Source organism: Lujinxingia vulgaris (assembly GCF_007997015.1).
Classification (GTDB): Bacteria; Myxococcota_A; Bradymonadia; order Bradymonadales; family Bradymonadaceae; genus Lujinxingia; species Lujinxingia vulgaris.
Window position 1 is genome coordinate 115343 of the sequence record NZ_VOSM01000002.1, and the last position, 743539, is coordinate 858881.

At 64.8% G+C, this 743539-nt stretch carries 562 protein-coding genes, 7 tRNA genes, 1 other RNA gene, 2 pseudogenes and 1 riboswitch (1 of these 573 only partly in view); of the genes and pseudogenes, 262 read left to right on the forward strand and 310 right to left on the reverse strand.

What is annotated here, in order from left to right:
- The 3 genes in view from FRC98_RS04175 to FRC98_RS04185 are tightly spaced (each overlapping or abutting the next) and all read right to left on the reverse strand, a layout consistent with a single transcriptional unit that may run on beyond the window.
- On the reverse strand, positions 1-47 hold the start of the coding sequence (locus FRC98_RS04175) for a J domain-containing protein (RefSeq protein WP_146980046.1). 829 nt of this gene lie to the left of the window's left edge; only the first 47 of its 876 coding nucleotides appear in the window; its start codon is at positions 45-47; its stop codon lies off the left edge, out of view.
- Positions 44-811, reverse strand: a complete 768-nt coding sequence (locus tag FRC98_RS04180) for a hypothetical protein (protein ID WP_146980047.1) — start codon at positions 809-811, stop codon at positions 44-46. Before FRC98_RS04180 ends, FRC98_RS04175 begins: the two co-directional genes overlap by 4 nt.
- A complete protein-coding gene (locus tag FRC98_RS04185; RefSeq protein WP_146980048.1) occupies positions 811-1563 on the reverse strand; it encodes a hypothetical protein in 753 nt (250 codons plus the stop codon). Before FRC98_RS04185 ends, FRC98_RS04180 begins: the two co-directional genes overlap by 1 nt.
- 170 nt (positions 1564-1733) lie before the next feature.
- Between FRC98_RS04185 and FRC98_RS04190 the strand changes: the two genes are divergently transcribed.
- The 3 genes from FRC98_RS04190 (at position 1734) to FRC98_RS04200 (ending at position 5652) form a co-directional block, all read left to right on the forward strand.
- Entirely contained in the window at positions 1734-3338 is a 1605-nt protein-coding gene (locus tag FRC98_RS04190; RefSeq protein ID WP_146980049.1) for a serine/threonine-protein kinase, read from the forward strand.
- The gene (locus FRC98_RS04195; RefSeq protein ID WP_146980050.1) at positions 3335-4159 is read left to right on the forward strand and encodes a tetratricopeptide repeat protein; all 825 of its coding nucleotides are present in this window, start codon (positions 3335-3337) and stop codon (positions 4157-4159) included. Before FRC98_RS04190 ends, FRC98_RS04195 begins: the two co-directional genes overlap by 4 nt.
- 437 nt (positions 4160-4596) lie before the next feature.
- A complete protein-coding gene (locus FRC98_RS04200) occupies positions 4597-5652 on the forward strand; it encodes a penicillin-insensitive murein endopeptidase (RefSeq protein WP_146980051.1) in 1056 nt (351 codons plus the stop codon).
- A gap of 27 nt (positions 5653-5679) precedes the next feature.
- Here the strand turns inward: FRC98_RS04200 and FRC98_RS04205 are convergent, their stop codons facing one another.
- The 5 genes from FRC98_RS04205 to FRC98_RS04225 all read right to left on the reverse strand — a co-directional run bounded on the left by FRC98_RS04205 (position 5680) and on the right by FRC98_RS04225 (position 14209).
- Positions 5680-6315 (reverse strand): DUF3015 family protein, encoded by a 636-nt coding sequence (locus tag FRC98_RS04205; protein ID WP_230467260.1) that lies wholly within the window; start codon positions 6313-6315, stop codon positions 5680-5682.
- Positions 6316-6595: 280 nt separating this feature from the next.
- On the reverse strand, positions 6596-7510 hold the full coding sequence (locus FRC98_RS04210; protein ID WP_230467261.1) for a cation diffusion facilitator family transporter: 915 nt from the start codon (positions 7508-7510) through the stop codon (positions 6596-6598).
- 68 nt (positions 7511-7578) lie between these two features.
- Positions 7579-10371, reverse strand: a complete 2793-nt coding sequence (locus FRC98_RS04215) for a lipoprotein N-acyltransferase Lnb domain-containing protein (RefSeq protein WP_146980053.1) — start codon at positions 10369-10371, stop codon at positions 7579-7581.
- 1 nt (position 10372) lies between these two features.
- Positions 10373-12613: a carboxyvinyltransferase gene (locus FRC98_RS04220; RefSeq protein ID WP_146980054.1), complete on the reverse strand. Its 2241-nt coding sequence runs from the start codon at positions 12611-12613 to the stop codon at positions 10373-10375.
- 27 nt (positions 12614-12640) lie between these two features.
- Complete coding sequence (locus tag FRC98_RS04225) at positions 12641-14209, reverse strand: phospholipase D-like domain-containing protein (RefSeq protein ID WP_146980055.1); 1569 nt, start codon at positions 14207-14209, stop codon at positions 12641-12643.
- A 259-nt stretch (positions 14210-14468) separates the two neighbouring features.
- On the opposite strand from FRC98_RS04225, the gene FRC98_RS04230 reads away from it, so the two are divergent.
- From FRC98_RS04230 to frr, 6 genes are all read left to right on the forward strand, one after another.
- On the forward strand, positions 14469-14933 hold the full coding sequence (locus FRC98_RS04230) for a hypothetical protein (RefSeq protein ID WP_146980056.1): 465 nt from the start codon (positions 14469-14471) through the stop codon (positions 14931-14933).
- Positions 14934-14938: 5 nt separating this feature from the next.
- On the forward strand, positions 14939-16288 hold the full coding sequence (locus tag FRC98_RS04235; RefSeq protein ID WP_146980057.1) for a hypothetical protein: 1350 nt from the start codon (positions 14939-14941) through the stop codon (positions 16286-16288).
- Between the two features lie 201 nt (positions 16289-16489).
- Positions 16490-17326: a 30S ribosomal protein S2 gene (rpsB, locus tag FRC98_RS04240; protein ID WP_146976721.1), complete on the forward strand. Its 837-nt coding sequence runs from the start codon at positions 16490-16492 to the stop codon at positions 17324-17326.
- A gap of 103 nt (positions 17327-17429) precedes the next feature.
- On the forward strand, positions 17430-18338 hold the full coding sequence (tsf, locus tag FRC98_RS04245) for a translation elongation factor Ts (protein WP_146980058.1): 909 nt from the start codon (positions 17430-17432) through the stop codon (positions 18336-18338).
- Positions 18339-18439: 101 nt separating this feature from the next.
- Positions 18440-19162: a UMP kinase gene (pyrH, locus tag FRC98_RS04250; protein ID WP_146980059.1), complete on the forward strand. Its 723-nt coding sequence runs from the start codon at positions 18440-18442 to the stop codon at positions 19160-19162.
- Between the two features lie 99 nt (positions 19163-19261).
- A complete protein-coding gene (gene frr / locus FRC98_RS04255) occupies positions 19262-19819 on the forward strand; it encodes a ribosome recycling factor (protein ID WP_146980060.1) in 558 nt (185 codons plus the stop codon).
- A 96-nt stretch (positions 19820-19915) separates the two neighbouring features.
- Here the strand turns inward: frr and FRC98_RS04260 are convergent, their stop codons facing one another.
- Together FRC98_RS04260 and FRC98_RS04265 are read right to left on the reverse strand one after the other, a co-directional pair.
- Entirely contained in the window at positions 19916-20893 is a 978-nt protein-coding gene (locus FRC98_RS04260) for an FHA domain-containing protein (protein WP_146980061.1), read from the reverse strand.
- A 32-nt stretch (positions 20894-20925) separates the two neighbouring features.
- The gene (locus FRC98_RS04265) at positions 20926-21420 is read right to left on the reverse strand and encodes a hypothetical protein (RefSeq protein ID WP_146980062.1); all 495 of its coding nucleotides are present in this window, start codon (positions 21418-21420) and stop codon (positions 20926-20928) included.
- Between the two features lie 153 nt (positions 21421-21573).
- On the opposite strand from FRC98_RS04265, the gene mce reads away from it, so the two are divergent.
- Positions 21574-21987, forward strand: a complete 414-nt coding sequence (gene mce / locus FRC98_RS04270) for a methylmalonyl-CoA epimerase (RefSeq protein ID WP_146980063.1) — start codon at positions 21574-21576, stop codon at positions 21985-21987.
- A 31-nt stretch (positions 21988-22018) separates the two neighbouring features.
- Here mce and FRC98_RS04275 read toward each other — a convergent pair whose 3' ends face one another.
- The gene (locus FRC98_RS04275; RefSeq protein WP_230467363.1) at positions 22019-22696 is read right to left on the reverse strand and encodes an endonuclease III domain-containing protein; all 678 of its coding nucleotides are present in this window, start codon (positions 22694-22696) and stop codon (positions 22019-22021) included.
- A gap of 317 nt (positions 22697-23013) precedes the next feature.
- Between FRC98_RS04275 and FRC98_RS04280 the strand changes: the two genes are divergently transcribed.
- The 6 genes from FRC98_RS04280 to FRC98_RS04305 all read left to right on the forward strand — a co-directional run bounded on the left by FRC98_RS04280 (position 23014) and on the right by FRC98_RS04305 (position 30652).
- Positions 23014-25071: a PrkA family serine protein kinase gene (locus FRC98_RS04280; protein WP_146980065.1), complete on the forward strand. Its 2058-nt coding sequence runs from the start codon at positions 23014-23016 to the stop codon at positions 25069-25071.
- Positions 25072-25185: 114 nt separating this feature from the next.
- Positions 25186-26301: a DUF444 family protein gene (locus FRC98_RS04285; protein WP_146976705.1), complete on the forward strand. Its 1116-nt coding sequence runs from the start codon at positions 25186-25188 to the stop codon at positions 26299-26301.
- Between the two features lie 36 nt (positions 26302-26337).
- Complete coding sequence (locus tag FRC98_RS04290; RefSeq protein WP_146980066.1) at positions 26338-27834, forward strand: SpoVR family protein; 1497 nt, start codon at positions 26338-26340, stop codon at positions 27832-27834.
- A 2-nt stretch (positions 27835-27836) separates the two neighbouring features.
- The gene (locus tag FRC98_RS04295; RefSeq protein ID WP_230467262.1) at positions 27837-28937 is read left to right on the forward strand and encodes a quinone-dependent dihydroorotate dehydrogenase; all 1101 of its coding nucleotides are present in this window, start codon (positions 27837-27839) and stop codon (positions 28935-28937) included.
- 91 nt (positions 28938-29028) lie between these two features.
- Entirely contained in the window at positions 29029-29430 is a 402-nt protein-coding gene (locus FRC98_RS04300; RefSeq protein WP_146980067.1) for a hypothetical protein, read from the forward strand.
- Positions 29431-29503: 73 nt separating this feature from the next.
- On the forward strand, positions 29504-30652 hold the full coding sequence (locus FRC98_RS04305) for a UTP--glucose-1-phosphate uridylyltransferase (RefSeq protein ID WP_283809635.1): 1149 nt from the start codon (positions 29504-29506) through the stop codon (positions 30650-30652).
- 115 nt (positions 30653-30767) lie between these two features.
- Here the strand turns inward: FRC98_RS04305 and FRC98_RS04310 are convergent, their stop codons facing one another.
- Positions 30768-31175: a hypothetical protein gene (locus FRC98_RS04310; RefSeq protein WP_146980069.1), complete on the reverse strand. Its 408-nt coding sequence runs from the start codon at positions 31173-31175 to the stop codon at positions 30768-30770.
- A gap of 226 nt (positions 31176-31401) precedes the next feature.
- Here FRC98_RS04310 and FRC98_RS04315 point away from each other — a divergent pair, with 226 nt between their 5' ends.
- Entirely contained in the window at positions 31402-32007 is a 606-nt protein-coding gene (locus tag FRC98_RS04315; protein ID WP_146980070.1) for a hypothetical protein, read from the forward strand.
- Between the two features lie 146 nt (positions 32008-32153).
- Positions 32154-33056, forward strand: coding sequence for a bile acid:sodium symporter family protein (locus tag FRC98_RS04320; RefSeq protein WP_146980071.1), 903 nt, complete (start codon positions 32154-32156; stop codon positions 33054-33056).
- A 22-nt stretch (positions 33057-33078) separates the two neighbouring features.
- On the opposite strand, the gene FRC98_RS04325 is transcribed toward FRC98_RS04320, so the two are convergent.
- The 10 genes from FRC98_RS04325 to FRC98_RS04370 all read right to left on the reverse strand — a co-directional run bounded on the left by FRC98_RS04325 (position 33079) and on the right by FRC98_RS04370 (position 46810).
- Entirely contained in the window at positions 33079-33909 is an 831-nt protein-coding gene (locus FRC98_RS04325) for an AAC(3) family N-acetyltransferase (protein WP_146980072.1), read from the reverse strand.
- 24 nt (positions 33910-33933) lie between these two features.
- Complete coding sequence (priA, locus tag FRC98_RS04330; RefSeq protein WP_146980073.1) at positions 33934-36408, reverse strand: replication restart helicase PriA; 2475 nt, start codon at positions 36406-36408, stop codon at positions 33934-33936.
- Entirely contained in the window at positions 36405-38480 is a 2076-nt protein-coding gene (locus FRC98_RS04335) for an ATP-dependent DNA helicase RecG (RefSeq protein ID WP_146980074.1), read from the reverse strand. The genes priA and FRC98_RS04335 overlap by 4 nt, the downstream gene beginning before the upstream one ends.
- A 17-nt stretch (positions 38481-38497) precedes the next feature.
- On the reverse strand, positions 38498-39616 hold the full coding sequence (locus FRC98_RS04340) for a hypothetical protein (protein ID WP_146980075.1): 1119 nt from the start codon (positions 39614-39616) through the stop codon (positions 38498-38500).
- An 18-nt stretch (positions 39617-39634) separates the two neighbouring features.
- The gene (locus FRC98_RS04345; RefSeq protein ID WP_146980076.1) at positions 39635-40510 is read right to left on the reverse strand and encodes a tetratricopeptide repeat protein; all 876 of its coding nucleotides are present in this window, start codon (positions 40508-40510) and stop codon (positions 39635-39637) included.
- A gap of 31 nt (positions 40511-40541) precedes the next feature.
- Positions 40542-42248: a serine/threonine-protein kinase gene (locus FRC98_RS04350; protein ID WP_146980077.1), complete on the reverse strand. Its 1707-nt coding sequence runs from the start codon at positions 42246-42248 to the stop codon at positions 40542-40544.
- A 161-nt stretch (positions 42249-42409) separates the two neighbouring features.
- Positions 42410-43138 (reverse strand): tRNA (adenosine(37)-N6)-threonylcarbamoyltransferase complex dimerization subunit type 1 TsaB, encoded by a 729-nt coding sequence (tsaB, locus tag FRC98_RS04355; RefSeq protein WP_146980078.1) that lies wholly within the window; start codon positions 43136-43138, stop codon positions 42410-42412.
- A gap of 9 nt (positions 43139-43147) precedes the next feature.
- A complete protein-coding gene (gene rseP, locus FRC98_RS04360; RefSeq protein WP_146980079.1) occupies positions 43148-44866 on the reverse strand; it encodes an RIP metalloprotease RseP in 1719 nt (572 codons plus the stop codon).
- Between the two features lie 21 nt (positions 44867-44887).
- Positions 44888-45736, reverse strand: a complete 849-nt coding sequence (locus FRC98_RS04365) for a phosphatidate cytidylyltransferase (RefSeq protein ID WP_146980080.1) — start codon at positions 45734-45736, stop codon at positions 44888-44890.
- 192 nt (positions 45737-45928) lie between these two features.
- A complete protein-coding gene (locus FRC98_RS04370; protein WP_146980081.1) occupies positions 45929-46810 on the reverse strand; it encodes a J domain-containing protein in 882 nt (293 codons plus the stop codon).
- Between the two features lie 187 nt (positions 46811-46997).
- On the opposite strand from FRC98_RS04370, the gene FRC98_RS04375 reads away from it, so the two are divergent.
- From FRC98_RS04375 to FRC98_RS04385, 3 genes are read left to right on the forward strand one after another with little or no spacing between them, the layout of a single operon-like run.
- The gene (locus FRC98_RS04375; protein ID WP_146980082.1) at positions 46998-47756 is read left to right on the forward strand and encodes a hypothetical protein; all 759 of its coding nucleotides are present in this window, start codon (positions 46998-47000) and stop codon (positions 47754-47756) included.
- A 23-nt stretch (positions 47757-47779) separates the two neighbouring features.
- A complete protein-coding gene (gene galU / locus FRC98_RS04380) occupies positions 47780-48688 on the forward strand; it encodes a UTP--glucose-1-phosphate uridylyltransferase GalU (protein ID WP_146980083.1) in 909 nt (302 codons plus the stop codon).
- Entirely contained in the window at positions 48678-49253 is a 576-nt protein-coding gene (locus FRC98_RS04385) for a hypothetical protein (RefSeq protein ID WP_146980084.1), read from the forward strand. The genes galU and FRC98_RS04385 overlap by 11 nt, the downstream gene beginning before the upstream one ends.
- Here FRC98_RS04385 and FRC98_RS04390 read toward each other — a convergent pair.
- The 4 genes from FRC98_RS04390 to FRC98_RS04405 form a co-directional block, all read right to left on the reverse strand.
- The gene (locus FRC98_RS04390; protein WP_146980085.1) at positions 49250-52324 is read right to left on the reverse strand and encodes a heavy metal translocating P-type ATPase; all 3075 of its coding nucleotides are present in this window, start codon (positions 52322-52324) and stop codon (positions 49250-49252) included. The two genes, FRC98_RS04385 and FRC98_RS04390, sit on opposite strands and share 4 nt — an antisense overlap.
- A gap of 30 nt (positions 52325-52354) precedes the next feature.
- Positions 52355-53263 (reverse strand): prolipoprotein diacylglyceryl transferase, encoded by a 909-nt coding sequence (locus tag FRC98_RS04395; RefSeq protein ID WP_146980086.1) that lies wholly within the window; start codon positions 53261-53263, stop codon positions 52355-52357.
- A gap of 273 nt (positions 53264-53536) precedes the next feature.
- Positions 53537-54577, reverse strand: a complete 1041-nt coding sequence (gene aroC, locus FRC98_RS04400) for a chorismate synthase (protein ID WP_146980087.1) — start codon at positions 54575-54577, stop codon at positions 53537-53539.
- Positions 54577-56463: a shikimate kinase gene (locus tag FRC98_RS04405; protein ID WP_146980088.1), complete on the reverse strand. Its 1887-nt coding sequence runs from the start codon at positions 56461-56463 to the stop codon at positions 54577-54579. The genes aroC and FRC98_RS04405 overlap by 1 nt, the downstream gene beginning before the upstream one ends.
- Before the next feature lie 170 nt (positions 56464-56633).
- On the opposite strand from FRC98_RS04405, the gene FRC98_RS21985 reads away from it, so the two are divergent.
- Together FRC98_RS21985 and radA are read left to right on the forward strand one after the other, a co-directional pair.
- Positions 56634-58817, forward strand: coding sequence for an OmpA family protein (locus FRC98_RS21985; RefSeq protein WP_146980089.1), 2184 nt, complete (start codon positions 56634-56636; stop codon positions 58815-58817).
- A gap of 9 nt (positions 58818-58826) precedes the next feature.
- The gene (radA, locus tag FRC98_RS04415; protein WP_146980090.1) at positions 58827-60257 is read left to right on the forward strand and encodes a DNA repair protein RadA; all 1431 of its coding nucleotides are present in this window, start codon (positions 58827-58829) and stop codon (positions 60255-60257) included.
- A gap of 27 nt (positions 60258-60284) precedes the next feature.
- Here radA and FRC98_RS04420 read toward each other — a convergent pair whose 3' ends face one another.
- From FRC98_RS04420 to FRC98_RS04430, 3 genes are all read right to left on the reverse strand, one after another.
- Positions 60285-60668: a high-potential iron-sulfur protein gene (locus FRC98_RS04420; RefSeq protein WP_146980091.1), complete on the reverse strand. Its 384-nt coding sequence runs from the start codon at positions 60666-60668 to the stop codon at positions 60285-60287.
- Positions 60669-60782: 114 nt separating this feature from the next.
- Entirely contained in the window at positions 60783-61325 is a 543-nt protein-coding gene (locus FRC98_RS04425; RefSeq protein WP_146980092.1) for a response regulator transcription factor, read from the reverse strand.
- A gap of 2 nt (positions 61326-61327) precedes the next feature.
- Positions 61328-62659: an ATP-binding protein gene (locus tag FRC98_RS04430; RefSeq protein WP_146980093.1), complete on the reverse strand. Its 1332-nt coding sequence runs from the start codon at positions 62657-62659 to the stop codon at positions 61328-61330.
- Between the two features lie 203 nt (positions 62660-62862).
- Between FRC98_RS04430 and FRC98_RS04435 the strand changes: the two genes are divergently transcribed.
- A complete protein-coding gene (locus tag FRC98_RS04435) occupies positions 62863-64845 on the forward strand; it encodes an HD domain-containing phosphohydrolase (RefSeq protein ID WP_146980094.1) in 1983 nt (660 codons plus the stop codon).
- 38 nt (positions 64846-64883) lie between these two features.
- On the opposite strand, the gene FRC98_RS04440 is transcribed toward FRC98_RS04435, so the two are convergent.
- Positions 64884-65729, reverse strand: a complete 846-nt coding sequence (locus FRC98_RS04440; protein ID WP_146980095.1) for a phosphotransferase — start codon at positions 65727-65729, stop codon at positions 64884-64886.
- A gap of 33 nt (positions 65730-65762) precedes the next feature.
- On the reverse strand, positions 65763-66026 hold the full coding sequence (locus FRC98_RS04445; RefSeq protein WP_146980096.1) for a hypothetical protein: 264 nt from the start codon (positions 66024-66026) through the stop codon (positions 65763-65765).
- Positions 66027-66336: 310 nt separating this feature from the next.
- Here FRC98_RS04445 and FRC98_RS04450 point away from each other — a divergent pair, with 310 nt between their 5' ends.
- Positions 66337-68547 (forward strand): serine/threonine-protein kinase, encoded by a 2211-nt coding sequence (locus tag FRC98_RS04450; RefSeq protein ID WP_146980097.1) that lies wholly within the window; start codon positions 66337-66339, stop codon positions 68545-68547.
- Between the two features lie 99 nt (positions 68548-68646).
- Here the strand turns inward: FRC98_RS04450 and FRC98_RS04455 are convergent, their stop codons facing one another.
- A complete protein-coding gene (locus tag FRC98_RS04455; protein ID WP_146980098.1) occupies positions 68647-70140 on the reverse strand; it encodes a caspase family protein in 1494 nt (497 codons plus the stop codon).
- Positions 70140-71399: a hypothetical protein gene (locus tag FRC98_RS04460; protein ID WP_146980099.1), complete on the reverse strand. Its 1260-nt coding sequence runs from the start codon at positions 71397-71399 to the stop codon at positions 70140-70142. Before FRC98_RS04460 ends, FRC98_RS04455 begins: the two co-directional genes overlap by 1 nt.
- Positions 71400-71726: 327 nt before the next feature.
- Between FRC98_RS04460 and FRC98_RS04465 the strand changes: the two genes are divergently transcribed.
- On the forward strand, positions 71727-73019 hold the full coding sequence (locus tag FRC98_RS04465; protein ID WP_146980100.1) for a hypothetical protein: 1293 nt from the start codon (positions 71727-71729) through the stop codon (positions 73017-73019).
- Between the two features lie 6 nt (positions 73020-73025).
- On the opposite strand, the gene FRC98_RS04470 is transcribed toward FRC98_RS04465, so the two are convergent.
- The 3 genes from FRC98_RS04470 to FRC98_RS04480 all read right to left on the reverse strand — a co-directional run bounded on the left by FRC98_RS04470 (position 73026) and on the right by FRC98_RS04480 (position 76355).
- Positions 73026-74243, reverse strand: a complete 1218-nt coding sequence (locus tag FRC98_RS04470; RefSeq protein ID WP_230467263.1) for a molybdopterin molybdotransferase MoeA — start codon at positions 74241-74243, stop codon at positions 73026-73028.
- 85 nt (positions 74244-74328) lie between these two features.
- The gene (locus FRC98_RS04475) at positions 74329-74616 is read right to left on the reverse strand and encodes a hypothetical protein (RefSeq protein ID WP_146980102.1); all 288 of its coding nucleotides are present in this window, start codon (positions 74614-74616) and stop codon (positions 74329-74331) included.
- Positions 74617-74624: 8 nt separating this feature from the next.
- Positions 74625-76355 (reverse strand): Ig-like domain-containing domain, encoded by a 1731-nt coding sequence (locus FRC98_RS04480; RefSeq protein WP_230467264.1) that lies wholly within the window; start codon positions 76353-76355, stop codon positions 74625-74627.
- A 257-nt stretch (positions 76356-76612) separates the two neighbouring features.
- On the opposite strand from FRC98_RS04480, the gene FRC98_RS04485 reads away from it, so the two are divergent.
- Positions 76613-77872, forward strand: a complete 1260-nt coding sequence (locus tag FRC98_RS04485) for an ABC transporter permease (protein ID WP_146980104.1) — start codon at positions 76613-76615, stop codon at positions 77870-77872.
- A 114-nt stretch (positions 77873-77986) separates the two neighbouring features.
- Here the strand turns inward: FRC98_RS04485 and FRC98_RS04490 are convergent, their stop codons facing one another.
- Entirely contained in the window at positions 77987-81214 is a 3228-nt protein-coding gene (locus tag FRC98_RS04490; RefSeq protein ID WP_146980105.1) for a serine/threonine-protein kinase, read from the reverse strand.
- Between the two features lie 267 nt (positions 81215-81481).
- Here FRC98_RS04490 and FRC98_RS04495 point away from each other — a divergent pair, with 267 nt between their 5' ends.
- The 3 genes from FRC98_RS04495 to FRC98_RS04505 all read left to right on the forward strand — a co-directional run bounded on the left by FRC98_RS04495 (position 81482) and on the right by FRC98_RS04505 (position 85780).
- Entirely contained in the window at positions 81482-82132 is a 651-nt protein-coding gene (locus FRC98_RS04495) for a hypothetical protein (protein ID WP_146980106.1), read from the forward strand.
- An 88-nt stretch (positions 82133-82220) separates the two neighbouring features.
- On the forward strand, positions 82221-82982 hold the full coding sequence (locus tag FRC98_RS04500; protein WP_146980107.1) for a class I SAM-dependent methyltransferase: 762 nt from the start codon (positions 82221-82223) through the stop codon (positions 82980-82982).
- A gap of 53 nt (positions 82983-83035) precedes the next feature.
- Positions 83036-85780, forward strand: coding sequence for an AAA family ATPase (locus FRC98_RS04505; protein ID WP_146980108.1), 2745 nt, complete (start codon positions 83036-83038; stop codon positions 85778-85780).
- A 61-nt stretch (positions 85781-85841) separates the two neighbouring features.
- Here the strand turns inward: FRC98_RS04505 and FRC98_RS04510 are convergent, their stop codons facing one another.
- The 3 genes from FRC98_RS04510 to FRC98_RS04520 form a co-directional block, all read right to left on the reverse strand.
- The gene (locus FRC98_RS04510) at positions 85842-86090 is read right to left on the reverse strand and encodes a hypothetical protein (RefSeq protein WP_146980109.1); all 249 of its coding nucleotides are present in this window, start codon (positions 86088-86090) and stop codon (positions 85842-85844) included.
- A 107-nt stretch (positions 86091-86197) separates the two neighbouring features.
- Positions 86198-87106 carry a hypothetical protein gene (locus FRC98_RS04515; RefSeq protein ID WP_146980110.1) on the reverse strand — a complete coding sequence of 303 codons (909 nt, stop codon included), beginning with the start codon at positions 87104-87106 and terminating at the stop codon, positions 86198-86200.
- Positions 87107-87220: 114 nt separating this feature from the next.
- The gene (locus FRC98_RS04520) at positions 87221-87709 is read right to left on the reverse strand and encodes a septal ring lytic transglycosylase RlpA family protein (protein ID WP_146980111.1); all 489 of its coding nucleotides are present in this window, start codon (positions 87707-87709) and stop codon (positions 87221-87223) included.
- A gap of 466 nt (positions 87710-88175) precedes the next feature.
- Here FRC98_RS04520 and FRC98_RS04525 point away from each other — a divergent pair, with 466 nt between their 5' ends.
- Positions 88176-92363 carry a zinc-dependent metalloprotease gene (locus tag FRC98_RS04525; RefSeq protein WP_146980112.1) on the forward strand — a complete coding sequence of 1396 codons (4188 nt, stop codon included), beginning with the start codon at positions 88176-88178 and terminating at the stop codon, positions 92361-92363.
- A 136-nt stretch (positions 92364-92499) separates the two neighbouring features.
- On the opposite strand, the gene FRC98_RS04530 is transcribed toward FRC98_RS04525, so the two are convergent.
- From FRC98_RS04530 to pilB, 11 genes are all read right to left on the reverse strand, one after another.
- Entirely contained in the window at positions 92500-93021 is a 522-nt protein-coding gene (locus FRC98_RS04530; RefSeq protein ID WP_230467265.1) for a DUF2505 family protein, read from the reverse strand.
- A 94-nt stretch (positions 93022-93115) separates the two neighbouring features.
- The gene (locus tag FRC98_RS04535; protein WP_146980114.1) at positions 93116-93901 is read right to left on the reverse strand and encodes an ABC transporter permease; all 786 of its coding nucleotides are present in this window, start codon (positions 93899-93901) and stop codon (positions 93116-93118) included.
- The gene (locus FRC98_RS04540; RefSeq protein WP_230467266.1) at positions 93898-94845 is read right to left on the reverse strand and encodes an ABC transporter ATP-binding protein; all 948 of its coding nucleotides are present in this window, start codon (positions 94843-94845) and stop codon (positions 93898-93900) included. Before FRC98_RS04540 ends, FRC98_RS04535 begins: the two co-directional genes overlap by 4 nt.
- Before the next feature lie 19 nt (positions 94846-94864).
- Positions 94865-95773: a hypothetical protein gene (locus FRC98_RS21280; protein ID WP_230467267.1), complete on the reverse strand. Its 909-nt coding sequence runs from the start codon at positions 95771-95773 to the stop codon at positions 94865-94867.
- A 102-nt stretch (positions 95774-95875) separates the two neighbouring features.
- Positions 95876-96541, reverse strand: coding sequence for a type IV pilin protein (locus FRC98_RS21990; protein WP_283809637.1), 666 nt, complete (start codon positions 96539-96541; stop codon positions 95876-95878).
- 247 nt (positions 96542-96788) lie between these two features.
- Positions 96789-97313, reverse strand: coding sequence for a type IV pilin protein (locus FRC98_RS04550; protein WP_146980116.1), 525 nt, complete (start codon positions 97311-97313; stop codon positions 96789-96791).
- Between the two features lie 41 nt (positions 97314-97354).
- Entirely contained in the window at positions 97355-98767 is a 1413-nt protein-coding gene (locus tag FRC98_RS04555; protein WP_146980117.1) for a sigma-54-dependent transcriptional regulator, read from the reverse strand.
- 43 nt (positions 98768-98810) lie between these two features.
- Positions 98811-100532, reverse strand: coding sequence for a two-component system sensor histidine kinase NtrB (locus tag FRC98_RS04560; RefSeq protein ID WP_146980118.1), 1722 nt, complete (start codon positions 100530-100532; stop codon positions 98811-98813).
- Positions 100533-100555: 23 nt separating this feature from the next.
- Entirely contained in the window at positions 100556-101767 is a 1212-nt protein-coding gene (locus tag FRC98_RS04565; RefSeq protein ID WP_146980119.1) for a type II secretion system F family protein, read from the reverse strand.
- 68 nt (positions 101768-101835) lie between these two features.
- Positions 101836-102966 carry a type IV pilus twitching motility protein PilT gene (locus tag FRC98_RS04570; protein WP_146980120.1) on the reverse strand — a complete coding sequence of 377 codons (1131 nt, stop codon included), beginning with the start codon at positions 102964-102966 and terminating at the stop codon, positions 101836-101838.
- 69 nt (positions 102967-103035) lie between these two features.
- Positions 103036-104745 (reverse strand): type IV-A pilus assembly ATPase PilB, encoded by a 1710-nt coding sequence (gene pilB / locus FRC98_RS04575; RefSeq protein WP_146980121.1) that lies wholly within the window; start codon positions 104743-104745, stop codon positions 103036-103038.
- A gap of 310 nt (positions 104746-105055) precedes the next feature.
- Here pilB and FRC98_RS04580 point away from each other — a divergent pair, with 310 nt between their 5' ends.
- Entirely contained in the window at positions 105056-106033 is a 978-nt protein-coding gene (locus FRC98_RS04580) for an ABC transporter ATP-binding protein (RefSeq protein ID WP_230467268.1), read from the forward strand.
- Positions 106030-106899, forward strand: coding sequence for an ABC transporter permease (locus FRC98_RS04585; protein ID WP_146980122.1), 870 nt, complete (start codon positions 106030-106032; stop codon positions 106897-106899). Before FRC98_RS04580 ends, FRC98_RS04585 begins: the two co-directional genes overlap by 4 nt.
- Before the next feature lie 54 nt (positions 106900-106953).
- Here the strand turns inward: FRC98_RS04585 and FRC98_RS04590 are convergent.
- The 6 genes from FRC98_RS04590 to FRC98_RS04615 form a co-directional block, all read right to left on the reverse strand.
- A tRNA-Met gene (locus FRC98_RS04590) sits at positions 106954-107027 on the reverse strand.
- Positions 107028-107131: 104 nt separating this feature from the next.
- On the reverse strand, positions 107132-107983 hold the full coding sequence (locus FRC98_RS04595; protein WP_146980123.1) for a pseudouridine synthase: 852 nt from the start codon (positions 107981-107983) through the stop codon (positions 107132-107134).
- 84 nt (positions 107984-108067) lie between these two features.
- A complete protein-coding gene (scpB, locus tag FRC98_RS04600; RefSeq protein ID WP_146980124.1) occupies positions 108068-108706 on the reverse strand; it encodes an SMC-Scp complex subunit ScpB in 639 nt (212 codons plus the stop codon).
- On the reverse strand, positions 108703-109536 hold the full coding sequence (locus FRC98_RS04605) for a segregation and condensation protein A (RefSeq protein ID WP_146980125.1): 834 nt from the start codon (positions 109534-109536) through the stop codon (positions 108703-108705). Before FRC98_RS04605 ends, scpB begins: the two co-directional genes overlap by 4 nt.
- A gap of 15 nt (positions 109537-109551) precedes the next feature.
- Entirely contained in the window at positions 109552-110475 is a 924-nt protein-coding gene (xerD, locus tag FRC98_RS04610; RefSeq protein ID WP_146980126.1) for a site-specific tyrosine recombinase XerD, read from the reverse strand.
- Between the two features lie 127 nt (positions 110476-110602).
- Positions 110603-113368 carry a [protein-PII] uridylyltransferase family protein gene (locus tag FRC98_RS04615; protein WP_146980127.1) on the reverse strand — a complete coding sequence of 922 codons (2766 nt, stop codon included), beginning with the start codon at positions 113366-113368 and terminating at the stop codon, positions 110603-110605.
- A gap of 109 nt (positions 113369-113477) precedes the next feature.
- Here FRC98_RS04615 and truD point away from each other — a divergent pair, with 109 nt between their 5' ends.
- The 4 genes from truD (at position 113478) to FRC98_RS04635 (ending at position 120088) form a co-directional block, all read left to right on the forward strand.
- A complete protein-coding gene (gene truD / locus FRC98_RS04620) occupies positions 113478-114593 on the forward strand; it encodes a tRNA pseudouridine(13) synthase TruD (protein ID WP_230467269.1) in 1116 nt (371 codons plus the stop codon).
- A 63-nt stretch (positions 114594-114656) separates the two neighbouring features.
- Positions 114657-116396 (forward strand): hypothetical protein, encoded by a 1740-nt coding sequence (locus FRC98_RS04625; RefSeq protein ID WP_146980129.1) that lies wholly within the window; start codon positions 114657-114659, stop codon positions 116394-116396.
- Positions 116397-116635: 239 nt separating this feature from the next.
- Positions 116636-118735, forward strand: a complete 2100-nt coding sequence (locus tag FRC98_RS04630) for a hypothetical protein (protein ID WP_146980130.1) — start codon at positions 116636-116638, stop codon at positions 118733-118735.
- A 159-nt stretch (positions 118736-118894) separates the two neighbouring features.
- Positions 118895-120088 (forward strand): aspartate kinase, encoded by a 1194-nt coding sequence (locus tag FRC98_RS04635; RefSeq protein WP_230467366.1) that lies wholly within the window; start codon positions 118895-118897, stop codon positions 120086-120088.
- Positions 120089-120109: 21 nt separating this feature from the next.
- Here FRC98_RS04635 and FRC98_RS04640 read toward each other — a convergent pair whose 3' ends face one another.
- The 3 genes from FRC98_RS04640 to ggt all read right to left on the reverse strand — a co-directional run bounded on the left by FRC98_RS04640 (position 120110) and on the right by ggt (position 124524).
- On the reverse strand, positions 120110-120760 hold the full coding sequence (locus FRC98_RS04640; RefSeq protein WP_146980132.1) for a phosphoesterase: 651 nt from the start codon (positions 120758-120760) through the stop codon (positions 120110-120112).
- A 591-nt stretch (positions 120761-121351) separates the two neighbouring features.
- Complete coding sequence (locus tag FRC98_RS04645) at positions 121352-122749, reverse strand: serine/threonine protein kinase (protein ID WP_146980133.1); 1398 nt, start codon at positions 122747-122749, stop codon at positions 121352-121354.
- Between the two features lie 2 nt (positions 122750-122751).
- The gene (gene ggt, locus FRC98_RS04650; protein ID WP_230467270.1) at positions 122752-124524 is read right to left on the reverse strand and encodes a gamma-glutamyltransferase; all 1773 of its coding nucleotides are present in this window, start codon (positions 124522-124524) and stop codon (positions 122752-122754) included.
- A gap of 150 nt (positions 124525-124674) precedes the next feature.
- Between ggt and FRC98_RS04655 the strand changes: the two genes are divergently transcribed.
- Complete coding sequence (locus FRC98_RS04655) at positions 124675-125352, forward strand: TIGR00153 family protein (protein ID WP_146980135.1); 678 nt, start codon at positions 124675-124677, stop codon at positions 125350-125352.
- Between the two features lie 119 nt (positions 125353-125471).
- The gene (locus tag FRC98_RS04660; protein ID WP_146980136.1) at positions 125472-126770 is read left to right on the forward strand and encodes an inorganic phosphate transporter; all 1299 of its coding nucleotides are present in this window, start codon (positions 125472-125474) and stop codon (positions 126768-126770) included.
- A 48-nt stretch (positions 126771-126818) separates the two neighbouring features.
- Here the strand turns inward: FRC98_RS04660 and FRC98_RS04665 are convergent, their stop codons facing one another.
- The 3 genes from FRC98_RS04665 to FRC98_RS04675 form a co-directional block, all read right to left on the reverse strand.
- Positions 126819-127757: a hypothetical protein gene (locus FRC98_RS04665; RefSeq protein WP_146980137.1), complete on the reverse strand. Its 939-nt coding sequence runs from the start codon at positions 127755-127757 to the stop codon at positions 126819-126821.
- Positions 127758-127912: 155 nt separating this feature from the next.
- Positions 127913-128704, reverse strand: coding sequence for a hypothetical protein (locus FRC98_RS04670; protein ID WP_146980138.1), 792 nt, complete (start codon positions 128702-128704; stop codon positions 127913-127915).
- The gene (locus tag FRC98_RS04675; protein ID WP_146980139.1) at positions 128692-130713 is read right to left on the reverse strand and encodes a hypothetical protein; all 2022 of its coding nucleotides are present in this window, start codon (positions 130711-130713) and stop codon (positions 128692-128694) included. The genes FRC98_RS04670 and FRC98_RS04675 overlap by 13 nt, the downstream gene beginning before the upstream one ends.
- Before the next feature lie 216 nt (positions 130714-130929).
- On the opposite strand from FRC98_RS04675, the gene FRC98_RS04680 reads away from it, so the two are divergent.
- Positions 130930-131412 (forward strand): hypothetical protein, encoded by a 483-nt coding sequence (locus tag FRC98_RS04680; protein ID WP_146980140.1) that lies wholly within the window; start codon positions 130930-130932, stop codon positions 131410-131412.
- Between the two features lie 58 nt (positions 131413-131470).
- On the opposite strand, the gene FRC98_RS04685 is transcribed toward FRC98_RS04680, so the two are convergent.
- A complete protein-coding gene (locus FRC98_RS04685; protein WP_146980141.1) occupies positions 131471-132058 on the reverse strand; it encodes an LOG family protein in 588 nt (195 codons plus the stop codon).
- A gap of 313 nt (positions 132059-132371) precedes the next feature.
- Between FRC98_RS04685 and FRC98_RS04690 the strand changes: the two genes are divergently transcribed.
- The 3 genes from FRC98_RS04690 to FRC98_RS04700 all read left to right on the forward strand — a co-directional run bounded on the left by FRC98_RS04690 (position 132372) and on the right by FRC98_RS04700 (position 135843).
- A complete protein-coding gene (locus tag FRC98_RS04690; RefSeq protein ID WP_146980142.1) occupies positions 132372-132863 on the forward strand; it encodes a Fur family transcriptional regulator in 492 nt (163 codons plus the stop codon).
- Positions 132864-133029: 166 nt separating this feature from the next.
- Positions 133030-134250: an Mrp/NBP35 family ATP-binding protein gene (locus FRC98_RS04695; protein ID WP_146980143.1), complete on the forward strand. Its 1221-nt coding sequence runs from the start codon at positions 133030-133032 to the stop codon at positions 134248-134250.
- Positions 134251-134409: 159 nt separating this feature from the next.
- Positions 134410-135843 (forward strand): patatin-like phospholipase family protein, encoded by a 1434-nt coding sequence (locus tag FRC98_RS04700; RefSeq protein WP_146980144.1) that lies wholly within the window; start codon positions 134410-134412, stop codon positions 135841-135843.
- Here FRC98_RS04700 and FRC98_RS04705 read toward each other — a convergent pair.
- The 4 genes from FRC98_RS04705 to FRC98_RS04720 all read right to left on the reverse strand — a co-directional run bounded on the left by FRC98_RS04705 (position 135840) and on the right by FRC98_RS04720 (position 142635).
- Entirely contained in the window at positions 135840-137984 is a 2145-nt protein-coding gene (locus FRC98_RS04705) for a glycoside hydrolase family 57 protein (protein WP_146980145.1), read from the reverse strand. The two genes, FRC98_RS04700 and FRC98_RS04705, sit on opposite strands and share 4 nt — an antisense overlap.
- Positions 137981-139219 carry a glucose-1-phosphate adenylyltransferase gene (gene glgC / locus FRC98_RS04710; RefSeq protein ID WP_146980146.1) on the reverse strand — a complete coding sequence of 413 codons (1239 nt, stop codon included), beginning with the start codon at positions 139217-139219 and terminating at the stop codon, positions 137981-137983. Before glgC ends, FRC98_RS04705 begins: the two co-directional genes overlap by 4 nt.
- A gap of 102 nt (positions 139220-139321) precedes the next feature.
- The gene (locus FRC98_RS04715) at positions 139322-140899 is read right to left on the reverse strand and encodes a serine/threonine-protein kinase (RefSeq protein ID WP_146980147.1); all 1578 of its coding nucleotides are present in this window, start codon (positions 140897-140899) and stop codon (positions 139322-139324) included.
- 113 nt (positions 140900-141012) lie between these two features.
- Positions 141013-142635 (reverse strand): adenylate/guanylate cyclase domain-containing protein, encoded by a 1623-nt coding sequence (locus tag FRC98_RS04720; RefSeq protein ID WP_146980148.1) that lies wholly within the window; start codon positions 142633-142635, stop codon positions 141013-141015.
- A gap of 204 nt (positions 142636-142839) precedes the next feature.
- Here FRC98_RS04720 and FRC98_RS04725 point away from each other — a divergent pair, with 204 nt between their 5' ends.
- The 19 genes from FRC98_RS04725 (at position 142840) to FRC98_RS04815 (ending at position 167001) form a co-directional block, all read left to right on the forward strand.
- On the forward strand, positions 142840-144180 hold the full coding sequence (locus FRC98_RS04725; RefSeq protein ID WP_146980149.1) for a sigma-54-dependent transcriptional regulator: 1341 nt from the start codon (positions 142840-142842) through the stop codon (positions 144178-144180).
- A 302-nt stretch (positions 144181-144482) separates the two neighbouring features.
- Positions 144483-145517 (forward strand): type II secretion system protein GspC, encoded by a 1035-nt coding sequence (gspC, locus tag FRC98_RS04730; protein ID WP_146980150.1) that lies wholly within the window; start codon positions 144483-144485, stop codon positions 145515-145517.
- A gap of 128 nt (positions 145518-145645) precedes the next feature.
- Positions 145646-148279: a type II secretion system secretin GspD gene (gene gspD, locus FRC98_RS04735; RefSeq protein WP_230467271.1), complete on the forward strand. Its 2634-nt coding sequence runs from the start codon at positions 145646-145648 to the stop codon at positions 148277-148279.
- Between the two features lie 3 nt (positions 148280-148282).
- Positions 148283-150019, forward strand: a complete 1737-nt coding sequence (gene gspE, locus FRC98_RS04740) for a type II secretion system ATPase GspE (protein WP_146980151.1) — start codon at positions 148283-148285, stop codon at positions 150017-150019.
- A gap of 86 nt (positions 150020-150105) precedes the next feature.
- Positions 150106-151332: a type II secretion system inner membrane protein GspF gene (gene gspF, locus FRC98_RS04745; RefSeq protein ID WP_146980152.1), complete on the forward strand. Its 1227-nt coding sequence runs from the start codon at positions 150106-150108 to the stop codon at positions 151330-151332.
- Positions 151333-151440: 108 nt separating this feature from the next.
- Positions 151441-151863 (forward strand): type II secretion system protein GspG, encoded by a 423-nt coding sequence (locus FRC98_RS04750; protein ID WP_146980153.1) that lies wholly within the window; start codon positions 151441-151443, stop codon positions 151861-151863.
- Positions 151864-151922: 59 nt separating this feature from the next.
- Entirely contained in the window at positions 151923-152390 is a 468-nt protein-coding gene (locus FRC98_RS04755) for a type II secretion system protein GspG (RefSeq protein ID WP_230467272.1), read from the forward strand.
- Between the two features lie 71 nt (positions 152391-152461).
- On the forward strand, positions 152462-153121 hold the full coding sequence (locus FRC98_RS04760; protein ID WP_230467273.1) for a pilus assembly FimT family protein: 660 nt from the start codon (positions 152462-152464) through the stop codon (positions 153119-153121).
- Positions 153114-153731, forward strand: coding sequence for a type IV pilus modification PilV family protein (locus FRC98_RS04765; RefSeq protein WP_146980155.1), 618 nt, complete (start codon positions 153114-153116; stop codon positions 153729-153731). The genes FRC98_RS04760 and FRC98_RS04765 overlap by 8 nt, the downstream gene beginning before the upstream one ends.
- 14 nt (positions 153732-153745) lie before the next feature.
- Positions 153746-154501, forward strand: coding sequence for a type II secretion system protein GspJ (locus FRC98_RS04770; protein ID WP_230467367.1), 756 nt, complete (start codon positions 153746-153748; stop codon positions 154499-154501).
- Position 154502: 1 nt separating this feature from the next.
- Positions 154503-156077, forward strand: a complete 1575-nt coding sequence (locus tag FRC98_RS04775; RefSeq protein ID WP_146980156.1) for a type II secretion system protein GspK — start codon at positions 154503-154505, stop codon at positions 156075-156077.
- A 165-nt stretch (positions 156078-156242) separates the two neighbouring features.
- On the forward strand, positions 156243-157988 hold the full coding sequence (gene pilM, locus FRC98_RS04780) for a pilus assembly protein PilM (protein WP_146980157.1): 1746 nt from the start codon (positions 156243-156245) through the stop codon (positions 157986-157988).
- Positions 157989-158004: 16 nt separating this feature from the next.
- Positions 158005-158619 (forward strand): type II secretion system protein M, encoded by a 615-nt coding sequence (locus tag FRC98_RS04785; RefSeq protein WP_146980158.1) that lies wholly within the window; start codon positions 158005-158007, stop codon positions 158617-158619.
- Positions 158619-159671, forward strand: a complete 1053-nt coding sequence (gspN, locus tag FRC98_RS04790; RefSeq protein WP_146980159.1) for a type II secretion system protein GspN — start codon at positions 158619-158621, stop codon at positions 159669-159671. Before FRC98_RS04785 ends, gspN begins: the two co-directional genes overlap by 1 nt.
- A gap of 145 nt (positions 159672-159816) precedes the next feature.
- Positions 159817-162693 (forward strand): excinuclease ABC subunit UvrA, encoded by a 2877-nt coding sequence (uvrA, locus tag FRC98_RS04795; RefSeq protein ID WP_146980160.1) that lies wholly within the window; start codon positions 159817-159819, stop codon positions 162691-162693.
- A gap of 49 nt (positions 162694-162742) precedes the next feature.
- Positions 162743-163465 carry a tRNA (5-methylaminomethyl-2-thiouridine)(34)-methyltransferase MnmC2 gene (gene mnmC2, locus FRC98_RS04800; RefSeq protein ID WP_230467274.1) on the forward strand — a complete coding sequence of 241 codons (723 nt, stop codon included), beginning with the start codon at positions 162743-162745 and terminating at the stop codon, positions 163463-163465.
- A gap of 20 nt (positions 163466-163485) precedes the next feature.
- Positions 163486-164601: an NAD(P)/FAD-dependent oxidoreductase gene (locus tag FRC98_RS04805; RefSeq protein WP_230467275.1), complete on the forward strand. Its 1116-nt coding sequence runs from the start codon at positions 163486-163488 to the stop codon at positions 164599-164601.
- A gap of 163 nt (positions 164602-164764) precedes the next feature.
- Entirely contained in the window at positions 164765-166444 is a 1680-nt protein-coding gene (locus FRC98_RS04810; protein ID WP_230467276.1) for a serine/threonine-protein kinase, read from the forward strand.
- Positions 166444-167001 carry a gamma carbonic anhydrase family protein gene (locus FRC98_RS04815; protein WP_146980164.1) on the forward strand — a complete coding sequence of 186 codons (558 nt, stop codon included), beginning with the start codon at positions 166444-166446 and terminating at the stop codon, positions 166999-167001. The genes FRC98_RS04810 and FRC98_RS04815 overlap by 1 nt, the downstream gene beginning before the upstream one ends.
- Positions 167002-167086: 85 nt before the next feature.
- Here FRC98_RS04815 and FRC98_RS04820 read toward each other — a convergent pair whose 3' ends face one another.
- The 4 genes from FRC98_RS04820 to FRC98_RS04835 all read right to left on the reverse strand — a co-directional run bounded on the left by FRC98_RS04820 (position 167087) and on the right by FRC98_RS04835 (position 178843).
- Positions 167087-168883 (reverse strand): DOMON domain-containing protein, encoded by a 1797-nt coding sequence (locus FRC98_RS04820; protein WP_146980165.1) that lies wholly within the window; start codon positions 168881-168883, stop codon positions 167087-167089.
- A 114-nt stretch (positions 168884-168997) separates the two neighbouring features.
- Positions 168998-171712, reverse strand: coding sequence for a DNA mismatch repair protein MutS (gene mutS, locus FRC98_RS04825; protein ID WP_146980166.1), 2715 nt, complete (start codon positions 171710-171712; stop codon positions 168998-169000).
- A 773-nt stretch (positions 171713-172485) separates the two neighbouring features.
- Entirely contained in the window at positions 172486-175614 is a 3129-nt protein-coding gene (locus FRC98_RS04830) for an IPT/TIG domain-containing protein (protein ID WP_146980167.1), read from the reverse strand.
- 109 nt (positions 175615-175723) lie between these two features.
- Positions 175724-178843 carry an IPT/TIG domain-containing protein gene (locus FRC98_RS04835; protein WP_146980168.1) on the reverse strand — a complete coding sequence of 1040 codons (3120 nt, stop codon included), beginning with the start codon at positions 178841-178843 and terminating at the stop codon, positions 175724-175726.
- 221 nt (positions 178844-179064) lie between these two features.
- On the opposite strand from FRC98_RS04835, the gene FRC98_RS04840 reads away from it, so the two are divergent.
- From FRC98_RS04840 to FRC98_RS04855, 4 genes are all read left to right on the forward strand, one after another.
- The gene (locus tag FRC98_RS04840; RefSeq protein ID WP_146980169.1) at positions 179065-180606 is read left to right on the forward strand and encodes a hypothetical protein; all 1542 of its coding nucleotides are present in this window, start codon (positions 179065-179067) and stop codon (positions 180604-180606) included.
- Between the two features lie 318 nt (positions 180607-180924).
- Positions 180925-181932: a TadE/TadG family type IV pilus assembly protein gene (locus tag FRC98_RS04845; RefSeq protein ID WP_146980170.1), complete on the forward strand. Its 1008-nt coding sequence runs from the start codon at positions 180925-180927 to the stop codon at positions 181930-181932.
- A complete protein-coding gene (locus tag FRC98_RS04850) occupies positions 181910-183262 on the forward strand; it encodes a Tad domain-containing protein (protein ID WP_146980171.1) in 1353 nt (450 codons plus the stop codon). Before FRC98_RS04845 ends, FRC98_RS04850 begins: the two co-directional genes overlap by 23 nt.
- A complete protein-coding gene (locus FRC98_RS04855) occupies positions 183259-184125 on the forward strand; it encodes a hypothetical protein (RefSeq protein ID WP_146980172.1) in 867 nt (288 codons plus the stop codon). The genes FRC98_RS04850 and FRC98_RS04855 overlap by 4 nt, the downstream gene beginning before the upstream one ends.
- A gap of 80 nt (positions 184126-184205) precedes the next feature.
- On the opposite strand, the gene FRC98_RS04860 is transcribed toward FRC98_RS04855, so the two are convergent.
- The gene (locus tag FRC98_RS04860; RefSeq protein WP_146980173.1) at positions 184206-185300 is read right to left on the reverse strand and encodes an SDR family oxidoreductase; all 1095 of its coding nucleotides are present in this window, start codon (positions 185298-185300) and stop codon (positions 184206-184208) included.
- Positions 185301-185766: 466 nt separating this feature from the next.
- Between FRC98_RS04860 and FRC98_RS04865 the strand changes: the two genes are divergently transcribed.
- The 4 genes from FRC98_RS04865 (at position 185767) to FRC98_RS04880 (ending at position 191441) form a co-directional block, all read left to right on the forward strand.
- Complete coding sequence (locus FRC98_RS04865) at positions 185767-188406, forward strand: N-acetylmuramoyl-L-alanine amidase (protein WP_230467277.1); 2640 nt, start codon at positions 185767-185769, stop codon at positions 188404-188406.
- A 19-nt stretch (positions 188407-188425) separates the two neighbouring features.
- Positions 188426-189031, forward strand: a complete 606-nt coding sequence (locus FRC98_RS04870; protein WP_146980175.1) for a hypothetical protein — start codon at positions 188426-188428, stop codon at positions 189029-189031.
- 137 nt (positions 189032-189168) lie between these two features.
- Positions 189169-190938: a M61 family metallopeptidase gene (locus tag FRC98_RS04875; RefSeq protein WP_146980176.1), complete on the forward strand. Its 1770-nt coding sequence runs from the start codon at positions 189169-189171 to the stop codon at positions 190936-190938.
- Positions 190935-191441 carry a cytochrome c-type biogenesis protein CcmH gene (locus FRC98_RS04880; protein ID WP_146980177.1) on the forward strand — a complete coding sequence of 169 codons (507 nt, stop codon included), beginning with the start codon at positions 190935-190937 and terminating at the stop codon, positions 191439-191441. The genes FRC98_RS04875 and FRC98_RS04880 overlap by 4 nt, the downstream gene beginning before the upstream one ends.
- A gap of 197 nt (positions 191442-191638) precedes the next feature.
- On the opposite strand, the gene FRC98_RS04885 is transcribed toward FRC98_RS04880, so the two are convergent.
- From FRC98_RS04885 to FRC98_RS04895, 3 genes are all read right to left on the reverse strand, one after another.
- The gene (locus FRC98_RS04885; RefSeq protein WP_146980178.1) at positions 191639-193546 is read right to left on the reverse strand and encodes a 30S ribosomal protein S1; all 1908 of its coding nucleotides are present in this window, start codon (positions 193544-193546) and stop codon (positions 191639-191641) included.
- Positions 193547-193651: 105 nt separating this feature from the next.
- On the reverse strand, positions 193652-194182 hold the full coding sequence (locus FRC98_RS04890) for a hypothetical protein (protein WP_146980179.1): 531 nt from the start codon (positions 194180-194182) through the stop codon (positions 193652-193654).
- Positions 194183-194445: 263 nt separating this feature from the next.
- Positions 194446-195642, reverse strand: a complete 1197-nt coding sequence (locus FRC98_RS04895; protein ID WP_230467278.1) for a PQQ-dependent sugar dehydrogenase — start codon at positions 195640-195642, stop codon at positions 194446-194448.
- Positions 195643-195846: 204 nt separating this feature from the next.
- On the opposite strand from FRC98_RS04895, the gene FRC98_RS04900 reads away from it, so the two are divergent.
- On the forward strand, positions 195847-196581 hold the full coding sequence (locus FRC98_RS04900; protein WP_146980181.1) for an NRDE family protein: 735 nt from the start codon (positions 195847-195849) through the stop codon (positions 196579-196581).
- A 34-nt stretch (positions 196582-196615) separates the two neighbouring features.
- On the opposite strand, the gene FRC98_RS04905 is transcribed toward FRC98_RS04900, so the two are convergent.
- Positions 196616-199018 (reverse strand): acyl-CoA dehydrogenase family protein, encoded by a 2403-nt coding sequence (locus FRC98_RS04905; RefSeq protein ID WP_146980182.1) that lies wholly within the window; start codon positions 199016-199018, stop codon positions 196616-196618.
- A gap of 254 nt (positions 199019-199272) precedes the next feature.
- On the opposite strand from FRC98_RS04905, the gene FRC98_RS04910 reads away from it, so the two are divergent.
- Positions 199273-201372 carry a hybrid sensor histidine kinase/response regulator gene (locus FRC98_RS04910; protein WP_146980183.1) on the forward strand — a complete coding sequence of 700 codons (2100 nt, stop codon included), beginning with the start codon at positions 199273-199275 and terminating at the stop codon, positions 201370-201372.
- Positions 201373-201449: 77 nt separating this feature from the next.
- Positions 201450-202082, forward strand: a complete 633-nt coding sequence (locus FRC98_RS04915) for a ClpXP protease specificity-enhancing factor SspB (RefSeq protein ID WP_146980184.1) — start codon at positions 201450-201452, stop codon at positions 202080-202082.
- A 42-nt stretch (positions 202083-202124) separates the two neighbouring features.
- Here FRC98_RS04915 and FRC98_RS04920 read toward each other — a convergent pair whose 3' ends face one another.
- The 8 genes from FRC98_RS04920 to FRC98_RS04955 form a co-directional block, all read right to left on the reverse strand.
- A complete protein-coding gene (locus tag FRC98_RS04920) occupies positions 202125-202721 on the reverse strand; it encodes a tetratricopeptide repeat protein (RefSeq protein ID WP_146980185.1) in 597 nt (198 codons plus the stop codon).
- 35 nt (positions 202722-202756) lie between these two features.
- A complete protein-coding gene (locus FRC98_RS04925) occupies positions 202757-203602 on the reverse strand; it encodes a type 1 glutamine amidotransferase (RefSeq protein ID WP_146980186.1) in 846 nt (281 codons plus the stop codon).
- Between the two features lie 7 nt (positions 203603-203609).
- Complete coding sequence (locus tag FRC98_RS04930) at positions 203610-204965, reverse strand: FxLYD domain-containing protein (RefSeq protein WP_146980187.1); 1356 nt, start codon at positions 204963-204965, stop codon at positions 203610-203612.
- 17 nt (positions 204966-204982) lie between these two features.
- Complete coding sequence (locus FRC98_RS04935; protein ID WP_230467279.1) at positions 204983-206383, reverse strand: c-type cytochrome domain-containing protein; 1401 nt, start codon at positions 206381-206383, stop codon at positions 204983-204985.
- Between the two features lie 9 nt (positions 206384-206392).
- The gene (locus FRC98_RS04940; RefSeq protein ID WP_146980188.1) at positions 206393-207805 is read right to left on the reverse strand and encodes a DUF1501 domain-containing protein; all 1413 of its coding nucleotides are present in this window, start codon (positions 207803-207805) and stop codon (positions 206393-206395) included.
- 29 nt (positions 207806-207834) lie between these two features.
- Positions 207835-209652, reverse strand: coding sequence for a DUF1549 domain-containing protein (locus FRC98_RS04945; RefSeq protein ID WP_230467280.1), 1818 nt, complete (start codon positions 209650-209652; stop codon positions 207835-207837).
- Positions 209653-209760: 108 nt separating this feature from the next.
- Positions 209761-210477, reverse strand: a complete 717-nt coding sequence (locus tag FRC98_RS04950; RefSeq protein WP_146980189.1) for a hypothetical protein — start codon at positions 210475-210477, stop codon at positions 209761-209763.
- Between the two features lie 80 nt (positions 210478-210557).
- Entirely contained in the window at positions 210558-212384 is a 1827-nt protein-coding gene (locus tag FRC98_RS04955; protein WP_230467369.1) for a serine/threonine-protein kinase, read from the reverse strand.
- Positions 212385-212589: 205 nt separating this feature from the next.
- On the opposite strand from FRC98_RS04955, the gene FRC98_RS04960 reads away from it, so the two are divergent.
- Positions 212590-214386 (forward strand): tetratricopeptide repeat protein, encoded by a 1797-nt coding sequence (locus FRC98_RS04960; protein WP_230467370.1) that lies wholly within the window; start codon positions 212590-212592, stop codon positions 214384-214386.
- On the opposite strand, the gene FRC98_RS04965 is transcribed toward FRC98_RS04960, so the two are convergent.
- Positions 214383-214985 carry a DUF938 domain-containing protein gene (locus tag FRC98_RS04965; protein WP_230467281.1) on the reverse strand — a complete coding sequence of 201 codons (603 nt, stop codon included), beginning with the start codon at positions 214983-214985 and terminating at the stop codon, positions 214383-214385. The two genes, FRC98_RS04960 and FRC98_RS04965, sit on opposite strands and share 4 nt — an antisense overlap.
- A gap of 128 nt (positions 214986-215113) precedes the next feature.
- On the opposite strand from FRC98_RS04965, the gene FRC98_RS04970 reads away from it, so the two are divergent.
- Both FRC98_RS04970 and otsB read left to right on the forward strand, forming a co-directional pair.
- Positions 215114-216475 (forward strand): NAD(P)/FAD-dependent oxidoreductase, encoded by a 1362-nt coding sequence (locus tag FRC98_RS04970; RefSeq protein WP_146980193.1) that lies wholly within the window; start codon positions 215114-215116, stop codon positions 216473-216475.
- Between the two features lie 47 nt (positions 216476-216522).
- Positions 216523-217338: a trehalose-phosphatase gene (gene otsB, locus FRC98_RS04975; protein ID WP_146980194.1), complete on the forward strand. Its 816-nt coding sequence runs from the start codon at positions 216523-216525 to the stop codon at positions 217336-217338.
- Positions 217339-217348: 10 nt separating this feature from the next.
- On the opposite strand, the gene FRC98_RS04980 is transcribed toward otsB, so the two are convergent.
- Both FRC98_RS04980 and FRC98_RS04985 read right to left on the reverse strand, forming a co-directional pair.
- A complete protein-coding gene (locus FRC98_RS04980) occupies positions 217349-218506 on the reverse strand; it encodes a M20 family metallopeptidase (protein WP_230467282.1) in 1158 nt (385 codons plus the stop codon).
- Positions 218499-219158, reverse strand: a complete 660-nt coding sequence (locus FRC98_RS04985) for a GNAT family N-acetyltransferase (protein ID WP_230467283.1) — start codon at positions 219156-219158, stop codon at positions 218499-218501. The genes FRC98_RS04980 and FRC98_RS04985 overlap by 8 nt, the downstream gene beginning before the upstream one ends.
- A 211-nt stretch (positions 219159-219369) precedes the next feature.
- Between FRC98_RS04985 and FRC98_RS04990 the strand changes: the two genes are divergently transcribed.
- Together FRC98_RS04990 and FRC98_RS04995 are read left to right on the forward strand one after the other, a co-directional pair.
- A complete protein-coding gene (locus FRC98_RS04990) occupies positions 219370-220479 on the forward strand; it encodes a 6-phosphofructokinase (RefSeq protein WP_146980196.1) in 1110 nt (369 codons plus the stop codon).
- A gap of 105 nt (positions 220480-220584) precedes the next feature.
- On the forward strand, positions 220585-221826 hold the full coding sequence (locus FRC98_RS04995; RefSeq protein WP_230467284.1) for a metallophosphoesterase: 1242 nt from the start codon (positions 220585-220587) through the stop codon (positions 221824-221826).
- Positions 221827-221844: 18 nt separating this feature from the next.
- Here FRC98_RS04995 and FRC98_RS05000 read toward each other — a convergent pair whose 3' ends face one another.
- The 4 genes from FRC98_RS05000 to FRC98_RS05015 form a co-directional block, all read right to left on the reverse strand.
- Positions 221845-222693 (reverse strand): Hsp33 family molecular chaperone HslO, encoded by an 849-nt coding sequence (locus tag FRC98_RS05000; RefSeq protein ID WP_146980198.1) that lies wholly within the window; start codon positions 222691-222693, stop codon positions 221845-221847.
- A gap of 218 nt (positions 222694-222911) precedes the next feature.
- Positions 222912-224099, reverse strand: a complete 1188-nt coding sequence (locus FRC98_RS05005) for a lipid-transfer protein (RefSeq protein ID WP_146980199.1) — start codon at positions 224097-224099, stop codon at positions 222912-222914.
- Positions 224096-225730 carry a 1-acyl-sn-glycerol-3-phosphate acyltransferase gene (locus FRC98_RS05010; protein ID WP_146980200.1) on the reverse strand — a complete coding sequence of 545 codons (1635 nt, stop codon included), beginning with the start codon at positions 225728-225730 and terminating at the stop codon, positions 224096-224098. Before FRC98_RS05010 ends, FRC98_RS05005 begins: the two co-directional genes overlap by 4 nt.
- A 46-nt stretch (positions 225731-225776) precedes the next feature.
- The gene (locus FRC98_RS05015) at positions 225777-226619 is read right to left on the reverse strand and encodes a hypothetical protein (protein WP_146980201.1); all 843 of its coding nucleotides are present in this window, start codon (positions 226617-226619) and stop codon (positions 225777-225779) included.
- Positions 226620-226908: 289 nt separating this feature from the next.
- Between FRC98_RS05015 and FRC98_RS05020 the strand changes: the two genes are divergently transcribed.
- The 5 genes from FRC98_RS05020 to FRC98_RS05040 all read left to right on the forward strand — a co-directional run bounded on the left by FRC98_RS05020 (position 226909) and on the right by FRC98_RS05040 (position 235649).
- Positions 226909-228456, forward strand: a complete 1548-nt coding sequence (locus tag FRC98_RS05020; RefSeq protein WP_146980202.1) for a hypothetical protein — start codon at positions 226909-226911, stop codon at positions 228454-228456.
- Positions 228457-228894: 438 nt separating this feature from the next.
- Complete coding sequence (locus FRC98_RS21295) at positions 228895-230775, forward strand: hypothetical protein (protein ID WP_230467285.1); 1881 nt, start codon at positions 228895-228897, stop codon at positions 230773-230775.
- A 403-nt stretch (positions 230776-231178) separates the two neighbouring features.
- Positions 231179-232246, forward strand: a complete 1068-nt coding sequence (locus tag FRC98_RS05030) for a hypothetical protein (protein ID WP_146980203.1) — start codon at positions 231179-231181, stop codon at positions 232244-232246.
- A 115-nt stretch (positions 232247-232361) separates the two neighbouring features.
- Positions 232362-233300: a hypothetical protein gene (locus tag FRC98_RS05035; RefSeq protein WP_146980204.1), complete on the forward strand. Its 939-nt coding sequence runs from the start codon at positions 232362-232364 to the stop codon at positions 233298-233300.
- A gap of 237 nt (positions 233301-233537) precedes the next feature.
- Positions 233538-235649: a hypothetical protein gene (locus tag FRC98_RS05040; protein WP_146980205.1), complete on the forward strand. Its 2112-nt coding sequence runs from the start codon at positions 233538-233540 to the stop codon at positions 235647-235649.
- Positions 235650-235752: 103 nt separating this feature from the next.
- On the opposite strand, the gene FRC98_RS05045 is transcribed toward FRC98_RS05040, so the two are convergent.
- Complete coding sequence (locus FRC98_RS05045) at positions 235753-236055, reverse strand: hypothetical protein (protein WP_146980206.1); 303 nt, start codon at positions 236053-236055, stop codon at positions 235753-235755.
- A 219-nt stretch (positions 236056-236274) separates the two neighbouring features.
- Positions 236275-236739 (reverse strand): ferritin-like domain-containing protein, encoded by a 465-nt coding sequence (locus FRC98_RS05050; RefSeq protein WP_146980207.1) that lies wholly within the window; start codon positions 236737-236739, stop codon positions 236275-236277.
- A gap of 364 nt (positions 236740-237103) precedes the next feature.
- Between FRC98_RS05050 and FRC98_RS05055 the strand changes: the two genes are divergently transcribed.
- A complete protein-coding gene (locus FRC98_RS05055) occupies positions 237104-240403 on the forward strand; it encodes an ATP-binding protein (RefSeq protein ID WP_146980208.1) in 3300 nt (1099 codons plus the stop codon).
- Between the two features lie 31 nt (positions 240404-240434).
- Here the strand turns inward: FRC98_RS05055 and FRC98_RS05060 are convergent, their stop codons facing one another.
- Positions 240435-241178 carry an RCC1 domain-containing protein gene (locus tag FRC98_RS05060; protein ID WP_146980209.1) on the reverse strand — a complete coding sequence of 248 codons (744 nt, stop codon included), beginning with the start codon at positions 241176-241178 and terminating at the stop codon, positions 240435-240437.
- A 109-nt stretch (positions 241179-241287) separates the two neighbouring features.
- Between FRC98_RS05060 and FRC98_RS05065 the strand changes: the two genes are divergently transcribed.
- The gene (locus tag FRC98_RS05065) at positions 241288-242028 is read left to right on the forward strand and encodes a hypothetical protein (RefSeq protein ID WP_146980210.1); all 741 of its coding nucleotides are present in this window, start codon (positions 241288-241290) and stop codon (positions 242026-242028) included.
- 45 nt (positions 242029-242073) lie between these two features.
- On the opposite strand, the gene FRC98_RS05070 is transcribed toward FRC98_RS05065, so the two are convergent.
- Positions 242074-242691 (reverse strand): DUF924 family protein, encoded by a 618-nt coding sequence (locus FRC98_RS05070; protein WP_146980211.1) that lies wholly within the window; start codon positions 242689-242691, stop codon positions 242074-242076.
- Positions 242692-242819: 128 nt separating this feature from the next.
- Here FRC98_RS05070 and FRC98_RS05075 point away from each other — a divergent pair, with 128 nt between their 5' ends.
- A complete protein-coding gene (locus FRC98_RS05075) occupies positions 242820-243746 on the forward strand; it encodes a class I SAM-dependent methyltransferase (RefSeq protein WP_230467286.1) in 927 nt (308 codons plus the stop codon).
- 137 nt (positions 243747-243883) lie between these two features.
- Here FRC98_RS05075 and FRC98_RS05080 read toward each other — a convergent pair whose 3' ends face one another.
- The gene (locus FRC98_RS05080; protein WP_146980212.1) at positions 243884-244552 is read right to left on the reverse strand and encodes an O-methyltransferase; all 669 of its coding nucleotides are present in this window, start codon (positions 244550-244552) and stop codon (positions 243884-243886) included.
- A 94-nt stretch (positions 244553-244646) separates the two neighbouring features.
- Positions 244647-245636 carry a hypothetical protein gene (locus tag FRC98_RS05085; protein WP_146980213.1) on the reverse strand — a complete coding sequence of 330 codons (990 nt, stop codon included), beginning with the start codon at positions 245634-245636 and terminating at the stop codon, positions 244647-244649.
- Between the two features lie 115 nt (positions 245637-245751).
- Between FRC98_RS05085 and FRC98_RS05090 the strand changes: the two genes are divergently transcribed.
- Entirely contained in the window at positions 245752-246768 is a 1017-nt protein-coding gene (locus tag FRC98_RS05090) for a zinc-dependent alcohol dehydrogenase family protein (RefSeq protein WP_146980214.1), read from the forward strand.
- A gap of 25 nt (positions 246769-246793) precedes the next feature.
- Here FRC98_RS05090 and FRC98_RS05095 read toward each other — a convergent pair whose 3' ends face one another.
- Complete coding sequence (locus FRC98_RS05095) at positions 246794-248557, reverse strand: SLC13 family permease (RefSeq protein ID WP_146980215.1); 1764 nt, start codon at positions 248555-248557, stop codon at positions 246794-246796.
- Between the two features lie 137 nt (positions 248558-248694).
- Between FRC98_RS05095 and FRC98_RS05100 the strand changes: the two genes are divergently transcribed.
- From FRC98_RS05100 to FRC98_RS05135, 8 genes are all read left to right on the forward strand, one after another.
- A complete protein-coding gene (locus FRC98_RS05100; protein ID WP_230467287.1) occupies positions 248695-249981 on the forward strand; it encodes a saccharopine dehydrogenase family protein in 1287 nt (428 codons plus the stop codon).
- A 295-nt stretch (positions 249982-250276) separates the two neighbouring features.
- On the forward strand, positions 250277-250936 hold the full coding sequence (locus tag FRC98_RS05105) for a TetR/AcrR family transcriptional regulator (RefSeq protein WP_146980216.1): 660 nt from the start codon (positions 250277-250279) through the stop codon (positions 250934-250936).
- Positions 250937-250938: 2 nt separating this feature from the next.
- Positions 250939-251766: an outer membrane lipoprotein-sorting protein gene (locus tag FRC98_RS05110; protein WP_146980217.1), complete on the forward strand. Its 828-nt coding sequence runs from the start codon at positions 250939-250941 to the stop codon at positions 251764-251766.
- Positions 251763-253022 carry an ABC transporter permease gene (locus FRC98_RS05115; RefSeq protein ID WP_146980218.1) on the forward strand — a complete coding sequence of 420 codons (1260 nt, stop codon included), beginning with the start codon at positions 251763-251765 and terminating at the stop codon, positions 253020-253022. The genes FRC98_RS05110 and FRC98_RS05115 overlap by 4 nt, the downstream gene beginning before the upstream one ends.
- 2 nt (positions 253023-253024) lie before the next feature.
- On the forward strand, positions 253025-254257 hold the full coding sequence (locus FRC98_RS05120) for an ABC transporter permease (RefSeq protein WP_146980219.1): 1233 nt from the start codon (positions 253025-253027) through the stop codon (positions 254255-254257).
- Positions 254254-254961, forward strand: coding sequence for an ABC transporter ATP-binding protein (locus FRC98_RS05125; RefSeq protein ID WP_146980220.1), 708 nt, complete (start codon positions 254254-254256; stop codon positions 254959-254961). The genes FRC98_RS05120 and FRC98_RS05125 overlap by 4 nt, the downstream gene beginning before the upstream one ends.
- A 96-nt stretch (positions 254962-255057) precedes the next feature.
- A complete protein-coding gene (locus FRC98_RS05130) occupies positions 255058-256329 on the forward strand; it encodes a hypothetical protein (protein ID WP_146980221.1) in 1272 nt (423 codons plus the stop codon).
- Between the two features lie 369 nt (positions 256330-256698).
- Positions 256699-257088: a SpoIIAA family protein gene (locus FRC98_RS05135; RefSeq protein ID WP_230467288.1), complete on the forward strand. Its 390-nt coding sequence runs from the start codon at positions 256699-256701 to the stop codon at positions 257086-257088.
- Between the two features lie 162 nt (positions 257089-257250).
- On the opposite strand, the gene argH is transcribed toward FRC98_RS05135, so the two are convergent.
- From argH to FRC98_RS05215, 16 genes are all read right to left on the reverse strand, one after another.
- A complete protein-coding gene (argH, locus tag FRC98_RS05140; RefSeq protein WP_146980223.1) occupies positions 257251-258543 on the reverse strand; it encodes an argininosuccinate lyase in 1293 nt (430 codons plus the stop codon).
- Positions 258540-259484 carry an N-acetyl-gamma-glutamyl-phosphate reductase gene (gene argC, locus FRC98_RS05145; RefSeq protein ID WP_146980224.1) on the reverse strand — a complete coding sequence of 315 codons (945 nt, stop codon included), beginning with the start codon at positions 259482-259484 and terminating at the stop codon, positions 258540-258542. Before argC ends, argH begins: the two co-directional genes overlap by 4 nt.
- Positions 259485-259559: 75 nt before the next feature.
- Complete coding sequence (locus FRC98_RS05150) at positions 259560-260885, reverse strand: acetylglutamate kinase (protein WP_146980225.1); 1326 nt, start codon at positions 260883-260885, stop codon at positions 259560-259562.
- Between the two features lie 183 nt (positions 260886-261068).
- Positions 261069-261389 carry a DMT family transporter gene (locus FRC98_RS05155; RefSeq protein ID WP_146980226.1) on the reverse strand — a complete coding sequence of 107 codons (321 nt, stop codon included), beginning with the start codon at positions 261387-261389 and terminating at the stop codon, positions 261069-261071.
- Positions 261390-261525: 136 nt separating this feature from the next.
- A complete protein-coding gene (locus FRC98_RS05160) occupies positions 261526-262890 on the reverse strand; it encodes a beta-helix domain-containing protein (RefSeq protein WP_146980227.1) in 1365 nt (454 codons plus the stop codon).
- A 170-nt stretch (positions 262891-263060) separates the two neighbouring features.
- Positions 263061-264224: an acetylornithine deacetylase gene (locus FRC98_RS05165; RefSeq protein ID WP_146980228.1), complete on the reverse strand. Its 1164-nt coding sequence runs from the start codon at positions 264222-264224 to the stop codon at positions 263061-263063.
- Positions 264225-264227: 3 nt separating this feature from the next.
- On the reverse strand, positions 264228-265430 hold the full coding sequence (locus FRC98_RS05170) for an argininosuccinate synthase (RefSeq protein WP_146980229.1): 1203 nt from the start codon (positions 265428-265430) through the stop codon (positions 264228-264230).
- A 70-nt stretch (positions 265431-265500) separates the two neighbouring features.
- The gene (locus FRC98_RS05175) at positions 265501-266499 is read right to left on the reverse strand and encodes an N-acetylornithine carbamoyltransferase (RefSeq protein ID WP_146980230.1); all 999 of its coding nucleotides are present in this window, start codon (positions 266497-266499) and stop codon (positions 265501-265503) included.
- Positions 266500-266580: 81 nt separating this feature from the next.
- The gene (locus FRC98_RS05180) at positions 266581-267414 is read right to left on the reverse strand and encodes a PP2C family protein-serine/threonine phosphatase (protein WP_146980231.1); all 834 of its coding nucleotides are present in this window, start codon (positions 267412-267414) and stop codon (positions 266581-266583) included.
- A gap of 257 nt (positions 267415-267671) precedes the next feature.
- On the reverse strand, positions 267672-268658 hold the full coding sequence (locus FRC98_RS05185; protein WP_146980232.1) for a malate dehydrogenase: 987 nt from the start codon (positions 268656-268658) through the stop codon (positions 267672-267674).
- A 159-nt stretch (positions 268659-268817) separates the two neighbouring features.
- Positions 268818-269990, reverse strand: coding sequence for a peptidylprolyl isomerase (locus FRC98_RS05190; protein WP_146980233.1), 1173 nt, complete (start codon positions 269988-269990; stop codon positions 268818-268820).
- Between the two features lie 234 nt (positions 269991-270224).
- Positions 270225-271313: a foldase protein PrsA gene (locus FRC98_RS05195; protein WP_230467289.1), complete on the reverse strand. Its 1089-nt coding sequence runs from the start codon at positions 271311-271313 to the stop codon at positions 270225-270227.
- 261 nt (positions 271314-271574) lie between these two features.
- Positions 271575-273476 carry an excinuclease ABC subunit UvrC gene (gene uvrC / locus FRC98_RS05200; RefSeq protein ID WP_146980235.1) on the reverse strand — a complete coding sequence of 634 codons (1902 nt, stop codon included), beginning with the start codon at positions 273474-273476 and terminating at the stop codon, positions 271575-271577.
- A gap of 36 nt (positions 273477-273512) precedes the next feature.
- Positions 273513-274112, reverse strand: coding sequence for a hypothetical protein (locus FRC98_RS05205; protein WP_146980236.1), 600 nt, complete (start codon positions 274110-274112; stop codon positions 273513-273515).
- Between the two features lie 77 nt (positions 274113-274189).
- Positions 274190-276001, reverse strand: a complete 1812-nt coding sequence (locus FRC98_RS05210) for an ArnT family glycosyltransferase (protein WP_146980237.1) — start codon at positions 275999-276001, stop codon at positions 274190-274192.
- A gap of 5 nt (positions 276002-276006) precedes the next feature.
- A complete protein-coding gene (locus FRC98_RS05215) occupies positions 276007-277635 on the reverse strand; it encodes a hypothetical protein (RefSeq protein WP_146980238.1) in 1629 nt (542 codons plus the stop codon).
- A gap of 342 nt (positions 277636-277977) precedes the next feature.
- Here FRC98_RS05215 and FRC98_RS05220 point away from each other — a divergent pair, with 342 nt between their 5' ends.
- Positions 277978-278262 carry a hypothetical protein gene (locus FRC98_RS05220; RefSeq protein WP_146980239.1) on the forward strand — a complete coding sequence of 95 codons (285 nt, stop codon included), beginning with the start codon at positions 277978-277980 and terminating at the stop codon, positions 278260-278262.
- A 45-nt stretch (positions 278263-278307) separates the two neighbouring features.
- On the opposite strand, the gene fghA is transcribed toward FRC98_RS05220, so the two are convergent.
- The 9 genes from fghA to FRC98_RS05265 all read right to left on the reverse strand — a co-directional run bounded on the left by fghA (position 278308) and on the right by FRC98_RS05265 (position 284115).
- On the reverse strand, positions 278308-279138 hold the full coding sequence (gene fghA, locus FRC98_RS05225) for an S-formylglutathione hydrolase (RefSeq protein ID WP_146980240.1): 831 nt from the start codon (positions 279136-279138) through the stop codon (positions 278308-278310).
- Between the two features lie 104 nt (positions 279139-279242).
- Positions 279243-280352, reverse strand: coding sequence for an S-(hydroxymethyl)glutathione dehydrogenase/class III alcohol dehydrogenase (locus tag FRC98_RS05230; RefSeq protein ID WP_146980241.1), 1110 nt, complete (start codon positions 280350-280352; stop codon positions 279243-279245).
- A 49-nt stretch (positions 280353-280401) separates the two neighbouring features.
- A complete protein-coding gene (locus FRC98_RS05235) occupies positions 280402-280680 on the reverse strand; it encodes a metal/formaldehyde-sensitive transcriptional repressor (RefSeq protein ID WP_146980242.1) in 279 nt (92 codons plus the stop codon).
- A gap of 230 nt (positions 280681-280910) precedes the next feature.
- Positions 280911-281633 carry a tRNA (guanosine(37)-N1)-methyltransferase TrmD gene (gene trmD / locus FRC98_RS05240; RefSeq protein WP_146980572.1) on the reverse strand — a complete coding sequence of 241 codons (723 nt, stop codon included), beginning with the start codon at positions 281631-281633 and terminating at the stop codon, positions 280911-280913.
- A gap of 77 nt (positions 281634-281710) precedes the next feature.
- Positions 281711-282265: a ribosome maturation factor RimM gene (rimM, locus tag FRC98_RS05245; RefSeq protein WP_146980243.1), complete on the reverse strand. Its 555-nt coding sequence runs from the start codon at positions 282263-282265 to the stop codon at positions 281711-281713.
- A gap of 19 nt (positions 282266-282284) precedes the next feature.
- Positions 282285-282551: a KH domain-containing protein gene (locus FRC98_RS05250; RefSeq protein WP_146980244.1), complete on the reverse strand. Its 267-nt coding sequence runs from the start codon at positions 282549-282551 to the stop codon at positions 282285-282287.
- A gap of 81 nt (positions 282552-282632) precedes the next feature.
- Entirely contained in the window at positions 282633-283148 is a 516-nt protein-coding gene (gene rpsP, locus FRC98_RS22160; RefSeq protein WP_146980245.1) for a 30S ribosomal protein S16, read from the reverse strand.
- 199 nt (positions 283149-283347) lie between these two features.
- Positions 283348-283752 carry a Grx4 family monothiol glutaredoxin gene (gene grxD / locus FRC98_RS05260; protein WP_146980246.1) on the reverse strand — a complete coding sequence of 135 codons (405 nt, stop codon included), beginning with the start codon at positions 283750-283752 and terminating at the stop codon, positions 283348-283350.
- Positions 283753-283866: 114 nt separating this feature from the next.
- Positions 283867-284115: a BolA family protein gene (locus tag FRC98_RS05265; protein ID WP_146980247.1), complete on the reverse strand. Its 249-nt coding sequence runs from the start codon at positions 284113-284115 to the stop codon at positions 283867-283869.
- Between the two features lie 342 nt (positions 284116-284457).
- Between FRC98_RS05265 and FRC98_RS05270 the strand changes: the two genes are divergently transcribed.
- The 5 genes from FRC98_RS05270 (at position 284458) to FRC98_RS05290 (ending at position 291056) form a co-directional block, all read left to right on the forward strand.
- Entirely contained in the window at positions 284458-286839 is a 2382-nt protein-coding gene (locus FRC98_RS05270) for a 3-hydroxyacyl-CoA dehydrogenase/enoyl-CoA hydratase family protein (protein WP_146980248.1), read from the forward strand.
- Positions 286840-286965: 126 nt separating this feature from the next.
- Positions 286966-288147 carry a thiolase family protein gene (locus FRC98_RS05275; RefSeq protein WP_146980249.1) on the forward strand — a complete coding sequence of 394 codons (1182 nt, stop codon included), beginning with the start codon at positions 286966-286968 and terminating at the stop codon, positions 288145-288147.
- A 289-nt stretch (positions 288148-288436) separates the two neighbouring features.
- Positions 288437-288904, forward strand: a complete 468-nt coding sequence (locus tag FRC98_RS05280; RefSeq protein WP_347342152.1) for a septal ring lytic transglycosylase RlpA family protein — start codon at positions 288437-288439, stop codon at positions 288902-288904.
- Between the two features lie 50 nt (positions 288905-288954).
- Entirely contained in the window at positions 288955-289497 is a 543-nt protein-coding gene (locus FRC98_RS05285; RefSeq protein WP_146980251.1) for a gluconate 2-dehydrogenase subunit 3 family protein, read from the forward strand.
- A complete protein-coding gene (locus tag FRC98_RS05290) occupies positions 289494-291056 on the forward strand; it encodes a GMC family oxidoreductase N-terminal domain-containing protein (protein WP_146980252.1) in 1563 nt (520 codons plus the stop codon). The genes FRC98_RS05285 and FRC98_RS05290 overlap by 4 nt, the downstream gene beginning before the upstream one ends.
- Before the next feature lie 8 nt (positions 291057-291064).
- Here FRC98_RS05290 and FRC98_RS05295 read toward each other — a convergent pair whose 3' ends face one another.
- Positions 291065-291844, reverse strand: coding sequence for a lysophospholipid acyltransferase family protein (locus FRC98_RS05295; RefSeq protein WP_146980253.1), 780 nt, complete (start codon positions 291842-291844; stop codon positions 291065-291067).
- A 152-nt stretch (positions 291845-291996) separates the two neighbouring features.
- On the opposite strand from FRC98_RS05295, the gene FRC98_RS05300 reads away from it, so the two are divergent.
- Positions 291997-293133 (forward strand): alpha/beta hydrolase, encoded by a 1137-nt coding sequence (locus FRC98_RS05300; RefSeq protein WP_230467291.1) that lies wholly within the window; start codon positions 291997-291999, stop codon positions 293131-293133.
- On the opposite strand, the gene FRC98_RS05305 is transcribed toward FRC98_RS05300, so the two are convergent.
- Positions 293043-294242 (reverse strand): KamA family radical SAM protein, encoded by a 1200-nt coding sequence (locus tag FRC98_RS05305; RefSeq protein WP_230467292.1) that lies wholly within the window; start codon positions 294240-294242, stop codon positions 293043-293045. The genes FRC98_RS05300 and FRC98_RS05305 overlap by 91 nt on opposite strands.
- Positions 294239-295810: an NAD-dependent epimerase/dehydratase family protein gene (locus FRC98_RS05310; protein WP_146980256.1), complete on the reverse strand. Its 1572-nt coding sequence runs from the start codon at positions 295808-295810 to the stop codon at positions 294239-294241. The genes FRC98_RS05305 and FRC98_RS05310 overlap by 4 nt, the downstream gene beginning before the upstream one ends.
- Positions 295811-296118: 308 nt before the next feature.
- On the opposite strand from FRC98_RS05310, the gene rplS reads away from it, so the two are divergent.
- From rplS to FRC98_RS05330, 4 genes are all read left to right on the forward strand, one after another.
- Entirely contained in the window at positions 296119-296478 is a 360-nt protein-coding gene (rplS, locus tag FRC98_RS05315) for a 50S ribosomal protein L19 (RefSeq protein WP_146974991.1), read from the forward strand.
- A 207-nt stretch (positions 296479-296685) separates the two neighbouring features.
- The gene (locus FRC98_RS05320; protein ID WP_146980257.1) at positions 296686-298449 is read left to right on the forward strand and encodes an AAA family ATPase; all 1764 of its coding nucleotides are present in this window, start codon (positions 296686-296688) and stop codon (positions 298447-298449) included.
- Positions 298446-299129 (forward strand): ribonuclease HII, encoded by a 684-nt coding sequence (rnhB, locus tag FRC98_RS05325; RefSeq protein WP_230467293.1) that lies wholly within the window; start codon positions 298446-298448, stop codon positions 299127-299129. Before FRC98_RS05320 ends, rnhB begins: the two co-directional genes overlap by 4 nt.
- 107 nt (positions 299130-299236) lie before the next feature.
- The gene (locus FRC98_RS05330) at positions 299237-299659 is read left to right on the forward strand and encodes a YraN family protein (RefSeq protein WP_146980259.1); all 423 of its coding nucleotides are present in this window, start codon (positions 299237-299239) and stop codon (positions 299657-299659) included.
- 52 nt (positions 299660-299711) lie between these two features.
- Here FRC98_RS05330 and FRC98_RS05335 read toward each other — a convergent pair whose 3' ends face one another.
- A complete protein-coding gene (locus tag FRC98_RS05335; RefSeq protein ID WP_230467294.1) occupies positions 299712-301265 on the reverse strand; it encodes a hypothetical protein in 1554 nt (517 codons plus the stop codon).
- Between the two features lie 351 nt (positions 301266-301616).
- On the opposite strand from FRC98_RS05335, the gene FRC98_RS05340 reads away from it, so the two are divergent.
- From FRC98_RS05340 to rsmI, 10 genes are all read left to right on the forward strand, one after another.
- Complete coding sequence (locus tag FRC98_RS05340; protein WP_146980261.1) at positions 301617-301925, forward strand: hypothetical protein; 309 nt, start codon at positions 301617-301619, stop codon at positions 301923-301925.
- A gap of 196 nt (positions 301926-302121) precedes the next feature.
- The gene (locus tag FRC98_RS05345; RefSeq protein WP_146980262.1) at positions 302122-302457 is read left to right on the forward strand and encodes a hypothetical protein; all 336 of its coding nucleotides are present in this window, start codon (positions 302122-302124) and stop codon (positions 302455-302457) included.
- Positions 302458-302516: 59 nt separating this feature from the next.
- Entirely contained in the window at positions 302517-304124 is a 1608-nt protein-coding gene (locus FRC98_RS05350; RefSeq protein ID WP_146980263.1) for a hypothetical protein, read from the forward strand.
- 86 nt (positions 304125-304210) lie between these two features.
- Positions 304211-307522, forward strand: a complete 3312-nt coding sequence (locus FRC98_RS05355) for a tetratricopeptide repeat protein (protein WP_146980264.1) — start codon at positions 304211-304213, stop codon at positions 307520-307522.
- Positions 307523-307635: 113 nt separating this feature from the next.
- A complete protein-coding gene (locus FRC98_RS05360) occupies positions 307636-309042 on the forward strand; it encodes a tetratricopeptide repeat protein (RefSeq protein WP_146980265.1) in 1407 nt (468 codons plus the stop codon).
- 132 nt (positions 309043-309174) lie between these two features.
- On the forward strand, positions 309175-309465 hold the full coding sequence (locus FRC98_RS05365; RefSeq protein WP_146980266.1) for a hypothetical protein: 291 nt from the start codon (positions 309175-309177) through the stop codon (positions 309463-309465).
- Between the two features lie 64 nt (positions 309466-309529).
- The gene (locus FRC98_RS21995; RefSeq protein ID WP_146980267.1) at positions 309530-311527 is read left to right on the forward strand and encodes an AgmX/PglI C-terminal domain-containing protein; all 1998 of its coding nucleotides are present in this window, start codon (positions 309530-309532) and stop codon (positions 311525-311527) included.
- A gap of 322 nt (positions 311528-311849) precedes the next feature.
- Entirely contained in the window at positions 311850-312707 is an 858-nt protein-coding gene (locus FRC98_RS05375; RefSeq protein ID WP_230467295.1) for a tetratricopeptide repeat protein, read from the forward strand.
- Between the two features lie 287 nt (positions 312708-312994).
- Positions 312995-325528 carry a tetratricopeptide repeat protein gene (locus tag FRC98_RS05380; protein ID WP_146980269.1) on the forward strand — a complete coding sequence of 4178 codons (12534 nt, stop codon included), beginning with the start codon at positions 312995-312997 and terminating at the stop codon, positions 325526-325528.
- Between the two features lie 171 nt (positions 325529-325699).
- Positions 325700-326557, forward strand: a complete 858-nt coding sequence (gene rsmI, locus FRC98_RS05385) for a 16S rRNA (cytidine(1402)-2'-O)-methyltransferase (RefSeq protein WP_146980270.1) — start codon at positions 325700-325702, stop codon at positions 326555-326557.
- A gap of 100 nt (positions 326558-326657) precedes the next feature.
- On the opposite strand, the gene FRC98_RS05390 is transcribed toward rsmI, so the two are convergent.
- Positions 326658-328271 (reverse strand): hypothetical protein, encoded by a 1614-nt coding sequence (locus tag FRC98_RS05390; protein ID WP_146980271.1) that lies wholly within the window; start codon positions 328269-328271, stop codon positions 326658-326660.
- 499 nt (positions 328272-328770) lie between these two features.
- Here FRC98_RS05390 and FRC98_RS05395 point away from each other — a divergent pair, with 499 nt between their 5' ends.
- Positions 328771-329352 carry a helix-turn-helix domain-containing protein gene (locus tag FRC98_RS05395; protein WP_146980272.1) on the forward strand — a complete coding sequence of 194 codons (582 nt, stop codon included), beginning with the start codon at positions 328771-328773 and terminating at the stop codon, positions 329350-329352.
- Between the two features lie 81 nt (positions 329353-329433).
- Here FRC98_RS05395 and FRC98_RS05400 read toward each other — a convergent pair whose 3' ends face one another.
- From FRC98_RS05400 to FRC98_RS05415, 4 genes are all read right to left on the reverse strand, one after another.
- Positions 329434-330720 (reverse strand): protoporphyrinogen/coproporphyrinogen oxidase, encoded by a 1287-nt coding sequence (locus FRC98_RS05400; RefSeq protein ID WP_146980273.1) that lies wholly within the window; start codon positions 330718-330720, stop codon positions 329434-329436.
- Between the two features lie 32 nt (positions 330721-330752).
- Positions 330753-331625, reverse strand: coding sequence for a hypothetical protein (locus FRC98_RS05405; protein ID WP_146980274.1), 873 nt, complete (start codon positions 331623-331625; stop codon positions 330753-330755).
- 129 nt (positions 331626-331754) lie between these two features.
- Positions 331755-332657, reverse strand: a complete 903-nt coding sequence (locus FRC98_RS05410) for a hypothetical protein (protein ID WP_146980275.1) — start codon at positions 332655-332657, stop codon at positions 331755-331757.
- A 9-nt stretch (positions 332658-332666) separates the two neighbouring features.
- Positions 332667-334301 (reverse strand): serine/threonine-protein kinase, encoded by a 1635-nt coding sequence (locus FRC98_RS05415; protein ID WP_146980276.1) that lies wholly within the window; start codon positions 334299-334301, stop codon positions 332667-332669.
- 251 nt (positions 334302-334552) lie between these two features.
- On the opposite strand from FRC98_RS05415, the gene FRC98_RS05420 reads away from it, so the two are divergent.
- The gene (locus FRC98_RS05420; protein ID WP_146980277.1) at positions 334553-334852 is read left to right on the forward strand and encodes a hypothetical protein; all 300 of its coding nucleotides are present in this window, start codon (positions 334553-334555) and stop codon (positions 334850-334852) included.
- Positions 334849-335949 carry an A/G-specific adenine glycosylase gene (gene mutY / locus FRC98_RS05425; protein WP_230467296.1) on the forward strand — a complete coding sequence of 367 codons (1101 nt, stop codon included), beginning with the start codon at positions 334849-334851 and terminating at the stop codon, positions 335947-335949. Before FRC98_RS05420 ends, mutY begins: the two co-directional genes overlap by 4 nt.
- Before the next feature lie 5 nt (positions 335950-335954).
- Here the strand turns inward: mutY and cls are convergent, their stop codons facing one another.
- The 5 genes from cls to FRC98_RS05450 all read right to left on the reverse strand — a co-directional run bounded on the left by cls (position 335955) and on the right by FRC98_RS05450 (position 343496).
- Positions 335955-337430 carry a cardiolipin synthase gene (cls, locus tag FRC98_RS05430; protein WP_230467297.1) on the reverse strand — a complete coding sequence of 492 codons (1476 nt, stop codon included), beginning with the start codon at positions 337428-337430 and terminating at the stop codon, positions 335955-335957.
- Positions 337431-337529: 99 nt separating this feature from the next.
- Positions 337530-339596 (reverse strand): DEAD/DEAH box helicase, encoded by a 2067-nt coding sequence (locus FRC98_RS05435; protein ID WP_146980279.1) that lies wholly within the window; start codon positions 339594-339596, stop codon positions 337530-337532.
- A 5-nt stretch (positions 339597-339601) separates the two neighbouring features.
- Positions 339602-341119 carry a BREX system ATP-binding domain-containing protein gene (locus FRC98_RS05440; protein WP_146980280.1) on the reverse strand — a complete coding sequence of 506 codons (1518 nt, stop codon included), beginning with the start codon at positions 341117-341119 and terminating at the stop codon, positions 339602-339604.
- 30 nt (positions 341120-341149) lie between these two features.
- Complete coding sequence (locus FRC98_RS05445; protein ID WP_146980281.1) at positions 341150-342472, reverse strand: BREX system ATP-binding domain-containing protein; 1323 nt, start codon at positions 342470-342472, stop codon at positions 341150-341152.
- 121 nt (positions 342473-342593) lie between these two features.
- Positions 342594-343496, reverse strand: coding sequence for a hypothetical protein (locus tag FRC98_RS05450; protein ID WP_146980282.1), 903 nt, complete (start codon positions 343494-343496; stop codon positions 342594-342596).
- 235 nt (positions 343497-343731) lie between these two features.
- Here FRC98_RS05450 and FRC98_RS05455 point away from each other — a divergent pair, with 235 nt between their 5' ends.
- Genes FRC98_RS05455 through FRC98_RS05480 form a run of 6 tightly spaced genes read left to right on the forward strand, consistent with a single transcriptional unit; the run spans position 343732 to position 349600 of the window.
- The gene (locus FRC98_RS05455) at positions 343732-345552 is read left to right on the forward strand and encodes a M3 family oligoendopeptidase (protein ID WP_146980283.1); all 1821 of its coding nucleotides are present in this window, start codon (positions 343732-343734) and stop codon (positions 345550-345552) included.
- A 12-nt stretch (positions 345553-345564) separates the two neighbouring features.
- On the forward strand, positions 345565-346941 hold the full coding sequence (locus FRC98_RS05460) for an FAD-dependent oxidoreductase (RefSeq protein WP_146980284.1): 1377 nt from the start codon (positions 345565-345567) through the stop codon (positions 346939-346941).
- Positions 346941-347498 carry a hypothetical protein gene (locus FRC98_RS05465; protein WP_146980285.1) on the forward strand — a complete coding sequence of 186 codons (558 nt, stop codon included), beginning with the start codon at positions 346941-346943 and terminating at the stop codon, positions 347496-347498. Before FRC98_RS05460 ends, FRC98_RS05465 begins: the two co-directional genes overlap by 1 nt.
- 36 nt (positions 347499-347534) lie before the next feature.
- Entirely contained in the window at positions 347535-348341 is an 807-nt protein-coding gene (locus FRC98_RS05470) for a hypothetical protein (protein ID WP_146980286.1), read from the forward strand.
- Between the two features lie 48 nt (positions 348342-348389).
- A complete protein-coding gene (locus FRC98_RS05475) occupies positions 348390-348584 on the forward strand; it encodes a hypothetical protein (protein WP_146980287.1) in 195 nt (64 codons plus the stop codon).
- The gene (locus tag FRC98_RS05480; RefSeq protein ID WP_146980288.1) at positions 348584-349600 is read left to right on the forward strand and encodes a peptidylprolyl isomerase; all 1017 of its coding nucleotides are present in this window, start codon (positions 348584-348586) and stop codon (positions 349598-349600) included. The genes FRC98_RS05475 and FRC98_RS05480 overlap by 1 nt, the downstream gene beginning before the upstream one ends.
- Before the next feature lie 15 nt (positions 349601-349615).
- Here the strand turns inward: FRC98_RS05480 and FRC98_RS05485 are convergent, their stop codons facing one another.
- Positions 349616-350170, reverse strand: a complete 555-nt coding sequence (locus tag FRC98_RS05485; RefSeq protein ID WP_230467298.1) for a nitroreductase family protein — start codon at positions 350168-350170, stop codon at positions 349616-349618.
- Between the two features lie 251 nt (positions 350171-350421).
- Here FRC98_RS05485 and ald point away from each other — a divergent pair, with 251 nt between their 5' ends.
- From ald to FRC98_RS05530, 9 genes are all read left to right on the forward strand, one after another.
- Positions 350422-351534 carry an alanine dehydrogenase gene (ald, locus tag FRC98_RS05490; protein ID WP_146980290.1) on the forward strand — a complete coding sequence of 371 codons (1113 nt, stop codon included), beginning with the start codon at positions 350422-350424 and terminating at the stop codon, positions 351532-351534.
- A gap of 273 nt (positions 351535-351807) precedes the next feature.
- The gene (locus tag FRC98_RS05495; RefSeq protein WP_230467299.1) at positions 351808-352488 is read left to right on the forward strand and encodes a sigma-70 family RNA polymerase sigma factor; all 681 of its coding nucleotides are present in this window, start codon (positions 351808-351810) and stop codon (positions 352486-352488) included.
- A gap of 50 nt (positions 352489-352538) precedes the next feature.
- Positions 352539-353357 carry an anti-sigma factor family protein gene (locus tag FRC98_RS05500; protein WP_230467300.1) on the forward strand — a complete coding sequence of 273 codons (819 nt, stop codon included), beginning with the start codon at positions 352539-352541 and terminating at the stop codon, positions 353355-353357.
- Positions 353358-353401: 44 nt separating this feature from the next.
- A complete protein-coding gene (locus FRC98_RS05505) occupies positions 353402-354328 on the forward strand; it encodes a hypothetical protein (protein WP_146980292.1) in 927 nt (308 codons plus the stop codon).
- Between the two features lie 385 nt (positions 354329-354713).
- Positions 354714-355616, forward strand: coding sequence for a hypothetical protein (locus FRC98_RS05510; RefSeq protein ID WP_146980293.1), 903 nt, complete (start codon positions 354714-354716; stop codon positions 355614-355616).
- Between the two features lie 112 nt (positions 355617-355728).
- Positions 355729-356757, forward strand: coding sequence for a hypothetical protein (locus tag FRC98_RS05515; protein WP_146980294.1), 1029 nt, complete (start codon positions 355729-355731; stop codon positions 356755-356757).
- Positions 356758-356947: 190 nt separating this feature from the next.
- Positions 356948-358285, forward strand: coding sequence for a Glu/Leu/Phe/Val family dehydrogenase (locus tag FRC98_RS05520; RefSeq protein WP_230467301.1), 1338 nt, complete (start codon positions 356948-356950; stop codon positions 358283-358285).
- A 189-nt stretch (positions 358286-358474) separates the two neighbouring features.
- A complete protein-coding gene (locus tag FRC98_RS05525; RefSeq protein ID WP_146980295.1) occupies positions 358475-360499 on the forward strand; it encodes a hydantoinase/oxoprolinase family protein in 2025 nt (674 codons plus the stop codon).
- On the forward strand, positions 360499-362067 hold the full coding sequence (locus tag FRC98_RS05530) for a hydantoinase B/oxoprolinase family protein (RefSeq protein WP_146980576.1): 1569 nt from the start codon (positions 360499-360501) through the stop codon (positions 362065-362067). The genes FRC98_RS05525 and FRC98_RS05530 overlap by 1 nt, the downstream gene beginning before the upstream one ends.
- A gap of 9 nt (positions 362068-362076) precedes the next feature.
- Here the strand turns inward: FRC98_RS05530 and FRC98_RS05535 are convergent, their stop codons facing one another.
- Positions 362077-363123, reverse strand: a complete 1047-nt coding sequence (locus FRC98_RS05535; RefSeq protein ID WP_146980296.1) for a PEGA domain-containing protein — start codon at positions 363121-363123, stop codon at positions 362077-362079.
- 227 nt (positions 363124-363350) lie between these two features.
- Between FRC98_RS05535 and FRC98_RS05540 the strand changes: the two genes are divergently transcribed.
- Both FRC98_RS05540 and rlmD read left to right on the forward strand, forming a co-directional pair.
- Entirely contained in the window at positions 363351-365120 is a 1770-nt protein-coding gene (locus FRC98_RS05540) for a serine/threonine protein kinase (RefSeq protein WP_146980297.1), read from the forward strand.
- 110 nt (positions 365121-365230) lie between these two features.
- Entirely contained in the window at positions 365231-366544 is a 1314-nt protein-coding gene (gene rlmD, locus FRC98_RS05545; protein ID WP_146980298.1) for a 23S rRNA (uracil(1939)-C(5))-methyltransferase RlmD, read from the forward strand.
- 33 nt (positions 366545-366577) lie between these two features.
- Here rlmD and FRC98_RS05550 read toward each other — a convergent pair whose 3' ends face one another.
- The 3 genes from FRC98_RS05550 to FRC98_RS21320 form a co-directional block, all read right to left on the reverse strand.
- Positions 366578-366841 carry a hypothetical protein gene (locus FRC98_RS05550; protein ID WP_146980299.1) on the reverse strand — a complete coding sequence of 88 codons (264 nt, stop codon included), beginning with the start codon at positions 366839-366841 and terminating at the stop codon, positions 366578-366580.
- A complete protein-coding gene (locus tag FRC98_RS05555; protein ID WP_146980300.1) occupies positions 366838-367320 on the reverse strand; it encodes a hypothetical protein in 483 nt (160 codons plus the stop codon). The genes FRC98_RS05550 and FRC98_RS05555 overlap by 4 nt, the downstream gene beginning before the upstream one ends.
- Before the next feature lie 111 nt (positions 367321-367431).
- Positions 367432-370902: a hypothetical protein gene (locus tag FRC98_RS21320; protein WP_230467302.1), complete on the reverse strand. Its 3471-nt coding sequence runs from the start codon at positions 370900-370902 to the stop codon at positions 367432-367434.
- A 201-nt stretch (positions 370903-371103) separates the two neighbouring features.
- Here FRC98_RS21320 and FRC98_RS05565 point away from each other — a divergent pair, with 201 nt between their 5' ends.
- Positions 371104-371994 carry a ribose-phosphate pyrophosphokinase gene (locus tag FRC98_RS05565; RefSeq protein WP_146980301.1) on the forward strand — a complete coding sequence of 297 codons (891 nt, stop codon included), beginning with the start codon at positions 371104-371106 and terminating at the stop codon, positions 371992-371994.
- A gap of 30 nt (positions 371995-372024) precedes the next feature.
- On the opposite strand, the gene FRC98_RS05570 is transcribed toward FRC98_RS05565, so the two are convergent.
- Positions 372025-372795, reverse strand: a complete 771-nt coding sequence (locus tag FRC98_RS05570; protein WP_146980302.1) for a 16S rRNA (uracil(1498)-N(3))-methyltransferase — start codon at positions 372793-372795, stop codon at positions 372025-372027.
- A complete protein-coding gene (prmA, locus tag FRC98_RS05575; RefSeq protein ID WP_146980303.1) occupies positions 372795-373688 on the reverse strand; it encodes a 50S ribosomal protein L11 methyltransferase in 894 nt (297 codons plus the stop codon). Before prmA ends, FRC98_RS05570 begins: the two co-directional genes overlap by 1 nt.
- Positions 373689-373814: 126 nt before the next feature.
- Here prmA and FRC98_RS05580 point away from each other — a divergent pair, with 126 nt between their 5' ends.
- On the forward strand, positions 373815-374591 hold the full coding sequence (locus FRC98_RS05580) for an enoyl-CoA hydratase/isomerase family protein (protein ID WP_230467303.1): 777 nt from the start codon (positions 373815-373817) through the stop codon (positions 374589-374591).
- Between the two features lie 24 nt (positions 374592-374615).
- Here FRC98_RS05580 and dapB read toward each other — a convergent pair whose 3' ends face one another.
- From dapB to FRC98_RS05595, 3 genes are all read right to left on the reverse strand, one after another.
- On the reverse strand, positions 374616-375413 hold the full coding sequence (dapB, locus tag FRC98_RS05585) for a 4-hydroxy-tetrahydrodipicolinate reductase (RefSeq protein ID WP_146980304.1): 798 nt from the start codon (positions 375411-375413) through the stop codon (positions 374616-374618).
- Complete coding sequence (gene dapA / locus FRC98_RS05590) at positions 375410-376309, reverse strand: 4-hydroxy-tetrahydrodipicolinate synthase (protein WP_146980305.1); 900 nt, start codon at positions 376307-376309, stop codon at positions 375410-375412. The genes dapB and dapA overlap by 4 nt, the downstream gene beginning before the upstream one ends.
- Positions 376310-376462: 153 nt before the next feature.
- The gene (locus tag FRC98_RS05595) at positions 376463-378469 is read right to left on the reverse strand and encodes an ATP-dependent helicase (protein WP_230467304.1); all 2007 of its coding nucleotides are present in this window, start codon (positions 378467-378469) and stop codon (positions 376463-376465) included.
- A gap of 231 nt (positions 378470-378700) precedes the next feature.
- Between FRC98_RS05595 and FRC98_RS05600 the strand changes: the two genes are divergently transcribed.
- From FRC98_RS05600 to FRC98_RS05615, 4 genes are all read left to right on the forward strand, one after another.
- A complete protein-coding gene (locus tag FRC98_RS05600) occupies positions 378701-379585 on the forward strand; it encodes a hypothetical protein (RefSeq protein WP_146980307.1) in 885 nt (294 codons plus the stop codon).
- 72 nt (positions 379586-379657) lie between these two features.
- Positions 379658-380179: a tetratricopeptide repeat protein gene (locus tag FRC98_RS05605; RefSeq protein WP_146980308.1), complete on the forward strand. Its 522-nt coding sequence runs from the start codon at positions 379658-379660 to the stop codon at positions 380177-380179.
- Between the two features lie 254 nt (positions 380180-380433).
- A complete protein-coding gene (locus FRC98_RS05610) occupies positions 380434-382476 on the forward strand; it encodes a choice-of-anchor D domain-containing protein (RefSeq protein WP_230467305.1) in 2043 nt (680 codons plus the stop codon).
- Between the two features lie 115 nt (positions 382477-382591).
- Positions 382592-384736 carry a bifunctional protein-serine/threonine kinase/phosphatase gene (locus tag FRC98_RS05615; RefSeq protein ID WP_146980310.1) on the forward strand — a complete coding sequence of 715 codons (2145 nt, stop codon included), beginning with the start codon at positions 382592-382594 and terminating at the stop codon, positions 384734-384736.
- Between the two features lie 116 nt (positions 384737-384852).
- On the opposite strand, the gene FRC98_RS05620 is transcribed toward FRC98_RS05615, so the two are convergent.
- From FRC98_RS05620 to FRC98_RS05640, 5 genes are all read right to left on the reverse strand, one after another.
- Entirely contained in the window at positions 384853-385950 is a 1098-nt protein-coding gene (locus tag FRC98_RS05620) for an NAD-dependent epimerase/dehydratase family protein (protein WP_230467306.1), read from the reverse strand.
- A 90-nt stretch (positions 385951-386040) separates the two neighbouring features.
- Positions 386041-390912: an AMP-binding protein gene (locus FRC98_RS05625; protein ID WP_146980312.1), complete on the reverse strand. Its 4872-nt coding sequence runs from the start codon at positions 390910-390912 to the stop codon at positions 386041-386043.
- 116 nt (positions 390913-391028) lie between these two features.
- Positions 391029-392624, reverse strand: coding sequence for an NPN-dependent hydroxyacid isomerase, LarAH14/15/16 family (gene larAH / locus FRC98_RS05630; RefSeq protein ID WP_146980313.1), 1596 nt, complete (start codon positions 392622-392624; stop codon positions 391029-391031).
- Positions 392625-392701: 77 nt separating this feature from the next.
- The gene (locus tag FRC98_RS05635) at positions 392702-393385 is read right to left on the reverse strand and encodes an HAD family hydrolase (RefSeq protein WP_146980314.1); all 684 of its coding nucleotides are present in this window, start codon (positions 393383-393385) and stop codon (positions 392702-392704) included.
- Between the two features lie 187 nt (positions 393386-393572).
- Positions 393573-394277 carry a PTS sugar transporter subunit IIA gene (locus FRC98_RS05640; RefSeq protein ID WP_146980315.1) on the reverse strand — a complete coding sequence of 235 codons (705 nt, stop codon included), beginning with the start codon at positions 394275-394277 and terminating at the stop codon, positions 393573-393575.
- A 134-nt stretch (positions 394278-394411) separates the two neighbouring features.
- On the opposite strand from FRC98_RS05640, the gene dauA reads away from it, so the two are divergent.
- On the forward strand, positions 394412-396172 hold the full coding sequence (gene dauA, locus FRC98_RS05645; RefSeq protein WP_146980316.1) for a C4-dicarboxylic acid transporter DauA: 1761 nt from the start codon (positions 394412-394414) through the stop codon (positions 396170-396172).
- Positions 396173-396283: 111 nt separating this feature from the next.
- On the opposite strand, the gene FRC98_RS05650 is transcribed toward dauA, so the two are convergent.
- Together FRC98_RS05650 and FRC98_RS05655 are read right to left on the reverse strand one after the other, a co-directional pair.
- Positions 396284-397579, reverse strand: a complete 1296-nt coding sequence (locus FRC98_RS05650; RefSeq protein ID WP_146980317.1) for a nitrilase-related carbon-nitrogen hydrolase — start codon at positions 397577-397579, stop codon at positions 396284-396286.
- 253 nt (positions 397580-397832) lie between these two features.
- Positions 397833-398360: a hypothetical protein gene (locus FRC98_RS05655; RefSeq protein ID WP_230467307.1), complete on the reverse strand. Its 528-nt coding sequence runs from the start codon at positions 398358-398360 to the stop codon at positions 397833-397835.
- A 761-nt stretch (positions 398361-399121) separates the two neighbouring features.
- Between FRC98_RS05655 and FRC98_RS05660 the strand changes: the two genes are divergently transcribed.
- Complete coding sequence (locus FRC98_RS05660; RefSeq protein ID WP_146980318.1) at positions 399122-400294, forward strand: winged helix-turn-helix domain-containing protein; 1173 nt, start codon at positions 399122-399124, stop codon at positions 400292-400294.
- Positions 400295-400542: 248 nt separating this feature from the next.
- Entirely contained in the window at positions 400543-401322 is a 780-nt protein-coding gene (locus tag FRC98_RS05665) for a carbonic anhydrase family protein (protein WP_230467309.1), read from the forward strand.
- Positions 401323-401424: 102 nt separating this feature from the next.
- Here the strand turns inward: FRC98_RS05665 and FRC98_RS05670 are convergent, their stop codons facing one another.
- Complete coding sequence (locus FRC98_RS05670) at positions 401425-402117, reverse strand: hypothetical protein (protein WP_146980319.1); 693 nt, start codon at positions 402115-402117, stop codon at positions 401425-401427.
- 298 nt (positions 402118-402415) lie between these two features.
- On the opposite strand from FRC98_RS05670, the gene FRC98_RS05680 reads away from it, so the two are divergent.
- The 4 genes from FRC98_RS05680 (at position 402416) to FRC98_RS05695 (ending at position 408167) form a co-directional block, all read left to right on the forward strand.
- Positions 402416-403849 carry a hypothetical protein gene (locus FRC98_RS05680; protein ID WP_230467310.1) on the forward strand — a complete coding sequence of 478 codons (1434 nt, stop codon included), beginning with the start codon at positions 402416-402418 and terminating at the stop codon, positions 403847-403849.
- Positions 403850-403981: 132 nt separating this feature from the next.
- A complete protein-coding gene (locus FRC98_RS05685; protein WP_230467311.1) occupies positions 403982-405511 on the forward strand; it encodes a Fic family protein in 1530 nt (509 codons plus the stop codon).
- 106 nt (positions 405512-405617) lie between these two features.
- Entirely contained in the window at positions 405618-406994 is a 1377-nt protein-coding gene (locus FRC98_RS05690) for an NAD-dependent succinate-semialdehyde dehydrogenase (protein ID WP_146980321.1), read from the forward strand.
- A 102-nt stretch (positions 406995-407096) separates the two neighbouring features.
- Positions 407097-408167 (forward strand): alpha/beta fold hydrolase, encoded by a 1071-nt coding sequence (locus FRC98_RS05695; protein ID WP_146980322.1) that lies wholly within the window; start codon positions 407097-407099, stop codon positions 408165-408167.
- Between the two features lie 484 nt (positions 408168-408651).
- Here the strand turns inward: FRC98_RS05695 and FRC98_RS05700 are convergent, their stop codons facing one another.
- Positions 408652-409479: a hypothetical protein gene (locus FRC98_RS05700; protein WP_146980323.1), complete on the reverse strand. Its 828-nt coding sequence runs from the start codon at positions 409477-409479 to the stop codon at positions 408652-408654.
- Between the two features lie 397 nt (positions 409480-409876).
- Between FRC98_RS05700 and FRC98_RS05705 the strand changes: the two genes are divergently transcribed.
- Positions 409877-410224, forward strand: coding sequence for a hypothetical protein (locus tag FRC98_RS05705; protein WP_146980324.1), 348 nt, complete (start codon positions 409877-409879; stop codon positions 410222-410224).
- Positions 410221-410748, forward strand: a complete 528-nt coding sequence (locus FRC98_RS05710; RefSeq protein ID WP_146980325.1) for a hypothetical protein — start codon at positions 410221-410223, stop codon at positions 410746-410748. Before FRC98_RS05705 ends, FRC98_RS05710 begins: the two co-directional genes overlap by 4 nt.
- A 44-nt stretch (positions 410749-410792) precedes the next feature.
- On the opposite strand, the gene FRC98_RS05715 is transcribed toward FRC98_RS05710, so the two are convergent.
- From FRC98_RS05715 to FRC98_RS05745, 7 genes and pseudogenes are all read right to left on the reverse strand, one after another.
- The gene (locus FRC98_RS05715) at positions 410793-411407 is read right to left on the reverse strand and encodes a DUF1707 domain-containing protein (RefSeq protein WP_146980326.1); all 615 of its coding nucleotides are present in this window, start codon (positions 411405-411407) and stop codon (positions 410793-410795) included.
- A gap of 43 nt (positions 411408-411450) precedes the next feature.
- The gene (locus tag FRC98_RS05720) at positions 411451-413121 is read right to left on the reverse strand and encodes an AIPR family protein (RefSeq protein ID WP_146980327.1); all 1671 of its coding nucleotides are present in this window, start codon (positions 413119-413121) and stop codon (positions 411451-411453) included.
- Positions 413122-413437: 316 nt separating this feature from the next.
- A complete protein-coding gene (locus tag FRC98_RS05725) occupies positions 413438-414328 on the reverse strand; it encodes an FRG domain-containing protein (RefSeq protein WP_146980328.1) in 891 nt (296 codons plus the stop codon).
- Between the two features lie 657 nt (positions 414329-414985).
- A pseudogene (locus FRC98_RS05730) lies at positions 414986-418060 on the reverse strand (type I restriction endonuclease subunit R); the annotation flags it as partial.
- 65 nt (positions 418061-418125) lie between these two features.
- Complete coding sequence (locus FRC98_RS05735; protein ID WP_146980330.1) at positions 418126-419232, reverse strand: SIR2 family protein; 1107 nt, start codon at positions 419230-419232, stop codon at positions 418126-418128.
- Between the two features lie 12 nt (positions 419233-419244).
- Positions 419245-420519, reverse strand: coding sequence for a restriction endonuclease subunit S (locus FRC98_RS05740; RefSeq protein ID WP_146980331.1), 1275 nt, complete (start codon positions 420517-420519; stop codon positions 419245-419247).
- Positions 420509-422137: a class I SAM-dependent DNA methyltransferase gene (locus FRC98_RS05745; protein WP_146980582.1), complete on the reverse strand. Its 1629-nt coding sequence runs from the start codon at positions 422135-422137 to the stop codon at positions 420509-420511. The genes FRC98_RS05740 and FRC98_RS05745 overlap by 11 nt, the downstream gene beginning before the upstream one ends.
- Before the next feature lie 856 nt (positions 422138-422993).
- Between FRC98_RS05745 and FRC98_RS21325 the strand changes: the two genes are divergently transcribed.
- Both FRC98_RS21325 and FRC98_RS05750 read left to right on the forward strand, forming a co-directional pair.
- Positions 422994-423152 (forward strand): hypothetical protein, encoded by a 159-nt coding sequence (locus tag FRC98_RS21325; protein ID WP_230467313.1) that lies wholly within the window; start codon positions 422994-422996, stop codon positions 423150-423152.
- A 155-nt stretch (positions 423153-423307) separates the two neighbouring features.
- Entirely contained in the window at positions 423308-423652 is a 345-nt protein-coding gene (locus FRC98_RS05750) for a cupin domain-containing protein (protein ID WP_146980332.1), read from the forward strand.
- Positions 423653-423858: 206 nt separating this feature from the next.
- Here the strand turns inward: FRC98_RS05750 and FRC98_RS22000 are convergent, their stop codons facing one another.
- Both FRC98_RS22000 and FRC98_RS05760 read right to left on the reverse strand, forming a co-directional pair.
- Positions 423859-425067 (reverse strand): right-handed parallel beta-helix repeat-containing protein, encoded by a 1209-nt coding sequence (locus tag FRC98_RS22000; RefSeq protein WP_146980333.1) that lies wholly within the window; start codon positions 425065-425067, stop codon positions 423859-423861.
- Between the two features lie 316 nt (positions 425068-425383).
- A complete protein-coding gene (locus tag FRC98_RS05760; RefSeq protein WP_146980334.1) occupies positions 425384-426175 on the reverse strand; it encodes a hypothetical protein in 792 nt (263 codons plus the stop codon).
- 208 nt (positions 426176-426383) lie between these two features.
- Between FRC98_RS05760 and FRC98_RS22005 the strand changes: the two genes are divergently transcribed.
- The 3 genes from FRC98_RS22005 (at position 426384) to FRC98_RS22010 (ending at position 429187) form a co-directional block, all read left to right on the forward strand.
- Positions 426384-427337 carry a YecA family protein gene (locus FRC98_RS22005; RefSeq protein ID WP_283809640.1) on the forward strand — a complete coding sequence of 318 codons (954 nt, stop codon included), beginning with the start codon at positions 426384-426386 and terminating at the stop codon, positions 427335-427337.
- Between the two features lie 425 nt (positions 427338-427762).
- The gene (locus FRC98_RS05770; protein WP_230467314.1) at positions 427763-428851 is read left to right on the forward strand and encodes a porin; all 1089 of its coding nucleotides are present in this window, start codon (positions 427763-427765) and stop codon (positions 428849-428851) included.
- 204 nt (positions 428852-429055) lie between these two features.
- Positions 429056-429187 carry a hypothetical protein gene (locus FRC98_RS22010; protein WP_283809641.1) on the forward strand — a complete coding sequence of 44 codons (132 nt, stop codon included), beginning with the start codon at positions 429056-429058 and terminating at the stop codon, positions 429185-429187.
- 104 nt (positions 429188-429291) lie between these two features.
- On the opposite strand, the gene FRC98_RS05775 is transcribed toward FRC98_RS22010, so the two are convergent.
- Positions 429292-431424 (reverse strand): catalase, encoded by a 2133-nt coding sequence (locus FRC98_RS05775; protein WP_146980336.1) that lies wholly within the window; start codon positions 431422-431424, stop codon positions 429292-429294.
- Positions 431425-431783: 359 nt separating this feature from the next.
- On the opposite strand from FRC98_RS05775, the gene FRC98_RS05780 reads away from it, so the two are divergent.
- The 3 genes from FRC98_RS05780 to FRC98_RS05785 all read left to right on the forward strand — a co-directional run bounded on the left by FRC98_RS05780 (position 431784) and on the right by FRC98_RS05785 (position 433810).
- Positions 431784-432764 (forward strand): YecA family protein, encoded by a 981-nt coding sequence (locus FRC98_RS05780; RefSeq protein ID WP_230467315.1) that lies wholly within the window; start codon positions 431784-431786, stop codon positions 432762-432764.
- Positions 432765-432954: 190 nt separating this feature from the next.
- A complete protein-coding gene (locus FRC98_RS22015; protein ID WP_283809643.1) occupies positions 432955-433218 on the forward strand; it encodes a hypothetical protein in 264 nt (87 codons plus the stop codon).
- Positions 433208-433810 (forward strand): nucleotidyl transferase AbiEii/AbiGii toxin family protein, encoded by a 603-nt coding sequence (locus FRC98_RS05785; RefSeq protein ID WP_146980338.1) that lies wholly within the window; start codon positions 433208-433210, stop codon positions 433808-433810. Before FRC98_RS22015 ends, FRC98_RS05785 begins: the two co-directional genes overlap by 11 nt.
- Positions 433811-433951: 141 nt before the next feature.
- On the opposite strand, the gene FRC98_RS05790 is transcribed toward FRC98_RS05785, so the two are convergent.
- Entirely contained in the window at positions 433952-435475 is a 1524-nt protein-coding gene (locus tag FRC98_RS05790) for an ammonia-forming cytochrome c nitrite reductase subunit c552 (RefSeq protein ID WP_370469235.1), read from the reverse strand.
- A 66-nt stretch (positions 435476-435541) separates the two neighbouring features.
- Complete coding sequence (gene nrfH, locus FRC98_RS05795; RefSeq protein ID WP_146980340.1) at positions 435542-436012, reverse strand: cytochrome c nitrite reductase small subunit; 471 nt, start codon at positions 436010-436012, stop codon at positions 435542-435544.
- Positions 436013-436294: 282 nt separating this feature from the next.
- On the opposite strand from nrfH, the gene FRC98_RS05800 reads away from it, so the two are divergent.
- From FRC98_RS05800 to FRC98_RS05825, 6 genes are all read left to right on the forward strand, one after another.
- The gene (locus tag FRC98_RS05800; protein WP_230467317.1) at positions 436295-436825 is read left to right on the forward strand and encodes a hypothetical protein; all 531 of its coding nucleotides are present in this window, start codon (positions 436295-436297) and stop codon (positions 436823-436825) included.
- Positions 436826-436939: 114 nt separating this feature from the next.
- Positions 436940-437455: a hypothetical protein gene (locus tag FRC98_RS05805; RefSeq protein WP_146980342.1), complete on the forward strand. Its 516-nt coding sequence runs from the start codon at positions 436940-436942 to the stop codon at positions 437453-437455.
- Between the two features lie 47 nt (positions 437456-437502).
- Positions 437503-438684, forward strand: coding sequence for a radical SAM family heme chaperone HemW (gene hemW / locus FRC98_RS05810; protein WP_230467318.1), 1182 nt, complete (start codon positions 437503-437505; stop codon positions 438682-438684).
- Positions 438685-438990: 306 nt separating this feature from the next.
- Positions 438991-444984 carry an alpha-2-macroglobulin gene (locus FRC98_RS05815; protein WP_146980344.1) on the forward strand — a complete coding sequence of 1998 codons (5994 nt, stop codon included), beginning with the start codon at positions 438991-438993 and terminating at the stop codon, positions 444982-444984.
- A 69-nt stretch (positions 444985-445053) separates the two neighbouring features.
- Positions 445054-445605, forward strand: a complete 552-nt coding sequence (locus FRC98_RS05820) for a cupin domain-containing protein (RefSeq protein ID WP_146980345.1) — start codon at positions 445054-445056, stop codon at positions 445603-445605.
- Positions 445606-445668: 63 nt separating this feature from the next.
- Positions 445669-446643, forward strand: a complete 975-nt coding sequence (locus FRC98_RS05825; RefSeq protein ID WP_146980346.1) for an NAD(P)H-binding protein — start codon at positions 445669-445671, stop codon at positions 446641-446643.
- A 42-nt stretch (positions 446644-446685) separates the two neighbouring features.
- On the opposite strand, the gene FRC98_RS05830 is transcribed toward FRC98_RS05825, so the two are convergent.
- Both FRC98_RS05830 and FRC98_RS05835 read right to left on the reverse strand, forming a co-directional pair.
- A complete protein-coding gene (locus tag FRC98_RS05830) occupies positions 446686-447585 on the reverse strand; it encodes an ABC transporter substrate-binding protein (protein ID WP_146980347.1) in 900 nt (299 codons plus the stop codon).
- A gap of 278 nt (positions 447586-447863) precedes the next feature.
- Positions 447864-448394 (reverse strand): hypothetical protein, encoded by a 531-nt coding sequence (locus tag FRC98_RS05835; RefSeq protein WP_146980348.1) that lies wholly within the window; start codon positions 448392-448394, stop codon positions 447864-447866.
- 374 nt (positions 448395-448768) lie between these two features.
- Between FRC98_RS05835 and FRC98_RS05840 the strand changes: the two genes are divergently transcribed.
- The 6 genes from FRC98_RS05840 (at position 448769) to trpA (ending at position 455021) form a co-directional block, all read left to right on the forward strand.
- Positions 448769-450259 carry a carboxypeptidase M32 gene (locus FRC98_RS05840; protein WP_146980349.1) on the forward strand — a complete coding sequence of 497 codons (1491 nt, stop codon included), beginning with the start codon at positions 448769-448771 and terminating at the stop codon, positions 450257-450259.
- Positions 450260-450264: 5 nt separating this feature from the next.
- The gene (locus FRC98_RS05845; protein ID WP_146980350.1) at positions 450265-451227 is read left to right on the forward strand and encodes a hypothetical protein; all 963 of its coding nucleotides are present in this window, start codon (positions 450265-450267) and stop codon (positions 451225-451227) included.
- A gap of 207 nt (positions 451228-451434) precedes the next feature.
- Positions 451435-452460, forward strand: a complete 1026-nt coding sequence (locus FRC98_RS05850) for a penicillin-insensitive murein endopeptidase (RefSeq protein ID WP_146980351.1) — start codon at positions 451435-451437, stop codon at positions 452458-452460.
- A gap of 85 nt (positions 452461-452545) precedes the next feature.
- Positions 452546-453025: an SRPBCC family protein gene (locus FRC98_RS05855; protein ID WP_146980352.1), complete on the forward strand. Its 480-nt coding sequence runs from the start codon at positions 452546-452548 to the stop codon at positions 453023-453025.
- Entirely contained in the window at positions 453025-454221 is a 1197-nt protein-coding gene (locus FRC98_RS05860; protein ID WP_146980353.1) for a pyridoxal-phosphate dependent enzyme, read from the forward strand. The genes FRC98_RS05855 and FRC98_RS05860 overlap by 1 nt, the downstream gene beginning before the upstream one ends.
- Positions 454218-455021 (forward strand): tryptophan synthase subunit alpha, encoded by an 804-nt coding sequence (gene trpA / locus FRC98_RS05865; protein WP_146980354.1) that lies wholly within the window; start codon positions 454218-454220, stop codon positions 455019-455021. Before FRC98_RS05860 ends, trpA begins: the two co-directional genes overlap by 4 nt.
- A gap of 62 nt (positions 455022-455083) precedes the next feature.
- Here the strand turns inward: trpA and FRC98_RS05870 are convergent, their stop codons facing one another.
- Positions 455084-457327, reverse strand: a complete 2244-nt coding sequence (locus tag FRC98_RS05870; RefSeq protein ID WP_146980355.1) for a mechanosensitive ion channel family protein — start codon at positions 457325-457327, stop codon at positions 455084-455086.
- A gap of 239 nt (positions 457328-457566) precedes the next feature.
- On the opposite strand from FRC98_RS05870, the gene FRC98_RS05875 reads away from it, so the two are divergent.
- Both FRC98_RS05875 and FRC98_RS05880 read left to right on the forward strand, forming a co-directional pair.
- Entirely contained in the window at positions 457567-458067 is a 501-nt protein-coding gene (locus FRC98_RS05875; RefSeq protein WP_146980356.1) for a hypothetical protein, read from the forward strand.
- An 83-nt stretch (positions 458068-458150) separates the two neighbouring features.
- A complete protein-coding gene (locus FRC98_RS05880; protein WP_146980357.1) occupies positions 458151-458753 on the forward strand; it encodes a hypothetical protein in 603 nt (200 codons plus the stop codon).
- Here the strand turns inward: FRC98_RS05880 and FRC98_RS05885 are convergent.
- Both FRC98_RS05885 and FRC98_RS05890 read right to left on the reverse strand, forming a co-directional pair.
- On the reverse strand, positions 458710-459807 hold the full coding sequence (locus FRC98_RS05885) for a matrixin family metalloprotease (RefSeq protein WP_146980358.1): 1098 nt from the start codon (positions 459805-459807) through the stop codon (positions 458710-458712). The two genes, FRC98_RS05880 and FRC98_RS05885, sit on opposite strands and share 44 nt — an antisense overlap.
- Before the next feature lie 2 nt (positions 459808-459809).
- Complete coding sequence (locus FRC98_RS05890; protein WP_146980359.1) at positions 459810-460850, reverse strand: SurA N-terminal domain-containing protein; 1041 nt, start codon at positions 460848-460850, stop codon at positions 459810-459812.
- A 226-nt stretch (positions 460851-461076) separates the two neighbouring features.
- Here FRC98_RS05890 and FRC98_RS05895 point away from each other — a divergent pair, with 226 nt between their 5' ends.
- Both FRC98_RS05895 and FRC98_RS05900 read left to right on the forward strand, forming a co-directional pair.
- Positions 461077-462543, forward strand: a complete 1467-nt coding sequence (locus FRC98_RS05895; protein WP_146980360.1) for a vWA domain-containing protein — start codon at positions 461077-461079, stop codon at positions 462541-462543.
- A 140-nt stretch (positions 462544-462683) separates the two neighbouring features.
- A complete protein-coding gene (locus tag FRC98_RS05900; protein WP_230467319.1) occupies positions 462684-463562 on the forward strand; it encodes a PHP domain-containing protein in 879 nt (292 codons plus the stop codon).
- Positions 463563-463664: 102 nt separating this feature from the next.
- Here the strand turns inward: FRC98_RS05900 and dinB are convergent, their stop codons facing one another.
- On the reverse strand, positions 463665-464720 hold the full coding sequence (gene dinB, locus FRC98_RS05905) for a DNA polymerase IV (protein ID WP_146980362.1): 1056 nt from the start codon (positions 464718-464720) through the stop codon (positions 463665-463667).
- A gap of 198 nt (positions 464721-464918) precedes the next feature.
- On the opposite strand from dinB, the gene FRC98_RS05910 reads away from it, so the two are divergent.
- A complete protein-coding gene (locus FRC98_RS05910; protein ID WP_146980363.1) occupies positions 464919-466580 on the forward strand; it encodes a hypothetical protein in 1662 nt (553 codons plus the stop codon).
- A 180-nt stretch (positions 466581-466760) separates the two neighbouring features.
- On the opposite strand, the gene FRC98_RS05915 is transcribed toward FRC98_RS05910, so the two are convergent.
- The 3 genes from FRC98_RS05915 to FRC98_RS05925 are packed head-to-tail and all read right to left on the reverse strand — an operon-like array spanning position 466761 to position 467950.
- Positions 466761-467291: an IS3 family transposase gene (locus FRC98_RS05915; protein ID WP_283809644.1), complete on the reverse strand. Its 531-nt coding sequence runs from the start codon at positions 467289-467291 to the stop codon at positions 466761-466763.
- A 3-nt stretch (positions 467292-467294) separates the two neighbouring features.
- A complete protein-coding gene (locus tag FRC98_RS05920) occupies positions 467295-467612 on the reverse strand; it encodes an IS3 family transposase (protein ID WP_146980365.1) in 318 nt (105 codons plus the stop codon).
- Positions 467612-467950, reverse strand: a complete 339-nt coding sequence (locus FRC98_RS05925; RefSeq protein WP_146980366.1) for a DUF1153 domain-containing protein — start codon at positions 467948-467950, stop codon at positions 467612-467614. The genes FRC98_RS05920 and FRC98_RS05925 overlap by 1 nt, the downstream gene beginning before the upstream one ends.
- Before the next feature lie 204 nt (positions 467951-468154).
- On the opposite strand from FRC98_RS05925, the gene FRC98_RS05930 reads away from it, so the two are divergent.
- Positions 468155-469390, forward strand: a complete 1236-nt coding sequence (locus tag FRC98_RS05930) for a proprotein convertase P-domain-containing protein (protein ID WP_146980367.1) — start codon at positions 468155-468157, stop codon at positions 469388-469390.
- A gap of 158 nt (positions 469391-469548) precedes the next feature.
- Here the strand turns inward: FRC98_RS05930 and FRC98_RS21345 are convergent, their stop codons facing one another.
- A complete protein-coding gene (locus tag FRC98_RS21345; protein WP_230467372.1) occupies positions 469549-469803 on the reverse strand; it encodes an IS66 family transposase in 255 nt (84 codons plus the stop codon).
- 3 nt (positions 469804-469806) lie between these two features.
- Between FRC98_RS21345 and FRC98_RS21350 the strand changes: the two genes are divergently transcribed.
- A complete protein-coding gene (locus tag FRC98_RS21350) occupies positions 469807-470025 on the forward strand; it encodes a hypothetical protein (RefSeq protein ID WP_230467320.1) in 219 nt (72 codons plus the stop codon).
- Between the two features lie 13 nt (positions 470026-470038).
- Here the strand turns inward: FRC98_RS21350 and FRC98_RS05940 are convergent, their stop codons facing one another.
- Both FRC98_RS05940 and FRC98_RS05945 read right to left on the reverse strand, forming a co-directional pair.
- Positions 470039-470890: an IS3 family transposase gene (locus tag FRC98_RS05940; protein WP_146980369.1), complete on the reverse strand. Its 852-nt coding sequence runs from the start codon at positions 470888-470890 to the stop codon at positions 470039-470041.
- Positions 470890-471228, reverse strand: a complete 339-nt coding sequence (locus FRC98_RS05945) for a DUF1153 domain-containing protein (protein ID WP_146980370.1) — start codon at positions 471226-471228, stop codon at positions 470890-470892. The genes FRC98_RS05940 and FRC98_RS05945 overlap by 1 nt, the downstream gene beginning before the upstream one ends.
- Before the next feature lie 150 nt (positions 471229-471378).
- Here FRC98_RS05945 and FRC98_RS05950 point away from each other — a divergent pair, with 150 nt between their 5' ends.
- The gene (locus tag FRC98_RS05950) at positions 471379-472059 is read left to right on the forward strand and encodes a hypothetical protein (RefSeq protein ID WP_146980371.1); all 681 of its coding nucleotides are present in this window, start codon (positions 471379-471381) and stop codon (positions 472057-472059) included.
- Between the two features lie 624 nt (positions 472060-472683).
- Here FRC98_RS05950 and FRC98_RS05955 read toward each other — a convergent pair.
- From FRC98_RS05955 to FRC98_RS05965, 3 genes are read right to left on the reverse strand one after another with little or no spacing between them, the layout of a single operon-like run.
- Complete coding sequence (locus tag FRC98_RS05955) at positions 472684-473370, reverse strand: hypothetical protein (RefSeq protein ID WP_146980372.1); 687 nt, start codon at positions 473368-473370, stop codon at positions 472684-472686.
- Complete coding sequence (locus FRC98_RS05960; RefSeq protein WP_146980373.1) at positions 473360-476983, reverse strand: CehA/McbA family metallohydrolase domain-containing protein; 3624 nt, start codon at positions 476981-476983, stop codon at positions 473360-473362. Before FRC98_RS05960 ends, FRC98_RS05955 begins: the two co-directional genes overlap by 11 nt.
- A gap of 41 nt (positions 476984-477024) precedes the next feature.
- The gene (locus FRC98_RS05965) at positions 477025-478527 is read right to left on the reverse strand and encodes a porin (RefSeq protein ID WP_146980374.1); all 1503 of its coding nucleotides are present in this window, start codon (positions 478525-478527) and stop codon (positions 477025-477027) included.
- Between the two features lie 609 nt (positions 478528-479136).
- Between FRC98_RS05965 and FRC98_RS05970 the strand changes: the two genes are divergently transcribed.
- From FRC98_RS05970 to FRC98_RS06010, 9 genes are all read left to right on the forward strand, one after another.
- Positions 479137-479219, forward strand: a tRNA-Ser gene (locus FRC98_RS05970).
- Between the two features lie 56 nt (positions 479220-479275).
- A tRNA-Ser gene (locus tag FRC98_RS05975) sits at positions 479276-479365 on the forward strand.
- A 171-nt stretch (positions 479366-479536) separates the two neighbouring features.
- Positions 479537-479610, forward strand: a tRNA-Arg gene (locus FRC98_RS05980).
- 59 nt (positions 479611-479669) lie between these two features.
- Positions 479670-480182 (forward strand): tRNA adenosine(34) deaminase TadA, encoded by a 513-nt coding sequence (gene tadA, locus FRC98_RS05985; RefSeq protein WP_230467321.1) that lies wholly within the window; start codon positions 479670-479672, stop codon positions 480180-480182.
- A gap of 4 nt (positions 480183-480186) precedes the next feature.
- A tRNA-Ser gene (locus FRC98_RS05990) sits at positions 480187-480273 on the forward strand.
- 40 nt (positions 480274-480313) lie between these two features.
- Positions 480314-480401: transfer RNA gene (locus FRC98_RS05995), tRNA-Ser, on the forward strand.
- Positions 480402-480465: 64 nt separating this feature from the next.
- An RNA gene (gene ffs, locus FRC98_RS06000) (signal recognition particle sRNA small type) lies at positions 480466-480556 on the forward strand.
- A gap of 113 nt (positions 480557-480669) precedes the next feature.
- Positions 480670-480872: riboswitch (cobalamin riboswitch) on the forward strand.
- Positions 480873-481027: 155 nt separating this feature from the next.
- Positions 481028-481498: a hypothetical protein gene (locus FRC98_RS06005; RefSeq protein ID WP_146980375.1), complete on the forward strand. Its 471-nt coding sequence runs from the start codon at positions 481028-481030 to the stop codon at positions 481496-481498.
- Positions 481495-482166: a hypothetical protein gene (locus FRC98_RS06010; protein ID WP_230467322.1), complete on the forward strand. Its 672-nt coding sequence runs from the start codon at positions 481495-481497 to the stop codon at positions 482164-482166. Before FRC98_RS06005 ends, FRC98_RS06010 begins: the two co-directional genes overlap by 4 nt.
- A gap of 102 nt (positions 482167-482268) precedes the next feature.
- On the opposite strand, the gene thrS is transcribed toward FRC98_RS06010, so the two are convergent.
- Positions 482269-484083: a threonine--tRNA ligase gene (gene thrS / locus FRC98_RS06015; protein WP_230467323.1), complete on the reverse strand. Its 1815-nt coding sequence runs from the start codon at positions 484081-484083 to the stop codon at positions 482269-482271.
- Positions 484084-484420: 337 nt separating this feature from the next.
- Here thrS and FRC98_RS06020 point away from each other — a divergent pair, with 337 nt between their 5' ends.
- Complete coding sequence (locus FRC98_RS06020; RefSeq protein ID WP_146980377.1) at positions 484421-485383, forward strand: thioredoxin domain-containing protein; 963 nt, start codon at positions 484421-484423, stop codon at positions 485381-485383.
- Between the two features lie 52 nt (positions 485384-485435).
- Here the strand turns inward: FRC98_RS06020 and FRC98_RS06025 are convergent, their stop codons facing one another.
- Positions 485436-486254 carry an Ig-like domain-containing protein gene (locus FRC98_RS06025; protein WP_146980378.1) on the reverse strand — a complete coding sequence of 273 codons (819 nt, stop codon included), beginning with the start codon at positions 486252-486254 and terminating at the stop codon, positions 485436-485438.
- On the reverse strand, positions 486238-487584 hold the full coding sequence (locus tag FRC98_RS06030) for a hypothetical protein (RefSeq protein WP_146980379.1): 1347 nt from the start codon (positions 487582-487584) through the stop codon (positions 486238-486240). The genes FRC98_RS06025 and FRC98_RS06030 overlap by 17 nt, the downstream gene beginning before the upstream one ends.
- A 355-nt stretch (positions 487585-487939) precedes the next feature.
- Between FRC98_RS06030 and FRC98_RS06035 the strand changes: the two genes are divergently transcribed.
- The 3 genes from FRC98_RS06035 to FRC98_RS06045 all read left to right on the forward strand — a co-directional run bounded on the left by FRC98_RS06035 (position 487940) and on the right by FRC98_RS06045 (position 490794).
- Positions 487940-488728, forward strand: coding sequence for an OmpA family protein (locus tag FRC98_RS06035; RefSeq protein WP_146980380.1), 789 nt, complete (start codon positions 487940-487942; stop codon positions 488726-488728).
- A gap of 125 nt (positions 488729-488853) precedes the next feature.
- A complete protein-coding gene (locus tag FRC98_RS06040; RefSeq protein WP_230467324.1) occupies positions 488854-489645 on the forward strand; it encodes a tetratricopeptide repeat protein in 792 nt (263 codons plus the stop codon).
- A 126-nt stretch (positions 489646-489771) separates the two neighbouring features.
- On the forward strand, positions 489772-490794 hold the full coding sequence (locus tag FRC98_RS06045; protein WP_146980382.1) for a DUF6483 family protein: 1023 nt from the start codon (positions 489772-489774) through the stop codon (positions 490792-490794).
- A 74-nt stretch (positions 490795-490868) separates the two neighbouring features.
- Here FRC98_RS06045 and FRC98_RS06050 read toward each other — a convergent pair whose 3' ends face one another.
- The 5 genes from FRC98_RS06050 to FRC98_RS06070 form a co-directional block, all read right to left on the reverse strand.
- Positions 490869-491378 carry a double zinc ribbon and FHA domain-containing protein gene (locus FRC98_RS06050; RefSeq protein ID WP_146980383.1) on the reverse strand — a complete coding sequence of 170 codons (510 nt, stop codon included), beginning with the start codon at positions 491376-491378 and terminating at the stop codon, positions 490869-490871.
- Between the two features lie 120 nt (positions 491379-491498).
- The gene (locus FRC98_RS06055) at positions 491499-492290 is read right to left on the reverse strand and encodes an inositol monophosphatase family protein (RefSeq protein WP_146980384.1); all 792 of its coding nucleotides are present in this window, start codon (positions 492288-492290) and stop codon (positions 491499-491501) included.
- Positions 492291-492315: 25 nt separating this feature from the next.
- Positions 492316-493485 (reverse strand): serine hydrolase domain-containing protein, encoded by a 1170-nt coding sequence (locus FRC98_RS06060; RefSeq protein WP_146980385.1) that lies wholly within the window; start codon positions 493483-493485, stop codon positions 492316-492318.
- A 21-nt stretch (positions 493486-493506) separates the two neighbouring features.
- Positions 493507-494457 carry a S66 peptidase family protein gene (locus FRC98_RS06065; RefSeq protein WP_230467325.1) on the reverse strand — a complete coding sequence of 317 codons (951 nt, stop codon included), beginning with the start codon at positions 494455-494457 and terminating at the stop codon, positions 493507-493509.
- The gene (locus tag FRC98_RS06070) at positions 494454-495434 is read right to left on the reverse strand and encodes a DUF3108 domain-containing protein (protein WP_146980387.1); all 981 of its coding nucleotides are present in this window, start codon (positions 495432-495434) and stop codon (positions 494454-494456) included. Before FRC98_RS06070 ends, FRC98_RS06065 begins: the two co-directional genes overlap by 4 nt.
- 253 nt (positions 495435-495687) lie before the next feature.
- Here FRC98_RS06070 and FRC98_RS06075 point away from each other — a divergent pair, with 253 nt between their 5' ends.
- Positions 495688-497691, forward strand: coding sequence for a hypothetical protein (locus tag FRC98_RS06075; protein WP_146980388.1), 2004 nt, complete (start codon positions 495688-495690; stop codon positions 497689-497691).
- Positions 497692-497711: 20 nt separating this feature from the next.
- On the opposite strand, the gene FRC98_RS06080 is transcribed toward FRC98_RS06075, so the two are convergent.
- The 7 genes from FRC98_RS06080 to FRC98_RS06110 form a co-directional block, all read right to left on the reverse strand.
- Positions 497712-498635, reverse strand: a complete 924-nt coding sequence (locus FRC98_RS06080) for a cation diffusion facilitator family transporter (protein ID WP_146980389.1) — start codon at positions 498633-498635, stop codon at positions 497712-497714.
- A gap of 21 nt (positions 498636-498656) precedes the next feature.
- Positions 498657-499736, reverse strand: coding sequence for a mannose-1-phosphate guanylyltransferase (locus FRC98_RS06085; protein WP_146980390.1), 1080 nt, complete (start codon positions 499734-499736; stop codon positions 498657-498659).
- A 72-nt stretch (positions 499737-499808) separates the two neighbouring features.
- Positions 499809-500747: a HAMP domain-containing protein gene (locus tag FRC98_RS06090; protein ID WP_146980391.1), complete on the reverse strand. Its 939-nt coding sequence runs from the start codon at positions 500745-500747 to the stop codon at positions 499809-499811.
- 3 nt (positions 500748-500750) lie between these two features.
- A complete protein-coding gene (locus FRC98_RS06095; protein WP_146980392.1) occupies positions 500751-501416 on the reverse strand; it encodes a potassium channel family protein in 666 nt (221 codons plus the stop codon).
- 50 nt (positions 501417-501466) lie between these two features.
- The gene (locus FRC98_RS06100; protein WP_146980393.1) at positions 501467-503461 is read right to left on the reverse strand and encodes a TrkH family potassium uptake protein; all 1995 of its coding nucleotides are present in this window, start codon (positions 503459-503461) and stop codon (positions 501467-501469) included.
- Between the two features lie 24 nt (positions 503462-503485).
- Complete coding sequence (locus tag FRC98_RS06105) at positions 503486-505174, reverse strand: ribonuclease J (RefSeq protein ID WP_146980394.1); 1689 nt, start codon at positions 505172-505174, stop codon at positions 503486-503488.
- 134 nt (positions 505175-505308) lie between these two features.
- Positions 505309-505539, reverse strand: a complete 231-nt coding sequence (locus FRC98_RS06110; RefSeq protein WP_146980395.1) for a hypothetical protein — start codon at positions 505537-505539, stop codon at positions 505309-505311.
- Between the two features lie 320 nt (positions 505540-505859).
- Here FRC98_RS06110 and FRC98_RS06115 point away from each other — a divergent pair, with 320 nt between their 5' ends.
- The 3 genes from FRC98_RS06115 (at position 505860) to FRC98_RS06125 (ending at position 509317) form a co-directional block, all read left to right on the forward strand.
- Positions 505860-506519 carry a hypothetical protein gene (locus FRC98_RS06115; protein WP_146980396.1) on the forward strand — a complete coding sequence of 220 codons (660 nt, stop codon included), beginning with the start codon at positions 505860-505862 and terminating at the stop codon, positions 506517-506519.
- An 80-nt stretch (positions 506520-506599) separates the two neighbouring features.
- The gene (locus FRC98_RS06120) at positions 506600-508027 is read left to right on the forward strand and encodes a flotillin family protein (protein WP_146980397.1); all 1428 of its coding nucleotides are present in this window, start codon (positions 506600-506602) and stop codon (positions 508025-508027) included.
- A gap of 51 nt (positions 508028-508078) precedes the next feature.
- Entirely contained in the window at positions 508079-509317 is a 1239-nt protein-coding gene (locus FRC98_RS06125) for a flotillin family protein (protein WP_146980398.1), read from the forward strand.
- Between the two features lie 290 nt (positions 509318-509607).
- Here FRC98_RS06125 and FRC98_RS06130 read toward each other — a convergent pair whose 3' ends face one another.
- From FRC98_RS06130 to FRC98_RS06165, 8 genes are all read right to left on the reverse strand, one after another.
- The gene (locus FRC98_RS06130; RefSeq protein WP_146980399.1) at positions 509608-512208 is read right to left on the reverse strand and encodes a BatD family protein; all 2601 of its coding nucleotides are present in this window, start codon (positions 512206-512208) and stop codon (positions 509608-509610) included.
- The gene (locus tag FRC98_RS06135) at positions 512208-515414 is read right to left on the reverse strand and encodes a VWA domain-containing protein (protein ID WP_146980400.1); all 3207 of its coding nucleotides are present in this window, start codon (positions 515412-515414) and stop codon (positions 512208-512210) included. The genes FRC98_RS06130 and FRC98_RS06135 overlap by 1 nt, the downstream gene beginning before the upstream one ends.
- A 12-nt stretch (positions 515415-515426) precedes the next feature.
- Positions 515427-516500: a VWA domain-containing protein gene (locus FRC98_RS06140; protein ID WP_146980401.1), complete on the reverse strand. Its 1074-nt coding sequence runs from the start codon at positions 516498-516500 to the stop codon at positions 515427-515429.
- On the reverse strand, positions 516497-517642 hold the full coding sequence (locus FRC98_RS06145; protein WP_146980402.1) for a hypothetical protein: 1146 nt from the start codon (positions 517640-517642) through the stop codon (positions 516497-516499). Before FRC98_RS06145 ends, FRC98_RS06140 begins: the two co-directional genes overlap by 4 nt.
- Positions 517639-518514 carry a DUF58 domain-containing protein gene (locus FRC98_RS06150; RefSeq protein ID WP_146980403.1) on the reverse strand — a complete coding sequence of 292 codons (876 nt, stop codon included), beginning with the start codon at positions 518512-518514 and terminating at the stop codon, positions 517639-517641. The genes FRC98_RS06145 and FRC98_RS06150 overlap by 4 nt, the downstream gene beginning before the upstream one ends.
- A 57-nt stretch (positions 518515-518571) precedes the next feature.
- On the reverse strand, positions 518572-519600 hold the full coding sequence (locus tag FRC98_RS06155) for an AAA family ATPase (RefSeq protein WP_146980586.1): 1029 nt from the start codon (positions 519598-519600) through the stop codon (positions 518572-518574).
- A 66-nt stretch (positions 519601-519666) separates the two neighbouring features.
- Complete coding sequence (locus FRC98_RS06160; RefSeq protein ID WP_230467327.1) at positions 519667-520440, reverse strand: ribonuclease HI; 774 nt, start codon at positions 520438-520440, stop codon at positions 519667-519669.
- A gap of 492 nt (positions 520441-520932) precedes the next feature.
- A complete protein-coding gene (locus tag FRC98_RS06165) occupies positions 520933-523143 on the reverse strand; it encodes a caspase family protein (RefSeq protein ID WP_146980405.1) in 2211 nt (736 codons plus the stop codon).
- Between the two features lie 223 nt (positions 523144-523366).
- On the opposite strand from FRC98_RS06165, the gene FRC98_RS06170 reads away from it, so the two are divergent.
- Together FRC98_RS06170 and FRC98_RS06175 are read left to right on the forward strand one after the other, a co-directional pair.
- Positions 523367-524482: an ATP phosphoribosyltransferase regulatory subunit gene (locus FRC98_RS06170; protein WP_146980406.1), complete on the forward strand. Its 1116-nt coding sequence runs from the start codon at positions 523367-523369 to the stop codon at positions 524480-524482.
- Complete coding sequence (locus tag FRC98_RS06175; protein WP_146980407.1) at positions 524479-525228, forward strand: type 2 periplasmic-binding domain-containing protein; 750 nt, start codon at positions 524479-524481, stop codon at positions 525226-525228. The genes FRC98_RS06170 and FRC98_RS06175 overlap by 4 nt, the downstream gene beginning before the upstream one ends.
- A 135-nt stretch (positions 525229-525363) precedes the next feature.
- Here FRC98_RS06175 and FRC98_RS06180 read toward each other — a convergent pair whose 3' ends face one another.
- Positions 525364-531186, reverse strand: a complete 5823-nt coding sequence (locus FRC98_RS06180) for a tetratricopeptide repeat protein (protein ID WP_146980408.1) — start codon at positions 531184-531186, stop codon at positions 525364-525366.
- 264 nt (positions 531187-531450) lie between these two features.
- Between FRC98_RS06180 and FRC98_RS06185 the strand changes: the two genes are divergently transcribed.
- Positions 531451-532041: a hypothetical protein gene (locus FRC98_RS06185; protein WP_146980409.1), complete on the forward strand. Its 591-nt coding sequence runs from the start codon at positions 531451-531453 to the stop codon at positions 532039-532041.
- A gap of 118 nt (positions 532042-532159) precedes the next feature.
- Here FRC98_RS06185 and FRC98_RS06190 read toward each other — a convergent pair whose 3' ends face one another.
- Entirely contained in the window at positions 532160-532507 is a 348-nt protein-coding gene (locus FRC98_RS06190; protein WP_230467328.1) for a rhodanese-like domain-containing protein, read from the reverse strand.
- Between the two features lie 333 nt (positions 532508-532840).
- Here FRC98_RS06190 and FRC98_RS06195 point away from each other — a divergent pair, with 333 nt between their 5' ends.
- A complete protein-coding gene (locus FRC98_RS06195) occupies positions 532841-533914 on the forward strand; it encodes a PEGA domain-containing protein (protein ID WP_230467329.1) in 1074 nt (357 codons plus the stop codon).
- Between the two features lie 88 nt (positions 533915-534002).
- A complete protein-coding gene (locus tag FRC98_RS06200) occupies positions 534003-534191 on the forward strand; it encodes a hypothetical protein (RefSeq protein WP_146980412.1) in 189 nt (62 codons plus the stop codon).
- 104 nt (positions 534192-534295) lie between these two features.
- Here FRC98_RS06200 and FRC98_RS06205 read toward each other — a convergent pair whose 3' ends face one another.
- The 4 genes from FRC98_RS06205 to FRC98_RS06220 are packed head-to-tail and all read right to left on the reverse strand — an operon-like array spanning position 534296 to position 540835.
- On the reverse strand, positions 534296-536671 hold the full coding sequence (locus tag FRC98_RS06205; RefSeq protein WP_230467330.1) for a BamA/TamA family outer membrane protein: 2376 nt from the start codon (positions 536669-536671) through the stop codon (positions 534296-534298).
- A 31-nt stretch (positions 536672-536702) separates the two neighbouring features.
- On the reverse strand, positions 536703-538283 hold the full coding sequence (locus FRC98_RS06210) for a serine/threonine-protein kinase (RefSeq protein WP_146980414.1): 1581 nt from the start codon (positions 538281-538283) through the stop codon (positions 536703-536705).
- A 49-nt stretch (positions 538284-538332) separates the two neighbouring features.
- Entirely contained in the window at positions 538333-540036 is a 1704-nt protein-coding gene (locus tag FRC98_RS06215) for a serine/threonine-protein kinase (protein ID WP_146980415.1), read from the reverse strand.
- Positions 540037-540088: 52 nt separating this feature from the next.
- Complete coding sequence (locus tag FRC98_RS06220) at positions 540089-540835, reverse strand: tetratricopeptide repeat protein (protein WP_230467331.1); 747 nt, start codon at positions 540833-540835, stop codon at positions 540089-540091.
- A 242-nt stretch (positions 540836-541077) separates the two neighbouring features.
- On the opposite strand from FRC98_RS06220, the gene FRC98_RS06225 reads away from it, so the two are divergent.
- Positions 541078-543549, forward strand: a complete 2472-nt coding sequence (locus FRC98_RS06225) for an amino acid permease (protein ID WP_230467332.1) — start codon at positions 541078-541080, stop codon at positions 543547-543549.
- A gap of 71 nt (positions 543550-543620) precedes the next feature.
- Here FRC98_RS06225 and FRC98_RS06230 read toward each other — a convergent pair whose 3' ends face one another.
- From FRC98_RS06230 to FRC98_RS06260, 7 genes are all read right to left on the reverse strand, one after another.
- Positions 543621-546443, reverse strand: a complete 2823-nt coding sequence (locus tag FRC98_RS06230) for a VWA domain-containing protein (RefSeq protein ID WP_146980418.1) — start codon at positions 546441-546443, stop codon at positions 543621-543623.
- The gene (locus FRC98_RS06235) at positions 546440-548323 is read right to left on the reverse strand and encodes a vWA domain-containing protein (RefSeq protein WP_146980419.1); all 1884 of its coding nucleotides are present in this window, start codon (positions 548321-548323) and stop codon (positions 546440-546442) included. Before FRC98_RS06235 ends, FRC98_RS06230 begins: the two co-directional genes overlap by 4 nt.
- A gap of 13 nt (positions 548324-548336) precedes the next feature.
- Positions 548337-549242, reverse strand: coding sequence for a DUF58 domain-containing protein (locus tag FRC98_RS06240; protein WP_230467333.1), 906 nt, complete (start codon positions 549240-549242; stop codon positions 548337-548339).
- 94 nt (positions 549243-549336) lie between these two features.
- Complete coding sequence (locus FRC98_RS06245; protein WP_146980420.1) at positions 549337-550350, reverse strand: AAA family ATPase; 1014 nt, start codon at positions 550348-550350, stop codon at positions 549337-549339.
- Between the two features lie 43 nt (positions 550351-550393).
- Entirely contained in the window at positions 550394-552472 is a 2079-nt protein-coding gene (locus FRC98_RS06250; protein ID WP_146980421.1) for a DUF8809 domain-containing protein, read from the reverse strand.
- Between the two features lie 81 nt (positions 552473-552553).
- Complete coding sequence (locus FRC98_RS06255) at positions 552554-555976, reverse strand: biosynthetic peptidoglycan transglycosylase (protein ID WP_146980422.1); 3423 nt, start codon at positions 555974-555976, stop codon at positions 552554-552556.
- Between the two features lie 133 nt (positions 555977-556109).
- The gene (locus tag FRC98_RS06260) at positions 556110-557633 is read right to left on the reverse strand and encodes a hypothetical protein (protein ID WP_146980423.1); all 1524 of its coding nucleotides are present in this window, start codon (positions 557631-557633) and stop codon (positions 556110-556112) included.
- A 278-nt stretch (positions 557634-557911) separates the two neighbouring features.
- Between FRC98_RS06260 and FRC98_RS06265 the strand changes: the two genes are divergently transcribed.
- The 5 genes from FRC98_RS06265 (at position 557912) to FRC98_RS06285 (ending at position 561924) form a co-directional block, all read left to right on the forward strand.
- A complete protein-coding gene (locus FRC98_RS06265) occupies positions 557912-558202 on the forward strand; it encodes a hypothetical protein (protein WP_115604214.1) in 291 nt (96 codons plus the stop codon).
- A gap of 20 nt (positions 558203-558222) precedes the next feature.
- Positions 558223-558846 (forward strand): hypothetical protein, encoded by a 624-nt coding sequence (locus FRC98_RS06270; RefSeq protein WP_146980424.1) that lies wholly within the window; start codon positions 558223-558225, stop codon positions 558844-558846.
- A gap of 73 nt (positions 558847-558919) precedes the next feature.
- Positions 558920-559726 (forward strand): 5'/3'-nucleotidase SurE, encoded by an 807-nt coding sequence (gene surE, locus FRC98_RS06275; RefSeq protein ID WP_370469236.1) that lies wholly within the window; start codon positions 558920-558922, stop codon positions 559724-559726.
- Positions 559719-560246: an adenine phosphoribosyltransferase gene (locus FRC98_RS06280; RefSeq protein WP_146980426.1), complete on the forward strand. Its 528-nt coding sequence runs from the start codon at positions 559719-559721 to the stop codon at positions 560244-560246. Before surE ends, FRC98_RS06280 begins: the two co-directional genes overlap by 8 nt.
- A gap of 217 nt (positions 560247-560463) precedes the next feature.
- Positions 560464-561924: a hypothetical protein gene (locus FRC98_RS06285; RefSeq protein WP_146980427.1), complete on the forward strand. Its 1461-nt coding sequence runs from the start codon at positions 560464-560466 to the stop codon at positions 561922-561924.
- 38 nt (positions 561925-561962) lie between these two features.
- On the opposite strand, the gene FRC98_RS06290 is transcribed toward FRC98_RS06285, so the two are convergent.
- The 17 genes from FRC98_RS06290 to FRC98_RS06365 all read right to left on the reverse strand — a co-directional run bounded on the left by FRC98_RS06290 (position 561963) and on the right by FRC98_RS06365 (position 583324).
- The gene (locus tag FRC98_RS06290) at positions 561963-562766 is read right to left on the reverse strand and encodes an SURF1 family protein (RefSeq protein ID WP_146980428.1); all 804 of its coding nucleotides are present in this window, start codon (positions 562764-562766) and stop codon (positions 561963-561965) included.
- The gene (locus FRC98_RS21355) at positions 562766-562936 is read right to left on the reverse strand and encodes a hypothetical protein (RefSeq protein WP_230467334.1); all 171 of its coding nucleotides are present in this window, start codon (positions 562934-562936) and stop codon (positions 562766-562768) included. Before FRC98_RS21355 ends, FRC98_RS06290 begins: the two co-directional genes overlap by 1 nt.
- A complete protein-coding gene (locus FRC98_RS06295; RefSeq protein ID WP_146980429.1) occupies positions 562936-563523 on the reverse strand; it encodes a cytochrome c oxidase assembly protein in 588 nt (195 codons plus the stop codon). Before FRC98_RS06295 ends, FRC98_RS21355 begins: the two co-directional genes overlap by 1 nt.
- Before the next feature lie 16 nt (positions 563524-563539).
- Positions 563540-564553: a heme o synthase gene (locus FRC98_RS06300; protein WP_146980430.1), complete on the reverse strand. Its 1014-nt coding sequence runs from the start codon at positions 564551-564553 to the stop codon at positions 563540-563542.
- 225 nt (positions 564554-564778) lie between these two features.
- Positions 564779-565117, reverse strand: a complete 339-nt coding sequence (locus tag FRC98_RS06305; RefSeq protein WP_146980431.1) for a cytochrome C oxidase subunit IV family protein — start codon at positions 565115-565117, stop codon at positions 564779-564781.
- A 52-nt stretch (positions 565118-565169) separates the two neighbouring features.
- Positions 565170-565811, reverse strand: a complete 642-nt coding sequence (locus FRC98_RS06310) for a cytochrome c oxidase subunit 3 (protein ID WP_146980432.1) — start codon at positions 565809-565811, stop codon at positions 565170-565172.
- Between the two features lie 89 nt (positions 565812-565900).
- A complete protein-coding gene (gene ctaD / locus FRC98_RS06315; protein WP_347342153.1) occupies positions 565901-567490 on the reverse strand; it encodes a cytochrome c oxidase subunit I in 1590 nt (529 codons plus the stop codon).
- Positions 567491-567676: 186 nt separating this feature from the next.
- Positions 567677-569278, reverse strand: coding sequence for a cytochrome c oxidase subunit II (locus FRC98_RS06320; RefSeq protein WP_230467335.1), 1602 nt, complete (start codon positions 569276-569278; stop codon positions 567677-567679).
- Positions 569279-569397: 119 nt separating this feature from the next.
- Positions 569398-570804 carry a c-type cytochrome gene (locus FRC98_RS06325; RefSeq protein WP_146980435.1) on the reverse strand — a complete coding sequence of 469 codons (1407 nt, stop codon included), beginning with the start codon at positions 570802-570804 and terminating at the stop codon, positions 569398-569400.
- 59 nt (positions 570805-570863) lie between these two features.
- Positions 570864-572126 (reverse strand): phospholipid-translocating P-type ATPase, encoded by a 1263-nt coding sequence (locus FRC98_RS06330; protein WP_146980436.1) that lies wholly within the window; start codon positions 572124-572126, stop codon positions 570864-570866.
- Between the two features lie 70 nt (positions 572127-572196).
- On the reverse strand, positions 572197-572829 hold the full coding sequence (locus FRC98_RS06335) for a c-type cytochrome (RefSeq protein ID WP_230467336.1): 633 nt from the start codon (positions 572827-572829) through the stop codon (positions 572197-572199).
- Positions 572830-572833: 4 nt separating this feature from the next.
- The gene (locus FRC98_RS06340) at positions 572834-573721 is read right to left on the reverse strand and encodes a DUF3341 domain-containing protein (RefSeq protein WP_146980438.1); all 888 of its coding nucleotides are present in this window, start codon (positions 573719-573721) and stop codon (positions 572834-572836) included.
- Complete coding sequence (gene nrfD, locus FRC98_RS06345) at positions 573714-575153, reverse strand: NrfD/PsrC family molybdoenzyme membrane anchor subunit (protein WP_146980439.1); 1440 nt, start codon at positions 575151-575153, stop codon at positions 573714-573716. The genes FRC98_RS06340 and nrfD overlap by 8 nt, the downstream gene beginning before the upstream one ends.
- An 84-nt stretch (positions 575154-575237) precedes the next feature.
- Entirely contained in the window at positions 575238-578519 is a 3282-nt protein-coding gene (locus FRC98_RS06350; protein WP_230467337.1) for a 4Fe-4S dicluster domain-containing protein, read from the reverse strand.
- A 163-nt stretch (positions 578520-578682) separates the two neighbouring features.
- Positions 578683-579192, reverse strand: coding sequence for a cytochrome c3 family protein (locus tag FRC98_RS06355; protein ID WP_146974487.1), 510 nt, complete (start codon positions 579190-579192; stop codon positions 578683-578685).
- Between the two features lie 411 nt (positions 579193-579603).
- The gene (locus tag FRC98_RS06360) at positions 579604-580812 is read right to left on the reverse strand and encodes an MFS transporter (RefSeq protein WP_146980441.1); all 1209 of its coding nucleotides are present in this window, start codon (positions 580810-580812) and stop codon (positions 579604-579606) included.
- Between the two features lie 199 nt (positions 580813-581011).
- Positions 581012-583324, reverse strand: a complete 2313-nt coding sequence (locus FRC98_RS06365) for a LemA family protein (protein ID WP_146980442.1) — start codon at positions 583322-583324, stop codon at positions 581012-581014.
- 338 nt (positions 583325-583662) lie between these two features.
- Between FRC98_RS06365 and FRC98_RS06370 the strand changes: the two genes are divergently transcribed.
- From FRC98_RS06370 to FRC98_RS06380, 3 genes are all read left to right on the forward strand, one after another.
- Positions 583663-584955, forward strand: coding sequence for a hemolysin family protein (locus tag FRC98_RS06370; protein WP_146980443.1), 1293 nt, complete (start codon positions 583663-583665; stop codon positions 584953-584955).
- Between the two features lie 156 nt (positions 584956-585111).
- Positions 585112-585846, forward strand: a complete 735-nt coding sequence (gene lolA / locus FRC98_RS06375; RefSeq protein WP_146980444.1) for an outer membrane lipoprotein periplasmic chaperone LolA — start codon at positions 585112-585114, stop codon at positions 585844-585846.
- An 86-nt stretch (positions 585847-585932) separates the two neighbouring features.
- Positions 585933-586673 carry a hypothetical protein gene (locus FRC98_RS06380; protein WP_146980445.1) on the forward strand — a complete coding sequence of 247 codons (741 nt, stop codon included), beginning with the start codon at positions 585933-585935 and terminating at the stop codon, positions 586671-586673.
- A gap of 42 nt (positions 586674-586715) precedes the next feature.
- On the opposite strand, the gene FRC98_RS06385 is transcribed toward FRC98_RS06380, so the two are convergent.
- Entirely contained in the window at positions 586716-587129 is a 414-nt protein-coding gene (locus tag FRC98_RS06385) for a YkgJ family cysteine cluster protein (RefSeq protein WP_146980446.1), read from the reverse strand.
- Between the two features lie 97 nt (positions 587130-587226).
- On the opposite strand from FRC98_RS06385, the gene FRC98_RS06390 reads away from it, so the two are divergent.
- Together FRC98_RS06390 and FRC98_RS06395 are read left to right on the forward strand one after the other, a co-directional pair.
- A complete protein-coding gene (locus FRC98_RS06390) occupies positions 587227-588252 on the forward strand; it encodes a hypothetical protein (protein ID WP_146980447.1) in 1026 nt (341 codons plus the stop codon).
- 62 nt (positions 588253-588314) lie between these two features.
- Positions 588315-589715 carry a GspE/PulE/PilB domain-containing protein gene (locus FRC98_RS06395; RefSeq protein WP_146980448.1) on the forward strand — a complete coding sequence of 467 codons (1401 nt, stop codon included), beginning with the start codon at positions 588315-588317 and terminating at the stop codon, positions 589713-589715.
- 25 nt (positions 589716-589740) lie between these two features.
- Here the strand turns inward: FRC98_RS06395 and FRC98_RS06400 are convergent, their stop codons facing one another.
- The 10 genes from FRC98_RS06400 to FRC98_RS06445 form a co-directional block, all read right to left on the reverse strand.
- Positions 589741-590979, reverse strand: coding sequence for a dickkopf-related protein (locus tag FRC98_RS06400; RefSeq protein WP_146980449.1), 1239 nt, complete (start codon positions 590977-590979; stop codon positions 589741-589743).
- The gene (locus tag FRC98_RS06405; RefSeq protein WP_146980450.1) at positions 590976-592535 is read right to left on the reverse strand and encodes an NAD(P)H-hydrate dehydratase; all 1560 of its coding nucleotides are present in this window, start codon (positions 592533-592535) and stop codon (positions 590976-590978) included. Before FRC98_RS06405 ends, FRC98_RS06400 begins: the two co-directional genes overlap by 4 nt.
- A 53-nt stretch (positions 592536-592588) precedes the next feature.
- Positions 592589-593353 (reverse strand): pyridoxine 5'-phosphate synthase, encoded by a 765-nt coding sequence (locus tag FRC98_RS06410; protein ID WP_146980588.1) that lies wholly within the window; start codon positions 593351-593353, stop codon positions 592589-592591.
- A 54-nt stretch (positions 593354-593407) separates the two neighbouring features.
- Positions 593408-594778, reverse strand: coding sequence for a phosphoglucosamine mutase (gene glmM / locus FRC98_RS06415; protein WP_146980451.1), 1371 nt, complete (start codon positions 594776-594778; stop codon positions 593408-593410).
- A 160-nt stretch (positions 594779-594938) separates the two neighbouring features.
- Positions 594939-595886: a CdaR family protein gene (locus tag FRC98_RS06420; RefSeq protein WP_146980452.1), complete on the reverse strand. Its 948-nt coding sequence runs from the start codon at positions 595884-595886 to the stop codon at positions 594939-594941.
- Complete coding sequence (gene cdaA, locus FRC98_RS06425) at positions 595883-596785, reverse strand: diadenylate cyclase CdaA (RefSeq protein WP_146980453.1); 903 nt, start codon at positions 596783-596785, stop codon at positions 595883-595885. Before cdaA ends, FRC98_RS06420 begins: the two co-directional genes overlap by 4 nt.
- A gap of 128 nt (positions 596786-596913) precedes the next feature.
- Positions 596914-597774 (reverse strand): dihydropteroate synthase, encoded by an 861-nt coding sequence (gene folP, locus FRC98_RS06430; RefSeq protein ID WP_230467340.1) that lies wholly within the window; start codon positions 597772-597774, stop codon positions 596914-596916.
- Between the two features lie 52 nt (positions 597775-597826).
- Positions 597827-599779, reverse strand: coding sequence for an ATP-dependent zinc metalloprotease FtsH (ftsH, locus tag FRC98_RS06435; RefSeq protein ID WP_230467341.1), 1953 nt, complete (start codon positions 599777-599779; stop codon positions 597827-597829).
- A 223-nt stretch (positions 599780-600002) separates the two neighbouring features.
- Entirely contained in the window at positions 600003-601469 is a 1467-nt protein-coding gene (tilS, locus tag FRC98_RS06440) for a tRNA lysidine(34) synthetase TilS (RefSeq protein ID WP_146980455.1), read from the reverse strand.
- Positions 601470-601479: 10 nt separating this feature from the next.
- On the reverse strand, positions 601480-602388 hold the full coding sequence (locus FRC98_RS06445; RefSeq protein ID WP_230467342.1) for a hypothetical protein: 909 nt from the start codon (positions 602386-602388) through the stop codon (positions 601480-601482).
- 456 nt (positions 602389-602844) lie between these two features.
- Between FRC98_RS06445 and FRC98_RS06450 the strand changes: the two genes are divergently transcribed.
- Positions 602845-604212, forward strand: a complete 1368-nt coding sequence (locus FRC98_RS06450) for an AgmX/PglI C-terminal domain-containing protein (protein WP_146980457.1) — start codon at positions 602845-602847, stop codon at positions 604210-604212.
- 159 nt (positions 604213-604371) lie between these two features.
- Here the strand turns inward: FRC98_RS06450 and FRC98_RS06455 are convergent, their stop codons facing one another.
- From FRC98_RS06455 to FRC98_RS06465, 3 genes are all read right to left on the reverse strand, one after another.
- A complete protein-coding gene (locus FRC98_RS06455; RefSeq protein ID WP_230467343.1) occupies positions 604372-605763 on the reverse strand; it encodes an RCC1 domain-containing protein in 1392 nt (463 codons plus the stop codon).
- A 133-nt stretch (positions 605764-605896) separates the two neighbouring features.
- Positions 605897-606157: a glutaredoxin 3 gene (grxC, locus tag FRC98_RS06460; RefSeq protein WP_146980459.1), complete on the reverse strand. Its 261-nt coding sequence runs from the start codon at positions 606155-606157 to the stop codon at positions 605897-605899.
- Between the two features lie 162 nt (positions 606158-606319).
- The gene (locus FRC98_RS06465) at positions 606320-608134 is read right to left on the reverse strand and encodes a S49 family peptidase (RefSeq protein ID WP_146980460.1); all 1815 of its coding nucleotides are present in this window, start codon (positions 608132-608134) and stop codon (positions 606320-606322) included.
- Between the two features lie 79 nt (positions 608135-608213).
- Here FRC98_RS06465 and FRC98_RS06470 point away from each other — a divergent pair, with 79 nt between their 5' ends.
- The 3 genes from FRC98_RS06470 to xseB are packed head-to-tail and all read left to right on the forward strand — an operon-like array spanning position 608214 to position 610516.
- A complete protein-coding gene (locus tag FRC98_RS06470) occupies positions 608214-608459 on the forward strand; it encodes a hypothetical protein (protein ID WP_146980461.1) in 246 nt (81 codons plus the stop codon).
- 21 nt (positions 608460-608480) lie between these two features.
- Positions 608481-610292, forward strand: a complete 1812-nt coding sequence (gene xseA / locus FRC98_RS06475; RefSeq protein WP_146980462.1) for an exodeoxyribonuclease VII large subunit — start codon at positions 608481-608483, stop codon at positions 610290-610292.
- Positions 610289-610516 (forward strand): exodeoxyribonuclease VII small subunit, encoded by a 228-nt coding sequence (gene xseB / locus FRC98_RS06480; protein WP_146980463.1) that lies wholly within the window; start codon positions 610289-610291, stop codon positions 610514-610516. Before xseA ends, xseB begins: the two co-directional genes overlap by 4 nt.
- Positions 610517-610519: 3 nt before the next feature.
- Here xseB and FRC98_RS06485 read toward each other — a convergent pair whose 3' ends face one another.
- The gene (locus tag FRC98_RS06485) at positions 610520-611077 is read right to left on the reverse strand and encodes a hypothetical protein (RefSeq protein ID WP_146980464.1); all 558 of its coding nucleotides are present in this window, start codon (positions 611075-611077) and stop codon (positions 610520-610522) included.
- 216 nt (positions 611078-611293) lie between these two features.
- On the opposite strand from FRC98_RS06485, the gene FRC98_RS21360 reads away from it, so the two are divergent.
- Positions 611294-613219, forward strand: a complete 1926-nt coding sequence (locus tag FRC98_RS21360; RefSeq protein ID WP_230467344.1) for a GYF domain-containing protein — start codon at positions 611294-611296, stop codon at positions 613217-613219.
- 75 nt (positions 613220-613294) lie between these two features.
- On the opposite strand, the gene FRC98_RS06495 is transcribed toward FRC98_RS21360, so the two are convergent.
- On the reverse strand, positions 613295-613984 hold the full coding sequence (locus tag FRC98_RS06495; protein ID WP_146980465.1) for a hypothetical protein: 690 nt from the start codon (positions 613982-613984) through the stop codon (positions 613295-613297).
- 77 nt (positions 613985-614061) lie between these two features.
- On the opposite strand from FRC98_RS06495, the gene FRC98_RS06500 reads away from it, so the two are divergent.
- Both FRC98_RS06500 and FRC98_RS06505 read left to right on the forward strand, forming a co-directional pair.
- Entirely contained in the window at positions 614062-615291 is a 1230-nt protein-coding gene (locus FRC98_RS06500; RefSeq protein WP_146980466.1) for a DUF368 domain-containing protein, read from the forward strand.
- A gap of 22 nt (positions 615292-615313) precedes the next feature.
- On the forward strand, positions 615314-615769 hold the full coding sequence (locus FRC98_RS06505; protein WP_146980467.1) for an RrF2 family transcriptional regulator: 456 nt from the start codon (positions 615314-615316) through the stop codon (positions 615767-615769).
- 98 nt (positions 615770-615867) lie between these two features.
- Here the strand turns inward: FRC98_RS06505 and FRC98_RS06510 are convergent, their stop codons facing one another.
- Positions 615868-619005 (reverse strand): tetratricopeptide repeat protein, encoded by a 3138-nt coding sequence (locus FRC98_RS06510; protein WP_146980468.1) that lies wholly within the window; start codon positions 619003-619005, stop codon positions 615868-615870.
- 181 nt (positions 619006-619186) lie between these two features.
- Positions 619187-619393: a DUF465 domain-containing protein gene (locus FRC98_RS06515; protein ID WP_146980469.1), complete on the reverse strand. Its 207-nt coding sequence runs from the start codon at positions 619391-619393 to the stop codon at positions 619187-619189.
- Positions 619394-619595: 202 nt separating this feature from the next.
- Here FRC98_RS06515 and FRC98_RS06520 point away from each other — a divergent pair.
- The 8 genes from FRC98_RS06520 to FRC98_RS06550 all read left to right on the forward strand — a co-directional run bounded on the left by FRC98_RS06520 (position 619596) and on the right by FRC98_RS06550 (position 629661).
- Positions 619596-619666: transfer RNA gene (locus FRC98_RS06520), tRNA-Gln, on the forward strand.
- 102 nt (positions 619667-619768) lie between these two features.
- Entirely contained in the window at positions 619769-619987 is a 219-nt protein-coding gene (locus FRC98_RS06525; RefSeq protein ID WP_146977353.1) for a hypothetical protein, read from the forward strand.
- Positions 619988-620225: 238 nt separating this feature from the next.
- Positions 620226-622532, forward strand: coding sequence for a HEAT repeat domain-containing protein (locus FRC98_RS06530; protein WP_146980470.1), 2307 nt, complete (start codon positions 620226-620228; stop codon positions 622530-622532).
- A 1-nt stretch (position 622533) separates the two neighbouring features.
- On the forward strand, positions 622534-623205 hold the full coding sequence (locus tag FRC98_RS06535; protein ID WP_146980471.1) for a DUF192 domain-containing protein: 672 nt from the start codon (positions 622534-622536) through the stop codon (positions 623203-623205).
- Positions 623168-625453, forward strand: a complete 2286-nt coding sequence (locus FRC98_RS06540) for a tetratricopeptide repeat protein (RefSeq protein WP_146980472.1) — start codon at positions 623168-623170, stop codon at positions 625451-625453. Before FRC98_RS06535 ends, FRC98_RS06540 begins: the two co-directional genes overlap by 38 nt.
- Before the next feature lie 100 nt (positions 625454-625553).
- Positions 625554-626096 carry a nuclear transport factor 2 family protein gene (locus FRC98_RS21365; protein WP_230467345.1) on the forward strand — a complete coding sequence of 181 codons (543 nt, stop codon included), beginning with the start codon at positions 625554-625556 and terminating at the stop codon, positions 626094-626096.
- A gap of 91 nt (positions 626097-626187) precedes the next feature.
- Positions 626188-628968 (forward strand): tetratricopeptide repeat protein, encoded by a 2781-nt coding sequence (locus tag FRC98_RS06545; protein ID WP_230467346.1) that lies wholly within the window; start codon positions 626188-626190, stop codon positions 628966-628968.
- 63 nt (positions 628969-629031) lie between these two features.
- Entirely contained in the window at positions 629032-629661 is a 630-nt protein-coding gene (locus tag FRC98_RS06550) for an RNA polymerase sigma factor (RefSeq protein ID WP_146980474.1), read from the forward strand.
- 100 nt (positions 629662-629761) lie between these two features.
- Here the strand turns inward: FRC98_RS06550 and dnaJ are convergent, their stop codons facing one another.
- A complete protein-coding gene (gene dnaJ / locus FRC98_RS06555; RefSeq protein ID WP_146980475.1) occupies positions 629762-630874 on the reverse strand; it encodes a molecular chaperone DnaJ in 1113 nt (370 codons plus the stop codon).
- 444 nt (positions 630875-631318) lie between these two features.
- Between dnaJ and FRC98_RS06560 the strand changes: the two genes are divergently transcribed.
- Positions 631319-631846, forward strand: coding sequence for a 2'-5' RNA ligase family protein (locus tag FRC98_RS06560; RefSeq protein WP_146980476.1), 528 nt, complete (start codon positions 631319-631321; stop codon positions 631844-631846).
- A 22-nt stretch (positions 631847-631868) separates the two neighbouring features.
- On the opposite strand, the gene FRC98_RS06565 is transcribed toward FRC98_RS06560, so the two are convergent.
- Entirely contained in the window at positions 631869-632801 is a 933-nt protein-coding gene (locus FRC98_RS06565; protein ID WP_146980477.1) for a hypothetical protein, read from the reverse strand.
- A 221-nt stretch (positions 632802-633022) separates the two neighbouring features.
- On the opposite strand from FRC98_RS06565, the gene FRC98_RS06570 reads away from it, so the two are divergent.
- Complete coding sequence (locus FRC98_RS06570) at positions 633023-634531, forward strand: serine/threonine protein kinase (RefSeq protein WP_146980478.1); 1509 nt, start codon at positions 633023-633025, stop codon at positions 634529-634531.
- On the opposite strand, the gene FRC98_RS06575 is transcribed toward FRC98_RS06570, so the two are convergent.
- From FRC98_RS06575 to FRC98_RS06610, 8 genes and pseudogenes are all read right to left on the reverse strand, one after another.
- Complete coding sequence (locus FRC98_RS06575; protein ID WP_146980479.1) at positions 634488-635492, reverse strand: hypothetical protein; 1005 nt, start codon at positions 635490-635492, stop codon at positions 634488-634490. The two genes, FRC98_RS06570 and FRC98_RS06575, sit on opposite strands and share 44 nt — an antisense overlap.
- 87 nt (positions 635493-635579) lie before the next feature.
- Positions 635580-636050: pseudogene (locus FRC98_RS06580) on the reverse strand (NuoI/complex I 23 kDa subunit family protein); the annotation flags it as partial.
- Between the two features lie 59 nt (positions 636051-636109).
- Positions 636110-637255: a complex I subunit 1/NuoH family protein gene (locus FRC98_RS06585; protein WP_146980481.1), complete on the reverse strand. Its 1146-nt coding sequence runs from the start codon at positions 637253-637255 to the stop codon at positions 636110-636112.
- 54 nt (positions 637256-637309) lie between these two features.
- Positions 637310-638848, reverse strand: a complete 1539-nt coding sequence (locus FRC98_RS06590; RefSeq protein ID WP_146980482.1) for an NADH-quinone oxidoreductase subunit G — start codon at positions 638846-638848, stop codon at positions 637310-637312.
- 65 nt (positions 638849-638913) lie between these two features.
- Positions 638914-640119: an NADH dehydrogenase (quinone) subunit D gene (gene nuoD, locus FRC98_RS06595; RefSeq protein WP_146980483.1), complete on the reverse strand. Its 1206-nt coding sequence runs from the start codon at positions 640117-640119 to the stop codon at positions 638914-638916.
- Positions 640120-640164: 45 nt separating this feature from the next.
- Positions 640165-640716: an NADH-quinone oxidoreductase subunit C gene (locus FRC98_RS06600; RefSeq protein WP_146980484.1), complete on the reverse strand. Its 552-nt coding sequence runs from the start codon at positions 640714-640716 to the stop codon at positions 640165-640167.
- A gap of 104 nt (positions 640717-640820) precedes the next feature.
- The gene (locus FRC98_RS06605; RefSeq protein WP_111730221.1) at positions 640821-641378 is read right to left on the reverse strand and encodes an NADH-quinone oxidoreductase subunit B; all 558 of its coding nucleotides are present in this window, start codon (positions 641376-641378) and stop codon (positions 640821-640823) included.
- Complete coding sequence (locus tag FRC98_RS06610; RefSeq protein WP_146980485.1) at positions 641369-641746, reverse strand: NADH-quinone oxidoreductase subunit A; 378 nt, start codon at positions 641744-641746, stop codon at positions 641369-641371. Before FRC98_RS06610 ends, FRC98_RS06605 begins: the two co-directional genes overlap by 10 nt.
- A 402-nt stretch (positions 641747-642148) precedes the next feature.
- On the opposite strand from FRC98_RS06610, the gene lexA reads away from it, so the two are divergent.
- A complete protein-coding gene (gene lexA / locus FRC98_RS06615; protein WP_146980590.1) occupies positions 642149-642829 on the forward strand; it encodes a transcriptional repressor LexA in 681 nt (226 codons plus the stop codon).
- 111 nt (positions 642830-642940) lie between these two features.
- Here lexA and FRC98_RS06620 read toward each other — a convergent pair whose 3' ends face one another.
- The gene (locus FRC98_RS06620; RefSeq protein WP_146980486.1) at positions 642941-643780 is read right to left on the reverse strand and encodes a type II CAAX endopeptidase family protein; all 840 of its coding nucleotides are present in this window, start codon (positions 643778-643780) and stop codon (positions 642941-642943) included.
- A 131-nt stretch (positions 643781-643911) separates the two neighbouring features.
- Between FRC98_RS06620 and mutL the strand changes: the two genes are divergently transcribed.
- The 4 genes from mutL to cmk are packed head-to-tail and all read left to right on the forward strand — an operon-like array spanning position 643912 to position 648741.
- Positions 643912-645903 carry a DNA mismatch repair endonuclease MutL gene (gene mutL / locus FRC98_RS06625; RefSeq protein WP_146980487.1) on the forward strand — a complete coding sequence of 664 codons (1992 nt, stop codon included), beginning with the start codon at positions 643912-643914 and terminating at the stop codon, positions 645901-645903.
- On the forward strand, positions 645900-646937 hold the full coding sequence (gene miaA / locus FRC98_RS06630) for a tRNA (adenosine(37)-N6)-dimethylallyltransferase MiaA (protein WP_146980488.1): 1038 nt from the start codon (positions 645900-645902) through the stop codon (positions 646935-646937). The genes mutL and miaA overlap by 4 nt, the downstream gene beginning before the upstream one ends.
- Before the next feature lie 23 nt (positions 646938-646960).
- Positions 646961-648085 (forward strand): histidinol-phosphate transaminase, encoded by a 1125-nt coding sequence (gene hisC / locus FRC98_RS06635; protein ID WP_146980489.1) that lies wholly within the window; start codon positions 646961-646963, stop codon positions 648083-648085.
- Positions 648082-648741: a (d)CMP kinase gene (gene cmk, locus FRC98_RS06640; protein WP_146980490.1), complete on the forward strand. Its 660-nt coding sequence runs from the start codon at positions 648082-648084 to the stop codon at positions 648739-648741. The genes hisC and cmk overlap by 4 nt, the downstream gene beginning before the upstream one ends.
- A gap of 12 nt (positions 648742-648753) precedes the next feature.
- Here the strand turns inward: cmk and FRC98_RS06645 are convergent, their stop codons facing one another.
- The 6 genes from FRC98_RS06645 to FRC98_RS06670 form a co-directional block, all read right to left on the reverse strand.
- Positions 648754-649233, reverse strand: a complete 480-nt coding sequence (locus FRC98_RS06645) for an NUDIX domain-containing protein (protein WP_146980491.1) — start codon at positions 649231-649233, stop codon at positions 648754-648756.
- Positions 649234-649237: 4 nt separating this feature from the next.
- Positions 649238-650452, reverse strand: coding sequence for an ArsA family ATPase (locus tag FRC98_RS06650; protein WP_146980492.1), 1215 nt, complete (start codon positions 650450-650452; stop codon positions 649238-649240).
- A gap of 21 nt (positions 650453-650473) precedes the next feature.
- Positions 650474-651484 (reverse strand): ArsA family ATPase, encoded by a 1011-nt coding sequence (locus FRC98_RS06655; protein WP_230467348.1) that lies wholly within the window; start codon positions 651482-651484, stop codon positions 650474-650476.
- A 300-nt stretch (positions 651485-651784) separates the two neighbouring features.
- Positions 651785-653500, reverse strand: a complete 1716-nt coding sequence (locus tag FRC98_RS06660; RefSeq protein WP_146980494.1) for a 30S ribosomal protein S1 — start codon at positions 653498-653500, stop codon at positions 651785-651787.
- 336 nt (positions 653501-653836) lie between these two features.
- Positions 653837-655189, reverse strand: a complete 1353-nt coding sequence (locus FRC98_RS06665; RefSeq protein ID WP_146980495.1) for a hypothetical protein — start codon at positions 655187-655189, stop codon at positions 653837-653839.
- Positions 655190-655267: 78 nt separating this feature from the next.
- Positions 655268-656353, reverse strand: a complete 1086-nt coding sequence (locus FRC98_RS06670; protein ID WP_146980496.1) for a hypothetical protein — start codon at positions 656351-656353, stop codon at positions 655268-655270.
- Positions 656354-656778: 425 nt separating this feature from the next.
- Here FRC98_RS06670 and FRC98_RS06675 point away from each other — a divergent pair, with 425 nt between their 5' ends.
- On the forward strand, positions 656779-657915 hold the full coding sequence (locus FRC98_RS06675) for a cystathionine gamma-synthase (RefSeq protein ID WP_146980591.1): 1137 nt from the start codon (positions 656779-656781) through the stop codon (positions 657913-657915).
- Between the two features lie 118 nt (positions 657916-658033).
- On the opposite strand, the gene FRC98_RS06680 is transcribed toward FRC98_RS06675, so the two are convergent.
- Positions 658034-663424, reverse strand: coding sequence for a translocation/assembly module TamB domain-containing protein (locus FRC98_RS06680; protein WP_230467350.1), 5391 nt, complete (start codon positions 663422-663424; stop codon positions 658034-658036).
- 280 nt (positions 663425-663704) lie between these two features.
- On the opposite strand from FRC98_RS06680, the gene FRC98_RS06685 reads away from it, so the two are divergent.
- Positions 663705-664694 (forward strand): tetratricopeptide repeat protein, encoded by a 990-nt coding sequence (locus tag FRC98_RS06685; protein WP_146980498.1) that lies wholly within the window; start codon positions 663705-663707, stop codon positions 664692-664694.
- 10 nt (positions 664695-664704) lie between these two features.
- On the forward strand, positions 664705-667143 hold the full coding sequence (locus FRC98_RS06690) for a protein kinase domain-containing protein (RefSeq protein ID WP_230467351.1): 2439 nt from the start codon (positions 664705-664707) through the stop codon (positions 667141-667143).
- Positions 667144-667154: 11 nt separating this feature from the next.
- Here the strand turns inward: FRC98_RS06690 and FRC98_RS06695 are convergent, their stop codons facing one another.
- Positions 667155-668027: a tetratricopeptide repeat protein gene (locus FRC98_RS06695; RefSeq protein WP_146980500.1), complete on the reverse strand. Its 873-nt coding sequence runs from the start codon at positions 668025-668027 to the stop codon at positions 667155-667157.
- Between the two features lie 92 nt (positions 668028-668119).
- On the opposite strand from FRC98_RS06695, the gene FRC98_RS06700 reads away from it, so the two are divergent.
- A complete protein-coding gene (locus tag FRC98_RS06700; RefSeq protein WP_146980501.1) occupies positions 668120-668905 on the forward strand; it encodes a TatD family hydrolase in 786 nt (261 codons plus the stop codon).
- Here FRC98_RS06700 and FRC98_RS06705 read toward each other — a convergent pair.
- Entirely contained in the window at positions 668843-669889 is a 1047-nt protein-coding gene (locus tag FRC98_RS06705; protein ID WP_146980502.1) for a phosphatase PAP2 family protein, read from the reverse strand. The two genes, FRC98_RS06700 and FRC98_RS06705, sit on opposite strands and share 63 nt — an antisense overlap.
- 205 nt (positions 669890-670094) lie before the next feature.
- Here FRC98_RS06705 and rsmA point away from each other — a divergent pair, with 205 nt between their 5' ends.
- Positions 670095-670958: a 16S rRNA (adenine(1518)-N(6)/adenine(1519)-N(6))-dimethyltransferase RsmA gene (gene rsmA / locus FRC98_RS06710; protein ID WP_230467352.1), complete on the forward strand. Its 864-nt coding sequence runs from the start codon at positions 670095-670097 to the stop codon at positions 670956-670958.
- A 31-nt stretch (positions 670959-670989) separates the two neighbouring features.
- On the opposite strand, the gene FRC98_RS06715 is transcribed toward rsmA, so the two are convergent.
- The 4 genes from FRC98_RS06715 to FRC98_RS21370 form a co-directional block, all read right to left on the reverse strand.
- Complete coding sequence (locus FRC98_RS06715) at positions 670990-671472, reverse strand: hypothetical protein (protein WP_146980504.1); 483 nt, start codon at positions 671470-671472, stop codon at positions 670990-670992.
- Entirely contained in the window at positions 671469-672368 is a 900-nt protein-coding gene (locus tag FRC98_RS06720; RefSeq protein WP_146980505.1) for a matrixin family metalloprotease, read from the reverse strand. Before FRC98_RS06720 ends, FRC98_RS06715 begins: the two co-directional genes overlap by 4 nt.
- The gene (locus tag FRC98_RS06725; RefSeq protein ID WP_146980506.1) at positions 672368-672982 is read right to left on the reverse strand and encodes a hypothetical protein; all 615 of its coding nucleotides are present in this window, start codon (positions 672980-672982) and stop codon (positions 672368-672370) included. The genes FRC98_RS06720 and FRC98_RS06725 overlap by 1 nt, the downstream gene beginning before the upstream one ends.
- 123 nt (positions 672983-673105) lie before the next feature.
- Positions 673106-673540, reverse strand: coding sequence for a cyclic nucleotide-binding domain-containing protein (locus tag FRC98_RS21370; protein ID WP_230467353.1), 435 nt, complete (start codon positions 673538-673540; stop codon positions 673106-673108).
- 292 nt (positions 673541-673832) lie between these two features.
- On the opposite strand from FRC98_RS21370, the gene FRC98_RS06735 reads away from it, so the two are divergent.
- Entirely contained in the window at positions 673833-674174 is a 342-nt protein-coding gene (locus tag FRC98_RS06735; RefSeq protein WP_230467354.1) for a PilZ domain-containing protein, read from the forward strand.
- A 114-nt stretch (positions 674175-674288) separates the two neighbouring features.
- Here the strand turns inward: FRC98_RS06735 and FRC98_RS06740 are convergent, their stop codons facing one another.
- The 6 genes from FRC98_RS06740 to FRC98_RS06765 all read right to left on the reverse strand — a co-directional run bounded on the left by FRC98_RS06740 (position 674289) and on the right by FRC98_RS06765 (position 683840).
- Positions 674289-676232 (reverse strand): S8 family serine peptidase, encoded by a 1944-nt coding sequence (locus tag FRC98_RS06740; protein ID WP_146980509.1) that lies wholly within the window; start codon positions 676230-676232, stop codon positions 674289-674291.
- Between the two features lie 155 nt (positions 676233-676387).
- A complete protein-coding gene (locus FRC98_RS06745; RefSeq protein WP_146980510.1) occupies positions 676388-677677 on the reverse strand; it encodes a cyclic nucleotide-binding domain-containing protein in 1290 nt (429 codons plus the stop codon).
- 88 nt (positions 677678-677765) lie between these two features.
- Positions 677766-681791, reverse strand: a complete 4026-nt coding sequence (locus FRC98_RS06750; RefSeq protein WP_146980511.1) for an ATP-binding protein — start codon at positions 681789-681791, stop codon at positions 677766-677768.
- Positions 681788-682327 (reverse strand): hypothetical protein, encoded by a 540-nt coding sequence (locus FRC98_RS06755; protein WP_146980512.1) that lies wholly within the window; start codon positions 682325-682327, stop codon positions 681788-681790. The genes FRC98_RS06750 and FRC98_RS06755 overlap by 4 nt, the downstream gene beginning before the upstream one ends.
- Entirely contained in the window at positions 682324-683250 is a 927-nt protein-coding gene (locus FRC98_RS06760; protein ID WP_146980513.1) for an RsmB/NOP family class I SAM-dependent RNA methyltransferase, read from the reverse strand. The genes FRC98_RS06755 and FRC98_RS06760 overlap by 4 nt, the downstream gene beginning before the upstream one ends.
- On the reverse strand, positions 683247-683840 hold the full coding sequence (locus tag FRC98_RS06765) for a Maf family protein (protein ID WP_146980514.1): 594 nt from the start codon (positions 683838-683840) through the stop codon (positions 683247-683249). The genes FRC98_RS06760 and FRC98_RS06765 overlap by 4 nt, the downstream gene beginning before the upstream one ends.
- Positions 683841-683948: 108 nt before the next feature.
- On the opposite strand from FRC98_RS06765, the gene FRC98_RS06770 reads away from it, so the two are divergent.
- A complete protein-coding gene (locus FRC98_RS06770) occupies positions 683949-684236 on the forward strand; it encodes a YbeD family protein (protein WP_230467355.1) in 288 nt (95 codons plus the stop codon).
- Positions 684237-684247: 11 nt separating this feature from the next.
- Here the strand turns inward: FRC98_RS06770 and FRC98_RS06775 are convergent, their stop codons facing one another.
- The 3 genes from FRC98_RS06775 to FRC98_RS22165 form a co-directional block, all read right to left on the reverse strand.
- A complete protein-coding gene (locus tag FRC98_RS06775) occupies positions 684248-685405 on the reverse strand; it encodes a PEGA domain-containing protein (RefSeq protein ID WP_146980516.1) in 1158 nt (385 codons plus the stop codon).
- A gap of 40 nt (positions 685406-685445) precedes the next feature.
- Positions 685446-687353, reverse strand: coding sequence for a serine/threonine-protein kinase (locus FRC98_RS06780; protein ID WP_146980517.1), 1908 nt, complete (start codon positions 687351-687353; stop codon positions 685446-685448).
- Between the two features lie 163 nt (positions 687354-687516).
- Complete coding sequence (locus FRC98_RS22165) at positions 687517-690417, reverse strand: thrombospondin type 3 repeat-containing protein (protein WP_146980518.1); 2901 nt, start codon at positions 690415-690417, stop codon at positions 687517-687519.
- 375 nt (positions 690418-690792) lie between these two features.
- Between FRC98_RS22165 and FRC98_RS06790 the strand changes: the two genes are divergently transcribed.
- The 10 genes from FRC98_RS06790 to typA all read left to right on the forward strand — a co-directional run bounded on the left by FRC98_RS06790 (position 690793) and on the right by typA (position 704376).
- Positions 690793-691137 (forward strand): hypothetical protein, encoded by a 345-nt coding sequence (locus FRC98_RS06790; protein ID WP_146980519.1) that lies wholly within the window; start codon positions 690793-690795, stop codon positions 691135-691137.
- Between the two features lie 78 nt (positions 691138-691215).
- Entirely contained in the window at positions 691216-692043 is an 828-nt protein-coding gene (locus tag FRC98_RS06795) for an MBL fold metallo-hydrolase (RefSeq protein ID WP_230467356.1), read from the forward strand.
- A 19-nt stretch (positions 692044-692062) separates the two neighbouring features.
- Positions 692063-692626: a peroxiredoxin family protein gene (locus FRC98_RS06800; RefSeq protein WP_230467357.1), complete on the forward strand. Its 564-nt coding sequence runs from the start codon at positions 692063-692065 to the stop codon at positions 692624-692626.
- The gene (locus FRC98_RS06805) at positions 692623-693684 is read left to right on the forward strand and encodes a hypothetical protein (protein WP_146980522.1); all 1062 of its coding nucleotides are present in this window, start codon (positions 692623-692625) and stop codon (positions 693682-693684) included. The genes FRC98_RS06800 and FRC98_RS06805 overlap by 4 nt, the downstream gene beginning before the upstream one ends.
- A gap of 142 nt (positions 693685-693826) precedes the next feature.
- Positions 693827-694606 (forward strand): MlaE family ABC transporter permease, encoded by a 780-nt coding sequence (locus FRC98_RS06810; protein WP_146980523.1) that lies wholly within the window; start codon positions 693827-693829, stop codon positions 694604-694606.
- A 43-nt stretch (positions 694607-694649) separates the two neighbouring features.
- On the forward strand, positions 694650-696206 hold the full coding sequence (locus FRC98_RS06815; protein ID WP_146980524.1) for an MlaD family protein: 1557 nt from the start codon (positions 694650-694652) through the stop codon (positions 696204-696206).
- A gap of 138 nt (positions 696207-696344) precedes the next feature.
- Positions 696345-698051: a transglutaminase-like domain-containing protein gene (locus FRC98_RS06820; RefSeq protein ID WP_146980525.1), complete on the forward strand. Its 1707-nt coding sequence runs from the start codon at positions 696345-696347 to the stop codon at positions 698049-698051.
- Between the two features lie 212 nt (positions 698052-698263).
- The gene (locus tag FRC98_RS06825) at positions 698264-700201 is read left to right on the forward strand and encodes a serine/threonine-protein kinase (RefSeq protein WP_230467358.1); all 1938 of its coding nucleotides are present in this window, start codon (positions 698264-698266) and stop codon (positions 700199-700201) included.
- Positions 700202-700246: 45 nt separating this feature from the next.
- Positions 700247-702478, forward strand: coding sequence for a tetratricopeptide repeat protein (locus tag FRC98_RS06830; protein ID WP_146980527.1), 2232 nt, complete (start codon positions 700247-700249; stop codon positions 702476-702478).
- A 98-nt stretch (positions 702479-702576) separates the two neighbouring features.
- Positions 702577-704376, forward strand: a complete 1800-nt coding sequence (typA, locus tag FRC98_RS06835; protein WP_146980528.1) for a translational GTPase TypA — start codon at positions 702577-702579, stop codon at positions 704374-704376.
- Positions 704377-704475: 99 nt separating this feature from the next.
- On the opposite strand, the gene FRC98_RS06840 is transcribed toward typA, so the two are convergent.
- A complete protein-coding gene (locus FRC98_RS06840; RefSeq protein WP_146980529.1) occupies positions 704476-704814 on the reverse strand; it encodes a hypothetical protein in 339 nt (112 codons plus the stop codon).
- Positions 704815-704982: 168 nt separating this feature from the next.
- Between FRC98_RS06840 and FRC98_RS06845 the strand changes: the two genes are divergently transcribed.
- Positions 704983-705780, forward strand: coding sequence for a sulfite exporter TauE/SafE family protein (locus FRC98_RS06845; protein ID WP_146980530.1), 798 nt, complete (start codon positions 704983-704985; stop codon positions 705778-705780).
- Positions 705781-705825: 45 nt separating this feature from the next.
- On the opposite strand, the gene FRC98_RS06850 is transcribed toward FRC98_RS06845, so the two are convergent.
- Both FRC98_RS06850 and FRC98_RS06855 read right to left on the reverse strand, forming a co-directional pair.
- On the reverse strand, positions 705826-708243 hold the full coding sequence (locus FRC98_RS06850) for a penicillin-binding protein 1A (protein WP_146980531.1): 2418 nt from the start codon (positions 708241-708243) through the stop codon (positions 705826-705828).
- Positions 708244-708361: 118 nt separating this feature from the next.
- Positions 708362-710887, reverse strand: a complete 2526-nt coding sequence (locus FRC98_RS06855) for a hypothetical protein (RefSeq protein WP_146980532.1) — start codon at positions 710885-710887, stop codon at positions 708362-708364.
- 215 nt (positions 710888-711102) lie between these two features.
- Here FRC98_RS06855 and FRC98_RS06860 point away from each other — a divergent pair, with 215 nt between their 5' ends.
- Positions 711103-712080 carry an AAA family ATPase gene (locus tag FRC98_RS06860; protein ID WP_146980533.1) on the forward strand — a complete coding sequence of 326 codons (978 nt, stop codon included), beginning with the start codon at positions 711103-711105 and terminating at the stop codon, positions 712078-712080.
- 18 nt (positions 712081-712098) lie between these two features.
- On the opposite strand, the gene FRC98_RS06865 is transcribed toward FRC98_RS06860, so the two are convergent.
- The 3 genes from FRC98_RS06865 to FRC98_RS06875 all read right to left on the reverse strand — a co-directional run bounded on the left by FRC98_RS06865 (position 712099) and on the right by FRC98_RS06875 (position 716609).
- Entirely contained in the window at positions 712099-714426 is a 2328-nt protein-coding gene (locus tag FRC98_RS06865; RefSeq protein ID WP_146980534.1) for a transglutaminase TgpA family protein, read from the reverse strand.
- Positions 714423-715670, reverse strand: coding sequence for a DUF58 domain-containing protein (locus FRC98_RS06870; RefSeq protein ID WP_146980535.1), 1248 nt, complete (start codon positions 715668-715670; stop codon positions 714423-714425). Before FRC98_RS06870 ends, FRC98_RS06865 begins: the two co-directional genes overlap by 4 nt.
- Positions 715671-715736: 66 nt before the next feature.
- Positions 715737-716609 carry a hypothetical protein gene (locus tag FRC98_RS06875; protein ID WP_146980536.1) on the reverse strand — a complete coding sequence of 291 codons (873 nt, stop codon included), beginning with the start codon at positions 716607-716609 and terminating at the stop codon, positions 715737-715739.
- A 199-nt stretch (positions 716610-716808) separates the two neighbouring features.
- Here FRC98_RS06875 and FRC98_RS06880 point away from each other — a divergent pair, with 199 nt between their 5' ends.
- A complete protein-coding gene (locus tag FRC98_RS06880; protein WP_146980537.1) occupies positions 716809-717657 on the forward strand; it encodes a mechanosensitive ion channel family protein in 849 nt (282 codons plus the stop codon).
- On the opposite strand, the gene FRC98_RS06885 is transcribed toward FRC98_RS06880, so the two are convergent.
- The 6 genes from FRC98_RS06885 to FRC98_RS06910 are packed head-to-tail and all read right to left on the reverse strand — an operon-like array spanning position 717641 to position 725083.
- The gene (locus FRC98_RS06885; protein WP_146980538.1) at positions 717641-719173 is read right to left on the reverse strand and encodes a hypothetical protein; all 1533 of its coding nucleotides are present in this window, start codon (positions 719171-719173) and stop codon (positions 717641-717643) included. The two genes, FRC98_RS06880 and FRC98_RS06885, sit on opposite strands and share 17 nt — an antisense overlap.
- On the reverse strand, positions 719173-721758 hold the full coding sequence (locus tag FRC98_RS06890; protein WP_146980539.1) for an Hsp70 family protein: 2586 nt from the start codon (positions 721756-721758) through the stop codon (positions 719173-719175). The genes FRC98_RS06885 and FRC98_RS06890 overlap by 1 nt, the downstream gene beginning before the upstream one ends.
- A complete protein-coding gene (locus tag FRC98_RS06895; protein ID WP_146980540.1) occupies positions 721755-722138 on the reverse strand; it encodes a hypothetical protein in 384 nt (127 codons plus the stop codon). Before FRC98_RS06895 ends, FRC98_RS06890 begins: the two co-directional genes overlap by 4 nt.
- Positions 722131-723432 carry a hypothetical protein gene (locus FRC98_RS06900; RefSeq protein ID WP_146980541.1) on the reverse strand — a complete coding sequence of 434 codons (1302 nt, stop codon included), beginning with the start codon at positions 723430-723432 and terminating at the stop codon, positions 722131-722133. The genes FRC98_RS06895 and FRC98_RS06900 overlap by 8 nt, the downstream gene beginning before the upstream one ends.
- Before the next feature lie 47 nt (positions 723433-723479).
- Positions 723480-724532: a DNA polymerase III subunit delta gene (holA, locus tag FRC98_RS06905; protein WP_146980542.1), complete on the reverse strand. Its 1053-nt coding sequence runs from the start codon at positions 724530-724532 to the stop codon at positions 723480-723482.
- Positions 724529-725083 carry a hypothetical protein gene (locus FRC98_RS06910; protein WP_146980543.1) on the reverse strand — a complete coding sequence of 185 codons (555 nt, stop codon included), beginning with the start codon at positions 725081-725083 and terminating at the stop codon, positions 724529-724531. The genes holA and FRC98_RS06910 overlap by 4 nt, the downstream gene beginning before the upstream one ends.
- A gap of 265 nt (positions 725084-725348) precedes the next feature.
- Here FRC98_RS06910 and rpsT point away from each other — a divergent pair, with 265 nt between their 5' ends.
- Positions 725349-725621 carry a 30S ribosomal protein S20 gene (rpsT, locus tag FRC98_RS06915; RefSeq protein WP_146980544.1) on the forward strand — a complete coding sequence of 91 codons (273 nt, stop codon included), beginning with the start codon at positions 725349-725351 and terminating at the stop codon, positions 725619-725621.
- A gap of 119 nt (positions 725622-725740) precedes the next feature.
- Here rpsT and FRC98_RS06920 read toward each other — a convergent pair whose 3' ends face one another.
- Positions 725741-726307: a hypothetical protein gene (locus FRC98_RS06920; protein WP_146980545.1), complete on the reverse strand. Its 567-nt coding sequence runs from the start codon at positions 726305-726307 to the stop codon at positions 725741-725743.
- 130 nt (positions 726308-726437) lie between these two features.
- On the opposite strand from FRC98_RS06920, the gene ftsH (FRC98_RS06925) reads away from it, so the two are divergent.
- The 3 genes from ftsH (FRC98_RS06925) (at position 726438) to FRC98_RS21375 (ending at position 729708) form a co-directional block, all read left to right on the forward strand.
- Complete coding sequence (gene ftsH / locus FRC98_RS06925; RefSeq protein WP_230467359.1) at positions 726438-728426, forward strand: ATP-dependent zinc metalloprotease FtsH; 1989 nt, start codon at positions 726438-726440, stop codon at positions 728424-728426.
- Positions 728427-728468: 42 nt separating this feature from the next.
- Positions 728469-729257 (forward strand): CvpA family protein, encoded by a 789-nt coding sequence (locus tag FRC98_RS06930; protein WP_146980546.1) that lies wholly within the window; start codon positions 728469-728471, stop codon positions 729255-729257.
- Between the two features lie 280 nt (positions 729258-729537).
- Positions 729538-729708, forward strand: coding sequence for a hypothetical protein (locus FRC98_RS21375; protein ID WP_230467360.1), 171 nt, complete (start codon positions 729538-729540; stop codon positions 729706-729708).
- Between the two features lie 169 nt (positions 729709-729877).
- On the opposite strand, the gene FRC98_RS06935 is transcribed toward FRC98_RS21375, so the two are convergent.
- Positions 729878-732898 carry a tetratricopeptide repeat protein gene (locus FRC98_RS06935; protein WP_230467361.1) on the reverse strand — a complete coding sequence of 1007 codons (3021 nt, stop codon included), beginning with the start codon at positions 732896-732898 and terminating at the stop codon, positions 729878-729880.
- 197 nt (positions 732899-733095) lie between these two features.
- Between FRC98_RS06935 and yhbY the strand changes: the two genes are divergently transcribed.
- Positions 733096-733455, forward strand: a complete 360-nt coding sequence (gene yhbY, locus FRC98_RS06940) for a ribosome assembly RNA-binding protein YhbY (RefSeq protein ID WP_146980548.1) — start codon at positions 733096-733098, stop codon at positions 733453-733455.
- 4 nt (positions 733456-733459) lie between these two features.
- Positions 733460-734095 (forward strand): L-threonylcarbamoyladenylate synthase, encoded by a 636-nt coding sequence (locus FRC98_RS06945; RefSeq protein ID WP_115604456.1) that lies wholly within the window; start codon positions 733460-733462, stop codon positions 734093-734095.
- Positions 734096-734209: 114 nt separating this feature from the next.
- Here FRC98_RS06945 and FRC98_RS06950 read toward each other — a convergent pair whose 3' ends face one another.
- Both FRC98_RS06950 and FRC98_RS06955 read right to left on the reverse strand, forming a co-directional pair.
- The gene (locus FRC98_RS06950; protein ID WP_146980549.1) at positions 734210-734962 is read right to left on the reverse strand and encodes an SPOR domain-containing protein; all 753 of its coding nucleotides are present in this window, start codon (positions 734960-734962) and stop codon (positions 734210-734212) included.
- Between the two features lie 179 nt (positions 734963-735141).
- Complete coding sequence (locus FRC98_RS06955) at positions 735142-736038, reverse strand: NAD(+)/NADH kinase (RefSeq protein ID WP_146980550.1); 897 nt, start codon at positions 736036-736038, stop codon at positions 735142-735144.
- 225 nt (positions 736039-736263) lie between these two features.
- Between FRC98_RS06955 and FRC98_RS06960 the strand changes: the two genes are divergently transcribed.
- Entirely contained in the window at positions 736264-736596 is a 333-nt protein-coding gene (locus tag FRC98_RS06960) for an SCP2 sterol-binding domain-containing protein (protein ID WP_146973709.1), read from the forward strand.
- Positions 736597-736723: 127 nt separating this feature from the next.
- Entirely contained in the window at positions 736724-737917 is a 1194-nt protein-coding gene (locus FRC98_RS06965; protein WP_146980551.1) for a CaiB/BaiF CoA transferase family protein, read from the forward strand.
- Here the strand turns inward: FRC98_RS06965 and FRC98_RS06970 are convergent.
- From FRC98_RS06970 to FRC98_RS21380, 6 genes are all read right to left on the reverse strand, one after another.
- Positions 737914-739452 (reverse strand): hypothetical protein, encoded by a 1539-nt coding sequence (locus FRC98_RS06970; protein WP_146980552.1) that lies wholly within the window; start codon positions 739450-739452, stop codon positions 737914-737916. The genes FRC98_RS06965 and FRC98_RS06970 overlap by 4 nt on opposite strands.
- Complete coding sequence (locus FRC98_RS06975; RefSeq protein ID WP_146980553.1) at positions 739452-740282, reverse strand: hypothetical protein; 831 nt, start codon at positions 740280-740282, stop codon at positions 739452-739454. Before FRC98_RS06975 ends, FRC98_RS06970 begins: the two co-directional genes overlap by 1 nt.
- Positions 740272-740613 carry an MGMT family protein gene (locus FRC98_RS06980; protein ID WP_146980554.1) on the reverse strand — a complete coding sequence of 114 codons (342 nt, stop codon included), beginning with the start codon at positions 740611-740613 and terminating at the stop codon, positions 740272-740274. The genes FRC98_RS06975 and FRC98_RS06980 overlap by 11 nt, the downstream gene beginning before the upstream one ends.
- Positions 740610-741575 (reverse strand): hypothetical protein, encoded by a 966-nt coding sequence (locus FRC98_RS06985; protein ID WP_146980555.1) that lies wholly within the window; start codon positions 741573-741575, stop codon positions 740610-740612. Before FRC98_RS06985 ends, FRC98_RS06980 begins: the two co-directional genes overlap by 4 nt.
- Positions 741568-742965, reverse strand: coding sequence for a glutamate--tRNA ligase (gene gltX, locus FRC98_RS06990; RefSeq protein ID WP_146980556.1), 1398 nt, complete (start codon positions 742963-742965; stop codon positions 741568-741570). Before gltX ends, FRC98_RS06985 begins: the two co-directional genes overlap by 8 nt.
- A gap of 375 nt (positions 742966-743340) precedes the next feature.
- Positions 743341-743539, reverse strand: a 199-nt coding sequence (locus FRC98_RS21380) for a hypothetical protein (RefSeq protein WP_230467362.1), incomplete at its 5' end; no start/stop codon positions are given.

Here is a 743539-nt window from a genome sequence, read left to right on the forward strand (position 1 = left end):
TCGGCCCATTGGGAGCCGGGGCGTCCGATGATCAGCAGGCGAATCATGAGGTGGCCAGTCTCCAGGCGACGAGCGTCTCGTGCAGAAGATCGTAGTTTTGAGGCCGCTCCGGCAGCGCCCCCGGCGAATCCAGGAGGGCGTCGAGGCGGCGGGCCTCAGCTTTGAGCGCACGTGCCTCGTCGGGGCTGAGCGCGGCGTCGCTCCAGCCTTCCACGATAGGGGCGATGGGGGAGGGGGCGCAACTTTTGAGCAGGGCGCCAAGATCGGTGCCCATCATCGCCTCGCGATGAAGCAGGCCGGCGGTGTAGAGCCGGCGAAGTCCGCTGAGCGCGGCCACACGCTGACCCGCGTCGATGGCGTCGAGTGTGGCGGGCAGCGCGCCGCGGTAGGCGCGAAGCACCCCGGAGGTGAGGGCGGCCTGCGCAAGCTCAACGGGGGCGATACGGTCAAAAGGCGCTTGAAGCTGCAGCGGGGTGGGGCTCGCCAGAAGTTCCAGCGCCAGCACGCTCTGGTGGAGCGCCATGCGCAAGATCTTCTCAACATCGAAGATCACACGCATGCAGTCGCGGCCGTCGGGGGCGGCCCCGGGAAGATGATCTTCGTAGGCGTCTTCAAAGGCGCGCAGCCCCAGGAGTGTGGAGGCCGGCAGGATCGTCACCCCGGCCAGGCGCCAGGCGCTCTCGAAACCCTCGGCGCCGGGGCCCTCCACCCAGGCCAGGAGCGCCGGCTCAGGGATCGGGTCGGCGGGCCGCCGCAGCGCGTAAGAGGGCTGCGGCGGCGGGCTCAGTGGCGGCAGGGTGGTGAGCTTCATCAGCGTTTGGCGACGACGTGGCCATCGCTATCGAGCGAGAAGCCTTTGGGGAGGGCGGCGCTCACCGCCTCGCGCTGCTCTTCGTCGATCGTCCACTCGGGGCGCTCGGCGAAGGCTTCGGCCAGTTTCTGCAAGATGCGCAGCGAATCTTCTTCGGTCAGTCGCGCGGCCAGGGCGGGACGAGCGATGTCGTCTTCGTTCTGGGCGAGGAGGGCGTCGACGGCCAGAAAGCGGATCGTCTCGTAGTCGTCTTCGACAAAGCGGGCGGTCTGCTCGGCCAGGCGGCGGTCGCAGAACTCGGCGGCGCGCAGCATCATCTCCTGCTTCTTCTCGGGGTTGCGCACATAGTCGATGTGCATGTCTTCGAGAAGTTCGACGACCACGTTGACCATATCCTCCAGGCTCAACAGGTCGGTGAGGACCTTGAGCGGCCAGTTGATCTTCTCTTCGACCCGCTTGAGGTAGGCGGTGATGGTACCGGCCACATCGACCTCACCGCGGCGCCCCAGGTCGACGAGGACCTCGTAGACGAACTCTTTCTCGTCGGCGTCGGTGGTGTGGTTGGGGGCGGTCTGCTCAAAGCGGGAGAGGAGCGCTAAGACGGCGTCTTCGTTGCCGATCTCGCGGAGCTGCTCCACCGCGTAGCTGCGCTCACCGGGCTGCACGTACATGTGCGAGACGGTCTTTTTGAGCTTGGTGATTTTGCGCTCTTGCGCTTTTTCTTTGTCGAAGAGGAAGTCGAGAAAACCCATGGTGCCTCCGAGGGGGTGGTGCCAACCTAACCATAAGGAGGGAGCAGCTACCACAGCGCGCCACAGCGCGACAAGGGGCGCGAGAGGCGCGCGCTTGCCCGCGCGCTCTGGCGAGGGTAGGGTGGGCGCGAGCAGGGAGCCGAAGAAGACGACGAGCGAGCGCGCCGAGTATGGGGCCAGAAGAGCAGCTGTTTGCGGCCGGAGATGTGATAGCGGGCCGCTACCGCATTGAAGAAGAGCTGGGCCGGGGGGCGTACGGCGTGGTGTTTCGTGCGATTCAGCTGGGCATTGGCCGCGCGGTGGCGCTCAAGACCCTTTTGCCCGGCGTGGGCGAAGAGGCCGAGGAGCGCCAGCGTTTTGAGCGCGAGGCGCTGCTGATCAGCCGGCTCAATCACCCCAACATCATCACCCTCTTTGACTACGGGGAGCATGAGGGGGTGAGGTTTATGGTGATGGAGTATGTGGAGGGCAAGAGCCTGGGCGATCTCATTGCCGAGCGCGGGCGCTTGAGCGCGGCTGCGGCGCGGCGCATCGTCGATCAGATGCTCGACGCGCTGCATCTGGCGCACGCGCAGGGGGTGGTCCACCGCGACTTAAAGCCCGAAAACATCCGCATCCTGGCTGGCGAGACGATGGATGGGGAGGGGGTGGAGGTGGTGAAAATTCTCGATTTTGGCATCGCCAAGATCGTGCAGCCCCAGGCGGAGGTTCCCTCGATGCTCGACCGTCTCACCGAGTCGGGCAAAGCGATGGGTACGCCACAATATATGAGCCCGGAGAACATCACCGGCGATCCGGTCACCCATAAGGCGGACCTCTACGCGGTGGGCCTGATTCTCTTTGAGATGCTCGCTGGCGAGGCCGCCTTTAAGGGGAAGACGCCGCGGGAGGTGATGGTCTCGCATGTGCGCGATGACGCGCCGATGTTGCCCGATGAGGAGGAGCTTCGGCCTTTTGCCCGGGCGCTGGCCGCGGCGCTGATCAAACAGCCCGACGATCGGGTGGCGTCCGCCCGGGCGATGCGGGTGATGCTGGAGCAGGACGGCGCCGGGCGACCTTCCGGCGCGTTGCTGGCAGCCGGAGCGGGGGCCGGGGCGGCCGAACGCTCGACGATGCGGGCCCTGGTGGCGGTGGCGCTGGGCGTGGCGGTGGTGGTCGTGTTGATGGCGGTAGCGCTGCTGATGCAGACGCCGGGTGAGACCGGCGTTGAGACCACCTCTGTGGTGGCGGCGTCTGAGCGAGAAGATGGCGCGGAAACACCATCGCCGAACGCGGCGCGCGAAGGCTTTGAGGCCGCCGTGGTGGAGCCGCAGCCCCGGCCGACGCCGGGTGAGGGCGAAGGAGAGGAGGTTGAACCTGCGTCCGAGGTCGATGTCGGTGAGCTTCAAGTACAAAACGTTGAGCAGCGCGCCGACGTTCCTGAACCTCGCGACGATGGGGCCGAGAGCCCCGAGGTTGCTCGTCGAAGCCTGGCGAGCGGGGCGGATGCGTACCACGCTCCATCTCGCGCGCGGCGGGTTCGCGCGCAGCCGGAGCGTGAGGAGTTGACGCGGCTTGTGCGCCTTGTGTCGACACCTCCCGGGGCGCGTGTCTCGGCCAATGGTCAGCCCCTGGGGACGACGCCGCTGAGCTGGGAGGCGCCCCTGGAAGGCGCGGTGCGCTTGAACTTCTCGTTGATCGGGTATCAGGATCAGGAGGTCTCGCTGAGCCCCGAGAGCGCTGAGGATGAGGTTGAGGTCACGCTGCGCCGCGCGCGCCTGGAGTTGATGCCATGAAAAGGTGCAAACTCGCCAATGGCCGCGGCCTGGCTGCTGCGACGGTGGCCGCGGGCCTGCTGATGGTCGCGTTACCGGCGGCGGCGCAGCAGGGCGGGGGCGATCCGCACGACGCGGCGCAGAACGCCGAGGTGCATTATCAGATCGCGATGCGCCTCTTTAATGAGGGGCGCTACCGGGAGTCGGTCGAGGAGTTCGACCAGGCGCTGGCTTTACTCGACGACCCCATCTTCTGGTGCAACCGGGCCGTACCCCTGGTCAAACTCGCCGAGATGGAGCAGGCCGGCGAGAGCTTGAGGCGCTGCCGTGACGGGTTTGAACCGCAGAGTGCGGATTATGCGCAGGTCGACGCACAGCTCAGCGGGCTGACGCTCGTAGCGCGCCGCGTCGAGCCGGCCGCACGCAGCGTCGCGCAGCTCGCCGGGCAACGCCCCCTGGAGGTGGCGCCGGTGATGTTGGACGAGGTTGAGGAGGAAGGCTCCGGCCGTCGGGTGGCCGGCTGGGCGCTGGCCGGCGCCGGGGTGGGGCTTCTGGCGTCGGCCTGGGTGATCGACCTTCGCAGCGCGCCGGTGGTTGAGGAGTTGGCCGAGGCCAGCGCGCAGGGGGCCAGCCGCCAGCGCTACGATGCGCTGCGCAGCGAGGTGGCGCTTCGCCAGCGCGTCTTCTGGTCGCTGGCTGGCGCCGGTGCGGCCGCCACGCTGGTGGGTGGTGGGCTTCTGACCTGGGATCTTCTCGAGGATGACGCCCGCCCCGCCACGCTCAGCCTGAACCCGCAGCTTCAACCGGGGCTGGTCGGAGTGGGGATTCGCTTGTCGCGTTGAGCGCGGTGAGCAACTTCAGGGACATACCAGAAGATGAGGGGGAGGGTTTTGTCGGCTGCGACCTGTCGCGTCGGCAGCGCCGCGCGGCCGGTCAGGCCGCCGCTGTGCTGCACGCGTCTGCGGGGGCAGAGCTGTGGCCCTGTTTGTGGCATCTGCGGCGTCCGTGAGGCGGATCGCTGGCCGGAAAGGCGCCCCTGGTCGAGATGTTGACCCCTCAGGTTAAGATCTGTAAGCTCGCGCGCCGGAAAGGGAATTTCTGACCAGTGATGAATGCCCGGCCTTAGATGTCAGGATGACGCGCCAGGGGAGTCGCCGCCGCGATGCGAGTGGTCGCCGCCGTACCGTTTTGGTCAACGGGCGCGCGGAGGTCGCGATCGCGGCAAGGGTGAGCGCGCGCGTCCGGACGAAGGCCGAGAGCAATGCCATGGGATGATTCTATGAGTTCGAACGCGACCGGGACGAAGTTCAAGTCGTGGGTGGGATGCAAGGCGCTGTTGGCGATGATGATCGGGGTGGCAGTGATGCTGGGGGCGGCTCCGGCGATGGCGCAGAGTCAGGCCTCGGTATCGGCCATGCTCCGGGGCACCATGCTGGGCATCGGGCCCTCGCCGGTGGCCAGCATGATCAACCCGCAGCAGGATGAGTGGCTCGACGATGAGGAGATTCAGGCCTGGCTCTGGCCTACACCGGTGGAGCGCGCCTGGCCTATGGATGAAGAAGGGCGGCCGGTGGTCGAGACGCGCCGGCGCGACGTCTTCTTTCATGAGGTGGGACCGCGCGACACCCTCTCCCGCATTCGCTCAATGTACCGCGTCACCACGGCGATGCTCGAAGAGATGAACCCGGAGCTCGACCTGCGCGATCTGCAGGTGGGCCAGCAGGTCAAAGTCTGGGAGCTCGACACCTCAAGCTGGGCGCGAAGTGTGGGGCGCTCCAACAGTGGGCGCTTGATCGGTGGGGAGCCGATGCCGCCTGGCGAGAGCTATATTTTGCTCTATCCGCACCGCGCCTTTGGTACCTATTACGCCGTCAGTGAGACGGTGCGCGTGCTCGACGCCTACTACCAGACCTTCCAGGATGCGCCGCCGCTGATTGTGGGCGATATGAGCTTTCGCACCGGTCGGGCCATCAACCCGCACCGCTCCCACCGTAGCGGGCGAGATGTGGATGTGACGCTGCCGCGCCTGGTGGAGCCTCCCAACTACAATCGTTTTCATTACATCCGCCGCGATCATCTCGACGCGCAGCGCACGCTCTGGATGGTGTTGAAGCTGCTCGAAGGGGGGCTGGTCGAGCACATCTTTTTGGACTGGTACCATCAGCGCACGCTCTACCGGCTGGCGCGCGACCAGGGCGCGCCCGAGGCGTGGCTGCGGGAGGTCTTTCAGTACCCGCGGCGCGGCGGGTCCGGGATTGTGCGGCATGAGCCCGGGCATCGAAAGCACCTGCACGTGCGCTACCGCTGCCAGCAGACCGACCGCTGGTGCGGCTGAGTGACCGCTCGCTCTAAAGTGGGGGGATTAGCCGGCGTAGGCGCCGGTGATCAGGGCGGTGGCCAGCTGCTGGTCGTGGCTGAGCGCCTCAGCGAGCGCGCGTAGAAAAGCGCGGGTCTCCTCGGCATCGATCGCGCGGGGATCGTTGAGGTGTTCCACCAGCGTGTGCCGCGCCTGGCGGGTGGCCTCGGCGAAGTCGGCGTAGTGGGCGGCGGGCACGCCGCAGAGGTGCGCCAGATCTTCGAGGGCGTCGCCGGCGCCGCGAGCGATGTGGTGGCGAAGCGCGTGCCCGTTGGAGCGCAGGTAGAGCTCGGCGCTGAGCTCATTGACGGCAAAGATCGTCAGCAGCACCGAACCCACGGTTGAGGCTGTGGCGGTGCCCAGCGCGGCGCTGGCGATGAGGGCGTTGGCGGTGTCGTTGCTCTCATCGACAGGTTCTTCAGGCGGCGGGTCTTGCTGCTCAGACGACGCCGAACTCTCGCTATTGGAACTTCCTTCGGAGGCTTCGGTGGAGTCGGTGGAACCGCCGGAGGTGCCTTCGCTGGCCGCCGAGGAGTCGGCGCTGCCGGCGGACGACTGGCCGCTTCCGGCCGACGAACCCTCGGAGCCGGCCGAGCTGTTGCCGGAGTCGCTGGCCGCGCCGTTGGCGCTGCTGGCAGACACGGGATGGGCTCCGTTGCCAACGCCGCTCGACGTGGAATGCGCCAGCGCCGGAGGCGAACACAAAAGCAGCCATGCCACGCTGAGAAGGCCCACCCGGGTGCGCGTCGTTGCCATCGTCGCCTCCATACAGAAGAGAAGTTCACCTCTGAGACTGCCAGAGCTTCAGCGGGCACGCAACGCTTGCGACAGGCGTTAACATGGCGCGGAAGCCGATGTTATGCGGTGATCGCCGAGGTGTGCAGCGCCCGAGTGAGGCTGTTAAGGCGTCTGGCCACCCGCGCTAACACGCCACGTCGGGGCCCGGTGCGTCGGGGGTTCGGCACTCGATGGTGGCGTGATTGACCTGAAAGCGCTCGCGCAGCTCGCGGCGCAGGGCGTCAGTTAAAGCGGTGGCGTCGGCCAGGGCGTCGATGCGGGTTTTGAGCACCACGCTTACAATGGCCTGACCGTCGTCGAGCCCCCAGGCGTGCATGTCGTGGATGGCGACGACGTCGGGGTGGGCCAGAAGCGTCGCCTTGAGGGCGGCGATGTCGAGGCCGGCCGGGGCGCGCTGCAGCAGGATGCGCACCGTGTCGCGCAGCAGCGGCCAGCTCCCGAGAAGGATCAGGAGCGCGATGACCAGGCTGGCTACCGGGTCGGCCACGGCGAGTCCGAAGTAACCCACGGCGATGGCCGAGACGATCGCCGCGACTGAGCCCAGCGCATCGGAGAGAAGGTGCAGCATGGCGCCGCGGGTGTTCACCGACTGGTCGCGACTTTTTGCCAGGTACCAGGCGCTTCCCAGGTTGACGCCCAGACCGGCCACCCCGGTCCAGAAGACGGCCGTCGCCTCCATGGCGGGCGGAGCCTGCAGGCGCTCTACGGCCTCAATGCTGATGAAGACGACGATGACAATGAGCCCGATGGCGTTGATCAAACCGCCCAACACCGGCGCGCGCTTTAACCCGAAGGTGTAGGCCGCCGAGGGGGCCTGGCTGGCGAGTTTGATGGCGAGCAGGGCGACCAGCAGCGCGCCCACGTCGGAGACCATGTGGCCGGCGTCGGAGAGCAGCGCGAGTGAGTTGGTCCAGAACCCGACGACGGTCTCAAGGAGCAGGAAGGCCGCGTTTAGGGCGATGGCCACAACGAGCGCGCGGGCCGGCGTGGGACCTCCGTGATCGTGGTGCGAGTCGTGATGATGGTGGTGGGCGCTCATGATCATCCTCAAGATGGCGTCGGGTGAGACGAGGCGGCGTCAACGTCGTGCGGAGGGTGTGCAGCGGGCTAGAAAGCGTCGCGCACAAGCTCCAGTCGAAGCCCGAACTCCAGGTCGGTGCGCTCGGAGCCGGCGGCGAACGCGCCGGAGACGTACTCCAGCTTGCTATAAGGCTGGAAGAGCATCGCGTGCGGGCCCAGAGCCAGCGTTAAGGTGACGCCCAGACGCGCGCTAAGGTTACGCTCGGAGTGCAGATTGAGGATGTTGAAGAGCTCGGCGTGGCGCACGCGCACATCGAGGGCGTTGGCGTAGTAGCCGCCCAGATGGGCGCGGGCCAGCAGGTAGGCCTGGCCTCCGGCCAGGCCGGCGGTCTCGGTGCGGCCGACGTTGAGGTCGAGCGCCGGTCCCGCCCCCAGCGCGAGCAGTGAGGTGCCGGAGTCGGAGCGGGCGATCGGCAACACCAGCCCGAAGAAGCCGTGGGCGCGCATCGGGAGTTCGCCGGCGATATGGCGCGCATCGAGCTCCAGCGCCCAGCCAAAGCGGTCGGTGAAGCCGCGCCGGGAGCCGGCCCGCGGCGTGGCGATGCTGATGTAGCGAAAGAGGGTAAAGTCGAGCTCCAGGTTCTGAAGTGCGTCGGCGGTGAGCGGGGCGCTGGCGCGCAGACCCAGCGCGGTGGCCTCCACCTCGGGGCGATGGCCGTGAAGGCGGCGCTCGCCAAGGTGATCGTCGAGCAACGCCCAGTCCAGGTGCAACCTCGGCGCGCTGGTGGGGGGCAGAGCCTGGCCGTCGGCGCTCAGGGTTACCCCCCAGCGTCCGGCGTTGGAGGTCCGCAGGGAGCGCTCGCTGCGCTCGACCTGGGTCGTGGCAAAACGCGCCTCGCGCTCACGCAGCGCCGCGCGCGGGTTATAAAGATCGCGCACCACCAGCCAGTCGATGAGCTCACCCTGGGCCTGGCTGGCGGCGTGGTGGGCGTCGAGCAAGAGCGCGTGCCAGTCCAGCGCGCGCTCTTCCGCGCGTGTGGGATCTTCGCGGGGAGCGCGGCGCAGATGCTCCTGAACCGCGTCGAGAAACTCGTTGCGCTGACGCGCTCGCAGCCCGGCGCGCTCATGGCGGTAAAGCTCTCGCCGCAGCGCCAGAATCTCGGCAGCGCTAAAGCGCAGAGGTTCAAGCTGGGCGCGCTCTTCAAACTCTAAGAGCGTCGCTTCCACCAGCTGCAACTCCGAGGTCTCCAGGGCGATGAAGGCGTCGTAGAGCCCGGCGGCTTCATCGGCCAGCTCGGGCGCCCGGGAGATGAGCGCCTCGAGAGGAGAGAGCAGGTCGTCGTAGCGGCCCGCGCGAAGATCGGGGGGACCGCGGCGCAGCGCATCAATCACCACCGCGAGCTCTTCGGGCGCGGCCGGGTGCATTACGAAGCGCGCGGCGATCGCCTCAATGCGCTCGCTTGCCAGGATGGCCCGCTCCTCAGCGCTGAGCACGTCGGCGTCGGGCTTACTCAGGAGCGGCTCGCCAGTGTCGGTGGTGACGCCGGCCAGGATGTCGAGCACCTCGGTGGGCATCGCAAAGACCTTGCGCGGCAGGGGCTCCTCCCGGTCGAGGGCCGGGCCGATAAGATCGATCAGAAACGACGCGCAGTTATGCGTGGTGAAGAAGTAGGGGTAGGCAAAACGCCGCTCCACCTCCCAGATGCGCTCCAGGAGCTGGCGGGTCTGCTGCTTGCTGAGCGCGAGCGGGTAGCGCCGAAGCGTGCGCTGCTCCAGCTGCAGGTAGGTGCGGTCGATGCCCCGGAAGGTCGAGAGGTCGAAGACGGCCAGAAACCCGCCGGCCATGCCTTCGAGCACAAAGCGCAAGGGGTGAATGTCGGAGTCGGTCACCGCCCCGAATTGATAGACATACTCAAAGCCCTGGCTGCGGAAGAGCTCGGCGGAGCGATGTCTCACGTGGATCAATAAATGGCCGAAGAGCGACTCGGGCCGATCGGTGCGCTCGGCGGCAAAGAGCACGTCGACGCCCATCAGGTTGTCGACGTCGGCCCAGCGCTCAAAGGCGGGGCAGTCGTAGGTGGCCGGATCATCGGCGCGCCAGGTGCCCTGCCGCCACTGCGGGTCGAGGTCGTCGAAGAAGTCGGCCAGCACCCGGTTGCGGGTGAACTCCTGGCAGCTAAATGTCAGATCGGGGGAGTAGACCGGGGTGCCCAGCTGCGGGTCGAGCTCGATGAGATCTTCTTCGCGAAAGAAAAAAGCCTCGGCGCTGGTCACGAAGTCGAGGTGGGCGGAGCCTTTGCCCAGGGGGCGCAGGTAGCCGTGGAGGTCGCGGTTGCGTGGGCGGGCGCCGGCATCATCCCAGCCGTTGATGGAGCGCCAGCGGTAGGTTTGACTCAACGCGTGGGCCTTGTCGGCACGCGCGACCAGCGCGTGGGCGATTGCGCGCTGGCGCCAGAGGCGCTGGCGAGCCGGTCGCGTCAGCGCGCGCTGGCGATCCAGCGGGCCGTCGGTCTCCATCAAGACCATGTCGTAAATATAAAAAGTGCGGCCGTCTTCGGAGAAGGTCGGGCAGGCCTCCGTGTAGCGGCCGATGCCGAAGAGGCAGGGGCGAGTACGGCGTTGCAGGTACAGGGGCTCGGAGGCATCGGGGCGAAGCACCGCCGGGATGTGAGCGGCGGCCTGCGCCAGCATATCGAGCTCGCCGGGCAGCCAGGGCCCGGGCTCGGCGAAGATGTGGGAGGACGCCAGCGCCTCAACCGCCCGGGGCGCGTCATCTGGCCAGGAGGCGGGCTCCCGCGGCGGTGGCGCGCTGGCGCAGGCCACGTGTAAAAGCGCGCCCAGCGTCAGCAGGGCCAGAAGCGGGAGGGTAGAACGCGACATCTCAGTCCAGAGGGGGGAGCGACATATGGGCCTGTGTGATGATGCCCGTTCGGCGCGCCTGACGCCACAGGCCGGGATAGGACTTGGTGACGCAGCCGGCCTGAGTAAGTGTCAGCGCCTCGGTGTTCACAAGCGCGAGCGCGCACATCGAGAGGCGATGATCGCCGTGGGTCTCAAATCGCGCGTCTCGGGCGGGCTCGCCGGCCTGCGGCCCCACTTCAAAGCCGTCTTCGGTGGGCGAGATGGTCAGCCCCACGGCGGCCATCGCGTCGGCCAGGGCGTCGATGCGGTTGCTCTCTTTATGGCGAAGATGCGCCGCGCCAGAGATGCGAACGCCCACAGGCAGGCGCGCGGCAAGAGCCGCGAGGACGGGCGCGAGGTCGGGAGCGTCGGAAAGATCGACGTCGATGATGTCGCCCGCAGGGTGCTTTTTGAGCGTCTGCGCAAGCGCTGCAAAACGGGCGTCGGGATGATCTTCGCCCGCGGGCTCCGGAGGCGAAAAGCCTCTGAGGAGCGCATGGATTGCGTGCCAGACGACCGCCGCGCTGGCGTCGCGCGAAAGCTCCAGTCGCACTGGCTCGGCTATTGTGGGGCCCGGGCTGAGGCGCAGCTCGCCAGGGCTGAGCTCGTCGATCTGAACGCCGACCTGCCGCAACGCGTCCAGCGTAAGATCGAAGTAGGTCTGGCTGGGCCAGGGTTTGGGGCCGGTGCGCTCGAGCACAAAGGTGTGGCCGGCGGCGGCCAGAAGCGCCAACGCCGAGCCATACTGCGACGAGGGCGCCGCCGCCACCCGAAGGCGCTCCGGGTGGGTCTGCCACCCGCGCACCTCAAAGCCATCGTCGGTCGCCCGGATCTGCGCGCCCCCCTCCACCAGCGCGTCGATGAGCGGCTGGTGGGGGCGCTGCAAGAGCCCTGGCGCAAAGCGCAGGCGCGTGATGCCCGGGCGCGTGGCGGCCGCCGCCAGCGCAAAGCGTCCGCCGGTGGCTCCTTCACCCAGGTAGAGGTCGAGCTCGGTGTGGGCGTCTTCGGCCATCGCCTCAAGCGCGGCCGCGGTCAGGCGCACATCATCGGGGGGCGTCGCATCGACGGTGTCGAAATCGACCGGGGCGTGGCGCAACGCCTGGATCACGGCAAAGCGCTGCGCCCGCGACTTATCCACCGGAAGGCGCGGCATGTGGCCTGTGGGCTCGCCGAGCCAGATTGTGAGCTCGCGTTTTTGCCAGACTTCATAAACCTCGATGAGCGCCTCCCACCACTGCTCGGCGTCCCAGGCGGTGGTCAGCTCGGGGCGCCCGGGGCCGCGCAGTCCGATGGAGATGAGGCGGCCCTCGCGGCGCTTCTTGTCACCGCGCAACTTCGCCACAAAACGCGTGCGGGTGGCGTCGTCGAACGAAAAGGGGAGGGGGCGCAGCAGCGGGTCGAGGTGCGCCAGCAGACGGGTGGCCTGGGCGCGCTCCAGCCCCAGGTCGCGGTGGCTTAAGAGGGCGCAGGCCGCCATCCCCCAGGCCACGGCCGGGCCGTGGGCAAGCCCTCCGAACGCCTCGATGCCGTGGCCGGCGGTATGCCCCAGATTCAAAAAGGTGCGAATCCCGCGCTGCTCCCGCGGATCTTCGCTGACAATGCGAAGTTTCAGCGCGATGGCCTGCTCGATCACCTCATCAAGCATCGAGCCCGCTTCGCTCACCGGGGCGGCCAGCAACTTCTGGAGGGTGGCGGGATCGTCGAAATGCGCCAGCGCCGGCGCATCGTCGAGCCACAGCGCTTTGAGCGCCTCCACCATCCCGGCCTCCCGCTCATCGAGGGGAAGTGAAGCCAGGAGCTCGCGGCAGATCACCACCCGCGACGCCACATAAAAACTACCCAGCTGGTTTTTATGTTCGCCGAGGTTCAGAGCCGTCTTTCCGCCGTGGGCCGAGTCCACCATCGCCAGCAGCGTGGAGGGCACATGCCAGAGCTCCACGCCGCGCCAGAGCACGCTGGCCAGAAACCCCACCGCGTCGCCCAGCGAGCCGCCGCCCACGCCGATAAGGACCATCGGGCGCGTGGAGCGACGCGCAAGCACCGCCTCGGCAAGCTCTCCCAGGCGCGCCAGGGTCTTTAAGCCCTCACCGGCCTCCACCACGATGGGCTCGGGCAGCTGTGTGAGCACGTCGGCCGGGAGGTTGGCGTCGGCGATGACCACGCTGTGGTCGGGAAAGGCAAGATCGCGAAGCGACGAGACGACATCAAGGGTGGGGAGCATCGGCAAAAACACCTGGGAAGGTACGACTTAAAGCAGCGGGCTGAGCAGGCGCGCAAAGCCCTCAAGGAGGCGAGTGCGGTAGGGACGCGTGCGGTGGGCGTCGAGCTCAATCTCGGTGGAGCGGCTCTGGGTTTCAAGGAAAAGTCGGCACATCTGGCGGTTGAGCGGGTGGCTGTCCAGCACGCAGTTCGCCTCGAAGTTGAGCCGAAAGCTGCGGATGTCCATGTTGGCGCTCCCCATAAAGACGTGGTCGCGGTCGTGGACGATGAGCTTGGCGTGCAATACCCGGTCGCGGTACTCGAAGATGCGCACGCCCACCTCCAGAAGTCCCTCCCAGTAGGAGCGGCCGGCGTGCTGGGTAATGGGCACGTCGCTCTGCTGGGGCACGATGATGCGCACGTCGACCCCGCGCATCGAGGCGGTCTGCAACGCGGCCATAATCGCGCTGTCGGGCACGAAGTAGGGCGTGATCAGGTAGAGGCGTTCGGTGGCCGAGGTGATGGCCAGAAAGAACATCTTGTGAATCGTATCCAGGGTGTCGTCCGGGCCGCTGGCGACGACGCGGGCGACGGTGGGGATGGCGCGAGGTTCGGGTTCGGGTGCGCTCTCGGACGTAGTCTGGCCCTCCGGATCGTCCTCGGCTTCGGTCGCAATGCCGGAGGGGGCGTGGCTGGAAAGTCCACTGAAATAGCGCTCTTCAGCGAGGTCTTCGCCGGTGGCAAAGTGCCAGTCTTCGGCAAAAACCTCCTGGAGCTGGTAGACGACCGGGCCGCGCAGCTCGACGGCCATATCGAACCAGTCGAGGTAGTCGTCGGCGATGTTGACCCCGCCGGTAAAACCCACCTCCCCGTCGATGATGAGCAGCTTGCGGTGGTTGCGGAAGTTGACGCGCAGGCGGCGCTCTAAAAGGCGCACCGGCAGGAAGGGGGCGGCGCTGGCGCCGGCGTCAAGGAGCGGCTTGATGAACTGGCGGCGGATGCTTGAGGAGCCGATGGCGTCGTAGAGGATGCGCACCTCCACGCCGGCGCGGGCGCGCTCGGCCAGAAGATCGCGGAAACGCTCACCGGTGTGGTCTTCGCGCCAGATGAAGAACTCGAAATGAATGTGGTCTTTGGCCGCCCGGATGGCGTCCTCAAAGGCGTCGAACGCCACCGCCGAGGTGGGCAGGGGGCGGGCGAGGTTGTCGCGGGTCGGCGGGAAGATCCCGTGCTCATCGTGAAGGACCAGGTTTCGGGCCGGGGAGACCGCGGAGAGCGGGCTGAGGGGGCTGTCGGCGGCGATCTTTGCCTCGTCGTCGGAGCCCCGGGCCAGGTCATGAAAGGATCGCGAGATGCGCGCCTGGGCGCGCGAGCGTCGTCGTTTTCGCCGCCGCATATGGTTGCGACCGATGATCCACCAGAGCGCCGCGCCGATAAAAGGCATCGCCAGAAGCGTCAGGATCCAGGCCAGCGCGGCCATCGGGCGTGTGCCCCGCTGCAGAAGTACGGTGGGAATGAAGGCGATCCCCAGCACACGACCGCTCCAGGCGACGGTCGTCCACCAGGTCCAGTTCCACTCGAAGGTCGCGGGATCAAAGCCGGGAAAAAATTCGAACATGGCTCGCCGCCGCAGGCAGGGGGTTAAGGTTTGGCCGGGTCTGAGCACGGGGAATGAAGCGCTTGTGGCACGGCCCGCCGCGGCGCGCAACCCACAGCGCACGTGTGAAGTTTGCACGGCGCGGCTGCGGTTGCCGCTTATGCGGGTGTCGCGCTAAGTTCGTGCGGTCGGACACAACAGTGGCGGAGCGCACCGGAGCAGAGGTTTCGGGCGGCGACCGCCGGCGCAGGCCACGTCGATTGAGGATGGTGAGGTGTTTATGTCGAAGCCCGGATACCACGACCGCACCAACGCGCCCATTGAGTGTCCGCTCAAAAAGAGTGTGATCGCCTGGGCGCGCTGCAAGGAGTATCGCAGTGAATATAAGTGCCTCTGCAAAGAGGCCCGCGATCGTTTGCGCATTAAGGGGGAAGGCAAAGAGGCGTTTGAAGAGAAGTTGCGCGAGATTCGTCGACCCATCCCCGACGAGCCCCAGGGCTGGTCAGTGGAGAGGCAGACGCGTTTTTATCTGATCCACGACGAGCACGGTGAGCTCGTACACCGCGCCACCAATCAGGCTGAGTGCGCCCATTTCCTGGAGCTCGCCGCCCGCGCCCGCGCCCTCGAAGAAGAAAATGAGCGGCTGTGGGCGCTGCTCGAAGAGGAACTTCTGGGCCAGGACAACCCCTGGGACCAGGTTGATGAGATGCTGACCGAAGACTCGGCGGCGTACGAAGAGGAGTAGGTTGTATGAAGATGGATGGATGGAAGTTAAAGGCGGGCGGCGCGGCCGCCGGGCTGGGCGCGATGGTAGCGGCCACCCTTGCGTTGGGAACATCGACGGGCTGTGAAGCGCTCAGCGCGAGCTGCTCTCAGGTCGAGGGCGAGTATGAGGAGGCGGTGCGCGCCGAAGGCGCGCTGGGCGAGCTCGATCCGCAGGGGGCTCCGCAGATCGCAATGGCGCTGCGCATGGACATGGTCAACGACCTGGCCAACCGCGTGCTCTCCACGGTACTTACCGAGACGCTGAATTTTCAGGGCACGATCCCGGTCAGCGGCACGCAGGGGCTGGACTTCAGCGTGCAGCGCCCCAGCCTGGCGGTGGAGCTTGAGGCCTCGAACGCCTGCGATACCTGCGTGCGCATGAAGGGGGACTGGGGCGGCAACTTCGGCGTGGACATCCCCGTGATCGGGCGCCAGTCCAGCGCGCTCAACGGCAGCGTCGACTGGACCGTTCCCCTCAGCGTGGAGCGCGACGCCAATGGCGAGGTCGCCATCTACTTCGATTCGCCGGCCGCAGTGCGCCTGGGCGCGCCGCGCATCACCGGCAGCATCGCGGCGTTGCCCTCCAGCTGGGCGAGCACGCTGGAGCCGGCGCTGATGAACCTTGTGCAAGAGCGCCTGGCCGATCAGGTGCCGAAGGTGCGCATTGCCGGCTACGCGATGCCCAACTTCGGGGTGGCCGGGCTGGAGTTTACGCCTTCGGTCTTCAAGCTCGACAACCGCTCCAACGCGCTGATTCTGGGCATTCGCACCAACCTCGATGCGCCCGGCTCCGAGGCCGCCGCGCTGGGCTCGGCCTTACAGCTTGGCGAGGGCCAGAACGTGGCGCTGGGCGTGCAGCCCGGACTTATCGTGGAAGGTGTGCGCCTGGCGATGCGCGAAGGCAAGGTGGCGCGCCGCTACACCCTGGCCGGCAATGAGTCCGAAGACGGTCCGACCTACGCCACCATCGACAACCTGCAGGTGGGAAGCGCCGCGGGCAACGCTGTGCCGCTGGGGCTGAACTTCCGCCTCTTTAACCACGGCGCCGACTGGGGCTGCTTCTCAATGGACGGGCGCGCGGTCTCAGCGCTCAAGGTCGATGAGGGGCGCGTCTCACTCGATCTTGAGAAAGTTGAGTTTACCGGCTCGCGCATCGCCGATGCGGCCAACTGGGGGGCGGCGCAGTTTGTGACCCGCACCCAGGGGCTCTTGAGCGCAGCGCTGAACGACAACGTCGTGGTCGGCAACGAGCTCGGTGTGAGCCTGCGCAGCGATCAGATCAGCGCCGGCGCCGGCATGCTTGTCCTCAAAGGGCAGGGCGCGACCACCGAATAATCACGCTTCAGGATCCGAGGCCGGCCCGGGGTTAACCCGGGCTTGCCCACCCCAAAACCCTGTGTTAAGGGGGGCGTCAAATCCGCACGCCTTCGGACGAAGGCCCCAGGTGCCCCGGTGCGCGAGGTCGCGTTAACCGGGGTGGGTGCCGACGGATGATGAAGGCGGAAGACCAACAAATTCCTCATCAGGAGCAACACCATGAACCAAGTCACGATGCGAGATCTGCTGGAGGCCGGCGTCCACTTCGGTCACCAGACCAACCGTTGGAACCCCAAAATGCGCCCCTTCATCTTCGGTGAGCGCAACGGCATCCACATCATCGACCTGAGCCAGACGGTTCGCATGTTCGCCGACGCCTACGACTTCGTCGCCAAGGTGGCGTCGAAGGGCGAGACGATCATGTTCGTCGGTACCAAGAAGCAGGCTCAGGATGCCATCCGCGAGCAGGCCGAGCGCGCCGGTCAGTTCTACGTGATCAACCGCTGGCTCGGCGGCACGATGACCAACTTCCAGACGATCCGCAACAGCATCAACCGCCTCAAAGAGCTCGACAAGATGTCGCGCGACGGCTCCTACGCCAAGTACACCAAGAAAGAAGTCTTGATGTTCGAGCGTGAGAAAGAGCGTCTTGAGAACAACGTCGGCGGTATCCGTGACATGAACGGCGTGCCCGGCGCCCTCTTCATCATCGATCCGAAGAAAGAAGAGAACGCCGTCAAGGAAGCCAAGAAGCTCGGCATCCCGGTTGTGGCCGTCTGCGACAGCAACTGCGACCCGCGTGAGATCGACTACCCGATCCCCGGCAACGATGACGCCATCCGCGCCATCCGCCTCTTCGCCAGCGCGATCGCGGAAGCCTGCCTGGAAGGCTCCAAGTCCGCCAGCCAGCGTCGCGAGCAGAGCGCCCGTGAAGCGGCCAAAGAGTCGGCCGACTTCAACGCCCCGCAGAAGGGCAAGGCTGCTGAAGTTGAAGTTCAGCGCGTGAGCCGCCCCGAGAAGTCCGAAGGCGACAGCGGCGAAGCCAAAGCCGAGTAAGACTAAAGGTCACACGCATAACGCGCACTGCAGTTCGGGATTGTTTGAGCTAAGTGCGCGTTTTTTATAAGAAATTAGCACCTATACGAGCGAAGGAGCGAAGATGTCGATTTCTGCCCAGGAAGTCAAAAAGCTGCGCGAGATGAGCGGCGCCGGCATGATGGACTGCAAAAAAGCCCTCCAGGAGACCAACGGTGACCTGGAAGAAGCCCTGCTCTACCTGCAGAAGAAGGGCTCGGCGGCTGCCGCCAAGAAGGCCTCGCGCACCGCGGCCGAAGGCCGGGTTCAGATCTGGACCAACGACGATTTCACCGAAGCGGTGATGGTCGAAGTCAACTGCGAGACCGACTTTGTGTCGCGCAACGAAAACTTCCACGCCTTTGTGGAGCGCATCGCCACGACCATCGGTGAGTCCGGTGTGGAGTCGGTGGAGGCCCTTCAGGATGTCACCATCGCCGGTGGCGAGAAGAGCGTGGCGGACTACACCACCGAGCAGATCGCCACGATCGGTGAGAACATCAAGGTTCGCCGTTTTGTGCGCTACAAGGTCGACGCGGGCGTGGTCGGTCCCTACACCCACGCCGGCGACCAGCTCGGCGTGCTCGTGCAGCTCGACGCGGCCGAAGGTGCCGACAAAGAGGCGCTCGTCGATGTGGCCCGCGACGTGGCGATGCACATCGCGGCGATGAAGCCCGGCTACCTTCACGATTCGGACATCCCCGCCGAAGACGAAGCGGCCCACAAAGAGATCCTCGCCGCCCGCGCTGCCGAGACCGGCAAGCCGGCCGAGATCATCGAGCGCATGCTCAGCGGTCAGATCAAGAAGTGGCGCGCTGAGTCCGTGCTTGTGAGCCAGGCCTTCGTGAAGGACTCCGACAAGACCGTCGGTGAGTTCGTCAAGGCGGCCGGTGCCTCCATCGCCTCGTTCGTGCGCTTCGAGGTGGGTGAGGGCATCACCAAAGAAGAGAAGAGTCTGAGCGAAGAAGTCGCCGAGCAGCTGCGCGGCTCCTGATGCGAAGAGGGCGCCCGCCGGGCGCCCTTTTTTTTGCCCGCAGAGCGCCCATATTTCGGGGGCTGTACCATCCGCGCAAAAAGCGCACGAAAGGAGCACGTATGTCCGCCAACTACAAAAGAGTCCTGATCAAACTCAGTGGCGAGGCCTTGCAGGGCGATCAGGGCTACGGGATCTCTCCCTCGACTCTGGAGACCTTTGCCGGCGAGATCGCCGAACTCCAGCGGATGGGCGTGGCGGTGGCGATCGTCATCGGGGGAGGCAACATCTTCCGCGGTGTGGCCGGGAGCACCGCCGGCATGGACCGAACCTCGGCCGACTATATGGGGATGCTGGCCACGGTGATGAACGGCATCGCCCTGCAGGACGCCATTGAGCGCCTGGGCGTGCCCACGCGCCTGCAGACCGCGCTGGAGATCAAAGAGGTCGCCGAGCCCTATATCCGCCGTCGCGCGACGCGCCACCTGGAGAAGGGGCGCGTGGTGATCTTCGGGGCCGGTACCGGCAATCCTTACTTCACCACCGACACCGCCGCGGCGCTGCGCGCGATGGAGGTTCAGGCCGAGGTGATCCTCAAAGCCACCAACGTCGATGGTGTGTATGATTGCGATCCGCGCACAAACCCCGACGCGAAGCGCTTTGAGCGGTTGACTTACCTCGATGTGTTGTCGAAGAATCTGCGCGTGATGGACTCCACCGCGATCAGCCTGTGCATGGAGAACGACCTGCCGATCATCGTCTTCGACCTGAATCAGGCCGGGAACATCAAGCGGGTGATCGAGGGTGAAGACCTGGGCACGCTGATTTGCCCCAACCCTAAATAAACCCAGACCGAGGACGCGGGCTTGCCGCGGAGCGACGCGGGCTTAGCCTGTGTCGGGTCTTCGGCCAAGTTGCTCACGTTTCGTGATAGAGAGGAAGAGATGGTTCAGGAAGTCATCGAGGGTTTGCGCAGCGATTATGAAGAGACGCTCAACAAGCTGCGCCGTGAGCTGACCAAGATTCGTACCGGACGTGCCAACGTGAACATGCTTGATGGCGTGCGCGTGGAGTACTACGGCAGCCCCACGCCGCTGAGTCAGGTGGCCACGCTGCGCGTTCCGGAGCCTCGCCTGATCACGATTCAGCCCTGGGAGAAGAACATCATCTCCGACATCGAGAAGGCCATTCAGATGTCGGATCTGGGGCTGAACCCGTCGAACGACGGCACCCTGATCCGGGTACCGATTCCCGCGCTCACCGGGGAACGTCGCCAGGAGCTGGTAAAGGTGGCCCGCCGCGCTGGCGAAGACCATAAGATCGCGCTGCGCAACCAGCGCCGCGACGCCAACGATATGGTCAAGCAGATGGAGAAAGACTCCGAGATCACCGAAGATGAGATGCATAAAGGCTTCGAGAAGATCAACAGCATCACCGAGGAGTTCAGCGCGAAGATCGATGCGATGCTCGAGAAGAAAGAAGCTGAGATCGTGGAGGTCTGATCCGGCGCGTTGAAACGACGAAGATTGCAAAAAAAGAGCCCGGGAGCGTTGCTGCCGGGCTCTTTTTTTTGTTGGGTGCGGCCAGGCGGATCAGGCTTAGAGGAAGGCCCAGAGGATGGCGCCGGTAAGCCCGAAGAGGAGCAGCGCGGCGCCGAGGAGGGCGTACTCCATCGGTGCGCGCCGGCGAGGAGGGGCGGGCGGAGCGGGGGAGGGATCCGGGGAGGGTGCGTCGACGTCGGCATCGCGCGGAGGATTCGGTGTCGCCTCAGGCGCCTCATCGATCGGCGGCGGGGTGGCCAGAAGATCGTCGGTGTCAGGGTCGGCCAGCTTCACCGTGGGGCGGTGCATCGGCGCGGGGGGCGCAAGGGGCTCGACGAGCTCTTCGAGAGGGTCGACAAAGACGAGCTCGCAGCTCCCCACCTGAATGCGCGCGCCGCTGATAAGTGCGGTGGGCTCGGTGATGGGCGTCTGGTCAAGCAGGAGCGTGCTGCCGCCGAGCGGCTCGACGAAGTAAACAGCGTCTTCGATGTAGACGCTCGCTGCTTCGGCGGCGATCGAGGGGTCGGGCAGGGGGAGTGCGACCTGGTCACCGGAGCCCAGAAGGTAGCGTGTGGGTCGGTTGAGGGTGTAGCGGCGGCCGCTTCCCGGGCCGCTTAAGATCTCGAAAAAGGCGTGGAGCTGCGCCTGATCGCTTTGATCGAGGGCGGTGTGCACGATCTCGTGCAGGGAGGTCGAGGACTGCGCCATGGTGAAGGCGTCGCCGTCGCTTTCGACAAGCTGCAGGGTGAGGGTGAGGTCGCCCAGACGAAGCGGGTTCTGGACGGAGACGACCGTGGGATGATGCGAGCTCAGACGGTGCGTCCCGATAAAGGTTCCGTTTGTGCTCCCCAGATCGGTCACCAGGATCTGTTCGCCGAGCACATCGATGCTCAGGTGGCGTCCGGAGATGCTGGTGAAGGGGATGGGCAGGTCGTTGTCGAGCTGCCGCCCCAGTGTGAAGGGAAAGTGGTCGGCGATGGCATGGCGAGCGCGGGTGCCATCGGCGGTTTCAAGGGTCAGGTGAAGACGGCGCATGCATACCTCCGCAGGTGGTATGCCAAACTGCGCTAGGCGTGTACGAGCCCTAGTTGGCTGAGTAAGAAGTAAAGAGCGGTCACGATGATAAACGCGGTGATGGCGGCCCCCATCCCCGTGCGACGCATCCGTTGGCGGGCGACGCGGGCGCGAGTGGCCTCCTGGTCACGGAGATCGACCAGGTGGTCGGGGTCGGGTGATTCCAGATAGGACTGTGCGGCGCGCGCTTCTCGACGCCAGAAGCCACGCTCGGCGTCGTTGAGGTGCTGGCCGCGGATGTCGACGACGTAGATTGCGAGCACCTCGTGGCCCTGCAGGCGTAGTGTCAGGGTGGTGCCCAGGCCGCTCATCTCGCTGATGCGCCAGCCGGCCCCGGGGGTTCCGCGGGTCAGCGTGAGGGCATCAGCCTCCTCGGTGGCGCGCGGCATATAGCCGTTGTGCACAAAGAAGTCGGCGAGCACATCGAGGGGCGCGGCGGGATGATCGTCGGGCAACGCGATGGTATGGGTGGTCTCGTAAGTCGACACGGGAGAGTGCCCGGGTTGAGGGAGAGGCGTCAGAGAAGGGCGCTGGAAAGAAGAGGACTTTAGCACCGGCTACCATGGGTCGCAACGGCGCGGCGCCCGGCGCGTGTGAGCCGATGCGCCATAACCTGGTGCGCGCAACGTAAGGGAGAAGAGATGCTGGAGAAGATCGATCATATCGGGATCGCGGTGCGTTCGGTGGAAGCGAGCTCGGTGCTCTACCGCGATGTACTGGGCCTGGCCTACGAAGGCACCGAGGAGGTGGAGAGCCAGGGGGTGAAGGTGGCGTTCTTTCGGCTCGGAGAGGCCAAGATCGAGCTGTTGGAGCCACTGCACGACGAGAGTCCCATCGCGCGTTTTCTGGAGAAGAATGGCGAGGGAATCCACCATATTGCGCTGGGCTGCGATGATATTGAGGTCTGGCGAGCGCGTATGGAAGAGGCCGGCGTGCGTCTCTTAAGCGAGGCGCCGATCGATGGGGCGCACGGCAAGCTCATCACCTTTATGCATCCGCGTGATACGGGGCGGGTGCTCCTGGAATTGACGCAGCGCCGCACCGAGTCGCACTGACGAGTCGCACTAAGGCATAAGTCCGTCGGGGTCAGTCGGGCGGGGAACTGCCGGTGGGGCAGTCTGTGAGGATGGGGCAGTGCTCGCAAAGGGGGTTTCTTGCGCGACAGAGGGTGCGTCCGTGCTCTACCAGCGCCATATGGGCCGGGAGGCGATCGTCGGGGGGGATGAGCGCCTGCATCTGCTGGTGGGCGGCCTCGTCTCCCAGGGTGGGGTCGAGCCAGCGGAGGCGCTCGAAGATGCGGAAGATATGGGTGTCCATGGGGAAGAGGGGCATGGCGCAGGCGGCCATCAGGGTAAACGCGGCGGTTTTGGGGCCGACGCCTTTGAACTTCAAAAGATAAGCGCGGGCCTTTTCAGGCGCCATCTGGTGCAGATGCTCCAGATCGTAGCTCTGAAACTCGTCATGCACCTGCGAGAGCAGCGCCTGAATGCGTTGCGCCTTCTGTCTTGCGAGCCCCGCCGGACGGATCACGTCTTCGATGATAGAGGTGGGGGCGTGAGCGATGCGGTGCCAGTCGGCGTTGGCATGCTCCAGGAGGGCAGTGAAGGCCTGGTCGGTGGCGGCGCGCGTGGTCTGCTGGCTGAGGATCGTGCGTACCAGCGTACCCAGCACGTCGTCGCCCTCGGCGCGGCGCGGCGGGGTGTAGCGCACGTAGAGGCGATCCAAAACGCGTCGCAGGGTGGCGAAGTCGGGGATGGTGTACATGCTCACGGGGGGCTCCGGAGAAGGGGACCCGTTTGAAATAGAGTTGCCGAGACGGCCCGTTCTATCAGTGGCTGAGTTTTGAAGGTGTCGAGGCTCAAAAGGGGGTTTCGCCCGCGGGCGATGTCTCCTAATCTGCAGCTATCGCATTTTAAGGCTGAGTCGGGGCGCTGCCCCTGAGTGCAGGGCAGCATCCGCAGGATCGGCACAGAAGTTGCTCCAGTTATTGTTCGTCGCTGACCAGAGGCGGTCATCGCGTCGTGAGGGCCAGCTTTTACGATCATCGAAGCGCAAATCCAGACGTCAGGAGAATACCATCTATGAGCGCCAAAGAGAGTTTGCTGCATAAGATTGGCCGTCACCACGATATCGATGAGTACCGCGAGCTGCACTGGGAAGGGAGCTTTGAGGAGTACCTGGATCTTGTGCGCGAGGATGTGCGGGTGACCCGCAACGCCTACCAGCGCATCTACGATATGGTGATGTCCTACGGGACCGAAGAGTACATCGACAACAAGAAGAAGATCGTTCGCTATAACTTCTTCAAAGACGAGATCACCGGCGGTGCCGACGCGATCTACGGGTTGGACATCCCGCTGATGCGCCTGGTCAACGTCTTTAAGGCGGCGGCCAACGAGTACGGCACCGAGAAGCGCATCATCCTCCTACACGGTCCGGTGGGCTCCTCGAAGTCGACGATCGCTCGCCTGCTCAAGAAAGGCATGGAGGAGTATACCCGCACCGACGACGGGCGAATCTATACCTTCTCGTGGGTGATGCCCAAGGAGCTTCAGCACCTCACGGGCGGACAAGAGGTGCTCCACGATCCGATGAATGAGGAGCCGCTCAAGCTCATCCCGCAGGATTGGCGCGCCGGCGCGCTGGAGGAGCTGGGCATTGAGAACGTCTCCTCGATCCGGGTGCGCGGTGATCTGAACCCGGCCAGCCGCTTCATCTTCAAAGAGCTGATGCGCCATTACGGCGGGGACTGGAGCCGGGCGATGGAGCACGTGCGCGTGCGGCGGATGCTCTTTAGCGAGAAGGATCGCGTGGGTATCGGTACCTTCCAGCCCAAGGATGAGAAGAACCAGGACTCCACCGAGCTCACCGGCGATATCAACTACCGCAAGATCGCCATTTATGGCTCCGACAGTGACCCGCGCGCGTTCAACTTCGACGGGGAGTTCTGCGTGGCCAACCGCGGGATCATCGAGTTTGTGGAGATCCTCAAGCTGGACGTGGCCTTCCTCTACGACCTTCTGGGCGCGACGCAGGAGCGTAAGATCAAGCCCAAGAAGTTCGCGCAGACCGACATCGATGAGGTGATCATCGGTCACACCAACGAGCCGGAGTACCGCAAGCTGCTCGGCAACGAGTACATGGAGGCGCTTCGCGACCGTACGGTGAAGATCGATATCCCCTACATCACGAAGTACCAGGAAGAGATCCGCATCTACAAAAAGGACTTCAACAACGAGCGCGTGAAGGGCAAGCATATCGCGCCGCATACCATTGAGATGGCGGCGATGTGGGCGGTGCTCACGCGCCTGGAAGATCCGAAGAAGCACGATCTGACGCTCTTGCAGAAACTCAAGCTCTACGACGGGAAGTCGCTCACCGGCTACACCCAGGACAACGTCAAGGAGCTGCGTAAAGAGACGCTTCGCGAGGGGCTGACGGGGGTGAGCCCGCGTTATATCCAGGACAAGCTCTCCAACGCGCTGGTCAGCGATAAGACCGAGAGCAGCATCAACCCCTTCCTGGTGCTCAACGAGCTTGAGGGCGGGCTGAAGAACCACAGCCTGATCAGCAACGAAGAGGAGCGCGGGCGCTACCGTGAACTGTTGGCGGTGGTGAAGCAGGAGTACGAAGACATCGTCAAGAACGAGGTTCAGCGGGCGATCTCGGCCGATGAAGACGCCATCTCCAAGCTGTGCGCGAACTACATCGACAACGTCAAAGCGTACACGCAGAAGGAGAAGGTGCGGAACAAGTACACCGGCCAGTACGAGGAGCCCGATGAGCGTCTGATGCGCTCGATCGAGGAGAAGATCGACATCCCGGACAGCCGCAAAGACGACTTCCGCCGCGAGATCATGAACTACATCGGGGCGCTGGCGATCGACGGCAAGCAGTTCACCTACCAGACCAATGAGCGTCTGCGTAAAGCGCTTGAGCTCAAGCTGTTTGAAGACCAGAAGGACTCGATCAAGCTGGCGAGCGTGGTCTCCAATGTGGTGGACCGCGATACCCAGGAGAAGATCGATATCGTGAAGCAGCGCCTGATTCGCGACTACGGCTACAACGAGGAGTCGGCCACCGACGTGCTCAACTTCGTTGCGAGCATCTTTGCGCGCGGTGACTCCAAGCAGCAATGAGCGGGGCGCGGATGTAGGTGGAGATGCCGGCGCCGCCCCCGGATGGGAGTGTGCGCCGGCTCAGTTTAGGCAGGTTGCGCAGGGTCGATGACGGCTCGACGAGGGAATCAGGTCATGACGGAACTCAACAAGATCAAGCAGGATCATCGGCGCTTCAAACAGATCGTGCGCGGCAAGATCAAGCGCAACCTGCGCAAGTATATGAGCCAGGGTGAGATCACCGGGCGCCAGGGCAAAGACATTGTGAAGGTGCCCCTGCCGCGCATCGACATCCCGCGTTTTCGCTTCAGCCAGAAACAGCAGGGAGGCGTGGGGCAGGGCGAGGGCCAGCCGGGCGATAGCCTGGGCCAGGGTGAGGAGTCGCCCGGGCAGGCCGGACCGGCCGGAAACCAGGAAGGCGAACACGGTGTCGAGGTCGACGTCTCCCTCGAAGAGCTCGCCGAGATCATGGGCGAGGAACTGGAGCTGCCGCATATTGAGCCCAAGGGCGTTAAGCGGTTGGAGACGGTTAAGGATAAGTACTCCGGGATTCGCACGACCGGTCCGGAGAGCCTGCGCCACTTCAAACGTACGTATAAGGCGGCGCTGCAGCGGATGATCGCCAGCGGGGAGTACGACCCGGATAACCCGATTATTGTGCCCACCAAAGAGGATATGCGTTACCGCTCCTGGAAGCAGACCTCGCTTCCGGAGTCGAACGCTTTGATCCTGTACATGATGGATGTGTCGGGCTCGATGGGGGATGAGCAGAAGGAGATCGTGCGCATCGAGTCGTTCTGGATCGATACCTGGCTGCGCAGTCAGTACGAGGGTATTGAGAGCCGCTACATCATTCACGATGCCACGGCCAAAGAGGTCGACCGGGAGACGTTTTTTCGCACCCGGGAGTCGGGCGGCACGATGATCTCCAGCGCGTATAAGCTGGCGTTGCAGATCCTGGAGGAGGAGTACGCGGTGGATGAGTGGAACGTGTACCTCTTCCACTTCTCCGACGGTGATAACTGGTCTGTGGACGATACCGGCGACTGTATGAAGCTGATGCGCGACGGGCTTTTGCCCAAGGCAAATCTCTTTTGCTACGGGCAGGTGGAGTCGCCGTACGGGTCGGGGCAGTTCATCAAAGATATCAACGAGCACTTCTCCAGCCATGAGCGGGTGACAGTCTCGGAGATTAAGAACCGCGACGGCATCTACGATTCGATCAAAGAGTTTTTGGGGCGGGGCCTCTAATCACAGGGCTGAGATCCTGCGAAGGGAAGGGACTTCATGAAGGCATTATCGCCACAGATTCAAGAGATCATCGCGCAGATTCGGGAGGTCGCCGAAGAGATGGGATTGGACTTCTTCGAGACGATCTTCGAGCCGGTGGATTATAAACAGATGAACGAGATCGCCTCGTACGGCGGTTTTCCGACGCGCTACCCGCACTGGCGTTTCGGGATGGAGTACGAGCAGCTCTCGAAGAGCTATGAGTACGGGCTCTCGAAGATCTACGAGATGGTCATCAACAATGACCCGTCTTACGCATATCTTCTGGAAGGCAACAACCTGGTCGATCAGAAGACGGTGATCGCGCACGTGTATGCGCACGTCGATTTTTTCAAAAACAACTACTACTTCTCAAAGACCAACCGGCGGATGGTCGATGAGATGGCGAACCACGGCGCGCGGATTCGGCGCTATGTGGATCGGCAGGGGATTGAGGCGGTGGAGAACTTCATCGACACCTGCCTCTCGATCGACAACCTGATCGACTATTACAGCCCCTTTATTGAGCGGCGCGGGGAGGCGGTGGATCCGGAGGAGCTTCGGCAGCGGGAGGTGCCGAAGTTTCAGGCCAAGGACTATATGGATGAGTTTATCAATCCGCAGTCCTTCATCGATCAGCAGAAAGAGCGGATGGCGCAGGAGGCCGAGGAGGCCAAGCATTTCCCGCAGCGTCCGGAGCGCGATGTGATGCTCTTTTTGCTGGAGCATGCGCCTCTGGAGGGGTGGGAGGCCGATATTTTGTCGATCATGCGTGAGGAGGCGTACTACTTCGCGCCGCAGGGTCAGACGAAGATCATGAACGAGGGGTGGGCGTCGTACTGGCATTCCAAGATTCTGACGACGCGGATTCTGGACGACTCGGAGATCATCGATTTTGCGGACATCAACAGCCGGGTGATGTCGAGCGCGCCGGGGCAGCTCAACCCCTATAAGCTGGGGGTGGCGCTCTTTCGGGATATTGAAGATCGGTGGAACAAGGGCAAGTTCGGTAAAGAGTGGGAAGAGGTCGATGACCTGGAGCGACGCGACTCCTGGAATAAGGAGCTTGGGCTGGGCAAAGAGCAGATCTTCCGGGTGCGCAAACTCTACAACGACGTGACCTTTATCGATGAGTTTCTGACCGAAGAGTTCGCCTCGCAGAGCAATATGTTCACCTACGGGTATAACCGGAAGAGCGGGCATTGGGAGATTGAGAGCCGGGAGTTTGAGGAGATCAAGACGCGGCTGCTCGACTCTCTGACCAACTTCGGACAGCCCTTCATTTATGTGCGGGATGGGAACTTCAGAAATCGCCGGGAGCTGTTGTTGCACCATAAGTTTGAGGGCACGGAGCTTCGGGCGGATTACGCGCACGAGGTGCTGGAGTCGATCTATCGGATCTGGAAGCGGCCGGTGAGCCTGGAGACGATGCGCGAGGAGAAGGGCCTGTTGATGTCGTATGACGGGGTGGAGCATAAGGAGCAGAACATTCCTTATGAGCCGCTCGGGGTGTGAGGTTGGAGAGGCTGTTGTATCGGGTGGTGCGCGGCGCGATGTTCGGGCTGGAGGCGGAGCGCGCGCATCATCTGGCGATGGGGGCGTTGTCGGCGCTTATGAAGCCGGATGCGGTGCGTGCGTTGCTGGGCGCGGCGTTGCGGGTGGATGATGCGCGCTTGAAGCAGAAGGTGTGGGGGCTGGAGTTTGAGAATCCGGTGGGGCTTGCGGCGGGCTTTGATAAGGATGCGCGCTGGGTCAATGCGCTGGGGGCGCTGGGCTTCGGGCATGTGGAGATCGGGACGGTGACGGCGCTGGGGCAGGCCGGAAACCCGAGACCGCGGCTTTTTCGTCTGGTGGAGGATGAGGCGCTGCTCAACCGGATGGGGTTTAATAACGCGGGGAGTGAGGCGGTGGCGCGGCACCTGCAGGGAGTGAAGGTCGAGCCAGTGCTGGGTGTGAATATCGGGAAGTCGAAGGTGACGCCGCTGGAAGATGCGGCCGAAGACTACGCGACGACGCTGCGACGGCTTCATCGCTTTGCGGATTATATCGTTGTGAATGTGAGCTCTCCGAACACGCCGGGGTTGCGGTCGTTGCAGGGGAGGGGGCCGCTGGAGGCGTTGCTGGTGCGGTTGAAGGCGATCAATACCGAGCTGAGTGAGGGAGGAAGGAAGCCGCCATTGCTGGTGAAGGTGTCGCCGGATCTGGGGGATGGTGCGTTGGATGAGGTTGTGGAGGTTGTGGAAGAGGTGGGGATCGACGGGATTGTGGCGACGAATACGACGATCTCGCGCCAGGGATTGAGGAGCGCAGGGGTTGATGCGATGGGGGCCGGCGGGGTGTCGGGGAGGCCGGTGAGGTCGCGTAGCCTGGAGGTGATCGGGAGAATTTATGCGCGGACCGAGGGGCGTGTGCCGATCGTGGGTGTGGGCGGGATCTTCGGGGCGGAGGATGCGCTGGCAGCGATGGAGGCCGGGGCGTCGCTGGTGCAGGTGTGGACGGGCTTTGTGTACGAGGGGCCGTTGCTGGTGCGTCGGATGAACCGGGGGTTGTTGAGGTTGATGGAGGCGCGCGGTTACGGGGATGTGGGAGAGGTGGTGGGGGCAGCGCATCGGCGCTGAGGAGGTGGTCTTTGCGCGCGGGGGGAGGTCGGGCGTATGATGAGGGTGGAAGGTGAGGAAGGGTATCGGGCGTGTGGCTGCGGAGGTTGCGATGGGACGACGCATCAGGATGGTGGTCGGGGTCGGGGTGCTCGGCGCGGTGCTTGCGATGGGGACGCTCGCCATGGCGCAGGGGCGCGATGCGGACGGTACGCGCATGCAGGCTCGCCAGATCGCCGTTGGCGAAAGTCATAGCGATCGTCTCTCGCCGCCGCAGGATCGGGAGGACTGGTATTTTGTGAGGGTGGATGCGGCCGTGGAGCTCCAGGTGAGCGTGCGGGTGCGTCCGGCTTCAGCGGCGCTGCGGCTGGAGATGCAAGGGGCTACCGGCGACCGGCTGGCGGTGGCGACCAGCGAGCAGGGGAGCGCGGTGGTGACGCAGAGGGTCAACCCCGGGATTTATTATGTGCAGGTGAGTGGGGGCGAGGCCCGATATGAGATGAGCGTGCGTTAAGACGCAGGGGACAATGTTTGACGAAGTTCGGGGGAGTGGGGGGAAGCGCGCGGGAGCGCGCGACAACGATGCGATGAATGACGAGGATACGATGGGATCGAGCGTGTTGGATGCGCTGACCGATAGTGATGTGGCGCAATTGAAGGCGCATGGGTTTGATGAAGAGGCATTTGAGCGCCTCCGAGATCGGTTGCGTTCAGGGACGTGGACGGAGCGGCATAATGAGGTTGAGGGGAGGGTCGAGGCGCCTGCGGTGAATGATGTGGAGCAGTTGCCGGTGCCGGGGAGCGCGCGGGAGCTGGGGCTGCGGGAGCGGGGGATGGAGGCGTTGCGCGGGGGAGAGGTTGGTACGCTGGTGCTCAACGGCGGGATGGCGACGCGCTTTGGCGGGGGCGTAAAGGGGTGTGTGGAGGTGCTGGAAGGGCGCTCGTTTCTGGGGATGAAGCTCGGTGATGCGCGTGCCTGGGGTCGGGTGCCGGTGCTGTTGATGAACAGCTTTGCGACCGATGCACCGACGAAGGAGCATCTGGAAGCGAACGACTATTTTGGGTTGGATCCGGAGCAGGTGATCGCGTTTACGCAGAATGTGAGCGTGCGTTTGCGGCCGGATGGTGAGGTGTTTGGGGCCGGGGAGCCCGGAGGGACGCTCTATGCGCCGGGGCATGGGGATTTGCCGGAGGCGTTGGGACGCGGGGCGTTGGAGGCGTTTCGGGAGCGCGGCGGCCGCTATCTGATGATGTCCAACGTGGATAATGTGCTCGCCGATCTCGACCCGGTGGTTGTGGGGATGCACGTGGAGGCGGCCGAGTCGCGTGGGGTGGAGATGAGCGTGGAGGTCGTGCAGAAGTTTGAGGGGGATCAGGGAGGGATGCCGGCCCGGGTGGATGGAGCGTTGCAGATTCTGGAGGCGTTTCGTTTTCCGCAGGGGTTCGATGTGGATTCGATTCCGGTGTTTAATACCAACACGTTTATGTTTACGGCCGAAGCGTTGGAGCGCGACTTTGATCTGACGTGGTTTCTGGTGCGTAAGCAGGTGGAAGGGCAGCGGGTGGTGCAGTTTGAGCGGCTGGCCGGAGAGCTGTCGGCGCATTTGAAGACGCGTTTTGTGGAGGTTGCTCGCACCGGGGCGCGCTCGCGCTTTTTGCCGATCAAACGACGCGAAGATTTGCGGGAGCATCGGCAGTTTCTGGCCGATGTGGTGGGGGAGAGGGGCGCCGAGTGAGGTAGCTCGCGCAGGTCATAGGCTCGATGTCATCGAGTTGATGCGGCATGAAAAAAGCCCACCGCGGAAGCGCGGTGGGCTTTTTTGCTACGTGGCCAGGTGCTCAGACCGAGGCTCAGTGAGCGTGGTCGTGACCGTCGTGGTCGTGGTCATGGTCATGCGCGGCGGACTCGCCGTCCGCGCCCTTTTTGGTGAGCATCATGTTGCAGAGGGTGCAGCGGGTGGAGCCGTCGTTGGCGATGGCGTAGTGCACGGTGCCCATGTCGCAGTAGTAGACGCCTTCGGGGATTTGCTCGGGCTGGACGGGGGGATCGAATTCGGTGCCTTCGGCGCTGACCTCGACCATGGGGAGTTCTTCAGCTTCGCCTTCGGCGGGAGCTGCGGCTTCTTCGGCTTCAGCTTCGGCAGGGGCTTCGGCCTGGGTGGGGACTTCGCCTTCGGCTTCGGCGGGGACTTCGGTCTTGCTGTCGCAGGCGACCAGCGCGAGGGCGAAGATGGCGAGGAGAATGAGGTTTTTAAACATCGTATGGGTCCTGGTGGTGAGAGGTGACATGGCTCGTACGCCGTGCGTAAGGGGGCGGAGTTTAGCATGTTGTGCGTTGCAGGAGAAGAGGGCACAGGCCGGTGAGGTACCGGGATCGAGAGATGTGTTGAAATGCGTTTTGTAGCCTGTTTAGGGTAGGGGTCTGGCAACCTAACTCTACGCGCGCTGAACGTGATGGGAGGCGACGCAAATTTCAGGGGATACGATGAAGAAGATGATGATGGGTGTGTTGATGTGCGGTGTGGTTTCGGGATGTGGGTTGGATGGGACTGAGCCCGAAGACGACATGGCGGAGCCTGGGGACTGTAACTACTCCGAGAGCGCTGTTGCGTGGTCGGACGAGGCGCCCAACGGTGTTGTGCCGGGAGATGTGTTTGATGGGCTGAGCACCACGGCGACGGTGGAGGCGGATGAGTCGCCGAGCGCCGGTGAGGAGCTCTCGGTGATGATTGAGCGCGACGGTGATAACGCGTTCTATCTGGAGAGTGATGTGTGTGAGTCGCGTTTGGAGCTCCCGCTGATCTTCAGTGTGGCGACTGTGGATGGCGATGCGCTGGACGAGGCGTTTGCGGTGCGGGCTATGGTGAGGGAGGAAGGGCGTGTGGATGTGGATCACAGGTTTGAGGTGAGCGAGCTCAACGGGACGTATGCTCCGAGTGTGGATGAGGCGGATACGACCGTGCTGGGGATGGTGTTGAGCGCGGACGTGGGGCCGACGGAGAGTGAGGCGGGTATTCTGGTGGATCTGGAGCAAAGCAGCGGCGATGCGGTGTCGAATTTCCTGCAGCGGGACTGGGTCTGGAGTTGGTGAGGTGAAGAGCGGCGGTCGGTTCGATGATCGACCGCCGCGTTGATGGGGAGTTGCGCCAGGGGAGGGGTGAAGGGATACTTCGGGCTCACGGTTAACAGTATGCGGCCGGTGTGAGTCGGCGGTGCGCAGATGAGCTCGGAGAGATCATGGAAGAGAGTGTCCTGACGTCGGTGGTGCTGCCGCTATCGCTCTTTATCATCATGCTGGGGATGGGGTTGTCGTTGGTGGTGGACGACTTCCGGCGGGTGGTGGTGTATCCGAAGGCGGTGGCGGTGGGGTTGACCAACCAGCTGGTGCTATTGCCGCTGGTGGGGTTGGGTTTGGCGGTGGCGCTCGGGTTGAGCGCGGAGATGGCGGTGGGGGTGATGATCATCGCGGCGTGTCCGGGTGGGGTGACGTCGAATCTGATCACGCATGTGTCGCGGGGAGATACGGCGCTGTCGATTACGCTGACGGCGATCAGCGGGTTTGTGACCGTGGTGACGATTCCGCTGATCATCATGTTTTCGCTGGGCTTTTTTATGGGGGAGGCGACGACGGTGACGTTGCCGCTGGCGCAGACGATCGGGCAGATCGTGGGGATCACGGTGTTGCCGGTGAGTCTGGGGATGTTGTTGCGGTGGCGTAAGCCTGCGCTTGCGGATCGGCTGGAGCCGCCGGCGCGGGTGGGGTCGGTGGTGGTGTTTGTGGTGCTGCTGATCGGGATTATTGCGGCGAATATCGAGGTGCTGCGCAATCATTTTGCGGAGCTTGCGGCGGTGACGATCGGGTTGAACGTGGCGATGATGCTCATCGGGTTCTGGTCGTCGAAGCTGTTGAAGTTGGAGTTGCCGCAGGCGCTGGCGATCTCGATTGAGTCGGGGATGCAGAATGGGACGCTGGCGATTGTGATTGCGACGTCGATTCTGATGCAGGGGCAGATGGCGGTGCCGGGAGGGATTTACAGCCTGGTGATGTTTGCGACGGGTGGGGCGATGATGGCGTATTTCGGGCGTAAGGGGGCGGAGGTGGCTGCAGCAGATGAGGGCGTTGCGGTCGAGGCTGCCTGAGGGGTTTGGGGGGCGTTGGGGCTTAGTCGTCGGGGTGGCGGTGGAGTTCCATCCAGTCGGTGGCGAAGTCGACCAGGGTGGGCTGGTGGATGAGGCGGGCGGTGGCGTTGCCGATCTTTGCGAGGTGGAAGTCGGGGGGGCGGTGGGTGGCTTCGAAGTCGCGGCCTAGGGCGGAGAAGTCGTCGGTGTCGAGGGCAAGCATGGGGTAGGTGACCCAGGCGCGCTGGCCATCGACGAGCATGGAGCAGCCTTCGGTGATTGTGGTTTTGGTGGGGAAGTCAGCGCGGTGTTCGGCGAGGTGGAGGGAGGTGTTGCGGTCGTGGCCGACGCCGAGGAGGAGGATGTGGCCGTCGAGGTCGTAGAGACGCGCGAGGGGGGAGGTGTCGCCGAATTCATTGAGGAGGGGGTGGTGGTCGACGAGTTGGGAGGCGGCGGGGCCGAGGGCGGCGAAGGAGCCCACGGGGTGGGAGCTGCGGCGGGCGCCGGGCCAGGTGCGCAGGAGTTCGGCGAGCTGGCCCATGAGGTGGGAGGGGGTGCGTAAGGGGTCGAAAGCGGGGGTGGCGTCGCGGAGGGTTTTTAGCCAGTCGGCGGGGAGGGGAGGGTTTTCCCAGCGGGCGGGGTCGGTGTTGAGGGAGGTGTGGGTGGGGACCATCAGCGTGCCGTCGGGGCCGATGGCGTCGAGGATAGCCAGGAGTAGGGTGTGGGCGCCGCCGGCGATGAAGCCGATGCGGCGCATGGAGCAGTGGACCAGGAGGTTCATGCCGGGGGAGAGGCCGAGCGCGCGAAGATCGCGGGTGAGGGAGGCGCGGGTGTGGGGGGCGTGGGTGCGGCGGATGAGGTCGGCGTGGGACATCGCGCGGCTCGGGGTGAGGAGGGGTTAGAGCATGTTTAGGGGGTCGACGTCGATGATGATGCGGACGTTGCGATGTTGAGGCTGACCGGCCTCGAAGTGTTTGGCAAGTTCGAGGGTGCGGATGGCGAAGCGGCGCAGCAGCGCGCGGTCCGACGCCTTGAGTAGAAGTTGCCAGCGGGAGCGGTTGTTGATGCGGCCGATGGGGGCCATGGCCGGGCCGAGCATGGCGATGTTGTCGCCGAAGGTGCGGTCGGAGCGCAGGAGGCGACGCGCGGCGGTGGCGTAATCGCGGGTGGCCTGGACGGTGGCGCCTTCGTGGGTGCCTTCGAACTTGAGGGCGATGAGGTGGCCGAAGGGGGGGTAGCCCATGGCCTGGCGCTGGGCGAGTTCGTGCTGGGCGAAGGTGGAGAAGTCGTGGTTCTGGGCGGTGAGGAGGCTGTAGTGGTCGGGGGTGTAGGTCTGGATGATGACCTTTCCTGGGCTGTCGGCGCGTCCGGCGCGACCGGCGACCTGGGTGAGAAGTTGGAAGGTGCGTTCGGCGGCGCGGAAGTCGGGGAAGTTGAGGCTCATGTCGGCTAAGACGACGCCGACAAGGGTGACGTCGGGGAAGTCGTGGCCTTTGGTAACCATCTGAGTGCCGACGAGGATGTCGATCTCGCGGCGTCGGAAGCTGGAGAGGAGTTGTTGGAGGCGGGGGCCGGCGCCGGTGTCGCGGTCGAGGCGTGCGACGCGGGCGCGGGGGTAGAGTTCGTGGAGGTGGTTTTCGAGTTGTTCGGTGCCGACGCCTTTGCGCTCAATGCCAGTGTGCTGGCATTGGGGGCAGGATTCGGGCATGCGCAGGGAGAAGTCGCAGTGATGGCAGCGCAGGGCTTCCATGCGGCGGTGGTAGGTGAGGGAGACGTCGCAGTTGGGGCATTCGAAAATGTGGCCGCAGGACTCGCAGAGGACGCAGGGGGAGAAGCCGCGGCGGTTGAGAAAGAGGATGGCCTGCTTCTGGTCGTGGAGGGTGTTGTCGAGCTCGGAGAGCAGGCGCGCGGAGAGGAGGTTGGAGGGGCCGGCGGTGGGGTTGTGAGGGCCGCGGCGCATGTCGACGATGTCGACCGGGGGCATGGCGCGAGCGGCGACGCGCTCGGGCATGGGGAGGTAGGTGAGGCGGCCGAGTTGGGCGTTGTGGAAGGACTCGAGGATGGGGGTGGCGCTGCCGAGGATGACCTGGGCGCTGGCGAGTTTTGCGCGGACCAGGGCCATGTCTCGGGCGTTGTAGCGGGTGCCTTCTTCTTGTTTGAAGCTGGAGTCGTGCTCTTCGTCGACGACGATGACGCCGAGGTTGTTGATGGGGGCGAAGAGGGCGGAGCGGGCGCCGATGACGATGTCAACTTCGTCGCGGCGGATCTGGCGCCACTGGTCGAACTTCTGGGCGGGGGTGAGTCCGGAGTGGAGGACGGCGATGCGTTCGCCGAAGTGGGAGCGGAAGACGCCGACAAACTGGGGGGTGAGGGCGATTTCGGGCAGCAGCACCAGGGCGCGGCGGCCTTCGGCCAGGGTGTCGCGGATGATGCGGACGTAGGTTTCGGTCTTGCCGCTGCCGGTGACGCCGTGGAGGACGAAGCCCTCAAAGCGGCCGGCGTTGCGGGCTTCTGCCACGGCGTTGACGGCGTGAAGTTGGCGCTCGGTGAGGTCGAACTCGGGGGGCGCTTCGACGGGGGCGTTTTCGAAGGGGTCGCGGTAAACCTCTTCTTCCCAGGAGGTGATGAGGCCGCGGTCTTCGAGGGCGCTGAGGCTGGAGTAGGGGCTGGGTATGTGCTCTCGGATCTCGGGGAGAGAGAGGGAGGGCATGCCGTCGAGGAGTTTGAGGATTTTTAGTTGGTTGGAGCCGAGCCTTCCGGTGAGGGTGCCTCTGGGGCGGGGGAGGAGTTTGAAGTAGCGCTCGGTTTTGGGCTTGAGGGAGCCGCTTTCCTGGTAGGTGACTTCGACGAGGCCGCGGCGCTCGAGCTCGGAGAGGCGGTGGTAGGTGAGGTCGGGGTAGGCCTCGCGCAGGGAGGCGACGGGGGAGGGCTCTTCGGAGCTTAAGGAGGCCAGGGCGTCTGCCAGGTCGAGGGGCAGGGGTGTGGCCGAGGCGGGGCGCTGGTCGTCGGGGAGGCGGCGGTAGTGCTTGATTCCCTCGACGCGGACGGCGGAGGGGATGGCCAGGCGGACGACTTCGCCGATGGGGGAGAGGTAGTAGTCGGCGACGAAGGAGAGGAACTTGAGGTCGTTTGTGGAGAGGAGGGGTTCGGCGTCGACGAGATCGTAGAGGTCGCGGATTTTGGGGGCGAGCGCGGGATCATCGAGCTCGGAGGTGAGGTCGGTGATGAGGCCGGTCTTGGATCGGTTGCGGAAGGGGACCTGGACGAGCTGTCCGAGGGCGATGTCGTCGCGCAGGTGGTCGGGCACGCGGTAGGAGAGCGCGGTGAAGAGGGGGACGTCGAGGGCGACCTGGGCGTAGAGGGGGGAGGTCATCGGGAAGCGTCTCCCAGGAGGATACGGCGCGCGTCGTGACGGGCGGCCTGGAGCCAGTGGGCGTCACGGAGGACGTCGCCGAAGCGGAATTCGGGGAGTCCGGCCTGTTTGACGCCGAGGAAGAGGCCGGGGCCACGGATGGCGAGGTCGGTTTCGGCGAGTTTGAAGCCGTCGTCGGTGGTGGTGAAGGCCTGCAGGCGGAGCTCGGCGTCTTCGGTGAGGGAGAAGCCGGTGATGAGGATGCACATGGAGTCGACGGAGCCTCGGCCGACGCGTCCGCGGAGCTGGTGAAGTTGGCTCAGCCCGAAAACTTCGGGGTTTTCGATGACCATGACGGTGGCGTTGGGGACGTCGACGCCGACTTCGACGACGGTTGTGGCGCAGAGGACGTCGATGTCGCCGTTGGAGAAGCGTTGCATGACGGCGTCTTTGGCCGGGCCGTCCATGCGGCCGTGGAGGACGCCGAGGCGCAGGCCTTTGAGGGGGCCGTTGGCGAGGCGTTCGGCTTCTTCGGTGACGGAGCGGCGGTTGGCGAGGGCGTCACTGGCTTCGACGAGGGGGTAGACGAAGTAGGCCTGTTCGCCGGTCTCGGTGATGCGTTTTTTGACGTAGTCGTAGATTTTGGGAGCGCGGGAGCGGTCGCGAAGCTCGGTGCGGACGGGTTTGCGACCGGGGGGCTTTTCGCGGATGAGGGTGAGGTCGAGGTCGCCGAAGACGGCGTGGGCTAAGGAGCGGGGGATGGGCGTGGCGGTCATGGCCAGGAGGTGGGGATCCTGGCCTTTGGCGAGGAGGGCGTCGCGTTGGTCGACGCCGAATTTGTGTTGTTCGTCGACGATCACGAGGGCGAGGTTTTTGAAGGCGACGTCATCCTGGACGAGGGCGTGGGTGCCGACGACGAGGCCGAGCTCCCCGCTGGCGAGTTGGTGGAGGATGTCGCGGCGTTCGGCAGAGGGTTGGGCGCCAACGAGCAGGGCGTGGGGGATGTTGAGGGCGGTGAAGAGGGCGTGTGCGTTGCGGCTGTGTTGGCGGGCGAGGATCTCGGTGGGAGCGAGGAGGGCGACCTGGTGGCCGTTGGCGATGGCGATAGCAGCAGCGAGGAGTGCGACGACGGTCTTTCCGCTGCCGACGTCACCCTGGAGGAGGCGTCGCATGGGGATGCGGTTGGCGAGGTCATCGGCGATGGTGGCGATGGCGGACTTCTGATCGCCTGTGAGATCGAAGGGGATCTTTTTGAGGAGCTCGCGGCCGAGTTCGCGTTCGGTGAGGCGTGGGGCGTTGGCGGCTCGGCGCTGTGCGACGTAGCGGCGGGTGAGGGCGAGCTGGAGGTCGAAGAACTCTTGAAAGATCAGGCGGTTGCGGGCGGTGGTGAGGGCTTCGCGGAAACAGTCCAGGTCGTCGTAGGGGGTGAGGACGTGGATGGTTTTGAGGGCGTCGGCCAGGGTGGGGAGCTCGTGTTGGCGGAGGAGGTTGAGGGGGGCGCCTTCTTCGAGGTCGGCGTGCAGGAGTGAGAAGCTCTCGGCGATGGCGGGGTGGATGAGGGAGTCGCGGACCTCTTCCATGGAGCTGTAGATGGGGACGACTTCGGTCTGAGGAGCGCGGGTTTCTCGGGATTTTAGGATGTCGAAGGTGGGGTGGACCATCTGAGCGGGGTCGCGCTCGTGGTCGAGTTTGCCTTCGACGCGCATCCAGTCGCCGGGTTGGAACTTTTTGACGAAGCCGGGGAAGGCCAGGTTGAACCAGATGAGTTTGAACTCGGCGTCGTCGACCTGGAGGCGGACCTCCAGGGGGGCGCGGCTGTGGCGTGCGGGGGGGAGGACGTGGGAGATCTGTCCGATGACCTCGACGAAGGAGGCGCGGCGTTCGATGAGCTCATGGCCGGGCCAGAAGCGGTAGGTGGGGCGGTATTTGCGCGGCATATGCAGCAGCAAATGAAGTTGGTCGAGGATGCCGCGCTCGCGCATGCGCGCGGCGGTTTTGGGGCCGATGCCGCGCAGGCGCTCCAGCCCCAGGGGGTGGGGCTGGAGCAGGCGTAGCGCGAGTCGACCAGGGATGTGGGGGGAGGCGTCGGCCATGGGGGAGGGTGCGGCGATCAGGAAGCCTGGCAGAAGCGCAGGTGTGCGAAGGGGGCGGGGGCCGGTTCGCAGGCGCGGCCGTCACAGTCGGCGAAGGTGTCGCAGGGTTTGAGGCAGCGCTGGTTATCGCTGGCGTCGCGCATGCAGCGGAGGTCGGTGGGACAGCCGTTGGTGTGGAGGTTGTTCACAGAGCAGGGGGAGAACTCGGCTTTCTGGGAGAAGCCGCCGTTCTGGAGGCAGCGTGCCGAGGGCTGGCAGCTTAAGTCGGGGAAGTCTTTGTTGGGAGCGCAGGCCTGTCCTGCGGGGCAGGCGCCGGGGGTGAGGAGGTCGCAGGTTTTGGTGCAGAAGCCCACGCCGTTGTAGTCGGCGTCGGGGTCATCGAGGGTGCAGAACTCGTCTGCAGCGCAGCCGGCGCCGGTAGCGAGTTCGCACATTTTGACGCAGACAGCCAGGCGGGGGTCTGGCGGGTCGAAACTGTGGCAGTGAAGGCCGGGGCCGCAGTCTGTGCCGGTGCCGGGCTCGCAGCTATCGCCGACCTGACCGTCTCCGAAGTTATCGATGGCCTGGCAGGAGGGGCGGAATTCGAGAGTGGGGGGCGGAACGAAGCGGAGTTCGCAGGCGGCGTTGCCTGCGCAGCCGGTCTGGTTGACAGGATCGCAGTCGCCGGTGAGGGGGGCGACGTCGCCGGGGCAGGTGACGGGCTGGCATTCGCTGTTGATGCAGGCTTCGGTGATGTCGCAGGCGTTGTTGCAGGTGCCGCAGTGATCCGGGTCGAGGTTTGTGTCGACGCAGCGGTCGCCGCAGCTCAAGAGGCCAATTTCAGCGCAGGAGGGCGGGTCGATCGGATCGGTGTCGGGCTCGTCGGCGTCGCCGGCGTCGTCGGTGTCGGCGTCGGGCCCGTCGGTATCGCCGGCGTCGTCGGTGTCGGTGTCTTCGACGTCGGGTGTGTCGGTGTCGCCCGCGTCTTCGGCGTCGATGTCGGTGTCTGCGACGTCGGGCGTGTCGGCGTCAAGGTCGTCGGTGTCGGCTTCGACGGGGGCGGTGACGGAGTCGAGGTCGAAGTGGAGGTTACAGCCGGCGAGGCCCAGGGAGGCGACGAGGAGCGCGGCGATGAGTGAGCGGGTGGAGGAGATCATGGTGGAGGTCACAGGGGCTTAAAAGGAGGTGGAGAAGCGAACCAGGCCCGAAGATCCGTCGGGGGCGAAGGCGACGTCGATGTTGGTGTCGGCGGCGGAGGTGGCGCCGAAGATCCACATGCCGAGGCCGAGTGCGGCGGCGCCAGCGCCGGAGTAGAGGAGGATTTTTCCGGTGTTGGCGCGGGTCTCAATGTCGGCGCGGAGCTGATTGTAGTCGTCGAGGCGGCCCTGGTCGGAGGCTTGCTGGTAGGCGTCGATGTCTGTGGCGAGGCTGCGGTCGATGAGGAGGGCGCCGGTGAGGAGTCCGGCGCCGACGACGGTGGTGCCGACGCCAGCCCAGCCGACGAGGCCCATGCCTTCGGGTTGTTGGTCGAGATCGAGCGGGGGCGCGATGGGGCGGACCGGTCGGGCAGGTTGGGCGGGGGTGGGTGCCTGGCGGGTGATCTCGGCGACTTCTTCGGTGGCGGAGGTCTCTTCCTGGGTTTCGTCGCCGGCGGCGATCGCGGCCATGCGTGGGGCCAGGGCTTCGGCGTTGATGACGACGTAGAGGGCGTTGACGCGGGCGTCAACGCGGACTCGGGCCTGTTCGGGGAGGCCTTCCATGCGCTGGGTTGCGAGGGTGGTCTGGTAGGCTTCGCGGTGGTTGCCCAGGCGAGAGTGGGCCAGCGACATGTTGTAGAGGATCATGGGGTCGGGGCGCTGATCGAAGGCTCGCCGGAAGGAGAGGATGGCGCGGGCGTAGTTGCCTTCGATGAAGAAGCTTGCGCCCTCGTCAAAGTATTGCAGGGCGAGCTCGTCGGCGGTGGGCTCGTCCTGGGCAAAGGCCGAGGTGGCCAGGGTGGAGAGGGCCAGGAGCGTGCAGAGCGCGGCGATGAGGTGGCGTGGCGAGGGCATGTTGCGATCCATCGTAGGCGGATGTTGTCGATCAGAAGAGGGTGTCGAGGGCCGGGAAGCTGGGCTCGGGGTCGGCCTTCTTTTTGGAGTCGTTTTGTGGGCGTTCGTCGGATTGGGGCTCCGGTTCGGGCTCGGGCTGGGGCTCGGGCTCGGGTTGAGGAGCGGGCTGCGTTTTGGCGGTTTCGGGCTCGCGTTGAGGCGCGGGGCGGGTGCGTTTGGTGCGTGTGGTGCGGGGTTGCGCTTCCGCCTGGGGCTCGGGTTGAGGCTCGGGCAGCGTGAGCGAGATGGGCTCGGAGGGATCTTCGACGAGGCGTGAGGTTTCGCGGCCGTCGTCGTGGCGGGCGACGAGGGTGAGCGGGTATTGGAGCTCGTCGGAGGGGAGCGTTAAGGGGGAGGTGCCGACGGGCTCGTCGTCGATGAAGAGGGCCAGGCCGGCGGGGTCGGTTTCGATGACCAGCGGGGCGATGGCAACGGGCTCGGGTTCGGGAGCGGGCTCTTCGAGGGGCTCGACAGGCTCGGGGGTCGGGGAAGGTTCGGGGTCGGGCGTGGGAGATGTGGCGAGTTCGGCTTGAGGGTCGGGCGTGGGTGCGGGGGATTGCTGGCGCATCGTCCAGAAGAGGCCCGCGCCGATGAGGAGAAGCAGGAGGATGATGGCGATCACGGGGGCAGCGATGCCCTTTTTGCGGGGCGCCTCGAATTCTCCGGAGAGTTCGCCGGTGAGGGGCGTGGCAGCCGGGGGGGCGGTGGTGGGGGGCGTGATGTGAGCTTCGGGAGGCGGGCCTCCGAAGCCGGCCGCGACGGGGGCAGGCGCGGGTTGGGGTGCGGGCGTCAGGTCGCCGACGAGGGGAGTGTCGGAGTCCCAGTGTTCGAGAAGGGCGACGACCTCGGAGGCGGTCTTGAAGCGGGTGTTGAGGTTCTTTGCGAGCATGCAGTCAATGATGGAGCGAAGTCCGGCCGGGACATCGAGGTCGGAAGGGACCTTGAAGATCTCGGGGCTGAGCTGCTTGCTGATGATGGTCATGGTGGTGGGGCCAGCCGCGGCCTTACCACCGGTGAGAAGCTCAAAGGCCACCAGACCCATGCTGTAGATGTCACTGGCCGGGCCAATGCCCTCGCCGGTGAGCTGCTCAGGCGCCATGTAGCTGGGGGTGCCGACGATCATGCCGGCCTGCGTGAGATCGCTGGAGGTGAGGTCGGTCTCATCTGCGAGGGGTTTGGCGATGCCGAAGTCGAGGACTTTGACTCGGTCGGATTTGCCGAGGTGCTCGTAGACGAGGATGTTGGCAGGCTTGATGTCGCGGTGGAGGACGCCGTACTCGTGGGCCTCTGCGAGGCTCTGGAGGGCCTGCTCAAGGATGGAGGCTACGCGTTTTGCGGAGAGGGGGCCGGACTCTTTGAGGACGATGTCGAGGCTTTTGCCGGAGACGAACTCGAAGGCCATGTAGGACATGCCACTGTCGGCCTGTCCGTACTCGTACATCGTGATGGTGTGGGGGTCGCGCAGCTGTGCGACGAGCTGGGCCTCGCGTCGGAAGCGTTTGATCCAGACTTCCTCGGCGGCTTCGGCGTCGCCGGAGCGCGGGGGGGCGAAGGGCTTGAGGACCTTCAAGGCGACAGGGCGACCGAGGTCGAGCTGGGTGGCTCGGTAGACGTGCGCGAAGCCGCCGACACCGAGGACGGCGTCGATACGGTATTTGCCTTCGAAGAGGTCGCCGGGTTGGGGCGGATTCCAGTCCATGTGACGAGTTCCAAACAGCGGGGCGCCAACAAAGACGCGACGAACGATGATGTGGGCAGATGTAAAGCTGGCACCAACCTAACAGGAGGTTAATGGAGGGGGCAATTTGAGTCTGATCGCCGCGGTAGGGATTCGTCGACGAGGGTGAGGCGGGGGGAGCCTTAAGGCTTGGAGGGGAGGCGTGCGTCGGAGGGGCGGATGTAGTTTGGTTCGAGTGCGACGAGGTCATCGGGGCCGTGGGTGGCGAGGCGCTGTCTGGCGAGGAGGGCGACACCGATGGCCGATGGGGTGTTGAGGAAGGACGGGGGCGTGTGAAAGGCGGGGTCGTCGCAGAGGTTCTGGAGTGCGGGGTAGGGGGCGATGCCGTCACCCAGGAGCGTGATGGGTGTGGAGAGGTTAAGGGCCCGGAGTTGCCTGGCGAGGTCGTCGGGGGCGTAGGTGTTTTCCGGGAGGAGCGTGGTGAGGGTGTGGTCGCGAGCGGCGAAGAGCGCGGCGTAGACCTCGTTGCGGCGGGCGTCGAAGGCGACACAGACCGGTTGATCGGGGGAACTGAGTGCCAGGGGGAGTGCGGCGGCGGCGAGGCTGGAGACGCCGATGATGGGCTTGTTATGGGCGCGTGCGAGGGCCTTGGCGCTGGCGAGGGCGACGCGAAGACCGGTGAAACTCCCGGGGCCGAGGCCTACGGCGACGAGGTCGACCTGCGAGAGGTTGAGGGCCTGGGCGTCGAAGAGGGCTTCGACGTTGGCGAGCAGGGCGCTGCCGTGGTTGTAGCGCACGCGCTGGGAGCGGTTTTCCAGGAGTTGGTCGCCGTCGAGGAGGGCGAGGGCCTGGATGCGGGTGGCGGCGTCGATGGCGAGCACGCGTGCGGAGGCAAATTCGGGGGAGGTCATGGGTGTAGCTCAGCGGGATTCGAAGTATTCGACGGCACGGTGCCAGTTGCGTTCGATGTCGTTCTTAAATGCCAGGATCATGAGCATCAAGATCATGGTGAAGCCGATGTATGCGGCGATCTGGCGTGTACGGAAACTCAGGGGGCCACGTTTGATGGCTTCGAGGGCGAAGAGGAGGAGTTGGCCGCCGTCGAGGACGGGGATGGGGAGGAGGTTGAGGATGGCGAGGTTGATGCTGATGAGGGCCATCATTTCGAGGAAGGGTTCCCAGCCTGCGCGGCCGGCTTCTGCGGCGAGTTCACCGATCATGATGGGGCCACCGATGGACTTGGTGGAGACCCGGCCTTCGGCCAGGCGGACGAGGCCGAGGGTCATCATGCGGGTGAACTTCCAGGTCTGGGAGAAGGCCTCGGAGGTGCTGTACGCGACGCGGCTGAAGAAGGGGTGGGGGATGTTCTCGGGGTCGACGGAGTTCCGGAACGAGTCCCAGCCGTTGAAGATGCGGTAGCGGACCTGCTCGGTCTGATCCTGATAGGAGGTGACGTCGGTTGTGAGGGTGGTGGTGAGCTGCTCACCGTCACGCAGGAAGGAGATCTGGAAGTCTGAATCGAGGGGAGGCGGGTTTTCGCCGGCTTTGTCGCGGTCGACGATGCGCTGGTTGATGGTGTTGTGGATGTGGCTGACCATAAGCGACCAGCTGGAGAACTTGCGGTCGTCGACGGCGAGGATGCGGTCTCCGGGTTTGAGGCCGGCCTTTGCGACGGGGCTGTCGGGGTCGACCTGGGCGATGACCATCTCGGAAGGGGTCACGCCGATGTCGTAGGCGCCGTCGACGAGTTCGGGGGTGACGGTGAGGGTGATGAGGCGTTGTTTGTAGAAGGTGCCGTAGTCGACGTGGAGGGGGAAGCGCCGCAGGGCCTGGATCTCTACGGGCTTGCCGTCGCTCTCCTGGATAAGGGATTCGAGCTCATGGAAGCGCTGGACGGGCTTGTCGTCGACGGCGATGACGTGATCGAAGTAGGCGAGTCCGGCGCGGGCGGCGGGGCCATCGTGATCGGTGAGGGCGATGGTGGAGCCGGCGGTGCCCAGGTGCATGCCGATGAGGCCGTAGGTGCGCTGATCGAGGCCCAGGTAGTCTGTGGCTTCGAAGCGGGCGGGGGTTACGGTGGTGGTGTGACGTTCGCCGTTGCGCTCGTAGACGATTTCCAGGGGCTGGTCGTAAGCGGGGCGGGTGTAGTGGGCGACATCGTGGAAGAAGCGGACGGGGTTGCCGTCGATCTCGACGATGACGTCGCCGGCCTTGATCCCGGCCTGTGCAGCGGGGGCCTCGGGGTAGGCTTGCCCGACGACGGCGGGGGGGGCGGTGGTCTGCATCATGCCGAAGATGAAGTAGATGAAGATCGGCAGGATGAAGTTCGCCAGGGGGCCGGCGAGGATGATGAGGGAGCGCTGCCAGATGGGCTTTGCCATCAGGGCGCGGCTGCGCTCTTCGTCGGGGAGTTCCTCGATGGATTCGAGGTCGCCGCCGAGCATCTGGACGTAACCGCCCAGGGGCAGAGCGCAGAGGGCATACTCGGTCTCACCACGCTGGTAGGTGGCGATGGTGGGACCGAAGCCCAGCGCGAAGCGCAGGACTTTGACGTCGAAGAGGCGCGCGACGAGGAAGTGTCCCAGCTCGTGAACGAAGACGAGGACGCCGATGAGGACGATAAAGTAGAGGAAGCTCATGGGTGCCTGAGAGCAGGGAGTTCAGAAGCCCCCGGAGGTGAACTTCATGAAGTAGTAGACCCAGGGGGAGGCAAAAAACAACGCGTCGATGCGGTCGAGGATTCCGCCGTGGCCGTAGATGATGGTGCCGCTGTCTTTGACGTCGTGTGCGCGCTTGACGAGGGATTCAGCGAGGTCGCCGGTCTGGCCGAGGATGTTGGCGGGGATGGCGAGCGCGAGGATCTGGAGGATGGACAAGGTGTTCCAGGTGTCGGGAGCCAGGGTGTTGTAGAGGGCCTGGAAAGCGAGGGCGAAGATGACGCTGGCGAGGACACCGCCGATGGCGCCTTCGACGGATTTGTTGGGGCTGACCGAGGGGTAGAGCTTGTGTTTGCCGAACGCGCGTCCGCTGAAGTAGGCGCCGGTGTCGGAGGCCCAGACAATGGCCAGGGTCATGAGGATCCACATGGGGCCGGCATCGCCACCGTCGCGGCCCAGGAGGGCGATGAAGGTGATGAGGACGCCGCCGTAGAGGATGGCGGTGATGGCGGAGCCGATCTGGTGGGTAACGCGGGCCTGCTCTTTGAAGGCGAAGAGGAAGTAGAGAAAGATCGCCAGGGTGGTAGCGGCCAGGGCCGGCACGAAGAAGGATTCGGCGAAGTAGAGGACGTTCATCAGGCCAACGCCCAGGAGCATGGCGATGAGGCGTCCGCCGGGATGTTCAGCGCTGAAGGTGATGCCGCAGAACTCCCAGATGGAGATGGCGCCGACGAGCGCGATGAAGGCGAAGAAGAGCCAGGCGGGCGCGTAGACGATCAGGGAGATGAGCAGGGGCAGCGCCACGATCGCGGTGATGAGGCGGGGGATGAGATCGGACTTTTTCTTGGACATCGTGGGGGCTTGGGCGGGATGCGGTGTGGGGAGGTTGTGTGTGCGTGGGGTGGTGTGCGTGGGGTGGTGTGCGTTTTGTGGTCAGGTGGTCAGGTGGTTAAGTGGTTCGGTGGTTGTGGGGCGCTGCGGTGTGCGGCGAGGGAAGATTCGTGTGAGCGTTGGTGGGTGTGCTTTTAACGAGTGGATCGGGGGCTAGGAACTCTGGAGTTCGGCGATCTTTTGTTGGATGGCGGCGTTTTGGGGTTCCATGCTCTGGGCGAACTGGAGGTTTTGCAGGGCGGCGGCGGTGTTACCCATGGCGAGGTCGCGTTGGGCGAGCTTGAGGAACTTGCGGGCGTTGGGGTTGGTGGAGATCTCGTCGAGGGTGCGGGGGCCGCGCTCGGTCATGTTGGAAGCTTCGGGGTCGAGGCGGAGTGTGCCGCTGGCGAGCGCCTGCTCGTAGCGTGCGCGCAGGCGTCGGTCGCCGATGACGGCGTAGGCTTCGGTCAAGAGCTTGTAAAAGGCGTTGACGTAGTCGTAGAGCGCCTGGCCCCAGCGTTCGGATTTATACTGGTCGTAGCGGTCGGGGTGAAAGCGGAGGCTGAGCGCATCGAAGGCTTTGACGATTTTGTGGTGGGGGGCGCCGTTGTTGAGGCCCATAAGCTGGAAGTAGCTCTGGGAGGGGGCGCGCTCCAGGCGTTGTTTCGTCTCATTGTAGAAGGCTCTCCACTGCTCAAGGTCGGCTTTGGAGTGATGCCGGGGGAGCAGGGCGTTGAGAGCGTTGCGGAAGACGGGGCCGGGGACCGGGTAGCGCAGGGCGCGGGAGACCGGGGCGTTTTGTGGGGCCTGGTCGGGGTAGAGCAAAAGGATGGGAAGTTGGGGGAGGTGCGCACGAAGCTCGGAGATGAGCTGAGCGGTGGCGTTGTCGGCCAGATCCCGGTGCACGACGGCGGCGGCCACGGGGCGGCCGACGAGTTTGGGTGCGATGCCTGTGCCTTTACGGGTGGCGACGGGTTTGAAACGGCCGGGAGGAAGATCGGCCAGGATGCGCTTGAGGAGGTCGACATCGCCGCAGGCCACGAGGAGTTCGTTCATGGGGCTACTCAAGCAGTAAGGTGAGTGGGTTGGGTACGAGGGTACGAAGAGTTGGGGCTGTCAATGCAGTACAGAGAGTGAGTACAAGATTTTGGTGGAAACGGAAAGGAGGGCGGGCTGGAGAGCGGTAAGGAAGGAGGCGGACGAGGGGAGATGAGGTTGCGGGAAGACGATGGGGAGGCGGGGCATGGCTGGTGGGTGTGATGAGGGGGAAAGGTGGAGGGCAAACTCGGGTGGTGAGGGTGTGGAGGGGGTTAAGGGGGCAAAAGTCTCGGTTGTCGAGATTGTGAACAGACTGAGGCCCATGAAAGTCTCGGTTGCCGAGATTGTGAACAGACTGAGGCCCACGAAAGTCTCGGTTGCCGAGATTGTGAACAGAGTAAGGCCCTCGGAAATCTCGGTTGCCGAGATTGTGAACAGAGTGAGGCCCACGAAAGTCTCGGTTGCCGAGATTGTGAACAGAGTGAGGCCCACGAAAGTCTCGGTTGCCGAGATTGTGAACAGACTGAGGCCCACGAAAGTCTCGGTTGCCGAGATTGTGAACAGACTGAGGTGCTCGAAAGTCTCGGTTGTCAGGGTTTTGAAGGGGATGGCGAACGGGAGGGCGTCGGCTGGCGGGGTTGTGGACAGGGGGAGCGATGTCGATGTGTGGGATGGCGAGGGTTGGGAGGGGAAAGGAACGGGAAAACTCTCGACGTCCGGGTTGTTGGAGGCGTCGAGCGTACGCGTACCCTCGTGGATCGATGGGAGTGTGGGGAGAGGAGCGATGGAGGAGGTGCTGAGGGTGGCGTCGAGCGAGGGGGGAGGTCGGCGCTTTGAAGGGGGGCGTTGTGTGCGGCCAGGTCGGGGGGAAGTTGACACTCGCGGGGGCTGCGCGATAATCGCGGGCTGCTCGAAGGTGGCGAGGCGCGGGGAAGTGAGGAAGCGATCGCCGACGATGACATGACCTAAGACTTGAGGCGAGACGAGATGGTTCCGAACCCCGAAAAGAAGACGGTTCGCAAGGCGGTGATTCCGGTGGCGGGCTTTGGGACGCGGCTGTTGCCGGTGACCAAGTCGGTGCCGAAAGAGCTGTTGCCGGTAGTGGATGTGCCGGCGATTCAGGTGGTGGTTGAGGAGTGCGTGCAGGCGGGTATTGAGGAGGTGATTCTCATAACCGGGCGCGGAAAGGGCGGGGTTGAAGACCACTTCGACTACAACTTTGAGCTTGAGAATATCCTGGAGGTGCGGGGGAAGGTTGAGGAGTTGGAGCGCGTGCGCTCAATCAGCCAGATGATTCGCACGGTGGCGATTCGTCAGAAGAAGCCGCTGGGGTTGGGGCATGCGATTTTGTGTGCGCGGGAGGTGGTGGGGGATGAGCCCTTTGTGGTGGTGTTGCCGGATGATTTGATCGGGTCGAGTCCTTCGGTGACGCGGCAGTTGATCGAGGTGTATGAGCGCTATGGGCAGGCGGTGGTGAGTGTGATGCCCGTGGGGCGGGAGGAGGTGTCGCGCTACGGGATCATCACCGGGGAGAACTGGGCGCCGGGGCTGCACCGGGTGCGTGGCATCGTGGAGAAGCCGGAGACGGACGTTGCGCCGTCGAACCTCGCCGTGATCGGGCGCTATCTGTTGCCGCCGGTGATCTTTGACATGCTGGCGGAGGTGGAGCCGGACAGCTCGGGTGAGATTCAGCTGACGGATGCGCTGAGTCGATTGAGCCGGGAGCGTGCGCTGGTGGGGTATGAGTTCAAGGGACGTCGTCATGATATCGGGGATAAGCTGGGATTCTTGACGGCGAACATCTCGTACGGGCTTCGGCATCCGGAGTTGGGGCCGAAGTTGTTGGAGTATCTGCGTCGGAAGGTGCGTGAAGCCGATGAGGCCGATGGGAAGTAAGGGTGCGTACCGGGTAGCGGTGTGGGCGGTGGTGACGGTTGTGTTTGCCGGAGGGCAGGCGCAGGCGTCGCCGCCGCCTTTTTTGTTGGGCGTGGAGGCGGCGGGGCAAGGGGCGGCGGCGAGGAGGGCGCAGAGCTGGGTGTTGCGCAGGGTGGACGGGGAGTTGCGCGAGTATTGCGGGCGGGAGGTGTTGCGAGATGGGCGGGGGCGAGTTGTAACGCTGAGCGAGCGGTCGGATTGGCCGTGGGGGGCGGTCTGGGCGCTGTGGTGGTCGGGGGATGTGGTGACGCACCTGAGAGGGCAGAGCGTTGGGGTGGATGGAGCGATGTCGAGGGTGGATGTTGTGGAGGGGGAGCTGGCGTATTGTTACGGAGGCGGGGGGGCGGAGCTCTGTGTGGACGCGGAGTTGAGGGAGGTTGTGTATGCCCGGGTGGTGCGGGCGGGGGAGCGCTGGGAGTTCTGGATGGATGTGGGAGGGAAGCAGGGGCGAGTGAGTCGCGATGGGGCGGTGAGGGCGCAGCTGGAGGCGGGGCCATGCCCGGGTGAGGATGTGGGGGAGCGTTAAGGTTTTGTGAAGTCGCGGCGTTTGAGGAGCAGAGCGTTGGTGACGACGCTCACGCTGGAGAGGGCCATGGCCATGGCGGCGAAGGCGGGGCGAAGCAGGCCTAGTGCGGCGACGGGGATGAGGACGGTGTTGTAGACAAAGGCCCAGAAGAGGTTCTGACGGATCTTATTGTAGGTGGCCGCGGAGAGGGCGATCGCGCGGCGGACGCCGTCGAGGGAGGAGGTCATCAGGGTGATGTCGGCGGACTCGATGGCCACGTCGGTGCCGGAGCCGATGGCGATGCCGAGGTCGGCCTGGGCTAAGGCGGGGGCATCGTTGACGCCGTCGCCGATCATGGCGACGACTTTCTGGCCCTGGTTCTGGATGTCTTTGACGGCGGCGGCTTTGTCGCCGGGGCGCACCTCGGCTTTGACGCGCTCGGGGGGGATTCCGACGCGCTCGGCGATGATGCGGGCGGTCTGGGGGTTGTCGCCGGTGATGAGCCAGGTTTCGGTGCCGCGTTTGTGGAGCCAGTCGATGAGGGCGGGGGCGTCGTCGTGGGGGGCGTCTTCGACGGCGAAGAGGGCCAGGGGAGTGTCGGGGGAGGCCATGGCGACGACGGTTTTGCCCTGGTTTCGCAGGCGCGCGATGTCGTCGGTGGGGAGGGATGCGCCGGTGAAGTCCTGGACCCAGGAGGGCTTTCCGATGGCGATGGTCTGGCCGTTATGGGAGGCGGTGACGCCGTCGCCGGCGATGGTTTTGAAGTTGGAGATGGAGGGGAGAGGGAGGCCGCGCTCTTGAGCGGCGCGAAGGATGGCCATGCCGATGGGGTGCTGACCTGCTTCTTCGATGGATGCGGCGATGGCGAGGAGGTCGTTGGAGTTTCCGCCCAGGGGGAGGATGTCGGTGAGGGTCATGTTGCCGGTGGTGAGGGTGCCGGTCTTGTCGAAGACGACGGCGTGCAGGGCGCGGGCGCGCTCTAAGGCCTGGGCATTGCGGATGAGGACGCCGAGGGAGGCGCCTTTGCCGGAGCCGACCATCATGGCTGTGGGGGTGGCCAGGCCGAGGGCGCAGGGGCAGGCGATGACCAGGACGGCGACGGCCGGGAGGATGGCGGCGGAGGGGGAGTCGAGGATTGCCCAGGCGGTGAAGGTGGCGAGGGCGATGAGGATGACGGCGGGAACGAAGATGGCGGAGATGCGATCGACGAGGCGCTGGATGTTGGCTTTGGATTCTTGAGCTTCTTCGACCTGCCGGGCGATCTGGGCGAGGGCGGTGTCTTTGCCGACGCGGGTGGCGCGGAGGATGAGCTGGCCGTCGGTGGAGATGGTGCCACCGATGACGTTGTCTCCGGGGACGCGGGTGACCGGGACGGATTCGCCGGTGACCATGGCCTCGTTGACGTCGCTCTGCCCCTCGATGACTTCGGCGTCGGTGGGGATCTTTTCGCCGGCGCGCACGCGCAGCAGGTCACCGGGCTGGAGTTCGGAGACGTCGACAGCGGTCCACTGGCCATCACGTTGGACGAAGGCCTGTTTTGCGCCGAGATCAAGGAGGGCTTCGATGGCTTCGCCGGCTCTTCCCTTGGCGCGGGCTTCCAGCCATTTGCCCAGGCCGATGAGGGTGAGGATCATCGCGGCGCTTTCGAAGTAGGGGTGGGCGTGTGCGAGGGCTCCGAAGATGTAGAGGATGCTGATGATAGTGGAGAAGACGTAGGCGGTGCCTGCGCCCAGGGCGACGAGGGTGTCCATGTTGACGGCGCCGTGACGTGCGGCGCTGAGGGCGCCCTTGAAGAAGCCCTGCCCGACGTAGGCGATGACGACGCCGGTGAGGTAGATGAGGGTGATGAGGCGGGTGCTCTCGGCGGCGAAGTTTGCTTGCCAGTCGAGCCACATCGGTCCCATGTCGAGGAGCATGATGGGGATGGTGAGGATAACGCCTGTGATCCAGCGCGTTTTCCAGAAGTCGGCTTCGGCTTTGCGGCGTTCGCTGATGCGTGACGCGCGAGGCGGGGCGGATGCTGAGGGGGCGGTGGAGGTCGAAGGGCGTGGCTCTTCGACTTCGTAGCCGGCGGCGTGGATGGCGTCGATGAGGCGCTGGTGGGAGGGTTCGGTCCCTGGCTTCCAGCTGACGCGGGCCTGCTCGGTGGCGAAGTTGACGCGGGCTTCTTCGACGCCTTCGACTTTTGAGAGGGCGTCTTCGACACGCGCAACGCAGGAGGCGCAGGTCATGCCGCGGACTTCGAGAAGATTCTGGGGGATGTCGATGGGGGTGATGTCGGTCGTGTGGTTTGCGTCGGAGGGGGGCTGGTTTGGGGCGGGCTGAGCGGAGTCGGTTTTGTCAGGGGAGAGGTGTTGGAGTGGGGATGGATCGGTGATGGAAGGGGGGGGCTCGTCGCTGGCCAGGGTTGCGGGGTAGCCAGCGTCGGAGATGGCGCGGGCGATGTCGTCGGGAGTGAGGGGGGCGTCGGGGGTGAGGGAGAGGGAGGCGGTGTTGTTCTCGCGATCGACTTGGTGTTTGGCGATGCCGGGGAGGTTGTCGAGGGCTTTCTGGACGCGGGCGACACATTTGCCGCAGGTCATGCCTTCGACGTGGAAGTTCAGGGTTTTGGCCGTGGCCTCCGAGGTGCGATCGGGCAGCAGTGAGGCGGGGTAGCCAGCGTCGGAGATGGCGCGGGCGATCTCGTCGTTGGAGGGCGCGTCGGCGTCTGCCAGTGTGAGGGTCGCGAGGTTTGCCTCGCGGTCGACGTGGTGTGTGGTGATGCCGGGGAGGTTGTCGAGAGCGTGCTGGACGCGGGCGACACATTTGCCGCAGGTCATGCCTTCGACGTGAAAGGCCAGGACACGGGGCGACGCGGTGGTTGAGCGGGGGGAGGGCTCAAGAGGGGTGGCGGGGTAGCCTGCGTCGGAGATGGCGCGGGCGATTTCGTCGCTGGATGGGGGGTCGGCGTCGGCCAGTGTGACGGTCGCGAGGTTTGCCTCGCGGTCGACCTTGTGGTCGATGACGCCGGGGAGGTTGTCGAGTGCGTTCTGGACGCGAGCGACGCATTTGCCGCAGGTCATGCCCTGAACGTGAAAGGTGATCGCAGGCATGGTGCACCTCCCCGGCGCATGGGGGTTGGTTTACTTCGATGAAGACGCGGACTGGTCTTTGTCTGAGGGGGGAGTCTCAAGCCCTTTCCAGGTTTCGACGGGTTCGTTGCGCAGCTTCGACCAGAGGAAGAGGCCGAGGATGAGCATGCCGATGGCGACCCATTGAGCGGGGGTGAGCATCAGGTAGCGGGTGTCGCCGTGGAGGCCGGCTTCGCCGGGAGTGACGCGCAGGAAGTCGAAGAGGAAGCGGAAGGGGGCGTAGAGGAGGGGAAGCGTCCAGAGGTAGTAGCCGCGGCGCTGGGGCTTTCGGCCTTTGTAGAGGACGAAGAGGGTGAGGAAGAAAAAGACGATGGCTTCGTAGAAGCCGAGGTCGTGGCGAGGCACGCCGTCAGGGTATTGGAGGGCCAGGGGCCAGATTTCGGGGAGGGAGTCGCCGAAGATCGAGCGGATCCACTCCCAGACAATGAAGTCGGTGGCGTCAGCGCCGGGGTGATCGTGGACGAGTGCGCAACCGATGCGGCCGAAGAAGAAGGCGATGGGCAGCGTAAAGGCAGCGACGTTGGACCAGCCGATGTGGTCTTCGTAGGGATTGCGAACGCGCCAGATGAGGAAGGCGATCACACCGCCGATCAAGCCACCCACGCTGGAGATGGAGCCCCAGACTTTGAAGAGGACCAGGGGATCCTCAAGGATGATGTGGGGCTGGTAGGCGACGACTTCGAAGACGTGGCTGAAGCACCATCCGAAGATGAGGAGCCACATGCCGAAGTTCTGCATGCGGTCGCCGGAGACGCCGAGGATCTTCTGGCCGCGGCTTCCGAGGATGGAGAGGGCCAGGGCGACGCCGATGGCGACGGAGAGGCCGAAGGAGTGGAGGGTGAGCGGACCCAGCTCCCAGGGGCCGAGCTGCCAGTAGGGGAGGACCCCGAGCAGGTTCATGGTGAGGCTCCAGTCAGACGTGGCGCTCCAGGAGGGCGTCCACGAGGGGTGTTAAGCGCTGAAATTCAGCAACATCAATGCTTGCGTGTGGGCAGGCGCGCGAGGGCGGGCCAAACCGGGCGGCATGCGTACCGCATTCAAGGCGTGGGTTCAATTCGCGCGGAGGGCGGCTCATTCCCGTGATGTTGGAGGTTGGGATCGTCGTATCATGAGGATGAGATGGCGGGGGGCCGAGGGAGAACACAGGCATGCCTGTGAACGCGGGAGTGTCGATCAGGGGGTGAGATGTTGGTTGAGGCGGCTGGCGAGAAGGAGGTCGGCGAGGACCAGGTTTGCCATGGCTTCGACGACGGGGACGGCGCGGGGGACGATGCAGGGGTCGTGTCGGCCTTCGCGGGCCATGGAGCCGATCGTAGAAGCCGGCTTGAAGAAGACACGCAGGGTGATGCGTTCGCCGTTGGAGATGCCGCCCTGGATGCCGCTTGCGGCGGGGCTGATGCCGGCGTCGGGTCCGTCGCCGGGGATGCCGGTGTGGAAGTCGATGCCGCGGGCGGAAGCGGCGGCGGGGGCGTCACCGAGGGAGACGCCGACGACGGCGCCGATGCCCATCATGGCGTCGGCCAGGCGAGCTTTGAGTTTGGCGAAGACGGGCTCTCCGAGACCGATGGGGCAGTGGTCGATGCGGAGTTCGATGACGCCGCCCCGGGAGTCGCCCTGAGATTTGCAGTCGACAAGTTCTTGAGAGATGCGCTCGGCGACTTCGGGGTCGGGGCAGCGGGTGGGGTGTTGGTCGATGAGGTCGGTGTTGAGGTGTTCGGGGATGGAGCGGGCGATGTGTTCGCCGATTTGTTGGGTGAAGGCGACGACGCGGGTCTGAGGGGGGAGGAGTCGGGCGGCGAAGGCGCCGCCGATAACGCGGCAGAGGGTTTCGCGGCCGGAGGCGCGGCCGCCGCCGCGGTGGTCGCGGTGTCCGAACTTCTCCTGCCAGGTGCGATCGGCGTGGCCGGGGCGGAAGTAGTTGGGGTCATAGTCTCGGGAACGTGCGTCGGTGTTGTGGACGACGATGCAGATGGGGGTGCCGAGGGTTTTGCCGTCGAAGACGCCGCTGAGGAGCTCGGCGCGATCGGCTTCGGCGCGTGCGGTGGTAATGTTGGATTGGCCGGGACGTCGGCGATCGAGGTGGGGTTGGAGGTGGGTGGCAAGATCGAAGTCGACGCCGGCGGGCATGCCGTCGATGACGGCGCCCATCGCCGGGCCGTGGGATTCACCGAAGGTGGTCAGGCGGAGGTAGGTTCCGAAGGTGTTTGCGAACATCAGCTTCTCCAGAAGATTCGTTGGGCCAGGGCCTGGGCATCAAAGAAGGTGTCACCGCCCAGGTGGACGTGACCGGAAGGGGGAGGTTGCACGTTGGCGTAGTGGAGGTCCAGCCAGGCTTGAGCGGGGGGAGGGGAGCCGGGAGCCTTAAGGGCGAAGGATGCGGCGGCGTTGATGATGAGGGAGAGGGGGGGGAGGTTGTCCGGGGCGCTCTTCCAGCCGGCGCGGGCGGAGAGGTGTGCGATAAGCTGGAAGTTGGAGTCTTCGAGCGCGTGGAGAAGGGCGGGGCTGACGCCGCCCTGGCCGAAGATCAGGGTGGGGCCGGGGGTGATGCCGGCGTCGATCAGGGCTTGAAGGGAGGCGCGCATGCCGACGTGGTCGGTGTCGGTGCCTATCCAGCCGTCGGGTGTGCGGCGCAGGGTGTTGAGGGCCTCGGCGGAGGCGCCGATGTGGTGAGCGACGTGGCGCTTGAGCGGCGAGGTGACGGAGATGCCGCGGATGTTGAGGTGGTGGAGGAGCGAGAGGGAGGCGGGGAGGTCGTCTGCGGGGGTGGGGACCTTGAGGTAGCCGAGGTGTTGCTCGTCGGAGTGGCTTTCGTAGCGCAGAGCGGCGCGTCGATGCCAGAGGTCGCCCTGGCTCTGGGCGACGGGGTCACCGATGAGGGCATCGAAGCGGGTGGGCGTGGGCGATGTGAGGGCGGGCAGGAAGTTCTGAAGGTCGAGGGCGGAGGGATGCGTGGGGTTGCGCTCGGCCAGCCCGGTGGGGAGGTAGTGGAGGTGGTTGGTGGCGGCTAAGAGGTGGCGAGTCCAGGCAGCGCGGGGGCCCTGAGGGATGATTGCGAAGGGGTGAGGGCCGGCGTCGAAGGTGGCGCGCGTGTTAAGGGCGGCGAGGATGGAGGCCGCGTCGGGGGCCTGCGGGGCATACTTGAGGGTGATCCGCTCGGGATCGATGGCGAGGGCGGTTGCCAGGGCGGCGGCGGCGTCGAGGAGGGCGTCGAGGTCGGTCGGAGCGGGGCGGTCGGGGTGAGCGGAGAGGATGATGGTGGGGGGGAGGTGGGGACGAAGCGCGTCGGCACTGTGCAGGGTGTTGGTGAGGAAGCGCAGGTCGATGTCCCAGGCGGCGACCCGGGGGATATTGAGCAGCCAGCGGGGCTCGGGGTGGCGGAGGGAGAGCAGGAGCTCGGTGGGGTGTTGGTTCAGGTCGAGGAGGTCGGTCGGAGCGGGGAGGGTTGGGAAGCGATCGCTGCGAACTTCGACTCTTCCCAGGCCGAGGAGGGCGCGATCGTGGAGAGCCCGGGAGAGGTCGTCGGGCGTGAGAGGGACGAGGGTGGTGAGGGGGGCCAGAGGGGAGTGAGGGACCTGAGACACCCAGTTGATGAGGGTGGCGAGGTCATCGGCGGCGCGATCGACAGAGCGGGTGCGGGGGATGTTGAGCTTGAGGTGGGCGGCTTCGCGCCAGCGGGGCTCGCGGGTGTCGATCATCCAGCGGTGTTCGTCGTCGAGGGAGAGCTCGGGGCGGACGCGGGGGCGAGCGCTTGTGGCGACGGTGGGTTGCCAGCCGTCGCGGTGGATCCAGACGATGATTGCGCCCGGAGGGAAGGCGTTGAGGCCGGCGCCGGAGGCGATGATGGGGGCGTTGTGGTGCTCAACCAGCGTGCGGGCGGTGCGAGCCTCGGTGGTGCGGAAGGACTCGATGTCGCGGGCGACGAGGTCGGCGATTGTGGTGCCGGATTGTTCGGCGATGACGTCGTCGAGATCGAAGAAGGGCCGTCCGAGCTGCGAAGCAGCGAGGCGGCCAAGGGTGGATTTGCCCACGCCGCGGTGGCCAACCAGGAGGATCGGCGGAGCGAGGAGGATTTTGTCTGGGGAGGAGGCTGAGGGGCTCATAAAGACTCAAAAAAGTGGGAAACTTGCAGGCCGGGCGCTGGTGGGCGATGGTGTGCGCGCAGACTGATTCGCAAAACAGGCCCGGCGTGCCATACTTCGCCACCATTAAACAATCGAGAAGTCCGTCGCTACGGCGCCGGTGGCGTCACCAACGGGGTATCCCAGTGAATATGACAACGAAAGAACGCGCGCTCGGCGCGCTTATTGCGATCGCGATGATGACCTCCACCACGGCGTCGGCTCAAGGGCTGCCCAGTGCGGAGGATATGTGGAATGAAGCGCCGCCGGCGGAGTCGACCGAGGAGGTTGAGGCTCCGGGCGAGGATGACGCTGCGGTTGAGGAGGCGGCCGGCCCCGAGGCGACGTCGGAAGAGGTCGAAGCGGAGGAGGCGACTGCCGAAGCTGAGGCCGAGAGCGATGCCGTTGATGGTGAAGAGGGCGGTGAGGCCACGAGTGACGGCGAAGCTGAGGCGATCGTCGACGAAGGTGCCGAGGAGGTGCCGGTTGAGCGTGTGCGCATCTCTCCGAGCATGAACCTTGAGGGGGCGCCGGGCTTTCACGGGATCGCGTCGGCGATTAGCCCCGGCGCGTTGATGTTCCAGGTCGGGTTTCTGGGGGAGGCGTCCGGCGGATCGAACGTGATTCGGCTCAATGATGAGAACCGCACGTTGACGGGGAACGTGGCGGTGAGCGGCCAGTTCCTGGAAAACTTCGGATTTAACTTCCGGCTGCAGGCGCGCAACAACATCAATACGTTTGGGCGTCCGCAGGCGATGCTCTCGCAGGGTGATGTGAGCGCGGGCTTGATCGGACGTTACGAGGTGTCGCCGGGTGTGTGGCTCGGTGGGGATTTGAACCTCTTTATGCCCTCGGGCTTTGGTGGGGTGGGGCTATCGGCCTCGTCGTTGAGCCTGCGTCCGCGCTTTCTGGCGAGCTTCGATATCGGGGAGATGAGCCAGCAGCAGGGCGGGGGCGATGTGCCGGTGGTGGGGCACTTCAACGTGGGGTATCGCTTCGACCAGAGCGAGAATCTTGTGCCGGAGGGTGTGCAGCTCGACCGGGTGGAGCGCTTCGCTTACGGGATCTCGGCCTATGATCTGGTGGAGTTCGGGATCGGTGCGGAAGTTCCCTTGCCTTATGTGACGCCTTTTGTGGGCTATCAGCTGGCGGTTCCGGTTAACGGGCGCGGCGGGGTGTGCGATGAGGATCGGGCGCTGGCGTGTGTGTCGGATATTGGCGGCGGGGCGTTCCCGCAGAAGATCAGCGTGGGCTTGAAGGCGGAGCCGCTGGAGAACCTCGGGTTGCACGCCGGGGTGGATCTGGGGCTGACGAGCTCGGATGCGGAAGGGCTGCCGGTGACGCTGCCCTATAACGTGATCTTCGGGATGAGCTGGAACATCGATACGAGCGGTCCCAAGATCATCATTGAAGAGCGCGAGGTTGAGAGGGTTGTCGAGGTGGAGCCTACCCTTGGCTACGTGGTCGGCACGGTTGTAAACGCCGAGAGTGGCGAGCCGGTCGGGGATGCGCGCATTTACTACACCAACCAGACGCTTGCCGGTCAGCTCAGCGGCACGGAGAACGGCGTGTTCCGCTCCTACGGGTTTGAGCCCGGGGAGGCGTTGGAGCTGCGCGTGGTGCATCCGCACTACGAAGAGGCTGTAGCAAGCACCACGGTGGTGGAGGGCGAGGGTGAGCTGGAGGTGAAGTTGACTCCGCTGCCGCGTCAGGCGTGGGTGCGCGGGCAGGTGACGGATGCCGAGGGTGCGCCGCTGGCCAATGCCACCGTCCGCGTGAGCGGTGGGGAGGAGCCGGTTGAAGTGACGACCGATGAGGAGGGGCGCTTTGAAGCGGAGCTGCAGTCTGGAGCGTATACCGTGGCGGCGAAGGCCGAAGGGTATCTGACCGCGGGTCAGGACGTGAGCCTGGAGCCGGATGCAGAGCTGCAGATGGTGCTTTCGCTCTCGGAGGCTGGCGAGCAGCTCGTTGAGCTGAGCGAGGAAGAGATTCGCATTAACGAGCGTATCTACTTCGAGACCGGTGCGGCCACGATTCTGGAACGTTCGTTCAACGTGCTCAATCAGGTGGCGGCGGTCTTGTTGGAGAACCCGCAGATCGAGCTGGTTCAGATTGAAGGCCACACCGACGATGTGGGCGACAGCGAGTTCAACATGGAGCTGTCGCAGGCGCGTGCCGAAGAGGTGCGCAACTACCTTCTGGAGCGCGGAATTCGGTTGGAGCGTCTGGGCGCGAAAGGGTATGGCTCGGAGCGTCCGCTGGTTCCGAACACGTCAAACCGTAATCGCAGCCTCAATCGCCGGGTCGAGTTCAAGATTCCGAGCAACGAGGAGTAAGGAGAGTCGATGGCCAAAGCGCGCACCCTGTACGTCTGCAGCAGTTGCGGGCATGAGTCGCCCAAGTGGATGGGCAAGTGCCCGGGCTGCGAGGACTGGAACACGCTGGAGGAGGAGGTGCGCGAGCGGCCATCGGCCAGCGAGCAGGCGGCAGCCGGTAAGCGCGCGGGATACGGCGCGGAGGGGGGCACGAAGCCGGTGCGCCTCTCGGATGTTGTGACCGAGAAGGGCGAGCGCATCTTCAGCGGGGTGGAGGAGCTGGATCGGGTGCTGGGCGGGGGCTTTGTGCGCGGGGGCGTGGTGTTGCTGGGGGGGGACCCGGGCATCGGTAAGTCGACGTTATCGTTGCAGGTCGCCGGGATTCTGGCGGGTCAGGGGCTTGATGTGCTCTATGTCTCCGGGGAGGAGAGCATGGGGCAGATTAAGATGCGGGGGGCTCGTCTCAGCGTTGAGGTTGGCGAAGTTCAGGTGGTAGGGGAGACGAGCCTGGAGCGGGTGGAGGCGTTGCTGGAGGAGCATAAGCCGGACCTGCTGGTGCTGGACTCGATTCAGACGCTGGCGACAGAGCGGTTAACGTCGTCGCCGGGGAGTGTGGCGCAGCTGCGGGAGGTGACGGGGACGTTGACGCAGCTGGCGAAGGGGTTGCAGATGCCCACAATTCTGGTGGGTCATGTGACGAAGGAGGGGGCGATCGCCGGGCCGAAGGTGCTGGAGCATATGGTGGATACGGTGCTCTATTTTGAGGGGCAGGCCGGGTTAAATTTTCGGATTTTGAGGGCGGTGAAGAACCGCTACGGGTCGACCAACGAGATCGGCGTGTTCGAGATGCGAGGAGACGGGTTGCACGGGGTGGAGAATCCGTCGGCGATGTTTCTGGCGGAGCGACCGCTCGGAGCGCCGGGGAGCGCGGTCGTGCCGGTGGTGGAAGGGACGCGGCCCTTGCTGGTGGAGGTGCAGGCGCTGGTGAGCGCGAACAACTACGGGCCGCCGAGAATCACGGCGATTGGGGTTGATCAGGGGCGAGTGATGCTCTTGCTCAACATCATCGAGAAGCGGGCCGGGCTCAAGGTGGGGGGACACGATGTGTTTGTGAATGTGGCCGGGGGCGTGAAGGTGGTGGAGCCGGCGGCCGACCTCGGGATCGCGTTGGCGATCGTGTCGAGCTTTCGCAACCGTGCGTTGCCGCAGGATACGGTGACGTTTGGGGAGTTAGGTTTGACGGGGGAGGTACGCGCGGTGAGCCAGGCGGTGGGGCGTCTGGTTGAGGCGAAGAAGTTGGGGTTCAAACGCGCGTTGAGTCCGCGGGGGAACGCCCCGGGGATCGAGACATTCGTGGATGCGCACGCCGGGGCGCTGGGCGAACTCAAGGTGGAGACCGCCCGCACCCTTGGCGATGCGTTGCGCTCGGCGCGACTTGTGGAGAGCGCCGATCAGGGCTGAGGCGAGGGCCTCAGCGCGGGGAAGAGGTCAGGCAGCGGGGGCCCAGATGCGGCACCAACCGCCGGGGTTGATGGGGCCGGCGACGACGGTGCAGCCGCCACAGTCTGCGCCGGCTTCGGCTTTGGTGTAGAGGGCGCAGTTATCGCAGCGCTGGTCGGGTTTGGGGGTCTTTTCGACGTAGCCGTTGGTGGTGCGGGTGGCGATCTGGGCTTCATTGAGGCCGGAGGTGTCGTCGCAACTGACAGCGGAGACACCTTCTGCTTCCTGCCCCTTGCGGGTGGAGCCGGTGGCCTGGGATTGCCCGGAGGGTTCGCATGCGGCGAGGAGGGTGCCGGCGCCGGTGGCGAGCGCGCCGAGGATGGCGGCGCGTTCGAGGAACTGGCGGCGGTTCAGCAGGTTCTTTTCACTCATTCTGACACTCCGTAGTTACGATCGGATGAAAAGCGCGACCGCAACGGTCGCGCACAACGATGATTATAAGCACCAAAGTGTGAACATAATGAGGCAGAATGTCGCGGCCGGCAACTATTCTCTGGGCGGGTACTTGTCGAGCTTGCGCTGAAGGGTACGGCGGTGGATGTCGAGGCGGCGTGCGGCCTCGGAGATGTTGCCGCCGCAGTCGGCGAGGACACGTTGAATGTGTTCCCACTCGGCGCGGGCCAGGGAGGGGGCCTGGTAGTCGTGGTCTGCGCCGGTCATGGGGGGCTGTTCTCCGCGTTCGAAGGCGGCGATGATGTCGTCGGCGTCGGCGGGCTTCTGGAGGTAGTTGATAGCGCCGAGGCGGACGGCGTCGATGGCGGTGGCGATGGAGCCGTAGCCGGTGAGGACGACAATTTTGGTCTGGGGGTCGATGGATTTGAGGTCGCGGACGACCTCCAGGCCGCTTTTTCCGGGCATTTTCATGTCGACGACGGCCCACTCTGGGCTCTCTTCGCTGGCGAGGGCGATGGCCTGGTCGTGGCCGTTGGCGACGCGAACTTCAAAGGTGCGGTCGCGGAAAGCGCGCGCGAGGCGTTCGCGAAAGATCTCGTTGTCGTCGACGATCAGGAGGGTGCGCTCTTCGCTCATCTTCAGGCTCGCTCAAGGAGAGGGGTTGAGGTAGCCGGCGCTTCGGGGGCGCTGGCGGGCAGGAGGACGGTGATGCGTGTACCACAGCCGAGGTCGGAGTCGATGCGCAGGGAGCCGCCGATTTTTTCGACGAGGGTGCGGGCCAGAAAGACCCCCAGGCCCATGCCACTGCCGGTGGGTTTGGTCGTGAAGAAGGGTTCGCCGACACGCGCCAGGACGTGAGGGGGCATGCCGCTGCCGTGGTCTTCGATGTTCAGGCGGATGTGGTCGCCATCGTCAAAGACGCTGAGGTTGACGGGTTGGTCGGGGGCGCTGGCGTCGATGGCGTTGTTGATAAGTCCACGCAGGGCCTGTGCCAGGGCGCTGATCGGAGCGCTGATGGAGGCGGCACGTTCGGTGTGAAGGTTGACCTGGACGCGAGCCGGGTTGCGGCAGTCGCGGAGCATCTGTGCGACCAACTCCTCAATACGAGCGGGGCGTGCAAGCTCCCCCATCGACTCGCCGGCGTCGGCGGAGAGCTGCAGGAGGATCTCGCGGCAGCGCTCGACCTGCTCGCGGATGAGGCGGGCGTCCTCGAGGAAGTAGTCGGGGACGTCCTGCGACTCCAGGCCGCGGTGGAGCTCGCTGGCGACCAGAGCGATGGTGGAGAGGGGGGTGGAGAACTCGTGCGCGGCGCCGGCGGCCAGGGTGGCCAGGGAGGCCAGGCGCTCGTTGCGCATCTTGGCCTCGCGAGCGCGGTGGAGTTCCTCTTCGCGGCGGTTGAGGGTCTGCTGGATCATGTTGATGAAGAAGGCCAGCACCGCAGAGGAGACGACAAAGGCGGCCCATTTCCCCTGGACTTCCATGGAGGCAATATTCGGTCGGAGCGCCCAGGGCAGGTGGTGGGAGGCGTAGACGAAGTAGAGGCCGATGTAGCAGCTGATGCAGACGGCGGTGACGGCCCAGGTCCATAAAGGGCGGAGCAGGAGGGCAGCCAGGGCGATATGGATGAAGTAGAGGAGGCTAAAAGGGTTGTAGGCCCCGCCTGTGAGGAAGAGCAGGGCGGTGAGAAAGGCGATGTCAGCCAGAAGGACCAGGGCAACGAGGGCCTTGTGGCGAGGGCGGCCGGTTTTTGCCCAGGCAATGAGCGCCAGGTTGGAGAGGACCTCGACGAAGAGGACCAGAGAGAGCATCGGGTAGGGGAATTCAACGTCGAGGAAGGCGTTGGAGACCATGACCACGGCGGTCTGGCCGATGATGGCGACCCAGCGCAGGCGAATAAGCCAGGCGAAGTTGAGGCGGTGGACGTCTTCAACGGCGGCGTGTCGCGAGGTGTGTGGGGCGGGGGCGCTCATGGGTTGGATCGCTCGGGTCGCAGGGAAAGTCAGGCAGGATACAGCGCAGCGGAGCGGGCTATTCCGAACGTTGCAAACGTGTACATTGCGCCTTAGCTATGACACAATGCGACATCGCGTCGCGGGCCCTGTCCTGAGGCGCGAATGCGGTGGGGGGCGTCGTCGCACCAGCTCAAGCGCATCATCGATCTCGTAGGACAGCGATGCAGCCAGTTTCAGACGCAGTGACCACACATATTCTCAGCCTGACGGTGCTGAGCGGTCCGGACGCCGGGCTTACCCGGAGTTTTCAGCAGGAGCGGGTTCAGCTGGGGCGGGATCGGCGCAATGATTTTGTGCTCAGCGACGGCTTCGTGTCGAATCGTCACGGGGAGTTTTCGCTGGAGGGGAGCACGCTGGTCTATCGCGACCTGTGCAGCCGGCATGGTTCGACGGTGATGATCGAGCAAGTCTCGATGCGTCTGCACGATAACGATAAGGAGACTCAGGTTCGGCTGCAGAGTGGTGCGGAGGTGCAGCTGGGGTCGAGTTTGATTCGGGTGGCGCTGACGCGTGCGCCCGGGGCTGCGCAGGATGATACGGGGGTGCACCCCGAGCCGGAGATATCGGAGGCGGAGAGCGCGAGCGGGGAGCGGTTCATTACGACGGCGCACCAGCCTGTGCAGACGATCAACCGCCGACTGCAGAGCTCAGATCAGCGGATGGCGGTGCTCTTCCGGCTGGCGGGGCAGCTCAACGGGCTTACGGCGCTTGATGAGGTGCTCAACCTCATTGTGGACGCGGTATTTGATGCGTTTCCGGCGGCGAACTTCTTTGCGGTGACGTTGGCCAGCGATCCGGAGACGGTCGTGGAGACGGCGCCGATGATGACGCGGGTGCGAGGGGATAAGCCGCTGCCCGGGGATGAGGAAGCGCCGATCTTGAGCAGCAGCATTCTCAAGCGGGTGGCGGATACGCGGGAGAGCGTGCTCTTTGTGAAAGATTCGCTGGGGGCGGATATCTCGCAGAGCATCATCGATGCGCAGATCACGGCGTGTTTGTGTGCGCCGCTGGTCGGTCAGCAGTCGCTGCTGGGGGTGATGCAGGTCGATACGCGGGGGCGAGGCAGTCTTTTCTCGAAACACGACCTGGAGCTCTTCAATATTCTGGCGTCGAACGCGGCGTTTGCGATCGAGCGGGCGCGGCTGACCGAGAGCATCGTGGAGATGTTTGAGGGGTTTGTGGCCGCGAGCGTGGACGCAATCGAAGCGCGTGATCCGATCACGGCGGGTCACTCCGAGCGGGTGGCGAGCTATACGCTGGCGCTGGCGGAGACGGTCAATGAGATCGAGACCGGGAAGTTGGGGGAGATTCATTTCCAGCATGGCGAGCTGACGGAGCTGCGCTACGCGGCGCTTTTGCACGACTTCGGGAAGATCGCTGTTAGCGAGTCGGTGCTGCAGAAGGGGGCCAGGTTACCGCCGGAGCAGATGCGGCTCATCGGGCAGCGTTTCGCGACCATTCGGGAGCTGGCCTACCGCCAGTGGTTGCGCGCGTACGCCGAGGAGTTGGAGCGGGGCGACGCGAGGCCGGATGGGCGCGGGTTGGCGCGGATCGACGGCAGGTTTGAGGCGTTCAGCGCGGAGCTTGAGGAGACCTTTGAGTGGCTGGGGTATATCGCCACGAAAGGGTTTGTGGAGAAAGAGGAGATCGCGCGGGTACGTGAGGTTGCGGCGCGCACTTACGTGGACCATCAGGGGCGAGTGCAGCCTTATCTGACGACGTTTGAGGCGGAAAACCTGTGCATTCAGCGCGGGACGCTCAATGAGGCGGAGTGGGTGGAGATGCGCAGCCATGCTGCGCTCAGCGAGAAGTATCTCTCGCGGATTCCGTGGAGTTCGGAGCTGAGTCGGGTGCCGTGCATCGCCGGGGCGCACCACGAGAAGCTCGACGGGACGGGTTACCCCCGGGGGCTAGGGGCGGAGAAGATCCTGCCGCAGGTCAGGATGCTGACGATTGCGGATATCTTCGATGCGCTGACGGCAAGCGACCGGCCTTATCGGAAGGCTGCGACGGTGGATCGGGCGTTGCAGATTCTGGGGATGGAAGCGGGCGATGAGAAGCTCGACCGTGACCTTGTGGAGCTGTTTGGGAAGCAGGTGATCCCGCGCATTTCGCACATCATCCCGGGTGGCGGGCGAAGTTAAGAAGAGCCCCTGTGAATGTGGGCGGCTTAGAAGGGGCGTCAGCGGGGAGCGGGCAGGGCAGCATCGAGTTGTGCGAGCTGGGTGAAGAAGCGCAGCCTGCGGCGCAGGTCCATGGTGGGCGCGGCGCCGTAGCCGGCCCAGAAGGCGCGTTCGGTGGCGGGTGAGACGCCGGCCATATCGGGGGAGAGCGCGATGGCCAGGTCAGATTCTGGGGGGCGAAGCGCGGCCTGCGAGAGATCGAGGAAGGCGGTGAGTTGGCCGTGCTCGGGTTCCGCGAGGATGCGGCCGGGGGTCAAGTTTGTGACCGTCCAGACGCTGCGGGTGCGGGGGTGAAAGGAACTCAAACTCTGGCGAAGCCAGGCGAAGGTCTCGGTGAGGCGCACGTGTTCGGCGTCGTCATTGATGTTTTCGAGGCGACGGGCCATCTCATCGAGGCGCGCGGCGATGGCGGCGTTAAAGGTCTGGAAATAGGCGGTGCCGGCCAGGTGAAGGCGTGTGGGGACACCGAAGCCATCGGGGCAGGGGTGGTTGTGGAGGCGGCGGAGAGCCTGGCCGAGCGCGCGCATCATGGTCAGGCGGCTGCTCAGGTCGGTGATGCTGCTGAGGGGCAGTCCTGCGCGCGCGGGTGCCCAGCGCGCGGCGCTGAAGCGCGAGGGGGCCTCGGTGCTGAGGGTGAGCGCGCCGGCGGCGATCTCGTCGCAGAGGGCCTGGTGGCGGCCGGCGCGCGCGGCGTCGGGCCAGCGGAAGTGCCAGCGGCGTTCGCCGTCGATCTCGACTTCGTCCCAGGTCCAGCCGGGCTCGTCGGCGAGCCGGCGAGTGGTCTCGGGGAGGGGCGGGCGACGCGTGGTGGCGAGAGAGCCGGTGGTTTTGGAGTCGCTGGTCATCGGGCGCTCGACTGGCGAGGGAGAGGGGAGGGCTCAGTCACGCATGCAGGCTTGAGGGATGGGGTGCTCGCGATCTTCGAGCATGTAGCGCACCGTGCGGGTGACGGTGCGGCAAGTGTAGCGGTCGCGGGTGTCCCGGGCGAGTCCTTTGCAGCTGGCGCCGACGCCGGGGAGATCTTCGACTTCGGCGCAGCATTCGACCATCTGGCGGCATTCGGCGGGTTTGCAGGCGGAGGTGAAGATCGCCAGCGTGGCGACGACGCCGAAGATGAGGAAGATGCGGACGGGGTGGGGCATGATGTCTCCGAGGCGTGCATGGGAAGCGAGTCGGGCGGTGCGAACAACGCCCGGGGGAAGATGCTTATGCACTTTTGGGCAGAAGATCCAGACGCGCCGTGGGAACCCGACGGTGGAGATCGGGCGATGAGGCCGATGTGCTGGTGGATGCTTCACGCCATGGGCGCGCCTTCGGTGAGCTTTAAGGGAAGGAGATGGGGCGTCGGCGTGGTTCTTGCTGTCACAAGGGTGTCACGTACGCTTATGCCAGCAAAGGTGACGCGACGCATAAAGCGCGTACAATGATGCCGACTTCTTCCACGAGGCTGCCTTGCCCACCACCGCACCTCCCCCAACTTTGATCGGACGCTACGAGCTCCTCACTCGCCTCGCCACGGGCGGGATGGCGGAGTTGTTTCTGGCGCGGGAGCGGGGGCTTGCGGGATTGGAGCGCCTGGTGGTGATCAAGCGGATTTTGCCGCATCTGGCCGACCAGGCCTCGTTTGTGGAGATGTTTCTGCGCGAGGCGCGCATCGTCGCCAGGCTTTCGCACCCGAATGTGGTGCAGATTTACGAGCTGGGGCACGAAGAGCAGACCTATCACATCGCGATGGAGTACATTCACGGCTCAACCGTGCGTGAGCTCCTGCTGATGAGCCAGGCAAGTAAGGTGAAGGTGCCCTTTGATGTGATCGCGTCGATCGGGGTGCAGTCGTTGAGGGGGCTGCATGCCGCCCATGAGCTGCGGGACCTCGACGGGCAGGCGCTGGGGCTGGTTCATCGCGATATATCGCCGCATAACTTGATGTGCACGAGTGAAGGGCACGTGAAGTTGCTGGATTTTGGCGTGGCGAAGACCACGACAGCCAGCGTCGAGGCGACGTACTCGGGCAACCTCAAAGGAAAGTTCGCGTATCTGTCGCCGGAGCAATGCTTACACGAGGAGCTGGACCGTCGCTCCGATGTGTTCGCGATGGGGATCGTGCTGTGGGAGATGTGCGCGATGCGGCGTCTTTTCAAGCGGCGCACCGAGTTGGACATGATGCAGGCGATCATCGGGGGGGATGTGCCCCGACCTTCGCGCTTTCGTCCGGATGTGCCGGCGGCGCTGGAGGAGGTGGTCATGCGTGCGCTGGCGGTCAAGCGGGAGGAACGCTACGAGAGCGCCGAGGTGATGCGGCGGGCGCTCGAAGATGCGGCGCGCGCCGAGGGGTTGCAGGTCGGGGAGCGTCCGGTGGCGGCGTATTTGAAGGAGGTCGCCGGGGAGAAGCTCGAGGAGCGGCGCGCGACCGTGGCGAGCGCGTTTGAGCGGGTGCTTACGAGCGATGAGCGCCGGCGCTTGTTGCATATGACCGGGTCGAGCTCGCGCTCGAAGTCGATGCTGGGGCATGAAGACGAGGATGATCTTCCGACGGTGGTGGAGCGGCCGGGGGCGCAGGGCGCGACGCTGACGGGGGATCGGGGGAAGACGGGGGATGTGCGAGCGTCCGGGTCGATGGAGTCGCTTCCCGGGGTTGATCTGGGCGGGGAGTTTCCGGCGGCGCGCTCGGTGGTGATGTCGGCAGGCGACGGAAGGTCGGCCGATGACGGGGATGTCGATGCGGAGCTGGCAAAGCCGCGTCGGCGTCGTCGGCTCGGGGTTGCGCTGGTGGTCGTGGCCGTGGCGGTGGTGGCGATCGCGCTCGGGTGGGTGGCGCAGCGCGAAGAAACCATCGCGGTGAGTGGGGAGCCGCTGGCGATCGGGTGGGCACCCACGGTGGATCCGAGTGTGCTGCAGGCCGAGCTCGCGCCTTTGCATCGGGAGTTGGAGCGGGCCACCGGCAGGCCGGTGCCGCTGGTGATCACCCGTGATTATGCGGACCTGGCCGAGCGGTTGACCCGTGGGGAGGTTGCGGCGGCGGTGCTTCCGCCGATGCTTTATGTGGAGACGCAGCGTCGCGAGTCCGATATCGAGCTGCTGGCGCTTAAAGAGTTCGACGGCGGCACGTCTTCCGATGCGCTGCTGCTGGTGCGGATGAACGCGCAGATCACAAAGGTCGAAGATCTCGAAGGGAAGACCTTTTGCCTGGTGGATCGCTTCTCAACGTCCGGGAACTTCTTGCCGCGTCAGTATCTGCGCGACCAGGGTTACGAGCCCGACCGCTTTATCGGGCAGATCCACTGGAGCGGTGACCACTTCCAGGGGATGCGCGATTTGATCGAGGGCAAGTGTGACGCGGCGGCGACGTACTCCGGGGCGTTTTTGTCGGGGGCGGAGTATGAGATTCCGACCGGGCAGATTCGCACGCTGGCGATCACCGGACACATCCCGCAGGACACGGTGACGGCCGGGGCGCATGTCTCAAAGGAAGATGCGGAGTTGTTGAGGCGTAGCCTGCTCGACTTCGATCCGCGTCAGGCACTCGGGGTTAATCGGCTCGGGGATAACCAGCGAATTACGGGATTTTCGCCGGCGAGCGATGAGGCGTTTGAGAGTTTGCGCAAAGTGATTGAGGCGGAGCGGTTGGATGAGGAGGGGAAGGCGGGGGATGCGGACCTCTGAGGCCAGAAGACGCCGGGTCACGCGTGATGTTGATGCAAAAGAAGCCCCGCGGCGCGCAGCGCCGCGGGGCTTCTTTGTCGGTGCAGGTGCGTCCGACGCTCAGGGTGCTTCGGTCTCGAAGGTTACCACCGGCATGCGCGCGATGGATTGAGGTTCGAAGTGCGCGGTGGGCGTCTGGTCGCGGTTGTCGCGTCGGGCCTCATCGGGGACGTTGCTGGCCACGTAGGTGCTGACTTCGCCGAGCTCCACGACGCCGTCGCCATTGGCGTCGGCCTGGCCGCTGAGGCCTTCGATCAGGAAGTAGGAGAAGAGGCCGTGGCCGGTGCCGCTCATCGTGCCGGTAACTTCGTCTGCGGCAGCGGCGCTGAGCAGGGCGAAGCGGGCGGGCTGATCGTCGCGAGGGGCAACTTCGAGATCTTTGACCGGGACAAGGGGGCGCGTGCCTTCGGCGAGCACGCTGCGGCCGCCGGAGCCCGAGAAGCAGGCGTCGAGCATGACGATGACTTCCGAGGCAGTGAGCTCGCGAAGTTGGGAGGTGAGCGCATCGATGCCCATGCCCTGGCGGTTGATGAAGCGCGGGTCGCCGTCCCAGGGGACCAGGTAGGCGTCGCCGGTTTGCGGGTCGGGCGCGCCGTGGCCTGCAAAGAAGACGTAGACGCGGCCGCTGCTTTTGGCGTTTTTAGGCAGCCACTCCTGGAAGTAGGCCTCCAGGGAGGAGCGGGTGGCCTGATCGTCGAGCAGCGTGATGATGTTGCGGCGCGGCAGTCCCAGGTGCGTCTCGGCCAGGTCGGCGAAGGCGCGGGCGTCGGCGCGGGCGCCGGTCGAAGAGGGCAGGCCGCCGCGGTAATCTTCGACGCCGATGACGAGCGCGATGTCGTCTGGGCGGGCGACCACCGCGGGGGCGTCGTTACCCGGGCGCTCCGGCTGGGTGGTTGGTGAGTCGGGCTGCTGTGCTTCGCGCTGGGCGTTAAGGGAGAGCAGCGCGCGGGCGGCAGCGTCTCGCACCTGGTCGTTGGCGTCGTTCTGGGAGACGTTCTCCAGAGCGAGGAGCACGCGGGCCTCGGGCACGGCGATGTTGCGCAGGGCGTCGATGGCCGCGCGACGCACCGTGGGAAATTCGGAGCCCAGCGCGGAGACGAGCGTGGGGAGCCCGGCGGCACCTTCGGAGCCCAGGGCACCCAGGCCCAGGGAGGCGGCGTAGGGGTTGACCTTGGCGAGCTCCGGGACGCTGGCCGCGCCGACTTTGGTGGCGGTGTTCACGAGCGCGTCGCAGGTGTTGTCGTGGACCCAGTCGTCGTCACCTTCGGAGATACCCTCTTCGACACGGCACTCGGAGGCGTATAGGCGGATGAGCTCGGGCATCACCGGGGCGATGGTCTCGGCGTCGGCGTTGACCAGGTAGTAGGCGGCGTACTGGCCGTCGGGGCCGCCGGCTTTGACCAGCTCGACCATGCGCGCCTGGCCTTCGGGGGTGTAGAGGGCCTGGCGATCTTCAAAGCCCTGTTTGGCGTGCCAGGGGGTGCAGGCGCTGAGCGCGATGCTCAGGCCTGCGCCCAGCGCCAACCCCGTAAACATGCGGGAGGATGGCTTCATTACTCAACCTCCTCGGCGTCGGCCGGCGCATCGGAGGTGTCCTGCGCGCTCTCTTCGGTAGCGCCCTCTTCTTCGGCGAGCTCTTCTTCGATGGCTTTGATGTCCTCATCGCCGGTTTGTTCGGCGATGGACTCGACCATCTCGCGGCGGGCTTTCTCTTCTTCGCCGTAGGGGAAGAATGCGAGGACGCGGGCGGTGTACTTGATCCCGTCGGGGGATTCGGTGGTCTCGGCCGGGCAGTAGCGCTCGTCTTTGACGCGGGAGGCGATGCCTTCGGCGGCGGTGGCCACGACGGTCTCGTCTTCGAGGTAGCCCTGGAGGTTGGCGCGGCTGACCGACTCGCTCACGATGGCTTCACCCAGGTATTGCACGACCTGGGTGCGGGCATTGCGCATGGCCATGGTGCGGGCGATGTCTTCGGTGGCCGCCGGAGGGCTGATGCCGACGAAGTACTGACCCTCGTCGCTCTGCGGCGGACGGTCGATCCAGGCGCAACCGCCGATCTCGGCGTCGACAACGCGGAAGGCGAAGTAGACGTCGTCGAAGGTGATGGCGCGGCGCCAGGCCCAGCCGTCGGCGACTTCGACATCGCCGCCGACCTGGTAGGCGGTGCCGCCGAGGTCGGGGCCGCCCTGGCCGCCGACGTTGACGTCGGTGGCGCGTCCGGTGTTCTGGAAGAGGGTTCCCTCACCGGCCCAGAATTCGCCGATGTACTTGCCGGAGCAGGCGCCGGCGGCCGATTCACAGCAGGCGTTGTAGGCGTCAAAATCTTCGATGTGGGCGACGAGCTTCTTCTTGAGGTTGTAGCGCACGCGCACGTTGGTGGTGCGCTCGTTTCCGACGGAGGCTTCCCCGGAAGGGGCGCCGCTGATGGCCGGGGGTTGCAGGCCGAGGGAGGCTTTGACCGAGGTAGAGCTCTGGTAATACTCGTCGAATTGGCCGGCGGCGTTGACTTCGCGGTAGGTGATGTACTGGCTGCAGGAGGTCTGCACGCCGCGGTTCTCGTCGATCTCGTCGGCGGCCACGCCCGGGCTGATAAAGCGCCCGATGTACATGGAGGGATCGCTGTCGAAGGAGGCGCGCAGGTAGACGCCTTCGCGTGCGCCGGCGACGTAGGGGCCCTGGGCGATCTGGTTGGCGTCGGGACGCTCGATGTTGTTGCCGGAGCAGCCGGTGCTCATGGCGGGGATGATCATGGCCAGGAGGCCCAGGGCGGCCAGGGGGCGGCCCAGTTGGGTGCTGACAGGGAAGATTCGCATCACTATTCTCCGTACACTGCGTAGGTCTGTGTTTGCGCCGCGAATAGGGGCGCTTTCGTCATGGTAACGCTAAGCCAATGCTTGCGAGGTGGGCAGAAGACGCCCCCGCTCGGGCATTATTCATCGACCGAACGAACCTGCCATAAAGGGTCGGGGTTTGTCATGGCGAGCGGGTCTGGCGAGCGTCAATGCGGCGTTGAATGCGTCGGGCCTGGCGACGTCTCAGGTGCGCAGGATGTAGATGTAAGACGCGGCTGTGGTGCCGTCGTCAGAAGAATTGAGCCCGTAGTCGGGCCACGATGGGAAATGAAGATGAAGAGGAAGGTGATGGTGAAAGTCTCAAAGGCCGGGCGATGGATCGGGGTTGCGGCGATGGTGGGGGTGTTGGGTTGCGCGTCGCCGTCGGTAGCGCCGCGCACGCAGGTGGCGCAAGAGGCGCAGGCGCCGGCGGATCCCGAGGCGTGCAGCGGAAATCTCGTGCCGCCGACGGGGTATCATCAGGAGACGGCCTTCGTGCCGCTGAGCGTGATCAACGCCAGCCAGATGGCCGCCGAGGACGCGCGTACTCGCCTTCGTGACCGCCTGTGTCAGGGGTATCGCTGCGAGCAAATTGCCGAGCATGTCACGGTGTGGCGGACCACAAACGACGGGCGCCAGGCCTGTGTGATGGCGGTGGCCTCGCGGGAGAAGGTCGCCGCGGTCTACGCCGAGCCGACCCGGGAGCTTGAGGCGGGGCTTGCGCGTATGGCCACTGCGATCGAGGGGGCGCTCGGGGAGTTTGAGGGCGACGAGGGGGAGGAGGCCAGCTCGGTGGCGCTCGACACGATCAACGACTCCGGGGTCAACGGAGGACCGCGGGCGGAGTGGCTGCACGATCAGCTCTTGGCAGTGCTGAGCTACAGCGGAGTGTCCACGCGCAAGTTACCCGGGAGGTGGTCGGGGCTGGGGCTTCCGCCGTCGACCGGGGCGGTGGTGCGCGGGACCATCCGTCAGATTCCCGGTCAGGAGGCCATGCTGGAGGCCAGCTTCCGACTGGAGCGAGGCGATGAGGTGCGGGGCATCGGTTCGGTGCGTTTTCCGCAAGCGATCGCGCCGACCATTGACCCGCAGACGTATATGCCGCCGCTTCCCGAAGGTAATGGCAAGGTCGCGCTGCACATGGACGCTCGCCCCGGCGGCGCGCTCTGCGAAGGGCAGCAGACCGAGCTGTGGTTGGAGACGGCCGAGCCGCTGCACGTGCGCGTGATCAACCTCTATGGCAACGGCGAAGGCGGGCTGATGGTGTATTCGTCGGGCGAGGAGAGGTTGCCGCCGCATCACCCGGTGAGCCTGGGTGAGTTTAAGGCGGTGCGAGCCAGTGAGGTGCCGGTGGAGCGCTTCCTGGTGGTCGCCGCGCCTACGCTGGAGGCGCTGGGGCGTTTTGCCTCGCTGGAGACGACGTGCCGGCTGCCGGTGACGATGGCCAGCGCGCTTAACCGCGGCCAGCAGGTGCCGCGGGCGTCGATGCCCTGGGCGATGGGCATGGACTACCGGCTGATGTCGGGTGAGGCGTGTGAAGACGTGCCTGCGCCGCCGGCTCAGGATCTCTCGATGCTCGAAGGGCTGCCGACCTGCTGGTGAACCGCTTTAGCCTCCCGGGAGCAAGAGCACCGGGAGGCTCGCGCCGGTTTTGAGCTGGCCCTGGCCTTCTTCAACGATGCCTAAAGCGTTGGCGCCGGCGAAGAGGGCGGGGTTTCCGCTGCTCTGGTCGCTTAAGGGGGCGAAACGGATCACCCCGCGCTGCGCGTACCATTGTCCGGCGAGGTAAGCCCTGCGCCCGCCCGCACCCTTTGCCGGGGCGTCGAGCACCGCGTTCACGCGCGGAAGGCTGGCCTGGTCGCGGGGAACCCCCTGGGCGCAGGCCAAGAGCGGTCGCACAAAGAGCTGGAAGCCCACAAAGCTCGACGCCGGGTTTCCGGGAAGTCCTACCAGCGCCACACCGCGCTCGGTGGTGCCAAAGGCCAGGGGTTTGCCCGGCTTCATGCGGATCTTCCAGAAGGTCATGCCGCGGCTGACCTCATCGAGCACCCGGCGCACATGATCGTGTTCGCCCACCGAGACCCCGCCGATGCTGATGACGAGGTCGCTTGAGGCGCTGGCCTGAGCGAAGGTGCGCGAGACCGCCTCGTAGCTGTCGGAGGTGATGGGGAAGACGCGTGGGACGGCGCCGCAGCTGCGCACCAGGGCCTCGACCATGTAGGCGTTGGAGTTGATGATCTGACCGGGGCCGGGTTGCTCGCCAATCTCGACGAGCTCATCGCCGGTGGCCACAATCGCGACGGTGGGACGCCGCATCACTGTGGGAGCGGCGATGTTGAAGCTGGCGAGAAGTCCGATGGCCGCCGGATCCAGGCGCTGCCCCGGAAAGAGGGCCGGTCGCCCCTTCGCCAGATACTCACCGCAGCGGCGGATATGATCGTGGTCGGGGCGCTCGAGGATGGTGACCTCGTCGTCGCCGAAGTCGCAGAGCTCACGGGGGATGACCTGGTCGGCACCCTCGGGGATGCGCGCGCCGGTGGAGATGCGCATCGCCTCGCCAGCGCGGAGATCGCGGTGCGCCGGGTGCCCGGCGGCCGATTCGCCCACGAGAGGTAGCGTTACCGGGAGGGCGTCGAGGTCGTCGCGCTGCACAACGATGCCGTCCATCGCCGAGTTGTCAAAAGCGGGGACGTCGGCCGGCGCGTTGACCATTTCGGCCAGGTAGCGTCCGGCAGCCTGCGGAAGGCTCGCCCGCTCGATGCCCGGGTTGGGCGTGGCGTTGAGGATGTGCTCGAGGGCGTCTTCGACGGAGATAAACTGACTCATAGTTTTTCTTATATGCGGGGGATACGAAAAAGCGGGCCGCCTCAGAAGGCGGCCCGCTTCAACTAACATTGCATGTGACGCGAGCTCAACGCGCCTCGTCTTCCGGGGCGTCCGAGGAGGGGGCCTCGGTGTCCTCGGCGTCGGAGAGCTGACCGACCTCCGGGGGCAACTTCGCCCAGTCCGGGTTTCCGCAGGGGTTGCCCTCGAGCTCCTCGGCGGAAGGCTTCTCCATGGTGGATCCGGTCTGAAGCACCCGGCGCTCCCCGCTGCGTGCGTTGCTGGCCTCGGGGGTGGAGCGGCAGCCGGAGCTGAGCAGCGCCAGGGTCAGCGTGCTCAGCGTCAGCAGACGAAGGGTGTGGGAGAGTCGCGTCATCATCAGTCTCACTGGGCAGCGCACGCCGGATCTTCACGACGGTCGACATCAAAGAAGCGGTTGTAGCAGTACTCACGGCTGAAGGACTCGCCGAAGTCGTAGCGGGTGCTCAGCGCGATGGCCGGGTCCAGGAACCAGGCGCCGCCGGTGGTGGTGCCAAACTTAAACCAGGCGAAGGGTGTCTTGCCATTGCTGCTGGCGCTCTCGCTGCACAGTGAGGTGGGCAGGTAGAGGGGGTTGTTGGGGGTGCTGCCCACGAGTCGGTCGTAGTCGGGGACTTCTTCAGGGTTGTACGAGAAGCCCACCCCTTCGAAGAGGCCGCAGCTGAAGTCGGCGCGGCGCGACCAGATGGTGTCGACGAAGGGCACAAGCTCGTAGGTGATCTCGCGCAGGCCCGTCTCCGGGTTCTCGGTGGCGTCGTCGAAGGTCTGGCCCTGGTCGCCCGGGCGCAGCACGTAGCCGGCGTCGGCGCTGCTGCTGTTGAAGGACTCGTCGTCGTAGGGGCATTGGGTGTTGGTGATGCCGTCGGGGCGCACCACCCAGTTGCAGCCGGCGTGCACGCCGCTGGGCACGAAGAGGGGGTAGCGCGCGCCGTCATCAAGGGCGCTGGCCGGGAAGGTCAAAAAGTCGTTGGAGCCGCGGCCGGAGACCGGAGAGCTGTCGGGCTTGTAGGTCAGGTAGTCTTCGCTGGATTGCGCGCCTTCGACGCGGGTGCCCTCGACCAATTCGACCTCACCGCTTGCGCGGTTGACAGCGACCACGATGTCGGTGAAGTCGTGCTCGGCGTACTGGAAGTCGCCGCCGTTGAGCGTGCGGCGCGAGGGGTAGTAGAGGGTGTAGTGGATGAAGTGATGCGACTCCGTCTCGCTCACCGAGTAGTAGACGGCGGCGGAGGTGCGGGTCGTGGAGCGGCGGGCGTTGGCCAGGTTGTTGGACGCGTCGAAGTCACCGTCGAAGTCGATCGTGGTGGGGACGTCGATGTTGATCTCGCTGCCTTCAATCAGGCGCGTGTCCTGGTAGATGATCGGCGCGTAGGTCGCCGCGATATTTTCCAGGTCAGCCGGCTCGGTGGAGTCGGTCACAAAGGTCGACTCAAAGCGCTGGAAGAGCGGGTTGGCCGGCTGGGCGTTGTCCTGCACGCCGGTGGTCACCACGACGGTGTACTGCGTGGCCGGGCGCAGGGGCTGGCGGGGGGTGAGCACGGCGATGCGCTCATCTTCCTGATACTCAATGTCGACCTCGATGGCGCCGTGAGTGCTGGTGATGCTGTCGGGGTCGGCGATGAAGAAGGACTGGATGTTGAGCGTGCGGAACGCATCGATCTCTTTGCTGAAGGTGACCTGGATGTCGGTGTCCAGGGGCACCTGGCGGGCGCCGTCGACGGGGATCACGCGCGTGACGCGCGGTTGGTCGGTGTCGGGCTCTTCGGTGTCCGGCTCGGTGTCGGCATCGGGGATGTTGACGTCGGGGCTGGTGTCGGCGTCAGGCTCGCCAGCGTCCGGGTCGACGGAGGTGCGCTCGCAGATGGAGGCGACGCAGACAAAGCCCGGGTCGCAGTCGCTGTCGCCGCTGCAGGTGGGCTGGCTGACGACGGTGCATGCACCTTCGCGGCAGACCTGGCCCTCTTCAGGGCAGTCGGCCGAGGTGCCGCAGGCGGGGCGCTCATTGCTGGCGCACCCGGCCGAGAAGGCCAGCGCGGCAAGAGCCATTACACAGAAATGTCGAATCGAGGCGGGCATGAGGAACTCCATAAAGATCGTGGTTTGCGCAAGTGCGGCGCGAAGTTAACAAAAAGTTTAGCGGGTTTCTATCATAACGAGCACCCCGGCGCGCAAGCGTGCTGTGGGAATGCCCCGGGGCGCCGGGCCGGTTGTCAGCGCCGCCGGGCCGGGGTAGTTGTGGCCGGGTATGGCGCGTCGACTTCAGCACCGCGCAAACGCGACCGATCGCGGTGTGCGGCTCGCCATGATGGACCAACATCTCTTGATGGGCCCCCATGTCTTACGAACGCTTTATCGCCTGGCGCCACCTGCGCTCGAAGCGAACCTCCTTTTTGTCGACGATTACGATCATCGCGATCCTCGGCGTCTTTCTGGGCGTGACCGCGCTGACCAGCGTGGTGGCGGTGACCGGCGGGTTTGAGGAGGCGTTTCGGGAGCGGGTGCTCGGCGTCAACAGTCACCTGTTGGTGATCAAATACGGCGTGGACTTTCGCGACTACCGCGAGATTCAGGAAGACATCGAGCAGATGGAGGGCGTCACCGCGACGAGCCCCTTTGTGCTGCACGAGATGATCGCCACCCACGGCAACGTCAGCGCCGGGATTTTGATCAAGGGCATTGAGCCGGCGACCGCCGAGTCTGTGAGTGATATTCCCAAATACACTCTGGATGAGGGGGCGGTGGCCCAGCTGGAGTTTGAGCGCTTTCCGCCGGACGGGCAGGTCGCGCAGCCGAAGATCTTGCTGGGGCAGTCGCTCGCTGAGCGTCTGGGCGCAGAGAAGGGCGACCTTGTGCAGGTCACAAGCCCGCTGGAGAGCCTGGACCCGGGGCGCTGGAGTTCTAAGGGGAGTTCACCCTCGAGTCGGCAGTTTGAGGTCGCGGGCATCTACCGAAGTGGCTTTCATCAGTACGACGACCGCATGGTGATGGTCGATTATCAGGCCCTGCAGGACTTCTTTAACCAGGGCGACACAGTCACCGGCGTGGACGTGCGCGTGGAGGATGTCTTCGCCGTCGGGGCGCTCGCTGATCAGCTGCGGCGCGACCTGCCTGAAGGGCGTTTTCGGGTGATGGACTGGCGTCAGCTCAACCACAACCTCTTTACGAGCCTGGGGTTGCAGCGTCTGGTGCTGGCGGTGCTCTTCTGTTTCATCGTGCTGGTGGCCAGTTTTAATATCGTCTGCATTCTCATCATGATCGTGCTCGAGAAGAACAAAGATATCGCGATCCTCAAGTCGATGGGGGCGACGAACTGGGGGGTGATGAAGACGTTTATCTTCCAGGGCGCCGTGGTGGGCTTTGTGGGCACGGTCACCGGGCTTGTGGGTGGGCTTGCGGTCTGTCTGGGGATTAAACACACGAGTTTTGGGCTCGATCCTTCAATCTACATGATCGATCACCTGCCGGTGCGCATTGTGGCGTGGGAGTTTCTGGCGGTGGGGCTGGTGGCGATGATCATCAGCCTGCTGGCGACGATCGGGCCATCGTGGTGGGCGTCGAGGCTCAACCCGGTCGACGGATTGCGTTACGATTAAGCAGGTCGCGCGGTGGCGCGGATCGAACATGAAAGAGGCCGACTTCCTGAATGGAGGTCGGCCTCTTGCGTTTGGGCGATGGGGGCTCGCGCCCGTTGCGATGCGGCGTGGAGGTCAGGCGGCGTGGCCGACGCGCATTGCGCGGGAGAGCTGGCGGGCGTGCTCCTGGTGATGGGCGGCTTCGTCGTGGCGGCCGAGCGCGCGCAGCGCGCGGGCCAGAAAGTCGTGGCCGCGGTAGACATCTTTGGGCACGCCACGCTCGGTGGCGCGACGCAGGCTCTGGCGAAGATGCTCCAGGGCCTGATCGGCCTGCTCATTGAGGTGACAGGCGGCCAGCGCGCGAAGATCGCGCGCGCGCTGCTCGCTGTAGCGGTCGTCGTGGCGGGCCGCCTGGGCGGCGGCCTCATCGGCCCAGCGAATGGCCCCGGCGAAGTCGCCGGCGTGAAGCTCCACCGAGGTGCGCATACGGCGGACCTCGATGGCCAGGGCGTTGAGGCCGTGGGAGGTGGCCAGCGCAAGCGCCTCATTGAGCCCCTGGCGAGCGCGCTCGACCTGGCCCTGGAAGCCGGCCAGGCGCCCGCGCGCGATGAGCGCGCGGCATTGGATGGAGGGCAGGGTGTGGGCGCGTGCCAGCTCATCCAGCGCATTGAGCGGCCGCAGCGCGCGCCCACCCATCCCACGTTCGCCCCACATTTGCGCGCTGCGCTGGAGGAGGGCGGCGCGGGGGCGAGGCTGCATGCGCTTTGCGCCCCAGCGGCTGGTCAGGTTGACCGCGCTGTCGATCTGAGCGAGCGCGGCGCTCGGGTCACCGAAACGCTCGTACCAGCCGGCCAGCGCCAGCGAGGCGCGCGCCAGGAGTTCGGGGTGCGCCATGGCGGTGGCGCTGCGCCAGGCGCGGTTGAAGTGGGCGCGCGCCTCGTCGAGGTCGTCCTGTTGCATGGCCAACTGGCCCAGCAGCAGCTGGCTGCGCACAAAGCCGCTCTCGTAGCGTGTGGCTTCGGTCAGCGCGCTGAGCGGGTCGAGCACCTCGCGGCATTCTTCGATGAGCGCCATCTCCAGCGCGATCTCGGCGGCCTGCAGCAAAAGATCCACGCGCCGCTGCGGCACACCGAGCGCGTGGGCGCCCAAAAGCCCGGCCAGGTGACGGTAATAATCAAGCGCGGTGCGCTGCCAGGCGTGCGCCTGAAGCCAGTCGCCAAAACGCGTGGCCAGGTCGAGCAGGGCACGCCGGTCGTGGGCGTAGGCGTAGAGTCGAATCAACGTCGGCGTCAGACCGCCGCGTTCGCCAGGGGCGCTGCGCAACGAGAGGTAGCGCGCCAGCGTGGCCGCGTAGCGCTTGACCCCGGTGTCGCCCCGCTCGGCCAGACGCCAGGTCAGCCAGTTGGGGACGGCCAGGTGCACAACGCCGGGCTGCGGCTGGCGAAGCGCCCCGAGCTCCGAGAGCGACGCTGCGGCCTGCGCCACCGCTTCGCCCGAGAGGCCGGTGAGCGCGCTGAGATCTTCGGAAGGCAGGGGCCGCTCGGCCAGCGCCAGTGCGGTCATGACGGCATCGGCTGCCTCATTTGCCTGGCTGACCTCTTCTGGCGAGAGCGGACCGATGCCGCGCACGCGCACTGCTTCGAGGTCTTCGGGGTGGCCCGCATCAAAATGGCCGCGCATCGCGTCGTCGGCCGCCGTGCCCATAATCAACAGCAGCGGCCACTCCCCGATCGAGGCCACCACGTCGCGCAACACGTCAAGTGAGGCGTGGTCGAGATCTTCGACCTGGTCGATAAGCCACACAAAGGTGGCACGCTCGGCCTGCAGCCCGACAAAGGCCCGGAGCACCTCGACCAGGTGGCCGCGGCGGGTCTCCCAGCCGAAGTCCAGCCCCTCGCTGAGCTGCCAGAGGCGCTTGAGGGTGGCGAGCGCCGGGGCGGAGACGCCGGCGCTGGCGAGCAATTTGAGGGCCTGGCGGCGGCGATCGACGCCCTGCGGGGAGGGCGGGCCGACCAGGGCGTCGAGCATCATCTCACTGATTGCGCCGAAGGGGCGAAGGCGGTCGTCGGCACCCACAAGCATGAGCGCCGCGCGGCTGTCACCGCGTTTTGAGGTCGCCACGCGCAGGCGATCCAGAAGATGCTGGCCGCCTCGGCCCAGCCCCCCGGAGAGCAGCGCGGCTTTGCCGCGGCCGCCCTGCGCCGAGCGAAAGAGCGTCTCCAGAGCACCGGGAAGTCGGGGGCCGACAGGCTCGTCGCGGGCGCCCAGCCGACTCGAGGGCAGGGCGCCGCCCTGACGCGGATCCGGGGCGTCGTCCTCGTGGAAGGCGCCACCGCGCGCAAAGGCCGACTCCAGCTCATGAACGCTGATCTCTTCGAGGCCCACCTCCTCAATGGCCTCGACCTGGTCGCTCTGAGGCTCGCGGCGGCGAAGCTCCTGCATGGTCAGCGAGAGCAGGCGGTTATCGGCCTGAAGGTTGTTGCCGAAGAGGTAGCCGATGAGCTCCTCGTAGAGCTGGCCGGCGCTGGAGGCGCGGCCGGCCGGATCGTGCACGAGCATCGACTCGATGAGCTGCTGAAGCTGGCGGGGAATCTCCACGCGCTCCGCTATCGGGGGGACCTCCCCATGCGCCGCTCGCCGCTGAACTTCGGCGATGTCGGGGTGCTCGTAGGGGTGGGCGCCGGTGAGCATCTCGTAGAGGATGAGCCCCAGGCTGAAGATGTCGCTCTGGCGGGTGTAGCCCTCCTGCCGCACCGCCTCGGGGGCGGCGTAGAGCACGCGCTGGCGTACGTCGTTATCGTCGAGCGCTTCGACCAGATCGAGGGCGCGCGAGAGGCCGAAGTCGGTGATTTTGACCTCCCCGTCGTAGGAGAGCATCACGTTTTCGGGCCGCATCGAGCGATGCAGGATGTTGAGGTTGTTGAAGTTGAAGTCTTTGCGGCGGTGGGCGTAGTCGAGCCCTTTGGCGACCTCGCTGGCGATGAAGACCGACATCTCCTGGCTCCAGCGCTGACCGGTGGTGCGCGCCAGGTTGAGCGCCCGGGCCAGATCCATGCCGTTGATGTACTCCATGGCGACGTAGAACTGCTGGCGGTCTTCCTCGTGGCCGAGATCCAGGACCTGGGCGATGTTGGCGTGGCTCAAGGCTACGGCGCGCTTGGCCTCGTCGATGATCACGTCGACAAAGGTCGGGACGGCGGCCAGGCCTGGGTGAATGACCTTGACGCAGAGGATCTTCTCAAAACCTTCGACACCGTGGCTCTTGGCCTTATAAACGTCGCCCATACGGCCGTGGGCCAGGCGAGCGACGAGCTGGTATTTGGCAAAAGACTCCGGTTGAGCCAGGCGCTGGGTGCGTCCCATGAGGACCTCGTAAAGAGAGGATGTGGCCAGACGTCATCAGACGGCGGCGACGATAGCGCACCGCAGCCCGGTTGTCATGATGAAGCGGGCAGGGGGCCCGGGAGCAATCGGGCGATGGTGGGGAGACAGGGGCGCGAAGGTGCGTACCTTTGTGAAGATGCCGCGCAAGGGCGTTGGTGGATGCGGCAGCGCCGGGCCGAAGTGCGTCAGGGCCCGCGTGGATTGAGACTCAAATACCTGCACTGATACCGATAAAAAGGGGGAACCATGGCGAGGGCGTTTATCCCGGGCTTTGTGCTGAGCGTGCTGCTCTTAAGCGCGGCCTGTCAGAGCGGCCCGAGCGCCGCCGGTGGTACCGGTGGCGGGCCGATCGAGGGCAGCTCATCAAGCGTGATCGATGAGGAGTTCGGCCCGTTGAGCCAGGAGCAGATCGAGGGATTTCATCGCGAGATCCTCAGCCAGTACTCCCAGCTCGATCTTCAGTACGAACGTTTTGATGCCGCGCTGGCCCAGGCCCAACAAGACGCGCTGGTGGCCATGCCCGCCGAACTGGCCGAGGAGCACGAGCGCATCGCCCGGCGTCATCTGGGCATCGCCCGTCATCATGAAGATCGCCTGCTCCTGGAACTCGGCGAGGGCGAGGCCCGCACCAACGACCGCGAACTCGCCGAGATCAACCGCGCCCTGGGAAGCTGGCATCAAAACCGCAGCACCGCCGCCCAGCTCCCCACCGAGGAGGAGCTCGACCCGATGTGGCTGCTGCGCGAGGAATTGCAAGTCGCACGCGAGCGTATGTTAGAGCTTCATCTGCCCGATGAGAGCCTCGATGATACCCTCGATGATATCCCCCCGCAGGCCCCCGGCGAGCCGGAGGATGATCCCTGGCGCGGCGAGCCGGCGCCTCCCGAGCAGTACTGAGGCCAGCCTGCCGGTGAGCGTTGCGTTGCGAAGCGCGGGCGATTAAGAAGGGGGCAACTTTTTAACGCCTCGCTGCGCAGGAGACGCCATGGGCCGCAAAGACAATCAGAGCTACTACGACGAATTCGCCGCCTGGTACGAGCGCGAGCGCCACGACGGCTACCACCGCCTCATCGACGATCTGGAGGTGGATCTGGTGAGTCGTTACGGCCGCGGCAAAGACGTGCTCGAGGTCGGGTGCGGCACCGGGCTCATCCTGGAGCGCGTGGCAAAGGTCGCCCGCAAGGCCGTCGGCATTGACTTAAGCCCCGGGATGCTCGAGCAAGCGCGCGCCCGCGGCCTGGAAGTCAGCGAGGGCTGCGCCACCGAGCTTCCTTTCGAAGACGCAACCTTTGACGTCGTTTACAGCTTCAAGGTGCTCGCCCACGTTCAGGACATCCGTAAGGCCGTCGCCGAGGCCGCCCGCGTGGTGCGCCCCGGCGGTGTGCTCTTGTTGGAGTTCTACAATCCGCGCAGCATCCGCTACCTGGCCAAAACCCTCGGCGGTCCCCAGAAGATCTCAGACGCCACCCGCGAGTCGGCTGTCTATACGCGCTGGGACGACCCCGAGACGGTCACCTCGTACCTCCCCGAGGGCGTCGACCTGATGGAGTGGGCCGGGGTGCGCGTGTTCACGCCGGCGGCTTTCGTGCACAAACTTCCCGTGGTCGGCTCGGCGCTGCGTAAGCTCGAATTTGTGGCGCGCGACAGCCCCCTGAGCCGCTACGGTGGCTTTCTGGTGGCGGTGGCCCGACGTCAGGAGCAGGCTGCCGACGACATTTCCTTTCGCAACGCCGAAGCGATCGGCTAAGCTCAGGGCGGAAGACTTCGACGCTGGCGCCAACCGGCCAGGATCCCCGCCCGATGAAGACCCTCTACAAAGAGCCGCTCTTTAGCGCCGACGGCCAGCTCCGCATGGAGCGCTTTACGCCCGAGGCCACTGAAATTTTCGCCGCGCTCCTCGCCCATCTCGAGGCGCTGGGCCGGCGCATGTTTCTGCCGATCGATCTGCTCATCGTGCTGATCGAGTCCGGGGAGGTGGAGCTGGCCCGGGCGGTGGCCTCCGTCGCCGACGCTGCGTTGAGTTACGCGGAGGTACTCCCGCGTCTCAAGGTTCTCTCGCGCGAGCTTGATGAAGACGCCGCCGGCCAGGCGCGCATGGAGCGCGCCTGCTTCTCGCGCGGTTTTACCCGAATCCTTGAAGAAGCCTGGGAGCTCGCGCTGGGCCGAGGGGGCGCAGCGATCGCGGTGGCCGACCTGGCCCGCGCGGTCACCTGGCGAGCCGAGGCGGTGGAGTCCGCTTCGATTCGCTGGGCAATACGTCGCCTCGGGGAAGGGAAGGGCGATGAGCTCTTCGATGATCGCGGCCTGCTGCGCCTGGACCTCTTCGACATCGCCTCGCGCGGCATCCTGGAGGGCGCGATGAAGATCGCCGCCTCCCACGGAAGCTCCTTTCTGGGCACACCCCACCTGATCGCCGTGCTCTCGTCGGTGCGCGACTCTGTGCTCTGGCGCTCGGCGATGGCCCGGGGCCTGGAGCCGGCGCGACTGCGCGAGGAGCTTCTGCGCCTCATTGGCAGCAAGCCCGACGCGTTGCCCGACTTTCTGATCGGCCGCAAGACGTTGACACCGCGCATGATCCGCATGTTGCAGATCGCGCGCAGTGAGGCTGGCGAGTTTGTCAGTGAGCACGATCTTGTGGTGGCTTTTCTCGCGGATGGGGGCTCGTCGCTGGAGCTGGTTCAGGCGCTGGGGCTTGAGCAGGACATCCGCCAGGCGTTGGGAGAGCCCCGGGTCCTCGCCGGTGCCGAGCCGGTGGAGGCCGCGGTGCGTTTTGCTGCGCGCCGCCCCTCCTCGCCAACCCTGGATATGCTCGGCCGCGACCTCACCCGCGAGGCGGTTGAAGGTCGGCTCCCCGAGATCGTCGGGCGCGAGCTTGAGCTGGAACGCGTGTTCAACGTGCTAATGCGCCGCGAGCAGCGAAACCCGCTGCTCACCGGTGAGGCGGGCGTGGGCAAGACCGCGCTGGCCACGGCGCTGGCCCAGGCCATCGCCACCGGGAAGGCCCCGAGTCGCCTGGCGGGGCACCGCGTCATTGAGCTCAACGGCGCAAGTCTGATGAGTGGCACCAGTTATCGCGGCGATCTCGAAGCGCGCATCACCACTCTGCTAGAAGAAGCGAGCCGAGACGTGATCCTCTTTATCGACGAGGCCCACGCCGTCTTTTCGCCTCGCTCCGGGAGCAACACCCCGGCGGAGGTGCCCAATCACTTTAAGAGCGCGCTGGCCAGCGGCACCATCGCCGTGGTCGGGGCCACCACAGAAGAAGAGTACCGCCGCTGGTTTGAGCAAGATCCCGCGCTGAAGCGCCGCTTTGAACGCGTGGAGATTGCTGAGCCTGACGCGGCGATGGTTCGCCACATTCTCGACGCGCTGGTGCCTCATCTTCAGGATGATTACGAGGTCACGATCGCCGACGAAGCCGTGGAAGCCGCCATTGAGCTCTCCACCCGCTACATCCCCGAACAACGCCTCCCCGACAAGGCCAAGAAGGTGCTGATGGACGCCGCGATCGCCAGCGCGCGCCATAGCGAGAGGGACGAGGCGGGCGTTGCTGTGGTCGACCGACACGCGGTCGCCGAGCAGATCCACGTGAAGACCGGCGTGCCCACCGAGCGTCTTCTGCGCGGGGAGGTCTCCTGGTGGGTGGGGCTCGAAGATCGTCTGGGCGAGGCCATCGTGGGGCAGGAGGCGGCCGTCTCGACGATCGCCCAGGCGCTGGTGGTCAGTCGGCTGAAGCACGGCGATCAACGGCGCGCCCTGGCGACGCTGGCCTTTGTGGGCCCGGCGGGCGTGGGCAAGGCGACGGCGGCCCGGGCCATGGCCCGCGAGATCTTCGGCGATGAGCGCGCGTTTCTTCGCGTGGACCTGAGCGACTTTCAGGAAGCCCACGCCCTGAGTCGCCTCATCGGATCGCCGCCGGGTTACGTCGGCTACGAAGACGCCGACATGCTGGTGACTCCGCTTCGCCGTCGACCGAGCAGCGTGGTGCTCCTGGATGAATTCGATAAAGCGCACCCCCGCATCCAGGATCGACTTCTGCGGATGCTCGAGGAGGGCGAGCTCGTCGATACCCGCGGTCATAGCGCCGACGCCACCAACGCTATCTTTGTGCTCAGTTTTTGCGCGCAGCCCGCCGCCGCACAACCCATCGGGTTTGGCGCTCGCCAGCCCGATCCTCTCTCCGGTGTGGACGCGGAGCTGGCCGCGCAGGTGGCCTCCCACGTCGATGCTCTGGTGGCCTTTCGGGATCTCTCGGGCGACGGCGCCTCCGGCGCTCGCCAGCTGCTTCAGCGCCTGCTGCAACGGTTCAGTGCCCACGCCGAGCGCGAGTATGGGTTCCGCGTCGAGCTCGATACCTCGCTGCAGGAGGTTCTCGACCGCCGCGTCGCCACCATAGGCAACGCCCGGGCCATCGAGGCGCTGGTCGATGAGGTGGTCTACCGCCCGCTCACCGAGCTGTTGCTCGGCGGCCACACCCGGGGCGATGTCGTGCTGAGCTGGGACGCCAGCCAGGGTAGGGCGACGCCGACCACAAAAAACGCCTGAACGGGCTGAGCCGTTCAGGCGTTTAATAACTTCGCTCTTTTACACGATCTGGGGGGCAGACCTAACCGGCGCTCGTCGCGGTGTCGGGCACGTCGGTGTCTTCGGCACCCAGCGCGCGCAGGGAGGTCGATGTGATCTGACGCTCGCGATGCGAGCTCCGCTTGCGCATCGCTTCCTCTTCCAGCGCCATCACCTCGGCCAGGAGGTTGGTGTCGCAGCTATGACAGCGCGCGTGAATGATGGCGCGGCCGCCGAGGACAAGGCGAACATCGTGCGCACCACATTTAAAACATCGGACATTGAATACCACCCTGGCCTCCGGTTCTCGCGTCGCAGCGTGCAGAAAAGAATATACCTGCCACAAAGTTAGCGCACGCTTAGCGTCCCGGGCAAGCGAGCAGTCGCTTTTTCACAGGCTTAGGAGCGCGGCTTCGGCGCGGTCGGCGGCGGGCCCGGAACGCGGAAGACCCCTTCCCAGTTGTTCCAGCGCAGCACTTCGGGCTGAGCGTTGGCGTCCTCGGCCCCTTCACCCATCGGAGTCCAGCCGATCGCGCGATGCGATTCTCCTCGCATAAACGTTATCGCACCGAGCACCTGCACCTCGGCATCAGCAGAAGGGCGGTGGGCAACGCGGCGCTCAAAGATGCGCCCCACAAAGTTACCGATCACCTTGTAGATGCCCACATAATAGTCGCGCTCGCCCTCCTCGCCACGCTCGACCGCGTAGGGGATGAGCACCTGGAGGGTGCCGTCGCGCACAACCCGCAGCGCGCCGGGCTGGTGCTCGGTGATGCCCTCCCAGCTCACGTCTTCGGCGACGGTGTGGCTCAGGTCGAGCTGCGCATGCAGCTGACCGTTGGTGTAAAAGCTCAGGTGTTGCCCCGGCGTATACACGGCCGCTGCGCCATCCTGATAACGCATAAAGGGCCCCACAAAGGCCAGCGCTCCCTCTTCCGGAGTGACGCCATGGGCCGCGGAGAAGACCTCACGATCGGCGTCGCTCTCAAACATCGCCTGAGCATCGGCCACGAAAGGATCGACCGGCTCGAGAGGATCGCGCGTGGGCTCGGCAACCGCTTCCTCCTCCTCGGTGGCCTCGCGCTGCAAACGGCGAGTCTGTGCCGTGGCAGCAGCATCCTCCTCGACGAGCTCCCCGCCATCGGCAGGCATATCCTCACTCTGGGACATCGCCCAGAATTCGTTGGCGTCGAGTTGGGCCTGAGTCAGCGCCTGATCGAGCTCATGCTCGGCGATGATCTGCGCGCGCATCTGAGCGCTGACCGCGGGCGCGTCGCAGACCATAGGCTGGAGCGCCTGGCGGGTCATCGCACACCCGCTGGACAGCCAGAGCGCCGCGCAGCAAGCAAACGCGGCCAGCGGGCGTCGTGGTGGAAGTCGATTCATAATGCAAAAGGGGAGAGAGGGGAGCAGCCGCCCAACTTAGGGGTTGAGCGCGGCGAGGTGGAAGTTCGGGGGACTGTTGCGCGTCCAGTAGCGTAGATAGACGTTTTGTAGCCCCACCTCAGTCGTGCCCAGCGCGCGCGCTGTGGCGATCGACATGTCCAGAATCCCCCGCCAGTTCTTATCGGGAGAGCTTGAGACCACAAAGGCCCATTCCCCCTCGTCGTTGACGTAGCCGTAGGGACCACGGTCGTTGATCCGGCACCAGACGCGCCGACGGTTGGCGCGGTTCTCAATCAGCACCATCGTGTCAAAAGGCAAAGAGCGATGGGCGCAGGTAAACTGCATCGGGTCAAAGGCCTCGCCATTGGCAGTGATATCACCGTGCCAGGCGCCGTCTCCATACCAGGAGGCAAGCCCGGCCTGCTGCACAGGCGGAAGCTCCACGGCGCTCAGCTCAATCGACTCCCCGCCGACGGCCAGCTGCGAATACATCGCGATAAGTACGACCCAGTTCATAAGAGACATAAGTGGCCTCTCCTTGAAAGTGGTGTGCGCGTACTATCCAAACAAATCGTTACGCGCCCGGCGATGGCTCTAATCGAAATGCCATGCCTAAGCAAGCGTGGAACATTAAGCGCAATTCGCGTCCTCTCAAGCCCCGGGGCTCGCCGTCAGGTTTCTAACGGCGCGTCGGCCCGGGTTGCGCTCCCCGGCGATCCTCACGTCAACTGACGGGGGCGTCGCAGGCGTAGGCCGCCGCTCTTATACGCAGCCCGAGCCCGAGAATTCAGCGCTTTATGGCGGCCTACCGGGATTTCGCCTTGACAGAGAGCCCCCCATTTTGTGTTTTAGTCCACTACCTTAACGGCGCCGATCTCGGAGGTCGGCACGGTTATTGAATAAGAATCTGTCAGTGTTAGCAGGTGAACGCTTGATAACAGAAACTGACAGTTTGGTTCGGTGTCTCACCGAGATCTGACGGAGGACGGCAATGAGATTAGCAACGACCTGGCAAGCAATGGCCGGGGCCGTAGTGGCAGTGGCGCTGAGCAGCGCGGTTGGGTGCGTCGAGCAAGTCGGCGACATCAACCGGGTTCAGCCCAATGTCGTGGAGAAGGCTCTCTTTGAAAACGATGACGAGTGGTACATGCGTCAGGTGGTGACCGACACCGACATGCAGGGCTCGGTCATCTTCGCGGCGCAGGAAGGCTCGCTCAAGCGTATTCGCTGGACGGTCACCGAGAACTTCCTCTACGCCCACTCCACCGTGGAGTTGGCCGACGGCCTGATGGAAGGCTTTGACGAAGAAGAGTCGCGCCGCCTGGGCGTCGTGGCTGCGTACCCCATTATGGGGCACTTCGACATTCAGCGCGCCTACAACCCCTCGACCGGTGAGCCCAGCAACCAGATCGTCGAGAACATGAGCGACCGCCCCTGGTACGAGCGCGATTACATGCGCGTGGCCTGGGATCGCAACATGATCGACGGTTTCTGGAACTTCCAGAGCCAGCTTGGGCGCTTCGCGCCGGCCGGCCGCACCGTCCCTCAGGATGACGGCCGGGTCGATAAGGATCGCGCTCGCATCTCGGAAGACTACATCGACACCGTCGCTGAGTACTCCTACGAGCCCGACATCTACGCCTGCTACGGCGCTTACGGCTACGACACCATCTTCAGCTGTGAAGGTGGTCGTGTGCGCGTGCGCTCCTCCTTCTTGAAGGTCCCCGAAGAGGAGACCTTCATCCCGATGCAGTACACCGATAACATGCAGGTAACCCGCGACGGATCCGAATACGGCGATCCGATGCTGGTGGCCTCCATTGTTGACCAGGACCTCGGCTACGAGGTTGAGGTCGAGTGTAATGATCAGGTCCGCGGCTGGATGCTTCAGCAGTACGGCTATGAGTGGGAGCAGCTCTGCGCCCCGGCGACCTTCGATTACCACCAGCGCTTTGGTTACTTCCGCACCGAGCGGGTGGCCTGGGACCGTTTCGTGGGCACCGCCGACGACACCCGTCGCTACTACGCCAACCGCTGGAACATCTGGCAGACGATGCTCGACGAGAACGGCAACGAGTTGCCCTACTCCGAGCGTATCCCTCAGCCGATCACCTACCACCTCAACGCGGAATACCCCGAGTTCATGTTCGAAGCGGCGCAGGTTACCGCGGAAGAGTGGAACAAGGCCTTCCGTAACGCGGTCAAGCTCGCTCAAGACATTGATGACGAGGAGCTCGACACCGTCCTGATGGACAACTACGGCCACACCAAAATGTACCGTATCGTCGAGAACAGCTGCCACCCCGGCCCGCTGGTTCAGTGGCGTAACACCCACGGCGTGGGCCAGGCGGCTGACCGCACCAGCCCCTCCGAGATCTTCCGTGAGTTCGTCGGTAACCCCTCCAGCGATGAGGCTCTGGAAGCCGCGCTCTGGGGCCTGACTAACGAGAGCCGCGTGCAGCTCTGCGCCGAGCTCGAGTACGCCACCGAGACCCGCGACATCGAAGAAGAGCGCTTCACCTATGAGCGCATCGGTGACCTTCGCTACAGCTTCTTCAACTGGGTTGAGACCGATGTGCCCTGGGCCGGTTACGGTCCCTCGGCTGCTGACCCGCTTACCGGTCAGATCATCAGCGGTAACGCCAACTTCGCCGGTGGTTACATCCGTAAGTCGGCCACCTACGCCGCCGACTTGATGCAGTACTTCAACGGTGAGCTCTCCGACACCGACATCATGTACGGCACCCAGATCCGCCGCGATCTCTTCCACGACAGTGATACGGCCAGCCGCCGCTTCAACCTGACGCCGGAAGCCAAAGAAGAGATGGCGCGCCGCTCCGGTGTGAACCCCGCGGAGACCAGCAAGGTCGGCCTGCACGAGCGCCCCGAAGTCAACGAACTCCACGACTTCATCCTGGCGCACGGCAAAGATCGCATTCAGCGTGAAGCCGACATCGTCTCGATGGCCAGCGAGAAGCTCGACGCGCAGGACGAGCGCATGGTGGAGTTTTTGCAGAACCCCACCGTCAAGAACTTCCTGATGCGTGACGTGGAGACGGCCATGGCCATTGAGGCCACCGCGCGTGAGCGTTTTGGCCCCTCCTTCAACGACGAGCAGCTTCACCAGGCTTACCTCGACGTGCACACCCCGCGTCACACCTTTGCGCGTGTTGAGCAGCGTGACCGCATGCTCGCTGAGCGCAGCATCATGACCTACGACTCGCTGACCCGCTCCGCGGAGATGCTGGTCACCTACCGTGGTGCCGCGGACTACTTCAAAGGCAAGAGCCGCGCCGACATCATCGAGTACTTCATGAACAAGATGTTCATCGGTACTCAGCTCCACGAGATCGGCCACACCGTGGGTCTTCGCCACAACTTCTCGGCGAGCACCGATGCGCTCAACTTCCACGACGAGTACTGGCACATCGAGCAGGCCGTGGTCGACGGCACCATCACCCGTGAGCAGGCCTACAGCCTCCAGGGTGAACTCGCTGAGCAGATCATCGGCAAAGAGGTCGACTACGCCAGCCAGGCCGAGTACCAGCTTGCCAGCGTCATGGACTACACCGGTGACCTCACCGGCCGCTTCCAGGGCCTTGGTAAGTACGACTACGCCGCGATCGCCTTCGCTTACGCCGAAGTGGTCGAGACCTGGGACGATTCGGTGCAGCTGCCCAACCAGCTTGAGCAGGACTCCTGGCTGAGCGACTACAAGCAGATGCCCCGCATCCTCGCCGGCGCGCCGGCCACCGGTAACATCGATCCGCAGGTGTACGCGCAGGGGATCGACATCCTGATCAACGGCCGTAGCTACATGAGCATCAACGAGGCCAAGGAGCGTCGTCGTCAGGGCATTCAGGCCAACACCCGTAACTGGGCGAACTTCGACCTGAACCAGGGCAACCAGCCTAACCTCGACCGCACCGTTGCGTACGAGTTCTGCTCCGATGAGTTCCGTGGCGGTATTCTCAACTGCTCGATCTGGGACTTCGGTGCCAACCAGCGTGAGATCGTCAACCACAGCTTCGACACCTACCGTGCGCTGCAGACCTTCTGGCGTTACCGTCGTCACCACATCAGCCGTGGCTACGAGAACTACAGCAACTACATCAACCGCGTGTACTCCACCTTCCAGATGGCGCAGGAGCCCTTCCGTTACTACGGCCTCTACCGCTTCTATAACCTGGGTGATTACACCGATGACCTGCTGACCGCTTCCATCGACACCTTCAACTTCTACAACGAAGTGATGGCGATGGCTGAGCCGGGCCGCTTCTGCAAGTACGAGCCGGCCAACTCTCGCCTGGATGAAGGTTGGTACTTCGACCTGAACAACACCTACCTGCCGGCCGAGTACCACGCCGACTACGGTGAGTGTGATGACTACATCGACATCCCCAAGGGTATCGGTAACCACTACAACTTCGGGTTCACCGATGAGTACGATTACCGCATCGACCGTGTCGGTACCTACATCGACAAGATGGTCGCCTCGCAGTCGATCTTCGACATCAACGCGAACTTCGCGCAGAGCACCTTCTTCACCGACTTCCGCGCCACGAACCTCTCGTTCTGGACGGTCTTCAAGGGTGAGATGCTCAGCATGCTCGAAGGTGTGCTCCTGGGTGACTACACGGAGTACGGCGGTGTCATTGACAACGGTCAGTACGACGACCCGCGTCCGATCTCGGCGTCGAGTTTCGGCCTTGGCCTGAGCAACCCGCAGGAAGGGATGCCGCGCATCTTCACCCCGCAGTCGATCAACCACGAGTTCAACATGATGGTCGGTGGCCTCATCTACAACTCGACCTGGGAAGACCGCTACGTGGACTTCACGCACTACCTGAAGATTGGCGTGACCAACGGTCAGAGCCAGCCCTTCGGGCCGAGCGTCCAGGTCAAGGAGTTCATCCACCCGATGACCGGTCAGATCTACCAGTCGGCTGATGTCGAAGGTCGCTCGATTTCGGGTCGCATGATTGACCGCGCCAACGAGCTTCTGGCGGAGTACCACTACGGTCAGCAGCTTATGGAAGACGCCACCCCGGGTACCCCGGCCTATGAAGATGCTCGTGAGTACGCGGAAGTTCGCGAAGAGCAGCTGAATAACGTCGTGGCCAAGATGGACATGAGCCGCTTCGTGTTTGACGCCCTGGGTGCCAGCATCCAGCGCTGATCGACTCATCATCGCACCGGCCTCTGCGACCTTCGGGTCGCGGGGTTGGTGAGGATGGTCGCGAACATCAAAAAGCCCCGACTGAGCCAGGCTCAGTCGGGGCTTTTTGCGTCCGTCGCGGAGGCGCGGGGCGGACTCAGGCTTTTTCGCCAAAGTGTTCGCGGAGCACGGCGGCCTGAGCTTCAAAGATGTTGGTGATTTCCGTGCGCAGCGCCTTACCGATGAAGAGCGAGAGGCCGGGGACGGACACATTGAACTCCAGGTTCTGCATCACCACGCTCGCGTTGCCCGCGGCATCGGCTTCGACGCGAAGCGTCCCCTCATTGGAGTAGTAGCTGCGCCAGTTCTCGGGCATCTCCGGCACGATCTCGTAGCGCAGCTCGCGGGTCGTGGGGTTGAGGCGGCTGCGCTCCTCCCAGTACACAAACTCAGGCGCCTTATCTTCAAAGCGTTTGAGAAAGCGAGGGAGCTCAGCGCGTGCGGTGTAGCGGGCAACACGTGAGAGTGTGCCATCGTCCGCGACCTCTTCGCTCAGGGGCTCAATGGCCTCCACCAGTCGTAAGTGCGGCACGAGCGCCCGGTGGTATTCCGGGCTCTGAATAAAAGCGAAGATCGCATCGGGATCGGCCGCGATCGTGGCGCGGTGCTCAACATTCATGGGTGTCTCCATCGTCAAAGGGCAAAAGAACGGCCCGACGATAAACACCCCACCCCGATTCGCAAGGCTTGCGAGAGCGTCCGACGCATTGCGCTCAGGCGAAGTCGCGGCGCGAGAAGATCAGGTAGCCAAAGCCCAGCAAGAGCCCGGCGGTCACGCCCGTGTAGAGCAGGGCGTGCACCATATACCCCCAGCCCACCTCGATGCCGGTGGCGAGCTCATAGGAGAGGTTGAGCTTCTCCAGATCCGGCACCACGTAAAGCGTCGCGTCGAGGATCAGATGAACCGGGTTGCCTTCGCTGGAGAACTGGCGAGAAGCGTCAGCGAGCTGCGGGGTGAGGCTCCCCACCACAAAGAGCCCGAAGGTAAAGAGCGCGCTCAAAAGGGGGCCGGAGAAGGCGCTGAAGAAAAACGCCAGCGCCAGCACCAGCACAAGCTGCATCAAGGAGCCCAGGTAGGTTGCCAGGTGCAACAGGCCCACCTCATAGCCCAGCGCTAGCGCGGTCAGCGCCTTGGCGCCGAACATCAGCGCCCAGCACACCGCCAGGATGCCCACGCTGGCTAAGTACTTCCCGACCAGAAAGGACGCGCGCGTGACGGGCTTGGAGAGCACCGTGAAGATCGTCTTCGAGTCGATCTCCCGATGCAGGGCGTTGACCCCCTGGTAAATCGCCAGCGCCACCAGGAATAGATGACCGATGGCAAAGACCAGGTTGTTAAAGAGGCGCTCTTCCTGATGCAGGCTCAGCGCGCCGAAGGCGCTGGCGGCGCCCAATGCGGCGAGCGCGGCGACGAGCACCGCGTAGAGGACTTTGTTGCGCAGCCCCTCCAGGAGGGTGTTGCGGGCGAAGGCGTCGATCTGGCGCAGAGTGCGGATCATGGGCGAGCCTCCGAGGCGTCGGTGGTGTCGCGGATGAAGACGTCTTCGAGGCGTTGTTTCTGCGGCTGCAGGCTCTCCACCCGCGCGCCGGCTGAGGCGATGAGCGCGAGCGTCTCTTCCAGGTCGATGTCGCCCCGGAGGTCGACGCGGCTGACCTCGCCGATGTCGAAGTGGTGCAACACGCGGTCGCCCAGCTCGGCGGTGAGCTCGGGGCTCCAGCGGCGCGCAAAGAGTTCATAGCGCAGCACATCCGGGTTGAGCAGCTCGTGGATATACCCGGTCTCCCGAACCTCGCCACGATGCACCAGCGTGACGCGGTCGCAGATGTCTTCCACGTCCGGGAGGATGTGGCTGCAGAAGAGGATCGTCTTGCCCTGGCGCCGCAGGTCGACGACCAGGTCGCGGATCTCGCGGCGGCCGATGGGGTCGAGGCCGGACTGCGGCTCGTCGAGCACCACAAACTCCGGATCGCCCAGAAGCGCCTGCGCGATGCCGGCGCGCTGTTTCATGCCTTTGGAGAATTTGGAGATGGGACGGTCCAGCGCGTGCCCGAGCCCCACCTGCTCCAGCAACTTCGCTGCGCGGGCATCAGACTCCTTGCGACTAAGCCCCAGTAGGCCCCCGTAGAAGCGCATGAGCTCGCCGGCCTTCAGATGAGGGTAGAGGTTAGGATTCTCGGGGAGAAAGCCCATGCGTGCGCGTGCGGCGACCTGGGTGGCCGGCATCCCGAAGATGCGCACCTGCCCGCGGTCGGGGCGCACAAGCCCCGTAATCATCTTAATCGTTGTGGATTTTCCCGCGCCGTTGGGCCCCACAAGCCCGTAGATCTCGCCGCGCCGGATCTGAAAACTCACGGCTTTGACGGCGTCGACGCGTTTGCGAAAGAAGCCCACGCGGTAGGTTTTTGCGACGTCCTGGACGTCGAGGACGATCTCATCGCTCATAGGTACGGCTCGTCGATTTTTAGAAATCGCCAGCGGCTTCGAGGGTGCCGGGCGCGCGGTAGAGCCCGGGCTCGGCCAGTGTAAAGACATCGGGGGGCAGGTAGGCGCGGCGCCGATGCTCCCGCTCAAACTCCTGGCGGTACTCTTCGATGCGCGATACCAGCTCGGCCCCAGCTCCAAGGTCATAAAGCTGGCGCAGAAGGAGTTGCTGGCGGTCGGGCTCGGTGGCCGCAAAGTAGCTTTTCATCAAATACGCGATCTCGGCCGGGGAGGCTTCGAGTTGCGCCTCATCGGGGTCCTCGCCCTCAACGGCTGCGCGCGCTTTGGCCAGGCGACGCTGGAAGCTCGTCGCCAGCATCATCATATCGTCGGGGGCGCCTTCCATCTCACTGCCGAGTCTGGCGTAGGTGTAGGCCTCTTCCATATCGGCCAGATGTTCTTCGGGGGTGCGGGTGTAGCGCTGGCCAATGTGGTTGGTGACGATGGCCTGCGCGAACTTCCACTCGTCGGGGAAGGTCTGTAGGCCGCGCTCAAGAATTCGATTGGCGGCGGCGACATCATCGTAGGTGAGGCGAGTAGTGGATTGGGTGCGGGTGGCGTGATGCCACATGTATACCGGTTTAAAATGGGGATCGAGATCGATGATCGTGTCTGCGTAGTCGGTCGCATCCGCAGCGCTCTGGCGCATCGTGAATCGGTCGGCGCCGTAGAGCAGAGCGTTGACCCAGACCACATCGGCAGCGGCTGCGCGATGGTTGAGCGCGGCGATGGCGATGGTCTCGGCCGAGGGCAGCACATAGCGCGAGGGCTGGCTTGTGCGGCGCGCGTTGCTCTCCAGATTCAGGCTCAGCCCGAGGTGGAGGTTGGCAAGCAGTCCGAGCACAAGCGCGCTGAAGATCAGGCTGTTGCGAATGGGGCGAGTCAGCATCGTAAGGCGAAGATTAGGGAGTGGGGGCAAAAACGACACGAGCCACGGCCCCGGTCAAGGGGGCCGTGGCTCGTTAGCCTACATCAGGTCAAACGAGTTGTCTTAAAGGAACTCGTTGAGGGTGTAGGGGGGGAAGCAGGTCGCGCCGAGGTTGGTGCCGTCTTCGATGTCGGCTTCGCAGTCGAGGATGACGGCGTGCGAGTCGAGGATGGCTTCGGTGCACGTGGTGGTGGCGGCGGCGGTACCGGTGAAGTCATGGCATCCGGCAACCTGGAAGGTGGCGTCGCCGCCGGTGCCGTCGCTCTGAATGTGGTAGCCGAAGTAGGTCGGCTCTTCGAGCACCAGGTTCAGCTTGTGAAGCGCAGCAATAGCTGTAGCGTTGCCGGTATAATCGGTGTCCGGAGTGCCTTTGGCGCCGCCGACCGGGAAGTCGTCGTGGGTCGTGAACGCAACGCCGTCACCGCCGGGGAAGACCTTGTCGGCGAGCTCAACCGGCATACCGGCTCGAGTGGCGCGATCGGCGGGAACAGCTGCGTGCCAGGGCTGATCACCGTTAGCCGGCGAGTAGGTCTGGTCGCCTTCGAAGTAGCCTTTGGCCGCGCCGGAGACGTTGGAGAGGATGTTGGAAGCCTCAGCCGTCTTGGAGCGGTTGATGTACTTGATGAAGGCCGGGATGGCGAGGGCGGCGAGGATGCCGATAATCGCGACGACGATCATCAGCTCGACGAGGGTGAAGCCTTTCTTGTTGGTGCGGAGTTTCATCAACATGGTCGCTCCTTTCAGCGTGGGGTTGAGGGTCGTGCTGGAACACGGCACGACAGTAGAGCAAGGACCTTGCCACGGGTTCACAAAAATTCAAAAAAAGTTCAGAAATCACGGATTCGCCCGGATTGGCGCGATATTTTGCGTTTCGTAACGTCGGGCTCGGTGGTCATGCGCGGGGCGAAGATGGGGGCCGCTGACGCTCAGCGGCAGGGCGGGTGACAATTTTTGTCACCCGCGCCTCGTAGCGTCATCAGGGCACAAGCTCGATGGGCTCAGGCATGTCGTTGCTGAAGAAGGCCTGGTAGGCATCGCCGCCGAGCTCTTCCTGGGTGACGAGCACGGCGAACCATGGGTTGTTCTCCGCTCCCGTGCCCAGAGGTTCGGCGCCGGCCGGGCAGATGGTGCAGTTCCCGCCGATGTCGGCCTCAACGATAATGGTGATGCCCTGAGCGACGTTGGAGTTGAACTCCAGCAGGTTGTTCCACTCGGGCCGATCCGAGTCGGCCATGTTCGAGGTGTAGTCGGAGGCGGGCTGGTAGTAGCGGTTGTTGCGCGCGCGGAACTGCTCCTGCCCGCGGGCCACGTCCATGGCGTATTGCTTGAGCTGGGTGACTTTGCCCTGGCGGATGTATTTGGAGTAGCTCATGCCGCCGATGGCAGCGAGCACACCGACGATCGCCACGACGATCATCAGCTCCACGAGGGTCATGCCGCGGCGATCCACGCGGGCGGCAGCCTTTAAGAACGTCGCGAAGTGTTGGGAGAGGGTCTGCATGGTCTGGCTCCTTGAGGTGGCGGGTGTCGGAGGTGTGAGGCTCAGTCGTCGTTAAGGCCGTATTTGTCGAGGCGGTAGCGCAGAGAGCGAAAGCTGATGTTGAGCAGGCGCGCCGCCTCGGTTTTGACGCCACCGGCACGCTCAAGCGCGCGGGCGATGAGGTTGCGCTCAAGCTCCTCGACGAGCTTTTCCATATCGACGCCTTCTTCGGGGACATCGATCTGGCGGGCGACCCGCGAGAAGTTCTCTTCCTGCAGGTGGTAGGGAAGGCTCTCCGGGGTGATCAGCGAGCCCGTCTCCAGGGTGACGGCGCGCTCGACGATGTTTTGCAGCTCACGCACGTTGCCCGGATAGGCGTAGGCGGTGAGGATCGCCAGCGCGCGCGCGTCGATGCCTTCGATGGGGTTGCCGATCTCTTCGGCGTAGCGGTGCAGGAAGTGTTCCAGCAGAAGTTGCACGTCGGCGCCGCGCTCGCGCAGAGGCGGCATCTCCACCGGAATGACGCTGAGGCGGTAGTAGAGGTCTTCGCGAAAACGCCCCTCCTGCACCTCCTGGCGAAGATCACGGTTGGTGGCCGCGACAATGCGGCAGCTCACCTCGCGCTCTGCCGAGTCGCCCACCGGGCGGATTTTTCGTTCCTGCAAGACCCGCAGCAGTTTGACCTGCACCGATTGAGGCAGCTCGCCAACTTCATCGAGAAAGACCGTCCCCTGGCCGGCTGCCACAAAGAGGCCTTCTTTGTCGGCGTGGGCGCCGGTGAAGGCGCCTTTTTTGTGGCCGAAGAGTTCGCTCTCGATGAGGTTTTCGGGGATGGCGCCGCAGTTGATAGGCAGGAAAGGGCCCTCGGCGTTGGCGCTTAAGTCGTGAATCGCCCGGGCGACGAGCTCTTTGCCCGTGCCCGACTCCCCGTGGATCAGGATGGTGGTGCGGGTGGGGGCCACGCGTCGGATCATCTGAAAGACGCGCTGCATCGCCCGGGACTCGCCAATGAGCTGGCCCAGGCCCTGACGATCACCCAGGGCGTCGCGCAGGTAGAGGTTCTCGCTGACGAGCGCAAACTTCTCCAGCGCGCGGTTCACCGCGACGCGCGCCTCATCGATCTTAAAGGGTTTGGTGATGTAGTCGTAGGCGCCGAGCTTGATGGCCGAAAGCGCGGTCTCGGCGGTGGCGTAGGCGGTCATCACGATGACCTGACAAGAGGGCTGGGCGGCTTTGATGGCGCGCAGCACATCGAGCCCGCCGATGCCGGGCATCTTCAGGTCGGTCATCACCAGCTTGAAGCGCTCGCCAGCGTCGATGCGAGCGGTGGCATCTTCGCCACAGGCGGCAACCTCAACGGGGTGGCCGTCTTTCTTGAGCATGACGGTGAGGAACTCACGCATGCTGCGTTCATCATCGACGACGAGGATCGGAAGATCAGCGCTCGCCGGGCTGTCGGGTGCGGGATCGCTCATGAGCCTGGGGGGCATGTTGTAAACGTACGAAACGTGGTCTTCCTCAGGATGCCTCTTCGGCGGCCTCAGGGGAAGGGAGACGTGGGTGCGACCCGCTGATGGAGTCGGTGGCGGCCGGGAGCACCAGCTCAAATCGCGCACCCTTCAAGTGGGCGGGAGCCTCCACGCTGATGCGACCGCCGTGGGATTCGGCCAGGCGGAAGTTGGTGGCGAGGCCCAGCCCCGTGCCGTGGTCTTTGGTGGTGAAGAAAGGCTCGAAGATGCGATCGCGCAGATCCTGAGCCACGCCCGCGCCGCTGTCTTCGATGGCGATGAGCCAGGCCGGCTGCGAGCTCAGCGCGCTCGGGCGAAGCTCCACGCGGACCTGGCGATCTTCGGCAGGAAGGCCGCGCACGGCGTCGCCGGCGTTGATAAGCAGGTTCCAGAGGATCTGGCGCAGGGCCTCGGCGTCGATCATCGCCTCAACGGGTCCGGGGCCGGTGACGAGATCGACATCAAGCTGGATGCGATCGCGCTCGGCCTGGGAGCGGTAGAGGTGCAAAAGCTCGTCGAGAAGTTCGCGAAGATCGCGACGCTCGGTGCGCAAGGGCCGAGGTTGGCAGTAGGCCAGAAAGTCGGTGATCAGCGCGTTGAGGCGGTCGACTTCGCGCAGGACGATGTCCATCAGGATCTCATTCTCCGCGTCAATGGACTCATCGGCGCGCAACATCTCCACCGAGCCGCTGATCGAGGCCAGGGGGTTGCGGATCTCGTGGGCGATGGCCGCTGAGAGCTGGCCGACGGCGGCCAGGCGCTCGGAGCGTTTCATTTGCTCTTCGAGTTTTCGTATGTCGCTCAAGTCCTGGAAGATGATGATGCGGCCGACCTCGCGCGACTCGGAGTTGCGCAGTGGCGAGACGGAGAAGCCCAGGTGAACCTCGCGGCCGTCGGGGCGGATGAAGGTGCTCTCCAGGCGCGGATCTTTGTTGGGGGAGGGGCCCAGGGCGGCGTTGGCGAGGTTGGGGAAAAGATCGCTGAGCGCGCGGCCGAGCACCTGCTCGGAGGTCCAGGCGGTGATCTCTTCGGCGGCGCGGTTCATAAAGATCACGTTTCCGCGTCCGTCGACGGTGAGCAGGCCGCTGGAGAGGCTGCTGAGGATATGCTCGTTGAGCGCGCGAAGCTCTTGAAGATCGATGTCGCGGCGCTCCAGCGCTTCGGTCGCCTCACCGAGGCGCTCAGCCAGGTGTCCGGCGAGTACGGCGATCATGATGCCGCCGACGCTGTTGACGATGACTTCGTAGGCGACGGTGCCCCAGGCCCGCAACGCCGGGGGTTCGCTTAAGATGGGGTGGGGAAGGGCACCGGCGCTGATCAACGCCAGGTAGCTCAACGAGAGTACCGTGATGCCGGAGGCCACCAGGCCCCCCAGGCGTCCGAGCACGATGGCGGCGTTGATGATTGTGAGGTGAAAAAAGAAGAGGAAGAGGCTGTCGAAGCCCCCGGAGACCAGCGCCAGGATGGTGGTCACGCCCAGGTCGCCCAGGATCTGCGCCCAGGCCAGCGTCTGGGTCTTGAGCTTCTGGCGCAGCGCGAGGGCGTGGCCGATGGTGAGCACGTAGGTGCCCACGATCAGGCCGAGCAGCGTGAGGTTTCGCGGCTCCGATGCGCTCGCAAAGGTGCGCACGTCGAGCGCCACCGCGCTCCCCAGAAAGAGTGTGACCAGGACCACCCGAAAGACCAGCAGGCCTTTGAGGCGGTCGCGCTGTCGGTCGCGCGTTGGAGGCATAGGTGGCGAGGGGGGAGCCGGAATTATTGCTGGATGTTGCCGGCCATCTCGAAGATCGGCAGGTACATCGAGATGAGCATCCCGCCGACCATGCCGCCAAGACCCACCATCATGATCGGCTCAATGAGCGCGGTCATGCCCTCGACGGCCACGTCGACCTCGTCTTCGTAGAAGTCGGCGATCTTGTTGAGCATGGTGTCGAGCGCACCGGTGGCTTCACCGACGCCGATCATCTGCACGACCATCTTGGGGAAGATGCCCGTCTCCATGAGCGGGTCGACCATGTTCTGGCCCTCACTGATGCGCTCGCGCACATAGAAGATGGCCTTCTGGATGGTCATGTTGCCGGCGGTCTTGGCCACGATCTCCAGGCTGTCGACGATGGGCACGCCGGAGGAGACCATGGTGCCCAGGGTGCGGGTGAAACGCGCAACGGCGGTCTTCTGCAGGAGGTCGCCAAAGACGGGGACCTTCAGCAGCACGTCGTCGATCACCGCGCGAGTGGGCTGGTAGCCCATCAGCGTTTTGACGGTGACGCCAAAGCCGATCATGCCGCCGACGATGTAGAGGAAGTAGACCTGCACGAACTCCGAGAGCGCCATAACAAAACGCGTCGGGGCCGGGAGCTCCGCACCGCCCCCCATGTCGGCAAACATCGCGGCGAAGGTCGGGATGATCTTGTAGAGCATGCCGATGAGGATCACGATCGCGATGACGATAACGATGGTGGGGTAGGTGAAAGCCCCTTTGATGCGCCGGCGCAGCTTCTGGGACTTCTCGATCTGCATGGCCAGGCGGTTCATGACCGTATCGAGGATACCGGCGACCTCACCGGCGGCGACCAGGCTGACGTAGAGATTATCGAAGGCCCCGGGGTGCTTGGCCATGGAGTCGGAGAGGGTGGAGCCAGACTCAATGTCTTTGCGGATCTCGGCGATGATGCGCTGGAAGCCCTTATGTGGCTCGTTGGAGCCGAGCAGCTCCAGGCACTGCACGAGCGGCAGGCCGGCGTCGATCATCGTGGCGAACTGCCGGGTGAAGATCACCAGGTTGTCTTGAGGAACGCGCGAGGTCCCCTTGAAGTTGAAGCTCTTGGAGGCCTTCTTCTTCACTTTGGAGACGTTGATCTCCTGCTGGCGAAGACGCTGCTCAACCTCTTCGGCATTGCTGGCGTTCATCTGACCCTTACGGGCTTCGCCGGAGCGGTTGGTTCCTTCCCAGACAAAGACAGGCATTGCTCACCTCAGACGCGATTGTATGACTCGGTGCGGGTCGTGCGGCCACAGGGGGCCACACGGCTCGCTCAGGTGTATCGGATGGAAGAGCTGCGGTTACGGGGGCCGGAGCCACCGCCGGTGTTTCCAGGACCGCCACCTTGCTCAAGCATGGTGCGAAGCTCTTCGGGGTCGTTGGATCGTGCCAGACCGTCTTCAACTGTGATTTGTCGATCGCGGATTAGCAAGAAAAGAGACTGATTCATCGTTTGCATGAAGCTTCGCGACTGGCCGACCTGCATCGAGCTGTAGATCTGGTGGATCTTATCTTCGCGGATCAGGTTGCGAATCGCCGGCGTGGGCACGAGCACCTCGGTGGCCAGCGCGCGACCGCGCCCGGAGGCGTGCGGGATGAGCTGCTGGCTGATGACGCCTTCGAGCACAAAGGAGAGCTGCGCGCGGATCTGCGACTGCTGGTGCGAGGGGAAGACGTCGATGATGCGGTTGATCGTCTGAACACAGCCGTTGGTGTGCAGCGTGCCCAGCGCGAGGTGGCCGGTCTCACTGATGGTCAGCGCAGCCTCGATCGTCTCGAGGTCACGCAGCTCGCCGATGAGCACGACGTCGGGATCCTGGCGAAGAACGTAGCGCAGCGCGCTTTTGAAGCCGCCGGTGTCTGCGCCCACTTCGCGCTGGTTGACCAGGCAGTTTTTATGCGGGTGCAGATACTCGATCGGATCTTCGATGGTGAGGATGTGCAGGCGCTTCTCGACGTTGATCTTGTCGATGAGCGCGGCCAGCGAGGTGGATTTGCCGCTGCCGGTGGGGCCGGTCACGAGAACCAGACCGCGGGGCTTTTCGGCAAAGGTGCCGATCACCGGTGGAAGGCCCAGCTGCTGGAAGCTCAAGATCTCGAAGGGGATCTTACGGAAGACGCCGGCGACCGCGCCGCGCTGCATGAAGATGTTGCCGCGAAAGCGGCTCAGCCCCTTGACGCCAAACGAGAGGTCGAGCTCGTTGTCGGTCTCAAAGCCCTGCTTCTGCTTGTCGGTGAGCACGCTGTAGCAGAGCTGGCGCGTCTCGGTGGGGGAGAGCTTGGAGGTTTTGAGGGGCACAAGGGAGCCGTCGATGCGAAGCTGCGGAGGTGCTCCCACGGTGATGTGAAGATCGCTGGCGTTCTTGTCGACCATGATCTTCAGGAGCTGGTGCAGGTTGGCCATAGCGCTCTCAGGACGAGGGGTGGAGTTGGATCAGCGTAAGCATTGCGACGGTGCGGTATGCGCCGGGGGTTAACGGTCCGGGGCGCTGTTGCGCACGACCTCTTCGGGGGTGGTGACGCCCTCAAACATCTTGATGATGCCGGCGCGGCGAAGCGTGTTCATGCCTAAGCGGATGGCTTCGGCCTTGAGCTCGGCGGTGGAGTAGCCCTGGAGGATGTAGTCCTTGATGGCGTCGTTCATGCCCAGGACCTCGTAGAGGGCGACGCGACCGCGGTAGCCCGTATCGCCGCAGGAGGAGCAGCCCGCGCCGTGGTAGACCGGGCGGTCGAGCCACTCTTCGGGGACCTCCATCTCGACCAGCGTCTCGCGCGGGACGTTGTAGACCTCTTTGCAGTCCGAGCAGATGCGGCGGGCCAGTCGCTGGGCGACGACCACGTTGAGCGAGGCGGTGACCAGGAAGGGCTCGATGCCCATGTTGAGCAGACGGCTGATGGTGCTGGGCGCGTCGTTGGTGTGCAGGGTGCTCAACACCATGTGGCCGGTGAGCGCGGCCTTAATGGCAATCTCGGCCGTCTCAAAGTCACGGATCTCGCCGACCATGATGATGTCGGGGTCCTGACGCAGGAAGGAGCGCAGGGCGGCGGCGAAGTTCAGGCCAATCGACTCGTGCATCTGGCACTGGTTGATGCCGGCGAGGTTGAATTCGACCGGGTCTTCGGCAGTGGAGATGTTTTCGCTGACCTTGTTGAGGTCACTGAGCGCCGAATAGAGCGTGGTCGTCTTACCGGAACCGGTGGGGCCGGTGACCAGGCACATGCCGTAGGGGCGGTGGATGGAGTCGAGGAAGACCTTGAGGGCTTTTTCGTCAAAGCCCAGCTTGGTCATGTCGAGCTGGAGGTTGGACTGGTCGAGCAGTCGCATAACGACTTTTTCGCCGAAGAGGGTCGGCAAAACGCTGACGCGGAAGTCCATCTCTTTGTTACGCCCCATCTTGAGCTTGATACGGCCGTCCTGGGGAAGTCGCCGCTCGGCGATGTCCAGGTTGCTCATGATCTTGAGGCGCGAGGTGATGGCGTTTTTGAGCTTGAGGGGAGGACGCATCACCTCCTGGAGCACACCGTCGACGCGGAAGCGCACGCGGAACTCCTTCTCGTAAGGCTCAATGTGAATGTCGCTGGCGCCGCGTTTGATGGCGTCGACCAGGATGTGGTTGACCAGGCGAATAACCGGAGCGTCTTCGCTGGCGCGGGCAAGATCGTTGACGTCGGCCTGATCTTCTTCGTCGACGTAGTCAACATCGTCGAGGTCGAGCTCGCCGAGGATGGCGTCGTAGTCGACTCCGGCGCTCTCTTCGCCGCCGTAGTAGCGGTAGATGGCCTGTTCGATGGCCGACTCACTGGCGACGACGACCTCGATGTTGTAGCCGGTCATGAACTTCAGGTCGTCGATGGCGTAGATGTTCGACGGGTCGGCCATCGCCACGACCAGCGTGGCGCCGCTGCGGTTGATGGGCAGGCACTGGTGGCGCACCGCGACTTCTTTGCGGATGAGCTGGATGATGTTCTCGGGCACCTCAATGTCGGCCAGGCTGACTGAGGGCACTCCGAAGTGGCGGCTCAAAAAGGAGGTCAGCTCGCCCTCTTCGACAAATCCCAGGCGAGTGAGTTCATATCCCAGGCGGCTGCCATCGCGTTTGGAGCGGTCCTGGGCCTGCTTGAGTTGGGCTGGCGAGACGAGGTTCTCGCGGACGAGCAGCTCTCCGATACGTTCTTTGGACATGTGTGTTTGCCGTGCAGAGGGGATTCTACCACCATCGGGGGGCGACCTGAGCTGGTCACCGGACGATCGGCTGGGGGAAGACCCGGGTATGAGGTCAACCGATTGTCGTACGCCTGGTTGTAGGAAGCAAATTCTTTCCGGGAGGGTATCAAGCCCGGCAAAATACTGTCAATTTGACCAGCGCGCTTGCGAGCGCGGAGATTGTGATCACGATTCGGGCGCGCGGCGAGCCGGCGATCGGCTTGTTTTTGAACTTCGATGATGCGGTTGGGGAGTCGGCGCGATCCTCAACCCGAACGATGGTGACGCAGTGAGTGATGGTGAGCAAGGGATGGAGGCGGTGGTCGAGCTCAAGGGGCTGACCAAACGCTATGGCGAGTTACGGGCTGTGGATGATGTCAGTCTACGGATTGAGCCCGGGGAGATCTTTGCGTTGCTGGGCCCCAACGGGGCGGGCAAGACGACGATGATCGGATGCATCACCGGGCTGATCACCGGGTTTGAGGGGCAGGTGAAGGTCGCCGGGCTCGATGTGGTCGACCATTACCGGGTTACGCGCCGAATGGTGGGGCTCGTGCCGCAGGAGCTCAACTGGGATGCGTTTTTTTCGGTGCGCCAGGTGCTGGAGTTTCAGGCGGGGTATTTTGGCGTCAAACCCACGCGCGCTGAGATCGATGAGCTGCTCGACCAGTTCTCATTGCTGGAGAAGGCCGACGCGAACACCCGCTGGCTCTCAGGCGGGATGAAGCGTCGGCTGATGATTTGTAAGGCGCTGATGCACGACCCGGTGGTGCTTTTTCTGGATGAGCCGACGGCCGGCGTGGACGTGGAACTTCGCGATGAGCTCTGGGGATACGTGGAGGCGTTGCGGGCGCGGGGGACGACCATTGTGCTCACGACGCATTATCTGGAAGAGGCCGAGAAGTTGGCCGACCGCGTGGGGATCATCAATCGGGGGAGGTTGCTGCGCGTCGACGATCGCGAGGCGTTGATGGAGGAGTTCGGTCGGCGTCACGTCGAGGTGAAGTTGAGGGAGGCGCCCACTGCCGGGGTGATAGAGGCGCTGGGCCAGCATGCGGTAGAGGTGGAAGGGCGCACGTTGCGCTTGAATTACACGCGCAACGCCGGCGAGGAGGAGGGCGGTGAGGAGGTTGATTATTTGCTGAAGACGCTGGTGGGGGCGGGCGCGACGATTTTGTCGGTGGAGGGAGGGCGCAGCTCGCTGGAGTCGATCTTCAGGGAGGTGTTGCATGAGGACGCCGACGCGTCGTCGAAGGGGGCGTCATGAGCGGGAGCAAAGGCACAGACGTGAAGGCGCCGGGGGGCGGGCGTGAGGCGGCGCGGCAGGCGGCGTTGAAGAAGATCGCGCGTACTCGGGAGGTGGCTGAAGAGCGCCAGCTGCTCGGGGCGTGGACGCTTTTTTATAAAGAGATTCTGCGCTTCTGGACGATCGCCGGGCAGACCGTGATAAGCCCCGTGATCACGACGATGCTCTACTTTCTGGTCTTCGGCTATTCGCTGGGCGACCGGCTCCAGGAGATCCGCGGGGTGCCCTACGTGGACTTTCTGGTGCCGGGGCTTGTGATGCTGGCGTTGATCACGAACTCGTACATCAACTCGGCTTTTTCGCTCTTCATCACCAAGGTGCACGGCACGATCGTGGATTTGCTGGTGACGCCGCTGACCTATGTGCAGTTTCTGGGGGCGTATGTGGCTGCGGCGGTGGTGCGGGCGATGCTCATTGGCTCGATCATCTGGATCGTGGCCTGGTTGATGGGGGCCTCACCCTTTTATTCGGTGCCGGTGGCGCTGATCTTTATGGCGCTGACCTCGATGGCCTTTGCGTTTATCGGGGTGGTGGTGGCGATCCTGGGCGAGGATTTTGATCATATTAACCTCTTGCCCAACTTCCTGATCACGCCGCTGACCTTTCTGGGCGGGGTGTTTTATTCGATCGAGATGTTGCCGGCGCCCTGGGATACCGTCTCGCTCTTTAACCCGGTGCTCTACATGGTCAACGGGGTGCGCTACGGGATGGTGGGCGTCGCGGATGTGCCGGTGTGGCAGGGGGCGGTGATGTTGCTCGCGCTCAACGCGATCTTTGGCGGGCTGGCGTTGTGGCTTTTGAAGACCGGCAAGAAGCTGCGGGATTGATACGGGCAAGAAACGAGAAAAGCGCGTCTCGAGAGAGACGCGCTTTTCTTTGAGTAGCGGGGACAGGATTCGAACCTGTGACCTTCGGGTTATGAGCCCGACGAGCTACCTGGCTGCTCCACCCCGCATCAAGGCTGTCTGACTTCGACGCCCTCTGCGTTCCAGGGAGGCGGAACCTAAGGGAGGGGGCCGGGGGTGTCAAGCAGCATTGTGAAAGAAAGAGGCGAAGCGCTTATTTGGAGCGGTTTTTGCGCTTTTTGGCGCGGTGATCGGGGAGATCGCCGCGCTCGATGGCTTCGCGCTCGCGTTTCTGGGCGCGTTTGGAGGGCTGAGCGCGCTCGGGGATCGTGGCTTCAACTTCGCCGTAGAGGTCGAGGACCTCGGCGTGGGTCAGCGAGCGGAAGGTGCCCGAGGCGATGCCGTCGATGGTGAGCGGTCCGATGGAGATGCGGCGCAGCTTCATGACGGGGCGCTCGATGGCCTCCAGCATGCGGCGAATCTGGCGGTTTTTGCCTTCGCGGATGACGATCTCAAGCCAGGTGTTGCGGCCGTTATCACGAATCAGGCGAACCTGGGCCGGCGCGGTGACCTCGCCCTCGCCGATCTCCACGCCGGTGCGCAGCGTCTCAAGTTCGGGGCTGCTCTCGGTGAGCAGGCCGCGGACTTTGACGGCGTAGGTCTTGGCGACCTCGTGGGAGGGGTGGGTCAAGAGGTTGGTGAGCTTGCCGTCGTTGGTCAGAAGAAGGAGGCCTTCGCTGTCCCAGTCCAGGCGGCCCACCGGCCAGACGCGCGGCATGGTTTTGGGGAGCAGGTCGACGACGACCGGGCGGCCCTCCGGGTCGGTGAGCGAGGTGATGTAATTGGCCGGCTTGTTGAGAAGCACATAGATGTAGCTCTCGGGCAGGCGCACCACCGAGCCCTGGAACTCCACGGTGTCGCGGGAGGGATCGACCTGGGTGCCGAGCTCTTTGCAGACCTTGCCGTTGATCTTGATGTGGCCGGCGAGCATATGCTCTTCGGCTTTACGCCGGGAGCAGACGCCGGCTTTGGACAAAAACTTCTGGACGCGCATTTCTTGGGCCATAACAGGTATTCCGGGTCAGGCAGATCGCAGAGGATCGGGGGTGAGGCGACGGGCTTAGGCGGGCCAACTTCGAGGTGGGCCGGGCTATTCCTGATCGTCAGAAGGGGAAGCGAGCTCGTCAGGGGCGTGGTCGATGTCGACGTCGGCCTCGGGATGTTCGAGCTGGTTGTGCATCTCAATAAGGGCCTGAAGTTCGCTGGCTTCCAGGGTGGGAAGCTCGCCGATGCTCTCCAGGCCGAAAAAGTCTAAGAAGCGGGGAGTGGTGCCGTAGAGGTTAGGTTTGCCGATGTCGTCGAGGCGTCCGACGACTTCGATGAGCTGGACCTCCTGGAGGGTCTGGAGGACGCCGGAGGAGTTGACGCCGCGGATCTCATCGATCTCGGCGCGGGTCAGCGGCTGGCGGTAAGCGATGATGGCCAGGGCCTCCATCGCCGCGCGCGAGATGCGCACGGGCCGAGTCTCAAAAAGTTTGCGGATGGCCTGGCCGATCTCGGGATCGGGGTTGGTGCGCAGCTGGTAGCCGCCGGACATCCGCACAAGGTGGATGCCGCGGTGGGGGCCGGCATATTCGAGCTCCAGCGCGCGCAGCACTTTGTGGAGTGCTTCGGCCGAAGCTGTGGGCAGCGCGTCGCGGAAGCGGTCGAGTGAGAGGGGCTCCTCGGCGGCGAGGAGCAGGGCTTCGACCCGGGCGCGGGTGGTTTGTTCGTCGAGGATCTCGGTCATGGTGTGCTGTCGTAAAACTCAAGCGTCTGGCTGACTTCGACGATGTCGATGACGGCGCGCTCGATGATGAGGGTGTCGGGCCCGCCCAGGCGAGATTGGAAGAGCTTGATCATGCGCAGCTTCGTCATCTCGAGGAGGGCTAAGAAGGTCGTGACGACGCGGTGGCGGGTCAGGCGGCCTTCGCTGAAGAGGGACTCAAAAGAGATGCGAGGTTCGTCGCGCAGGATCGAGGAGATCTCGAGCACCATGCCGCGCAATGTGAGTTTTTCGCGGGTGATTTCGTAGGCCCAGGTGGGCTCTTCGCGTTGTTTTTCGATAACGCGGCGAAGGGCGTCGACCAGGTCTGCGATGTCGGCCTCGCGCAACTTCGGGGGGCCGACCTGCTCGCGTTCTTCGCGGGCTTTGGGGGCGGCCAGAAAGAAGTCGCGCTCAAGCTGGGGGCGGTCGTCGAGCTGCTCGGCGGCCCATTTGAAGACCTGATACTCAATGAGGCGGCGCACCAGCTCTTCGCGGGGGTCGGGGCCGAGCTCGTCGTCTTCTTCTTCGGGGTCGGGCGGGAGCAGGGTTCGGGACTTGATGTAAACCAGGGTCGCGGCCATCTCCAGCCATTCGCCGCCGACGGTCAGATCGAGGGCCTGGAGCTGGTCGAGGTAGCGGAGGTACTCGGCGGTGATCAGCGCGATGGGGATGTCGAAGATGTCGACTTCGTGCTCGCGGATCAGGTCGAGGAGAAGATCCATCGGGCCCTGGTAGCTCGGCAGATCGAGGCGGAGCTCAGGGGGGACCTGGGCGTTGTCTGCGGCGCGGGGGCCGCCGGGGGCGCTCTTCATGGCGTGTGTGGCGAGTCAGGCTCGCGGGTGGTGGTCGTCGTAGAGACGTTTGAGGCGCTCACGGGCCACGTGGGTGTAGATTTGCGTGGTGTTGATATCGGCGTGACCGAGCAGGGCCTGCACGATGCGCAGGTCGGCTCCGCGTTCCAGAAGATGGGTGGCGAAGCTGTGGCGCAGCTTATGCGGGCTGATGGGTTTGTCGATGCCGGCGAGCTCGGCGTAGCGTTTGATGTTTTTCCAGAAAGCCTGCCGGGTCATCGCGCCGCCGCGGCGGGTGACAAAGAGCGCCGGTGAGGCGCCGGGTCCGCCGGCGTTGGCCAGAAGTTGGCCACGCGCCTGGTCCTCATACTCAGCGAGCGCATCGATTGCAACCTCGCCAAGGGGTACGACGCGTTGTTTGGAGCCTTTGCCCACCACCCGCACATAGCCGGCGTTGAGGTCGACTTCGCGGATGAGCAGGGTGACAAGCTCGGTGACGCGCAGGCCGGTGGCGTAGAGGACTTCCAGCATGGCCCAGTCGCGCAAGCCCTCGGGGGTGGAGCGGTCGGGGGCGTTCAAGAGCGACTCGACCTCGTCGAGGGTTAGCACGGTGGGCACACGGGTGCCGTAGCTGGGCGCGTCGACGTGGGCGGTGGGGTCGCGCTCGAGCTTCTGGTCGCGGCGCAAAAACTTAAAAAGTCCGCGCACGCTGGAGAGTTTTCGGGAGATCGTGCGCGTCTTGACCGACTCGCCAAGCTGGTGGGCGAGGAAGGCGCTGATGTCGGCGTCGCTGATCGCCTCGATGTCGGGGCTGGGGCGGGGGGCGTCGCTCTCGGCGTCGGTGAGGAAGTCGACGAACTGACTTAAGTCGTTGCTGTAGGCGAGGATCGTGTTTTCGGCGAGGTTACGCTCGACTTTGAGATGGAAGAGGTAGCTGTCGATCGCTTCGTCGAGCTTCATGGGGCCTCCGTAAACCAAAGGAGTGCGGGCGGTGCGTCTGGCGAGGTCGCCGGGTGCAGGCTAAGCGGGCAGGCGCTGCAGGGCAAGGCCGGCAACCGGTGAGGGTTTAAGGGATTGGGTGTGACCTTTAGTTCTCGGGCAGGCGGCTTAAGGCGTCTTCGATCGCGGTGACGACCTCGGTGCAGCGCTCCCGGGAGAGTTTTCCGCCGTGGGCCTCCTCGACGTAGAAGTTGTCGATGGCCTGGCTTCCCAGGGAGTCGATGCGGCTGACGCGGGTCTCGACGCCGGTCTCAAAGAGCGCGCGGGTGATCTGGTAGAGCAGGCCCAGGCGGTCGGGGGCGCGGACCTCAATGACGGTGAAGAGCTCGCTGGCGTGTTCGACGACGCGGACCTCGGTAGGAACCTGAGGGATGGGGCGGGGGGTGAGGCGGCGCTCGTCGAAGCGCTGCTGGAGGAGCTCGTCGACGTCGAGGCGCTCTTCGAGCACGTCGATGATGCGGGAGGTGATCTTCTCGAGGCGGCGCGGGTCGTCGACGGCGCGGGGCTCGGAGACGGGCAGGGCGGCCGGGTTGAAGTGGGCGATGTGGAAGATATCGAGGGTGCGACCGCTGGCGGTGGAGACGATGTCGGCGGCCATGATGTTGACGCCGGCGCTGGAGAGGGCGCCGGCGATGCGGGCCAGCGTGCCGGGGGTGTCGACGGTGGAGACGATGATCTCGGTGATACCGCGCTCCGGCAGCGGCGCAAGTTCGACGGCGACGCCCTGGATGCGGGTCTCCACGTCGTTGCGGCGCGCGCGGGTGTAGGCGGCGAGCTGGCGTGCCAGGGCGTCGGGCTCGGCGTGCAGCAGATGCTCCTGGGGAAGATCGTTGAGGAAGGTGTCCAGATCGATGTCTTCCATCGGGCAGTCGCTTAAGTCCTGGATGCGGCGCTCCAGGCGCTGGCGGATGCGCCGAAGTCCGCGCGGGTCGGCACGGTGGCGCTCATCGCCCTGCTCAAGCGCTTCGCGCAGGCGGCGGTAGAGCTCCATGAGCAGGGTGGCGTTCCAGTCGTTCATCACGTCGGGCGCCACCGTGGACATGTCGCAGAAGGTCAGGGCGGTGAGCAGGTTGAGGGTGGCCACGTCGCCCAGGCGCTCAGCGATCTCATCGACGACGTGGGGGTCGGAGAGGTCGCGGCGGCGTGAGGTGAGGCTTAAGGTGAGGTGCTCGCGCACGAGCATCGCCAGAAGATCGACCTGGGCTGCGTCCAGGCCGAGGCGGGGGCCGATGGCTTCCATCAACACAGCACCCTTGCGGCTGTGGTCGCCGCCGCGGTTTTTGCCGATGTCGTGAAAGAGGCAGGCCAGCAGGAAGACCTCCGCGTCGGTGATGCTGGAGGCGACGTAGCGGAAGAAGGGCCAGCGGCCGGCTGCGCCGGGGGCGCCGTTGAGAAGTTCGCGGCCGAGCTCCAGGCATTTCAGGGAGTGAACGTCGGTGGTGTAGACGTGGTAGACGTCGTGCTGCACGTGGCAGACCAGCGGGTCGAACTCGGGAACAGTACGGGTGAGGATGCCCAGGTCGAGCAGGCGCTGGGCGGTGCGCGCCGAGGTTGAGGGGGAGGTGAGCAGCGCGCGCAGGCGGTGGGCGCGCGCCGGCGAGCTTGCGTCGCCCAGGGGCCAGGTGCCCACGGCGGCTTCGATGGCGGATTCGAGGCGCGGGTCGAGGAGGGCGTCGTGGGTGCTGGCGAGGCTGAGCGCCTCAAAGACCTCGTCGGCGCTTAAGGTGTCGTGGCGATCTTCGGGAAGTTGAATCACGTCGCCCATCAGCTCAAAACTTCCCAGCATGCGCGCCGGCCCCGGCGGGCTTAAGGCTGACCAGCGGCGCAGCATGCGCTCGCAGGCCACGCTGACGGCGCGGGCCTGCCAGTAGTAGGCGCGCATCAGCGACTCGACCTGGGGGTTGAGGCGCTGGCGGTCCTGCTCGTCGGTGGGGCGGTAGTGTTCGGCGATGGCCTCTGGATCGACGGTTTCGAGACGCTCGGGGGATTGCAGACGAAGTTCGTCGAGGCGCACCAGAAGTTCTTGATCGCCAAAGGTGAGGCGGTCTGTTTTGCGGCCGTGGATCAGGTGCAGCGCGTTGCGCACGCCCAGGATGGCGTCGAGGCGGTCGAGGTAGCGCAGGCGTTGCTCTTCGGTCCAGCCGACGTCATCGCGGGTCTGGGTGCGGGCGTCGATCTGCCAGCGGCAGCGTGCGGCCCAGCCGATGCAGTTAAGATCGCGCATGCCGCCCTCGCCATTTTTGACGTCGGGCTCAAGCAGGTAGACGGTCTGGCCGTGGCGGGCGACGCGCTGGCGGTGGCCCTCAAAAAGCTGCTCGACGAAGGTGGTGCCCTCGTCGTTGCCGCGCAGATGTTCCATGGCGGTGCGGCGGTCGGCGGCGCGGGAGGCGGGGCCGGCGAGCGGGCGAAGATCGATGAGCGCGATGGCGGTGCGGGGATCTTCAGCGAGCGCCTCGGGGGTCTGGGCGGGAGTTCGCACCGCGTGGCTCAGGCGCAGGCGGGGCACGCGCGACCAGGCCATCAGGCGCTCGACGGCCAGGGCGAGGTCGTCGCGCTCCAGCCAGGCGTCATCGTTGAGGGCGATGAGCACGTCGATGTCGCTGTGAAAGGCGAGCTCGTCGCGGCCGTAACCGCCGGTGGCGTGGAGGGAGGCGGCTGTGCGAAGCTCCTCGCTTAAGGCCTCCTCCCAGAGGATCTTGAGCCAGCGATCGGTGACGGCGCGAAGTCGCGCGGCGATCTCCAGGCCGCCGGCGCCCATGACGATGGCGCGAGCGATGGTGTGGCGCGAGGCGATGAGTTCGTCGTTGGCGCGCGTCACGGCCTCGGGTATGGCCAGGGGGCTGGAGTGCTTCACAAGGTGCTCCGAGAGAAGTCTGGCGAGCGGCGCGAGGTTGCGCGGCGACGCCGAAGTTGCGGGTGGGCGACGGTACGCCCACCCCGAGTTGCTACCATCAGGAGAGAAGATGTCTTCCACCCCGTCTCAGACCACGCCCATCGCCTGCCCCCGGCTCTGCGCCGACCTCCCCGGGCTCGCCGGCACGCTTAAGGCAAGCGCTGAAGATTTTGTGGTCGAGGAGATCGCTGCGTATGCGGCGAGCGGTCAGGGCGATCATCTCTTCTTGTGGGTCGAGAAACGCGACCTCGACGGCGCGAGTCTGCTGCGCAAGATCGCCGCGCATTTTGGCATAGAGCAAGCCGAGGTGGCCAGCGCGGGCACCAAAGATCGGGTGGCGGTGACCCGCCAGTGGCTCTCGGTGCCGGCGGAGGTGCTGGCCGGGCGCGAGCCGGCTGAGGTGGTGGGGGAAGTCGACGCCTCGATCCGCATTCTGGACGCCGCGCTGCACACCAACAAACTTCGCACCGGGCATCTTGCCGGCAATCGCTTCGAGCTGCGTGTGCGAGATCTTCAGGCCCTCGACGACGGCGATGAGGCCAGTGTGGAGGCGCGCATCCACGCGATTGAGGCGCGCTTAAAGGCGCTCGGGGTTCCGAACTTCTACGGATCGCAGCGCTTCGGGCGTCAGGGGCAGAACCTCTTTCGGGGGCTGCGCTGGCTGCAGGGAGGCCGCTCGCCAAAAGGGCGATTCCAGCGGAAGATGGCCGTGAGTGCGGTGCAGAGTGAGATCTTCAACCGCGTGCTCGCCAGGCGGCTGGAGGATGGGAGCTGGAGGCGCGCGCTGGATGGCGATGTGTTCGAGAAGCTCGACAGCGGCGGGCGCTTCTGGGTGGGGCCCGACGAGCTGGAGGAGGTTCAGGGGCGCATCGATGCCGGAGAGCTCGTGATCACCGGTCCGATGCCCGGCTACAAAGAGGGGGTGGCTCAGGGTGAGGCGGGGCGAATTGAGCAGGAGGTGCTCTCGGAGCTGGGGTTGGAGGTGGAGATGTTTCGCGCCGCCGGGAAGATGGGGCGGGGCGCCAGGCGCGCGCTCACCCTGCCGATGCCCGCGCTGGACGTGACGATGGAAGACGCGATGAGCGCGCGCGTGGCCTTCGCGCTGCCTTCGGGCTCCTACGCCACCGTGGTCATGCGCGAGTTCCTGGGAAGAGAGGACTTGGACGAGGCCGACCCCGTGTTATGATGCGCGCGATGAGAGCGCGTTCAAAATAGCCCGCCCGGGCGATGACAGACGACGAGGCATGCGGTGATCCGAAGAGAACTCGAGGCGCTTTCGAGCCCCCAATTTCAACAACTTGCCGCCCAATGTGGGCTGGAGCTCAGCGAGGTCGACTTCTCGCAGCTCTCCCGACGAAAGCTGCTCGCGCCCTTTGAGGCGGTAGGGGGCTACACTCGCCTGCACCTCTTTGTGCTGGCGCAGTACCTGGAGGCGGTGCGCCCGGTGCGACACCCCTGGGGCTCGCGCGCGGCCGAGCGCACGCTCGATGAAGTTGCGGAGCTCGGGCGTGAGCTCGAAGCGATCTTTGAGGGGTTGGTCGCCGGGCGGCTGAGCGAGGATCTGCTCTCGCGGGCCGATAAGGTCTTTCGGGATCTGGAGCGTTTTCTGGCCGACTGCGATCCTTTCGGGCCGCTTGGCGAGGTGATCGATCTTTTGAACCCGGGCTTTGTGGCGAAGCTGCGCAACCAGGGGCGGCTCTACGCCGAGCTTCGCGGGGCGTCGCGGGCGCTGGCCGATGTGCTCCAGGGGGGAGAGCGCAAGGAGGAGCGCGAGCCGATGACGCGCCCGATGTTTCAGCTCGATGTGGAGGCGGCCGCGCGCCCGGCGCCGGTCGATGATCTGCGCTCCACCCAGGTGATCGATGAGGTGATGGAGACGTCTGCCGGAGCGCGCGAGGCGATCGACGAGGTGCTCAACGCCGCCTCGGAGGTCTCGGAGCAGTCGGCGGCGGAGCCCTTCGAAGACGACGATGACGACTTCGGGGAGGCCACCCAGATCTTGAAGGCGCCGAGCTCTTTTCAGGAGGACGATCTTCGCTCGACGCAGGTCATTGAGGTCTCCCTGGATGATATCGATGTGCTCGATGAGGACTCGGAGCCCTCGTCGGTGAGCGAGGCCAGTGAGGCTGACGAGCAGGAGAGCGAGCTGGCCGAGGAGAGCTCCGACCCGATTTTGCTGACCGAGGAGAAGTCCGCGCCGGAAGAGGCTCCCGGGCCTACGCGGGCGTTTCGCCGCGCCTCACAGCCCACCGAGCGAACCCGCGATCTGAACGAGCGTCTGGCGCGGCTGCGCGGCGACTTGAGTGAGGCCGAAGAGACCCCGCCGCCGGCGGTGGAGGCCGAGGCCGGTGGTGAGATCACCGCGCCCGGCGATGATCTGGCCGCGCGTATTGCGATCCTCAACGAGCAGCGCGAGCGCTACATCAAAGAGCAGGCCTGGGAGGAGCTCGCCGCGCTTTATGAGGACGGCATTGAGCTCTTCGGGGCGCCGGCCGAGCGCCAGCAGGTCTTCCTGGTGTTGGCGATGCTCTACGAGGTGAAGCTGCGCCAGAAAGAGCAGGCCTTTGATGCGTTTGCGCGGGCGTTTGCCGAACGTCGGGCCGAGGCAGGGCGTGCCAAGGCGCTGGAAGGGCTGCAGCGCCTGGGGAGGGCGGCGAGCCTGCACCAGCGCTATGTGGAGTGGATTCAGACCCAGCTCTCCACGCCCCTGGCCGATGAGGAGCGCGAAGGGTTGCAGAAGGAGCTCGCCCTGGCGCTCTTCTCGGACCGTCAGTACCAGAAGGCCTTTCTGTGCTACGCCTCGTTTCTGGCGGACGATCCGGAGCGCAACATCAACCCGGGCAATCTCGCTCAGCTCAGTCGGCTGGGAGAGTACGTGGAGGGCGAGGAGGTCGCCGCGTTCTACCAGGATCTTCTGGAGCAAGAACTCAGCAATCCGGTGGCGGCGCTTTTGCGCGAGCATCAGCAGAGCGCGCTGAAGGCGGAGTAACGCGAAGGCATCGCAGAGGGCGCTGAAGGCGCGCGAGCCATCCTCCCGTGATGTTGGCGCTTTTACGGTGCGGGGGGCTATGATAACAATTCGATACTTGACATAGTGTGATGAGGTCCTTCCTTGCGAGGTGAACGCGGAGAAGTGGAAGGAACCCGGAAGGTGTCATGTTATCGACGTGCGGGCGCGATGGTGCGTCCCGTACAGCGCAACGCTTCGGCAAGGCTCAGGAGATGCCGGTGAAGATCTGCCCATCATGCAACGCCCGTGTGCAACCTCAGGCAGCGAGCTGCCCCGGCTGCGGGAAGGCGTTTGAAGAGCGCGCCCCCCGACAGACGATGATGGGGATTCCGGCGGTCTTCGATGAGGAGAGCGAGGCGGCGATCCAGGAGGGGCGCACGGCGGCCGCGCCGCGCAGCACGCTCTTCGGGTTGCCGGCGATCACCGGCGCCGAGAGTGGCGAGGAGCATGAGGCGCGCACCGCGATGGTCTCGGCCCATGATCTTCCCTTTCAGCACGCGACCGAAGCTGGGGGCGAAGATGACTCGACCCGCCAGGTGGACGCGGCGAAGTTGCGCCAGGCTTTTGAAGCGCAAAAGGTCGACCCGCGTGCGACGGCGTTTGGAATGCCCTCGCCGGTGGGGCCGGGAGCGCCCAATCGCGAGCCACGGCCGACGCCGGTGGCGCCCGCTCAGCCGTCGGAAGAAGACCAGGTGATGTCGGCCTGGGGGCTTGGTGAGGAGAGCAGCGAGGGGCTTGCCACGCAGGTGCTCTCGGCGACGGATTTTGCCAACCCCGACACCGGGGGCGGGAGCATGTCGGTCGATAAGAGTGAGGGCGCGCGCGGAGATGGTGGGCGTCTGCACACCTTGATGGGGATGTCGCTGGAGGAAGAGAGCGACATCATGGCCGGGGGCGGCGCGATGCGTGTGGGCGGCGTGCAGAGCGACGCCGACGATGCGCCCACCCAGGCGATGAGTGTGGCGCAGCTTAAGGCGGGGGCCGAGAAGTTGGGGAAGGGCGCCAGTCTGCGCGATCGCCTCAAGAAGAGTGTGCAGAAAGCCGAGCGCACACCGCTTCCGACACCTTCTGATCTTCGTGCCGATGATCTTCGCACCGACGTGATGCCGGGCAAGCTCAGTGTGCCGGGGCCTGGCGAGGTGAGGGAGAACCCCTTTAAACGCTCGGCCAACCGGGATACGCCGCGAAGCGGGGTCTATAAGGTGGCGCGGCGCGGGCGTGAGGGCGGCGCCGAAGGCGGTGGCATGGCCGAAGACTCCGGCGTGCTCAGCACCACCGGGACCTACCAGGTGGGCAATGCGACCAGTGAGCCGCTGCGCGAGCAGCCTTTTGGTGATGGCGAGGGGCCGCGCACCGCGTTTCCGACCAGCAGCGCGCCGCCGTCGGCGGCGCGTCCGGCGCCCGGGCTGACGCAGCCCGACGCCGACACCGATGTCGGAGATCCTTCGCTGGCGCAGGCTGCCGGGCCGAACCCCTGGCAACGAAGCTCCACCGGGCCGCGTTTTGGCATCAAGCTGCCGGAGCCCGGGGAGGCGGCTGCGGCGCCGACGATCGAAGAGGTGCCTGAGCCGGGGCTCGAAGCGCTGGAGCCGGTGGCTCCGCAGCAGGTCGCGCCGGTTGAGGAGTCGCTGCCCGAGGTTCAGCCTGTGCAGCCGGCGCCTCAACGCACGGCGGCGCCCTTTGCCGAGGCGACGCCGGCGCCGGGGCTTGAGTCACCGGTCGGTGGTGCGAACTTCGGCGCGACACCGGCGCCGGGGGCTCTCGGGTCGCAACCTTTTGGAGCTTCGGCCAGTGGTGCGAACTTCGGTGGAACGCCGGCGCCGGGTGCCGGGTCAGCGCAACCTTTTGGCGCGCCTTCTCCCGGCTCTGGTGTGCTTCATCAGCCTGCGCAGCAGAGCGCGCCGATGGCGACTCATCAGGCCGCGCCGGTGGTTCCGCAGGCGACGGCCGCTTCAGGTGCGACCGGGGGCGCGGAGGCGCTTGTGGCCACGCTGCAGAAGGTCTGCGGGGTGATGGCCGGTGTGACCCTGGTAGCAGCGACCGCGCTGGGCGTGGTCGGCGGAGGTGCGCTGACAGCCCTGACGCTTGTGCCGGCGGTGATGGGTGTGCTGGCGATTTTGTTGCCTTTTCTGCCCATCTCGCGCGGGGTGGCTTCGGCGGGTTTTGCGCTGGTGTCGCTTGCGACGCTCGGGGCGGTGGTGGCCAGCGCACTCGGCGGCAGTGCGGCGCTTGCGCTTTTCGTACAGTTCGGCGGCGGGTTGCTCGCCGGGTTTGCGGCGGCGTTTCCGCTGGTGCTCAAGCTGGTCAAGCCTTCGTAAGTGATGGGGGGCCAGTGGCGGGAGGGTGCGCCGGCTGGAAAACCTGCTAAGCTGTGCGCCCGCTGACGCGCTGCGTCGGCGCGATGCCGGGTGCGCCGGGTTGCTCGACGGGCGAGCGCTCCGGGGCTACCGCCAGCTCAGAAGGTGTGCGCTTTGAAGGTGATCGTTCAGAAGTTCGGGGGATCCTCACTCTCAGACCTTAGCAAGATCCGGCAGGTCGCCGAGGCGATTGTGGCCACCCGGGAGCGCGGCTACCAGGTGGTGGCGGTGGTCTCCGCGATGGGCGATACCACCGACGATCTTCTGGGGATGGCCAATGAGCTTGCGGCCAGCCCCTCGCGCCGTGAGCTCGATATGCTGCTCTCGGTGGGGGAGCGCATCAGTATGGCGCTGATGTCGATCGCCATTCAGGCCCGCGGCCATGAGGCGGTGAGTCTGACCGGGTCGCAGTGCGGCATCATCACGACGGCTAGCCACTCCAACGCGCGCATCATCGACGTGCGACCCTTTCGGGTGCAGGACGAGTTGGCGCAGGGGCGCATTGTGATCGTGGCGGGCTTTCAGGGGACGAGCTACCGGCGGGATGTGACGACGCTGGGCCGCGGCGGCAGCGACACCACCGCGGTGGCGCTGGCGGCGGCGCTGGGGGCGGAGGCCTGCGAGATCTACAGCGATGTCGACGGCGTCTTCAGCGCCGATCCTCGGGTGGTGCTCAGCGCGCGCCAGCTCGAGAGCTTGAGCTACGAGGAGATGCAGGAGATGGCGCGCGCCGGCGCGAAAGTGCTCAATGAGCAGGCCGTGGAGTTTGCGCGCCGCGCCCAGATCGCGCTCTACGCCCGCAGCACGCAGATGCGCGGGGAGGGGGGCACAGTGGTGCGCGTGGATCTTCCCCAGGCGGAGCTTTCGCGCCTGGAGGAGGGGCGGCCGGCGGTGGCCGTGAGCCATATTCGGCGCGGACTTCGGGTGCGTGCCGGGGAGAGCGCCGACCGAGCCGCCGAGGCCATTGAGGCGCTGGCCACGGTGAGTTTCGACTGGCAGCCCGGCCGCAGCCTGGATGCATTTATCGGGCTCGATGACGTGCACGGTGTGGCCGAGCTTGAGGCGTCGTTGCGGGCGCTCGGCGCGGATGTGGAGGTCAGCCAGCCGGGGATGATCAGCGTGGTGGGGCTGGGGGTCGGCGGGCAGACGCGCTGGAGCCGGCTTGGCGAGGCGGCGCTGCGGGAGGCCGGGGTGACGAGCCTGGGGCTGAGCGCGAGCCTTGCGCGCTTGAGCTGGATCGTGGCCGCCGATCAGGTGGAGACGGGGGCCAACGCCCTTCATGAGGCTTTTGTGGGTGAGGCGCTGCCAGCCTGAGGGCGCATGCCAGAAGTTGGCTCAGGGCGCGGGGTTGAGCCAGGTGAGCGCCTCGGGGGCGATGAGCTGGCTCCAGCTCTCCAGCCCCGCCATCTTCGCCTGAAGCTCGTCCGGGCCCACCCACTCGCCAACCATTTTGTCGGTCTCACGCACGCGGATCTGATCGGGGCTCCCGACGTGGTAGGCGCTGAAGACCACTCCCAGGTGCACCTTGCCGACCTCGTTGGTGTCGTCGTTGATGAGCCCGCGGTAGGTCAGGGTGAGGGGTTGATCGATGTAGAGCTCTTCGTAGAGCTCCACGAGCATACCGGTCCAGAGGGCGTCGTCGGGGCGATGAAGTTCGGCCGGCGCGTCGCTTGTCTTGTCGCGGGCGATGTGTCCGCCCACGCCCAGCGAGAGCTTGTCATGAAGGCGCGCTTCGCCCTGGGTGGGGAGGCGGCGCAGGCGAAAGAGCTCGGTGTCGTTGTGAACCACCACGTAGGGGATGAGCTGCTTGCGGCTCGGATCGTCTTCGAGAGGCGCCCGCAGCGCCCACTGCAGGCGTCCGGCCAGTTCGGCGTAGTGGCGGGCCTGCGCATCGGGTCGGAAGCCATGCTCAAGCGCGCTGAGGGCTTCGAGCTCGGCGCGGGGGACAAAGGCAATGGTCTCGTCGGCGTAGCGTGCGGGGCTCATCTGGGGGCTCCTGGCGAAGGGGGCGAGGGGGTAGAGACGCGCGAGTTGTGAGGTCGTGATGTGTGGCAGAGGATCGCGCGGGAACTCGGCGCGGGCACTGTGGCCGGGGGCGGGCGGGCTGACAAGGGGCGAGTGGCCGGGGGCTACAGCTTGGTTGGAAAATTCTACCAAGAAAAAAGCGAGGCCCCTGGGAGGGGCCTCGCTTTCTGAGCCGCGTGTGCTCTCGTGTGCGAAGTAAGTAGGAGGGATTTTGGTAGGATTTCCAGGAAGGAAATGGGGTGGGATATCAGGAAGATATGGGGAAGGATGCAACCTACCTCGCACACGACAGAACACGCGGCCTTTCTTGCGTACTCACGATGTAAAACTGAAGCGGCCGGCTTTCTATTCCGAAGAGACTGTAAAGTATCAGTGTTACTGGAACCTGTCACCTTTTGTCTCTGTGCTTCGCGCCTTACGCACTCTAAATTACAGCCGTGGTGGAAAATGTCAACCACACTGTAAAAAATAAATGAAAAAAAACGCCCCCGAGGGCTTCGGGGGCGTTTTCGGGGCGAAAAACAGGGAGGATCGGGCGATCTTACCGGGGGGTTAGCGATCGTCGGGTTGCAGGGTGATTCGCAGATCCTGGCCGGCGAGTGACTCTTCGACGCGCAGATTTTGATCCTGATAGCCCTCCAGGCGCAGCACAAAGTCGACGCCTTGCTGTCCTTCGAAGACATAATCGGTCAGCGCCTGGGGGGTGGCACCCAGGAGGCGCTCCTCGCCGCCCTCGGGGCTCAGGGTGTAGAGGCGGGCGCCGGGGGGCTCGGAGTGAATCTGCAGGCCGGAGGTGAGCACCTGGGCTGTGGGGCCTTCGGGCTCGGTGCTGGCGTCGTCGGCGGGTCTTCCCATGGCGAAGAAGAACCAGCCCAGGTTGGAGAGGATAAAGAGCGCCAGGGCCAGGGTGAGCAGGTAACCGCTGGGTCGCGGAGTGATGGGACCGGTCTGGCGAGGGGTTTCGTAGGCCGGCGCGTGGGTCTCATCGCTTCGATCGGCGGGAGCAACCTCGGTGTTGCGATCGGGCGTGGGGGCGGGGGCCGGCGATGTGGCGGGGGTTGTGTCGGGCTCGGGGCCGTGGACGGCCAGGCGAAGCTCGCGGGCGAAGTCGGCGAGTGAGGGCCAGCGGCGGGCGGGATCGCGCTGGAGGGCGCGGTCGATCACCTCGGAGATCGCCGCTTCGACGCCGAGCTCTTCGAGCGTGGGCGCGGGCTCGGTGGCGATGCGCACGAGCCCTTCGCTGGCGTCGATGGGATCGTCGAAATAGGGGTGCACGCCGCTCAACGCCTTGTAGGCCAGGGCGCCCAGGGCCCATTGATCGGCGGAGGCGCGCGCTGAGGCGGGAAGCTCAGCCTCATCTTCGCGGGCGAAGAGCTCCGGGGCGAAGGCGTCGACAAGATCGGTGGTGAGCGCGGCGTGGGGCAGCGCGCGCAGCTCATCGAGCGTCAGCCCGATGGAAAAGAAGGAGAGGTTGGCGCGCTCAAAGGCCTCGGGGCCTTCGGGAAGTCGCACCCAGCGGGCGGTGAGCCCTCCGTGGAAGAGCTCGCGCTTGTGCGCCCGCTCCAGGATCTCAGCCAGGCGCTCCACAAGTTGCACGACTTCGCCAGGTGGCAGTGTGCCGCGGCGCTCCAGCACCGCGGAGAGCGAGGTGCCCGCCGCACTTTGTTCGATCACAAAGGGGACGCCGCGCTCCAGCTCGCCGAAATCAACGACCGAGAGCACGCCCTCGATGCGGTGGTGGCTTGCGCGCTCGGCGCTGTTGCGGATGCGCTCGATGAGCGCATCTGCGGCGCCGGCCTCCGGGAGGCCCTCAAAGATCACGACCTGCACCGGCAGCCCGAAGGGCTCCTGGGTGGCCGCGTAGCGCGAGAGCAGGCTCTCGGTGCTGATGCGCCGGTCGAGGTGGTAGCGATGCTCCAGCGCCAGGGTGCCGCCTTGAAGGTTCTCCACGATTACTCCGCCTGGGGCTCAATGGGTTCGGTGGTGGTCTGTGGAGCAGCGGGGATGCCGCCTTTGCGCGGATCGCTGACCGCCGTCCAGCTGCCGTCGGGCTGACGCATGATGGCCTGCACCGCGTTGTAGGCGCGGCGGGTCTGCAGCTGATGGCCGCGCTCGACGAGACCCGGGGCGAAGGGGAGGTTGTCGAACTCCACAAAGAGCTGCTCGGGCAACCACTGGTGGTGCATGCGCGGGCCGCTGACCGCGTCGAGAAGATCGCGGCCAAAGATCATGGTGGCGACCATGGTGAAGTAGGTGCCGGTGATGATGGTGGGGCCGCCGCTGCCGCCCAGGCTCATGAAGGGCTCGCCATTTTTGAGCACGAGCGTGGGGCTCATCGAGCTTAAGGGGCGCTTGTCAGGGGCGACGGCGTTTTGCTCGTTGCCCATCAGACCGTAGAGGTTGGGCTGTCCGGGGGCGGTGTTAAAGTCGGCCATCTCGTTGTTGAAGATAAGCCCGAAGTTCGGATCGTAGACCAGTGAGCCGAAGCGAGTGTTAATGGTGGTGGTGCAGGCGAGCATGTTGCCGGCCGCATCGACGACGCTTAAGTGGGAGGTGCCGGGAGGATCGTCGGAGGGGGCGGTCGATCCGTAGGCGTCGATGGGTTTTGTGCTGTTGAGCTCAATGGTCTCTCGGAGCTGGGCGGCGTAATCCTTGGAGATGAGGCGGTCGACGGGGACGTCGACAAAATCGCTGTCGCCCAGGTGGGCGGCGCGGTCGGCGAAGGCATGCTTGAGGGCTTCGACGATCAGGTGAATGGCCGGGGCGTCCCAGGCCTGCGACTCGAGCTCAAAGCCTTCCAGGATATTAAAAGCCTCGATCAGTGCGACGCCGCCCGAGGACGGGGGCGGCATCGAGATGATCTCGAAGTCGTTGTAGGTGCCGGTCACGGGCTGGCGGATGGCGACCTGGTAGCGCTTGAGGTCTTCGAGGGTGAGGATGCCGCCGGCCTCTTGCACTGCTTCAACCGTCGCCTCGGCGATCTCGCCAGTATAAAAGGGTTGCACGCCCTCATCGCGGAGAAGCTGGAGTGCACGGGCCAGGTCTTCGCGCACCAGGATGTCGCCCTCTTCGACGAGGTTGCCGTCCTCGCGGGTGAAGACCGCTTTGAGCTCCGGCCACTCTTCAAGCGTGGGGGCCAGGGTCTGAAGGTGGCGCGCCAGGGTGGCACCCACCGGGTAGCCTTCACTGGCGAGGTTGAGCGCGGGCTCGACGATGCGCTCCCACTCCAGCTCACCGAAGCGGCCGTGCAGCGACCAGATACCGGCGGCTTCGCCCGGCACGCCGACGGCCAGGCCACCGTGGCGGGCGAGCTGCGGATCGGGCTCGCCATCGACCAGGTACATGTCGCGATGGGCGGCTCCCGGTGCGCGCTCGCGGTAGTCGATGACGGTCGTCTCGCCGGTGTCGACCTCGCGGTAGAGGCAGAATCCGCCTCCGCCAAGACCGGAGGCAAAGGGGTTGGTCAGCCCGACAGCGAGCATGGCGGCGGCGCCGGCGTCGGCGGCGTTGCCACCGGCGGCGAGCATGGCGGCGCCGGCCTCCGAGGCCAGCTGGTGATCGGCAGCGACCAGCCCGGCCGAGGAGCGCACCCGATGTTGACTGTAGTCGGGGGGGGCGGGCGCATCAGCGGTCGGCGCGCTTTCCTGCGCCATTGCCGGCAGGCTCAGCCCGCAGAGAAGCAGCGCAATTGTGACGCTGCTGAAACAATCCATCCTTCGAGTCATGATCCATCCACGAGCTTGTTGACAGTCCATAGCGACACTCTATGCTTCGCCGCATCGCCCCGGGGCGAAAAGAAGTTTGATGTGAGAATCGCCAAGTGAAACGCCCGTAAGCGTTTTTTGCCGGTGAACCCTTTCCACCACAGGTAGTCCATGATGGTCCGTTCAATCTTCGGTCTCTTCGCCAAAAGTCCCTTCCCGTATATCCGAGAGATGGCCCACAAGGTCAAGGAGTGCGCCGATGAGGTGCCCGTTCTCTTTGACGCGGTCTTTGAGGGCGACCAGGACAAGGTCAAGGCGATCGCGGAGAACATCAGCCACCTTGAGCACGAGGTGGATGTGGTCAAAACGCGCATCCGCGACAGCCTGCCCAAGACGATCTTCATGTCGGTGGACCGCCGCGACCTGCTCGACGTGCTGGCCTCGCTCGATGCGATCGCCGACAACGCCGAGGATGTGGGCATTCTCTTTACGCTGCGCAAGATGGAGCCGCATCCCGAGCTGGTACCGCAGCTCAAAAAGTTGCTTCGTCGGGTGATGACCACGGTGGATAAGGCCGTGGAGATCGTCGACGCGCTCGAAGTTCTGGCCGATGTCAGCTTCACCGGCCCTGAGGCCGAGCGGGTGCTCTTGATGATCGATGAGCTCAACCGCCTGGAGCACGAGGCCGACCTGGTGCAGGACTCCCTGGCGCGGCTGCTCTTCGGGATGGAAGACGACATCAAGCCCGGAAGCCTGCTGATCTGGAACAAGATCTTTAACAAGGTGGGCGACATGGCCAACGCGGCCGAGAAGATGGGCAACCGCCTGCGCCTGTTCATGTCCAAATAAGTTCTGAGCAATCAACCCGCTGCGCTCCGGACTTCGGCGCGCAGCCCGCTGCCCCGGCCCGACCTTGTGAGGTGGGCCGGGCAGTGATCAGCGAACCGTAGTACCAGGAGCGTAACTCCATGGGTGTGGAACTGATCCTCTGGGTGGCCATTGCGTTTGGCTTTTATATGGCGTGGAGCATCGGCGCCAACGACGCGGCCAACGCCATGGGCACCAGCGTCGGCTCGAAGGCCATCTCGTTTAAAGAGGCGGTGATCATCGCCGCGATCTTCGAGTTTTCAGGCGCGTTTATCGCCGGTGCGTCGGTCACTGACACGATGCGCCGCGGCATCATCGATCCTCTTCTTTTCAACGACGCGGCGGTGGTGGGCACGCCGGAGGGCTCGACGCTCTTTATGCTGGGGATGCTCGCTGCGCTGATCTCGGCGGCGGTCTGGTTGCACCTGGCGGCGATGCTGGGCTGGCCGGTCTCCACCACGCACTCGATCGTGGGTGCCATTACCGGCTTTGGCCTGGTGTCGGTGGGGCCTGCGTACATTCAGTGGGGCACGCTTGCCAAGATCGTGAGCAGCTGGGCTGTGAGCCCGCTGACGGGCGGGATTCTGGCGTTTTTGGTCTTCTCGCTTGTGCGAAAGATGATCTTCGATGCGGATAACCCGGTGGCGGCGGTCAAGCGCTGGAGCCCGGTGCTGGTCTTCCCGGTGTTTCTGGTGCTGGGGCTTGTGATCTTTGTGAAGGGCATGCCCGGCGTTGACCTGGAGTCGTACGGCATTGGCGTCGCCGAGATCTGGATGCTCTCAGCGCTGGTCGGTGTGGTGGGCTCGCTGGTGAGCTGGCTCTTTGTGCGCAAGATCGAGGAGCCTTCCGGCGATGATCGCGACCTGCACGTGGCGCGGGTTGAGAAGGTGTTTCGCTACCTGCAGATTGCCACGGCCTGTTTTGTGGCCTTTGCGCACGGCTCCAACGATGTGGCCAACTCCATCGGTCCGCTGGCGGCGATTGTGGGCACCTTCAATGAGGGCGCGATCACCGCGAAGGTTCCCGTGCCGACCTGGGTGCTCTTGCTGGGCGGGCTGGGGATTGTGATCGGTCTTGCGACTTACGGCTACAAGGTCATTGAGACCATCGGTACCAAGATCACCGAGATCACGCCCTCGCGCGGGTTTGCCGCGGAGTTCGGTGCGGCCTCCACGATCCTGATGGGAAGCTGGCTGGGCCTGCCGATTTCCACCACGCACACGGTTGTGGGCGCGGTGATCGGCGTGGGTTTTGCGCGCGGGATGACGGCGCTTAACCTGGGCATCATCTGGAATATCGTGAAGTCGTGGGTCTACACCCTGCCGGTGGCCGGTGGCTCCACGATCCTCATCTACCTGGGCATGAAGGCGGCCTACTCGGCCTTTATCTCGCCACTTTAAGCTAGCGAACGACCCGGCGCCCTCAGAGAGCGCCGGGCTAAAGAACGCTCAGACGTCGTCGATCCAGGCGTCGATACGCTCGTTGTTCAGGGGAGAGATCCCCCGGGCAGCGAGCGTTTGTTTTAAGGGCTCGGTGTGCAGCAAAAAGTCGTGATCGCTTAAGCCCTGCTGGACCTCGCGCTGGTAGTCGCGGGTCTCGAAGTAGGCGCGCAGACGCTCGGAGATGGGGTAGACCATCAGCTGCTGAAACCAGTCAAAGGGCTCTTTGGTGGGGGCGTTTTTATTCTCGACCATCTCCCAGTAGAGCCCCCAGGAGGAGGCCGCTACCGAGCCTGCGGCCTGGGGCATCACATCGCGGCAGAGCGCCAGAAAAGCCCCCTGCCAGTAGGGGTCGAAGTGGCGAAACTCCTCGCTGTAGAAGATCGCGTTATGAAAGTAAGAGGGGACGGTGACGAGCGCGGCCAGCTCCAGGCGCTGGCAGACGTTTCGAAGAAGCTCCAGAACCTGGGGGCCGACGCCCAGCCCCGGGTAGCGCTGGCCGGGAAGGGGAGGGCGTTCGGGGCTGAAGCCGGCGCCGGGGTGTTGCAGAAGCAGCCACTCGATGTTGAGCACGGGCACGTGGGTGGTGGGCTGGTCGCCCAGGCCCGGGGCCTGCAAAAAGTCGCGGCGCACCACAAGCTCGACCAGCGGGGCGTCGCAGGGGGGCTGCTTGCTCCAGATGCGCAACATGTGTTCGTCGGGGTCGTCGGTGCGCAGCTCCAGGCGACGGTCGCGAAAGCCGATGCGCTCGAGATCACGCATAAATCCGTACTTCTCCAGCGCGATGCGCAGGCCGTCCTCGGTGTAGAAGCCCAGCCAGAGCTCATCGTCCTGGCCGAAGAGGTCGGGCAGGGCGCTGAGCTCATCGAGACCGGCCGAGCCCTGCTGCAACTCGGTGCGGGTGAGCAGGGTGTAGATCTCTTCGTAGCGTTCTCGAAAGCGCGTCATCTGGAGGCCGGGGGGCACAGATCGAAGGGGCATCGGGCGGAGGTGGCGAAGAAGCGGGCCCGGGGAGATGTCGTAGAGTGACTGCGCGCAAGTATAGGTGCGGCGGGGCCGGGTGCCAAGCCGGCCGGCTCAGGGCGCTGTTTCAGGGGGGCGATTCAGGGCGCCGGGGGAAGCGCCACGTACACCGGTGAGCCGAAGGCTCCGAGGTGGGGGGCGGGCCGGGCCGCATCGACGTGCTGCGCGATATAGGCGTAGGCCTCGCCAGGGCGAGCGTTGCGGTCGAGGTAGGTGCCGCCGGTGGGGGGCTCGATGGCCGCCAGGGGCTCCCAGGATGCGGGGGATTCCGGGGCGTTTGAGGCCAGATTCCGGCGCATCAGGCGCACGCCCCACCCTCCAGATGGCTCCCAGCGCAGCCTTACGCCCGCAGGTGTGGCTTCTGCCTGCAGGTTGGCAGGTGGGGGCGGCAGCTCCCTGGAGCTCGTCTCAAGGCCTGTGGCGAGCTCCCAGGGGCCCTCGCTGCCGGGCGCCACCGCCAGGGTGTAGCGCAGATCGGGGCAGCCGATCCCGCGAGGATCGCGCAGCTCCAGCGCGCCGCGCTCCCAGGCGTCGCGCTGCGTCGCGTTGAGCGTAAGTTCGTAGAGTGGCGTCGCGGGCGACTCGCCACAGACGCGCTCCAGACGAAGCGCACCGGGCGCGGGTGTTTGCGCCGGGACGATGCGCAGAAAAAGCCCCTGTTCGGTGACGCGCTCCACGCTCAGCGTGACGGTCTCCGTCGGCGGGGGGGCGACCGGCGCGCGCAGCGCGGCGCATCCCCACACTGTTGCGCTCACGGCGACCAGGGCGACGACGAGCGCCGCCAGGCGCACCTTTGCACGTGCGCCAAACGCAGCGCGACGCGCCTTAAAGGGCGCGTCGCGGCGAGGGGGCTTCGGGATTAAAACTTCCACATCAGGCGGCCCTGAAGCGTCCAGGCGAGGCCCGGATCGACCGCTTCGCCGAAGGGGCCCAGGTCGCCGTAGTGATTAAAGCGCGGGCGGTCGACCTCGGCGGCCAGGCCGGCGAAGGGGAAGAGCACGCCGGCGTCGATGGCGGCCAGGAAGGTGTCCGTGGCCAGGTAGCGCAGCGAGGCGTCGAACTCCAGCCCCAGCCACGGCTCGCCGGAGGGGGTACCGGCAGCGTTAAGCGCGCGCGAGGCGATGGCGTCGAGCTGAAACTCCATGCGCTGCAGCCCGCTGTCCAGGAAGGTCGCCATCACGTAGGGGTTGGCGTAGGTGGCGTTGGTGACCGTGCCGATGACCTCGCGGAAGAGGATCAGGTCGAGGTGGTAGTCGGGGCTAAAGCGCATAAAGTCGAGCTGGGCGGCGGCGTCTTCGCCGTAGCCCCAGTTGGGGCTGTCGCCACCGGTGGCCATCCCGGCGTTAAGACCGAAGGTGACCGGGCCGCCGAAGTAGAACTCCGACTCCAGCGCCAGCCCGAACTGCGTGACGGATTTGGAGGTGGTGTTGCCCTCGGCGTCGGTGGAGCAGGCCGCCGGGTTGTTCTCACGGGCGCCTTCATCGAAGCAGTTGACGCTGCCGGTCCGGTCGGGGTCGAAGCCGACGGCGGCCGCGGTGGTGTTGTCGACGCTGCCGAAGATGCCCAGCGCTTCGAGCTCCACCCGGATGCGCCGATCGTCGGCAGGCTCCCAGAGCATCTGGCCCCAGAGGTCGGCCGAGTAGATGTCCAGCCCGCGGTAGGTCAGCTCCGGGGGAGCGACGGTGTTGAGGCCGTTTTCATCGATGTTGGCCTGGGCCTGCTTGTGGCGACCGCTGACGTAGAGACCGCCGTTAAAGACGGGGCGACGCGTGGTGTAGAGGGCGTGGGCCTGGCGCTCACGATCGGCGCGGCTGATCGGTGCGCGCCAGACCTGAGCGGTCCACTGGTGGGTGCCGTCGAGGCGGCTGATCTCGTAGGGGGTGCCGTGATCAAAGCCCAGCGAGTCGCTGGTGAGGCCGGCGCCGGCGAAGTCGTAGGCGGCGAGCACGTTGAAGTTCCAGAGGCTGGTGCGCAGCGAGACGCGGTCGACAACGTCACCGAAGTCGCAATCGTCGCAGTCTCCACCGTTGGCGAAGATGCCCAGACCCCAGTCATTGAGCATGCGGCCGGCCGAGAGGGTGCCGAAGAAGGCGTCGACTTCCCCGTAGGCCTGGCGCACGCGCAGAAGTGAGGAGGCGCCGCTGTAGCCGCCGAGCACGCGGGAATCGGCGCCGGGCATGCCCTCGACGAAGTAGCTGTGGCGCGGATCGGCGCCCAGCGCGATGTTGTCGAGAAGATCGGCCTCGGTGTGTACCCGCAGCGTCTCGGAGATGTGGAAGGTCGGCGCCAGGCGCAGGCGCAGGTCGGTCGTCCAGAGGTTGCTCGCTTCCGGGTTGGCCGGCGCGTCCGCGGGGCTGACCGTCTCCAGCGGCGGGAGCACTGCGGAGGTGCCACCGGTGCCCAGGTCAAATCCGAAGCGGGCGCGGCTGCGGGTGCGCAAGTGGCCGGAGACCTCCACATAGGGGAAGCTCGCCAGGGGAGTGAGGCGGTCGAGCATGGCGTCGTCGATGGCCTCGGCCGGCACAAACTCGATGTCTTCGGCGATCTCGTCGAAGTCGGAGAAGTCGTCCTCAGGCCAGTCGTCGCCCTGATCATCGTCGGAGGGCGCGTCGGCGGGTTGCTCCACCAGGACCGGCGTCTCATCGGCCGGGGCCTCCTCGGCTTCTTCGGCAGAAATCGGCTCCGCATCTTCGGCGGCGTCGGCCTCCTCGTTCGGCGTCTCTTCGCTCGGCGTCTCTTCCTCGGAGGCATCTTCGGCAGCGTCGACCTCCTCGTCCGACGGAGTGTCGTCGGCGGCGGGAGCCTGGGAGGGCGCCGGGGGCTCACCTGCGGCGTCTTCCTGGGCGACCAGAGAGGAGGGCAGGGCCAGAGCCAGAATCAAACATGCACCAGAGAGCGATCGCGAGCATTTCATGGGAAGCCTATCAAGCCGAACAGGGAAAAATTCCACAGCCAAGGGGGGCGGACGCTAGCACGCACCTATAAGGGGGTCAAGGTAGCCGCTGGGGCGCTAAATTGAAGGACGAAGCGGGGTGGTTACCTTCAGAAAAAGCCCAATAAACAGATGCCCACCACAGGGTCATGGCCAGGAGCGAGTATGGAGATAATCTGGACGCAGGCGGTGCTCGCCGGGGTGGTGGGTGTGGCGCTGATGACGATGGCGATGGTCGCCGGGCGAGTGATGGGGCTATCGACCGATATGGTGCGGGCGATTGGTTTGCTCTTTTTGCCCGATCGCGACCACTACGTTGTCTATCTGATCGGGATCACAGTGCACCTGATCATGGGGGCGATCTTCGGTGTGCTCTATGCGGTGTTGCTTTCGGCGGTGGGGGCGGTCGGGGTGTTAGGCGCGGCAGCAGCCTGGGGAGCGTTCTTTGGCGCGCTGCACGGAGTGGTCGTCGGCGCCGGACTGGGACTTTTGCCGGCGGTGCATCCACGCATGGGGAGTGGTGAGGTGCTGAGCGCGCCGGGCTTTTTCGGTCGTAATATCGGGGTGGGGATGCCCGTTTTCCTGATCATCCTGCACATCATCTACGGCATCGTGGCGGCGGTGGTGTACAGCGTTGGCGTGACCTGAGTCTCATTTCGCCGGGTTCAACTTTCCCCCCGAAGATGCGTGCGTTGCCGTGCGCTGCTTAGATCTCGGTGCGGTCCATCCAGATTTGAGTCAGCGGCCACTCGAAGGCCTCCATCTTATCGAGCAGGGCGTTCGGGTCGGCGTCGACAAGCAGCAGGTCGAGATGTTCGGCTTTGAGAAAGCCGCTCTCTACCGCGTGTTTAAGGAAGGTGAGGAAGGGATCAAAATACCCCTCAAGGTTGAGCAGCCCGATGGGGCGGCGGTGGATGCCCAGCTGCGACCAGGTGATCACCTCGCAGAGCTCTTCCAGCGTGCCCATGCCGCCGGGCATGGCGATGAAGGCCTGGCTTTTCTCGATCATCATCGCCTTTCGCTCGTGCATGCTCCCCACCATATGCAACTCATTGAGGCCGGGGTGACCCGCCTCTTTGGTGGCAAGTCCGCGGGGCAGGATGCCGATGGCCTGGCCACCGGCGTCGAGTACTGCGTCGGCGACGGCGCCCATCATTCCAAAGCGGGAGCCGCCATAGACCAGCGCGCTGCCCCGCGCGGCCATTGCCTCCCCCATGGCCCGGGCCCCTTTCAGGAAGCGGGGGTTGGTGCCGGGGCTTGAACCGCAATAGACACAGATGGCCGAGAGAGACATGCGCACACTCCTGAGTGGTGTTGAAGGGATCTGGCGAAGCGCCACTCCCGTCGATGTAACGCGGGTGTGGCGAGGTGTCGAGGGTCTGAGTCTGGAGCAGGCCGAAATGGCCGGCCGGGGATGGGTGTTGTCACCGGGCGAGCGTTTGCGTAGATTGCGCAGGCGGAGCGCGCTTCTCCCGCAGTTGCGGGCGCTAAATCAAGACTCCGATTCAGAAATCGGGCGCGGGCATCCATTCCCGGTCCGCCATCGGCTTTGCACACCTTAAGGTGCGAGCCGTGGTCCGTTCATCATCTACCCCAGGCAAAGTATCGTGGCTGAGCAGTCGTTAGAGGAGCGAGAGGCCCGCGTGGCCGAGGCGATGGAGGCATTCTCCGAGCGCCTTCAGGAGGCCGGGCTCAAGTCGACCAAGCAGCGTGACGTGATCGTCGAGCGCTTCTTCTGGCTCGACAAACATATCAGCGCGGACGAGCTTCTGGAGGACGTGCGTGAGCATCAGCCGCGCATAGGCTATGCGACGGTCTACCGCACGTTGAAGTTGCTGGTGGAGCAGGGCTTTGCGCTGCCCAAGGATTTTGGCGACGGGCAGACGCGCTACGATCCGATCCACAATCAGGATCCGCAGCACGACCACCTCATCTGCGTGGACTGCCGCAAGATCATCGAATTCAACGACGACGGGCTCAACGAGCGCATCCAGGCCATCGCCGAGAAGATGCAGTACCAGGTGCGGCGAAAGAAGATCGAGCTCTACGCCGAGTGCCAGATCCCGGCCTGCCCGAACCATCCCGATCAGAGCGCCTGAGGGCGCGTTATCCCCCTATAACTTCGAAGTATTGAATCGGTCGCCGGGGTGCTTAGGTCCGCCCCGCTTGCGGAGCTCTTTTCCAGGGGCTTCCGGCCAGCGACCGCGGTGCCGCGCAAGGGCGCGCGCCAGCGGCGGCCAGATTCCAACCTTTTCCGAGGCATGCATGAAAGACGATTTTTCGATCAAAGGTGAAGTGATCGCAGCGCTTGAAGGCGTCGAAGATCCGGGCCAGGGCGGCAAGAACATCGTGGATACCCACCTGGTTGAGCAGGTCGAGGTGAAAGCGGGCGTGGCCGACATCACGCTGGTGATGCCCAAGGGGCGCGCACGTGAGGAGCGTTTCACGATTGAGGATGCGGTCTACGATAAGGTCGAGGCGATTGACGGCGTGCTCGAGGTTAAGGTCAAGACGATGACCCCGCAGGCGCTGGAGCGCGAGCAGAATGGCGAGCCGGCCCCGGCCCCGTCCGCCCAGCCGGCGGCAGCACCCGCGGCGCGTCCTGCCGCCGGCAAGGCTTCGCCGGCCGCCCAGCCCCAGGCTGCGCCTTCGGCGCCGATCGAAGGCGTGGGCAAGGTCATCGCCGTGGCCTCCGGTAAGGGCGGCGTGGGCAAGTCCACCGTCGCGGTGAACCTGGCGCTGGCGCTGCAGAAGATCGGCCACCGCGTGGGTCTTCTCGACGTGGATATCTACGGTCCCTCGCTGCCTACGTTGCTGGGCATCTCCGGGCGCCCGGCGGTGAGCAACCGCCGCATCCTCCCGATGGAGGCCGACGGGCTGCGCGTGATGAGCCTGGGCTTTTTGATGGATGAAGATACTCCGGTGATCTGGCGCGGGCCGATTGTCACGGGAATCATCCGCCAGTTCTTGCGCGACGTGGACTGGAGCGGGCTCGATTACCTGATCGTCGACATGCCGCCGGGAACCGGTGATGCGCAGCTGGCGCTTGCGCAGACGGTGCCGGTCGATGGCGCGGTGATCGTGACCACCCCGTCGGACCTCTCGCTGATCGATGCGGCGCGCGGGCTGCAGATGTTCAAGACCCTCAATGTGGAGGTGATGGGCATCGTGACCAACATGTCGAAGTTCATCGTGCCCTCGACCAAAGAGGAGTTCTTCATCTTCGGCAATCCCGCCGAGGTGGCCAAAGAGGCCGAGCGTCTGGAGACGCCGGTGCTCGGCGAGATCCCGCTCGACCTGACGGTGCGCGAAGGCGGTGACGCCGGGCGCCCGGTCGTGGTGGGGCAGCCGGATAGCCCGGTGACCGAGGCCTTTGTGGAACTCGCGACGAAGGTTGCCGAGCTCAAGCCCCCGCACGCCGATGGCGAGGGCGGCGAGGGTGCGGAGCAGCCCAAGAAAGGGCTCTTCTCCTTCCTGAAAAGCTAAGTAAAAAGAGGCGAAGGCCCGCTCCAGGAGCGGGCCTTCGCGTTGTGGTGAAAATCTCTTTGCCAGGATCGGCCCGAGCGCCGATAATCTGCGCCGGCGCTCCTGCGCCGGCGTTGGTCATTGAGGTACCAGCGAGCACCATGCGAGAGCGAGTGGCGTTTGAGTCGATACGGTCGACATTTTGTGCGGGTTCGCGAGCTCAAGGATTTTGAGCAGCGCTTTATCAGGCTGATCGTCGATCAACCCAACGTCCTGCACGTGCGCCATCAGGCGCTCTTTCGCTATGCGGCGGCGCTCGGGCAGATGAACCTCTTTCGCACCCCGGTGGGCAATGACATCTCGCTGAGCGAAGACGTCGACGCGCTGCGCCGCTGGATGGTGGAGTCGCTCGTGCCGCTCTTGCCGGAGACTGGCGAGGTGCGGGTGGATGCCCTGCGCGAGATAGCCCCGGTGGTGGCGATGCGCGTCGACCAGACCCGCTCGCAGCTTTTGACACGTCATTCGAGCACGTTCGGGGCGGAACACCTGGACGCGGAGCTGCGCCAGAAGCGCCTGGTGCTGGTGCTCGGCGGCGGGGGCGGTGCGGGGCTTGTGCACCTGGGCACGTTTGCGATGCTCAAGGAGCTGGGCATCACCCCGGAGCTTATTGTGGGAAGTTCCATGGGTAGCCTGCTGGGGCTTGTGCGGGCGATTGACCGCAGCTACGACCCGGTCTCGGTCGCCCTGGCGATGCCCAAAAACCTCGACTACAACACGCTCTTTCGGCCCTTCACCGGGTACTCGCGCTTTGGGTTTCCGGGGGCGTTTCACCTCAACATCATGCGCCTTGCGCGCGAGATGTTTCAGGAGCTGCTGGGGAGCGGGATGCCGCGTTTTGACGATCTTCCCATCAAGCTGGAGATCGTGGCCACCGGGGTTCGCAAAGGCTTTCACTTCGATGACCGCGAGTACGAGCAGTCTGGCGAGGAGGGCATGACGCCGCTGGCGCTGCGGCGCAAGCTCAAGCTCTTTTTTGGCGCGGTGCGCCAGCTCTCCAAAAACCCGCGCCTGCTCACCCAGGTGGTCTTCGGGTCGGAGCCGGGCACGGAGCATTTTCCGGTGATTGAGGCCGCGGGCTTTAGCTGCTCGGTGCCCGGGCTCTTGCATTTTGACGTCTTCCATGACGACCCGGAGACGATCGGGCCGCTGGAGAGCGTGTTTGCGCGCCATCAGCTCTTGCGCCTCTGCGACGGCGGGGTGGTCAACAACGTGCCCTCGAAGGTGGCCTGGGAGTCGGTGCAGCGGGGCTCGGTGGGCTCGCGCAACGCGCAGATCCTCTCGTTTGATGCGTTTGCGCCCCTCTCTACGGGGCGAAATCTGATCTGGATTCCCATCCAGCAGATCGCGCGGCCGGCGGTGGTGGCAAATATGCCCTACGCCTCGTTTCATAAGACCTTTCGCACCCCGCCGAGCCCGCTGCAGATCATCGTCAACAGCTACTCCAAGCTCAAGCGCATCATCGAAGGCGCGCGCGAGGAGCTGGAGGCCGATGTGCCCTACATCCGCGAGTCGATGCGGGAGTTGCCGCCTTACGGCACCTGGGAGATCGGCTAGACGAACCAGTCGTCTGGCGAGGCAGAGAGATCCATCTTGAGGGGATGCTCGGCGGGAATGAGGCGAAGTTCGTGCGAGCCGTCGAAGACCGCGATGCGCAGGTCGATCTTTTGCGCAGCAGAGCAGTTCAGGGCTTTGCGAGAAAGCGCGAGCTCCCAGCACTGAGCATAGGCCCAGTCGGTGAGCGGGGTCGTGGCGAGGGGGCTTTGCGCCCGAGGCTGGCCGTGAAAGTCGGGGTGCAGCGCGATGGTCGATGTGGTCTGACCGCAGGTCAGGCGGAGCTCGAGGTGCAGGTGATCTCGGAGGTCGGGGCCCGGGTCGACGCGCACAAAGATCTGCTCGGCGTTGAGGCCGTAGAGGATCTGGTCGACGTAGCGCGTGGTCTCAAACATCGCGCCGTAGCCGCTGCGGGGCAGATAAGAGCCGGCGCCCTCCCAGTCAAAAAAGCCACCGCGCCGCCCGTCGATGCGCGGGTGAATGGGGTGGGTCGGGGCGCGGTGTGCGGCGACGGCGGCCTTGCCGCCCTCACCCTCGTTTAAGGGGTGATGCAGGCGCGAGGGAGGTTCCTCGCCCAGCAAGGTGTAGACGTGGCGCAGGAGCGCGCGAAAGATGCTGTCGAAGAGCGCGTCCTGCTCCGAGCTGAAATCGTCGCCGTACCACCAGAACCAGTCGGAGCCCTGGGCCATCATCAGCGCCTGGTGGGCGCGCCGCCAGGACTTAAGCGCCTGTGCATCTTCCGCGTCGGGTTGGGGTTGGCCCTCGAACCAGCGCGTGGCGTTGCCCAGAAGCTCCCAGGCGAGGTTGGTCTCGGGGTGGCCGATCCAGATCTGGTAGTTGCCCAGGATCCAGGAGCCGGAGTGGAGGCGCTCAAGCTGCCCCGAACGAGCGCCCTGGCGGAGGTGGTCGTCGGGGGTGGAGGGCGTCAAGAAGGCGTGCTCGCGCAGGCGATCGTAGAGGGCCTGCAGAAAGGGGCGGCCATCGTCGGGGTAATGCTCCCAGGGGTTTTCGCCGTCGAGGATGATCGCGGCCATGGGGCGAGGGTTCTCATCACGGTGGGCGGCGCGGGCAATGCCTTCGAGCGCGCCGATAAGATCGTTGGCGGCGTCGTCGGCGCTCATATGGGCGTAGGAGAAGCCCAGGCGGTCGCTCAGGCCGTGATCGCGAAAGAAGAGGGCGACATTAGGAGCCTGGTTCAGCCGCCAGGAGCGCCAGAGGTCGCGGTCGCGCTCAAAGTCACACGACCCGTTGAGGATCGCTTCATCGCTTGCGATCCAGCGCACGCCCGCTTCTTCAAAGAGCGCGACGGCCTCCGGGGAGACCGAGCCCTCGGAGGGCCACATGCCGCTCGGGCGTCGTCCGAAGATCGCCTCGGCGTACGCCAGGGCCTCCTGGATGTGGCGACGCGCGTCATCGGGGGCCTGCAGCCGGGGCGGGGTGGGGCGATCGGGGGTGGCGCGCAGCGCGGCGTCGGTGTCGATGAGCAGGGGCACAATCGGGTGGAACATCGGTGTGAGGCTCACCTCGATCTGGCCGCGCTCCCAGAGGTCGCGGTAGAGGGGTAGCACCCGCGCCATAATCTCGAGGTGAAGATCGAGAAGCGCCTGGCGATCTTCCCGGCTGAAGTCGCGGCCCTGGTCGCGCCAGGCGCGCAGCTGCGGGTACTCCTCCTGCGCGGCAAAGCCGCACCAGGCCAGGTTGAAGAGCATCTGCAGGTCGCCAAACTCACCCGGACCCCACTCCCGGGCACAGACCTCCTCGCCGCGCTCCTGTCGCGCGTCGAGGAGTTCGGCGTAGCGCGGGAGGCTGCGCACCCCGTGGGGGTGATTGAGGCTGAAGAAATGATGCACGATCGCGAGCCGGTCGCTCGCGCTGAGCTCCTCCAGAGAGGCTCGTGAGAGGTGCCACCAGCGGTCGCGGCGGCCGCCCTCCACCCACTCCTGAAGTTGCAGAAGCAGGCTCCCGGAGAAGTTAAAGGTCGCGCGCATCTGCGGGTTTTCGGCCATCAGCCAGGCCATGTCGAAGTAGGACTTGAGCGCGTGCAGGCGCACCCAGGGGAGCTCAAAATCCCCCTCATCGCCCACCCCGTAGTAGGGCTGGTGCATATGCCAGATAAAGAGCACATCGAGCGCCGGGCTGCTCATGCCTCGAACTCATAGCCCTTGGGCACCACCACGACACCCCTGTCGCTGATCGGGAAGCGGGCGCGGTCTTGCTCCTCGTCAAAGCCGATCACGGTATCCGGCGGGATCACCACGCCTTTCTCAATGATCGCCTTGCGGATGCGCGCGCGGCGGCCCACCTCGACCTGCTCAAAGAGCACCGAGTCTTCGATGCTGGAGTAGGAGTTGACGCGCACACGCTGAAAGAGCACCGAGTTGCGGATGGTGCCCCCGGAGACGATGCAGCCCTCGGCGACAATGGAGTTGATGGCCTGGCCGACGCGGTTTGTGGCCGGGTCGTCGTGCACGAATTTCGCCGGCGGGTAGTGCTGGTAGTACGTGCGAATGGGCCAGCGCCGGTTGTAGAGGTCGAACTCCGGGGCCACGCTGATCAGATCCATCGACGACTCCCAGTACGCATCGATGGTGCCCACGTCTCGCCAGTAGCTGCGCTCGCGCTCGGATTGGCCGGGGACATCGTTGGTGGAGAAGTCGTAGACGAAGGTGGCCTGGTGGCCGGAGCGCACCATGTTGGTGATGATGTTTTTGCCAAAATCATGCGCGCTGCCCTCATCGTGGGCGTCACGGATGATCTCTTCGACCAGGCTGGGGGTTTTGAAGATGTAGTTGCCCATCGAGGCCAGACACCAGCCGGGGCGGCCGGGGATCTCGCGGGGCTCTTCGGGTTTTTCGGCAAAGCCGATGATGCGGTGGTCGCGGTCGATCTCCAGGATGCCAAAGGCGCGGCCCTGCTCCACGGGCACCGGGATGGCGGCCACGGTCAGATCGGCGTCTTTCTTGCGGTGGAAGTCGAGCATCTGACGAACATCCATCTTGTAGATGTTGTCGCCGCCGAACACGCAGACATCGTTGGGCTCCTCATCGTAGATGAGGTTGAGGTTCTGATAGATGGCGTCGGCGCTGCCCTGGAACCACTGCGGGCCGCGGCGCTGCTGGGCGGGCACCGCGTCGATGTAGTGGTCGATGAATTGCGCCAGATGCCAGCCGCGGCTGATGTGGTTGATCAGCGAGTCGCTTTTGTACTGGGTGAGAACTTTGATCTTGTAGAAGCCGCTGTTGACGAAGTTCGAGAGCACCAAGTCGATGATGCGGTAGCGCCCACCGAAGGGCACCGCCGGTTTGGCGCGGTCGAGAGTCAGCGGTCGCAGGCGCTTGCCTTCGCCGCCTGCCAGGATCATGACGAGCACGTCATTCATAGCGTGGTCCACCGGGTCAGAAGAGAGACGAGTGGAGCGGTACGGCGGCTCCGCGAATAGTACTTGGGTCAGGGGTACGGCGCGGGACTGCGAATTGTAGGGCTAGCCGGGAGGAATCAAGCCTAAAAAGTACGCGGCGCCTGCACCGAGCACCACGACGATGAGCGCGACGAGGATCGCGGTCTTTCCCACACCGCCGGCTTCGGCCGGCGGGGCGGCCTGATGAGGCGCGGCCTGGTTGGCCATGGGCGCCGGCGGGGCGGGCTGCGATTGAGCTACCGGCCCGGGCTGTCCGGGCTGAGCCACGGCATCCGAAGGCGCGGCGGCGGGGGTGGCCGCCGGCGCTCCGCCTGCCACCGGGCTGCGGGCCGCACCGGGGATGGTCGGTGGACCTCCGCGGGGGGCCTTTTCCTGTCGGGAGTTCCCCGGCCCTTTAATGGCCTGCATCGCCGAGGTGGAGCGGCCCAGGTCGGCAAGCCCCGCCTCCTGCCAGGAGTCCGGCTGGCCGGGGGTCTGCCCGGTGGGCGGCGCGGCCACTTCGCCGACGCTCGTGTCGGTACCAAAGCCGAGATCGGCCCACATGCGCGGATCTTCAAAGTCGCCCGCGGCCCCCGGCTGCGAGGCCTCACCCTGGTCGGGGAGCGCGTCGTAATGCTGGGTGAGGTAGAGGTCGAGATCCTGAATCTGCTCCAGGCTCTTGAGCTGGTTGAGCTGCTGCTGGATGGCCATATCCACGGCCATATCCTGCACGGTGCGCGCGCGTTTGGGACGTTTCTCGATGACCGCGCCCACAAGGTCGGCCAGATCGTAGCTCGTGACCACCTCGCCATAGGCGAAAAGAAATTCGGCCAGCTGGTAGGCGAGCTCCTCGGCGGTCTGAATGCGCTTTTGAGGATCGCGGGCCAGGGCGCGTCCCAGCACGATCTCAAGCTCGCGGGGCACGTCCGGGCGGATCTCGCGGATCGAGGGGATTTTGGCCTTTCGCACCAGCTGCAGCGTGCCGTAATCGGACTCGCCAAGGAAGAGTCGGCGTCCGGCGAGCATCTCCCACAGGAGGATGCCCAGGGCAAAGATGTCGGTGCGGGCGTCAACTTCCTCACCGTGGGCGGCCTCTGGCGAGAGGTAGCCGAACTTGCCTTTGACCACGCCCGGGTCGGTGATCTCGGCCTGGCTCTTGGCTTTGGCCAGGCCGAAGTCGGTGATCTTGACCTCACCGGCGCGCGAGATCAGCACGTTGGGCGGGCTGATGTCGCGGTGCACGATGCCCAGGGGGCGGCCCTGCTGGTCGACCTTTTCGTGGGCGTGAGTGAGACCTTTACAGATCTCGATGGCCATAAAGACGGCCTGCGCCACGCTGATGCCCTGGCCCTGGCGGGCCAGAACCTCAATGAGCTTCTTGAGGTTGGTGCCGTCGACGAACTCCATGACGATGAAGTAGGTGCCGTCGGCGATCCCCAGGTCGAAGACCTGCACACAGTTGGTGTGGTTAAGGTGCAGGCTGACCTTGGCCTCATCGAGGAACATGCGCACGAAGCGCTCGTTCTGGGTGAGGTTGGGCAGGATGCGCTTGATGGCGACGAGCTTCTCAAAGCCCTGCAGGCTGGTGGAGTTGGCCTTGAAGACCTCGGCCATACCGCCGGCGTCGATGCGCTCGATGACTTGATATCTGGGTTGCGCCATGAAGGGGGCCACGCGTCGCGCTGAAGGTTATCTGGAGGAAAGACAGCCGGAGTATAGCCCAGGGCATCGCGCGGGCCAACCGCCCAGATGGGCCCCCGCGCTGAGCCTGTGGGTCAGGTCATATTTCGCAACGTCGGGTGGATCGGGCGGTTGCGCAGACCGCGCAGCCGGTAGAGGTCGACGTGTTCGCTTTTGCCTTTGAGGCGCGTCGGCGGGAGTTTCTCGCTGACCACCATCGGGGCCACATCCCCAAAGGTCAGCGGTCCGACCACAACTTCGCCGGGGCCGGCCGAGGAGCAGATGCGGCTGGCGGTGTTCACCACATCGCCCATCACCGTGTAGTCCATGCTCTTGGTCGAGCCCATATACCCGGCGACAACCTCACCGGTGTTGAGCCCGATGCCGATGGAGAGGGTGTTGCCGTCGCCCTCCTGGCGGCGCGCGTTGAAGCTCTGCAGCGCCTGCTGCATCTCGAGTGCGCAGCGCACGGCGCGCTCGGTGTCGTCGGGATGCGAGATGGGCGCGCCCCAGACCGCCATGATCTCGTCGCCGATGAACTTATCGAGGGTGCCCTCGTATTTGAAGATCACGTCGACCATCAGCTCAAAATACTCGTTGAGCAGCTCGACGACGTGCTGCGGATCGTGGCGCTCGCTGTACGCGGTGAAGTTACGGATGTCGGCGAACATCACCGTGGCGCGGCGCAACTCGCCGCCTTTTTTCAACTCCAGCCGCCCGCTGACGACCTCCTCGACGAGCTGGGGGGAGAGCAGGCGGTGGAGCTTTTCGCGGGCGACGATCTCGCTCTCCATCTGCTTGATCAGGCGGTGGTGCTCGATGAGCACGGCGGCCTGGCGGGCAAAACCACTTAAGATCTCCAGATCTTTTTCGGTGAACGCGCCGCTGGCCACCTTGGAGTCGAGGTGGATGACCCCCAGGATGCGATCTTCGAGAAGCAGCGGCACGCTCATTGTGGAGCGGATGTTGCCCAGGATGATGGAGTGGGAGCCGGAGAAGCGGCTGTCCATCATGGCATCGGAGGAGAGCACGGCCTGCTTCTCTTCGATGACCTCGTTGAGGATGGTGCGAGAGATGCGCACATCGCCCACGTTGACGTCTTCGTTGCGTCCGCGCACGACCATGGGCACCAGGCGGTCTGTGCCTTCCAGGCGCAAAAGGATCACGCCGTGGTCTGCCGGGAAGATCTCAAAGGCCTTCTCCAGGATCTTCTCAAGCAGGATGTCCAGGTCGGTCTCCACGCCGATGGACTGACCCAGCTCGTGGGCGATGCGCAGCTTTTCGTAGTCCTGGCGAAGCGCTTTGGGATCGGAGATCTGAGTCTCGGGCAAAAAATTCGCCCGGGTGTCCTGCGCGATGCGGTTGCGGACGTGGCTCTCCAGGTCATCGCTGTGGATGGTGACCTTGTTGCGGGAGCGATGATCGGTGGGATCTTCGTGGAAGATAATATCGGTGGCGCCCACGCTGATCGTGTCGTTGTGGTTGAGCAGCTGCGGCGCCTCTAAGAGCTGGCCGTTGAGGTAGGTGCCATTGCGGCTGCCGCCATCGCGCACCACGAAGTGGCCCTCGATATTGCGCTCAATGATCGCGTGCTCTTTGGAGACCACCCGGTCCAGGATCTGGATGTCCTGCTCGGGGTGGCGACCAATTCGCGTGATGTTGTGGAGGACCAGCGTGCGTTGAATGCCACGCGTGTCGCGATAGAGGACCTTCGCCATAACCGAGCCTGGTGAGAGATGACGCGCAGGATTTTCTATCGAAGTTTGCCTTCCCTTTCAACGCGCGTTCACGTTAGAAGGCGCCGCTTTGACCTCGGAATTGTGGCGGCCCTCACGTGGGGGCGGCGGGAATGGAGCAAGGTCGGCTGTCGGTTGAGTGCGCGCGAGCCGCCCCACCCCCCAAGAGATGCCTGCGGAGAGAAGATGGACGCACATCAAGCGCGCCTTTTGCTGGTCGACGATGAGGTCGCCCACCTCAAGACCCTGGAGCGCCTCTTCTTAAAGGAGGGCTACCAGGTGGCCACAGCCACCGGGGGGCAGGAGGCGCTGGATCTGTTGCGTGAGCAGCGCTTTGAGCTGGTGCTCACCGACTTGATGATGCCGGACATCGATGGGATGGATCTGCTCAAGCTGGTGCAGGCGTTGCAGCCCCAGGCCGAGGTGATCTTGATGACGGCTTTTGGCACGGTGGAGCGTGCGGTGCAGGGCATGAAGGAGGGGGCCTATGATTTTGTGCCCAAGCCGATCAAGCGCGCCACGATTCTAAAAGCGGTGCGCCAGGCCCTGGAGCGCCAGGCGCTGGTCGAGGAGAACCGCGAGCTCAAGGCGCGCCTGGCCGATCTGGAAGAAGAGCGCAGCGTGGTGGGGCAGGCCGCGTTGATGCGCGAGGCCGTCGATCGGGTGCGCCAGGTCGCGCCCAGCGACGCCACGGTGCTGATCACCGGCGAGAGCGGCACGGGCAAAGAACTTTTCGCGCGCATGATCGGGAGGTTGAGCCAGCGCGCCGACAAGCCCTTTGTGGCCATCAACTGCGCGGCGCTGCCGGAGTCGATCCTGGAGAGCGAGCTCTTCGGCTATGAGAAAGGGGCCTTTACCGGCGCCACCCAGCGTAAGATCGGGCGTTTTGAGGCCGCCGATGGCGGCACGCTCTTTCTCGATGAGATCGGCGAGTTGTCGCCGCAGGTGCAGGTCAAACTTTTGAGGGTGCTGCAGGAGGGGACGTTTGAGCGCCTGGGCTCCAACACGCCCACCCGGGTGGATGTGCGCGTGGTGGCCGCGACGCATAAAGATCTGGAGGCGGAGCTGCGGGAGGGGACCTTTCGCGAAGATCTTTACTACCGACTTAATGTCATCGACATCAAGATCCCGCCGCTTCGCCATCGCATTGAGGATGTGCCCCTGCTCAGCGAGCATTTTTTAAGGCGCTACAACGAGAAGAACCGCCGCCAGATCGCCGGGTTCACCGCCGAGGCGCTGCAGGCGATGGAGGCCTACCACTGGCCGGGCAACGTGCGGGAGCTTGAGAACGTGGTGGAGCGCGCCGTGGTGCTCGATCGCGACGAGCGAATCGATGTGGACGATCTGCCCGCGCAGCTTGTGGAGCGTCCGGCGGAGTCGCGCCATATCACCATTCCGCTGGGGACCTCGCTCGAAGAGATCGAAAAACGGGTGCTCCACGAAACGCTCAAGATGACTCAGGGCGACAAAAAACTCGCCGCCAAACTTCTGGGCATCGCCACGCGGACGATTTATCGCAAACTCTGAGGGGAAATGAGGCTGGATTGACAAAATGTCAGCGTGCCGGCGGAGATCTCGAAGCGATTGACAAAATGTCAATTCTTGCGCCTAAACGGGGGCTCGGGCGGCGTCGGTTGAGAAAATTTTTTGGGACCAGGACGTTTAAAAAGATCGCATAAATCAAGGGTGAGTCGGTGTTGAGGGGTTTGCGTGCTGCGAACGCACCCGAGGTTTGGCGTGTTTTTTGCAAATTCCCCGGTTGGCGCCTTTGCACCGATGTCTGAAGGCGCGTTGAAGCTGCGCGCACCTGCCGCGATGAGACGAGAGCTATGGAAGCGTTTTTTCGAAAATATCAGAGCGCCATCAACCTGGGGTTGCTCGGGATGGGGGCGCTGTTGTCGGCGTTGATGGTCAATGGTTTTGTGGCCAGTCAGCTGGCGCCCTTTACGGTGCCGGAGGCGCCGAATTATGAGGCGATGCGCCAGCAGAGTGAGCGCCAGAGTCGCCAGCCCGATCGGGGGCAGAGCTGGAAGGTGGATATCACCGAGCGTTGCCTTTTTGGCTGCCCGGAAGTCGTCGACCCGAACGTGTGTCCGGACGGGTGCGCGGAGGGCGAGGTCTGTGAGGCGGGGCAGTGTGTGCCGGCTCCCGAGGGTGGCGCGGTCGGCGACGATGTGCCGGTGGCCAGCGACCTGAACATGACGCTGAGCGGGGTGATGGTTGCCAGCAACCCGCGCTGGTCGATGGCGCTGATCAAAGACAACGGGCAGAACAAGACGATGATGGTGGGCGTAGGTGATCTGATCGCCGAGGGCGCTGAGGTTGTGGAGATCCGCCGCGATCGCGTCTTTGTGGAGCGCAACGGCCAGCTGGAGTTCGTGCGTATGGAGGGGGCGACCACGGGCGATCCTTCGGCGAGCACGCCGCGCTCTTCGGCGGGCGCCTCGCGCACCCCGACCGCCCAGCGCAGCCCCACCGTCGGGCAAGACGCGGCGGTTAAGGGCGAGCCGACCAACGCGGCCAGCGGCGTGGAGCGCCAGGGGCCCAACTCCTTTAAGGTCGACCGCTCGATGGTGGAGCGTCAGCTCTCCGACCCGGCCGCGCTCACCCGACAGGCGCGCGTGATGCCCAATTATCGCGATGGTGAGCCCAGCGGGCTGCGTATGGTGGGGGTGACCCCGAGCAGCTTCTACTCGCAGATGGGTATCCGCAGCGGCGACATCATCCAGTCGGTTAACGGCACCCCGATCACCAATCAGCGCCAGGCGTTGGAGCTGCTCGAGAAGCTGCGCAGCGAGAACAACGTGGTCATTGAGGTCGAGCGGCGCGGGCGTACTGAGAAGATGGAGTACACGATTGAATAGCGGGCGTGCGGTGATGGATGCGGCCCCTCAAGCATAGAACCCAACGCTCGAAGCGCCCCAGGGCGCGCGGGGCGAATGAGACCAAAATGCGATTGAACTTTTTGAACCTCCACAAGCAAGAGATGACCGTGAACCAGGCAGTAAACGAGAGCAGGAGCGTCGTACGACGCGGCGCGATGGTTGGGGCGATCGTGGGAGCGCTGGTGCTGGCGGCCGCGCCGCAGGCCTTCGCCCAGGGGGCGGCCAGCTCCGATGAGCCGGCGGTGCTTGAGCGCAACTCCCGTGGGGAGTCCGGCCAGGTGCGCCCGGCCCAGGGCCAGCAGGATCAGGCCCAGGGGCAGCGTCAGGAGCAGAGCTGGCAGGAGCAGTTCAACCTGCCGCCGAACTTCGACCCGGGCTTTCGGGCGCGCCGCACTCCGGCGAACACGCGGGTGACGATCGACTTTCGTCAGTCCAGCCTGGAAGACGTGGTCAAGTTCTTCTCGGGGGCGATGAACATCAACTTCATCATCGCCGACAGTCTGCAGGCCAATAAAACCATTACGATCATGGCGCCCGAGGAGATCACGCTGGCCGAGGGCTACCGCGCGTTTCTGGCGGCGCTGAGCATGAACGGTCTGACGGTGGTGCCGATGGGCAACTTCCTGAAGATCGTGGAGAGCGGGGCGGCAATCTCCGAGCCCCAGCGTGCCTATGAGGGGGGCGACGTCATCCCTAATGAAGCGCGCATGGTCACCGCGATCGTGCCGGTGGAGCGGGCCGAGGTCGGTGAGATTCAGGAGGTGATCACCAACTTCCTCTCCTCGAGCGCGACGGTGGTGCCTTATGGCTCGAGCCTGATCATCACCGAGAACGCCTCGAACCTGCGCCGGATTCAGTCGCTGGTAGAGCGCCTCGACCAGGGCGAGGGCGCCTCAAATCTCTATGTGTACCGGGTGCTGCACGCCGATGCGACGGAGGTCTCCGAGCGGCTCAAAGAGATCTTCGACAGCGGAGACGGCGGCGGAGCCAGTGCCCAACCCCAGACCGCTGCCCAGCGTCGGGCCGCCGCGCGCGCTCGCCGCGCCGCGGCCAACCAGAACACCGAAGAGGCCGCGGCATCCGAAGGTGGTACGCTGGATGTGCAGATCACCGAGATCATCGCCGATGAGCGCACCAACCAGCTGATCATCGTCTCCAACGAGCGCTCCTTTCAGCGCATCAGCGAGATGATCGAGATCCTGGATGTGCCCACCGCCGTGGGTGGTCAGGTGCACGTGAAGTTTTTGGAGTACGCCAGCGCCGAAGAGCTCTCGCAGACCCTGAGCCAGCTGGCCAGTGGCGTGCAGTCGCAGCAGAACCAGCGGGGCGGCCAGAATCAACGGGGGGCCGCTGACGCTGCTACCGTCGGTTCGATGTTGCAGGGCGAGGTTCAAATCACGGCCTACCAGCCGACCAACGCGCTGGTGGTGGTGGCCTCGCCGCGCGACTACGTGGCGCTGGAGCGGGTGATCGACCAGCTCGATGCGCCGCGCCGCCAGGTCTACGTGGAGGCGGTGATCATGGAGATCGGCGTCGACCTCGACCGTCAGCTTGAGGTGGGTTTGACCAGCGGGGTTACCCGGGATCTGGACTTCTTGATCCCTGATGATGCGCTCGCGTCGGGGGCCATTGAGAGCACGCAGGGCTTCGGGCTGGGGCAGAGCAACTTTGGCGGTCTGGGTGGATTGACGGAGGGCGGGCCCGGCGCAAGTCTGGGGCTTCTGGGACCCTTTTTAACCGTGCCGGGGACCTCGATTTCTCTGCCTGCCTTCGCGCTGCTGATGCAGGCGAGTCAGACGGATAACTCGATCAACGTGCTGTCGACGCCCTCGATTCTGACGATGGATAACGAAGAGGCCGAGATCGAAGTGGGTGACCGCATTCCGATTCCGCGCGGGCTGGGGTCCGGTGGCGGTCTGGGAAGTTTGCTGGGGCTGGGCGGTGCTGCCACCGGAGCGACGAACAACGTCAACAGCGCGCTGGGAGGACTCGGCGGGCTGCTCGGCGGCGGATTGCTCGGCGGAGGGCTGCTGAACCAGTTCGACTACGAAGATATCGGGATCATGCTGCGCATCGTGCCGCAGATCAATGAGAGCGACTACGTGCGCCTTGAGGTCAACCAGGAGGTCAGCGACTTAAAAGGCGCCGGCGGTCTGTCGGACGGGGCGCCTCCGACGCGGACACTTCGCAACATCAGCACCACGGTGCTGGTGCGCGACCAGTCGACGATCGTTATCGGCGGGCTGATGCGGGACATCGAGAACGAGACGATCAACAAGGTCCCCTTCCTCGGGGACATCCCGGTGGTGGGTCTGCTCTTCCGCAACACCAGCACGAGAACGACCAAGCAGAACCTCATCCTGATGCTCACGCCCTACATCATCGAGGGTGAGGAAGACATGCAGAAGATCTACGAGCGCAAGATGGAGGAGCGCCGTGAGCTGATGCGTCTCTTTGCCAACCGCGACATGGAGTACATGGCGACGGTGAACTTCCAGAAGAAGAGCGGTCTGATTGAGCGGATGCGTCAGCGTCTGGACAACGCGGTCTCCGAAGAAGAGGCCCGCCAGCAGGTGCTTGAGCAGTTCAACGATGAGGGGCCACGCTTCCGCATCCTGGGCGGCTCTGAAGCCGAGAGCGCTGCGCCCGTCGAAGGCAGTGAGGCGCCGGCCGAGGGTGGTCAGGCGCCGGCCGAGGGCGGTGAGACCCCTGCCGCTGAGCAGCCCGCGGGCGAGGAGTAAGGCATGTATAACCGTCAGCCACTGGGTGAGATCTTGATGCAGTTGGGCAAGCTGGAGCCCGCCGGGCTGCAGCGCGGCCTGAAGATGCAGGCCGAGAAGGGCGGTCGCATTGGCGAGGTGCTGCGCGAGCTGGAGCTCGTCAGCGATGAGGATGTGGCCATGGCGCTCTCGCGCCAGCTTGACTACCCCTTTGAGCCCAAGATCGAAGCCGACGCCATCGACCTGATGCTGCTGGAGCGATTGCAGCTGGGGTGGGCGCGCGACCACGGGGTTTTGCCCTTTGATGTGCGCCGCGGGCATGTGCTGGTGGCCACCGATGATCCCCTGGCGGTGGAGGTGCTCGACGAGGTGCGCTTCCTGACCGGGATGGAGGCGCTGCCGGTGGTGGTGCCCACCGGGGCGTTGCAGGAGGCCATCAACAAGGCGTTCGACCGCAAAAGCCGCCAGCTTGGCGCAGGTCTCGATGAGCTCGATGAGGCGGAGAACCCGCACGCCGAAGAGGCCAGCCTGGACATCAACGACCTGCTCGACGCGGGTGATGATGATGAGGCGCCGGTCATTCGTTTTGTGAACAGCCTCTTTGTGCAGTCGGTGCGTGAGCGCGCCAGCGATATTCATATTGAGGCCGGCGATAAAGAGATCACGGTGCGTTTTCGCATCGACGGGGTGCTCAAAGAGGTGGCCAGCCCGCCCAAGCGTTTTCACTCCTCGATCATCACGCGCATCAAGATCATGGCCGGGCTGAACATCGCCGAGAAACGCCTTCCGCAGGATGGTCGTATCCGCATCAAGATGGCCGGCAAGGACATCGATATTCGTGTGGCGACGGCGCCGGCGGTGCACGGGGAGCGCATCACGATGCGTCTTCTCGATAAGTCGGCGGTGCTCTTGAACCTGCGCGACATCGGCATGGCCGAGGATCATCTTCGCGACATGATGCGGCTGATCTTTCGGCCCCACGGCATCATCCTGGTCACCGGCCCGACCGGTAGCGGTAAGACGACGACGCTCTACAGCGCGCTCAGCGAGATCAACAGCCCGGATAAGAACATCCTGACGATTGAAGACCCGGTCGAGTACCAGCTCGAGGGGATCAGTCAGATGCAGGTCAACCCGAAGATTCAGCTGACCTTTGCGGCCGGGTTACGCAGCTACCTTCGCCACGATCCGGACGTGATCATGGTCGGTGAGATCCGTGACGTGGAGACGGCGGAAATGGCCATTCAGGCGTCTTTGACCGGTCACCTCGTCTTCTCGACCCTGCACACCAACGACGCGGCCGGTGCGTTTACGCGTCTGACCGACATGGGCGTGGAGCCCTTCCTGGTGAGCTCGACGGTGATTTGCTCGCTGGCGCAGCGCCTTGTGCGCCGGCTCTGCGGGGAGTGCAAGGTGGCCTACCAGCCCACCGCCGAGGAGCTCGCCGAGGTGGGGCTGACGCCGGCAGTGGTGGCCGAGCGCACCGGTGGGCATCTCTTTAAGCCGGGCGAAGACAGCGAGTGTCCCAACTGCCTGGGGCTTGGCTACAAGGGGCGAATGGGCATCTACGAGATCATGCGTGTGGAAGATGAGGTGCGCCGGCTTGTGATGAACCGGGCGGACGCCGGGACGATCAAGAAGGAGGCGGGGCGTCAGGGCATGCGCAGTCTGCGCGATGACGGCGCGCTGAAGATTCTGGCGGGAAGCACCACCATCGAAGAGGTGATGCGCGTGACCCAGGAAGACTTTGTGGAGGCGTAAGGGCGTCTTCGGGCGCGGCCGCCAGAACGCCGGCGGCAGGGCGCAAATCGATGGCGCAACGACACGGACTCTAAGGGCAATCAGGTATGCCGGTTTACGAATACAAAGGGCTGAATAAGGCCGGGAAGACGGTCAAGGGGATTCTCGACGCCGAGAGCCAGAACGCGCTTCGCCAGGCGTTGGTGGCGCGCGGGATCTTTGTGACCGAGGTCTTCGAGGGCAAAGGCTCCAGGTCGGCCGGCGGCAGCGGCGATGTGGACTTTCGCAAGATGCTCGAGCGGGTCACGCTCAGCGACATCGCCGTGCTCACCCGTCAGATGGCCACCCTGATTCGCGCGGGCATTCCGCTGGTGGAGGCGCTCAACGCGCTGACCGACCAGGCCGAGAAGGATGAGCTCAAGCGCACGCTCAGCGATGTGCGCCGCAAGGTCAATGAGGGCTCCAGCCTGGCCAACGCGCTGAGCGACCACCCCAAACACTTCAGCAACCTCTATATCAACATGGTTAAGGCCGGGGAGAGCTCGGGTAACCTGGATATGGTGCTCAGCCGCCTGACGGACTTCCTCGATGCGCAGATCGAGCTTCGGGGCAAGGTCATCGGCGCGATGATCTACCCGGTGTTGATGATGGTGGTGGGCATCGTGGTGCTGGGGCTGATCTTTACCTTTGTGATCCCCAAGGTCACCGCGATCTTTGAGGATCAGGGCGCGGCGCTGCCCTGGATCACTTCGGTGCTCATCGGGATCAGCAATATCCTGAGCGGGTACTGGTTTGTGGTCTTTCCGCTTTTGATCGGCCTTGTGGTGGGCTTTGTGCAGTGGAAGCGCACCGAGAAGGGCACCCGTCAGTGGGACCGCTTTATTTTGAAGACGCCCGTGGTCGGGCCGCTGGTGCGCATGATCGCCATCTCGCGCTTTGCCAGCACGCTGGCCACGCTGCTGGCCAGCGGCGTGCCCCTTTTGACGGCGATGGACATCGTCAAAAACATCCTGGGGAACACGCGCCTGGTCGAGGTGATTGAAGATGCGCGGGTGAACATCCGAGAGGGTGAGAGCATCGCGCAGCCGCTGAAGCGCTCCGGGGAGTTTCCGCCGCTGGTCACGCACATGATCGCGGTGGGTGAGGCCTCCGGGCAGCTCGAAGAGATGCTGGAGAATGTGGCGATCAGCTACACCCAGCAGACCGACATCCGCATTCAGGCGATGACCAAGATTCTGGAGCCGATCATGATCGTGGGGCTGGGTGTGGCGGTGGCGGTGATCGTGTTTGCGGTGATGATGCCGATTCTCAAGCTCAATCAGACGGTGATGTGAAGGAGGCCGGGCATCTGCCCGGTCACAACAAGATCAAGAAAGGCAACGAAGTTGCATAACCCGCGCGTCGCATCGAGGGCGCGCTTTAACAGCACGAGGAGCACGACGATGAAGATGAAGACGATGAAGCGACGCGAAGAGATGGTTCGGGCGGCGGCCAGCATCAAGTCGGCCCGCGGGATGACGCTGGTGGAGATCATGATCGTGATCACGATCATGGCCTCGATCATGGGCGTGGTCGGTGTGTTTGTGTTCGGCGCGATTGACCGCGCCAACGAGCGCACCGCGTCCATCGAGATTCAGCAGCTCAACCAGCTGGTCAACTCCTTCTACCTGACGACCACGCCGAACCGGCTCCCCAACGAGCTCGAAGAGATGACCCAGGGCGCCGCACCCCTGACCAAAGACATCCCCACCGATCCCTGGGGCAATGACTACATCTACGTGAAGAGCGGCAACCGTGACTTTGAGATCTTCAGCGTGGGGCCTGACGGCAGCGAAGGCACCGAAGATGACGTGCGCGCGGAGTAAGTTTTGAGGTCGCTCGCCACGTAGGTTTCACGCATCAGGTCACCGCAGGGAGCATCATCATGAACACGAGACGCCGACAGGATGAGGTGGTTCGGGCGCTGGCCGGCGTGACGTCGGCGCGTGGGATGGTGCCGGTGCCGACCATGATGGTGGTCGGCTTCATCGCGGCTGTCTTCCTGGGCTTCGCCGGTGTGTTCGTGTTCGGCGCGATGTGCTCCAGACCTCCTGAACGCGACGCGTATCGCGAGATTAGGCAGCTCAGGCAGCTAGTGAACACCTTCTACCTGACGAGCTCACCGAACCGCCTGCCCAACGAGCTCGACGAGCTGACGCAAGGAGCGGCGCCGCTGACCAAAAACATTTTCCCCGACCCCTGGGGTAATCCCTACATCTACCACATTAAGGGTGAGCGTGAGTTTGAGATCTATAGTGCCGGGCGAGATGGCAAGGCAGGCACCGAAGATGATGTGTGTGCTGACCACCTTTTTTGTCAGGACGCCCAAGAGCACAGCCAGGAGATGAGATGATCAAAACGCGAGCACATCGCACGGCCAGGGAGACCCAAGGATCGGGTGCCAGGCGTCGCGGTGCGCGCGGGATGACGCTCATCGAGATCCTGGTGGTGCTGATGATCGTGGCCGGTCTGATGGGGGCGGGCATCTCGATGATGGGCGCGCTGACCAAAAGTCAGCTTCGCGAGGAGGCGATGCGGCTGACCTCGGTGATCAAGTACGCCTACAACCAGGCGGCGCTCAACAACACGCAGTACCGGTTGGTGCTCAACCTGGAGACGGGGGAGTATTTTACCGAGATGACCGAAGCGCCGGTGGTCGCCGAGCAGCCCGATGAGGATGCGTTTGCCGAGGGGCTGCTTCCGGAGGAGGCGCGCGAGCTGGAGGAGCAGCATCGCCAGAACAAGCGCTCGCTCTTTGATAAGAGTGAGGACGATCCTTTCGGCATCAGCCAGCGCGTGGGCTATGAGCGCGCCGAGGAAGCGGTGGTCAAGCTCACCGAGCTTCGTAACGGGGTGAGCTTTGAGAGTGTGCGCCTGGCGGGGCGAGAGCAGCCGCTGACCCAGGGTCGCGCCGCGCTGCGTTTTTTCCCCAACGGGTTTCAGCAGGAGGCGGTCGTAGTGCTGCGAGACGATGAGGGCTCGCGCATCAGCCTTGTGACGGAACCTCTGACGGGTCGGGTGAAGATCTACAGTGGGGATTGGGAGCCCGACCGCGACTTTGGCGAGGAGGAGCGCGATGATTAAGTCATGGCGGAGAGCTCAGCAGCGGGGCTTTACCCTGGTGGAGCTTTTGATCGCGCTGGCGATCCTGGCCTCCACGCTCACCATTTTAATGGGCACGGTCTCGCAGAGCGGACAGCAGTCGATTTATGCAAGCCGGCTGACCAACGCCAGCCTGCTGGCGCGCAGCAAGATGACCGATCTTGAGTACGTGCTGATGGAGGAGGGGTTTAGTATCAGCGACCGGCAGTTCTCGGGGGATTTTTCCGACGAGGGCTATCCCGAGATGCGCTGGGAGGCGACGGTGGAGCCGGTGGAGATTCCGCCGGAGATCGAAGAAGAGTTCATGGCGCAGGTCAACAGCCAGCTCTTCGGCGGCACCGACCAGCAGCAGGGGGCGATGCAGGGGAACGCCGCATTCAGCGCGGCGCTGCCGATGCTCATGGCGCAGATCCCGGTCTTCGTGAACCAGGTTGGCGAGCGTGTGCGGCGCATCAACCTGCGGGTGTACTTCGATTATATGGGGCGAGAGCAGCATATCGAGGTGGCGCAGTACGTGGTGGATCTGGAGGATAATGACTTCCAGATGTTCGGGACGCCCGACGAGTTCTCGATGGACGAGGGGGGGCGATGAGCCGGCTGCGCGTGATGCCACATCGAGCCGGGTTTACGCTCATTGAGGTGATGATCACGCTGGCGATCCTCGCCGGCCTGACGGCGCTGACCTGGGTGAGCGTCTCGCAGATCTTTGTGACGCGCGATGCGGTCGACGAGCGTTTTGAGCGCTACCAGCTTGTGCGTCTGGCGATGAACCGGATGGCCAATGAGATCGCCCAGGCCTATGTGGCCGGGCCGCAGCATGGCGGCGAGATCATCCCGGGCGAAGAGGTGCTCTACGAGGGGGAGGAGGAGCAGCTGGCGATGCAGCGTCGCGAGCCGATGCAGTTCGGGATGATCGGTCGCGAGGATGAGCTCAGCTTTACAGCGTTTGCCCATGTGCGGGTGCTCGAAGATGAGAAGGCCAGCCACCACACCCAGATTGGCTACGAGGTGCGCCGCGAGGTCAATGAGGAGGGGGATGTGGTCAACCGCCTGGTGCGCCGCTCCCACACGGCCTTTGTCGACGACATCTTAAGCGGCGGGGTCGTGCATACGATGATCCCGGAGGTGGAGTCGGTGGAGTTTGAGTACTGGGATCCGGGACCTGTGGAGATCGGCACCGCGCGCGAAGTCGCCCAGGGGCGTTGGGTGAGCGAGTGGGATACGACCCGTCGCGATCACGCCGGGCGGCTTCCCACCCGGGTGCGCATCACGCTGACGATGCCGCCGGTGGGCCCGCGGGGGCAGCCCGAGGTGTTCACCACCCAGGTCACCCTGGGGATGACCGAGCTGCTGGAGTACTGAGATGCTACGAGCGATCGCGACCCTAACCCGAGAGCTGCTCGATGTGCTCGACCGTCCGGTGGCCTCGCCACTGGAGGGGCGTCCGCGTGGGGTGGCGCTGATGGTGGTGCTGATCACGCTGGCGATCTTGTCGACGGCGGTGGTGGAGTTTGCCTACAGCGCGCGTGTGAACACGGCGATGGCGACCAATGAGCGCGACAAGCTCAAGAGCTACTACCTGGCCAAGAGCGGGATGAACCTCTCGCGGCTTTTGCTCAGCTTTCAGTACGCGCTGCAGGATGAGTCCCGTCAGACCGACGATGAGATGGGACAGATGATCGGGCGGGCGATGCGCCGCAGCAACTTCCAGCTCTACCAGTATATGGACATCTTGCTGGGGCCCTTTAACTCGGGGCGAGTGGAGATTCCGCTGGCGAGCATCGACTTGAGCGCGATGGGGGTGAACGGTTTTGGGGAGTTCACCGGCAACTTCGATGTGGAGGTGACCCCGGAGGAGGGGCGCATCGACATCAACAGCTTTGCCGACGAGGAGGTCGACGAGGGCGACCTGATGCTCTTGTGCGCGATGATGCTCGATACGCGCTACGACTCGATCTTTGAGGTCAAAGACGAGAATGGCGAGACGATGGACCGCGCCCGGGTGATGGGCCGGTTGATCGACTTTGTGGATCTGGATGAGGAGCAGATCTCGCTTGGCGATGACTGCACCATTGAGGGGAGCGGCGGCGATGAGCAGCGCCCCTACGATCGGGATGACTCGGAGATCGAGCCCCGCAACGCCCGGCTCACCCACGTCGAGGAGATGTACCGGATCATGGGGGTCAGTGAGACTTTTATGGAGGTCTTTGGCGAAGCGTTCACCGTATACGGCGTGAACCGGCCCAACCCCAATGTGGCGAGTTTTCCGGTCTTTTACGCAATCCTCTGCCAGAACCTGGAGTTGGAGGGCGTTGACAGCCAGGGCCAGGGGCTCGGCAGCCTCTGTGCCAACAACCCCACGGTGAGCCAGCAGGTGATGTACTTTGCGATGGCGCTCGACGGGGTGCGGGCCTTCTTTGAGAACCCGCTCTCGATGTTCATGGCCTATGTGGGCTCCAGTGAGAGTCGGCTTTTGCCCTCCGCCGAGGTGGGTCAGCCGGTGGCGTACCTGCGGGTGAGCCAGCTTCCGGAGTACATCGACGATTTTAAAGAAAACCCCCAGATCATGGCGCAGTTCATCAGCTACTCGCCGACCTACCAGCTGATGGTGATGGAGAACCCGCAGCTGGCCATTGAGCCGCTGGCGCCGGCGTTTCCGGCATGGCTGGTTTCGTTTAATCGGCAGGGGTTGATGCGCTCGATCTCGACGAACCAGTCGACGATCTACCGGATCACGAGCACCGGGACCTACGGTAGCTCGAAGGCGGAGATCGAGGCGGTGGTCGACTTTGGCAAAACCCAGCGGCGCACCCCGGATGAGCGACTTCTGGAGGAGCAGGAAGACGATAGCGAGGAGGTCAGCGAGCTGCGCACGGCGCTCAGAGAACAGCGCGAAGAGATGGCGCGCGGACGCGTGTTGTACTGGAGGTTGCGATAGTGCACTTAGAAGCGCCGCAGTGATGCGCGGCGCTTGATGCGAGGCCGGCCGGATGCCGGTGAGCGCAGACAACCCGACGGCTTTAAGGCTGCCCGGGATTGAGACTTAAGACGGTGAAACGAGGCCGTGGCGCGAGAGGCGCGGCGGCTTTCGGGAGATGCATAGATGGCGAATCGAATTGTAGGACTGGATATTGGGGCGTGGGCGATCAAGGCGGTCGCTCTGGATACGCTTCAGCGTCCGGTGGAGATTGTGGGCTATGCCGAGGTGCGGCTGGCGGAGCTCGCCACGCTCGCCAGGGCCCCGGAGCCGGTGGAAGAGACGGCGCTGGAGGAGGTTGAGGCGTCCGGCGACGACGCCGACGCGGCCGGGGATGCCGGCGCGGAAGGGGGCGATGAGGCGGCAGACGGTGGCGACTTTGAAGAGGCGCCTGAGTCGGCGGAGGTCGAGGAGCAGGTGGTGCGCGAGCCCTGGGTGCGGGGCATCGAGCAGCTTGTGGAGCAGGGCTTCTTCGAGGGGGTGAGCCGCGTTGTGGCGACGATGCCCAATGGCGAGGCAATGACCTTGCGGCTGGGCGTGCCCTTTGAAGGCAAGGCGCAGGTGGCGTCTGTGCTGCCGCACCTCTTGATGGGCAGCCTGCCGATGCCTTTGCAGCGGGTCACCTACGACTTTGAGGTGATGCCGGGGCGCGGCGAGGAGCCCTTTGATGCGCTGGTGGGCTTTGTGGAGAGCGAGCGCCTGGCGGGGCTGCTGGGCTCGATGCAGGCCGTGGGGGTGGACCCGGCGGTGGTGGGCATCTCGGAGCTCGCGCTGCGTCAGGCGGCCGAGCGCGCGATGATGCTGCAGAGCGAGAGCTTTGCGGTGATCGACTTTGGCCACGCCCACACTCGTCTTTTGATTCAGGATGGCGAGCGCACGGTGGTGGCGCGCTCGATCAAGCAGGGCGGTCAGGCGCTGAGTGAGGTGCTCGCTGAGAGCTTTAATTTGAGCCTGGAGGATGCCGACCGGCTTAAAGTTCAGCGGGCGCGCCTGGACGTGGAGAGCGACGCGGCCGACCCGGCGGTGGCGCGCGTGGGGCAGGTGGCAAAAGAGGTGCTCGGGCCGCTGGTGCGCGATCTTCGTCGCACCTTTCAGTCGGCCTATGCGCGCGACCGGGTGCAGGTGGAGACGATCTTTATCTGCGGCGGTGCCAGCCGTCTGCAGGGGCTTAAACCCCACCTGGAGCGGGAGTTTGGCGTGGCGGTGGTGCCGCTGAGCGTGGAGCTCACGGTGGCCGATGAAGCGGCAGTGAGCTTTGGCGCGCGCCAGCCCGAGGCGATGGTGGCGCTGGGTGCCGCCTTGCTGAGCGTGCGCGAGAAGGGGCAGGCCGATCCGGTCAACCTGCGCCAGGGGCCTTTTGAGTTTCGCGGAAAGTCGAGCTACGTGCGGGCACAGCTTGTGCGCCTGGGCATCGCCGCCGCGGCGCTGGTGGTGTTGGGGCTGGGCGTGCTCCTGATGCAGCGCCTCGACCAGAGCGCGCAGCTCGAAGCGATGAAAGAAGCCACCGCCGAGCAGACGCAGGCCCTCTTCGGGGAGCGTTTGACCTCGCCAGCCGCCATCCGCGCTCGTCTGGGCGGTGCGGCCGGCCCGGAGCGGGGCTTTGTGCCCTTAAAGAGCGCCTACGAGCTGCTCAGCCTTGTGACCGAGGGCACCGCCGATGTGGAGGAGCTCAAGCTCGATCGCATCGACATTGATACCGACCGCAAGCTCATTCAGATGGTCGGCGTGACCGACTCGCCACAGTCGGTTGACCAGATCGCCGCCTCGCTGGAGCGTGAGGAGTGTTTGAGCGACGCGCGCAAAGAGAAGGTGACGGTGCAGGGCGATAACCGCGTCCAGTTTGAGATTCACGTGACCAGCGACTGCTCGTAAGGGCCAGGGAAGATCGATGAGTGAAGAAGGTAAAGACGGCCAGAAGAAGAGTCTGGCCGAGACGATCGCCGGGCTCTCCGAGCGCGAACGTAAGCTCTTGATGCTGATGTTTGCGACCTTTGCGGTGCTGGGGATCTTTGTGACGGTGATGCTGGTGCAGCGCTCCCTGGACACGATCGAGTCTGAGACCCAGACCTACGAAGATGTGCTCAACCTGCTGGCAACCGCCGGGCCGGATTATCTGGCCCAGGAGGCCGGCGGGGCTGTGGATCCGCGGGTGGAGCGTTTTAGCGAAGAGGTGCTCGATAACAACACCGTGCAGCTCACAAGCCTTGTTGCTACGCACGCCACCGCGGCCAACATCTCGGTGTCGAGCTACGATGAGGATCAGAGCCCGATCGGCAGCTCGCGGGGCGATGACGGGGGACCGATCATCGTGGAGCGGCTCTTGAGGGTGGATATTCGTCGCGCCGAGATGAACGCGCTGGTCGACCTGCTCGACCGCATTGAGAAGAGCGATGATCCGGTGATCATCAAGCGCATCGACGTGCGCTCGGTGGGCGGAGAGGGGCAGGTTCGTGCGCAGCTGGTGGTCTCGACCTACCAGCGCCGTGCCCAGGAGGAGAGCTGATGCGAGAGCGACTGTCCGAGTTGTGGGAGCGCCCGTCCTTCCGCGTGTTGGCCTATGTGGTGTTTGCGGTGGCGATGTTTGGCATCTTCCTGGTGCTGACGTTTCCGGAGCGGCGCGTGCGCCAGATTGTGACGGTGCAGCTGGAGAAGGCGCTGGGCCATCAGTACGACGTCTCGATCACGGAGCTGGGCCTGTGGCGATTGACCGGCGCGCAGCTGGAAGGCGTGCAGCTCAAAGAGCGGGTGCCGGCCTCCGAGCTCATCGGGGCGGAAGGGGGGCTTGCGCAGCAGATCTATGTGGAGCGGATCTCGGCGCGATTTGCGCCCCTGGGAAGCCTGCTGCGCCGCGGTGCGACGGTGAACTACCAGGTGGATATCGGCGGTGGGGTGCTTAGCGGCAGCTACACCCATGGCAGTGAGCGGCGCCTTGTGAGCGTGCATAGCGACGATCTGGATCTTCGTCAGTCGACGCTGATCGCGTCATTTCTGGGGATCCCGGTCTTCGGGCAGCTCGACACCGATGTGGAGCTCGAGCTGCACCCGACGCGTCCGCTTCTGACCGGCGGGGAGATCGCGCTGACCGGGCGCCAGTTTACCGTGGGGCCGACGGTGCTGCGCACCGAGAGCCTGCCGGTGGACCTGGAGGTGCCGATGACCAACTTTGGCAACATCGTGGTGCGCGCGCATGTGGAGAGCCCCGAGGGCGGTGGCACGCCGCGTCTTGTGATCGACGCGTTTGAGACGCGCGGCCGCGACATTAACACCGAGTTCTGGGGGCATGTGGATCTGGGCGCGCAGATGGGCAACAGCCGCCCGCGCCTGGAGATGCGCCTGCAGGTCAATGAGGAGTACGTCACGGCCAACAGCCTGGGCGTGGTCTTCAACATGACGGAGTTCCGTAACGGGCGTCATCAGGACTGGTACGGCTTTACGCTGGGCGGCACGTTTAACGACATCGCGTTTCGGGGGGCGGCGACCGCCGCGCGGGGGCCGAGTGAGGCGGCGGAGCCCGCCGATGATGGCGAGGCCGAGGCCGACGAAGACGAGGGCTGATGCGGCGATGGCGCTCCGGGGTGTGAGGGAATTCGCACCCGGAGCGCGGCGTTGCTCGCCAGGTACCACCCGCGGCGTGTGAAGGCGCGACGTGCGCGGTGACATACTCCCCCACACCCTGATTGTCCCCCACGAAGTAGGTGTTATGGAGCAGTCCGCATCCTCGGGCTTGAAGCTGCCCCTGATTCGTCGTGACCAGAAAGAGATCGCGGTCAACGGCGCCCGTGAACACAACCTCAAAAACCTCGACCTGACGCTTCCCAAGCGCAAGCTGGTGGTGTTCACCGGCCCCAGCGGCTCGGGTAAGTCGTCGATGGCCTTTGATACCCTCTATGCCGAGGGCAGGCGACGTTATGTCGAGAGTCTGTCGACCTACGCGCGGCAGTTTCTGGGGCAGATCGAGAAGCCGGATTTTGATCAGATCACGGGGTTGAGCCCGACGATCTCGATCGAGCAGAAGACCACCGGCAGCAACCCCCGCTCGACCGTGGGCACCATCACCGAGGTGCACGATCACCTGCGCGTGCTCTGGGCTCGCCTCGGTGAGCAGCGCTGCCATAGGTGCGATGAGCCGGTGAGCGCGATGAGCGCGCAGGCGATCGCCGCCCAGCTCATCGAGCTTCCGCGGGGCACGAAGTTCATGCTGCTCGCGCCCCTGGTGCGCAACCGTAAGGGGGAGTACCGCGAGCTTTTTGATGCGCTGCGCAAGCAGGGCTTTGTGCGGGTGCGCGTCGACGGGGAGTTTGTGGAGCTCGACGGGCTGGAGAAGCTCAAGAAGAGCTACCGCCACGATATCGACGTGGTGGTCGACCGGCTCATCGCCAAGCCCGAGGCGGCCTCGCGCATTCAGGAGAGCGTGGACCGGGCGGTGCATGTCGGCGAGGGCAAGTGCCTGGCGCTGGCGCCGGAGGGGCAGGAGATCGAGTGGAAGGAGCGGCTCTTTAGCACCGAGCGCAGCTGCTCGAGCTGCGGGACGGCGTTTCCGGAGCTGACCCACCAGAGCTTTTCGTTCAACAGCCCGCTGGGGATGTGTCGCGGGTGCCAGGGCATCGGGTCGACGCCCCAGGTCGATCGCGGGTTGCTGGTGATCGACGACACCAAAAGCCTCTCAGAAGGGGTGATCGAGGCGATCGGTCCCGAGCCTGTGCCTGGCGGGCGCAAGTGGCGCTGGCATGCGGAGGTGGCCGACTTCTGGTTCGATCTGGCGGTGATCGCCAGAGCCCGAAAGATCGATCTGGCGAAGCCCTGGGCAAAGCTCAGTGGGGCGCAGCGCGCTGTGGTGCTCGAGGGGCCCGGGGAGGGGGCAAAAGGCTTTAAGGGGGTGGTGGGCTTTGTGGAGCACGCCTTTGAGCATGCGTCGAGCAAGGGGGCGCGCGACTTCTTTGGCGAGTTTATGGGGGAGCAGACCTGCCCGACGTGTCAGGGGCGCAGGCTGCGTCCGGAGAGTCGGGCAGTGTTTTTCCGCGGGGAGTCGCTGGCGGAGATCAACGAGCTGGATATCGACCAGGCGCGCGCGTTTTTTGAGGGGATTGAGCTCAAAGATCGCGAGGCGTTGATCGCCGAGGAGCTTCTTGGCGAGATTCGCCGCCGGTTGCGATTTTTGCAGGACGTGGGGCTCTCGTACCTGACGCTCAACCGCCCGGCGGGGAGTCTGTCGGGGGGGGAGAGCCAGCGCATTCGCCTGGCGAGCCAGCTGGGCAGTGAGCTCAGCGGGGTGCTCTACGTGCTTGATGAGCCGAGCATCGGGTTGCATCAGCGCGACCATAACCGGCTGCTGAGCACGCTGGAGGAGCTTCGGGACGCGGGCAACTCCGTGATCGTGGTCGAGCACGACCGCGAGACGATGGAGCGGGCCGACCTTGTAGTGGATTTTGGGCCGGGGGCCGGTCGCCTGGGTGGCGAGATCGTGGCGGTGGGAACCCCGGAGGAGATCCGCCAGACCGAGGGCAGTGTGACTGGCGATTACCTCTCGGGTCGCAAAAAGCTCGGGTGGCCCGAACGGCGTCGGGAGCCCGGTGAGGGCATCTGGATTCGCGGGGCGAGGGAGAACAACCTCAAGGGTGTGGACGTGCACATCCCTTCGCGCGCGTTTGTGTGTGTGACGGGGGTGTCGGGGGCGGGCAAGAGCACGCTGGTCAACGACATCCTCTTTCCGGCGATTGCACGAAAGGTGTATTTCAAGCACCGCTCGGTGGGGGAGCACGAGAGCATCGAGGGGTTGGATCGCTACGATAAGGTCATCGAGATCGACCAGAGCCCGATCGGGCGTACGCCGCGCAGCAATCCGGCGACTTACACCAAGGTCTTTGATCATATCCGCGGCTTCTTTGCGGAGCTGCCCGAGTCGAAGATGTACGGCTTTGAGGCCGGGCGTTTTTCGTTCAACGTCACCGGCGGGCGCTGTGAGGCGTGTTCGGGGGCGGGTGTGAACCGGGTGGAGATGAGTTTTCTGGCGGATGTGTACGTGCCCTGCAACCTGTGTCTGGGCAAACGTTTTAACGCCTCGACCCTGCGCGTGCGCTACCGAGGGAACTCGATTGCCGATGTGCTGGAGATGACGATCGCCGAGGCCGCCGAGCTCTTTGAGGCCCACCCCAAGATCCGCCGCATTCTGCAGACGCTGCTCGATGTGGGGCTCGATTATATGAAGCTCGGCCAGGCCTCACCGACCCTCTCGGGCGGCGAAGCGCAGCGGGTGAAGTTGAGCCGGGAGCTCGCCAAGATCGCCACCGGCGACACCCTCTACATTCTCGATGAGCCGAGCACGGGGCTGCATTTTGAGGATATTCGCAAGCTGCTCAAGGTCGTCGATCAGCTCGTCGATGCCGGCAACACCGTGGTGATGATCGAGCATAATACCGACATCATCGCGTACGCCGACCACGTGATTGATGTGGGCCCCGAGGGCGGTGTCGATGGCGGACAGATCGTGGCTCAGGGCACCCCGGAGGAGGTCGCGAAGGTCAAAGGCTCGTACACGGGCAAGTTCCTGGCGGAGCTTTTTGATGAGGCGGCGCGCTGATCTTTTTGGTTCGGGTATTTCAATGAAGTCAAAGGGTTATGGTGGTTCGGTGAACCCCGAGGTCGAGGTCTTTGAGACGGCGGACGGCTCAATGACCCTGGTGGATGTGGCGCGCGGGGTGCATTACCGCTCGCGCCACGGGGCGGTGCAGGAGTCGCGGCACGTCTTTGTGGAGGGGAGCGGCCTTGTCGGCCGCACGGGCACCTGGCGAGTGTTGGAGCTGGGCTTTGGCGCAGCGGTGAACCTTGTGGAGACGGTGCGGGCGTTTCGGGAACGCGAGGCGGCCACGCGCCTTGTGTACCATACGGTGGACTGGCGTCCGGTGGGGCCTGAGGCGCTCACGTTTCATGATGGCGAGGGCGGGGAGCTTGCCCGGGCGGTGGCATTGAAGACGCAGGGGAGCGCTGGCGAGGCGGCGCGGGTGGTTTCTGATGATGGGCGCATTGAGGTGGTGCTGCACGCGATGGCCTGGGAGGAGGTGGTGCTGGAGCCTGGCGAGCAGGTCGACGCGATCTACCACGATCCTTTTGCCAAAGAGGTGAACCCACAAGCCTGGACCCCAACGTGTTTTGCGTGGTCGCGGGCCTGGGCTGCGCCGCACGCGCGGCTAACGACCTATTCGGCGGCCACGGCGGTGCGTAAGGCGATGGAAGAGGCCGGCTGGGTGGTCTGGCGGGCGAAGGGGCCGGGACGAAAACGGGAGATGACCGTGGCGACGCTGCAGGATGCTGCGGTGGAGCTGCCGGGCTTAAAACGCTGGGGGCAGGGGTGAGCCAGGTCGACGAACTCGGGTTGAATGACGCGATCGCGGTGGTGGGCGCGGGCATTGCGGGGCTTTCGCTGGTCGATGCGCTGCTGGAACGGGGGATGCGGCCCTCGGAGTTGATCGTGATCGATGCGGGCGATCCGCATCGGGGCTCCAACGCGCCGGCCACCGTGTTGCACCCTTTTGCCGGGCGCACGATGGCGCCTGGCGAGGAGCACTGGCGGGCGTTTTTAAAGAGCTGGGAGACGCTAAAGCGCTGGTGTGCGCGCGAGGATGAGCCGCTGTGGCGGCCCGCGCCGATGATGCGGTTGATGGAGGGCGATAAGCTCAGCGCGAAGCTCGAAGAGAGCTGGGAGGAGGGGCGCGCGCGCTATCCCGAGGTCGTAAAGAGCCGGCGGGTGGAGGGCGATGAGAGTGTGCGGCTTTTGCCGAGTTGGCAGGGCGCTCCGGCGCTTGTGTATGAGCCGGCCGCGGCGGTGGATTTGCCCGGGCTGTGTGCGGCGCTTTTAAAGCGTGCGAAAGAGCGGGGCGTGCGGGTGGTGCAGGGGGAGGTTGCGGATCTTCGGGGAGGTGAGGAGGGCTGGGTCATCGGCTTTGCAGGCGGAGCGCCGGCGCTGCGGGTTGCCCGGGTGGTGCTCGCCACCGGTGCGGCGCTCGGCGCGCTGCTCGGGGAGGCCGATCTGCGGGAGCGTCCCGGTGAGGTGGGGGTGTGGGAGGCGACCGGGCCGCTGGAAGATCTCAACGTGATGATCAACAGCGCCGCCAACCTCTTCGAGCGCCCCGATGGGCGCGTGGGGGTGGGCTCGACCTACCTCAAACGCGAGGGCTGGCGAGAGCGCGAGGACGCCGAGGCCGATCGGGAGCTTCGCGAGAAGATGGCCGCCGCACTCGGTGGGGCCGACCCGGGCACTGCCCTTGAGATATGGCGCGGGGTGCGGGGCATCTACGGCAGCGACCACCGCCCGCTGGTGGGGCCGGTGGCTGGCGAGCGCGAGCTTTTTGTGATGGCCGGCTTTGGCTCCAAGGGGCTGACCTGGGCGCCGGCGATGGGGCAGGTGCTGGCGGCGCATCTTCTGGAGGGGGCGGCGATCTGGGATGTGGTCGACGCCAGGCGCGCGCGGCGTATGCGCCTACGTGCGTAAGTTCAAAGCCAGCCTCACCCCCCCAACCTCCACCTTGCGCGGGCTCTTCTCGCTGCGTTAAGCTCGCCGCGATTGGCCTACCAGCATGCAGCGTCGGGGTTTTGGTGCCTGGCGAGGCAGACACTGTGGCGCGCGGACGCGGCGCCCGAACTTCGGGAGCATTATGAGCGGTGAAGAGACGCTAACGCTGAGCGATATCCTCGACGACCTGGTGCTCGTGATGGGGACCGTCGCCGAGCAGCTCGCGCTGAACGGGAGCGCAAGCTACGACGCGATCTCCGGGGAGGTGGGGCGAAGTTTAAGCCTGCACCTTCTGAGTTATGTGCGCTTTCTGGAGCAGAGCGGGCGGATGACCTACGACCGCATCAGCGACCAGCTGCGGGTGACCGCCACTGGCGACGCCGCTCTGGATGCGCCGGCGACGATGCGCGCGGAGGCCGCCGCGGCGTTTGGCGAGCATATCAGCGAGGAGGAGGCCGAGTCGGAGAGCGTGGGGCGAGATACGCTCGGGGGCGATGATGAGGTCGCCGACGTGTTTGCCGATGTGTTTAATGAGGTGGATGAGGCGTTTTCAGCGTCCGAGCCTGCTGAAGAACCCGCGCCCAAGGCGGTTACGCCCGCGTATGAGCCCCAACCTGAGAGCAGCTTTGAGGCGGCCCCGGCCGCCAGCGAACCCAACATGAGCACGACGACCAGCGAATACGGTGGAGGATCAGTGAGTCAGGCCTACGAACGACACGAAGAGCTGGGTAGCGGTGGTATTGGCACGGTGTATCGCGGCGAACAGGTGCGCCTGAAGCGGCCGGTGGCGATTAAGGAGGTCCGCGAGATCTTCAATGTGTTTGCCGGCGTGCAGCGCGGCGACATCCTGCGCCGCTTTGAGCAGATCGTGCAGACGCAGGCCTCGCTTATGCACCCCAATATCGTGCAGATCGTCGATGTGGTCACCGATGGGGAGTACCCCTTCGTGGTCATGCAGCTTGCGCCCGGCGGCAACCTTCGCCGGCTTATTGAGGTCGACGAGCGCCCGCCGCTGGCCGTGGCGCTCAAATACTTTTTGCAGATTCTGCACGCGCTCAATGCTGCCCACGATCAAGGGGTGGTGCACGGCTCGCTTAAGCCCGAAAACGTGGTGCTCGACCACAGCGGCAACGCGCTTCTGACCGACTTCGGCATCAGCCGGGTTGTGGAGCGCGAGGGCGGCCGTGGCAACCAGGTTTATGTGGGCGTGGGCACCGTGGCGTACATGAGCCCGGAGCAGTTCCAGGACCCGAACCTGGCGACGGTGCGCAGCGACATCTACTCGCTGGGCATCATGTTCTACGAGATGCTCACTGGCAAAGTGCCCGGGCGCCGCTCTCCGATGCCTTCGAGCTTCTTCCCGGACATCCCGCGCGCGCTCGACGATATTTTCGATCATATGTCGATGGACCGCGAAGAAGACCGCTACGAGCGCGTCGATCAGATCATCGCGGATCTCTATGCGGCGGAAGATGTGATGTCGATTCTCGACAAGCGCAGCGGGGTGCTCTTTTTGCGCGACCCGCTCAAGTACGGAGAAGTCGGCATTGAGGGCGTGGCCGCGCAGCCTGCGGTCGAAGCGCCCGCAGCCATGTCGATGGGCGGTGGGCTGAGCGAGGCGATCAGCGACGCGATCGACGAGGAGGTCGTGGGGCTCTCGGAGGACTCTTCGAGCGTGGGTGAGGAAGATTCCAGCGTGTCGGAGGAGTTTGAGATCCCCGAGGATGAGGCCGACTCCGAGGTGGAGGAGGTTGCCGCCGAGGGCGATGACGATGTGCTCGGCAAGCTCGATAAATACGGCGCGCTCTTTGAGGAGGACTGATGACTGCACCCAGACTGCTGGACTTTGAGGGGACCTTTCCGCGGCTGGACTCCGGGGTATTTGTGGCAGCCGGGGCCAAAGTCATCGGGGAGGTGCAAGTGGGGGCGGATTCCAGCGTCTGGTACAACGCGGTGGTGCGCGGAGACGTCTGCCCGATCACGATCGGGGAGCGCACCAACATTCAGGACCTCTCGATGGTGCACGTGACCAGCGGGCAGTTCCCCACCGTCATCGGCGATGACGTGACGGTGGGGCACCGCGCGATCGTGCATGGCTGCACCATCGGCAACCGGGTGCTGGTGGGGATGGGCGCGATTGTGCTCGACGGGGCGGTGATCGAAGACGAGTGCATCATCGCCGCCGGGGCGCTGGTGACCCCGGGAACGCACGTGCCCGCAGGCTCCATGGTCATGGGCGCGCCGGGCAAGGTGGTGCGCGCGTTGAGCCCGGCGGAGCGCGCTGATCTTCTACGCTCGGCGGCCCACTACGTGCAGATGGCCAGGCGCCACGGCGGCCCCACCACCCAGATGGGTGGCATTGGAGCTAGCACGCCCTGAGCCCACGTTGACGGTCACCCTTGCCTCACGGCGTCTGGGGCATGCCCTGACGCCTTTCCGGGTGGCAGGGCTAAGTGATTGAAACTCAGGGGGATTTCGGCGTGGGGATGAGGCCTAAGCGGTTGCCGACCTGCAGGATCTTAAAGCCCTCAATGCTGTCAAAGCCGGTGGAGGCGCGGCAGCGGGGGTGATTGCTCAAGAGATAACGCTCAAAGCGGTGGTCCCGGGGAGCCCAGTTTTTGACGTGGGGGATGCGCTCGAAGCCGCGGGAGACGGTGTTGCAGCCTTCCAGAAAGCCCGAGCAGCTCTGGGTGTCGATCTCTTCGATCTCGCAGATATCGTAACCTTCGACCTGGTCGAGGTTGGCGAGGTAGACGCGGCTCGACGCGGCCACGCGCGAGGTGGCGGTGGCCTCTTCGCGGCGAAGCTGCACATCACCGATGTAGGGGGAGGGCGCGCGCGGGTCGACAAAGGCGATGCCGGCACGGTGGTTGCGCTGGCGAGGCAGGTCGTGGCGCATCTGCCAGCCCACCGCCCAGAGCGAGGCGTCGACGACGTTCAGCGGCAGAAGCGAGAAGTCGCGGTAGAGGGGGCGCTCGCCAGCCGGCTCAAAGGGACACTGGTTCAGGGCTTCATTAAAGACCTCAAAGCTCTGGGTGATGCGCCACATCTCTTCGTCTTCGGGGCGCAGGTTCGCCCAGACGAGCTGGGTGGTGGCGTTGTCGGCGCAGCCGCCGGGCGCAGGCGCGCTGCCGCAGAGGACGAGCGCGACGCGGTTGTTGCGGCCGCGGTCTTCGTAGACCTCCACAAGCCACATCTCCTGATCGGCGCCGGTGCAGATGCGCGGCAGGGGTTCTTTGTCGACGACCTGGCCTGCGACCTGGCGCAGATCTTCGATGACCTGCCAGTTCTGCGGGATGTACTCAAAGGGCTGGAAGCTCCATCCCTGCTCGCTTCTGCGCCAGGCTCCCAGCGCGTCGAAGCGCGGCGGGCCCTGCTCCGGGGCGATTCTGGGGAGCAGGCCGCCGGTCTCATAGATGGCGAAGCGGGGGGCGTCGTCGCGGGTCTGCGGCAGCATGCTCAGCTGCTTCTCGTGGCGAGTGACGGCCGGATCGTCGGTGTCGAGGAGATCGATGCGAAAGGCGATCTCGTTGAGCGGCATGGTGGTGATGTAGGGGAGCGCTTCGAGCGCGAGAGCGGCCTCAATGACGTAGCCCCCCTGGGAGGGGCGCGAGCTGGCGAGGGCCGCGCCCTCGGGCAGCGGCGTGGAGGAGCGGTAGTTGGCGAGCTGGCCAAAGGCGTTGATGGCGATAGCGGCGTCGGCGCGCATATCGAGTGCGCGGCGCATGCTCTCGGGAAGCGAGCTGAGCAGGGTGTCGAGCTCGGGGTCGCGCAGCGAGATCACCACCCCGTCGAGGAGATCCTGGGGGTGGGAGTCGACGATCTGGTCGTCGCGCACCTCGATCCAGAAGTAAAGGTAGCCCTCATCTGCATCGAGGGTGGCTTTGAAGCTCGCGTCGTCGGGGCCGCTCCAGCGGGTGGTGCCCTCGACGAGGTTCTGGCGCGCATCAAAGGTGCGCAGGCCGCTCAAGTCCCAGCCCTCGGGCGCGGCGTCGATGGTTCGCCCGGGTTGGCCTGCGGCCTCCGGGACCATGTAGAGCTCCTCGGGGCCTGCGGCGGGGCGCTCCACGGCGCGGCGAGGGGCGTCGGTGGGGGCGTCGAGGATATCGGTCTTCTGGCGCTCGGAGGCGGCCATGGCGAAGGGATCGACTTCGACCTTTTGCGAAGAGCCGCAGGCGGCCAGGAGCAGGCCTGTGCCCAGGGTCAAAAGGGCGCGGCGGTCGCAGGGGAGGTTCAGCGAGCGAAAGATCGAGGGGGTCATCAGCGGGCCCGGGGCATCGTTGCAAAACTACCGTTGCAAACATCAGGTCGTCGGTTCTGAGGCGACTCTAGCAGCCGGCTCGCCGCGGGTTCAACGCTCGCAGGCGTCGCGCCTTCAAGCGTCCCGCAGGCGGGCGATGAGCGTGTGCAGGGTGTTGAGCGCCTCGATCGGGGTGAGGGCGTCGGGGTTGAGCTCGGCCAGGTGCTCGAGCACCTCGCGCTCTTCGGGGGCCATCGCGGGGGTGGCGGCGGCAAAGAGGGTGAGCTGGTTGGGGTTGTGGCGGCGCGTGGGCTCGACAGGGGCGCCCGGGGTGCGTCCGGGGGTGGGAAGGCCCATCTCGTCGAACTGGCCCGCCTCAAGGTTCTCAAGCACGCGGGTGGCGCGCTCGACGACCGCCGGGGGCAGGCCCGCCAGGCGGCCGACCTGCACGCCGTAGGAGCGGTTGGCCTGCCCTTCGACGAGTTTGCGCAAAAAGATGATGTCTTCCTGCCACTCCTTGACGGCGACGCTTAAGTTGATGACGCCGTCGAGGGTGCGCGTGAGCTCGGTGAGCTCGTGGTAATGGGTGGCGAACATGGTGCGCGCGCCGATGACGTCATGCAGGTGCTCGGCCACCGCCCAGGCGATCGAGAGGCCGTCGAAGGTGGCGGTGCCGCGGCCGATCTCGTCGAGGATGATCAGCGAGCGATCGGTGGCGTTGTTGAGGATGTGCGCCGTCTCGGTCATCTCGACCATGAAGGTGGATTGACCGCGCGCCAGGTTGTCGCTGGCGCCGACGCGGCTAAAGAGCTTGTCGACCACGCCGATCTGCGCGCTTTTTGCGGGCACAAAACTGCCCATCTGAGCAAGCAGGGTGATCAGCGCCACCTGGCGGATGATGGTGGATTTACCGGCCATGTTGGGGCCGGTGATGATGAGCAGGCGGCCCGCGGCGCTGTCGATGGTCACCGAGTTGGGGACAAAGCGCTCGCCAGCAGCCAGCGTGGTTTCGACGACGGGGTGGCGGCCGTCTTCGATCTTGAGCAGCGTGCCCTCATCGAGGGTGGGGCGCACGTAATCGCGGCGTTGGGCGAGCTCGGCGAGGCCGCTGAGGACGTCGAGATCGGCCAGGCCATCGGCGCTGTGCAAGAGGCGCCCCAGGTGTTCGCCGACCTCGCGACGAAGCTGCTCAAAGAGCTGGTATTCAAGCGATTTGCGGCGCTCGTCGGCGCCCAGGATGCGCTCCTCCTGCTCTTTGAGCTCGGGCACAAAATAGCGCTCGGCGTTGGCGAGCGTCTGCTTGCGGATGTAGCGATCGGGCACCAGGTCGAGGTTCGCGCGGGTGACCTCGATGTAATAGCCAAAGACCTTGTTGAACTTGACCTTGAGGCTGGAGATGCCGCTGCGCTCGCGCTCCTCGCGCTCAAAGCGCAGCATCCAGTCTTTGCCGTTGTGGGAGAGGTCGAGGAGCTCGTCGAGCTCCGGGTGGTAGCCCATCTTAAAGAGGCCGCCCTCGGTGAGTTGGGTGGGGGGCCCGTCGACGAGCGCGCGTTCGATATGCGCGCAGAGCTCGGCGCAGGGGTCGAGGCCATCGGCCAGGCGCTGGAGCAGGGCGGGGGCTTCGGCGGGGATGAGCGCGGTGATGCCGGGGATCAGCGCGAGCGTGCCCTGGAGGCTCTTTAAGTCGCGGGCATTGGCCGTGCCGGCGCTGACCCGGCCGCAGAGGCGCTCAATATCGTAGACCTCGTCGAGGGCCTGGCGAAGATCGGCGCGCAGGGCGGGATTTCGCACCAGGAACTCGACGGCGTCGAGGCGGTCGGAGATGCGGGCGGGATCGACGAGCGGGTAGTTGAGCCAGTGGCGCAGGCGTCGCCCACCCATCGCCGTCATGGTGCGGTCGATGATGCTCAGGAGGCTTCCCGAGCGTTTGCCGCCCATCAGCGTCTGGGTCAGCTCGAGGTTGGCCTTGGTGGACTCGTCGATCACCAGAAAAGACTGGGCGCGGTAGGGGCTCAAACGCTGGATCACCGAGCTGACCCCGCGCTGGGTGTCGATCAGGTAGTTGAGCAGCGCGCTGATGGCGCCCTCGATCAGGGTGGGGGTCATGAAGCCAAAGTCGCGGGCGGTTTTAAAGAAGCCCTCGACCTGCTCGGCGCTCAGAAAGTAGCCGTCGGTGCTCAGGTCGTCGGCCAGGCGCACGCCGTCGCCCTGGCGGGCGCGCAGGGCGTCGGGCTCAAAATACTCCGGGTCGCGGGGGCGCATAAAGACTTTGCCCAGGCGCTCGGCGTGGGGCTCCAAAAGCGCAAGGCCCGCCTCGCTGAGCAAGAGCTCTTTGGCCTCGGCGCGATCGAGCTCCGAGAGCAGCTCGCCCAACCCCTTGAGCTCGGTGGCCCGAAAGTCCCCGGTGGTCACGTCGAGGTAGGCCAGTCCCACCACCGAGTCGGCTGTGGGTTGGTCGGGAAAATAGGCCGCCGCCAGGTAATTGGGGGCGCGGGCATCCAGGTTCTCGGTGTCGTGCTGGACCCCGGGGGTGACCACGCGCACCACGTCGCGTTTGACGATGCCGTCGGCGTCTTTCGGATCCTGGATCTGCTCGCAGATCGCTACCGAAAACCCCTTTTCGATGAGCTGCGTGATATAGGTCTGCGAGGAGTGATAGGGCATGCCCGCCATGGGCACGGCGTCTTCGCCCTTGGTGCGCGCGGTCAGCGTCAGGCCCACCTCGCGCGAGACGACCTGGGCGTCTTCGAAAAACATCTCGTAAAAGTCGCCCAGCCTGAAAAACAGGATCGCGTCGGGGTAGCGGGCTTTGACGTCGAGATATTGTTGCAGCATCGGCGTCAGCTTCATCGAATCACTCTATTCAGGGGTCACTCTCGGGGGGCTCGAAGGGCGCGGCACCATAGCAAGGGCGTCGCAAAAGTCACAACCCGGGCGAGGGAGGATCGCAGGGGTGGATTCGTGTGGGCCGTTTTGGGTTCGCGTTTTGTGGTTGGGTGGTTGTGGGGCGTTGGGGTGCGCGATGTTGGGAGATTTGTGGTCAGGTGGTTGTGGGGCGTTGGGGTGCGCGATGTTGGGGGATTCGTGTGGGCCGTTTTGGGTTCGCGTTTTGTGGTTGGGTGGTTGTGGGGCGTTGGGGTGAGCGATGTTGGGAGATTTGTCGTCAGGTGGTTGTGGGGCGTTGGGGGGGGGCGGATGGGTCGAAATCCACTAAAAGCCGGGGCGAAGGCATCGTCGATGCGCCCGGATCGCGTTCTGGCAGACGCAAAGGGATGGGCTGTTGCAAAATGCCACGGTGGGGGTGGGGTGATTTTGATGCCATGTTGCAAAATGCCACGGTGGGGGTGGGGTGATTTTGATGCCATGTTGCAAAATACCACGGTGGGGGTGGGGTGATTTCGATGCCATGTTGCAAAATGCCACGGTGGGGGTGGGGTGGTTTTGATGCACTGTGCCAGATTGTCGCGTTTTAGGAGAATCGGGGGGATGGGCGCTCGGACCGGAGCTGGCGAGTCGCGAACATAAAAGAGGCCGCCCGACTCCAGGAGAGGAGGGGGCGGCCCGGTGAGGGTGTGGTCTTGTGGGCAGGTGCCATCGTCACGACGACCCATATGTGAAAAAAATTACTCGTCGCTCAGCCGGAGCTCCCAGGTGTTGACCGAGAAGGCCGCCCAGCGGTCGCTGCTGAAGTCGGCGTAGCTGAAACGATCGAAATCAAAATCATCGATGCGCAGGCCGTAGGCGACCACGTAGAGGGTGCCGGGCTGGTAGGGATCGGGGCGCTCGTCGGCGGGCAGATCGGAGAAGTCGGGGAGCTCGGGGAGCTGCACGACGCGCTCGTGTCCGGGGATGACGAAGGTCCACACGGGCAGGCCCTGTGCGTTGCGGGCGATGATGTAGAAAAGATCGGGCTCGGCCACGCCGTCGAGGCCCAGGCGCAGCTTGCCGTCGGTGACGAGGCCGCCGGAGGCCGGTGAGACCGGGCGGGGGATGGCGACCAGGGGAGGAGAGGTGGTGCTGGTGGCCGAGGGGGAGATGTTTTCGAGCGCGACCTGGGAGTAGGGCACCCCGCCGGAGCGGTAGGAGCCGGTGAGCACGGCGTAGCTGATGCCCTCCAACACACCCTCGGCCGCCGGGAAGCCTTCCAGGCGGATGAGGCTCTCAAGGGTGGTGCGGTCGCCCGGGAGACGCACAAAACCCTCGTAACCAAGGTCCAGGTAGCCGATGGCGCGGTTGGTGTTGGGGCCATCTGGCGAGTAGATGGGGTCGACGAGCTGCACCGCAAGCTCGCGGTTAAGGGGGATGTCGCACTCCAGGTCGATCTCGAGCTGCTGGCCGTCGGCGACGAAGAGGTAGCGCTCAATGCCCATGAAGAGGGGGGTGAAGGTCTCGGTCGCCTGATCGAAGTGGCCGCAGACGGCTACCAGCGCCATATCGCCGGTGCGGGTGGTGATCTGGAAGCGTCCCTCACCGCCGCCGATCGAGCTGAGCAGGCCGGGGTTGATGGTGGGGCCGGTCATTGAGGTCTGGGTGGTGCGCACGCGGGTGAGGTTGACGTTAAGCGAGCTGTCGATGTCGCTGTCTTTGCCGGTGACGCGCACCTCCCCGCTGATGATGCCGATCGGCGGGTAGTAGCCCCCGCCGCCTTCGCCCTCGGCGGGCTCGATGGGGCTTAAGATGAGCGTGATGTTCTCGGCGTCGACCTGGTGGGTGGTGACGGTGGAGAAGGTCGGGGCGGTGGCCGTGATGACCTGGGGGCCGAGCACGTCGGGGCCCGAGAGGGTGAGCTGGCCAAAGCCGTTGGTGCGGCCCTGGTAAGGCGTCTCGGCGCGGGTGGAGAGCATCACGAAGGCGTCGGCGATGGGCTGGCCGTCGAGGGTTAAGATGGTGATGTTGACCGCGCCGTCGATGGGCGCGCCGCTGGCGCCGCCGAAGGTGCTCAAGGGGTTGAAGTAGGTGTAGGGGTAAGGCGCCTCGACCGGCTGGCCCTCGACGCGAAGATCGAGCTCCTGCGGCCCGGCGGTGTTCGCCGGGGTGCGGAAGGTCAGGGTGTTGGGGCCGGCGCGCTCGAGCTCCTCGACGGGGCGACCGCCCAGGGTCAGTTCGACATCCCCCTCAAAGCCCTGGCCCTGCAGGGTGACGAAGGTGTTGCCGGCGATGGCGCCGCGGGTCGGGTAAAAGGACCAGATCTGGGGCTCGCCAATAAATCGGTAAGCGTCGGGGAGGGTGGAGGTGCGCTGGCCCTGGCGCACGCGCACATCGACCACCGAGGGCGCTGCGGCCGGGGTGGTGACTTCCAGGGTGGAGCTGTCGATGAGGGTGAAGGCCGCGGCCACGCCGCCAAAGTCGACCGACGTGACCTGCTCGAGGCCTTCGCCCCGAAGTTCCACCACCTCGCCACCTTCGGCGCTGCCCTCGGGCGGGGTGATGCTCTCAAGGCTGAGCGTGGGGAGGTAGTCAAAGGCGTCGGGCAGAGTGTCGATGAGCGTTCCGCCCTGATGGAGCGTCACGTCGACCGGGCCCGGGGTGCCGGGGGGCGTCTGCACCAGCGCGTGGGTGGGGCCGGCGGTCAGGATCGTTGCGGGCTGGCCGCCAAAGCGCAGCTCGGCACCGGGGGCGTCGAGCCCGCGGGCCGCCATGCTCACAAGGGTGCCGCCGGCGGCGTCGCCGCGCGCCGGGGAGAGGCCGAGCAGCGAGGGGGCTGTGCCGTCGTCATAATAATAAGCGTCGGCCAGAAAGTCGGCGCTGTGTTCGCTGAGGATCTGAATGTCTGCCGGACCGGCAGCGCTGGCCGCCGGGGTGCGCACCTGCACGGAGCCGCCGCTGACGTTGATGGACTCGATGGTGGCCGGGCGGCCGTCGAAGCTCACCTCGGTGTCGTCGGTGAGCCCGTCGGCGGTGATCGTGACCAGCTGGCCACCGGCGGTGGGGCCACTGGCCGGTGAGACCGAGGTGATCGCGAGCTCTTCGAAGTAGGTCAGCGCGTCGTCAAAGCTCGCCCGGGTGTCCGGGCCGATGAGCTCGACGCTGGCAGCACCGGGGGGGTGGGGCGGGGCGATAAAGCGCAGAAGTTCATCGGAGATCACCGTGACGCGGGGGGAGGAGCGCTGGCCGACGTTGATCGCGAGCTCGGAGGTGAAGCCCCGGCCGCGGGCGGTGATCTCGATGCCGCCGGTGCTCGGCAGCACGCTGGGGCTGAAGCTCTCCACCTGCAGGGGGTCGGCGTAGGTGAAGCCGTTGATGAGCTCGACGGAGTCGCCCTCCAGGTTGAAGGCGCGCACGGTCACCGGGCCCGTCGAGGAGGCCGGTGGCGTGGAGGCCACGAGCTGGCCGCCTTCAAAGCGGGTCTCCAGAGGTTCGTCGTCAAAAAAGATCTGGGTTTCCGGGTTGAGTCCGCTCCCTTCAAAGCGCACCGGGGTGTTGCCGGCGGTGGGGCCGCGGGCGGGGACCACCGCGTTGAGCGCGAGCTCGTCGTCGAAGTCGAAGTCGCCTGTGTCTTCGGGCGGAGGCCTGCGGCCGCTGTCGTCCTCGGCGTCGGCCGAGTCGGTGTCGTCGATGGGGTCGGCATCGCCGGCGTCGCGGTCGGTGTCGGGCTGAAAGGTGTCGGTCGGGTCGTCGATGGGATCGGGGTCGACTTCAACGCCGCAGGCCGAGGCCCAGACCATCACGCTCAGAAGGATGCTCAGGAGCATCAGCGGTCGCCGCGCGCGGGGGCGGCGAGTGGAGGCATGAGGTTGGGGGGATGTCAGCACGGTGACTCCTTGGGGATCGCTCCATGGGGGGGAGGGCCAGGCAGCTCTGGCCGGCCCTCCCGCGCACTCCGACCAACGTGTGGCGGCGCGGAAATTGTTTCCGCGCGCTTTAGAAGGTCATCAGGACTTCATTGACGGCAATGCCCTGCCAGTCGCCGCTTAAGTCGGAGTAGGCGAAGTTATCGGCGCTCACACCTTCCTTTTTGATGCCGTAGACCACCAGGAAGTAGGTGCCGCCGGGGTAGGGCACCGGGCGCTCTTCGGGGGGCAGGTGCGAGAAGTCCGGGAAGTCGGGGAAGCGCAGCCCGGTGGCGTCGCCGGCGACAAAAGCCTCCCAGACGACCGCGCCCTGGAAGTCTTCGAGGAAGACGTAATGCAAATCGGGCGGGGTGCTGCCGATGGGCTCCCACTGCACCAGCCCGTTGGTGGGGCGGCCGCCCTGGGTGGGGGTGATGAAGTCGACCGGCGCGGGCAACGCGTCGAGGTCGTGGGTGCGGTCGAGCTCGGTGAGGTCGTAGGCGTAGGTCTCCACGAGAGGCAGCCGCCCGTTATTATCGATGCGCGCCGTCAGGCTGTACGACGCGTCTTCCAGCTCGCCACGCAGATGCGCGATGCGGTCGGCCTCAATGAGGTCGCCGGTGGAGCTGTAGGTGCGCATGGGGCCAAACACCCCGTCGAAGCCCAGGTCCAGGTAGAGGTTGACCCGGTGGGTCGAGGGGCCCGGCTCAAGCACCGGCGGGGCGATGAACTTAAAATGGGTCGAGGCGCTGAGCGGGATTGTGAGGTCGATGTCCACCTCGTAGCTCTGGCTGTCGGCGGCGAAGAGGTAGCGGGCAAGGCCCATGCGCAGGGGGCGGAACTCCTGGGTGCGCGTGTTGTAGAGCCCGCCCAGCGCCACCAGCGCCAGGTCGCCGACGCGGGTGAAGATCTCGTACTCGCCCTCCTCAAAGACCACGTTGTTGGAGCCCTGGTTGGGGATTTGCGCCAGCATGGAGGGGCGCGTGGAGAAGACCTGGGCCATGAGGATCTCGTCGGGGTCGGGGATGCCGACCTTGTCGAGGCCCAGCACCTCACCGCGGAAGGTGGCGATGGGCGGCCCGGGCGGGAAGCTGCCTTCGCCATCGGCGGCGGGCGGGTGCAGAAAGAGGGTGATGTTTTCGGCGTCGACGCGCTGGGCGGTGGCCGCCGAGTGCTCGGGGGCGGTGGCGGTGACGGTCTGCTCCCCGTAGACGTCGGGGCCGGAGAGGGTGACCATGCCGGCGGCGTTGGTGGAGCCGGTATAAGGGGTGTTGGCGTTGGTGGAGAGCATCACAAAGGCGCCCTCGACCGGGCGGCCGTCGTGGGTAAAGACGGTGACGTTGACCGAGCCGTTGACCGGCGGGCCCCAGGCGCCGCCAAAACGCGCGCCGGGGTTGAAGTAGCTAAAAGGCTCCGGCGCCACGGCCTCTTGCGCGCCCTGCGTGGCGCGCACCTCAACCTCGCCAGTGCTTCCGGGCGGGGTGCGCAGCGCGAGGGTGTTGGCGTCGATGAGCGCGACGTCGGTGGCCGGGGCGCCGCCGAAGGTGAGCTCGGTCTCGGGGGTAAATCCCTGGCCGCGCACCATCACGTAGGTGTTGCCGGCGACAGCGCCGCGGGTGGGCTCAAAGCCCCAGAGCTCAAGAGCTTCGGTGAAGGTGAAGGCGTCAGCGAGGGTGGCGCGGGCGTCGGGGCGAATGACCTCGAGCGAGGCCGGGCCGGGAGCGCCGGGGCCGACAGTGATGGTGAGGGTGGTGTCATCTTCCACGGTGAAGGTCTGGGGAAGATCGCCCAGGCGCACTTCCGTGGTGCCCGTGAACCCTTCGCCGTTGAGCGTGAGGGGGTAGCCGCCGGCGACGTCACCGCTTGCGGGGGTGAGCGCATCGAGGATGAGCGGGGCGCCGTAGGTAAAGGCGTCGGCAAGGGTGAGGTCAGGCTGGCCGGAGGCGCTTAAGCCCAGGTCGACGACGCCCGGAGCGCCGGGGGGCGTGAGCACGCGCACCATGTTGGTGCTTTGCTCAACGAGGGTGGCGGGCTGGCCGCCGAAGGTGATCTCGAGCCCCGCGGCGTCGAGGCCACCGCCGAAGATCAGGACCTCGTCGCCGCCCAGGCTGCTGCCGGATGCGGGGCGCAGCGCGTCTGCGGAGAAGGTGGTCGTGTCGCTCAGGTAATAGAAGGCGTCGGCCAGAAAAGCGCCGTCGCCCTCAAGCTCCACGCGCACATCGACCGGGCCCGGGGCGCCGGCGGGGGTGCGCAGCGTGGCGGAGGTGCCATCGGGGGCGACGGCTTCGAGCGTGGCCGGGGCGTTTGCGAAATAGACCACCATCGCCTCAGAAAAACCCGCGCCTTCGATCGTGACGAGCTCGTCGCCTGCGGATTCGCCGAAGGGCGGGTCCACACGATCGAGGTCAACCGAAGCGACGTAGAGCAGAGCGTTCGGGGCGGTGAGGGAGGCGTCGGGGTTGGTCAGGCGAAGATCGGCCGGGCCGGCGACCCCCGGCGGCGCGATGACGCGCAGGAGCTCCGAGCTGATGAAGGTGTGGCGAAGCGCGGTGGTGCCGCCCAGGCTGACGCGGGTCTCGGGGGTGAAGCCGCGGCCCCGCACGCTGACTTCGGCGCCGCCGAAGGTGGCGATGCGATCGGGTTGCACCGACGTAAAGCTCAGATCTTCAAAGTAGGTAAAGCCGTTGACCAGCGCGTCTTCGCCCAGCACCGGATCAATGACGCGCAGGGTGGCCGGGCCGACGCCCTCGCCAGGCGGGGTGGTGCCGGTGAGGGTGCCGTCGATCAGATCGACCTCCACGGCGTGAATATCAAAAAAGACGCGCGTCTCCTCCCCAAAGCCCTCGCCGCGCAGCACAAAGGGCGTACCGCCGGCCAGCGGGCCCCGCGCCGGGGTGACGCTCTCCAGGAGCACTTCGGTGGGCTCGGGGTCGACGTCTGCATCGGGGGCGGTGTCGGGGAGCCCCGGGTCGGTGTCGTCGGAGACATCCGGTTGCGGGTCGGCGTCGAGGTCGGTGTCCGCGTCGCCGGCATCGGGCTCGGCGTCGGGGGTGTCTGCCGGGTCGGAGGCGTCGCCCACGTCCGTGAGATCGACGTCGGTGAGTCCACCGTCGGTGGGATCTTCGATGACGTCGTCGCCGCATCCGGCAAAAAGGGCGGCGCAGAGCGCCAGCCAGATGAAGTGGCGAAGAGAGAAGCGTAGGTGGCGCATGGGTAAACAGCCTTATAGTGAGCCGGGCCCGGCTTTTGCACGGGGCACAGGGCCGAGGTGAGCAAGCGCTCGGAGTATAGGCGCCGGTAGTGGCGAGTTCAAACCCGCGACCGATGTTCAGGTTAGCGCGAGGATGGTCGCAATCGACAAGGTGGTCCGGGTCTGGCATCGTGACGCGACGAGAGCGTCCCCGGCCCCAGAGCAGGTGATTGAGGCGAGTGATGAGCCAAGGCAGAGATCGTTCCAGGCGGGTCAACGTCACGCTGATGTATGATACCGGCGCGAGGCCCGATGATGCGTGGAAGAGCGGGCGTTGGATCGTACCGGCAGCGCTCTCCGGGGCGATGCTCGTGGCGCTCTTTACGGTAACCGAGTGGCTGGCGCCCTCGGTGCCGATGATGGCCTATGTGCTGCTGGTGGCGCTGCCGGTTCTGGTGGTCGCTGCGGCCCAGCAGCGGGTGCGGGAGCTCAAGAAGATGCTGCCGGTGACCCTGGTGGTGCTGAGCTTCGGGTTGCCCTTTGTGGCCTGGAACATCGGGCCTTACCGCGCGTTGATGATGGCGTTTTCGGGGGATTTGCTCAGCGTGGACGCCCTGGTGCGGGGCAGCTCCGATCGTTCCGAATCGGTGGCCACACGCGCCTGCACAGCGATGCTGGAGGGATCGAGCGAGCTTGTGAAGAGCCGCCTGCAACCGGTGCTGGCGCTGCGGCCTGCCGTTGCCGCAAGTTGTCTGGAGCAGGCCGAAGAGAAACATCCGCAGATGGTGGTCAGCCTGGGGCGCTACCTGCACGAGCAGTGGTACCAGGGGTGGATGGGGCCGGAGGTGATCAGCGAGAAGGTCAGCTGCGAGGCCGCCGATGCCTTTGGCACCATCGCCCGGGTGAGCCACTCGCCGGCGCGTCCGCAGCTGCTTGGCTGCGCGCTGGGGAGCGTGCACGCAGGTGTTGCGGGGTGTTGCGCGCAGGCGGTCAGCGCCGAGGGTGTCGATCGGGTGGACGTGGACCTGGCGATGGAGCCCGAGGCCGCCGAAGAGCTCTTTGAGTTTCTGGCCGAGGCGGTCGATGTGCCGGCGGCCACGTTGATGTCGCCCGGACCTTATAGCGAGACGCTGAGCTGGGAGGCCGCCGACCTCTTTCACTGGACCACACGCCTGGGCTGCGAGCTTGTGCAGAGCCATCGTCGGCCGGACGCCATCGCCGAGGTGCTCTCGACGATCGTGCAGACGCAGTGCGGCCTGGAGATCGACAGCCCGCTCTATTCGTACGCCGGGGTGGCGATGATTGAGCGCACCTGTGAGGGCGTGGCCGGCGTGGCCCAGGGGGAGCGGGTCGACGTGGTGCCCTGGTGTGAGTCGGCGCGAGAGGCGGTGCGGCAGTCGGTGATCGACAACGCGATGTTCGCGGTGAATAAGGCGCGCACGGCCTATCTGGTCGAGGGGCTGGGCGGCTCGATCGTGCGGGGCGATGCGCGCCGCCGGTCGCAGGAGCGGCGCCAGGGGCCGATCACCATCGAAGATCTCTATGAGCCGCGGCCGGCAGCGCCCAACGGTGCAGAACGCCAGAGGTTGGGGCGGCCGGACTGGGCCTTTATGAGCGCCGAGGAGCAGAGCCAGTACGACGCGATGGAGTCGGCCCGACCTCGCTCCAAGCGCGCGCTCTCCCGCGACCTGGCCGGCATGCGTGAGCTGGGAGGTGGTTCTCCGGAGGCGGCCGCAGCCGCGCTGAAGAGCCTGCAGCGCGTGCAAGGTCCGCGACCTCAATGATGACCATGCCAGCGATGATGTCGCGAAAGGCCAACACGAGCATGCCGCGGGTGGCGAGGCGTGGCAGGAGGGCGTTTTACGCGGTTGGCGGCCGCGCCGCGCGTTGCGAGGCGTTACAAGAGCGGGGTCTGATGTGGTTAAACGTTCGGTCAGGTGTGTCAGTGTGGCACGGTGTAGGGCAAAGTGGTTGTTTTTTGCTCCAATTTGAGTACCCCGAGCGGGTTGGCCCTGTCCTTGCAGAAGAGCCGGGCGTCAACGCCATCGAGGCGTTAGCATTGCCTGAGAGCTCGACCCGACCCACGACGTTCGAGGATTGAGATGAGTGGCCAACCCCCCAACCCGCGTAACGAGCAAGGCGCGCGCCGCCCCCGCACCACCGAGGCCGTTGTGGCGTCGATGGGGCATGTGGCGGCCACGGGGCTCGTCGCCCTGGTGGGCCTGGTGCTGGTCGTCGGGCCCGCCCACCTGCGCGCGCTGCTGGAAGTTGAGCTGGCGCAGGGCATGACGCCGACGCGCTGGCTCTTGCCCGTGGCCGGGCACCTGATGCTCTCGGCGATGGTCTGGGCGCTCCTCTTTTTCGGGGCGCGCACGCTCAAGCGTTTCAGCGCCCGAGAGCGCTCGCCACGCCTGGTGCGAGCGCGCGGGGCGGTGGCCACCGAGACCTTGATCGTGATGCCGGTGCTCCTCTTGCTGGTCTTCGGGCTGGCGCAGCTGGCGGTGGTGAACATCGCCGGGATGTTGGCCAACTATGCGGCGGTGCAGGCCGGACGCGCCGTCTGGGTGTGGCATCCCGAGACGCAGCCTCTTAATGATGAGAGCGCGCGCCGCGGGGTGACCGACGCCATGGTCGTCGACCATGCACGCGCCCAGGCCGCCGCGGCACTTGCCCCGGTAGCGCCCGGCGACCACCAGATGTCTGGCGGCGAGGGCTCGGCGGTGCTGGAGCGCATGCGCACGATGATGATGGCCAGCCAGGTGGAGAGCCCGCCCAATGACTCCGGGCGCATGGTTCAGGAGGCCGGCTTTGACGCGGCCACCAACGAAGACGCCGCCTTCTGGCGAGCGCTTGACGGCTCGTCGTTCCCGGAGCGCACCTCGCGCAAGATCACCTTTGCTTTTCTGGCCACCGAGGTGGAAGTCATCACCCGGGGCAGCGAGGTCGGGGCGAGTTTGACCTACCAGCACTACATCGCCTTCCCGCTTGTCGGCGCGATCTTTGGCGAGCAGTCCAGCGTCGGCGGGCGCTCCGGCTCCTTCTCGACGATCACTCGCGAATTCCTCCTTCCAGCGCAGGTGCAGCCCAATGCTGAAACTCCGGAACTCTGAGCCGGCCCGGCGCCTGCGCGCGCTGGATACCGAGCAGGGCGGGGCGGTGTTGCTCTTATGTCTGGCGGCCGTGCTCATCCTGATGTTGATGGCCTGGGTGGTAATGGACGCAGGTCAGGTCACCCGCGATAAGATCGAGGCCCAGACCAGTGCGGATGCCGCCGCCTACAGCCAGGCCTCGGTGAAGGCACGCGCGATGAACATGCTGGCGTTTTCCAACATCGCTAAACGCTCCATCGTGGGCGTGCATGCGATCTACGAGAGCATGTTCGCCTCCTACGGCATGTGGGTGATGGCGCGCTACGCGGAGTGCCAGGCGCAGTCGCCCTCCTGCGATATTGAGGTGTTGGCCGAGAACCTGGAGCTCTACTGGAAAGAAGCCGATAACGACTACGGCACCTACGGCGACAACGCCGACTATTACCAGGCGGACATGCGCGCGCTGGATAACTACCAGCGCTACATCAGCGATATGGCGCCGTGGTGGGGCTGGACCGAGGTGGTGGTCCGCGCGCAGCGCAACGGCGCCACGATGGCGTCGAGCTTTCCGGTGCCTCAGGGCACGCCGCGCAACGGCATCGAGGGGCTTCCCCAGCAGATCATCAACGCCTCAGGGCGCCAGGTTCCCTTCAACTTCCTCTCCACCGTCGATCGGCTGCCCGCTCGCCCGGGTGAGTTCTGGGCGAATATGGTCGATGAGGGGATGTACGATCGGGAGACCTGGCAATGGGAGCATCGCCTCAACACCGACCGCCATCGCGAGCGCTCGGAGCTAGGCGCGGCCAATGCTGCGGTGATCCAGCGCGGCGCGACCTCCCTCTTTAGCTACGGGCTTCAGCGCACCGAGGAAGATATCGGGGAGTTTGGCCGCCCCTGGCGCCTCTACTTTAATGGCAATGAGGCGCACTGGCTGCGCGATACCTCCAACATCACCCTGACCTACCACGCCGACGCCAGTTACTACGACGAGCGCCGAAAGAAGTTCACCGTGCCCGCCCAGGATTACCATTACGACGACTCGATGCGCTCGTATCGCCCCGAAGGTTACTGGGGGATGGCGCGCTCGGAGATCTCGTTTCAGGGCGAGGGCGCGCCCACGATGTGGGAGGCGGCGTGGACGGCCCGGATGCGGCCGGTGGCGCTTCCGAGGGAGTTTGAGCAGGTGGGCTTTGACTTCAACGCCCTCTACCACTCCAGCATCATTCACCTGAGCGCCAGCGCGAAGATGCAGGGCGCCGGCGGCGGCAGCGAGTTCTTTGACGACATGGTCTACATGGAGAAGGTCAGCCGTGGCATGGGCCAGAGCACCATTGACGGGGTGAGCCGATGATCCAGGCGATGCGAGCGATGCTGGAGCGCAGAGTTGCGCTGCTGCGCGATGATGAGCGTGGCACCACGCTGACCGAGTTTGTGATGACGCTGCCGATCTTCATTACGGTGTTCATCGCCATCGGTCAGCTGGGCGCGGCGGGGCGAAGCTCCACCGAGGCCTGGGGCACGGCCTACCGCCAGCTCTGGTATGAGGCGATCCCGGTAAGCCAGGCCGACCAGGTGGTCAACGCCGGAGACCCCGGCCAGGTTCACGTGCACCCGACGCCGGCGGGCGCGCACGCGCTGCTCAAGGTCAACCAGCAGCCTCCGGTCAACGACTACACGATGCTCGCCCCGCGGGTGCGCCTGCAGGAGACGCAGACCTACGGCGGGCTCGCCAGCGCCGGAACCTTTGGGGAGTCGAACGCGCGGACCGCGCCCTCGGCGGCGCATTTTAACTTCGCTGGCACCGGTTCTCACCGCACCGGAAGCGCCTCGGGAATCATTGGCGAGAGCGACTTTGCGCACGATATGGTCAATGACGCGCCTTCGCGCGGGAACTTCCAGCTGGGCGCGGGGCAGGGGCCGGCCGGGGCGCTGGGCCACGGCTTTGGCCTGCGCGCGGTGCTGGGGGCGGGCAACCGCTACGGCACTGCCGTGGCGCTGATCGAAGATGATATGGAGATCATGGGCTGGAGTCTGCCGATGAAGGTCTATTTCAACACGCTTGTGGCGCCGGCGCCGGTGCAGGGCGACGGGGCGTCGACGGCCATCAGCCGCCTCTCCCTGGGCGCGCACGAGCCCTACGGGGAGCTTCTGGGCATTGCCAGCGAGCAGCCCCTCCCCGGCCCCGGGGCTCCCTCGGTTCCCGAGCTGGATTGATTCAGTCGGCATACAAAACAAAAACGCCCCCGCTCAGACGGGGGCTTTTTGTGGGCGGCGCTTGCAGACGTGCGCGCGTCTTATGTGGCGGGCGCTTCGTCGCGTCGGGCAAACGCGTCGAGCAGGGTGGGCAGGTAGAAGCTCAAGTGGGGAAACTCGATACCGTGGCGCGCCAGCGCGGCGTTGGCCTGGCGGGTGTCGTAGTGGGCGGGGTGGTTGAAGTAGGCCAGCGCCTCCTGGGGAACGCCGGTCCAGGATTCGAGCTGGGCGTTGCCCAGGGCCTTCTCCACCCAGGTCTCCGGGACGCTGCCCACGGCCGGGGTGCGGCCCATATGCTCAAGCGTGCGCTCGATGATCTCGCGGGCGCGCATCGGGTTGGGATCGGCCAGGTGAAAGACCTGTCCCTCATTGCCCGCTTCGTGACCCAGCGCGGCAAGCGCGGTCACGAGCACGTCGATGGGCACGATGTTGACCTTCGCCTCCCCCCGACCCACGTTGGGAATGGGCAGCCACTCGGGCAGACGCTCCAGCAGTCCGAAGACGTAGTAGGGGCCGTCGAATTTTTCGGTCGCACCGGTGCGCGAGTCGCCCACGGTGATGCCCGGGCGGAAGATCGTGGTGGGGATCTCCGAGGAGCGCCGCTGCACCTCCACCTCGGCCCAGAATTTCGTCTCTTCGTAGTGGTTTTTAAAGCCCTGACCCAGGTCGAGCTCGTCTTCGCGGAAGGTGCCGCGGCGGTCGCCGGAAACGTAGCAGGTCGAGACGTAGTTCAGGCGCGAAAGTTCGGTGCAGGCCTCGCAGAAGTCGAGCACATGGCGAGTGCCGCCGACGTTGACCTTAAAGGCCACATCGCGGGAGACCGCCAGATCGTAGATCGCGGCCAGGTGCCAGACCACACCCACCGACTCGACCAGCCGCGTGTGGTCAGCGTCGCTCAGCCCCAACTTCTCGCGGGTGATATCGCCGCGCACCAGACGAGCTCGCCCCTGCAGCGAGGGATGCCGCTCGCTGAGGGTAGCAAGGCGACGGGTGGCCTGCTCGTACTCCGAGGCCAGCACCAGAAGATCGAGGGAGGCTTCGGTGCGTCGGGCAAGTTCCTCGACCAGATGGGTGGCCAGAAAGCCCGGGAAGCCGGTCATGAGGATGGGGCGGTCGATCGTCTCGGGGGTCGTCATAAAAGCTCCGTGGCGCGGGGGACGGTGTGGCCGGTACGCGCGTGAAGGCGGCAACCTAGAAATGGCGGGCGCGGGTGTCAACGCGCGGGAGCCGCCGGGTGCGCCGCCCCCTTTGCGTTGACCGTGAGGTCAGGCATCGCGCAGGGGGTGTGCACTTCTGTCACACCTTATCGGGCGCGTTGGGGGCTCAGGTCCACATGATCGGGTGAGGACGGGCGAAGCTGACCGATGGGTAAGTGTCTGTGGTGAGGTGTGAGGAGTTGTCCTACATAAACTTACCCGTGCCGCGATCCCCCGATATAGCGTCGAATTACGGCTGTGACGGGAATAAATGCGATCCTCTTTTGCGGGGTCGGTATACTTCGTGCACACTCAACCCACCGTGCCAGTGGCGCGGCCTGTCCGGATTCATCGGTGTGACTTCGGAGCCGCTCTAACGGAAATCGACTCAGCAGAGGACGACACAATGGCGAGGATGGTGATGAAGATGTGGCCGGCGATGGGGCTGGCGCTTCTCGCGTCGATGGTAGCCGCGGGTTGCGGCTTCAACGACGGATTGGATCTCGATGATACCGTGGAGGTGCGGGTTCAGGAGCTGAGCTCCTTCTGCTCGGTTCAAGTCGAGGGTTACGGGGCGGTTGATGTTGAGGAGGATTACCTCCCCAGCGTCATTGCCTGTGAGAACGGCAACGCTCCGATGGAGGCGCTCAAAGCGCAGGCAGTGGCCGCGCGTACGTACGCGGCGTTTATCGTGGAGGCGGAGCGTCGCCCGCTGGTTCCGACCACCCGCGACCAGGTCTACGACTGCAGCCACGCGCAGGTTGAGCAGCGCCACCGCGACGCTGTAAACGCCACCCGCGGTCAGGTCCTGACGCATAACGGTCGCCTGGCGGCGGCGTTTTATGTGGCCGGGGCGATTCCCTCGACCAACAGCTGTCGCGCGGCCCGCGGGGATCGCGATCCGACGGGCACCGAGAAGTGGGTCACCTACAACCAGGGTCGCACCGGCTCCGGCGTGCGCGGCACCCCCCTGGGAAGCCTCGCCAACCCGGCCAACCGGGGCGCCAAGAGTCAGAACGGCGCGGCCTGCCTGGCCAACAATGGCTGGGACTACAAGCGCATCCTGCGCTTCTACTACGGCGACGACATCCGCCCGATGGTGCCGCCGAACAGCCAGTGCGCCGAGGGCGGGGGTAACCCCGGCGGCGGCGACGTCTGCTCGGGCCTGAGCTCGGGTGGTTCGGGCAACAACTCCGGCGGCCCCAGCTGCACCGATTCGAGCCAGGCGGTTCAGATCATGCCGCGCTCGGCCTGGAATGCCCGTGCGCCGCGCTACAACACGCCCTCCCACACGCCCAACCGCATCACGGTGCACCACACCGTGACCGCCAACGGGGTGGCCGACGGCGCCAACGAAGTGCGTAAGATTCAGCAGATGCACTTCAACCGCCGCTTCCACGATGTGGGCTACCACTTCCTGATTTCCCACGATGGCACCATCTACCAGGGGACCCCGGAGAATAAGGTCGGCGCGCACGTCGGTAACCAGAACACCGGCAACCTGGGCATCTCGCTGCTGGGGAGCTTCCACCTGAGCACGCCGCCCTCGGACGCCCAGCTGAGCAGCCTCTCGCGGCTGATCCGTCACCTGAGCGACAAGTACAACATCCCCATTAACCGCACCCAGGTGAAGGGTCATGGCGAGCGCGCCGCGACGCTGTGCCCCGGCCAGCAGGTGATGAGCCGCTTCGACTCCATTCTGGCAAACGCCAAGGCCGACGCCGTCTGCGAAGGTGGCGACAGCTCCGAAGAAGAGCAGGTCGATGGTCAGGACGTGGCCTCCTACCGCTACGTGCGCGTCAGCGGCGTGGACCTTGCGCCCAATAACAGTGACAGCCCGCTGGACGGCTATGAGGTCGACGCCATCTACGTGGAGAAGGCCGACGGCACGGTGGTCAACGCCGCTCGCGTCGCCTGCAGCCCCGGGGTGCAAAACGCCAACGCCGCGATCGGTGCCAGCGACAACACCAGCTGCGATAACCGCGCACAGACCGCCGCCGGCGTTCCCCCCGGTGCCGACCTCATCGTGGAGCTGCAGGAGCCCGTCAAGAAGGGCGATGTGCTCTACGTGACCCAGGCCGGCTACCCGGTGGCGCTCTCGGAGTGCTCGCCAAACGGCACCGCCAAGATCAGCCTCTCCAATGACGGCTCGATCTGGAAGGTCCTCGACACGACCGCCCAGGGCAACCAGCGCTGGACGCTGGGCACCGAGCACTTCGTGTATGATGAAGACGATGAAGCCGAAGGCCCCAACGGCGGTGGACTGGAGTTCATCGTGCCGCGCGCCGGCCACTGGTACCGTCCCGACATGACCTTTAAGGTCGTGGCCAGCGACCCCCGCATCGTGAAGGTCCGCTACGAGGCCGAGCACGACAACTTCCACCTGGGCACCTCCCAGGATCGCGCCTCGAACTTTGAGGAAGGCTACACCTACGAGTTCTTCGGTGAGCGCGTGATCTTCGCCATCGGACTCGACGCCAACGGCAACGAAGTTGCTCGCCGCGAGGTGCGTGTGACGATTACTGACTTCGACGGCACCATCCCCGAAGATCGCCGTGCGCTGCCTTACTACCCCGACGCCAACGTCGACTCGGCGATGGCCGAGCGCCTGGCCACCGAAGGTGCCAAGTGTCAGGAGACCGGTGGGCCGCAGCGCTGCTCTCCGGGTAACAACAGCTACAGCCTTGGCCGCTGCTGGGCGGGCGTGAAGGGTGCGCTTCGTCGCGCGGGCATCAACTTCGATAAGCTGCAAGGCCACGGCCCCTGCTCGGCGTATACCTTCCAGCTCTCGGCCTTCGGCTTCCGCTGCAACGCCGACGCCAACCCCGATGTGCTGCGCTCGATTGGCCTGCAGAAGGTCGACATCCCCACCACCGAGGCCCCTCGTGGCGCCATCATCTCATGGAATAAGGGCTGCATCGGCTACCACGCCGTCCACGGGCATATCGAGATTGTGCGCGAGCCCGGCATTGCCTGCTCCGACTTCTGCGGACGCATTCGCGGCAATGCCCCTCACTGTGCCAGCGTCTATATGCCGATCAACTAAGCCAACACGAGGTCTTGTGATGCGAAACGATAGCGAACAACGAGTCTCCCGGCGCCTGCGGGCGCTGGGCCGAGCCCTGGCCATCATCGCGCTCCTGAGCCTGAGCGCGGGCTTCAGCATCGGGTGTGAGCGCGAGAGCGTGACGGTCCCTGGCGACAACCAGAACCAGCCCGACACCGAAGTCCCCGATGAGGATCCCGATACCGGAGATCCTATCTCGGAAGACGACGAGAAGATGATGGACGATGACGCCGAGCTCATTGAGACCGGCATCCTCAGCGGCTCCTGGCGCGTGGCGATGGTGGAGGGCGACGCCCCGGTGGCCTTCTTCGACATCTTCCACGACCAGGGTGCCACCGAAGCTCAAGGCACCTACTGGATGATGGACGGTCTCTCCGAGATGCTCGACGGTCTCACCGGCGACTTGAACTCGGTGGAGTTGCAGGGTGATGATCTGACGATCACGTTTAACCCCACCACCGACATCGACGAGCTCTACACCCTGGAGCTCAGCCGCGATAACGACGATCTCTTCACCGGGTCGATGACCGCGGTCAACAACCCCAACGAGTACGAGATCACCTTCGGGCGTCGGGTCTTCGAAGACGACGTCGACGCGCAATAAGGCAGTCGCGGCGTTTGCGCCGCGGTGCACGCTGTGAATAATGAGGGCCCTCTGGCGGTTGATTTTCGCCAGAGGGCCCTTCTTTTTGTTCTGCCCTGTCGTGTTGCCCAACCTTTTCATCGAGCAAGTGAGCCTCCATGAGCGCGCCCATCGCGATTCGAATTCAGGTCCCCCAACCTCAGACCCACCTCATCGAGGTGGAGATGCGCGTGATGGCGCTCTCCGACGACTCCGAGCTGGTCTTGCGCATGCCGGTGTGGAGCCCGGGGAGCTACCTGGTGCGCGAGTACGCGCGCCACGTGCAGCGCTTTGCAGCCTTTGACAAAGATGGCGAGCGCCTGCGTTTCGAAAAGCTCGACAAGGCCAGCTGGAAGATCGATGTGGCGCATGTCGACCAGGTGCGCGTCACCTACCAGGTCTACGCCCACGACCTGACCGTGCGCACCAACCACGTCGACACCAGCCACGCCTTCTTCAACTGCGTGGCCACCTGCATGTACCCCGAGGGCCGACTCGACGACGCCATCGACCTGCACATCACCCCGCCGGAGGGATGGGAGATCTTCTGCGGGCTGGCGCCGGCCGAGGGCTCGAAGACCTACTTTGAGGTCGCCGATTTCGACGAGCTCTTCGACACCCCGGTGGAGCTCGGGCCGCACCCCTACTTCGACTTCGAGGTTGAGGGCGTGCCCCACCGCTTTGTGATGTGGGGCGTGAGCAACGCCGATGTCGACGCGCTCAAAAAGCACGTGCCGGAGCTTGTGAAGGTTAACGCGAAGATGTTTGGCGAGATCCCTTACGAGCGCTACGTCTTCATCAACCACCTGGTCGACGGCGGCTTTGGCGGGCTGGAGCATCGCCACAGCAGCGTCAATATGTTTGACGCGCGCGGCTTCGATAAGGTTGCTCTCGATGAGGATGGCAACCTCGGCGACAAGTACGGGAACTTCCTGCGTCTGCTCTGCCACGAGCATTTTCACGCCTACCACGTCAAACGCCTGCGCCCCGAGGCGCTGGGGCCTTTTGACTATCAGAATGAGAACTACACCCACGACCTCTGGGCGGTCGAAGGCGTCACGAGCTATTACGACACCTACAACCTCATGGGCACAGGCCTGCTCTCGCCGGCGGCATATATTGAGCTGCTGGAGAAGCGCGTGCTGGAGCTCTCGCAGTACCCGGGGCGGCTCTTGCATTCGCTGGAGATGGCGAGCTTCGATGCCTGGATCAAGTTCTACCGCCCCGATGAGAACACCCGGAACTCCACGGTGTCGTATTATCTGAAGGGCGAGCTTGTGAGCTGGGTGCTGGACCTGTGGATTCGCACGAAGACCGGCGGGGAGCGGGCGCTGGCCGATGTGCTGCGCAAGCTCTACCGCGAACATTATAAAGCCCGCGATGAGGGTTACCCGCGTGGTGCGTTTGAGGCGGCCGTTGGCGAGATCAGCGGCGCGGATCCCACCGAGTTTTTCGATCGTTATATCCGCGGCACCCACGAGATCGCCTGGGAGGAGTTCCTCGCGCCGGTGGGGCTGCGACTTAAGCCCGTGCACGATGAGCGAGGCGGGGCGAGCATCAAAGCTGTGACGCGCGCTGAAGATGATCGGCGTGTGGTGCGCGAAGTGCTCGGTGGTGGCCCCGGTGAGCAGGCCGGCCTGTGCGCCGGCGATGTGCTCGTGGCCATCGACCGCTGGGAGGTCGCCGAGCGCGACCCCGACGAGCTCTTGATCGACTATGAGGAGGGCGACGTGGTCGACGTGCACGTGTTGCGCCGCGGGCGGCTGCACACCCTGACGATGACGCTGGCCAAGCCCGGGCCGAAGTTCTACAAGCTGGAGGTGCGCGCGGACGCCTCGCAGAAGGCGCGCGAGCTTCGCAAAGGTTGGCTCGGAGTGGAGACGTGGTGAAGACACAACGACAGAAAGGCGCAGCATGGCTGCTGGTGCTCGTATTGATGGCTCCGGCTTCCCTGGCGCTGGCTCAGGACGTGGCGCGCACCGCCGATGAGGTCTCGCGCATGACCCGCGAGATCTCCCAGGAGATCTACAGCCCCTACTGCCCGGGCAAGACCCTGGCGATGTGCCCCTCGGCCAACGCCGGCGTGGCGCGCATGGACATCCAGAAGATGGCCAGCGATGGCATGGAGAAGGATGCCATCAAAGCCGAACTTCTGGAGCGCTACGGCGAGGGCTTTGAGGTTGTGGAGCCCCCGGCCGAGGATAACGCCAAGCTGCTGGGCTCGATTTTTGTGGGCCTGATTGTGGCGGTAGTCGCCGTTGTGGCGCTGGCCCGTCGGCGTATGTCTGGCGAGGAGGGCACGAGCGATGAGGACGCGCTGGCGAGCTCGACCGACCCGGTCGACGATGCCGATGGCTACCTCGACGAGCTGCGCGATGACTATTTGAGTTAAGCGCTGAGCACCGCAGACAGGCTACGATGCAACGAAAAAACCGACGCGAGAGCTTCGGTTTTTTTGTTCAGGGAGCAGGGTGTGTGTCTTGTAAGTGTTTGAGAAGATTGGTGAATCTGGTGATTTAAGGGCGCATGAAAAACCCCGGTGCCAGATGACACCGGGGTAACTCGCAACGCCGAGATGTTCCGAGACCTTTAGTTCTCGGTCTTCGTTTCTTCTTCGGAGCTTTGCGCGTCGGCGTCGTCTTCATCGCCGCTCACAACGTCGTCGGTCGTTTCCACGACGTCATCGGTGGTCGCCACCGCCTGGTCGGTCGTCTCCACGACGTCATCGGTGGTCGCCACCGCCTCGTCGGTCGTCGTGACAACGTCCTCAGCGCTCTCAGCGGCGGCCGCGCTCTCGCTCTTCTCGTCGGCAGCGGCGTCGTCACTCTTCTCGTCGGTGCTGGCCGCAAGTCCGAGGCGATCGCGCAGGATGTCGCCCAGGGTGGCGGCCGAGGCGTCTTCGTCGGCGTACTCGCGCAGGTTGGAGGACTCGTCTTCGAGCTCGTCGCGCTTGAGCGAGAGGCCGATGCGCTGGTTGGCGCGCTCAAAGCTCATGACCAGCGCGTTGACCTGCTGGCCGGGGCGCACCACCTCGGCGGCGGAGTTGACGCGGTCGTTGCTCAGCTCCGAGATGTGGATAAGTCCTTCCACGCCGGGGATGATCTCGGCAAAGGCGCCAAAATCCATCAGACGCGTGATGGTCACATCGACCTTCTGGCCGGGCTTGATGGTCTCAGCGGCCTGCTCCCAGGGGTCGTTGGTGAGCTGCTTGATGCCCAGGCCGATGCGCTGGTTGTCGGCGTCGGCGTCGAGCACTTTGACCTCAACCTCCTGGCCGAGCTCAAAATGCTCGCGGGGGTTTTCGATCTTCTCGGTCCAGGAAAGATCGCTGACGTGCACCAGCCCCTCGACGCCTTCTTCAAGCTCCACGAAGAGGCCGAAGTCGGTGATGTTCTTGATCGGGCCTTTCTGCACCGAGCCCACCGGGTAGCGCTCCACCACGGCGTTCCAGGGGTTCTCGCTGAGCGCCTTGACGCTCAAGCTCAAGCGGCGGTTCTCGCTGTCGATGCTCAGGAGTTTGACGGCGATCTTCTGGCCGAGCTTGAGCACGTCCTGGGGGTGGTTGATGCGCTCGGTCCAGGAGAGCTCGGTGACGTGCACCAGGCCCTCCAGGCCGGGCTCCAGCGCCACGAACGCGCCGAAGTCGGCCAGACTCACGACCTCACCCTCCAGGGTCTGGCCCTCGGAGTAGCGCTCGTCGATCTTCTCCCAGGGGTCGGCCAGAAGTTGTTTGCGGCCCAGGCCCAGGCGCTTTTTGGCCGGGTCCCAGGAGAGCACCACGACCTCGACCTCATCGCCCGGACGCAAGAGCTCGGAGGGGTGGTCGATGCGGCCCCAGCTCATGTTGGTGACGTGCAGCAGCCCGTCGATGCCGCCGATGTCGATGAAGGCGCCGAAGTTTGTGATGTTGCGCACCGTGCCGGTAAAGCGCTGGCCTTCGGCCAGCTCTTCGATCAGGGCCTTGCGCTCGGCTTTGCGCTCGCGCTCCAGGAGCGCCTTGCGGCTCACCACGACGTTGCCGCGTTTTTTGTCGAACTCCACGACCTGAAACTCGGCACGACGGCCGATGTAGGGGGTCATGTCGTTGACGCGGTGCAGATCGACGTGGCTGCGCGGCAAAAAGGCGCGAAGTCCGATATCGACCGAGAGGCCGCCCTTATTTTCGCCGGTGATCGTGCCCTCGACGACTTCGCCGGATTTGGCCAGGTGCTCAAGCCACTCCCAGGTCTGGAGTTTCTGGGCCTTGGTGTAGGAGGCGCTCCAGGCGTCGGCAAGCGGCTGCTCCACCAGGATGCTGACCTCCTGGCCGGCGGCAAAAGGAAGCTCGGCGGGGAGCTCCTCGCGGGCCACGTGCGCTTTGCGCTCCTGACCCAGATCAAAGATCAGGGCCTTTTCGGTGGCGTCGACGAAGGTCGCTTTGACCACGGCGTTGTGGAGCGCGTCTTCATCGAGGGTGGTGGCCAGCTGGGCGCGCTCAAGGAGGGTGGTCTCGGACATGTTCAAGATCCGGGGTTATGCGGGTTCGGGGCCGGGTGTTGGCCTGCGGGGCATCGAGGGGTGCGTCGGTTGTAGTGATGGCAAGCCGACGCTGTCAATCCGGGCTCAGGACTCGGTCTTGTCGCGCTTGCGGATGAAGACGCCGCCGCCGGCTTTCTGGCGACCGGCCAGGCGCTCTTTCGAGGGGGTCTCCTGCTCCTGGTGGCAGCGCTTGCAGAAGAAGTCTTCGCCGGGTTTGGGGAAGAAGGGCAGCAGATCCTGGCGGCCGCATTCGGCGCAGGTGAACTCCCAGGAGGTTTTCGACTCGCGCTCTTCCTCGCGGCGTTTGGCCTGCTCGGTGCGGGCCCAGGGCGAATCGCTGCCGAAGAGCGTGCGGGCGCAGGCGGTGCAGAGCACCTCTTCGAGTTTGGCGCCTTTGGGCATGTAGTCGAGGGTGTCGGGCTTGCCGCACTCGCTGCAGGTAATAGGCAGCATCACGCGGGTGCCGTGCTTGCGGCGCGGGATATGCTTTTTGTCGCCTTTGCGTTTGGCGATGCGCGCCTGCTGGCAGGACCCACAGATCGCGCGCGTGCCGGGAGGAGGAGCCTGCGCGACATCTTCGATCGCTTTACATTCGGCGCAGATAATCTTGGGCATGAGCGGATCCTATGAACTTGTGGGGGGGGAGGGGGTGTGTCGAGGGTCAGCAACGCGCCGGGGGGCGAGCTTCTTCCAGAAGGTGCGGCCGGAGCGCCGGGGTGCGCGTCGCGAAAGTGGGTAGGTCAGCCGTGATCAAATGTCAACGATCGGGCGAGTTTTGGTGGTTTTTTGGGCTCACCGCGCCCCCCGCGTCGGTGATGGGGGCGCGTGTGAGAGCGCAGGCACGTGTGCGATGTGCGCAGGCGGCCGGAGCTTTGATGCTACTGCGGTCCGAGACGGTAGATTTGGTCATCGCCCTCGCGCGGGGTGCCGCGCCCGTCGCGGTTGTTGCTGAGCACCCAGATCGAGCCGTCGGCGGCCTGGACGGCGGCGCGCAGGCGGCCCCATTCGTTGACGAAGAGCGCCTCGGATTCGACGACCTCGGTGCCCTCTTCGTTGAGCACAAGGCGCCAGACGCGCTGGCCGCGCAACGAGGCGATGAGCAGGTTGTCGTCCCACTGGGGGATGGCGCCCTGCACCGACGCGGTCAGCCCGCTCCAGGAGGCATCCGGGGGTTGTTGCACAAAGATCGGGTCGGTGAAGGCTTCCTGGTTGGACTGGCCGGTGACCTCGGGCCAGCCGTAGTTTTGGCCGGGGATGATGCGGTTGACCTCGTCATTCTCATTGGGGCCAAACTCGGTGGCAAAAAGGCGGCCCTGGCTGTCCCAGGCCAGGCCCTGCACGTTGCGGTGACCCATCGAGTACACAAAAGAGCCCGCGGTGGGGTTGTCGTCGGGGATCTCCCCGTCGGGGGTCATGCGCAGGATCTTTCCGGCCAGCGAGTCCGGGTCTTGCGCCAGATCGGGGCGCGCGGCGTCGCCGGTGCCCACGTAGAGCATGCCGTCGGGGCCAAAGTCGATGCGGCCGCCGTTATGGATGCGTGACTGCGGGATACCCTCAAAAATGAGCTCCGGCTCGGCGCGGTTATCCGGGTTAAAGCGCACAATGCGGTTATCCTCCTCGGTCGTGTAGTAGACGTAGAGGAGGTTGTCCTGAGCAAAGCGCGGGGAGTGGGCGATGCCCAGAAGTCCGCCTTCGCCGGCGTTAGCGACGGGGAACTGGCGCAGGCGGCGGGTGCGTCCGTCAACGTATTCGCCGACGCGGCCGGAGTCGCGCTCGGTGAGAAAGACGCGATCGTCGGGCGTCACTGTCAGATCCCAGGGGGCCGCCAGATCGGTGGCGACGATGGAGGCTTCCCATTCGACCGGGTCGCGGGGAGGATCGGGCTCCTCCTGGGGCGGCTTGTCATCGGGATCGCCATCGGGCTGACCATCTTCCGGGTCATCGGGGTCGGGCTCTTCCAGGTCGAAGTCGCCGGGGTCTTGAGGGCCGTCAGCGGGCGCGTTGCGCTGGTTGGAGCAGGCCGCCGCGGACATAAGGAGCGCGATGAGCACACAGGGGAGAAGACGCCTGAACATCATAACCTCGGCAGCACGAACGAGCGTTCGGGGAAGAGGAGAAGGGCTCGGGGGTTGATCCACGTGGAGAGAGCCTAAACAAGAGCGGTGAGATGTCCAAATCCGGCATCTTCGACAAGGGCTGCGAGCACCGGGGATGTGCGATCGGGCCAAAAAAGCCGGGCGAACACACACGACGATTGAACGTAAGTAGAGGAGAGCGATATGTGCACGATTCTGATTGCGACGCGATGCGCGCCCGATTGCCCGCTCTTTGTGGTGGCCAACCGCGACGAGTCTTATGTGCGACCGGCCTCGTCGCCGGCGTTGCGGGAGATCGGGGGGATGCGGGTGCTGGCGCCGCGCGATGAGCGTTCGGGGGGAAGTTGGCTGGGGCTCAATGAGGCCGGGATCTTCGTGGCGATCACCAACCGCTTTGAGGTCGAGCGGCGCCCGCACCATCGCTCGCGCGGCGAGCTTGTGTGGCAGTCGCTGGGCCGGGCAAGTGTGGAGGAGGCGCTGGAGGGCGTGCGAGGTCTTTCGCCCGCTGACTACGGCGGGTTTCATCTGCTGCTGGCCGACGAAACACGCGCGCAGGTGATCTGGAGCGATGGCGAGGTGTTTCGTGAAGAGGTGCTGGCGCCGGGGTATCACGCGTTGAGTGAGCGTAGCTTTGGGGCGGGCGCCTCAAAACGTCTGGAGCGACTCGCCAGGCAGCTTCCCGGGCAGCGACCGCTCAACGACGGGATGCGCCGAAGCCTTATTGAGGCGATGGCCTGGCGCGACGAGGAGCACCCCTTTGAGAGCACCTGCGTGCATATGCCGGAGCTCGATTACGGCACCCGCTCCTCCACGCTTGTGGCTTTGGGGGAGCGGGTGCGCTTTGAGCACGCGGAGGGGCCGCCCTGTGAGGCGGATTATGTGAGTTACGCGGCCGAGCTTAAAGCGTTGGGGTTGTAGTCCCGGTGCGGAAAGTCGGGCGTAGTGTGGGGTTTCAATCTCTGGCGATGCCGCGGGCGTGCTCGACCTGCGCATCGGCCGGAGCTTTGCCCTCCGAGAAAGCGATCGGGGCTGAGAGCAGCGTGTCGGGGATCTGGAAGGCGTCGACAAAGGCCACGGCGTCGGGGCGAAGCTCGGCGCAGAGGGTGTTGACGCGGTCGCGGATCGCGGCGGCTTTGTTGCCCTGGACGTAGCCGTTTTCCAAAAACCAGGCCATGTCCTTCTCGATGATGCTCAGGGCGAAGAGCTTACGAAGTTGGCTCAGCGCGCGGCGAAGCGCGGCGTCCGTGGTGTTTTTCTCAGCCTCAATGAAACACTCAAGCACGAAGCGCTCGACGTTGGCGTTGGCTACCGCGATGACGTGATCCTGGCAGTCGTTGAAGGCCTCAAAGCTGTCCATGCCCTTGTCGATGCGGCTCTTGATGCGGCGCGCCACCCCGGAGACCAGATCGCTCTCGCGGTAGCTCAGGGCGTCGAGCTGAAAGTCGGCGTCGTCGAGGTGCTCGGTGTCGGTGTTGCGGGTGACGACGGGGTTGGTCTCGGAGAGGGTGCGGGTGGCCTGACGTGTGAGCACCCGGGCCATGGTGAAGAAGTTGCCGTCGTTGAGCTCGTGGGCGTATTCGCCGATGCGGGCCTTGGCGACCTGCTGAAGCATGACCACGTTGGCGCCTTCAAAGGTCGCGAAGACGTCAACATCGGTGCGGATGGCGGCGATGCGGTTGAGCCAGAGGTAACCCTGGCCGCCGCAGGCTTCGCGGGCGGCCTGGGTGGCGCCGAGCGCGAAGTTGGAGGCGTAGGCTTTAAGCCCGGCGGCCAGCGCTTCGGTCTGGCGTCGATCGGGATCGACGCTGTTGTAGCGACGCGTGAGCTCGCGCAGCGCAAAGGTCAATGCGTAGGCGGTGGCGATGCGGGGCAAGAGCGCGCGCTGCTGCATGCGGTAGTCGAGCACCGGAATCTCGGGGGCGCCGGCCGGGCCGAACTGGCGGCGTTGATCGCTGTAACGGGTGGCAATGGTCAGCGCGGATTTGGCCGCGCTCAGCCCGCCGGCGCTCACGCCCAGGCGCCCGGCTACAAGCGTGCCGAGCATTGTGAAGAAGCGCTTGTTGGGGCTGGGAATGGGGCTCTCATAATGCCCCTCTTCGCTGACGTTGCCGTAGCGGTTGAGGAGGTTCTCGCGGGGCACGCGCACCTGGTCAAACCAGATGCGGCCGTTGTCGACCCCGTTGAGCCCCATCTTCAGGCCCTGATCTTCGATGCGCACCCCGGGCATCGGCTGGCCCTTCGCATCGCGGATGGGCACGAGCAGGGCGTGCACCCCGTGGTTGACGCCCTCGACGATGAGCTGAGCGTAGACGGTGGCCAGGGTGGCGTAGGTACCCGCGCCGCCGATCCACTCTTTGCGGGCGGTCTCGGTAGGGGTGTGAATGATGAAGGATTTGGAGTCGGGGTCGTAGGTTGCGGTCGTCTCCAGGTCGCGTACGTTGGAGCCGCGGCCCATCTCGGTCATCGCGTAACACCCCTGAAGCTCCAGGCTGGCCAGGCGCGGCAGGTAGGTGCGGTGGTGATGCTCGGTGCCCATGAACATGATTGAGCCTCCGAAGAGGCCAAACTGCACGCCGAACTTCACCAGCAGGCTCAGGTCGAAGTGGCCAAGCGTCTCGAAGATCGCCAGGAACTCGCTCATATCGCGGGTGCCGTCGGCGCGTTTGTCGGGCACGCAGCGATCGCCAATGCCGGAGTCGGCCAGGGCTTTGAGCCAGGTAACGACGAGCTCGCGGTAGTCTTTGAGGGGAAGCCCGTCGGTGTATTCGAACTGATCGCCAGCGAGCAGCTCCCGCACCATCTCCCGGGTGGCGCGATGGGGAGCGTCGAGGAGCTCGCCGAGCTTTTTCGGATCAAAGTCGAGGTTACGCGCTGGCAAGGTCGCCGAGGTGTCGCGAGCTTCGGGGCGAAGTTGTTCGGTGGCTTCAGTGCCCACGACGCCCAGGGCTTTTTCGATCTCGCGCAGCGAGGTGCGCAGCTCCTCGTTGGCCGGAGAGCCCTCGGCGGGAGGGGCGGCCAGGGCCATGCGCATGCCCAGCTCGGCCAGGCTGAGGCGCTCGTCGGTGGCCAGCGCGCCACCGTCGCGGTGCAGGGCGCGCAAAAGGTAGCGCAGCGCCACCGGACCGGGAGGGTTTTCGGGATCGAGCCAGCTGGCGAGGACCTCCTGATCCTCGGAGCTCAAACCCAGCATCTTCGTCATACGTTCGCGAAGCTCCAGGAGCTCGCGCTCGTGAAGCTCACCGTCGGCCCAGGCCACATAGATCATGGGCAGCAGGGGCAGGAGCTGGCGGGCGTCGAGCAGCGCTTGCAGCGCTTCCAGGTCGGGGTGCGAGGTGCCGGGTGTGGATGCAGACATCAAACCTCCATCATCGTCAGTGTGCGAGCGGGCGCGGCGAAGGCGTGTGCGGGCCGCGTGTGCGCAACGTCAAAAGGCCTCGTGTGGGAGAAGCCCACAGGGGGCGAGGCCGGGGATCGCTTGGAGCATCGGCGAGCCTAAGCACCACCGGGGGTGGGGCGAGTGATTTTCGGCGTGTGCTCTTTCTATTTTGGGACGGTGGATCTATACCATGAAGCCTTACGCGGGAGGAGACGCATGGCGAGGTGGAGCCGATGAACGAGTCAACCAGCGAGCTGGAGGGGCTGCGTAAGCTCTATGAGTTTACGAGGCATGTGCTGTCGGGCCAGGCCCGGGGCGGTGCGTTGCGACGTCTGGTCGAGGCGACGCGCGAGCTTACCAACGCCGATCACGTCTACCTCTTTACCCACCGCAATCAGGGGCTGGAGATCCGCGCGCGTGCCACCAGTGAGTACGGCGATGATCTCGGGGACAGCCACGATGAGGAGGGGTTCTCCACGAGCATCGTCAATCGGGTCTTTGAGAGCGGTCAGCCGCTGCTGGTCAACGATCTTCCCAACCACCCGGTGCTGGGCCGCGCTCCGTCGATTATGGAGTTGAGCCTGCGCAGCGCGATCTGCGCGCCCTATGCGATTGAGGGGCGTATCGCGGGGGTGATCTACGCCTCGGTGCATCGCATCACCGATGCGTTCACCGCCTGGCATCTTGAACTTCTGAAGGTGGCCGCCAGTCAGGCCGGGCTGTTGTTGAGCAGTGCGCTGGTCAGCGAAGCGTTACGGGAGAGTGAGGCGCGGCACCGCTCGGTGGTGGAGATGTCGCGCTCGGCGATTGTGGTCGTGGGCGGCGATGAGGTGCTCTTTGCCAATCAGGCCGCGCACAGGCTCTGGGGGATGAGTCCGCAGGACTTTGTGGCGAGGCGGCTGGCTGAGCTCTTTGATGGATGGCGCTCAGGGGCGTACCTGGAGTCGGTGGAGCAGCGCGAGAGCGTGGAGAGCGCGGAGGCCTGGGCGGTGCGCGGCGATGGCAGCACGTTGAGCGTGGAGGCCAGCGCGCAGCCCATTGTGTTCGACGGGCGAGATGCGATGCAGCTGATGATCAGCGGGGTGGCCGAGAAGAAGGCGATCCTGGCCGAGAGGTTGCGCATGGATCGCCTCGTGGTCATGGGCACGATGGCCGCCACCGTCGGCCATGAGATCAACAACCCGCTCTCGTACGTGCACGCCAACCTCGACTATGCGCTCGAAGAACTCGATGTGTGGATGAGCGCGCGCGGCTATGATGACACAAGCCACGGGCTGGGAGAGGTCTTCGACGGACTGCGCTCGGCGCTGGAGGGGGCGGAGCGCATCCGCGGGGTGGTCGAGAGCATTCAGAGTTTCTCGGCGCTGGAGCGGGGGATGCCCTCGGCGACCTGGATCGATCAGCCGCTCTACTCCTCGGTGCGCATGGCCCGCGGGGAGATGGGGCCGCGCATTGAGATCGATCTTCAGCTCGCGTCGACCTCACCGGTGACGATGAGCCAGGCGCAGCTCGGTCAGATCTTTATGAACCTGCTGATCAACGCAGCGCACGCGCTCAGTGATGCGTCGGTGCCGCAGCCCCGCGTGGTGGTGCGATCGCGTCAGGAGGGCGACTGGGTCTGGGTGGAGTTTGAGGACAACGGGCCGGGCATCGATGAGGCGGTGCTTCCCCACGTCTTTGAGCCCTTCGTCACGACCAAGGAGGCTTCACGCGGCACCGGGCTGGGGCTGGCGATCTGCCACCAGATCGTGGCCGATTGCGGCGGGATCATCACCGCGGAGCGCGGGGCAGATGGTGGCTGTTTGATGCGACTTCGACTTCCGGCGGCCAGCGACCCGACCACGCAGATCTTCGAGGTGTTTGAGAATGAGGGGGAGAGTGAGCGGCGGGGAAAGGTGCTGGTGGTTGACCCGGACCCGACCATCGGGGCCAGCCTCAAGCGGGTGCTTCGCGCCCAGCACGACGTCGATGTGGTCACCGACGTGGAGGAGGCCACCCGTGCACTGGGGCGCGCGATGCCGGAGTACGATGTGGTGCTCTGCGATGTGCGCCTTCGCGGCGGCGCGGGCCTGGAGACGGTGCAGTGGGTGCGTCGGCACGCGCCCCGTTACTGGCAGCGGTTGGTGGCGATGACGGCCAGCGCCTGCTCGAGCTCGCAGCAGCTGATGCTCGATGAGTTGCCCAATCCCTGGTTGCGTAAGCCCTTCGAGCTTGCCAATTTGCGCGGCATCGTCGCCGCGCTGGTGACGGCCAATGAGGAATCGCGCGCGCGCGAGCAGGCCCGGCGACTCTCCGGGCCGCGCGTTGAGGCGGAGCGCGATGGCGAGAGCTGACGTCGGGGGGCGCAGGACATCGGGTCGGATAGGTCCATTCGGCCCCAACTTTACGGGTTCATACGAGGAGTGTGCAGATGAGCGAGCGCGACGATGAGTTGATGGGGAAGGTTCGCAGGCTCTTTCCGGTGCAAGACTCCAGTGAGGAGGGAGGCGACGACTCCGAGGGCGCTGACGCGGCTGAAGAGGCACGCGATGAGGACGCGCCGACGTCTTCCGATGATGTCGATGATGTCGATGATGTCGATGATGTCGATGCCGATGGCGGGGCCGGGGTGGAGGAGGATGCCGAGGACGACGCAGAAGATGTCGATAATGTGGTGCGTCTTCCCTTCGGGCGTCAGGACACCCGGCGCTCACCCGCGCCGAACCAGCCCAAAGCCCCCGACGATCCCCGCGCGGCGGCCAAACTCGCGCTCTTCTCTCGCCTCATCGAAGAGGGGATGGTGATGGTCACGCTCGACCCGCGTGTCGATGGGGTCGTTGTGCCCTCGCGTTTTCTGGGTCAGCCGGAGCTTCGGTTGAACTTCTCCCATAACTTCCACCTGGCCGACTTCGACTACGACGGCCAGGGGGTGCGCGGCTCACTCTCGTTTCAGGGCAAACGCTTCTTCTGCGACATTCCCTGGGCGGCGATCGATATGCTCTACGCCCATGAGACTGGCGAGGCCTATGTGTTTGAGCCGGTGATCGGCGGGCCGAAAGGCTAAAGATGTGAGTTTTAAGGGGGGCCAGACGACGCTGTGGCCACGTCAGCGGGCTTCGGGCTCTTGAGGCGGGGGTGTCTGCTCAAAATGCTCGCGGACCTCTTCTCGGGCCTGCTCGTCTTCGGGGGGCACCATCGTGTAGCGCACGCAGAGCGACATCGATGCGCTGATGCCGACCAGGATGGCGGTGATGAGCGCGGCCTGCTTCCAGGACATGGTGTCGCGTTGCTCGATCATGCCGAGCTCTTTGAGGAGCTCGGCCGAAGGCGTGTGCTGCGGTGAGAGATCCTGGCAGCGGATGGCGAGCTGGCGAGCCTGCTGGCGCAGCGCGATGTCGCCTGAGGCTTCAAAGCGGCGGGCGTAAAGGCTGGCCAGGAGCATGTGCGCCTCCAGCCGCACTGGCGAGAGAAGCACCGCCTGGCGAAGATGTGGCTCGGCCAGCTCGGGGGCGTCCTGGGCGAGGTGGTCGCGGGCCCGGGCGGTGGCCTTGAGCGCGCGGGCGTCGGCCTGCTCGGAGATGTCTGCGTCGAAGCCCGCGTCGATAGCGAGCTGGCGAAGCGTGTCGGCGTCGGGAAGTTGTGCGTCGTCGGACCAGCGCGCTTCGGCGCGCGCCAGGTAATCGTCGATGGGGTCGGGGGTCATGGTCGGTGTGCCGCAGGAGGTGGGGAAGGGGAGGCTCAGCGATCGCTGGTTTTGAGCGCGCGGCGCCCCTCGATGTGCAGGGAGACGTCGGCGACGAAGGCCTTGAGCAGGCCGCAGGCATGCGGGCTGGGGCGGTGGATGCGCTCGGCGTAGGCCATGGCTTCTTCGAAGGTCTGGCCCTCGGGTTTGTAGTTGTTGAGGTAGTTGCGAAAGCGGTCCAGGTTTCCTTCGCGCCCCAGCTCCGGGTGAAACTGGGTGGCGATCACCGGCCGCCCCCGCACCCTGACCGCCTGATACACGCAGCGCTCGCTGGCGGCCAGGTGCACCAGCTCATCGGGAAGCGCAATCGCGCTGTCATTATGCCCGAGCTGCGCATCAAAGACTTCCGGGAGCTCGCCAAAGAGCGGGTCGTTATGCCCCTCCTCGGTCAGTGTGATGGGGAAGGTGCCCAGCTCGGCGCGCGCCGGATCGCGCTCCAGCGTGCCGCCCAGCGCCTGCACGATGGCCTGAAAGCCGAAGCAGGACGCGAACATCGGCACGCGGGCCTCGATCACCTGGCGGGTCAGATCGAGGAAGTCCTGGTGCCAGTCAAAGCCTCCTTCAACAAGCGAGAAGGCGCCGGCGCCGCCGACCATCACCGCGTCATACCCCTCCCGGGGGAAGGTGTCGGCCGGGGTGGTGGCGATGTTGAAGGTGGCAAAGGCCTCGACGCTTAAGTCGCACTGGGTCGCAAAGGCCTCCAGCTCATGGCGAGCCATGGGGTCGTCGGCGGTGCGGGCCTGGATCAGGAGGATACGGGGGGAGCTGCGGGGCATAACGCGAGGCTTGGGCGAAGGGGGGATGAGGTCGGCCAGGGAGGGAGCCGCTTGCGACCTCATCATGATCAGGTCAGCGCCACTCCACCACGTTGACGCGGTAGTCGGCGACGCTTTTGGCCAGGTCGGCGATGATGACGGCGGCCATCCGCGTCTGACCCGGGGCGAACGCAGGATAGCCAGAGCCGACAAGGTAGCTCAAGCGCTCATCGACCACCTCACCGGCCTCATTGATGAGATCGATGCGCAGGCGCACAAGCTCCAGGGCGCGGTCGCCGGTGTTCTCGATCTCCAGGTGAAGACGCATCGAGCGGCGATCGAGAAGTTCGCTGGTCTTCATCTCAAAGTGGCGCTCGCGAACTTCCAGCGAGGGGATCACCCCGCCGGAGCCGGGGGTGATGGTCGCTTCGAGCGTCGGGCTCTCGGTGTAGCTCGAAGGAGCGGGCCGGGTCTCAATGGTGTCGATGAGGACCTCGATGCTCGCAAGATCGGCGGAGGTCGCCATCTGGTGGCGAAACGCAAGCTCATCGCCCGGTCGCAGCGCCGGCATGTAGGAGGGCTTGATGGCCAGGGGCATCGGTTGACCGATGGGCGCGCCCTGGTCATTGAGAAGTTGCACGCGCGCCTGAACGTCGTGCACCTCAAGCTCGGAGCTGTTGGCGAAGAGGCCGTTGAGCTTGAAGAAGGAGCCGTTGGGGTAGGTGTTGAGCTCGGCGTGCACGTGGCCGAGCGTCACCGGGGGAAGTTCGCTGGCGAGCACCAGGCGCACCTCGATGTTGCCGCTGGCCTCGACCGGATCGCCCTGCGGGCTGCGCGCTGCGGGGGGCTCGTTGAGCAGCGTTTTTGTAACCGGCGCATGTCCGACGTTCTGGGCTTGAATATCGGCGGGTTGAGGAGGGCTCGGCTTCCCGACAAGGAGGAAGGCGCCGGCAGCCACAGCCATCAGCAGGATCATCGTCAGGGCGATGGCCACGACCCTGGAAGAGGTTTTCACCTTCGGGGATTGTTTGGCCTGCGCGCTCAGGCGTCCGAGTAGCTCGTAGGCCGTGGCGTGTTCGGGGTCGATGGCCACCACGGCCTTGCAGGTGGCCATGGCCTCGCGAAGGTCGGCCGGATTCTTGTCGCGCTCCCAGCGCGCGGCGTAGGTGCGGGCCAGCTGGTCGAGGATCTGCGGATCGTCGGGCACCAGTACCAGGGCCTCTCGGAGCTCGGTGATGGCCTCGTCCAGAAGCCGATGATCGGTGAACCCGCGGGCGCGCTGCAGGTGATCGGCGGCGGCCTCGGCGGCGCGCTCCAGATCGGCGTTGCTCAAGCCGACGTCGCGCGCGACCTGGCGAAGTTCGTCGTGGTTGAGGCTGCGTTCGTGCTGGTCGCGGAGCGCGGTGACGCGCTCCAGGTAGGCGTGGAGCGCTTGATGTTGGTCGGTCATAACAGAGGAGCCAGGGGCTATTCGTCGCGGATGGCGCCGTTGGTGATCCAGGTCTGGATATCACCCAACTCGCCCTCGCGCAGGCTGCCTTCGCCGGTCAGAGGGTTGTAGGGCATGGGGTAGCCCTCGATGCTCTCATCGTTGATGAGCTTGAGCCACAGGTAGCTGCGCTCGGGGGCGCCGGGCTCAATGAGCTGGAGCTCGGGGTTTTGCACCGAGGCGTCAAAGAGGTGCTCGTAGGCGTCTTCGCTGCGCAGGTCAAGGTCTTCGGCGGGGTTGTTGCCGCCGTGGCAGCCGCCGCAGTTGGCCTGAAGAACCTTGGAGACGCGCCCCTTCCAGGTGACGCCTTCGCCCAAAAGGTTGAGGTTTTCGGGATCTTCGCTGTAGCTGCACTCGGCGTAATTGATGGGCGCGCCCATATCGGGCCAGCTGCCATCGGCGGGCAGACCCTCCACAAAGCAGAAGAGGGCGAGCATCTCGGGGATGCTCAGGGGCTGGTTGGCCAGGGGCATGCGCGAGCCGGCCACCGGCTCACCCATCATCGTGCCGCGCATGCGTCCGATGAGGTAGCTGCGCTCGGGGCTTCCCGGGGTGAGCAGCGAGGCGGGGCGCTCCTCGCGGGCGCCGTAGATGCCGTTGCGGTTCATGTCGCCCTGGACGATCCCGACCGAATTGAGCTCGTTGACCTGGTCGATCTGGTAGTTACGCACCTCGCCAACGAGGTGGCGGCCGCCGTCGAGGATCCACCAGCGGGTGGTGAAGGTGGCGTAGGGAAGATCTTCGATGATGCCCTCATCGTTGATGAAGGTACGGATGAAGCGTCCTCCGCCCCAGACCTCCTCGCGCTCGATGGGCAGCGGGTCGCGCAGAAAGACGTGGAAGCCGGGGCTGCCAGGCTCGGGCACCAGGTCTTCGGCGCGGTAGTCGCCGATGTCGCCGGCGATGTATTCGACGTGGCCGATCTCGACCTCCGCGACGTTCTGGCCGGCGATGATGAAGCGGTCGCCGCTCTGCTCACAGCGATCATCGACCGAGGTCCAGTCACCGGGCTGCACGTTGCAGGGGGCGTTGATGGTGGCCAGGAAGTTGGCCGGGGTGCGCAGATCGGGGTACTCCGACTGGTTGTGGCAGACGCCGCCGTTGGGGCTGCAGGTGCGGGTGACGACCTTTTTATGCAGGTCGTTGCCGGTGCGGTAGCGCTCGATGGCCTCAATGACCATCTCGTTGTCGCCCTGGTAGTCGGGGATGGAGCCTTGCTGCTCATCGCCGAAGTCGGGGCGCTGCGGGTCGAAGTCGGAAAAATCGCCCAGGGCGTCGGCGGAGAAGTCGGGGCCGCAGGCCGCTAAGCTGCCGACGAGGGCGGCGCCGGCGGTGAGGCCGGCGCACAGAAGCAGAGTGGGAAGTCGTTGCGCGAACATCGGTAGCTCTCAGGCGAAGAGATCGTCGAAGGGGCGATCGGCGGGGAAGAACTCACGGTGATCGCAACCCAGCGCGTCCATCAGGGTCTTGAGCAGCGAGCGGTAGCTGTAGACCTGGCCTTCGGGGGCCAGATCGGAGGGGCGAGTCATGCCGAAGGATTTGCCGCCGTTTCCGGCAGCGGTGACAAGACCGCCCATCACGGGCATCGACATCCAGCGGGTGGCGTAGTCGCCGGCGTGGTCGCTGCCGCGCGCGGAGTTGAAGCGGCTGCCGCGGGCGGTGCGGCCGAACTCGCTGCCGCAGACCACAAGCGTGTTGTCCCAGTAGGTGCCGCCCTCGGGGTGGTCCATGGCTTTGAGAGCAACTTCCAGGCCGCTTAAGATGCGCCCGAGCTCCTCCATATGACGGGGCAGGCCGGCCTCTTCGCCGGAGTGCATGTCGTAGGAGCCCTGGTTGAGGTAGACCGCCGGGCATCCGAAGTGGAAGAGGCGCAGGGCCAGGCGGATGTTTCGCGCCGCGCGGCTGTCGCCGAAGATCGTGGCGAGCTGGCGGTTGCTCAACCCGTCGATGGCCTCATCGGAGTTGTTGCGGATCTTGAGGATCTCGTCATTGAAGATCTCGGCGTAGAGCTCGGTGGCCGCGCGGGTCTGCATGTAGGCGTCGACGCCGGCGCGGTTCTGAGGGTGATGGATCGCGCGGTAGCGCTCATCGACGGAGCTGGCCATCGACTGCGCCCAGTCCGGCAGGGTGTTGGCCGCCGAGAAGCCGAAGCGCTCAAAGCCGTCGCCCTGCATCACCGGCGGGCGGTGGGCGGCGTAGACGCCCGCACCCATGGCCATGCCGGAGTCGCCGAGTGAGAAGGCCGGAAGCGCCACGGTGCCCTGCTCGCGGGCCAGGGCAAAGCGCTCGCGCAGCCCGTAGTTGATCATCGTCAGAAAGCTCGTGCCGCCGCCGACGTAGCCCGTGTTGAAGCGCTGCAGGCCGGTGTTGTGGTTGCCGTCGGCGCGGGCCGAGAGGGGTTCGTGATCCACGCAGGGCAGCACCGCCATCTGGTCAGACATCTCGGTGACCGGGCGCATGCCGAGTGCGGCGCGCTCGGCGCCCTGGTCGCCGTTGAGCCAGCCGGCGAGCTCAAAGAGTTTGCCCACGCCCCACTCGGTGGCGCTGGCGACGTTTTCGGCTTTGCCGAAGGGGTTGAACTCCGAGGCGGTGTCGCCGTTGAAGGCCGCGCTGAAGCGGAAGCCGCCGGAGAGGCGAATGTAGATCAGGTGTTTGGCCGCGCCGCGCGCCTCGGTCTGGGCCAGCGCCTTGTTGGGCACCCAGACATGCGGCATGGCGATGGTGGCTGCGGCCACGCCCATGCCTTTGAGAAAAGTGCGCCGCCCGGGCTTAAAACCTTTGGGGGATTTTTGATCGGTCATCGTGGTCCTCGTCGAGGTTGGGCAGGCGCTCAGTAAAAGAGCATCTCGGAGCTGGAGAGCAGGGCAAAGCAGCCGGGGCGGGCGAACTCGGCGGCGCGGCAGCGTGCCCGCTCGCAGGTATCACCGTGGGTGGCGGCCATCTCGCGTTCGTCATCGGTCAGCGGGCGGCCGAAGAAGGTCGCCACCTGGTGCTCGACAATGTCTGTGGCCAGCTGCGGGGTGACCGCGGCGTCGGGGTGGACACCGGCGGGCAGGAGTTTCTCGATGGCGGCGCCGCGGCCCTCGGCCATCGCCGGGTTGCAGACCTGGTTGACGAAGTTGAGCTGGGTAGAGGTGGTCAGGATGCTGACGATCTTAAAGCGTCCACCGACCTCGTTGGCCGGGCAGCCGCCCAGGTTGCGGGCCAGGTCGCTGTAATCGCGGCGCACATCTTCGCCATCGTCGCGCATCTCCCATTTTGAGGATTCCAGGAGCGCGATGGCGCTGATGGAGTCGGCGTCGAGAAGATCGCGCGGGTCGCTGATGCGGTGGTCGCAGCTGGAGAGCTCGTAGTCGACGGAGTGTTTGATGGTGTCGAGCCAGACCTCCGAGTCGACCTGCTTTAAGGGGCCGAAGGTCCAGCGGTGGTCGGTGTCGGTGAGCCCGCGCGCGCTCTGCAGGTAGGCCACCGAGGTGAGGATGGCGTGGTGTACCGAGCGGATGTCGCCGTCGTGGGCCAGCAGGTGGTCGACGAGCGCGGCGCGCACCTCGGGCACCATCGTGCCCAGATCGTAGCCCAGGTAGCGCTCGATCACGTCGTCGACGGCCGTCTCCCAGAAGGCCTGTTGCCTGGCGAGCAGGCGGCCGGGCATCTGCAACTTCTCCCACTCATCGGCGCGCAGAAGTCCGCTCCACATCTGATTATCTTCGCCGACCGAGCGGATGTCGGGGGTGAGGATAAGTTCATTGTAGCCGTAAAGGATGCTGGTGCACTGGCCGCGGCTCTCCGGGTCGACGTTGCCCTCCTCGTCGACGCAGCGGTAGCGGATAAACGAGTCGCTCAGGCGCATGTTGAGGGTGGGGTGGTCGTAGTAACCGTTGGTCCACAGGGTGTAGAGGCGGGCCAGGTCGCTGCGCTCGCTGCCCAGGGGGGGGCGGCCCATAAAGAGGTGAAAGAGGGCCTCGGCGCGGTCGCCGGCGGTGTCGTGGCGGCGGGTGAGCACCGGGTGGGCGCTGGCGATGGCCGCGAAGTGATCGTAGGCGACCTCACCGCGGTAGAGTTTGCCGACGAGCACATCCATATCGAAGATGCGCTCGATGCTCAGGGCGCGAGTATTGTAGAGGAAGCGATCGGCCCAGTAGCGCTGGTTGACCTCCACAAAGGCTTCGGAGTCGAGGAGCGTGTTGACGATGTCGTCCCAGGTCTTGCCGGCGCAGAGACGGTTGACCTCGTCGCGGGTGGGGAATCGCCCGGTGAGGTCAACGTGCAGCCGGCGGCAGGCCTCGTTGGCGTAGACGGGCTGGGGCTCAAGTCCCACACCCCAGAGGCTTGTGCAGAGCCCCTGGTGGACGGGGTTCTCAAAGCCCTGCGACTCGCAAAAAGAGAGGCAGTCGGCGCCGCAATTTGGAACTTCAGCGCCCTGAGGGGGCTCGACGTCGAGGGCGGCGGGAATCTCATCGGTGCCGCCGGGGAAGTTGCCGTCGGTGATGGTCGAGCCGTCGCCGACGGCGCTACCCGGCCCGCGGGCGGGATCGCGCGGGTCGAAGTCGCTCTCGTGGCAGGCGACCAGCGCCAGACTCAAGGCCAGCGGGGCTACCCATCGCAGCCAGCTTAGGCCGGGGGTGGGGCGAGCTTGGGGACGGTTCACGGAGCCTCCCTGAGGGATGGTACGGGGCCAGGTTGTTGAGCGCGAAGCGAGTACTGAGAGGGTATCGGCGCTGATCGGGGCGGTCAAATCAGCCGGCAAATCGTGCGCTTAGAGTTGGATCTCCAGAGCCAATCCCACCCGGGTGCGGACGGTGCTGGCGGTCCAGTCTTTGCGGAAGGCCACGTCGTTGACGGTCTGCTCGGTGTTGAAGATCCAGATGGTCTGCCACTGCACGCCGGCGTCGGCGCGCAGCGCCAGGCGATCGTCGATCTGATAGCGGGCCGAGACCTGGGGAGCGACGCTCCAGCCCAGGCGCGGCAGCATGAAGGTGCTTACGTCCTGGTCCTGAAGCTCGAGGATCTCTTCGCGAAGATCGCCGCGGGGGAAGAGCCCGGAGAGGCCGAGCTGAGCGCCCAGGCCAACACCGATCTTCTCGGTGATGTTGATGCCCCACTCGGCGTGGGCCAGCACCTCGAGCAGCGGGCCGAACTCATAGACCTCGATCGGGTCCTGGGGCTGGCCCTCGTCGTCGAGCACGCTGGCGCGGTAGTTGCCAATGAAGTCGATGCCGCCGCCGATGCGGAAGCTCTCTTTGAAGGGGCGAAGATAGAGGATGCGCGTGCTCAGAAAGTCGGCGTTCTCATACGAGAAGCTCTCGTCGTTTTCCTGGACGCTGATCTGCTGCTCGCCGGTGAGTTCACCGCTCTCGGAGTAGGCGGTGCCGCCTATAATCAGGCGCGACTGGGCGGCGGCAGGAGCGGTCATGGCGAGGGTGAGCCCGACAAAGGCGCACATGGCGAGGACTGGCGAGTGGTTGCGAGACATCGGCACCATCATCTTCAATGTTGGGGTCAGTATAGCGAGCAGTGGGTGGGACACAGTGAACGCGCAGCGGGTGTGCGCTGTCAAGGTGAAGCGGCGGCATCTTCAAGCTCGGCGTAGACGAGCTCGCGGTACTGGCGCAGGCGCTCCAGAAGGGCGGTGGCGTCGCGGGCGGCGCGCGCGTCCCGAGGGTGGATGCGCACGACGTGGTGGTCGAGCAGGAGATGCAGATCGGGAGGTTTCACTGTGGCGATGATATCATCGAGAGCGTCGCGGTCGTCGGCCCGGTAAATGGTGACTTCCAGGGTGGAGGGGCCGCGGGCGAGCACGGTGGCTTCGTAGGAGAGGCCCTTGATGCTCACCGGGGCGCGTGCGCTGACGACACGCCAGCCTTCGGAGCGCGCCGCCAGCAGGATGCCCTCGGTGGAGAAGGGTGAGGCGCGCTCAGCCGGAGGTGGGGAGACGGGGGCGGTGTCGTCTGCGGCGGGGTTGGGCTCGGCGTTTTCGGCGAGTGTCGCGGGCTCCTCGGGGGAGGTCGCGTTCTGGTAGCTCCAGATGCCGGCGGCCAGCGCGATAAGGGCCAGCGGGGCGATAAGGATGAGCGCGCGTCGACGCCCGGGGGGGCGTCGGGCGCGGCGCGTCGTGGGTGTGGCGGCGGCCAGGGGGCGTGTGGTTGGTGCGTTCTGGCGCGGCGTGGGCGTGGCGCGGTTGGAGCGCGGGGGAAGATCAAGCTCCAGGTCGGTGTCGATGACGCTGTGCGGTCCCGATGCGGTGGGAAGCGGCGCGGGGCGTGTGGCCGGGGTGTGGCGCGGGGGCCGTCCGGGGGTCGGGCGTGGTTGGCGTTCCGGGGTATGGCGAGGGGAGCGGGCGGGGGAGGGCGGCGGCGTGGAGCGCTGCTCCCGGGGCTGTGATGCCCACAGAAAGTAGTTCTGGGACTGGTCCGGGTCGAGCACGTTGGGATCCATCAGCCGACCGCTGGCACCAAAGAGCGACTCTTCTTCGCTGGTCGGGTCCGGGAGATCTTCGCGGGCGACGACCTCGCAGGCCTCCAGCGCCTGAAGCATCTCGGAGGCCGAGGCGTAGCGCTTTGCCGGATCTTTGTTGACCGCGCGTTCGATCACCTCCACCAGGGCGGGGCGGATGTTGAGCGAGGACGGCACCTTCCAGCCCGTGGTCTCGCGGACCTCGCGCGCGCAGTCGCGCAGGGTAGAGGAGGCGATCATAGGCTGGCCGACCAGCGTCTCGTAGAGGAGGGCGCCCACGGCGAAGACATCGGTGGGAAAGCTCAGATCAAGGCCCCGCAGCTGCTCGGGCGGGGCGTAGCGCGGTGTCCCCAGAAAGAGTTTACGCCCGTTGGGCCCGGTCTCCGGCGCCGACTCACCGACGATGCGCGCGATGCCGAAGTCCAGGACTTTGACGATCTCCTCGCCCTTGAAGTTGCGGGTGAGCATGATGTTGGCCGGCTTTAAGTCGCGGTGGAGCATGTTGCGGTGGTGCGCTTCTTCCAGGCTGGCCAGGATCTGCAGGAAGGTGGTGACGGCGGCGCGCTCCTCAAAAGGGCCGCGCTCGTTGATGGCTTCTTTGAGCGTGGGGCCGTCGATGTACTCCATCACCAGGTAGAGCAGGCCCTCTTGATCGACGCCGTAGTCGAAGATCGTGACGGTGTTGGGGTGGGTGAGCTTGCTGACCAGGCGGGCCTCGCGTTCAAAACGCTCGGCGCGGCGCTGCGCACGCGCGGGATCCTGGTTGGCGGGCAGCGAGGGATCGAAGATCTTGACGGCCACTCGCCGATCCATGCCGGTGTGCACGCCGCCGTAGACGTTGCTGAAGCCCCCGCGCCCGATCACCTCATCGAGGCGGTATTTGCCGCCGATGATCGTAGCGCTCTCTAAGAAGTCCCCGGCATCCATCGTGGTCACAACGCTCCTGAGGGTCGTGTCATGTGGAGAGGTTCGGAGCGCACCGACCGGGGTTTTAAGGCCGGAGGCTGCAAGGTGACCGAGAGGAGGCTCGGCGCCGCAGAGGTGCTTGCTCACTGAACTTCGGCAACGTTACCATAGCGGCCGGGAGGTTAGAACAGCCGTGCTTGTAAGGGATCGTAGAGTTTGGGGGGTGATGCTGGTCGTGCTGGCGTGCCTGGGCGTGAGCGGGTGCGCAACCGGCGCGTCGGTGGCGGTGCCGCAGACGCTGGGGAGTTCCGCGGAGTCGGCGTCCGAGACGGCCGGTGAGACGGATGGCGAGGACACCCTCTGCGATGTGTCCGCGGCCTGCTCCGGGCTGGATCGTTACCTCTGGGATGGGACGCCCATCCCCGAAGAACTCACCGAGGCGATCGTCGTGCTGGAGGATGGCTGCGCGCGCGGGGTGGGCTCGGGATGCTCGGCCCTGGCGTCGCTGCGGGTGCTCGGGCGCGGGGTGGCGCATGATCTGGCGGTGGCGCGAGGGCTTTATGAACAAGGTTGTGAGCTTGAGGCCAGCGCCTCGTGCCTGGGGGCAGGGTGGATGCAGTTTCATGGCCAGGGGGGAGACGAGGCGCCACAGCAGGCGCTGAGATCCTGGGAGCAGGGCTGCGATCTGGGGGATGCGCCAAGCTGCCGCCAGATTGGCGGGCTCTACCATTTTGGCAACGCCGTCGATCCCTCGCCAGAGCTTGCGGTGACCTACTTCACCCGGGCCTGTGCCGGAGGCGATGTGCAGGCCTGCGGCGATCTTCAGGAGCATTACGGGTTGAGGCTCGCAGCGTCGGCCGACGAGGAAGACGACTCGGCGCGTGTGCTGGCCTTTTTGCGAGCAGGTTGTGAGGCCGACGTGGCGCTCTCCTGCGTGCTGGCCGGGGCCTTTGCCGAGGAGGGGCGGGGGCGAGGCAAAGATCCGCAGCGCGCCGCCGCGCTTTACCGTCGGGGGTGTGAGGCTGGCGAGTACTACGGCTGCACGCTGCTGGGGATGCTCTATGAGCGGGGCGTCGGGGTGAGCGAGAGTTCGCGCCGCGCCGGCGAACTCTATGTGGAGGCCTGTGAGGCCAACAACACCGTGGGCTGTGCGAGCCTGGGGGTGTTGCAGCTGCAGGGGCGGGGCATTGTGGGCGGGCCTGTGCAGGCCCGCGAGACCTTTGAGCGAGCGTGTGCCATGGGCAGCGCGCGGGGGTGCTACAACCTGGGCGTCGCGCTCAGGGATGGTCGCGGCGGGGAGGTCGATGAGGCCGAGGCGGTGGTGCGATTCTGGATCGGCTGCGAGCGTGGCAGCGGTCAGTCCTGCGACGCGCTGGCGCTGATGGTGGAGGCTGGCCGCGGGGTGGAGAAAGACGTGGAACTGGCCGAGGCGTTGCATCAGCGCGCCTGCGACGCGGGGTGGGCGAAGGGCTGCTACAACGTCGCGGTGAGCTTTGAGCTGGCTGGTGAGGAGCGGGCCGGAAGCCCCGAGGCGCTGGCGGCCTACCGCAAGGGGTGTGAGGGCGGGTTCGGGCGCTCCTGTTGGCATCTGGGCCACCGCCTCTTCGAGCGCGCCGCCGGGGCCGACGAGGTGATCGAGGCGCTGGAGGCCTTTGAGCGAAGCTGTCGGCTGGAGCCGGGGCGCGCGTGCAGCCGGGCCGCCGCCATCTTGATGGACGATGCCCGGGTGCCCCGAAGTCCGCAGCGGGCGCGGCGTTCGATGGCCGCCGGCTGTGAGGCCGACGATGGCGAGAGCTGCCTGCGCCTGGGGCATCTCTATGAGGCTGGGGAGGTGGTGCGCGAAGATCGCGACCGCGCGATGCTCCTCTATGCCAAAGCCTGCGGGCTGGGCCAGGAGCACGCCTGCAGCCGCCGCGGCGCGATGCTCTTAAATGATCCGGGGCGCGCCGAAGACGGGCGACGGCTGCTTGAGCGAGGCTGTGAGCAGGGCGACGACTGGGCGTGTGAGCGCCTGAAGCGTTAGAGCGGCCGCTCGTACACCAGAAGATCGTTGTTGGCGGGCAGTCGGCGCGTGAGCGCGCGTTCGAACCCGCAGGCCCGCGCCTTCGCGTCGACGTCGGCCAGGCGGCGGATGCCGCTTTGCGGGTCGCGCTGGCGCAGCATCGCATCAAAGCTCTGGTTGCTCGGCTCCAGCTCGCGATCCTCGTGAATGAAGGGGCCGTAGAGGAGGATCTTGCCGCCCGGGTTGAGCGAGGCGCGGGCGTGCGCAAAGACGCGATCGGTCGCCTCAAAGGGGGCGATGTGGATGACGTTGCACGCGATGATCGCGTCGGTGTGTTCGACGGCGGGCGCCTCATCAAAAAGATCAAACGCGAGGACCGGGCGCAGGTTGGGGAGCGCGGCGTCCGTGCGCCAGGCCTCAATGCTGCCGTGGTACTGCGGGCGGTCGGAGGGCTGCCAGGTCAGGTGCGGAAGATGCGCCGCAAAATAGACGGCGTGCTGGCCGGTGCCGCTGCCGATCTCCCAGACGTGGTGGGCGTCGGCCAGATGTTCGCGAAGTTCGTTGAGAATGGGCTCGCGGTTTCGGACACAGGCCTCGGAGTGCTGGCGAAGATCGGACACGGGTTGCTCCTGGGAGATCTTTCTTTGGGGGGCGCGGGGATTACTCTTGTGGGCATCCCGGAGAGGCGACGACGCCTCGAACCGAGGCGTCTTCTTCCGGGTTCTAAGTGAAAGCACACGGAGTGAAGATGCCACAAGAGACGACTTCAGAACGCGGAGATGTTCCGATACCACCTGCCGATTCCAAACGCAGGCCCTGCGTGGTGATTATCGGGGGAGGGTTCGGCGGGCTAAATGCGGCGCGGGCGTTGAAGCGGGCGTCGGTGGATGTGTTTCTGATCGATCGGCATAACCACCACCTCTTCCAGCCGCTGCTCTACCAGGTCGCCACCGCGGGGCTCTCCGCCGACGATATCGCCTCGCCGATTCGCGAGGTGGTGCGCCGTCAGCAGAATGTGCAGGTGATGCTCGGGGAGGTGACCAGCATCGACCGTGAGTCGCGGGTGGTGCGCTATGAGGGCGGGGAGGTGAACTATGATTACCTGGTGGTCGCCGCCGGCATGCAGACCAACTATTTTGGCAACCCGCAGTGGGAGGAGCAGGCGCCGGGGCTCAAGACGCTGCGCGACGCGCTGACCTGCCGTCGCCACATTCTGGAGGTCTTTGAGCAGGCTGAGCGCGAGGGAGAGGGCTCGGAGGGGCGCGGGCTATTGACTTTTGTGGTGGTGGGTGCGGGAGCCACCGGCGTGGAGATGGCCGGGGCCATTCGCGAGATCGCCTACCAGGTGATGGTCAAAGACTTTCGTCGCATCGACCCGACTCGCGCGCGGGTTCTCTTGCTGGATGCGGGGCCGCGGGTGCTGACCGGTTACGATGAGGAGCTCTCCGAGCGTGCGCGTCGCGATCTTGAGAAGATGGGCGTGGAGGTGCGCCTCAACGCCATGGTCGAGGCCATCGATGAGGAGGGGGTCACGGTCAACGGGGAGCGCATCCTGGCAAAAACCGTGGTGTGGGCTGCCGGGGTCAAAGGCAGCCCGCTGGCCGAGACGCTTAATGTTGAGCTCGACCGGATGGGGCGCGTGAGCGTGCGGCCCGATCTGCGCATGCCGGAAGATGATCGGGTCTTTGTGATCGGCGACCTCGCGCGTTTTGAGAACGAGGATGGCGAGGTGTTGCCCGGACTGGCGCCGGTGGCCGTGCAGCAGGGAAAACACGTGGCCGAAAACATCAAACGCGCGGTGGAGGGAAAGCCGCTGGAGGCGTTTTCGTACTGGGATCGCGGCAAGATGGCGACCATCGGGCGCGCCAGGGCCATCGCCGAGATCGGCGACTGGAAGTTCGGCGGGCTCCTGGCCTGGCTTGCCTGGCTCTTTGTGCACCTGCTCTTTTTGATCGGGTTTCGAAACCGCGCCTACGTGCTCATGGGCTGGATCTTTGCCTATGTGGGCATGCGACGCAGCGCGCGTCTGATTGTCGACCCTCCAAAGGAGCGCGCCGGGGCGTTGAACTTCTGGCAGAGCCCGCGGGCCGACGAGGTTCACGCGGAGTGAGGCTGAGCGGCCAGGGGGGGCCTATCGGTGACTGGCGAGGAGGGGAGATGAAGACGCTCGATGATGTGGTGCACGACGTCGCAAACGCGCTGGCAAAAGGCCAGCGCCTGCTGGCGATGCTCGACTTTGACGGGACGCTTGCGCCCATTGCGGCTCGACCGGAGCTTGCCGCGCCTGAGGTCGGGGCGGCGGAGGCGATCACGGCGCTTGTGAAGACCGGGGCCCAGGTGGTGATCGTCAGCGGGCGCGGCGCGGCCGATGTTCAGGCAAGGCTTGGCGTGGGTAATGTCAGCGTGGTGGGAAGTCACGGTCTGGAGTTGTGGTGGGCCAGCGGCGCGCGCGAGCTTGTAAAAGGGGCCGAGGAGGCCCGGGCGGCCATCGCGAAGGTGGAGGCGGCCTGGCGCGAGAGGTTCGGTGATGTTGCCGGCGTGGTCCTGGAGCAGAAGCCCTTTGGCGTGGCGTTGCATTACCGGCTGGTGGAGGAGGGGGCACAGACGCTGGCGGCGCGCGCCAGCGAGGCCGCGCTGCAGTTGGGGGGCGTGCGTCTGAAGTCGGGGAAATGCGTGGTGGAGGCGGTGCCGGCGTTGCGCTGGGACAAAGGGCGCGCGGCGCAGCTTGTGCTGCGACGCGCGCGGGCCACGGCGCCGGGCGAGGTGCACGCGCTTTATGTGGGCGATGACCTGACCGACGAAGATGCTTTTTTGGCGCTGGGCGCTGAGGGGAGCACGGTGCTTGTGGCCTCCGAAGATCGCGCGAGCGAAGCGAGCGCGCGGGTGCGCGACCCGGCTCAGGTGGTGCGCCTGATCTGGGAGCTCGCTGCCCTTTGCGACCAGAATCAGGGGAGGTTGGTGGGCCTCCCCTGACGAGGGCGCGTCAATGCTCGTGGATGCAGTGATGCACGATGAGGCTCAGGTAGAGCTCGGCGGCGCGGTGGACCTCGCTTAAGTGCACGTGCTCATCGCGGGTGTGCGCCACGCCCAGGTCGCCCGGACCGAGGATGAGCGGGGCGATGCCTGCCTCAAAGAAGCGGTTGCCGTCGGAGTGGGAGGGAAAAGGCCGGGGGGTAAAGGGCTGCTGCAGCGCCAGGAAGGCGCGCCGGGAGGTCTGCATCGGCGCGTCATCGGGGTTGAGGCTGTAGGCCGGGGCGAAGAAGAGCTCCTCGGAGCTCACGGTGCATTGAGGGTGGTCGGCGTTGGATGCCTCAATGGTGGTGGCCAGGGCCTCTCGGAGTGCGGCGGTGTCGACGCCGGCGGCCAGGTGAATATCGAGCGCGGCCTCGCAACGATCGGCGATGACAAAGAGGGAGTCGCCGCCGTGAACCTCGCGGGGGTTGATGCTCACGCGTGTGGCGGGCTCGGCGTCGCTGACCTGCTCGATGACGGCCAGGATGGTGCTGAGCATGGCGTGGATGGCGCTGGCGCCTACGTCGGGGCGGGCGGCGTGGGCGCGCCGTCCCTCGGCGATGAGACGAAGCTCCATGTAGCCGTAATGCTCCAATGAGGGGCGAAGCCCGGTGGGCTCGCCAATGATCGCCAGCGGGGCGTGCGAGCTCTCCAGAAGTTTTGCGGCGCCATCGCCGTACTCTTCCTCGCCGACGACCAGCGCCAGCAACAGGCCGCGCCGAAGGCGCGCTCCGGCGTCGACCAGGGCGCAGACCGCCTCGACCATCGCCGCACACCCCGACTTCATGTCGGCGCTTCCCAGCCCGTGGAGCACGTCGCCCTCCAGAGTGCTGCCCGGGGCGTCGTGCTCATCGCTGAAGTAAGGGACGGTGTCGAGATGGCCGACCAGCATCAGCTCCGGCGGCTGCGGCCCGAGCTCAATAAGGATGTTGGCGCGCCCCGGCGCCCCGGGTGAGGCGACCACCGGCTGAAGCCGGTAAGGCACCGAGGCCTCCTGCAAAGCCGCACAGACCCGCGACACCACCGCACTCTCGGCATAAGAGGGGCTGTAGATATCGACCATGTCGATGAGCAGGCGCTCGCAGCGCGCCCGGTCAAGGTGGGCCAGAAGATCGTGGAGCTCAGTCATCATGCTCATGAGGTTGGCCTGGGGAGGCGTCATCGCCCGGGCTTATGCCTCCGGGAGGCAGGTGCGCCGGGGCGGCGTCGGAGGGCGAGGGGTCGGAGGAGGGAGGATGCGCCAGGGAGCGTCGGCGGCGCACGTATTCGGGGTGCTGCGTGAGGTTTTTGGCCAGGTAGACGTGCTCGGTCTCATTGGTAAAACCCTGGCGCCGAAAGAAGTTCACCGCCGGCAGGTTATCGGACTCGGTATCCGCCAGCATGATGCGTGCGCCCCGGGCGATGAAGAGCTCGGTGAGGCGGTTGACCAGGCGCTTGCCCACGCCGCTGCGCGAGAGGTCGGGCTCGACGCCCAGCCACAGCAAGTAGCCATAGGTCCAGGCGCTGCGCCGCTTCTCGATGAGGGTGCCCAGGGCGAAGCCCACCACCTGGTCGTTGCATTCGGCCACCAGGCAGGTCTCGGTGTCGGTGCCGAAGATCTGAATCAGCTCAAACTCATCCCAGGTGCGGTAGAGGTTGGGCCAGCGATCGGCGGTGAAGATGCGCTCGCCAAGGGCGAAGACCGCAGCGAGGTCTTCGAGCTCCATTTCGCGGATGGTGATCGGGGCGTTGGTGCGTAGCTGGCGAGGGTTGCGTCGACTGCCCGAGGGCATGTCGTCCATACAGGTCTCCTGGGGGGGGCGGGGTCACGTTAAGGCCGCCGCGAAATGCGCGGGCGGCGTTGGGACGTTGGTGAATCGGGACAATAGGCACCCCGAAGCCCGGGAGAAGTGGCGCAACGCGCTTGATGAAACCTCTTCTCGCACGCATCTTGAAGCTGAGACGAGCGGGCGAAGCCCCTTCCTAAATTTCGAAGTCAGACAAGGAGACACGATGCGCATTGGAGTCCTGACCGGCGGCGGCGACTGCCCCGGCCTTAACGCAGTGATTCGAGCGGTGACCAAGAGCCTCTTGCTCAAGTGCGACGCCACGGTGATCGGTTTCGAAGAGGGGTTTCTGGGGATGATCGAGGGGCGCAGCCGCGAGCTCGATCTGAAGGCTCTCAAGGGCATCCTGGCGCGTGGTGGCACCATCCTGGGCACGCATAATAAGGCCAACCCCTTCAATCATTACCTGGCCGACGGGGCCGATGTCAGCGACCAGCTCGTGGAGAATTACCACCGCCTGAAGCTCGACGGGGTGGTGGTCATCGGCGGCGACGGCACCATGAGCATCGCGCACCGCTTAAGCGAGAAGGGCGTCAAATGTGTGGGCGTGCCCAAGACCATCGACAACGACCTGATGCACACCGATCGCACCTTCGGGTTTGATACGGCGGTGGCGGTGGCCACCGAGGCCGTTGACCGGCTGCAGACCACTGGCGAGAGCCACAGCCGGGTGATGATTCTCGAGACGATGGGGCGCTACGCCGGCTGGCTCGCTCTGCACAGCGGGCTTGCGGGCGGGGCAGACGTGATCCTGATTCCGGAGCTTCCTTTTGATGTCGAAGAGATCGCCCGGGTGTGTCAGCAGCGCAAGAAACGCCAGCGCTTCACCATGATTGTGGTGGCCGAGGGCGCGACGCTGCTCGACGGCAAGCAGGTGGTGCGCGAGCATATCGACGATAGCCCCGATCCCCTGCGCCTGGGCGGCATCGGCAACCTTCTGGCCGAGAAGCTCAAGCCCCTGGTCGACAGTGAGATTCGCACCACGACGCTGGGGCATATCCAGCGCGGAGGCACGCCGACGGCCTTTGATCGGGTGCTCTCTACGGCGTTCGGGGCGCACGCCGCGGCGCTGGTCGCCGGCGGGCGCTGGGGACGCATGGTCGCGCTGCAAAACGGGCAGATGACCAGCGTGGAGATCGCCGAGGTCGCCGACCAGACGCGTCTTGTGCCGGTGGATTCGCTGCTGGTGCATGCGGCGGCGGCGGTGGGAACCTCCTTTGGCCGCGCAGACTTCGAGGTCGACTTAAGTCGCATGCCCGAGAATCGCGTGATCTGAGCTGGCCGCCGGTTCGTCGGGGGCTAAAGTCTGTGGACCAACGCGCCGGGTGAGCGCCCGGTGCGTTGCTCTGTCTTTTCGACGATGTACCTCCGAGGACAAACGATGGTGTCGATGATCGTGTTCGGGCTCTTTTTTACCGGCCTGTGGTTTGGGGCTCATTACTACCTCTGGCGCAGGCTTCGAGGGCCATTGCACCCGGAGAGTCGCTGGCGCGGTGTGGTCACCTGGGCTGTGGTCGGGCATATCGTGCTGGTGACAGCGACGATGTCGATGCGCTCGATGCCCCGGGTGGAGCCGATCTACACGATCGCGCAGTGGACGAGTTATGTGGCGATGGGGTTTTTCTCGCTCCTGCTCATCCTGATGATTTTCAAAGATGTGGCCGAGTGGCTTACGCGCCGTCTGGGGGCCTTTCGAAAGACGGAATCGACCGAAGTATCGGGGCCGGCGGCGCTGCCGGCCGATCCGTCGCGGCGGCTCTTTATGAGCAGCAGCCTCAACGCCGCGGTCGTCGGCGGGGCGGCGGTGGCGTCGAAGTGGGGCATGTACGAGGCGTTGCGCCTGCCCGATGTGGTTGAGGTCGGGGTGCCCTTTGAGGGCCTGCCCGCCTCTCTGGAGGGGTTTCGGATCGTGCAGATCTCCGATGTGCACGTTGGGCCCACCGTGCGGCGCGGGCATGTGCAGGCCATCGTCGATCGGGTTCGCGAGCTTCAACCCGACGCCATCGTCATCACCGGCGACCTCATCGAGGGCATGGTCGATCGCATCTGGAAGGATGTGGAGCCGATCTTCGATCTTCGCGCGCCCCACGGGGTCTTCTACTGCACCGGTAACCACGAGTATTACTGGGACGCCCCGGGCTGGTGCAAAGCTCTCGAAGAGCAGGGGATTGTGGTGCTCAATAACGCCCACGCCCTTATTGAGCATCAGGGCGGGCGCGTGTTGATGGCCGGCTGCACCGACTTCTCGGCCTCACGTCACGATCCCGATGCTGTCTCTGATCCGCAGGGCGCCCGCGAGGGGGCGCCGGAGCATGACGTCAGCGTGCTGCTGGCTCACCAGCCCAAGAGCATCCATCAGGCCGCGGCGGCGGGCTACGATCTGCAGCTCTCCGGGCACACCCACGGCGGGCAGATGTGGCCGTGGAACCTGATCATCGGCTGGTTTCACCCCTATGCTGTCGGGCTGGCGCGCGAGGCCAGGACCTGGATCTACGTCAGCCGTGGCACCTGCTATTGGGGGCCGCCGATGCGCATCGGGGCGCCGGCGGAGATCACGCAGATCGAACTTCTGGCCGGAGCCCCCGACCGCGCCTACCGACGTCGGCGGCGCGATCGGGGCTAAGGCTTCCCGCGTCTGGCATCAACCCAGGGTGGCCGGGTCGATGCTGTAGGTGACGTTGCAGTAGTCGCAGCCGATCTCGATGGGCTCGTTGCTGGCAGCGAGCTCCGCACGCTCCGCCGGGCTTAAGGTGGCCAGGGCGCCCAGGATGCGCTCTTCGCTGCAGTTGCAGCCGAAGCGAAAGAGGTCTTCGCCGAGGATGCGGTAGGGCACCTCCTCAAAGACCGCTTTGAGTATGCCTTCATTCTCGAAGCTGCCGACCTCAAAGACCTTCTGAGTGCCGGTCTGCTCCAGGCGCTCGGTGACCGCGGCCAGCGTGTCGACGTGGGCGTCGGGCAAAAGCTGTACGAGAAATCCTCCGGCGTAGGTCAGCTGGCCCTGATCGTCGAAGAGGGTGCGCAGGCCGACCACCGAGTGGATCTGCTCGCTCTGCTTGAGGTAGCCGGCGATGGACTCACCCAGGCCGTAACCCTCCAGGGTCTCGACGATGCCCTGGTGGAGTTTGCCGGTGTAGGTGTCGCGGTGCACGCTGAGCAGGGTTTTGGGGCCGAGCGAGATGGTGTTGTCGCGCTCCTGCTGAATCAGCGCGCGGGTCACTCCGTCGGGGTGGCTGTCGGCGACGATGGAGCCGTGTTCAGGGTGTTTCAGCACTGTCTGCAGGCGGTAGTCCGGGCTCATGGCCAGGCGCAGCAGCACGGTGGCGGTGGCCAGCTCGGCCAGCCGCGGCGCGATCTCCGAGCCGGCCTGCTGGGCCTCGAGAACGCCGCGGGCGGTGGTGGTAGCGTTGATGGCGATGACGCGAAACGAGCCGTCTTCGCTCATCGCGCGCAGGCCCTGATCGTCAGGACTTTGGGGGGATAGGGTGCTCATGGCTGCAGCTTTCCGTAACGGGTCGATGTGGGGGAGTCTGACGCTCCGAAGGGAGGGAAACACCGAAGGTCGATGACTATTTCCCAGAGGTGGTTTCGGCCGGGGGAGACGCGCCGGCGCCCCTCCCGGGGAGGGGCGCGTGGAGGCGATGCTTATACCGTTGCCAGCCCCTAAGGTGTTGAACAGGCTGGCTTTTTGGTCACGCTATAAAAGCGGTGTTAGTTTCGGCGATAGAGGGTGACGACGGCCGCGCCGCCCAGCCCAAGGTTGTGCTGGAGCGCAATCTCGGCGCCCTCAACCTGGCGCTGGTCGGCCTGGCCGCGCAGCTGCCAGGTCAGCTCGGCGCATTGCGCAAGGCCGGTGGCCCCCAGGGGGTGGCCCTTGGAGATGAGCCCGCCCGAGGGGTTGACGACCCACTTGCCACCGTAGGTGACATCACCCGCGTCGATGAGCTGGCCGGCCTTGCCTTCCTCGCAGAGCCCGAGCGCCTCATAGGTGATGAGCTCGTTGGTGGAGAAGCAGTCGTGAAGCTCGATCACGTCGACATCCGCGATGCTCAGGCCGCTCTCGGCAAAGACCTGAGCTGCCGCGAGTTTGCTCATCTGGAAGCCCACCAGGTCGATGGCGCTCTTGCCAAAGGAGGCCGGGGTGTCGGTGGTCATGCTCATCGCGGCGATCTCGATGGCCTGATCTTCCAGGCCCAGCTCGCGCACCTTCTCCTCGCTCATCAGCACCGCGGCGGCCGCCCCGTCGGAGGTCGGGCAGCACTGCAGCATGGTCAGCGGGTGGTGCACCGGTCGCGACTCCAGGATGGCCTCCAGGCTGTACTCGTCCTGGAACTGGGAGCGGGGGTTTTTGGTGGAGTGGAGGTGGTTCTTATGGGCGATTTTTGCAAAATGCTCCACGGTCGTGCCGTAGCGCTCCATATGCTCCAGGCCGGCGTTGCCGAAGATCTGGGGGGCGGGCGGCGCTTTGGCAAAGCCGCGCTGGGAGGCCATCGTCTCAAAATGGCGGCCGAGCGGGTTGGCCCGGTCGTCCTGGCCGTCGGTCTTGAGCGAGCCGCGTTGCATCTTCTCAAAGCCCAGGGCCAGCGCGCAGTCGAGGATGCCCCCGGCGATGAGCTGGCGGGCCATAAAGAGGGCGGTGGAGCCGGTGGAGCAGTTGTTGTTGACGTTGTAGATCGGCACCCCGGTCAGCCCCAGCTCGTAGGCGGCGCGCTGTCCGCTGGTGGAGTCGCCGTAGACGTAGCCGCAGAAGACTTGCTCAATGGCCTGATAGTCCACGCCGGCGTCTTCCAGCGCCTGGGTGCCGGCCTCACGCACCATATCGGGGTAGTCCCACTCGCGGCGGCCGGGCTTCTCGAAGTTGGTCATACCGACGCCGACGACATAGACTTTGCGAGTCATTCTTGCTCCTGAAGTTGGGGGGATGAATCGTGGGTGAGCCCGGCGCTGGCGTGTGCCTTGGAGGCCGGGGTTGGCGTTTTCATCGCGGTCTGAGGCGCTTCACCAGGAGGGCTCGCCAGGTCGGGTTGCCAGGGCAGCGCGTAGGCGGAGTCCTCATCGAAGAGGTGCCCGAAGCGGGCGATGAGGTAGTCGATTTTGACGTTCTCGAAGGTCTCAATGAGGCGCGCGCGCTCGCGGCCCAACGTCTCCAGCAGGTTTTTCTGGGTGCGAAAAAGCGTACGCGAGAGGATGCGGTCGCGGTAGACGAGGATCTTGCGCCACCAGGTTAAAAAGAAAAAGGCCGTCATCGGCAGGCTGCTGACAAAGAGCACCATCGCCCAGATCGGCGGCCGCAGGTTGCTCCAGAGATACCAGCCCAGAAAGAGGTACCAGAGCGGAAAGGCAAAAAAGCTGTTGATCAGCGCGATGAAGGCGCGTTTGGCCTCTTCGGGCTGGTGAGACACGATGGCGCGCACCAGCAGATAGGGCACCAGGTTTGTGATCATCCCGTAGATCGCCAGCGGCCCAAACCCCAGCGCGTACGCGGTGAGTTTGATGGCTTCTCGTCGGCTGCTCAAGTTCTCGGGGCTATGCTCATGGACGATGTCGTGGCGCAGGCGCACCTGTTTTAAGTGGTCTTTGTAGCGGCGGATGTCCATACGCACCCGGGCGACCATCGCCGGGTTTCGCTGCTCGTAGAAGTCGACCGCGTCGGCGATGGCCTGCTCGATGGTGAAGCGATCATCGAGGTCGGGGCGAGGACCGTCGGCGGCGCGCGCCCGATCGAAGAGCTTGTGGGTGAGCGGGCGCAGGTCGACGTCGTAGGCCCCCATAAACTCCGAGAGGAGCTCGTTTCCGTAGATGCGGTGGATGTCCATCACGAGCTGGCGGTTGCGCTCGTCGTGCACGTGGGTGGCCACGTCGCGCAGGCGTTGCAAAATAAGCTGCGTGAGTTCGTAGACGGCCTGACGGGGATCCTGGCGGTGGAGGTCGGCAAAATCTCGCACATCGATGGGCTTGCCGTAGCGAATTAAGACGCTGGAGAGGAAGCGGTCGCGGTCGGCGAAGTTCAGCCCCACCGGCTGGATCTGAACGCCCAGGCGGTAGTCGTTGCGGGCTTCGGCTTCCAGGGCCAGGCGGGCGGTGCCGGTTTTGATCTCGCGGACCTGGCGGTCGGGGGAGTTGGCGCCCTCGGGGAACATGCCGACGCAGCCTCCGGCCTCCAGCAATTCAAAAGCGCGGTAGAAGCTGTTCTGGTTGCGTGCCGGCTGCCCACCCAGCTCGCTGGCGCGGTAGATGGGGATGACGCCCACCCCGTTGAGTACCGCGCGCACCACCGGATGTTTGAAGATGCCGCTGCGCGCCATGTAGTTGATACGAAAGGGCGACTCGGTGGCCAGGAGCACCGTGTCCATGATGGAGTTGGGGTGGTTGGCCGCCAGGATCATCGGCTGGTTCTGAGGGATATTCTCCTGGCCGACGACCTGGATGTCGTAGAAGTAGAGGCGCACCGAACCCTGCGCCAGAAAGCGCACCCCGCGATAGAAGTAGGGCATGGCCGTGGCATGCTTATAAAGATCGGCGTCAGCCACAACGAGGTCCTGAAGATCAGAAAGAGGGTGCGTCTGTGGTCGGCGCTCAGGTGCCCTGAGATTCGGCACGCTGCGCGACGTGGTAGGCGTCGGCGATCGACCACATCGAGACGACCCAGCCCATCCAGAAGAGCCATAACATCATGCTGGTCGCGAACATCAGCCCGCCCTTAAGGGGCTCGCCGTTGTAGACCTGTCCCAGGCCGGTGAAAAGGAAGCTGAGCAGGCCGGCGACGAAGGGGCGGCGGTCGGGGCGTACGTGCTGCTGGGGGAGGTTGTCGCGAAAGGGGACAAGCTCCTGGCGGCGCGTATCGACCGGGGCGGCGAAGGGCGAGCCGGCATAAGGCGATGGCCGTGCCGAGGCCACCGAAGTTGGCTGGCTGCGCGGGGATGCGGGGGGCGCATATCCCGGGGGGGAGCGACGAATCGGGCCCACCGAGCCGTCGGTACCGTCGGGCGACGAGGTCTGGGGCGCCGGGGCGGAGCTCCAGCGCTGCGGGTTACCGTAGGCGGCCGAAGGGCCGGGCGTATGCGCCGCGTAGCGCGCGTCCGGGAGAGCGTCGTACGAGGCATCTTCGCCAGACGCATAGGACGCGTAGGGCGAAGGCGTTGATTGCGGATGGGCGGGCTGCGAGGCGGCGTCCTGGTGGTACGCGGGGGCGGGTGCCGGAGCGGGCTCAGGGGGCAGTGTGCCCGGGGGCAGGCGGTAGCCGAAGTCGTGATCGCCGCTGAAGTCGAGCGCCAGCAGATCGTGGGTGACCATCTCGTCGAGCAGCGCCTCGGCCTCACGCACCGGCACGCCCATGCGGTAGGCGAGGTGCGCCGGCGAGAGGGTGGTGACGCCTTCTTCGAAAAAGATGCCGAGAACGGCCTGGTGACGGCTGGACATGGTGGGGAGTGCTCCTCGGTAGGGGGCAATGGGCCGGGCCGGCCCGCGCGCAGGGCAACAATGCGCAGGCCCGGCGCTGCATTCCCAATGCTCGACGCCATGCTAACGCGCGGGGGCAAATCTTGTAAATGTTCGCCCGTTGTGATCGGGCGGGTTGCTGGGCGGGGGGCGATGGTTACGTTTAGTTGCGTCTGCGGGAGGTATCGGCAGGACAGACACGAGCAGGCGCTGTGCGAGAGGGGACGTCCGCAGCGCTAAGGCAAGACCTGACAACAGCAAGGGGGGATGCATGTCGAGATTCACACCGTGGTGGTGTGCGCTGGTGTTGTGTGGGGCGCTGGTAGGTTGTGATGAGGTTGGTGAGCGAGAGCGCGGGGTTCCCGGCGAGGGCGCCGGCCAGGGGCAGACGGGGCTGAGCATGTTGCTCGCCGTGCAGGGCCCCTCCGATGTGCGGGCGATGCGTTATGAGGTGCGGCGCTGCGGCGAGTCGGAGGCGGTGTTGGAGGAGCTCCGCCTTCTTGAGGACTTGCAGCTTCCCGGGGAGATTCCCGAGTTTGTGGATTCGCCGCTCGACGAGGACTCCGAGCATCAGTTCGCGGACTACTTCGCGGTCCTGGAGGCGGGCTGTTACGACGTGACGATCACACCGATGCGGGGGCGCAACACCCCCTCGGAGAAGTGTTCGCCGGCGAGCGCGGAAGATGTGGAGGTGGATGAGGGGGCGACCACCGAGATCCTCATCATCAGCCAGTGCGAGGGCGAGGAGACCGGCGCGCTCGATGTGATCGCGACTTTGAATCATCCCCCGGAGATCAAAAAGCTGACCTACCACCCGGGTAAGTTCATGACCTGCCCGGCGACGTTGAAGTTGTGCGCGACGGTGCGCGACCCCGACCAGGATCCGGTGCGTCTGACCTGGAAGCAGCTCAGCGGTCCAGAGGTTGAAAGCGGCCCGGAGGTCATTCATCGCTACACCTACCACGGTAAGACCGTGGAGTGCGTGCGCTATGAGCTCGATGACGTCTCGGCCAACTACTACTTCGGCGTGAAGGTTCAGGACCTTTTCCACCTGGACGACGAGCTGGTGACCGCCGAGGAGTGGTATGCCGAGATGGGCTACGGGCAGGTGCGCTCGCGCGCCACGCTGAAGTTCCCGGCCTACGTGAGCTGCCCGTCTGAGCCGGACGCCGGTGATGATGTGGGCACCGATGTGGGCGGGGAGTTTGACGCCGGTGATGATGTGGGCACCGATGTGGGCGGGGAGTTTGATGCGGGTGACGATACCGGCGGTGAGCCCGATGTGGGTGAACCCGACGTTGGCGAGCCTGATGTGGGTGAACCCGATGTTGGCGAGCCTGATGTTGGCGAGCCCGGGGAGGTCTGCCCGCGCACCCGCGGCTACTGGCAGAATCACAACCGCTTTCTGACCGGCAACCAGTACTACCCCTGGCCGATTGATGAAGATACGCCCCTGTGCGGGGAGACCTGGCTCGACATCCTCGGGCAGCAGCCGATGGGAGACGCCTGGTACATCCTGGCGCCTCAATTCATCGCCGCCAGCCTCAATGTCGCCGATGGCGCCTTTGCTCCGCCGGCGGTCATTGCCGCGCTGGCGCAGGCCGAGACGCTTCTGGCGCAGTGTACGCAGATTCCGCCGGCCAGCGCCGACGGTGCCGTCGCGACTGCCCTGGGCGCCATCCTGGATGCGTTCAACCGTGGGCTGCTCACCGAGTGCGAAGGTGACGACGATGACGACGATGACGACGATAACGACGATGATGACGACGATGACGACGATGACGACGATGACGACGATGACGATGATGACGATGACTGAGTTTAAGCCGCGGCAACAATGCTGAACGTTGTGCGATTGTGAGGATCGAAAGGAGCGCCCCCTTTTCAGGGGGCGTTTTTCGTTCTTGTGCGGCGCGGCGATAGCGTTGTCATGGGCCGGGGGGGGGGATTCTGTGATTAGTGAGAATTGTTTGGTCTAGCCAGGGTGCTGATTACATTAGGTACTCGAACGCGCGAAGTTGCCACATGACTGCTGGTGTAGAGCCGATCGCGCTGTATTCGTTCCCTGATTCCTCGCGAGGATGCTGGATCATCGCCAACGCACAGGATGTGCGGCGCATGATCGTTTGTCGCAACACGTAGTCGCAGAGATCACGAACGCGCGTGGGGCGCGTGGGTCTCGGGCTTCCTTGCAGAGGGCCCACCTGAAGATGGTGTGTCCGCTGCCTGTCCATCGCGTCGTATGAGGAGGTAGAGGATGAGAGGAACGATCAGGTTGGCCTTGAGTCTGGCCTGCGCGGGAGCGCTGGCTGGCTGTGGCATGGAGAGCCTTGACCCGCCGGCGCCCGATCCGTCGGGAGGCGGCGGTGAGACCGGCCTGGCGCTGACGGTAGACCTCAGTGAGGTCGAGTCGGTGGCCGGGGTGCGCTTTATCGTCGAGACATGTGAAGGGGAGGAGGTTGTCGTTGATGAGCGAACGCTCGATGAACTCGACTTTCCCGATGACGAGGCCTTTGACGATCTGGAGGTCGCCGATCAGCAGGGGGTGATCTTTGCGGATTACTTCGTGGTGCTCGAAGAGGGCTGCTACGACGTGGAGATCGTGCCCATTGATGAAGATGGCGAGGAGGTCGAGCTCTGTGAGCCCTCCCTGGCTTCCGGGGTGGAGGTGCGTGCCGGAGAGACCACCGAGATTGCGATGGTCAGCCAGTGCGGCGGCGACAACTTCGGCGCGATGGACGTGCTCGGCGTGCTCAACTTCTCGCCGACGCTCACACGCCTCGACTTTGATCCGTCGAAGTTGGTGGAGTGTGAAGCGTTGACCATCTGCGCTACCGCCGTGGACAGCGACGCTGACGACATTGAGTTTGAGTGGGAGCAGCGCTCCGGTCCGACACCGCGTGAGGGCCTGGAGGTGAGCTCGACCAGCGATCCCAACGCCGATGGCGAGGTGGTGGAGTGTGTCACTCTGACCCCCGGAAACACCGCGGCCTACGCCTTTGAGGTGCGCGCCTACGACGTGATCGTCGATGGCGATGGGGAGCGCGTGCGCGTGGAGACTTTGCTTCGGGAAAATGACGATACGGCTCGCTCCCACGCCCGCCTGAGCTTCCCGGTCTACTCGACCTGCGAGGAGCCCCCGGCCGACGATGAAGGCGTGCTCGGTGAGATTGAAGACGAGCCGGCCGACGATCATCAAAAGGATAAGGAGCGCCCGGACGAGGACGTCTTAGGTGAGGTGGAAGATGAGCCGACCGACGATCATCAGAAGGATAAGGAGCGCCCGGACGAGGACGTCTTAGGTGAGGTCGAAGAGCCGGAAGAGGAGCATAAGAAGAAAGACCACCGGGACGAGGAAGAGGAAGATGTCTTAGGTGAGGTCGAAGAGCCGGAAGAGGAGCATAAGAAGAAAGACCACCGGGACGAGGAAGAGGAAGACGTCTTAGGTGAGGTCGAAGAGCCGGAAGAAGAGGAGCATAAGAAGAAAGACCACCGGGACGAGGAAGAGGAAGAGGTCTTAGGCGAGGTCGAAGAGCCGGAAGAAGAGGAGCATAAGAAGAAAGACCACCGAGACGAAGAAGAGGAAGAGGTCTTAGGTGAGGTCGAAGAGCCGGAAGAGGAAGAGCATAAGAAGAAGGACCACCGGGACGAAGAAGAAGAAGACGTCTTAGGTGAGGTCGAAGAGCCGGAAGAGGAGCATAAGAAGAAAGACCACCGGGACGAGGAAGACGTCCTGGGTGAAGTGGAGCAGTGCACGCGCGCCATTCAGTACTGGCGGGACCACAACCGCTATGAGGGCGATCCGGATCGTCAGGTTTCCTGGCCCATCAATGAAGACACCGAGTTGCACGGGATGACCTGGCTGGAGCTTGTGGAGGAGCGCGTTCCGAAGTCGCGGGCCTGGGCGTTTATGGCGCAGCAGTACATTGTCGCGCGCCTGAACGAGGCCTCCGGCGCGCCGGTGCCGGCGGAAGTGGCGGCGGTGATGGCCGAGGCGGAGACCCTGCTGGGGGTTGAAGATCCCTCGGAGATTGACCGGGTGCGCGCCAAAGACCTGATGTTTGTGATGCGCTCGTACAACGGAGGCCATATCGGCCCGGGAGCCTGCAGTGATGATGGTGGCGGGTCGGCCAGCTAAGGTCTTGCCACCGCGCTAAAAGTGCGGAGCAGGGCATCGACGCCCCCGACGGTACGTGGCTACCGCCGGGGGCGTTTTCGTTTGGAGTGACAGGCATATCGGCCGGGTGGGCGCACGGTTGGGGGACGTAGTAAAAACGGATCGGAATTCACAGAATTCATCAAAATATTCAAAATGGGATTGCTCCCGGAGTTCTGAGGATTACGTTTTATCTATGACCCGATGAGGTAGGGGGAAGAGGTTGAGGCGGTACTGCCGACGGGTCAGGTGCCGGCATCCGACGAGGTTGATGTCGGGCCCATGAGTCTGGACTGAGCGGGGAGGGGCGGAAACAGTGGAGAGCGGCGAACGCCGACGCTGGCGCCCGGTCCCGGGAACTCGATTTCAGAGAGGGGGAGACGCGATGAACATTCATCGACATAGATGGGGGCTGGTGTTTGCCGCCGGATGTATGGCCAGCTGTGGGGTGCTTCAGGAGCCGGGCCCGGGTGGGGAGCGCGGAGGGGCGTCGATGGAGCTGACCGTGGATATCACGGGCGGTAGCGACGTCTCGGGCTTTCTCTTTGAGATTGAGCGCTGCGGAGGCGGTGGGGATCGCATTGAGGCGCGACGCGACCTGGAGGATTTGCGCATCCCGGGGATGATCCCGACGCTGGAGGACAACCCGCTGGATCGGGGCTCGGCGCATCTTTTTTCGGACTTTTTTACGGTGGCCGATCCGGGCTGTTACGACATTCGCGTGCAGCCTTTGCAGGCCAACGGTGAGCCTTCGACGCAGTGTTATGAGGGGCGGGCGAGCTCGGTGCAGGTTCGGGAAGGGCAGACCACCGAGGTGCTGATCATGAGTCAGTGTGATGCTGACCATACAGGCACACTCGATGTGATCGCGGCGCTGAACCAGCCTCCGGTGATCGTGTCGATGGAGTACAGTCCCTCGAAGTTCGTCTTTGAGTGTGAAGAGGTTGAGGTGTGTGTGACGGCACGCGACGTCAACGCCGATCCGATGAGCTTTGAGTTTGCGCAGGTCGGCGGCCAGGAGCCCTTTATGGGGCCGGAGCTGGTGAGCGTGGAGCAGGATGGCGAGCTTGCGCGGGCGTGTATGAAGGCCGCACCGCTGTGGAACGGCACCTACGAGTTCCGGGTGCGGGTCTACGACATGGTGCATGAGGGCGGGGAGCTTGTGCGAATGGAGGATTTTGTCGGGCGGCCCTCCCATGCCGAGATGGTCTTCCCGGTGCATACCAACTGGGACATTGAGCTTGAGTGCTACGATGAGGCCACCGGCGAGTTCCACCTGTTGCCGGGGGTGCGCGAGATTCAGCGGGCACCGGGGTGCAACCCGATCTGGCCGGCGCAGTTCTTCTGCAGCCCTTATAAGTGGGACGATGTGGAGCGGACCTGCCCCGGCGGCGAGTTCCAGCCGCAGGAGGTCTACCCGGCCTGTGATGAGGTCTTACCGGCGGGAAATTAAACGCCGTGGACGATAAGGAGCCGTCTTTCTAAGGCTCTTGTAACACCAGTACCTCGGCCTGGCCGTGGGGGTCGGGCCGAGGGTTGAACCAACCCGAAACACGAGGGGAATGCATATGAAGCGTCACGGATGGGTGTGGCTTGCGGCGGGGCTGTTTGTAATGAGCGGGTGTGGTGTGGATCTGGTGGAGGATGGACCCTCGGACTCGGGTGAAGTGAGCTCGTCGGGGATCGCGCTCTCCTTTGACTACTCGGGGGATTCCGACGTTAAGAAGATCAAGTACATCATCAAAACCTGCCACGGACGGCCGGTGCTTGAGGAGGTGCGCAGCCTGGAAGATCTGGAGCTTCCGGGGATGATCCCGGAGTTTATGGACTCGCCGCTTGATGGTGACTCCAGCCACCTCTTCGCCGATATGTTCACGGTGCTTGAGGAGGGGTGCTACCACGTCAAGATCGTGCCCCTGAACAAGTACGGCAAGAAGTCGCGAGACTGCGACGAAGCCTACATGAACTACGTCAAGGTCAAGGAGGGGCGCACCACCGAGGTGATGTTGATCAGCCAGTGTGATGCCACCGAGGAGAACGGCGCGCTCGACGTGATCGGCGTGCTCAACCACCCGCCGGTGATTCGCGCGGTGAAGTTCGATAAGTTCAACACCGAGTGCGATGAGGTGAAGGTCTGCGTGGTGGCTTACGATCCGGACGGTGACCCGCTGAAGTTCCGCCTTGAGCAGAAGAGCGGTCCGCCCCTTCTGAGCCAGCCCCGCAAGGTCGGTTACGACAACGACAACGGCGGCCCGGTGACCATCTCCGGCCATGAGTTCAACGGCGGCGGTAACGGCAACGGTCTGGGCGACTACCAGTGCTTCAAACTTCGCCTGGGTGAGCGTGGCGACTACGAGTTCAAGGCCAGCGTCTACGACATGATGTGGGACGGCGACGACATGGTCCCCTTCGGCTACGACTCCAAGGCTTCGCTGACCTTCCCCATCTACGCCGGTGAAGGCGAGGACGGCTGCTGCCCGGTCAACGGTGCGCCCAACGGGCTCTAATCCTCACTGAGGTTGTTGACGCTCCTTGAGCCAGGTGTTCTTAGGAGTGTCAGCAGCGAGCCAACAAAGCCGGGTCCATCGGGGCCCGGCTTTGTTGCGTTGTGCGCGCGGGCTGTACACCCTGCGGCCGGCTCGCCATAGTGGCGGGGTATGTCTTATGCGGCGACGTCGATGCTGCCCCCCCGGGGTGGCGCTGGCGAGCGATGGTTCGAAGCGATCCGATGCAGGAGTGAAGCGATGGCAGTGTGCAGGTGGACGAAGTTGGCCCGGTATGCGGCGATGCTGGGGATGGTGATGGTGGCGGGCTGCTCCGATGAGCCCGATGATGCCACGACCGATGCGGGAGCGGATGCCGACACTCAGGTCGACGGGGGTGACGCAGGCCCGGAGATTGTCGGGCGTCAGATGCGATTTGAGGTCGCGTCGGAGTCGTATTTCGATCTTCCGATCCCCAGCGATGTGCGCAGCATCGACGGGTTTGAGGGCGTCTATACCAGCTGGCCCGGCGCCGAAGGCATCGACATTCTGGAGAAGTGGTTCACCGCCGCAGACACTCGCCTGGAGGGCTGGGGACTGCTCGGGGGCATCTTTGCGCATTTTGACGGCGCGCTGGATCCCACGACGGTGATTGCGGATGAAGAAGCCTCATTGAACTTCGAGGAGGGGGCGCCCTCGATCTTTCTGGTGGATGTGGACCCGGCGAGCTCGGAGCAGGGGCGCGTGCTGCCGATTGCGTGTGAGTATCGCGCGGAGGCGGGCACCTACCATGAGGCGCATATGGTGGGGTGTCTCTCGCCATTTGGCGTGGTGCGACGGCCCAACACGCGCTACGCGCTGGTGTTTAGCGATGCGCTCAAAGATGAGGCCGGCGACGCGATTGTACGCTCCGCCGACCTTGAACGCCTGTTGCAGGGCGAGGACGTGGGCCCGGTCGATGGCGAGCCTTACAGCCAGGCGCTGGAGGTCCTTGAGGATCTGGGCGTGGAGGCCGACGCGGTGCGGGGAATGACGCTTTTTACGACCCATGATCCCACGGTTCGGCTGCGCAAAATCAATGACTGGTTCAACGCACTCGACGAGCCGCAGGTCAACGCGGACCCGGGTTTTGAGCTCGTGGAGGTGTTTGACGAGTATGTGCTCCTGCGCGCGACCTACGACGTGCCCACGGTGCAGACGGGCAACCGGCCTTACTCCAATCCGCCCTCCGGCTCGCTGGCGTTGGATGAGAATGGGGAGCTGACCCGGGTCGATACGCAGACGATTCGTTTCTTTGTGACCGTGCCGCGCCAGGCGATGCCCGAGGGAGGGTTTCCGGTGCTGATGTATATGCACGGCTCCGGGGGACGGGCCGAAGAGCTCTTTGAGCGCGGGCCGAAGCCCGACGAAGACACCGACGCTCCGCCCGGGAGTGGGCCGGCCGGGGTGGTGGCGCCTTATGGCGTCGCCGGTTTTGCGGCGGACTTTAACCTTCACGGCACGCGTCACACCTCGCCGGATACCACCGGGCTTCTGCTCTACAACCTGATCGGCAACCCGGGCGCGGCGGTGGATAACTTCAATGTGGCAGCCAGTGAAGTAACGCTGCACGCGCGGCTTTTGCAGCAGATGACCATCGATCCGGCGATCGCGCCGGAGTACCTGGACGCGGGTGATGCGCCGGATGGGCTAATTCGTTTTGCGGGCGATCGCATCTCGGCGATGGGGCAGTCGATGGGTTCGACCATCGGGCTTCCGGCGTTGACGGTTGATCGCAACATCGCCGCCGGCGTCTTCTCGGGCTCGGGCGGGGTGCTCATTGAGGTTGCGCTGAAGTCGGTCAAGCCGGTCAACGTCGGCGATGCGCTGCGGGTGGCGATTCGCATGAACCCGCATGAGGAGCTCAATCGCTTCGATCCGATCTTAAGCGCAGTGCAGCATGTCTGGGACCTTGTGGATCCGGTGGCCCACGGGCGGCACCTGCTGGAAGAGCCGCACCCGGGGGTGCCGGCCAAGCAGGCGCTGCAGCATTCGGGGCTTGATGACGGGTACTTCAGCCCGGGCTCGCGTGCGGCCTTCTCGGCGGCGATGGGCGGCGAGCTTGTGGAGCCTCTGCTCGAAGAAGAAGCGCTGGAATGGATGCGTTGGGTGGGGCGCGACCAGGTGCTGGAGCTGCCCGCGGGAGGTAACCGCGACGGTGTGACTGCGGTGGTGACGCAGTACGAGCCGGAGGTGCTCGACGGGCATAATGTGGCGTATCAGGTGGCTGAGGCGCAGGCGCAGTACGGCTGCTTTGTGTCGCGCGTGCAGGCCGCTGAGCCCACGGAGTTGCGCAGCGTGGAGGCCTCGTCGGTGGAGGCGTGTGAACCTTGAGCGGTGAGGAAATCACCTGCTGGCGCTGAATAAAAAACGCCCCCCGATGCGCTCGGGGGGCGTTTTTTCGTTCAAGCGATGAAAATGATGGGCGGAACGCGCGTCAGCAGGAGCGGCGCAGGTCGGCCATCGAGATGACCTTATCGTCGCGGCGCATCGGGTGGATGCGCGGCGCGGGGGCGTCGCGCCCGTCGGGGTCCATCATGTTGAGGGCGTCGCGCAGCTGGCCGATCTGGCCGGCGCAGAGGCGAATGCGGCGCTGGGTGAGCCAGCCGAGCTCTTTGCCGTCGCGTTGCAGGCGGAGCTCCAGAGTGGGCGTCTCGCCGGGCTCTGAGACCTGGACCAGTTCAACGCGGGTGTCGGCTTCGAAGCCGAGAAGATCGCCGAGGAGTTTTTCGTGGGTCATGGTTGCGTTCTGCCTGTGAGAAGAATCGCATAGCGCGGACGGTGATATTGATAATGACTTTCAAAACGCAGTCAAGGTGAAATTGAAAACGAGTATCATTTATTCAAGGGGACGATGCGTTTTCGGGCAGGATTTAAAAAAAGAAAGCCCCTCGCCGGCTGGCGAGGGGCTTCTTTACGAGGAGCGCGGCGGCCGCGCTCCCGGAGAGCATCGTGTGGATCAGGCGGTGGTGCCTTTGCTCTTGTCGATGTCGCCGGCGGCGAACTTCACCTTGCCGGTGAGCTTGCGCAGGTGGTCGACGTGCTCCTGCTCCTCGGCGATGTGCTCTTCGATCCAGAACATGGTGCCGGGGTTGGCAGCTTCGGCGACCTCGTGGCAGGCCTCCCAGGCTTTAAGGGCGTCGATCTCGAGGGCAAGCGCGGCTTCGAGCATGCCCTGGATGTCGGCGGCCTGGCGGATCGTGGCCGGCTCGACGGTGGGGACGCCTCCGAGGACGGCGATCTTCTCGCCGACGGCTTCGGCGTGGTCGCGCGCTTCTTCGCTGGATTCATGGAAGAATTCGCGGAAGATCTCCCGCTCATAACCGGTGACCATCACGGCGGCTTGCATGTACTGGATGACGCCGGCGAGTTCCCAGGCCATGGCGGTGTTGAGGCGTTTGATCAGTTCTTCTTTCGAGCTCATGGGGTGCTCCGTAATTGAGAATCACTATCAGTGTTGAGGCAGGCGTGCTCTACGAATCCAAGGTATAAGAGCGCAACGCGGCGGGTCAACCAATCAGGGTGATCGCTGGTCGAGGGGCGTTTCCAGGGGGAGGCGAAATGGGGTGGGGGGCTTGCTTTATGGGAGGCGATGGCGATGATCGGGGTCTGTGCACGGCAAAGGCTGGTTGGGCGACGAGGCCGTCGAGGATCGCGTGATGGCGATGACGCGGCATACGAGGTGTGTTAACGTCGCGCTCTGACGAAAAGACGCGACAATCAAGAAGGTGCGTGACGGGTCATCGCGCGCACTGCTTGTGTCAGGATGGCGCGCAAGGGGAGAGGACGTGCGAGTTCGCAGTTATCGGCTGGAAGAAGCGCAGCAGACAACGCTCGGGGGGAGGCTCTGGAAGGCCGTGGATGAGAGTTCCGGGCGCACGCTGGAGTTGCGCGCGGCGCATACCGCGGATGCGCCGGCCGGGATGTTGCAGATGTACCGGCGTCAGGCGCAGGGGGCGGCGGCGATTTTCCACTCCGGGGTGGCGCCTCTTTATGACTTTGGCGAGGTGACGCTGGAGGAGGCCGGGGCCTGCCAGGGGGCGTTACTGGCGGGGGATGCGTTCTGGGTGAGCGCGCCGATGGAGGGAGGTCAGCCCTTGCAGGAGTGCATGGGTCGGTTGGAGTGGCCGCAGTTTCGGCAGGTGCTGCTTCGTATGCTCGAAGCGCTGGCGTTCGGGCACGCGCGCGGGGTGGTGCATCGCCGGCTGAGCCCGGAGCTTGTGTCGGTGCGACTGGGGGAGGAGGATGAGGTCGAGGCGGTGCAGCTGCTGGAGTTTGGGCTCTTGCCGCCGCGGCGACTCGATGGTGAGAACAGCATGATCTCGGCCTATCAGGCGCCGGAGGTCGTGGAGGGGCGCTGGCGAGAGCAGGGGGCATGGAGTGATTTGTACAGCGTGGGGGTGATCGCGTTTGAGTGGCTCTACGGGCGACTTCCCGACAATGAGCGCGGTCGGCCCAGCCGCGGTGAGCAGCATCATTTTGTGCCCTCGGGGTTCGCCAGCTGGGTGCTGAGTTGTATGGATGAGTCGCCGATCGATCGTTTCCGCTATGCGGCGGATGCGCGTCAGGTGCTCAGCGCGCTGGATGTGCACTTCTGGGGACCGCCGCGCGGGGCGGTGCGGCGCGAGATGGGCTGGCGTCGTGATGAGGTGGTGGATCTGGGGGAGTTTCGGGAGCTGTGGCGATCGGAGGAGCTCTACCGTTTTCGCGAAGTTCCGCTGGTGGGACGCGAGGAGGCCCGGGACGCGCTCTGGGAGCGGCTGGCCGAGGTGCATCAGGGTGGGCGCTCGCAGGTGATGGTGTTGCGGGGGCCCTCCGGCGCGGGCAAGACACGGCTGATGGCGTGGCTTGCGCGGCGTGCCCATGAGCTGGGGCTGGCCGAGGTAATGCGGGCCACGCACAGCCCGGTGGCGAGTTCGGCCGATGGGCTCTCGCGGATGTTTTCGCGCTATTTTCGAGCGACGGGGCTCTCCAATGAGGGGGCCCGGCGGCGAGTGTTTGAGGAGCTCAGCGGTCGGGGGTTGGAGGAGGTGCAGGCGCAGGCGGCGGCCGAGGCCCTGGCCAGTTGGATGTTGCCCTGGAATGAGCGCTCGCGGCTGCCGGCCGGCGGGGCCAACCGGGCGGCGGCCATGCAGCTGGCGCTCGGAGAGTTGGGACGGGAGCGGCCGCTGCTGATCTGTGTCGAAGACGGACAGTGGGCCAGCGAGACGCTCGACTGGGTAGAGCGGGTGCTGGAGTCGCCGCTGCGCGTCTCGGTGATGGTGGTGATCACGCTCAACGATGAGGCGCTGGTCGACCGACCGATTGAGATGGTGCAGGTCGACCAGCTCCTGGAGCGGGAGGGGGTCGATGAGCTTACCATTCCGCCGCTTTCGCTGGCTGAGCAGCTCTCCTTTATCTCGATGCTCGCGCCGCTGGAGGAGGAGTTGGCCTATGAGCTGGCGCAGCGCGCCGGCGGAAACCCTATGTTCATCGTGCGCATGTTGATGCGCTGGGTTCATGAGGGTTTGCTGGTAGCGTCGGAGCGCCACGCCGATCAGCTGGCGTTAAAGCCGGGGGCCCGCGCCACACTGCCGGAGGGGATGCTCGAGGCGTGGGATGAGGGTGTGGAACAGCTCATCGCCCAGTTTGACGCCGAGGTCCGAGATGATGCTCGCCGGGCAATGGAGTGCGCCGCTGCGCTGGGGCTGACGGTGATGCACGAGGAGTGGCTGGAGGTGTGCGAGCGCTGCGATGTGACGGTGCCCGAGCATCTTTTGCAGGCGCTGCTGGCCAACCGTCTTGTGGCGGAGCACTACGAGGAGCGCTCCTTTGAGTTCGTGCACCCGATGCTGAGGGAGGCACTGGCGCGGCGGGCGCGGGCGGAGGGGCGTTATGTGGCGATTCATCGCGCCTGTGCCGACGTGGTGAAGGGGCGGGCGCGTGAGGAGGATGTGACCACTGCCGAGCGCCTGGGGATGCATCTTTTTGAGGCCGGGGAGAACGATGAGGCGATGGAGCATCTGCTGCGAGGCTGCCAGCTGGCGGGAAACCTGGGGGAATCGCGGCGCGCGCTGGGCTTGATTGCGCGTTATGAGCAGGCCTGTGATCGCCTGGAGATTGGCGAGCACGATGTGCGGCGTTTGCGCGGGATGTTGCGGCAGAGCTGGGCGTTGCAGGCCGCCGGACAGATGGACGCCGCCGAGCCGGTGGTGGCGCGCGCGCGGGCTTTGCTCAAGCCGGAAGATGAGGGTGAGCTGCTGGCCCCGCTCCTGTGGCTGGAGTCGTCACTGGCGTTTGCGCGCGGTGATTTTGAGAAGGCCGAGCACATCCTGCTCGAAGCCCGAGACGCCTGTCAGGGCGAAGACAGGCGCTCCGCGCTGGCCGGCACAATGCTTCGCCTCGCCAGCGCCTGGAGTGAGCGAGGAGAGCTGCAGAAGGCGGTCGAGGGGTATGCCAGCGCGCGGGACATCTGGCGCGAGCTGGAGGAGATCGGGGGACAGGCGGTGGCCACAATGGGGCTTGCCACGGCCTACCTTCAAGTCGGGGAGGCGGAACGTGCGAGTGCGCTGATGGAGGAGGTCCGGGGGGATGCGGAGCTCTTTGCGCGTGTCTCACCGGGGAGCTTCTACAACATGTACGGTGAGATCTTTCGCGAGCAGCGGCGCTGGGAAGATGCCGAGGCGATGTATCTGGAGGCGATCTCACGGTGGGAAGATGTGATGGCGGCCGAGTCGAACATCGCGCGCTCGAACCTGGGGATGATGATGGTCTCACAGCGTCGCTTCTCGGAGGCGATGGTGCTCTTGAGTGAGGCTGAGGGGGCGTGGAGTCGGGCGGGCATGGTGCGGGAGCAGATTTACACGCTCTCGGGGTTGCTCCCGTGTCTTGCGGCCAGTGGTAGCTGGACGGTGTGGCGGGAGTATGCCGGCGCGGTGGAGGGGTATGTGCGTGCCAACGGGATGCAGGCCTCCGACTTGCGGGAGATGTTCGAGGTCAACGTGACGGTGGCCCGCGAGAGCGGTGATGCGGAGATCATCGCCATCTCGGAAAGGTTGTTGCAGACACAGGCCGAGCCGCTCGTGGAGGCGGAGGCGGTCAAGGGGTAAGCGCCCGGCGCTGAGGTGTGTTTCGCTATCGTCAGGGTGAGGCGTCCGAGTGACCCCAGCAGTGGGATGCGCCATCGGGACGGAGCGCGCAGATCTGGTCCTGCGCGCGAGTAAGGCGAACAAAGCGGCCTTGCGGGGGCTGGGTGTTGTCGCCCCGGGAGGCACCCCAGCAATGCACTTCGCCGGAGGCACGCAGGGCGCAGGCGTGGTTGTCCGCCGCGACGAGTTGTTGGAAGGCGCCACCTGGTGAGGGCATCGGGCCCTGGGTGTGGGTGCCGGCGCAGTGGATGCGGGCGTCGGGGGTGAGGGCGCAGGAGAAGCGCTCCCCCAGCGCAAGATCGATGTAGGTGCGGGCGGGGAGCGCGAGCTGTTGGTGGGACTGATCGCCCACACAATGCAGGGCGCCGCGGATGTCCAGTGCGCAGATGTGTTCGGCGCCGGCGGCGATGGTGGCGATCGGTATGGAGGTCTGTGCCGACGCGATGCCGGGGCCCTGGCAGCTGAGGCGCGCGTTATGATCGACGGCGCAGCTGTAGTCTCCGGCGGCCAGGAGGGTGGGCGTCGGCGCGGGGAAGAGGAGCTGTGGGGAGAGTGGGGCAAAGGGGTTATGGGTTGCAAATGCTTCAGCGGAGGCGGGCTCGTATGGCGGTTGTTGGGCGTGTGCCGAGGTTGCAGACGTGACGCTTAGCGCGGTGAAGAGCGCGAAGCTCAAGGCGGCTGTCAGCGCAGTGAGGCGCGCCGGGCCGCAAAGGGGGTAGGGGGTCGGGTTCGCCATAGACACCTCCGGCGTTGAGGTTCACCATCAGACAGAGATGATTGAAATCTAAGAACCATGGCCTGGAGAGCGAAGTGCGCCGGGCGTTGAGCCAGAATGAGGAGCGGCTATGAAGATGATGCTGAGCGTGTTGAGTGTACTGATCCTGAGCGTCGGAGCGGTGGGGTGCGCCGATGATCCGGTGGATCCGACGCCCCTGGATGCGGGCTGCGGAGAGGCCTGTGAGGACGGTGGGGATGTGACAGAGGAGGGCGGAGATGTGACAGAGGAAGGCGATACGGGCCGAGATCCCGGGGTTGGCGGGGAGGGCGACGCTGACCTTGATGCGAGCGACGCGTCGGGGGGAGGGGATGCCGATGCTGAGGATGCCGGGGATGCGTCAGGTGGGGATGTTGATGCGGAGGAGGATGCGAGTGATGCGCCGGAGGATGATGCCGGGAGTGATGATGCTGGAGGTGACCCGAATGCCGGGCGGCCGGTGGGCCAATGCAACGTGACCGCGGACTGCCCCGAGGGCGGGCCGGGCGGGCCTTCGTGCACGCGCACAGCCCCCGGGGGGATCTGCGCGGGATGTGGTGAGTTTGAAGGATGCGGGGGGGACTACGACTGTGTCTCTGGGTCGTGTGTTGCGTCCTGCTCAGAGGATGTGGAGTGCCCGCCGGGGATGCGTTGCGCTGGTGGAAGTTGCGTGATTCAGCGCTGCGAGGGGGGCATGTGCCCGGACCCGATGTTTGGTTGCAGCGAGTCCGGGTTCTGCGCTCGTCGGACCTGTGATGATCCGGGGGACTGCCCGTCGCGGACGACCTGCGAGGACGGGTTTTGCATTGAAGATCGTCAGCTGACGCTCTGAGCGATTTGCCTGAGTGAGCGCCGGTTGCGTGGTGCGGGGGGGCGTTCAGGCTTTCTGGCCAAAATGCACGTCGTTGGCTTCCAGGTAGGCTTCTTCCTCGGGAGTGGAGGTGCGGCCAAGCAGGGCGTTGCGGTGGGGGAAGCGGCCGAACTGCGCGATGATGTCGCGGTGTTGCACGGCGTAGTCCAAAAATCCCTGGAAGAGCTCGACCTGACCGTCGGGCGCCTGGTGGGTGAGGTTTTCCATGAGGGTGACGCAGCGCTCCTGAAGCTCCAGGGACTCGGCGTGCTCAAGGGGGAGGTAGAAGAAGGCGCGCGCGATGGGGGAGAGGGCGGTGTCGTGACCGATCTCAAGGGCGTCGAGCGCGTACTTAAGTGCCAGGTGGTCGGCGGAGAATGCTTCGCCGGTGCCGCGGTAGATGTTGCGGGTGAACTGGTCCAGGAGCAGCACAAGCGCCAGGCGGCTCGGGGCGTTCTCCAGCCAGCCTTGCAGGCCACCGTCTCGAGCGTCTTCGACGAGCGCGCCGAAGCGCTCCGTGATCTCGCGGTCGACCGCCGGGCCCCCGGCGAACCAGATGCGGTACTGCTCCTGGGGGAAGATGCCGTCTTCGAGGGCGGAGGTCGTGCCAAACCAGTACTCAAGTACGTCTTGATACGAAGTCATCGCTTGCCTTTAAATCACGGGTGTTAAACGTCTGGGCGGAGTTTGTGCCGGAGCCGCTGGCGATGCTAGAAAGAGGTGGCTGCGGCCCAGGATTTTGTAGACGTTACGTACCCGATAAGGAGTGACAAGTGAACGTGAAGACGCGATGGATGTTGGTGGCGTTGGTGGTTGGTCTTACGGCGTGTTCCTCGAATGAGCCGAAGAGCGATGAGATGCCGGTCGAAGAAGAAGTAGCCGCCGAAGCCGCGGCGATGGAGGCCGAGGAAGAGGCCGATCCGGAGACGGCGCCTTCGATGTCGGTGGAAGCCAGGCTGGAGGCGGCTGCCAATGGCGCGCATCGCTCCGAGGCGAATAGGGCCCGTAATGAGGCGCGTCATCCGGTGGAGACGCTGACGTTCTTCGGTCTGAGCGACGATATGACCGTGGTGGAGCTTTCGCCTGGACGGGGCTGGTACACCGAGGTGCTGGCACCGGTGCTGGCGGAGAACGGCAAGCTCGTGGCCGGCAACCTGATGGTGGATCCTGAGGATCCGGAGAGCTATTACAGCAAGGCGTCTGTGGCGTACGAGGCCTGGGTTGGCGAGAACACCGACACCCTGGGAGAGGTCGAGGTCGGAACGTTTGCGCCTCCGACGATGGTGGAGATCGGAGACGCGGAGAGCGCCGACATGGTCGTGACCTTCCGCAACATGCACGGCTGGTACAACAACGACATTCTGGATGCGGCGCTTGAGGCCGTGCACGAGACGCTCAAGCCGGGCGGGATCTTCGGCGTGGTGCAGCATCGTGCGGCCGAGGGCAGCGATCCGGCGGTGACGGCTCCCAAGGGCTATTTGCCCCAGGACTTTGTGATCGCGACGGTGGAGGCCGCGGGCTTTGAGCTTGTGGAGAGCTCGGAGATCAACGCCAATCCCAACGACACCCGTGATTACGAAGACGGTGTGTGGGCGCTTCCGCCTTCTCTGCGTGGTGGGGAAGAGACCGCCGAGCAGTTCAAGGCGATTGGTGAGAGCGACCGTATGACGCTGAAGTTCGTGAAGGTCGACGCCGAATAAGGTTGATGCAAATGCGCCCTCGACCGCAGGTCGGGGGCGCATTGTGCGCGTCAGGTTATCCTAAGACGTCAGAAGAGCCCGCGTCCCCGGAGAGGGGAGGCGGGCTCTTTTTGTATCGGGGCCGGGAGTGCGAGCGCTCAGGCGCTGCGCTTGCGGCAGAGGGCCATGCCGTCGCCGATGGGCACCACGCTTAAGTCGATGCGCTCGTCGCTGTGGAGCTTTTCGTTGAGCGCGCGGATGGCGCCGGTATCGGGGTCGTGCACTGATGAATCGGCGACCTTGCCACCCCAGAGCACATTATCGACAGCGATGAGCCCTCCGGGGCGGACCAGTTTGAGGGAGGCCTCGTAGTAGTGATCGAGGGGTTCTTTGTCGGCGTCGATAAAGATGAAGTCGAAGGTGTTTTGAGCGTCACGTTTGAGCAGATACTCGAGGGTGTTTTTTGCGGGCTCAACGTGGAGCTCGATGCGCTTCATCAGGCCGGCTTCTTCCCAGCAATGGCGTGCCTGGGAGGCCCATTTTTCGTTAACTTCGCAGGCGACAAGGCAGCCGTCTTCGGGAAGGGCGCTGGCCAGCCAGAGAGCGCTGTAGCCGGTGAAGCTGCCGATCTCCAGGGCGCGGCGCGCGCCCATGACCTGGAGGAGCATATGCAGAAACTGGCCCTGTTCCGGGGCGATCTGCATGCTGCCCATGGGCAACTCGGAGGTGTCGTGGCGGCAGCGTTTAAAGCGACTGGGCTCGCGCACCGAGAAGTGGCGCAGGTAGGAGAGAATGTTGTCGTCGAGGAAGATCGTAGACGTGCTCATGGGTCGACTCCCGGGGTGAAGTGATGACGATGCAACATCACAAAAGGTTCACACCGAGAGAGGTCGGGGCAAGCCCGAGGGGCCAATGAGCAGGTCAGCGCGAGCGTGCGGCGTGGACGAGGGTGTGGCCGGTGCGTTGATCGCGCTGGAAGACCAGGGTCAGCGCCAGATCGTTGGGGCCAGTGTAACGGCGTGTGTGGCCGGTCTCGGGGAGCTCGAAGAAGTCGGAGGCGCGGGCGATGGCGTCACCTTCGTCGGCCAGCGACCAGCCCCGGGAGGGGAGCGCCTGGTCGTAGAAATGAATGAGTGTGTCGGCAGAGGCCGGGGAGGCGAAGGTCAGGTCGACCTGGTGGGCGCCGGGGTTCTCGTCGGCGAAGCGGGTCAGTCGGGTGCAGCCGGGACAGGCGGGCACGAGCTCGTCGAAGGCCTGGTGGTCGGCGGAGTTTCCGGGGACCATGCGGCTGTAATCGAAGGCTTCATCGCTCCAGGAGGCGACGATTTCGGTGTGGCGGCGCTCCGGGTCGCGCGAGATCTCGATGTAGCGGTGCGCGCGAAAGAGCTCGTGGGGGTTGTCGGTGCCGAGGTAGTCGTCGCGCAGCGCTTCGGGGGAGTCCGCGCGGTTTTTGGTGAGGACGCCGGCCAGCGCGATATGGTTCTGAGAAATGGCGATGGGGCTGAGCCCGCCCTGCAAGGCGTTGAGCAGGCGCGCCTCTTCGTCGCCTGGCGAGAGTGAGGTGAAGGTTGTGTCGTTGAGGCCCTGTCGGACGAACTCTTCCTGGTATTCGAGGAGAAGTTCGGACGGGGTTTTCAGCGAGGTCGTCGTGGAGAAGAAGACGGTGTTGCCGTTGAGATCGTAGCGGCGAGGCTCGGGATGGCCGAGTTTTTCGAGGGCGGTGTTGAAGCGCTCGGTGTTGGTGCGCGCAAAGGGGCTCAGCCAGGCGGTATCCGCATGGGAGGAGGCGACCTCGCCATCGGGCGAAAAGACGCCCACGCCCCAGGCGATGGCAGCAACGCTGAGCGCGCAGCCGCTGATCTTGAGGGTGTTCCAGATCGTGCGATGGATGGAGCCGGGGGAAGTTGCCATCTCGTCCTCGCCAGGTCGGTTGGTGGACCTTAAGATGTAGGAGAGTGTAGTTACAATGTTCGCCGCGCGCAATGGCGCGGCGTGTGTAAAAACGTTGCGATAAGGGAGGTTTGGGATGCGAGCCTGGCGAATCGAAGGGGCGTTCGGGTTGGATCGGCTGCAGCTGCAGGAGGTGGAGGCTGAGCCGGTGCGGCGCGGGCAGGTGAGGCTGGCGATGCGGGCGGTCGGGCTCAATTTTCGGGACCTGATGATGGTGGAGGGGCACTACAACCCTCGCCAGCCCTTGCCCCTGACGCCCTGCTCGGACGGGGTTGGGGAGGTTGTGGAGGTTGGTGAGGGCGTCGATGCGCGTTGGCTCGGTCGGCGGGTCTCGCCGATCTTTGCGCAGGGGTGGAAGAGCGGGGAGCCGACCCGCGAGAAGTTGCGCACGACGCTGGGCGGGCCGCTGCAAGGGACGTTGCGCGAGGAGGTGGTCTGTGACCTGGCGAGCGTGGTGGAGGTGCCCGAGTATCTGAGTGATGCGGAGGCAGCGACGCTGGGGTGTGCCGGCGTCACGGCGTGGAACGCGGTGGTGGAGCAGGGGGGCGTGCGCGCCGGTGATGTGGTGCTCTGCCTGGGTACGGGAGGCGTTTCGGTGTTTGCGATGCAGTTTGCCCGGATGATGGGGGCCGAGGTGATCATGACATCGAGCAGCGACGCGAAGCTGGAGAAGGTGCGTGAGCTGGGTGCGACGAAGGTGCTCAACTACCGCGAGACGCCGGCGTGGGGGCGTGTGGTGCGGGAGATGACGGGGGGCCGGGGTGTTGATCTTGTGGTGGAGGTCGGCGGCGCGGGTACGCTGAAGGAGTCGGTGGATGCGGTGCGGGTGGGAGGCACCATTGCGCTCATCGGTGTGTTGGCCGGCGGGGTGCAGGAGGTCAATGTGGTGCCGATCCTGATGCAGAACATCCGCGTGCAGGGGGTGATCGTGGGCGATGGCGAGATGTTTGAGCGCATGAACCGGGCGATGGCGCAGCATGAGCTGCGGCCGGTGATCGACCGTGTTGTGGGGTTTGAAGATGCGGTGGAGGCCTTTGAGGTGATGAAGCGGGGAGGGCACCTGGGCAAGATTTGCGTTGCGGTGGGCGGGTGAGGGAGGGTCGGGAGGAGGGGGGGAATCAGAGCGGCCAGAACCAGGGGATGACGAATGCGGCGATGACCAGGAAGATCAGTGAGAGGGGGACGCCGACGCGCACGAAGTCCATGTAGCGGTAGCCGCCGGCGCTGTAGACCATGACGTTGGTGTGGTAGCCGACCGGGGAGGCGAAGCTGGCCGAGGCGCCGAAGACGATCGCAAAGACGAAGGGGCGCGGATCGACGCCCAGGGTGATGGCGGCGCTGACGGCGACCGGGGTGATGAGGACGGCGGTGGCCTGGTTGGAGATGATGGCTGTCATTGCCATCGTGATCAGAAAGAAGGTGGTGAGGATGACGCGGGGGCCGAGGTCGCCGACCAGGGCCAGGGTGGCGTTGGCGAGCATGGTCACGCCGCCGGTTTTTTCGAGGGCGATGCCCAGGGGGATGAGGCCGCCGAGGAGGAAGATGACCTGCCAGTCGATGGCCTCGTAGGCCTCCTCGATGGAGATGACGCCGATGAGCACCACGAGCACCGCCGCGGCGCTGGCCAGGGTTACGATGGGGGCGACACCGAAGGCGGCCAGGAGAATGACGGCCACCAGCGCGGCGATCACCGGGAGGGTGTAGGCGTGTTTGAACTCCCAGAGGCCGATCTCTGAGACGACGATGAAGTCGGGGCTGTCCTGGAGGATGGGGATTTGTCCGGGCATGGCCTGAATGAGCAGCACGTCGCCGCCCTGGATCGGGACGTCGAGGAGCTGGTCGACGACGGTGTCTGCGGAGCGACGCAGAGCAAGCACCCGCGCGGGGTGATACCTGGCGAAGCCCGACTCGCCGAGGCTTCGGCCGACGACGGCGGCGTCGGGGGCGATGACGACCTCGATGAGCTCCATGGGTGGGTGGTCGTCGGGTTCGGGTTGGGGATCGGCCAGCGAGGTTACGCCGACGGTGTCGAGAAGATCGCGCATGACGGTGGCGGGCGCGGAGATGCGCAGCACGTCGCCGGGTTTGAGCGCCTGGGTTTCGGGATCGTCGACGGGTTGATCGTCGCGCAGCATGGCCAGAAGGGTGGCTTCGGTGCCGCCTAAGATGATGCGCGGCGTTTTGCCGATGTCGGGGTAGTCGGCACTAAAGAGAAGTTCGGTGAGGTAGGGTTGGGTCTCGGAGTCGTCGCGGCGGTAGTCGGGGTTGTCGCGGTCGGGGAGGATGGCACCGCCGACGGTGAGCATGTAGCCGGTGCCGGCGACAAGGAAGATCACCCCGACCAGGGTCATCTCGAACATGCCGATGGCGGGTTGATCGAGGTCGGTGAGTAGCCCACTGATGAGGATGTTGGTCGAGGTGCCGACGAGTGTGCAGGTTCCTCCGAAGATGGCGGCGAAGGAGAGGGGCATCATGATTTTGGAGGGGTTGATGCCGTTGGCGCGTGCGACGCCGAGGAGCACCGGGAGCATGATGGCGACGACGGCGACGTTGTTGATAAATGCGGACATGGCGGCCACGCCGAGCATCATGGCGGCGCTGGCCAGGCGTGGATCGTAGGCGTAGAGGCGTCCCAGGTGGATGGCGATATGTTTGAGGGAGCCTGTGCGGTGGAGGGCCCGGCTGAGTACGAACATCGCGGCGATGGTGACGGTGGCTTCGTTGCTGAAGCCGCTTAAGCCTTCGGCCGGAGTGAGGATGCCGGTGGGCAGCAGCGCGGCCATGGTGAGCAGGGCGACAAGGTCCACGCGCATGCGCTCGGTGACGAAGAGCACCAGCGCGACCAGTGTTAATAAGAAGACGAAGCTCAGCTCAAAGCTCATAAATTTCGCCGCGTACCGGAGAATGGGCCGCAGGGAGATTCCACCCTGATTGTGATTAAGAACGATGAAAAGGTGGGTGCCGTTGATGCGTTATCAAGGTGGGTTGTGAGGCGGGGCGGGGTGAGGCAGGTTGGGTGATGATGGTCGTTGATCGCGATGATGAGGAGGATGAGATGGGGCGAGAGTTTGATGTGGTGGTGTTCGGGGCGACCGGGTTTACCGGGAGGCTTGTGGCGCGTTATCTGGCGCAAAACGCCGGCGAACGAAGCTGGGCGGTGGCCGGGCGCAATGAGGCGAAGTTGAGCGCGCTGGTCGATGAGCTCGGCGCGCTTGCCCCGGGCGCTGGCGAGCCGAAGGTTGTGGTGGCCGATGTCGGGGATGAGGGGAGTTTGAGGGCGATGGCCGCGCGCACGCGTGTGGTGTGCACGACGGTGGGACCTTACGCGCTCTACGGGGAGGCGGTGGTGCGGGCGTGTGTGGAGGAGGGGGCGGACTATTGCGATTTGACCGGTGAGATGGACTGGGTGGCGGAGATGATCGAGGGCTATGAGGAGGCCGCCCGGAGCGCGGGGGTGCGGGTGGTGCATAGCTGCGGGTTTGACTCGATTCCCAGCGATCTGGGGGTGTTGCTCTTGCAGAAGGAAGCCCAGAAGCGGTGGGGAGGGCCGGCAGAAGTGGCGAGGTTTTATCTGTGGGATGCCCGGGGAGGGTTTTCGGGAGGCACCGTGGCGAGCGCGGCGGAGACGGTGGAGCGGGCTGCGCGCGACGCGAAGGTGCGCGAGCGTCTGGCCGACCCCTATGCGCTCTACCCTGCGGGGGAGGCGCCGGGGCAGGACTCAGGGCCGCAGGATGGCGCGCGTTTTGATAAGGCGATCGGGGCGTGGACGGGGCCCTTTATGATGGCGAGGGTCAACGAGAAGGTGGTCCGGCGCAGCAACGCGCTACGGGGCTTTGAGTACGGCCGGGGCTTTCGTTACGGGGAGGTCGTGAGGCTGGGACGTGGAGTGGGCGGGGCGGTGGGGGCGTGGTCGATGGCGCTGGGGCTGGGAGGGTTTGTGGCGGGGCTTGCCTTTGGTCCGACGCGGGCGTTGCTCAAGCGCTTTGTGCTGCCGGCGGCCGGGGAGGGGCCCTCGGAGAAGACGATGGAGGGAGGGAGTTTCTGTGTGAAGGTCTATGGTTGGAAGGATGAAGCGTCGAGGAAGGCGGGGGATGCGCCGGTGGTGGTGCGGGTGGAGGCCGATAAGGATCCGGGCTACGGGGCCACGGCGTTGATGCTGAGTGAGTCGGCGATGCTTCTTTCCGAGGGCGTGGAGGCCGCGGAGGAGGGGGCCGTGAAGGGAGGCGTGCTGACGACCGCGGCGGCGATGGGGGATGCGTTGATCGAACGTCTGCGGGGGGCGGGGATGGTGTTCGAGGTGGAGTGAGGGAGAAGGGGGGAAGGGGTGTGAATCAGGGAGGTGGTGAGCGCGCGAGGGCGTCGAGGTTGCCGTGATGTTCACGACTTCCAGGGGGGGATTACGCCCGCGCTGGGGCGCTTTCCGGCGGTCGGGGCAAAGATGGAAGCGGGGATGTTGACTGATTTTTATCTCGACTTACTATGTGTAGACCGGCTGGTCTAACCATGTGGTCTGAACGGGTGGTCTGAATCTTTGAACCATTTACGACACGAAGCGAGGGACCTGTTGAGCAGGTCCCTCATACGCGGCAAACGAGGCGACGGTGGTCAGGACGCGATTTGAAAATCTGGATGGGGAGCGCCAGGAGGAGATCCTGGAGGCGGCCGGCGAGGAGTTTGCCGAGCGCGGCTATGAGGCGGCCTCGGTCAATCAGATCATTCGGCGGGCGAAGATCAGCAAGGGGTCGCTCTACTATTACTTCGAGGATAAGGCAGACCTCTTTGCGACGGTGTTCATGCAGGCCAGCGAGCGTTTTTTAACGCGGGTGGGCGGGTTTGATGTGGACGCGCTGACGGCGGAGACCTTCTGGCCGGAGATCGAGCGGATGGGGCGGCTGGGGATGGAGATGCTGCGGCGGGACACCTGGTATGTGCGTCTTGTGCGTTCGCTGAAGTCGGGTCTGCCCGGGGGGATCTCCGAGAAGGCCGCGGAGAAGGTTCATGCGTGGGGAGAGCGGCATACCGAGCGGGTGTTGTGGCGAGGACAGGAGCTGGGGCTTGTGCGAGACGATGTGCCGATGGCCTGGCTTGTGACGATGACGATGGCGATGGGGGAGGCCTCGGATCGGTGGATGCTGCGGCATATCGACACGATGAATGAGCGCGATGTGGAGCTTTTTCTGGCGCGGGCGTTGGATGGGTATCGGCGCCTCTGGAGTCCCGGCGAAGCGGGGACGTGGGAAGCTGTAGACGAGGAGACGTGACGATGAGTAAGGCGCGAGCAGGTTGGATGATCGCGGTGGTGCTGGGGCTTGCTGTGGGGCTAATGCCCCTGGCGAGTGACGCGCAGTCACCGGAGCCAGGGAGCAGCGAGGGCGTTACGCAGCCGGCAGAGGCGCAGGCGTTGCCGGAGCTGAGCGAGGTGTTGGAGCGCCTGGATCGGCTCTATATGGCGTCGAGCTCAAGGGGGCGATTGAAGATGACGGTGGTCAATGAGCGGGGGACCCGGGAGCTGGAGCTTGAGCAGTGGAGTCGGGGGCGAGATGAGGCGCTGATGGTGATCCGGGCGCCGGCGCGGGAGGCGGGGACGGCGACGCTGCGTTCGGACGAGGGGCTTTGGAACTACGCGCCTCGGGCCGATCGCCTGATTCGCGTTCCGACCGGGATGTTGAGTGAGGCGTGGATGGGGAGTCATTTCTCCAACGACGATCTGATGCGCGAGACGAGCCTGGAGGACGACTACCACGCGGAGCTGCGCTGGATTGACCTGGATGGTGAGCGGGTGGTGCAGGTGGAACTTCGCCCTCGGGAGGGGGCACCGGTGGTCTGGGAGAAGGTGCTCTACGAGGTCGGCGCAGGAGACGGGCTGCCGCGTCGCGCGCGTTTCTTTTCGGGGGGCAAGGTGGAGCGGACGATGGTGTTTTCCGGGGTGCGGGAGCTGGGCGGGCGGAGGTTACCGTCGATTGTGACCATGCGGCCGGCCGAGAGCGGGGAGTACACGCGGATGGAGTACCTGGAGATGGCCTTTGATGTGCCTGTGGATGCGTCGACCTTTACGCGCCAGGGTCTTCGGCGTGTGGCGAGGACGCGATGATCCTACGCCTGGCGTTTCGAAATTTATTGCGCAACCGCTGGCGCAGCCTGCTGACCTCGGGAGGGGTGGCGCTGGCGGTGGCGATGATGATCTGGACGGTGAGTTTTCTCGACGGGTGGATGGGGGCGATGGTGCGCGGGAGCACCGCGCTGGACTCGTTGCAGGTTCAGATTGAGCGGGCGGATTATGTGGAGGAGCCGGCGATTTACCGCTCGTTTGATGTGACGCCGGAGACGCTTGAGCGCCTGGAGGGGGAGGCGGGCGTCGAAGCGGTGAGCGCGCGGGTGCGCCTCTTCGGACTGCTGGGCGATGAGCAGCGCTCGCAGGTGGCGCAGGTCATCGGGGTGGATCCGCCGCGGGAGGCGCGAGCGACGCCGGTGGAGGAGGCGGTGGTCCAGGGGCGATGGCTGGCCGTGCAGGAGGTTAACGATGGGCCGGGGGAGGTGGTGCTCGGGGATCGTCTGGCGCGCCAGCTTGAGGCGGAGGTGGGTGATGAGCTGGTGGTCTTTTTGGAGGCGGCCGACGGCTCTCTGGGAAACGATGTGTTTGAGGTCGTGGGGGTGGTGCGAACGGGGACTTCGACCATCGATCGCCAGGCGGCGTATGTGCATCTGGAGCGGGCCCGTTATCTGGGAGCGCTGGAGGGGCAGGTGCACGAAGTTGTGATCGGAGCAGCAGACCTCTCTCAGGCGCCCGCGCTCGCGCAGCGGCTCTCGCCGGTGATCGAAGAGCTTGTTAGCGAGCAGGAGATGGCGGTGCGGCCCTGGCAGGAGGTTTTGCCGAGCATCGCCGAGATGGTGGAGCTGACCGGGAGCAGCAACGCGGTGATGTATCTGATCATCTACCTGGTGGCGAGCCTGGGGATCATGAACACCCAGCGGATGAGCGCCCTGGAGCGGCGGAGGGAGTTCGGGGTGTTGATGGCCATCGGGGTGAGCCCGCGCCGGCTCTTCTGGATTGTGGTGCTGGAGACGGTGGTGCTGGGGGTGATGGGGGCGTTGCTGGGGGTGGTGCTCGGGGCGAGTTTGAGTCTGTATCACGCGAGCGCGGGGTTGGATCTGGCGATGTTTTCGCCGCAGTCCTCCTTTAGTTACATGGGCGTCTCATTCAGCGAGCGCATCTACACCGCGGTGGGCCTGCGTACGGTGGTGGAGCCGGCGGTGGTGATGATCGTGGTCAGTGTGCTGTGCGGCCTGTGGCCGGCCACACAGAGTGCGCGGGTGGAGATCGCCCGGGCGATCTCAGGGAGGAGCTAACGATGTGGAAGATCGCCTGGCGTAACCTGTGGAGAAACCGCACGAGGACGGCGATCATCGCCTCGGCGATCGCGTTCTCGTACGGGCTGATGTTGATATCGATGGGGGTGAGCGCGGATAGCTACGCGAAGATGGAGGCCAAGGCTCAGGAGGCCACCGGGGGCAGCGTGCTGGTGCACGGAGCCGGGTGGTGGGAGAGCCAGGGGAGCGACGTGGTGGTGGGGGAGCCTGCGCCCGTGATGGAGCGCGCCGGGGAGTTGCCCGAGGTGGTGGAGGTGATGCCGCGGGTGATCATCAACGGTCTGCTCTCGAGCGCGCGCGGCAATGAAGCGGTGAGGTTGATCGGGGTGGTGCTGGAGCGGGAGGAGGCGCTGGCGGACCTCGATGACGATCTTGTGGAGGGGGCGTTTTTCTCGGAGCAGTACGATGCGCCGGTGGTGATCAGTGAGGGGCTGGCGCAGCGCCTGAGCGTGTCGGTGGGCGATAAGGTGGTGCTGACCGCCTCGCGGGTCGATGGGGAGGTGACGCGCGCGCTCTTTTATGTGAGCGGGCTGCTCAAGAGCGGGATGGCCGCGGAGGCGGACCTGCAGGCGTACACTCCTCTGAAAACGGCGCAGGAGGCGGTGGGGATGGGGGAGGCGCTCACCCAGGTGGGTGTGCTGGTGAGGGGCGTTGAGGCTCAGGATGAGGTGATCGCGGCGTTAAACGAGGTGGAGGGGGCCGGGGAACTGGAGGTGCTCAGCTGGCAGGAGGCCGTCCCGGAGATGAGCGGTTTGTTGGAGTTCGATGAGGCGGTCAACCAGATCTACTTTGCGGTGATCTTTTTGATCGTGCTCTTTGCCATCGCCAACACCTTTTTGATGGCGGTGATGGAGCGCGTTCGGGAGTACGGCCTGCTCAGCGCGCTGGGAGTGGGGCCGGGGCAGGTGGGACGGCTGGTGATCTGGGAGGCGCTGTACATGGCGCTGGTGGGGATGGTTGTGGGGTTTGTGATGGGGTTGGTCGGGCATCTGGTCATCGCGCATGTCGGCATCGACATGGCGGCGATGGGGGCCGGAGATATGGAGATGGCCGGCATCGGGATGAACGATCTGGTGGTGCGCAGTCACCTGGAGCCGATGCGTTGGCTGGTGGCTTCGGTGATGGTTCTGGCCGTGGTGATGATCAGCGCGGTGTATCCGGCGGTGCGGGCGATGCGCCTGGCGCCGTCGCAGGCGATGAGGTTTTACGAATGAGTGAGTCACGCGGCGAAGATAAGCCTCTGATTGAGGTTCGAGACCTGGAGCGGGTTTACCATCAGGGCGAGGTTGAGGTTCGAGCCCTGCGGGGGATCAACCTTGAGGTGGAGCGCGGGGAGTTTACGGCCCTGGCCGGTCCTTCGGGATCGGGGAAGACAACGCTGCTCAATATGATCGGCTGCCTCGATGATCCGAGCTCGGGGGAGGTTCGTATTGAAGGCGATCGCGTCAGCGGGATGAGCCGGACCGAGGCTGCGGAGTACCGGCTGGGGCATATCGGCTTTGTGTTTCAGGCCTACAACCTCATTCCGGTGCTCACCGCCTGGGAGAACGCCGAGTTTGTGCTTCTGATGCAGGGGGTGAGCAAGGAGGAGCGCCACGCCATCCTGGACCCGCTTTTTGAGCGGGTGGGGCTTGCGGATTATAAAGATCGCAAACCGCACGAGATGAGCGGCGGGCAGCAACAACGCGTCGCGGTAGTGCGTGCGCTGGGAAGTCGCCCCCGGATTGTGCTGGCCGATGAGCCGACGGCGAACCTCGACAGCGCCACCAGCGCGTCTCTGCTCGACTTGATGCTGGAGCTCAATCAGGAGCGGGGGGTGACCTTTGTGTTCTCCACGCACGACGAGATGGTCATTGAGCGCGCGCGGCGTGTGATTCGCCTGGACAGTGGCCGGGTGGTGGCTGATGAGCGGGATTGAGGTGGTGGCGAGCGGCGTCGCAGGGGCGCTCTGAGATCGTGTGCCTGGCGCGCGTCGGGTGATGGGTGAGTGAGGCCGGGCACAAGGAGGCGGTGCATGGATGCGGCAGAGAGATTGCGGCGGAGGTTGGGGGAGGTGTCTGGCAGGCGCGCAGGTGCGATGGGGCTGGCGGTGGTATGCGCGCTCGCGATGCTGCTTCCCGGGCGGGCTGCCGATGCGTGGGAGCTGCTTGAGGGGGAGGGCTACGGGCTGAGCCTTGGTGGCTATGTGCAGAGTGCCGGCGGGGTGGTGCGACCGGGGATTGAGGGGGATGCGACCTACGGTGGTTTGCACGGTCAGGCGCTCCGACTGCAATGGCGAGCCAGCCTCGGGGGGGCGTTGATGGTGGAGTTTGATCAACGTCTGCTCTCGCGCGTGGTCTCGGGAGCCCTGCTTGAGGAGGGCGGAAGTTACGGTCTGGGCAGCAGCGTCACCCCGGCGCGCAGCGTGGACTGGGAGTGGAACCTCATCGATGAGCCCGGGGTGGCGCTGACCCATGACGTCGACCGGCTGGTGCTGCGTTATTTTGCGCCCTGGGGAGAGGTTGTGGTGGGGCGCCAGGCCATCACCTGGGGGCGCTCGATGCTCTTTCCGGTGGCCGATGTCTGGGCGCAGTTCAGTCCGCTGGAGCTCGACCAGACCGAGAAGCCCGGCGTCGATGCGGCGCGCGTGCTGGTGTATCCGGGCGCCGGGGTGGAGCTCGATATGGTGGTCTCGGACCGGGGGGGCTGGGAGGATGCGTCTTTCGGGTTGCGCGCCTCGCGCACCATCGGAGACGCGGATGTGTCGGTGGGGGGCGGGCGCTTCTGGAATCGGGCGGCGTTGTTGCTCGGGGCCAGCTACGATCTTTCGGCGTGGAAGGCGCGCGTGCAGGCCTATGTGCCGCTGGAGCGCGATGCGCGCACGGGGTTTCGACCCCGGGTGACAGCCGGAGCGGATGTGCTGCGGCGCAGCTGGGTGGTCAGTGCGGAGTATCACTACAACGGCACCGGCGTCCAAGACGAGGAGCGCTACCTGGAGCCTTCGGTGCAGGAGGCGCTCGCCCGGGGGGAGTCTTACTACCTGGGGCAACATTATGTCGGCGCGGTGCTGGGGTATCAGGGCGAGGGCCGGCTGCAGGCCAATGTGAGTGCGCAGGTCAACCTGCTTGATGGCAGTGTGCTGGTGGGGCCCTCGCTCTTTTATGCGCTCTCGGATAACGCGGATGTGAGTTTCGGAGCGTTTGAGGGGATCGGAGAGCGGGTGAGTCTGCTGCCGCAACCCGCGATCGGGAGTGAGTTCGGGGCTTACGGCGGCTTTTACTACGTGCAGTTTCGCGGGTTTTTCTAGTCTCAACGACCTGTATGCAACGCATGTGAAGACGCATCGTGTGTGCCGTTGGGGGTAGATATGCCCGGAGAGACTTCGGGCAGGATTTTGCGCAAGGGGGCAGGAGCACCGTCGTGTGGGGCAGGCATGGCGGGGCATAGCGAGGTTGTGGCTCGCAATGGGAGAGGCGGCGCGTAGATTTTTAAAGGAGGCGAAGGTCGGTGTGGCTGCAAAGGGTGCCGGGCCTTGTTATCGCCGGAGATGGGCGACACGGCCGCGCTGAGGCGTTCGAGATGTCGCGGCAGCGAGCCGGAAGCCGGGGTGGGCCAACATGACGATCGTCGTGGGTGGCCCTTGATGGATCCGAGAACACCAGAACCTGGGGGAACTATGTTCGAATTGGACAATCCGAAGGGTGGGAACTTCGTGATCTTGCGGGTGGATGGGCGAGTTCAGGGGGAGGATTACGACCGGGTTATTCCGAGGCTCAAGCGCTACTTCGGCGAGCACGGTCAGCTCAATATGATGGTGGTGGTGGAGTCCACCGAAGGGCTGGATGCGTCGAGTGTGTGGGAGGAGCTGGGGTTGTCGCAACGCGAGCTGGCCTCGGTGATGCGTTTTGGCGTGGTGGGGGATGCGCGCGAAGACGCCTGGATTGGCCAGCTGAGCGCCCCGCTGATGCACACCGAGGTGCGCTACTTTGATGTTGGCGAGGAGGAAGCGGCGGAGCGGTGGGTTCGTGCGGGTCGTGCTGCTGCGTCGCCGGGGGCGCAGGCCTGAGTGGACGCTGAGCAGCGCCGGGCGGTGTGATGAATCACCTTCGTCCGGGATGTGGCGAGGCGATGCATGTGTGAATGCATCGCCTCGCTGCGTCGATGATATGTTGGTGAGTGGGGCGGGAGGGATGAGACCGGTACGGGTCGATGCGGTCGCGAGTGTGGCTTACGCGAGCTTTTCGAGTCGGCGTTGAAGCTCGTCGAGGCGCAGGTCAGCGCAGCCGCCGGGGGAGGTGCGGCTCTGCAGGCTCTGCGCCGGCGTGCGCGTATTGAGTTGGTCGAGCTCTGCACCCACCTGACGGTAGGCATCGCGGAAGGGTACGCCGGTAGTGGTGAGTTCGACGGCGCGGTCGGTGGCGAACATCGGGCCGGTGATGGCGTCTTTGAGGCGTTGCTCATCGAAGCTCAGCGCTTGAAGGAGCGGGGCGGTCAGGCCCAGCGCGGTGATGCCGCGGGAGAGCGTGCGCAGCACCGGGCCTTTGGTGTTCTGAAGATCGCGGTGGTAGCCGCTGGGGAGCGAGAGCAGCGAGAGCAGCTCGTTGATCGCGCCGATGGCCGGGCTTGTGGAGGCTCGAAGCAGCTCGACCACATCGGGGTTGCGCTTGTTGGGCATGATCGAGGAGCCCGTGGTGTAGGCGTCGGGCAGATCGACAAAGGCAAACTCTTCGGTCGTAAAAAGGCTCAGGTCCCAGGCCAGGCGGCGAAGGTCGAGCAGAGCTTGCAGGAGCGCCATCAGCGCTTGCAGCTCGAACTTTCCGCGGCTGTTCTGGGTGTAAATCGGGTTGATCTGCATACGCGCAAAGCCCAGCTCCTCGCCGACGCCCTGGCGGTCCAGGGGGAGGTTGACGCCGTAGCCCGCGGCGGTGCCCAGAGGGTTGGCATTGAGCCAGTGGGCGGTGGCGCGGGCGAGCTCGGCGTTGTCGATGAAGGCTTCGGCAAAGCCGGCGAACCACATGCCCACCGAGGAGGGCACCGCGCGCTGGAGGTGGGTGTAGCCGGGCATCGGCGCGTGGCGCATCTGGTCGGCGCGCTCCAGGGCCACGCCGGCGATCGCGCGGCTCTTCTCGGCGACGCGCCCCAGCGCGTCGCGCAAAAAGAGGCGCTGTGCGACCAACACCTGGTCATTGCGACTGCGGCCGCTATGCACCTTTTTGCCGAGCTCTCCGAGCTTCTCGGTGAGGTAGAACTCGATGGCGGAGTGACCATCTTCAAAGCGCTCGTCGAGCTGGAAGTCGCCCTCTTTAAACGCGACCGCCAGGTCTTGCAGCGCCCGGGTGAGCGCGTCGGCCTCCTCGGCGCTGAGAAGATCGATGCGCCCGAGCCCTCGCACGTGCGCGATGCTGGCCTGGATGTCGTAGCCAAAGAGCTGACGGTCCAGGATCACGTCTTCGCCGGCGGTGAACGCCATCAGCTCGCGGTCGATGTCGGTCTGGCCTTTATCCCAGAGAGGCGTAGTCATAGGGAGATTCCTTCAAGCTCGTTGAAACCCATAGCGAGGTTGAGGTTTTGCATCGCCTGGGTGGCGGCGCCTTTGAGCAGGTTGTCGAGGGTGGCGACCAGGGTCAGCCGCCCCTCGTCGGTGGTGGCGAATCCGCCGATGTTCACGCGATGGGTGTAGGCGGCGTCGCGGACCAGCGGGATGTCCTGGCTGAGGGTGATCAGCGCTTCGTTTCCAAAGCTCGCCCGGGCCCGCTCCAGAGCTTCGGTGGGGCTGAGCGCGCGCGTAAGTTCGCAGGTTATCGTCAGCGTGATGCCCCGGAAGAAGGGAGCGACATGCGGCATGAAGACCACCGGATGTTCAAGCTGGTGGCTGACCTCGCGCTCATGGATATGTCCGGTGAGCGCATAAGGGAGGATGTTGTCGCGCAGCACCTCCGGGTCGTTTTTAGGCGATGGCGTGGTGCCAGCGCCGCTGTAGCCGGAGACGCCGAAGATGCGCGGTGCGCTGGCCAGAAGATCGACGAAGGGCAAGAGCGCGAGCTGCATCCCGGTGGCGTAGCAGCCGGGGTTGGCGATGCAGCGAGCGCCTGTGATGAGGTCACGGTTGCGCTCGGGGAGCCCGTAAGTCCAGTCGGCGTCGAAGCGTCGGTCGGCGCTCAAGTCGATGATGATCGGATCTTCGCCGGCGCGGTCGATGGCCTCAACAAAGCGCGACGCGACGCCGTTGGGGAGCGCGAGGATGACGGCGTCCAGCTTGAGCGCGGCGACGTCTTCGGGCGTGAGCGCCTGGAAGTTGAGCCCGGCGGGGGCGTCGGGGATGTGGTCGACCACCGCTTCGCCGTCGAGCTCGCGCGAGCTGACGCAGGCCAGCTCAATGCCCGGGTGGCGAGCCAGCATGGGGATGAGTTGGGCGCCGGTATGTCCACGGGCGCCGATCAGTCCGACGCGTTTTTTCTGCATAAGGGGCTCACGGTGTGGCGAGGGGGCAGGTCGGGCCAGAGTCCCCGCAAAAGGTGGGGGCGTGCGAGGGGCGTGTTAGTTGTCGGCGACGGCGTGTTCAAAGAAAGTCGCGGGCATGGCCAGCGCGATCTCCACGCAGCGCTTCATCTCTTCAAAACTCTCCATGCCGTACCAGAAGACCGTCCAGGGGCCTTCACGGTAGGTGCCTTCGGACTCCTGAAAGTACCATTTGTTGATGGGGTTTTCGGTGCGCGCGCGCCAGAAGAGTTTGCTGTTTTCGCGCTTCATGCGCGCCCACAGCGACTGCCCCAGGCCTTCGCCCTGGGCTTTGCGGGTCACGCCGAATTTGTCCAGGTAGGGGAGGCCCTCCTCCAGGGTGAGGATGGCCGTGGCCCGGTAGGAGTCGGTCAGGTAGATGCGGTGAAAAGGTTTGAGCGCGAAGTAGTCCTCAGCGAGCTGGCGTTGGAAGCAGGCTTCGAGAAGTTCGCGGATGCGGCCCTGATCGAGGCCATCGAGGCTGGGGTGGCAATGCACCGCTTCGCCGCGGCGCACAAGCGTGCCGGAGCCGCGGTGGGTGAAGAGCTCTTTGGCGAGTTGCCCCGGGGTGGTGATGGAGACCGAGGAGGAGAGGGGGAGCTGGTCGAGGAGCTCTTTGATCTGCTGGAGCTTGAGGCGCATCCCGGAGTGAATCCAGTCCTGCTGCATCAGGCTGTCGAAGTCTTCGGTGAGGTTCACCGAGGGGATGATGCGATCGTACTGATCGAGCAGTCCGCCGGTGGGGGTGAGGAAGACGATCTTGAAGGGCTCCACGCGCAGGGCGAGCTCGCGGGCGGCGACGTCGGCGTTGATGTTGACGATTTGCCCCGAGGGCGTCTCACCGAGGCTGGAGAGGATAGGCAGACACCCGCTGCGGATGGCCGAGACGATGGCCTCGGTGTGAATACCGCGCACTTCTCCGACGAGGCCAAAACGCTCGTGGTCGAGGAGTTCGGCCTCAAAAACGCCGCTGGTGATGGGGCGGGCGTGGGTGCCCAGCGCTTCGAGCGCGTCAACCAGCTGGAGGTTGACGTCGCGGAAGACTTTGCGGGCGACCTCCAGCGCGTCTGGGGAGGTGACGCGCATGCCGTCGATGCGCGGGGTCTCGATGCCGGCTTCGTCGAGGGCCTCGTTGAGCTGCGGGCCGCCGCCGAGCACGACAATGGGGAAGAGCCCCACCTGATGCAGAAAGCTCAATGAGCTTGCCAGCGCCTCAAGGTCGTGACGCAGCACCCCGCCGCCGACTTTGATGACGGCGAACTGCTTGGACTCCACGCTGGCGAACTGCTTGAGGTACTGCTCGACCTCTTTGCGGCTGCCGATGTTCTGGAGAAGGCGGACGATCGTGTTGCGGGTTTCCGGCATGGGAGGCCTCGTGGTGCGGAGGGAGGGGCGCTGGCGGCGCGAGGGTAGTGCTCGAAGGCAGGGGATGCAACCGTGGCGAGCATCGCAGAGGAGGGATGGTTCTGGCGCATGGTGCGCGGATCGGTGGCCGCGGTCAGAGTGCGCAAAAGCGCCATGCGCTGCTAACAGGACGGCTGGGCTGGCTTACGCCGTGTGCGTCAACTTCAGGCCGAGCACACCGGCCACCAGCAGCGCGATGAAGAAGAGGCGGCTTGCCCCCATCGGCTCGTTGAAGACGAGCGTGCCGACGATGGCTGTGCCGGCCGCGCCGATGCCCACCCACACCGCGTAGGCGGTGCCCAGGGGAAGCGAGCGGAGCGCCATGGCGAGCAGACCGAAGCTGCCGATCATGGCGAGCACGGTGAGAAAGGAGGGCAGCGGGCGACTAAAGCCTTCGGAGACTTTCAATCCGGCGGCCCAGGCGATCTCGAGAAGACCCGCCGCAAGAAGGTAGAGCCAGGGCATGATGAGGGGCCTGCGTGGTGGTGGACAGGACGTCCGGGGGAGGGGAGGGATGCGTGGAACGCGGGGGGCGGGACGACCCCGCAGAAGTCGCCGTATCAGGGGCTGAGGGAGGGACCGCCTTGCTCAAACCTCGTGCTCAGTTGAGGGGGTAGTCGGTCCAGCCTTCGGTCCAGGGGGTGGCGCTTGGCGAGAAGGCGCCGAGGAAAACAGCGGTCGGATCAAAACCTTCCGGGGGACGCTCCAGGTCGCGGTCGGTGGTGTGCTCGCTGGATGGGATCCAGCCGGGGTTGCCGAGGTTATAAGGGTCGGCAAAGCCGGGGTCGAGTCCGAAGCGGTTGCCGGTCTCTTCAGCCTGGTAGGCGCTGTAGTCACCCACGGAGGGGAACTCATCGCCGGGGGCATCCTGCTCAAAGTACTTCTCGCCGGAGTCACCCTGGTTGAAGAAGAGGGTGTTCTCGACGATGACGCGCCCCTCGTTGGCGTGGGCGATCGATTCGGGGCCTTCGATATGCAGTCCGGCACCGTCCTGACCGATGACGATGCCGTGTGAGACGGTGCCCATGCCGCCGAGCTTGTAGTAGATGCCGCGCTGGCGATCGCCGCCGCGATCAAAGCCGATGATGGTGAAGTTGTAGATGCGCGCGTCGGTCTGTGGCGAGGCGTCGGGATCTTCAGCGAGGTTCTCGATCTCGATGCCCTCGCGACTGTTGATGTCCTGTTGGATTGCCAGAAATTGCGCGGTTCCGCGCCAGGCGGTGTCCACGTCGATGCCATCATCCTGGGCACGGGTGCTCACGGCGTAGCGCAGGTCAACGTTGCCGCCGAAGACGGCGATGCCGTCGTCATCGCTCAGGTGGGTTTGCACGTATTCGATGGTCGTCTCACTGCCGCAGCCAGCCAGAGTGATGCCTTTGAGGGCTTTTTGCCCGTTGGACAGCTCGGCGCCGCCGAACTCTACGCGCACGTAGCGAAGGGTGCCGCAATCCCAGGCCTCGTCGCTGCCGCCGACGCTGGTGTCCTGGTCACTATCGATGCGCAGGTTGAAGGGCTGGCGGTTGGTGGGAGCACGGCCCACCATGGCGAGGCCCGCCCAGTCGCCGGCCAGGCGCTGGCCCACCGGTTTGGCGCTGGTGAAGACGATGGGCGCATCGCGTCGACCCTCGGCGATGAGTTTGGCGCCTTTGAGTGAGACCAGCCCGGCTCTGCGCTCGGCGAGGATGCGTGTGCCCGGCTCAATGGTGAGGGTCGCCGGGGCGACAATCATCACCAGGTCTTTGAGCAGATAGGTGTTGTCCGCGGTCCAGACGGTGTCTTCGACGATGTGGTCAGTGATCTCGACGCGCTCATTTTCTTTGCACAGGCCGTCCAGGCACTGGCCGGTCGCGCCGCACTCCTCGTCGCTGACGCACTGGTTCAGATCTAACGTCAGTGAACAGCTGGCGGTGAGCACGGCGGCGATGGCGAGGGTCGACAGGCGTAGAAGCGAAGCTGCAGATGGCATCGGGGTCACAGTCGGGCTCGCAAAGAAGGGACAATCCACTGGCACGAGGCCACGTTAGCGCTCCGGGGGGGCGGAGGCAACTTCTCTGCGTGGTGAGCGATCGAACTCGGAGGTTTCGGCTGGATGACGATCCGCCTCTCACGGCCCAAAGGAATGTTTGGCCCGAGGGCTCAGGCACTCGCCGAAGCCATCAGCCGCACGTAGTGGTGCGCAACGCGCTCCAGATCGTCCAGCGCGACGAACTCATCGGCGGTGTGGGCCTGGGCGATGTCGCCGGGGCCAAAGACGATGGCAGGCCAGCCCGCCTGGGAGAAGAGCGCGGCTTCGGTCCAGAAGTCGACGGCCGCACCCTGAGGAAGTTCCACGCGTTCGCAGAGCGCGGAGGCGCGTTGCAAAAGGTCCAGTCCGCGGGGGCCGAAGTCGGCCGGCAGCGAGGGGCCGACAAAACCCATCTCCCAAGTGACAGCGTCATCGCCGGCGAGCTCAAAGAAGCCGACGGCCACCGCGTCGGGATCGTCGCCGGGGCGGGGGCGGATGCCCCAGCGAAGAAAAGCCGAGGGGGCGACGATGTTGGGCTTTTTGCCGCCTTCGACAACGCCGACGTTGAAGCAATGGCCTCGCAGATGTTCGATGATCTCCCAGCCCCCCACCTCCGAGTTGGCTGAATATGGGGTGTCGCCGTCGCGTGCCTGCCGCGCATGTTCGACCGCCCCGCTGATCCAGCGCGCGGCGTTATGCAACGCGCTCTCTTCGAGCGCGCGCGGGCCCGAGGAGTGGCCGGCGCGGCCATGAAATGTGCCGCTGAAGGTGCGGATGCCGCGATGGGCGAGTACGGCGCGCGCGCCGGTGGGTTCGGCGACGAGCACCGCGCTGTAGTCGTGCGTCGTGCGCGCGCAGAACTCGCCAACGCAACGCGACTGCCCGGCTTCTTCATCGCTGGTGAAGAGCAGCGCGCAGGGGCCTTCGCTTAACTGGGCCGCGGCGAGGAGCGCGGCCGCCGCACCTTTGATGTCGCAGGCACCCAGCCCGATGGCGCGCCCATCTTCGATACGCAACGTCCAGGGATCGGCGCTGTAGTCGGGGGCGGCCGGGACGGTATCCAGGTGCACATTAAAAAGAAGTTCGGGCTGGCCGCGTCTGGCATAAAGCCAGACGCAGCCCTCGCCCAAATCGACCTCCTCAACCGCGAAGTCGCCCGGAGCCTTCTCAAGCTCGGCGCGAATGTAGGCGAAGATACCCTCGCCGGCGCGCATTTCGCGCGGAGGGTTGGGGGTCTTAAAGCCCACCAGCGCGCGAAGATGCTCCAGGGTGCGTTTGAGGAGGTCGTCGGCCACGGCTTACTCCTCGTCGCTGTTGACCAGCGCGTGCAGGGTCGAGCTCTGGCCGAGAAGTTTGATGAAGCCTTCGGCTTCGGTCACGTTCCAGTCGGCGGACTGGGCGTAGACGGCGCCAGCGCGACGCAGGATGTGCGGAGAGTCGATCTTCACCGCGCTCACCTTGCCGCCCCAGGTCTCCAGGGTGACGGTGCCGTTGACGAAGACCTGCGAGCTCTCGATGTAGGCTTCAAGGTCGAACTTCAGCGGCTCGTAGAAGAAGCCTTTGTAGACGAGCTCCACCCATTTCTGGGCGACGACCGGCTTGAACTGGTTCTGGTAGCCGGTGGAGACGGCCTCTTCCAGCGCGCGGTGGGCAGCGAGCAGGCAGGTCAGGCCCGGGGCTTCAAAGACGATGCGCCCTTTGAGGCCCACGGTGGTATCGCCGGTGTAGTAGCCGCGGCCGACGCCGTAAGCGCCAAAGCGCTTGTTGAGCACCGAGATGAGTTCGGGGCCGGCGATGGGCTCGCCGTCGAGGGCGACGGCGACGCCTTCCTCAAAGGTGATCGAGGCGCGCAGCGCCTCGCGGGGCCACTCTGAGGGGTGCGCGGTGAGCTGGTAGGTCTCATCGCCGGGGGCTTCCCACTCGTCGACCTCCGAGCCCGAGGTGGTCACGCCGAGGAGGTTCTCGTTGATGGTGTAGCGCGAGGCCTTGGCCCGGGTGGAGAAGCCGCGCTCTTCGAGGAAGGCCTTTTCGTACTCGCGCACGTTGCCGTGCTCCTGCTGGATGTCGCGGATGGGCGCGAGGATCTCAAAGTCGCCGAGCGTCTTGACGGTCAGGTCGAAGCGCACCTGGTCGTTGCCCATGCCGGTGCAGCCGTGGGCGAACTTTTTGGTGCCGAGCTCGCGGCAGAGCTGCAGCGACTTGCGCACGATGATGTAGCGGTCGGAGCAGAGCAGCGGGTACTGCTGCTGGTAGATCTCACCGCCCTGCACAAGGGGCACCACGACCTCTTCCCAGATGTCGTCGCCGCCGTCGACGGTGTGGTGCGCGACCGCGCCCAGCTCGATGGCGCGCGCTTCGATGTAGGCGCGCTCCTCATCATCGACACCGCCGGTGTCGACAAAGAGGGTGACCACATCGAGGCCTTTTTCTTTAAGATAGGGGACGCAGAAGCTGGTATCGAGGCCTCCGGAGAAGGCGAGTACGACAGTGTTGCTGGACATCTTGGGCTCCGTGGGGGGGAAGGCGCGCGGGCAGGGGAGGGCGCGGTGTTGCGGGGGTGTGTGGGCGAGCTCAGCCGTTGATCAAGGTGCTCATCAGGGCTTTCTGGACGTGCAGGCGGTTTTCGGCCTCATCGATGACCAGGGAGTTGGGGCCATCGATGACCTCGTCGGTGACTTTGACGTTGCGGCGACAGGGCAGGCAGTGGCTGAAGAGGCCATTGTCGGTGTGCGCCATCTTCTCGGCGTCGACGATGAAGTGTTTGTGGGCGTCGCGCACCGGCTTCTCTTCGTCCCAGCGGCCGAAGTAGGGGAGCGCGCCCCAGGACTTGGCGTAGACCACGTGGGCGCCGGAGTAGGCCTCTTCGATGTTATGGGTCACCGTGAGGTTTCGGCCCTGCTCGGAGGTGTACTGGCGCGCAAGCCCCATGTAGCGCTCATCAAGGATATAATCCTCATTGGGGCAGAGCAGCGTCACGTCCATGCCGAACTTCGAGGCGATGAGCAGCGCGGAGTTGGCCACCGCGGTGTTCAGCGGCTTGGGGTGGTAGGTCCAGGTGAGCACGAACTTCATGCCGTCGACCATGCCCAGGCGCTCCTGCAGCGTGAGCATCAGCGCGAGCTCCTGGCAGGGGTGGGTGATGGTCTCCATGTTGATGACGGGCACGGTGGCGTGTTCGGCAAACGCGTTGATGACGCGATCCTGGCGGTCGACCTGCCAGTCTTCAAATTGCGGGAAGGCGCGCACCGCGATCAGATCGCAGTAGCGCGAGAGAACGCGGGCGGCTTCGCGCACGTGCTCTTCGGCGGTCTGGTCCATGACCGAGCCCAGCTCAAACTCCATCGGCCAGGAGCCCTTGCCGGGCTCCAGTACCACGGCGTGGGCGCCCATCTGGTGGGCGCCGATGTCGAAGGAGGAGCGGGTGCGCAACGAGGGGTTAAAGAAGATCAGGGCGATCGTCTTGTTGCGCAGACGCGCCTGGTAGGGCTCCGCCTTGAGGTTGCGGGCGTCGTCGAGGATCGACTGCAGTCGAGGACGGCTCCAGTCGGCGGTGGTCAGAAAGTGTTGCATGCGCGCTCCATCATCGGCCGAGGGGCGGCGCTTTGCGCCGCCGGTCAAGGTCGCGGATGGTAGGAGCAAAGCGCAGGCGGGTCAACGCCCCGGGGTGTGGGTCTCGACGAGCAGGGCGGTGAGGTTGTCGGGGGCACCGCGGCTTAAGGTGAGCTGGGCGATGGCCTGACAGGCCGCGCTTAAGTCATCGGCGTGGCCGCGCAAGACCGAAGCCAGCTCATCGTCGCTCAGCGCGTTGTGAACCCCGTCGGTGGTGGCCAGGAAGATGTCGCCGGGCTCAAGCGGGGAGAACGCCACGCTGACATCGACGCAGTACTGGCTTCCCACCGCGCGCGTGAGCACGTGTTTGTAGGGGAAGTTGGCGATGAACTCGGCGGCGTCCGACGAGGTGATGTTATGGCGCTCCAATGTCTCTTCGAGCAGAGAATGATCGCGAGTCAGGCGCTCCAGCCGGCCCTGGCGCAGGCGGTAGAGACGGCTGTCGCCAACATGGGCCCAGTAGGCGCGGGTCTCATCGAAGGTCAGCGCGACCAGCGTGGTGCCCATGCCACGGTGGGCACCGCGTTCAGCGGCCTCCTGGTAGACGGCGGCATTGGCGAATTTGATGCCGGCGACGAGGTTGTGCTGCAACGAGCGTCGGTCCTGCGGGGTGCTCTCGATCATATCGCCCACCTCGTTGAAGTAGGCCGCCAGAGTCTCAATGGCGAGGGTTGCAGCGAGCTCGCCGCCCTCGTGACCGCCCATGCCGTCGGCCACCGCGTAGAGGCGGTGCGAGGGATAGAGCAGGTAGACATCCTGATTGACGGTGCGGCGCAGACCGATGTCGGTGATGGCCGCAAAGCGCAGCTCCCAGCCGGCGCTGCGGGCGCTATCTTGGGTGGATGCGGCGTGGGCGGCGGCCTGGGAGGTGTGCATGGCAAGCTCCGATGGTGCAATAAGGGGGCGCACGCACGCGCACTCCGGCGCCTGAGATCATCCCCCCGGGATGTGATGGTCGGTCGAGAGAAACTTCAGAAAAGGTAATCCCGAGCGCCGTCGCGGCCAACGTTTTCGACCCGGCCGCCGATGTGCCGGAAAAAAAACACCCCCTGCACGTCGAGGTGCAGGGGGGGGCACGATGAGGGGAGCTTCACACGTTGTGGCGAGCCCTCATCGGCGTACTGCCGAACCCATTACTTGAGCAGGTCGGCGACCACTTCGCGCTCTTCGATGAGCTGCGCTTCGGTGACCTTGAGCTTCTCTTTGGAGAAGTCGTTGAGCTCGATGCCCTGCACGATCTCGTAGCCACCCTTGCCGTCGCAGCGCACCGGGAAGGAGTAGATCAGCCCTTCCTGCACTCCGTAGGAGCCGTCGGAGGGCACGGCCATGGCGTGGAAGTCGTCTTCGGGGGTGACGGTGAACCAGTCGCGCACGTGGTCGATCAGCGCGTTGGCGGCGCTGGCCGCCGAGGAGGAGCCACGCGCCTTAATGATCGCCGCGCCGCGCTGCTGCACCGTCGAGATGAACTCGCCCTTGAGCCACTCGTGATCACTGATGACCTCGGTGGTGGGCTTGCCACCGATGGTGGCGTTGAAGAAGTCCGGGTACATCGTGTTGGAGTGGTTACCCCAGATGCCCATCTTCTTGACGTCGGCCACAGCCACACCGGCCTTGGTAGCCAGCTGGCTCTTGGCGCGGTTCTCGTCGAGGCGAGTCATGGCGGTGAAGCGCTCGTTGGGAACGTCGGGGGCGCTGTGCATGGCGATCAGAGCGTTGGTATTGCAGGGGTTGGCGACCACGGCCACGCGCACATCGTCGGCGGCGTTGTCGTTGATGGCCTTGCCCTGGCCGGTGAAGATCGGGCCGTTGGCGCGGATCAGGTCGGCGCGCTCCATGCCCTGCTTACGCGGCATCCCGCCCACGAGAAGCGCGAGGTTGGCGCCGTCGAAGCCCTTGTTGAGATCGTCGGTGAGGATCATGTCCTGCAGCAGCGGGAAGGCGCAGTCGTTGATCTCCATAGCGACCCCTTCCAGGGCCTGCATCGCCGGGGTGATCTCGATGAGTTGAAGGATCACCGGGGTGTCCTTGCCCAGCAGGTCGCCGGAAGCGATGCGGAAAAGCAGAGAGTAGTCGATCGAACCGGCAGCACCGGTGACAGCAACGCGGACGGGCTTCGTCATAAAAGAGCTCCTGATACAGCAGCAAGTTAAGGGTGGGGCGGGCCAAAAATAGACGCCGAAGGGGTAAGTCCTGACCACCCGGGTGTCAAGCCAGGCAGGCCAATTTTGCGTCTTCTGACGTGAGGGTGACGCTCACTTTATCCAGGCGCCGGGCCGACTTCAGCGCTCCTCGCCAGGGGCGGAGGGCTCGCTGAGATTTTCCCAATGAAGGGTCACCTCCGACTGCTCCAGGAGCCGCTCGCTCATGGTCGTCCAGGCATCCTCCCGGGCCTCAAATTGCAGGCGTTCCAGCAGGAGCTCTTCTACCTTCTCAAAGGGGATCAGCCCGGCCTCGTGGCGCGTGTGGGTCCAGACAAACATCCAGAGCCCCCGATGTTCAAAGGGCTCAGAGAGCTGGTCGACCTCCTGCTCAAAGGCCACGTCGGCCAGCGGGCTTGCATCCGGGCTTCGTGCGTCTTCTTCGGTGACGGAGACCAACCCGTAGATCGGATCGCGGTGCCGCTCAAAGAGCGCGTCGCGATCGGCGCCCTCGGCGGTGAATTGCTCGTGAAGTTCGGCGATGTAATCCCGGGCAGGTTGGCCCTCGGCGGCGTCGCGGGCGCTGATGACCCGGGCCTCGACGACCGCCTGAGTCTGAAACTCCTCGGGGTGCGCCTGGTGGTAGTCACGGGCGTCGCCGCGATCGGGCAGCGTCTGCCCCAGGCGCTGCATCGCGCCGTCGATGAGAAGGTTGTCGACGGCCTGCTTGCGTCCGAAGGTCGGGTCGTTTTCCCAGCGTTCGCGCAGCGGCGCGAGGTCGGCATCGTCGCCCCTGCGGGCGCGAACCTCTGCCTCTTGCTGCAGGCGCAGTCTTGCGCGCTCCGCCTCAATGGCCTCCTCGTCGGGGGCAAAGGCGTTGAGGAGAAGTTGGCGCTGGATCACCTTTTTGAGCGCGTTGTTGATCGCGTAGTCATGGCTCCCGTCTTCGTTGGGCTTGCCGGCAAAGTAGTCGAGCTGCTCGTGGTAGGCCCGGGCGCTGACGGAGACGCCACCGACCGTAGCGACCGGCCCGGTGGCCCGGGTGCTGAGACCATCGGGCAGCCGGAAGTAGATATGGTGAAGTTCCGCGCGATCGGGGTCTTCGTTCGCGTCGACCACCTCTTCGGCCCTTTCTTCCGAAGATGGCGTCTGCGTCTTTTCATCGGGCACAGACTCCGATGGTGCGGCGACGTCAACGTCGGCGTCCTGTGAGGGCGTGTTGGTGGAGCACCCCGTGGCGGTAGCGAGCGCGAGGATGGCGATACCCGGGATGATGCGACACGACGTCTGGCGAGCGATCTGCATAACATTCATCTTCTTCAGCAAAGGTCAGCCTGGGGTGCGAGGGCGTGGGTTTCCGGGGGGGCAAAGCGACGTCATAACGCTGCGGGTATTCAAAAAGTATTGGTCTTTTTGACCTGTGCCGGATGCCCGAAACACAGCAAGCCTTGAGGACAGGAAAACAAAAAACGGCGCCCTTCCGAGGGAAGGACGCCGCGTGTATTTCAAACAGGGTCTGTCTGGTGGTCGCTGCCTCATGTGCTGAATTTATTGAATATTCTCGGGGTAGGTCTCGATCTCGGCCTCCTCGCGAAGCTGCGCCACGTAGGTGCCCAGCGACTCCTGGAGGGCCTGGTTGCGAAGCTCGCGGGTGAGCTGATCTTTGACCGAATCAAAGGTCATCACCTCTTCGTCGCTGCGCTCGGTGACCTGAATGATGTGCCAGCCGAAGTCGGAGCGGACCGGCTCAGAGATCTCGTCGACCTGCAGCGCGAAGGCAGCCTCCTCAAACTCGGGGACCATGCGGCCGCGGCCAAACGAGCCCAGATCGCCGCCGGCCTGCGCCGAGCCGTCGTCGGAGTTTTCGCGGGCCACGTCGGCGAAGTCATCGCCGCCGGTGACGCGGGCGTGCAGCTCCTGGGCTTCCTGGCGGGCGGCCTCCCAATCTTCGGGGTTCTCCGAGTCGACGCGCACCAGGATGTGGCGCGCGCGGACCTCTTCGCCGCGGGTGAACGCCTCGGGGTTCTCATTGTAGAAGGTCTGCGCTTCCTCTTCGTCGGGGAGCTCAAGCCCGTCGGCCATCAGGATCTTCTCGATGGCCACGGCCTGGTAAACCGACTCGCGGATCTCTTCGGGGCTGATGCCGGCCTGGGCGATGTACTCATCGAAGTCGATCTCTTCGCCGTACATCTCCAGCGCGCTGGCCTCAAACTCCTCGCGGTACTCCTGGAGGCGCGCGTCGATCTCTTCCTGGCTGGGCTCGACGCCGGACTGCTCGATGGCCTGGTTGACCAGGCGCTGATCGATGAGGTTTTCGATGATCTGCGAGGACATCTGCTGGAGGAGCTCCGGGGGAAGCTGGGCCTGGGCCTGCAGCATGGCGACCTGGGCGTTGAACTCCTCGGCGCCGATCTCTTCACCGTTGACGCTGGCCACCGGGCCAACCGCCGAGATCGAGCCCGCGCTCTCCGGCTGCGCATCCTCCGGTGAGCTCTGGGCCGCTTCGTTATCGAGGCCGGCTGAGCGGTACTGCGGGGCCTCGCTGCTGGCCGGCTCATCGGGCACCGGCGCGTTGGAGGAGCAGGCCGCCAGAAGCAGCGCCAGGATGGACGTGAGCGCAGTCTTTTTCAAAAACATAGCAATCTCCATGACGAGCTCCGCAACATCGGAGCGAGCGAAGCAAGGGGAACAAAAAGGCGCGCCGGGCTTTGACGCATCCGTGGCGAGCAACGTTGAAATCGCTGTGTAGCATAAGGTGGGAGCAGGCGCACGTTCGGGGGATGGTGGTCGCGACGCGGGCAGCGCCTGCAAAACGTCTTTAAAAGGTAGGGGCGAGGAAGACCCTTCCAAGCGTGCAAGGCCCGCGCGGCGGGCACCCGGCGCGGATCGCCCCCGGCATCACTGAGCCGAAGACTCGCCCTCGCCCGGAGGATGAAAAAAGCCGCGGATCGCCTCGGCGGTCGAGGGGCCGACGCCTTCAACGGCCTGAAGTTCCTCGAGGGTCGCGGCCTTGATCTTCACGAGACTTCCGAAATGGCGCAGCAAGACGCGTTTGGTCTTGGGGCCAATGCCCGGGATGTCGTCGAGGCTGGAGCGCAGGCTGGCCTTGCGCCGAAGTTGTTTATGAAAGCCGATGGCAAAGTCGTGCGCCTCGTCGCGCACCCGCTGCAACAGATAGAGTTCGGCGGAGTTCTGACGCAGCACCACCGGGTTTTTGCGCCCCGGCAAAAACACGCGCTCCGGGCTGCGGGTGACCTCCGGATCGTCAAAACCCACCTCGTCGACGCGGCTCTTGGCTAAAGAGACCACATCGATCTGGTGCAGCCCCAGATCTTCGATCACCGCCACGGCCTGCCCCAGCTGCCCCTTGCCACCGTCGACCACAATGAGGTCGGGCGGATCATCATCGCCGTCGGCGACTTTGCGCAGGCGGCGAGTGAGCATTTCGTGCATGGAGGCAAAGTCGTCCTGCCCGTGTACCAGGCGCATCTTGTAGTGGCGGTACTCGGCCTTGGCCGGCTCCCCATCGATAAAGGCCACCAGCGAGCCCACCACCTGGGCGCCCTGCAGGTTGCTGATGTCGTAGCATTCAATGCGCCGCGGCAGGTTTTTAAGTTTGAGCCGCCCCTGCAACTTCTCGAGCAGGTCGCGGGCGCGCTCCTCTTTCGCGTGCTCCTCCTCAAAGCTATGGCGAGCGTTGGTCTGGGCGGTGGCGATCAGCGCGCGCTTGGCCCCGCGCTGCGGGCTCTGCACATAGACGCGGTGGCCGGCCAGCTCGCTGAAGAGCTCCTCAAAGGCTTCGACCTCCTCGTCCTCCAGCGTCAGCGGCAGGAGCACCTCGTTGGGCACGTGGTTGCCGGCGTTATAATAGAGGTTCAAGAAGCTCGAGAAGAGCTCCTCATCCGGGAACTCCTGGTCGGTGTACGAGAAGGACTGCGCGCCCTCCAGGCGCCCGCGACGGATAAAGAGCACCTGGAAGGTGAGCCGGTCGCCCTCGCGGTAGAAGCCGAAGGCGTCCTGGTCGACCTCCCGATGGCCCACGGCGACCTGCCGCTCGAGCACCTTCTCAATGGCCTGAATCTGGTCGCGGTAGCGCGCGGCCAACTCGAACTCGAGCTCCTCGCTGGCGCGCGCCATCTTCTCGCGCAGCCGCTCCACGAGCTCATCGCCGCGCCCCTCCAGAAACATCACCGCCTGGTTGACGTCCTGCTGGTAGCGATCTTTGTCGACGGGCAGCACGCAGGGGCCCGGACAGCGTTTGATCTGGTACTGCAGGCAGGGCCGCGAGCGGTTGCTGAGCACATGATCGGGGCAGGTGCGCAGCATGAAATGTTTGTTGAGTACCTGCAGCGTCTGACGGATCGCGTAGGCCGACGAGTAGGGCCCGAAGGTGCGCTGGCCGGGCTTTGTCTTGGTGCTCGACTTGCTGCGGATCACCTCGACCCGCGGCCACTTCTGGTTCTTATCGACGCGCAGCGAGAGGAAGGACTTATCGTCTTTAAGCTGCACGTTGTAGCGCGGCTTATGCGCCTTAATCAGGGTGTTTTCGAGGATCAGCGCTTCCTTTTCAGAGGCGGTGATGATCGTCTCGATATCCCCCAGAATCTGCGGGAGCCGACGCACAAAAGGACGCGGATCGCCGTGCAGCTGAAAGTAGTTGCGGACGCGGTTTTTAAGGTCTTTGGCCTTGCCGATGTAGATGATGCGCCCGCGGCGGTCGCGCATCAGATAACACCCCGGCTTATGCGGGATGGTTGAGAGGCGGGCCTGGATATCGAAGGGCTCGTCGGATGCTGCCATAGTAAGGTGAGCCGGGGTGGGGGAAACTTAAAAGACTCAGGGGTCGATGCGCACCAGCGCAAACCAGGCGTTCATGGGTTTGGCCTTATAGGCGCGCCCGATGGTCACATGTTCGGAGAGGCCACGCAGGCGGTCGACCATGCCGGCGTACACAAAACGCCCCAGGCGCGCGCGGTTGTCCAGAATCTGCGGCCACTCGCCGGGGCGCTCCGGCGGGAGCTCGCGGTAGTCGATGACAAGTTCGCCCGACTCCGCGTCATCGTAGGCAACGAAGTAGCCCGGACCGGTAATCCCCGAAAGCGTCTGGTGGTTGTAGCCCCAGAGCACCCGGCGGTTATCCGGGGCGTATTCGGCCGAGGGGGTGCAAAAGCGTTTTTGAAAAAGCCGAAAAGCTGGAAGGGTGTTGCGCCCCTCGCAGATCACCTCCTGCAGCGGGTTGGTATCTTCGGGCACAATATCAAGGGTCGTCACCGGGCGGCTGGCCGCGTCAAAGAGGCGTCGCTGCATCTTCGGGGTGAGCGCGCGCACAAACGCAAGACGCGTGGCGGCGTCGGCTTCGTCGAGTGCGCTGGCGAGCGCGTCGGTGTCGAGGGTCGGGGCACTGGCGAGTTTCTGGATGTCGGCAAGGGCGCTCATAAAGACTCCGGCAGCAGTCGGTTCAAAACGATGACGAGGCTTGAGTTCACACGATACGCCGAGGCGACGGGCGCTGACTAGCGACGCACCTCGGGGAACTTCAGGGTGTCGCGCTCGACGCGCTCATACACGCTGATAAGCGGCACGCCCTCAAGCTCCACCACGTGGCGCGGGGCCAGGGTGCCGTACTCCTCCCAGAGCGGCAGCAGCAGGAAGGTGAAGGCTTTTTGCTGGTGGTAGAGCGCGTAGTCGCTGCTTCCCATGCGCACCGCGCGAAGATCCTCACGTGCCAGATCTTCGGTCTGATACATGCGCCAGGCGGTGTTCACAACGTTATGCGTCCACACCCGGCCCCCCTCCTCGGCGTGCTCATTGAGCCAGGGCAGCGCCTGGCGTGAGGCGTAGCCCCAGAACTGCCGGAACATCTTAAAGTCCGCAGCCCCCCGATGCCCGCCGATAAGCTCGTTGTAGTAGGAGGTGCCAAAAGGGTGGTTGTTGCGGGTGGCCAGCGCCGCCGGAAAAAGCGTTGCTGCGCCGAGCAGAAGCCCGATCGCCGCGTAAATAAAAGGCCTCGTCTCTCCCTCGGTCGGACCATTGAGGCTGTGTGACCCCTCCCGGGAGGTGCGTCGCGCGCTGAGCAAACGCGCCAGCTCCGCGCTCAGGTGCGCCACGGCCAGCCCGGCGATGATCGCCACAAAGGGCATCGCCGGCATCCAATGCTTGGTGCCCCCAAAGATTGGCGTCTCCGCCTGCGCGATCAGCGCGATGGGAAAGATGATGTGAATGAGAAAGAGCAGCCCGGTTCCACGTGGATCGACCGAGGAGGGCAGCCGCCTCGCTTTGAGCGCCGCCTTCCAGGCGTTGAGCGTAGCCCGGCCGCCAAAATGGCGAACCCAGATAAAACACCCCAGCGCAAAGGCCAGAAGGATCGTCGCCGGCACGGTGACCAGCGTCATCACCCAGGGATAACTCACCGGAAAGGGCGGGTTCTGCAGGTTTTCGCCAAAGTAGTAGACGAAATAATGCTCATGCTTGAGGTGGAAGTTCATGTACCAGCGGATGCGCGCAAAGGTATCAAACCAGTGGCGCGGCCAGAGCGCGTAGAAAAGAATCGGCCCCAGGGTGAGCATCGCCCAGAACGCCGCCGGGATCTTTGGAATGCGCAGCCCCCCGTTGCGCAGGCCTCCCACCAGGCGAAACTCGCCGGCGCGCGAGAGCACCCAGTGCATCACCAGCGTGATGGGCAAGAAGAAGGCGTTGAGCTTGGTGGAGAGCGCAAGCCCGAACAAAAGTCCGGTGGTCACCGCCCAGCCCCGTGACTGCAGGCTTCGCCAGTAGGCGTAGACCACCCAGAAGTTCATCGCCGCCACCGCCACATCAAAGCAGGCCAGGTGGGCGTGAAAGAAGAAGCGGGGCTGCAGGAGCATCGCGCCCACGCCCACCAGCCCGGCCAGGCGACCACCGAGCTGACGCCCGAAGAGATACACCCCGCTCAAGAGCCAGCCGGCGGTGAGCATCGTCGGAAAACGCAGCGCGGTCGACGGGCTCATCCAGCCCAGAAGTTCGGAAAAGATCTTATGCGAGAGGGCAAACGCCGCCTTCATCAACACCGGGTGTTCCGGGTTGTAGCTCCAGTGTCGGTCGATGTTGGCCTGGGTAAAGCTGCTGGCGAGCTCGCCGGCGTGGAAGTTCTTCCAGAGATCTTCGAACCAGCCGATGTACTGGGAGGCGGCGTGAAAATAAAACCCCTCATCGCGCGTAAAGCCCATCTGCGGCGTGGCCAGCAGCAGGGCGACCGAGCCGGCAAAAATCACAAGCGCGATCAGCCAGTCGAGGCGGTCGGTGGGGGCATTTCCCGGCGATGAGGTGGGGGCGTCAGGTGCGGTCAAAGCGCTTACCAGAGTGCGGTGATGTGCGCGCGTACAAGCGCGGTGCGAGCGTCGGGGCGACCTTCGGCGTCGTCAAAGACCTCGCCAGGCCAGAACATCGCGGCCTCGGCGCGGTACTCCAGCGCGAGCTCCGGGGTGAGCAGATGCTTGTAGCGCGCGCCCAGGAGCGCCTCGGTGCCCAGGTAGCGGGCCTCGGCCCCGGCGCCGCGAAAGCCCACCGCCGTGCCGCCGGCTTCCACACTGGCAGCCAGGTCGCGCCAGGGGCGGTGTGCCCAGGCCATCAGCGCGCCGGCGCCGAGCTCCAGCCCGGCGATGCGTGCGAAGGTCAGCGTGGGCTGCACGAAGATCGCGTTGCTCACCGCGCCCGTCTCCACAAGGTTGTCGATGCCGCGCGGAGGTTGCGCCGCGCGAAGGGGATCATCGGCCTGGGCGACCGCCTCGGCTGTATACGCCGGCAGATGATGATCGAAGAGCAAGAGCCCGGCGCGGTAGTTCGGATCGAAGCGGAAGCGGTGCAGGTTGTCGCTGCGCGGATCGGCATCCCCGGAGGCAAAGCCCGAGCGGAGGTTCAGCCCCAGCGCGCTCGGACGGTGCAAGACGTCGAGATGCGCCGCCGCGCCCAGCGCGTCGATCTGCACCGGTGTTGCGGGATCGCTGCCGTCGGCGCGGGTCGTCTCACCGCGCAGATACGCCGCCTCACCAGCGATGCGAAAGCGCCAGGTGCCCTTCGGGGTATAGAACTGATGTTTGCCCGCCAGATCAAAAGCCGCGACGTTGAGCTCAGAGCCGTCGCGGTCGGTTTGATCGCGAAGCGCCACGTACACGCCGATCTCACTGGGGGCGGGGCGCCACACCACAGACGCGATGCCCTGGAGCGCGCGGTCCCCTTTGTTGATGTCGGCGTTTTCGTCGCGAATCACCGCGTCGGCGCCGATGGCCACAAAGAGCTCGTCGAGCGCGCTGCGCGAGGAGCGGGCGCGAAAAGGTGCGGTCGCAAAGAGCAGGCGCGCGACGCGATCGCCGCCGACCTGATGTTCAAAGAGCGTCTCGTCTTCAATGTCGCCGTCGTTGGCCAGCAGACCCAGACCCCACTGGCTGGTCTGAAGACCCGCCTGCACCCGACCCACGGGGCTATCCCAGCGAAGGTAAAGTTCGCGCGGCGCAAAGGTCTGCTCGGCCCCGTCGAGCACGCGGTGGAAGTGGCGCGCACCGTGGTCACCCACCGCCGGAGGTTGAGGGTAGGAGTTGCCCACAAGCCTCCCGCTCAGAAGATCGGCCGAGGCCACCGCCTGCACTTCCCCCAGGTTGATGGTGCTCCCGATGCGAAGTTGCTGGTAGAGCCCGCCACGCAGTCCGTCGGTCAGCGGTCGTTCGTAGGTGTCGGCGCTCAGGCGATAATGCCCCTCCACATTCACGGTGGGCTCCTCCTCCTCATCGAGGGGCATCACCGGGTTAAGACGCGGCGGCGCAAGCTCCACAATACGCCCGCCGGAGTCTTCATCGTCTTCCAGCGGCGGAATCTCCGGAAGCTGGGCTTGCGCCGATGCGGCAAGCGAGAGGGTCAAGAGCGCGCTGAATGCCGCTACGGTGGGCTTCAGTCGCAGATGACCGGAAAAAGTGTGGGGCGCGCGCATCGCAGGGGGCTCCTCGGTGGCATCATCCATTCAACGTCGGTCGGCGAGGCCGGGGGATGGCATCCTGTCACGGCGAAAGGGGGCTCGCAACGCTCTCCGGCTGCCCTTACGCTCAGGTTGGCAGCGGGCCTGCTTTCGAGGGGCGCTGAGACAGGGGCAGATGTAGAAAAAACACCTGAGCATCAGTCCCGGAGATCGAGGCATGTTTGAAGTCCAGGCGCGTTCTTTAGAGTGAAGACCCCGGCGCCCACCTCACCGGGCATCGCCTGGCGTGCTACGGTGCTTAGTCGTAGAGCAAGCGAACGTACCCCCCTTTACTGACGATCAGCGAGACCGAAGCCGATGAAGACGAACTGGTTTTACCGATGGCTTGATGCGCTCTCTTACAAACTTCTCGTTCCCCTGGCGCTGCTGCTGGCGCTGGCGCCCTTTACGCCGGAGCCCCACCTGGTGGAGACCACCGGGATGCTCTTTCGCGGGGAGCTGACCGAGCCTATCTACATCTTCGACTTCTTTATGCACGGAGCCGGGGTGTTCATTCTGGCGTTGAAGGTCGGCGCAGACATCCGCCGGCGCAACGCGCCGGCGGATGTCCCTGCCTCAACCTCGGATCTGGCATCGCGCTGAAGACCGCGCGGATGCTGGCGTACAGACCCGTCTTATCGAGCTGCATCAGCCCTTCAACGCCCGGGCGTGATGGCGGATATGGTCGCCGATGAAGCTCGCGATGAAGTAATACGAGTGGTCGTAGCCCGGCTGCATACGCAGCTCAATCGGGTGCCCCACCTCCTCGCAGGCACCCACCAGGCGCTCCGGCTGCAGTTGCTCGGCCAGAAACTGGTCTGAATCGCCCTGATCGATGAGTAGCGGCAGCCGCTCGGTCGCGGTGGCCACAAGCTCGGTGGCATCCCAGGCCTTCCACGCCTCGCGATCGTCTCCCAGATACGCCCCCAACGCCTTCTCGCCCCAGGGCACCTGTGTGGGCGCGACGATCGGCGAAAAAGCCGAGACGCTGGCGTAGCGCCCCGGGTTGCGCAGCGCCAACACCAGTGCGCCATGCCCGCCCATCGAATGCCCGAAGATCGCGCGCTTTTCGCTCACCGGAAAGTTTGCCTCAATCAGCGCGGGCAGCTCGTCGACCACATAATCGTGCATCTGATAATGCGCAGCCCAGGGCTCCCGAGTGGCGTTGACGTAAAAGCCCGCACCCTTGCCCAGATCGTAGCCCTCGGCGTCTGCGACATCCTCGCCACGCGGGCTAGTATCGGGCGCGACGATGATGACGCCTTCCTCAGCCGCGTAGCGCTGCGCGCCGGCCTTCGTGATGAAGTTTTGCTCGGTGCAGGTCAGCCCGCTCAACCAGTAGAGCACAGGGCAGGGGCCCTCGGCGGCCGCGGGCGGAAGGTAGACGGCGAACTTCATCTCGCAGTCCAACACCTCGGAACGATGCTTCCAGACCTCCTGGGTGCCGCCAAAACTCGCATAACTCTCCACACGTTCCATGATTCTAAGTCCTTGATCGGAAAGGTTATTTTGATGGGGGTCGCGCGTTGCAACGCGAAGCGCCGGTCCGGGAGTACGCTCCCGGACCGGCGGCTTCCTCGAAGTTAGAAATGAATCACCGTACGAATCGACTCACCGCTGTGCATCAGGTCAAAAGCCTCATTGATGCGCTCCAGCGGCAGCGTGTGGGTGATGAAGGGATCGAGGTCGAGCTTGCCGCTCATCGCCTTATCGACCATGCCCGGAAGCTCCGTACGACCCCGCACGCCCCCGAACGCTGAGCCTCGCCACACTCGCCCGGTCACAAGCTGGAAGGGACGCGTGCTGATCTCCTGGCCGGCGCCGGCCACGCCGATGATCACCGACTCACCCCAGCCCTTGTGACAGCACTCCAGCGCGGAGCGCATCACGTTGACGTTGCCGATGCACTCAAAGCTGTAGTCGACGCCGCCGTCGGTCAGCTCCACGATCACATCCTGGATGGGCTTGTCGTAGTCTTTGGGGTTGATGAGATCGGTGGCGCCGAGCTGGCGCGCCAGCTCGAACTTATCGGGGTTGATATCAATGCCCAGGATGCGCGAGGCGCCGGCTTCCTTGGCGCCCATCACGACCGCCAGGCCGATGCCGCCCAGCCCGAAGACCGCCACGGTGTCGCCGGCCTGCACTTTGGCGGTGTTATGCACCGCGCCGATGCCGGTGGTCACCCCGCAGCCCAGCAGGCAGACCTTCTCCAGCGGGGCGTCTTTGTCGATCTTCGCCAGCGAGATCTCCGGGACGACCGTGTACTCGCTAAAGGTGCTGGTGCCCATGTAGTGGTAGATGGGCTTTCCTTTGTACGAGAAACGCGTGGTCCCATCGGGCATCAGGCCCTTGCCCTGGGTGGCGCGCACGGCCTGGCAGAGGTTGGTCTTGCCGGACTTGCAGAACTTACACTCGCGGCACTCCGCGGTGTAGAGCGGGATGACCCGGTCGCCAACCGAGAGCCCGCTGACCCCCTCGCCGACCTCCACAACGATGCCGGCGCCCTCATGGCCGAGCACCGAGGGGAAGATGCCCTCGGGATCTTCGCCGCTGAGCGTGAAGGCGTCGGTGTGGCAGACCCCGGTGTGGGTGATCTGCACGAGCACCTCACCCTTTCTGGGGCCTTCGACATCCAGCTCAACGATCTCCAGGGGTTTGTTGACTTCGAATGCGACGGCGGCACGGCTCTTCATGAGAGTCTCCTGACAGTTAGGGGATAACGAGTGAAGCAGGGGTTGCGGCTTATTTGAGGTAGGAGCGGATCAGATCGTTGAGATCCTCGACGGCCTCATCACGCTCGCCAGGCGGAAGCTCGGCTGCGCTCCCGAAGGTCTCGCGCACATGCGACTCAAGCACCTGGCGCATCACGCCGGTGACCGCCCCGCGGATCGCGGCGATCTGCTGGAGCACCGAGCTGCACTCGGTGCCTTCTTCCAGCGCAGTCTCCAGCGCGTTGAGCTGCCCTTTGACGCGGCGAACCCGCGCAAGCACGCGTTTTTTCTCTTTCTCGGTGTAAGGCATCGAACTCCTCCCTTGGTATACCGGGGTATAGTATGTTGACGCGCCGGCACAAAGTTCAAGTGACGTTCGGTAAAGACCTCTTCATGCAGCCGGCGTGCGGTGCGCGAAGAGGGAAGCGCGACGTCAGGTGTTGGCGGTGTCGTTGTGTGTAAGGCGTTGTTTTTGTTGGCGAATTGACCGAGCCCTCTGGGGCGCAACCGGCCGGCGCCAACGAAAAAGATCGACTTACGTCAACTCTCAGACTGACTATCGGGCGAGGCGTCGCGGCGCTCCAGAAGATCGGGGCGACGCTCTTTGGTGCGCGCCAGCGCCTGCTCCTGACGCCACTTCGCCACTCGCCCGTGGTCGCCGCTGAGCAGAATCTCGGGCACCTCAAAGCCTCGAAACTCGCGGGGGCGCGTGTACTGAGGATATTCGAGCATCGGAGCCGAGAAGCTCTCCTCACTGATCGACTCCTGGTTGCCCAGCACGCCGGGGAGGAGGCGAGTGACGGCGTCGATGACGACCATCGAGGCGACCTCCCCGCCGGTGAGCACGTAGTCGCCAATGGAGATCTCGCGATCGATCCAGTGCTGACGCACACGCTCGTCGACGCCCTCGTAGCGCCCGCACACAAGGATCATGCCCGGCCCCTGGGCAAGCTCCCGGGCGATCTTCTGGCTAAATGGCTCGCCCTGGGGCGACATCAGAATGCGCGGCACGCCGGGGTGACGCTCCCGGGCCGACTCCAGGGCCGCGACGAGGGGCTCGGGTTTCATCACCATGCCCGCGCCGCCCCCGTAGGGCACATCGTCGCAGGTGCGGTGTTTGTCGTGGGTGAAGTCGCGGATGTCGACGCAGTTCACCGAGAAGTGGCCGCGCTCAATGGCTTTGCCGGTCAGGCTGATGCGCAGCGGGCCATCGAAGAAGTCGGGGAAGAGCGTGAGGATCTCAACGGGGAAGGGCGTGCTCAACATCATCTCCAATCGGGGAGGGCGGGGCGGTCGTGCGGGCGCAGAGGGGCCGGTATGGCAGACTGAAATCGAACCTGTCAGTCGGCGGGCGTCCAGATCTCAAGGGGCTGCAGCACCACCGCCGGTGCCTCCAGATCGACATAGCTGACGGCGTGCTCCACATAGGGCACAAAAAGCTCGGAGCCGTCAGAGCGCTTGACCACCAACACGTCGTTGGCGCCGGTCTCAAAGAAGCGGTCGATGATGCCGATGGGCTCGGCGTCTTCGGGTGCATCGCCGTCTTCTTCTTCGGCGACCAGGACCGGAAAGCCGATGACCTCCATCAAGTAGAACTCGTCATCGTCGAGCTCCGGCAGCAGATCAAAATCCACCGAGACGATGCCGTGTTTGATGCGCTCGGCGCCTTCGCGACCCTGGATGCCCTTGAACTTCACCATGGCGAACTTCGGGCCCTGGCGAAAGCGCTCGATGGTCAACTCCAGGTCTTCGCGCTCGGTCTTAATATAGACCTTCACGCCCTCATCGAGGACTTCGGAGTCGGCGTTGAAAAGATGCAGGCGCACGTCGCCGTACACACCATGGGGGCGGCCGACTTTGGCCAGCTCCACCCGCTCGTTTGCTGTCTTGCTCATGCTCAAACGCTCCGCGCGCTCAGTCGACGATGTCGATGACCACCGGCAGGTGGTTGGGGACGGCGGCGGCGTCGACCAGGGTGCGCATCGCCCGGGCGATGCGTCCGCCGCGGCCGATCACGCGCCCGCGATGCGCCTCTTCAACGGCCAGCTCAACAAGCAGCTGGTCGCGGTGGGCGTGCGTGCGCACCTCAAACTCAACGTCATCATCCAGGAGCGAGCCGGCCAGAAATCGCACCAACTCTTCATAGCTCTTCAGGGCATCTTCGGCGGTGTGGTTGCTCATCGCGTCATTCCTCAAGGTTAAAACGCGACGAGCCCGTCAAAAACGGGCTCGTCACATACTACTTAAAGCAAGAAAGCTGGCTTAGCCCTCTTCGCCTTCGGTCTTGGCTTCGGCGTCGTCGCCTTCAGCCTTCTCGCCATCGGCGGCGCCTTCTTCAGCCTTGGCAGCTTCAGCGGCCTTGGCAGCTTCGGCTTCGGCTTTCTTGGCGGCTTCTTCTTCGGCCTTCTTGGTCTCAGCAGCCTTGGCTTCAGCAGCGACCTTGGCGCGGGCAGCTTCGAGAGCTTCCTTCTTGGCCAGGGCGGCGGCTTCCTTGGCGGCCTTCTCGGCGCCTTCGGCGGCCAGGTCGATGCCCAGCTCGCCACGGCGAAGCTTGCGGATCAGCGAGCGAACGGTGTCGCTGGGCTGCGCGCCCACGCTGAGCCAGTAGTCGACGCGTTCGCTGTTAAGGCGAACCGCAGCCGGCTCCTGCATCGGGTCGTAGGTGCCAAGCACCTCAATGAAGCGACCATCACGGGGAGAGCGCTGGTCGGCGGCAACCACACGGTAGAAGGGACGCTTTTTGGCGCCATGGCGTTGAAGTCGAAGTCGGACAGTCATGTGAGTTTCATCTCCGCTTTAATAAGCTGGTTCGTGCTGTGATTTACTATGAGTTCGAAGCGCGTAGACCTGCAGCCAACAGTCCACGCTTTTAGAGGACCGTACAAAGGTGGGGCAACCTAAAGCGCAACCCCTTCGCTGTCAAGCACCAGTGGCCGGGCCGGGCGCCGCGCTCGATCACGCCACCCGACAACCGGGATCACTCGCCGGTGACCGACGCGATGAGCTTGCCCAGCTCGCCATTCTCGTGGAGCTGCATCAGGATGTCCGAGCCGCCCACAAACTCCCCGCCGATGTAGACCTGGGGGATGGTCGGCCAGCTGGAGTACTCTTTGATGCCCTGGCGCTTATCCGGGTCGACCAGGATGTCGACGGCGTGGAAGGGGCGGCCGTAGCTGGCCAGGATCGCCGCGGCGCGCGCCGAGAACCCGCACATCGGCTGCTGGGGAAGACCCTTCATGTAGAGGAGCACGGGGTTCTCAGCCACCTCGCGCGCGATCTCCGAGAGGACGTCGCCTCCCTCTTCACGCGTGCGGGGCTGGGCTTCCACGTTCTTCTCAGGGTTGGCAAGGGGGAGCGAGATGGACTTCTTCTGGTCACTCATGATGATGCCTCATCGGTTCTATGGGTGTGACGCAACGGGCTGGCCCGTCGGGTACTAAGGAGCGCCTTGAGCCGGGTCAACACCCCGGCCATCAGGCGCATTCCTGATCCGGGGTCAGGCCTGGGCGTCCCATTCTTCGGGCGTAAATACTTCTAGCGTGAGCGCGTGGACCGGGCCCTTCATCTCTTCGGCCAGCGCCTGGTAGATCGCGCGATGGCGCGCCACCAGCGACTTGCCGGCGAACTGCTCCGAGATCACCACTGCCTTGTAGTGGTCCATCGTGCCGGTCAGGTCCTGAACCTCAACCCGGGCGCCGGGAAGGGCGGCCTGAATGCGCTCAACAATGATGCTTGCTTCAATCATCTTTATCCTCGTCTTCGGAGCCCGCGTGGGATCGACGGGGGCTGCGGCAAAGCCCGCTCTCGCAGGTGCTTCAGCGCGCAACCGCCGCGGGGGGGATGTTCTCTACGAGGTCTTATCCCCTCGGGCAGCACGACGCAAGCCACGGGCATCTTCGCCGGTCTCAGAGGTGACTTTCGGAAGCAAGCCCGGGTCTTTTCCTTTGCCACTCGTCATCGGTGCTTACAGGTCCGCTCGCCGCGGATCGGGCAAGGGGTTGGTCTTGACCCCTAATTGCCCTTCTCATTATAAGGCACCGCGCTCTACGCATATGTTTTCGGTTACCCTCACATCGTAAGGAGTTTCATGGCCACGAAGCGCATTCGAAAGGCTGCCGTTATCGGTTCCGGCGTTATGGGAAGCGGCATCGCCGCACACCTCGCTAACGCGGGCATCGAGGTCTACCTGCTTGATATCGTGCCCTTTAATCCGGGCGAGAAAGACGACATCAACGACCCGGCGTTCCGCAACAGCATCGCGACCCGCAACAAGGCGCTCCTGGCCAAGACCAGCCCCTCGCCGATCTTCACCAAGCGCGATCTCGATCTGATCACCGTCGGCAACATGGACGACAACCTCGATTGGTTCGCCGAGGTCGACTGGATCGTCGAGGCCGTGCCCGAGAGCATGCCCATCAAGAAGGCGACCTTCGACAAAGTCGAAGCCCATGTGAACGATCACGCCATCATCTCCTCGAACACCTCCGGCCTCTCCATTGAGGGGATGCTGGAAGGGCGCTCCGAGAGCTTCAAGAAGCGCTTCATCGTCACGCACTTCTTCAACCCCGTGCGTTACATGAAGCTCCTTGAGCTGGTCGAAGGCCCCGACACCGCGCCGGAAGTTGTGGACGCGATGGTGGAGTTCGGCCGCGACGTGCTCGGCAAGGGCATCGTCTTCGGCAAAGACACAACGAACTTCATCGCCAACCGCATCGGCGTGCACGGCATGATGACCATCATGCACCTGATGAAGAAGTACGAGATGAGCATCGAAGGCGTCGATACCGTCTTCGGCAAAGCCATGGGCCGCCCCAAGTCGGCCGTCTTCCGCACTGCGGACATGGTCGGTCTCGATACTTTCGTGCACGTGGCCAAGAACTGCTACGACACGCTCACCGAAGATGAAGAGCGCGAGATCTTCCAGGTCCCCGACTTCATGGGCACCCTGGTCGAGAAGGGCCTCACCGGTCAGAAGGCCGGCGGCGGCTTCTATAAGAAGGGCAAGGGCGGCATCCAGACCCTGGATCTGAACACCCTTGAGTACCGCGACCGCGACAAGCCCGAGTTTGCCTCGATCGGCAAAGCCAAGGGCGCTCCGGCCAAGCGCATCAAGACGGTCGTGGTCGACGGCGACGACAAAGCTGCCGAATTTGCCCGCGAAGTTACCCTGCGCTCGCTCGCCTACACCGCGCGCCGCATGGGCGAGATCGCCGATGATGTGGTCAACATCGACCGCGGTATGAAGTGGGGCTTCAACTGGGATCTCGGTCCCTTCGAGACCTGGGACGCCCTGGGCCTTAAGTGGGCCTACGACCAGATGAAGGCTCAGGACATCGAAGTTCCCGCCTGGATCGACGAGATGATCGCCTCGGGCGCCGAGAGCTTCTACAAGCAGGACGGCGCCACCGACCTCTACTACGACGTCGCCACCAAGAGCTATAAGGCGATCGAGCGCAGTGAGAAGGCCATCAGCGTTGAGCTGCTCAAGCGCAAGGGCGCGACCAAGATCCTCGGCAACTCCTCGGCCTCGCTCCACGACATGGGCGACGGCGTGGCGCTGCTCGAGTTCCACACCAAGATGAACGCCATCGACCCCGACCTCATCGACTGCATGCACGAGGCGATCGACGAAGTTGAGGCCAACTGGGAAGGTCTGGTCATCGGCAACGACTCGACCAACTTCTCCGCCGGCGCCAACCTGCTGCTCGTGCTCATGAACGCCCAGGCCGGCCAGTGGGAGCCCATCGAGTCGATGGTCAAAGCCTTCCAGGACGCCAACCAGCGTATGCGTTACAGCTGGAAGCCGGTCGTCTCCGCGCCCAAGGGCCTGACACTGGGCGGCGGCGCCGAGGTGACCATGGGCGCCAACGCCATTCAAGCCGCTGGCGAGCTCTACATGGGTCTTGTCGAAGTTGGCGTGGGTCTGATCCCCGGCGGCGGTGGCAACCTGCAGCTGATGCGCAACGTCTTCGGCCCGCACTCCGACAACAAGGAGTTCGATCCCTTCCCCTTCCTGCGTAAGGTCTTCATGGCCATCGGCATGGGCGAAGTGGCCAAGAGCGCTGAAGAAGCTCGTGAGTTCGGCTTCCTCACCGCTAACGACGGCGTGACCATCAACGCCGATCACCTGCTTCACGACGCCAAAGAGCGCGTCCTTGGTATGGCGCGCGCCGGCTTCAAGCCGCCGCGTCCCTCCAAGTTCCGCCTGCTCGGCCCGGACGGCGCCGCCACCATCGACATGCTGCTCTACAGCATGCAGGAAAACGGCGTGATCTCGGCCCACGATCGCCTCATCGGGCGTAAGCTCGCCAACGTGCTGTGCGGCGGTGAGACCAACCCGGCGACCCTGGTCGATGAGCAGACCCTGCTCGACCTGGAGCGCGAGGCCTTCATGTCGCTCTGTGGCGAAGAGAAGAGCCAGCAGCGCATGCAGCATATGCTCATGAACAACAAGCCGCTGCGTAACTAAGGTCGGCTCGCAGCACCCCTCTCTCCGGCCGGAATGGCCGGGGAGATGGGACGGTTTGTTTTCCCGAACGAGTACCCCGGCGAGCGCGAGAAGCTGTGATGCCCGCCGAATCAGGAGATATACCTTATGACTTCTCTTCGTGACGTTGTGGTCGCCTCGTATGTGCGCACCCCCTTTACCCGCGCCTACAAAGGTGGCCTCAAAGATACCCGCCCCGACACCATGGCCGCGCTTGTAATCAAAGAAGCCGTGGCCAAGGTCGAAGGTCTTAACCCCGAAGACATCGGTGATGTGGCCATCGGCTGCGCGATGCCCGAGGCCGAGCAGGGCATGAACGTTGCCCGCGTGGCCTCGGTGATGGCCGGCCTGCCCAACACCGTGCCCGGTCTGACCGTCAACCGCTTCTGCTCCTCCGGCGTGCAGACCATCTCGCAGATGGCCGAGCGCATCATGATCGGCGCGATGGATGTCGCCGTGGCCGGCGGCACCGAGTCGATGACCATGATCCCCATGGGCGGCAACAAGGTCTCGGCCAACCCGCAGACCATGGAAGAGTACCCCGAGATCTACATCCCGATGGGGACCACCGCCGAAAACGTCGCAAAGCGTTTTGAAGTGGCCCGCGAAGATCAGGACGCCTTCGCCCTGACCAGCCACGAGAAAGCTCTCGCGGCCTGGGAAGATGGCTTCCTGGCCGGCGAAGTGCTTCCGGTCAAGACCCAGGTGGTCGGCCCCGACGGCAAGCGCCACGATGTGACCGTCGACAAAGACGACGGCCCTCGCCCCGGCTCCTCGGTGGAAGCCCTGGCGAAACTTCGCCCGGCCTTCAACCCCAAAGGCAGCGTCACCGCCGGCAACGCCTCGCCGCTCACCGATGGTGCGGCCGCTGTCGTGCTGATGAGCAAAGAAAAGGCCGATGAGCTCGGTGTGAAGCCCATGGGCTACTACCGCGCCTTCCAGGTCGCCGGCGTCGACCCGGAGATCATGGGCATCGGGCCGGTCCCGGCCATCCGCAAGCTGCTCAAGGCCACCGGCCTGAGCATCGAAGATATTGACCTCTTCGAGATCAACGAGGCCTTCGCCAGCCAGGCCGTCTACTGCGCCCGCGAGTTGGGTGTGGACCCGGCCAAGCTCAACATCCACGGCGGCGCCATCGCCCTGGGTCACCCCCTGGGTGTGAGCGGCACGCGCATGGCCGGCACGCTCCTGCGCTCGCTGGAGAAGACCGGCGGTCGCTACGGCATCGTCTCGATGTGCATCGGTGGCGGCATGGGCGCCGCGGCGCTCTTCGAGCGCGTCGAAGACTAAAGCCGCATCCCCCTTTGAGCCTGCGCGTCACTCAGAATGACGAAGAGGCGCTGAGGTGAACGAAGAAGCCGCGCTCCCAACATCGGGGGTGCGGCTTTTTTCGTATCGCAGGGCGGCGCGTGCCATCGGCCGATGGTGTCGCGGCAACGCGATGAATCTCCTTCCCTTGCCCTCGGAGCATCTTCGCTGGCACCATCGCCCCCGACGAGAGCTTGATTGTTTCCGGCGATGTCCCGATGTGTGAACGGTGGCCCACATGATCTCTTCACGACGCGGCCTAAAGGGTTTGATGTGGACCCGCGGCGAAGCCCTGGCGGCGCTGCGGCAACTTCTGCTGGGGGGCTTCGCGCTGTGGATGGCTGCCTGCGCCACAACGCCCGCCGATCCCCATCGCGATCTTGTGACCCACCGCGTGGCCGCCCCCGACGGCAGAGAGCACGAGCTCCGCGGCGTGGCCAGCTGGTACGGCGATAAGTTCCACGGTCGCCAGACCGCCAGCGGCGAGTTGTACGATATGGAAGGCTTCACAGCGGCCCATAAGACCTTACCCTTCCATACGATCGTGCGGGTCATCGAGCCCGAGAGCCGCCGCTCGGTGGTGGTCAGGATCACCGACCGCGGGCCTTTTGTGCGCGGTCGCATCATCGACCTCTCCCGCGCCGCCGCCCGCGACTTAGGCATGCTGGAAGCGGGCACCGTCGATGTGATCTTGCAGATCGAGCAGTGGGGCGACGGCTCCTACGTCTCCAACCCCTGAAGGGGGAGGGCGGCGCTACCAACATCTCACCTCCAGCACGGACGGCTCCTGTGGTCTCATTTCTGCGCGGCGTTTTAGGCGATAAACCCGAGCTCTTGATGGCCCGGATGCAGACGATGGGGCTGGTGCGCACCGGGCGGCTTTTTGCGCGCCTGAGCGGCAACCCGCCGCCCATGCCCGGCAGGGTGCCCGAGTGGCTCAGTGAGACTCTGGAGCGGGCCATCACGCGCGTCTGCGCCGCTGATGACGCGGACTTCCCCGACCCGCGGGAGTGTGGCGCGCTGGATGCGGCGCTTCATTTTATGGGCGGCATGCCCGCCACCACCCAGGAAGAACTTCAGTCGATGCTCGCCATCCTGGAGTACGCGCCCTACGCCTTCGGGCCGCGGCGCCGGCGTTTTACGCGTCTGAGTGACGATGAGCTCGACTGTCTCCTCATCACCCTGGAGACCTCTCCGCTGATGCCGGCGCGCGCGATGTTCAAAGCGCTCAAGTCGGTGTGCATGATGGGCTATTACACCCGCCCGGAGGTCTGGCCGGCCATCGGCTACAGCCTCTCGGGTAACCCGGGCGTGCCCGCGGAGCGCCGATGAGTCGCGATGATGCAAAGCGCCGCAGCCTTCCGGCCGGCATGACCTCTGCGGCGGCCAGCGACCACGCGCTCCGGCTCAAAGCCGACGTGGTGGTCGTGGGCCTGGGCGCCGGCGGGGGCATGGCCTTTCACGACCTGGCCATCGCCGGTGTCGACGTCATCGGCGTGGAGCTCGGCGATTATTTCGCCCCCGAAAACATGCGCTGCCGCGAAGAGATCATGCTCCCCAGACTCTTTATGGAGGGGGCGTCGCGCGGCACCGTCGACCAGGCCATCACCGTAATGCAGGGCAAAGGCGTGGGCGGCTCCACGCTGCATAACACCAACCTCTGCAAGCGGCTCCCCGAGCCCATCCTGGAGATCTGGAGAGGGCAGGGCGTCGACGATCTTGGCGCGGGGCTTCAGGCCGACTTTAAGAGCGTCGAGGAACTGCTCGGTGTGCACCCGGTGCCAGACGACCGCGTCAACGCCAACAACCACGCGCTCTTCCGCGGCGCGCGCGAGCTGGGCTACGAGCACAGCGTACTCTCGCATAACCGCCAGGGCTGCCAGCAATCGGGAATGTGCGAGCTGGGCTGCCCCAACAACGGCAAACAGAACGTCGCCAAAGTGCTCATTCCGCCGGCGCTTAAGGCCGGCGGGCGCGCGCTGATTCACGCCCGCGTCGACCGCATCTTAACGCGGGGCCGCCAGGTCTGCGGCGTGGCCGGCCGGGCCATCGACCCGCAAAACGGCGCGGAGCTTCAACCTTTTGAGGTTCGCGCCGAACGCGTCGTGCTCGGTGCCAGTGCCACCAACTCCGCTGCGCTCGCCATTAAGAGCGGACTTCCCGATCCGCATAAACTTACCGGTCGTCGCCTGCACATTCACCCGGGCGCCTTTGTGATGGGCGTCTTCGATGAGACCATCGAGGGCTGGAAGGGCGTGCCCCAGGCCGCTGAATGCACCGAGTTTTTGAAGTTTGGCCACGACGCCGACCGGCGAGTCTGGCTGGTCTCGGGCTTTGCGCACCCGGGCGCCTCCGCCGGGCTTATGCCCGGTTTTGGAGCCGCCCACGCCTCGATGATGCGCCTCTACCCCAATGTGGCCGCCATCATCGCGATGGTGCACGACCATTACAGCGGGCATGTGCGCCCCCGCGATGGCGAGCGCGTGCAGATCCATTACCGACCCGATCGCGCCGAGCTCGACCAGGTGGCCTTGGGGATGCGCGAGGCCGCTCGCATCCTTTTTGCCGCCGGCGCCCGCCAGGTCATCATCCCCACTTCACCGCCTCGCCTCCTCGACTCGCCGGCAAAGCTCGATGCCCTCAAAGGCGCCACTCTCGGTCCCTTCAACCCCTCGATGGTCGCCGTGCACCCGATGTCGACGATGTGGATGGGCGAAGATCCGCGCAGTAGCGTGGTGAGCAGCCACGGCGCGCACCATCAAGTGCGCGGCCTCTATGTAGCCGACGGCTCGCTCTTTCCCACGTCGATCGGCGGGCCGCCGCAGATCCCCATCTACACCTTCGGGCGGCGAGTGGCCCGGGCGCTTCGCGCGAGCCTCGAGGCTCGCTGAGAGCGCGCTTAGCGGCGGCCGGGCAAGAGGCGTACGCGTTTGGGGTGGTCCTGCAGGGTCTCTTGAATGAGCCGATCGAGCGCCGCCTCGACCTCACGGGCGTAACTCGCGCAATGCGGCATCATCGCCTCGGGCACGTCCTGCCCGGCGTCCAGCGCTCTCCCGAGGTCGGGGAGTTGAACAGGCTTGCCAAAGCGAAAGACGCAGCGCACCGGCCGCGCCACCGGCAGAAACGCCGGCGCCCTCGCCTTGCGATCCCCCAGAAAACTCACCGGCAAAAGCCCTCGGTCGCTTAAGATCGGAAAGATCTCGTCCGGTCCCACCGCCGCCACCGGTGTCACGGGCACGCCGGCGCGCAGCGCCACGTGCGCAAAGCCGCAGCGCTCCTGCCACTGCAGTGTATAGCGCTTGTTGCGCCCCTTCACCGAGTCCGACATCCCGCCCGGGTAGGTCACCACCATCTGACCGTTGCGCAAGAGCGCCACCCCGCTGGAGCGCGACCCGGGCACAATCCCCACCTCGTGCAGAAGCCTGCCCATCACCGGGTTGTCAAAGAGCGTGCGCAGCGCGAGCCCGCGCGGCACCCGCTCAAACTGACGCATCAACGCCGGGAAGAGCACAAAGCTGTCGATGCCCAGCAGCGCGTGATTGCCCACCAGAAACACCGGCCCCTGCGCCGGCACGTGCTCCAGGCCTTCAAGCTGCACGTCGAAGTAGCGATGCAGAGGAGAGAGCGCCCGGCGAACCGCTTTGACGCTCCAGCTGTCGATGGAAATCGATGGTTTCATAGCTCCTCGTTCGCGCGTTTCCGGCGGGGTGTTCAAAAAGTGTTCAGAATCGTGAGTTTTGACTTTTCTTCGGGGTTTTGGTCGTTATCTTCGTTTTGCACGGCTTTTGGATAGTGTGTCCGACGTCGATGGCGTGTTTCCCCGGAGTAGCGATGAACAGGCAATCCCCCACAATAAGCGACGCGAAGGACCGACCCACCTACAGCTGGATGCGGCGCCTGCAAGAGCATATGGTGCCGGTGGGGCTGGAGCGCACCCTCTCGGAGGCTGCGATTCGCAGCGCCTTTGCCGGCCTTCATACCATGGGGCTTATCGACATTGATCTTGGTCGAGAACGTTTCCCGGTCAAGGTGCAACGCGATCAGCGCTACTCGGACAACATCCATTCGGGAGCGGTCGACATCTACCGCCCGCAGGGGGCGCGGCCGCGCGCGGCCATTCTCTATATTCACGGCGGCGGTTTTCGCATCGGCTCCAAAGACAGCCACTGGCCGATGCCCTGGATCCTGGCTCGCCATGGCTACGTGGTCTTCGCCATCGACTACCGCCTGGCCCCGGAGCACCCTTATCCGGCAGCGCTCGAAGACGCGCGCGCGGCGCGGGTCTGGATGCATGAGCGTCGCCGCGAGCTCGGCATCGAGGGGCTTCCCTGGGTGGTCGCCGGCGAGTCGTCCGGGGCGAATGTGGCGCTGGCGCTGGGCGTGGCGCATCTGGAGGCCTCGCAGGAGAGATGGGCCCGGGCCCTCTGCGAAGAGTACCCGGCACCGGCCGCGATCATTCCGACCTGCGGCTACCTGCAGGTCTCCGACCCGCAGCGCTTCGGCCGCCGCCGCGACCTTCCGACCTTTGTGACCGATAAGCTCTACGAGGCATCCGAGGCCTACCTGCGTCGCGTCGACCCGCAGAACCATCCCCTGGTCGATCCGCTGTTGGTGCTCGAGAAGATGGCGCCGAGTCAGCGCGCGATGCCTGCCTTTTTCACCGCGGTGGGCACCGCCGATCCTCTCCTGGACGATACACGCCGCCTGGAGCGCGCCGCTCAAAAGCTCGGCGCGCGTACCTCGGCGCACTATTTCGAAGGGGAGTTTCACAGCTTCCACGCCTTCCCCTGGCGCGCGTCGAGCCGCACCTACTGGAAGCAGCTGCTGAGCTTTCTCGACGATGTTCTCACCCGTGGCGAGGCGCCCCGCGATCCCGATCAGCGCTCCGCGTCACCCTCAAGGCGCGCCGGATCGACGTCGACAAACTCAAAACGCTTGCCGTCGGAGTTTGAGAAGGTCACCACCTGACCCCAGGGCGACTCCGCGGTGCCGACGATATGGTCGGGCACAAGCTCGACCTTGCCCCCGCCCCCGGGCAGATCCACCACAAAGTGAGGCACGCCCATCCCACCGATGCGACCGCGAAGATGCGCCATGATCTTCAGCCCGGTCGTCAGCGGTGTGCGAAAATGCGAGATGCCCTGCGCCATATCGCATTGCAGCATGTAGTAGGGCCGACAGCCCAGACGCAAAAGCTGGCGGTTGAGCTCCATCACCGTCTCGGGACGGTCGTTGACCCCGCGCAGGAGCACCATCTGGTTTCCCAGCACGCAGCCGGCGTCGAGGAGCATCCCCAGCGCCCGGGCGCTCTCCTGGCTGAGCTCATCGGGGTGGTTGAAGTGGGTGTGCACATACACCGGGCGCACCTCCCGTAAAATCTCGCAGAGCTCGGGGGTGATGCGCTGCGGAAGCGTCACCGGGTTGCGTGTCCCCAGCCGAATCACCTCCACGTGCTCGATCGCCCGCAGCCCCCTCAAGATCTCACCGAGCCGCTCATCGGAGAGGGTGAGCGGATCACCCCCGCTGACCACAACATCGCGGGCGGTGGGTGTGTTGCGAATGTACTCCAGCCCCTGCGCGATCTGGTCGCGGGCAGCCGCCGTCGTCGGATCGGAGACCTTGCGCTTGCGCGTGCAATGCCGGCAGTACACCGGGCAATGGTGCGAGACATAAAAGAGCACCCGGTCCGGATAGCGATGCGTGATCCCCGGCACCGGCATATGCGCCTCTTCCGCCAGGGGATCTTCGAGCTCAAACTCAAAGCTCTGCAGCTCGCCGGGTTGCGGCAAGCCCTGCTGACGCACCCCGCAGCTCGGGTCGTCGGGCGCCATCAACGCCGCATAATGCGGAGTGACCGCCACCCGAAAACGCTGCGCGCTCTTCACGAAGGCAACGCGCTCTTCGGCGCTCAGCTCCAGGACATCTTCAAAATGTTCGGGACGCCGCAGCCGATTCTGGTGCTGCCAGTGCCAGCTCCCCCAGGTCTGCGCATCGATATGCGCAAAGCGCCTGGGGCGACGCTCGTACGAGGAGCGCAACGCGGGCAGCGGGCCGGGATCAAAGCGTTGATGACTCACGCGCGCACTCCCAGCCACGCTCGCGGCTTTGTGGCACCCTGATCGCTGAGTTTCACCCGCCCGAGCCCGTCTCCCCACTGGTCGATCAGCTCGCCATGCCCCGTACTCCAGGAGCAAAGAGGGTGCGGAAGCGTCATCTCGCGGGAGAAGTGAAGGCGGTGCGCGCGCCCCTCATCATCCTTAAAGCCGAACTCGTAGCGCATCTTCGGCAGCGGGCTGTAGTCCAGGACCACCGTGCCCTGAAGGGGCGCCTCCAGGGCCAGACCGGCGATGGAGATCGTGCCCTCCACACAGCCCTCGTGACGCAGGGGCGGGGTGGGCCATTGCTCCAAAGTCACCACCAGCGTGGCGTTGACCTCGGTGACCCTTCGACTTCCCTCAAGCTCACCACTTACGCGCTCCTCAAAGGTGTACTGGCCGCCCACTCGCCCGTCGCGCCGCTCCTGAAGCGCCTCGGTATCAAAGCGTGGCACCCAGCCCGCCTGCTGATACCAGCGAACTGTCGGGACGATGCCCTGACGAAAATCTTTGCACGCCGGCGCCCACCCCATCTGGCGCAACTTCTCGGAGACCATCACCGCATCTTCGCGAACATAAAAAAGCGCGTTGCGATCGAGCCTGGGTCGCAGAGGGCTGTCGAGCTTATGCTCGCGCTGAATCCTCTTCCAGAGCAGGCGCAGAAGTCCGCGCATCCGCCCGAACGCAAAGTCGTTGTCAATCAGCGGGCTGACCATCGCCCAGAACGTCACCGTGGGCATCGGCACCGAGGGGCCCAGATCGATGCCGTAGGCCTCGGCGATCGAGGTGAGCACCTCCCCGAAACTCAGCGCGGTATCGTCGCCCACGTTCAGCGTCTTATCTCGCCCCTCCGGGTGGGTCAGCACGACCATCACCGCGCTGGCCACGTCAGCTGCGTGGCACCAGTTGGTGCGCGGCCCGCCACGAAGCCCGGGCAAATAGCTGGCAAGATCGCGCAGGATCGCCACCAGCGTCACAAGCCCCGCGCTCATCTCGGTGCAGCCCGGCCCGTAGAGAAGCCCCGGCCGAAGGATCGTCAGCGCCGGACCGTCCGCGCCGGCGCGCAACGCCTCCAACTCGCGCTCCGCCTCGATCTTCGTGCGCTCGTAGTCATTATAAGGATCGACGGCGGACGCTTCGGTGCGAACCCCGCGCTCCCCGTCATAGACCGAGGCGCAGCTGATCTGCACAAAATGCTCTACGCCGGCTTCGCGCGCGTGAAGGTAGAGCTGACGAGGCAACTCCACGTTATCCATCGCCAGCGCCCGGTAGGGCTCGGAGATGTTCACGGTGGCTGCGGCGTTGATCATCGCCTGACAGCCCGCCATGAGCTCCCTGACCCCCTCGTCGTTGCCCTCGATCTGGTGCCAGGAGATCGTTGCGTCGCCCTCGATCAACGACTCCCGGCCGGTCTGCGCCAGCTCGCGCCGATCGACGGCGACCACCTCCCAGCCCGCCTTGCTCAGCGTGCTCACAAGGTGCACGCCCAGCCCGCCGGCCGCACCCACGACCATCGCTCGACGATCGGATCTTGTCTTCTTTGCTGCCATCGTTAAGAGTTCTCCTTGAAACAGGCCATCGCCCGGTCTTTATGGCGGAATCAACCCCCGGCGACAAGGTTCACCGAGGAGCCCGGAGGCGGGTTGAGCTGCTGTGCATCAAAATGACTTGAAGTCTTGGGCGTGAGGTGCTAGTTCTCCCCGACTCTAAAGGGCCGGTGAATTTCTCACCCGGTCCCTTCGACCGGCGCTTGATAGCGAAGGTCAGCGACTTGCTAAACGGTACGGCCGGGTCCGAGGACGGCGTGGAGTTCGCGTCTTGAGGCGGCCTTTTTGATTTCGAACGATGGAGAAGCGTCATGGAATTGCTCAAGAAAATCGCCGCAGCTCACCTGCGTGAAGATCACCCGGACTTCCGTCCTGGCGACACCGTCCGCGTCCACCTGCTCATTCGCGAAGGCGAAAAAGAGCGCGTCCAGGTTTACGAAGGCGTTGTGCTGGGCCGCAGCGGCGCCGGCGTCGAAGAGACCGTGACCGTGCGCAAGATCTCCAACGGTGTTGGCGTCGAGCGTATCTTCCCGGTTCACAGCCCCCGCATCGAAAAGATCGAGGTCGCCTCGATCGGTCGCGTGCGTCGCGCCAAGCTCTACTACCTGCGCGAGCGCGCCGGCAAGAGCGCCCGAATTCGCACCAAGCGCGCGCGTAAGGGCGGGCTTTAAGTGTGATGGCGATGCGGCTGCCTGCAGCGCGCATCGCTCCCAGGCTCGGACAACGCCCACGGCATCTGCCGTGGGCGTTGTCATTTCTTGCTCCCAAGACCCCGGCCCGGCCGCGTTGCTCCTTTACCCTTCTGGCCGCCCCGACGTATCATCGCTGCTGTTAAGCAAGCGGTCTTCCTCCCCCTCGGGACTGTCGAGCCAGCGCGTATGCAACTTCAGGAGCTAATCTTTCAGGGCGTCTTGACCCAGAGCCGCCCGGCACGGGTGCGCGTCGATGAGCCCCTCCAGGTGCTGGAGCTTCCGGCCGGTGTGGGCGCCTCCGATGTCCAGGACCTGCTGATCCTCTGCCTCTATCCGGCCCAGGCCGCCGCGCTCGAAGATCGCATGTTTAAAGGCGAAAAGGGCGTAAAGCTGGCCTGCGCGTTTACGGCGCGCGGCAGCTCGCTTCGCGTCGTGCGTCAGGCCGACGCCGAATCGGTTCGCCTGCAACGCAAGGGCGCCTCCGGCTACGAGGAGCTCGCCCGCGGCGCCGCCGACGTCCAGCGCGCCCTTCAGGAGAAGCTCAACCTCCCCGACCTGGCCTCCTTCTACGCATTGCACCTCTGGCGCTTCGACTTCGATATGGAGGCGGTCATCAACGCCGCCACCCTGGGCAACGACCCGCGCATCCCCGATCTGGCCAACCTCTACCTGACCTCCCTGGAGGTCGAGTCGCTTGAAGATCAGCTCAAAGAGCTCGACCTGCGCGTCGAAGATGGCCAGCGGGCGCTGGGGGAAGGCGCCGAGCTCGAAGAGAAGCTCACCCGCGCCCGGGAAAAACTCGCCGAGGTGGAGCTCGCCGAGCTCAGCGATGAAGAGATCGATCTTCTCCAGAACCGCGACTCTCGCATGGATGACTACGACTCGCAGCTCGGCCGACTGCAAAGCCAGCTGGACACTGAGCGCCGTCAGATCGAGCTTTCGGTGCCCGAGGAGCCCACGCGCACGCCGCTCTTCTGGCTGGGCGCGCTCATCGCTCTGGGCGCTTTAGTCGCAAGCCTGGTCTTTCATCAGACCCACCGCATCTTCGCGCTGGGGAGCATTCCCGGGCTGGCCCTGGGGGCTTTTGTGCTGTTGCGCTATTATACGAGTCTCAGCAAAGCGAGCGTGCATCAGGTGCGGGTGGACTCGATCCGCCGCCGCATCTCCCAACTTCGCGAAGAGCAGATCCTCTTACTGGAGCGCGTCGAACACACGCTGCTCCACGCCGGCGTTGAGCGCGAAGAAGAGCTCCAGGCGCGCATTCCCATGGCTCGCAAGCTGCGCTCGGTTATCAAGCGGATGGAGGAGCAGCTCGAATCGGTCCGCACCAACCCGGAGTACCGACGCGCCCGCAAAGAGCTCGACTCTTTGCAGGCCGAGCTCGCCGAGCTCAAGCGCCGTCGCAGCGAACTTCCCTCCTTTGTCATGAACTCCTTTCAGCTGGAGAACGATCTGCAGAGCCTGGGAGCCGACCCGGTCCAGATCCGCGCCAGCGCCGATCAGGGCGAGGGAGGGGAGGCGGCGCCGCTGCCCACCGACCGGATGGAGCTCTTAAAATGGGTCGCCGAGCGCAACGGGCAGTGGATTCACGGCGTGCTCAGCGAGAGCACGCGCGCGATGTGGTCGAAGGTCTGTGGCCACGTCCTCTCGGAGCGATTCAGCGATGTCTCGCTCGATGCGCAGGGCGCCCTGCATGTTGAAGCCCTCACCGACGAGCAGCTCGAGCTCTGGCAACGCACCCGCTCTGCCGAGGTTCAGGTCGTGGTGTGTGCGCTCGCGCTCGCGCTCTTCATCAGCAGCGCACGTGGCGAGGAGGGCAGCGGCCTGGAGTCGATCTGGATCGCCGATCCGGCGCTGATGATGACGCCCGCGCACGCCTCGCGCTTTGAGTCGGTCTTTAAGAGCGCCGCACGGCAGGGGCAGATCGCCATCCTGGGAGCAAAATCGTGAGTCAGCAGGCTCTTTTTAACGCGTCGCCTCCCGAGATCGGGGAGCTTGAATCCGAACTTCGCTCCCGGGGCCACCTGCATATCATCGGGGTCGATGAGGCCGGACGTGGTCCGCTGGCGGGACCGGTGCACGCAGCCGCCTGCTGGTGGACGCTCAACCTGGACGACGCCACCGAGTGGCCGGGGCTCAATGACTCCAAGAAGATGCAGGAGTCCGATCGCGAGGTGCTCTACGACGCCCTCATCGCCCAACCCCGGCGAGTCGAGATGGCCGCGGCCAGCGCCGAGCGCATCGACGCCATCAACATCCTGCAGGCCACCTTCGAGGCGATGCGACACGCGGTGGAGCGCCTCATAGAAGTCCGTGGCCAACGCCCCGACCTCATCGTCGTCGACGGCAACATGATCATCCCCGGCGTCGAACTTCCTCAGGTCGCCGTGGTCAAAGGTGACGCGCGAAGTTTTGCGATCGCCGCGGCCAGCGTCGTTGCCAAAGTCTCCCGCGATCGTCTGATGCGCGAGGCCGCCGAGACCTGGCCCGGATACGGGTTTGAGGGTCATAAAGGCTACGGAACCGCCGCCCACCGCAACGCCATCGCCTCACTGGGGCCATGCCCCTTGCACCGAAAGAGCTTCAAGGGTGTGCGCGAGTTTGTGGTCGATTCAGAAACAACGCGTTGACGATGCGGAACGTGTGTTCAGTTTTTGAGGCGCACGTCGCTCGACGCACAGGAGCGCGGCGGCTGGCCTGAACACATCTCGACCCACACAGCATGGAGGGGGAACCGATGAGCATCGGAAGTGGAGACTGGATCGACCGTGATGATTGCGAGCAGCTGGGGCTTGCTGGCGAAGATCTGGCGCGCCGTTATCTGGAGCGCAACGGCTGGTCCATTGAGGCCCACAACGTGCGTTCGCGCCACGGCGAACTCGATCTTGTTGCCTGCAAAGAACTCCCGGGCGACCAGGGCGTGCTTGTGGCTTTTGTGGAGGTAAAGAGTCGCCGGCGCTGCGACCGATTCTCGCCAGCGTTGGCGGTCAGCTACCGAAAGCGCCGCACGATCGCGCGCCTGGCGCATCGTTACATCTGCCAGCGCCGCCGCACCGGCGCACGCTACCGTTTTGATGTCATCACAGTTGATTTTAGCAAGCGCCCCGCCGCCATCCAGCATATTGAAGGCGCCTTTGACGCCCAGGGAAACACCTGCTGAACACCCACAACGCGCATCGTGCGGGCGGGGCAGGGGGCTTGATACGGTTCTCTTATTCTACGTCGGTCGCGTCCGTGGAAGCCGGGGCATCCTCGGCGCTCACCTCGTTCTCAAGCTCGGCCTCAGCCTGACGGGCCGCGAGCGCGGCTTCAAAGGGAACGCGGGCGAGTGAACCCCACACCGCATCGCGTGCCAGGTAGGTGGTCGGGTCGCGCTCAGCGCCATTCTCCCCCAGGCTTGAGGGGGCGCCGTCGATCAGGAGCACAAGCTCGCCCCATCGCTCCACATACACCCGCTCGCCATCGTCTTCGGGGCCATGGCGCAGACACCACGACTCGCCATGCTCGCCACTCTGGTGGCTCGCGCTGGCTTCATAACGGGCCTCGGCGATGGCGACCTGGGCGCTGGCAAACTCCCGGGCCTCATCCTCGTTCTCCCAGCTGCTCACATGCACCGCTACCACCTCACCGGCTTCGTTGCGGTAGCCGAGCAGGCGGTCCCCGCGCCACCCCTCGGCGACCGCGCTCGGATCGGGCAGATCTTCAAAGCGGTCGGCGTGCGTGGCCAACCAGGAGCGAATCTGCAACTCGCCCAACACCGAGTCGAAGATCGGCTCATAGCCTCCCAGCGCCTCTTCGGCGTCAAACTGCACGTCGATGGGAAGCTCGCCGGCGAAGTAGCGCTCCGGATGCAGGATCTGGGTGGTCGAGACAGGCGCCGCCGAATAGATCGCGTCCACATCGCTCCAGGCGCGGTTGGCCCGGGCACGAAGCACAAAACGCATGCCCTCAATATAAGGGAAAAGCAGCAGGTCGCGCACAATGCGGGGCGCGCTGCCCAGCACCGACTCGGTCAGCGAGGGGACCGCGCTCTCGCCCATCCCCATCATCCCCGGCGCGCTCATGCCTTCGGCTGCCGCCAGCTCCTCGGTGTCCATCTCCAGCAGCGTGGCGGTGATCATCGGGACATCGGCCACGCTCAGCGCCCGACCCGCCGGCAGGGTGCCGCTCTCATAGAGCACGTAGTCGATCATCAGCACCGTGGCGTCGCCCTCGATCAGCGCCATACGCGCCAGGGCGAAGTCGCCGTTCTCCTGGGAGGTAAAGGGCGCGAGCAGCTCCCCGATATCGAAATGCTGATCCTGAATGGCGTGAAAGATCTCGTGGGCCATCGCCGAGTGCTGCAGCTGCTCGGGGAGCCCCACCATGATGTAGAGCTCCTTGGCGCTCTGATCGTAGAAACCGGCGATCTGCTCGGTGAGCAGGTCCAGCATCAGCTGGCGGTAGTTGACCTCGGGCTCGAAGATGCCCAGGCGCTTGAACATCTGCTCCTCGGCCACGAAGACCTCTTCGGGGATCTCGTTATGGAGCTGCTCAATGAGCATTGTGCGCAGCTCTTCGCGATCTTTGACCCCTTTGGGGATCTCGGAGAGCAGCTCCAGACCGCGGATTTCCGCCACCTGCAGGGCGATCTCACTCGCGGCAGAGAGCAGGGCCTCCTCGCGGGCCTGCTCCCCGGCGAGCTCCGGGGCGGGTTCGGCGTCCTGAGCCCAGGCTTGCGAGCTCATCAGGCATACGCTGAGTCCAATGAGGATCAGAAGGTGCACACAGTTTTTCATCATCCGTCCCTGATCGCGATGTACAGTTTCACATCCGGTTCATAGGTCGTCGCGAAGCGGTGGCTTCTAGCCCCTGACGACCTATTCAGCTTTTCTTACAGGGGGGAGTCTACCCGCTCGCGCGTCGAGCTCCAACGTCCCCGGAGGTCTGCTAAGGCAACGTAACTTCACAAAAAGAATATTGCGATAGAATTGACGCTGCGCGGGAATAAGGCTAAACGCCAGTACAAACTACCCCGCTGCCATGGTCGTAGGCGGGTGTCGGCATTTGCCGACTGCCGTGGGTCGCGATGTTCGTTGCCCGCTCTTGTTGAACCCTGATTCGCTTGAGGAGTTACCATGCTGAACAAGATCCTTGTTTCGTTCTTCGCCCTGGGCCTGGCCTTCACCGTTGCTTGCTCGGGCGGCGAAGCCACCCCCGATGAGGCTCCCGCCGAGACCACCGTGAGCGAAGAAGCCGCGCTGGAAGAAGCCGCTGAAGAAGAAGTCGTCGAAGAAGCGGCTGTCGAAGAAGTCGCCGAAGAAGAAGCCGTTGAAGAAGCGGCTGCTGAAGAAGTCGCCGAAGAAGCGGCCGAAGAAGAAGCCGTTGAAGAGGAAGCCACCGAAGAGATGGCGACCGACGAAGCTCCGGCCGAAGAAGGCATGTAAGTCGCCTGGCTTCGCAGCTCGTAAGATCGCTGATGTTTTTACGAGTTTTAGGCCGCTGCGCAAAAGGCGCAGCGGCCTTTTTTTCGGCCGGCGATCTCGCCACAATGCGCAACATCTCCCGCCTTGACGTGGCCTTGAGCCCGAAGGCATCCTAGCCACCGAATTAAGTTCGACCCCATCGATTTGGAGGAGTGACGTGAAAACGCGATCGGCTCATGTGGCCCGGCTAGTCGGCGTGTTGGCGCTGGCGCTGTGGTTCAGCGGCTGCACCGACGACCTGTATGCGGCGTGCACCATCGACCCCGACGACCCCGCTCTGAGCGCCTGTGTGGAGAGCGGCAGAGCCGAGGCCTCCTGTGTGGTTGAAGAGCAGCTCCAGTGCGAGACCCGCACCTGCGCCAAATATCAGGGGAGCGAGCCCTTCTGTACCGTGGAGTGCAGCACCGACGCAGATTGCCCCGACGGCGTCTGTCGCGAATTTGTCATGCTCAGCGGCGTGCGTCACTGCGTCGCCAACACCGTCGCTCAGTAGTCGCACCGGCCGTCCCGGAGTTGAGGCTCCGAGGTCGAGCGCCCCTGACTGGAGTTGCAATGAACTGGAAGTTGAACGCGTGCGCCTCTCTTTGTGTCGGCATCTTAAGCCTGGGTCTTCTGCCGGAGGCCTCCGCTCAGGATGGATTTACCTTTGATGTCGATGAGGTCGAAGCCATCGATGAACTCCCCCATCTGGTGGAGTTGATTGAAGAAGGCAAACGCCTCTACGAAGATCGCAAGTACGCCGAAGCCAGCCTGCGTTTTAATGACGTCTTGATGGACACCACCGCCGGCGCCGAGAACTACTACCCGGAGGCGGAGTACGAGCTGGCCAAGACCCTCTTCCGCATGGAGCTCTACCAGGGCTCGCTGGCGTACTTCTCGCGCATTGTGGAAGCCGGTGAGTTTCACCCCTTCTACGACGCCTCACTGCGCGGGCTGCTCCTGCTCACCGAAGTCATCCCCGGTGATGCGATGCTCGCCGAGCTGCTGGCCGGCTACGCGCCGCTCTTCCCGGAGGTGGTGCCGCAAGACTACCGCGACACCTACGCTTACCTGGTAGGCCGCCACTTCTACGAGACGCTCAACATCGACGAGTCGCTGCGTATGCTCAACTTCGTGAGCACCAGCAGCGACCGCTACGCCCGGGCACGCTACATCGCCGGAATCACCCATGTGGCCAATTACGACGCGCGACCGGCGGTTGACGCCTTCCGCGATGTGCTGCGCTACCTGACCCGCGACGCCAAACCCGAAGAGCTGCGTGGCGAGGAGCGTCGACTTCTCGACCTGACGCATCTGGGCATGGCGCGCGTCTACTACTCAACCGGCGACTACGACACCAGCCTGAGCTACTACGAGCGCATCAAGCGCGACAGCCCCCGCTGGCCCGATGCCCTCTTTGAGTCGAGCTGGGGCTTCTTCCAGGTCGACCAGTTCAACCAGGCCCTGGGCAACCTGCACACCATCAACTCCCCCTTCTTCCGCAATGAGTACTTCCCGGAAGGCCCGATCCTGGCTGCAGTGATCTACTTCTACAACTGCAATTTCGCCCGGGTGCGCGACGTCCTCGACGACTTCGATTACGTCTACGAGGGTGTCAAAGCGGAGCTCGAAGGGGTCATCGCCGCCAACAACGATCCGGCCCTGATGTACGAGTGGACCGAGACGTGGAGGGCCGGTGAATACGAGGGCGACACCGAGGTGCGAAGCGCGTTGCGCGCCGCGCTCAGCGACCGCCAGGTCGAGAAGAGTTTTGCGCTGGTCAAGGCCATCGACACCGAGCTTGAGACGATGGAGGAGCTCCCGGCCAGCTGGAAGACCAGCGCCCTGGGTGATAGCCTCCTGCAGGAAGCGGCGATCGCCCAGAGCTTCGCCGTCTCCGACGCCGGGCAGCTCGCCCAGCAGCGCCTTGAGCGCGTCATCGGCGAGCTCGAAGGGCTGGTCAGCCAGCAGAAACGAATTCTGTTTGAAGTCGCGCGCTCCGAACGCGGGGAAATTGAAGCGGAGCTGCGCGCCGGAATGCAACTCGATGATCGTGGCCCCGGCGATGGACCCTCGCTGGATATCACCGACGAACACCTCTACTGGGAGTTCGACGGCGAGTACTGGAAAGATGAGTTAGGGTTCTACTTCTTCAACGTCAAATCGGAATGCCGACGCTGAGTGGGAGGCAGGTCAGGGGGGAACACTGTGCCCACGGTGGCGGTGGCGATAGGGTCGCCTGAGCGCGTCTCGCTAAGGAGCGGGTCATGAAGAGTTTCTACGATCACCATTCACCCCGGCGCTGGCGCGTACTTCTCGCAGCCGCCGCCCTCTCGCTGACACTGGGGCCGCTTGAAGCGGCCGCTCAGCCTGAAGAAGACGAGAAGGTCGAGCACGAGATCGCCGTCCAGGAGACGACGCAGCAGACCGATCGTCCCACCCTGGAGAACGAGCAGAAGGGCCCGCGCTTTAGCGCCACCCAGTTCGTGACAGAGCGCAGCCTGGCCAGCCTCCAGCGTCAGGACGAGGCGATCGTGCAGCTGCGCGATCTGATCCGCTCCACCCCCGAGAGCGATCCGCAGCGCGCCGAGTACCTCTTCAACCTCTCGGAGATCTTCTGGGAGCGCTCCCGCTACTACGATGACTCGGCAGTCGAGCGTCAGGATGAGTGCTACCGCATTGACGACACCGGCGATGAGCAGGCAGCCCGCCGCTGCCGCGCGCAGATGGAAGATATGCAGGCTGAGGCCAAGCGTCTGCGCGAGGAGTCGGTTCAGCTCTACGTCGACATCATCCGCGGCTATCCGGAGTTCGGCGAGCTCGACAAGGTCTACTTCTACCTGGGCTCCAACCTGATGGACGTCGGTCGTAAGACCGAGGCGCTCGACATCTTCCGCGAGCTCATCGCCAACTACCCGCAGACCGAGTTCGTCCCGCAGGTGCTCCTCTACTTCGGGGAGTTCTACTTTGATGAGGGCGAGATGTTCGAGGCGCTCAAGGCCTACCAGAAGGTCGCTGAGTATCCCGAGTCCAACGTCTACCCCTACGGCCTCTACAAGCTGGCCTGGACCTATTACAACCTGGAGAACTACGAGCGCAGCATCGAGGTCTTTCTCACCGTGATCGACGCGGCGCGCGAGCGTCCCGACGACGGCACGATGGTCGCGCTGATGCGCCAGGTTCGCCAGGACATCGTGCGCGCCTATGCGCAGATCGGCTCCCCCGATCAGGCCGTTGAGTTCTTCCAGGACATCGCCCCCGAGCGTGAAGACTGGCTGAAGATGACCGAGCGTCTGGCCGTCTTCTACGGCGACCAGGTTCAGCTGAGCGATTCCACGCGTATGTACCGCGAGCTCATCAGCCTCAACCAGGAGAGCGTCAAGACGGTCGACTACCAGTATGAGATCGTGCGCAACCAGACCACCAACAACGCCTACTCCGAGGAGAGCATCCAGGAGTTGGTGCGCATGATGCGCCTGGTGCAGCTGGCCGATGGCGGGCAGTTTGAAGACACCGAAGAGCAGAACTACCCGCGTATTCGCGCCAAAGTCGAAGAGGCCGCCCGTAACTGGTCGACCACCTACCACCGTGAGGCTCAGCGCACCAAAAACGCCGACCTCTACGCGATGGCGTATTACCTCTACAAGTTCTACCTGGAGACCTTCCAGGATACCGAACACGAATACATGATGACCTTCTTCTACGGGGAGCTCCTCTACCAGCTGGAGAACTGGGAAGAAGCCGCCGCGGCCTACGAGCGCGTCCTGGAGCTTGAACCGGAGGGCGAGTACACCAAGGAGGCGGTGCTGGCCACGGTGCTGGCCTACTTCTACATCGTGGACACGTCGGAGGAGCGCGCCGTCATTGAGGCCACCTTCGACGAAGAAGATGGCGAGGAAGAGACGCTGGCCATCCCTGAGCCCAAAGAGCTCCCGGAGGTCTATCAGAAGTTGATGACCGCCTGTGAGAACTACGTCATTCATGTGCCCGACGGCGACCGCATGGTCGACGTCAAGTACACGATGGCGCGCACCTACTACGACTTTGACCACCTGGAAAAAGCCGCCACGATTTTTGAAGACATCGCCTTCACCCACAGCGACCATCGCCTGGCGGTGATCTCGGCCAACCTGCACCTCGACTCCCTCAACCTTTTGCATGACTTCGACAACCTCAACGCGGCGGTCGAGCGCTACATTGAGGTCGACCCGATCGAGGATGCCGAGTTCCAGGAAGACGTCACCAACCTGCACATGGCGATCCGCTTCAAGATCTGCACGGTGCACGACGATGAGGAAGAGTGGCGCCAGGCGGCCGAGTGTTTCGTGGCCTACGCCAGCGATTTCCCCGAGTCGGAGTTTGTGGATAAGGCGCTCTACAACGCCGCGCTCGACTTTGAGCGCCTGCGCGAGATTGGCCCGGCCATTCAGGTTCGACTGCACCTCTTGCGCGTGCGCCCCAGCTCCGAGCTCGCCCCCGAGACCCTCTTCAACATCGGCGGCAACTACCACGCGCTGGCTGTCTACAGCGAAGCGTCGCGCTTCTACGAAGCCTTCGTGCGCAACTTCCCCGAGCATGAGAAGGCCGAAGACGCACTCTCCAACGCCTCGACCTTCCGTCAGGGCCTGGGGCAGTACGATGAGGCGATCGCCAACTACGAGCGCTACATGGAGCTCTTCGCCAGCGAGAACAAGCAGGAGACCGCCGAGGTCTTCTTCCAGATCGCCCAGATCTACGAAGAGCAGGGCAAGAAGAACGAGGCCTTTGAGCAGTACCAGCAGTACCTGCGACGCCACGCTGAAAACGGCACCAACGACCGCATGCTTGAAGCACGCGTGAAGGTGGGCCTGCACCACTGGCACAACGGTGGACGCAACGGTCGCCGCGACGCGCTTGAGGAGTTTGAGCGCACTCTGCGCATCTACGAGCGCATGAGTGAAGAAGAGCGCGCCGAGATGACTACCGGCCGCGACGCCGCCGCTCAGGCCAAGTTTATGATGGCCGAGGATATCTTCGAGCGAGCCGCCGCGCTCAGCATCGATTCTTCCGATGCCGAGGAACTCACGAAGAAGACGATGGCGAAGATGGAAGCGATCGACGAGGCCCGTGTGGCCTACGAAGAGGTCATCGTGTTCGGGCGGCCGGACTGGGCCATTGCCGCGCTCTACCGCATCGGCAGTGGTTTTCAGAACTTCGCCGAGAGCTTCCGCAACAGCCCGGTGCCCAGCCGCCTGACCTATGAGCAGCAGGAGATCTACCGGGGCATCCTCGAAGATAGAGCGTCCATGATCGAGGATAAGGCTGTGGAGATGTACCGCGAAGCGCTGGCCACGGCGCGCCGTGCCAACTGGTTCAACGAGTACAGCCGCAGCGCTGAGGTGGCGCTCGCTGATCTTCGCCCCCGCGAGTTCCGCAAGCCCTCGGAGATGCGCGCTGAGCCGGTGTTCTTCCGCGATGGCTTTATGCGCTCGGGCTTCATCAAGGATGTGGAAGATGAAGACATCCTGGGTGGGCTGGGAAGCGAGGAGCAGGCGGCCAACGAGGCCCCCGAAGAGGTGGAGGGCGAGCCGGCTTCCTGAAGTCGCCTGGAGTGGGGTCAGTCTGGCCCCCAACACACCCCCCGGAGCGTTTCTGACGGGGGCTGCCGGTCAGGCCGGCCGCCCCTGTGACAGGTTCCAAGGAAAAGAGACCTATGCGAGTTTCTCAAAATACATTTCTCATCCTCCTCGCCGCGTTGGCGCTCTCCTGGTCCACAGCATGTGGGAGCGCGTCGACGCGCAGCGACGATATGAGCCAGGCCACCGAGTCCGGTGGCACCAGCAACGTCAACGCCATCGCCGAGTTTGAAAAAGCCGTCGAGGTCTGGGAGGCCGGCGGAGAAGGCCGCAACGCCGAGGTCAAAGACCTTCTGGAGAAGGCGCTTAAAGAAGACCGGCGCTTCGGCAAGGCCTGGTTCAACCTGGGCGTGATCCTGGAGATGGAGGGCGACCTTGAGGCCGCGCGCGAAGCCTACGAGAAGGCCGCCGAGTTCGCGCCTAAACTCGGCGAGGCCTACGTCAACATCGGTATGCTCGAGATGGAGCGTGGCGAGCGCGACGAGGCCTGGGATTATTTCCAGCGCGCCATTGAGGTGCAGCCCTACAATCCCGCCGCCCACAACAACATCGCGGTGATGTTGCGTGAGCGCGAAGAGTACGCCGAAGCCGTTAACCACGCGCGTCGCTCGCTGGCGGGGGACTCGCAGAACACCCGCGCCTACGGCAACCTGGCCCGCATCTACTTTGACCGCGGCAACCACCAGGTCGCACGCCTCGTGATGTTTAACGCCATTCAGATCGATGAGAACGACCCGGATCTCTACAACATCCTGGGACACATCGAGCTTGTGCGAAACGACGTCACCTCGGCGATCGCCTACTTCCAGAAAACCCTGGAGGTCGATCCCGAGCACGTGCCCGCGAAGATGAATCTGGGGGCCATCATCCTCAACGTGCGCGACTATGAGCGCGCCATCGAGCTCTTTGAGAGCGTGCTGGCCCTTGAGCCGGAAAACAAAGAGGCCATCATCGCCATCGGCGTCGCCCGTCGTGGCCTGGGTGACCTTGAAGGCGCTCGTCAGGCCTACGAGCGGGTGCTGGAGCTTGAGCCGGAGAACGCGCTGGTGCAGTTCAACCTCGGCGTGCTTGAGCACGAGCACCTGGCTCAAAACGCCCAGCTCGGCGGTGACGTCGAGGCTCCCGATCCCGATGATATGGTCGGGCAGATGGACTGGACGATCGGCAACCTGGAAAACGCCATCAGCCATTACGAGAAGTCGCTCGAGCACTACAACAACTTCCTGCACTACGAGGGAGGGGAGTACGTCGAGGAGCGTGATGACGTCAGCAAGCGCATTGAGCAGGTTCAGCAGATCATCGACATGACCCGCGAACAGATCCCGATGCTCGTGGAGCAGCGCGACATGATCGCCGCGGAACTCGCGCAGGCCGAGGCCGCCGCCGCAGCCGAAGCAGCCGCCTCCGAGGAGCAGGCCCAGGATGCTCCGCCCGCTGAAGAAGGCCAGGGCGAGGAGAGCGCTCCGGTTGAGGAGAGCCCCTGATCTTTACGTCCCTTTACTCGGCCGGCGTTTGGCAGGGTTTTCATCGGTGTGTTAGGCTTTTCAAAGCATACTGAAGCGAACAATCAGGTGATTGCGGGGCGTGCAAAGCGCCCGGATCAAGGAGACGAAGCGATGAAACGCGCGTTCTTAACAGGTTTGGTGGCGCTGGGGATGATTCTCCCGGCGACTTCTTTCGCTCAGTCCTTACCCGAGGCCGGCGCGGCAAGTGGTCAGACCAGCGATGAGGGTGTGGTCTATCAGCAGGAGACCACCTACGACTTCGATGGCGAGGACCTTACCGGTAACCTGATTCGCCCCGATGGTGAGAACATCACCGGCGATCAGCGGGGCAAGACCAGCAGCCTGATCAACATCCGCCAGGACTTTATCCCTGAGATGCTCAAGAGCGTTGAGACGCTCTAGTTTGCAGGGTTGGCAGCCGCAGCCCGGGTGCGTGTGAGTCGCACACGCCACGAGTGGAGATTGCATGATGCTTCAAGCTGAAATTATTCAAGCCGGTCAGGTCGTCTCGACCGTCAAGCTCGAGCAGGACAACGTTAAGGTCGGGAAGCTCTCCAGCTCGCATATCCGGCTGGATGATGATCGCGTCTCGCGCATTCACGCTGTGCTGGAGCGTCAGCCGGACGGCAGCTTCGTGGCCATTGACCTGGGCAGCGCCTCGGGCACCTACGTCAACGGTGAGAAGATCACCAAGGCGGCCGTAGGCGCCGGCGATGAGCTGCAGTTCGGCGACACCGTGGTGCGCCTCTCCGAGGTGGTGGAGGTCGCCGCCAGCCCGGCCGCCGCGTTCGCCGCCACCGGCGAGCTCCCCGAGGGCTACATTCGCCTGGAGGATGGCTCGGTGGTTCAGCCCTACACGATGGAGGGCTACTACGACGACGCCGGCAACTACATCCCGGGCTATTACGACGACGAAGGCACCTACCACTACGGCTACGGCTACCACGACGATCAGGGAGCCTGGCAGGTCGCTCACGGCTTCTACGATCCGCAGGGCGAGTGGGTGGCCACGCCTGATCCGGCCGGTGTGCAGGGGCCCAGTGATACGGAGCTCTATACCGAGCGTTTCTTTGATCCGGTTGGCGGCCAGACGCTGGAAGTGGCGTTTTTGTGGAGCGACCACGTCCTTGCGGTCAACGCCTACGAAGACCCGCGCTCGGTGATCATCGGCCCGGACGAGACCAATGATTTTGTGGTCGAAGATCCGCTGGTCAACCAGCCGAAGTTCCCGCTGGTCAGTTACAGCGAAGGCGGTGGCTATCGGGTTAACGTCTCGGCGCAGATGGAGGGGCTGATTCAGCACGAAGGTCAGCAGTTCACGCTGGCCGAGGCGATCAGCCGCGGGCTTGCCACCGGTAGCTCCGAAGTTGCCGGCGGCTACAGCATTGCGCTCGGGCCGCGCACCAGCATCCGGGTGGAGTTCGGCTCCAACACCTTCCTGATTCACTTCACGACCATGCCGGCGCTTGGCGGCGGGATGATGGCGATCGACCGCCAGCCCATCCCCTACCACGCAGCCAGCGCGATGCTGCATATTCTCTTTCTGGTCATGGTCTTCTCCTGGCCGGAGGGGCACGGGGCGTTTGAACTTCACGAGTTCCAGGCGCAGGACCGCTTCGTGGAGCTGCTCGCGCCGCCGGAGCAGGAAGAACTCGAAGAAGAAGTACCCGACTGGCTCGAAGGCGGTGCAGATACCGAAGAGGCCGCCGCTCAGAAGGGCGATGAGGGCGAAGCCGGCGATGAGATGGCCGAAGAAGCCGACAACCACCTCGCGGTGCAGGGGCCTGAGACCAACGACGAGATCGAGCTGCGCAAGGCGCGCGATACCGAGATCGCGATGAACACCGGCGCGCTGGCCGCCTTTAACGATGCGTCGCTGAGCAGCATGTGGGGCTCGGGCGACACCTCGGTGGGCAGCGACGCGATGCACGCCCTGGGTAATATGACCGGCAGCCAGGCCGGTGCGGCCGCCGGTGTCGGGGGTCTGGGACTGGCCGGTGCCGGACGTGGCGGCGGCGGTGTCTCGGAGCGCGGCATTGGTATGGCGCAGGTCGGCACCGCCGGACGTGGTGGCGGTGGCAAGGGCGGTGGCAACTACGGTAAAGGCGGCGCCAACCTGGGCGATCGCGAAGTTCGCCAGCCCAAGATCGTGCCGGGCCGCCCGGCGGTGCAGGGCTCGCTTGACCGCGAGATCATCCAGCGCGTGGTGCGCCAGCACCGCCGCGAGATGCAGCACTGCTACGAGCAGGAGCTCCAGCGTAACCCCAACCTCGCCGGACGCATCACCGTGCGCTGGGTGATCTCGCCGACCGGCTCGGTCACCATCGCTTCCATCGCCGAGACCTCGATGAACAACTCGGCCGTTGAGCAGTGCATGACGCAGCGTATTCGCCGCTGGGTCTTCCCCGAGCCTAAGGGCGGCGGCATCGTCAACGTGAACTACCCCTTCAACTTCAGCTCCTGATGCGTCAGGTTTGAAGTAGTGTAATGACCAAAAGGCTCCCGAGAGGGGGCCTTTTGTTTTTCTTGATCATGCATAAACGCACGTCTCTGACGACAGGGGCGTTCATCTCAAAAAATTCCGCAACGCGATCGAAACGCAACACTTGCCCGGTTGTCAGCGCTTCGAAGCTGGGGGTACGATGATCTGGCCGCATCCCGTGCCCCGGGGCGCCGGAGCGATGAACTCACGTTTTGACCGGAGGAAGCGATTCATGAGCCTGCCCAGCCGTGTGAAGACCAGGTGCGTCGAAACAAAGGGGAGGGGGCGTCTGAAGGCGCTCCTGATGATCCTGCTGTTGGCGTTTGTTCTGGTGGGATGCAACGCCGACCGAACCGCCGCCGTTCGCGAACTCAATGTGGGGATGGAGGCGTTTCAGGCCGGTTCGGCCAGCGAAGCGGTCCAGCATATGGAGGAGGCGCTGCGCATCGACCCGACCTTCGCCGAAGCCGCCTATTTGCTGGGGCAGGTCTACCAGATGCGCCTCGATAACTACGAGGAGGCCGCCCGGGGCTACCGCCGCGCGCTCGATCTGGAGCCGACAAACGCTCAGTACGCCTACCGGCTGGGCACTGCGCTTGTCGACCAGGGTAAGCTCGATGAGGCCGTCACGCAGTTTGAGAAGGCGGTGGCCAACGACGAGACTTTCTCTCGCGCGTGGTTTCGGCTGGGACTTGCCCAGGACAGCCTGGGTAAGCACACCGACGCGGTCGCCAGCTACACCCGGGCCATTGAGACCAACCCGCGTCTGCGCATGAGCAAAGAAGATCCCGGCGGGGAGCATTACCACGCGCTGGCCGACCTCTACCTGCGTTTCGGGCTTAGCGACCACGCGGTGCAGGTCTACGAGAACGGTGTTCAGAATAACGCGACCTCCACTCGACTTCTGCACGGGCTGGGCGTGGCGCGCATGGAGCTCGGGCGCTTCGATGAGGCTGCCGAGAGCTTTGAGGCGACCATGGAGCAGGAGCCCGGCCACGGTTCGGCCAACTTCAACCTGGCCGTTGCTCACCACCGTCGCGGGGATACCGCCGGGGCGGTCGCTCAGCTGGAGAGCTTTCTGGCCAGCGGCGCCGCCACCCAGGACGAAGCCCGCCAGGCGGCCGCTCAGGCTCTGCTGACGGAACTGCAGGAAGAAGAGTGAAGTCGCCTTTGCTTTGAGCGACGCGCCGGGGCGATGATCGTCATACGGCGCGTTGCCGCTCTTCGGAGCGCTGTGGTATACCTCGGCCAACGAATTTCGATGGTCACGTTTTAGTGTGATGTTCAGACCTTTCCCACCTTAGAGGTCCCCGTTGTGGGCGGCGCCGAGGCGCTGTCTGTGGGCCCCCTATGACCGAGCCGGGCGGTTGACGTCGACGCCCTGAGTGAAGGCCCCCATAACCGGGGCTGCCGCTCCCTTCCTTACCCTCCAGGCCGACCAAAGAGCACATGAATCGCGAAAACCAGGTTCAGGAATACGTCGCCCAGCTGGAAGCTAACCCCTACGATCTCGCGCCCGTGGGCCGTCTGGAGGAGGCCTTCGGGTCGACCGAGGAGCTGGCCGAGCTGGTGGCGATCTTTGAGGAGCGCGCGCAGGGTTCTGCCTCGCGCGACGCCGCCGCGCGTCTCTACCTTGAGGCCGCGCGCATGGCCGGTGGTCGTCTCAACGACCTGGAGCGCAGCGTAGAGCTGCTCAGCCACTCGCTGACCGTGGGTGAAGACACCCTGGTCAGCGTCGAGGCCTACCTCTTTCAGCTCGCGTTGCAGGACGACGCCGATCAGCTCCAGAGCTTCTTCGCTGAGGCCCTTGAGCACGACACCGACGGTGGCTACCAGAGCCGGCTCTACCAGCGGATGGGCTCGATCCTGGAAGACTTCGTGGGCGACCTGGAGCAGGCCGACACCGCCTACAAGTGGGCGCTCGATCTCGACCCGAACAACGTCATCGCGCTCTGGTCGCGTCAGGTGCTCGCCCGCAAGCAGGCCGCCTGGGAGAAGCTCGCCACGCTGATGATCGAGGAGATCGAGCAGACCGCCGATCCCCTGCGGCAGTCCGCGCTCTCGCTGACCGTCGGTGAGATCTACCGCGACTACCTGGACAGCGCCGACAGCGCACGCCAGTGCTTTGTCTTCGCCTGGGAGCAGGACCCCACCAACACCGAGGCCCTGCAGGCCGCCGTCGCCCTGGGCTTTGAGCCCGAAGGTGTGGAGCTCGACGCCATCGAAGAGATCTCGGCGGTCGAAGAGGTGGAGGCGGAAGCCGCTCCGATGACGATGGAGCTCGACGACTCTCTGATGCTCGAAGAGATCGAACCGGAGCCCGTCTCTGAAGAGATCCCGGAGCTTCCCGTCGAGGCCGCCGAAGCGGCGCCGATGACGATGGAGCTCGACGAGTCCCTGATGCTCGAAGAGGTGGAGGCGGAGCCCGTCGCCGACAACCTCCCCGATCTTCCGGTCGAAGCCCTCGATGCCGAGGCCGACTCGGAGGTCGAGGCTCTGGAAGCCGCCGATGAGGTTGAAGAGCTTGAGGAACTCGAAGCGCTGGAAGCCTCTGAGGCGGAGGAAGACGAAGCGCTGGAAGCCGCCGAAGTCGAAGATATCGAAGATGTCGAAGTGGCCGACGACGTCGATGAACATGAGGAAGTCGTCGAAGAGATGGAAGCGCTGGACGCTTCCGATGAAGACGAAGAGGCGCTGGAAGCCGCCGACGAAGTCGACGAACTCGAAGCTCTTGTCGAGGCCGAAGAACTCGACGATGCCGAGGCGCTTGAGGCGTCCGAAGACGACGAAGCCGCCGAACTGGAAGCTGCTGACGCCTCCGAAGAACTCGAAGAACTCGAAGCGATGGAAGAGTTTGAGGTTGTGGCCGACGAAGCGCCGGCCAGCGCCTCGCGCGACTGGCGCGACCGCTTTGCGGCGATGGTCGAGCGCGCCGAAGACGCCGGCGGCGAGGAAGGCCTGCGCCTTCTTGTGCGCGCCGCGCGCCTGCAGGCCCGCCACACCACCGACGCCAGCGAAGGTGTCGCGCTCTTTGAGCGAGCGCTCGCTGCGGATCAAGGTCTCGAGTACTACAAGCGCGTCAGCTACCTCTACGCCGACAACGACTTCTGGAGCGGGGCGCTCGCTGCGGTCGAGTCCTCGGGCGTGGAAGGCGGCGGCGCGCTCCGCGCGCGCATCGCTCTCTACGAACTCAGCGACGTGGAGATGGCCCGCTCCATCGCCGAAGAGGTCAACGATGAGGCGGTGCTCGATGCCCTCTCCGATCTGGAAGAAGCCCAGTCCAACTGGCGCAAGTTCCAGCGCAGCCTGGAGCAGCGCCACGCCGACCTCGACGCCGATGAGCGCGCGCTCAAGGTCTACCTGCGCATGGCCGACCTGGCCGCGGCGCTCAATGAGCCCGACAAAGAGATCGACGCGCTGCGCCGCCTGGAGCGCCAGGTCGATGCCGAGCAGGTCAAGAGCCGCCTCAAGATCCTCTATAAGCGCGCCGGCAAATGGCCGATGTACGTCGATCTCGTCAAGCAGGAGGTCGAGGGGCTCGGTGACGATCGCGTCGAAGATAAGGTCGATCTTCTCTACGAGGTGATCCGCGTCTACCGCGAGGAGATGAACCAGGATCGCATGGCGATCAACATCTACAAAGAGATCCTCGCGCTCGCCCCCGAAGACCTCGACGCCATCGACCAGCTCATCGAGCTCTACGGCGACATGAACATGTCGTCGGATCTTATCAACATGCTGCAGACCAAGGCCGAGATCGTCCCGACGGCCGAGCAGAAGGTTGAGATCTACAGCCAGATTGCGACTCTTTTCATCGAGAAGTTCCGCAACCAGGCCGAGGCGATCAAAGCCTACGAACAGGTTCTCGAGATCGAGCCCTACAACAGCGACGCGATCACCTTCCTCAAGGAGATGTACGAGAAGCGCCGCGACTGGGAGAGCCTGATCGAGGTCTCCAAGCGTGAGATCGAGACCTTCGACTCCGATGAAGCTCGCGCTGAAGGCCTGAAAGAGGTCGCGCGCCTGGCCACTGACAAGCTGCGTAAGCCGGAGGTCGCCACCGAGCTCTGGCTGGAAGTTCGCGAAGTTGCCCCGGCCGACGCCGACGCCCTCGACGCCCTGGAGACGCTCTACGAGAAGAACCGCGACTATGAGGCGCTGGCCGAGATTCTCGAGCTGAAAGTCGCTCAGAGCGATGACGCCGCCGAGTCGATGAAGCTCTACCAGAAGCTCGGCATGCTCTACGCCGACCGCCTGGAAGACAGCCAGCGCGCCACCGAGGCCTGGAAGGGCGCGCTCGCGCTCGATCCCGATGACCTCAAGGCCCGCAAGGCGCTTGAGCGGCTCTACATCGACAACCGCCAGTGGGATGAGCTTGAGGCGTTCTATGCCGAGTCGGATGCGTACTCCGACCTTGTGCGCATCCTCGGCACGCTCAGCGGCACGATCAAAGAAGACGACGTCAAGATCGAACTCCTGCTTCGCTCCGCGCGCATCTGGCGTGAAGAACTCGACGATACCAACCGCGCCGAGCGCGAGCTTGAGCGTGTCCTTCAGCTCGACGCCGAGAACGAAGCCGCCGCTGCCCAACTCGCCCCGATCTACGAGGAGGCCGGTGACGCAGAGAAGTTGAAGTCGGCCCTGGAGATCGTGCTCTCGCACTGCGAGGAGCCCGCCGAACGTAAGGCGCTTCAGCTCAAACTTGCGCGTCTGCACCGCGACAGCCTCGGTGATGTTGACGGGGCGTTTGCCCGCTTCAGCCAGGCCTTCCTCGAGGTTCCCGCTGAGCTCGACGTGGTCGCAGAACTTGAGGCCACCGCTGGCGAGGCCGGAGAGTGGTCGACGCTGGTGGAACATTATCGCCAGGCGCTCGACGCCGACCTTGATGAGGCCCAGGTCCTGGAGGTGCGTGCACTTCTGGGCCGCGTGCTCTCCGAGGAACTCGGTGATCTGGACGCTGCGCTCGAGCAGTTCCAGGCCGTGCTCGACGTGGAGGAAGACAACCTGCGCGCGCTCGAAGCCATGGAGCGCATCTACTTTGCCAGCGCGCGCTGGGACGACCTGATGCAGGTCTACCGCCACCGCCTGGAGCTTGAGGACGACCGCGACGCCCGGGTGCAGATCCTCCAGGGCATGGCCCGCATCGCCGAGGTGGAAGCCTCCGATGTGGTCACGGCCATCGCTCGCCATAATGAGGCGCTGGAGCTCGACCCGCATAACTTCACGTCTCTGGCCGAGCTGCATCGCCTCTATGCTCAGGAAGAAGAGTACGCCGACCTGGCCGACGTGATCCGCAAGGAGATCGACCTGGTGGAGCGTCGCGCCCGGCTGAAGAGCCGCCGCTACGCCACGAACCTGGTCGACATCGAGGCGCTCATTGGCGAGGGCGCTCCGCAGGAGCGCTCGATGTTCGGCGAGGGCTTTGCAGGCGGCGATGACGTCGACGATGTGCTGGCCGATCTGAGCGATGATTCCGTTGCTCAGGAGATCGCTGCCGAGTCCGGCGACGAAGACTCCGCCGTCGATGCGGTGGAAGCCGCGCAGGAAGAAGCGATCGAGGAGATTGAAGATCTCGACGCCATCGACCTCGGCGCGCCCGCCTACTACACCGAAGACGACGTCGAGTTCTTGAGCGCGCTGCGCTTTGAGCTTGGCCTGGTCTGTCTGGACCACCTTGGCGAGGTCGAAGAGGCGGTCGCCGCGCTGGCCAAAGTTGTGCTCTGGCGCCCGGACCACGCTGAGGCCTGCGAAGCGCTTGAGCGTCTTCTGGACGACGAGCTCTTTAAGGCCGGCGTCGCCACGATCCTCGAGCCCGTCTACGAAATTCACGGTCGCTGGGAAGATCTGGTGGGCTCGCTGAGCATCCAGGCCCAGGCTGCCGACGACGCCGAGGCCAGCCGCGAGCTGGAGCGTCGCGCCGGCGATGTTCTGCTCCATGAGCTGGGCGAGGGCGCCCGCGCCTTTGAGCGCTACGCCCGCGTCATCGCGAGCGATCCGGCCGACGCCTCGGCTCGCGAGCAGCTCTACCGCATCGCCCACGAGCTCGAGCTCTGGGACGCTTTCGTCGAAGCCTACGAGGCCGTCCTCCCCGAGATTGAGGATGACGAACTTCGCGTCGGCTACTTCTTTGTGCTCGCCACGGTGAACGCCGAGCGCCGCGAAGCCTACGACGAAGCCCGCCGCAACCTCGAAGAGGTCCTGCTCATCGACGCCGGCTCCGCCCGCGCGCTCGATGATCTCGAAGAGCTCTTCATCACCACCGAGGCCTGGCGCGACTTGCTGGAGGTCTTCGATCGCAAGATCGAGCAGACCGAAGACGCCGCCGACGCCGAGGCGCTGAAGTTCCGCAAAGCCCAGGTCTGGGAGACGCTTCTTGAGGATGCGCATCAGGCCATCGCGATCTACCTGGAGATCCTCGAAGACGCTCCGGAGAACCTGCGCGCCTACGCTGAACTCGACCGCATCTATGAGGCCGAGGCGATGTGGAACGAGCTTGCCTCGAACCTCGAGCAGGAGCTGGAGCTGGTCGATGAGGAGGCGCAGCTTCCCATCAAGAACCGCCTGGCCGCGCTTGTCGAAGCACAGCTCGGCGACGCCTCACGCGCCGTCGACCTGTACGAAGAGGTTTTGACTGCCGACGCCGATAACATGGCGGCCAACGCCGCGATGGAAGTCCTGATGATGCAGGAGGGCGCCCCGCGCGCTCGCATCTCTAAGATCCTCGAGCCGATCTACACCGAGCGCGGCGACGCCGCGCGTCAGGTCACCGCGCTTGAGGTTCAGGTGGAAGTCAGCCAGGACCCCGACGAGCGCGTCGCGCTTCTGCACCGCATCGCCGCGCTGCACGAGGGCGAGCTGCAGGATATTGCATCGGCGTTCGTGACTTACGCTCGTGCGCTGCGCGATGATGTTGCCAACGAGGCCACCCTCGACAACCTCTACCGCATCGGTGAGGCGACCCAGAGCTTTGAGGAGCTCGTGCAGGTCTTCGAACAGGAGGCCGAGTACCAGACCGATCCCGATGTGAAGCGCGACATGATGCGTCGGGCCGCGGCCATCTACATCGAGCCCCTGGCCGAGCTTGACCGGGCCACCGTGCACCTGCACGCCGTGCTCGATCTCTTCCCGGCCGATCTTGAGACCGTGGAGGAGCTTGAGACCATCTACCGCCACACCCAGGAGTGGTCGGAGCTGGTGCAGATTCTTGTGACGAAGTCCGAGCTCGTCGAAGATCTCGATGAGCGCAAAGATCTTCTTCACCAGGCCGGCACGCTCTTTGAGGACATCCTCTCCGGGCCGGACGAGGCTGTGGAGGTCTACCACCGCGCCCTGGCCATCGATGAGGCCGACCGTCACGCCATTGACCGTCTCGAAGTGCTCTACACCGAGATGGAGCGCTGGCACGACCTGCTCGACATCTACCAGCGCAAGCTCGACCTGGCTGACGATGACGCCGCGCGCAAAGACCTGCTCTATGTGATGGGCGCCATCTACCAGGAGCATCTGCAGCAGCCCGACGACGCCATCGACACCTACCGCCGGGTGCTCGATCTGGACGCCAGCGAGAAGAACGCGCTGGAGAAACTCGATGAGCTTTTTGAGGCCACCGAGCAGTGGCATGAGCTCCTCGAGACGCTTGAGCAGCAGCTGCAGCTCTCGCCATACGCCGAAGAGATCGAGACGCTCAAATACCGCTCCGGCCGCCTCTGGGAAGTTCAGCTGGGCGATGCGCTGCGGGCCGTGGAGGTCTATCAGGATGTGCTCTCGCAGAACCCCGAGCACCAGCCCTCGATCGAGGCGCTGGAGGGGCTCGTGGAGCGCAACGAGCAGAGCGTGGAGGCCGCCCAGGTCCTGCAGCCCCTCTACCGGGAGGCCGGCCAGTGGGAGAAGCTGGTCTGGGTTTACCGCCTGCTGATCGACGCCACCGAAGATCCCGATCGCCGCATCGAACTCTACAAAGAGGTCGGTCCGATCGTGGAGCAGCAGATGGGCGATGCGGCCGAGGCGTTTACCACCTACGTCGAAGCCCTCAACGTCGACGCCGGTCGCGTCGAGATCGTCGATACCCTGGAGCGACTCGCCAGCCAGCTCGGCGCCTGGGATGTGCTCATCGAGCAGATCGATCAGCGCCTGGTCTCGGTCACCGACTTTGAAGTTGCCACCGCGCTGCACCTGCGCGTGGCGCGCATCTTCGAAGAAGAGCTCGACCAGCCGCAGCAGGCCATCACCCGCTATACCCGCGTGCTTGAGATTGAGCCGGAGCAAAACGACGCGATCCTCGCGCTCGACCGCCTCTACCAGCGTGAAGGGGAGTGGGCGAACCTGGCCGAGATCCTGCGCACCCGCATCTTCAGCAGCGAAGACCCCGCCGAGGCGCTGGAGCTTCGCCTGCGACTGGGCCTGCTCTACCAGGCCGCGCTCGACGACGCCGAGAACGCCATCTCCACCTACCAGGAAGTGCTCCTGGAGGAGCCGGACAACGCCCAGGCCATCGACAACCTGGAGCAGATGTTCATGGAAGGGCGTCAGGTCCAGCGCATCAGCGACATCCTGGAGCCCTACTACCTGGAGAAAGGCCAGCACGAGAAGTTGGTCGAGATCTACCTGCAGCGCCTGGAGATGCTCGAGGATCCCATCGAGCGCTACGAGCTGCTCACCCAGGTGGCGCGCATCTTCCTCGACCCGCTGCAGGACTTCGGCCGTGCGATGCAGGCCTACGGTGCCGCGCTGGTGGAGCGTCCTGACGATGAGATGGCCATCGCCGAGATCGAGCGCCTGGCCGAGCAGACGCTCGACTGGGGCGCGGCGGCCTCCTTCTACGCCGACGCGCTGGAGAGCCCGCAGATCACCGATGACGCCGCGCTCGGCCTCTGGCTGCGCGTGGCGACCATCCTGGATGCTCGCCTGGAGCAGTTTGAAGACGCCGAGATGGCGTACCTCAAGGGGCTTGAGCTTGACCCGACCCACGCCGAGGCGCTGGCCGCGCTCGACCGCATTTACCTGGCGCAGGCGCGCTGGGCGGATCTGGCCGGGGTGCTGGAGCGCCGCGTCGAGGGCACCTACGACGAGCTGGAGGTCGTGGAGCTGAACTTCCGCCTGGCGCAGGTCTTTGCCGAGCAGCTCACCGACTACGATCAGGCTGTGTCGACCTATGAGCGCATCCTGAGCATTCAGCCCGACCACGAGCAGGCGCTGGCCAACCTGGAGCAGATTCACACCGCGCTGCAGTCCTGGGAGCCCCTCTTCGATGTGCTGGAGCGTCGCTCGCAGCTCACCCACGACCCGGATGAGCAGGCCGACTACCAGGCGCGTATGGCGCGCATCGCCGAAGATATGCTCGGTCGCACCGACGACGCCGTCGATCTGTGGGAGCGCGCCAGCGAGCTGCGCCCCGATGATCGCATGGCGCTCGGCGAACTTCGCCGCCTCTACCTCGATGGTGAGCGCTGGGATGATCTGGTGGGTGTGCTTCGTCGCGAGGTGGAGCTGAGCCAGGATCCCGACGAGCAGCTCAACCTTTATGAGTCGCTCGGCACCATTTATGGCGAGTACCTCAACGATGAGATTCAGGCCCAGGACGCCTGGACGGCGGTGCTCGGGCTGGATGGGCGTCATCTGCCGGCGCTCGAGGCGTTGCACGATATCGCCACCCGTCAGGCCGACTACCAGCAGCAGGCCGAGATGGTCGAGCGCCTCATCGCCCACGAGCAGGTCGCCCACGAGCGCAAGCTCGACCTGTGGGTGGAGCTTGGCCGGGTGCAGGGCGATATGCTCATGAACCCCGACGCGGCTATCGACGCCTGGAAGAACGTGCTGGGGCTTGATCCCGGCCACGACCAGGCCCTCGATGAGCTCGAAGGGCTCTACCTCCAGGAGAGTCGCTGGGAGGAAGCCGCCCAGGTGCTTGAGCTGAAGGCCGATCGGATGCAGGACGCCGAGCAGCAGATTGAGCTGCTCACCCGCGTCGCCGAGATCTGGGAGACAAAACTTCTCGATCGCGACCGGGCCGTACAGTACCACCGCGCGGTGCTCGAGATCGATCCGATGCGGATGTCGGCCAGCCGCGCGCTGGAAGCCATCTTCCTGGAGCAGGGAACCTCGGAGGGCTTTGAGCAGCTCGCCGGCGTCTACCTGGACCGCGCCGAGATGGTCGGCGACGACGTCTTCGAGCGCGTGGAGAACCTGCGAAACGCCGCGCGCATCTTCGAAGAGAACCTGATGCAGCCCGAAAACTCGCTCGTCGTGCTGCTCTCGGCCTTTGGGCCGGAGACGATGAGCGATGAGGCGCTGATCGCCGATATTGAACGGCTCGCGCGTCAGACCGGGCTCTGGGAAGAAGCCGTCAGCCGCTTTGGCGATGTACTTCGTGCCATCGACGACTCGCCGCAGGCTGCCGAGCTTCATCGCCTTGTGGGCCAGTGGCGCGCCATCGAGCTCAACCAGCCCGATGAGGCCGTCTACCACCTGCAGCGTGCGCTGGCGATCAACCCGGACAGCATCGAGATCCTGGAGATGCTCGAGGGGCTCTACCGCCGCCTTGCCGCCTGGCCGGAGCTTGCCCAGGTGCTGCGCACCCAGGTTGATCTGGTCGGTGAGCCGGACTCGCGCATCGAGCTGTGGCGTAAGCTCGGCGAACTCAGCGAAATGCAGCTCGGCGAGGTGGATCAGGCGGTGGAAGCCTACCGCGAGATCCTGGTCATCGACCCGACCGACATCCTGGCGATGGAGAGCCTGGAGCGCGTCTTTGAGACCTTCGAGCGCTGGGAAGAGCTCGTGGCGGTGCTCGAGCAGAAGGCCGGCGCCACCTACGATCCCGACGCGATTGTGGCCATTAAGAGCCGCGCCGCCGAACTCTGGGAAGTTCAGCTTGGCGACATCGGTCAGGCCATCATGGCTTACCGTGACGTGCTCACCGTCGATCAGACCCACGCCCCCACGCTCGAAGCTCTGGAGCGTCTCTACACCCAGAGCGGGCAGTGGGATGAGCTTGTGGACGTGCTTGAGCAGCGCCTGGCGCTGACCCACGAGCCCGACGCTCAGGTGACGATCTACGGCAAGATGGCCGGCGTCTTTGAGGGCCAGTTCGGCGATATGGAGCGCGCCGTTGAGAGCTACAACCACATCTTGATGGTGGACGTGGAGAACGTCACCGCCATTGAGAACCTCGAGCGTCTCTACATGGCGCTGGAGCGCTGGTTTGAGCTTGTCGATGTGTTGCAACGCCACATCGAGCTCTCGCAGCGAGGCGATGAGAAGGTCGCGCTTTACACCGAGCTTGGGCGCGTGCAACGCGACCAGGTGCGCGATCCGCACTCGGCCATCGAGGCGTTCAACGCCGCGTTGGGGCTGGAGCCGATTAACCCGCAGCTCTGGTCGGAGCTTGCGCAACTGCATGAGTCCACCAGCAACTGGGAGAGCGCGGTCGAGGCGTACAACCGCCTGGCCGACCAGCTCGAAGATCCCGCCGGGCGCGTGGATGTGTACTTCCGCGCCGGCCAGCTGATGGAGAGCCAGCTTCACGACCACGCCAACGCCGAAGACGCCTACCTCTCGGCGCTGCGCCTGGAGCCGACCCACCCGGGTGTGCTCGATGCGGTGCGCAACCTGCTGGCGATTCAGCAGGAGTGGCAGAGCCTGATTCGCGTGCTTAAGGCGGCCGAGGAGGCCACCCGTGACTTGAGCGCGAAGGCTGCGCTGCAGTGCGAGATCGGGAAGATCTACGAGGAGCAGGTCGGCGATGAGGTCAGCGCGCTGCGCTACTACGAGTCGGCCCTGGAGCTTGAGCCCCGCATCACCGAGGCGGCTGAACCTCTGATCGATGTGTACGTGCGCGAGCGCCGTTTTGAGCGCGCCATCCCGCTCCTGGAGATGGTCATCGGCGTCTTCAGCCAGGGATCTGCGCCGGCCAGCGAGCTTCACCGCCGTCAGCTGCAGCTGGCGCAGGCCTACGACCAGCTCGCTCAGCCCGAGCGTGCCCTTGCGGCCTACCGCAACGCCTACGAGCTCGATCCGAACGATATGGAGACGCTCAAGGGCCTCGGTCAGCTGCTCTACAACCGCGAGGAGTGGGAGCAGGCCTCCAAGGTGCTCCAGGCGCTGCAGCTGCATCACGCCGATAAGCTGGAGACGCCCGAGCTGGCTGAGATCTACTTCCGCCTGGGCTCGGTGCGCAAAACGCTTGGCGAGATGCGCAAGGCCAGCCAGTACTTTGAGAAGACGCTCGAGCTCAGCCCGCAGCATCGTCCCACGCTGGTCAACCTGGTGGAGGTCTCCGAGGCCCAGAGCAAGTGGGAGGACGTGGTCCACTACACCCGATGGCTGCTCGACGCCGAAGATGACGCGACCGCCCGCTTCGCCCACCTCTCCAAGATGGGTGATCTGCTGGCCACCAAGCTCAACCAGCCCCCGGCGGCGGTCGATGCCTACGAGCAAGCGCTGGCGCTGGAGCCCAAGAGCGTGGTCATCCTGCGCAAGCTGCTCGATCTCTACACCAAGACTCGCCAGTGGCATGAGGCCGTCGACATCCTCAAGCGCATCATCGAGCAGGAGCAGGATCCGGGCCGCATCGCCAAGTACTACTACACCGCGGCCGTCATCTACCGCGATGAGATCGACGACCCGATGCAGGCCGTCGCCCTCTTCGATGAGACGCTCGATGTGGACGTGAAGATGCTCAAGGCCTTTGAGGCCATCGATCGCATCCTCACCAAGCAGAAGGAATGGAAGGAGCTCTCGCGCGCCTACCGCCGCATGCTTCACCGCGTCAGCGAGCACGACGACGGTCAGATGGAGAGCGTCAAGACGCTGCTCTGGCAGAACCTCGGCGAGATCTATCGTACGCGTCTGGGCGACATGGAGACGGCCATTGAGGCGTATAAGATCGCCGTGGGCTTGAACCCCTCCGACGAGAAGTTGCGCCTGATTCTGGCCGAGCTCTACGAGAAGACCGGCAGCGATCCGGAGGGCGCCATTGAGCAGCATCGCAAGCTCATTGAGCTCGACCAGTTCCGCGTGGAGAGCTACCGGGTGCTCTTTAAGAGCTACATCCAGACCAAGCAGTACGACAAAGCCTGGTGCATGGCCGGCGCGCTCAGCTTCCTGCAGAGCGCCTCGGAGCAGGAGGAGACCTTCTACAAGAAGTACCTGGGCGCCCATATGCAGCCGGCGCGCGGGACCTTCAACGAGGAGATGTACAAGCGCCTCTACCACCCGCGCCAGGATGTGCTGATCACCTACATCATGACGGTGCTCGGCCAGGGGCTTCGCCCGATGTACTCGCTCTCTTCCATCAAGGACTGGGGCGTGCATAAGAAGCGCGACCTGGTGAACCTCGAGGAGCAGACGCCCTTTAACAACGTCTACCGCTACGTCGCCCAGACGATGCAGCTCTTGCCCGCGCCCCTTGTCTACCTCAAGGGTGACCAGGCCATGGGCATGCGCAACGCCAACGTCGATCCGGCGGCGGTGATCATCGGTGGCGATGTGCGCCAGAAGAGCGGCGACCGCGAGCTGGCGTTTATCATCGCCAAGTCGCTCACCTGGGTGATGCCGCGTCACTACGTCGGCTCGATCGGTCAGCCCACGGAGTTCCTCAAGCTGCTCTTTATGGGGCTGATGGACATCACCGACCCGAGCTTAGGCATTGGCGCGACGCTCGGTGAGCAGGGCGCGCCGATCAAGGAAGAGCTCATGGCGCTTCCCGGCCCGATGCTGATGCAGGCGCAGAAGGCGATGAAGCAGTTCCTGAGCAAGGGCCAGAACCCCAACCTCTCGGAATGGGTGCTGGCGGTGGAGCACACCGCGATTCGCATGGGTCTGCTCATCTGCGGTGATCTTCATACCGCTGCCGGCTGCATCAAGAGCGACCTTGTTCCGATGGGCAAAGCCAGCGTCAAAGAGAAGATCCGCGAGCTGGTGCTCTTCTCCATCAGCGAAGAGTACTTCCAGCTTCGCGAGGAGCTGGGGCTGGCGATCGGTAAATAAGGCCGGGGGCTTGACCGCCCGGGTCATCCCCTGCCAGTGAAGAGGGCGGCCGTCACACCATGTGGCGGCCGCCCTTTTTTGCGGGGCGCCGCGGGTTGCGCAGCAGCCGGGGCAGGCCCTGTGAGTCGCGTCGTTGAACAGACGATCTGAAATGAGAGTGGAGCGTACGCCATGCTCGTTGTGTGCCCGACCCCCATTGGAAACCTCGACGATTTAAGCCCCCGCCAGCTGGAGGCGTTGCGGGAGGCCGACATCATCGCGTGTGAAGACACCCGCAACGCCGGCAAACTCCTGGAGCGCCTCGGGGTGGCGCGGGTTGAGGGGAGGCCGAAGTTGTGGCGCTACGACGATCACACCGCCCAGTCCCAGGCGGAGCGTCTGGTCGAGGAGCTTGAGGCCGGCCGCCAGGTCGTGCTCATCAGCGATGCGGGCACCCCCACCATCTCGGATCCGGGCTACCGGCTGGTGCGTGCGGCGCGACAGGCCGGCGTGAAGGTCGTGGCGCTCCCCGGGCCGGTGGCCGCCACCGTCGCCCTGAGCGCCTCGGGGCTTCCCAGCGACCGCTTCTACTTTGAGGGGTTTTTGCCGCCGAAATCCGCGGCTCGCCAGGCGCGCTGCAAGGCCCTGGAGGGCCTGGGCGTGACGGTCATCTACTACGAGTCTCCCCGACGTCTCGAAGAAGCCCTGAGCGATCTGGAGGCCGTCTGCGGGCCGGAACGCGAGGTGTGTGTGGGCAGAGAGCTGACCAAACGCTTCGAGGAGTACTTCTGGGGGCCGGTGGCCGAGGTTCGCAGGCAGGTCGCCGCGCGGGAGGAGGAGCTACGCGGGGAGCTTGTGCTCGTGGTTGCGCCGGGCCAGGCGGCTGAAGTGAGCGAGGAGGAGGCGCAGGCCGACCGCCTCATCGGCGCGCTGCTCGACCAGGGGTTGAGCGCCCGCAGCATCAAGGAGGTGCTCGCCAGGGTTAGTGAGCTTCCGCGCTCGGCGATCTACGCGCGCATCGCCGCGGTGGAGGGGACGCGCGGGGCCTGAGTCGGCCGCACATCTGCCTCCACAACGCGATTCCCTGAATAGAAAAACCCCCGACGCGTGCGTCGGGGGTTTTTCTCATTTCAGACTTCGGATGGCGCGCTCAGAATTGCAGCGCCGCGGTCACCGCGAAGTGCCAGATGTTGTAGTTCTCGATGCGGAAGCGCGCCCCGGAGTTGTCGTAGCTGGGGTTGTACGCCGGGTTGCGCTCGTAGCGCGCGTCGGGGCCGGTGAGCGCGACGGTGTCGTCGTTGCTTTGACTCGAGTTGCGACCGGTGCGCGCGTTGGTGATCAGGTGCGACTGGTGGTGGGTGATGCCGCCGACCGCCTTGAACTGGAAGTAGGGCGAAGGCTGCAGGTTCAGGCCCAGCTGCCCGGCGAAGGTGCCGTAGCTTCCCACCGTGGCGAGGTCGCGGAAGGCGAACTCGGAGGTGTCGCCGCTCTCGATCGCCTCACGCACGTCGTAGATGGGCAAGGGGCGAGCGTTGGAGGGCTGGCGCACGACCCAGGCGCAGGCCACGTCATCGGGGTTGAGCAGGTTGCCGTCGCCGTCGAACTCCGGGCGGACCGAGTCGATGGTGCGGTTGTTACAGACGTTGTCGTCGCTGGTCATGTGGTCGAAGAGCGCGGTGTAGTCTCGGCCTTCGCTGGTGTAGCCGAAGCTAAAGCGCAGGTCGATGCCGTAGCGCGCGCCGGTCTCGGCATCTTCATAGGGGATGAACTCGGTGCCCACGGTGAACATCCCGCTCATCGGCGGGTTGAGCAGCACCTGGCCCTGGCTGTCGGCGTTGGGATCGGTGCGCCCGTAGAGCGAGTTGGTGCTGGCCAGGGGCAGGTTGTACTTCAGGCCGAAGTAGGGCTCGATCCAGTCGAACTTCTTCGACGAGTTCACCGACCAGGAGAGCTGGTGCAGGCCGCGCCCGACCGCGCTGTTATCAAAGCGCTCCACCTCGGCCACCGGCATGGTGTAGTCCATGCCCAGGGCCAGCGTGGCTTTGGTCGGATCGCGGTGGTCGTTCCAGGGCGCCCAGTGCAACCCGATGGTCGGGTCGGCAAGGCCACTGCGGGTCTGCGCGGTGCTGTACTGGTTGCTCAGATCGAAGAAACGATAAAGCTGAAAGTCATCGAGCCCTGCCGCAAACTGCGAGGCGCTCTCGCCGGGCTGAAACACCGTCTCGGCGTGGCGGCGGATGCGGTCATCGCTGGGGTCGACCGACGAGTTGGCCGCGTCCACGATGCGACGCCCGGAGGGATCGTCGTCGGCGTATTTAAGCGCGCGGCTCGACTCGAAGACGTAGGGGAGGGTCGCGCGGAACTCGAGATCTTTGTAGAGGCCGGCGCGCAGCGTAATGTCGAGCGTGCTGCGCGTCTGGCGGTAGAGCATCTCTTTGTTATTCACCACCGTCGCTTCGCTGCAACGACCCGAGTCGCGCACAAGGCGCGGGTTCTCATCAACCGTGCTGCTCGACCCGCCGGTGGGCACACACGCTGCCTCGCGGCTGATGCGGGCGGTGCCGTGGTCGAAGCGGAAGGTCGGCTCGAGGTTGAAGTCGAAGGGATCGTAAGTGTCTGGATCGCGATCGTCGAAATTATCGGCGGCGTCCATCAGGTCGGTGAACTCACCGGCCGTCGCAGATGCCGGCATAAAGAGCGCGGCCGCGGCCAGAGTGGCGAGCAGGGGGCTTGCGGTCAGTCGATTCAGTACACGCACCAACATAGGTTACTCCTCGATCCGACCAGGGCAGGCGTCGCTTAAAAGGTCCGGGGCCTCGACCGGTTCAAAAGCGGTGAAGGCGAACGCACACCCGAGAAATTTTGGGCGGATATTTGAACGCAAAAAATACAGCTTTGAGGCACCCTGCATTGCTATCAGCGGGGCGCTGGGGTGTCAAGAAGGGGGCGGTGGGGAGATAGTACTTGTGTAACATGACTTTACGTTAGGATTTGTTGACGGGGTAGGCCGGCCGGTGCACTATTGAAGTATCTCTTTAAGTATTTAAAGCGCGATGGATGCAGGTGTGGAAAACTTCCGCTGGGGTGTGGTCGAAAGGCCGGCTAAACTGGTTAAAAGCTTATCCAATACGGGTTGCAATCCCTGCGGAATGATGTATCAACGCAGCACAGCTTAAAGCGCGACAGTTGGCCAGCTGCCGGCAGTCGCCGCAGAGCAAAGAAGAATGCGCACGTTGTCGAGTCGTAACGCGTAAGGAAGTCGTATGAAATCGCCCGGAATGATGCTTCGCGAAGCGCGCGAGGAGAAAGGGTTGGGGTTGAGTGATGTGGCCACCATGACCCGTATCCCGCGCCAGATGCTGGAACATCTGGAGAACGATCGCTTTGAGGAGTACGTCGCCGAGGTGTTTCTTCGCGGCCATCTTCGCAACTACTCCCGTGAGCTGGGGCTGGACGGGGAGCAGGTCATTCAGACCTACGAGCGCTTCTCCGGCCGCAAGCGTCAGTCGCTGACGATCCCCGAAGAGCGTCGTGCCACGCCCGAGCCCCGCGCCATCGCGCAGGCCGCGCGTCAGAACACGCCGGCGGCCTCCGGCGCCGCGGCGGTGGCGTCACCTGTGAACTTCGACCTTCAGCGCTACTTTGAGACCCTGCGCCCCAGCCACATGGTGGCCGTAGTGCTGGTGCTCTTCGGCATCTTTGTGATGTTCAGCTTTTTGAGCACGAACCGCGCCACCGCTCACGACCCCACTGGCTTCCCGCAGGCCGATGAGTCCGCCTGGGAGCTGGAGCAGGACGTGGAGCAGACCCGCTGGCTGCTTGAGCAGCCCGGCGAAGAGGGCTGAGACGCCCGGCACGACCTTACGCGACAAAAAAAACCGACCTCAGCGCGAGGTCGGTTTTTTTATGCGTGCTGCTCAGGGCTGTCAGGAGCGGGCCAGCGTGTTGAAGCGCTGCGCGAGCGCACGGGCCTCCACGATGTTGTCTTCGATGGAGCAGTAGGTCCACCCGCCGTAGCGGCCCACCGAGTAGATGCCGGCCTGCTTGAGGATGGCCGAGAGTTCATCGAAGCTCGCGCGGGAGCGCGAGGTGATGTGCACGTAGGCCGGATCGAGCACGACGCTGTGGTGGGAGACGAGCTCGTGATCCTCAATGACGCCGGCGCGTTTGAGGTCGGTGAGTACGCGGGAGAGGGAGCCCTCGACATCGACCTCGGCGTCGGAGGCAAGGCCGATCTCCACGTAGAGGCTCATGCGCTCTGTGCCCATGATGTTGTCGTAGAAGCCTACCCGGTAGAAGCTGAGATCGCGCTCCGGGTAATAGATCCAGTGGACGTCTTCGGGGCCTTTTTTATCAAAGCCCAGGTTGAAGACGAGCACCTTGTTGGAGCTGAAGTCTTCGGGCTGGTGGGGAAGCCCGCTCATCGTTAAGAGGCGGTCGAAGGGCGCCGAAGAGATCAGGTGCTTGTAGCGCACCTGTGTGCCGCTCTGCAGGGTGGCGACCTTCTGGTTCAGATCGATGCTTTGCACGCCGTCGCCCAGGCGCATCGCCTGCTCGGGGATGTCACTGGCGAGGGCCTCCACGTAACGGATGGCGCCGTTGATGGGGTAGGTGAACGTGGCGTTGTACGAGGCGTTATCGGGGCGGCGCATGTTGCGCACGATGCTCTTGAGATCGGCGTGGGGGAAAAAGCGCCCCATGGCGTCGCGATCGAGCTCTTCGAGGTCGCAGGCGTAGAGTTTTTCGTTGTAGGGGATCAAAAAGAGCTCGGAGATGGATTTTCCGAACTTCTCGTAGAGCATCCCTTTAAAGGAGTTCGCGTCGGCCTCGGCGCTGGCCTCCTCGCGAAAGAAGAGGTCGTAGAGCGCGTCGATGAAGAGCTCTTTCGGGAGCTGGTGGATGTTTTTCTGGAAGGGAAAGTCAACTTTGTGGTCGGCGATGTGGATCAGGGAGTTCTTTTCGACGGTGATGACCTCATCGGGGTCCATGCGCTCGCGCAGGTAGGCCTCGATGTCGGGGTGTTTGAAGTGAAAGAAGTGGCCGGAGTAGTCCCAGACGAAGCCGTCCTGGTGCACGGTTTTGCACCAGCCGCCGATCTCCCGGTCGCGCTCGACGATCAGCACATCGTCGCTGTCCAGGAAGTTGGCAAAGGCCAGCCCGGTCATGCCGGCGCCGACGATGAGAAAGGTCGTGTCGATGGTTTCAGCGTTCATGGCAGGTCGCTCATCGCGAGAGGTTTTAAGGATTAGCAGAAAAGTCCGAGCGCGCGCGGCTCACAGACGCCGGAGTTGCAGCAGTCCGATCCGCAGTCGCCGCAGGAGATGACCCGACGTTCGCCGCAGCTGTCAGTGATATCAAGGGTGCCGCATTCGCGCTGGTTTTGCTCGCAGAGCTCCTCGTCGCTCTGCGGCACGCAGCAGAGGTTGGCGGTGGAGCAGGACTGCGCCTCGTCGGCGCAGCTGCCGCAGTCGACGGCGCGCGCCACGCCACAGCGGTCGGTCAGGGTGAGCTCGCCACAGGCCTGTGTGTCGGGTTGCTCGGCGATGTGTTCGGCGCAGAGCTCCGCGTCGGTGGGGGAGGTGCAGACGCACTGGTCGTCGATGCAGGACTCGCCATTGTTGCAGGCCGGGGTGCAGAGCGCTTCGGCCTGGCAGAGCTGCGCCGCGTCGGGTCCGGTGGCCGGAGGGCAGACCTCGTTTTCGTTGCACTCACCGCAGAAGACGCGGCGCTCATTGCCGCAGCGATCGACGCCTTCGCTGATGCCGCACTGGGCGGAGCGGCCGGCGCAGAAATCCTCGCGGCTCTCCGGCTGGCAGACGCACACGCCGCTGATGCAGGTGTCGTTGAGCGTGCAGCCGCCGCAGTTGATCGCGCGCGTTTCGCCGCACTCATCCAGAACTTCGTACTCCCCACACCCCAGCTCGTACTGGTCGCAGAGCGCCTGCTCGGAGGGGGGCGAACAGGAGGAGGCGTCGACGTCGCCGGCGTCGGTGCCGGTGTCGAAGTCGACCGGGGAGGTGTCGACGGCGAAGATGCACGCGCTCGTCATGGTCGCGATCACGGCGCAGGACGCCAGCGAGACGATGGTGCTGGCGAGTCGAGTGAGGGAGAGGGTCATGGCAGCGAAGATCCGGTCATTGGCAGTGGCAGGCCCCGAGTCGGGGGGTGTGGCCGGCAGCGATACTAGAGGTTGGGGCGCAGTGCAAAGGTTGCGTGCCGCACGCGGCAGCTCCGCCCCATACACGTCTCAGAAGGACCCGGAGATGTGGGCCCCGCCAAAGTCCGGGCCCAGCGTCGGTGCGAAGCGCAGCGCGCGTTCGCTTGAGTCTTCTTCGCCGGGGGCATCATCGGTGAGGGTGAGGTAGACGCCGGTGGCGATGGCGGCTGCGCTCAGCGTGTACATCGTCGGTACAAGCCAGCGGGAGGTGCGCAGGTAGCCGTCCCAGGCCGCGCGACGCTGCCGGAGGCGACGGGCGTCGTTGGGATCGTCGGAGGTGGAGAGGGCGTCGAGCTCATCCTGACGCTGCAGCGCCACGATGTGCAGGCTCGCGCCGGTGATCGCACCGGCGAGGCCGCCTCCGAAGAAGGCCAGCGCGCGGGGGGGAGGGACGCTCCAGCCGGTGTCGTCGGGGCAGGCCACGGGCTCGGGTTTTGGCGGCGCCTTGCGCTGGTACTGCGCGCGAAGTTCATTCAGACGTTGTTGAGAGTCGGCCGGAAGCTCAAGCCCCTCGAGCCTGTCGAGGTGGTAGCTGGCCAGGGCGATGTCGTCGGCGGCAAGCGCCTCTTCGGTGAGTTGAAGGTGGCAGTCACGCTCGACGGTGCGCACATCGGCGATGTCTTCGGGCAGCGCTTTTTCGCTTCGCAAAAAGCTGCGCGCCGGCGGAAGCGCGCTGTGGCAGTCGCCGGCGCGGTACCAGGCGATCATCTCGTTTTTGAGCAGCACCGGGTCGGGGTAGGCTCTGAAGGCCGCGCGAAAGGTGATGGCGCCGGTCTCGAAGTCGCCATCGAGGACGGCGGTCGTGGCCTCATCGCTGAGCTGGAGCATGCGCTGGTATTCGGGGCTCTCCGGGTCTTGAGCGAGCGCCTGAGCGCTGCATAGTGTTAAGAGCGCCAGTACAGCCAGGGAGGTCAGGCGGCGTCGTGCAGGCAAGAGAACTCCTCAGAGGCCCAGGCGCGCCGGGCGGCGCGGGGCGTCATCATCGGTCTGGTCGTCGTAGAGGCGGACAGGCGCGTCGTTGGCCGACTTCTCGCGCTCCTCGGCGTTGCGAGCCTGGCGAGTTCGGGCCGGTTTGGAGGCGGCCTGGCGCCGCTGGGTGGCCGGTCGGGTAGGGGGAGGCGGCGGCGGATAATTATCGACGGCCGGCGCGGGCTCCGCCTCTTCGGGGGCCTGCTCGCCGGCTTCCAGCGGGGCGACGCTGACCTCGCGGGGAGCCGGCTCCACGGGGGCCGCTTCGGGCGTCGCGGCCTCGTCAGATGTTTTTATATTGGCGTTGAGAGTGTTTGCGGGAGTCTCAGCCAGTGCCTCGGCCTGCTCGTCGGCGCTCTGGGTGGAGACCCACCAGAGCAGGCCGGCGAACATCACGATCATCAGCGCGCCCAGCATCACCGCCATCCCGCGTTTGGAGTTGGACTGCGCGATGCGATCGGCGGAAGGAGAGCGCCAGGGCTTATCTTCGGGGGTGCCCATCATGGTGGGCACGGTCGGTGATTCCGGGGAGCGGGCGTGATGGGCGGCGGTCAAGGGTGGGGCCGGCGCGGGTGATGTCTGGGGGAGAGTTGAGGTCAGGTCGAGGGGGATGTCCAGCGGGGTGTCCAGACCTTCAATAGGCCGCGACTCGCCAGTGTCCAGGTTGAGCAGGGTGGGGTCGACGGCGCGGGCCGCGTCCGGGGCTGCCGGGGCGGCAGCCAGGGGGGCGTCGAGCGCTTCGGCGGGAATGGCCGCCAGCTGCTCGATCACGGCTTTGCCGTTGGGCGGACGCCCGGCCGGATCTTTGGCCAGCAGGCTCATCACCACCGAGCGCAGCGCCTCGGGGACGCCGCTGCGTCGCATCGGCGGCGGATCTTGATGGATGTGCATCATCAAGATGTCGAGCGGGGTGTCGGCGAAGAAGGGCAGGCGGTTCTCGATGAGCTCGTAGCCGATGATGCCCATCGAGTAGAGGTCGGTGGCCGGGGTGAGCGTGCGCGAGGATTGCGCCTGCTCCGGGCTCATATAAGGCGGCGTGCCGAAGAGTTCGCCGGCGCGGGTGAGGCGGTCGGCCTCAAAGTCATCGCCGCTATCGCTCTCCGCGCTCATGATCTGGGCGATGCCAAAATCCAGAACCTTGACGGCCTCGCTGCCGTCGGTCTGCCTGGCGAGCATGATGTTTTCGGGCTTGAGATCGCGGTGGAGGATGCCGTGGTGGTGGGCGTGGTCGAGCGCCGAGGCGATCTGGCGCAGGATGGTGACCACGGTGCTCAGCGGCATGCGCTGGTTGACGAGCTCATCGAGCGGGGTGCCGTCGATGTACTCCACCACCGTGTAGAAGGCGTTGAGATCGGCGGAGTAACCGAAGTCGTAGAGGGTGATGCAGTTGGGGTGGTTGAGCCGGCCGATGGCGCGGGCCTCAACCTCAAAGCGGGCCTGAACGTTTTTTTGATGCGCGAAGTTCGGATGCAGCAGTTTGACGGCGACGGGGCGATCGACCATCAGCTGGGTGCCGCGGTATACGGCGCCCATGCCGCCATGACCGATCTGCTCGTCCAGGCGGTATTTGTTCTCAATGACCGTCCCGATGCGGGCGCCTGCTGACATGCTTGGACCGAGGAGAGCGAAGAGTCGACGTTCACGGCTAAAAAGGAGAGGGATGTTGCGTCGCACACACCGGGAGGCGGGGAGGGTAGAGCCCGCAGGTTTTCGGGGTGAGCGTTCAACATACCGTAACAAAGGCCCTGCGGCGGCGCAATCGACGCCCGGGCCTTGCGGCGGGGCTTTTCAGGGCCTGTGGACGCTGTTAGGACAGAGCTCCCGGTGGCGATGCCACCTGTGATGGTCACGACGCAGAGGTGAGTGTGAAGAAGTGGATGTTGGCGGCGGCGGTGCTCCTGATGGTCGGCTGTGGCGCTGAGGCGACCGATCGGCCGGAGGATTGCCGTCAGGGGGAGTATTATAATGAGGCGAATGAAGAATGCATGACCTGCCCGGCAGTGCAGGAGCCTCAGTGTCGGGAGGGCTGCGGTCTGGAGATCTTTGACGATCAGCGCGGCTGTCCGGTAGCCCGCTGCGAGTCGGGGTGCGAGGGTTGCGCCGACGATGAGGTCTATGAGGAGTCGACCAATCAGTGCGTGGCGCCGGAGCCGGCGTGAGTGAGGTGCTCGCTGCCAGCGCTGTTGCGGGGCGAGTGGACGCGTTTCAGCGCGCGCTGCTGAGCTGGTTCTGGCGAGAGCGGCGTGAGCTTCCCTGGCGCGGGGTGGGGGATCCTTATGCGACGTGGGTCTCCGAGATCATGCTGCAGCAGACCCAGGTGGTCACCGTCGTCGACTACTTTCAGCGGTGGATGGCGCGCTTTCCCGATGTAGCGGCGCTGGCGGCGGCGAATGAGGAGGAGGTGCTCGAGCAGTGGTCGGGGCTCGGGTACTACCGGCGCGCGCGTTTTCTGCATCGGGCCGCGAAGGTGATCGTGGAGGAACACGGCGGGGAGCTTCCCTCGACGCTGGAGGGGCTGCGCACGCTGCCGGGGGTGGGGCCTTATACGGCCGGGGCGATCGCGTCGATTGCGTTCGGGCTGCCGGCGCCGATCGTGGATGGCAATGTGATTCGCGTCTTTGCGCGCCTCTTTGCCATTGAGGGCGATCCGCGCAGCACGGCCAATCAAAAGAGTTTCTGGGGGTTGGCCGAGGCGCTGGTCGATCCGCAGAACCCGGGAGACTTTAATGAGGCCTTGATGGAGCTCGGGGCGCGGGTGTGTACGCCGCGATCGCCGGCCTGTCTGCTCTGCCCGGTGCGGGAGTTTTGTGCGGGCTTTGCCAGTGGTGAGCCCGAGGCGTTGCCGGAGGTGGCGCGTCGCAGCGCGGTCAAACCGATGCGGGCGGTGGCAGTGGTGGTCACGCGCCAGGGGCGGCGGGGGAAAGAGCTGCTGGTGGGCCCGCGTGATGCCGGCGGTCTACTGGCCGGGATGCTGGAGTTTCCCACCGTGGAGCGCGAGGGCAAACGCTGGCCGAAGCTTGACGAGGTGGCGTCATTGCTGGGGATGAAGGTGGTCGCCGAGGAAGTTGGCGAGCTGACGCATGTCTTCTCACACCGTCGGTTGTTGACGCGCATCTTTGCCGCCGAGGTGGGCTCGGAGGCGACGTTTGCCGACGAACGCTGGCGCTGGGTGCCAGAGCGGGAGCTGAGCCAGGCGGCGATCTCGGCGCTGACGCGCAAGATCTATGAGCGCTCAAAGCAGCTCGAGACGACCTGACGTGCTCAGAGGTAGGGGGAGAGCAGGGCGGCGACGCCGTCGCGCAGACGTTGCCAGCGGGGGCGGCCCTCCCAATCTTCGCGGGTGAGGCGGGTGGCCTCGTCGATGTGGTCCTGGAGGAGTTGATCGAGGTGGCCGCCCAGGGTGACATCCCAGCATTCCAGGTTGAACTCGAAGTTCAGGCGCAGGCTGCGCGGGTCGATGTTGGCCGAGCCCAGGGTGAACCAGGTGCGGTCGACGACCATCAGCTTGGAGTGATGGAAGGGGGGCGGGCTGAAGTAGATGTTGCAGCCCCAGTCCAAAAGGCTGCGCAGGTGGGCCATGGAGGCCCACTGCACGTAGACGAGGTTGTTGACTGAGGGGAGTAGGATGTCGACTTGCACACCGCGCAGCGCAGCCAGGTTGAGCGCGGTGATCAGCGAGTCGTCGGGGATGAAGTAGGGCGTCATGATGCGCACCCGGTGGCGGGCCGAGGCGATGGCGCCGACGATGGTCCAGCGCAGGCGATCCATGTCTTCATCCGGCCCGTCGGAGATGCCGCGAGCGACGATGTCGCCGACCGGCTCCAGGGTGGGGAAGTACTCCGGGCCTTCGAGGCGCTCGCCAGTGGTGAACTCCCAGTCTTCGGAGAAGACCTCCTGAAGTTGCGCGACGACGGGGCCCTCGATCCGAAAGTGCAGGTCGTGGACGGGAAATTTGGGGTTGGTGTTGAGGCGATGCGCGTCGCGGATGTTGAGCCCGCCGGTGAAGGCGATGGTGCCGTCGACGACCATGATTTTTCGGTGGTTGCGCAGGTTCACCGTCATGATGTGCGGCGGGAGGATGGAGGGCAGAAAACGGGCCGAGGGGATGCGGGCGCGCTTGAGGCGTTGGTGGATGGAGGGAAAGGAGTAGCGCAGGCCGGCGGCGTCGATGAGCACGCGGACTTTGACGCCGCGTTTGTGGGCGCGCTCCAGAGCGTCGACGAAGGTGCGGCCGATCTCATCGTTATCGAAGATATAGGTGATGAGGGTAACCGATGAGGTCGCCTCGTTGATGGCTTTGAGCATGGCCGGGTAAGTGTCGTCGCCGTCGAAGAGGGGGCGGACTTTGTTGCCGGCGACCAGGGGGCGGCGCACCACGCGATCGACCAGGGCGCGCAGAGGGATGAGGTGTTCGGCGTCTTCGTGGAGGCGCTCTCGGAGCTCGGTGTCGCTCAGGGTGAGATCTTCGGTGGCGTGACGACGCTGGTGGTGTTGGATGCGCAGCGATTCGGCACGGCGCTGGATGCGGTTGACGCCCAGCATCAGGTAGGCGGCCGAGCCGAGCAGGGGGGCGAGCCACACCAGGGCCGTCCAGGCGATGGCGGAGCCGGGATCACGGCGCGAGAGCAAGATATGCCCGGAGGAGAGCAGGGCGGCGGTCAGGGCGAGCGCGGTGAGGGTCATCGGCAGGTAGGGGCCGATGGAGGCTTGAATGAACTCGGCGATGGTATCCAGCACAGCGCGCCCTGAAGGGAAGTCATCTGACGACACAAAGTCCCGCAGCGAGCACTCACCATACGCACAGCAGGTGGTGAGGCCAAACGCCCTCGAGGTGCGTTAGTCGTCCGGGCCGACGGGAAAGATCGGGCCCTCAATCCACTCGCATTGCGCGAGGTGGCGGGCGAAGTCGGCGGGAGCCAGCGCTTCATCAAGCCAGGCGCGCAGAAGATTGGGGGGCAGGCCGTCGTAGAAGGGACCGATGTCGAGGCGGCGGGCCAGGCGTTCGCTCTCGCGGGCGATGAAGGCGCGAGCGTCGCGCTCAATGCGTTCGACGTCGTCGAGGCCGTCTTTGACTTCGGGATCGCGTTTGAGGATGTGAAAAAAGGCGTTTCCGGGGCGGGTGGCCAGGCCGCGTTCGCGCAGGATGCCGTCGAGGAGAAGTCCCCAGCGGGTGCCCAGGAAGTGGCCAAGGCGCGCGCCTTTTGTCCAGCGCTCGACGCGCAGCTCGTGGTGGCCGATGCCCAGGAAGGCTGCCAGGTCGCGGGCCAGCTCAAAGGCGTAACGCGGCGCCTGGCGCGCAAAGAAGGCGCTGGGGGCCTCGCCGGAGGCGCTGTCGACAAAGACCTGATCCTGGGTGATGCGCACGACCTCGCGGCGGCGTCCGGCAAGGGAGAGACCGAGCTCCTGACCGTCGCCCAGCGACTCGCGTTGTTTTCGGCTCAGCGCAACGCGCCCCAGAAGTTCGCCGGTGGTCTCATCGAAGACTTCGATCTCGGGGGTGTCGTCGATGTTGGCGTGCATCAGGCCGTGCTCATACATCTTCAGGGCCCGATCGCCGGCGGCAAAGCGCTGGCCATTGAGGGGGGTGAGGTAGCCGGCGTCACACATCGCCGTGAGAAGATCGAGAAGATCGTGTGGCGAGTAGGTCGATTGAACAGCTGCGGGCAGGCGCTGGTGCAGGACCTCGGCGCCGATCCAGTTGTGGCGGCTCTGAAAGAGCAGGGAGATGGCCTGCTGGGCGAGCACCGAGGGGCGAAAAGGCACGGAGTCTTCAAAGAGGCGGCCCTCGTCGGCGCAGACCAGAAGATGCTCCAGGCGCAGGGCTTCAAAGTCGTCGGAGGCCAGGCAGGTGACGTGGGCCACCGAGCCGCGGCGGTTGGCGCGCCCCACACGTTGAACGAGGGCGCCGACGTTGGGAGGTGGCCCCACCAGCACCACGCGATCGACGTCGCCGATATCAATGCCCAGCTCCAGGGTCATCGTGGCCACGCAGATGGCCGCCGGGGCGTCGAGGAAGCGGCGCTCGGTGCGCAGGCGCACCGAGCGCGAGAGGGAGCCGTGGTGGGCGAAGATGCGTCCGGCCAGTCGGGGGTGTGCCGAGAGGCAGGCCACCAGCGTCTCGACCTGGGCGCGGGCGTTGGCGAAGACGAGGATCTTGCGCGACTCCCCCGAGAGGAAGGTCTCGGCGATGTCGGTGGCGGCGTCGGCCAGCTCCGGGGTGTGAACCAGGCGCGCGTCGAGGCCGCGCCCGGCGCTGCCGACCAGGATGAGCTCCGGGTCGTGGAGGTAGCGACGGGCGATCTCATCGGCGTGCGGAAGCGTGGCCGATGCTGCGCAGCGCTGGGGGCGGGTGTGGCAGATGCGCTCCAGGCGCTCCAGCAAGACGCGGAGCTGATCGCCGCGGGCGGTGCCGTCGAGGAGATGGATCTCATCGAGGAGCAGCGCCTCCACTGAGCGCAGGGAGGCGGGCCAGCGCGAGAGCATCGAGTCGAGGGACTCCGGGGTGGTGATGATCACCGGCGGGGCGTCGCGGGTGATGTTGAGGCTGTGGTCGCCGGTGCGCACGCCGACCTTGAGTTTGCACTGGCGAAGGGGCGGCTCAATGCGTCGATGAAGGTCGTTGCAGAGCGCACGGGTGGGGCTGATGACCAGCAGGCGCGCTTGCCCCGTGGGGGCATCGCGACGGCTTAGAAGACGTTGGGCCAGGGGGGCCATTAAGGCTTCGGTTTTGCCCGAGGCGGTGGGGGCCCCCACCAGGGTATCTCGCCCGGCGACGACCGGGGCGACCGCCAGGCGCTGGGCTTCGCGCAGGTTCCCAAAACGCGCATAGAAGGCGTGCCAGGTGTGGCGCAGCGCTTCGCGTGCTGCGCGAAGTTCGTCGAGGGTGTCGGCGGGTGAGGTCATGGTTTTTAGAAGTCGAAGTGGCTGACGCGGGCGAGGTTGTCGACGACACCGTCGGCGCGCTCGGGGAAGTGGCGGTGAACGTCGAGGAGCTCGACGAGGGTCTTCATCACCTGGCGCATCGAGCCCAGGGTGCCGCGGGAGCTGAGGCGCTCGATGGTCTGGGCGATGGCGTCGACTTGCTCCGGGCGCAAGGGCAGGCCGTTTCGAGCCTCGGCGTAGAAGGCGCTGACGCGGCGGGCGAGCTCGGCGTAGTCGGAGGGCTGGGGGCGCTTGAGCTCAATGCGGGCGCTTTCGGGGAAGAGGCCGTGGAGCAGCGGGTCGTCGTCGTAGCTGGGTGTGAGCGCCATGACCACGCCCAGTCCCGAGGCGGGCTCAAAACGGCAGGGAAGTTCACGTAGCCTTCCGACGCCACCCAACTCGAGGGTGGCGTCGGAGGGGTGAGGTGTCAGCGCGTCGCCAAGCGCCGCGCTGCTTAAGGCGCGCAGTGTGGCGGCGGCGTGCTCGCGGTTTTCGCGGGAGAGGAGCGCGAAGCGCTCGGCCTCATCGACCATCACCACGAGCCCGGCGTAGCCGCACTCCCGAGCCAACGTGGCCAGGCCGCTTAAGATGAAGGCGTAGATACGGGCCCACGGTCGGTAGTCTTTCAGGCTGTAGAGCCAGGGGTGATGGCCGGGGGCCGCGCTGAGTTCGTCGTTGAGGCCCTGATTCGATCGGGTGCGTTGCCCTTCGAGCCAGTCAAGCACGGCGCGACGCCAGGAGGGAAGATCGGGCTCCGTGGCGAGCGCGGGGGCATTGAGAGCGTCGAGCCAGTTGAGCGCGGCGCTCAGATAAAGGTGGGGGCCATGACCACGCTCTCCCACGGCGAAGCGCTCGCGCGCGCTGTCGGAGATGAGGGCGCGATCGAGTAGAGGAGCAAGGCCCAGGCCAACTTCGTCGGGGCGGTCGGGGTAGCGCAGCGTGTGCATCATCGCGCGGTAGACGCGCTGCGGGTGGGCCGGGGAGGTCTCGTCGGCGTCGAGGGTGACCCGCGCGGTGAGGAAGTTCTCGGAGAGCGCACGCGAGCCGAGCCACTCCAGCATATGGGTTTTGCCGGCGCCGTAGTCGCCCTCAATGACACGCAGTGCGCCCTCGTTGGATGCCTCGCCAAGAGCGGCGTTGAGGCTGGCGAAGGCGGCGTCGCGTGCGACGGTAAATGCCTCAATGCCCTGGGCCGGGACGACTCCCAGGCGCATCGCCTCGATGGCCATATCGGCCTGCGTGGGCTCCAGGGCGTAGCGCTGCAAGGTGTTCGTTGCGGTGCGCCGGTGCTCCTCGTCATGAGGTTGCGTGGCGAGGGCTGCGGGCTCGGTGTTGGATGCGGCTGGCGCCCCCGCACCCGGGCGTTTGAGCTCGCGGGTGGGCACCAGCGTAGGAAGGGGCAGGGTCTCAAAGTTGACCAGCGCCAGCCGCCCATTGCGGCGCAGCCCCACCAGGCGGCCGCTGCCGTGGACGGGATGTTCGACTTCTTCTGCTTCAGCGATCATGGCGTCACCTGTGGAGACAGCGCAATGGAGTTAGAAGTCGGAGAAGTCGTCCTGAGCCGGGGTCTGGGCGAGCGCGTCGTAGCCCGAGAGCACCAGATCGGTGGCGGCGTTGGCGTCGAGCTCAAGCTCCCCGTCGACCAGCTGGCGGTGAAGGAAGTCGACCCAGGTTTTGACGAAGAGGCGGCGGTGGTTGACCTCGAAGTAGCTGTAGACGCAGGCATTGGCGAGCGCGCGGGCGTTGGACGCCTGCAGCGTGCGATCGAAGGCGCAGTCGCGTGCGGACTCAAACACACCGACGAGCTTGTCGCCCAGGGTGGAGAGGAGCTCTGCTGGCTCCAGATCCAGGCGCTCCAGATCGATGAGCACCGCCTGAGGGCTGCGCACGCTCAGGGGCACCGGGCTCTTTAAGCGCTGGTAGAGCGCCGGGTAATCCGGCACGACGTTGCGCATAAACTCCGGCGGCACCGCGTACATAAAGAGGGTGTTGGGAAGCTGGTGGCGGCCGCAGAGATCGATGACCTGACGGAGGTTGTCGCCGATGATCTGGCTGCGTTTGACGCTCACCGAGAGGTTGCGATCGACCTCATCAAAGAGGAGCACGGTGCCGGGAAGCTCCAGCCCCACGATCATCTGGGTGAGGCAGCGCAGCATGATAAAGCCGTTGCTCTTGCCGATGTCCTCATACACCCCCAGCTCGCGCAGCTCGCTGGCCGGAATCGACTCCCCGGTGAGCCAGGCCTCCAGGCGTTGCTCGTCTTCAAAACGCCCTTCGAGGAAGGCGGCGGCGAACTCCACAATGGCGCGGCGGTAAGAGTGGCTCTCACAGGCGGCGCGCGCCACGGTGGTGCGCAGCCACTGCAAGACGGCCTCGCGCGCGGCGTCGACGTCGGGCACCGAGGGGGTCTGCAGCGCGGCGTCGACGCGATCGTCCATCAGGTTTCGCAGAAGATCGGGCAGCCCGTAGCTTGGCGAGCCCAGCGCGGTGCGCGGGCGCTGCCCGATGCGGCGCACGACGGCCTGGTAGACCTTAAAACTATCGTCGTAGGGGCACTCGTTTGGCGAGAGCTCCACCACGGCGGTGGCGAAGCCGCGATCCCAGGCCAGCTCGCGCACGCAGTAGAGAAAATGGGTCTTTCCGCCGCCGAAGTACCCCTGCACCAGCTTGAAGCTTGCGCCGAAGCGCAGGTGGTAGTCGAAGTACTCGTGCTCGAGCACCTTAAGGTAGCTCTCGTTGCCCACATTGATACGGCGCACGCCGTGCTGCGGCGGCTGGCCACCCTCGCCCAGGCGCTGCAGGATGTGGCGTGCTACCAGGGCGTCTTCGATGACGGCGTTGGGTTCGGAAGGTCTCATAGGTCGATCCGTGGGGTGCAAAACGCGCAGACTTCGCGCGGGAGTCGGTCAGGCGCACAGGAGCGCGTCAGTCAGATCCCAGGCGCACATGTGCGTACGTGCACGCCCGACGTCGACGACATCAGCTGCCAGGGGTTCCCGGTACGGATTGGAAACGGAGCGATAAGTAATACTGCCCATCTGTGCCGGGTCCAGGGACAAAAAGCACATCCTGTTTATTTTTTGTGGATCCGCCGGTGGCCGTGCCCAGGTCGAGGCGGCGCCCCTGGCGCTCGAGCAGCCCGTCGCGCCGCAACCGCTGCAGCTGGTAGGCCAGCAGGTAGCGCGGCCAGGGCGTGAGCGCGTCGAGGCCCTTTTTGCGGCGGGCAGCAAGGTCGGCGTCCACCAGCGAGAGAGGCACGAGCAGGTCCACCAGGTCGACGCGCTCGCCATCGGGAAGTCCCATCATCGCCAGCTGCACGCGATAGGCGCGCTCCAGCTGCTCGAAGAAGACCTCGCTCTCCAGGGCGCGATCCTGGATGGCGGCGCGCGCCTCACTCAGCGCGCTGAGGATGGTCTGCGCGTCGGCGTCGACCTCGGCCAGAGCTTCGCGGGCGTAGCTCAAGGTCGCGCGCCTGGCGAGGAGGTCGATGGTGAGCGTCAGCGGCCCGACACCGAGCGTCAGGGGCTGGTCGCCCAGATGCTCCAGGCGGCCACCGTCGGCCCGCAGCGCGCGGTCGAGTTCGCCGAGCAGCATCATGCGGGCGCGCGTTTTTTCGCGTTCAAAATGCGCGTCGAGCTCGCCGACCAGCGCCACGCGCTCATCTTCAAGCCCCAGCGCTTCGAGGGAGGAGCGGCGCAGGTCGCGCAGCGCCTCGGCAACTTTCGCAGCGTCGGAGGCGAAGTCGCCGGCGCGGGTCATCGACTCCAGCGCGCCACGGGCGCGGTTGAGGTCGCGCATCGCCACCTGAACTTCTTTTTTGAGGGCGTCAACGCGGGCGGCCAGCTCCCGCTCGGGGCTGGTGACTTCGGCAGGTTTGGTCATGGCGGATGTCGGGGGCTGAGGAAATGTGCAGTCCAGGGGGAGGTTTAGAAGATGGGAGCGCGCCGCGTCAACGTCCCGCGACCGGGCCGGAAGAACCTGGCACCAAGGGCCATTGTTTCAACGCGGTCGCAGTACTATGTTTGCGCGGCCTTCCGATGGATTCCGAGAAGACGCCTTTGATGTGCGCGTCGCTGCGGAGTTCAAGTTCACTTTGATTCGCTAAACAGGAGCCCTTATGTCGCGTCCCTTTCCAACCACCGACCCCACCTGGGATATGGAGAGCGTCTTCGCCGGCGGTCCGACCTCGAAGACCTTTCAGGCGGAGCTTCGCTGGCTGGAGTCGCGCGTGAGTGAGCTCGAGACGGCGCTCGCCAGGCAGTCGTTTCCGGCGAGTGCGCCGCTGAGCGAGGAGGCATTGGCCGGGTGGCGCGGGTTCTTTGACGGGCTTTTTGAGCTGCACGACCGGCTCTCGCAGGCGTTTTGTTTCTCCAGCGGGATGTCGTCGGCCCACGCCGATGATCCGGTGGCGCTGCGACTTCCGGCCCAGCTCACCGGCGTGAGCACGGCGAATGGAAAGCTCTCCGTGGCGCTCAAGAGCAAGTTTCGGGGACTCAGCGATGAGGTCTTCGAGGCGCTGCTCAATGACCCACGTTTTGGCGATATGCAGCTCTATCTCAAAGAGCTTCGTCGCGACGCCGACGCGCAACTTGATCCGGAGCTCGAAGACCTGGCGGTTGAGCTCAACCGCGATGGTCTGCACGCCTGGGGGATGCTCTACCGTCAGGCGAGCTCCCGCCAGCGCGTGGAAGTGGAGCGCGACGGGAAGGTGGAGGAGATGTCGGTGGGGCAGGCAAAGAACCTGCTCGACCATAAAGATCGCGAGGTACGCCGCGCCGCTCACGAGGGCCTGGCGAAGGCCTGGGGCGATCTTGCGCCGGTATGCGCCGCGGCGCTGAGCTCGATCGTGGGTGCCGCGCAGACCCTCTACAACAAACGCGGCCAGGATTGCCTAACCTTCTCGCTCAACGCCAACCGCGTGGAGCGCGAGACGATCGAGGCGATGTTTGAGGCCGCGCGCAGCGCACAGCCCCTTTTGCATCGCTACCTCAAGGCCAAGCAGCGCCTGCTCGGGGTCGACGCGATGGAGTGGTACGACCTGATGGCGCCGGTCGGTGGTGAGGCACCGCGCTTCACCTACCCGGAGGCGCAGACCTTTATCGTCGATCAGGTGGGCGGCTTTGCCGAGCGTATCGCCGAGTTCTGCAAGATGGCGCTACGCGACCAGTGGGTCGAGGTCGAAGATCGTCCCGGTAAGGCGCAGGGCGGCTATTGCTCCGGGCTTCCGGTCAGCGGTCAGACGCGTATTTTCATGACCTTTGGCGGGTCGACCTCCGGGGTTACCACGCTGGCGCATGAGCTCGGGCACGCCTATCACGGCTGGGTGATGCGCGATCTTCCCTCCAGCGAGCGCGACCTGGGGATGGGCGTGGCCGAGACGGCCAGCACCCTGCTCGAAGTCATTGTGGAGCAGGGCGCCCTGGCCAAGGCCGACGCCTCGCAGCGTCTGGGGTTGCTCGACCAGCGCCTGGGTCGCGGGGTGGCCTTTTTGATGGACATCCCGGCTCGTTACGATCTTGAACTGGCGATGCACGAGGCCCGCGCCGAAGGTCCGCTCAACGAAGAGCAGCTCAGCGAGATGACCGAGGCGATCTTCCTCAAGCATTTTGGCGAGAGTCTGACGTCGGTCGACCCCCTCTTCTGGGCCTCGAAGTTGCACTTCTATCTGACGGGGCTTCCCTTCTACAACTTCCCCTACACCTTCGGTTTCCTCTTCTCGCGGGCGGTGTACGCGCGCGCCCAAAAAGAGGGCGAAGGCTTCATCGAACAGATCGACAACCTGCTTCTGGATTCGGGCCGCATGACCTCCGAGGAGCTCGCCGAGCGCTACCTCGGTGGCGATCTTCGCGACCCGAAGTTCTGGCAGGCCGCCATCGCCGACCTTGAAGGCGACGTGGCGGAGTATGAGGAGCTGGCTCAGGCTGCGCTCCAGGCGTAAGGACACGAGACTATGACAACGAAATCGACGCACACCGTAGCGATGATCGGCGCTGGCCCGGCCAGCATTTATGCAGCGGAGGTGCTGGCCAAGGCTGGCCATCAGGTGGTGATGCTCAACCGGGATATCAAGCCCGGTGGGCTGGCCGAGTTCGGGATTTACCCGACCAAATACAAGATGAAGCGGGGGCTTCGTCGCTACTTCGATCGGGTGCTCTCGCATGAGAACATTTACTACGCCGGCAATGTGAGCGTGGGCGAAGAGGCGGACATCTCGCTCGACGAGCTGCGCGAGCTGGGCTTTGATGCGCTGGTGGTCGCCGTGGGCGCCCAGGGCACCAAGTGGCTGGGGCTGACCGGCGAAGATGCCGAGGCCTGCTTTCACGCCAAAGATCTGGTGTACCACTACAACGGGCTTCCGCCTTTCAGTGAGCGGGAGTTTCCCGTCGGCGACGATGTGGTGGTGGTGGGCATGGGCAACGTCTGCCTGGACATCGTCCACTGGATGGTCTGCGAGCGGAAGGTGCGCTCGGTGACCGCGGTGGCGCGCCGCGGGCCGGCGGAGCGGGCGTTTACCGACAAAGAGTTTAAGCTCGTCAGCCAGGCGCTCGATCAGGATGCGCTGCGGGCGGAGTTCGACCGCATCGCGCCCGTGCTCACCGAGGTGGGCCAGGACCCCGACGCGCTCTTTGGAGAGTACGTGCGTTTTGTGGACGAGCCCCTGGAGAACCCCAGTGAGACCTCCCTGCATATGCGTTTTCTGCGTTCCCCGGCGCGGGTGGAGGTTGATGAAGAGGGCCGCGTCACCGGCCTGACCTGCGAGAAGACGCGCCTGAAAGCGCCGGGCGCCGACGGTCGGGTGGGCGTGGAGCGCACCGGGGAGTTTGAGACGCTGGCCTGCGATACCATCGTCTTTGCCATCGGCGATGCGATTGAGCCTTCGCTGGGACTGCCCCTCTCGCCGGCGTGGTCCGGTGAGTTTGCGACCGTTCAGGAGCCCTGGGAGGCGCACCCCGACCGGCCGCGCTACATGGTCTACGACCCGGTCGAAGCGACGCCGATCTGGGACACCTTCGTGGTGGGCTGGGCGCGCAAAGCTTCCGACGGGCTTGTGGGCAAAGCCCGGGCCGATGCGGTGCAGGGATGCGATGAGATCCTGGCCTACCTCGATGGTGAGTTTCGGGTGCGACCGGCCGGCACGCGTGGTTATGAGGACGTTCGCCAGGGGCTTTTTGATCTTCTGGAGAAGCGAGAGGTTCGCGTCGTCGATTATGAGGGCGTGAAACACCTCGACAGGCTCGCTGCAAAAGAGGCGGAGGCGCGGGGGCTTGTCGAGTACAAGTTCGCCACGCGGGCCGAGATGTTTGAAAAACTCAATGAGGAGCGCTGATGAAGATCGGAGTGCAGAGGTTGGGACTGGGGTTGGTCGCGCTGGCGTTGGTCGCGCTGAGTGTAAGTTGTGCGAGCGCGCCCGATCAGCGGCGCGCCGCCGAGCGGGGACCGGAGCAAAATGTGGGCGCGCCGCCCTCGGGCGATGAGGCTGCGGTCGCGCCTCTTCCCGATAACCCCGCCTCCACGCCAGCCCGCAGCGTTGAACTTCGAGAGCCCATGGTCGGACCCGACGGCGCTTCGCTGATCACCCGGGGTGAGGTTGATGCGCTGCTGGAGCGCGGCCCGGCCGTGGTGTTTCAGCATGTCGACACCGAGCCGCATCACCAAGACGGCGCCTTTGTCGGCTTCTTGATCGTCGACATCTCCACCCAGGCGCATAGCTTCGTCGCGCCCCAACTTCGGGTGGGCGATGTGGTCACCCATGTGAACCTGGTGAAGTTGGAGCGCCCCGATCATTACCTCAACACCTGGTCGACGCTGGCCGAGGCTGAGGAGATTCGGGTGGACTTTCGTCGCGACGGCCAACCAGCCCACGCCATCTGGCGGGTGGAGTGAGTCGCGGTAGCTGTGCAATCCGACAGGGCGGCATTGATGGATGAGGGCTCCCGCAGAGAAGAGCAAGGCCAGGAGCCGGCGCGTGAGCGGGGCTCACTCTGGCGAGCGCTGCTGCTGGCGTTTCTGGCGCTGACCCTCTGGGGTCAGTGGCTGGGTGCGGGGCTGGCCGCCGAGGTGCTCAGCGCCGACGGCTCCGGGCTGCGCGTGCTGGCGATGCTCACACCCCTCTTTTTCGGGGCGCTGGCGATTGCGCGTCCCAACCCGGCGCTGCGACTGATGGTCTTTCCGGTGAGTTTTTTGCCGGCGATGGCGCTCCTCACCGAACGCGAATGGGCGGCGATGGCCGAGCCCGGCGCATTGCTGGCGAGCGCGGCGACCTTTGTGAGTTATCTGGTCGTCGCGGCGGTTGGCGATGAGCCGAGGGAGAGCGCCGGTCAACAACTGACGGAGGTTCACACCACCGACAGCCTTGCGCCTCGCTACCGCTTCTTTGTGCGCTCCCGCGCGGCCGTGGTCGCAGGCGTGCTCGCTGTGTTGATCTGGATGCTCTTTGTCGATCCCGAGGTCGGCCGCACGCTTGTCGAGCGTCATGGCGAGCGGGCGTCGTTGCACCTGACCTTTATGTCGGTGTGTATGCTCTTTGCCTGGGTGGTCATGGCGTATATGGCCGCAGTGTTGCCGGCGCTGAACTGGGAATATGAGCGCCGCCAGCCGGTGCTCACTCGAGCGCAGCTTCGTCTTATCGACACCCCGAAGCTCTTAAAACGCCGGGTGGCGGGCTGGTTGGTCGCCGCCGGCGTGACGATCGCCCTGGGCATGCAGATGGTCACAACCTTGCAATGACGCCGGGCGGCTTCCATGCTGCTGTCCGCACACCAACGATGAGGCGAGATGCGCGCGACGTTGTACGACATCCTGGGGATCGGGTTTATCGCAGGGAGCGCGTACTTCTTTGTGCGCACGGTGAACTTTCTGGCCGAGGCCGACTATGTCGCCGCGCTCATCGCGCTGGCGGTGGCCTTTGCGGTGGTGCGCGCCGGCGTGGACCTCTCACGTCTGGCGGTGGCTGCGAGTCGGGAGGATTGATGCGAGCGTGGCGAATCAAAGCATGGGGGATGGTGATGCTGGCTCTGGCGGCAGGATGCGCCGAGGAGCAGGCCGAGGTGAGTCACCCGCCGGTCGATGAGGCGATGAGCGCCCTGGTGGCCGCCTCGCCAGAGACCGAGCTGGCGCGGGTAGGGGAGGTCAGCCTGGGGGAGCCCGAGCTGGCGATCTTCTGGGAGGCCCACCCGGAGCTCGATCGTCAGGAGGCGATGGATGCTCTGATCGAAGAGACGCTGCTCTGGCAGGAGGCGCAACGCCGCGGGTTGCACCAGACGCCCGACGCGATGTTTGCACGAAAGCAGGGCCTGGTGAACGCCTACCTTGAGGGTGAGATCGAGGCGTCGCACCTGGTTGATGAGCCTGGCGAAGACTTCGTGGCGATCTTGCAGAAGAACGCCGACTTCCCCCGGGGCTACCGCTCAAGCCACCTGGTGATTGTGGTGCCGCGCATGCTGCCCGGTGATGAGAAGTTCGCCGCGGAGCGCCGCCGTGAGCTTCGTGAGGAGCGCTTTGAGCAAGCCCGCGCCTGGATCCTGGCGAGCGCCGAGCGGCTCGACGCCGCGCCGACGCTCGATGCCCTGATCGCCGAGGCCGCGCGGCTCAACGAGGAGGTTCTTCCCTCGGGGTATCAGGCTGTGGTCAACGCGCATATGCGATTTGCACGGCCTACTGAGGGCGATGTGAGCCAGCGACTTCCCGAAGGTTGGATTCAGGTCGTGCCGGAGTTCTCCCGCGCGGCCGATGCGCTGGCCAATGAGGACGAACTCGGCACGTTGAGCGATCCGGTGCGCTCACCCGTGGGCTGGCATCTGCTCAAAGTCGATGAAGTACTCGACGGGCGCCCGGCCGAGCCTCAAGAGGTTGAGCGTTTTGCAGCCCACGCGCTCACCCGCGAAGCGCGCGCGCAGGCCTACACCGAGGCGCTGAGCACGCTGCTCGATGGGGCCCGCGTGGAGATGCGGCCGGAGCGCCTTCAGGACGAGGTCCCCGGCCAGTGAGACCGGGGCATGAGTTCAGGCAGTGGTGCGCACCACCTCGCTAAGGGGTGTGCGGGGCGGGTCGGGCACCACATCGGCAAATCCCACCCAGACAAAGCCCACGATCTCCTCAACATCCGGACCGATGCCGAGCACCTCGTAGGTCTCGGGCGCGTTGGTCACCCCGCCGCTGCTCCACTTGGAGCCGATGCCCTCGCTCCACAGCGCGAGTTGGATGTTCTGGATGGCGCAGGCCACCGCGGCGTAGTCTTCGCGCCGGCGGTGCGCGTCGGCGTTGATCACCTGGCTCACTGCGATGAGCTCCGGGGGGCGCGTAAACTTCGTGCGAATTGAGGCCTCCGCCGCCTCACTCAACTCGCCGCGCTTCTTTCGCTTCTCGGCCACACCGATCTCGGTGATGCGCGCGCGGGTCTCGGGGCCCATCATCGTGAAGCGCCAGGGGTTGGTCAGTTTGTGGTTCGGCGCGCGGGTGGCCGCCTCCAGGGCGCGCTTGAGCGCGCCTTCGGGCAGGGGGTCGCTTTTGTAGTCGTGAATGGTGCGCCGCGTCATCAAAGTGTGGTGGGTGTTCATGGGGAAAATCCTGGGGTGGGTGAGTCTCAACGCATGAAGAAGCGATAAGCGATCATGCGCATTCCTAGCGGTCGAGCGCATCTTTCGCAACGGGAGCAAGCGCTCCGCATCGGGGCATGACGGACCATTGGGTTTTTGGCGAGTACCTCGATTGCGGGGAAGGTTAGCGCTCGCTATAGTCCGGCGCACAGGGCTCCCCGAGAGCGGGCGGCCCGGGATTCCTTAACGTTGCCGCTACCCGGAGAAGAGCCGTGAGAATTGGGGTTCCGAAAGAGATTAAGAATCACGAATATCGAGTGGGGCTGATTCCAGCGAGCGTGGCCGAGTATGTGCGGCAGGGCCATGTGGTGGCCGTGCAGGCTGGCGCTGGCGAGGGGAGCGCGATCCCGGATGAGCGCTACGTGGAGGCCGGCGCGATGATCCTGCCCTCGGCCGAGGCGGTCTGGGAGTCCTCGGATATGATCGTGAAGGTCAAAGAGCCGATGGCGCCGGAGTACGGGCTGATGCAGAAGGGCCAGCTCGTCTACACCTACTTCCACCTGGCGGCGGTGCCGGAGCTGGCCGAGGTGCTGCTGGAGCGTCAGGTGCGCGCGGTGGCCTACGAGACGATCCAGCTTCCCGACGGGCGCCTTCCGCTCCTGGAGCCGATGAGCGAAGTGGCCGGGCGCATGGCCATCCAGGTGGGCGCGCGTTGCCTGGAGCGTGAGCACGGTGGCAAGGGCGTGCTCCTCGGTGGCGTGCCCGGTGTGGCACGCGCCAAAGTCGTGATTCTGGGCGGCGGTGTCGTGGGTACCAACGCCGCGAAGATGGCCGTGGGCATGGGCGCGCAGGTCACGATTGTGGACCTGAACCTCAACCGCCTGCGCTATCTCGACGACATCTTCGGAAGCAAGATCCAGACGATGCACTCCAACGTCGGCACGATCTACGACCAGGTGCTCAACGCCGACCTGGTGGTGGGCGCGGTGCTCATCCCCGGCGCCAAAGCGCCGCACCTTGTGACCCGCGATCATATCAGCCAGATGCAGGAAGGAAGCGTCGTGGTGGATGTCTCGGTGGACCAGGGCGGCTGCATCGCCACCTGCCACCCGACCACCCACGAAGATCCCACCTACGTGGTCGACGGCGTGGTGCATTATTGCGTGGCGAATATGCCCGGGGCGGTGGCGCGCACCTCGACCTTCGCCCTCAACAACACCACGCTGGGCTACGGGCTGGCGCTGGCCAGCAAGGGCTTCGAGCAGGCTGTCAAAGATGATCCCGCGCTGGCTCTGGGGGTGAACACCTACAAGGGCCAGTGTGTGTATAAGGCTGTGGCTGAGGCCCTTGACGTCGAGTACACGCCTTTGAGCGAGCTGCTCTAACCGGCAAACTTGGTGCTGTGATGAAGTCGCCCCCGCGGCCCGGTTGAGGGTTGACGGGGGCGTCTTTGTTTCTTGCGGCGTATCTGCGATCATCTCCCCGATGCGACGCCCGATCGCGATCGGGCTGTATCTGGAAGATTGCAGGCTGAATGAAATAGAATCGCCTGCGTCTGAAGTTACAACCGACGCGTTGGTCTGCTCGCTTCATCTGCAGGCCACGCGCCGTCGCCCACTCGGGGCGCAGCGATGACTTAAGAGCACGGGAAGGTGCCCATGTTTAAGAAGAACAAAGCGAAGATGGACGCAAAAGAGCGGCTGGCGTTTGAGCAGGAGGCCATCCCTCATCTGGATGCCCTTTACGGCACGGCGCTGCGTCTGACCAAGAGCGAGAGCGACGCCGAGGATCTGATCCAGGAGACGATGCTCAAGGCCTACCGCTACTTCGACAAATACGAGCAGGGCACCAACTGCAAGGCGTGGCTCTTCAAGATCATGACCAACACCTTCATCAACCGCTACCGCAAGCAGCAGAAGCGCCGCGAGTACCTGGTGGATGACGACTTCCGCCCGCTCCAGGAGCGCGCCGAAGCCCCGGAGCTGACGCCTTTCCACGAGAGCTTTGAGACCGAGGAGCATCTCTACTTCAAGATGTTCGGCGATGAGGTCAAACGCGCGCTGGAGCAGGTGCCGGTGGACTTCCGTATGGTCGTGCTTCTGGCTGACTTGCAGGACTTTGCCTACAAAGAGATCGCCGAGATCATGGACTGCCCCATCGGTACGGTGATGAGCCGACTCTACCGCGGGCGGCGCATGCTTCAGGCCCAGCTCAAAGAGTACGCGCTTAAAAACGGGTACATCCCCTCTCAGGACGAAGAGGACGAGACGCCGGAGGCCACGGACGCGCCTGCCGACCTTAACGCCTACCGCGAACGCAAGGCCGCTCAGGCCAGCTGATGCTGTCGGTGGTGGCGGGTTGAGTCGAACTTCCAGATGAGGTGAAGAACGTGGGACAACTGGTGCAAAATGTGGCGTTGGGCTGTGAGGATTTTGAGCCTTTTATCGACACGTACGTCGATGAGGAGTTCGACGAGCGGGAGCGCGCCGATATGGAGGCGCACCTTGCCGGGTGTGAGCGATGCCGCGGACGCGTGAACGCTCAGGTGCGCTTTAAGGCGCAGCTGCGCGAGAAGTTGTCGGAGGAGCGCGCGCCGCAGTCGCTGCGCGAGCGCATCACCTCGGAACTCGCCACCCTGGAGCTGGAACTCGACGAGGAGCGCACCGAGACTCGCCCCCTCTACGTGCGGGTGGGCTGGGTGGCCGGACCGCTGGCGGCGATGCTCGCGCTGGTGCTCCTGATGCCGGAGATGACCATTGCGCCGGCGGCCAGCAGCCCCACGCCCGTCGTCGATCAGACGGTGGAGTGGCATAAGGGCAACTTCCCCCTGGAGATCACAACGAGTAACCCGCAGGAGGCCAGCGCCTGGTTCCAGGATAAGGTGGACTTCTCGGTGCGGCTGCCCCACTTCGATAACGCGCGGGTCAACCTGCTGGGCGGACGTATCGCGCATGTCGAAGATCGACGCGCGGCGCTGGTGCTCTACGAGGTCGATGGCGCGCGCATGAGCGTGCTGCTCTTCGACGGCGAAGGTCTTAAGGTGCCGCGAGAGTCGATCCGTCAGGTCGAAGATCGCGATATCGTCTGGCTCAATCAGAAAGGCTACGGCGTGGCGGTGGTCCAGGATCTGGGCGTGACCTACGCGATGACCAGCGATCTCAACGAAGATCGTTTCCTCGGGCTGGTCGCCGGCACGATGAAGCGCTAAGACGGTGCCATCGATGTTGATGGCACCTCGACGCTGAGTGAGACATGAGTCAAGTAACCTATGCCGTCCTTTCGGGCGGCTTTTTTTTGGAAGATGCCCGCCGGCATTTCGGCGCAAAGCAAGTGACCGCGCTGCGAGAAGATGATGTCGAGGTCGGCGAGCAGCTGCGCGCGTTGGCCGACGACGGGGTGGAGCTGCTGGCGGTGTTCGGTGATGACCGGCTGCTTGGGCAGGTGGTCAGCGCGCTCCTGAGCGATGTGGCGCTTGTGGCCCGCGGCATGCGCGTGTGGCCCTGCGGGCCCCAGGGGGCCTCGGTGGTGGGGGAGGCGCTGGGGGCGGAGCTCAAACCATCACGCGCGGCCCGATCGATCGAGGAGGCGGCAGGCTGGACGGTGCAGATGACCCCGACGCTCAAGGTGAGCGCGAGCACGCTCGCCGGGGCGCGCTACGGATTTAGCTTCGGGGCGGGCTGGGTTTATCGCGCGCGTCAGGCGCAGCGCGAGGCGCAGAAGGGCGCGGGTAAACTTGTCAGCGCGGTGGCGCGCCTGGCCTCCGATACGCTTCGTGATCCTCAGAGCCAGGATGTTGGCGCGCGGATGCGCGTGGATCGCGCCGTGGTGCCGATGCATCAGGGCTCGGTGGTGGCGACCTCGCTGGAGCGCACCTGGTACGGGCTTCGTAACAGCAGGGCGCAGCCCGCGGTGTGGACGCATATCCCCACCCGGGCGCTGGTGAGCCAGGGGCTTAAGCCGGAGCTTCTGGAGTCGGTCGGTGAGGGGGCGGGGCGCGCCGAGGCGCTCGGTGAGCTTGTGCTCGACGCGCCGGCCGGCTGGGTGCTTGATGGCGCGTTTTTTGAGCCCGATGAGGGGTGTGTGCTGCGCGTGAGCGCGGGGCCGAAGGTGGCGCTTGTGCGACCCCCCGGGCGGCTTGGAGCGCTGGTCTCGCGGGTGTTCGACGGGCGAGGCCGCTGAATATGTGACGCGCGATCGATCCGCGTTGCTTTGCCGAACACCACGTCGCGAAGATGGAAAAGATTGCGGGCCGTCAGGCCCGCAATCTTTTTTTTTTGCGCGCCCGCCGATCGCTCTTGGTCTCGACGCCGGAGTTGGGCTAGTGTCGTGTCTCATTCCCAAGTCGTAGAAGGGGCCTGAGTCGCAGCCGAGAGGTGTGCGCGGGGTGTTTGCTTGCGTCGCGTTGCTCGGCGTGGGGCGGACGCGTTGCGTACGGGTGTTGCGTGCTCCGGGGTGGATCGAAGCGGCTGCGTCTGGAGCTGCCGCCGAGGTCGCTCGGAGCGCGGGGTGCGAGGTCAGGTTGGCCCGGGGAACCACCTTCAACCACCCAGACGGGGAGGCAACGATGCACGAGCACACCGAAGCACATGGAGGAGACGTTAAGAAAGGCCGCAACATGATGAAGATCGCCGCGTGGGGCTGCGGCGCGTTTCTGGTGTTGGGGGGCGTGCTTGCCGCGCTCTTCGCGGCCGCGGTGGTCTTCACCGTGAAAGACACGGTCGACACCGTCGACGAGGTCAGGACGTTCGCCAACGGATTCGCTGGCGAGATGAAATCGGGCGATTACGAGAAGATTCATGGTCGCCTGGGAGAGGAGCTGCGCGGCGAGCTTAGTCCTGCCGATTTGAAAGAGAACTTTGCGCTGATGCGACCGATCGTTGCGGTTGTACCTCCCACACCCTTTATGGTTGCCAGGAGCGACGATAACCCCAACCATTGGGAGGCCTTCACCACGATCGGATCACCGCTCGATCAGCTGGTGCAAACCATCCATCTGGTGATTGCGCGCGAACCGGGTAGCTCCGACTCGCGCTACAGGATTGTGGAGCTGACCACGGATCTCGCGGTTCGCGATCTGACGGCGTTTCCGCAGACCGAGCGCGCGCTGGCTTTTCATCAGGCGCTGATTGCCGGCGATGTCGCTCGGGCCCGTGGCATGATCGACGCGTCTTTTGAGGACGAGGCGGAGCTCAGCCTTGAGGAACAGGTTGAGGCGTTTAAGCCCATTCGGGACAAGCAGGTGGAGGTCGTGGCGTTTCGTCCGCTCGATGAGCGTCGGGTTGACGTCACCTTTGTGATTCACGAGAACCCGGATGCGCCGGCGTTGACCTATCGTGTTGATATCAACAAGAAGATTCATGCCATGAAGGGGCCCCGGATCATGCCGCTCAGCGAGCTCGACCCCTTACGTAAGTCGCCGGAGGAGAAGCCTGGTGAGGTCATCCGAGCGCTCTCTGCGGTCCCATAAAGGTGTCAAAACACTCGCCGGGGAGGACAGCGCGCGCGGATTTGCGTATGGTCCTCCCCGGTGGTGAAGTGCTCTTTAAAGTTACAAACGATCTTCGGCAGGAGACGCGACGATGGATGACTATTCGGGTGGAGAGCAGGGCGCGAGTACCGGCTCCAAAGTGTTGAAGTTCGCGGCGATCGGTTGCGGGGTGGTGGTGTTGATCGGCGCGGTTCTGGCAGGCTTTGGCGCCTTTAAGGCCGTCTCGTGCTGTGGCGAGTTTCAGGAGCTTGCGTTGGTGGCCGAGGGCGCCCAGGAGCACGCCTACGAATTCGTGATCGATCTTCGTCGCGAAGATTATGAGAGCGCCTACGCTGCGCTCGACGCCAGCGCGCAGCAAAAGCTCGACGTTGAAGATGTGCGCAATGCCTTTGCGCCGCATACCGAGGACCTCAACCGTGGCATGCCCACCCCCTTTGGCGTGACCCTGCTCTCTCGTAATGACGATCAGAGTGAGGTGGTCTGGGAGATGACCACACGCGTGGCCGAGCCGAGCGCTCCCCACGCGCTGCAGATCAGCCTGGAGGTATCCTACGTCGGCGGCGAGGGCGCGGAGCCGGTGTACGGGGTGAGCGCCTGGGACCTGACGCGGGTGACGCGAAGTCTGGCCGACGAGCCGGCGGCGATGATGGCGCTGCGTTTCCACCGCGAGGTTGCGAACGGGCGGGTCGAGCAGGCGCGGCGTTTTGTGTCGGCGGAGTCCGAGCTCTATGGCGCCTCGCTGGAGGAGTTCACCGAGCAGGTTGCGGAGCTGCAGCAGCTGGGTGTGACGCCGGCGGGCGTGGTGGCCGTGGCCCCCCTCGACCACCGCAGCGCCGAGGTTACTCTTCGGGTGCCCCGTGGCGAGGGCGCGCTTGATGTCGTCTACGAGGTCTCCAGCACCGGGGACATTCTTGGCTTTAAAGCTCCGGTGGAGCGCAGCGCCGCAGACATCAGGTCGGCTGAAATGCCCGCGTCGGAAAGCTCGCCAGAGGATGCGCTGGCCGAGGGCGATGAGGCGTCGGGGCAGGGTGATGAGCCCGCCGCTGAAGAGGGCGTGCAGGTCGGCGAAGAGGCCGCCGCGCCCGCTGCCGATGAAGAGGCGGAAGACCGCGCCGAGTAAGGCGATGCGAGGGCCCGGGGATGACGCGATGCGTCGTCTCCAGCGCTTGACGCTCTCCTGTGGCGCTGTTACTCCGATCGCGTCCGGTAAGTGTTATGCAGCCCCTTTCCGGAGCATAAAACCGCTGCTGAAGTCACGTCGATAAACGTGGCTCTGGCTCTTAATCCACGTCCCAATTTAAGGTCCTGCGATGAGCAAGAAACCCGACGCACCCGACGTCGTTGAGGCGACGGCACCGGCTTCTGTGAAGGCGGCCACGACCAGCCCTGCTTCTGCGGAGAACTTCTTTGAGGTTCACCTCGCCCAGCTCCAGCGGGCGATGGACGCGGCGCCGCTTGAGGACCACGTGCGCCTGATCTTGAGCCAGCCCAAGAATGAGGTCATCGTCAACTTCCCGGTGCGTATGGACGATGGGAGCTACGAGCTCTTTACCGGCTACCGCATTCAGCACAACAACATCAAAGGCCCCTATAAGGGCGGGATTCGCTACCACCACGAGGTCACGCTTGAAGAAGTCAAAGCGCTGGCCGCGTTGATGACCTACAAGTGCGCGCTGCTCAACGTGCCCTTCGGTGGTGCCAAGGGCGGTATTCGCCTGACCCCGAGCAAGTACAGCCAGACCGAGCTGGAGCGCATTACGCGTCGCTTCACGCACGACCTGGGCAACAACATCGGCCCGGAGTACGACATCCCGGCGCCGGACGTGGGCACCAACAGCCAGACGATGGTCTGGATGATGGACACCTACATGAACACCCATAACGCCAACGACAAAAACGCCCAGCGCGGCATTGTCACCGGCAAGACGCTCAACTCCGGCGGCAGCGTCGGGCGAGAGAAGGCCACCGGCCAGGGCGTGGTCTACTGCATCCAGGAGTGGGCCGATGAGCACGGCTTCCGCCTCGATGGTTGCACCTACACCCTGCAGGGATTTGGTAACGTGGGCAGCCACACCGCCCAGATTCTCTCGCGCCTGGGGGCGGTGATGGTGGCGGTCGAAGATCATACCGGGACGCTCTACAACCCGGAGGGCATCTACCCGCGCAAGCTTGTCGAACACGTCGCCGAGCACGGCGGAGTGGCGGGCTATCCGGGCGCCAAGACGATCACGTCGGATGAGTTCTGGGAGGTTGAGTGCGACATCTGCATCCCGGCCGCGCTGGAGCTTCAGGTCACCGAAGAGGTCGCCCGCAAACTTAAAGCGCGCGTGGTGGTGGAGGCCGCCAACGGCCCGACCACCCTGGGCGGTGAGCGCGTGATGGCCGAGCGGGGCATCGAGGTGATCCCGGATATGATGGCCAACGCCGGTGGTGTGGTCGTCTCGTACTTTGAGTGGATTCAGAACAAGCGCTCGGAGTCCTGGCAGCTTCAGGAGGTCGACAGCCGCCTGCACTTCATGATGAAGAACGCCTACCAGGAGATGCGCGCGTTTGCCCGCGCCAACGACGTCGATAACCGCACCGCAGCACTGGCAGTGGCGATTCAGCGCATCAACGTGATGTATGTGGAGCGGGGCGTCTTCCCTTAAGTGACTACGCCGTGAGGCAACGTTGACGCCATGTCTGCTGCATTGAGAGCACCCTGAGCGGCGTTGCAAATCCTCGACGATGCATAAAGCATCGCCTGTGGTTTGCGCCTTGCTCAGGTCACTCTCAATCTCGCATCCAAAGGCGTCACCATTGCCTCACGGCGTTATATTGAAGCTGGAGGTAGCATCATGACCAGGCCCACAGAGGCCAGCCGCTTCGGCGTCGACACCGGTGGTACGTTTACCGATGTGGTGATGCCGGGCGGCGATGGTCGCCTCCGGGTCCACAAGCTGCTCTCGACCCCGGCCGATCCCTCTGAGGCGATCGGTGACGGGGTCGAGGCGCTTCTTGGCCCGGGCGCGCCGCCCTACGAGCTTGTGCACGGGACGACGGTGGCGACCAACGCGCTGTTGGAGCGCCGCGGGAGGCGCGTAGCGTTTGTGATCACCGCGGGCTTTGAGGATGTGCTCTGGCTCGGGAGGCAGGCGCGGCCTGAGCTTTACGCGTTGCACGTACAGATGCCCGAGCCGGTGGTGGCGCGCGCCGACGTGATCGGGGTGCGTGAGCGACTCTCGGCCGAGGGGGAGGTTGTCGAGGCTTTGAGTGAGGCCGAGGTCGCGCGTGTGGTGGCTGAGGTTGAGGCGTTGGGGGTGGAGGCGGTGGCGATCTGCACCCTGCACGCCTGGGCGAACCCGGCGCATGAGGCGCAGCTGGCGAAGGCGCTTCGATCGCACCCGGCCGGCTGGCACGTCAGCCCGAGCCACGAGATCAGCGGGGCGTTTCGGGAGTTTGAACGAGCGAGCACGGCCAGCGTGAATGCGTATGTGGGGCCGTTGATGGCGGGTTATCTGCGGCGGCTTCAGGAGCGCCTTGAGGGCGCGCGCAGCCTCGAGGTGCTGCTCTCGCACGGGGGACGCGCCGAGGTGGGCTTTGCGGCGGAGCAGCCCGTGCACACCGCGCTCTCGGGGCCGGCCGGTGGGGTAGTGGGAGCGTTTCAGGCCGCCCGGGAGGTTGGCATTGAGACGATCATCACGCTCGATATGGGTGGGACCTCCACCGATGTGAGCCTGGTCGACGGGGAGCTTGAGGTTCGCGAAGACGCCGAGATTGGCGGGCTCTCGATGGTGGTGCCCGTCATCGACATTGTGACCGTGGGCGCCGGCGGTGGATCCATCGCTTACCGGGACGCGGGCGGGGCGTTGCGGGTGGGGCCGCGCAGCGCCGGCGCAAGCCCGGGGCCGGCCTGCTACGGCCGAGGTGGCCGGGAACTGACCGTGACCGATGCGCATCTGGCGCTGGGGACGCTGCGCTCCGACCGATTCTTAGGTGGCGAGATGACCCTGGACGCTTCGGCTGCCCTCGGCGCGCTCAGGCGCCTGGCCGGCGAGCTTGAGACGCCCGAGGAGGAGGTCGCCCGCGGCGTGCTGGCGATTGCGGATGCGGCGATGGCCCGCGCGCTCAAGGTGGTGAGCCTGGAGCGCGGGCGCGACCCCCGCGCGTTTACCCTGGTGGGCTTTGGCGGCGCCGGCGGCCTGCACGCCTGCCGGCTCGCCGAGGCGCTCTCGATGCGTCGGGTGCTCATCCCTGAGAACCCCGGATTGCTCTCGGCGCGCGGGATGCTGGGGGCGCGGCGCAGGCGTTTTTACCGGCGTACGGTGCTGCGCCCGCTCGGCGATGTGCTGGCAGAAGACGGCGCGCTGCGCGAACTTCTCGAGGAGAGTGAGGCGAATGCCCGGGTTGCCCTCGGAGGTGAAGAGGGCGCACAGGTGGAGCTTCGCTGGGAGGCGGGACTTCGCTACCAGGGTCAGAGCTTTGAGGTGGTGGTGCCCGTGGATTGGAGCGCCGGTGCGGCGCGCCTGAGCGACCCGCAGGAGCGCTTTGAGGCCGAGCACGAGCGTCTCTACGGTTACCGCGCCGCCCGGGAGGTGGAGCTTGTGGGCCTGCGCCTGAGCGCGAGCCTGGAGGCGGCTCCCGCGCTGGCCGCCCCGGCGCCTACCGGGGACGCCGAGGCGCTGGCCGCCGCCGACGAGGTCACGCTGGATATGGGTAAGGGGCCGGTGGCCGCCCGGGTGATCGAGCGGGCGTGGCTGGCCGAGGGCCAGCGCATCAAGGGGCCGCTCGTGTTGACCGAATACAGCGCCACCACCGTGGTGCTCCCGGGCTGGGAGGTGCGGGTGAGCAAGGGGCATCTGATTTTAGAGCGGGAGGCATGATGGACGCGATCACCCTGGAGCTTGAGCGGCATCGCTTTGCCTCGATCGCCGAGGAGATGGGGGTCGTGCTGATGCGCTCGGCCTTTTCGCCAAATATCAAAGAGCGGCGCGACTACTCCTGCGCGATCTTTGACGCGGCTGGCGAGATGGTGGCCCAGGCGGCGCATATCCCGGTGCACCTGGGCTCGGCGCCGATGAGCGTGGCCGCCGCGCTCGCTGCCGGCCCGTTGAAGCCGGGCCAGCATATCATTCTCAACGACCCTTATGCCGGGGGCACGCACCTTCCCGACATCACGCTGGTCTCACCGGTCTTTGACGGGGCCGGGGAGCTCGCGTTTGTGGTGGCCAACCGCGCCCATCACGCCGATGTGGGAGGACGTTGGCCCGGGAGCATGGGGCTCTCGGAGCATATCGATGAGGAGGGCATTCGCCTGGGCCCGACGGTGCTCAGTGAGGCTGTGATCGAGGCGATCACCCGCGCCAGTCGTACCTCTGAGGAGCGTCGCGGGGATTTGCAGGCCCAGCTGGCCGCGAACCTGCGGGGCGTGGCCAGGTTGCAATCGGAGCTGGAGGGTCGGGGCCACGCGGTGCTCGACGCCTGCCGCGCGCTCCAGGCGCATAGCGAGCGTTTTATGCGCGAGGTGCTTCGGGAGGTGGGCGACGGCCGCTGGAGCTTTGAAGACGCGCTGGATGATGACGGGCTGGGGAGCGGCCCGATTCCCATCCGTTGCGAGCTGAGCATCGAGGATGGGCGCGCCACCGTTGATCTTCGGGGCAGCGCGTCGGCGGTGCGCGGGCCGCTCAATGTGCCGCGGGCGGTGGCGGTGTCGGCGGCGCTTTATTGCTTTCGCTGCCTTGCGCCGGCGGAGCTTCCGTCCAACGGCGGCTACATGCGCTGCGTGGAGGTCTTGACCGAGGCGGGCACGGTGGTCGACGCGGCCTATCCGGCGGCGGTGGCCCTGGGCAATGTGGAGACGAGCCAGCGCATCGTCGATGTGATCTTCGGCGCGCTGGCCCGGGCGTTGCCCGGGCGCATCCCGGCGGCCTCCTGCGGATCGATGAACAACTTGACCATCGGCGGCACCGATCCGCGTCATGGCGGCCGGCCCTTTGCCTACTACGAGACGATCGCCGGCGGCGCGGGGGCCGGGCCGGGCGGGCCGGGGCAGTCGGCGGTGCATACGCATATGACCAACACCCTCAACACGCCGGTGGAGGCGCTGGAGCACGCCTACCCGATTCGCATGGTGCGCTATGCGCGGCGAGTGGGCTCCGGAGGGGCGGGACGCCACCGGGGAGGTGATGGGGTGGTGCGGGAGATGATCTTTGAGGCCCCGGCCACCGTCAGCGTGATGGCGGAGCGCCGCGTCTTTGCACCTTACGGGCTCGCCGGTGGCGCGCCTGGTGCCCGAGGGAGCACACGACTGATTCGCGCACGCGGCGGGCAGGAAGAGCGGCTTGAGGGCAAAATCAGCGTGGAGGTTGAGGCGGGCGACCGGCTGATCATCGAGACGCCGGGAGGCGGCGGCTACGGCGCGCCGGAAGAGACCGACGCCGAAAGCGCGTAAGCCTCACCGTCAGAAACGAACGCGCACGCCGATGTGGTTCGCCCCGAGCTCCGGCTGCACACGCACGCCGGCCTGCGCGTCTTCCGCAGGGTCACCTCCGGGGGAGGCCAGGCGGTTGGCGCTCAGGTAGAGGACCACACCGGTGATCAGCCCCGCTGCACCCACCGCAGTGGTGGCGGTGCCCCAGGTGCGCAGGCTGTCCGAGCGCTCCAGGAGCTCGATGCGCCGGCGTTCCAGCTCGCCCGGGTCGTCATAATGGCGTGCGGCGTCGCGGGCTGCCTCAGTGTCTTGCGCGCTGAGCACGAGCATGGCCGTGCCGGCGGCGGCCACCGGTACGCTGGTCGCGAGGGTCCAGAGCGCGCCGCGTCGCCAGCCGGCTGCGCTTATGTCAAAGGCGGCCGCGTCGGCCACCAGAATCGGCTCGACACTCGTCGGTGCGTTGGCGTGAACGCGAGCCTGCATCTGGCGAGTCTGATAGCCCTCCCGCGTCAGCGCGACCTCATAGGTTCCCTCACGTACGCGCGTCTTCACCGGAGTCTGCCCCAGCTCAAACCACTCGCCATTCTCCAGCACAAGGTGCGCGCGGGCGCCGGGCGGAGTGCTGCGAACTTCAAGCGTGGCGGCGTCTTCGGCCAGGGTGGCGTCGAGCTGATCGATGCGCTCGCGGATGCGCTGCGCACCGGACGCGTCGGCCGCCGGGCTGTCGAGGTAGTCCTGATAATACTGGCGCGCAGGCCCATAGATGCCCAGCTCGTGCAATGAGCGCCCGATGGCCCCTCGGAGCAGAGGCTCGGGGCTCTGAGCGTAGGCGCGCATATAATAGTGCAGCGCGCGCTCAAAATCTCTGGCCTCAAAGCAGGAGACCCCGTGCATCGTCAGGATCCGCGCGTCGTGCTGCTGATCGGGGCTGATGTAATCGGGGCATTGCGCGGGGGCGGGCGCCGGCGACTGGGCCTGCGCCGGTGCGCTCAACGAGAGGGTCAGAGCGACCACGGTCAGCGCGCCCGTACTCAGGCGGCTTCCCCCGGAAGCGAGACGACGGAATGATGGCAGCATCAGCGTTCGTTCAACCACAGCAGTCAGATTCAAAAGTGCGCAGAGAAGCTGGCCGAACTCTACGAGGTACGCGCCGATCTGACAACCACTCGTGCAGCCATTGAGCGCCGAAGGGTGATTGCCCCCCGGGGGGCCTTCTCCTATATTGCCATGATGTAGCGCTCCGACCCTCGGAGCCGCCGCGCCTGCTGAGCGCGGGAGAACTTCCAAGCCAATTTGAGACGTGTGTGGCCTCTACCGACGAACACGATCCAACGAGCGCTGAGCGTGAGAAGGTCTGCTGGCAGTGCGGCCGCACCTTCAGCACCACGCTGGAGGTGTGTCCGGACGACGGCGCGCGGCTGATTGAGACGGGGCTTGAAGACCTTGAAGATCCGCTGATCGGCTCGATCTTCGACGGGCGTTTTCAGATCTACAAAAAGCTCGGGGAAGGCGGCATGGGCGCGGTCTACAGCGCGCGCCGCCTGGACTTTGAAACCGACGTGGCGCTGAAGCTGCTAAAGGTCGACTTCGCCCGCGATGAGGGCATCCGCAAGCGCTTTATGTATGAGGCGCGGGTCATCTCCAACCTCAAGCATCCGCACGCGGTGCGGCTTTTTGACTTCGGGCAGACCTCCGACGGCCACTTCTACATGGTCATGGAGCTGCTCAATGGCGAGAGCCTGGCAGACCGGCTCGCCTACCGTTTTGTGACGTATCGGGAGGTCTTCGACATCATCCCGCCCATCTGTGGGGTGCTCGGTGAGGCGCACGCCCAGGATGTGATTCACCGCGACTTGAAGCCCGAGAATATCTACCTGCTGAAAGTCGAGGAGAACCGCGAGTTTCCTAAACTTCTCGACTTTGGCATCGCCAAACACAACCGCGCCGAGACGATGACGCAGTCGGGCACCCTCTGGGGCACGCCGGCGTATATGAGCCCGGAGCAGGCCCGCGGCGATGTGGTCGGGGCGGCGGCCGATATCTACGGCATCGGCATCATGCTCTACGAGCTGATCAGCGGAAACCTCCCCTTTCACGCCTCAACGCAGATGGGTTTTGCGGTCAAGCACCTCAACGAGCCGGCGCGGCCGCTCTCCTCGATTCCGGGGCTCAACAGCGTGCCTGCGGCGCTCGATGAGCTGGTCTTGAGCATGTTGGCCAAGCGCCCCGAGGAGCGGCCCGGGTCGATGGAAGAGGTCGTGGCGCGCCTGGAGGTGATCCGCGCGCAAGACTTCGACGCGGACCTGCTCGCGAAGGTGCCCGCCGAAGAGGTCGATCCGATTGCGCTGCAGGCCTGGATTCGCGACGCGCCGGACATCTCGCAAACCCTGGATGCGCAGGCAAGCTCGGATGCCTCCGTCTCCCAGGAGCGACCGGCGCGGGAGGTTGATGCGTTTGGTCAGACCGATGTGGCCGGCGCGCTGCCGGCGTTTCCGCTCAGCAGTTCGCGGGAGTTTCTCGACACCCTGCCTGCTCCGGGAGCGTCGCGTTCGTCTGCGTCATCGTCTTCATCGCCATCCTCTCCCTCGGCCTCGCAGGAGCTGGCTGTGAATCGGGGGCCGGCGAGTGCCTCGGAGGAGCTCAGCGCGGTGCTGGATGCCGCGCCTGAGCGTGAGGAGCGACGCCGCACGATGATGGTGATCGGTGCCGGGGCGGCGCTGGTGGTGTTGATGATCGCCGCCCTGATGTTTGGCGGCGATGGCAGCACCGAGGGTGCCACTTCGGCGCAGGAGCAGGGGGCGGTGGCCGAGGCCCCCGAGCTTCCGACGACGCCCCTGGATATGGGCAACGTGGTGAGCGCGGCGGCGATGCACGGCGCGTATGTCTCCTTTGAGGCTCGGGAGTTGGCCCGGCGCCTGGCCGAAGCCGAGCGCCTCGGTGAGACGCAGGACTTTGAGTTCGTCAATGAAGAGGTCGAAGCGCCGCCGGCCGAGGGCAGCGGCCAGCAGCGCGACACGAAGGCGCCCGCCGTCGATGATCGCGCGCTGCGTAAGGCCCTGGAGAGCACTTTTTAATACGCATCGCCGAACCCATTGACGCGACATCCGCCGCGGGTCGACTGCAGGCTCCTGGCGAGTGATGTCGCGTCGTTGCGTCTGAGGCGAAACGCAGGTTGAGGAAAAAGATGGCGAAAGCCCGCTACCGCGCGCTGAAGGTGCGCGAGATCGCTCAGGGGGGAGACGGCGTTGCGGAGCTCCCCGATGGTCGGGTCTGTTTTGTGCCCGGCGCGTTGCCGCAGGATGTGGTGGACGTGGAGCTTACCCGCGACAAGAAGCGTTGGGCGCGCGCCCGAGTGCTCTCCATTGTGGAGCCCTCACCGCATCGGGTTGAATCTGAATGTTCTTATTTTTCAAAGGGTTGCGGAGGCTGTCAGTTCTGGCATGTGCACCCGGAGCAGGAGCTTGCCTGGAAGGCGCAGGCTGCCTTTGAGGCGATGCAGCGCATCGCCGGGGTGACGCTTCCGGAGCCGGTTCTGCACCACTCGCCAGACAGCGCGGGCTACCGCTCGCGGGTGCGCATGCATCAGCGTGCGGACGGGGCGGGGCTGGGATTTTACAGCGCCGAGGGCAAGCGGCTCGTCGAGGTGGGCGGTGGCTGTGAGGTCGCGATGCCCCTGGTCCGCGAGGTCGCGGCCGGCTGGGGGGCGCGCCTGGCAGCGCTGGGCGCAGCCGAGGTGTTGATCGAGACGGCAGGCGATGGCGAGGTCGTGATCACGGTGATGCTCGAGCGGGCCAACGCTCCCGGGCAGCCGGTGCTCGACGCGCTGGCCACGGCCGTGCAGGAAGACGCGGCGGTGCGGGGACTTCGGGTACGTTCGGCGGGTGCTCCGGCGGTGGAGTTTGGGCGCGTGGAGGTGGATGCAAGCCAGGTGCTGGCGACCGTACCCGGTGAGGGAACGCATAGGCTGGATGCGGGGCAGTTTCGCCAGAGCAACCCGAAGGTCAACGCGCGCCTTGTGGGGAGAGTCGCCGGGCTGCTCTCGGAGCTGGGAGGTCGGCGCGTGCTGGAGCTTTTTTGCGGCGCGGGCAACTTCTCCTTTGCGCTGGCCTCGCAGGTCGATGCGCTCTACGGCCTGGAGGGCAGCTTCGAGACGGTGCGCGCGGCCCGGAAGATGGCCGCCGACGCCAACCTCACTCACCTGGACTTTGAGCGAGCGGACCTCTTTGAGGCGAAGAGCTATGAGGCCGTGGCCGCGGCGAACTTTGATACCGTGCTCCTCGATCCGCCCAGGGATGGCGCGCAGGAGGCAGCGCGGTGGCTGGCGTCGGCCGAAAACCCGATCGCCAACGTGGTGTATGTCGCCTGCGATCCGGGGTGTATGGCCCGCGACCTGGGCACGCTGACCGAGGCGGGCTGGCGGGTGGAGGGGCTTGAGTTTTTCGATATGTTCCCGCGCACACGCCATATTGAAACTCTGGCGTGGCTGCGTCGCGGCTAAAGCGCTGCGAAAAACACCGGCGATGTCGGGGGGCTACTCGTCGAAGGTGAAGGTCGACTCGTCGATGTCGTCGGCGCGCTCAATGGCCTGGCGAACCTCGTCGGCGGCCTCGTCGAGGGCGGCGGTGACCTCTTCGTCGAGCTCGACGCGCTCCTCGTTGAGCGTCTGCTGCTCGGTGCGCATCTTTGCCACAATGGCGTCGCGATCGACCTCGGGCAAAGGCTTTGCCTCGCAGCCGGCCAGGCAGAGCGCGCCGAGCAAAAGCCCCCCGAAGATGTGGTGGTAAGAGCGTCTCACGCGCTGGCGGCCTGAAGATCGTCCAGGTCGATCTCACCCTCGCTGACCCGGTCGATGATGCGACAGATGCGCCAGGTCAGGGTGCGCAGAACGGGGAACTCCTCAAAGTCGCCGCTCCAGAACTGCACGCCCTTATAGGTGGCGACGGTCTGATCGCAGATGCGAAAATGAACGTTCGTCTCCCCTTCGCGGCGCGGACGCCGGGCCGGGCTCGCCGTCCAGAAAGGATGCTCCAGGAGCAGCGCGATAAAGCGACGGGTGTCGTCTTCGGAGAGGGTCAGGCTCCACAGATCGGGGCTCTCGTCGTCGAGGCGCCAGCTGAGCAGAAGTCGCCCCGCGCCCGAGATCTGAAGGGTGACGATGCCAAGATCGTCGTAATTCCCACCAATCTGACAGAAAAAGTGGAGCCCGGTGGTGTCCTGCTCACGATCGAGGACCGCCTTGAGCCGACGCTCCAGGATCTCGATGGGATCTGACAAGGATAAACCTCCGCACAGGACTGAACGAGGACAGCTTGTCAAGTTTTAGCTGTAGATTACGCGCAGCGTCAAGCGTGGCGTTGGTGTCTGGCCGATTGTTGGCGGGGTTGCTCACCAGTATCGCCAGCCCAGCGAGAAGTTGGTGATCCAGTCGCCGTCGCGGGGAAGGCGAGGGGCGCCGATGTCGATGGGTTTGGCAAAATGCAGGCGGAAGACAAGCGGCCCCAGCCCGAAGTTCAGGCCTGCCACCGGAGAGAAGGCGCGCCAGCGCCAGAGGTCGTCGAGATCCTGGCCGGTGCCGCCGAAGTCCGCGCCGACCAGGCCCTCAATGTCGATCAGCGGGACGCGAAGGAGGAAGTTGAGCGGGAAGCGCAGCTCGGTCTTCACAAAGCCAAAGGTGCTGCCGAGCAGGTAGTCGATGTCGCCAAACTCCACCCCGCGCAGGGTATCGAAGCTGGAGAGGTAGAACTGCCTGGCGAGCTGCCCGCCGTAGGTGGTGCCGGCGGCCGCGCGCACCGAGAGGTTGATGCGGCCGTAGATGGGGAAGTAGCGCTCGGCGTCGACGCGCACTGAGCCGTGGACCTCGTCCTGGAAAGGCTGCACATCGAGGGTGGTCTCCGCCAGGATGGAGCCGCCGGAGAGGGGGCCTGTGCCCGGGTGGTAGCGGATGGTGTTGTAGCCGAGGCTCAACGATGGCGAGGCCTGAAAACGGGGCCCCTCGTAGCGGCCGGCCCAGCGCTCCAGGCGGCCGACATCGGGGGTCTCCAGATCTTCGTTGAGCAGAAGGTCCTGGGAGCCTTCGGTCAAGAAGTAGGAGACGCCTCCCAGGGCCAGCTCCCCCTGCACAAAGGCAAAACGGTTAAGCGGGTAACGCAGCGTCCCGCGGCCGCCGTAGAAGCGCTCCCCGGAGAGAAAGCGCGGGGTGTCGGGCAGGGTGTCTTCGACGCGGTAGCGCACGTCCTGGAAGATGCCCGTGCCCCAGATCAGGCGGCGTTCCTGGTTGAGGTAGGTCAGGTCGGCCAGGGTGTTGTTGAGGTCGCCAAAGGCCAGCACGTTGACGAAGACCGCGTGGTTACGAAGTCGGTCATTGGTCAGGAGCATCAGCTGGCCGTAGAGCCCGGAGCTGCTGGCGCCGAGCAGGCCGAAAACATTGGCGAGCTCCCAGTTTTTGAAGGATGCGGCGCTGTAGCGCTCCGCGCCTTCGATGGGACGGCTGGGGAGAGCGGGGACATCGCCGGACGCGGAAGGATCGTCGGAGGAGGGCAGCGCGACGTCGAGGAGGCGTTGCTCCTGGATGCGGGCCGGGCGGCGCTGGCCTCGGTGGTGGAAGACCGCCCACAGCGTGTTGCCGGGGCCGGGGGCAAGATCAAAGAGCCCGGTGACGATGTCGGTGCGGCGGGTCAGGCCCTCGTCGCCAACTTCATAGAGGTTGGCGCGGCCGGCGTCGTAGGCGGTGAAGAAGATGCGGCCGTCGGCCAGCGCGCGGGGCGCCACGTGGTCGCGGGCCTCCCGGGTCAGGCGTCGGGGGCGGGCGCCGGGCTCCAACGCGATCGCAAAGAGGTTGTAGTAGCGATGTTCGGTGCCATCGCAGGTGTAAACGATGCCGGAAGGCCCCCAGCTTACACCGCGCTCGGCGAAGAGGTCGTCGGTGAGGCGGCGCAGCGTAAAGTCGTCACCTTCGAGAGGTTCAAAGAGGTAGAGGTCTTTCTGGCCGTCTTCATCCAACCCGATGAAGGCCACGCGTTGGCCGTCCAGCGAAAAAGCGGGTGATTCGGCAGCGAGCAGCCCCTCGCGGCCGAGATCAAAGGCGCGGCGTTTGCCCAGGTCCAGGTCAACCTCCCAGCCGGTGTTTTCGCCATTGCCGTTTTTCGTGCGCTCGACCTCATGCTCGATCTCCTGGAGGTAGAGCACGTCGCGGCCGCTGGCGCTGGCGACGAAGACGAGCCTGTCATCATGAAGATCGAAGGTACGCGGTCCCACCGGATGCAACGACTCCACGCCCGGGGTGCCGTCGGCGGCGACGCGCACGTGGTGCTCCGGATCGCGAACGTCGTTGAGGTAGAGGCGCACCTGGCCGGTGTCGGTGGCGATGGCGCGGTAGAGCATCAAAAAGCCGTCTGGCGAGGTGGTCATCGTCTGCATGACCCCCTCGGTTTCGGTGTAGATGCTCAGGTCCGTGGCGTCCTGGCCGCTGCTCAAAAAACTCTTGTACGAGCGTTGTTTGAGCCAGGTCTCAAAACGTGCGGAGATGGTGCGGGCGTCATCGCCGGTGACCTCGGCCAGCAGCCCTCGGAAGGAGATCGGCTCAACCTCGGTGTTTCGTCCTCCGAGCAGCTTGTGGGAGGCCTCCAGGATGTCCTGGAGGGTGCCCGCGCCATAGGTTTCTTCCAGGAAGGCCACGCGGGTCTGGCCGATCTTGTAAGTCCACAGGCCGCTGTAGGGGCGGTCTTCGAAGAAGTCGAGCATCACGTAGCCGCGCTCGGGATCGGGGTTGAGCAAAAGATCCCTGGCGAGCATCTCGGTCTCGGGGTCGAGGCCTTCGAGCGAATAGAACTCGGCGATGCCTTCGATGTACCACAGGGGCATGCGGTCGAGGGGATCGCCGCTGACGCCGGCGTTTCTGGCCACGTCCTGAGCTTTCTGGATGGTGAACTGGTGGACCATCTCGTGGGAGGAGACGTGCTCAAAGAGGCGGTGGTCGCCGAAGTAGGGGAGCACCAGCTTGAGGTCGCCGCGGCGGCTTGTAACGCCGAGCACGCCCTCCTGCAGCGGGAAGATGTTGGTCTGCAAAAACTCCTGGTAGGAGTTGTAGAGGATGTAGGGGAGGGTGCGCGTGGGCACGTAGTTAAACGCGCGGGCCAGCCGACGGTAACTTCCCTCAATGTAGGCAGCGGCGCGCTGGGCGACCTCACGCTCGCGCTCGTAAAAGTAGAGGCGTACCCCGCCGGAGCGCTCATCGAGCGTCGATGCGGGAAACTCTGGCGAGGGCGCGTTTCGGCGTTTTTTGCGAGCTTCGCGTTCGGCGGGAAACTCAACCTCGGGGGGCTCTGAGGCGGTGTCGGTGGCCGGGTCGGGGAAGTCGTCGGCGGGCGTCAGTGAGGCGTCTTCACTGGCCAGCGTTGCCTGGCGAGCGTAGCTGAAGCCGGGGAGCCCGAAGTCCAGGCGCGGGGCCTGGTCGCGGGTCGGCGCGCCCAGCTGAAGGGGGCCGTCGTGGGGGCCGCGCGGCGAGTCGAGCTGGTCGGCGTCGGAGGTGTCGGCCTCCGGGCCTACGAGGATGTCGACGTGGTACCACTCGAAGTCGAAGTAGCGCACGTTGGATTGGTTGGGGCGCCGCGGGTAGACGTAGATCTGCGCCTGGGCCGCCGGTGGCAGCGCGCTCAGGGTGAGCACAAGGCCGGTCGCAAAGAGGAGCGCGGAGGGCAGAAGTCGCCGGATCGTCGCGTCATTCATCAGGTATCCATCGTGGGGAGCGCGCCCCCAGTGTTGTTGCGAGGGTTCGAGCATCGTGTCGACAGCGGCCAGCATCGGCCCATCGCCAACAAAGATGGTCTGGGGGCGGCCGCTGGCAAGTTCGGCGCTCACTATAGTGATTTGAAGACGTGATCACAGCATCGAAGCCCCCCGGTGTATTAAGGGTTGGGTGAGCGTTGCCGTGGTGTTAAAGTCGCCGACGGTTTTGCCCGTAGAAGTCTCAATTGTGTGGGAGCCTCAATGTGAGAGCTCCTTTGCTTCGACGGGTGTGCGCGGCTCGATGTCGTGTGCTCCCGGGGAGAGCTCAGACCGATGAAAGCCCTGATTGTTGCAGCGCCTTCCGATCGTCCCCTGGCCGAGCAGGTCGCCGCCCATCTCGATGCGGAGCTTGCCCGCGTGGAGGTGCGCGCGTTTCCCGATGAGGAGACCTATGTGCGCATCGACTCGGAGGTGGCCGACCGCCATGTGGTCATTGTGGCCAACCTGGTGCGCCCCAACGCCCGTATCCTCCCGGCGCTCTTTCTGGCCGAGACCGCCCGCGAGCTCTCGCCGGCGTCGATTGGCCTGGCCACGCCCTACCTTCCTTATATGCGCCAGGACGCGCGTTTTGAGCCCGGTGAGGGGCTGACCAGTCAGTACTTCGGGTCGCTCATCTCGCGCAGTTTTGACTGGCTGGTGACCATCGATCCGCACCTGCATCGCTATCAGAGCCTCGATGAGTGCTACGCGATCCCCAGCAAGGTCGCCGAGAGCGCCGGGCCGATCGCGCGCTGGATCTCTGAGAACGTGGAGCGACCGCTGGTGGTGGGGCCCGACGAGGAGAGCTTTCAGTGGGTCAGCGCCGTGGCCCAGCGCGGCGGGCTGCCGTCCGTGATCATGGATAAGATCCGCCACGGCGATCGCGACGTGCAGGTCACCGGCGCGGGGCTTCCGCCCTGGACCGACCAGACCCCGGTGATCCTCGACGACATCATCTCCACGGGGCGCACCATGGTGGAGACGGTGCGGCTTTTGCGTGAAGCCGGGCTGAAGCCGCCGGTGTGCGTGGGCGTGCACGCGCTCTTTGTGGGGGATGCGTACCAGATCTTGCGCGGCGCCGGCGTTGACCGGGTGGTCACGTGCAACACGGTCAGCCACCTCTCGAATGAGATCGACGTGATCGGCGAACTCGCGAAGGGCATTGGCGAGTTCGTATCGGCCTGAATGGCCCGCAAACGCGGCCTGCAGCCGGCCTTAGAGCTCGCCCAGGGCGTTTTGAGCCAGTGTGAGCAATGTGAGTCCGGCGGTTTCGGCGCGGAGCACACGCGGGCCCAGGGTGATCGGGCGGCCGCCGGCGTTTAAGATCGCGTCGACCTCGGCCTCTTCAAATCCACCCTCGGGCCCCACCCACAAGCCGGCGCGCGCGATGGCGTCGCCCTCGGACGCCTGTTGGTCCAGGGCCCGGTGCACCGCCATCATGCCCTCGCCAAGGTGCGCCACCAGGTGGGTGTCGCAGGGGTGGTCGCTCAGCGCGCGCGCGGGCGTGAGCGGCGCGTGCAGCGCCGGGATCTTCGCGCGCCGGCACTGGCGGGCGGCGCCGGCGATGATCTTCTCCCAGCGGGCGCGTTTCTTCTCGAAACGATCCTCAGAGAGCTGCACCACGCCGCGGCGAGTGGTGAGGGGCACGATGGCGTCGACGCCAAGCTCGGTGGCTTTTTCCAGAAGCCACTCCCAGCGGTCGCCCTTAGGGATGGCCTGAAAAAGCACCCACTGCACCGAGGACTCGCCGCGCTCGCTGACGCGCGGGGACTCGACCTCGGCGATGACCTCATCGGGGGCGCAGGCGATGAGCGTGGCGCGGGCCAGACGCCCGCTGCCGTCGAAGAGCTCAATGTGCGCGCCGGGCAAGAGGCGCAGCACCGTGCGCACGTAGTGGGCGGCCGCTTCGGGGAGTGCAAAACGCTCGCGGCGTGCGGCGTCGTTCAGGTCATCGAAGATTTCGGGAGCCAGGGGGACGCGTCGCATCACCCCTCCCGGCGCAGATGCAAAGCCACCCACTCGCCGCGCTGGCGATGTTCGATGAGGGTGAAGCCGGGCTCACTGAAGGCTTCGATGAGGCGGTCGCGCTCGAAGTCGGGGATGCCGCTGAGCAGCAGGTCGCCGCCGGGGGCGACGTGGCTTAAGAGAGCGTCGCGCATACCCAGCAGGATGTGGGCCAGGATGTTGGCCACGACGATGTCGAAGTCGCCTTCGACCCGGGCCAGCGGGGTGGTCGAGAGGGCGATCTGCTCGTCGCTAAACCCGTTGGCGCGCAGGTTGTCCTTGGCGACTTCGACGGCGGTCGCGTCAACGTCGACGCCGACGACGTGGCCGGCGCCCAGGCCACTGGCCAACATCGCGAGGATGGCCGAGCCGCAGCCCACATCGAGCACGGTGGGGGAGGTGCGGGCGTCGAGGAGCTCATCGAGCATCGCCGCGCAGAGCTGGGTGGTCTCGTGGGTGCCGGTGCCAAAGGCCATGCCCGGCTCAATGGTGATGGTCATGCCATCTTCGGGCGTCTCAAGCTCCTCCCAGGGGGGACCGGCGACCACGCGGCGCGAGAGGCGGACCGGGCGAAAGAAACGCATCCATGCCGTCTCCCAGCTGCGGTCGTTGTAGGGGGCGATCGCCACGATCTGCGCGCCCTGGAGGCGATCGACGATCGTCTGCGCCAGCGCTTCGACGGCCTCTTCGCCCTGGTCGAAGAAGGCGATGAGGCGGTTCATCCCGTCGGGCAGCGGCGCGAAGGGGGCGTCTTCCATGAAGGTGTCGCGGTCCTGGACTTCGACGCCCAGGGCGCCAAGCTCCCAGAGCACGTGGGAGTCGGTCTGGGCAATGGGGACCAGCATCTCGGCGCGGATCCAGGCGGTGTCGTCCATGGTCTTTCCGTGGTGAAAAAGGTTGAGGTCTGGCGAGCCTTGGAGAGGCTCGCTGCAGGTGGCACCCTAGCGGGCCTAAAGTAAATGGGAAGCGAAAAGGGTCAATCTCAGATGCGGGAGAAGATGATGGTGGATGTGGTCAAGGTGGATAGCGGGCAGTTGGCGCGGCTGACAATCAGTCGGGAGGCCCGGCGCAACGCGCTGAGCGCCGGGGTGGTCGAGGGGCTTATCGACGGAATCAAAACACTTTCAGAAGACGCAGCTGTGCGCGCGATCGTGCTCACCGGCGAGGGTGAGCGTGCGTTTTGTGCCGGCGGCGACCTGGGCGATCAGCTCCCGGACGGGGGGATGCTGGGGATGCATAAGGCGCGGGGGCGATTTGCGGAGCTTATTCTGGCGATGCGTCGCTCACCAAAGCCGCTCATCGCGCGGGTGAACGGGCACGCGCTGGGAGGTGGGTTCGGGCTTGTGCTGGCCTGCGATCTGGCGGTGGCCGCCGACCACGCCACCTTCGGCACGCCGGAGGTTAAGGTGGGGCTTTTTCCGATGATGATCTCGGCGTTGATTCAGCGCTCGCTCTCGCAGAAGCACGCCATGGAGCTGATGCTCACCGGCGATCGCATCGATGCTTTGCGGGCGCGGGAACTGGGCGTGGTCAATGAGGTGGTGGCCGGGGCCGACCTGGATGACGCCGTCGGTGCTCTGGCGGAGCGTGTGGCGGCGCACTCCCCGGCGGTGGTGGGGTTGGGGAGGCAGGCCTATTACGCGACCGAAGATATGAGTCTGGAGCAGGCCCTGCGCACGCTGCACAGCCAACTCACCATCAACACCCTGGCCGAAGACGCGGCGGAAGGGATCAGCGCGTTTCTGGAGAAACGCGATCCGCGGTGGAAGGGGCAGTGAGGCTGCGGATCGGGTGAGCGCGCCTTATGCGTCGCCGAAGAGAAGATCGCGCATCTGGTAGCGGCCGGCGGGTTTGCCGGCAAGCCAGCGCGCGGCGCGCAGCGCGCCGCGTGCGAAGATCGCGCGGTCGGTGGCGCGGTGCGTAAGCTCCAGGCGCTCTCCGGCGGCGCAGAGGTAGACGGTGTGCTCACCGACGATGTCGGCGCCGCGCAGCACCTGAAAGCCAATCTCATCGTCGTCGCGCGGGCCGGTGTGGCCTTCGCGTGCCCAGGTGGCGACCTCGTCGAGTTCCCAGTCGCGGCCGCGGGCGGCCGCGCGCCCGAGCATGAGCGCGGTGCCGGAGGGGGCATCGACTTTGCGGCGATGATGCGCTTCAAAGATCTCGATGTCGGCATCGGTGCCGAAGCCGCGGCTGGCGAGCTCCACCAGATGCTCCAGCAGGTTGACGCCCACCGAGAAGTTGGCCGCCAGCATCAGCGGGATGGAGCCAGACGCCACATCGAGCGCCTGATGATGCGCGGCGCTCAAGCCGGTGGTGCCGCTGACCATCGCGATGCCCGCGCCGGCGGCGTATTCGGCGACCTGCGCGCAGCTGTCTGGCGAGGAGAAGTCGATGACCACATCGGCGTTGGCGATGGCACTGAGATCGCTGGTGGCGATGAGCCCCTGCGGCCCGAGGGGCTGGCCGATGTGCGTGCTCTCGGGCGCGACAATCGCCGCGCTCACCTTAAGCGACTCAAGGTCGGCAGCTTCCTGAAGAAGTTGCGTGCCCATGCGGCCCGCGGCCCCGACGATGGCGACGTGAATGATCTCGGTGCTCATGCCAACCCGAAGTCGTTGAGGGCCTGGCGAAGTCGCGACACGAAGGCCTCGTCGGGCGCGTAAAGCGGGCCGCGCATGGTGGGGGAACACCACCCGAGTGCGGCGGCGGCCGCTTTCACGGGGATGGGGTTGCTGCGCTCAAAGAGGATGCGCGCCAGGGGCTGGAGCTTGCGATGAAGCTTGAGCGCCTCGTCGAAGTTGGCTTCAGACGCGGCTTTGCAGAGGGTGCTCATCGTCTCGGGGCTCAGGTTGGAGACAACCGAGATGCAGCCGTGGCCGCCGATGGCCATGAAGGGGAAGGTCGTAAAGTCGTCGCCGGAGAGGAGCGCGAAGTCGGGGGCGACACGCGCGGCGATGTCGGTGTCCATCACCAGGTCGGCGCTGGCCTCTTTCACACCGATGATGTTGGCGTGTTTGGAGAGCGCGACGATGGTGTCGGAGCTCATTGAGACGCCGGTGCGGCCGGGCACGTTGTAGAGGAGCACGGGCAGCCCGCCCTCATTGGCGACGGCCTCGAAGTGGCGGATCATGTCAGCCTGGCCCGGCTTGTTGTAGTAGGGCGTCACGACCAGCGCCGCGGCGATCTTTCCGGGGTTCTCCTCGGCGATGCGACGGGTAAACGCGATGGTCGAGGCGGTGCAGTTGGAGCCGGTGCCGGCGACCACCGGGACGCGGCCATCGACGTGCTCGACCACGGCCTTGATGACCTGGCTGCACTCATCATCGCTCATCGTGGCGGCTTCGCCCGTGGTGCCGCAGGGCACAAGCCCGTTGATGCCGCCTTCAATCTGTCGGTCGACCAGGGCGCGCAGCGCGTCGAAATCAACCTCACCTGTGTCGGTAAAGGGCGTGATAAGCGCGGTCAGGGCGCCGGAGAGCAGGGGTGCGTTGGCCATGGAAGTCTCACAGGTCGGGGGTTAAAGGTGCCCGGTGCGGCAGAGCGTCAGAGGTTGAGTGGACTCAGAGTGCGCACCGATCGCGGCGCGGCGAGTGGCGTAAAGGTGTCGCGTCGCGCCTCGGGGTGTCAAGGTGGGGAGGTTGAGGTTGGCTCAGGCCTCGATCTTCCAGTCTTCCCAGGGAAGGGGGCGCTGCTCCACGTGCGACTCATCGCGCAGCTCCTGCACAAAGGGGGACTCGCGCAGCACCACCGGCGTTCGGTCGCGGGTGGTCTTGATGAGCGGGTGGCAGAGATGAAGATCGCGTTTGGCGCGGGTGGTGGCCACATAGAAGAGGCGACGCTCTTCCTCCATCTGCGCCTGATCCTGGGAGGCGCTCTGATGGGGGAACTCCCCGTCGCTCAGGCTGAGGATGAAGACCGCGTCCCACTCCAGGCCCTTGGCCTGGTGCACCGAGCTCAAGCAGACGAACTGATCGTCAAAGGTCTCACCCACGCCGATCTCCTGGCCGGAGATGCCCGAGAGCAGGCTGATCTCGCCAAGAAGATGGTCGAGGGATTCGTACTGCGCGGCATAGTTCGCGAGCTGCTCCAGGTCGGCGATGCGGTTCTCGGCCTGCTCGTAGGAGCTCTGGATATGATCTTTGAAGTCGCTCTGCAGAAGTGTGGTCAGGAGTTGATCGGGGCCGGTCGCCAGGCGTTCCTGGCGAAGTCGCGCGAGCAACTTTGAGGCGCTCGCCCAGGATGTTTTAGCGCGGCCGCCCAGGCTATCGAGGAGCGCCGGATCGTCGAGGGCGGCCAGGGCGTCGGGTTGCGAGCTTAAGAAGAGCCAGATGTCCTGAGCGCGTTTGTTGCCGATGCCGTACCACTGGCGCACCAGGCGAAGAAAGGCGAGCTCGTCGCGCGGGTTGAACAAAAAGCGCAGGTAGCTGAGCGCGTCTTTGATATGAGCCTGCTCGAAGAAGCGCAGCCCCGAGCGCACCACAAAAGGGATCTCGCAGCGGGTCATCTCCAGCTGCAGCTCCAGCGAGTGATGGTGGGAGCGGTAGAGCACGGCGATGTTGTTGAGCTCGGTGCCCTCATCGACGAGTTCTAAGATGCGCTGGCAGACGAAGGCCGCCTGCTGGTTGGGGTCGCGCAGGTGAATATGCGCGGGCATCGGGCCCTCGGGGCGGTCGGCGCGCAGCGTTTTCTGGAACTGGTGGACGTTGTAGCGGATCGAGCGGTTGGCCAGCTCCAGAATCTGCGGGGTGGAGCGGTAGTTGATCTCCAGGCGGTACTGGCGCGCGTCGGGGTAACGCTCGGGGAACTCCAGGATGTTGCGGTAGTCGGCGCCGCGAAAGGCGTAGATGGACTGGCAGTCGTCGCCGACGACCATGAGGTTTCCATGCACCGACGCCATCAGGTCGACGATGGCGCCCTGGAGGTGGTTGGTGTCCTGGTATTCATCGACCAGGATGTGTTCAAAACGCGAGGCGTAGTGGCGGCGCACGTCGGGAAAGTCGGTGAGCAGGCGGTGCCAGCCCACGAGAAGATCATCAAAATCCATCAGCCCCATCTCCTTTTTGCGGATCTGGTAGAGGTGAAGGATCTTCTCAATGGGCGTGGCAAGATGCGCGAAGTAGGGGTAGCGATCGAAGAGGGCATCGGCCAGGGAGACGCCGGTGTTGAGCGTGGTGCTCAGAAGACGCGTGAGCATGCTGGCGCGGGGAAGTTTGCGGTCGAGGTGGCCGACGCCGGCCTCGGCGATGCACGACTTCATCAGGGTCTGGGCGTCTTCGCCGTCGATGATCGTGTAGTCTTTGGGGTAGCCCAGAAGGGGCGCGTGTTCGCGCAGGATGCGGTTAGCCACCGAGTGAAAGGTGCCGCTCCACTGGCGGGTCACGTCGGTGGTGATGAGCGCGCTGGCGCGGCTGGTCATCGCGCGGGCGGCGCGGTTGGTGAAGGTCAATAGCAGGATGTTTTCGGGGGGCACGCCTTTAGAGACCAGATACGCCACGCGGTAGGTCAGGGTGTGGGTCTTGCCGGTGCCCGCACCGGCGATGACCAGCAGCGGGCCGGAGCCGGCGGTGACGACCTGGCGCTGCTCGTCGTTGAGGTCGCGCTCAAAGTCCAGGCCGGAGGCCGAGCCGGGGGTGGGGTTGAGTTTGTAGGTCTTCACAATCGGGGCTCCTGGCCTGTGTGATCTCGGGAGGCTTCGCGCCCTTAAGTCATAAAGCGCATCACGAGCGTTGGCCAGCGCGGGGCGGCCTGGCGCTGTGTCGATGAAAAAAGTTGGGGGTTGGACGCAAAACTTCGCAGAAGCGCTCGACAATAAAGGGGAGAGCATCACGAGGCGATGCTTTGGGACGCGGTTTTTCACTTCGGAACATCACTTATTGTCGAGGTCAGCATGACGAGCATCAGCAGTGGAGGCATCAACCAGCAGGCGCCGATCGACTACACCCCCATTGATATCGATCGCGTTAAACCGCAGATGGCGGCGAAGGTTCAGGAGCTTCAGAACGACTTTCTGGCGCGCATCGACGATCTGAAGGCGCAGATCGCCGACGATCCTCGGAGTGCGCGTGCGCTGGAGCTTAAAGGGGAGATCACGCGGCTGGAGAACGCGTTTCGCTCGTTCAGCGAAAAGGTCGTGCAGCATCATTTTGAGCGTGAGGGTGTGACTCACGTTCGTGACGATTCGCACAGCATGCCCCTGGGGCAGATTCAGGGACTGGTGCGGGAGATGCAGGTGGAGCTTCGCGCGAGCTACAACACCTACGGAACGGCCGACGCGGGAGGGGGAACCCAGCGGGTTGATCTGGATTCGATTAGCAAGATGGAGTTGAGAGCGCCGCTGTCTGAAAGGGCGACGATTTCCGGCCAAGGTGGAATCATCCACTCTGCGTTATTGAGGATGTTGTCGGGGGATACGAGCGGAACTGAAGGTGCGGGCAAGTCAGACGGTCCCGGTGCCACCGATGGTCCGGGAGCCACCGACGCTCCGGATGCCACCGACGCTCCGGATGCCTCCGGGGAAACCGATGAGACGAAGGGAGGGGGGAAAACCGCGGCGGATTTTGACGTCAAAGAGATGGTCAACCTGCTCTCCAGCGACCCGGACGCGTTTATGCAGGAGCTGCAGTCGATCGAGGACCCGCAGGAGCGGGCCGCGATGATGACGCTGGTTCAGAGCCAACTTCAGCAGATCAACCAGCTCTTCTCGATGGTCTCGCAGTTTTCGCAGGCGATGCACGACACCTCGAAGGCCATCATCAGCAATCTGCGTGTGTGACGTCAGCGGGCATAGCGAACTTCGGGCGCGGCGCGCTGGCGGGTGCCCGATACCGACCAGGGAGAGAACGAGATGAGCGAGAAGACGCAGGGCAAATACAGCGAAGAGATCAAGACGCTTTACAAGGTCGCCGAGCGGGTGGCGGCCGGGGAGTCGATGGCGAGCATCCTGGAACTGACGCCGGGGGATATGGCGTTTTTTGAGGGGCGCGCCTATGAGTTTCATCGCCGGGGGCAGTTTGAGCGGGCCGAGGAGGTGGCGCTGGGGATTGTCGCGCTCGATGAGACGCGGGTTTACCCCTTGCTGGTGCTGGGTGATGTGGCGCTGAGGCGTCGCGACGCCGAGGAGGCGGTGATGTGGTTGGAGCGGGCCGCCGAGCAGGATCCGGAAGATGTCGATGTGTTGATTCGGCTGGGGGAGGCGCATGTGCGCGCGGGAAGTTTCGAGCGGGCGAACGCCATGCTCGATCGCGTGATTGCCGCCGGCGGAAAGGGTGATGAGGTTTACGCGCGTCGTGCCCGGGCGCTCAAGGGAGTGGCCCAGGGACGCCAGCGCGAAGAAGCCACGGCGACGAGCGCGTTGCCTGCCGGTTGAAGGAAGAGGACTGGAGGGTGGTGCGGTTCTGGCGGTCGGGCGAGGGCATGTTGGTCGGGCGTGGGCCGGAGGCGAAGCTCTGAGGGGAGGTCGGGCGTGGTGGGGCGCCCGGCATTCCAATGGGGGGCGGGTTTCGCTATGGTGTCGGCTCACGCACGATCGACGCGCAACTGTGGCGCTTCGAAGAACGTAACCTCTGGTCGGTGAGATGTATGCAAAGCCTCTGGCAGTCTGGAATTCGAACGAGCGGCGCGATGCTGCTGTGGGTGGTGTTGGCGTCGATGGCGCTCTGGGCCTGCGGCGATCGCGACGGCATCGGTGAGACCGGCGCCGGCGTGATTGAGGTTGCGCCCACGCAGATCGGTTTTGCGCAGGTGGAGCTGGGAGATTCGGCCACCGAGTTCTTGACCATCCGCAACAACTCCGACGAGCGCCTGCAAATCTTCGAGTTGGAGCTTGAACCCGCTGGCGGGGGAAGCGCGGCTGGCTTGAGCCTGGGCTCGGTGCCGGGGCTTCCTTTTGCGCTGGAGGCCCAGGAGGAGCAGGTCATCGAGGTCACCTACTCGCCGCAGGCTGGCGAGGCGGCCCGGGGGCGAGTGAGGATTTTGTCGAGCGACCCGCGCTACTCGGAGGAGGCACCGCTCTATGTGGACATCACCACGCTCGGGAACTCCCCGGAGATTCTGGTCGATCCACCTCTGGTACGCTTCGCGCGCGCCGGCACCGGTGCGTTTGAGGAGCGGCAGACTCGGCTTATCAACGTGGGGACTGCGCCGCTGATTATCTACGAGGCGCCCGAGTACGGCGGCGGCGAAGACTTCAGCATCGCGCTGCCGGAGCGCAGCTACCCACTGGAGCTTTTGCCCTATGACTCCGAGGCGATTGAGGCGAATCCGGAGAGCTATGAGCTCGTGATCGATGTGATCTATGAGCCCACGGGCCAGGGGCAGGATACTGGCGAGATCTCGGTGGTGACCAACGATGTTCGCGACCCGGCTCCGGGGCGAGACGATCGCGGCCTGACTCGGATCGATGTGCGGGCGGATGCCGACGCGGCCTGCATTGAGGTGGACAGCCGCAATCGCAACTTCGGGCAGGTGCCCATCGGCAGCTCCAGTCGCGATCAGGTCGAGGTGACCAACTGCGGCACCCAGGTTCTGCAGATTGAGAACATCGTGGTGGATCAGTCCGGCAACACCTTTGAGCTGGACCTTGGGAGTTGGGATCGCAGCGGAAACGGGGCGATCGACGATCCGGTCTCGGTGGCGCCGGGGATGAGTGTGACCTTTGGCGTGCGCTTCATTCCTTTTGAAGAAGGCACGGAACGCGCCGAGGTGATCATCGTCAACAACGATCCGATTCAGCCCGAGCTGGTCATTGACGTTGTGGGTCGCGGAGCCGATGGCGAGTGTCCGATCGCCACCGCGCTCGGCCGTGTGCGCGGGGTCAGCGGGATGGGGCGACCCTCGCTTACGGCGATCCCACTTCAGTACGTGATCCTCGACGGAAGCCAGAGCGAAGATCCCGACGGGCAGGTTGTGGACTATGAGTGGGAAGTGCTTCAGGGGCCTCCCGGGACGCTGGTGCAGCTGGGACCGACGCAGGACGACCCGCTGGGCAACGACACCTCTCGACGCGAGTTTCGCCTGCTGACCGCAGGCACCTACCGCATCGGGCTCAACGTGATCGACAACGACGGCTTTCGCTCCTGTGAGGGCGCCGAGGTCGAGATTCGCGCGATCCCTGACCAGGACATCCATATTGAGCTGACCTGGACCAACCCCAGCGATCCGGATGAGGGCGATGGGGAAGGAAGCGATGTGGACCTGCACCTGACCAAGATGGGGCCGGGGAACTGGGCGGAGGAGCCTTACAGCGTGTATTTCCAGTTTCCCAACCGCTCCCAGGAGTCGATCTGGAGCCCGGAAGATCCGAGCCTGGACATCGACGTGCGCGACGGTGCAGGTCCGGAGAACATCACGATGCGCAACCCGGCAAACTGTGAGTGGTACGCCATTGGCGTGCATTATTACCGCCAGCTCTTCGGGACGGCGTACGCCACGGTGCGCATCTACATTCAGGGGCAGCTGCGCTACGAGTCGGTGCTTGAGCCGCTGGAGCGCACCGGGGAGTTCTGGGATGTGGCGCGCATTCACTGGGATAGCGGCCAGGCTACGATCGTTGACGTCGACGCGCGCTATCCGGCGCTTCCCGAGGGGCAGGCCCCCGAGGTTGGAAACGCGATGGTGGAGACGGCCACCGAGCTCGGGTTGTGCAGCGCCCAGCAACTCTACTGAAATGGCAACGAGGGGGGGATTGAGGCCGGCTCGGAGCTTGCTGCACACGCCCATGGTGTGGCACGCTGCGCGACGAGAAGACGAGCTGCCGGCGTAAGTGCCCAGGACGAATGGTATGCCCCTGAGTGAAACGGTCTGCCCCGAATGCGGAGAGCCGACCTGTGACGATGATAGCTGCCCGATCTGCGATCGGGCCACCGGTGAGATGGCGGCCTTTAGTGCGCAGTTTGCGTCTCCCGGGCAAACCCTCGACATCGTTGTGGAAGGGCGACACTACGGTCGCGCGGAGCTCGAACAGGTTACCCTTGTGGTGCGGGTCGACGAGGTGCTCGAAGAGTTTGATGGGCGCCGGGTGCTCGTCGCCAGCGCGGTGAGCGCGTCGGTGGACGGGGTTGATCTGCAGGGGGATGAAGCGCTGGCCTTTGTGCACCCGACCTACCTGATTGAAGAGACCACGCGGCCACGCCCACGCCACGACTCCTGGCCGGAAGAGGTGCGCAGGCTTGTGCGCGCGCCGGTGTACGTGGAGCGCGACGGGGATCATACCCGATCGGTCTTCGTGGATAATGTGGGCGTGTCGGTGGGCGACCTGGTCGATCTGGTGCGTGGGGAGCTGGAGTACGAGCAGGTTAAGGCGATCTTCGGATCGGTCGCCGAGCTCTTTCGCAAGCTGCATCGCGCCGGCTGGGTGCACCTGGGGCTAACCCCCTGGAACGTGCGGGTGTTCGACCGGGGGAGCGAAGACGGGTTTCCGCGCCTCTTCATCTCGCAATCGCTCGGGCAGGTCTTTGACGCGCCGGAGCCCGGTGACCTCGGCCAGCAGGACACCAGCAATCCCTTCGATGATCGGGGCGCGACGGTGGTGGAACTCACTCCGCTGGCGTTTTCGGCCGAGGAGCTGGAGCGCGCTGCGGCCCTTCGCGACAAAGGGGAGAGGGCCAGCGACGATCGTGGCTTCTATGAGCCAACCTACGACTCGTCGTCGATCTCCGAGGTGATTGAGGACGAGGAGCCCGAGGTTGGTGCCGGCCCCCTTGAGATCGACTCGGTGCTCGACGGCATCGACCGGCTCTTTGAGAAGGGCAAGATCGACGACGAGATCGCGGTCACGCCCGGTTTCTCAGCGCCGGAGTTGCTGAGCGGCCTGGGAAGCAAAGACGGGGAGTCGGCGGATATCTTTGCGCTGGGCATGCTGCTCTATTTTCTGGTCTCGGGGATGGTGCCACCGGCCTCGGTGTATACGCGTTATGCACCGGCGATTCCGGCGCGCAACTTCCGCCCGGGTTTTCCGCCGGGGCTTCAGCCCATCATCTCACGCGCGACCCGACCGCATGCGGCCGACCGCTACGACAGCGTTGAGACGATGCTCGAGGCCTTCTATGAGGCCTGCGAGGCGATTGAGGCCCGCGTGCGCTCGCGCGAATACGCGCCGCCGGTGATCCGCCTGGCGAGCGATACGCATATCGGCATCGCCAAGCGACGTCGCAACCCCACCAACCAGGACAGCGTCTTCTCGGCATCTTCGGAAGACGGACGTTTTGCGCTGATCGTGGTCGCCGACGGCGTCTCCACAGCGAGTTATGGCTCGGGGGATCTGGCAAGCCGGGCGTTGGCTGAAGAAGCCGCGCGGGTGTGGGAAGATGCGTTGCCGACCTACCTTCTGGAGAGTCAGGTCGATGAGACGCGCATCATTCATCAGATCCTGGGGAGGGCGAACCATCGCATCGTCGACCACGTCAACCGCACCTACTCGCCATTTCGGGGAAGTCCGCACGAGGTGATGGGCTCCACGGCCCTGGTCGCGGTGGTGCTTGATGGGGTGGTGACGCTGGCGGCGCTGGGCGATAGCCGCGTGTATTTGCAGCGGGGCGCGGGTCTTGAGCAGATGACCGTCGACCACAACCTCTGGACGCTCTCGATCAAAGAAGGCGTCGCCGCCGACACCGCGCTGGCGATGCCGCATGGCGAGGCGCTGGCGCGCTGCATGGGCACCTTCGTGATCGAGGAGGCGAAGCTCGTTGCGGTTGATCCGCAGCCGGACCTCTTCCGCTTCCGCGTGATCGAGGGCGACTCGATGCTGCTCACTACCGACGGCCTTACGGACTTCGGCGGGGCCAACCTGCTCGCTGCCGAAGATAACATCCTGGCGATCATGCTCGCCGAGCCGGATCCGGCGCTGGCGTGTCTGGAGTTGATTCTGCTCGCGAACCGCGGCGGTGGCGGCGACAACATCGGGCTTTCGATCGCGCGCTTCTATTAAGCAGTTTAAGTCATTATGTGCCCCGTTCGGGGCATGGCGATGTCAAAAAAAAGCGCGCCTTCATCATCGAAGGCGCGCTTTTTTTGTCGCTGTGCCGCAGAAGGTAGGGCGGGCGTTCAGCTCTCAACGCCGGCTTTGCGTCGCAGCTCCCGGGCATACTCAAGCGTCTCGGCGGGCACCCACTCGGCCGGGGGCTCCTCTCGGTGCGAGGAGGTGCCTGCAAAGTCCGGGTGATGCTCCCGGATCCACTGCACGGTGTCGCGCAATGTGAGGGTGATGGGGCGCGGGTCAAAGCCCAGCTCATCTTTGGCGCGGCTGCTGTCGATGTACCAGAAGTGACGGGCCATCTCGACGCTGGCCGCGTCGAGGTCGCCGGCCGGCGCGCCGGCTTCCTGGAGCGCGCTCAGCAACTTGCCCCCGAGCTTCGCGAGCGGGCCGGGCACCGGGAGGCGAGGGGCGCTCAGCCCGGTGATGTCGGCCAGATGATCGAAAAAGGCCGCCAGCGTGAGGTTGCCCGCGCCCAGCAGGTAGCTTGAGCCGGGCTCGGCGCGCTCCATCGCCGCGATGAAGGCCGCGGCCGTGTCGCGCACGTCCACCACCGAGAGCCCGCCGGGCATCACTCCGGGAACTTTTCGCTTCATGAAGAGCACGACGTCACCGGTGGAGCTCTCGCGCCAGTCGCCGGGGCCCAGCAGCAGGGTGGGGCGCATCAGCACCACGGGCAGGTCGTGGCGCTTCTGGTAATCCACGCATACCCGCTCCTGGTAGATCTTGGAGAGGTAGTAGGGCCAGTCGCGGACCACAGATTCGGTGTAGGGGCTGGTATCATCGGCCACAAACGAGGCGTCGCGGCTCACTCCGACAGTGCCGCTGGTCGAGGCCACAACGACTTTCTCGATGTCGGTGTCGCTGGCCAGGAGCGCATCAAAAAGCCGGCGGGTGCCCTCGACGTGCAGGGCGTACATGCGGTGGGCCTGGGTGCGGTCGCGCTCCACAAGCCCTGCCAGGTGGTAGACCCGGGTTACACCTCGGACCGCCTCTTTGAGGGCGTCGGCGTCGTCGAGGCTGCCTTCTACCTGCGCCACGCCCAGCGCTTCGAGCTCGGCGTTGTGGCGTCGTGTGAGCACGCGAAGGTCCGTCTGGCCTGCGGCCAGAAGCTGGTCGATGAGGTGTCGGCCCAGAAAGCCGGTTCCGCCGGTGATGAGTGTGGTCATATTGGGCTCTATCATGTTGATTTTATTCATAAATCAAGAAGGCGCGGCCGCAGGTGGCGGCCGCGCCTCGATGCGACGGCGTCGCCCGAATCAGAGGCGGAAGACCGCCGAGAAGCGCATCAGAAGATCGGGATCGTTGGTCTTAATGACCCCGTTCATGAACTCCTCCATCGAGGGGACGTAGCTCTCCTGGACGATCTTGCGGAAGATCTCCGGGGAGGTTTTGACCACGCAGTCCGCGTGCCCCGAGGGTTTGGTGTTCTGAATGTTGCAGGTCTTCGGGTCGACGGTGATCGTCCACTTATGGGAGTCGAAGTTGCCCAGGCTAAAGTAGAAACTCACCGGGCTGTCGACCTGGTTCTCGGCGAACTTCGTGTTGAGCTCGTGGAAGATTGGCGAGAGCTGGTCGGCCTGCGCTTTGGCCTTCTCGGCGTTGCCGCCGCCGCGCGCCGCCAGGCCCAGATCGGCGACCGCGTCGTGGGCGCGCTGGCTGATGGCGTCGAAGCGCGCGGTGGGCGACTCGGCGTCGATGTTGGCGCGCAGCTCCGAGGCTTTGAGCACCGGACCGATGGTCACCTTGAGCTTGCGCGACGTGGGCGAGGGCAGCGCCTGACCCTTGGGAAGCGCGCGATGGGTGCCTTCGATCCACAGGGGCAGCACGTCGATCTGGTGGGTGTCGACCAGGTAGCCCAGGCCACGGCGAAAGGCCTGCAACTTCCCATCCCTCGAGCGCGTGCCTTCCGGGAACATCAACAACATCTCGCCGCGGCGCAGCGCCTCGGATGCGCGGCCCAGCGAGCTCTCCAGGGTGCCGGAGCGTTCCACGGGGAGCAGGTTGGTGAAGTTGCCGAAGTAGGTCTTGCGCGCGGTGTTTTTGAAGAAGTAGTCCGCCGCGGCCAGCGCGCGGATGTCCTGCCCGAAGTCGCCCAGGGCGTACTTCACAAGGCCCATGTCCAGGTGGCTGGAGTGGTTGGCGACCACAATCACGTTGGGGTTGTGATACGGGATGTGCGCGCGGCCGAAGACCTCCACGTCGAAGAGGCGCTCGTAGGCGTTCATCTGGCCGTTGTAGAGCAGGTCTTTGACCATGCGCTGCACCGCCGGGGGCACATCGTAGGAGTCGACGCGCTCAAGCACCGATTTGGGTTGGACGACCAACTCGGTGGAGCCAGAGCCGCCATCGAGCAGTTCCTGCAGCTCGCCCACGGTCTGAATGGTGGCGAGCGTCTCCGCGCTGACGTGGTGGTCGCGGGCTTCCAGGATGGAGGCCAGCTCCACGAACATCAGGCTGTCGAAGCCCAGGTCGTCGAGGAGGTGGGTGTTGTTGTGGATGCGCGCCGCGTCGTAGTCGGCGAGTTTGCCGAGGACCTTGTCGAGCCAGGTCCAGGTGGTGTCTTCGACGTCGCCGCGGTCCACCGCTTCGAGCTCGGCGGCCATGAGGCGCTCAAGGATCTTGACGACGTCTTTGCGTTTGATCTTGCGGGTGGCCGTGCGGGGGAACTCATCGTTCCAGAAGCGCAGCACCTGCACCCGGGAGTGGGAGGGCACGCGGGCGCCTTCGACGCGGATCCACTCGCGGATGGCCGACTGCATCGTGGCGATCTGCTCGGCCGTGGCGTTCTCGGGAAGATCGGGGCGCACAAGACACGCCACGCGCTCCGAGCCCTTGCCGTCGGGAAGACCGACGATGGAGAGCTCCAGGGCATCGGGGCATTTGGAGTAGATGTCTTCGAGCTCGTCCGGGTAGCAGTTTTTGCCGCCGGCGGTGACGATGACTTCTTTCTCGCGACCGACAATGGTGAGGTTGCCGCGCTTGTCGAACTTGCCGAGGTCGCCGGTGTGCAGCCAGCCCTCCTGCAGGGCGGCGGCGGTCTCTTCGTCGCGTCCCAGGTAGCCGCGCATGACGTTGGGACCGCGGGCGATGACTTCGCCAACGCCTTCGTCGTTGGGGTCTTTGATGTCGACCTCAATGCCTTCGAGCGCGCGTCCGACGGTGCCGGGCGCAAGGCCCCGCTCGGGGCTGTTGACGGTGAGTACCGGTGCGGCTTCGGTGAGGCCGTAGCCTTCGTAGAGGCTAAAGCCCAGGCCGTAGAAGGTCTCCAGGATGTTGACCGGGAGCGCGGCCGCGCCGCTGATCATGTAGCGCAGGCGTCCGCCGAAGGCCGAGTGCACCGGGGCAAAGAAGGTCGAGCCGAGGTTGATACCCCACTTCTCGCGCAGGGTGGTGTTGGCCTTGAGCATCGACTCGAGCGCAAAGCGCAGGGCCGGCGGGGCGTCGCTGATGCGCTGGTCGATGCGGCGGTGAAGAAGTTGCCAGAGGGCGGGCACGCCGATGAGCGCGGTGATGCGGTTATGCGTCATCGCCGTGGTGAGCTCGTCGGCGTTGACTTCCTCCAGGTAGGTGATGGAGGCGCCGCGCGAGAGGGGCATCAAAAAGCCGCAGGCAAACTCAAAGGTGTGGTGCAGGGGCAGCACGCTCAAGAAGCCGTCGCGCTCGGTGATCTGGAAGGTCTTCTGCAGGCTGTTGAGCAGGTGCGCGAAGTTCTGGTGGGTGAGCATCACACCCTTGGGAGCTCCGGTTGTACCTGAGGTGAAGATCAGGCTCGCGAGCGGCTGGCCGTCCTCCTCGGCACGCATCAGCTCGGCCAGGAGCGGGTCGTCGCCCTCGGCCGGCAGGAGCTCGACGGAGGCGGTGTCGCTGGACGCGGCGTTTGCGGCGTCGCTGAGCTGCGCCTCGTCGGGGAGCCCCAGGCTGAAGATCTGCGCGAAGGTCAGCGTGCGCGCGGGGATGCTGTTGGCCAACAAGGTCTCTCGGAGCTCGGCGCCCAGGCGCTCATCGACGGCCTGGCTGAGCACAATCGCCCGCGCCCTCGCGGAGCGCGCGATGTTGATGATCTGCTCGGTGGTGCTCGCCGAGTCTACCGGCACGGCGATGCCGCCGGTCTTCAGGATGCCAAAGTAGGTCATGCCCCACTGCGGGCGGTTCTCCGAGATGAGCAGGCAGGTGTTGCCCGGCCCCACGCCCACGCCGCTGAGCACAGCGCAGGCGCGCTCGGCGCGCTCTTTGAGCTCCCCGTAGGTGTAGCGCTCCACGATGGTGCCCGACTGATGCTGCAGCGCGATGCGTTTTTGGAAGTTGGTGGTCGACGCGTCGAAGAGCTCCACCAGGTCGTCGTAGGTGTAGACCTCGCGGTTGCGCTCTTTGAGCTTGGCTTCCAGCGCCGGGTAGCTGTGGCGAGCGAGCCCGGGGATATGCGTCTGAATCCAGTACTCGCGCCAGTCCAGGTCTTCGATGCGGCTTCCGTAAACGGGGCGCTCCGCCGGGCTGAGTTTCTGGGAGAGCTCGACGATGTTGCCGGCCTTAAAGGTCAGGCGGTTGTCGTAGATGAAGGGCAAAAAGAGCTCAAAGATCTTCTCGGTGGTCGTGGCCATGGCCTCGACGCTCTTGAGCGACTTGTTAACGCCTTCGATGGCCTTGCCCACGCCGCCCATCTGTTTGGTGGGGAGCTTGCCCAAAAGTTTGCGCATGCCGCCAACGGTGCGCTTAAGCCCGGGGGCCGACTGGCGGTCGAACTCCTTGCGCTCGACGACCACCGAGTCCATCGACTTGAGCACGAGCTTCTTCCAGCCCGGTGTCTTGACCTCGCGGTCGATGACGCGGCGGTTGCCCAGGGTGGAGAGCTCCACCAGGCGCTCAACCGAGATGGGGTTCAAGTCGGAGGAGCCCAGGTGGTAGACGTCGTGATGCTGGTCGGTGAGCAGGGCGGCGGTGATGGCGAGCATCGCGCCGGAGACGAAGTCGACCGGAATGACGTCGAGGTTGATGCCCTCGCGCGTGGGCACGAAGCGGTGCCCCTTGTACATCATAAAGCAGATGGGGGCGGTGGTGTTGATGCCCTCGTTCCAGCCCTGCTGGGGGAAGCTCACCGCGCTCTCGATGATGGCGGGGCGCACAATGGTGACTTTGACGCCGCGGGCCGCCGCGTCGGCCAGAATGCGCTCACCGAGGCTCTTGGTGTAGGTGTAGATGTTGGGCCAGCCCCAGAAGGCCGCGCGTTTGCGACCTTCGAGTGAGAGGGTGCGGTCGACCCATTTGATGCGCTCGCGCTCGCAGGCTGCGTCAAGAGCGCCGCGGTCGGCGGGGTTGAGGTTATGCTTTTTGAGGAACTCGCGCGCTTGTTGCACAAAGCGCACCTGGTGCTCCTGATCGCGGGAGATGTCCTCAAAATGTTCGATGAGCTTGAGGCAGTCGTCGATCTCGCGGCTGTGGTCGTAGTCCAGGCCCAGGTCGTCGGCTTTGGGGTAGACGCGCGGCCCGGGGAAGATCTCGGGGCTGGGCTTTTCGGTGTTGCCGGCCACAAAGCAGGTGGAGACGTGCATCAGGCGAGCGCGGTTGTCGCCGAGGGCCAGGAAGTCGAGGGTGAGGCGCTGGGAGAGGGTGTTGATCTCCAGCGCGTTTTTGAGGTTCGGGTTGAAGTTGGTCAGACCCGCCGAGTTGATGAAGACGTCGAGCTGTGAGGAGAGCGCGCGGGCTTCGTCTTCTTTCAGACCCAGGTTGGGGCGGCAGATGTCGCCGTCGATGACGCTGACTTTCTCGTTGAGAAACTCCAGGTAGCCTTCGTCGCCGTAGACTTCGCGAAGCGGGTCGAGCGCGCCGGAGGGCACGACCTCGTGGAAGAAGCGCTCGGTGGCGCTCTGGGTGCGGCGGCTGCGCACGAGCACGTAGAGCTGCTCGATGTCGGGGTGATTGCGCAGAAGCATCACCATCACGACTTTGCCCAGAAACCCCGTCGTCCCCGTCAGCAGGATGCGCCTTCCCCGCAGCGACTCGCCGACTTTGAGCATGCCCTCCAGGGTGGGCTCATCGAGGGTGGCGGGCAGTGCGTAGCCATTGGCGCCGTTGGCGTGACCGTTTTTCGGAGCGCCATTTTTGATGGCGGAGGTGTCGTTGGTATGCGTCATGGCAAAAACCTGGGTCGACAAAGGCTGGCGTGCTCGGGTGCGCACAACTTCCAGAAAGATTGAACGCGTCTGGCAATGGGCGGCGACGCTCAAAGGCGTGCCGCCCCCGGACGAAATTAGCGGACGTCAGCGATCACAAAGGGCGGGTGGTGCATCACGGTCAGGTCGTGGTCGGAGCCGTGGTGCTCGGCGGCCATTTCCAGGGCCTCGTCCATGGTTTTGGCGCTGAGCCAGCCCATACGCGCGGGCACGTGGTCGTTCTCAGCGCCGACCACAATGACGCGGCCGACGTGATGCTGGCCGTTCTCGGCCCAGTACCACATGTAGAAGGGGTGCACGCCGTGGTAGGCGTTCCCGCGCCGGAACATCTCGATATAGTTGGGGTTTTCGGCGAACTCTTTTTCCCAGCGCTTGCCCAGCGTCTTGGAGCAGCGGGTCTCGGGCAGGCAGCGGTTGAAGAACTCGATGTAGCTGGGGTGGTGGTCCGGGTCGAACTGGTCGTAGCAGGGGTGGGTGATGATGAGCGTGCCGCCCTTCTTCACGATGGGTTTGCCCCGGTACATGTTGAAGAAGTAGCCCAGCGCCATCACGCGAACCAGAAGGGGGTTCATGATGGAGTTGACGTTGTAGGGGCTCTCAAAGGGGATGCCCCAGACCACGACGTCGGACTGGCCTTCGACGGGCACGGCGTGCTGCTGCCAGCATTTTTCGAGCGTCTTCTCGTGCACGGCTTCGGTGGCGCCGGCAAACACGCCCACAAGCCCGTAGTCGGCGGGCACCTTGTGGAAGAAGTTGCGCTTGGCCGCGCGCGGCAGCTGCTTGAGCGTCCACTGCATCGACTTGAACTTGAGCTCGTCGGCCGTCGACCAGTCGTCTTCCGGGTCGGCCAGAAACTGCAGCTGGTCGTCGTACATCTTGTTGTTGAGGGCCGTCTCGATGTGGAAGACGTTGAGCTTTTCGTTGATCATCCGACCCATGCGCTCGTTGCTGCTGTAGAGCGCGCTGTTCTTGGGATCCATGTAGGAGTCGGATTTGAGGATGGTCTGCGGGTTGTGGTGGTACTGAATCGACTGGTAGCCGGAGAGGCCGGTGCCGATGGATTTGAACCCGCCGTTCATGGGCACGTAGTTGACGTTGACGTAAATCAGCAGGTCGCTTTCGGCGGCGCGGCGCACGATCTGGACCTTCTCGCCATGGTCGGTCTCGCCAAGGAAGACCATGTTGTCTTCGTCTTCGGCGTCCATGTTGTAGAGGCGCTCGGGGTAGTACTCGTTAAAGATCTCGGGGCCGACCATGCGCTTGATTTCCGGGCCGGTCATGCGGCGGTGAAGCGCAAGCGCGACGACCATCTCGACGTCTTCGACACCGTGGTCGGCGAGCATCTGGAGGACGATCTCGAGCACCTTCTGGCGGATGTCGGGGGTCTTCATCGGGGGAAGGGGCACCGAGATGTCGTCGATGGCGATGGTGACCTTCATGCCCGGCTTGAGCTGCGCGTAGAGCGGCTTGACGTCGCCCTCGGGGTGGTTGAGCGCGTAGCGGATGGCCGCGCCCTGGTTGTCGATGGGCTTCATCGGCTTGTTCGCGTAGACCACGCGGGTGCCGGCGGGGAACTTATGCGTCAGGAAGTCCTCGCCATAATGCAGATAGAGGGGGCGCGAGTCTTCGGTGAGGTAGCGAACCGGGTTGTAAGGCTTCGAGCTGTCGGACATGCCAGACCTTCCGCAGAAAAGATGTATGAGGAGCGCCGCCGGTCAGGGGAAGACGCGGCGGGCGATTTTTAGCGAGATCAGTCGAGGTTGAGCACCGGCCAGTCGTAGGCGCGGGCGGTGGTGCGCATCTTGAAGTCGGGGTTGATGGCGCAGGGGTTGCCCACCACCGAGAGCAGCGGGATGTCGGAGCCGCTGTCGGCGTAGGCAAAGGAGCGGTCCAGGTCGTAGCCGTGCTCCTCGGCGTAGCGGCGCACCCAGAGGGCCTTGTTGGCGCCGGCGATCATGGGCTTGAGCAGCCGGCCGGTGGCCTTGCCGTCTTTGATCTCCAGGCGGTTGGCCACAAAATCTTTGCAGCCCAGAAAATCCGCCAGAGGTTTGGTGATGACGTCGAGCGCGCCGGTCACAAGAATCTGGTCGTGGCCCTGGCGTTTGCTGCGCTCCACCAGGCTATGCGCCCCTTTGAAGATGTTGGGTTTGATGACCTTCTCAAAGATCTCTTCGCCGATGAGGACCAGGCGGTCTTCGGAGAAGCCGGCGTAGTTTTTGTAGAAGGCCTCATTGAAGACGCGCCGGTCGAATTTGTCGGCGATCCAGTAGAGCGGAAGGCTCGCGAGAAGGCCGGCGGTCTTGCCGATTTTATCGCCCATCGCCGGGCTGTTGATCGCGTAGTAGGCGTAGGCGTGCACCACGTTGGTGCGGATGAGCGTGCCGTCGACATCGTAGAACGCGGCGGTGCGGCGAGTGTCGCTATGGGGTTCCATCTACAGCCACCTGACTTCGGGTCCAACCTGATTTGCGCAAGACCGGCTGCCTGTGAATCAGGGCACACTGCCGGTTATCGGGAGGTGGGCTTTATGGGCAGGTGTGAGCGATGTCAAGACGGCCTTTGCCATGACTGGTGAGTCACGCTGAAGTCGGCGCAGAATGACGCGCTGCGGCGTGTGTGCCTCAGGGCTGAGGGCCAGTCTGAAGGGGGGGCTGGGCGAGGATCAGGGCGTCGTAGATGGCGTTGGCGTCGGGGGCTTCGCGCAGGGTTTTGACAAGCGCAGGGCTGGCCAACATCTGCACCAGGCGCGCAAGCCAGGGCAGGTGCAACTCCTCGTAGCGAAGTCCCAGCACAAAGAAGAGGTAGGTGGGCTGGCCGTCGAGGGCGTCGAAGTCCACCCCGGTCGGGGAGCGGCCCAGGATCATAAAGGGGCGGGCGATCTGCTCGGGATGGCGGCGCAGAGTGTGCGGGAAGGCCAGGCCCTGGCCGACGGCGCTGGGCATGACGTTTTCGCGTTTGATCAGCGCACCGACAAACCAGGTGTCGTCTCGCACAAGGCCACGCGAGGCGGCGAAGGCGGCAAGCTCGCTGATGACCCCGGTCTTGGTGGTGGCGTGGAGCTGCGGGCAGACGTGTGAGGGCTCAAAGCAGCTCTGCAGCGAGAGCATCTGACGCGGCGCGGGGTGGGGAGTGGGGTCGACCACGCGCGGGGTCAGGCCGAGCATCTGGTCGTCGAGCCAGGTGTCGATCATGGCCTTTCGAAAACGCCACTGGTTGCCAACTTTGACGCCGGGCAGCTCGCCATCCTGGACGAGGTTGAGCACTGTGCGTTCGCTGACGTTGAGGTAGCTGGCGAGCTGGCGGGCGGTCATGAGGCGGTCTTCCATGGGCAGGCCTGAGCGGGGGAGTAGGTCGTTGACCGGGTGCGTTGTTTTACGTAGGAGTGCGTAAGATTACAACGGATGACGTTAATTGCGCCCGTTGTTCGAGTTATGATGAGGCTTATGGCGAGGCAGCGACGATGGGACGCACGCGATATCAGGCAGGGCAGGGGGCGCGCAGGCTGGCGGAGCTTCCCGGAGCGGCGCTGCGGGCGGTCTGGCGAGAGGGGTACGATGGGGAGGATTTTCGTGCCGATGTGATGGCCGGGCTCGTGGTCGGGGTGGTGGCGCTGCCCCTGGCGATGGCGCTGGCGATCGGTGTGGGCGTGCCTCCGCAGTACGGGCTTTATACCTCGATCGTGGCGGGGTTTGTGATCGCGCTGCTGGGGGGATCGCGCACGCAGGTGAGCGGTCCGACGGCGGCGTTTATCGTGATCCTGGCTCCCATTTATGCCTCCTACGGGCTGGGCGGGTTGCTGGTCTCGGGGCTTATGGGCGGGGCAATCCTCATCGCGATGGGGTTCTTGAGGCTGGGGGGGCTGACGCGTTTTATCCCTCATCCGGTCACGACAGGGTTTACCGCGGGGATCGCCACGGTGATCGCGGCGATGCAGATCAAAGACTTGCTGGGGCTTGAGCTGGAGGGGGCGCCGGCGCATTTCTTTGAGCGTCTGGTTGCGATGTGGGAGGCGCGGGCGACGGCCTCGCTCGAAGAGCTCGGGATCGGGGCGCTGACCCTGGGCATGCTTGTGGTGATGCCGCGCTTTACGCGTCGTTTTCCGGCGCCGCTGGTCGCGCTCCCCGCTGCGGCGTTTGTGGCGCTGGGGGCCGGTCTGGTGTGGGAGGGCTTTGAGGTGGCCACGATCGCCAGCAGCTTTGAGACGCGGGTTGGCCAGGCGCTCTACGCGGGGATTCCACCTCTGCCTCCTCTGCCGATGTGGCCCTGGGAGGCGGGTGGGCCGGCGGGAGGGAGCTTTGAGCTGAGTTTTGGCATGGTGCGCGCGCTTTTGGGCGGGGCGCTGGCCATTGCGATGCTCGGTGCGATTGAGTCTCTGCTCTCGGCGGTGGTGGCAGACGGGATGTCGCGCACCCGTCATGATCCGGACTCCGAGTTGATTGCCCAGGGGGTGGGCAATGTGGTGGCGCCGTTTTTCGGCGGGATTCCTGCCACCGGAGCTATTGCGCGCACGGCGACCAACATCAGGTCCGGTGCGCGCTCGCCAGTGGCGGCGATGGTGCACGCCCTGACGATACTGGGGGCGGTGGTCGCGGCCGCGCCGCTTCTGGGGTATCTGCCGATGGCATCGCTTGCGGCGCTGCTGGTGCTGGTGGCCTGGAATATGTCGGAGGCCAGGCATTTTGCCCACATTCTGCGCGTGGCGCCGCGCAGTGATGTGGCGGTGCTGCTGACCTGCTTCGGGCTGACGGTGGCCGTCGATATGGTGGTGGGAGTGGGGGTGGGGGTGGTGCTGGCGGCGTTCATTTTTATGCGGCGAATGTCGGAGGTGACCCAGGGGCGGCTCAGTGAGGAGGAGCCTGCGGCCGGCCAGCCGGCGCTTCCTTCCGATGTGATGCTCTACGCCATCAGCGGGCCGCTCTTTTTCGGGGCAGCGCAGAAGGCGATGGCCGCGCTGGAGATCGTCAGCCGCGAGACGCGGGCGGTGATTATGGAGCTTGAGCAGGTCCCGGCGATGGATGCCACCGGGCTTGTGGCGCTGGAGAGCGCGGTGGAGACGCTGCGCGAGCACGGGTGCCTGGTGGCGCTGGTAGGGTGCCGGGGGCAGGCCCGTGAGCTGCTCGAGCGCGCGGCCATCGCCGAGCGTGATGGTGTAGTCATCGCCGACGACATCGCTCAGGCCCTGACCTTCTTCAACTCGTCGGGCACTGAGCTCGCCGACTGAACGCGCCGGCCTATGCCAGACGTTTTGTCTTCCACAAAAACGCCCCGCTCACCTGTCGATGAGCGGGGCGTGTTCACGTCTACGCGGGATTATGGCGTAGTCGTTGAAGAATCACTCCTTACGGGAGCCCTCTTCTTCGCCCACGTACGTGATTTGCTGCGCCGGCGCCGAGCCCAGCGCGCGCGGGGAAGCGTGGTGCAGGGCGCGGCCGGAGGAGGGCGGGGTGGCGCCGCGGCCGGTCGAGATGTCGACGCCGGGATCGACGATGACCTGGGGCTCAAAATCCGGGGCGGCGGCTTTGCTGATGAGCTCGCCATACTCCTCGAGACGCTGGGTCATTTGAAAACCCCAGACGTCGCGGACCTGGCGGCAGTGGTTCAGGTCGATCTCGCTGACCAGAAGCCCGTCACGGGTACGGGAGAGGCCCGGGGTGCGGCTGCCGTCAGGGGCGGTCACGTAGCTTGAGCCGTAGAAGTGGCCAAAGTCGTGGTGGGCCGCTTTGCCGTCGCCGGAGGTGAATTCGTTGGGGAAGCTCTCGGTGCCGATGCGGTTGATGGCGGCGGTGAAGTAGTTGTTGGCGATCGCCGCACAGCGCGCCTCAATGCCCCAGAGAGGCTCGGAGAGGGCGCCGACGGTGGCCGAGGGGTTGAACACGATCTCGGCACCGTTGAGCCCGAACATCAGCCAGTTGAGCGGATGGTGACGACCGTAGCAGATGTTGACGCCGACCTTGCCAAACTCGGTGGCGAAGACCGGGTGCCCGGTGTTGCCCTCCATGTAGTAGGTCGACTCATTAAAGTCGCCCACGCGCGGGATGTGGTTCTTGCGGTGGATGCCGATGATGTTGCCGCGGTTGCCGATCACCACCGCTGTGTTGTGGATGGTTCCGCCGTGGCGCTCGTCGCGCTCCAGGATTGGCGAAACGATGACCATGTTGTAGCGCCTGGCGAGTGTGGCCAGAAAGCGGGTGGAGGGACCGTCGACGGGCTCGGCAAACTCCAACCAGGGCTCCTTCTCGCGGGTGCAGAAGGCGAAGGGCATCGTCCAGGCTTCCTGCAGGCCAAGTACATTGGTGCCCATGGCGCCGGCGGCGTGAATCAGCTGCTCGGTGCGCGCGCGCAGCGCCTCGTACTGAGTCTCGACCGGGGCGTCGGTGGGCTCGACGATCTGCGTCTGAATCACGCCCACGCGCACCACGCGGGGCTCGCGGCGCTGCTCAGCCTTTGCGTGGAAGCGGTAGGCGGCCACGTCAAAGTCAAACTCGTCGGCCAGCGAGGCGGCCGCCTCGGTGAGGGGGATGGGCTCGGGGAGGTTTCCGTAAAGGATGCGGAAGGCCTCGGCCTGATCTTCCTCGGGGAGTTTTTTGAGAAGACGCTCCAGGCTCTCGATCTCATTGGGAGTGCTCATCGCTTCACCTCGCTAGATAGGGGGGTTGATGGTCGATGCAACAACAGTCATGGCCCGTCGCAGCGGGGCGACGTGGCAGGTTACGGCTTTCGAGCCGCGGGTTGGGTGTGGCTCGGCTCGCGCAGCCTAGCGCACTCGGGCGCAGAGCACGAGGGGAGCCGATGCTCCAGCGTAAGGGGCGAACGCAAAAACGCCGCGCACCTCCGGGGAGGCGCGCGGCGTTTCACTTCGATCAGGCTCGGGAGCGGCAGGCTCAGAGGTTGAGCGAGCCCTCGGCGTTGGCCAGCGTGAAGCGGGCCATGCCCAAGTTTGCACGCTCGCGGTCCACGGCCAGGTAGAGGAAGACCTCCGGGTGGCTCTGAAGCGGGCGAATCAGGTGATACTGGTCGGTCAGCGTGATCAAAATATCTTCAATCGTGCCTTCGAGCTTCAGAGCTTTCATGGCGCGATTTTTCGACTTAACGACCTCGGTGTTGGCGGCGACGGCCACTTCGATATTGAACTTATCCGATCCGCCGATCGAGCCCATTGCCATGCCGCTGGCGCTGTTTCCGACGGCGCCGGCGATGAAACCATCAATGGTGGAGAGTTCTTTGAGAGCGTTTTCGATGGGGTTCGACATGGGTACATCCTTGATGTGTGTTGGTTGAGATGAACGTGCGTGATTGGGGCTAAAACTTGCGTTGAGGTTTTGCAGGGCTTCGCCCGGGGAGCGGGGCGTGGGTTCGGCCCGGGGGGCTCTGAGGGGCTCATCAGGGAGCGCGAGCTCCTCGTCGGACATCGGGTCGCCCAGACGGTGGGGAAAGATTGGTCCTATGCGGACATCTTCGGGCTCGGTGGAGGGAAGTCTCCCGGGTGGCTCTACCGGCAAGCCACGAAGGCGGCCGTCGCCGGTCGAAGCGGTGGAGGTGCGAGCGATGTCATCCGGGGTGCGTTTCATAGCGGTGTATCTCACAAAAGGTTCCCCAGTCTGGGTGGTGGGTTGCGCTGGAGGTTTTCCCGGGCAACGCGGCGACTATCCACGATCCCACGAGGCGGGTAAAGAACGGTCTGTAAAGTTTTGTATTCCTGAGGGTGAAAATTATTTCACCACCTGAGAAAAGTGCGAATTGTGCATCACGACATGTTGGAACCTGGCGAGTGGCGCAAAGTTTGCGGGGTTTTCAGGCCAGGGCGGGACCGCCGAAAGGAAAATCAGCGGGATGGAGGCGATCGCTCCGGGGGAATGGCCGGGGAGGGTACAACGAGGGAAGGCTTATCACTGTGTGAGCGGACGCTCACCACCAGGCATTTAGACACGGCTCGGAGGAGGGGAAGCTTTGCTGGAAGATTTTTTGGCGAGGGCAAAGTCGTTGGAGCGATGTCGTGGCGTCCGAGGTTGAACCTATATGGACGTTCAGGTAATTCTCCCCCGGGTGCGAGTCTTTAGCGGGGCTGCGGCAGGTGATCGGGCGATGGCTGAGGCCCTCCCGGCTCGCGCTGCGGTTCTCCCACGTGCACGTTGCGCGCCCCCAAAACCAACTTCCTCCCCCCGGGATGATGATGTCCTCTGAGCTGCGACACCTCGCCATATCCCAACAAGGTTTGAATCCGTCACTGCGGCCGGGCGACGGTCTGGCCGGGACGCAACGCGCCATCGAGCATCTGGGTTATGTGCAGATCGATACGCTCTCGGTTGTGGAGCGCGCCCACCATCATGTGCTCTGGAGTCGGGTGCCGGGCTATGCGCAGTCCCACCTCAACGCCCTGGTGAGCGCGCAGAAGATCTTTGAGTACTGGTTTCATGCGGCCTCCTACCTGCCGATGCGCGATTATCGCTTTGCGCTTCGGCGCATGAGCGCGATCCGTCAGGGGGAGAATCGTTGTTATAAAACGCTCGACTCCCCGCTGATGCGGGAGATTCTGGCGCGCGTGCGTGCGGAGGGGCCGCTAAAGGCAAGGGATTTTGAGCGGCGGGCGGCGAGCACGGAGAAGACGTGGGGTTCGCGGCCGGTGCGCCAGGCGCTCGATACGCTCTTTATGATGGGGAAGCTGATGATCTGCCGCCGAGAGGGCATGGAGAAAGTCTATGACCTTGCCGAACGCGTGCTGCCCGAAGGGCTCGACCTGCGCCTGCCCTCCCTCAACGAGTATGCCGCCTACCTCTTCACTACCACTCGCCGCGCGCATGGCGTGTTTACCTGGAAGCAGCTCCTGCACCTGCAGACGGGGAAGGCGATGCGCGACGCCATGCGCGCCATTCTCGACGCGCATATGTCCAGCGGAGAGGTCGAGGAGGTGGTGCTCGCCAGCGGCCTGCGCGCCTATGTGGACGTCGAGGCGCTGGATAAGGCGCCGGCGCTCGAGCCGTCAGTGAAGATCCTCTCGCCCTTCGACAACATCGTGATTCATCGTGAGCGTCTGAGCGGGCTCTTCGGCTTTGACTACCGCCTTGAGAGCTACGTGGCCGCGTCCAAACGCCAGTATGGCTATTTCTGTTTGCCCATCCTCCAGGACGACACCTTCGTGGCGCGCATCGACTGCAAGGCGCACCGGGCTCAGGGGCGTTTTGAGGTGTTGAGTCTGCATCTCGAAGACGTCGCCTTTGAGCGGGAGCGATTCTTTGCCGGGTTGGGCGAGGAGTTGCGGAGCTTTGCGAGTTTCAACGGGTGTTCGGAAGTAGATGATCGGGTGGTGGACGAGGTACGCCATCGAGATACAGGGCGCATCGGCTAGCGCGGACATCAGGTAAGCCACAGTCGAGGGGGGAAGGTTCCAGGGCGCGCCGGATGAAGATCCGAAGATGAGAATTGTGTCATTTATGAAATGTCGGATTCCCCCGCATTGCCGCCGAATTGGGGGCCCCTACCGTCCGGTTAGCGCCCGACGGATCGCTTGTCGCGGCTGCTCTTTTGCCCCGCGCATGTGGCGCCGGGGCACCAACGACAGAGCGCAGGCTCTGCCCGAAAAGGAGTGGTGTAGTGATGAAGACGTTGAAGGTACTGACGTGGGTTGTGCTGATGGGAATGGCGGTAGCGTGTAGCGCGTCGCAGACGCCGGATGAGATGGCGACCTCTGGCGAGGGCACGGCGACGGCGACCGAGGCCGGGGCCAGCGAGGACACCGAGTTGAATGTGGTACGCAGTGTGATGACGGCGGCACGGCAGACGGCGATGAGCCCGGATGAGGCGTTACAAAAGCTCAAAGATGGCAACGCGCGTTTTGTGCGTGGTGAGGAGCTTAACCGCGACTACAGCGCCCAGGTGGAGGCCACGGCCGAGGGGCAGTACCCCTTCGCGATGGTGTTGGGCTGCGTGGACTCGCGCGCTCCGGCGGAGCTGCTCTTCGATGTCGGGTTTGGCGACATCTTCAAGGCCCGGGTCGCGGGCAACTTCGTCAATGACGATGTCCCTGGCAGCATCGAGTTCGCGACCAGGGTCGCCGGCGCACCGTTGATTCTGGTGATGGGGCATACCTCGTGTGGCGCAGTCAAAGGCGCCTGCGAGAACGTGCAGCTCGGACACGTCAGCTCGTTGGTGAATGAGATTCGCCCCTCGGTGGAGGCCGTCACGCCCGAGGGTGAGACCTGCTCAGCGAGTAATGCGGAGCTGGTGGATAAGGTCGCAGCGCATAACGTCGATCGCACCATCGCAGAGATTCGCAACGAGAGCGCGATCATCGCTGAGTTGGAGGCGGCTGGAGAGGTGAAGATCGTGGGCGCGATGTACGACATCTCCACCGGCGTGGTGCAGTTCTACGAGTGAGGTGTAGGGCGAGGTTTTGTCGTTAGAAGAAACGCCGAAGGGGCGAGGGCTGATGCCCGCGCCCCTTCGGCCTCTGGTGGGGCGGAGCGTTCGGTGGCGAGCTCAGGTGGCGTTGAGTGCGCGCCAGGCGTTGACCTGGTTTTCAATCGTGTGCAACTGCATCGCGAAGTCGTCAGGCCACTCTTCGACTGCCTTCTGGCGAATCTGGACGAGGACGTTCACCGGGACATTGGGCGCGCGATAGTTTGCGAGCTCTTTCAGCGCGCTCATCTGCTCTTCGATGGTGTGCAGCTGCATTTCATAGTCGTCGGGCCACTCGCTGAGCGCCATCGTGATGACGCTCTGTGCCGCGGAGTCGCGGGCATGGGTGTCTTTGAAAGCCTCGACCTTTCGGTAGGCCTCGAGCTGGCCTTCGAGGGTGTGGTGCTGCATCTCGTAGTCCCCCGGCCACTCGGTGCACGCTCGGATTTTGATGGCCTCGATGATCGCCGCGGGGGCTTTCGGCGTTTGGGGAGAGGCATGATCAGGGCGGGTGTAAAGGGCTTCGAGGGCTTCCAGCTGATGTGTGACCTCGTAGAGACGCATCTCGTAGTCGTGCTTCCACGCCGCCTCGGCGCGGGAGAAGATCGCGTGGGTGGTCTCGTTCTTCTCCAGGCGCGAGTAAAGCGAGAGCAGCTTGAAGTAGGCGTTGGTCTGATGTTCCAACGTGTACTTTTGCATCTCAAAGTCGTCGGGCCACGCTTCACGCGCAGCGTTGAGAATGTGTGTGCGAATCTCGGGAGGCAGGTGTGCCATCTCACGTCCTCAGGAGGGGGGAGGCTATATTGAGGCCCAGCGCAGCTTTTGATGCGATGGCGCGACGTTTTGAGGCCAGCCTAATGACCGACATGGGGGAGGGCAACCGGGTGGGTTGATCGTCATGGACGAAAACGACGACAGAGGGGCCAGCGCGTTGTCGGGCTGCTCGGCCGGGCAAGGTGCGCTGGCGAGTCGCGGGCCGCATCGAAGAGCCACCTTGATCTTCGCGCGTCGAGCCGCCACAGTCAGACCCCTGCTCAACAACGAATGCACACACCTGAATGAGGGAGCCTCGATGAATGGTTGGACGCAGCGAATCATGATGCTCGGCCTGACGGCCCTGACCCTTCAGCTGGGGTCCTGTTTTTTCGGCGACTCGCCACTTGGTGGCGAGCTCTGCACCAACACCTGCCGCTTTGAGGGCGATGGGGACTGCGACGACGGTGGCCCGGGCGCCGATTTTGGCCTCTGTGAGCTGGGCACCGACTGCCGTGACTGCGGCCCCCGCGCCCCCGAGCCCGACCCCGAGCCTCGTCCCGACCCCGGTCCTGATCCGGAGCCCGATCCTGACCCCTTCCCGGAGCCCGAGCCCTGGCAGCCGCCGGAGCTTGGGCCCGGGGAGATCTGCGGGAACACCTGTCGCTACGCCGGCGACGGCCAATGCGATGACGGGGGGCCCGCCTCCCAGTTCAGCATGTGCGAGTTTGGCTCGGACTGTCAGGACTGCGGCATTCGCATCGAGGGCGACGACACGGTCTGTGAGCCCCGCTGCCCGGAGGGTTTCTGCGGCCCCGACGGCTGCGGCGGGACGTGCGCGGCCTGCGATGAGGATGTGTGGGGTGAGAACGAGGCGCGCCTGCGCGTGATCGTCGGGCAGCATCCTGGCGAGGCCTCGGCGCGTAAGGTGTGTTTCTACCGCGAGGGTGAGTCGACGCCTTTTGAGGTGATGACGCAGCCGGCTGTGACCACAGGGCGCATCGCCAGCGTCTACGCCGAGTATGTCACGATGCCGGCGAGCCCGGACCTGCGGGTGGCGCATCTTGCCTGGGAGGATGCCTATGACGAGAGCGACGAGGGCTGCGACGCGTCACTTGCTCGCCCCGTCTCGGCGGAGGGGCTTGTGGCTGGCGAGTACCACACGCTGGTTGTCACGGCCTATGCGCAGGGCTCCAGCGAGGCATGCGCAACGGATAGCGAGGTGGAGGGCTGTGGGTTTTATCCGGCGGGAAGTGGGACCTCGGGTAGCACCGAGGCGTGTCCTGCACCGGCGGCGATGCTTGTGCGCGACGGCCAGCGCGTCGACGGCAGCTACCAGGCCGGCTGGCGCGTGGTGAACGTCACCGCCAACGCCCAGATCATCGCCGCGAGCAGCGAGGACAACCTCTGGAACCGGCACGCCAGTCTGCTCAGCGCTCAGGGCGCGGCCGAGGCGCAGGTCTACAACACGCTGGCGTTCACGACCTCAATGCGGGTGTGCCCGGCCTATGTGCTCTGTGAGCCGGGCGTGGACGAGGAGCAGCAGAGAGCGGCCGTAGCCGCCTGCACCCGTGGCGAGGCCTCCTGGCTGTTGGCGGAGCTGAATCACGGCCGGCTCAGCTCCATCGACCAGGCCACCACGATCTATGTCTTTGGCAACGCCGGGCGGCTCGACTCCACGGGCGACGGGGTGATCGAGCAGGACATCAGCCTGGTGGTGGCCAATGATGTGAGGGATGGGGCGTTGCCTTGAGAGGGGGAGGGGAGAAATAACGGTTTTTCAAGAAAGGGCGCGTATGTAATTGTTTTTCACGCTGAATAATGGTTTTTACGCGCCATGCGTGGTTTGTAAGGCTGCGTGCTCACCCCTCTTCTGGAGTCTCCCGTGAATTTTTCCGATCTCACCCAGAGATGTGGGGAGCTTGCGCTGCCCGAGAATGCTTCGCCAGCGGGTTACGTCGCGCTCATTCACGGGCTGGGACTCTCGGTTCCGCCCCCGCGAAGACTTTTTGCGACGGATGAGCGCTACAGCGTGCGTGAGGAGGGGCGATGGACCTTGATGACACCACGTCACGTGCCTGCCACCACCTTAGAGGGGCACCTGACCTTTGCGCTGCGCTATGAAGGCGTCGACCTGGGCCTATTAAAGGCGGTCTTTAAGGCCGTGGGGCCCGAAGCCATCGCCGCCATCGTGCGCGGCACCCCAACCGGGATCTACGCTCGGCGGCTGTGGTTTTTGTACGAGTGGTTGACGCAAGAGCCTCTCGACCTGCCGAACGCGGAGCGGGGAAACTACGTCGACGCCATCGATCCGGCGATGCAGCTGACCATCGCGAGCACCAACTCGCGGCGACACCGGGTGCGGAACAACCTGCCGGGCACGCCTGGCTTCTGCCCCCTGGTGTATCGGAGTGAGAAGGTGGCGTCCTTTCTGGGCAGCGACCTCAAGACGCGCGCCTGGGAGGCGGTGGCCCGCGTGCCGGCCGATGTGCTTTTGCGTGCCGCGGCATTTCTGCTGCTCAAGGACTCCAGAGCGAGCTACGCGATTGAAGGGGAGCACCCGCCGGCGGACCGCGTGCAGCGCTGGGGACGAGCGATCGGGGAGGCCGGGGAGAACCCGCTCTCGGTGGCGGAGCTCTTGCGTTTGCAGCGGGTGGTGATTGGCGATGCGCGTTTTGTGCGTCTTGGGCTGCGCGATGAGCACGGCTTTGTCGGGGAACATGCCCGCGGATCTGGCGAGCCCATTCCCGATCATATCAGCGCCCGGCCTGACGACCTGCCCGAGCTGATGGAGGCGTTGATCGCATTTGCCAATGGGCCGGCCGAAGAGCTCGACCCGATCGTCGCGGCGGCTCTGCTGGCGTTCGGGTTTGTGTACATTCACCCCTTTGCCGACGGAAACGGTCGCATTCACCGCTATTTAATCCACCACGTGCTCTCGCGTCGCGGGTTTCATCCGCCCGGCGTGGTGTTCCCGATCTCCACTGCCATTCTCGACCGCATCACCGATTACCGAGGCGTGCTGGAGAGCTACTCGACGCGGCTTTTACCCCATATCGACTGGACCGCCGCGCCCGACAACAACGTCGAGGTGCATAACAGGACTGCGGATTTTTACCGCTACTTCGATGCCACGCCTCACGTGGAGTTTCTCTTCGAGTGCGTGCAGAAGACCATCGAGGTGGATCTGCCCGCGGAGTCCACCTACCTGCAGCGCTACGACGCATTTTGTCGCGGGGTTCAGGCGATGGTGGATATGCCTTCGGCGACCCTCGATCTGCTTTTTCGTTTCCTGGAGCAGAACGGCGGTGCGCTCTCCAAACGCGCTCGCGAGGGTGAGTTTGAGGCGTTGAGCGCCGCGGAGGTGGCGGAGATTGAAGCGATTTACCGGGATGTGTTTCGTGAGTCGCGCTGAGGGTTGGGAGGTGCGTGCGTAGATTCTGCGGCGGATCACGTCCTTTGACGTACGCCGCCATGCCCTCTGTGCATGGCTCCAAAACCTGCTTTCCGGGAGCCAGACCATGAACACCATCACGACGATCAATCCGGCCACCGAAGTGGCGATTCGCACCTATGAGCTGATGGGGGAGCGGGCCGCCTTTGAGAAGGTGGAGGCCTGCCATGCCGCGTTTCTCACCTGGCGAGCGAAGACGCACGAGGAGCGCGCCCCCTACCTCCGCGATATCGCCAAAACCCTGCGCAGCCACGCCGACCCACTCGCTGAGCTGATGACCCGGGAGACCGGCAAGTTGTTGCGCGATGGCAAGACCGAGGTCGAACTCTGCGCGCAGATCCTCGAGTACACCGCTGAACACGGCCCGGAGGAGCTGGCCGATGAGCCGCGTTCCCATAGCGGCGGCGACAAAGAGGGCGTCGTGGCCTACTGCCCGATCGGCGTTGTCTACAGCATTCAGCCCTGGAACTTTCCGGTCTACCAGCCCGTGCGCGTGCTGGCCTCAAATCTGATGGCCGGAAACGGGGTGATCCTCAAGCACGCCAGCATCTGCACGGGAAGCGGCCTGATGCTGCGCGACATCTGCCTGGAGGCCGGACTGCCCGAAGGGCTCTTTGATGTGGTGGTGGTCGACCACGACACCTCCGACGCGATCATCGCGCATGAGCGCGTGCGCGGCGTGACCATGACCGGAAGCGACGACGCCGGCCGCCACATCGCTCAGACCGCCGGCAAGCACCTTAAGAAGTCGGTGCTTGAGCTGGGATCCAACGACGCCTATCTCGTGCTCGAAGACGCCGACGTGCCCCTCGCCGTAAAGATGTGCGTTCAGGGGCGCATCTACAACAACGGCGAAACCTGCGTCTCGGCAAAACGCTTCGTCGTCACGGACGCCGTCTACGAGGCCTTCGTCGAGGGTTTTGTCGATGGCATGAAGGCGATCACGATGGGCGACCCGCGCGATGAGGAGAGTGAGCTGGGGCCGCTCTCAAGCAAGGAGCAGTTTGAGACCCTCTCGGAGCAGGTCACCCGCAGCCTGGAGGGCGGCGCGAGGCTTCTGTGTGGCGGTGTCCCGGAGAAAGGCCTCGGCTACTACTTCCCCGCCACGGTGCTGGTCGACTGCCAGCCGGGCACGCCCGCCTACGACGACGAGCTCTTCGGGCCGGTCGCCTCGATCATCAAGGCCCGCGACGACGAAGACGCCATGCGCATCGCCAACGACAGCCGCTACGGCCTCGGCGGGGCGATTTTCACCAGAGACCGGGACAAGGCCTTTCGGCTGGCGCGCGACCACTTCGATACCGGCATGGTGCGCATCAATTTCTTCGGGACGGCCGACCCCAACATGCCCTTCGGCGGGGTGAAAGATTCGGGGTTCGGGCGAGAGCATGGGGGATTTGGGATGAAGGCATTTGTGAATGCGAAGGCGATCTTTTTTCCGTGAGGCGGGGGCGTGGTGTGCGTCGAGGGGGGAGGTCGGAGCAAGGGGAATGAAAGAGGCGTCAAAGCGTTATTCGGCGCCTCTTCTGTTTCTTGCGAGTCCTTTATGAACATGGTTCGAAAAGCCCTCCTGATCTCGATGCTGGTTCTGGTAGTGGCGCTCCTCAGCGCCGCGGTCTTTGTGTACGCCACCGGCCCCGAGCTTCCCGAAAACACCGACGCCCTGATCGACGATGTCCTGCAAGCCCCGCTGCCCGAGGTCGTGCGCGGGGAGCAAGGCTATGCGGAGTCCTCAGGCTGGACCATCTGGTACGAGCATCTGGAGCCCGCCGGCGAATCCAAAGGCGTGGTGATGCTGATCATGGGCATCGCCACCGATTCGCTCTCCTGGCGCCAGGGCTTTATCGACACGTTTGTCGACGCCGGCTACGAGGTGATCCGCTTCGACAATCGGGGCACGGGCATGTCTGACTGGGAGGCGGATCTTGACCACGCCGCTCCCGACCAGGCCAGCGCCGAAGAAGGCTACGACCTCGCCGATATGGCCAACGACGCCCTCGCTGTTCTCGACGCCCTCGACATCGACCAGGCCCACCTGGTGGGCATGTCGATGGGCGGGATGATCGGTCAGGAGTTCGCCCTGAACTACCCCGAGCGTACCGCCTCGCTGACCTCGATCATGTCCTCGGGATTCGTCGACGATCCCGAGCTTGTGGCCATCTCCCACAATACCCTGCTCGACCTGCTGCGGGTCGGCCTGCGCTACGGCCTCAACGCCAGCGAGCGCGACATGATCAAGCTCAACATCGCCACCTTTGGTATTCTGCGTGGTGAGGCCGTCTACGAACTCGACACGGAGCCGATTGCTGCGAGTGTGCTCTACAACCTGCGCGAGCGCCGCGGATTTAATCCTCTGGCGCTCTACCAGCACCTGGAGGCCATTCGGCGCTCCGGCTCTCGCTACGAGCGTCTAACGCGTATGGAACCGCCAACCCTGGTCATTCACGGGGCATTGGACCCCATCGTGCCGATTCAACACGGGGAAGCCAGCGCGGCGGTGATGGCGAATGCCAGTGTGCTGTGGATTGAGAATATGGGGCACGACATCGCGGAGCCGCATTTTGCGGGGGTGTCGGAGGCGATTCTTGCGCATATGCGGGGGCAGGAGGGCGGTTAAAGAGGGAGATGGATGAGCGATGGTCCTTCGGTCGGCTCTGCGTGGCCAAAACCGATGGGGGATGCGCCCGAGTTCCCTAAAACGCGAGCAAAACCCATCGACTATGACAACGTGTCACGGTCGGGTGGGTGGCGAGGCGATGGCATGTTGCAAAATACCACGCTCACCTGGGGGGTAACCTGATGTATTGTGCCAAAATGTCACGCTCAGGTGGGGGTTAAGGTGATGGCATGTTGCAAAATACCACGCAGAGGTGGGGGTTAAGGTGATGCACTGTGCCAGAATGTCGAGTTTTAGGAGATTCGAGACGATGCCCGGTCGCCTCCAACCTCGGAGCGGCAGCCAACTCCCAGCCCATGATTGAAAAATAAAAAAACGCCGGTTCCGGGGCGGGAACTCGCGGCGTTTTTTTCGTTCAGATGAAGCTATGGGGTGGGCCATGCCTGGCAGGGCGATGGCCCTGGGGGAGCCGAGGGGCCGGGGATTATGCCGGCTGAGGGGCCGGCTCCCAATCCTCAACCACCATCGGGTCGGGAACCTCGCCAGCGAGCTCCTCGCCGCTCTGCGGGTCGATGTCGGAGACGGGGCGATGGCGAGCGCGTGCCTCGGTGACGCGGCGCTGCTGGTCGCGGAGCGGGGCCACCAGGGTGTCGAGGGCGCGGGAGGCCTCGGCGGGGGAGGTCTGCGCGAGGGTCAGGGCGTGGTGCAGGGCCGTGACGAGTACGCTGCAGGTGGCCTCGTGCAGGGCCTCGCGCTCGGCGCGCACCTTATCAAAGGTCATGGCGGTGGTGTCCTGGCGGTTGAGCTCTTTCTCGAACGCCTCAAGCTGGCGCTCCAGACGCTCGATGCCTTTGGAGATGCCCAGCAGCTCGGCCTCGTTTGAAAACTCGGCGTGGTGACGCTGCAGCATGGACTGCAACATGCTCAGCTCCACCTCGTAGCTCTGGTGGGTGATGGGGCGCAGTCCGCCCGGGAAGAATTCTTGAAGATAACGCTCGGCCGCGTCGACCACCGGGTCGCCCTTATCGCCGACGGTATGCGCCTGCACCATCTGGTAAATCGCCGACACCTGGCGGTCGATCTCCGCATCCAACTTCGCCGAGTCGCCGCGCGCCGTGCTCTGCGTGTTCTGCGCTTTGACCCAGGCCAGCTCCACCTCCTGGGTGGCTTCGGCCTGCTTGAGCGCCCGCGCAATCGCCTCGCTCAGCGGCTCGACCTTCTGGTCGGCGGCCAGCTCGGCCATCAACCCCAGCGCGAAGCGGTGGCGGCCGGTGGGCATGCGTTTAAGGGATAAAAACTCATGGATCATCATCACTAACCTCGCCATTGCGTTGGCGAGCCCATCGCCCCTCAATATGCCCACCATGGGCGTTTAGGGGTGATACGGCCGGCTCGCAAAGATTCAGAAAGCCCGCACGTCTAAGACGTGCGGATGCCCCGGAACATCGTGCTGCGCCAAAGGGCAGCACGTGCGAGATCCCCCTACGGCGTAGCTGACGGATCTGCGTGAGTTGGAGAACGGTAAAAGGGGTGGGTGGGAGGTGTCAATGGGGAGCGCACGCCCCGAAGCGAGGTTCGGCGAGGAAAGGCGTAGGGGAGTGCAGGATGCGGGGTCCGGGTTCTGGGAATGGGGCACGCATTGCGTGTCTTTTCCCATCGAGTGCTTTACTCTGACGGCGACCTATCGTCCCCAATTCCCTGGAAAAACCATGACGACTCAAGAACAGCCCTCCGCAAACCAGCGCCCGTCAATTTCGGAATACGCCAATCAGATGGCAAGAGCACACGTTGATGAGGAGCTGGGTGACATCGCGGTGTATCTCTCATGCGAAGGGGATGAGGTGCGGCTGATCGAAGTGGCAGAACATGCCCCGAAAAGTGAGGACCCATTGCCATTTCATTTCGCGGCCCAGCCGGAGCGTCAGTTGTACTATCCCGTGGTCATCTTGTTGGTGAACGCTGATGCCTGGAATGAAAGCGTTGATAAGAGCGAACTTTTGCCTGACGGATGGCAGATTGACGAGTTTGTGCGCTTTGACGGGAGCGATGCGTCGTGACCGTGACGCGAGACCAGCGCGAAGCGTGGGCAAGCGCTTATGTGGATCAGGCGCGGGAAGATCTGCGTGTAGCGCAGATGCTGCAAGGACGGCACCCCTCAGTGCTGGCTATGCTCTTGCAGATGGTCTTTGAAAAGCTGGCCAAAGCCGCGCTGCTCTACAGTAAGAAGATCGACGTTGAGGACGCGCAACGTACGCATAAAGCCGCAGAATCGTTAATGGCAATTTTTCGTACCAATCCCCGATTTCTGGGAGTGTTTCCGGGAAAATCTCAACGTCGTTGGTTGCCAACTGCTCAACTTGTCGCTGAGCTTACGCGCTTGCATCCCCAAATCGCGCGTGGCGGGCCTCATCTGGAGTATCCCTGGGAACGAGAGGACGGCACGATTGGGGTACCTGCGCGGGATCTAGAGCCATTGCTGGAAAGTCTCTGGGGTTCACCGCAGGGCCAGCTTAAACGGCTTAGTGACCTGTTTACGTTCGCGCGTGTGTTGGCGGATAACGCGGAGAATGTTTTCGGGTAAGCGTGCCTGACACGCGTCTCCGGGTGTTTGCGCGGCGCGCAAGCCTACTTCCGCTTGCGACGCTTCTTCTTGGAAGCCTTGCACTTCACGCTTCCCATCAGCGCAAAGCCGGTCAGTCGCACGACGGGCGCGCCGGGCTTCACGTCGCGATCTTTGCCGGAGAAGGAGGCCAGAATTGGGACGCCCGCCGCCTCCACGGCCACGCCCCGCGGCACCAGAATATCGAGCTCGCCAAAGGCGACGGTGCAGCGAACCTCCAGCACGCCGGAGCTAAAGTCGGCCTCGCTAAGATCGATCCTGGCGTCGCCAAAGAACACCCCCGCGTCGATCCGGGAGGGCGCGGGACCGTCGACGGTGCGCCTGGTGTTCGAAAATATACAAAGCACGCCCATGGGCGCTTCGGCCCACCCCAACTCACCAGGCGCCTCGTGTGGGACCAGCTCGCCAGAGTTCTCGTCGGGCAGATCGTCAACAAGCACCAGGAGGTGTTCGCGTTTCTCGGCGCGGCTGGCGAGCTCCAGACGTTCGTCGAGCTCGTCCAGGGTGAGGAGGTCGTCGGCGTAGGCCTGCTGAAGACGCTCGATGGTCTCCTCACGGGCCGGGCCGAGGTGGTTGCGACGGGCGCTGGGGACGCGGTCGGGGGGGAGGTTTTTGGGCATCGGGGGGCCGGGCGTGGGGGCTGGTGGGCGCTGCGAAGACGTCTTAACTGGTCGCCGTGAGATGTTCGATCAAGTCCGCGCGCCGGAAGGTCGCGGCGAGTTGTTGGAGGGAGATGTCGCGCTTGCCGTAGAGGAGGGTCAGCGCTCGCTCGATGTCTTCGATGGCGTTTTCAAAGTAGGTGTCGCCCTGGCGCTCAATATGTTCCACGGCGCTGGTGAAGTTCTGGTGGGTGATCGTGGGCGGGTTGCCGAGATCGCGAAGCAGGCTTTGCCCCATTTGCATGGCGGCGAAGCAGGACGCGTAGCGCACAAAAGCAGGGTCGCTCTCATGGGGGCGCTTACGGCGGTTTTCGGCGATGCGATAGAGGAGGACTGCCACAATGACCTGTGCGCCGGTGAGGTCGTCGGTGAAGATGACGTCGTAGAGTTTTCCAAAATGCTCGCGGCTGAAGTAGCGGGCCTGATGGGGGCGTCGCCGCCAGACCGCCAGCACGGCTTCGGCGGCGGTGCCGGAGCTGATGTCGGTGTGGCGCGCGGAGGCATCGCTGCGCTTTCGGCGGTAGGTGTATCCGAGCTGGTCGATGTCGAGCTCCAGGCGTTGTTGCATGGCCTCGTTGGCGCGCAAATCACGTAAATCCACCGGGTTCTGGCTGTTGGTCGCGTAGGTGATGCGGCGCACCAGATCGTCGTTTTCGCTGGGGAGCTTGTAGAGGCGGACCATCACCGACGCCGGGGCCTCATTATGAATGGTGCGTTGCGAGAGGGTGCGCGCGATGGTCATCGCGGTCTGGCCACCGTTGATGATCTGCAGGTTTTTGACGTTAACGGTGAGGTCTTCCTTCTGGAACGCGTTAAATGTGAAGTCATCACACGTCATGGTGATGCCGTTGTTGTAAAAGTAGAAGTTACTGCGGTCCTCGCTCTCCAGCGTGTGTTGAATGTCCTCGTTGACCCGGTTTCGGTGAAGGCCGAGGTAGCGGCGGATGTTGCGCTCCAGAAGGCGCTCCCCGTGGCGCGCGATAAGGTCGGCGATGGCCTCCACCTGCATGCGGCCGACCAACACGCGGCTGTAGTTGAGGTCCTCCACGATAGACTTGCCCGCGAGGTTGAGCTTTTCATCGACCGGGCGGCTGTTGAGCTGAAGACCCACCAGGGTGTCGTGGTTGCAATGCTCGAAGCTGACGCGGTCTTGCAGGCCAAAGGCGTCGATGGCTTCTTGCCCCTCGGCGTTCCACGAAAGGCCGTTGTTGCAGGCGATGACGCGCACGAAGGGGATGTAGCCTTCACGGATCAGGCTGCGGGTATCTTCGACGCGGGCACGCAGGCGATCGTTGATGTGGGCGAGCTTCGCGCCCGGATCGAGCATGTGGCGAAGGGCCTCAATCGCGGTCTTGATGGCGGTCGCGGGAAAGTTCGACTGACCATCCAGCCGCTTCTTATATTTGGCTTGAAAGAGCGTGACCGTGAACTCGCCATCCACCACCTCAGAGACGTGAAATGCGTCGATTCCAAAATCTCCACCGCCCTCGGTAAGCGCGTCGAAGGCGTCGTCGTCTTCGAGATCGAGGAGGGATTTGACGCAGAGGTAGACGAAGGCCAGGGACTTGAGCCGTGTTTCATCGCGGGATACGCCCAGCTCCGCAGTGGCGCGTTCGGCGAGTGTTTCGGCAAGGCCAGTGACGCGTTGGTCGATGATCGAGGCGTTGATGTCCATGCGGTGAGCTCCGGAGCGTGGGTGTCAGCCGCCCTTCGGGCGTGGGATCACCACGGTAGAAGGGGGACTTACAGGCTTGCCGCACTTTGGGTGGGGACGCAACAAAGGTCACGTGGTGAGATTGACTCACGAGGTGGATGGAGCTTGGGGGCTGTCGGAGTGCGGAGGTTGGGAGAGGCGTGTGGGAAAATGGTTAGCCCAACACCCCCACCAGCTCCGCAACCACCCGAAACTCCGCCGCCAGTTTTGCATATTGTTTGATAATGGGTTTGAGCTGTAAGCAATTGTATGGGGATGCATGAGCAGCTAGCCAACGTCATTTCTTGAAATTTTTACTGAATCCTTCGATGTCGGGGAAAAGTTTTCGATAGTCAAAGTCAAAAAGGGGAATCCATAACTTGTTGAGTTGCTGTTTGAGTTCGGGAGTTATGGCGAGAGCTATGGAGTGGCGTTCGCGATGCGCAAGAGAGCCCCATTCGTATTTGTCTGTCTCACTAAACAGAAAGATGGAATGTTGGGCAGCAATGCGAGGGACGAGCGGAGATGGAATCCACGCGAATGGGCTATATCCATCTTCAGATCTCGTAAAGGTTCGGTTCCTGATTAGTTCGTGAACCGGGATAGAGTCCCAAGGGGTGTCTGGTTTGTATTGGGCTTTGAAATCTTTAATAGGTTTGAGGTTGGGGTCGGATAGGTCAAAGTCGTTGAGATTAATTTTTGTCATGTTTTCGTTGGCGTGGCTAATGTGAGAGACGTCGCTTCGGTCGATCCCAATAACTACACCTGTTTTGTCTAAATGTTCTTCAGGTATTGAAGTGATCCACAATGCAAACCAAAAGCTGAAGCTAAAGTCTATCAGCCTAGTAGGGATGCCGTAGTGTTGAAGTTTTGCTAATAATTCTAGTTCGCACAGACGCCGACCTTCATGGAATTGAAATCCGTGTTCTGTTGCTTGCGCGAGAATTTTTTGTTCTTCGAATGTGATGTCTCGCTCTGTTGGGTGCTTGTTCTCGGTATCAATGTGGCGATATAAGCTGCTATTGATTTTCCAACTTATGTCTGCTTGGCCCCTCCAGTAAAATATGTTGTTTGTGTATGACGGATTGCGTTCTTGATACGTGGATTGGGTGATAACTGCAATTGTCTCATCAATGTTTTTGGGAGCAGGAACGGTTCCGAAGACTTCAGTCTCGACTTGGGTAGTCATGCTTCTCTCGTTAAAGTGAGATGTTTTTTGGTTTGGGGTGGTAGTGATATATGAACTGTCTGGAAAGGTAAGTGGGGGGCTGTTTTTTTGTTAGGTTTAAAGTTACATTAACACCCCCACCAACTCCGCAACCACCCGAAACTTCCCCTCCTCCGCATCGCTTAGAACGATCGGTTCATGCACCGCGTTGGTACTATCCGGCTCCAGCCGAATCTCGGTGTGGTGCCAGGTGCCGTCGTCGGCGTGGGTTTTGGTGCTGCGGTAGATTTTGACGGTGTAGCCAGCGCCGAGCCAGGGGTCCTGGATGTCGTGGTGGCTGGCGAGGACGACTTTGCCCTGGCGGGAGCCGCCGGGGTCGAGGCGGAAGAGGCAGTAGCTGCCCGGGGGGATGCGGCGGTTCATGGAGTCGCCGACCACCCGGGCGACGAAGAAGCCGGGGCGGGGGTTGAGGTGGTCGGGGAGGGCGACCCAGGTGGTGTCGGGGTTGAGGATGAGGCCGGTGGAGAATTCGGCGACGGTCTGGGGGGCGCTGAAGTGGCCGGCGGCGACTTTGAGGTCGAGCAGGGGGACGCAGTTCTCGAAGGGGCGCGCCTGGTCGGCCGGGACGATGGCGAAGGGGTAGTCGCTCGCCGGCTCGGCGGCGTCGGCGGCGTCTTCAGCCCATTCGTCGCCGAAGAGGTCGGCCTGCTCCAGCACGGTGTCCATGGCAATCTTTTCTTGATCGGGGGGATAGCCGTAGCGGCGCAAAAAGCGCTTGATGAGGGTGCGGAGTTTGGCCTGGGCGCTCTCGCGGGCGGACCAGTCGATGGAGACGTTGCCGCGGACGAGGCGAGTGAGTTCGACGGCCATCTGGCGCAAGGTCGTGTCGCCCATCACCTCTCTGGCGCTCTCGCTTTGCGATAGGGCGTCGTAGAAGGCTAGCTCTTCGGGGGAGAGGCCGAGGTCATCGTCGCGGTCGATGGCTTCGCGGACCTTTTTGGCGAGCTCCATGAGCTCCTGGACCATCTCGGCGGTTTCGAGGGAGCGGTTTTGGAAGCGGACCACGGCGTCGCGCAGCATCTCGGAGAAGGTGCGGGACTGGACGAGGTTTTGGCGGGCGCGGTGGTGGAGCTCTTCTTCGATGATTTTTCGCAGGAGCTCGATGGCAAGGTTCTTCTGGCGGAGGTTTGCGACGTCTTTGAGGAATTGGTCGGAGAGGATGGAGATGTCGGGGCGCTCGATGCCGGCGAGTCCGAGGATGTCGATGACCTCGTCGGTGGAGATGGCCTGGCTGACGAGCTGTTTGACGGCCTGCTCCACGTCGCGGCGTTTTTGCACAATGCCGGGGGCGACTTTGGCCAGCAGCCCGCGCACCTGTTGGAAGAAGGCGACCTCGTCGTGGATGGCTTTGGCGCGTTCGTGGGCGCCGGCCAGGGCGTAGGCGCGGGAGAGCTTGCTGACCTCGTGTTTGAAGCGCTCGCGGCCGTCTTCCAGGTCGAGGATGAAGTTGGCGGCGTCGGCGATGAGCTGGCCGGGGTGGTTGCAGGTGCCCTCGATGAAGGGGACGTAGTCGAAGCCGTGCAGCATGTTTTGCACGATCTCGAATTGTTTGAGCATCACCTCGACGGCTTCGTCGAGGTCGAGTTTGGGGCGGCCTTTGCCGCCGGATTCGGTGTAGGTGCGCAGGGCTTCGCGCAGGCTGTTGGCGATGCCGATGTAGTCGACGACCAGGCCGCCGGGCTTGTCGCGGAACACGCGGTTGACGCGGGCGACGGCCTGCATGAGCGTGTGCCCCTTCATGGGCTTGTCGATGTACATGGTGTGGGCGCATGGGGCGTCGAAGCCGGTGAGCCACATGTCGCAGACGATCACCATCTTCAACCCATCGTCCGGGTCCTTAAACCTCCTCCCCACCGCATCTCGCCGCGACTTGGAGCGCAGGTGCGGTTGGAAGTTGGGCGGGTCGGAGGCGCTGCCCGTCATGATGACTTTGATGCCGCCCAGCGCGTCGTCGTCGCTGTCCCACTCGGGGCGGCGGCGTACGATGGCCTCGTACATGGCCACGCAGGCTTCGCGGCTGATGCAGACGACCATCGCTTTGCCTTCAAGGGCTTCGGTGCGGCGGTCGAAGTGGGCGAGCAGGTTATCGGCGATGAGGTCGACGCGGTGGGGGTTGGCGGCGATGGATTCGAGGGCGACGTTCTGGGCTTTAAGGCGCTCGCGGGTCTCGTCTTCGGTGTCTTCGGTAAGGCGATCGAACGCGTCGTCGAGGTCTTCGAGGACCTGGTCGTCGAGGTGCAGGCGGGCCAGGCGGCTCTCGTAGTAGATGGGCACCGTGGCGTTGTCTTCGATGGCCTGTTCGATGTCGTAAATGCTGATGTAGTCGCCAAAGACGGTGCGGGTGCTCTTATCCTCGAGCTCCACCGGCGTGCCAGTGAAGCCGATGAAGGAGGCGTTAGGAAGGGCGTTGCGCATATGGCGCGCAAAACCCTCCACGAAGCCGTACTGGCTGCGGTGGGCCTCGTCGGCGATGACCACGATGTTCTTGCGCTCACTCAAGAGCGGGTGGCGCGCGAACTTATCGTCGGGGAAAAATTTCTGAATGGTCGTAAAGACCACGCCGCCGGAGGCCACCTGCAAGAGCTCTTTGAGGTGGTCGCGGCTGGCGGCCTGCACCGGCGTCTGGCGCAGCAGCTCTTTGGATTTGGCAAAGGTCGAAAAGAGCTGGTCATCGAGGTCGTTGCGGTCGGTGAGCACCACCAGCGTGGGGTTGTTCATGGCCTTGTCGGCAATCACTTTGCCGGCAAAGAAGGTCATGGTCAGGCTCTTGCCGCTCCCCTGGGTATGCCACACCACCCCGGCGCGGCGGTCGCCTTCGGGTTGGGTGGCCTCGATGGTCTGCTCCAGCGCGGTGCGCGCGGCGTGAAATTGGTGGTAGGCGCCCAGAATCTTGATGAGTCCGGCGTCGGATTCATGAAAGACCACGAAATTGCGCAAGAGATCGAGAAAACGCCCGGGTTCAAACACGCCGCGCAACAGGGGCTCAAGCTGGAGCTGGTTGAGGGGCACGAGGTCGGTGCCGTCGACCGTGCGCCAGGGCATGTAGCGTTCCAGCGGCGCGGTCAGCGAGCCGATGCGCGCCCACATGCTGTCTGAGAGAACGTTGACGCCGTTGTAAACAAAGAGCTCGGTAAGCTCCTGTTTGTAGGTCTGGATCTGGTGGTAGGCGCTCTCCACCGTGGCGTTTTCGTCGGTGAGGCTCTTGAGCTCGATGACTCCCAGGGGAAGGCCGTTGACGAAGACCAGCACATCCGGGCGGCGCGTCTTTTTACCCTCTTTAATGGTGAACTGATTGACGACCGCCCAGTCGTTGTTCTCGGGTTTCTCGAAGTCAACGAGCCGCACATGTTCGCCAGAGGTTCTGCCGTCGGGACGACGAATCTCGACCGGCACACCCTCGCAAAAGAGTTTGTGAAAGCGGCGGTTGTTCTCGACGAGTGAGGGCGACTCGGTGTGGAGCACCCGACGAAGCGCCTCGTCATACGCGTCGGCGGGCAGCCCGGGGTTGAGGCGGCGGATGGCCTGGTCGAGGCGCTGCCGAAGCACCACATCTTTGTAGCTCTCGCGCTCCGCGCCTGGCTGATCCGGGGCGATGTCGGGGCCGTGGAGAACCTCGTAGCCGAGATCGGCGAAGACGCGGAGGGCGGATTGTTCGATGTGGGATTCGGTGTAGGTGGACACTTTGAAATCCATGTGCTTAGAACGAATAATGTTTACGGTTTTTTTGATAAATGTTGAGAGGTGATGGTGGTGTGTTTTTAAGTTTGTGGGGTGAGTGTTGTGGTGTGAGATGTGCCGAGGTTGCGGTTTTTGGTTCTGAAAACTTCAGAGAGGTGTGCTAGTGCGGATTCAATATGTTGGTGCTCGCCTCTTGGATACCAAATGGGGAAAATCATATGGTCAATTAGCTCTCTCTCTCGTTTAAGGGTGTGGTTGCTGTTTGTCGGGAGTTGTTCGAAAGTATAGTGTCTTGGGATCTCTTGTTCGCTGGTGCTGTCTGACTTGACTCTATTGAATACTTTCATTGTACGGTCAGCCATAAGGCTACATCCCAAAAAAAGGAGGGTGCGAGTTTTGTAAATTTGAGCAAGCGTTTTCGGAAGGTTTAGGTCGAGATCGATCGGGCCATGGCCGTATGATGCGTCATATTCTTCTTTTGTTAAGATGCGATTGTATGGTTCTAAATGATCGCCATGGATTTTAATTAAGATTCGTGTTGATTGTGATAGTCTTCGACCGAATCCCATTAACTTGTCGCTAAGTAATATATGGTCAAAACTCTTTCGGGAAGATTCAAATATTGTCTCAATGTTTTTGTCGAAGTTGGTAGTGATGATACAGGCAGGGTCTAGATTGGGCAGTTGTTGAATTGCGCCTTGCGGGTAGGATTTTAAGGAGAAGTTGTGCTCGATTTGTTCGTTGAACCATTCAATGTTCATTTTGTCTATGAATGAAGATGCGATCTCTTCGTGTAGGCCAGCGTTTATCTTTTGGTCAATAATGTTTAGATCCATTTCAAGATTTCTTGCTGTGTCTCTTAAAAAGGTTGTCCATGTTGGATGGCCTGAAGGTGCAGATAAGCCTGCGCCAACTACTGGCGTTAACGAGCCGTTAGTTATAGCATTTTCTAATTGCTGTAGTCGGGAAAGGTTTGTTTTGATTTGGAGTAGCTTGTCGTATGTTAATCTAAGGCTTTGTTGTTTCCTGCTAATCCACTCATTTAATTGTTCAATATATGAGGTTTCGTCATAGTTGAACAACATAAAGCTAGCAGCTTCAGAGAATGTGCCAATTCTCACTTCTCCCCAATTACGGTCTAAGTAGGTGTTGAAGTCCTGGTTTTTTTCGTATTGGTTATATGGCATGGGTGGCTATTTTTAAGGTTGAATGTGGAGGGTGGGGGCCGTTTGGAATAGCAAAGGAAGTAATTCAGCTTTGGTTGCTTCTAGTGTTCGGTTTTCAATGTTAAGTTTGATTGATTTTGATAAGAAGTCTTCGGCGCTTTTGTTTATTGCTGTCAATGTGGGTTTGGGAGGAATTGCACAGAGCGCTTGTGATAAATGCCCCCGATTAATGTGCCCCATTGTCGTCGCCTTTGATGCGGCGATGCGTTGGAACATATCTAGATGGTGCCGAGTCCACTCATAGATAAACCACTTTGGATAGTTCTTTGATGTGACCTTGAAGATGTGTTGATTGAGCGCCCCTCGGCCGCCCGTCCAAATTTGCACTAAGAGGCTTCCGGACCAGGAAAAGAGAACATCGCCGTCCTCGATGATGAACTTTTTAGGGATGTCACGAGTGACGGTATCGCTTTTTTCTGAGAATCCATCGCGCATTTCGCGGATTTTAATCGCGCGCAGATAAGCTTCGTCATCATTCTCTGGGCGGTATTTACGAATTGCCGTACCGTTGAGAAACTTGGCGATTCTGTCGAGAGGCTTCACCTCCCAACCCTCCGGAATCAATCCCAACTCCGAGTCGACCAGCCGCTCGGGAAAGAGGGCGGCGGTTTCGGGGTCGAGGCCGGCGGGTTGGCGGCCTTCCATCTTGGCGCGGACCGGGTCGAAGTCGATGAACCAGGATTTGAAAAGGGCGCGGGCCATCGCTTCCAGGGTGCGGTTCATCTGGCGGTTGAGTTCGATTTTGTCGTCGAGGGTGCCGAGGATATGGGCGATGCGTTTTTGTTCTGAGAGTGGCGGGAATTGTAGCTTTAGTTTGGAAAAATCAGTTTTGTTTAGTATTGGCAGGGCGGTGCCGCCTGAACCGAGGTGAAGTAGATAGTTCTTTAATGGGGCGAGGGTATAGTAAAGAAATTCTGGTGAAATCTCAGGGTCGAGCACGGTGATGGAGTTTATTTGTTGGTTTGTGACGCAGTCTTTTCCTGCAATAGCAACCTTGCCCATGTCCGAGCCAATACATGAGACCATGATAGATCCAGCGGGAATCAATGCGGCGCTGACCTCTTTTAGGCCAGAAGTTGTTAGATATCTTTCAGTTGTAGAAATTGTCCGCCGGCCATCAAGGTCGCGTGGTGTTACAAACGGAATCCTGCCACCGAAATTGTTATCATTGTTGGTAGACGGAGTTCTCCCGGTGGTTATTCGGCCCAGTGAGGCGATAGATTTGGTTTGATACGTATTAGACTTCATAACCCAACCCCCTCAAATTCTCCCGAATCTGCGCTTCCAACCGGTGTGATTCTTCGAACTGCTCGGCGAGTTTTTCGGTGAGGCGCGCCATCTTCTCTTCAAAGGGTTCGTCATCGTCAGACTCGACGTCTTCGATGCCGACGTAGCGGCCGGGGGTGAGGACGAAGTGGTGTTCGGCAATCTCTTCGGTGGTTGCGGATTTGCAGAAACCTTTGACGTTTTCGTAGTCGCCGGCGTCCTGATCGCCGCGCCAGGCGTGGTAGGTGCCGGCGATGGTTTTGATGTCGTCGGCGGTAAGCTCGCGTTGGGTGCGGGAGATCATCTCGCCCATTTTGCGGGCGTCGATGAAGAGGGTTTCGCCGCGGCGGTCTCGGAAGGCGGTTTTGCCGCCGCCGGATTTGTTGCGGGTGAGGAACCAGAGGCAGACGGGGATCTGGGTGCTGAAGAAGAGCTGGCCGGGGAGGGCGACGATGCAGTCGACCAGGTCTTCCTCGACCAGCTTCTGGCGGATGTCGCCCTCGCCGCTCTGTTGGGTGGACATGGAGCCGTTGGCCATGACGAAGCCCGCGGTGCCGGTGGGGGCGAGGTGGTGGAGGAAGTGTTGGATCCAGGCGTAGTTGGCGTTGCCGGTGGGGGGGACGCCGTACTTCCAGCGGGGATCGTCGAGGAGGCGGTCGCCGCCCCAGTCGCTGGAGTTGAAGGGCGGGTTGGCCAGGACGTAGTCGGCCTTGAGGTCTTTGTGGAGGTCTTCGTGGAAGGTGTCGGCGTGCTGGCCGCCGAGGTCGGCGTCGATGCCTCGGATGGCGAGGTTCATCTTGGCGAGCTTCCAGGTGGTGGGGTTGGACTCCTGGCCGTAGACGCTGATGTCTTCGCGGCGGCCGCCGTGGTCTTCGATGAAGGTTTCGCTCTGGACGAACATGCCGCCGGAGCCGCAGCAGGGGTCGTAGACGCGGCCGCGGTAAGGGGCGAGCATTTCGACGAGGGTCTGGACGACGGGGCGAGGGGTGTAGAACTGGCCGCCGCGTTTGCCTTCGGCGCTGGCGAATTGGCCGAGGAAGTATTCGTAGACGCGGCCGAGGATGTCGCGGGAGCGGTTCTCGCGCCCGCCCAGGCCGATGCTGCCGATCAGATCGATGAGTTCGCCGAGGGTGTGTTTGTCGAGGGCGGGGCGGTTGTAGCGCTTGGGGAGGACGCCTTTGAGTTGGGGGTTGTCGCGTTCGATGGCGACCATGGCGTCGTCGATGAGTTTGCCGATGGTGGTCTGGCGGGCGCTGCTCTGGAGGTAGGACCAGCGGGCGGCCGGGGGCACCCAGAAAATGTTGTCGGCTAAATACTCGTCGCGGTCTTCGGGATCGGCGTGGGGCTCTTTTTCGAGCGCGGCGTGGCGCTCTTCGAAGGCGTCGGAGATGTATTTGAGAAAGATCAGGCCCAGGACGACGTGCTTGTATTCGGCAGCGTCCATGTTGTTGCGCAGCTTGTCGGCGGCTTTGAAGAGTTTGTTTTCAAAGTCGATGTCGCGGGAGCGCTCGGCGGACGCGTCGGAGGTTTTGGTGCTTTTGGCGCTCGTCGGCTCGGAGGCGGACGCGGCTTTGAAGACCTCGCGCAGCGCGTGGATCATGGCCACGGTGGGCACGTCTTTGCCGGCCTCCCAGGCTTTGAGATCGTCGGGGGAGGCGCTGATGGCGCTGGCGAGTTGGGGGATGGAGAAGCCCGCGGCGGTGCGCTCGGAGCGCAGCCAGCGGGCGAGTGATGTTTGGTCGGTGCTCATACGTCGGAACTTCCTTGAGCGGGTGTGGTGGGGGTGTTGGACGAAAGCAACCCCGCCGGAGTCGTTGCGTTATGTAGAGTGGGGAGAGTAGCGACCCGAAGGGGGGATGGCAACCGGGTTGGTTGATCGGGATGGGGCAATCCCAAAGTCCCACAAGGTTTTTTTGTGGAGAACCCACCCAATCCGTAGGGAGGGGTCTTGTGCCCCTCCGGAACTCCTAAGGCGGGGACCCACAAGGGGTCCCCCTACGGTGGCGGGTGGTGGGGACCCACTTTGCGATTGCCCTGGGATCGGGATGGGGGTGAATGAGAACGGGCCATCACGAGGCTCCTACGCGTCGGCAGCCGATGCCCGCTCGCCCGCAAGCCCACCCCGGCTCGCCAGAAGCGATGCCCGATGCCCCGCGCTCCGCTAAAACCGCAGCAAAACCCATCGACTATGACAACTTGTCACGGTGAGGTGGGGGGGATGGCGATGCCATGTTGCAAAATGCCACGGTGGGGGTGGGGTCGATGCGATGCCATGTTGCAAAATACCACGGTGGGGGTGGGGTCGAGACGATGGTATGTTGCAAAATGCCACGGTGGGGGTGGGGTCGATGTGATGCGCTGTGCCAGAATGTCGCGTTTTAGGAGATTCGGGGGGATGCCGGGTCTCCTTTCGTCAAAGCCCGGCGACTTGTTTACCCGCCCACAGGCTCGCCGCTGTGCCAGCGCTGGTCGCGCGCCCCGGGGTTGATGGTGAGGTCGGTGGCGCCGGCGTCTTCTTGCGCGACGCTGGCGAGGCGTTCCGCGTGGTTGTCGGCAGACTTTATTCAGGTGAGTACTCCGAGGGAAGAGGTGCGCGCGACCAGGCCGCCACCTGACCCTCGCCGCCGGCTCGACCTCCGGTGGTTCGGCAGGCGCATGCGCTCCGTGTGGCAGCGCCGCCCTTATGCGGCGCGCGGGGGATGCTTAGGTTTGTGACCAGCGCCGAGGGCGCGTTTTCACGGTCCGGTTTTTACGTCGGAGGAGCAGACCTATGCAGAACATCAGACCCGAGAAGATCAACGTGGACGACGCCCCGCGAGGTCAGGGGGAGTTTATGCGCGTGCTGGCACGGGGAGAGAACGTGGCCATGCGCATCTGGATCGAGGAGCCCCCTGAGAACAAAGCGAGCACGATGCATGGCCATGGCTATGAGGCGGTGAGGTATGTGATCGAGGGGCGAGCCCGGCTGCATTTTGAGGAGGAGTCGGTGCTGTTGACGCCGGGGGACTCGTGGATGGTGCCCTCGAATGTGAGGCATTATTACGAGATTCTGGAGACGTTTACGGCCATCGAGGCGACCAGCCCGCCCTCCAATGCCCACCTCGCCAGGAAGTGAGTCGGGGGCTGCCCGGCCACTCCCCCCCCCCCCCCACCCACGCGGCACCCACCTCCCAACCCATAATTGAAAAATAAAAAACCGCGCCCCGGGTGGGGCGCGGTTTTTTTAGCGTTGCGCTCGGCGACTGAGGCCGAGGTTAGAAGGTGGCTGACGGGCTCTCTCGCACAGCGCGGCAGCGACCTCCCAACCCATGATTGAAAAAATCAGGGGAAAATCACATCGGCGGCGGCGTTGTCGACAAAGGAGTTCACCTCTTCGACGTCTTCGTTGACGGTGGAGCCGGGGGCGATGGCGATGCCGGCGCCCTGGGAGTAGGCAAAAGTGCTGTCGAGGACGACCATGGTGCTGGTGCCGGTGGCGCCGCCGATGGTGAGGTTGGCTTTGGGGGTGTCGTCGTATTCGGAGAAGCCGGCGTATTCGATGGTGGTGTACTCCATGCGGCTCTGGTTGGAGTCGACGCCGTCGAGGTAGAGGCCCTTCCAGACGACGTCGCCCAGGCGGCTCATCAGGACGTTGTCTGCTTCGGTGCCCAGGGAGACGAGGACGCCGCCGTTTTCGCCGTCGATGGTCATGCCGATGAACTCGTCGAAGAGAATGCGGGTGCCGGGCTCAAGGTCGAGGCGGTCCTGGACGACGACGGTGTCGGTGACGGCGATGGGGGCGTCGTTGGAGAGGGGCTTCCAGGTGGCGCTGGAGGTAATGTTTCCGCCGTAGGTCTCGACGCCGGCCTCGAAGGTGCTGCCGGAGAAGGTGGAGTTGCGGTCGATCTTGCCGACCTCCTCGGCGGGCAGGCGCATGGCGTAGTCGAAGTTGCCCTCGAAGGTGTTTTGCGAGAATCCGGTCAGGGCGCTGTCGGGGGTGACTTCGATGCCGTAACGGGCGGACTCGCGGATGGTGCTGTTGGAGATAAAGAGGGTGGAGCCGGCGTCGAGCGAGAGGTTGGCGGCGCGCAGGCCGTCGCGGAAGGCGTCGTCGCCGGCGAATTCGACGATGGTCCAGCGCAGGTTGTTCTGGGAGGAGGTGGAGCTCACAAAATGGATGCCGTCCCAGGCGCCCTTGGCTTTGTCTTCGCCGGTGAACTTGATGGGCTTGTCCTGGCTGCCGCGGCTATCGAGCGCGCCGCCGTTTTCGCCGTCGACGGTCAGGCGTGTGGTGCGGGAGAACTGGACGTTGACGCCGGGATCGACGCGCAGGGTGGCGCGCAGGGTGACCGATTCGGTGACCACGTAGTCGGGCAGGGAGGGGTCGGGGACGATGTCGGTGAGCACCATGTCTTCGCTGATGGTCTGCGGGAGCAGCTCAGGCTCGGTGTTCTCCTGGGGGCCGTCGTCGCCGCAGGCGAGCATGGAGGCGGAGAGGGAGAGCGCCAGGGCGCCGCGGGTGCAGGTCTTGAGGTTGAGCAGGTTCATCATCGTGTACTCCTTCAATAAAGCGCTGAAACCATCGGGATGTTCGGGTGGGCTTGGATATCGCGCATCTTACATGGGCGTCAAAGCGGTGGCGACTGTGCGTGTTGATCGTCGGGACTGAGGATCGCGGCTTGAGGCCCGACTCGCAAGATCGTTAGCAGGGCGGCGGGGGCGCTGCCAGCAGCGTGGAAATCGTGGGGATCTGGCGAGGCTTGCGGGGCGTCGAGGGGAGAGACGTGGGGGAGGTGGGGGTGTTCAATTCTAAAGGGCGGCGCGCAGATCGACCAGGCGGCAGCCCACTCCCCACCTACGGTTGTTATTACTCCAGGTGGAGGCAGCCAAGCGCGCGGGTGTTGGGAAGGAGGGTGATGGCGCAGTGGCCGTGGTGGCGGGGGCGGTCGAAGGAGTAGGGGCCGTTGATGGTGCAGCACCAGTCGTCGGGGAGGCAGGTGTGGGGGAAGATGTTGGCGCCGCAGAGGCCCTCGTTTTCGGAGCAGGAGATCTGGAGGCCGGGGAGGTTATGGGTCAAAAAGGCCTCAAAATCCGCGAGCTCGCCGGAGGGGGCGGCGCAGATGGTGGTGAGGTTGAAGCAGTCCTCGCCAGGGCAGGCGCCGGTGAGGAGGGAGGCAAGGCGCTCGGTCTGGCAGTAGCCGGCGCCGGCGCAGGAGGCGGCGCAGTCTTGGAGTGTGTCGAAGGCGGGGCAGTCGTCGCCCTGGCAGTCGCAGCCGGAGGCGGTGACGCATTGGGTGCCGTCGAAGACGACGCCGAGCACGGCGTCGCAGTCGCCATAGGCGTCGGGGGCCTGGATGGGGCAGGGGGTGGGGTCGGGCGTGGGATCGGAGAGCTCGCAGATGTTGTGGGGCGCCGGGGGAAGGATGGGGTCGGCGTCTTTGGTGGCGTCGGCGTCTTCCGGGGTGTCGGGCGAGGCGTCGGCGTCTTCCGGGGTGTCGGGCGAGGCGTCGGGGGCTGTGTCTGCGTCGGATGCTGCGTCCGTGGCGGCGTCGGGCTCGGTGAGGTCGAAGGGGCCGGCCGGGTCGATGTCGTCGGAGCAGGCGAGTGCGGCGATGGCGAGGGCTGCGGCGATGGCGAGTTTTCGGGGTCGTTGGCGCATGGCGGGGCCGAAGTGGGGGTGAGCGAGGTCGGGGGAGCGGTGTTGGGTGAGGGGGGAGTATGGCAGGAGAGGTAGGTGTGCGCGAGGGGACGTGTCCAGAACCTCGAGTTCGTTGACATTACCAGGGGCTCAGGACGTAGTGTGCTCGCGTCTACGCTGTGTCGGGAGCGCGAATAACGAAGACGGAAATCTGCATCCGGAGTATGTGATGTCTTATGTGAATCGAAGTGTGGTCGTGGTGCGGCCGGGGCAGCGTTTTGTCGACTGGGTGCATGCGCTTGATGAAGAAGATGGGGTGGAACCTGCCGAAGCGTCGGCGATTCGCGGGGAGACCATCGCCTATCTTGCGCCGGAGGTGGAGACGCCCGCGGATGTGGAGCGTTTTCTCAAAAAACAAGCTCGCAGGATGTTTGAGGACCTGCTCGAAGGTTGGTGCGTGGACCGGGAGCAATGGCCGAAGCAGCGGGGCATTAAGAGTTTTGAGAAATGGGTGGAGTGGGAGCTTCATGATTACGTCGTCGACCTGGATGACGCGCCACTTGTCTCGGATTCAAGTGCTGATAAAGCTGGTTTTGTCGATGAGCCCTTTGATTTTCATGCCGCGCTCCATGATCCGGATGGATATATCAGCGAGATTCGGGGGCCAATCTGGGTGGCGCATCTCTACGAGCAGTTTGCGGGGTCGAAGGAGGCTGAGGGGCTAAGGTACGTGGTGGGGTGGACGGAGGTTCTCTTTCATTACCTGCATGGTTATGAGGGGATCACGATTCACGACCTGACGCCGGAGCTTCTGGAGTACGCGTTGCTGGTGCATTTCCCGCGCAAGATCACCGATCCGAGCTTTGATGCGGAGGCGGTGCTGGCGGAGTTTGTGGCGCTCTTTGAGTTTATGAAGCGGGCCTACAAGCTGGAGAATGCGTCGGCGTGTCTTGCGCTGCTGCGGCGCAGGGGGATGGCCGATGCGATGGATGAGGCGATGAACTCGACGGATAATTTCGGGATGGCCAAACGCATGATGGCGGGGCTGGACCCCTTCGGCGGGGGCGGGTTCGCGCCGATTCAGCACCCTTTTGTGTCGGATGAGCCGGAGGTGGGGCGAAACGATGCGTGCCCGTGTGGGAGCGGCAAGAAGTACAAGCGGTGTTGTTTGAAAAAGGCATAAGAGGGGCGCTGGCGTGCTGATAAGTCAGCGGGAAACGCTGAGAATTCTGCGAATTGTCGATTGAAAGCCGCCGGTTGGACGCCACGTTTAACGCACGTAGCAATCCGTACATCTGTATGCCTCGCGTTTGAGCGGGGTCGCTGTCCGGCGATGTGTGTGGGGCTTTCCTTGAGGGTTGGGGGGAGGTCGCGTGCGGCCGTGTGCTGTTTGACGCTGTGAATCGGTGGTGTGGTGCGACGTTGACGATGTGCCAGGGCAGCGAGGCCACATGCAGCGGTAAGAGGTGAGGAGGCTCGCCAGGGCTCGTATGAAAATTCAGTGTTCAGTGAATACTCGCCAGTGCCCTACTGTTGTCTACAACCTGACGTTTTTGTGTCATTTTGGTGACACGTGATGGTTGTCCAATGTCTGGCACGGTGAGATGCATGCGTAAAAACCTGGTTGGTGTCGCGTTGGCCGCCCTGATGGGGGCGACCTTTTTTGTTCCTGCAGGGGCGTCGGGGCAGGAGACGCCGGATCTTTCGATCAGCTCGGAAGATGGGGACTTTTCGATCACCTTTAATGGCGATTTTCAGCTTCGTTATGAGGTGAACGCGCAGGAGACGTCGGTACAGAACGCGGGCTTTTTTATTCGACGGCTGCGCCCCTCGATCGAGGCCCGGGCCTTTGGCAATATGGTGATGAAGGTGGTTCCTGAGCTCAACCGCGAGGCCTCGCTGCGCGATGGCTGGGTGGCCTACGAGTTCTCGGATCGACTCAGCGTGCAGGCCGGTCAGTTTGCGCCACCCTTTAGCTGGGAGCGTGACAGCTCGAGCGATTATCACGTCTTTGTAGAGCGCTCCCTGGCACACGGAGAATTTCAGTGGGCGGACGGCCGCGACATCGGCGTGATGGTCGATGCTGAGCCCAGCGAGAAGTTCCATCTCGAGGCCGGCATCTTCAATGGCGAAGGCCGAAACGCCATGCCCTCGCCAGACGTCAGCCATGTGTTCACGGCACGGGTGGCCGCGGCGCCGATCGGCGTGTACAGCGAGAGTGAGGCGCTGGTGGAGGCGGTGGCCGAGCCCACGCTGATTCTCGGAGCGGGTGCCTACTATGCGAACTCCTCGCGGGCGCGGGACTGGCTGGGTGACGGCTCGGAGCTGCGCGCGTCTTTGCTGAGCCTGACCGCCGACGCCTACCTGGCCATCGACCGGGTCACGCTGCAGGGGAGTTATTTTTTCCGCGACACGAGCTCGCCGGACGGCGCGTTTGATGGGTTTGTGGGCCACGGCATGAACGCGCAGCTGGCGGTGCTGGCCATTGAGCAGCGTCTGCTGCTTGCCGCACGCTTCTCGCAGACCTACTTCGACGATGCCGCGCCGGTCGCGAGCAACGATGAGGCCGCGCTGGGCGCGCAGATCTACCACCGGGGGCATAACTCCAAGCTGCATGTCGAGGTGGGCGTGCACGGGCTTTTGCACGATGTGCCGCGTCAGGAGTTCTTGAGGTTGCAGTATCAGTTTTTGTTTTAAAGCCGGAATCAGACCATGGCGGAGCTTCGAGACAGGGCGGCGGCAGGACGGCGCACCGAGCTTATTGCGCTCGTGATCCTGGTCATGGTGGGTTTTGTCGGGTTTTCTCTCTGGTGGGCTCCCTCAAGTCTGAGCGCATGCTTGGAGCAAGCGCAGAAGGCTCACGAAGAGTGCCGGCAAGGGGCGCTTCGGGCGCGGACGACCGTGTCCGACCACGGCTACGGCACAACGCAGGGGGCGCGCATCACGGACACGGCGCGTGAGGGGCAGTTGCAGGCGTGCTCAAAGGAGTATGCGCTGGCGAAGCAGGGCTGTGAGGGGCGTTTTCGGGAGTGAGGAGGGGAGGCGCGGCGTAGCACGAAAAAGCCCGTGGCGAGTTTTCGCCTCGGGCTTTCGTCGTTCGGGCATGAGGGGCGGTCAGCCGGAGATAAGCCGAAGCGTCAGGCGGGCACCCGACCGACCGCATCGCGGCCCCAGTGGCGGTGTTGAGCAATGGCCTCGAGCCATTGCGTGGTGAAGTCGGCGAGGTTGCTGCACTCCCAGAGGCTTATGACGCCGTGCTGGTTTTTGACGTGGTCACTGGATTGCGCATCCGCCAGGTCGATGCCTGTAATCGCCGCGTCGCGCAGGAGGTCAACGCCCTCGGCGGTGGCGGCGATGGGTTTGTAGTGTTTGAAGGCCTCGTTGATAAAGTGCAGGGCGTCGCCCCGGGTTTTGAGGGTGTCGATGTGCTCCTGGCCGCCGGGGATGTAGAGGGCATCGAACATGATGGAGGCCGTGGTCACAAAGGGTTTGTCGACCTCGACGCTGGAGCCATCGTCGGCGCTGAGCGTGCCCCGAACCTCTGAGACGATGGTGACCCGCGCCCCTTCCTGTTTCAGAGCATCGCGCATTTCGTTGAGCTGGTCGGCGGCGAAGCCATCCGCGAGCAGTACGGCGACCTTACGGCTTGTGATGGTGTCTTTGACGGTCGCCTCCATGCTCACCGCCGGGGAGGCTTTGCCGTGGTTTTTGGCGTTTGGCGTTTTGGGGGCGGCTACACCGATGCCGGCGGCGACGCGGCAGGCGAAGTCGTGGTCGACCTCGTTGAAGTTGTTGACCATGCGCTCGCGCACCTCCATGGAGCTGACCTTGCCCAGCTCGAAGTGGGCGGCGCTGACCAGGTGGTCTTTTTCGGCGTCGGTGAGGCTGTTCCAGAAGAGGGTGGCCTGAGAGAAGTGGTCGCGAAAACTGTCGCTGCGGTTTTTGATCTTATGGCCGTCCACGCGCTCGGAGAGGTGGACATAAGCTCCCTGGGTGGCGCTGGCCATCATCGGGCAGCCGCCGCCGGTGGAGTTGGGGTAGTAGTTGGTGTTGCCGCGGTTGATGGTCTGGCGCCCGTAGCCGTCGCGCTGGTTGTTGTGTACCGGCGCCACCGGGCGGTTGATGGGAATCTCTGAGAAGTTGGGGCCGCCCAGGCGAATGAGCTGGGTGTCGATGTACGAGAAGAGGCGGCCCTGCAAGAGCGGGTCGTTGGTGAAGTCGATGCCGGGCACGACGTGGCCCGGGTGAAAGGCGACCTGCTCGGTCTCGGCAAAGAAGTTGTCGGGGTTGCGGTTGAGCACCATCCGCCCGACACGGCGCACCGGCACCTCTTCCTCGGGGATGAACTTGGTGGGGTCGAGCAGGTCGAAGTCAAAGCGATGCTCGTCTTCGGCGGGGACGACCTGCAGGCCGAGCTCAAACTCGGGAAAATCACCGGCCTCAATGGCCTCCCAGAGATCGCGGCGGTGGAAATCGGGATCTTTGCCGGCGAGTTTCTGGGCCTCGTCCCAGACAAGCCCGTGGGTGCCGAGTTTCGGCTTCCAGTGGAACTTCACAAAGCTGGCGTCGCCGGCCTCATTCACCAGCCGGAAGGTGTGCACACCGAACCCCTCCATCATGCGGTAGCTGCGCGGGATGGCTCGGTCGGAGAGCACCCACATCAGCGTGGCCGTGGACTCGGGCACAAGGCCGACAAAGTCCCAGAAGTTGTCGTGTGCCGCGGAGGCCTGGGGCATCTGGTTATGAGGCTCGGGCTTGATGGAGTGCACCAGATCCGGGAACTTGACGGCGTCCTGGATGAAGAAGACCGGCATGTTGTTGCCCACCAGATCGTAGTTGCCCTCCTGGGTGAAGAATTTGGTGGCGAAGCCGCGCACATCGCGCACGGTGTCGGCCGAGCCCCGAAAACCCACCACGGTCGAGAAGCGCACAAAAACCGGCGTCTTCATGGAGGTGTCGCACAAGAATCGGGCGCGGGTGAGAGCCGAAAGATCTTCGTAGAGCTCAAAGTAGCCGTGGGCCGCCGAGCCGCGGGCGTGCACCACGCGCTCGGGGATGCGCTCATGATCGAAGTGCGTCATCTTCTCGCGAAAATGAAAGTCCTCCATCAAGGTCGGCCCACGCTCACCGGCCTTGAGTGAGTCATCGGTGTGGTCGACGCGCAGCCCCTGGTTGGTGGTGAGGTAGGTGCCGCGCTCGGAGGTGTGGCGCTCAAGATCCTCGCGTTTGCTCGTCTCGCTGGTCGGCGCGCGCTTCTTATCATCGCTCATGGCAGATCTCCTTCCCTGGAGGTGGCACGGCTCGGATTGGAATTGAGGGAAGAAGATGTAGGGGCGAGTCAGTGGGGTTCAAGGACCGGGGGGGGGAGGACGGTTAAGAGGGTTGACCTGAATTCAAAAGCCAACGATGCTGCAGCTTCGCCGTAACCATTGTGCTGTACGCCGTCAGCTCGCGTTGATGTCAGTTCTGCTGCATCGAGAGCATGGCCTGGCTGCGTTTCAAGGTTTGCATGTCCCCATGCGTTGATCGCCTGTGGGGTGTGCCCTTGTTCGCGTTACGCGCGCTCGCGCTCTTTCGGAGATCTGCGGGTGCTGGCGGCGGTGTACTTTACCGAACCAGGAGGAACGCTATGCGAAGTGTGAATCGTTGTGCGGTAGTTGTACGGCCCTTGCAGCCTTTTGTGGACTGGGTGCGTAAGGTGGATCGTGAGTACGCGGAGGGCCTGAGCGACGAGGCCATTCTTGCCAGTGATCAGGTCTTCCTCACGCCGATGTTTCATGTACGTGAGGATACCGAGGAGTATCTGGAGATAAACGCGACTCGGGTCTTTGAGTCGATGCTCCACGGATGGTGCTACGATGAGACCTTATGGCCGAAAGAGAGGGGCTGGGACGCCTTTAAGGAGTGGTTGGATTATGAGGTCGCGGTTGATTTGCTCGATATGCCCGAGGCGGCGGCGCTGAGGAGCGGGGAGCGCTCGCCGTACCAGGGCGGGGGGCCGGTGTTCGAGTTCGAGGAGAGCGTTCTCGACGACTACGAAGAGCAGGTGCATCACGTGCGTTCGGAGGTCTGGACCGACGGGCTCTTTCGGGCGTTTGCGGCATCGCCGGAGGCGAACGCGTTACAAACGCGCGTGGGTGGCGCACGTCTGGCGCTGGATTATTTGCATGTGTACGGCAACGAGCCCTTTCAAGAGATCACCGCGGAGCTGCTCGAGGACGCGATGTTCAGCGCTCTTCGGATGCGAGGTTTTGAGATTAATCTGGATGGGGACGCGATCGTCGCAGAGCTCACGGCCCTCTTTATGTATGTGCAGCGCGCGTACGACTTTGGTGCGGCCGAGGCCTGCCTGAAACTTCTGAAACGTGAGGGGCTGTCTGCAGAGCTGGACGTGGCGTTGCAGGAGGCCGCGATGAAGCACGCCAGGCGCACGAAGGTCCAGAGTGCCGAGGAGCAGGGGAGGGGCGCCGACCCGGCGCTGCTCGCTGCCGGACTTCTGGCAGGCATTCAGAAGCCCTTCGTCGTTCGGGAGCCGGAGCTCGGGCGAAACGATCCCTGCGCCTGTGGGAGCGGCAAGAAGTACAAGCGCTGCTGTTTGACCGTTTCCTGATCGCGTTGGTGCCCGTGAGCCCAAAAACGCCCCCGCTGCGAGAGCAGCGGGGGCGTTTGGGTTCGCTCAGGTCATTTTGACTGATACGCGCATTCGACGGCTGCCGGGGCGTGGTCGACAAGGGGGCCGTCGGGCTGTGCGTTTTGAGTGATAGCGCGTTGACGTAGTTCTGTTGCGAACTTAGCGTTTGATGACGAGATGTCAGGTGATCTTTTTTAGATACGGAGCGACGGTGCTTGCTCAGGACAATGCGTCGAAGGCGGCGCGATTACGACTCGCGTTGCAGATGGCGGACGCCGGAATTGCGATGAAGCGTCAGCAACTTGCGCGGCGTCATCCGGAGGCCTCGCCAGCCGAAGTCGACGCGATGTTGCGGGCGTGGTTAGGGGAGCGTCCCCTGGCGGGTTGCGGGCGGGAGATGAGTTTTGAAGCGTGGAGTGCTCGTGATCAATGAACTCTTTGAATCACTTTCCATAGTGCGTGACACATTTGAGGACATGGGCACGGCATGGGCGCTGGTAGGGGGCCTGGCCGTCTCCTGCTATGTTGATCCCCGTTTCACGCGTGACATTGACGTCGCAGTCGCAGTGAAGAACGACGCTGACGCGGAGTCGTTTCTCCATGGGTGGCAATCGCGGGGCTATGTGCTTTCCGCGGTGATGGAACAGGATGCGGTGGGGCGGCTATCCACAGCGCGCACGACACGCGAGCGCAGCCAGGAGTGGGTCTATGTCGACCTGCTCTTTGCCTCGTCCGGCATCGAAGTGGAAATTGTTGAGCAAGCTCAGGCGATAGCGGTGATCCCCGAGGTTGTGATTCCAGTGGCGCGGCCCGGTCATCTTTTCGCGCTGAAACTTCTGTCGGAGTCTGCGGATGAGCGTCCTCAGGATGCGATGGATTTGAGATCGTTGCGCGAGATCATCGTCGGAGAAGAGCGAAAGGCGGCCGAAGAGGCGACGCGGCTGATCATGGACCGAGGTTATGGGCGCGGCCGTGATTTGTCGTCCCGGCTAAAGCATACTTTGAGAGAGGGTGATCTGGGCTGATATGTGTGAAGCCGAGGGTGGCGTGCGCGCAATGGATGAACTGCGGCACGCGCGTCATCGTAATGGCACTCATCAAAAACGCCCCCGCTGCGAGAGCAGCGGGGGCGTTTTTGTTCGTCGAGGTTGTCTCTACGGATGCCCTCAGTAGACGCCGGCCGGCGCCTCTTCGGCGGGCGTGACACCCTCGATGGGGGCGGGCTCAGGTTTGACGGGCTTTTCGGTGCCCACCTCCGCGCCTTCGACGTGATCGGGGCGAGTGGCGCCCTCGGCTTCGAGCTTTTGGATGATGCGGCGGGCTTCGAGCTGGGCCTGGCGGGCCTGGTCGATGGAGTCGGCCAGCACGCGGGCGGCTTCTTGAGGGGCGTGGAAGCCGCGGGAGTTCTCGGAGTACACCCAGTCGAGGCGGAATTGGGCCTCGCGGTGGAGTTTGTAGGCCTCTTCGAGATCTTCGGGGGTGGCGCCCATGGCGCGGGCAAGGGCCAGGTCGTCCATCATCTCAACGAGCGCGTTGGAGGCGCGGTCGATCAGCCCCTGGGTGGTGTCCTGGATGGTGTGCACGCGGTCGCGAAGATCGGACTCAGAGCCGCCGTGGCAGGTCATGCAGCTCGACGCCATATCGAGCAGCGGGGAGCGCACGTGGTGGTTGCTGACCTTCATCGCGCCCATACGCTCGTAGGGCATGTGGCAGTCGGCGCAGGCCACGCCGGCGGCGGCGTGGGTGCCGGCGTTGTAGAGCTCAAACTCGGGGTGCTGGGCCTTGAGCATCGGGGTGCCGGTATAACCATGCGTCCAGTCGTTGAAGCCGACTTCGTCGTAATAAGCGATCTCGTTGTCGATGTTGATGCCCTGGGCCCAGGGGTAGATCACGTGCTTGTCCTGCGGGTCGAAGTAGTACTCGACGTGGCACTGGCCGCAGACAAAGGTGCGCATCTCCTGGCGCGACGCATCGCGGTTGACGTCGTAGTCTTCGATGCCGCGCTCATGCTTCATCAGCGCGGCGATGCCGGCCTTAAAGGCCGGGCGGCTCACGCGCAGGCTCATCGTCTCGGGGTTATGGCAGTCGACGCAGGCCACGGGGTGCTCAATGAGTTTTTCGCCAGAATCGTCGACGATGTTGCGGGCCTCCTCGTAGGGCATGCCGCTCATCTTCACAAAACCCGCCCAGACGTCGCCGTCGCCGGCGAAGCGGTAGGCGGGGATCACCGAGGCGTGGCAGTGCAGGCAGGCGCCGGGCTGCTGAAAGTCGGTGACGCGCTCGGTCTCTTCCTGGTCGAGCAGCATGTAGGCGTGGCCGCGGGCCTCGCGGTAGTCGACCGAGAAGGCGTAGCCGGACCACATCTTTTTGAGCCAGGGATCTTTGTCGAGCTTCTGCATCGGCACTGCATCCGAGCCACCGTAGCGGGTGCGCTCATGGTCGACGGTGCGCATGTACGAGTCGTACTGGTGGGGCCAGTTCTGCGCCCAGATCTTCGGATCGACGGTCTCATCATCGACTTCGACGACGCGGTAGAAGGGGGTCTGGCCCTCGGTGCGGCGCTCAAAGATGTTCATGAGCAGCGCGACGATGATGATGGTGACCCCGGCGGTGAGCGCCACCGCGACGATGTAGCCGCGTTGAAGGGGGAACTTTTTACGAGGGGTTTCCGAAGATTTCTGGCTCATCATCATACTCCAAAAGACGGGCGGTCGAGGCGCTCAGGTCGTTGTGCGTAGATCGGGGGGCGGCAGGCGTCAGAAGCGCTGGGGGCGCTGGTGTCCGGCGTGGCCGACGTTGAAGTGACAGTTGACGCACTGCGGGTTGTTGTCCTCGTCGATAATGGGGTGGACGAGGTCGCCGTGGCAGCTGATGCACTGGTTCTGCAACACGCGCTGGTTGCGCGGGATGATCTGGATGGGCTCGTAGAAGTTGTCGAAGGTAAAAGCCCAGGCATGCCGAAAGCCGTTGTCGGCCTTGGAGATGTATTTGGGGATCAGCCCGTTGGGCGTGTGGCAGTCGTTGCAGGTGGCGACATTCTGGTGGCTGGACGCCATCCAGGAATCGTACTGGGGCTGCATGATGTGGCAGTTGGCGCAGACCAGCGGGTCGTCCTGGAGGTAGGCGTGGCCGTCGGCATAGAGGAAAGTGAAGAGGCCGACGCCGACCAGAACGCCGACCCCCACGGCCAGAAAGAGCCCGAATGCATGAGCGGGAATGTTGTTCATAGATATCACTGCGTGAACAAAACGTGGACGTGCCCCGGAGGTGGTTCGGTCTATTCAGGGTGGAGGAGAGACTAGAAGCCGTCAAGGGTAAGGGCCGTGAAGCTCTGTAAAAGAGGTGGCGAGGGAATTTTTTGATGAGGGCGATGAGGCCGGGGGCGCTCGACGTTGACCGCGAGGTGAATCTTGAAGGAATAATGATTGAATACATGCGTGCAGGAGCGCGTCGATGAGCATTCGCGCAGCGCTATCGTGGAGTGGCCCGGGCCTTAAGAGGAGATGAAAATGATGAAGCGGTGGATGATGGTGGTCGCCCTCTGTGCGGGGGTGAGCGGCTGCGGGCTGGTGGAGCAGGTCGAGGCCCTTGACGCCGAGCATAGCGGCGTGGATCGCGGCTACGACGAAGGCACGCAGTGCCGGGGCTTGCAGGATAAGCTCAACGACTGTCGCCTGGGCCGGCTCTGGACCGACCCGCAGGACTCGCCCGACTGCGAAGAGAGCTACTTTGAGAATGAGGTGCGCGACTGCCAGCTCGGCTGCATGCTCAACGCCACCTGTGAGGCGCTCGGGCGCAGCTTATGCTCGCTGGGCGGTGAGAGGGTCAGTGATTGTCTGCGCGCCTGTGAGCCCGATCGCGTCTGCCCGGACGGCACACCGGTGAGTCATCAGCAGTATTGCGACGGGGTGGAGGACTGCGCCGATGGCTCCGATGAGCCTGCGGAGTGCGAGGCATTTATGCCCTTCTTGTTCTGCGAGGACCCGGACTTCTACGAGGATCGTTATACGCCTGATGAAGATGATGATGACGACGATTGAGGGGGATACTCGCTGGGGGGGGGGCAGCGTTCTTCGCGAGGCTGTGCTGTGCAGTAGGTGCGCCACGGGTTATAAAGGTGGGCAGAACAATGTTTTCGCCTCGGGAGAGCGGCGATGGATGCGAAAGAGGTGTTGAACAAGTTGCAGGCCCAGCTCAAAGGTCTCTTTGAGTCGGGGACGCGCTACCAGGTCGAGAAGATCGGGGTGGTGGTGGGCTTTCTGGTGCTGGTGATTGCCAGCGTGGGCTGGGCGATGAGCGGTCCGGACGATGGCAATGAGCTCGGGGCGAGTTTTGGGGATGAGGAGCTGACCAGCCAGCTGGAGCGTCGGCAGTATTATATTGAGAATAAGGGGAGCAAAGACTGGACCGACGTGCGGGTGGTCTTTGATCGCAAGTACCTCTACACCGCCGAGCGGGTGGAGGGCGGGGAGCGTCTGACGCTGAACGCCGAGTCGCTGCGCTATTTTTACCATATCCCCAGGCCCTGGGGGCGTCAGGACTGGGAGCGGCTGGCCGAAGAAGAGCCGCCCGGGGTGCAGCCGGCGGCGTCGTACAGCCCGAGCTTTGTGCAGATTCGCACCGAGCAGGGGCGCATCGATCTTAACGTCGATGGCGAGCGCAGCCGGTGAGTGAGGCCGACGTTAGCGCAACGCATGTGAGATCGGGGGAGATCGGCGTGTACGTGCACGTGCCTTTTTGCGAGCGGCTCTGCCCCTACTGCGACTTTGCGGTCTCGGTGCAGCGGGAGATCCCGCACGAGGCCTATGTGGCGCGGGTGGCCGCCGAGCTTAATGCGCGGGCCGGGGAGTTTGAGGGTTACGAGGCGGTGACCCTTTATGTGGGCGGGGGAACGCCCTCGCTGCTCTCTGGCGAGGCGCTGGGGGCGCTTTTTGAGGCGGTGCGGGATGTTGTGAGCGTGCAAAAGGGCGCGGAGGTCACCCTGGAGGCCAACCCCAACCAGCTCAGCGCGGCGAGCCTCGAGACCTGGCGCGCGCTGGGGGTGGAGCGCTTAAGCGTGGGGTGTCAGAGCTTTCAGGATGCGCAGCTCAAGGCGCTGCGGCGCAACCACTCAGCGACGCAGGCCATCGAGGGGGTGGAGCGGGCGCTGGAGGTGATGGAGCGCGTCTCGCTCGACCTGATGTTTGGAGTGCCCGATCAGACGATGGCCGCCTGGGAGGCCGACCTCGCCATCATGCAGAGGCTGGTGGAGGAGCAGGGGCTCGACCACGTGAGCGCGTACAACCTGACGGTGGAGCCGGGCACAGCGTTCTGGATTCGGCGAAAGCGCGGCAGCCTGCACCTCCCCGATGAAGATGCGAGCGCGGCCTTTCTGGAGCGTCTGGTCGAGTGCACCGCCGAGGTGGGCCTGTGGCGCTACGAGGTCTCCAACTTTGCGGTGCCGGGCGGGGAGAGCCGCCACAACAGCGGCTACTGGCTACGCAGGCCCTATGTGGGCGTGGGGGTGGGGGCGCATAGCCTGCGGGTGGCCGCAGACGGGCGCTCGTGGCGGCGCGCCAACGCGCGAAAATACGCGAGCTACATGTCGCAAAATGACCCGGGGGCGCCCGAGAGTGAGGAGGCGCTGAGCGCGCGGGAGTCCTTTGCGGAGCATCTTTTTCTGGGGGCGCGAAGTCGGCTGGGGCTCGACCTTTCGGGGCTTTTTGAGCGTTACGCCGGCGTGCTCTCGGAAGCGGATAAGGTGCGGGTTGGCGAAGCCATCAACGGCCTGGCGACCCTGGGGCTTCTGGAGCGGCCAGAAGGCTCGCCGCACCTGTGGCGGCCGACGTTGCGGGGGCTGGATCTGGGCGATACGGTCGCCGAGCGTCTCTATCTGGCGGCGACACCCGACGCGCATTGATCGCGGCGGTGGGGGAGGATGAGGTCTGCTGGTCAGGCTCGTCCTTGAGGTCTGTGCGGCGTGTTCGGTGGGCGCGTGGAGGCTCTGAGATGGGTCATCTTGATGCGGCGAGTGAGGTTTTTTGAGCCTCAGTTTGCGGCGTTAAGTGTAATGTTTTCAAGGGTTTAGGCATGTGTTCGGCGCGGCGGCTAAAAGCGGTGACCGATTAAAATAGATCGAAATGAAGGCGGCTGCGTACAAGGTGGTAGGGCGCGGTGCGCCGGTTGACGTTTAAACGACCTGGATGACGAGGAAAGGATGCGAGCGATGAGCGCGGGCAGATGGGTAGCGGTGATGATGGCGGCAGCGCTGATGGTGGGGTGCGGCTCCAAGCGCTCGTCGGTGGATGGGCTGGCCGAGGGGCAACTCGGCGATACCGAGGCGCCGCCGTCGATGGGCGGCGTACTCGGTGATGATGAGGGGTACGAGATGGTGAAAGCGGTGCGCGGTGAGCAGCTCACTGAGGAGGAGATTTCGAGTTTGCTGGCGAGGCTGGAGCCGCTGGAGGCAAAAGAGGGCGATGAGGTTGAGTTTCGGCGTCGCAGCGACACGCTGCCGCCGGCGGTGCCTGGAAAAGAGGTCAGCGAGGCGTGGCCGCCGGATCTGACGCAGGTGGTGAGCGAAGCGCCCGAGGCCGGTGCGCTCGAAGTGCTGGCGTTTCGGCCCGAGGGGGCGGTGGAGGGGCCGATTCAACTCTCGGTGGGCTTTAGCCGCCCGATGATCGCGGTGGGGCAGGTCGGCGAAGCTGAGGCGCCGGATATCACGATCGAGCCGCAGCCGGAGGGGAGGTGGCGCTGGCTGGGTACACGCACCGCTGTGTACGAGGTGAGTGAGGCGTGGCCGCGGGCCACGGCCTATGAGGTGGAGGTGGCCGCCGGCGCGACCTCGGTCGATGGTTCGACGTTGGAAAAAGCCGTGCGATTCGGGTTTGAGACGCCGCCTGCCGAAGTTAGCGCGGTGTATCCGAGCTACGGGGTGCAGGCGGCCGATGCGCCGGTGCACGTGGTGTTTAGCCAGCCGGTTCCCGACACGATGGCCTCGAAGATCACGGTGTTGGCGGGTCGTAAGACCATCGCGATGCGTCATGTCAGCGGGGAGGAGGCTACCAAACTACAAAAAACCGATAGCGTGAAGGGGGCGGCTGACGAGGGGCGCGTGCTCACGCTTGTGCCCACCGAGAACTACCCCGACGACGCGACGGTGCAGGTGACGGTGGCCGCGCCGATCGAGAGCAAAGAGGGGCCGCTTCTGGGGCAGGAGGGCCGTGAGGCGAACTTTCGGGTGCGCGGGGCGTTTCAGGTCGAAAGCATCGGATGCTACGTCTCCGAGCCCTGTCCGCCTGGACGTCAGCTCAATGTGAAGCTGACCAACCCCATCGCTTCCGACACCGAGTTTGAAGACCTGGTGAAGGTGACTCCGGAGGTGCCCAACCTTCAGATCAGCGGGGGGAGTGACCACCTCTGGCTCAACGGCGACTTTCTGCCGAAGACGACCTACGCCTTTGAGGTTCGCGCCGGCCTTGTGGATGCCTTCGGACAGCCACTGAAAGGGGACCGCAGTGGGCAGGTGGAGATAGGGGCCTACCCGGCCTTTGTGGCCGGGCCTCCGTCGGACATGCTCGTGTTGCCCAAAAATCCCGCAGCGAGCCTGCCGGTGATGCTCGGTGGCCTTCGCTCGTTGCGGGCGCGGGTCTTTAAGGTGGAGGCGGCGCACTATCCGGCGTTCTTGCACTCGCGCTCGGAGCCGGCGCACTTTCCGGCGTTCTTGCACTCGAGCTCGGGGCCGGCGCGAATTGGCGAGCTCGTAGACACGCAGATGTTCCGCTTTCGCGGCGAGGAGGTCGACGCGCGCCATGAGGTCGAGGTGGTGTTGAGCAAGGCGCTCAACAGCGCGGGGACCGGTCAGGTGATGGTGGTGCTCGACGAGCCGACGCCCTGGCCGAACCATCGCCGGCGGCACGAGGGGCCGAGTTGGTCGTACTGGGTGCAGGTCACGGATCTGGGGCTCGATCTGACCAGCGATCAGCGTACGTTGGAGGGGCGGGTGACCCTCCTGAGCAGCGGTCAGCCGACGAAGGGCGTACAGGTTGTGGTGGATGGCCAGGAGGTTGCCCGCGTGAATGACCACGGGCACTTTTCGGTGGATGTCCCCACGGATGCGGCGGTTCTGGAGGTGCGCCAGGGCGGTGGTGATGTGGTGATGATGCCGCCCAACGCGCAGACGGGCTGGTGGTCGGAGCGCGAATGGAACCGTCTCGAACGGCCGGAGCGCGACCAGGCGGTGTGGTATGTGATCGACGACCGAGGCATGTACAAACCCGGCGAAACCGTCACCCTCAAAGGTTGGGTACGCGCCCGTGAGCCGGGGCCGCGAGGGACGCTCACGTCGCTTGGTGGTGCGCAGCGGGTGACCTATCGGGTGCGGGAGTCGCGGGGCAATGAGATCACCAGCGGCACTGTCGATCTCGACGCGTTCGGCGGCTTTGAGTTCGACGTGGAGCTCGCCGACAACGTCAACCTGGGCTGGGCACATGTGCAACTCTCCGTGGATGGCGAGGCGGCCGGGACGACCACCGCACACAGTTTCCAGATTCAGGAGTTTCGTCGGCCGGAGTATGAGGTGAGCGCACGCGCGATTGGCGAGCCGCATCGCGCCGGCGAAGAGAGCCGTTTCGAAGTCGAGGCGGCCTATTATGCCGGTGGCGGCCTTGCCGGAGCGCCGGTGACCTGGCGTTTTGCGGAGAGCGCGGCCGGCTACACCCCGCCAGACAATGAGGGGTGGACCTTTGGCGCGTGGCGGCCCTACTGGGGGCATTGGGGCTGGCAGCCTCCGTCGGAGCCGCAGGTCGTGCCCGAGGCGTTGCGCGGCGGCCACCAGAGCGTGACGGACGCCCGGGGCATCTCGGCGCTCGACCTCAGCTGGGAGGCTCCCGATGACGGCCTTCCTCGCCGCGTGCAGGCCACGATGTCGGTGATGGACGTCAACCGCCAGAGCTGGGAGGCCAGCGCCAGCGCGCTGGTGCACCCGGCGGCGGCCTACGTGGGGCTCAAGAGTGAGCAGACCTTCGTGCAGCGCGGTGAGGCCTGGGAGGTGCTCACGCGTGTGGTCGACGTGGATGGCGCTGAGGTTGAAGGGGCCAGCGTCGAGGTTGTGCTCTACCTGGCGCGCACCCCCTGGAGCTTCACGGTCGAAGACGCCGAAGAGTTCGCGCGGTGTACGCCAGATGGTGAGGGGCGCTGTGTGTTCAAAGACCTCTCGGCCGACTCGTACCGTGCGGTCGCGACGGTGGAGGATGAGGCCGGCCGGAGCTCGGTGAGTCATCTTGGCGTGTGGGCGGCCGGTCAGGACACCCGCGGCGCGGATCTTGTCGAAGAGAAGCAGCTCGTGCTCATTCCCGACCAGGAGACCTACAGCCCTGGCGAGGTGGCAAAGGTGATGGTCAACGGACCTTTCTATCCGATGGACGCCACCGTGGAGCTGCGACGCCAGGGGCGCTATGAGACGCGGCAGGTTCGCTTGAGCGCGGAGAACCCCGTGGTCGAGATCCCGATTGAGGACGCGATGACCCCCGCACTCACGCTCACCGTGCAGAGTCTCGGCGTGGACGATGCGGCCTCGCCGGATGCCTTCGCACGCGGCGAACTTCAGCTGAAGGTGGAGCCGGTGGAGCGTCGCCTTAACGTGGCGATCGAGCCCGCAGAAGATCAGGTGGATCCTGGCTCAGAGCTCGGTGTGGATGTTGTGATTACCGATCATCAGGGCAAGGCTGTGAGCGGTGCGAATGTGGCACTCTTTGCGGTGGATGAGGCCGTGCTGGGGCTCTCGAACTACGCGCTGCGTGACCCGCTGAGCATCTTCTACCCGGAGCTCCCTGCCGGGGTTTACGATATGCGCACGCGCCGCTGGTTGATCGTGCCGCCGAGCGCTGATGAAGCTCTTGAGCGGGAGGAGGCGATGGACGCCCTGGCCAGCGACGAAGCGGAGGGTTTTGGAGGTATTGGCGCGGCGGAGATGGCACCCAAACGAATGATGCGGTCCGCCGCAGCGCCCATGGCGTCCGGGATGCGAGGAGGAGGTGGCGCGCCCGCGCAGGCCAACACCCCCATCGCCGTCCGCGAGGTCTTCGACGCGCTGGCCTTCTTCGAGGGCGATCTTGTCACTGACGCCGAAGGTCGCGTGCGCGTCGAGCACACGCTTCCCGACAGCCTCACCCGCTACCGCCTGATGGCCGTGGTGGTGGAGGGCGACCGTCGCTTTGGTCACGGTGAATCGCAGGTCGTAGCTCGCCTTCCCCTGATGGTGCGTCCCTCGGCGCCGCGTTTTGCCAATGTGGGTGACCGCTTTGAGCTTCCGATCGTGCTGCATAACCAGACCGATGAGGCGCGCAGCGTGGATCTGGCGCTGCGCGCGGTCGGCGGCCTGAAATGGTTGGAGAGCCCCGGGCGTCGGGTCGAAGTCCCCGCAAACCAGCGTGTGGAAGTGCGCTGGAAGGCCGAGGCGACGTCCGCCGGTGAGGTGAGGGTGCAGATGGCTGCGGCCAGCGGGAGCTTTGCGGACGCGGAGCTGATCACAATGCCCGTGCTCACGCCGGCCACAACCGAAGCGTTTGCAACCTACGGCTCGCTCTCTGACGAAGATGTGATCCAGGAGCTGGTGCAGGTCCCTGAAGAGGCGTTCTCGCAGTACGGGGGCCTGGAGTTTTCGGCTTCGTCCACGCAGCTGCAGGCGCTGACGGACGCGTTCATTTACCTGACGACTTACCCCTATGCCTGCTCCGAGCAGACGGCGAGCCGGCTGATGTCGGTTCTGGCGCTCTACGATGTGCTCGATGCCTTTGAGGCCGAGGGGCTGCCCTCGGTGGATGCGCTGAAGGCGTCGCAGCAGGAGTGGGTCGACCAGATCGTGCAGGCCCAGCGTGGCGACGGCGGGTTTGGGTTCTGGAAGGGAAGTCGTCAGTCCTGGCCCTTTGTGAGTGTGCACGCCACCCATGCGCTGTGGATGGCCGATGAGGCGGGGCTGGAGGTTCCCGCCTATGCGCTGCAGCGTGCCCGCGCCTACATCGCGCAGGTGGAGCGCTACACCACCGACTACAGCCCGCGCTCTCGCGCCACGGTGGATGCCTACGCGCTGCACGTGCTTGAGAAGATGGGTGTGGCCGGCGATCGTGCGCTCGACGACGTGGTGACGCGTTACGGCATTGAGGTGCTTCCTCTGGAGGCGCTGGGCTGGCTCTTGCCAATCGCCGAAGGCACGCAGTGGGAGGCGCGCTTTATGCAACGTCTTCAGAACAACGTGCAGGAGACCGCCGCCACCGCCGAGTTCCAGGAGGCCTATGAGGCCGGCGCCTACCGCGTGCTGCACTCCGGCCGCCGCACTGATGCCGTGGTGCTCGACGGCCTGATGCAGACCGACGCGCAAAACCCGCTCACCGAAAAAGTGATGCGCGGGCTGATGGCGCACCGCAAGCGCGGGCGCTGGAGCACGACCCAGGACAACGTCTTTGTGATCCTGGCGATGCGCCGCTACTTCGACACCTTCGGGTCGGTGAGCCCGAACTTTGTGGCGCGAGCCTGGATCGGCGACGCGCATTTTGCAGAGCACGACTTCTCGGGCCGCACTGGCGAGCGCTACTCGTCGGAAGTGCCGATGTCGTACCTGCAGGAGCTCGACGATGCGACGCAGCCGGTGGTCATTGAGCGCGATGGTCAGGGCCGGATGTACTATCGACTCGGCATGCGTTACGCGCCCAAAAACCTCGATCTTCCAGCCACCTCGGAGGGCATGGAGGTGGAGCGCATCTATGAGGCGGTCGATAACGAGAGCGATGTGCGTCGCGCCGAGGACGGGGTCTGGGAGATCAAAGCCGGGGCGCGCGTGCGCGTCACCTTGACGATGACGCTTCCGGCCAGACGTTACCACGTGGCACTCGCCGACTGGTTGCCGGCGGGCTTTGAGCCCATCAACACCGAGCTCGCCGTGAGCGATGTGGAGCCCGGGCTCAACGGCGGAAGCACCACCTGGCCGGGCTCCTGGTGGTGGGGCTGGCGCTGGTACGAGCACCAGAACACCCGCGATGAGCGCGTGGAGGCGTTTGCTTCGATGGTGGGGCCGGGCGTGCACACCTTCAACTATGTGGCGCGCGCGACCACTCCGGGTGAGTTTGTGGCGCCGCCGGCCAAAGCCGAGGAGATGTACCACCCGGAGACGTTTGGGCGCTCGGCGACGGAGCGGGTGCGGGTGGTGGCGCCGGCCGCTGAGTGAGGACCTGCCCTGGCGAGCGGCGGAAGGTGCGCCGCTCGCCAGGGTCAACTTCGATGAATGGGAGTGAGGATGCGTGGAGCAAAGTTGGTGGTGGCCCTGATCATCGCCGCAGGCGTCGGAAGTCTTACGACGGCGGTGGTGGCGCAGACCGAGAGCGCACAACCCGTGGTGGTCAACGCTCACCGCGTGCAGCAGCGGGTCGGCGATGATGGTCAGGTGCGCGTGGCCAACCTGCTCCGCGGCGACGAGGCCTACATGGGGCGCTGGACGCTCGCCCCCAACGCCCAGACCTCGCCAGGCACCGCGGCGGCCGAGACCTACCTCTATGTGCTTGAGGGCAGCGCCGTGGCGATGATCGCCGGCCAGAGCTACATCATCGGGCCTCATATGGCGGTGTACGTGCCGGCCGGCGCCGAGCTGAGTTTTACCAACGGGGCGGAGCGTCTGGTGGCGGTGCAGGTGTACGCGCCGGGCGAAGAAGCGGCGCGTTATCAGGAGTGGCGCCTGCGCGATGATGGGGAGTCCTGGCCCCGGCGTCGCACCCGACCTCGGGTGCGAACCCGCCAATCCGCGCTGCCGATTGAGGCGCCGGCATCCGGGGAGCTGGCCTTGCAACCTTAAGCGCGGTGCGCATCCTTGCCCCACACCAATGAGAGTAACGCGGCACCGGCGCGAGGATGTGAGATGGGCGACAAAAGCACGATTCAGCGAGTCTTATTGACCGGCGCAACCGGCTTTGTCGGCAGCGCGCTTTACCCGGCGCTTGTCGACGCGGGCTTCGAGGTGGTTTGCGCCACACGCAGCCCCGAGAAGGCGCGCCGCGCGCATCCCGAAAAGACCTGGGTGGGGCTCGATGTGGAAGACGACGCGTCGGTGCGACGCGCGATGGAAGGCTGCGACGCGGCGTATTACCTGGTCCATCGCATGAGCGACGCCGAAGACTATGAGGCGCGCGAGACCTCTGCGGCCATGAATTTTCTGGAGGCCGCGACACGCGCCGGCGTGCAGCGCATCGTTTACCTGGGCGGGGTTAAGCCGCGGCGAGAGCCTTCGAGGCATCTGCGCAGCCGGTTGGTGACGGGGGCGATTTTGAGGAGTGGGGATGTCTCCACCATCGAGCTCCGGGCGTCGATGATCATCGGCGCGGGAAGCGCCAGCTGGCAGCTCCTGCGCGATATCTCTGTGCGCCTCCCCGTGATGCTCTGCCCGCGCTGGTTGCGCAACCGCACCGAACCGGTGGCCATTGATGATGTGGTGCGCGCGCTGGTGGCAGCGCTGACGCTTAAGCAGGAAGGCAGCGCCAGCTTTGATATCCCCGGCCCCGAGGTGGTGACCTTTCAGGAGTGCGTGCGCCGCGCCGCCGAGGCGGTGGGCAACGACCCGGTGATGGTCAACGTGCCGCTGCTCACCCCCCACCTCTCCACCTACTGGCTGCGTCTTGTGACGGGCACCAACGTGCACCTGGCCCGGGAGCTGGTCGAGGGCCTTAAGACCGATCTCCTGGCCCGCGACGCGCGCTTCTGGGAGCTGGCCGGCGTCGATGATCTCGTCTCCCTCGATGACGCCATCGCGCGCGCCCTCGCCGAGGAACCCGCGGCGGGCAACACCTACGAGCGGGCGATCAAGCGCGTGTACCGCGACCCCCACGCCAGCGCGTGACGTGGGGGCTTCGAGCGGTCTTCGTTCTGCGGAACCCGCGCCTCAGCGCAGCACCAGCGCGTTGGTCCAGTAGTTGGACTTGCCCGGGCGGCTCTTGATCAGTGCGTTCTCGGCCATCCAGGCCTCAAGCTGGCCGTAGTAATCCTCACTCATCGAAAAATCGAAGGTGAAGCAGGGCACCGTGGCGTCAAAAATCGCCTGTCCGAGCTCGGTATCCAGCGAGTTCTCGGTGGCCTCATTGTAGATCGCGCGCGCTTCTTTCGGGTGCTGGTGAATGAAGTCGATGCCGCGTCCCATCATCTTGAGCAGCGCATCGAAGACCTCGCGTTTTTCCTCAAGCAGCGCCGGGCTCGTGATCAGAATGAGCTGGCAGAAGTCCGGCACGCCCCAGTCTTTGAGCGCGAAGAAGTCGGCGTCGACGCCGCGGTGACGCGCCTCCACGACCTCAAAATTATAGAACGCCAGCGTGGCCACATCGGCCTTATCTTCGAGCAGGGCATCAGTGTGGTAAAAGCTGTTGTTCACGCGCTCAAAGTCGTCGGCTGTGCAGCTGCCGCCGTCGGCGCGCACCATCGTGCCCACGATCGCCGGCCCGCCCGGGCCCGGCGCGCCCGGGTACTGGATGCGTTTGCCGACCATGTCGCGGGGGCGCTCGATGCCCGAGTTTCTCAAGAACATCACGCCGCCGTTGGTGTGCAGAAAGCGGGCAAAGCCCACCACCGCATCGCCTTTGGCCTTATCTTCCACCAGGTGCAGGGGCTCTGTGATCGCCACCTCCATCTCACCGCGCGCGATCGCGTCGACGGCGTCGAGGTGTTCGGCGGGCTCAATCAGCTCGAGTTCAATGCCGGCGTCCTTGAACCAGCCTTTGCGCTGGCCAATGAGGAAGGGCAGGTGGTCGGGGTTGAGGAACCATTCCAGTCCCAGTCGCAGCTTTTGCATCGCAATCCTCGCAATTCAGGGTGGGGTGCATGTAGGAGAACGCCCGAAGCGATCGCAGATTCGAGGCGCAGTGGCAAGGTGGGAGGTTGGGGCTGGCGGAAGGTGGGGGAGTGCGCGGCGATCGAGAAGTGGGGAGGGGCGCGGCGTTCGGAGAGGTCGGGCGTAAGAGATGCGGCCGGATGCAAAAACGCCACACGGCACCTGGGAGGTGCGGTGTGGCGTTTTTTAAACGTAAGAGCTCATAAGATGAATTGTGATTTGGGTGACATGTATGTTTTTCAACCCCCGCTCGGCGGCTGCGGCCCCGGATCGTTACTCTCATCGGGGCACTCATCATAAAAGTCAAAATCAGACCCTGCCGGCCAGCCAATCTCAGTCAGACGGTCGCGCGGAACGCACACGAAGTCATGAAAATAATTGCCTTCGTCGTCTTCGCCGAGAAGCGGCCACCAGGTGCAGGGGGTTTGGCGATTCAGTTGGGTGCCGTCAGAGGTCGAGATGATCGGGTCTTTGCAGTGGTAATAGTACTCTTCAATGGGTTCAGATGAGCCACAATGCCTCGATGTACCCCCAAATCCATCGTCGCGAACGCAGTAGGGACTTTTGTCGGCGTGTTTTAATAGGCTCCATTGAAGCATGTAATCGGTTTGAAACTCCATCTGCTCCATATCTGTGCATCGCGGCGGACGAAGTTCGACATCTTGATCACCAGCGTCTTCTGAATCGATCGAAGAGGCTTCGGAGCAGGCGACAAGGGCCACACACCACATAAAGAATAGAGGTTTGGATAAACGATAAAACACACGCATAGATCTCCTTGAGACGATGTGGCGCGAGGACTTGAGATAGCTATGCGTTCACCCTGTGGGGGGAGGGTGTTGCGGTCAAGGAGGGATCTTGTCTCTGCCTGGAGTGGGAGGGGGAAGGAGGTGGTGAGAGGTTGGCGGGGATGGGGTAAGTCGTCGCGCCAAAAAGGTTTTTCTGACGAGCAGTCGTGCGGCGGTTAAACCCACGCATGGGTGGCGGGTGTGCTTTACGAAATGAGCGCGATTGCGACTTGAAACTTGAAAGCAACGCCGCCTCATGGGTAGGTTCTGCGCGAGATGGCCTTTGTCGGCGGTCGAGCTTCGGGCTCGCTGCCGCAGGTGACCCCCCGGGCAACCCGCAACATCAGGACGAAAAGATGAGCGCTTACGCAGAGTTGGCAGAGCATTTTGGGAAGATCGGTCGGTTGGGCGACGCCGTGGGCGTGCTCTACTGGGATATGGCGACGATGATGCCGGCCGGGGGGGCGGAGGCGCGCAGCGAGCAGATCGCCACGTTGCGGGTGATTCATCATGAGCTGCAGACCGACCCCAAACTCGCGGCGCTCTTTGAGCAGGTGGGTGGAGAGTCGCTGGACGCCTGGCAGAAGGCCAACGTCGAGGAGATGCGTCGGCAGTACACCCACGCCACGGCGGTGCCCTCGGATCTGGTGAGCCGGCTGAGCCGCAAGGGCGCGCAGACCGAGATGGTCTGGCGCTCCGCGCGCGCCGACAATGACTTCGCTCGCCTGGCCCCCCACCTGGCCGAGACGGTGGAGCTTGTGCGGGAGACGGCGCGTATTAAGGCCGAGGCGCTCGGCGTGACGCCTTATGATGCGCTCCTCGACCAGTATGAGCCGGGCGGGTCTTCGGCGAAGATCGACGCCATCTTTGATGATCTGGCGGGCTTCTTGCCGGAGTTTCTGGAAGCGGTGCTCGCGCACCAGGCCGCGCAGCCCGAAGCGGTGATGCCCACCGGTGATTTTTCGGTGGCGCGTCAGGAGAAGGTCGCGCGTGAGCTGATGGCGACCCTGGGCTTTGATTTTGAGCATGGCCGCCTGGATACGAGCCACCACCCCTTCTGCGGCGGTGTTCCCGATGATGTGCGCCTGACGACCTATTACGATCCCAAGGGCTTTATTAAGGGGATGATGGGTGTGCTGCACGAGACCGGGCACGCGCTCTACGAGCGCGGCCTTCCGGCCGAGTGGCGCTACCAGCCGGTGGGCGCGGCGAGGGGGATGAGCGTGCACGAGAGCCAGTCTTTGCTGGTGGAGATGCAGGCCTGCCGCAGCAAGGCGTTTGCGACCTATGTGGCGCCGATTTACAAAGATGCGTTTGCGGGCTCGGGCGATGCCTGGGAGGTCGAGAACCTCTACCGCGTGATGACGCGGGTGGAGCGCAGCCTGATTCGCGTGGACGCCGACGAGGTGACCTATCCGGCGCACGTGATTCTGCGCTACCGCCTGGAGAAGGCGATGCTCTCGGGCGACTTGCAGGTGGCCGATCTGCCGGGCGCCTGGCGCGAGGGCATGAAGGAGCTCTTGGGCATTGAGCCGCCGGACGACCGCGACGGCTGCATGCAGGATATCCACTGGATGGACGGCACCATCGGGTATTTCCCGACCTACACCCTGGGGGCGATGACGGCGGCGCAGCTCTTTGCGGCGGCCGACCGGGAGCTGGGCGATGTGGAAGCGCAGCTTGAGCGTGGCGAGTTCGGCGGGCTTATGGGCTGGATGGGTGAGAAGATTCACGCGAAGGGCTCGTTGCTCTCGACCGACGCGCTGCTCACTGAGGCGACTGGCGAGACCTTGAACGCGCGTTACTTCAAAGATCACCTGCGCCGCCGCTACCTGCCCGAAGGATGAGTCTGTTGGTCGAAGGTAAAACGATGGAGAAGACGCCGCGGGAGGAGGTGCCGCGGCGTTTCTTCGACGATCTCGAAGGCTGGCTGGGGCAGCTCGACGCCAAGAACGCCGCGCTGAGCGCGCGCATTGAAGCGCTCTGTGCGGAGTATCCGAGCGCCGGGCGCCTTCAAGGGGAGCTGGCGAAGATCGAGGGAAGTGACCAGCGCTTTGCCGCGCGGCTTCGCGCCTGGTCCTGGGCGGAGAGTTTTGGGGCGTTGCTCGGGGAGTGGCGCGAGCGTTTGAGCGCAGAAAATGGCGGGGATCGCCAGGCCGTGTGGGGCTGGAGTGAGGCGCGCCAGCGCTTTGTGGTCACCGGGGAGGGCGGTGATTTTCGGGGCAGCAGCTCGACCTGCGCAGAGCTGATTGAGGCGCTGGTGGTGGAGGCCGGGGAGGTCAGCTATCCGATTATTTTCAACCACGACGTGGAGGTAAACCACCGCGCGGTCGCTCGTGCGGCGGCGATGTCGCTCTCGAAGCTCGCTGCGTTGCGGGCTGGCGAGGAGGTCGGTGGGGCCAGTGTGGCGTTCGAGGAGGATGCGGCGAGTGGAGAGGCCCGGGAGGTGGTGCCGGAGCGGGAGCTGGTGCGACAGATTGAAGATTTTGTCACTACCGACCCGCGGGCGCACGAGCAGCGCTGGGTGACGCGGCGCGCGCGCGGGGCGGTGGAGGAGCGGGAGCTTCGCGAGGCCGGTGGCGCCCGGGTGCGCCTTGTGGTGGAGCGTGCGCACCTGCGTGTGCGTCGCATCGAGCAGGCGCGCAGCGAGGTGGTGCGAAAGCGCCATCACGTCTTTGTGGACCCGGCGCCCGAGCAGGTGCACGACCGTTATTTTGCGAGCGAGACAGCGCTGGATGAGGCGGTGGAGTCCTGGCTAAGAGCGCGCATTGAGGCCGGCTTCCGCGTCTTTGAGGAGCGCGTCGCCGAGGCTTGAAGCGGGTTTTGCGGTGTGCAGGTTTTGTGGGTGTAAGTATCCGAAAAATAAGGGGATGGGGCGATGTTTGGGGCCGCGTGAGCGCGCAGGGGGCCCCGGTGCGCCGGCTTGACTTTGAGGTGGAGCTGGCATAACCGGGAGGGTGTTTTGCCTTCTGCGCAGCTCCCCGGTGAGCGACGTATCTCAGATTTCCAGGAGCCAGAGACGATGGTGCGACGACGCAAGAATCTCCTTTTGGCAGGATGTATGACCGGGCTTTTGATGGCCCTGAGCAGCTCCACGGCCCTTGCCGCTGATAACTCCTCTGAAGAGGAGGTTCGCTACCACCAGCTCGCCGATGGCGAGACGCTGGGCACGGTGGCGATGCAGTATCAGGTGGGCATCGATGAGCTTTTGACGTGGAACGATCTGGAGAGCGTGCACGTGCCGCCGGAGACGACCCTGGTGGTCAAGAGCAGCGAAGAGGTCAAAGGCTCTTCTGAGCCTCTGCCGGTGATTCATGTGATTCGCCGCGGCGACACCTTTGAGGGCATCGCGCGCCGCTACGGCGTGTCGATTCGCCAGGTGCAGCGCTGGAACCGCCGGCTTAACCCGCGCCGCCTGCAGCTGGGCGCGCAGGTGCGGCTGCATATCCCCGGGGCCGACGGCAAGTCGGTGAGCTATGGCGCGGCCAACGGCGGGCGGCTCTACAACGGCGTGGCGATGCAGACGACCCCGGGGATGCGCGTGCGCAATGTGGCGCGATCCTACGGTACCCAGCGGGTGGTGCGACTTCTGCAGGCCGCCGGCGCCGATGTGCAGGCGCGCTGGCCCGATGCGCCGGACCTGGTCGTGGGAAGCCTCAGCGTGCGCAACGGTGGCCGGCTGCGTCCGCACCGCTCCCACCAGAGCGGTCGTGATGTAGACCTGACTTACTACCACCGTGGTAACGTGGAGCTGCCCGATTTTCGCGACATGAGCGTGGAGACCTTTGATGCGGTCAAGAACTGGCACCTCTACAAGACCCTGATCGACAGCGGGCAGGTGGAGTTCATGTTCATCGACTATCAGCTGCAGCGGGCGCTCTACGACTACGCCATCTCGATTGGCTACACGCCCGAAGATCTGGAGCCGATCCTGCAGTACCCCCGCGGCGCGAACGTGCGTGCGGGCATCATCCGGCACTCGCGCGGACACCTCAACCACGTGCATATCCGCTTTACGTGCGGGCCTGAGGATCGCGGCTGCCATTGATAAATGGGGCTGTGAGGCCGTGGGCCTTTTAGCCCGAAGATGTTTGAACGATGTGCTGACGCAACGACTTAAGTGAAGGTGATGTATGGCCTGGATTGAAGGTTCGGCGACGAAGACGGTGGTGATGAACGCTCCTCTCGATGAGGTGGCCGAGGTGTTTGTGTCGCCGGCCCATCTCAAAGAGAGCATGGAGAACCTGGAGCGTTTTGAGGTGGTCGACGAGCACACCTACCGCTGGTTGCTCAAGCCGATGGGCGCCAAAGGCATCACCTTTCAGGGGGATTATACGGTACGCTACGAGCGCCAGGGGGATGTCGTGCGCTGGGAGAGCCTGGAGGGCGGCACGATGAAGACCCGCGGCAGCGCGCGTCTTCGTGAGCTCGGGGCGGGGCGCACCGAGGTGAGCTACGAGGAGACGCTGGCCAGCGATCTTCCGATTCCGAAGCTCGGCGCGAAGTTGTTTCGACCGATCGTGGCCGGTGAGATTGTGCGCGGGGTGGAGAGCTTCCTCAATGAGGTCAAGCGCTACGTCGACGCCGGGAAGCACCGCAGCGGTCAGAGCTGATGGGCAGGCCAGCCTGTGGCGCGTTTGGAGAGTTCGGGGGGCGCTTTGTGGCCGAGGCGCTGTGGTCGCCCCTGGCGGAGGTGGCCGAGGCCTTTGAGGAGGCCCTGGGTGACCCGAGCTTCGCGGCACGGGTGCACGGCTGGGCCGAGCAGCGTCTGGGCCGGCCCACGCCACTGAGTCATCTGGGCGGGCTCTCGGAAGCGCTGGGCGGCGCGCAGCTCTGGCTTAAGCGCGAAGATCTGCTCAGCGGAGGCTCGTTTTGCGGGGTGGTGGCGCTGACCCAGGCGTTGGTGGCGGTGCGGCTGGGCCGCACTGAGCTCGTGGGGGAGACGGCCACCGGCGACTTTGGCGTGGCGCTGGGGCAGGTGGGGCTTGCGCTGGGGCTGAAGGTGCGCGTGTTTATGACCCGCGACGATATGGCCGCCGAGCCTGCAGCGGTGCGGCGAATGGAAGAGATGGGGCTATCGCTGGAGCCGGTCGAAGGGCCGGCCCGCGGACGTCGCGGGGCGATGGCCGAGGCTCTGCGTTATGTGGCGTGCGGGCCGGAGCGTGCCTTTTACGTAACGAGCTCTCTGGCCAGCCCCGACCCTTACCCGCGCATGGTGGCGTTCGGGGCCGAGATCATCGGCAATGAGTGCGCCCGACAGCTGCGTGAGCGCGGCGTGAGCGCCGACTATGTGGTCGCGCCGGTGGGAAGCGGCGGGTTTGCCTGCGGGCTTTTTGGCGCGTTTGTGCAGGAGGGCTCGGTGCCCGGCGTGCAGCTGGTGGGCGTGCAATCCGGCGGTGACGCCAGCCCGGGTAAGGGTGCTGCCAGTCTGGTGCGGGGGCGAGTGGGGGTGCATATGGGCACGCGCTCCTTTGTGCTGCAGGACGCGCTCGGCCAGGTGGTCACGCCGCTGACCGACGCCGCGGGGATGGCGATGCCCGTGGTCGGCCCTCAGCATGCGCGCTGGATGCGCACCGGCCAGGTGCAGTACGTGGAGCTCGCCGACGCGGAAGCTTACGCCGCGGTGCGCACCCTGGCGCGCGCCGAGGGCATCCTGGCGTGCCTGGAGAGCGGCTACGCGCTGGCCTACGCGCTGCGCCTTGCGCCCACACTCCCCGAAGATGCGCACGTGGTGGTGGGTTTGAGCGGCGACGGCGCGCGTGACTTAGGGCGCCTCTCGCGCACCCGGGGCGAAGGAGCGACATCGTGAGCGATCGGTTGCAAGGGCTGGAGGAGCGCGTCGCGGCGCGGCGGCCTCTTTTGATGGTGGCGCTGGTCGCCGGCGATCCGCACCTCGACGCCACCCTCGACTATATGGGGATTCTGGCCGAGGCGGGCGTCGATGTGGTCGAGCTTATCGTGCCCTTCTCGGAGCCCGCCTACCACGGGGCGGTGCTGCAGCGGGCGATGGCGCGCGCGGTGAACGAGCAGCTGGAGTGGGCGCAGATCGAGGAGATCGCCGAGGAGTTTCGGCGCTCGTATCCCTCGGTAGCGATGATCGTCTCGACCTACCTCAACCGTCTGATGGCCGCGCCGATGGGGCCGACCTTTGCGGGGCTTAAAGCGGCCGGGGTCGACGGGTTGTGGATCTACGATCTTCCGATGGAAGAGGCCGGGGAGGTGGAATCGCACAGTGAGGCTGCGCAGCTTCCGCTGGTGCGGGCGGTCTCGGCGACGACGTCGCTCGAGAGGTTTCGGGAGATCGCGCGTCGCGCTCAGGCTCCGATCATCTGGACCGGGCATAGCGGCGGGGAGCTTTCGCTGACGGGTGAGGCCTTTGAGGAGCGGCTGCGCACCTTTGGGGAGTACACGCGTCGGCCCATCCTGGCGTCGATGGGGGTGACCACCGGCGCCGAGGCCCAGGCGGTGGTGCGGGCGGCCGACGGAGTGCTCATCGGCAGCTCGGTGGCCTGGCTGCTGGAGGGGCGCGGGCCGGATGTTAAAGAGCGCCTGCGCCGCCATGTGGTGGAGCTGCGCGCGCGGGTCGATGAGGTCGCCGGTAAGGCGTGAGTCCAGCCGGGTCACCGCGGAGAAGTTGGCGCGGTGGGCGGGTAAAAGGCACCTGGTCGAACTTAATCGTCAGACTCGGAGGGGCTATGCGATCGGGCGTTTGCGACCTCGTCGGCGTTGCGGTCGGAGCGCCGGGGGCCAAAGCCCAGCTGGCGGTTGACCTCCGGCAAAAAGTCCACGCTGCGCAGGTGCAGGTCGCGCTGGGGGAAGGGGATCTCGATGCCCGCCTCGTGCAGGACTTCCCATAAGATGAAGTTGAACTTGCCGCGCAGCTTGCGCTCGGTGGTGCTGCGGCAGTCAAAATGCACGAGCAGCTCAAAGTCGATGCTGTTGTCGCCAAAGCCCACCAACCAGACATCCGGGGCGGGGTGTTTGAGGATGTTGTCGTCGCGGCTGGCCGCCTCCAGCAGCAGCTCTTCGACCTGGCGCGGATCGGAGTTGTAGGAGACGCCGATGGGGATGTGCACGCGTACGATGGAGTCGTGGAAGGTCCAGTTGATGATGCGACCGCTGACGATGTCTTTGCTCGGGATGAGCATGTCGTAGTTGTCGGGGGTGCGCACGACCACGCTGCGCGCGCCCACCGCCTCGACGCGGCCGTAGACATCGTTGACCGAGATGAAGTCACCCTTTTTGACGGCGCGGCCAAAGAGCAGAATAAAGCCGCTGATGAGGTTCTCGGTGAGGTTCTGCAGGCCAAAGCCGATGCCCACGCCCAGGCTGGCCATCACCACCATCACCGCCGAGGGCTGCACGCCGAGCGCCACCATGCAGAGCACAAACGCGACCACGATGAGCGCGTAGTTGATAAGTGTGTTGACCGCGTAGGCCACGCCCACATCGACGTTAAGCGCCGGGTAGACTTTGGCGTTGAGCAGCGCTTTGAAGAGGCGAATCGAGAGGACCGTCGCCACCACGATCAGCGCAATGGTGAGCAGGCTGTAGATGGAGATGGCGACGTTGCCCACCGAGACGAAGGGCACTTTTAAGAGGGCGACGACCGGCTCGTAGAGAGCGAGCAGACGAAGCGCCAGGGTAACTACCAGCAGGCCGCCCAGGGCGAGTGTCCATTGCTCGATGGCGCGCAGCAGCGGGGAGGCCAGCGCGTCTTCTTCGCCGCCGGCCTCCTCGCGGGCTTCTTCGCGCTTGTGGGCCACATAGGCGCGCAGGCGCTCGGCGGCCGAGAATGAGAGCGTCAGCAGCACGATCAGCGCATAGCCACGCGCCAGGATGAAGGTCGCCGCGTGCACAAAGCCGGCGGCGTTGAAGAGCAAGAGCGCGATGGTGACCGCGAGCATCCCGTAGTAATTCGCCGAGATCGCGCGCCGCACCATCGCGTAGAGCGGGGAGCGCTGGGGGGCGGGGAGCAGCGCCAGCACCGCGTCGCGGGCAAAAAAGAGGTAGAGCGGCGCCAGCGCCAGGGTCAGCCGGAAGGCGAAGTACACAAAGCCAATGGCGTCCGGCCGGTAGTCGAAGTGATAGAGCGCGGTGAGCAGCAGTAAAAAGCCCAGCGAGATGCGCAGGGTGATCAGCGCAAAACGCTCCAGGCGCAGGTAGTGCTCGGTAGCGCCCGCGTCGACCGGGCTTAAGCGTAGCGTGGTGACGATGATGGCGTGGGCCGCGCGGTAGGCCAGCAGCCACCACAGCGCATCGGAGAGCACGCGGGTCCACGCCACGCTGGAGAAGGCGGCCTGGATCGGGAAGTAGCTCAGCGCGACGAGCAGGGCGATGGCCGCAGCGCGCCCCAGCAGGAGCGCCAGGCTGCGCAGGAGGCTTGTGAGCCAGGGGGAGAGGTCGACGTGCACCAGAATCTGGGTGCGTCGGGCCACGCGCTGGGCCTGACGGTCGAGCAAAATAAAGAGTACCCCGAAGACCAGCAGGATGAGGATGGGCACCGCCCAGTCCACCAGCACCCAGGGGTTGACCTGGGCGATGTTCTCGCGCAGGTCGCGCAGGCCATCCCACAACGCGTAGGCGTCGGTGAGGAGGTGGTCGGCCAGGCTCAAATCGAAGAGGAGAGGCTCCCGAACCAGAAAGTCGGCGTAATTTTGTTTCAGCAGGGTCTGAGCCTGCTCCAGGCCGGGCTCCACCGAGTGCACATCGACGCCGGGGGGCTCGGGATCACTCTCCCCACCGCTCTCCTCGCCGCCACCTTCACCGGAGGGCTGGGGCGGACCGACAAAGGGGATGTCGAGCTGCTGCGCGTGGAGCGGGCCGAGCATCGCGAAGGTCATCGCGAGGAGTGAGGCCAGCGTCAGCAGAAAGCGCAGCGTCGGGCGTGACTTTTGAGGCTGGGAGTCGAACATAGGTGCCAGGGCCGTCGACGGAAGATCATCGGGGAGGTGAAGGTTTCGTAAGCGCGCACGTCAATGTACGTGGCGACGCGACGTTCGTCACCTGCGGTGAGGTGCCCTGGCGCGGTGCGGGACGGCCTGCGACGGGCCCTGAGCCTGTGGTTGCCTGACCCACCCCCTGCTGTTATAACTCCGTGCTGTCCACAGACCTTCGCGCGACGTGTCGCGATATCCATTTGAGGAGATACCCCATGAAGATCGCTCGTTTTTTCGCCGTGTTGCTGGTCACGCTGTTGCTCTCGTCGGTCGCAGTCGCTCAAGAGGCGGTGCAGAATGAGGAGTTCGGCGTATCGGTGACGCCGCCGAGCGCCTGGGAAGTCAACGCCAGTGATGACAAGGCCGTCGCCAACTTCAAGCACGCCGAGACCAGCAGCCAGATTCAGGTCATCGGCACCAAGCTGATGAGCCAGGACGTGGCCGACGTCTTCTTCAGCACCTTCCACAAGACCCTGACCGAGTCGAGCTTCGAGCAGCAGAGCAGCGCGGCGTCGACCATCGGTGAGCGTGAGGGCAAGCTGAGCAGCTACGCCTACACCCACTCCGGCCAGACCGTGAACGTGGTGGTGTTTGAGTTTCTGCGTGAGGGCACCGCCTGGCTGGTGATCGGCTACATGCAGGACAGCGAGGCGCAGAACCTTCGCGGCGACTTTGATTCGGTGGTCTCGTCGATGAGCTTTGAGGCGGCCGAGTGAAGCTGAGCTTTGCCAGCTTTTGCAGGCCCGCCGCTCTGTGGAGCGTGCGGGCCTGTGTCGCTCTGGCGCTCGGGGGGAGCGTGATGAGCGCGCCCTCGCCAGCGCAGGCCCAGACGGCCGGGCCGCAACGCGGTGAGCCATTGCTCTCGGAGGCTGATGCGGAGGTGCAGCGCGCGGACGACGGCCTGCCGCCCACCGCCAGCGGTCGCGTGGAGCCGGAGGCAGTCGAGGCGCGGGCGGAGGCGGTCACCCTCGAGGAGATCGGCGCGCGTATACGCCGCCCCACCGGGTGGATCATCGTGCCTTCGGGGCGCGGCGCCGTGGCGACCTTTCGGGCCACCAGCGACAGCGAGGCGCAGATCGAGGTGCGCCTCAGTGGAGAGATCCTGGTGGGGCGCGCCGAGCGCTACGCCCAGAGTTTTCAGAACCAGATCCAGGGGGCGGGTTTTCGGGTGGAGACGGCCGAGCGCGACGTCGACTTCGGCGGTCGCACAGGCGATCTTCTCACCTACGGGGTCGATGCCGACGGGGAGTCCTACAGGCTGATGACCTGGCTGCACCACAGCGAGGAGCAGATGTGGGTCTTTTCGCTCTTCTGCGTTGAGGGGCGCCTGGAGGCCTACCGCGAGGTTTTTGAGGAGCTCATCGTCGCGATGACGTGGAGCGACGGCGAAGGCGCCGAGTAAGGATTCCAAGAACGACAAGGAGGAGGGGCGCCGCCGGGGCGTTTGCCGGCGCGCGGGTGTGGGCGCAGCCCCCCGGCGCGCGATCAAGCTCGGGAGAGGGGGCAAAGGTGCAGACCGAGGCGTCGTCCTCGGCGCGTGGCAGGCAGGCAAAGTGGGTGGGGCAGTCGGCATCAAGGTTACAGGGCTCGGAGCAGTAGCCGGTGCCGGTGGGCGCGTGGTCGATGAGGCAGAATTCGGGGCAATGCATGAGATCAAAAGCGCAGTAGTCGCCGGGCTGGCCGCGGTGCGGATCGCAGACGCCGTCGACGCAGCGGCCGGCGTCGGGGCAGTCTGTGTCACGTGCGCACTCGCGGCCCTCGGCGGGGAAGAGGGCGCAGAGGCCGAGCTTGTCGTCGGCGCTCAACGTGCGCTGGCGGCCGTCGCGCAGGTAGGCCGCGCTCATCGCGGCGGCGTTGTGGGCCAGTGTGTGGGAGAGGCCCAGGACGTGGCCGAGCTCGTGGGTGATCACCGCCTGCAGGTCGACCGCAGGGCGCTCGGGCTCGGCAAAACGCTGAAAAGGGTCGGGCGATGGTCGCCAGACGACAGCTGTGCTGTTGAGGGTGACGCTTGCGCGCTCCTCAGGAGAGGTGGGGTAGGTGGTCCAGGCGATGCGCTCGGCGTTCGGGCCGATGCCCGGCTCAAAGTTCAGCTCCACCGCCTCCACTTCGCTGACCTCCTCGCCAGCCTGCACCTCGGTCTTAAAGGCGACCTGCGCACAGCTGACCGCGTTCCAGGTGCGGGCGGAGGCCTCCATTGCCGCGATCACATCGCCGGGCTGCACGCCTTCGGGGAGCGGTCCTTTAAGGCGCAGCGTCAGCGGCAGATGTTCGGGCTCGGGGGCAAAGCCGTTGAATTCGGCGCGTGGGGAGTAGAGGAGGTCGGCCAGGGCGCCGGGGGGGGAGGTGGGAGCGGGGTCCCAGCGAAGCTCGGCAGCCACGGAAAAAGGCGCGAGCGAAGCGAGCGCTGCCAGCAGGGCGGCGCTTCGACGCAACACCCTGGCGAGCGCGCGGGGCATGGTCACTCTCCGGCAGGTGTGTCGAGGCGCTCGATCGTGGCGCGCTCGCGTAAGCTTTGCAGGAGGGCGCGGCGTTTGGATTCGAGCAGCGCGCGGTTGGCCCGCTCGCGCAAAAGCGGCTCAACCTCGTCGAAGTCGCGCACGCCGGCTTCGCGGCGCTCGTGCACGCAGTAGACCGTCACGCTGCTGCCGTCGGGCGCGGGCACCACCGCGCTCTTTGCCGGCGCGTCGCCAGCACCGAAGAGCCGGAACCCGGCCGCGGCCGGAAGCTGATGGCGCTGACGCCAGCCCAGCTCCCGGTGCGTTGCCTCCTCGGGGAGCGTGTCGGGGGCGCATTTCGCGCGGCTGATGCGGGCGGCGCGCTGACGGTCGCGGGCCGAAAGGGTGACGCTGCTGACGCGTACTCGCTCGGCGGCGGGGCGGCCGGCGGCCACCCGCGCATAGATCTCGCGCAGCTGCGCCTCGCTGACCGCGGGCTCCTCGGCCGACTTTGAGCCGTCCTCACCCAGAAGCGTGTGCTCCAGCACCATCGACTCGTGGACCTCCCGACGAAAGTCGCTCATCGAGAGGCCTTCGGCTCTGAGGTAGCGCTGAAACGCGGTGGTGGAGCCGAAATGCTCTTCGACGCGCTCCTCAACGGCCAGGTCCACGCGTTTGGGCGCGATCTCCACGGCACTCTGCGCGATGTGCTGGCGCAAAAGCTCATGGTCGATGAGGCGGTCGATGACCTCGGCGCGCTTGGCCTGGCGAATGTTTGCGTTAAAGGGGCGGCGCGCGTGGCGGTAGAGCTGGTCGATGCGATCGAGGCGCTGCTCCACTTCGGCAGCGTGAATGGGCACCTCGTTGACCCTGGCCACAACTTCCGACGCCTCCACTGCGGCCGCAACGCCGGCCTCCTCTGCACCCTCCGGGCTCACCTCGCCAGACGCCTCCGCTGAGACTTCGGCAGGGGGCTCCTGTAAGCCCGGGTCGCAGGCCAGCACCGGGATCGCCAGGAGCAGCCCGAGGGTCTTGGAGGTCAGGATGTGCAGTAGGTGGTTCATAAAGGCGTCTTACAGGGAGTGGCCGGGGCAAGCAACAGGGGCGCGTCGCGTAGAGAGAATGCCGCGCATCGCCGCGTGCATTCCCGGCGTGGAGCGGCAGCGAGGGCTTCGACACGAAAATGTGTCGAGAAATTTAGATCCATTGCGATGCGGCACCGTTGGTAGTCGGGAAGGCTTTGATGATCGCGGCTCAGAGTGGAGCTGCCCCGACAAATAAGGAGAGGTCATGAACACGTCGCAGGTTGCATGGATCGTACTGGGTGTGGTGGTGGGGCTGATGGTGGGCCTGCGTCAGGCGCCGCAGCTTCAAAACACCGAGACGGTGCTGCCCTCGCTGGCCACCGCAGCTGGCGAGGCGCTGATGACGCCGCTGACGCCGTCTGCGACGACCAGAGAGAGCGAGCAGAGCGGCGCGCTGCAGCTGAGCGCGGAGCTGGCGCACGCGCAGGTGCTCGCTGAGCGCGAGTCCGAGACCTACCTCGATGTGCAGCTTCAGACGGGGGAGTCTCGCGCGGAGCGTCGCCCGGCGCTCAATGTGGCGCTGGTGCTGGACCGCTCCGGATCGATGGGTGGCGAGCCGATGGCGCAGGCCCGCAACGCAGCGGCGCGCTTCCTGGAGCGGCTGCAGCCCGGCGATCGCGTCAGCGTGGTCTCCTTTGGTGCAAACGCCCGTGTGGATGTGCCTTCGCAGCCCGTCGATGCGCATAACCTCCCCTGGTTGATCCGCACCATCGATCGCATTGATGCCCTGGGCGCCACGCACCTGAGCGGTGGCATTGAGGAGGGGGCCCGCACGCTTCTGGCCTCGCGCCAGGCAGGCTCGGTCGACCGCATGATCGTGATGACCGACGGACTTCCCACCGCCGGTATGACCGGTGACGAGGAGCTGCAGCGCCTGGTTCGCGGGGTGCGCTCGCAAGGCATCTCAGTCACGACGCTGGGCTTTGGCACAAGCTACAACGCCGATTTGATGGCGTCGCTGGCCGAGGAGGGCGCCGGCAACTACAGCTACATCGCCCGCGCCTCCGACTTCGAGCAGGCGTTTAGCGAAGAGCTCGACGCCCTGGCCACCACCGTCGCCACCGGCGTCACGCTCACGCTGATCCCCTCGGCCGGCGTCCACTTCGAGGAGGTCTACGGCATGCCCGTCGACGTGGGCGCCGGGCCGCTGACCCTGGGGCTGGGCGATCTTCGCGCCCAGACCAGCCGCCGGGTGATGGTGCGCGTCAAGACCCGCGGCATCCCGCGCGATGGCAAGGCGGCCATCCGCGCCATCCTCACCTACCAGGATCGCGTGGCCGAGCGCCCCGTGGAGAACGAGCTGCTGGTGGAGGCCAGCACCACCGGCGATGACGTCGCCATGGTCAGCAGCCTGCGCCCCGAGGTGATGGTGCGCGTTCAGGAGGCTATCGCCCTGCGCGCCATCCGCGAGGCCACCCGCGACTACTCCCGCGGCGATCAGAAAGCGGCGACCGAGCGCCTCAAGCGTGAGCGCAGCCGCATGGAGGATGTGATGAGCCGCTTCAGCCTGCCCAAACGCGCCCTGGCCCCGATCTCCGATGAGATGCAGAATGTGAGCTTCGGCATGGAGCGCGCCGCGCCGAGCTCGGCTGCGGGCCGCTCGCTGAGTTTTGAGCGCAGCGAGCGCGACCTGGAGCTGGAGCGTGGTGAGGCCGCCCCGGGTCGCTTCTGATATCGCCATAAAACAACGTCTTCGCCCGCTCGCCGGCGCTTGACCCACGGGGGCCTGGCCCCCAGATTGTGCCGCGGCAGACGAGGTCTGCCGCGGCACTTTTGTTGATGGTGAGCGAGCCCCCAACCCTGCGAGGCCCTATGAGCACTTTGAGCTGGCCGGCCGACGGCCCTATGGAGATCCACAGCCACTCCACCGTCAGCGATGGCACCTACGAGCCCGAACGCATGGCCGAGCTGATGGCTGAGAAAGGCGTGGCCCACTGGGCGCTCACCGACCACGACACCACCGGCGGCCTGGAGCGCGCGCGCGTGGCCTGCGCCAGGGTGGGCGTGAGCTTTATCAGCGGCATTGAGATCAGCGCGCAGTCCGAAGGAAAGTCCATTCATGTGCTCGGCTACGGCTTTGACCCCGAGGAGCCCAACCTCGCCAGCTACGCCGAGAAGATGGAGGTCGCGCGCCACGAGCGCATGGCCGAGATGGTGGAGCGGGTGCGTGGGCTGGGCCTGGAGGTCACGCTGGACGATGTGATGGCGCAGTCGATCCAGGGCAACGTCGGCCGGCCCCACCTCGCGCGCGCGCTGCACGCCCGGGGGCTTGTCGACACCCCGCAGGAAGCGTTTGATCGCTGGCTGCGCGCCGATGGCCCGGGCTATGTGCCCATGGCCTACCTCTCGGTGGATGATGCGCTGGAGCTTATCGCTGGCGCCGGCGGCATGGTGATACTCGCCCACCCCGGCCGCTACACCACCATGGTCGATCATCTGGATCGCTGGCGGGAGGCCGGGCTCTTTGCCCTGGAGGTACGCCACCCCTCTCACGATCTGGCCACCGAGCGCCGGCTCGTCGACGTGGCGCAAAAGCACGATCTCAGCATGAGCGCCAGCAACGACTGGCACGGAAGCCTCCCCGACGACATCGAGCGCCTGGGCCGCGTGAACTTCAGCCCGGCCTGGCGCGACGCCTTCTTCGAGCGCTTAAGCCAGACCGCCTGGGCCGAGAGCCAGGGCTGGCGCTGAGCCTGCCGGCGTAGAAAGGGGAGCGCCTTTTCTGCGCGCCCCCTCATGATCCAAAAAAAACGCGCCGAGTCGTCCCGGCGCGTTTTTTTATGATCGAAAAAATTAGAAAAAAAGTTCGAGCTGTTGGGGGAGGTCGTCGTACTCGTGGTCCAGGCGCACGCCCACGCCCAGCAGGCGCACGGCGCGTTCGCTGCGCTCGAGCGCCTCGGCCAGGAGCGGGGCGTAGCTATCGAGGGTGGGGTCGGTGAGTTCAGCGCGCTCAACCGTGGTCTGGCGAAAGTCGTCGAATTTGACTTTCACAAACACCGCGCGAATGGGCGGGCGTTTTTTTCGGCCCAGGCGCCGGTGCAGGCTCTCTATCAGGGCGGGCAGCTTGGCGGTGCAGGCCTGAAGGTCGGGCAGGTCGTTGGCGTAGGTGTTTTCCACGCTCACGCTGCGGGCGACCCGCTCGGTGCGCACCGGCCGATCGTCGATGCCTCGCGCCAGTTCGTAGAGGCGTTTTCCGCGCTTTCCAAAGCGGCGCACGAGCTCGGCGAGTTCGATGCGTTGGAGATCGCCGCAGGTCTTGACGCCCATGTCATGGATGCTGCGCGCGGTGACCTTGCCCACGCCGGGGATGGCTTTGACGGGCAGCTCCTGCATAAAGGCCGCCACCTGATGGGGGGCGATCACCGCCTGACCGTCGGGCTTGTTGAGCTCGCTGGCCACCTTGGCCAGAAACTTGTTGATCGATACTCCGGCCGACGCCGTCAGACCGGTCTCCTTGAAGATCGCCTCGCGAATGGCGCGGGCGCAGAGCGTGGCGCTGCCGTGGTGGTGGGGGGTGTGCGTCAGGTCGAGAAAAGCCTCGTCGAGGGAGAGGGGCTCGATCTGATCGGTGTAGCGCTCAAAGATGCGGCGGATCTTCTGGCTCTCCTCGCGGTACACGTTCATGCGCCCGGGCACGATGATGAGCTGGGGGCAGAGGCGCATCGCGTAGGCCGAGGCGATCGCCGACTTGACGCCGAACTTTCGGGCCTCGTAGTTGGCCGTGGCGATCACCCCGCGGCGTTGCGGATCGCCGCCCACCGCGATGGGGCGACCCCGCAGCAGCGGGTCGTCGCGCATCTCGATGGCTGCAAAAAAGCAGTCCATATCGACGTGAATGATCTTCCTCATGAGCTCTTTCGCCTTACTCTGGGCCGCGCTCGGGTTCCGGGCAGGCTCGCCGGCTCTTTGTAACAGGCTTGAAACGCTTGAGAAATTCTCAAGTCCTCCTTTGACAAGCCGGCGGCCTTTTCTCTATGAGAGCCCCGGACCTCAGGTCCAACCCTCACCCTCAATCCCCATCCAGAACATCCTATCGGGAGGTCGTACATGCAGTACGTCAATCGCAAGTCCCTGGTTGTCTCGCTGGTTCTTTCCCTGGCTGCCTGTGGCGGCTCTGAGATTCAGGCTGAGCCTGCACCGGACCTGACCATCGAGTCGATCGAAGCCGGCGACGTCTGCGCGACCGGGGGCATCATCGTGTATGTCGATGGCGTCGAGAGCGCCACGGTCTGCAACGGCACCGACGGCGTCGACGGCAATGATGGCGAGCCGGGCACCGACGGGGACGCTCCCGAGGTGGTGGTGGAGACCATCGAGCCCGGCGATGTGTGTGAGGCCGGCGGCCAGGAAGTGCGCGTGGAAGACACCGACGGCACCGTGCTCAACACCGCGGTGGTCTGCAACGGTGTCGACGGCGAAGCGGTCGCTCCTCAGGTGGTCATCGGTGAGGCCCAGAACTGCGACTTCGGCGGCGTCTCGGTGACCATCGGCGACGCGGATCCCTTTGAGGTCTGCGACGGCGCCGACGGCGAAGCTGGCGAGCCGGGCGAAGCCCCCTCGGTGAGCGTGGGCAGCCCGGCGGACTGTGAGTTCGGCGGCGTCTCGGTCACCATCGGCGATGCGGCTCCCTTTGACGTGTGCAACGGCGCCCCGGGTGCCGATGGCGAGCCGGGCGCAAGCCCCGCCATCGACGTGACCAACATTGACGCCGGCGGCGTGTGTGGCGAGGCCGGTGGTTACTTGATCACGATCACCGACGCTCAGGGCGTCGAAGAGACCGCCACGGTATGCAACGGCGAGGGCGGTGGTACCACCGACCCCGACCCCGACCCGGTGACCGTGATCACCGAGTGCATGATCGTCACCGACGCGGTGACCACGCCTGAGGGCACCGCGGCTGACGCCGACGGCCTGGTCAGCGTGGAGGTCGATGGTGTGGGTACCGATGTACCGGCGACCTTCGTGGCTGAGCTGGGCTACGGTGATGTGGGCACCGACCCGGGCACCTGGACCTACGCCGAAGGCATCGCCGATGCCACTGGTGAGCTTCTCGGAGAGTTCGGTAGCTCCATCGTCGCTGGCGAGTATGGCTTTGTCTGGCGCGTGGCGCTGGAAGCCGGCGACGCCTGGACCTACTGCGGTGTGAACGGCACCTTCGACACCTTCACCGAAGCCGACGCCGGCTCGCTTAGCGTGACAACGGCAGCAGTACCGCAGACGATCGTCGGATGGGATTTCGCCACCGATCTTAACGCCAGCGAAGGCACCGGAAGTGGGGAGTTCTTTCTCAACGGTGTGCCCACGACTTGCCTCGCGGAGAGCGGCAATCAATGGCGTTGCGATAACCTCCCCGAAAGCACCGACTTCTTTGACGCCGACGGTGTCACCCCTCTGGCGGACACATACTACCGTTTTGAATCTTCCTTCACCGCGTTCCAGAGTATCAGCGTGGAGTTCCAATACCGCGCCACGGGGACTGGGCCTACGCTGATGCAAATCGCCGCCGAGTTTGCCGATGGCTCACTGGAGTTTTTGAGCGAGCCCTTCGTGGTCAACAATGATGGTAGCTATCCCACGGAAACTCTGGCGCTTCCGCCGGCTGCCGGTGAAGCCGGGCCGGTCGCCTACCGCTTCTACCCGTATGGAGCCAGTGGTTCCGGCGGAAACATCCGCTTCACGAATGTCACCTTCACCGGTACCGCCCTCTAATGCTGCGGGCAGACATCGGTAGCTGATTAAAAACCCCGGCGAGTCATCGCCGGGGTTTTTTCGTTCAGGGAAAGGGGCCAGAGGCTTAGCGGCGCACAAAACAGGGTCAAGGTGGGGAGGAGGCCTGGGTGCCGAGGCGTGCGCGTTACGGCGTCGGAGGCTTGTAGTGCCCCCCATAAATCAAGCCACTAACTCGCCAAACTGAGCACCATACTTAGCCGGTGATTTGTACCCGAGCGCCTGGTGGGGTCGCTCGGTGTTGTAGAACTCAACCCAGGTCTCAATCGCCTCCCGGGCCTGCGCAAAGGTCTTGAAGTTCGTCATCCAGATGCACTCTTCTTTGAGCGAGCGGAAGAAGCGCTCAATCAGCCCATTCTGCTGCGGCGTATAGGGCGTGATGAACTCCTGGGTCAGGCCGTACTGCTTGCAACTCCCGGTAAACGACTTCGATGTGAACACCTTGCCATTGTCGCTGCGCAACACCGGTCGCGACTCGCCGTTGGGGTAGATAAGGCCGAAACGCTTCAAGCACGCGCTCTCCAGGGCTCGCTGCGCCTCCACGGCGCGCCCGCGGCGAGCGACGTCGATGCCAACAATCTCGCGGGTGCAGCAGTCAATCACGGCCATCACGCCAATCCAGCCGTCCTGCTCGCAGTACAAACTCGTCGCGTCCATCGCCCAGCGCTCGTCAGGTTGCGACGCCTGGGAGATGGATTAAATCACGCGCAAACGAGGCGTATTCACGATGCAGCGGGCCTGCCAGCCGTTTTCGCACATCAGGCGCTCCACGCGTTTTTTGTTGATGCAAAGCAGGTCTCGAAAACGCAGCCACGCCCAGATTCGGCGGTATCCCCAGGTCGGGTATTCTTTGACGAGCTCCTCCATACGCTCCACGAGCTCACGCTTCTCGCGCTCCTTCTCCAGGTTGACCACCCGGCGGATCACCCCATTTTTCTGCCTCCATACCGTGGAGCGGTTCAGCCCCAACAATCCGCACAGCCTCCGCTCGCTCATCGTCGGGTGACGCTCCATCAATCCTCGGAGCGCCACCCGGAGCCAAAAGGGTCGAGCCTGGCCATGTGATGGACCTCCTTGATGACGTCGATGTCCATCACCAGCTCGCCAATCTTCTGCTGGAGCCTGGCGATTTGGGCATCTTTGCGCTCAATCTCTTCCTTCGGGCGGCTCTTCAACCCATTCTCACCCGCATCCAGGAAAATCTCGTACCACTGCTCAATCTCGCTGGGCTTGAGGTCGTACTGGCGCGCAGCCTCATTCACCGTGGTCTCTCCCCGGATAATCTGCAGCACCAGCGCGGTACGACGCTTCGAGGTCCAACGCTTGATTTCTTCAGGTAACTCTTCGCTCATCTCACCCTCGTAAACTGACGTCCTGGCCAACACCCAACCCGATTCTGACAGGTTTGGCCTGGCCAGGCACCATTGTCATAAAGGTGGCTTGATTGTCAGGGGGGCAGAACACAGCTTTTCAAATTGTTACGCTTGTGCTAGCGGTTTAAACGCTCATATTCTTAGTTTCACTGAATTTATCCCACCAGTTTCAAGAGGCCCCCCGTGTTTTTAATTCGTCGTGATGCGTATTGGAGATGGTCATTTGTCGTGCTTGCCATCTTGATGTCGGGCAGTGTTTTCGTCGCATGCGGTAGTGATTTGCCACCTCCTCAGGAGGTCAGCGATCCTGATCCCGTGCAATTGTCGAACGTGGCGGCTTCGCTGGACTCGGATACCCCCCATCCCATGCTCGAGGAAGCCACAACTCTGCTTGGTGAAGGTTTGAGTCCGGCGGAGCACGACTATTTCGCGAGCGTGAACTGGGTGGAGATGGATCCTGAAGCGATTCTTTTTGACCCGGTGATGCAGAAAGCAGTGGCGCGTCTGAAACCCATCTCCGAGCGTTATGATCTCTTTCAGCCCGATGGGAGTGTCGCATCCCTTAGCTGTACCTCGGATGAGTGTCAGACGCTACGAAATTGGGTCGGAATAGGAGTCGCCGTTGTGGGGACGGTGGCGGCCTGTACGGCAGGGGGCGCGGTCACGTTTGGCTTGGCAGCTGTTGGGTGCGGCGCGCTTCTGGCAAGTTGGATCGGTAGCGCGGATGCCAATGCGGCCGATCTCGAGCCTGGGGACTTCGCCGATCGAGCCGCGTGGGAGGAGGCCCAAGAGCAGAGCGATGAGGGAGATGTGGGCAGTGACTTCGACCCGGATAGCGGCGGCGACGTGGATGTAAACACCGAGCCTGATGGGAGCGATGAGCCTGATGGGAGCGATGAGCCTGATGGGAGCGATGAGCCCGATGTGAGCGACGAGCCCGGTGGAGGCGAAGGAGGGGAACCGGACACTGATTCCGCGATTACGAATATCGTCGAAAGTAGTTATCCATATGTCAATATCCCCGACGGAAATAACCGTACTATGCCTAATGAGTTTGAACCAGACTTATACTCCTGGGTTAATGATTTAATGTTGATTTCAGAGTGTGAATCCGTGCTTGGTGTCGAGGTCAGGGTGGATATTTATCACACGTGGAGTGTTGATCTGTATGTTTCATTGAGAAGTCCAACAGGCGTAGAAGTAGCGTTGCATGATAGGTTGTTGACTGGGCAAGATTTACATGATGTTAATACATTCGTGGCCACGACCTACCCGACGGAAGTTATGCCGAGCGAACCACTGGATGTGCTACTCGGCCAAGAGGGAGGAGGTGTGTGGACATTAAATGTCGCGGACACGTACCCGGGAGATACGGGTATATTGAATGGTTGGACGTTGACGTTGGCATGTTCGCGCTAGTCTTTTTGAGTTTGAATAGAATGCTAAACAGTTAGGGAATGTCGCGACAGCTGCTTCGAGGCGGAAAAAAGTGAATGGGCGTTTTTCGATAACCGGGAAGGTGTGGGAAGAGTAGAAAATCTCGAGTAAACCTTCAGCCCCCCTATTTCCCTAATCGTTTATGCCAGCGCGAGCACCGGCGCTGCCCTCTCACCGCGTAACGCTTCCATCGGAGCGGTGATGTAGTCGAGCAGGCTACGCCCCTGGCGAGGGCAGGTTTCGGCAGTGGTCCAGAGTCGCTCCATCAGCCGCAAGCCCGCCTCGCTCTTCGAGCCCCACGAGAGCTTGCGCGGAATCACCGGGCCGCGCAATGCGCGTTCGGCACTGTTGTTTGTGGGCTCAACACCCTCGTGATCGAGGAAGGTCCAGAGCATCACGTGTTTGGCATCTTTGAGCAGCCAACCAATAAACCCGGCCCGCTCCTCGCGATCGAGAGCTGCACCATCACCGCCCCCTCCGCCGTGGCGATGTCGGCCGGCACCAGCGCCGACGCCTTCGGCCAGGTGGTCGTCGAGGAGTTCGGCCAGGGCGTGGTCGATGTCCCCGCCAGCTTTGTGGCGGAGCTGGGCTACGGCGACGTGAGCGCCGACCTGTAGTGCCCCCCATAAATCAGGCCACCAACTCGCCAAACTGAGCACCATACTCAGCCGGTGATTTGTACCCGAGCGCCTGGTGGGGTCGCTCGGTGTTGTAGAACTCAACCCAGGTCTCAATCGCCTCCCGGGCCTGCGCAAAGGTCTTGAAGTTCGTCATCCAGATGCACTCTTCTTTGAGCGAGCGGAAGAAGCGCTCAATCAGCCCGTTCTGCTGCGGCGTATAGGGCGTGATGAACTCCTGAGTCAGACCGTACTGCTTGCAGCTTCCGGTGAAGGACTTCGACGTGAACACTTTGCCATTGTCGCTGCGCAGCACCGGTCGCGACTCGCCGTTGGGGTAGATAAGGCCAAAACGCTTCAAGCACGCGCTCTCCAGGGCTCGCTGCGCTTCCACGGCACGTCCTCGGCGAGCGACGTCGATGCCAACAATCTCGCGGGTGCAGCAGTCAATCACAGCCATCACGCCAATCCAGCCGTCCTGTTCGCAGTACAGGCTCGTTGCGTCCATAGCCCAGCGCTCGTCAGGTTGTGAGGCCTGAGAGATGGACTGAGCTACACGCGGGCGAGGCGTATTTACGATGCAGCGGGCCTGCCAGCCGTTCTCGCACATCAGGCGCTCCACGCGTTTCTTGTTGATGCAGCGCAGGTCTCGAAAACGAAGCCAGGCCCAGATTCGGCGGTAGCCCCAGGTCGGGTACTCTTTGACGAGCTCCTGCATCCGCTCCACGAGCTCACGCTTCTCGCGCTCCTTCTCAAGGTTGACCACCCGGCGACTCACACCCTTTTTCTGGCGCCAGACCGTGGAGCGGTTCAACCCCAACAACCCACACAACTTCCGCTCACTCATCGCCGGGTGACGTTCCATCAATCCTCGGAGCGCCACCCTGAGCCAAAAGGGTCGAGCTTGGCCATGTGCTGGACCTCCTTGATGACGTCGATGTCCATCACCAGCTCGCCAATCTTCTGTTGCAGCTTCGCGATTTGGGCATCTTTGCGCTCAATCTCTTCTTTTGGACGGCTCTTCAGCCCGTTTTCACCCGCATCCAGGAAGGTCTCGTACCACTGCTCAATCTCGCTGGGCTTCAGGTCGTATTGGCGCGCAGCCTCGTTCACCGTCGTCTCCCCGCGGATAATCTGGAGTACCAGCGCGGTACGACGCTTCGAGGTCCAACGCTTGATGTCTTCCGGCAACTCTTCGCTCATCTCACCCTCTTAAACCGACGTCCTGGCCAACACCCAACCCGATTCTGACAGGTTTGGCTTGGCCAGGCACCATTGTCATAAGGGTGGCTTGATTGTCAGGGGGGCAGAATAGACCCGGCCACCTGGATCTACCGCACCGGCATCAGCGATGTGACCGGGGAGCTTCTGGGCGACTTTGGCACCGAGGTTGCCGTCGGTGAGTACAGCTTTGTCTGGCGCGTGGCGCTCGAAGAGGGAGACGCCTGGACCTACTGCGGCGTCAACGGCACCTTCGACACCTTCGCGCCGGCCGACGCCGGTACCCTGACGGTGGCCGCCGCTGGCGAGCCGGTGACGATCGCTGCCTGGGATTTTGCCGGCAGCTCGCTCACCGCGTCCGAAGGCGTGGGCAGCGCTCAGTTCATCGAAGGCGGCGTACCGACCTCCTGCAACTTCTACGGAAGCGACGATGAGTGGACCTGCGACAACTTCCTGATGGACACCGAGTTTTTCCAGCCCGACGGCGTCACGCCGAAGAGCAACGTCTACTTCCGCTACGAGGCCGACTTCACCGGCTACAGCGACATCAGCGCCTCGGGGCTCTTCAAGGTCTCCAACTCGGGTCCGACCCACCTGCAGATCGCCGCGGAGTACGGCGACGGCAGCCTGGAGTTCATGGCCGAGCCCTTCGAGATCACCGCGCGCAACACCGAGTTCAACGCGACCTTCGTGCTGCCCCCGGCCGCGGGCAACTCGGGCCCGGTGGCCTACCGCTTCTACCCCTACAACCCCAGCAGCACCGGGGGGAACATGCGCATGATCACCATCAGCTTCGCCGGTACCGCCCTCTAAGCCTTCAGGCACATCTCGGTAGCTGATTGAAAACCCCGGCGAGTTATCGCCGGGGTTTTTTGATCAGGTTTTTCATTCAGGTTTTTTCGTTCAGGGAGGAGGGTGATGTTGGTGGGGAAGGGGCTTTGAGGGCGCGGGTCGCCCGCGAACCAGGAGGCTTCTGTCAGGAGAGGGGGGCCAACACCCCCTCGGGGCAGAAGAGGCCCGGCCTCGGAGGCTTAGCGGAGCTCCCAGGCCAGAGGGCCTCTGGCCTGGGAGGGGGGGCGGCCCCCCCCTGAGCAGAGAGCGTCTGGCCTGGGAGGGGGGCGGACACCCCCTCGAGAGCAAGCGGAGCGTGTCTGGAGCGCTGGCGGCGCAAAAAAGAGGCAGGCTGAGCCTGTCTGGAGCGCTGGCGGCGCAGAAAAGAGGCAGGCTGAGCTCAGAGGGGGGGAGGTGACCTCCCCCCGGGGGGCTGACTGAGCCTGTCTGGAGCGCTGGCGGCGCAGAAAAGAGGCACACCGAGCCCCGGGGGGGGGGGAGGTGACCTCCCCCCCCCGGGGGCTGACTGAGCCTTTTCGGTGTGCTGGCGGCGCTCAGTCGAGGCAGGCCGAGGCTGCCCGAGGCGCCGGCGGCGCAGCGGGCGACCTACTCGTGGCTGTTCTGGCCCGAGGCGTCACCCTCGGACCCGCTCGCGTCCCCGGCATCGGGCTCAGGAAGCGCATCCGCGTTGATCTTAAAACTCGCCACAACCTCCTCGCCGCTCCGCAACACCGAGGGAAGCGCCCCGGGGCCGCTTGCGGCGTCGGCCGGCATGAGCGCGCCACCGGGCATGATATGCAGCTCGCTCTCGAGCACATCGCCCTTTAAAGCGCGCACGATCATGGTGCGCGTGGCCTCCGCCTGAAGCTCGGGCAGCGCGTAGCTCATCATCGCCGCGGCCGCCACGCGCCCCTGGCGCACCTCCACCTTGAGCTCGGGCTGGCCCGTGCGGGGGCGCTCACCGGGGAGCTCAAACTGCAGGCCGCCCAGCATGCGGGGCAAGAGCGCGCGGCCGGCCAGATCGGCCTCGGGGCCTTCGAGCTCGCCGTCGCCGTTGACGTCGAAGCGGGTGATTAAGAGCCCGCTGCGCGCGCCGGGGGCCTCGGTGTAGAAGAGCGCCACGTCGACGCGATCCTCAAAAACCTGCACCAGCACCTGGCGCTCCGCGCCGATGTCGTGGGCGTCGGCCAGATCCGGGGGCAGCGAGAGGGCGCCGAGGGTCAGCATGGCCAGCAGCGCTGTCAGAACACAGCGCTGCGCGCGATGGGGGTTGAACGAAAAATTAATGGCCATGGCCCCAGTGCTCAAAGATCAGGCGCACATCCCGCAGGTCGCCCTGGGTGCGATCGATGGGCGTGTTGTGCTCGTGCAGGTGCAGCGGCACGCTCTTGGCGTCGAGGCGGCGCTCGCCAAAGGGCACATAGTCGCGCAGCGCCCCGGCCATCTGGGCCGCCTCAAAGGTGCCGTCGACGCAGCTGGCCGCGGTGGGGTTGGGGGGCTCAAACATCGTGCGGCCCTCGCCGGCGCGGTCATCAATAACCCAGATCGGGTTGGTAAAGGCCAGCGGGCGAACCTCGCCAGTCTCCGAGGGGCTTAAGCCTTCGACCGCCCCGCCAAACCCAAAGGAGCCGGCCAGAGAGCCCAGCGCGGCCTCGAAGTTCACCTGGGGGATCTCCTCGGGCATCACCACCGGGAAGAGGTTGGTGTCGCCGGTGGCCTCCATCACAAACCAGGTGTCGCCGTCGAGCTCAAGCGTCACCGAGTCGCTCCAGCTGCCCTCCTCGCCAAGCTCGATGGTGCCCTGGTAGACGACCTCCCCGTTGGCCACGATCTCAAAGCGCTCCACGCCCACCCAGTCGGCCGCGTGGGCCTCCAGATCGAGGGTGACCTCGCCAGTGGTGCTCACCACGGTGGAGCCCAGGGGCTTGCCATCGACCGACATGGCGATGAAGGGGCCGTTGGTGACCACGTTGTTGTGGTTCTGCAGGGCATCCACGAGCTGGTCGGGGGTCATGGCCTGGGCGTCGTTATGGCCCACGTAGAAGTAGTTGCGGGGGTAGCCCGGCTCCGGATCGCCGGCCGAGGCCGCCGAGTGGCTGTCGGAGTTGCCGGTGGCCGTATAGCGGCGGTAGGTGCCGTCGGGGCGGCGGGTGTTGAGGAAGGTGTACCAGTCATCGAGCCCGCCGGGGTAGGCGACCTCATCGTCGTCGCACAAAATCACGCCGGCCTCATCCGGGAGCGCCTCGTACTGCTCTTCGGTGAGCTGGTCGACGATCTCCTGGGGTAGATCCACCTTGTCGACGGGCATGCGGTAGTGGCGAAGCAGGTGCACGCGCTTGCCGTTGTAGATCTCGATGGCGTCAAAGTCGTCGGAGAAGGTCGACGCGTAGGTGCCGTCGTCGTTTTGTTTCACAAAGGCCGGGCCGTTGGGCGTGGAGACCGTCGCGATGATCTTATCGGTGCTGCCCGGCTCGGCGCTGTTGACCGGGAGCTCGGCCACACCGGTGAGGGCGTTGACGTAGTGCTGATTGAAATACCCGAGCAGCGAGTCGCGGGGGTGGTTCACCTGCACGATGGTGCGATCAGGCCCGAGGCTCCCCATCTCGCGCAGGGCATCGAAGATCTGCTGAGGGGGCACATCCTGCCAGGCCATCGAGCCGCGGTTCATCGAGGTGATGTCCTGGCGCAGCGGGAAGGCGTTGAAGTGGCCGGCCTCAAAGGTGGTCAGCTCCAGACCCACGATCGATCGCAAAAAGGGCTGGAGGTTGTTGCGGTAGATATAAGGCATGTAGTCGGAGATGTAGTTGTGGTCGGTGGCCACGACCACGTCCACGCCCTCGGCAGCCACGCTGATGACGCGCTCGTTGTAGTCGAGCCCGCTGTCGATCGAGCCCTGGGCGTGCATGTGGAAGTCGCCATTGAGGTAGCCCTCGACCTTCATCTGATGCTCGATCGTGGCCTGAACGCGCGCGATGCCGCCGGCGCTCACCTCGATGGGCTGGCTAAAAAGCGAGTACTCGGTGCCGCGCGAGACATACGCGGTGTAGCTGCCGGGGCGCAGGTTGATGTGCGCGCGGCCGTCGGCGCCGGCAAAGGCGATGCCCTCGATATAGCGGCGCGGGGCGGTGTCGCCTTCGTCGTAGCTGGCGAACTCGCTGGTGCGCCACTTCTCACCGACCTCCAGATCAAAGAGAAAATCGCGGGTGTTCTGACCGGGCTGCGGCTCATAAACGCCAACCACGGTGAGTTTGGCGGGGACTGGCGAGCCGGACTGATCGACCACAACAACCTCCACGCGGCCGGAGCCCGGGGCCTCGGCGCGCAGGTTGAGCGGCTGGCTTCCCACCTCAAAGGCGCTAAAGCCGGAGGTCTCACCGGTGGCGCGCACCCGGTGGCAGTAACGCCCGGCGGGAAGATCGAGCTGGAAGTAGCCCGCCTCGTTGGTGAAGACCTGGTTGAAGATGCGGGGGCGAGCGCTCTCGGTTGGCGTGCACGCCTCGTCGAGCGATGCGGCACCCTCGATGCCTTCATAGATAAAGACCTGGGCGTGTGCGCCGACGGGCTCGCCAGTGAAGGCGTCGAAGGCGCGGCCTTCCACCTTTACGGTCTCTTCGTCGCGGATGCGGTAGAGCTCATCGCGCAGGCTGGCCACGTCGCCGTCGCCCAGGATGAAGTAGTTGGTGAACTTGAAGCGATCCGGGAACTCGGCGCGCTGGGCCACGCAGGTGTCGTAGCGCTGCAGGCATTGCTGGCCGAGCTCCTGGCAGTCGCCGCTCTGGCAGTTTTCTTCGATCTCGGCGCAGACCTCGGCCGCCGGTCGCTCCGGATCGCAGAAGGAAGGCGCCAGGCGCGTGGGAAGCTCGTGCGTGAAGACGCCGCCGAAGCCCGAGGCGTAGAAGAGAAAGAGCATGTCGTAGGGGTTGGTCTGCCCGCCGTAGGCCTCGTTCTTGTTGTAGACGAAGTTGGAGTCGGGGGCGGCGGCCGAAGCAAAGCCGTAGCTCACGCCGCGCTCGCTGGATGTGGCCACCAGATCGGTGATGTGGCCCGGGAAGGCCGGCAGCTCGATGGGGCGCTGGTAGACCTCTTCGAGCCCGAAGCGCAGATCGAATCCCATCTCCGGCAAAAAGATGCTGTTGAGCGCGCCCATCCCCAGCACCATGCCCGTAGGTACGGTAAAGCCGCTGAAGTTGATGTCGGGCAAGAAGGTGCCGATGGCGTTGACGATGTCGCGGTTGGGGAAGGTCAGCGACGCCTGGGCGTTGTTGACCAGCTCCGCCTCCACTTTGACGTGACGGGCGCCAGGCTCAAGGATGTAGCGGGTGGTGAAGCCCACGAGCGGTACGCCGTCAGAGGTGGGGAGGTTGCCGCGCACCGCGTCGGCCAGATCGGCCTCATACGCGTTGACCATCGCCTGGTTGAAGAAGCGCAGCATGGTCACAAACTCGCCACCTCGCCCCCGCACCTCGATGATCGCCGCCTCGCCATTGGAGCCGTCGTTGACCACGACGATCTCCTCCGGGTCCACCACCTCCAGAAAGAAGGCCGGGAAGAGCTCGCCGAAGGCGTCGCGCCCCCCGCCGCCGAGGGGATCGCCCTGGGTTTCGGGGCGTTTTAAGTCGGCGTCGATCAGCGATCCGCCAAAGATGCCGGAGCCGCGGTTAAAGGTGCGATCCTGGATGATCAGACGTACCTGATCGTTCTCCAGGACCCAGTCGCCGACCTCGCCAAGGGCGGTGGGGCCGCCGATGAGCTGGGTGCGGTGGGTAATGCGCTCGGCGCTGGCGTAGGGGGCGGGCCCCTCGTCTTCGCAGCCGCTTAAGGCAAAACCGGCGGCGATGATGGCGAGGGTGGCCAGCGCGCGGAGCGCGCCGGCCTGGCGAGTGCGGGTGGGGTGGGTCGACAGCATGTTCACGTCACCGGGAGTGGGGGAGGGCACGTCGAGGCTGCTTACCAGCTGAGCTGAAGGAGCAGATCGAGGCGATCGTTGTCGAGACGGCGCGCGTCCTGCTCGGTGGTCAGGGTGTAGTTGGCCATCACGCGCACCGGGTAGGTGGGCGCGTTATAGTTGAGGCCGATCGTGTGGTAGGTGAGCGCGTCGTTCTCAAAGATCACGCTGGGCTCATCGCCGTAGCTGCTTGAGGGGTCGTAGCTGGCCAGGCGGTAGGCCGGCTGAATGCCGAAGGGGGCCTGGTAGGCGAGCTGCACGGAGTAGCCCAGCGCGCTGAGCTCCGGGTCATCGGGGAGGTCGGGGGAGTCGACGCTTGCGGCCACGACGTTGGCCAGCACGGAGGCCCCGAAGAGGTTGACCTGAAGGTCGGCCGTCCAGCCCTGGCGAACGCGGTCGACGCGGTTGGGCTCCTCGCCAAAGGTGTCGTCGTTGTAGAAGACGGCGCTCCCCAGGGCGACTTCATCGCCCCAGTGCAGCATGAGCCGGCCGAAGTAGGCCAGGCGATCGTTTGCGTTGAGCGAGGCGTTGGGGCCGTTGCCGTTGGTCGCCGCCAGCGCGTAGCTGATGCCGGGGCCCTCATCATCTTCGCCGCCGAAGAAGTAGTCGCCGCGAAGCTGCACCCCGATCTGGCGGCCGGCCGAGAGGCCGTCGACGTTATAACCTTCCACATTCTGCACGCCGCGGTTGGCCACCGCGCGGTGCACGAAGAGGAGGTTGCCGGTGGAGATCAGGTCTTCGACGTCAAAGGGCGCTTTGAACTGCCCGACGTTGATCTCCAGAAACTCCAGCGGCGCATAATAGGCGTAGACGTCGGTCATGCGCAGGGCGAGCTCATCGACCGGGGAGTCCTGGCTGGTGCGCACGAGGCGGCTGCCGGCGTCGAACTGAAAGACAAAGCCCAGCCCGTTGTCCATCTGCCCGGTGGTGGTCAGACGCGCATCGGCCATGGTGAAGCCGTCGTTGCGCCCGATGAGCGCGACGTTGGGATCGTCTCCGATGGCGGTGTAGCCGGCGCGGATGTAGCCGCCCAGGCTGAGCGTCCAGGGGCCGGCGAAAGAGTCGCCGTTACCGGCGATGACCACGCCGCCAGACGGGGCTTGAGCAGGGGAGAGGGCGACGGTGCCCACCGGAGGCTGCTCCGGGCTGAGCTCTTCGTTGACCTCCTCATCGCTGAGCTCGACCTCCTGCGTATCCACGATCGTGGCCTGGCGGCCCTGGCGCTCTTCCACCGGATCGACCAGCTCGCCGGGCGCCGCTTCGCGGCGCGCTTCTTCTTCGGCGGACTGCTGCGCCTGGCTTACGGCCTCCTCCGGCGCCGCCTGGGCATCATCGCCTTGTCCCTCCGGGTCGGCCTCGGGGTCGCCTTCGCTCAACGCGGGCGGGTTGGTGCCGTCGAGCTCACGCTCTTCGGGGCTATCGGGCTCCTGGGCCCACGCGTCGGTTGCAGTGAGGAGGGAGAGCGCGACGATGGCGATCGCCGCCCTGGACTTCATACGCACCATGATCAGGGCCTCTGCTCAATCATTGAAAGGGAATCACATCGCGCCACGCGCGTTACTTCATCGATGGCGGCCGCAGGCTGGCTCTACAAGGGGAGTAGCAGCGGACGCGCCGGGCTGGAGATACCGCCCAAGGTGTACACCACGCCAAAATCAGCGTCCAGCCACCGGCCCGGCTCGCCGCAGAGCAGTCGCAAAGTGGGTCCCCACCACCCGCCACCGTAGGGGGACCCCTTGTGGGTCCCCGCCCTGGGAGTTCCGGAGGGGCACAAGACCCCTCCCTACGGATTGGGTGGGTTCTCCATAAAAAAACCTCGTGGGACTTTGCGATTGCCCTGCCGGCTTGCCGTGGCGTCTGATACGTCAGGGCGCTTGCGCCTCGCCACTTGCGCCACGCAGGTCGCACCGGGCCGGTCGCAAATGGGTCTCCCGACATCACTACGCCCGCGATCCTGTCGTTTCCTTTTGGGCTTCCTTCTATATATAAGGAGGGCGAGAGGGCGCGAATGACGAGGGACCAAAAAATTTGAAAAAAGCGTCTTGACGAGCACGGCGATCCGAGTATTCTCCCGACTCCCTGACGCGGCCCAGCCCGAAAGGGGGCCGGCTCCAGGAGGAGTGGCCGAGCGGTTGAAGGCACCGGTCTTGAAAACCGGCAAGCGCAAGCTTCGTGGGTTCGAATCCCACCTCCTCCGCTCTACAAAAATCCTGCTTGCAGGATGTTGTTTGATAAGTGAATAAGAACGAGTACGGAGAGGTGGCCGAGTGGCTGAAGGCGCTCCCCTGCTAAGGGAGTATACGGCTTAAAACCGTATCGAGGGTTCGAATCCCTTCCTCTCCTTCTCGACTCAACGTTCTGCCCTGGCACAGAGCTTTTGAAACGCATAAAGAGCTCGCTTCACCGCCTCGCAGAAAAATGAAAAAAGAGTCGAAAAAGTGCTTGCAAGACTGAAAAGGCGGTGTTAATAAAATGACCACGCCGGACGGAAGAACGGCAGCAAGCACATAGCACGCACCTGTAGCTCAACTGGATAGAGCAATGGTCTACGGAACCATAGGTTGGAGGTTCGAACCCTTCCAGGTGCACTTCGAAACGCTCTTAGGCTTCTAAGAGCGTTTCTTTGTTTTCGGAGTAAGGTCTTACATTGGCACGAAAGAACGTCGACACCATCTATATGATGCAGGCTCTGGAAGAAGCGGAGCGCGCGCAGGCCGAGGGCGAAGTCCCGGTGGGCGCGGTCGTTGTTCATGATGGCCAGGTCATCGCTCGCGGCTTTAATCGGCGCGAGAGCTGGCAAGACCCCACTGCCCACGCCGAGCTTATCGCGGTGCGACGCGCCGCCGAGGCTCTGGGTAGCTGGAGACTCCATGAATGTACGGTCTACGTGACCTTAGAGCCCTGTCCGATGTGCGCGGGAATGTTAGTGAACGCGCGGGTAGGACGGGTGGTCTTCGGAGCACGTGACCCGAAAGCCGGCGCAATGCGCTCGCTGTACGCGATGGGCGAAGATCCTCGATTGAACCATCGAATTGAGGTCAAAGAAGGTGTCCTTTCAGCGGCCTGCGGGCGAGTTTTGAGCGAGTTTTTCCGCACCATTCGCGAGAGACGTAAGGCGACGGTAAGTGAAGATGATTCATCAACTCAGGAATCATCTTAAGTGCGGAGGGGTGGCCGAGTGGTCGAAGGCGCTTGATTCGAAATCAAGTGTACCTTCACGGGTACCGTGGGTTCGAATCCCACCCCCTCCGTTGTTTATGCTCTTAAGATCTCGAAGGATGAGATCTTTTTGGAGAGGTGGCCGAGTGGCTGAAGGCGCACGCTTGGAAAGCGTGTATACGTTAACCGCGTATCGAGGGTTCGAATCCCTCTCTCTCCGCTCGACTCGGGTGGCCGGTTGACGGTTCACCCGGGGCCCCGCTAGGGTGGGGTTGTTCGACCCCTGAGCGGCCAGTGCGACCGCTGGCCTGGCACCCCGTCAGGTCCGGGAGGAAGCAGCGGACCAGGTTCAGGGTGTGCGCTGGCCGCTTGAGGGTCGAACGTGTTTAGTCCTACGAATCCCGCGATGCCTTTCAAAAAGGTGTCGCGGGATTTTTTTTTGCCCGAAATTCAGCGGATTTTGAGCCATCGGGCGGCGAACTGGCGAGTTCGATTGACCCGGCTCGCGTCGCGGTGCTAACAGGGCCGGGCTCGACGCGGCAGGAAGCTGGTGGAAAACCAGCGCTGCCCCCGCAACTGTGATCGGCGATGAGCGTGTCATATCCCACTGGTTCTGCATTCAGAGTCGGGAAGGGGACGCGTGAAGATGACCCGAGAGCCAGGATATTGCTGCGTGGAGATAGTTTCCCCCAATCGCTTCGGGAAGGTGGCGAGAGGAACGCAGCAGATCGAGCGCAGGCGCGCCGATCCTTGAGGTCTGAGGCCAGCTGGCCCGGGCGTTGAGTTGGGGTTGTCCCGCTGCCGACCTTCGATCGCCATCCGAAGCACGCTGTGATGGAGATCGAGATGAAGACGCTGAAAAATCGGGTGGATTTGATGGCGCTGGTGCTGGCCGCGGGCCTGTCGCTTGTGGCCTGTGGTGAGACTGACGAGCCGGCCGAGGTAGACTGCTCGACCATGCCATGCGACCCGGAGCCCGAGGAGCAGGGCATCGAGGTGGCCGGGGAGTGGGAGACGAACTTCGGCGGTCAGGAGACGATCACCGAGGAGGTCTGGGGCCCGATGCTGCTGACCGAGTACGACAACGCCGCGCGCGAGGCGATCACGCAGAACACCCCCGACGCTGAGTACGGCCCCAACACCTACAACGTGATCGTGTGGACCGAGCCGGTCGACGATTCCTTCTATTACTGCATGGTGGCCTTCGATCAGGAGACGGTGGAAGAGGCCCGTGCGATCGAAGCGGAGGCCGACGCCAGCGATCCGGAGAACGGGGGCTGCGGTGGCTTCTCCTGGACGAAGATGACGCGTCTATGAAGCATTCGGCAGCGAAACTCCTGAGCACGTTGATGCTGGCCGCCGGGGGGGCGGTGGGCTGCGGAGAAGCCGTGGACCCGGTCGATGAGACGCCGTGGTGGGAGGGGCTTCCTTACGCCACCGAAGTTGTTTCGTTTGTGCCTGGCGAGGGCTCGGGATTTGGGGAGCAGGCGATGCCCGAGGTCGTGCTGGGGCCGCCCCAGGGCAAAGGCGATCGCGCGGCTTCTCTCGATGTGCTCAGCCTTGGCGATGGCGGGGAGATCGTACTGGGCTTTGGCGATCAGACGATCGTCGACGGCCCCGGCCCGGACTTCGTGGTCTTTGAGAACGCGTTTTATGCCGATGGCGATCCGGAGCAGATTTTTGCGGAGCTCGGCCAGGTCGCCGTGAGCGAGGATGGGGAGACGTGGGTGAGTTTTGCCTGCGATTTTACCCCTGACGACGCGCCGCCTTATACCGGGTGTGCCGGCTGGACGCCGACCCGGGAGTACGATGCGCTGGAGCATCCAACGCTCTCTCTGGAGATCAGCGGCGGCGATGGTTTTGACCTCGCTGACGCAGGCTTAAGCCAGGCGCGCTACGTGCGCATCAAGGACCTCTGGGGCGTGGGTGCCACCCCCAGCCAGGGCTTTGATCTGGACGCCGTGGGCATCCTGAACGCCGAGTAAGTTCGTCTCTACAATCACGAAAAAGGCCGCGCTCCTTGAGAGGGGCGCGGCCTTTTTTTGTGTTTTGAGCCTCCGAAGAGGCTTTATTTGATCCTGAGAGGATCAATAACCGCGCTCGGCCATATCTTCGCCGTCGGGGGCATCTTCGACGATGGTCGCCAGGCCGCTGACCTGCACGTCGACATCGAGGGTACGATTGGCGATGCGCTCAAGGATCTCTTTCTTGACCTCAGCCAGCGGCAGCGTGCCGCGGCGGCCGTCTTTGTAGGTGCGCAGCGCCACGTTATGGGCCTCGGCCTCCCGGCCGCCGATGACCAGCATGTAGGGGATCTTTTTGGTCTCGGCTTCGCGGATCTTAAAGCCCATCTTCTCGCTGCGATCGTCGACTTCGACGCGCACACCGGAGCGCTTGAGATCGCGGGCGACCTCCCAGGCGTAGTCGTTCTGCTCGTCGGTGATGGGAACGATGACCGCCTGCACCGGGGCAAGCCAGGTGGGGAAGGCGCCGGCCAGGTGCTCCAGCAGGATGGCGAAGAAGCGCTCCAGGCTGCCGGCGATCGCGCGGTGAATAACGATCGGAGTGCGCTCGGCGTTGTCACTCGCCGTGTAGGTGAGCTCAAAACGCCGCGGCAGCTGGAAGTCGAGCTGGATGGTGGCGCACTGCCAGGAGCGGCCCAGGCAGTCGCGCACCTGGAAGTCGATCTTCGGGCCATAGAAGGCGCCGTCGCCTTCGTTGATGGTGAAGGGCTTGCCGGCGGCGTTGAGCGCCTCTTTCAGCGCGCCTTCGGCCTTATCCCAGAGCTCCACCTCGCCCATAAAATCTTCGGGGCGCGTGGAGATCTCCACGTCGTACTCCATGTTGAACATGCCGTAGGTGCGCTCGACGAGCTCCAGGAGCATGGAGATCTCCTGGGTGATGTGCTCCTCGGTGGTGAAGATATGCGCATCATCCTGGCAGAACTGGCGAACGCGGGTGGCGCCGCCGAGCGCGCCGGGGAGCTCGTTGCGGTGCAGGTGCCCGAACTCGGCGACACGCAGCGGAAGCTCGCGGTAGGAGCGTTTTTTGCTCTTGAAGTAGAGCATCGTGTCCGGGCAGTTCATCGGTTTGAGGCAGTAGTTCTGACCGTGGGCCTCAAGCTTGAACATGGTGTCCTGGTAGTGCTCCAGGTGGCCGGACTGCGCAAAGAGATCTTCGTGGTAGATCAGCGGGTTGCTGATCTCCTCGTAGCCCTGCTCGGCCTCGATCTCGCGAAAATAGTTCTGGAGCTGGCGGTAGGAGGTCCAACCTTTGGGGCGCCAGAAGATCGAGCCCGGGGAGAGGCGGTTAAAATCAAAAAGCTCCAGCTCGCGGGCCAGCTTACGGTGGTCGCGGCGCTTGGCCTCTTCGAGCATCAGCAGGTACTGGTCGAGCTCGTCGCGGGTCGGAAAGGCGGTGCCGTAGACGCGCTGGAGCATCGGCTGGTTTTCATCGCCTCGCCAGTAGGCGCCGGCGACCTTGAGCAGCTTGAAGTTCTTGCACTGCTTGGAGTAGCGCACGTGCGGGCCGGCGCAGAGATCGATGAGCGGGCCGCTCTCGTAGGTAGAGACTGTGTCGCCCTCGATGCCCTCAATGAGCTCGAGCTTGTAGGGCTGATCTTTGAAAAACTCGCGGGCCTTATCTTTATCCCACTCCTCGTATTTGAAGGGGACATTGGATTTGACGAGTTTGGTCATTCGCTCCTCGATCTCCTCAAAATCGTCGGGAGAGAGGGCGCGGGGGAGCTCAAAGTCGTAGTAGAAGCCGTCTTTGATCGGCGGTCCGATGGCCAGGCGAGCGTCGGGGAACATCTCGAGGATCGCGGCGGCCATCAGGTGGGCGGTGGAGTGGCGGACCCGATACAGCTTATCGGCGCGTTTATCGTTGGGTGCTTCCGCCATGGGGCTCTCCTGGGGTAAGAGGTCAATCATCATCGTGATGGCGTGCTGCGGGCGTTTCGGCGCAGCACAGCTTGAGTCGAAATCGATTCGAGCGCGCGTGAGCGCTTCACGCAGTGACTTAGACTTAGCCCGAAAGGCCGGCGAGCGTAAAGTGCAGCGAGGGGAAAGTCGATGGGGAGAGGGGGATGTGAAGGCGCAGCTTGACGATCTGCGTCTCGATCCCATTGAATAGCGCGGCCCGCGACGATGTTTGAGCCAGTTCCCCGGTCCCAGTGCCTTTCGAAGCGCGGGGCTGGCCTTGAAAAAGTAGACCCACAGAGATCCTGGAGACGAAGTGATGAAGCGAAACGAGCGGTTTAAGAGGTCGGCCCTGGTGCTGGCGATGGTGGCGATGGTGGTGGCGCTCCTGGGGTGCGACTCGGGCTCGGAGGAGGCCGCCCAGGCGGAGTCGCCCGAGGCGACCGCCGAGGGAGCCGCGGCCGATGAAGCTCCGGCGCAGGGCGAAGCCCCCGGTCAGGGCGGGTCGGCAGCGCCGGCGGTGGAGTACCCCGGCGTGGATCTCTCGAAGCTGGGCGCGGCCGAGCGTGCTCGCCTGACCGAGATGGCCGAGGGTGAGCTCTGCCCCTGCCCCGACAGCACCGAGAGCCTCAATGAGTGCATGCAGAAAGAGGAGCGCTGCGAGGAGGCCGAGACGGCGTTTACGACCATGGCCACCGCGCTGGCCGAAGGCGCTGGCGAGGAGGCGCAGCAGCGCGTCGCCGAGCAGCAGAATGACGAAGAGCGCGTGCACAACTTCGTGCTCGAAGGCGTGCCGGTCAAAGGCTCGGCTGAGGCCGACGTGAAGATCGTGGAGTTTGCCGACTTCCAGTGTGGCTACTGCCGCATGGCCGCCGGCGTGCTCAGCGCGGTGCACGAGCAGCTGGGCGATGATGTGGGCATCTACTTCAAGCAGTTCCCGCTCGGGAGCCCGCTCTCAGATCTGGCAGCGCGCGCGACCAACGCCGCGCATAAGCAGGATCGCTTCTGGCAGATGCACGACCTGATCTTCGCCAACCAGCAGCAGTTCAGCCCGCAGCGTCTGGAGGCCTACGCGCGTCAGCTGGGCCTGAACTACGAGCGCTTCCAGGAAGACCTGAAGTCGCAGGAGATCGGTGCGCTGGTCGCCCGCGATCGTCAGGAAGGTATGGCCGCGGGCGTGAAAGGAACGCCGAGCCTCTTCATTAACGGCAAGCGCTACACCGGTCAGCTCACGCCGGAGGCCATCGTGGCTGCGGTCCGGGCTGAGGCGGCTGCCGAATAAGGTCTGTGTGACCTGAAAGGTTGAGTTGAGCGTTATTCACAGGGCGCGCGCGTCAGCGCGCGCCCTGTGCGATCCAGTCCTCGATGCGTTCGATCTCATCGAGGCTCAAGGGGGGCGCGTCGCTGTAGGGCGGAGGCTGCACGGTGAAGCGACGTCGGGGGTAATCCGGCAGGATCTTATGCATCAGGTACGAGCTTGCCGGCTCAAAAGGCATCAACAGAGGGGCATCGACCTGGGTGGAGCGGGTCTGGCGAAGCGTCTCGGGCGTAAGCTCCGGGAGCTGCCAGGTGGGATCGTTGTGACAGCCGTTGCAGGAGTGCTCGAAGAGTGGCGCGATGTCGCTCCAGGTCACTGGCGGGCGATCCAGGGGCGGTGATGCCGGAAGGGTCGCGTCGGTAAAGCGCTCCGGGGCCGGGGTGTTGGGGAAGAGCGGCGCGCCGGTGACGCTGCGAAGGTTCGGCGACGCAAAGAGGGTATAGCGCAGCCCGTCGATGAGGTCGGTGCGGGGGCGCAGGCGCAGGGTCTTTCGGGTCATGCGGTAGTCGATGCGGCCGCTGGTGCTGAGCCCGCCGGAGCGCACCGAGAGCGCGCTGTAAGAATTGAAAGTGGCCGGGTCGAGGTAGGCGTTGAAGCGCACCTCGATGGTGGGGCGCGTGGCGATGGTCTGGGCCGGGGCGACCTCGACCACGCGCAGCCAGTCGTCGAGAGGGGCGGGCTGCGGGATGGGCTCCCCCTCGGCATCGGTGGGCGGCGGCGGATCGATGGGGCCGCAGCCCGCGGTGAGCCCGCAGAGCAGGCAGAGGAAGATGGCTCTGCGCGTGGTCTTCGCGGAGGTCGTCCCACGCAGAATGATGTCAGCGGTCGGCGGCACGGGGGATCTTCAGGCTGAGGAGGGTGGTCAGGACGCCGGCGCCCAGCGAGATCGTGGAGGCGACGCCCAGGGGAGTGACGCGAGCGTGGTCGGTTAAGAAGAGCAGGGTGGCCGGTGGTGCGACGAGCACCAGCGCCCCGAGCAGCGCGTAGCGTCGGCTGGCCAGGGTGGTGCGCGAGAGGGCCTCGGGCAAGAGCGTGAAGAGCAGGGCGACGAAGATCAAGCCGGCGGCGATCATGCGGGCGGGCTGGATGCCGAGGAAGGCCAGCAGCGGGTCGGCGCCGAGAAGTTGCAGCGTGGACGCCGGGGCCACAAGCAGGGGAATGACGAGCGTTGCGGCGGTGGCGGTGGCCACGCGCTCTGCCGGAAATGGGGAGGTCGAAGAGGCGCGCGAGAGCTTCTTAGCAGCGCCCACCCCGAGCCCCACAAGTGCGACCAGCGCCAGTACGGTGCAGAGCAGGTACGCCAGCGCCACAAAGCCCCCCGGGGTGTAGGCGCCCATGGCGTAAGGCCAGTCGCTCCACAGCGCGAAGCCTGGCCCGGGGAGATCACTGCGGCCGGCAAGCTCGCGCAGCGCCGTCGCGCTGGGTTCGGCGTGCGCGGGCATATCGGAGAGCCACTCCGAGCGCCAGGTCAGGTCCTGGCGGGCCAGAAGGCGCGCGCCCAGAAGAAGGCTCAGCGCGCCGGCCCAGATGAGGATCAGCCCGGGCGCTCGCGCCAGCGTGAACGAGGGTGCTGCGGCGCGAACGCGCCAGACTTCGGCCGCCCGGGAGAGACGCAGCGCAACGCCGGCCCCGACCAGCGGGGCGAGTGTCAGCGCTGCGCTCATGACCGGAGCCCAACCCACCTCGGGAGGCAGCGCCAGCGCCAGCGCTCCGGCCGCTGCTCCGCTCGCCGCGCTGGCGAGGAGCGCGCGATCGCGGCGATGCGCAAAGAGGCGCAGCGCAAGCAGTAAAAAGAGGGCGGTGGGCGCAAGAGACAGCGCGCGCCAGAGGTGAACCTCGCTCAGCCCGAAGGGAAGGCCCGCGGCCACAAAAATGGCGGTGGCCACCAGGGCGCGCGTCGCCGCGGCTCCCAACGCCAGCGGGGCCGCTGGCGAGTCCGGCCGGCTCAGCACCACCGCCAGCGCCACCAGGGGCCAGAAGAGCGGGGCGCTTCGGGCCTGATCGGTGGCCAGCGCAATGAACTCCGCGGGCGCCGCATGGCCGACCCGCGCAAGACCCGCCAGCTCCAGAAGCACGGGCAGGGCAAAGGAGAGCGTCAACGCCAGCGCGCCCGCCCAACGCGCGGGCTTGAGGATTTCATGAGGGCTCGTCGCGGCGTTGTTCACGGCATCACTGCAAGCGGCGTCGATTCGAGGGAGGCATCTGGCGAGTTGGGGGTGTCGCGAAGATGAGTCTGGGACATGTCGGATCGGGGCGCAAGCACCCGCGCTGCGCACAGGATGTTGCGTTTGTTGATGCAACATTTAGCGAAAATTCGCTTGGTAATAACCGGAAACTCCGTATATTGCGGCAGTTAAGAGCCTTTGAGCGATGTGGGTAGATGGCCCGCGTGCGGAGCCCGCGCCCCACACGCTCGCTGAAGGTGTCGGCAGAGTGATTGTCAGCTCTCGAATCGAGGGTTCTGCCGGGAAGTGGATGAGATGTCGGTTGTAAATGCCGTATTATAAGGAGTCTGTCGTTATGTCGCTTCGACGTATGTTCGCGTTGTTCTCTGTCGCCGCTTTGATCGCGTTGAGCTCGGTGGCCTGTCGCCCTGATTTCCCTAACTGCAAGACCGATAACCACTGCGCCGACAGTGAGGCCGGCCAAGCCGAGGGTCGTCTCTACTGCGTCAACGGCCTCTGCCAGCAGTGCCGCACCACCGAAGACTGCGGTGACGCCGGCATGGAATGCCGCGCCGGTGTCTGCGAAGAGATCCCGGGCTACTGCGTCGGCACCGGCGACTGCCCCGGCAACCAGGTCTGCCGCGACAACCGCTGCGGCCCGGAGTGCCTGGGTAACGACGACTGCGAAGAGGGCTACATCTGCGAAGGCGGCTCGTGTGTGGTGGAGCCGGAGTGCTCCGAAGACGCCGACTGTGGTGAAGGCATGCGCTGCCGCCGCGGCACCTGCGAAGAAGCCCCGGTGCAGGTCTGCCAGCTCGAGACGGTTCTCTTCTCTTATGACAGCTCCAACCTCACCGATGAGGCGCGCAGCGCGCTTCAGCGCAACGCCTCCTGCATCCAGGAGCGCGGCATCTCGGTTCAGATCGAAGGTCACGCCGATGAGCGTGGAACCTCCGAGTACAACATCGCGCTCAGCGAGCGTCGTGCCCGCTCGGTGCGCAGCTACCTGACCTCGCTCGGAGTGAACGGCTCCAACGTCACCACCGTGGGCTACGGCGACTCCCGCCCGGTGCGCGTCTGCCAGGAAGATGGCCCGGAGAGCTGTCACCGCGCCAACCGCCGCGCTGACTTCAACGTGCGCTGATCTCAAAGAGTGCAACCTCGGCTTGTGAGCTGAGAGCGAATCACTAAGGTAGGAGGCCCGCCGCCCGAAGGTTGCGGGCCTTCTGCCCTCTGAAGTTCATGAGTCGTTTCGTGCAAGGTCAAGCTATGTGGAAGTCCGTTGTCGTGGTTCTTGCGTTGAGCACCAGCGGGTGCCTGCCGATCTGGCAGGGCAAGACGATGCAGGAAGATATCGAGGCGCTGCGCGCCGAGCAGCAGGCCATCATCTCCAAGAGCGCCTCCGAGCGCGAAGAGCTCACCGCGATGGTCGCCAGCGCCCGTGAGGATGTCGCCGAGCTTCGCGAGGTGCTCGCTGAGGCCCGCGAGCTCTTGCAGCGCAACAGCGCCGACCTGGGCGTGGAAGTCGCCGCCACCCGCGAAGATCTCAACAACCTGCGGGGTACGGTCGAAGAGCTCGACTTTCGTTTTATGCGTATGGAGCAGAGCCTGGAGCTCTTCCGCCGCGATGTCGATCTTCGTTTTGAGTCGGGGGAGGCCATCAAACTCCCCGAAGATCCCGATGAGCTGCGCCAGTTCGGCGACGCGCGTCTGGCCGAGGAGGATTACCTCCAGGCTCGTCGCGCCTACGAGCGCTTTCTGGAGCGTCACAGTGATGATGCGCGAGCCAATGAGGTTCGCTTTCAGCTGGGTGAAGCGTTCTTTGCCGAGTCGCAGTGGGTGAGCGCGATTGGCGAGTATCAGAAGGTGCTCGAGGGCTCCGCGCCGACCAGCCGTCAGGCCCAGGCGAACCTGCGCATCGGCCAGGCCTTTTTGCAGATGGGCCAGTGTCCCAACGCCGAGGTCTTTTTTGAGACGGTGGTCGCCGAGTACCCCGGATCCCGCTCGGTGGCCGAGGCCCGACGCGGCCTGGAGCAGGCGCGCAGCGGAAGCTGCCCTTAAGGCGCAGCCCGGGCTAAAAAGGCCGGGCATTGACGAAGCCCCTCGATTGCCGCACTTTGAGCGCCCTTCGCCACAGGCGCAGCGCAAACCCATTAATGACGTAGCGACACACCAAGGACGATCGCCATGGAAGATAGCCGCTGGTTGGACGCGCAGCTCAAGGCTGCCAATGATCTCGTCAACGCGGGCAGCCAGGCCCTGCGTCAGAACCAAAACGCCGCCGGCGCCGCCGCGCTGCGCGAGGCCGACGCAATCCTCGATATGGCCGAGGAGGAGAGCGACGATGTCTTGAAGCTGCGCGCCCGCGTTAGCAATGAGCTGGGTGTGGCCCACCAGCGTCTCAACAAGCTCGAGGAGTCGCTGGGCTACCACGGCAAAGCCGCCGAGATCTGCACGCAGCTCATCGAGCGCGGGGAGTCCTTCGAGGCCAACAGCGCCGCGACCCACCTCAACCTCTCGAGTATCTACATCGCCATGGGTAAGGCTCCCGAGGCGCTGGAAGCCGGTGAGAAGGCGCTGAATCTGATCGACCTTCTCCGGGATCGCGACGAGCCGGGCGTCGACGCGCTGGAGCTCGGTGCGAACCAGAACATGGCCGTGATCTACGCCCGCGAGAAGCGCTACGAGGAGTCGGATGCGGCGATGGAGCGCTCCGTGGAGCTCGCCCAGACCCTGGCCGAGGCCGGCCAGCCCAACTTCCAGGCGCAGCTCGCCCAGGGCTGCCAGCAGCTCAGCGTGATCCTCTTTGATGAGGAGCGCTTCGAGCACGCGCTGCGCTGGGGCCGCAACGCCGAAGAGCTCTCCGAGAAGGCCTTTGAGGCGCTCGGGCAGCCGGTGCTCCCGGTTTACGTCATCAGCCAGATCAATCTGATCAGCTACAATGAGCGCCTGGGGCGTTTTGCCGACGCCGAAGACTGCCTCTGGAAAGCCCTGGAGGTTGCGGGCAACGACGCCCAGATTCTGCGTCGCGGTTACGCCTTCTACGAGACCTGCCGCAAGCAGGCCGACGCGCGCCTGGAAGAGGGCAACCTCCCGCGCGAAGAGGTCGACGAGGGCTTCGAGGAGCTCAACGAGCGCATCGAAAAGGTCGGCGGGATGGAGGCCATCCAGCGGGCGATCGAGCAGGCTCAGCAGCGCAGCCGTCGCTGAGGTCAGCGCGCGTGCGTGAGGAACGAAAAAGCGCCCCGCGGGGCGCTTTTTTTATGGTCGAGATGTGGGTCGGCTCAGATATTCTCGGAGCTTCGGTAGCGGGGTTTGAGCCAGACCTTGAACTCCTCGCTGCCAAAGCGCAGAAGGTCGCCGTGGGTCAGCGCGTGCGGGGTGCGCACGCGCTTGCCGTTGATGTAGGTGCCGTTGGTGCTGGCGGAGTCCTGGATCATCACGCGCTCATTGCGGCAGATCACGATGGCGTGGTTCCAGGAGACAGCCGGGCGGCGGATGACGATGTCGTTGTTGCCGCCTGCGCCGATGGTGTTGTCGCCCTGCTCCAGCGGGAACTGCTGCGGGTTGGCGTTGAGCTCGTAGAGGTAGCCAAAGACCGTATCGGCCACCTCCGAGGGCGGCTCGAAGGTCGGGCGGCGCTCGACGATGAGCGATTCGCCGCAACTTCCGCAATAGCGGGCATCACCCGGGTAGAAGCGCTGGCAGGGCTCGCATTTTCGCACCGAGCTTCCGCAGTAGGCGCAGAAGCGTGCATCGGTGGGAATCTCGCGAGCACAGACCGGGCAACACATAAGACCTAAGACCTGACTACAACGGGGACGACGGCTTCGACCGGGGGCGTACGCACCGCGGCGGCGCGCCCTTTAGGTTGTGCCACAGCCGCAGGGCGAACAAAAGGGCAGGGGGCCGGCTTAGAGCTTGAGCGCCTCGATCAACTCGGCGTGCAGCGCGCCGTTGCTCGCCAGAATGCTGCGACCTTCGACGTGGTAGGGCGAGCCGTCGAGGGCGCTGACCTGACCACCGGCCTGGGCCACGATCAGGTAGCCCGCGCCGGTGTCCCAGGGGCTCAGCCCGAACTCCCAGAAGGCGTCGATGCGCCCGCAGGCCACATAGGCCAGGTCAATGGCCGCCGAGCCCAGTCGCCGCACCCCGCGACTCGTACGCGTGAGGTTGATGAACTGCTCCAGCGCCTGCTCAAACTCCTCGCCGCGCCCGGAGGGAAAGCCGGTGACGAGCACGGCGTTGGCGATCTTCGGGCAGTCGCTCACCTCAATAGGCGCTCCGTTGAGCGTGGCGGGCTTGCCATCGCGGGCGCTGAAGAGCTCGTCGCGGTTGGGCTCATAGATCACTCCGACGACCGTGTGCCCGTCGACCTGCAACGCGATTGAGACGCAGTAGAGCGGGATGCCCATCGTGAAGTTCACGGTCCCGTCGATGGGATCGATGAGCCAGCGCCGCTGCGCGCCGACCTTTGGCGAGTCGCCCTGATGGTCGCCGTACTCCTCGCCAAGAATATCATCGTCGGGGAAGTGCTCGCGGATGGCCGCAGTGATGAGGCGCTCGGTGCTGCGATCGACGTTGGTCACAAGATCGTTGGGGGCCTTGAGTGAGACCTCCATGTTTTTGGCGCGCTCGCGCAGGATGTGGCGGCCGGCCTGGCGCGCGATCGATTCGGCGACGCGTAGCTCGTGGTGGTAGGTCATCGGGGCTCCTCAATAAGAATGAGATTCAGGGGTTCTGGGCAAGGGGGGAGGGCGGCAGCACCGCCTCCTGGAAGTCGATGCGGGCCGCCTTGATGCGGGCGTTCTCCCGGGTGGGGTAGACACGGTTTGTGAGCAGCACGCTGACCACGCCTTTCTCTCGTTCTAGCCACAGAGAGGTTCCGGTAAAGCCCAGGTGACCCACGGTCGTGGCTGGCAAAAAGCCGCGGCCGGCGCTGGACGTCGCGCCGCTGGGGGTGTCCCAGCCGCCGCGGTGGTTGCCGCCGGCCATCGCCGCCTGCTCCGACCAGGCAAAGTGCAGCGTCTCGCGGGAGACGAGCGCGGCGTCGACCTCCTCGCCATGGTCGATGGCCAGCAGGTGCAGACCAAATCGTAGAAGATCGTCGGCGGTGGAGAAGACGCCGGCGTGGCAGGAGACGCCACCGATGATCTCGGTGTTCTCATCGTGGACGCTGCCTTTCACCACGCCGCCGCGAAGCTCGCACCGCTCGGTTGCCGCTGCGCCGGTGAGTGGCGTATCGCCGCGCGCCGCCCAGACGTAGTCGGTGTGCTGCAGCTGAAGCGGCAAAAAGATCTGCGCGCGCGCAACCTCGGCCAGAGGTTTTTCAAAGATGGCTTCCAGCACGCTCGCCAGCAGTATGTACCCCAGGTCGGAGTAAGCGTAGATGCCCCCCGGATCGCCGCAGAGTGGGGTCTGGCAGATGCGCGCTACCACGTCTCGGCGCGTGTGCTCCGCGCGTTTGGGCGAGGGGCTAAGGGGGTATTCGAGGTAGTACTTATGCCAGGCGGGCAGGCCGCTGGTGTGGTTGAGAAGTTGCAAAAAAGTGACCTGTGCGGCGCGCGGGTCGGGGTGCTGACGCCAGGGCGCAAAAAGCTCGCAAAGTGGCGCGTGCCAGTCGGCCAGCCCGCGGTCGATGGCCTGCATCGCAAGCGTGGCGCCGACGAGCGCCTTGGTGACGCTGGCGATATCAAAGGGGGTCTCGGGCGACACAGAAAGCGCGCCAGGCTCAAAGGAGGTGCGGCCGATGGCCCGGTGGTAGCGCTGGCCATCGAGGGTGCCCACGGCCGCCTGGATGGCGCTGCAGGTGTGGGTGGTGCCGATGGCGTCGAGCGAGGGCGCCAGCGCGCGCTCAAGCGCCCGGTCGATGCGCTGCGGATCGAGGAGAAGTTGAGTCATAGTGCGGGGCTGCGCTCATAGTCAGGTCAGCAGGGTAAGGCGGCCCTGGTCGGCGTTAAGCTCGGCCGGAGCTCCCATGGGAAGCGTCAGGTTGGGGCTTCGGTGGCCGACCGGCGCGCCGGCGACCACCGGGCACTTAAACTCCCTGGCGAGCATGGCCAGAAACGCGTCAGTGCCCTGCTCGTCGACGTAGACGCCGGCCGCGTCGCTGAAGTCGCCCAGCACCAACCCGGCGAGCCGCTGGCCTTTGAGCGAGTGACGCAGGGCCGTAAAGAGGCGGTCGATGCGGTAGTCGACCTCCCCAACATCTTCGACCACGAGGATCGCGTCGTGAAGTGAGGGGCAGAAGTCGGTGGCGAGCTGGTGCACGAGCACGCAGAGGTTGCCGCCCAGAAGTCGGCCCTGCGCGCGGCCCGGCCGCAGCGTGCGCAACCCCTCAATGCTCCAGGTGCGCTCCTTTTCGCCAAAGAGCAGTGCGCGCAGATGCTCGACGGAGTCTTGAGGATCGTCGCGATGCAGCGCAAAACTTTTGACCACCGGACCATGCCAGGTCTGAAGCCTTAAGTTTCCCGCCAGGTGCAGGTGCAGCGCGGTGATGTCGCTAAAGCCCACGAGGTGGCGGGGTTGTGCGCGCACATCGAGATCGTTGAGCAGCGGCAACATGCGCTGCGACCCGAACCCGCCGCGCGAACAAAAGAGCGCGCGGCATTGAGGATCGCGCCAGGCGTTGAGAAAGGCCGCCGCGCGCGCCTGGTCTTCGCCGGCCAGATAATCGGCGCCGGGGCGGCGAGCGTACACCGCCTCATCGACCACAACATCGAGCTCCCAGGCGCGCAGGGTGGCCAGGCCCTCTTCGAGAAGTTCAGGCACCACCGGGCCGGCCGGGCTGACCACGTGCACGCGATCGCCGGGGCGCAGCGGGGCGGGTTGAATGAGATGTGAGTCCGATGGAGCAGAGTGCGATGAGGTCACGCGCCGGTTCCCGGTTTGTAGTGAATCAAAACGGCCTCGCCGGCCCCCAGAGGGGTGTTTATGGTGACGCGGACCGGAATGAAGTTGGCGTCGCGGCTCAGCCAGAGGCTGCCGGTGTGTCGCGAAGATTCGCGCAGGGAGACCGAAGGCGGGGCCACCTCGCCACGCTCGGCGTCCACGCCGCCGTGCTCAGCGTCCATGATATGGCGCGCGAAGTCGAGGCGGTAGGTATGAAACCAGCCCAACGGGGTGAGGATGTCTTCGCGGGCGGCCACCCGGACATCGAGCCGGCTTAAGAGCCAGCCGTCGTAGATGTAGAACTCAAAGGTGTCGCCGAGCTCAAGTTCCCCCTGGCCGCGAAGCTCGTAGAGCCAGGTGAGCATATCGTGGGTGGTGTCGGGGATGGTGGCCCGAAAGCGCAGGCGCCGATCTTCGCGCAGGCGCTCCACCCGCGCCTCAAAGCCGGGGTGGCGGTAGTCGACGTTGTAGACGCGGCTCTGGCCGCGCTCCTCAAAGTGTTTCTCGGTGCGCAGCGGTCGCATCGTGACCGGGTCGAGGTAGGTGTTGGCCCGGTCGTGCAGCGGGTAGACCGCGTGAAAGAAGCCGCGGGACTGCGCTGTTCCACTCAGCGGCACGTAGTTTCGACCCTGGTGGCGGCGGACCTCGCCAGTGCGCAGGCCGGCACGCATGGCCTCGGCGTCGTTGACGCGCACCGAGTAGAAGAGCTCCTCCTGCTGCCAGCGAAACTCCCGGGGTCGCGTCTGTGCCGGGGGCGCGGCGAGCTCGACGCGGGGCTCTTGCAACGAGGCTCGAAGCTCGGCGCGCTCGACTTGCTCGACTTGCTCGACTCGCTGGGATGGCGTCACTTTGGTCGGGCGTTGTGCCTCGGCCGAACGCGGCGCCCAGGCGATGAGCGCCACCGTCGCCAGCGCAATGAGGGCCAGGCGGACATGAATTCGATGCGTAGAAGCGTTCATCACAGGAGCCGGGGATGAGGAGGGACAGCGCCATTACCATAACTCAGACGTCGCAGCGGTTCATTTCTTCATCAAAGCTCGTCACGGCAGAAGGCACAGACAGCGCTCGGTGTGGCGAGTTGGCGAGGAGGTCGGTGTCTGGCGAGCGCCTGACAGGGCCGGTCGCCGGGTTGTCGGCCCTACGACATCATGATAGGGGCGTGGGTTCGCCCCGCTGCAGGGGGCAGGCCCCCCGACACATCTGGAAGAGCGAATGAGCGAGCCTCAAGAATACGTCGTCACACATCGCCAGCGCCTGGAGGCGCACCTGGGGGAGTTTAGCTCACGCCAGCGCACGCGTATGGCTGAGATCTACGGCGTCGATGAAAACACCCCGGAGGCCATCGCCTCGGTCTGGCTCGAAGACCCGGAGAAGTTCGCCGCAGTGGTCGAGGAGCAGGTGCCCGCCGGCACCGCCTGGCGGGTGCTCGAAGAGCTGGTGCTCGAGCATGATATCGGGCTTTCGATCGGCTGGGCGACGATTCGCTCCCGGCAGATATTGCAGCGCCTGGGCATCGCCAAAACGCGTCGTACCGACGAGGGTGGCCTCTGGGCGGTGGTCCCCGGCGCGATCGCCGCGATGCTCGCCAGGCGCATCCAGGGCCAGCGCCCCTCGCTCATCATGCTCCTGGGCCGGGTCGATGACGCCGAGATCACTCGCCTGGAGGCGCTCTACGGGGTGAGCTCGGAGGGCTCGCGGGCGGAGCGCGTGCTGCGCCTGGCCGAGGCTTTTGAGCAGCCCGATACGGTCGCGCAGATGGTCGAGTCGCTCCCTAACCAGGACTGGATCGGCGACGCGATGATGGTCCTGGAGCTCGGCGGGGTGTGTTACTGGCAGCAGATCTACGGCTATGATCTCGACCCGACCTGGGGGGAGGCCCCCGATGAGAAGATCGTGCCGCTGATGCGCACCCAGGACCGGCAGCATCAGCAGGATGTGGCCGAGCATCTTCTGCACGCCGGGGTGCTCTTTCGATTCGACGATCCGGTGCTGCACGTGCCCATGGTCGCCGTGCCCGAGGAGCTCTGGCGCGAGCTGTGGACGCTGGGCAGGCGCTGGCTCTTCGACTGGGTCGCCCAGAGTTTTTACGACTTAAGCGACCAGGGCGCGCGTCGCGCCATCACGCCGGCGCCGGTCGACCTGCAGGCCGTGCTCAAATGGCTGGCGCTGGAGCTCGACCGCGAGCCGCTCACGCTGAGCAAGGGCGGGCTTCTCAACGCGGCCAGTGTCGAGCGCCTCAACGCCATCACCGAGGCCCCGCTGAACTGGGAGGCGGTGGTGAGCCTGGCGACCGAGGCGCGCATCTTCCAGGCCAAAAAGGGTCGCCTGGAGCGGGGCGTGGAGTTCGACCTGATGCTCGACGTGCCCCGTCGCCGCTTTGCCCGCGAACTTCTGCTGGAGTGGGTCATTGGCTACTCCGGGGAGCGCGCCGACCGGTTGATGTCGGAGGCCATCGGCCTGGACGACTTCTGGAGGCGCGACGCCATCTACATGCTCAAGCAAAATGACGAGATGGTGCCGCGCTGGATGACCTACTCGGGCGTGCCCACCCACGAGACCGGTGGCGGTTGGTTGCGCGCCAATGGCGAGGGCTCCATGGACGCGGTCATCTTTGAGGCCGGGCTGGTCATGGGTTTTGGCATCGCCCTGAAGATGACCTGGCTCGACCTTGTGAGCCTGCTGGAGCCGGAGCGCTGGTACACCCTGGATTCGCTCGTCGAGATGCTGCAGTGCACGGCGGCGGCGACGATGTTCAGCCAGCTGGGAATGGTGCTCGAGCATCAGCACTCCACGGTGTATCTGCCCTACCAGCGCGCGAGCTTCTTTATGGACACCTACCACGGTCCGAAGTTCCGCGAGTGGCTTGAGGCGATCCTCGACGAGCTGCTGGTGCCGCTGGGCGCAGCCCAGCGCAGCGAGGGCGGCGACCTGGTGTATCTGGACACCCGTCAGCTGCGCATCGAGTCGCCGCCGGGCTGGCCGGAGGAGCATCGCGCCGAGGTGATCGACGAGATTCTGGGCGATGAGGCGCTCGTCTTTGAGCTCCCCACCCAGGGGGGGCCGGAGCTGCGTACGGTGAGCCTGATCGAAGAGGCGCAGCCGGCGCGCGTCAGCGTGACGGAGCCTCTGCAGACGCTGCGCGGGCTGGTCGGTGGACGCCGTGTGGCGCGCTTTGATGGGCGTTTTCTGGAGCTTGTGGGCGGCGACGCCGAATAAGCTCTGAAAAATGAGACGCGCTAGACGAGGTTTTCGGGCACGTCTTCGTAATGCACCGGGTGGTGGGGCTCGAGCTGAATGAGGACGTCTTCAAGCTCATGGAAGCGTTCGTGCAGGCGATCTTTTAGCTGTAAAAGCACCTCACCGGCCTCCTCCATGCGCATATCGGGGTCGACGGTCACATGCAGGTCGAGGTGGACCGCGCCGGGCATCCCGCGGCTGCGCACGTAGTGGCAGGAGCGCACTTCGGGGTGGGCGCCGACGACTTCGCGGATGGCGTCGGCGTCGAGCAGTGCCGCATCCACCAGCACGACCATTCCGTCGCGTAAGACGCGGTAGGCGGTCATCCCGATAAAGAGCATCACCGCCAGCGCCGCGAAGATGTCACCGGAGGGGACGCCCGCCTGCACCAGCACAAGCCCGATGAGCACGGCGATGCCGGCGAGCGCGTCGGAGAAGGTGTGGGCCGCATCGCTGGCCAGGATCATGGAGTCGTAGCGCTTCGCGGCGCGCTTCTCATACCAGCTGATCAGAAAACTCGTGGCGATAGCCACACCGATGACCCCGAACGCGGCCGGTCCCACCTGAGGCTCGGCCGCCCCGGTGGCCGCCGCCCACACGCCCCGGCCAACTTCCAGAAGTCCCAGCAGGATCATCATGCCGATGGCCATGCTCGCGGCCACCTCGAGCTTCTGGTGACCGTAGGGGTGCTCACGGTCCGGGGGGCGCGTGGCCATGCCCAGGGCAATAAGACCGATGACGTTGGAGAGGGCGTCAAAAAAGGAGTGGAAGCCGTCGGCCTGCATGCTCACGATGCTGGCGTGGTAGCCCCAGGCGAGCTTGCCCATGGCCACGAGCAGGTTGGCGGCCAGGGTGAAGATGAGCACACGACGCACTGCACGGTGGTTGCTGCTGCGACTGACCTCTGGCGTCGATGCACACATGAGCGCTCCGGCCGATAGGCTCTACAGGAGGTCGTCGCGACCGTTGCGCTTGAGCGCATCCACGATCTCGCGCACCCGCTGGGCGCGCTCGCGCGGCAGCACCAAAAGCGCGTCGGGGGTGTCCACAACCACAAGCCCCTCGACGCCGCTCATCGCGATCAGGCGCTCGCTTCCCGCGCTGAGCACCACCGAGTCTCTGACCTCGTCGAGCACCGCGTCGGCGCGCACCACGTTGTTCTGCGTGTCAGTGGCGCTGACTTCATCGAGCGCCGCCCAGTGCCCCACGTCCGACCAGCGAAAGAGGGCCGGGATCACCTCCACATGCGCCGCGCCTTCCATCACCGCGTAGTCGATCGAGATGGAGGCGGCCTTCTCGAAGGCCTCGGCGATGATCGCTACATCGCTGGCACCACTGCGTCGCACCGGTTCAAAAGCGCGCAGAAGTTCAGGCTGCTGGCGCTCAAGCTCCGACCACAGGGTGGAGGGGCGCAGCACAAACATCCCGGAGTTCCACACAAAACGCCCCGAGGTCACATACTCGCGGGCCGTGGCCAGGTCGGGTTTTTCGACAAAACGCCGCACCGCCAGCGCGATGGGCCCCTGGCCGGGGGCGGTGTCGATGGAGCCCTCACTCTCAATGTAGCCGTACCCGGTCTCCGGGCGCGTCGGGGGCACGCCCAGGGTGACGATGGCGCCCTGGCGCGCGCGCTCTTCGGCGAGTTTGAGGCAGGCCTCAAAGGCCTGCTGGCCGCCGATGAAGTGGTCGGAGGGAAAGATCGCGATGGGCTCATCGCCGGCGATGGCTTCAGCGCGCGCGGCGGCAAGGGCGATGGCCGGCGCGGTGTTACGCGCGCGGGGCTCGACCACAAGCTCCAGTCCTTCGGTGCCCAGGCTGCGGAGCGCCTCGGAGGTGGGCTCGACGTGATGTTGTCCCAGCACCAGCAACGCGCGGCCCTGACTGTCGAGGCTGGCGACGCGGTCGAAGGTCTCGGCGATCATCGGACGATCGCCCCAGAGGGCAATGAGCTGTTTGGGGCGCGCGCGCCGGCTCAGCGGCCAGAAGCGGGTGCCGGAGCCGCCGGCGAGGATGACTGGGAGCATGGGGAAGACCTGAACTGCGTGCGGGGTGGGTCAGCGGCGGCCACGATAGCCATCCGGGCCGATAAATCAAGGTCAAGCCTCGGCGCCCTTGAGCGTGGCCAGCCAGAGCGCGTCGGTGAGCTGGCGGCGACGCCAGAGGCGCTCCTGTTCCTCGATGGCGTCGAGCTCTTTGAGCTGCGCGCGCGCCTCAGCCGGAAGATCCAGTGCGGAGCGGCTCGTGGCCAGCACTCGCCCCGACGCGTCGAGGAGCGCAGAGGGTTTGGCGTAGTCGTCGAGCAGGGCGATGGCGAGGCGGCGTTCGCCCTCGGCCAGCGTCATCTTCGTGCCCGCGCTTGCTCCCTCCGGCCTGGGTACCTCCCCGTGACGAAGTCGTTGATGTTCGTCGAGGAGTGTGTTCATGCAGCGGGCCGCGTCCTTGAACTCCGGCGGGGGCTCATCGAGGTGCACCCGGCGCAGAAGATCGCCGCTGGCGAAGGCGCGCGCGGTGGCCTGAAAGTCCTCCGAGGGCTCGACGACGCGGTGTAGCAGTCGGCGGGCAAAGACAAGGCCCAGCAGCACGCTGATCACGCCCAGGATCATTGCCGCCCAGGCCCCGGAGATACCCATGCGTTTGGCGCGCTCGTCCATGCGCGCCATCGAGGCGTGGTTGATGCGCGCAAGCTCGCTGAGCGCGGCGGTGGTCTCGGCGCGCGCCTGCACATCGCCGCTGAGCGCGGCCTGATGGTAGCGCTCGATGGTGTTGATGGCCGGGCGCTCCTCGCTCTCGGTGATGTTGGTGCTGGCGCGGGTAAACGCCTCATCGAAGCGCTCCAGATCCTCGTCGTTGACCGGGGTGTTCCCCAGAATCACCAGCATCTCTTCGACGGCGATGATCGAGTAGGAGTTCTCCTCGATGATCTGCTCGATGGCCGGCGCCATGCGCGAGAGCAGGCCGATGGCCCCCAGCGACGTCATGATCTGCAGGGAGAGCAGGGCGATGAGCAGCGCGGTGATTTCGGTACGAACGCGCATCACTTAGATCCAGTCGACGAGCTGGCGAGCGGCGTCTGAGCGCGAGACCACCACCAGGATGTCGTCGGTTTGCAAGACGGTGTCGGGCTCGGGAAGCTGCACGATGCCTCGGCCCTCGATCACGCGGCGAATGGCCACGACGTTGACGCCCACGCGGGTGGGAAGCTGCAGCTCTTTGAGGCTGCGGCCGAGCATCCCCTCCGGGGGGCGAAGTTCGGTGAGCACAAGATCTTCGCCCAGGGGCACCTCTTCGAGCACGCCGCTGTAGAGCATGCGTGTGGCCAGTCGCTCACCGAAGGCCCGCTCCGGGTTGACGACTTCGTGAGCGCCGACCAGGTGGAGGATGCGCTCGAGAAGTTCGTCGGTGGCGCGGGCGACCACCCGGGGGGCTCCCATCTTTCGCAGCAGGGCGGTGACCACGATCGCCCCCTCCCGCGACTCATCGCCGATGGCGCAGACGCAGATATCGCGGCGATCGGGGGCGGCCCGCGCCAGGGCCTCTTCGTCCATGGCGTTAAAGCAGGCGCCCTCGGCCGCAAAGCCTGCGGCCTGCTGCACGAGCTCCTCTTTGGTGTCGACGGCCAGGACATCGACGCCCTGGCCGGTCAGCGAGCGAGCCAGGGCCATGCCGAATTGCCCCAGCCCGATGATCAGAGCCTGCTTTGCCATGGGAGTTCCACTGCGCGTGAGGAAGGTGGTTCAGAAAAGAGGAGGTTCAGTTAGCCGACCGGCAGGGTGCGCGTGGGGCGCGTCCAGTCGGAGCTCGGCGTGCGCGATGCCAGTAGCAGAAAGAGCGTCAGCGGGCCAATTCGACCGATGAACATCGAGAGCATCACAATGATTTTGCCCACGGTGTCGAGCATGCCCGTCCCTCCGATCGTCAGCCCCACGGTGCCCAGCGCGCTCAACGCCTCGAAGATCGCCATCATAAAGGGCATCTGCTGGGTGATGAGCAGGGCGAGCGTCATCACCACCCCGATCATCGCCCCCACTGTGGCGATGGCGGCCGCCCGGAAGATCGTCTGTTGCGGGATATGAAACCCGAAGGCTTCGACGCGCGCGCGGTTGGCCAGCGCGCTGCGCACCACCAGAAAGAGCAGCGCGATGGTGGTGGTCTTGATGCCGCCGGCGGTCGAGCCTGGCGAGCCGCCGATGAACATCGCCATGAGCATGATCAGCACGCTGGCCGGGTGCAGCAGCGAGAAGTCCACGGAGTTAAAGCCCGCGGTGCGCAGCGTGATGGACTGGAAGATGGCGTTAAACGCGCGGTCGACCGTTCCCAGTGCCTCAAAGCTATGGGTGGATTCTGAGAAGAAGAAAAAGACCGCCGGCAAAAGCCAGAGCAAAAGCGAGGTCGTCATCACCACGCGCACATGCAGCGAGACAGGGCGACCTCGCCACCAGCGCGGCAGCGAGGCGACGACCGCCGGCCCCAGCCCCCCGACCACAATCAACAGTCCGATCGTCATCAGGATCGCCGGGTTAGATTGCACGCTCATCAGGCTATCGGAGCGCAGCGCAAAGCCGGCGTTGCAGAAGGCGGAGATCGAGGTGAAGACCCCCTCCCAGATGGCGCGCCCCGGCGGGGACCCCTCAAGCCAGAAGAGGCCGGAGAGGATCGTCGCACCGATGAGCTCGGTCACACACGTGATCAACAAAATCAACTTGAGCGCCGCGCTGATCTGGCCGCGGTCGCGCTCGCCAATCAGCTGGGCGATGGCGCCCTCATGGCGCATGCTCAGCCGGCGCCCCAGCAGCAAAAACGCCGCCGTCGAGAAGGTCATGATCCCGAGCCCGCCGATCTGAATGAGCACCAGGATGGTGAGCTGGCCCACGCCGGTGAAGTCCACCGGGGTGTCGAGCACAATCAGCCCCGTCACACACGTGGCGCTGACCGCGGTGAAGAAAGCATCAATGATGCTGATCGGGCGCGAGGTTGCCTGAGGCAACGAGAGGAAAAGCCCTCCGACGACGCAGGTGATTAAAAAGGTCGTCGCCAGCAGGCGCGCCGGGTTGGTGGCGACAGGCTCCCACCAGTGCGCTTCGGGGTCGGAAGCGGGGTGATCAAGCACCCACAGCCGTACCGCGAGCAGGATCACGACCACCGCCCACAGGCTCAATGTCAGCCCGACGCTGGCTCCGATCATCAGGGGGAGTGGGCCCGCCAGGGCCAGCGCGCTGGCGAGCATCGCCAGCTCGCGGGGGGCCTGACGGCAGCGCCACAGGCCGTGGGTCATCACGATCAGCGCAAAGACGATCGAGAGTCCCACCGAGCTCACGCCCAGAAGTTCCGGGGGCGATACCAGCACCGCATTGAGCCAGACGGCGACCATGCCCAGCGAGGCACCGACGGCCCCCGCCGCACCGCGACCCCGCGCCGGGACCTGGCCATCCTGCAGCCAGAGCAACCAGTACCCTCCCAGCAGAAGACTCAAGGCCCACAAAAAAGCCGGTCCGGGCCGGGTGGCCGAGACCAGCAGGGTGGGGGTCAACCCCACCAGCACAAGTCCCAGAGACATCAGTCGCCAGGCGGGGTGTTGCCAGCGCGACGCACTGGTCAAAACCCAGAGCGCCGCACAGATAAACGCCCCCAGAATGAGGGGGCGCGGGGCTGCCAGCCAGTCGGGTAGTTGCTCAGTGGTGCCCCAGGCCAGCACAAACGCAGGTGAGCCCGCGCGCAGAAGCGCGCGGGCCAGGTTGGGTCGAGTCAACATCGCTGCGGCCTTAAGGCAACTTCATCAGAGCTCGTGCACCACCGGAATGACCACCGGACGCCTTCCAAGCTCTTTACTGATGTAGCGGCGAATGTGGGTGCGAATCGCCTCTTTGACCTCCGAGATGTCACCGCGCGCCGCCCGGGAGAGCTCCTGGACGCCGTTCCAGGCGGCCTGGGCAGCCTGCTCCAACAACTCATCACTCTCGGTGGTGTTGACCACCCCGCGCTGAAGAACGGTGGGAGGCGCGACCAGCGAGCCCGACTCGCGATCGAGGATACCCATCGCCATCACGATGCCGGCGCTGGCCAGCTTGCGACGATCGCGCAGCTGGAAGTCCTCGGTGTCGCCCACGTTGCGACCGTCGACCAGCATACGCCCGTGATGCACGCGACCGATGACTTCGGCACCCTTATCGGTGATCTGCAGGCAGTCGCCGTTCTCGATCAGGTGGGTGTTCTCCACGCCCACTTCCGAGCCCAGACGCGCGTGCCCTTTACGCATGCGGTACTCGCCATGGACCGGGATCAGGTGGGTGGGGCGAGTGAGGTTGAGCATCAGCTTGAGCTCTTCCTGCTTGGCGTGGCCCGAGCCGTGGATGACCTTGTCGTCGGCCGTGATGATGGTGGCGCCGCGCTTATAAAGCGCGTTGACCATCGAGTTGATGCCGTACTCATTGCCCGGGATCTGACGCGCGCTGAGCACGATGGTGTCGCCCTCTTGCACTTCCACGTGGCGATGATCCCCGAAGGCCATGCGCGCCAGCGAGGAGCGCGGCTCGGCCTGGCTGCCCGTGGAGATGATCAGGATGCGCTTGTCCGGATACTTGTCCATCTCCTCCGGGTTGATGAGCACATCTTCGGGAGGGAAGGGCAAGAACCCTAAGTCGCGGGCGATGTTGGAGTTTTTGACAAGGCTTGTACCCATGAGCACGGCCTTGCGCTTGTGGCGGTAGGCCAGCTCCAGCAGGCCCGCGACGCGGTGAAGGTTACTGGAGAACTGCGCCACAATGAGGCGCCCCGGCGCGTTTTCGAAGACCTCCGAGAAGCCCTGGAAGACGGCGCGCTCGCTGCGCGTGAAGCCCGGAACTTCCGAGTTGGTGCTGTCGCCAAAGAGCGCGAGCACGCCCTGATCACCCAGCGCCGCAAGGCGCGGGAGGTCGGTCATCGGCTCGTACATCGGAGTCTGGTCGATCTTCCAGTCGCCGGTAAAGAGCGCGGTCCCCATCGGGGTATGCAGCGCAATCGCCATGGCGTTGGGCACCGAGTGGTTGATGTGCACAAACTCCGCCACAAAGGGGCCGATCTCCAGCTGCTCGCCAGGCTCCACTTCGATCAGGTCCACCTGGTTGCCCAGCCCGTGCGACTGCAGCTTGCGGTTAAGCATCCCCAGGGTAAGCCGCCCGCTGTAGACGGGCACATCGACTTCCTGAAGGAAGAAGGGCGCGCCGCCGATGTGGTCCTCGTGACCGTGGGTCAGCAGGATACCGTCGAGCTTATCGAGGTTGTCGAGCACGTAGCTCCAGTCCGGGAGCACGATGTCGACGCCGAAGTCGCCGGTCTCGGGGAAGGTGATGCCGCAGTCGATCATCAGCATCGAGCCGTTGCACTCGATGATCGAGCAGTTCATACCAACCTCATCCAGACCACCGAGCGGAATGTAGCGCAGGTAGTCTTTTTTGGGCGGGGCGGGTAGCAGGTTGTTTTCGCTCATGAATCCTCTTCATACAGGTGTACGTCGGCCCTGGCCACAGCGCATCCGGCGCGTGACAAGGATCAGGGCCCTGACTGTCGGTTTTAAATGGGGTGATTCAAAAGTATCACGTCGGGAAGGTCATATCGGGGTGTTCAGGCGCCGGGACGCGTCGCCGGAGCGCGATCGTCACACTCTCCGGGGGGGGCTTCATCGGGATGAAGCCAGTGACCGTCGGCGGCGTTTGCATCGTCGCATCGCTCGTGGGCCGGGGGCGGAGAACACCAGAGGCAATCTTCGGGGCGTTCCAGAAGCTGCACAGAGATCTCGGCGCTGTCGTCGTCGGCACCGGTGGCGCTGTCGACCAGCGCGCGAGGCGTCAACAAAAGAGCGCTCGCAAACGCCAGGGCGCCAACGAGAAGCTTCAACGTGAGATGTGTGAGGGGCCCGGTCATGCCGTAAGAACTCAGTATTTTCGTCACCGTTAACGCCCTGAACTCTAGCAGGTATTCCACATCATTAAAAGGCCGGACGAAAACTCGACTCGCCGGCAGTCGCCTTGATCGCTTGGGCGTTGCGCGCTATCAAAGGCTGCGCACGCGTTAATCCATGTCCACCACTTTTGTCCGTGGGCTCGTTGAATGTCTGGATGATGGGGAGAGTTTCATCTCGCCATCCGGTCAGCGAGCCCGATGACAGGTCGTCTATGCTGGCACTCTACGTATTCTGTCTGGTCTTCGGGGGCCTCTTCGTGGCGATGACCGTCTTCGCCGGGCTGGGATCCGACGCCGATCTGGAAGCCGACGGGGAGGGGGACTTCGATCTCGATAAAGAGTTTGAGATCGATAAAGAGTTTGAGATCGATAAAGAATTTGAAGTCGATAAGGACTTTGATGGCGACGCCGACAAAGATTTTGAGACCGGGCACGGGCGGCGCTTTCGGCCGCTGCGAAGCTTTAAGTTTTATACCTATTCGATGGCCTTCTTCGGGCTGACCGGCACGCTGCTCACGGTGCTGGGGCTTGCCAGCGGTGCGCTGGCCGCCGGGCTCTCGGCCTTGATGGGCCTGGGCGCCGGCCTGGCCGTTGCCTACGTGCTCTACTTAGGCGGCCTCAGCGAGGGCGGGCGGGCCACCAACGATGATGATTTTGTGGGGACCACCGCCCGGGTGCTGCTTCCGGTGAAGAAGGGCCAGCGAGGTAAAGTTCGCGTGACCATCGGCGGGCGCAGCATGGATGTGATGGCGGTGACCGAGGATGAGGGTGTGGTGCTCGACTTAAATGAGTCCTGCTTCGTCCTCGGGATTGAAGACGGCGTGGCGCGCGTGGTCGATATGCGCGCGCTCGAAGAACGACGGCAGAGTTAAGGCACCTCGGCGACCATTATGAAGCTGTGGCCTGCGCCGGTTGCGCAGCCCCGGGTTCATCAACGTAAGGGATAGAGGGTATGGAAGGTATCGTCATTACGACCATCTTTTTAGGGTTCTTCGGGTTCATCGCCGTCTCGGCGTTGATCTGGGCCTACCGCTATTTCCTGAGGGTGTGTCGGCCCAATGAGGTGCTGATCTTCTCGGGTAAGGATTACCGCCTGGCCGACGGCTCGGTGCGGGGCTACGAGGTGTTGGCCGGCGGCCGTCGCCTCTTTAACCCCTTCTTCGAGAAGGTCGAACGCCTCGACCTGACGGTGATGCCGGTGCATATCAGCATCACCGGGGCGTACTCCCGCGGTGGTATCCCGCTGACCCTTCAGGCGGTAGCCAACGTGAAGATCGACAGCGATGAGCGCTCGATCCACAACGCCGTCGAGCGTTTTCTGGGGCGCGGTCGCAACGAGATCATGCGCGTCGCTCAGGAGACCCTGGAGGGTAACCTCCGCGGCGTGCTCGCCACGCTGACCCCGGAGCAGGTCAACGAGAACCGCCTGCTCTTCGCCGACCAGCTCGCCCGCGAGGCCGAGCCCGACCTTGAGAAGCTCGGCCTGCACCTGGACACGCTGAAGATCCAGAACGTGGCCGATGATCGCGACTACCTCGACTCCATCGGTCGCCGGCGCATCGCCGAGATCCTCAAAGTTGCCGAGGTCGCCGAGTCCAACGCGGTAAAGACCGCCGAAGAGTCGGAAGCCGAGGCCCAGGGCCGCGGTGAGGTTGCGCGCCGCAACGCTCAGGCGCAGATCCAGCGCGTGCAGAATGCCCTGCGTGAGCTTCAGGCCGACCTGGAGCTGCGCGCTCGCTCCGAAGAAGAGCGCGCCACCGCCCGGGCGATGACCGCCCGCGCTGAGGCCGAGCAGGAACTTCAGCAGGTTCGTACCGAGCTTGAGAAGTTGCGCCTGCAGGCCGACGTCGTCATCCCCGCCGAGGCCGATAAGGTCGCCCGCGAGCTGACCGCCGCCGGTGAGGCCGCCGAGATCGCCGAGCGCGGCCGCGCCATGGCCGAGGTCCTGCGCATGATGACCGAGGTCTGGGTCGACGCCGGCGATGCGGCGATGGACGTCTTCATCCTCCAGCGTATGGAGTCGGTGATGAAACGCGTGGCTGACGCCGCGCGCCAGGTCGAGGTGCGCGAGGTTGCGCTCATCGACAGCGGCAACGGCAAGGCGCTCCCCAACTACGTGAGCAGCTTCCCGGGCATCGTCAGCGGGCTCTTCAAAGAGATGCGCGAGACCGTGGGCATCGACATCGAGGCGGTGCTCACCGGCGGCGGTGGCATGACCGAGGGTTCCGGCGGTGGCAAGTCCGCCTCCGCCCCCGCATCGCTGGGACGTCGGCTCTCGGAAGCTCGGGAGTCGGGTGAGGGTTTCTCCAAGCGCCCCACCACCCAGCACTCCATCCCGAAACTTGGCGAAGAACGCGACGGCCCCACCGAAAAGGCCTGAGCACCACGTTGAACGCTTTTCGGTGACCTACGCTTCACCACAGGAGAAATTATGGGAATCTTCGCTCTCTTCGGTGTCATCCTGGTCCTTGTCGTGATCGCAGTGATCGCGGCGACCCACCTGATTGAAGTCTGCCAGCCCAACGAGGTGCTGGTCTTTGCAGGGGAGAAAAAAGCCCCCGGCTACACGATCGTGCACAGCGGTCGTAAGATTCGAAATCCGCTCTTTCACCGCGTCGACAGGCTCGATGTGACCAACATGGTCATCGACCTGCACGTGACCAACGCCTACTCCAAAGGTGGTATCCCGCTGAGTGTGAAAGGCGTGGCTAACGTCAAAGTGGGTAGCCGTTCGCCGCTGATCGACAACGCCGTCGAGCGTTTTCTGGGTATGTCGCGCCAGCAGATCATTCAGATCGCCAAAGAAACCCTCGAAGGTAACCTGCGCGGCGTGCTCGCCACGCTGACGCCGGAAGAGGTCAACGACGATCGCATCAAGTTCGCGCAGTCGCTCTCCGAGGAGGCCGAGCATGATCTGACGCGCATCGGTCTTGAGCTCGATACGCTCAACATCCAGCACGTCAGCGATGATCAGGGCTACCTCGACTCGATCGGTCGTCAGCAGTCGGCGACGCTCCTGATGGAGAGCCGCATCGCCGAGGCGCTCAACCGCGCCGAGGCCAGCGTGCTCGACGCTGAGAACCAGCAAAAGCGCGCCACCGCCAAGGTCAACGCGCAGATGGAGATCGCCAAGGCCGAAGCCGAGCGTCGCGTCATCGACGCGCAGACCCGTGGCGAGGCGATGGTGGCTGAGGAGCGCGCGAAGGTCGGTGCGATGGTCGCCAAGGCCCGCGCCAACCTCGACGTGCAGCGCGCGCGTCTGGAGCAGGTCAAGCGCCAGCTCGCCGCCGACCTGATTCAGCCCGCCCAGGCCCGTAAGTCGGAGCTTGAGGCCCAGGCCAAGGCCAACGCCGCTTCCTTCATTGAGGACGGGAAGGCCAACGTGGTCGCGCTTCGCGAGCTCATCGACACCTGGAAGAGCGCCGGCGACTCCGCCCGCCCCATCTTCCTCTTGCAGCAGTTTGATACGATCCTCGACTCGATGCTCTCGACGGTGCAGGAGATCAAGATCGACAAGATCACCGTCATCGACTCGCAGATGCAGGAGGTCGACCGCCACGGCACTGCCCCGATGAAGGCGGCCAGCGGCTCGGAGCAGATCAAGCAGACCCTCGGGATGGATCTGCCGCGTATGCTTCAGGGCCTTGCGGCGATGCAGGAATCCAAATGATGCAACGCGTCCGCTTCTCTTCTGGGAAGCGGATGCGGAAGTGAAAAAAAAGCCGCGCCCCTCAACAGGGCGCGGCTTTTTTTGTGGTGGAGTAGGGCCAGAAACGCGATGGAAGGGGAGGGCGCGGTCGCCGAAAGTCGGACGTTCACCCGGGCCATCGTAAGCGGCTGAGGGTCGGCAGGACGCGCGGATGCGGCGGGGTAGTCTGGTGTGGCCTCGAGCGCGCCGGGGCGCATGGCGCAAGGGGATGCGGCCCGTGCACGCGTGAGGCTTCGGGGGAGCTGTGAGGCTTAGTCGCCGGAGCGTTGCACGGCCTCGACCCGGGAGGCGGGGAGCCAGCCCACGTCGCCGGTGGGCAAAACAACCTCCACCCAGCCCTCGCGGGTGCGCTTTCTGTCGACGACGGCGCCGGCGGCGAGTTGAGGGTGTCCGCTGTGGGCGCCGGCATGTTCGGAGGGGGCTACGCGAAGCTCGCTCTCTTGAAGCACCACGCCCAGCTGCTCGGGGCCGGAGATCTGCGCGATGCCCAGGTGCAGCGTGGCGTTTAAGAGGCCCAGCACCAGCGCGGCGATCACGGCGGCGCGCACCACGCTTTCCGAGGGGCGCCCGCTTAAGCGGCGGATCATGGCGAGCGCAAACGCAAGCCACACAAGGCCAAGCGCCACCCAGGGACCGCTGCGCAGCGCGCGGGCGACCACCGGGCTCTGCGCCCCAAAACGCGCGGCGTTGGCGTCGTTAAGGCTCACCAAGTTGACGGTGGTCTGCAGGTTGGCGGCCACATCGGGGTGGTGGGCGTGGGTGAGGGCGGCGCGCTCCAGGAAGAGGCGGGCGCGGCCCAGATCGCCGGCGCGAAGCGCGGCGCTTCCGGCGTTGTACCAGAGGGTCGCGTCGTTGTGTGGGTCGGCGGCCACCTCCCAGCTCCGAGACGCCTCCTCAAATGCTCCCGCCTCCCAGCTCCGGGCGGCCTCCTCCGCGATGTTCTGTGCCTGCGCCTGGGCCTCGCCAGGGCTTCCCAGCGCCGCGCAAAGGCCCACAGCCCCGCCGGCGATCAAAAGGGCTGTGCGGCTCGCACGCGCGCTCCTGGAGCGCGGATCGTCCGTACTGTGCGCCTCCTCAAAAAGCGTCGCGATGAGCGCGGAGGCGCGCTCCATCAGCGTCTCTGCGGAGCCCGCTCCCGGCGCGTAACGCCCCCGGGTGAGCTCAGCGACGAGATCTGCGACTTTTGTGACAAGCTCCTCCGAGAGCGCGCGGGTGCTCAGCTCGCGCTGCACCTCGGCGGCGGTGAGCGCGCCGGTCTGCACGCCGAATCCCCGCTCCAGCACCAGCGCCAGCGCGCGCAAGAGCGCCTCGTCGCGGGCGCGTCCCTCGGCCTGGCGGGCCTGCTCAAGGAGCGCGTCGAGCTCCTGGCGCAGCGCGCGGCGCGCGCGGGCCGGGCCCAGCTTTTTAGCGAGCGCGCCGCGCAGCGGGCGCTCCATCGCCAGCGCGCCCAGCCCCAGAAGGGGCAGCAGCCAGAGCCACCAGGGGATGGTCCCCGACGGCGCCCGCGCCGGCCCCAGATCCCCCGTCAACTTCGGCTCGGCCAGCTCCAGAAGATCGAACTCCGACTGCCCCGACTCGCCGCGATGCACCTCATCGACCGGCGCCTCATCCAGGTTCTCGGGCAACGTGCCCGGCTCCACGTGGATCGTGCGCGCCTCGACGCGGGCGACCTTGTAGGCGCCTTCCTCCGGATCAAAGTAGTCGAAGGAGAGCTCCGGAAGCGTCAGCGTGCCCTCCTGCAGGGGCATCAGGGTAAAGCGCACCTCGCGGGTGCCGTGGATGCGCGTGCCCTGGCGAATCTGTTGCGGCTCGTCGCTGGTGGCGATGACCCGGTAGGCCTCGGTGTCGCTTAAGGTGGGGATTTTCAGGCGGGCGGCGCGGCCAACCCCGGTGATGCGAAGCGTGTAGTGGAGCGTGCCGCCAACGCGCGCGCTTTTGGAGTCGAGTTGAGAAGTCATCGACCACTGCCCCACATTGTTGCGATCAAAGCCTGCCGGCGCGCCGTCGGGAAGCTCCTGCACGCGCAACGTCACCGCCTCGGCCTCGATCTCAATCTGGGAGCTCGGCCCGAAGAGCGAGGCGCGCTGCAGCGGAAGGCGCATCGCCTCCACGGTGAGCTCGCCGGCTTTGAGCGGAAAGAGCGCGTAGCCGCGCACGCCGCTGACGTTCCAGTCGTGGCCTTGCAGACGTGTGATGCGTCGCTGGCGCACCACGACATCGCTCAAATCTTCGACCCAGAAGTCGTTCAATGCCGGCTCATCCGGCGGTGAGGCGCGAAGCCCGCGGCTGCGGGCGTTGGTGTAGAGCTCGTAGGTGAGCGTGACCTGCTCACCCAGATAAGGATCGCGGTCCGCCGGCTCCACCGTCACGTCGAGAAAGGCCACGCCATTGCGGGCCCCCTCGGGCGTGCTCGGCTCGGGGACCTGGTCGGGGGCGGTCACCCGCACGCTGACCGGGTTGGGGGTAAAGGAGCGCGTGCCCACGCGCAGCCGCGGCGGCTCAATGGTGTAGATCTCGTGCTCCTGAGGGGCGCGCAGCTGGTAGCGCACCTTGAGCGAGCGCTCGATCTGCCCGTTGCGGTTGATCATCGAGGGGGCGCTCCCCGCACCCACCAGGCGAAAGGGGCCAAAGCGGGGGTCGCGCTCCACGCGAATGTCGTAATTACCCCCGACGCGCGCTTCCAGCTGGTACTCCACCACCTGACCCGGGGCGACGACTTTGGGCGAGGCGCTCACCGTGATCTCGACGTCTTGCTGCGCGCGGGCCTCAACGGCGAAGAGCGTCAGGAGCGTCGCACAGAGGGCGGATACCGTGGCGAGTAGCGAGGATCGTGTCGTGGTTGAGCTGCCCATCACCAGTCCTTCTCAATGTGGCGGCGAGGCACGTCTTGCAGGGATTTCTTGAGCTGGAAGTTGTCGTCGCTCTCTTCGAGCGCGCGCAGGATCTCCATCAGCTCTTGCCGCTCCTCATCGGTGGGCTCTTCGGAGGGCTGGGGCTGAGCCTCCTGCGGCTCTTCGGAGGCTTGCTCTTCGTTTTGTGGGGCCTCGCTCTCGTCTTGCTGCTGCTCGCCATCTTCTTGCTCTTGAGGATCTTGCTGCTGCTGATCATCGCTCTCCTGCTGATCTTCTTGCTGATCCTGATTTTGCTGCTGGTCTTGCTGTTCCTGCTGATCTTGCGAATCGGACCCGCCCGAACCTCCGCCATTGAGGTTTTGCAGATGGTAGAAACCCGGCTCGCCAGTGACCTTGAGGACGGCGCGTTCGTCATCGAGATCTTCGATGGCGAAGCCCTGATCCAGGGTAAGCGCAGCGAGCGCAGGAGGTGTGTTTTCGGCGTCGGTGTTGCCTGGCGAGTTTGCGGCGGCAGCCGGGGCAGACGGCGCGCTCTCGGGGCGCTCCGCCACCATGAGGTCTTCGCCGATCACCGGATCCACGTGAGACAGCGTGTGGGTGGGAAAGGGGCCGTAGGGGAGCTCGGAGGCCGGGTCAGCGTCGAGCTTCCAGGCCTCTTGCGGGATGCTGGAGATGCCCCACTGCAGCGGCTCATCTTCGGGGACGGGCACGCTGAAGAAGTCGGCCTCATCGGGGCAGATGCGGGCGTAGCGCACCTCCTGCTGCTCTTCGCTCAAAGTCGCCGGCTCATCGGGGCTGTTGTTGGGCCAGTGCGCGTCGTTGCCGGAGGGGCAGGCCGCAAAGGGAAAGAAGTTGAGCGTGTAGGGGCCCTGCTGCGCCTCATCCACGCCGGTGATGGCCACGATCACCTCATCCACCTCGCCAAGCTCCGGGATGCCCGCGCTGAGGCGGTTTCCGGCCGGGAGCCCGCGGGCCAGAAGCTCGCCGGAGGCCGCGTTCCGAACTTCGAGCGTGAGCTGCGGCGGATCTTCGGACTCCAGGTCGGGCTGCGGTTGAAGATCGACAAAAAGGGTCTCGGCGTTATCGATCTTGAAGGTGAACCAGTCCTCGTCGCCCTTGCAGAGCTGAAGTTGATGCTCGTTGCCCTCCAGACGCGCGGCGGCGCCGGCGGAGTTGTTGGGCTCGGACTCTTCCTGCAGCGCCTCACAGGGGGGCACAAAGTGCACGTCGAGCTCGTAGGCGAACTCCAGGCCCGGGTCGGTCTCCACGGCGATGAAGACCGGCGCGGCCCGGGGGCTTCCCAGAAGTTGTTGGCTGAGCACGATCTCCTCAATGGCGCGCTCCACCTCGCCACGGGCGTTCTGGCCGCGCAGGGCCTCGTCGTCATCGTCGAGGCCCTCGTCGATGGCGAGCACCGTCTGGCCGTCGGGCGCGAGGATGCTCAGGCGCAGCGCGCCCGGCTCGGTCAGAAAGACCCGCTCGGGGTCGGGCTCTTCGCGAACTTCTTTGAAGGTCGCGCTCACGCCCAGCAAGCTGCCCGGGACGGCGTCGATCTTAAAAAGATCGATGTTCTCACCACAGAGGGTGAGGTCTTTAAGTGTGGGCTCTTCGAGGGTGTGGGCGTTTTGAGGGTCGTCGTTGGGCTCAAGCTCATCTTCAAAGGTCGCGCAGGGCGGGTAGAGCGCGCGCAGCGCGACCTCCAGGTTGTGGCGCAGCGCCTCGCCAAGCTCCGGATCCTCGGGCTCTTCGACGGTGGCGAAGAGCTTGAGGCCCTGGCGGAAGGCGTCGTGGGCTTCGCGCCATTCTTCCAGGCCGGCCAGGCTTAAGCCCAGGTTGTACAAGATGGCAGCGCGAAACTCCGGATCATCGACGGTGAGCGCGCGGGCGAAGGCCTCGCGGGCGCCTTCAAAATCTTCCAGGCCGAGCAGGGCGCGGCCGCGGTTGTAATGAAACTCGGGACGGTCGTCGTAGGTCGAGGCCAGGGGCTCCATGAGATCGAGGGCCTGCTGGAACTCCCCCTGGTCGATGAGCTGGTTGGCCTCTTCGATGGCGGCGTCGGGGCGAGGCGGGGGTTCGCAGCCGGAGGCGCCGAGAAGGAGTGTGATGAGGGAGAGTCCGAGGATGGCGCGTACGCGAGCGCCCAGACGCCCTCCCGGGGAGCCTGCGCCGACGGTCGGCAGCACGCGTTGCCCCAGGAAGATCGAGAGCAGGGTGAGCAAAAAGGCCGGGACGAGGAAGATCATAAAACGGTCGATGTAGCGCTCGCGAAGTTGGTCTTCAAACTGCGTGCGTTCGAGCTGGTCGAGAAAGCCCACCAGCGCGTTGGAGACGGCACCGGGGCGGTCGAAGTGGATGTAGGTGCCGCCGGTGGTCTGAGCGATCTTTTTGAGCATCGCGTCGTCCAGAGTGCTGACGACGTACTCGCCATCGCGATCGCGCAGGTAGCCGCGGCGGCTGCCGTACTGGTCGAAGACGGGCACGCGCGCGCCCTCGGTGCTGCCCACGCCCACAGTGACCACGCGGATGCCCAGCTCCCTGGCACGCCGGGCGGCGGCCATCGGGTCGGATTCGTGATCTTCGCCGTCGGTGATGAGCACGATGACCTGGTTGGGAGAGCGGGCCATCGCGCCCTCGGCTTCCGGGTCTTCGGCGCGTCCGGTGAGAAGTTCGATGGCGTCGACCAGCGCGGCCCCCAGTGAGGTGCCGCCCACCGGGATTTGTTCGGGGTGCACGCGGCGCAAAAAGAAGTTGATGGCGGCGTAGTCGGTGGTCAGCGGGGCCTGCGGAAAGGAGAGGGAGGTGAAGATCACAAGCCCCACCCGGTCGCCGGCCAGACGCGTCATGAAGGTCTGGATTTCGCGGTTGGCGGCCTCCAGGCGGTTGGGCGCGACATCTTCCGCGAGCATGGAGCGGGAGAGGTCCATGGCGAAGACCACATCGAGGCCCTCGCGCGAGGAGGGCGCGTCGCTGATGCCCCACTGCGGCTGGGCCAGGGCGATGGCCAGGAGCACCAGGGCGGTGAGCTGGCAGATGCGCGCAGCGAGCTTGCGGGTGGGATTGAACGAGGCGGTCATCGCCTCGATCAGCGGAAGGTCGCCCAGGCGGCGAATCACCCCGCGGCGCCAGACTTCGTAGCTGACCCAGGCCACCGCCAGGGGAAGGAGCAGGGCCAGCCAGTAGAGGTTGTCGGTCTTTGCGAACACCATCGGCGCCTCTTCTTAAGGAAAGGTCCGACACAGCGTGTGCCGCGCGAAGAAGTGGAAGGCCAGCAGCAAAAGCGCCGCAAGTGCCCAGGAGTGGTAGTGCTCCCGGTAGCGCACGCTCTTGATGTCTTCGAGCTCGGTGCGGTCGTAGGCGTCGATGATCTCGTGGAGATCCTCGCGCATCGAGCGGGCATCAAACGCACGGAAGTACTGGCCGCCGGTGATGCTGGCGATCTCCTGCATCAGCTCGGGGTTAATCGGGAACTCGCTGGTCTGATACGCGATGCGACCGCTGAAGATGTCACGGCCGGCCGCAATAAGCGCCTTGCCCTCTCGCCCCACCAGGATGGGGTAGACGACCGCGTCGATGTCGCGGGCCATCTCGGCGGCCTGCACCGGGGAGATGTTGCCGCCGCGGCGGTCGCCGTCGGTGATGAGGATGATGAGTTTGGACTCGGCCTCGCTCTCCACAAGCCCGGCCACGGCGCGGCCCAGGGCGTTGCCGATGGCCGTGCCGGAGTCGTCGATGTCGCCGAGCTGCAGGCTGGCGAGGCTGTCGTCCAAAAGCTCATGATCCAGGGTCAGCGGGAAGTGCAGGTAGGCGTCCTGCGCAAAGAGCACCACGCCGATGCGGTCGTTAGGCCGGGTGGCGATGAACTCGCGCAGGGTGCGTACTGCGTCTTCAAAGCGGGTGGGCGGGCGCTGGCCTCGGGCCTCCAGCGCGCGGGCCTCGGCCGGGTCGAGGTCGATCGCGCGCATCGAGCCGCTCATGTCCAGGGCCACAAAGATGTCGATGCCTTCGACCTGAGCCGGCAAAGGCTCGGAGGTCTGAGGCCGGGCGATGGCGACGATCATCGCAGCCAGCGCGAGCAGCAGCGCCAGATCGATCAGCGGGTCGAGCACTACCCGGGGGCCGCGCGGGCGCTGCGCCAGCCGCCCGGTCGCCGAGAAGAGAAAGGAAGGCTGGCGGCGGGCGCGGTAGCGGGGCATGAGCATCATCACCGCCAGCAGCGGGATGAGGATCAAAAGGCCCAGCACCCAGGGGTGGGCAAAGGCGAAAGTGGCGATCAGCAGGGGGGAGCTCATCATCGGGCGTCCTCCTCGCTGGCGTCGGGAGCCTCGGAGGGGGGCTGTGAGGCCTGGGTTTTGTCTGGTGTGTCTGAAATGGCTGTGTTTTCAGTGGGTTGCGTACTGTCTTTGCCGGCCTCGCTCGTTTGCTCGGGGCGCGGGCGCGTGCGCTCGACGATGTGGAAGGCCGCCTGAAGATGCTGGCGCGCCTCGGCAGGGGCGGGGGTGTGGCCGGCGAATTTGACGCGGTCGCAGGCCCGCAGCCACTGCGCCAGATCGCTGATGCTCAGGTCGGCCGGGAGCGTGGCGCGCTCTTTGAGGCGCGCAACGATCTCGGTGGTGGTGAGCTCGGTGCCGGGAAAGCCCCAGCGTCGCCCCAGGTAGGTGCGCAGGGTCTCGGAGAGTCGCACGTAGAAGGCCATGACTTCGCCATCTTCGAGCAGTGAGGAGTTCGCCAGGAACTCGAGCTTTTGCAGGGCCTCTTCGGCCGGGGGCTGGCGCGGGGCGTCGTTTGGCTCGGGGCGACGGCGTCGTCGTGCCATAAGTCCGGCGACAGCGCCGATGGCGAGCAGACCTAAGGCGCCGCCGGCGATGAGGTAAGGCGTGGCGTCGGAGACGAGCAGGGCGCGCGCGCCGCGCGCGCTCAAAAGGCCGGCTCCGGCGTCGCTGATCGGCGCGACATGCACCGGGGTGCGCGGCACGGTGATTTCCACCGGCTCGCCGTCGCTCCCCAGCGCGCGGATGACGACCTCGGGGGAGCGGGTGGGGCCGGGGCGAAAGACGGCGTATTCGAGCTCGAAGGTGGTGATCTTCTGGCCGCCTTCGTCGCGCGTCTCGCTCTCCAGGGCGACGCGCTCCCAGCGCGAGCCTTCGGGAAGGGGCACGACGGTCAGGCGCAGGTCCGGGGCGTGGTTGACGCTGACGCTGAGCTTGACCGTGTCGCCGACTTTAAGCCCGTCGGGCACCACCAGCTCGTGGCTCTCCAGGGTGGCGCGCGCCTCGTCGCTTTCATCGCGATTATCATTTGCCGCGTCGGCCGCCGGGGGCTCGGTGGGCTCCTGGGCGAGCAGCCCGGGCGCGGGCGCGAGGAGCAGCAGCGTTAGCGCGCTCATGAGCAGCGCGCGTCGGGCGCGTTTGGGATGTTCTGGTGGACAAAAGATCATGGTCGCCTCGCGCGCTGCTTGAAATAACGCACCAGGGGATCGATGTGGTTGCCTTCGGTATCAATGGTCACGCTGTCGATGCGCAGCTTGTTAAAAATACGCTGCTGATCGCGGCGCACCCGCGACATATGCGCGGCAAAGGCCTCGCGCACCGCCGAGGACGAGGTGTCGACGGGGATGATCTGGCCCGACTCCGGATCTTCAAAATGCACCAGGCCCATCTCGGGGATGCGCCGCTCCATCGGGTCGACGACCACGAGCGGGATGAGCTCGTGGCGGCGGTTGGCGATCTTTAAGCTGCGCTCGTAGTCGGCATCCAGAAAGTCGCTGATCAGAAAGGAGATGCTGCGCTTGCGGCTGATGCGGGTGAGGTATTCGAGCGCGGTGTTGATCGAGGTTTTGCGGCGTTCTACGCGCGGGGCGAGGATCTCTTTGATGACGCGCAGCACATGCTTTTTGCCTTTGCGCGGCGGCAAAAAGACCTCGACCTCATCGGTGAAGATGATCAGGCCCACGCGGTCGTTGTTGGCAATGGCGCTAAACGCGATGAGTGCGGCGAGCTCGGCGGCGGTTTCTTGTTTGCGCCGATGGCGGGTGCCGAAGGACTGGGAGGCCGAGGCGTCGACGAGCAAAAAGACGGTGAGTTCGCGCTCCTCGGTGAACTGTTTGACGTGCAGCTCGCTTGTGCGGGCGCTGACGTTCCAGTCGATGACGCGAATATCGTCGCCGGGCTGGTAGGCGCGCACATCGAGAAAGTCCATGCCGCGCCCTTTAAAGACGCTGTGGTACTGGCCGGCCAGGTGATCGTTGACCGCGCGGCGCGCGACGATCTCGAGGTGACGTACCGCTTTAAAAAGTTCACCGGGGAGCATGGGTCTGGGGGCGTCCTGAAAAAGTCAGAGGGGTGTGAGGCGTGAGGGCGGCGCGGATCAGGGGACGTCGATCGTCTCCAGGATCGTGGTGAGCACGCGCTCGGGAGTGTACTCCTCGGCCTCGGCCTCGTAGGTGAGCACGACGCGGTGACGCAGCACATCGTAGGCGACCGCCTTGATGTCCTCGGGCGTCACGTAGGCGCGGCCTTCCAAAAAGGCGTGCGCGCGGCTGGCGAGGTTGAGGTAGATGGTGGCACGCGGGCTTGCGCCGTAGTCGATAAAGTCAGCCAGCGAGCGCAGCTTGTACTGCTCGGGCGTACGCGTGGCGTAGATGATGTCGACGATATAATCCTTGAGCTTGTCGTCGATGTAGATCTGGCGCACGAGCTGCTGGGCGTCGAGGACCTCCTGCGGGGTGACCACCGGCTGCGGGGTGGGCATCTCGGCGCTCTCGGTGACCAGGTCCATGATCTGGCGCTCCTCGGAGCGGGTGGGGTAGCCGACCTTGATCATGAGCATGAAGCGGTCGACCTGGGCCTCGGGCAAAGGATAGGTGCCCTCCTGCTCGATGGGGTTTTGGGTCGCGAGCACCAGGAAGGGGCGATCGAGCTTGTAGGTGGCGTCGCCGATGGTGACCTGACGCTCCTGCATGGCTTCGAGCAGGGCGGACTGCACCTTGGCCGGCGCGCGGTTGATTTCATCGGCCAGCAAAATGTTGGTGAAGACCGGACCCTTACGCGGCACAAAGTCGCGGGAGGCCTGATCGAAGATCATCGTGCCGATGAGGTCGGCCGGCAGAAGATCGGGCGTGAACTGAATGCGCGCAAACTGGCAGTGGATGCTCTCGGCCAGGCTCTTGACGGTAAGGGTCTTAGCCAGGCCCGGCACGCCTTCGAGCAGCACGTGGCCACCGGTCAGAAGTCCAATGAGCAGGCGGTCGACCATCATGGTCTGACCGATGACGATGGGGGCCAGCGAGGCGCGGATGCGGCTGACAAACTGGCTCGCGTCGGCGACGCGCTCTTCCAGCGCGGCGTTGGGGTCTGCGGCGCTCGAACTCAGAGGGGTCTCATCGGGGTTGGTCATACGTCGATCATCCATCGCAGGTCATCAGGTTGAGGCGAAGTCTGAAAAGTCTGACTCGTGGGGAGCTTAGCGGGCGTCATCGAGCGAGGAGGTCGCCATAAAGTCGGCGCGGTCGTTGAGCGGGTGGTCGGAGTGGCCTTTGACCTTGTGGAAGGTCAGGTCGGGGAACTTCGAAACCAGCTCGCGGATCTCCAGAATAAGCTCGCGGTTGGCCTTGGCCTTCCAGCCCTTTGTGAGCACGCCGATGCAGTAGGTGCTGTCGGTGTAGATATGCACCGGGCGGCTGCGGTCTTCGACGGCCTCCAGCGCGGTTTTGATGCCCATAAGCTCACCGATGTTGTTGGTGCCCTGGCCGAGGTACTGGCCGATCTCGCGGTAGTTTTTGCCATCGCGAATCACCACGCCGTAGCCGCAGGGGCCGGGGTTCCCGGAGCAGGCGCCGTCGGTGTAAATCTCCACGACGCCCTCCTCGGGCCACTCAAGCGCGGCGATGGTGTCGGGAACCGACGTCGATTCGTGGCGCGGCCCCCAGCGCTCGGGCGCTTCGAGCGATGTAATGGAGCCCGGGGCCGCTTTTGTTCCCGACGTTGAGGACTTCGACCCGCTCTTCGACGACGAGGGGCGTTTTTTGCCGGCGAGTTTTTCTTCAAAGTCGCGGGTGGCATCGACGAGCTCGGCCGACTGGGCGGAGACGTTGGCCGGGGAGGCGCGGTAGATCTTGGCGTCCTCGCTGTTCTGGTAGCGCATCTCCACGCGCCCCGACTCCACGATGGGGTCCCCCAGGTGGTCGACCTTGACCCAGACTTTTTTGCCTTTGAAGTAGCGCTCTTGCCAGTCCACAAAAAACCTCGGGGTTGTGCTTGTCATTGCGTCGCGCACCGGAGCCCACGAAAGGGCGCTGGCCCGCAATGGGTGCGCGTCGGAGGCCAGCGCTAACAGGGAGGGTGGAGTTAGCACAGCTCGCAAAAGTAGGAAACAGGGGCAGGCATCGCCAGATGCGGGGCAGGGAGGGTGTTCTGGCGAGGGGGAGGTGGCTGGAGAAGGGTCGATGGCGAGAAAAATCTGCATCGACCTCCGGCAAAACCGGTCGAGGTGTGCCAGGCTGTCACGGTGACCTCCCCGAAAAGCGGTCATCGCGCGTGTTTTGGGGGAGGTGACCTCCCCCCTGAGGCGGTCTGGGTGTGCCAACCTGTCACGGTGACCCTCGTAAACATGGGTCGAGGTGTGACAGGTTGTCGGGGTTAGGAGCGAAAAAGGGGGGCGGTGACCGGTTTGGGGGGGAGGTGGAGGGCCTCGATTGGCGGTGCGTACGCAGTTTAGTGAATTAATGAATCAACGAAGCTCCGTGATCTCCAACGTATAGCTCGCGCTATCACTGGTGCCGACTTTGCCGATGTAGACCTCGTACTCGCCAGCGGGGAAGGCGCCCTCGATGGCCGGGTCGAGGCCGTCGGAGTCGTCGTTGCAGTAGCGGCTGCCGCCGGGGCCCAGGATCACAAGGGAGGTGTCGATGGGGGAGCTCGCGCTGAACTTCAGGTAGCTGAAGCTGCTCTGGAGGGTGACGCGATGGTCGGGGCTGGTGTCGATGTTGCCTGCGCAGGGGCCGGTGGGGCTTCCGCCCAGGGAGGAGGCGTCGCGGCTGCCGCCGGCGGTGCCGCTGCCGACGGCCGGATCAGGCGAGAATCCCGGGCTGAGCGAGAAGCGCTGGTAGCTTCCTCCCGGGGTGGGGGTGGGGGCGGCGCCGGGGGAGGGGACGCCGTAACTGAGTTCGGAGGCGTAGAGGTCGTAGGAGGGGTTTCCGCTGGCCAGCGAGCCTACATAGATCTGGTAGGTGCCCGGGCCGAAGGTGCCGCTGATGCGGGGGTTGAGGCCGTGGGTGTCGTCGTTGCAGACGAAACTGCCGTCGGGGCGGCGGATGATGAGTGAGGTGTCAGCCTGGGAGTTGACGCCGAGGTAGAGGGTGGAGAAGTGGCCGCCCAGGGTGAGGATGTGGTCGGGGCGGTTGCTGATTTTGCCGGCGCATCCGGCGGTGGCGCCGGTGATGGAGGAGGCGTCGATGGTGCCGCCGGCAAGGCCGCTGGCCGAGCTCGGGTCGGGGGTGAAGCCCGGGGAGAGGGTGAGGCCGGGGAAGTTGGCCTGCGCTGCGGATGAGCCCGGGTTCTGCGGAGGGGCGGCGTTGACCGGGCGCTCGGAGAGCTCCAGGCGGTAGGTGCGGTCGTCGGCCTGGCCGATGGCGCCGATGAAGATCTGGTAATCGCCGGCAGGCATGCGCCCGGCGATCTCGGGGTTGAGGCCGTGGGTGTCGTCATCGCAGAGGAAGCTGCCGTCGGGGCGACGGATGGCGAGGCTCGTGTCGGCGGCGCTGGTGATGCCGAAGCGCAGGTAACCAAAATCCGTGGAGAGTTTCACCGTATGGTCGGGCCGCGCATCCACCATACCAATGCACTCGCCGCCGGCGACCGGGCCAAGCGAGGCGGCGTTGACGGCGCCTCCGGCCAGGCCACGGCCGATGGCCGGGTCGGGGACAAAGCCCGGGCTGAGCGCGAAGCTCTGGTAGCGCGCCGAGTTTTCAGCCGGGTTGGCCTGCGCCGGCGTGGGATCGGAGTGCGGGGTGGAGGGGCTGGAGGCGGCGGTGCGCATGATCTGCTCGATCCCGGGGTTGCTCTCGGAGGCGCCGCGCACCAGCACGAGCTCGTCGTTGCCGAAGATCGAGGGGGTCTGTTGAAAACGCCCGGGGATGCCGCGCAGCGCGCGGCGGGTAAAGCTCCAGGCGTCCCGCGCGCTGACCTGCTCTTCCGACGAGGCCCAGCCGCGCAGCGCGCCGAGCAAGAGGTAGCTAAAGGCGGGGCGCTCGGCGCCGGGGAGCGCCCCGGCGAACTCGGTGGCCTCGGCCGCCGAGAGGATCACCGTGGATTTGCTCAAGGTCGGCTGAACGTTGATCGGGATCACCGGCTGGGTCGGGGCGAGCGGGTCGCCGTTGGAGGCGCGCCCGCTGAAGCAGGCGTCGACGACCATCACGGTGTTGGCCTGCTTGCCGTTGTTGAGCACATCGAGGAGCGCCTGCTGGGCGAGGCCGCGGGCTTTGAGGCTGTCGGGGTCTTGCTGGGCGTCGACGCCGACCAGGAGCCCGTCGGTGGCGGAGCCCGGGGCGCCGTGGCCGATGAAGACAAACCAGAGCGTGCCACCTTCACCCACCTCGGAGGCGGCCTGCTCGGCAAAGCGCAGAAGTTGCTCGCGGGTGGCCTGGCGGTCGGTGAGGGTGTGCACGCGGGGCACGCCCAGGTCATCGCTCAAAAAACGCTCCCAGTCGTTGGCGTTGTCGATGGCGCCGGGGACATCGGGCAGAAAGACGTAGTCTTGCAGCGCCACGATGATGGCGGCGTCGCGTGCGCCGGAGCGCTCGACCTGGGCCGGGGCGCTCAACGCGGGGTAGGGCCCCGGCGGCGGGGCCTGGGCGCTGGCGAGGGTCGGCGTCTGAAAGAGCAGCGCGGCAGCAAGTGCTGCGAGCAGTGAGAATGGATGACGAGAGCGAAGAGACGCCATACTGGCTCCAATACGATTGGGAAGATCATGATTCGCAATTCGTTACATTAGTAATGGTCTTGGCCCGGACAATCCAGTCGAGCGCGGCGCGCTACCTCGAAGGTGGCGGGGCGCACCATGAGGCGGTCATGAGGTGCCATTGACACCGCAGGGTTGCCCCCCTAAAAGGGCGCCGAAGTGGCAAGCGCGCGACGTGGAGAGTTGACCCACCAGGGAGCACAACGTGCTGGACATACAGTTTGCGACGCCGGCGCTGGACCGCTCAGTGAGCCTTCGCCGTCAGGTGACCGCCCAGGCGATGCAGGTCTTTGGCGGATGGGGCTACCGAGAAATTCAAATCCCCTTGTTGGAGCGTTTCGATGCTCTGCAAGGCGCGCTCGACGAAGATCAGATCGCGCGCAGCTTTCGCTTTGTGGATCGGGGCGGCAACCTCATGGTGCTGCGCCCCGATGTGACGCCGGCGGTGGCCAAGACCTTTGCGTTTCAGCTCAGCGGGCTGCCGCTTCCGCTGCGCGTGAGCTACGCCAATAAGGTTGTGCGTATTGAGCGCAGCTTCAGCGGCGCGCAGGTCGAGAGCTACCAGCTTGGCGCCGAGCTCATCGGGCGCGGCGGGCTGGTGGCCGATGTGGAGGTGCTGCTGGTTGTGCTTGAGGTGCTGGAGCGCCTGGGGCTCAAGATGTTCCACATCAACCTGGCGGATCACCAGCTGGCGCGCCATCTTCTGAAAGCTACGGGCGCGCCGCGGCGCATCCGCGAAGATGTGGAAGAGGCCATTCTGGCGCGCGACCCCGATGAGGTGCGCCTGATCCTCGAGGGGCTCGGCACCCGTAAGCCCTTCATCGACTCCATCGCCGTGCTCGCCGGCCTGGAGGGCGGCTTGCAGCAGCTCGACTGGATCGAGCAGGCGCTGCCCAATGAGATCGCGTTGATCGAGCGGGTGCAGTACCTGCGGGCGATTGAGCGCACGCTGGCCGAGCTTGGCTACGGCAAGAAGGTGCGCATCGACCTGGGCGAGATCGACGGGCCGGGCTATTACACCGGCATTGGTTTTAGCGTGGTCTCCGAAGGTGCCAGCCGCAGGCTGGCGCGGGGCGGGCGCTACGACACGTTGATCGGGCGATTTGGCAAAGAGACGCCGGCGGTGGGCTTCTCGTTCTCGTTGGAGACGCTGGTGGAGCTCTTGCACCCGAAGGTCGCCCAGGGCGGGGCGCGTCGACGCGCGCATGAGGTGGTGACGGTGCGCGAGAGCGATGCGGTGCTCGGCTTTGAAGAGGTGCTGGAGCGACGACGCAATAACCTGCCCACGCGCGTCATTGCCCGTGGCGAGGAGCGAGGATGACACAGCGACAGAGCTTAAGGCTGGCGTTGCCCATGAGCGCAGAGCTCGACGCGATCGTCGAACAGCTGCGCGCCTGCGGTTTTGCCCTGCCAGATCTGGACATGCCGGGGCTCCACCACGTGGGCGACCCGCTGGGGTGCGGCTTTGATTTTGAGGTCTTCCCGCTGGCGCCGGCCGATGTTGGCACCTACGTCGAGCACGCGATCAGCCACCTGGGGGTGATGAGCACCGATCTTCTCAATGAGACCGGCGTGGAGGTGTGGCGGCCTTATACCTTCGCGTTCGGACGCTACCCGTTGATTCTGGCCGCGCCTAAGGGTGAGACCTTTGCGAGCCTCTCATCGCGACCGCTGGCGCGCATCGCCACGCCTTACCCGGCGCTGGCCCGCGAGGTCTTTGCGCATCGCGGCATGAACGTGGAGGTGGTCAATGTCAGCGACACCTACACGGCGTGTCTGCTGGGGCTGGCCGATGCCTTTGTGGATCGTCTCGAAGATCCGGCGCCGATGCACGAACACGACTTCCGCGCCATTGATGTGCTGGGTCACAGCCAACTCAAGCTCGTGGTGAACCGCGCGCTGGGCTCGCGGCGGCGCATCGCGATTCAGGCGCTGGTCAAATGCCTGCAGGCGCAGCCGGTGGCCGCGCCGCCGGTGATCGACATCCCCTTCGATGATGAAGACGAGCAGCTACCGGGGCCTTTTCTGGAGTGGGATGAAGACTCCGGCGGGGAGATCGCGGGCTGAGTCGGCCAGGTCGACGCGTGCGAAAAGCGTTCGCAGTGCGACGATGAAACGTTGATTAAAAAAGTTGATTAAAAAAGCCCGGGCGCGCGCGCCCGGGCTTTTTTGTGGGTGTTGCCAGCCTGGAAAATATGAGGTTCAGGGGACGCCCTCCCAGGGGGAGCGCTGGCCGACGCGGTCGGCGTAGATGTGCATCCAGGCCGCGCTGTGATGCTGGCCCTGGGCGTCGAGGATGTCGCCGAGGTGGCGGTAGAGCTCTTCGAGACCCACGGCGCTGCCGTCGTAGACGTTGAGCGCACTGCTGATGGTGTCGCGCGCCTGAGTGAGATCGCCCTGGCGGAAGTGCAGCCAGCCCAGGGTGTCGACATAGCTTGAGTTGCGGCCGCCGGCCAGGGCGATGGCGCGCCTGGCGAGCGCGAGCCCCTCGTCGATGTTGGCGTTGGTGGTGGCGTACATGTAGGCGAGGTTGTTGAGGTAGATCGCCAGGTTCTCGCGGCGGGGGCTGGTCAACAGCGACTGGTAGATGCGGTCGCGGTAGACGCCGTAGGCGGCCAGGGCGTCGTGGTGACGGTAGGCTTCGGCGAGCTGCCCGGCGAATTGTTGCCAGTTGATGCCGGCGCTGCTGGCGATGCGGGGGAGGCGGGTGTCGAGGAAGTCGCGCACGTACTGCATGCCGCGCCCGCTGCGGTCGACCGCGCCCGCGGTGAGCACGAGCTGCAGAGGTTGGGTGGCGGCGTAGGCCGGGGCCATCGGGGTCTGGGTGAGGGCTTCAATGACCTGGCGTGCATCTTCTGCGAGCTCACCGTCGATGGCGGCGACCAGACCATCGTGAAGGGCGCTGACCGAGGGGATGCCGCGGCGCATCGCAGCGAGGAGCTTGTCGGCGGCGGGCTGTCCGCTGCCCATGGTCGCGATGGCGTGGGCGGCATCGAAGGCCGGGGAGTTTTCGGCCTGTGGCTCACCCAGGGCTTGCAAGGCGGCGTCGTAGAGGCGGCGCTTGTTGAGGTCGGTGGCGATGGCCACCCCATGCGAGGGGTTGCCGGCGAGCGCGTCGAGGCGGGCAAGCCAGGGCTCGGCGCGATCGTCAAAGCCCATGGCCAGCTCGGCCTCGGCGATGGCGCGCAGGTGCAGGGGGCCCAGGGTGTCGGGGTCGAGCGCGCTGGCGAGCACCCGCGCGATCTCCACGTCGAGACGCTCGGTGCTGAGCATCTTGATCAGCTCGTCGACCACCGAGGGGTGAGCATTGGAGCGCTCCACCATCGCCACCATGCGCTCGCGCGCCTCTTCGACGTCCCCGTTACGGAAACGCAGGTAGATGCGCTCGACCTCCCAGCCAATGGCGGCCGGGTGGAGGCTCTGAAGGTGGTCGAGGATGGCCAGCGGCACGCGGATGTCGGGGCTGTAGCGGGCGCGGCGGTAGAGGTTGGTGAGGATGGTTTCGGGGGTGTCGGCGGTGCGCATCAGCCGGGGGAGAAGATCGCGCAGGGTGTTGAGATCACCTTCCAAGACGGCGGCGTCGATGGCGAGGTTGAGCTCGGAGACCACCGGGATCTGGGCTGCGCCCCGGCGGGCGACGTCGAGCGCGAGGTGGTCCAGCGCGAGGTTTGAGAGCTGCTCGCTGACGCGGGTGCGCGCGAGCTGGCGGTCGGCGCTGGCGTTGATATGCGCCTCGGCGGCGTCGGTGAGGGCGGCGTCCGGGGCGTTTGTGGCGCGCAGCAACGCGAGCTGAAGGGCGAAGTTGGCCGGCTCGGCCGGATGACGCTCCAGCAGCGGCGCGAGCATGGCGTCGGCGCGCTCGGTGTGGCCGAAGGCCAGGAGTTGGTGGGTGATCTGGCGGCGCGCCTCCGGGGCGTTGTCGGCGCTGGCGAGCAGCGCGTCGGTGGCGCCGTCGATGGCCTGATCGTCGCCGCGAAGCAATGCGGCGTGCAGCCGAAGGCGGCCAAGGCGCGGCGACTGCTGAAGCGCGTCGGGCAGGGTGTCGAGGTGTCCGAGGACCGCTTCGACGTAGCCCAGAGACGCGATGGTCTCGAGCGCGCCGACGACGGCGTCTTCGAGGGCGTCGCTGCTGAGCTGCTGGCCGAAGTCGGCGCCGCGCAGCTCCTGCATCCACGTCAGGTGGGCGTCGACGTCGGCAAGTGCACGGGTCACGTCGCCGTGGTGTTCCAGGTCGTAATGAACCTTAAGCGGGAAGGCCCGGGCGCTGGTCTCCGGTTGGCGAGCAAGCTCCTGCAGGAGGCGTCGTGCGAGCTCGGGCTGAGCCGCGAGCTCCAGGCGCATGGCCGCGTCGGCGGCGCTCTCGGTGTTGGCGGTGGGGTCTTTGACGGCGCGCACCAGCAGGCTCATGCCCTCGTCGAACTGGCCCTCCATGATGAGGGCCTGAGCGAGCTGGCCGAGGTAGCTGACGTCGCCAGCATCGACTGCGGCGCGCAGGTAGGCGATGCCCTCAGCGCGGCGTCCCATGCGGATGAGCGTGTCGCCGACGGGGCCTACAAAATCCTCATTGCTGCGATCCAGCGGGTCGATCACCGGCCGCAGGGTCATCAAAAGATCGTCGACGGCGGCGCCAGGGGTGATGGCGAGCTGGCGGTTGAGCAGCAGCAGGGCGCCGGTGGCGGCGTCGCCTTCGCGGAGCTCCTCTTCGATCATCGCCTGGCTCAGCGCGTGGTAGCCGGCGGTGTCGAGCTGGTTGACGAGCTCGGTGAGCCCGACACCCTGGCCGAGCACCTTATCGACAAAGGCGCGGACCTGCTCCGGATCGCCGGAGAGAAGCGCCGGGTGGGTGCGTCCCGGGGTCTCGGCGGCGTTGCGGGCGGAGTTGACGCGGGCCTGCTCCATAAAGGGCGCGGCCAGGTCAAAGCGCCCCGCGACACTCACCTCCTCAATGAAGCTGGTGATGAGCGCACCAGGACATTCCTCGCGCTCATCGAGGCATACGTTGGCGTCATCAAGCGCGTCTTCGAGCAGGCCTGCGCGGGCGCGGAGTGTGGCGCGTTGCAGGCGCAGCGCGCGGTCGCCGGGGGCGCGATCCAGGGCGGTATCGAGGAGCGTGAGCGCTTGATCCAGCTCGCCATGGTCGGCCAGAAAGTCGGAGGCGGCGAGCCACATCTCGGTCTGCGAGCCCTCGGCAGCCCAGCGCGTGAGCAGCTCGGCGGCCTTGTCGGCGCGGCCCGCGCGGAAGTGGTTGATGGCGATGAGGTAGGTGTGCTCGCCGGGGGCCATCGAGGCGATGCGCTCCAGCTGAGCGATGGCCTCATCCCACATCCCGGCGCTCTCCAGGGTGCTTAAGATGAGCTGGCGGGCAATGAGGGTGTTGGGGGCTTTGGCCAGGTAGCTGTCGATGAGCGGGCTGAGCTCGTCGAGGCGGTCTTGCTGGCGGTACATGGTCGCCAGGAGGGTAAAGCCCTGACGGTTGGCGTCGGCGTCGGGTGAGGCGAAGAGGAGCTGCAGGTAGGGTTCGGCGGCCTCATAACGCCCGAACTTCATAAGGAGCTCGGCGATGCGGACCGCGTCGCGGGTGCTGCGGGAGCGGTCGCGGTGGAGCTGCTCAAGCGTCGTCTCAGCGCGCTCAAACTCGCCAAGCTCCAGGAGCGTCTCGGCGTAGGGGAGGGCCACCGAGGATGGCGAGCTACCCTGAGCGATGGCGCGCTCGTAGGCTAGTTTTGCGACGTTGAAGTAGCGGCGCTGGCGCCAGAAGTCGGCCTGTCGGCTCCAGTCGCGCAGCAGGGCGTCGGCCTGCTCGCTCCAGCCTTCCGGCGTGGCGTCGGCGTGCTCGAGCGCGCGGCGGTAGTGGTGCGCGGCGCGGCGTCGCAGCTCGGTGGCGTCGTCGAGGGCGGCCTCGCGAGACATCGCGTCGTAGACGTCGCCGAAGACGCGGTTAGATGCGAAGTCGTCGCGATCGCCAAAGATCTGGCGTGCCAGGGGAAGGGCGGCTGAGGCGCGCTGGCGCGCGCCCAGGCGAATCAGGATGCCCTCAAAGGCCTGGGCCGGGGCATCGGTCGCGGCCATAAATTGCGCCAGCGTGTCGATGGCGCGCGCGTCGCGACCGGTGTCAAAATAGAGGTCGGCGAGCTGCTCGACCCAGCGCCAGTCTTCAGGCGCCTGCTCGATAAGCGCCACCAGCGTGGACTCCATGCGCTCGGGGAGGTTGGCGCGGCGGTAGCGCATCAGGGCGTCGGCCAGCGCGCTCTGGCGCTCCTCGGCGGGGCTGTCGGCGATGTAGCGGTCCAGGCTCGCGCTCATCGCCGGGAAGCGGCCCTGCTCGAAGTTGATGTCGGCCACGTTAAGCCAGGATCGGTGGTTGCCGGCACGGGCGGAGCGCTCGTAATAGCTCAGCGAGCGGCCCGGATCGCCCAGACGCCAGAAACGCTCGGCGACAAAACGAAGATCCTCTTCCTGATTGCCGCGGGCGGCGATCCAGGCGTCGTAGGTAGCCTCGGCGTCGGCCGGGCGCCCCCAGGTGGCGTAGAGCCCGGCCAGCGCCTCGACCACGCGGATGTCTTCGCGGGTCTGGTTGCCCAGGCGTTTAAGCAGGCGTTCGGCTTCTTCAAAAAAGCGCTCGCGGGTCAGCAGCGTGGTGATCTGCAAGACACTCGCCGTCTCCATGTCGACGGCCTGCAGGTAGGCCATAAAGGCCTGCAGCATCGCTTCGCGATCTTTGAGCTCCATGAGCACCATGCCGAGCGCGAGGTTGGCGTTGTCGCTGGTCTCGGGGAACTGCAGGGCGCGCTCGTAGAGCGAGCGGGCCAGCGGGAGGTTGTTGCGCTGCTGCGCCCAGCTGGCCGCGCGCTCCAGAGCGACATGGGCCGGCGGGTTGGCCTCGACGAAGCGGTTGATGACTTCTTCGACCTCATCGAGTCGGGCGCGGGAGGCCAGAAGGTTGGCCAGGAGCTCGGTCATCGGCCAGTCGGGCTGCACCGTCTCGGAGGCGTCGAGCAAGATGTTGAGCGCAACTTCGGGGGCGCCGTAGTCGGCGGCAAGGCGCGCGCTGCGGGTGTAGTGGGCGGCGGTGAGCTCTTCGGGCTCGTTGTCGAGGGAGGCGCGAAGGGCCGCCTCGGCGCGCGCCGGTTGCTCGGCGTCGAGGAAGGCGCGGGCAAGTCGCGAGTAAACATGCACAAGGTCGGGATGGGGCGGGGGAACCAGCGCGATCGCTTCTTCGAGAAGATCAACGGTTGCGGCGTGCGCGTCGAACTCATAGGCCCGATCTGCGAATGCAACCAGCCGTTTGGCGCGCGCTTCGTCATCGGAGACGCGAGAGGCCGTGTCGCGCCAGACGCGCAGCGCCTCATCGGGAAGATCGAGCTTCAGGTAGAGCGCGCCGAGCTGTGAGGCGCCGTCCTCAAAGTCGGGGTCGGTGGCCAGCACACCTTCCAGAAGATCGACCGCCTCGACGTACTCGCCGCGCGCGGCCAACTCATCGGCATAGAGCAGCACGTCAGCACGAAGACGATCCAGGGTGGCGGAAATATGGTTGGCGTCGAGCTTACGCAGCGCCGTGCGCAGCGCGATGAGGGTGGGGAGCTGCTGGCGCACCTCGGCGTGGGTGATGCCGGCCTCGAGAACCTCGGCCAACTTCGCAGCGTCGACCGCTTCGTCGTCATCGTCGCGGGCGCGCAGGTAGGCCAGCGCGGCCTCGGCCGGCTCATTGAGCGCCTCATTGATGCCGGCGACCAGGGTGGAGGCGCGCGCGCCGAACTCACCAGATTGCTCCGCGCGCGTCGCCGGGCGCAGCGCCTGCTGATATTTTTCCTGCGCCACCAGCGCCTCGGCCAACACCAGGTTGGCGCGGGCGCTACCGGGCTCTTCTTCAAGCTGCTCGCGGGCGATGCTCTCAGCGCGGGCGGCGTCGCCGGCGCGCAGCGCATCCTCGCCACGTTGAAGATCGTGGGCGCAGCCGGCGAGCAATAGCGCCGCCAGAAGCCAGGCTGTGGAATGGGAGCGATGGCGAAGGAGAAACTTCATCATAGCGGGCACGTCATTTGGAAGTAAGGGGGGAGGATGGCGTAGCACACGCCTCATCGCCCCGAATTCTGGTCGTAGGATGTGGTCGCACAGCCCACGCCGGGGCGCAAGAAGGGGGGCGATGCGGGCGCATCTGACGCGACCTACTTTACAAGGGGCACGCGTGTGCTAATGATAACGACCCGTTGGCGGGTTTTGAGTCCCGAAATTCTTCAGAAATCTCGAAACAAAAGGGTAACAATCGTGACGTCGAATGAAGACGAGTTGATGTCCTATGATGGCCTGGTCATTGAGCGCGGTGCGCGCCACTGCAAGATCCTCAATGAGGAGGGCGAGGTGGAGTTTCGGACCACGAACCTGCGCGACGCACAACGCTTCCTGGAGCTGCTCGAGGAGCGCGACCGGTTGCAGAAGCTGCTCGATTCGCGCGGGATCGCTCCGCACCGCATCTACCTGTTGGCCGCCGAAGAAGAGAAGCGCGGTCGGGTGAACCTCGATGGTGCTCCGGCCAAAGAGGTCGTGATCGTCGCCAAGAGCGAAGATAACGGCCTTGTGGTGCGCTCGCTTGCCGATGGCAAAGAGGAGATCGTCGATATGGACGAGCTCGAAGCCATCGAAGGCGGTCCCTACCTGCAGGCCTCCGAGGTGCAGGATGAGACGATGCTCGCGCTGATCCGCTACGACCGCGAGGCCGAGACGGCGCATCTGGCGCTCTTCCGCACCCAGGAAGGGGCCGATGAGATGGCCGGTGAGTGGGCCAAGGTCGAGGAGAACCCGGGCACTGAGTATCAGGCGCTGGTGGCGAACTCCGAGGGCGATGTGATCCTCTACCGCGCCGAAGCGACCGTTGAGGACTGAGCTTTAAGTACCTCGCCATGCACGCACAAAAAAACCTCGCCGCGATCGCGGCGAGGTTTTTTTGTGAAGCGGCGCGGCCCGGCACATGATGATGCCGGGCCGCGAGGGTCTTGTGTGATCAGAGGCGGGTGACTTCGCCGACGATCTCAGCCTCGCTACCCTCGGTGAGGAAGCCTGCGTTCTTCCAGGCGTCCAGGCCTCCATCGAAGTCGGAGACCTTGCGGAAGCCAAGCTCCTCGAGGATTTTTGCCGCGCGGTTGGACGCCTCGGCGTCGTGGCTGTCGCCGTAGACGACGATGCGCTGATTTTTACCCAGGTCCTTGCGGGCGCGCTCCTTGAGCGACTCCACAGGGATGTTGATTGCGCCGGGGATGTGCTCGCGCTGGTAGTCCTCGGGGTTGAGAATGTCGATCAGTACGAAGTCTTCGCCTTCTGCGATACGCTGTTGAAGCTCCGTGCTAGACATCAACCGTGCCATGAAGATCCTTTGTTCTGGGCCAGTTACGCCTTTTGTGTCCTCCAGATGCCCGCGGTATCTTGGCGAGGTCGGCCGGATTCGGGACAACGGCGCTCTCGGGGAGAGGGCCGCGACCGCGGGGCAGGACAGCTGCTGGCGAGTAATATAGTCCCCGACCGCTCTTTAGCAACCGCGCATCCCCCGAAGGGGCGTTGTGGTTGCTTCGAGACGGGCTGCTGGTTAGGTTGCAGACCGAAGACTACTGGCAATGCGATGGACATGCGGCTGCTCCTTAAGGGGCGGCCTTCGATGGGAGCGGTATCCATGGTGAGCGCACGCTCAATGAGACGATGGCTGGCGGCAGCGGCGGCGGTGATGGCGCTGCTCTTCTGCGCGCCCCTTTACGCCCAGAGCTCGGAGGCGGCACTTGATACGGTGCGGGAGGCCAATGATCATTACGACGCTGGCGAGTTCAGTCGGGCGCTGCTCAAGTACCGCCAGGCCTTCGATGTGCTCGAAGACGTGCGCCTGCTCTACCGTATCGGGTTGAGTTACGAGAACCTGGGCAACTACGCCCGCGCGCGCCAGACGCTGCTGCGCTACCTGGAGCTCGATAAAGACAGCCCGGTCGAGGGGAGGGTGCGCGCAAAGATCGATCAGCTGCGCGATCTTGAGGAGAACATCCAGGCCTACCTGGTGGTCGACTCGGTGCCGGCCGGCGCCACCGTCTACCTCAATGAGTATATGGGCGAGCCGGAGGGCGAGGCGCCGGTGACGATGCCGGTGGGGGCCGGGGAGAACGTGGTGACGCTGGTCTTCCCTGACCGCCAGCGCCTGCAGGCCGTCGTCGAGGTAGGCGCCGGCGCGACTGTCGAGCGCATCTTTCAGGTCGGCAGCGCCGCGCCTCCTCGCCAGAGTGAGGAGCTGGCCAGTGCTGAGGCCGATGAGGTGGAGGTCCACGAGGTTGAAGCGCCGATCGTCGACGAGCGCGCCACCGAAGAGGCTCCGGCCGAAGCGGCTGAAGAAGAAGCCAGCGCGGAGGTCGGTGAGGCTGCCGAGGAGGAGGTCGCCGAAGCCGGCGGCGATGATGTGATCCCGATGCCCGGCTCCGAGAGGGCGCTGGACCGCCCCGTGCGCCTGGATCGCATCAGCGTTGCGCCCCCGTGGTGGGCCAATACGCTGGCGGTGATGGGGTTTGTGGGCAGCGCGCTCTGCGGAGCGGGGGCGGCCTACGGAACGGTCAATGTGGGGCAGGCCCTGGGCTGCGGGTTGGTCCTGACCGGCTCGGGCTTCTTTTTGCTGGGGCGCGACTGGAGCGGGCGCTTGCCGCCGGCCTCCCAGGCGCCCGGGTTTTCGGATGCGGGTGCAGGCGGTTCGGCGCGTAGCTTCGGCATGAGCTTTGGTGGGCGCTTCTAAGCACAACGTCTTGCGCCAGATGCCCCCCGGTGGTACCTCTGGCGGTGATCTGGTCGATGGTTTTAACCTACCCATGTTCGAGTTAACGATGTCCGAGCGCGCTCCTCAGCATATCTCTCGCAAAAAGACCCCGGTCTTCTGGGACTGGTGGTATGAGAACCCCGTCGAAATTATCATCGTGGCGATGGCCCTGGCGTTCTTCGCGCTGACGCCCTGGAGTGGCTTCGGCGTCTCGGAGCAAGACGTCAACAGCGCCGACATCACGATCGTGCCCTGACGCAAAGCGGCACAGATGAGATGCAAAACCGGGCCCTTCGGGCCCGGTTTTTTTTATGCCCGGCGATGCGCGGAACGTGGCGTGGTAGCGCGACTTCTCCGCGATCAGAAGGAGTGCCCGATGCTCAGGTAGAAGCCGTAGCCCACGAGCAGCTCCTGGATGGCGTCTTGATCCTGAGGCACGAAGACGCAGGCCTCGGTGCCCTGGGTGGAAGGATCGGCGCAGCGGCGAAAGCGCGGGTCCCGGGTGGTGTCGCTTAAGGTGTAGGCAAAGTCCAGGCGCACCGGGCCCACCGGGGTGTTCCACCACACGCCGGTGCCCAGGCCGTAGAGCAGGGAGGGGGCGAGCTCGCTGAAGCTGACGGTGCCCTGGTCGTTGGCGGCGGTGTCGACCTCAAGCTGACCGCGCAGGATGGTGGCCGCGTCAACGAAGACCGCGCCCCACACGTCGCCAATCGAGAAGAGGTTGGGTACAAGGCGCACCCGGGGCTCCACCGACCACTCAAACTGGGTGAGCCCGCCCACCGGCACCGCCTCCCCGGACGGGGTGTAGAGAGAGAGGCGCTGGCGACCGAAGCTGCGCATGCCGTCGGTGCCGCCGCTGTAGAGGCGGCTCTGGATGGGCACGCCGGTGTCGCGGCCGGTGTTGTAAACGCTGCCCAGGCGCGTGCGCATCGCCAGCACCGAGCGGCCCAGAAGATCCGATGGGACGTAGCCCTCCGCCGAGAGGACCGGCTTGATAAAGTCGAACTCGCCGCCCGCAGCGAAGCTGCCGGCTTCTTGAACCGTGAGGGCCACCAGGGCGCCGGAGGTGGGGTCGAGCACGTCGTTGCGCATATCGAGGATCAAGGACTGCTCCAGGTACTCGAGCAAGAACTCGGTCTGGAAGTCCAGGCCCAGGGTGGTCGTGGAGACGTCGACCAGCGACTCTTCGACGTTGAAGTAGTTGTAGTAGGCCACGTTGTAGGATGCCTCCAGGCGCAGCTTGCGAAAGATGGGGCGATCAAGGCCCACCCGCAGCGCGGGGTTCCAGACCGAAAAGCCCTCGCGCACATCGCGCTCCACGCTGGCGCTTAAGCGCAGGTTGGTGCGGCGCTCGATGAACTGGGGCTGCGAGAAGCGCAGCTCACTGGAGAGGATCACCCCGCGGTTGACCAGCTCCTCGCGGGGGATGAGCCCGGGAGCCCAGGCGTAGCCGGCCAGGTTGAAGTGGTCCAGGCGGCGAAGCCCGCCCAGGAAGTTGCGCGCCGACCAGTTGAGCAGCCCGCGCACATCCTGGCGGGCGCTCTCCACGGCCAGGCCGGCCCCTACGCGCAGGTTGTACTTTTTGGCCTCCTTGAGGCGCACCACCACCGGGACCTCCGGGTCGAGGCGGCTGCGGCGCTCGGCCTCCAGCTGAGCGCTCTCCAGAAGCGTGCTCACGCCCAGCGCGGTGTTGCCAGCAGCCTCATCGGTGTCGGCGCCCTCCTGAGTGTCGGTCTCAGTGGAGGTTTCGTCGGGATCCTCGGTCGCAGCGAGGCCGGGGCGCGGGGATGTCTCCACGCTTTTCTGCGGGTCGGCGTCGTCGGGGACATCGCTCTCTTCGAGGAGGTTTTCGAGGCGCTCGCGATCCTCTTCGTCCTCCAGAGTGAACTCGCGAGCCTCGTGGGCCGGCAGCACTGTGACGAGCCCGAAGACCCCGAGCTCGTAGACGTCTTCCTGGGTCTCATTGAGGCGCTGTGGGTCGTACTGTTCGCCCGGCTCAATGGTGATGGCCTCGCGCACAAAACGCTCCTCGACGTCTTCGAGCCCGAAGATATGCACCTGACCGAAGCGTGAGCGGGGACCGGCGTCGATGAAGAAGAACACATCGGCCTGGCGCGTCTCCGGATCGACGAAGGCGCGGCCGCTGACCGCAGCGTAAGCGTAACCCGCTTCGCGCAGCCGCCGTCCCAGCGCGTCGCGGGTGGTCACGTAGTCGTCCTGGGTAAAGATCGCGCCCGGGGTCAGCGGGAGCTCTTCGAGAAGATCGTCACGGGAGATCTTCGACGAGGGGTCGAGGCCCTCAAGCTCAATGCGCTCAATGCGCGTGGGCTCACCCTCATCGATGGTCACCCGCACGCTGACGGTGTTTTCCTGCGGGTTTTCAATGATCGACTCCGAGACGATCGTCGCCCCGAAGTAGCCACGCCGCTGGTAGAAGGTCTCGATGCGCTCTCGGTCGCGCTGCCAGCTGAACTGATTGAAGTACTGATGCTCGGCGCCGATGAGGGGAAGCCAGGGCACGGCGGCTCGCCAGCCCGGATCTTCGCGCGTGGCCAGGCCGTCCCGAAGCTCGCTCTCCGAGACCTGCTCTACGCCCCGCAACTCCACCCGGCTGATGCGCAGATCGGTGGTCCCCGGCACGATGTAGTCGCTCTCGGAGGTGGTCGCGCAGCCGGCCAGAAGCCCCAGCGACAGCACACTCGCAAGCGCGACGCGATGGGATGGGGCAGAAGCCATAGCGCAACACCACGTCATTCAGGCAAAGACATTATTCTGAGAAGAACCCGTCAAAGGGATCGTCTTCGGCCGGCTCCGCTTCGGGTTGTGGAGCGGGCTCGGGTTGAGGCTCGGGCTCGGTCCTGGCCTCGGGACGAGGCTTCGGCGCGGGCGCGCGTCGTGAAGGTCGGCGCGAGGCGCGAGCTTCGGCGCGCTGCTCCGCCTCGGCGATGGCCTGAAGTGCTTCGGCAGTCTGGCGAGCCCGGGCCGCGACCGGTCCGGCAAGCTCCCGCGCGTGACCCTCGGTCTGCTCGCGGGCGAGCTCCTCTCGGGCCGCGCGAAGCTCCGCCTCAACCTCGGCCTGGCTCGCAACATCGGCACCATCGTCGGCGGGGGAAGGCGCCTCGGTCGCAACTTCTGCGGACTCCTCGGCGTCGCCGGCCGGCCCCATCATGGCGAAGGCAGCTCCGGCGATGATCACCACCGCCAGTGCACCGAGAATCAGCGGGGTGCGGGAGCGTCGGCCGTAGGTGATGGGGGCCAGATCATCGAGGTCGTCGATCGGCGTGCTCAGCGAGGCGACCGGAGGCTGGGTCTGCGTCTCGGTGATGGTGTGGCCCGGTCGCACAGGCTGAGAGGGCGCGGGCGCATTGGGATCGGCAGGCCCCGGGGAGCTCGCCAGGATCTGCGGGTCGAGCTCCGCGAGCAGCGCCTCAAAGAGCGCACGAGCCGCGCTGGCGTCGGCCGGGCGGTCGGTCGGGTCTTTGGCGAGCAGCGAGTTGATCGCGCGCTCCAGCGGAGCGGGCGCGCTGCAATGCTGGCTTAAGGGGGGGATCTCGTTGACGACGTGCGCCATCAAGATCGCCATCGGGGTCTCGGCCGAGAAGGGGGGCCGCCCGCCGACGAGTTCGTAGAGAATGCAGCCCAGGCTGTAGAGGTCGGCGCGACCGTCGACCTCATGGCCCTGGCATTGCTCCGGGCTCATGTACTGTGGCGTGCCAAAGACCTGGCCTGTGCGGGTGACCTGCGTCTCGGCGCCCAGGACCTTGGCGATGCCAAAGTCGAGCACCTTGACGAAGGTGCCGCCACCGGGGATGTCGAGCAGAAAGATGTTATCGGGCTTTAAGTCGCGGTGGACGATGTTGGCGTCGTGAGCCGCCGAGAGCGCCGATGCGATCTGCACGCCGATGCGCAAGATCTCTTCAAAGGTGATGTTGCCTTCTTCGATGCGCTCGCTGAGCAGCGTGCCCACCAGGTACTCCATCGCCAGGTAGAGCGTGCCGTCTTCGTCCTGGCCGAAGTCGAGGATCGTGACGCTGTGCGGGTGGTTGATCGTGGTGGCGATGCGCGCTTCGCGGAAGAAGCGGTCGACGAAGTCGTCGGTCTCACTGAGGTTGGCGCGCAGGGTCTTGATGGCCACCTGGCGATCGACGCTGCGCTGGTGTCCCAGATAGACCGCGCCCATGCCGCCGGCGCCGATGGCTTTTTCGATGATCCAGCGCCCGTCGAGCACGCGTCCGATCATCGGATCGTCGCCTTCGGGGCGGCTGTGGCGCAACTTCATGCCGTCGTGAGGGCAGTAGACGACCTCGTCGCCGTAGCTGCGCTGACAGGTTGGGCAGATCTTTTGCATGAACGCTCAGGATGAGGATGCCCCCGGGTGCCGGGCTCCCCGGCGAGGGTTAGAGACGGTTAACTTTAGGTCTGGGCCCATCGTCGAGCAGCTCAATGGAGGGGCGTCGCGGCTCGGTCGGGGCCTCCTCCTCGGCGGGAGCCTCCTCGGTCTGCGAGACCTCCTCGCGGGGCTGCGTGCGCCTCTCGGTGCGCGGTGCGCGGCGTGCGGGACGACGCTCCTCGGCGGTCAGCTCGTAGCTGAGCTCCTGGCGCAGGCCACGCTCCGGGTCGATGGGGATGCGCACATCGAGAGGTTCGTAACCTTCCAGATGAAGCCGGTAGGCCAGCGGATCGCCGCCAGGGGCAACCGAGAGGTTGTAAGGCGTGGTGCCCAGCTCATCCTCACCTTCCAGGATCGTGGCGCCCGGGGGCTCGGTCGTCAGGCGCAAAATGATGGTGTCATTGACGGCCACCACCGTGGGTTCTTTGACATCGGGCTCAACGGGCTCTTCGACTGGCGAGGGGGCTGGCTCGGCGGGTGCGGCCACAAGCGCGTCAGGCGTCTGCGACTCGCCAGTTTGTTGTCCTCGCATCACCATTACGCCCAGCAGCAGCACGATGATAAGCGCCAGCACCACCGCAGCAATGAGCCCCTTATTGGGGCCGCTCTTCTGCGGATCGGGCTGCGCGCCGGGGGCCATCGCCTGCCCGGTGCCGGTGAAATGGCCATTGTTGGTGAAGTTGCCCGTGCCGGTGAACTGCCCGTTGTTTGTGAAGTTGCCGGTGTTGCCAAAGCCTCCCGCAGCTCCGCCGGGCACCGAGGGCGCGAAGTGGTTGCCGGTGGAGGTCGGTGAGGCGATGCCGGCGGCAAGGGCGGCGTGATGCTTGCTCAGCGCGCTCTCAAGCTCCTCGCGCAGCTCTTCGGTGGTCTGCGGCCGCGCGCCGGGATCTTTGGACATGGTGCGGCGCACCACGTGTTCCAGCGCCAGCGGGATCATGTCGAGGGCCTGCTCGGAGAGGCGCTCGGCAAAAGGCGGCGGCGGATCCTGGGCGTGGCTGATCATCAGGGCTGTGGTGGTCGGCCCCTGGAAGGGCGGCTCGCCACAGAGCATCTCAAAGATGATGCAGCCCAGGCTGTAGATGTCGCTGCGGTGATCGACGCTCTGCGAGAGGATCTGCTCGGGCGACATGTAGCGGGGCGTGCCGACGATGCGGCCGTCGCCGGTAAGTTGCACGTCGTCTTCGCCGCCTACGGCCTTGGCGATGCCGAAGTCGAGGACTTTGACCACGTCCGGGTCACCGTCGACCTCAATGAGGAAGATGTTGTCGGGTTTGACGTCGCGGTGAACGATGCCGTTTTTATGCGCCTCGGCCAGAGAGCGGCAGATCTGCGAGGCGATATGCACCGCGCGTTTTGGCGAGAAGGGCGCCTCGGTCTTGATCGCTTCGGTGAGCGTGCGCCCGGCGAGCATCTCCATGGTCAGGTAGAGAAACCCGTCGTCGGTCTGGCCGTAGTCAAAGACGGTGACCGTGTTGGGGTGGCGCAGCTGGCTGACGGTGAGGGCCTCGCGCTCAAAGCGCGCGGCGGTCACCGGGTTATGCGAGGGGATGTACTTCAGGGCGATGCGCCGGTTCATATTGCGCTGAATCGCCTCATAGACCGCCCCCATGCCCCCAAACCCCATCAGGCTGACGATCTCATAGCGATCGGCCACGGTCTGGCCGACGAGCTTTTCGTAGAGCGCTCGACGTTGGTCGCGAGAAGAAGACATAGGTTCGGTCTTGGGGAGCAGGTGCGCGCCGTGTGAGGGCGCGTCATAAAGTTCAGAAGCCCAGGGTCAGGCCAACGCCGGCGCTGCCTTTGCCCACCCAGGGGGTGAGCACCGAGCGCGAGGCCTGAGGGTTATCTTCGACGCTGTCGGCGCTGACAATCAGGTAGATGCCCAGGGCGGTGACGGCGATGCCGGAGGCGTAGAAGACGTCTGCCACAAGCGCCTGGGTGCGCGCGCTGTCGCGCGCGGACAGACGATCGTCGTAGCTGAGCTGGGGGTCGGTGATGCTCTCGGCGTTGCCGCTGGCCATAAGCCCCATCACGACGCCTCCGCCGATCAGCGCCACGCCGCCGGCGGTGGTGATGATGCCCGGGGTGCGGTTGGGGGGCGCCGGCTGCGGAGTAGCGATGACATCGTCGGGGCCCTCATCCTGAGCGCCGTCGCCAGTGCTGCCATCTTCGCGGGCCTGCATCGCCTGAATCTCGCGCAGGGACTGCACCCGCTCCATCGCGTGGGAGCGCGCCTCACTCTCAACGTCCGGGGCGACCATAAAGCGCTCGTACTGCGCGATGGCCTCGTCCCACTGCTCCATCTGCTCGTAGCATCGCCCGATGTTGTAGAGCAGGTTGGGCACCGGATCGAGCGCGTAAGCCTGCTCGAAGAACTCGATGGCCTTGTCGTAGTCGCCGGCGCGGAAACTCTGCGCGCCTTCGGCCGAGAGGCTCTCGACCTGACGGGCGATGTCGGCGGCGTCGGCGTCCGACTGCGCCATCACCTGGGCGGGAACTCCAGTGGACATCAGGGTCACCAACAGCCCGACTCCGATAAACTTTCGCATGGCCATCATCTTTAAGAGGGTCGAAGTAGTTGAGAGTGGCGGTGCTCGCCGGCGATGATAGCCCCACAGCCGACGCGATGTCTAGCGCCGGTGCAGGCCTCGGGGTTTCTGGACAGCGCCGGGGTACGCGCCGACAATCGCAGCTGTTGCAGCCACCATGTGAAGGGGGAGTCTGCACACCTGATTGAGTTGATGCGATGGAGATGAGCATGGATTCCGGCAACCCTGCCGAGCATACCGATGAGGCGATCGCGATCGCCGAGCAAAAGACCGAACCTCTCAGCGCGCTTGATGATCCGGCGGTCGCGATCGCGCCGCCGGTGGAGAGCGCCTCGCCGATCTTCTCGGTGCGCGACGGGCTGGGCACCTTTGCCGGGGTGTTTCGCCCCACCGTGCTGACGATCTGCGGGGTGATGATGTACCTGCGCGAGGGCTGGCTGGTAGGTCAGGCCGGGCTCCTGGGCGCGCTGGGCTTGATCCTTTTGACCTTCGCGATCACGGGCACTGCGGCGATGTCGCTCTCGTCGATCACCACCAACATTCGCGTGGGGGCGGGCGGCGTCTTCTCGATCATCAGTCAGTCGCTGGGGCTTGAGCCCGGCGGCAGCATCGGCATTCCCCTTTATGTGGGGCAGGCCCTCTCGGCGGCGCTCTACATCTACGGGTTTAGCGAGGCCTGGGGATACATCTTCCCGGATCATCCGCCGGTAGCTGTGGCTTACGCCGTCTTTGTGCTGGCCTTCGGGGCGACGCTGATCTCCACGAAGTTGGCGTTTCGCCTGCAGGGGCTGGTGATGATCGTGATCATCGCCTCGCTCATTTCGATCGCGCTGGGGCTCACCGGGATGGGACATGATGGGGAGGTGACGCTGAACAACCCCGAGCTCTTTGGCAGCTTTGAGGCCGGGGGCTTCTGGATCTTATTTGCGATCTTTTTTCCGGCCGGCACCGGCGTCAAGGTCGGCGCGAGTATGTCCGGGGCGCTGGCCAATCCCCGTCGTAGCATCCCGCGCGGGACGCTTGCGGCGGTGGGGGTGGCGTTGTGCGTCTACGTCTTTATGGCCTTCTGGTACTCGATGGTGGCCACCCCGCAGGAGCTTCGTGACAACGTGCTCGTTGTGGTCGATCGCGCGGCCTTTGGTGAGCTTGTGCTGGTGGGGATTCTGGCCTCGACCTTCACCGCGACGCTCAGCTCGCTTGTGGCGGCGCCGCGCGTGCTGCAGGCACTGGGGTCGCACAGCATCCTGCCGAAAAGCGCGTTCTTCTCGCAGGTTACCGGCCGTGGCGAGCCGCGGAACGCGGCCTTTGTCACCGGTGGGCTTGTGGCGTTTGCGCTGATGCTGGGAAGCCTCGACCGCATCGCGGTGCTCATCACGATGTTCTTTTTGCTGACCTACCTGACCATCAACCTGGTGGTGCTGGTGGAGCAGAGCCTGGGGATGATCTCGTTTCGCCCCACCTTCCGTGTGCCGAGGGCGGTGCCGGTGGTCGGGGCCTCGCTCTCTTTGCTGTCCGTGTTTGTGATCAGTCCGGCCTTTGCGCTGGTGGCGCTCTCGGTGATCGGCGCAATCTATGTGGTGCTGGTGGGGCGGCGGCTGGAGACGCCCTGGGAGACGGTGCGAAGTTCGATCTTTGTCTCACTGGCGGACTGGGCGGCAAAGCGCATCGCCCGGGGGCCGCAGGAGGCCAATGAGCGCAGCTGGAAGCCCGACCTGCTGGTGCCGGTGGAGAGCCGCACCCAACTCGATGGGCAGTTCCGATTTTTAAGGCTTCTCACCGCACCCAAGGGCTCGCTGCAGGTCGTCGGGGTGCTCAGCCGCGAGACCTACCCCCAGCCTGAAGAGGGCACGCAGGAGGCGCCGCCGGTCTCACGTCAGGAAGTGCACGAGGAGGAGGATGCGCACGCGCGCTATCGCCCCCGCCGGCGAAGTGGCGAGCATAAGACCATCCCGGGGATGGGAGCCGGCAAGCTTCCCACTGCGGCGATGGCGGCGATCCGTCAGCGCGCGCTGGGCGACCTGGGGGCGGTGGCCGCCGATTTCCAGCGCGAGGGGCTCTTCGCCACCGCCGTCACCATTGAGGCCAGCACCTATCCGGCCGGCGTGGATATGGCCTCGGCGGTGATGCAGGGGAGCTATTTCCGGCCCAACATCCTCTTCATCAACGCCGATATGTACGAGCAGGCCACGCTGCAGGAACTTCTGGATGTGGCGATCACCCGCAAGATGGGTGCGGCGTTTCTCTTTGAGCACCCCGAGTCGTCGCTGGGCCATGAGCGGCGCATTAACGTCTGGGTGCGCGATCAGAGCCCGAAGTGGCCGGTGGGGCTGCGCCTGGCCAACCTCGACCTCTCGCTCTTGCTGGGCTACCAGGCCCATCGCAACTGGCAGGGGTCATTGCGACTGCTCACCGTCTGCCCCGATCCCGAAGAGACCGAAAACGCGCAGCGCTACCTGCAGCTTCTCATCGATGATGCGCGTCTGCCTCGGGGCACCGAGTCCTGGGTGGAGAGCGGCAGCTTTATGAAGTGGATCGCCGAGTCGCCCCGCGCCGACCTGCAGATCATGGGGCTTGCCGACACCATCGACCGCGACTTCATGGAGCGCATGGTGCAACTCACCGGCAGCTCGGTGCTCTTTGTGCGCGACTCCGGCAATGAGAGCGCGCTGGCTTGATACCGCGTATCTCCTCGCCACAAATGTGGCGAGGGGCGGCGGGCGATGCGGCATTGTGCAGGGAGGTATAGTTATCGGGAGCGGGTCAGCGCCAGCCAGGTCAGCTCGGTCTGACCGCTGAGCCGGATGCGGCGGAGCGCCAGATCGAGCACCATCAGCGCCAGGGCAACCAGCAGCACCAGGGGCCAGAGCTGGCGTCGGTAGCGGACCTCCTCGCCATCGGCGTCGAAGATCGTCGCCGGGCTCGGGTCGACCTCGCCATCACCCATGGCGACGACCTGGGCGATAAGCGCCTCGTTGGGCTCGAGGTAGGTCATCTCGCGGGGGTAAGGGTAGGCAAGGCTGGCCTGGCTGACCGCGAAGGTGTCGCCGGCGCGGTCGTGCTGTGCGGCGAGCTGATAGGCCCCGAATTGAGGGAGGGGGAAGCTCGCTTCGTAGCGGCCAGGAGCGCGCTGCTGAAGGTCGAACTGCGCGTCGTTGCCCTGCGGGTCGGTGACGCGCAGCACGCTCTGAAGATCGTTGATGAAGCGGTCATCTTCGCCGATGGCGTCGACCATCACCCGCGCGCGCTCTCCGTCGACGGTGACGCGCATCGGGAGGCGGTCGCGATCGTCGGTGCGCATCGTGTCGCGGATGAGTTGCGCCCAGAGCTGGGCGTAGCCCGGCCAGCGCACCCACTCGGCGCCCCAGCGGTTCTTGAGGTCGGAGGTAAAGGCCGCGGTCTTACCGAGCCCCACTCGCCAGCGTGCCAGAAGCGGGTCGCCGCCCTCCACGGTGAGCAGCACCTCGGATTGGGGTTTGGGCGTGGTCGTCACATAGCCCAGGAGGTAGGGCGCGGCGTTCCAGGCGATGCCCTCGAGAAGTTGTGCGCGCCCGGCGACCTGTGCGCGAATCGGCTCTTCAGCCAGCGCCGAGCGCGCCACCGTGCGTGTCTCCTGGGTGAAGATCTGCGGCACGTTGTAGGGGTTGTTGGTGAAATGGTAGCGGCCCGAGCCGCGCTCGGCGATGCGGCGCAACATCGAGGTCTCCGCGCCGTCGCCTACGGCGACCGTGGTCACGGTGATGTTTTCAATGCGCATCGCCGGCATGATGCGGGTGAAGATCGTGCCCGGCTCCGACATCCCGTCGGTGAGCAGGATGATGTGTTTGACGCGTGCCGAGGCGAAGGCCAGCTGCTCGTAGGCCTCATTGAGCGCGAGCTCGATGTCGGTGCCGCCGCGGACTTGCAGGCGGTTGATGGCGCTGAGGATGCGCGAGCGGTTGGCCGCCGGCTGCAGTCGCACAATGGGGTCGATCTCATTGTCGAAGGCCAGCACGCCAACCTGGTCGCCGGGCTGCAAGACTTCGACAGCGGCGCGCGCGGCGTCTTTGGCCAGCGCAATGCGGTCGCCGGCCATTGAGCCGGAGCGGTCGATGACCATCAGGAGCGCCAGCGAAGGCGTCTCGCGCTGGCGTTCGCCTTCAAAGCTCACGGGCATCAGGCGCTCCACCGCGCTGTCTTCCCATTTGCCAGGGCCGAAGGAGTCCTGGCCGCCGGCCATGATCAGGCCGCCGCCCAGGTCGCGCACATAGCGGGTGAGAAGTTGCTGCTGGGCCTCGCTCACGTGGCGCGAGTGCACATCTGAGAGGAGCACCAGGTCGAAGCGGTCGAGCTCTTCTTCGCTTTTCGGGAGGCCAGCCGGGCTGCGCGTCTCCACATCAAAGTTCTCATTGCGCAGCGCGCGCTCCAGATGATGGCGCGAGCGCATCTCACCCTCAACATAGAGTACCCGTGCCTTGCCGCGGATATGCGCGCTGTACATGAAGCTGTTGTTGGCCGCGTGGGTGTCCGGGCCCTCCACATTCATCGTCAGGCGAAACTGCCGAAAGCCGGGCTCGTAGACCTCCGTCTGAAAACGCACCTCGGTGACGCCGCGCTGCAGCTCAACCTCTTGCTCGCCATCCTTGTATTCGTTCTGCCAGAGCGTCAGGCGGGCGGTGGTGGGGTAGGTCGAGAAGACGCGGGCCACGAGGTAGAAGGGCGCACCAAGCTCAATGTTTTCGGGCACGTCCACCGCCTCAATGAGCACTTCCGGGGGCTGCTCGTAGTCGAGGGTCGCGGCGTAGAGGCGGATGCCAAAGTCTGCGGCGCGGTTGGCCTCGGCCAGCACATCGCCGCGGGTCTGGTTGCCGTCGCTGATCACGACCAGGCGCTTGAGATGATCGTCGGGGAAGAGGCCGTAGGCCATGCGCAGCGCGGCGCTGATGTCGGTCTGAAGGGTGGGGTCAGCGGCGAGTTCCTGGAGGTTGGCCGTATCCGGCACGACGTCTTCGGCGTCTTCTGCGGCTTCATCACCCGCTTGCGAGGGAGCAGCGTCGCGCGGGCGCTCCGGGCGAGGGAGCGCGGCATAGGTTCCGTCGGCGGAGGGCTCAATCAGGTAGGGGTGGTCGGCAAAGCCGATGACGCGCACCTGATCATCTTCGGCGGCAGCCTCCAGGTAGGTGTTGATGCGCTCGCGCGCCTGCTCCAGCGCCTCATCGGGGAAGGAGGCGGAGGTGTCCACCACGATGATCGTGGCGATCTTCGAGTCGAAGCTCGTAACCACCGGCTGCATCAACGCGAGCGTCAGCCCGGCCAGCACCAGCGCGCGAAAGAGCACGTTGAGCACGCGCTGGTAGAGGGGAAAGTCTGAGAGCGTGTAGCGCGCGACGATGGCCAGCAGGGGAAGGAGCAAGAGCAGCCCGACGTAGTCGGGCGCCATGATCTCAAAGGTGCGCTCTCCGTAGGTGAAGCTCCAGGTCTCCGCCGGCGCCCAGACCACAGCGTCCAGATACGCCCAGAGCCCGACGGCCCAGAGCGTGAGGAGGACGCCCCAGAAGGCGGTCTTGGAGATTAAAGATCGTGAGCCGATCATTCTGTCCACCTGCGGTTGTAGGTGAGCCACTCCAAAAGCAGCAGGCCCATGGCGAGCAAGACCAGCCAGATCCAGATCTCGCGGCGCTCAAAGACAAGGCCCGCCGCGTCGCGGGTGACCTCGCGCTCGCCAAGCTGCAAATCGGCCGGAGCGATGCGACTCTCCTCGGGGCTGGCCAGGTTGGCGGCCACCGCGATCGGCTCACCGCCGCCCGGGGTAAGCACGTAAAAGCCGGGCTGGTCGGTGTAAATCACCGCCTCGCCACGATGAATCGCCGCGCTGCGCGTCTCACCATCGGGGGCGGTGACCCGGGCTTCCTCGGTGTTGCGGGGCACCGGGATGTGCACCGAGCGGCCCGTCTCAAAGGCGTACATCAAATCGACATCGTCCTGGGCCAGGTAGTCGATGATGTTGAGGATGAAGATCGGAAAGGCTACGCGCAGCGGGAAGTCGCTCTCCCGAAGATCAAAACCCAGCGCGATCATCCGCCGATCTTCCAGCTGACGATCCACGATGACCGCCTGCCCGAACGAGCTGGCCACGGCCGTGTCGGTGGCCTCTCGCCGGAAGGTCGAGGCCCGGGCGATGTTCAAGTCCTGCAGGTTGATCCAGCGCATCAGCGGGTGGCTTGAGGCCACGTCAGTCAAGATCGGCTCATCGTCCACTCCGCGAATCTCAAATGGCGAGCCCTCCGCGGGCGGGTTGAAGAAGACGAGATCGCCGGAGGTGGGGAGCGCGGGGGCGACGTTATCAAAGAAGGTCACGTCGTACTCGGCCTGCGGATCGTAGCGATCCGGATTGACGCGGGTCACCTCAATGTGGGTGTTGAGGAGCAGGGGGCCTTCCAGAAAGAGGTTGCCGGTAGAAACAACCTGCACGCGAAGTTTGCGAGCCCGGGGGAGCACCGCGTAGGCGCGATCATCAAGGGGGAAGACGTCTTCGGCATCGCCGGTCGTCACGCGCACCCGCGCCTCGAGCCTTTCGCCGGCAAAAGCCTGGCCCGGGTAGAACTGCCGATGCACCTCTTGCGGGCCCAACTCCAGGGGCAGCGTCTCGATGATGCGCCCCTCGCTTAAGAGCTCCAGGCGAGCGTCGACGGGGCGGTCGAAGGTGCTGGTGACTTCGACGAAGACCTCGTGGTCGAGGCGGTTGGAGGGGTAGCGTCGCGCGTTAAAGCCGGTGATCGCCAGGTTTTCGGAGCGCTCGCCGGGGGCGATGTGGCGCACCCGCACCTCCTCGCCAGGGTCGAGCTCGGAGAGGTCGAGGTTCTGCAGGCCGGCGCCGTCGCTGAGCACGATGAGCTCGGCCTGGCCACGGTCGCGCAGGCTGTCGCGCGCAAAACTCAGGGCCTGGCTGAAGTCGGTGGCGTTGGAGCTGAGGGTCGCCGCGCGCAGCGCTGCCTCCAGCGGCTGGGTCTCACGCACAAAAGGCCCCAGGGGCATCACGCGGTTATTAAATAGCGCGACCATCACGCGATCATCGCCGCCGACGCTTCCCAGAAGCTCCAGCGCTTGATTTCTGGCGACCTCGAAGCGGTTTAACCCTCCGGTCACATCGGTGGCCCCCATGCTCGCGGAGGTGTCGAGCATGATCAGAAGATGGCGTCCCTCCACAACCTCGTCGGCGGAGCGCGGGCCCAGCGCGGCGACGCTGATGAGCGCGGCGATGATCATAAAGAGCAGCCAGGAGAGCAGGCGCTTAAAGCGCCGCCACCAGTCGGTCTGGCGCTTCTTCTCGGCCAGCACTCGGCCCCACAGGGCAGAGTAGGGCACCTGCACCCGGCGCTTACGCAGGCGCAGGAGGTAGAGCAGGGTGATGAACACCGCCACAAACCCCGCAACCCCGAGCACCGTCTCAACTGGCAGACCGGTCCACTGCATCAACGACTCCCCTTCATTTCAGAAAACCTCCGGCCCGGAAGACGCGCAGGATCAGCTCATCAAAAGGCTGCTGAATCGGGGCGCGGAAGTAGAGGATCTGCCGGCTCTTACAGTAGCCCTCAAGCTCGGTGCAGAACTCCTCAAAGACCTCGCGGTAGGCCTTGAGCATCGCCGGGGTCACCGTGATGTCGCGGGCCTCGTCGGTCTCGCAGTCCACGATCTGGACCTCGCCATGGAAGTCCAGGTTGAGCTCGCGCTCATCAAAGAGCTGAATGACCATCGGCTCAAAGCGGTGGTAGCGCAGCGCGTTGAGGCCCTCTTCGATGCCGTCGGGGTCGTAGAAGTCGGAGATGACCACGGCCAGGCCGCGGCGCTTGTTCTGGCTGACAAAGGTCTTAAACGCCTGACGCAGCGAGGTGTGTTCGCCGGCCTCGCAGGCATCCAGGAAGTTGAAGATCTTAAAAATCTGGGCTTTGCCCTTGGCCGGCGGCAGTCGCCCCTCCACTTTTGAGGAGAAGGGGATGATGCTGACGCGGTCGAGGTTGCTCAGCCCGATGTAGGCCAGGGCCGCGGCCACCTGGCGAGCGTAGTTCCACTTGTTAGGCTGGCCCAGGTGCATCGAGCGGCTGGCGTCGACCAGAAAGTAGATGTGCAGATCCTCTTCTTCTTCGTAGAGCTTTAAGAAGAGGCGCTCGGTGCGGCTGTAGACGCGCCAGTCCAGGCTTTTGACGTCATCGCCCGGGGAGTAGACGCGATAGTCGGCAAAATCGAGGCCGGAGCCCACGATCTTCTTCTGACGTTTGGCGCGCTGGCCGCTGGCGGCCATCTTTCGCGAGACGATGTAGAGGTAGTCGAGTTTTTTTAAGAACTCGTCATCGAAGCGCGCGTCGTCGGGATGTTGGCGAGAAGGCTTGGCCACGGGGACTCACAGCTTGGCGAGGGAAAGAGGCGTTTTCGGAGATACGAAGCGAAGGTGTGCGCGGTGGCGCACCCGTCGCCGCGCGAGGTTTTTATCAAGTGGACTCGGGGGTCGCCTCGATGATCTTCTGCACGATGGTGTCGGTGGAGACGCCCTCGGCCTCGCCCTCGAAGTTGAGGATGACGCGGTGACGAAGGGCGTTCTGCGCGCTGCGGCGCACATCTTCGCTGCTGACGTTGAAGCGACCCTCGATCAGCGCGCGCACCCGCGCGGTGGTCATGATGGCCTGGGCGCCACGGGGGGACGACCCGAAACGCACGTACTTTCGGGTGATGTCCGGCGCGCCCGGGTGTTCGGGGTGGGTGCCCTGGAGGATGCGCAGCGCGTAGTCCTGAACATGGCGCGCCACCGGAACTTCGCGGGCAAAGCGCTTCATCTCCAGCAGGCGCGCCTTGTCGATCACCGGGTTGACCTCGGGCTGTGAGACCTGGGTGGTGCGCTCCATGATGCTGTGCAGCTCTTCGAGGTCGGGAAACTTCACCACGAGCTTAAAGAGGAAGCGGTCGAGCTGGGCCTCGGGCAGCGGGTAGGTGCCCTCCATCTCCAGCGGGTTCTGCGTGGCGAGCACGAAGAAGGGATCGTCGAGCTTGTAGGTCTCCTTGCCCACGGTCACGCTGCGCTCCTGCATCGCCTCGAGCATCGCCGACTGCGTCTTGGGCGTGGCGCGGTTGACCTCATCGGCGAGCACGATGTTCGAGAAGATGGGGCCGCGCTCAAACTTGAAGTGCTTCTGGCGGTCTTCGCCCTCGACGATGATGGTGGCGCCGACGATGTCGGTGGGCATCAGGTCGGGGGTGAACTGGATGCGCGAGAAGTTCAAGCCCAGCGCCTCCGAGAGCGTGCGCACGAGCATGGTCTTTCCGAGCCCGGGCACGCCTTCGAGCAGCACGTTGCCGCCGGCGAGCATCACCTGGATGACCCCGTTGATGATGTCGCGCTGGCCCACGATCATCTTGCCGACTTCCTCGCGGATGCGGCCGGCGTCTTTCTGAAAGGCCTGAACTTTTGCCTGCACCGAGGCGTCGGGGGCGGTGTTTTCACTGGACATAAGACGGAGTCTCCAGAGGCGTGGAAAGGCTCAAAGCGGCCGCTTAGGGCTGCTGGGGCCTGATCAGTTGAAAGTAGCGTTTGATAAAGAAGCGGTAGCCGTCGGGCACGTTTTCGCGCTCCATCACCTCCTCGGCGATGGATTCGTAGTCGGCGTAGACTTCCTGGTACTCGGCCGAGGCGAAGCCCTCTTCGCTGGCGCCGCGGATGATCTCGGCGCGGGTCTTGCCCGAGGAGTTCTCCTGGCCCTGGGCCTGCTCCTGGACGCGCTCACCATCGAGCTCGCCCTCACCATTGCCCTGAGCCTGCTCATCGGGGCCCTCGCCGCCGGGGGTGTCGCTCTCACCGGGGCGGTACTCTCCGCCTTCGGTCTGGCCTTCGGAGTTGGGCTCGCCGCCCTCACCACCGGGCGGAGGCTCGCCACCGGGTTGGCCGGCGTTTTGAGCCTGGCCCTCTTCGCCCTGGGCTTGCTCGGCCTCGGCGCCGGGCTTCTGCTCGCCATCCTCGCCGGGTTCGCCCTGTTGTTGTGCCCGCTGCTCGTCGAGCTGCGCGTCGTCGCGGGCTTCAGACTCGCCGCGGGCGCGATCCATAAAGTCTTCGACCTGGTCGCCGCGGCGCTCTTCTTCTTCGCTGGCCTCGCCAGTGCCGCGCGACATGCTCTCGCGCATCTCCTGCATCTGGCGGCGGATCTCCTCGCGTTGTTGCTGTGACGACTTTTGTTCGCCGGCTTCCGAGAGTTGCTCGGAGGCTTCCTCCATCTTGCGTCCCACCTCGTTGCGGTAGTCCGGGCGGTCGCCATTCTTTTCTTCGGCCTGGCCGGCGATGCCCTCATCGCCATCTTCGCTGCCTTTGGCCTCGGCCAGGTATTCGTTGACGACTTCGTCGAGGTCGCGGGAGAGGCGCTCAAGCTGGTTTTTGGCCTCGGAGTTGTCGAACTCCTCGCGGGCGTTCTCGGCGTTGGAGAGCATCTCTTCGGCTTCATCGAGCAGCGCCTGCTGCTCTTCGGTGAGGTTGCCCTCATCGCCAAACTGCTCAGCGAGTTTTTCGAGCGCCTCGCGATGTTGTTCGACGAGCTCCTGGAGACGTTCGTCTTCGGCGTTGAGCTTGTCGGAGAAGTTCTCAAAGAGTTCCGCAAGGCGTTCGGCGCGCTCCGGCGAGATGCCCTCTTCTTTGATGGACTCGGCGAGCTCCTCGAGGGCCTCGCTGGCCGCAGCGAGGTCGTTGTTGGCAAGCGCGTCCACGGCTTCTTTGAGGGCGGGCTCTTCGGCCAGGGCCTCGGCGTTTTCGCTGGCGAGGTCTTTTGCGGCGTCGGCCAGCGTGCGGCTCATCGTCTCGAGTTCTTGAGCGATGACTTCGTCGGCGGCTTCAAATTGCGTCTCGATCTTCTCCAGCTCTTCGAGGAACTCGCGCTGGGAGATGGTGCGGGCTTCGGCGCGATCGAGGAGCTCCTCCATCGCGTCAAGCATCGCCTCGGCCTGCGGGTCGGGATCCTCGCCGAGGGCCTCTCGGAGCGCTTCGATGCGGTCGCGCTCCAGGGCCAGTGTGGCGTCGTCGACGAACGCGTCGTAGCGAACTTCAAAGGGAGGTGGGAGCGTGCCCCGGTGGTCGGGCAGGGGCACAAGCCCCACGCCGATGGTGAGAAGGGCGCAGGCCGCCAACAGTGTGGTGTCGGCGGGGCGCTGCCAGGGCGTGGCCTCGCGAAGATCGATGCGGTCGAGGTAGGTGAGCGCGTCGGCGATCTGCGCGCGGGCAAACGCCTGCCCCTCTTCACTGCTCGGCGGCGTCAGTGAGAGGCTGAGCGCAGTGGAGATGCGGTCGTGCAGCCCGTAATGACGGTCGATGTGCTGGGCGATGGCGATGCGGTCCACGGCGCGCCGCCAGCCCCAGGTGCCGGCGGCGGCGATGAGCAGGACGGCGGCTACCGGGACGCTCCACCAGAGCGCCTCGTCGAGCCATTGCGTGCGCAGCGCGGCCACGCCCACCGCGCTGAGCATCAGCGCCAGGCATGCGCCGGCGGCGGCCGCAGCGACGGCGCGCTGCAAACGCACGCGGCGCTCCAGTCGTTCGAGAAGCGCAAAGAGCGCCGGGGCCAGGTTGGGGTCGGGCGAATACGTCGTTGCCATGGACTCAGCTTAGCAAAAGGGGAAGAGGCGGCAACCGCCAGATGGAGCAAGGCGCCTGGTCTGACGTGCTATTCCACCCGATCAATCAAAAAGACGCATAAACCCGCGCTCTTCGACGGGCTCGGGGGTGGGCTCGCCACCGAGATCCTCAACCCCTTCGCCCGCACCTTCGGGGACCTCCGGGGGAGGGGGCGGGTTCTCGCGCTCGTAGTCGGCGCGGAAGATGGGTTCACCATCTGCGGGGATGTGGAAGGCCGGGGGCTCGGCCAGCGCAAGCTCCATCTCCTCGGGGGTGATGCGCTCGCGGGTTTCCATCGCGCGGATGTAGCGCCCCATGCGGCGGAACCAGGCTGGCGAGATCTCACCGCGGTCGTAGTAGGAGTGGTAGCGCTTGGGTCCGGGAATGATGCTCACCAGCCAGGCGACCTCACCGATGCTCAGCTCGTCGGGGCGTTTTCCGAAGTAGTGCACCGCGGCCTCATGAATGCCAAAGACGCCGGGGCCGTACTCGATGATGTTGAGGTAGATCTCCAGCAGCCGCTCTTTGGGGATGTCGGCGACACTCTCCATCAACCACACCAGCGTGGCTTCCTGGAACTTACGCGCGAGGACTTTTTCGCGGTCCAGGAAGAGGTTTTTGGCGAGCTGCATCGAGATGGTGCTGGCGCCGCGCACAAAACGCCCGGCGCGCAGGTTGGCGGCGACCGATTGTTTGATGGCGTAGAAGTTAAAGCCGGGGTGGTCGAAGAAGGAGTTGTCTTCGGTCGTCAGGATCGCGCGCACCATATAGGGCGAGATGTGGTGCAGGGGCACGTAGACGTAGTCACCGTAGCGCTCGGCGTCGATCGTCTCTTCGAGAGGGCGGCGATGAGGCTCTGGAGCCTCCCAGCGGGGAACGTCGGGGGAGGGCTGTGGGCTCCACGCGCCAAAGAAGGAGTCGAGCGCGCTGACCGGCTGCGCGCGCTCCGGCCAGGGGCGAGGCGCGGCCTGGGAGGTGGCGTGCCGGGTGAGCCAGTACTCCGGTGAGTCGATGGCCTGGCGGGGGATGCCCAGCCCGGGGAACCACTGCGGGACTTCAGGCCAGCCACGCTCGCGCCGGCGCAGGTCGAGCTCCTCAAGGGTGATGCCGGTGTTTTCGATCAGCCAGGGCGCAGGCGTCGGCCGCATCTTCGGGATGACGATGTCGCGCTGGTAGGTCAGGGTGCGGGTGCGGCGGTATTCCTTGACCTCCCAGGTGTCTTCGATGGTGTGATCAAAGCGCTCAAAGAGCCTGTAGACGTCAACCTCTTCGGGAAGGTGCTTGACCTCCAGGTTGAGCAGCTCGGGGGTAGCGTCCCATTGCATGCGGCCGGCGTCGTAGAGGGGAACTTCCATGGCGAAGTTCCAGCCGAAGGTGCCGGCCAGGCGCATGCCGGCCAGCGGTCCGAGGATGGCCGAGGGGATTGCATCGACCAGGGCTTGCACCGGCGTGGGCTCGATCGCGATGGCCACATCGAGGCGGTTGGGGCGGCGGTCCAGGCCATCGAAGCCGTAGATCGCCAGCTGAAACTCGGCGCTGGCGTCGCGGTGGCGGGCGGTGCCTTCGTCGATGACGAAGGCGCCACGCTCCGGCGGGGCGGGAAGTTCCTCTTGCGAAAGTTCTTCTTCGCCACCCTGAAGTTCGGGCTCGCTCGGCGGCGTCGGGGCTTTGAGCAGGCGAGCCGGGGGGATGGCGGCCTTGGGATCGAGGTAGCCTTTGAGGGCGATGCTGGCCTCCCCGAGCTCGATGGGGTCGGCGGCCACCGGGCTTAAGAACGCCCGAAACCCGTCGAGCGCGAACATCCCCTCAAAGGAGGTGCGGCCGCGCTGCTCGCCCTCGCCAAGGTCGAGGCTGGCGTTGACGCGACCTCCGAAAAGTCGGCTGGCGATGCGCTCGCCACCGAGCTGCGCGAGCTGCGAGAGCTCCAGCTCTTCGATGTCGACTTTGGCCTCCCAGCCCCCCTTTCGGTAGGGCAGGTCGAGCGCGACATCGACGCGCGCGGGGAGGACAGCGCCCTCAATGTGGGCGATGGCTTTGAGGTCGATCTGCCCCTGGATAGGGCGGTGATCCACATCGAGTTCGCCCTCTCGCAACGCAAAGCGCTGGAGCGGGGCGTTGAGGTTGTCGTGAGGTCTGGGGTCAACCACCTCGATGGTCAGATCGCTGACTTTGATGCGCTGGGGCAGCTTCTCGGTGAGCAGCTCGCGCAGGGAGGGGCCGGCGGGCTGCGTCGCATCCGCGGCGGGCTGCGCGGCGAGCGCGTCGAGGTCTTCAGCGGCGGGAGTGGCGTCGGTTGTGTCATCTTCGGCGGCGTCATCTTTGGAGGCGTCTGCGATAGCGCGTTCAGCCAGCTCCTGAGCCACCTCCCGGGCGGTGCGCACGCTGCGCTTCGCCACCCCTCGGCGAAGCAGGGCTTCCAGGTCACCCAGGTTTGAGGCACCGTGCGCGGCGTAGTTCAGCCGCAGATGAGGCCCCTCCACGCGGAGTTCCTGCAACTTCACGTCGGCAGGGCGCGCAGGCCAGCTCTCCAGCGCCAGGCTCGCCAGTTCGGCCTCGACCATCGGCGCATCGCCAGGCTCCAGACGGTTGCGCAGCGCCAGCTCACGCAGGGCCACTCCGAAGTTATCGGTGATCGCCACCCCGCGAAGCTCCACCTCGAGAAAGTCGTAGGGGGCCGGTGCCCGGGCACGAAGCGCCTCGGAGAAGGTCACATCGACCGAGCTGCGCGTCAGTGGCAGCGCCAGCGCTCCGCTCAAGGAGACCGTCGCAGGCAGGCTCAAGGTGTGAGCATCATTCGGTTGAAGATGAACGTCGGCCTCAAAGGGCGCCCGAGATTCACCGCTCTCCAGAGTGGCGAGCTCGGTCTTAAGCTGCGTCAGCGGCCAACGCGAGGGCGTCTGCACATCGGAGAAGCCGACCTCCAGGTCGCGAACTTCCACCTGCGGAAAACGCCCGCCGAAGTGTCGAAGCGCGCGCTCTTGAAGGCGCGCGGCGATGGCTTCGAGGTCGCGCGGTGCCACGGATTCCGACGCGTCACCTTCGGCCTCGTCGTCGCCCTGCAACTCCAGGATGCGGGTCAGGGTGTGGCGTCCCTGGTCGTCGTAGCTCAACTCCACCCGCACGCCGCTGAGCGCCAGCGCGCTGATCGCGCGATCGCCTTTGAGCGCAGCGAGCAGCCCCAGTGAGACTTCGGCGCGCGCAATGGTAACCACCGGCGCGTCGTCTCCCGGGATGGCCACCTGAAGATCGCTCAAGGTCACGCCGCTTAAGCCTCGCGTCTCCAGCGCGCCGGTTTTAATGGTCAGGCCGCTGCGCGCTTCCACCCGTTCCAGCTGGGAGTCGAGCACACGCCGCGCCATCTTTGGAGCCATCAGCCAGGCGCCCGCCCCCAGAAGGAGCAGGGCGATGAGCGCGCCCCCCGCGATTTTAAGAAGTCTGCCGGCGCTGCTGCGGCCGCCGGCCCCGCCAGCAGTGTCGTTGGTCATGATGTCCGAGAGGTTCTGGAGAGTTGCTGTGCAGCGTGGCGACACACCCGCTGCCCGCCCCCCGTTGGATTATCCGAATCGACGCACAAAATCAAAGCGCCGGCGGCCCGATGGCCAGTCGGCGCGTGGAAGTTCACTGGCAGTTTCCGCTGGCTCCGGCGGAGCAGCAGGGGCCCGGTACGCTCTCCAGACACGTGCTTCCGCAGGTGTTACATCCTCGCGGTGTGGCCGCCCGCGTATCGCCAGTAGCGGTAAGTTCGCACTCGGATGCACCACAGGTCCACTCGTGGCGCTCTTCAACGCCACACTCGCAAAGATCGTTGCCCTCGCAGCAGGCCACAAAGCTCGACTCCACAGGGTGCCACTCGTCGGGGCGCTGGGTGCAGTCTTCGCAGCTCTCGCAGCCGCAGCTGGTGTCGGTGTTCTCACACTGAGTCATGGTCACGCAGGACCCGCTGCTGCAGCTGGCGAAGTCGCATCCCGGGAAGACCTCGTTGGAGCAGGTGGTCCCATCGGTGGTGACGTTGCACGTCTCACTCTCCTGCTCGATCTCCACAGCGCATAGACCCGTCTCGGGGCTGCAGACTGCAACCTCACAGGTGCGTGTCTGCGTGCCTTCGAGCGCGCAGGTGCTGGCGGTCTGACACGACGAGTAGTCGCCGCAGCCATCGGCCGCGCAGGTCTCACAGCCGGTGCGCTGCACGTCGGTCTCGACCACGTCGTAGGCGCAGGAGGTGCCATCGCAGCGGTAGACGCGTCGCTCGCGGGGCTGGCACAGACAACTCGCCGCGGCACCTCCCTCGTCACAGCAGGGAGTGGGGGCGGAGGTGGTGTACCAACCATCGAGCTCCGAGCAATCCTGGCAGCTCTCGCAACCGCAGCTGGCCGTTGTGCCATCGCAGATCGGGGTGCTGGCGCACTCGCCAGCCTCACAGCTTCCCACCGAGCAGGCGTCGACCGCCACGCAGCTCTCGCCGTCGGTGTCGCGCTCACAGATCTCGGTGCGCTCAAAAGGCTCCGCGCTCTCCACGCAGGCACCATCGACACAGGCCTGCCCCACGCAGGTCTGGGTGCGCTCGCCAGTCAACGCACAGCTCGACGCGTAGCCGCATTCGCTCGGGTCGTCGCACTGCGCCTCACAGGCCTCGCAGCCGCTGGCGCGGGTCTCAACGCCCAGAGAGACCACCTCGCAGGTGCCTGCCTCGCAGCGAGGCTCAAAACGCTCGACATCCTGGCACATACAGCTCTGGCCGCTCTCACAGCAGGGGTAGGGCTGGCCGACCTCTTCTTCATAGGGCTCGCCAGCGCAGCCCCCGCAGTCGATGGTGCGGGATTCGCCGCAGCCGTCGTCGACGGTCAGCGGGCCGCAGGCCACCTGGGCCTGCTCGCAGAGCGCCTCATCGCTGAGAGGTACGCAGGTATCCGCCGCATCGGCGTCGGAAAGTCCGCCATCCTCCGGAGACTCAATGTCGACCCAGAAGCCCCCTTCGCACCGCCTCGCCACCTCGATCTCCCCCTCGTTCTCGCAGCTCACCTGCGCCAGCTGCGGCGACTCAAACGCGCAGCTCGCCAGCAGCGCCGCCAACGCCGCGAGCAGGAGGGCGCGCATGGCCGCGGAAACGATGGGGCGGGTCGGACAGGTGCGTTGTGTTCGCATCGAAACTCCGTTCTTCGGGCAGCAGCAGGCCGCATCTCAGGCCTTGAGGGGAAATCATCACGGGCATCCAATGCGTTGACTCTAGCGAGCCTTACCCCGCTCGCCAAGCCACACGCACCTGTCATGCAACCCGTTGCGACGATGGGCACGTTACCGCCCGGCGGGCGTTGGCACCCGCCGCCTTGACTTTTGGGGGGCTCAGGGCAATGTTCAGCGCCGATTCAGCCGCTCTGCGCGGCAGACTTTCGGGTACCCGACGACCTCCCAGGAGCGAGACCATGGCCAGCTGGAAAGACGATCTCGTCAACAACGCGCTCAAGGCGCTGCAGAGCCCCACGGCGCAAAAGATCATGAACAACGAAAAGGTGCAAAAAGGCGTGAGCAAAGCCTTCCGCGCCTCCTTCGAGATTAAGAACGGCCTGGATGAGAAGCGCGATGAGTTTGCCAAACGCTTCAACCTGGCCACCCGCGACGACCTGCGCACCATGAAGCGCGAGCTCGACCGCCTCAACCGTCAGGTCGACTCGCTCAAGCGTGCCCAGAAAAAGAACACCGATAATGAGGGCTGAACCTGGCCCGGGTTGATGTGATGCGACACCTCTCCACGATGATGCGTCTGGCCGCCGGCGCGCTGCTCGGGGGCACGCTGCTCCTGGCGGAGCCTGCGCCGGCCGAGGCCCACCTGGCGAACTTCGGTAGCTGGGAAATCACCCGGGGTTACCTCCAGGAGATCTTCCCCGACGCCACCGATTTTCTGCGCCGCCGCGACAGCTATACCGATGCCGAGGTCGCCCAGATCGAAGCGGAGCTGGGTTTTGAGCTTTACCCCGAAGATCGCAACCCGGAGTTCTACATCGCCGTCGACGAGTCCTCCGGCAAACGTAAGTTTCTGGGCGTTGCGCTCTTTATCGATCCGCGCGTGGAGTCGCGACTTCTCGAAGGCAACGTGGTGCGGATTGAGGTTGGCATCGGCGTCGACGCCCGCGGTCGCGTCAAACGTGTGCGCCTGTTCGACTACCGCGGCGCGCGCGCGCTGACGCGAGCGGAGTTTCTCGACCAGCTGGTCGGCTTAAGCCTCAACGACTCCTTTGAGGTGGGGCCCGGTGAGGCCATCAAGCCGGTGGAAGAAGAGCCGATTGAGAGCCAGCTTGTGGCCAACGCCGCCCGCGAGGCGCTTTATCTCATGAAGGTCTCGCTGGGGCAGGGCGGCTGAAGTTCCCGTCCGCCCCGGGCCGGCAACCGGCGACGCTCCATCCCCTCGCCATCCCTGTGTCCACATGTGAAGGATCCCCGTGACTCGCCCCCTGATTCTCGTCTCCAACGACGATGGCATTGATGCGACCGGCATCAACATCCTGGCCGACGCCATGTCCGACCTTGGTGAGGTCTGGGTCGTGGCGCCCGCCACCGAGCAGAGCGCGGTGAGCGGGGCTATCAGCCTGCGCCAGCCCCTGCGCATCGATGAGCGCGCGCCGGGCCGTCTTGCGGTCAGTGGCACCCCGACGGACTGCGTCTACATCGCGCTCAACCACGCGCTGCCACGGCGGCCCGATCTCTGTGTCAGCGGCATCAACCACGGCGCAAACCTGGGCGATGATGTCCTCTACAGCGGTACAGTGGCCGCGGCGATTGAAGCGACGCTCTCAGATGTGCCCTCGATCGCGTTCAGCCAGGCCGGCCGCGGGGCGATGAACGCCGAGCTGCTCGCCACCTGGGCGCGCCGCATCGCCGCAGGCGCCCTCAAAGAAGGCATGCCGCGGGCCTCCTTTCTCAACGTGAACTTTCCTCCCGAGCTGAGCGGGAGCTCCGGCGTGCGCGTGAGCAAGCTGGGCCGGCGAAACTACGGCCGCCAGGTCGTCGCCAAAGAAGATCCGCGACACCTGCCCTACTACTGGTTGGGTGGCTCCGAGCTGGGCTTTGATGATATGCCCGGCAGCGACTGCAACGTGGTGGCCGAAGGCCATATCAGTTTAAGCCCGGTCGACCTCGACCTGACCCATTACCGATTCCTCAACGAGCTGCGTCAGTGGGACGCGCTCCAACCTCTCACCGACCCCCGTTTGGACGGTTCCCCCGGAGACACCGATGTCTGATCTCGCCAGCAAAGTTCGCAGCACCCTGCGCGATGTGCCCGACTTCCCCAAAGAGGGCATCGTCTTTAAAGACATCACCCCGGTGCTCTCCGATGGGATGCTCTTTCGCGAGATCATTGAAGCCTGGCGCGAGCGTTACGCTGCGCAAAACATCAGCGCGATCGTCGGCATTGAGAGCCGCGGCTTTATCTTCGGCGCGGCGCTGGCTCACGCCCTGGGCGTGGGGCTGACCCTGGTGCGTAAACCCGGAAAGCTCCCTTACAAGCGCATTGGCGTCGACTACACCCTGGAGTACGGCACCGACCGCGTCGAGATGCACACCGATGCGCTCGCGCCCGGCGACCGTGTCGTGGTCGTCGACGACCTGCTGGCGACCGGCGGCACCTGTGGCGCCACCATCGCCCTGGTGCAGGAGCTTGGCGCGGTGGTGGTGGAGTGTGCCTTCCTGGTGGAGCTGGGCTTTCTGGAGGGCTCCAAACGCCTTCATGGCGTGCCCTACCATGCGCTGACCGTCTTCTGAGCTCGGGAGATCGCCATTGGGGGGCGCCGAAAGCGCGCCCCCTCACTCCGCGCAAAACTCAAAACCCGCCTTGCCCGCGCAAGGCGGGTTTTTTGGTGGTAGAGCGCACCTGTTGTGTAAATAAATGTTAAGTCACGCAAAAGTCCCGTTCAGCACCCGATAACAGACGAGAGCCCGATGGTCGGGCTGTGGGATTTCTCTGGTGTTGGGAGGCGAGATGCGATCAGCGGTGGCGTGGGTGTTGGCGGTGGGGGTGGTGGGTTTGGTGCAGAGCTTCGCCGGCGGGGCGCAGGCCCAGGTCGAGCCCTGGGCACCGACTGCTGAGACCCGGGCCCGGGTGACCGTGGTCTCCCTCCTTACGTACGAGGAGGACCTGGAGGCGGCGCAGGCGGCAGCCGAGCTCTTGCGCTCCTGGTCGTCGGTGCAGGTCGTGGATGACTACCACGGGCTTCCCGACATCTCGCCGGAGTATCGCGACGAGATCATCACGTGGGCTGAGGCCGCCGAGCATGCGTACTTTTATGAGGGAGCGCAGGCCGCAGCCGCCATGCTCGATGGCCGGGTGCAACGCATGCTCGATGTGCCTGAAGCGTGGGGGGGCGACATGGACGCGGCCGTGTTCGTGCGGAGCGCGGGGCTCTACCTGGCGCGAGCGCTTCTGGATATGGGGCATAAGGAGCGCGCCCAACACCTGATCGAGCGACTTGCCTATACCTTTGTGGCGCGATCCATTCTCACAAGGCGCTGGCCCCCGGAAGTTGCTGAGATGTGGGAGGTTGCCCGCCAGAAGCTCGCTACCTACGAGACAACCCTCACCATCAACGTGCAAGACCACTGGGATTGTCCGGTACTTGTATTCGGCCAAAAGGTGGGAGTGTCGAGACTTCGCGTCAAGCCCGGGCAGCGCTACGTCTTCTCAGCCGACTGCGGAGGAGAGACGGTTCTTGGGGAAGCCGCCTGGAGCGTGGGCGGATTCACCCCGGGAGAGCATAGCGTGGGATACTGGCCGTCTGCCCACCCGGGAATACATGTTGGCGCTGAGGATATGCGCTCCATGGCCAACACGCGTCAGGTGGATGAGATCGTGCTTCTGGGAACTGGCGACTACTGCGGCCCGATCGAGTCGATCAAAGAGGGGCAGGCGTGTCTGTGGAGCGCCACAGTGGATGACGAATACAACGCGGTGCTGATCGATTTTAACGACACGCAGGCCGCACATCGCGCACTCGGAGCGGTACTGCCCGAGCTCTACGAAGCCGCGGGCGACCCGGGGCGGCCCGATCCGGTTGCGCTTTCTCCCGCCCCATCTTCCCCCGGTCCCGTCGCGTGGGCTGCCCCCACCACCCTGATGCTCGCCGGGGGCGCCTGGCTCGGTTACACGCTGATGGCGCAACATCGCTACAACTGCTCGGCGCAAACCGGCGGTGACTCCTGGGTGAGCTGCGAGTCTACACAGGCGATGGACTTCACCTCGGAAGAAGAGCGTCTCGCACGCTCGCGCTCGCTCAATCTTCATCGCCTGGGTGCCGGCATCACGCTGGGGGTCGGAGCCGCGGTGCTCGGAGCGCTCATCATCGACGGCGTGGGCCATGACGCACACCCGCAAGGCTCAATGTCGGGATTCGACGTGAGCGTAGGGCCGGACGGGACAACGCTGGGGTGGGGAGGGCGTTTCTAGCTGGCGAGGCAGGGGGGAACCGCACCGCATGCGACGAGTCAGGAATGCGAATCAACCTGCCCGTCTTCACGAGGCGCCATCGCGTGCGCTTTGAGCGCCCCGAAGCCAGCCGCGACATAGATCGCGATAAGCGCGACTGCCAGGCTGTACCAGGTCAGGGCATAACCGAAATGCTTCTCGGCGGTCAGGTAGGGCTCGGTGATATGCGCGTAGCTGGCGATGGGGTATGGCGAGCCGGAGTGATCTTCGGAGAGCGTCACGATGACGGCACGCGAGGGCGTGGGAGCCTCGATGGCCTGGTGCATACCTTCGGTGTCGTAGGAGTCCCAGAAGACCAGTGTGGTGTCGCGCTCTCCCTTCTTCAGGGCATCTCGTGTGGGTGTGTCGGCTACGACGTAGTCCAGGTAGTGAACAAGACCATGCAGCTTCTGCTCGCCAGCGGTGCCTGCGATGATCGCAGAAGCCGTGGCCTCACCTTTCTCATAAGGAAGCCAACCCCGGTTCACCAGCACGGCCTCTCCGCTCTCCATTACCAGCGGGCTGACCAGCCAGTAGCCCGGTTTCCCCTGATAAATGCGATGCTTGATCAGAAAGGAGGGCTCGGCGGCAAACTCCCCACGCAAGGTCACCGGGTGAAAGTCCAGCTCGCCACTGTTGAGAGCGTCGAGGGAGGTGACGGCGCGTGGCGTTGCGTCGGCCAGCGCATCCTGCTGCGACTCGGCAGCGGACTTCTCCTGGTAGCGGATGCTCTGCCAGGTGCCCAGCCACACCAGGATCGCAAGGCCCAGGAGTGCGAAGAGCGTGGCGACTACCCCCGGTGCTTTAAAACGACGGGATGCCATCAAGGACCAAAGAGCTGGTGACGGGTGCCCACGAGGATCATGATCAGCACAAGCACGGTGATGATGATCGCGGTGAGACGATTACGACGCCGAGTCTCATCATCGACCTGAAATGCGCCCGGCCGGGGGACTGAGTCTTCGGTCGATTTAGCGGGTTGCTCATCGCTCATCACTTCTCTCGACTGGCGCGGGTCATGGAGCTGTCGGCGCTGAAGAAGGTGTAAGCCAGGGTGACCTCGGTCACGTGTTCGGGCAACTCCGGGTCAAACCAGAAGTAGAGCGGCAGCTCGTACTTCGACTCCCCGTCGATGGTTTGCTCCACGAAACAGAAGCACTCGATCTTCTTAAAGTAGGGCGCAGCCTCGGGCGGGTTGATGTCGTAGACCGCTTTTCCCTTCACCGGATAGGGCGCGTTGTTATACGCGGTGAAGCTCACCAGGCGCTTCTCGCCGGGGTGAACCGTGGCGTGCTTCTCGGCGACGTTGAAAGACCAGGGCAGCTGGCGCTCAACATTGGTCGCGAAACGCACGCGAATCTGGCGGCTTTCATCGACCACCACACCCTCGTAGGAGTCGGCCTCGCCATTAAAATAGGCCGAACCGCCCGGATCGGTCTGTGCGCAGACCCAGCGGTAGAGGGGAATGGACGCAAATCCCAGAACGAACATCCCGACGATGACGCCGATAAACCACTTGCCAAGTCGGGCGTTTTTCTCGGCCATCTCCGAGGTGGGAACGTTATGCGGTGAGCTCGCCATCAGAGGCACTCCGGGCTCAGGGGGTCGAGGTCAGCACGGGCGCTGAGGCGCTGTTGTGCAGGCGACGAATCTCATCGATGTCCTGCTCCGCGCGCATGCGATCGGCATCGCGCTCGATCGCCGCCAGGTAGTGACGCTCGGTGAAGTAATGGGTCTGGAGGCTGTCGAAGGACATCGCCGCGAAGAGCAGACCCAGGTAGATGATCGAAAAGGCAAAGGTGCGTTTGGCCCAGTAGTCGGTGGTATCAAACGCAGCGCGGATGCAGCAGTAGGTAAAGCCGGCACCAAGAATGACCGCGGCCACAAGATAGATCAGGCCCACATCACCGGTCAGGCTCAGCGCCAGTGAGGTTCCCAGCAGAAGCAGCATGTAGATGAGCATCTGCAGCTTGGTGGTGTGATGGCCGCGCACGTTGGGCATCATCGGCACGTTGGCCTTGCCGTACTCGACGTCTTTATAGAGCGCCAGCGCCCAGAAATGCGGCGGGGTCCAGAAGAAGACAATCGCGAAGATAAGCCATGCCGTCAGGCTCAACTCGCCGGTGACCGCCGCCCAGCCGATAAGCGCCGGGAAGGCGCCGGCAGCACCGCCAATGACGATGTTCTGCGGGGTGCTGCGCTTGAGCCACATCGTGTAAATGACCGCATAATAGGCGTGTCCGGCGATGCCCATCAGCGCGGCGAGCGGGTTGACCAGGAAGGTCAGGATCAGCACAGCGCCCAGGCCCAGAGCTCCCGAGAAGAGCAGGGCGTGGGCGGGCTTAATCGTGCCCACAACCAGCGGTCGGTGCGCCGTTCGGCCCATCAGCCCGTCGATGTCCTGATCCCAGACCATGTTGATGGTGTTGGCGCTGCCGCAGATCATCACGGTGCCCAGCGTCGCCCAGATGGCGGTCCACAGGTCGGGCACGCCCCCGGCGGCGACCAGCATCGTGCAGAACTGCGTGATCACCAGCAGGCGAAGAATGCCCGGCTTGGTCAGCTGCGCAAACTCGCGCGCCAGAAAAAGAAAACGTTGAACGCCATGCATCGGCCAGACTCTTAGAAGGGGGGTAGAGCGGGAGGGATCCGGGCTGATAATTGGAAAGCCCACAGCGCCGCAAACTAATCATGCGCAGCGGTGACTTTCAAGCCAAGAGGGCAAATTGTCGCGATGTTCGACGCATAAAAAAACACCCCGCGGCTTCCTGTGTAGAAAGCGCGGGGTGTGGGATGCCCTGAACCCTCCGACGAAAGTGTCGGAGGCCTCCTACGATCAGCCCCCGTTCCAGGGGAAGATGCCGATCGTCAAAAAGAGCGAGAAGAGGAAGGGCGCGCATGCAATCAGGATGATCGAGGGGCGCTCCGCGATCAGGTGCATGTAGTACCAGGCGACCATCCAGGTCTTCACCAGCGCCAGGCTGATGAGCGAGATCACAACAAAGGGGCGCGAGAACTGAAAGCTCAGTCCGACGATCTCCGGCTCGGGGATGACCACCTCGACCAGGGTCAGGATGAGCAGCGCCAGCCAAACCCACATGTACTGGCTGTAGAGGAAGTCAAACCCCCAGCCCCAGCCCGCATTCGGATCACTCGTTGCGTCGTGAGAAGCCATGTCAAAGTCCTGTGAAAGCGTTGATTCGTATCACAAGGCGCCGGGGCACCTTTCAGATCAGGTAGACGAAGGTGAAGACGAGAATCCACACCAGGTCAACGAAGTGCCAGTAGAGCCCGGCGATCTCGACCACCGAGGTGTCGTCTTTGGTGATCTTCCCGCTGCGCAGGCCCAGGTAGATGATCAGGTTGTAGATCACACCCACCGAGACGTGCAGGCCGTGGAAACCGGTCAGGATGAAGAAGGTCGCCGCGAAGTTCACGCTGTAGGCGGCCTCGTAGCCCTCATCGAAGAGGTAGGGCCACATGTCCATGATCAGGTGGGTCCACTCAAAGCCCTGGATGCCCAGGAAGACCAGTCCGCCGAAGATGGTGAAGAGCATCCACTTCTTGGCGCGCTCCATATTGCCGCGCATCTGCTCGGCGAGCACGTGGACCATCGAGACACTGGAGCAGATCAGGATGAAGGTGTTGAGCGCGGTGAGCTGAATGCCGGTGAAACCGAACGCTTCGATGGGAAGCGGCCAGTCGCTGCCGGGCGTCCAGCGCAGGCGGGCGTAGCCAGCGAGCAGGCCGGCGAAGGTCATGGCGTCCATGACCAGAAATGCCCACATGCCCAGCTTGCCGTTGGATACACCCAACGACTCTTCACCGACCATGGAGTCTGCCGCAAGGGAGGCGTTTTGTGATGCCATTTCAAGGACCTCTTAAGTCAATAGCTTAAATCAGGTGAGACCGAGGTGAGAGGCGCCGCGTAGTTGAGCGGCGCCGCCCCCTGCGAAGATCAGTCGTCGTAGCGATGCCACAGGCCGCCGGGCTGGTCGGGGCCGACGTGCTGGCGAATCAGCGGCTTCCAGTAGGGCTCATGGTGGAAGTTGTGGTGATCCGGCGGCGAGGTGATTTGCCACTCAAGCGTAAAGCCGTCCTTCCAGGCGTTGCCCTCGGCAATCTTACCGTTGCGCATGCTCCAGAGCATGTTGGCGATGAAGATGAACTGCGCCAGGAAGAGGACCACCGAGCCGACCGAGGAGACCATGTTGGCCAGCTCGAACGCCGGATCGTAGTCGTAATAGCGGCGCGGCATACCCTTCATGCCCAGCCAGTGCTGCACGAAGAAGGTCACGTTGATGAAGATGGCCGTCAGCCAGAAGTGCACCTTGCCGAGCAGCTCGTTGTAGAAGCGGCCGGTGATCTTCGGGAACCAGAAGTACACGCCGGCAAAGGCAGTCATCAGCGAGCCGGCCACGAGCACATAGTGGATGTGGGCGACGACGTAGTAGGTGTCGTGAAGCTGGATGTCGACCGGCACGCTGGCCAGCACAACCCCGGAGAGACCGCCGATGGTGAACATCGCCAGGAACCCGGTGGCGTAGAGCATCGGGGTATCGAATTTGATCGAGCCGCCCCACATCGTGGCAAGCCAGCTGAAGATCTTGATGCCGGTGGGCACCGCGATGAGCATGGTGAGGAACATAAAGCCCACGCGAATCTCAAGTGCGATACCGGTGGCGAACATGTGGTGCGCCCAGACCAGGAAGCCGAGCACCGCGATGGCGATCATCGACCAGACCATCAGCACATAACCGAAGATGTGCTTGCGGCTGAACACGGTGATCACTTCGCTGACCATGCCGAAGCCGGGCAGGATCATGATGTACACGGCCGGGTGGGAGTAGAACCAGAAGAGGTGCTGGTAGAGGATCGGGTCACCACCGCCGGCCGGATTGAAGAAGTAGAAGACGCCGGGGAACATACGCTCGAAGGTGAGCATCAGCAGCGCGCTGGTGAGTACCGGGGTGGCCGCCAGGATCAGGAAGCTGGTGACGGTCATCGCCCAGGTGAAGAGCGGCAGCTGGAACATCTTCATGCCCTTGCAGCGCATGTTGAAGACGGTCGCAAGGAAGTTGACCGCACCCAGCGTCGAGCTCACGCCGACGAGAATCAGGCCGATAACCCAGAAGTCCGCACCCCAGATGGGAGAGTAGACCGAGTTGGAGAGCGGCGGGTACGCCGTCCAGCCGAACTCAGGCAGGCTGTTCATGAAGAAGCCGGCAAAGGTCAGGATGGCCGCCGGGGGCAGGATCCAGAACGCCGCCAGGTTCAGCTTGGGGAAGGCCATGTCGGGCGCGCCGATCTGGATAGGCACCACGAAGTTGGCCACCCCGGTAAATGCCGGGATGATAAAGAAGAAGATCATCGCGGTGGCGTGCATCCCCGGAAGCGCGTTGTAGAAGGACGCGTCGGTGATGATGTGCGGGCCGTGTGCGGCCAGCTCCAACCGGATGATGACTGAGAGGATGCCGCCCCAGAGCGCCATAAAGGTGGCGAAGAGCAGGTAGAGCACCCCGATACGCTTGGCGTCCGTCGTGCACATCCATTCCTTGAGGTAGACCCACAGGGAGGTCTTGGCCTCTTCGGAGAGAGGAGACAGGTAACCTTTGGCCTTGATTTCCATGATGCGATGCCTCGCCGCTTTTTTAGCCTGCATGGGGAGCCGGGGGCTCCCCCAAGTGTAAGTCTATCGATAGGGCGCCCTCAGCGGGCGCCAAACTCAATCGTATCAGTTCATGTCGCGTCGGATCCGCTCGATGTCGCCGGGCTGCACCGGATCGCTCTCGTTGCCGAAGGAGCCGCGCAGGTAGGTGAGCAACGAGGCCAGCTGGAAGTCGGTCATGGAGCGAGCCACCGGGGTCTTCTCGCCAGGCCACTGGTCGCTGTCGGCGCCCTTAATGAGAAGCTCAGCGAGTGCGGCGACGTCGCCGTTGACCTTGCTGTTGCCGGCCAGCGAGGGGATGTAGTCGGGGCCTTGCCCGTCGCGACCGTGGCAGCTGACGCAGCTCTCAAAGATGCGCTCGCCAGCGGCCATCAGATCCGGGGTCGGGGTCGGCTCGACGCCGCCAGCCGGGAAGGGCGGAAGGCCCAGAGATTCGCGCACTCGAGCAACATCCTCGTCGGTGACCTCACCGCCGGCGTTACCCCAGCTGAGACGCTCGTGGTTGACGACGGCAGTGACTTCCGCGTCGTTGAGGATCTGACCGAAGGCCGGCATCACGCCTTTGCCCTGCAGTACGAGCTGGATGTGGGAGTCTTTCTGACCCTCTTCGACAACGCGGGCCGCACCCACGAGGGTGGGGAACTGGTCGCCCTGGCCCTGGCCGCTCTCACCGTGGCAGGTGGCGCAGCGCGCGGCGAAGACGTCGGGGCCGTTGGCTTCGGTCACCGCGTTCTGCATATCGAAGACCCACTGGCGGAAGCTCGACGGCGTCATGACCACCGCGCGGAAGTACATGTCCCAGTGGCCCAGACCGCAGAGCTCGGTGCAGGTGCCCTGGTATTCGATGGCGCTGTACTTCGCGTAAGGAGAGACCTCTTCGACGGTACGCGAGCGGCCCAGGTAGGTGACGCGACGCTCAAGGCCGGAGGTGTTTTTGGCGGTGGCGTCCGGACGGGTTTGCATGAAGTCCGGACGGGTCGTCACGTACTCGCGCTCCTGACGTTCTACGGTGGCGAACTCATCGACGCGAACCTGATTGACCGGGCCGTCAGCGCGGAACCACCAGTAGTTGAAGCGGCCGGGCACAGCGTCCATCTTGATGCCCAGGTCGGGCACAAAGATGGAGTGAATAACGTCGCGAGAGGTCACCTCGAGCTTCACGTTGGTGTTGGCCGGCACCACAAGGTCGCTGTGCACCAGGCCCCCGTGGTCGGGGTACACAAACTGCCAGTCCCACTGGTAGGCCACGGCCTCGACGGTCATGTCGATATCGTCGGGGATGACCTCGGTGGCGAACATGACGTTGATGGTAGCGACGCCGATCCAGATCTGGAAAAGCGCGGCGGCGGTGGTCCAACCGATTTCCAGCACCAGGTTGCCGTGATTCTGAACCGGGCGCTCGTCGTCACTGCGACGGCGGAACTTGAAGATCGCCGCAACCAGCACAACCTCAACAAGGATCAGCACTCCAAGACAGATCTTGGCGATCATGTTGTAGAGGCCGGTCATCTCGCGACCGTTCTGGGTGTAGTGGGCGATGAACTCCCCGGAGCCGGGGACCGCAAACGCGGTCGCCGGGATCAGCAGCGCCAGGGTGAGCGCGACGAGCAGCGCTGCGCGCTTGAGGTGGCGAGGGTTAAAATAGCCGCTCATGGTTTTTTTACTCATAAGGTTGCCGTTCGTCGAAGGCGCGAGGCCCAGCATCTGCGACGGTTGACTGGAGGTTGAAGCGTTCATAACGCAGAGCGTGAAGTCAATGGTCACGCCGCCCGAAGACGGCGATCATCTCAATTTTGCGTCTCGTCGGCCGGAGCTTCCGGAGCGGGAGTCGTAACAGCGCCGGGTTCGGCCTGGCCATCGGCGGGAATCTCACCGGTGGTGTCGGCCGGCGAGGTGGTCTCGTCGAGGGGCTGCACGGTGGTGACCCGGTCGCTGCCTTCGCCTTCAAAGCCGGCAACGTAGGCCTGGAGGTCCTTCCAGTTTTGCTCGGAGAGGGACGCGGCCGGAGTCATGTTGGGAAGCGTTGCGTGTACGCCGCCGATGGTGCGGGCAGCAACGTCCTGGTAGGTGCCACCGACCGAGGCAGGCACGAGACGTCCCACGTTGATGTAAAGGAAGGGCGGGAACGCGCCGTAGGGTCCCACGTTGCGGGCGCCGGCGCCCTGGCTGCCGTGGCAGCTGGCGCACATCTGACCGTAGACCTGCTGTCCGGCCTCGGCGTTGGCGTCGGCGGCGAGGGTCGGGTCGCCGTACTGTCCCAGGCGAATCATGCGATTCTCAGCGGCGTCCGCCGCCAGGAAGCGCATCGCGTCATTGACCGGGATGGCGTCGGGGCGCGGCGGGGCGCTCAGCGAACGGCAGACAGCGTTGACCTGCTCGTCGGTGGCCGGCTCCTGATTCTGCTCGGGCACAAAGGTTTCGCGAATATAGTGCGTCAGCGCCCAGAGCTCCTCTTCGGGGAGGTGGCCGTAGGCGGGCATCGAGGTGCCCGAGATGCCGCCGAAGAGGGTGTTGTAAACAGCCAGCGCGCTGGTGCCGTTGGTCCAGTCGGCCGGCGGCGCTTCGAAGTTACGCGGAGGCGGGTTGAGCGCACCACCGGCAGGGCCGTCGCCTTTACCTTGAGCGCCGTGGCAGGAGGCACACTGCTGGGCGAAGATCTCTTCACCCTTGGCCAACTGCTCGTCACCCGAGGGCTCGACAAGGTCGGCGATGCCCACACGGATTTCCGGATCACAGACGCCGAACTCGGCTTCCTGACGGATACGCTCAGAGAGCTCCGCCGGGACCGGGTTGGGGTTCTCAATCAGGCTGTGCACGTAGTGCGAGACCGCCCATTGATCCTGGAAGAACAGGTTATTGAAGGGCGTGTGCTCGAAGCTCTCGGAGGCGTAGCCGTGGGCGACGACGCTGTAGATCGACTCCAGACCGGAGCGTTCCACCTGGGTGCCGACAAAGCCCTGAGCGCCGTTGCGCTGAGCGAGCTCGGCACCACCACGGCCCTGATCGCCGTGGCAGGAGGCACACTGTTCGGCGAAGACCTTCTCCCCGCGTTCGATCTTCTGGGGGGTCGGCACCAGCATGCGATCGAGGGTCTGAAGCCCGATTCCCTGGCCGTAGACGGTGGGGATCAGGGCGACCATGCCGCCGGTGACCAGCGCGATTTTAAGACCATTTTTAAGCGTAGCGTTTTTCATGACGTCACTGCGTAGAGCGTGGATGCCAGAACCTCAAGAGCGTTCGGATGAAGTGAAACTCACTCCGGCTTGCCGTTGGGGTAGATGAGGTGGTCGTGGGAGTGCGGGATGCTCTCGCCCAGGAAGGGATCTTTGAGCGGCACCAGGTTGTGCTTGGCCAGCGCGCGGCCGACGACCACGATGAAGAGGCCCACAAAGCCCAGCGCGATCGGAAGTTCAAAGACCGGCCACAGCGGGGAGTAGCTACCCTTGATGGCGGGGTAGGGCGCAACCCAGAGCCAGACTTCGTAGAGCTGGGTCAGGATAAGCCATCCGCACACGTACTGCAGGATGTTGTTCTTGTTCTTCTTATGCTCCTGAGGAAGCAGAAGAAGGAAGGGAATGATGAACTTGATGAAGGGCAGGATGAAGAGGAAGAAGCCCCAGCCGTTCTCCGTCCGGTGGACATACCACTCGGCCGCCTCGGGAATGTTTGCGTACCAGATCAGCAGGAACTGGCTAAACGCGATGTAGGCGTAGAAGACGGTGAAGGCGAAGACCAGCTTGCCCATGTCGTGGATGTGCTGGGTACCGACGGTATCACCAAAGTAGCCGCGGCGCTTGAGGTAGAGGATGATCAGGACCATCACGCTCAGGCCAGACTGGAAGAGGCCGGCGAAGGCGTAGACCGAGAACATCGTGGAGTACCAGTGCGCGTTGAAGGACATGATCCAGTACCAGGTCATGAACGAGAACCCGATGACAAAGACCAGGAGGAAGCCCGCGCTGACCCAGATGTTGGTGTGGGTGAGCTTGTAGCCGCCTACTTCGTCCTGCTTCAGGCTGTTGCGACGCATCCAGCTGTAGAAGCCGAACCAGGCAAGCGTCGACGCGATGGTGGTAAACGCGATGCCGGTGAAGTTGAGGAAACCACTCTTCGCGGCGACGACCGCGTCGATGTAGTGGTTTTCGGCCGGGTCGGCAGGGAGCCACTTAAAGAGGGTCTCAGCGCCGAGAAGGGCGATGGCACCGAAGATGATCACCGGCAGCAGGAAGGCACCGAAGGCCTCGGGAACGCGTCGAATGGAGACGCTCCAGCCGGCCTTCGCCAGATATTGCGTGGCGATGAAGAAGGGGCCGGAGAGTCCCAGGCTAAGCGTAAACCAGAACCCGATGATGTATCCGCGCCAGGCGCGCACCGCGTTGTACTCTCCCATAAGGAGACCGACCACAAAGACCACAAGGCCCAGCACAAAGAGCGCGAGTCCGGCAGTCTGAAAGCCCCCGGGGAGCTCGAAGCGCTTGGGCGGCGCGATGTCGTGGTGGTGAGATGAGTGAGCCATTGGAGTTTGCCTCTATGCTAATTCAACGGTCGTTCAAAGAGCGCAGTGCGCGTCCGTGAGTCAAATGGGGTTACTGGTCGCGCATCCGATCCAGGTCGATGGGCTCGGGGAAGTCGGCCCGCTGCAGGGCGCGCACGTAGTTGACCACGGCCCAGCGCTCCATATCGGTGAGGTTATTTTTGTAGGCCCACATCGCGCCCTGGCCGTAGGTGACTACGTGGTAGATGCGTCCGTCCTCATAGCCGCGCAGCTTATCGGTCAGGAGACTCGGCGGTGCGCCGTAGGCTCCGGAGACAACGATGGTGCCGTCGGCGGCGCCTTCGGTGCCGTGACAGACCGCGCAGTTGGTGCGGTAGAGGAAGCGACCGTACTCCAGGCTCTGGGCGTTAACCGGCACCGGGTTGACCAGCTGTGCGCTGGCGTCGGGGCTGGGCTGAGCCGGGCGAAGCTGCCCGTCGACCGGCACGGTGGCCGGGGGCGGAAGACGCATACCGGGGGACTGATCGTCGCGGAAGACCGGCTGGGCTTCCTGATCCTTATAGCTCGTCTGGTTATGCATGCCCTCGATGGGGTTGAGCTCACCAACGGGTTTGCTGCCGTCGGCCGGGATCCCTACCTCATAGATGCAGCCCACGAACGAGGCGCCCAGGAGGGCCAGCGCGGTCACAGCGACGCGAGTTTTTAGCGTGCTTGGAATGCTCATGAGATTAAGCGCCTTTCGTGATGGTTCGAATTTCAACCGGATTGAGCGTCTCGAGAAATCCTCGGACCTCTTCGGCATCAAAAGCGTCGTCGTCGGCGGAGATCCAAAGCACGAAGCGGTCTTTGGTGATCTCCGGATCGATGATGAAGGGTTTGCGGAAGCAGCCCGCCGCGATCAGCATCACAATCGCGGTGGTGACCCCGGCAAAGAGCACCGTCAACTCGAACATGATCGGCACAAAAGAGGGCCAGGGGGCGTAGGGCTTGCCGCCGACGATCATCGGCCAGTCAAAGGTCATCATGAAGAACTGAATAGCGTTGGCGGTCAGAAAGCCCGCCGAGCCGGCGCCGAAGGTCACCCAGGGAATCCAGGAGCGACCCAGGCCCATCGCGTCGTCCATCCCGTGGATGGGGAATGGCGAGTAGGCCTCAAAGGCGTCGTACTTGGAGTCGCGGGTGTGGGCCGCAGCCAGCATCAGGTCGTCGGGCAGGTCGAAGTAAGCAGCGATGCCCTTCATGCCTTCACCGTTGGTGACGTCGCCTGCGGCCGGGGGAACCACTGCGTCACTGGCGCCGTTGCCGGCGACAGTGAGGCTTTCGTGGGACTCCTCAACCTCGTCGTCGGAGTTCTCCTCGGACGAGTCTTCAGCGTCTTCGTTTTCATCCGAAGCGGCGGCCTCTTGAGCGGCTGCATCCTCAGATGCGTCGCTCTCTTCGGTAGCGGCGGCTTGTTCGGAAGCCTCGCTTTCCTCGGCGCCTTCTTCGGCTTTGGTGGTTTCAACGTCGTTCACAGCGGTGTTCTCTGCGTCCGTCGCGCTGGTCTCCGTTTCTTCGGCGGAGGTCTCAGCGCTGGTCTCTTCGAGCGTTTCTTTGGTCTCTTTGTCCTTAGCCACCGACGACCTCCTTACGGTTCTTGCGCGAAGCTTCTTCAGGCGACATCACAGCCTTGACTTCGAACATGGTGATGGTGGGCAGCACGCGGGCGAAGAGCAGGAAGAGGGTGAAGAACATCCCGAACGACCCGATGGTCAGAAGCCAGTCCATCGCCTTGAAGTTGTACATACCCCAGGAGCTGGGCACGAAGTCGCGGTGGAGCGCGGTGACGACGATAACGAAGCGCTCAAACCACATGCCCAGGTTCACAAAGAGTGAGAGCACGAAGAGCACCGGGATGGAGCGACGCAGCTTCTTGAACCACAGCAGCTGCGGGACCACCATGTTGCAGCCGTACATGATGAAGGCCGACCAGGCGTAGGGGCCAAACATACGGTTGGCGAAGTGGAAGCGCTCCGCGGGAACCGCCGAGTAGTAGGCGATGATGAACTCGGTGAGGTACGCGATGCCGACCACGCCACTGGTAAGCAGCACGACCTTGGCCATGGCTTCCAGGTGGTTGATGGTGATGTAGCTCTTCAGGTCGAAGACGTGACGCAGGATGATCGTCAGCGTGAGCACCATCGCGAAGCCACTGAAGATGGCGCCGGCCACGAAGTAGGGCGGGAAGATCGTGGTGTGCCAGCCCGGAATCACCGAGACGGCGAAGTCGAAGGACACGATCGTGTGCACCGAGAGGACCAGCGGCGTGGCCAGACCGGCCAGCATCAGGTAGGCGGCCTCGTAGTGACGCCAGGAGCGGTTTCCACCGGTCCAGCCCAGGCTCAGGATGCCGTAGAGCTTCTTGCGCAGCGGGTGCTTGGCGCGGTCGCGGATCGTCGCCAGGTCGGGGACCAGGCCCACGTACCAGAAGACCACCGAGATCGTCGCGTAGGTCGAGACCGCGAAGACGTCCCACAGAAGCGGCGAGTTGAAGTTGACCCACAGCGGTCCGCGTCCGTTGGGAAGCGGGAAGAGCCAGTAGGCAAACCAGGGTCGACCCGTGTGCAAAAGCGGGAAGAGACCGGCGACCATAACGGCGAAGATCGTCATCGCCTCGGCCGAGCGGTTAATGGCCGTACGCCAGTTCTGGCGGAAGAGGAAGAGGATGGCCGAGATCAGCGTCCCGGCGTGTCCAATACCAATCCAGAAGACGAAGTTGATGATGAACACACCCCAGCCAACCGGGTGGCTGATGCCGCTGGTACCGATACCGGTACCGATGGCAACACCCAGCGAGCTGAGGAAGACAAGCATCAGCAACACCGAGGGCACGAACACCGCCCACCATCGGGCCGTGGGCATCACCTCGGTATGGCGAGCGATGTCATCATCGACCTGCGCCCAGGTCTTATTATCGGCGACGAGGGGCTCTCGCCGGGCCAGCGGGCCGCCAAAAGGCCCTTCGGCTTCGGCTGCCCGGGGGCGTCCCTGTAGTTCACTCTGTTTCATGCCGGAACTCTTTGGAGCGTCAGTGGATCAAAACATCGGGGGACCGGGGCGCCTTGAATGCGGCGCCCCGACAACAATGGGTGCTTAGACGAGCTCTTCGTCGGTGTTCCAGATGCTGGTCATATAAGCGACCGCAGGGCGGGTGTTGATATCGCTAAGCGCGAAGGTGGCCCGGGGTGACTTGTGCATCTTCGAGACGGTGTGGGAGTCGTCGAGGACGTTGCCAAAGTCGATGGCTTCGGCCGGGCATGCCTGCTGGCAGGCCGTGACGACTTCGCCCTGGCGGAAGGAGCGGCGACCCTCTTTCATGATCTCCCACTTGCCGCGACGGATACGCTGCACACAGAAGGTGCACTTCTCCATGACCCCGCGGGTACGCACGGTGACGTCGGGGTTGAGCCCCAGCTGAAGCGGCTCGGTCTGGTTGAGACGACCGTGCTCTTTGAGCTCGGGGTAGAGGCGCGCGAAGAAGGTGTCTCCGCGGTTTTCGGAGTAGTTGAACCAGTTGTAGCGACGCACCTTGTAGGGGCAGTTGTTGGAGCAGTAACGGGTGCCCACGCAACGCTGGTAGCTCATCTGGTTGAGACCGTCGCTGCTCTGCATGGTGGCGAGCACCGGGCAGACCGTCTCACAGGGAGCGCGATCGCAGTGCTGGCAGAGCATCGGGTGCATCAGAACACGCGGGTTCTCCAGGTACTCACCGAAGGCGACCTCGGGCTCGGAGCTGTACATCGGGTCGTCGGTGACCGAGGAGCGGATCTTCACCGCTTCTTCGGGCAGCTGATAGTAGCGGTCGATGCGCATCCAGTGCATCTCGCGACCTTCCAGGATGCCCTGACGGCCGACGACCGGGATGTTGTTCTCTTCCTGGCAGGCGATCACGCAGGCCGAGCAGCCGGTGCATTTGGACATGTCGATGGACATGCCCCACTTGAGGTTGCCGTAGTCGTGATCTTCCCACAGGTTCTTGGTGGCGACCGGGTGGTGGATGCCGGCGTCGGGCTTCTCGCGGTACTCCTTGAGCTCGGCGGTGGCCATGATGCGGTGGTAGTCCACATCGATGACGTTGCCCTGCTGGACGGTGGAGAGGACCTCAACCTTATCGGTCTTCTTGATGGTGGCTTTGATGCCCGAGAGCAGCGCACCGTTTTCACCGGCCTGAGAGAGTTTGAAGGCGTTGGCGCCCACGCCGTTGGCGACGTCGCCGGCGGCAGTGCGGCCGTAGCCGAGCGGGATGCCGATGACGTCATCGTGCATGCCGGGGACCATGATCACCGGGAAGCCCAGCTCCGGTCCGCCTTCGACCTGCACGTTGATGTACTGGCCGTTCTCGAGCTTCGCCTCTTTGAGGGTCTTGTAGCTGACCATCGCGTAGGAGCCCCAGACGTGCTTGCTGACCGGGTCGGGCAGCTCCTGGAGGTGACCGTTGTTGGCCTGGCGCCCGTCGTAGAGCGGGATCGAAGCGAAGAGCTGCACGACCTTGTTGCCGAGGTCGCCTGCGGCCGCAATCTCAGTGAGGGCGTTGGGCAGATTGGCCACGGTCGGGCGAACGCGGAAGGCGGGTGCAGATTGAGCATCGTTGCTCAGGTAGACGCCTTCGCGCATCGTGGAGAGCCAGAACTGCTCAAAGCTCGCCAGCGAGTCGGCCTTCGGATAGACCTCGCGCTGCCAGAAGTCGCGCAGGAAGCGGTAGAAGGGGCCGGTGTCGTAGGTCTGGCCTGCGCCGGGGCGGTTGCCCGCGGGTTGCGGCGGAGCCGGGATGAAGGCGGCCAGCGTGCTGCTGAGCTCGGCGGTGCCGAACCAGGTCATCAGGCTGTCTTCAAAAGAGCGCGTGTTGTAGAGGGGCAGGATCGCCGGCTGGCGAATCGCGTGCACACCCACGCGGGGGTTGGAGTCGCCCCAGGCTTCCAGCGAGTGGCAGCCGGTGGCGACGTAGTGCGCCTGACGCGCGGTCTCATCAAAGTGGGTCGAGGTGCTGATGACGAGCGGAACTTTCGCCAGCGCTTCGGCGACCTTCAGCGAGGCCGGCGCCGAGTAGACCGGGTTGGTCCCGCTGATGATGAGCATGTCGACATCGCCGCTTTCGATCTCGGCGATGAGCGCCTGAAGCTGGGCCAAACCGGCGGCGCCGTAGCTGGGCCGGTCGCGCTCAATGGTCTGCCCGTCGTTGCCGAGTGCGGCGTTGATCAGGTTGACCGCGCTCTCCAGCGCCAGGCCGTTGCTCGTGGCGCTGGCGTTGCCACCGGCCACAACAATGGACTTGCCGGCGGTCTGCGAGAGCTTCTGCGCGACGCTTTCGATGATCTCGACGCTCAGGTCACCACCGAGGCGCTCCACAACCGCTGCCGGGGCAAACGCGCTCAGCGCCTGGCGCACCGCACCGGCGGGAACACCCTGCGGGTTGTGCGCCGTGAAGAGCTGGTGAGCCACGGCCATCGCCACATCGACCATCGCGTCGGGACGAACACGCACGCGCTTGTCGGCGTTGATGCCGGTCAGGGTGAGCGTGGGCTCAAACGTGATCAGCTGCGACATCTCTCCGTCGGGGTTACGACGGCTGGCGAACTGGCGGGTGAACTCCGAAGGGGAGAGCCAGGTGCCCAGGAAGTCGCTGCCGAAGGAGACGACAAGGCTGGCCTTATCGAAGCGGTAATGCGGGATGTGCGCGTTACCGTAGGAGGCCGCGTTTGCAGCGAGCATCGCGTCGTCGCCCAGCGCCTCATAGGTGTAGTGGCGCGCGTTGGGCACGCTGGAGGTAACCTCGGCAATAAGCGCGTCGGTGGCCGGGCCGTGCATCGCACCGGTGAGGATGCGAAGACCACCGCCGCCGCGAATCTCGCTGAGCTTGGCTGCAACCTGAGAGTCGATGTCTTCCCAGCTGACCTTCGAGACGCTCTCGCCGCTGACACGCTGCGCGTCGCGCAGGCGGTCCGGATCGTAGAGGTCGATGTAGGAGGCCTGGCCGCGAGCGCAGAGCGCACCCTGGCTGACCGGGTGCTGCGGGTTGCCTTCAAGTTTGATCGGGCGACCGGCGCGCGACTTCACCAGCATGCCGCACTGCGAGGGGCAGGCGTTGCAGACGCTGGCGTAGTGGTTGGCCATGCCAATGCGCACCTCTTCGGGGCGATCGACATAGGGGACGATCTCGCGAACGGGGCGACGGCACGCCGCGCTGCTCATCGCCGCGGTGGCCGCAGCGACGCTGCTCACGCGCAGGAAGTCACGGCGGTTCATCTTCAAAGGCTCAGAGCCGTCGGAGAAGCTCAGCGTGACATCGCCCTGGGCGTCGGCGCGCAAAAGCGCCGAGGCGCCCGGTTGCGGTTCCGAGTGCTTGGGAAGATCGGGATCTTTGAGGTGCTTACTCATAGCGGCCATTCGTGGGGCAGACGGGTCGGTGGTCTATGCGACGCAGGCCGACCTGACGTTGAGTGAAAACTTCCTCGGCGCCTCTTAATGGTTCGGGGGCGCCTTCAACTGTGATCGCGGTAGCGGCGCGGTGCGTTTTGATCCACGCCGCCGGCCCTGACGATCAGTAGTGACAGGTCACGCAGTCGATCGGGGCGTTATGCTGCGGCTGCCGGTGGCAGTCCACACACCAACCCATGTTGAAGGGGTTGGTCACCTCGACCACGTCCATGCGGTTGACCGCACCGTGGCACTCCGAGCAGTCGATGCCTCGGTTGATGTGCGGGGTGTGGCTGAACTGCACGTGGTCGGGCATGTCGTGCACCTTCACCCACTTGATCGGGGTGCCCTCGCGCCAGCTCTTGTGGATCTTCTGGATCTCGGGGCTGTCGGTTTTGACCTGCGAGTGACAGTTCATGCAGGTGTTGACCGAAGGGACGCCCGAGACGGGGCCTTCGCCGGGGTTAACGTGACAGTAGCCACAGGGGATCTCATTGATCCCTGCATGAAGCTGGTGGCTAAAGGCGATAGGCTGTTCGGGAGCGTAGCCCTGCCGGGGATTAAAGCAGGCCGAGAACCCGATCGCGGCGGCGAGCACCAGGATGCCAGCGATGGTCAGATAACGAGCATTCATACGTCCAACGACTCCGTGAACCGATGGGATAACTTCGTCGAGCAGGCGCGGGGCGCCAGATTCAATAAGAGCAAAATGCTCTTCGAAAACGAGGCCCTTATTCACACGCGCTGCGCGGGCTTGTCAATACGTTTATGTCCTCGCCTAAGATCGCGTTTCGCCTTGATTTTTCGCGGCGAGAGTGAGCTTTGGCGAGGTCGGGCAAGTTGTGTGTGAAATATTCCAGCAATAACGCAAGGTTACCCGGTGTTGAGGGCAAGCTGTTGAAAAAACGCGTATTTTGCGTTGCCGGACTTCACGCCGCAGAAGGTAGCAGCGCTTATCTGGAAGGGCCAGTTTGGCGGGGGCTCAATCGCTGTGGCAATTTGACGCATAAGGCTGGGCCGGGGGTTGGCCGGGCCTTAGAGGTTGTTAGCCGGCGAGGCTTTCAGGGTGCAGTCGCGCCCAGAGGATCCACCAGGCAGCGCCCGCGATCGCCAGCAGTATGCCGGCGAGCACGAAGGGAGCCGAGGGGCTCAGCGCGGCGAAGAGGAGGCCGCCGGCGGCCGGGCCGGCGATGCGACCGAGGCTTGAGGCCGACTGCAGGATGCCCATGATCTGGCCGGTGTGGCGGGGATCGTCGGCCTGCTGGGAGGTCATCGAGAGGATCCCCGGGTGCACGAGCGCTCGGCCGATCGTGGCCACTCCCAGCATTGCAAAGAGGTAGATCAGCGAGGGGTGCAAGGGGGCCAGCGCAAGTCCTATGGCCAGCGCTGCCAGTCCAAGGCCGGTCATCCGCCGGTCGCCCAGACGCCGGGAGATCGGACCGACCCCCCCCTGGAAGATCGCCATGGCGACGCCCATCGCCGCGAAGATAAACCCGACCTCGACGATGTCGTAGCCGTAGGTGTCGGCCATGTAGAGAAAGAAGGTTCCCTCGAGCACGGCCAACGCGACGGTGTAGACAAAGAAGAGGGCGCAGAGCGCGAAGATCGGCGCCTTTTTGAGATGTTCGGTGATGCGGGCGGGGCGGTAGCGCACCCGATTGGCGCGGCGGGTCTCTTCGGAGGCCGGGGGCTCAATCAGTACGAAGGCCGCGAGCATAAAGGTGATCAGGCTCAAGATCGCGCTGGCCGCAAAGGGCATACCTGCCCCCAGAATTCCGGCTCCCGGCTGCGCGAAGGTGCCTACAATGGCGCCGATCGCCGGTCCGAGTGTGAAGCCCAGGCCGAAGCTGATGCCAATCACCGCCATGCCCTTGCTGCGGCCCCTGGCGTCAGTGCTGTCGGCGATCAGCGCGCTGGCGGTGGCGACGTTGCCGGCGCACAAACCCACGACAAAGCGCGCCACATAGAGCAGGGGAAGGCTCATGGTCATCGCGGTGAGCAGTTCAAGGAGCGCCGCGGCCAGAAAGGTCGCCATGAGGACCGGCTTTCGACCAATGCGGTCGGAGATGCGTCCCCAGACGGGCGCCATAATGAACTGCCCCAGCGACTGCGTGGCGTAGAGAAGGCCCACATCCACGGCGCTGCCGCCCAGCGCGTCGGCGAGCGCCGGGAGCACCGGGATCGCGATGGCGAACCCGGTGATGTTGAGCAGGAGGATCGGGAAGAGGCGGCGGATCGGGCTTCGAGCGGTCATGGGGCCGGAGGCTCGTGCAGGCAGGGAGAAGAGATGCGCCCTGGGCGCATCGAAACGACAAAAGTGGGCCACCCGGGCCCGGGCCTCTTGTGGCACGGCGCTGCCCGAATCGCAACAGCCGCTCAAACGCCCGGGCGGCCGAGGCTGATTCCACGCTACGCTGTGGCAGCTTGTCGCAGCGGTGCTGTCCCAATGGAGCTCAGGGGGCCTGAGCCTTTGCCCGATCGTGTGTGGTCAGGGCGCTCATGTCGGGCGCGGGGCTCATGCGTGCGACCGTCGCATCCAGGTGCATCGCCGGCGCAAAGCCAAAGGGGCGCGCGATGAAGATCTCCGGGAGCGTCGTGATGCGGGTGTTATAATGTTCGACGGTGTCATTGTAGCCGGCGCGCATCAGCGCGAGCTCATCTTCGACGTCGGTGAGTGTGCGCATCAGGGCGTTGATATGCGTGTCGGCCTGAAGATGCGGGTAGGACTCGCGTAGCGCAAAAAGTGCCGCGCTGGCCTGGTTGGACGCGCCCAGGTCGGTCGAGGTTTGTGCGATCGCTTCGCGCGATGGCCCTTCGGCTGGCGCGTGGCTGCGCAGCTCAGCGATGGCCTCAAGCGTCTCGCGCTCGTGGGCAACGTACGACTCCACCACCGGGAGAAGTGCGGCGATCAGATCAAAACGCTTCTTGAGCGCGACCTCAATGTTGGCAAAGCCGCGGCGTACGCGCTCTCTCACAAAGACAAGGTCGTTGTAGAGCAGAGCCACAAAACACGCCGCGGTGTAGAGGCAGCTTGTGAGGGTGGCGTAGAAGTAGTCGCCCGCCCCGAACGTTCCGAAACTGGTGAAGGTGTACATGCCCAGCGACGCGGTCAGCGCCACGCCCAGTCCCAGCAGGAAGTTGCCTTTTCTCCCAACCCGGTAGTGAAGCTCGCGTTCGGGGAGCGCGGCGATCACCAGGGGAAGATCCTCGCGATGGAGCACCTCCAGGTGGTCGTGGGCATCGCCGGAGATCCCGGCGAAGCCAAGCACGTAGAGGGCGTCTTCCAGGTAGATGGCGCGCTCGGTGTAGGTGCGAGAGCCCTCTCTGGTCGAGACGCTGTGGTCGGTGTAGAAGGTCGCCTCCCGGGGATGCACGACGACCGAGTCGCTCGCGTCAGTGAGCAGAAATGGGGTGTGTTCGGTGATGTTTTTCTCGGTGACTGTTTTGTCGCCGGATTTTCGTGTGACCACGTAGTTGTAATAGAGGCAGAGGCGGTTGGAGACCGGCCCGCGAAGCTCGTCGGTACCGGAGAGCTGCGAGGGCTGGCCGCAGATCTCGGTGAGCCCGTAGTTCACGCCGCGGATGGGGCTTGTGGGCATATGTTCCATCAGGCGCTTGAGCTTGACCGCCCGAAGTCCTGCGCGGGTGCTCGCCAGCATCGCTGCAAGGAGGGCGATCACCAGGAGCCATCCCCAGATGCCGGGCATCGCTGCGGGGGCCTCCACCGGAGTGCGCAGCGCGTCGTCTTCCGAGCTGAGCGCCGGCGGTTGCAGGAGCGCATCGGGAACCCGTGAGGCGAAAAGAAGTTCCGGGAAGCGGCTCAGATCATAGCGGGCAGCCTCAATGACCTGCGCCGCAGCCACGCGTTGGCGGCGAAGCCGCATCAACTCCTCGCCGGGGACATCGAGGCTGGTGATCAGGGCGGCGTCTCGCCAGTCGGTAGTAGCGCTGGCGTCGAGCCGCCCCACCTCCGAGCTGAGGCTGCGATCGAGGCGCTCCAGGCGATCGCCGAGCTCCGAGACGTCGCGATCGGCCAGGGAAATGCCCATCTTCACCAGGGTCATCGTCGAGCCCAGCGTAAAGAGGAGCAAAAAGAGGGTGGTGTTGTGCACGCGAAAAGCGCCGAGCAAGAGCCAGCTTGCAAACATCAACATCACCATCGCTGCGCCGGTGGCAAAGGCAGAGGTGCGGGCGCGCGACTGCGTCTCGCTGCGCTGATCTTCATCGGAGATGATCGGGACGTAGCTCCCGTCGAGGTCAAAGCGCAGCGACATCGCGCCGGAGGCTGCGCGCGCTGCCATGCCCATCACCACCAGTCGATCACCCGGATCGATGCGGTACTCGGTGTATCGGAACTGCCCGTGTTCGCGCTGATGGCTCACGCCAACATGGACATCGCTCGGGAGGTTCGGGCTGACGCGGATCTCACCGGTGTCATCGACCAGCACGAAGTCCGACATCTCGGTGCTGGAGTCGAAGAGCACCCAGCGGGTGTCGCCGTCGCTGTCCTTCTCCTCGCGCTCGATGGTGTAGTGATAATAGAGGCAGTCGGTGCTCGTGTCCGGGCTGCGAAGTAGCGGTTGGCCCGGACGCGCGCGGGCTGCACCGCTAACGTAGGTCTCGCCAGGGAGTACACCCTGCGTTTTGCTCAAGGGGATGCGGCTGATGCGTCGGGCGTCTTGCAACTTCTCAAAGCTGAAGTCGAGCAGCAGGTAGCCGGCCAGCGCAATGGCCAGCGCGGCGATGACCATGAACACTCTTTTCACGTGAACTCCTCGCCACGTTTTCTCATCGTTTAAACGCACCCCTCAGGCATCCCGGAAGAGGCGACCCGGCGCAACGAACAGACTGCATGAACGCGGGCCAGACTAGCGAATGAGGTTCTCGTTGAGTAGCTGCGCGATCGTGCGAGGCGCTCGCGAGGATCGACATCCCCGCGGCGCTCTGAAATAATTGGGGTCCGAGGGTGTTACCATGGTATCCCTCTTCGCCCTGAATCGCGGTTGTCACCGAGCGTGGTGCTCGCGTCGCTGATTCGGGGAGCAGAGCTGCGCTCTTCGCGGGCCGCTCTGCGGTGGATTAACTTTAGCCCAGGTCGACGGCGTTGGACGTTGTCATAGCGGAAGTCATCGGAATCTTCGTTTGTCTGATTGGCTCTGCGTATTTTTCAGGTTCTGAGACGGCACTGACCTCACTGAGTGAGGGGCAGACCGAGCGTCTGATCGAGGAAAAGGGGGTGCGCTCGTTGCGCCTCTGGCGCGATAGGCCGCTGGTGGTGCTGACCTCGATCCTGATCGGGAACAACATCTTCAACATCACGGCCTCGGCGCTGGCCACCGATCTTGCGGCACGGCTGCTGGGATCGACGGCCGCCTCGCAGTGGGCGATTCCGGTAGCCGTTGGCGCGATGACCTTCCTGCTGCTGACCTTCGGTGAGATCACGCCAAAGACGATCGCGCGGGTGCGCAACCAGCAGCTGGCCTCGATGGTGATGTGGCCGATGCGTCTTCCGGTTGCGCTCTTTGCTCCGGCGACCTTTTTCTTCAACAAACTCGCCGCCGGCGTGATGCGCCTTGTGGGCGGAAGCGTCGATGAGCGCCAGCCCTACGCCACCAGCGAGGAGCTGCAGTACATGATCGACCTGGGCTCGCGAGAGGGGCAGATCCCCGAAGATCGCGAGCGCCTGCTGCGCTCGGTCTTTGAGTTTCCCGACACCGTGGTGCGCGAGATCATGGTCCCGCGCACCGACATGGTGGCCATCCCCGAGGAGATCAACCTGGAGGAGGTCCTGGAGGTGTTGATGGAGTGCGGCCACAGCCGCATCCCGGTCTACCGCGAGACGATCGACGACATCGTGGGGCTCTTCTACGCCAAGGACGTCATTCAGTTGATGGCCGCCCGCCAGGATTTTGAGCTTAGCAAACTGCTCAGGCGCACCTACTTTGTGCCGGCCACCAAACGCATCGCCGATCTGCTGGCGGAGTTCCAGATCAACCGCATTCATATGGCGGTCGTTGTCGATGAGTTCGGGGGAACGGCGGGCCTGATCACCCTGGAAGATATCATCGAGGAGTTTTTCGGCGACATTCAGGATGAGTACGACACCGAGCCGGCTCAGATCATTGCGATCGACGAGGTGCGCGTGATGGCCGATGCCCGGGTGCCGATCTACGATCTGGAAGAGTATTACGATATGGAGCTTCCGGAGCACCCGGATTACGAGTCGCTCGGCGGGTTTATCCTCTCGCAGTCGGGGAGCGTGCCGGAGGCCGGCGATGAGATCGTGTGGAACGATCTGGTCTTCCGGGTTATTGAGGCCGACGCCAAGCGCATCATCCGCGTGGAGATCGAGCGTCGTGCCGCCGAGCAGGACGCCTCCGAGGAGCTGGTCTCCTGATCGGATCGCGGCCGGGGGCAGCGTCGGTTGTGGCGTTGCGATGACGGGACGAATAATTCGACGGGGCCGGCGTCTTACACCCGAGCCCCGATAGGCGCCTCTCCGAGCAGAGGGCGCACCTGAACTTAGTGAGAGGTTAGCGTGAACGATCGTGCGATGATGACACCCTGGATGAAGATCGCTGCTGCGGTCGCGGCGGGTTCGGTCGCCGCGCTCACCGCGCTCAGTCAACCCCTGGCCCAGGAGGGCGGCGAGCCGGCCCAGGTGGCGAAGGCTCCCGCCGAGATGAGCGCCGAGGATGTGGCGCGCCGCGTGCAGCGCTTCTACCAGGAGACGGGCGACTTTCAGGCCGCCTTTGCCCAGACCTACACCGATATTGCGGCCGGAGAGAGCAAACGCTCGCGGGGGCGCGTCTACTTTAAGAAGCCCGGCAAAATGCGCTGGGATTACTACAGCCCAACCGATGCGACCCAGCGTGAGCGCGTACTGGTGAGCGACGGATCGGCTTTCTGGATCTACGAGTTCGAGTTTCAGCAGGTCTTCAAGCAATGCCTGGAAGACAGCCAGCTGCCTACGAGTCTGCGCTTTTTGATGGGGCAGGGCGATCTTCTCGAAGAGTTCAACGCCGAGCTCAGTGAGCGCTCCACGGCGCAGGCCCCGGAGCTGAAGCTCACGCCCAAAGAGCCCACGCCGCATTACCGGGAGCTGCGTTTCCGGGTGGATCCGCAGACCTTCCAGGTGACCCGCACCACCGTCTACGATCCCTACGGGAACACCAATGAGATCGTGTTTCAGAACACCCGCGTAAACCGCAACCTGCCCGACAGCGGCTTTGAGTTTGAGGCGCCCCAGGGCGCGCGCCTGCTCAACGCCCAGCAGGAGTGTGACTGAGGGTGGACGCCGGAGTCTCAGAGAGCAGCGCGCGCCGCGCGCTTTGTCATCCCGATGGTAAAAAGAGCTGCGGGGCGTGCTGCGGGATGTACAACCATCGCAAAAGCGATGAGCCTGCGTTGATGGCGCGTCTGGTCGAGCGCACCCGGGCGTTTCGCAAGGATGCCTCGATTGAGGATGAGGCCTCGCTTCGGGCGTTTCGCGCGCGGTGGGAAGATCCGCCTGCGGTGAAGTTGCTTGGAGAGCTCGCGAGTTGTCCCTTTCTGGGACTTCTCGACGGGCTTGATCCTGCGGGACGCGTGGGTTGTCTGGTGCATCCCCTTCAAAACAACGGCGTCGACGGGCGAGATTGCGGTGTGTACGACCGCTTCATCTGTGAGGATTACCTGTGCGCGGCGCACGCGGTGCTCAAGCGCGAGGAGGTGGCGCTTGTGATCGCCGCGGTGCCCGACTCCTACCTGTACGGGCTGGTGATCACCAACCCGCGGCTTATCCGCACCTTTTTTGAGCTGGCAGCGACCGAGCGCGGCGCCTACCCGACCGCCCGGGAGCTGGAGCGTGAAGAGGCGATTGAGGCCGCGCGCGACTTCTTTGAGCTTGTGCGCGACTGGCCCTACCGCGACGTCGACGGGATCTTTGGTGCGGTGGTGCCTGGCGAGGGGCTGGAGACCACGCGACGCGCCCATCCTGCCGGCGACGGTGAGGCGGTGCCGGTGGATACGCTCCTGCTCGGGCTGGGCACCCGAGCGCTCAGCGTCGATGAACTCAGTGATGCGCGAGCGCGTGTCAGCGAGGCGGTCTCAGCCTTTGCGGCGGCGCTTGGCTAAGCGTCCATCCGGCCTGGTGATGGGGCGGAATGGCGAGCGCCTTCAGGACGGCTCGGAGTCGTTTTCAAAGGTGTCGCCCTCGCCATTGAGGATCGCGGCGATAGCATCATCGTCGTAGACCGGGCCTTGCCCGATACCCTCACACCAGGCGGCCTCGGCCTGCCAGGCGCCGGGCTCGTCGATGAGCTCGGGCCAGAAGGGGTAAGTGCGGCATTGGGAGGGTTTAACCGAGTGGATCACACACCCATCTTTTCCCAGAAAGGGGCAGGGTGAGCCTTCATCGACGTCGATGATCCAGCCATCACCCTCGGGCTGCATATACGCCTCGGTGAGTTCGGCCAGGGGAAGTTGCAGAAATGAGGCCGCCAGAAAGGCCTCCGGCGCGCTGAACTCCACCTGGCCGGGGCGCGCGCAGCAGCGCTGGCAGCGTGTGCATTCAAAGCGTCGAGATGTCATCGGGGAAACTCATCGAGGGGAGGGGAGGTGCAGCGGCGTTGAAGATCGCGCTGCGGATGCGATAGCGTCAAGGCTCCTACGTTTTCTGGAGCGTGTTTTGCGGGATTCACAGACCAGTGAGGGGCGGGCAAGGGTCGGTCAGCAGCGCTATCCGATGTTGCTCGGCGCCTGGTTGGTGGCGACGTTGGCGGGGATCTGGGCGCTGGAGCCCCCCGGCGCTGGCGAGGACGCGAGGTCGGATGCGGCCTCCGATGCGGCGCTTCCGGCGACTCTCAGCTCGCCGGACTGGCAGAGCGCGCCGACGCCGGGGGAAGCGTTTGAGATGCGCTACCGCCCGCATCCTTCGGTGGGCTACCGCCTGGTGGCGCGCTGGGAGGAGGATGGCGGTGGCGAGGCCAATGAGGCCAGCGGGTTAAGTCTGGAGGTGGCGTCGCTGTGGTCGACCGGAGAGCGTGAGGGCGACCAGGGGTTGGAGCAGCGCGTGGAGGTGGCGTCGGCGGCGTTGGAGGTCTGGGGGCCCGGGGAGCCGCTGATCGGGTTTCGGGCCGCGCAGGAGCAACGGGCGCTAAGAGGGGCGGTCTATCAGCGTGCGCATGATGGGATGGGCGCCGGAGGTCGGTCGGAGTGGGGGCGCGGTGGCGAGCGCGCCGGTGCGTGGAGTCTCGCGCTGGTCGATGAGTTGCACCGACTTCTCTCACCACGCTTCCCGCTGGATGCCCGCCTGCCTGGCGAGCGCTGGCACTACCGGCTGGATCATGCGGGGATGATCGCTGCGCTTCCAGGGGCCACATCCGAGCTCTCTCTTGCCGGGGATGTGCGCGTCGAAGATCGCCTGCGGGATTATATGATGCATCAAGGCCGACCTGCCCTCTGGATCGAGCGGCGCATCACCACGGAGCTGCGCGACGTTCACGAAACTTCGTCACATGATGCGCTTCACGTGAAAGGGCAGGGTGAGGGAGTGCTGCTCTGGGATGTGGAGAGCGGGCAGCTGATCCTCAGTGAGATCGCCATGCGCTTTGAGCTGCCGAAGCGGTCGGTGCAGCGATCGCTGCGCGCGCGAATCACCCAGATCGAGGGGCGCGGGCAAAACGCTTTGCCTTCCCTTCCCTCCGCGTATTAGATTGGCCGGGTCTAGCTCGCTACAGAAGTTCACTTATTGTCTGAATACAGGGGCCATTGCCCATGGAACGCCAACTTGTCGACCATCTGGTCGCGCAGCAGGTGGTCAGCCGACAGGACATTCAGCGTTGTGTGTTGCGCGCCTCCATGTCGAAAGGCTCGGTGGTCGAGGAACTGATCACGCGCGCCGGCGTCGATGAGCGCCAGCTCGCCCGCGCCATCGCCGAACATCTGGGACTTCGCGTTCACGAGCGACCTTCCATCCAGGCCCAGCCCGAGGCTCTGGCGCTGGTCAGCTCGGAGCGCGCTGACGAGTTTGGTGTGCTTGCGATCACCTACAACGAGGCCGGCGGTGAGCTGGAAGTTGCGGTCTTTGATGCCGACCGCGCCCGTCCGGTGCTTCAGGAGGTTCGTGAGGCCACGGGCATTTCGCCATCGCTGGTCATCGCGCCGCGCTCCACGCTGGAGCGCGAGATTTTTCGGCATTACAACCACGATCACGCCGCCGATAAGACGGTCGCCGCGCCGGTGCAACCCCCGGCGATGGCCCGAGCGCGGCCGCCGCGCCATATGCCGGGAGACGCCCACGAGCCGGCCACACGCGTGGTGCATCTCGACGACAGCGGCCCCACCCGCCAGGTCGATCTGCACGCCGCCACCGAAGATAACCCTTTCTTTGATCTGGTGAAAAACGCCCGGGGCGGCGGCGCCAGGCCCAGTCTCAGTGAGAGCACCAGCCCGGGACCGCAGCCCGGGGAAGATTTTTTTGATGGCTTCGAAGACGCGTTCACCGACGCGTTGGAGGAGCATCAGCTCGGCAAAGAGAGCGCGCCGCGGCAGACACCGAAGCCTGCGGCCAGCGCGCTGCGAAGCGGATCGGACGCCGGAAGTTCGGCGCGCGCCGGGGCGCCACGAGGCGTTGCTTCAAGCTCACCGCCTTCGCCGCGGCGAAGCTCCGGGGGGGCGGGCGCGCCGGAGCGTGATTTTGGCGATATGGCCGGTGCGCTCAATGATTTTGATGCGGAGCTCGACGCATCTTCCGATGCCTACGAGCAGTCCAGCTCCAGCCGACTTAATAATTCCGGCTTTGAGCGCCGCGGCCGCACCGGGAGCCACAGCCACTACAACAGCCGCACCGGCTCCGGCTTGATCCCGCTCGACCCCAACCAGAGCTCGGCCCCCGGCTTCGACAGCGGTGAGTCCGGGCTTTTCCCCATCGATCGCCAGCCCTTCGGGTTTCTGGATAACGATGATCATGACGGCGCCGAGAACGAGCCGACGCTCGCGCAGGTCGTCGCCCGCCAGCGTCAGCACATCACTCGCCTGGAGCGTGAGGTGGAGTACCAGAAGGCGATCCTGCAATCGCTGGCCGAGATGTTGGTCGAAGCCCGGGTGCTCAGCCGCCGCAAGCTCAAGGCGCGCCTCAAAGAGCTGCGCGAGAAAGAGTCGAAGCGCTCCAGCTGAGTCTGGTTGCTGCCTTGCGGCGCCCTTAAAAGCCCATGCCGACCATCAGGTCCACGCCCAGCATGCCCCCTGAGGCGTCGACGAGCTGGTGGTAGGTAGCGCGGCCGATCAGGTGAAAATCCCCAAAACTCCAGCGCGCTCCGGCCACGCCTCCCAGCGCGTGAAAGTCGCGATCCAGGCCCGTGTTCTGAACGAGCCCCGTGCCGGCCAGGCCCACGCGCATGTAGTCCAGGCCGAGCTGCGCCTCGACCGGCCCGATCGGGTAATATCCCCGGGGCCCCCCGCCCAACGCGAAGGTCTGGGCGTTCGCATCAAAGGGCGGGCTGTCGTTGGTCGTGGCGTGGTTGCCGCTCATAAAGTGCAGGCTCATGCCGGCAAACCGCCAGCGAAACTCCTGGTTGAGAGCCACGCCCCAGCCGGGGCTTGCACCGGTGGCGACCTCTCCCATTAGCAGGCGCAGGCCACCTCCCGTGCTCAATGAGGCTCCCGGGGCCGCCCTGGCTTCACCGGGAGTCAGCGTGAGCATGGCGAGGGTGAGGGTGGCTGCAGCGAAAGCGGCGGGCCCTGCGGGCCCCTGGCGACGTCTCCATGCCAGAAGGATCAACGCCGTTAGCAGCGTTAGCAGGGCGGCCGGGCCACCGCCGGAGGTGGTCTGGCAGCCGGTCTGCGCCTCAGGAAAGCAGCGACCGCTTTCTCGCGAGCAGCTCTGGGTGGGCGCGCAGTCGGAGTCGCTCAGGCAGTTGGCACAGCGTCCGTACACGGGCTCACAGCGCTCGCGGCGGGCGCAGTCGTTATCGTCGATGCACTCCAGGGGCTCCGAGATCAGGAGGTAGTTCAGCTCAACCGGGCCGGCAGAGCCGTTGCTCGTAAGCTCCAGCGTAAGCTCCGGCGCCACGGTCAGCTCGGAGGGTTCGATGCGCTCGACGACGCGCTCACCGGGGCCGAGGGTGTACTCGCGGGTGGCGAGGAGCCAGCGCTCATCGACGCGCGGCGTCTCGGAGGGGAGGCCGATATCGGTAGGGGTGGTGATGGTCAGCGTGAGCGCGGCGCTCTCGTCGAGCCCGGTGGCGATCTCCACCTCCAGCGCGTTTCGGCCAACACCGCTGCGGGAGAGGCTCACCGCATCGGGGCATCCCTGCGTCGCGGGCAGGCAGAGTGTGCCCAGCGCCGCCGGATCGGAGGGCGTATCGCAACCCACAAGGCCCGGCAGCGCGAGCGCTGCCGTCATCGCGAGGATGCCGAGGTGGCCACGCCCGAGCTTCATGCCTCAAACCTGCGCCAGACCCCTCCGAGTTCGTCCAGGAGTGCGCCGGGCGTGGTGGCACGCGTGCCCACCTTTTTACGGGCGGCGTCGCCGGCCAGTCCATGCACGCAGACGGCGATGGCGGCAGCCTGCCATGGGTTGTCGGGGTGGTCGTTGAGCGAGGCGGCGATAAGACCGCTGAGCACATCACCCATGCCGCCGGTGGCCATCCCGGGGTTGCCGGTGCGGTTGAGGCCCAACGGGCTGTCGGAGGCGGCGACCACCGTCGCGGCGCTCTTATGCACGATCACCGCCGAGATGCGCGCGAGAAGTTCGCGGGTGGCGGCCACCGTATCGCTCAGGACCTCGTCGACGCTGCGGTCAAGCAGGCGCGCGAGCTCACCGGGGTGGGGGGTGAGTACGACCGGCACGCATGCCGCCAGGTCGCAGGCGGCCTGAAAAAGATCGCGATTCTGGGCCAGGAGCGTGAGCGCGTCGGCGTCGATGACGGTGGGGCGCGGCGTGGCGGTGAGGCAGTGACGCAGCGCCTGGCGTGCGGCCTGGTCGGTGCCGAGCCCCGGGCCGATCACAAGCGTATCGCTCTTGTCCAGAAGTTGGCTGAGCGCATCGGCGTGCAGCTCACCGGCGTCGCCGAAGATCGGGCGCGGCATCAACTCGGCGATGGTGCGAGCGCTGAGCGCCCCCTGCGGATCGGTGCCCGGGAAGATGAGCCCCGCGCCGCCCAGGAGCGCGCCGCGCGCGGCCATGGTCAGCGCGCCGGTGGTCGGCGCGCGACCGCCGATGAGCGCAACCTTGCCCACCGAGCCCTTATGAGCGTGGGTGGGCCGCGCCGGGATCTTCCCTTTGAGCCAGTCGGCGTCCAACGCGAACGCCTCCACGCCGACCGCGTCGCGAACCCGGGCGGGAATCCCGATATCGATCGGGCAGAGCATGCCGATAAAACCTCGGGCCGGATCGAGAAGCTGCCCGATCTTGGGAAAACCAAAGGTCGCGGTGACCTCGGCCTGGGTGCAGATGCCGAGCACCTGTCCGGTGCGCCCGTCGAGGCCGCTGGGTGTATCGAGTGCAAACACCGGAGCGGGCTGTTCGTTGAGAAACTTCACCGCCGAGGCAAAGCGCCCTTCCACGGGGCGATCGAGGCCGGTGCCCAGCAGCGCGTCGCACCACAGCTGGCAGGGAGGCAGTGAGCTCAACGCGTGGCGTACCCCGGCGGCGTCGAGCCCGTTGAGCTGGTGGCGGTCGCCGATGAGGTTCTCGGCGACCTTATGAAAACGCTGCGCTTCGGGGCCGAAACGCTCCGGGGTACCCATGAGCACGAGCACCGGGTGGTAGCCCAGATGATCGAGCATCGTGGCGAGCGCGACGCCGTCGCCGCCGTTGTTTCCCATGCCGCAGAGTACCCCGATGCGCGCGCCTGGCGAGGGGCGAAAATGCGTCAGCAGGACATCAAGCGCGCCGCGCGCGGCGCGCTCCATCAGCACTTCGGCCGGGACTCCGATCGCCTCAATGGTTCGGCGATCCATCTCACGCATCGACTCAGGGGTCACAAGGTGCATAGGTCACTTCGGCGCTAAATCAGGGCAGGGGAGAGCCCTGCCGGACAGACACGTCACTCGGCCAGGCCGCGGCCTTCAGCCAGCGCTTCGATCATCTCGGCGACCGCGCGCTCAAAGCCCACGTAGATGGCGCGGGCGACGATGCTGTGGCCGATGTTGAACTCCTCGAATTCGGGGATAGCGGCCACGGCGAGCACGTTTTTGTAGTCCAGACCGTGGCCGGCGGCGACGGTGAGACCGGCGCTGGCCGCCCGGGAGGCGGCGTCACGCAGGCGACGCCACTCGTGGTCGTGTTCAAACTCCGACGGGACGAGCGTGTTGGTAAACTCAGGGGCCGCCTCACAGAAGTCGCCGGTATGCAGCTCGACGATGTCGACGCCGAGACCAGCGCTGGCCTCGATCTGGGCGGGATCCGGATCGATGAAGAGGCTTAAGTGGGCTCCGCATCGACGCAGGCGCTCCAGGTATGGCCCCAGCGACTTCTCCTGGCCCACGACGGCCAGGCCGCCCTCGGTGGTTTGCTCCTCGCGGCGCTCCGGCACCAGCGTGATCATGTCGGGGCGCACCTCCATGGCGATCGTGTACATCTCGTCGGTGGCGGCCATCTCCAGGTTGAGACGGGTCTGCACCGTTTCGCGCAGGACGCGCAGATCGCGGTCCTGGATGTGGCGGCGATCTTCACGCAGGTGAATGGTGATCTGGTCGGCGCCTGCGAGCTCGGCGATCGCCGCAGCGCTCACCGGATCGGGGTAGCGGGTGCCGCGGGCCTGACGGATGGTGGCAACATGATCGACGTTGACGCCCAGGCGGGGGCGCATACGGGTGGGGTTCATCAAACACTCCTCAAAGCAATCATGAAAAGATCAACATACTTAAGCGCCGATGAGCTCGCGCAGCTGGGCGTGAAGCGCCTCGGCGTAGGCGCGTACTTTCAGCTGATCGGGGCCCTCGACCATAATGCGGGCCTTGGCCTCCGTACCCGAATAACGCGCCAACACGCGGCCCTCGCCGGCGAGCTCGCTCTCGACCTGGCGGACCATCTTCTGAAACGCCTCGAGCTCTTCGAGTGGGGGTTTCTCGCGAACCTTCAGGTTGAGCAGCACCTGGGGAAAGGGCTTCATGACCTGCGCAAGCCTGCTCAGCGGACACTTCTGGCGCTGCATGATCGCCAGCACCTGAAGTGCAGCGAGCATGCCGTCGCCGGTGGTGGAGTGCTCCAAAAAGATCATATGGCCGCTCTGCTCACCGCCCAGGGTGTAGCCGCCGTTGCGCATCTCTTCGACCACGTAGCGGTCGCCCACTGAGGTGCGTACAAGGTTGATGCCGCGTTTTTGAAGCGCGACCTCCAGCCCCACGTTGCTCATCACCGTGGTGACGAGGGTGTTGTCGGCAAGCTTGCCCTGCTCATGGAGGTGGATGGCGCAGAGCGCCAGGATGCCGTCGCCGTCGACGATGTCGCCGTTCTCATCGATGAGGATGAGCCGGTCGGCGTCGCCATCGAGCGTGATGCCCACATCGGCACGGGTCTCCCGCACGCGGCGCGCGGTGTTGTGCGGGTGGAGGCTGCCGCAGTCCTGGTTGATGTTGTAGCCGTCGGGATCCACGCCCAGGGTGAAGACCTCGGCGCCGAGCTCGCGCAGCACCGCCGGGGCAACCTTGTAGGCGGCGCCATTGGCGCAGTCGACAACCACGCGCAGCCCGTCGAGGGTAAGGTCGCGCGGGAAGGTGTTTTTGAGAAAGACGATGTAGCGGCCGGTGGCGTCATCGATGCGCGCGGCTTTGCCGATGCGGTCGGTGTTGGGTTGAATCTTGCCTTCGTTCAACACCAGATCTTCGATGGCCAGCTCCACCTCATCGGGGAGCTTGAAGCCGTCGGAGGCGAAGATCTTGATGCCGTTATCCTGGTAGGCGTTGTGGCTGGCGCTGATGACGATGCCGGCGTCGGCGCGCATCCCGGTGGTCAGAAAGGAGATGCCCGGGGTGGGAAGCGGGCCGACAAGTTGCACGTCGGCGCCCATCGAGGTGATGCCCGCGGCCAGGCCCGACTCAAACATGTAGCCGGAGATGCGCGTATCCTTTCCGATGACGATGCGCGTGCGGTGGCCAAAGGGGCGCTCGTCGGGGCGGCATTTAAAATGCTGCGCGATGGCCTGGCCCAGGCGCACCGCCAGGTCTGCGGTCATCGGGTACTGGTTAGCGACGCCGCGGATGCCGTCGGTTCCAAAAAGCTGTCGGGTGGTCATGGCGTGGTCCCTTCTGGGTGAGAGGCCGTCGTCAGCGCGGCGCGCTTACGCGCGCGCGCCCAGTGCATAGCATGATCGGGGAGGCCGCTAAAGCCGGGCCGGGGACTTCAAGGCAAGTGTCGGGGAAGCTCGGCACCGGATGAATCGCCGGCAAGCCAGCTCAGCGCTCGGTGGTGATAACGCGGAAGCGATCCGGGTAAACGCGGGTCATCTCCACGCCGGGCGGCAGGTTCTGAATCTCCACGGTCTTGGAGAAGGTGCCCGGCGGGCGACGATCTTCGTCGCTCAGATCGATCTCGGCGCGCACCACGTCCGGGTCGAGGGCCTCGACCAGGCCACGCGGACCGCGCACCGTCACCGAGGTTGTGGCCGGCGAGATGCTGGCCTCGAGTGAGGTGTTCACACCGGTGATGGGGACGTCTTCCAGGGTGCGGGTGATAAGTTCCGAGCCGATGCGCACCCGCACGCTGATGCGGCTGTCGTACTCCACGCGCACCAGGCCGTCTTCGACGCGCAGTTGCACGTTGCGCTCAAAAGATTCGCTGCGGTTGCCCACGTCGACAGGCTCGGTCTGCACCGAGTTGATGCGTTCCAGGCGCGAGCGCGGCCCGCGGATGGTCACGCGCCTCGGCGTCACATCGACCCCCTCGACCACATAGGAGCTCTGAGGTTCACCGGTGGTCTGCGGGATGATCGGCACCACGCGCTGGGCCTCGGGCTCAAGCTCCACATACATCGAGCTCGGCTCAATCGAGACCACCCGCAACCCCGGCGGCACGCGCACCATATTGCCGCTGATCGTGACGATGGAGTCGGTGTCGGCCGGCGTCAGGTCCAGGCGGATGGGCTCAAGATTGCTCGGATCAAAGCGGTTGATGTCCGACCAGCGCCCGCGGATGGTGACCTTGACCCGGTCGAGCGGGTCGGAGACGAGCACCTGGTTTTCGGGCACCACGATGCGTACCGGCGCAAAGCTCGCGACCACCGTCTCGCGATCCTCGCTGACCCAGATGTAAAGGGCCAGAGTGAGCACGGCGGCGATGAACTTCAGCGAGAAGTTGTGCACGAAGATGCGTTGCAGCACCGTGCGCAGCGTCAGAGAACTCATGAGGAGACCTCGTCCTTCTCGGCCTCATCGCTGGCGGGTTGGGCTGGCGTGTCGCGATCCTGGGAGCCGAACTTCAGGCGCTCCAGCAACGAGCCGGCCGGCGCGGCGGTGGTACCGGCGCGGTAGATCTTCTGCAGCAGCGAGCGCATCTCGTTGGCGTCCAGGTCCCGGTGCAGCTCGCCCTCATAGGCAATCGAGATGGTGCCGGTCTCTTCGCTGACGATCGCCACGGCCGCGTCGGTATCTTCGGTCACGCCGATGCCGGCGCGGTGACGGGTCCCCAGCGTCTTCTCGACGCGCGGGTTGATGGTCAGCGGCAAAAAGCAGCCGGCCGCCGAGACGCGCCCCTTCTGAATGATGACCGCGCCGTCGTGCAGCGGGTTCTGGTGTTCGGGCAAAAAGAGGGTGAAGAGCACATCTTTGGTCACGACCGCGTCGAGCTTGATGCCCTCCTCGGTGAAGTGACTCAAATCGGCCTCACGTTCAATGGCGATGAGCGCGCCGAGCTTGCGGCTGGAGAGCATCACGCAGGCTTTGACGACTTCCTCCAGAACCGAGGTCTCCTCATAGGAGCGGGCGCCGCCGAGCAGCGGCGCGCGGCCCACCTGCGCGAGCGCGCGGCGGATATCGTGCTGGAAGATGATGACCACGATAATGATCAGGTTGGCGATAAACATATCGATCAACCAGTGGGTCGTGGCCAGATTAAGATAATCTTCCTGCGAGATGTAAAAGAAGATCAGGATAAAGATCAGCCCGAACAACATCTGCAGCGCGCGCGTGCCCTTGATGAGCAAGAGCACCCGGTAGATGACGATAAAGACGATCGTCATGTCCAGGATGGTGAAAAAGGCTTGCCAGCCTGAGTCCACCCGGAAGATGTCGAAGAGAAGATCCATGCGCTGCCAGTAGACGTCGCCCGGCGCGACGTGAGGTAGGCTAACTCAACAGGTGAGGCGCCCCGAGACGCGAGTGGGGCTATGGTGAACCAGAGCGCCCGGGGTAGCAAAAAAATTGCGTATCGAAATCAAAGAAGCGCGCACGTCATATCCTCCATCGCGCAGAGGGCTTCGCTGACGCGGACCACATCCACAAGTTCGGCGACGTCATGCACGCGCACGATGTCGGCGCCGGCGAAGATGCCGCAGGCCACCGTCGCCGCAGTCCCCATCAACCGATCGTTGGCCGCACGCCCGGTGACCGCGCCGATGAGGCTTTTGCGGCTGGTGCCCAGCACAATCGGGCAGCCAAGCTCACGAAGTCGGCCCAGCTCGCGGATAAGCCGGAAGTTTTGAGCCACACTCTTACCAAACCCAATGCCCGGATCGAGGAGCACGCGCCGGGGGGCGATGCCCGCGTTTTGCGCCACACGCAGGCGATCTGCAAGGTGTTCGATGACCTCTGCGACGATGTCGCCCTCGCTGAGATCGTCTTGCATGGTCTGCGGGCGGTCGCGGGTGTGCATGAGCACCACCCCCACATCGTGGTTGGCGATGACCTCGATCATGGAGACGTCAAAGGTCATCGCGCTGATGTCGTTGATGATATGGGCGCCGGCGGCGATGGCCTGGCGGGCGACCTCGGCCTTGTAGGTGTCGACCGAGAGCCAGGCGTCGGTGCGCTGTGCGAGCCCCTCAACGACGGGGATCACGCGGCGCAGCTCTTCCTCCAGGCTCACAGGCTCTGCGCCGGGGCGCGTCGACTCGCCGCCGATGTCCAGGATGTCGGCGCCGGCCTGCGCAAGCTCAACGCCGTGGGCGATGGCGCGATCGGCGTCGAAAAATTCGCCGCCGTCGGAGAAGGAGTCCGGGGTGACGTTGACCACGCCCATGATGTAGGCGCGGTTGCCAAAGGGCAGAGCGCGCGTGCCGACCTCGAGGGTCGGCACGTGTGCTCTGGGCCGGGGGGCTGCCAGAAAAGCCATGGTTACTCAGCCATCATCAGGTGTTGGACGGCGCCAGGTTCGGACCCACCGGCGGGACCTGCTCTTTGATCTTGGAGGCGAAGCCGGTCTTGGGAGCCTTATCGGCCTCCTCAGCTTCTTCGGCCATCTTCTTCTGGCGTTCCTCGCGGATCCAGTCGAGTTTGCCCTCTTCGGCCAGGTAGCGGATCTCGTCGGCGTCGAGCGCCTCAAACTCCAGGAGCGCTTCGGTCATCAACTCAAGCAGCTCGCGGTTCTCTTCAAGCAGCTGGTAGGCGTGCTGGTAGGCCTCTTTGACGATGCGGCGCACCTCGGCGTCGATCTCACGGGCGAGGTCTTCGCTGTAGGGGCGCGTGGTGCTGAGGCTGGCTTCCTGCGATTCGCCATAGAAGAGCGGGCCGATCTTCTCGCTCATGCCCCACTCGCAGACCATCTGGCGGGCCAGGTTGGTGGCGACCTTGATGTCCTGACCGGCGCCGGTGGTGAACTGGTTGTAAATCAGCTCTTCGGCGGCGCGACCGCCCATCATCACCGCGATGCGCTCCAGCACGTAGTCGCGGTTGAGGTTGTAGCGATCTTTGGTGGGAAGCTGCTGGGTCACACCCAGGGCGCGACCACGCGGGATGATCGTGACCTTATGCACCGGATCGGTGTTGGCCTGTCGCAGGGCGACAATGGCGTGGCCCGACTCGTGGTAGGCGGTGACGGCCTTCTCGTCGTCGGTGAGCACGATGCTCTTGCGCTCTGCGCCCATCAGGACCTTGTCTTTGGCCTCTTCGAAGTCGATGGCCTCAACGCGATCTTTGTTGGAGCGCGCAGCGAGCAGGGCGGCTTCGTTGACCAGGTTCTCAAGATCCGCACCGGAGAAGCCCGGGGTGCCGCGGGCAATATCTTTGAGATCGACGGTCTTGCCAATCGGGGTGCGGCGGGTGTGGATCTTGAGGATCTGCTCGCGTCCACGGACGTCCGGCGGGGCGACCATCACGCGGCGGTCGAAGCGGCCCGGGCGAAGCAGCGCCGGGTCGAGGACGTCGGCGCGGTTGGTCGCGGCGATGAGGATGACGCCTTCGTTGGACTCAAAGCCGTCCATCTCGACGAGGAGCTGGTTGAGCGTCTGCTCGCGCTCATCGTGCCCGCCGCCCATGCCGGAGCCACGGTGACGACCGACGGCGTCGATCTCGTCAATGAAGATGATGCAGGGGGCGTTCTTCTTGCCCTGCTCAAAGAGGTCGCGAACACGCGAGGCGCCCACGCCCACAAACATCTCCACAAAGTCCGAGCCGGAGATCGAGAAGAAGGGAACACCCGCTTCGCCGGCCACACCGCGCGCCAGAAGGGTCTTACCGGTACCCGGCGAGCCCATCAGCAGGACGCCTTTGGGGATGCGACCGCCCAGACGGGTGAACTTCTTGGGGTTCTTGAGGAACTCGACGATCTCCTGGAGCTCCTCTTTAGCCTCATCGATGCCGGCGATGTCGTTGAAGGTGACTTTGTTCTGATTTTCGTTGAGCAGGCGCGCCCGCGACTTCCCAAACGTCATCGCGCGGCCACCGCCGCCGCCCTGGAACTGGCGCATAAAGAAGATCAGGACCATCACCAGCAGAATCAGCGGGATGGAAGTCACAAGGATCGTCTTCCAGACGCCGTCTTCGTCGGCACGATCAAAGGAGAACTCGATCTGCTGGGCAGCGAGCATGTCCTGAAGATCTTCGCCCACAGGTCCGACGGTGTTGAATTCGGTTTTACCCTCGTGGTGCTCCCGGGCGAACTCCTCGGAGAAGGTGCCCTTGACCTCGAGGTCTTTGATGGTGACCTCTTCGACCTGCCCCGTCTCCACCGCATTGCGGAACTGACTGAAGGAGATCTCGGAGGAGTCGATGGAGGTGTCGGTCATGATGTTGAAAACCACCACGACCATGATGATGAGAATACCCCAGATCAGTGATGCGCGGAGGGGGATCTTGTTGAGCACGTTTGGCCTCGTCGAAGTCGAGTATATGGCGAGCCATTAAGGGGCAAACCTGAGCTGGCGCGCGGGAGTCCGGCGGGGGCATGAAATGCGGGCGGCCGGACCGACAAGCTATAACACCTCGCATAAGGGCGTTCAACAGCGCAGCCTGCGCTTGAGCTTCCCTGATGCGGGGCCGCGGATGATGCGAGCGGCGTCGATGGGGAGAAGGGATTTTCAGGGGGTGTTATTTCCGCTGCCATTGAAGAATTGCACTCAGGGCGGCGGAAGGGCGCACGATCACCTCCAAAACTTGCCTGCTGGCGTGTGTTGGATCCGGGGGGAAAGAGGTGGAGAGGCCGGCGATCCAGATCAGGTCGTTGGAGGCGTCGGCGACACAGGGCCAGCACCAGCGCGTGTCGGCCCCGATGCGCGCGGCCTGAAAGACCGCGCTGGCTTTGATCTTCTGCGGGGTGCCATCCTGGCGAGTGCGGGTGAGCGTGTCGCCGGGGAGGTAGCCGCGCAGCGTGAGTGGATGATGTGCGGCGGGGGCCGGGAGCAGGCAGCGCCAGGGGCGCGCGGGGTGGTCGGGGGCGGCCTGCGCCCGGGGAAGGATCGACCACCGAACGTGGGAGCCCTGCCAGTCGAGTGCACCCCGAGGTGTCGCGGCGATCTTTATTGGCGATGCCGTGGGGTGGAGTCGATCGCGCCCGCCCCGCTGACGGGCGGGGAGCAGCGTCAGGCGGCCGTGGCTCGCGCGGACCAGAAAACCCGGGGCGCTGAGATGTTTCGGGGTGATGGAGAAGGCGTCGGGCAGGAGCGCTGCGATGCGCTCTAGGGTCTCGCGGTCGAAGGCGGGCGCGATGCGCAGGATGACGCGGAAACAGAGGGCGCGTGGGGCGCTCAGGAGCAGGTGGGCATCGAAGGCGTGTGTGTCGGGCTCCAGCGCCGGGCGTCGAGCGCGTGTTTCGAGCTGATTTGCAGCGTGCTCGGCGGCCTCATGCTCCGACTCAAGGTTGGCCAGCGTGCGGCGCGCCGGGCTTAACTCGCCGGCGATCGCTCGGAGCTGGGGGGTCACCTGCTGGCGGATGCGGTTGCGCAGGTAGTGGTCGGTGGCGTTGGTGGGGTCGTCGACCCAGGTGAGGTTGCGCTCACGTGCATAATCTGCGACCTGGCGGGCTGAGGCGAAGAGTAAGGGGCGGAGCACCCGCAGGTTGTGATGTTCAATGCGAAGCGTTGCGTCTTCTTGCAAGGTTGCCAGGCCATCAAGCCCGCTCCCGCGCAGCAGGTTGATCAGCGCGCTCTCCAGGCGATCGTCGCCGTGATGGGCGGTGAGCACTGCGCGGGCGCGGTGAGCTAATGCAAGCTCGGCCAGCTTGAGGTAGCGGGCCTCGCGCGCCTCGCCCTGGCTTGTGACCTGGCCCGCAGTGAGGGTGACGCGCTCAAAGCATAGCCCGAACCTGTGGGCCTGCTCCTCGCAATGCGCGGCGTCACGCGTGGAGCTCTCCCGCATGGCGTGATCGATATGCGCGGCCACCAGGTTCAGTTGAAGTGGCGTGGCAAGTCTTCGGAGAAGATCGAGTAAGACGGTGGAGTCGCGCCCGCCGCTCCAGGCAAGAAGCAAGGTGTCGCCCGCGGTGATTCCGGCGCGTTGCAGCGCGTCCTGGACGCCCGCGACGAGGTCATCGTCGTTGCCTGAAGGAGAGGTTGGCATCGCGCGTGGCTCAGTCTTTTGAGAGCGAGTCGACAAAATGCTTAAGCGCGCCGGGGGGCACCGCCAGGCCGACCTCGCCACGCTCCGGGTGGCGAAGCGCGTTCAACGCTACAAGGCGTCCGGTGTTGGAGAAGAGCGGCGCGCCGAGGATCGCGGTCGATGTGGTGGGCAGGTAGAACTGAAAGGCCTCGTCCAACGTGCGAAGATCGTGGATTTGCACCGGCTCAATGAGCCCCGGGCGCTCCGGGGAGTAGGCAAAGATCATGGGCGGGGCCGGTCGGCTGGTGTCATGGAGCGGCCAACCGGATTGAGGCCGGCTGCGAGCTTCCGCCTCGTCGGAGACGAAGCTCAGGTGAGCCAGGTTGAGGTTGGGCTCTCTACGGTCGGCGCGAAGCTCGATGAGCACATCACCAACTTCTTTTAAGAGATCTTCGATGCCCTCGCCGGAGGGGCGGCTTGTGCCGGGGGAGGGCCGGCTGGCCAGGGGAATCCCGTGCTCGCGCATGGCGGCTGCGGTGGCGTCGTCGATGAGGAAGATCTGCTTCGCGTCTGTGAGCCAGTCGGATGTGCTCATCAGGATCGGCGCCCGGTCAGGGGCCGGCTGCACCCAGACGGCGTGTCCGATGTAGACCATCGGTACCTGCCGATAGGGCCGCGGCGGCATGACCAGCGCCATGATCAGCGAGGTGCGTGTGTTGGCGATGGCGCGCAGGCGCTCCAGCTCTTCACGATTGAGGGGGCGAGGGAGGTCGGCGCTCTCGGCGGTGGCAATTTCAGGGCGCCCCAGGCCCGGGGTGATCTCGCTGAGCTCATGCGGACGGATGCGCTCGATGCGGACATCCTCAAAACTCTGCAGCTCGCCGGGTTTGACGCGTTGCAGGGGCTCGGACTCCTGAGCAAAGGCCGAATTCGCCACCATCGAACTCGACACCATAATGAGGCAGAGGGCAAGGGGCAGGGGACCCGGGCCTGCAATAGAAAAGCGTGAACGTGTGGTTGTGAAGATGGATGCCATGCTCAACTCGTCGCGTATGTCGCGGGCCACGCCCCGTACTGAGGGCGACGGTAAAAGACGCAGAGGTGCTTCGCAAATTCTAAAGGTGATCAGGTTGCGCGATGACGCAGCGCATCGTGTTTTGTCAGCAGGGTTGATGGTGTGGTGTCGTATGATGTAGGTTTTACGCGGTGTTCCGGTGATGGATGACCCTTTTGAAGGGGTGCTTGACGCCGGAAAACGCAAAACGTATCTTCCCTTGTCCGCTTTCTGAGCCCGATTTCGGGTATACTGAAGCGGTGTTCGGGCCGACCGCGTCGGCGAGAGTCGTCGCACCACGTGCGGCCAGATGGTGATAAAACCGAGTGAACGGAGCTCCTGGTGAAGCCGAAGAATCATAACCTGCGCGTCGCGCTAGTCTGGAACGGGACGATCTATCAAGAGTTGACGTTCACCAAAGATAGCGCGCCTAAAGTCACCATCGGTGAAGACGATAAGAACGTCTTCTCGGTCCCGGCGCCGGGGCTTCCCGCCTCGCTTGAGGTGTTTGAGCGTCAGGAGTCGGGTTATAAAATCCGCCTCACCGATAAGATCGAAGCGGCGCTGCACATCGATGACGAGGAGTTTGACCTCGAAGAACTCATTGATGAGGGCAAGGCTACCAAGTCCGGGACGGTAAGCACCGACGAGGGCAAGGCCACCGTCTATGAAGTCGACCTGAGCTTTGGCGACTGGGGCGTTCTTAACCTGGGTAACGTCAACATCTTCTTCCAGCTCGTTGAGCGTGGGGAGGCGATTGTCGGGACCAGCCCCAAAGAGATCTTTGATGGTCCGCTTTCGGTCTCGTTGATTGTGGCGGCGATCGCGCACCTGATCTTCTTGATCACGGCGATGATGCAGCCGATTGAGCCCGAACTCACCGATCTTGAGGTCATGGACCGCTTCGCGCGCTTCGCGGTCGATGATGTCGACGCGGCGCTTGAGGAAGAGGAAGAGGTGGAAGAGCCCGCCGAAGACACCACCGGCAAGAAAGCCGGCGGCGAAGAGGGCGAGTTCGGTGACCCGGATGAAGAAATGCCTGACTCCAAGATTCCGAAGGTTGATGGTCCGATGGTCGACGAGATCGACGTGAAGAACATCGGTGTGCACGAAGCGCTGAGCAACAACATCATCAGCGACGGCCCGCTGGCCAACCTCTTCGGTAACTCGGAAGGTTTTGATTCCAAGATGAACGTCGCCATGAGCGGTGAAGGTGGCGAGCTGCAGATTGGTCGCGGCCAGGGTGGCATGGGCATGCGCGGCAGCGGAAGCGGCGGCGGTGGCGAAGGCTTCGGTCGTGTCGGTGGTCTGGGTAAGGTCGACACCGGTGGTGGCAAAGGCACCGGCGCGGCGCTGGGCAAGAAGAAAGAGCGTAAGGTCGAAGCGCGTATGTCGACCGGAGCGCCGGCCGTCGGTGACTTCTGCGACCCGGGCAATATCCGCTCGGTGGTCAGCAGCCGTCAGGCCGCGATTCGTCACTGCTTCGAGCGTGAGCTTCAGACCAACCCCACCCTGAGTGGTAACATCACCGCGACCTGGCGCGTGCAGCTGGACGGCTCGGTCTCCAACGCCGCGATCGCCAGCTCCACGATGAACAACTCCTCGGTGGAGAGCTGCATCACGCGCGTTATTGACCGCCTGCGCTTTGAGAAGCCCGACGGTGGTATCTGCGTGATTAACTACCCCTTCGTCTTCTCGGGCATCGAATAAGGCGTCTCGGGTAGCTCCGGGTACATCTGAATGAAGAAGGCCGCGCCCGGCAGGGCGCGGCCTTTCTTATTTCGATAGGCCAGCGGAGGCCTGAATGAAAACGCCCGCGCTCCGAGTTGGAGCGCGGGCGTTTATCTGGGCGAAATCAACCCAACGCGTTTAGCGGGGCTCCAGGCTGATGGCAACGAGGCCTTCGCGAGGCTCGGTATCACCGGTGGCCAGGAGGCCGTGCTCGTTGCTGCCCCAGCAGCGCAGCTGCTGCGGAAAGCCGCTCAGGGCGCAGCTCACGCCATCGGTGACGGCGGCAAAATAAACGTCCGAATCGGGGAGGCTGACGCTTTGTGGTGTCTCCACGACCAGGGCGTTGGTGTCCGGGACGGCCTGACCGGAAGCGTTTTCGCCCCAGCACATCATCCCGCCGTAGGTCTGGTTCTCAATATTGAAGTCGATGCTGCAGGTGTGGGTGGTGCTGGTGAAGATGGTCCAGCCGAAGTGCCCGTCGGCCCCGATGTAGTGGGGCGCCTCTTCGCTGTCGGGAGCGACAAGCCCGTAGGGTGCGGCGTCATCCCCCCAGCAGTACATGTTGCGATCGTCGTTGCCGAGCAGGACGCCGCAGGTGTGGTCCCCGGCGGCGCTGATATGCTGCCAGGTGAAATTGCGCATGGTGAAAAAGGGCGTGGCAGAGCCGGCGCTGCCGAGCTCGGGGCCGATCTGGTTTTGCAGGTTGTCTCCCCAGCAATAAAGCTGTCGGTCTTCGCGGTGCACCGCGCAGGTGTGCGCATTTCCCAGCGTGATATCGATGGCATAGAAGTCAGCAATGACTTTCACCGGGGAGGGTTCGCGCGGATTCAGGTTCTCGGCCCCGAGCAGGTTGCGGCGCGTCCCGTTATTTCCCCAGCACCAGGTGTCTCCGGCGTTGTCGCGGGCGCAGACGCGGTCCGGCCCCACGCTGACGGAGGACCACTCTCCGGGGATGAGCACAGGGTAGGGGCGATCTTCAAAATCTCCCTGACCCAGCTGCCCGAAGCGGTTGTCGCCCCAGCAGAAGAGCTGATCATCGATGGTGATGGCGCAGGTGGTCTCTCCGGCAATGTCGATGCGGTTCCAGTAGCATGCGGGGGCCACACGGGTTGGGACGCGCTGCGGGTCGAGGGTGCCATCGCCCAGCTGGCCGCGCGCGTTGTCTCCCCAGCAGAAGAGGCGTCCGCTCACGTCGATTGCGCAGGCGTGGGTGGGCGCCAGGGCGACCACGTTTGGAGTGTGGTCGCCAGACTCGGCTGGGCGCTGTGAGGGGGGGCAGAGGGTGGTAAGATCGGGCGGTTGAGGGAGTGCGTCTGCCGTATCGTCCTCGGCGTCAAGGTCGTCAGGCACGGCGGCATCGTTGCCCGCGTCGGGCTCAACGGACGGGCGAGCCTCGCAGAATCCTGCCGAGCAGCGCTCGTTCAAGAAACAATCGGAGTCTTGCTGGCAGGCCACCGTGTCGGTCTGACAGGCAGCGCCCAGGGATAGTATCGGCGCCAGGGCCAGGGGGATGTATCGCGCTCTGAACATCAACATACTCACCGCAGTTAGAGCCATAAAAAGGTGCTCGAACCCCGGCATAGAATGCCAGGGCACGCTGGTCGTACTTTACGCGAATATGAGTGTGGGTCGAGGTTCTAACGGGCGCGATACCCCGGAGAGGTCATTCGCCGCCCAGCATCTTGCTGAGCTCACCGGTGCGCTGCAGGGCCTGAACGTCGGTGAAACCTCCGACCGATTTTCCGTCGATGAAGATCTGGGGGACGGTGCGCTTGCCGCCAGTGCGCTCGATGAGCTCGGCGCGGGCATCGGAATCGTGGGTGACGTCAATCTCTTCGAAGGGGACGTCGAGTTCGCGAAAGAGGCGCTTGGCCATGTCGCAGTAGGGGCAGTACTGGGTGCGGTAGATGATGACTTCGGCCATGGGGGGCTCCGTAATTCAAGGTGAGCGCCGACGTAGGTGCCGGCACCTGAGCTCAATGTGGTTGCGCAAGGGCGCGGGTTCAAGGGGGCGCAGCGGAACGAGCGGGGCGATGCGGCCCTTAAGGGTGATGCGTGGGTGGGATGCCAGAGCGCGCCGAAGGTTTCAAGACGGGATGGTGTCGGCGGGGCGAAGCGGGCAGATGGCGAGGAGCTGTTCTTGATGCAGCAGCGCGGTGGCCGTGCGCAGCGTGTCCAGGGTGGAGAGGGCGGGGAGTTCGGTGCGGACCTGGCGACGAAGCAGCGCCGGCAGGCTGACGCGCCGGTGGGAGGCGAAATGAAGATCGGCGCGCGCGGTGGGAACTTCCGCCAGTTCGCAGGCCAGCTCAAACGCGCGATCAAAGCCGCCAAGCTCGTCGCAAAGCCCCCGCGCCAGCGCGTCGCGTCCGGTGTAGACGCGTCCCCGCGCGTAGCGGTGCAATCGGCGGCGGGGAAGCTGGCGAGCGTGTCCGACGCGGCGCAGAAACATGCGGTAGAAGGCGCGGGCATCTTCCTGGAGGTTGCCGAGGGCCTGCTCGGGCAGGGGGGTCGAGAGGCTCTGGAAGCGGCCCACCGGATCGCGCTCGCGATGCTCCACGTGAAGATCGAGTTTGTCGAAGACGCCGGGCAGCGCCAACTTCCCGGCGATCACGCCGATGGAGCCCGTCAGCGTCTCGGGCTGGCAGAGGATGCGGTCGCAGGCCACCGCCATGTAGTAGCCGCCGCTGGCCGCGACCTCGGAGCAGTAAGCGATGACCGGCTTCTCCCTGCGGAGCCGCTCGATGGCTTCCCAGAGGATCTCGCTGGCCAGGGCGCTTCCGCCTGGCGAGTTGATGTGCAGAACAACTGCACGCACGCGTGGATCCCGGCGCAGGGCGTGGAGCACCGGGAGGACCTCGGAGGGCTCCACGCTGGCTGCGGACTGGCCGGGGAGTTCGGTGCCCGACATCACGATCATGCCGGAGAGGTCCATCACCGCGACGCGCGCCCGGCGCCGGAAGAGCGGGATGGGGCGAAAGCGTCCCGGGTCGCTGGCCAGCCAGTCTTCGGCGCTACGGAGATCGACGGTGTGGTGTGCGGGTGTGTGGGGTGCATCTGCTGACGAGGCGGTGTCAGGGGGGCCGGCGCTGCGGGTTAACTCGGGCTGAGGGATGAAGGCGTGGCGGTGGTCGCCCATGGCGAGGTAATCTTTGAGCTGTGAGCGGTGGAGCTCCGGGCCGACCAGGCCCATTGCCTGAGCGCTGCGCGCGTCCAGCGGCATCTTTGAGACGGTGGCGTCGAGCTCCGCCGGGGTAACTTGAAGCGCGTCGGACTGGCGCACCAGGCGCTCCTGCTCCAGGCCTTCGAGAAGTTGCGTCATCATCAGGCGCTGGGGCGTTGTCCCGTGCGCGTGAATCATGCGGTGGGCGGCCGTCTTAAAGGGGCCGATGTGCACGAATTGAGCGGCCACACCGACCTTCTCTAAAAGCTTCGCGGCGAAGATCTCTTCGAAGCGACGTCCGAAGAGGTAGAGCCGGCCCCCGGGGGTAAGCAGGGTCTCATCGCTCGCGCTTGCCAGGTCGAAGTCGTTGCCGGTCAGCGAGTGGGTATGCACCACGACGCGTTTTCCGGCGCTGCGAAGTCGCACCACCAGCTCGCGCAGGTCGGCGGTGCGCGCGGCTCCCTCGGCGAAGTCGTCGCAGACAAGCACCACACCCCTGACGTAAGGTGAGCTGGCGAGCCGGTCGACGTCATCGCGCAGTTGAAGGTAGGATTCCTGGCGCTGAAAGCGCGCCGCCAGCCCCTGCGCCGGCCCGAAGGCTCGCCGCGAGCCCATGTTCAGGCGCACCCAGAGCTGGCGTCGGCGCGCCAGCCGGCGCCCCAGCTTAAAGAGGAGCCAGCGCCACAGGTAGCGCAACAGGCGCAGGAGATTGAAGACGATGACAAAAGGCGCACGCAGCATAACTCAGCTCATCTCGGGGGCCATCTCACACAGCTTCGGTCAACGTAGACCCGGCCCGGTGCGGTGTCGAGCCGGTGCGATGGTGCTGGTGATGCTGGTCGCGCTGATGGCGGCGCCGGTGGGCTGCGTGACCACCACGGAGTGCGATGAGTACGTGCGTTGTGGTGAGGGTGAGATGTGCTACAAGCGCCAGTGTCTGCCGCAGTGCACCGATGACGCCCAGTGTGAGGCGCCGGCGCAGTGCGTGCCCTGTCAGCCGGAGAGCGGTGCCCTGGAGGGGGACTGCCTTGGCGAGGCGGGGCGAGTGTGTGTGGAGCCGGGCTGAGACCGAGCGAAGGGTGCGCCGATGGCGCGAATGATCGACATCGAGGAGCAGCACAGCCGGCTGCGCATCAGCTTCCCCTACGATCGGGAGCTTGTGGCGGTGGTGCGCACGTTGCCCGACCGCTGGTACGACAAGAACACCCGCAGCTGGCTTGTGCCGCTGGAGCACCTGGCCTTTGTGGTCAGCAAGCTTGAGGCGCATCACTTCAAGCATAGCGAGGGGTTGCGCGCGTACTGCGCCGACAATCAGACGCAGGTCCAGGAGCTGCCCGCGCCGGCGCTGCCCACGGTGCCCGAGGGCACGCTGACCGTGGCCCAGCTCAACCATCAGGCGCGCCTGGCGTTGCGCGAGCGCTTCGCCAATGCGGTGTGGCTGGTCGGTGAGCTGCAGGATTTTGATAAGAACCGCGCCAGCGGCTACCGCACCTTCTTCTTCGATCTTGTGGAGCGGCCTTATGCCGGGGCCAGCGAGGTGGCCCGCATTAAGGCGGTGCTTTTTGAAGACGATCGTCGCCGGGTCGACGAGGTCTTGCGCCAGAGCGCACTTGATGTGCGTCTGCGAGACGGGCTGGCGGTTCGGGTGCTGGTGAAGATCGATCTTTACCCGCAGAACGGGCGTTTTCAGGTCATCGTCCAGGACATCGACCCGCGTTATACCGCCGGCGAGCTGGAGATGAACCGGGAGCGGGCCTTCCGCGCGCTGGAGGCAAAGGGGGTTGCCGACCTTAACCTTGCGCTGCCCCTGCCGGTGTGCCCGCTGCGGGTGGGGCTGATCACGAGCTATGAGAGCGACGCTTACAACGACTTCGCCCATCAGCTGGCGCAGAGCGGCTTTGGGTTTGAGCTGACCGTGCACCACGCCAACGTGCAGGGTGTGCATACCGAGGCGTCGGTGCTGCGGGCGTTGCGTTTCTTTGAGGCGCGGGCTGCAGACTTTGACGTGGTGGCGATTGTGCGCGGCGGGGGCTCACGCTCCGACCTCGCGTATTTCGATACGGAGGCCATTGGTGAGGCTGTGTGTCGCCACCCCTTAAAGGTGATCTGCGGGGTGGGGCACCAGCGCGATGTGTGTCTGCTCGATCTTATCAGCACCTCGACGAAGACGCCTACGGCTGCGGCCGACACGCTCATTGAGCAGGTGGAGCGTTTCTGGTCGACGATGGAAGATCGCTACGCGCGACTCGCGCGCCACGCCACCCGGCGGGTGGAGCGGGAGCGTCAGCGCCTGCGGGTGGCCAGCGCCGGCCTTGAGCGCGATGTGACGCGCGGGGTGGAGCGGGCGCGCTTGAGGGAGGCCCGGGCGCGAGACCGCGTCAGCGCCGCGGTGCGGCGAAGGCTGGAGCAGGCCGAGCGCCACACCCGGCGCGCCGAGGAGCGGCTCGCCCGGGTGGTGGAGCGTCGCACCGACGATGCGCGCCGCGAGGTGGAGCGCGCCTCGCGCGGGCTATCGTTGAGCGCGGTGCAGGCGCGACTTCGCCGACGTCTGGATGAGCTTCGCGATCGCCAGGAGCGCCTCGATCGCGCCACCCGAGTGACGTTACGGCAGGCGAGGGCGCAGCTGGAGTTTGCCGAGGAGCAACGCCGGCTGCTCGACCCGGCGCGCGTGCTCTCGCGCGGCTTCGCGATTGTGCGCGGCCCACAGGGCGTGGTGCGTAACCCCGGTGAACTGGCCGTGGGCGAGCGTTTTGATGTGGAGCTCGCCGGCGGCCGTCTGGCGGCGACCCGCGCTCCTGACCCCGATGCATCACCGCACGATGATGCCTTGCAGCATGACAAACCATCTTCAACCGGCATCGACCCGGCCGACGATACGACTTCTGAGGAGACCCCATGAACGACACGACGACGCCCCCCGAGCCCCTCAGCTACGGTGAGGCGATGGAAGAGCTCACCCTCATTCTCGCCGCCATCGAAGGCGACGCCGTCGACCTCGATGAGCTTGGCGAGCGGGTGGCCCGCGCCGCCGAGCTCATTCGCATGTGCCGCGAGAAGATCGATCAGACCGAGTTCCAGGTCCGCACGATCATCGAAGAGCTCGACGGGCGCGACGACGACTGAGCCTTAGAGCACCTCGACGCGGAACTCGGCGAAGACGCGGAAGCGCGCGGTTTCGGTTGGGGCGCTACCGGAGGCGTCGCTGCTCAGGCGCATGCCTTCTTCGATGTAGGGCTTGAGGTTGACGCCCTCTTCAATCTCCAGGGAGAAGTCGGTAGCGCCCTCGGGGGCCGGGTTGCGCCAGGCGAGCTCCACGGAGGGGAGGTCGGAGCCACTTTGTGTGGACTCGATGGTGATGGTGACCTCATCGATGAAGTCGAAGTTGGGCTCCTCGCTGTCGTCTTCGAGAGCGAAGGTGAGGTCGGTCAGGTAGACGGCCTGCGCGCCGTCGGCGTCCTGGGCCTGAAGTTCTTGCTCAAGATTCACCGTCAGCGGGATGCGCGTGGGGAAGAGATCGCCCAGCCCGAGGAGGTTGCCGCTCTGGCCCTGAATCTCGATGACCTCGCTCTCCTCGTTGATGGTAAAGGCGGCGATGCCGCAGGCGCTGAAGCTGAGCATCAGCAAAACGACAGCGCTCAGGAGAAGAAGGGCGCGACTGGACATTGAGGGTGTGGAGAACATCATCAAAGCACCGCTGAAAGAATGGGAGTGGGATCGATGAGGCGTTTTAGCCGCCTCGTGCTTTAAACAGGGTGCGCACGCACCCATCGCGATGCAAGTTCGGGCGGGAGACCTCCCTCGAAGAGGGGGCGCAAGGCCGCTTGTCACATAGGGTTACGAGCGGTAGAGTTGCCCCGATTTTCCGAGGCCCAGACAGGCCCGAATGAGGACCCTACCTGCATGAAGTTCTACTGCGACAGTTGCCAGACCAAGTACTCGATCGCCGATGAGAAGGTTCGAGGCAAGGTTCTGAAGGTGCGCTGCAAAAAGTGCAGCCACATCATTACGGTACGCGAAGCGAGTCGACCGGTGGCGAGCGCGCCGCCGGCCGCACCGGGAGCGCGTGCGCTTGCCTGGCATTATGCCATCAACGGCCAGTCCTTTGGTCCGATGGCCGAGGAGGTGCTTCGTCAGAAGGTCGCCTCCGGTGAGGTGGGTGACGCGGCGTACCTCTGGAATGAGACGTTTGGGGACTGGAAGCCGCTTCGCTCGGTCGCGGAGTTTGCCGACGCGCTCGGGCAGGCCCAGGCGGCCAGGCCCTCTCCGCGCACCATCGGTGTGAAAGAAGCGCTCAGCGCGGTCAGCGCTCCGGATGATGCGGGGTTGGGGCTCGGGGCGGAGCCCAGCTTCACCGAGGCGGAGCCCAGCGAGTCCGAAGATGAGGGCGACGCGACCGTCGTCGATCTGAACCGCTCCGAGGTGCTCAAGGCCGCGGCCGCGCGTCAGGCCGAGAGCGCCGATAAGGCGGTCGAAGGCTTTAAAGCAAGCCTGGAGTCGCCCGCTGAGGACTCTCGAAAGGATCGTCTCGCAAAGTTGCGCGAGCGTCTGCACCTGGACGACGATGAGCTTGAAGACGACAACGAGGTCGCGCTCGATGCGGGCGCCTCGAGCGCTGATGAGGGCGTGGATCTGGCCCTGGGCGACACGCTCGACGCTGGCGAAGATGGCGCGCAGGCGCATGGCGCAATGCCTTCGGAGCACGACGGGCTTTTTGGTGGCTTTGACGCGGCGAGCGCCCCGGCTTCGGTGAGCTCTCCGCCGCCGGAGAAGAGTGAGGCGGCTCCCGCCAAAGAGGATCAGCCTACCGATGCGGTGCCTTTCTTCCCCAGTGCACCCAAGCTCGGCGATCCGAAGGCGACCTCATCGAGCCGTCTGGAAGAGATCACTGGAAGTTTGCTGATTCAGCTCAACTCCATCAAAAAAGACAGCCGCAAACGCATGATCTTCTTCGGCGCAGCCGCGCTGGTGTTGGTGTGCGTGGTTGCAGGAGTCGGCTACGTGGTGGCGACCTCCGAGTCGGCTGAGGTTGTGGAGAGCGGTCCGAAGGTTCGTTTCGATAACCTGGGCCAGGCGCCGAAGTTCAATAAATACTCCAAAGAGCAGGCCGCCCGCGCGACCAGTATGTTCGTGATCGAAGAGGATATCGTGATCTCCCGTGAGGAGGGGCGCGCGGCGTTCGAGCAGGAAGAACAGGCCCGTAAAGCCGGTAAGAGCGCCGATGAGATTCGTCGCGAGCAGATTGCGCGCGCCGAAAACAACCCGCGCCTCCTTCCGAAGATCGATGCCAACGCGCTTCGCCTGGAGGGTGGTTCGACCGAGGGCGCGCAGATCGGTCGTGGGACGTCCAACTCCGGCATCAATCGTGACGGTGTTGGGGCGACGGCCGGTGGCTTTGAGGTGGGCGGACTTGCCGGCGCAGCCGAGGCGAACGTCGCCGACGATCGTTTTCAGCGCATGGCCGCACTCAAAACCGAGTCCAACCGCGAGATCTATCGCCCGCACGCCGATCTGGAGGCCGGGCGTAAGGCCAAGGGCCCCCAGGGGCTCTCGCCGGAAGAAGTCGCGCAGGGCTTTCGGACCGTCTCGCAGAGCATCGGCCTGTGCCGCGAGCGCCATATGTGGCGCGGCGGCACCATCGATGCGCGACGCATTCACCTGACCCTGCAGGTTCTTAACACCGGGCGGATCGGGCGCATCAAACTGGAGCCGGATTCGCTTGAGGGCACCGAGTTTAGCCGTTGCATGAACACGCACCGCGACCGCTGGAGCTTCCCCAGCTTCAACGGTGAGCCGATTGAGGTTCGCGCGCCCTTTGTGTTGCAGTAACCCGACACATCGTGAGTGTGTTGAAACAAAAACGCCCGGCTCGTTTGAGCCGGGCGTTTTTGCGTGATGTCAGGTTCAAGTCGTCGCAGAAGAGGTCCCTTCAAGGGCGCGAAGCTCGTCACGCAGAAGTTCCAGGTCGACGGCGGTGAGCCTATCGTTGTGGGAGGCCAGGTGTGCGGCGGTGCGCTCGATCCAGGCGCGAGCCTGCGAGGTTGCGCCGGCGCGCACGAAGTCTTCGGCGATCTCAAAGAGAACCTCGGCGAGCTGGCCGTCGGGTTCATCGCCCAGGGCATCGAGGTAGAGGCGGTCGGCTTCCAGGGCATCGCCCGCAGCCAGGGTCAGCCAGGCGCGTGCGCGGGCAGGGGTGAGGGGGAGAGGCTGAGGCAGCGCGGCCGAGGTTTCGACCATGGCGAAGGCGTCGGCGAGGCGTCCTCCGCGGGCCAGGGCGGCGGCGCGTTGCAGGGCGATCTCGCCATAATGAAGCGCCGGGTGATAACGCTCGCCAGAGAGGATGGCATCGGTCAGGCTCAGGAAGTCGTCGATGCGCTGAAGTTGCGCGCAGCGGCGGGCCAGCCCCCAGCGCTCCAGGTCGCTTTGAGCCTCATGGAGCGGAAGTTCTCCACGCGCCTCCCAGCGCAGCCACCGGTCATGGCGAGCGGCCTCGCCGATGGAGGTGACTTCCCATGCGTGGTAAAGGTATCCGGCTTCGTCGTTGAGATAGTCGGAATAGTTGTCGCCAATCGATGGCGCGAAGTCGTCGGACATCGTTTAACCTTTCGGGGCATTGAGAAGACCCCACAGAACGCGCTCTTCGCGAGGGCGCGCGCAGAGATGAGGCAGGGATGCAGCGAGTGATGCTCTACTTCAAAGGCGTATGCATGGGCATCGCCGATATCATCCCCGGAGTCAGCGGCGGGACGCTGGCGTTGATTCTGGGAATCTACACCGAGCTGGTCCATACGATAAAGGGGCTCAACCTGAGGTGGGTGGCCCCCCTGGGGAGGTGGTTGACCCAGGGCAGAAAGGACGAAGACTGGCGCGCGCTGCTCGCTGCTCTGGAGCGTCTGAACCTCGTCTTCCTGATGATTCTCGGCGCGGGGATCGCCACGGCCATCGCCGTCGGCGGGCTTGTGCTCCCGGGGTTGCTGGAGCGCTACCCGGAGGTGATGCGCGCGCTCTTCTTCGGGCTGATCCTGGCGAGCGTGCCGGTGCCCTTTAGGATGATCGAGTTTCGCGACGGTTCCATGAAGACGGTGGCCGCGGCTGCTGTGGTGGTGGGGGTGGTGGTGGGTTGGGTGCTGACCAACCCTGCCACGACCTTTGAGACCAATATGACGTGGACGGAGGTCAGCTCTCAGGAGCAGACGATGCGCGAGGTGGTGCGCGAAGAGCCCAGCGCCTGGGCGACCGAGCAGGTCTTCTGGGCGCCGGAGAATGCGCCGCTGCGTGAGGTGATGGACGCAACCTACCCCGAGATGCAGCTGACGCCGCCGGATGCCGACGCCGCGCGGGATAAAGATGCGGTGAAGGCGCGCAGTGAGGCCTATGAGGCGTTGATCATTCCGGCGGGGACGCCGGTGAAGATCCCGCAGCCGGCGCCCTGGTACATCTTTGTGGTGGGCATGATCGCTATCTGCGCGATGATCCTGCCGGGGATCAGCGGGTCGTACCTGTTGTTGATTCTGGGCGGCTATTATTTTGTGCTCAACGCGCTTAAAGGCGTGATCACGGGGCTTGCCTCGGGGAGCCTTCCACTCAATGCGACGATGTATGTGGGGCTCTTTATGGCCGGGGCAGCCATTGGCATTTTGAGTTTCTCGCGGGTGTTAAGCTGGTTGTTGCACCGTTTCACTGTGCCCACGCTCGGCGTGCTTGTGGGGCTGATGCTGGGCTGTCTTCGGGGCATCTGGCCCTTTCGGGGGATGGCTGGCGGCTACGTCGTCAACGTGATGCCGGCCGGAGTCGACGCGACGGTGGTCGCCTCGATCATAGCCGCGCTGGTGGGCGCGGTGTTGGTCACGGTGTTGGGTAAGGTGGGAAGCGCGCATCAATCTGGCTCGTTGCAGAGCTGAGGTCGCGGCAGAGGAGTCAATCATGGAGATCAGCGCACGCACGATGTACGGGCTTCGCGCCCTGGTGACGTTGGCCGGGGCGAGAAGTTGCGAGCCGATGAGTATTCAGACCATCGCCGACGAAGAAGAGCTTCCCGGGAAGTTTCTGGAAGGCATCATGGCCGATCTGAAGCGAGGTGGTTTTGTGCGCAGCAAACGTGGGGCCAACGGCGGGTATATGCTGGCCAGGCCGGCGAGCGAGATCACGCTGCTCAGCGTGATCCGCCACCTCGACGGGCCGGTGGCGCCTCTGGGCTACGAGGACCGCACTGCGGCGGCCGAAGGAGAGCTCACCGAGCGCCAGCGGGCGTTTGGGCCGGTGTGGTGTGAGGTGCGCGACGCGACGATTCGGGTGTTGGAGCGTTATTCGATTCAGTCGATCGCCGACAGCGTGCCGGAGCTTCGTCTGGAGGATTTTCGGCCGATCTACCAGATCTGAATCCAGGGTTGCGAAGCTTGAAAAACGAGAGCGCGCTCGCCAGTGGCAAGCGCGCTCTCGTTTTTTCAGGTGTGTGCCGGTGAGGCCCGGCGCAGCTCTCAGAAGTTCGGCATCTCCAGGTAATCCTGGCGGATGTTCTGGCCGACGTAGAGGGGCTCGCCATCTTCGTAGATGCGCAGGTAGAGGTTCACAAAGCGCAGCACCTTTTTGGCGTAGCCGCGGGCCTCGGCGTAGGGGATCTCCTCGATGAACTCATCGAGGGGGATCTGGTGGCCGCGCATCTCCAGCCAGGCGCCCACGCGGTGGGGGCCGCCGTTGTAGCCGGCGAAGGCGAAGAGCTCCTGGCCGTGGAACTTCCGCACCAGGCGACTGAAATAGAAGATGCCATGGGCGATGGCGTTGTCTTCTTCGAGAAGATCGTAGGGGCCGAAGTCTTCGTCACCGAAGAGATCTGCGATCTTCAGGCCGGTGCGGGGGATGACCTGCAGAAGCCCCAGGGCGTCGGCGCGGCTGAGCGAGTCGGGGTTAAAGGAGCTCTCCACCAGCATCAGCGCCCAGATCATGTAGGGGTTAACGCCGTGTTTTTTGGCCAGGGGTATGACTTTTTCGGGGAAGGCGCGGGGGTAGGCCATCATCCAGTAGCGGCGGGCCTCGCCCTCGGGGGCGCGGCGCAGCCACCAAGTGTTACCGAGCGCGTGGCGACGGACCAGGTGGTAATCACCCACCTCCTGAAAGGCGTGGACCAGCACAGTGTCAAGACGGCGCCGGCGGTCGAAGATGGCCTGCTGGCGCGCGATCTGGTCGCGCCGCTCCGAGGCGGTTGTGGCCACCGGGAAGCGCAGCTCATCGGACTCCATGCCCCAGAGTTGGGCTTGCTTACGGGGAGGGCGGTTGTCGATGTAGTAGCCCCAGCGGTGGTAGGGGAGCTCCACCGGGCGAGAGCCGGCACGGGCGCGTCGCGAGATGCCGCGGAACTCCAGGCTGACATCGCGAATGACGCGGCGGGCCTCGGTGGTCCAGCCGGCCTGCCACAGCCATTGGGCGCGCTCCAGGTTGGGGAAGAGCTCGCCGGCTTCTTCGACGGCGCGGGCCAGGCCGCCGCGGTGGGTGTCATCATCGTAGGCGGTGATGGCTTCGGGCACCGGCCCGATCATCTCGCCGCGGGCGTAGTTCACAAAGGCCATGTCAGAGCCGTTGCGACCTCCCCAGTAGATGCGGGCCTCGGCGTTGTAGCGCACGCGGCCTGCAGGGTGGGTGAAGTCCACCTCCCCGGTGGGGACACGGGCCTGGGGGGCATTGCGATCGTCGAGGCCGGCGATGTTGTCGCGGTCGGTGTCGTCGATCTCATCGCGGGAGGTGTCAGGCTCGACGCCCAGAAGTTGCGACGGGGCGATCAGGGGGCGACCGGGGTTCCAGGTCAGGCCAACTCCGGGGGCGACCATCGAGGGCGTTGTCACGCAGCCGTCGTCTGCCGGATCGCAGGGCGTGGCGTAGTAGGGGCCGGTGTCGGTGCGGCGTACCGGACCGTCTTCGGTGAGCGCGCCGGAGAGGGGCGTGGCGCGCGGATCCTGGTAGGACGCGGGAGCCTGGCGAAAGCCGTAGAAGGAGGCCTCGTCGAAGGCGTCGAAGACCGCATCGGAGCTCTCGACGACCCGCTCGGCCTGGACGAAGCCACCATCGCTTCCGGCGCGCTGGCGAAGGTCGAGAAGGCGTCCTGCGGCCTGAAGCCCGTAGTAGCTTGTGGGGTAGGCCTGGGCCACGTCGTCAAAGACCAGCGCGGCCTCTTCGTCGTTGCCGCTGCGCTCCAGGGTGCGGGCGGTCCAGTAGAGGTATTTGGCGCGGTTCTGGCCGCTGGAGCGATCCGCCAGGCGGCGCAGGTTGTCATACGCCTCGTCGAACTTGCCGCTCTTGTAGAGCAGGTAGGTGTAATGCCAGCCGCGCTTGCGGTAGGCGCTGTAGAGACGATCGTAGGCAGCGAGCGCCTCGGGGTAGCGGCCGTGCTGCTCATAGAAGCCCGCCAGGGCGCTCACAAGCTCGCGGGTGGGCTCGCCGCGGTAGAGGGTCTCCAGGGCCTCAATCGCCTCATCGAAGCGCCCCAGGCGAGCCAGGGCGAAGCTGTGGAAGCGGTAGAGGGTGCGCTTGCTCATGCCGGCTTCGTTGCCCGCTTCAAAACGCCGCCGCGCCTCCTCGAAGTAGGGGAGTGAGGCTTCAAACTGGTGGCTGTAGTAGCGGTTCAGCGCGATCTCGAGCGTCACTTCATTCTCGAAGGCGGAGTCGCCGCTCTCGGTGGCGTGCGCTTCCAGAAGGCCGGTGAAGAGCTCGTGGGCCAGGGGCCAGAACTTGTCGACGCGAAGTTGTCGGAAGCGTTTGAGAAGATCCTCGCGGGGGATCTCGGGGATCGCCACCCCTTGTGCTTTGAGCGCGTCGAGGCGCTCCCGGGCAAGCTCACCTTCCTCTTTGTAGGGAAACTCAAACCAGGCCAGTTGGTAAGCGCGGGCGGCGTCTTCCGGGCGATCGATCTCCTCGAAAGCGCGCCCCTGCAGGTACAGAATGATATGGCGACGCGGGTAGTCGGGGAAGGTCTCGGCGATCTGGGTGAGCACGGGCGCGGCCTGCTCGTAGCGCCGGGCGGCCATCAGAGATTCGGCCTGGGCGGCGCGGGCGCGCCACATCATCGGGCTGTCTTTGGCGTCGTAGACCCGACCGTAGGCCCGAGCGGCCTCTTCGTGGCGCTCGAGTTCACTTAAGTTGAGTGCGCGCAGGTAGTCGACGTAGTCGTCGATGGGCGTGCTGCCCTCGAGCGCGTCGAGCCGGGCCAGCGCGGCGGCGTGGTCCCCCTGGTGGTAGGCCAGGTAGGCGCGCTGAAAGCGGGTGAGGTTGAGTGCCTCGTCCGCCTCACCGCACTCCGCGTTAAGAAGACCATCGAGCGCGGCGGCCGCTTCTTGCGGTTTTTGCCAGAGCAGCGCCTGGCGGGCTTCCTCGCGCACCAGGGTGGCCGAGGAGCAGCGCTGTGCGGCGCGAGACGCCGCCGACGTGGAGCGCTCCAGAAGCTGGCGGGCCTGGTCCAGCGCGGCGTGGCGCGGAGCCGGGGGCTGTCCGGCGTGCGCCATCGTGTCGACGCGGGATTCATCGTCCTGAGCAGGTGCGGAGCCGGCGCCGAAGCTCAAAAGGGCGATCGCGACAGTAGCCGCCAGCGCTCCCGCAGCCAGCCGGGGGGCAGGGGGACGTCGAGTCATGGAAACGTGCCTGGGTGGCAGAGGTGGTCAGTGGAGATCGTCGGGCAAGACCCGTCGATGGGGCGCGTGCCACGGGTGGCGAGCGCCTGGCTCGAAGGGCCTGTCTGCAAAACCGCGACGCATCGCGCGGCTATTTCGCCGCACGTAAAGCTAACGCCGGGTAGCACCTGCGGCGAGTTTTTCAGGTGTTTTGTTGCTCCAACGCGCGCATCGCGTCTTTGATGGCGAGTTTGCGCTTCTTAATGACGCGCGCCTCAAATTGTTCTTCGGGAGAGAGCGATCGCAGCTTCTCGAGTGCCTGAAGTCGCTCCTTAAGCTCGAGGTGTTGAGCGCGAAGCTCGTCGAGCGAAGAGGGGCTCTCGGACATCGGGGTTCTGCGCTGCTGCATAGCGTCCTCGCCATGGGGTAGGGGGGGATGGCCTCAAGCTCACCCTTGAGGGCCACAGCTTCAGTGTGAGGATCTGCGAGGAAATATTCAACCACCACCTGTGTTATCCTCGGGTCAAAAGGCGCAAAACCTGTTGACACACCCCTGCCCATCGGATAGCTATCCGCCTCCCAGAGGGGATGCCCGATATCGACGGGCGCGCTCGGGGATCGTCTAACGGCAGGACAGCGGGTTCTGGTCCCGTCAATCTAGGTTCGAATCCTAGTCCCCGAATGACGTCACTCACCAGAGCAGGGTGACGCGGCATTTAACCACGAAAGACGCCGCCGGTAGCGCAACAGGCGCCGCCGGGGCTTCACAGAGCAGGGAAACGATATGGCTACCAAGCGTCCCGCAAAAATTGCGAGTAAGAAAAAAGGCAAAGCCGACAGCCGCACCTGTCCGGTGTGCCAGACCGAGATGCAGATCACGCGCGTGATGCGTTTCACGGAAGGGCCCAGCGGCATGCTGTGGGCCTGCACGAGCAACTCCTGCCTGGCGCTGGTCTCGAAGCACGGCCAGCACGTGGGCAGCCTGCTCGACAAGAGCGCCTGATCACGCACCGCATTCTGTCAGGCGTCGTCCGCGACGCCGATGACAAAAAAGCCCGCCTTTGAGCGGGCTTTTTTGTGGCCAAAATCCGGGCCTGCGCGGCGACTCTATTTGGAATGATCTTGAAGAAGCGCCGTCTTATAGGTCATGGTGGCGGGCTCTAAAGCAGAGGTTCGGCGCGGGACGCCCCGCAACACCTTGAGCAGGACGACGTCGGACAACGATCGCAGGAGAAGGCTGGATGATGAAAGCGAAGAAGCGGGTAGGTGCCCTGGTAGCGGGCCTTTTGATGTCGGCGGGGACGTTCGGTGGGCTTCCCCAGGCGTGGGCTCAGGGCGGCAATGTGCGCTTCTCTTATGAGGAGGTTCGTCTGACCGATGAGCGCGACTACATGCTGGTGCCGCGCGCCGAGGGCTCGCTCGCTGGCGATGTGACCAAAGAGACGCTGGAGCGGGCCTTTGAGAGCCTTCGCCGCGCCAAGCGCCCCACCTATGGGAACTCGTATGTGGAGATCTCCGGGCGAGTTCCGGAGCGGGCGACGGTGGAGGTGCATATCGACCGCAACCACGCTCAGTACGCGCTCATCATCATCGCCGAGGCCGTCTACACGATGACCGAGTTCGGGGTGCCGGCGGTGAGCTTTCCGGGCCACGCCGATCGTCCGCTGACCCGGGCCGACGTGCCCTTTGCGGCGTACACGCTCAGCGTGCCGCTCTGGAAGGTGGTGCCCCCGGGGCCGGTGACCAGCGCGCAGGTGATCATGCCTGATGGCGAGCTTGTGGCGATGTCTGATGTTCGCGAGCGCTGGTCGAGCCAGCGCACCGAGGTTGTCGACGAGGTCTACAGCTACCTCGATGCGGTGCAGGCTCACACGGTGCGCTCGGCGGTGGAGGTGTTGCCGAAGTTGGGCGATCTGCGCCTGGATGCAGTGCTGCCGCTGCTGAGCCACGAAGATGCCCGGGTGCGCCAGTCCACGCTACGCGTGCTCGAGGAAGAGGCCGGTGAAGAGCGTGTGCTCACAGCGGTTGCCGAGCGTATGCCGGATGAGTCGAGCGCGACGCTCGCGCGGGCGATGGCCGAGTTTCTGGGTAAGGCGCGCGACAAGCGCTTCAACGTTCAAAAGCAGTTCTTTTTGCTGCGTCGCGGCGAAGATGCCGAGAAGTTGGCGGCGGCCGAGGCCCTGGCGGGCTTCTCGGGCGATGCGCGCGTGGTCGAGGCGCTCGTCGAGACGCTGAGTGCGGAAAATAAAGAGCTGGCCATGCGCGCGGCGGCCTCTCTTGAGGGGCTGGATGCGCATGAGGCCCGGGTGGCATCACTGAGTACCGAAGGCATCGACGCCGAGGTTCGGCTGCAGCTCGCCGACGACCTCTCGGCCTCGGGCAAGCCTGCCGATGTGCGCCTGGCCGGCCTTACCTACATCGCGAAGCATCGCAGTGAGGGTCACATCAATCAGGCGCTCAATCAGGTCGCCGAGTTGAAGACCGACGCCGGTCGCCAGGCGCTGGAAGCCTTTTTGAGCGATGCCGATGCCCGCCGCCGTGCCGCCGCGACCGAAGCGCTGGTGCTGCAGAACGATGTGGCAAGCGTCGCCGCGCTCCGAGAGCGCGCCGAGGATGCTTCCGGCGCCGAAGAAGAGCGACTTGTGGATGCGGCCTACACGATCATGGTCAGCCAGTCGCTCGATGAGGTGCTCAAGCAGACCGAGTCGCGGGACATCGCCGTGCAGCGGGTGGCCTATGAGGCGCTCGGTGAGCGCGCGGCGCGCCAGGGAGGCTCACCCTCCTCGCAGGTCGTCTCGCGCCTTGTTGAAGGGAGCGAGAGCCGCGATGATGCCGTCCGCGGGGCCGCAGCCCGCGCGCTGGGGCAGATCGGCGGGGAGCGCGCGCTCGCTCGCCTCAGTGAGATGACCGACGATCGCTCCGCCGAGGTGCGTCGCAGCGTGGCGCTGGCCCTGGGCAACGCTCCGGCCAACCAGCAGGCCGACACGCTTAAGGCCTACCTCGACGATAAAGATCCGATGGTCGTTGCTGCGGCCGTCGACGCCATGGGGATGCGCAACGATCCGAGTGAGATCGAGCGCATTCGCCCGATGGCCACCCACGAGTCGGCGGCGGTGCGTGCGGCGGCGCTGCGGGCGCTGACGACCTTCACGATCGGTGGTGATACCGAGACGGTGCGCCGTCATCTGGGTCTTCTCGGCGGCGCAGTCAACGATCCGGCGCGCGAGGTGAAGATCGCCGCGCTCAATCAGCTCGGGCGCTTCGATCTGGCGATGGCCGTGACGAACATCGCGCTGCAGGTCAACTCCGAGGAGCCGGAGCTGCGCGCGGTCGCCGTGCGCGCCCTTGGCGAAAACGGTCATGCCAGCGCGCAGCCGCTGGTGGAGACGGCCCTGCGCGACGGCGCAACCGAGGTGCGTCGCGAGGCGATCCTGGCCATGGCGAAGATGCCTGGAAGCTCCAAGAAGGCTCGCCTTCAGGCCCGACTTGAAGATGAGCAAGATCCGCAACTGCAAGCGCTGATCCGCTCTACGCTTGAGGAGCTCTGAGATGGCCTCGTCGCCCAGCATCTCTGCATCGTTGGGGAGCCGTGTATGCCTCGTGCTGCTGCTGGGGCTGATGACGATGGCCTTCAGCTGCGAGCACACCTCCGGTGGCGATGAAGCCGCGACGCCTGGCGCAGATGGGAGTGCCGATGAGACCACAGCCTGTGTGCTCGATGAAGCGTGCGAGAGTTTCTACCGTTGCATCGAGAGCACCTGCCAGGTGCCCCCGGCGATGAGCGGGAAGCGTGACGAAGATACGCCCGTGCTCAGCTTCTTCTCCCCCGACGCTGAAATGCCGGAGGAGGGGGGCGAGCCGCTGGCGAGCTTCTATACGGAGCTCGCGCTTACCGCGGCCGAGCAGTCGCGCGGGTTGATGTATCGCCCGCATATGCGCGACGACTGGGGGATGCTCTTTGTGTATCCCGCCGAGCGCTCGCTCTCGTTCTGGATGAAGAACACGTTGATTCCCCTCGACATGATCTTCATCGATGACGCCGGCGAAGTGGTCGGAGTCGTGGAGATGGCCGAGCCGCAGACGCTCTCGCCACGGCGCGTGGACAGGCCGGCGCGGTACGTCTTTGAGATCAATGGTGGGTTGAGCGCCGAGCTGGGCATCGGCGAAGGCACCCGGGTGCGCTTTGAACATATGGAAGGCCATCACACGCCGCGTCGCTGAGCTGAACCTGACGCGAACCTATTTGGTCGCGCTGGGCGCCTGTGCGCTCGCTGCGGTGGTGCTCTCCTTTGTGCCCCTGCTCAACCTGGTGGGATACGAATCGGCGGCGTTTTTCGGCGTGCTCGGTGGGTTGCTTGCCACCGGGCTGACGGTGGCCGATGCGCGACGCTTCGATCTTCTTGAGGGGCGCGCGCTGGACTTCGGGCGCCTGGCGTTGCGCAACCTCGCCATGCTGGTGGCACCCCTTGTAATTTTGTCGCTCAACGGCCTGCGGGTGCCCAACTGCGACTGGGCTGCCGGGTTGAGTTTCTGGGCGTTGATTCCGGTGATGGCGGTGCTCATGGGCACGACCAGCGCCTGGGTTGCGGTGACCCTGCTCAAAGGTCGCAGGCTGTCCTACGTGGTGGCATTTGGCTTGCCGCTGCTCGACGTCGCGGCGCTCTTGTACCACCTGGCCAGTGAGCCTCCCATTGTGGGGCATCAGTGGTTTCTGGGGTATTTCGGCGGCTCGATCTACGATGAGGCGCTGGCGGTGCCTGTGAGCCTGATCGCCTACCGGGCGTTGCATATGCTGGCGATTGTGGCGGTTGTGGCCGCGCTCGATGCGCGCCGGCGCTGGCGCCGGGAGCGACGCGCCGGGTGGACCGCGGCACTCGCCATCGCGACCACACTCATCTTCGCGGTGGGATTTGCCCACCGGCAGGATGCCGGCATCGCCATCGATCGCGCGTTTATTGTGGCGGAGCTCGGGGGTGTCATTGAGACCGAGCATTTTTTGATCTACCACCCGCAGACGCGGGCCTGGCAGAAGATGGCGCCGCTTCTGGCCGAAGACCATGAGTACCGCTACGACCAGCTCCAGCGCTTCTTCGGGACCGACCCGGTGGCCGAGAATGGTCGAAAGGTGCGCAGCTTCGTCTATCAAGATCGCGACTCCAAGGGCGCGCTGATGGGCGGGCGCAACACGATGGTGGCCAAGATCTGGCTCCACGAGATGCACATCCTCTGGCGAGGCACAGGCGATCGGATGCTCACCCATGAGCTCGCCCATATCTTCACCGAACCCTTCGGGAGCGGCCCGCTGAGGCTGAGTATGCAGCGAGGCGTGGGCGTGAATATGGGCCTGGTCGAAGGCGTGGCGTTTGCGGCGGAGTGGCCAGCGCGCGAGCTTACCGCCCATGAAGCCAGCCGCGCGATGCGCGAGTTGGAGATCGCCCCCGACCTCGGAGCCTTGCTGGGCGCCTCCGGCTTCTGGACCCAGGCATCGGGCCGGGCCTACACCCTGATGGGCTCCTTTGTGCGCTACCTGATCGACACCTATGGCATCGAGCGTTTTAAAGAGGCCTACGGCAAGGGAGACTTTGAGGGGGCCTACGGCAAAGAGGTCGGCGCGTTGGTTGCCGAATGGGAGCACTTTATCGACGCCATTGAGCTCAATGAGGATCAGCGCGAGGTGGCCCGCTACATCTACGACCGCCCCAGCATCTTCGCCAAGGTCTGCGCGCGCACCATGGCCGAGTGGCGACGCCAGGCCAGTGAGGCCTCGCGGGAGGGGCAGCCGGCCGAGGCGATCCTGCTTTTGCGCCGCGTGCTCGATGCGCAGCCCGAGCTGCTCTGGGCGCATATGGAGCTCGCCCGCGCGCTCTCCCAGATGGGGCAGACTCAGGAGGCAATCGAGCTTCTGGAGGCGCATATGGAGCAGCCCCTGAGCCCTGTGGAGCGCGCCGAGCTGGAGTCATTGCAGGGCGATCTCCACTGGAAAGCAGGCCAGGCGGCGCGAGCGGCGCAGAGCTACGGGCGCTGCCTGGAGGTGGGCGTGCCCGTCGATCTGGAGCGCTCGCTGCAGATGCGTCTTCGCTACGCCGGTCAGCAGGAGCGTCGTGCGCGCTCCTACCTGGTCGATACGCCCGGCGGGGCGATGGGCATGTATCGGCTGCTGCGCTGGGCCGAAGAGAGCCCCGATGATCCCGGGGTCGCCTACCTCATCGGGCGGCGTCTCTGGCAGAGCAGGGAGTGGGTCGAGGCGCGCCCCTGGCTTGAGCGTGCCCACGGTGCGATGGGCGTTGAGGTGCTGGACGCTGAGGCCGCCCTGATGTTAGGTCAGGTCCACTATTTCCTGGGCCGCGGGCAGGACGCCGAGGCGCTCTTTGAGGCGCTGAGTCAATCCCCGCTGACCCGCTACCGCGAGGAGGCCCTTCAGTGGCTCGATCGCGTGCGCTGGCGACGGAATAGCAACGAGAATCGTTAATGTTAGACGTCGCGCTGCCGGCCCCACGCCGGTGCGCTCATCGATGAAGAACTTCTGAGGGAGCTTTCAGTGCTTCCCACGTACCGAGCAGGAGCCCTGTATGTTGATGCCCCGAGGTATCGCCCGCGCCACCGTGGCGCTGTTGACGCTGATTTTTGTGACGTTGAGCCTGGGCTGCGCCTCGCGCTACATCACCCCTGACTCCCTCTACGCCGACGACGCCGAGTTCAGCATCGACGCCGAGAGCGAGATCCTCGATACCACCGAGGCTCGGGAGGTGCTCGATGTGCTCTACCGCTACCGCCAGGCGGTCGTCGAGAAGGACTACGGCACGCTCAACGAGCTTGTGAGCGACGATTATTACGACAACGCCGGCACCACCGAGACCACCTCCGATGACTACGGTCGTGACGAGCTTGTCTCGGTGCTCGAGTTGACCGCCCAACACGCCGATCGCATCCAGATGGCCGTGGTCGTCAAGGGGCTTGAGGTCAAGGGTGAGCGCGCCCACGTCGACTATGAGTACGACTACGCCTACCAGTACGAAGTGGGCGACCAGAAGACCTGGGACGCTGGCGTCGACGTCAACCGCCTGCGTCTTGTGCGCGAAGAAGACCGCTGGAAGATCGTCGGCGGGCTCTGAGCCGGGCTCAGAGCAATATCGGGGTAGGCATACCCACAGTGAAGGCGCGCTGCGCCCCCTGGCGCAGCACCAGACCAGAGCCGGAGCAGCGATGAAGCAGCGCAACCGACAGATCTTCTGGCGCGGAGCGCTCCTGGCGCTGGGAGCGACTCTGGTCTGGTCACCGCCGATGGTCAGCCAGGCACAAACCTCGGTGACGGCGCTCTCAAACGCCGAGCGCCAGGATCTGGCGAGCGTCCGCGATGCGGCCAGCGCCTTTGAGGCCGGACGCCTTGCCGAGGCCCGAGCACTTGCCGGAGCGCGCGATGACAGCGCGTCGCTGATCGTACGCGCCCGCTTCGCCCACTGGAGTGGCGACGATGCCGGCGCGCTGCAGATGAGCGAGCAGGCTATAGCGTTGGCGACCGGCGATGCGACGCGTGCAGATGCGGCGGTCGCGCATGCTGAGATGTTGTTTTTTACCGGGGACTGGGACGAGGCGGAGGCGTTGCTGCGCGACACGCTCGCTGCGCTGCCGCAGAGCATGCGCGTGCGCCTGGCGCTCGGAGAGCTCCTCTGGGAGCGGGGTGAACGTGACGAAGCCACCGCGATTCTGGAGGCGATGGCAGCCCGCTACAACGACGGACTGATCGATGATCCGCGGGAGCTCGTCGCGGTGGGGCGCGGCATGCAGATCCTGGGGCGTATGCGCGACGCCAACCGCGCGCTGGGAAGGGCCGCGCGTCAATCGCCTGACCATCCCGACGTTCATATCGCCTTCGCCGAGCTGATGCTCGCCAGCTACAACCACGCCGAGGCCGAGGACTCGCTTCAGCGCGCCCTGGAGGCAGCACCTCAACATCCCGACGCCCACCGGTTGATGGCCGAAATCGAGTTCTTCGTCAGCGGCAACTTCGCCGCCGCCGAAGATCGCCTTGCCCGTGCCGATGAGATCGCGCCCCACCATCCGGGCATCGCGCTGCAGCGCGCGCGTTTCGCGATGACCCGTGGCGAGTGGGCGCGCGCTGCCGACATCGCCGACCGGGTCTTGCAGCGTTCGCCGCACCACGGCGATGCGCTCAGCCTCCTGGCCGCGGTCCGCTACCTGGGCGGCGACAGGTTGGGTTTTGAGAACGCGAGCAAGCGATTTATCCGCTATCGCACGCGCTCTTCCAAACTCTGGCGCGTGGTGGGTGAGGCCGCCGCGCTGAACAACCGTCACGCCGAGGCCGTCCGTTTCTTTGAAGAGGCACTGGATCGCAACCCGGACGACGCCGGCGCCCTGGCTGGACTTGGCCTCGCGCTCACACGCACCGGCGACGAGGCCCGCGCGCTCGGTGTCCTGGAGCGCGCCGCTCAGGAGGACCGCTTCCATGTGCGCGTCCATAATATGCTGGAGCTCTACCAGCGGGGCCTGCGCGACTACCTTACCGCGCCGGCCTCCCCGGGGCTGCGTCTTCGCGCACATATGCGGCAGCATGAACTTCTCAAGGCCGCGAGCCTCCCGCTCGTCGATGAGGCTCATGAGGTCTTTTCTGCGCGTTACGACCTGCGCATTGAGCCGCTGATCGTCGAGATCTACCCCGAACCCCAGACCTTCTCGGTGCGCTCGGTGGGCGTGCCGCAGATCGATCCGCACGGCATCTGCTTTGGTGACACCGTGCTCCTGCGCAGCCCGGCCGACGCCGACTTCAACTGGGAGATGGTGCTCTGGCATGAGACCGCTCACGCCTACCACCTGCGCCTCTCCGAGGCGCGCGTGCCGCGCTGGTTCACCGAGGGGCTGGCCGAGTACGAGAGCGGGGAGCGCGACCCGAGCTACCGACGTTTTCATGACGAAGAGATCGCCCGACGCCTGCAACACGGCTCCTTGCCGGCGTTGAGTGAGCTCGGTGAGGCTTTTCTGGCGGGCCGGGGCTTTGACGTGATCGTCGCCTACCAGCTGGCGAGCCTCGCGATCGACTACATCGTCGAGATCGGCGGGCGCGACGCGCCCACTCGCCTGCTGCGCGGATTTGCAGATTCACCGCGCTTCGATCAGCTGGCCCCGGCCCTGCTCGGTCGCTCCATCGAGGAGCTCGACGCGGGGTTCGAGGCCTGGCTCAAAAAGCGCTACGCCCCGTTGATGGCGCACCCGATGATCGACATCGATCGGGTGCGTCGCATGGCGGCCGGCGAGGAGGTTGAACACGCCGACGCGGTCGAGGAGGGCGCCTACAAGGCCTTTGTGGCCGCGCTGGAGGGGCGCGGCGACCAGGCGAGGGTGTTGATCGCCAGCGCGCGCCGGCGTGCAGCGGGAGCCGATACGATGGCGCAGGCGCGGGTTGAGGCGGTACTCGTGCACGCCTTTAATGCCCTCGGACAGAGTGATGAGGCTCTGCAGGCGGGGCGACGTGCGCTCGACGCCGGCCTGGAGAGCCCCGAGCTCCGGCTGGCCCTCGCGCGCGCTGCCGCCCAACGCGAGCAGCTTCAAGAGGCCCTGGTGCACGCCGAGGCCGCAGCCTCCATCCATCCCCAGTCCGCGGAGGCCTGGACGCTGTTGGAAGAGCGCGCCGCGGCGCTTGGTCAGGACGCGCTGGCCCGCCGCGCTCGCCAGGCCCGCTTTGAACTCTCCCCCCATGACCCGCGCCTGGCGCAAGATATGGTCGAGTCCAGCCATGGCGAGCTGCAACTGCGCGCGGCCCGCCGCTGGGCGGCCATTGAGACCTTTCGCGCCTCGGCCCACCTGGCTGTGGCCTCGGCGCTCCTGGAGCTGGAGCGCCCCGATGAGGCCATCGCCGCCTTTGAACGCGCTGCGCTCAGCGATCCGCAGCGCGCGTCTACCATTAAAGAAGTCGCCCGCGAGCAATTGACCCGTGGCGGCTGGCACGATAAGGCTCGTCAGATCCAGTGACGCGCTGGCCCCCGAGGGCTCGCGCCCCGGCTCACCTCCAGGTTTTTACGGTGTTGACCTCCTATGACCGATCCTCTCCCCGCAGAACTCCTCGATTCGCTTGATGACGTCGCGCTCGCCAGCCGCGCGGTCGAGGGCGATTTTGCGGCGTTTGAGAAGATCGTGGAGCGTCACCGCGACAAGGCCTACCGACTGGCGCTGAGCCTCACAAAGAGCGAGGCCGACGCCCAGGACGTGGTGCAGGAAGCCTTCATCAACATCTATCGCAAGCTCGACACCTTCGCTGGCGACGCCCAGCTCAGCAGCTGGATGTACCGCATCGTGGTCAATGCCGCGTTGATGCGTCTTCGCAAAACTCGCCGGCGCGCCGAGGTGAGCGTCGATGACGTCTCCGATCCGGCGAATTTGGAGCAATCCGCCCCTGGCGAGCCCGCGGGCTGGCGGGTGCGCGGCGATGAGGCGGCGGAGAATCGCGAGCTGCGCGAGCAGATCCTCGCTGCCATCGATCAGCTCGACCCCAAGTACCAGGCAGCCTTCTTGCTGCGCGAGATCGAAGGCCTGAGCCTCGATGAGATCGCCACCGTCCTGGAGCTGAGCACCGGTGCGGTTAAGACGCGCCTGCACCGCGCACGCCTCTTTCTTCAGGCCGCGCTCGAGCCCTACCTGGGCCGAGAAGAAGACATCTCCAACTGAGTCTCAAAAAAAGAAGGGCGCCTCGCCACATCTGCGGCAAAGCGCCCTTAAGTGGGGCGTGGCCAGGCGCGTAGGACGCGCCCCGGCGATCGCCCACCGATCAGCTGATCTTCTCTTTGAGCTTGTCGAAGAATCCACCCTTCTTGACCGGGATGTCGCGAAGCTCGGCGTAGCTCTCCAGAAGCTCGCGCTCTTTGGAGGAGACCTTCGTGGGGATCTCGACGTCGAAATGCACCACGAGGTTGCCCCGGCCCGAGCCCTGCACGCGCGCCAGCCCAAGGTTTTTGAGCACCTGGGTGTCGCCATGCTGGGTGCCGGGCTTGATCGTGATGGTCTCGGTGCTCTCCAGGGTCGGAATCTCAATCTCCGCGCCCAGGATCGCCTGCACAAAGCTGATGGGCTGGCGCAGGTGAAGGTGCTCGTGGTCGCGCTCAAAGACCTCGCTCTGCTCCACGTGAATGAACACGTAAAGATCGCCCGGGGGGCCGCCGCGCGTGCCGGCCTCACCTTCGCCACCCAGCCGCAGACGCATGCCGGTGTCGACACCGGCCGGGATCGTCACGCTCACCTCGCGGGTCGCGCGCTGTTTTCCGGAGCCGTGGCAATCATCGCAGGGATCTTCGATGCGTTTGCCGCTTCCCTGACAATGAGGGCAGGTCGAGGTCAGCGTAAAGAAGCCCTGGCTGTGGTTGATCTGCCCGCGTCCCTGGCAGGTCGAGCAGGTCACCGGGGAGGTGCCCGGTTTGGCACCGCTTCCCGAGCAGGTCTCACAGTCGTTGTGGCGCACCACCGAGATGGTGCGCGAGGTGCCAAAGGCGGCCTCTTTGAAGGTCAGCTGAATATCCTCGCGAAGATCCGATCCCCGCTGAGGTCCGCCCCGCGGGCGACCGCGCCCGCCGCCGAAGCCGAACATATCGCCAAAAATGTCGCCGAACTGCGAGAAGATATCATCCATCGAGTGGAAGCCCGCTCCGGGGCCGGCCGCGCCGCGCACGCCCTCATGGCCGAAGCGGTCATAGCGCGCCCGCTTCTGGGCGTCGCTCAACACCTCGTAGGCCTCGGCGGCTTCCTTGAAGTTGGCCTCCGCCTGCGCATCATCCGGGTTGCGGTCCGGGTGATACTTCATCGCCAGGCGGCGGTAGGCTTTCTTCAACTCTTTATCGTCGACGTCACGAGAGACGCCGAGCACCTCATAGTAATCGCGCTTACTCATAGGGGGCTCGTCCTGGGTGGTGCTTAGAAACTTAAGTTGGGGGCGGGCACGGCGCGCGCCAGCATGTCGGGAGCGGCCGCTGGGCCTGGCATGTTCGCGCCAGAACCTCGCAACGCCCGGGCGCGCTTGTCAAGGCGGGCTGCGGGCCGGAGCGCATGGTGCGGCCCCGAGAACGTCGCCAATCTAGGCGCACAGAGGCCGGGGGCAAGTTGTACAGTGATACTAACATCTTGCAATCGCAGTGGAATCATCGCGTGCCTGTGAATCACCATTAAGACCGGCTGACTATTCCGGCGCTCGATGGCCGCCGCGGGTGGAGCAGGGCCGCCGAGGTGTTGGCCCGCGCCTGAAGGCGTCTAAGATCCCAGTGTGAGAAGGCGCGCATCGGCGACTTACCCCGTGCCGATGATGTGCCCCACCCGGATCCCGCTGCGGAGTTGCCCCATGTATGCAGTCGCCGCTCGCCTCGGTGACGATCTCAACGCACGCATCGAACGCCTCTGGGATCGCACCGAGCTCATCTCGCCACACCAGATCCCGCGGGCGGGCAGGGTGCCTCATATCTCGTTTCAGATGATCACGACGCCTCATCCGCACGCCCTGGAGGTGCTTCTGCGCGAGCCCTTCCATGAGGCCCCGGACATCATCCGCACCAGCGCGCTGGGCGTCTTTGCCAGGCCCCGTCAGGTGCTCTTTTTGAGCGTGGTGCGCGACCCGGCGCTCGATCGTTACTTTCAGGCCATCAATGTTCGCCTGATGGCGCAGGGCTACCACCTGCACCCCTTCTACAGCCCGGCCTCGTGGACGCCTCATATCAGCCTTGCGCTTGGCCCTTTTAGCCCCGCGGCGCTCTGTGATCTGTTGCGTGCGGGAACGGTCTATGAGGATCTTCAGGGGTGCTGGGAACTTGGGTCTCTCTGCCTGCTCGGGCCGACCTCGGGGGCTGCCTCAGCCGGGGCGGCGGCGCACTGAGCGCGACGAACACGCCCATACTTCACTCGGAGTCGAGCTCCATGCCCGGCTGCCAGTTGTCGACGACCATCAGCTCATCACGGTCGCCCAGCGCATTGCAGAAGCCCGCGAAGAGCTGCCCGGCCAGGTATTGCGTAAAGGGCGGATCGCTCTCGTGCTGCCCTCGCAACACGCTGTTGGCCTGATCGCCAGCGGAGAGCTCTTCGCGATCGACCTGCTCAAGGTTCAAATAGAGCCTGCGCACCCCGTCACCCAGATAGGCCAGCACCGAGACGGTGCCTTCCGACTGGAGCTCTTCGACGATGCCCACCGCGGTGTACCAGTCGTTGTTGCGGCCATCGTCGTTGGCGTCATAGGTGTTGTGAAAGAACACCATGTCGCCGATCGCCGGGCGGCTGGAGTGGTACACTTTTCCCTCGGTGCGGCAGGCTCTGTAGAGCTCGGGCACGCTTGAGGCGGCGTCTTCGGCGAAGGTGACGCCGTTGAGCTCAAAGACCGCGTGCACGTAGGCCGCTGCCAGCGGACCGTCAGCCTTCGGGGCGGCCGGGCCGCGCGGTGCGGGTGGCATCGAGGCGCTCTCGGCGTTTGTGGCCGAACTCCCGGTGGCCGCTGCGCCGGGGCGGTAGCTGGCCAGCGCCGGGCGCTGCGGCCGGGCCACGCTGTCCATCGGCGCGCGGGAAGGCTGTGTGGCGCCCGGAGCGGGGCGACTGCGTCGTTGGCCGGGCTGCGCCGGCCCGGCGTTGCTGCGATAGACGTAGACCTGCGTGGGAAGCACCCCGGCGCTCGCGTTATCCTCGCCGGAGAGCCCCCGTGCGCCCGGAGGTGCCAGCTCATCTTCCAACACTGGCGAGGCGTACATATGAAAGGGCGCGCTGGTCGAGGCAGCGCATCCTGCGCTTGCCATCGCCATTGCCATCACCGCCCATCCGGTCGACTTCCACGCTCTGCTTGCCATCGTCTCTCTCCCTAACATCCATTTCGGGATATCGCGTCGCCCGGCCCTGGAGACCTTCCATGGCCCCTAAGTGCTTTACCGGTGCGACGAATTGCAGTGTAAAGGAGAGTGACGCGGCGCCAAGTTTTTTGCCCGCGGCTGCGACCACCGGTGGACGGGCTTGCCTGGCCGGCCGCTCTCTCATACCGTCGTGACCTCGGACGGCCACAAGGAGCAGCCGCATGACAACGACCATCAAAGGCCCGGCGGCCATGCACGCCGACGCACAGTTTGGAAAGTACACGCTGATTCGCCAGATCGCGGTCGGGGGAATGGCCGAGATATGGTTGGCGGAACAGCGCGGGCCGGGCGGTTTCAACAAAGAGCTCGTGCTCAAACGCATCCTCCCCCACCTGGCTCAGGAGGGGCAGGTCGCCCAGATGTTCCTCGATGAAGCGCGCATGGTCGCGCACCTCACCCACCCCAACATCGGGCAGGTCTTTGAGCTCGGAGAGCTTGAGGGTGAGTATTTTATCGCCATGGAGTTCATCGATGGCCTCGACCTGGCGCAGCTCTCGCGGGCACTCGATGAGCGCGGCTCACAGATCCCGGTAGCGTACGCCGTCAAAATTGTCTCTGACCTGCTCGAAGCCCTCGACTACGCCCACGACTTTGTCGATCGCGATGGCAACCACGTTGGGCTTATTCACCGTGACATCTCGCCACAGAACGCGCTCATCTCCAACGACGGCGTCGTCAAGTTGGTCGACTTCGGTGTGGCCAAGGCCAGCATCAACACCACCAAGACCGAGTCCGGGGCGGTCAAAGGGAAGTTCGCGTACATGGCCCCCGAGCAGATCGAGGGCAAACCTCTGGACTGGCGCGCCGACATCTTCTCGATCGGCGTGCTCTTCTACGAGCTCTTAAGTGGCATCAAGCCCTTTGGCGAAGATCTTAAAGCGGTCTCCATGATCCTCTCGCAGGAGCCGCCCGACATCCGCACCTATCGCGCTGACGTGCCCGAGGAACTCGCGCGCATCATCGCGCGGGCACTCTCCAAAGACAGAGAAGATCGTTTCGCCAATGCCGCGACCATGCAGCGGGCCTTGCAGACCTTTATGCGCACCTACACCGAGGTGGTTGGCACTCGGGAGCTCTCCATCATGGTGCGCCAGCTCCGTGGCCTGGATCTGGCCAAACCCACCGAGCAGCTCTTTGGGTTTGAGAAACACGGCGTCACCTCGGCCGGGCCGCGCCTGACCACCCGCGAGATGCCTCAGGCGGACGCCGACGAGCGAAGCGCCCCGGGCTTCACCCGGACGTCCGAGAGCGCCGACGTGCAACCTGACGCAGGGGCGGAACCCGAACCTTCGAAAGGAAAGTCGGTCGCACTGGTCGCCGGTTTTTCGCTACTGATGGTCGGCCTGCTCGTGGCCTTCTTCGCGGTGGGCTATCTTATGATCTCCGGTGAGAAAGACGCCGCGGGCGATGATTCTCCGCCGGAGGCTGCCGCCGAGAATGCAGCGCCATCCTCAACCTGGCGCCACGCCGACGGGCAGATCGTGGCGATCTCCTCACAGCCCTCCGCCGAGATCGTCGTCGATGGCGACGTTGTAGGAAAAACCCCCTTCCAGACGACGTTGCGACCGGGCACCTACCAGATTGAGCTTCGCGCCGGCGACTCCACTCGTCGCGAGACGCTGAAGATCACTTCGACGAGCTCGATTCAACGCTTCCGCTATGATCTCTGAGAAGCTGTGACTGAGCATCGTCAATAACCCAGCCGTTAAAGCAGAAGCGCCGGCCGTGGGCCTCCGGGTCTTCGGCGCGAATCTCCAGTCGAAGCTCCTCGTCGGGCCCAAGCTCGCTGAGGTCGATGGTATGAGCCATCCAGGTCGAGTCGAAACGATCGACGGTATGTGAGAGCACCGCGCGGTCGCCCAGAAACACCTCGTACGACATCGGTTGCGCGCGCTCGTGGCGGGCGCCGCGCAGATCGACGCCGGCGCGAAGTCGCAGCCACCGCCCCTCATCCATCTCTTCGTCCAGGAGTGTTTCGGCGAGAAAGCTCACCCGAAGCGACTCGCCATGCTTGAGGGCGTGCGCCCAGATGCAGCGCCGCGGGTCATCTCCGACCTCCAGCAGCTCACTTCCCACATAGTGTGCGCCCGGGCAGATCCAGCGCTCACGACGCGCGTCCCAGCGGCGGCAGCGCGTGGCGTTTTCGCCACGCGCTTTGACGTGTTCGATCTGAGCATCGGGAAGCCTTGCCAGAAGGGAGGGGCCGAGCTGAACCTCTGCGGGGAGCTGATAAAGATCGAGTACGACCTCCCCATAACGCTCCGTCGAGAGGCGTTCGGTGCCCGGTGGCAGGCGCGCAGCGCCGTCTTCCTGGCGATCGGCCTCGGCGATCAGCCAGACGCGTTCAACCCCCTGGAAATCTTCAATTTGCGGGTGATGATGGCGGTGCAGGAGGTTTCCCACCGGCCCAAGGTGCACCAGCGCGCTCTCCGACCAGGTGGGCTCGACGCGGATCGCGTCCTCAGCCTGCGCCCGGGCGACCACTTCAGCGGCAGCGCGCTCCCAATCCGCATCGGCCGGCGCGTCGCTCGAAGCGCGCACCTGCGCCGCGACGCTTAATCCGCCCGCCAAAAGCAGCAGGCCCGCCCCGAGGAGCGGGCCTGCTGAATGCGCCCTGTTCGACCTTGTCATGCATGTCTCCGAGGCGACTTCAACCTCTTAGCGCTTGCCACCCTGGACGGCCTGCGAACGACCACCCATGCTCATCAGAAGGTCGCGATCGTAGAAGGCTTCGCTGCGCTCGCCATAGGGCGGGATGTGGGTGCCCGAGTCCATGCGAATCGCATCGCAGGGGCAGGCCTCCACGCACAGACCACACACGATGCAGCGCAGCTCATCGATCACGAAGACCGAGGGGTACTTCTCGATCGTCGGGTCGTCGTGCTCGCCGGCCTCAATGTGGATGCAGTCTGCCGGGCAGATCGTCGAGCAGCACATGCACGCCACGCAGCGTACCTGACCGTCGTCACGCAGCATCAGGCGGTGCAGGCCACGGTAGCGCTCCGGATAGATCGTCGGCTCCTCCGGATAGTTGCGCGTAAACGTGGTGCGCTTCTCTTTGTTCGGGTTCAGGTTGCGAAAGAAGTGACCGGTGGTCACGGCGAGCCCGCGGATGATCTCGGGGATGTAGCTCTTCTCCCAGAGAGACTGCGGCTCACGATCGATTACTTTGACGTTCACGTTGGCCATCAACGACCTCGGTTCAGATGGCGAGGGCCGGGCGCGTCAACGCGCCCGACGGGCTCGAATTAAAGCAGGGTGACGATGAGCGCGGTCACAAAGAGGTTGGCGATGCTCAGCGGCAGCAAGATCTTCCAGCCCAGAGTCATGACCTGGTCGTAACGGAAGCGGGGAAGGGTCCAGCGCATCATGAACTGCAGCCAGACAAGCACCAGAATCTTGAAGATCATCGCGTGCACGCGAAGGAAGATCGAGATCCAGTACCAGGCTTGCTCACCGAAGGGCACCCAGTGGCTGTCGAAGATACGGATGCCGTCGGCATACACGTAAGGGATCTGCCAGCCGCCCAGGAAGAGCACCGCGATAAGCGCAGCGATAAAGACCGTGGCCGCATACTCAGCGAGCTGCATCCCGGCAAACTTCATCGTGGAGTACTCGGTCAGGTAACCGGCAACAATCTCCGACTCACCTTCCGGAAGGTCAAAGGGCGCGCGCTTGGTCTCGGCCATCCCCGCCAGGAAGAAGAGGAAGAAGGCCAGCGGCTGCACCACAATGCCCCACATCGGCAGCCAGTCCCAGAGGAGGTAGCCCTGCATGCGCGCCATCTCATTGAGATCGAGCGTGCCGTAGATAAGCAGAACACCGGCCAGGCTCAGGCCCATCGAGACCTCGTAGGAGATCATCTGGGCGGAGGAGCGCAGACCACCGAGCAGGCTGTACTTGCTGTTAGATGCCCAACCCGCAATCGCCGCGCCGTAGACCGAGATCGCCGCGATCGCGAACGCGAAGAGCAGCCCCGCGTTCAGGTGCATGATCGAGAAGTAGTTCTTCCACTCCCCACCCACGCAGATCTCGGTGTACTCGGCCGTCGTCTGCACGGTGCCGGTGCAGTAGTGGTCCATAAAGGGGATCACCGCCCAGCCGATCAGCGCCGGTGCCAGGACCAGCGCCGGTGCCAGCGTGTGCAGAAAGCGGTTTGCGCCTGCCGGCACAATATTCTCTTTGAGGACCAGCTTCAGGCCGTCGGCCAGAAAGTGGGGGATACCCAGCACGCCGATCCCCAGGATCTTGGCGCGGTTGGGTCCAACGCGGTTCTGGATCTTCGAAGACTGCTTACGGTCGCCCAGGAGGGTCAGCAGGCCGGCGACGGCCATGACAAACCCCAGGACGATGACGAAGATCTTAACCAGGCTAATGAGCACTTCGACCATCATGATGATTTCATCCTTTCAACGAAGAGCAGCGCAACGGGGCGAGCCTCAGTGTCGTTACTCAGCAGGGGTCTGAGACGCCTCTTCTGCGGCCGCCGAGTCCTCGAACATCTCCTTACGGATCTGATGGACGAAGGTGTAAGTGAGCTTGTGATCCATCGCCCGGGCAAGGCGCATAAAGATCTGCCAGTGCGGCAGCGATTCACCCGGCGGGGCAAAGGCCCGGTCGAACTCCTGGGCGATCCCGTCGAAGTTGACAAAGGTGCCCTCGGTCTCGGCGTGGGAGCAGGCCGGAAGCGCGATATGCGCCTTGGTGGAGAGCTCCCCGTGATGCTGAGCCTGAAGCACGAAGAGATCGAGCTTGTCGAGCGCGCTCAAAAAGCGTGCCTTCTCTTCGGTGGCCACCGGGATCTGCGTCTCCATCATGTAGAGGGACTTCACGGCGCCGCTCTCAATATCGGCGATCAACGCATCAAAACCCTTAAGCTCACCGGACGCCCCGAAGATCGTCTCCAGGCCGCGGGTGTTGGGGTTTTTGTCGGCCTTGATGAGGAAGTCATCTTCGAAGCCGTCGGGGTTGCCGCCCACATAGACGCGGTCGGTACCGAGCACCTCACGCGCGAAGCGTCGCGCCAGGAAGAGGTCTTCGCAGCTGGCCTGCGGGCTGACCACGAAGCCCAGGCTTCCCTTGTCTTCGGTGGCGCGCGCCAGCTTGTCGGCGGCGGTGCCGCTGACACCGTGCCAGTTGAGCTCGGCGCCGTTGCTCATCGGACGCGTCATGCGGTCGGTGTGAATGGCCTTGTAGCTGAGGCGACCGGCATCGCACATCCAGTAGTCGTTGACGTCCGGGTTGAAGCGCGGGCGGTAGCGCTGCACTTCGTTGCGGAAGTGCTCCAGGTGAATGTTGCACCCGTTGGAGCAGCCCGTGCATACGCTGTCGGTGGAGCTGAGCAACCACACGCGGCACTTAAAGCGGAAGTCACGCGAGGTCAGCGCGCCCACCGGGCAGATGTCGGCGGTGCACACCGAGTAGGGGTTGTCGAGGGAGCGGCCCGGGAAGGGGCGAATCTCGGCGGCGTCACCACGCTGGATAACGGTCAGCTCGTTGGTGCCCGTGATCTCTTCACAGAAGCGCACGCAGCGCGTGCAGAGAATGCAGCGCTCGCCATCGTAGAGGACCTCCGGGCCGATCGGGAAGACCTTGACCTTGGCCGTCTTCTCGGTGCGCAGACGAGACTCCTGCGCATCGTAGGCCATGTAGTAGTCCTGAAGTTTGCACTCGCCGGCCTGGTCGCAGATGGGGCAGTCGACCGGGTGGTTGATCAGGATGAACTCGAGCACGGCCTTCTGGGCCTTGATCACGCGCTCGCTCTTGGTGTTGACGACCATCCCGTCGCTGACCTGCGAATAGCACGAGGGCTGCAGCTTCCAGGAGCCTTCGACTTCGACCAGACACATGCGGCAGTTGGCCGGGATCGACAGGGCCGGGTGGTAGCAGAAGTGGGGCACCTCGTAGCCGGCCTGAGCGGCCGCACGCAGGATGGTGGTCCCTTTCTCGACCTCGATCTCGGTACCGTTGATGGTGACTTTTGGCATTTGACTACTCCAGGGGTGGGCGCGCCCGGCTCAGCATGGCGAGCGCTTTAGACCACGCTCCGTAATTACTTATCGCACTCGCCACCGATCATGTTGACGGTGTCGAAGGTGGGGATGATGTCAGCGAGCAGGCCGCCTTCAAAGAGCTTGTGGATACCGCCCATCACGATCAGGCTCGGCGAGCGAACGTGAATCTTCCAGGGCTTCCCGGTGCCGTTGGACACGATGTAGAAGCCCAATTCGCCGTTGCCGCCTTCGGTATAGCTGTAGACCTCACCGGCGGGGACCTGAACGCCTTCGAAGATGATCTTAAAGTGCGAGATCATGCCTTCGATGGTGTTGTAGACCTTGTCTTTGCTGGGCAGGGCGACCCGGGGATCATCGGTGTTGATGGGGCCGGGCTTCATCTTGGCCAGGCACTGGTCGATGATGCGGATGGACTGCACCAGCTCTTCCATACGGCAGAGGTAGCGGTCCATGTTGTCGCCGTGCTTGCCGACGGGTACGTCGAAGTCCACCTCACCATACTTGAAGTAGGGGTGGTCCTTGCGCACGTCGTACGCCACGCCGGTCGAGCGCAGGCAGACGCCGGTGTAGCCGTAGGAGACGCCCATCTCCGGGGTGATGACCCCGGTACCTTCCATGCGGTCGAGGAAGATACGATTACGCGTCAGAAGCTTGTGGGTGATCGCGTGAATCTCGTTGAGACGCTCGCGCGTGTAGGCCCAGCGCTCGGCGAAGTCGGGCGTCAGGTCGTCCTTAAGCCCGCCAATGCGGCCGTAGCTCACCGTGAGGCGCGCGCCGGTGACCTGCTCGATGAGGTCCCAGACGAGCTCGCGTCCTTCAATCGCGTAGAGGAAGGCGGTCATCGCGCCAAGCTCCAGACCACCCGCGCCGATGCAGGTCAGGTGGTCGGAGAGGCGACTGAGCTCACCCATGATCGTGCGAATCCAATCGCAGCGCTCGGGGACTTCGATGCCGAGAAGTTTCTCAACGGCCAGCGCGTAGCCGAAGTTGTTGAGCAGCGGGCTGACGTAGTTGAGACGGTCGGTGTAGGGGAAGACCTGCGTCCAGGTCGCCTCTTCGCACTCCTTCTCGAAGCCGCGGTGAAGGTAGCCAACCTCGGTCTCACACTTGATGACCTTCTCGCCCTCAAGCGTCAGGGTGAAGCGCACCGTGCCGTGGGTGGCAGGGTGGCTGGGACCCATCTGGAGGATCATCGGCTCGCTGTGGATGTCCTGGTCAATGGGCTTGTAGATATCTTCGGCCATGATTCAAAACCCTTGCATGAAGGTGAGGGGGGCCGCCGGGCAGCGTTAGCCCTGACGGGAGCCCTCGGAGGGCTTGTCTTTGACGTAGCGGTTGAACTCTTCGACGCTGTCGCGCTCTTTACCCAGCAGCTCCAGGCGAGGTTGCGAGGCCTGCTTGGCGTAGTCTTTGCGAAGCGGATGGCCCTCAAACTCTTCGTAGAGGAGCACGCGTCGAAGGTCGGAGTGACCCTCAAAGGTGACGCCGTACATATCCCAGACTTCGCGCTCCATCCACGCAGCACAACCGTAGAGGTGCTCAATGGTGGGCACGTTGCAGTCGTCTTCGGGCACGACCACGCGCACGGTCAGCATATGCTTTTTGGCGATGCTGTAGAGGATGTAGACGACCTCAAAGCGCGGCTCGCGGTGGAGGTAGTCCACGCAGGTGATCGCGCGCAGCATGTTCATCTGCGTGGCGTCATCATCGCGCAGCCGCTCAATAATGTCGGAAACCCGGTGACGCTCCACCACGACGGTGTCGTTGCCCAGCCGCGAGTGCGCGTCAAGGACCTCGTCGCCGAAGTGCTTTTTGACAAAATCGATCAGTTTTTTGGCCATATCTCATTCCACAGGAGGACACCCGAGGTGGTGTCCCGATAAGCGCTCAACGTGCGAGGGCGCGACCATCCGGGCGGCGTGGCGGCCCGGATGGGTCGAGGGCATCAGACCTTGGTGCCGAAACGCTCCAGGAAGGTCGGTTCTTCTTCGATACCTTCCGCGAGACGACGACGTCGCTTCTCTTCGTAAGCGTATTTGTCCCAGGGCTCGTTCTGAATCTTCTCCTGAAGTTTGAGAAGACCGTCGAGCACCTGCTCGGGGCGCGGCGGGCAGCCCGGGATGTACATATCGACCGGGATGATCTTATCGATGCCCTGCACCGTCGCGTAGTTGTCGTAGAAGCCACCGGTGGAGGCGCACACGCCAAAAGAGATCACCCACTTGGGCTCGGCCATCTGCTCGTAGATACGGCGCAGGAAGGGGGCGAGCTTGTGGTTGACGGTGCCGACGACCCAGAGGAGGTCGGCCTGGCGCGGGGAGAAGCGCGGAATCTCGGCGCCAAAACGCGAGATGTCGTAACGCGCGGCAGCCGTCGCCATGTACTCCATGCCACAGCATGCGGTGACAAAGGGGTACTGGAAGAGCGAGTGCTTACGCGCCCAGCCCACAGCGCTCTCAAGACGAGTGGTGATGACTTCAGGAAGTTGATGTTCTAGTCCCATTCGAGACCCCCTTGGCTCCACTCATAGACGAGACCGATGGTCAGGATCGCCAGGAAGAGCGCCATAACTGCGAAAGAGTAGAACCCGTGTCCCATCGCCGCGCTCTCGCGCCAGCTCATAGCCCACGGGATGACGAAGACCGTTTCCAGGTCGAAGAGGATGAAGCTGATGGCCACCATGTAGAACTTCACGCTGAAGCGCGAAGCCTGGGGCTCAGAGAGCGGGTCGGAGCCCGACTCGTAGGGCATCAACTTCTCGCGGGTGGGGTTCTTCGGGCCGAAGAACTCCGCCGCAAAGATGATCCCGCCGACGACGGCGACGGCGACCAGCACCAGCAATATCAGGGGCAAATAATTGGCGATTAACATGGGGCGCGCTCATTGCACGGGGTGAAAAGGGAGGGGCGCGGCGACGCATTTTCGCGGTGAAATGCCGGCCTCGGGCGCCGCAGCTGGCGACGCATTTCAATCCGGGTGAGTGCCTAACACGGCATCTCTAAAGGTGTCAAACACGGCCCCGGCGCTTTGTCGAAATCCCCGGCGTTTCGGGGCGCAGCGACGGGCCGGACTGATTGTAGGTGCAGGTATTTTTGTGGCCAGTCTTGTTTTGTCTGCATGAGTGTTCAGCTTTCATTGACCTGGGCACACGTGTTCAGTAGTCTGCCCCGGACGTCGCCCGGAGAACCGGGGACATTCACATGAACGCTGGCAAGGCCCGAGCCGTACGATGAGGGGTGAGCTGGCCAGGGACGAGGCCGAATCATGAAGCCACTGACCAAGCTGACAAACCGTCAGGCCAAGGTGTTGGAGTTGATCGCCGAGCATATTCAGAAGGTGGGCTACCCGCCGACGATCCGCGAGCTCGGCGATGCGCTGGGGATCCGTTCCACAAACGGAGTCAATGACCACCTCAAAGCGCTGGAGAAGAAGGGGTATTTGTCGCGTGAGGATGCCAAGTCGCGCACCCTGCGCCCGCTCTACTGGCCCAACGGAGAAGCCTTTGATCTTACTCCCGGGGTGGCCGCGCAGACCGACGCAGCGATGGAGCCCGATAGCGACGTGCATCAGGTGCCGGTTGTCGGTCGCATCGCCGCCGGGCTGCCGATCTCGGCGATCGAGCAGACCGAAGAGGTCGTCGCGATCGGTGAAGGCCTGCTGGGCCGACATCCGGATCTTTTCGCGCTGCGCGTTAAAGGGGAGAGCATGATCGAAGATGGCATCTTCGATGGCGACTACATCTTTGTGCGTAAGCAGAGCGATGTGCGCGACGGGGTCATCGTAGCGGCGATGGTCGATGGTGAGGCCACCGTCAAACGCCTCTTTCGCGAGAAGGGGCAGGTGCGACTTCAGCCGGCGAACGCGTCGATGGAGCCGATCTACGTTCGCGAAGAAGATGGTCGTGAGACGAGCGTGCTCGGAGCGGTTGTCGGGGTGTTTCGCAGGCTTAACTGAGCGCAGCGTGGGCGCGGGCAAGGGAATACGCTCCGCGCCCATGATGAGCCTGACTCCGAGTTCGAACAGCCTTCAGCGTGCGTCACCCGGGGTATGCCTTATGGAAAAGTCTTATTGAAAGAAAGGCAGGCGCCCCTGCACGGCCAGTGAGGTGATGTCCATCGTCACCGCCACCGAGACATGGATCGCTACCCCCATCCAGATCGAGCGGGTGTAGAGGGAGAGCAATCCCAACGCGATACCGGCGAGTATGGCGCCGACGGTTTCCGGGAGCGGCTTTCCGAAGTGGATCATGCAGTAGGGGATCGTCGAGACGAAAATCGCGTAGATGCCCAGGCGTGCTTTGAGCCCGTGAATGAGGAACCCACGGTAGAAGAACTCCAGCGCAAAGAACTGCGCGGCGTAGACGATCTGCCAGGCGAAGAAGTCGAGGAGGCTGCGGTCGGCAGCCTGGTAGAAGGGGTAGGTGCGCTGAAAGCTGGGGTGAAACGCCACGGCGATCACAAAGGGAAGCACCAACAGGTAGAGGCCTACATAGATCTTCCAGTGTTTGAGCGCCCCTTCGAGCTTCATTCCGTAATCACGCAGGCGGTGCTTCATGATCAGCATGATGAAGAGCGCCGGGACCACGAAGTACCCCAAAAAAGTTGTACCGCTCCAGTAGGTCAGCCGTGCCAGTCGGCCGTAGTCGCGATCGGCGAAGATGGCACCCAGGGCCGTGGCGGGATCGTCTGAGAAGATGCCCACCAACGGTTCCAGACTCTTCCAGTGGGTGGAAGAGCCGTAGTACTCGAGGATCGACAGGATGAGCGCCGCAAGCGTGAGCACGCCCATGGTCGTCCAGTCGATGTCGTTATCCTGGCGAGCGTTACGAGCGTGTTTGCTCTGGGCTTCAACCTTGATGACCAGGTCGTGCGTAAGGACCCAGAGGCGCTTTAAGGGAGAGAACATAGGTGACAGGGCCGGGAGAGAGGCGGTGGCATCGGTCGCGCGAGGCGACCTTTTACGATAGAAGCGCGGTGGTTTCCAGCGCGTGTCGGTTCGCGTTGGCCCCACCTCTGAACTTCGTACGGGAGTAGGCAGTGAGTCAGGACGATCCTCTCTGGAGAAATACCGCGGCACGGCACGCCGCGAACGCCCCGCGCTCGGTGGCGGTGTTGCCGCCGGAGCTGGCAAACCAGATCGCGGCTGGCGAGGTGGTGGAGCGTCCGGCCTCGGTGGTCAAAGAGCTCGTCGAGAACAGCCTGGATGCGGGTGCGCGTCGTATTGAAGTGACGATCGAGGGAGGAGGGCGCGACCTGATCCGAGTAGAGGATGACGGCTGCGGGATGCGTCGCGAGGACGCACTGCGGGCGGTGGAGCGCCACGCGACAAGCAAGATCTCCAGGGTGGAGGACCTCTTCGCCATCGGCACGCTCGGGTTTCGAGGGGAAGCGGTGCCGTCGATTGGCTCGGTCTCCAGGATGGAGATCTGCACGAGGCCCGGCGATCAACTTGAGGGCACTCGCATCTACATTGAAGGGGGGGTGATGCAGGAGATTGAAGATGTGGGGATGGCGGCGGGCACAACCATCCTGGTCGAGGAGCTTTTTTATAATACGCCGGCCAGGTTGAAGTTTTTGAAGACGCCGGCGACCGAGACCCGACATATCACTGAGATGCTGGTGCGCGTGGGGTTGAGTCGCCCGGATGTTCGCATCAAATTTGTGAAAGACGGCAAACTTCGCCTGGATCTTCCTCAGGTCGATCGCCTCAAAGATCGCATCCTCGAGGTGCTGGGGCGGGAGGTCTACGACGACCTCTATCCGACCTTTGAGTATCCGGCGATCCACGGCGTTGTGGCGCGCGGGTATTTTTCAAAGCCCGGTCATTCACAGCGCTCCCCAAATAACATGTACACCTTCGTCAACGGTCGCTACGTCAGCGATCGCACGATTCGGGCCGCGATCACCGGGGCGTATAAGCATCTTCTGGAGCGGGGGCGCTACCCGAGCGTGGTGCTCTTCATCGATGTGCCTTTCTCGATGGTCGATATCAACGTGCATCCGGCCAAGACGGAGGTTCGTTTCCATGACACCCAGCCCATCTATCGCGCGGTGTACCACGCCATTGCCGACGCGCTTGCGGAGGCCCCCTGGCTGGAGGGGCAGGCGGCGCGGGCCTATAACCTGGGTGAGCGACGCACCCTGAGCGGCGGTATGCCCGGGGAAGGCATCGGTGGGGAGAGCGGGTCGGGCACGGGGTTTGATGGGACGATGCTGCAGCCTGGACGCGTGAAGATCGAACCTCTTAACGCGCGTCATCGGCGATTCTCCGAGCAGGACCGCCTCGATCCGGGGGAGCTTCGCTCGCCATTTCTTCCTGATTCGAGCCGCTCCCAGGGGGGCTTCTCCACGCCGGGGCTCACGCCGCTGAGCGAGCCGCCGCGCGTGGATGTGGGCGAAGTCGGGGGGCTGCTGCAGGAGGAGGGCGCGCATCCGGGACGTGATGCCTACTTCTCAACCTTGAAGGTGATCGGGCAGTTCAGGCGTGCGTACATCGTGTGCGAAGACGCCTCCGGGATGGTGATCATCGACCAGCACGCAGCGCATGAGCGGGTGGGTTTTGAGCGGCTTAAAGCCCTTTTTAAGCGCGAGCATAAAGAGACGCAGCCCTTGCTCTTCCCGCTTCGTATGGAGCTCGACGCGTTGCGGGCCGCAGCGATGAGTGAGGCGATGGACTTCTTTGCGCAGGCGGGCTTTGAGATCGACCACTTCGGAGGCAACACCTACGTGCTCAAGGAGGTTCCGGCGGTGCTGCAACGCGCGCCTCACGAGAAGATCATCAAAGATGCGCTCGATGATCTTTCAAACTTCGGAGGTTCAAGCCGGGTGGAGGAGGCGATGGAGTCAGTGCTCAGCCGCATGGCCTGCCACTCAGTGGTGCGCGGACCCACCCAGCTGACCATCGAGGAATGTGAGGGGCTGCTCGTGCAGATGGATCAGATCGACTTCCGCGCCAACTGCCCGCACGGGCGTCCTGTGTATTACCGCATCCCCTTAATGGAACTCGAAGAGGCATTTGATCGCCGATGATGGAGATTGCAGACAACCCGGAGCTTTTTGAGGGACTCACACGTGTGGTCGCGCTGGTAGGGCCGACGGGTGTGGGAAAGACGGCGCTCTCGCTGGAGCTGGCGGAGGCGCTGGATGCCGAGATCATCAGCGTCGATAGCCTGCAGGTTTACCGTCACCTGGATATCGGCACGGCCAAGGCCAGCAAAGAGGAGCGGGTGCGCGTGCCCCATCATCTTATCGATGTGGTGGAGCCCGACGCGGAGTTTAACGCCGCAGACTTTCAAAAGGCTGCCAGCGAGGCGATCGCCTCGATTGTGGCGCGAGGAAAGGTGCCGCTTCTGGTGGGAGGCACCGGGCTCTACCTGCGCCTGCTGGTGCACGGGCTTTTTGAGGCGCCGCCGCCCAGCGAAGCGTTGCGCGCGCGGTACAGGGAGATCGCCGATGCCCGGGGGATCGAGGTGCTCTTCGAGCGGCTCCAGGAGGTCGACCCGGAGTTGGCCACTCGCGTAAACGCCAATGACTTTATTCGCGTGACTCGCGGTCTGGAGATCTTCGATCAGACCGGCACCCCGCTCAGTGAGCATCAGCGCGCGCATCGTTTTAAGGCGCCGAACTATCATGCGTTGAAGATCGCGCTGATTCGCCCCCGTGAGGAGCTCTACGAGCGCATCAACACGCGCGTAGAGCAGATGATCGCCGGCGGGCTTATCGATGAATACCGGAATTTGATGGAGCGCGGTTACGGTCCGGAGCATAAGCCGATGCAGAGCCTGGGGTACCGTCAGGTCGGTGAGCATCTTCTGGAAGGTCGGAACCTCGATGATGCGATTCATGAGATCAAACAGCAGACGCGGCGCTACGCCAAACAACAGATCTCGTGGTTTCGCAGTGAGCCACAGACGCACTGGGCGATGGCTCCGGTGCTGCGTGAGGGGCGCATCCCGCCGCAGGTCCTCCATGACGTGAGAGGCTTTGTTGAGGGCGCTAAACCCGCGCTTGAATGGGCCCAGATCGACCCGTATAACGTGGAGCGCGCGTCGCGCCCCACCTGAACACGCAAGCAAAACGAGGAACGATGAAGGCGTTAGTCGGAGAGCATATCGAGACGCTCAAGCCCTACGTACCCGGGAAACCGATCGAGGAGCTGGAGCGAGAGCTGGGCATTGAAGGGTCGATCAAGTTGGCCAGCAACGAGAACCCGCTGGGCCCCAGCCCGAAGGCCACCGAGGCCGCACGGGCGCTGTTGACGAAAGGGCATATCTACCCCGATGGCGCCGCACATCGCCTGCGCGCGGCGGTCGCCGAATTTCACGGGGTGAGCGCGGATGAGGTCATCACCGGCAACGGCTCCAACGAGGTGCTCACCATCGCGGTGCGGACCTTCTGCACCGCAGACGATGAAGCCGTGGTCTCGGAGTACAGCTTTGCGGCCTACCCGATCATCTGTCAGGCGCAGGGGATGACGATTCGGCGCGCGCCGATGAAAGATCCGCTGACCTTCGATCTGGAGGCGATGGCGGCAGCGATCACGCCGAAGACAAAGATCGTATTTGTGGCCAACCCCAACAACCCCACCGGCACCTACGTGCCTGCGGATGAGCTGCGCGCCTTTCTCAAGGCGGTGCCCGAAGAAGTGGTGGTGGTCGTTGATGAGGCTTACCACGAGTATGTGCAGGCGGAGGATTACGCGAGCGCCGAGACGATGCGCGATTTGCGGGAGCGCCTGATCATCTGCCGCACGTTTAGCAAATGCTACGGGCTTGCGGGGATTCGTGCCGGCTACGGGATCGCTCCTGTCGAGCTTATCGACCGCATGAACCGGGTGCGAGAGCCCTTCAACGTCAACATTCTTGCGCAGGATGCGGCCGCGGCGGCGCTCAAGGATGTGGAGTTTGTGGAGCGCTCGGTGCGCATCAACGAAGAGGGGCGCGCGATTCTCGAGGCGGGCCTTGAAGCTCTGGGCGAGCTGGGCGTGAGCTGGATCCCCAGTCAGACGAACTTCCTGCTGGTGAAGACGCCGGTGGAAGGCGTCCAGGTGTACGATGCGCTTCTTCGCAAAGGTGTGATCGTGCGCCCGATGGCCGGCTACGGGCTGGGAGAGTACGTGCGCATCTCGATTGGTACGCCCGATGAGGTGCGGCGTTGTCTGGCGTCGCTTGGCGAGGTGCTCCCCGCGCTCTTGAGCAGGGAGGAGGCATGATCGTCGCGATTGATGGTCCGGCGGGTGCCGGAAAGTCGACGATCGCTCGCGCGTTGGCTGAGAAGTTGGGGTTTCAGCTCGTGGACACCGGCGCGATGTATCGCGCGGTGGCCTTTGAGGCGGCCGCAGCCGGAGTGGATCTCCATGACGCCGAGCGCGTCGCGGAGATCGCCCGCGGGTTGCGTTTTGAGTTCAAGTTCGAAGATGGCGAGAACGTCATCTACTGCAACACCCGCGCGCTGCATCAGGAGATTCGCAGCGCCGAGGTAAGTCGCAACGCCAGCGTGATCTCGGCGCATCCCTCGGTCAGGCGCGAGCTCGTCGACCAGCAGCGTCAGGTGGGGCGCGAGCGCTCCAGCGTGTTGGAGGGGCGCGACATCGGCACGGTGGTCTTCCCCGACGCCGAGCTCAAAGTCTACATCACCGCCTCACCGGCGGTGCGCGCAAAACGGCGCGTGGAGCAAATGCGCGAAGGCGGCGAAGAGGTCGATGAGGCCGAGGTCCTGCGCGATATTGTGGAGCGGGATCGTCGAGACTCCGAGCGGGACGTTGCGCCGCTCAAGAAAGCAGACGACGCCATCGGCATTGATTCGACCGAGGCCAGCGTCGAGGAGATCGTCGCCGGGATCTGCGAGCGCATCGCGGCGCTCCGATAGAAACTCTTCAGATTAGCGGTCGAAGTCGGCCGGCACCGGACCGCGGTCCTCAAAGATCGCGTCCGGGTACTTCGACATCAGGGGAGGGCGCTCGGCGGGCTCAAAGTAGCGAAGCTCCGCGCTCTCCCCGTCGATGGCCTCAAGCTGACCGCCGGTCACTTCGACGGCAAAGACGATGACCACCGACTCGAGTTCATCGCCGTTGGGGTAGGTGACCCGAAAGCCCTGGCGGTCGCCGCCGTACACCCCGAGGATATGCGTCGGTTGCACGTGAAGCCCGCACTCCTCATAGACCTCGCGCACGATCGCCTGCGCGGGCGACTCGCCGGGGTCGATGGTGCCGGAGGGAAGCGACCACAGCCCGTTGTCGCGGCGGCGCTGGAAGAGCACGCGCCCCTCTTCGTCGCGCACCACCGCAGCGACCGCGGGCACAAAGAGCAGCTCGTGGCCAACCTTCTGACGCAGGCCTCGCAAAAAGTCAGAGATGGGCATCCGCTTAGCCCTTCGCCGTGACGGCGCGCCCCTCGGGATCGAGGGGGGTGATGAAGTCGCTGAGTTTGAGGAGGTGCGTGAGGTTATGCACGTCTTCGCCCAACAGGGGGATCAGGCGCAGCGCTTCCTGGCCGACCTTTGTGGCCAATGAGGCGATGGCTTCCCGGTCGCGGATGGCGAGTTTGGCGAGCTGGAGGTAATGCGTCTCCAGACGCTGGCGCAGCGCACTGATCTTCTCGGAGCTCGCCGCGTGGTCGGCTTCGCGAAGCAGCGCGTCGAGGTCCGCGTCGTCGATGGCCGCAATGTCTTCGGGGTGAAAGCGGGGGATGACGCGGTTGATGATGAAGAAGTCGGCGCGTTGTTCGAGCTGGCCGAGCTTCTCATGAAAGTACACCGCCTCTTTGATGCGTCGGGGGTCGGCGCTGGTGATGATGAAAAAATGCGTCAGCGGGTCGCGCAGGATGAACTCGATGAGCTCACCGCGCTGCTGCAGGGTCTCCTGCAGGTAATGAAAGGTGTCGAAGAACTCCACCAGATCGTTGACGAAGCTCTCGCCAAGAACCTTGGAGATGAGGCTGAGCACGATGGAGCCCGGGTTGAAGACGCGCCCCAGCAGGCCGCTTTTGCGGTTGGGTAAAAACCACTTGATGATGCGCTCATCGAAGAAGGTGCTGGCGCGACCGGGGGTTTCCAGAAACTCCAGTGCGTTTTTGGTCGGCGGGGTGTCGAGGATGACCAGGTCGAAGTAACCGCCGGTGTAGAGATCGTGGAGCTTCTCCAGCGCCATGTATTCCTGCATACCGTGCAGCGCCGAGGAGAGGAGGCGGAAGATGTTGTTTTCTTTGGCCCGTTTGAGCGCGCCTTTGTCGGGGGCGAGGCGGTCGACCAGGTCGTTAAAGGTCTTCTCGGAGTCGAGCATCATCGCCCAGAGCTCACCGCCGTTATCTTCTTTTCCGGTGAGTTTGAGTGCTTCGGTGAGGTCGATCTTTTGAGGATCGTTGGTCAGGTCATCGAGCCCCAGGCTGTTTGCCAGGCGGCGGGCCGGGTCGATGGTCATGACGATGGTCTTGCGACCGGCCATCGCCGCGCGCAGCCCGACCGCGGCCGAGGTGGTGGTCTTGCCGACGCCGCCCGGGCCCACACAGACGATGAGGCGCCCGGAGTCGAGCAGGTGGCGCAGAGGTGCGGCGTTGGCGTCTGAGCGGGGGCTTGCTGTCACCGAGGAGCTCCTACAGGGCGCTTAGATGGCCAGGGGATGATCGAGAGAGGAGGCGTCGCCATCGAGCTGACGGGCGACGCGGGCAACGACGTCGTCGCCGGAGGTCTCATAGAAGATGGGCAGCTCAATGACCGGAGCGTCGACGCGGCTGCGTAGCTCGCCGAGGTAGCGCTGGTCGCGGTCATGCCAGCCCAGCGCCAGGGCGTTGCCTTCGACGAGGCGGGCCAGGGCGTCGGACTCGTCGGTGGGCTCCTCGTCGAAGAGGAGGCTGCTGGTGCCCGGCGTGCTCGCGCGCACGCGGTTGAGCAGGGCGTCGAACAGGGGGCGGTCATCGTCGTGCAGGGGGGCGCGGTGCACCATATTGGCGATGGCCAGTGTGAGGGGGCGACCGAGCACACTTTTAAGGTTGCCCGCGAGCTCGATGGTCTCGTTAACCGGCATCTCTTCGGGGAGGCAGACCGCAGCGATGGCGGTCTGCTTCGGATCGTTGATGATCTCGGCCACCTGCGCGGTCATCTTCGCGATGGGACCAATGCCGCGCATCATGCCGTTCATGGTCGCGGGAACATTGAGAAAGGTCACAGCATGGCCGCTGGCCGGCAGATCGACGATGATATGGTCGTAGCGTGGCCGCCCCTGATCTTCGGCCTCATAAAAGACGCGGATCTGGTCGAGGATCGTGACCTCGTTGACGGAAGGCGCGGCTTTAAAAAAGACGCGGGCCACCCGGTTGTTGATCACCGCTCGCGCCACACGTTCGCCAGGCACAAAGCGGGTCAGCGTGGCCACGAAGCAGTCTTCGGCCATCAGGTTCGAGGCGTAGAGCGTCTCGGAGAGTTTTACGGGCTCAAGGCCCGTGCCTTCGTAGCCATAGAGGTCTTCCATGGCCGAGAAGGTGTCGGTCTCCAGCACCAGGGTGCGTTTTCCGCGGGAGGCCAGGGCCTTGCCCAGGGCGGCGGTCACGGTGCTTTTCCCCACGCCACCTTTGCCGGTGACGAAGATCAAGCGCTTGTCGAGGAGGGGGTCCAGCATCGTCAGGAAGATCCTTGCACTGCGGGCCAAAAACAACAGGGACAAGCTAGCGACATCGGCGCAGTGGGCAACGTCAAACATCTCTCGCGCACGCAATCGTCATGTGCGCGGGACCGAGTGGTCAGGTGCCACTGGTTGTAGAGAGGGGGCTGCGTGGTGTCAATGCGTCAGGTGCCGGCGAGGGGCGCGCAAACGCAACGAGGCGGCCCCGAATGGGGCCGCCTCGTTGATGACTCTAAGCCAGACGCGCTAAGGCGCGCGACGCTGGCGAGCATAAAGGCGCTCGCCAGGGTGAGGAGCTTACTCCTCTTCGTCACCCGTCAGGTCGCCGAGCTTGCCCTTGAGCAGGTCGCCGAGCTGCGCGGTGGCGCCGTTCTCTTCGGCGTACTCCCGAAGGTGACCCGACTCCGAGCGACGCACGAAGTTCTTGATCGAGAGCGCGATCTTGCGCTCCTTCGGATCGACGCTGATGACTTCAACCTTGTGCTCTTCGCCAACTTTGACGACTTCGCTCGGGTTTTCGATGCGCTCGTCAGCCAGCTCGGAGATGTGGATGAGACCTTCGATGCCTTCTTCCACTTCCGCAAACGCACCGAAGTCGGTGAGCTTGGTGATGGTGGCGTCGACGATCTTGCCCGGCGGATAGCGCTGGGGAAGGGTCTCCCACGGATCGCTCTCAAGCTGCTTGATACCCAGGCTGAAGCGCTCGTTCTCGACGTCGATGTTGAGAACGACAGCTTCGACTTCCTGGTTGGCTTCGTAGATTTCCGAGGGGTGACGGATCTTCTGGGTCCAGCTGATGTCGCTGATGTGGACCAGACCGTCGATGCCCTCTTCGATGCCGACGAAGATACCGAAGTCGGTGATGTTGCGGATCTTGCCGAGGATGCGGGTACCGACCGGGTAGCGATCTTCGAGAAGGGTCCAGGGGTTGGGCTCGACCTGCTTGATGCCCAGGCTGACCTTCTTGGCATCCGTATCCAGGTTGAGCACGACGCAGCGAATGATCTCGCCCTCGCTCACAACGCGGTTGGGGTGCTTGATGCGGCGAGTCCAGCTCATCTCGCTGATGTGCACCAGACCTTCGATGCCTTCTTCAAGCTCGACGAAGGCGCCGTAGTCGATGAGGCTGACCACGCGGCCCAGGACGTGCGCGCCGTCCGGGTAGCGGTCTTCGGCCCCTTCCCACGGATCGGGGGTGAGCTGCTTGTAGCCCAGGCTGACGCGCTCGCTCTCGGCGCTGAACTTGAGGACCTTGACCTGGATCTCGTCGCCGACGTTGAAGAGCTCGGTGGGGTGCGAGACGCGGCCCCAGCTCATGTCGGTGATGTGGAGCAGGCCGTCGATGCCGCCCAGGTCGACGAAGGCGCCGTAGTCGGTGAGGTTCTTGACGATACCGTCGATGACCGCACCGGCCTTGAGCTTCTCGAGGGTCTTCTTCTTGAGCTCGGCGCGCTCTTTCTCAAGCAGGGCGCGGCGGCTAAGCACGATGTTGCCACGCTGCTTGTTGAACTTGATGATCTTAAACGCGAACTCTTGACCGATGTACTTGTCGAGGTTGCGGGTCGGACGCAGTTCGACCTGGCTGCCGGGCAGGAAGGCCTTGACGCCGATGTCGACCTGGAGGCCGCCCTTGACGCGGTTGGTGATCGTACCGCGGACCAGCTCGTCGGCCTCGGCCTTCTCGCTGATGATCTCCCAGACCTTCATGCGGTCGGCGCGCTCCTTGGAGAGGATGCACTGACCGGACTCGTCTTCGCGCTTCTCGAGCAGAACGTCGACGTCATCGCCGGCGCGCACGGTGACTTCACCCTTCTCGTCGACGAACTCCGAGAGGTCGATGCGGCCTTCGGACTTAAATCCGATGTCGACGAGCACGTAGTCATCACCGACTTCAAGCACGCGGCCGGTGGTGATTTCGTTTTCGCGAACCGCACTGGTGAAGTCTTCGTGGGTGTCGAGCAGCGCCGCGAAGTCATCGGTGGTGGGGAAGTTTTCGTTTTGTTGAACAGTCATTGACGACCTTGAACATATCGCTCAGCGAGCGACGGTTGGTTTTGGGGAGGTTCGCCCGCCGGCCCCCGTGGCCAGCGTCTCGTAGAAGGCGACCTTCGCCGTGAGAAAGTAGAACGTGTGTGACGCCTGTAACTCCGCCAGAAGATGCGCACCGTTAAGAGGCGGGCGCACTTCATGCTTCAGTCGCGGGTAAATCGGCGACGCGGAAACCTAACGACGCAATTGGGGGTTGTCAATGGTGTGGTGAGGTCGTGGGGGAGACCGTGGCGGCACCACGTATAGCGCCGGCGATAGGCGCGTCGTTTTTGAGGACGTTTTGAGTGGAGGTTGGGGCGGTCATTCAGCGTCGGCCGGTGGTTCGTAGCGCATTAAGAGAGCGTTGGAGGTGATCGGCTTGTTGCCGGAATTCATGGGGAACTCGCGCTGAGGGCTGAAGGGCTCGGGAACCACAACGATCTTATAAGACGCCATCTCTTCTGTGAGATCGAAGGTGATCGGCAGTTTCACGCCGCGCTCCTCTTCCCAGACCGCGTCGAGTCCCTCGATGGCGGGAGGTTCGAGCAAAAACATGTCGATGACCTCTTCGTTGCGGAGCACGTAGTAGAGGTTCTGGCCGATGGTGTGCGTATAACGAAGTCCGCCGTTGACCGTGAAAAAGTCGAGGGTGACGGATGGCTCGGAGAAGACGAACTCTTTCGTGAGTTCGCCGTTGGGAAAGTCCTCGTCCCAGACCCAGTTGTATTGGCGCCAGTCAAAGCGATCTGTGGGTGGGGCCAGGAACATGAGGTTGAGCTCCTGCACGTAGCCCCAGGGGCTGGCGTCCTCCCAGAGGACGGCGTCGTCCTGGCGATCTTCGATGTCGGCGTGAGATTTGAAGTCGTAGCTGCCGTAGTAGACCGTCATCGTTTGATGCTGCTCGGAGTTCCGTACGTGAATGAAACTGTTTCGTTCGGCGAGGAATCGTCGATCGGGGTATTCGCGCCAAACGGGTAGAATCAGCAGTTGTACGTTGTAGGTGCCTTTTTCGGGAAAAGCCCAGGGGGGAATGACGAAGGTGGAGTTAAACGTGACGAAAGGCTCGCGGTAGATGGTTTGCACGGTCGCGTAATCGCTCTCGGGCCAGGACTCGATTTCTTCCATCGAAGGGAAGTGTCGCTCATCGACTTCGATGTATCGGATCGGAAGGTAGCGGCCCTCATGAAGTGCTATGACTTGAAACTCGCCAGGTAGCCACCAGTGTGCGTCGCTCTGGGTAAGGGAAGCATCGAGGACCAAATATTCGCCTTCGTAAAGCCAGACCTCTTTCATTCCGGCCGAGTACAGAATGTGGTCTCGCATTCCGCGCGCGCCGCGCTCAAATACACCTTCGACACATGCGTCATTGCATGAATACGTTTGGGGTAGGGGGGAGGCGTAGCCGATGCGACAAGGTTCGCTTGGCTCGGGTTTTTGGAATGGAACGGTGGGATCTTTAACGGCGCGAACGCATATTTCTGCATCTGATGTATCAGTTTTATTCACATCTTCTGGTTGTACGTCGTGAGCTGCGTCTTCGTTGCCTGCGTCCTCTGTATCGATGTCATTATAAACATCTTCGGTGTCGTCGGGGATATGTATAGGGTCTTCGACGTCTCTTGAGCATCCGACCAGGGTGATGGCCATTAAGAGTTGCCAGGTCGTAATTTTCATCGTGAAGTCCCTGAGGTGAAAGCCCGCCCCCAGGTGAAAGGGCTGAACCCGGGGGCGGTCGTTTTATGGTGTTAGTAGTTAGTCGTCACAGCGATTGTAGGTGACGTCTTCCGTTTTTACCCGCTCGTTGTCGTATTCTTCATCGGGAAGATATTGAAACATCGCCTCGCCGATCGCACACGCCTGTGAGTTTCCGTTGGGGGGCCTGGAATTGGGAGCTGAATAGTAGCCGACGTCGATGGCGCTGACGTCTTCGAGGTTGGCAATTTCGCGGCCAACTCGGGGGTACGTGCCGCCATCCCGGAACACCTTCATGTCGAGGGTGAGGTTGTCTGCTGGCGAACACACTTGTTCAAGCAACAAGGGATCGGGGCTTACGATGGTGTAGGTGCAAGGGTAGGCGTTGGGGACGTAGCAATCCACAACATCTTTAATCTGGGAGTAGGACTCGCCGGGCCAGTAGACGTCGGTCCATTCCGAAGGATCAACGCCTTGATGGTTTGCGTTCCACTCACCGTGGAACATGTTGAGGTAAGCGCGCCATTTGCCGGAAGGGGGCACAAGCTCGATCCCGTCGACCCATTCGGTAGCGGGCCACAGGTTAAGTTGGGAGGACTGCTGCAGGTTGAGCGCCACGCCGATGTTGGTGTTAAGCGCGTTGACGGTGGCGGTCTGCGAGGCGTTGAGCTTGCCGTAGTCGATGGCGTAGCTGTGGAAGCGCTCGGGGTGGTGGAGTTGCTTGGTGACGTTGACGCCGTCGATGTAAATCTGGCCTTTCTCGTCGGAGAGGGCGTCGTACACAAACACGCCGGTGGACGAGGTCAGCGGGAGGCCGTTGGCGTCGGTCTTGAGGCTGGAGCCCACGGTGGTGAGGAAGTAGGAGTTGTTGTGGACATCCACGCCGACGAGGTCGGAGAGGGTGTCGAGGTAATGCTCCAGTGAAGTGTAGTGACCCTGACCCGGAGCGGTGGGGATGACGCCCCCGTTAAGGGCCTTCACGTCAATGTACACGCGGTAGTCGACATCAGGCTGGCCGTCGGCCTTCACCGTGCGCCAGGGCGGGGACTTGAGGTTGTCCTGCCAGTTGGAGAGGTTGTCGAGGGGAATGAGGTTGGAGACAGTGCGGCACTGGCTCTCCGAGGCCTGGGCGACGCTTCCGATCACGTCGCTGGATTCGAGCTCAGGGGATGTGCTTTCTCCATAAGCCCCCCCCCGAAAAGGGTAATGGACGCGCCGAGTGCCAGCAGTTCGGTGCGAGAAATAACCATGATGCTACCTCCAGAAAGATACAGTTATCCACGAACTCGCTACCAATGGCGAGCCTTCTGAATTCACCTCCCCCACACGGAGAGTACGAATTATGTTGTGGAGGGTAGTAACCCTTTTGAGGGGGTGTCAAATGAAGAGGTGCAGACGTTGCAATCCTTTTCAAATCGGATGGTCGGCTCCGATTCGCCGGAGTGTGCGTCTGGCGGTTGTGAAAAACGCCCACACCCCTATGATGGCCGCGCAGGAAAGCCGATGATTCTTCCACGATTCGAAACTTTGAGGAGTGAGTGATGCATAAGCCGGAACTCGACTACGGGCAGATGGGCTTTGATACGCGGGCGATTCACGCAGGCCAGGAGCCCGATCCGTCCAACGGCGCGATCATGACGCCGATCTTTCAGACCTCGACCTACGTGCAGTCTTCGCCGGGGCACCATCAGGGGTTTGAGTACACGCGCACGCATAACCCGACGCGCAACGCGCTGGAGGATTGTCTGGCGAGCCTGGAGAAGGGCAAGCACGGGGTGGCGTTTGCCTCGGGGTGCGCGGCGACGTCGACGATCATGCATATGCTCAAGGCCGGCGATCATGTGGTCAGCGGTGATGATGTGTACGGGGGCACCTACCGGCTCTTCACCAAAGTGTTTCGGCCGATGGGCATCGGCTTTAGCTTTGTGGACATGACCGACCTTGAGGCGTTTAAGGCGGCGCTGACGCCGGCCACGCGTCTGGTGTGGTTGGAGAGCCCGACCAACCCGATGCTCAAGATTTGCGACATCAAGGCCATCTGTGAGATCGCGCATGAGCAGGGCGTGCCGGTGGTGGTCGACAACACCTTTATGAGCCCCTACTTCCAGAACCCGCTCTTGCTGGGGGCGGATCTGGTGGTGCACTCCACAACGAAGTTCATCAACGGGCACTCCGACGTGGTGGGCGGCGTGGTGATCACCAACGATGATGAGGCGGCCGAGAAGTTGCGCTTCCTGCAGAACTCCATCGGGGCGGTGCCCGGGCCTTTTGATAGCTGGCTTGTGCTGCGTGGCGTCAAAACGCTTGCGGTGCGGATGCGTCAGCATGCGGCCAACGCCCAGGTGATCGCCGAGTATCTGGAGAAGCATGAGGCGGTGGAGAAGGTGATCTACCCGGGGTTGGAGAGCCACCCGCAGCACGAGATCGCCAAGAAGCAGATGTCGGGTTTTGGCGGGATGATCACGTTTATTCTTAAAGACGGGCTTGAGCCGGCGCGTAAGATGCTGGAGCGGGTCAAGGTCTTTGCGCTGGCGGAGAGCCTGGGTGGGGTGGAGAGCCTAATTGAGCATCCGGCGATCATGACGCATGCGTCGGTGCCGGTGGAGGTTCGCGCAGAGCTCGGGATCAGCGACGGGCTGGTGCGCCTCTCAGTGGGCATTGAAGATGTGCAGGATCTTCTGGCGGACCTGGAGCAGGCGCTGAGCTAAGCGACGTTGCTCGACGTCTGAGAGGTTAAGAAAAACGCCGGCGCCCTTTTGGGCGCCGGCGTTTTTTTTGATCGTCTGGAGGTCGGTGGGGCAACGCTCGGTGGGGCGGCTTCATACACTAATAGACATCCCAGAAGATGTTGGCGCCGCCCTCGTTGCGGTCGGTGTAGGTGAGCTCGACCATCCAGCGGGGGAGGAAGTGGTACTCGACGCGCACGATGTTGGTGGCGTCGTCTTCGTCGCCGCCGAACTGCACGCGGTAGGAGACGAAGATGTCGTTGGTGATGTACTTGCCGAACTCCAGGCGGCCGCCTTGCAGGCCGCCGTCGCCGGGCTCCAGGCGCAGTACATCGACCGGGACGGTGCCGGCGAGCTGGTCTTGGAGCAGGCCGAAGAAGAGGCCGCTGACGGCGCCCAGGGCCTGGTTGGCGACGCCTTCATCCTGGCCGACGTCGCCGCGGCTGGGGGGGCGGCCGGTCATCAGCACAAAGAGGATCTCGGTGTCGGTCATCGCAGGGTCGCTCTGCAGCAGGAGCTGCGGGTTATCAGCGCTGCCGGTGATGCGGAAGATGATGCGCGGGTCGCCCTCGGAAGGCGGGCCCAGGGCCTGGGTGATGGCGCGGTCGAGCTCATAGGTGGCTTCGAGTTGCAGGCGGGGGTTGGGCGGGGTGGCGCCGGTGAAGACGACTTCGCTGGGCTGGACGATGAAGCGTCGGCCCAGAAACTCAAGGTCGCCGCGGATAGCCTCGGCCGAGCCCGTCAATGAGACGTTGGTGCCGGCGAGGAGCGCGACGATGTCGGCCTGGATGTTGACGTCGCCGATGGGGTGGCGCACCCAGGCGTCGCGGTCGACGGTGACGTTGACGCGCAGGTTCATCGCGCCGGGATCGCTTAAGTCGCGGTTGGCGAGCTCGCTGGCGTCGGTCTGTTCTTCGGTCTGATTCTGGTTGCGGCCGTTGAGGACGACGATATCCGGGTCGAGCTCGGTGGTGTGCAGGCCCTGCTCCTGGTTGTCGGTGAGTACGACTTCCAGGCCGCCGACGTTGACGTCGATGTTGCCCGGGGAGCCCTGCAGGGAGCCGCGGGCGGTGGTCGTGGTGCTGACGTAGACGGGGAAGTCGACAGCGAGGCCGGCCAGGTTGAATTCGCTGGACTCCAGGCGCAGGTCGACCTCGTCGGGGATGAAGCGATCGTGGCCGACGGAGCCTGTGAGCGTAGCGCGGCTGGGGCCGTCGTTGAGCACGAAGGTGTTGATGTCGAGGGTGTCGTTATCGAGCGCGATGTCGGCATCGATGTCCACAAAGCGCCGGCCGATGGGCACGATGGTGATGGCCGCTTTGTCGAGATCGAATTGCCCGTCGATGGTCGGGTTTTGCCAGTCGCCGCGGACTTCGAGGTCGGCTTCGAGCGTGCCTTCGGGTTCTTCGATAACGTCGGAGAGGAGCTGGGTAGGGAGGACCTTATCGAGCTCCATCGGCTCGCTTTTGACGTCGACGCGCAGCTCTCCGGGCGCCTGCCAGTCGGCGCCGCCGGCCAGCGCGATCACGTCGAGGTTGACCGGGAGTGCGGCGGTCATGGTGGCCAGATCGCTGTACTGGCGGCAGAGGCGCGCGTCGAGGTTGAGCAGGTTGTCTTCGCCCCGGATCTCCATGCTGATGGTGCCTGTGGAGCCGTCGCCCAGGCGGGTGTCGAAGAGGCCGGCGCGGGCTTCCAGGCGAGGGGCGCGCAGGCTCCCGTCGAGGGTGAGGTAGGCGGCGATGTCGCCGCGTACCCGGGCGAACTCGTAGTTGAATGCGCTGAGTTTGGAGATGGGGAGCTGGCGCAGCTGGGCGCGGAAGTTCAGCGGGATGTCCTCAAGGGTTCGGCCGGCCAGGAAGTCTTCGATGGGCAAGGGCAACGACCCGTCGGCGACGAGGATCTCGTCGGCGTCCCATTCAAAGCGCAGGCGTTCGACGTTGAGGCGGCCGTCGCCCAGGCGGGCGTTGATGTCGATGAACATGTCGCGGAAGTGTGTCCAGCCCAACTTCTGCAGGCCGATGTCGATGCGGCCGGTAGGGCGGGCAACCGTGCCGTCGAGATCGATAAGAATCGAGCCCTCGCCGGTGGCGTCGGCTTCCCGAAGTTGTTGAATGGGGATGCTCTCCAGGTTGATGTCGGGGATGTCGACGAGCAGGCGTACCGGCAGGGTGAGGAAGGCATCGCGCCAGAGGATCTCTTCATCGGAGTAGCCGGTGGCCGAGCGCAACCACTGGGCCAGCGGCAGCGCGGCGCTGGCGTGAATGCGGGCGATGCGCTCGCTGCGCCAGTCGAGGTTGATGCGGGAGTCCAGGCCGCCGCGCCGCCCGCGTGGCGGGCTGTAGGTGGTCTGGGTGGCAAGATCGATGCTGCGAAGGGAGATGAAGTCGCCGTTGACCTCGCCAGTGAACTGTAGCCCCTGGGCGTTGAGGTCGACTTCCAGGTTGGGGTTTTCCAGGGAGCCCGACCAGCGGATGCGGCCGTTGACGTCGCCCTCAATGCCGTAGTCGTTGAGGATGGGCAGGGGCTGGTGGAAGTCGCGCAGGGTGATCTCGGCCAGGTCGAGGTTGATGCGGAAGTCTTCGTCCCAGTCGATGCTGGTGTTGCCCTCAAGGTCGAAGCGCAGCGGGAGCGTTGCGCTCATCTCGAGGATGTCTTGCTCATAGGCGCTCAGCGTGACTTCGGGGATGCGGGCCTCGCCATCGGCGTAGTCGGCGCTCAGGGAGAGGTTGAAGGGGCCTTCGCCCTCATAGGTGATGGCGGAGGCGTCCGTCTTTACGTCGAGGGTGGGGTTTGAGGCGGTGCCGCCCAGGGTCATGGCGAGGTCGATCTGGCCGCCGATATCGGGGAGCTGATCGAGGTGGAAGTCGCTGGAGAGCTGGCCGGGGGCGAGGTTGCGGATGGCGAGTTCGAGATCCTGGGAGCGCCCGGGGGTGAACGTGCCATGGGCGCGGATGGACTGGTTGCTGTCCTGGCGGTTGAGCTCAAGGTCGTCGAGGGTGAGGCGGCGGCCGTCGAAGTGGATGCGGGATTCTTCGGTGGTCTCCCAGCGGGTCTGGTCGCTGGCCAGGTGGAGCTCGGTGAGGGTGAGATCGGTGTACTGCTCTTGATGTTTCACGGTGGCGCCGAGGTCGTAGCGGCGCGTGGCGTCACGCCAGATCTCGGCTTCGACGCGGGCGGTATCGCCGGAAGCCATGGCCACTCGCAGGTCGGCGCGCTCAAAGGTTTCGGTGCCCAGCGTGACTTCGTCGAGCTGCAAGCGGAGATCGCCCAGGGGCGCGTTGAGCTGGCCGCGTAAGTCCACTCCGAGGGTGGCCGAGGCGATGGTGGCATCGGAGGCCGGCGCGCGCAGGCTCTCGGTGCTGAGGTCGCCGCTTAAGGTGAAGGCGCGCAGAGACTCGAAGGGGTCGGTGCCGCTTCCCAGGCGGGCGGTGGCGCGCAGATCGCTCTCGACGTGGTCGACGGAGGCGTCGGGGGTGTGGATGCCGGAGGCTTTCAGGCGCAGGCGCGATTGTAGGGAGCGGGGGGCGTCGGGGCGTTTTTCGCTGGTGGCGCGAAGCGATGCTCGCTCCAGGTGATTGCCCTGAGCGCGAAGGTTTGTCAGGTCGAGCCGCAGGTCGTTGTTCAGGTCAGTGAGGCTGGCGAGCGGGTCGTCGAGGGGGAGCTGCAGCTCGATGCGACCCTGGTCGCGGGCGCGGAAGGTGCCCAGGCTAAACCCGTCGAAACGCACGCCGGCGGCGCGGGCGTCGAGGGTGTAGCGGCCGCGGAAACGCTCGGCGGAGGCGCCCACGCGCTCGACGTCGGCGGTGAGGGTGCCGCGGCTGTTGTTAATGACGATGTCGAAGGCGTCAAAACCCTCAAAGCGCCAGTTGGCGTCGAGGTCGACGGTCTGGGCGGCCTGCAGAGGATCGTTTTGTTCGGGATCAAAGGCCGCGTCGAGGTCGATGGCCAGGTCGGCGGTGACCGGCGGTGTCCCGGTAAGTTCGGCGGTGCGCCGGGCCTGATCGGGATCGGCGGTGGTGCGCACCACGGCGCGGGCGCGGCCTTCGGGGTCGAGGTGGGCCGAGGCAAAGAGGTTGAGGTATGGCGAGAGCGCGGCCAGGCGGTGGGCGCGGATGTCACCCTCGGAGAGGTCGCCGGCCACATACGCCAGGGAGGCCTCGTAGGTGTCGTAGCGGGTCTCATCGAGGCGCAGGCGCAGGCCGGTGTGCAGCGTCTTCGGGTCAAAGCCCATGCCCATGACCTGGGCGCGAAGGCGAGTGCTGGCCGGCGGAAGGTCGAGGGCCGGCGCCAGTGTGGCGGTGTCGAGGCGCGGGGTGCTCAACGTGGCCAGGTAGCGGGGTGTCTCGGAGGTGAAGTCGGCGAGCTGGGCGCTGAGCAGAATGGGCTCTTCGGTGTCGGGGAGGTGAAGATTGGCCAGGGCTTCGATCTGGTCTGTGCCGCTGACGCGGGCGCTTAAACGAAGTTCGCCGGGGAGGCCGAGTTCCTGGCCGCTGAAGCGCTCCAGGGTGGTCGCCGGGAGGGTGAGCGTGTCGAGGTGGGCGAAGACCTCCCGGAAGGGGGGCGCAGCGATCGCCTCGTCATCGCTTTCGGTGCTCGCTTCGGCGGGAGCTTCGGGGAGGATGAGGGTGGCGCGAAGTGCGCTGAGCGAGAGGAGGTCGCCGACCTTGAGCGCGCCAAGCTCGGCGTGGGTGAGGGTTTCGCTGATGCGGACTTCGCTCGTGCCGAGAGAGATGGGGTGGGTGCCGGCGAGCCAGTCGAGCTCGGCGTTGACGTCAAAGCGGGTGAGGTCGACGAGGATGTCGCGCTGGTAGAGGCTTGCGGAGGCCTCTGCGTTGAGGTCGGTGAGGGAGGCGCTCAGAGGTGCAGCCGGAGCGCCGTCGGTGGAGGGGGCGGAGGCGGTCCAGGCGGAGCGCCAGAGGTTGGGGAGCTCGGCCGGGGTTTGGGCGGCCTGCGAAAGAGCATTGAGCAGAGCGTCGCGATGTTGGACGAGGTCCGGGGAGTCCGGAGACTCGGTAGCCTGGTTCACATAGGCCAGCATGGCGTCGTTGAGGGCAACGCGCTCTACGAAGATCGGAAAACCCAGTGGTTTGCTCGGCTCTTCGGAGGGCTGGGTGAGTGTGGTCCAGTTGAGGGCGCCGTCGGGGTAGGTGCGGACCACCACTCCGGGGCGCTGTGCGGCGACTTCGTCGATGACGAGCTGGCCGCGGATGAGCGAGCCGAGCGAGTAGGAGAGGGTGGCTTCGGGGATGAACGCCGCGAGGTTGTCGCGCCCATCGAAGATCGCAATATCCCGCACCGACGCGCTGCCAAGGAGCGGCCCGTTGACCTCGCCGACCTCCACGCGGCCTTCGAGTGAGGTGTTGACGCTGGCGAGGATGCGCTGGACGAGCGGGTCGCGCACCGCGCCGATCTGGACGATGAGCAACGCGAGCACGACCAGGCCCAGGATGATCGCGAGGATCAACCCGAGTGCTTTTCCAATTCTGATCATCCAGCGTTTCATCATTATCCAGCGCCAGGCGCGATATGCACAGGCGGGCCATCTTCCCAGATTCCATTGGAGGCGCAAGGCCGGGAGGAGGCGGTGCGCGGGGATGAGGGAGAGCGATGGGCCAAGGCGGAGGTTGCGCGCGCCGGTGGCCCGGCGTTACGATAACACGCGTGAGACGAAGTCCAGGATACTTTGAGCATTCCACGTGAAGACCGGCAGGCCGGGCTCACGCATCGACGCGCAAAAACTCGGCGCGTCGGCATCTTTGAGGAGGCAGGTGATGGTGGTTTTTCGTAATGACGCGCCGGGTGCGTTCTGGCGAACGCTGGTGGGGCTTTGTCTTGTGGTGGGCGCGCTGGCGCTGAGTTCACCGGCGATGGCGCAGGGGATGTCGATGCTGGAGACGATCCGCGCGGCCAACGACGCGTTTGAGTCGGAGGATTACCAGACCGCCTACGACCTCTACAGCGAGGCGTACCAGGAGCTTCCGGAGCCGACGATCCTCTATCGGATGGGGCAGGCGGCCGAGAACCTGGGGATGTACCGCGAGGCGATTGATCATTACACCACCTACCTCGACGAGGGGCAGGATATTGAGTTTATCGGGCGCATCGCCGAAGTGGTGCCGATGCTTCGCGAGAAGGTTCCGGCGATCCTCGATGTGAGCAGTGAGCCTGCCGGTGCGACGATCGTGGCGGTGGATGCGGAAGGTGGCGAGCAGGAGCTCGGGGTGACGCCGGCCCAGGTGGACGTGGGCCCCGGTGAGGTCACCGTGGTGCTGCGCGCCGAAGGTTATGAAGAGGCCATCTGGCAGGAGAGTGCCGAGGCCGAAGGAAGTTATACCTGGTCGCCGGTGCTCGTGGAGGCGCCGCCCGCGCTTGTGGCTCAGGAAGACGTGAGCGGTGTGGATGGCGAGGGCGGAAGCCTGAAGACGTGGGGCTGGACAACGACCGGTCTGGGGGTGGCGGCGCTGGCCACCGGCGGGGTGTTTACGCTCCTGCAGAACGGTGCGACGGAGAGCGTGAACTCCTACGATAAGCAGGCCGCCGGCGCGAGCCGAGCCGAGCTTGAGGGGCTGAAGAGCGACGCCACCGGCTACTTCCAGACGGCGCGGGCGGCGTACATCGCCGGCGGCGTGTTGACGGCGGCGGGCGTGGGCATGCTCATTTACAACGCCAGCCAGGGCGAAGATGCGCCGGAAGAAGGCTTGAGCTTTGAGGGCGGTGTGGGCCCCGATGGCGGATTTGTCGGGCTGCGCGGTCGATTCTGAGGGTTTTCCCATGATCGGAACAGGCGTGTGGTTGGTGGCGCAGGTCGCGGATTACGTGGACCTTGCCGAGGGTGTGGGCTACGGCACCAGCCTCTCGTCCTGGATCGCGCTGGTGGGGGGCCTGGTGGTCGTGGGCGTGCTGGTCGGCGTGGTGTTTGCGGGGATTCGCTGGGTGCGTGTGGCGATGAGCGCGAGCAGCAGCACGCCGGTGCAGATGCTGCCGCGTGAGACGCGGGAGCGGGTCGATAAGGCGATCGCATCGGGTGAGTTTGAGGTCGCCGGCGATCTTCTGACCCGGGCCGAGGCGCTCGATGAGGCGGCGGAGGCGTACTTTAAAGGGGGCGTGTTTTTGAAAGCGGCGCGCACCTTTGAGCAGGCCGGGAGCCGACTTCAGGCGATCTATTGTTTTAAGCGTGCCGGCGACCATGAGCAGGCCGGCCGTGTGTATGAGCAGATGGGCGATGAGCGGGCGGCGGCCGCGGAGTACTTTCAGGCGGGGGCCTGGGAGCGAGCCGCGCAGCATTATGAGCGGGCCGAAGATATGCGTCGGGCCGCCGAAAACTACGTGCGTGCGGGGCGCTGGCTGGAGGCGGCGCGGGCCTTTGATGCGGCGCAGCGCCCGGGGGATGCGGCTGAGTATTATGCGCGCCATGTGGAGCGGCACCGCGCCGAGCAGGGCATTGATGCGGGAGCGCTTCCCGATGAGCTTCGGGAGCAGGCGCGCCGGGCTGGCGAGTTGTTTCGGGAGGCAGGCGAGCATCAACGCGCCAGTGAGATTTTTCTGGCGGCGGGCTTTGCGGCGGAGGCCGCTGAGACGCTGCGCATCTCGGGCGACTTCACGCGGGCGGCGGAGCTGTTGATCGAGGCGCGTCAGCCGGAGCTCGCTGCGAAGTTTCTGGAGGAGGCCGGTGAGGCCAAGAGGGCCGCGCGTATGCGAGCGCAGGTGGCCCTGGCCGATGGCGAGCGTGGGGAGGCCGCGGCGCATCTTCGGGATGCCGGGGAGTACGGGCAGGCCGCCGAGCTTTTTGCCGAGGTCGGCAAGATGGAGCAGGCCGCCGAGCTCTACGAGAAGATCGGCGACTTTGAGGAGGCGCTCAAACTTTACCTGGAGATCCCGCGTTTTGCGCATGCGGCGCGTTGCGCCGAGCAGGCCGGACAGCTGGCGCGGGCCGCCGAGTATTATCAGGAAGCCGGGGATGTGGAGGGGCAGCTCCGCGTGCTAGATCAGCAGGGCGACTACTTCCGGGTGGGGCGCCTGCGCTTTGAACATCGCATGTATGAGGAGGCCCTCGACGCGCTCTCGAAGATCGACTCACGCGACGCGATGTACAGCCGCAGCCTGGAGCTTCAGGGCGATGTGCTGCGCGCCCAGGGGCGCGCCGAGAAGGCCTATGGCAAGTACCGCGCCGCGCTGGGCAATCGCGAGGCCGGGCCGGCCACGCTGCCCTTGCTCTACAAGATGGGGCGCGCGCTGGAGGAGGAGCCCGATCTGGCCGGCGCGCTGGAGTGCTACAGCAAGGTGCTGGAGATCGAGCCCAACTTCGAAGATACGACGATGCGGGTGGGCGCGATTCGCAAGCGGATGCGACGCGGTACGCTGACCGGGCGCACCACCAGCGGGCTCTTTGGCGGGGGCGGAGCCGAGGGCGAAGAGACGCGGCGCTATGAGATCCTTGAAGAGATCGCCCGCGGCGGGATGGGGATTGTTTATAAGGCGCGCGACACGGTGCTGGGGCGCGTGGTGGCGTTTAAGATTCTCGGCGAGAACCTGCGCGATAATGAGACCGCGGTGAAGTACTTTCTGCGCGAGGCGCGGGCCGCTGCGGCACTCTCCCACCCCAACATTGTGACGATCTACGACGCCGGTGAGCAGGATGGCGAGTATTATATGGCGATGGAGTTTGTGGAGGGGACCACGCTCAAGGAGCTCGTGCGCCGCACCGGGGCGCTCTCCGACGATAAGGTGCGCCACATTCTGCTCGGGTGCAGCCGCGCGCTGCATTATGCGCACGGAAAGGGGATCATTCACCGCGATATTAAGAGCGGCAATGTGATGACGACCCGCGACCGGGCGCTGAAGGTGATGGACTTTGGTCTGGCGAAGTTTTTGAAGGAGTATCAGAACAACCACACCCAGCAGGTGGGCACGCCTTTCTACATGTCGCCGGAGCAGATCATCGGCAAAGACATCGACTTTAGAAGTGATCTTTATAGCCTGGGTTGCACGATCTTTGAGTGTGCGACCGGCACAGTGCCCTTCTTTAAGGGCGACCTCAGCTACCATCACCTGCACACGCGCCCGCCCTCGCCGCGCTCGATCAACCCGGGGCTGAGCGAGGCGACGGACGCGATGATCTTGAAGTTGCTGGAGAAGGAGCCCGACCGGCGTTATCAGTCGGCCAAAGAGGTGATCGACGAGCTGAGCGCGGCGACGGCGGCGCGGGCCTGAGGTTTTTTGATTCAGCGCAGGGGGCGCATGTCGTCGCGCTGTTCCAGGGCGGGCATGGCGTCGCGGGCGCGCTCCTGCATGCGCCGCGAGGCGTCGGGGCGTCCCTGGCGCTCCAGGAAGGCCGCGTAGCGAAAAAGAAGGCCGGGCTGCTCGCCGATGCGCTCCAGGAGCTCCTCGAAGACCTCGGTGGCCTGTGAGGGGCGCTGGAGGTGCTCCAGGGCGTCGGTGAGGTTGAGGCCGACCTGGAGGTCGTCGGGGTGGGCCTCGTAGAGGGTGCTCAAGTAGGGGAGGGCTTCGCGGTGGCGGCCTTCGGAGAGGAGCAGGACGCCGAGTCGCAGGCCGGCCTGGCGGTCGCCTGGCGAGGCGGTCCAGAGCCAGAGGTAGTGGGCGATGGCATCTTCGGGGCGGCCGAGCTCCTCAAAGGCGCGGGCGGCGTCGCGGTGAAGCTGCGGATCGTCGGGGAGGAGCACAAGCGCCTCGGAGAGCAGCGGTTGCAGGCGATCGGCCGGTAGGGTGATGTTGCGGGCGATGGTCAGGGCCTGCTCAAGGTCGGCGCGACGCTGTGCGGTGGCAGGCTCCACGGCGGCGGCCTCTCGGAGCTGGGCGATGGCGTCTTCGGGGCGCTCGTCGGCCAGGGCCTGCTCGGCCAGGGCGCGGTGGGTGCTGGCGAGCAGGGTGAGGGCGTCGCGCTCGGAGGTGTCTGCCTCATCGAGGGCCAACTCCGCCAGCGCCCGGGCTTCGTCGGGGCGGTTGGCTTCAAGCGCGGTGCGGGCATCGGTCATATAGAGCTCACCGGGGCCGGGCTTGTGGGCGCAGGCCGAGGCGGTGATCAGGATTGCAAGAAGCGCTGCATCACGCAGGCCTCGCCAGATCTGGGGGGACATAGGTAGACTCCCGGGTCAGGGCGCGATGCGCGTCGGGGGCGCGGCGCCGTAAGGGCTTCACATCATCCTCGCTAACATTGACGAGCGCTCTTTTGAAGATCTTCGATCCGCATATCCGAAGTCGCACCCAGAGCGACGCCGATCTTAAGAACCTGGCCTACTTCGGCACCGAACGCGTGGTGAGCTGTCTGTCGATGGGGCGAGTGCCGGAGCGGGCCGAGGAGCTGATCGCGGCGATGGAGGCGCATGGCAGCGCGGAGGTCCGCCGGCTGGAGCGCTGCGGGCTTGAAGCTGGCGCGGCGCTGGGGGTGTTGCCGGGGATGCGGCCGCGGCGGGCGCATTATGAAGTGTGGCGGCGACTTCCCGAACTTCTGGCGTTGCCCACGGTGGTGGCGCTCGGGGAGGTGGGGGTGTGGGAAGATGTGGCGTCGCAGTGGGAGCTTTTCGATCGTCAGGTGAAGATCGCGCGGGAGGCGGAGATCGAGGCCATCATCGTGACGCCGCCGCGCGATCTTCGGGTGACGTTGACCTATAAGATGATGCAGCGTCTGGAGAAACTTCGGGTCGACCCGGCGCGGGTGCTGGTGATGCACGTCGACGAGAAGACGCTGGTCAACGTGGTGCAGAGCGGCTTCGGGGCGGGCGTGGCGGTGGGGGCCTCCACCCTGGATCCGCGCCGCGCAGCCCGGGTGGTGCGCGACGCGATTGAGACGCTGGGCTCCTATGAGCGCATCGCGCTGAGCTCGGCGTTGCGGGTGGGCGGGGCCGATCTGCTGGCGATCCCGAAGACGGTGGAGGCGCTCGGCGCGCTGGGTTCAGGGGATGGCGAGGTCGAGGCGCTGGTCGGCGGCAACGCCCGCGCGATCATCGACGGCTGATTGAGCCTGTTCTTCGGCGGGCTCTGGCGAGGGGCTCGGGGCCACATCGAGCGCAAGACCCCGGCGAGTGCGGGGGATACCGCGGCCGTCAAAGCGGGTGTTGTAGACCAGGGCGGAGATCAGCGTGCCCACCGCCGCGCCGACGACCACGTCGGAGAGGAAGTGTTTCTGGTCGTAGAGGCGGCTCACCGCCACGGTGGTCGCCGCGCCGTAGAGCAGGGTGTAGGGCAGCGCGCGACCGAGCAAAAAACGCTCGGTCGGTTCGGCGTCGGCCAGCACGCGGTGGTAGAGCCCGTCGCTGATGTCGCGGGCCAGAAAGGTCGCCGCCGCGAAGCTCAATGAGGCGTGGCCCGAGAAGAACGAGAGGTAGTCTTCACCGCCGTGCCAGCCGTAGGCGCGCCGCTCCAGGGCCACATAGGGGCGCGCGCGGCCGACGAAGAACTTGGCAGCGTTGGTCAAAAGCGCCGTCCAGGTAAAACTCTCCAGATAGGCCATCGTGGAGTGCAGGTGGGAGGGGCCCTGCCAGGGGTAGAGGTTTTGGCCGGTGAGGCCCGTCCAGGTGGCGCCCAGCCCGTAGTAGAGCACCGGGAGCGCGCTGAGGGCGTAACCCCCGTAGTCGGGGATTCCGCCCAGGAAGGGCGCGCCGCTCTCCAGATCGCCGTGGAAGTTCGAGGCGACCCGGTAGTCGAGGCTTCCCGGGGTGGGGGCGCCCATCGCCGGGACCGGGGCGGCAAAAAGCTTGCCGCCGAAGACGGTGATGACCGCCGAGGTGGGAAAGAGCACACCGATGGTGCCCAGCGCCACCGGGGAGTAGGTCTGGGTGAGGGGGACCGACTCCGGCACGTAGCCTGTGGGTCGCGCTAAGGCTTGAGTGGTTGGCGCCCGGTCGGGCGCGGGCTCTTGCGCGAGGGTGAGCGCAGGTGAGCTGAAGACGACGAGAAGCGCCATGAAAAAGGCGCTCAGATGGGGGCGTGTGAGGTTCATGGTTCGACTGCGATGAAGATGTCTGCGTGGCGGGTGATGAGCTCAGAATAGAGGCGGGTGCGATTGCCTGCGAGCGTGAAGGCCGCCTATAAGGGGGCGCGTCATGAGGTGGGCGGTTGCAGCTGCGTCCGTCGTCAGCAGCGTGTCTTGCACGCCTCAATGGTGTGTCGTTTTCGGTTGGAAAGTTCAAGAAAAGCAGGTGGTTGTGGCTGATACATCGCAGAAGCATCCTTCGCAAGCGCTGACGCCGGGCGATCTCTTACGTTCGTTTGGGCAGCGCACCAAGAAGCAGTTCGGGCAGCATTTTCTGGTGGACCCGAGCATTCTTCAGGAGATCGTGCGTTGTGCGGGGCTCAAGCCCGGCGACGCGGTGATCGAGATCGGGCCCGGCTGCGGCACGCTCACCCTGACGATGTTGCAGGCGGGGGCGACGGTGGACTCGATCGAGATCGACCGCGACGCGGTGGAGTTTCTGCAGGAGGCGCTGCCGCAGGAGTGGGGCTTTACGCTGCACCCGGGCGATGCGCTGAAGACCGATATGGCGGCGATCGTGGGCAGTCGCCCCGGGCCCTGGAAGGCGGTGGCGAACCTCCCCTACAACGTGGGCACCGAGGTGACGTTTCGGCTCTTTGAGCTGCGCGAGACGATCGGCTCCATGACCCTGATGTACCAGCGGGAGGTGGCGCGGCGCATGGTCGCAAAGGCGGGTGATGACGACTACGGCGCGCTGAGTCTGATGGTGGAGCTTTATGCCGATGCCGAGATCGTGATGAGCCTTCCGCCGGGGGCCTTTGTGCCGCCGCCGAAGGTGCATAGCGCAGTGGTGAACTTTAAGATGTTGCCGAAGACGCGCATTGAGGATGAGGAGCGACGTGCGTTTTTTGAGCGCGTGGTGAAGTCGGCGTTTCAGGCGCGTCGCAAGACCCTGCCCAACGGGCTTAAGGCTCTAAAACTCCCCAAAGATCAGGTCGTGGCGGCGATCGAGTCGGCCGGGCTCTCGCCGAAGGTGCGGCCGGAGCGGGTGGGATTTGAGGCGTTTCTGGCGGTGGCCGACGCGCTCAGGGGCTGAGCGGGGCGCTCTTACGCGTTGCGGGGCGCTTTTACGCGTTGCGGGGCGGGATCGTGCGGTGAAGGTGGGGCGGGAGGAAGGTCTCGGCGCGGCGGGCTTCAACCTCATAGGAGATGTTGAGGTAGGCCTGGCGGTCGCCCAGGCCGGCGAGCAGGCCGCCGGCGTATTCGCTGAGGTAGCGGGCCAGAAAGGCGGCGGAGCCGTCGCGCAGGTATTGCACGACGTGGGCCATCTCGTGGGTGACAAGGTAGAGGGGAAGGCGAAGATCGTCGGAGAAGATGCGCTGGCGGATGTAGATGCGATCGCGCAGGGCGATGCCGGCGGCGTTGCGGCGCAGCGCGGCATGGGCGACCAGGTCGCGGGGGCCGTAGAGGGCGGGGCGATCGTCGGGGTAGGCGATGAGGCGCGCGATGTTGGCGGCGCGCTCGACCATCGGGGCCGGCCCCACGCCGGCGTTGATGAGCGCCTCGATGACCAGGGGGCGCTCTTCATCGAGCAGGGGGCGCGAGTTCATCTGCGGGCCCGGCGGCGGCGCCAGATCAAGCCCAGGGCAAAGAGCGCGCCGGCGAAAAGGGCGCTGTGGTCGGGCTGGTCAGGAGCGACCAGCGAGCAGATGCCGCCCTGCTGTTCAGGTTGTGAGGGCGGGGTCACGTCGGGGGTACCCAGGGGGTAAATTGTGCACAACCCCTCAATGTCGCCGGGGTGCAGATCGCGTTTTTCGATCTCGCCCTCGCGGGCGGTGGCGTACATGGTGGTGTCGGGGTTGGGGGCGTGATCCAGCCCCAGGAAGTGGCCGACTTCGTGGGTGAGGGTGTTGCGGAGATCCATGGTGCCGGCTTCGCCGTTCTCGCTGTTGGTGAAGACGTAGTCGGCGCCGTTCATCTCTATGTCGGCATCGAGGATCTGACCGTCGGTCATCCGGTAGGTCACCGTGGTGAGTGCGATGGCCTGCCCGTTTCTTGTCGGCCAGGACTCATCCTGAAAGACGAAGACGTTGAGATTGTCGACCGGTGGCGTGTCGTCAAAGCCGGCCTGGAACACCGTCGTGCCCTGGTATTCCAGAGTAAACTCGGAGCAGTCGGGCGCGTTCCACGCATCGAAAGCGCTGACAATATCCTGTTCGAGCTCTGCCGGGATCGTGTTTTGGTCAGGGTGCAGGTTCGGCGAGCCCACCTCGTTAATGTGGTAGGGAACGGTGAGGGAGGGCCATACGACGGGGATTTGCGGGTAGCCATTGCAGGGAAGCCCCAGATCCGGCTCGCAGGTCATGGTGCGGCGGAAGTTGTTGCTGAGCGGGACCTCTTCTTCGACGAGGGGCTCCTCTTCCCAGGCCTCTTCGTGGGTGCAGGCGGGCAGGGCGATGGCGAGCAGGCCCAGCAGGGCGATGTGACGCGAATAAGGCATGATCATCAGCGCGTCTCCCGGGGCTGGACATCGTCGGCGATGGCGCGGATGCGCGCCTTAAAACGAGTGAGCTCGTGGGCCTGCGTGTGCAGCTCGGCCGGGGCGACGCTTCGCAACCCGGAGGTTTGCGCGGAGGGTTGCACGCGCTCGCGGACGACGAGGTTGAGGTTGTTAACCTGGGGGACGGCGAACTCGGTGGCGTTGTCGGGGCCCAGCGCGATGCGGAAGAAGCCCTGCGCAAGCCCGGTGACCGAGGCGGGGCGTTGGACGACGTCGCCGCTTAAGAATAGCACACCTTGATCGGCGACCTGAAAGACGGGCATGCCCGGGACGCGGGTGCCGATGTCGCCGTGAACCCCGCCCAGCTGGCGGATGGTGATGGTGCGTGCGGCGGGGCCTTTGAGGGTCTCGCTGACCTTAAGGGTGATGGTGGAGACGACGCGGCCCCGCGCATCGAGATCGGTGGTGATCTCATCGACCTCGGCGACGACCACTGCGTCGGAGCGCACCACGAGCTCCTCGAGGTCCATGCGCGGCAGCGTGGCCGCCGAGGCGCTTGTTGCAAGGAGGCTGAGCGCAAGAATCAGCAATGTGAAGAGCGCGAAGGGAGGTTTAAACATCGTGACCTCGCAGGCTGTACGGGGCGAGTCTGGCGAGCGCCGGAGCACACGTTTTAGAACCACGCCCGCGCGCCTGGCATTCTCAAGAAGATAATCAGGAGGGCCCCGCTGGCGAGCGCGGGCTTATTTGAAGACCTTGCCGATGGTGTCTTTGGCGCGCGCCAGGGTGACGCCCTGGAGCATCTTGCGGATCTTCTCGTCGCGCTCGACCACCGCGAGCAGCGCCTGTTTGCCGATGGCGACCACCTGGGCCGGACCGGTTTTCACCTCGACGGTGGCCGTGGCGGTGTTGCCGCTCATCAGAGAGACCTCGCCGAAGTAGGCGCCGGGGCCCATCGTCTTGAGCTCGACCTCGCCGGCGGGACCGTTGGTCCAGACGCGGATGCGGCCGGTGAGGACGATGTAGAGGCTATCGACGTTTTGATCCTCTTCGATGATGCGCTCGCCAGGCTGGAAGATCTTGAGATCACTGGCGCTGATGAGTGCCTTAACGTCGGCATCATTCAGATGCTTGAAGAGGGGGCTCTCCTGGATGGTTTCGGCAATCTTTTCGGTCATGATGGTCTCATCACGGGGGTGAAGGGGGAAACCGGCCGAGGGCCGGCGATGCCGTACGCGTTGCAGGGTATCAACGGGGGGGAGGGCGATGCAATCACCACGGCGCGAGATGATTCGCGAGGAGGGGTGTTTGAGGACGAGGTGCGGTCGGGGAGGGGGCAATTTCTTGAGCACCGGCCGATGCGTGGTAGCTCTGGGAGGTACGCCGGGCCCGGGGTTGAGGCTGCGGCGTGAAGCCATGGTGGCAAGGTATTAAGGGGCCGGTGGGCCCGATAACGACATGGAGGTCGATGTGACGGAGCAACGCAAACAGCAGCGCGTGGACTGCGACATGATCCTCAACAAGATCGAGTCCGGACACACCAACATTTGTCGGGCAACCGATGTGTCGCTGGGGGGCATTCGGCTGGAGCGGGTTGCCGAGGCGTATCGCAGTGATGGCGAGTCGGTGCAGCTGCAGTTTGCACTGCCGGGGGAGGAGGAGCCGATCTGGGTGGCGGGCACGAAGGTTTATGACGCCGATGGTCAGGTGGGCGTGCGCTTTACGAACATCTCGCACGGTCATTTTGTGAAGTTGCGGGCCTGGCTGCGGGCGCAGTCGATCTCGGAGGGGCTTCCGGAGTTTTCGATCTAAGCGTATCGCGTGATCGCTGCGTGCGCAGCGCGCGCTCAGGCACGGGTCAAAAGAAACGCCCCGCCGGCATCAGCCGGCGGGGCGTTTTTTATGCTAGCGATGCTGCGTCAGGGCTCAATCGCGCTTGAGGCCGAAGAAGCCGATGGCCAGGCTGAGCAGGCCGTTCACGGCGAGCCAGACGCGGTCGAGGATGTTCATGCCCGGGATCCAGCTGACGTCGGAGGTAAGCTGGAAGGCTTCGGTGAGGCTGAAGCCGGCCATCCCCAGGGCGATACCGCCGGCGAGGGCGCGACCGACGCGATGACCGCCGAGGAAGGCGTAGGCCACCAGCGGGATGAGGAAGCTGGCGAGCAGCGGGTTCTGGTGGGCACCCAGGCCGGAGACGAGCACGTTGGCCTCGGCCAGGGGGCGGCCGATGACGTTGGCGACAAAGCCCAGGGCACCACCGGCCGGGACGAGCAGCGGGATGAAGAAGAGGCCACCGGCGACGACCGCAGCGCTGGTGGCGACCAGCGGCAGGTGATCGGGGAGGCGTCCCATCATGTCGCGGCGGCGCAGGCCGAAGGCGGTGAGAAGCACCAGGAGCAGGGCGCCGCCGTAGCGGGTGGTGCCCTGGTCGGTGGCGGACTGCTTGACGGCTTTATCGGCCTGAAGCAGTCCGGCGCCGTAGCGCTCACGGTACTCTTCTTCGCTGTCGTACTTCTCGCGCATGGAGGTATCGGCAGCTTTCTGCAGGACTTTTTGGACTTTATCGGGGTGGGTGATGCCGTTGGCGATCACGAGCGCGGCGGCCGCAGCGACGTGGGGGCTGGCCATGGAGGTGCCCATGTAGAGGGCGAACTCATGCTTGGAGGTCTGCCCGGCGGGGTGGGTCTCCTGCATGATGCCGTCGGGGCGTCCGTCGCCGTTCTGGTCGATGCGGGTGTTGCCGCCGGGGGCGGCGATGTCGACGTAGGATCCCCACTGGGAGTAGAAGGTGGTGCGCTGGTCGAACTGGGTGGCGGCCACGGCGAAGGCGTGGTTATAGGCCGCCGGGTAGCTCGGCGAGCGCTTTCCGCCATTGCCTGCGGCGGCCACGACGGTCACGCCTTTTTTGTGGGCGTAGTCGACGGCGCGCTTGAGCACCAGGCTGGGCAGCGGGCCGCCCAGGCTCATGTTGATGACCTGCGCGCCGTTATCGGCGGCAAAACGCACCGCGTCGGCGATGTCGGCCACCGAGCCAAAGCCGCGGCTGTTGAGCACGCGCAGGGGCATGATCTTGGATTCAAACGCCAGACCGGCGACGCCGTAGCCGTTGTTGGTGGCCTGGGCGATGGTGCCGGCGACGTGGGTGCCGTGGCCGTGCCCGTCGTAGACGAAGTCGGTCTTGTCGACGAAGTCGTAGCCGGGGACGGTGGCGATGCCCTGAAGATCTTTGCCAACCTTGATGCCGCGGTTGGCGTCGTCGGCGACGGTGACACCGGTGTCGATGACGGCGACCACAACGTCGCGGCCGGTAGAGACTTTCCAGGCTTCTTCGGCGCCGACCTGCTCAAAGTTCCACTGAAACTGGTAGAGGGGGTCGTCGGGGACGAAGTAGGCGCGGTATTCGATGTTTTCTTCGACGCTCTCCAGCCAGCCGGAGGGCGCCGACTGCGCGAGGCAGTCTTTGACGTAGGGAGCGGCGCCTTCTTCGACACGGGCGACGAAGACATTTTCATCGTCGGAGAAGGGGCTGTTGAGCTCGGCGCTCAGGCCCTTTGCCCGGGTGAAGGCGAGGATCTCTTCGTTGGAGAGATCGTCGTCGAAGTCGAGGACGACCTCATCGAAGGCCGGGTTGGTGTCGAGGATGTCGAGGTCGGCCGGGATGGTGTCGAGGTTGCTGATGTCGACGCCGGGGACGTTCTGGGTGGAGGGCGTCGCGCCATCGAGGCAGGCCTGCCAGGGTGCGGCCGGGCTGATGTTGGGGGCGTCTTGCGCGGTGGCGACACCGCTGAGGCCCAGAAAGAGGGCGAGGCCGGCGAAGGTGGCAGATGCCGGCGCGAGGCGGCGTTTTAAGGGGCGTGTCGGTCGCATCATCCGTCCAGTCCTCGGTCAGGTAAGGTTTTAAACAGGCGCGTCGGCATGGGGAGCGGCCGGACGCACCGGTGAGGCGGTGCTCAGAACTCAAACGAAGCTAAGCACCGGCTGAATTCCCGGCAAAGCCTCGTGGGACGCTCCTACAGTGTAGCGCTTCAGGGGACCTCGGCCAAATCCTGGGCCGAGAGGGTGCTCTCGATGGCTTCGAGGCGCTCGCGGGCCAGGCGCGCAGTGAACTGCGCGATGGGCGGGTGTTCGGCGGCCAGAACCTCGAAGTCTTCGCGCGCCAGAAAGAGGGCGTGGCCAGGAGAGGTGCAGACCACCGTCGCCGTCGCCTGGTCGCTCGCCACCAGCCCCACCTCGCCAACGACTTCGCCGGTGCTCAGGGTGGCGACGGTGATCTCCCAGTCATCGTCTTTGCGCACGATGTCGACTTTGCCATCGAGGAGGATGAAGAGGCCGGGGCTGGGGCGTCCCTGGCGCACGCAGAGGGTGCCGCTGTCGAGGGTCAGGCCGGTGAAGCGACCGACGACCCGGGCGCGCTCGTCGGGGCTGAGGTGGGTGAAGAGCTCGTGGCGATCGAGGAGGCCTTCGGTGAGGGTGTGGCGGCGCAGTGTGGCCAGGCGGTTGAGGAAGTCGGGGAGCTCATCGTTGAGCTTGCCGATGGCGCTCTGGGCAAGGCGCAGGCATTCGCTGCCGCGTTCGCTGAGCACGCGGTAGCGGGGGGCGCGCTCGCTGCCGCCGAAAGCGTTGAGGCCGAGCAGAGAGCCGGCCGGGATGCGGAAGGTTTTGGGGCCATCGCTCACGGCGAGATCGTTGCTGACGGTCCAGATGAGATCGGCGGACTTCTGGGAGGGCTCAAAGACGATCTGGGCGTCGGGGAAGATCTCGTAGTCGACGAAGTCGAGCACGCGGCGCAGCGCGTCGGGGGGGAGCACGCTGAGCAGGGGAAGTGCCGGGAGGCTGCCGGGGCGCTCGGCGGTGCCGTCGGGGTCGGTGGCGCGCTCGAGCACGCGCTCGAAGAGCTCGTCGAGGTCGGGCTCCGCGCCGTGGACCTGGGTGGAGAGGTTGCCGGCGGGCTGGGGGAAGCTCGGCTGGGGGCGGCCGTTCTCCAGGTAGGGGCTGCGCACCGAGTAGAGCGTGGCGAAGTGGTCCAAGAGCTCGGTGGAGGCCGGGTTGAGCGCGTGCATCTGCTTGATGGCAGCGATCGCGCGGGTGGGGAAGCCGGCGTTGGCGTAATGGCGAGCGGCCAGGGTGTAGACCTCAACGGCCTCGCGCTTTCGGCCCACCGTGGCGAGGATCACCGCGGTGCGCTCTCGCAGTGGCGAGGGATCGGGGAGGTTGTACCAGTTGGCCAGGATGAGCTGGAGCGCGCGGGCGTGCTCCTGAGACTCGACGGCGTCATCGATGGTGTTGAGCAGGTCGAGGAGGCGGATTTGCACCATGACCGGGGTCCTTCCGAGGCGGTTGTTTTTGGCGGCGATGTCGACGCCCAAGTCTAGAAGATGGGCGCGAGGGGGACAACCCGGAAGCTCAGGCGGGGTCGGCTTTGAGCACGGCGTGCGCGCGGGGGACCGGCCAGCCTTCGAGGACCAGGGGGAGGTAGAAGTGGTGGGTGGTGGCGAGCGCGCGGGCAGACTCCAGGATCTGGCGGGCTTCGGGGCGCTCCTGACGGGTGAGGATCAGGCCGAGGGCTTCCTGGTTGAGGGTCTGGCTGAGCACGCTCTGGGAGGAGGCGCAGAGCTCGATGGCCTGGCGCGTCAGGCGGGCGGCGCGGGAGTATTGCTCGCGCAGCAGGGCCAGGCGGGCGCGCAGGCGCAGCAACGCGGCGCGCTCAGAGAGTCCGAGGTCGTCTTGATAGCTGGCGAGCCGACGGATGGTCCGGTGGAGGCGGTTGAGGGTGGCGGAGAGTGCGTCTTGCTGGAGGGTGCGCTGGCGCTCGGCCTCACTGGCCAGGGCATGTGCCAGCGCCCGGTTAAGGGCAAACTCCACCCGCGGTAGCGTCAGGAAGTCGCGATCGAAGACCTGGTCGCGGAGAAGATCGAGGTGGGCGATCACAAGCTCGGGGCGTCCCAATGCGAGGTCGATGGTGGCGCGGCGGGCGGTGACCTCCAGGAAGAGCAGGCTGTTGGGCGTGCGCTCGGCGAGCTCGCTTGCCGGGCTCAGCGCGAGGGCGGCCTCGGCGATGTCACCCCGGGCGATGAGGAGGTCGGCGCGGGAGAGCGCGATGTGCGCGCTGGCGGCGCGATCGTGGCGCAGGCGATGGGTGAGGTTGTCGACGACGGGCATCACCTCATGAAGTTGGCCGAGCTCAATGCCAACGCGGATGATGTGGCTGAGCCAGCGGGTCGCAAAGATCGCGTCATCGACGCCGACTTTCTGAAGCGTGGAGATGGACTTATGCAGCAGCTCGCGCGCCTCGGCCCAGCGGCCACGGTGTGCGGCGAGCAAGCCCTGCAGTTCGAGGGCGCGGGCGCGACAGCCCGGGTCGTCGAAACGATCTGAGAGTGTCAAACTCTGATCGAGCCAGCGGTCCACCGGGGTGGTGGGATCGATGAGCAGGGGGAGCAGCGGCGCGCTGACCATTTGCAGTCGGTCGCGGGCAAGCCAGGGGCCGTAGTTATGCACGGTGGCCAGGCGGGCGAAGTGGGTGGTGAGGCGATCATGGCGAGCGCTGAGCAAAAGGTGCGACGCCTCGCTGGCTCGCCAGAGCAGCCGGGCGGTCTCAACGGTACGCTCGGGCGGTCGTTGATCGCGGGCCACCGCGGTGGCGTCGGACCATCGCGCCAGGCCTACGGCCAGGCGACGGCGCCAGGCGCGAAGTCCGGCGCGCAGGCGACCACGGCGGTACGCGCTGCCGACCTCTTGCAGGGCGTCATCGAGGGTGTCGATGGCCTCATCGGGGTGTCCGGAGGCCAGGAGTGCTTCCATCCATTGACGGCGAATCGCCAGGCGATCCTGGATGGAACCACTGGCGAGCAGCGGGCGAAGTTGGTCGCGGGCCTGGTCGGTGCGAGCCAGGGCGATGGCCGCCTCGAAGAGAGCGCGGTGGATCTCGTCACGGCGGGGGGAGTCTTTGGGTTCGTGAGCGTCGATCAGCTGCCAGAGTTCCAGGGCGCGCTCCCAGGCGAAGCGGCTCTGGGCGCTGTGGGCGACCTTGAAGGCGACTTCCACCGACTCGCGTTGTCGACCGGCGCGCCGCAGGTAATCGAGACGTCGAGCGTCGCTGCCGGTTTTGGATTCGCGCAGCGCGTCGGCGATCAGCCCGCAGAGGCGCGCGTGGTGGTCGCGGCCCAGCTCGTCGAGCACGAAGTTGCGGGCGCGGTCGTGAATGATCGCGTAGGCCGCGTCCTGGTGTTCGCCGGCGCGGGCGCGCGACTGGCGAGCCAGGCGTCGATGAAGGAGGGTCGCAATGACCGCCTCGCCACCCTGAGCGCTCATGGCGCTGGCTCCCAGCTCTCGCCCCATGGCCAGGCCCAGGGTGTGGGCGGTCAGGGGGGAGGAGGCAACGGCGAGCAGCTGAAGGCCCAGGCGTTCAGGGCGGGTCAGCTGGGCGACGCGCCGACGGATAAAGGTCGTGAGGAGTTCGTCGACGGCCACCGGTTCGGCAGCTTCGAGTTCCTCGGAGGCCTCGGTGGGGGCCTGCTCAAACTCGTAGATGAGCTCGTCAATAAGCCGGGGGTGGAGGTTGCCACGGCGCAGGATCAGCTGCTTGCTGCGAAGGGAGAGGTTGGCGGCGTTGGCCAGCACGTACTCCCGGGCCTCTTCTTTGGAGAAACCGTGAATCTCGACGCGGTGCAGGGCGATGGGAGAGGTCGCAAGTTCGCCAAAGAAGGGGTGATTGGCGTGGTCTTTGCCGGGGCCAGTAAGAATGCTGGTGACCATGAAGACGCGCATGCCGCGGGGATCGTTGGTCAGGTCGGCGAGGAGCGCGGAGGTGTCCAGCCCGGCAAAGTGGGTGTCTTCGAGCGCGATGAGGACGGGGCGTTGTTCGCTGAGCTCCACGAGCACGCGGCGCAGCGCGTCGATGGCCGAGCGCCGGCCGACCTCCGGGCAGGCTTCGCCGCGATCGTAGAGCGCCGGGAAGATGCGAGCGGCCTGAAGGCGGGCGGTCTCCATGCGCTGGCGCGACTTCTCGGGGAGGCGCGCGATGATGCCGGCGAGCTGCTCGGCGATTTCGTCCCAACCCTGGTAGGCGCCGGTGTCGCGGTGGAAACAGCGTCCGCGCAGCACGATCCAGCCCAGCTGGGATGCCCAGTGGGCCAGGGCATCGATCAGCGCGGTCTTGCCGGTGCCCTGGGGGCCTTCGACGACGCTTAAGCCCAGGCGGCGCTCCTGGGCGCAGAGGCTGGCGCGCTCGGTGAGCTGATCGAAGATCTCACGACGGCCGTAGAGCACCTCGCGGTCTTCGACGACGGTAGCCGGGATGGTGACCGAGCGGTTCTCGTCGGTGGAGAGGAGGTCGAGGACCTCGTTGAGCGAGGGGCGGCGTTGAGGCTCGCTGGCGAGCAGGCCATGGATGAGGTTGACCCAGGCGGCCGGGCAGTGCGGGGCGACCTCCGAGAGGAAGATACGCTCGCGGCGTGGGCGGGGGCCTTCGTCACCCTCGATGACGCGCTGGCAGGCGTCGAAGGGTTTGCCGGCCAGGGCCTCAAAAAAGATCACGCCCAGCGCGTAGAGGTCGGCCGCCGGGCTGAACTCGCCACGGCGAAGCTCCGGGGCGCTGTAGCAGGAGCGAAGATCGCCGGAGCCCGGGCGCTCCAGGTGGGGGTGCAGCCCGAAGTCGGTCAGGCGTACCTGGCCGGCGTCGTTGATCAGGATGTTGGTGGGCTTGAGCCCGCCGTGAACCTTGCGAAAACGGTGGAGGTACTCCAGCGCCGCGACGATCTGGGGGCCGATGGCCTGGATGCGCAGGATGATCAGGTCGAGGGCGCGATCGGCGGCCTCGGAGTCTTCGAGCAAGGACTCGGGGATCTCCAGGGTGTTGGGGCGGTCGGCGGCGATCTCTTCGGGGACGGATTCTTCGCCCTCGGAGGAGGGCTCGTCGAGGGCGGGGGGAAGATCGTCTTCGTCGAGGGTGGAGGGAAGCTCAATGGTGGGAAGATCGTCTTCATCGAGCGCGGCAGCCGGGGCTTCGGTGGAGGCGTCCGGGGAGGTGCTGGCGCTTAAGATCGCCTGTTCGGCCTCGGTGATGGGGCGCAGCAGGTAGGCATCGAGCGGCATTCCGTCGACGTAGTCGCGCATCAGCCGGGTGACCTGTTCGCCGCGGAAGATCTCGCGGTAGCGGGCCAGGTTGGGATGATCGAGGCGCGTGAGGCTGTCGAAGTGGCGCGCGAACTCGTCGGGGTCGCGCACCCGAGCAAAGGTCAGCTTCTTGAGGACAAAGCGCTCCGGGCGCGGCATCTCGCCGCTGACCTCTGCGGACTCCCCCTCGGCCAGGCGCATGCGCAGCACCTCGAAGGACTCGCCAAGCTCACCGGTGCCGATAAGGCGGACCTGTTCGAGCGACTCGTCTGTGCGGGGCGCATCCTGAAGATCGTGGGGGGCGTCGGTGCTCATTCAACCTCGCCGAAGGCCGAGCGGGTCACGTCCTGGGACCACGCTTTGGGGAAGAAGCTCTGGACCTCGCGCTCGCCAGGGTCGGTGCTGCGCAAGAACCCGACGCCGAGGCCGTGGCCGCGGTGGCGAATGAGGACGTAGCCGCGCGAGGTGCACGCGCCGACCTGATCGTCGCTGAGCGTGAAGGTCTTGCGGGTGAGGTAGGCGTCGCATTGCTCGGCGCTGGTGTCGATGACGTTGATGCGGGCGTAGCGAGCGAAGGTCATCGCCGCCGGCGTGGTGAGTTTGGGCACCACCATATCATCGCGCATAAAGGAGAGGCCGACCGAGTCGGGGCGCGGCTCGGTGGGAAGATGGTGATCGCGGTGAACGACGCTGACGATGCGTTTGTTGGCGCGAATAAACACCAGATCTTCGAGATGGGCCGGGTCGATGCCAAAGCGCTCCTCGAGGATCGTGAGGAAAGGGGTGGCGTCGATGGCCGGCGTTGCCAGGGTGGCCAGCGCCTCGGTGAGTTTTGAAGGGATCGCGCTCATGAACGGGCCCCTTTTTGAAGGAGCGCTACAAAGAAGCCGCCGCTGTCGTTGTGATGGGGATAGACACGCATGGCGTTTTTGAGCCGGGGATCGAAGGATTCTCCCTGCCACTCTATCAGACCCGGAGCGCTATGAAAGCCCGGGATGCGTGTGGGAAGGACGTCGAAGTCGCCAAGCTCCGGGTCGTTGAGGCAGGCGTGGATGACGGCCTCGTTTTCTTCCGGGGCGTAGGTGCAGGTGGCGTAGGCGATCAGGCCGCCGGGGCGGCAGAGATCGAGGGCGCGCTTGAGGATGGCCTGCTGGACGCGGCTCATACGGCTGAGTTCGGCGGGGCGGGCGGCGCCCACGCGCGGGTTTTTGCGGGAGGTACCCTCGCAGGAGCAGGGGACATCGGCCAGGATGCGGTCGAAGCTCCCGAGGTCGGCCGGGAGGTTGGCCGCGTCGTGGCAGATGAGCGAGGCGTTGAAGACGCCCAGGCGGTCGAGCACCCGGCTGACGGCGCGCATGCGTCGGTAGTCGCGGTCGTTGGCGATGAGCGTGCCGGTGTTTTGCATCGCGACGGCGATCTGCGCCGTTTTGTTGCCCGGTGCCGCGCAGGTGTCGAGGAGGCGCTCGCCAGGCTGCGGATCGAGCACGGTCACCGGCAGGAGTGAGACTTCTTCCTGCACGTGGTAGAGCCCGGCGGCGTACTCAAAACGGGTGCCCGGACTCAACGCAGGGTCGAGCAGGTAGGTGCCCGGACGCCAGCTTCGCGGCTGGAAGTCGATGCCGTGGGAGCCAAAGGATGCTTCGAGTTCGGCCGGTGTGATCTTCAGATCGTTGGCCCACACGCAGAGGGGGAGGGGCCTTGCGAGCGCGGCCTCAAAGGCCTCGAAGTCATCGATGATGTCGCGGTAGCGCGAGAAGTCGGGGATGGCGTTCATAGCTTCTCAAGGTAGCCGGCCTGGTCGAGCAGCGACCAGACGCGGGTCAGGGGCAGGCCGATGATGGCGGTGAAGTCGTCGCCACGGGCGGCCTCAAAGAGGCGGATGCCGCCGGCTTCAATGCGGTAGGAGCCGGCGCAGAAGAGCGGTTGGTCGGCCTCGACGTAGGCGCGGGCCTGGGGCTCGGTGAGCGGTCGCATGACCATCTCGAAGGCACACTCCGAGGCCAGCTCTGCGCCGTCGGGGGTGCGCAGCGCGATCGCCGTGATCAACCGGTGGGTCTTTCCCTGCAACGCCATCAGCTGGGCCACGGCGCGCTCGGCGGTGGCGGGTTTTTGAAAGATCTGCTGATCGAGGGCGATGACCTGATCGGCGCCCAGCACATAGGCGTCCGGGTAGTCTTCAGCCACTCGTCGCGCTTTATGCAGGGCCAGGCGCGCGGCCATCGTCGCGGGGGCCTCATCGGGAATGCGCGCCTCGTCGATGTGCGCGGCGCAGGCCTCAAAGGGAAGGCCCAGGCGCTGCAGAAGTTCGATCTTGTAGGCCGACTCGGTGGCCAAAATCAGCGTGTGGGGAGAGGAATGTGCCATGGGATGTTTGACCGAAGGTGGCGTGTTAGACCATCAGAACGTACGTGCGTCCGGCATCGTTCCGCCGGCGAGCTGAGCTATCTAAATCAGGAAAAAAGGAGGAGCGCCGTGAGCGATCCACAGACGATGATCGACCGACTCAACGCCATGCACACCTTTCCGGGGCCATTTCTATTTAAGGTCATTGGCGAGAATGAGCCGACCTTTGTGAGCCGGGTGGTGCAGGCGGCCGTCAACGCGATCGGTGGTGAGGCCGAGCTGGACATCGAGACCCGCGAGAGCGGCAAGGGCAACCACGTGGCGGTGACGCTCTCGGCACAGGTGCAGGACCCGCAGATGGTGCTCGAAGTCTACGAGCTTTTGCGGGCCGTGCAGGGCGTGCGTTTTATGATGTGAGCAGGAGGGGATCAGTCGAGCAGCTCGACGGGCGCATCGGAGCGCCGGGGGGCGGGCTCTTCGGAGGGGGCGATCTCCTCTTCGCTGCCCGAGGAGAGCACGTCCCAGGCGTAAAGACCTCCGCCGGCCAGCAGAGAGACGGCCGCGCCGATCCAAAGGCCGTTGGCGGTGCGTTGCTGGGAGATGCCGGTGTCGAGAAGTTCGCGATTGACGCCGCCGAAGGTGTTTTGCTGCTGCTCAAGCGCGTCATAGGTCGCGCTGGCCTGCATGCCCACGATGGCGGCGGCTGCGCCCAGCGCAACGCCCACTCCGCCCAGGCCCAGCGCCGCACTCTGCCGAGGGTTGGAGAAGATGCCTCCCTGGTCCATCGCCGAGGCGGGGATGAAGAGGGTGAGGGTCTCATCGGCCGGGATCTCGACGCTCTCCGAAAAGTCGGCGCCGCCGCCGCGGATGGCGAAGGCGGTGGTGCCCGCCTCAACCTCAACGGGGCGTTGCAGGGGAAGGGCGTAGCTCTGGCCGCCGACCACAAGCGCGGCGCCGGAGAGGTCACTCTGGACCATCAGCCGGCCGGTCTGCATGGTGGCGCGCAGGGTCATGGCGAGCTCTTCGCGCTGGCGAGCTTCCAGGGTGATGATCTGGCGGGCCTGATCGAAGTCGGGGAGGCTGGCCACCAGGGTGTAGGTGCCCGGCGCAAGGTCGAGCTCGCAGGGGGCGTTGCAGCGCTCCTCGGTCTCTTCGACGAGGATGGTGGCGCCCTCGGGGGAGGTCGTCACGTTGAGGGTCGCCATCGACGCGGCGATGGCCTGCTGGATCTCAATGACCGTGTCGGCGACCTCGCCGGCGTTGGGAGCACCCGGGAGTTCGGAGAGGTAGCGCTGGAAGTAGGCCTCGGCCTCAGTGAGTATGCCCGCCAGACGGTAGGCCTGGCCGACGTTGTAGAGCAGCTCGGAGCGTCCGGAGAGCTCGTAGGACTCTAAGAAGGCCTCGGCCGCCTTTTCAAACTCGTCGTTATCGTAGAAGGCGCGTCCTTCCATGAAGCGCTCGCGGGCCTGCTCCAGCGTGTCTTGAGCAAAGGCCGGGGCCGGAAGCGCCAGCGAGAGCGAGAGAGGCAACGCGCAGGCAACGAGCAGCCCTTTGAAGGTGCGGGTATGTGAAGACGAGGTAGCCATAGAGTTCTCAGCCTTGAGGGCTTTGCAAAGACGCGGAAGATTAAAACGCGAAGGGGTCGATGATGTCGTCGCGCTCGGGTTCGGGCTCAGGCTCGGGGGCCTTCTCTTTCTTCTTTTTGGGGCGAGGCGGCGGATCGCGCTGAGGCTCGGGCTCGGGTTCAGGCTCCGGCTCGACCTGCGGTTCGGGTTCGACCTCGCGCCGCCGCTCCTTTCGCCGGGGCTGAGGCTCGGGCTCGGGTTCAGGCTCCGGATCGTTGGCCGCGGCAACTTCGTCGGAAGATGCCTCGTCGCCGGCGTCGCTGAGGGCGGTCAGCTCTAGATCGACGTCGTTGTCTTCGCGGGGGGCATAGCGAAAGCCGACCTCCTCGTAACCCTCGAGTTTGAGCTCGTAGAGCGAGGTCTCATCGGAGACGGGGAGCTCCAGTGTAATCGGGGTGATGCCGATGAGTTCGCCATCCTGGAAGACGCGGGCCCCCTCCGGGATGGTGGTCATGCGCAGGGTCGCGATCGCTTCGGGAGCGACTGCTTCCGGGGAAGTTTCGGGGGTGTTTTCGGTCGCCGCGCTGTCGTCGGCGCGCACGATGGCGTCGGCGGGGATGGCGCTGCGCGGGTCGGGGGCCTGCGATTCCTGTCCGCCGTTCATGACGACGAGCACCAGCAAGATCACGACCACAAGACTCATCACGGCGGCGGCGATGGCTGCCGGAGGGATCTTTTTGCCCGCCTTTGCCGGGGCTGCCTGCGCCGGCGCTGCCGGGCCGCCGGCGGCGGGGAACTCCCCGGTGTCGGCGGCGCTGGTGGTCGCGCGCATCGGCTGCGAGAAGCCCGCCTGGGCCTGGTGGGCGGCCATCTGTGCGTGGAAGGCCGGCGCGCCCACGTCGACGGTGTCGCGTTCATCTTCGGCGCCGGCCGCCACCGAGGGGTCGGCTGAGGCGTGCTGGCCGGTGTTCAGGGAGACGCCGGCCGGGGTGTGCGGCGCGATCATGCCCGGGCCGCTGGCCGGACGCGCTTCTTCGGCTCCTGGCGAGAAGTTCTCGTCGATGAAGCGGCTGAGGCGGTTGACGGTGTAGCCCGGCGCAACCTGGTGGAGCGCCCGATCGAGATCTTGCTTTGCGGAGTAGCCGTCCTGGTAGCGCTTGTCGGGATCGCGCTCCAGCAACTTCATCACGACTTGATCGACGACCTCGGGCACCTGCGGGTTGAGGATGCGCGGAGGGGTGATCTCCTTGGACATGATGTTGTTGTAGATCTGAAACTCATTGTCGCCTTCAAAGGGCAGGCGATTGGTGAGCATCTTGTAGATGATAATACCGGCGGCGAAGAGGTCGGCGCGGCCGTCGATGTCGCTGGTGTTGGCCTGCTCGGGCGCCATGTAGAGGAGCTTGCCTTTGATGACGCCGTGCTGGGTGTGGCTCTCTTTGACAGCGGCCTTGGCCACGCCGAAGTCGATGATTTTGACGTCGCCCGCGTAGCTTAAGAGCACGTTGTGGGGGCTGACGTCGCGGTGCACGATCTTGAGCGGGTTGCCCTGCTCGTCGGTCTTGGAGTGGGCGACGTGCAGGCCGGCGCAGATGCTCGAGCCGATGTAGACGGCGTGGGGCACCGGCACGGTCTGGCCGCGGCGGGCCATGCCCTTGATGATGTGGGCCAGGTCGACGCCGTGGATGTACTCCATGGCGATGTAATAGGTGTCGTCGATGCATCCCAGGTCGTAGACCTGCGCGATGTTGAAGTGGTTGATGCTGACGATGATGTTGGCCTCGTCGATGAGCATCGTGATGAACTCATCGTTTTCGGCCAGGTGAGGCAGGATCTTTTTGATGGCGACGGTTTTTTCAAATCCGCCGATGCCCGGCATGGTTGCCCGATAGATCTCGGCCATGCCGCCGCGCGCCACCAGCTGGTGCAGCGTGTAGGGGCCGAACTTTTGGGGGAACTTAGCAGCCATAAACGGACCATCCCTTTGCGCGGTGACCGAACCTGGAGAGCGCTCCCTTTAAAGCGGCCAGCTTATGCCGGTCGGCCGGCGGGAGAACCCTCGCTGCTTCTTACCACAGGGGCGGCGTGGGGCCAAAGGCAGCGAGGGCGCGATCGGGCGCATCGAAGCGCCCTTAAGGGGCGAGTTGCAGCTCGACGACCGGGTCGTCGAAGGCCCCGGCGGGTAGATAGCGCAGTTTGGGGAGCAAGGCGTTGGGGGAGTTGACCCAGAGCATCGCGGGGTTGTCATCGCCACTGGCGGCGAAGACGAGCTGTCGGGGGGACGTGCGGTTGATGCTCGCGGCGTTGATATCTTCAAAACGCCCGGGCAGCGTCACAGGCCCGAAGGTATACGAGAAGTAGGTGCCGCTGAAGCTGAACTCACCGACGACCGTTGCGCCCTCATCGTCCTGCCAGGTTGTGACGAAGCGCGAGGCGCTGGCCGGGTGATGCAGGCCCTGTGCGCCGGCCGGGATGGCGTTGAGCAGCACAGGTTGAGGCGACTCCGCGCTCAGGTCGATGCCGTAGGTCAGCGCGCACTCGCGGCAGTCGCTGTCGTAGGCGTTGAAGATCAGGATGCTCCCGCTCTGCGAGGACTCCCAGATGTGGTCGATGCCCGAGAAGACGGTGGTCACGTCCACGTCCGGGTCGATGCGGATCTGGGAGATGCGCCAGCGGCCGGTGTCACCAAACGCCTGCTGGGTGGCGACGTAGCTGCCGGGGGCGTCGACACCATCTTCGACAATGTTGATCGAGCGCAATGCGGCGCCGACATTTCGCTCAAAGAGGAAGGTGTCGTTGACCAGATCGTAGACCCCGAAGGACTCGGTCTGGCCGGGGGCGTCGGTCAGAAAGCTCACGAAGCGGCCGCTGGGGCTGACGCGCAGACCGTGGGGGTTGATGGTGGCAGGGATGTCCAGCGCTGCTGCAGCCGAGGCGTCGGCCGTGGGAGCGCGGTGCAGGGTGCGGGTGCCGTCATCGCCTTCAGTCATGAAGATGATCTCGCGTGCCGACGGGGTGTCCAGGGGCAGGAAGGGGTTGGAGTCGAGTCCGCGCTCGCTGCCGTCGGGCGATCCGTCGGCATCGGCGTCGCCGGTCCAGGTGTTTTTGAGGCCGTTGTTCGACGAGTCCCGGGGGAAGGGATCGTAGCGGTCGGCGATGCCATCACCGTCGGTGTCAGGGTCATCGCCGTCGGGGGTGCCGTCGTTATCGGCGTCCATCGACATGTCGATGGTCTGCGGGTCGGCGCCATCTTCGCCGGGGATGATGAGCACATCGGAGCCGTTGATGATGCGGTCGCCGTCGATGTCGTCGTCGCACACATCACCAAATCCGTTGCCGTCGAGGTCCAGCTGATCGGCGTTGGCGCTGGTGGGGCAGTTGTCGAGGAGGTCGCCCACGCCGTCTTCGTCGGCATCGATCGCCGCGGTGATCGGGTGGCAGCTGAAGTAGAGCTCGCGCACCTCAATCTGGTCCGGCGCATCTTCGGGGCGGCCCACGACGCCCAGCCCTAGCGCGCGGGGCAGGACGTAAACCTGCACGCCGGTCAGCCCCTCAAAGAGCTCGGGGATGTCGTAGTCCGCCCGACGCTGGAAGCTCGACCCGTTGATCTTCGCGGCGCGGCCGTTGTTGCGATCGAAGATGTAGAGCTGGTCGGCAGCTGCCGGGAAGGCGATGGGATCGAAGTTCGAGATGTCTTCGGCGAGGTCTTCCTCGCCGACCACCGGAACGGCCGGCCAGGTGGAGGGGATCGTGGTGCGAGTGACCGATGAGGTGCCGCCGTTCGGGGAGATCCCGGCCGTGCTCACCTCGCGCGTAGCGCTGTCGAATTGGGCGATCACCGCACGATCGTAAGGCGTGGGGATCACCTGGTAAGGCGCGCTGGCGTCGAGGTCGGAGACCGAGCCCGTGAGGCTCACGCGACCATCGCGCTGGATTTGAAGGAGGAAAAGAGAGCTGCTGTCCGGGGTGGTGCCCAGGCCGACGACAACGCCAGAGGGCATCATCATTGCGCTCATTGTGCTGAGGTTGGCGCCGAAGGGCGTCTCCGGGCCGAAGGCGCCATCGGGCATCACCGTGAGCCAGCTGCCGGACTTGCGATCCGAGAGGGGGCTGTGGCCCGGGCTGATCAGCGTGTAGCGCCCGCCGACCTGGGTCACCGAGCGGGAGACGCCCGCGTAAGCAAGGTCGGCGTACTCGCTCCAGGTGCTCGCTGCGCGGTCGAGCACGGCTGCGGTCGAGGCACGGGTCGGATCGTCGCTGTTGCTCAGCAGGACAAGCTGACGATCGTAGATCGCCTGCGGCACGCTGAGTTGGCCCGGGGGCAGGGCGACGCGCGGGTAGATGATCAGGCCGTCTGTAGCGTCGGGGTGACAGGTGGGCTCGTCGCTGCAGGCGTCGCCCAGCCCGTCGCCGTTGCTGTCGAGCTGGGTCGGGTTGACGTCATCAGGACAGTTGTCGATGGCGTCGGTGACGCCGTCATCGTCGCTGTCGACAAGGCAGGCGCGATCGAGTCGGACGTCGCTGTTGCCGGCGGCCAGGCCAGATTGCTGCAGGTACACACAGCTCAAATCGTCGCGGCCCACATTGTGGGCGTCGCAGCTCTGGCGATCATCGCACGAGGGCACGCAGAGGTTCTCGGCGCCGACCTCCGAGCAGAAGAACCCTGTGGAGCAGGCATCTTCGTCGCTGAAATCGCAGGGCGTCAGGCAAACGTTGCTGCGGCAGACCCCATTGCCGGCGCACTCATCGTCGCTCGCGCAGACGCTTCCCGGCTCGCCATCGCCCGGGGGCACGTCAGTGTCGCCACCGTCGGGATCTTCGGCGTCGATGTCGCTGTCGCTGTCGACATCCGCGCCGACGTCGGTGCCGGTGTCTCCGGGGAGGTCGGTGTCGTCGAGCAGGCCGGTTTCACCCGCGGTGAAGCCGTCGAAATCCATCATGCAGCCGGTCGATGTGCTGCACAGAAGAAGGAGGGCGAGCGCGGTCAGGCCGGGAGCCTGGCGAGCGCGTCGGAGCGTCGAGACGTTCTTCATGGTAGGCCGGGAGTGGGGTGCTCGAACGGGGCTTGAGCGCGTGTGAGCGCGCCCCGCGCGGGCGTTTATGGAGTCGGGGAGACGTTAACACAACGCAAAAAAACTTTGCAACTAAGTCCCTCTTTACCGGCCACCGAAGCGGGGGTCTGGGACCCCGACGCAAAAGGTTGCGAATTCTAGCGATAACAGGGTGTGGTCGGGGCGGTGGCCCTCGTGTGCGCTGTGCTGGCCAGGGGAGACTGCAAGAAGTTCAATCTTATCAAGGGGAAAGCGATGCGAGGTGTGATGCGTAGGATCTGGGGAGGGCACCGTCGGGATCGTCGACCGAAAGCGGTTGTCCTGAGTGCTGCGGCGCAAACGCGGAGGGCGGAGCTTGTGATCTGGTTCTCACCGGGCAGCGAGCGGCCGCCGGGGAGAGTGGGGGATTTATGGTGGCATCGGCCGCTGAGCCTTGACGAGTTGGCGCTCGTGCTGCGTTTTGTGGCGCGCGACGTTCCCACGCCCGAGGTTCATTGCGTGATGTGGCATCCTTCGCGATGGGCACCTTCGCCGCGAGGGCTGGCGGCGGCCCTGGCCGCGGGGCTGGGAGGGCGCGAGGGCGTCGCGCTCACGCTTGTGGCGCGGGAAGGTTGGGGGCGCTGGTATGCGAGCCTCAAACGCGAACTTCATCGCGCGGGGGTTGCCGTGGAAGATGCTCGTGACCAAAACACGGACGAGTGAGAAGCCTCGATAGAAGCGGGCCCGGCGCGTGAATAGGCGCGGGAAATGCCTGGCGGACCTCCAATCAGGGAGATGATGATGACGGTACGGATTGAGACGATCGCAAGCACTGTGAGCGACAACTACTTCTACGCGTTGGCCGACAGCCACGGGCGCGCGGCGTTGATCGACCCGGTGGATGTCGACGCGGCGGTCGCGCGGATCCGCGAGCTGGGGTGGGATCTGCAGTGGGTGATCAATACCCACTGGCACCCCGACCATGTGGCCGGCAATGCGGGAGTGCTAAAGGCGTTTCCCGAGGCTCAGGTGGTCGGGCCTGCGGGTGACCGCGCGCGCATCGACGGGCAGTTTTCCTCCACGCCTCGCGGCGGGGTCGAGGTTGAGATGCGGGGCGGCGAAACGCTACGCGTGGGCGAGCTCGAGTTGCAGGTTCTCGATACGCCCGGACACACCGAAGGGCATGTGAGCCTTCTGATCGACGAGCACCTCTTCAGCGGGGATGTGATCTTCTCCGGAGGGGCCGGCCACTGCCGCGCCGGCGGCGACCTGGGTACTCATTTTGCGACCTTTCATGAGGTGCTCGGGACGCTGCCCGATGCCACGCTCTTTTACCCGGGGCATGACTACACGGAGCGAAACTGTGAGTTCATTCTCTCGATTGAGCCGGAACATCGCGAGGCGAAGGCGGTGTTAGAGCAGGCGAAGGCTCTTAAGCCCCGCGAGCGCTTCGTCAGCACGCTGGGCGTGGAGCGGTCTTATAACCCCTTTATGCGACTTGCGGATCCGGGCTTGCGTCAGGCGCTTTCGTCGCGCTACGGGGAGGCGATTGAGGCTGCCCGGGCGCAGTCCGACGATGAAGACGAGGCGGTGTTTCGCTGCCTGCGCGCGTTGCGCGACCGCTGGTAACCCCCATGAGCAGGACCCCATGTTCGACCGACAATTACGATGGATCATTGTGGCAGCGCTCGTGGCGCTGATCGCCGGAGTGGGCGGCTCATCGTGGTATTTTTATCGCGATCCGGGCCTTGTGGACGCGGTGGTGGCCCTGGAAGGTCAGTGGGTCGACCGGGCCGCGCCGGGCTTTGAGCTGCCCGACCGCCAGGGGCAGATGCACAACCTCTCGCGCTATCAGGGGCAGGTCGTCTTTTTGAACTTCTGGGCGAGTTTTTGTGAGCCCTGCCGAAAAGAGATGCCCTCGATGGAGGCGCTGGTGCGCCAGTACCGCGACCAGGGCATGGTGATGGTGGCGGTAAGCCTCGACGCGGAATGGGGCGAGGTGGACGGGTTTATGCAGGAATTTCTGCCCGGCCAGCGCAGCGCGATGACGGTGCTGCTGGACTCCGAGAATCAGGTCAGTCGCCTCTACGGCACCGAGATGATCCCGGAGACCTACATCATCGATCGCGACGGCACGGTCATCGCCCGCTTCGTCGGCGATTACGACTGGACTCGCCCCGAAGTTCGCCAGCTCATTGAGGCCCTGTTATGAGCAGCGCTTCCACGACGCTTATGATGTGCGGGATGCTGGTGATGGCCTTATGCCCGGCGGTGAGCGCGGAGGAGCCGGCGCGGCTGACCGAGCAGTCCGAGCTTGACGCGATCTGCGCGTACAGCGCACCGCAGATGCCGCAGGATGCCACGCTTAAGGAGGCGGCTGCCGAGGAGCTCCAGACCGAGGCCGCCGACCCTGGCGAGGCGCGCGGGGAAGGGCGCTGCCCGGACGAGGCGCATACCCACTATTATCAGGAGCGGCGCGAGATTGTGCACCGGCTCTATGAGCTCGACATCTACGGGGTCGATGCGTCGTCGCTGGGCTATGATCGGGTCAGCGGGCTGCTCAGCGTGAGTGGTTTTCGCTACCACCCGGTGGTTGGCGCGAGCGATACGCTGCGTTTTCGCAACGAATGCGTGCTCTACTTCGAGGTTGACGAGGATCAGGTTGAGGACGTGATGACACGCGCGGCGATGGGGGAGGTGTTTCTGCGCGTGGAGGTGTTGCTGGCCGCCCATGACGACTATGAGCGGGCGTTCTGTGGCGAGGGTGAAGAGGGGCAGCGCGTGGTGGAGGGCGATCTTCTGCGTGCCGAGCTGGTCGACGCCAGCGAGGGTGTGCTGGCCACCTACCGCACCGAATTTGGTCACCAGTGGCATCTTCAGCAGCGCGCGCTGGCCAGCGCCGGGCAGGCGCGTGGTGAGCGCGCCGCGCCGGAGGTAGAGGTCAGTGACCTGATGTGGTGGGCCGATGAGGCCCCGCTGGAAGATGAGACCACCGCGCAAGAAGACGCCACCTGGCGAGGGCGTGTGGAGCGTGCAGTTTACCCCTGCTACGTGCGTGCGCTTGCCGAGAACCGCTCACTCCAGGGGGCGGTGGTGCTGAAGATGGCTCTTGATGGCTCGGAGCAGGGAGCGCAGGTGCTGCTCGACACCCTGCAGCGACCCACGCTTCAGGGTTGCATCCGCGAGCGTGTCGGGGAGCTGGCCGCGCGTGAGGATCTTCCCGCCGAGGCCGATGCCCTCAAGGTGACGGTGCTGATGCGGCGACGCTGACATCGCCGTGCGCGCTCAAGCCAGGGCGGTTGGAAGTGACCACGACACCCGCGCTGTGGTAAGCCCTCCCTGATAGTTCGCTTTACGATGGTGTTGGTAAGGGGCGCTCGCTAAGGGGCTCTCCACGATGTGAAAGAGCGCGATGCTGAAGCGCGGTATTGAAAGAGTGGGGGAGAAGGTCATCGGGGCGATCGAAGAGATCGGTCAGCTGACGACGATGCTGGTCTCGGCCGTCGTGTGGATGTTTCGACCACCATTTCGTGTGCGCGTCGTTTTTCAGAGCTTTGAGTCGGTGGGGGTGGGGAGCCTCTTTATCGTGCTGCTCACCGGTCTTTTTGCGGGGCTGGTGCTGGCGTACCAGTCCGATATGGCGTTTCGGATGTTTAATGCCGAGACGTTGGTGGGGGCGACCGTTGCGATCAGTCTTCTGCGCGAGCTCGGGCCGGTGTTTACCGGGCTGATGGTCGCCGGCCGCACCGGCAGCGCGATGACCACCGAGCTTGGTACGATGCGGGTGACCGAGCAGATCGACGCGATGGCGGTGATGGCCGTCAACCCCATTCAGTACCTGGTGATGCCGCGCATTCTCGCCACCACGCTGATGGTGCCGGTGCTCAACATGCTCTTTAACTTCGTGGGCATCGGCGCGGCGTATTTGCTGTCGGTGGAGGTGATGAACTCCGACCCGGGGATCTTCCTGCACCACATCACGCGCTTTATCACCGCTCAGGATTTTCTGTTCAGCACCATCAAGGCGGCGAGCTTCGGGCTGATCATCGGGCTTGTGGGGTGTTACAAGGGGTTCTACGCCTCGGGTGGGGCCAAGGGTGTGGGTGAGGCGACGACCTCGTCGGTGGTGACCAGCAGTATTTCTATTTTGCTGGTAGACTACGCGTTGACCGTGTCGATGTGGTCACTTTGAAGTCGGTGGTAAAGAAGATGGCTCGGATAGAGGCGGTAACGCGATGAAGTTAGCCGATGTAATGACGCCTTTTAAGGTGGGGCTGCTGGTGATCGCCGGGGTGGCCGCCACCGTCGTGATGGTGACGCTGCTCAGCGGCGATATGGACATGGATGCCGAGGAGGCCAGGCGCTATTACGCCCACTTTGACGACGTGACCGGTCTGGCGGTGAAGTCGCGCATTCAGATGGCGGGCATCCCGGTGGGCACGATCGATGCGATTCGCCTCGATGGCAGCCGCGCCCGGGTGGAAGTGTCGGTGCGGGGCGATGTGGTGCTCTACGAGGGGCAGCTCAACCCCGACGGGCTCGACACCAACGGCGCGGCGCTCGCCAAGCGTCAGGCCAGCCTCATTGGCGACTATTATCTGGAGCTGACCCCGGGCACTGAGGGGCGGGTGCTGGAGAACGGCGACCCGATCCGCAACATCATCAAAGATGTGGGGCCCGATGAACTCTTTGAGCGCCTCAACGACATCACCAAAGATATTCAGCAGGTAACCAACTCGCTGGCCACGGTGTTTGGAGGCGAAGACGCCCAGCGCAGCATCCAGCAGATGCTCGACGATATGCAGAACGTGCTGGCGACGCTCAATCAGTTCGTTGCCACCAACAGCGTCAAGCTCGACCAGCTGGTGACCGACGCCTCCAATATCGGCCGCGACATCAGCTTTTTGACTGCGCGGGGGTCGGAGTCCATCGACACGATTCTTCGGGATACCGAGGCGATTGTGCAGGAGGTGCGCTACATCATCGGGCAGTCCACCACCGATGTGCAGGCGGGCCTGGGTACGATGCAGGGCACGCTGGCAAGGCTGCAGCGCACGTTGGACTCGCTCAACTACAGTCTGCAGAACGTTCAGGACATCACCGAGAAGATCAATGAAGGTGAGGGGACCGTCGGGGAGCTCATCAACAACCCCACGATCGCCTACCGCACCGAGCAGATCCTCGATGATGCCGGCGACTTCTTAGGACGGGTGACGCGCCTGCGCACGATTGTGGAGCTGCGCAGCGAGTACCACCTTCAGAATCAGCAGCTCAAAAACGTGTTCGGGCTGCGGCTGGAGCCCAACGAAGACAAGTATTACATGTTTGAGTTTGTCGATGACTTTCGCGGCTCCACCTCGGTGGTGACCGAGCGGGTCAATACGACCGACCCCTCCGTGGATGACGCGCTCTACCAGGAGACGCGCACCACTACGACCGATGAGTTTAAGTTCAGCCTTGTGCTGGGCCGCTCTTTCCAGGCGTCGGACTGGCTGCGCCTGGGCGGGCGTTTCGGGATCATCGAGAGCACCGGCGGAATCGGGGCGACCGTGGGGCTGTTCCCCGACAGGCGGCTGGAAGTTCAGACCGACCTCTTTGACTTCAGCGCCGCCGAGAATCCTCGCCTGCGAGCCTACGGCACCTACCGCTTTCTGGAGTTTGCCTACATCTCGGGCGGCATTGACGACGTGATCAACCCCGACCGGCGAGATTACTTCATCGGGGCCGGGATTCGCTTTGATGATGAAGACCTCAAGGCGTTGCTGACGACCACCGGTGTGCCCACGCCTTGATGGCGTTTTGAGACCCGCGTGGATGTTGCGCCTGCGGCCCCGAGCGTAGCCGGTGATGCCTGTGATGAGCATCCGTCGGCATGAGCTGACCAATGCTGCGTAAGGTACGCCCCGGTGAGGGGACGCGTGGGAGACGGTGTGCGACGAGATAAGGCTCAAAGGTGGCGATGGCGCATAAGGGGGACAGCGGCCGCGGTGGTGCTGGCGTTGCCGGCGCTGCTCTGGGCCCAGGAGTCGCGTCGCGGCGACCAGGTGTTGCACCGCCACCTCGACGCGCAGCGTTTTGAGGCCGTGAGTGAGAGTGATGATGGGGTGAGCGTGGCGTCGGGCCAGCAGGCCGGTGCCGGGCCGAGCCCCTGGGAGGGGCAGGGGCAGCCGGGCTTGAGCGTGGAAGCCGGCGCGCAGGAATGGTTCTGGACGGCGGATGGGCCGGTGGCGCCCTCGCCACTGGAGGCCCCGCACGGCGGTCTGGACCCGGCGACGGGGAGCGCCACGTTGGATACGAATACCGACCGCGTAAGCGCGCTTAATTATCAAGCGAGTTTTGAGCCCAGCGTGGTGCCCTGGAAGCGAGGTGTGGCGCATGACGGTGTGGTGCGCCAGGGTGATGGCATCTACAGCACGCGCCGCGTCTCATCGTCATTGCGGACGGTGCGGGTCGGGGGAGCGTCGGCCGGTGCTGGCGAAGATCGATTCTGGGGGAGCTTTCTGGTGCGTATGGAGGCCGGTCGTGCCCACCCCATCCCCAGCGTGGCGCCGGGGCAGCGCGTGGTTCAGGTCCTGGCCGAGCCGCTGGTCGATGTGGAGGTGCTTCGCGATGGCGCAGATAACTTCTATCTGCGCGGTGACGTCGACGGGGTGGTGCGCGTCAATATGGAGCTTGCCGTCGATGCCTTTTACTTCGATGGCGTGCTCGATGAGGACGTGAGCTGGGAGCGTTTCGCACCGCCTGAGCGTGTGTTGCCCGACGCCGAAGCGCGCGCGGTCGCCGCGCGCGTGCTGGGGACGCGCGGCATCGATCGCGGGCTCTCGCCAGGTGAGGCGCTCAACGCTCTGGTCGGTTATTATCGCGACTTTGAGGCGCGTCCTTTTCCGCAGGATGAGGTTGGCGGGGACCGCTACGAGGCGATCTCGACCTTGCAGGTGGGCGTGTGCCGTCACCGCGCGCTGGCCTTTCTGGTGAGCGCCGGTTCGCTCGGGATCGAGAGCCGCTACGTCTACAACGAGGCGCACGCCTTTGTGGAGGTGAGGTGGCCCGGGCAGGGGTGGCGACGCATCGATCTGGGAGGGGCCGCCGACGGGTTCAACTACCAGAATATGGGCGCCAACTCGGTGCATCGGGGCGGGGAGCGCGACGGGTTTCCGCAGCCGCAGCGCTACCTTGATGAGATTATTGCACTGGAGGGCGGCGACAGCAGCGGCGCGCTCGGTGAGGCTGCCGGGGGCGATGTTTCTGATGAGGGGGCCAACACCCCGAGTGACGCGGCCAGCAGCGAGGCGTCGACGGCGACGCCCGGCACGCCGGAGGCACAGCGCGCCAGCCCGCCCGAGAACATGCAGGAGGCACGGCCGATGGAGGCGGCGCTGCCACCGATTGAGATTCTGGAGGCCAGCGGGCAGGTGATGCGAGGCGCGTCGTTGCGCGTGCGCGGACGGGTGCAGCGCGGGGATGCGCAGCGTGTGGAGGTGCTGCTCGTGCCCGCCGGTAGCGATGGATTTGAGCGTGGCGTGGCGCTGGGTGAGGCTGCGGTGCGGGCCTCGGGAGAGTTTGTCGGGGAGTGGACTGTGCCGCGGCGCGTGACGCTGGGGAGATGGGTCATCAAGGCTCGCCAGGTGCCGCGCTGAACGCGTCCGGCGCGGGTTGATTCGATGCGCGCGCGTGTTAGACTCAGTCGTACTGAAACCATACGAAGTGGAAGTCCACACGCTGTGAGGGGGACTTCTCTACAGGTCGTTTGTGACTGAGCGAGGAAGTTTCGTCGTAGGCTCGGCCGCGTGATGAAAACGCGATGGACCGGGGCAGCGCTATGCGCTGGCCGGCCTTACGAGGACGTGCGATGCGACTGGATGATTTGAATGGCCGCGTGATCGCGGGACGTTTTGAGCTCAAAGAGATGATCGGAAAAGGGGGGTATGGTGCGGTCTTTGACGCGCGCCAGCTCTCGGTCGATCGGCGCTGTGCGGTGAAGGTGCTTTTGCCGGGGCGAGCCGATGATCACTGCGTGGAGGAGCGCTTCAGGGCGGAGGCGCGCGCGACAAGTCGCCTGACCCACCCGCACACGCTGGTGCTCTACGACTTCGGGGTCGATGAGGAGACGGGGTTTCTTTTTCTGGTCACGGAGTTTCTCGACGGCCAGACCCTCGATGATCTGCTGGATCTGGAGCAGACCATCGCGCCGCAGCGCGCGGTGGGGATCCTCACGCAGATTGCACACAGCCTGGAAGACGCGCACCAGCAGGGGCTTGTGCACCGCGATGTTAAGCCGAAGAACATCATGCTCGTGGAGCGGGCCGGGCAGCGCGACTTTGTCAAAGTTATCGATTTTGGCATCGCCAAAGCGTTGACCGGTGCGGGCGAAGACGAGGGGCTCACCCAGACCGGCACCCTGGTGGGTACGCCGCAATATATGGCGCCGGAGCAACTTCTGGGCGGGGAGGTCGACGCGCGCTCCGACCAGTACGCGCTGGCGGTGGTGGCCTACCGAATGTTGACCGGCCGCAACCCCTTCTCGGCGGCGACGCCGATGGAGACGGCGCTGCGTCATATCAATGAGCGGGCGCTTCCGCTGCGCACCTACTGCCCGGAGTTGCGGGTAAGTCAGAGCTTTGAGGACGCGCTGCTGCGCGCTCTGGAGAAGGCTCCGAAACATCGATACCCCTCGACCGTGGCGATGGTCGACGCACTCCGAGACGCCCTGGGAGACACTCCCGACACCGCGCTTCAAGACCCCTCGGAGAGCGGGCAGCGCACCACCGAGGACTGGCCTCAGCTCAGCGCCCAGGTTGTCGCCGCCCACACCCGGGTGCTCGACGCGGTGGACACCGGACAGGAGCGCACCGCGGCCACGCGCAACCTTCTGGCGGCCGGGGAGGCGGCGGGTGTGGGTGAGCGCGGCGCTTCGCCCGGAGCGCCGGCGGAGGAGTCTGGCGAGGAGGTGGGTGTGGGTGAGCGAGGCGCTTCGCCCGGAGCGCCGGCGGAGGAGTCTGGCGAGGAGGTGGGTGGGGCCGGAGAGCTCTCGCAGGCCGGCGGCGGTGCAACCACCTCGGAGGTGGGCGCGTCGATGGTCATCGACATTGCGACCGACGCGATTGCTGAGACGTCGCTGGAGGAGAGCTCCAACCCCTGTGTCATTCAGGCACCCGGGGCTCGCGAAGACACCGCGGTGCTTGCGCTTGCTAAACGTAATGAGGCGCCCTCGACAAAGACCGAGAAACGCCCCCTCATCAAGCGTCCGCATGCCCGGCCTGCCATCGCCGCGGTGCTTGCTGCGACGGTACTGCTGGTGGCCATCGTGGTTGTCACGGGCTTTCTGGGACGAGACGGCGGCGCCACCCAGGCCGCGACGGTGGCCCAGGCGCCGGCGCCTGCGGCGATTGAGGCGGCCGCGGCAGAGGTGGAGGAAGACACCACGCTCCAGGCGGCCCGCGCTGATCTTGGTCGAGCCTATGCGGTGTCGGTGGTTGCGGCCGCCGAAGCCGGCGCACGTACCTCGGCGCTGGACCGGGGAGGCACGGTCACCGCAATGACCATCAAGGTCGCCGAGGCCATCGAGCGCGCCAACCCGCGCACGGGCACCGTGCAGGTCACCATGATTCCCTGGGGCACACTCTACGTCGGTCGGCGCGCGCGCGGTGAGGCCACACGCCAGCGGCTGGAGCTTCCCGTCGGCCGCCATGAACTCACTCTACGCCAGGATGGCGAGGTGCGCGCTCGCCAGACGGTTGACGTGGTGGCGGGGGCTCATAGAATGGTGGTCTTGGAGGCTCCATTTTAACTTCAGCCCCATGTGGTGCGGTCCTCAACGGTGTGGGAGTAGACGATGGTCGAAGTGCAGCACGAGCAAGGTGGGCTTGAGTTTGGCCCATCTCCGGTACCTCTCTCCCAGCATCGCGCCGAGGTGGAGGCGCTGATCACCCAGGGCAGCGTCGAGAAGGCGCGACTGCGCCTCGAAGAGATCGCTCGCCAGGCCGACGCCATCCGCAACGCCGATGAGAACCTCTGGCTCTACAGCTGGCTCGGGCAGGTCTATGTCGCGCTCAACGACAGCGAGCGCGCCTGTGAGGCATTTGGTAAGGCCTACGCCATCGATCCGCGTGAGCAGGAGGTTGCCGCCACGTACTCCGAACTTCTGGAGGCCCGTGGCGAGCATCAGGAGGCGTTGCAGGTCGCCCAGGTGTTGCTGCTCAACCACAAGCAGGGGCTGGAGGCCGGCGAGGTCGCCGCGCTCTACGATCGCATCGGCGCGCTGCGCGAGGCGATGGGCGACCATAAAGAAGCCCGCGCCGCGTTCGAGATGGCGCTGGTCGAGGCCCCCGAAGACAAACAGGCGCTCACCGGACTTCTGCGCGCGGTCGGCGAGCTGGGCGATCCGGCCGATGTGGTCGAGGCTCGGCTGAAGTTGATTCAGGGCCTCGACGATGATCGCGCCCGCTCCATGGCCCTGGTTGCTCTGGGCGACGACTGGGTTAAGACCTTCAATGATCCCGAGCGCGGGCTCGACACCTTCGAAGAAGCCGTGGCGCAGTGGCCGCAGAACCGCCACGCCGTCGAGCGCATCGCCGAGGTCGCCCGCGAGCTGGGCGACTTCCGCCGCGTCTGCCGCGCCTACTTCACCCTGAGCGTGATCGCGGAGAGCAACCCGGAGAAAGCCGAATACCTCATTCGCTCCAGCGATGTGGCCCGCACCGAGCTCTGGGAATCCGAGAAAGCCCTTGCTGGCTACCGCAAGGCCCTGGAGTACGACTCCACTCGCCTCGATGCGTTCAAGTCGGTGACCTCGATTCTGGTCGACGCGCTGGATTGGGAGGAGCTTGAGGCGGCCTACGTCCAGGTGATCGCTGCGAACACCGAGCGCGATGATGTGGACCCGAATCTGCTCGGCGTGCTCTGGCAGAAGCTTGGCGACCTGTACCGCGACCACCTCGAGCGCGCCGATGACGCCATCTTCGCGTTCAATCAGGCGCTGGCGTACCTTCCGGACCACGCCGGTCTGCGATCGCAGCTCGTGGAGCTGACCGAGGAGCATCCGGAGCATTATGAGACGGCCGTCGCCCATCTGCGTGCGATGGGACAGACCCCGGGCGTGCAGCCCGGCCAGTGGCTCGACCGGCTGGGTAAGGTCTTTTTGCGCCAGAAAGAAGTCGACAAGGCCTATTGCGTCTACCGCGCGCTGCGCGCCAGCGGCGTGCGCCTCGATGCTAAAGCGCTGGGTTTTGTGGAGCGTTTTGACTCAAAAATCCTCAAGCCGATTCGCGGGCAGATCAACCCGGCGATGATGCGCCGTTATATCTTCGCGCCCGGCCTGGAGTCGGAGCTCAACGAATGTTTTCGCCTTCTGAAAGGTCCGCTCCAGGAGTGGACCGGGGAGGCCCGCAGCACCTACGGGCTCAAACGACGCGACCGAGTTAAGCTCAGCGATAATGTCGCCTTTAACAACTTTTACAAAAATGTCGGCGCCGCGCTCGGCTATGTGGAACTTCCCGACCTGTGGCGAAAAGATGATCAGGTCGGGCTGGTCAACGGGGCGATGATCCCGGAGGGGCTCATCGTCGGAGGTGATCTGCTGGTCTCGGCGCGCGAGAAGCACATCGCGTTTGTGGTCGCCAAGCAGCTCTTCCTCTTTCTCGATCCCTTTTATCTGGCGGCGATTCGCCCGCAGTCGGACCTTGAGGCCTTCCTCTACCGCGCGGTAGCGCTGGTGCGGCCGGAGGTCGACTACGCGGCCAGCTTCCAGAATGAGGACGCCTTCAAGGTGATGAAGCGCGCCTTCCGCGGCGACGATCTGGGCAAGCTCAAGCGCGTGATTGAGGAGATGTTGCAGGGACGCGACGAGATCGCATTGGGCCCCTGGGTGGAGGCGATTGAGGATACCGCCAACCGCATCGGGCTGATTTTTTGCGATGACCTTTCGGTGGCTGAGGCATGTTTGAGGGAAGAGCCGCGTTGCATCAGCCAGCGCTCACTGGAAAGTCGAATGCGGTCTCTTATTGACTATTCGGTGAGTGAGCAATATCTGTCCCTGCGGCCGCAGTTGGGAATTCAGGTGGTGTAAGTGCCCTGAAAGTCCAAAGAGCTGCCGTTCCAGCGCCGCCTCGGAGAGGCCAGGGCGGAGAGCTGACTTAGCCTTTGGACATTCCCGGCACAGAACACATGACCAATATTCGAAACATCGCCATCGTCGCGCACGTCGACCACGGCAAGACCACCCTCATCGACGAGCTTCTCAAGCAAAGCAACACCATCGCCGGCCACCGAGAGTTGGCCGAGCGCGCGATGGACTCCAACGACCTGGAAAAAGAACGAGGCATTACCATCGTGGCCAAGTGCACGGCCATCGACTGGGAAGACTACCGCATCAACATCATCGACACCCCGGGCCACGCCGACTTCGGTGGCGAGGTTGAGCGCGTGCTCAAGCTCGTCGACTCGGTGCTGCTGCTCGTCGATGCGTTTGAGGGCCCGATGCCCCAGACGAAGTTCGTGCTGCGCAAGTCCCTGGAGCTGGGGCTCAAGCCTGTGGTGGTCATCAACAAGATTGACCGTCCCAACGCGCGCCCCGACGCGGTGCTCGATATGGTTTTCGATCTCTTCGGCGATCTGGAAGCCAACGACGAGCAGCTCGACTTCCCGGTGGTCTACGCATCGGGCCTTGCCGGTTTTGCCAAGAAAGAGCTCGAGGACGAGTCGACCGACATGCGACCGCTTCTCGAAGCGATCATTGAGCATGTGGCGCCGCCCAAGGATGATCCGGAAGGGCCGCTGCAGATGCAGATCGCCACGCTGAAGTACGACGAGTACGTCGGGCGCGTGGCCATCGGTCGCGTCTTCAGCGGGAAGATGCGCATTGGTGACCGCGTCGTGCGTTGCCAGCGTGGTGGTGAGCAGGTCAGCGCTCGCATCACCAAGCTCTTTGGCTTCAAGGGGCTCGACCGCGTCGATCGCGAAGAAGTCAGCGCGGGCGACATCGTGGCGGTGGCCGGCCTGGAAGGGATTCTGCCCGGTGAGACGATCTGCGCGCCGGACGCCGTCAACCCGCTTCCCATGATCGCCATCGATGAGCCCACCGTCTCGATGGTGCTCATGATCAACAACTCGCCCTTTGCCGGTCTGGAGGGCAAGTTTTTGACCAGCCGCCAGATTCGCGAGCGTCTGGATCGTGAGCTTGAGCAGAATGTGGCGCTCAAGGTTGAGCCGACCGAGAATAACGATGCGTTTATCGTCTCGGGTCGCGGTGAGCTTCACCTCTCGATTCTCATTGAAACGATGCGCCGCGAGGGCTTTGAGCTTCAGGTCTCGCAGCCGCGGGTCATCTACCGCGAAGATGAGAATGGCAAGAAGCTCGAGCCGATCGAAGAGGTGATCGTTGAGACCGAGCAGGACTACGCCGGCACCGTCATTCAGAAGCTCAGTGAGCGTAAGGGCGAGTTGGTGCGCCTGGATGTGAACAGCGACAACACCCAACGTCTGGAGTTCCGCGTGCCTTCGCGTGGCCTCTTTGGCTACCGCTCCGAGTTTCTCACCGATACGCGCGGCACCGGCATCATGTACACCAACTTCGCCGGGTATGAGCCCTTCCGCGGTGAGCTGTTGAGCTCGCGTAACGGCGTGCTCATCGCGCTGGAGCGTGGTGACACCACGGCCTACGCGCTCTTCAACCTGCAAGACCGCGGCACGCTCTTCGTGGGCGCCGGTGAGGCGGTCTACGAAGGTCAGATCATCGGTCTGCATAGCCGCGATAATGACCTTGTTGTGAACCCGAACAAAAAGAAGCAGCTCTCCAACATGCGTTCCTCCGGCAGTGATGATGCGCTGATTCTCTCGCCGCACGTGTCGATGACGCTGGAGAAGGCGATCGAGTTCATCGAGGCCGACGAGTACGTCGAGATCACCCCGAGCTCGATTCGTTTGCGTAAGGCGGAGCTCAACCACAGCCTGCGCAAGCGTAAGTAAGGCCCTGCCGCAGATGTAAAAAAGCCCCCGGAGTAGGCGCTCCGGGGGCTTTTTTGTGGGGTGTTGGGGGTGACCACGCCGGATGGCGAGTCGGTGGGGTCAGGCCGCCACGTGGCCGACGCGCTTGAGCGTCACCATCTTCGAGGAGAACATCTGCAGCCAGATGGCATCCTCGGCGGTTACGACGGCCTGGTAGCGCCAGGGGGCGCCGCGTTCGACGCCGACGCGGGAAGGGCGTCGGTCGACGATACGCATATGCAGATCGGTGCGTTGCTGACAGCTCTCGACGACGATGCCCACGCGCACAACTTCACCATCTCGAAGCCCGAAGGCTCCCAGAAAGGCGAGGGTGTCGCCATGGCGAGAGTGCTCATCGAAGCGCTTGAGCTGCTCGAAGTAGTCGTCGGGCGTTTTGAATGTGCAGAGAATCTGTCGCATCGTTGCTCCTGTTGCCGTCCGTGGCTTCGGGAAGCGTGTCCGGCCAGGGTGGCAGCCCGGGCCGGGCGTTGAGGGGGATCGTCGGTTGCCCGACGTTCTGGTTGTAATGCCGATCGCGACGATGCCCAAAAATTTCACCTGCAAAAGATTGCAACGTTAGGAGCGCCGATGGAGCTAAGCCTGGAGATGTGGCCGCTTGTGATGTTGGCCGGGCTTGCGGCCGGGCTCATCAACACGCTGGCCGGCAGCGGCTCGCTGGTGGTCTTGCCGATGTTGCTCGCGCTGGGCCTGGATGCGGGGGAGGCCAACGGCACCAACCGGGTGGGCGTGATGGTGCAGACGGTGGTGGGCATCGTGACGCTGGCGCGCGCCGGAAAGGTGGAGCTGCGCGGCAACCGCTGGATCCTGGCAGCCACCAGCATCGGCGCGCTCGCGGGTGCAGCGCTGGCGGTGCGGGTGCCCCCCGAGGCGCTGGAGCTTGTGATCGGCTGGGTGATGCTGGCGATGCTCGTGGTGTTGCTGGTCCGGCCTCAGAGCTGGATGCGCCAGGGAGGCGACGCGAGCCGAGGCGGTTTTACGCCGGCGCGCGCGCTGCTGCTGGTCGCGGTGGGGGCCTGGGGAGGTTTTTTGCAGGCGGGCGTGGGCGTGCTGCTCTTGATGGCGATGGTGATGGCGCTGGGTAAAGACGTGGCGCGCGCTAACGCGCTCAAGCTGGTGACGGTGAGCGTCTTTACGTTGGCCTCATTGCCGATCTTCATCGCCCAGGGGCAGGTCAACTGGGTGGTGGGCTTTGTGGTGGCGCTGGGCCAGGGCGCCGGCGGTTGGCTGGGCGCGAGGATGATGGTGCGCTGGCCTCATGCCGGCCGGTGGGTGCGCTGGGTGCTGATCGTCGTGGTGAGCGTGTCAGCTTTTGAGATATTGATTGGCAGCGCGCGCGCCTGGCGCTGGATCAGCGCGTGGTTTTGAGCAGGGGCTCGCACCCGAGCTGGAATCGTGAGGACCAGGCGCGGCTCACTGGAACTGCTCAAAGAGGAAGCTCTCGCCAGAGTCTTCTTCCTGGCGCGGCGCATAGTCGGTGGGCGCGGTGCCGACCAGGAAGACCTCTTCGTAGCCTTCATCTTCGGAGCGGGCGAGTTTGCCGGAGATTGGGTCGATAAGCGCAGTGGTGATGCCGGTGACCGGGGGCTCGAAGTTCAGCGGTTCTTCGCGATCTTCAAGAGCATCGATGAGGAAGTCGCGGAAGATCGGGCCGGCGACGGTGCCGCCGTATTGGCGAGCCCCCAACGAGCGGTTGTCGCCAAAACCCACCCAGGCACCCACCACCAGATCGGGGGTGTAGCCGACCAGCCAGGCGTCGCGGCTGTCGTTGGTGGTGCCGGTCTTGGCGGCCACCGGATGCCCGACCGCCCTGAGCACGCCGGCGGTGCCGCCGCGGCGGTTGCCTTTGCTGTCGACGTAACCTTCAACCGCACTCTGGAGCAATGAGGTCGTCAGGTAGGCGACCTCCGGGGCGAGCACCGGCTCGGCGTGGGTCTGGAAGAGATCGCGATCGCCGCGCGCCGACTCCACGCGTCGCAGGTATCGGGGCTCGGCGAGTTGACCGCCCGCGGCGAAGGTGGCGTACGTGTTGGTGATCTCGATGGGCGGCATCTCACTGGAGCCCATGACCATGGTGTAGTTGTCGACTACCGGGCTTTTGACGCCGACGCGTTTTGCGAAGTCGATTGCTTTGGGAAGCGTCACATCGTCGAGGACGCGGACCGAGACGACATTGCGGCTGGCTGCCAGGCCTTCGCGCACGCTGATCGGGCCTCGCCACTCCCCGTCGGAGTTGCGCGGAGACCAGCTCTCGCCGCCGGGCAGCTGATAGACGGTCGGGCTGTCGAGGTAGATGGTGGCAGGGGTGATGACCTTGGCCTCCAGGGCGGCGGCGTAGACGAGTGTTTTAAAAGAGGAGCCGGTCTGCCGGCGGGCCTGCAGCGCGTGGTTGTATTTGTTGGTGCTGAAGTCGTAGCCACCCACCAACGCGCGAACCTCGCGGGTGGTCGGATCGATGGCGACGAGCGCGACTTCGGCGCTGGTTTCAAAACGCACGAGCACCGGATCGGTGTTTTCGGGGCCAACCTCGGCCAGCGGCTGAACGCGGAGCACGTCGCCGCGAGCGAAGACGTCCTCGACCGTCTTTGCTTCGGGACCTTCACCAAGGATGCGGGTGCGGGGATCGATGGCGAGCGTGGCTTTGACCTGGCCGATTTGCAGGTCGACGCGTTCTTCTTCGGCGTCGACGCCGGTGACCACACCTTCATAGACCTGGGAGGGCCGCAGGGTTCCGCCGCGTTCTTCGTGCTGGCGAGCGATGTGTTTGGCGATGTCGCCTTCGGCCAGGCGGCGTTTGGGCTTGAAATAGCCCTGACGCTGGTCGTAGGTGCGCAGTCCCTGGCGCGCAGCGCGCTCGGCGGCCATCTGCATGTCGAGATCCACGGTGGTGTAGATGCGCAGTCCGCCGGTGTAGACCTTTTCTTCGCCGTAGCGCTCAATGAGATCGCGGCGGATGTGCTCGACGAAGTAAGGGGCGCTGCCCAGGTGGGGCTTCGATTGGGACCGGGGCACGATCTCGATCTCGGTGGCGTCGGCTTCGCGGTAGATGCCCTCTTCGATAAAGCCCTTTTCCCAGAGCTGGCGAAGCACGTAGGCGCGTCGGGCCATGGCGCCTTCCATGTTGCGGAAGGGGGTGTTGGCCTCGGGGCCAGAGGTCAGGCCGGCGAGCAGCGCGGCTTCCTGGACGTTGAGATCGCTGACGCTCTTGCCGAAGTAATGCTGTGAGGCTTCTTCAACACCGTGGGTGCCGTGCCCCAGGTAGATGGTGTTGAGGTAGAGGTAGAGGATGTCTTCTTTGGTGAGGTTCTTCTCGAGCTCGCGCGCCAGGATCATCTCTTTGATCTTGCGCTCGTAGGCGCGCTCGGGCGTGAGCATGAGGTTTTTGATGGTCTGCTGCGTGATGGTCGAGGTCCCGCGCATGCCTTGATCGTAGCGCAGCGCGTAGTAGACCGCGCGCACGAGCCCAACGTAGTCGACGCCGGAGTGCGTCATGAACTCGGCGTCTTCGGCGGCCATAAACGCGTTCTGAACCACCGGGGGGATGCGGTCCAGCGGCACAAGCGTGCGGCGCTCGCCAGGTTTATGGAACTCGGCGATGAGCTCGCCATCGGCCGCAAAGACCTGCGAGACCTGGGGCGGGTTGTAGTCTTCCCGCTTGAGGATCTCGGGGAGGTCGCGACCGAAGTAGTAGAAGATCCCGGCCAGTCCGGCCACACCTGCCAGTCCGGCGAGGATGACGAGGATCATCATCCATTTAAAGAGGCCAGCCAGGCGGCTGCCGCCGGAGCGACGGGATTTGGAGCGTTTGGATGAGCGTCGGGATCGGGCCATAACTTCGTCCTGGGGGGCCGAGGGGGCGCCGGGTGAGAACCCGGCACGCGACCTGTCGCATTCCCCGCCCCGTGAGGCGCGCTTCTCGTCCGAATGAAGGTCGGGCGGGCGCCGAGGATCAGGGCGGCGAGGGGGAGTCCTCGGGCAGAGTAGATGGCGGGGGTGGGGTGTCAAGGCCGGGGGGCACTGCGCAGCCGCGATCGCCGGCCTGAATCTCCAGGATGGCCAGGTCTGGCGAGGAGGTGGTCAGGTGCAGCTCGGAGAAGGGGTGCGGGCTGATAAGTTCGTAGCGCCAGCGGCCATGGCCAAGGGGCGTCGGCGTGGCGGCGTGTGTGGGGGAATCGGTGGCGACGCTGAGCGTGGGCAGGACGTCTTCGGGTGATGTGACAAGAATGGAGGCGTGGCAGATGCGCTTTGTGGAGGCGAAGCGGGTGCGCAGGTGTCCGCCGGCCAGGTGGAGGGGATGTTCGCGGCGAAAGGCGTTCTGGAAGTGGTAGGTCAACCCCTGCTGGGAGAGGAAGAAACCGGTGTGTGGGGTCGGAGCGCGGAGGCCGGGGTTTAAGGCGTCGATGATGGGCGGGGAGGTGAAAGGCTCGACGGCGCCGGGGGTGCAGTGCGAAGAGGGGGGCCTGGGGTTGCCGAGTTGGTCCAGCGTGGTGGGGGCGGTGCGCAGCAGCGCGCAATGCTCCGGGGGCAGGGGGGGCAACGCGTTCATATCGGCCAGAAGGGCGACGTCGGGGAGCCCGTTGCGAAAACGGAGCTGAACAAGGTCGCGATCAACGACGCGGTTGAATCGTGTGGTGTGGGGAGTAGAGTTGTCATAATGTATGTTATCGATGGTTGGCCCGAAGAACAGACTTCCCTCCACGCGCAAGGTCGCCTCGGAGGATGCGTGCACATCGGCGGCGCGATCGGCGTGGTTGGCGTAGAAGGTTGCCCAGCTGATCCTCGCGTCACCGGCCGTGTGGAGCGCACCGCCGACGCGGGCGAGGTTTGAGCCGAAGGTGACGTGCGCCAGGCGTGCGATGTTCGTTGAGCGGATGGCGCCACCCGGGCCTTTTAAGGCGCGCGTACGGTTGTACCAGTAGGAGAGTCGCTCACCATGAAGGCTCCCGACGTTATGCAACGCACCGCCTTCATCGGCCTGATTGAGGGTGAACTGGCTGTCGGTGAGCATGAGCTCGCCGGTATTTTCGATCGCGCCGCCGCGAAGCCCCTGGTTGTCGATGGCCTGAAGGTGGCTGACCATGGCGAGGCCATCGGGGCCCACATAGAGTCCGCCGGTGCTCCTGGCGCTGCGGTTGCCAAGTAGCGTGACATCGTCGGCGATGAGGTTGGCGTGGGCAGCAAGCGCGGCGGGCGCGCCATCGCTGACATTTGATGTGAAGGTAACATCGTAGAGCTCCACATCTCCGTGGGCGAGGAGCGCCGGGGCATCGGGTCCGGCGGCTTGCTCCAGGGTGAGACGGGCGAGTGTGAGCGAAGCGCCGGCATCCACACGAAAGGCACCTGACTTCCCGCGGGTGGTGAGGGGAGTGAGCTCCGGGCCGCTTCCCAGAATGACCAGATATTTGTCGATGCGGATCACGTCTTCGAGCTCCACACGGCCGAGGTGTTCCGGCAGGTAGAGGGTGGTGCCCTCGCGAGCCTCGGCGATGGCGCGGCGCAGGCTGTCTTCGCCGTGGTCGAGCGGAGAGGTGATGGTGCGGGCGTCGACGAAGGTTGGTCGGAGCTCTACCCGGCTTTGATCATCAAGCTCCAACGTGTGCCGGGCAGGCAGGGGCCGCCCCAGCCATGGCGAGCCGTCGGGCAGGGTGGCATGCGCCCAGCCGTACTCCAGGGTGTAGGTGCCCGGGGGAAGTCCCTCGACGACGCGATCCGGGCTCAGGGCGATGGCGCCGCCGCTGGCGGCGCGTAGCGTGATGGAGAGTGTGGCATCTTCGGGGAGCCCCTCCGGAGTGACCTGCAATTTTGCAGCCTGGCGACCGGGGGCGGGAAGAAAGCTGAGGACGACGTCGTGAAGTCGGTTGGGAAGAAGTTGAAGCTCGACGTGGCGAAGATCAGGCACGAAACGTTCTCCGGCAGCCGAGATGTCGGGGGCGCTCAGTCGGTAGCTCCCCGGAGGGAGCGCGTGCAGTGTTGTATTCGCACGCAGCGGGATGCGCTCACCAGCGGGTGTGGCCAAGATCGCCGGGGCGGAGACGCCCTCCGGCAGGCCACGCAATGCGACGCGAAGGGTGGCGTTCTGCGCTTTGCCGGACGTGCAGGTCAGCGCGATAGGGAGCACATCGACGCTACGGCGGTGCAGTGCATGCACCTCCAATTCGTGCGTGTACGCGCCCGGGGAGCTCGGGCAGCGGACCTCGACCTTGACCTCGGCGCTGGCGTAGCCCGGAAGTGTCAGGTGCGCGGGCGTCGGTGATACGCGCGGTGAAGACGTAACAAACGCGTAAGCCTGGGTGTGTTCTCGCTGATTTTCGATGGTGATCCGCACCACCCGCGACTGCCCCGGCTCCGCCTCGAGGGTGAGGCTGGGAGGTTCCAACTTTAGCCTGAAGGTGCCCGTGGCCTCGGCGCAGGACATAAGCGCGAGCGCCATCACCATACTATTCAGGCCGATCAGCAACACGGATGTGCGGAACATGCTCCCCCCCCTGATTGAGCGTTGGTGCCTGCCGCAACGCACCGCTGCGACGCACTCAACTTAAGTTCGGCCCCCCCGGCGGCAAGCGCACTCCGTGGGATTTCGCGCGTAGCAAAGCGGGGCTGGCCTTGTTACGTTTCGTTCACAGATTGCCTGCCCTGAAGTCCCTGTGGCGCGCTGCCGCGATCGATCCATTGAGTTGAGTCAGGAGTACTATGAGCGCAGACGCTTTACCCCCGCAGTCGACCGAGGTGATGAGCCCGGAGGCGGCATCGCGCATCGCCAATGATCTGGTTGAGAACGTCTCCAGCGTCTTCCGGGGCAAGGAGCAGGCGGTGCGCTGGACGGTGGCCAGCGCGATCGCGCGCGGCCACGTGCTGCTCGAAGACGTCCCGGGGGTTGGCAAGACAACCCTGGCTCTGGCGCTCGCCAGGAGCCTTGGCTTGAGTTTTCAACGTGTGCAGTTCACGAGCGACCTCTTGCCCGGTGATATCGTCGGAGTCTCGGTCTTCTCGCAGTCGCGCGAGACTTTCACCTTTCGTCCCGGGCCGATCTTCAACGGCCTTGTACTCGCCGACGAGATCAACCGCACCACGCCGCGCACCCAGTCGGCCCTGCTCGAAGCGATGAGTGAGGGGCGGGTGAGCGTCGACGACCAGACCTACGAATTGCCCGATCCCTTTCTTGTCATCGCCACCCAGAACCCTCTGGATCACCACGGCACCTACCCGCTGCCGGAGAGCCAGCTCGACCGCTTTATGATGCGCCTCTCCATCGGTTATCCGCGCCGGGATGTGGAGCGTGCCATCATCATGGAGCGGGGCATGGTCGAGCCGGTGCAGGCGCTGGAGGCGGTGTGCAGCAGTGATGAGCTGCGCGCGGTACAGGAGATGGCCTCGCGGGTGCGCGTCGAGGAGAGCCTTGTGAACTATGTGCTGGAGGTCGTCGAGCGCACCCGCGCCCATGATCAAATTCGCGTCGGCGTGAGCACCCGCGGGGTGCTGGCGATGATGCGCGGGGTGCGCGCTGTGGCGCTGATGGAGGGACGCACCTTTGCCGTACCCGACGATGCCCGTGAGCTCTTTGTGCCGACGCTGGCCCACCGCTTGAGCATGGCGTCTGGCGGGCAGGACCGCGGGCGCAGCGAGGCGCTCATCGAGTCGATCGTCGCGTCTGTGCCGGTGCCCACGTAACCCTGGTTTTACGGGCGTTCAGGGCGCGGTGCGACGCAGGGCGCTGACCACCTGACGGGCGTGGCGGCGCAGCTCACGCGCCTGCACCGGCCCATAGGGGCCGCCACCAAAGCGCACACTGAGGTAGCGCCGTTTAAACGCCTCCACATGCGCGCGACTCTCGGCGTCGAGGCTCGCTGCGACGCGCTCCAGGTAGCGTTGCGGGCCCTCGTCGTCGCGACGCTCCAGGCCCCTGCGGGCCCCGGCCCGCGCGATCTTCTCGAAGATACGACTGACCTCATAATGAGCCATCTTTTGAGGTCGATTCACCAGCATCAACGCCACCGTGAAAGCCCCGCCCACGCTGAAGACGCCCAGCAGGGCGTGCTCAATCGACCAGCCCAGAAACCAGCTCACCCAGAGGGCTCCGGCGCCCATCCATAACGAGATGCCCAGCGCGCGGCGTGTCGGGCTGCGCGCCACACCGGAGGCACCTCGCCAGCCGGAGGCGGCGATCAGCGCGAGCCACCCCATGCCAAAGACGGCGTCTTTGAGCGGGATGGTCTCCTGCTCCTTTTCGTCCTCGCCAGGGGACTCTCGCTCTGAAGGGGCGCCTTTCGGCGCGACCACCCGGGCCACGCGACGCAGCACGGCGATCTGCGCCTGAATGTCATACTCCAGCACCCATTTGAACCAGGCCTGGCGCATCGCGTCGTAGGCATCGGAGCCCAGACGCATCAGCGCCGAGCGCTGGCCGAAGCCGCTCTCAATCGCCGGGGTTGCCTCCACGGGCACCCACCCGAGGTCGGGCACGAAGACCTCAATCCAGGCGTGAGCGTCGCCCTGGCGCACGGTGAGGTAGTCGCCGACGTCGTTCCAGGTCCCGCCCAAAAAACCGTTGACCAGACGAGTGGGAATGCCCTGGGAGCGCAACATCAGCGCTGCGGCGGTGGCGAAGTACTCGCAGTGGCCGGCCCGGGTATCAAAAAGAAAGGAAGCGATGGGCTGGTCGGGGTCCACCTCGGGAAGATCGGTGGTGTAGGTGAACTCGCGCGCGAAGTATCCGGCGATGGCCTGCGCGCTGCTGTAGGGATCATCGCTTTCGGAGGTGAGTTCGCCGGCCAGCGCGCCGATGCGCCGGTCGAAGTTCTCGGGGAGCTGCGTGTACAACTCGCCAAGACGCTCGTTGAGCACGCGGCCTTCGGTGCGTTGCAGGGCGGTGGGCGGCGGCGCGTCGTAGAAACGCAGCGAGTAGGTCAGCCCCAACTCGGAGTCCATCGTGTGACGAAGATCGCCGTAATGATCCCGGGTGAGGTTGGCCGCGCGCGTGCCGATGAGCTGCGCCACCTCGCCAAGGCCCAGCTCAATGGAGGCCGGCGGCCAGAGCGTGGGCAGGATGTTGGTGCCCAGAGGCTCCAGGTAGATCTGCACCTGACGGGGTGTCTCATCGACCAGAAGCTGATCGAGCGCAGGCGGGCGCAGAAAGCCCAGATCGTAGCGCGCATTGCGGCTGTACGTGGCGGGCCGCTCGCTGTTGCCCCGGGTCCGGCTCCAGCGGCGACCGTCGTAGCTATCAAAGGTCATCGCTCGCCAGCGCATCGACCCGGCGTCGGAGGGGCGCTCGGCCTCGGGGAACTCCACGCGCATCACCACCTGGGGGTTGGAGCGCAGCACGCCGTGGCTCCCCAACTCGACATCCTCCGAGAAGCCGGCCACTGAGAGGCTCTCGCGCGATTGCGTCACAAAAAGCCCAAGCCCCACCCGCGGGAAGGTAAAAAAGATCAGCAGCGAGGAGGCAAAGATCGCCAGGCTGATCGCGGCCAGCACCGACACGTAGAAACGATCGAAGGGGGACTTTCGAGGCACGCGCAGCAGAGGGCGTCGCTCGCTCTCACTCTTCAGGTGAAAGAGCGCCATGGTGAAGGTGCCCGAGAGGATGTAGGCCCCAAAGAGCAGGCCAAAACTTAAGCCCTCATTGGCCGCGCTGGCCGCGGCAAAGGTCAGCAGGCTGAGCGCGTGAAGTTGAAGTTCATCGCGGGGGCCTCGCCGGCTGATGAGTTTGATGAGGATGAGCACCAGCACAAAGCGGATGCCCAGCGCTATCACATCGGCCAGAGGATTGGTCAGGTATTCGGCGACGGTGAGCGCCAGGACGGTGAGGATGAGGGTGTTCCAGAGCCAGTTCTGGCGAATCAGCCCCGGGATCAGGTGACGCACCACCGGCGCGGCCAGCGCGGTCAGTGGAAAGACCGCGAGCATCACCGCGCCGGTGGCGCCGCCGAAGACCACCGCCAGAAAGGCCAGCGCCAGCGAAATGTAGAGAAAGATCTCGTGGAGGCGCTCAAGTCGCTGCACAAAGGGCGTCATGCGCGCTCCTGCTGGGAGATGTCGGCAGCGATCAGATCATCGAAGGCCAGTGAGACAGCGCCCTCGGGTGCGTGCGCGGCGGTGAACCCGATGCGCACAAGTGCGGGGGACGAGCCGCCGGTGGCTGACGATGGAGGCTGAGGTTGCCCGGCTGAGGCGGGCAAAAGCTCCACCAGCGCCAGGCGAGTGAGCATGGTGTCGAGATTGTGGGCCGGAGCGTCGGCCTCGTCGGCGCCGGGAAGATGGGCGCAGACAAGTTCCGCGCGGTAACCCGACGCGACCAATGCCTCAATAAGGCCGGCGATGTGTTCGATGCCCCGCTCAAACGTCTGCCGCTCACCCGGGGTGGGCACCCCGGATGTTGCGCGGTTGTCGAGCACGATGCGCACATCTCGTCGGTCGTTGGACTCCAGCTCGCGCACCACCGGGGCGGCGCGCCGGGCGGTGGACTTCCAGTGGATGGCGCGCTGATCTTCACCGTCGCGGTAGTCGCGCAGGCCGAAGAAGTCGTCGCCGCGTCCGGCGCGGCTCTGCGACATATCGCCCAGATGCTGATGGATCTCGGCGATCCGGGTGGAGGTCGGGCGGCTGCGCGGGTAGACGATGACGCGCTGGGCCTGGTCGAGCTCGCGGGATTTTTCGAAGAAGCCGAAAGGAAAGCGCGTCGAGATCTGCACGCCCGGGAGCAGGTAGGCTCCCCGAGCGGGGAGCTCGTAGTGGGTGGCCAGCGCGGTCTGCTGGGCGGCGTCGGCGCGCAGGCAGTAGGCTGCCGCCAGGGGACGCTCCTCATCGCTGGTCTGGGTGCGCCAGAACTTCCACCAGGAGTGCCTGGGAGCCGCCAGTGAGCGCCCGCGCTGGGGGCCGGCGACGACATGCGGGCTATGCTCGGCGACCTCCACGCTCAACGAGGGCCACCGCCCCTTGTTCTCCAGAATGAAGCGACCGGCGGCCGGCTCGTTGGCGAAGATGCGCACGGGCAACTCCCGCCTGACGCGTAGCGTGCGCAGGACCGCCTCACTGAGCAGACCGCTGGCCACGATCAACGAGAGCATCATCCCCAGCAGCAGAAAGAGCAGATTGTTGCCGGTGTTGATGGCGCCAAAGCCGATGGCGAGAGTCATTAACAGAAAGAACTTGCCCGGGGTGGTCAGCGCCAGGTGGCGCGGCGGGCGTAGCCAGTCGCGTCGGGATCCTGGCGAGGTTTGGGCGGGGAGGTCGGTGGCGTTGCGCATAAGGTGGGCCATGAGAAGACAGCGTTCGACTCGGGCAAACTCAGCACCACCTTGTCGAGTGCAAGAAGCGCGCGGGCATCAAGGGGAGGTCGGTGCAAAATAACGATCGATTTGCTCCAGAAGCGCGCGGGCTTCGAGCCTGGCGAGCTGAGCTTCCGGTGAGAGGCCGTCGGGTTTAAGAGCGACCAGCGAGCTGAGGTGACGCTCGAACGCCGCGCGATCGTTGGTGGCAACGGCCAGGAGCGAGGCGCGGGCCAGGGCGACGTCCAGGTCGTCGGGGGCGGCCTGCTCGGCGGCGTCGATGTGCGCGGCGCAGGCTTCCAGATCACGGCCGAAGTCGGCGCTGCAGGCGCGTCCGGCGAGCATCAACGCGCTCTCCGCGCGGAGCCGCTCGGGGGCATTTGCAGCGAGCGCGTCGAACAGGGTGTTGAGCTCGGGAGCGCGCTCCAGTTTTGCGGCGGCGCCCGCTGCGCGGGCGCCCAACTCCAGGTTTCGGGCCAGCCAGTAGCGCGCCTCGTTAGAGTTCTCATCAAGCAGCAGCGCCGCGCGCGCCGCTTCTTCGCCCTTGCGGGCCGCGCCGGTGGCATCCTGCGGCGCCTCGTCGCTTCCGGCCAGCGCGGCTCGCGCTGCGAAGGCGTAGGCCTGCGCCCGGCTTAGCTGCAGGTCGAGCAGGGCGGTGTCGTCGACAAGGTCGTGCTCGGCGTCAAGCGTGAGCGCCCCATCGTAGGCGCGAAGCGCGCGTTCCAGCGACTCGCCAGACCGGCGTTCTTTCCAGCTTGCGTCCGCCTCCTGAAGCAGCGACTGCAACTCGGCCTCATGATCCTCGGCTGGCGAGAGCGCAGGGGCAGCCTCGCTCGACGGGGGCGGCGCCGAAGAACAGGCGGCCAACAGGCCGATCGCGAGCGCGATGCCGCTGATGCCGCTGATGCGAGCATAGAGTCGTGTTGCCATGAAATGTCCTCGAAGGTGGGGGGGCGGGTCAGTCACCAGCGTAAACTGCCGGGTTGCCGGCGGTAAAGTCGCTCGTGCTCTTGCCTTTTAGGGTGGGCGTGTCTATTGCAAAGGCTATTCGTAATCCTCTGCTGGCGGGGATGATCGCTATCGCCCCGGAGGATCCTGTTTGTCGACTCTTTGCTGTTAGGAGTGCTCTATGGATTTTGATTTCGCTGCATTAACCGACGCGGCCAGTACCTGGCTCGCGACGGAAGGCCTGGCGCTTGCACGCAACCTTCTTGTCTTCCTGCTGATTGTGGCCGCCGGGGTGATCGCCGCGCGCATCGTGCGCAAAGCGGTGCGTGCAGCCTTTGATCGCTCCCGGCTCGAGCCTTCGGCGCTCTTCACGCAGTTTGTGGTCAACGTCTCCAGCAAGTCTGTGATGTTGCTCGCGCTGATCATTGGTCTGGGCAACCTGGGCATCGACACCGGGGCGTTGATCGCCGGTCTGGGCGCGACGGGCCTGGTGCTGGGTTTTGCACTCAAAGATACGTTGTCGAACTTCGCCGCGGGGATGTTGCTCTTGCTCTACCGACCCTTCGATGTGGGCCACTACGTTGAGATCAACGGCATCGCCGGGACGGTTAAAGATCTGACGCTGGTGTCGACGCTGCTGAGCACGCCCGACAATAAGCGCATCACCATTCCGAACTCCGGGGTCTGGGGCAATCCCATTATCAACTACTCGGAGGCCGAAACTCGCCGCGTCGACATCGTCGCCGGCATCGCGTACGACGCCGACATCGATGAAGCGAAGGCGATCTTTGAGGACATCCTGGCGAACGATGAGGGCGTGCTTCAGGATCCGGCGCCGACCGTCACGATGAACGGGCTGGGCGGCAGCTCGGTGGACTTCGATCTTCGTGGCTGGGTGAAGACCGCGGACTACTGGGCGGTGCGCTCGCGTCTGCTTCGTGAAGTGAAGTACCGCCTGGATGCCGCCGGTATCGGCATTCCCTTCCCGCAGCAGGAAGTCTGGATGCATCAGGTCAAAGATCAAGACTGAGCCAACGGCTCGCTGAGGCCGCGTCCTCTCGGGACGCGGCTTCTTTAAGTGTATGTGTTTTTACATAATAAATAATATCATGAGCTTCTCCTGCGAAGGGATGCTGCAACGCGCGCTGCGCCACAGGCCAGGCGCAGGCGGAAAGCCCCGCCCGATAGAGATGCGCCGCCAGCGCCCACCAACCGTACGAGGGGGAGGGCCCCCGGGCGTGAATGCGGGCGAGCGCGATGAGCTCAGCCAGGCACGCGTCCGAAGGCGGCAACGAGGTGTGGTCGAGGAGCGCCGGCCAGATCAGCGCCAGGGCACGCAACGCGCCGGCCTCATCCTCCAGCGCACCGGCGGCGGCGTTGAGACTGGCGAGCAGGTCGGCCGAGGGCAGCCCCCGCTCAGCGCTCGCCAGGGTGTCGGCGAGCGTGGCGTAAAAGTGGGCGATCGGCTCGCGAGTGTGTTGTACCAGGTCGTCGGGACGCTGCTCCGGGGCGCTGAGTAGCATCCCGGCGTGTTGCGCCACAGACTGCCATCGTAAAGGAGCGTTGTGCGCCAGATCTTCAAGCGCGGCTTTGACTTCGGCAGCAGCGCAGGACTCCGAGAGCGGTGAGTTCACCAGATGTTGCAGACGTTCGCGGGCCTGCAGATGACGCTCCCAGTGGGCACGCTCCGTCGCATCGAAAAGGGTGGTGATGAGCTCCGGGAGGCGATCGATTTCGGTCGGATGAAGCTGGAGCGGGGCGTTTCCGAGAAGTTCGCGCGCGATGGCGCAAAGATCGTCGAGGCCCTGCGTAGAGGTTGCCTCACTGGGAAGCTCGCGCAGCGCGTCGAGCAGAAGATCAATGACGCGGACCCGGTCGCTCCAGCGCTCGCTATGCGTGAGCGCATGCGCCATCCAGAGCTGCTCGGCGCGCGCGAATTCGCTCCAGTTGAGACGACCCAGGGTCGTCTGGCCGGCGCTGCGATTGAGGCTCATGTTCAGCTCAAGCGCGCCACGGCGCAGCTGGCAATGTCGCCGAAAGCGCTCTCCCTCCCGAGTCGTTGCGCCCTCGGCGCGCCGCGCCGCGAGCGCGAATGCCTGGGCTGCTCGGAGAAGATCGGAGGATGTTGATGCGCTCTGCTCCAGAGCGTGTCCCTCCAGGTAAGGCCCGGCGGGCCAGTCCGGGCGCGCCAGCGTAAGCCAGGTTCCCAGCGCCTCAAGGGTGGCGGTGTCTCGCAGATCTTCGAGAGGTTCGAGCGCCGCCCACACCCGAGGCTCCGCGTCGGCGTCCTGTGGCAGCAGCTGATCGGCAAAGTGGTTGAGAAAGGCGCGGTATTCGGCCAGGTCATCGAGTTGTGCGGCGACCTCGGTGGCTTCTACCAGAAGGTCCAGCCAGCGCGCGGAGGTGGGATTGTGCCTGGCGAGCCAGCCGGCTTCGTCCACCAGCGTGGCGAGCGCGTCAGCCCACTTGCCGCGCTGGCGAAGCTGGCGGTGGCGCGAGGCGAAGTAGCCGGCGCGGGCCTCATCGAAACGATCGCGAAGCGACATCAGCTCTCCTGACGTTTGAGAAGTCCGAGCGTGCGCACCCGCTGTAGCCCGAGCTCAAGATGGTCGATGGCAACGTGGATCGCTTCCAGGGCGTCGGTGCGTCTGGCGAGCGGGGTGGCATCGAGGCTTGCCCGGAGCTCGTCGAGGGGGGCGATGACCTCGTCGCGCAGGCGCTGCTCCAGCCTTTCGATCTCGCGCTCCTGAAGCGCGCGACGGTCGGCGTCGGCGCTGAGCGCGAACTCCCGAAGATCCATACGAACCCGGGCCTGGCGCGACTGGCAGGTGTCGAGCATGCGCCGGGCGTGGCCCTCGGGGTCGGCGCGCAGAAAGCGCGCTTCATCTTGAACGACGGTCTCATAGGTCGCCTGCACGCGGTCCGCAAGTTGGCGCCAGGCGGCGTCATCGGAGCCCTCCCACACGCGCGCAACTTCCGCTGAGAGGTGATCGAGGCGCGCGCGCCACTGCTCTCGGGTGATGCTCTGGACGTCGCCAGTGCTGGAGAAAACCGCACGACGAATGCCATCAAGGGTGGCGTCGACGCGTCCACGGCCGGGGATGCGTTCGGCGCGCGGGGCGAACTCGTCGAGCAGGGCCTCCAGGCGCCTGGCGAGGATCTGCAGGCGCAGCGGATCTTGATGAACCGCGACCTCCATGCCGGCGATGAGCGGGGCGACGTCGCGCTCGAAGCGGCGCGCCTCCATGCCCCAGAGTTGGCGACCGGCGGCCTCGGCCCGACGCATCAGCTCCTCGATCTGAGGCCAGTCCAGCTCAGCCGGGGTGCGGGGTGGGTCGATGCGCACCCAGAACTCCTGCGAGCCGATGTTGCCGCGTGCGCTCATCATGAGCGTCTCGTCGACGTCCAGCTCCAGGGTCAGCGGGGTGCCCGGCGCGGTGTGCTCCGGCAGGGGCATCACAAGCGTGTGAATGGGCAGGCGATCCTGGAAGAGCTGCAGCACCACCGCGCCGCTGGTGTCGGCGGTGGCCAGCCGGTGGGTGGCGCGGGTGGGAAGGTGTGCGCCGCGCGGAATCAGCGCGTGGCGCGAGGGTTTGCCGTCTTTGACGACCTCCAGAAAGATGCCGCGCGAGAGCACCGCCGGGTTGCTCAGTGCCGGCATGGGGGCGGGGCGCTCGGACGGGGCGCGGCGGGGGAGCCAGAGCGGAACGCTCCCCAGCGGAACGCCCGCGCTGTCGACCAGCGTGGCACTCGGGCGCTCCGATACACCCTCGGGGAGGTTTGCCACAAAGAAGTTCCATACCCCCGGGGCGTCGGTCGCCCGGAGCGCGGTGCGGGCAAGGGTCTGGGAGGCCTCTCGGAGCTCCAGAGCTTCGGGCTGCTGCCCCTGGCGAGCAAGCTCCACCCGCCCGCTCAGCGCCTCACCGAGCCCCGAGGGAATGTCGTCGAGTTCGATGGCCACGCCGCTGTCGGCCTCGATGCGCAGCCGACCCAGGGTCGCTGCGTGCAGCGCCGCCCCCAACGCCACACACATCTCCGGCGAGTCGCTCAGGGGGGCCTCGGCACGCGAGACGCCCTCGCCGCAGAACGCCCGGGCGATGGCCTGCTGGACCGCCGGCACATGCGTGGAGCCCCCGACCAGGAGCACGTGGTCGATGTCGCTCAGCGTCACCTGGGCCTGCTCCCCGCTTTGGTGCAACGCCCGCTGACAGGCCCCGAGGGTGCTCTCAATCAGATCGTCGATGGCGCGTTCAAACTCGGCGCGGCTCACCTCCACGCTCGCGTGGACGGGGCGCCCTTCGCGATCGCTGAAGCTGCCGTCGAGCTCCAGCGACGCGGCGTCCTGAGCGCTGAGCAACTCTTTGAGTGTGCGGGCGTGACGGGTCAGAAGTTCAAAGCGCAGGCGGTCGTCCGGCTCATCGAAGCTCGTGCCCAGAGCATAACCCGCGGCGTTGAGGCGGCTGCGTAGCAGCCCGGCCAGGCGCCGATCAAAGTCGTCGCCGCCCAGGTGGTTGTCGCCGTCGATGCCCAGCACCTGGTACTCCCCGGCCAGGCACCGAATCACCGAGACATCGAAGGTGCCTCCGCCCAGGTCGTAGACCAGGAAGTTGCCGTCCTGAAGCTGGTGCTTCCAGCTGTAGAACATCGCCGCGGCCGTGGGCTCCTGAAGCAGGCCGATAACCTCCAGCCCGGCCAGCTCGCCGGCCTGGCGGGTAGCCTCGGCCTGGGTGACGTCGAAGTAGGCCGGGATGGTGATGAGCGCGCGCTCCAGCCGAAGCTCCGCCGCTTCGACGTGGCCCTGAAGTTGGCCGGCGAAGCGGGCGACCAGCGCCGAGAGGAGGTGCCCCGATGCCTCGACCGGGGTCAGCGCCCGCGAGCCCAGCTGCAGCGCATCGCTGTGTCCCATGCGGCGTTTAAAGGAGGTCAGCGGGGGCGTGGGTCCAAAGCGCGTGTCAAACGCCGGGCGGCCGGCCACAAGATCGCCCGCAGGGCTCAAGCCCACAGCCGAGGGCATCACCTGGCTGCCCTGACCATCGTCAAACGTCAGGGGCGCGGCGGCGCCGGGCAGGTAGATCGCCGCGCTGCTGTGGGTGGTGCCCAGATCGATGCCAAAGGGTGGGGTCAGTTTCATGGGCTCTCCCCGGGATCAGGGTGTCGAAGCGCGGGCCAGAAGGGTGGGCGCAGCGCGGGGGCGGTCACCGGCTGAGCATCCAGGTGCAGGGCGTCGTGCAGCGTGGCTTCAAGCGCGGGAAGATCCGGCGCGGGCGCATCGCTGAGGGCCTCGATGCACGCCCAGGGATCGCGGCGCGAGGTGGCGCTGGGGTGGGTCCAGAGCGCCTGATTGAGCCGAGTCTGCGGGTTTGTGGTCAGCGCTCGCCAGTCGTCCCGAAGACGCTGACGCTCCTCCGGCGGAAGCGCGCGTGCCAGCTGTTGCATGGCGCGGGTCAACTCGGCGGGGCTCTGCGTGGGGTCCAGATCCCAGCGCTCGAAGATGGAGGCAGGCTCACTCATGGGGGGCTCCGCGCAGGTTAAACCGGGTGCGCTCCTCGTGAAGATCGCGCTCGTAGTCGGCGAGCAGCTCGTTTGCGGGGTGCAGCGCCCGGGCCTCCTCGATGGCGGCCGCGGCGCGCTGCAGCGCATCGCTCACCCGGCGTCGCACCGGTCCAATGGCGGCGCCGAGCTCCGGGGTGGCGGTGAGCTTGAGAAGATCGCGGTTGGCGCGCTCCAGCAACAGGTACGAGAGCATGCGGCTGGCGTTGCGATGGCCCTCACAGGTCTTTAAGGCGCGGCGCAGAAGATCTTCGCGGGTGTTCAGCGCGAAGGCTACCTCCGACTCAAAGGTGTAGTAGTCGGCCAGGGGGCCGGCGGCCTCGATATGCTCGTCGAGGGAAAGCGTCGCCAGGCGTTCGGCGATAGGTTTGAGCGCCGGGAGGATGAGCTCCAGCGCCTCGATGACGTCATCGCGCTGCAGCCGACGAAGTTCCCACAGCGCGTTGAGCCCGGCGCGCAACGCGGCCAGATCGCAGCCGGGCAGGGCGCTGAGCAGGCGCACGCGTTGCTCGACGCCCTCCAGAGGAGCGGTGATCTGGGCGGCGCTGACCTCGGTGAGGTTGAGCGACTGCATGTGAGCGTGCAGCGCTTCGGTGAGCTCGGAGGCCAGGGTCTGACGCAGGTTTCTGGCGAGTTCAGCGCCGCCTTCAGCCAACTCGGAGGTCGGGTTGTCGAAGATCGCATCGCAGCACGCCAGCGCGTGCGCTCCGAAGCGAAGTCCCCGACGATCCGGCGCCACGCTGAGGTTATCGAGGTTGAGCGCGCGCCGCAGCCGCTGCATCAGCGCGGCAAAAGGTTGGCTGAGCGCTTCGCGGCGCGTGGCGAGGATCGCCTCCTCGGATGCGTCGGGCATGCAGCGCTGGAGGTAGGTGGCGAGCCAGCCTGTGTCGGCCTTGACCCAGGCCTTCATCGCCGCGTTCCAGGCGTGGCCGGCCAGGCTGAGGTCATCGCGCTGGAGGGCGTCGAAAAAGATCTCGGAGAAGATCAACGCGTTGTGGTGGGAGGTGCGTGACGAGAACCCCGCCTCCTCGGCCAGCTCCCAGGCGCGGGGCCAGGCCGCCGGCGTCTGTAACGCCGCTTCGATGATGGGCCAGCCCGGATCCTCGCGCAGTGAGGCGTACCAACCGCTGAGCTGATCGCAGCGCGGCGGGCTCAGTTTCAGCGTGCCTGCCGAGAGGCGTTCTGCCAGCGCGGGGAGTCGCTCGCGTGCCTCCAGCAAGATCGTAAGCTCGTGCTCCAGGGTCGCGTCAGCCATCACCATCATTCAAAGTCGCCAGCGAAGTAGGGGAAGGAGAGGGGAGGTCAGGCGCGCTGCGGAAGCGCCTTCATGCAGATGCGGGCAAAGAGCAGCTCCAGGATCACGCGATCGGGCACCGGGCTGGATTTAAGCGCCACATCCACCTCCAGCATCTGGCGAAGGATAGACGCCAGCTCATCGGGGGCAAAGGTGCGCGCGTGACGTTGATAATCCTTTAAGAAAAATGGCGAGACGCCCACCGCGCGCGCCGCGTCGCTGTTGTTGGCCGAGCGCAGTGCCGGGTCTTGCAGGCGCGCCACAATGCGAAAGTGGCGGCTGATCATATGGCTGATCACCAGCGCGGACTGCCCGTCGAGGAGCATGCGCTCCATGATCAGCAGCGCCTGCTGGTAGTTGCGCGCGCCCAGCGCGTCGGTCAGGTCAAAGACGGTGCGCACGCGGGTGTGGGCGATGATCTCCTGGACTTCATCGATGTCGACCTGACGCCCGCCTCCTTCGGGGGCAGCGCCGATATAAAGATCGATCTTCTCCAGGGACTGCTCCAGCTCCGCCATGTCGGTGCCTACCGCGTCGACCAGATACTGAACGACCTGTCGGCTCAGGCGCATGCCCCGGCGCGCGGCCTGGCGCTCCAGGAAGGCGGGGATCTCGTTTTCGTAGAGGGCCTTAAACTCGCAGACTTCGGCGGCCTTCTTGAGTTTTTTGATGATGCCGGAGCGCCCGTCGATCTTCTTCTGGGCGGTACGCGCATGCAAAATCAGGCAGGTCGTGGGGCTGGGGTTGGCAAAATAGTCTTCGAGCTGGCCCAGCTCCGAGAGGGGGATCTCCTGCATGTCACGCACCACGACCAGGCGGCGCTTCGACATCATCGGGAGCATCTCGGCCGCCGAACGGATCGCGTCGCCGCTGGCCGAGCGGCCCTGAAAGGTGTCCAGGTTAAAGTCGTTGGTGCCCTCGGGGGCGGCCGCCTCTACGATCGCTTCCACCGCGCGATCGAGCAGGTAGGTCTCCTCGCCGTGCACAAAATAGATGGGGGCGACCGGACCTTTTTTCAGGTCTTTGAAAAACTGTCGGGCGCGGTCGGCTTGTTTGCTCATGGGGAGGTCTCATTGCGATGGTGACGATCGACCAAGTAGGCCACCCGCGTGGCGATCTGGGAGAGGGCATCGGCGACGGCGAGCTCTTCGGCGCGCTCGACCGCTTCCAGGGCTGCCAGTGATGGGGAGGTGTCGGTGGCGAGGGCGTCGGCGCTGACACCGATCGCCTCGACCACTTCCAGAAGAGTGCCGTTAAAGAGGAGGGGGCAGCGCACGTCAACCTCGCTGACGAGATCCTGATCAAAGCCGGTGGTGCGATGGGCGCCGACGGTGCAGACGAGTCGGTAGGGTGTCTGGGAGGTCACGGCCAGGCCGCGGCTGAAGATCTGATCGGTCAGGATCGCCTGCAGCTGCGGGGTGTTCAGGCCGAGCTCGGCGGGCGCAGCGATGCTGCCCACGTCCACGGCGCGGCCGGGCTCGCGGGTGTCGTTGGCAAAGCGGTAAGGGCCGCAGCTCGCGCTCAGCAGCAGGGCCAGCGCAAAGGCCGCGCGTAGGCGGTGTTGCGGGGCCTTAAGAGAGGGCGGGCGTTGTCGGGCAGGAGAGCAGCACATAGGGGTGAGTTCTACTTCAAGCAGCGCGCCTACGTCCACGTTGCCACTGTGAGCGTCGTCGAGTTATCGCTGGCTTGACAGCCCCCGGGGCCGGTGCTACCTATTCGCGTCCTGCGAGTAACCCGATTTTCAGGGTAGCGTTTGTGCTCGTGGCAACCCTGAGATTGAAGTCTAAATCACGTTAAACGTTTCGATACATCCCGAACTCCAGACGCGCTTATCACGGTTGATGAGGCGCGGAGGCGGGAGAAGCAAGGAGATCGTCGTGGCGAATTCAAAGTCTGCTAAAAAGCGCGCGCAACAGAACATCGTGCGCCGTGATCGTAACCGTGACGTGCGCTCGGCGCTGCGCACCAAGGCTCGTAAGTTCTTGAGCGCGGTTGAATCCGGTGACGTCAGCGCGGCTGAGACCAGCCTGCGCAACGTGGAGTCGGCGCTTGATAGCGCGGCCTCCAAGGGTGTGATTCCCCGCAAGCGCGCTGCCCGCAAGGCCAGCCGCCTGGCGGTGCACCTTGAGAAACTGCGCGCCCAGGGCTGATTCAGCCTGCGCAGTAGCTAAGGTACAAAAAAGCCGGCCCATCGGGCCGGCTTTTTTTATGCTGCGCACCGGTTCGCCGAGGTTGACCCGGATGGCGCTGCGCGGAGTTTTGGGGGACTTTAAGGCGATTCGGGCAGGGCGTAGAAGTCTTCATAAGGCGGGCCACGTCGCACCAGAAAGCTCCAGGAGGCGCGAAGGCCCTCGATCACAACCTCGCCACTGCGTGCGTCGAGGGCGACGGCCTCGGTGAGCGCTCCGGCGACCACGCCGGTGGTCTCGCGCTCCAGCAGGTCAAAGCGCAGCGTTCCGCGCACATCGTAGGAGTCATGGGCGGGATAACAGCTGGAGAAGAAGGCCAGGCGGGCTCTGGCGTCGGCCTGCGGATCGTCGGGATCGACGATGAGGTCTCGACCTACCAGCTCGTCATCCGGGTTGCTCAACTCGATGTAGAGCACGTCGTGTCGGGACTGAATATCAGGGGCGGACTGCAGAAAAACGCCGAGTTTTCCCACGCGCGGGCGCAATGCCAGAAGTTCCGGCGCCATGGGGAACTGGGAGGCGGCGCATTCCGGGGCGAGGCTCGCATCGTCGGCCTCAATCAGGGCAAACTCCTGCGGGTCAGAGCAACTCACCGCAGCGAGCGCCAGCACCAGAAGCTGGCAACGACTGAGGGGGGCGTAGAACATGCGAACAGGCTCCGAAGACGAGGGGGAGAAGGGCCTCCGGGGTGAATTGACCCGGACCCTTGGGCGATTAGGTTGACTAGCCGCCGCGCGCCCGTCAAGCGCGCTTACGCAACGCTGGATGGAGTGATGGATGGCCGAGTCATCAAAAAACACGTCTTCCCCGGAGAAGGGCCCTGATTCGAACTCCGGGGGCCTCTCCTGGCGCACCCTCCTGGTGGCGCTGGCCGTGGGGCTGGGCGCGCTGCTGATCTTTTACCAGGTTCAGGGGCCCGGCGCGGTGGTCTCGTTACCTTATAGTGAGCTCAAGGAGCGCGTGACCGAGGGTGAGGTCGCGCGTGTGATGCTCTCGGACCGCCAGGTGGTGGCGATGCCCACCGAGGAAGCGCTCCGTCAGGAACGTGAGGCGCGGGGGGAAGAAGACTTCGAGCGCTGGCAGTCCCAGCGCCCTGTTGAAGACCCCACACTCCTTCCTCTGCTGGAGCAGCGCGAGGTGGTCGTGGAAGTCGCGCCGCAAAGCGGCTGCGCCGAGAGCGGATTTCTCTGGCTGTGGGTGCTCGGGGCGTTGATGGTCTTTATCTTCTGGAGCTTTATGATCCGGCGCATGCAGATGCTCAACGCGCAGGGGCCCGGGGGCAGCAACTCCCCGGTGATGAGTTTTGGAAAGAGCCGCGCGCGGGTCTACGCCGAGGAGGGCACCGGCGTGACCTTTGAGGATGTGGCCGGGGTGGAGGAGGCCAAGGAGGAGCTGCGGGAGATCATCAGCTTTCTGCGCGAGCCCTCGCGCTTCACGCGCCTGGGCGGCAAGGTGCCCAAGGGGGTGTTGCTGGTGGGCCCACCGGGAACGGGAAAGACGCTGCTCGCCAGGGCGGTGGCCGGGGAGGCCGAAGTTCCCTTCTTCAACCTGAGCGGTTCGGACTTCGTGGAGATGTTCGTCGGTGTGGGCGCCGCGCGGGTGCGCGACCTCTTTCAGCAGGCTCAGGAGAGCGCGCCCTGCATCATCTTCGTCGACGAACTCGACGCCATCGGCAAAACACGTGGGGCGGCAGGCTACCAGTCCAACGAGGAGCGGGAGCAGACCCTCAACGCGTTGCTCGTGGAGATGGACGGCTTTGATACGCGAAGCGGTGTCATCATCCTGGCCGCCACCAACCGGCCGGAGGTGCTGGATCCGGCGCTCCTGCGCTCGGGGCGTTTTGATCGCCAGGTGGTGGTGGACCGACCCGACAAAAAGGGCCGCCGCCGCATCCTGGAGGTGCACGCCCGTCGGGTGGTGATGTCGCCTGGTGTCGATCTGAACGTGGTCGCCGCGCAGACCCCGGGCTTCGTCGGCGCGGATCTGGCCAACATCGTCAATGAGGCGGCGCTGCTCGCTGCGCGCAAAAACAAGTCCGAGGTGGAGCTCGAGGATTTTCAGGCGTCGATTGAGCGGGTGATGGCGGGTCTGGAGCGGAAGAGCCGCCGTCTCTCCGAGAAGGAGTCGCGCATTGTGGCGTACCACGAAGCCGGGCATGCGATTGTCGCCGGGGCGATGAGTGACGCCGACCCGGTGCACAAAATCAGCATTGTGTCCCGAGGCATCGGCGCGCTCGGCTACACACTGCAGGTGCCGCTGGAGGATCGCTATCTCGTCACGCGAAGTGAGCTTCACGACCGCATCTGCATGCTGCTCGGAGGGCGGGCTGCTGAACATATTGTCTTTGGCGACGTCTCCAGTGGTGCGGCCAACGATTTGCAGCGGGTTACCGACATCGCGCGTCGTATGGTCAGCGAATACGGGATGGGTCACGCCATCGGCAACCTGAGCTACGGTGACGACTCCAGCCCCTTCCTCTCACAGATGGGCGTGAGCGCGCGGGGCTACTCCGATCAAACAGCCGAGAAGATCGATGCGGAAGTTCAGCAGATCGTCAGCGTTCTCTACCAGCGCACGCTGGAGGTGTTGGAGAAAAATGTGGATCTTCTCCACGAGATGGCCGATACCCTCAGAGAGCAAGAGGTGCTCGAAGGCGCCCAACTCACCACCTTGATGGAGAGGGTTCAGCCCGCCGAAGCGGTCAGCGGGCTTGACGGAAGGTCTGCGCTGCCAGCCGCTGCGCGGCCCGATGACCCGTCGAGTTGAGTGCGCCTCGGGTGTGGAGTCGCCGCATAACTCAGGGAAGACGTGACCCTCGACTTGATCGCAGGCTTTGTGTGGGTGGTGTTCGTGGCGCTGGGATGGCGCTCGGGCGCGCTACGCCAGATCGTACGCATCATTGCGGCGATCGCGGTGGTGGTTGCGTCGTCCTGGGTCTCGCCATTGGTGCGCGACGCGGTCTTTGACGAGTCGGGTCCGGCCACGCCGGGGGTGGAAGCACTGAGCCTCTTGATGGCCGCGGTCGGCATCTACGTCGGGGTGGTCTTCGCAGGCTGGGTCGCCGTCAAAATTCTACGCGCGACCAGTGAGACCCTGGGTAAGCTCGACCGTGTGGCGGGCGCCGGCCTGGGCGGCATCAAAGGTTTGATTCTGGTTTATTTTGCGGTGGTGCTTGTCGTGCTCATCGAGACACCGCTGAGCAGGCATGATCCCGATAACACGCTCGGGCTGCGCGAGGGCCGGGCCACCGCGTTTGTGCGCTCTTTTAATGTGCTGGCCCCCTGGCAGTTTCCCGATCTTCGACGCCTCCATGACGCGCTGATGTGCGGCGCGCTGGCCGCGGAGGGCGGAGCCCAGGATGTGGTTCGCGCGCAGGGCCGGGCTGCCGACTTTCTGCGACGCGACGCCGTCGCCACCATGCTAGCCGACGACGACTTGATGAGCGCGGTGCGCGAAGACCACTACCCGCTGACGCTGGCCGACGCGCGGGTGCGCGAACTTCTCAACGATCGTGACGCGGTCGATGCCCTGTGCAGCGTGCAGTGGGAGGCGCTTCGCGAGGATCTCGAGCGGAAAACACTGCCTGACGCGACTTGAAGTGCGCTGCGGCGTTCGGACATTCAGGGGATGTGCAGATGCGCCATGCTCGTTGAGCGCTTCGGCGTGTTCAAGGCCCAGCGTTGACTTTTCGGGGAAAGTGGTGCATCGTTCGCGCTGCTCAAATCAGCGGAATGCTCCGTTGAGGTGAGCGTTGTTCGGTCAGTCGCCCGCGTAGTGAGCGGGTGTGGTCTTTGACAAAAAGGAGAACCAACATGGGGTTATCCAACTGATTGGAAAGGTCTTTTCCTCGTCGGAACAGACCGGAAAGCAGCCCGCCGTGAATGACGAGATCGTCTTCATCGGTGAAACCCGACTTGATGCCAAGCGTGCGATGTTGCGCTACTGGGCGCGCCACCAGAGTGATCTGGGGTTGAGCCTGGAGCAGTTCAGCGCGAAGTGTCGTCTGCTCGCAGACCACCGCACGATCGTGTACCGGGCATCTCATTGAGGAGCCAGTAATGGAGGGTTTTAGTACCCAGGCTCATCGCGACTGACCAGACGTCAGGCTTGCGGTGAGCCCTTTTTTTGCCCGGATTCTAGCGTGGATTGTACCGCTTTCGAGGTATGGGTTGCGCCCGAAGGAAACTCCTGACCGCCGGCGATACCTGGAGCGAACTTTAGTTCACGCGGCGCTGCGCAAGCTCAATGAAACGCTGCGCGTCGGAGTTGTTCGGATCGCGGTTGAGGACTTCCTCCCAGGTGCGGATGGCGTCCTGGAAGCGCTCCAGTCGAAAGTAGACCGTCCCCAGCTGCAGGCGGTACTCGATGTTGTCGGGGCGAGCCTGGACGGCGCGAAGCTGGTAGCGCTCGGCATCGCGCATGTTGGCCTGATCGAAGAGAATCTGGCCCAGGCCGGCATTGGCGCCGGCGTGGTTGGGAGAGGCGCTCAGCGTACGCTCAAAGGCGGTACGGGCCGCCTCAAAGTCCCCGCGCGCGTAGGCCTGGCGACCTTCGCGGTAAGATGCCTCCGCGTCGACGCGGGGTGTGGGAGTAGGGCGCGAGCGCTCGTCGCGGCTCGGGGTGTCGGAGGCACGTTTTTTTGATGCTGTGTTCGATGAGGTCGACGTGCCGCCTTTAGCGTCGTCGCTCGGGGAGGGGCTTTCCCCCTCGAGGGTCTCTACATAACGCGCTTGAACGGCCTCGGCGCGCTCTCGGAGTGCGGCGTCGTCCGGGGCATGCTGGCTGGCAAAGCCGGAGAGGTCGCGCGCTTCTTGCCAGCGCTCCTCGCCTTCGGCGTTGCGGCTGGCTTCATCGGCGGCCGCCACGAAATCGGCACGGTGAGCCTCGTAGCGCTCTGGAGCGTGTCGTTTCAGCTCGGTCAGATACTGCAGGGCGCTGTTGGAGCGGGGGTGAATCAGCGCGCCCCGCGCCATCGCATCTTCAAACTGCGCTTCGAGGCGCTCCAGATCGACCGAGGGTTGTTCGACCTCGCGTTCGCTGGTGCCAGGTTCGGCCTCTTCCTCGGGCTCGTAGCTCTGCGTGAAGACGAGCACGGCGATGAACGCTGCGACCAGAAGCACCACAATGATCACCCGCGCGAGCTTCTCCCGCGAGCGCGTCCGGTCGTGCGCTTCGCGAAGCGCCTCGTTCGCCCAGGCGTCCTCGGAGTCGGAGAACCATCCGGCGTCAATGTCTTCGGTGGACGCGCTGCGCGAGGCGCTCACAAAACCGATGTTGAGCTTGCCGACATCCTCAGAGACAGCGGCGTTGCGGGCGGTGGACACCTCGGCGGCGTCAGCCCGGGCGTCGGTAGTTCCGTCGGAATCCTGCTTCGAGTCCCCATCTTTGAGCGCATCATCCACGACGATGGACGCATCTTCGGCGGCGCGCTTCGCCGGGGAAGCCTCGTCCGTGGTCGTTTCCCCGGCGGAAGAGGGTTCGGCCGATTCGCCCTGAAGATCATCGGCGACGACGATCGAGGGACCGGCGGGCTCGTCGCGCGAGGCTGCCGGGCGGGCGGTGGCCTCGCCAGAGAGTTTTGGCGACGCGTCGCTCAATTCGTCTGCGTCGTCAGTGTCGTCTGCCTTCGTCGCCTCCGCGGTGGGGCTCGCGCCCCCGGTGTCGACTTCGTCGGCCAGCGTCTGCACAGAGACCGCCGTCATCATCAGCGTCTTCTTTTCTCCCCCTTCCGCCGGGGTATCGTCGGGAGATGCGGCATTGCTCGGAGTGGTATCCTCGTTAGGCTCCTCCTCCGGCGCGTCGGTCGCGGGCGTTGCTTCTTCGGTGTGGGCCACCGCGTTGAGGGGCGCAGTGCTCGCGGACGCTTCCTGTTGCGAGTCGTCCGCAGCGTCAGGTTCACGCGTTGCAGCGCCATCTTCGGCGGAGGCCACAGCGTTGAGCGGAGCGGTGCGTGCGCCCGGCTCTTCAGGTTCATCAAAGGCGCCTTCACCGTAAGGGGCGGTCGTGACCGGAGGACGCTCCTGGCCGGGATCATCGATGATGACACGAGGCGGCACATCTTCGTCGGCGGGCGAACTTCCGCTCGGAAGTTCTTCCTCCTGAGCTACGGCGGGCATGCCCAGCATGGTGTGACGCTCATGCTGGGGCTCGGTGTGCCCTACGCTGTCGATGGCCGCATCGTCCGCATTCTCTGGCGAGGTGTAGGCCGGCAGGGCCACCGGGCCGGTATCGCCGGGGCGGTTGAAGACGGCTCGGGCTGCGGCCTCCAGGGGAGGAGCAACCTCGTCGGGCGAGCTACCGAGGACGTTGGAGAGCGCGGCGATGATCGCGGCCGGGGCCTGAAAGCGGCGCGCGGGGTCGCGCGCCAGGCTCATGCGCAGAAGAGCGCGCAGCGACTCGGGGGCGCCTTCCAGATCGATACCGTCAAAAGAGGGCACCGGCGGGTAGTGATCCTTATCGAAGAGAGCTTCGGGAGTCGCGTCGGCTGGTAGCGGGGTTTGACCCGTGAGTGCCCGGTAAATCACTGCCCCTACCGAGAATACCGCGGCGGCACCGGCATCGGCGTTGCGGTCGCGCAGAAGTTCCGGGGCGACGTAGTCCAGCCACAGCGGCAGCGCCTCGCGAGGTGTGCTGCTATCGATCGCCGGTAGATCGCTGGCGAGTTCTCCGAGCAGCCAGCTGCCCAGCTGCACATCGGAGCGCTCCGCGTCGATGTAGACCGAGCCAGGGCTCACCCCCAGGGGGCGAAAGCCCTTAGCCGCCAGCCAGTCGAGCGCTCTGGCGAGCTTGCAGCCCACGGCGAGCGCTTCGCGCCAGGGAAGCGGGCCGCGTGTCTTGATCACCTGATCGAGTGATTCGCCCGCGGCGAGCTCTTCGGCGATGAAATGCGGGAGCTGGTCGGTGAAGAGCCCGGCGGCGCTCAGAATCTGGGGAGGCAGCGGAGCGCCGGCTTTGAGTGAATCCAGGGTCGCACGCGCCGCAGCGAGGGAGGCTGTGGTGTAGGTACGGTGGAATACCCGCACCTGCACGTCCGTCCCATCGGTGAGCATCCGTCCGCGGTAGAGCTCTCCGAGGTGGTCGGCGCTGAGGAAAGCCTCCAGGTTGACCACGCCGTGCAGCGATGAGCCCGCCAGCCGACCGGGGGTGTCACGTTTCTTCGTCAGAAGTCGGGTGCCGTCGTGAGGACAAAAGATCTCCTCGCCCTCAAATTGCGCCTTACAGGTTGGGCAGTATTTCACAGACATTCCTCAACGCAGGGGTCTCACCGCTTAAGCCGGCCCGAATCATCGTTGTGCCGATCGCGCGGTATCGTACACGTCGCCTTAATGCAGGCCAAGCCGGTGGTGTCGCCTCCGCGCCGCGGGGCGGTTGCCGCCGCGCGAAGAACTCTCTATAAGGGCGCTCACTTCGACCCTCATTCCTCACAGGGATACGCATGACCGCATCAAAATCTTCATCGAGCGCCGGCCTGGTCCAGCGCCTGAGTCCTCGCCTCACCGGTAAGCAGCGCCGCTACCTGCGCACGCTGGCCCACTCGCTTAAACCCCTGGTCTACGTCGGCCAGAAGGGCATCAGCGAAAACCTGATCGAAAACGTCAGCGCCCAGCTGCTGGCCCATGAGCTGATCAAGGTTAAGATTCATGAAGGCGACGGCATGGTCGAGGCCGCCGAGGCGATCGTCGCCGGCACAGGCGCGCAGCTCGCTCAGAAGATCGGACACACGCTTGTGCTCTACCGGCCGCACCCGGAGAAACCCACGATTAAGTTGCCGCGCGACACTGCGGCGGGATCTTGAACCCATGATCATCGAGCTCAACCCGGAACATCCCCAGCCGCGTCGCGTCGACCAGGTCGTCGAGGTGCTCAAGAGCGGGGGGCTGGTCGCCTATCCCACCGACACGGTTTACGGGATCGGCTGTGACATCTTTAATAAGAAGGCCGTCGAGCGCCTGCAGTCGCTGGTGCGTGAGATCAAGGGCCAGCCCGACCACAGCCCGCTCTCGTTTATCTGCCGCGATCTGAGCAACATCTCGGAGTACGCGCTGGTTAACGACTTCGCCTACCGCACCCTGCGCCGGATGTTGCCCGGGCCCTACACCTTCATCCTGGAGGCGACCAAGCTGGTGCCCAGGGTGATGCTCAATAAGCGTAAGACCGTGGGCATCCGCGTGCCGGAGAGTCCCATTGCGCTTGCGCTGATCGAGGCGCTGGGCAACCCCGTAGCCAACACCAGCGCGACGCACCCCGACGGGGAGCTTATCCCGGATCCGTGGACGATCGAGGAGCTCTACGGCCACTCCGTCGATCTCATCGTCGACGGGGGATATGTGTTCCCCGAGCCCTCCACCGTCATCGACTTTTCGGGCGATCTTCCCCAGCTCATTCGTAAAGGGAAGGGGCCGGTTGGTGACCTGGAGTACGTCGAGTTGATCTGAGGTTGCGTGATCAGGGCGCGCCTCAATGGCGCCCCGTTGCGATACAGTAAGACGCGAAAAAGCCCGCGCTCCCCATGGGGGAGGCGGGCTTTTTTGATCGGGTCTTGCGCTTGATTAAAGCGGCGTCACGAAGGTGCGAACCTCGCGGGTGCGCTCAAGCTGCGCCTGGTGAGCGCGGGCCTGCTCGACGGTGGCGAACTTGCCAATGCGCACCCGGTAGAACTTGCCCTGACCGGGGATGTCGGCGGCGATCACGTGCGGCGCAAGACCCTGGGCGCTGAGTTTGTCCATCTCGGCGCGCGCGCGCTCCATGGTCGGGTGCGAGGCGACCTGGAGGGTGTAGCGCGCGGCCTCAACCTCCTCGCTCTCGGCGACTTCGGAGGGAGCGGCTGCGGCTTGTTCCACCGGCGTCGGAGCGACTTCGGCCGCTTTAGCGACGTCCGCAGCGGCGGGCTGCTGCTCGCCGGCGCGCGGCTCGGGAGCGCTCTCGGGAGAGGGGGCGGGCGCGGACTTGGGGGCCGGCGCGGCTTTGGCGACCGGTTCGGGCTGCTCCGCTTGCTTACGCGTGATCAGGGGGCGAGCCTCGGGCCGGGTGAGGCTCTCGTAGAAGGAGAAGATCGCGTCGCGCGGGGTGCTCGTGTCGTCGCCAGCCTTTTCGGCGTCCGCAGATGCTTCGGTCGGGGCCAGGCGCTGGCTCGCCAGCGCCGGCTGCCCCACGGAGACCAGGGGCGGAAGGCTATCTTCGAGCATGATGCGCTGACCGGCGATCAGCCCCGCGCTAAACACCAGGGCCAACACCGCGGTGGCGAGGATCAGGCGGCCTGCGCTCAGCCCGCGCTCAGGTTTTGAATGTCGTCGTCGGCTCATCGTGCGTTCCAGCTCGTGATTCGGGGTTGCGCCATCGCGTCGCTGTTGATTGCGAAGCGTCGCGGGTCACAACCGGACCGTAGCACAGGCGGATCGGTCGACAAGATTTTTGTCAACATCGACTCGACTTTCCGCAGGTGGCTCTCATGCGGGCAGCTCGGGGGCTGCGCGCGCCGCGCTCACGCCGTTCGACGATCTTCCTCAAGCCCGTAAATCTTCAGCGGGGGGGCGTCGGGATCGATGGTGAGCGTCGCCCCCACGCCGAACTCCAGGGCCAGGTGGGGACCATCGAGAAAGATGCGTCCCTCGCGCATGCGCGAGACGACCTCAAAGGGCTCATGGATGGGGACCAGCCCCTTGAGGAAGCGATAGCCGCCCTGAGCCGGCGGGTAGGGCTCGCGCACCAGGTACTGAAAGCTCTGGCTGCGAAAGGGAAGCACGTAACCGCCCGCCGAGCGGATCGCGGCGGTGGAGCCGGCGGGGGTCGAGAACCAGATGCCGCTGGATTTTTGCCCCTCGATCGGATGGTTGCCGACTTTGAGCAGGTAGGTGGAGACGGCAGCCGGGTTGGCGTGCGTGATCAACACATCATTGAGCACCGGCGGGCCGACCTGCTCACCGTTGAGACAGACATAGAAGCGGCGCAGGCGCGTGGGCTCCCAGCCTCCGGTGAGCGTGCGGTCGAGGAGCCGGGGGAAGTCCGCAGCGAACCCCGCGCAGAAGTAGCCGACGCTGGCCGACGGATCGCTGTTGATGGCCAGCATCGGCGTCTGATCGATGCGGTGGGAGAGGTCGAGCACGGTGCCGTCGCCGCCCACGGCAATAATCAGATCGAAGCCGGAGGTGTCGGTGACGTCGCCGCGGTAGCGGGCTTCAAAGTCGATGCCGCGGGCGCTTAAGTGCTCGAGGATCGTCTCCAGGCTCTGCTGGTGAGCGCGGTGGGAGGCGCGCAGGCGAGCGACGCTGACGTGGCCCTCGTCGATGAGGTGGGCGACGGCCTGGTCGCCCTGGTCGAGGACGTACTGCTCGTAGCGGCTCTTTTTGTAGGCGACCAGCAGTCGCACATCGGTGCTCATAGAGGCCCCGCGGGGGTAAAAGTCGAGAAGTGAGCTTGCCGCCTGCCCGCCGGTTTATAGACTTCGCCGGTGCCGCGCGGCAAGCTCCCACCTTGCAGCGTGGGGGGCGCCGTGCTAGCTAAAGCGCCGATTAATGTTGTGAGTAAACGCTCAGCGGGCCGTGACCAGCCCGAGCGTTTGAAATTCAGGGTCGAAGTTAACCGCATAGATGCTCAGGAGCATACGATGTCTGATCTGACCGCCCGCTCGATCTTCGAAGAAGTGCTTCCCGCCAACCTCAAAGAGAGCCCGGACAAGGCCAAGTCCACCAACGCCGTGTACGTCTTCAACATCACCGGCGATGACGGCGGCACCTGGACGCTCGACTTCACCAAAGATGAAGACTTCGTCAGCGAAGGTGAGAACGCCGAAGCGGATTGCAGCATCACCATGAAGGACGGCGACTTTGTCGACATGTGGGAAGGCCGCCTCTCCGGCCCCCAGGCCTTCATGATGAACAAGATCAAGATCCAGGGGAACATGGGTCTGGCGATGAAGCTTCAGAACTTCATCGGTTGATCGCGCGTTGAGCCGGGCGACTCGCCCGGCTCGGGCAATCGAAGGCGCACCCGACATCGTGTTCGGCGTGCGCTTTTTTGTGCCTGCCTCGCAGGCGTTCTGAGACTTCTTGCTCCGGGAGATCATCATGCGCGTTGAGCCCCCCACCGACACTGCCAGCACGTTTTTGAAGGGCGTTAGAGTCCTTGATCTGAGCCGACTTCTGCCCGGTCCCTTCGCCTCGTTGCTGCTTGCAGATATGGGCGCGGAGGTGCTCAAGATCGAAGATCCCCGCGGAGGGGATTACGCGCGCTACTATCCGCCGCTGGTCGATGGGGTGGGGGCGTTTTACGCGAGCGTGAACCGCGGAAAGCGCTCGATGACACTGGATTTGAAACAAGAAGCGGGGCGCGAGGTGCTTGAGCGCCTGCTGGATGACGCGGACGTGCTTCTGGAGAGCTTTCGCCCCGGGGTGATGGCGCGGCTGGGGCTCGATCCGCAGGGGCTGCGGGAGCGCTTCCCGGGGCTTGTGATCTGCTCGGTTTCGGGGTTCGGGCAGAGCGGCCCGGCGCGCGAGCGGGCCGGTCACGATCTGAACTTCGTGGCGCGCGCCGGGCTGCTTGATCAGAACGCGCGCGCTGACGAGGCGCCGGTGGTGCCAGGCTACCAGGTGGCGGATCTGGCCGGGGGCGCGCTCTATGCGGCGCTGGGGATCTGCGGGGCGCTCTTTGCCCGAAGTCGCAGCGGAGAGGGGGCGTGGCTGGACATCTCGATGAGCGAGGGGGCGTTGAGTTTGATGGCGCCGGCGATCGCGATGCGGGCCGCTGGTGAGGCGATGGCGCCGGGGGCGGGCATGCTCAGCGGCGGGCTTCCCTGTTACCGCGTCTATGCGACGGCCGACGGACGGCATATGGCGGTGGCGGCGCTCGAGCCGAAGTTCTGGGAGGCGCTTGTGGGGGCGTTGAGTCGGCCGGAGCTCTCGGGGCGAGGGATGCTCAGCGGTGAGGATGGCGAGGAGGTCGCAGCCGAGCTTGCGGCGATCTTCCAAAGCCAGCCGCAGGCGCATTGGGAGCGGGTGCTCGGGGAGGTGGACTGCTGTGTGGAGCCGGTGCGCGATCTGGGCGAGCTCGTCGATGACGCGATCTTTCAGGCGCGCGAGGTCTTTTTTGAGCTGCAGGGCGTGCGCCAGGTTCGCTCGCCGGTACGAAGTGCCGAATCCGGACGAGCGTCGGAGCTTTGCCCGGCACCTGCACATGGCGCGCATACCGATGAGGTGTTGCGCGGGCTCGGGCTTGAGGAGCAGACGATCGCGGAGCTTCGCCAGCAGGGCGTGATCGCTTAAAGGGCGTCGTCCCGGGCGTCGGCAGGAAGGAGCAACGCGAAGTTCCCCCCTCCCTGAATCGGGGCAAGGACGCCCGGACGCCAGGCACTGCCCGCGCCCACGGCACGCCAGGTGGGTCCGGCCCCGAAGTGCGGGAGGGCGATGATGCGCGGCCTCTCGTCCGATGCGTCGTCGGGGGCAACCACCGTCGCGTCGAGCTCGCCCATCGCGATGTAGAGGTCGGTAAATTCGCGAAACTCGCCGGGATCGAGCGGGCCGTGGAGCCTCGCGGCCTGCTGCAGAAAGTCGACGGGAAGCAACGCGCTGCGCGCCGGCGCATCATGTCCCGTGGGCTCACTGAAGGCGCGGGCGGGCAGGGTGTAGCGGGTTGTCTCGAAGACGTCCGAGGGCCCGACGAGTGCCGGGGCCAGTGCGACGCCAATGAGCAGCACAGGCGCAATCCAGGCCAACTTCTCGAAGGGCGGCTTGAGGTGCGCGCGCATGGCCGAGAGCGCGACGACGACGCCCGGCGCGCTCAGAATCGCCAGCGCGGCAATGGCCAGGGCGCTCATATCCACGCCCCAGGCTGAGGGGCCGCGCGCAAGCCAGGGAAGAAGCACCGAGGCCGCGATAAGCGCGAAGAGTGCCCTGGCGAGTCGCTGCCGGCGAAGCCAACGCCAGGGCCGGGCCAGAAAGAGCCCGAATACCGCCGGAAGGAGCACCGCTGGCGAGGTCGCTTCAAGCCAGGTCATCGGTCCGATGGTCAAAGGCGGGCGTGTCGGCGGGTAGGTATGCCCGCGGAAGACCAGCTCGGGCCCGCTCGCGAGCAAGAGATCGAGGAAGACGTCGGGGATGGTTTTGGCAGGATCGGGCCAAAAGCCCGGAAAACTCAGAAAAAGAGCTGTGCCAAAGGCCAGAATGAGGAGGTGGTCCAGGCGCAGGATGGTGCCTCCTTCTTCGTCGCGATCGCCGAGAATTTCCGCAGCCACAAGGAGAATCATCAGCGCAAAAGCGCCGATCCAGCTCAGCCCAAGAAGCGCGAGCAGCGCTGCGGCCAGCGCGATGCCGAGCGGGTGAATTGCGGGCAGCGTCCAGAGCCAGAGGAAAGCCAGGGTGAGGGGGATGACGATCGCGTCGGGGGCGTGCGCGCCGAAGAGTCCCAGCCAGGGGAGCGCGCCGAGGGCCAGCGCTGAGGCGGCGAGCGCGCTGCGGGGGCCGCCCAGCCGGAGCGCCAGTGCGCCGATAAGTGCGGTGGAGATGGCTGCGCAACCGACGCCCAGTAGGTGGACGTTTCGGGCGGCATGGGTGGGGGAGATGGCGCTGATGAGGGTTGCGGCCAGGTCGGCGGCAAAGATGCCTTCAACGTCCAAGAGGGCGTTGAGGTTGCCGGCCGAGAGGGCCCGGGCGCGCGTAAGACCGCGTTCCAACCAGGCGAGTCCTTCGGGCGTGGTGCCGCGGTAGCCGATGAAAAAGACGAGGATCGCCGCGACGACGGCGATGCTCGCCAGGAGCGCGCGGTTGGAGAGCGGAAAGGGGGCTGCAGATGACGATCGCATCAGCGGTACTCGAATCGGTAGCAGAAGTGTCGACGGCCCGGGTTCGGGGAGGAGATCTCCAGAGTGAGCGGGAGATCCTGGTTTGCAGACGGCAAAGGCAGCGCCTGCCAGCCGCGACTGTCGCGGTGGGTGTGATTGAGCACATCGTCTCCGAGTCGCGCGCTGACTTCCACAGGCGCTCCGGTGCCGACCGAGCTGTCGCGAAGTCCGGTGAGCAACGTCAGCGTGCGGCCCTTATCATCGCGGGGACGAACCTGCGGGTAGCTCACCCGCAGACGCTTATCGGGTAAGGGGTGCGCCCAGGTGCAGGTGGTGTGCGTACCATCAACCTCAACATCCCGAAGTCCGGGGCGCATCCAGTCGGGCTCGCCGCATCGTGCGAACCCGGCGTCGTCGCGCGGGCAGGGCGCTACGTGATTTTTGGCGTCAATCGTCTCGACGCTTGCCAGATCAAAGAGGGGGAGGGTGGTCAGCGTGGCGGGCTCCCAGACCACCCAGTCATCCTGCGTGATGACCGACTTCATGTCCGCGTCTTCAAAACGCTGCGGGGCCTCGTCGTAGCTTACGACCAGCGAGCTCGGCGGCCAGCTTGAGAGGAGCGCGACCGGACGCGTCGCAAATGATGGGTGTTCGCGCAGCGCGCGGTAGGCGACGTGGTGGGTGACCAGAACAATGGACGCCGGGTGTTCGGCCACCACCTGCGCAACCTCCTGCGGCAGTGCGACCGTGTCATCTCGCGAACCGAGAAGCGCGAAGACCAGGGCTGCGGCCGCGATGATCAGGCCGTAGCGCGCGATGCGCGATGCTTGAGGTGGTGAGTCAGTCGACATCCCAGAAGATCTCCCGAGGTTGCCAGCGGTAGGTGTTGAGGTCGCAGCGGCCCTCGCTGTCGAAGACCACGCCCTCGGCTTCCAGCAGCGCACGCTGAAGTTCTGCGCGACCGAGATCGCCCTTAAAGGAGATGCGGCCCTGCGCGTTGATGACCCGTTGCCAGGGCAGCTCCCCGAAGTTCTCAAGGGAATGACGCAGGAGCGTGCCAACCGCACGAGCGGCACGGGGGCTCCCGGCGTAACCAGCGATCTGACCGTAGGTCGCCACGCTCCCGAATGGGATGCGGGTTACCAGCCAGTAGACGCGTTGGGCGAAGTCTTCCTGGCTCATAGCGCGGGCACCTCAATGAGCTCGTGAGCGCGCTGACTGAAGTCCTCCACCCACCGCTGCTGCGGTTGCAAGACGTTCGGTGCGCGGCTCCAGCTCGGGTGCCAGAGCAGAAGATGGCGCGCTTCCTTGCCGGAGCTTACTGCGACCAGGGTGTAGGTCCATGCCTCGCCAGTGAGCGTTGCGATGCGGCAGGTGGTGCCGCAGGACTCGGAGGTAACTTCGTCAGCGCTAAGGTCTGTGATCTGCCCGGCGTAGCGCTCGATGAGTTGAGAGAGGTACGCGTCGGCAGGTAGGGGGTAGGGAAGAGGCTCAGCGAGCGCGTACCCCTGAAAGAGCGTACGGGGGGCAGCGAGCTCGCGGAGCGCGGCGTGGCGAGGCCCCCCGGAGGTGGCGGGGGGATCGAGGTAAAGATCGCTCGGAGCGCGGAGTGCCTGGCCGAGGGGGAGGTCGGGAAGGGCGTTCTCAGCGGGCCGAAGTTCGGGCTGAATGCCGTCGCTCAGATCTTTCAATGTCGTGCGTGTTCTCGTGAGATTATCGTGGCCAGTGCGCTCCAGGCGCACGACCCAGGTCGCGTCGGGGGTGGTCGTGAGCAGCGCGTGAGCCACAGTCTCATCGGATCGCGAATGGAACACCCACCATTGACCGGGGCCCGCGGGCTCGGAGGTGAAGGTGTCGCTTAAAGCGGCGAGTCCGTCGCGTTGCAGCGTCAGTCGGTAAGCCACCAGCGCTTGCGTCGGCGCGTACGCGCGCTCCAGCCGGAAGAGGGTTGCGGTTCCCCGGCGCCCCTGCGCTTCAAGAAGCGCAGGGGCGCGTGCCTCCACCGGATCAAAGGCCATCGGCGTGCGCCAGATCAGTGCCTCGGTCGGGTGAGACTGCACGCTGGCGCAGGCTTGCAGCGCCAACGCCAGCGCAATCACCGCAAGGCAGAGCGAGCCATTGCGCGTGCGTAAGCGATCAGGCATCGCCGACGTACTCGGTGTAATAGGCGAGGCCCTTCTGCAGGCGCGCGATGGCGACGTCGCGCTCGAAGGTGGCGACGAGGTCGTAAACCGAGGGGCTGTTCGTCGCGCCGGTCAGCGCGATTCGGGTCGGTTGCGCGACCTTGGCCATGCCGAGCTCAAACTCAGCCATTACCTCTTTATAGACCGCCTCGATCGAAGACGCGCTCCAGTCCTCAAGTTGCTCCAGGCGGGAAACGAGCGCCCCGAAGCCTTCCAGGCCCCCGGCTTTGAGCCACTTCTTGGAAGCCTTCTCGTCGTAGGTTACGTCTTCGGTAAAGAAGTAGTGGCTCTCCTCGGTGAGCGCGACCATCGTGTTGACGCGATCACGCATCAACGCGGTGATGGCGACGAGACGTTCATCGAGTTCGACCGAGTACCCGGCATCTTCAAGGTAAGGCAGCCAGCGCTTAGCAAGCTCTTCAGGCTCCAGGCGCTTCATCCACTCGGAGTTCACCCAGAGGAACTTGTCCTGATCGAAGGTCGAGGAGCTGCGCCCCACATGGTCGAAGCCGAAGAAGGACTCGAGCTCGGCCATGGTGAAGAGCTCTTGATCGCCGTGCGACCAGCCCAGGCGGCTGATGTAGTTGACGATCGCCTCTTTCAAAAAGCCCTGCTCCCGGTAGACCTGCACCGAAGCCGAGCCCTTGCGCTTGCTCAAGCCGTCGATGAGAGGCAGGTGGCCGAAGGTGGGGATGTCATAACCCAGGGCCTGATACACCGGGATCTGCCGGAACGTGTTGTTGAGGTGGTCATTACCCCGGATCACGTGGCTGATGTTCATCGTGGCATCATCAACGACGACCACAAAGTTGTAGGTCGGCGAGCCGTCGCTACGCGCGATGATGAAGTCGTCGAGCTCCTTGACGTCGACCGTGACCGTGCCCTGCACCATGTCGTTGATGGTGAGGGTGCCTTCGAGCGGCATCTTAATACGGATCACAAAGGGTTCGCCTTCGGGATGATCGGTGCGGTCACGCCATTTGCGCGAGTACATCGGCTTGCGACCCTCGGCCAGCGCCTTCTCCCGGTCGGCTTCAAGCTCCTCAGGGGTAGAGAAACACTTATAGGCGTGACCTGCGGCCAGGAGTTCGTCGATCTTCTCTCTATAAAGGTCGAAGCGCTGGGTCTGGTAATAGGGCCCCTCGTCGGGCGACATGCCCAGCCACTCCATGGCGTCCAGAATCACCTGGGTGTACTCCGGCTTGCTGCGCTCAAGATCGGTGTCTTCGATGCGCAACACAAAGGTCCCGCCTTCTTTACGCGCGAAGAGGTAGTTAAAGAGCGCTGTGCGCGCCCCGCCCATATGCAGGTAGCCGGTAGGAGAGGGCGCAAAACGAACGCGAACAGACATGGATGGCTCCGTCAAAGCTCTAAGAACATCGTCAAGCGGCCAGACTCCGAGGCACGGAAATGCCCGAAAACTCGCCGCGTAAAGGGCACGGCGGCTTCTAACACGCCCCAAAATTAGGGGTCAAGCGAGCCTCCCGCACCTCATTGTAGGGCCGGCTGTGGAAAACTTCTTCGCAAAACTCCTTGACCCAATCGGCGCCATCGCCCATAAAGCGCCTCCCGACGACGGGGGCCGCAAACGCGGCTCACAACGAAAGGGAAAAAGGATGCGAAAACATCCTTGACGAGGCGAAAGCAGCAACGTAGAAACCGCCTCCGCTCAACGCGACGCCAACACGGGCCGCAGCGAGCAACGTCAACATGGCTTTTCGAAATTTTAGAAACTTTCAAAAATATCGAAAAACATCTTGACAGCACGAAACGCGGACAGTAAGTTCCGCATCCCTCGATGGGGCGCCAAAAAGAAACACGGCGAAACGCGAGGCAAAGTCGAGACAAGTTCTCGACGCTCTTTGAAAAGTTCATAGGAATCCAGACAGGGCATGTTCAATGCCTTGTCGGACAGCAAGCGTTTT

Excerpts from the sequence above, each read along its gene's own strand:
- FRC98_RS04180 (WP_146980047.1), bottom strand. The coding sequence starts at position 811 with ATGAAGCTCACCACCCTGCCGCCACTGAGCCCGCCGCCGCAGCCCTCT.
- FRC98_RS04185 (WP_146980048.1), bottom strand. The coding sequence starts at position 1,563 with ATGGGTTTTCTCGACTTCCTCTTCGACAAAGAAAAAGCGCAAGAGCGC.
- FRC98_RS04190 (WP_146980049.1), top strand. The coding sequence starts at position 1,734 with ATGGGGCCAGAAGAGCAGCTGTTTGCGGCCGGAGATGTGATAGCGGGC.
- FRC98_RS04195 (WP_146980050.1), top strand. The coding sequence starts at position 3,335 with ATGAAAAGGTGCAAACTCGCCAATGGCCGCGGCCTGGCTGCTGCGACG.
- FRC98_RS04200 (WP_146980051.1), top strand. The coding sequence starts at position 4,597 with ATGAGTTCGAACGCGACCGGGACGAAGTTCAAGTCGTGGGTGGGATGC.
- FRC98_RS04210 (WP_230467261.1), bottom strand. The coding sequence starts at position 7,510 with ATGAGCGCCCACCACCATCATCACGACTCGCACCACGATCACGGAGGT.
- FRC98_RS04215 (WP_146980053.1), bottom strand. The coding sequence starts at position 10,371 with ATGTCGCGTTCTACCCTCCCGCTTCTGGCCCTGCTGACGCTGGGCGCG.
- FRC98_RS04220 (WP_146980054.1), bottom strand. The coding sequence starts at position 12,613 with ATGCTCCCCACCCTTGATGTCGTCTCGTCGCTTCGCGATCTTGCCTTT.
- FRC98_RS04225 (WP_146980055.1), bottom strand. The coding sequence starts at position 14,209 with ATGTTCGAATTTTTTCCCGGCTTTGATCCCGCGACCTTCGAGTGGAAC.
- FRC98_RS04230 (WP_146980056.1), top strand. The coding sequence starts at position 14,469 with ATGTCGAAGCCCGGATACCACGACCGCACCAACGCGCCCATTGAGTGT.
- FRC98_RS04235 (WP_146980057.1), top strand. The coding sequence starts at position 14,939 with ATGAAGATGGATGGATGGAAGTTAAAGGCGGGCGGCGCGGCCGCCGGG.
- rpsB (WP_146976721.1), top strand. The coding sequence starts at position 16,490 with ATGAACCAAGTCACGATGCGAGATCTGCTGGAGGCCGGCGTCCACTTC.
- tsf (WP_146980058.1), top strand. The coding sequence starts at position 17,430 with ATGTCGATTTCTGCCCAGGAAGTCAAAAAGCTGCGCGAGATGAGCGGC.
- pyrH (WP_146980059.1), top strand. The coding sequence starts at position 18,440 with ATGTCCGCCAACTACAAAAGAGTCCTGATCAAACTCAGTGGCGAGGCC.
- frr (WP_146980060.1), top strand. The coding sequence starts at position 19,262 with ATGGTTCAGGAAGTCATCGAGGGTTTGCGCAGCGATTATGAAGAGACG.
- FRC98_RS04260 (WP_146980061.1), bottom strand. The coding sequence starts at position 20,893 with ATGCGCCGTCTTCACCTGACCCTTGAAACCGCCGATGGCACCCGCGCT.
- mce (WP_146980063.1), top strand. The coding sequence starts at position 21,574 with ATGCTGGAGAAGATCGATCATATCGGGATCGCGGTGCGTTCGGTGGAA.
- FRC98_RS04275 (WP_230467363.1), bottom strand. The coding sequence starts at position 22,696 with ATGTACACCATCCCCGACTTCGCCACCCTGCGACGCGTTTTGGATCGC.
- FRC98_RS04280 (WP_146980065.1), top strand. The coding sequence starts at position 23,014 with ATGAGCGCCAAAGAGAGTTTGCTGCATAAGATTGGCCGTCACCACGAT.
- FRC98_RS04285 (WP_146976705.1), top strand. The coding sequence starts at position 25,186 with ATGACGGAACTCAACAAGATCAAGCAGGATCATCGGCGCTTCAAACAG.
- FRC98_RS04290 (WP_146980066.1), top strand. The coding sequence starts at position 26,338 with ATGAAGGCATTATCGCCACAGATTCAAGAGATCATCGCGCAGATTCGG.
- FRC98_RS04300 (WP_146980067.1), top strand. The coding sequence starts at position 29,029 with ATGGGACGACGCATCAGGATGGTGGTCGGGGTCGGGGTGCTCGGCGCG.
- FRC98_RS04305 (WP_283809635.1), top strand. The coding sequence starts at position 29,504 with ATGAATGACGAGGATACGATGGGATCGAGCGTGTTGGATGCGCTGACC.
- FRC98_RS04310 (WP_146980069.1), bottom strand. The coding sequence starts at position 31,175 with ATGTTTAAAAACCTCATTCTCCTCGCCATCTTCGCCCTCGCGCTGGTC.
- FRC98_RS04315 (WP_146980070.1), top strand. The coding sequence starts at position 31,402 with ATGAAGAAGATGATGATGGGTGTGTTGATGTGCGGTGTGGTTTCGGGA.
- FRC98_RS04320 (WP_146980071.1), top strand. The coding sequence starts at position 32,154 with ATGGAAGAGAGTGTCCTGACGTCGGTGGTGCTGCCGCTATCGCTCTTT.
- FRC98_RS04325 (WP_146980072.1), bottom strand. The coding sequence starts at position 33,909 with ATGTCCCACGCCGACCTCATCCGCCGCACCCACGCCCCCCACACCCGC.
- priA (WP_146980073.1), bottom strand. The coding sequence starts at position 36,408 with ATGACCTCCCCCCTCTACGCCCAGGTCGCCCTCGACGTCCCCCTCTTC.
- FRC98_RS04335 (WP_146980074.1), bottom strand. The coding sequence starts at position 38,480 with ATGGCCGACGCCTCCCCCCACATCCCTGGTCGACTCGCGCTACGCCTG.
- FRC98_RS04340 (WP_146980075.1), bottom strand. The coding sequence starts at position 39,616 with ATGATCTCCTCCACCCGCTCACTCATCGCCGCGCTCCTCGTCGCCTCC.
- FRC98_RS04345 (WP_146980076.1), bottom strand. The coding sequence starts at position 40,510 with ATGCCCTCGCCACGCCACCTCATCGCCGCGCTCTGCACGCTCCTGGCC.
- FRC98_RS04350 (WP_146980077.1), bottom strand. The coding sequence starts at position 42,248 with ATGGACTGGAATCCGCCCCAACCCGGCGACCTCTTCGAAGGCAAATAC.
- tsaB (WP_146980078.1), bottom strand. The coding sequence starts at position 43,138 with ATGACCTCCCCCGAATTTGCCTCCGCACGCGTGCTCGCCATCGACGCC.
- rseP (WP_146980079.1), bottom strand. The coding sequence starts at position 44,866 with ATGAGCTTCCTCTACTTTATCGTCCTCATCGGCGTCCTCGTCTTCGTT.
- FRC98_RS04365 (WP_146980080.1), bottom strand. The coding sequence starts at position 45,736 with ATGTCCAAGAAAAAGTCCGATCTCATCCCCCGCCTCATCACCGCGATC.
- FRC98_RS04370 (WP_146980081.1), bottom strand. The coding sequence starts at position 46,810 with ATGAACGAACTCCTCGTGGCCTGCGGCGATGTCGACCTCCTCAAGCGC.
- FRC98_RS04375 (WP_146980082.1), top strand. The coding sequence starts at position 46,998 with ATGGCTGGTGGGTGTGATGAGGGGGAAAGGTGGAGGGCAAACTCGGGT.
- galU (WP_146980083.1), top strand. The coding sequence starts at position 47,780 with ATGGTTCCGAACCCCGAAAAGAAGACGGTTCGCAAGGCGGTGATTCCG.
- FRC98_RS04385 (WP_146980084.1), top strand. The coding sequence starts at position 48,678 with ATGGGAAGTAAGGGTGCGTACCGGGTAGCGGTGTGGGCGGTGGTGACG.
- FRC98_RS04390 (WP_146980085.1), bottom strand. The coding sequence starts at position 52,324 with ATGCCTGCGATCACCTTTCACGTTCAGGGCATGACCTGCGGCAAATGC.
- FRC98_RS04395 (WP_146980086.1), bottom strand. The coding sequence starts at position 53,263 with ATGAACCTGCTCGGGGTCCTCCCCTACTGGCAGCTCGGCCCCTGGGAG.
- aroC (WP_146980087.1), bottom strand. The coding sequence starts at position 54,577 with ATGTTCGCAAACACCTTCGGAACCTACCTCCGCCTGACCACCTTCGGT.
- FRC98_RS04405 (WP_146980088.1), bottom strand. The coding sequence starts at position 56,463 with ATGAGCCCCTCAGCCTCCTCCCCAGACAAAATCCTCCTCGCTCCGCCG.
- FRC98_RS21985 (WP_146980089.1), top strand. The coding sequence starts at position 56,634 with ATGACAACGAAAGAACGCGCGCTCGGCGCGCTTATTGCGATCGCGATG.
- radA (WP_146980090.1), top strand. The coding sequence starts at position 58,827 with ATGGCCAAAGCGCGCACCCTGTACGTCTGCAGCAGTTGCGGGCATGAG.
- FRC98_RS04420 (WP_146980091.1), bottom strand. The coding sequence starts at position 60,668 with ATGAGTGAAAAGAACCTGCTGAACCGCCGCCAGTTCCTCGAACGCGCC.
- FRC98_RS04425 (WP_146980092.1), bottom strand. The coding sequence starts at position 61,325 with ATGAGCGAAGAGCGCACCCTCCTGATCGTCGACGACAACGAGATCTTT.
- FRC98_RS04430 (WP_146980093.1), bottom strand. The coding sequence starts at position 62,659 with ATGAGCGCCCCCGCCCCACACACCTCGCGACACGCCGCCGTTGAAGAC.
- FRC98_RS04435 (WP_146980094.1), top strand. The coding sequence starts at position 62,863 with ATGCAGCCAGTTTCAGACGCAGTGACCACACATATTCTCAGCCTGACG.
- FRC98_RS04440 (WP_146980095.1), bottom strand. The coding sequence starts at position 65,729 with ATGACCAGCGACTCCAAAACCACCGGCTCTCTCGCCACCACGCGTCGC.
- FRC98_RS04445 (WP_146980096.1), bottom strand. The coding sequence starts at position 66,026 with ATGCCCCACCCCGTCCGCATCTTCCTCATCTTCGGCGTCGTCGCCACG.
- FRC98_RS04455 (WP_146980098.1), bottom strand. The coding sequence starts at position 70,140 with ATGAAGCCATCCTCCCGCATGTTTACGGGGTTGGCGCTGGGCGCAGGC.
- FRC98_RS04460 (WP_146980099.1), bottom strand. The coding sequence starts at position 71,399 with ATGCGAATCTTCCCTGTCAGCACCCAACTGGGCCGCCCCCTGGCCGCC.
- FRC98_RS04465 (WP_146980100.1), top strand. The coding sequence starts at position 71,727 with ATGGTGAAAGTCTCAAAGGCCGGGCGATGGATCGGGGTTGCGGCGATG.
- FRC98_RS04470 (WP_230467263.1), bottom strand. The coding sequence starts at position 74,243 with ATGAGTCAGTTTATCTCCGTCGAAGACGCCCTCGAGCACATCCTCAAC.
- FRC98_RS04475 (WP_146980102.1), bottom strand. The coding sequence starts at position 74,616 with ATGACGCGACTCTCCCACACCCTTCGTCTGCTGACGCTGAGCACGCTG.
- FRC98_RS04480 (WP_230467264.1), bottom strand. The coding sequence starts at position 76,355 with ATGCCCGCCTCGATTCGACATTTCTGTGTAATGGCTCTTGCCGCGCTG.
- FRC98_RS04485 (WP_146980104.1), top strand. The coding sequence starts at position 76,613 with ATGTCTTACGAACGCTTTATCGCCTGGCGCCACCTGCGCTCGAAGCGA.
- FRC98_RS04490 (WP_146980105.1), bottom strand. The coding sequence starts at position 81,214 with ATGGGACGCACCCAGCGCCTGGCTCAACCGGAGTCTTTTGCCAAATAC.
- FRC98_RS04495 (WP_146980106.1), top strand. The coding sequence starts at position 81,482 with ATGGCGAGGGCGTTTATCCCGGGCTTTGTGCTGAGCGTGCTGCTCTTA.
- FRC98_RS04500 (WP_146980107.1), top strand. The coding sequence starts at position 82,221 with ATGGGCCGCAAAGACAATCAGAGCTACTACGACGAATTCGCCGCCTGG.
- FRC98_RS04505 (WP_146980108.1), top strand. The coding sequence starts at position 83,036 with ATGAAGACCCTCTACAAAGAGCCGCTCTTTAGCGCCGACGGCCAGCTC.
- FRC98_RS04515 (WP_146980110.1), bottom strand. The coding sequence starts at position 87,106 with ATGACCCGCCAGGCGCTCCAGCCTATGGTCTGCGACGCGCCCGCGGTC.
- FRC98_RS04520 (WP_146980111.1), bottom strand. The coding sequence starts at position 87,709 with ATGTCTCTTATGAACTGGGTCGTACTTATCGCGATGTATTCGCAGCTG.
- FRC98_RS04525 (WP_146980112.1), top strand. The coding sequence starts at position 88,176 with ATGAGATTAGCAACGACCTGGCAAGCAATGGCCGGGGCCGTAGTGGCA.
- FRC98_RS04530 (WP_230467265.1), bottom strand. The coding sequence starts at position 93,021 with ATGAATGTTGAGCACCGCGCCACGATCGCGGCCGATCCCGATGCGATC.
- FRC98_RS04535 (WP_146980114.1), bottom strand. The coding sequence starts at position 93,901 with ATGATCCGCACTCTGCGCCAGATCGACGCCTTCGCCCGCAACACCCTC.
- FRC98_RS04540 (WP_230467266.1), bottom strand. The coding sequence starts at position 94,845 with ATGAGCGATGAGATCGTCCTCGACGTCCAGGACGTCGCAAAAACCTAC.
- FRC98_RS21280 (WP_230467267.1), bottom strand. The coding sequence starts at position 95,773 with ATGCTGACTCGCCCCATTCGCAACAGCCTGATCTTCAGCGCGCTTGTG.
- FRC98_RS21990 (WP_283809637.1), bottom strand. The coding sequence starts at position 96,541 with ATGTTGATGAAACTCCGCACCAACAAGAAAGGCTTCACCCTCGTCGAG.
- FRC98_RS04550 (WP_146980116.1), bottom strand. The coding sequence starts at position 97,313 with ATGCAGACCCTCTCCCAACACTTCGCGACGTTCTTAAAGGCTGCCGCC.
- FRC98_RS04555 (WP_146980117.1), bottom strand. The coding sequence starts at position 98,767 with ATGAGCGATCCCGCACCCGACAGCCCGGCGAGCGCTGATCTTCCGATC.
- FRC98_RS04560 (WP_146980118.1), bottom strand. The coding sequence starts at position 100,532 with ATGCCTCCAACGCGCGACCGACAGCGCGACCGCCTCAAAGGCCTGCTG.
- FRC98_RS04565 (WP_146980119.1), bottom strand. The coding sequence starts at position 101,767 with ATGCCTGTCTTTGTCTGGGAAGGAACCAACCGCTCCGGCGAAGCCCGT.
- FRC98_RS04570 (WP_146980120.1), bottom strand. The coding sequence starts at position 102,966 with ATGGCCAACCTGCACCAGCTCCTGAAGATCATGGTCGACAAGAACGCC.
- pilB (WP_146980121.1), bottom strand. The coding sequence starts at position 104,745 with ATGTCCAAAGAACGTATCGGAGAGCTGCTCGTCCGCGAGAACCTCGTC.
- FRC98_RS04585 (WP_146980122.1), top strand. The coding sequence starts at position 106,030 with ATGAGCGGGAGCAAAGGCACAGACGTGAAGGCGCCGGGGGGCGGGCGT.
- FRC98_RS04595 (WP_146980123.1), bottom strand. The coding sequence starts at position 107,983 with ATGGCCCAAGAAATGCGCGTCCAGAAGTTTTTGTCCAAAGCCGGCGTC.
- scpB (WP_146980124.1), bottom strand. The coding sequence starts at position 108,706 with ATGACCGAGATCCTCGACGAACAAACCACCCGCGCCCGGGTCGAAGCC.
- FRC98_RS04605 (WP_146980125.1), bottom strand. The coding sequence starts at position 109,536 with ATGAAGAGCGCCCCCGGCGGCCCCCGCGCCGCAGACAACGCCCAGGTC.
- xerD (WP_146980126.1), bottom strand. The coding sequence starts at position 110,475 with ATGAAGCTCGACGAAGCGATCGACAGCTACCTCTTCCATCTCAAAGTC.
- truD (WP_230467269.1), top strand. The coding sequence starts at position 113,478 with ATGTCTTCCACCCCGTCTCAGACCACGCCCATCGCCTGCCCCCGGCTC.
- FRC98_RS04640 (WP_146980132.1), bottom strand. The coding sequence starts at position 120,760 with ATGAGCCCCGCACGCTACGCCGACGAGACCATTGCCTTTGTCCCCCGC.
- ggt (WP_230467270.1), bottom strand. The coding sequence starts at position 124,524 with ATGACTCGAAGGATGGATTGTTTCAGCAGCGTCACAATTGCGCTGCTT.
- FRC98_RS04655 (WP_146980135.1), top strand. The coding sequence starts at position 124,675 with ATGATGGTCCGTTCAATCTTCGGTCTCTTCGCCAAAAGTCCCTTCCCG.
- FRC98_RS04660 (WP_146980136.1), top strand. The coding sequence starts at position 125,472 with ATGGGTGTGGAACTGATCCTCTGGGTGGCCATTGCGTTTGGCTTTTAT.
- FRC98_RS04665 (WP_146980137.1), bottom strand. The coding sequence starts at position 127,757 with ATGACGCGCTTTCGAGAACGCTACGAAGAGATCTACACCCTGCTCACC.
- FRC98_RS04680 (WP_146980140.1), top strand. The coding sequence starts at position 130,930 with ATGGAGATAATCTGGACGCAGGCGGTGCTCGCCGGGGTGGTGGGTGTG.
- FRC98_RS04685 (WP_146980141.1), bottom strand. The coding sequence starts at position 132,058 with ATGTCTCTCTCGGCCATCTGTGTCTATTGCGGTTCAAGCCCCGGCACC.
- FRC98_RS04695 (WP_146980143.1), top strand. The coding sequence starts at position 133,030 with ATGAAAGACGATTTTTCGATCAAAGGTGAAGTGATCGCAGCGCTTGAA.
- FRC98_RS04705 (WP_146980145.1), bottom strand. The coding sequence starts at position 137,984 with ATGAGCAGCCCGGCGCTCGATGTGCTCTTTATCTGGCATATGCACCAG.
- glgC (WP_146980146.1), bottom strand. The coding sequence starts at position 139,219 with ATGAATGACGTGCTCGTCATGATCCTGGCAGGCGGCGAAGGCAAGCGC.
- FRC98_RS04715 (WP_146980147.1), bottom strand. The coding sequence starts at position 140,899 with ATGGCGCAACCCAGATATCAAGTCATCGAGCGCATCGACGCCGGCGGT.
- FRC98_RS04720 (WP_146980148.1), bottom strand. The coding sequence starts at position 142,635 with ATGGCGAAGGTCCTCTATCGCGACACGCGTGGCATTCAACGCACGCTG.
- FRC98_RS04725 (WP_146980149.1), top strand. The coding sequence starts at position 142,840 with ATGGACGCACATCAAGCGCGCCTTTTGCTGGTCGACGATGAGGTCGCC.
- gspC (WP_146980150.1), top strand. The coding sequence starts at position 144,483 with ATGGAAGCGTTTTTTCGAAAATATCAGAGCGCCATCAACCTGGGGTTG.
- gspE (WP_146980151.1), top strand. The coding sequence starts at position 148,283 with ATGTATAACCGTCAGCCACTGGGTGAGATCTTGATGCAGTTGGGCAAG.
- gspF (WP_146980152.1), top strand. The coding sequence starts at position 150,106 with ATGCCGGTTTACGAATACAAAGGGCTGAATAAGGCCGGGAAGACGGTC.
- FRC98_RS04750 (WP_146980153.1), top strand. The coding sequence starts at position 151,441 with ATGAAGATGAAGACGATGAAGCGACGCGAAGAGATGGTTCGGGCGGCG.
- FRC98_RS04755 (WP_230467272.1), top strand. The coding sequence starts at position 151,923 with ATGAACACGAGACGCCGACAGGATGAGGTGGTTCGGGCGCTGGCCGGC.
- FRC98_RS04760 (WP_230467273.1), top strand. The coding sequence starts at position 152,462 with ATGACGCTCATCGAGATCCTGGTGGTGCTGATGATCGTGGCCGGTCTG.
- FRC98_RS04765 (WP_146980155.1), top strand. The coding sequence starts at position 153,114 with ATGATTAAGTCATGGCGGAGAGCTCAGCAGCGGGGCTTTACCCTGGTG.
- FRC98_RS04770 (WP_230467367.1), top strand. The coding sequence starts at position 153,746 with ATGCCACATCGAGCCGGGTTTACGCTCATTGAGGTGATGATCACGCTG.
- FRC98_RS04775 (WP_146980156.1), top strand. The coding sequence starts at position 154,503 with ATGCTACGAGCGATCGCGACCCTAACCCGAGAGCTGCTCGATGTGCTC.
- pilM (WP_146980157.1), top strand. The coding sequence starts at position 156,243 with ATGGCGAATCGAATTGTAGGACTGGATATTGGGGCGTGGGCGATCAAG.
- FRC98_RS04785 (WP_146980158.1), top strand. The coding sequence starts at position 158,005 with ATGAGTGAAGAAGGTAAAGACGGCCAGAAGAAGAGTCTGGCCGAGACG.
- gspN (WP_146980159.1), top strand. The coding sequence starts at position 158,619 with ATGCGAGAGCGACTGTCCGAGTTGTGGGAGCGCCCGTCCTTCCGCGTG.
- uvrA (WP_146980160.1), top strand. The coding sequence starts at position 159,817 with ATGGAGCAGTCCGCATCCTCGGGCTTGAAGCTGCCCCTGATTCGTCGT.
- FRC98_RS04810 (WP_230467276.1), top strand. The coding sequence starts at position 164,765 with ATGAGCGGTGAAGAGACGCTAACGCTGAGCGATATCCTCGACGACCTG.
- FRC98_RS04815 (WP_146980164.1), top strand. The coding sequence starts at position 166,444 with ATGACTGCACCCAGACTGCTGGACTTTGAGGGGACCTTTCCGCGGCTG.
- FRC98_RS04820 (WP_146980165.1), bottom strand. The coding sequence starts at position 168,883 with ATGACCCCCTCGATCTTTCGCTCGCTGAACCTCCCCTGCGACCGCCGC.
- mutS (WP_146980166.1), bottom strand. The coding sequence starts at position 171,712 with ATGAAGCTGACGCCGATGCTGCAACAATATCTCGACGTCAAAGCCCGC.
- FRC98_RS04835 (WP_146980168.1), bottom strand. The coding sequence starts at position 178,843 with ATGCGCCACCTACGCTTCTCTCTTCGCCACTTCATCTGGCTGGCGCTC.
- FRC98_RS04840 (WP_146980169.1), top strand. The coding sequence starts at position 179,065 with ATGAGCCAAGGCAGAGATCGTTCCAGGCGGGTCAACGTCACGCTGATG.
- FRC98_RS04845 (WP_146980170.1), top strand. The coding sequence starts at position 180,925 with ATGAGTGGCCAACCCCCCAACCCGCGTAACGAGCAAGGCGCGCGCCGC.
- FRC98_RS04850 (WP_146980171.1), top strand. The coding sequence starts at position 181,910 with ATGCTGAAACTCCGGAACTCTGAGCCGGCCCGGCGCCTGCGCGCGCTG.
- FRC98_RS04855 (WP_146980172.1), top strand. The coding sequence starts at position 183,259 with ATGATCCAGGCGATGCGAGCGATGCTGGAGCGCAGAGTTGCGCTGCTG.
- FRC98_RS04860 (WP_146980173.1), bottom strand. The coding sequence starts at position 185,300 with ATGACGACCCCCGAGACGATCGACCGCCCCATCCTCATGACCGGCTTC.
- FRC98_RS04865 (WP_230467277.1), top strand. The coding sequence starts at position 185,767 with ATGGCGAGGATGGTGATGAAGATGTGGCCGGCGATGGGGCTGGCGCTT.
- FRC98_RS04870 (WP_146980175.1), top strand. The coding sequence starts at position 188,426 with ATGCGAAACGATAGCGAACAACGAGTCTCCCGGCGCCTGCGGGCGCTG.
- FRC98_RS04875 (WP_146980176.1), top strand. The coding sequence starts at position 189,169 with ATGAGCGCGCCCATCGCGATTCGAATTCAGGTCCCCCAACCTCAGACC.
- FRC98_RS04885 (WP_146980178.1), bottom strand. The coding sequence starts at position 193,546 with ATGTCCGAGACCACCCTCCTTGAGCGCGCCCAGCTGGCCACCACCCTC.
- FRC98_RS04890 (WP_146980179.1), bottom strand. The coding sequence starts at position 194,182 with ATGCCCAAGATTATCTGCGCCGAATGTAAAGCGATCGAAGATGTCGCG.
- FRC98_RS04895 (WP_230467278.1), bottom strand. The coding sequence starts at position 195,642 with ATGTTCAGGCGTCTTCTCCCCTGTGTGCTCATCGCGCTCCTTATGTCC.
- FRC98_RS04900 (WP_146980181.1), top strand. The coding sequence starts at position 195,847 with ATGTGCACGATTCTGATTGCGACGCGATGCGCGCCCGATTGCCCGCTC.
- FRC98_RS04905 (WP_146980182.1), bottom strand. The coding sequence starts at position 199,018 with ATGTCTGCATCCACACCCGGCACCTCGCACCCCGACCTGGAAGCGCTG.
- FRC98_RS04910 (WP_146980183.1), top strand. The coding sequence starts at position 199,273 with ATGAACGAGTCAACCAGCGAGCTGGAGGGGCTGCGTAAGCTCTATGAG.
- FRC98_RS04915 (WP_146980184.1), top strand. The coding sequence starts at position 201,450 with ATGAGCGAGCGCGACGATGAGTTGATGGGGAAGGTTCGCAGGCTCTTT.
- FRC98_RS04920 (WP_146980185.1), bottom strand. The coding sequence starts at position 202,721 with ATGACCCCCGACCCCATCGACGATTACCTGGCGCGCGCCGAAGCGCGC.
- FRC98_RS04925 (WP_146980186.1), bottom strand. The coding sequence starts at position 203,602 with ATGATGAGGTCGCAAGCGGCTCCCTCCCTGGCCGACCTCATCCCCCCT.
- FRC98_RS04930 (WP_146980187.1), bottom strand. The coding sequence starts at position 204,965 with ATGACCGACCAACATCAAGCGCTCCACGCCTACCTGGAGCGCGTCACC.
- FRC98_RS04935 (WP_230467279.1), bottom strand. The coding sequence starts at position 206,383 with ATGTTCGCGCAACGACTTCCCACTCTGCTTCTGTGCGCCGGCCTCACC.
- FRC98_RS04940 (WP_146980188.1), bottom strand. The coding sequence starts at position 207,805 with ATGACCGATCAAAAATCCCCCAAAGGTTTTAAGCCCGGGCGGCGCACT.
- FRC98_RS04950 (WP_146980189.1), bottom strand. The coding sequence starts at position 210,477 with ATGTCTCGCAACCACTCGCCAGTCCTCGCCATGTGCGCCTTTGTCGGG.
- FRC98_RS04955 (WP_230467369.1), bottom strand. The coding sequence starts at position 212,384 with ATGGATGCCGGGGACTTCTTAGAGAGCGCTACGATCATCGGCGGCAAA.
- FRC98_RS04960 (WP_230467370.1), top strand. The coding sequence starts at position 212,590 with ATGCTGGTCGTGCTGGCGTGCCTGGGCGTGAGCGGGTGCGCAACCGGC.
- FRC98_RS04970 (WP_146980193.1), top strand. The coding sequence starts at position 215,114 with ATGCCACAAGAGACGACTTCAGAACGCGGAGATGTTCCGATACCACCT.
- otsB (WP_146980194.1), top strand. The coding sequence starts at position 216,523 with ATGAAGACGCTCGATGATGTGGTGCACGACGTCGCAAACGCGCTGGCA.
- FRC98_RS04980 (WP_230467282.1), bottom strand. The coding sequence starts at position 218,506 with ATGACTGAGCTCCACGATCTTCTGGCCCACCTTGACCGGGCGCGCTGC.
- FRC98_RS04985 (WP_230467283.1), bottom strand. The coding sequence starts at position 219,158 with ATGGACGACATGCCCTCGGGCAGTCGACGCAACCCTCGCCAGCTACGC.
- FRC98_RS04990 (WP_146980196.1), top strand. The coding sequence starts at position 219,370 with ATGCGCATTGGAGTCCTGACCGGCGGCGGCGACTGCCCCGGCCTTAAC.
- FRC98_RS04995 (WP_230467284.1), top strand. The coding sequence starts at position 220,585 with ATGGTGTCGATGATCGTGTTCGGGCTCTTTTTTACCGGCCTGTGGTTT.
- FRC98_RS05000 (WP_146980198.1), bottom strand. The coding sequence starts at position 222,693 with ATGAGCACCCTATCCCCCCAAAGTCCTGACGATCAGGGCCTGCGCGCG.
- FRC98_RS05005 (WP_146980199.1), bottom strand. The coding sequence starts at position 224,099 with ATGACTCGCAAAGTCTATGTCGTCGGCGTCGGTATGACCAACTTCGAG.
- FRC98_RS05015 (WP_146980201.1), bottom strand. The coding sequence starts at position 226,619 with ATGTCCAGCCGTCACCAGGCCGTTCTCGGCATCTTTTTCGAAGAAGGC.
- FRC98_RS05020 (WP_146980202.1), top strand. The coding sequence starts at position 226,909 with ATGTCGAGATTCACACCGTGGTGGTGTGCGCTGGTGTTGTGTGGGGCG.
- FRC98_RS21295 (WP_230467285.1), top strand. The coding sequence starts at position 228,895 with ATGAGAGGAACGATCAGGTTGGCCTTGAGTCTGGCCTGCGCGGGAGCG.
- FRC98_RS05030 (WP_146980203.1), top strand. The coding sequence starts at position 231,179 with ATGAACATTCATCGACATAGATGGGGGCTGGTGTTTGCCGCCGGATGT.
- FRC98_RS05035 (WP_146980204.1), top strand. The coding sequence starts at position 232,362 with ATGAAGCGTCACGGATGGGTGTGGCTTGCGGCGGGGCTGTTTGTAATG.
- FRC98_RS05040 (WP_146980205.1), top strand. The coding sequence starts at position 233,538 with ATGGCAGTGTGCAGGTGGACGAAGTTGGCCCGGTATGCGGCGATGCTG.
- FRC98_RS05045 (WP_146980206.1), bottom strand. The coding sequence starts at position 236,055 with ATGACCCACGAAAAACTCCTCGGCGATCTTCTCGGCTTCGAAGCCGAC.
- FRC98_RS05050 (WP_146980207.1), bottom strand. The coding sequence starts at position 236,739 with ATGAGCTCGAAAGAAGAACTGATCAAACGCCTCAACACCGCCATGGCC.
- FRC98_RS05060 (WP_146980209.1), bottom strand. The coding sequence starts at position 241,178 with ATGGCGAACCCGACCCCCTACCCCCTTTGCGGCCCGGCGCGCCTCACT.
- FRC98_RS05065 (WP_146980210.1), top strand. The coding sequence starts at position 241,288 with ATGAAGATGATGCTGAGCGTGTTGAGTGTACTGATCCTGAGCGTCGGA.
- FRC98_RS05070 (WP_146980211.1), bottom strand. The coding sequence starts at position 242,691 with ATGACTTCGTATCAAGACGTACTTGAGTACTGGTTTGGCACGACCTCC.
- FRC98_RS05080 (WP_146980212.1), bottom strand. The coding sequence starts at position 244,552 with ATGAGCACGTCTACGATCTTCCTCGACGACAACATTCTCTCCTACCTG.
- FRC98_RS05085 (WP_146980213.1), bottom strand. The coding sequence starts at position 245,636 with ATGGCAACTTCCCCCGGCTCCATCCATCGCACGATCTGGAACACCCTC.
- FRC98_RS05090 (WP_146980214.1), top strand. The coding sequence starts at position 245,752 with ATGCGAGCCTGGCGAATCGAAGGGGCGTTCGGGTTGGATCGGCTGCAG.
- FRC98_RS05095 (WP_146980215.1), bottom strand. The coding sequence starts at position 248,557 with ATGAGCTTTGAGCTGAGCTTCGTCTTCTTATTAACACTGGTCGCGCTG.
- FRC98_RS05100 (WP_230467287.1), top strand. The coding sequence starts at position 248,695 with ATGATGGTCGTTGATCGCGATGATGAGGAGGATGAGATGGGGCGAGAG.
- FRC98_RS05110 (WP_146980217.1), top strand. The coding sequence starts at position 250,939 with ATGAGTAAGGCGCGAGCAGGTTGGATGATCGCGGTGGTGCTGGGGCTT.
- FRC98_RS05115 (WP_146980218.1), top strand. The coding sequence starts at position 251,763 with ATGATCCTACGCCTGGCGTTTCGAAATTTATTGCGCAACCGCTGGCGC.
- FRC98_RS05120 (WP_146980219.1), top strand. The coding sequence starts at position 253,025 with ATGTGGAAGATCGCCTGGCGTAACCTGTGGAGAAACCGCACGAGGACG.
- FRC98_RS05125 (WP_146980220.1), top strand. The coding sequence starts at position 254,254 with ATGAGTGAGTCACGCGGCGAAGATAAGCCTCTGATTGAGGTTCGAGAC.
- FRC98_RS05130 (WP_146980221.1), top strand. The coding sequence starts at position 255,058 with ATGGATGCGGCAGAGAGATTGCGGCGGAGGTTGGGGGAGGTGTCTGGC.
- FRC98_RS05135 (WP_230467288.1), top strand. The coding sequence starts at position 256,699 with ATGTTCGAATTGGACAATCCGAAGGGTGGGAACTTCGTGATCTTGCGG.
- argH (WP_146980223.1), bottom strand. The coding sequence starts at position 258,543 with ATGACTACGCCTCTCTGGGATAAAGGCCAGACCGACATCGACCGCGAG.
- argC (WP_146980224.1), bottom strand. The coding sequence starts at position 259,484 with ATGCAGAAAAAACGCGTCGGACTGATCGGCGCCCGTGGACATACCGGC.
- FRC98_RS05150 (WP_146980225.1), bottom strand. The coding sequence starts at position 260,885 with ATGCCGGAAACCCGCAACACGATCGTCCGCCTTCTCCAGAACATCGGC.
- FRC98_RS05155 (WP_146980226.1), bottom strand. The coding sequence starts at position 261,389 with ATGCCCTGGCTCTACCTTCTTGCGGCGGGTCTTCTCGAGATCGCCTGG.
- FRC98_RS05160 (WP_146980227.1), bottom strand. The coding sequence starts at position 262,890 with ATGCCATCTGCAGCTTCGCTTCTACGCCTGTCGACCCTCGCCATCGCC.
- FRC98_RS05170 (WP_146980229.1), bottom strand. The coding sequence starts at position 265,430 with ATGTCCAGCAACACTGTCGTACTCGCCTTCTCCGGAGGCCTCGATACC.
- FRC98_RS05175 (WP_146980230.1), bottom strand. The coding sequence starts at position 266,499 with ATGCAACACTTTCTGACCACCGCCGACTGGAGCCGTCCTCGACTGCAG.
- FRC98_RS05180 (WP_146980231.1), bottom strand. The coding sequence starts at position 267,414 with ATGCACACCTCCCAGGCCGCCGCCCACGCCGCATCCACCCAAGATAGC.
- FRC98_RS05185 (WP_146980232.1), bottom strand. The coding sequence starts at position 268,658 with ATGACGAAGCCCGTCCGCGTTGCTGTCACCGGTGCTGCCGGTTCGATC.
- FRC98_RS05190 (WP_146980233.1), bottom strand. The coding sequence starts at position 269,990 with ATGAATGTTATGCAGATCGCTCGCCAGACGTCGTGTCGCATCATCCCG.
- FRC98_RS05195 (WP_230467289.1), bottom strand. The coding sequence starts at position 271,313 with ATGTTTTTGAAAAAGACTGCGCTCACGTCCATCCTGGCGCTGCTTCTG.
- uvrC (WP_146980235.1), bottom strand. The coding sequence starts at position 273,476 with ATGGCAGCATCCGACGAGCCCTTCGATATCCAGGCCCGCCTCTCAACC.
- FRC98_RS05205 (WP_146980236.1), bottom strand. The coding sequence starts at position 274,112 with ATGAGCGCCCTTGCCGACATCCAGAAACTCGCCAGTGCCCCGACCCTC.
- FRC98_RS05215 (WP_146980238.1), bottom strand. The coding sequence starts at position 277,635 with ATGCGCGCGCCCCACACTTTTTCCGGTCATCTGCGACTGAAGCCCACC.
- FRC98_RS05220 (WP_146980239.1), top strand. The coding sequence starts at position 277,978 with ATGAAGACGAACTGGTTTTACCGATGGCTTGATGCGCTCTCTTACAAA.
- fghA (WP_146980240.1), bottom strand. The coding sequence starts at position 279,138 with ATGGAACGTGTGGAGAGTTATGCGAGTTTTGGCGGCACCCAGGAGGTC.
- FRC98_RS05230 (WP_146980241.1), bottom strand. The coding sequence starts at position 280,352 with ATGAAGAGCCGTGCCGCCGTCGCATTCGAAGTCAACAAACCCCTGGAG.
- FRC98_RS05235 (WP_146980242.1), bottom strand. The coding sequence starts at position 280,680 with ATGCCTTACACCGAGAAAGAGAAAAAACGCGTGCTTGCGCGGGTTCGC.
- rimM (WP_146980243.1), bottom strand. The coding sequence starts at position 282,265 with ATGAGCAAGACAGCAAACGAGCGGGTGGAGCTGGCCAAAGTCGGCCGC.
- FRC98_RS05250 (WP_146980244.1), bottom strand. The coding sequence starts at position 282,551 with ATGAGCAACCACACCGCCGAAGATGCCCTGAAGAGCTATGAAGAGTTG.
- rpsP (WP_146980245.1), bottom strand. The coding sequence starts at position 283,148 with ATGACTGTCCGACTTCGACTTCAACGCCATGGCGCCAAAAAGCGTCCC.
- grxD (WP_146980246.1), bottom strand. The coding sequence starts at position 283,752 with ATGAGTGACCAGAAGAAGTCCATCTCGCTCCCCCTTGCCAACCCTGAG.
- FRC98_RS05265 (WP_146980247.1), bottom strand. The coding sequence starts at position 284,115 with ATGATTGAAGCAAGCATCATTGTTGAGCGCATTCAGGCCGCCCTTCCC.
- FRC98_RS05270 (WP_146980248.1), top strand. The coding sequence starts at position 284,458 with ATGGCCACGAAGCGCATTCGAAAGGCTGCCGTTATCGGTTCCGGCGTT.
- FRC98_RS05275 (WP_146980249.1), top strand. The coding sequence starts at position 286,966 with ATGACTTCTCTTCGTGACGTTGTGGTCGCCTCGTATGTGCGCACCCCC.
- FRC98_RS05280 (WP_347342152.1), top strand. The coding sequence starts at position 288,437 with ATGTGGACCCGCGGCGAAGCCCTGGCGGCGCTGCGGCAACTTCTGCTG.
- FRC98_RS05290 (WP_146980252.1), top strand. The coding sequence starts at position 289,494 with ATGAGTCGCGATGATGCAAAGCGCCGCAGCCTTCCGGCCGGCATGACC.
- FRC98_RS05295 (WP_146980253.1), bottom strand. The coding sequence starts at position 291,844 with ATGAAACCATCGATTTCCATCGACAGCTGGAGCGTCAAAGCGGTTCGC.
- FRC98_RS05300 (WP_230467291.1), top strand. The coding sequence starts at position 291,997 with ATGAACAGGCAATCCCCCACAATAAGCGACGCGAAGGACCGACCCACC.
- FRC98_RS05310 (WP_146980256.1), bottom strand. The coding sequence starts at position 295,810 with ATGGCAGCAAAGAAGACAAGATCCGATCGTCGAGCGATGGTCGTGGGT.
- rplS (WP_146974991.1), top strand. The coding sequence starts at position 296,119 with ATGGAATTGCTCAAGAAAATCGCCGCAGCTCACCTGCGTGAAGATCAC.
- FRC98_RS05320 (WP_146980257.1), top strand. The coding sequence starts at position 296,686 with ATGCAACTTCAGGAGCTAATCTTTCAGGGCGTCTTGACCCAGAGCCGC.
- FRC98_RS05330 (WP_146980259.1), top strand. The coding sequence starts at position 299,237 with ATGAGCATCGGAAGTGGAGACTGGATCGACCGTGATGATTGCGAGCAG.
- FRC98_RS05340 (WP_146980261.1), top strand. The coding sequence starts at position 301,617 with ATGCTGAACAAGATCCTTGTTTCGTTCTTCGCCCTGGGCCTGGCCTTC.
- FRC98_RS05350 (WP_146980263.1), top strand. The coding sequence starts at position 302,517 with ATGAACTGGAAGTTGAACGCGTGCGCCTCTCTTTGTGTCGGCATCTTA.
- FRC98_RS05355 (WP_146980264.1), top strand. The coding sequence starts at position 304,211 with ATGAAGAGTTTCTACGATCACCATTCACCCCGGCGCTGGCGCGTACTT.
- FRC98_RS05360 (WP_146980265.1), top strand. The coding sequence starts at position 307,636 with ATGCGAGTTTCTCAAAATACATTTCTCATCCTCCTCGCCGCGTTGGCG.
- FRC98_RS05365 (WP_146980266.1), top strand. The coding sequence starts at position 309,175 with ATGAAACGCGCGTTCTTAACAGGTTTGGTGGCGCTGGGGATGATTCTC.
- FRC98_RS21995 (WP_146980267.1), top strand. The coding sequence starts at position 309,530 with ATGATGCTTCAAGCTGAAATTATTCAAGCCGGTCAGGTCGTCTCGACC.
- FRC98_RS05375 (WP_230467295.1), top strand. The coding sequence starts at position 311,850 with ATGATCCTGCTGTTGGCGTTTGTTCTGGTGGGATGCAACGCCGACCGA.
- FRC98_RS05380 (WP_146980269.1), top strand. The coding sequence starts at position 312,995 with ATGAATCGCGAAAACCAGGTTCAGGAATACGTCGCCCAGCTGGAAGCT.
- rsmI (WP_146980270.1), top strand. The coding sequence starts at position 325,700 with ATGCTCGTTGTGTGCCCGACCCCCATTGGAAACCTCGACGATTTAAGC.
- FRC98_RS05390 (WP_146980271.1), bottom strand. The coding sequence starts at position 328,271 with ATGTTGGTGCGTGTACTGAATCGACTGACCGCAAGCCCCCTGCTCGCC.
- FRC98_RS05395 (WP_146980272.1), top strand. The coding sequence starts at position 328,771 with ATGAAATCGCCCGGAATGATGCTTCGCGAAGCGCGCGAGGAGAAAGGG.
- FRC98_RS05400 (WP_146980273.1), bottom strand. The coding sequence starts at position 330,720 with ATGAACGCTGAAACCATCGACACGACCTTTCTCATCGTCGGCGCCGGC.
- FRC98_RS05405 (WP_146980274.1), bottom strand. The coding sequence starts at position 331,625 with ATGACCCTCTCCCTCACTCGACTCGCCAGCACCATCGTCTCGCTGGCG.
- FRC98_RS05415 (WP_146980276.1), bottom strand. The coding sequence starts at position 334,301 with ATGTCAGCAGGCGCCCGCATCGGGACGGTCATTGAGAACAAATACCGC.
- FRC98_RS05435 (WP_146980279.1), bottom strand. The coding sequence starts at position 339,596 with ATGACCTCACCCGCCGACACCCTCGACGAACTTCGCGCAGCACGCGAA.
- FRC98_RS05440 (WP_146980280.1), bottom strand. The coding sequence starts at position 341,119 with ATGATCGCTGAAGCAGAAGAAGTCGAACATCCCGTCCACGGCAGCGGC.
- FRC98_RS05445 (WP_146980281.1), bottom strand. The coding sequence starts at position 342,472 with ATGAGACCTTCCGAACCCAACGCCGTCATCGAAGACGCCCTGGTAGCA.
- FRC98_RS05450 (WP_146980282.1), bottom strand. The coding sequence starts at position 343,496 with ATGACCAAACCTGCCGAAGTCACCAGCCCCGAGCGGGAGCTGGCCGCC.
- FRC98_RS05455 (WP_146980283.1), top strand. The coding sequence starts at position 343,732 with ATGTCGCGTCCCTTTCCAACCACCGACCCCACCTGGGATATGGAGAGC.
- FRC98_RS05460 (WP_146980284.1), top strand. The coding sequence starts at position 345,565 with ATGACAACGAAATCGACGCACACCGTAGCGATGATCGGCGCTGGCCCG.
- FRC98_RS05465 (WP_146980285.1), top strand. The coding sequence starts at position 346,941 with ATGAAGATCGGAGTGCAGAGGTTGGGACTGGGGTTGGTCGCGCTGGCG.
- FRC98_RS05470 (WP_146980286.1), top strand. The coding sequence starts at position 347,535 with ATGGATGAGGGCTCCCGCAGAGAAGAGCAAGGCCAGGAGCCGGCGCGT.
- FRC98_RS05475 (WP_146980287.1), top strand. The coding sequence starts at position 348,390 with ATGCGCGCGACGTTGTACGACATCCTGGGGATCGGGTTTATCGCAGGG.
- FRC98_RS05480 (WP_146980288.1), top strand. The coding sequence starts at position 348,584 with ATGCGAGCGTGGCGAATCAAAGCATGGGGGATGGTGATGCTGGCTCTG.
- FRC98_RS05485 (WP_230467298.1), bottom strand. The coding sequence starts at position 350,170 with ATGAACACCCACCACACTTTGATGACGCGGCGCACCATTCACGACTAC.
- FRC98_RS05495 (WP_230467299.1), top strand. The coding sequence starts at position 351,808 with ATGTTTAAGAAGAACAAAGCGAAGATGGACGCAAAAGAGCGGCTGGCG.
- FRC98_RS05505 (WP_146980292.1), top strand. The coding sequence starts at position 353,402 with ATGAGTCAAGTAACCTATGCCGTCCTTTCGGGCGGCTTTTTTTTGGAA.
- FRC98_RS05510 (WP_146980293.1), top strand. The coding sequence starts at position 354,714 with ATGCACGAGCACACCGAAGCACATGGAGGAGACGTTAAGAAAGGCCGC.
- FRC98_RS05515 (WP_146980294.1), top strand. The coding sequence starts at position 355,729 with ATGGATGACTATTCGGGTGGAGAGCAGGGCGCGAGTACCGGCTCCAAA.
- FRC98_RS05520 (WP_230467301.1), top strand. The coding sequence starts at position 356,948 with ATGAGCAAGAAACCCGACGCACCCGACGTCGTTGAGGCGACGGCACCG.
- FRC98_RS05525 (WP_146980295.1), top strand. The coding sequence starts at position 358,475 with ATGACCAGGCCCACAGAGGCCAGCCGCTTCGGCGTCGACACCGGTGGT.
- FRC98_RS05530 (WP_146980576.1), top strand. The coding sequence starts at position 360,499 with ATGGACGCGATCACCCTGGAGCTTGAGCGGCATCGCTTTGCCTCGATC.
- FRC98_RS05535 (WP_146980296.1), bottom strand. The coding sequence starts at position 363,123 with ATGCTGCCATCATTCCGTCGTCTCGCTTCCGGGGGAAGCCGCCTGAGT.
- rlmD (WP_146980298.1), top strand. The coding sequence starts at position 365,231 with ATGGCGAAAGCCCGCTACCGCGCGCTGAAGGTGCGCGAGATCGCTCAG.
- FRC98_RS05565 (WP_146980301.1), top strand. The coding sequence starts at position 371,104 with ATGAAAGCCCTGATTGTTGCAGCGCCTTCCGATCGTCCCCTGGCCGAG.
- FRC98_RS05570 (WP_146980302.1), bottom strand. The coding sequence starts at position 372,795 with ATGCGACGCGTCCCCCTGGCTCCCGAAATCTTCGATGACCTGAACGAC.
- prmA (WP_146980303.1), bottom strand. The coding sequence starts at position 373,688 with ATGGACGACACCGCCTGGATCCGCGCCGAGATGCTGGTCCCCATTGCC.
- FRC98_RS05580 (WP_230467303.1), top strand. The coding sequence starts at position 373,815 with ATGGTGGATGTGGTCAAGGTGGATAGCGGGCAGTTGGCGCGGCTGACA.
- dapB (WP_146980304.1), bottom strand. The coding sequence starts at position 375,413 with ATGAGCACCGAGATCATTCACGTCGCCATCGTCGGGGCCGCGGGCCGC.
- dapA (WP_146980305.1), bottom strand. The coding sequence starts at position 376,309 with ATGGCCAACGCACCCCTGCTCTCCGGCGCCCTGACCGCGCTTATCACG.
- FRC98_RS05600 (WP_146980307.1), top strand. The coding sequence starts at position 378,701 with ATGACGAGCATCAGCAGTGGAGGCATCAACCAGCAGGCGCCGATCGAC.
- FRC98_RS05605 (WP_146980308.1), top strand. The coding sequence starts at position 379,658 with ATGAGCGAGAAGACGCAGGGCAAATACAGCGAAGAGATCAAGACGCTT.
- FRC98_RS05610 (WP_230467305.1), top strand. The coding sequence starts at position 380,434 with ATGCTGCTGTGGGTGGTGTTGGCGTCGATGGCGCTCTGGGCCTGCGGC.
- FRC98_RS05615 (WP_146980310.1), top strand. The coding sequence starts at position 382,592 with ATGCCCCTGAGTGAAACGGTCTGCCCCGAATGCGGAGAGCCGACCTGT.
- FRC98_RS05620 (WP_230467306.1), bottom strand. The coding sequence starts at position 385,950 with ATGACCACACTCATCACCGGCGGAACCGGCTTTCTGGGCCGACACCTC.
- FRC98_RS05625 (WP_146980312.1), bottom strand. The coding sequence starts at position 390,912 with ATGACGCATACCAACGACACCTCCGCCATCAAAAATGGCGCTCCGAAA.
- larAH (WP_146980313.1), bottom strand. The coding sequence starts at position 392,624 with ATGTCCGACAGCTCGAAGCCTTACAACCCGGTTCGCTACCTCACCGAA.
- FRC98_RS05635 (WP_146980314.1), bottom strand. The coding sequence starts at position 393,385 with ATGGAACCCCATAGCGACACTCGCCGCACCGCCGCGTTCTACGATGTC.
- FRC98_RS05640 (WP_146980315.1), bottom strand. The coding sequence starts at position 394,277 with ATGGAAGACCGCCTCATGACCGCCCGCCAGCTCGCCAGCTACCTCAAC.
- dauA (WP_146980316.1), top strand. The coding sequence starts at position 394,412 with ATGGGACGCACGCGATATCAGGCAGGGCAGGGGGCGCGCAGGCTGGCG.
- FRC98_RS05650 (WP_146980317.1), bottom strand. The coding sequence starts at position 397,579 with ATGAGCACTCCCAATGAGATCGAGAGCCTGGAGCGTCTTCTCAAAAAA.
- FRC98_RS05655 (WP_230467307.1), bottom strand. The coding sequence starts at position 398,360 with ATGTCCGACGAGGAGCTCGCGCTCCCTGATGAGCCCCTCAGAGCCCCC.
- FRC98_RS05660 (WP_146980318.1), top strand. The coding sequence starts at position 399,122 with ATGTCCTCTGAGCTGCGACACCTCGCCATATCCCAACAAGGTTTGAAT.
- FRC98_RS05665 (WP_230467309.1), top strand. The coding sequence starts at position 400,543 with ATGAAGACGTTGAAGGTACTGACGTGGGTTGTGCTGATGGGAATGGCG.
- FRC98_RS05670 (WP_146980319.1), bottom strand. The coding sequence starts at position 402,117 with ATGGCACACCTGCCTCCCGAGATTCGCACACACATTCTCAACGCTGCG.
- FRC98_RS05680 (WP_230467310.1), top strand. The coding sequence starts at position 402,416 with ATGAATGGTTGGACGCAGCGAATCATGATGCTCGGCCTGACGGCCCTG.
- FRC98_RS05690 (WP_146980321.1), top strand. The coding sequence starts at position 405,618 with ATGAACACCATCACGACGATCAATCCGGCCACCGAAGTGGCGATTCGC.
- FRC98_RS05695 (WP_146980322.1), top strand. The coding sequence starts at position 407,097 with ATGAACATGGTTCGAAAAGCCCTCCTGATCTCGATGCTGGTTCTGGTA.
- FRC98_RS05700 (WP_146980323.1), bottom strand. The coding sequence starts at position 409,479 with ATGATGATCCATGAGTTTTTATCCCTTAAACGCATGCCCACCGGCCGC.
- FRC98_RS05705 (WP_146980324.1), top strand. The coding sequence starts at position 409,877 with ATGACGACTCAAGAACAGCCCTCCGCAAACCAGCGCCCGTCAATTTCG.
- FRC98_RS05715 (WP_146980326.1), bottom strand. The coding sequence starts at position 411,407 with ATGCCCAAAAACCTCCCCCCCGACCGCGTCCCCAGCGCCCGTCGCAAC.
- FRC98_RS05720 (WP_146980327.1), bottom strand. The coding sequence starts at position 413,121 with ATGGACATCAACGCCTCGATCATCGACCAACGCGTCACTGGCCTTGCC.
- FRC98_RS05725 (WP_146980328.1), bottom strand. The coding sequence starts at position 414,328 with ATGACTACCCAAGTCGAGACTGAAGTCTTCGGAACCGTTCCTGCTCCC.
- FRC98_RS05735 (WP_146980330.1), bottom strand. The coding sequence starts at position 419,232 with ATGCCATATAACCAATACGAAAAAAACCAGGACTTCAACACCTACTTA.
- FRC98_RS05740 (WP_146980331.1), bottom strand. The coding sequence starts at position 420,519 with ATGAAGTCTAATACGTATCAAACCAAATCTATCGCCTCACTGGGCCGA.
- FRC98_RS05745 (WP_146980582.1), bottom strand. The coding sequence starts at position 422,137 with ATGATCCACGCGCTGCGCGAGGTCTTCAAAGCCGCGTCCGCCTCCGAG.
- FRC98_RS05750 (WP_146980332.1), top strand. The coding sequence starts at position 423,308 with ATGCAGAACATCAGACCCGAGAAGATCAACGTGGACGACGCCCCGCGA.
- FRC98_RS22000 (WP_146980333.1), bottom strand. The coding sequence starts at position 425,067 with ATGATGAACCTGCTCAACCTCAAGACCTGCACCCGCGGCGCCCTGGCG.
- FRC98_RS05760 (WP_146980334.1), bottom strand. The coding sequence starts at position 426,175 with ATGCGCCAACGACCCCGAAAACTCGCCATCGCCGCAGCCCTCGCCATC.
- FRC98_RS22005 (WP_283809640.1), top strand. The coding sequence starts at position 426,384 with ATGTCTTATGTGAATCGAAGTGTGGTCGTGGTGCGGCCGGGGCAGCGT.
- FRC98_RS05770 (WP_230467314.1), top strand. The coding sequence starts at position 427,763 with ATGCGTAAAAACCTGGTTGGTGTCGCGTTGGCCGCCCTGATGGGGGCG.
- FRC98_RS05775 (WP_146980336.1), bottom strand. The coding sequence starts at position 431,424 with ATGAGCGATGATAAGAAGCGCGCGCCGACCAGCGAGACGAGCAAACGC.
- FRC98_RS05780 (WP_230467315.1), top strand. The coding sequence starts at position 431,784 with ATGCGAAGTGTGAATCGTTGTGCGGTAGTTGTACGGCCCTTGCAGCCT.
- FRC98_RS22015 (WP_283809643.1), top strand. The coding sequence starts at position 432,955 with ATGACGAGATGTCAGGTGATCTTTTTTAGATACGGAGCGACGGTGCTT.
- FRC98_RS05790 (WP_370469235.1), bottom strand. The coding sequence starts at position 435,475 with ATGATGAGCCAGAAATCTTCGGAAACCCCTCGTAAAAAGTTCCCCCTT.
- nrfH (WP_146980340.1), bottom strand. The coding sequence starts at position 436,012 with ATGAACAACATTCCCGCTCATGCATTCGGGCTCTTTCTGGCCGTGGGG.
- FRC98_RS05800 (WP_230467317.1), top strand. The coding sequence starts at position 436,295 with ATGATGAAGCGGTGGATGATGGTGGTCGCCCTCTGTGCGGGGGTGAGC.
- FRC98_RS05805 (WP_146980342.1), top strand. The coding sequence starts at position 436,940 with ATGGATGCGAAAGAGGTGTTGAACAAGTTGCAGGCCCAGCTCAAAGGT.
- FRC98_RS05815 (WP_146980344.1), top strand. The coding sequence starts at position 438,991 with ATGAGCGCGGGCAGATGGGTAGCGGTGATGATGGCGGCAGCGCTGATG.
- FRC98_RS05820 (WP_146980345.1), top strand. The coding sequence starts at position 445,054 with ATGCGTGGAGCAAAGTTGGTGGTGGCCCTGATCATCGCCGCAGGCGTC.
- FRC98_RS05825 (WP_146980346.1), top strand. The coding sequence starts at position 445,669 with ATGGGCGACAAAAGCACGATTCAGCGAGTCTTATTGACCGGCGCAACC.
- FRC98_RS05830 (WP_146980347.1), bottom strand. The coding sequence starts at position 447,585 with ATGCAAAAGCTGCGACTGGGACTGGAATGGTTCCTCAACCCCGACCAC.
- FRC98_RS05835 (WP_146980348.1), bottom strand. The coding sequence starts at position 448,394 with ATGCGTGTGTTTTATCGTTTATCCAAACCTCTATTCTTTATGTGGTGT.
- FRC98_RS05840 (WP_146980349.1), top strand. The coding sequence starts at position 448,769 with ATGAGCGCTTACGCAGAGTTGGCAGAGCATTTTGGGAAGATCGGTCGG.
- FRC98_RS05850 (WP_146980351.1), top strand. The coding sequence starts at position 451,435 with ATGGTGCGACGACGCAAGAATCTCCTTTTGGCAGGATGTATGACCGGG.
- FRC98_RS05855 (WP_146980352.1), top strand. The coding sequence starts at position 452,546 with ATGGCCTGGATTGAAGGTTCGGCGACGAAGACGGTGGTGATGAACGCT.
- FRC98_RS05860 (WP_146980353.1), top strand. The coding sequence starts at position 453,025 with ATGGGCAGGCCAGCCTGTGGCGCGTTTGGAGAGTTCGGGGGGCGCTTT.
- FRC98_RS05870 (WP_146980355.1), bottom strand. The coding sequence starts at position 457,327 with ATGTTCGACTCCCAGCCTCAAAAGTCACGCCCGACGCTGCGCTTTCTG.
- FRC98_RS05875 (WP_146980356.1), top strand. The coding sequence starts at position 457,567 with ATGAAGATCGCTCGTTTTTTCGCCGTGTTGCTGGTCACGCTGTTGCTC.
- FRC98_RS05880 (WP_146980357.1), top strand. The coding sequence starts at position 458,151 with ATGAGCGCGCCCTCGCCAGCGCAGGCCCAGACGGCCGGGCCGCAACGC.
- FRC98_RS05885 (WP_146980358.1), bottom strand. The coding sequence starts at position 459,807 with ATGCCCCGCGCGCTCGCCAGGGTGTTGCGTCGAAGCGCCGCCCTGCTG.
- FRC98_RS05890 (WP_146980359.1), bottom strand. The coding sequence starts at position 460,850 with ATGAACCACCTACTGCACATCCTGACCTCCAAGACCCTCGGGCTGCTC.
- FRC98_RS05895 (WP_146980360.1), top strand. The coding sequence starts at position 461,077 with ATGAACACGTCGCAGGTTGCATGGATCGTACTGGGTGTGGTGGTGGGG.
- FRC98_RS05900 (WP_230467319.1), top strand. The coding sequence starts at position 462,684 with ATGAGCACTTTGAGCTGGCCGGCCGACGGCCCTATGGAGATCCACAGC.
- dinB (WP_146980362.1), bottom strand. The coding sequence starts at position 464,720 with ATGAGGAAGATCATTCACGTCGATATGGACTGCTTTTTTGCAGCCATC.
- FRC98_RS05910 (WP_146980363.1), top strand. The coding sequence starts at position 464,919 with ATGCAGTACGTCAATCGCAAGTCCCTGGTTGTCTCGCTGGTTCTTTCC.
- FRC98_RS05920 (WP_146980365.1), bottom strand. The coding sequence starts at position 467,612 with ATGGAGCGTCACCCGACGATGAGCGAGCGGAGGCTGTGCGGATTGTTG.
- FRC98_RS05925 (WP_146980366.1), bottom strand. The coding sequence starts at position 467,950 with ATGAGCGAAGAGTTACCTGAAGAAATCAAGCGTTGGACCTCGAAGCGT.
- FRC98_RS21345 (WP_230467372.1), bottom strand. The coding sequence starts at position 469,803 with ATGCTCTGGACCTTCCTCGATCACGAGGGTGTTGAGCCCACAAACAAC.
- FRC98_RS05940 (WP_146980369.1), bottom strand. The coding sequence starts at position 470,890 with ATGGAACGTCACCCGGCGATGAGTGAGCGGAAGTTGTGTGGGTTGTTG.
- FRC98_RS05945 (WP_146980370.1), bottom strand. The coding sequence starts at position 471,228 with ATGAGCGAAGAGTTGCCGGAAGACATCAAGCGTTGGACCTCGAAGCGT.
- FRC98_RS05955 (WP_146980372.1), bottom strand. The coding sequence starts at position 473,370 with ATGGCCATTAATTTTTCGTTCAACCCCCATCGCGCGCAGCGCTGTGTT.
- FRC98_RS05960 (WP_146980373.1), bottom strand. The coding sequence starts at position 476,983 with ATGCTGTCGACCCACCCCACCCGCACTCGCCAGGCCGGCGCGCTCCGC.
- FRC98_RS05965 (WP_146980374.1), bottom strand. The coding sequence starts at position 478,527 with ATGGTGCGTATGAAGTCCAGGGCGGCGATCGCCATCGTCGCGCTCTCC.
- FRC98_RS06005 (WP_146980375.1), top strand. The coding sequence starts at position 481,028 with ATGAAGACGCTGAAAAATCGGGTGGATTTGATGGCGCTGGTGCTGGCC.
- FRC98_RS06010 (WP_230467322.1), top strand. The coding sequence starts at position 481,495 with ATGAAGCATTCGGCAGCGAAACTCCTGAGCACGTTGATGCTGGCCGCC.
- thrS (WP_230467323.1), bottom strand. The coding sequence starts at position 484,083 with ATGGCGGAAGCACCCAACGATAAACGCGCCGATAAGCTGTATCGGGTC.
- FRC98_RS06020 (WP_146980377.1), top strand. The coding sequence starts at position 484,421 with ATGAAGCGAAACGAGCGGTTTAAGAGGTCGGCCCTGGTGCTGGCGATG.
- FRC98_RS06035 (WP_146980380.1), top strand. The coding sequence starts at position 487,940 with ATGTCGCTTCGACGTATGTTCGCGTTGTTCTCTGTCGCCGCTTTGATC.
- FRC98_RS06040 (WP_230467324.1), top strand. The coding sequence starts at position 488,854 with ATGTGGAAGTCCGTTGTCGTGGTTCTTGCGTTGAGCACCAGCGGGTGC.
- FRC98_RS06045 (WP_146980382.1), top strand. The coding sequence starts at position 489,772 with ATGGAAGATAGCCGCTGGTTGGACGCGCAGCTCAAGGCTGCCAATGAT.
- FRC98_RS06050 (WP_146980383.1), bottom strand. The coding sequence starts at position 491,378 with ATGTGTTGCCCGGTCTGTGCTCGCGAGATTCCCACCGATGCACGCTTC.
- FRC98_RS06055 (WP_146980384.1), bottom strand. The coding sequence starts at position 492,290 with ATGACCTACCACCACGAGCTACGCGTCGCCGAATCGATCGCGCGCCAG.
- FRC98_RS06060 (WP_146980385.1), bottom strand. The coding sequence starts at position 493,485 with ATGACTCAACTTCTCCTCGATCCGCAGCGCATCGACCGGGCGCTTGAG.
- FRC98_RS06070 (WP_146980387.1), bottom strand. The coding sequence starts at position 495,434 with ATGAACGCTTCTACGCATCGAATTCATGTCCGCCTGGCCCTCATTGCG.
- FRC98_RS06075 (WP_146980388.1), top strand. The coding sequence starts at position 495,688 with ATGAGCGAGCCTCAAGAATACGTCGTCACACATCGCCAGCGCCTGGAG.
- FRC98_RS06080 (WP_146980389.1), bottom strand. The coding sequence starts at position 498,635 with ATGTGTGCATCGACGCCAGAGGTCAGTCGCAGCAGCAACCACCGTGCA.
- FRC98_RS06085 (WP_146980390.1), bottom strand. The coding sequence starts at position 499,736 with ATGCTCCCAGTCATCCTCGCCGGCGGCTCCGGCACCCGCTTCTGGCCG.
- FRC98_RS06090 (WP_146980391.1), bottom strand. The coding sequence starts at position 500,747 with ATGCGCGTTCGTACCGAAATCACCGCGCTGCTCATCGCCCTGCTCTCC.
- FRC98_RS06095 (WP_146980392.1), bottom strand. The coding sequence starts at position 501,416 with ATGGCAAAGCAGGCTCTGATCATCGGGCTGGGGCAATTCGGCATGGCC.
- FRC98_RS06100 (WP_146980393.1), bottom strand. The coding sequence starts at position 503,461 with ATGTTGACTCGACCCAACCTGGCCCGCGCGCTTCTGCGCGCGGGCTCA.
- FRC98_RS06105 (WP_146980394.1), bottom strand. The coding sequence starts at position 505,174 with ATGAGCGAAAACAACCTGCTACCCGCCCCGCCCAAAAAAGACTACCTG.
- FRC98_RS06115 (WP_146980396.1), top strand. The coding sequence starts at position 505,860 with ATGCTGGCACTCTACGTATTCTGTCTGGTCTTCGGGGGCCTCTTCGTG.
- FRC98_RS06120 (WP_146980397.1), top strand. The coding sequence starts at position 506,600 with ATGGAAGGTATCGTCATTACGACCATCTTTTTAGGGTTCTTCGGGTTC.
- FRC98_RS06125 (WP_146980398.1), top strand. The coding sequence starts at position 508,079 with ATGGGAATCTTCGCTCTCTTCGGTGTCATCCTGGTCCTTGTCGTGATC.
- FRC98_RS06130 (WP_146980399.1), bottom strand. The coding sequence starts at position 512,208 with ATGGGCAGCTCAACCACGACACGATCCTCGCTACTCGCCACGGTATCC.
- FRC98_RS06135 (WP_146980400.1), bottom strand. The coding sequence starts at position 515,414 with ATGGTGTTCGCAAAGACCGACAACCTCTACTGGCTGGCCCTGCTCCTT.
- FRC98_RS06140 (WP_146980401.1), bottom strand. The coding sequence starts at position 516,500 with ATGATGAGCTCCCCCCTGCTGATCGCCACTTTCGCCTTTGCCCACCCC.
- FRC98_RS06145 (WP_146980402.1), bottom strand. The coding sequence starts at position 517,642 with ATGATCTTTTGTCCACCAGAACATCCCAAACGCGCCCGACGCGCGCTG.
- FRC98_RS06150 (WP_146980403.1), bottom strand. The coding sequence starts at position 518,514 with ATGCTCCCCGGTGAACTTTTTAAAGCGGTACGTCACCTCGAGATCGTC.
- FRC98_RS06155 (WP_146980586.1), bottom strand. The coding sequence starts at position 519,600 with ATGACCAACCCCGATGAGACCCCTCTGAGTTCGAGCGCCGCAGACCCC.
- FRC98_RS06165 (WP_146980405.1), bottom strand. The coding sequence starts at position 523,143 with ATGGCGTCTCTTCGCTCTCGTCATCCATTCTCACTGCTCGCAGCACTT.
- FRC98_RS06175 (WP_146980407.1), top strand. The coding sequence starts at position 524,479 with ATGACACAGCGACAGAGCTTAAGGCTGGCGTTGCCCATGAGCGCAGAG.
- FRC98_RS06180 (WP_146980408.1), bottom strand. The coding sequence starts at position 531,186 with ATGATGAAGTTTCTCCTTCGCCATCGCTCCCATTCCACAGCCTGGCTT.
- FRC98_RS06185 (WP_146980409.1), top strand. The coding sequence starts at position 531,451 with ATGTCCTATGATGGCCTGGTCATTGAGCGCGGTGCGCGCCACTGCAAG.
- FRC98_RS06190 (WP_230467328.1), bottom strand. The coding sequence starts at position 532,507 with ATGTCTAGCACGGAGCTTCAACAGCGTATCGCAGAAGGCGAAGACTTC.
- FRC98_RS06195 (WP_230467329.1), top strand. The coding sequence starts at position 532,841 with ATGAGACGATGGCTGGCGGCAGCGGCGGCGGTGATGGCGCTGCTCTTC.
- FRC98_RS06200 (WP_146980412.1), top strand. The coding sequence starts at position 534,003 with ATGTCCGAGCGCGCTCCTCAGCATATCTCTCGCAAAAAGACCCCGGTC.
- FRC98_RS06205 (WP_230467330.1), bottom strand. The coding sequence starts at position 536,671 with ATGGCTTCTGCCCCATCCCATCGCGTCGCGCTTGCGAGTGTGCTGTCG.
- FRC98_RS06210 (WP_146980414.1), bottom strand. The coding sequence starts at position 538,283 with ATGCAAAAGATCTGCCCAACCTGTCAGCGCAGCTACGGCGACGAGGTC.
- FRC98_RS06215 (WP_146980415.1), bottom strand. The coding sequence starts at position 540,036 with ATGTCTTCTTCTCGCGACCAACGTCGAGCGCTCTACGAAAAGCTCGTC.
- FRC98_RS06220 (WP_230467331.1), bottom strand. The coding sequence starts at position 540,835 with ATGTCCACTGGAGTTCCCGCCCAGGTGATGGCGCAGTCGGACGCCGAC.
- FRC98_RS06225 (WP_230467332.1), top strand. The coding sequence starts at position 541,078 with ATGAGCATGGATTCCGGCAACCCTGCCGAGCATACCGATGAGGCGATC.
- FRC98_RS06230 (WP_146980418.1), bottom strand. The coding sequence starts at position 546,443 with ATGATCGGCTCACGATCTTTAATCTCCAAGACCGCCTTCTGGGGCGTC.
- FRC98_RS06235 (WP_146980419.1), bottom strand. The coding sequence starts at position 548,323 with ATGCAGTGGACCGGTCTGCCAGTTGAGACGGTGCTCGGGGTTGCGGGG.
- FRC98_RS06245 (WP_146980420.1), bottom strand. The coding sequence starts at position 550,350 with ATGTCCAGTGAAAACACCGCCCCCGACGCCTCGGTGCAGGCAAAAGTT.
- FRC98_RS06250 (WP_146980421.1), bottom strand. The coding sequence starts at position 552,472 with ATGGCAACGACGTATTCGCCCGACCCCAACCTGGCCCCGGCGCTCTTT.
- FRC98_RS06255 (WP_146980422.1), bottom strand. The coding sequence starts at position 555,976 with ATGACCAACGACACTGCTGGCGGGGCCGGCGGCCGCAGCAGCGCCGGC.
- FRC98_RS06260 (WP_146980423.1), bottom strand. The coding sequence starts at position 557,633 with ATGCGAACACAACGCACCTGTCCGACCCGCCCCATCGTTTCCGCGGCC.
- FRC98_RS06265 (WP_115604214.1), top strand. The coding sequence starts at position 557,912 with ATGGCCAGCTGGAAAGACGATCTCGTCAACAACGCGCTCAAGGCGCTG.
- FRC98_RS06270 (WP_146980424.1), top strand. The coding sequence starts at position 558,223 with ATGCGACACCTCTCCACGATGATGCGTCTGGCCGCCGGCGCGCTGCTC.
- FRC98_RS06280 (WP_146980426.1), top strand. The coding sequence starts at position 559,719 with ATGTCTGATCTCGCCAGCAAAGTTCGCAGCACCCTGCGCGATGTGCCC.
- FRC98_RS06285 (WP_146980427.1), top strand. The coding sequence starts at position 560,464 with ATGCGATCAGCGGTGGCGTGGGTGTTGGCGGTGGGGGTGGTGGGTTTG.
- FRC98_RS06290 (WP_146980428.1), bottom strand. The coding sequence starts at position 562,766 with ATGGCATCCCGTCGTTTTAAAGCACCGGGGGTAGTCGCCACGCTCTTC.
- FRC98_RS21355 (WP_230467334.1), bottom strand. The coding sequence starts at position 562,936 with ATGAGCGATGAGCAACCCGCTAAATCGACCGAAGACTCAGTCCCCCGG.
- FRC98_RS06295 (WP_146980429.1), bottom strand. The coding sequence starts at position 563,523 with ATGGCGAGCTCACCGCATAACGTTCCCACCTCGGAGATGGCCGAGAAA.
- FRC98_RS06300 (WP_146980430.1), bottom strand. The coding sequence starts at position 564,553 with ATGCATGGCGTTCAACGTTTTCTTTTTCTGGCGCGCGAGTTTGCGCAG.
- FRC98_RS06305 (WP_146980431.1), bottom strand. The coding sequence starts at position 565,117 with ATGGCTTCTCACGACGCAACGAGTGATCCGAATGCGGGCTGGGGCTGG.
- FRC98_RS06310 (WP_146980432.1), bottom strand. The coding sequence starts at position 565,811 with ATGGCATCACAAAACGCCTCCCTTGCGGCAGACTCCATGGTCGGTGAA.
- ctaD (WP_347342153.1), bottom strand. The coding sequence starts at position 567,490 with ATGTGCACGACGGACGCCAAGCGTATCGGGGTGCTCTACCTGCTCTTC.
- FRC98_RS06320 (WP_230467335.1), bottom strand. The coding sequence starts at position 569,278 with ATGAGTAAAAAAACCATGAGCGGCTATTTTAACCCTCGCCACCTCAAG.
- FRC98_RS06325 (WP_146980435.1), bottom strand. The coding sequence starts at position 570,804 with ATGAAAAACGCTACGCTTAAAAATGGTCTTAAAATCGCGCTGGTCACC.
- FRC98_RS06330 (WP_146980436.1), bottom strand. The coding sequence starts at position 572,126 with ATGGCTCACTCATCTCACCACCACGACATCGCGCCGCCCAAGCGCTTC.
- FRC98_RS06335 (WP_230467336.1), bottom strand. The coding sequence starts at position 572,829 with ATGAGCATTCCAAGCACGCTAAAAACTCGCGTCGCTGTGACCGCGCTG.
- nrfD (WP_146980439.1), bottom strand. The coding sequence starts at position 575,153 with ATGAAACAGAGTGAACTACAGGGACGCCCCCGGGCAGCCGAAGCCGAA.
- FRC98_RS06350 (WP_230467337.1), bottom strand. The coding sequence starts at position 578,519 with ATGAGTAAGCACCTCAAAGATCCCGATCTTCCCAAGCACTCGGAACCG.
- FRC98_RS06355 (WP_146974487.1), bottom strand. The coding sequence starts at position 579,192 with ATGAATGCTCGTTATCTGACCATCGCTGGCATCCTGGTGCTCGCCGCC.
- FRC98_RS06360 (WP_146980441.1), bottom strand. The coding sequence starts at position 580,812 with ATGACCGCTCGAAGCCCGATCCGCCGCCTCTTCCCGATCCTCCTGCTC.
- lolA (WP_146980444.1), top strand. The coding sequence starts at position 585,112 with ATGATGACACCCTGGATGAAGATCGCTGCTGCGGTCGCGGCGGGTTCG.
- FRC98_RS06380 (WP_146980445.1), top strand. The coding sequence starts at position 585,933 with ATGTACAACCATCGCAAAAGCGATGAGCCTGCGTTGATGGCGCGTCTG.
- FRC98_RS06385 (WP_146980446.1), bottom strand. The coding sequence starts at position 587,129 with ATGACATCTCGACGCTTTGAATGCACACGCTGCCAGCGCTGCTGCGCG.
- FRC98_RS06395 (WP_146980448.1), top strand. The coding sequence starts at position 588,315 with ATGGAACGCCAACTTGTCGACCATCTGGTCGCGCAGCAGGTGGTCAGC.
- FRC98_RS06400 (WP_146980449.1), bottom strand. The coding sequence starts at position 590,979 with ATGAAGCTCGGGCGTGGCCACCTCGGCATCCTCGCGATGACGGCAGCG.
- FRC98_RS06405 (WP_146980450.1), bottom strand. The coding sequence starts at position 592,535 with ATGCACCTTGTGACCCCTGAGTCGATGCGTGAGATGGATCGCCGAACC.
- FRC98_RS06410 (WP_146980588.1), bottom strand. The coding sequence starts at position 593,353 with ATGCGCCCCCGCCTGGGCGTCAACGTCGATCATGTTGCCACCATCCGT.
- glmM (WP_146980451.1), bottom strand. The coding sequence starts at position 594,778 with ATGACCACCCGACAGCTTTTTGGAACCGACGGCATCCGCGGCGTCGCT.
- FRC98_RS06420 (WP_146980452.1), bottom strand. The coding sequence starts at position 595,886 with ATGAGTTCTCTGACGCTGCGCACGGTGCTGCAACGCATCTTCGTGCAC.
- cdaA (WP_146980453.1), bottom strand. The coding sequence starts at position 596,785 with ATGGATCTTCTCTTCGACATCTTCCGGGTGGACTCAGGCTGGCAAGCC.
- tilS (WP_146980455.1), bottom strand. The coding sequence starts at position 601,469 with ATGCCAACCTCTCCTTCAGGCAACGACGATGACCTCGTCGCGGGCGTC.
- FRC98_RS06445 (WP_230467342.1), bottom strand. The coding sequence starts at position 602,388 with ATGGTGGCGAATTCGGCCTTTGCTCAGGAGTCCGAGCCCCTGCAACGC.
- FRC98_RS06455 (WP_230467343.1), bottom strand. The coding sequence starts at position 605,763 with ATGTTCAGAGCGCGATACATCCCCCTGGCCCTGGCGCCGATACTATCC.
- grxC (WP_146980459.1), bottom strand. The coding sequence starts at position 606,157 with ATGGCCGAAGTCATCATCTACCGCACCCAGTACTGCCCCTACTGCGAC.
- FRC98_RS06465 (WP_146980460.1), bottom strand. The coding sequence starts at position 608,134 with ATGCTGCGTGCGCCTTTTGTCATCGTCTTCAATCTCCTGCGCCTGTTG.
- FRC98_RS06470 (WP_146980461.1), top strand. The coding sequence starts at position 608,214 with ATGGTGCTGGTGATGCTGGTCGCGCTGATGGCGGCGCCGGTGGGCTGC.
- xseA (WP_146980462.1), top strand. The coding sequence starts at position 608,481 with ATGGCGCGAATGATCGACATCGAGGAGCAGCACAGCCGGCTGCGCATC.
- xseB (WP_146980463.1), top strand. The coding sequence starts at position 610,289 with ATGAACGACACGACGACGCCCCCCGAGCCCCTCAGCTACGGTGAGGCG.
- FRC98_RS06485 (WP_146980464.1), bottom strand. The coding sequence starts at position 611,077 with ATGATGTTCTCCACACCCTCAATGTCCAGTCGCGCCCTTCTTCTCCTG.
- FRC98_RS21360 (WP_230467344.1), top strand. The coding sequence starts at position 611,294 with ATGAAGTTCTACTGCGACAGTTGCCAGACCAAGTACTCGATCGCCGAT.
- FRC98_RS06495 (WP_146980465.1), bottom strand. The coding sequence starts at position 613,984 with ATGTCCGACGACTTCGCGCCATCGATTGGCGACAACTATTCCGACTAT.
- FRC98_RS06500 (WP_146980466.1), top strand. The coding sequence starts at position 614,062 with ATGCAGCGAGTGATGCTCTACTTCAAAGGCGTATGCATGGGCATCGCC.
- FRC98_RS06505 (WP_146980467.1), top strand. The coding sequence starts at position 615,314 with ATGGAGATCAGCGCACGCACGATGTACGGGCTTCGCGCCCTGGTGACG.
- FRC98_RS06510 (WP_146980468.1), bottom strand. The coding sequence starts at position 619,005 with ATGACTCGACGTCCCCCTGCCCCCCGGCTGGCTGCGGGAGCGCTGGCG.
- FRC98_RS06515 (WP_146980469.1), bottom strand. The coding sequence starts at position 619,393 with ATGCAGCAGCGCAGAACCCCGATGTCCGAGAGCCCCTCTTCGCTCGAC.
- FRC98_RS06525 (WP_146977353.1), top strand. The coding sequence starts at position 619,769 with ATGGCTACCAAGCGTCCCGCAAAAATTGCGAGTAAGAAAAAAGGCAAA.
- FRC98_RS06530 (WP_146980470.1), top strand. The coding sequence starts at position 620,226 with ATGATGAAAGCGAAGAAGCGGGTAGGTGCCCTGGTAGCGGGCCTTTTG.
- FRC98_RS06535 (WP_146980471.1), top strand. The coding sequence starts at position 622,534 with ATGGCCTCGTCGCCCAGCATCTCTGCATCGTTGGGGAGCCGTGTATGC.
- FRC98_RS21365 (WP_230467345.1), top strand. The coding sequence starts at position 625,554 with ATGTTGATGCCCCGAGGTATCGCCCGCGCCACCGTGGCGCTGTTGACG.
- FRC98_RS06545 (WP_230467346.1), top strand. The coding sequence starts at position 626,188 with ATGAAGCAGCGCAACCGACAGATCTTCTGGCGCGGAGCGCTCCTGGCG.
- FRC98_RS06550 (WP_146980474.1), top strand. The coding sequence starts at position 629,032 with ATGACCGATCCTCTCCCCGCAGAACTCCTCGATTCGCTTGATGACGTC.
- dnaJ (WP_146980475.1), bottom strand. The coding sequence starts at position 630,874 with ATGAGTAAGCGCGATTACTATGAGGTGCTCGGCGTCTCTCGTGACGTC.
- FRC98_RS06560 (WP_146980476.1), top strand. The coding sequence starts at position 631,319 with ATGTATGCAGTCGCCGCTCGCCTCGGTGACGATCTCAACGCACGCATC.
- FRC98_RS06565 (WP_146980477.1), bottom strand. The coding sequence starts at position 632,801 with ATGGCAAGCAGAGCGTGGAAGTCGACCGGATGGGCGGTGATGGCAATG.
- FRC98_RS06570 (WP_146980478.1), top strand. The coding sequence starts at position 633,023 with ATGACAACGACCATCAAAGGCCCGGCGGCCATGCACGCCGACGCACAG.
- FRC98_RS06575 (WP_146980479.1), bottom strand. The coding sequence starts at position 635,492 with ATGACAAGGTCGAACAGGGCGCATTCAGCAGGCCCGCTCCTCGGGGCG.
- FRC98_RS06585 (WP_146980481.1), bottom strand. The coding sequence starts at position 637,255 with ATGATGGTCGAAGTGCTCATTAGCCTGGTTAAGATCTTCGTCATCGTC.
- FRC98_RS06590 (WP_146980482.1), bottom strand. The coding sequence starts at position 638,848 with ATGCCAAAAGTCACCATCAACGGTACCGAGATCGAGGTCGAGAAAGGG.
- nuoD (WP_146980483.1), bottom strand. The coding sequence starts at position 640,119 with ATGGCCGAAGATATCTACAAGCCCATTGACCAGGACATCCACAGCGAG.
- FRC98_RS06600 (WP_146980484.1), bottom strand. The coding sequence starts at position 640,716 with ATGGCCAAAAAACTGATCGATTTTGTCAAAAAGCACTTCGGCGACGAG.
- FRC98_RS06605 (WP_111730221.1), bottom strand. The coding sequence starts at position 641,378 with ATGGGACTAGAACATCAACTTCCTGAAGTCATCACCACTCGTCTTGAG.
- FRC98_RS06610 (WP_146980485.1), bottom strand. The coding sequence starts at position 641,746 with ATGTTAATCGCCAATTATTTGCCCCTGATATTGCTGGTGCTGGTCGCC.
- FRC98_RS06620 (WP_146980486.1), bottom strand. The coding sequence starts at position 643,780 with ATGTTCTCTCCCTTAAAGCGCCTCTGGGTCCTTACGCACGACCTGGTC.
- miaA (WP_146980488.1), top strand. The coding sequence starts at position 645,900 with ATGATGGAGATTGCAGACAACCCGGAGCTTTTTGAGGGACTCACACGT.
- hisC (WP_146980489.1), top strand. The coding sequence starts at position 646,961 with ATGAAGGCGTTAGTCGGAGAGCATATCGAGACGCTCAAGCCCTACGTA.
- cmk (WP_146980490.1), top strand. The coding sequence starts at position 648,082 with ATGATCGTCGCGATTGATGGTCCGGCGGGTGCCGGAAAGTCGACGATC.
- FRC98_RS06645 (WP_146980491.1), bottom strand. The coding sequence starts at position 649,233 with ATGCCCATCTCTGACTTTTTGCGAGGCCTGCGTCAGAAGGTTGGCCAC.
- FRC98_RS06655 (WP_230467348.1), bottom strand. The coding sequence starts at position 651,484 with ATGCTGGACCCCCTCCTCGACAAGCGCTTGATCTTCGTCACCGGCAAA.
- FRC98_RS06660 (WP_146980494.1), bottom strand. The coding sequence starts at position 653,500 with ATGACTGTTCAACAAAACGAAAACTTCCCCACCACCGATGACTTCGCG.
- FRC98_RS06665 (WP_146980495.1), bottom strand. The coding sequence starts at position 655,189 with ATGAAAATTACGACCTGGCAACTCTTAATGGCCATCACCCTGGTCGGA.
- FRC98_RS06675 (WP_146980591.1), top strand. The coding sequence starts at position 656,779 with ATGGGCTTTGATACGCGGGCGATTCACGCAGGCCAGGAGCCCGATCCG.
- FRC98_RS06680 (WP_230467350.1), bottom strand. The coding sequence starts at position 663,424 with ATGATCAGAATTGGAAAAGCACTCGGGTTGATCCTCGCGATCATCCTG.
- FRC98_RS06685 (WP_146980498.1), top strand. The coding sequence starts at position 663,705 with ATGGTGGTTTTTCGTAATGACGCGCCGGGTGCGTTCTGGCGAACGCTG.
- FRC98_RS06690 (WP_230467351.1), top strand. The coding sequence starts at position 664,705 with ATGATCGGAACAGGCGTGTGGTTGGTGGCGCAGGTCGCGGATTACGTG.
- FRC98_RS06695 (WP_146980500.1), bottom strand. The coding sequence starts at position 668,027 with ATGTCCCCCCAGATCTGGCGAGGCCTGCGTGATGCAGCGCTTCTTGCA.
- FRC98_RS06705 (WP_146980502.1), bottom strand. The coding sequence starts at position 669,889 with ATGAACCTCACACGCCCCCATCTGAGCGCCTTTTTCATGGCGCTTCTC.
- FRC98_RS06715 (WP_146980504.1), bottom strand. The coding sequence starts at position 671,472 with ATGAACTCGCGCCCCCTGCTCGATGAAGAGCGCCCCCTGGTCATCGAG.
- FRC98_RS06720 (WP_146980505.1), bottom strand. The coding sequence starts at position 672,368 with ATGATCATGCCTTATTCGCGTCACATCGCCCTGCTGGGCCTGCTCGCC.
- FRC98_RS06725 (WP_146980506.1), bottom strand. The coding sequence starts at position 672,982 with ATGTTTAAACCTCCCTTCGCGCTCTTCACATTGCTGATTCTTGCGCTC.
- FRC98_RS21370 (WP_230467353.1), bottom strand. The coding sequence starts at position 673,540 with ATGACCGAAAAGATTGCCGAAACCATCCAGGAGAGCCCCCTCTTCAAG.
- FRC98_RS06740 (WP_146980509.1), bottom strand. The coding sequence starts at position 676,232 with ATGATGCGACCGACACGCCCCTTAAAACGCCGCCTCGCGCCGGCATCT.
- FRC98_RS06745 (WP_146980510.1), bottom strand. The coding sequence starts at position 677,677 with ATGGTGCAAATCCGCCTCCTCGACCTGCTCAACACCATCGATGACGCC.
- FRC98_RS06750 (WP_146980511.1), bottom strand. The coding sequence starts at position 681,791 with ATGAGCACCGACGCCCCCCACGATCTTCAGGATGCGCCCCGCACAGAC.
- FRC98_RS06755 (WP_146980512.1), bottom strand. The coding sequence starts at position 682,327 with ATGAGCGCGATCCCTTCAAAACTCACCGAGGCGCTGGCCACCCTGGCA.
- FRC98_RS06760 (WP_146980513.1), bottom strand. The coding sequence starts at position 683,250 with ATGAACGCCATCCCCGACTTCTCGCGCTACCGCGACATCATCGATGAC.
- FRC98_RS06765 (WP_146980514.1), bottom strand. The coding sequence starts at position 683,840 with ATGGCACATTCCTCTCCCCACACGCTGATTTTGGCCACCGAGTCGGCC.
- FRC98_RS06775 (WP_146980516.1), bottom strand. The coding sequence starts at position 685,405 with ATGGCTACCTCGTCTTCACATACCCGCACCTTCAAAGGGCTGCTCGTT.
- FRC98_RS06780 (WP_146980517.1), bottom strand. The coding sequence starts at position 687,353 with ATGGCTGCTAAGTTCCCCCAAAAGTTCGGCCCCTACACGCTGCACCAG.
- FRC98_RS22165 (WP_146980518.1), bottom strand. The coding sequence starts at position 690,417 with ATGAAGAACGTCTCGACGCTCCGACGCGCTCGCCAGGCTCCCGGCCTG.
- FRC98_RS06795 (WP_230467356.1), top strand. The coding sequence starts at position 691,216 with ATGACGGTACGGATTGAGACGATCGCAAGCACTGTGAGCGACAACTAC.
- FRC98_RS06800 (WP_230467357.1), top strand. The coding sequence starts at position 692,063 with ATGTTCGACCGACAATTACGATGGATCATTGTGGCAGCGCTCGTGGCG.
- FRC98_RS06805 (WP_146980522.1), top strand. The coding sequence starts at position 692,623 with ATGAGCAGCGCTTCCACGACGCTTATGATGTGCGGGATGCTGGTGATG.
- FRC98_RS06810 (WP_146980523.1), top strand. The coding sequence starts at position 693,827 with ATGCTGAAGCGCGGTATTGAAAGAGTGGGGGAGAAGGTCATCGGGGCG.
- FRC98_RS06815 (WP_146980524.1), top strand. The coding sequence starts at position 694,650 with ATGAAGTTAGCCGATGTAATGACGCCTTTTAAGGTGGGGCTGCTGGTG.
- FRC98_RS06825 (WP_230467358.1), top strand. The coding sequence starts at position 698,264 with ATGCGACTGGATGATTTGAATGGCCGCGTGATCGCGGGACGTTTTGAG.
- FRC98_RS06830 (WP_146980527.1), top strand. The coding sequence starts at position 700,247 with ATGGTCGAAGTGCAGCACGAGCAAGGTGGGCTTGAGTTTGGCCCATCT.
- typA (WP_146980528.1), top strand. The coding sequence starts at position 702,577 with ATGACCAATATTCGAAACATCGCCATCGTCGCGCACGTCGACCACGGC.
- FRC98_RS06840 (WP_146980529.1), bottom strand. The coding sequence starts at position 704,814 with ATGCGACAGATTCTCTGCACATTCAAAACGCCCGACGACTACTTCGAG.
- FRC98_RS06845 (WP_146980530.1), top strand. The coding sequence starts at position 704,983 with ATGGAGCTAAGCCTGGAGATGTGGCCGCTTGTGATGTTGGCCGGGCTT.
- FRC98_RS06850 (WP_146980531.1), bottom strand. The coding sequence starts at position 708,243 with ATGGCCCGATCCCGACGCTCATCCAAACGCTCCAAATCCCGTCGCTCC.
- FRC98_RS06855 (WP_146980532.1), bottom strand. The coding sequence starts at position 710,887 with ATGTTCCGCACATCCGTGTTGCTGATCGGCCTGAATAGTATGGTGATG.
- FRC98_RS06860 (WP_146980533.1), top strand. The coding sequence starts at position 711,103 with ATGAGCGCAGACGCTTTACCCCCGCAGTCGACCGAGGTGATGAGCCCG.
- FRC98_RS06865 (WP_146980534.1), bottom strand. The coding sequence starts at position 714,426 with ATGACGCCCTTTGTGCAGCGACTTGAGCGCCTCCACGAGATCTTTCTC.
- FRC98_RS06870 (WP_146980535.1), bottom strand. The coding sequence starts at position 715,670 with ATGGCCCACCTTATGCGCAACGCCACCGACCTCCCCGCCCAAACCTCG.
- FRC98_RS06875 (WP_146980536.1), bottom strand. The coding sequence starts at position 716,609 with ATGGCAACACGACTCTATGCTCGCATCAGCGGCATCAGCGGCATCGCG.
- FRC98_RS06880 (WP_146980537.1), top strand. The coding sequence starts at position 716,809 with ATGGATTTTGATTTCGCTGCATTAACCGACGCGGCCAGTACCTGGCTC.
- FRC98_RS06885 (WP_146980538.1), bottom strand. The coding sequence starts at position 719,173 with ATGTCGCTTCGCGATCGTTTCGATGAGGCCCGCGCCGGCTACTTCGCC.
- FRC98_RS06890 (WP_146980539.1), bottom strand. The coding sequence starts at position 721,758 with ATGAAACTGACCCCACCCTTTGGCATCGATCTGGGCACCACCCACAGC.
- FRC98_RS06895 (WP_146980540.1), bottom strand. The coding sequence starts at position 722,138 with ATGAGTGAGCCTGCCTCCATCTTCGAGCGCTGGGATCTGGACCCCACG.
- FRC98_RS06900 (WP_146980541.1), bottom strand. The coding sequence starts at position 723,432 with ATGGCTGACGCGACCCTGGAGCACGAGCTTACGATCTTGCTGGAGGCA.
- holA (WP_146980542.1), bottom strand. The coding sequence starts at position 724,532 with ATGAGCAAACAAGCCGACCGCGCCCGACAGTTTTTCAAAGACCTGAAA.
- FRC98_RS06910 (WP_146980543.1), bottom strand. The coding sequence starts at position 725,083 with ATGTGCTGCTCTCCTGCCCGACAACGCCCGCCCTCTCTTAAGGCCCCG.
- FRC98_RS06920 (WP_146980545.1), bottom strand. The coding sequence starts at position 726,307 with ATGTTCTACGCCCCCCTCAGTCGTTGCCAGCTTCTGGTGCTGGCGCTC.
- ftsH (WP_230467359.1), top strand. The coding sequence starts at position 726,438 with ATGGCCGAGTCATCAAAAAACACGTCTTCCCCGGAGAAGGGCCCTGAT.
- yhbY (WP_146980548.1), top strand. The coding sequence starts at position 733,096 with ATGACCGCATCAAAATCTTCATCGAGCGCCGGCCTGGTCCAGCGCCTG.
- FRC98_RS06945 (WP_115604456.1), top strand. The coding sequence starts at position 733,460 with ATGATCATCGAGCTCAACCCGGAACATCCCCAGCCGCGTCGCGTCGAC.
- FRC98_RS06950 (WP_146980549.1), bottom strand. The coding sequence starts at position 734,962 with ATGAGCCGACGACGACATTCAAAACCTGAGCGCGGGCTGAGCGCAGGC.
- FRC98_RS06955 (WP_146980550.1), bottom strand. The coding sequence starts at position 736,038 with ATGAGCACCGATGTGCGACTGCTGGTCGCCTACAAAAAGAGCCGCTAC.
- FRC98_RS06960 (WP_146973709.1), top strand. The coding sequence starts at position 736,264 with ATGTCTGATCTGACCGCCCGCTCGATCTTCGAAGAAGTGCTTCCCGCC.
- FRC98_RS06965 (WP_146980551.1), top strand. The coding sequence starts at position 736,724 with ATGCGCGTTGAGCCCCCCACCGACACTGCCAGCACGTTTTTGAAGGGC.
- FRC98_RS06970 (WP_146980552.1), bottom strand. The coding sequence starts at position 739,452 with ATGCGATCGTCATCTGCAGCCCCCTTTCCGCTCTCCAACCGCGCGCTC.
- FRC98_RS06975 (WP_146980553.1), bottom strand. The coding sequence starts at position 740,282 with ATGTCGACTGACTCACCACCTCAAGCATCGCGCATCGCGCGCTACGGC.
- FRC98_RS06980 (WP_146980554.1), bottom strand. The coding sequence starts at position 740,613 with ATGAGCCAGGAAGACTTCGCCCAACGCGTCTACTGGCTGGTAACCCGC.
- FRC98_RS06985 (WP_146980555.1), bottom strand. The coding sequence starts at position 741,575 with ATGCCTGATCGCTTACGCACGCGCAATGGCTCGCTCTGCCTTGCGGTG.
- gltX (WP_146980556.1), bottom strand. The coding sequence starts at position 742,965 with ATGTCTGTTCGCGTTCGTTTTGCGCCCTCTCCTACCGGCTACCTGCAT.